Raw genomic sequence first — 905,392 nt, 5'->3', positions numbered from 1 at the left:
GGCGGGCGCGAGGCCGTTCTTTTCCAGGCGCTCCAGCACCTGGTGCGCCTCGCGCGCCGCGTCGTCGAAGCGGCGGCGCAGCACCGCGTCGTTGAGCACCAGCGACTGGCGCCCCGCGCGCTCCATGGCCGCGCTGCGTTCGGCCAGCGACTGGGACGCGCCCGACAGGCGCAGCGCACGCGCGGCAGCGTCGCGGCTTTGCGTCATCAGTACGTCGTACTGCAGCACCGAGCGCAGCGCCACGCCAACCAGCAGCGCGGTGATCAGCAAGAAGGCAAACAGCAGGAGCTGCTGGAACGAGCCCCGTATGGAAGGTCGCTTCGCCATCAGTGGGCGAGCGCCGGCATCGACGATTCGCTCGTGACCACCTCGCCGCGCAGCGTGTAGGCCAGCGAGCGGGTGATGCGCAGATCGGTCATCTGGCCAACGAGCCTTGCGTCGCCCTCGAAGTTGACGACTCGATTGCAGGCGGTGCGGCCCATGAGCTCGTTCGCGTCCTTGCGCGAGGCGCCTTCCACCAGCACGCGCTGCGTGGTGCCGACCAGCGCCTGTCCGAAGCGCTTCACGTTGGTGTCGATCACGGCCTGCAGCGTGTGCAGGCGCGCGAGCTTCACCTCGTGCGGCGTGTCGTCGTGCAGCGCGGCGGCGGGCGTGCCGGGGCGCGGGCTGAAGATGAAGCTGAAGCTGGCGTCGAACTGGCAGTCGTCGATCAGCTTCATCATCTTGTTGAAGTCGTCGTCGCTCTCGCCGGGGAAGCCGACGATGAAGTCGCTGCTCAATGCGAGCTCGGGGCGGATGGCGCGCAGCTTGCGCACCGTGCTCTTGTATTCCATGGCGGTGTAGCCGCGCTTCATTGCCATCAGGATGCGGTCGCTGCCGTGCTGTACCGGCAGGTGCAGGTGGCTCACGAGCTGCGGCACCTTCGCGTAGGCCTCGATCAGCCGCGGCGTGAACTCGTTCGGGTGGCTCGTGGTGTAGCGGATGCGCTCGATACCGGGGATCTCGGCGACGTATTCGATCAGCAGCGCGAAGTCGGCAATTTCGGCGGTGTCGCCCATCTTGCCGCGGTAGGCATTCACGTTCTGGCCCAGCAGCGTGATCTCGCGCACGCCCTGGTCGGCCAGGCCGGCGATCTCGACCAGCACGTCGTCGAGGGGGCGGTTCACTTCCTCGCCGCGGGTGTAGGGCACCACGCAGTAGCTGCAGTACTTGGAGCAGCCTTCCATGATCGACACGAAGGCCGTCGCGCCCTCGACGCGCGCGGGCGGAAGGTGGTCGAACTTCTCGATCTCGGGGAAGCTGATGTCCACCTGCGGGCGGTTCAGGCGCTCGCGGTCGTTCAGCATCTCGGGCAGGCGGTGCAGCGTCTGCGGTCCGAACACGATGTCGACGTAGGGAGCGCGCGCGATGATGGCCTCGCCCTCCTGGCTCGCCACGCAGCCCCCCACGCCGATCTTCACGCCCTTGGCCTTCAGGTGCTTCACGCGGCCGAGGTCGGAGAACACCTTCTCCTGCGCCTTCTCGCGCACCGAGCAGGTGTTGAACAGGATGAGGTCGGCCTCGTCCACGTTCTGCGTGGGCTCGTAGCCCTGGGCTGCGTTGAGCACGTCGGCCATCTTGTCCGAGTCGTACTCGTTCATCTGGCAGCCGAAGGTCTTGATGAATACTTTTTTCATGGGGAACTCTCTCTGCCCTCCGAGGGTGGAGGGCTGCAGGTGCGCGCGGCGCGCCGCTGCGTTATTGCGTGTTGACGGTGTCGTTCGAGGTGAACGGCCAGATGTTCAGGAGCGGCTTGTCCAGCGACTCGCGGCTGGCCATGGCTTCGTCGGGCGTGAGGATCCACACCTCGCGCAGCAGTCCGGCGGCGTCGCGCGTGTAGTTGACGAGGTACTTCTGGCCGACGATGGCACCGGGCATCACCAGCATGTTCTGGCCGCTGCGGATGCGCGCGCCGGCGCCCAGGCGGTCGGACTTGCCGTCGAGTTCGACCTCGGGCGCGTTGGTGACCATGAATTTGCCGCGCAAAGTGCCGATAGGGAAAGTGCGACCTCCAACGAGCGATTCGTTCTGGGTCTGCGGCCGGGGCACTTCGTCCTGGGCGCTGGCGGTGAGCGGGAAAAGGCCTGCAGCAGCAATGGCTGCTGTGCAAACTGCTATGAAAGTGAGAGCATTCGTGATTGTCTTGCAGCGGTTCATGGGGTTTATCCAGAGGCTGTGGAGCGGCGATTTTAGCGAGGGGGTGTGGTTCTCTCGCACCGGCCACAGTCAGTTATGCGGGGCTTTGGGTTGACCTGCTTTACATTTCTTTACAGGCCCCATGAACACCGAGAGTCAGCCGCTGCTCCAATAGTCGCTGTCAGCCCAAAGTGCACAAAGAACCCATGAAGAAAAATGTCGCGGTCGCCCTTGCGGGCGTGTTGATCGTAGCCGTCGCAGGCGGGTGGTGGAGCATGTCCGGCGACAAGTCCGCCACAAAGAGTGCCAAGGCCCCGACAGCCAACGGCGGCGCAGCTTCCGGCGGCGGTGCTCCTGCGCTCGTGACGCTGGCCACGGCGCAGAAGCAGGACGTGCCGGTGACCGTGCAGGTCAACGGCAGCGTGGTGTCCCTCAACAGCGTCGACCTGCGCCCGCAGGTGACCAACACGGTGAGCGCGGTGCACGTGAAGGAAGGCCAGTTCGTCAAGTCCGGCCAGCTGCTGTTCACGCTCGACGACCGCAACGACCAGGCCAATCTCGCCCGCGCCCGCGCACAGCAGCAAAAAGACGAGGCCACCATGGCCGACCTCGAGCGCCAGTACAAGCGCAGCCAGGACCTGGTGGCGCAGAACTTCATCGCTAAGAGCGCTGCCGACGCCACGCTCTCGCAGCTCGAGGCACAGCGCGCCGCCGTGGCCGCCGACCGCGCGGCCGTGCAGTCGGCGCAGGTGGCGCTGGGCTATGCCACGCTGCGCGCGCCCATTGCGGGGCGTATCGGCGCCGTCAACATCTATCCGGGCACGCTGGTGCAGCCGACGCTGTCGCTGGTCACCATCACGCAGCTCGACCCGATCGCCGTGAGCTTCCCGGTGCCCGAAGGCAACCTGCAAGACCTGCTGGAGGCCGCGCGCTCGCGTTCGAAGGTCGAAGCCGTCGTCACCGGCGGCAAGGCGCCGCTGAGCGGCACGCTCGACTTCGTCGACAACACCGTCGATCCTCAGATCGGCACTGTGCGCGCCAAGGCCGTGTTCGCCAACGCCGACCAGAGCCTGTGGCCGGGCCAGTTCGTCGGCACGCGCATCACGGTGCGCACGCTCAATGGCGTCACCGTTGTGCCGGCCGCGGCGCTGATGATGCTGTCCGAGGGCACTTCGCTCTATGTGGTTGACGAGGGCAAGACCGCCACGCGCCGCAAGGTGAAGACGCTGCACACCTTCGGCACCAAGGTCGCGGTCAGCGGCGTGGAGCCAGGCGAGCAGGTGGTGATCGAAGGCAGCCAGAACGTGCGCCCGGGCGGCAAGGTTCGCGTTGACGTCAAGGCGCCGGGTGCGCCCGCCGAGCCTGCAGCGCCCGCCAACGGCACTACCGGCGTCACGCCGGGCAGTGCAGCGTCTTCCGACGGCGCCGACATCAAGCCGCCGAAGCAGGAACGCGCATGAACATTTCGGAGCTCTGCATCCGTCGTCCTGCGATGACGGTGCTGCTGTCTGCGGCCGTGGTGGTCATCGGCATCTTTGCGTACTTCAGCATCCCCGTGGCCGCGCTGCCCAGCTACAACACGCCGGTCATCAACGTCAACGCGCAACTGCCGGGCGCGAGCCCGGACACCATGGCATCGTCGGTGGCGCTGCCGCTCGAAAAGCAGTTCTCGACCATCCCGGGCCTGCAGACCATCAGCTCGGTGAACACGCAGGGCGTGACCTCGCTCACGCTCGAGTTCGTGAGCAGCCGCGACATCGACGCCGCCGCCGTTGACGTGCAGGCCGCGCTGCTGCGCGCCCAGCGCCAGCTGCCGCAAGAGCTCACGCAGCTGCCCTCGTACCGCAAGGTGAATCCGGCCGATGCGCCGGTGCTGTTCATCGCGCTGATCTCGCCGTCGATGAACCCGTCGGAGCTCAACGACTACGCCGAGAACCTGATCTCGCCCACGCTCTCGACCATCGACGGCGTGGCGCAGGTGGGCGTGTATGGCCGCAAGGCTTTTGCGGTGCGCATCAAGGCCAACGCCGACCTGCTCAACGCGCGCAACATCACGCTCGACGAACTCGCCAAGGCGGTGAACTCGGCGAATGCCAACACGCCGGTCGGCGTGCTCGACGGCCCGCGCCAGACGCTCACCATCCAGGCCAACCGCCAGCTCATGAAGGCGGCCGACTTCGCCAAGCTGATCGTCGGCCAGCGCAACGGCGCACCGGTGCGGCTCGACGAGGTGGCGACCATCGAGGACAGCTTCGAGTCGGTCAAGACCGCCAGCAGCTTCAACGGGCAGGACTCGATTTCGCTCGCCGTGCAGCGCCAGCCCAACGCCAACACCGTGCAGGTGGTGGACGCGGTGCGCGCGCTCATTCCGCGCTTCAAGGCCGAGCTGCCGCAGTCGGTGGAAATCCAGATGGTGAACGACCGCTCGCTGTCGATTCGCGAGGCCGTGCACGACGTGCAGCTCACGTTGCTGGGCACCATCGCGCTGGTGGTGCTGGTGATCTTCCTGTTTTTGCACCGGTTGGTGGCCACGCTGATTCCGGCCGCGACCATTCCCATTTCGCTGATCGGCGCGGTGGCGCTGCTCTACGCCTTCGGCTACAGCCTCGACAACATCTCGCTGCTCGGCATCACGCTGGCGGTGGGCCTGGTGGTGGACGACGCCATCGTGGTGCTCGAAAACATCATGCGCTATGTCGAGAAGGGCATGGACCCGTTCGCGGCGGCGCTGCGCGGCGCGCGCGAGGTGGGCTTCACCATCGTGTCGATCTCCATCTCGCTGGTGGCCGTGTTCATCCCGATCTTCTTCATGCCGGGCGTGATCGGCCTGCTGTTCCACGAGTTCGCGGTGGTGGTGGCGCTGGCGGTGCTGGTGTCGGCCGTGGTGTCGCTCACGCTGGTGCCGATGCTCGCGAGCCGCCTGCTCAAGCAGGTGCCGCGCAAGGAAGGCGCGCTCGACCACGAAGAAGAACACCCCGAGCCGGGCACTGCCATCGGCCGCGCATTCGAGCGCGGCTACCGCGCGGTACATGGCGGCTACATGCGTACGCTCGACTGGACGCTGGGGCATCGCAAGGTGATGCTGATGATGGCGGCGCTGACCTTCGTCATCACGGGCTGGCTGTTCGCGACCATCCCGAAGGGCTTCTTCCCCGAGGAAGACATCGGCCAGATCCAGATCACGACCGAGGCCGCCGAAGACATTTCATTCACCGCCATGAAGGCGCTGCAAGACCGTGTGGCCGCCACGCTCAAGGACGACCCGAGCGTCGACTACGTGAGCTCCTTCGTCGGCGTCGGCGGGCCCACGGCCACGCAGAACTCCGGCCGGCTGTTCGCGGTGCTCAAGCCGCGCAGCGAGCGCCCGCAGATGGCGAAGGTGCTCGAGTCGCTGCGCCAGCGCTTCCGCGAGATTCCGGGCATCGCCGTCTACATGCAGCCGGTGCAGAACCTGCGCCTGGGCGGCCGCCAGAGCAAGGCGCGCTTCCAGTACACGCTGCAGAGCGTGAACGCGGGCGAGATGGTGCCCTGGTCTACCAAGCTCATGGAGCGCATGCGCGCCGACCCGGCTTTCCGCGACGTGACCAGCGATTCGCAGAACCGCGGCCTGCAGGCCACGCTCGACATCGATCGCGACAAGGCCGGCGTGCTCGGCGTGGCTGTTGGCGACCTGCGCACCGCGCTGTACAACGCGTATGGCGACCGCCAGATCGGCAGCATCTACGGTTCGAGCAACACCTACCAGGTGATCCTCTCGGCCGCCGACAACGACCGCCAGTTCGAGGAAGACGTCTCGCGCCTGTCGGTGCGCAGCACCACGGGCAGGCTGGTGCCGCTGTCGGCCTTCTCGACTGTCAAGCGCACGGTGGGGCCGACTTCGGTCAACCACCAGGGCCAGCTGCAGGCGGTGACGGTGTCGTTCAACCTCGCGCCCGACGTGCCGCTGGGCAACGCGACCGCGAAGATCGACCAGTTCAAGGACGAGCTGAAGATGCCGCAGTCGATCATCACCACCTACGGCGGCGATGCGGCGGTGTTCCAGAGTTCGCAGTCGAGTCAGGCCGTGCTGCTGGTGCTGGCGGTGCTGGTCATTTACGTGCTGCTGGGCGTGCTGTATGAGAGCTACATCCACCCGCTGACGATTCTGGCGGGGCTGCCTTCGGCGGCGGTGGGCGCGCTGATCTCGCTGAAGCTCTTCGGCTTCGACCTGACGCTGATCGCGACCATCGGCATCCTGCTGCTGATCGGCATCGTGAAGAAGAACGCGATCATGATGATCGACTTCGCGCTCGACGCGCAGCGCACCGAGGGCATGCAGCCGGTGGACGCGATCCGCGAGGCCTGCCGCCTGCGTTTCCGCCCGATCCTGATGACCACGCTGGCCGCGCTGATGGGTGCGCTGCCGCTCGCGCTGGGCCTGGGCGCCGGCGCCGAGCTGCGCCAGCCGCTGGGCGTGGCCGTGGTGGGCGGGCTGATCTTCTCGCAGGTGATCACGCTGTACATCACGCCTGCCATCTACCTGGCGCTGGACCGCTACAGCGGCACGGGGCCGATGGTCGATCTGCCGGGAGAGGCCAAGGCCGAAGCTGCAGCGGGCGGTCACGCCGCCTCGCACGCCTGACGGCGATCCAAAAGATGCCGGATGGTCATGAGCGTGAGCCACCCGGCCAGAAAGGACTTTGGCAGTCCTGCGAAACGTCACACCCGGGCCATCGCCAATTGAAGGCGGGCCTCTTCTTCAACGGCTCCTCTCGTTCCCTCCTCCGCTCTTCCCATCCATGTGTGTGACGGGGTGAATGATGGCGATGGGGGAAGGGCTCGACGGTATCCAGCGATACAGGAAGTGGGCCTTTTTCTTACGGTGACGCATCGCGGAAACGCCGCAAGGCCGGCGCATTCGGGATGCTGACCTGCCGGGCCCGCGTTTCAATGAGCCCGTGTCCCGCCAGCGCATTCAACGTGCGGGTGACGGTGACGCGGCTCAATGCCGTCATGGCGCCGATCTGCTCATGCGTCAGATCTACGGTGAGTTGTTTCGATGCCTGCGCCGATGGCAGGCGTGCCACACGCAGCAGCAAATCGATGACCCGCTCCTTGGGCGCCGCCGAGGCCACCCCGGCAAGCTTGGCGACGATCATGTGATTCTTGAAGCCGAGCAGCTGGATCAACGAGGTCGCGAGCTCGGGAAGCTCCGAAAATTGCTGCGCGACATCCGCCGGGCGATAGCGGCTGAGAATGGCCGGCGCGACCGCCCGGGTCGTCGTGGGCCGAGGACTGTCGGCAAACGCCGGGCCTTCGCCAAAAATCGCACCCGGTCCGAAGATCTCGAGCAGGAACTCCGAGCCGTTGCTTCGCTGGATCGTGGAGTGAACGAACCCCGATCGCAAAAGATAGAAGTAGTCGTGCCGTTCGCCTTCGCGCGCAATGGTGTCGCCGGCCTCCAGGGTGACGAAGCTTCCCAGATGCGTGGCGTCGGTCCACGGCGCAGACAGCGTCTGGGATGCATCCCAACTGGCGTACGCCGAGGGGGGCGAATTTGTTCTTTTCATGGGAGCGTCTTGCCCGGGTCGGAGAAAGGCAAGCGGCCCATCGTGCCGTCGCGCTAGGTCGTGGGCTCATCGAGCGGCGTGTCCGCCGCCAGGTGGGCGGTATCGCTCCAGCCCACAAGGCTGAAACCTTCCGGCGTCCACAGCATGCGGTTGATGGCTGCATTGCCCAGCTGCCAGGTGCGTGGCGCCTGCAGCTCCTGGCGGGTGGCTGCGCGGTAGAGCACGTCCATCACGCCGCCGTGCGCAACCAGCACGACCAGCTCGCCCGGATGTCGTGCCGCCAGCTCGGAGGCCACGCCTGTCACGCGGTCGCGGAACACCAGCAGGCTCTCGCCGCCGTCGGGTTCGAACTCGGGGTCGCGCTCGCGCCAGAGCTTGGCCTGCACCGGCAGCGTGGCTTCGATCTCGGCGAAGCTCAGGCCCTCGAAATGCCCGAAGGCACGCTCGCGCAGGCGCGGCTCGGGTTGCACGGCCAGGCCATGGGGCTTGGCGATTTCTTCTGCGGTCTGCCAGGCGCGCGAGAGGTCGCTGGCGTAGACGACACCAATCGGCTCGTCGGCCAGCGCACCACCGGCGCGCCGCGCCTGCCAGAGTCCGGTCTCGTTGAGCCCGATGTCGAGCTGGCCCTGGATGCGGGTGTCGACGTTCCAGGCGGTTTCGCCGTGGCGAACGGCGATCAGGCGGGTGGCTTCTTCCATTCGCGGGATTCTAGAAGCGCTACTTTTTGGCCGTTGACAGCTCGATGTTGACCCGGCGCTCGCCCTGCGGCGGGTTCGGGAAGCCCTGCAGCGCGGCCTGGAACATCACCGGCAGGATCGCCGCACTCGAGGTGTAGGGACCATCGTTGCGGGCGCGGGTCTCGTAGACCACGCGGTTGGAGCTCACCTCGCGCAGCACCACGCTCACTTCGCGCTCGTACCAGGGGTTGGCGGGCGGCGCGAACGCCGGGCCGCCATACCAGCCGCCGCCGTACCAGCGCCGGCCGTAGTAGCCATAGCCGCCGTAGCCATAGCCCCAGGGGCCGTTGTAGAGCCACGGATCGGCCCAGGGCGAGAGGCCGGCCGTCACGCGCGCGCCGATCTGCGCGGTGTACTGGGGCTTGGCGTCGTCGCGGCGCAGGCCGACGTTGTCGAGCGCCGCGGCGGCCATGGCTTCGAGCGATTCCTGCCGCGCGCCGTCGGCCTGCTGCGACGGCAGGCGGTCGAAGCGGTAGGTGGCGCCGGGCGCCACGGTGCCGGGGGAGGCAAAGCTCTTGACGTCGCTGTCGACCACCCAGGAGGTGGCGCAACCCGTCAGGCTTGCTGCAAGAAGAAGAGCAGAGAACGCAAGTTTCATGAGGGTCTCCGGGCGCAAAGCCCAAAATTCCCCTGGGTTGCCCGGTCAGCCCTGGACGATGCGCAGGGCGGCAGGTGCCTGGGAGAGCAGATCGAAGGAGGGGGTGTCGAAGGCCTTGTCGCCGTCGTCATCCGCCACGCCCGTCGCCTTCAGACCCTTGAAGTCGTGCCGCGTTCCGTCGAGCAGGTGCGAAGGCACCACGTTCTGCAGCGCGGTGAACATGTTCTCCACGCGGCCGGGGTACTTCTTGTCCCACTCGCGCAGCATTTCGCCGACTTGCTTGCGCTGCAGGTTTTCCTGGCTGCCGCACAGCGTGCACGGAATGATCGGGAACTCGCGGTGCTGGGCCCAGCGCACCGTGTCTTTTTCGGCCACGTAGGCCAGCGGGCGGATCACGATGTGCTTGCCGTCGTCGCTCACCAGCTTGGGCGGCATGCTCTTGAGCTTGCCGGCAAAGAACATGTTGAGGAAGAAGGTCTGCAGCATGTCGTCGCGGTGGTGGCCCAGCGCGACCTTGGTGGCGCCCAGCTCGTCGGCCACGCGGTACAGGATGCCGCGGCGCAGCCGGCTGCACAGGCCGCAGGTGGTCTTGCCCTCCGGGATCACGCGCTTGACGATGCTGTAGGTGTCCTGGTTCTCGATGTGGAAGTCCACGCCCAGGTCGCTCAGGTACTTGGGCAACACCTCTTCGGGAAAGCCGGGCTGCTTCTGGTCGAGGTTGACCGCGACGATGTCGAAGTGAATCGGCGCGCGCGCCTTCAGCTTGAGCAGGATGTCGAGCAGCGCGTAGCTGTCTTTGCCGCCCGATACGCACACCATGACCTTGTCGCCCTCTTCGATCATGTTGTAGTCGACGATGGCCTGCCCGACCTGGCGGCACAGGCGCTTTTCGAGCTTGTGCGTTTCGCGCTCGATCTTCAGGGAATTGGCAGTGGCGTCGGCGGCGGCGGGCGCCTCGTCGATCCAGACGGCGTTCATGGGCAGGCTACTTCGGGGAGTCGGGGGAAGGGGGTGATTGTCCTCGATCCCCATTCCGCACGCTACGCGGCGGGAAAGGCGGTGCGCATCGCCTCGACGAAGAGCCGCAGCTTCGCCGGGTAGAAGCGCGCGTACGGGTACGCCAGGTACACCGGCGCGGGCGTCCCGCGCCACTGCGGCACCAGATGCAGCAGCCGGCCCGCGGCGATCTCCTCGGTCAGCATCCATGTCGACGACACGCCTGCGCCCAGGCCCAGCAAGACGGCGCTGCGCAGGGCGTAGAGGCTGTCGGTTATCAGGCGCGGGCGGATCGGCACGCGGCACACCTCGCCGGTGGTCTCGTGCGTGAGCACGACCTCGGTGCGGTAGAAGTTGCGCGCGGCCAGCCAGGGCAGGGCTTCCAGCTCGCGGGGGTGGGTGGGCACTGCGGCTGCACCCTCGAAAAGAGAAGGCGCGGCAATCGCGATGCGCGGCACCTCGGACAGGCGGATCGCCACCACGGCCGGGTCAGTCACTTCGCCGACGCGAATCGCACAGTCGACGCCCTCGGCGATGAAGTCGGGCGTCTGGTCGTGCGGGCTGTCGTGCAGCAGCCATTCGACCGTCACCTGCGGATGGCGCTGCAGGTACCCGGCCAGCGGGCCGACCAGCAACTGCTGCCCGAAGGCGTGCGGCGCCACCACGCGCAGCCGGCCCTCGGGCTGGTCGCCGACGCCGCGCAGCTCGGCCTCGAAGGCGCCCCAGCTCTGGATCAGCTCCTTGGCGCGGTCGAAGCAGCGCTCGCCGTCCTCCGTGAGCTTCATCGCGTGCGTGGAGCGCTGCAGCAGCCGCACGCCCAGCGAGCGCTCGAGCGCCTGCAGGCGGCGGCTCACGGTGGGCTGGGTGGTGCCCATCTGCGTGGCTGCGGCCGACAGGCTGCCGGCCTCGACGATGCGCACGAAGGTCTGCATCAGCTCGATGCGGTCGGTGGGAGCGGGCTTTTCCATGCGTCGAGCGTATATCAATTGTTCGACCCGGGAGGCTACCTTTGACCGCCACCGCCCTGCAAACTCCGGCCCTTGCTTCTGGTTCTAAGGGTTAACACCATGTCTTCCATTCAATCGACGCATGAGCGACTGCCCGGCTCGCTGATCCTGCTGCTGGCCGCCAGCGCCGGCTTCGGTGTCGCGGCGCTCTACTACAGCCAGCCCATGCTGGGCGTGCTCGGGCCCGACATCGGCGCCTCGGCCCGTTCCGTGGGTTTCGTCCCCACGCTCACGCAGCTGGGCTATGCGCTCGGCATCCTGCTGCTCGCCCCGCTGGGCGACCGCTTCGACCGCCGCCGCATCATCCTCGTCAAGGCAACGGTGCTGGTGCTGGCGCTGCTCGGTGCAGCTTTTTCGCCCTCGGTCGGCCCGCTGCTGGCGGCCAGCCTCGTCATCGGCCTTGCCGCCACCATGGCGCAGGACGTGGTGCCGGCCGCCGCCACGCTGGCGCCCGAAGCGCACCGAGGCAAGATCGTCGGCACGGTGATGACGGGGTTGCTGCTGGGCATCCTGCTGTCGCGCGTGCTCAGCGGCTTCGTGGCCGAGCACTTCGGCTGGCGCACGATGTTCATGGTCGCGGCGGCCAGCATTGCGTTCATTGGCGTTGCCGCGGCGCGCGGCCTGCCGCACCTGCGCCCGACCACGCAGCTGGGCTACGGCGCGCTGCTGGGCTCGCTGGCGGATCTGTGGAAGCGCCACAGCGCGCTGCGCCGCGCCGCCTTCGCGCAGGCCCTGCTGTCGGTGGGTTTCAGCGCCTTCTGGTCGACGCTGGCCGTGATGCTGCACGGCGCGCCCTTTCATCTGGGCAGCGCAGCTGCCGGCGCCTTCGGCCTGGCCGGCGCCGCGGGTGCGCTGGCCGCGCCGCTCGCCGGGCGCCTTGCGGACCGCCGCGGCCCCGAACTGGTGATCCGCATGGGCGCCGTGCTGGTCGTGGTGTCGTTCGCGGCCATGCTGTTTGCGCCGCTGATGGCACCCGCCGCGCGGCTGGGGCTGATCGTGGCCAGCGCCATCGGCTTCGACTTCGGGCTGCAGGCCGCGTTGATCGCGCACCAGACCGTGGTCTACGGCATCGACCCCGGTGCGCGCAGCCGGCTCAATGCGGTGTTCTTCACCGGCGTGTTCATCGGCATGGCCACGGGTTCCGCGCTCGGCGCCCTGGTGCTGGCGCAGTGGGGCTGGTCGGCCGTGGCCTTGCTGGGGGCGGTGTCGGGGCTGGGTGCGCTTGCCGTGCGGATGTGGCCCTTGGCCGTCAAGCCCGCCGTGGCTTGTGGTTCAGCTGCCTGAGGGGCTGTTGCTCACCACTCGCCGGCTTCCATGCGGATCGCCACTTCGCAGTCGTCGAAGATTTCGAGCTTGGCGATCTTCACGCGCACGCCCACCACGCCGGGCAGCTGCAGCAGGCGCTGCACCAGCTTGCCGATCAGGCTTTCGAGCAGGTTGACGTGCTCGGCGGTGCACTCTTCGATGATGATGCGGCGCACCTTGCGGTAGTCGAGCACGTGGAAGATGTCGTCGTCCTGCGGCAGCAGCGGCTGCGGGCCGAGGTTGAGTTCGGCATCGACCAGGATCGGTTGCGGCGCCGTCTTCTCCTGTTCGAGGATGCCCAGGTTGGCGTCGAAGCGCAGGCCCTGGAGGGTGAGTGTCTGGTGGCCTTGCGAGGGAGTGGACATGGTGGTGGTGCTCACATGAGCGAGAAATCGCGCTCGAATTTCATCAGGTGCTGGCCGCCGTCTACCAGCAGCGTGGTGCCGGTGATCGAGCGGTTCTCCAGCGCGAACTTCACTGTGGCGACCACGTCATCCGGCGTGGAAGAGCGGCCCAGCGGCGACAGTTTGTGCAATTGCGCGAACTTGTCGTCGTCCAGCATGTGGCTCGCCAGCGTGAGGCCGGGCGCCACGCCCACCACGCGCACGCGAGGCGCGAGGGCCAGTGCCAGCATCGGCGTAGCGGCTTCGAGCGCGGCCTTCGACAGCGTGTAGCTCAGGAAGTCGGGGTTCGGGTTCCACAACTTCTGGTCGAGCAGATGGACAACCGCGCCTTGCGCGTTGCGCGCCGTCACGTGTTCATGCAGCGCCTGCGCCAGCAGGATGGCCGCGCCGGTGTTGCTGCGCGCATGGCGTTCCATGAGCGCATAGCCGAAGGTGGCGGCTTCGTCGTGCTCGAACAGCGCTGCGCTGTGCACCACGGCGTCGACGCTGCGAAAGCGCGCGACCACGCGGGGCAGCAGGGCGCGCGTGGCCTGTTCGTCTTCGAGGTCGGCGGCGAACAGGGCCGAGTCGCCCGAGAGTGCGGCGCAGTCGGCCACCGTCTGCTCGGCCTCGGCCAGCGAACTCCGGTAGTGCACCGCCACTTGCCAGCCGCCTGCGGCAAGCCCCAGCGCGATCTCGCGGCCCAGCCTGCGGCCTGCGCCCGTGACGAGAACGGTGCGGCGGGAGGCAGGGGCTTGGGAAACGGGGCTCATGCGGGGGAGGGAGAATGGCGCTGTGACGACAAAGACGACCCCCAGCAGTTTACCTACCGCCCTCGACCACCTCATCGCGCGTTCCGTCGAGCGCGCGGGTGGATGGATCGGGTTCGACCGCTTCATGGCACTCGCGTTGTATGCGCCCGGCCTGGGCTACTACGCCAACACTTCCGCCAAGTTCGGGCACATGCCTTCTTCGGGCAGCGACTTCGTGACGGCGCCGGAACTCACGCCGATGTTCGGGCAGACACTGGCAGCTCAGGTGGCCGAGGCGCTGGAGAAGACGGGGACCGACACGGTGTGGGAATTCGGCGCTGGTTCTGGTGCGTTGGCGGTGCAGCTGCTGCATGCGCTCGACGAGATGGGGCGTACCGATGTGCGCTATCGCATCGTCGATCTGTCCGGCACGCTGCGGGAGCGGCAGCAGCAGGCGCTGGTGCGGTATGCGGATCGTGTCGAGTGGCTGAACGAGCTGCCTGAGTCGATGGAAGGCGTGGTGGTCGGAAACGAAGTGCTCGATGCGATGCCTGTGCAATTGCTGGCGCGTGTGGGCGGGCAGTGGTTCGAACGCGGCGTGGTGCGCAATGCGAGCGACGACGGTTGGGCATGGGCGGACCGCCCCACCGAACTTCGCCCGCCGATCGAAGTGCCCGGCGGGCACGACTACCTCACCGAGATTCATCCGCAGGCTCGGGCGTTCATTGCGACGCTGGCGGATCGGCTCGGGAAGGGCGCGGCTTTTCTTATCGACTACGGTTTTCCCGAGGCCGAGTACTACCACCCGCAGCGGCACATGGGCACGGTGATGTGCCACCGGGCGCACCAGGCTGATGGCGATCCGCTGTCCGATGTGGGCTACAAGGACATCACTGCGCATGTCGACTTCACGGGTATTGCGCTGGCTGGGCAGGACGCGGGGCTTGAGGTGCTGGGCTATACGAGTCAGGCGCGGTTTCTGCTGAACTGTGGGTTGCTGGCTCGGATGGAAGCCGGGTCTGTTGCCGAGCGGGCGATGGCTGCGCGGTTGATCCATGAGCATGAGATGGGGGAACTGTTCAAGGTTGTCGGGTTTGCTGTTGGGGGGGCTTGGGATGCGATGGGGTTTGTTGATGGGGATCGCAGTCATACGCTTTGAGTGACTGTGGTTGTTTGTGTTCCGGGGCCGGGGCGAGACCCGGCCCCCGTCCCAAACATCCAAAGTCATAAGCTATCAACGAAGAGTTCGTTGGGAAACAACAAACCGGCCCCTACATTCCCGGCATGACAGCCGTTCTTTCCAGCAGCAGGCCCGAGCCCGCCGCACAGCACTTCGAAGTGCGCCCCTTCGATGCCCCCGTAGGCGCCGAAATCATCGGCCTCGACATCTCGAAGCCAATCAGCACCGAAGACTTCGTCCGAATCCACAAAGCCCACCTCGACCACCACGTCCTGGTATTCCGCGACCAGCAGATCACCCCGCAGGAGCACATCGACTTCAGCCGCCGCTTCGGCCCGCTCGAAATCCACGTCCTGCACCAATTCCAGCTGAAGAACCACCCCGAGATCCTCATCGTCTCCAACATCAAGGAGAACGGCGAGCCCATCGGCCTTGGCGACGCAGGCGTCTACTGGCATTCCGACATTTCGTACAAACCCAACCCCAGCCTGGGCTCCCTGCTGCACGCGCAGGAGCTGCCGAGCGAAGGCGGCGACACGCTGTTCGCCGACCAGCATCTCGCATGGGAGTCGCTGAGCCCCGAGCTGCAGCAGCGCGTCCTGCCGCTGAAGGCCGAGCACAGCTACCTCGCCAAGTACGAAGAGCTGCGCGCGAAGAACCCGTGGCGCCCCAAGCTCTCGCAAGCGCAGATCGATCAGGTCGCCCCAGCCGTCCAGCCCGTGGTGCGCACGCACCCCGAGACAGGCCGCAAGGCGCTGTTCGTCAGCGAGCACTTCACCACGCGCATCGTCGGTTTGCCGCAGGGCGAAAGTGACGCCTTGCTCGCCGAGCTGTTCGCGCACAGCGTGAAGCCCGAGTTCGTGTACCGCCACCAGTGGGCGCCGCACGACCTGGTGTTCTGGGACAACCGCTCGCTGATGCACCTCGCAGCGGGTACGCCAGACCACCTGCGCCGCCGCCTCAACCGCACCACCATCGTCGGCGACACGCCTTTCTGATTTCTCTTCCGGACCCCCGTCAATGAACCGCTTCACCCGCAAAGCCGCCGCGCTCGTCACCGGCCTCGGCCTTCTCGCCGGCAGCCTCGCTGCGCATGCCGAAGGCCAGATCCGCATCGCCGAGCAGTTCGGCATCGTCTACCTGCTGCTCAACGTCGCGCAGGAGCAGAAGCTCATCGAGAAGCACGCGAAGGCCGCGGGCGTCGATGCCAAGGTCGAATGGGTCAAGCTCTCGGGCGGCTCGGCCGTCAACGACGCGCTGCTGTCCGGCAACATCGAGATCGCGGGCGCCGGCGTGGGCCCGCTGCTCACGCTGTGGGACCGCACCAAGGGCAAGCAGAACGTGAAGGGCGTGGCCTCGCTGGGCAACTTCCCGTACTACCTGGTTAGCAACAACCCGAACGTGAAGACGATCGCCGACTTCACCGACAAGGACCGCATCGCGCTGCCCGCCGTGGGCGTGTCGGTGCAGTCGCGCGTGCTGCAGTTCGCCTCGGCCAAGCTGTGGGGCGACAAGGAGTTCAACCGGCTCGACAAGATCAGCGTGGCGCTGCCGCACCCCGATGCGGCTGCGGCCATCATCAAGGGCGGCACGGAGATCACGGGGCACTTCGGCAATCCGCCGTTCCAGGAGCAGGAGCTCGCGGGCAATCCGAATGCACACATCGTGCTCAACTCGTACCAGGTGCTGGGCGGTCCGTCGTCGGCGACGGTGCTCTACGCGACGGAAAAATTCCGCAGCGAGAACCCGAAGATGTACAAGGCCTTTGTCGATGCGCTCGACGAAGCGGCCAAGTTCGTCACGGCCAACCCTGAGAAGGCGGCCGATATCTACCTGAAGGTGAGCAACGCGAAGCTCGACCGCGATCTGCTGCTGAAGATCATCAAGAACCCCGAAGTGCAGTTCAAGACCACGCCGCAGAACACGTATCCGCTGGCGGAGTTCATGCACCGCGTGGGCGCGATCAAGAACAAGCCGGCTTCGGTGAAGGATTACTTCTTCGACGATGCGCAGAATTCGTCGGGGAATTGATCGATGAGCACGGCAGCGGCTTTGCCTTCCCGGGGTGACTCCCTCTCACATCGGGAGAGGGCGGGGGTGAGGGGGGAGCCTCTGGCATCGCCACCCGCCCTCACCCCAACCCTCTCCCGCGAGCGGGAGAGGGAGAGGGGGCAAGAAAGCGCACCGCTGCTACAGGTGGACAAGGTCAGCCTCGAATACCGCACCCCCGAGCGAGTCGTCCGCGCCACGCACCGCGTGAGTTTCGATGTCCACGCCGCCGACCGTTTCGTGCTGCTCGGTCCCTCGGGCTGCGGCAAGTCCACGCTGCTGAAGGCCGTGGCGGGCTTCATCCCGCCGGTCGAGGGCGAGATCCGCCTCGAAGGCCAGCGCGTAACGCAGCCCGGCCCCGACCGCATCGTCGTGTTCCAGGAGTTCGACCAGCTGCCGCCGTGGAAGACCGTGAAGCAGAACGTGATGTTCCCGCTGCTGGCTTCGCGCACGCTCGGCAAGAAGGAAGCCGCCGAACGTGCGCTGCACTACCTCGACAAGGTCGGCCTTGCAAAGTTTGCCGATGTGCATCCGCACCAGCTTTCAGGTGGCATGAAGCAGCGCGTGGCGATTGCACGCGCGCTCGCGATGCAGCCGCGCGTGCTGCTGATGGACGAGCCCTTCGCCGCACTCGACGCGCTCACGCGCCGCAAGATGCAGCAGGAACTGCTCGAGCTCTGGGACGAGGTGCGCTTCACGCTGCTGTTCGTCACGCACTCGATCGAAGAAGCGCTGGTAGTGGGCAACCGCATCGCGCTGCTTTCGCCGCACCCGGGGCGCATGCGCGCCGAGATCAACAGCCACGGCTTTTCGCTTGCGAGCCTGGGCGGTGCCGAGTTCCAAAGCACGGCGCAGCGCATCCACGACATGCTTTTCGAGGAAGAACATGAGGAGGCCGCGGCATGAGTGCCATCGTTCCTCCCATCCGCCCCGAATACGAGCGCACGCTCGAGCCCTTCACCGAGCTGCCGGTCGAACGCACGCTGCCCCTGGGCGCGCGTATCTGGTCGCAGGCCTGGCTGCGCAAGGGGCTGATCCTCGCCGTCATCGCCGTGCTGTGGGAGCTTGCGGCCCGCTGGCAGAACAACGACCTGCTGCTGCCCACCTTCACCGCCACGGCGAGCGCGCTGTTCGAAGGGCTTGCCAGCGGCGAGCTGATCGAGAAGGTGCGCATCTCGCTGGCCGTGCTGCTTCAGGGCTACCTCGCCGGCGTGCTGCTGGCATTCGCGCTCACCACGCTCGCCGTGTCGACGCAGATCGGCCGCGACCTGCTGGACACGCTAACTTCGATGTTCAACCCGCTGCCCGCCATCGCGCTGCTGCCGCTGGCGTTGCTGTGGTTCGGGCTGGGGCGCGGCAGCCTCGTGTTCGTGCTGATCCACTCGGTGCTGTGGCCGCTGGCGCTCAACACCTATGCGGGCTTCCAGGGCGTGCCCGAAACGCTGCGCATGGCGGGGCGCAACTACGGGCTGAAGGGCCTGCGCTACGTGTTGCAGATCCTGGTGCCGGCTGCGCTGCCGTCGATCCTGTCGGGCCTGAAGATCGGCTGGGCCTTTGCCTGGCGTACGCTGATCGCGGCCGAACTGGTGTTCGGCGCCTCGTCGGGCAAGGGCGGGCTGGGCTGGTACATCTTCCAGAACCGCAACGAGCTGTACACCGACCGCGTGTTCGCGGGCCTTGCGATGGTGGTGCTGATCGGCCTGCTGGTCGAGAGCCTGGGCTTCAAGACGCTGGAGCGGCTCACGGTGCGCCGCTGGGGGCAGCAGCGCTAGCTAGCCGCTGGTCTTCTTCGCGGCTTGCCGCATCGAGCGCAGCTCGCCGTTGAGGAACTCGTTGGCGTCGCGCACCGTGCCGTTGTTGAGCTTCACCTTGTAGGCCTGCCCCGTCATCTCCGAGCGCGAGGCGCAGCGCTCGATGAAGTCTTCGGCCGTCACCAGCTCCTTTTTGAAGTAGTCGTACTTCGCCTGCATGTGCTTGGCGGCGTCGGCGGCGGTGTATTCGTTGCCGTTGCGCAGGAAGACCATGGCCGACATCTTCGAGACGCGCTGGATCAGCGTGTCGATCAGCTTGTCCTCGGCGTCGGAAGGGGTGGCGTGCGCCAGCAGGGCCGAGGCGCCGAGCAGGAGGGCGAGCAGCGTGGTGCGCAGGAATTTGAGCGAGGCCATTTGTTTTGTCTCCTGGCAATTTTCGGGCCATGCTAGGACCGGCGCCCCCGCCGTGTCAAACCCGGCCCGGCTCGGGTCTAATCGCAGGTTTTGGCATGTGTTAACCACTCTCCCATGAGCTCCTCGACCCCCGATCTTTCGTCGATTGCCCAGGCGCTGGCCGATGCCGCCGCAGCGCAGTCGATGCACTACTTCCGTACGCCGCTGGACATCATCACCAAGGCCGACGAAAGCCCGGTCACGCTGGCCGACCGCGCCGCCGAGACGGCCATGCGCGAAATTCTTGGTGCGCGCGTGCCTGCCGACGGCATCTACGGCGAGGAGCACGGCCCCGAGCGGCTCGACGCAGAGCGCGTCTGGGTGCTCGACCCCATCGACGGCACGCGCAGCTTCATCACCGGCTCGCCGCTGTGGGGCACGCTGATCGGTGTGCTGCAGGGCGGCCGCATCGTGCTGGGCGTGGTCGACATGCCGGTGCTCAAGGAGCGCTGGATCGGCGAGGCCGGCAAGGGCGCCACGCGCGACGGCCAGCCCGTGCGCGCCAGCAGCTGCACCGAGGTGGCCAAGGCCCGCATCGTCACCACCTCGCCCGACATCTTCGCGCTGGCCGACTGGACTGCCTTCGACCGGCTCAGCCGCCAGTGCGCGATGCGCCGCTTCGGCGGCGACTGCTACGGCTACGCCCAGCTGGCGGGCGGCACCATCGACCTCGTGGTCGAGACCGGCCTGCAGCCTTATGACTACCTCGGCCCCGCCGGTCTGATCGAGGCCGCAGGCGGCGTCATCACCGACTGGCAGGGCCAGCCGCTGGGGCTGAAGTCCGACGGGCGGGTGATCGCGGCGGCAACGCCCGAACTCCACCGGCAAGCGATGGCCATCCTCTCGGCCTAGACTGTCGAACATGTTCCGCTGGCTGATCGTCGTCGTCCTCGCACTGGTGCTCATGAGCGGCCTGACGGCCTGGCTGCGCCGCTTCGGCTTCGGACGACTGCCCGGCGATTTCGAGTTCCGCGCCTTCGGCCGCGAGTGGCAACTGCCGATTGCCAGCACCGTGGTGCTCAGCATGATCGCGGCGCTGGTCGCGCGTCTTCTGTAGAGAAAAGACAAACAGCAATGAGAGCCTGCGTAGACATCGGCGGCACCAAGGTGGCCGTAAGCCTTTCCGCTTCGAGCGACGCGCCGCTGATCGGCCGCCGCAGCGAGCCCACGGCCAAGACCGGCGACAACGACGCGGTGGCGGTGCAGATCATGCGGATGATCGACGAGGTCTGCGCGGAGCAAGGCATCGATGCCGCAACCATCGACCGCGTGGGCGTGTCGTCGACCGGGCCTTTCGAGCTGCGCGACGGTCTGGTCGAACTCGCCACTCCCAATATCTGCGGTGGCATCGCTGGGCCATCGCGCGGCCTGCCCAACGCGTGGATGACCGCAATCATCGAGGCTCCTCTGGTCCAGCGTTTCGGCAGCGTCCGGGTCGAGAACGACGCCGTGGCAGCACTCGAGGCCGAGCGCCATTGGGGCGCGCTCAAGGGCCTGGACAACTGCGCCTATGCCACTTGGAGCACCGGCGTGGGCGTTGGCCTTTGTGTCGATGGCAAGGCCCTGCGCGGCAAGAACGGCAATGCTGGTCACGCGGGGCATAGTTTCGTGGTCGATGACGACAGCGGTGCGCTTTGCGGCTGTGGCAACTACGGCGACGTCGAGGCATTGGCGGGCGGCAATTCGATCGGGCACCGTTTCGGGCAGTCTGCCGCCGATCTGTTCTCTGCCGCATCCGCTGGCGAACCCAAGGCGCTGGAAACGGCGGAGGCCCTGTGTCGCGTGTTCGGGCGGATGCTCTACAACATGGTCATTACCCTCGACCTGCAGCGCATCAGCTTGGGTGGCAGCGTGTTCTGGCACCACCGCGACTTCGTGCTGCCACGGCTGCAGGCACAGGTCGACGGCAAGCTGCTCCCGCTTACGCGTGGTGTGACGCTCGTGCCCGCCGGCCTGGGCGACAAGGTCGGCGACTACGCCGCACTGGCGCTGCTCGACTGAACGGCCACATCGTACGATCCGGCGAACATCATGACCCTGCTGCCTCGCCGTCGCTCCTATGCCTACCTGCTGTGGCTGGTAGGCGGCTTCATCGGGGCGCATCGCTTCTATCTCGGGAGCTACCTGGGCGGCGCGGCGCAACTGGCGCTACTGCTGTATGGCGTCGCCGGCCTGCCGGGGTCGCGCTTCGGCCTGGCGCTTGTGCTGCCATGGATGCTGTTCGACGTCTACTGGATCTACCGGCGGATGAAGCAGCAGGACGGGGCCGCTGTCGAAGATGGTGAAGAAGCTCCGGCCCGCCAGCGCGCCCGTCGCGCCGGGACACGAGAGGCCAAGGAATACGACCTCGCCGCCCTCGCTGAAGCCAACAAGCTGCAGGAGCGCTTCGTGGCCGCCGCCGAGGCCGAAGACTGGGCCGGAGCCGTCGCCATCGCCGAGCAGATCGTCGCCACCGCGCGCCGCGTGTTCAAGGGCCCGCACCAGAACCTCGCGATGACGCTGTGCATGCTCGGCCAGGCCTGCTACCAGTTCAAGGCCTTCGACAGGGCCCGGGCCAGCCTGGAGGAAAGCCTTTCCATCGGCCGCAAGATCGGCATGCCGGCGGAAGACATGGACATCGCCCGCAAGGCGCTGGACCTGACCCTGACCGGCATCGCCGAACGCAAGGCCCACGGCGCTGCATCCGACGAAGAAGGCGCGCTGCTGAACCTGCTCGAAGACCGCGACGCGCGCTACCGCGACGCACTGGCCCAGGGCGACCTGCCCCGGGCCGAGAAGTTCTGCGCCGAAGCCGTCGCCGCCAGTCGCCGGCTGTACGGCGGCGCGGACAGGGCCGTGGTGCTCCAGCTGGCCAGCTATGCGGAACTGTGCCGCCGGCTGCAGTGGTACGACAAGGCACAGGCCTCGGCGGACGAAGCCCTGGCCATGATCGGGCTGCTCGGCCTCGACGACAGCTGGCGGCGCGGGCCGACCAACACCCTGGCGCTGCTGCATGCCGCGGCCGGGCGGGCCGAAGAGGCCGAAGCGCTCTACAAGAAGACCATCGCCATGGCGGTGGCCGAAGCCCGGGGCGGCTCCAGCGATGGCGTGGTGCGCGCATTCAACAACCTGGCGTTTCTCTATGCCGAGTCCGGCCAGGACGCCAAAGCCGAGCTTTGCTACGCGCGCGCCCTCGTTCATCTGGACAAGCTCCCGCCGGGCGAGGGCGACGCCGAACTGCACTCCGACATGCTCAACAACTTCGCCAGCCTGTTCATGGCGCGCCGCGAATTCGACAAGGCCAGGCCGCTGTTCGAGCGCTCGCTCGACATCCAGCAGGGCAGCTGCCGGGGCATTTCCCAGGCGGCCGCAACCGCCCACAACGACCTGGGCCTGATCGCGCAGGAAGAGGGCGACTTGCGCCAGGCGCTGATGCATTTCAAGCGCACGCTGCTGCTCAACCAGATCTGCGCGCCCGACCACTTCAGGAACATCGACAACGCGCAGCGCAACATCGACAGCGTGAGCATGGTGCTCGCCACGGTCGCTCGCGCCGCACGCATGGAACCCAGCACATGAGCATCGGCGGCGCCTTCTACGCCCTGGACCGCTACCGGCTGCGCGCGCTGGTGATCGATCCGTCCACCGTGTCGGGCTTCCTGCATTCGCCGGCCGCGCAGGGCGGCCCGCACGACAGCCAGACGGTGGAGCAGGCCTGGGACGTGGTGCGCACGCTGCTGCCCGAGGCGGTGGACGGCGAGGAGCTCGACGGCACCGACGGGCTGGGCTGCATCTATCTCACGGCTGCTCACGTCGAGCGCACCGCGGCCCGGCTCGCGCAGCGCGACGTGGCGGAACTGATGGGCCGTTTCACCGGCGAGCCGGCGAAGTTCAGCGAACTCTACTGGGCCAAGGTCTGGCAGGACGGCGCCCGGGACCTCGAGGGCTTCATGGAAGGTGTGAAGCGCTTCTTCGCCGGCGCGGCCGCAAGGCGCGACGCCGTCGTGTTCTACATCGTCTGAATCGCCGGCTGGCTGCTAGTGCGGCGGCCGCACGGCCGACACGATCTCGCCCAGCCGCTGCAGCCCCGCATCCACCGCCTTCGAATACGGCCAGCCGCAGTTGATGCGCAGGTAGTTGTCGAAGCGCCCCGAGTTCGAAAACTGCGCGCCCGGCGCCACCAGCATGTGCTCGCGCAGCGCCGCGTCGAACACGTCCACCGACGAGCGTTGCCCGGGTAGCTCGACCCACAGCTGCAGCCCGCCGCGCGGCAGGTTCAGCCGCGTGCCCGACGGAAAGTATTTGGCGATGGCATCCGCCGTCTGGTCGCGCTGCACGTGCAGCCGCTCGCGCAGCCGGCGCAGGTGGCGGTCGTAGCCGCCGCTCGCGACGAACTCGCCCGCGGCAATCTGCGCCAGCGCCTCGTTGTTGCGGGTCTGCGCGTACTTGAGCATTTCCACCTGAGCGTGCCAGCGCCCGGCGGTGATCCAGCCCAGCCGCAGCCCCGGCGCCAGCACCTTGTGCAGCGACGCGCAATAGATCACGTTGCCCGTGCGGTCCCACGACTTCACCGCGCGCAGCGGCGCGTCGCTTTCCACGAGGTCGCTGTAGGTGTCGTCTTCGACCAGCGCGATGCCGTGGCTCTCGCACAGGTGCACCAGCCGCTGCTTGTGGGTGTCGGGCATCACGCTGCCGATGGGGTTCTGCAGGTGCGGCACCACCACCACGGCCTTGATGTCGTCGTAGGTGTGGATGGCGAGGTCGAGCGCTTCCAGGGAGATGCCCGTTTGCGGGCTGGTCGGAATCTCCAGCGCGCGCAGCCCCAGGCTTTCGAGCACCTGCAGCAGGCCGTAGAAGGTGGGCGACTCCACGGCCACCGTGTCGCCGGGCTTGGCGATGGCGCGCAGCGCGAGGTTCAGCGCCTCGATGCAGCCGTTGGTGACGAGCACTTCGTCGGGCGGCACCGTCATGCCCACGCGCAGGCTGCGCTGTGCCAGCGCTTCACGGAACTGCTCGTGGCCTTTTTGCGACGAGGCGGTGGTCAGCAGCTCGGGCCGCTGGCGCAGTGCGCGCGTCATCGAGTTGCGCAGGGCCTCGGCGGGATACAGCTCGGGAGCCGCGCGGGCGATGGCGAAGTTGAGCTTCACGCCCGTATGCCGGCCGCGCGCCATGAAGTTGGCCATGCGCGTGCGCATGCTGACGAACTGCGCGGGGTCGGGCGGCACGTCGGCAATCGGCTCTTCCATCGGCGCGATGGCCATGCGCTGCGGCCGCCGCACGAAGTAGCCCGAACGGTCGCGGGCCTCGACCCAGCCGTCGCTTTCCATGGCTCGGCAGACCTGCAGCGCGGTCGACAGGCTGATGTCGTGCAGCCGCATCAGGCTGCGCAGCGAGGGCAGCTTGTCGCCCTGCTTGAGGGAGCCGGTGTGGATCGCGTCCACATAGTGCGCGGAGAGCTGGCGGTAGAGCGGTAGCGAGTCCATGGGGGCGATGTTCCCCGTATCGGGCATCCGAAAACAGATGCAGTTGCTAAGGAAAACGACCATAACAGATGCGTCGGCGGCACCGCTGTTACGGTCGCAATAGCCATGGCGTGTGCCTGTTTTTTAGGCGACGGAATTTCTACGATGAACCCTCATTCACCCGAGGTTCGCCATGATCACCACCCTCTCCCAAGCGCCCGATTCCATCGTTCTCGAACCCGGCCAGTCTTTGCGCACCTCGGTCGATGCCGGGGCCTGGCTCCAGTTGGCCGAGGGCCGCGCCCGGGTCGTGTCGCCGCCCGGATGGTTCGGCGAGACTGTGTTCATGGCCGAGACGCTGCTCGAGGAAGGCGAGGTGCATCGGCTGCCGCACGGCGGCTGGATCGAAGTGTCTGCGCTGACGCCGGTGCATTTGCGGGTGCACGTGCCGCTGGTTGCGCAGGTTTCGGCTGTGGAGGCGCGGCCGGTGATGCGCTTTGTGCGTCTGCTTACTGGCTGGTAGGGGACTTGTTCGGGGTGCGTGCGAATGACACCGGGTACTCCCCTCCGCGAATGTCCCCCGTCGGCGTGATCGCACCCCGAACAATCAACGTTCGCTAGCCGCTTCCCGCAGCGCCTCGAGAAAGCTATTCCGCCACCAGTGAATGTCCTGCTCACGAATACGCGACAACAACTTCTGGTGCCGCTCCCGCCGCTCCTCCAGCGGCATCTGCAGCGCCTGCTGAACAGTTTCCGCCGTGCCGTGTGTGTCGTACGGATTCACCAGCAGCGCTTCCTTCAACTGCTCGGCCGCTCCCGCAAAGCGTGACAGCACCAGCACGCCCGGGTCGGCCGGGTCCTGTGCCGCGATGTATTCCTTCGCGACGAGGTTCATGCCGTCGCGCAGTGGCGTTACAAGCCCCACGGCCGCCGCGCGGCACAGCCCCGGCACACGCTTGCGCGCCACCATGCGGTGGATGTAGCGCACCGGCATCCAGTCGAGTTCGCCGTAGTCGCCGTTGATGGCACCGCAGAGCGATTCGAGCTCCCGCCGGATGTCGCCATACGCATCGACTGTCTCGCGCGTGGGCGAGGCGATCTGGATCAGCGTGGCGCTGCGCCGGTTTTCGGGGTAGTTGGCCAGCAACTCGCGGAACGAACGCACCCGCTGCGGAATGCCCTTGGAGTAGTCGAGCCGGTCGATGCCCAGCAGCAGCCGGCGGCTCGAATACTCGCGCTTCATGGTCTCGTACATGTCGCGCGATTCTTTTGCATGCGTGAGCGCCGCGAATTCGTCGACGTCGATGCCGATGGGAAAGGCGCTGCTTCGCACCGTCTGACCGTAGGCACGGTACATGTCGTTGCCCAGGTACTCGCCGTGGGCCTCGTTGCGCACGTAGTGCTCGAAGTGCTGCACGTCCTGCTGCGCCTGGAAGCCGATCAGGTCGTACGAGAACAGCGAGCGCATTAGCCATTCGTGCTGCGGGATGGCCGCGGTGATGATCTGCGGCGGCAGCGGAATGTGCAGGAAGAAGCCGATGCGCTGCCTGCAGCCCATGGCGCGCAGCTCGGCTGCCAGCGGGATCAGGTGGTAGTCGTGCACCCAGATGATGTCGTCTTCCTTCAGCAGCGGCAGCAGCTTGCGTGCGAACAGCTGGTTCACGCGCCGGTAGCCGCCGATGAAGCCGGCGTCGAAGTGCGCCAGGTCGAGCCGGTTGTGGAACACCGGCCAGAGCACGTCGTTGCTGTAGCCGAGGTAGTAGCTATCGTGGTCTTCGCGGCTCAGGTCGATGGTGGCCAGCGTTACCTTGCCGGCCTGCTGCCGGTGCAGTTCGCCTTCGCCCGTGGGGCCGCCTTCGACGACCTGCCCGCTCCAGCCGAACCACATGCCGCCGCTTTGCTGCAGGCTTTCGCCGAGAGCGACGGCCAGGCCGCCGGCTGCCGGCTTGCGTGGGTCCGCCACGCGGTTTGAAACGACGACTAGACGACTCATATGCACGAATCCCAGGGAGCGGACAGGCGCACGGCCGCGTTGATGATGCCGACCATCGAATAGGTCTGCGGAAAGTTGCCCCACATCTCGCCCGTGACCGGGTGCGTGTCTTCCGACAGCAGGCCCAGCGGGTTGCGCGCCGCGAGCATGGTCTCGAAGATCTGGCGCGCCTCGGCCTTGCGGCCGATCTTGGCGAGCGCGTCGATGCGCCAGAAGGTGCAGATGTTGAAGGCGGTCTCGGGCTTGCCGAAGTCGTCGGCGGCCTCGTAGCGGCGCATGTAGGGGCCGTCGCACAGCGACTTTTCCATTGCGTCGACCGTCGAGATGAAGCGGGGGTCTCGCGCGTCGATCAGGCCGACCTCCACCATCAGCAGGATGCTCGCGTCGAGCTCGTGCCCGCCGAAGCTCTCCGCAAAGGCCTGGCGCTCTTCGCACCACGACTTGGCGAGGATCTCTTCCTTCATGCGCGCGGCATGGCCGTGCCAGTAGGCGGCGCGCTCGGGCAGGTGCAGCGCGCGGGCGATCTTGCTGAGCCGGTCGCAGGCCGCCCAGCTCATCAGCGCCGAGCTGGTGTGCACGCGTGCGCGCGTGCGCAGCTCCCACATGCCCGCGTCGGGCGTGCCGTAGACGCGCACCGCCTGTTCGCCCACCGCCTCGAGGTGCGGAAACTCCGCCAGCCCCGCGCGGCTGAGCAGCCGGTGGTCGTGAAAGGCCTGCGCCGCGCCGAGCACGATATTGCCGTACACGTCGTGCTGGAAATGCTCCTGCGCCTGGTTGCCCACGCGCACCGGGCCCATGCCGCGATAGCCCGCCAGGTTCTCGACAAAAGACTCGGGCAGCTCGCGCTCCAGCCCGATGCCGTACAGCGGCTGGATGTGCTCGCCGTGCGAGCCGATCACCACGTTGCCCAGCCAGCGCAGGTAGTCTTCCATGGTGCCCACTTCGCTCAGGGAATTGAGCGCGCGCACCACGAAGAACGCGTCGCGCAGCCAGCAGTAGCGGTAGTCCCAGTTGCGCTGGCTGCCCGGCGCCTCGGGAATGCTGGTGGTCATGGCGGCGACGATGGCGCCGGTGTCCTCGTACAGCGAGAGCTTCAGCGTGATAGCCGCGCGGATCACCGCCTCCTGGTACTCGAAGGGAATGGCCAGGCGCTTGCTCCAGGTGCGCCAGTAGGAGATGGTTTCCTGCTCGAACTTGCGCGCGGTGTCGGCAATGCCGTCGAGCAGCGTCTCGTCCACGCCGAACATGAAGTTGTATTCGCGCGAGAGCACGAAGGGCTGGCGCGAGAGGATGTGCGAGATCGATGCGTCGGTGTTCAGCCGCAGCGTCACGTCGGGGCCCACGTAGCGAATGTGGTTGCTGCCGCGCGTAACCTCCACCGGCGCCGAGGCGCCCCACTGGAAGCGCGGATCGAGCGACACGCGGATGCGCGGCGCGCCGGCAATCGGCCGCACGCGGCGCACCATCATCAGCGGGCGGAAGTAGCGCGAGCGGCTGTAGAAGCGCGGCGCGAAGTCGGTGATCTCCACGCCCTGGCCCGCGCTGTCGAACAGCTGCGTGCGCAGCACGGCCGTGTTCGGCTCGTACCACTGCTTGGCCTCGGCGAAGTCTTCGATGTCGATGCTCCACGCACCCGCATCCTCGCCGGGGTGCAGCAGGGCGTTGAACACCGGGTCGCCGTCGAAGCGCGGCAGGCAGCACCACACGGCACGGCCGCGCGCGTCGATGAGTGCGCTGTAGGCGCAGTTGCCGATCACGCCGACGTTGAGCGAAGGCTCGGCCGGCGGGGCAAAGCCGCGCGGGCCGGGTGCTGCGGCTGCCTGCATGTCGGCCGGCGCGCGGTCGTCCGGGCCGGCCGCGCCTGCCAGCGCCTGGCCGGCGCGATCCTCGGGCGCCACCGGCAGTTGTTGTTCGCTCATCGGGGGCTCCTCGGGGATTCTTCGTCGGTTTTTGCGGGTTTTTGTGTCGCCAGCATGTCGCGTGCCTGCACCAGCCATTCATAGACGGCGCGCGGCGATTCGAGCCGGTGCAGCGCCAGGCTCGGCCCCGAGCCGACCTTGATGGCGATGCCGCCGCGCGGCTGCACTACCGCAAAGCCGCTCTCGTCGGTGGTGTCGTCGCCCAGAAAGACCGGCGTGCGGCCCGCGAACGGCGCCTCGGTCATGAAGGCGTCGATGGCGATGCCCTTGTTGACGCCCGTGGGCTTTACCTCGAACACGAACTTGCCGTGCATGAGTTCGAGCTGCGGATGGTTTTCGATGGCGCGCGACATCGCGTCGCGGCATACGGCTTCGAGCTGCGGCGCGAGCCGGTAGTGCAGGGCGATGGCGGCGTGCTTGCGCTCCACCAGCAGGCCCTCGTGCACGCGCGCGAGTTCGTTGGCAATTTCCAGGATGGGAATGAGATCGGGCGGGCGCTGCTCCTGCGTGTGGCCGCTGGCGTTGCGGCGCTGCACGCCGTGCTCGCCGGCCGCGGGCAGCCGCAGCGGTGCGAGAAAGCGGTCGATGGAGTCGATCTGGCGGCCCGACACCACGGCAAGCGCGCCGCCGAGCTGGTCGCGCAGGTCGCTCAGCAGAGGCACGAGGGCAGGCGGAATCTCGATGGCTTCAGGCGTGGGCGCAAGCCCGACCAGCGTACCGTCGAAGTCGAGGAAGAGGGCTGCATCCCGGCCCAACGGAGGAGGCAACTGCAAGTTGCTGGAGGACTTTGGCATCGGGAAAAACCTTAACACGCGTCGAAGCATGCGCGTGTCGGCCAAAACCGGACGTGCGTCGGGGTCAGGGCCGTGAATCAGGCGGCCTTGGGCACCACATCGGCAAGCGCACGCAGCAGCGCCGCGGCGTTCACCGGCTTGAACAGCACCGGCACCCCGGAGGCGCGCACGTGCTGCAGCCGCTCGGGCGAGGTCTCGCCGGTTACCAGCATCAGCGGCGCCTGCAGCCCGAAGCGGCGCTGCAGCCTCAGGCCGACGTCGAGGCCGTTGTCGCCGTTGGAAAGGCGGTAGTCGCACATCAGCAGTGCGAAGGGCCGCTCCTGCACATCGGGCCGGCCCAGCACCTCGACGGCTTCGGTTTCGCTGGCCACCGCGTCCACGGCCAGGTCGTGGGCGTGGAAGAGGCCGGTCATGGCCTCGCGGATCTCCGCTTCGTCGTCGATCAGCAGGATGCGTGCGCGTGTCGCATGGATCACCGCCTCGGGCGAAGCAGCGGTGCTGCGGAAAGCTGCGGCCGGCTCGACGTCGGCCACCAGGGGCGCCGCGGCCGGCAGCTGGATGCGGAAGCGCGAGCCGCCGCCCAGGCGCGACTTCACCTGCACCGGATGCTGCAGCAGGCGCGAGAGCCGCTGCACGATCGACAGGCCGATGCCCAGGCCCTGCGCGCGGTCGCGGCCCGGGTTCTGCACCTGGTAGTACTCCTCGAACACGCGCTCGTGCTGCTCGGGCGCGATGCCGATGCCGGTGTCGAGCACTTCGATCCACACCATGTCGCCGCGCGAACGGGCCCGCACGGCAACGCCGCCGCGTGCCGTGTACTTCAGCGCGTTGTCGACGAGGTTCGAGAGCATGCGGTACAGCAGCTGCGGATCGCTGCGCACCCACAGGCCGCTGGCGCGCACCCGCAATTGCAATTGCCGTTGCTCGGCCTGCGCCGCGAACATGTGGTTGAGCGAGCGGAACAGCGCATCCAGCGACACAGGCCCGACGGCCGGCATGACCACGCCAGCGTCGAGGCGCGACACGTCGAGCATGGTGTCCAGCGAATTGCCCAGCGCGTTCACCGCGCGCATCAGCCGCTGCGCGTTGCGCCCGCCATGGTGCTCGCGCAGCTCGTTTTCGAGCGCGGCGCCGAACAGGGCGATGGCATGCAGCGGCTGGCGCAGGTCGTGGCTGGCGGTGGCGAGGAAGCGCGTCTTCTCGGCGCTGGCGCGTTCGGCGACGGCAATCTGCTTGCCGAGCTGCGCGGCCAGCGCCTCGTTCTCGAAGCGCAGCACCAGCGAGTCGGTCAGCAGCTTGTGCTGCTGGTCGCCCACGCGCAGCGTGAACAGCAGGTAGCCCAGGCTGAACACCGCGAGGAAGAAGTGCAGGGCGTCGCCCTGCCAGGCCAGCGCGGCGATCAGGCTCAGCATCATCGGCAGGGTGTAGCCGTACAGCGCGGGCTTGAGCGGCCACAGCAGCTGCATGGCCCGGGCGCAGCTGCCGATGATGACCACGGTGACCACCGAGGTCACGGGCAGGTCGCCGGCCGAGACGAACAGCAGCGGGGCGGTGGCCGTGGCCATGCTCACGGCAGTGACGGTGCGCGAATGCCGGCGCGCCCAGCGCGTCGTGTCCGCGAGCGGCACGCCCTCGTGCCAGCGCGGCATGAAGAAGAGGACGAGGCCGAACGACAGGTGGGCCGCCATCCAGGCCAGGATCCACAGGCGGGGCTGGTGCACGTACATGGCGGCGCCGAGCGCCGCGCCCAGGCCGAAGTGCACGAACACCGATGCGTTGTAGGCCGCGTACACCGAGGCCACGTGCTCGCGCAGCACGCGCAGGCTCAGGTCGTCCGGCCCGGCGGATGGATCGGTCGGATGCTGGGAAGCGTCGGATTCGAGTGCGGGCTTCGGCGCGGTGGCATTCACCCGGTCGATGCTATCGGCCGGGTCTGCTCCGGGAAGTGCCAGAAGTCATGCCCTGGCGGACAGCGATGCCGCGACGGCTTCGACCCGGGCCTGGTGGATCGCCTCGCCGATCTTCGGGCCGGTGGCGCCGGACTGCTGGGCGGCTTTGGCCACCACATCGGTGACCACGGCCGCTGCCGTCGCCAGCACGGCGAGCAGGCGCTCGCGCTGCGGGTAGGGCGCATCGCCGGAGCCGGGCCGGCCGCGCGCATAGCATTCGCAGGCCAGCAGCGCCTCGGCGAAGCGCGCGGGCTTGCGGAAGGCGTCGCAGCGCTCCAGCAGGCGCACCAGGCCCGTGGCGTCCAGCGCGTCGCTACCGTCGATGTGGCCATGCTCGCGCGCCACCACCTCGGCCAGTTCGCGGATGTCCACCGGCACGCGCCAGCGGTCGCACACCTGCTGCAGCTGCTTGACGCTCTCGTTGCGCATGAGGCAGGCGAAGCGCACCGCCAGCGAGGCCTGCAGGCGGGCGCTGGCATCGATGACTGCCATCGTTGTTTGCGTGCCGCCGTCGAGCTCGGGCAGCAGCACGGCCAGCGCACCGCATTCGCGCAGCACCTCGAACATGCGCGAGGGGCGTGTTTCCATCAGGCCGCGCGACAGCTCCTGCCACACGCGCTCGGCGACCAGCGCATCGACCTCGCCGGCGGCGACCATCTCGCGCATCAGCGCCATGGTTTCGGGGGCGACGCTGAAGTCGTCGAAGCGTGCCGCGAAGCGCGCCACGCGCAGGATGCGCACCGGGTCTTCGCGAAAGGCCTCGGTCACGTGGCGCAGCACCTTGTCGCGCAGGTCGCGCTGGCCGTGGAAGGGGTCGGCCAGCGTGGCGGGCGTGGGGTCGAAGCGGCCGTCGGCGCTCACCAGCTCGGCCGGCAGCGCAATGGCGTTGACGGTCAGGTCGCGGCGCGCGAGGTCTTGCTCCAGCGTGACGTCGGGCGCGGCATGCACCGTGAAGCCGCGGTAGCCAGGCGCGCTCTTGCGCTCGGTGCGGGCCAGCGCGTATTCCTCGCGCGTCTCGGGGTGCAGGAATACCGGAAAGTCGCGTCCCACGGGCAGGTAGCCGCGGGCCACCATTTCTTCGGGCGTGGCTCCGACCACCAGCCAGTCATGGTCGGACACCGGCCGCTGCAGCAGGCGGTCGCGAAGTGCACCTCCAACGAGAAAAATTTTCATAAGTGCAGTGTAGGGATACTCCCGGTACCAAAAAATAGAACGGTCGTTCGATAATCCCCGGAGCGGACCGGGAAATCGTTCGTTCATCGGACGAAATTCAGCGGCAGTCACAAGTCGACGCCCGCATCCGTAGAGGGATATGTCAACCAAAGGAGCAATTCACATCATGAAGAAAACAATGTTTGCGCTGGCGGCTCTGGGTGCCTTGGCATCCGGAAGCGCGATGGCGCAGCAGGCGGGCGACTGGGTCGTCGGCGCGGGCTGGTTCCATCTGTCACCACAGGATTCCAGCAAGCCGCTGACCGTGACCTCGCCCATTCCGAGCGTGCTGGCCGGCTCGGGTGCCAGCGTGAGCGATTCCGACACGGTGGGCCTCAACGCCACTTATTTCCTCGACAGCCACTGGGCGGTGGAAGGCGTGTTCGGCGTGCCGCCGAAGTTCAAGCTCAACGGCACCGGCACCCTCGGCCGCGTCGGACAGCTCGGCGAGGCGCGCCAGTGGAGCCCGACGATCCTGGGCAAGTACTTCTTCAACGAGGGCACCGACGCCTTCCGGCCGTTCGTGGGCCTGGGCGCCACCTACGTCTGGTACAGCGACGTCAAGCTGACCTCGAACCTGCAGAGCGCACTGGCCGGCCAGTTCCACCAGTCGCCGTTCGCTGTGAACACCACGGCCAAGCTCGACAGCAAGTTCGCGCCGGTGATCAACGTGGGCGCGGCCTACCAGTTCGACAAGCACTGGGGCATCTCGTTCTCGGTGTCGTACATCCCGCTGAAGACCAAGGCCAAGCTGACGACGACCTCGATCTACGGCCTGCCGGTGGCCAATAGCGAAGCCAGCCTGAAGCTGAACCCGATCGTCACCTACGTGGCGGCAACCTACCGGTTCTGATTCGCCCCACCTGCTTCGAAGACCCTAGCGCCCCGTGCGATAGGGCTCTTCGAACTGCAGGAAATCTTTCTCCGCCAGTGCATCGTCGATCCAGGCCTTGACGCCCGGCAGCGCCTGCACGCGCTCGATGTAGGCCGTGATATGTGCCGGCACCGGCAGGCCATAGGTCTTGATGCGTGTGCCGATGGGCGCGAAGTAGGCATCGGCGATGCCGAATCCGGCACCGAACAGCATCGGGCCGCCATGCGTGTCGAGCAGGCCGTTCCACATCTGCACGATGCGCGCGAGGTCGCTGGCGACTTCGGGCACTTCCTTCAGCAGCCGGGCGCCCACCTCGGGCAGCGAGGCTTCGATGTTCATGCCGCAATGGTTGCGCAGGCCGCCGAAGCCCGAGTGCATCTCGGCGCAGACGCTGCGGGCGCGCGCACGGTCAGCCGCGGACCGGGGCCAGAGCTGCTTTTCGGGGAAGGTCTCGGCGAGGTATTCGGCGATGGCCAGCGTGTCCCAGACGACGAGGCCGTCGTCTACCAGCACCGGCACCTTGGCCACCGGGTTCAGCGCGGCGATGGTGTGCTTGAACTGCGAATCGGCCTCGAACGAATCGAAGCGCACCACGACTTCCTCGAAATCGATGCCGGCCTGCTTCATCAGTACCCAGGGCCGCATGGACCACGACGAGTAGTTCTTGTTGCCGACATAGAGCTTGCGCATGAGAGGGATCTCCGGTCCGTTGCGGTGGTTCAAAAAGGGGGTCTTCGATGCTAGCCGGACGCTGTGCCGCGATTGATGCCGAAGGCGGCGCGAATTGATGCGGCAGCGCGTTCAGCGCTCGCGGGTGTCGTCGTTCTTCTTCGGACCGGCCACGCGCTCGATCACGCTCACGAGGCGCGGCACCAGTGCCAGCACGGCGAGCGCCAGCAGCGCGCTCACCACGGCGGTCACCTCGCGGCCGAGTCCGCAGGCCATGCCGATGGCGGCCGTCATCCAAAGGCCCGCGGCGGTGGTCAGGCCCTGCACATGGCTCTCGTCCTTGCCCTGCTTGAGGATGGTGCCGGCGCACAGAAAGCCCACGCCCGCCACCAGCCCCTGGATCACGCGGCTCATGTCGGCCGGCACGATGCCGGTCTGCTGCGGGATCAGCACGAACATCGCCGAGCCGATGGCCACCAGCATGTGGGTGCGCACGCCGGCCGCCTTGCCCTGCTGCTCGCGCTCGAAGCCGAGCACGAAACCGAGGGCGCCAGCGAGCGTGAGGCGCAGCACGATGCGGGTGAGCTGCGCGACGTCGCTTACGTCCGAGAACTCGGATGCGAGGGTGTCGAGCACCTCGTCGCGCCAACTCATCTCAGGGGAGGTCCTTGTTGGGCTCCGGCTCAGCCGCATCGCGCGGGCCAATGCGACCCAGGCGTTCCTTCAGCGACTGCGGCCGGCCGCTGATGATGGCCGCGTAATTGGTGGTGTTGGCCAGCACTTTCTTCACGTAGTCGCGTGTCTCGTTGAACGGCACGTTCTCGGCCCAGATGGCGGCGTCGAGCACCGGGCCGTTGCGCCAGCTGCGGGGGCGCCCCGGGCCGGCGTTGTAGGCGGCGGCCGCCAGCGCCATCGACCCGTCGAAGTCGTCGAGTGCGAGCTTCAGGTAGTTGGTGCCGATGGTGATGTTGGTCTCGCGGTCGTTGATCTGGCCGGGCGAGAAGTCGTTCATGCCGATCTTGCGGGCCGTCCAGCGCGCGGTGGCGGGCATGACCTGCATCAGGCCCGAGGCGCCGACGCCCGAGCGCGCGTCCATGATGAAGCGGCTTTCCTGGCGGATCAGGCCGTACACGTAGGCCGGGTCGAGGCCGATGTCCTGGCTCTTGCGCAGCACCGTGTCGTGGAAGGGCATGGGAAAGCGCTGTTCGACGTCGACCACGCCCTTGGTGCGCTCGCTGGTGTTGATGCAGCGGTCCCACACCTCGCGCTGGCAGGCGAAGTCGGCCGCGGCCAGCAGCGCGCGGTCGTCCATGCCGCCCTTGTCGTGCAGGTTGGTGGCGTAGTTCCACTCGCGCGTGCCTTCGGGGCGCAGGCCGATGGCGATGGCGTAGAGGCCGCGGGCGAGCGCCGGGTTGTTGCGCGCGGCGGCTTTTTCCTCGGGCGCGAGCGGGTCGGGGCGCGTGGGCACCATGGTGCGCTGGCCGAGTTCCTCGAGCGCCAGCATCTCGTAGAAGCCGCGCGAGCCGGCGATGCTCTGGTAGAGGTCGCGGGCCTGCGCGCGGCGTTCGTCGCCGCCGGCGCTGGCCAGGGCGCGGGCCTTCCAGTAGACCCAGGTCGGCTCGAGCTGGGCGGTTTCGCTCATGGCGTTGATGGCGGGCGCCACCTCTTTCCACTGGCCGGCGCGCAGGGCGGCGCGCACGCGCCAGCCGAGCATGTCGTCGGACAGGTCGCTGTTCTTCGTGACGTTGGCGTAATAGGTGCCGGCTTGCGGCCAGAGCTTCAGCGCGGCGGCGCGGCCGATGGTGCCCCAGAGCCAGTTGCGCTCCTCGGCGGAGAGCATCGGGCCCCACTTGCTGTCGAGTTGAGAGGCGGCCAGCTCGGGGTCGGCAATGGCGATCTTGATGAGCGCGAGCACCACCAGTTCCTTGCGCGACTTGGCGGCCACGAAGGCGCGGCCGGTCAGGAACTTGGCCGAGCTGGCGTTGAGCTCCTCGAACAGCGGCAGCGCGTCGGGCGCGGCGATGGTGACGGCGGCGCGTGCGGCCTGCGGGCGGTTGGCCTCGATGGCCAGGCGCGCCTTCTTCCAGGCGTCGTTGGTCGACATCAGGCGGGCGGCGACCATGCGGTCGGCGGCGGTGAGGCAGCCGTCGTCCAGGTCTTTCTGGGCAAACCAGTTGCGGCGCACTTCGTCGGCCTGTGCCTGCGTGGCGGTGCCGGTGCGCAGCGAGTCGACCAGGACCGCGTAGCAGCGCACCTGCGCGTCGTCGCCCATGCGGAAACCGTCTACCGAGGCGGTGAAGTTGTCCCAGTCGCGGCGCTGGCCGAGCAGAAGCAGCCAGTCGTTGCGCAGGCGGTCTTCCTGGTAGGTGCCGGGGTAGCGCGCGAAGAAGTCCTGTACTTCGTTGGCGGGGGCGTCCTGCAGGCGCGCCTTGAGTTCCCAGTAGGCGGCCCAGGGCTCCAGTGCATGGCCTCGGGCCTGCGGCAGCAGGGCGGTCAGGCGGGCCTTGTCGCCGCGCTGGAAGGCCTGCTTCATCTGGATCAGCACGTCGTCGTTGGTGTTGCTCTGGGCTGCTGCGGGTTGCTGCGAGAGCAACGCGGCGAGGGCAAGAACAGTGGAAAAAACGAGTGCGGGTGCCGCGTTGCGCGGGTTGACGCGCGGGCGATGGCGCTTGGGTGCCAAAATGCTTGGGAACTGCATCGGGGGATTATGGACAAGTCAAAGGGTGCCGACACTTCGGCAACGGCGAGTTTTCTTAAGGAACAGTTGAGGAAGGCACTCATCGAGCAACGTCTTGCGATGCCCGACCGGCTGACACGCGCAGACCTTTTGCAGCGCGTGATGCGGATCTGGCTGGTCGGCCGGCCCGACACCGTGATCGGCGCCTACTGGCCCATCAAGGGCGAGTTCGATCCGCTGCCCGCCCTGCACCGCTGGAAGGAAGACGGCGAACTCATGGAAGAGACGCAGCGCCGGCGCATCGGACTGCCGGTGATCGACAAAGTCCACAAGACCCTGACCTTCCATGCCTGGTACCCGGGCTGCCAGATGGAAGAAGACGCCTACGGCATTCCCAAGCCCAAGGACACCGAGCTGATCGTGCCGACCCTGCTGTTCGTGCCCTGCGTGGGCTACAGCGCGGGCGGCTACCGGCTGGGCTACGGCGGCGGTTTCTATGACCGCACGCTGGCGGCGCTGGAGCCGCGGCCGTTCACGGTGGGTCTGGGCTTCACCCACGGCTTTCTCGAAGACTTCGAGCCCGAGGCGCACGACCTGCCGCTCGACGCCATCCTCAACGACAACGGAGTCGTCTGGCCGACCAGCTGAGCTGCCAGCGTCAGTCGATGTTGTCGACGGTGTCCGGGTCGGGCACCTCGCCGATGGTCTCGCGCGTGGTCTCGGACTGGAGCAGCAGCCAGTCGCAGAAGGCCCTGATTTCCGGCCGCAGCGCGCTGCGCGGCCCGGCAATGAGCCAGTAAGACATCGGCGAATCCATGCGGTGCTGCGGCAGCACCTCGACCAGGTCGCCGTTGGCCAGGCTCTCGGCAATGAGCGAGCTTCGCGCCAGCGTCACGCCCTGCCCGGTAAGGGCCGCCTGCACCATCTGGTAGGCGTAATTGAAATAGAGCCAGCGCTTGGGCTGCGCGCGTTCCAGCCCGTTCACCTCGAACCAGCGGCGCCAGGTCAGCCATTCCAGGTGCGTGCGGTGCGCGTCGCCGGCCTCGATCAGCGTGAACTGGGTGATGTCGGCGGGTGTCTTGATGGGCGGGCTGCTCTTCAGCAGCCAGGGGCTGGCCACCGGCGTCAGCGTTTCGCCGAACAGGCGCACCGCGCCGGCCGTCATGGACTCGCGCGGGCCGTAGCGCAGGGCGATGTCCACGTCGGCCACTTCGAGGTCGACCGCCACGTCGCTGGCGTCGATGCGGATGTCGATCTCGGGGTTGTCGCGCTGGAAGGCCTCCAGCCGCGGGATCAGCCACATCGAGGCGAACGAGGCAAAAGTGGTCAGCGACACGCTCTGCCGCCCCGCGCTCTGGCGAATCTGGCGCACGGCCGTGTCGATGCGCGGCAGCGACTGCTGCACCGCCAGCAGCAGCAGTGCCCCCGCGCTCGTGAGCTCCACCGCGCGCGTATGGCGCAGGAACAGCGCCACGCCCACCTCTTCTTCCAGCGACTGGATCTGGCGGCTCACGGCCGACTGGGTCAGCGCCATTTCTTCCGCCGCGGCGCGGAAGTTCAGGTGCCGGGCCACCGCCTCGAAGGCGCGCAGGTGCCCGGCGGAGATCGGACGGGAGCGCAGATGGGTTTGCGAATGTTGCATGGATATGACTTTGGAGGGCGAATCGGCGTTTGGATCGATTGATGCGAAACGCGCATCAGTAGGCTAACTCGTTTTCATTGGACCGCCAACGCCATAGAAACGATCATTCATTCCCGAACTGCGCTATTGCCACTTTCTGACAAGCGCTTCGGCAAAGCCAAGGAGTTACATCATGTCCACCGCCGTCTGCACCACCGAATCGCTCTCGTCCCTGTCCGTTCCCGCCCGCACCGCCGCCGTTCCGCCGGCCGTGCGTCGTGGTGCCTGGCAGATCGCGCCCGGCGAGGCGATGAGTCTGAAGGCGCGGGCGGCCAGCATCCTGCGGGTCAAGCAGGGCCGGGTGTGGATCACGCCCGATGCCACGCTCAAGAACCCCAGCGAAGACCTGGTGCTCGCACCCGGCGAATCGCTGACGGTGGCCGCGGGCCAGCGCATCGTCATGGAGGCGTGGGACGGCTACGGCGCGACCTACAGCTGGGACAACGCCTGAGCGATTGTTTTCCCTCCAAGTGCTGAAAAGGCGGCCTCGGCCGCCTTTTTCTTTTTGAAGCGTCTTTTGGGGTAGTCCGTCGGGCGGCCGCCCGTTCAGTTCAATTCAGCCGTTGATGTCGAAGCTGGGCGCCAGGGCCAGAAAGTGCCGCAGCGCCGCCTCGCCAATCAGCACATGCACGCCGGCCATCAGGTCGGGGCCCTCGCATTCGGCCAGCCCCATGCCGAAACCGCTGTAGCGCCGGGCCGCCAGCGGGGCTTCGTAGACCACCCTGACGTCGACATGGCGCGGGTCTTCCTGGATGTGCTGCATCAGCGCGTCGATGGCTTCGGGCGGGCCTTCCAGGTGCTGGCAGAAACGCTGCCCGTCGAACACCAGCAGGCCGGTGATGTCGCGCTCCGCGTTGCGCATGCGCGCCCGGGAGGTGATCGAGCCCACGGTGCCCGGGGGCAGGTCCTGGGCGAGCGTGCTGCAGTAAAGCACTTCGTAGAGCGGGAGCCTTGGGTCTTCTGTCATGCGTCTTGGGGAGGAAAGCGGTGCGGAGTGTAGGCAGCCCCGGGACGCCGCGAAATGTCAAAAGACACAGGCGAAGCGCCTATAGTAAAGCGTGAAATTCGAGGACTACCCCGCTGCTGCAGCGCCTCCCCAGGGCGTGAATTCGTGCGACCAGTGCGCATTGCGACGGCTCGATGCCTTCCTGCCGCCTGCCGGCGAAGAGTTGCAGGCCATCCAGTCTTTCCGCGTCGGCACCCGGCGCGTGGAGGCGGGCAGTTCGATCATCGACGAGCACCGGCCGAGCCCGCAGCTCTTCACCCTTTATTCAGGCTGGGCCTTCCGCTACAAGACGCTGAGCGACGGACGGCGGCAGATACTGAGCTTTCTGCTGCCCGGCGATTTCCTCGGCCTGCAGGATGAGTTCGCCGAGGGCCAGACGCACGGCGTCGAGGCGGTGACCGACGTCACGCTGTGCGCCTTCTCGCGCGACCGGCTGTGGGACCTGTTCCATGCCCAGCCCAAGCTGGGCTACGACATCACCTGGCTTGCAGCGCGCGAGGAAAAGATGGTCGATGACAACCTCGTCACCACCGGCCGGCGCAATGCCGGCGAGCGCGTGGCCATGCTGCTGATGCACCTGTATCGCCGCGCGCAGCGCGTGGGCATGGTGCGCGACGGCTGGGTCGAGTTTCCGTTCAACCAGCAGCACATCGCCGATGCGCTGGGGCTGTCGCTGGTGCACACCAACAAGACGCTGCGGCGGCTGCAGCGGCTGGGGCTCTACAAGATCGACGCCGGCTGGCTGCGCATCATGGAGCCGCACGCGCTGGAAACGCTGGGCGACTACTTCGAGCGCCCGATGCGGCCTACGCCGCTGATCTGATCCGCCACACGGCCTTCAGCGCGTGGCCACCAGCTGGCGCAGGTCGCTCTCGTAGGCCTGCAGCCGGCGCACCGCCTGCGCACGCTGGCTGGCCGTGGTGCCGTTGTGCAGCGCCGCCGTGTTGCGGCAACCTTCCTGCAGCAAGGCCTGCTGCTGGTCGCGCCAGGGTCCGGGCGGTGGTTCGGCGATGCGCTGGATGTAGCCATGCAGCGCCGCGCGCGCCTCGGCCGGCGATGGCTTGCTGGCCACGAAGCCGCGCAGCAGCACAAGCGCCTCCTGCTGGCGCTTGCGTCGCTCGGCGTCCGCCAGCCTTGGGTCGAACACCGACTGCGCGACCTGCTGCTTCAGCAGCTCGCGCTGCTCCGTGCTGAGGCGGCCGTAGAAGTCCTCGGTGCGGTCGAGGAACTGGTCGTAGCGCTTTTCCTGCACCTGCGCCGGGGTGCGGTCGAGCCAGTCCTTGCGGTACTCGGCGTTGTTCTTCGCGTATTTGCGCTCCAGCTGCTGCAGCTGCGCGTCGGTCAGGCTCAGCGCCAGCTCGGTGCCGGCGGGCTCGGCGCGTTCGGTAACGGCCAGCAGGCGCTCGCGGATGCGGTCGGCCATGGCGCAGACTTGCTCCTGCGTCACCTCGCCCGGCGCCAGCGCCTGCGCTTCCTGCAGCAGCGAGGCGATGCGCGGCAGCTCGTTCTGGCGGTGCCATGCCAGCAACTGGTCGAGCTCGTCGCGCACCTTCGGGGTCTGCGCGCCGTCGAAATCCAGGTAGCCGTCGAGCCACCAATAGCTCACCGTGGGCAGGTTGTTGTAGGCCAGCTTGATCGCACTGCAGGCGCCCAGGGCGGCGGCGATGAGCAGCACGCCGATAATTCGCGCCACTGCAGCGCAACGAAATCGGGAAGAAAAACGCATGAATCAGACTCCGCAACAAGACAGCCGGGGGCCGGTCGACGTCGTCATCATGGCGGCCGGCAAGGGCACGCGCATGAAAAGCAGACTGCCCAAGGTGTTGCATCGATTGGGCGGTCGCGCATTGCTGGCCCATGTGACGGGCACCGCCGCGCGCATCGGCGCGCGCGACGTGGTGGTCATCACCGGCCATGGCGCGGCCGAAGTCGAGGCCTCGCTGAACAGCGGCATCGAGGGCGTCACGCTGCGCTTTGCGCGCCAGGAGCCGCAGCTCGGCACCGGCCACGCAGTGCAGCAGGCCGCGCCGCTGCTGCCGGACGACGGCACGGTGGTCGTGCTGTCGGGCGACGTGCCGCTGATCGGCGAAGACACGCTGCGCGCGCTCATCGCGGCCAGCGCAGGCAGCAAGCTGGCGCTGCTGACCATCGAATTCGACGACCCGAGCGGCTACGGCCGCGTCATCCGCGCGGCGGGCCAAGGCGAGGTCACCGCCATCGTCGAGCACAAGGACGCCACCGAAGCGCAGCGCGCCGTGCGCGAGATCTACAGCGGCGTGATGGCCGTGCCCGCGCGCCTGCTCAAGGGCTGGCTCGCGCGGCTGGACAACAAGAACGCCCAGGGCGAGTACTACCTGACCGACGTGGTGAAGTTCGCCGCCGCCGACGGCGTGCCCGTGGTCGCGCACATCACCACCGACGCATTGCAGGTGGCCGGCATCAACAGCCCGGCCCAGCTCGCGGCGCTCGAGCGCGCCTGGCAACTGCGCCAGGCGAATGCGCTGATGGAGCAGGGCGTGCGCCTGGCCGACCCGTCACGCTTCGACCTGCGCGGCACGCTGGATTGCGGGGCCGACGTGGAGATCGACGTCAACTGCGTGTTCGAAGGCATGGTGTCGCTGGGCGAGGGCGTGCGCATCGGCGCGAACTGCGTCATTGCGAATGCGCGCATCGAGGCAGGCGCGGTGATTCATCCGTTCACGCATATCGAGGGCGAGAAGGCCGGCGTGACGGTGGGCGCGGGCTCGCTCATCGGCCCCTTCGCTCGGCTGCGGCCCGGCGCACAGCTGGGTGCCGAGGTACACATCGGCAATTTCGTAGAGGTCAAGAACTCGACGCTGGCTGCCGGCGCCAAGGCTAACCACCTGGCCTACCTGGGCGACGCCACCGTGGGCGAGCGCGTGAACTACGGGGCGGGCAGCATCACCGCCAACTACGACGGCGCCAACAAGCACCGCACCGTGATCGGCGACGACGTGCACGTGGGCAGCAACTGCGTGCTGGTGGCGCCCATCACCATCGGTGCGGGCGGCACCATCGGCGGCGGCTCGACCATCAACAAGTCGACCGAGCCGGGGGCGCTGACCGTGGCGCGGGGCAAGCAGGTGAGTTTTCCGAATTGGAAGCGCCCTCAGAAGAAATAGGCTCGCCCCCAGGCTGCGCGCACTTCGTGTCGCTTCGCCAACCCCCTGCCGGGGGCAACACCAGCGGCCCGGCAAAGCCGGTTCCGCGGTGTTCCGCGAAGAGGCACGAAAGCTTTATCGCAGCGGCAACCGGGGCTCGAACTTGGCGCGCTTGAGGCTGAAGAAGGCCTTGACGTTGCGCACGTTCGCGTCGGCCGTGAACAGGCGCTGCGTGAGTGCGCCGTAGTCGGGCATGTCGCGCGCGGCCACGACCAGCACGAAGTCCGGGCCCGGCGACACGCGCCAGCACTGCTGCACTGCGTCGTCGGCAATCACGCGCGTCTCGAAGGCGTCGAGCGAGGCGGCGTCCTGCCGGTCGAGCGAGATTTCGATCACCGCCTGCAGGCCGTGACCCAGTACTGTGGCGAGCCGGTCGGGCGACAGCAGCGCGACCTGGCGTTCGATCAGGCCTTCTTCTCGCAGCCGCTGCACGCGGCGCAGGCAGGTGGGCGGCGAGATGCCGACGTCGGCGGCCAGGCGCTGATTGGTCTGCGAGGCGTCGCGCTGGAGGGCGTCGAGCAGGCGCAGGTCGATTGAATCCAGGGAGATTGATTCCATATTGGAAGAAATTATGGAATAAAAGTCCAAATCAAAGAAATGGAGAAATAAAAGTCCGAAATCAACAAAATTTCGAATGCATATTTCTTTCATGCCTTCCTACCATCGAGGCTCTTCTTCTTTCAAAGGCAGCTCACCATGTGCGGCATCGTCGGGGCAGCGTCCCATCGCAACATCGTTCCGGTCCTGGTCCAGGGCCTCCAGCGGCTCGAATACCGTGGCTATGACTCGTGCGGCGTGGCGGTGCATGCCGGTGGCCTGACGCGGGCGCGCACCACTTCGCGCGTGGCCGACCTGGTGGCGCAGGTGCGCGACGACAAGGTCGAGGGCCTCACCGGCATTGCCCACACGCGCTGGGCCACGCACGGCGCGCCGGCCGTGCACAACGCACATCCGCATTTCAGCCACGGCCCCGGCACCGATGCGCAGACCGCGCGGCCGGGCCGCATCGCGCTTGTGCACAACGGCATCATCGAAAACCACGAAACGCTGCGCGCCGCGCTCGAGGCCAAGGGCTACGCCTTCGAGAGCCAGACCGACACCGAGGTCATCGCCCACTTGGTCGATAGCCTCTACGACGGTGACCTGTTCGAAGCCGTGAAGGCCGCCGTGCTGCAACTGCACGGCGCCTACGCCATTGCCGTGATCTGCCGCGACGAGCCGCAGCGCGTGGTCGGTGCGCGTGCGGGCTCGCCGCTGATCCTCGGCGCCGGCAAGGACGGCGCAGAGAACTTCCTCGCCAGCGACGCGATGGCCCTGGCCGGCGTGACCGACCAGATCGTCTATCTGGAAGAAGGCGACGTGGTCGACGTGCAGCCGGGCAAGTACTGGATCGTCGACAAGAACCACAAGCCGGTCACCCGCCAGGTGCGCACCGTGCTCGCCCACAGCGGCGCGGCCGAGCTCGGCCCGTACCGCCACTACATGCAGAAGGAAATCTTCGAGCAGCCGCGCGCCATCGGCGACACGCTCGAAGGCGTGGCAGGCATCGTGCCCGAGCTGTTCGACGGCATCGGCCAGGACGGCGCGACCGGCGCCAGTGCCTACCGCGTATTCCAGGACATCGACAAGATCCTCATCCTCGCCTGCGGTACCAGCTACTACAGCGGCTGCACCGCCAAGTACTGGCTCGAAGGCATCGCGAAGATTTCCACGCAGGTCGAGATCGCGAGCGAATACCGCTACCGCGACTCCGTACCCGACCCGAAGACGCTGGTCGTCACCATCAGTCAGTCCGGCGAAACGGCCGACACGCTGGCCGCGCTGAAGCATGCGCGCTCGCTCGGCATGGAGCAGACGCTGACCATCTGCAACGTCGCCACCAGCGCGATGGTGCGCGAGTGCAAGCTGGCGTACATCACGCGCGCCGGCGTCGAAATCGGCGTGGCATCGACCAAAGCCTTCACCACGCAGCTCGCGGGCCTCTTCCTGCTCACGCTCGCCATCGCGCAAGCCAAGGGCCGCCTGAGCGACGCCGACGAGGCACGCTACCTGAAGGAAATGCGCCACCTGCCGGTTGCGCTGCAGTCGGTGCTGGCGCTGGAGCCGCAGATCATCGGCTGGGCCGAAGACTTCGCGCGCAAGGACAACGCGTTGTTCCTCGGCCGCGGGCTGCACTACCCGATCGCACTCGAAGGCGCGCTCAAGCTCAAGGAAGTGACCTACATCCACGCCGAGGCCTACGCCGCCGGCGAACTCAAGCACGGCCCGCTCGCGCTGGTGACGAGCGAGATGCCCGTGGTGGCCGTCGCACCCAACGACGCACTGCTCGAAAAGCTCAAGAGCAACCTGCAGGAAGTACGCGCGCGCGGCGGCGTGCTCTACGTGCTGGCCGACGGCGACACGAAGATCAAGAGCAGCGACGGGCTGCACGTGATCCGCATGCCCGAGCACTACGGCGCGCTCTCGCCGATCCTGCACGTGGTACCGCTGCAGTTGCTGGCGTATCACACGGCGTGTGCGCGGGGGACCGATGTGGACAAGCCGCGTAATCTGGCGAAGAGCGTGACTGTGGAGTGATCCGGAGACAGCGCATCGACTGGTGTTCTGCGCCAATAAAGTCGCAAACTCGGCAATAGAGTCGTAAACCCGTCAATAGAGTCGTAAATGGAGAGTGCGATCAAGCGCCCTCATTGCTTTTTAAGCTGAGCGGCCTTGTCTTGACTTTTGGTCGAGGCGCTCGCTAGGAAGGATTTCGTAACAGAGACCTAAATTTCTCAGGAGAGAACTAAAAAGGAAAACTCTGTGCACAACAGAGAGCCAGCATAGAACGTCGCTTTGTGCGATCAATACGGGATGCGTGCGCCCTTGCATTTTTGACTGAGGCGTGCTGTGTCCCTTCAGAGCTTCTGCCTGCAGCGCGGATGGATCCCAGCTGATAGGACAGCAGTGTCTTCTCCCGGTTGGACAGGAGCTGCAGATCGACGCCCAGGCCTTTTTTTAACAGTTCATTGGCCTTGTTCAAGAGGTCCTGCTCAAGGCGCAGTTGCCTGACTTCGCGGCGCAACGCCTCAACCTCGCGCTCGAGCTCGTCGCGCTCTTGAGCCCGCGGGGACTGATTGGTGTGTTTCATGGATGCGGGTGCCTCACGTCCCAGCAGCTGGTTCTTCCAGTTGTACAACGTCGGCCTGCTCACGCCAAGCTTCTGAGCAACCACCTGCGCACTTCCCTCACGAGTGCACAGTTCGAGGACCGCCAGCTTCTTCAGTTGCGGCGGCCGAGGTGCACTGACGGCCCTGCCAACAACGCGTTGCCGGGAGTCGGGGTCCAGTTCATGAATCCAGGCACGCAGCAAATCGCGGCACGGATAGCCCAACGCCTTGACCGTGGAGGCGATGCAGCGCCCGTGCTCGGCGTAGTGTTTGACAGCCTGCTCCTTCTGAATTTGAGAATACTTCGGCTTCGAGCGCACGTAGCCGGACGACAGGTCCAGGCGCCGCTCGTACTCCTCATGCCAGCTCTTCAAAGAGTTCTTCGTCGGGTAGCCCAACTGGCGGATAGTCGCCCCGGTGCGCTTGCCCAGCTTGATGTAGAGCGTGACCGCTCGGATGCGGTCTTCGTATGAATACATGAACTACTTTCAGATAGTCCAAGTTTTTGTCCGCACCCCCGTGGGATCACGATTGCACCGGCGCTAACAGTTCGATGACAGATTGGGCCCGCTCAGACGTTGGAGCGGGCGAGAACCTCGTTGATTTCCTGCCAGGTCGGCGTCGCGCGCCCGACAAGCACCTGGCTCTGCTCCCGCGCTACCGCCTGAGCCAGCGCATCCATCTCAATGGACAACGAACGCACGCCGGCCAGCTTGTCTTCATTGTCGAAAATCCTGCGCGTGCCGTCGGGCGTCCATAGGCTGCGCGCGTAGGCTGAGTCGGTGGCCAGGTGGTCCAGGTGGCGCTGGGTCTCGGCGAGGATCGCCAGTTCGTAGACGATCCCCGCGCCGAGCGCGGAAATGCTCGCGTGGTACATCGCCCCGGCGATGTCGAAGCTGGAGAACCCGATGCGCTTGCCATCCTCGATGGCATCGGCCTTCACGTTCTTGCACAGACGGATCGCCTTCTTAAGTCCGCCTCCGGTCATCCGATCCTGAGCGCCAAGCTTGGCGATGTGGCGAAACGGCCTGTTCTCGATGGCCAGCCGCGCTTTTCTGTCCCACAGCGTGACGCCGCGGTCTTCCATTTGGCGGCTTTGCTGGTAGTCGATCGTGTCGTGCCAGTGCGAGGGCACGACATCGACCGGCCGGGCCAGCGAGCCCTTGGAAATCGCGATGGCCTTGGCGCCCGTCTTGTCAATCGAGGCACGGGGGAAGGCCGCCTCCAGGGAGGTTTCCGCGTTGTTGCGCAGCCGGGTCAGTACAGTTTCCGTGGAGAGCGTCGTCGGGTTCTTGTAGCCGCCCTGGGCACTGACGAGTCCCCCGCGATCGTAGGTGAGGAACGAGCGATCCAACACCAGCAGGTCAACGTCGCTGACGCCGCGGATGTGGACATTGGCAGGAACCGAACCCTGTACGTGGAACTCCACCTGAAACCCTGCCGCGTGCAGCCGGGTGTCCAGTTGGGCGCGCACCCGCTGCGCCGTCTCGAGGCTCACCCGGGTGTAGTCGGGCCCCACTTCCTGCATCGCGCCGAGCGTGTAGCGGGTGAACGGCTGGCTCGCCGCGCGCTTGGTCCAGCCGCCTTCCTCATTCAGGCTCTTGGAGAGGATCTCGATCTGGTCGGCGGCGTCCAGGGCCACCATGCGGTCAGTGCCGCGGCGGCGCGCGGCCAGCCTCTGAATGCGTTGTGAAATATCGGACGTCATTTTTTCTTTCGTCGAGTGAGCTTCATGGTGCCGAAGGTGTAGCGTCCATGACCGTTGAAATATTCGCCTTCCGCCGTCTTGCAGTTCGAAGCGAAGACGATCTCCGAGAACCCACGGTGCGCCGTGAGCTCTCCCTGGTCCACGCGCGGGTCGTTACGGTAGTGGTACATCAGGCGATAGCCTTCGGTGGGATCGAACAGCAGCGCGGCGGAGATGCTCTGCGAGCCCGATTGCGCGGTCGTGAGCCTCACCTTGAGCTTGTCCCAGGATTGCCAGATGGTCACGGTGCCGCTCCACGCATGGAGCACATTCTTTTGCGCGTCCAGGCTTCGGCCTTCGCAGTCCCAGGTGCCGCCCAAGTCCGGTACCTGGAGCACTGCGGCGAGCGGCCTGAATTTCCAGCCGTAGCGATCGAAGACCCAGTAGATCACCACGTACCACATCCCCGCGCCGAGCGGCCAGAGGATCAGAGGGGGCAGCGCGGGCGACCAGCCCAGCGTCTGAGCCAGGTTCACCGCGCCGAGCGTGAGGAAGACGCTGGCCGATGCCGCAGCGCCTGCTGCGGCACCAATCCAACGTCCGACGTTGGAGCGGCTCCAGCCCCCCAGGAGCGCGTATTCGTGCTCGAGCGCCATACGGCCGCGGCGTCCTAGCGTTCCTTGTTGGACTGCGAGAGGATCGAAGCGGCCAGCTCCTTGCTAGTGGCGGAATACTTGTCGCTGTTCAGCACGCGTGCTGCGACTGCCTCCATTTCCGCGCCGGTCTGGCGGCCCGTGCTGCTCTGGGCGAGTGCAGAGCCGGCCAGGCGCTTGGCGATCTCCGAGGCGTTGTCGTCGTGCAGGACATCCGAGGCGATGCTCGCGATACGCGATGAGGTTTGTTTGGTGTTGGTCGACATGTTGAGATTTCCCTGGCCCCGAACCGCTCGTGGCCTGGAGAAAGTGTCGAACTTTTGTGCTGTGGATTGTCTGGACGCAGGATCGGCCTTGGCGTTCGCAGGTGCGACTTGCCTGGGTTTCGGACGCCGGAACGGGTGGCCTGCCAGAGAAATCCCCAGCCTGGAAAGGAAACCCTGTCCAGCGACCTGACCTTCCTGCCCGCGCTTGTGGCACGCTCGCGGTTTACCGGCGAGACGTGCATGAGAAAAGTCCTGATTGTTGAAGACGACGTATCGACGAACGATCGGTTAAAGGCACTCGTTGAGAGCGTCCCGGACACCGAGGTCATCCAGGCGTTCGACAAGGTCGGCGCCGAGGAAGCGATGCGCCTGCATACCTTGGCGCTGATGGTCATCGATGTGCGACTCGGCGAGGGTCCGAAGGACAAGCTCAGTGGTCTGACCTTGCTTAATACCCTCAACGGCAAGCCGACGGTCGCCATCGTCGTCTCGGGAATGCCCTACGACATGCTGCAGGACTTTGCGATCTCGCTGCAGGCCTTCGAATTCATCAATAAGCCCATCAATGAACTCGACTTCATCAACAAGGTCGAGCGTGCGCTGGTGTTTCACAAGCAGCTCTTGGCCGACCTGCCGGCTCCCCAGGCTTCGGGCTGGCCGGCTGGCCTGGAGCCGGACGCCAAGCGCAAGCTGCATTTCCGGTGGAAGGGAAGGCCCGTGATGCTCTCGATCACGGAGATGCGGCTTGTTCATTGCCTCATTGAGCCGCCCAACACGGTGGTCGAGTACGCCAAGCTTGGCCAGCAACTGCTCACCGCTACCTCCAGGAAGGCAGTGAACACCGCGATGACGGGTGTGCGCAACGGTTTCATCGACGTCGATCCGAATTTCGATGCGATCGACAGCGAGCCTGGCAAGGGCTACATCTGGAGAACCGGTCATTCTTGAGCGTCTCAAGCGCGCACTGGTGCAGCGCGACCTGACGATCGCCAGTGCCATCGCGGGGCTGGGAGTTAGCGCGCTGATCGGAGCGTCGCTGTACGACTTCGTCAAGACGGCGGTGGCCAAGGACGAGAAGGTGCAGGAGTCCACGCTCAAGGGAGAACTGGCGCTCTTCCTGCTTGCCCTGCGCGACGACGACGGTTCCTCCCTGCTGGACAACGTAAGTGACTTTGCCAGCGCAAAACGCGATCTGGGCGCTGTAGCGATGCGCAAGTCCTTCTACACCTACTTCCTGACTCAGGAAAACGCCAAGCAGGTGGCCGCCAAGGGAATCAGCTGGGAGCCCCCGAAATCTTGCGCGCTGGACTTTATCGACCAGAGTGTGCCCACCGAGCCGCGCAGCATCCGGACTTGCTTTGCGGTCGTGCCGGACGAGCCAATCGGGCGCTACATCTATTTCTCGATCAGCTATCCCACGAACGGGATTGCCAGGCACCGCGCGGGCTTGGCGCTCAACCGATCCAGCTCGGTGCTGCTGCGCCTGAAGGGGGAGAACACGGCCTCCGTGCGCCTGATGTTCGAGGAGCCGACACTGGTGCAGAAGCGCTACCCGTCGCAGCTGTGGCGGTTCTCCAATGTCCACGAGCTGACCGCCTATTCTTCGGATCAACTCACCGCGCCACTGCGTTCGGTGAAGGGGCAGGCCTTCGAGAAGCGGCCCGAAGCGGCGGACGCGGTGACCGGCAATGTCGTTACCCTCCTCGGCCGCATCGATGCCCAGCTGGTGTTCAGTTCCCAGGCCTCGATTGATGCGTGGGCCAAGGGGCGGTTTCGCGACTTCAGGGCTAGCATCGAGGTAAGCGACCTGCCGGCGTCTGGCGCAGCGGTGCAAAAGCAAATCGTTGTCCCGTTCGGAGCGAAGGGCACGGCGCTGCAGTCGCTCGAGCAGGCCTACTACACCTTCGTCCAGTCGCATGCCAAGCTCGAACTGTTCGAAGGCTTGCAACGCGCGCGCAGCGGGCCGAGTGTCTGGCAGTCACCAAGTGCGGCGGCAACGCAGGAGCCGGCCGGCGGCCGTTTCCAAGCGTTCTCCAACCGTTGGGCCAATACCCTGGTCAAGAAGTTCGACTACCAGAGAGGGACCGTCGTAGCCGAGCAGTCGATCCTCGGAGCGAGGCCCCATCGTGCGACGCTGACCGCCGAGCCGGTGCTACTTCCCGACCTAGCGGCGCGCGCCTTCCTCGGCCTTCTGGGTGCATTGCTCGGCATTGTGCTGATCGGCTCGCTCTGGTTCTTCGCCTTGCGCCAGCTGAACGTGATGGCCCGCGGGGCTTTGCGCAGCGCCCGGCAGCCCTCGCTGGCGCAGGACATGGACAGGTACGCACGAAGGAGGGGCGAGATCGGCTCGCTCGGCCGCACATTCGAACTCCTCATCAGGCGGTTTCGCTCTCGCAATGCCACGATCATCCGCAACGCCCGCCGGCTGGACGCACAACGCCAGGAGCGTTTGCGTTTTGCCGACGAGCAGTACAAAGCCCGCCATGACGTGCTGCGTGCCATCGGGCACGAGATTAGGAACCCGCTGCAATCGCTGCTTACGCGCACGGGCCAGGATCCCACCGTGCGCCTGGAACTGGAAAAAATGGGCCGTGCCGTGGAGGCGCTCTATGCGGCGACCTCGGTCGAGGCCGGCCTCAAGGATCGCCGCGTTTCCGCCAAGCTGGCGGATGCCGCCGAGTTCATGCAGCGCCTAGCTGCGAACCTGCGGGATCAGGGCATACCGATTGAGTACCACGGACCCGCCAAGGGTGTGAGCGCCGTGTTCGACAACATTGCTCTGGACGATGCGCTCGGGAGCGTCCTGGACAATGCGCAGCGTTTCATGACCCCGGGCAGCACCATCGAGCTGGACCTCGCACAGACAGAGGTCGTGGTTCACCTGAAGATCAGGAACGTTGGGCCGCAAATCGCAGAGGATGATCTCGGCGCAATCTTCGACTTCGGATTTTCCACGCAGTTGGGGTCGGAGCATATGGGTTTGGGCCTTTTCTCGGCCCGGGTCTCGGTGCTGCGCATGGGCGGCACGATCAGCGCGGCGAACATGCTCGACGGCGTGATGTTCATCATCGCACTTCAGCGCCACGCGCCCGACGCCTGAGCGCCGCACCGCCCTCTGCGCGTCAGCCCACCCGACGCTTCGCGAGATTTGTCGAGCATCGGATTCGTGGGGAAGTCGGCGGGCACGCCCAACCGTTCGAGTTGCTGCAACACGAGCGGCCAAGCGCGACGATGACGTGCCGCCACATCGAGGTCAACCTCACTGCGAACGTAGTTCCTTCTTGTACCGCCTCATCAGTGAGCGCATTAGCTCTGCCGGCTCCACCGTCAGTCCTTCGCACAGCGACACGAGACTGGTCAGGGATGGACTTGTCGTCGCGGTCTCCAGCTTGGCGACGAAGGTGCGGTTGAGGCCGGCGGCAAATGCCAGTTCCTCCTGGTTGAAGCCAAGCTCCGCCCGCCGAGCCTTCAGCTCAGCCGCAAAGGCCCTCAGCAGCGCAGGATCCTGATTCGATCGCATGCAACGAATTTCGTTGCATGACCTTCTTTATGCACCCGCTTATATGGTACAAATTGAAGTACCTCTATTCGTGAATAGCAATTTGATGCTTGATATTTGTAGGCTGAATGCAGGACTTCCGTCGCGACTTGCACTCCGAGCGCGCGGAGGCAGTGCATGATGCTTTTTCTCTTGATCGCGGCAGTCGTAGCCACGATCCTTCTCTACTGGGTCTGGGTTGTCGCGCCGGGTAGGGCGCGGGCACGGCGGGAGGCACTACTTCGGGCGGAGAGCAAGTCATCTGGCGCGACATTCTTCCCGGTCGATCCTCGCCGCATGCTGGGCGGTTGGGATGGAACCTGCATCCTGTTCGACCCGGATGCACGCAAGGCCTGCATCGTCAGTCGCGGGAAGACCGCCAGGACAGTCGATCTCGATTACTTCCGGAGCTGGCAGCTCATGCGGACTGAGTACCCCCAAAACACGGTGTTTCGCTTCCAGCACGTGCACTTCCTTTTCGAGACCAGTGACTTCGGCCGTCCGACGATCCGCGTCGCCGTGTTTTCAAAGTCCGAGGACGAGGCATGGAACGCCAAGCTGTCCATCCTGATGCCCTAAGAGCACGGCATAAGAGATGGGCTTACCGACGTGAAGCTGCTGATCCTTTCGGACCTTCACCTCGAGTTCGGTTCCGTCCTCGTCCCGAAGATCGACTACGACGTCGTGATCCTTGCCGGAGACATCTCCGTGCCCGGTTCCAAGGCCATGCGGTGGGCTCGCCGGAGCGAGAACTTCGGAGAGACAGTTCCCATCCTGTTCGTGCCTGGCAACCACGAGTTCTATCAAGGCGTCCTACAGACCTCCCTCAAGGAGATGGCGCTCACTGCGATGGCGTGCAATGTGCATCTTCTGGCGCCTGGCGAGGCTGTGATCGCTGGCGTCCGGTTCTTGGGCTGCACCCTGTGGACTGACTTCGAACTGCCAATCCAAACCAAGGCTGGGTCTCTGGTCGACGCCGAGCGGGCCATGAAAGCGGCCAAGGTCCATCTCAATGACTACTCATCAATCCGATGGGCAGAGACGCCGGAACCTTCCGATGCGTCAACGGCAACCAAGTCCAAGAAGCGGCGCCTGGTACCGGAAGACACGCGCGCGCTCCATCAGAGTGATCGTGCCTGGCTGGCCCGGAAACTGGCGGAACCCTTCGACGGATCGACGGTGGTCGTGACCCACCATGCCCCGCACCGCAACTCGCTCGCACCGCACTACCAGTCTGACTGGCTATCCCCAGCCTTCGTGAGCGAGCTTCCAGATTCCTTCTTCGAGGTGCCGTCGCTGTGGATCCACGGCCACCTCCACGAGAGCCACGGCTACCAAGTCGGCAACTGTCGGGTAGTGTGCAACCCGCGGGGGTACCTACGACATGGCCGAGATCACGAAAACAAGCAGTTCAACCCAGAGCTGGTGGTCGAGCTATGAGTGACATCCCGTCCTCTACCCGCACGATCCAGAAAGTCTTGGCTGCCGCGACCGAGGTCGCGGGCGGGGACCTCGAGGCGGCCATCCTTTGGTACAGGAACGAACCACTCGCGCTGTTTGATTGCAGGACTGCCGAGTCGCTGCTAGCCGAGGGGCGGGCCGCCGATGTGCTCAATCTCCTGGAGTCCTTCCAGGCCCGGTTCGTTGGATGACATCCCTCCGCACCACCCGCACTGACGACTCCAGCGACCTCTTGTTCCTGGATGTCGATGGTGTTCTTCATCCCGTCGAGACCGACTACTCGTTCAGCAGCAGGTTCTTCAGCCATCTGCCGTTGCTGGAAGAACTGCTTCGGGAGTTCAGGTCTGTCGACGTCGTCATCTCCTCGGATTGGCGACTCGCTGAGAGCATCGAGCAGTTGCAGCGGTATTTCAGCGAGGACATCCGGCACCGGATCATCGGAGCTACGCCGCTGATCAATCCCGATACGGTCGTCCAGCACCGGCGCCAGCTGGAGATCCAGGCCTGGCTCGACGGGAACGGCCATAGTTACGCAGAGTGGGTCGCGCTTGATGATTGGCCTGAGAGCTTTGAAGCGGGCTTCGCTCGGCTCGTGCTAACCGATCCTGCGCGGGCGTTCGATCAAGACAGCTTTCAGGAGCTGCGCTCACACTTCCTGCGGTTCGCGGCTGGCTGACAAACCAGTATTCGGCGCATGAAATGAAGCCTCTCATCTCATCGGATCTCCAAGTGCAATCCGAGCACCAACAGTCGCAGCCCAAGCTCATGTTCTTCGGTGATCCGCATGGGGATCTCAAGCCTGTGGTCGCCGCGGTCCAGCACTTGCGGCCTGAGGCCATCGTGCTGCTGGGGGACATTCAGGCGCGCCAGCCGCTGCACATCAAGCTGAGCTCGATCCTGGATCTCACTGAGGTCTGGTTCATTCACGGGAACCATGACACCGATACCGTCGAAGATTTTGACAATCTGTTTGGATCAAAAATCGCCGACCGCAATCTCCACGGGCGCATCGTCGAGATCGCCGGGTACAAGGTCGCGGGCCTGGGCGGCATCTTCCGCACCAAGATCTGGGATCCGCGACGGCCGATCGAAGAGGCGGCATTCCTGTCGAGCGATGCCATGCGCAGAGCCATGAAGCGTGAGGAGCGGTGGCGCGACGGCATTTCCCGCAAACACCGATCCTCCATCTTTCCGGATGACTACCAAAAACTGCTGCGGGGCGGGGCCGCCGACATCCTGGTGACGCACGAAGCACCAGCGGCACATTCGCACGGCTGGCAGGCGATCGACGAGCTCGCCGAGACGCTCGGCGTTCAACTGGTGGTCCACGGTCACCACCACCAGGACATCGACTACGTCGCAGAGGGCTTGATGACCGCCGCAGCGCCGTTCCGTGCCTTCGGGGTCGATATGGGCTCACACCTGGCATGGCCACGCGGTGCTGCAGACGGGTCTGAATCGGAAGGCATTCCACAGGACTTGCTTGACCTCGCAGCCCAGGCGTTCGGCGAAGCTGCGCAAGCTTGGCTGAACAGACCGCACGAGTTGCTGGACGGCCGGACGCCTACAGCGTTCGCCGCCAAAGGCGACTCGGAAAAGGTGCGACGGATGCTCAGCGCCATCCAGCACGGTGGCGTCGTATGAGGGCCAACAAGCATCGACAGGGAGACCGAGGGTGATCCTGTTCCTCGACTTCGATGGCGTGCTGCATCCGGAGGGAGAAAACCACATCCTCAACGGCGGCGTCGACTTCTGCTTCCTGTCGCGGCTTGAAGCGCTGCTGCGTGAGTTCCAATACGTGAAGATCGTGATCAGTTCGTCTTGGCGCGAGCAGCTTCTCTACAAGACCCTGCTGAAGCCGTTTTCCAGCGATATCCGGTCCCGCATTCTTGGCGCCACGCCACATTCGGGTTTCGGCCTTCCGCCACCGTACGGCAAACGTGAAGGAGAAATCCTCGCCTGGCTCCAGATCCACGATGCCGTCGACGAACCCTGGATCGCACTCGATGATGCTTACTGGCAGTTCGATCACTGCAAGGACCACCTGGTGGTGTGCGGCTCGTTCACCGGCTTTGACGACAAGGCCTGTGCCGAGCTTCGCGCTCGCTTTGAAGGAGCCTTCCGATGAAACTCCTGATCCTTTCCGATCTTCACCTCGAGTTCGCGCCATTCGAGCCGGAGCCCAATCTCGAGTTCGATGTCGTCATCCTCGCCGGCGACATCCATTCGCCAGCCAAGCGCGCTGTCCAGTGGGCAGCGGATCGCTTCCGCGGTAAGCCCGTGGTGTACCTGCTGGGCAATCATGAGTACTACGACGGCCGCCTGGACACGACACTGGCCGATGCGCGCCGGGAAGCCGAAGGAAGCAATGTCCATCTGCTCGACGGTGACGAGGTCGTGATCGACGGCGCGCGCTTCCTCGGCGCAACGCTGTGGACCGACTTCGAGCTCGCCATCGAGACGCCCGAAGGACTCATCAGCGACGCAGCACGCGCCATGAAGATGGCGACCAACCTGTTGAACGACTACACACTGATCCGGGCACCCGACGAGTCTGCAGAACCCGACACCTGGCGTCACAAGCAGGGAAGAAAGCTGCAAGCGGCCGACACGCTGCGGATTCATCAGGCGCAGCGAGCCTGGTTGCGCGACAAGCTTTCGGAACCGTTCGCCGGATCAACGGTGGTTGTGACGCACCATGCACCTCACCGCGGCTCGCTGGAGCAGCGCTACGCCGATGACTGGGCCTCGGGTGCCTTCATCTCCGAACTGTCGGAGGCATTCTTCGATGTACCGGTGCTCTGGGTGCATGGCCACACGCATCAGCAGTTCGACTATCGCGTCCGCTCTTGCCGGGTCGTGTGCAACCCCCGGGGTTACGTGAACTGGAGCGGCAGGATCGAGAACAAGGCATTTGATCCAAGTCTGGTCATCGATCTGAAGTCTCCCACCGGAGGGAACAACTGACGAAACCCCTCATGCTCTCTGGCGTCCATGCGGAGTTCGAAACCTTCGACGTTGCGAAAAATCTGGCCTACGACGTGGTCGTCTAGTGGGCGATATCTTGGCGCCTGGCCGGGTCGCGGCACACTGGCGAAACCACCTCAAGCGATTTCGGTTGCTGCTGCTCAGACTCTGTCGAAAAAGGATTCCCGGGTCCTCTTGAACACGATGTTTGAATGCAGACCGACAGCGGACTTGATCCGTGCGGTCTTGCCGAAGTCAGCACTGGAAACCCAAACTGTGTCCGGCGCCACAAGCACGACTTTGGCATTGTTGTTGTGATGCAGTGCGATGCGTACTTCAGGAAAGCGGAGCTTGAGCATCCTCGCCTCCCTTTGTGCGTCGGGGAAGATCACATCCTCAACGGCGGCGCCGACTTCTGCTTTCTGGGGTGTCACGGGCGACCGCGAGGCCGCCACGGACTCGACCACCTCAATCCTGCTGGACGACCGGATTGCTGAGCAGACCGATGCCCTCGATCTCAACCTCGCAGACGTCGCCTGGCTTCATGAACCGCGGCGGCTTCTTGCTCCAGCCCACTCCTGCTGGAGTTCCGGTCGCGATCACATCGCCAGGCGTCAAGGTGAAAATGGTCGACGCATAGCTGATCAGCTTTGGAATGCTGAAGATCATGTGACCCGTGTGACTGGATTGAACCGTGGCCCCGTTGAGGCGCACTTCGAGCTTGAGTTCACGGCCAGGTTCGATTTCGTCGGCCGTGACCATCCACGGTCCGAATCCGCCTGTACTCTCGAAATTCTTGCCGGAAGCAATCTGCTTCGCATGGAACTGCCATTCCCGGACGCTCGCATCGTTGTAGCAGGAGTAGCCTGCTACGTGTTCATACGCCTTGCTCTCGGGAATATTTCGACCTGCTTTGCCAATGATCACCGCGAGTTCGCCTTCCCAGTCGAGCGACTCGGAGACGTGAGGACGCACGATCGCCTGGTTGTGCGCGACCTGTGAACGCCACACACGCAGGAAAATGGGGGGCTGCTCCGAGAGCTCGCGGTTCATGCCCGCCGCCAGGACCTCTTGGTGATGGTCCATGTAGTTGCGCACGGCACAGACTATCTTTTCCGGGCGCGGGATGACTGGCAGGTAAGTGATGTCGGAGAGTTTCGAATCGACGGTCCTGTCCTTCACATGCTCGGCCGCCTTCAGGTAATCGCCCGAAGCGATGTAGTCGGCCAATGTCGCGTGCGCGGGCATCGCCTTGCCCAAGTCGACGACGCCGTCGCCAACGACCGCGCCCCATGTCTCACGGCCTTGATGGATGAACGAGAGGAGTTTCATGTGATTTCCGTTTCAAAAAAGGGTTGCTGCTCAGGTACCTGGCGAAGGAGCCCGGTTCAGGAAGTCGGCCTGCCAGTCAACCAAGGTCTTGAACGTCGGATCACGGCGGCAGATGGACTCGGTTTCGCGCAGGATGTCCTCGTCGGACTTAGAAAGATCCAGCGGATCACCATGCGGCTGCTCGACATAGAACGGAGTGTCGACGTAGATCTCAACCATGTTGCCTTCCGGATCCAGCATGTAGACGGACAACGCGTTGCCATGGTTGAGTCCGCGAATATCGGTCGCTCCGCGAGCTTCGGCCTTGGCCCAGATGTCGCGCATCGACTGGATGCCGGGAACGGCGAACGACAGCTGCATGACCGTGCTGAATTTGACGTCGGCTGGACGCCCCGACGCGATGACCAGTTGGTGGTGCTGATCGGGACTGGCACTCGTAAACACCAGCTTGTTCTTGAACGTCTTGCCAACACCTGTGTCGGTGATGGTCAGATCGAACACCTCGGTATAGAACCTGACCATCTTGTCGAGGTCGGTCACGTAGATGCCAAAGTGCGAAGGCGTGGGTCTGCTGACCTTGAGCATAAGGATCTCCTAGTCTGAGTATGTCGGGCGCCTTTGCGGCGCGTCAGCCTTCAGACGCCAGCGGCGCGCTTCATGGCTGCTTCCACGTTGCGCTGAGTGCTCAGGATGTGTTCGCCGAGCAGCGCGCAAGCCGTATCGGTGTCGCGACGCAAGGTCGCATCCATGATCTTCCGATGCTCGTTGGACTTGCGACGGCCCGCCTGCCGGTGACGCGCGGAAAACCGCCGGTAGCGCTCGGCCTGATCAAACAAGCTGGCGCTCCACACGCGCTGACGCTCAGATGCACAGGCGGCGATCAGTGCCGAATGGAAGGTGCGATGAACTTCGCTCCACTCCTCATCCAGGATCACAGGGCCATCGCTCAGGCGCGATTCGACCTTCTCGAGCCGATGAAAGGTCGCAACGATCGCACCTTCCCACGCGTCGTCGCCCGATTCGATCGCGCTTCGAAGTGCCGGGACGTCCAACATCAGGCGCATGTGCGTGATGTCGTTCAAGTCCTGTGAAGAGATCGGCGCAACGCGGAATCCTCGCCGCTCATCGGCTCGGACGAGACCCTCTTGCGCAAGGCGACTGAGGGCTTCGCGCAAGGGACTGCTCGAAAAGCCGTAATGGCCCTGCAACTCGTCCAGCTTGAGCTTGCTGCCCGCTTCGAAAGTACCGATCAGAACGTCATGCCGCAGACTGCGAAAAGCCTGCTCCGACAGAGGAGTCGATGAATCGGCTGCGCTGATATTGGAGGTGTTCATAGTTTCAATTTTATGCATAAAAATTAATAACATGCAAACAATTGGCGAGGCTTTCGGCGCAGAATCGGGTAGGGGAAACGCTAGGCATGGATTGATATTTATGCATAAAATGCCTTTCATGCATATTTAATGGAACCCTGTCCAAGAGACCCGCTCATGTCCCTCATTGAAATCCGTAAGCGAAGCCTGACCGTGGAGTCCATCTATCACGAGGGTGGCCCGGCGGCTGCATTCCCTTTGAAGCTGGCCGCCTCGTGCGCAGTCATCCGCAACCCGTACGCCGGGCGCTACGAGCCGGACCTGTTGCCCTTTATGGTGGAGCTTCGCACGCTCGGCACTCTCCTCGCGGAGGAACTGGTTGCGACGCTTGGCAAGGAAAACGTCGAGGTGTACAGCAAGGCTGCCATCGTCGGCGTCGACGGAGAAATGGAACATGGCGCGGTGTGGCACGAGGCCGGCGGCTGGGCCATGCGAGCAGTCCTTGGCGAACCCAAGGCCATGGTGCCGGCGGCAAAGGCGGTCGCAGGGACGGGCTATCGACTGATGGTTCCCCTGCATAACATTCATGCTTCATACGTCCGCAGCCACTACAACAGCATGGAGATCGGCATCCAGGATGCGCCGAGGCCCAAGGAAATCCTCTTCGCATTGGTCATGGGAACGGGGGGGCGCATCCATTCGCGCCTCGGCGGCCTGACGAAGGACGGGATCAAGGTCCACGACGGCCAACGCTGAGCTGTACCAGCTTCACGGGATGCTTGTGCGCAACTTGGTCGCCGAATGCAGCGCGGCGCGGATGAAGGCCCTCATGGACGGCGACATCGAGTGTCTGTCCGCGCTCCTCGCAGACGGATTGCGCTATGTTCACGCAACCGGCGTTTCACACGACCGCGCCGGCTACCTGCAGTTCGTGCGAGAGCGCCTCAAATTCCTTGACGTGCATCTGGAGTCCCGTGTGATCAAGGTGTTCGGCGCCTGTGCTGTCGTGACCGGGCGCCTGTGCCAACGCATCGTGCGGGCGGGCGAGTCCGAGCCCGTGACCCTGTCGTCATGGGCCATCGAGGTGTGGGAGCACACCGACGGCTGGCGCCTCGTCGACTTCCAATCCACGCGCCTGTCTGCTGAACCGCTCGCCCAGTCATCCCAGAAAAAGTCCCTGACATGAACGCTGACGTCATCATCGTGGGTCTCGGCCCGACCGGCGCGGTCCTCGCGGCCCTGCTTGGCCAGCGCGGCATTCGCGTTGCCGCATTCGATAGGCTGCCTGATCTCTATCCGCTGCCACGGGCGATCGGACTGGACCACGAGGTCATGCGAATCATGCAGGAACTCGGCATTGCGGACAAAGTACAGAAACACACAGCACCCTACCGGCCGAGCGAATACCGAGGAACTGAAGGGCAATTGATCAAGCGCCTGGATATGGCACCCCCGCCTTTTCACCTTGGCTGGGCGCCGAACTATGTGTTCGATCAGCCAGCCTTCGAGCGAATCATAAGAGCCAGGCTTTTGCAGCTCGAGCCGGTCCAAGTGCACCTGGAGGCAAACGTCGTATCCGAAGGTCAGAATGCGGACGGGGTTTGGATCGACGTGAACCTTCGAGGAACGGAGCAGGCGACACGCTTCACGGCCAAGTACATGGTCGCCTGCGATGGCGGGGCGAGCCCGATTCGCACGCGTCTTGGCATCGCACTGGAGGATTTGAACTTTCACGAGCCCTGGCTCGTGGTGGATGCCCTCATCAACGAGGAGAAGCTTGCCGAGCTGCCCCAGACCCAGGTGCAATATTGCGAGCCCGATCGCCCGTCGACATTCGTCGTGTTGCCGGGCAACCATCGTCGCTGGGAAATGATGCTGTTGCCCGGAGACAGCCTGTCTCCCGAATTCCCCGAGGACGAGTTGTGGCCGCTGCTGGAACGCTGGATCAAGCCGGGCGACGGGAAGCTCTGGCGTGCTGCTGCCTACCGCTTCCATGGGTTGGTTGCAAACGAATGGCGCCAGGATCGAATCCTGCTGGCGGGTGATGCGGCACACATGACACCGCCGTTCATGGCGCAGGGAATGGCACAGGGACTGCGAGATGCACAGAACCTGGCTTGGAAGCTTGACCGCGTGCTGGCGGGTGCATCGCCGGCATCTCTTCTCGACACTTACGGTAAAGAGCGTCGACCGCACGTCATCGAGACGACGCTGACCTCGATCGAGTTGGGGCGGGTGATCTGCGAGCGCGATCCGGAAGTTGCTCGTCAGCGCGACGAACGCCTGGTCGCCGAGCATGGCGGGCAGGTACGCACAGTTTTTCGACAGAACATGATTCCACCGTTGAAGTGCGGGCTGATCGCCGCGGATTCGCCTGGTGCTGGCTCGCTCCTTCCTCAGCCCAACGTCCGAACTTCGAATTTCGAGGGGCGGCTGGACGATCTCACCGGGCGCGGCGTCCGGGTCGTGGTTTTGGGTGACTTGGACACGGCCACTGAAGCACGGTATCTGAGCCTCCTGGATGCGTGTGGAGGAACCCTTATCCGCGTGGGTTCGAGCGCACAGACGGGAACTGCGACCCTCCATTTGCATGAATTTGACGCGGTGATGACGCGGTGGTTCGCATCCCTGGGTCGATCGGTGGTCATTGCGCGGCCTGACAACTACGTATACGGCACAGCGAGAACGCCCGCTGCCGGCATCGGCATGCTGGAGCAGTTCCTGCGCGATCTATCGGAGTAGTCCGACTGGAGGCGGGCCGGCGCGCTTCTGCTCCGCACCGATGGCCTTGCACCGCTCACCCGCCGAGGTAAGCGCGCCGTACCGCCTCGCTCGCAAGCAATGCACCGGCGCTGTCGGCACCGACAACGCGGCCCTGTTCGAGCAGGTACCCGCGTCTCGAGAGTGCCAGGCTGCGTTTGGCGTTTTGCTCCACCAGCAGGATCGAGACCTTGTCATCGCGAATGCGTTCGAGCGATTTGAAGAGTTCCGACACCATCAACGGCGACAGGCCTAACGACGGTTCGTCCAGCAGCAGCACATCGGGGCTGGACATGAGTGCCCGCCCGATGGCGACCATCTGCTGTTCACCCCCACTCATGGTGCGCACGCTCTGGGGCAGTCGCTCACGCAGTCTAGGAAAGAGTTCGAGCACGCGTTCGAGGTTGCGTTGCTCGTTCGCGCGCGCCCGCCGTGGATACGCGCCAAGGAAGAGATTCTCCTTTACCGTGAGCTCTGCGAAGACACCGCGCCCCTCGGGAACCAGGGCGATGCCCGCCTCGACCCGTTGGTTCGCCTTGAGGTCTGTGAGCGCCTTGCCGTTCAGCGTCATCTCCGCCCCCTTGACCGCCATCAGTCCGGCGATGCATCTGAGCAGAGTGGACTTGCCGGCGCCGTTTGCGCCCAGCACGCTGACGACCTCGCCAGAGCCCACCTGAATCTCCACATCGGCCAGCGCCTGGTGCATTCCGTAGTGCGCGCTCAACTGCCTGATCTCAAGCATGATCGTCTCCAAGGTAGGCGCGTACCACTTCGGGATCCGCCAGGACCGAGGCCGCAGGGCCGGCCGCGATGCGTTGGCCGGCGTTCATGACCACGCAGTGGTCGCACAGCGACCTGACGGCTTCCAGCACATGCTCGACCATCAGGATCGACACGCCATCGTGCTTCAGCGAACGCACGAGTTCGATCGCCTGGCGCAGTTCCGTGGGATTCAGGCCCGCCAGCCACTCGTCCAGCAAGAGCACTCGCGGGCGACTGGCGAGGCAGCGTGCAAGTTCGAGCCGCTTCTGATCGATGTATGTGAGATCTTCGGCGCGCTGTGTGGCCCGGCCTGCAAGGCCGACCCGTTCGAGAAGCGCCAATGCAGCCGCGTTGGCTTCGGCGCCGAAACTGCGCCCGCGTGCGAACGACATCCCGGCCACCACATTTTCCAGCGTGCTCATCGTCTTGAAGAGGCGAACGAGCTGGTAGGTGCGCGCGATCCCCAGGCGCGAAACCCTGAAGTTCGGTGCGCCGGCTGTTTCCAGTCCATCGAGCTTCACCGAGCCTCGGTCCGGTTGCAGTGCCCCGCTGATCAGATTCAGCGCCGTCGTCTTGCCAGAACCGTTGGGCCCGAGCAAGCCGACGATCTCACCTTGCCCGATGTGAAGTGACAAACCTTCAACCGCTCTCAGCCCGCCAAACCGCCGGGACAGGTCGCTGACCTCCAGAAGTGACGCGCTCACAGGCGCCTCCAGAGCTTCTTGCCGACTCCCAGCAGGCCTTGTGGCAGCAGGTACACGATCACAAGGAAGATGGCGCCCAACACGATGCTGAAGTGGTTGGGAAAGTACTTGGTCAGCACCTCGAATGCAAGGACCAGCGGGACCGTGCCCAAGACCGGCCCGTAGAACGCGGCCACGCCTCCAAGAAGTGCCATCACCACAACCTGAAAAGACACCAGGGAGTTGAACGCAATGGAAGGCTCGATATAGGTCCAGCGCGGAGCCACGATCGCTCCGGCGACCGACATGAACATGGCTGTACCCGTCAGTACCGCCAGGCGAACGGCAACGGTATTGATGCCGCAGCCGCGGGCGGCGGTTTCGTCCTCACCGATCAGGCGCAGCGCAAATCCCAGTCGGGACTTCGAGAGCCAAGCACCCAGGATCCAGATCATTGCAAGCAACACCAGGAGCTGCCAATAGATCTGGGCCGGAGTGATCTCCAGGAACACATAGCGCCCGACCGAGCCCACGAGCTTGGCCTCGTACCAGGTCACCAGCTGGCGGATCAGTTCGGCAATACCGAAACTGAAGACGACGAAGTACATGCCCGAAAGACGCAGCGTACAAATCCCGATCGCCAGCGCCAATGCACCTCCCAGCAAAGCCGCCACTGCGAGAACCGCAGGCCATGGCAGGAACGCCGACAAAACCGCAACGGTGTAGCACCCGACACCAAAAAATGCGACTGTCGCAAGAGAGATGAAGCGAGTCGTCCCGCAGAAGATGCCCCAAGCCGTGGCAAGGTTTGCGTAAAGCAGCACGTTGATCAGCAGGGAGGTCGTGTAGTCGTTCCCCGCTTGCGGAGCGAACGCCAGAGCAACGAAGGCAGCGAGCGACAACGCAAAAAATAGTTTCGATCTGGACGTCACCGGCCAGCCCTCCCGAACAGGCCGGAGGGCCGAAACACGAGCACCAGCAAGAAGATCGCGTAGTTGGCGGCCAACGTAAGGCCGGTATCCACGTAGGAGGAGACGAGGCTTTCGGTCAATCCGAGCAGCAAGGCAGCCAGGACACAGCCAACAAAGTTGCCCACGCCACCCATGATCACGACGATCAATGCCTTCATGGTGAAGAGCACGCCCATGGTGGCGCTGAAAGTCGAAAACATGCCGACCAGCACCCCGGCGACTACGACGAGTGCCGTGCCCATGGCGAAAGCGAGCATTGCAATCCTGGTCACATCGATCGCCACCAGCGGCGCCGACCCCGGGTCGACCGCCACCGCGCGCAGAGCCGTCCCAATTCGCGTTCGGCTCAAGAGCAGGAACAGCGCGCTGCCGAGGATCAATGCGACCGCGAGCGCAAGCAACCGGTTGGCGGCTACCGTCGTTCCCAGGACTTCAATGGGCACCGACAAGAACGAATAGCTCATGTAGTTGCCGCCGAACGCCGCGAGCATGACACCCTGTATCACGAACAGCAGGCCGAAGGTCGACAGAATGCTGTCGCCCTCGAGGGCGTCGCGGCTGCGCGCGCGCCTCACCAGCGGCAGAAACGCCACCTTGTAGAGCAATGCCCCTGCGGCCGCAGCGACAGGGACAAGTAACAAGAGCGCGACGAGCGGCGAGACACCCAGGCGCGAGAAAAGCACCAGGCTGCCCAGGGCTGCGGCAATCAGCATCTCGCCGTAGGCGAGATTGAGAATGCGTGCGACGCCGTACTGGAGGTTGAGCCCCAGCGCGATGAGCGCATAGGTTCCACCCAGTGTCAGCCCGAAGATCAATGCGTCGATCAGCCTCATGAAAGGCTTCAGGCCTTCCAGGCCGGCTTGGCGATGAGATTCTTCGCGCCCGATTGCTTCGGCGCGACGCCCGAGAACGTCCCTCCTTGCCATTGGCCGACCGTCCAGCCGCCGGCCATGAAGTGGTTGTCAAACTTCAGCGAACCCGCGACCGTGTCGAAGGTCGTTGAACCGAGCATTTTGATGATTGCCGGGCGATCGAGCTTGCCCACCTTCTCGATCGACTGGGCGAGCGCCTGCAAGCCTGAGTAGCACAGTACGCTGACCCATTGTTCCGGCGGCTGCCCGATCAACGCGGTGTGCCTTGCGATATATGCCTTGATGGCGTCCGACGCCGGATTCCATCCTCCCGGCCCCATGACACCCTCGACGTTGGCGCCGAACTTTCCGGCATACAGGGGCAACGCCGTTCCGACTCCGACGTAGAACACCTTTGGATTGAAGCTGCGCATGCGCGCGGCCTCGGTCAGTCCCAATGTATCCGGCGGGTAGCTGAATCCCAGAAAAACGTCCGGATTCGCGCGCTGCGCATCGGCAATCAGCGGCGTCATGTCTTGAGTAGAAATTGGGTAGCTGCTGTCGACCACGATCTCGAACTTCGCGGCCTTCAACGACTTGCGCGCGGCAGCAGCGAGTTCCAGTCCGAACTGGTCGGTCACGTTCACCATGGCCACCTTGCCACCGATCTTGCCGTCAGTCCGCATCTGCGCAATCAGCCCGACGATGGCATCCGCATAGCTGGCTGCGGTGCCGAGCAGCGAAAACATGTTGTCCCAGCGTTTGACGAGCTGCGGCATCTGATCGGTGATGCAGCTGGGCGTGATCATGGGGAAGTTGCCCTTGTGGAATGCTGGCGCAACCGCCAGGTTCATTCCGGTGCCCCACGGCGGCAGGAGAAAGTCGACCTTGTCCTGGTTGACCATGCGCTCGATGGCCCTGACGGCTTCCTCCGGCTGGCTGCGATCGTCGTATTCGACGACCTCGATCAGGCGCTTGGCACTGCCGACCGCAATACCGCCGGCCTTGTTGACGTCATCGACCCACAGCCGATAGTTGGGAATTTGCGCGGACGCAGCCCCTGCGGCGAAGGGCCCGGTCTTCGAAATAGCCCAACCGAACTTGATCCTGGCGTCGGCGCCCTGCGCCCTCACAAAGGCGCCGGGCACGGAAGCTGCCAGCGCGGCACTTCCCAGGACACGAACGAAGGTACGGCGTTGTTGCGTTGCAGTCATGGGAGGCCTCCTTGCGGACTCAGGGATGAATGACGTAGTTGCTGAAGCCGCCGTGGCGGTTCTCGATGCCGGATATGGCATCATTGACCTGCTCCAGCGGAAAGCCCACCTGCTCGAAGATCGAGAGGTCGACGAGCCCGGCCTCGGACATGTCCGCCATATCCTGCCCCTCGCCGGCGGTGAACCACACGGAGCCATCGAGCGACTGGCGCAGGTCCATCATGGTATGGAGATCGATCGGCACGCCACCGGCAATCGCGCCGATGTTCACTGCTGCGCCGCCGCGCTTGAGTGCCCGCATGCCTGCGAGGAATGTTTCGTGCGGCGCTCCTGGTCCGAGGCAATCTACGAAGACGTCCACGCCATCGCCCGTATGGCGAAGAACCCAGGCGTCAAGCGTCTCGGCATCGTCGAGCGACAGCACTTCGATCCGGCTGGGCGCCAGCGCCTTCACGCGCTCCAGCAGGCCCTGGTTGCGGGCTGTGCCGTAGATGCGCGTGGCGCCCATCGCGAGCCCGTACAAGACCGCGCCGATGCCGAGCGTCCCGCTGGCACCATTGATCAGCATCGTCTTGCCAACGCCCATCTCCACTTTGCGCAGCGCCGCGTAGGCAGTACCCAGGTAGCCAAAGCGAGCACCTTGATCGAAGCTGACGTTGTCTGGCAACTTGACGAGCGAATACTGCGGCGCGGTCATGTACTCGCCCAGTCCGGCATAGGGGTAGTCGCGGAAAATGGCCAGAGAGTTCTGCGAGAAGCCGAAGTAACCGTTGAACGTGTAGTGGCTGCAGCTTGTGAGCTGGCCGCTGCGGCAGGCGCGGCACCCGCCGCAATAGCGCCCGGGGTTCACGTAGACGCGATCGCCCAGCTTCCAGGTATGAACTTGCGAGCCCACCTCGACGATTTCGCCGGTCGGATCGAGGCCGAAGATTGCCGGCAGAGGCGGCAGCGGCCGCTCCGGAAACCAGGTCGTCCAGTTCTTGAGGATGTTGCCGAGGTTGGGGACGATTCCGCACGCCCTGACGCGCACCAGGACATCGTTGGGACGCACCTGGGGCACGTCGAGTTCTTCGATCCGCATAGGGCCGCCAACCTCATGCATGCGGGCGACTTTCATTTTCTTGGGCAGCGACATATTCGTTCCTTTTGATGGGGGTGTTGATCTGCCTGGCGCTCGGCGCGCCGAAGTCAGGCGATGGTCATCTCGGTAGGGGTGGTCTGGAATGCGAGTTGCTGCCAACGCGCCTCCTCCTTCACCCAGACCTGCATGACGCGGGAGTCGATGGTCACGGTGCCGGTGCCGTTCTTGCGCACGCCCACGAGCATCTGGCGGCCGGTCATCAACGCGCTGTTGCCCATCACGCGCACGAAGAGCTCCGAGCGTTCGAGGCGCGTGTAATGAACGTTGAACCCGCCCGTGCTGAAGTAACTGTCGAAACCGTCGATCTGACCCTTGGCGTGGACGTGGATCAAGTCGCGATGAAGCAACTCGCGCAGGCGCTGCGTATCGCCATCCATCATTGCGTTGCAGCGCTGCTGCTCGAGGTCGATCAATGTCTTCACATCGTCGGATTGATTGAAATTGTCCATCGGGGTTGGGGACTTGAGGAGAGGCGCGCGGGCCGGGATCGCCCGCGTCAACCAAGGAAGATTCGGTCTGCAGCGATGAACCGCTGCACGCTAGGCCGGCAGCCCGGCAGAAGCTCAGCCTGCGCGTGTCTTGCCCATCAGCACAAAGGCCATCATCGCGGGCCTGTCGCTCTTGTTGCGCCAGGCGTGTCGGTTACCTTGCTGCACGGCAACATCGTGCTTCTTCAGAAGCACCTCCTTGCCATCATCCAGCTCGAGACTGATCTCGCCATCCAGCACGATGTCGTAGTCGATGCTGTCGGTGGTGTGCATGCCGGGCGCATCGGGCTCGAACGTCTCTGCCAGCCCTGGCAGCAACTGGCCAAACTCTGCCCCGAATGCCGCCGCGTCGAAATTCGCCCTCGTCATCACCGAATCGGGCGGGAACGTGACGAGCATCAGTCGTGACTCGCCGCTGGCCGGAAGAAAGTTCGCTTCGATGGTCGGATCGATGAATGGCGCTTTGCTGCCCGTCGCGCTGGACGCGGTCGTCGACCAGAGCAATGTGGCCTCGAACCCCGGCGCACTTTTGAACGCGGAGTTGCGTCGTGCCACCTCATCCGACAGCACCCCGGACTTTCCGTTCGAATCCACACCCAAGACTACGCGTCTGACTTTCATGATTGGTCTCCTAGACATGCTGCGATTGCTGAGGTCGAAGAACACTCCGCCTCTATGGTGGCCAGCTCTTAAAATGCATAAATTCAGTTTTATGCAAATATGCCTCGGCTGGCTGACAACCTCATCCGTACGAACCCTAGTGCTCAAAAATTGGTTTTATGCACAAAAGTAAACTTATGCATGTATAGCACTTCCTGTACACAGCCGGGGCTGATGGCGATGACCCGCAACGAGACCGGCACGGCGCTCGCGCCACATGCCCATCGAGGCTGTGGAGATGCGCTTCGGCGGCGTCCCCTGGTCGCCCCGCTCGGAGTTCCTCTCGGACAATGGCGGCGCCTGCATCGTGGCCCAGACCCGGCAGATCGCCTGGCCGTTGGGCCTGAAGCCTGTCGACATGCCGGGGCCTGGAACGGCATGGCGCACGCTCCGTGGATACGTTGCCGATGCCAAGGACGGTGACGGCTCAAATGGAGGTCGCCTTCGGCCACCTCGATGAGGCGCCCCTCACTTGGCCTTGAAGATGAAATCACCCGGGGAGTTCCGGCTCCCGCAGTTGCGTCATCGCGACCCAGTTGTCGGCGGTGCGCCTGTGTGATCGAACCCCGATCACGTACGACGGCGCGGCCGGCCGCGCCTTCTGAAACTTCGGCTCCAGATGGCGCGGCGATCCCGGCGCAACGCCTGCAGCGCCGGTCGGTTCTTGTCCCGGTGGCGTGTCGGCGCGGTGTCGCACATCGCCCCGCTTCTCCCCCGCTGGTGTTCGTTGGCAGCAGGCGAAGCGTTGGCGCGGCTTGATGCCCAGACTGTGCATTCACCTGAGGCGCGTAATCCGTTGGCGACGGAGGAGGTGGCCGTGGCGACGCAGTTCATGTATCCACGGCGATGCCCGGCGACACGGCGCCGACGGCTTGCAAGCCACGCGCGCATTCCGATCTGGCCAGCGGTGGTGCGCCGGTCGTCGATGCAGCGCGACTCAGTTGGCCAGCCGGATGGGGGTGCCGCGCCGGTAGGCTTCGATGTCCTCCAGAACCGCTTCGTACCAGGTGGCATAGACCTCCCGCGTCACGTAGCCGATGTGGGGGGTCAGAAGGGTGTTTGGAGCCTTGAGCAACGGATGATCAGGGCCGATGGGTTCCTGATTGAACACGTCGACGCCGGCGCCCGCGATCTGCCCGGCGCACAGCGCCGCTGCCAGATCACATTCGTTGACCAAGGGTCCGCGCGAGGTGTTCACGATGAACGCGCTCTTCTTCATCCGAGCCAAATCCGGAGCGCAGACCATGTCACGGGTCTGGTCGCTCAGCCGCAGGTGGACCGAGATGAAATCCGAAGTCTCGAGCAGGGTGTTCTTGTCGACGCACTGGACCCCATGAACATCGGCCCGCTCCTGGGTGAGGTTCGGGCTGAACGCGACAACGCGCATGCCAAATGCACGCCCGATTATTGCGACCTTGGATCCGATGGATCCCAGCCCGATCACGCCCAGGGTGTTGCCCTTCAGGGAGACCCCGACGGTGCTCTGCCATCCGCCTTCGCGAATGGAGGCATCTTCCTGCTTGATGTTGTGCGCGAGCCCGAGCATCAGCGCCCAGGCCAGTTCGACGGTCGCATCTTCTGCCCAATCCGTTCCGCTGACGATGATGCCGCGCACTCGGGCAGCTTCCATGTCGATGGCCCGATTGACCGTACCCGTCGTGACGATCAGGCGCAAGCGGGGGAGATGCTCGATCACGTAACGGGTGAGTTCCGTGCGTTCACGCATGGCTACCACGGCGTCGAACTCGCCGAGCAGGGCGACGAGATTTTCGTCGCCCGTGATGCGCTCATGAAGGAAGGTGACCTCGCATCCCTTCAGGCGCTTCCAGTCCGCCAGATTCTCGGCGGCTCGCTGATAGTCGTCTAACACTGCAATTTTCATTTTTGTACTCGTTGCACCTACGCTTGGCTGGATTTCGCGAAGACCTGAAACAGATTCTTCTCGGGATCCGCGAATGTCATCACCGATCCATGAGCGCCCATGGACCGGGAGGCCATGAGCGTGCCGCCTGCGGCGCGAACCCTTGACTCGATGCCTTCGAGCGAAGGTGCCTCGAAGACGACCACGCTTCCGCGGGAGTTGAGAGGGCCTTCGGCGATCGAGCTCAATGCAAAGTTGGATCCGCCCACGCCGAACTGGCACCACTCAAGCCGGTCTTCGAACTTAACGGACAAGCCGAGCGCGGTGCGGTAGAACTCGCGGCTCTCTTGCATGTTGCGCACCACGGTGTAGACGTTCTGAATTCGTGTTATTTCCATGTTTCCATCCGAAAGTAGGTGTGAGTTCAGGGCGACGAATGCTGCGCCATGAACCGCTGGAGCGAAGCGTTCAAGCGCATGGGGGCTTCCAATTCAAGAATATGACCGCACTGCGCAAATGACTCGAACACGGAGTCTTCCACCTCGCGATGAAGTTTCGCGGCGTGCATATCCGGTGGGCAGACTCTGTCGACTTCACCGGCCAGGAACAGCGTAGGGCGCTTGATCGTGCGGGCCAGCGTCAGTCCATGGGTCGACAGCAGCATCCGTGTCGCGCGCGAGAAGCCTTCCTCGTTCAGGCGCCCCCGTTGTGCGGCCAGCGTTTCGATCACGATGGCCGGTGCGTCATCGGCGACCAGCGTCCGTGCCGGCCGTCCCATCAGGCCTTCATGATCGCGAGCCAGTCGAGTGGTCACGAGCCGCTCGATTTCTTCCGCACTGATCGGCGCCGTGCCGGCGGTTGCTCCGGACAGGCAGAGGGAGTGCACATGCTCGGGGTACCTCCCGGCGAAATCCGCACCGATCAGCGTTCCCCAGGACGTTGCGGCCAGATGCACCTTGCCAAGCGCAAGCGTTTCGATGAACTGGAGCAAGCGGGCGGAATAATCCGAGACCGACGGTGCGGCCGGTGGCAGGCAGGTGCTGCCGCCGTAACCGGGCGCATCCCATGCAATGGCTCTGACGCAGGGCTGCAGTCCTGCGAACTGAGCGCGCGAAGAACTGGAGTTGCCACCGATTCCATGGAGAAAGATCACAGTCTGGTCGCCGCGATCCCTCGACTCCCGATAGGCCACGACGTCGCCAGAGTTTCCAAGCGTTGCTTGCTTCAACGGCGGGAGCTGCGCCTCGATCAAAGCAACCTCGTTCGGAGTCAGAGAGGCCATACTTATGCGCGCGAAAATTCTGCGCTGAGTTCGTCCTTCAGGGCGGCGATTTGCCGCCCGAAGAGCCTAGTCGAGTGCAAAGATTCTTCGTACGTCATGTCACCGAAAGCCATGCGGCACGTCATGTAGTTGACGCCGGACGCCAGCACGTCCTTGCGTACCCATTCACGCACGGTGTCCGGTGCGCCAGCGATGGCAAGGCCCGCTTCCTGGGCGCCTGCGAACGTCGGAGGGAAAGGCAGCGTCGGTGTCGTGCCATGCTTGATCCAGAGGTGAAACAGGCTGCTGCGCCACTTCTGGTACCCGCGCTCCGCAATCTCCAGCGCCTCGCTGTCGGTGTCGGCAACGACCACATGGCGACTGACGCCCATCTCGGGGATCTCGTGCTCGGAATGGCCGGCCGCGTGCCAATCGTTGCGGTATGAATCCGTCAGGCGACGAACGAAGGCGGCCGGCCCGTTGCACACAACATTGATTCTGTTCTCGGCCGCCCATTTCGTTCCACCCGTGGAGCCGAGGCCGTACCAGATGGGCGGAGTCGGTTTCTGGAAGCAGCTGAGTTCGACCGGCACGTCGTTGAACTGGAAATGCTTGCCATGGAAGTTGATTTCCTTGTGGGTCAAACCCATCTGGATGATTTGGTAGGACTCTTGGTAGATTTCCTGTGCGCTGTCGGGGTTCACGCCGTAGTACCCGATCTCGAAGGGGGAAATTCCTCGTCCGAAGCCCAACTCCAGGCGACCGCTGCTCATCTGGTCGAGCATGCAGATTTCCTCGAGCACCCGAATTGGGTGATGCATGCTGAGCGCATAGACCAGCGGGCCGAAGCGCAGGCGTTTCGTCCTTTGCGCAATCGCCGACAGAAAGACGCTGGGCGCGGACGCAATACCCAATGGCGTGGAATGATGTTCGGCCAGGTGATAGGCGTAGAACCCCGCCGCCTCGTAGGCCTCGGCCAGCTTCAGGCGCTGCTCGAACTGCTCGTTCAAAGGCGAGCTGCCGCGGTCCATGTGATCGAAGATAGAAAACTTCATGTTTGCTGTATGTAGGTTTGGGGTTGTCGTGACATTCGGCAGGTCAAGCAGCCAGAAATTCGCCTGACTTGTAGACCAGGGCGAGTTCGTCTCTCTGGTGAACTTCGGTGATCTGGCCAACGAAGATGGTGTGGGTTCCGCAGTCCATCGACTGGACCAAGTGGCATTCAAAGGCGACCAGCGCGTCTTCCAGCAGCGGCACCTCGGATGCACCTGCAATCCATTTGCCGCCTGAGAACTTCTCCTCGGGCTGGGCCTTGGGGTCGGAAAAGTCTCGGGCAATGCCGTCTTGGTTTTGGGCCAAGAAATTGACGGCGAAGCGTTCCGCCGAACTGATCGCGGAATGCGCCCGTCCAGCCTTGTTGACGCAGACCAGAATTTGCGGCGGGTCGGCGCTGACCGAGCAAACGGCCGTCGCAGTCAAGCCGCCGCGACAACCTGCGTACTTCATACTCACAACCGCGACAGCGGAAGGGACTTTCCGCATGGCACTGACGAACGCGGATCGCTGTGGGTTGGCAGTGAGCATAATATTCAACCTTATTGAATTACTGTATAATGTTGATTATTCTAGGGCTCTGGATCGCCAGGGTCAAGCCGGTGTGCGACTGTGTCGCAACTGATGAGGCGGCAGCGGGTGTCAAACAGAAGGCGCAACGATGGCAAAAGGCATTCAGTCGATAGAGGTTGGCTACAGGATCCTGACTGCGGTCCAGGAGGGGCCGGGCGCCGTCTCGCTCAAGGAAATCGCTGCGCGTGCGGGTCTCGCCGGCAGCGCGGCCCACAACTATCTGGTGAGTTTTCTGCGGATCGGCATGGTGACCAGCAGCGGGCGCGGGCAGTACCGGCTCGGCCCGGCCTTGGCATCGCTGGGCATGACGGCCGCGCGCGACGTCGAGCACTTCGATCTGATCAGGGAACGGGCGATCGCCCTGAGCGAGGCGACGGGGCTCGGCACTGCGGTCGTGTCCTGGAGTTCGGCGGGCCCGCTGATCCTGTTTAACAAAGGCGATGTGCGAAACCAGATCTTCGCGCTGCGCAACGGACTCGTTCCCGCGCGCACGACCGCGGCAGGACACGTGTTCGTGACCTACTTACCGCGTGAGCTCACGCTTTCAGTGATCGTGCAGGAGATGGCCGCCGAGGCGGGGAGTGCGGATGAGGCGCAGGCCAAGATCTGGATTGAGGACGTCGCGCAAGGTGTACGCGACCGCGGGTATGCGGTGCTCGAGTTGAGTGGGCTTCCTGGTTACGGCGCGATAGGTGCACCGCTGTGGAATGCTGAAGGGCAACTTGCCAACGTGCTGTCCATCACGGGCCCGTTGAATCTGATGGACCGCACGGCAACCGGCGCACATATCCCTCTTTTGCTCAATGCCGCGCGCGATCTATCGCGGCTCATGGGCGCGCCACCTTCCTTCTGGCGCAACTGAGCTTGGCATCCTGGTCTGGCCGCCAAGACTTCCAAGAGCGATCTGGACAGATCCTCAAAGGCAAGCGTTTGGGAAGCAACTGCCGATGCTGGCAATGACCACAATGACGTCCGGCACCGATTTCGCTGTCAGAACGCCCCGCGTTGCGCCAACCGTCCGATTGAAGTCGCTCGGGGCGCGAACGAACGAGCCGGATTCGCTGCAGACCAGGTTGGCCTTGCGCTCTGCAGCCCATTTCGTGCCCGGTGGAATCGAGAAATGCGGTAGAGGCATCCACGAGAAGAAGCACCCGCGGCGGGCCCATGGTTCATTCAGTGCTCAAAAAGTTCTTTTTCAGATTGAATTGCCGGGTTGGAAAATCGTGCGCAATCCGGTATTGATTTCGGGCTAGAAAATTGACGCTAAAGCATTCCGCCGCAACATCCCGCGTGTTTCGTCCGCACGAATGTGGAATGCTACGGGCTGGCGCCAGACATTAAATTCAAATTAATTGAAAGATTTCTGGGTGCTGATCGTTGTACGGCCCAAGCAGCTCGCGCATCAAGTCACAAACGAGTGACCAGATGCTGATGACGTGACATTGATGATAAATAAGGTGAAAGATGGCAAAAGGAATTCAGTCCATTGAAATTGGCTACAGGATCCTGGCTGCGATTCAGGAGGGGCCGGGTGCCGTGTCGCTCAAGGAAATTGCTGTCCGTGCGGATCTTGTCGGCAGTGCCGCTCACAATTATCTGGTCAGCTTTCTGCGGATCGGGATGGTGCGCAGTACCGGGCGGGGACAATATCGCCTGGGGCCGGCACTCGCATCATTGGGCATGACGGCTGCGCGCGACGTGGAGCATTTCGATCTGATCAGGGAAAGGGCGATTGCGCTCAGCGAAGCAATAGGGCTCGGCACTGCCGTCGTCTCCTGGAGCCCCGCGGGTCCCCTGATTCTTTTCAACAAAGGTGATGTGCGCAGCCAGATATTTGCCTTGCGAAACGGACTCGTTCCCGCGCACACGACTGCCGCCGGACATGTTTTTGCGACCTACCTGCCGCGCGAACAGACGCTTCCCGTCTTGATTCAGGAACTCACGAAGGAAGAGGACCCTTCGAAAGAAGCGCGGGCCAACCTTTGGATCGATACCGTTGCGCCCGTTGTGCGCGAGCGAGGCTGTGCGGTGCTCGAATTGAGCGGAATACCCGGCTATGGCGCGCTAGGCGCCCCAGTATGGAATGCGGAGGGGCAGCTTGCCAATGTGCTGTCCATCACAGGACCCTTGAACCTGATGGACTGCACGCAGACCGGAGCGCACATCCCTCTCCTGCTCGATGCCGTGCACGACCTGTCAAGGCTCATGGGCGCACCGTCATCGTTCTGGCGACGCTGAGCCAACGGACTGTCACGCCATCGGATGTTCCACGGTGAAGGAGTCTGAGCCGAACTGGCTCAGGGGCAGGCCATGCCTGCCATAACCCTCAAGGCTCCCGTCACCCAGGCCGGAGCGCCGCCCGTGGCATCCCCTTCTTGGAGGGCGGGGGATGACTCCGGCGGGAAGTGGCTGTCCACACGACCCCGGGTATCTGAACCAGAAAATCGGTTGTGAAGTTGACCACGCTGCTCTAACATAGACAACATTGTTGTATGATTCAATAGTATTGAATATCTGGGAGTGACACTCTCATTCCGACAGCAATGAAAGGTCGTCGATGGCGACAAAAAATATCAATTTGGAGACTTCAGATGCGGAAATTTTTAATTCAATTGCTGGTCATAACCACGTTAATCCTCGCTGGAGGAACTGCAAGTGCCGAAGACTGGCCAACAAAGCCGATAAAGATGGTACTGCCTGGATCTCCGGGCGGTAGCCCTGATCGGGTCACTCGCATGATTGGGGACCGCCTGAGCAAGATGTGGGGCGTGCCGGTGATTGTGGAAAACCGCCCGGGTGCGTCCACTCGCATTGCTGCCGAATATGTAGTTCATTCGCCTCCAGACGGCTATACGCTGTTGTCCACATTTGGAAGCCATACTATGGCGAAAGTTCTTTATCCGGAGACCAAATACGATCCAGTACAAAGCTTTGAACCGGTGGCGCATGTTGTAGATGCCGAGGTCGTTTTTGTTGTTCGAAGCGATTCCCCCTACCAGACGTTTGCAGATCTTGTGGCCGACGCAAAAAAAAGCAAGAAGCCCGTCTCATATGGGCATTTCGGTATTGGCTCTTCGTTTCATTTTTTTGGTCTGATGCTGGGAAGAGATGCCGGCTTCCCCGTGCTCCCAGTCGCATACCGTGGTGAGTCACTGTCCTTGACAGATCTTCTGGGCGGACAAATCGATTCGAGCTTCATCTCGGTGGGGACAGCCTTGCCGTATATCCAAACGGGGAAAGTCCGGGCTTTGGGGATCCTGTTGCCGAGTCGCTCATCACTCCTGCCAAGCGTTCCCACATTTCCCGAGCTTGGCTATAAGCAATTGAGTGGCGACAGCGGGTGGTTTGGCCTTCTCGCACCCGCACATACGCCAAAGGCAATCGTCGACAAGTTCTCCGCGGCCATCAATTCGATCCTCAAAGACCCTGAAGTGATCAAGTCCCTGAGGGATCAAGGGCTTGCGCCGGTTACCTCCACGCCCGAGGGATTCGCGAAGATTCTGAGAGACGACTTGCAGAAATCCGAATCGATGGCCAAGGAGTTTGACGTCAAGGGGCTGTGAAAGCCCCCGGCGATATTCGCCAATGCGGCGTGCCGTGCACCGCGCGTCTCTGAAGGTATCGGGGACTTTCGGCAGCCGCCCTGACGAATCGGAGCTGCGAACGCGTTCCCGTCAGGTCACCTGCCCACCTCGCGCTAACCAATCGATGGAAGCTCATGAAAACCCTTGTCCAATGCTTGATCGGAGGTCTGCTGATGACCGCCGGTACCGCCTTCGCCCAAAGCTTTCCAAGCAAGCCCGTGGGCTTGATGGTTCCGTATCCCGCAGGCGGCTCCTTGGACGCCGCGGCCCGCATCTTCACCGCGCCGCTTGGCAAGGAACTCGGGCAGCCGGTATTCGTTGAGAACCTGGGTGGTGTCGCCGGCGCCCTGGCGGCCCAGAAGGTGCTTGCAGCGCCCGCCGATGGGTATTACCTTTTCCAAGGCACGCCCAACGGGGTGATCCTGGCGCCGCTGGCCAACACCGCAGTAAGGTTCAAGGCCGAGGACTTCCGCCTCGTGCATCCGGTAACCGAGGGCGTGATGGTGCTGATCGCGCGCAAGGATCTGCCAGCCAACAACATCGACGAACTGATCGCACTGGCACACAAGTCCGGCGACAAGCCGCTGACCTACGGCAGCGTGGGTGTCGGTTCGCTCTACCACCTGATCTTCGAGGACGTTCAGCACCGAACCGGCGTCAACTTGATTCACGCGCCGTACAAGGGCGGTGCGCCACTCCTCCAGGATCTCGGCGGCGGCCGGGTCGACTTCGCGGTGCAGCCCTATAGTGCCATTCTGGACTCGCTGGCCGAGCAGGGACGCCTCAAGGTGATCGGACAGCTCGGCGGGCAGCGTTCGGAGTTGCTCAAGAACGTGCCCACCGTGAGTGAGGGCAAGGAGCTGAAGGGCATTTCATATCACATCTGGAGCGGATTCATGGTGTCGAAGAACACGCCCGAGGAAGTGGTGCAGCGCTTGCACCGAGCGATCGGCGCGACATTGAAAGATCCGGGTGTGCGTTCGCAACTGGCCGCCCAGACACAGTTCGCATCGCCACCCATGTCACTGGCCGAGGCGGCGAAGTTCTACGAAAACGAGATCGCGCGCTATCGCGCGATCGCCAAGGCGATCAACCTGCGACCACAGTAGCCCGCGCAACCGCGCTTCCTTGTCAATCTCGTCGCGGGTTCGGCTGCGCCAAAGAACGTGTTCACGATCTCCGTTGCCAGAGAAAATGGCTGCGGACAGAGAAAATGCACCAGTGCCATCAGCCGGCGGCTAGTTCGCAGAGGCAGAGCCGTCGCAACGCAGCGCGCGCTGGGGCAACATGCCCCGTGCCGGTGGATCTGCATGAGGTGTCTTGCTGATGGGGCGTGTTACCCGTGCCTCTCGTGCGCGTCGCCCAACTGAAAGCGGCTTTGATCCGCCGGCGCGATGCTCGCGCCCGATCGAATGCGCATGCCGCGACATCCCTGCGGCGAAGCAGCGCGCCGCAGGCGTTCGACAACGATCTAGCATGACAAGCAATTGCGACGCGCCATGGCTTCGACCGCTCGTGGGCAAGGTGGACCTGCACGGGGGAACTGACGCCGCGGGGAGTTTTTGCGCGGCAAGCAGGAATTGATTCGGCGCGTTGGCGAAGAAAGACTTGGGTTTCCGATTCCCAATTTCCCACGCCATGTCCTGCCTCTTTTTTCGATCATTTGCCGCGCGCCTGGTGTGTGTTCTGGACGCGTTCGCCTGCGCTGCTGGCGCCTTCGCGTAATCGTCCGGCGTAGACCGTGCGGATCTTGGTTCACCGGGCAGCTCAAGTGCACGTCCTGCGGATCTGAACTGGCCGACGCGGCCGCTGCGCCTCGTCGTCGCTTCGGCGGCGGTTCTCCTCCAGCAATAACACGGGTTGCAGCCTGAGCGGGTAGTTTCTAGCCTCTCCCTTCTCACAACTCCTCGGGGTCGAAGCCGGCGAGACGGTAGGCGCCCAGCGGGTGCGATGTGTCGCCGGCAAAGCCTCGCCGCACTAATTCCGTGAGGTACATCTCATCCCACTCGATGTTGGCCAGGTTCACTTCCGTGCCGAGCTCCTTCACCAGCCAGGCACAGATCTTGTGCTTGTAGTCGCGTGTGACGCCCGGGATCACGACAACTGGCAGTTCGTAGATCAGCTTCTCCACTGGAAAGTGTTTCGTCAACTCGGCGATCAACGCTTCGCGCACTTTGTTGCCCGAGAACAATTCGGATGCCTCCAGAAAGACCCAGTCTGCACCAGCCTCGAGACAGATGTCGACATCGCGGATCAAGGTGACGTCGTCCAGCGCCCCTTCCTTGCGGCCCACTTCACCAAATACCGTCAGACCCTTGTCCTTGGCCAGGCGGATGGCATGGGACTTGTCCTGCGGGCTGAGCTTGAGCAGGTTGTCCGACACCTCGATGCCGCTGAAACCCGTGGCGATCACATCGTCGATGAACTTCTCATAGCGACCCATCTTCAGCGCCAACTCGGCAAACAGACCGCCTGGCGAGGTCGAGATGCCGCAGGCGCGGTATTGCTCGAGCTTGGCGCGCAGCAGTTCGGCGGGCATGAAGCGTGCGATGCCCGCGGCGATCTTGGCAAAGTCGATGTACTCGCCAGCGGACTCGACGGTGTCGGCCTGACGCTGCAGTCCCATGCCCCAGTCGATCATCATTGCCAATCCCCGAGAGCGCGGCTTGGCCTGGCGCTGCGGCACAGGGAAATCACTGAAAGCGGTTGTGATCATGAAAGTCTCCAGTGCTGAAAGTTCAGTCAAGTTGCAAATGCGTTCTTTGCGCGAGATTCTTCCAGCGCTGCTGGTCCTTGATGACGAAGCCGGTGGTCTGTTGCGGCGTCGCGGGTTCCGGCTCGATACCGACTTTGGAAAATCCGTCGATGACATCGGGCTGCTTGAGGATCGCCGCAATGGCTTCGTTGATCTTCTGGATGCGGTCCGCCGAGACGCCGGTCGGCGCGGCCACCACGAACCACTGCGTTGCCTCGAAGCCGGGCAGGCCAGCCTCGGCCATGGTCGGGACATCGGGCAGATTTCTGGATCGGGCTGCTGTGGTGACGGCGTAGGCCTTAAGCTTGCCTGACATGATGTGTGGCAGTGCCGATGTGATGCCCAACACCCCGAGGCTGACCTGGCCGCCGATCACGTCGGTCACTGCCTGCGTGCCGCCTTTGTAGGGGATGTGGGTGATGGTGGTGCCCGCCATCTGGTTGAACAGCTCGCCGGCCAGATGCTGGGCGGTACCGTTGCCGGAGGACACATAGCTGTACTTCTGAGGATTCGCTTTCGCGGCATCGATCAGCTCCCTGACGTTGCCGGGCAACGACTCGACCTTGGTCCCGATCAGCACGGCGGGGCCTTTGCCCATCATGGCCACGCCCACCAGTTCCTTGCCCAACTGGGGAACAGGCCGGTTCGTCACGACCGGGCCCGGCACGGTGATCAGGGTGTATCCGTCGGGCGCCGCCTTGGCGCCGGCCTGAAGGCCAATCGTTCCTGAGGCGCCTGGGCGGTTGTCCACGACGATCGGCTGGCCCAGCATCGCTTCGAGCTTGCGCGCAACCAGTCGGGTGGCGGTATCCGCACTGCCTCCCGGTGGCCAACCGACCACCCAGGTGATCGATTTGGACGGATAGTCGGCCAAGGGCTGCGCCAGAGGTGCGCCGCCGATACCGGCCAGTGTCATGAAGATGGCTGCAGCGCGGCGGTTGATGTGGGGGAAAGAGGGCTTGCGCATGTCGTGTCCTAAATTCCTGGTGGATTGCGGGGCGGGAGGCAGGAAAAACGGCGGCCACGGCTTCAGCTGTACGCCGGCGGTTGTCGGTGGATGACTGCGGTCATGGTTGCCCAGAAGCGCCAGGACGCGAGCCAGCAGGCCATGGGGGTCGCTCATGACGAATCCTTCGCACCTGGCTTGGTGTTGGGGGAGGTTTCCACGCTGTCGTTGAACTCTTTCACCATGCGCAACATGGGCCCGAGCACCCAGGTGTTGAAGACCAGCACATCGGTCTCCTCCTTGGGGTCTCGCGTCAGATTGAAGAGGTAGGGCGATTCCAGTTTGCCCTTGCCTTCGTTCACTTCGGGCTCCCAGTAGAAGTGCAGCTTCCAGTCGCGCCATTTGAGCGCGCGCATCTCTTGCTTGATGTAGAAGATGAACCCCTCGCGGGCGGACTTCTTTTCACCGAGTAGGAAGTTGCGCTGATCGACGCCGTCGATCGGTCGATCGCTTGGCACCTCGCCTTCTGCCACCTTTGCCAAGGTGGTGAAGATGTCGGTGACGTGCACGATTTCGTTGCTGACCACGCCCTGTGCGATGCGGCCCGGCCAACGTGCGATGAATGGCACGCGCAGGCTTCCCTCCATGGCGGTGTGGTACGTGCCTCGCCACGGGCCCGCAGTGCCGCGGTAGGGGGCCCGAAACTCCGGGCCGTTGTCACTGCAGAAGATGAACAACGTGTTTTCGCTGATGCCCAGGCGCTCGACCTCGTCGATCACCTGGCCGACCCTATGGTCCATCTCGGCCATCGAGTCGGCGAAGTCGCCGTTGCCGGTGCTGCCTGCGAAGTCGGTGTGCGGCAACGTCGGAAAGTGCAGATGCACCATCGGGAAATACAGGAAGAAGGGTCTGGCGTGCGCCGTGTGGCGTTGCATGAACTCGCATGACTTGTGCACCAGCTCGGCATCGATCTGGCGGCGCGATTCCAGGTCGTAAAGCTTGACCTTCTGCGATGGCGAGCCGGCGCGGCCTTCCATGATGTAGGGTAGATCAGCCACCGATGGGTCGTAGCCGATGGTGGCGGTGAACTGGCTCTCGTCGGTCGTGCGGGGAATGCCATACCACTCGTCAAAGCCACGGTCGCAGGGATAGCGCCCGGGGGTATCGCCCAGGTGCCACTTGCCGTAATGCGCGGTGGCATATCCTTGTGCGGACAACAGCTGCGCCAGGGTGATTTCCCAGCGGCTCAGGCCTTGCGGCAGGCCGGGCGGGACGGACTGCAGGCAGCCCGTGCGGATCGGGTGGCGCCCGGTCATCAGGGCCGAACGGGTCGGAACGCAGTCGCTTTCGACGTTGAAGTTCTGGAGCAGCAAGCCTTCTTTGGCCAGCCGATCAATCCGCGGTGTCGGCGCGCCGCGCAATGCGCCGCCTCCGTAGCAGCCAAGCTCACCCCAACCAAGGTTGTCGGCGACGATGAGGACGATATTTGGAAGAGACATGGAGACTGGTGAATCGAAATGAAGACGCCGATTTACACGCCAGATCCACGCCAGAGGCATTCCCACCCGACCTTCAGGACATGCCATTGAGGCATATCTTCAGAATCAGCCTCTTTGCTGGAGGAGCAGATCGCGGAAAGTGGACATGAGTGGTGTCCACGTGGCCTGCGGGTGCGACAGCAACACCTGGGTGCGCCTAATGTCCAACTCCGCAATGGGCAGCGGCTGGATCCGGCCCAGCCAGCTGCGCAGTACGGAGGTTGGAACGATCGCCAGCAGATCGGTGGCCATCAGCACACCCATGGCCGCCTCCGAGGTGTAATCCGCCTCGATGCTCACATGCGGCATCGGTGCCCCGTTGCGCTCGAAGATCTGAAAGACATGCCGTCGCGCTGCGCTTTGCGGCGAGGGCATCACCCATCCGAAAGGCGTGAGGTCATTGATCGTGACGCTTGGCAGGCGCGCCAGAGGGTGTGTGACACGCACCGCCACCCGTGTGTGGTCTTCGCTGATGTCGACCTTTGCGCAACTCAGCGACTGACCGGGGTAGGAGGGCACGACGGCTAAGTCCAGTTCGCCATCCTCGACCGCCGCATTCAGCGCATCGGACTTGCCGATCGTCAGCTTGAGCCTCATGGCGGGGCGCCGACGCACCATCTCCGAAACTGCACGCACTGCGGCGCTGTCGGAGGCCGGACTCGTGATGCCGATGCGCAGCAGGCCCGCGTGGCGTGCGCGCAAGTCAGATGCAGCGCGCACCAGCTCGAAATGCTGGGCTTCGAAGCGCTTGGCGGTCTCGAGAAAGAAATGGCCGTTGCTGGTCAACCGCACGCCGTGCACGCCGCGCTGGAGTAGCGGAACGCCGACTTCGTCTTCCAGGCGCTTGATGGCCTTGGACACCGATGGCTGAGTGACGCCGATATGCTCTGCGGCCCGGCTGACGCTGCCAGCGCGCACGACCTCGATGAAGGCGACGATGTCATTGCGGGAGAAACTCATGCCCTGCAAGCATAACAATTGCCTTTTTGCGCATGTCCCGGCATTGTTGTTTTTTGACGCCCCCACCACGGGCGGCCAATGAAGACAATCGCGGGCGTGACCGTGGTGGCCGATCTGATGCTTTCGTGAAACGTCGCAGGGACCGCGCGCAGGCTTCTCGCAACGGTCATCTGCCCACCGATGCATAGCCCTTCCGCGAGCAATCCAAAGAACCCTGCAAGCAGGTAGCTTGGCGACACCGTCCGGATGGGACTCGATGCCCTCGCGGCTGTTGACGATGCCGTTTCTCAGCCGCGAGGCAACCCGCCTTTGCTCGTCAAGAGAAGCCGGCCGGACGAGTGGCTGTTTCGCGGGTGTGGCAGCATCCATCCGACAGATTCGCTCGGCTGCCCCAGATGAACATCACACTGCGCCAACTCAGGTACTTCGTTGAAATCGCGAACAGCCGCAGCTTCTCGAGAGCGGCCGAGCATCTCAGCATTGCGCAACCTGCCCTGAGCCAGAACATCTCGGCGCTCGAGGCTGACCTCGATGTGATTCTCTTCAAGCGCCATGCGCGTGGCGTAGGACTGTCGGACGCTGGCCAGTTGCTGCTGACTGAGTCGGTGCAACTTCTCGCGCGCGCCGATTCGCTGAAGGCGCGACTCGCGGGCCGCGAGGTTAGACCTTCGGGCGTGGTGCGCCTTTCCATCGTGGGCTCCCTCGCTGGCGCGCTGATGGGGCCGCTGGTGCGGGCGATTGCACAGGACTACCCCGACATCGAGTTGACGGTGAGGGAGGGGCTTTCGTCCGAGGTGCGGGCGCAGGTTGAATCGGGCGCGGCGCACCTAGCTGTAATGCCGAGCCCGTCCGAACTGCAAGGCATGGAGTCGCTGCCGATCTTCGAGGAAAGCTTCATGCTGTTCGGCGCGCGCGCCGCCATGCGTCGGCTGCCTCCGGAGATTCCCTTCGCGCAGGTGGCAGCGCTACCGCTGGCAGAGCCAGATCGCGCGCACGACCTGCGCAAGATCATCGAGCGGGTGGCCAACGCGACAGGCCACAAGCTCGACGTCCGCTACGAACTGAACAGCCCAGCGCTGCTGGTGTCAGTCGTGCGCGAGGGACTGGCCTATTCCGTCATGCCGCCAAGCGCCTGTCAGGACGCGGTTACCTCCAAGGCCATCGTGGGGCAACGGGTGGTGACGCCGGAACTCACTCGCATGCAGGCCATCGTCTGGCCGCGCGACCGACCGCTGGGTCTTGCGGCCACAGCCGTGCGCTGCACGCTGATCGACGTCGTGCACCGCCTGCTGCAGGAAGGGCAGCTCCAGGGCCGGATCGCGAGCGCGAGCGCGAGCCATAAGAAAAACTGATCTCGGCGTATGCCGATACAGTATTGGATTCGCGTAGCCGACGCGATCACAGTCTCCAAAAGCGCGGAGCTAAACCGCCGTTGAAGGAGACAAAACATGGCCAAGGCCAAGAACGTCGTGGTCATCATGTCGGATGAACACGACCCTCGGATGATGGGTTGTTCCGGCCACCCGTTCGTCCAGACACCGCACTTGGATGCGCTCGCGAGTCGCGGCCTGCGCTTCAGCAACGCCTATACGCCCAGCCCCATCTGCGTCCCGGCGCGTGCCGCCTTCGCGACCGGCATGCGGGTGCATCAACTCAGGCTCTGGGACAACGCCATGCCCTACACCGGCGAGCAGCGCGGCTGGGGTCATGTGCTGCAGGAGCAGAAAGTCCGTGTCGAGAGCATCGGCAAACTTCACTATCGCAGCGAGGAAGACCCGGCGGGCTTCGATGCCGAGCATCTCCCGATGCACGTCGTCGGTGGCCACGGCATGGTGTGGGCATCCATCCGCAACCCGTTCCGCCCGCGACCGGACGGGCCGCGCATGCTCGGCGAGCGCATCGGTCCCGGCGAGTCGTCGTACACCCAGTACGACCGTGCCGTCACGCAGCACACCCTGGAGTGGCTGGCGCAAGCAGCCCGGGCACAGGGGCAGGGCTTCGTGCTGTATGTAGGCCTCGTCGCACCGCATTTCCCGCTGGTCGCGCCCCAGGCCTTCTACGATCTCTATCCGACCGAACGCCTGCCCGAGCCGAAGTTCCATCCGGGCACGGGCTATGTGCGCCATCCCTGGGTGCAGGAGTATTGCGACTTCATGAACTCGGAGGATCGCTTTACCGATGCCGACGAGCGCAGGCGCGCCTTTGCCGCTTACTACGGCCTGTGCAGTTGGCTTGACCACAATGTCGGCCAGATCCTCGGTGCGCTGAAGTCGGCAGGGCTTGAGGACACGACCTACGTCGTGTACACCTCCGACCACGGTGACAACCTCGGCGCGCGCGGTGTCTGGGGCAAGTCGACGCTCTACGAGGAAAGCGTGAAGGTGCCGATGTTGCTGGCCGGCCCTGGGGTCGCGCCATCGGTCTGCGACACGCCGGTCGACCTGCTGGATCTGTTTCCGACCATCCTGGAAGGCGCGGGTATCGACCCCGAGCCCGAAATGCAAGGGAGGCCGGGTCGCTCGCTGTTCGACATCGCGCGCTCCGAACCGGAGCCCGAGCGGGCGATCCTCAGCGAATATCACGCGGCCGGCAGCAACACGGGCGGCTTCATGCTGCGCCGGGGGCGTTGGAAATACCACTACTACGTCGGCTTCCGACCGGAGCTTTTCGACCTCGAGCGCGACCCGGAGGAACGGGTCGATCTCGCCGCGAGCGCCGAGCATGCGCACGTGCTTGCCTCTATGCACCAGGCGTTGCTTGCGATCTGCGATCCCGATGCAGCCGACCAGCAGGCGCGGGCGGACCAGGCTGCGTTGATCGAAGGCTATGGCGGGGCGGATGTCGCGCACAAGCTCGGCTCTTCCACGTCAACGCCCGTCAAAGTGCCGGTGGTTGCCGGATGAACGTGATCGACGAGCGCTTTCTGACGGACTGGAGCGGTGCGCCGCATGGCATGCCGTGCGAGGTACACCGCCCGAGCACCACAGAGGAAGTGGCGGCCATCGTGCGGCGGTGCCAAAAGGACAATCTGCGGATCACCGTGCAAGGCGGCATGACTGGTCTTGCCGGTGGCGCGGTTCCCTCCGACGGTGACGTGGTGATCAACCTCGGGCGCATGAACCGCATCGAGGAAATCGATGTCCTCGAAGGCGTGATGCAGGTGCAGGCGGGCGCGACGCTGCAGCAAGTGCAGGAAGCGGCGGCGGCGCAAGGCTGGATGTTCGGCGTAGACCTCGGCGCGCGCGGCAGTTGCACCGTCGGCGGCAACGCGGCGACCAATGCGGGCGGCACCCGTGTGATCCGTTACGGGACGATGCGCGATTCGGTGTTGGGCGTGGAGGCAGTGCTCGCCGATGGCTGCGTGATCACGTCGCTAACCCGCCTGGTCAAGAACAGCACCGGTCTCGATCCGCGCTTTCTCTTCATCGGCACGGAGGGAACACTCGGGATCATCACGCGATTGACGCTCAGGCTTCACCCACCGATGGGCGAGGTGGCGACTGCATGGTGCACTGCCGATCGATTCGAGGCGCTACCGGCCTTGCTCCGGTCGCTGAAGAGCCGGCTGGGGTCCGCGCTTTGCGCGTTCGAATTCATGTCAGACCGCTTCGTCCGGCTCGCTTCGCAACTTTGTGAGCAAGACCCGCCCGTCGGTGGCGAGGCGGGGTGGCATGTCTTGATCGAGGCTGCCGGTCCGCTCGGGCAATCAATGGCCGGGCCCCTTGAGGCAGCCTTGTCCGACGCGCTGGAAAAAGAGGAGATCATGGACTGTGCGCTGGCAGCGAGCCTGGCGCATCGCGACGCCTTCTGGCGCCTGCGCGAATCGATTCCCGAAGTGCTGTCGCACCTGAAGCCCGTCGCAGCGCTCGACATCGGCATGCCTTGGTCGGAAACCGCGAGCTACATCGCCCAGGTCGACGCCACCCTGCGGCGGCGCGTCCCCTCGGCCGAGCATCTGTTCCTTGGGCACCTTGGCGACAACAATCTGCACATCATCAGCGGGCCGGTCGACGAGCAGCAACTGCACGAGGTCGAAGAGATCGCCTACGACGCGCTGCGCGGCCGCCATGGCACGGTGAGCGCGGAGCACGGCGTTGGCCGGCTGAAGAAGCCGTTTCTCTCGGTCTCGCGTCATCCGTCGGAAATTGACCTCATGCGACGCCTGAAGCAGGCACTAGATCCGCAACAACTGCTGAATGCAGGCCGGATACTCGATCAAGAAGAAGGAGACACACCATGCAACGCAGAACAGTCCTCGCCGCCTTAGGCGCCTCCATGTTCGGAGCGGCAGGCTCAGCTCTTGCGCAGGGTTACCCGAGCCAGCCCGTGCGAATGATCGTGCCGTACTCCGCCGGCGGCGGCATCGACGCGGTCGCACGCCTGGTGGGACAGGGCTTGGGCGAGGAACTTCACCAGAGCTTCGTCATCGACAACAAGGCCGGTGCGGGTGGCATGGTCGGTGCCGACGCTGCGGCCAAGGCGGCTGCGGACGGGTACACGATCCTCCTGGCCGGCAATCCCGAGCTCACCATCACGCCCTGGCTCCAGGCCAAGGCTTCTTATGCGCCGCTCTCGGACTTCACCCCCGTCGTGCTCGTCTCGCAATCGCCCAACATCCTGGTCTGCAATACGGCGCTCGGTACCAAGTCGTTGCGCGAAGCGTTGAACGCCGCGAAAAACGCCCCGGCCGGCATCACCATCGGCACACCCGGCAACGGGACGCCGCAGCACATTGCCGTGGAGTTGATGCGGTGGCAAACGGGTATGGACATCATGCACGTGCCATACAAGGGGGCCGGGCCGGCCACGGTTGCGGCACTGAGCGGCGAGGTGTCGTTCGCGCTCGTCGGTGCGCCGCCGTTGCTCTCGCATCTCCATTCGGGCAAATTGACGGCATTGGCGGTCACGCAGCCGCAACGCTCGCCGCTGGTGCCCAATGTCCCGACGCTCGGCGAGGCGATCGGCATCATGCGCGACGAGGATTTCGTCGCCTGGTATGGCGTGCTGGTGCCCTCGCGCTCGCCGGCCGAGGTCGTTCAGAAGCTCGAGAAGGCGATGCTCGCGATACTTCAGCGACCGGAAACCCGTGCCAAGCTGACATCCATGGGCACCGACGTCGTGGGCATCTCGGGCGCACAGTTCGCGCAGCGCATGCGGGTCGAGTCGAAGCAATACGGCGACATCATCAAGCGATTCGCGATCAAGGCGACCTGAGGGCCGCGCCCCCCGGGGCCGATGATCATGATGGCGCGGAGGGTGTCCATTTGCAATTCGACGCCCAAGCCTTCAGCCCCGAACACCGCGTCCACGAAGACAGCAGCGCCCAGAGCAGGCAACGAACGAAATTTCTCGGCCTTACTCAAACCGAGCGCAGGCATGTACACGCCTGCTGCAGTTCATCAAATTTGCGCCTGGCGCCAGTGCAAGGCCGCCGGGCAAGGTCTCCTTGCGCAGTCGGGAAAAGGCTTGTGCGACGAGGGCCCTGCCGGTCCCTGCAAGCAATGTGCGCTGCAATATCGCGATGCGCAAATGTGCAAAAAGCTGCTCATGTCCATCTGATGGAAACTTTATGCACCTTCCGTGGGTTGGTGCATAAACTTTCGCATCCGCACTGATTCCATCTGGAGCGCAAGCGACATGAAACTGATTTCTTTCAAGCACAACGGCTGCAGGTCGGCAAGACGCTCTCGATGATGCTGGTTTTCATGAGCGGTAACCTGGATCGGCGTCGCCAACTGGCGCTCCCGCAACTCCGAGCACGCTCGGTCCGTCGTCGTTCGAGGTGAGCGAATGGGGCCAGGGGCCATCCTCGCCAAGCCCGGACCCACGCCTTGAAGGTCGGCGCAACCTGGATACGCGGTCGCAACCACGGAGACGCGATTTTCCACCAGCTTGAGGACATGGAGCAGAACATGGTGGAGGTTCATGCGGACACGCCGCGGCAGGCGAGGCGGCCCCCCGCGTGATCCCTCGACCTCGAGACAAGTGATGAAGACATTGGGACCGAAATCGGGCGCGCGCACCGCGCCGATGCGACCTTCATGCCTGTGAAGGACCGGAGCGCTCATTTCGGCAAGTGAATGCGCCGGCGCCCGAATAAAGAGATGGAGACAACGATGAAATTGAGTGCTACTCGGCTGCTGTGTCTGGGATTTTTCAGCATGCTGCTGATGCAGTTCGCGTGCGCGCAGGACGGCGCAGCAGCCTATCCGACCAAGCCCATCCGGCTGGTTGTCACGTTTCCGCCGGGTGGTGCCGCCGATTCCATGGTGCGTTTGGTCCTTCCTCGCTTGAGCGAGAAACTGGGTCAGCCCATCGTGGTAGACAACAGGCCGGGCGCAGGAGGCAATGTGGGGCTGACTGTGGTCGCGAGGGCTCTTGCTGACGGCCATACCCTGGGGTTGGGTGCCGCTGGCGGCCTGGCTGCCAACGTCAGTCTGTATTCACCAATGCCCTATGACCCGGCCAAAGACTTCAAACCGGTGGGCATGCTCGCTGCGACGCCCTTCGTGATCGTGGGCAACCCGAGGTCTGGCGCCCTCACGCTGAAGGACGTCATCGCGTCTGCCAAGGCAAAGCCGGGCACCATTTCGATGGGCCACGGCGGAAACGGCACGGCCATGCACTTGTCGACGGCGCTTTTCAGGCAAATGGCGGACATTGACCTTCTCGAGATTCCCTATCGCGGCAATGGACCTGCCACCGTCGATGTGCTGGGCGGACAGATTCCACTCGCCATGGTCGATCTGCCGGCATCGCTGCAACAGATCAAGGCCGGAAAGCTGCTTGCGTATGCCGTGACCAGCGCGCAGCGGCTCCCGATGCTCCCTGACGTCCCAACGGTCGCGGAGGCAGGCGTGCCGGGCTATGAGTCGACGGGCTGGTTCGGGCTGGTCGCGCCGACAAACACGCCTGACGCCGTCGTGGTCAAGCTCAACGCAGAGTTGAACGCGGCCCTTGCCGACGAGCGGGTCAAATCCAGTATGCGCAATCTTGGCGCCGAGCCCGCTCCGAGCACACCCAAGGCGTTCGGAGACTACATCGCTGCCGAGACGACGAAGTGGGCCAAGGTCACCAAGGCTGCAAACATCAGGCCCGAATGACGTGCATGCCCGATCCCTTGCAGGAGATGAAGAAATGACTGTTGCGCTGATCGAGAAGGAAGTGGATATCCGCACGGCCGATGGGTCGATGAATACCCTGATCGTCCGTCCGGCGCAGCCCGGGGCCCATCCTGTGGTGTTCTTCTACATGGATGCCGCGGGCAGACGCGATGAACTCAGCGACATGGCGCGCCGGATCGCATCGGCAGGCTACTACACGGTACTGCCGAATCTCTACTACCGCACGACGCCCGAATTCCGCATGAGGTGGAGTGAGACGGGAATCCAGGAAATGCTGCGTCTCATGGAGACATTGACGAACGGTCTGGTCGCCGACGATACCGAGGCGTTGCTGCGCTTCGTCGATGAGCAACCCGAAGCCATGGCGGCGCGGATCGGCGCCGTCGGCTATTGCATGAGCGGCCCCTTCGTGATCGCGGCGGCCGAACGCTTCCCGGATCGAATTGATTGTGCGGCGTCCTTCCATGGTGCCAATCTCGTGACCGACCGCGAAGACTCCCCGCACCGACTGGTCAAGGGGGTGAAGGCCGAGATGTATTTCGGCTGCGCCGAGATCGACAAGTGGGCGGACAAGGCAACGATTGCCACGCTTGCCGCGGCATTGGATCAAGGTTCAGCACCGCACCGCATCGAGTGGTATCCCGGCGCCCGGCACGGTTTTGTTTTCCCGGGGCGCGCGAACGTCTATGACCAGGTGCAGGCGGAGCGCCACTGGGAGCGGCTGCTGTCGCTCTTTGCCCGCTGTCTCAGATAGCGCAGTCGGGCCCTCGCAATGTTCAGACAGGTGTGAAAGAGACAATCATGATCAAAGAGACATCGCTCCCGGAATTCAAGGCCGGTGGCACGATGCGTGTAGCTCGTATGCACGAAATCGGCGCGCCGTTGCAGATCGATACGCTTCCCATCCCCCAACCGGGGCCGACGGATGTGATCGTTGCAGTGAAAGCCTGTAACGTCGTTCCCAATCTCAGGAACATACTGACGCACTGGCCCGCATGGCACCCGGAGATGCCGCTGCCGGCATTGCCGGCATCGTTCGGCCTCGATGCAGCCGGCGTTGTGGCCGCCGTGGGGAACAGCGTCCACGCGTTCCGGCCCGGCCAACGCGTGTATGTCAATCCTGCCACCGGCTGCGGTGGCTGTCGCTATTGCCGCAGCGGCGATATCCTGAACTGCGACAGCTTCACCTACCGCGGCTACTTCGGACGTGGTCCCGCAACGCCGGGGATCTTCAAGCAGTACCCCTTCGGAGGATTGTCCGAATTCGTCGTTGCACCTCAGGCTTGCCTCGTCACATTGCCTGAGACGCTGAAGTTCGAGGAGGCGGCCCGATTCGGGTACCTGGGTACCGGGTACGGCGCGCTGCGAAAGGCCGATGTCCGGCCCGGTTCGACCGTGCTGATCAACGGTATTGGCGGAACGCTCGGTGTCAACACGACCATGATGGCGCTCGCGATGGGCGCCAGCAAGATCCTCGGAACCGGCCGCCGGCAGGCGCCGCTCGATCGGGTCAAGCGCCTGGCGCCTGAACGCATCGAAGTCCTGTCGGTTCAGGATTCCGGCGTCTCCATACGGGATTGGGCCTTGTCGCTCACCGACGGCTATGGTGTCGATGCCGTCGTCGATACCCTTCCCCCGAAGACGCCTGCCGAGTCGACGATGGCGGCCATGCGCGCAATGCGTACGGGCGGGCGGACTGTGCTTCCAGGCGGGATGTCCGAGGCGCTGACCCTCGATCCCTTCTGGGGATTGGCCAAGAATGCCTACCTCATCGGATCCCGCTGGTTCACTGTTGCCGAAGGACAGGACATGGCAACGATGGCCGCTGCCGGCACGCTGGATCTGCGCCTGCTCGATCACAAGCGTTTCGGGCTCGACGACGTCAACCAGGCCATCTCGGCTGCAGCCGAGGCCGACAGCGGCTTTACCAATATCGTCGTGTTGCCTTCGGTGTCGTGACGCCCAGTCCCAAAGAATTCACCCCACACGATCAGGAGAACAATCATGAGAGACAAGATCACAGGATGGATTGCCGCCGTTTTACTGCTGACCGCAGGGGGGAGCGTGCACGCCCAGAAGGCATATGGTCCTGGCGTCTCGGACACCGAGATCAAGATCGGGCAGACCAATCCCTACAGTGGACCGGTGTCGGCTGCTTCCGTGAACGGGAAGATGATGAACGCCTACTTCAACATGGTCAACGCCAAGGGCGGGATCAACGGCCGCAAGATCAAGTTCATCTCCCTGGATGACGAGTTCAGCCCCCCGCGCACGCTGGAGCACCATCGCAAGCTCGTCGAGGATGAGGGCGTCTTCGCCATCATCGGCACGCTCGGCACGCCGACTCTCGCGGCGGTTCAGAAATACCTGAACCAGAAAAAGGTGCCGAGCCTGCTGTTGATTTCGGGCGCCAAGCGGTTCATCGATCCGAAGGAGAGTCCGTACACGATGGGCTATTACCCGAGCTACGAGATCGAGGCGGTCAGCTATGCCAGATACCTAGCGAAGAACAAGCCCGATGCCAAGGTCGCGATCCTGTACCAGAACGACGATCTCGGGAAGGATTTCCTGCGGGCTTTCAAGGCCGAACTCGGCAGCAACGCCAGCAGGATGGTCGTGCGCGAGGCGTCGTACGAGACTTCCGCGCCGAGCATCGACTCGCAGATCATTGCGCTCAAGGGCTCGGGAGCCGATACGCTGCTAGACGTCACCACCCAGAAGTTCGGCGCCCAAGCGATCAGGAAGGTGCATGACCTCGGCTGGAAGCCGCTGCACTTCATCAGCTTCATCGCCAGTTCGAAGGGGGCAGTCCTCACGCCGGCGGGGCTGGACATTTCCACAGGGCTCGTCACTGGCTCGGTCGTCAAGGACCCCGCAAACATCGGCAAGGGCACCGACAGGGACGTGGCGGAGTACTTGTCGTTCATGGCCAAGTGGTACCCAGAGGGTGATCCCTCGGACACCAACACCGTCTGGGCCTACACCGCTGCGCAATTGGCCACCTTGATCCTTGAGCGTTGCAAGGACAACCTGACGCGGGAGAACCTGTTGAAACAGGCAACGTCGCTGAAGAACGTGAAGCTTGCGATGCTCCTAGATGGCACCGAGGTCAACATCACTCCCGATGACTACCTCGCGATCAAGAAATTGCGGCTCCAGCGTTTCGACGGCAAGGCCTGGGTGCCAATGGAAGACGTATCCAAATGAACCGTGCGATGTTGCAAGCGGTACCCCACTTCAGTCAGAAGCTCTCCGCTCGAGAAGCCGGCGCATTGAGCACCAAGGGCGTTGCCGCCGCTGACGCGCGGTTGTTGTCGGTCAACCAGGTCACGCTAAGGTTCGGCGGCATCACGGCGCTCAATGGCGTGTCTTTCGACATGGACCGACAGACGGTGCTCGGATTGATCGGCCCCAACGGCGCCGGAAAGACCTCGTTGTTCAACTGTCTGTCACGCCTCTATGAGTACAGCGAAGGGCAGATCGTGTTTGACGGGCACCGGTTGGATGCATACCCGAGGTACCGGATGGCCGATCTCGGAATTGGGCGAACCTTCCAGAACCTCGCCTTGTTCAACAGCATGTCCGTGGTCGACAACATCAAGGTCGGCCGGCACTGCCGCACACGCAAGGGCTTTCTGGCGAACGCGTTCCGCTTGCCAGGCGTCGCCGCCGAGGAAGCCGAGACCGGTCGCCGGGCCCATGAGCTCATCGAGTTCCTCGAACTCGGGGCGGTGGCCGACAGGCTCGTGGGCGACCTCCCGTTCGGCACACGAAAGCGAGTCGAGCTGGGGCGAGCCCTGGCGAGCGACCCGACGCTGCTGCTGCTCGACGAACCCGCCGCCGGCCTCAACCATGAGGAGGTGGAAGACCTACGAGGTCTCATTCTCCAGATTCGCTCGAGATTGAAGATGGGCATTCTCCTTGTCGAACACCACATGAGTCTTGTGATGGGCGTTTCGGACAAGGTCGTGGCGTTGAATTTCGGACAGAAGATCGCGGAGGGAACGCCCTCGCAGGTGCAGCAGGACGCGAATGTCATTCAGGCCTATCTCGGGGGAGCGAAGAAATGACCGCCCTGCTGGAAGTCAATAACCTCTGCGCGTCCTATCGCGGGAATCGGGTGTTGCATGGGCTGGATCTGCGCATCGAGACCGCATCCATCGTGACGTTGCTGGGGGCGAATGGCGCGGGCAAGACAACGACGCTGCGGGCGCTGTGCCACATGGTCGATAGCGCAGGCGAGGTACGTTTCAACGGCGAGAACATCAGTCGCTTGCCGACAGAGAAGATCGTTCGGTTGGGCATTGCCCATGTCCCTGACGGCCGCGGCACCTTCACTGGCCTGTCCGCGGAAGAGAACCTCCAGCTCGGCAGCTACGTTCGCAAGGACAAGGCCGAGGTGGCCCTCGATCGGGAGCGCGTATACGCCTACTTTCCTCGACTCAAGGAGCGCCGAAAACAGCAGGCAGGCACATTGTCCGGGGGCGAACAGCAGATGCTTGCGATCGGGCGCGCCCTGATGCTCAGGCCCAAGCTCCTGCTCCTGGACGAGCCCTCCTTTGGCCTGGCTCCGCTTGTGGTCCAAGAGATCTTCGAGATCATGCGCCTCATACGAGAGAAGGAAGGAATGAGCATCCTGCTTGTTGAGCAAAACGCTGCGATTGCGCTGGAACTGGCCGACTACGCCTACCTGATCGAAACGGGGCGGCTTGTACTGTCCGGGGAATCGGGTGAGGTCAAGCGCAATGACGCTGTGCGTCGCTCCTATCTCGGAGAGTAGCTCTCCATATCCGGAATCCCAGATGGAAACCCTTGTCAATCAGATCATCTCCGGCCTGTCCAGTGGCGGCATCTACGCCACGCTGGCACTGGCACTCGTCATGATCTTCAAGTCCACCGGCCGCATCAATTTCGCGCAGGGAGAGATGGCCATGTTCTCGACCTATCTGGCTTGGGTGCTCATCAATGCCGGCATTCCCTATTGGATTGCGTTCGGCGCCACCGTCCTGCTGGCATTCGGCATGGGCGTTGCGATCGAGCGCCTGGTGATCCGGCCGTTGCAGCACGCGCCGGCACTGTCGATGGTCGTGGTCTCGGTGGGCCTGCTCGTGATCCTCAACAGCGTCGCGGGCTGGATGTTCACCTACACCATCAAGACGTTCCCAAGCCCGTTTCCCGTGGAGCCCCCCTTTGGCCTGACATTCATTTCGTGGCACGAGTTGGGAAGCCTTGGCGTCACCCTCCTTGTCGTCACACTGCTGTATGTCTTCTTCCGCTACACCTCGTTGGGCCTTGCCATGCGTGCGGCCGCCCAGAATCCGGAATCAAGCCGCCTGGTTGGGATTCGCGTCGGTTGGATGCTTGCGTTGGGCTGGGGACTGGCAGCCGCAATCGGCTCCACTGCAGGGATGCTGGTGGCACCCAAGGTGTTCCTCGACCCCTACATGATGTCGGGTGTCCTGATCTATGCCTTTGCAGCGGCGCTGCTGGGGGGCATCGACAGTCCGCTTGGCGCCATCGTCGGCGGCTTCATCGTCGGATTGCTTGAGAACCTGGTGGGTGCCTATCTCATCGGGGACGAACTGAAACTGACGCTGGCGCTCGTGCTGATCGTGGGTGTGCTGCTGCTCAAGCCTGCGGGACTCTTCGGGCAAGTCATCGTGAAGAGGGTCTGATATGAAATCCCCGAATACCGACGGGTTGGAAAATGGCCGGATGATCGGCATCGCGGTGCTGCTGCTGTGCGCGTGCAGCCTGCCGATCTTCCTCACGGATTACCGCCTGTTCCAGGTGACCATGGTGCTCGTCTATGCGATCGCCATACTGGGCCTCAATCTTCTGACTGGCTTCACCGGTCAGATTTCGCTGGGCCATGGTGCCTTCTTCGCGATCGGCGCGTATACCGCCGCGATATTGATGGACCACTACCAAGTCCCTTACTGGCTCACTATTCCTACCGCGGCCTTGGTCTGTCTTGTGGCCGGGTTTCTGTTCGGCCTTCCGATCCTGAGGCTGGAGGGACATTACCTGGCGCTGGCCACCTTTGCCTTGGGCGTCGCCCTGCCGCAGCTTCTCAAACACAAGAGCCTGGAGGCGTGGACGGGCGGCGTCCAGGGGATCGTCCTGTCCAAGCCCGATCCGCCCATCGAATCGATGCTCGGCATGGCGCTGAGTCCCGACCGCTGGCTCTATTTGTTGACGCTGGGCATTGCCGCGTTCCTGTTCGCCGTTGCATGGAATCTCTTGCGAGGCAGGGTCGGAAGAGCGCTGGTCGCGATACGCGATCAGCCCACTGCGGCTGGATCCATGGGCGTGGACATCGCGATGTTCAAGAGTCTGGCATTTGCCGTCAGCGCGCTCTATACAGGCGTTGCGGGCGCGCTGAGCGCGACCATCGTGGCTTTCGTCGCACCGGACAGCTTCACCATCTTCCTTTCCCTCTCGTTGATGATTGGCGTGGTGATCGGTGGCCTGGCTTCGATTCCGGGCGCAATCGTCGGCGCCTTGTTCCTACAATTCGTCCCGAGTCTTGCGGGAGGGATTTCCAAGGCTGCGCCCTGGGCCATCTACGGCGTCCTGCTCATCGCCTGCATGTTTGTCATGCCCGGCGGCGGCGCCGCGGCAGTGCGAACCGGTATCCGCCGGTTGAGAAGCTGGGGCCGATCCCTTCGTACTGTGCGATAACCAAAGGCGTCATCAGACATGCAACAACACGACAATCTCATCGGCGGCAAGTGGGTCAAGGGCCAAGCCTACAGCCCGAACCTGAATCCGTCGAATCTCGACGACACCATTGCCGAGTACACGCAGGGCGATGCCGCCCATGTCGATGCCGCCGTGGCAGCCGCCACCGCCGCCTTCCCGGCCTGGGCCACCGGCAGTATCCAGGCGCGCTCCGACGCCCTGGACAAGATCGGCACCGAGATCCTCGCGCGCAAGGAAGAGCTCGGCACCCTGCTCGCCCGCGAAGAGGGCAAGACCCGCGCCGAAGGCATCGGCGAAGCCACCCGTGCCGGCCAGATCTTCAAGTTCTTCGCCGGCGAATGCCTGCGCCTGTCGGGCGAGCTGCTGCCCTCGGTGCGTCCGAACATCGGCGTGGAAATCACGCGCGAGCCGGTCGGCGTGGTCGGCCTCATCACGCCCTGGAACTTCCCCATTGCCATTCCGGCCTGGAAGATCGCGCCCGCGCTCGCCTTCGGCAACTGCGTGGTGCTCAAGCCCGCGGACCTCGTGCCGGGCTGCGCCTGGGCGCTGTCCGAAATCATCAGCCGCTCGGGCATCCCGGCGGGCGTGTTCAACCTCGTGATGGGCCGCGGCAGCGTGATCGGCGAAGCGCTGGTCAACCACCCCGGCATCCATGCGATCAGCTTCACGGGCTCGGTCGGCGTGGGCCGCAACATCGCGGTGCAGTGCGTCACCAGGCACAAGAAGGTGCAGCTCGAAATGGGCGGCAAGAACCCGCAGGTGATCCTGGACGACGCCGACCTGGCGCAGGCCGTGGAGCTCAGCGTGCAAAGCGCGTTCTATTCCACCGGCCAGCGCTGCACGGCGTCGAGCCGGCTCATCGTGACCGAAGGCATCTACCCGAAGTTCATCGAGGCGATGAAGGCGCGCATGGCGAAGATCAAGGTGGGCGATGCGCTGGCCCAGGGTACCGATGTCGGCCCCGTCTCGTCGAAGTCGCAGCTCGACCAGGACATGGAATACATCGCCATCGGCAAGGGCGAGGGTGCCACGCTGGCCGCGGGCGGCGAGCTCTTGAAGCTGGAGACCGACGGCTACTACATGTCGCCGGCCCTCTTCAGTGAGTCGGCAGCGGCCATGCGCATCAACAAGGAGGAGATCTTCGGGCCGGTGGCCAGTGTGATCCGGGTGAAGAACTACGAGGAGGCGCTGGCCACGGCCAACGACACGGAGTTCGGGCTCTCGGCGGGCATTGCGACCACGAGCCTGAAGTACGCCACGCACTTCAAGCGCCACAGCCAGGCCGGCATGGTGATGGTCAACCTGCCGACGGCGGGTGTGGACTACCACGTGCCGTTCGGCGGCCGCAAGGGCAGCAGCTACGGTCCGCGCGAGCAGGGCAAGTATGCGCAGGAGTTCTTCACCACGGTGAAGACGGCGTACACGCTGGCCTGATCGACAGGGGCTGGCCGAAGCCCGCGGGCGGCTCGAGAGACTTGAGCAGGCGACTCCTCGCGCCTGTTTTTTTCTGTACTCCGAATCACACAGGGACTTCGTCGACCTTGTACTCGAACAGCCATTCGTAGCGTTGCCGTACTTTGTCAGCCGCCCATTGCTCTTCGATGTACTGTGTCGCGCCTGCTGCGTTGGCCAACCTGGGGTTGTGGAAACGCGCGGCGTTCTCATTGGATCCGCGTACCACGCGGGCGGTGCGCGCCGCGCGCGCGGCCTCATAGGCTGCGAGCGCAGCGCCCACGTCGTCGCGATGGGCGGCCAGTGCACGCGCCAGAACATACCCGTCTTCCATGGCCATGCCGGCTCCCTGTCCCAGGAAAGGCAGCGTCGGATGTGCCGAATCGCCCAGCAAGGTCACGCGCCCTTCGGACCATCGCATGATGGGCTCGCGCACCATGAGCGCCCACTTGAAGTGGGTGTCGACCGAGCGGATCAGCGTGTGCACATCCTCATGCCAGGCCTCGAAGTCCCGGAGGCACTCGGCCATCGAACCTTGCTGCGTCCAAGACTCCACCTGCCAGTCCTTGCCTTCGACAATGCCGACGAAATTGGTGAGTTCGCCACGGCGCAGCGGGTAGTGGACAACGTGCCGTCCCGGGCCAACCCAGTTAACGCCCACGGCCGCGCGCAGATGCTTCGGTAGGCGATCCGTCGGAATGACGCCGCGCCAAGCATGGCATCCCGAGAATTGCGGCTTGTCAGGCCCGGCAATCGTCAGGCGAACCCTCGAGTGGACACCATCGGCGCCCACCACCACGTCGCCCTCGATTCGCTCGCCGCTGGCAAGCACCACAACAGGACGGGGTCCCGAGGTGTCGATGGACTCGCACCGGCTGTTTAGCCGGATGACTGACGGCCCGATCTTTCGCACGCCTTGCTCAAGCGCGTTGTGGAGGTCCGCGCGATGAAACATGCAAAAAGGATGGCCGTACTGCTCTCGCGAGGCCTCACCCAGGTCGAAGATCTTCCACGTTTGCCCGGTGCTCCAGAGCCGGATCTCCTTGCCTGCGGCTTCCGCACCTACCGCCGAGATCGCATCGTCCAGGCCAAGCAGGCTGAGCACGCGCGTGGCGTTCGCACTGAGTTGCACACCTGCTCCCACCTCACCCAATGCTGGAGCCTGCTCCAGAACGGTGACTTGAAAGCCCTGGAGGATCAATGCCAAGGCCGCGGTGAGCCCGCCCAGGCCGCCTCCGACCACGACAATATGTTGAATGCGTTGGGAATTGTTCATTGGAAACTCTTGTCTCAAAATCGGTTGAGGAGCGGTCGAAAGGCGTCGCTTCAGCATGTCGCAGACATGTCGTTTTCGCTGCCCGACACGGCATTGTGAGTAGGCGCGCGCAACCGCGCAGCGCGATTTCCGTTAAATGAACATGTGTTCGCGAGCAGCGCTCAGCGAGTGCCCTAGGCTTTCTTGTAGCCGCCCAGAAGCGATTGGATTTCGCGCGTTGCCTCTATCAGCAACTGGTGCACACGGTCTATCCGTGCAGCACCCATGCGGGCATTGACAGCGGCTACGCTGAGCGCCGCGACGGGACGGCCTTGGCTATCCTTCGCACAGACGCCGATCGCCGTCGTGCCGGCCGTAATGCGATTGCGGATGAGGGCGTACCCATCGTCTCGCGCCTGTTGAACGGAGCGAGCGAGCGAGTGCCCTGGAAGGAGCCACTGTTTCTCAATCTTCGGCTTCAGATCCGCAAGCAGGCTTTCGCGCTCTTCGTCCGGCAGCGCCGCAAGAATCGCCAGTCCACCCGCACCGAGCCCCAATGGTCGCCGGCTTCCGATATCCAGGGTCACCACCCGGATAGGTGACAGGCCTTCCACTCGGTCGAGACACACTGCATCGATACCGCCGCGCACGATAAGGTAGGCCGTATCCTCCGTCTCGCGCGCGAGGCTCTCAAGGAGGTGACGGCACCTGCTCCTCAGGTCGAAGTGCTGCTCGGCAGCAAGGCCGAGTTCGAAGGCCAGGGGTCCCAGTAAGTAACGCCGTGACTCGGCGTGCTGCTCCACCAGTCGTTCCTCCGCCATCTGAGCGAGCAGGCGATGCACAGTGGAATGCGGCAATCCTGTCTGCTGCGCCAATTCGGTGAGAGGCACGCCCCTGCGACTGCCCATGGCCAGTGTTCGCAACATCGCGATCGCCCGCTGTAACGGCCCCAAGGAAGCATCGGCTTCTGCCTGAGGCGCTTTAGAAGTGTTTGACTTCATGGCTCACATTCACTTGATGTAGCACAGCCGTGGCAGCCCGCCCCCGTGCCGATGTTATCCATTTGGCACTGCTTACTGCCGCGGTCCGGACAAGCCGAGCTCTCACGAACAGAAGCACCTGCGGCGATGGCTCACAAGTATCCCACTGCGAGCATGCCATTTGCGGCCGCGAAGCCCGACCTTTCATGCAACGCCGGCCGACCCCTCCTGGCCATCTGCACGGTGGTGGGCGCATCCGCTGCCAGCAGCGGCAACGACGGCTTGCGGGAGAGGGCGAGTGCGCTTGACGTAGGTAAACACGCGCCACCTCATTGAGATCGAGGCGGCGGCGTATCAAGTGCAGCAGCAACCTGGCGCATATGGGAACGAGGCCAGGTCAATATCACCCTCACGCGGCGAATCTGTCCATCAACAGTCCGCAGTTCCCATCGGGAACGGCCAGTCCGACTCGTAGAGCACATGATTCGCACCGAAGATCGTTTTCGCCAACTCCAGTGCATCTGGTTGGGGAGCGATGCTATCGATATTGAAGCGTCGGGCGGCTTGTAGGGGCAGCTCCACATCGAGACTGACGCCGGGACGGCGAGTCTCGAAGTCTCGCTGCATCCGCCCCACCAGTGAAGTGAAGATGCCACCTGCGTGCGCGAGGCAAAAGCGGATGGACGGATACCGGGCCGGTACGCCAGCCATCACCAGATGCGATGCCGCGACGCCGGTTTCGACTGGGTTGCCGACGAGGTTTTCAAGATAGAAGCTTGCCAGGCGCGGGTCGAAACAAGCGCCTGGATGTAGAAAGACGAAACTTCCCTTGGCATCAGTTATTGATCCCCGCCTCGATTTTTCGTACAGCAAGAAGTTGGCAACCTCAGTCGTATGGGGAAACGAGATATGGGGTGGCAAGAAGTCGAAACGACATTGCACAGAGGAGTTCAAGACCGAGGCGGTAGGACTTGCAGAATCGGTGGGAGGCCATCAAGCGCCTCGCCGCTTGCGCGTTCCCTTGTCGAGTTCGGGTAACAGGTCGCGGCGACGCAAAGCCGCCGCAAATGCACGCATCTGGCGCGCTACACAACGCGCGCGTCGCGCGCCCTGGGGCCGCCGTGCTGCGTTTGTGCATGGGTCGATCGGATGAGCCGAATGCTGGATGACAGGAGCCGCACGAGTCGAGAGGCGCACGTCCGGCTCTGCGAGGGGCTTGGGGCAACTCTCCCGGTCCACTCACTCGTGCATTCGCATCGAGCGGCTTTTTCTACTTGGTGGCTGGTGCACCTTGCGTTCTGATCCTCTGGTACGGGACTTGCGTGGCGACATCAAGCAAGGCTGAGGATCGGCCTTGTATCCGCGCTCGGTGAGCTGCTTGACCGCCTCGGCCTTGGATTCCTCAGGGCATCTGTGCCAATTCGTGGCACCTTCTATCGAGCCTCGGAATTGAAGCTCGGAGGTAGCTATAGAAAACCCAAGGCGATTCATCAGTGCACACCGCCGTCAGGGTTAACCCGTTCAAGATCGCGACAAAAATTGCATACAGTCCTTGCATACCATCTTGCGTTTCAGGTCACGGACATCCCCGGCAAGGGGCGCCGGGCGGTGTTCTCAGTTCCACGAAGTTAAAGGAGACGACAGATGGAAATCCACAACCCTTCCCCTGGCCTGTACAACGAAGATCTCGCGCCCGTCAAGGAGCGAAACTGGGGTGCCTTCAGCATCTTCAACGTCTGGACCTCGGATGTGCACAGCCTCTGGGGCTACTACCTTGCCGCCAGCCTGTTTCTGCTGTGCGGCAGCTTCACCAACTTCGTGCTCGCGATCGGGCTCGGCTCGTTGGTGATTTTCGCGCTGATGAACCTGATCGGCTTCGCTGGCGAGAAGACCGGCGTACCGTACCCGGTGCTCGCGCGTGCCTCCTTCGGCGTTTGGGGCGCTAACCTGGCGGCGATGGTGCGGGCGGTAGTGGCCTGCTTCTGGTACGGCGCACAAACTGCGGCGGCTTCGGGTGCAGCAGTGGCGCTGCTGATCCGCAGCGACGCGATGCTCGACTTTCACAAGAGCACGCACTTCCTCGGGCACTCGGGGCTGGAGGTGATCTGTTACGTGGTGATCTGGGCATTACAGTTGCTCATCATCCAGAAGGGCATGGAGACGGTGCGCAAGTTCCAGGACTGGGCGGGACCCGCGGTCTGGGTTGCGATGCTGCTGCTCGCGATCGGCTTGTGCATCAAGGCAGGCGGTTTTTCGTTCGATCACGGCATCCCGATGAACGTGCTACTCGAAAAGACCAAGGATGCCGGCGTCAGCGGCGAGCCTGGTTCGTTCTGGGCGCTGACGGCTGTGGCCGCGACCTGGATCACCTACTTCGCGGCGCTCTACCTCAACTTCTGCGACTTCTCGCGCTACGCGAAGAACCGCGATGCGGTGAAGAAGGGCAACCTGTGGGGCTTGCCGGTCAACCTGATCGCGTTCTCGCTGGTCGCCGGCATCACCACCATCGCAGCCTTCAAGGTGTATGGCGAGGTGCTGCTGCACCCCGAGCAGGTCTCGGCCAAGTTCGACAGCTGGGTGCTGGCCCTCATCGCCGCGCTGACCTTCGCGGTGGCCACGCTGGGCATCAACGTAGTGGCCAACTTCGTCTCGGCGGCGTTCGACATCTCTAACGTGTTCCCCAAGCAGATCAGCTTCAAGAAGGGCGGCTACGTCGCTGCGGCGATTGCGCTGGCGCTCTATCCGTTCGCGCCGTGGGAAGGCAACGCTGCGCACTTTGTCAACGCCATCGGTGCCACGATGGGTCCCCTGCTCGGGATCATTCTGGTCGACTATTACCTAGTGGCCAAAGGCAACATCAACGTGGCCGCGTTGTACCAGGAGCACGGGGAATACCGCTATGAAGGTGGCTGGAACGTCAATGCGCTGGTCGCCGCAGCAGTTGGCAGCGTGTTCTCGACATTCCTGCCCAACTTCACCAGCCTGCTGCCCGTCTGGTGGAATACCTATGGTTGGTTTTTCGGCGTGCTGATTGGCGGCGGTACGTACCTGATCATGGCGACGCTGCGGCCGCGTACCGCGATCGCACCGATTCGCGCTTGACCTCCAATCTCTCGATTGCCGAGCGCATTGTCCGCTCGATCCTGGACCGCAAGCTGCGGCCTGGCGAGCGCCTTGGAGAGAAGGAGCTGGCAGATGTGTTCGGTGTCAGCCGTACGCTGGTGCGCGAGGCGCTCATGCAACTGCAGGCACGCGGCTTTGTCGAGGTGCGCTCGCGCATGGGATGGTACGTGGTCGAACCTTCGTTCGAGGAGGCCTGCGAAACCTATGCGGCGCGCCGCGTGATCGAGCCGGGTTTGCTGCGTGACGCAGGGCGCCCGCTGCAGTCAGCGATCAAGTTGCTGCGCCAGCATGTGGCCGAGGAGTGCGAGGCTATCGCCAAGTCCAATGCCGGCACGCGTAGCGTGCTGCTCGCCGAGTTCCACGTGTGCCTGGCCGAATGCCTGGGCAACCGCTTTCTCACCGCGATGATGCTGGACCTGTCGGCGCGCACCACGCTGGTGTCGGCGCTCTACCAGTCGCAGACCGAGGCGCAGTACTCCAATGATGACCATGCCGCGATCGTCGATGCGATGGAGGACGGTGACATGAAGAAGGCGGAGCAATTGATGCGCGACCACATCGATACGCTGGCTGCGCGACTCGATGAAACGCTGGCCCACACTGGCCGTATGCGCGACCGGCTGCAGGCGGCATTGGGTCCACCGGCCGGCGGCGCTCTTGCACACGGCTGAACCGGTCAGCGACGGAGGCTGTGCTGCCGGAAATAAGTGGCGGATTCAACCGGTCGATGCAACACATTCGCTGAACATCTCAACGGGCGTGTGGAAGTCGAGCGTTTTGTGCGGCCTCTCATTCAATTGTCTCGCTATCGCGTTGAGTTGAAGCTGTGAGCAGCCCGAGATGTCGATTCCCTAATCTTGCTGTGTCATAAATGAAATAACGTGATCCTCCCGTCTTCACAACGGAGGATTGATGAATGCAGCCGAGCGCTTCAATAGCTACCTGGAGCACCTGAGCGCAGGCTTGGGTCACACGGATCGGCACGCAGGCCTTCGTGGTTACTGCACGGGCTTGATGCTCCCCTTATCGCGCAAGAGCGTTGAGCCCGTGGCTGCGCGGGTGGATCCGACGCATGCCAGCGCGCGACCAGTCACTGCACCATTTCGTGGCCAAGGCTGAGTGGTCCGACACCCAGATGCTGCGTCGCGTGTGCCAATGGGTGATGCCCAGGATGGACTTCAGCCGGGGCGGCTGGTGAATCATCGATGACACCGGGTTCCCGAAGAAGGGCCGCCATTCGGCCGGTCACGCGCCAGTACTGCGGGATGCTCGGCAAGCGGGATGCTCGGCAAGCAGGAAAGCGGCCAGGTGGCCGTGAGCATCTCGCTGGCAAGCAAACAGGGCAACTTGCCCGTGGCCTGGCAACTGTACCTGCCCTAGGATTGGGCGGCAGATGCTGAACGTCGCACCAAGGCTAGCGTTCCCGATGAAGTGCGCTTCGCCACGAAGACGCAGATCGCGCTGCAGCAATTGCGTACGCTGCTGGATGAAGGCGCGTCGCGCCATTGCGTGCTGGCCGATGTTGGCTACGGCGTGGACAACGCTTTTCGTCAGGCGCTCAGCAACATGGGCTTGCTCTATGCGGTAGATGTCACATCTACCGTCGTGGTCTGGCCGCCTGCCGTGCAGCCGCTGCCACCCAAGCCTTACAGCGGCATGGGCCGACCGCCAGTGATGCCCAGGCGCACGGCGTCGCTGCAGCCCATGAGCGTCAAGGCATTGGCGCATTCGCTGCCAAGCCGAGCGTTCCAGAACATTAGCTGGCGCGAGGGAACCAACGACGCACTGAAGGACCGCTTTGCGGCTGTGCGGGTGCGCCACGCTGGCGGCAATACGGGCAAGGCACGTCTGCGTCCCGAGCATTGGCTGCTCATCGAGTGGCCAGCAGGCGACGCTGAGCCGAGCAAGTACTTCTCGTCCACCCTGCCAGAGGACACGCCGATCAACGATTTGGTCGACGTTGCCCACCAGCGTTGGCGCATCGAGCGCGACTACCAGGATCTGAAGCAGGACTTCGGGCTCGGCCACTATGAGGGCCGAGGGTGGCGGGGGTTCCACCACCATGCCGCCTTGAGCATCGCGGCCTACGGGTTCCTCATGGCTGAACGCCTCGTCTCCGACAAGTCTGTCGGCGGTAAAAAAACTTCATCGAACGCCAAGTGCCTCCACTTCCCGAGGACTACATCCCCCGCGGCAGTCCTGCGCGCGCAGCGCCACGTGCCGACGTCGATCAAGACACTTCGCCATCGACTGAGCCACCAACTGATCGCTCGTCTCAGGCAGTGTCCGTGCTGCGGAAGGGCAGGAGTAAATCTACTCTGGTGACACAGCAAGACTAAGGGCCATGGTGTGTCGGCACTTGAAGTGCTGTACTGGGCGTACGGCAGCGACAAGTGATGCACGACGATGCGCAGCTTGTCGGCACAGTCTTCCCCGAATGTCCAGGTCTTGCCCGCCGTAGCGACCTTGTCGTGCGGGCCAGCGAACAGCACGTCGCCCAGATTGTTGGCCGTGTCGCCGTGGGGGAATACGGCCCTGCAGGGGATCTCGCACTTGGTCCAGCATTTCAAGGCGCAACCGGTATCGCCGGGACAGGTCACGTCGCCATCTGCTAAATACGCCAATGCGCTCTCGCGGGCGGCGCAAAAGGTCTATGGCGATGTCGTGAGCGTGGGCTTGAACAACACTGCGTGTTCCATCAGGCCTGCTGCACGCCCAGGACTGCGTTCCGTGATGCTCCGGTCGGCGGCCTTTTCCTTGGTGGCAGCCGGCGGGGTCGCTCCCGCGATCAGAAAGCTGGCGATGGTGGTACGGATGAATGTCTTCATCTTGATTTTGGTTCGAGATGGTTGGGTATCGGATCAGCCTGATGGCTTGACCCGAGATCCGAACGGCACCGGCACGGCAGGCACGAAGGGTGAAGCGCACATGAAATGGCGCCGAGCAGAAGATGAACATGGGTTGAGGGCTTTCGCTTGCCCCAACATTTGACGGAGACCCCGGAAGCCCGAGTCGAGTGGATCGAACACCGTCTTTGCTTACACAGCGAGGCAACGCCCGTTTCATCGGTGGAAATGATGAATTAGGTCAATAACTGGTCGCAAACCTATAAAAGTGCAACAGCTCCACTTGCACGCTGGAACAGGAAAACTTGTGCGACCTAGTGTTTTCCCATTTCCTTTTGAAGCCGCACCAAGTAACTCATTTCTTGGTACCAAGGACGCACGCGGCACGCGGCGCGACGAAGACAAGGATCCCATGCGGATCTTGCTCATTGACCACCAGGCAACCCAGTACAGGACCTTCAACGAGGGGCTGGAGAGAAATGGCTTCTCCGTCGACACAGTGAACAGCGAGAATGCAGTGACAAGCTCAGCCATTGCAGAGGATTACGCGCTCATCCTTCTGAATTCCGTGCGGCCCGGCGTGGACGGATTGCATGCCCTTCGAGTGATCCGGCACAAAACGAATACCCCTCTTCTGGTCCTCACCGAACGCGACAGCGTTGCCGCACGCATGGCAGGTCTGGAACTGGGTGTTAACGACTATCTGGTCAAGCCGTTCCCGTTCTCCGAGCTGCTTGCTCGCGTCAGGACGTTGGCCCGCAGAACCAGCAGGTGCCATCGGGAGGTGCTTCGTCTGGCCGACCTGGAACTCGACGAGCGTAGCGCGAAGTGTTCCCGCGATGGGGTCGAACTCGAATTGACCGGGACCGAGTTCGCGCTGCTGCTGGTGATGCTTCGCAATCAGGGCAAGGTACTTTCACGGCCTCTGCTCGCCAAGCTCGTATGGGATTTGGATTTCGATAGTAAGAATAAGAACAATGCAGTTGACGTGGCCATTTTTCGTTTGCGCAGCAAGCTTGATGCACCGTTCGAGGTGATGCTGTTGCATACAGTGCGAGGCGAAGGGTACGTCCTTGAAGAGCGTCCTGGATCCTTGTTGAGAAAGTAGATGGATAGGTTGATGAAAGCTCCCGGCTTGGTACAGCTTCTAAGGTATCGGCCGCACTAGCTTCCAGCGCGACCAGAAGTCCGCTTTGGGCTCCTGGTGCAGGATGGAGTTCGCCGCGTCCCCCGACGCTGGGCTCGCCCGTTCGATGGTGCCTATAGGTCCAAATCGCAGCTGATACGTCCCGTCGAGGCGGATCAGGCCGGTAACCTGCTACGCGATCTGCGGGCTGGAGATGAAGATGCCGATTTCGGTGTTGCGCGGTTTCGAACTGGTCGTATGCAAGCAACTCACGCTGTTGCCGCGGAGGATGTGGACCGACTCCTCCCCGCTGGCCTGGGAATCTGGCGGGTGCGTGGGTCCGCATGGGGCTTGCTCTGTGCCTCACGCGTTGCAGAACTGGCTTCTGTCGTCCCATCGGCGGACGGCTAGCTGGCGCTCAAGTCCTTCACCAGTGGGTTGGTTGTTGTCCCCACAGTTCCTTCGGTGATTCACTGCCCTTTGCCGCAGGAGGGCAGTTAAAGGCTGCTCCGGTACCTGTCGAACAGCGACGCACCAAGCTACGTGCCGAAGAGGTCATACCCTACCAAGAACGGATGGAAGGAGGCGGACCTCGATGCGCAAGGCGGCGAGAACTGCGGCGCATGCACGAGGCGGCCAGACATGTCGTTCGCGCGACCCGCAATGGCCGGAGATGGCTAGCGCCGCACGTTGTCGGGCAGGTCGGCGCTACCGGCCAAGCGGAGCCCGGCGATGCAGGGAAGCGAACACGCCAACGACCCGGGCACGAGGGTTGTCAGCAATCCGTTCGGAAGTGTTCTGCACGGGAGGCGATTGCTTGAAGAGCGTTCGAGGCTTGAGTCAAGGTCTGCTGCAGTCGGCAGCTTCTACTTCAGTTTGGACAAGCACAGGCCACACAAGCTCCTCGTCAGGCACCATGCCTGGGCCATCGGTGGCGCGTTCCGCCTAGGCGGCGGTCGGCTTTTTCCGGCACGAAGCCTCTTGCGTTCAGTTCGCTGCCACGCAGTTCGAGCCGCCGAAGGCAATGCAGCAAGCCATCGATATGCGCAGCATCGATGCCGTCGAGGAGGTCGACGTTGAGGCTCGCGATGCGGGGAAACAAGTCGGCGAAGAGTTGCTGGCCCGAAGGGCTCAGGCGCACATGCACTTCGCGGCCGTCCACGGCGTCCTGCCGTCGCTCCACCAATTTCTTCCGCACCAGGCTGCCTAGGCTGCGCGAGGTGCGCACACGGTCCAGGTGCAAGCGCTCGGCGAGGACCGAAGACTTGACTTCTCCGATCTGCGAGAGCATGCCGATCATTCCCCATTCGCGGCGCGTGACGCCGAACCCGCCTTCGACCATGCGGATCGCCATGCCGCTGCTGGCGCGTATTGCACATGACAGCCGGTACAGGAGCAGGTCGTCCAGGGAACGAGGGGCGCGCAACGCACCCGCATTGGGAAAAGCTTGCATACGAATCAAGGGGGCGGCCCCGCCGCCTTCAGGTCAAAAAAAGACAACGCATGTTGTCGGCGCACACATGCCCAATCGGGCAGCCACTGCTTCTGCGTGAATCTCTTCCCTGTCGTTGTGCGGTGCGCATTCCTTGATTGAACACACAACCACGCGGCGCATCTCCGAGATCAGCCTTGCCCGTTCACGCTGCCAGCTCGGCGCAGCGGACGAACGCTGTCGGCCCGTCTTGTTCGCCTGCGCGACGCCTTGGTGGTCGCCGTCGGTTTGAGGTTTGCCCCTCGCCAGGTGCGAAAGCACGGGCGGTCTCGGCGCTTGCGTGCCCGGCTACTGCGTGATCAGTCCGGGACACCTTCGCCGAGAGTGAATGTGCGCGGCTTCGGCATCCTGTGCCTTGCGCTCCGCGCGAGCAGTTGCAAGGTTGGCCGAGGGTGCTTGGGTGTGGGGCACGGATGCGAACAAATTGGGGGACGACGAGGAGAGATGCCCGGTGATACTTTTCATGTAGGACTTTATTGATTTGCAGTGAATACCGAGCGACCAGATAGGTGCTTGGCAGGAAAGTGGTTGCTGGCGCCAACTTTCATATTTGCGTTGTACAGTCTCAGCGAACTCGTGTGGGCAGCTCAACGATACGCATCCACAGGCTCGAAATAAACGCCGTCGTGTGGCATTATTTGTCCCGGAATCCGGGATAAAGGACGGCTGATGGATCGATTGAACGCCATGCAGGCGTTTGTTGCAGTCGTGGAAGCCGGCAGCTTCGTGCGTGCCGCCGAAGCACTGGGAGTGTCGAAAACGTCGATTTCGCGCCTCGTCGTCGACCTCGAAGCTCACCTCGGGACTCGCCTGCTGCAGAGAACCACGCGTCGGGTACGCCCGACGCAGGCGGGAGAACGCTTCTTCGCACGGGCGAGCCTGCTGTTATCGGACTTGGAGGAGGCAGAGTCCGAAGTCACCTGGACCACACTCACGGCGAGCGGACTGCTGCGCCTGAGCGTGCCGTTGTCATTCGGACAGCGCCATCTGGCACCCCTCTTTCCCTTGTATCGAAATCAGTACCCAGACGTTCAACTTGAAGTCTCCCTGACCGATCAAATGGTTGACTTGGTGGACGAGGGCTTCGACCTGGCCATTCGCGCGACCCCGCAGCACCGGGAGACCTACGTCGCACGACATCTGGCGCCGATCCGTATGGTGATCTGCGCGTCGCCAGCCTACGTGGCGAAGCATGGTGCGCCAGAAACGCCGGAGGCACTGACTAGGCACAACTGCTTGACCAAGACTTCCGGCGCCAACTCAGAAACGTGGACTGTCTCCCAAGCCGGAAACACCATCTCTGTCCCTGTGCGGGGTAGCATGCGCGCCGACAGCGGTGACGTTTTGTGTACAGCAGCGTTGGCGGATGAGGGCGTCATCGTGATGCCGACATTCATGGTTGGCGACGATATTGCGCGGGGTAGCTTGGTTCCGCTGCTATTGGATTGGCAGTTCCGACCGGTCACCCTCATGGCCGTCTATCCGACCAGGCGCTACCTGTCTGCCAAGGTCCGCACGTTTGTGGAGTTCATGCAGAAAGCGTTCGCGGGCGAGCCCGCTTGGGATCGATGGATAGACATGTTCCCTGAGGTGCGAAAAGGACACGGTGATCATGAGGCGGCTCTCTCGGCAGACATCTCACGAAGCATTGATGCCGATTGATTGGGCCTTCGTCAATCTCGTGGTGCTCATCTTCTGCGGCGTCGTCTGAAACGCCAACTGCTACCAGTGGTCATTCTCTCGAGTTCAGGCCTGCATCCGCGCGAGTCCATGCCTACGCTGACGCTGGTCGTCCTGACGCGATTTGCCGAGCTTGATGTACAGCTGCTCGGATCCTGTCTTTGTACGAATACATGAACTACCTTGTATGGATGCCTCCCGGCCATGAGTAGTAACCCGCAACGCTCTGTGAAGAAGTCGGCTGCCGCCTTGTATCCGGCCTGTGATGTGGATGATGGGTTGCCCCTTGTCCACTGGCCCCGATGTAATCCGCTGACGAGCACCTCATCTCTTAGGACGGACTTTTGAAGTCCGGTAGTTCATCCAGGTTTAGCTCGTCCCGGTCTGACCTGTTTCACATCACGCTGCTTCGTTGCTGCCTCATCGCCTTCAAAGGCTCACGTCCTCCTTTCTTGGGTTGATGTTTGACTATCAGTTCAAGACGCAAGCGGCCTGGTGCTCTGGTGGCCGCATTCACAGTCCTGCTGTCGGGCCGTGACGGCCCAGATTGTTCGCGCCATTTTGGCCGCCTGTGCCACGATCACGACGTTCGGCGGCCTCCTGGTTTGGAGTTTCTCCAGCCATGGGCCGGGCTCTTTCGCATGTCTCAGTACCGCACGAGCGCCGTGAACAAGCAAGGTGCGCAGGTAGGTGGCGCCCCGCTTGGAGATCCCCAGCAGAGTCACCCGGCCACCTGTGCCCCGTTGCTTAGGCACCAGACCCAACCAGGCACAGAATTCGCGCCCAGACTTGAATGCCTTGGCTTCTCCCATCGTGGCGATGGCCGCCGTAGCCGAGAGCAGGCCGACTCCGCGTATCGCCACCACGCGCTTCATGTCCACGTCAATGCGCAGGACCTCAGCAAGTCGCACCCCGATGGCCTTAATGTCCATCGCCAGTTGCTTGATGCGCTGGGCCTGCTCGCGCAGGCTGTCGGCGACATACTGTGGAATGCTGTTGGCAAGCGCCTCCAGCGCGAGCTCCAACTCGCCCAGCAGCGCCTTCTTGCCTCGCGCGAAGGTGGCCCCAAACTCATAGAGCAGCCCCCGCAACGCATTGATCTGCATGATCTTCATCCGCATCAACATCTCGCGCTGACGATGCAAGGTGAGCGTGGCTTGTTGCGCGAGCGTCTTCACGTCCACGAATTTGGTGCCCGGCTGTTGGATCGCCAGCCAGATGGCGCGTGCGTCCGTGGCGTCGGTCTTGTTGCCGTTCACGAACGGGCGCACGGCCTTGGCATGGATCAGCCGCACGGTATGACCCTGCGCCGTCAACTCACGGGTCCAGTGGTGCGCTCCGCCGCAGGCTTCGATGCCGATCAGGCACGGCACACGCTTGGTGAAGTGCCCCAACACCTTGGCCCGCTTGAGCTGCACGTTGACGATCTCGCCTGTGCTCATGTCCACGGTGTGAAGCTGGAACACATTCTTGGCGATGTCTAGCCCAATGACCTGCAGGCCGCTCATCTGGCCGATGATTTGCCCCTCGCTTTATGCAGTACGACGATGCATGACGGAACCTCGCTGGTGTTTGTGAGGACATTGGTCTATCACGACGCCATGGGCACTTTGATGCCGTGTCCAGTCGAGGGTCCAGCTTGTCTAGCGGGCAAGCCACACGCCCACAACGGTCGCGCTGTTCATCTCGGTACTCCTGGCGGCGTTTGTGCTGCCCGTAGGCAGTGAGGCATCCATTGCATCTCTTGGCAGTCCAAGCTTTTGTCCATACCCCCACCGGATCAGGATTCCGTGGAAATCAACACCCAGAGGAGTCACTTGAACGTCCGGTCACCTTTGAAGTGACGATGCAGGCGCGCGACGGTCTCTTGCACGATCGCATCGTGTGCCTCGAAGGTCAGGCCGCCGCGATGCGACTGCAGGACCGTCTGTCTGCTTAGGAGAAGTGCGTCGGGCACATTCGGCTCGTCCTCGAAAACGTCCAGGCCAGCGCCAGCGATCCTGCCTTCCTGAAGCGCTGCCGCCAGAGCTTTCTCGTCAAGCACCGTCCCGCGTCCGACGTTCACGATGAAGCCTGTAGGGCCAAGTGCGTTCAGTACGGCTTCCCCGACAAGGTGTAGCGTTGCTTCGCCGCCAGGGAGGGTCATGACGAGATAGTCCACATGGCGTGCGAGCGCCAGGAGATCTGGCACGAATTGCCACGGGACATCGGGTACGGCTCGGCGCGAGAAATAGGTCACCTCCATGTCGAAGGCGGCCGCGCGGCGGGCGATCTGCTGGCCGATCGCGCCCATGCCCAAGATGCCGATGCGCTTGCCGCTGACACGGTGGACGATGGGCGAGCGCCCCTGAAGCCAGTGCAAGCCACGCACATGCCGGTCGCCTTCGACCAGATCCCGGCCAAGGGCAAGCACGAGACCCATGGCCAGTTCGGCCACGTCGACGGCATTAAATCCGACACTGTTGAGCACCGGAATTCCACGAGCTTGTGCGGCTTCTGTGTCGACGGATTCCGTACCAGCACCGAGATTCAGGATGAGCTCTAGCTTGGGGAGCCGGTTCAGCAGTGCACGTGTCGTCAACGGTCCGCCACTGTGGCAGATCAGCGCGCGGATCTGTGAGGCACATCGTTCGAACACGGCGTGCGGGCCGGATGCGTCGAAAAGCGAGTGGACGACGAAGGGGGCGGCAATCGCCTCGCGCAGTTCCGCACCAAGCCAGGGGCCAAGCTGGAGAACATCGATGTGTGGCTCAGGCAACTTCCTTCAACTCCTTGTTGACGTGATGGTAGTTGCGCGACTTGTGCCACTCGATGTACTCCAGCGAAGTCTGCGTCGGGAACTTGGGAGGATTTTGTTCGCTTGTGCAGGATGGAATGCATTTCATCGCAAAATCGGGATCGGGATGGCAGAAGTAGGGGATTGCGTAGCGTTCGGTATTCGACAGGTTGTACGCACGATGCGGCGTGGATAGAAAGCGGCCGTTGGACCAGCGGTTGAGCATGTCCCCGGTATTTACGACGAAGGTTCCATCGATGGCGGGCGCATTGATCCATTCGCCGCCCTGGCTCATCAGTTGCAGACCTGCAATCTTGTTCTGCGCGAGCAGCGTAATGAAGCTAGAGTCAGTATGAGGTGCGACGCCGAAGCTGCCTTCTGCATATTCCATTTTGGGATAGTGCGTGAGGCGAAGCGTAGACATCGATTCCTGAAACGCATTCGCGAAGAAGTCGACCGGCATGTCGAGCGCTCTTGCATACAGCGGCAGCAGGCGGGCGATCAGGCCATCCATTGCCTTGTAGTAAGTCAACACCGCTTCCTTAAAGCCGGGCAGTCCGTCGGGCCACACATTGGCGGTTCGCTGGGGAGATCCGAACTTCGGGTGCGTCGGCGGAATCTCACGCTGCAGGAAGAATGCCTCGTTCTCGTTGGGCTTGCTCGCGCCGGCCAACTTGGAAGAGCGCGTCGTGCTGCCGTGGATCGGCATATAGCCCTGCATATTCTCGTTCACGAGAATCTTCAACTTCTGCTCGAGCGGTTGATCGTGAAAGACTTTGGCCGCTGCAAAAGTGCTGTCCACGATGCCCTCATCGACACCGTGGCCCTTGATGTAGAGAAACCCGATGTTCTCGCAGGCGAACTGGAGCTCATCGGCTGCTGCATCCAGTGCACCGGGAGCCCCTGAAAACGCGGCCTGGAGATCAATAACTGGAATCTGGGTCATGTCTTTGACTTTCATTTGAGTTGTGCCGTTTGCACCGGGGCTGCCGCTTCGGCGGCGTATCGTGGCTCGTCCAGCCGCGACGAGCGGATGAGTTCTGTCGTGTATTCGTGACTCGGAGCTGTGAGCAAGGACACTGCGTCGTTCGCTTCGACGATCTCGCCCTTGAGCATCACTGCCACGTCGTCTGCAATCTCTGCGGCTGCGCCGAGGTCATGGGTCACAAAGATCATCCCCATACGGAGCTCCTGCTGCAGCTCACGCAGCAACAGAAGAATCTGGATCTGCACGGTGGTGTCCAACGCGGTGGTCGGCTCGTCCGCGAGCAGCAACGACGGCTTGCAGGAGAGCGCGAGAGCGATCATCACGCGTTGTCGCAGTCCGCCCGACAACTCGTGCGGATAGGCTTCGAGCCGGCGCTTGGCTGAAGGAATGCGAACCATATCGAACAGCTCTAAAGCGCGTCGCTGGGCTTCGGAATGGCTGCTTCCGGTGTGGCGCCGAATGACTTGAAGGACGGTGTGGCCGACCGTGCACACAGGATCGAAGGCCGACATGGGTTCCTGAAACACCATCGAGATCTTTGCGCCGCGGAGGTCTCGTAGCGCGCTGGCACCCATGTCCAGGACTTCAGCGCCTTCGAATCGGATCGAACCCGATATGCACTCGAGATTATTCGGGAGCAAGCGCATGACGCTCTTGAGAGTGACGCTCTTGCCCGATCCGGACTCTCCGAGCAGACAGAGCGTACGGCCTGCGTGCACATCGAAAGACACCCCCTTCACCGCCGAGAACGTACCGCGCCGACCCGCAAAGTCCACTCGCAGATCGCGCACACGCAGTAGTTCGAGAGGAAATCGATCAAGCACCGGGCTCATGCGGCCTCCACAACTGGGGCTGGTTTCATTGACTCGCGCGGGGCTCGGCTGTGCCCGGAGTTGGCAACGTACATGACACAGGCAACCTGATGCGGCCCTTCGGTGAGCATCGGCACCGCTGAGCGGCAGGCAGCCTCTGCGTGTGCGCATCGTGGATGGAAAGCACAACCGCCCGGTGGATCGACCGGATCAGGGGGTTCTCCATCGATTGGTGCTTTCAATGTGCGCTGGCGCGGGTCGCTGGTGGGACGCGCTTGCAGGAGGCCGCGTGAATAGGGGTGCATCGGGTGGTCAAAAATGTCCTCGACGGTTCCAATCTCCACAACCCGACCAAGATACATGACCATCACACGATCACTGAGGTGCCGTACGACATCAAGGTCATGACTGATGAACATGTAGGTCAACGACAACTCGCGCTTGAGTCTCTCGAGAAGCCGAATTACCTTTGCTGCAACCGTCTTGTCGAGCGCGGAGACCGACTCGTCGAGCACAAGCATTCGAGGTCGCAGTGCCAGGCTGCGAGCAATGTTTGCACGTTGCTTCTGTCCACCCGACAGTTCGTGTGGATAGCGGTGTCCAAACTCTTCGTGGTTCAGGTCCACGCTACGCAGAGCGTCGCGTGCGATCATGAGGGCATCGCTCTTCGTCGAGCCATGTGCAACAGGGCCGAACGCGACGGAATCAAGAATCGAGAGTCGTGGGTTGAGTGAACCGAACGAATCCTGGAACACCATCTGGACCTGTCTGCGCAAGTCCCTGATCGAGATATCGTGGCCAACGGATTCCCCGTCGAAGATCACCTCGCCGCTGCTAGGCTCAATGAGTTGAAGCAGCAGGCGACCCAGTGTCGACTTGCCGCAACCGGATTCGCCGACCACGCCAAGTGTCTCGCCCTTGAGGATATTGAACGATACGTCGTTGACGGCGTGCACCTGCTTCGAGGTGCCGCGCAGTGGAAATCGCTTGTTCAGCCGATTGGCGATGAACAGCGGTTGATTGGGGCCGCCACGATCGCGCTTGTCCACGTGCAAGGTGTTGATCCGAACGATGTTCATGATTTCACGTCCAGCGCGTCGCGCACGCCGTCGCTTACAAAGTTGAAGCACATGGCGGTCAATACAATCGCAACACCTGGCATCGCGCAAACCCATGGTTGGATGTAGATGGATTGCCGCAAGGAACTCAGCATTAACCCCCAATCGGCAGTCGGCGGCTGCACGCCCAATCCAAGAAAACTGAGACCGCTGGCGAGCACGATACTCGCGCCCACTAGACTGGATGCGTACACCAGAATCGGGCTTACCACGTTGCGTAGCACGTGGTAGGTGATGATCAAGAACGTGCTGGCACCTGCGCCGCGTGCCGCGTCCATGTAGTCGAGACCACGCAACTGGGATGCGACCGTCTCGGCAACTCGACACATCGGCGGGATGAAGATCAGGGAGAGCGCGGCGATTCCGTTGGCCAGTCCGCCTCCCATGGCGCCTGAGATCGCAACTGCTAGCAGGACGGAAGGGAACGCGTAGAACACGTCCATACAGCGCATGATGAGCGAGTTGACCTTGCTACCGACGATTCCCGCAATGATGCCTAGCGAGCCTCCGATCAGCGAGGCGACAAGTACGGGGACCAGCGCCGTGATTAGGGAGATACGGGCGCCATAGATCAAGCGCGACAGGACGTCGCGACCCAGTTCATCGGTACCGAGCCAGTGGCCCTCGTAGCCGAAGCTCTTCATGCGCGCCAGCATGTCTTGTTGATACGGGTCAAACGGCGCGATCAGTGGCGCAAAGACGGCCAGGATCACGGGAGCACTTAAGACGGCGAAAGCGCAAAGGAAGGTACGATTCTTGAAGAGCCGCGCAACGACCTGCTGCCAGTACCCGATAGCTGCTGGCGCTCTCTCGACAGGAAGAGCGACGATCGCTTCTGATTTCATATGCGACGGATTCGAGGATCGATCAAGGACTGGAACTGGTCGACGATCAGATTCGCGAAGACGAAGATCAGCGCAAGCGAAAGGATCGTCCCCTGCAGCACGGGAATGTCGCGATTGACGATAGCTTTGCTCAGCAAATACCCCGTTCCGGGCCAGTTGAAGATTGTTTCCACAAGAATGGAGCCTCCCATCAGGTAGCCGAACTGGAGTGCCATCACCGACAAGACCGCGGGCAGAGCGTTCTTGATGACGTGCCGGAGGATCTCGAATTCAGAGAGACCGACGGCCCGCAGCGTCTGCACGAACTCCATGTTCATGACTTCTTCGACAGCGGCCTTGGTCGAGCGAGCCACCATGCCCAAGGGCACGAGTGAGAGCGTCACGACCGGCAGGATCAGAAAGCGCGCGTCTTCCCAACGAAGGAGACTGAAGTCGGCGGAGCCGCTGCTTCCCATCCCGGAGGAGGGAAGGAGCATCAATTTCACGGAGAAGATGATGACCAGGACGATGCCGAGCCAGTAGTTCGGCACGCACACGCCGAGCGTGGACAGGCCCGTGACCAACCCGTTGAGCCAGCGTTTGCGGAAGAACCCAGCCAATGCCCCAACCACAAATCCCAGCCCCATGGACAGCGGAACCGCAAAAATCGCGAGGGTCGCGGTGTTGCGGAGGGCTTGTGAGACTTCGACGATCACTGGACGACCGGAGCTGATCGACATGCCGAACTCTCCTTGGAAGGCGCGATACAGCCACAAAAGGAACTGTTGATAGATCGGCTTGTCCAGCCCGTATGCTCGTCGCATCAGTTCTATCACTTCAGGCGTTGCATCCGCCGGAAGAATCGTCTGGAGCGGATCTCCAGGCGCAAGATAGATGAGCGAAAAACACACGACACCCACCCCGATACAAATGGGAACCGCGTAGAGTAGGCGACGTAACGAATATGAGGTACGCATCATTGGGCTGGGAGTACCGTCTCGGTTTCAGGGATTGACGGAGATCAGGGTCGTGTCCTGGAACCAGTTCTGGGACGCGACGAAGCCTTGAACCTTGGGGGACATCGCTCGAGGCTGCACGTCGCCCGTGACGAAGAGCTCAATGGCATCGTCGGTAAGCTTGGCGTTCAGCTTCTGGAGGACGACCAGGCGCTTCTTCGGATCGGGTTCCTCGAAGGCTTGCTTGCCGAGCGCTTCGGCTTCGGCCGATTCGTAGTGCCCCCAGTTGCTGCCGTTGGGTGCCCAGAACTGACGCAGCCCCGGCTTCAACAGCGCGAGATGCGGATCGCCAGTGCCGCGGGAGAAATTCAGAGCGTCGACTCCGGGGTTCTTCTCCGGACCCCCACGGACAGCGGCGTACAGGGCATTGAGGTCGACCGGCTTGACGGTCACCTGGAAGCCGACAGCATCCAGCTGGCGCTTCAGGAGTTCGTTCATAGGCAGCGGCATCATCTGGCCAGAGCCCGAGGTGGAGGTGACGACGGTCACTTTGCAGGGCACACAACCGGCCTCCTTCAAAAGCGCCTTGGCCTTCTCCGGATCGAAGGTATAGCCCTTCGTGTCACCGAAGTACGGTGAATCCTTCGGGACGACCGAGTTGACTTCGACGGCCAAGCCATCCAGCAACTTGACAAAATCACCGCGCTTCACTGCATAGTTGGCTGCCTGACGGACGCGGACGTCTTTGAATGGCCCGGCTTCAACATTGAGGATCCACGGCCACTTGTGCGGATACGGACCTGTGGAGATCTTCATGCCTGCGCCCTTGAGTTGGCCAATCGAGTCCGGCGGTGGGGCTTCGATGAAGTTGACCTGTCCGCTCAAAAGAGCGGCAACACGCGCCGTCGCTTCGGGCATCGGAACGAGCACCAACTTGTCCTGCCTGGGCAGGCGAGTTTTGTCCCAGTAGCCAGGATTTGGAACGAGCTCGAGGCGCTCACCCGGTGTGAACTTCGAGTAGAGGTACGGGCCTGTGCCCGAGGGCTGCAGAGCAAACGCCTTCCAGTCGTAGTTGACGGCCTTGGCACGCGCAGGACTGATGAGCAGCACGTAGGACAAGTTGTAGGGGAACATGGCATCGGGCTGCTTCGTTTCGAAGGCCACGGTCATGTCGTCCAACTTGGACACCGACTTGAAATTGACGAGGAAATTGCGCGTCAGCGCGAATTGCTGGGAATTGAAGTTGGGAAAGTTCTCCTCGGTGCGCATGCGCAGGTTCCAGACCACGTCATCGGCCGTGAACGCGCTGCCGTCGTGCCATTTCACGCCCTCGCGCAGCTTGAAAAGCCAGCGGCCGGGATTCTTGGGATCCACGCTCCAACTCGTGGCCAGGCCAGGCTTGATGTTCGAAGGTACGCCGGACTTGCTCATGTCCCAGTTCACCAGCGCGTCGTAGAGGTTGTAGCCAACGAACCGGTAGCCTTCGAAACCTTGGTCGGGATTGCCACCTGTCTGCGGAATGTCGCTGGCGGTCATCGCGACGGTCAGTACGCCGCCGGCACTGGCGGCGCCAGCCGCCAGTGCGGAGGCAAGCGCGAGGCCGATCACGCACGACATCTTTCTGGTGCGGCTCGCCTCTTTCTCGGTGGAACTTGACATGGAATTCTCCTGTTGAAAATGCTTAGACGGACAGCTTCTTGAACTGCGAGTAGTTGCGATCGTGGACCGTTTTGGCGATGTCGCCGTAGAGCTTCGGGTCGTATCTCGGCGGGTTGCCCTGGGACACCTTCGAAGGCACTGGCTCGACGACGGAGTTTGGGTTTGGGCTATAGAAGAATGCGATGGAGTAGCGGTCCTTCGAGCCTTCGTTGATCACGCCGTGAGGCGTCGACATGAAGGTGCCGTTCGAATACCTGCGCATGACGTCGCCAAGGTTCACCAGGAACGTTCCCTCGAGAATCGGTGCCTTGAACCACTCGCCGCTCTTCAATCGCACGGCCAATGCCGGCTTCTCTTCGAACTCGCGCGCCAGCAGCGTGATGAAGCTCGAGTCAGTATGCGGTGCGACGTTGAACTTTTCGTCGCTGACATCCATTTGTGGCGGGGAGTGAAGCAAGCGCAGTTCAATGTATGCCTCGTTTGCGAACGCCTCATCAAAGAATGTGCGGTCCAGTCCCAACGCGAGTGCGAAGGCAGGAACCAGTTTTTCCGAGGCTTCCTGAAGCGCATCGAAATAGCACTTTGTGCGCATCTTGAAGTCGGGCAAGTCAGCGGGCCACTGGTTCTTTCCGCGCAAGCGAACCTTGTTGACTACATCCGGATGGTCGTCCGGGCGGTCATGGCCAAGAAAGAAGCTCGCGTTCTGGTTGGGATGCTTCGTCGTATGGATCTCGTCCGATTTGGTGATCGAGTGATTCATGGCCATGTAGCCAATGTTGTTCTCGTCCTGTCTCACCAGCAGCTTGCGTTCCAACGGCAATGCGTGGAATTCGTGGCTCGCTGCAAAGCAGTCGTCGATGAGTGCCTGGGGAACCCCATGCCCCTTGATGTAGAAGAAACCGACGTTCTCACACGCGTCCTTCAGTGCTGCGACGAACGTTTCCTCGGCGCCATCGTCTCCTCGGAAGAATGGCATGCAATCAATCACGGGAATCTGGTTGATAACTTCCGCTTCGTCTGCGACAGCGGCTCTCTCGAAAAGATGCACAAATAGCTCCTTTTGGTGCGATCGGGTGCTTTGCGCACCACGCGAATACAACGCGCAAATGCCCACAGTCTCTTTGAAGTTTGTTCCGCAAATAGCATGCCAATGTTGCGAATCGCATATGAAGTTGTTGACAATCCAATTCGCCATCGCATACAAACAATGGCACCGTACCGTACACGCCTTCCAAGATCTTCACTACATGCCGTCCATCGCTCGCCAACGAAGCCCTTACCGGAAGATGCCTTCCGTGGTTGACTTCAGAGGTCTCAAAGCCACGACCGGTGTGGCGCCGGAGTTTTTCCAATGAATTCAGAACGGATGAGACTGCTGGTCATCAATCCAAATACTTCAACCGCTGTGAGTGAATTGCTTCATCGAACCATCGCTTCGTGCTGTGGGAAGGAGGTCGATGTCGTGGTGCGTCAAGCGCGCTTTGGTGCGCCATACATTTCGAGCGCGAGCAGCTATGCCGTCGCGGAACACGCGGCGTTGGATGCCTGGGCGGCCGCCGAGGAGGTGCGCGGCTCGCGCGCCTCGTCGGTGCTGATCGGGTGTTTCGGTGACCCCGGTCTCTTTGCACTTAAAGAGTGCAGTGAGGCACCAGTGACGGGCTTGGCGATCTCGTCAATCGCGCGAGCGGCAAGCATGGGCCGCTTTGCGATAGTGACCGGTGGTCACGGTTGGAAGCCCATCCTGACCCGATTTGTTCATGCGACGGGCTATGCGAGGGACCTTGCGACGATAGAGACGGTGGCGCTCAGCGGAGCAGACTTGGCCGCAAGGCCGGACATGGCCAAGAACGTGCTTCTCGAGGCATGTCGGCGTGCCGAGCGCTTTGCTGACGTGCAGAGCATCATCGTTGGCGGCGCAGCATTGGCTGGTATGGCCGAGGTGCTGCAGCCACTCGTTGAAACGACCTTGTTCGACAGCGTTGTGGAAGGGGCGCGGGAAGCGATACGGATGGCCTCTCTCGAGGCTGCTCCCACTCGACCCCGAACTGAGTTCGAGTGGGTCGGTTTGTCCGCCGAGATGCAGGCCATGACGATAAAACCATTTCGAATGCAGACAATGCAGGGTGACTTGCGCGTAAAAAATCAACTGTCTAGACCAAAATAGAAAACATGGATCCGCTATTGCAGCCTGCCGCCCTCTTCAAGGTCGAGGTCGATGAGCCGAAGGGCTCTGTAGACAACATATACGAGTCCCTGCTTCGGGCGATGCTGGAGCACCGGCTTCCCGCAGGTACCAAGCTGGGTGAAGAACGATTGGCCGAACTCACCGGTGCGAGCCGATCCCGCATTCGGCAAGTCCTTGGCCGGCTTGCGCATGACAACCTCGTCACGCTGATTCCGAACCGCGGCGCATTCGTGGCCAGTCCGTCGCCCGAAGAAGCACTGTATGTTTTGCAGACGCGCCGAATCGTGGAGCCCGAAGTGGCGGCTGCGCTTGCCGAGAACGCGACCCCTTCTGCGATCGAGCGCTTGCGCAAGCATATCGAGCAAGAGGCAGCCGCCCGGGCCAGATCCGATCGGACTGCGACCATCCGGCTGTCAGGCGAATTCCACGTGCTTATCGCTCAGATGGCGGGCAACCCGATCCTGGAGAAAATCATTGTGGAGATGGTGTCGCGCACCAGCCTCATCATCACGCTCTACGATCGGCCGCTGGCCAGGACGTGTCCCGATTGCGATCACGAGAATCTCTTGCAATGCTTCGAACGCGGAGACGCTTCTGCGGCGAGAGACATCATGCTCCACCACCTCAAGCACATCGAAGAGTCACTCGCCCTGCATCTGGCCGTGCGAAAGACGGTCAATCTTGAGGATATCTTTGGGTCGATAGGGCCCGGAGTTTCCTGAGGCCGCGGCGTGCCCGGCCTTGCGAGTCGAAGCGGCGACTGGTGCTCGGCCAAGAGGCGCTTGAAAGCAGCTTGTTACCATTCATCTTTGTCTCCGTTCGCTCGACTCAGGGCACTGACCTGCCCGGTTTCTCCGAGACATCAATTTCTAGGAAGATGGCTCCCGCCCGAAGAGGAGCCCATGGAGAAGAGTCGATTTCCAGAGGATGGCATGGACGCCTCCCAGGTCTTTCGATGACGATGGAGGTTCAACCTAACCAAGGAGACCGCCATGCTCGTTGTTATTGGACTGGACATGCCAAGCGCTTCTTTCAATTGCACTCGGTCGACCCCGAGATCGGCGAGATCACGAAGCTAAAGCTCACGCGAGCCGAGATGGTCCCGTTGCAAGCGGGTGATCGAGGTATTGTCGCGCCTGGTGAGCCTGCACGGGGCGCCGCTGTCCATGCGCTCGGACAACGGGCCCGAGTTCGTCAGCAGTCCCATCCTGGAGTGGATCGCGCACACCGGCATCGCCACTGTACTCAACGACCCGGGCAAGCCCTGGCAGAACGGCACCGACGAGAGCTTCAACGGCAAGTTCCGGGACGAGTGCCTGTCCATCGAGTGGTTTCGCTCGCGCCGCGAAGCCGCTGTCCCGATCGAAGCCTGGCGCAATCACCACAACAAGGTACGTCCTCACAGCAGCCTGCAATACTTGACCCCCGGCGGAGTGCAAACAGGAACTGCGCAAAGAACTGCAACCCGCCGTCTTCTAGACTGTCTCGACTAAACCGAGCAGGTCGCAGTGATGTGGTCGACCACCCATCGTGGCGGCCGAGTCGGTCATTGGGTTCGATGCCTCTGCGTGCGATGTGTCGAATGGATCTTGATCACGGGCTCTTTGAAACAGTCATGGCGCTCTTGGTCAATACTGAGGCACGAAGCGGCGCCAGGTCATAGAAGAAGTACGGCCCTGAGTACGTTACGACGCCGTCGTCGGTCTTTTCGGCGCTGCGTGGAACGATCACGACGGCTCTATAGGGCTGCTTCGGAACCGAAAAGAGCACACGCCGTTGCATGGTTTGACCTGCTGCGAGCGGTGCGCCAAAGACCGGCTGACCTTCCTGCGCAGGATTGACCAACTGTGTCAGCATCTCATGGGGCTCATAGAGTGCACCGGAAGCGTCGATCAATCTGAAGACGGGTTGAAACCGCGCGAAAAGCGGCTGGTCTGCCGTGTTCGTGATGTTCACCTGAAGCAGGACAAAGTTGCCTTTGTACTGCTTTGGTGAATCGCTGCTGCTGTCCACGACCAGATTGGCGTACTTGGCTTCCTGGAATTCGAAGACGACGTTGTCTCGCGTCACCTGTGTGCCCCACGCGAAGTTTTTCCCATCCCCATCTGCAGCGATCGAGGGGACGGGTGTGAAAACCAGGCTGGCTGCGAACAGCAGTACAGCCAGGGCACTCCGGCGACCCAACCGGATTGCCAGCCAGTGTTGCGGGTTTGCCATCAGTACCACTCGTAGCGCAAACCCGAGCGCAGATTCCATGTCCGCCGGATGCCTCTGGCAGCCAGGCTGGAAGCCTCGAAGTAGACAAAGCCTCGCCGGGGCAGGAGCGCAAAGCGCCCACCCAGTCCGACCTCGCCACCGGTGCCATTGCGGCTTTCGCTTTCAACAGGAAGGCTGCCGCCCCCCTTGGCGGCGGTGATTGCCAAGCCATCGCCAAAGTAGTTGATCGCCGAGAGCCTGAGATAGATGTCGCCGCTCAGCTCGAGAAATCGCACGGCCTTGCCCAGGAGCATGCCGGCCCTGACCGAGCCTCCGTCGATGTTGTCCTGGCTGATGGTCACGCCATTGCTCGCCATGTGCTTGCCGGCCGCCAGGCGGCTCGCAGTCAACGCGAGTTGCGGCTCCACGAAAGTGTCCTGGGGCAAAGAGATGCGATGCCCCGCCTCGGCACTGACTTCGTATCCCTGCGTTCGATACGTGCCGGTGACGTGCCGCGCGAGCGAGTCGGAAGAGGCGTACTTGTTTTCCAGCGACGCGGTACGCGCGCCAATCTGCAGATAGGTTCCGCCGTCGTTGACCCAAAAGCCGTAGCCCGCGAGTTCGATGGCGGAAGCCTTCCCGTTCCCGCGCTCGTAGGCGGCGTTGGAATTGATGTAGCTGACAGAGCCACCCGCATGGCTTTTCCAACCGCCGAAGTAACCCAGATTCCGATCGACGCCGACAGCCAGGGCGCCATAACTCTGGCGGTATGACCTCGCGTAACCCGTCTTGGCGTCGAAGCCGCCGCCGTCCACCTCGGCCCAGAGTCCCGAGGTTTCGGAGGCTGTCGTATCGCGCCGCAGCGACTCGGTCTTGCGAGCGATGCTGTTTGCGCGCAAAGCCCACAGGCTGCGAAGGCTGTCGCCTGCATCGGCAGCGGTCTTCACTGTCTCCGAGGGGGTGATGCGCGCCAGGATGCCGGATGGGCTGCTCGTGCCCGTGCTCATGCTTGCGCCTGTGCTCGTGCCGCCGCTTGTGCTGGTGCTGCTCCCTGTGCTGGTCGCTGCGTCGGTGCTGGCATCTCCAGCCCTACCCGCAATGGCCAGGCCGGTCAACACGACCTTGCTGCCATCCGCACTGAGCGCCACGCTGGGCGAATACGAAAAGCGCACCAGATCGTTCTCGTAGTTCCATTGGTTCGTTGCGCCCTGAACGGCCTGCAGCCGCGCAGTGCCGCCGTCTGCCGCCGAGGCGTCGATCACAACGATGGGCTTGCTCGCCGGAATCACGGTACCTGTTTTCATCGTCGCGGCATTGACCCAACTGGTGTCGTCGAGTGCGGGGTCATACGAGACAGCGACCACTTGCGTACCGGTCGCGCTGAAGCCCGTCACCCCAGTGCCAAATTGAATCCTGTCGGCCGCGCCATTGCGGATATCGCTGAGGATGCGAAAGGTGGCACCATCCCCCAGGCTGACCTTTGCCGCGTTCGTCGAGCTCTGAATGTCGAGAACACGCAGCGAGTAGGCGGGAATGCTTCCGGGGCGGAAGCTTCCCCAGCTTGCGGCAAGGTCGATCGCACCGCCGTTGGCGAGTGCCAGGGTGCCCGAACCGAAGTCGGCCGCCATGGTGCCGGTGCCGGTGGGAATCCAGGAGGCCCCCTTGGAGAACGACAGGTTGGGCGAGCCGGCCGTATAGACCGTGGCGTCCGACGGGTCGGGGTCCACGAAGCCGCCGACCGATCCGCGCAGATAGGAGTCCGAGGTGTTCAGGTTCACGTTCAACGCGCCGGTGTACTTCGTGCCGGCGGCATTCGTCAGGCTGCCGGTCACCAGGTCGCCCTGCAGCTTCACGGCCTGTCCGCCTGCGGCATTGACCGTGGCCGTGGCGTCGCGCCCGTCTGCCGCCACGTTCCAGATCGCGTAGCCCTTGCCCGCACCGCCTGGCGAAGTCGAAATGCTCAACCCGCCGGCGGCGGTCACCGTTCCGCCGTCGTTGCGGATGCCGTAGACATCGCAGCCGCTGCACGTCGACGCAACTTGCAGCGCGACGTTGTCCGTTGCAGAGTTGAAGTTCAGCGTGCTGGCGTTGTTGACGGCATAGGCTTCGGCCGCGGCGGATACATTGACCGTGACTGCTTTGGCGAAGTTGATGGAGGACGTTCCGGGGTAGCTGTTGCCGATCCCCGTCGGATTGCCGAAGGGGACGTACCCGGTCGTGCTGACGACGGCGATGTCCACGTTGCCCGCGAAACTCATCCGGGCTGTTCGGTGCGTGTTCGCGATGCCGAATGCGGAGCGGGTCCCGGTGGCCGTGATGCTGGCATCCTGCCCGACGCTGAGCTGGCCTTGGTTGCGGATGCCGAAGACGGTCGAGCCATTTGCGGTGGCGGTGATCTTCAGGCCGCCGGTGACACGCAACTGGCTGTTCTGGTTGTCGTTGTAGATCCCATGCGCGTTGTCGCTGGGGTACTCGCCTGTCGTTGCAATGGTTAGGTCGCCGTTGAAAGTGACCCTGCTCGCACCGCCCCCCGAGTTGTAGACTCCGTCGGTGTTCTCCCTCTTCGCGCTCACAACGATGGTGGTGTCTCCGTTGAAGGTGACCGTGCTCTGGTAGACCCACACGCCCTGCGAGTAGCCCGGCGTGCTGGTGCGCACCGCGGTATCGCCATTGAAGGTGACCGTGCTTTGGTATGCACGCACGCCGATGGCGGCGCTGTTCGCGCTGTCTGACTGGGCATAGACGGACGCATTGCCATTGACCGTGAGACTGCTGCCCTGGACGTTGACGCCCATTGACAGCCCCCAGCCCGGATCCGCCGTGCCCCTCGTTGCGGAGATATTCAGCTTGCCGCCGGCGGAATCGAGCGCCGCGGGCGACGATCCGGAAGCCGAAGTCAGTAGGACACCATACACGTCGCCGCTGGCACCTTGCACGTCGATGCTGTCGTCTGCTGCAAAAGCGTAGTGCAGCGTGCCCTGGGAGGGCGTGATCACGTAGGCCGGCGAATAGTTGCCGGTCCCGCCTGCCTGGTCGTAGGCTTGCACGCCGGTGACGGTTCCTTCGTAGGTCGTTGCCGCGAGCGCGGCGACAGGACGCACGGCTGCCACTACGAGAAGCGCCGAAGCAAAAATCGGCGCCAGCTGCAAGGCAGGGAATTCGCGGAGTGCATGTTTGCCATCTTTGGCGGCGCTGACCGATAACCCGTCCGTTCGGGATCGACTTGATGAGTGATGAAGCAAACAATGTCCTCTGGAACGTGGCTCTGCACGAAAGCAATCTCCCGTTTCCGCGGGCGGAAATCTAGGAAGCGGCAGGCCATAAAAAAAACGTGAGAAATGTTACTTTCTCACGTTTTATGTTTTTTTATGTATCAATGAAATTGGATTCTTTAAGAGATTTTCTTGGACGGTCTCATTTTTACAACTCGTGATCTTCATCCATCAATTTCCACACTCGCGGGATCGATGCCCCCATCGAGCATCGCGAGCGTGCGTTGTAATGACTGAGCGATCTCAATCTATGGTGATCTTGGCGGCCTGCACGACCTTCTTCCACTTGACCTGCTCCTGAGCGACATAGGTGCGCATCTGGTCGGGCGTCATGGTCGAAACCTCGGCACCGTGGTCTTCGAGGCGCTTGATCACGCTTTTGTCGGCGAGCACCTCGTTGAGCACCTTGTTGAGCTTCTCGATCACCGGCTTGGGTGTCTTCGCAGGCGCGAAGATGCCGTACCACTGCGAGACATCAACGTCCGCAATGCCTTGTTCCTGCAGTGTGGGCACGTCGGGCATGAGCGAGGAGCGCTTGGTGCCCGCAACCCCCACGGCCTTCAGCTTGCCGGCCTTGACGTAGGGCATGGCAGTGAACAGGCTCGGGAACATGACTTGGGTCTGTCCGCCAATGGTGTCGGTGATGGCCGGAGCGGAGCCTTTGTACGGCACATGTTGCATGCTGGTGCCCGTCGAGAGCTTGAACATCTCTGCGGCAAAGTGCGGCGCCGTGCCATTGCCGGCCGATGCATAGCTGGTCTTGTCGGGAGCCGCCTTGAGCATGGCCACCACTTCCTTTGCCGTGCTGGCCTGAACGGCCGGATTGAGCACCATCACCGTGGCCGACGATCCGACCATGCCGATGGGCTCGAAGTCCTTGGCTGGGTCGTAGCGCAGCTTCTGTAGCGCCGGGTTCATTGCGTGCGTCGCGATGTAACCCAGCATGAGCGTGTAGCCATCGGGCGCTGCACGCATGACAAACTCGCTTGCGATTGCACCGTTGGCGCCGGCCTTGTTGTCAACGATGACGGGTTGCTTGAGGATGGCCGACATGGCCTGGCCGATGACGCGCGCCATGGCATCGTTGGCACCGCCAGCTGCCGTCGGCACAACGATGTTGATCGCCTTCTCGGGAAAGGCGGCAGCCGCGCTGCCGCAAGCGACAGACGCCGCTAGCGCAACGATGCCGACGAGATGATTCGCCTGGAACTTCATTTGTCTACTCCGGTGGATGCTCGAAATGGGATGTCGTGAGGGCTCTTGTCTGACCCTGGACGAATGTTCCACCCGCAAGACCTTTCTGTGAATTGCATATTTAGGATGGATTGATGCACACTTTCGATCACTGAAACGTCTTGAGTACGCGCATGTCCATCAACTTCAATCTCAACGATCTGCAGGCATTCAGGGCAGTGGCGGAACTCAGCAGTTTTCGCAAGGCGGCCGACGCACTGCATGTGTCGCAGCCAGCCTTCAGCCGGCGCATCGAGAAGTTGGAGGAGGCTCTGGGCGTACGCCTGCTTGATCGCACGACGCGGCGCGTGAGCCTCACGTCGGTGGGCCGCGAGTTCGATCGCAAGGTGCAGCAACTGCTCGACGACCTCGATCACACCCTGCTGGGCATCCGGGGCGTGGCGGCCACGCGCATGGGTGAGGTGACGATCGCCTGCGTGCCCTCGACCGTCTACTACTTCCTCTCGCAGGTGATCTCGCGCCATCACGAGCGATATCCGAAGGTCCGGGTCAAGATCTTCGACGCCAGCGCCAATGACGTGCTGTCGGCGGTGTCGCGTGGTGAGGCCGACTTCGGGCTGAACTTCGTTGGCGGCCAGGAGCCAGACATCGAGTTCAAGCCGCTGCTGGAAGAGCGTTTCGTTGCAGCTTGCCGGCGCGACCATCCACTCGCGAAAAAGCGTCGTGTGAGTTGGACCGAGCTCGCACAGTACGACTACATCTCGGTCAGCAAGGCATCAGGCAACCGGCTGCTGCTGGATCAGGCTCTGTCCAGCCTGCCGGGGCGCCCGCAAAGCATCTACGAGGCGCAACATGTGACGACGATGCTCGGGCTGGTGGAGGCTGGACTCGGTGTGGCGGCGGTGCCGTCGATTGCCATGCCGGGCGCCGACCATCCCCTGCTCGTCAGCGTGCCGCTCTACGATCCTCTCATCACCCGCAAGATCGGCCTCATCCGGCGCAAGGGTCGCACCCTGTCCCCGGCGGCGCAGCAACTCTACGCGTTCTTCGCCGAAATGAAAGCAACGCGCGGCAAGCCCGCAGGCCGCCGCGCGCCGGGTTAAGGCGGAACGCCGCCAACAGGGCGCGTCGATCCGGTCCGCCCCGGAGGGCGGCAGGGGGCGTATTTAGCGTCGTGCGGCGAGCACGCGATCGACCATGACCCCGGCCTGCCCGAGGTTGTTGGCGGGGTCACACATGGCGTCGAGCTGGGCCCGCGACACGTGCTTGCTGATCTCCGGATGCACAACCAGGATCTCGATCAGCGGCCGATTCTCGGCCAGTGCCTGGCGGCAGAGGTCGTACACGAGATCGTGTGCGTACTCTCGGCCGATGTACGGACCCAGACCCATCATCACAGCCTCGGACATCACCAGCCCGTTGGTGATGTCGATGTTGGCGCGCATGCGGGTGGCATCCACTTCCAAGCCCTTGAGGATGAACTTGGTTTGCTTCAGTGCACCAGACATCAGGCAAAAGATCTCGGGCAGCGACACCCACTCGATCTCCCAGGGGCCCGTGGAGCGCTCATGGTCGGCCACCATCGCATCCATCAGCGCGGCCGCGTGCTGGCGTGCCACCGAGATGTTGGCGTGAATGTAGAGGCAGGAAATGGGATTGCGCTTTTGCGGCATGGTCGACGAGGAGCCTCGTCCCGGGGCAAAGGGCTCGAACACTTCGGCCACTTCAGTCTGCATCATCAGCTTGACGTCCATGGCGATCTTGCCGAGCGAGCCGCCCACCAGGCCCAGGAAGGAGCCGACTTCGGCGACGGTGTCGCGCACCGTGTGCCACGAGATCAGCGGCTGGGCCAGGCCCAATTCCTTCATCAGTCCGGCCTGCGTTTCCATCGCGCCTTTTTCGAGGGACGACAACGTGCCCGATGCGCCGCCGAACTCGCCCATCAGCACGCGCGGCTTGAGCTGTTGGAGGCGTTCGCGATGACGGTCAATCCCGGCCAGGATGCTGGCCATCTTGTAGCCGAAGGTGATGGGCGTGGCCTGCTGCAGGTTCGAGCGGCCGATGACCGGCGTGTCGCGGTACTTCCTTGCCAGCGACGCCAGCGCATCGCCGATCTCGTTCAGGTCCTCTTCGACCAGTGCGAGGCCCTCGCGCATCTGCAGAACGGCGGCCGTGTCGGTGATGTCCTGCGTGGTGGCACCCCAGTGGCAGTACTCTCCAAGCTTGTCCCGGCAGTTGGCGTTGATCTGATTGACAACCGCGATGATGGGATAGCCGATCTGCTCGGTCTTGGCCTTGAGCTTGACCCAATCAATCTGGGACAGATTGCAGTTCCTGACGATCTCGTCTGCTGCTTCCTTCGGGATGAAGCCCAACTCGCCCTGAACCTTCGCTAGGGCCCGTTCGATATCCAGGTATTTCGCGGTGCGGTTTTCGTCCGACCAGACGTCGCGCATGCGCGCGTCGCTGAACATGTCACCGAAGATGCGCGAGTCGATGATGGTGGAGGCCATATGGTGTTGTCTCTTTCTACAGTGGAAGTTGGGAAATGCCTTCAGTCGCGTGCCAGGGCCAGCGTGCGCTGGGCCTGCAGCACCACGGGCCGGTCGACCATTCGGCCGTCGAGCCGCGCCGCGCCGGGCGATTCGGCGTCGGCCCGCAATACACGACGTGCCCAGTCAAGCGCCTGTGCGTCAGGCCGCAGCGCGGCGTGGATCGGCTGTACCTGCCGCGGATGGATGCACAACTTGGCGCCAAAGCCAAGCCGCCGCGCATCGGCAAGATCGGACAGCAGGTGCGCTTCGTTATCGAACTGCGGCGTGACGCCCGCCACAGGAGCGGGCAAGCCGAAGACGCGCGAGGCGATCGCAAGGCGGCTGGCGGCATAGGCCAGACCGGAGGCATCGGTCGAGATGTCGATGTCGAGGTCGAGTGCGAAGTCGAGCGTGCCGAACACCAACCGCTGCGCACCGGCGGCTGCCACACGGTCCACCTGCGCCACACCGCGCGCGCTTTCGATGAGCGCAAGCACGCCGACCCCCGGCAGGGCCGCCTGTGTTGCGGTGATCTGCTCAGCCGACTCGGCCTTGGGCAAGAGCACGCAGGTGACGCCGGCGCCACTCAGTGCCGCGAGGTCGGCGGCAAACCAGCTCGAGCCGGCGTCATTGATACGCACCACGACACGCAACCGATCCGCAAATGCGGCACCCTGTATCCAGGTCGTGACGGTGCCGCGCGCTGCAGCCTTGTCGCTCGCAGCCACGGCGTCTTCAAGGTCGAGCACGACCCTGTCTGCACCGCTGGCCAGCGCCTTGGCGAAGCGTTCCGGCCGCGTGCCGGGCACGAAGAGGTAGGTGCGCGCCGTGGTCAACGAATCAGTGGACATGATGCAGGTCTCAGACGGCTTTGGACGCGTGCAGCCCGGCAATCTCGGCAGAGCTGTAGCCCAGCTCAACCAGGATCGCGTCAGTGTGTTCGCCGAGCGCGGGCACCGGGTCCATGCGTGGACCGGTGTCCCAGGTGCCGGGCGGGAGCATGGCGGGCACCGGCCCCTGCGGCGTTCCGACCTCGGTCCAGCGACCACGCGCCTCGAGCTGCGGATGCGCCCACACCTCCTTCATGGTGTTGACCTGGGCATTGGCGATCTGCGCGACCTCGAGCCGTTCGACGACCTGCGCGCCAGTCAGCGGTTCGAAGGCGTCCACGATGATCTGGCGCAACGCCGCCCGCTCCGCCACCCGCTTGGAGTTGGCGGTGAAACGCGGGTCCTTCGCGAGATCGGGTTGCTGCAACACCTTGTCGCAGAAGCTCAGCCATTCGCGCTCGTTTTGCAGGCCCAGCATCACGGTGGTGCCGTCGCCGGCAGGAAACGGGCCGTAGGGGTAGATGGTCGCATGGCTGGCGCCGGTACGCGGTGGAGGCGCAGCGCCCTCGAAAGCGTAGTAGAGAGGGTAGCTAGTCCATTCGGCGAGGGACTCCAGCATCGAAATGTCGATGCGCTGGCCCCTGCCTGTCTTGCTGCGTTGCAGCAACGCTGCAAGGATGTTGCTGTAGGCGTACATGCCGGCAGCGATGTCGGCGATCGACGGGCCCGCCTTGCAGGGCTCCTCGGGCGTGCCGGTGACCGACACGAAGCCGGCTTCGCTCTGGATCAACAGGTCGTAGGCTTTCTTGTCGCGATACGGTCCAGGCCTGTACGGATCGTCGCCATAGCCCGAAATATCGCAGACGATCAGGCCCGGCTTGGCGCCAGAGAGTTTGTCGTAGCCAAGACCCAGCCGTGCCGCTGCGCCGGGCGCGAGGTTTTGCACGACCACGTCGGCCTTTTCCATGACCAGGCGCCCCAGCACTTTGGCGGCTTCGGGGTGCTTCACATCGAGTGTGAGGCTTTCCTTCGAGCGGTTGGTCCATACGAAGTGCGAGGCCAGGCCGCGCACGCGTTCGTCGTAGCCGCGAGCGAAGTCGCCCGCGCCGGGTCGTTCGACCTTGATGACACGGGCGCCGAGGTCGGCCAGCTGTCGCGTGGCGAAGGGCGCGGCAATTGCGTGCTCCAGCGTGACCACGGTGATGCCCTTGAGTGGCTGCATGTCTTCGTCTCTTTCGCTTGTCTTGGTTGAATCAGCGCAGCTCTGCGGTGGCGTCCATCGTCAGCCAACCTTCATGGTCCGAGGCCCAGAGCCGGATCGTCTTGCCGTCGCCCAAAGGCTGGCCGCTGACGTGGAAGGCATTCAGGTCGAAGGTCGGACGGATGGCCTTGAAGCGGAAGCTCGCGACATCGGCGTCGGGAAGTTGACGCCGCAACAGGTCCATCAGGAGCGTAGCGATGAGTGGACCGTGCACGATCAGTCCAGGGTAGCCTTCGACCTGTGTCACGTACTGGCGGTCGTAATGAATGCGGTGGCCATTGAAGGTGAGCGCCGAATAGCGGAACAGCAACACGTCGTCCGGCACGATCTCGCGGCGCCAGTCAGCCTCGGTCGATGCGGCCTGTGGAGGCGGCGCCACATCTTCAGGGGCCCTGGCTTCGCGGTAGACGATGTCGTGGAACTCGATCAGCGCGGGTTCCGCGGCTTCGTTGCAGCGCACCTCGTGACGCACCTTCACAAACACCAGCTTGCCGGTGCGGCCTTCCTTGGTCGTGACGTCGTCGATGGTCGAGGTTCGCGCCACCCGGTCGCCCACGCGAATTGGGGAATGGAACTCGAATCGGCTGCCGGCCCACATGCGTCGCGGCAGCGGAACTGGCGGGAGAAATCCACCACGTTTGGCGTGGCCATCGGCGCCGATCTCGCTCTGCCTGTGCGTCGGCAGAAAATAAAGCCAGTGCCACAGTGGCGGCAGTGCGACGCCCGCCACCACCGGCACGACCGGATGGTCCAGTGTTGCCGTCAATGCCGCCACTGGCGTGGGGTTCACGACGTCTTCGATCTTCTCGCTACGCCCGATCCAGGATTGCAACTCGCCCCGCTGTCCGTCCACCATGATCTCCTTCGTTGACTGCACCGAACGGCAACAGCTCTGAGAACGGAGTGTGCGACGTGAGCAATATCAACGGAAGTGCAATATTTGGACGTATTGATGCAAATGGTGCAATAAAATCCGCGCGATGACCAGGCCCTCGATTGCGCCGAGTCGGTTCGACGCCTCAAGACCTCCAGGATTTCTGCCCAGGGATCTGGACTGGCGTACTGGTCGTTCAGACGGTGCCGGGCGTATTGACATGAAGGGCCCAGCGATGCCAGATTTTTTTATTTCGAACATTCGGCTGGAGTGTTGGATTCGGGCGATCTCTGAGCTTCATGAAGACGCTCAAGGTCGAGGACATCTACATCGGCGGCTATGACACCTTCGCCGATGTCGCGGCCCGACTGCCGAGGTTCATTGAAAAGGTTTACAACGCCAAACGCCTGCACTCGGTGCTTGACTATCGGTCACCCAACGAGTTCGAAGATCAACTGGTCCAGCAAGCGGCTTAGATCTGACTTCCGGTGGTCCAGCCGCAGGGGTTCACTCCGATCAACACCCTGCGATCTACGAGGTACTGGTGCGGGAGAGCTACGCCGCGGAACTCAAAGGCAAGACGCTGAAGCTCAACGCCAACATCCCGCGAGTCGCGAAGCGCTTGGAGGCGGGCCTCGCTGATCTTGGAATTCCGTTCCATAAAACCCGCCCGGCGCGGACATTTCTTAAGAAGATGGTTTCAGTCCCCCTGCGTTGAGGCCACGCCTTCTCGCCCGTCTGCTTCTCCGATCAAACACGCAGTACTGATAACAACTTTTAGGTATCGACTAAGTTAAAGCAGAAAATCTGTGCCCTCTCGAACTTTTCTGTGGATCGACTTTGCGCTGGCTGAACAGAGCAGACTGATGCAAATGAGTTCTATATGAGTGGCCGCCTGCTTGATCGTCCGGAGCAAATGTTCTCGGGCCTAGAGGAGCCGTTGCTCGAGTGGTTACCTGGGGAGAGTTTCTTCAGCCTATCCAGTCGGCTCCATCGTTACTGGGGATATCGTCTGGCAAGCGATACCGCGCGTGTTCTATTTGGGGCGACGCGCATCGGCAGCGGCCACGATCTACCATCTGGGCTAGACCACTTCGAAGAGCGAACCCTAGGACGGCTCGGATCGGCCGACAGCATTGCAAGAGATCGCACCCTGCTTGCGTACTACAGGGCATTCATAGGCCCATCCGAAACGGATGCGGCGGTCGAACGAATGACATCTCGGAATGTTGCGCACCTTAAACTGCGATTGGGAATTCTGACGAGCCGGTTCCGTGCGAATCATCCCTTGAAGGCCTGCCAGAGGTGCATGCAGGGGGACCGAGAGCGAACCGGTTGGGCGTACTGGCATCTCGAGCACCAGTACCCGGGAGTTTGGATTTGCCCGAGCCATGAAGAGCCGCTCAGGGAGTCTTTGCTCAAAGCCACCGGCGTCGAGCGCTTTCATTGGCACCTTCCGGATGCAGCCCAGTTCAGGCACGTCACGCCGCCACTTTGGACGGACGCGACGATCGATCGATTGATGCAGTTCACGAATACTTCGCTTGCGCTGGTTCGGGGTACGACGGATGGCTATCTCTCTTCAGATCGCCTCCATCTTCTCTATCGCCATGAAATCGCGCGTCGAGGTTGGATCTCGCCCGGTGGATCCCTTCGACTTAAGGATTTGGCCCCCGATTTTGTGAGCTTCATCAAACCGGCGCGCGAATGCGCGGAACTTCGTGCTTTCGCTGCAACGGCTTCGGCGGCTAAGACGCAGCTTTCGGCGTTGCTTCGCACCCCGATAGAGGGAACGCACCCTCTGCGGCATGTCGCGATCATTGTTTGGTTGTATGGTGACGGCGACCGGTTCCTTGATGCCTACCGTCAATTGAATGACGCCGCCTTGCTGGAAGACAACCTCGAAGAGGCGCACCCCGGGTCGCAGCCTCACGCAGCAAGCCAAGAAAACGCGAGGCAAGCAGCCAGGCTGAAACTGGCCGAACTCGTCCAGCGTCAGGGCTTGTCGATGCGAGCAGCGGCCACGCAACTCGGCGTTCAGACGGAAACGGCAATGGCTTGGGCGAGCGAGATGGGCTTGCACGTCAAGCGCCGCCCCAAGCGATTGAAAGACGACATCCGCGTGTCGGCGATTGCAAAGCTCCTCGCTGGCGAAGATAAGCAAAGCGTCGCTCGAGCTGCGAACGTCTCCGAGGTCGCGATTACCAAGCTATTGAGAACCGAAACCGGTCTTCGTCTCGCCTGGCATGCCGCGCGCCGGAAGCAGGCATCTGGCAAAGCCCAGGCCGCCTGGCTGCGTTGTATCCAGGAGCACCCTGGAATCGGGATCAAACTGGCCCGGGCAATGGAACCGGCTGCGTATGCCTACCTGTATCGCAACGAGAGATCATGGTTGGATGCAAACCTGCCTGTGTCAGCGGCCAGGACGCCAGGAAACAACAGTTCCATCCGTTGGGATCAGCGCGATATTGAGTTGTCCCAAGCGGTCCAACTCGCCGCGCTGCAACTGTTCGAGAGGAAAGCGGACCGTCGGTCGCTGAAGCTCCCAGAGCTTCTTCAGGAACTACCCGATCTGAAAGCGAAGCTGCGCGCACTCGATCGCCTGCCGCTGACGCGGCGCGCGATCGAGCGCGCATTGCTGGGAAGCTAAGTCGCCTGAGGCTTGGGTGGCTCGCCAGTGCTTATCCGAGTCCAAAAGCCCGACCAGAACATGGTGTCGTCCGGCAAAAGGTCCTCGTACCGGCGCATGAGTGCCGGATCACGACTCCGAAGCGCTTGGATGGCGGGCGTGATCGGGGTCAAGTAGAGGCTGGCCGCGACCTTCAGGTCATCGATTTGAAGGTCATCGACCTGGAGGTCGGACGAGGCATGCCGGGCAAACGCGACCCGATGGGCTGCAATCCAGAGCGCGATGATGAACCGAGGAACTCCTGCGGTGAGTTCGATGATGGTAATAGCCAAGTCATCAGACTCGACCAGTTTGTCTCGCACATACTGGTAACGCAGCAGCGGCTTCAAGAATGTGCCGCGAAAACGCTTATCGTTCGGATCGTCGAAGACGTGCAGCTCGTGCCACCCGCCCACGACGAAACGACCGGCGGTACTCAAGCGCGTCTGCAGCGCCGCCATGCCATCTGGCGACCCCGAGAGCACCAGGACGAAATCCGACGTGTTGGAGAGCGTCAGGATCCGCTTGAGGGCGGTGTCGTCGGCGATGCGCAGCTTCGGCCTGTCGCCATCACTCTTTTTCGATCGCTTCTTGAGCGTCTCGAACTTGAAAAGGTTCTGAACCTCATCGAGATGAAGAATACCGAGGAATCGAGACTCGGCGAACTGCAGCCACTCGTCGAACAGCGCGGACGCATCGGGTCTGGTGCGGCCGAGTACTTCTGTGAATCGCTCGGTGCCCATTGCCCTGTCCGACGAGAGCATCAGCGTGCGTGCGAGATCAACGAGCTTGCCAGATGCGGGGATATTGATCGACAGGTGGGCCAGCTGCGCGAATGGGCCGTTGATATTTGGAAAGCTCTCGTGTGTGACGATTTGGGAGGGATAAATCGAGCGTGCAGCAAAGATGAGTTGACTCTTTCCAGCCCCTGGCACGCCAACGACACCGATCAGCTTTGCCGGATGCCCTCCATCCAATCGCGGCCTTTCCTTTCCGATAACAGCCCACGTGCGGGCGTCGCCGGGGTTGCGTCGGCCGTAGCTGGCCCGCAGAGCCAGATCGACGGTTGTGAAGAATTCAACATCATGGGAGGAGGGAAAATGCGCCTCGTTCAATCGCATGAGAAAGTGCATGCGGACATTCCGAGGGATTTCTGCGATTGCGGCAGGGATTTTGGGTAGGCGATTCAGGTGAGCTTGAAGAATTTGCTCCGCTGACAGGTAGGGCCCCAAGGCAGCGTTCAGGCAATTGTTAGGATAGGGATCCTCATACGGCATGCTGGTCCTCCGACATGTTCATTAGGTCGAGGAGCTTGGCCGCCATGTCGTTCTGGGTGTCGAACAGTCCGTGCACGGCGTCGTTTTTGCTGAATCCATTGCGAGCGGCTGGAACAACGAGCGCCGGCGTGCTGCTGTGTTCCATGGCCCTGGCCTCGGTCGAGCTCGGAACAGGACCACTGTGCGCTGCAAGTGCCTCCCGAGTGCGTTCCTTGGCTGCATCAAGGAGCGCCTGCATCTGGCGCTCCATGTCCAGATTTGCCATCGTGATGTCGTGCTGGCGATCATGATTGGGGAGGGTGTGATACACGAAAGCGTCGCGGACCTCATCCCACGAATTTTCTGGCGTTGCGCGTGTGTAGTCGGAGAGATGCATTTCCATCATCCCGTGCTCCAGGGGGTTGGGGGCCCAGACACGGGAAACGCTCCCGGTGTAGTGGTGCGCATTCATCCCCCACGCGCCGAAGTTCCGGGCAAGACCCGTCCACTGCAGTTCCGTTGCGATGGAAGAAACGTACTCCAGGCCGCCGAATTTGATGCCGTGGCGAGTGACGTTCGCGTTGCCGGAGGGCAGCAGTTTCGTGATCAGATCGGACTCATTCATTGCACGCGTGGTGCCGATACCCACACTGTGGCCAAAATGCCAAAGCCCACCAGGCGAAGGCCGTACGCCCGCTGCGATCATCTCAACGTCGAGACGGGAGGCGCGATTGGCAGTCAGGTTGTAGTTGGCAAAGCAGATGCTCAGGTAGTTCACGTATTCGGGAAGCGTGTACACGGCTTTCCTCATGTCGAAATTGCGGAGCTCAAGTTCCGCGCGTCGCCTGTCGATCGCGCCTGGGATAAAGAGGAACTGCTGGTCTTTCTGAATGCGGTGAAGCACCTCGACGAGACCTTTCAGATCCGGGCGGTAGGGCGGCGCGTACTGCATGCTGAGCTTCAAGCCGAACGCCGTCTCCGATGCACCCTTCGAGAGGTACTCTCCACGGTCGCAAAGAAGATATACAGGCAATGTTGGATAGGGCGCCAAAGACTGGATGGCTTCGAAGCCGCGTATCGAGTTCATCAGGTCGGGTTGTGCAAGGCAACTGAAGAGGCCCTGTTTGGCCATTGCCCAACTCGGCCCCTCAAGGCATACCAAAAATCCCACAATAGCGGTTGACCATATATCGACAAAGATATAAACGATCGGGCGTCCAATGATCCATGCGCGGTTGACGGTAGAGCGCAGGTACATGTCCGCGATGGTCGAGTCCACTGCCCACGTATGTCCTGGCCCAGCAACTCCCTGCCAGCTTTTGCCCGTCATGCTTCGCATGCTGCGCTGATAGTGCCCCTTTGTCGTGAGTTCGAGGGCGCGCAGCAACAGCGGCTTTGTCTCCTCGAGAACTCGCCTGATCTGTTTGGCCGTGGGGTAGGTTCCCTTCTCGGGATTGACCGGCGTATACGTGCCGTCGATCTCCTTTAATTTCGTGACGAAACGCTTTTCAAGGATGATCCGGCAGCGCCGCGGCATAGCCGGTTTGGGGCAGGGAATCTCATCGTCAGCCGCCAGGATCATGTTTGCCCATTGGGTGCTCATGCCTGGTTGTTCCGGCTTCATGTCGGTCCCAGTGATGAGTTTCTCGATCCGTTGCGAGTTGGTCTTGCGCCCCGCCTTTTCTCGCCCCTTCTTTTCGGCAGTATCGGGATCCACACGGCGAACCTTCCCAGGCGCGCCGCAGCGGTCCTTGCGACTCACGAGGCTGAGGTCGACGAAACCAAGCCGGCAAAGAAGAGAGAAGTACTTATAGATTGCGGGCTCTGAGAGCCCTGACTTTTCGCATGCAGCGCGCACCAGCGAGGAAATTCCGCGAGAGGCAAGAATCTCGGTCTTGAAATTGTCGAAATCGAGGAAGGGCTCCATCGCACTGCACCGCGTAGCGAAGATCTTGTGATCCTCAGTTCCGGCGATAGGTAGATCGATCCGATCGGATTCAATGTGCACGGTTCTCGCGAGATCAGCATCGAGTAATTGAGAGACTCTCTCGAACGACTCCCACTTGAGTTTCCCCACCAACGGCATTGGAGGTTTCTTGCGCGGCTTCTTGGTTTGCTCCGCCTTGCGACGCCCGCCGCGTGAAGGTTTCTCTTCCTCGTTGGGCGCGTCCAGGCGTGCGAGCGCAATCTCATCAAGCAGTTTGTCGGCGAAGACAACGCGATAAATTCCACCGATCCCGCTTGCGTCGTCGATCTTGATGGTGGCGTTGAACGCCAAGCCGAAACTCAAATCTTCCATGCTGACCTCCTGGAGATCAGTGGATTGAGCGCGTCGAAATCCGCTTGATTGAGAAGACGCACGGGTGCGGAGGGGCGCCAACTGCGGCGCAGGTCAAGCAGGAGTTGACCTTTCCACACGGATTGCCAGAACGCGTGCTGAGCGGTTTCCAGGTTCACCTGGAGACGCGCGCATATCTCCTGCAGTATGTGTGTCAAGGATGCGCCAGCTGCTGCCTTTGCGACAGCCGAGGCCTTGCTCAAGACTAAGGCTGGAAGGGGCTCTGATATGAAACCCCAACCGGAACTGCATCTCAGGCAGTTCGCAACAGTGTTGTCGTATTCTTGGGGGGTAATCAGAAGCCACTCGACGCCACGCCGGCGCCAGTACTCTCGCTCGATCGCAAGCAGTTGTTGCTTTCGAGGTTTCAGTGCATCAAATCTCCCGTACTTGAAAGAGACGGCCAACAGATACTTGACGCCACTGGGGGATATCAACGTGAGCAGGTTGTCAGTGGTGAATTCCCAGTCACGGACTTCGCCGTCGCCCGAGACTGTCGGATGCCTGAAGCCGAGCTCCGCCGCAATTTTTAACGTGCCATCGAAGAGACCGCCTGGCGCCGCGACGTCATAGCTTTGCAGTTCATGCGGAGCAGCGCTGAGTGACAACTTGAATTGCTCGCGACTGTCGAAGACATTCGGCATCAGAATGATGAAAAGTTCGCCCTTCCATTCACCGTCGCTGAGCAGTTCGCGAAATCGATCGCGCCAGTAGAGAAGATGCGATCGCCCCTCGCTGGAGGGGTCGCCGCGGGAAACGCGATGCCAGGGTATGAAATCTTCAAGGGTGCCAGTGCTTCGGCCTTGAGACATGTAGCGGGCAAGCACTTTGGGTGTGAATCTCTTGGTCGTCCTCATGACAGACCTCGAGGAAAAGAAGGATGCGCGTTTTTCATGGCCACTCTTTCAGAGCGAGCTTCATCCCTCAGCGAACTCGTCGCCGAGTGAATGAAATTGAACAAACAAAGCAACCCTGCCTCGCGGAGACGAGGCTAAAATTCAGGCGGTAACTACTGAACTCGGTTGGGTTGCTCCAACGATTCACCCGAAGATGCGACGAGGCATCTTTCGGGGCGCAGACAAGCAGACGCCGCTGTGCTACCAGCTGCGTCTGCTTTTTTCATGGCGTGTCGAGTGTTCGGCTATGTCATATAGGAGGCGGTCTTTCTGAAAGCAGTGAGATCAGTCGCGCTTGAGTCCGAGCGCGACCGCGATCGCATGTGACTGTCCTCGCAGGCACTTGCGCTCACCTCGGAGGACTGCGTACACCAAGGCGCGGCTGAAGCCGTGTGCATCTGCCCAGTCCGCAGCCGTGGTGCCTGTGCTGCGAAATTTTTTCCAGGCTTGAGTCGCACTTTCGTGACCGTCTGATCGCGCTTTATCCAATTTCATAGAGTGGATTGCTGCGGTGACGGTGCATGGTCGAGGCGCATGGATGCATGGCCTGATTGTGCCATGGATGCAAAAAATACTGTTTAAAATCAATAAGTTAGCATCGTATTCGACTACTGGCACAAACGAATTCGAGAGCAAGCATGAGTTGATGGGCTTCGAGATGGAAGAAGTGCATGTCCCGCTACACGCGCACGGGGCGCGTAGTCCCTGCCGTGTTCGACGGCGTTTGCTTGCTGCTTCAAAACGCCTTCACAAGAAAGGTGAGCGCCGTGGGACAAAGCGTGCGGCCCCTAGCCACCAGACAGCGCGGTCAGTCGTGCCACTTGCTGCCAAGGCTGCGCAGATCATCTTGGAGGGAGCGGGCATCAAACTGCGTGACGGCCCCGGGGACGGTGCGCCGAGCCAGTTGGCGCCGCTGCTGAGACGTCAGTCAGTAATATCCAGCGCGGTCAGAGCTGCAATACCTTCGGTTGGGGTGGGCCAAAGAACCGCAGCGACAACGCAGACGAACACTCGACGTGCGCGGTTGATCCCAAATGTATTGGACAGGGCGGTCAACCCGTAACGCGGCGACGTGACGGTTTTGTTCCACGAAGCGATCAAACTTTCAAGCCAAGCGTCAGGATACTTTGACATCACAAAGTGTGGTAGATCCGAACGGACACCAAATTTACTTAGCCTGCTTCTGAACAGTGGCACAAGGTCGTGGCGATTCAGATTGCCTTCCCAGCGTGCCATAAAAAAGGCAATCGCCTCATAGCAGTGAATTACGTCATGTCGCATCCACTCCAACCAACCTGGCTGCACAAACGATTCGAGCTGTATCTCTCCAGGCGAGAACCAGAACTCCTGGTGATCCCAGTTGTCGACAGCTCTCAAAGACGCACCTTCGTGAGTCGGGCATTCATAGATACCGGGAAGTTGATGGTCAGCGTGCCAGTAGCTGCGGCCAAATCTATCGATGTCGTTCTCCACGCAGCAGGGACATAGGAATGCCTGTTGACGAGGTAAGTGCATTACAGGCGATGAAGCGATTGTCGAGTCGTCAACACTCTCCCCGCGTTGATGCTTGCTCAGCGCCAAATCATTAAAAAAGTGAAGAAGTGTGTGCTCTTTGAGGAGATCACGAAGCGGGACACCTCCGAGCAATGAGAGATCACCTATTGAACAGTTTCCGACATACCACTTGCGGAGCGACCAAGGGACATGCAAGTCTCGGTAGCGTGGCGGCCTCGGGTGATTGAACCGAAAGAGGGCTTTGATGTAAGCAGGAGCAAATTCATTCGGAAGGATCTTGAGGACAGCAAGCATCGAGGACGGGACTGGAAAAAAATGTCAACGGGTCTTTAAAGCAGGATATTCTTCCAGTGCGTCAAGGGCGTCGTTTACGACCCGGGAAGCCGACCGGGAAGCGGGCCGATGCTATTTACGACATTAAGATCCCTGAAGCTGTTTTCGTTTCGTTGCCAGAACGCATGGATGCTCATGCGCGGTTTCCGACTTTATTAGCTCCGATCAACTGGTTGATCTGGCTCAATAAAGTCGTAAACGGGGCAATAGAGTCGTAAACACTCCTGGGTGTTGATTTCCATCTCGAAGCGCCCCAGTTTTCCGTGAGGCGTTGAGCCGCATGCAGCATTCAGCCTGCCTGATGAACAATGCTCAGGAAGGACATTGCAACGGGTCAACGCTCGATGGAAATGTGGGTCGAGCGAGGGCGGAAATCCACAGCCATTCCGATAAATCCCAGAACAAGACCGAACACGGCACTTCGTCGGCCAAAGAAAGGCAACCGACTCGCCTCGTAACAGCATCGACGCCTCCGGCTACTGATCGCCGTCGCCTTTCGATTCGCGCGAACGCCTGGGGATGAAGAAGGAGGAAACGACCATGGCCAAGCCAACAAGCACGACCAAGTACTTCCCTCCCCAAGGGTCGATGAGACGTGTCAGCCAGTAGAAGAAATAAGGAAGCGGTGACTTCATCCCACCGCTATGCGTTGGCAAACCTTCTGGCATGCCCATCGCGATGGCGATCAGTGCGCAACCAGTGAAGAACAAGATTCCTTTCATCGCCGGAGCAATCTGGTACCGGAGCGCCAGTTGTCTTTCACGTCCTTCGCGTTGCTATAGGGATCGATGCTCGGATCGTACGGAAGCTGAAACGCGGGATCTCTGCCCGCCGATATACAGCGACACCCCGCAGGCGCATCGGCGGTGGAGCGTGCAGGAGGCAGAAAGTCCGTCGAACTCTTGATGTCATTGGGCCTGCAGACCGATCCGCTCGAGCAATCCCACTGGACACATGGCAAATCCAAGGGAGCCCCTGGGTATGCAGGGTTGGGGGTCTGGGTCATGTTTGCCCCAGCCTCATACGCAGCACTGCGTGGAAGATTGCTCTGCGGTGTCTGGATGGACCCGGGGCCATGCCGTTCCCACTGGCGTCGGTTGTAGGCGTTGCCTCCCGGCGTCGCCTGCCGCAGGTTCCTCAGGCCTTCCGGATCCGTGAAGCCCAGCGGATTCGCATCGACATAGCCGAACCGATTCCACCCACCATCCAGCCCGATCGGGTCCGGCTGGCTGTAGCGCCCCAACCTCGCGTCGTAGCTGCGAAAGTAGTTGTAGAACAGTCCCGACTCCTCGTCCGCGTACTGCCCCGGATACCGCAGGTTGAACTTCACTTCGGAGATGCTGGTCGTGCCTGGATTCGGTGTCACCTCCAGATTGGCGAACCGGTTCTTCGCCAGCGTCGGCTTGTCCTCTCCGAACGCGCTGTAGCCCCATTGCCAGACTGCCTGTCCGCTCGCGTCGGTGAGCTTCCGGGGCGTGTTCAGGTGATCGCTGTGCACCGCATACGTGGTGCCATTGACCACGGCGACGATCGGCATCGGCCCATTGGCCGTCGGCAGGTAGATGTACTGCGCCTCGCCCGAACTGTTCGTGCCGCCGCTGCCCACCTCCGCAATCAGGCTGCCCTGTTCGTCGTAGACATAGGCGTAGCCGAGCTGCTCGGCTTGTGTCGTGGTCGGGCTCCACAGCTTGGTGAAGAACGCCATGAGACTGTTCCAGAAGCCGGGGTCGTTCTCATCGCCCTGGCTGGGCGGATACAGCGGTTCGGTCTTGAACACGCGCTGGCCCAAGGCGTTGTGCGCGTAGCGCGTGGTCGGGCTGACATCGTTGGCGCCCGTGGTGGCCGTGGCCAGGCGGCCTTCCGCGTCGTAGCCATAGCTTCTGAGGCCATCGCTCGTCAGGTCGCCATTGGCGTTGTAGCCATAGGCGACGCTGGTGCTGCTGGTGCCGTTGATGGTCTGGCTGAAGCCCGCGAGCCGGTTGCTGCCCGGCTCCAGGGTGTAGCCGCGGCTGGTGGTCTGGCCTGCCAGAACCCGGGTACTCGCCATCCGGTTGCCGTTGGCGTCATAACTGAAGCTGGCGCTGTCGCCAGGACCAGTGAAGCTGACGATGCGGCCCGTCGCGCTGTAACCGACTATCCAGGTGTTGTCGGCCACTGCAATGGTGCTGTGAGCCGGATCGCTGTCGGCAGGGCCCCACAGGTTCTGCGTAAGGCTGCCGATGCGCCCGGCCGCGTCGTAGGTGTAGCTGCTGAACTCGGTTTGGGTGAGACGCGCGGCGCTGTCGTAGCTGCGGTTGGCCGCGAACTTCGGGCTGGTGCTGGTGAAGGCCCAGTTCCATCCCGTGGGCTGGCCCAGGGCATTCCAGGTGACGGCGTCGATCAGCGGGGCACCGTTCCAGCCGAGTTGCACGAGGCGGCCGGTCGTGTCGTAGAAGTGGCTGAGCACGCCACCGCCCGGATACGTGACGCTGGCGAGTTGGCCGGTGGCGGTGTTGTAGGTATAGGCAACTTGCTGAACGCTGCCCGTAGTTGCGCCTGTCGCCAGGGTTTGCTTCTTGAGAGTGACGCGCCCGTGGATGTCTCGCGTGTACTCCGTGATGCCGGAGCGGTCGATGATCTCGCTGAGGTAGCCCTTGCTGTTGGTGCTCAGGTCGTAGCGCAAGGTCGTGGTCTTGCCGTCGGCGAAGACGAGGCTGGTCGGACGTCCCAGCTCATCGCGGGTGATGCTCGTGGCCTGGCCGAGCGCATCGATGATCTGGCTGGGCAGGCCGAGGGCGTCGTACTGGCTGCTGCGAGGGCCACTGTCGGCGCTGGCTTCTGCGGTGGCGTTGCCCAGCGCGTCGCGGCTGTAGCTGGTGGCGATGGCGTTGAAGTCGCTGGCCTGGGTGATGGCATCGAGCTCGTTGTAGCCGAGGCCGGCACTGGCGTTGGCCGCGTCAGTGATGGTCTTGACGCGGGCCAGCGCGTCGAGGCTCCAGCTCATGGTCTGGTTCAGCCCATTGGTCTGGGCGATGCGATCACCACTCGCGTCGTAGCTGAAGCTCTCGTTCTGATTGGTCCCTTGCGTCTGGGTGGCGACGCGGTTGAGCTTGTTGATCGTGCGCGCAGTCGTCCACGCGATCGAGCCGGAACTGTTGAGTGTCTGCTCCGTCAGGCGGTTGCCGGCCGCATCGAGGGTGTAGGTGCCGCTCTCGCCACGGTTGTTGCTCCAGCCGGTCAGGCGTTGCGCAGCGTCATAGGTGTAGCTGGTGACCAGCCCGGTCGGCAGCGAGGTGGTCGCAATCGTGCCGGTGGGGTGATAGGTCAGGGTCGTGGTCTGCCCAGGTCCCGTACCCACGGTGCGCGTGAGCAGCCGGTCGTACGCATCCCACGTGAAAGTGGTGACCAGGCCGTTCGGGTCCGTCTGACTCGTGAGGCGATTGGCCGTGTCGTAGGTGTAGGCGGTGATGTGGCCCAGCGCGTTGGTCGCGCTCTGCACATTCCCACGGGTGTCGTACGCGTAGGTGGTGACAGCACCATTGGCTTCGGTGTGCGTATGGACCAGACCTTCGGTCGTGTAGGTCCGCTGGCTTGTGCGAGCGGTGCCGAATGTGCCGCCGGTGTCGGTGATTGTCTCGGTGAGCAGCTTGCCGCTCGTGTCGTAGGTGTACGCAGCCTCCTGGCCGGTCCGCGCGATGAGCGTGGGCACCGGCAGCGTGGTGTCCCAGGTCGTGGCAATGGCTCTTTGCTCGGGTGCGCCGAGCGCTTCCGTGCGCGAAGCCTCCAGGCCTCGGGTGTTGTAGGTGAAGCTGGTGACGCTGCCGGTCGCGTTGGTCTGGCTCGACAGCAGGCCTCGGGCGTCGTAGGTGAACGACGAGTTGCTGGCCGGGCAGCCCGGTGCCGGCTCGCCCTGGATCTGGGAGATGCGCTTGACGCCATTGACGACGACGTAGTGATAGGTCGTGGCCCGGCCCACCGGATCGGTCACGGTCGTCGTGCCGTTGGCGTTGTAGGCCACTTGCGTGAGCCCGGCATTGCCTGCGTGCGTGGTGCTCGTTGCGCGACCCAGCGAGTCGTAGGCGTAGGTGGCGAAGCGCACACCGAGCTCGTCGGTCACACCCGTCAGGAAACGCGGGTTGGAGGTGTTCTCGTAGTGGTAGGTGCGGCTCGTCACGGCTGAGCCGGCGGTCTTCGTGACGGAGGTGAGTCGGTTGGCGGTGTCGTAGTTGTAGGCGACGCTGAAGTTGGGCGTGGTCAGCGTACGCGGCTGGAAGTGGGCGTCTTCCGTGTAGCCGATGCTGTTGCCGAATCCGTCCGTCACGGTCACGGCGCCGTCGGTGCCGTAAGAGAGGCTGTGATACCAGCCATCGGGATGGGTCTGCTTCGTCAGGCGGCCGGTGGTGTTGAACTCGTACCGGGTGTTGTCCACGTCGACATAAAGCCAGCCGGAACCCGTTTGCGTGAGCGTGCCGAGCTCGTCCGCATCGGGCGTGATGGTCGAGCCGCTGCGTGCGAACGGCGATTCCCGTCCGTTCGCATGGAGCAGCACCGCCTCGGTCGCACTGATCCTCAGGCGCATGGCGTACGAGTAGCGCCAGTAGCCGTCGGCGCTGTTGAAGATGCGTGCGAACCGGAGTGGATATTGCGTGGACGCGCTGCGGAAGTCTTCTTCCTCCTGCACCTTGTTGCCCATCGCGAAGTTGATGGGGTTGCCGGTGCACGACTGCGGTCCGTTGCGCTCGGTGCCGTCGCCCTTGTTCTTGCGCGGAATGACGTCGGAGGTGTCGTAGTAGACCGTCATGTAGTCCGACGCACTGCATCCACCGACGCTGCCGGAGACTGCCAGGTAGTTCGGGCCGGAACGCAGCGTGACGGGCACGCCGCGTCCTTCCAGGAACGACACGACGGCGGTGAAGGAACCGGAGTAGCTGAAGAAGGGCGAACCGTTGAGTGTGGCGGTCACGGTGCCGGCGTCACCGGTGGTGGCATCGCCGCCGCCGGTCCCAAACACCGTGATGTTGGGCGAGGTGACCTTCGCGCCCTTGCTGGGCGATGTGAAGTTCAGTGAGCAGGCCGCCTGGGCCCATCCGGAAATGCCCAGCAGCGTGAGCACTGCAGCGCCTTGCAGGGCGAGTCGCTTGAGCTGGCGATGGCTGGAGCTACCGTGCGCGGCAGTCGCGTCGAAATGCATGCGTGACCCTCGTTAATTCTTTTGAATTCGGATGCATTGCGCTGTGTGGCAATGATCGGAACGAGCGTAACGACATGTTCAATGAAGCAATCAAATGTCCATTTCTGGCTTCTGTGATTGCTCCTCGAAAGGATTACTTTGGCCTCCTTGAGATCTCATCGGAGGTATCGAGGTCGCACCTCACGGGACGGCAGGTATCGTTTCGCGGAACTCCCGCACAGACTTCACGTTGGCTCTGATGGGGGCGCGCACACTGCCTCTCGACAGCGGTTCGGCGCTGGTAGAGGCCAGGGAGAAAAAAGCCGCTCAGGGACCCGCCTCGATGCCGACCGCTGTCGCTCTTCATGCTTAGTCAGCTTGCAGGCATGTATTGCTTGAGCGACAGCGGCTCAAAAACTATGCACACCGATGACCCCGAAGATCAGTCACGATCTTCGTAGTAGCGGCGGTGCTGCTCGCGCTCCCATTGCCGGCGGCGCCATTCACGACGCTCCGCGCGACGCTCTTCCCATCGCTCTGCACGACGTTCCTCCCAATGAGAGCGAGGTTCGTAGTAGACGGGTGCCGGAACGGAGTACACCGGCTGTGCAGGCTGATAGTAGGTCGGGGCTGGACGTGAATAAGCAGGCTCGGGCGCGTAGTAGACCGGTGCGGGCTCGCTCACGACCACGCCGGGTACGCTGACGCCAATGGACCAACTCGTGCCCGCATTGGCCGATGCGGCGATAAACAAGGTACCGGCGGCAACGAAACCCGCAGCAGCTAGCTTGAAAACGGTTCGCGAAAACGTCATTTCATCTCCTGGAGAGCGAGAAATCGCCCTGATGCGTATCCAACGCCCTGTCGTGCGACGCCGCGCACATCTCTACGGTGAAGAACGTTCCCAAATGTCACGTTGTAAGCCGGAGCTGGCGCGTCAGCGAGCTTCCGGATGCTCTCTTTGATGTGCCCGTGCTCTGGGTCCCACGGCCACACGCATCAGCAATGCGACTATCGAGTCCGGTCTTGCCGCGTCGTGCGCAACCCGCGCGGCTACGTGAACTGGAGTGGCAGGGTTGAGAACAAGGCGTTCGATCCTGGTTTGGTCATCGATGTGCCAGACTTCGCCGCTCCCGCTCGTGTCAGGCCTGAGTGACCATGGCACGGTCGCCGAGGTTGCTGCAGCGCGGCTGGAACGCGAAGAGAGGCCCGCGCTTGATGAGAACTTGCGCACAGACATCGACAACCAAGCCAAGGCGGGAAAAAGGGAACTAGAGGAATCCCAAGTGAACGAACGCCAGCACCAGGGAGGCCCCAACGGCACTCCCGAGGCACGCCGACGTCACGATGTGCGCCCCGATCTCGATTCGCACAGTTTGCACCGCCGATCGCAGTCGCGGGACACGGCCAAGTGCGCGCTCGCATTGCCTCATGTTTTGGGCGAGGCTCGCGATGTCGTTCTCGACCAAGTCATTCGTGGTCGACCAGAGACGATTGGGCTTGCAGGCTTCCACAGTGAAGCATCCTTCAGCGTTCCCCAGATTCAGCTCTTCCCAAACTTTGTCTTGGCGGCGGCCGCGCAACTTGCCTTGGCATCACCCGACATACTGTCGCACTTCTCGGTAGCGACCTTGTAGTCTGCATCGCGCTTTGCCTGGCTGGCGTCGACCTTGGCCTCACCGATTTCCTTGCCCATCTTGGCGTTGGCCAGCGCCTTGGTCTTGAGAGCCTTGGCCTCCTGGACGCACACGTCCTTGGCATTGCCCGACTGGTCATCGCACTTTTCCTTGGCGACTGCATAGCCCGCCTCCGCCTTCGCAACCAGCACCTTGTTCCGGTCGCTGGACTTGGCGGTATAGCCGTACTTCAGTTCGGCGCGCGCAGCTTTCTCCTTGGCCTTGGCTTCTTCGATGCAGATGTCCTTGGCGTTGTCAGCCAAGGGGACGCACGCCGCCTTGTCGGCCTTGACGTCCGCGCTGATGCGGGTCTTGCCGGCCTGATACTCGGCCTTGGTCATCGTCGCTGCCTGTGCCATTGGCAGTACCAGCATGAAGACAACAAGAATCGAAGTCTTGATATTGAAGAGCGTGTTCATATGAACCTTTCTTTGCCCTCAAAATTAGAGGTCGCAATGCATTCACTGCGCGCTTGCTGAAGCGCCCGGCAAAGTGTGCAAGACCTTTTGCGCTCCATATTTGTAGACGGTCGAGTGCGTCTTGTCTGTGCGATACCGAACATGCGCGCCCGCTGCGACTCGGCCCTCCGCCTTGGTCAACGCGCGCTTCGGCATAGAACGCATGGCACGCCCCAGTCTTCGTCGGCGACGGCCTCGAGGCAATGCAGGGCAGTGAACGCGGGCGGGTGTTTGGACCAGACCCTGAACGGTGACGCATAGGCGCGGTATCGAACAGACTTCGACCGCGGCCACTGCTACTGTGGCGTCATGTCGATAGGCCCGCGCCATGTCACTTTCCTTGTTTGCTGCCGAAACGTTGGTCTTTGACTATCTGAACGGACGCGTCCTGCCAAGCACGCTGCACCGCGCTGTCGTGCTTGCAGTCGAGACAAGGCTGATGAACGGGTTGATGCCGGTACTGGACGCGACCCTATGCACCGAGATGGAAGACCATGCCACTGCACTGCCCCCCTGGTCTTCTGAATCCGTCCTGAGAGCCACACAGGAACGCCTGAGAATTCTCCGCTCGCTATCGGAGACATGAGGGCGGACCGCTTTCGCGGCAAGCCCGTAGTCTTCATGCAGCAGGCGAGTTACCGCGCAGCGCCGGATTCGTCGTCAACTGCAGGATGGCCTTGAGCGTCGCGCCGACGCGCGCCTCCCGTTGTGAGCGGGAACGACGATGCCGATTACCGGATGCCCTCACGCTCAGCCACCGAGCGGCCATCGCGTGTCCAGACCTGGAGCACGAAGTCGTCTTCCTCATGGAACGCCAGGCGTGCCAGGCCGAGCGAGGCCAGCGCGCCGTGTACTTCCTGCGTGGGAAGCCTGCGCTGTGCGAAATCGGGCCGCCAGTCGCAGGCCACGAGGGTGCCGTCGGCCTCCAGAGTGTCTTGGCAGCAGGCGGCCAGCAGGTGCATGTCGTTGCGGTCGAGGAAGTAGCCCACTTCGCTCAGCACGATGAGGTCGAAGCGGCCGGCTTCGCGGGGCCAGTCGGCGGGCAGCACATGGTGCGCGACATGCACGTTGGCGAGCCCGCCGGTGCTCTTGCGCGCAATGTCCACGGCATGCGCCGAGAAGTCACTTGCCAGCAGATGGTCGCAGCGTTGTGAAAGGGCGAGCGTGAGTTCGCCGATGCCGCAGCCGGGCTCGTAGCCGCTTCGGTAGCGCTCCTGCGGCAAGGCGGCCAGCAGCAGCGCCCGCTTGCGAGCCTCGTACCAGCGGTGGCGCAGCGCGTAGGGGTCTTCGCTGGCCGCGTAGAGCGATTCGAAATAGGGCCGCTGGTCATTCATTGCCGCTGCTCAAAGGAAGAGCACCTCGAAGGGGCGCGCCGCGCGCTGGACGGTGGTGGCGCGAAGCACCGGGCCCGAGCCAGTGGACGCATCGCGCCGCAACTGGCTGGTGAACGCTTTGACTGCCATGCGCTTGCGCCGTACGGCCTCTTCGCTCAGCGGGAGCCTGAAGGCGCGTTGCCAGGGCATGCGCCTATCGCCGGGACGGGACCAGTGCCAGCCCCAGACGGGCACTTCCACCAGCCTGGCGCCCGTGCTCGCGGCCGCCAGCGCGCAGGCCTCGCCAGTCGCTTCGTGGTCGGGATGGCCGTCCTGGCGCCATGTGGTGAACACCACGTCACCGGGCCGGAGAAGAGACACGAGCTCGGCCGCGAGCAAGGCGCGCAGCCCCTTCAGGCCGCCGTCGGGCAGGCCTAGCCGTGCGGGCTCGATGGCCAGGCCCAGGCAGTGCAGTGCCTTTCGGCTCTCCCGTGGCCGGGTACGCGCGAGCCGTTCGACGGGCCATTCGGTCGAGCCGCGGTGACTGGCAGTGCCGTCGGTGACGGCGATCACTTCAACGGGCCTGCCGCAGTCGGCCAGCAGCGCGAGCAGGCCGCCGACCGAGAGCACCTCGTCGTCGGGGTGGGGCGCGACGACCACGGCGCGTGCGCTTTGCGGAACCAGCTCTTGCGGCGCGATCGCGGGCAGACGTGCAAGGCCGGGCCAGCGGCACCACTCGATCTCGGTGGTGCCCTCGCCCCGGATGGCGCGGCGTGCTACAGCGTCCATGACGAAGGCTCCTCTTTCTCGTTCGCGGCGAGCTGGCCGAGCGCCGCAAGATCGCGCTCGGCGTGGCTCTGGCGAAGGAACACGGGCAGATCCGCCATCGCGTGGGCGAAGTGCGGGTCGCGGCACAGCGGGCCGGCGCCGACCGCGCGGCCTGCGTGGTGCATGACGACGTTGGTGGCCTGCTCGACAGTGAGGCGTGCGCGCAAGGCGATGCGCTGTGCGTTGTCTTCGGGGTGCCGGTCGATCCAGGCCGCGGCTTCTCGCAGTTGCGCCGCGGCGGCGTTCAAGGCCACTTCGATGGCGCCAATGTGCGCGAGGCGATGGGCGTCCGGCACCGGTCCCGCGCGCTGATGAACCGCGCGCGCAATGCCGAACGCGCCCCCGAACCAACATGCCGCGATGCCGGCGCCACCCTGCCAGAAGCCGGCGCGGTTGACGTAGTCGCCGGGCCGCCCGATCTGCGCGGCCACTGCGCGGTCGAACCGCACATCGACACTGGCGCTCGCTGCCATGCCGACGGCATGCCAGCCATTGCCGGTCACCCGAACACCGGGCTGATCCATGGCCACAGCCGCAAGGCACGGTTCGCCGGCCGCATTCCAGCAGCTCACGACGGCGTGAGTCACGCTCGCGGCGCCCGAGCACCAGGCCTTGGTGCCCGTCAGGCGGATGCGATGGCCTTCTGTCGCGTCGAGCACCACGCGCGCGTCGGGCGGCTCCGCGCACCAGGTGCCCCAGCGCGCACCCGCGGGTGCGGCCGACGCGGCGCCGAGTTCGGCAAGGATGGCGAGAGCATCGGCGTGCCCTTCGAACAGCTTCACCAACGAAAGGTCATGGGCTGCCACATCGGCCAGCACACGCCAGCGCGCCAGGGTCCGGCCGGCACCCGGTCTTGGCAGCACGTCGATGCCCGCGTCGACCAGATGCTTCAGCGCGAGGTCGCGCCCGTGGCGAAGCTGCAGTTGCCGCAAGGCATCGGCGAGCGCGGGTTCGGACATGTGAAGTAGCGGCTATCGCACGGAGCCTTTGGCACCACCGGTCGGCGTCAGGCAGTCACCGGCGAGGCGGCGACCAAGTGCTCGGTCAGGAACCACACTTGCAGTTCGTTGGTGCGAAGCACGTTGCTGACGAACACGTCGTTGCTGCCGGCGTCGCCGGACTTGTCGACCTGCTCGGCCGCATCGCGCGCCGAGATGATGATCTGCTCATGCGCCTCGGCCAGCCGGCGCAATTGCACGGCAGCCGGTTCGCGCCCGCGCGGCGGCCTGGCGATCTTGGTGGCTTCGGCGATGTCGGGCGCCATGGCGAGCGCAACGCCGCCAAGCAGCTGAATCCGTTCGGCAACGATGTCTACCAGCAGCACCTGGCCTTCGTAGTGCTGGTCGTACATGAGGTGCAACTGGTTGAAGGTCGGGCCCACTACCTGCCAGTGATGCTTCTTGTACATGTCGCGCAGCGTGATCGTGTCAGCCAGGCACTGGTTCAGCAGCGCCACGCTTTGCTTGCAGACCTTCTCCGACAGCCCGTTGGGGAGCTTGATGATTTCCCCGTACCGTTGCGTCTCGTGGCTCTGCTGATGCAGGTTCGGCTTCACTTCCTTCGCTGACGCCGGGGTTGGCGAAGTCGGCGAGCCTGCCGCCTTTGACTTGCCGTTCTTTGATGCTGCCATGGGTACGCTCCTGAATTTGGAAGATCGACTTCTAGCACCCGTGCAATGGCCCGCGCGTAGTCCAGCCGCCCGCTTCGAGCGGCTGTTTTCCTTCGTCGAGCCCGGATGTCTGTCGCCTACAGACCCGCCGCGTTTCTCCTGACGTGGCGTGTACGGGCGGCTCTCTATCTTCGGTACTTGGCAGGCAATCCGATCTACAACGGCACGAGATCTCAACCATGCTAGGTATCGTCATCCCGGCGCACAACGAAGAGCAGCTCATTCGCGGATGCCTGTCGTCAGTGCGCATCGCATCGCAGCACCCCGCACTGATGGGGGAGCCCGTGGAGACGATCGTGGTGCTGGACGACTGCACGGACGCCACTGGCATTCTGGCGTCCAGCTGTGGCGCCATGACCGTCACCATTCGCGCGCGAAATGTCGGAGTGGCTCGGGCCGTGGGTGCGAAGGCTCTCCTGGCAAGGGGCGCGAGATGGCTTGCGTTCACCGATGCCGACACGCTGGTCTCGGAAGACTGGCTGGCGGCCCAACTTTCTCTTCAGACAGATGTTGTATGTGGAACGGTGTCCGTGCTGGACTGGTCGCCTCACGGGAGCCATGCAGCGCTGCTCGAGGCACATTTCCGGGAGACCTATTTCGACTGCGAATCTCATCGCCATGTGCATGGCGCAAACCTCGGCGTCTCGGCGGCGGCGTATCTTCGCGTCGGCGGGTTCAGGCACCTCGCGTGCAGCGAGGACGTCGCCCTGGTGAATGCGCTGGTCGATGCCGGCTGCAGCGTATCCTGGACTTCGCTGCCGCGGGTCGTGACCAGCGCTCGCACCGATGCACGGGCGCGTGGCGGCTTTGCGGGCGCGCTGCTGAATGCCGTGGCGCAACGCCTGGCCGAATCCGCAGGTGCCGCGATGCGACCGGCAATTGCTGGCGGGTGACGCCGTGAGTGAAGCCCTTGATCTGATCCAATGGCCGGCGTTCATCGCATCTCTCACGGCTGCTTGGCTAGTCGCATCCAGCGCGAAGCGACGCAGGAATATCGGCTTCTGGATTTTCCTGTTCAGCAATATGCTGTGGGTGGTCTGGGCCTTGCACACATCTGCCACGGCACTCGTTGCGCTTCAGGTTTGCCTGGCCGTGCTCAACGTTCGAGGTTTATTCAAAACGGATCCGCCGACATAGGTCCGCACTCTGCCGCCATCCGCGCAATTCATGTCGACGCAGCTTCCCGGCAAGAACTTGGCAGTCGCGCCCCCAAACCCCTGCGGCCGCACAGCGTGATGCCTTCTTTCAAAAACAGGGGAATGCAATGGCCGATCCGCCGCCTTACCAACGCTTCCACCAGGGCCGTGCAGCGGCCCAAATAGCGAGAGGGCGGGTGTCTAGTTCGTGATTCATTGCAGGAGCACTGCCGCGAAGCCGTCGGACTTCCACTTCGAGCGCGTGGGCGATGCCTCGGGCATCTCGATCGCCACGAAGCGCTCGTCGGCGCCATTCGGCAGCTTGGGCCGCCAATCCGTGTTGATCTGAGTTTTCCAGTTCCACCATGGAGAGGGATTTTTTATTGCTTATGGCAACTGGCTGTAGGCGGACGGAGTGTGCGCTTGTACGAAAAGATACAAATAGCTGTCTGCGCTTGCAGGCGCGCATCAATGGGACCTCCCGTCAATGCACGGCAGCGCAATAGGCGAGGAACTCATTGACCTCTGCTGCCTTATCGAAGACCGCATCGGCGCCCAGACGAATGCACTCCGCACGGTTGTCTGGAGAAGCCGCATTGGTCAACGCCACCACGATCCCTCTCTTCCCGCCGAGCGCTGAAAGGGCGGCCAACACGCCGAGCCCTGTGCCATGTTTCAGCAACAGGTCCACGACGAGAAGCTGCCATGCCTCTTCATTCGCCTGGAGCCAGGCCACAGCTTCGGTCTCGGAGAGCGCAGTACCTATTACCTCGGCCTGCAAGTAGCCCTCGAGCACAACCTTGAGGCTGTCTTGGATCAATGGCTCGTCTTCCACAATAAAAACGGCAAGCGTCATTTTGGGGAGCCTCCTGCGGATATCGACATCGAATGCGGGGGCGCATTGCCAATGTCCTGTAGAAGGTCGTGCTTTCGAGGAGGCCCTGTTGTAGGTAGACACCGCGTCAGCTTGTTGGCGCAGCAGCCAAGCCCGTCCCGTTATCGTGCGTCCGACGCCTCCAGATCGGCAGAGCGCTGTGTCGAGTTCAACAGGGAACAAGCACGCATCCTCAAGGCCGCTTCGCCCTTGGCCGTCACCCGTATCACCGTGGCCTGACCGGAGTAAGTTGTTCGCCCTTGGTAGTGCATGAACGGCGGAAGATCTGCCTCTATCAGTCTTGCAGCGCGCAGCAAATCACATTTCTCGATGTCCTCGTGCACGTCGATGGTCACTGGCATATCTGCGGAGCAAAGCCGCTCGAGCAATTGCATGGGCATTGCAGATCCTCGCATCGATGCAGGTCGACGTCGCCGGTTGATGAACTCGCTTGCACCGCAGTGCCTAGAGGCGTCCCGTCAACAACAAGACGATCAGCACGAGCACGACGACGCCGAGAATGCCGCTCGGACCGTAACCCCAGCTGCGGCTGTGCGGCCATGACGGAAACGCCCCGATCGGCCGCGTAGCAGCCGCACGCTGCCGCTTCCAGGCCGCTGCGATCAAGCACCTTGAGATCGCCACGGTGGTAAGCAATCAGCCCGCTGTGCTGCAAGGCGTTGGCAGCCACGGTGATGCCCACGCGTCGCACGCCGAGCATGTAGGCCAGGAATTCATGCGTCACGCGAAAGCTGTCGCAGTGGGCTCGGTCCTGGCTCATCAGCAGCCACCGGGCCGGACGTGGGCCGATCTGATGGAAGCGAAGACATGCGGCCGAGGTTGTCAGCTGGGCCATCAGCACGTAGAGGTAGCGACTCAGCACGCGCTGCAAGGCCACGCTGCGTTCGAGCTCCTTGCGGAAGGCACCCGCGTCGACGCGCCATGCCGTCCCCGCACCTTGCACAACCGCACGCAGGGGCGTTGTGCCCACCCCCAGCACGATTTGCGCGCTCAGCATGCCCTCGCGCCCGACCCTCCCGACTTCGAGCTCAGGGCTGCCTCCGGTCAACGTCAACAGCGAAATAAAGCCTTCCGTGGGGAAATAGGCGTAGCGCGTGTACTCGCCGGGCGAGCAGAGCACGTCGGCCAAGATCAATGGAATGGGTTCGCAGATGGCGAGGAAGCGCCGCCGGTCCTTCGCGGGAAGCAGTTCGATCACATGGTTCTCGACGGCGGTCAATCTCGCCCTCCGGTGCGTTGGCAGTCCGAACAAGTCTGCAACCGTCGTCAAAGTCGTGGGATCGAGCGAAGCGCACTCGCCTAGACTTGGGGCAGCGTGGTGCCGCCAGCGGCGCAACCGGGAGGCGTTGCCGCCCGCCCTGGATCGTGCTGAGCGCGCACACCTGATCAAAGCCATTCGCCGGAGACGAGCATGAAGTCCGCAGGACTGAAGGGAACCATCGGGATCGAACTCGTGCATGAAGCGCTTCATGCCGCGCAGCTTCGCAACATGGAGATCACCCATGTCCTTGAGCTCGCCAAGCTGGATCGCGAGTTGCTGAATTCTCCTCGCGCGCGCATCTCCGCAGCGGCGTATTCGCGCATGTGGGTCGCGCTTGCCGATCTGATGGACGACGAATTCTTCGGCTTGGACAGCCACGGGCTTCGGCGGGGAAGCTATGCGCTCATGACCCGTGCCGCTGTCAGCTCGCACAACCTCGAACACGCCCTGCGCCGCATTCTCAGATTTCTTCGATCGACGCTGGACGATTTTCGTGGCGAGTTGATCCGTACGGAAAGCGAAGCTCGCGTGATCCTCCACGACGGCGGCGTGCTGCGCCGGCTGTTCGGCTACGGCACCTGGTTCATCCTCGTGCACGGCCTGGCATGCTGGCTTGTGCATCGGCGCATTCCCTTGAGCGAGATGCAGTTTCGGTGCGCGCCTCCCGCCGACGACAGCCACTACCGCACACGGTTTTGCGACAACGTGAGCTTCAATGCCAAGACCACGCACATCGTGTTCGCGAGCGACCTGCTGGACCTGAAGATCGCGGAGACGCCCGAGACGGTCGACAGCTTTCTGCGGGCGGCGCCAGCCAACCTGCTGGTTCAATACCGCAACGACGCCAGTACAAGCGCCCAGATCCGAAAGAGTTTGCGCAGCCGGATGCCGGACGAGTGGCCGGAGCTGGAAAAGATCGCTCGGGAATTACGCCTTTCCAGTACAACCCTACAACGCAGGCTGCAACAAGAAGGGTTGAGCTATCAACGGTTGAAGGACGACCTGCGCCGGGACATCGCCATTGACTTGCTCTCGAGCGCGTCGCTGACCGTGGCGGAGGTTGCCGCTCAGACTGGATTCCAGGAAACGAGTGCGTTCCATCGCGCCTTCAAGAAGTGGACTGGCGTCAGCCCCGGCACCTATCGCTCCTCCAGCAACACGACGCAGGAATGCTCACCGCGCCCGTAGCTCCCGTGTCCTGACGCCCCGCCCATATCGAGGCCGTTGGGCATGGGCACCGAAGAGTTGCAGAAATAACCTCCGGTCGACGCCGCACAAAGCGGCCAACACTAACGACAGGAGACAACATGCAACAAGTCGATGTGCACGCCTTGGCGGGTCGATCGCGCTTCAATGGATTCCACGGGCTCGTTCTTTTCTGGTGCGTGCTGATCCTCATCATCGATGGCTATGACCTGGCCGTCGTCGGGGCAGCGCTCCCGTCGATCATGAAAGACATGGGGGTCGATGCAACGAGCGCCGGCGTCATGGCCGGCTCCGCGCTGCTCGGCACGATGCTGGGGGCCATCTTTCTTGGCACCTTGGCGGATCGAATCGGGCGCCCTCGCATGATCGCGGTGTGCGTTGCGCTCTTCAGCCTTTTCACCGCTGCGGCCGGTTTGACCAACGACCCGATCAGCTTCAGCGTCGCCCGCTTCATCGCCGGCCTGGGCATCGGGGGCGTGCTCCCCATCGTGACGGCGCAGATGGGCGAATTCGCTCCATCGAATCTGCGCACACGCCTGGTGACTCTGGTGTTTGCCGGCTATTCAGTGGGCGGCATTCTTGTCGCCCTGACCGCCAAGCAACTCATCGAAGGCTACGGGTGGCAGTGGGTTTTCTACGTGGCAGGGCTCCCTGTGCTTCTGATCCCGCTCATCCTCAAGACGATGCCGGAGTCGCTGTCGTTCCTCGTCAAGAAGGGTGACCAACGACAGCTCAGGGCGATGGCGGCAAGGATTGCGCCTGAGCAGTTGCATGCAGTGGACGCCATCTACGGTGGATCGCCCACCGACAAGGTGCGCGCAGCACCCATACGCAGCCTGTTCGAGGAAGGCCGCGGGCTCAGCACCGTGATGATCTGGGTCGCATTCATGACGGGCCTTTTCGTGGTCTACGCGCTGAACTCGTGGCTCACCAAACTGATGGCCATGGCGGGGTACAGCCTCGGCTCCGCCCTGAACTTTGTGATCGTCTTCAACGTCGGTGCCATTGTTGGCGCGATCGGTGGAGGCCTGCTGAGCGACAAGTTCAATATCAAGCACGTTCTGATCGGCTTCTATGCCGTAGGTGCCATATCGCTGACCGCACTCGCCTATACGAAGTCGACCGAGCTGCTGTTCCTGGCCGTGTTCATCGTTGGTGCTTCCACGTTGGGCACGCAACTCCTGGCCTATGCATACGCCGGCGATTTCTATTCGCCCGCGACACGGGCGACGGGCGTGGGCTTCGCATCCGGCGTTGGCCGCATCGGCGCCATCGTCGCGCCGGTTCTGATCGGTTGGCTTGTCTCCTTGAAGCTTCCCATGGAGCAGAACTTCATGGCGATCGCGGTTGCCGGGCTTCTAGGGGCTATCGCCGTCACGTTCGTGAACCAGTCGCGAGCCGACTCGACGCGCGCCAGCGCCGTGAACGCATTGGCCAGCTAGCAAGCAAAAGCCCGCATCGGAATGTCCGTATACCCCACGCTACTGACGTGATCGGACATGGCCGCAAAGGCACACGGTGGATAGAGTGAACCGACAAGGCGCCTGCCGGTGAGCAGGCGCGAAGGAGACAAGAATTGCAAGCAACAGATCGTGGTTTCGTGATCACGGGTGCAGGTTCCGGCCTGGGCGCAGCGACGGCCCGACGCCTGGTGAGAGCAGGGGCTTCCCTCCTTCTTTTGGACCGGGACATTGCCGCAGCGCAAGCCCTTTGCGATGAGCTGGGAAAGCGGTCCATTGCAGTCCGGGCCGACGTCACGTCCGCGGCCGATGTCGAGAACGCGCTGAGTCTGTTCCGCGAAGCCTTCGGCGACTTCCACGGCGCAGTCAACTGTGCCGGGGTGGCGCCCGCAGAGAAGGTGCTGGGGCGCGAGCGCCCCCACGACCTGGATGCCTTCGCGCGCACGATCCAGATCAATCTTGTCGGCACCTTCAATGTTCTGCGGCTTGCGGCCGCGCAGATTGCGAAGAACAGCGCCGCAGAAGACGGCGAGCGCGGCGTGATCGTCAACACGGCGTCGGTTGCCGCCTTCGATGGCCAGATTGGCCAGGCGGGATACGCCGCCTCCAAAGGGGGGATTGCCGCCATGACTTTGCCCGTTGCAAGGGAACTCGCGCGCGTGGGCATTCGGGTGGTGGCCGTGGCGCCGGGGATCATGGAGACGCCGATGCTTTCGGCCATGCCGGCCGAGGTGCAGCAAGCGCTTGGGCAGATGGTGCCTTTCCCTCCGCGCTTGGGTCGTCCGGACGAGTTCGCGGGCCTGGTGCTGCACATCATCGAAAACCAGTACCTCAACGGCGAGGTGATTCGTCTCGACGGTGCGATCCGGATGGCTCCCAAGTAAGACAAGGATTTTCCGAATGAACCGAGTGACCGCGCCCGCGTTGAGCGCAGAAGTCCTGAGAGAAGCCGTGGATTGGGCCATCTCCAGTCGGCGCAGCGTACGGGCTTTCCTGCCCACGCCCGTGCCTTCCGAGGAAGTCGAAGCCATTCTCTCGACGGCGCGTTACAGCGCCTCCGGCATGAACATGCAGCCTTGGCGCGTGCATGTGTTGACCGGCGAGGCGAAGGCGAAGCTGTCCGAGGCTCTGGCCGAGCTCGACGACGACCCGGAAGGTTCGCGGGACCTTCAGGAGCCCTATGACTACTACCCGCGCGAATGGTTTTCCCCGTATATAGAACGGCGCCGAAAAGTCGGTTGGGACCTGTATGGCCTGCTGGGAATAGCCAAGGGCGACAAGGAGCGCATGCACAAGCAGCATGGGCGCAACTATCGCTTCTTTGACGCTCCCGTCGGGCTCTTCTTCACCGTGAATCGCGAACTCGCGGAAGGAAGCCTGCTGGACTACGGCATGTTCCTGCAGAGCGTGATGATCGCTGCGAGGGCGCGGAATATTCACACCTGCCCTCAGGCAGCGTTCCTCAAGTTTCACCGCCAGATCGCCGACTTCCTGGAGATTCCCGTAGGGCAGATGCTCGTGTGCGGCATGAGCCTTGGCTATGCCGACCCAGCTTCCATCGAGAACTCGCTCGTCACCGAGCGCGAGCCGGTGTCGACCTTCACGACGTTTCACCACACCGCCAAGGAGACAAGACCATGAGTGCGAAGTCCTATGGAACGGGCCTTGACCGCTGCGAAGCGAACCATGTGCCACTGACGCCGCTTGGCTTCCTGGATAGGGCCGCCCTCGTGCATCCGAAGCGCGTGGCGGTGGTGCATGGCGATCTGACGCGGACGTGGGAGCAGACACGCGAGCGCTGCTATCGCCTCGCGTCGGCACTTGTCGCGCGGGGCATCGAGCCGAGCGACACCGTCTCCGTCCTCGCGCCCAACACACCGGCCATGCTGGAAGCGCATTTCGGCGTGCCGCTGGCTGGTGCGGTCCTCAACGCCATCAATCACCGTTTGGACGCGGAGGGAATCGCGTTCATCCTGCGGCACGGCGAGTGCAGGCTGCTGCTGGTCGATCGCGAGTTCTCCGCTGTCGTCGCCGCGGCGCTGAAGAAGCTCGACCATCCGCCTTCGGTGATCGATATCGAAGATCATCTGGCACCGCCAGGCGAGCGCATCGGCGAGGCCGACTACGAATCGCTGCTCGCAAGTGGCGATCCGGATTTCGCGGGCCGCTGGCCGTCTGACGAGTGGCAGCCCATCGCCCTGAACTACACCTCCGGCACGACTGGCGATCCCAAGGGCGTGGTCGTCAGCCACCGCGGCACTTACCTGATGAGCCTGCTCCAGAACACGAACTGGGCCGTTCCCCGGGCGCCGAGGTATCTGTGGACGCTGCCCATGTTCCATGCGAACGGCTGGTGCTTCACGTGGGCCATCACGGCAGCAGCCGGCACGCATGTCTGCCTGCGCCGGGTGTCCGCCGAAGCGGTGCTGCAGGCGATCGACGTGCACCAGGTCGATCATCTCTGTGCCGCACCGATCGTCATGGCCATGCTGGCGGACTCTTCGCGGCACACCAGGTTGAGCCGGCCGGTGCGTGTACTGACCGCCGGATCGCCTCCGCCGATCTCCGTGCTGGACGCGGTGTTGGCCATGGGCTTCGACGTGGAGCATGTCTTCGGCATCACAGAGGTATCCGGCACGCCGGTGAGCTGTGTCTGGCAGGACGGGTGGGACGACCTCCCGCCGGCCGATCGAGGCAAGCTCAGAGTGAGGCAGGGCGCGAGGGCCGCCATGTTCGAAGGCCTCATGGTCGGCGACGCGGACACGCTCGATCCTGTTCCTCGGGACGGCAAGACCGTCGGTGAATTGATGCTGCGCGGAAACACGGTGATGATGGGCTACTTCAAGAACGAAGCGGCCACGCGCAAGGCACTCGCGGGCGGCTGGTTCCGCACCGGCGACGTCGCGGTGCTCCATGAGAACGGCTATGCCCAGATCACCGACCGTTCGAAGGACGTGATCATCTCGGGCGGAGAGAACATCTCGTCCGTCGAAGTCGAAGACGTGATTCATGGACATCCAGCGGTGCTGCACGCCGCCGTGGTCGCTCAGCCAGACCCGAAATGGGGCGAAGTCCCTTGCGTCTTCATTGAACTGCGAGCCGGCGTTGCAGCACCGACCGAAGAGGAGATATTGAATTTCTGCCGCGAACGCCTGGCCCACTTCAAATGTCCGCGCCGCGTGGTGTTCACAGGCCTCCCCAAGACCGCGACCGGAAAAATCCAGAAGTTCCGATTGCGCCAGGAAGCGGGAAGCACGGAAGCCATCACCAGGTTGGCAACTCATGATTGAGTGCATGCCGGCGGTGGGCCCCGCGATCCAGGCTGGGTACTGCTTCTCGCGCGTCCATCGCTTCGATGACGAGCAGGTTCGCACGTTTGCACGGGCAGCGGGGGACGAGAACCCGCTGCACCACGACGCAGACTTCGCGCGCAACACGCGATTCGGTGGACTGATCGCGAGCGGGGCGCATACGACCTCACTCTTGATGGGCTTGGTCGGGTCTCACTTCGCCAAGAGGGGCCATGTCCTGGGCATGAGCTTTTCGGTCGATCTGCTGTATCCCGTATTCGCAACTGAGACCGTGACCCTGGCGTGGGTCGTGACATCCACATCGGCCGCCGCCCGCCGGAAGAACGGAAGCGTTCTCGAACTGGAGGGTTCGATGAAGGACGCGAATGGGCGGGTCAGCGTGCTCGCGTACGGCAGGGTCTTGTTCGATCCGGAACTCTAAGTCGAGGTCACGCCCCGAGGGGTGACCCGTTTCGCTCGGGCAAGCAGGCGCCTGCCCATTCTTAAAACGAGCTATTGGAGACAGAAATGATCAATCTAGATGGGCCCTCTCGCGCTTGGCCAGGGGCCGCTGCCAAAGCACATCGTGCAAGCAAATCGGCTCCTGGACGCCCTCTGAAGAAGGCAGCCGCGCTCTTGCTGGTGGCACCCCTTTTGTTGGTTGCTTGCGGTGGCGGTTCTTCGGGAGCAGCGCCTGCGGTGCCAGTGGTGGCCAAGTCGGCCGAGGCCGCGTGCATGGAGTTGCAGGGCCAGGCTTTCGAAGGTGCTGTCGTTGCCAAGGCGCAGTTTTTTCCGAAGGCGGGAGCAGTTCCCGAGAACTGCCTCGTACGCGGCGAGATGCCCAAAGATCTGGCCTTCGAAGTCAGGATACCAACGGCGTGGAACCATCGGACCGTCTTCATGGGGGGCGGCGGATTCGATGGTGTGATTACCGCCAGCGCGTCCAGCCCGGGCGTGGCCGAGAGGGGTTATGCCACGATCGCGACGAACCACGGGCACACCGGGTCGAGCCTTGAGGGAAGTTTCGCCCTGGATGCCGACATGCTCAACGACTACGCGTACCTGGCGGTGGCACGGGTGCTTCCTGCGGCAAAGGCGATCATGAAGGCCCGCCTGGGCAGCGCAGAAGTCGCCGGCGCGAAGATGGTGTACGAAGGTTGCTCCGGCGGTGGACGCCAAGGCCTGATCCAGGCGCAACGGTATCCAGACGCGTTCGACGGCGTCATTTCGCGCGCACCCGCGAATGCCTACACGCCACAGTTCCTCTACTACCAAAAGCAGATGAAGCAGTTAGCCAAGCCCGGCGCAGCCCTGAGCAAGGCGAAGGTCCAGACCATTGCCAATGCCGTGATGGGCCAGTGCGACGGACTCGACGGGCTCAAAGACAATGTTATCGGTCGGCCCGACCTTTGCACGTTCAACCTGTCCGCGCTCAAGTGCACAGGCGCCGAGTCGGATTCGTGCCTGACGGATTCCCAACTGGAATCGGCCAGGACGATGTACGAGCCCACCAGCGTGGCAGGGGGGCGCTACAAATGGCCGGGATTTCCCTTTGGAGGAGAAACGGCCGACCCGGCGCTTCTGCAAGCCTGGGGTGGACTCGGCCCGATGCTGCTTGGCGGCGACTTCATGAAGTACTTCGTCGCCCAGAGCGCGACCGCGGATCCCCTGCAGATCGACCCGGCGCAGTACACATCGCGTCTCGACTATCTCGTCGGCTTGATCGATGCGGTGAACCCGGACCTCTCGCGGTTCAGGGCACATGGGGGCAAGTTGCTGCTTTGGCATGGCCTGACGGATTGGTTGATCACGCCGCATAACACCACGGACTACTACAACAAGGTGATTGCCTCGGCGGGTGGCCAGACCGCGGCGGACCAATTTGTCGAGTACTACCAGGCGCCTGGCGTCGATCACTGCGCCAACGGGCTCGGTGTCGGAAAAGGCGCTGACCAGGTTGACCTGGTCGGGCCCATGTTCGACTGGGTCGAAAAGGGCGTGAAGCCGGCGAGCAAGAAAATCGTAGCGACCAATAGCTTGGCAGCGCCGGGGACCAAAGCCATGCAACGCCCGCTCTGCAAGTATCCGCAGTTCGCAAAGTACAACGGTAGCGGCGATCCAGACGCTGAATCAAGCTTCATCTGCACGCCCCCGTAGCCACCCGATCAGCCATTCGGCCGCAACCCTGACCCGGCGGGGGCGGCAGAAATCTTTGGCTAACCAGCGGCTGTTGATTGGAGTGAACCCCTGGGGCTGGACCACTGGGGTAAATCAGAGCTGACTACGCTGGCCGGGCCTTCAAAGGGATGTCTACTACGGCCTTGGCTACCTGCGAGCCAATGTCGCAGAGAAGAAGCATGAAGCACTCGCCTGCGACATCGACCGCGCACAAGGCCTCATGTGCGGAGAGACCTGGGGCGCCGACCGTTAGCGCAGGAGGTGTCAAGCACGCACCTGCGGCAGGACTGGTGTCCCCCAATTCGCCGCCTGCCACCTCTACTCCCCCGGCAAGCGAAGACCGTCACTTGCCAGACTTGGGTAGCCGCTGCGGGCACCCGCGCCGCACCAGGAACCGATGATTCCTGACGCGGCGTCCCCTCACCACTTCATGCGCAGCCCGATCGAGCCCTGCAGGGAGGTCTTCACATCCGTTGCGCCGCCCGAGGCCCACAGCTTGCCGACTTCGCCGTAGATGCTGGTGGTCTGGTTCAGCGCCAGGGTGAGGCCGCCGGCCAGTTCGCTGACAGTGGAGCCGGTGCGGCTCGTGATGTCGGTCGTGGCGGCAGGTCCGATGAAGCGGGCGACGTCGGCGCCGCCGCTCGCCTTGTAGATGTTGAAGCGGCCGTACGGCTGCAGCGTGCCGAGGCTCGTGGAGATCTCGCCCTTCACGCGCACGCCGACGCGCGCGATCCAGCCGTCGTCGCTGTCCTGCCGCACGTTCGCACCGGAGATCGCGATGTCGTCCAGGCTGAGGTGCTGGCGAATCAGCTGCAGTTGCGGCTCGATCTTCCAGCCGCTGTCGCCCATTGCGAATGCCTGGCCCACTTCGATGGATGCCGTCAGGCTGTCGCCCTTGCCCGAGCTGCGCTGAGTCGACAGCGGCTCCACGGTGTAACGGTGCCGCCCGGCCTGCAGCACGGCGTCGGCGTAGAAGCCCGAGTCGGCAGTCCAGGTGCCGTAGGCGCCCAGGTACTGGCTGCGCAGGTCGTTGGAACCGACGGCCAGGTTGGCGATACCACTCGCAAAGCCGCTGACCCTGACGCTGCCGTCGAGCTGGCCGACGTACACGCCGGCACGCCAGTTCGATGTGGCGAACAGATCGGTGCCGGCCTGGAAGCCCTTGACGTTGCCCTTGCTGTGCGGGTCGACGGTGCCTTGCTGGCGGATGTCGATGTCGGTGGCGATCACGCGGCCCCAGGCGCGGCGCTCGGTGTCGGTCGATGCTGCGGCGCTTGCCTTGACATCGTCGTCGCCGATGCGTTGGTGCAGGTTGCCGATCATGGCCAGATCCGCCTGGCGTACCTGGCTGGGCAGCGCGGAGAGCAACGGGACTTCGGCTCGGTAGGCCGGCACTTGCACGGCGCTCGTGCCGGTACCGCCCGTTGTGCCGCCCGTCGATCCGCCCGTGCCCGTCGTTGCCGTGGTGGTCGATCGCAGGTACCAGTTCTCGCCGGCGCCGCTGGCGTCGGCGGCATACAGGCGGTACTCGTAGGCGCCCGCATCCACGTGGCCGCCCGCGAGCGAGAACGCATCCTTGGTAGTCTGCGCGGTGGTGGTGGCGCCGCTGAGCGCCGAGACCACTTCGATGCCGTTGCCCGTGGTCAGCGCGCCCAGGCCACCGAGCTGGGTGATCTGCACGCTGGTCCTGCCGCTGGCCGAGGCGCTTGCACCGTTGAGCACCAGCCGGTCGCTCACGCTGGTGCTGTCGCCCAGGAAGGTGCCCAGCCGCAGCACGCCGTTGTTGCCCACATAGGCGCCGTTGACGGTGAGGGTGGTGCCTGGTGTGGTGCCTACCAAGGTGACAGTGCCGCTGTTGGCGAGCGAGGCAACCGTCTGGCTGAAGCCTGCAAGGTCGAGCGTGGCGCCGCTTTGCACGGTGTGCGCCGAGGCTGCGCTGAAGGTGCCGGCGACGCCGGCTTTCAGGGTGCCTTCGGCCACATCGGTCGCGCCGGTATAGCTGTTGGAGCCCGAGAGCGTGAGGGTGCCGCTGCCGATCTTGGTGATGAAGCCGCCGCCGGTGATGTTGCCGCTGAGCGTGGCGCTGAAGCTGCCGGTGTCGATCACCGGGTCGTTGTTGCCGGTCAGCACCACGGCGTTGGCGAGGTTCAGGCCATCGGCCGCGAAGCCGAGCGTGGTGCCGTCGTCCATCGCCAGCGTGCCGGTGCCCAGCGCCAGGTTGTTGCCGACGTTCAGCCGGCCTTGCTTGAGCGCGGTGCCGCCGCCGTAGCTGTTGGCCGCGGTGAGCGTCGTGGTGCCGGCGCCTTCCTTGACGAGCGAGCCGGTGCCGCTGATGGTGCCCGACAACGTGAGCGCGTCCGAGCGGTTGATGACCAGCGTCGCGTTGTTCAGGACGTTGCCCACGATGCTGCCCGTGGTGCCGCCGTTGCCGAGTTGCAGCGTGCCGGCACTGATGACGGTGCCGCCGGCGTAGGTGTTGTCGGCGGTGAGGATCGTCGTGCCCGTGCCGGCCTGCACAAGCGCGCCGGAGCCGCTGATGGTGCCCGACAGCGTCAGCGCGTTCGAGCGCTGGACGGTCAACGTCGCGTTGTCGACGATGTTGCCTTTTACCGAGCCGGTGGTGCCGCCGCTGCCAAGCTGCAGCACACCGGCGCTGATCGTGGTGGTGCCGGTGAAGGCCTGGTCCTGCGTCAGCGTGAGCGTGCCCGCGCCGGTCTTCTCGATGCCGCCCGTGCCGCTCACGAGGCCGGCGTAGGTTGCGTTGTCGGGCTGGGCGAAACGCACGAGCCCGTTGTCGGTGATTGCTGCCGGCGCGAATTGCGCGCTGCTTTGCAGCACACCGCCCGAACCGACGGTCATGCTGCCCGTATAGGTGCTGGCATTGGCGCCCAGGATCAGGGTGCCGCCATTGACGGTCGCGCTGGTAATGCCCGATGACGGCAGCGCCACATTGAAAGTCCAGACCCCGGCATTGCTCTGCAGCGTCTGGAACCCGGCCAGGGAAAGCGGTGCAAACGTCGAGGCGCCGCCGTCTTCGCTTTCGAGCGTGAGAAGGTTGGCGCCGCCTCCACCGCTGATGTTGCCGGTGATCGAGGAGCCCGTGTAGGCATGCAACGCATCGTTGCCGTTTGCGAAGTTGAGCGACCCGATGACGCTGCCCTTGTTGGTGAAATCGACGGCAGAGGTGCCATTGGCACCGAACACCGTGGCGGTGCCGGGGTTGCTGCTGCCCGCCACATAGCCCGCTTCCATCGTGCCGGTGTTCACGATGGTGTTGTTGCCGGAGTTCGCCTGGAACCAGATCGCCGCATGGGTCGATCGCACGGTTCCGTGATTGATGATCGTGTTGCCGCTGCCGACGGGGTTGATGGCCTCCGAATTGCCGGCGCTTCCATCCGCGAAGACGTTGGCGCCTTGCTCGATGGTGATGGTGCTGTTGCTGTTGAACTCGACGGTGTTGGCGCCGATGCCGCCTGGGTACGGACTGTTTCCGTTGGTGGAGCTGTTCTGGACCGTGGCGCCGCTGCGAACCGTGATGGTGGCATTGTTGCCAAGGCTGATCGCGGAGCTGTTGCCCGTGCTGACCAATGCACCCGACTGGACATCCACCGAGGTGTTGTCAGCCGTGGCCGGTCCCGTCCCGACGGTCGTGCCTTGCGTTCCTCCCGCCGAACTGCAGGCGATGGCCGCACCCGTGGCCACGCAATCCGCCGCGGCCGGCATTGACACCGTGGCCAGAGCCAGTGTCACCGCTGCGCCTGCCGCGCTCACAGTGGCGCGAGCCTTCGCATGACCACGACTCAATTCAGAAGCTACTGTCCATGCTGCGAGAGCATCGTTCCACACGATTCGAAAGACTTTGTTCATGATGTTCCTGGTTGATTCCGCCGCCGCGGAGTAGCGACGCAATCCAAGCCAAGATCAGGGAGAACGGCCCTTGCCGAACAAGCCCTCAGTACTGGAGCGTCTAGCGTGAGGGCGCGAGCATATGTAACAAGTGGTCGCGCGGGGCGATGCTTTGTTAACTCTAGTTAACTTTTATTAACTAGTTCACACATATAACGGGATTTCGCTTCAAAACCTTGTTGCCTGGGCCCGACAGGGCTTGGAGGACGACGTCGATCATGGTCCTCAATACAACCCCGTCAGACGGAGCGGAGACAGGCGAGGGCCGACACACCAACCGACGTGAACATCATTGCGCGTGCGCGGCAACTGATACCACGGCACGCAGACCGAGCAGGTAGCTGTCCACGCCAAAGCCGCAGATCTGTCCTTTCACGATCTCGGCGAATACCGAGTGATGGCGAAACGTCTCGCGCGCGTGGATGTTCGACATGTGCAGTTCGACCACAGGCACGGTGAGGATCGCCAGTGCGTCGCGAATGCCGTAGCTGTAGTGCGTCCAGGCACCGGCGTTGATGAGCACCGCGTCCACGCCCTCGGTGAAGCCGCGGTGGATGCGCTCGCACATCGCGCCTTCGCTGTTGGTCTGGAAGCTCTCGACCTCGGTGCCGAGTTCCCTGCCAAGTGCCTGCAACTGCGCATCGATCTCCGACAACGTCACCGTGCCGTACTGCTTCGGGTCGCGCTTGCCGAACATGTTGTGGTTGATGCCGTGCAGCATGAGGATCTTCATGGGGGTCGTCTCCTGCTCGTCGGGTCAGACCAGGGGAATGGTCATGCGGTCGATAAGGCTGCGCGTGTCGGGCCGCACGCCGCGCCACCACAGGAAGGCTTCCGCAGCTTGTTCCACCAGCATGCCGACGCCGTCGGCCAGCTTCGGCACGCCGGCGTTCTGCGCCAGCCGCAGGAAGGGCGTCAGGCCCTTGCCGTAGGCAAGCTCGTAGGCCAGCTTCGCACCCTGCAGCGCCTGCGCGGGCAGGGGCGGCAATTCGGCCCTGAGGCTCGCGGAGGTGCCGTTGATGACGATGTCGAATCGCTCGCCTGCCAGATCGCCGTAGCCGCAGCCTTGCACGCGGCCGTGCCCGGCGAACTGTTTTGCCAGGTCGACGGCCTTGGCCTGCGTGCGGTTCGCCAGCACTACCACGGCTGGTTGTCGCGCGAGAAACGGCTGCAGTGCGCCACGCACCGCACCGCCCGCGCCGAGCACCAGCATGCGCGCGCCCTCGAGCGGGAAGCCCAGGTTGCGCTGGATGTCGTTGGTCAGGCCCACGCCGTCGAAGTTGTCGGCAAGGATGCGGTCGCCATCGAACTTGAGCGCGTTGGTGGCGCCTGCGAGTTCGGCGCGTTCGAGCCGTTCAGTGGCCAGTGCATAGGCCTGCAGCTTGAACGGGGCGGTGACGTTCATTCCGCGCCCGCCCGCCTTGCGAAATGCGTGCACGTCGTCGGCGAAGCGCTCCAGCGAGCCTTCGATCGCGCTGTAGTCGATGTCCTGGCCGGTCGCCTGCGCGAAGCTGCCGTGGATCATCGGCGACTTGGTGTGTCCTATCGGGTTGCCGATCACGGCGTACTTGTCGGTCATCGCTGTTTCCTTACTTGCTGTAGAGCACGCCGTCGGCCTGCATGTTGACGATCTGCGCGGCGTCGAAGCCGAGGCTGGCCGCGATTTCCGCGTTGTGCTCGCCCAGTTCGGGCGCCACCTGCGTGATCGAGGTGTCGCAACCCGACATGTGGAAGGGCAGGTTCGGCAGGCGGATCTTTCCGAGCACTGGGTGGTCTTGCTCGATCACCATGCCGCGCGCGCGGATCTGCGGGTCGGCCAGCACTTCATCGATGCGCTGGACCTTGGCGGCAGGCACGTCGATGCCGTCCAGCATCTTCAGCATCTGCGCGACCGGCCGCGCAGCAACCCACGGCTTCACCACTTCGAGGATCCCGGCGCGATGGGCATTGCGCCCGGCCGAGGCGTGCAGCCGCTTGTCGCCGCCGAAACCCGCGGGGCCGCCGTTCTGCTCGACCAGCGCGGCAAAGCGCTTCCAGGCGTCGTCCACCTGCGCGGCGATCACGAGGTCGCCGTCCTGCGCGCGGAACACGCCGTAGAGCGTGGAATTGGGCATGTCGTGCCCGGTCTGCACCGGCACCTCCTGTCCGTTGGAGAGCGTGTAGCACTGCACCGCGTACTCGTGCATGGACACCAGCGTGTCGTACAGCGCCATGTCGATGTGCTGCCCGCGGCCGGACTTCACGCGCCCCAGCAGCGCGGCATTGATTGCGGCGACCGCATGGATGCCGGTGTACATGTCGCCGAGCGAGATGCGCAGCAGCGGCGGCGCCTCGCCCGGATTGCCGACCATCTGCATGATGCCGCTCTTGGCCTCGGCGATGAGGCCGAAGCCGGCGCGGTGCGAGTCGGGGCCGGTGTGGCCGTACGCCGAGATCGAGCAGTACACCAGGCCGGGGTTGGTCTGCGCGAGTTCGGCATAGCCCAGGCCCAGCTTGTCGAGCGCGCCGGGGCGATAGTTCTCGACGAACACGTCGGCGCTGTCGACCAGCTTCTTCATCAGTGCCCGGCCGCGTGGGTCCTTCGTGTTCACGCTGAGCCCCTTCTTGCCCATGTTCTGCTGCAGGAAATAGCCGCTGTGGTCGCCGACGAACCACGCATGCTGACGTCCTGCATCGCCCGTGCCGGGACGCTCGACTTTGATGACTTCGGCACCGAGCGCGGCAAGGCAGCGGCCGACATAGGGCCCGGCCAGGAAGTGGCTGTAGTCGACGACGCGGAAGCCGGCCAGCGGCAGCGCTTGTTTCGGCGACGTGCTCATGCCGGCTTCCTCGGCACCATCACGCGGTGCTCGCCCTTTTGCACGACCTCGTCGCGCTGGTTGATGAGTTCGGACGGCAGCACGAGGATGCCCCAGCCCGGCTTGCTCTTCGATTCGCGCTTGCTGCCGACGTGGAATTTCACGCGCACCGTGTCGCCGAGCTTGATGGGGCCGACGAAGCTCCATTCCCAGCCGAGCGACATGCCCGGCATGAAACGCATGTCGCTCTTCGTCTTGAGCCCGTCGGCCACCGACAGGCCGAACAGCCCGTGCGCCACGCGGGTGCCGAAGGGCGTGGTGCGTGCATAGGCTTCGTCGGTGTGAACGGGGGTGTGGTCGCCGGTGAGGTCGGCATACGCCATCACGCGAGCCTCCGTCACTTCATAGGGCGGGCTGGTGCACTCCTGGCCGACGACGGCGTCGTCCCAGTACTTGTCTTCGATGGTCAAGGTGGTCATTGGTGTGTGTCTCTGTATTGGGGGAGCGGCTCTTCAGGCGCGGGGATCGATGGCGAGCGCGCGTGCCACGGCGCCGGCGCTGGCCTGGATGAATTCGACGGCCAGGCCGTCCGGCAGGCGCAGCCAGTTGCGGCCCTGCGGCATTTCGGTCACGCCGAAGGCCTGTGCGGCGGCGAGTGCGGCTTCGAGGTCTTCGCACATCACGCCGAGATGGCCGAGGCGGCCTTCAGGCCCTGCGTAGTCGGGCTTGGCCATGAACTGCATGCCGCCGAGGGTCCAGTACTGCACCGGCTCTTCGAGCGTGCCCTGCACTTCGCGCATCGTCATGCCGCAGACGTCGTGGAAGAACTTGATGTGCCAGTGGATGTCCTTCACCCAGATGGCGACGTGCTCCACGTAGGCGCGCGGCGTGCTCATTTCGCCTCCAGCCGGCGTTCGATGCCCTTGATGGCGGCCACCAGCGTCTGGTTCACCGGGGTCGGCACGTTGTGTTCGCGCCCGGCGCGCACCACCGCGCCGTTGATGAAATCGATCTCGGTGATGGAGCCTTTCTCCAGGCTCTGCAACATGGAGGTCTTGAACTCGTAGGGCAGGCCTTCGGCGGCCATCACCCATGCATCGCGCGGAGACTGGATCGACAGCTTCACGCCGATGGACCGCGCGACGGCCATGGCCTCGGCCACGGCGGCGATGGCCGTGGCCTCGATCTCGGGCACTGCGTAGAGGCTGCCGTACACCTGGCCCGTGATGCCGCTCAGCGCGCCGGTCGAGACGTTGATGAGCAGCTTGTCCCACATCACGCCCAGGATGTTGTCGCTGACCTCGCAAGGGAGTTCGGCGCGCTCGAACTCGGCTGCGATGGCCCTGGTGCGTTCGCTCGCGTTGCCGTCGAGTTCGCCGATGACCGTGCGCTTGCCGCGCGTGCCGGCAATGATGTGGCCCGGGCCGAGCAGGACGCCGCCGACGTAGGTCTTGCCGGCCAGCACGTGCTCGCGGCCGGCGACGTCGGCCAGGATTTCCTCGTGGCCCATGCCGTTCTGCAGTGACATCAGCGCGGTGTCGGGTCCGACGATCGACAGCGCGCCTTCGATGGCCGAGCGCGTGTGGAAGGACTTGACCAGCACGATCACCAGGTCGGCCGGCGGCAGACCCTTGATGCTGGTCGATGCGCACACCTTGACGCGGCGTTCCGAGTCGCCTTCCTTCATGAGGAGGCCGTCGCGCTGGATGGCGTCGACGTGCGCCTGGAACGGGTCGATGAGTGTGACGTCCGACCCGCCGGCGGCGAGCGTGCCGCCGATGGCACAGCCGAGGGCGCCGGCGCCCAGGAAGTAGATTTTCATGCCTGTCTCTTGAAGGAGTGTTTCGAAGGGATGCGTCGAAGATAGGGTTCGACGAACATTTCGTCCATGACATGGAGCGAATGGTCTACATTCCGTTTTGAAATGAATGCGGACGACGACAACCTCGATGCGAGCGCGGGCCTGCTCAGCCTCAAGCTGCTGCGCCTGTTCGACCTGATCTACACCACGCAGAGCGTGACGCGCGCGGCCGACCAACTCGGCCAGAGCCAGCCGACGGTGAGCAACTGGCTGGGCCGGCTGCGCAGGCATCTGGGCGACGAGCTGTTCGTGCGTACCGCGGCAGGCATGCAGCCGACACCGCGCGCGGAAGAACTGATCGTTCCGGCGCGCGAGGCCCTGGCGGCGCTGCGCCGCGTGGCCGCGCCGCCGGAAGTGTTCGACCCGTCGAGCGCGACGCGGCGCTTTCGCATCTGCATGACGGATGCCAGCCACATCACGCTGCTGCCGCAACTGCTGGCGCACGTGCGCGCCGTGGGCCCCGGCATTCGCCTGGAGGCTGCGCGCATCGACGAGCAGACCGGGCAAGCGCTGCAGTCCGGCCAGGCCGACCTCGCGATCGGGCTGGTGCCCTGGCTCGAATCAGGCTTCTACCAACAGGTGCTGTATCCGCAGGATTGGGTATGCCTGGTGAATGCACGGCATCCGCGCGTCGGCTCGAAGGGCATAGGCCTGCGCGACTACAAGGCCGAGGCGCACATCGGCATCGTCGGCGGTACGGGCGTGCAACTGCTGGAGGCAGCGCTGCTGCGGCACCGCGTCGAACGGCGCATTCTGCTGGAGCTACCCGGCTTCCTGGGCCTGGCCGCCATCGTCTCGACCACCGACCTCGTCGCCACAGTGCCCCGCCAGATCGGCGAGACGCTGGCCCGCACCAATGGGCTCGCCGTGTTCGATTGCCCGGTGCCCGTGCCGCCCTTCACCGTCAAGCAGCACTGGCACGCGCGCTACAACCAGGACCCGGCGAATCGCTGGCTGCGCGGTTTGTGCGAACGGCTTTTTGCCAAGAAGTCGAACGCGCGTAAATAGAGGATCGAGCCTGTCGACGGCCAGGGTGAAAAGCACGATGCGCTTTTGAGCGCCTGCTCCGGGCGATAGCTTCAACCCGGAGCGCGGTGAACGAAGTGGCCTTGATGGTGCGACCCGGCGGCACGACCGAATGGCATTGCGAGACCGACCTGGGCCCGATCACCGTCGCCCCAAGACAACCCGAGTGGCCGATCAAGCTCGTGAGCGCCATGACCGAGCGCGTTTCGACGACCACGTTGGGCAGCGCAAGGTTCTGCCGCGCTGCACGTTTCGCCGTTTCGGAGAAATCCAACCGTCGCTTGGGCGGCACGCTCCACTGTTGGTCAAGACAGAGTCGCATCACCTGATCAATGCATTCACGCGTTGTCAGGCGAGCACCCCTCGCGAGACATCGAGCGAATCAGCTTCGCGCTTCCGGGGATGTCAGGTGCCGTTCGGCGTGTTGCGTGAGCGGCTCGCCGACATGGCTGTGGAGAAGCTCAGTCATCGGGATTGAGTGCCAGCATCCAGTGCATAGCGTTCAGAGGCTGCGCGCACGTGTGAGAGAACAACGCCATTCCTATGAAAAATGAGTGAGTGAATCTCGATTTTCGACGCGTTCAAAAAGCAAGGGATGAAGTCTTGGCTGCTCTACTCCGTCGATCGCTGCATCGTGAATGGAGCGCCTTGTAATGCACAAGTGTTGGTTGATGTTAGGCCTGATGCGCCGGTATTTCCTTTTTTGTCGGACTCCACTTAAGAGCTGGCCATAACTTGTCACACGGTGAATCCGAAGCGACGCTCCGCGTCACTTTCCGGGATCAATTGGCGCGTTCTTCTCCGGCGGGGGTCTGAGGCATGAATCGTGCGCCTCATGGCGTGGTCGGCGAGTGCATCCGGGCGCGAGCCTGCGACATGCATGCTGGCCATGCACGACGAAAGTATTCCCCCGCATGCGAAGTACGCAACGCGTGCGGCGGCTGGTTCTCTTCAATCTCAAAAAAACATTCCCATGATGATGTTCCTCCGAGGATGCGTTTCCGCACTGATGCTTTTGGTGCTCCTGTCTGGCTGCGGCGGTGGGGGTGGCGGCAACCAGGGCAGTGGCCTGGCCGGCCTGTCCGGTCTGGGCGGTGGCAGTCAAGGCAGCAATGGCACCGGCCAAAGTGGCGGTGGCACAGGCGGCGCGAGCGGCACTGGGGGCGGCACAGGGGGCGGCACAGGGGGCGGCATAGATGGGGGCACTTCGCCCGTCGCAGCGACCACAGCACTGGTGACCAGGCTCGGCAAGCCCGCCCGGGTGCTGTTCGGGCTCGGCTCCGGTTCCATCGACGAGATGAAGAAACAGGACATTCACCCGGACATCGTGGACACCTACCTGGTAGGCACTGGCGCAGGCGCCTGGCCTACCTGGAACAGTCCCGACGGCGCGTACCTCACATACACCGCGCAGGCCAAGCAGGCCTACGGCGCGATTCCGATGTTCACGCTCTACCAGATGCAGGGCGATCTGAGCGGCATCAACGACGCGGCCTTCATGAACAAATACTGGGGGCAGACGCGGCTGATGTACCAGCTCATTGCGGACCTGCGCGGGCCCGTTCTGATCAACCTGGAGCCGGACTTCTGGGGATTCCTTGCGTTGAAGAGGCCCGACCACGACGCGACGCAAATTCCGGCCGTCGTGAACAACCAGCCGGAATGCGCCGGGCTGCCGAACACCGCCGCGGGCCTCGGCCAATGCCTCGTGCAGATGGGCAGGCAGATCGCGCCCAAGGCGCTGGTGGGATTCCCGCCCTCCTTCTGGAGCGGCACCGCTGCCGAGATCGGCGCGCAGATGCGCGTGGTCGGGGCGGACAAGGCGGACTTCATCGTCGCCCAGACCAGCGACCGCGACGCGGGCTGCTGGGAAGCTGAATCGCCGCCCGACGAATGCAGGGGCCGAACCGGAACGTTCTACTGGGACGCAAGCAACAAGACCAGTCCGAACTTCCACGACTCCCAGAAGCAGATTTCGGACTACCGTGCCGCACTGGGCAATGGCCTGCCGATCCTGTGGTGGCAGACGCCGATGGGCGTGCCGTCCGACACGCCCGGCGGCACTGACCAGCACTACCGCGACAACCACGTCGACTACATGCTGCGCAATACCCAGGAGTACGGCGACACGCACACGTTCGCGATCGTCTTCAGCCCAGGAGGCAGCCACCAGACCTCCATCACCACCGATGGTGGCCAATTCGCCCGCCTGTCGGGCCAGTACCTTGCGCGAGGCGGTGCGGCCTTGAAGTAGCGATCGGACGCCGGAATCGCACTTGATCCGACGGCGACGTATTCGACCACCATGTATGTGGAAGGCGCCCCGGTTCTACATCCTCTTCCTGGATGAACACCAGGATCAGTCAGCCTCGCGAGCCGAAAAGCCTTCAAGGCGGATCGCGGGCTTATCAATGAAATCAGCGCCTCCAGGAAAGCTGGCGGCCCGTGCCGGGCTCCGCGACTTTTCTGCGCATTAACCAACGGCTCCCATGTTTGATAAAACTGATTTTGCTGCTGCGTTGCTCGTGTTGAGCGCGGTCGTGCTCCCGGGTTGCGGGGGCGGAGATTCGGAAAATTTCCAGGCAGGCGCTACGGTCCCTGTTGTCGCAGGGGGCACCCCGGAGGTCCCAGCTGTCGCGGGAGGCACGCCGGAGACTCCCGCCACCACGGGAGTCACCCCCGAAATCCCCGCCGCCCCGGGAGACAGCCCGGTGGCCCGCGTGATCAAGCATCCGGGCGTTGGTGTCACCCTCTCGGATCTCGCGACGCTCAAGGCATACGTCGACCAGGGCAGGGAGCCATGGACGTCCGGCTTCGAGCAAGTGGCGGGCAGTCCCATGTCCAGGCTCAGCTACGGAGGGCATGGCCCGTTCGCGAAAGTGAGCCGCGCCCCTGACGAGAATCTCTGGGCCTGGCGCAACGACATGGTCGCGATCTCGAATCTCTCGCTGATGTGGTACTTCACCCGTGACGAGCGATACGCGGAGAACGCGCGCAAGTTTCTGCTTGGGTGGGCCACCACCCAGACCGAGTTCTCGGGTCGCGAGTCGATGCTCGACCTGGGCGACTACGCGCTCCAGTTCGTGGGCGGCGCGGAAATCCTGCGCGCCACATGGCCGGGCTGGAAGGAGTCCGACACGGCGACGGTGAAGAAGTACTTCAAGGACGTCCTGATGCCGGCGGCGAACCCTTACGGCGAAAGCTCGTTCGGCGCCGCCAACAAGGGCGCACTGTCCCTCACCGCGCTTGGGCTGATGGCGATCTACAACGACGACATCGAGACATTGGACAAGGTCGTCTACCAGGTCCGCACGCTGGCCCACATCGGGCTGAGAAATTCCAACGACATCGGCATGCTCGGCGACTCGCTGCGCGACCAGGGGCATGCCTATGGGCAGCTCAAGTCGCTGACCATGCTCGCCGAGGCGCTCTGGAGCCAAGGCATCGACATCTATTCCGATTTCGACAACCGCCTGCTGGCCGCGGGTGAGTATTTCGCGAGAGTGAACGAGCGCGTGCCCACGGCAGCGCTTCCTTTCGGCACCACCGATCGCTACTACCTCACCGACGTCACCGGGCACGGCTGGGACGGTGCCAATGGCGGGAGCGTGGCGCTGACCCAGATCTATGGCGCCTACGTCCTGCGCAAGGGTCTCCAGGCCCCCTTCATCGCGCAGAGGCGCCTCCGGATGCCGGTGGACGGCAGCAGCTTCATGTTCCTCAAGGACGCCGACACGTCGAAGGCGACACCGCCGCCGGCGCTGCCCATTCCTTCGACCGCCTCGATCACCTCGGGATTCAGCAATGCCGACATCGGGGGCGCCAGCCCGGCCGGAACGGCCATCTACGCCGACGGCAAGTGGATCGTTCAGGGAGCGGGCAACGATATCTTGTGGGGCACCCAAGACGGTTGCCACTTCACCTACAAGGCCCTCGCCGGCAACAGCGCCATCATCGCGAAAGTCGAGTCAGTGCAGAACACCAGTCCGGTCGCAAGGGCGGGCGTGATGATGCGCACAAGCCTGGAACCAGGGGCTCCGCGCGCCTGGATGGCCATCGCCAGCAGAGGCGACGCCGGACAGAACATGCAGAAACTCGCCGTGTACGGTGGCTCGAACTATGGGACCAAAGCCATGGCTATCGCCAGCGCCACGGCCTCGTACTGGGTGAAGCTCGAGCGCATCGGGAACATCATCACCGGCTACGTTTCTCCCGACGGCACCAATTGGGCCGCCACCGATGTCGGCCGCATCGACGCCCCCGTTCCCGACACGATTTATGTCGGCCTGGTGGTCTCCTCGGTCGCCAATGGTGGCCTGAACAGTTCCACCTTCAGCAACGTGCAGATCACCGGCGGCGACGGTGGTGCGCCGAGCGTCATCCCGGCGGCGCCCGCCATGCTGCTGGCCTCGCCGGGCGATGGCACCGTCCCGTTGCGCTGGCAGGCGTCCTTCGGCGCCAACGGATACACGGTCGGCCGCTCCGAGTTCAGCGGCGGACCCTACGAGACCGTCGCGTCGGGCGTCACGGGCAGCAGCTATACGGACACCTCCGTGGTCAATGGCACCACCTACTACTACACCGTCACGGCGAGCAACTCCGCCGGAACGAGCGGCCGTTCTCCCATGGACAGCGCCACGCCGGCCCGTCCGATGGTGAACGTTGCCACCGGCGGCACCGCAAGCGACAGCGCGGGCAATGCGACCCAAGCGAAACGCGCCTTCGACCGGAACTCGCTGTCGCAATGGCTCTACGTGGGCACGACCGGCTGGCTGCAGTACGACCTCGGCCATACGGAGCGCGTCCAGCGCTATGCGATCACCAGCACCACCAACCCGGTCCCGCGCGATCCGAAGGACTGGCAGTTCCAGGCCTCCAACGATGGCGTCACCTGGACCACGCTGGACACGCAAAACGACCAGGTGTTTGACTACCGCCTGGAACTGAAGACCTATGCGATCGCGAATCCGGCCTCCTATCGCTACTACCGGCTCAACATCACAGCCAACAACGGCGACAGCACCCTCACGGATCTTTCCGAACTGGGGCTGTTCGTTTCCAAGTAGCCGTAATTAACCCGATGCGCGATGGACAGGCACGCCCATGGCACATCTCTTCCAGCTCCAAGCAATACGCCAAAAAATGCCGCAGATCTCAAGAAAAATAAGTGAGGTGTCCATTGGCAGATCGTCTCCAGTTGCATCGACGTTCCCCCGTAACTGGAATTGCGCGCGGCTCATCGCGATCGGCCTGCTGAGCACATGGGTCGCGGCTTGTAGCGGTGGGTCGTCGGGCACTTCGACAGAAGCACTCATTGCAGGCACACCCGCAACCGCACCTGCACCTGCACCTGCACCCGCGCTTGAACCCGCACCCGCCCAGGGCACCTCCTGGAAGAGCGTGAAGTTCGGCGGCATCGGCGTGATGGCGGCAGATCAGAACATCTATGGACGCATCTACGTGAGCGGCACCGGCCGGGGCGCGTTGTACAGCAACTGAACCCCGTCGCTTCATCCCCGCATCGCTCATGCGCAAGACCGTGCGGGGTGCTTCACATATCGACGCAGCGCTCGACTGCTTGTTCTTGCCGCCCTTCCAGTTGGCGATCTTGTGCCGGCCTTCAATGGCACTGAACACCTCCGCTTGCTGCCCTACGGAAGCTCCCGTGCGCTGACCGGATCGGCCGTCGGCGGCAGCGCACCGCGCGGGGGGCTGGGCGCAAGCTTGCGCGTATCGGGCAGCACCGGCGCGGCGTTCACCCCGCGCAGCATGATGTTGTCGGTGTTGGGCTGCGTCTGCAGCTGCTGGCCGCGGATCTCGTCGTAGCGGTCGTAAGCGAAGGCCTCGGTCGAGGCGCCATCGCGCATCACCGTCGGGCGCAGGAACATCATCAGGTTGCTCTTGGTGCGCGTGCGGTTCTCGTTCTTGAACAGGTTCCCCAGCACCGGGATGTCCCCGGCCAGCGGCACCTTCTCGATGTTGTTGTTGTAGGTGTCCGACAGCAGCCCGCCCAGCATCACCAGGCCGCCGTCCTCCACCAGCACGCTCGACTCGATCGAGCGCTTGTTGGTGGTCGGGCCGTTCACGTTGGTCAGCGAGTTCTGGTCGACCGTGGAGGTCTCCTGGAAGATCGTCATGCGCACCGTGCCGTTCTCGTTGATGGTGGGGCGCACGCGCAAGGTCAGGCCCACGTCCTTGCGCTCCACGGTGGTGAACGGGTTCACGCCCACCGAGCCCGAGGTGCTGGCGTACGAGCCCGTAGGGAAGGGCACGTTCTGGCCGATGATGATCCTGGCCTCTTCGTTGTCCAGCGTCAGCAGGTTGGGCGTGGAGAGCACGTTGGCATCGCTATCGCTGTTGAAGAAGTTGGCGATCGCGCCCAGGATGTACTGGCCGCCGATCTTGCCGGCGATGCCCAGGTTCAGCCCCGGCTGGATCGAGGAGGCCAGCCCGGCGGCATTGCGGGTGGCCAGCGCCTGGGTCAGCGCCAGGATGTTGGTCTTGTTCAGGCTGGAGTTGGTGCCGATGACCCCGTTGTTGCCCAGCGCGCTTTGCCACTGCACGCCGAAGTTGGCGGCCTTGCTGGCGCTGACCTCCACGATCAGTGCCTCGATCATGACCTGCGCGCGTCGGCCATCGAGCTTGTCGATGACGGCGCGCATCTGGCGGTACTGGGGCTCGGGGGCGGTGATGATCAGTGAGTTGGTCGTCGGGTCGGCCTGGATCTGGCCGCCGGTGGAGGGCTGGTTGGCGGCTGGCGAGCCGCTTTGGCCGCCCGTGCTGTTCTGCGTGGCCTGCTGTGGCACGGCGCTGCTGCCGTCAGCCGCACCCGCGCCCGTGGTGCCCGATGGCCGGTTCGCCGCCATCGCGGCGCGCAGCGTGGCCGCCAGGCGCACCGCTTCGGCGTTCTTCAGGTAGACCACATGGATGTTGCCGGCAGCGCCATTGCTGCTTTCGGCAGGCGGGCGGTCGAGCTTCTCGATCAGAGTACGCACGAGCTGCGCGCGCGCCGGATTGGCCGCGCGCATGAGCACCGAGTTGCTGCGCGCGTCGGCCAGCAGCGTGGTGCGAAACGATGCATCGGCGCCACCCGGCGCTTCGCTGACGCTCGGTGCGCCCGACGCACCGCCATCGATGAGCCGCTGCACCAGCGGAATCAGGTCGGTGGCGATCGAGTGCTTCAGCTGGATGACCTCGACATCGGAGGCATTCGGCACATCGAGTGCCGCGATGATGCGTGCGAGCCGCCGCATGTTGTCGGCGTAGTCGGTGATCACGAGCGAGTTGCTGCCCGGGTTCACGTTGATGGTGTTGTTCGGCGGAATCAGCGGACGCAGCACCGGCATCAGGGCGTTGGGCGACTCGTGGTTGAGCCTGAAGATCTGGGTGACGACCTGGTTGCTGGCCGACGCTGGTACGGCACCGATGGAGGTGTTCACGGCGACGCTCTGCAGCTTGGCGTTGGCTTCGAGCACCACCTTGTAGAGGCCGTCGGCCTCCACCACCGCAAAGCCCTGCAGGCGCAGTGCCGCGGCGAACTGGTTGAAGGCGGCGGCCGGCTGCACGGCGCGGTCGGTCACGAGGTCCATCGTGCCCTTCACGCGCGGATCGACCACCACATTGCGCCCGGTCACCACCGCCATGGTGCGCGCCACGGCCTCGATGTCGGCGTTGGAGAAATTGAGCGTGATCGGACTGCTGCGAACAACAGGCGCTGCCGCGGCCTCGGCCGGCGCGGGCGTCTCCACCGTCCGTGGCTCGACAACGGCAACCGCCTGAAGCGTGACCCGCACCGAATTGCCTTGCAGCTCTGCCGTGTACGGCACCGGCTGCCGGAGATTCAACACCACCCGGCTGCGCTCGCCGGCCTGCACCACATTGATCGAGCGCAGGTTGGGTTGATTCACTTCGATGGCCGCGCGCCCGACATCGTTGGTGGCGCCAAGGAAGTCCAGTGCGATGCGCGCGGGGCTCGCGACCGAAAAACTGCTGGGCACGGCGGCGAGCGGTCGTGCCAGGTCGATCTGGATCACCTCCACACCCTGTTGCATGGCGCTTGCGACCGCCTTGATCGCGTTCTGCGCGCAGGCGGTGTCGACCGCGCCGGCTGCAAGCAGGCCTAGGCACACGGCCCGAAGGCGGAACCGGAGAGCGCCCCGTGCGCCGAGGTCTTTCACTGGCGGGCGGTTTGTCTCAGATCGAATGACCGAGCACCATCGCGACGCCGGGTTGCTTGTTCGGCCGGACGAAGCTGTCGCGTGTCAGGCGTCCCATCTTGATGGTGAGCGTCTGGGTGTTGAACCACTTGTCATAGAGCGCATTGATCTCGCCGCTGGCGTACAGCTGCGAGAGGCTCCGGTCGACCGCCGCGAGCAACGCGGCGTCGCCCTTGCGCACCATCACGGCGTACGGTTCGACCGACAGCGCAAGCCTGCTCAGGCCGAGCGTATCGATCCCCTTGTCGTTCGACACGAGGCCCTGCAGCAGCGAGTCATCCTGCGCAAACGCTTGCACCTTGCCTTCCTTCAGGGCCTTGTAGGCCTCGCCGTTGTTGTCGTAGGTGGTGAACTTCGCGTCGCGCAGCTCGCCGTCGCCCAGTTGCTTGAAAAGCTTCTCCGAGGTCGAACCCTTGGCCAGCGCGATCGGCATGTTCTTCAGGTCCTTCACCGTCTCCACGTGAAGGCTCTTGTTCGTCAGCACGCGCATCCCGGCGACGAAGAAGGTGTAGCTGAAGTCCACCTTGTCCTGGCGCGCCATCGTGTTGGTGGTCGAGCCGCACTCGAGGTCGATTTCGCCGGCGAGCAGTTTCGGAATGCGCTCCGGACCGGCAACGAGCTTGTACTGGACCTTGATGTCGGGAAGCTTGAGCTCGCGCTTGATCTCCTCGACCGCGTGCAGGCACAGGTCCACCGAATAGCCGGCGGGCTGCTTCTGCGCATTGACGAACGAAAAGGGCGGCACGGCTTCGCGCACGCCGAGCACGATCGTGTGCGTTTCGCGGATCTTGCTCATCGTGTCGGCGGCCTGCGCCGGCAGTGCCGCCAGCGCCATCAGCATGGGGACCAGGGGAATCATTGCGGCATGCAGCAGCCGCAGGGGAAAAGGGAACATGGGGTACGCCGCCAACGGCGGTTTGAATTTCGATGTCGATCACACGCCGTTGCTGTCTCGCCGACCCTCGGGGGTCGCGTTCGCACCCACCGCCCGGCATCGCTCGCAAGAGATTCGGTTCTTGCGAGCGATGCGGACCCCATGTGTCATTCGGTAACCTTGCGCGCTGATTGTTTACTGAAACGTGTGCCTTCCATTGGCATGAAAAATGGAATTCAAACGCTCGTTTTTCGAGGCAATCGCCACGTTCTGCCGGCGCTCGAGGGAGCCATGGTCGTTCCAGCTTTGTCCTGGACTTGCGACAACTCGTCCATCGGGTCAAAGACGCTCACGTTCCAGTAGGTCGGAACGTAGTCGTGCCCCGCCAGCGCAAGGGCATTGCCGACAACGATGTGCACTATATTTCTGAACGCTGATGACGAAAAAGGCCGAATCCAGACTGCTTTGTTGAGTCGCTTCACTCACAGCCACTGCACGGCGTATTCCCTAGCGACGGGATAACCCGTACAAGCGAAGTTTGTGGAGGATGCCTAATAGTTCATGTTGCACTCGAAGGTGGGCAAAAAAATGCACTTTCTTGCAGCTGGCCCTAACTTGAAGGAGACACATGAAAACTCATCAGCCTTTGGCAGTTTCCGCAATCGTTGCAGCCGTTCTCGCCAGTGGGTGCGGTGGTGGCGGCAACAACAACACACTTCCTTTCATCGGATTCGGCAATCCCCCTGTCGCCACGGTGCCGCCCCCGTCAGGCCCAGCGGCGCTGACATGTGATGACACGCTCAAGGCCAATTTCAAGCCTGACGCCAGCACCAGTGTTGTTGCGGTCAAGTCATTCAAGAAGGGAGACGCCCTCGTCCTGGGTGGCGCGGCGACGGCGGCAACGCCGGTGGCTGCCAACGACGTCTGCATGGTCAAGCTGAATGTGGGGCCTGGAAACCCTGGACCCGAAGGCGCCCCTTCAACGTCGCCCGGCATCGGCATCGAGATCTGGCTGCCATCGAAAGCAGCCTGGAATTCGCGCATTCATGCGTTGGGAGGCGGTGGTTGGCAAGGGGGTGTCGCCGGCAGTGCGGCAGCGATTGCGAGCAGCGACGCGGCCAACGTGGCCGGCAAGGAAGGCGCTGTCTCATCGACCACGGATACCGGGCATTCCTCGCTCGCGGGCGGCTCGTTCGCAATGAACCCGGATGGCACCATCAACAAGACGTTGTGGACCGACTTCGCGAGCCGAGGCATTCATGAACAGGCCGTCAAGACGAAAGCACTGGCGGCGGCCTACTACGGAACGCCGGCCAAGTACACCTATTGGGAGGGAGGCTCGACGGGTGGACGCCAGGGACTGAATCTGGCGCAGAACAACCCCACCGACTTCGACGGCATCATCGCCAACTATCCTGCCATCAACTGGAGCAGGTTCATCACCGCGGAGCTGTATCCGCAGATCGTCTTCCAGCGTGACCTGGGTGGTGTTGCACCGACACAAGCTCAGCAGGATCTGGTTTCCAACGCTGCCATTGCCGCATGCGATGTGGTGGCCGGCCAGCACCTGGGCTATGCGCTTGACCCCGCGTCTTGTACGTACGACCCGACGACAGATCTCACGGTTCTCTGCACATCCGACGGTGGAACGAACGGAACGAGCGCGTGCGTCACGAAAGCACAAGCCACGGCCATCAACAAGGTCTGGTACGGCATGACCGCCGACGGCTCGGCACCGTCGCCGGCGACCGACAACGGCTGGTCTGCGGCTTCGTCTTCCACGCTGCTTGGCTCCGCAAACCAGCGCTGGTACGGACAGAGTCGCGGCACTTCGCTGTATGGCGCCATGTTCGCTTCTTTTGGTCTGAACGGTCTGACCAGCCCGAACGGTGCATTCCCCATCGCGTCTGATCAGGTGGCGCTCGAGTTGCAGAACTCGACCATCGGCGACCCTTCGTTCGTGAATGCGACCGGCAACGGCCAATCGCTTTGGAAGCAACTGAGCTACGCGCAGTTGAGCAATGCCTACGACCGCGGCGTGACGCTGCAGCCGCAGTTCGGAAACATCAACACGGACAACCCGGACCTCTCCGCGTTCAAGAATCGCGGCGGCAAGATGCTGACCTGGCATGGTTTGGCCGACGAGCTCATCATGGCGCAGGGGACGGTCAACTACTACAACAGCGTGGTCGCCAGGAGCGGCGGGTTGAGCGATGTCCAAGGCTTCTATCGACTCTATCTGGTGCCAGGTGCCGGCCATGGCGATCCGAACGGAACGTCCAACCCCGCAGCGGAAGTGCCCTACTTCACGCCGACCCAGTTCTACGACGCACTGACGGCGTGGGTGGAAAAAGGCACCGCTCCGGATGCCCTGACCCTGCAGACCCTTGGCGGTGCCCCGACGAAAACTCGCCCCATCTGCGTGTACCCGAAGAAAATCACCTACACCAGTGGAGACATTGGCTCAGCGGCGAGCTACACCTGCTCGTAGTTGCGGCCACTGTCAGAACTCGTGGTGTGGAGTCAGGCGACTGAACTGCGCTTGCAGCCACTCTGCGAGTGGATCCCAGCCATATCAACCCATGGTGACTGGGTCAAAGCTGGTCTTGAGCCACTGCGCCCACGCATCAGGTCGAGTCTTCGACCCAAGAGCAAGATAGTCGCCGTGTTCGAGGCTCGGCATCAGTTCGGGCCTCATGACAGGCCCAACTCTTTCAAGTGAAAGGGGCTGGACGTTCCACGTCTCGGGCACTGCGAAGTCCAGCCGCCGAATGGCAAGGTCAACCTGATTCTTGCGAAAGTCCACAAGCCCTCCGCCCACGGAGAGGAGAAAGGCGCTGTTCGGATGCATCGCCTGAAACTCCCCCAGTCGGGGAATGTCTGGCCACGCACTTTCTTTCCATGTCGCGCCCACGGCACATTGCAAAGTGCCGAAAGCCGCCCACGCACTGAAGGTGCAACGTCCAAAAAATAAAGTTCTTTTGCTGCATTTCGACCACATGAAAGGTTGAAGGGCGAGCCATCTGCATCCATGATTTCGGATGTATCAACTTGTAATGGAACTCCGGATGACGTCGTTCATTGGCAAAGCAAGGGTGAGCAGCCACCCCGTTGGGCCGCAATGGTCTGCAATCTCGTTCAGTCGTGCCGCTGACATGCGAGCTCCGGTTTCTCCGGCCTCGACAGTTGCATTGGCCGTCACACTTCTCGCCATATCGGCTCCGCCGGCGCATGCCGCCAACGAGTGCGGCCCCCTGGCGGTTGGGCCCAATACCATCACCTGCGCAGGCGCCAGCTATCCCACAGGCATCAGCTACGCGCCGTCTGGCGATCTGACGATCGACCTGAACAATCCGGACATGGTCATCACGGGCACACAAGGCGTCTCGGCGACGCACGCTGTAGCCACCAGCGGTCAACTGGTCATCAGTGTCCGGGACATCAACTCCATCACGACGTCGGGCTCGGCTTTATCCTTGACGAGCAACCGGATTTCAGGGCTGGCGGCAATCAACATTGGCGACGGCTCCATCACATCAACGGGAGCCGGCCCTGCTGTGAGTGTGGGCACGACCAACGGAACCGATGCCCACGTCTCCTTGGCCGGGGGGACGGTGCGCAATACAGGCTCGGGGGGCGGCATCCTTGCGAGAGCGAGCGGAGTACCGAGCACTGGCAGTGCATCCGTGGAGATCACTGGCGGCGCCGTCGAAGCGGCCGGCGCGGCAGTCACCGCGCAGATCAATGGGACGGTGAACAATCCGTCGATGGTCAGTGTCGCCATGAGCGGCGGATCGGTGCTGGGACAGGCAGGCGGCCTGCTGGCGACGACCACGGGCAAGGGCAATGCGCAGATCCAGATGAGCGGCGGCACGGTCGCCGCCCCCGGCGCCAACGCCGACGGCATCTTCACATCGGCCAGGGTTGGCACCTATGCGGTGGACGTGACCGGTGGCACCGTCACTGGCGGCAGCGCCTTCGGCGCGGCGATCCACACCTCCGCCGCGGCCGGCGGCATCGTCAACATCGGCGCCGGGGCCATCATCAACGGGGGCGCCTCCGGCGTGGCGTTCCGCGATGGCGACGCCGATCGCAACGGTATCGACGAGATCGGCGGCAACGTGGCCCTTACCTCCGCCGGCACACTCAACGGTGCCATCCTGCTTGGCGGGGGCACCGACACTCTTACCGTCACCGGCGGCGCGATCAACGGGAACATCACCGGCGACGGCGCCGACGTGCTCAACTTCAACCTCGGTGCGAACAGCTTCACCCACGGTGCGGCCTATGCCATCAGCGGCATGGACGCCATCGTCGTCAACTCGGGCACTGCACGGCTCGATGGCACCGTTGCAGGCAACAGCCTGAACGTGAAGGGTGGCACCCTTGTGCTCGGCGGCAGCGCGACGATCACAGGCATGACATCGGTCGAAGGCGGCGCACTGGTCGTCAACGGCACGCTCGCCGGCAACGTGAACGTGCTGGCCGCAGGCCGGTTGCAGGGCTCCGGCACGGTGGGCAGCACAACGGTGGCGGGCACGATCGCGCCTGGCAACTCAATCGGCACGCTCAGCATCAATGGCAACTTCGCCCAGTCCGCAGGCTCCACGTACCAGGTGGAGGTCGACCCGGCCTCCAGCGCGTCCGACCTGCTGCGCATCAGCGGCAGCGCGAGCATCGCCAATGGTTCGCGCCTGCAGGTCGTGCGCACCGGGTCCGCGGGCTACAGCTTGGGCACCCGCTACACCGTGCTGAGCGCGGACGGCGGTCTCACCGGAACGTACAGCCTCGCGGGCGACCTTCAGAGCGCCTTTGTGCGCCTGGCCGACAGCTACGACGCGAACCATGTCTACCTGACCGCCGAGAAGGCGCGCGGCTTCGTCGAGGCAGGCGGCACCCCCAACCAGGTGGCGGTCGGCGCGGCGCTCGACAGCCTGCCCGGCAGCAACGCTCTCGTCGCCGCCATGGCTTGGCTGCCCAATGACTTCGCGGCGCGCGATGCGCTGAACCAACTGTCTGCCGACATTCATGCCTCCTCGAAGACCGCGGCGCTGGAAGACAGTCGCTTCGTGCGCGAGGCGGCGATCGACCGACTGCGCAGTGCGGCTTGCGCGCCGGGGGCCGCGAAGCCCGCGCCGCAACAGCCGCAGGGCGCATGCACACCCGAAGATGGCCGGACCCGCACCGGCTGGGCCCAGGTGTTCGGCTCGTGGGGGCGCATGGACGGCGACGGCAATGCCGCCAGGCTCAAGCGCGACATCAGCGGCTTCATGGCCGGGGTGGATACCGGCATCGACGGCGGTTGGCGCGTGGGCGCACTTGGCGGCTACAGCCGTGCGAGCGCGGACACCAGTACGCGCAACAGCAGCAGCAAGACCGACAGCTACCACCTCGGCATTTACGGCGGTACGCAGTGGGGCGCGACTGCGCTTCGCCTCGGGGCGAGCCACAGCTGGAACAAGACGGACACCAGCCGCTCCGCCGCCTTTGCGGGCTTTGCCGACACGCTCACTGGCAAGTACGACAGCACGACGACGCAGGTGTTCGGGGAAGTCGGTCACCGCCTCGAATTGGGCAGCGCGACCCTCGAACCCTTTGCCGGGCTCGCCCACGTGACGCTGAAGAGCGACGCCTTCGTGGAGCGCGGCGGGCTTGCCGCGCTGTACGGCTATGGCGGCAGCACCGATGCGACTTTCTCGACCCTGGGCGTGCGTGCGAGCATGCAGGCGAGCGAGAGCACCAAGCTGCGCGGCATGCTGGGCTGGCGCCATGCGTTCGGCGACACGGCGCCCACAAGCACTCTTGCCTTCGGCGGCAGCCTGCCGTTCACCATCGCTGGCGTGCCGCTGGCCAGGAACGTCGCTGTGCTTGAGGCCGGCGTGGAGACGCAGCTGCGCCCGAACCTGACGCTGAGTGCCTCCTATTCGGGCCAGTTCGGCGGCGGGCTGCGGGACCACGGCTTCAAGGCCAACCTGAATTGGACGTTCTGATCGACGCGGGAGGCAGCTCGGCTGCCCCTGCGCGTTATCGCAACTTGGACTCACCGGTTGGGTTCTGCGATTGGCAGCTCTGGAGCAGAACGTACTGCCGCTCAGGGCGGCGGCCATCCTAGCTGCCCAAGGCCACCCGATCTACACGCCCGGCGTCTAAGGTCTTGCCAATGATCTTCGTGGCCAGCGCAGCAACCTGAAGGGACGGCGGCAACTGATCAACTGTCAAAGGACTGACAGGTCGGCAAACCATTTCGTACGCGGACGTTGCCTGGATGGAAGTCTTGTGCACATCCGTCCAGTCGAACGAAAAAAATCCTCGCTCAGCCAACACCACGAAATCATCGGGTCGGGGATAGGGAATTTTCAACTCGACTGCACACACAACCGACAGCATCAGTGCCTGTTCTTCCGCGTTGTGAATCCAAGGCCGTGCAGTCCAGGGGATAGGGCCATCACCGCCAGTCGCAAACATGCCGACTTGCTGCAGTGAATCAGACGCTATCCAGAAAATATCGAATCCTTTAGATGAAGGCGTGTCAGGTTGCATGGTGAGACCGTACTTGGATTTCCGCTTCTGGCCCTGGAGCGTCAAACCCATCGGCCTTCAAACTCGATCTCAACGGCGCCATCCTTGACCCGAACAAGAAAGTAGCTTCCCGTACAAAACAATCCCTTGTATAGCTGTCCGGTGCGAACTTTGCAGTCCCCTTCCAGCGGCACCGGATTCTCGCTCGACACGCTTGGGGGCGTCTTCGCAAGCGCCGAAGGATTCAGGAAGGACGAGTTGATGCGCAACCTCGACGTTCGACTCGCCGAGATCGACGGGCTCATATCGACGCCGATGTCGCGGCGCCTGACTATCCGGTCTTCAGAGGCCCGTTGAACCTGTAAGCACTGAAGATGATTCCGGACGGCATTGCTTTCGTGCTGACGAGCTCGAAGGAGCGTGGTGGCGTTCCCTCCGCAAAGAGGCGTTTTCCAGTGCCCAGCAGGACCGGATAGACGATCAGCATGGCTTCATCTGCAAGCCCATGTTCGAGCAGCGTCGATGTCAGCGTGGAGCTGCCCCAGAGGACAAGGTCCGGGCCAGCTTGCGACTTGATGCGTTGAATGCTCTCGACGATGTCCGGTCCAAGGCTCTCGAACGGGCCCCACTCAAGACTTTCTGGACGGTGGGTAACGACATATTTGGTTGCCGCATTCAAGCCGTCTGCCATCGGACTGCTCGGTGCCTTTGGCCAGAAGCCCGACCACATGTCGTAGGTGCGACGGCCGAGCAGCAGATCGAAGTGCCCGCCGTGCGCGGCGAAGACTTCATCCCGGCCCTCGGGCGTCCGATAGGGCGCGGTCCAGTCAGCGTAGGGAAAGTCGTCTTCGCCGGAGGACTGGATCACGCCGTCCAGCGACACGTGCTCCATGATCTTGAGCTTTCTCATGCGAGTCTCCTTGCTTGGGGCCGATAGTACCCATCCGCACGTATGGGTGGAAGGCCGGCATCAAGCCTTCTCGGGAGCCAACGCGCCGGCCTTGGCTCTGGACTGCCGAAACAGGATGACAAGTCCGGAAATCAGAAAGTACACAGCCCCGACTGCCGCGTAGCCGCCAAAGGTCTGCACAACGGGCTCCGCACTGCCTTGCTGCGCCACAAAAAATCCTCCGGCCAGCGCAGACTGAGCCCCGCTCAGCATCATCACCCACTGCCCTCGATCGCTCTTGCGACGACGGATGGCCGTCGCCAGCTGAAGCAGCCCCGCAACGATGGCCCACACCCCGAAGATCACCAAGATGATCTGCAGCTTGAGCACGAGCGAAACCACCACGGCAACCGTGACCAGCCCGCTCATCCAGGCATTCAGGACCTGCGTGGGGTTGGCCTTTGCGCCCCCCGTCATCCTGGCGTCCAGCAGGTTTGCCAGCGCATCCCATGCGGGATAGACGATCAGCAGGCCGATTGCGAGTGCGGGCGACCCCTTGGCTGCGGTGAACGCCAGCGCGACCCACGCGAAGGAAAAAGCGGCGCGAATGAAGTAGAGCTTGCGCAGCCACGCGGCTCGCTGAAGAGGGGACTGGTTGGTGTTGGACATGGCATTGGCGGTGAAGACCGCGAGATCGGGTAGGAAGGAAGGTCGCAGCCCCTTGGGCGGGGCCGGTGCAGGAGATTCTGTTTCGGCAGCACCAGGCGCGGTATCGGTCGAATGACCGACAGGCCCCGAAAAAGAGCGACTGTGCGATGCTGGGCTTTTGCCCCAGCCATTTCATGTCCGACGACACGACCATTGCCGTTTTCGACGCAGTCCGCGCGCTTGCTTTCATCGGCGACCTGAGCATGGGCCAGCCGACCGACCATTCGCTGCGCACTGCGTGGCTCGCCGGCATGATCGCGACGCAGGCCCGCTGCGACCCATCGCAGGTCGAGGCCGCCCGGCACGTCGCGCTGCTGCGCTGGTCGGGTTGCACTGCCAATGCCCAGGAGTTCGCGGACTTTCTGGAAGACGACGTGCAAGGGCGAAGCGCCCTTCTTGCATCGCAGAAGCCGCGAACGGCGCAGCAGCCGTCCCGCAGCGTGCCCATTCCCAACGCCATGCTCGCCATGGCCAACATCCACTGCGAAATCGCCGGCGACATCGCGAACACGCTGGGCCTGGGTTCCGATACCGAAGCTGCGCTGCGCGCCATCTTCGAGACCTACGACGGCGGCGGCGTGCCCGGCCTTCTGCAAGGCAACGACGTGCCGCTTGCGACGTACGTCGTGGCCCTGGCGAGCGACCTCGAGATTTTCAGCCGCCTGTACGGGCTCGACGAAGCGCTCGCGCTGGCCCGCGGACGCGCGAACAGCGTCTACCCCGGCGCTCTTGTCGACGCCAGCGCACCGTGGGTCTCGACGTGGATGAAAGCGCTGGATTCCGCCGCCCCGCCGTGGACCGACGCTGCCGACCAGCCCGCTTCGATGCTTCGACGGGTCGGGCTGGAGCTCGTGGGCGACGTGATCGATCTCAAGCTTCCCTGGATGACGGGTTACTCGCGTCGCGTGGCCCAACTGGCGCGCGATTGCAGCGCGCGTGCCGGCCTGGACGAGGCCTTGTGCCACCGCACGTACAAGGCTGGACTGATCCACGGCATTGGGCGGGCGTCGGTGCCCAACGCCATCTGGAACGCGCCCGAACCGCTGCCGGCCTCGTCACTGGAACGCCTGCGGCTCGTGCCGTACTGGACCTCCCGCGCCGCCGGACAGATCGACGGCCTCGCGCTCGAAGCAGAAATCGCATCCTTCGCCTTCGAGCGGCGCGATGGCTCCGGCTATTTCCGCGGCCGATCGGGTGCGGCGATGCCGCAGGAGGGGCAGATCGTTGCCGCAGCCGAGCAGTGGGTTTCTCTTCGAACCCGCCGTCCGTGGCGAGCGGAGTTGACCGAAGCAGAGGCGCTCGATCGCATGAAGGAAGAGGCCGAGGCGGGCCGCTTCGACCAGGAAGTCGTCGCTGCTTTGCTTGCCAGTGTTCTGTCGCATACGTATACGCATGTGCCCGCGAAACCTGTGGCGCCGGCGCGTGGCGAGCAGTCTCTGTCAGAGCGCGAACTGGAGGTTTTGCGCTGCATCAGCCGGGGCGAAAACACCAAGCAGGTTGCTCGTGCGTTGGGCATCAGTCCGCGCACGGTGCGAACGCATGTCGAACGTCTGTTCCTCAAGCTCGAATGTTCGACGCGAGCGGCCGCGACGTTGAAGGCGGCGACCAGAGGGCTTATCTGACGAGACCTCGGGCATGGGTGACCCCAGCCCTTGCGGGACTCCTGAGCAAGCTCGCCACGCTCCCGGCCAATGCAGCCAGGGCCGCCACCGCCAGACCCCAGTGCACTGCGCTGTGGGACGGCAGCAGCCCGAACATCAGGCTCATCAACAGGCTGCCGAGCGTCAACCCCGTGAGTCGGGCGGTGCCCTGCGCGCCACCGGCCGCGCCACTGCGCTCCTTGGGTGCCGAAAGCAGCATGTTCTGGTTGTTGGGCGTCTGGAAGAACCCGAAGCCCAGGCCTGCGAGGCTCGTGAACACGGCGATCGGCAAGGCCGGGTTGCCGTGCAGCGGCCACAAGGCACACAGCGCCAGGCCGCTTGCGAAACACGCGCTTCCAGCCGCGCACAGCCATGCGCTCGGCACGCGCTGGGCCAGGCGTGCCGACAGCGGCGCGGCCAGCATCACCGCCAGAGGCCAGGGGGTCATCAAGAGGCCGGCGGTCACGGCGCTCTGGCCCAGCTCGTGCTGGATGTAGAACGGCAGCGCGACAAGGCTGGCCATCTGGCCGGTGAAGCAGCACACGGAGGCAATGACCGAGACCCGAAAGGAATGCACGCGCAGCAGGTCGAGCGGGATCAACGGCGCCGCCTTCGGCATCTCGCGCCGTACCAGCAGGATCATGCAAACGGCCGACAACACGAGCAACGCGCCGCCGTGCAACGGATGCACCACGAGCCGGTCGCTTCCGAGCACGAAGGAGGCGAACATGACCGCGTTGAGCGCGATGCTCCACACGTCGATGCGGCGCGCCGAGCGCGGCGGGCTCGGCAACCCCGCACAGGCGGCGAGCACGACCAGGCCGATCGGCAAATTCACCGCAAAGAGCCATGGCCAGCTTGCCGCGGAGAGTATGAAAGCGCCAAGGGTGGGCCCCGACGCGGAAGCGGCCGCGACGGCGAGCGCATTCCAGGCGATCGAGCGCGCCAGCAATCGACGCGGATAGGTAAAGCGCAACAACGCCAGCCCAAGAGGCATCACGGCCGCACTGCCCAGGCCCTGGAGGCACCTCGCGGCCACGAGCCATGGCAGCGACGGGGCCAACGCGCACAACACCGACGCCGCGGTGAACAGCGCGACGCCGCCAGCGAACACGCGCCGATACCCGAACCGCTCCCCGACAGCGGAAGCCGGCAACAGGAACATGACCACGGCCAGCTGGTAGGCCGTGATGATCCAGACGGCATCGGCGGGTGTCGCCTGCAGTTGCCGGGCGATGCCTGGCAGCGCGATGTTGGCGATGGCGCCGTCGAGCACCACCAGCACGCCCGCGCCCAGGATCGCGGCGACGGCTGCGAAGCGCCGCGGCAGAGGCAGGCCATCGGCGTCATGCACTGCGTTCGCGTCGTTCACCTCCTGGGTTTCGGCGGTGCGGGCCATGGTGGAAGAAGAGTTCGGTCGAAGCGTGGAGGACAACATGATTGGGCAACTGGGAGAGGCACGCTCTATTGCGCCAAGCCAGCTTAGGACTGCACACACGGCTTGCCCAGCGCGTGGCGCGCAGCTTGTTCCTGCATGCGGCGCCTGTCGAAACCATCGCAGCCGTGCTAGGTTTCGGGCATGCCAACAGATGCCGACCTGAACCTGCTGCTTGCGTTGAACGCACTTCTTTCCGAGGGCAGCGTCGCGAAAGCTGCCGAGCGCCTGGGTCTGAGCGAATCGGCCATGAGCCGGGCGCTCGCGCGATTGCGGGAATCGACCGGGGACGAGTTGCTCGTTCGCGCGGGTCGCGCGATGGTGCTCACGCCGCATGCGCTGGCACTGCGCGACCGCGTCAGGGAGTTGGTGCAGGAGTCACGCGCGGCGCTTCAGCCCGCCGGCGCGAGCATGGACCCTCGCACGCTCCAGCAACTGTTCACCATACGGGCCAATGACGGCTTCATCGAGGGCTTCGCGCATCGGCTCGTGGCTCGCACGGCGCACGAAGCGCCCGGCGTTCGCCTGCGCTTCGCGCCCAAGCCCGACAAGGACGTTCGTCCCCTGCGCGAGGGATTGATCGACCTGGATGTCGGCGTTCTCGGCGAGGCGGGCCCGGAGGTGCGCGTTCAGGCGCTCTACCGCGACCGCTTTGTCGCTGCGGTGCGCGAGGGCCATCCCCTGCTCGCCGAACCCGGGATCACTGCCGAGCGCTACGCCGCCTGCGACCACGTGGTCACTTCACGCCACGGCCGGACTGTAGGGCCGGTGGATGACGCTCTCGCAGCGATGGGCCTGGTGCGCAATACCGCAGTCGTCGTGCCCAGCTTCAGCACTGCCTTGTCGATAGCGGCTGCGACTGACCTGGTGGCGCTGATACCGTCTTCGTACTTCGAACACCTGAGGGCGCGGGGCACGCTGCGCTCGTTCCCGCTGCCGATGCCCACGGAGCAGATCACCGTGTCGCAGATGTGGCATCCGCGTCTTGACCGGGACCCCGCGCATCGGTGGCTTCGCGCAGTGGTGCTGGAGGTTTGCCGGCCGCTGAATGAGCAAACAGGAGCGACGTGAGTTCATGCTCCCGGCCAGAACCGGACACTCCATGAACGGCGGGTCAGGGCGTGGTGGAAGTCGCCGTGGTGGCTTGAGTCATCACGGTGACCCATGCACCGTCGATGCGCTTCCAGACTTCCACTACCCATAGCCCGCCACTGAAAAAGCGAGTGACTACAAGGTCGCCCTGCTGTTCGTGTTGCTCGCGTTCGCGTGGGACATAGGGCCGCTGCTTCTGCGTTTGAAGGTTGCCGATCCGTTCGGCCCGAGACATGAACTGGCCGCTCTGCTGGACAGTCGTGAAGTCGCTTGCGGTGTACTTGCCCCACTGTGCCGCATCGACGGCATAGAAGGCTTCGTCTCGTGCACGCATGGCGGCTTGCAGGTCAGGAGGGAGCATGCTTGTGTCGGTCATGAGAGCACTGTAGCTTCCACAGTTGCCGCCGCGAATACCGCGACGGGCAGGAGGCCGAGCTTTTCCACTTGTGCCAACTATGGAGTCCAGTGCGACCTGCCACGCATAAGATGCGAGAGTCGGGAGCGATTTCTCTTTGAGACGCTGGAGTCTTCCAATGACTACGATTGCCGAGAACACAGGTTTCGTCACGCTCATCAACGTATGCGTTCAAACCCTGTCACGTCTCCATCCCTTCCGGCGAGGGAGACGTGCAGCATCTGGCTTCGCCCGCCGTCGCCCGTCCCTCATGTCATCCGTTAGGCCTAGGAGCGCCATTCATGCCAAGCGAACTCACGCTAGTAAAGCCGGTTGCTCTCCCCACGCAGTCTGCCGTCGCTACTATTTATGAATCAACGAATCTCGCGGACGCATTTGCGGTTCAACTTCCCTTTGGCACCTCCAGCGATCCAGAGGTCCTGTGGCGATTCCTTATTTCGCAGCAGCCATCCTGGATCGGATGGCTCACCAACGCCCGGGATGCAATCGTTGCGTGCTTTGGTCTGAAGACCGCCAAGCACCTCGCGACTCTCTCCAGCGAAGCCAACGCCGACCGCATTGGCATCTTCAAGGTCTACGCCAAAAGCGAAACCGAGATCGTCTTGGGCGAGGACGACAAGCACCTCGATTTCAGACTGTCGGTACTTCACACCCCCGACTTGTCTCCAACGCTCGGTGGCCAACTGACTGTCTCAACCGTCGTCCACTGCCACAACCTCCTGGGCCGAGCCTACATATTGGTTATCGCTCCTTTTCATCGCCAGGTTGTGAAAGCCAGTCTTCGTCGCGCCGCACATATCGGTTGGCCCAAGGCAGCCGCAAGATAGAGGCGTGCCAGCCGCAACGACAATGCAGGGCATCACGCGCCGCCACCCGCCATGATCTCGCCCGACCTTCTGAAACGAATGTGCGATGCCCGCCATCGCCTCCAGTTCGAACTGGAGCCGCCGGCAAGCGTGGCGCATCTGGCGCAAGAGGCTGGCTTGTCGACTTCGCATTTCATCACCCAGTTCAGCGCTCTCTTCGGCGAGACGCCCTTGCAATGCCGGACGCGCGCACGCCTGGACCGCGCGCGCGAAATGCTTCTTGCCACTGACGAGCCCGCCACGCAGATCGGCCTGGCGCTGGGCTTCGACAACCCGGGGAGTTTTTCGCGCCTGTTCAGCAGGCGCTTCGGTGTGCCTCCGCGGGCATACCGTCGGACGGCCAAGCTCATCGTTGCGCCTGCAGGGTGCATCGCGCTGATGAACCAGGCCCATGCGGGCGACCTCAATTTCGGCGAAGTCGTGCCGGGCCATGTCGGGCAGGATGGTGGCCTCACACCTCACTGATCCCATTCATCATGCGCATCAACCTCACGAGCATTTTCGTCGACGACCAGGACAAGGCCCTGGCCTTCTACACGCAGGTCCTCGGCTTCGTGAAGAGCCAGGAGATCCCGCTCGGGGCATACAAGTGGCTCTCGGTACGGTCTCCTGAGGGCGGCGACACGGAGCTTTCCCTGGAGCCCAATGCCAACCCCGCGGCCCTCGCGTACCAGCAGGCGTTGATGAGCCAGGGGATCCCATCGACGGCCTTCGAGAGCGACAACCTCGAGGCAGACGTGAAGCGCCTGAAGGAGCACAGCGTGCGCTTCACCATGGACCCGATGGACAGCGGGGCGGTCAGGCTTGCGATCTTCGCGGATACGTGCGGCAACCTGATCCAGATCTACCAGCATCGCAAGAAATGAAGCTGGCTTGAAGCCGGGCGCGGTAGCGCCGATTGTCCGTTCCGGCTTGTCAATCCAACAAGCGTTTGCCGTCTATTCGGGTGTGGGTGCGGCTCCTAGACTGCGTGGATATTGCGTCCGCGCAGCCAACCTGGGAGAACCCGATGAAGCATTTCGCCGCAGCCGCGCTGGCCCTCTCGATGTTGCCGCCCGTGGCAGCCGCCGAGCCCGAGTTGCAGATTTCCCGGGCCGGCACACGCACGGCAAACAGTGCACCTGCACAGAATTTCACAGGCAGCGTGCGTGTCGAGATGCTCTACACGCCGGCCGGGCCTGAGCGCACGTCCGCCGGCTCGGTGAGCTTCGCCGCCGGTGCGCGCACTGCGTGGCACACACATCCGCTGGGGCAGACCTTGATCGTCACCGCCGGCGTTGGCCGCGTGCAGCGCCTCGGCGGCCCGATCGAAGAGATCAAGGCAGGTGACGTCGTGCACATTCCGCCGGGCATGAAGCATTGGCATGGGGCCGCTCCCACCAGCGCGATGACGCACATCGCCATCACGGAAGCTCTCGATGGCAAGGCGGTGGATTGGCTTGAGCAGGTCAGCGATGCGCAGTACGGCGCGCCGCAGGCTGCTGCGGCCGCCGGACCGGCGCAGCCGTCGCAGGCCCAGCGCCTGCTTGGCGACGTCGTTCCGAAGCTGGCACAGCTCACCGACGACGTGCTGTTCGGCGACGTGTGGGTGCGGTCGGGTCTCTCGCCGCGCGACCGGAGCCTGGTCACCGTGAGCGCGCTCATCGCAATGAATCGGCCCGACCAGCTGCGCTCGCACATGTCCCGCGCGCTCGACAACGGCCTGTCGAAAGACGAATTGGCCGAGGCACTGACGCACCTCGCCTTCTATGCCGGTTGGCCCAACGCGGTGACGGCAACCGGCGTTGCCCGCGAAGTGTTCGCGACGCGGCCTTGATGAAAGAACTCGATATGCAATACGTGACTTTGAACAATGGCGTGCGGATGCCGATCCTCGGCTTCGGCGTCTTCCAGATTGCCGACCCGGCGCAGTGCGAGCAAAGCGTGGTCGATGCCATCGAGGCCGGCTATCGCCTGATCGACACGGCAGCTTCGTACATGAACGAAGAGGCTGTCGGCAAGGGGCTGCGCCGCAGCGGCGTGGCGCGAGACCAGCTGTTCGTTACGACGAAGCTCTGGGTCGAGGACAACGGCTACGAGCGCACCCTGCTGGCCATCGACAAGTCGCTGCGCCGCCTCCAGCTCGACTACCTCGACCTGTACCTGATCCATCAGCCCTTCGGCGACGTTCACGGATCGTGGAGGGCGATGGAAGCAGCCCACAAGGCCGGCAAGCTCCGCGCTATCGGCCTGAGCAACTTCCATCCCGACCGGCTGATGGACATCAAGGTTTTCAACGAAGTGGCGCCCGCGGTGAACCAGGTGGAAGTGAACCCCTTCCATCAGCAGACCGACAGCGCGACGTTCATGCACGACAACGGAGTGCAAGCCGAGGCGTGGGCACCGTTCGCCGAGGGCCGCAACAACCTGTTCGGCAACGAGGCCTTGCTGGACATCGGTGGAAAGTACGGCAAGTCGGTCGGGCAGGTCGTGCTGCGCTGGCTTGTTCAGCGCGGCATCGTGGCGCTCGCCAAGTCGGTGCGCAGGGAGCGGATGGCGGAGAACCTGGACATCTTCGATTTCCAGCTGGACGACTCGGACATGCTCCGCATCGCAGAACTCGAAACCGGCACGAGCAGCTTCTTCTCGCATCGCGATCCGGCAATCGTCAAGTGGATGAGCGAACGGCGGCTCGGCGTCTGAGATGCATTCCGGGCAGAACAATTCGCCAGTGACTGGCGTACTCATTGCCGCTGCACTGGCTCGCGGGCGCGCAGTTCTCGCGAGACCCTGAGGCGTTGAAGCAGTACTTCTCAACAATGTGCAGGTTGCGGATCTGATGTCCGGGTTTCTCGCGCGGAAGGGCCTGGACTGAGTTGGCCTTGCCCCGAGGCCGCCTGCAGCTCGAACCACTCCCAGCGCTTGAAAGCCCTTGGCGTCGGCGAACACTTGCATGTACGTTCCGCCGCGCCGCTCGATGACTGCGAACTCCGCGCCGATGTCGAAGCAATCAGGAATACCGAGCGGCACATGAACCAGCAACACATCGTGCGCCTTCGAGCGGCGGGCAAAAACCTGCGCCAGCCCGGGAGCCGTCCGTGCATTCAATCGCAGGGGGTTCGCAAAGGCTGCCGGCAAGCTCCACTGCACTGCGTTTGATTGCATCGCTCGCGGCGTGATCCTCGATGCCTCCATGGAGCAGGTCGATGTACTCGTGAAGTTGCATGAAAGAATTAAGAAAAGAAAGGGACCGCTGGAGTAGAGGCTGTATTTCTTACAGAAGAAGTTCGCAAACGCATGAGAAAAATGACTTGGACGGTTTTCAGGTCATATATGGGTAATGGGTCTTTACTAAAGTAGCGAACGAGTTTCGACGGGACCACGGGCATCACGGTCCCCGTCCTGCCTTGTAAGTTCAAGCATCAGGGAGATCTCACATGCCAACAGGCTCTACGCAAGTTGCGCGCGTTCTGAGCGTTTCTGCGGCTGCCATGCCCACACTCGGCGGAGAGCCGGCCCTGGAGCCGGTGGCCATCGAAGGCAGCGAAGGCCTGAGCACGCTGTTCCGTTACACCCTCACGCTCGCCACGCCCGAGCAGCCTGGCTACAACGAGCGTCAGGCCGCCAACGTGACCATCAAGCAGTTGGTCGGCGAGGCGCTCACCGCGCATGTCGTGCTGGACGGTCGTCCCGGCTCAGGTCCGGACCGGCGCCACATCTCGGGCCTGGTAACGCGTGTGAGGTTCCTGCGCCTGGAGAATCGCCGTGCGTTGTACGAAGCGGTGCTCGAGCCTTGGCTCACACTGGCCACGCGCACCAGCGACTACCGAATTTTCCAGAACCAGACCGTGCTGGACATCGTCAAGGATGTCCTCGGCAAATATGGCCTTCCCTTCGATGTGCGGGCCACCCGCAGCTACCCGCCGCGCGAATTCCAGGTGCAGTACGGGGAGACCGACTACGACTTTGTCGCACGGCTGCTGCACGAGTGGGGGCTCTACTACTACTTCGAGCACGAAGAGAACAATCACAGGCTGGTCATCGTCGATGACATGGCTTCGCACCAGCCGTTCGCACACGCGGGCTATCAGACCATTCCTTTCCATGCGGCGGACGCCACCGTGCGGGAGGAGCATTGCGACCGCTTCAACGCCTGCGAGGAGCTGCAAAGCGGCCGCTGGATCACCGACGACTTCGACTTCAAGCGCCCCAAGGCCGAGCTGCAGCAGATCAGCGCAATGCCGCGCAAGACCGCGCAGAACACATGGGAGCGCTACGACTGGCCGGGTGACTACGTCGTGGAGTCCGAAGGCGAGCAGCTGGTGCGTACGCGCATGGAAGAGACGGGCAGCCAGGGCGAGCGCGCCAACGGTGCGGGCAACCTGCGGGCCGTGGTGCCGGGGTACCTGATCACGCTGGAGCGGCATCCCCAGAACGAATCGAACCGGCAGTACCTTGTGACGAACACGAGCCTGCGGCTGCAGGACGTGGGCGACGCCAGTTCGCAGCAGGAGTTCGAGTGCCGCGTGGAGTTCGAGGTCATTCCAACCAGCAAGGTCTACCGGGCCCCGACGCCAACGGTGCCGCGGCCACGAACCACGGGACCGCAAACCGCGATCGTCACAGGCCCGGCGGGCCGCGAGATATGGACCGACCAGTACGGCCGCGTGAAGCTGAGCTTTCACTGGAATCGCTATTGCACGAAGGACGAAAACAGCTCCTGCTGGGTACGCGTGTCCTCGCCCTGGGCCGGCACCAATTTCGGTGGCATCCAGATTCCGCGCATCGGCCAGGAGGTGATCGTCGATTTCGAGAACGGCGACCCCGACCGCCCCATCGTGACGGGCCGGGTCTACAACGCCGACAACATGCCGCCGTGGACCTTGCCGGACAACGCCACGCAAAGCGGTTTGCTCACGCGCAGTTCCGAAGGCGCAACGGATGCCAACGCCAACGCACTGCGCTTCGAGGACAAGAAGGGCCAGGAACAGGTGTGGCTGCATGCCGAGCGCAACCAGGACATCGAGGTCGAGAACGACGAAACCCACTGGGTGGGCCACGACCGCAGCAAGACCATCGACCACGACGAGACGGTTCACGTCGGGCACGACCGCACCGAGACCGTGGGCCACGACGAGACCATCACGATCGGCAACAACCGCATGGAGACGATCAAGGCCAACGAACTGTTGACCGTGCTGCAGAACATGAATCGCTTCGTGGCGCTCACCTCGTCGGAGGAGGTGGGCATAGCCAAGACCTCGCTGGTCGGCCTTACCCAGACGGTGGCCGTCGGCAAGAGCAAGAACGAAACCATCGGCGAAGACTTTTCGCTCGACGTGGGCGAGAAGCTCGTCATCACGGTTGGCAAGAGCCGGCTCGAGATGACGAAGGACGGGCAGGTCACGCTCACCGGTGCCAGGTTCGACTTCCGCGCCACTGGCGCGGTGCGGATCAACGGCAAGGTCATCGATCTCTGCTGATTGAAGACGCCGCGAGGATCGATCATCCATGGCACTGGATCCCAAGGCAGGCGCGTCTGCGTCCAAACCCGGATTGATCCCCGGTCGAATCGCACGTGTCGCGGTGATCCTGGGCAAGCCAGGGCCGAAAACTCCCGGCAGCGATCCAGCTCCTGAAGCAGGCCGGGACGTCGGAGAGGCAATCGTGGTGTGCACAACCCCCGATGTGTGCAAGACGCCCATCGGATCCTCCACACCTCCCATTCCGTATCAGATCACCGGCAAGCTTGGTGACGATGCCAACACATCGCAAAACGTCTTTCTCACCGGCCTCAAGGCGTTCAAGTTCGACAGTGTGGTTACGCATGTCAACGGTGACGAGCCCGGAACGGCGACAGGGATCAAGTCGGGGACGGTCGGCGACATCGCAGAACCCAAGACGGCATCGACCATAGTGCGCGTCAACGGCCAGTGGCTGGTGCGTGACGGCGACAGCTTCTGGATGAACAGGCGCAACACTGTCGGCGAGTTGATCTACAAGAAAGATCGGAGCAAGCACTGGCCACCCAACGATGATCCGGCCATCGACGACAGCGAGGCCGAAGCACTGTTGGCGCGGGCACAGGCTGACGGCGCCGTCATAGAGACCTACGAGACGGAACAGGAAAAAACCGGCAAGGCGCGTCTCATCCCTGCTGCGAGCACGACCGGCTATTCGAGCCTTGTGCGCACAGCGCTGGGAGAAAGACCAATCCTGCTCGCGCAGGCGCAACTGCAGCCGATGCCCAACGCGCCGGTTAGCGACGTGCGCCCCTCGACCATCCCCCAAGTCAGGCCGACGCCAACGTTCCAGCCCGGTCCGGCTGCCAACGACAACGTCTTCCGGCCACCCCCCGGCATGCCTCGTCCGTCGGGCGGCACGGGATTGGCCGGCAAGGCCGGCGCGGCGAGCCGATTCCTGATCATCCTTTGGCTCATCCAGGGCGCACCTATGCCCGGCGACAGCCTCATCCTGGGCAGGTCCGGCGCAAAACAAGTCCTGGAAGGCATAGATCCGAAGACACCGCAGGAACAGGCGATCTACGACCAGGCCTTTGAGCACCTCGCCCAGTACAAGGCCAGCGCGTACGACTCCTGGTGGCCTGCGAGCGCCAGTGACTACGACGCGGAAGTACGCAAGGCCGTCGAAGCGCAGATTGCCGAAGAGCGCGCGCGAGCGCAGCAGCAGGCCTCGGCCCCACAGTCCCAACAGGAGGTGACGCCTTCATCAAAGCCAAATCCCGAAGAGGGCGCGAAGATCGAGGGCAAGCCTGATCCCTGCAACCCAGGTGCCCACGGCAAGAACGAATGCCCACCCAATCAGCAATCGCACCACATCATCGCGGACTACATCCTGCGGATCGGCACGCGGACTGAACCCGGGGCGCGTTTGCCGGGAGCTCCGTCGCTCAACGAAGGCCCAGCGATCTGCCTCACCGATGCGGAACATGCCCGCGTTCACGAGTTGATGGATGGTGCGATCAAGGCGGCCGGCGGAGCCACCGGGACCGTCTCCTTCGACAAGGTCAAGCAGATTGCCTACGATGCCTTGGCCAAGGCCAAGCCGGACTGCAAGGGGAAGTTCGAAGCTGCTACAGACGAGTACTTCCAGAAGATTTCGCAGGATGCATTGGTTCGAGCCTACAAGACGGCATCGAAGGCCGTGAAAGAAGCTGCCCGCAAAGCTCTGAAGTCCGCGGGATGGCCCATTGAATAGAGTGAAATCAACACATCCATGGAACAGTTCAACACCACTGCGTCAGCCCCCGAACTCAAGATCGAAACCGGTGTCGCTGCGACGCGCAACCGGCTGGTCATCTCGTGCTCGAAGATCGAGGATCGCTTCGAGGGCTTCGCCCGCCTCTGCATATTCAATGCGGACAAGTCGGTCAAATGGAACTATTTCGATCTGCCTCTCACGATACGAGCCGGTGCCCTGCATCATCCTTCTCCATCGGAGGCTGCCTCTTTCGTTTTTGCTTCGGAAAACGGCGATGTCGTCCATCTGCCGATCGGCAAAGCACCAGAGATGGAGCGTGTGGTCGGCTCAGGCCTGTGGGACGACGACTCCGAAGGTTGGGGCTACTTGAACGCATTGCGTCAGATCGGTGGGCATCTATATGCCTGCGGAGGCGGCGGACAAATCTACCAGCGCCTTGGCGAAGACGCGTGGGAGCATGCCGATCACGGCCTGCTGCAAGAACCTGAGGGCGAGCACAACCTGTTCCTGAATGTGATTGACGGTACCGATGAGCGCGCGCTCTACGCCGCAGGCTGGAATTCAGACACCAATGGAGGTCTGCTGTTCTTTCGCATGGATGGTGCCTGGAAGCCCATTGCCGTCGATACGGCGGAACTCACTGGGCTGTGCATCGAGAGCAGCGATTCCATCTGGATTTGCGGTCACAACGGCGTATTGCTGCACGGCAATCAGTCAACGGGATTTGCGGACGTCTCTCAACTGGACGATTCGAGGAACTACAGCGATGTCAAGATTTACGGTGGGAGGGTCTACCTTGCCACTCCTGAGGGACTGTTTGCCCATGAGAACGGCATCATCGAGCCCGTCGTCACGGGTCTCGTGCCGGAGTACCGCGATGGTCACGTATTGCAGGTGGTTGACGGCGTCCTGTGGTCCATCGGCTATGCAGACATTGCTCGCTACGACGGGACAGTCTGGGAGCGCATCCCGTTCCCGGGAAATCCTCCGATCCTGTAGCTTCGGTGGCTCTGTGGACGCGAGACATGAACCGGGTGAGCGAGGCGGCGTCAAGGCACGGCGATGAAACCTCTGATCAAACCCGACGCGATCCAGCTTCAATTCGAAGCAGCGGTAGCTGGCACGCGCGACGATCTCTTTCTGACCTGTTCCAACGCAGAGGAGCGCTTTGAAGGCTTTGCTCGTCTGTGTCGATTTCGCGCGGGAGCGAATCCGCCGTGGGGCTACTTCGACCTCTCGGCCACAGTCTCGGACGCGACTTTTTTCTCCCCGACGCGCCATACCGATGACGCGGTAGCGGTGCCCGCCTTTGTCTTTCTGACGGAAGAAGGCAACGTGATGTACATGCCACCCAACGAGCCCGCCGTAACCGAGCGCATCGAGGGATCGGGGCTGTGGAGCGACGACTCCGAGGGATGGGGGACCATGAACGCGATCGCGCAGATCGACAGTCGCCTCCATGCCTGCGGCGGCGGCGGCCAGGTCTATCGGCGATCGGATGCCGGAACCTGGGAGCAGATCGGTACCGGATTGCTGCGGGGCAAGACCGAGACTGGCGGGCTCACCCTCAACGCCATAGCCGGGCCCCACGAACAGGAGGTCTACGTCGGAGGCTGGCGCGCGAACGTGAACGACGGTGTGCTGTTCTGCGGGAACAACCGTGGCTGGAAGCCCATGACGTCCAGTTTCGCGTCGATCAGTAGCATCCATGCCGAGCGTGACGATTCGATATGGGCGTGCGGTCGCCGTGGAACCGTTCTGCACGGAAATCGCATCGATGGATTCAAGGACGTTTCGGAGCTCGACGACACCCGCAGCTACGTCGATATCACGAGCTACGACGGGCAGATCTTCCTGGCGACGGAGAGAGGTCTTTACGTCCATGACAGCGGCACGACTCGACGCGTCCAGACGGGGCTCAATCCAGACCATGCGGATGGCCACGTCCTGCAGGTGGTCGATGGGGTGCTGTGGTCCATCGGCTATGCCGACATCGTGGGCTTCGACGGCACGGCCTGGGAACGCATTCCGTTTCCCGGTAATCCCCCGATCCGATAGGCAGTCATGGCACGGTGGAAACGCGATATGGATTGGGTCAGCGAGGCGGCGCAGCGCATCGGTTGCTGCGGCCTCGCCGAGTGGCTGCTGGAATTTGCCTCGTGGGCAGAGCTGACGCCTACCGAGTGCCCACCCTCGGGGCTTGCAAAGAAGGTGGACTACGCAAGCCTTTCGCGCGGTCTGAAGATGACGCTGCTCTACCCCTTCGCCGAACGCGCCGCATCAGCCGATCCGCAAGCGTGGGTGCTCCATGACCTCGAAATCGATGCCTCCAGGCTTCCTCTGCCCTGCGGTCTCAATGTCAGCGCTGAGACGCCTCGGAGCACCCAACGCAAGTTGAGCGCCGACACGGCTTTCGGCCGCAGTGTCGATTTCCGCGACGGCAACTACCGCGTCGTCCACTACCTTTCAGATGGCCGCGTGGTCGGCGTCGGATTCAAACCCATCCTGGTGGGCATCGAGAGCCTGCACCTGCAGCGCATCGTGACCATGCCCGATTTCCGCACGATGGGAACACCGTGACGAGCCCGTCGCCGGACCCGTCGACCATTCCCTTTCTGCCCGCACGGCCGGCCCCGGCCGAGTCCGAAACCGGCGACGCCCTTCAGATCGATGCCTGCGGCACGCGCTGCCCGGTGCCCATATTGCGATTGCGCAAGGCGTTGAGCCGCAGCGCACCGGGGCAGGTGCTCATCCTCACCACGGACGATCCTGCTGCGTTCACCGATATTCCGCAGGCCATGGCCTCGCTCCCGGCCCAACTCTTTGCCATTCGCCGCGAAGGTGATCGCGTCATCTTCACCGTGCTGCGTCAGTGACGACAGGCAAGCTTCGACGGTCTTCAACCCAACAGTCATGGCGCCACACCTCGAGAATCGCACGCCTTTTTCCGCTCTGGCCTTTTCGCAGTTTCACAGCGACGGCACCGACATGGCCGTGCTGGCAGTGCGGGGCAGCTTCCATGTCGTGCCGAACGCTCCGCTGGTGCTCGCGCCCCGACAGAACGAACTCGAACTTGCCGACCGCTACGAAGGCGACGCTGCCAACGGCCTGCTGGTGCGGACCTGCGACATCGTGCCTTTCAGGCCGGCGGCTGACCTCACCATCCTGGGTGCGAGCTGGGCGCCTCGGGGCGTGGAAGCCCGCTCGTGGATCACCGGCGTGCGTCTGGGCAAGCTCGAGAAGGTTCTGAGGGTCCACGGGCCGAGAGTCTGGCGCTGCGCCACCGCGCAGGAACAGGAAAAAGACAGATCGACCAGCAAGGGCTGGGCACTCTCGCAGGCCCATCCCGTCAAGGCCGTCGCACTCGACTGGCGCGGGGCCTTCGGAGGCCCGATACCCGGCTCGGGAGACGATGAGACGCCGACCGACGTGCATCGCTTCAACCCGATCGGATGCGGCATCGTCGATGAAGACCACAGCCCTTCGGATGTCGATATTCCCGCACCTTGCATCGAGGATCCCGCTGATCCCGTTCTCGATTGGCGTCGCCGTGACTACGTGCCGCAAGGCTTCGCTCCGCTTCCGCCGGTCTGGCGTTCCCGCCAGCAATACACGGGCACTTTCGACGATGCATGGCTCGCGTCGAAACATCCTCTGCTGCCGGACGATTTCGACTACCGCTTCTACCAGTACGCGGCGCCGGACCTCATTCATCGGGAGCGCCTGAACGGCGACGAAGAGCTGCAGCTTCTTCACATGCATCCGGACCACACCCACATTCAGGTCTGGCTGCCTGGCGTGCAGCTGTCCGCCATGGCGCACTGGAAAGATGGAGGCACTGCCCCTCAGGAAATGATGCTCGACGGCGTCCATGTGGATCTGAACTCCGATCTGGCGACGGTCTATCTGACGTGGCGATGCTGGGTGCCCAAGCGGTCAGGCATTCATCTGATGGAACTGCAGGTCGAGAACCCTTCGAGACTCCTGGAAGCAGGGCGCCAGTACGTCAACCATGACCGGTTGCCGGGTGCGCCGGCCAAGGGTTGAGTGAAGCAGAAACCATAGTTCGCCGCTATGAATTCAATTCACTCAATTGGGTTGATTGACGAGAGATCCAAACCTAGACTGGTCTCGGACCCCACGTGCGATCACCAACCAAAGGAGAACCCCTTGTCCGATGAAACAAAGTGCCCCTTCCCGGGCCACCAGCGTACACACAGCTTTGCCGGCGCTCCTGCGAATACAGACTGGTGGCCCAGCCAGCTGAACCTGAAGCTCCTGCACCAGCATTCCGCCGAGTCCGATCCCATGGGCGAAGCGTTCGACTACACCGAGGAATTCAAGACCCTCGACCTTGATGCCGTGATCAAGGACCTCCATGCCCTGATGACCGATTCGCAGGACTGGTGGCCCGCCGACTACGGCCACTACGGGCCTCTCTTCATCCGCATGGCCTGGCACTCCGCCGGCACGTACCGCATTGCGGACGGCCGCGGCGGCGGCGGCCACGGCGCTCAGCGCTTCGCGCCCCTGAACAGCTGGCCGGACAACGGCAACCTCGACAAGGCGCGCCGGCTGCTGTGGCCGATCAAGCAGAAATACGGCCGCAAGCTTTCGTGGGCCGACCTGATGATCCTGACCGGCAACGTCGCGCTGGAGTCCATGGGCTTCAAGACATTCGGCTTCGCCGGCGGCCGCCCCGACATCTGGGAGCCGGAAGACGACATCTTCTGGGGCCCCGAAGGCAAGTGGCTGGCCGATGAGCGCTACAGCGGAGACCGCGTGCTGGCCGGCCCGTTGGCCGCCGTGCAGATGGGCCTGATCTACGTGAACCCCGAAGGACCGAACGGCAACCCCGATCCGCTCGGCTCGGCCCGCGACATCCGCGAGACCTTCGCCCGCATGGCCATGAACGACGAGGAAACCGTGGCGCTCACCGCCGGCGGCCACACCTTCGGCAAGGCCCACGGCGCGGGCGACCCGGGCCTGGTCGGTGCCGAACCCGAGGGAGCCGACATCGAGGAACTGGGCCTGGGATGGAAGAACAGCTTCGAAAGCGGCCTGGGTGTGCATGCCACCACCAGCGGTATCGAAGGCGCCTGGACCCCCACGCCCACGAAATGGGACAACAGCTACTTCGAGACGCTGTTCGGCTACGAATGGGAACTCACCAAGAGCCCGGCGGGCGCCAACCAGTGGAAGCCCAAGGGCAGCACGGGCGCAGGCACCGTGCCAGACGCGCACGATTCGGGCAAACGCCATGCCCCGATGATGACCACGGCCGACATGGCCATGCGCATGGACCCGGCCTACGAAAAAATCTCGCGCCGCTACATGGCGAATCCGGCGGAGTTCGCCGATGCGTTCGCCCGCGCCTGGTTCAAGCTGACGCACCGCGACATGGGGCCGCGTGCACGCTACCTCGGCGCGCTGGTGCCGAAGGAAGAGCTGATCTGGCAGGACCCGATTCCCGCCGTGAACCACCCGCTGGTCGATGACAAGGACGTCGCGGCCCTGAAGGCCAAGGTGCTCGCCTCCGGCCTGGGCATTGCGCAGTTCGTGGGTGCTGCCTGGGCTTCGGCCTCGACCTTCCGCGGCAGCGACAAGCGCGGCGGCGCCAACGGTGCGCGCATCCGCCTCGCCCCGCAGAAGGACTGGGAAGTCAACCAGCCGGCCCAGCTGTCGAAGGTGCTTTCGACGCTCGAAGGCATCCAGAAGGAATTCAACGGCGCGCAGTCCGGCGGCAAGAAGATCTCGCTCGCCGACCTGATCGTGCTGGCCGGCAACGCAGCGGTCGAGGCCGCTGCGAAGAAGGCCGGACAGGACGTGACGGTGCCTTTCTCGCCGGGGCGCGGGGACGCTTCGCAGGAGCAGACCGACGTCGAATCCTTCGCACCCCTGGAGCCGCAGGCCGACGGGTTCCGCAACTATCTGAAGAAGGGTATCGACTCGGCCACCGCTGCCGGCCTGCTGCTCGACAAGGCGCAGCTGCTGACCCTGAGCGCGCCTGAGCTGACGGTCCTGGTCGGTGGCCTGCGCGCCCTGAACGCGAACGTCGGGCAGTCGCAGAACGGTGTGTTCACCAAGCGTCCGGAGACTCTCAGCAATGATTTCTTCGTGAACCTGCTCGACATGAACACCGGGTGGAAGAAGTCAACGACGGCTGAAGGCGTGCTGGAAGGCCGCGACCGGAAGACGGGCGAACTCAAGTGGACGGGCACCGTCGTCGACCTCGTGTTCGGCTCCAACTCGCAGTTGCGCGCGCTCGCGGAAGTCTATGGGGCCAGCGACTCGCAGAAGGCCTTCGTACGGGACTTCGTGGCCGCCTGGACCAAGGTGATGAACCTCGATCGCTTCGACCTCAAGAAGTGATCGGGCGGTGATTGAAGGCGACCGGTTTCGGTCGCCGCCGAGTGAGTGACAGCAGTGCAGCCCCGGCCTGGTTTCGGATGATCCCGAACCAGGCCGGGGCGCATCAAAAAAATGACGGCAGGAGACAACCATGCTAGTCGTGAAGAAGGCGCCTGCGGAGTCGATGGAGTTCTTCCAGCCCGAGCAGTGGATGCATCTGCTCGAGCAGCTCGACATCATCCTGGCGACGGTGCAAACCGACGACACCAATCCCATACTTCGCCGTTTCGGCGTGCGCCGGCGCTCTGCCATATTCCGTCGCCTGATGCAGGAGCGATGGCGTCTCGTCAAGGAGATGGAAGCATTCGGCCAGGCCGGACTTCTCGCCTTCGCGAAGAACCAGATGCCGGACGCATCGCCGTCGCGCCGCCATCTCGACGTCGAGTTCAAGCTCCTGGGCGAAGCGTTCGATCAGTGCTCCAAAGACCTGTCGCCCGATACGCAGGCCGCGCTGAGAAAGTGGCTGCTCGCGCGCTCGCACATGCATCAGGAGCACGCAAGGTTTCTGGAGACCTACTGACGGGCGCGGTGTGGAGGCTGCTACTGTTGTCGGTAACGGCTATCGGCCTTCAACAACAGGAGCTTCCATGAAACCCCAGCCCATCGAATACGCCAATGCCTCCGACGAAGTCAAAGCCGTCTTCGACGACATCAAGACCTCGCGCAACGTGCCCGACGTCAACAACTTCTGGAAGTACCTGGCCAACGACCCCGTCGCGCTCAGGCGCACCTGGAGCAGCCTGAAGGAGGTGATGGCACCGGGCGCGCTCGACCCGGTGGTGAAGGAGATGGTCTACCTTGCCGTGAGCGTCACCAACAACTGCGGCTACTGCATTGCGAGCCATCACGCCGGCGCCGAGAAGGCGGGCATGACGCCCGCGATGTTCGCCGAGGTGATGAGCGTGGTCGGGATGGCCAACGAGACCAACCGGCTCGTCAATGGCTACCGCGTGCCGATCGATCCGGCCTTCGACAAGTAAGACCGATCAGCCGATCGTCATCAGGCTCGCGTTGCCGCCGGCGGCCGCCGTGTTGATGCTGAGCGCACGCTCCACCACCAGGCTTTCGAGCGGAATGTCTGCATCGCCGGGCGCGAAGCCGCGCACGCCGACGATCGGCCCCGGCCGCGCTGCGATGCGCTGCATCACGCCCGACAGGCTCTGCATGCTGCCGTGGTGCAGTGCGGCGTCGAACATCACCGTGTCGGAGGCCCAGTCGTTCGCGATGGCCACGCACTGCTGCACCTCGGCCGGCAGCGATGCGCGAAGGCTTTGCGCGGCGGCATCGGCGGGCCAGATCGCGGTGCTGCCCACCGACAGCACTGCGGCCAATTGCATCAGCCGGTCCGTCTCCGAGTCGGCCAGGCACAGCACCGCCTCGCGCGGCTCCAGCGTGTAGACGTTGCGCTCGCCGGTCGGGCCGGCCAGCGTACGCGAACTGCCCGAGCGCGACTGTTCGGCAAAGCGCGCGCATTGCGCCGTCAGCGCGGGGCGGTCGGTTGCCTCCGCCCAGCGCGCGAGTGCCGACAGCGCGGCCCGTGATGCAACAGCACCACCCGCCACCGCGCGCTCCATTGCATCGTCCGGCCGCGCCGACAGCATGCGCAGCATGTACAGCGGACCACCGGCCTTCGGCCCCGTGCCCGACAGCCCCTCGCCGCCGAACGGCTGCACGCCCACCACCGCGCCGACGATGTTGCGGTTCACATAGACATTGCCCGCCTTGGCGTGCTCCACGATCTGCGCGATGGTTTCGTCGATGCGCGTGTGCACGCCCAGCGTCAGTCCATAGCCCGTGCCGTTGATCTGCCCGATCAGCGCGCCGAGGTCGCGGCGGCGGTAGCGCACGACGTGCAGCACCGGTCCGAACACTTCGCGCTGCAGCTCCGCGATGCTGTCGAGCTCGATCAGCGTCGGCATCACGTAGGTGCCGTTGCGCGTGTCGTGTGCGTACTCGCGGCCCTGGCGAAAGACCTTGCGGCCCTTCGAGCGCATGGTCGCGATGTGGCGCTCGATGCCGTCGCGTGCTTCGGCGTCGATCACCGGGCCCACGTCCACGGCCAGCCGCGCGGGGTTGCCGATGCAGGCTTCGGCCATCGCGCCCTTGAGCATCTCCAGCAGCCGGTCGGCCGCTTCCTCCTGCACGCACAGCACGCGCAGCGCTGAGCAGCGCTGGCCGGCGCTGTCGAAGGCAGAGGCCATCACGTCGGTGACGACCTGTTCCACGAGCGCGGACGAGTCGACGATCATCGCGTTCTGTCCGCCGGTTTCCGCGATGAGCGGCACCGGCGCACCATGCGCGCCGAGCCGCTGCGAGAGCGTCTTCTGCAGGATGCGCGCAACCTCGGTCGAGCCGGTGAACATCACGCCCTGCACGCGCGCGTCGGCCACCAGCGCGGCGCCGACGGTTTCGCCGCGACCCGGCAGCAGTTGCACAGCGGCATGCGGCACGCCGGCTTCCCACAGCGCGCGCACAGCTTCGGCCGCCACCAGCGGCGTCTGTTCGGCGGGCTTGGCCAGCACGGGGTTGCCCGCCGCCAGCGCGGCTGCCACCTGGCCGGTGAAGATCGCCAGCGGAAAGTTCCACGGGCTGATGCACACCATCGGGCCGAGTGCGCGGTGCGTGTCGTTCGAGAAATCGCTGCGTGCCTGCGCCGCGTAGTAGCGCAGGAAGTCGACCGCCTCGCGCACTTCGGCGATGGCGTTGGCATAGGTCTTTCCGGCTTCGCGCGTCAGCAGGCCGAGCAGGCGGGGCATGCCTTCTTCGAGCTTGCCGGCGGCGCGGTCGAGCAGGGCGGCGCGTTCGGCAGGCGGCGTGGCGGCCCATGCCGGGGCGATGTCATGGGCATGGGCGATGGCCGATTCGACATCGGCCAGCGTGGCTTCCTGCACCCGCCCGACGATGTCGCGGTGGTCGGCGGGGTTCAGCACGCTGACCGCTTCGCCAGCTGGCGCTGCTTCGGCGAGCATCGGCGCTGCATGCCAGCTTACACCGGCGCTGCCGGCGAGCACATGGCCCAGCGCGCGCAGGCTGTCGTCGTTCGCCAGGTCGAGCCCCTGCGAGTTGGCACGCTGCGTTCCATACAGCGCCGCGGGCAGCGCAATGGCCGGATGCGGCAGGCCCATCGTGCCTTCCTGCTGCGCCATGCGTTCCATCGTGGCGACCGGGTCTTCCACCAGCGCATCGAGCGAGATCGTCGGGTCCGCGATGCGGTTCACGAACGAAGTGTTCGCGCCGTTCTCCAGCAGGCGGCGCACAAGATAGGCCAGCAGCGTCTCGTGCGTGCCCACCGGCGCATAGATGCGGCACGGCCGCCCGAGCGGGCCGACCACCTGCTCGTACAGCGGCTCGCCCATGCCGTGCAGGCACTGGAACTCGTACTGCCCCGGCTTGTAGCGCGACGGGTCGGCCGCCGTGTAGATGGCGGCCAGCGTGTGCGCGTTGTGCGTGGCGAACTGCGGGTACACGGCCTCCGGCGCATCGAGCAGCTTGCGTGCGCAGGCGAGGTACGACACGTCGGTGTAGGCCTTGCGCGTGTAGACGGGGTAGCCGTCGAGCCCGTCGATCTGCGCGCGCTTGATTTCGCTGTCCCAGTACGCGCCTTTCACCAGCCGCACCATCAGCCGGTGCCGGCTGCGGCGGGCGAGATCGATCACGAAGTCGATCACGAACGGGCAGCGCTTTTGATAAGCCTGGATCACGAAGCCGATGCCGTTCCAGCCCGCGAGCGCCGGCTCGAAGCAAAGGCGCTCCAGCAGGTCGAGCGAGAGTTCGAGGCGGTCGGCTTCCTCTGCGTCGATGTTCAGGCCGATGTCGTACTGCTGCGCCAGCAGCGCAAGCTCGCGCAGCACAGGGTACAGCTCGGCCATCACGCGTGAATGCTGCGCGCGGCTGTAGCGCGGGTGCAATGCAGACAGCTTGATCGAGATGCCCGGCCCCTCGTACACGCCGCGATGGTTCGATGCCTTGCCGATCGCGTGGATCGCCTCTTCGTACGCGACGCGGTAGCGCTTGGCGTCTTCCATGGTGAGCGCCGCCTCGCCGAGCATGTCGTACGAATAGCGAAAGCCCCCGGCCTCCAGTTCGCGCGCGTTGCCCAGCGCCTGCGCGATGGTTTCGCCGGTGACGAACTGCTCGCCCATCATCCGCATGGCCATGTCCACGCCCTTGCGGATCAGCGGCTCGCCGCCCTTGCCGATCAGGCGCGTGAGCACGGCCGAGAGACTCGTCTCACTGTGCGTGGCCACGAGCTTGCCCGTCAGCAGCAGGCCCCAGGTCGCGGCGTTGACGAACACCGACGGACTGCGGCCCGCATGCGACTGCCATTGGCCGTGCGCGATCTTGTCGCGGATCAGCGCGTTGCGCGTCTCGGCGTCGGGGATGCGCAGCAGCGCCTCGGCCAGGCACATCAGCGCCACGCCTTCCTGCGACGACAGCGCGTATTCCTGCAGCAGGCCCTGCACGAGGCCGGCACGGCCGCCCGCGTTCTTGCGCTCGCGCAACTGCTGGGCGATGCGGTAGGCGAGTTCCTGGGCTTCCTCGGCCTGATTGCTCGGCAGGCGCGCTTGTGCAAGAAGCGGCGGCAGCGCCTGCGGTTCGGCGCGGCGCCAGGCTGCGGTGATCTGCTCGCGCAGCGCCGAAGAGGGCTCGGACAAGCCATCGGCAAACGCCGCGAAGGAAGAGGGTAGAGGGGCGGCGCTGGTGGTGCTCATGAGGGGCTCGTGCTGGTGATATGTTGGATGATCCGCGTCCTTGTGGCGAATTTGTGTTCGAAGAGCGGCGCTTTGGTAGAGCAAATCGCTAGGTCAGTCAGGTTCACAGCTTGTGGCGAGCAGAGAATCCGCGTTCCGTCCCTGGAGTCTCGCGAACATGCACAGCTACAGATGGTCCCTTCCTTTTCTGATGGCCGTATGCCTGCCGGCATCCTGGCCGGCGCACGCGGCGGCAGCCGACCCCTCCGCCTGCACGTCTTCGGCGGCCACGGACTGCTTGCGCAGCTTCACGCCGGCCGGTGCCGGAGGCGCGCTGCACTACTACTCGTCGCTCGCTCCGGATGCTCCGACGGCAACCACCGGGCCGACGAAGGCGCTCATCGCCATGCATGGCCATTCGCGCGACGCCAACAAGACATTCGAGGCAACGCTGCGCACCGTCCGCAACGCCGGTGCGCTGGACGACACGCTGGTGGTCGCGCCGCTCTTCCAGGTGCCTGCCGACAAGGCTGCCAGCCGGTGCAACTCGCCGGGCCTGCCCGCGCCGCAGCCCGGCGACCTGCTGTGGACCTGCGGCTCATGGCTCGAAGGCGGCCGCTCGGCGTCGGGCAGCCGCATCGGCTCGTTCGCGGTCATGGACGCGCTCGTGGCCGAGTTGGTGCAGCGCTGGCCGAGCCTGCGCACCGTCACCATCGCCGGCTTCTCGGCCGGCGGGCAGTTCGCGCAGCGCTATGCCGCCTTCGCGCAGAACGGCGGCACGGCGGGCAAGGTAGCCATGCGCTACGTGGTCGCCGACCCGAGCACGTGGCTCTATTTCGATCCGGTGCGCCCGCAGCTGTCGTCCGACGGTGCGTCAGTCTCGGGCTTCGCGGTGCCCGATGCCGCGGCGTGCCCTGAGATGAACCGCTGGAAATACGGCACCGACGACCTGCCCGCGCACCTCGGTCGCAGCGCCGCGCAGGCGCGCCGGCAGTATGCGGAGGCCGACATCAGCTACCTCGAAGGCGAACTGGACAGCAACGATGCGCGGGGCACGGCCTACCGCGTGCTCGACAAGTCCTGCGCGGCCGCCGCTCAAGGCCCGTTCCGCCTGCAGCGCGGCCTTGCCTACGCGCAGTACGACCGCACGCTGCTCGCGCCGGCCAAGCGCCGCGAGGTCGTGGTGGTGCCGGGCTGCGCGCATGACGTGGCGTGCGTCTTTCCGTCAGAAGCGGCGCGTGCCGCGTTGATCGGCCCTCCGCGCTGAGGGCGGTTCGCCGGGAGGCTTGACGCAATTTCCTTTATGGTGGATATTTAATCCAATATGAAGGAAATAGAAGAAACACCGTCCGGCCTGAACGACCGCATCGCGCAGCGCGTGCGCGACCTGCGTGCGCAACGCGGCCTCTCGCTTGATGCGCTGGCCACGCACTGCGGCGTCAGCCGTTCCATGATCTCGCTGATCGAGCGAGGCGAAAGCAGCCCCACCGCCGTGCTGCTCGAAAAACTCGCGACCGGCCTTGGCGTGTCGCTGGCCTCGCTGTTCGAGGTGCCCGCGCCCGCCGCCGATCCGGTGTCGCGCCTGGCCAGCCAGCTGCAGTGGCGCGACCCGCACTCCGGCTATGTGCGGAGGAACGTCTCGCCGGGCAGCTTTGCATCGCCCATCCAGATCGTCGAGGTGCTGTTTCCGCCCAAGGCCCGCGTGGCTTATGAAACCGCGGCGCGCGAGCCGGTCATCCACCAGCAGGTGTGGGTGCTCGACGGCGTCATCGAACTCACACTGGGCGACGACCAGCATCGGCTCGCCACCGGCGATTGCCTGGCGATGGTGCTCGACCGCCCCATGAGCTACTACAACCCCTCGCGCACTACCACCCGCTACGCCGTCGTGATCGCGACAGTGCCTTCTTCCTGGAGATGAACAACATGACGAATTTCGAAGCACCCCGTATCCATGTCCTTTCTACGGTGAGCGATGCCCAGGTCCAGGCGCTTGCCGACCTGCTGATCGATTGCGTCGAGGGCGGCGCGTCTGTCAGCTTCATGCTCCCGCTGGCCCGCGAGCGCGCCCTCGCGTTCTGGCGGAAGGTGGCCGACGGCGTGGCGCGCGGCGAACGTGCATTGCTCGTGGCCGAAGACGCCGAGGGCCTCCTCGGAACAGTGCAACTCGTGCTCGACCAGCCCGAGAACCAGCCTCACCGCGCAGAGGTCTCGAAGATGCTGGTGTACCGCAGGGCGCGGCGCCGGGGCATCGGCGCGCTGCTGATGCAGGCGGCCGAAGACCAGGCGCATGCGCACGGCAAGACCCTGCTGGTGCTCGACACGTCGAGCGCCGAAGCCGAGCGGCTCTATGCCCGCATGGGCTGGCAGCGCGTGGGCGTGATCCCCGGATTCGCATTGCTGCCGGAGGGCGAACCGTGCAGCACCACCTTCTTCTATCGCGCGCTGCAGGCCCGCGCACAGGTACCGGCGGCAGGCTGAGCCGAACAGATTTGTATCGCACCTTGTCTGGCACGCGGCCAGATACGGAGCGCGACCATTCAGTGCCTGCCCCGACACACTGCGAAGGCAGGTGCTGCGATGCAATGGGTGCTTCATCCACTCGACACGAAGCCCGCCATGACCATGCACTCGTTCCATCGTCCATCAGGCCGCGCGCTGGCAGCCGTCCTGATGCTGACCGCAGCCTTCGCCGCGCAGGCGCAGTCGTCTTCCGCGGCAACCGATCCTCGCGGCCGCTGGATCACCGCGAACGGCAACCTCGAAGTGGAGCTCGCACCGTGCGGCACCGCGCTGTGCGGCACCGTCACCAAGGTCCTCGGCAATCGATCGATGGCGCCCGGAGGCGGCGACATGCAACCCGCCGACGGCCGACCGGCCCTCGGCATGACGTTGCTGAAAGACTTCATGCCAGTCGATGCGACCGATCCGTCCCGGCCGCCCACCGAATGGGCCGGGCAGATCTACAACCGCGAGAACGGCAAGACCTACAGCTGCAACATGTCGGTCAGCACCACCGGCAATCCGGCGGGCGAGCTGCTGCTGCGTGCGTACGTCGGGCTGCCGCTGTTCGGCAAGACGCAACGCTGGGTGCGTGCAGCGTCGGACAACTGAGTTGCCATGCGCGGCCGGTCGGTCAGTCGGTCAGGCGCACCACGCGCCCGCTGCGCACGCCCAGCGATTCGCCATCGCGCCACGCAGGCCGCCCGTTGACGATGACGGCGTCGATGCCCTCCGCGCGCAGCGTAGGGGCCTCCCAGGTTGCGCGGTCGGCAATCCGGTCGGCATCGAACACGGTGATGTCGGCAAAGGCGCCTTCGCACAGCACGCCGCGGCCGGGCAGGCGGAAATGCCGGGCCGTCAGCCCCGTCATCTTGTGCACCGCCTGTTCGAGGGAGAACAAACCGACGTCGCGGCAGTAGTGGCCCAGCACGCGCGGAAAAGTGCCCCACAGGCGAGGGTGCGGTGACGCGTCGTGCGGCATGCCATCGGAGCCGATCATTGTTTGAGGAAAGGCGAGCACGCGCCGCACGTCGGCCTCGTCCATCAGGAAGTAGATGGCGCCGGCCGGCTGCAGCAGGTCGACCGCGTCCTCCATCGACACACCGAGGCGCTGCGCGATCGCGTCGAGGTCCATGCCCGCGAACTCGGGGTGCGGCCGTGACTGGGTGACGATGATCCGGCTCGACACCGCAATGCGGTCCTTGCGCAGGATGGTGGAGCCCGCGCAGTAGGGATAGCAGTCGAGCGCGACCGGCTGGTGCGCCATGGCCTCGCGCACGTGGGCCAGCGTCTGCACCGAACGGCCATGGTTGCGCGGGCCGATGAGCTTGTGGTGCGACACCACCACCGGTGCCTGCGCCGCGCGGCCGATCGCGAAAGCTTCGTCCAGCGCGGCGAAGACATGGTCGCCCTCGTCGCGGATGTGGCTCGCGTACACGCCTCCATAGGGGCCGATCACTTCGGCGACTTGCGCCATCTCTTCGGTCGTGGCTGGCATGGCCGTGGGATAGGCCGCGCCGGTGGACAGCCCGATGGCGCCGCTGGCCATGGCCTCGGCGAGCAGCGCCCGCATGCGCACGATCTCTTCCGGTGTGGCGGCCCGGTCGAGGCGCTCCATCGTCGCCGCGCGCAAGGTGGTGTGGCCCACCAGGCAGGCCGCGTTCACCGCGGCGGGCGCAGCTTCCAGGCGCGCGAGGTAGGCCGCGAAGGTGGCGTCGCCGAATAAGGCGGGGTCGTGGCCCAGCAGGTTCAGCGGTGGCGGCACGTTGGCGCCGGCCGGCGCGCCCCAGGGCGCGAGGCTGATGCCGCAGTTGCCGGTGACGACCGTCGTCACGCCCTGGCTCAGCTTGGCCGGCATGTCCGGCTCGAGCAGGAGGTAGCGGTCGTCGTGCGTGTGCGAGTCGATGAAGCCCGGCGCCACGATGCGGCCGCTGGCGTCGATCTCGACCGTGCCACGCAGCGCCGACAGCTCGCCGACGGCAGCCACGCGCGCACCGCGGATGCCGACATCGGCCTGGTGCCGTGCGCTGCCGGTGCCGTCGATCAGTGTGCCGTGGCGCACCACGAGGTCGAAGTCGGCCATGTGCGTGCGCGCGCTTCAGTCGAGCTTGGCGCCAGAGTGCTTGACCACGTCGGCCCACACGGGGCGCTCTTTCCTGGCGAGGTCGAACAGGTCCTGGCGCGGACCGGTGTGGACCTCATAGGCCTGGGCGGCCAGCTGCTGCTTCACCGCTGGCGAATTCAACGCCTTGTTGAAAGCGGCGTTGAGGGCGTCGAGGATCTTCGGATCGACGCCGGCCGGTGCAACATAGCCGGTCCACGCCACGGCCTGGTATTTCTTCAGGCCGGTCTCGGCGATGGTGGGCAGCTCGGGCAGGCGGCTGTCGCGCGCGGCGCCGGTCACGGCCAGCGGCGTGATCTTGCCGCCCTTGAGGTGCGGAGCGATGGAGGTGATGTTCTCGAACACCAGGTCCACCTCGCCGCGCATCAGCGCCATGTCGGCTTCCAGCCCGCCCTTGTACGGGATGTGCACGATGGACACGCCGGCCATCGACTTGAACATCTCGGCACTCAGGTGGCCGGTGGTGCCGTTGCCGCCGGAGGCCACGGTGAGCTTGCCGGGCTGCTTCTTGGCCATGTCGATGAGGCCGGCCACGTCCTTCACGCCGAGGTCGCTGCGCACGGCCAGCACGTTCTGCACGAAGCCGGTCAGTGCCACCGGGGCGAGCTGCGTGTCGGCGTCGTAGGGCAGCTTCTTGTAGAGCGACTGGTTGATCGCCAGCGTCGCCACGTTGGCATAGGCGATGGTGTAGCCGTCCGCGGGGGCGGCGATGGTGGCCTGCGTGCCGATGATGCCGGAGGCGCCGACGCGGTTCATCACCACCACCGACTGGCCGAGGTCGCGGCCCACCGCATCGGCGAGCAGCCGCGAGACGATGTCGGGCGTGGTGCCGGCGTTGAAGGGCACGATCAGGGTGATCGGCTTGTCGGGGTACGCGGCCTGCGCGTAGCCGCACAGGGCGAGCGCGGCCAGCGGCGCGGCCAGCACATTCAAGAGCCAGCGGCGGGAGGCAAAGGAACGGACGTTGAAGAACGACATGGTCAAGGCTTTCTGAAGAAGATCGATGGAGGGGCTTGCGGTCTCCTGGGCGACGCTGCGCCGGGGCATGGCGGCGTCTGCCTCGTTGCTATGGGAATGGATGAAATGGGCGCTACGCCATCACGGACTGCAGGACCGGCAGGTCGACGTTGCCGCCCGAGAGAACGAGCACGGCGCTCTGCCCGCGCAGCGAGACATGGCCGGCCAGCATTGCCGCGAGCGCCACGCTGCCGCCGGGCTCGACGACGAGGTGCAGTTCCTCCAGCGCGAATCGCATCGCGCGGGCCACCTCCGCATCCGTCACGGCGACAGCCTCGTGCAGCAGCGGCTGGTTGATGGCGAACGGCAGCTCTGCGGGCGTGACGGCCTGCAGGGCATCGCACAGCGTGCGCGCGCCGGGTGCGTTGGTCTCGCGCCGGCCGCTGCGCAGCGAGCGCACGGTGTCGTCGAAGCCCGCGGGCTCGACGGCCACGCGCCGCGCGCCGGGGCTCAGCGCATCGAGGGCCAGGCAGCAGCCGGCCATGAGGCCGCCGCCGCCGCAGGGCGCTGCGAACAGGCCCAGGGTTTCCCGCGCACCGGCCGGCAGGTCTTGCAGCGCTTCCAGTGCCACGGTGCCCTGCGCGGCCAGCACCTCGGGGTGGTCGCCCGGCGGTACCAGCGTGCCGCCGGTCTCGGCCAGCAGGCGCATGCCGATGTCCTCGCGGCTTTCCCTCTCGCGGTCGTAGTGGACGACCTTCGCACCCTGCGCGAGCGCGCGCGCCACCTTGGTCTTCGGGGCATCGACCGGCATCACGATGGTGGCCGACACGCCCAGTTGCCGCGCCGCCCAGGCAATCGCCTGGCCGTGGTTGCCCGTCGAATAGGCCACCACGCCGCGCTCCCGCTGCTGCGGCGTGAGTGCCAGCAGGGCATTGAAGGCGCCGCGGGCCTTGAAGGAACCGGTGACCTGCAGGCTCTCGGGCTTGATCCACACGGTGCCGCCCATCAGCGCGTCCAGCGCGGGCGAGCGCAGCAGCGGCGTGCGTTGCACGTATGGCGCAATGGCCTGTGCGGCGCGCAGCACGTCTTCGAAACGGGGCACGCGCATCGTGCCGAGCATCGCGTGCTCGATGTGGTCCGGCAGCGCCGCGGCAGAAGAAGTGGAGGAGGTGCTCGTCATCGCGCGGGCCTCCTTCACGCCGGTTGCCACACCGGGGGCTCGGTGCTGCCGGTCTGGCTGGTGAGGCGGGTGTAGGCCTCCAGGCGGCGGTGCTGGGCGAAGTTGAAGATGGTGTTGCGGCCCAGCTGGCACATGTCCAGGTTGCAGTCGGCCACCACCAGCTCGTCGTCCCAGCTGGTGGCCATGGCCATGATCTCGCCCTGGGGGTTCACGATGATGGAGTGGCCCATCAGCTCGAAGCCGTCTTCATTGCCGGCCTTGGCCACGCCCACGCCGAAAGTGGCGTTCTGGTAGCACCCGGCCTGGATGGAAAGCTGCGAGTGGAAGTTGCGCAGGTGGTGCGCCTCGAAGCCGCGGTTCTCCTGGTTCACCGCCGGCGTGTTGTAGCCCAGCATGACCAGCTCGACCTGCTGCAGCCCGAGCTCGCGCCACGCTTCGGGCCAGCGGCGGTCGTTGCAGATCAGCATGCCCAGGTTCACGCCGTCCACCTGGCCCACCGGCGCCCGGACGACCGGGAAGCCCAGGTTGCCCACCTCGAAGTAGCGCTTCTCCAGGTGCTGCACCTTGCGGATGGTGGAAAACTCCTTGTGCCCCGGCAGGTGCACCTTGCGGTACTTGAGCACGATCTCGCCAGAAGGCGCGATCACCACCGACGTGTTGAAGCGCCGCTTGCGCACCACGCCGGTCTCGTCGGCCTCGTGGGCGATCTCGGCATAGCCCAGGTAGCAGGTGAGCCCATAGCGGCGAATGGCATCGAAGATCGGCTGCGTGGTGGGCGAGGGCAGCGCCTCCTCGTACCACGCATCGGCCTCGTCGAGGTTCTCGACGTACCAGCGCGGAAAGAAAGTGGTCAGCGCCAGTTCGGGAAACACCACGACATTGGCGCCGCGCTGATGCGCGCGCTCCAGCAGGCGCACCATGCGGGCCACGACGGCATCGCGGCCTTCGGCTTTCTGGATGGGCCCGAGCTGGGCGGCGGCGACGGTGATCAAGCGGTTCATGGCGGCAGAAAAGTTGGTCTGAGCCAAATGATCTGGCCCGCCGCCCCTGCGGCCAACTGCGCCTGAACCGCCCCGGCAGGCCGCGAGGGCATGCATCGAATCTGCCGCAAGTGATTGATTTCAAACACAAAACCCGTGGCGCTCAAGGCGCCCCGACCTGCCCGTCGATAACCGCGCGTTATGCCCTGGGGACAAAAGGTGATGGACGTCCGGCCCGCGCTGTCAATGGCGCGCAACGAATGGCCCGGCTCAGGGGCGAGGCGCACGCACGGGCGCATCCTCGCCCGGGTGCTCGGGCAGCGTGAGGGCGAGCGCGCTGTCGCGCCCCTCCTGCTTCAGCAGCCGCTTGAAGACGGCCAGGAATTCCTTGGCCATGGCCGACAGCGGGCTGACGTTGGTGTGGATCAGGTAGATGCGGTGCGCGAGCGCGGGCGAGAGCGGCTTGAGCACCACGCCATCCGTCATCACCGAGCGCCGCGCACCGAAGGCTTCGATCAGCGCCACGCCGACGCCTTCACGCACCAGCGCCATCGCCTCGGGCGTGGAGCGGATCTCGACGTCGGCGCGCAAGGGCAGGCCCGACGCGGCGAGGAAATCGGCAGTGAGCCGGCCGAAGGGCGTGTCGCGCCCATAGCCGATGAAGGTCTGGCCCACCAGGTCGCTTGCGCTGATTGCCTCGGCCTGCGCCAGCGGATGGCGCTCGGGCACCGCGCACTCGATGAAGCTGTGGCCGATCGCCCGCGATGCCGCGTTGGCACTGGCCGGCGGCGGCATCGAGGAGATCGCCAGGTCCGCGTGGCCCAGTAGCACGTGCGGCAGCAACTGGTCGAACGGCAATGGCCTGTACTTGATGCGCACGTCGGGATAGCGGGCCCGGAAGCGCTTGATCGCCACCGGTATCAGCCACTCGCTGAAGCTGGGGCTCGAAACCAACGACAGCTCGCCCTGCGAACCGCCGACCAGGTCGGCCGCCAGTGCATTGAAGCGGCGCACGCCCTCCAGGATGCTTTCCACTTCCGAGAACAGGCGGCGCGCCTCGGGCGTTGGCTGCAGGCGCCCGCGCACGCGCTCGAACATCAGCATGCGCAGCCGGCTCTCCGTCGTGGCCAGCACGCGGCTGACGGCCGGCTGGGAAACGCACAGCATGCGTGCCGCCCCGCTCAGGGTGCCGGCAATCATGATGGCGTGGAAGACTTCGATCTGCCGCAGATTCAGCGGCACCGGCGGGGTCAGGAGCGTGGCGGGCATGGCGCGGGACACCATGCAAGTAGCACGCCACCGCGCGGAGGCTGCGCGGCCTGCAGCCTGCTAGCGCGCCCCGAACATCGCGTTTTCGAACAGGTCCTTGAACTCGCGCGGCTGCGAGCGCCAGTACTGGTGCGGTGCTTTGACCTGCGCGCCCAGTTCGGCAGCGGCATGCCACGGCCAGCGCGGGTCGTACAGGATCGCGCGTGCGAGCGACACCGCATCGGCCTGTTCCTTGGCAATGATTTCCTCCGCCTGCCGCGGCTCGGTGATGAGGCCCACGGCAATGACCGGCATGTCGACCTCCGACTTCACGCGCTCGGCAAACGGCACCTGGTAGCCCGCGCCGAGCGCGATGGCCTGCTTCGGCGACACGCCGCCGCTCGATACGTGGATGGCCGCACAGCCACGCGCTTCGAGCGCCTTTGCAAAGGCGACGGTGCCGTCGAGGTCCCAACCGCCCGGCACCCAGTCGATGGCCGAGACGCGCACCCACACGGGCTTGTCGGTGGGGAAGACTTCGCGCACCGCATCGAACACCTCGAGCGGAAAGCGCATGCGGTTCTCGAGGCTGCCACCGTATTCGTCCTCCCGGTGATTGGCCAGCGGCGAGAGGAACTGGTGCAGCAGGTAACCATGCGCCGCGTGGATCTCCAGGCCATCGAGGCCCAGCCGCGCCGCGCGCCGTGCGGCTTCGACGAAGGCGTTGCGGATGCGGGCGAGCCCTGCGGCATCGAGCGCGATGGGCGGGTCTTCGGTGGGCGCATGGGGTACGGCCGAGGGCGCATACGCCTTCCAGCCGCCGGGCTCGTCCGGCCGGATCTGCTTGCCGCCTTCCCACGGTGCACGGCTCGATGCCTTGCGCCCGGCGTGGCCCAGTTGCATCGCGACCTTGATGGGCGAGTGCGCACGCATCGCATGCAGCACGCGCGCCAGGCCTTCTTCATTGGCATCGGAATACAGCCCGAGGTCGCCGGGCGAGATGCGCCCCTCGGCTTCCACCGCCGTCGCTTCAAGGATCAGCAGCCCCGCTCCCGAGAGCGCGAGATGGCCCAGGTGGATCAGGTGCCAGTCGCCCGGCGTGCCATCGACGGCGGAGTACTGGCACATCGGCGCGATGACGATGCGGTTGTCGATCTGCAGGGGGCCGAGCCGCAGGGGCTCGAAGAGACGGGGCTTGCTGATGCTGTCGTTGCTCATGACGATGCGGCTCCACAGGTGCTGTAGTTGCGCGAATTCTGCGGGGTCTTCGCGATCGGTGCCGGGGCCGGCGCGGAAGCCTTGCGGCTCAGGGCGGTATGGATCAGCAGCGCGCCAACCACCATCGCCATGCCCACCGCCTCGTTCATCGTGGGCAGCCTGCCCAGCGCCGCGCTCATCAGCAGCGCAGACACCGGCACGAAGTTGATGAAGGCCGTGCCCGTCACTGCGCCCAGCGTGCGCACGCCGTAGTTGAAAGCCAGCACCGCGATGGCCGAAGACACCAGGCCGACGTACAGCAATGCCTGCCACGACAGCCGCAGGCCTTCCATGCTGGGCGCATGCGTCCAGCCCAGCAGCGTGCCGACCAGAGCCGTGGCCAGCAGCAGCGGCCACGAGGCAAGCACCGTGAGCGCCGTGTACTCGATCACGTCGAGTTCCGGAAAGCGCGCGGCGCCGCGCGTGTACCAGACCCAGCCCAGCGTTCCGATGAAGGCCACCGCGTCGCCGAAGAGCGTCGATTCGCCCGAAGCCCCGGCGCCGAACAGCAGCCCCGACACGATGGCCACGCCCAGCAGCGACAGCGCCGTGGTCAGCAGCGTGGAGCGGCTCGGCCGCACGCCGTCGAGCGCCCAGCGCAGCAGCTGCGTGGTCATGGGCGTGGTCGCCATGATCACCGCGCCGTGCGAGGGCACCGAGTGCGCCAGGCCCGCCAGCAGCATCACGCTGAAGATGCCGAAGCCCGCGAACCCGCGCACCGCCAGCGGCCCGGCATGCTGGCGCAGCTTGCGCCACGGCGCCGCCCCGCGCGGAACAATCAGCAGCACGAACAGCAGTGCGGACATGCTGTAGCGGATGAGCGTGAACCACGCCGGCTCGACGTGGTGCAGTACGCCCTTGCTGACCAGGAACATGCCGCCCCACCCGGAGGTGGCGAGCAGCAGCGCGGCGATGCCGAGCAGGCGTTGGCGATGGGACATGGGGAAGCCTTTTCTTGCAATGAATCAATGCCCCAAGAATCGGTGCTGGGGCCCGCAAATGCCATTCGCTTCTTTGGACAGGGGTCTCCAAAAAAGCGAACAGACTGAAGCCGCTGCCAAGCTCACAATCCGCTCCCATGGAGCTCTACCAACTCAAGACCTTCGTCGCCATCGCCAAGGAAGGCAGCCTGACCCGCGCCGCCGAGCGCGTGTTCACCAGCGCACCGGCAGTGAGTGCCCAGCTCAAGGCGCTGGAAGACGAGCTCGGCGTGAAGCTGTTCGAACGCACGCCGAAGGGCATGTCGCCCACCGAGGCCGGCCTCAGCCTGCTGGAAGAGGCCGAGCGCACGCTGGCTTCCGCATCGCGCATGCGCTCGGCGGCCGACCAGCTGCGCGGTGCGGCGCAGGGCGTGGTGCGCTTCGGCACCGTGGTCGATCCGGTGGCGCTGCGGCTCGGAGAGGTGCTGGTGAAGCTGGCTGAGCGCCATCCGCAGGTCGCGCTGCAGCTGAAGCAGGGCCTGTCGTACGAAACGCTGTCGGCAGTGCAGCGCGGCGATCTCGACTGCGCTTACGTTCTCAGCGACGGCGAGCAGATCGATGGGCTGGAGCTGCACCGCCTCGGCGTGATCGACCTCGTCGTGACCCTGCCGCTGCCGGTGGCTGAAGCGCATCCCGACCTCTCGCTGGACCAGCTTACGAACCTGCCATGGGTGGGCACGCCGCTTTCGTGCATCCTGCGCGTGCATCTCGAAAAGCTGTTCGCCGGCGCAGGCCGTGAATACCGCCAGGGCCGCACGGCCGATGGCGAGAGCGCCATCCGCAGCATGGTCGCAAGCGGCATGGGCGCGGGCCTGATGCGGCTCGACCAGGCAGAGCAGGGCGAGCGTAATGGCGAACTCGCGATCTGGAACGGATGGCGTTCGCACACGTGGCTTTGTTGGGTTGCGCCGGCAGAGGGCAGGCGGCCTGTGGCGGTTGATGCCGTGCGCAGTGCGGTGATGGAGGCGTGGGCTTGAAGTGTTGGCGTGGCTCGTTCGGGCGCGATCACGCCGACGGGGTACCTTGCTCCGCGAATGTCCCCCGGCCTTCGGCCTCCTCCTTTATTTCGCTGCGCAAGGCACCCCATCGGCGCGATCGTTCAGCGAGCAGGGACAAATTTTCACCACCCAGTGCTCATTCTTAAAAGCTTCTTCTTAACAGGCATGCCAAACGGCTTATTGCCCGCACAACGAGCCGCCGATACCTTCGAATCGCGCCTCATCCGAGGCGCGATTCGCATGGAAAACGGACAACCACAATGGCTCATTCACTCTCCGCGTTCCGGCCCAACTTCGGCCGGCGCCTGCAACAACTACTGGCGTGTGCCGCGCTGCTCGCGGCCGCCACCGTCACATCGGCCGCCGAGCCCGCCAAAGACCATCCGCTGGTCGGGCGCTACGAAGGCTCGGTGATGGATGCCTTCCAGAGCAAGGACTACGACGAGGCCGGCCTGCTGCGCGAACCGATCCAGAACTGGGGCGACCCCGTGCCCAAGCCGCGCCTGCTGCAAGTCGCGGGTAAGGTCTCGCTCTACTACTACCGCCTGCCCGATGGTCGCTCGCTGCTCGAAGTGCAACGCAACTACGAGGCTGGCCTGAAGGCCAAGGGCTTCCAGACACTGTTCGCGTGCGCCACCACCGACAGCAGCTGCTACAAGAAAGACCCCGACCGCGAAACGCCGTTCACCGACGTCTCGGTGCTGGCCAACACCATCGACACGCCCGAGTGGCCGATGATCGGCCGCGGGCGCCAGTTCGTGAGCAACTATTTCGACAACAGCGGCCGCTACCTCCTCGCGCAATACGACGGCCCCAACGGCAAGGTCTACGCAAGCATCGCGCTCGCCGAAGGCAACAGCCGCGGCAACTTCGCCTTCGTGCGCGTGGTCGAGAGCAAGGCGATGGAGAGCGACAAGATCGTCTTCGTCGATGCCACGGCCATGCAGAAGGGGCTGGCGGAGAACGGCCGCATCAGCCTCTACGGCATTCACTTCGACCTCGACAAGGACAGCATCAAGCCCGACTCGCAGCCCACGCTCGACGAGATCGCCAAGCTCATGCGCAGCAACCCGCAACTGCGCGTGCAGGTGGTGGGCCACACCGACGCGCAGGGCGAAGAGCCGCACAACGCCGACCTCTCGCGCCGGCGCAGCGTGTCGGTGATTGCGGCGCTTGCAAAGACGGGGCTCGATGCGCGGCGCTTCACTTCGCGCGGCGCCGGTTCCAAGGAGCCGGTGGCGCCGAACACCAACGAAGAAGGTCGCGCGAAGAACCGTCGCGTCGAGCTGCTGCGGCTGTGGCCGCGCGGTCAGTCGGCGGTCAGCTGACGGTCGTCAGATCGGGGCCGGCTTGCAGTCGGTTTCCATGGATTGCCGGGATGGCAGGCCACGCTTGGGCCTGTCATCATTCGCGGCTGCATGAATAACGACTCGAAGAATTTTCTTGCCGATCTGTTGAATCGCGCCAGACAAGCCCTGGCGGACCCGGCGGGTGTGCTGCCCGCGGCAACGCCCGCCACCGGCGAAGCAGGGTGCGTGGTGTTCCTTGCCACTGGTGAAGACGACAGCCGGGCCCGCGTGGTCTCGGGGCGCGGCGCCGACATCGACGCCGCATGGCGCGCCGCCGCCGAGAAAGCCAGGCGCACCGGCCAGGCACCACAGCGCCTGCGCGCCGAGGTGGTCGACAAGGTCACGCCCATGAGTTGGGCCGCGCTGAAGGCGAAGCTCGCCAAAACCAAGCGCAACTACTTCAACGAGGGCATCGCATTCGACGCGCGCTTCGAGTTCGCGCTGCTCGCGCAGGAAATGCACGGCAGCGCGATCCTCTACAACGGCGACGTGGAGCATGCCGAGCCCAACACCGGCAACCTGCGCCTGCACTGCAAGCGGCGCTTCGGCCGCGAGATCGACTTTCCTGCGGATGACGCGACGACCGTCTGGTGCTTCACCACGCGGGCCGTGTACGTGGATGCGAAGGGCGCATGGCCCATCACCGCCGAAGGCCAGGCGGCCGGATTTCGCGAGCTGCGCGAATGGAATGCGCGGCAAGTCCATGCGCTGGTCGACAACGCCGGCAACTACCTCGCCGAACAGGTCAAGCCAACGGGCGAGTTCCACTACGGCTGGTTTCCCTGCTTCGACCGCGCCATCCCCACCTACAACACGCTGCGCCACGCCAGCTCCACCTACGCGATGCTGGAAGCGTGGGAGCTCACGCGCAGCGACACGCTCAAGGCCGCCATCGACCGCTCGCTGGCCTTCCTCACCGGCACGCTGATCCGCCCGGCCCATCTGCCGGACGGCACACGCGCCGCCTATCTGCTGGACATCGGCAGCGAGATCAAGCTCGGTGGCAACGCCGTGTGCCTGCTCGCGCTGGTCAAGTACACCGAGCTCACCGGCGACAGGAAATACCTGCCGCTGCTGGAGCAGCTCGCGCTCGGCATCCGCCACATGCAGGACGCGGAGACGGGCAGCTTCGTGCACGTGCTGAATGCGCCCGCGCTCGACGTGAAGGACAGGTTCCGCGTCATCTACTACGACGGCGAGGCCGCTTTCGGCCTGATGCGGCTGTACGGCCTCACGCGCGACGAGCGCTGGCTCGCGGTCGTCGAGAAGGCCTTCGATCATTTCATTGCCGCCGAGCACTGGCGCGCGCACGACCACTGGTTGAGCTACTGCGTCAACGAGCTCACGCGCTACCGGCCCGAGACGCGCTACTACCAGTTCGGCCTGCAGAACGTGGCGGGCTATCTCGACTTCGTGCTGGAGCGCATCACCACCTTTCCCACGCTGCTCGAACTGATGATGGCCGCGCGCGACATGGTGCTGCGGCTCGAAGCCGATCCCGCATTGCGCCTGCTGCTGGCCGGGCTCGACCGCGACAAGTTCGACCGTGCGCTGGCATACCGCGCGCGCTACCTCGCCAATGGCCACTTCTGGCCCGAGCTGGCGATGTTCTTCCGTAACCCGGCGCGCATCGCCGGCTCGTTCTTCATCAAGCACCACAGCTTTCGCGTGCGCATCGACGACGTGGAGCACTACCTCTCGGGGTACGTGGCGTATCACCGGATGCTGAAGGAGCGCGAGGCACAGCAAGACGCGCAGGCAACAACAGCTACCGGCATCATTGCCTGGGGCGGCGACGTGAATCTCTCGCGCCGCCAGCACTACCGGCTGCACGAACTCGGCGGCGCGAAAAAGATGCTCGGCGACATCGCCGCGCTGCGCGAGGCCGACCTGCGCATCGCGAACCTCGAATGCGTGGTCGCCACCATTGGCGAGCAGGGCGTCGACAAGGACGAGACGGCTCCCTACTACTACCGCGCCCGCCCCGAAATGCTCGCGGTGCTGACCGAGGCCGGCATCGGCATGGTCACCACCGCCAACAACCACAGCGGCGACTATGGCCCCGATGCGCTCATGGAACAGCAGGGCCTGCTGGACGCGGCGGGCATCGCCCACGCCGGCACCGGCCGTACGCCAGAGGCCGCGTTGCGCCCGGCGTTCCGGCGCGCGGGCGGCGTGCGCGTGGCGCTGTTCTCGCTCGACGCCACGCAGCCCGAATTTGCCGCCACGGCCGAGCGTGCGGGCGCCGCCTGGCTGTCGCTGGACGACCCTGCCGAGTGGACCGCCACGCTCTCGCCGCGCATCGAGGCCGCGCGCCGCGAGGCCGATGTAGTGCTGGTGGCTGTGCACTGGGGCGCCAACCTCGAGACCGAACCCACGCAGGCCGAGATCGCCGTCGGCCACGCCATCGTCGATGCCGGCGCGGACGCGATCCTCGGTACTTCGGCGCATGTGCTGCAGGGCATCGAGATCTATCGCGGCCGGCCGATCCTGCATGACGCCGGCGACCTGCTGTTCGACTCGGTACGCAACGACTTCGGCGACTCGGGCGTGTTCTCGCTGACGCTGGGCCTGCGCGGTGTCGAGGAGGTGATGTTCACACCCATTGGCGTCGGCTTCGGTTTCTCGCGGCAGCTCGAAGGCGACAAGGCGCAGGCGCTGAGCGAACGTTTTGCGGCGCAATGCCGCGCGCTCGGGACGGAGATGATTCTGGTGTCTGGCGGCCGTTGCGCGGTGCGACTGTCGCCGCCCGAGCGGCCTGCCTTTCGGCCCGACTCGGCCTCTGCGGCCGCACCAGTCTTCAGCCCGGCGCCTGTCGTGGAGCCGGTACAGACACCACGGCCCGAATGGCTGGTCGACGCCGTGCCCGAAGACGCGCGCATCACGCCACTGCAGATCGGCCCGCTGCGCCTCGTGGGCCTGCGCTGCACGCCGCGGCAGATCGTCGGGCGCCGCATGCTGTGGGTCGAATCTTTCTGGACCGCTGACGAGCCCATCGCAGCCGACCTGCGCTTGTACTTCCGCGCGATGCCGATGCGCAGCACCCGCATGCCGCCCTGGGGCGAGAGCATGGACCACGACCCCTGCGACTGGATGTGGCCTACCAGCCGCTGGGAGCCCGGCCGCATCTACCGCGACCGCTACGGCCTGCGCCCGCCGCGCGGCGGCCTGCTGGAAAGCGACGTGCTGCAGCTCGAAGTGAGCGTGCGCGGCACACTGCCTGACCTGCCGCCCGCGCGCCATCTCGCGCTGTGGTGCGGCCTGCGCGTGCCGGACGCTCCTACGCCCTTGCCGGAACGCACAGCGCCAGTGCTCATGGCCGACCGCCCCGGCGCGGGCCCCGATCCCGCGCCCGTGTGGACCGCCGAGCAACTGCAAAAGGCCACGCGCGGCCGATGGCTCGTCGAGCCGCCGCCGGGCTGGTTCGCCAACTCGGTGGTGCGCGGCCCGGTCCACATGGGGCTGCTGCCGAAGCCCTCGCTCTTCGTCGCCTCCGACTACCGCACACTGGCCGCGCACGAGAACTACAGCAAGCCGCGCACCGACAACTGGGACCGCCACCTCGAACTGCCCCGCCTGCACTCCGAGCTGGCCGGCGCCGTGGTCGCGCACGCGGTGGACGGGCTCGATCCGGCCTTCCCGCTGCTGCAGGTGGACGACCCCATTGCGGCAATGCTCGCCATGGGCGCCGCCGCGCGGGCGCGCTACAAGGGCCTCGTGGTGGGCGTGACCGGCACGGTCGGCAAGTCGTCCACCATCGCGATGCTGCGTGACCTGCTGCCCGAGCGCGCGCGCGTGCACACCACCATCGACAACTACAACTCGCGCGTCGGCGTGCCTGCCATGCTGGCCAACCTCGGGCCTGACGTGGACGTGTGCATCCTCGAAATGGCGCAAAGCGGGCTATGGATGGACCGCGGCCCTATCTCGCTGGTGGCGCGGCCGCACGTGGCACTCATCACCGAGATCGGCCTGTCGCAGACGCGCCAGGCCTCGACGCTGGAACTCACGGCCGAATACAAGTCGCGCATCTTCCTGGGGCTGGAGCCCGGCGGCGTGGCGATCGTGCCCGATCACATTTCCTGCCTGCAGCAGGTGGTGGCAGCGGCTGCGCGCACGGCGGGCGCCGTCTGGGTGGTCGGCGCCGGGCCCGAGGCCAACTTGCGCATTGTGGACATCCGGCCCGAGCCCGGCGGCGGCTGCCGCGTGCGTATTGCCGTGCCAGGGCGCACGCTGGAGTACCTGTTTCCGGTCGAGAGCGCGGGGCTGGTGCGCAACTCGGCGCTCGCATTCGCGGCCCTGCTTGCCATGGGATTCGATGGCGAGGCCGCCTGCGCGCGCATGCCGCACGTGCGCCTGCCGGCCTCGGTGATGCAGGTGCGCGCGCTGCGCACGCAGGCCGGCGTGCAGGCCACGCTGATCGACGACAGCTGGAACGCCGAAGTCATGTCGATGCATAACGCGATGGAGTTCGTCCGCACCTGGCAGCGCGCGGAGAGCAGCGGCCCTGTGATGCGCAAGATCGGCGTGCTGGGGCGCATCGTCAATCTCGACAACGACGCCGAGGCCATGCACCGCAGCCTGGCCGGGCCGCTGCTGGCCTCGGGCATCCAGCATCTCGTGACGCACGGCGAAGAGATGCGCTGGCTGCGCGAGGAAGTGCCCGCCGATCTGCTCGGCCCGCACTTCGACAACGCCGTGCAGCTCGCGAACTATCTCGAAGGCTTTTTGCGCGACGGTGACCTGGTGCTGGTGAAGGGCGACCGCGACCGATCCGACTTCGGTAGCATCCCCGCACTGCTGCAACGGCTATGACTGCATCGAGCCTCTTCCGTCGATATGCGCGCTGCGCCCTCGTTCTGCTCGCGCTGGCGCAGGCCGCCTGCGCGCAGCGCACCGGCCCCGACGTGCCGCGGCCCTTCGCCGCGGCCAACGACGAAGTGCTGCACTGGAACCAGCCCGCCGACCGCGCCGGTTGCCCCGACCGCAACAGCTACCTGTGGGTGCAGACCCCAGAGGGCCCCGCCTGCATCCGCTACTTCGCGAGCGACGACATCGAGGGCGCGCGCATCGCCATCGTGCAGTTCTCGGGCGACCGCGACAGCGTGATGGACCAGGCGCCCACGCGCATTCCCGACAACACCGAAGACCTGCGCACGCTCGATGCACAGCGCAGCCGCGACCGCGCGGGCGTGCCGTGGATCTTCGTGGCGCGGCCCGGCACGTACGGCTCTTCGGGCGACCACCGCAAGCGCCGCCAGCTGGTGGAGTTCCACGCGCTCGATGCCGCGCTCGACGCGCTCATGCAGCGCCACAGGCTGCAGCGCATCGTCATCGTCGGCCATAGCGGCGGTGCCACCGCGGGCGCCGCGCTGCTCACGCTGGGCCGCACGCGCGTGGCCTGCGCGGTGCTGACTTCGGGTGCCTACGGATTGCTGGAGCGCGCGCGCCTGCTGGGCCGCTCCAAAGACGGCCGCACCGACACTACCGGCAGCGCGCAGTTCTATGACCCGCTGGACCACGTGGGCGGCATCGTGCGCGACCCGGCACGGCGTATCGTGCTGATCGGCAACCGCGACGACAGGAACACGCCCTTCGCGCTGCAGGAGCGCTTTGCCGACGCTGTATCCAAGGCCGGTCATCGCATCGAACTGCGCACGCACGCCGCCGAGCCGCCCGACTACCATGACCTCAAGGACCGCATCGCGCTGCGCACCGCTTCGCAGTGCGCGCGCGAGGCGTTGTTCCCCTAAACAATTCCGGCAGGCAGGAGACACATGAGCAGCAGCATCACATCGCGCGAGTTCGGCCGCATGCCCGACGGCCGCGCCGTCACCGAATACACCCTGGACAACGGCCGCGGCCTGAGCCTGAGCGCCATCAACCTCGGCGGCATCGTCACCGCGCTGCGCGTGCCCGACCGCGATGGGCGCAGCGCGAACATCGTGCTGGGCTTGCCGACGCTTGCCGACTACCTCAAGCCGCATCCGCATTTCGGCACCATCGTCGGACGCTTCGCGAACCGCGTCGCGGCGGGGCGCTTCACGCTCGACGGCACGGTGCATCAGCTGGGGCTGAACGATGGCGTCAACTCGCTGCACGGCGGTGCGAAGGGCTTCGGCACGCGCTTCTGGGACATCGTGCCGCTGTCGGCGCAAGAGGCCGGCGACGACATCGCCATCGAGCTGCGCTACACCAGCGCCGACGGCGAAGAAGGCTACCCCGGCGAGGTACAGCTGACAGTGCGCTACACGCTGAGCGCGAGCGCAAACACATGGCGCATCGACTACAGCGCCCTGACCGACAAGCCCACGGTGCTGAACCTGAGCCACCACGACTACTTCAACCTCGCAGGCAGCGGCTCGGTGATGGACCACCGGCTGATGATCGCCGCGAGCCGCTACTGCCCGGTGGATGCGACGCTGATTCCGACTGGCTTGGCCGATGTGGCTTCGACGCCGTTCGACTTTCGTACTGCAACGCACATCGGAGAGCGCATCCGCGAAGACCACGAACAGTTGCTGCTTGCGCATGGCTACGACCACAACTGGGTGCTGGACCGTGCTCAGGTCGATCGCGGCCTTGCTCTGGCGGCACGGCTGGAGCACGAGGCCACAGGCCGTGTGATGGAAGTGCACACCAGCGAGCCCGGCGTGCAGTTCTATTCGGGCAATTTTCTCGACGGAAGCCTCATGGGCAGCGCGGGTGCAAGTCTGCGGCAGGGGGACGGGTTGTGCCTGGAGACGCAGCACTATCCGGATTCACCGAATCAGCCTGGGTTTCCGTCTACGGTGCTGCGGCCGGGGGAGGTGTTTCGCAGTGCGACGGAGCACCGCTTCTTCGCGTGAAGCCATCGCCGCAATCTGAATCACTTCACAGAGCCTCGAGCGGTCCGCGACGGCTGGAAATCGGATGTGCTGTTGGTTGCCACAGCCTGTTGGCCACGAACTGCGCCGCATGCGCTGGCTCGGCATAGGCCAGCACCACAGGGCAAAAGGGCAATGCAGCCATGGTCCCTACGGCCTGCAAGGCACGCCGGCGCGAAAGAGTCGAGGCCGCCTTCGGGTCAGACGGAGCGTCACCCGTATTCATGATGTTTTTCGTCATTGATTGATTCCTCCCTGATCTGCTCACTTGATTGCCACCGCATCGGCAGGTGCACCTGGCACCGCCACGCGGAACTTCAGGCCGTCGAGCAGCTTGTCCCACAGCGCGATGGCCTCTTCGTCGTTGAGCGAAGAGGCCGCGGCCGCGCCGACGCGGTCTGCCTGGACCTTGGTGCGCATCGCCACGCTCAGATTGCCGGGGCGCGCGACGCTGCCGCCGTTCTCGCCGATGAACATCCACTCGAAGTCTTGCGTGCCGTCGGGGCGGCGCACCAGCGACTCTTCGCCGTCCCAGCCGTGAATCTTCTTCTTGCCCTCGCGCAAGGTTGTGAGCTTGGGGTATCTGCTGCCAGCCTCGCGCTTGCGGTCGGCGATGAGTTTGAGCAGGCCGTCGCTGTTGCCGGGGAAGTTGGCGTTGATGGTCTGGTTGCTTTGGACGCTGAAGACCACGTCGGGTAACGACGCCATGTGAAGGCCGACTTGCGTGAGCACGTTGCCTTTGGAGCCATCCAGTTGGCGGAAGCCGAACTCGTGGCAAAGACCTTGTTCGTTGGGCACTTCGTCGGGCTCACGAGCTCGCAAGTTTTTGGCTGTATCGCTGGCGTAATCGAGAATGGACTCCGCCGTTTCGCCATTGTCCGTTCCATCTCCGCCTTTGAAGATGTGCGGTCCAACGATGTAGTAGACGCGAAATCCTTCCAACCCAAGTTTTTTGGCCGTGTCATCCATGTAGGACCGAATCAGCCATGTGCTCGGCGCTGGGCCTTTGCCGAAGTAGTTGATCTCGGCTGTCTTGTGCGCCGCAAGGATTTTTGCCCGATCAGCCTCCATCACCTTCTCGATGTCCTTGGCTTGGTTGGGTAGGGTCGGGAAGTCTCGGCCAAAGGCCAGGCGCGATTCCACAGGTGCAGTCAATACATAGCGCCCGAAGCACAGCAACTTGGTATGTTCGAACAGCCGTTCAATGCGAGGATTGGTCATCAGGTCCTTTCTTTGGTCGTGAATGAGATGAGGCGCTTCAGTCCTTCTTGTCCCACCATGGTGGGTCAAAGTCATTGGCGATGCGCACAATGCCGTACAGCGTTGAGGCACCGGCATCAAGGTTCTTGTAGCTGTCCTGATGGTCGTAGCCGCGCTGGGTGAACTTGACCTTGGCTTTGACTTTGCTCGCGCTACGCTCCACCGGCACCGTGCCGTCGGCCGCTGCAAGGGGTGGCTGGAGCTTCAGCGTAAGTTCCACTCCGTAGCTGCCGCGCACCTTCAGCAGGCCCTTCTTGTTGTCGCCCTTCTCGCCGGGCACCAGCGTCCAGTTGGCCGGGTCGCCTGCCTTCGCTGCGTCGCCATCGACCACACGCCACGACACCTCGTTCCAGGCGCGGTGTTCCGGATCGTTGCCGTAATGGGCGTACGTGCGCTCGTGGAAGGTGTTCTCGATGGCGTTGGCGAATTTCATTGCGTTGATGACTCGCCGCATCGTTGCTTTCGGCCCGATCTGCTCTTTCGTCTTTCCTCCCTCTTGAAGCGGCTTCCCGAGTTGCCTTGCCGGATCAATCCACTCCGGATTGATCAGCCGCCACCACTTCTGCGGTCCGAGCGCATAGATTTCGTCCGCCGCATCGCCCTGCGGCAGCCTGGCCAGAAAGTTGCCGTTCTGATCCTGCACATGCAGCCACTGCATCCCGTAGGCAGCCGTGGGCAATAGTTCCAGCCCGCCCTGCGCATTGGCCAGCACGGCAGTCACCTTTGCGCCATCGTCCCCGAGCACGCCCTGGATGATGTTGTCCTCGATGCCGCCTCCCTCGAAGCCCGCACGCATGCGCTTGTAGGCCGCCGCCGCGCCGGTCGTGGGCATCACCCCGTGCACGATGCCCAGCACCTTGCTCTTGATGTTTCCGTAGTCCGGATGAATCAGCGCACGCGCCAGGATGCCGCCCATGCTGTGGGTCACGAGGATCACGCCCGGGCAGTGGAAGCCGTTCTCGTTGTAGGTCTGTATGAGCTTTTCGATCTTCGGCGCGAGTGATTTGGCCTCCTCGCCGTTGCTCTTGAGCCAGTTGTAGCCAAAGGCATGCACTGGGTACCAGCAGTTGCCGATCCTCTTGATCTCGGCCTCGGTCAGCGCTGCCGCCCCCGTGGCGCCGAAGGCCGAAGGGTCGCGCATGACCGCGCGTTCGGACCGTACCGGCCCGGGGTGGTTGCCTGCAGGAGTCCAGATCGGAGAGAGCTTTGCGTTTGCGCCGTGGCCTCGCAGCATGTCGTTGAGCTGGTACTCCATGCGTTTGATGATGTCGCCATAGGCCTTGAACATCACCTCGCTCCAGCCGCGCGCGCGGGCCTTCTGCGCGGCCGTGAAGCTCAGCCTGTTGTTCGCCAGCGGATGGTTCGGGTCGGCCTTGGGGTCGTCGATCAGCAGCTTGCCGACGCGACCCAGATCGTCGGGCACGTTGTTGTGGCGCTTGTCGGAGCTGACGGTAGCGTCGCCCGTGGCATCGAAGCGACCGGTGCCGTCGTCGGTGACTTCATAGCGGTCAACTTCCACTTCGTCGGGGTCCAGGCGCATCTGGCGGTCGGCCGGCTCGGCGTTGCGTCGGTTCCAGCCGTCCACGGCATCGTCGGGTCGCCAGGCGATGTTGTCGCTGCGCTTGAGCAATGCCTGTCGTGCCTTGGATAGTCGCAGGTTGCTGCCCATGATCCCGGGCAGGAACACGATGGGGATGAGCTTACCCGGCGGAACGCGCACGCGCACCTTGCGTTTGTCGGCTACGGGTGTCGTGACAACGGCCACATCTGCGAAGCCACCTATGCCGAGGCTGAGATCCAGCCAGATGTCTTCTTCTTCGCCTTGGACAGCCATTATTTCTTCCTCCCCATCCAGAGCACTCTGTAGGTCTCGGGACCATCGGAGCGCTGCAATTGCGTGGTGCCATCGGCGCCGGTGATTGCACCGGAGGCGCTTGTGTGTGTACGGGGAAGCCCGGCAGCATCAGACGAGGCCGTGGGCTCCGGTGTCGGCGATTCGCCACCGCGTGTGAGCCTGAACACCTGCTTGGCCGCAGCCGTGTTCTTCTCGTCAAGGTGATGGAAGATGAGCTCTCGATCGAAAGCCGCCTTCACATCCCGGTTCATAACTTCCGGCGTCCGTCTGGCCGGCCCCATCAGGCTGTGAGTCGCCGCATGCTCGCGCCACAGTCCACTGGTGCCGTGCACGATGCCCTGCGCGTTCCAACGGCTGAAGCTCGAGCCACCGGTGATCAGCACTTCCTCCTTGGCGGTGATCGTGATGCGCTCGGCCTCGAGCTTGATGTTGAGCCTGCCCAGGAGGTTGATGCTGTTGCGCAAAGCTTGAACGTCGATGTCCGCGCTGCCGGCGATCAGGCGGATGCCTGCCCTGCAGGCAAACAGGCGCACCGCGTCCCTCGCGCTTGCAAGAAGGCTCTTGCCCGCGCTCACGCTGGTATGCGCCCCGCTGGTGAACGCGTTGTGACCCAAGCTCGCAACGTGTGTCGAGCCGTGCGCCGTGGCCTGGATGCCCGCCGGGCTGGCCAGCGTCAGGTGCGGTTGCCGGAATTCAGGGAACTGGCCTTGCTCCGGGTCGACGCCGCTTCCCCTGATGGCGTCGTTCTGTTCCTTCAGTTCCCGGGCCACTTCGTCCTGATCGCCCGATTCGTGCGCCCTGGCCTCCTGCGCCATCTGGCTCAGGCCTTCGTGCAGGTCGCGCCCCTGCGTGAGCCGCGCCACGGTCTCGCGCATGTCGGTGATGTGGGCCTGTGCGTTCGGGCGCGATTCTGTGGTGACCAGCAGGCCGGCCCTGGCGCGAATGGCGCCGTGCCCGTCGGTGCGCAGCTCGAAGCCCTGGCCCCGGTCGTCCTGGCGGCCGGTGGTGTCTTCGATGCGGCCGATGTGCCCCAGGCTGATGCTGCTGCTCAGGTGGTCGCTCTTGAGCTGGGCCTGTACCTTGCCGCTCGTGTCGTCGAGCGCCAGATGGTTGCCGCGCTCACCGCCGCCGAGTTCGCGGCTGCGGTAGCCGGCCAGATGCTTCTGGTGGGGCAGGGCCCATGCCGGCATCCGGTCGGCGTTGTGCACGCGGCCGATGACGACGGGGTAGTCCGGGTCGCCGTTGAGAAAGTCGACGATTACCTCCTGCCCGATGCGCGGCAGCGCTACTTCGCCGAAGTTCGCGCCGGCCCAGTTCGAAGACACGCGCATCCAGCAACTGGAGTTCTCGTTGTTCTGGCCGATGCGGTCCCAGTGGAATTGCACTTTGATGCGGCCGTACTGGTCGGTCCAGATCTCCTCGCCGGACGGGCCGACCACGACGGCGGTCTGTGGGCCGTGGGTGCGGGGCTTGGTCGTTGTGCGACGGGGCCGCCACGGATTGCTCGTGGGCTGCACGTCGAAGGCGAAACGCTGCACGGAGCCTTCGGAGGCCTTTGCACCTTCTGTGGCCTGAAGATTTTCCTGAAGGTCGTAGCTCACGCCGAGCAGCAGATATTGCCGGTTCTGATCGGTGCGGGGATGCTCTGCCAGGCGCATGGTGAAACCCGGCGCAAGGTCGCGCCTGTTGGAGCGGCCACTTGCGCGGCTGCGCTCGCTCAGCTGTTCTTCGTTGCGGATGGCCGCATAGGCTTCACCGTCTGCGAGCCGGGTGTAGCCGCCGGGCCACTCGTACAGCCCGTAGCGGTCGTGGTCGTGGCCGCTTGGCTTCTGCTGCGACTGGCTCAGGTCTGCCTTGGGGTGCAGTTCGTCGTAGTCGTCGTGGAGGAACCGGCCTGAGCGGACTTCTTCGCAAGCTGCCCATTCGTAGATGCGCTCGCCCGCATCGAAGCCGCCCGTCATGCCGGCTTGTTCATCGACGTGGAAACGGAGCTCTTCGCCACCGGGCAGCGGTCCATGCGAACTGGCGATGTCATCGGCGAAGACCAGCACGTGCTGCCCTTCTTCGTGGCGGAAGAAGTAGTACAGGCCCTCGTGTTCGCAGAGCCGGGAGATGAAGTCGAAGTCGCTCTCTCCGTACTGCACGCAGTAGTCCCAGCGCCGGTAGTCTCGGCTGAGCTTCTGTTCGAGCGGGTAGCCGTAGCGCTCCAGCACGGCCGTGATGATTTCGGGAACGCTCTGGTCCTGGAAGATCCTGAAGTCACTGCGGCGCGTGGCCAGCCACAGCCATGGGCGCAGCTGCATCCTGTAGAAGCAGTGTCGGTCGTCTTCGCGCGAGAGACCGAATCTGGTGACGATGCCGTCGAGGTATCGCACTCCGCCGCGTTCGGTCTTGATGGCAATGCTGGCGGGCTTGCCCAGCATTGCATTCGGGTCGATTGCGTTGTCGCTGCCCAGCAGGTCGAGATCGAAGCTGTAGAGCTGGCTCAGTGCCTCGCGGCCCGCAAGGCGGTGGAATTGAATTGCATCGCCCGCAGGCGTGCGGATACTTACCCGCCGCTTCATGGCAGCGGGGCGCGCACGTGCGCGCCGTCGAAGTTGGACATTGGGCTCCCTGGATAGTGATCGCCTCTCGTGCCGAGGGCGAAGAACTTGTTTGGGCGGGATTCTGGGAGCCCATGTGCCAACGGCAATGACACCGCATCAGGTGCCTGCGCTTTGCGTGAACTAGTGCGCGATCATTCTTTCGTGCATAGAGAGGTGCTCTAGCCCGCGAACAGTGCCGCCGGCACACCCGGGCTGTCGATGCGCACCTTGAACAACCCACCCGCCAGCGGCTCGGCCGCCTGCTGTTCTGCAGTAAGCCCGTTGCGCGCGGTCGTGATGTAGAGCGTGCGCAGGTCGGCATCGCCGAAGGCGCAGTCGGTGACGTGGCTCGCGGGCAGCGCGATGCGGCACAGCTCGGCTGCGCTCACCGGGTCATGGCAAGTCACGCAGGAGCCGCCCCAGTGCGCGATCCACAACCGGCCGGCTGCGTCGGTGGTCATGCCGTCGGGCAGACCATCGGGCTTCGGAAAGCGGTGCCACACGCGCCGGTTCGACACGGTGCCGGCTTCCATGTCGAAGTCGTAGGCGTAGAGATTGTTCAGCACCGTGTTGTTGAAATACATGGTGCGGCCGTCGGCCGACCACGTCGGGCCGTTGGTCACTTCGAAGCCGTCGTCGTGCTTCGTGCAGCGGCCGTCGGCGTCGTAGCGGTAGAGCGCGCCGGTGGGGGCCTTGCAGTCGAAGTCCATGCTGCCGCCCCAGAAGCGGCCGCGGCTGTCGCACTTGCCGTCGTTGAAGCGGTTGCCGGTGCGCTCGGGTTCGGGCTGGTGCAGGTAGTGCGGCTTCGCGCCGGCACCCGGCAGCTGTGTCGTGTCGAAGAGCGCGAAGCCGCGGCGCAGCGTGAGGATCAGGCCCGGTGCCGTCGCGCGCTCGGAGATCGCGGTGATCTCTTCGTCGAACTGCCAGGCCCGTCGTGCACCGTCGGCGGGGCGAAACCAGAACAGGCGCGGCGTGAGGATGTCGATCCAGTAGAGCGCCTGTTCGCGCTGCGACCAGAGCGTGCCCTCGCCGAGCTCGGCGCCGGCGGGCCAGATGCATTCGGGCTCGCCTGCGACCGAAGGCGCGGGCAATGAGGGAAGGGGGCTTGTCTCTTTCATTTGTTCTTTCCTTGTGATGTCTTCTTGACGCGGCGGATCGTATCAAGGCATATTGATAACGGAAATTGAAAATACTGGCATCAACTGATATTCATATTGCAATGTCGTGTGATGCGTACCTCGGAGACTTTTCTTGAATTCCCCCCAGCTTTCCATTCATCCCAGCCTGAAGGACCGCACTGTGTTCGTCACCGGTGGCGGCAGCGGCATTGGTGCGGCCATCGTCGCTGCTTTCGCTGCGCAGGGCGCGCGCGTAGCCTTCGTCGATATTGCCGAGGGCGCCAGCGCTGCGCTCGCGCAGCAGATCAAAGAGGCCGGCCACGCGGCGCCATGGTGGCGTGCCTGCGACGTGCGCGACATCGCCGCGCTGCAGAAGGCCATTGCCGACGCGGCCGCCGAACTCGGCGACTTCGCTGTGCTGGTCAACAACGTGGCGAGCGACGACCGCCACACGCTCGAATCGGTCACGCCCGACTACTACGACAACCGCATGGCCATCAACGAGCGGCCCGCGCTGTTCGCGATCCAGTCGGTGGTGCCGGGCATGAAGCGGCTGGGCTTCGGCTCGGTGGTCAACCTGGGCTCGACGGGCTGGCAGACCAAGGGATCGGGCTACCCCTGCTACGCAATTGCCAAGTCGTCGGTGAACGGGCTCACGCGCGGGCTCGCGGTGGACCTGGGCCGCGACCGCATCCGCATCAACACCGTGTCGCCCGGCTGGGTGATGACCGAGCGGCAGGTGAAGCTGTGGCTCGATGAAGAGGGCGAGAAGGCCTTGCAGCGCAACCAGTGCCTGCCCGATAAGCTGATGCCGGAAGACATCGCGCGCATGGTGCTGTTCCTCGCGTCTGACGACGCGAAGATGTGCACGGCGCAAGAGTTCACCGTCGACGCTGGCTGGACGTAATCAGGCACTCCCCCAGGCTTCGCGCACTTCGTGTCGCTTCGCCGACCCCCTCGCCGGGGGCAATGCCAGCGGCCCGGCAAAGCCGGTTCCGCGGCATTCCGCGAATGAATCCGGTCAATCGATTTCGAGTTTGCGTCCGTAGACGCTCATGCTGGCTGTCTTCAGCGCCTTCATCATCACCTTCGCCGCCGGCGACAGCAGCCGGTCGGTGCGCGTGATGATGCCGAAGGCGTCCATGTGGCAGGGCATGTCCAGCGGCAGCAGCGACACGATGCCGTGCGCTGCGTAGTAGCGCGCCACGTCGGTCGCCAGCACGGCCACCATGTCGCTCTGCTGCAGCATGCGCGTGATGAAGAGCAGGGCCGAGCTCTCGATGGTGTTGGTCGGTGGGGCGAGGCCTTCTTCCTGGAACATCAGCTCGAAGCGGTGGCGCAGCACGCTGCCTGCGGGCGGCACGATCCAGCCGGCGCTCACCACGTCGCGCAGCGTGAGCCCGCTCACGCCCAGCAGCGGATGGCCGGGGCGCACCAGCGCGCACACGGGCTCTTCGGTCAGCGCCTCATAGCGCAGCTGCGATTTGTCGTGCTCGGCGAAGAGGCGCGCCACCAGGATGTCGAGCTTGCCCTGCTCCAGCCGCTCGATCAGCACCGGGCTGGTCTCGATCTCCAGCGACACGCGCAGGTCGGGCTGCTCGCGCTTCACCATCGCCACGGCGGGCGGCATCAGCGTGAGGCCCGGCGCGGTGATGGCGCCCACGCTCACCTGGCCGAAGCGGCCGGCCTTGAGCGCGGTGAGTTCGTCGTGCGCCTGGTTCAGGCTCGCGAGCGCGACGCGGGCGTGGCGGATCATGGTCTCGCCGTACCAGGTCGGGCGCATGCCGCGCGGCAGGCGGTCGAACAGCGGTACCTCCAGCACGTCCTCCAGGTCTTTCAGCAGCTTGGAGGCGGCGGGCTGCGTCATGTTGAGCACCTGCGCCGCGCGGTGGATGTTGCCTTCCTCGGCCAGGGCCACGAGCAGCAGCAGTTGCCGGGTCTTGAGCCGGGCGCGGATGAACCAGTGGTTGTAGTTGGTCATGTCGTCTCTTGAAACGAAGGACTGATCGGGTTTTCCAGAATCCGATGATCGATATCCATTTTGCTTAAAAAACGATTGGATTGATATCAAATCTATTCATAGACTCGCGGCACTCCAATAACAACAGAGACAAGGTCCGCGCCCCGGTGATTCACGGCGAGATCCATCAGAACGTGCGGCAGTACATCAATGGCCGCTGGGAAACCAGCGCGACCACGGGTGTGAGCGCCAATCCCTCGGACACCAGTGAAGTGGTGGCCGAGTACGCACGCGCCGATCGCCGCCAGGCCGAGGCCGCCATCCGCGCGGCCACCGAGGCCTTTCCCCACTGGAGCCACAGCACGCCGCAGCGGCGCGCCGACGTGCTCGACCGCATCGGCGCCGAGCTGCTCGCACGCAAGGACGACCTGGGCCTGCTGCTGGCGCGCGAAGAGGGTAAGACCCTGCCCGAAGCCGTTGCGGAAGTGGCGCGCGCGGGCCAGATCTTCAAGTTTTTCGCGGGTGAAGCCCTGCGCGGCGGCGGAGGCGAGAACGTGGCCTCGGTGCGCGCGGGCGTGCAGGTCGACGTCACGCGCGAGCCGGTCGGCGTGGTGGGGCTCATCACGCCGTGGAACTCGCCCTTCGTCATTCCGGCCTGGAAGATCGCGCCCGCACTGGCCCATGGCAACAGCGTGGTGTTCAAGCCGGCCGAACTGGTGCCGGCCTGCGGCTGGGCGCTGACCGAGATCATCAGCCGCGCGGCCCTGCCGGCCGGTGCCTTCAACCTCGTGATGGGCAGCGGCCGCGAAGTGGGGCAGGCGCTGGTCGACAGCGCGCTGGTCGATGCGCTGAGCTTCACGGGCTCCATGGCCAACGGCGAGCGCATCCTGCAGGCCGCTGCAGCGAGGCGCGCCAAGGTGCAGCTGGAGACGGGCGGCAAGAACGCGCTGGTGGTGCTGGCCGACGCCGACCTCGACCGCGCCGTCGATTGCGCGGTGCAGGGCGCGTACTTCTCGGCAGGCCAGCGCTGCACCGCGTCGAGCCGGCTCATCGTCGAAGCGGCGGTGCACGACGCCTTCGTCGCAAAGCTGCGCCAGCGGCTCAAGACACTGAAGATCGGCCACGCGCTGGAGCGCGGCGTCGACATCGGCCCGGTGGCCGACGAAGAACGCCTGGCGCAGAACCTTGCCTGGGTCGACGTGGCGCGCGAAGAAGGCGCCGAGCATGTGTGGGGCGGCGAGGCGCTGGAGCGCGCCACCGTCGGCCACTACATGAGCCCCGCGCTGTTCCTGGCCAAGCCCTCGCACCGCATCGCGCGCGAGGAAATCTTCGGCCCGCTGGCCTGCGTGCTGCGCGCCGACGACTACGACGAAGCGCTCGCGCTGTGCAACGACACGCCCTTCGGCCTGTGCGCGGGCATCTGCACCAATTCGCTGAAGCACGCGATGCATTTCAGGCGCCATGCCGTGGTCGGCATGACGATGGTCAATCTGCCGACCGCGGGGGTGGATTTTCACGTGCCCTTCGGCGGCCGCAAGGGGTCGGGCTACGGGCCGCGCGAACAAGGGCGCCACGCCGCGGAGTTCTACACGACGGTGAAGACCGGCTACATGCTGGCCTGAGCCGCGACGAAAAACGGTTCTCAACAAGCAAGTCAACAGAAGGAGACATTCCATGACCATGAATCGCCGCACCCTCAACACCGCGCTCGCCGCCGCTGCCCTCAGTGGCATGCTGCCCCTCTCTGCGCTCGCGCAGAAAAAACTGGTGCTCGGCTTTGCGCAGGTGGGGGCCGAGAGCGAATGGCGCACCGCCAACACCGAGTCGATCAAGTCGTCGGCCAAGGAGGCGGGCATCGATCTCAAGTTCTCCGATGCGCAGCAGAAGCAGGAAAACCAGATCAAGGCTATCCGCTCGTACATCGCGCAGAAGGTGGACGTCATCGCGTTCTCGCCCGTCGTCGAGTCGGGCTGGGAAACGGTGCTGCGCGAGGCCAAGGCCGCCAAGATCCCGGTGGTGCTGACCGACCGCTCCGTCAACACCAAGGACGACTCGCTCTACGTGACCTTCATGGGCTCCGACTTCACCGAGGAAGGCCGCAAGGCGGGCCGCTGGCTGGTCGAGAAGATGAAGGACCAGAAGGGCGAAGTGAACATCGTCGAGCTGCAGGGCACCGTGGGCTCTGCGCCGGCCATCGACCGCAAGAAGGGCTTCGAGGAAATCATCAAGGCCGACCCGAAGTTCAAGATCATCCGCTCGCAGACAGGCGACTTCACGCGCGCCAAGGGCAAGGAAGTGATGGAAGCCTTCCTGAAGGCCGAGGGCAAGAAGATCAATGTGCTGTTCGCGCACAACGACGACATGGCCATCGGCGCGATCCAGGCCATCGAGGAAGCCGGCCTGAAGCCGGCGAAGGACATCACCATCATCTCCATCGACGGGGTGAAGGGCGCCTTCGAAGCCATGATCGCCGGCAAGCTCAACGTGTCGGTCGAATGCAGCCCGCTGCTCGGGCCGCAGCTGATGCAGGCCGTGAAAGACATCAAGGACGGCAAGGCGCTGCCCAAGCGCATCGTGACGGTCGAGGGCATCTTCCCGATGGAAGTCGCAGCCAAAGAATTCCCCAATCGCAAGTACTGAGAGCCCACACCCATGAAACGCAAATTCCTCAAAGCCTCTCTCGCGGGCATCGCGTTCGCCATCGTCGGCTTCACGCCGCTGGCCAACGCGCAGGACAAGGGCCTGATCGCCATCTCGATGCCCACCAAGTCGTCGGCCCGCTGGATTGCCGACGGCGCCAACATGGTCAAGTACTTCAAGGACAAGGGCTACAAGACCGACCTGCAGTACGCCGACGACGACATCCCGAACCAGCTCGCGCAGATCGAGAACATGGTGACCAAGGGCTCGAAGGTCCTGGTCATCGCGGCCATCGACGGCACCACGCTGTCCGACGTGCTGCAGAAGGCGGCCGACAAAGGCGTGAAGGTCATCGCGTACGACCGGCTCATCAAGGGTTCGAAGAACGTCGACTACTACGCCACCTTCGACAACTTCCAGGTCGGCGTGCTGCAGGCGCAGTCGATCGAAGCGGCGCTGGGCCTGAAGAGCGGCAAGGGCCCGTTCAACATCGAGCTGTTCGGTGGCTCGCCCGACGACAACAACGCCTTCTTCTTCTACAACGGCGCGCTCTCGGTGCTCAAGCCCTACATCGACAGCGGCAAGCTGGTGGTGCGCAGCAAGCAGATGGGCATGGACAAGGTCGGCACGCTGCGCTGGGACGGTGCGGTGGCGCAGGCGCGCATGGACAACCTGCTGTCGGCCTACTACACCAAGGACCGTGTCGACGCGGTGCTGTCGCCGTACGACGGCCTGTCCATCGGCATTTTGTCGTCGCTCAAGGGCGTGGGCTACGGCTCGGGCTCGCAGCCGATGCCCATCGTGTCGGGTCAGGACGCAGAAGTGCCTTCGGTCAAGTCGATCCTGCGCAAGGAACAGACTTCCACCGTGTTCAAGGACACGCGCGAGCTGGCCAAGGTCACGGTGGCCATGGTCGACGCCATGCTCTCGGGCAAGACACCCGAGGTGAACGACACCAAGACCTACAACAACGGCATCAAGGTCGTGCCCTCGTACCTGCTCAAGCCGGTGAGCGTGGATGCATCGAACTGGAAGACCGTGCTGGTCGACAGCGGCTACTACAAGGAAAGCCAGATCAAGTGAGCATCGAAAGCAGCATCGCCGATGCTGGTGCAATCCTCGAGATGCGTGGCATCACCAAGACGTTTCCCGGCGTGAAGGCGCTGAGCAACGTCAACCTCAGCGTGCGCGCCGGGGAGATCCACGCGGTGGTCGGCGAGAACGGCGCGGGCAAGTCGACGCTCATGAAGGTGCTGAGCGGCGTCTACCCGTGCGACTCGTACACCGGCGAGATCCATTTCGAGGGCGAGCTGCGCCGCTTCCGGGGCATTGCCGACAGCGAGAAGCTGGGCATCATCATCATCCACCAGGAGCTGGCGCTGGTGCCGCTGTTGTCCATTGCCGAGAACATCTTCCTGGGCAACGAGATTGCCAGCGGCGGCGTGATCGACTGGTTTGCCGCGTACGCAAAGACGCGCGAGCTGCTCGCCAAGGTGGGCCTGAAGGAGCCGCCGACCACGCTGGTGACCGACCTGGGCGTGGGCAAGCAGCAGCTGGTGGAAATCGCCAAGGCGCTGGCCAAGGAGGTGAAGCTGCTGATCCTCGACGAGCCCACCGCCAGCCTGAACGAGAACGACAGCGATGCGCTGCTGATGCTCCTGCTGGAGCTCAAGCGCCAGGGCATCGCGTCGATCCTCATCTCGCACAAGCTCAACGAGATCGCCAAGGTGGCCGATTCGATTACCGTGCTGCGTGACGGCGCCACGGTCGAGACGATGGACTGCGCGCGGCAGGCGATCAGCGAAGACCGCATCATCCGCGGCATGGTCGGGCGCGACATGGCGCACCGCTATCCGCAGCGCGACCCGAAGATCGGCGAGACCGTGTTCGAGGTGCGCGACTGGCGCGTGCACCATGCGCTGCATGCCGACCGCGAGCAGATCAAGGGCGTGAGCCTGAACGTGCGCAAGGGCGAGATCGTCGGCATTGCGGGCCTCATGGGCGCGGGCCGCACCGAGCTGGCCATGAGCGTGTTCGGCAAGTCCTACGGGCAGCGCATCAGCGGCTCGGTGTTCATGCATGGCAAGCAGGTGGACGTGAGCACGGTGCGCAAGGCCATCGACCACGGCATCGCCTACGTCACCGAAGACCGCAAGGGCCTTGGGCTGGTGCTGGAGGAAGACATCCGCAAGAACATCAGCCTGGCGAATCTCGATGCGATTTCCGAGTCTTCGGTGATCGACAACGGGCGCGAATTCAAGGTGGCCAACGAGTACCGCAAGGCGCTCAACATCCGCTGCTCGGGCGTCGAGCAGCTGGTGGTCAACCTGTCGGGCGGCAACCAGCAGAAGGTAGTGCTGAGCAAGTGGCTCTTCACCAAGCCCGAGCTGCTGATTCTCGACGAGCCCACGCGCGGCATCGACGTGGGCGCCAAGTACGAGATCTACACCATCATCGACCAGCTCGCGAGCGAGGGCAAAGGCATTCTCATGATTTCTTCGGAACTGCCGGAACTGCTCGGCATGTGCGACCGCATCTACGTGATGAACGAGGGGCGCTTCGTCGCCGAGTTTCCGGCCGCCGAGGCCTCGCAGGAACGCATCATGCATGCCATCGTGAGTGCGGGGAGTTCGGTTCATGTCGCAGCCTGAAGTCAACGCGGTGAAGGCCGCCATTCCCGCTTCCGAAGCGCCGAAGCTGCACGTCGGCTTCCTGAAGAACAACCTGCGCGAATACGGCATGCTGATCTCGCTGGTCGCGATCATGGTGCTGTTCCAGGTGCTGACCGACGGCACGCTGTTGCGGCCGCTGAACCTCACCAACCTGCTGCTGCAGAACAGCTACGTGGTCATCATGGCGCTGGGCATGCTGCTGGTGATCGTGGCGGGGCACATCGACCTGTCGGTGGGCTCGGTGTGCGGCTTCATCGGCGCGCTGGCTGCGGTGCTGATGGTGGAGTACGAGTGGCACTTCGTGCCCACGGCCATCGTGAGCATTCTTGCCGGCGCCGTCATCGGTGCGGCGCAGGGCTGGTTCGTGGCGTTCCGCAAGATCCCTTCGTTCATCGTCACGCTCGCGGGCATGCTGGTGTTCAAGGGGCTCACGCTGGCGCTGCTGGCGGGGCAGTCGGTGGGACCGTTCCCGGTGGAGTTCCAGCGGCTCAGCTCGGGCTTCATTCCTGATCCGCTGGGTGGCGATGCATTGCGCACCACCTCGCTGGTGGTGGGCGCGCTGGCCGCCGCGGCGCTGGTGTTCTTCAAGCTGCGCGGGCGCGCCAAGCTGGCGGCGCACGGCATGGAGCAGGAGCCGTATGCCTTCTTCCTGGTGAAGAACCTGTTCTTCGCCGCCATCATCCTGTTCTTCAGCTACCTGCTCTCGACCTACAAGGGCCTGCCCAATGTGCTGATCGTGATGGCGGTGCTGATCGTGGTGTACGACTTCGTCACCAACCGCACCACCATCGGCCGGCGCATCTATGCGTTGGGCGGCAATGAGAAGGCGGCGCGGCTGTCGGGCGTGAAGACGCAGCGGCTCGCGTTTCTCACTTTCGTGAACATGGGTGCGCTGGCGGCGCTGGCGGGCCTGGTGTTCGCGGCGCGGCTCAACACGGCCACGCCCAAGGCGGGCCTGGGCTTCGAGCTCGACGTGATTGCGGCCTGCTTCATCGGCGGCGCATCGGCCTCGGGTGGCGTGGGCCGTGTGATGGGCGCGGTGATCGGCGCCTTCATCATGGGCGTGATGAACAACGGCATGTCGATCCTGGGCATCGGCATCGACTACCAGCAAGTCATCAAGGGGCTGGTGCTGCTGGCGGCGGTGTTCATCGACGTCTACAACAAGAACAAGTGACGGCTGTACATGGCTGACGACGACACTCCCTCGCCCGTGCTGGAGCTCAAGGGCATCCACAAGCAGTTCGGCGGCATCCCGGTGCTGCGCGATGTGCAGTTGCGGTTGTACCCGGGCGAGATCCACGCGCTGATGGGACAGAACGGCGCGGGCAAATCGACGCTGATCAAGGTGCTGACGGGTGTGCTGCCGTCGAGCGGTGGCGAGATATTCCTCGACGGCCAGCCGATTCACCCGCATTCGCCGCTGGAGGCCCAGAAGCTGGGCATCAGCACGGTCTACCAGGAGGTGAACCTGTGCCCGAATCTGTCGGTGGCGGAGAACGTGTTCGCGGGGCGCTATCCGCGCTGCGGCGTGGCGCAGGGCTTTCGCATCGACTGGGCTTGCGTGAACCGGCGCGCCGAAGAACTGCTGGCGCGCATCGGGCTCGACATCGACGTGACGCGGCTGCTGTCGAGCTACTCGGTGGCAGTGCAGCAGATGGTGGCGATCGCGCGGGCGCTGGGCGTGTCGTCGAAAGTGCTGATCCTCGACGAGCCGACGTCGAGCCTGGACGATGACGAAGTGGAGAAGCTGTTCGAAGTGCTGCGGAGGCTGCGCGGCGAGGGACTGGCCATCGTCTTCGTGACGCACTTCCTCAACCAGATGTACGCGGTGTCGGACCGCATCACGGTGCTGCGCAACGGCAGCTGGATCGGGGAGTGGCGCGTGGCCGATCTCGGGCCGCAGGCGCTGATTGCCGCGATGCTCGGACGCGAGCTGGCGGCGCAATCAGCGCGGCCTGCTGCGTTGCCTGCGTTCGACGAGGCCGCGCCGGCCTTGCTGCAGGCCGAAGGTCTGGGGCAGGCGGGGCAACTGCAGGCGACCGACTTGCGCGTGCGTGCCGGCGAGGTCGTTGGTATCGCGGGGCTGCTGGGCGCGGGACGCACGGAACTCGCGCGGCTGCTGTTTGGGCTGGAGTCGCCGGACCGTGGTGTGCTCAAGGTCGACGGCCGCGCTGTCAGCTTTTCGAATCCAGCCGACGCAATCCGTGAAGGCCTTGCGCTGTGTCCTGAGGAACGCAAGACCGATGGCATCGTCGCCGAACTCTCGGTACGCGAGAACATTGCGCTTGCCTTGCAGGCACGCCTGGGCACGCGGCGCTTCCTGTCGCACGCCGAGCAGACCGAGATGGCCGAGCGCTTCGTCAAGTCGCTCGGCATCAAGACCGCGAGTGTCGAGACCCCCATCGGCCTGCTCTCCGGCGGCAACCAGCAGAAGGCAATGATCGCGCGCTGGCTCGCGACCGAGCCGCGTTTGCTGATCCTCGACGAGCCGACGCGCGGCATCGACGTGGCGGCCAAGCAGGAAATCATGGAAGAAATTCTGAGGCTCGCGAAGGCGGGCATGGCGGTGATCTTCATCTCGTCGGAGATGAGCGAGGTGGTGCGGGTGGCGCATCGCATCGTGGTGTTGCGGGACCGGAAGAAGGTAGGAGAGCTGCCGGGCGGCTCTTCCGAGGACGAGGTCTACGAAATGATTGCTGCGGCATGAACAACCTCCTGTCCTTGGGGCGCGATCACGTCGACGGGAGACATTCGCGGAGGGGAGCACCCGGTGTCATTCACACACGCCCCGAATACAACGCGTGCCGGAGCAACTGACCATGGCCGACAAAAACCACAACCGCCTGGCGAACGCAATGCGCCACAGACTTGCGTGGCCACTGATCACGCTGTTGCTCCTGCTCGCAGTCAACACAGCCTTCAACTCCAGCTTCCTGCATCTCGAATGGCGAGAAGGCCATCTCTACGGCAGCCTGATCGACATCCTCAACCGCGCCGCGCCACTCGTGCTGGTGTCGCTGGGCATGACGCTGGTGATCGCCACGCGCGGCATCGACATCTCGGTGGGTGCAGTGGTGGCCATCGCGGCGGCGCTCGCGGCCTGGATGATCGGTGGCTCGGTGGCCAATGACGTGAGCCGGTTCCCGATGTCGCTCGCGATACTCGCGGCCATCGGCATTGCGCTGCTGTGTGGGCTGTGGAACGGTCTGCTGGTGGCCAAGGTCGGCATGCAGCCGATCATCGCGACGCTGATCCTCATGGTGGCCGGGCGCGGCATTGCGCAGCTGATTGCCGATGGGCAGATCATCACGATCTACTACAAGCCCTTCTTCTTCCTCGGCAGTGGTTATCTGCTGGGGCTGCCGTTCTCGCTGTTCATCGTGGCGGCGGTGTTCGTGTTGCTCTATCTGGCGATCACGCGCACGGCGCTGGGGCTGTTCATCCAGGCGGTGGGCATCAACCCGACGGCGGCGCGTGTGGCGGGTGTGCAGGCGCGGCGGCTGATTGTTGGCGCGTATGCCTTCTGCGGTGCTTGCGCGGGCGTGGCGGGGCTGCTGATCAGCTCCAACGTGAAGAGCGCGGACGGCAACAACGCAGGTCAGCTGATCGAACTCGATGCGATCCTGGCGGTGACGCTGGGCGGCACTGCGCTGACTGGTGGGCGCTTCAGCCTGGTGGGTAGCGTGATCGGCGCGCTCATCATCCAGACGCTGACCTATGCGATCTATTCGCTGGGGGTGCCGCCGGAGATCAATCTCGTGGTGAAGGCCGGCGTGGTGTTTGCGGTGATGCTGTTGCAGTCGCCCGAGTTCAGGGCGGAAGTGCGGTCGCTGGTGCAGCGGCCGGCGCATGAAGGGGCGAAGGTATGAGCGCGGTGATTGATGCGACACCCTCACCCCAGCCCTCTCCCGCGCGCGGGACACAGGGGAAAGGGAGCAAGAGGCTCAACCCGAAGTACCTGCCGCTGGCAGCGACGATCTCGCTGTTCATGCTGGTGGCGACGCTGGGGTCTGTTTTCTACGACGGCTTCTTCTCTGCGCAGGTGTTCCTCAACCTGCTGATCGACAACGCCTTCCTGATCGTCGTGGCCGTGGGCATGACCTTCGTGATCCTCTCGGGCGGCATCGACCTGTCGGTGGGCTCGGTGATCGCGCTCACCACCATGGTGTCGGCTTCGCTGGTCGAGAAGCACGGCTGGAGCCCGGGCATCGTGATTCCGCTGGTGCTGGTGATGGGCACGGCTTTCGGCGCATTCATGGGGCTGCTTATCGAGCGCTTCCGGCTGCAGCCTTTCATCGTCACGCTGGCAGGCATGTTCCTGGCGCGCGGGCTGTGCTACCTCATCAGCATCGACTCGATCAGCATCACCAACGAGTTCTACTCGGAGGTCTCGCAGATCCGCATTCCCATCTGGGGCGAGGCCTCGGTGTCGATCAGCGCGGTGATCGCCATCGTGGTGCTGCTGGCGGCGATTTTCATTGCGCACTGCACGCCTTTCGGCCGCGCGGTTTACGCCATTGGCGGCAACGAGCATTCGGCAATGTTGATGGGCCTGCCGGTGCGTCGCACGCTCATTGGCGTGTACACGTTCTCGGGCTTCTGCTCGGCGCTGGCGGGCGTGATCTTCACTTTCTACATGCTCTCGGGCTACGGCCTGCACGCGATAGGGCTGGAGCTCGACGCCATCGCTGCGGTGGTGATCGGCGGCACGCTGCTCACGGGCGGTGTGGGCTATGTGGCGGGCACGCTGTTCGGCGTGCTGATGCTCGGAATCATCCAGACGCTCATTTCATTCGACGGCACGCTGAGCTCGTGGTGGACGCGCATCGTCGTCGGTGCGCTGCTGTTCGTCTTCTGTTTGCTGCAACGCTTCTTTACCTCGCGCGCACCCCGGCGCTGACTTTCAATTTTTCCCAGGACACCTCGCATGCCGGACACCCCTCCGAAGAAACTGCGCTCGACCGAATGGTTCGGGTCGGCCGACAAGAACGGCTTCATGTACCGAAGCTGGATGAAGAACCAGGGCATTCCGGACCACGAGTTCGATGGCCGGCCGATCATCGGCATCTGCAACACCTGGTCGGAGCTGACGCCGTGCAACGCGCACTTCCGCAAGATCGCCGAGCACGTGAAGCGCGGCATCTCGGAGGCGGGCGGCTTTCCAGTCGAATTTCCGGTGTTCTCCAACGGCGAGTCGAACCTGCGGCCCACCGCGATGCTCACGCGCAACCTCGCGAGCATGGACGTGGAAGAAGCCATCCGCGGCAACCCGGTCGATGCGGTGGTGCTGCTCACGGGCTGCGACAAGACCACGCCCGCGCTGCTGATGGGCGCGGCGAGCTGCGACATCCCGGCCATCGTGGTCACGGGCGGGCCGATGCTCAACGGCAAGCTCGAAGGCAAGAACATCGGCTCGGGCACGGCCGTGTGGCAGCTGCATGAATCGCTGAAGGCGGGCGAGATCAACCTGCACCAGTTTCTCTCGGCCGAAGGCGGCATGTCGCGCTCGGCGGGCACCTGCAACACCATGGGCACGGCCTCGACCATGGCCTGCATGGCCGAGGCGCTGGGCACTTCGCTGCCGCACAACGCAGCCATTCCGGCCGTCGATGCGCGGCGCTATGTGCTCGCGCAGATGTCGGGCATGCGCGCGGTGCAGATGGCGAAGGAGGGGCTCACGTTGTCGAAGATCCTCACCCGCGAGGCTTTCGAGAACGCGATCCGCGTGAATGCGGCCATCGGCGGATCGACCAATGCGGTGATTCACCTGAAGGCGATCGCGGGGCGCATCGGCGTCGATCTGGAGCTGGAAGACTGGACGCGCATTGGCAGCAACACGCCGACCATCGTCGACCTGATGCCTTCGGGGCGCTTCCTGATGGAAGAGTTCTATTACGCTGGTGGTTTGCCCGCGGTGCTGCGCCGGCTCGGCGAGAACGGCCTGCTGCCGCACCCCGATGCGCTCACCGTCAACGGCCAGTCGATCTGGGACAACGTGCGCGAGGCGCCCAGTCTCGACGACGAAGTGATTCGCCCGCTGAGCAACCCGCTGATCGCCGACGGCGGCATCCGCATCCTGCGCGGCAACCTGTCGCCGCGCGGCGCGGTGCTCAAGCCCTCGGCCGCGACGCCGGAGCTGCTGAAGCACCGCGGCAAGGCGGTGGTGTTCGAGAACCTGGAGCACTACAAGGCGCGCATCGTCGATGAAGACCTCGACGTCGATGCCAGCTCGATCCTCGTGATGAAGAACTGCGGCCCCAAGGGCTACCCCGGCATGGCCGAGGTCGGCAACATGGGGCTGCCGCCGAAGCTGCTGCGCCAGGGCATCAAGGACATGGTGCGCATCTCGGATGCGCGCATGAGCGGCACGGCCTATGGCACCGTGGTGCTGCACGTCGCGCCCGAGGCAGCGGATGGCGGGCCGCTTGCGGCGGTGCGCGACGGCGACTGGATCGAGCTCGATTGCGATGCGGGGCGCTTGCATCTCGACATCAGCGACGAAGAGCTGGCGTCGCGCCTGGCGTCGCTGACCGCCTCCGACGCACAGCCGATGAGCACGCGCGGCGGCGGCTACCAGAAGCTCTACGTCAACCACGTGCTGCAGGCCGACGAAGGCTGCGACTTCGATTTTCTGGTCGGCTGCAGAGGCTCGGCCGTTCCCCGCCATTCACACTGATTCACCATGACACCCAGATACCGCGGCATCTTCCCGGTGGTGCCCACCACCTTCACCGAACAGGGCGCGCTCGACCTCGAAAGCCAGAAGCGTTGCGTCGATTTCATGATCGACGCGGGCTCGGACGGCCTGTGCATCCTCGCCAATTTCTCGGAGCAGTTCGTGCTGTCCGACGAAGAGCGCGAAGTGCTCACGCGAACCATCCTCGAACACGTGAAAGGCCGCGTGCCGGTGATCGTGACCACCACGCACTACAGCACCAAGGTGTGCGCCGAACGCAGCCGCCGTGCACAGGACATGGGCGCCGCGATGCTGATGGTGATGCCGCCGTACCACGGCGCGACTTTCCGCGTGCCCGAGCCGCAGATCTTCGAGTTCTATGCGGGGCTGTCGGACGCGGTGGGCATTCCGATCATGATCCAGGACGCGCCGGCCAGCGGCACGGTGCTGTCGGCGCCGTTCCTCGCGCGCATGGCCAAGGAGATCGAGCATGTCGCGTATTTCAAGATCGAGACCGCTGGCGCGGCCGCGAAGCTGCGCGAGCTGATCCGCCTGGGCGGAGACGCCATCGAAGGCCCGTGGGACGGCGAAGAAGCCATCACGCTGATGCCCGACCTCGACGCCGGCGCGACCGGGTCGATGACCGGTGGCGGCTACCCGGACGGCATCCGGCCGATCATCGAGGCGCACCGTTCAGGCGACCGCGACAAGGCCTTCGCGCTATATCAGCAGTGGCTGCCGCTGATCAACTACGAAAACCGGCAGGCGGGCCTGCTGGCTTGCAAATCGCTGATGAAGGAGGGCGGGGTGATCGCCTGCGAAGCGCCGCGTCACCCGTTGCCGGCGATGCACCCCGACACGCGTGCCGGCCTGATCGAAACCGCGAAGCGGCTCGATCCGATGGTGCTGCGCTGGGGGAAGTAGGGACGGGGAAAGAGGCCGCTCAGGCCTCGGGGGTGCTGCTGTTCTTTTCGAGTTCGCTGACCTGCAGCGACAGATCGAACAGCTTGGACTTGCTGGCGTAGTAGCGGTCGAGCCGCCATTCCTTCAGGATGTCCATTGCGAGCTGGAAGCTCTTGTAGTCGAGGTTGTAAAGCGTGACCAGTTCGAAGCTGCGTTCGGACTCTAGAGCCAACACGAGTTGGGCCAGGATCTTGGCCGATTCGTTGGCCGGGTCCGTTTCGATGAATCGGCGAGCGACCTTGATGGCATTCATGGGAAAGGATTCCTCGGTAGGCAGGGACCGAGAACTATAGCTAGCGTGCAACTGCCTTTTGTGACAGTACTGTGACAGTAGGGGCATCGCCAGCCCACCGCGCGGGTTGGCGACGCCTCCAGTGCAAAGCTCACTCAGCGCAGGGGCGCGGGCATCGGTTGGGGCATCGGGCGAGGCATCGGCCGAGGCATGGGCATCGGCTCCGGTGCCATGGCCGGCGCGGGCATCACGATGGTGGTGACCGATTCGCGGATCACGCCACCGCCCATCACGCTGCCGTCGACGCTGGCCTGGGTGTTGCCGCTGCTGCCGAGCACGCGGGCCTCGCAGGCAGCGCGGTCGTCCGGCTGCTGTTGCAGGCCGCAGCGCGCGAGCGCATTGGCGCGGTAATCGGGTGCGCTGGTCAGGCCGCCCTGGGCGGCTGCCTGGCGTGCGGCGCCGGCTTCGCGGATGCAGGCAGCGCGGTCTTGTTGGTTGTGGCCGCAGACGGCCAGTTCCTGCTGGTAGATGCCGGGAGCTTCACCGCGGCGCGGCGACGCGGCCGAGACAGCGGTGGAGGCCGCTAGAGCGCCAACGGCGAGCACGGCGAAGAGCATTGAACGAGTGTTGCGAGTAGTGCTTTTCATGGATGACTCCTTGAAGCGAGCTGAAAAACCAGGGAAATGTTCGACCTCCCGCAGGAGGCCGGGTTCAGTCAACGTGCCGGCAGGGTCTGCGGCGGCAGGGGCGTCACGGTTTCGCGGATCACGCCGCCGCCCATCACGCTGCCTTCGGTGGTGGTGCGTGCTCCCCCCTTGATGCGGGCTTCGCAGTCGGGCTGTTCGACGGCGGGTAGTTCGCTGCAGCGGGCGAGGGCGTTGACCTGCTCGCGGGCGGGGCTGGGGCTGGTGAGGCCGCTGCGTCCGGCCTCCTGGCGGGCTGCGCCGGCTTCGCGCAGGCACGCGGCGCGGTCCTGCTGCACGCCGTCGCAGGTGGCGCGTTCCTTTTGCATGCGGGCTTCGGAGCCCGGTGCCTGTGCGCTGGCCGTCTGTGCGCCGAAAACGATGAAACCACTGGCGGCGAAAAGGGCCGTGGCAGAGAGGATCGAACGAACTGTTGTTGTCATGCGGGCTCCTGGTGAAGCCACGCCCTCCGGGAGGTGCGTGACCGGAGCCACAGTCTGGTGCCGGTCGGGGCCTGCGGTCTGTGGGACAGCCGCACCCATGGACTGGGCCGGACGCGCCCCTGCATGTGGGACGTGTCCGGCAAGCGGAGCTTCAGCCCGCTGCGATGCGCTGTGCCAGGTGAGCGAGCGCTTCCTCGACCTGGTCGACAAGGATCAAGGACAGGTCGCCGGGCTGTAGCCGCGCCAATGCCGTATCGATTGCCACGAACTCGCCGCGGATCTCGTCGATATAGCGCGTGCGAGCCGCGCCCTGCAGGCCCTGGCGCAGCAGCGCCATGACTTCGCCGTCGGCGCGGCCGCGTTGCGCCGCATCCTGATAGAGGATCACGTCGTCGAAGGCCTGGCCGAGGATGGCTGTCTGGTCGCGGATGTCCGAATCGCGCCGGTCGCCCGCGCCGCTGATCACCACCGAGCGCTTCTTCGCGGGCATCGTGTCCACGGCAGACACCAGTGCGCGCATGGCGTCGGTGTTGTGGCCGTAGTCGGCTATCACGGTGGCGCCGCGGTAGTCCATGACGTTGAAGCGCCCGGGCACGCCGGCCGCGTCGTTCATGAAGCTCGCAAGGCCGCTGCGGATGGTGTCCCAATCGAGGCCCACGGCCCAGGCCGCGGCCACGGAGGCCATGACGTTGTCGACCTGGAAGCCGATGGTGCCGCCGCGCGTGATGGGCACGTCGCGCAGCGCGATGCGTTCGCGCCACGAGCCTTCGGCCGCGACCAGCGTGTCCTGGTCGACGTACACGGTGCGCTTGCCTTGCGCGCGGTGCGTGGCCATGACCGGGTGCATGCGGTCGGCGGTGAAGAAGATCACGTGGCCGGGGCAGCCGGCCGCCATGGCAGCGACGTTCGGGTCGGCTGCGTTGAGCACCGCGTAGCCGTCGGCCGCCACGTTGCGCACGATCACGCGCTTGAGCACCGCGAGGTCTTCGACGGTGGTGATGTAGTTCAGGCCCAGGTGGTCGCCGCTGCCGATGTTGGTGACCACGGCCACCTGGCAGCGGTCGAAGCCGAGGCCTTCGCGCAGCACGCCGCCGCGAGCCACTTCGAACACGGCCGCATCCACGTCGGGGTGCATCAGCACGTTGCGCGCGCTCTTGGGGCCGCTGCAGTCGCCGCTGTCGGTCTGGCGGCCGTCGACGTACACGCCGTCGGTGTTGGTCATGCCGGTGCGCAGGCCGCTCGACGCGAGCAGATGGTTGATGAGGCGCGCGGTGGTGGTCTTGCCGTTGGTGCCGGTGACGGCAACCACGGGAATGCGGCCGTCGTCGCCATGGGCGAAGAGGGTGTCCATCACCGCTTCGCCGACCGCGCGGCCGCGGCCGAACGAAGGCGAGATGTGCATGCGAAGGCCGGGCGCGGCATTCACTTCGACCACGCCGCCGTGCTGCTCTTCGAGCGGGCGCAGCACGTTCTCGCACACCATGTCGACGCCGCAGATGTGCAGGCCGACCATCTGTGCCGCATCGACGGCGCGCGCCGCAACTTCAGGGTGCACGGTGTCGGTCACGTCGGTGGCGGTGCCGCCGGTGGAAAGGTTCGCGTTGTTGCGCAGCACCACGCGCTGGCCGCGCGCGGGCACGCTGTCGGGCGCGAGGCCCTGGGCTTCGAGCCGGCCGATGGCGATGTCGTCGAGGCGGATCTTGGTGAGCGAGGTGGCATGGCCCTCGCCGCGGCGCGGGTCGAGGTTCACGGTATCGACCAGCTGGCGCACCGTGGAGCTGCCGTCGCCGATCACCTGCGGCGGGTCGCGTCGCGCGGCGGCCACGAGGCGGTCGCCCACCACCAGCAGGCGGAAGTCGAAACCGGGGAGAAACTTCTCGACCATCACCTCGCCGTAGGCGGCGGCCGAGTCGTAGGCCGCGAACAGTTCTTCGCGCGAGTTGATGTTGACCGTGACGCCCTTGCCCTGGTTGCCGTCCTGCGGCTTCACCACGACCGGCAGGCCGATCTCGTTGGCGGCGGCCCAGCCGTCTTCGGCGCTGCTCACGGGCCGGCCCAGCGGAACGGGCACGCCAGCGGCGTTGAGCAGCTGCTTGGTCAGTTCCTTGTCCTGCGCGATCGATTCGGCCACGCCGCTGGTGCTGTCGACTTCGGCCGCCTGGATGCGGCGCTGTTTCGAACCCCAGCCGAACTGCACGAGGCTGCCGCTGGTGAGCCGGCGGTACGGAATGCCGCGTGCCACGGCGGCATCGACGATGGAGCCGGTGCTCGGGCCCAGGCGCTCGGATTCGTCGAGGTCGCGCAACTCGGTGATGGCGGCGTTGGCGTCGAAGGCGGTGTCGGTCAGGGCGGCGGCGATGAGCTGCTCGGCCACTTCGATCGCGCGGCGGCCGACGGCTTCTTCGCTGTACTGGAATACGACCTGGTAGACGCCGTCTTCCACGGTTTGCGAGGTGTGGCCGAAGTTGACTGCGCAGCCGGCCTGGGCCTGCAGCGCCACGGCGGCGTTCTCGAGCACGTGGGCCAGCGCCAGCGGCTGGCCCAGCACCATCGGGTGCAGTTCGCCGATGGTGGGGAAGCGCGCACGCAGGCGCGCCTCGAAACCGGCCAGCTTGCTGATGGCGTTCTCGTCGCCTTCGCAGGCCACGACTGCCTCGATGGCGGTGTGGCGGCTCCAGAGATTGGGCCCGCGAAGGGCTCGGATGCGGGTGACTTTCATGGGGCTGCGAGGGCTACGGTCTTGACGAGGCGGGAGCGAGGCGAAGCCTCAGGCGAATTGGGTTTGGAGGGGCTGGGTCTGAGACAGCTGCAGCGAGGCCAGCGCCGCCTGCAGGTCGGCCTCGAAGGCCTCCACGCCGGCGCCGATCAGGTTCAGCGGAATGCCCATGGCCCAGGCCGCGGCCACGGCGGCCAGCAGGCTTTCGAGGCTCACGCCGGCATGGGTGGCACGCCACACGGTCAGCCGGCCGAGGCCCGGCAGGAACGATTCGCTGCTGCCGTTGGCCAGCACCACGCGGTCTTGCCGCACCAGCACGGCCTTGCCGCCGGCGGTCTGGTGCGCGGTGAGGTCGGCGGCCTGCGAGTCGGCCGAATACAGGATGACGGCGCCATCGCACAGCGGCGCGAGGCCGGCTACGCGCGGGTCGGCCGCGTTCAGCACGGCGGTGCCTTCGGACAGCACCACGTCGACCTGCGTGCGCAGCACCTTGACCATCTGGTCGCTCTCGGTGATGTCGTAGTCGGCCAGCGCTTCAGAGCCTTCGAGGTCGGTGACGATGCCGACTTCGCAGCGGTCATAAGAAAGGCCGTCGCGCAGGATGGTCTCGGCGCCGTTCTCGATCACCACTGCCTGCACGGCGCGGTTCACGAGCAGGCGGTGGCCGGCGTCCCAGTTGGCGCTGTCGCGTGCATCGACGCGGCGGCGTTCGAGGAACAGGCCGTCGCGGCAGGCGAGGCCGGTGTGGCGTCCGCCCAGGCCGATCAGCCAGGCCACGAGGCGCGCCAGCACGGCGGTGTCGCGCGAGCCGGCCACGCCGACCACGGGAATGCGCCCGGGCGCGTCATTGGGGAACAGGTGGTCGCAGATGGCGCGGCCCACCGGGCGCGGCGAGCCGACGGCCGGCTTCAGGTGCATCAGCAGGCCGGGGCCGGCGTTGACTTCGACGATCGCGCCGCGCTGCGGGCCCAACGGCTTGGAAATGTCTTGCGCCACGAGGTCGATGCCGGCGATGTCGAGGCCCACCACGCGCGCGGCCAGCACGGCGGCGTGCGCGACTTCAGGGTGGACCTGGTCGGTGCAGTCGTTGGCCATGTTGCCGTTGCGCTGGATCGTGACCACGCGGCCGGCGGCCGGCACGGCGTTGGCGTCCAGTTCCTGGCGCTTGAGTTCGAGCTGAAGCTTGGCGTCGGTGTCGATCACGATCACGTCGAGCGGAAACTCTTCTTCGGCGCCGCGGCGCGGGTCGCTGTTGAGCTGTTTCTCGATCAGTTCGCGCACCGTGGCCTGGCCGTCGCCGGTTACGGTGATGATCTCGCCGCGCGCGGCCGCGACCACCTCGCCGCCCACCACCAGCAGGCGGTGTTCGTGGCCGCGGATGAAGCGCTCGACCATCACGTCGCTGCCCTCGGGCTCGGCGACCGCGAAGGCGGCAAAGACTTCTTCGCGCGTCGTCAGCTCGAGCGACACACCGCGGCCGTGGTTGGCGTCGGAAGGTTTCACGACCACCGGCAGGCCGATGTCCTCGGCGGCTTCCCAGGCTTCTTCGGCATTGGCGACCACCTGGCCTTCGGGCACGGGCACGCCGCAGCTTGCGAGCAGGGACTTGGTCAGTTCCTTGTCGCTGGCGATCGATTCGCCGATGGCGCTGGTGTAGTCGGTCTCGGCGGTCCAGATGCGCTGCTGGTTGGCGCCGTAGCCCAACTGCACCAGGTTGCCGCTGTTCAGGCGCATGTGCGGAATGCCGCGGTCGGTGGCGGCGGCCACGATGGCGGCGGTGCTCGGGCCGAGGTAGCAGTCTTCCACCTTGGCCTTGACCGCGTCGACCGCCTTCTGCACGTCGGCGGCGGTGAACGGGTCGTTGTTGATGGCCGCCATCAGCAGGCGGTGGCCCTCGGCCAGCGCCACGCGGGCGACCTGCTCGTCACGCGCGCGGAACACCATGCGGTAGACGCCGTGCTCCGAGGTGCTGCGGGTTTGCCCGAAGCCGGTCGGCATGCCGGCCAGGTTCAGCAGTTCGATGACGACGTGTTCGAGCACATGGCCCGACCAGGTGCCTTCGGTCAGGCGCTGGATGAAGCCGCCGCGCTCGCCCACGCCGCAGTGGTGCTCGATGAGCGCCGGCAGCAGGCCGGTCAGGCGGTCGGTGAAACCGTCGATCTTGTTGGAGGGGTAATCTTCCAGTTGGCCCAGATCGAGCCAGACTTCGAGCACCGGACGGTAGGTCCAGAGGTTGGGGCCGCGCAAATAGTTGATGCGCAGCAGTCGGATGTCGTCGAAACGGGTCATGCAAACGTTCGATGTGCTTTGGCCGAGCACCACGGCGCCTTCAAGCGCGCCCATGGCGATCAGTCAGAATCGGCGCCCGACGAAGGGCGCCATGACGCGGTCCATGCGGCCCGCGACGGGCAAGAGTCAAAGAAACACAATGCAACATCACGATCCAGTCGGCACCCGGGAGGGCGAAACAGAGGCGGCTTCAGACGCGCTGAAAAACCGGCTCGCAGTCGCGGAAAACGTTCTGGTAATACTGTCGGTTGACCTCGACGACCAACTTCGCTTCGCTTCCGCCCTAGTGGCCCTGACTGACCAGAGGCTGATCGCGCTCGAACCGGGCGGCGAATGGCGTGAGTGGCCACTAACAGACGCGGCCCTCGAACTGCGCCTGTCCGACCACTCAGGCGTCGGAACACTAGATCTGACGGGGCCTGCAGGCCGGTTGGGCCGCTGGCGCTACACCCTGGCCGGGCAGGCCGCGGCCCTGCGGCTGCTCAAGCTTTTCGGCCAGCGCATGGCTGGTGTCGCCAAGGAGACACCCGAAGTCATCGAGGTCGCCGATGGCGACGAACCGGCCGACACCGAGCTCCAGACCCCCCCCTCGACCTGGGTACTGCTGCGCCTGGGCCGCTTCGCCAAGCCCTACCGCAAGCAGCTGATTGCAGGGTTTCTGCTGACCCTGATCTCCACCGCCGCCACCCTGGTGCCGCCGTACCTGACCATCCCGCTGATGGACGACATCCTGATTCCGTTCCAGAACGGGCAGAAGATCGACACCATGCGCGTGGGCCTGTACCTGGGCGGCCTGCTGATCGCGGCGCTGGTTGGCTGGGGGCTGGGCTGGGCGCGCACCTACCTGCTGGCGCTGGTGTCCGAGCGCATCGGCGCCGACCTGCGCACCACCACTTACGAACACCTGCTGACCCTGCCGCTGGACTATTTCGGCGGCAAGCGCACCGGCGACCTGATGGCGCGCATCGGCTCGGAAACCGACCGCATCAACGTTTTCCTGTCTTTGCACGCGCTCGATTTCGCCAACGACGTGCTGATGATCGTGATGACCGCGGCCATCCTGTTTTCCATCAACCCGCTGCTGGCCGTGGTCACGCTGGTGCCGCTGCCCTTCATCGCCTGGATGATCCACGTCGTGCGCGACCGCCTGCGCACCGGCTTCGAGAAGATCGACCGCGTCTGGTCCGAGGTGACGAACGTGCTGGCTGACACCATTCCCGGCATCCGCGTGGTCAAGGCCTTCGCGCAGGAGCGCCGCGAAGCCGAGCGCTTTCGCATTGCCAACGCCTACAACCTGCAGGTGAACGACAAGCTCAACCGCACCTGGTCGCTGTTCACGCCGACCGTGTCGCTGCTGACCGAAATCGGCCTGCTCGTGGTCTGGGCCTTCGGCATCTGGCAGGTGGCGCGCGGCAGCATCACGGTGGGTGTGCTCACCGCCTTCATCGCCTACATCGGCCGCTTCTACACGCGACTCGACTCGATGAGCCGCATCGTCTCGGTCACGCAGAAGGCTGCGGCGGGCGCCAAGCGCATCTTCGACATCCTGGACCACGTGAGCAACGTGCCCGAGCCGGCCAATCCGGTGAAGGTCGAGCGCGTGCAGGGCCGCATCGAGATGAGCGGATTGGGCTTTCGCTATGGCTCGCGCGCGGTGATCCACGACCTCGACCTGGTGATCGAGCCCGGCGAGATGATCGGCCTCGTGGGCCACAGCGGCTCGGGCAAGAGCACGCTGGTCAACCTGATCTGCCGGTTCTACGACGTGACCGACGGCGCCATCAAGGTCGACGGCACCGACATCCGCCGCTTCGCCGTGGCCGACTACCGGCGCCACGTGGGGCTGGTGCTGCAAGAGCCGTTTTTGTTCTTCGGCACCATCGCGCAGAACATCGCCTACGGCAAGCCTGACGCCACGCGCGAGGAAGTCGTCGCCGCAGCCCGTGCGGCCCACGCACACGACTTCATCCTGCGGCTGCAGCACGGCTACGACTCGCTGGTGGGCGAGCGCGGGCAGGGCTTGTCAGGCGGCGAGCGCCAGCGCATCAGCATCGCGCGCGCGCTGCTGATCGACCCGCGCATCCTGATCCTCGACGAGGCGACCTCGGCCGTGGACACCGAAACCGAGAAGGAAATCCAGAAGGCGCTCGACAACCTCGTGCAGGGCCGCACCACCATCGCCATCGCGCACCGCCTGTCGACGCTGCGCAAGGCCGACCGGCTCGTGGTCATGGATCGCGGCGAGGTGGTGGAAGTGGGGCCGCACGATGCCCTGATGGCGAAGCAGGGCGCCTACTGGCGGCTCTACCAGGCGCAACTGCGCCAGGGCGACGACGATGCGAGCGAAGGAGCCGCCGACGAGCGCGCCAACGCGCAGGCGCCGCTGGCCATCAGCCACGCAGCCCATCCGGCGGGGGACGCATGACCGAGCACAACACCCCATCTTTCGAACTCGAACGCGATGCCTTCGGTCGCCTGGTGCTGACCGACGCGCAGGGCGAGCGCCATGTGGGCGTCGTGCCTGTGCGGGCCTTTCCGCTGAGCGCGCCTGGCCATGGCATTTCGCTGGTCGGCAGCGAAGGGCGCGAACTGGTCTGGATCGACAGCGTCGATCAACTGCCAGCGCAGGCCAGGACGCTGCTTGAAGAAGAGCTCGCAGTGCGCGACTTCGCGCCCACGCTGCTGCGCCTGCACGGCGTGTCGAGCTTCGGCGTGCCCAGCACCTGGACCGTCAGCACCGACCGCGGCGACACCACCTTCGTGCTGAAGGCCGAGGAAGACATCCGCCGGCTCGAAGGCGGTGCGCTGCTCATTGCGAGCGCGCACGGCGTGCAGTTCCGCATTCCCGACGTGAAGACGCTCGACCGGGCCTCGCGCAAGCTGCTCGAGCGCTTTCTCTGAGGCGCCCGGCCCGGTTCGATCAGTCCAGCAGGTCGGAGTACTCGCCGCGCTCATAGGCGTCGGCGATCTGCCATGGCAGCGTCTTCGGCGCCGGGATGGCCGAAGCCGTCATCACGTTGAGCGAGGTGCCGTGCGCATTGCGCTGCTCGATCTTGCGGGCGTAGCGGCCAGCCACGTCCCAGTCGATGCGCAGAGTGCTCTCGCCCTGCTGCACCTCGTAGCGCTGCACGCCCTTGTTGCCGGCCGTGCCCAGCGCCTTCATGTGCGGCAGGCTGGCGGGGTCGACCAGCCAGTAGGCATTTGCCCACGAGCCGCCGTAGCCCACGTTGCCGTAGTTGGCCTTGTCGACTTCGATCAACTTGCGCTGCTGGCGCAGCACCATGCCCACCTGCACCTTGCCGGCTGCATCGCGGCGCAGCCACAGCGGCGCCGCGGTGTTGTCGGCGTGCGAGTGGCCGATGTGCACCTTGCCTTCGCTGGCCTCGTGGTCGTGGTCGGCGCGCAGCGCAGGGGGCAACTCGCGCTCGATCCACACCGTGCCCGCGCGGCGGAACATCAGGTCGGCGTAGCGGCTTTCGCGCTGAACGCCGTCCTTGCCGATCGTCAGCACATGGTGCTGGATGCGCAGGTTCTGGTCGGGCGCCTCGGCGTCACCCGCGGCGCTGGCTGCCAGCGGAATCGCTGCGAGGGCCGCAGCCGCCAGCAGCGTCTTGAGCGTCGAGGGAACGCTCACAGACCTGCCGCCTCTTTGACCTTGTTGAACACCTTGATGTTCTCCACGGTGCCCTTGAAGATCTTCGAGCCCGCGCCGCCGGCGAACAGCATCACGTCGCCGCCGCCATGGGTTTCCGCGCCGGGCGTGCCGAGGTTGATGCCGACTTCCTGCAGGAAGTTGTCGTCCTCGGTGTCCATCGCGGTCTGGTCGTCGCGCGAAGTCGCACGGGCCGGTGCGATCCACGGCTTGTTGCCGTCTTCCGCGTTGACCTGGCTGGAGCCCGTTGCGTTGGGCCGGCCGCCGTTGCCGAACACCAGCGTGGTGTAGGGCTTGCCATCGGTCGCCTTTGCCAGCTTGCCGTCGGAGTAGCTGTTGACCTTGCCGAGAATCGGGTTGCCGATCTTCGGATAGCCGTTGAAGGCAATGGCGTGGTCATGGTCGGCCGTGACCACCACCAGCGTGTTCTTCAGGCCCGGGTCCTTCTTCTCCATGTAGTCGAGCGCGGTCTGGATGGCGGTGTCGAAGGCCAGCGTGTCTTCCAGCGCACGCTTGGCATTGGTGCCGTGCAGTGCGTGGTCGATGCGGCCGCCTTCCACCATCAGGAAGAAGCCCTTGTCGTTCTTGCTGAGCACGCCGAGCGCCTTCTCGGTCATGTCCGACAGGCTGGGCTGGTCGAGGCTCTGCTTCACGCGGTCGAGCTCGTAGGCCATTTCGCTCTGCGAGAACAGGCCCAGCAGCTTGCCGGTGGCCGCCGTGTCGACGGTCTTGAGCTTGGTGCCGGTGTCGACGTAGGTGTAGCCCTTGGCCTTCATTGCAGCCACCAGGTCGGCGCCGTCGGTGCGCTTGCTGCTGGGGTTGGTCGCGACCGGCAGGTAGTTGCGCTGGCCGCCGCCCATCAGCACGTCGATGCCGTCGAGCAGCTTGGGGTTGTAGTTGGCGTGGCCCGGCACGCTCTGCTCGGCGATGGTGTTGTAGCCGTTGCGGTTGCAGATGTGCGAGTAGGTGGTGGCCGGCGTGGCATGGCCGACGCGCGTGGTCGACACCGCACCCACCGCGCGGCCCTTGGCCTTGGCGAGTTCGAGCAGCGTGTCGACGGCCTTGCCGTTGGTCGGCTGGCAGGTCGTGTCCTCGCCGTTGATGTACTGCTTGCCGGTGCTGTCGACGGCGGTGGTGTCGCCCGACATCGAGATCACCTCGTTGCGCATCTTCACGCCGGTCATGTAGGCGGCCATGGAGGGCGCGCTGTCGGTGGTCTGGCCGTCGAGCGAGAAGGTCTTCACGCGCGCCGCGTACGGCAGCGACTGCATGACGAGGTTGGCGCGCTCGGGGCTCACCAGCGAGCCGGGCTTGGCGGCCAGTTGCTTCTCGCCCTTGTAGATGCGCGCGGCGGTCACGGTGACGGGACCCATGCCGTCGCCGAGGAAGAAGATGACGTTCTTGGCTTCGCCGGCGGCGTGCGCGGTGCCGGCCAGGGTGCCGGCGGCGGCGCAGACGAGGGCGGCTGCCAGGCGGGTGTTGCGGGTGATGCGGTTCATGGTCGTGTTCATGGTTGTGTTCGTCGATGAGCGCTCGCTGCCCTTCACAGGCCGACCGCCTTCTTGATGAGGCCGAACACGTCGGTGTTGGTGATCACGCCAGCGAAGTTGTCGGCGCCCAGGCCCTGCGCGCCGAGGAACACGTCGGCACCGCCATGGGTTTCGGAATCGCTGGCCGCATCCATCGGCACCACGGCTTCCTGCCTGTAGTCCTTGTTTTCCAGCTCGGCGTCGGAGATCGGGCCGCGCGTGGCGAGGCGGCGCGGGCCGTTGCCGAAACCGATGATGGTGTAGGGGTTGCCGTCCACGTCCTTGCTGGTCTTGCTGGTGTCGACGTAGTCCTTCACGAGGCCGAGCACGCCCGGCTTGCCGGCCTCGGTCTTGCCGGTGCGCGCGGCATAGCCGTTGAGCTGCAGCGTGTGGTCGTGGTCGGCCGTGACAACCACCAGCGTGTTCTTCAGGCCCGGATCGATGGCCTGCATCTTGTCGAGCGCGAGCTTGATGGCGTCGTCGAAGGCACCGGTGTCCTGCAGTGCGCGGCGCGCGTTGGTGGCGTGCAGAGCATGGTCGATGCGCCCGCCTTCCACCATCAGGAAGAAGCCCTTCTTGCGCGCGGCCAGTGCGTCGATGGCCTTGCCGGTCATCTCGGCCAGGCTCGGCTCCTTGGTGGCGTCGCGGTCGAGGTCGTACGCCATGTGGCTCTTGGTGAAGAGGCCGGCGATCTTGGTGGCGCCGTCGGCCGGCAGCTTGTCGAACTCGGTCTTGTTGGCGGCGAAGCTGTATTTGGCGGTCTTCAGCTCGGCGATCAGGTCGCGCTTGTCGTTGCGCTTGCCGCCGGCTTCCTTGGCGATGAAGTAGTCGGTGCCACCGCCGAAGAACACGTCGACGCCGTCACCCAGCTTGCCGTTGTAGCCCGCGCCGCCCGGCACGAGCGCGGCGGCGATGGTGTTTTCCGCGTCGCGGTGGCACACGTGCGAGTACGTGGCGGCGGGCGTGGCGTGGGTGATGCGGGTGGTGGTCACCACGCCGGTTGCGTAGCCCTTGGCCTTGCTCTGCTCCAGCAGCGTTTCAACGGCCTGGCCGTTGCCCGAGGGGCAGGTGCTGTCGAAATTGACCTGATAGGCCTTGCCGGAGGCGTCGGCGGCCTTGGTCTCGGGGCTCATCGAGATGACTTCGTTGTTCATCTTCACGCCGGTCATGTAGGCCGACATCGAGGGGGCGCTGTCGGTTACCTGCGCGTCGTTCGAATAGGTGTGGACGAAGGCCGTCTCGGGCAGCGTGTCCATCGTGAGGTCGCCGTCTTCGCCGACCTTGTAGATGCGCGCGGCGGTCATGGTGGTGATGCCCATGCCGTCGCCGAGGAAGAACAGGACGTTCTTGGGTGCCTGCGCGGCCGGCGGCGGGCTGGTCGTCGGCGGAATGAACGGCAACACGACGCCGTTGTTGTTGCTGCCGCCGCAAGCGGACAGCAGTAGTGAGGCGCCCAGCAGCGCCGGGGCAATGAAGCGTTGGGTCATGATTCCCTCGGGTGGTTGTTTGACCGGTGCACCGGGCGTGCACCATTTCTGGAGGTGAAATCTAAAGACGTCAGATGACCCGGCCGTGACGAGTTGAAAGCCGAATGAAAGTTCAGCGCTCTTGTCGAAATAAAGGCGCGAACTGTCTTCGGCGCGTCACGCACGCCGGCTAGCTGAGGCGACTACTCAGCGCGACGCGAACCAGCGCAGCGCCGCTGCGCCGGCTGCCGCGGCAAGGCCGCTCACAAGCGTGCCCCATGCCATGTCGATGAACGACAGCGCAAGCGGCCAGTCGCGGATCACAGCGAGGTTGGTGAGGTCATAGGTGCCGTAGCAGAACAGGCCGAACAGCCCGCCCAGCAGCGCCGCCCGCGTCACGCCGCGTGCCCGCAGGCCGGGCACGATCGCGAACACCAGCAGGCCGACGGGGTAGGTGAGGTAGAACAGGGCCGCGAAGCCCAGCCGCGGATTCGGCGACATCAGATCGCCCATGGCCTGCTGGTACATGTTCTTGGCGACGAAGCCGAGCCAGAGCACGTCGAGCGCCAGCAGCACCGCGAAAGTGGCGACCCATGCAAGCAGGTGTTTGGCGTTCATGTGGGAGATCGTATCCACGCCCCCGGGGCAGCCTGCGAAAATCGCGCCTTTGGACTACGGCGGCATGCACCGCCGCCGACGGATATGCCCCTGCACACCACCGCCCTCGTTCTGTTCTCCGGCGGCCAGGACTCGACCACCTGCCTCGCCGATGCGCTCTCGAAGTACCAGCGCGTCGAAACCCTGGGCTTCGACTACGGGCAGCGCCACCGCGTCGAGCTCGACGTGCGCGGCACCATCCTCTCGAAGATGCGCGAGCGCTTCCCCGACTGGGCGCCGCGCCTGGGCGAAGACCATGTGCTCACGCTCGCAGCGCTGGCGCAGCTCGGCGGCTCCTCGCTCACCGAAGAGGTCGCCTTCGCCATGCAGGCCGACGGCCTGCCCAACACCTTCGTGCCCGGGCGCAACCTGTTGTTTCTCACGCTCGCCGGCGCGCTGGCCTACCGGCGCGGGCTGCAGGTGATCGTCACCGGTGTCTGCGAGACCGACTTCTCGGGCTACCCCGACTGCCGCGACGACACCATGAAGGCGATGCAGCTTGCGCTGTCGCTCGGGCTGGAGCGCCGCCTCGTCATCGAGACGCCGCTCATGTGGATCGACAAAGCCGAGACCTGGACCATGGCGCACCGTCTGGGCGGCGAGCCGCTGGTCGACCTGATCGTGGAAGAGACCCACACCTGCTACCTCGGCGACCGCGTGCACCGCCAGGCCTGGGGCTACGGTTGCGGCGAGTGCCCTGCCTGCGACCTGCGCAAGAAGGGCTGGGAGCGCTACGCCGCTGCGGGCTGAACCCCCGCTGAGGTGTTCAGCCGGTAGCGCGCGCCGCCGGCAGCGCCGTCTTCCTGCGGCACCAGCGTCCATCGCTGGTTGTGGAAGTCGCCCACGGCCGCACGGTGCGCGATCGACACCATCGCCCCGCCGGCGGCGTGCACCGTGGCGGCGAGCCGCTTGTAGAGCACGCTCTCGGCCTGCGCATCGAGCGCGCTGGTGATCTCGTCGGCGAACAGCCATGCCGGTTTCTTGAGCAGTACCCGCGCGATGGCCAGGCGCTGCTGCTCGCCGCCGGAGAGCTTCTGGCTCCAGGCGTCGCTGTCGTCAAGGCGGCTCACGAGGTCGGGCAGCAGCGCGTCGGTCAGGGCCTGGCGCAGCTGGTCGTCGCTGAAGTTCGATGCGGGGTTGGGGTAGGTCAGCGCATCGCGCAGCTTGCCGTCGGGCACGTAGGGCCGCTGGGGCATGAAGGCGACGTTGTCGGGCACCTGCAGCTTGCCCTTCGAGAACGGCCAGATGCCCGCGAACGAGCGGAACAGCGTCGACTTGCCGCTGCCCGAGGGCCCCTGCAGCAGCACGCTGTCACCGGGCTTCACCGCCAGCGCGGCGCCGGCAAGCAGCGGCGTGCCGTTCGGCAGCGCGACTGCGAGGTCGTCGGTTTGCAGCATCTCCGAGGGCGCGCGCTGCAGGGCGTCGTCCCGCGAGGCATGGGCCGTCATGCTGTCGTCGAAGCTGGTAAGGCGGTCGGTGGTGGCGCGCCAGACGGCCACGCTGTCGTAGTTGTCGACGAACCAGCTGAGCGACTCCTGCACCTTGCCGAAGGCCGAGCCGATCTGCATCAGGTGGCCGAGCTGGAACGCGCCGCCAAAGTACTGCTGCGCCGCCACGAGAAACGGAAAAATCACCGCCGCTTGCCCGAAGAACGAGGTAAAGGTGACGAGGTTCTTCTGCTGCTTGATCAGCAGCAGGTAGTTGCGCAGCACGTCGCCGAAGCGCAGGTCGAGCTGGCCGCGCTCGACCTTCTCGCCGTGGTCCAGTGCGATGGCTTCGCTGTACTCCCGCACGCGCACGAGGTGGTGCCGGAAATCGGCCTCATAGCGCTGCTGCTTGAAGTTCAGCCCGATCAGCGGACGGCCGATGAAGTGCGTGACGACGGTGCCGACGATGGAATAACCCAGTGCCAGCCAAACCATCGCGCCGACGATCTGGTAGGTGGTGCCGCTGAACGTGAACGAGAAATTGCCCGACAGCCCCCAGAGCAGGCCGATGAAGCTCAGGAGCGTGACGACGGCGTTCAACAGGCCCATCGAGAGCGTCATCGTGGAACTGGTGAAGATCTGCATGTCTTCCTGGAGGCGCTGGTCGGGGTTGTCCGGCGTGTGGCCGTCCTTGTTCGCATAGCGCGCGAGTTCCAGGTGATAGAAGGTGCGGTCCGCCATCCAGCGCGACAGGTAGCTGCGCGTCATCCAGGTGCGCCAGCGCAGCTGCAGCAGCTGGGTTATGTAGAACTTCAGCACCTGCACCGCGATGTTGAAGAAGGCGATCCAGCCGAACACGCGCACTTCGCGCCAGAAGGTCGTCACGTCCTTGTTCTGTAGCGCGTCGTAGAAGCGCCCGTACCACTGGTTGCCCAGCACCGCCACATATACATAGAAGAGGTTGAGCGCGACGATGGCCAGCAGCATGGCGCGCGCGCGCCATTTCTCCTCGGACCGGAAGTAGGGCGCCGCGAGCGAGAAGACGCGGCGCAGTACCTGGATGAACGTGCTTGCGCGCGCGGTGACGGATGAAGACATGTGGTTTCCTCGCAGGCGCCCGTGCGGCGCCGGTCATCATGAAGAAACCATCGTAGACAAGAGTTTCTTAATCCGGCCTGAAATCGGCCTGAAACCTTGCCCAGCCTCCGAAAAACAGGCCCGTCAGTGCAACATGACCCTGGCCGCCGTCGCCAGGAAGTGCGCCAGCGGCGGCGTTTGCAGCCCTTGCGCCTTCGCCTCTTCGTCCCAGAGCCGCAGCCGCACGGCATCGCCCGACCAGCGGTGCGTGGCAAAGCGCTGCGCCGCTTCCGCGTCCATCACGCCGCCTTGCAGGGCCAGGCTGCGCACCGAATCGGGCGAGAGCTTCGAGAAATAGTCGGGCCGCGTCGTGCACAGGTAGCGCTTGGCGTCCACATGCAGGCGGATCGGCTCGCGCACTTCGATGTCGAAGGCGCCGCGCAGCAAGGGCAGCGCGATGTATTGATGGCGGTCGTCGATGCCCAGTTGGGTAGGAGACTGCGATAGCGTCTGGTGCTCGGCGATCAGCAGGTGGCCCAGGTCATGCAGCAGCGCGGCGGTGACCAGTGAATCGCTCGCGCCGGCCTGTTCCGCGAGCCAGGCGCATTGCAGCGCGTGTTCCAGCTGGGACACGGGCTCGCCCGCGTACGCGACTCCACCGCGTTCAGCGAACAGGCGGGCGATCTCGGCAAGGTCGAGTGTCATGAAAGCGAAGCGAAAACACAGGGAATAACTCCGGCAGCTTGACGCGACGCAATGACATGCGGATGACGAAGCCGCCGCGACATCGCCAGCCTCTGGTGTATTTATGGGTATTTGGGTGTTTCTGGGGCATCTGACAAATTCCTGTCACATGCCGGTGCCAGCATCGCCCGCATCGCTGAACGGCACTTGCGTACTTTCGCTTGCCTGCCCGTGTGTCCCGCATCGCGTCCTTTCTACTTTTCCCAAGAGAACCTCCACCATGCTGCACCGTCAACTCCGCTGGGCCTTCGTGCCGGCCGCCCTGTTCTCGCTGGCTCTCGCCGCATCGGCCCAGGGCCGCACCGAGCTGCTGGTCTATACCGCGCTCGAAGCCGACCAGGTGCAGGCCTACAAGGCTGCATTCGAAAAGGAGAACCCGAGCATCGAGCTGAAGTTCGTGCGCGACTCGACCGGTATCGTCACCGCCAAGCTGCTGGCCGAAAAGGCCAACCCGCAGGCCGACGTGGTGTGGGGCCTGGCCGCCACCTCGCTGATGCTGCTCGACAAGGAAGGCATGCTCCAGCCTTACGCGCCCAAGGGCCTGGACGCCATCAAGCCGACCATGCGCGATGCGGCCAACCCGCCCAAGTGGGTCGGCATGGACGTGTGGTCCTCGGCCATCTGCTTCAACACCGCCGAAGCGCAGAAGAAGAACCTGCCCAAGCCCGCCAGCTGGGCCGACCTGACCAACCCGGTCTACAAGGGCCAGATCACCATGCCCAACCCGGCCGCCTCGGGCACCGGCTACCTGATGGTGTCGGGCTGGATCCAGATGATGGGTGAAGAAAAGGCGTGGAAGTACATGGACGCGCTGCACCAGAACATCGGTATCTACAGCCAGTCGGGCAGCAAGCCCTGCCGCCAGGCCGGCGCCGGCGAGTTCGCGCTCGGCATGTCCTTCGAATACCGCGCCAACAAGACCAAGCGCGACGGCGCTCCCATCGACATCGTGCTGCCAAAGGAAGGCCTGGGCTGGGACATGGAAGCCACCGGCATCATGAAGACCAGCAAGAAGCAGGACGCCGCCAAGGCGCTGGCCGACTGGGCCGTGACCAAGCAGGCCAACGAGTTGTATGCCAAGAACTTCGCGGTGCTCGCGCTGCCGGGCATCCAGGAAAAGCTTGAATTCGTGCCGGGCGACGTCGAGAAGCTGCTCGCCAAGAACGACTTCAACTGGGCGGCAGCCAACCGCGACCGCATCCTGACGGAATGGTCGAAGCGCTACGAGTCCAAGTCGGAAAAGAAGCCGCTTTGATCCTGTCGTTGAAGCCAAGCAGTATCCGGTCATGACGAGCAGCAGCTTTCTTTCCCTTCGCGGCATCGGCAAGTCCTTTGGCGCCACACGCGTGCTCGACGGCATCGATCTCGACATCGAGCCCGGCGAGTTCGTGTGCCTGCTCGGCCCCTCGGGCTGCGGCAAGACCACGCTGCTGCGCATCGTCTGCGGCATCGAGCGCGCCGACAGCGGCCAGATCCTGCTCGGCGGCCAGGACATCGCGGGCCTGCCGCCCGCGGCGCGCGGCTTCGGCGTGGTGTTCCAGTCGTACGCACTGTTTCCCAACCTGACGGCCGCGCAGAACATCGCCTACGGCCTGCACCCCACGGGCGCACTGGCCCGCGAGATGGCCAAGCGCTCACGCGAGATGCTCGACCTCGTCGGCCTGGCCGCGCATGCCGACAAATACCCCGTCCAGCTCTCGGGCGGACAGCAGCAGCGCATTGCACTGGCGCGTGCGCTTGCGCCCAATCCGCGCCTGCTGCTGCTCGACGAGCCGCTCTCCGCGCTCGACGCGCAGGTGCGCGCCAGCCTGCGCAGCGAAATCCGCGCGCTGCAGAAGCGCCTGGGCATCGTCACCATCATGGTCACGCACGACCAGGAAGAAGCCCTCTCGATGGCCGACCGCGTGGTGCTGATGCACAACGGCCGCATCGAGCAGGCGGGCACGCCCGACGAGTTGTACCGCCAGCCGCGTACCCGCTTCGTGGCGGGCTTCGTGGGCCGCATGAACATGCTGCCGGCCACCGTGCTGGCCGACGGCAAGGTGCGCGTGCGCGACAGCGAGCTGTTCTGTGCGCCCGGCAGCCTCAGCGTCGGTTCGCAGGCAACCGTGGGCATCCGGCCCGAGCACGTGGTCGTGAAGCGCTTCGGCACCGAGCTCGGCGCCAACAGCTTTGCGGCACGCCTGCTCGACACCGAGTTCTTCGGCAACCGCACCTCGGCCCGCCTGGCCTGCGAGCCGCTTGGCATCGAGATCGAGGCCGAGTTGCCCGCCGATGCGCGCGGCGGCGGCAGCGATCCGCTGGTGCCTAGCAGCATGGTGCATATCCAGTTGCCCCTGAACGCGCTGTCGGTCCTGGCGAACTGAGCATGAGCAGTTCTCCCGACGCCATCGCCGTTGTGCCGGTGGTGGTGGCGCGTGGCAGCGCATTCGACCGCGAGCGCTGGCTGACGGGCGCGGCCGTGTTGCTGGTCGTGCTGCTGCTGGTGGTGATCGTCGCGTTGCCGGTCGGCGCATTGGTCGGCCAGAGCTTCTTCGACCACGCGGGCGCGTTCGTGGGCCTTGCCAATTTCGCGCGCTACCTCGACAACCCGGCGCTGGTGCAGTCGGCCTTCAACAGCCTGGGGCTCGCGGCCCTCAGCGCCGTGATCTGCACGGGCATCGCCTACGTGTACGCCTACGGGCTCACGCTGTCCTGCATGCCGGCCAAGGGCCTGCTGCGCGCGGTGGCGCTGGTGCCGCTGCTCGCGCCTTCGCTGCTGCCCGCGATCAGCCTCGTCTACCTGTTCGGCAACCAGGGCCTGTTCAAGGGGCTGCTGGGCGGCGCGTCCATTTACGGCCCGCTGGGTATCGTGCTCGGCTCGGTGTTCTGGACGCTGCCGCATGCGCTGCTGATCCTCACCACCGCCATGGCCACCTCCGACGGCCGGCTCTACGAGGCCGCGCAGACGCTGGGCGCCTCGCGCTGGCGCATCTTCCGCACGGTGACGCTGCCGGCCTCGCGCTACGGCCTCATCGTGGCCGCGATGGTGGTGTTCGTGCTCGTCATCACCGACTTCGGCGTGCCGAAGGTGGTGGGCGGGCAGACCGGCGTGCTCGCGACCGACATCTACAAGCAGGTGGTCGGGCAGCAGAACTTCCAGATGGGCGCTGTGGTCGGCCTCGTGCTGCTGATTCCGGCGGTGCTGTCGTTCCTGGTCGAGCGCCACGTGCGCAGCAAGCAGGCGGCGGCGCTGTCGGCGCGTGCCACGCCCTATCAGCCCGAGCCCGTGAAGGTGCGCGACCGCGCACTGCTGGCCTTCTGCGTGCTCACGGCCTGCGGCATCCTCGTGATGATCGGCATGGCGGTGTTCGCCTCGCTGGCCACCTTCTGGCCCTACAACCTCGTGCCGTCGTTCAAGAACTACGACTTCAGCAACATGGACGGGGGCGGCTGGGGCAGCTACTTCAACTCGCTGCGGCTGGCTGTGTGCGCGGCAGTGGCGGGTGCATTGATCACCTTCATCTCGGCCTATTTCGTCGAGAAGCCGCGCCACTTCGGCCTGCTGCGCGAACTGCTGAACCTGCTGGCCAACCTGCCGCTCGCGGTGCCAGGGCTGGTGCTTGGTGTGGGCTACATCTTCTTCTTCATCTCGCCTTCGAACCCGCTGCGCGCCATCTACGGCAGCATGACCATCCTCGTGGTGTGCACGGTGGCGCACTTCTTCTCGGTGGCGCACCTGACTTCGCTCACGGCGCTGCGCCAGCTCGACCGCGAATACGAGCTGGTGTCCGAGTCGATGGGCGTGCCGTTCTGGCGCACGCTGTGGCGCGTGCACCTGCCGGTGGCGCTGCCGACCGTGCTGAACGTGGGCGGCTATTTCTTCGTCAACGCGATGACGACAGTGTCGGCCGTCGTGTTCCTCTACTCGCCGCAGACCACGCTCGCAGCCATCGCCGTGCTCAACATGGACGACGCCGGCGACGTCGCGCCCGCCGCCGCCATGGCTTCGCTGATCATGCTCACTGCCGCCATCGGCCGAGGCGTGTTCGCGCTGGCCGGGCAGTGGGCGCTCAAGCGCACCCAGGCCTGGAGACAACGGTGATCGCTGCCCCCGCACACGACCCCGACAGCTTCGATCTCATCGTGGTCGGCGCTGGCATCGTCGGCCTGGCCCACGCCTACAGCGCCGTGCAGCGCGGCCTCAAGGTCTGCGTAGTCGAGCGCGACGCAGCCTGCATCGGCGCTTCGATCCGCAACTTCGGCTTCATCACTATCACCGGCCAGGCGCCGGGCGACATGTGGCGCCGCGCGATGCATTCCCGCGGTGTGTGGAACGAGGTCGCGCCGCAGGCCGGCATCGAGGTCGTGCACCGCAACCTCTGGCTCGCGGCCTATCGCCCCGAGGCGCACGACGTGCTCGAAGCCTTCATGCGCACGCCGATGGGCAAGGGCTGCGAACTGCTCGACGCCGCCGATGCGCAGGCCAAGGCGCCGGCGCTGAGCCTGGCGGATGCGCGCTCGGTGCTTTTCAGCCCGCACGAACTGCGCGTCGAATCGCGCACCGCCATCGGCCTGCTGACCAAATGGCTGGCCGAGGCGCACGGCGTGACCTTCCGTTTCAGCGAAGCCGTGCTCGAAGTCGAAACGCCCCGCGTACGTACCTCGCTCGGCACGCTGCATGCCGAGCGCGTGGTGGTCTGCACCAACACCGACCTGCACAGCCTGTTCGCTGGCCGCATTGCCGCGCACGACCTCACGCTGTGCCGCCTGCAGATGCTGCGCGTGAAGCCCGAGGCGGGCTTCCGTTTGCCCGGCTCGGTAATGTCGGACCTGAGCTTTGTGCGCTACGAGGGCTACAGCACGCTGCCAGAGGCCGCTGCGCTGCGCGCGCGCCTGCAGCAGGAAGAGGCCGCATCGCTCGCGCACGGCATCCATCTGATCGTGGTGCAGAGCGCCGACGGATCGCTGGTGGTCGGCGATTCGCACCACTACGCCGACGCGCCCGAGCCCTTCGCGATGGAGGAGGTCGACCAGCTCATCCTGCGCCACCTGCGCAGCACGCTGAACCTCGAGGCCGCGCAGGTCACCGAGCGCTGGACCGGCGTGTACCCCTCATCGAAGACCACGCCCTGCGTGATCGACGCGCCCGACGACGCCACGCGCGTGGTGCTGGTCACCAGCGGCAGCGGCGCGAGCACCGGTTTCGGCATCGCGCAAGACGTCTTCAACGCCTGGTGATGGCTGCAGGGCCGTTGCCTTCCTTCCGAACCTCTTCATCTCAGCCGCCATGAACGCCCACAACCACTCCCAGCTCCAGGCCGTCGTCTTCGACTGGGCCGGCACCATCCTCGATTTCGGCTCCTGCGCCCCCATGGGCGCCTTCGTGAAGCTGTTCGAGCAGTTCGGCATAGACATCACCATCGCCGAGGCGCGCGGACCGATGGGCGTGGCCAAGTGGGACCACATCAAGGCGCTGGGCACGCTGCCGCGCATCAATGCCCAGTGGGAAGCAAAGCACGGCCATGCGTTCAACGACGCCGATGCCGACAAGCTGTATGAAATCTTCACGCCCATGAACGCAGCCAGCGCGCGCGACCATGCCGACTTCATTCCGGGCGCGCTCGAGGCAGTCGGCGTGCTGCGCCAGCGCGGCCTGAAGATCGGCTCGACCACCGGCTACAACCGCCCGATCATGGAAGTGGTCGCGCCCATCGCCGCGGCCGGCGGTTATGCGCCCGACAACCTCGTGTGCGGCGGCGACCTCGCCGAAGGCCGCCCGTCGCCGCTCATGATGTACCGCTGCTTCGCCGACCTCGGTGTGTGGCCGCCGCACACCGTGGTGAAGGTCGACGACACCGGCGTCGGCCTGCAGGAAGGCCTCAACGCGGGCACCTGGGCTGTGGGCGTGGCTGTCAGTGGCAACGTGAACGGTCTCACGCTGGCCGAATGGCAGGCGCTCGATGAAGGCCAGCAGCAAGAGCGCCGCGCACGCGCCACCGCCGAACTCGAAGCGGCCGGCGCGCATTACGTGATCGACAGCGTGGCCGACTTGCCGCAGGTGCTGGAAGACATCGAACGCCGGCTGCAGCGCGGCGAGCGGCCTGTCGTCGCCTGACCTGTAGCCAGAAGCGGCAGCGTCCGACTTGACGCACGCCTTCGCGGGCATAGCATGCCCGCCATGATGAGAAGCACAAGCCTTGTTCTTCTTCTGTTCTGCGTGGGCCTGCTGACGGCCGCGTGCGACGACAGGCCGAAGCCGGGTGGCCCCATGCCGAAGGCTTCGACGAGCTTTGTCGCCACACCCGCGCCATTCGCACACTGAGCCAATGCCGAGCCTGAAGGTGGTTTGACACCACCGGGCTCTGCGCGTGCCTCGCGTTTCCGCGTCACGGGGTATCCTCGTCGCGGAGACAAAAATGAAGACAAACGAGACAACCACCCATCAGGCGGATTCACGCTACGCCATGGTGCGCCTGGGCCTCACGCTGCTCGTCATGACGGTCGGCAGCAGCGGCATGTACGTGGTGTCGGTGATGCTGCCCGCGGTGCAGGCCGAGTTCGGCGTCGCGCGTGCCGACGCCTCGCTGCCCTACACGCTGCTGATGCTGGGCTTCGGCTTCGGCGGTGTGCTGATGGGCAAGCTGGCCGACCGCGTCGGCGTGATGCGGCCGCTGCTGATGGGCTCCGTGTTTCTCGGTGCGGGGTACATCGCGACTGGCCTCTCTGGCGGCATCGTGTCCTTCACCATCGCGCAGGCGCTACTGGTCGGCCTGCTCGGCAGCTCGGTGGCTTTTGCGCCGCTGGTGGCCGACACCTCGCTGTGGTTCGTCAAGCGGCGCGGCATCGCGGTGGCGGTGTGCGCGAGCGGCAACTACCTCGCGGGCGCGGTGTGGCCGCCGATCGCGCAGCACTTCGTCGAGACGGTGGGCTGGCGCCAGACCTACATCGGCATGGGCATCTTCTGCGGGCTGACGATGGCGCTGCTTGCCCTATTCTTCCGCGCGCGGCCGCCTGCGCTGGCTGATGCACCGCCCGCCAACGCTTCGAACAGGGCCGCGGTGCGCGACATGACGCGGCCTTTCGGCCTGAGCATGGGCGCGGCACAGAGCCTGTTGTGCGTGGCCGGCGTGGCCTGCTGCGTGGCGATGGCAATGCCGCAGGTGCACATCGTGGCCTACTGCGGCGACCTGGGCTACGGGCCGGCGCAGGGCGCGATGATGCTGTCGCTGATGCTGGGCTTCGGCATCGTGAGCCGGCTGGTGTCGGGCGCCATCTGCGACCGCATCGGCGGGCTGCGCACGCTGCTGCTTGGCGGCTTGCTGCAGTGCGTGGCGCTGCTGCTGTTTTTGCCCTTCGACGGGCTGGTGCCGCTCTACGTGATCTCGGCGCTGTTCGGGCTGTTCCAGGGCGGCATCGTGCCGTCGTACGCAATCATCGTGCGCGAGCACTTTCCGCCGAAGGAGGCGGGCGCGCGCGTGGGCACGGTGCTGATGTTCACGCTGTTCGGCATGGCGCTGGGCGGGTGGATGTCGGGCAAGGTGTTCGACCTCACGGGCAGCTACCACGCGGCCTTTCTGAACGGCATCGGCTGGAACCTGGTGAACGTGAGCATCGCGGCCTTCCTGCTGTTCAGGACGCTTCGGCAGCCAGCCGGCCGAGTGTCTGCATCGCCTGCTCGCTGAGCGCGCTCCACGGGTGGCCGTAGTTCAGCCGCAGGCAGTTGGTGAAGGCGCGCGTGGCCGAGAAGATCGGCCCGGGCGCGACGCTGATGCCCAGTTCCAGCGCCTTGCGGTGAATCTCCAGCGCGTTCGCGCGCGCCGGCAGCTCGACCCACAGAAAGTAGCCGCCCAGCGGCCGCGTCGCGCGCGTGCCCGGCGGAAAGTAATGGCCCACGGCCTGCGCGAAGGTGGCCTGCTGCATCGCCAGCGTCTGCCGCAGCTTGCGCAAATGCTTGTCGAGGCCGCCTTTTTCGAGATAGCCAGCTAGCGCCAGCTGCGCGGGCGCCGAGGTGCTGAGCGTGGTCGTGAGCTTCTGCCGCGCGACCTTGCGCGCGAAGCGGCCGGCCGAGGTCCAGCCGATGCGATAGCCGGGTGCCAGGCACTTCGAGAACGAAGAGCAGTGCAGCACCAGCCCCCGTGTGTCGAAGGCCTTGGCTGGCGCGGGACGCCGCTCGCCGAAGTAGAGCTCGGCATACACGTCGTCCTCGATCAGCGGCAGTTCGTGCCGCGCGAGCAGCTCCACCAGCGCCTTCTTCTTTGCATCGGGCATCAGGCTGCCCAGCGGGTTCTGGAAGGTGGTCATTAGCCAGCACGCGGTGGGCTTGTGCGCCGCGATGGCCAGCTCCAGCGCTTCGAGGTCGATGCCTTCGCCCGGATGCGTCGGCACCTCGATGGCCCGCAGGCCCATGCGCTCCAGCGCCTGCAGCGCGGCATAGAAAGTTGGCGACTCGACGATCACCGCGTCGCCCGGCCGCGTGACCGCCGCGAGGCAGAGGTTGAGCGCTTCGAGTGCTCCGTTGGTAATGACGATTTCGTCTGCCGGCACCGGCATGCCGTCGGCCAGGTAGCGCAGCGCGATCTGCCGGCGCAGCGCTGCGCTGCCTGGCGTGAGGTCGTCCACCGTGCTCCATGGGTCGAGCGACTTGGCGCTGGCGGCCATGAACTGCCCGAGCCGCGCCAGCGGAAACAGCAGGGGGCTCGGAAAGGCCGAGCCGAAGGGCACGACCTTGCGCGACATGCTGGCCTCGAGGATGTCGAACACCTTGTCGCTCACATCGAGCGACAGCGGCCCGTCTGCCGGGCGCGAGGTGTGGGTGGACTCGGGCGGCGCATCGCGAAGGCCGCCGCCGGCCACGTAATAGCCCGAACGGTCGCGTGCACGCACCAGGCCACGCGCCTCCAGCAGGTAGTAGGCCTGGAACACGGTCGATGCGCTGACCCCGCGGCTCTGCCCGGTGTGGCGCACCGAGGGCAGGCGGTCGCCGGTCTTCAGGGTGCCGTTGCGGATCGAGGCCTCGATGTCGGCAGCCAGGGCTTCATATCGCTTCATCGCAGGGTGTTCTTCATTCGGCAGCACTTTATCTGCACCGGTCAATTGGTGCGGATCTGCATCTGTTTTTTCTGGCCCGACTGGGCCACACTCGACCCCATGTCGAATCTCATGCGCGCGGTGCGCGCCGTTCTCTGGAGTTTCATCGGGCTGGGTGGCCGCCGTGCCGACGCCGACAAGCGGACTGCGCAAGTCGGCATCCTGCCGCTGATCGGCGTGGCATTCGTGATGGTGCTGCTGCTGATCGCGGGGCTGCTGGCGCTGGCGCACTACGCTGCCGGTACATGAAGCTGCACATTCGCCTCGCCGTTGCCGGGCTGCTGCTCGCCGTGCAGGGCATGGCGGGCGCCGCGACGCCGGCCACGGTGCCCGACACCATCGAGCAGCGCGTGGCCGCCTGCATCGCCTGCCACGGCCGCGAGGGCGCGACCACCAACGCGGGCTACTTTCCGCGGCTGGCGGGCAAGCCGGCCGGCTACCTGTTCAACCAGCTCGTGAGCTTCAGGGACGGCCGGCGCTTCAACAGCGACATGGCGTACATGGTGCAGCACCTGTCGGATGCGTACCTGCGCGAGATGGCCGAGTACTTTGCCGGGCTGCAGCTGCCTTATCCGCCGATTTCCCCCACCAGCGACGCAACGCCCGAACAGCTGCAGCGCGGCCGCCAGCTCGTGCGTGAAGGCGATGCGGCGCGCGGCATACCCGCCTGCGTGCAGTGCCACGGCGCGGCGCTCACGGGCGTGCAGCCGGCCATTCCGGGGCTGCTGGGGCTGCCGCGGCTCTATGTGTCGTCGCAGCTCGGCGCCTGGCTCACGAGCGAGCGGCATGCGCTGCCGCCCGACTGCATGGCCGACATCGGCCGGCGCATGAGCACCGCCGACATCAACGCCGTTGCGAGCTGGCTTGCCGTGCAACCGATGCCGGCCGACACGAAGCCCGCGGCCTCGCTGCCCGCGCCGCTGCCGGTGACTTGCGGCGGCATGCCGAAGTGACGGAGCAGCGCCCATGAAACTCCGACACCTGGCCTGGACGCTGCTGGCGCTGATCGTGCTCGGCGCAGCCGCCGCCGGCGGCATCGTGGCCATGAACCTGCGCGGCGAAGACCCGCTGCCCGCGCAAGCCGAAGCCTTCGCCGCCACGCCGCAACTGGTCGAGCGCGGACGCTACCTCGCGCTGGCCGGCAACTGCGCGGGCTGCCACACCACGCGCGGCGGCCAGCCCTATGCGGGCGGCCTGCCGATCGAAACGCCCTTCGGCATCATCTATTCGAGCAACCTCACGCCCGACGACAAGGCCGGCATCGGCGGCTGGAGCAGCGCGCACTTCTGGCGCGCGATGCACAACGGCCGCAGCAAGGACGGGCGGCTGCTGTACCCGGCGTTTCCGTACCCCAACTTCACGCAGGTGACGCGCGAGGATTCGGACGCGATCTACGCCTACCTGCGCAGCGTGCCGCCCGCAGCCGAGCCCAACAAGGCGCACCGGCTGCGCTTCCCCTACGACACGCAGGCGGCGCTGGCCGTGTGGCGCGTGCTGTCGTTCAAGCCCGAGCCCTTCGTGGCCAATGCCGGCAAGCCGGCCGAATGGAACCGGGGTGCCTACCTGGTCAACGGTTTGGGCCATTGCATCGCCTGCCACGGCAGCCGCAATTCGCTGGGCGCGACCGAGACGAAGCTGGGGCTTTCAGGCGGTCTCATCGCCGTCGAGAACTGGTACGCCCCGTCGCTCAACGATCCGCATGAGGCCGGCGTGGCCGACTGGCCCGCGGCCGACGTGGTGGCGCTGCTCAAGAGCGGTGTCGCGCCGCGCGGCTCGGTCATGGGGCCGATGGCCGACGTGGTGTTCCGCAGCACGCAGTACCTGAGCGAAGCCGACCTGACGGCCATGGCGAGCTATCTGAAGGACCTGCCCGACGCGCCGAAGCCCGAGGCCGACGCCGTTATCGCGAAGGCCCCCATCCGCCGCGATGCCGGCACCATGACGCGCGGCGCGAAGATCTATGACCAGCGCTGTGCCTACTGCCATGGCGACCAGGGGCAGGGCGCGGCAGGCGCCTACCCGCCGCTCGCGGGCAACCGCGCAGTCAACATGGCGCGGCCCACCAACCTGATCCAGGTGATCGCACACGGCGGTTTCCTGCCCTCGACCCCCGGCAACCCGCGCCCATACGGCATGCCGCCGTTCGGCCAGACGCTGGATGCGGCCGAGGTCGCGGCCGTGCTCACCTACGTGCGTGGTTCGTGGGGCAACGACAGCGCGCCCGTCACGCAACTGGACACCATGCGCCGCTGAGCGGCGCCCGCATCCGCTTCAGATGTTCGTGCTCGAAGGAATGCGGCTCGGCAGCAGGTGCTCGTAAGGCCGCGCCCGCGTGGTGTTGCGCTGGCGGATGGTGGCCTCGATGCCGACGAGAGCGTTGCGAAAGCGCTCCAGCGGCCCGCCTTGCCCGACGATGGCCGGGTCCAGCAGCACCGGTAGGTGCGGAAAGACGTTGTCCTTGTACTCGCCCAATGGCCGGTAGTACACGCCGCCGAGGATGTGGAACAGCAGGATCTGCTCCTGCGCCGCCAGCCGCGAAGGCAGCATCTGCGACCAGCTTGCTTCGTTCTGACCCGCACTGCTTGTCGGCGCCGGCACACCGCCCGCGCCAGCGCTGAAGGGCGCATAGGTCATCACCGAGTACTGCGGGAAGTTCACCGCCGCATGCTGCGCGCTGGCGTTGAAGATGATCGCGGTCAGCACGTCGATGAGCTGCGCGCGCGTGGTGATCGGCCGGAAACCGTGCACCTTGCCGCTGATCGCGAGCTCGGTGGCCCAGGCCTTGAGCTCGTAGTCGCCGGTGACATCGGCGTCGCTCAGGTAGTAGGTGGCCACGTAGTCGCCGACCCATTGCGCGATGGCGTTCCACACCAGCAGCGCGTCGTCGCGGTACGGGTAGTCGGGCAGCGCCGCCGTGTCGTCCACGCCGCGCGTGCGCAGGTCGTTGGGCAGCATCATGCGGTCGTAGAAGTCGTAGGCCAGCCGGTCACGGCCGCACTCGCGCTGCAGCGTATCGATGGGCGCGGTGAGGATCACGTCGCCCGTGGTCAGCGGCGCCATGATGATCAGCGTCGCGAACTCGTTGATGAACATCGCGCCCTCCAGGTGCGGCGACAGCAGCCGGCTCAGCGGATGCGCGGTCGCGAACTGGCGCTGCGTGGCCATCGCGAAGGCCTCCGACATCAGGTGCGTGCGGCCCAGGTGCACGAACATCTCGTGGTAGTTGAAGTCGGCCACCTGCACCGCGGTCTTTGCCGATTGCCATGCCCAGTAGGCCTCGGCGTTGGCGGTGTCGTCCACGCGAAGGAAGATCGGGCTCAGCGTCGGGTCTTGTCCGCACTGGATTGCGACCGGCACCAGCGAGCGGCCGGTCTTGGGTCGGGCGAACAGCGCGATGGGCGCATGGATGTAGGCAGTGCCGGTGAGCGGCTTGACCTGAGGGCCTGCCGGCGCCATGTCGCCCAGGCCTTCGTAGTCGAGCAGGTAGAGCCGGCCGGAGGCGGCCGCATCGGCGAGGCTGTCGCCGGCGCCCATCACCTGCCGGTACTGCGCGTCGCTCAGCGGAAACTTCGCCGGCAGCGCCGTCGCTCGCTGGATCAGCATCGGGTTGGGCCCGGACACGCGCATGGCCGCGAACAGGTCGTTGTCGTGCAGCAGCTGCGAGATGGCCGGCTTTTCGATGGTGACGAACAGCGCGTCGTACTGCGCCACCGTCTTCGGCCCGTTCAGCGCGCCCAGCGGGCCCTGCGACAGCAGGTCGTGGTGAATCTGCTTGAGCTGCGTGGCGATGTCGCCCGCCGTGCCAGTGAGTGTGCCCAGCAGGCTCAGCACCGCGGCCGGCAGTGTCGCCAGTCCGCTGTTGGCGGCCAGCAGCTGATCGAAGCTGGCCTGCAGGCCAGCCAGGCGCGTGCGCAGGTTGTCGAGCGACTGCAGGCTGCCCGAGGCCAGCGCGCTGGTGGCGAACGAGGCCGCGAAATTGGTAACGGCTTCCAGCGCCTTCGCGATGGTCTTTAGCTGGTGCTCCAGCGCCGGCAGTTCGCCCGGGGGCACCACCGCGCCCATCGGCACGCCGGCCAGGTTGATGTGCGATTCGGTCCAGAGGTAAGTTGTCTGCCGTCCCACCAGTTCGAGCCGCCGCAGCGTGGCGCTGATCGGGTCGATCTTCTGCGGCAGCGTGGGCTTGAGCACCGGCAGGGCGGCCGATGCGGTGGATGGTTTGCCGGCCAGCAGGCCCAGGCCGCCCGCCGAGGCGGACCATTTGAGGATGTCTCTGCGCTTCATCGGGGAGTTCCCTGTTGTTGTGAATCTTGGGAAGGCCGATGGCGTGCTCGGCCACTGAATAGAACGGTCGTTCTATTCAGTGGGCGGATTCTGCGGAGGGGCTCTGGCGTTGGCAATAAGGGTTGGTGCCTAGGGCTCGAAGGCACTCAACCGGCGCTGCCGGGGAGCTCAGGCCGTGTGCGGGTGCCGCGCGCCGTCGTAGAGCGTGCGTGCAAGGTCGCGATGCCTTGCCAGCAGCGGAGCCAGCTCCAGCCCGGTAAAGCCGCCGTCGCGGATGCGGACCGCCCCGTTGATCACGCTCAGCGACACCGTCCCTGGCGTGCAGAACACCAGCGCCGCCACCGGGTCGTGTCCCGCGCCCGCATGCGCCACGCCGCGCATGTCGAAGGCGACGATGTCCGCCGACATGTCCGGCGCGATGGCGCCGATGTCGTCGCGCCCCAGCACGCGCGCGCCGCCCAGCGTGGCGATTTCCAGCGCCTCGCGCGCCGTCATCGCCGCCGGGCCGTAGCCCACGCGCTGCAGCAGCATGGCCTGCCGTGCTTCGCCCAGCATGTGCGCGCCGTCGTTCGACGCGCTGCCGTCCACGCCCAGCCCCACGGGCACGCCCGCGCGGCGCATTGCGCCGATGGGCGCGATGCCCGAGGCCAGCCGCATGTTGGAGCAGGGGCAGTGCGCCACGCCGGTGCCGGTGCGGCCGAACAGAGCGATGCCGGCCTCGTCGAGCTTCACGCAGTGCGCGTGCCACACGTCGCGGCCCACCCAGCCCAGGTCTTCGGCGTACTCGGCCGGCGTCATGCCGAACTTCTCGCGCGAATAGGCCACGTCGTTGTCGTTCTCGGCCAGGTGCGTGTGCAGCGACACGCCGCGCTCACGCGCCAGCTCGGCCGAAAGCCGCATCAGGTCGCGCGACACCGAGAACGGCGAACACGGCGCGAGCACGATGCGGCGCATCGAATGGCGCGACGCGTCGTGCCAGCGGCCGATGAGCCGTTCGCTGTCGCGCAGGATGGCTTCTTCCGTCTCCACCACCTCATCGGGCGGCAGGCCGCCAGCGCTGCGGCCCACGCTCATGCTGCCGCGCGCCGCGTGGAAGCGCATGCCCATGGCGTCCGCCGCCTCGATCGAATCGTCGAGCCGCGAGCCGTTGGGAAACAGGTAGAGATGGTCGCTGGTGGTGGTGCAGCCGGAGAGCATCAGCTCGGCCATCGCGGTTTGCGTCGACACGCGGATCATCTCGGGCGTGAGGCGTGCCCACAGCAGGTACAGGTTGGTGAGCCAGCCGAACAGCTCGGCGTCTTGCGCCTCGGGCACGGCGCGCGTGAGGCTCTGGTACATGTGGTGGTGCGTGTTGACCAGCCCGGGCATCACCACATGGCCATGCATGTCGATGGCCTCGGCCTGGCCGTTGCGCAGAGCGTCGTGATACGCGATGGGAAGGTCGGCCGTGGGGCCTGCCCAGGCCACCGCGGGCCCGTCGCACACCACGGCGCCGTCGGCGATCTCGCGCCGGGCGGCGTCCATGGTGAGCAGAACGTCGGCATGTCGAAGAATCATCAGCATGCCGGCATTCTTGCCGGGGCTCAGAGGTCGGGCAAGCCCATGGCCGGATCGCTGACCGTGTGCTTGCCGGTTTCCACGCGGCCTGCGAAGCGGCGGTAGTAGGCCGGATCTGCATCGCAGGTGACGGCGAAGTCGTACCACTGGCCGCTGGCTGCGAGATCCCAGTGCTGGTCTACGTTGGCGCCGCCGTTCACCGTCGCGGTCCACGGCCCGTCTGTACGGTAGGCCTTGGCGACGATGGTGAGCTTGCACGTTGCCTTGCCGTCGTTGCGCATGTTCAGGTAGACATTGCCGTTGGCGATGTCGTAGCACACGCGCACCTCGGGCTGCGCCGCATCGCCCGCGCGCTGCGTGTTGAGGTTGCCCTTGAAGTGACGGTGAAAGCCGTTGGGACCGAGCACCCACAGGTCGTAGAGGCCGGCGTCGTCGGCCATTGCGGCCCAGGTGTCGTCGAGCTTCTTGCCCGCTTCGACCATGTAGCGGCGCGGCAGGCGGTCGAGGTGGCGCTTGTCGTAGACGTGAAACACGGCAGCCGCCTTGCCGGTGTTGAGGAACAGCAACTGCAGCTTGCCGTTGACCACGTCGGCCTTGGCGCTGGTGTGCAGTTCGTAAGGCAGGGCGCGCGAGGGGCGCGTGCCGGTGGGCTGCTTCGGCAACTGCGGATCGAGCGGCAGCGGCACCTGCGTCAGCGCTTCCTGGTCGAGGCGCAGCTTGTCGGCCTCGGTCCTGTTCTTGCGGCCGGTGAGCGTGGGCAGGGCCTCGCTGTTGGGCGTCGCGAAGTTGAAGGCGCTCGTGAGGTCGCCGCACACGGCGCGGCGGTAGGGCGAGATGTTCGTTTCCTTCACGCCGAAGCGCGCTTCGATGAAGCGCAGCACCGAGGTGTGGTCGAACACCTGTGAGTTGACCCAGCCGCCGCGGCTCCATGGCGAGAGAACGTACAGCGGCACGCGCGGGCCGGGGCCGAACACGCGGCCGTCGGGTGCAGGCTGCGAACTGCTGCCTTCCGGTGGCTGCTGCGTGAAGTACTCGTGCACAAGGTCGGCATCGGCGAGCGTCGTCTTGCCCGCGGCGGCGCTCCTGGAGTCGATGGGGTTGATCAGCGATGGCGCGGACGGCGACGGCACGTGGTCGAAGTAGCCGTCGTTCTCGTCGAAGTTGACCAGCACCACGGTCTTGCTCCAGACCTCCGGCACGGCTGTCAGCGCGTCCAGTATTTCCTGCAGGAACCAGGCGCCTTGCACCGGGCTGGATGGGCCGGGGTGTTCGCAATAGATGGAGGGGGCGTTGATCCAGCTCACCTGCGGCAGGCGGCCGGCCTTGATGTCGCTGCGGAACGCATCCAGGTACTCCTCCGGCTTGCTGCCCGGCAAGGTGTTGGCGATGCCCTTGTAGAGCGGGTTGCCCGGGTTGTCGCTGGCGGGGTCGTAGGCGTGATAGGGCGTTGCCTGGCCGCTGTTGGAATAGGGCGCGTTGGGAGCGCCGCCGCTGGAGACCGGAAAGGGCGAGGCCCGGTTGGCGCGCCTGAACTGGCGGAAGGCGCCGAGCATGTTGTCGCCCCATTCGTCGGGCATGTTCTGGTAGCAGATCCAGCTCACGCCTGCGTCTTCGAGCCGCTCGGCGTAGGTCTTCCACGTGTAGCCGGTGTTCACGGCAGAAGCGCGTCCGTCGAGCCAGTCCCACTCGTTGTTGACGAAGGCAACGTTCTGCGCGGTCGAGCCGTTGGTGCCTGTCAGGTGGAAGGAGCGGTTGGCGTCCGTTCCGGTGTGCATGGCGCAGTGGTAGCTGTCGCAGAGCGTGAAGGCGTTGGCCAGCGAGAACTGGAACGGCACTTCCGCTTCCATGAAGTAGCCCATGGCTGCGCTGGTCTTGTAGCGCGGCCATTGGGAGAGGCGGCCGCCGTCCCATGCTTCCTGGCTGTCGAGCCACTCGTGCGGCGTGCCGCTCACGCGCTGGGCGTTGCCCTTGGTCTGGTCGAGGTGGTAGGGCAGCACGAGCTTGCCATCGGCATCGCTCTGCTGCCACACGTTGCGCCCGCCCGGCAGCGGAACGGTGAAGCGGTCACCGAAGCCGCGCACGCCCGGCAGCGTGCCGAAGTAGTGGTCGAAGGAGCGGTTTTCCTGCATCAGCACGACGATGTGCTCGACGTCCTGGATGGTGCCGGTCTTGTTGTTGGCCGGAATGGCGAGTGCGCGGCGGATGCTGGGTGGGAAGGCGCTGAGCGAGAGGGCGGCAAGGCCGGTGGTGGCCGTGCCGGTGAGGAATTTGCGGCGTGAATTCATGGGCAGCTTGTTGTGGTTCTTCGGGCGATCAGGGAGCGCAGCGCTTTTCGGGCTTGACGCCCGTATCCGGTGGGGGTGTCGTGGTGTCCGGTGTGGGCAGGCCGGCGAAGCCGCCACCGTCGCTGCCGCCGCATGCGGAGAACGCGCAGGCAATGAAGAGCAGCGCGCACGCGAGATGCGTGCGCGAAGTGATGAATCGCATGGGGAGATCCTCTCGATGTTGTGCGCCGAGGCTAGGAAGCCCGGGTGACATCGAGATGAACCCTTCGATGCCGAGGTGTAAGCGCGCATTGCGCGCGCTTCACGCCTCGTCATCGATGCATGGCGAGGCTCAGAGGTCGGCCATGCCCATCGCCGGATCGCTTACCGTGTGCTTGCCGGTTTCCACGCGGCCGGCAAAGCGGCGGTAGTAGGCCGGATCGGCGTCGCAGGTGACGGCGAAGTCGTACCACTGGCCGCTGTTCGCAAGCTCCCAGTGCTGGTCTGCGTTGGCGCCGCCGTTCACGCTCGCAGTCCACGGGCCGTCTGTGCGGTAGGCCTTGGCGGTGATGGTGAACTTGCAAGTCGCCTTGCCGTCGTTGCGCATGTTCAGGTAGACATTGCCGTTGGTGATGTCGTAGCACACGCGTACTTCGGGTGCAGCGTTGCTCGTGCCCAGCGCATTCACATTGCCCTTGAACTGTCGATGGAAGCCGTTGGGACCGAGCACCCACAGGTCATAGAGGCCGTTGTCTCCGGCGGCGGGCGTCCAGGTGTCGTCGAGCGTCTTGCCCGCCTCGACCATGTAGCGGCGCGGCAGGCGATCGAGATGCTTCTTGTCGTACACGTGGAAGACTGCCGCGGCCTTGCCGGTGTTGGCGAACAGCAGCTGCAGCTTGCCGCCGGTCGCGTCGACCTTGGCGCTGGTGTGCAGTTCGTAGGGCAAGGCGCGCGAGGGCCGCGTGCCCGTGGCCTGCTGCGGCAATTGCGCGTTGGCCGGCGGCACCACCTGCGGCAGCACGTCCTGGTCGGCGCGGACCTTGTCGGCCTCGGCCTTGGTGCGGCTGCCCGCGAGCACCGGCAGCACCTCGGTGTTGGGCGTCGCGAAGTTGAAGGCGCTCGTGAGATCGCCGCACACCGCGCGGCGGAACGGGCTGATGTTGTCCTCCTTCACGCCGAAGCGCGCCTCGACGAAGCGCAGCACCGAGGTGTGGTCGAACACCTGCGAGTTGACCCAGCCGCCGCGGCTCCACGGCGAGATCACGTACATCGGCACGCGCATGCCGGGGCCGTACACGTTGCCGTCGGGCGTGGGCTGGGCGGTGGGAATGCCGGGCGGCGCGGGGTGCGTGAAGTACTCGTAGCTCATGTCCTGCGCAGGAAGCGTGCTCTTGCCAGCGAGCGTCGATGCATCGGGGTTGGGCGAAGGCGCGGAGGGCGAGGGCACGTGGTCGAAGTAGCCGTCGTTCTCGTCGAAGTTCACGAAGAGCACCGTCTTGCTCCACACCTCGGGCACGGCGGTGAGCGCGTCCAGCACCTGCTGGATATACCAGGCGCCCTGCACGGGGCTCGACGGGCCGGGGTGCTCGGAGTACACGTCGGGCGGAATCACCCACGACACCTGCGGCAGCCGGCCGTTCTTCACGTCGGCGCGGAACGCATCCATGATCGCGCCCGCGTCGAAGGCGGCCTGATCGGCCACCGGCAGCGTGTTGGCCGTGCCCTTGTAGAGCGGGTTGCCCACGTCGTCGCCGGGCGCGTAGGCCGGCGACGCGCCTTGCGGCAGCGAGGTGCTCACCGGCTTGCCCGAGGCTTCGTTCGCCTTGCGGTAGGGCTTGAAGCCCAGCAGCGGGTTGCAGCCGTAGTTGTTGGGAATGTTCTGGTAGACCATCCAGCTGACGTTGGCCTCCTGCAACCGCTCGGCGTAGGTCTTCCATTCGTAGCCTTCGGTCGACGGGCCGGTGGAGCTCCAGGCATTGACGTTGTTCACGTAGGCCACGTTGGCGCCGGTGGGGCCGTTGGTGCCGGTCCAGTGGAAGGAGCGGTTGGCGTGCGTGCCGGTGTGCATCGCGCAGTGGTAGTCGTCACAGATCGTGAAGGCATTGGCCAGCGCGAACTGGAACGGCAGCTCGGCTTCCTTCAGGTAGCCCATGGACTGCAGGTATGGCGTCTTGCCGGCCTTCTTGTAGCGCGGCCACTGGTAAATGCGCCCGCCATCCCAGGCGTTGTGCGCGTCGACCCAGGTGTGCGGCGTGCTCGACACGCGCTGGGCGCTGCCCTTCGTGCCGTCGAGGTAATAGGGCAGCACCACGTTGCCGGCGTCGTCGAGCTGCTGCCAGACCTTGCGGTCAGCGGGAAGCGGAATGGTGAAGCGGTCGCCGAAGCCGCGCACGCCCATGAGCGTGCCGAAGTAGTGATCGAAGGCGCGGTTCTCCTGCATCAGGATAACGATGTGCTCGACGTCCTTGATGGTGCCCGTGGCGTTGTTGGCCGGTATGGCCAGCGCGCGGCGAATGCTGGGTGGGAACGCGCTGAGCGCGAGGGCGGCGGCGCCCGTGGTGGCGGTGCTGGTGAGAAATTTGCGGCGTGATGTCATGGGTGTGTTGTTGTGGTTCTTCATGGACGGGGTCAGGGGCACAGGCCGTGATGATGAGCGCAGGCACAAGGTGCTTGCGCTCATCCTCTCATCGGAATGTATCGGCGCTCAGAGGTCGGCCATGCCCATGGCCGGGTCGCTCACCGTGTGCTTGCCCGTTTCGACACGGCCTGCGAAGCGGCGGTAGTAGGCCGGATCTGCATCGCACGTGACTGCGAAGTCGTACCACTGGCCGCTGCTCGCAAGCTCCCAGTGCTGGTCGACGCTGGCGCCGCCATTCATCGTCGCGGTCCATGGGCCATCGTTGCGATAGGCCTTGGCGTTGATGGTGAACCGGCACGCCGTCTTGCCGTCGTTGCGCATGCTCAGGTAGACGTTGCCGTTGGCGATGTCGTAGCACACGCGAACCTCGGGCGTCGCATTGCTGGTGCGCAGTGCGTTGAGGTTGCCCTTGAAGTGGCGATGAAAGCCGTTGGGCCCGAGCACCCACAGGTCGTAGGCGCCGCCGTCGTCGGTCATCGCGGCCCACGTGTCGTCGAGCATCTTGCCGGCCTCGACCATGTAGCGGCGCGGCAGGCGATCGAGATGCAGCTTGTCGTACACATGGAACACGGCCGCGGCCTTGCCGGTGTTGGAGAACAGCAGCTGCAGCTTGCCGTTGACCACGTCGGCCTTGGCGCTGGTGTGCAGTTCGTACGGCAGGGCGCGCGAGGGGCGGGTGCCGGTGGGCTGTCGCGGCAGCGCGGGCGTGGAGGGCAGCGGCACCTGCGCCAGTGCTTCCTGGTCGAGGCGCAACTGATCTGCTTCGGCTTGGGTCTTGCGTCCCGCGAGCGTGGGCAGCACTTCGCTGTTGGGCGTTGCGAAGTTGAAGGCGCTGGTCAGGTCGCCGGCAATCGCGCGGCGGAACGGCGAGATGTTCGTTTCCTTCACGCCGAATCGCGCTTCAAGAAAACGCAGCACCGAGGTGTGGTCGAACACCTGCGAGTTGACCCAGCCGCCGCGGCTCCATGGCGAGATGACGTACATCGGCACGCGCGGTCCGGGGCCGTAGACGCGGCCGTCCGGCTGGGGCACGCCGCTGGGTGTGCCGGTCACCAGCGGGTGGTTGTAGCGCTCGAACGCGACATCGGAGTCGCCGAGCGTGGTCTTGCCCGCCGCGCTCTTGTCGGGGTTGATCGACGGCGCGGAAGGCGACGGCACGTGGTCGAAGTAGCCGTCGTTCTCGTCGAAGTTGACGATGAACACCGTCTTGCTCCACACGTCGGGCGATGCGGTGAGCGCGTCCAGCACCTGCTGGATGTACCAGGCGCCCTGCACCGGGCTCGAAGGCCCGGGGTGCTCGGAGTAATCGGCGGGAGCGACGATCCACGACACCTGCGCGAGCTTGCCGCTGGCCACGTCCTGCTTGAACGCGCCGAGCAGGCCGCCGTCGGGCATGGTGTTGGCGATGCCCTTGTAGAGCGGGTTGCCCGCGTCGTCGCTGGCGGGGTCGTAGGCCGGCAGCGTCGTGCCCACGGGCGGGCTGGCGTCGCCGTCGTAGCGCTCGTTGTTCTTGCCTGAAGCCTTGTTGGCCACCCGGTATTGCTGGAAGCCGGCCAGCGGGTTGTCGGTGAAGTTGTCGGGCAGGTTCTGGTAGACGATCCAGCTGACCTTGGCGTCCTGCAGGCGCTCCGGGTAGGTCTTCCAGTTGCAGCCGAAGGTGGTCGAATCGACGCCGGGGTTGTCGGTGGGGTCCCATGGAAACCGCAGGTTCTCCCAGGTGTTGTCCACCGAGGCGACGCCCGCCACGCCGGCACTGGTCTGGCCCGAGGGGCCGTTGGTGCCGCTCCAGTGGAACAGGCGGTTGGAGTTGGTGCCGGTGTGCATGCCGCAGTGGTAGCTGTCGCACACGGTGAAGGCGTTGGCCAGTGCGTACTGGAACTGCAGTTCGGCCTCTTGCAGATAGCCCATCGATTGCGTGAAGGGCGCCGTGCCGGTGGCCTTGTACTTCGGCCATTGGTTGAGGCGCCCGCCGTCCCAGGCGTTCTGCGCGTCGAGCCAGCTGTGCGGCGTGCCGCTGACGCGTTGCGCGTTGCCCAGGGTCTGGTCGAGGTGATACGGCAGCACCACCTTGCCGTCGGCGTCGCTCTGCTCCCACACGCGGCGCCCGCCGATCAGCGGAATGGCGAAGCGGTCACCGAAGCCGCGCACGCCCATGAGCATGCCGAAGTAGTGGTCGAACGAACGGTTCTCCTGCATCAGGATCACGACGTGCTCGACGTCCTGGATGGTGCCGGTCTTGTTGTTGGCGGGAATGGCGAGCGCGCGGCGGATGCTCGGCGGAAATGCAGAGAGCGCGAGGGCGGCGGCGCCAGTCGTGGCTGTGCCCGTGAGGAATTTGCGGCGGGAGGTCATTGAGTAGTTCCTGGCGGCGCTCAGGGCGCGCAGCGCATCTCGGGCTTCGGAGTGTTGTCGGGCGGGGTGGGTGTGGTCGGCGTCGTCGGCGTGCCGCCGAAGAAGCCGCCGCCACCGCTGCCACCACCGCACGCAGAGAGCACGCAGGCCAGGAACAGCACGGGCGCAAGCCGCGTGCGGAGAAAAAGAAGTCGCATGGATCGGTCCTTTGTTATGTGGTTCTGGAAGGTGCGTGAGGGGGCGCACCTGGGCCACGAGACTAGGGATAACCCGTTACCGACTGGTTAACTTTGGGTGACGCAGAGAAGTCAGGCGCGTGACAACGCACTGCCCAAGGCAGCGTCAGGATCGGCGAAATGACGGCATGGCGCGGCTTGGCGCCGCGTTCAAGCGCAGCGCTCAGGGCTCGTTGCTGATACCGCTCGATACATGCCCGGCGGGCACGTGGCGCGAGGCCGCATCGACATGACCGGTCTGGTCGTCGAAGAAGAAGTCGGGTTCGAACTCGCGCAGGAACTCGCCCTTGGGCAGGCCGCCGAGGAACATGGCTTCGTCGACGCGGATGTTCCACTTCATGAGCGTGCGGATGGCGCGCTCGTGCGCCGGTGCGCTGCGCGCGGTGACGAGCGCGGTGCGAATGCGCATCTGCGCATTGCCGGCCATCTGCAGCCGGTGCAGCGCCATCAGCAGCGGCTTGAACGGCCCTTCGGGCAAGGGCAGGTCGGCCTTGCTGAGCTCGTGGGCCTGGAAGGCGTCGAGCCCTTCGGCCTGGAACACGCGCTCGGCCTCGTCCGAGAACAGCACCGCATCGCCGTCGAAGGCAATGCGCACTTCGTTCGGCCAGGCGTCGCTGGCCTTTACCGATTCGACCAGCACACGCGCAGCCGGAAAGCCCGCGATGAGCGCCTCGCGCACGTCCTGTGCGTTGACCGAGAGGAAGAGGTGCGCGCGCAGCGGGCGCAGGTAGCCGAACGGCGGTCGGCCCTGTGTGAACACGCCGCGCTGCAGCTTGATGTCGGCGGCCGCGCTCGACTTGAAGATGCGCATGCCCGAGACCGGGTCGTTGCGCGAAAGAATCACCACCTCGACGCGCTGCACGCCGTCTTCGTTGAAGCGCAGCAGCTTGCGGATCAGCGAATACGCAATGCCCGGCGCGGCCGGCACGTCGATGCGGTCGAGCTGCAGCTTCATGTAGCCCTCGTTGTCCCCGGCCTCGAAGATCTTGTTTTCTTCTTCGAGGTTGAACAGGGCACGCGAGGAGATCGCGACCACGAGCTTGTCTTCGAGAGTCACAGGCATGGCGTTTCCCCATGGACCTGACTTATTCCAGCAGGTGCGCCGCGCACGGCCGCCCGAAGCGGCCGCATCGCCCCCGGCAAGGGGGTTGGAGGCCACACGAAGTGGGCAAGCCTGGGGGTGTGCTTCATTTCACGAACTGGTTCAGCTGGATGATAGGCAGCATCACGGCCAGAACAATCAGCATCACCACCCCGCCCATCGCCACGATGAGCAGCGGCTCCAGGATGGTTGCCAGATGCATCGCGCGGCGCTGCACTTCGGCACTGAGCTGGTTGGCCGCGCGTTGGAGCATCAGCGGCAGGGTGCCGGTCTGCTCGCCGAGGCGCGCGAACATCGACACCAGGCCCGGAAAGCGCTTCTTCTGCGCCAGCGCCGAGGCCAGCGGCGCGCCTTCGCGCACCAGCACCAGTGCGTCGAGCGCGTCGGCGCGCATGGCGCGGTTGCTCAGCGTCTCGGAAGCCGCCTGCAGCGCACGCAGGATCGGCACGCCTGCCGTGGCCAGCATGGCGAGCGTGCTCGCGAAGCGCGCTGCGTTGTAGCCACGCGCGAGCTTGCCGACCAGCGGCAGCTTGAGCCAGACCGCGTCGAACTTCAGGCGGAAGGCCTCCTGCGCCAGCGCCACCCGCGCGCCAACGGCCGCGAGCACGACGGCGCACAGCATCCACCAGCCATAGTTGCGCACACCCGCGCTCAGCGACAGCATCACGGTGGTGAGAAAGGGCAGCGAGCGCTTGGTGCCCGCAAAAACCTGCGCCACCTGCGGCACCACGTAGCTCACGAGGAAGATCACGATCACGATCGCCACCAGCGTGACGATGGCCGGGTACAGCGCCGCGCCAATCAGCTTCTGCTGCAGCGCCTGGCGCTCTTCAAGGTCGTCGGCAAGGCGGTCGAGCACGAGGCCGAGGTTGCCGCTCTGTTCGCCGGCGCCGATCACGGCCGTGTAGATGGGCGAGAACTCGCGCGGATGCGCCGACAGCGCACGCGCGAACGGCGAGCCCGCGTTGACTTCGGCGCGCAGGGACGCGACCAGATTGCGCTGCTGCTCTGACTCGGCTTCGTCGGTGAGTGCCGTGAGCGCGCGTTCCAGCGGCAGGCCCGACGAGACGAGGCCCGCGAGTTGCCGCGTCCACACCGCGAGGCCGGTGGAATTGAAGACGCGCTTGCCGCCGCCGAGCCAGCGGCTGAGGGTGCTGCGCTGGCCGGTGCCATTGACGTGGTCGCTGCCGACCGGCTTGACCGACAGCGGAATGAGCGCCTGCGCCCGCAGCAGGCTGCGCGCGCTGCGTGCGGTGTCGGCCTCGAGCACGCCTTCGCGGCTCTGGCCGCTGGCGTCGATGGCTTCGAAGGAATAGGCGGGCATGGGGAGCGCCGGGGCGGCTTAGTCTCGCGTGACGCGCAGCAGTTCGGCGCGCGAAGTGACGCCGGCCTGCACCAGCCGTTCGCCGTCTTCGCGCATCAGGCGCAGGCCGCCGCGCGCGCCGGCCTTGAGCAGTTCGCTCTCGGCCGCCTTGCTGTGGATCAGGCCCTGCACGGTTTCGTCCGCCACCAGCAGCTCGAAGATGCCGGTGCGGCCCTGGTAGCCGGTCTGGCCGCACACTTCGCAGCCCGCGCCGGCGCACACCGTGCACACCTTGCGCACGAGGCGCTGCGCGAGCACGCCGAGCAGTGACGAGCTGAGAAGAAAAGGTTCCACGCCCATGTCGGTCAGGCGCGTGACGGCGCTGACGGAATCATTCGTGTGCAGCGTTGCGAGCACAAGGTGACCGGTCAGCGAGGCCTGGATGGCGATCTGCGCGGTCTCGAAGTCGCGGATTTCACCGATCATGATGACGTCAGGGTCCTGCCGCAGGATCGCGCGCAGGGCCTTGGCGAAGGTGAGTTCGATCTTGGCGTTGATCTGCGTCTGGCCCACGCCCGGCAGCTCGTACTCGATGGGGTCTTCCACCGTCATGATGTTGCTGCGGCTCGCGTCGAGCCGGGCCAGCGCGGCGTACAGCGTGGTGGTCTTGCCCGAGCCCGTGGGGCCGGTCACGAGGATGATGCCGTGCGGCTGCGAGATGAGCTTCTCGAAGCGCTCCAGCGTGTCGCCCTGCATGCCCACCGATTCGAGCGTGAGCTTCGATTCGCTCTTGTCCAGGAGGCGCAGCACCGCGCGTTCGCCGTGCGCGCTCGGCAGCGTCGACACCCGCACGTCGACCGCGCGCGTGCCGATGCGCAAGGAGATGCGCCCGTCCTGCGGCAGCCGCTTTTCGGAGATGTCGAGGTCGGCCATGATCTTCAGGCGCGAGATCAGCGCGGCGTGCAGCGCGCGGTTGGGCTGCACCACCTCGCGCAGCGTGCCGTCGATGCGAAAGCGCACGGACGAGGTGCGCTCGTAGGGCTCGATGTGGATGTCGCTGGCGCCGTCGCGCGCGGCCTGCGTGAGCAGCGCGTTCAGCATGCGGATGATGGGCGCGTCGCCAGCGCTTGCCAGCAAGTCTTCGACCGCGGGCAGCTCCTGCATCATGCGCGAGAGATCGGCGTCGTTCTGCACCTCGCTCACCACCGCGGCGGCGCTCGACTCGCCCTGCGCATAGGCCGCGCTGATGCGCTGCGCCAGCGCGCCGTCGGCCAGCACCTCGAAGGCCTGCACGCCGTACTTGCGCGACACCTCGCCGACCGCGCTGCGCGCCGGGTGGCTCGACATCCACAGCGTGTAGCGGCCGTCGTCGGTCTCCTCGAGCAAAAGCTGCTGGCTGCGTGCGAAGGCGTAGGGCAGGGGATAGCGCATGGACATCAAGGCAGTATCAAGGCAGTTCGCGCGTGCTCACGGGGTCGGCGGTCGGCGGCAGGGCGCCGCGCAGGGCGCTCGGCGCCAGCTTGCGGTTGTCGGCGGGCAGCGCGGGCGGTGGGATCAGTTGGGTGCCTTGCTCGCGCAGGCCGCCCCGGCTGTTGCTGCTGGTGCCCAACGGCGGCGACTCCGGCAGCACGGGCGCGGCATTCACGTTGCGCAGCATCACGTTGTCGGTGTTGGGCTGGGTCGCCTGCTGCAGGCCACGGATCTGGTCGTAGCGATCGAATGCGAAGGCTTCGGTCGCCGTGGCGTCGCGCATCACCACCGGGCGCAGGAACATCATCAGGTTGTTCTTGACGCGCGAGCGGTTCTCGCTCTTGAACAGGTTGCCGACCACCGGGATGTCGCCAGCAAAGGGCACCTTTTCAGTGTTGGTGCCGTAGGTGTCCGACAGCAGGCCGCCGAGCATGACGAGCCCGCCGTCTTCCACCAGCACGCTGGATTCGAGCGAGCGCTTGTTGGTGGTGGGGCCGTTGGGGTCGGTGGTGGTGCCGGGCGCGACGTTCGAGATCTCCTGGAAGATCGTCATCTTCACAGTGCCGTTCTCGTTGATGGTCGGACGCACGCGCAGGGTGAGGCCGACGTCCTTGCGCTCGACGGTGGTGAACGGGTTCACGCCCACCGAGCCCGAGGTGCTGGCGTAGGAGCCGGTCGGGAACGGCACGTTCTGGCCGATGACGATCTTGGCTTCTTCGTTGTCCAGCGTCAGCAGGTTGGGCGTCGAGAGCACGTTGGCGTCGTTATCGTTGCTGAAGAAATTCGCCACCGCGCCCAGGATGTACTGGCCACCGATCTTGCCGGCAATGCCGAGGTTCAGGCCGGGCTGGATCGACGTTGCAAGGCCGGAGGCATCCTTGGTGGCCAGCGCCTGGGTCAGCGCCAGGATGTTGCCGCCGTTGAGGGTGGAGTTGGTGCCGATGACGGCGTTGTTGCCCAGCGCGCTTTGCCACTGCACGCCGAACTTGGCGGCCTTGGTGGCGTTGACCTCGACGATCAGCGCCTCGATCATGACCTGCGCGCGCCGGCCGTCGAGCTTGTCGATCACGGCGCGCATCTGGCGGTACTGCGGCTCGGGCGCGGTGATGATCAGCGAGTTGGTCGTCGGGTCGGCCTGGATCTGGCCGCCGGTCGAGGGCTGGTTGGCGTTGTTGAGCGGCGCGTTGGCGGCGGCCGAGCCACCGCTCTGGTTGCCGCCGCTGTTCAGGTTCACCTGCATGGCCTGCGGCGCGCTCTGCTGGGGCGCCGCGCCGCCACCCGCAGCACCGGCAGCGCCTGGCGTGGTGTTCTGCTGGTTCGCCGCCATCGCGGCGCGCAGCGTGGCCGCGAGGCGCACCGCGTCGGCGTTCTTCAGGTAGACCACGTAGATGTTGCCGGCCAGGCCGTTGCTGCTTTCCGTCGGCGGGCGGTCGAGCTTCTCGACCAGCGTGCGCACCAGCGCCACGCGTGCCGGGTTGGCCGCGCGCAAGATCAGCGAGTTGCTGCGCGGGTCGGCCATGAGCGTGGTGCGGAACGACGCATCGGTCGCACCGGGTGCGGCGCCGCCCGGGGCGCCGGAGCCGCCGCCGTCGACCAGGCGCTGCACCAGCGGCACCATGTCGGTGGCAACCGAGTGCCTGAGCTGGATGACCTCGATGTCGGAAGCATTCGGCACGTCGAGCGACGCGATGATGCGCGCCAGCCGGCGCATGTTGTCGGCGTAGTCGGTGATCACGAGCGAGTTGTTGCCCGGGTTCACGTTGATGGTGTTGTTCGGCGGAATCAGCGGGCGCAGCACCGGCAGCAGGTTGTTCGGCGACTCGTAGTTGAGCCGGAAGATCTGCGTGACGATCTGGTTGCTGCCGCTGGACGCCGTGGCGCTGATGGAGGTGTTGACGGTGCTGCTCTGCAGCTTGGCGTCGGCCTCGGGCACCACCTTGTAGAGGCCGTCGGCTTCCACCACCGCGAAGCCCTGCAGGCGCAGCGCCGAGGCGAACTGGTTGAAGGCGGCGGCTGGCTGGATGGCGCGGTCGGTGACGAGGTTCATCGTGCCCTTGACGCGCGGGTCGACCACCACGTCGCGGCCCGTGACCACCGCCATGGTGCGGGCCACGGCCTCGATGTCGGCGTTGGAGAAGTTCAGCGTGATCGGCTCGCCGCGGCGCGGCGCATCGCCGGTCTGCGCGAACGCGGCGGGGGCACCCTGCAGGAACGTGGCGGCGATCAGCACGCGCACGGCGAGTGCGACGGTGCCGGTCGAAAACAGTGGCTTCATCATGAGGATCAACCCAGGGTGATGATCGAACGCGCGTTCTCGCGCCGTCCGATGATGTTCAACAAATTGGAAAGCGCGTCTTCGCGGCCGGGGGCGGCACTGGCTTCGCCGTTGAAGCGGAAGGAAGTGCCGTTCCAGCTGCCGCTGCCGTTCAGTTCGAGGCTGCCCTCGCGCGTGCTGAGCAGCAGCGTGGGGCGGGTGCCGCCTTCGAGTGAGAGCCGGTAGCTGCCCATCGGCCGCAGGGTCGACAGGCTGGAGGAAACATCGGTGGCGTCGAGCGTGGCCTGGCCTGCAACGCGCAGCGCGGGGCCGTCCCACTGCATAGAGAAGGCCTTGGTGGACAGGTCGAGCGCGCCTTCGAGCTTGAGCGTGTTCCAGGGCGCGCCCAGGCCGGTGAGCAGGGTGGCGGGCCAGCGCGAGCGGCTGTCCTGCCATGCGAGCTGCATGCCGCCGGCGCGCGGGCTGGCCTTGAGTTCGAGCGGCTGCGCGGCGCAGCAGGGCAGGTCGAGGCTGGCGGCGATGCCGCTCCAGCCCGGGCGCATGCGCCAGTGCAGCAGGCCGGGCAGCGACACCGCCTGCGCGCCGCCGGCGCCGCTGGCGAAGACCACGGCGGCCGTGCCGTTCCAGACGGTGCCGCGCGGGTTGGCCAGCACGAGGCGGCCATGGCTCCAGTTCGACAGCGCCGCCGCGAGCCAGCGCGCCGGCGCGAACAGCACCACCGCCAGCAGCGCGCCGATCGTGATGCCGAGCAGGGCCCAGCGCCAGCCGCGGTGCGGCCGGGGTTCGGAGATCGGAGGGCGGGTCAGCATGCGGGCCTGTTGCTCATCGCGCTCATCGCGCCGCGGGCAGCGCCATGACGACGGTGCCGTCCCAGCGGACCTGCGGCGTCTTCGGCGCGTCCTTTGCGCCGGGCGACGGTGTGGCCGGCGCTGCGGTCGGCGCGCGGGTCAGATGGACTTCGCGCGGCACGGCATGCGCGTTGCCGCGGGCCTGGCCGAGCCATTGGGCGACAGTGGACGCGGGCGCGGACCGCAGCGAGACGGCGGCAGCGCCGTCGCCGCCGGTCGTCACGAGCTGCGCGTTGCCGGCGCCGAAGCTGTCGCGCACCGAGGTCTCGAGCGCACGCAGCGCGTCGTCGCGGTTCAGGCGCGGCTGCGATTGCAGTGCCTTCGCGCGGTTCTGCAAGGTGGCCATCTGCTGCAACTGCGCATCGAGTTGCGCATGTTCGGCCGGTGCCGCGGCCAGCGTGCGCAGCGCGGGGGCGAGCGCAATCCACCAAAGCAAGGCCAGTGCCACGAGCGCGGCGGCGGCGTAGACCATGCGGCGCTCGCGCACCTCCAGGGTGGCCCAGTGGGCCTTGAGCTGTTCGCTGAAATTCATCGGTTGGCCTCGGCCTGCACCAGCAGGAGGTCGCCTTCGGTACGCACGTTGTAGCCGCGCGGCGCCAGCGCGCTGGTGATCTGCGAGACCTCCGACGGCTGCAGCCCGAGGCCGCGCAGGCGCAACTGCCCGGCGCTGTAGTCGACCGCGCTCGGCACCTTGCCGGGCGGCAGGTTGGCGGCGAGCGCGCCGACCATGGGTTCGAAGTCGCTGCCCGCCACGTCGCCCACGGCCTGCTGCAATGCGGCAACTTCGCGCTGCATCTGCACCGGCGCGTCGACCACGATCTTCACCGAGGGGAAGGTCTGGGTCAGCATGGCCTTGGCAGCCTGCCGTTTCGATTCGAGCGCACTGCGTTCCTTCCAGGCCCAGGCGTTGAGTCCGATCAGCTGGGTCAGCAGCAGCACGACCACGCCCCAGCGCGCGGCGCGCCACTCGGGCGCATAGCGCAGCGTTTGCAGGACCGATGCGAATTTCTTGCCGGCGCGTGCGCGGCCGGTTGCGGCGAGGTCGAACTGCGCGAGCTCCCAGGGCGTGCGCGCGGCCTGCAGCCAGCGCTGCGGCGATTGCACGATGGGCACGCGGCGCTCGAGCAACTGCTCGGCCGCTTCGGCCACGGCGGGCTCGGTGGTGATGACGGCGGTGTCCAGCGGCAGGCCGCCCGACAGGGCCAGCCCCGCGCCGGCCAGCGGCAGCGAGACCACGCCGTCGGCGTCGCACACCGTGAGCTGCGGCGCCTCGGGCTCGCCCGTGACCAGCAGCAGCGGCGGGCCGTCGACCGGCTGCGGCGCGAATTCAGGGACGATGCGCACCACGCGACGGCCGGCCGCTTCGAGCCCTTGCACGACGCTGCGCAGCCAGATGCGATTGCAGGCCGCGACCCACACGGGCGCGCCGGCCTTGGCGTCGGGTTCGAGCGCGAAGTGCAGGGCTTCGGGTTCGTCGAGCAGGTGTTCTTCGAGCAGGCCGTCGAGCACCGCGCGCAGCTTCGACGCGCTGCCCATGCTGCCCTTGGGCAGCGTGACGCGGTGCCACGAGAGCGCGACGGAAGGAATGCCGAGCATGACCTCGGCGCTCGAGGGCAGGAGCGCCAGCAACGCACGGCCCTGGTTGCGCAATGCAATGCCGTCGTCGCCTGCCTGGGCCCAGTCGTACTCGCCCGCGGCATTGGCCGGAGGGAGGGGGGCAATGAGCAGCAGGGGAGTCATGTGGATCTTGGAAAAGCCGGTGATTGTAGGTGCGCGTCTGACAGGCTGATGCTCTTGTTTCGATAGCGTGTTGCGCAGACGCCATGCGCGTTCGAAGGCTTTTTGTCTACAAATAGGGCATCGAAATCAGGGTTTGACCGTAGTGTCCGTTGCGCCGGCGCCGCGGGTGCGCCAGATCGTCGTTACCGTGACACCGTTGCGCTGTAGAAGCGAGCGCTCCTCGACGTAGGTGCGCTCCAGCCGCAGCCTGCCGTAGACCTCGAAGTACTGCGTGCCCACGCCGTGCTGCACCGTATTGAAGGGCGCGCTGCCGCTAGGCAGTGCGAGGTTCGCAGCGGCGAGGTCCTTGAAGGTGCTTGTGCGTCGGCGCTCCACCAGCTGGCGCGCGCTGGCGATATTGAGCGACTCCATGCTGGCGCTGATGGCTTCGGCGCTCGCGGTGTTGAGGTTGAGCGTGGTCTTCACCGGCAGGATCGTCACGTACGGTTCGAGCGCGGCGGCGGTCGAGGGCGACAGGCCCAGCCACACCAGCTGCGAGACCTGCTGCGGCATCAGCGGCGCGGCGCTGGGATCGCCGCCGTCGCTGCCGTCGGTCGCGGTGCCCGTGGCAAGGGCGGCCACCAGGCCCGTGGTCATCCGGCTGAGCTCCGACGCCGGCAGGCCCAGCAGGTTGAACAGCCGGGTGAAGGTGGCGACGCTGGCGGGCACCGGCTTGCCGTTGTCGACCAGCGACAGCACGTTGAGCTTGGATTGCGCATCGACGATGCGGCCCGAGAGGAAGGCGTCGGGCAGTCCTTCGAGGCTGTCGCTCGACACGTTCTTGTCGGCGGCCAGGAAGCTCGTGAGCCGCGCTTCCTCGAGCGGCACGGCCCAGGGCTCTGCCAGGTTGTCTGGGCCGCCGGTGCGGCCGTCTTCGCTGAGGATCAGGCGCGACCAGTCGAGCGCGCCGACCAGCACCCAGGCAGCCTGCACGCGTGCGCGCTCGGCGCCTTCGACTTCGGCCGCGCGCCATTGCTGCCACAGCGCCGCGGCGGCGAAGGTGGCCACGAGCATCACGGTCAGCATCGCGGCGAGCAGGGCGGCGCCGGACTGGCGCTTCTTTGTTGCCGTCATGATGATTTCGCCGATCCGACGGTCGGCTTGACCCAGTCGCGCGTGAGCGTGCCCGAGAGGCCGTCTCCGGGCGGCAGCGTGATGACGAGACGCACGCCGTCGGGCATGGCGACGACGGGGCCCGCGGGGTTGTTGGGGTTGGGCACGACGGCAGGCAGCTGGCTGGCCGGCACCCAGGTGTTGTCGCGGAAGAAATAGAGCTGCCAGTTGCTGGCTGGCACCAGCGGCACGTCGCTGTAGCCGCCTCCGGCCGCGCTCGCGCCGCCGTCCTGTGCCCAGGCGCCTGCGAAGTTCCAGGCCTGCTGCCATTCGCCGCGCGTGGTGAAGGGCTGCGATTGCCAGCGCCGCCAGCGCACGCCGTCGGAGCCGGACTTCAGCATCCAGGCCACAACCTGCACCGAAGGCGCCGCGTCGTCGCTGCCACGGCGCGTGAGCCGCAACACTCGGCCGTCCCAGTCGATCGGGCGGGTCTGCGCGAGCGTGGTCACGGCGTCGAGGTCGGCGCTCCACTGCGCGAGCGTGGCCTGCAGCGTGAGGACGGCGTCGGCGCGCTGCTGGTTCTGCGTGGTGGTGCGGGACATGCTGTCGAGCCCGCGCCAGCTGATGAGCGAGAGCAGGGCCATCACCGCGATGGCGACGAGCAGTTCGATCAGCGTGAAGCCGCGGGACCTGGAGACGAGCATCAGTACCTCCCCACGATGGTGGAGATGCGCAGGATCGGCGCGTCGGCTTCGTCGCGCACCTGCACGTCGACGCGCCGGAAATTTGGGTTCAGCGTGGACGTGGTCGAAGTGGTCACGTTGAACGAGACGCCGGCCTGCAGGCAGATGGAGCCCGAGTCGCCGATTGCCGGCATTTGCCGCGACAGGCGAGCCTTGGCGAGTTCGTTCTCGGCGCACAGGTCGGCCAGCACGAGATCGGACTGGCGCTGTGCATTGCGCGTGAGCGACATCGTGGCCTGCGAACCCGCGGCCAGCGCCAGCGCGACGATGCCGAGCGCGATCAGCACTTCGATCAGCGTGAAGCCGGCGATGCGAGAGGACGGGGCAGGGCGTCGCGCGCTCATTGCACGGCCGATACGGTGAAGGGGCGCACCCCGTCGGTCGCGATGCGCAACGCGCGCGCGGGCGGGCCGGCGGAATAGAGCATGACCTGCTGCGCCGCGATGATCGGATCGGGCCCGAGCTGCAGCGCGGGAACCAGCGTGCCGTTGGCGAGAGAGGCCTGAGCTGTGATGCCCTCGGCGGCCCAGTTGGCGGGCAGTGCGCCAGGCGGGAGGCCGTCGAACACGAAGCTGCCCTCGACGGGCCGCCACCGCACCACGATGCCGCTGGCGCGCGACTGGGCGCGGGCCGATTCGAGCAGGGCGGCGAGCCGGTCGGCTTCGCGGTCGAGCTTGGCGGCGTTGGTGTCGCGTATTGCGAAGCTGACGGCGGCGGTGGCGATCGCGATGATGGCGATCACCACGATCAGTTCCAGCAGCGTGAAGCCGCGGGCTGGGTGGCCGGGGGGGCGTGGATACCGGTTGCGGCGCAGCGCGCCCGAGCCGCTATTGCCAGCTGCCGATGTCGGCATTCTTGCCCTCGCCGCCGCTTTGGCCGTCGGCGCCGAACGAGAGCACGTCGATCTCGCCCTTGATGCCCGGGTTCATGTACTGGTACGGATGACCCCAGGGGTCGTTGGGCAGCTTCTCGACGTAGGCCTTCCAGTTGGGTGCGGCCGGACCGGTGGTCGGGCGCGTGAGCAGCGCCTGCAGACCCTGCTCGGCGGTGGGGTAGCGCTGGTTGTCCAGGCGGTAGAGCTTGAGCGCCTGCATCAGGTTGTTGATGTCGGTGCGGGCGGCCGTCACGCGGGCGTCGTCGGCGCGCTCGATCACGTTCGGCACGATGAGCGCCGCCAGCACGCCGATGATGACCAGCACGACCATCAGTTCGATCAGCGTGAAGCCGCGTTGGGCGGTGCGGGTGGCGGCACGGAGGAATTTGTTCATAGCTTGGGCGGACATGATTCGGAAAGCGCGCTGCATGATAATCCGCAGCCATGACAAGTCCCTACTCAGCCGCTCGCTGGCATGCCCCACTTGCAACGACGGGGCTTTGGGCGCTGGCGGCCGGTGCCGCGGTGTTCTGGGCGCTGCGCCTGGCTTCACCGACCGACGCCGTGGCGGCGGCCGCGACGATGCCGCGGCCTTCGGTGACGGCCGATTCGGATGCGGTGGCCCGGCTGCTGGGCGTGCTGCCTGCGTCACGCACGGCCCAGGTGGCGCCCGAGGCGGCCAGCCGCTTTGCGCTGTCGGGTGTGGTGGCCGACCCTTCGAAGCAGGGGGCCGCGTTGATCTCCATCGACGGCAAGCCGCCGCGGCCGTTCCGTGTCGGCTCGTCGGTCGGCGACAACTATGTGCTGCAGTCGGTGGGCCTGCGCTCGGCGACCATCGGCACCCAGGCCGACGGCCCGGCGGCGTTCACGCTGCAATTGCCGGTGCGTGCGCCGATCAGCGTTTCCAGCCCCGGGTTGCCGGCAGTGCCTATGTCTGCGCCGACCGGGCCGCTGCCTGCGACGATGCCGGCCGTGATGCCCCCGCCGCAGTTGCCGCAGCAACAGCAGCAACCGGGTGGCCCGCTGTCGCAACCTGCTGCTATGGCACCGCCGCCGCAACAGGCGCCCGCGCAGTAGCAGCGGACAGTTGAACGATCGAAGCCGGCCTTGAGCCGGCTTCTGCTTTTTCAGGCCTGCAGAAAGAGCCGGTACGCCGGGTTGGCCGTTTCCTCGACGTAGGGATAGCCCAGCGTTTCGAGGAAGGCGTCGAACTCGGCACCTTCGCCGGCAGGCACCTGCAGGCCCACGAGGATGCGGCCGTAGTCGGCGCCCTGGTTGCGGTAGTGGAACAGGCTGATGTTCCAGTTCGGCTGCATCAGGCTCAGGAACTTGAGCAGCGCGCCGGGACGCTCGGGAAACACGAAGCGCAGCAGGCGCTCGTCATGCGCGAGGCCAGTGCGTCCGCCCACGAGGTGCCGCAGATGCTCCTTCGCAAGCTCGTCATGGGTGAGATCGAGCGTGTGGAATCCGTGCTCGTCGAAGGTCCGTGCGATGAAGGCCGACTCGCCGCGCGCCGAGGTCGTGAGACCGACGAATACATGCGCCTTGGCTGCATCGCTTATGCGGTAGTTGAACTCGGTCACGTTGCGTGGTGCGCCGCCGCCCGTGGCTTCGGCGTCGCTCGCGGGCATCTCGCCGATCAGCTCGCAGAAGCGGCGGAAGCTGCCGCGCTCTTCGGGCATGGTGACGGCGAACAACGCCTCGCGCTCTTCACCGACTTCGGCGCGTTCGGCAACGAAGCGCAGCCGGTCGAAATTCATGTTGGCGCCGCACAGAATGGCTGCATAGGTCTCGCCGTGGCGACCGTGCTGGGCAACGTATTCCTTGATGGCCGCGACCGCCAGCGCACCGGCCGGCTCGACGATGCTGCGCGTGTCCACGAAGATGTCCTTGATGGCGGCGCACACGGCGTCGGTGTCGACGGCAATGTATTCGTCGACCAGTTCGCTGGCGATGCGGAAGGTTTCCTCGCCGACCAGCTTGACCGCCGTGCCGTCGGAGAACAGGCCGACGTCGGGGAGGTTCACGCGCTGATTGGCCGCGACCGATTGCATCATCGCGTCGGAGTCGTTCATCTGCACGCCGATCACCTTGATCTCGGGTCGCACGGCCTTGATGTAGTTGGCCACGCCGGAGATCAACCCGCCTCCGCCGATTGCGACGAACACCGCATCGAGCGGGCCTTGATGCTGTCGCAGGATTTCCATTGCGATGGTGCCCTGGCCTGCGATGACATCGGGGTCGTCGAAGGGATGCACGAAGGTCAGGTTTTGCTGCGCCTGCAATTCGAGCGCGTGCAGATAGGCATCCGAATAGCTGTCGCCATGCAACACGATTTCGCCGCCGAAACCACGCACCGCATCGATTTTCAGTTTGGGCGTGGTCACCGGCATCACGATCACCGCGCGCGTGCCGAGCTTGCGCGCACCCAATGCAACGCCTTGCGCGTGATTTCCAGCTGATGCGCAAATTACGCCGCTTGCCAATTGAGCAGCACTCAGATGCGCCATCTTGTTATAGGCGCCGCGCAGTTTGAAGCTGAAGACCGGTTGCTGGTCTTCGCGCTTGAGCAGCACGGTGTTGCCGAGCCGTTCGCTGAGCGCGCGCGCCTTCTCGAGCGCGGATTCGACGGCAACGTCATAGACCCGAGCATTAAGTATTTTTCTGAGATAGTCGGCGGGCGTGAGCGCCGGATTAACAGGCGCATTGCGCACGATTTTTTCCATGGGAGTTTTCATTTGCTAACTGTTGATGATAAGAGGCATCGGGATTGCATGCGAGATATGACATGGACACAAATGTCATAAACCTCTTCGGCAAAGCCCCAGCTGCAAATGATTCGGGATTTTTTGGACGCACCTATCCCGCGATTCATCCGACCGCCAATCAATTTACAAATGAGCAGAATCTGTTATCAATTTCTGTCAGTGACCTTTCGAAAGGGCTGATGCAGGCGGAGGCTGCGCGCGTTCAGCGAAAAGAAATTGGGCGTGCCACATGGCAGGTGATGGGCAACAGATTGCGTGCGCACATCGTTCCGTTGCTCGGCGACGTGTCGGCGCAGTCGTTTGCAACCGCCGACGCGCAACGCTTGATCGATCACCTCGGAGAGCAGGGCTTCACCAGCACGACGATTGCCCAGTACCTGGTGCTGTTGCGCAAGGTGGTGATGCACGGCGTGCACATCGGTGTACTTCGCGATGCGCCTCCTTTTCCGAAGGTCAAGGTGCGCAGCCAGCCGCGCGGCAGCTTCAGCGTTGCGGAGTACCGGACGATCATCAAGACCGCGCGCAGCTTGCGCGGGCACTCGCATCCGGTGCTCGATCAACTCGCGGCCGGAGAACGTTTCTGGATTGCGCGCGAGCTGCTCGTCATGCCGGACGAGTTGCCCTGGCTGATCCGCTGGATGGTGAACACCTTCGTGCGTCCGAGCGACATCAAGCTCATGAAGCACAAGCACATCGAGGTCGTGCGCGGCAAGCACGTCTATCTTCGGATGAACCTGCCGGAGACCAAGCGGCACAGTCAGCCCATCGTGAGTCTGTGTCCTGCGGTGCGGGTCTATGAATGCTTGCTCGCTTATCGTGGCGAGCATGGGTATGGCGGAGCGGAGGACTACATCTTCCTGCCGCAGTTGAAGAACCGCGAGCATGCGCTGGCGGTGCTCAACTTCTTCTTTCACTGGGTGCTCGAAAAGGCAGGGCTTGAGAAAGGGCCACTGGGCCAGTCGAGGACGCTCTACTGCCTGCGTCATACCGCGATCACGCTGCGGCTCTTGTACGGGCAAGGGATCGACATGCTGACCTTGGCACGCAATGCGCGCACGAGCGTCAATATGGTCGAGCGTTTCTACGCATCGGTGTTGAGCGGAGAAATGAATGTGGGGCTGCTGCAAAGCCGGCGTAGCCGGGCGAGCTGAGAAAAAGAGAGAGAAAGGACAAAAAGCCGCCCGGCGTGAGCCGGGCGACTTGAGGCTTTGCTGATTCGAACTGGCAAGAGCCAGCATCGGGATCAAACGAGGAAGATCAGAACGCGTGACGGATGCCGAAGTCGTAGCCCGTCGAGGTCTTCGGCGTGAACACGCCAGCAGCCGCGTTGTAGAAAGCCGGGCCACCCACGGTCAATGCCGCGCCGTTCTTGTTGCTCACGCGAGCAACCGTGGCGTAAAGGGCCGTGCGCTTCGACAGGTTGTGCACGTAACCAAGTGCCAGCTTGTTGGCCTTCGGGTCGCGTCGGGTGGCCGACAGGTTGTCGTCGTACTTGACAGCCGAGTAGGACGCTCGGATCAGGCCTGCACCAACTGGCACAGTCAGGCCAAGTAGATAGCCGTTCAGATCGACGTCGGGACGACCGCCGGCGATCGGCCGGTTTTTGTAGTCACGTGAGTTCTCGGCACGCGAAAGTTCGCCGAACAGCTTCACGGGGCCGAAGTCATACGAGGCACCCAGGTTGAAGATGTTTACCGAGTCAGTGGTGCCAGCGTAGTACTGATCGCTAACCGTGCTGTTGCCGTAGGCCACTGCGACGTCCAGAGGACCGTTTGCGTAGCCGAAGCGACCTCCGATGTAACGGCCTGCGCGGCTCTTCGAGGTTGAGCTGTCCGCCGGGGTGAAGCCGCCGTTGCTGTACTTGTCGTTCTCGTGGAACGCATACATCACCTGGCCGTAAAAGCCGCCAAGGTTCGGTGGCAGGAAGTAGCCGATCGAATTGCTGGCGCGAGAGTAGTTCTGGTTGCCGCCGAAGCCGCCGGTGTCCTTGGCGCCGTAGGTCACGGCGTTGAAGCCGTTGGCCGTGTTGATCAGGTTGGAGCCAACGCCGTTGGTGCCGAACGGATCGAAGACGGTGTCGTTCCAGAACGTCGGGGTGTAGTCGCGACCCAGGCGGAGTTCACCGAACCCACCCGACAGACTCACGGTCGAGCGACGAACGAAGGTTGCGAGGCCGGTGGCGCCGTCGTCATTGGTGATGGGGGCTTCGAGCCAGAAGCTGGCTGCCAGGCCGCCACCCAGATCTTCCGTACCACGGAAGCCGAGGCGGCTGGTGTTGTAGCCAGAGTTGGCCAGCGCCGTGCGGCTGACCTTCACGCTGCCCAGATTCGTGGGCCTCAGGTCGCGCGAACTGGACGAGTAACCGCTGATCGACGCGTCGACCACACCAAACAGCGTGACGGACGACTGAGCCGAGGCAACACCGGCAACAGCCAGGGCAGCCAGAGCAACTGCCCTTTCGGTGCGAAAACTAGAGTGGCGGCAAGGCCGGTGAGGGTGGCCTGGAAAGAAAAAAGCCCCGAGCTTTGCAGCTCGGGGCTAAATCCACCAATTGGAAGGGTGGAGGAGACAACTGGGTGCGCATACGTTTGCGCAATGAAATAAAGTATATCGACTGTTTGTTGCGTTGCAACAAGCGAGTGATGCTTTTCCCACACACAAATGGATGTCGGCGTGCATTTTTGCCCGACATCCCAGACCTGGAACTCCGAAAACCATGGAATGCACAGTAAGTTGGACCGGTGACGCAGGCACGCGATCGGCCATGGGCTTCGTTGCCGAGACGGGCAGCGGCCATGTCCTGATGATGGATGGCGCACCGGATGCCGCAAAGCCCGAGAACGGCGGACAAAACCTCGCGGCGCGGCCGATGGAAACCGTTCTTGCCGGCACCGGGGGATGCACTGCCTACGATGTCGTGCTCATACTGAAGCGCGGACGCCATCGCGTCGAGCGCTGCAGCGTCAAGCTGACCAGCGAGCGCGCCGAAAAGGACCCCAAGGTCTTCACGAAGATCCACATGCACTTCACCGTGGCGGGCAAGGGAATTCCGGCCTCTGCCGTGGAGCGCGCAATCGCACTGAGTCACGAAACGTATTGCTCCGCCAGCATCATGCTGGCGAAGACAGCCGAAATCACCACCAGTTTCGACCTGATCGAAACCTGAGCCAAGTGGCCTAGATGCGGTGCGCCAGCGTGGTCATCACGCGGGAAGCCACGCGCATCAGGGCCTTGGCCGGCGCCGGGAGCTCCGCCGCGCCGGCGTCGACAGCCTGCGACGCATGACGGGCTTCGTCTAGCTTCATCTGCTCGACCACTGCCTTGGATGCGCTGTCTCCCGACGGAAGGCGATCGAGGTGGCTGTCCAGGTGGGCCTCCACCTGACGCTCAGTCTCTGCGACGAACCCCAGACTCAATGGGTCTCCGAGGCGGCCTGCGACGAGGCCGAGGCCGAAAGCGCCTGCGTACCAGAGAGGATTCAGGATCGACGGGCGCGCCCCCAACTCGTCAAGGCGTTGCCGGGTCCAGGCCAGGTGATCGGTTTCCTCGTGCGCCGCTTCGAGGAAATGGGCGCGCAGCGCAGGATCGCGTGTCACCGCTGCCTGGGCTGTGTAAAGCGCCTGTGCGCAGACTTCACCCACATGATTCACCCGCATCAGCGCGCCGGCTTCCCGACGTTCCGCTTCACTCATTTCACCCGGTGCCTGTGAGGGGGCGGGCGTCGCCCGCGTGGCATGGGGGCGGGCAAAAAGCGTGCGCAATGCAGCGTCTGCCGCGGTCAGAACAGAGTCGATCATGAGCGTCATGTGGCTATTTGAACGCACATGCGAAATGCCATGCCGGAGCCTCGTCATATTTCACATAGTGGTGCGCAGAGGGGTCTAAGTCCTTTGTTGCAAGCGTGCAACGAAACGCGCGAGCCATCCAAGATTTCGGGCGAATTGTTTTGCCCTGCCGCAGCGGCTCTGGTGCAATAGCATCAACTTCCCAAAAGGAGGTTGGCCCGGGGTCCGGTGGGAGCACAAAAGTGCCAGTCACGGTGAGCCCTTCGCACCGGAGCCCTATGTTTAACCTTGGAGAAACTTGCAATGAAAAAATCTCTAGTTGCTCTGGCTGCCCTGGCTGTTGCCGGTGTTGCCTCGGCTCAGTCGTCCGTCACGCTGTTTGGTGTGGTCGACGCGTCGATCAGCGGCTATTCGAGCACCGCCCGCGACAACCGCGCGACCGTGTTCCCCAACGCTTTCGGTATCCCCACGTACCTGAACCAAGGTTCGGTCAAGACCAGCCGTCGTGAACTGGCTAACTCGGGTTACAACTCGAGCCGCCTGGGCTTCCGTGGTACGGAAGACCTCGGTGGTGGCCTGGCAGCCAGCTTCTGGCTCGAAGCCCCGATCAAGAACGATGACGGCTCTGAAGGTGTTGCAACGTTCGCCCGTCGCTCGACCGTCAGCCTGTCGGGTGGTTTCGGTGAACTCCGCCTGGGTCGTGACTACACCGCTACGTTCTGGAACGACACCGTGTTCGATCCGTTCGGCACCAACGGCGTTGGCACCAACCTGATCTTCTCGGCCAGCAACCAGTTCGGCGCTTTCGGCACCCCCGCAGCATCGACCGGCGCCGCCACCAACACCGGCACCAGCAACTACGTTCGCGCAAGCAACGTCGTTGGCTACTTCCTGCCGCCGAACCTGGGTGGTTTCTACGGTCAAGTGCAGTACGGCCTTGCTGAAAAGACCAAGTACGACTCGGGCATCTTCACGCCTAACGTGGCCAACAGCCAGCGTCAAGGTCGTTACGTCGGTGGCCGCTTCGGCTACGCCAACGGTCCTCTGGACGTTGCGCTGGCTTATGGCAGCAGCACCGTGGGTGACGACTACTACGCCGGCACGACCACCAAGACCAACACGCTGAACCTGGGCGCTTCGTATGACTTCGGTCCCGTGAAGCTGTTCGGTGAACTGTCGCGCGTCAAGAACAAGATCGACTACGAAGTCACCCCGCTGGCTGGTGGCCGTCCTGACATCGACACGACCGGTTACCTGCTCGGCGCTACCGTGCCGGTCGGTGCTGGCCTGATCCGCGCTTCGTGGTCGCATGTCAAGATCGACCAGAACCTGCCGAACAACCCGTTCGCTCTGAACACGCCTGATCCCAAGGCCAACAAGCTGGCTCTGGGCTACGTGCACAACCTGTCGAAGCGCACGGCTCTGTACGCAACGATCGCTCGCGTCAGCAACAAGAACGGCGCTGGCTTCACGGTTGGCGGCCCGGCCTTCTACAACAACGCAGCTGGCGTCTTCACCCCGAAGAGCTCCACCGGCTACGACTTCGGTATCCGTCACGCTTTCTAATTTGACGCTGGCGTAAGCCAGCTTCGAATCAAAAGCTCGAAAGCCACTCGACGAAAGTCGAGTGGCTTTTTTTCGTCTGGACACTCTTGGGGAAACCACGAGGCGCACCCCCGGGGAACCACCGTGCGGGCACGCACCTTGCACTGCTAGCATGCCCCGTTCACTCCGCTCGATGAATGATTGCCTTTGTACTGCGCCGCCTGATCCAGGCCGTGATCGTGATGGTCGCGGTCGCGTTCATCGCCTTTCTCCTCTTCCAATACGTCGGCGACCCCGTCGTGTTCCTGCTGGGGCAGGACGCCAAGCCCGAGCAGATCCGCGAACTGCGCGCCGCATTGGGGCTCGACCAGCCCTTCTTCGTGCAGTTCTGGCACTTTCTCGTCAATGCCGCACAAGGCGAGTTCGGCCTGAGCCTGCGCCAAGGCGCGAAGGTGTCGCGACTCATCGGCGAGCGCTTCCCCGCCACGCTTGAACTCGCGCTCGTCGCGGCCGTGCTGGCGCTGTTCATCGGCATTCCGATGGGCGTGTACACCGCGCTACGCCGCGGCACCTTCATGAGCCAGGTGTTCATGACCGTGTCGCTGCTCGGCGTATCCCTGCCCACCTTCCTGATCGGCATCCTGCTGATCCTCGTCTTCGCCGTGACGCTGGGGTGGTTCCCGAGCTTCGGGCGCGGCGAGACCGTGAAGCTCGGCTGGTGGACCAGCGGCCTCTTCAGTGCCGACGGCTGGCAGCACATCGTGTTGCCGGCGGTGACGCTGGCGATCTTCCAGCTCACGCTGATCATGCGGCTGGTGCGCGCCGAGATGCTCGAGGTGCTGCGCACCGACTACATCAAGTTCGCGCGCGCGCGGGGCCTGACGAACCGCGCCATCCACTTCGGCCATGCGCTCAAGAACACGCTGGTGCCCGTGATGACCATCACCGGCCTGCAGCTCGGCGGCCTGATTGCCTTCGCGATCATCACCGAGTCGGTGTTCCAGTGGCCCGGCATGGGGCTGCTGTTCATCCAGGCCGTGACCTTCGCCGACATTCCGGTGATGGCAGCCTACCTATGTCTTATTGCCCTGATCTTCGTGGTGATCAACCTCGTGGTCGACCTGCTGTACTTCGTGGTCGATCCGCGATTGCGCGTCGGCAAGGCGGGAGGGCACTGACATGACGACAGCGACAGCAGAGGCCCCGCGCCTCAAGGCCTCCGGCCGCGCATTCGCGCACATTGCGAACTTCTATCCCGAGATCACGGCCTTCCGCCGCGACCTGCACGCACACCCCGAGCTCGGCTTCGAGGAGATCTACACCTCCGGCCGCGTGCGCGAGGCCCTGCGCGCCTGCGGTGTCGACGAGATCCACGAGGGCATCGGCAAGACCGGCGTGGTCGGCGTCATCCGCGGCCGTTCGACGGCCAGCGGCCGCATGATCGGCCTGCGCGCCGACATGGACGCGCTGCCCATGCGCGAAGACAACGACTTCGGCTGGCGCTCCGCCAGCGAGGGCCTCATGCACGGCTGCGGCCACGACGGCCACACTGCCATGCTGGTCGGCGCCGCGCGCTACCTGGCCGAGACGCGTGACTTCGACGGCACCGCCGTGCTCATCTTCCAGCCCGGCGAAGAGGGCTGCGCCGGCGCGCGCGTGATGATCGAGGACGGCCTGTTCGACCGCTTCCCGGTCAACGCCGTCTACGCGATGCACAACTGGCCCGCCATGCCGGCCGGCACTGTCGGCATCAACCGTGGCGCGATGATGGCCGCGGCCGACCGCATCACCATCAGCATCAAGGGCAAGGGCGGCCATGGCGCGCACGCCTACCAGACCGTCGACCCCGTGATCGTCGCGGCGCACATCATTACGGCCGCACAGACCATCGTTTCGCGCAACGTGCGCCCGATCGACGCCGCCGTCATCAGCATCTGCGCGATGCAGGCCGGCGATCTCGGCGCGATGAGCGTGGTGCCGGGCGAGGCCACGCTGGTCGGCACCGTGCGCACCTTCAGCGCGCGCGTGCAGGCGCAGATCGAGCAGCGGCTGAACGAGCTGTGCGCGGCCATTGCTGCGGGCTTCGGCGCCAGCGCCAGCATCAAGTACGAGCGCATCTACCCCGCCACCATCAACACCGCGCCCGAGGCCATGTTCGCGGCCGATGTGGCCGAGTCGCTGGTGGGTGCGAAGAATGTCGAGCGCAGCATGGAGCCCAGCATGGGCGCCGAAGACTTCTCTTTCATGCTGCAGAAGAAAGCCGGCGCCTACCTGCGCATCGGCCAGGACGTGCGCGATGGCGCCTACCTGCACAACAGCCGCTACGACTTCAATGACGAGATCCTGCCGCTTGGCGCCGCGCTGCATGCCGGCCTGATCGAGCAGGGCATGCCGCTTGCCGTTACCCGCGGTGCGCAGCCAGGGAGAGCCGCCGCTACCGCGGCGACGTGATGTGTTTGATTCCAACCCGAGGAGTGTTCCCATGAGTTTCAAGAAAAGTGTGGCTGCGGCCGCCGTTTTGTGCGCCCTGGGCGCCGTCAGCATGGTCGCCGGCGCGCAGACCATCCGCATCGCGAACCAGGGGGACGCGCTATCGCTGGACCCGCACTCGCTCAACGAATCGCTACAGCTGAGCGTGACCGCCAACGTCTATGAAACCCTCGTGGGCCGCAACAAGGACCTGAGCCTTGCACCGCTGCTGGCCACCAGCTGGAAGCAGACCTCGCCGAATGTCTGGCGCTTCGAACTGCGCAAGGGCGTGACCTTCCACGACGGCACCCCGTTCTCCGCCGACGACGTGGTGTTCAGCTTTGCGCGCGCCCAGGGCGACGGCTCCGACTTGCGTGCCACGCTGAGCGACATCAAGGCCGTGCGCAAGGTCGGCGACCTCGCCGTCGAGATCGAAACCAACGGCCCCTTCCCGATCCTGCCCGACGTGATCTCGCTCACCATGATCATGAGCAAGAAGTGGTGCGAGGAAAACCAGGCCACCAAGCCGGTGGATCGCCGCAAGGGCATCGAGAACACCGCCTCGTTCAAGGCCAACGGCACCGGCCCGTTCCGTGTGCGTGAGCGCCAGCCCAACGTGCGCACCGTGTTCACGCGCAACGGCACCTACTGGGGCAAGATCGACGGCAACGCGCAGGAGATCATCTTCACGCCCATCGCCAACCCGGCCACTCGCGTGGCCGCACTGGTCTCGGGTGAAGTCGACGTGATGGAGCCCGTGCCGGTGCAGGACATCGCCCGCATCAACGCCGCGCCCAACGCCCGCGTGATCACCGGCCCCGAGATGCGCACCATCTTCCTGGGCATGGACCAGAAGCGCGACGAGCTGCAGTACTCGAACATCAAGGGCAAGAACCCGTTCAAGGACAAGCGCGTTCGCCAGGCCTTCTACCAGGCCATCGACATCGTCGGCATCCAGAAGACCGTGATGCGCGGCGCCTCCAAGCCCACCGGCCTTCTGGTCGGCCCCGGCATCAACGGCTGGACCGCCGAGCAGGACAAGCGCTTGCCCTACGACGTCGAGGCCGCCAAGAAGCTGCTGACCGAAGCCGGCTATCCGAACGGCTTCGAAGTGTCGCTGAACTGCCCGAACGACCGCTACGTGAACGACGGCCAGATCTGCCAGAGCGTTGCCTCCAACCTCGCGAAGATCGGCGTCAAGATCAACCTCGTGGCTGAAACCAAGGGCACCTACTTCCCGAAGGTGCTGCGCCGCGACACCAGCTTCTACATGCTGGGCTGGACCCCGACCACCTACGACTCGCACAACGCGCTGAGCTCGCTCACCTCCTGCCCCGACGACAAGGGCACCGGCCAGTTCAACCTGGGTGCGTACTGCAACCCCAAGCTCGACGAGCTGACCAAGAAGATCCAGTCCGAGAGCGACAAGGCCAAGCGCAACGAGCTGATCAAGGAGGCGTTCAAGATGCACGCCGACGACATCGGCCACCTGCCGCTGCATCAGCAGTCGCTGGCCTGGGGCGTGAGCAAGAAGGTCGAGCTGGTGCAGCTGGCCGACAACTTCATGTACTTCAAGTGGATGAGCATCAAGCCGTGATCCCGCTGGCCACCCGCAAGGCGGCCTGACCATGGGCCCGCTTCTTGCGGGCCCATTCCTTTTGCCTCACGATGAAAAAAACACTCGCCCGTTGGCTCGACAGCGATGTCGGCTACAGCTTTCGCACATCGCCCGTGGCCATTGGCGCGGCGCTGATCGCGCTGGTCTGCGTGGTCTGCGCGGTGTTCGCCGGATGGGTGTCGCCGCACAACCCCTTCGACCTCGCCACCCTCGAGCTCAGCGACGCGCGCCTGCCGCCCGCATGGAGCGCCGAAGGTTCGGCCAAGTACCTGCTGGGCACCGATGACCAGGGCCGCGACATTCTCTCGGCCGTCATCTACGGCGCACGCATCTCGCTGATCGTCGGCCTGGTGTCGGTGGTGCTGTCGGTGGCGGTCGGCGTGGTGCTGGGCCTGCTCGCCGGCTTCTTCGGCGGCTGGCTCGACTCCTTCCTCATGCGCGTGTGCGACGTGATGCTGTCGTTTCCGCCCATCCTGGTGGCGCTGCTCATCGCCGGCGTCGGCCGCGCGCTCTTTCCCGGCGCGCACGAGTCGCTGGCCTTCGGCGTGCTGATCATTTCCATCTCGCTGACCGGCTGGGTGCAGTACGCGCGCACGGTGCGCGGCTCCACGCTGGTGGAGCGCAACAAGGAATATGTGCAGGCCGCGCGCGTCACCGGCGTGGCGCCTATGCGCATCATGCTGCGCCACGTGCTGCCCAACGTGATGGGGCCAGTGATGGTGCTGGCCACGATCCAGGTGGCCACGGCCATCATCACCGAGGCCACGCTGTCGTTCCTCGGCGTGGGCGTGCCGCCGACTTCGCCTTCGCTGGGCACGCTCATCAGCATCGGCAACCAGTACCTGTTCTCGGGCGAATGGTGGATCACGGTGTTTCCGGGCCTGATGCTGGTGCTGATCGCACTCAGCGTGAACCTGCTCGGCGACTGGCTGCGCGACGCGCTCAATCCGCGTCTGCGCTGAAGAGAAGAAAGATTAGGAGAACGCCACCATGACGCTGCTCCAGGTCAAAGACCTCGTCGTCGAATTTCCGCACCGCCGCGGCACGCTGCGCGCGCTCGACCGCATTTCATTCGACATCGCGCCCGGCGAAATCCTCGGCGTGGTGGGCGAATCGGGCGCCGGCAAGTCGCTCACGGGCGCGGCCATCATCGGCCTGCTCGAGCCGCCGGGCCGCGTGGCCGGCGGCGAGATCCTGCTGGAGGGCCAGCGCATCGACAACCTCGGCTTCGACGCGATGCGGCCCATTCGCGGCCGCAAGATCGGCGCGATCTTCCAGGACCCGCTGACTTCGCTGAACCCGCTCTACACCGTGGGCCGGCAGCTGATAGAAACCATTCGCGCCCACTTGCCCGTGACCGAGAGCGAAGCGCGCAAGCGCGCCATCGGCCTGCTGCAGGACACCGGCATTCCCGCCGCCGAGCAGCGCATCGACCACTTCCCGCACCAGTTCTCGGGTGGCATGCGGCAGCGCGTGGTGATCGCATTGGCGCTTGCGGCTGAGCCGAAGCTGATCGTGGCCGACGAGCCGACCACCGCGCTCGACGTGTCGATCCAGGCGCAGATCATTCAGCTGCTCAAGCAGGTCTGCAAAGACCGCGGCGCGGCGGTGATGCTGATCACGCACGACATGGGCGTGATCGCCGAAACCTGCGACCGCGTGGCCGTGATGTATGCCGGCCGCATTGCCGAGATCGGCCCGGTGCACGAAGTGATCCACCAGCCCGCGCATCCCTACACCTCCGGCCTGATGGCCTCGATTCCCGACATGACGAGCGACCGCGAGCGGCTCAACCAGATCGACGGTGCGATGCCGCGGCTCAACGCCATTCCCACCGGCTGTGCCTATAACCCGCGTTGCCCGCGCACCTTTGCGCGATGCCTCGTCGAGCGGCCCGAGCTCATGCATGCCGGCGCCACGCGCGCTGCCTGCTGGCTGCACGATGCGGCCGATCCGCATGCCGGCCAGGCCGAGATTGCGGCAAGGCATCACGACGCATTGGCGGCCGGCGAACGCGCCACGCCCGAAGCGGCCGAACCCATCGTGGAGGTGACGCGATGAGCGAACCGCTCGTGGTCGCGCACGACCTCGCTCGCACCTTCGACGTCTCGCCGCCCTGGCTCAACCGCGTACTCGAACGCAAGCCGCGCGTGCTGCTGCACGCGGTCGACGGCGTGAGCTTTTCCATCGAGCGCGGCAAGACGCTGGCGCTGGTAGGCGAGTCGGGCTGCGGCAAGAGCACCGTGGCGCGCCTGCTGGTGGGCCTCTACGCGCCCACGCGCGGCGGCCTGCAGTTCGACGGACAGGACGCGCACGCCGCGTTCAAGACCCCCGAGGGCCGCAAGCTGCGCCGCCGCATCCAGATGATCTTCCAGGACCCCTACGCGAGCCTGAACCCGCGCTGGATCGTGGAAGAAATCATCGGCGAGCCGCTGCGCGAGCACGACATCCTGAGCGACAAGGCCGCGCTGCGCGAGCGCGTGGGCGAACTGCTCAAGTCGGTCGGCCTCTCGCCGCTGGACATGAGCAAGTACCCGCACCAGTTCTCGGGCGGCCAGCGCCAGCGCATCTCGATTGCGCGCGCGCTCGCCACGCAGCCCGAGTTCCTGGTGTGCGACGAGCCTACCTCGGCGCTCGACGTGAGCGTGCAGGCGCAGGTGCTCAACATCATGAAGGACCTGCAGCGCGAGCAGGGCCTGACCTATCTCTTCATCTCGCACAACCTCGCCGTGGTGCGCCATGTGGCCGACCAGGTCGGCGTGATGTACCTGGGCCGGCTGGTCGAGGTGGCCGACAAGCAGAAGCTGTTCTCGGCGCCGCAGCATCCATACACCCGCATGCTGCTCGATGCCATTCCGCAGATGAAGCACACGGGGCGCCAGCGCACGCCGGTGCAGGGCGAAGTGCCGAACCCGCTGAACCCGCCCACGGGCTGCGCCTTTCACCCGCGCTGCCCGCATGCGAATGCGCGCTGTTCTTCCGAGCGCCCGAAGCTGCTGAGCATCAAGGGCGTGCAAGTCGCTTGCCATGCGGCCGAGGAGGGCCGCATCTAGCACGGCCGCTTAATCCGGGTCGGCGCCGCGTGTTCGGCTTCAGGTCTATAACTCCTTGGTGCTTTCGTAAAAATCACACCAAGGAGAACAGCACATGTGGGCCTTGCTCTTGTTGCCCTTCATCGGGCTTCTGTGGCTGCCGTTCTACAACAGCCCCTTGCCGGAGCTGTTCGGCTTTCCCTTCTTCTACTGGTACCAGCTGCTGTGGGTGCCGATCACCGCGCTGCTGATCTGGATCGTCTACCGCAGCGGGTATGAAGAGGGAGACGAATGATGGACGGCCAGATCAACTGGACCGCGCTGTCGGTCTTCGTCTTCTTCTTCGTGCTGGTCACGGTGATGGGCTTCTGGGCCTCGCGCTGGCAGAGCGGCGGCGCCAAGGGCAAGGGCGCGCACCTCGACGAGTGGGGCCTGGGCGGCCGCAACTTCGGCACCTGGATCACCTGGTTCCTGGTGGGCGGCGACTTCTACACCGCCTACACCGTGATCGCCGTGCCCGCGCTGGTGTACGCCGTGGGTGCCTACGGCTTCTTCGCGCTGCCGTACACCATCCTCGTGTACCCGATCGTCTTCATCATCATGCCGAAGCTCTGGCATGCCGCGCACAAGGCCGGGCACGTGACTGCCGCCGACGTGGTGTACGGGCGCTACGGCTCGCGCGCGCTGGAGCTGGCCATTGCCGTGACCGGCGTGGTCGCGACCATGCCCTACATCGCGCTGCAACTGGTCGGCATGGAGGTGGTCATCAAGGCGCTGGGGCTCACGGGCGAGCTGCCGCTGGCGGCGGCCTTCGTGATCCTGGCGCTCTACACCTACTCGGCGGGGCTGCGCGCACCGGCGCTCATCGCGTTCGTGAAGGACCTGATGATCTACATCGTGGTGCTGGTGGCCGTGGTGCTGGTGCCCATGAAGCTCGGCGGCTACGGCAGCGTGTTCCACGCGGCGGGCGATGCCTTCGCGGCCAAGGGCGGCGCGACGGGGCTCACGCTCAAGCCGGCGCAGTACCTGCCGTACGCGAGCCTGGCGCTGGGCTCGGCGCTTGCGGCCTTCATGTACCCGCACACGCTCACCGGCATCTTCGCGGCCAAGAGCGCCAACACCATCCGCAAGAATGCCGTCTTCCTGCCGGCGTACACGGTGCTGCTGGGGCTCATCGCGCTGCTGGGCTACATGGCCTATGCAGCCCATCTCACGGTGAAGAGCAACAACGACGTGGTGCCGGCGCTCTTCAATGCGCTGTTCCCGTCGTGGTTCGCGGGCTTCGCGTTCGCGGCCATTGCCATCGGCGCGCTGGTGCCGGCGGCGGTGATGTCGATCGGTGCGGCCAACCTGTTCACGCGCAACTTCTGGAAAGCCTACGTGCGGCCCGACGTCACGCCGGCGGGCGAGGCCAAGGTCGCGAAGATCGTGTCGCTGGTGGTCAAGCTGGGGGCGCTGGTGTTCATCCTGTTCCTGCCCACGCAGTTCGCGCTCGACCTGCAATTGCTGGGCGGCCTGTGGATCCTGCAGACCTTCCCGGCGGTGGTGTTCGGCCTGTTCTTCGGCTGGTTCCGCGCACCGGCGCTGCTGGCGGGCTGGGCTGTGGGGCTGCTCGGCGGCAGCTGGCTGGCGTTCTCGGACGGCATCAAGCCGGTGCACACCTTCGTGATCGGCGATGGCAGCTACACGCTATACACCGGGCTGGCGGCGCTGGTGCTCAACATCGTGGTCGCGGTGGTGGTGCAACTCGTGGTCAAGGGAGCGCCGCTGCGCGAGGCGCCTGTGCTCGCGAGTAAGTAGGGCGGAACCATCGATCTTCGAAAAAGTGTGCGCAAAGGCACCGCCTTGCGCCGGAAACTGTTGCAGAGTGCCGCCATGCCAATGACGACAACGCTTGCAACCTCCGAACTGGGCCGCCGTGGCTTCCTGATGGGCACTGCCCTTGGCGCGACTGCGGTGCTGGCCTCGCTGGCCTGCAGCGTGCAAGCCGCCAGCGCAGCGCCTTCGCGCCGCATGCCGGTCGTCTTCATCGGCCACGGCTCGCCGATGAACGCCATCAGCGACAACGCCTTCACGCGCCGGCTCTCGGCATGGGGCCGCGAGCTGCCCCGGCCCTCGGCCATCCTCAGCGTGTCGGCGCACTGGCTCAGCCGCGGCGCCACCGGTGTCGGCATGCAGGCGAAGCCGAAGACGATCCACGACTTCGGCGGCTTCCCGCAGGCGCTGTTCGACATCGAATACCCGGCGCCGGGTCACCCCGCGCTTGCCCAGGAGACCGTCGGCGTGGTGAAGCAGACGCCGGTGATCGCCACCGAGCAATGGGGCCTCGACCACGGCACGTGGTCGGTGCTGAAGCACCTGTACCCCAAGGCCGACATTCCCGTGTTCCAGCTCAGCATCGACTACGACAAGCCGGCCGCCTTCCACTATGCGGTGGGCCGTGACCTCGCCGCGCTGCGCGACAAGGGCGTGCTGGTGATGGGCAGCGGCAACGTGGTGCACAACCTGCGCGCCACCGACCGCGGAACGCCCGACGGGCCCAGCGCAAGCCGGCCATGGGCACAGTCGTTCGACGATGCGGTGAAGTCTGCACTTGCGGGCCGTGACGACCGAGCACTGGTCGACTACGCGAAGCTGGAAGGCGCATCGACCGCCGTGGCGATGCCCGATCACTACTACCCGTTTCTCTACGCCCTCGGCGCCGCCGGGAGCGGCGAGCGCGCGAAGACGATCTACGAGGGATTCCAGTCGGGCACGCTCAGCATGCGTTGCCTGCAGTTCGGCTGAGCGCGACCGAAGCGGGCGTTACTGCTCTTCGCCCCAGGCGAAGCCGTCGCGCGCAATCATCGCGCTGGACGCGCTCGGGCCCCAGGTGCCAGCCGCATAGGGGCGCGGGCCGCCGTCCGATTCCCAGCTGTCGATCAGCGGCTCGACCCAGCGCCATGCTTCTTCCTGCTCGTCGCTGCGCACGAACAGGTTCAGGCGGCCGTCGATCACGTCGAGCAGCAGGCGCTCGTAGGCGCCCACGCGTTCGGCGCCGAAGCGCTTGTCGAAGTCGAGGTCGAGCTGCACCGGCGCCAGCTGCGCGGCCGCGCTCTGGTTGCCGTTGGTGCGCTGCCGGTTGTCCTGCGCCTGCGCGAGCATGTGAAGCTCCAGCCCGTCCTTGGGCTGCAGGTTGATCACCAGCTTGTTGACGTTGCCCGCCGGTGCCCGGTAGATGGCATGCGGCGTGGGCCTGAAGTTGACCTCGATGCGCGCGTCGCGCGAAGCCAGCCGCTTGCCGGTGCGGATGTAGAAGGGCACGCCGGCCCAGCGCCAGTTGGCGATTTCGGTGCGCAGCGCCACGAAGGTCTCGGTGCGGCTGTCCGGGTTCACGCCCGGCTCGTCGCGGTAGCCCTGCACCCGCTCGCCGTAGGCCGTGCCGGCCGTGTACTGGCCGCGCACCGTGTGCAGGCCCAGGCTCTCGGGCGTCCAGGGCTTGAGGGCGCGCAGCACCTTGAGCTTTTCGTCGCGGATGGCGTCGGCGTGCGAGTTGATCGGCGGCTCCATGGCCACGGCGCACAGCAACTGCAGCGCGTGGTTCTGCACCATGTCGCGCAGTGCGCCGGTCTGGTCGTAGAACGCGCCGCGCTTTTCCACGCCCAGGTCTTCGGCAATGGTGATCTGGATGTTAGAGATGTGCTCGCGGCGCCAGATGGGCTCGAACAGCGCATTGCCGAAGCGCATGGCGAACAGGTTCTGCACCGAAGGCTTGCCGAGGTAGTGGTCGATGCGAAAGACCTGCTTTTCTTCGAGCACCTTGCCAACGGCGGAGTTGATGGCGCGGTTGGAAGCCAGGTCGTGGCCCAGCGGTTTCTCCAGCACGATGCGGGTCCTGGAGCCGTTGAGCCCGGCCGCCGCGATCTGCTCGACCACCTGGGTGAAGAGCGCGGGCGCCGTGGCCACGTACATCACCACCGTCTTGGCGTCGCGCTGGTTGAGCAGGCTCGCCAGGCGGGCATAGTCGTCGGGCTTCGAGAGGTCCATGCGCAGGTAGTGCAGCATGGAGGCGAACTTCTCGAACTCCTCCGGTGAAGGCCGCTTGGCGCCTTCGACCGCCTTGAAGCGCGACTGGATCAGCTCCCGGTACTGGTCGTCCGACAGGTCGTCCCGCGCCACGCCGACGATGCGGCCGTCAGGTGGCAGACTGCCGTGCCGGAATGCCTGGAACAGCGCGGGCATCAGCTTGCGCCACGCGAGATCGCCAGTACCGCCGAACAGAACGAGATCGAAGCTCATGAGAAAACTTTCCTTTGTCTGAGTGCCGAGGCAGGCTGCATGCGTCGCTGATGCGACATGCGCCAGTCGCGATGGTACTTGTACCGATTCGAGAGACCTGTACTAAAGCTACGCTGCCCCATGGCCGCGAGGCCTTTTTTTATTGCACAGAGGTGGAGGGACCCAATGAAGAGCAAGATTCTCACCGCAGCCGTGCTGCTCGGCCTGTCGGCCGCCGCGTCGGCCCAGACCGTCAACGTGATCTGCTCGGTCCAGGCCGAGTGGTGCAACGTGATTTCCACCGTCTATGCCCGAACCACCGGCGTGCGCATCAACATGGCGCTCAAGGGCTCGGGCGAGGCGCTGGCCCAGCTGATTGCCGAGAAGGACAACCCCAAGACCGACATCTGGTTCGGCGGCACCGGCGATCCGCACCTGCAGGCGGCCGAGCAGGGTCTCACGCTCGAATACAAGTCGCCCACGCTGTCGCAGCTGCACCCCTGGGCCCAGCAGCAAGCCAAGCAGTCGGGCTACAAGACGGTCGGCATCTATTCGGGCCCGCTGGGCTTCGGCTACAACCCCGAGCTGCTGGCCAAGAAGAAGCTGCCAGTGCCCAAGACCTGGGCCGACCTGCTCAAGCCCGAATACAAGGGCGACATCCAGGTGGCCAACCCCGCATCGAGCGGCACGGCCTACACCATGATCGCCACGCTGGTTCAGATGATGGGCGAGGACAAGGCCTTCGACTACCTCAAGGCGCTGCACAAGAACGTGGGCCAGTACACCCGCTCGGGTACCGGCCCGATCAAGGCGGTGGCACGCGGCGAAACCGCGATCTCCATCAGCTTCGTGCACGACGGCCCTGGAGAGAAGATGCAGGGCTTTCCGGTCGAGACCATCACGCCGAGTGATGGCACGGGCGCCGAGATCGGCTCCATGAGCATCATCAAGGGCGCGCGCAACCTCGATGCCGCCAAGAAGTTCTACGAATGGGCACTGACGCCCGCCGCGCAGGAGCTGGGCGCTGCCAACAAGCAGTTCCAGCTGCCGAGCAACATCAACGCCAAGCTCGACCCGCGCATCCCGGACTTCAAGAAGATCAAGTTCATCAACTACGACTACGCCAAGTACGGTGCCAGCGCCGAGCGCCGCCGCCTGATTGCGCGCTGGGAAAAAGACGTCAATTCGCTGCCGCGCTAAGTGGAAGCGCGTTCAGTCGCTGAAGGCGCGCCGGTCAATCCGGCGTCGCTGGCTGCCATCCGGCGCTCGCGGCGCTGGATCTGGGCGTGGGTCGCGCTGGGCTTTGCGGCGTACCTGCTGCTGCCCTGGTATGCGATCCAGGATGCCACCTGGTACGAGGCCGTTCCGCAGGTCTTCGGTCAGGCGGAGGGTGCCAACGGCCTCATGCAGGCGGCTACGCGGGGCCGCAGCTGGCTCTTCATCGGCCTTGCGGGGCTTGTGATGTGCGCCGTAGGCGCGTGGCTGCCAGCAGGCCGTGCGCAGGGGCGCTGGCTGCTGGCGGGCGGCGCGATCGGTGCCATCGGGCTTGCCGTCACGGGCTTTGCCATCGGCGCGCGGGGCTGGAGCTTTGCGGCGCTCAACGCGCAGTTCGGCGAGCTGGCCATCAACCAGTTCGGCATCGGCGCGGGCGGCTTCGTGGCGCTCACCGCGCTGGTGCTGCTGGCGGCCTTCGGCATTGCGCGGCTGGGCCTCTTCAAGGGCGACCTGTTCGTGTCTGCCGCGGTCATCGGCTGCGGCGTGCTGATGGCGCTGTTCATTGCCTATCCGGTGAGCAAGGCGTTGTCCGGTGCGTTCTTCAATGAGGACGGGCAGTGGTCGATCACCGCGTTCGTCGCACGCGTGTTCACCGAGCGCATCTGGGGCCTTGGCTGCCTCTCCGGCGGCGTGCGCTGCGGCGTGGCGTGGAACACGCTGGTGCTGGCCTTGCTCACGGCGGCCGGCACCACCTTCCTCGGCACGCTGATGGCGCTGATGGCCGAGCGCGGCAGCAAGCGCGGGCAGGGCGCGCTGCGGGTGCTGGCGCTGCTGCCGATCATCACGCCGCCCTTCGTGGTGGGCCTCGGGCTCATCTTGCTGTTCGGCCGCGCCGGCATCGTCAACCAGGTGCTGGAGAACGTGTTCGGCATCGAGCCCACGCGCTGGTTCTACGGCATGCCGGGTGTGCTGGTGGCGCAGCTGTTCGCGTTCACGCCCATTGCCTTCATGATCATGCGCGGCGTGGTGCAGGGCATTGCGCCCAGCCTCGAGGAAGCCGCGCAGATGCTGCGCGCCGACCGCCGCCGCACCTTCTTCACCATCACGCTGCCGCTCTTGAAGCCGGGGCTGGCCAACGCCTTCCTGGTGGGCTTCATCGAGAGCATTGCCGACTTCGGCAACCCGGTGGTGGTGGGCGGGCAGTTCTCGGTGCTGTCGACCGACATCTTCTTTGCCATCGTCGGCGCGCAGTACGACCAGGGCCGTGCGGCCTCGCTGGCCTGGGTGCTCACGCTGTTCGCGCTCGGCGTGTTCGCGCTGCAGCGCGGCGTGCTGGGCAAGCAGAACTACACCACCGTGAGCGGCAAGGGCGACGCCGGCATCGCGATGGCGCTGCCTGACGGCGTGCGCCGCACCATCTACTGCATCGCCTTGCCTTGGATCGCGTTCACCGCCGTGGTGTACCTGTTCGCCTTCGCGGGCGGCTTCGTGCAGACCTGGGGACGCGATTACAGCTTCACGCTGAACCACTTCAAGAGTGCCTTTGCGCTCGAGTGGGGGCAGTTCGGGCTGGTGTGGGCCGGCACCGCGTGGAACTCGCTGATCACCACGCTCAAGCTGGCGGGCATCTCGGCGCCCATTACCGCGGCGCTGGGCCTGCTGATTGCATGGCTGCTGGCGCGCAACGAGTTCAGGGGGCAGGGGCTGTTCGAGTTCGGCGCGCTGCTGGCCTTTGCGATTCCGGGCACGGTGCTGGGCGTGAGCTACATCCTGGCTTTCAACGTGCCGCCTTTCGAGCTCACGGGCACGGGGCTCATCATCGTGCTGTGCTTCATGTTCCGGAACCTGCCGGTGGGCGTGCGGGCCGGCACGGCGGCCTTCAAGCAGCTCGACCGCTCGCTCGACGAGGCTTCGCTGATGCTGCGCGCCTCGACCTCGCAGACGCTCTTCAAGGTGGTGCTGCCGCTGCTCAAGCCCGCGCTGGTGGCCGCGCTGGTCTACAGCTTCGTGCGCGCCATGACGACGGTGAGCGCGGTGATCTTCCTGGTCACGGCGGAGAACGAACTGGCCACCACCTACATCATCGGCCGCGTCGGCAACGGCGACTACGGCATCGCGCTGGCGTACTGCACGGTGCTCATGATCCTGATGTCGCTGGCCATTGCGCTGGTGCAGTGGGCGGTTGGGGAGCGCAAGCTGGGGCGGCGCAAGGCGGGTGTGCCGGTCGTGCCCGCGCCCGTGCATTGAAACGAGAGAAGAATCCATGAGCAACGGCATCGAATTCCGCAACGTCACCAAGCGCTACGGCGCCGACAAGAACGCGCCGCTGGCCGTCAAGGGCATCAGCTTCGAAGTGCCGGTGGGCACGCTCACCACCATCCTCGGGCCCTCGGGCTGCGGCAAGACGACCACGCTGCGGATGATCGCGGGGCTCGAATCGCCGACCTCGGGCTCGATCTTCATGGGCGGGCGAGACGTCACCACGCTCGGCCCGGCCGAGCGCAACGTCAGCATGATGTTCCAGAGCTACGCGCTGTTCCCGCACATGAACGTGATCGAGAACGTGAGCTACGGCCTGCGCATGAGCGGTGTGAAGAAAGACGAGGCCACGTCGCGGGCGCGCGAGGCGCTGCGGGGCGTGGGGCTGGTCGGCTTCGACGAGCGCCTGCCCAGCGAGCTTTCGGGCGGCCAGCAGCAGCGCGTGGCGCTGGCGCGTGCGCTGGTGCTCGAACCGGCGGTGCTGCTGTTCGACGAGCCGCTGTCGAACCTCGATGCCCGGCTGCGCCGCGAGATGCGCGAGGAAATCCGCTCGCTGCAGCAGCGGCTGAAGCTCACGGTGGCCTACGTCACGCACGACCAGAGCGAGGCGCTGGCCGTGAGCGACCAGATCATCGTGATGGACCACGGCGTGATCGCCCAGCGCGGCACGCCCGAGCAACTCTACGGGCGGCCCGAGAGCGAGTTCGTCGCCGGCTTCATGGGCGAGGCGATGGTGTTTCCCGCCACGGCGCAAGCCGACGGCAGCGTGGCGCTCGGCCCGCTGCGCCTGCAGCCGCGCTATGCGGTGGCGCCCGGCACGGTGAAGGTGGCGGTGCGGCCCGAAGCCTGGCAGATCGGCGCCAGCGGCGCGGCGGACGGCCTTCCGGCCACGCTGCGCAAGGCCGCCTACCTCGGCAGCTTCTACGAATACGGCTTCGACACCACCCTGGGGCCGGTCTTCGTGGTGTCGACCGACCTGTCTTGCCCGCTGACTGCCGGCGCGCAGGCCACGCTGTCCCTGGGAGCCCATGGCGTGAGCGTGGTGCCCGGCGCATGAAACAATGGCGCCATGAACGTGGTTTTCGACTTGGGCGCCGTGCTGTTCGCATGGGAGCCCACACGGCTGGTACAGGCCCATCTCTCCCAACACGCGCCCACTGAAGCCGCCGCGGCAGCCCTGGGCAGGGCGCTTTTCCATCACGACGACTGGACGGGTTTCGATTGCGGCACCCGCACGCTGGACGACGCCATCGCCCGCATGACGGCGCGGCTTTCGCTGCCGGCCGAGCCGCTGCACACCATGCTCGAAGGGCTGGGCGAGCGGCTGGAGCCCATCGGCGTCACGGTCGACATGCTCGAACAGCTGATCGCCCACCGCGAAGCCGGCCAGCCGCTGCGCCTGTACTACCTGTCGAACATGCCCGCGCCGTACGCCCGCGCCATCGAGCGCAAGCACGCCTTCATGCAGCGCTTCGACGGCGGCGTGTTCTCGGGGGACGTGAAGTTCCTCAAGCCCGAACGCGAGATCTACGAAGTGCTGGCGATGCGCTACCGCCTCGATCCGGCACAGACCGTGTTCATCGACGATTCGGCCGCCAACGTGGAGGCGGCGCGCGCCTTCGGCTGGCACGCCATTCATTGCACCGCGCCGGCCGTGCTGCCGTCGCAGCTGCAGCGCTACCTGCCGGTGAGCACGACCTTGTCGGTGTCGAACCCCAGGCTGCGGGCGTAGTCCAGTTCCGCGCGCAGCACGGCCTCGTCGAGGCGTGGCGCGCGCGACAGCACCCACAGGTATTGGCGGTCGGGCGTGCCGACCAGCGAAACCTGATAGTCGCGGTCGAGCTTCAGGATCCAGTAGTCGCCCCAGACCATCGGCAGCCAGCCGAGCCACGCTGGCGCAAATCGCACCTGGAGGCGGCCTGCGCCAGGCTGGCCTGCCACCGGCACCACGCGGGCAGCGCCGACGGCCTCGTCGAAGTTGCCGTCTTCCCGCACGCAGCGATTGAGCACCTGCACGGCGCCCCCAGGCTGCGGGGTGTATTCGGCGACCACGGGGCCGGCGCATTGTTTCTGGAAGCGGTTCGGCAGGCGGGCCTGCTCGTGCCAGATGCCCGCATAGCGCTGCAGATCGACCGGCGCCACCACCTGCAGCGGCGCGCGCATCAGCGGTGCGCCGTCAGCCGGTCCGGCCGGCCGGGCGCGAGCGGTGCGCGCCGCGTCCATGGCGAACCAGGTGGCCACGCCGCCCACGACGAAGGCCGTGGCCATTGCGCCGATCGCATTGCTGGTGCGGCGGTCGTCGAAAGGCCGGACGGTGGTGGCGTCGGCGCGCGTGCGAGGGGTCATGAGGCACTCCTGAGGGATGAAGACATTCGGCGTAAAACTCAGGCTAGCCAAGGGCAGGGCACGCGCCCGTCAGCCACGGACCACAGGCGGTGTAGGGCGGGGAGGCCGGAGAGCGGAGACAACCACACGGGCATCAGGCCGATGGAGCCGCGTGAAAACCCGTGCTACGGTGCGCATGAAAACATCGGCCGACGCGCAACTGCGTGCAGGACTTGTCACAACCCGCACTGGATAATGATTTCATGAACCAACTCGATGCCCTCCGCCAATGGACCACCGTCGTCGCCGACACCGGTGACTTCAAGCAGCTCAGCGTTTCCAAGCCACAGGACGCGACCACCAATCCCTCGCTGATCCTCAAGGCCGTGCAGAAGCCCGAATACCGGCCGCTGCTCGACGAGACAGTGAAGAAGCACGCGGGCAAGCCGCTCGACGAGGTCATCGACCGCCTGCTGGTGCGCTTCGGCACCGAAATCCTCTCGATCATCCCGGGCCGCGTGTCGACCGAAGTCGATGCCCGCCTGTCCTTCGACACGGCCGCGACCATTGCGCGCGGCGAGCGCATCGTGGCGCTCTACAAGGCCGAAGGCATCGACACCGAAAAACGCCTGCTCATCAAGGTGGCCTCCACCTGGGAAGGCATCGAGGCGGCGCGCGCCCTGGAGCAGAAGGGCATTCGCACCAACCTCACGCTGCTGTTCTCGTTCGCGCAGGCCGTGGCCTGCGGCGCTGCGGGCGTGCAGCTCATCTCGCCCTTCGTGGGCCGCATCTACGACTGGTACAAGAAGTCCGCCGGCGCCAAGTGGGACGAGGCTGCGAGCGCCGGCGCGAACGACCCCGGCGTGAAGTCGGTGCGCGAAATCTTCAACTACTACAAGCAGCACGGCATCAAGACCGAAGTCATGGGCGCGAGCTTCCGCAATGTGGGACAGATCCAGGCGCTCGCCGGCTGCGACCTGCTGACCATCAGCCCCGAGCTGCTGGCCGAGCTGGCCGCCAGCAACGAGCCGCTGCAGCACGCGCTCGACGCCAAGGCTGCAACTGGCGGCGACGTCGCCAAGGTCAGCTACGACGAGGCGGGCTTCCGCTTTGCCCTGAACGAAGACGCCATGGCCACCGAGAAGCTCGCCGAAGGCATCCGCGCCTTCGCGGCCGACGCCGTGAAGCTCGAAAAGCTCATGCAGGAAAGCGGCAAGTAAACATGGCCATGACCCTTCGCTGCGATCGCGCGCCGGCCTGGGCGCAGTTGCAGTCCGCTTTCGAAACCGCAGGCCGCCAGTTCGACGTGCGCCATGCCTTCGTGGACGACGCGGGCCGCTTCGCACGCTTCAGCCAGGAGGCGCCGTACGTCTTCGCCGACCTGTCGAAGAACCTGATCGACGCGCGCACCGAAGAGCTGCTGCTCGAGCTGGCCCGCGAGTGCGGCCTCGAGGCTCACCGCGACGCCATGTTCGCCGGCGAGCACATCAACAATACCGAAGACCGCGCCGTGCTGCACACGCTGCTGCGCGCGCCGGCCGATGCGCAGACCGGCCCGAAGACCGCGCACGAGCTGCGCGAAGTGCACGCCACGCTCGACGCGATGCTGGCCTATGCCGAGAAGGTGCGCGCCGACCACACGATCACCGACGTGGTCAACATCGGTATCGGCGGCTCCGACCTCGGCCCGCAGATGGCGGTGCTGGCGCTGGCCGAGTTCGCCGCGCCGGGCAAGCGCTTTCACTTCGTCTCGAACGTCGACGGCCATGAGCTGGCGGGCGTGCTGCAGGGCCTCGCGCCCGAGCACACGCTGTTCCTCATTGCCTCGAAGACCTTCACCACGGCCGAGACGATGACCAATGCGCTTTCTGCCAAGCGCTGGTACGAGCAATCGGGCGGCACCGACATCGCGGGCCACTTCGCGGCGCTCACCACCAATGTGGAAGCGGCGAAGAAGTTCGGCATCGACACCACCTTCGGCTTCTGGGACTGGGTGGGCGGCCGCTATTCGCTGTGGTCGGCCATCGGCCTGCCGATTGCGCTGGCCATCGGCGCCGACGGCTTCCGCCGGCTGCTGGCGGGCGCGCATGCAATGGACGAGCACTTCCGCACGGCACCGCTCGCGCAGAACCTTCCGGTGCGGCTGGGCCTGCTCGACGTCTGGTATCGCAACTTCCACAAGTTCACGAGCCGCAGCATCGCGCCGTACCACAGCGCACTGAAGCGTGTGCCGGCCTACCTGCAGCAGCTCGAGATGGAAAGCAACGGCAAGCAGGTCGATGCCAGCGGCAAGCCGGTGGCCTTCGGCACTTCGCCTGTGCTGTGGGGCGAGCCCGGCACCAACGGGCAGCACGCCTACTTCCAGATGCTGCACCAGGGCACAGACGTGATCCCGCTCGAGTTCGTGGCGGTGCGCGATGCCTCGCACGACCTCGAAGGCCATCACCCCAAGCTGCTGGCCAATGCGCTCGCGCAGGCGCAGGCGCTGATGGTGGGCAAGCTCGACGAGGGCGGCCACAAGAACTTTCCGGGCAACCGGCCGAGCACCTTCTTCGTGTTCGAAAAGCTCACGCCCGAATCGCTGGGTGCCTTCCTCGCGATGTACGAGCACCGCGTGTTCACCAGCGGTGCGCTGTGGGGTATCAACAGTTTCGACCAGTGGGGCGTGGAGCTCGGCAAGGTGCTCGCAAAGGACATCGAACCGCGCCTCGCATCGGGCGACGTCATGGGGCTCGATGCATCGACCGCGGGCCTGCTGAAGCGGCTGGGCAGCTGAATCGGGCCGCTGGCAAGCCAATTCATAACCCGTTTGTTTGCAGGCCGGCTATCGCTTCTAGCCGAGTTTGCCGTTGAAAGACGCATCTATATGATGGCCCGGGGAAATTTCCCTGGGACCAATCAAGAGGAGTCGATCAATGAATTTTCAAACAGCGGTCAAGACCTGTCTGAACAAGTACGTGGATTTCAGCGGGCGCGCCTCGCGCTCGGAGTTCTGGTGGTTCGTACTTGGACAGCTGGTCATTCTCATCGTGGCAAGCCTGATCCATCGGTTCGTGTACGGCATCGCGGCTCTGGCCCTGCTGCTGCCCGCGCTGGCCGTGGGAGCGCGCCGCCTGCACGACATCGGCAAGAGCGGCTGGTTTCTGCTGCTGGCGCTCATCCCGCTCGTCAACCTCGTGCTGATCTATTTCTACTTGCAGCCGACGCAACCCGAGTCGAACAGCTACGGCGAACCACCGACCGCCTGAGTTTTTTTAAAAAAGGCCGCGCAAGCGGCCCTTTTTGTTTGGTCTGACCCGTCCTGACCTGGGTTGACACCTTTTCCCTCAGAAAAGGCGAGTCAATGGAATCAGGCATCAAACGCACGCAGCGGGACTACACGCTGGCTTTTAAGCTGTCGGTGGTCGATCAGGTAGAAAAAGGCGAGCTGACCTACAAGCAGGCGCAAGAGCGCTACGGCATCCAAGGGCGCTCGACCGTTCTGGTGTGGCTGCGCAAGCATGGTCGCCAGAGCTGGGGTTCGGCATCATCTCGGCTTCCCATGCCCATAACAACCAAAAAATCCTCCCCCGCGCCTGCGGCGCCGCTGACCCCTGAGCAGCAGATCAAGGCCTTGGAAGTCCAGCTTCGAGAGGCGAACGAGAAGGCCCGGTTGTTCGAGGCGGTGATCGATGTCCTGAAGAAGGACTACGGGGTGCGTGTCGTAAAAAAGCCTTTGGGCAAGTCCTCTCGCAAAAGCTCCTCCCGGGGCTGAGCGTTGCGAGGGCTTGCCGTTATTGGGGCATCAGCCGCCAGGCCTACTACCAGCAACTACATCGCCAGCAGGAGCGCCATGCGCGCTGCGAGACGGTGATTCAGCTCGTGCGTGGCGTGCGCCTGCGCCAACCCCGGCTGGGCGCTCGCAAGCTGCACCACCTGCTCAAGGAGCCGCTGCAGCAGGCGCACGCGAGCCTGGGGCGCGACGCGCTGCTGGACGTGCTGCGCCAGGCTCACATGCTGGTTCAGCCCAGGCGGGCGTACCACAAGACCACCGACAGCCACCACCGGTTCCGCCGCCATCCCAACCTGCTCAAGGACGGACCGAGTCAGGTGCGCCCCACCGGCAGCGAGCAGGTATGGGTGGCGGACATCACGTACCTGCCCACCGATCGGGGGTTCGTGTACCTGAGCCTGGTGACGGATGCGTGGTCACGCAAGATCGTGGGCACATCATGTGCACGACAGCCTGCACACCAGGCAGGTCAGCCGGGCGCTGACGATGGCGCTCAAGAGCCGGCAAACCTGCCAGATGCTGGTGCACCATTCCGACAGGGGCATCCAGTACTGCTCCAACGACTATCAGCAGATTCACCGGCGCCACGGCATCGCCTGCTCGATGACGGACGGCTACGACTGCTACCAGAACGCGCTGGCCGAGCGCGTCAACGGGATCTTGAAGATGGAGTTCCTGCTGCACCGGCCTGCCGATCTGGCCCAGGCCAGCCGGATGGTTCAGCAGGCCGTGCAGATCTACAACCAGGAGCGACCGCATCAATCCCTAAAATTGAAAACGCCCGATGAGGTCCATCGGGCGTCTCTGGCCGGCTTGAACAGGCCGGCTCTGTGTCCCTCATAGGTGTCAACCTATGGCAGGACGGGTCAGTCCTGCCGAGAGACTCACGCAGTTACTGCCTGTGCGGCCGTGCGCGCCGGCGCGCCGCTCGCCATGCGCACGCACAGGTCGAAGGCCTGCTGCAGCCCCTCGATCTTCGCAATGCCCTGGCCCGCGATGTCGAAGGCGCTGCCGCTGGCCGACGTGGCCACCGGCACCGGCAGGCCACCGTGCAGCGTCACGCCCTGCTCGAAGCCCATGAGCTTCATCGCGATCTGGCCCTGGTCGTGGTACATCGACACCACCGCATCGACATCACCGCGCCGTGCGCCGATGAACACCGTGTCGGGCGAGAACGGGCCGCGCGCATCGAAGCCTTCGGCGCGCAGCTGTTCGACGGCGGGCGCGATGATCTCGATTTCTTCCATGCCGATGGAGCCCCCGTCGCCCGCGTGCGGGTTGAGCCCCGTCACCGCGATGCGCGGATGCGCCACGCCCGCGCGGCGCAGTGCCGACGAGATGATCTTCACGGCGTCGCTCACGCCTTGCACGGTGATGTGGCTCGCCACGTCCTTCAGCGGAATGTGCGATGTCACGCGCGAGGTCCAGAGCGATCCTGTGAGGTTGAACTCGCAGACGAAGCCCGCCACCGCAAAGCGCTCCTGCATGTAGCGCAGTTCGTCTTCATGCACGAGGCCGCCCAGGCGCAGCGAATGCTTGTTGAGCGGCGCAAAGAGAATGCCTTCGGCCTGCCCGCGCCGCACCGCCAGCGTGGCCAGCTCCAGCGCCTCGAGCGAGGCCCGGCCCGACTGTTCATTCGACTCTCCCATCACCGGCTCAAGGCCCTCCATCCAGTCGCGCGTGAGCAGGCTGGGGCGGCCGTCTTCGAAGCGCAGCGTGTCGAGGTTCTCGACCTGCAGCGGGTTCAGCTTCACGCCCGCCGCGCGCTCGCCGGCGGCCAGCACGATCGGGTCGGCAATCAGCAGCACGCGCGCAGCGTCCAGGTTGCGCTGGCGCGCCAGCAGCTTCACGGCCATTTCAGGGCCGACGCCGCTGGGGTCGCCCAGCAGCACGACGATGCGGGGTTTGGCGGAGATCACGCTCGAGGTCTTGGTAGTGGTGGACATGGTGTGGCTCGGATGCAAGTTGAATGAAAAGGGAGCGGGCCGGCTCATTCGGCCTTGATGTTGGCGTCGCGCACGAGCTGGCCGTAGTGGTCGAACTCCTGCCTGTTCATTGCCGCGAAGGGCTCGCCGGTGAGCGCGCCGGGCTCGCCGCCCAGGGCCTTGATGCGCGTCTGCACGTCGGCCAGCTTCAGCGTTCGCGTGAGCTCGGCGCTCAGCCGCTCGACCGCGGGACGCGGCGTGCCGGCCGTGACGTAGAGGCCGTACCAGGTGGACACGTCGGCGCCCTTGATGCCCTGCTCGGCCAGCGTGGGCACGTCGGGCAGCTCGGGCGAGCGCTGCGGTGCGCTCACGGCCAATGCGCGGAACTTGCCGGCCTTGATCTGGCCCATGGCCGAGGAGGTGCTGTCGAACATCATGTCGACCTCGCCCGCGATGATGTCGATGTGCGCCTGCGAGCTGCCCTTGTAGGGCACGTGGATCGACTTCATGCCGGTGGCCAGGTTGAAGGCCTCGCCGCCCACGTGCTGCGTGCTGCCGATGCCCGACGAGGCGTACTTGAAGCCGCCCGGCTTGGCCGCCATGGCCGTCACCAGGTCCTTCACCGACTTGTAGGGCGAGCTGGCCGACACCACCAGCACGTTGGGCATCACTGCCACCAGGCCCACGGGCTGCAGGTCTTTCAGCGGGTCGTACTTGAGCTTGAGGATGTGCGGCGCCACCGCCTGCGCCGTGTTGGTGGCCAGCAGCAGCGTGGTGCCGTCGGCCGGCGCGCGGGCTGTGAGTTCGCCGGCAATGGTGTTGGAGGCGCCGGGCCGGTTCTCGACCACTACGGTTTGCTTGAGCGCGGGCGAGAACTTGTCGGCCAGCACGCGCGCCAGGATGTCGGTGCCGCCGCCGGGAGAGGCGCCGACCATGATGCGCATCGGCTTGTCGGGGTAGCTCGACTGCGCACCGGCCGCTGACACGGCCAGCAGGGCGGCTGCAGCCAGCCCCGCCGCGCGGGCGAGAGAGGGAAATTTCATCGGGTGTCTCCTGCTTGTAATGAGCCCGAGCGTACGGAGCTTCTCCCTCGCGATCCAATCGTAAAAGCCTGAAGCTCCATATACTTTTGCATATGACTTCCGGACTGACCGATGCCTCGCTGATGCTCCACGTGCGGCCGCGCCAGCTGTTGCTGCTGGCCCGGCTCGATGCCCATCGCCACCTCGGCCGGGCGGCCGAGGCCATGAACATCAGCCAGCCTGCCGCCACCAAGCTGCTGCAGCAGCTGGAAGATTCACTCGGCGAGAAGCTCTTCGAGCGCCTGGCGCGCGGCATGGAGCCCACGCCCTACGGCGACATCCTCATCCGCTACGCGCGCCGCGTGCTCAGCGACTTCGGCACCGCCCGCGAGGAGATGCTGGCCCTGCGCTCGGGCCTGAGCGGCGCTCTGCGCGTGGGCAGCGTGCCGGGTGCTGTGCCCGAACTGCTGGCGCCGGCGCTGGTGGAGTACCGCCGCCGCCATCCGCAGGTGGCCGTGTCGGTGGTGGTCGAGACCAGCGACGTGATCCAGGCGCAGCTGGAGCAGGGCGATGTCGATCTCGTGCTGGGCCGTCTCACCGAGAGCCATGACGAGGCGAAGTACGCGAGCGTGCCGCTGCTAGGCGAGTCGATGGTGGTCGTGGTGCGCACCGCGCACCCGGTGTTCGAGCGCGCCACCGTCACGCTGGCCGGCATGGCGAACTGGTCGTGGGTGCTGCAGCCGCCGGGCTCGCCGCAGCGCGGGCGCTTCGAGGCGGCGATGCGCGAGGCCGGCATCCAGGCGCGGCTCGACATCATCGAAACGGCATCGCCCATCGCCATTACCGCCTTGCTCGAGAACTCCGATATGGCGGCCGTGATGCCCGCCTCGCAGGCCAACCACTACGCCCGATTGGGCGTGCTGCGCACCGTGCCGGTGGAGCTGCCGGTGCGCGTGCCGCCGATCTGCCTGATCACGCGGGAAGACCGGGCGCTGTCGCCGGCGGCCGCACAGTTCCGCCGTCAGCTGCTGGGCGGCGCCTGAGGCCTTTGGGATGCCATTTTCCATGCTGTATTGCATCAACTAGGGAATTCACTAGCCAACTGGTGCATGAAAGTACTGGTGGTGGCTATCGAAGTACCAAAACTGCAAGCGCGTTTCTCCAGAATCCGGCCACGGCGACCCGACAAGAGGGCGTCGCTCACCTCTAGGAGACAACATGAAGCGTTTTCTGAAAGCGGGCCTCGTCCTCGCACTCATCGGCTCGGGCGTCGTGTCCCAGGCCGCCACCGAACTCGTGATCGCGACCGTGAACAACGGCCACATGATCGAGATGCAGAAGCTCACACCCTTCTTCGAAAAAGCGAACCCCGACATCAAGCTCAAGTGGGTCACGCTGGAAGAAGGCACGCTGCGCCAGCGCGTGACCACCGACATCGCCACCAAGGGCGGCCAGTTCGACGTGATGACCATCGGCCTGTACGAGACGCCGATCTGGTCGAAGAAGGGCTGGCTCAAGCCCATTGCCACCGATGCCGCCTATGACATCGACGACCTGCTGCCCGCCATCCGCGACGGCCTGTCGACCGACGGCAAGCTCTACGCCGCGCCCTTCTACGGCGAGAGCTCTATGCTCATGTACCGCAAGGACCTGGCCGACAAGGTGGGCGTGAAGTTCTCGGACCAGCCGACCTGGGCGCAGGTGAAGGAGTTCGCCGACAAGGCCAACGACCCGAAGGCGGGCGTGTACGGCATGTGCCTGCGCGGCAAGCCGGGCTGGGGCGACAACATGGCCTTCCTGACCACGCTGGTCAACACCAACGGCGGCCAGTGGTTCGACATGCAGTGGAAGCCGCAGATCGACACCAAGGCCTGGAAGGACGCGATCACCTTCTACGTCGACATGATGAAGAAGAACGGCCCTCCGGGCGCATCGGCCAACAGCTTCAACGAGAACCTCGCTCTCTTCAATGAAGGCAAGTGCGCGGCCTGGGTCGACGCGACCATCGCGGCCTCGTTCATCAGCGACCCGAAGCAGTCGAAGGTGGCCGACAAGGTGGCCTTCGCGCAGGCACCGACCGCCTCCACGCCGAAGGGCGCCAACTGGCTGTGGTCGTGGAACCTCGCCATTCCGGCCAGCTCGACCAAGGACGACGCGGCGCAGAAGTTCATCAAGTGGGCCACCTCCAAGGAATACATCAACCTCGTGGCCAAGGAAACCGGCTGGGCCTCGGTGCCCACAGGCACGCGCAAGTCGACCTATGCGAACCCCGAGTTCCAGAAGGTCGCCAAGTTCGCCGCTGCAGAGAAGAAGGCGATCGACAGCGCGAACCTCACCGACAGCACCTTGCCGAAGTCGCCGTACGTCGGCGTGCAGTACGCGGCCATTCCTGAGTTCCAGGCCATCGGCGTGGCGGTGGGCCAGCAGATGAGCGCGGCGCTGTCGGGCAAGGTCACTGTGGACCAGGCGCTGAAGACTTCGCAGACCGCGGCCGAGCGTGAGATGAAGAAGGCCGGGTACTACAAGTAAGTCTTCGGGCTTGCTCCCTCCCCCGCTGGGGAGGGTAGGGGTGGGGGCTCGCGGCGCATCGTTCGGTGCCGCGCCTGATCGGGCAGCCCCCATCCCAGCCTTCCCCCAGCGGGGGAAGGAGCCAGGGACCACAAGAAGGGATACCTCATGAAAAGACTCCTGCCCCGCGCCCTCATGGCGCCCGCGGTGCTCACGCTCTTCCTCTGGATGATCGTGCCGCTCGTGATGACGTTGTACTTCTCGTTCGTCAACTACAACCTCATGCAGCCCGGTGAACGCACCTTCGCGGGCATCGAGAACTTTCACTACTTCATCACCGACCCGGACTTCTGGCCGGCCACGTGGAACACGCTGCTGCTGATCGGCAGCGTGATCGTCATCACGGTGGTGTTCGGCGTGCTGCTCGCACTGCTGGTGAACGAGCCATTTCCGGGGCGCGGCATCGTGCGGGTGCTGCTGATCTCGCCGTTCTTCGTCATGCCCGCGGTCAATGCGCTGCTGTGGAAGCACATGATGATGAACCCCATCTACGGCGTGCTGGCCGACGTGTGGCGCGCCTTCGGCGCACAGCCGGTCGACTGGCTCACCGACGTGCCGCTGCTGTCGGTGATCATCATGGTGGCCTGGCAGTGGCTGCCTTTTGCCTGCCTGATCTTCATCACTTCGCTGCAGTCGCTCGACCGCGAGCAGATGGAAGCCGCGCGCATGGACGGCGCGAGCTCGTTCCAGCGCTTCTTCTATCTCACCATTCCGCACCTCGCGCGCCCCATGGCGGTGGTGATCATGATCGAGATGATCTTCCTGCTCAGCGTGTTCGCCGAGATTGCCATCACCACCAATGGCGGCCCGGGCAACGAGAGCACGAACATGACCTACATGATCTTCAAGCAGTCGCTCATGAACTTCGACGTGGGCGTGGCCTCGGCCGGCGCGCTGTTCGCGGTGGTGCTGGCCAACATCGTGGCTGTGTTCCTCATCCGGATCATCGGCAAGAACCTCGACTGAGGAGCAACACGCCATGCAACAACAACAAGCCCCCAGCAACTTCCTGCCCCAGGCCATTCGCACCGTGGGCGCGTGGGCCGTCACGCTGCTGCTGTTCTTTCCGCTCGGCTGGCTGTTTCTCACGGCCTTCAAGACTGAGCTGCAGGCCATTCACGTGCCGCCGCTGTTCATCTTCGAGCCCACGCTCGGCAACTTCAGCGAAGTGCAGCGCCGCAGCGACTACCTGCTGTACGCGCGCAACTCGCTCATCACCAGCCTGGGCTCGACCATCCTCGGCCTGCTGATCGCGGCGCCCGCCGCGTACTCGATGGCCTTCTTCCGCACGAAGAAGACGCGCGACATCCTGATGTGGATGCTCTCCACCAAGATGATGCCGGCAGTGGGCGCGCTGGTGCCCATCTACGTGATCGCGCAGACAGCGGGCATGCTGGATTCGCTCACCGCGCTGACCATCGTGTTCACGCTGTCGAACCTGCCGATCATGGTGTGGATGCTCTACAGCGCCTACAAAGATATTCCGCCCGAGATCCTGGAGGCCGCGCGCATGGACGGCGCCAACCTCTGGACCGAGTTCCGCCACGTCGTGATGCCGCTGTCGGTGGGCGGGCTCGCATCGACCGGCCTTCTGTGCCTGGTGCTGAGCTGGAACGAGGCCTTCTGGGCGTTGAACCTCACCTCCGCCAAGGCCGGCACGCTGGCCACGCTGATCGCCTCGTACTCCAGCCCCGAGGGCCTGTTCTGGGCCAAGTTGTCGGCGGCTTCGCTGATGGCCATTGCGCCCATCGTCGTGTTCGGCTGGTTCAGCCAGAAGCAACTCGTCCAAGGCCTGACCTTCGGCGCCGTCAAGTAAAGAAAGGGAGACATCTCATGGCCTACCTCGAACTCAAGAACATCAAGAAGAGCTTTGGTGAAGTCAACATCATCAAGGGCGTCGACCTGCAGATCCAGAAGGGCGAGTTCATCGTCTTCGTCGGGCCTTCGGGCTGCGGCAAGTCGACGCTGCTGCGGCTGATTGCCGGGCTCGAGCCCATCACCAGCGGCAACCTGCTGCTCGACGGCAAGGACATCACCTGGGCGCCTTCTGGCAAGCGCGACCTTGCGATGGTGTTCCAGAGCTACGCGCTCTATCCGCACATGAGCGTGTACGACAACATGTCGTTCGCGCTGAAGCTCGCGGGTGTGTCCAAGAGCGAGATCAAGACCAAGGTCGATCATGCGGCGAAGACGCTCAACCTCACTCAGTACCTCGACCGCACGCCCAAGGACCTGTCGGGCGGCCAGCGCCAGCGCGTGGCCATCGGCCGCGCCATCGTGCGCGCGCCCAAGGTGTTCCTGTTCGACGAGCCGCTGTCGAACCTCGACGCGGCGCTGCGCGGCAACACGCGGGTCGAAATCCACAAGCTGCACCGCGCACTCGGTGCGACCACCATCTACGTGACGCACGACCAGGTCGAGGCCATGACGCTGGCCGACCGCGTGGTGGTGCTGAAAGACGGGCTCATCGAGCAGGTCGGCACGCCGCTGGAGCTGTACGACCACCCGGCCAACCAGTTCGTCGCGCAGTTCATCGGCATGCCGTCGATGAACATGGTGGCCGCCAATGCCATTCCCAGCTTCTCGGCCGCCACCGGCGGCAGGCTGCCCGCCGACGGCTTCCTGGGCGTGCGGCCCGAGGGCCTGCGCGTGCATCCGAAGCAGGGCGCGCCGGTGAGCGACGTGCAGGGCCGCGTCGAGCTGATCGAGGCGCTGGGCGCCGACACGCTCATCCATGTCGACGTGGGCGGCGTGCCGCTCATCGCGCGGCAGAACGACCGCACGCCGCTGCAGGCCGGCGACGACGTGGCCGTGGAGCTCGACCCGTCGGTGCTGCATCTCTTCAACCGCGAAGGCCGTTCGGTCGCCGCGTGACCTTCATTTTTCTTCTACCGTCTTTTCAACGGACATTCCCGTGACCATCGCGCAAATTCCACCGGCTCTCACGGAGTTCACGGTGCTTCACCTGGGCCTTGGCTCATTCCACCGCGCCCACCAGGCGGTGTACCTGCAGAGGCTGATCGACGCGGGCGACACCCGCTGGTCGCTCTCGGGCGCCAACATCCGGCCGGACATGGCCGATGTGGTTGCTGCATTGCAGGCGCAGGGCGGGCGCTACACGCTCGAAACCGTGTCGCCGGCAGGCGAGTACCGCTACGAAGAGATCGAAGCCATCCGCGAAGTGCTGCCGTGGGAGCGCTCGCTGGCCGACGTGATCGCGCGCGGTGCGGCGCCGTCAACACGCATCGTGTCGTTCACCGTGACCGAGGCGGGCTACTACCTCGACGACAAGGGCAAGCTCGACCTGTCATTCGGCGACCTGGCGGCCGATGTCGAACGCGCGCGCCGTGGCGAGGCCGGCGGCGACGGAGTGACCATCTACGGCGCCGTCTGCGCGATCCTGCGCGCGCGCAAGGCCGCCAATGCTGGCGCGGTCACGCTGCTGAACTGCGACAACCTGCGCCACAACGGCGACCGCTTCCGCGCCGGGCTGCTGGAGTTCATCGAACTGGCGGGCGATGCCGATCTGCTGGCATGGGTCAACGCGAACACGCGCTGCCCGAACGCGATGGTCGACCGCATCACCCCGCGCCCGCCGCCCGAATTGCGCGCACGTGTGAAGGCCGCCACGGGCCGTGACGATGCGGCAGCCGTTACCGGCGAGAGCTTCATCCAGTGGGTCATCGAAGACAACTTCGCGGCCGGGCGCCCTGATTGGGGCCGCGTGGGCGTGGAGCTGGTCGAATCGGTGCAGCCTTACGAAGAGGCCAAGATCCGCATCCTCAACGCCACGCACAGTTGCATCGCCTGGGCGGGCACGCTGGTGGGGCTGAACTTCATCCACGAAGGCACGCACAACGCGGCCATTCGCAAGATGGCGTTCGACTACGTCACCGACGACGTCATCCCCTGCCTGAGCCCGAGCCCGATCGACCTCGCGGCGTATCGCGACGTGGTGCTCGACCGCTTCGGCAACCCCGCCATCCGCGACACCAACCAGCGCGTGGCGGCGGACGGCTTCTCGAAGATCCCGGGCTTCATCGCACCGACCGTGCGCGAGCGCCTGGCGGCGGGCCAGCCCGTCGACAGCGTGGCGATGCTGCCGGCGCTGTTCCTCGCGTTCCTGCAGCGCTGGCACAAGGGCGCGCTGCCCTACGTCTATCAGGACCAGGGCATGGACGAGGCCGTGGCTCACGCGATCTGCGATGCGGCCGACCCGGTCGTTGCGCTGTGCTCGGACGCGGGCCTGTGGGGAAACATCGCCGCCGACGCCCGGCTGATCGATGCCGTGCGCCGGGCCGCCGAACGCGTCGCGCGTTTCGTTGCCGCGGAAAGCCGACCATGACGAGCGGGCGCCTGCAGGACCGGCATGTGCTGCTGACCGGCGCGGGCGGCGGCATCGGCCTGGCCGTGGCGCAGGCCTGCATCGCCGAAGGCGCGCGCTGCACCGTGATCGACCGCGCCACCGCCGCGCCGGAAGCCGTGCGCGTGCTGCAGCAAGAGCACCCCGACAAGCTCGCCTACATCGCGGCCGACGTCACCGACACCCAGGCCATTGCGCACATGCTGGCCGAGGCGCAGGTGGCCTTCGGACCCATCCACACGCTGTTCAACAACGCGGCAGTGTTCGACCTGGCGCCGCTGCTCGACAGCGATGAAGCGTCATTCGACAGGCTCTTCGCGGTCAACGTGAAGGGCATGTTCTTCGTGATGCAGGCCGTGCTGCGCCACATGGTCGAAGCCGGCACGCAGGGTGCATCGGTCATCAACATGGCATCGCAGGCAGGGCGCCGCGGCGAGGCGCTGGTGTCGCACTACTGCGCGACCAAGGCGGCCGTCATCAGCTACACGCAGAGCGCCGCGCTGGCCATGGCGCCGCACGGCATCCGCGTCAATGGCATTGCACCCGGTGTGGTCGATACGCCGATGTGGGACCATGTCGACAGCCTGTTCGCCAAGGCCGAAGGGCTGCCGCCCGGAGAGAAGAAGCGGCAGGTCGGGCTGGCGGTGCCTCTCGGGCGCATGGGCGTGCCGAGCGACATCGCGGGGGCGGCGGTATTTCTTGCCAGCGACGAGGCGCGCTACATCACGGCGCAGACTTTGAATGTCGATGGCGGTAACGTCATGAGCTGAGATGAAGAACTGCTTTTCGATTCGATGCGTTCGGGATCATTCGGGGTGCGCTCACGCCGACGGCGTACTCATTCGCACACGCCCCGAATGCACTGCAGCATGCAACCCATGACCGAAGATTTCCATCTGTACCTGGACAGCGCCGACCTGACGGAGTTGCAGGCCTGCCTGCCGCACCCCGTAGCGCACGGCGTGACAACGAACCCCACGCTGCTGCAACGCGCAGGCATCGGCCGCACCGAAGTGCCGGGCCTGCTCAAGCGCTGCATAGAGCTGGGCGCACGCCAGGTGCAGGCGCAGGTGTATTCGAGCGAAGTCGACGGCATGCTCGAAGACGCACAAGCACTGCTCCCGCAATTCGACAGCGGCCAACTGGTCATCAAGATTCCCGCCACGCGCCAGGGCCTCGACGCCGGCGCGCGGCTCATCGCGCAGGGCGTGCCCGTCACCTTCACTGCCGTGTATGCGCCCGAGCAGGCGCACTTCGCGGCGCAACTGGGTGCGGCCTACGCAGCGCCATACCTCGGGCGGCTCGATGACTCCGGCATCAACGGCCTGGCGCTGATCGGGCAGATGCAGTCGCTGGTCGCACGGCGGACCTCGTCGGGCACGCGGCTGCTGGTGGCCAGCATTCGTTCGCGCGAGGCGTATCTTTCATTGCTGGGGCTCGGCGTGGGAGCCATCACCATCCCGCCGCGCCTTTTTGCCGAACTGCTTGACCATCCCGCCACGCTGGCCGCCGAACGCGGCTTCCTGGCGGATGCGCGCGCCTTGCCGTGATCCAGAATCCAGACACCATGCGCATTGCACTCACGGGCGAAGCCCTCATCGATTTCACCGCCAGCGAGGCGGGCACCCTGGCTTTCCTCGGGCACGAGGGCGGCTCGCCGCTCAACACCGCGGTGGCCTGCGCGCGGCTCGGGCAGCCGACCGGTTTTCTCACGCAGTTGTCGACCGACCTCTTTGGTGAACGGCTGATGGGCTTCCTGCAACGCAACGGCGTGGACACCAGCTTCATTCTGCGAAGCAACGCACCCTCGACGCTGGCCTTTGTCGAGCGCACGCCGCAGACCAACCGCTACGCCTTCTATACACGCGGCAGTGCCGACGCCACCTGGGCGCCCGAGCCGCTGCCGCAATTACCGGCGGACTGCCGCTTCCTGCACTTCGGCTCGATCTCGCTGCTGCAGGACCCGGCCGCCACGCGCATCACCGACCTGGTCGCAGCGAACAGGGAGCGTTGCGTGATCGTGTTCGACCCCAACGTACGGCCCAGCCTGATCACGGACATGGCGGCGTACCGCGCGCGCGTCACCGGCTGGTTCGCCATGGCCGACCTGGTCAAGCTCAGCGACGAAGACGCTGCGCTGCTCGCGCCCGGCCAGCAGGTCGATGCGCTGGCCGCCGAGTGCCTGAAGGCCGGCGCGCGCGCCGTGATCGTCACGCGCGGCGGCGACGGCGCAACGCTCTGGCGCACGGGGCACGAGCCGTTGACCGTGGCCGCGCCGCGCGTCACCGTGGTCGACACCATCGGCGCGGGAGACACCTTCACGGCCGGGTTGTCCGTGTCGCTGCTCGCGCATGGCGTGGAGCGGCCGGCGCAACTCGGCGAGCTGGGCGACGACGCATGGCGCGAAGTGATGAGCTTTGCCGCCACCGCCGCCGCCCTCAACTGCACCCGCGAGGGTGCCGATCCACCGACGCTGGAGGCGGTTCACGCCGCCTTGGCGAAGGCACAAAATACCGCTGTTGCTGCTGCTTCCCAGCCCTGAGCCGGGCTGCCATCATGACGACGACCACCCGAAAGCGTTCGATTCCCCGTCAGCGCCAGCCCGAGCTGGAGCGCGACTTCACGCGTTCCCCCTCGCTGGGTTACGAGACCCCCGAAGAAACCGGCCTGGTGCGCTGCCTCGCGCACGGCTTTCCGAGCCCGCTGGTGCGATGGCATTTCCATGAAGACTACGAGCTGCACCTGATCACCGAGACATCGGGCAAGGCCTTCATCGGCGACTGGATCGGGCCGTTCCAGCCCGGGCACCTGGTGCTGTGCGGGCCGCGGCTGCCGCACAACTGGATCTCGCTCGACGTGCCCGAAGGCGGCGCCGCGGGACGCGACCGGGTGATCCAGTTCCGACACGAGCCCATCGAGCACGCGGCATCCCAGATTCCCGAGCTGCGCGAGGTAATGCACCTGCTGGAGCGGGCGCGCCACGGCATCGAATTCTTCGGCATGTCGGAGAACGCGCAGGCGCACTGGGACAGCATCAAGGCCGCGCGCGGCGTGCGGCGCCTGAGCCTGTTCCTCGACTTCATGGCCGACCTGGCGCAATGCACCGACTACCGGCTGCTGTCGAGCGTGCAGATGCAGGGCGCACAGGGCGCGGACGGCGACGCGCAGGTCGACCAGATCAACGGCATCGTCAACCGCATCACCAACAACATGGCCGACCCGATCTCGATGTCGGACGTGGCGGCCGAGCTGGGCATGAGCGAGAGCCGCTTCAGCCGCTTCTTCAGGCGCTCCACCGGCAACAGCTTTACCGATTTCGTCAACCGCGTGCGCATCAACAGCGCCTGCCACCTGCTGATGCAGACCGATCACTACGTGACCGACATCTGCTACCAGGTGGGCTTCAACAACGTGGCGAACTTCAACCGGCGCTTCCTTGAAATCAAGGGCATGACGCCGAGCGAATTTCGCCGGCAGGCCGACACGCGCTTCGGCAGCGGCGTCTCTTCCTGAGCACGCAGCAGAAAACCAGGGGGCTCATCTTGTATCTGGGACTCGACCTCGGCACGTCCGAGCTCAAGGCGCTTTTGCTCACCGACGACCACCGCATCGTGGGCGTGGCCCGCGCACCGCTCACGGTCGAACGGCCGCAACCGTTGTGGTCGGAGCAGGCGCCGCAGCAGTGGTGGTATGCGCTCGAAGAGGTAATGCGCACGCTCGGCAAGTCGCATCCCGAAGAGCTTGCGGCGGTGCGTGCGATCGGCCTGTCGGGCCAGATGCACGGCGCCACGCTGCTCGACGAAGCGGGCCAGGTGCTGCGTCCCGCGATTCTCTGGAACGACGGACGCAGCGGCGCGCAGTGCGAAGCGCTTGCGCGTGCCGTACCGCGGCTCGGCGAGATTGCGGGCAACCTCGCGATGCCGGGGTTCACGGCGCCCAAGCTGTTGTGGGTGCGCGAGCACGAGCCCGAAGTTTTCAGCCGCGTTGCGCGCGTGCTGCTGCCGAAGGACTGGCTGCGCTTCATGCTCAGCGGCGAGGCGGTCAGCGAGATGTCGGACGCGGCCGGCACGCTGTGGCTCGACGTGGGTGCGCGCGACTGGTCCGATGAATTGCTCGCTGCCACCGGGCTCACGCGTGCGCAGATGCCGCGCCTAGTCGAGGGCAGCGAGGTGTCGGCGCAGCTCAAGCCCGAGTTTGCGGCGCGCTGGGGCGTGGGTGGCGGTGGTGCGGTGCTGATTGCCGGCGGTGCTGGCGATAACGCGGCCAGCGCGGTCGGCATGGGGCTGGTCGAGCCGGGGCAGGGTTTTGTGTCGCTCGGCACATCTGGTGTGGTGTTCGTGTCGACCGACCGCTTCTTGCCGAACCCCGCGCAGGCGATGCACGCCTTCTGCCATGCGTTGCCGAAGCGCTGGCACCAGATGTCGGTGATGCTCTCGGCCGCGAGCGCGGTGAGTTGGGCGGCAAAGACCTTCCGGTTCGCCGACGAAGCCGCGCTGCTCGAAGCGGCGGCGTCCATCTCGCTGGCGCAGCGCGAGCGCTGCCCGCTGTTCCTGCCGTATCTCTCGGGCGAACGCTCGCCGCACAACAACCCCAATGCGCAGGGCGTGCTGTTCGGGCTGACGCATGCACACGGTCCGGCGGAAATCGCCTACGCCGTGGTCGAGGGCGTGAGCTTCGGGCTGCGCGATGGCTTCGACACCCTGCGGCTGCCGGCGGACATGCCGCTGCGCGAAGTGGCGCTGGTGGGCGGTGGTGCACGCAGCGTGTGGTGGGGCCAGTTGCTGGCCGACATCTTCCAGGTGCCGCTGACGCTCTATGCGGGCAGCGAGACGGGCGGGGCGCTCGGCGCGGCGCGGCTGGCGTGGCTGGCCGATGGGGGCGCGGTGGCCGAGGTGTGCAAGCTGCCGCCGGTGCAGCAGCAGTTGATTCCGTCGACCGAAGGAGCCGCTGTGCATAGCGCGCGCCACACACGCTTTCAGGTGCTCTATGCGGCGCTGCGAGACCAGTTTCAGTAGCTGACACAGGCAATAAAAAAGGGCCGCTTTCGCGGCCCTTCTTCTTTTGGTGAGCAGTGCTCAGCCGGGCATTACATGCCCATGCCGCCCATTCCGCCCATGCCGCCCATGTCGGGCATGCCGCCGCCGGCGCCAGACTCGTCCTTGGGCGCGTCAGCGACCATGGCTTCGGTCGTCAGCAGCAGCGAGGACACCGAAGCGGCGTTCTGCAGTGCGGTGCGGGTGACCTTCGTCGGGTCCAGGATGCCCAGCTCGAGCATGTCGCCGTACGTGTCGTTCGCAGCGTTGAAGCCGTAGTTGCCCTTGCCGGCCAGCACAGCGTTCACCACCACCGAGGCTTCGCCGCCGGCGTTGTTCACGATTTCGCGCAGGGGAGCTTCGATGGCCTTGAGCACCAGCTTGATGCCGGCTTCCTGGTCAGCGTTGTCGCCCTTGACCGACTCGCCCACGGCTTGCTTGGCACGCAGCAGAGCCACGCCGCCGCCAGCCACGACGCCTTCTTCCACTGCAGCGCGGGTAGCGTGCAGGGCGTCTTCGACGCGAGCCTTCTTTTCCTTCATTTCGACTTCGGTGGCGGCGCCAACCTTGATCACTGCAACGCCGCCGGCCAGCTTGGCCACGCGCTCTTGCAGCTTTTCACGGTCGTAGTCGCTCGTGGCTTCTTCGATCTGCACGCGCACTTGCTTCACGCGGGCTTCGATGTCGCCAGCGGCACCGGCGCCGTCGATGATGATCGTGTTTTCCTTGCCCACTTCGATGCGCTTGGCTTGACCCAGGTCGGCCAGCGTCACCTTTTCGAGCGTCAGGCCCACTTCTTCAGCGATGACCTTGCCGCCCGTCAGGATGGCGATGTCTTCCAGCATGGCCTTGCGGCGGTCGCCGAAGCCAGGAGCCTTGACAGCCACGACCTTCAGGATGCCGCGGATCGTGTTCACGACCAGCGTAGCCAGGGCTTCGCCTTCGACTTCTTCGGCAATGATCAGCAGCGGACGGCCAGCCTTGGCGACTTGTTCCAGCGTGGGGAGCAGGTCACGGATGTTGCTGATCTTCTTGTCGAACAGCAGCACGAAGGGGTTGTCGAGCAGCGCCGATTGCTTCTCGGGGTTGTTGATGAAGTAGGGCGACAGGTAGCCGCGGTCGAACTGCATGCCTTCGACGACGTCGAGTTCGCTGTCCAGCGACTTGCCGTCTTCCACGGTGATCACGCCTTCCTTGCCGACCTTGTCCATCGCGTCAGCGATGAGCTTGCCGATGGTTTCGTCGCTGTTGGCCGAGATCGAGCCGACTTGAGCGATTTCCTTCGACGTGGTGGTGGGCTTGGAAGCCTTCTTCAGCTCGGCGACCAGGGCCGTGACAGCCTTGTCGATGCCGCGCTTCAGGTCCATCGGGTTCATGCCGGCAGCCACCAGCTTGAAACCTTCGCGAACGATGGCTTGTGCCAGCACGGTCGCGGTGGTGGTGCCGTCACCGGCGTTGTCCGAAGTCTTGGAAGCCACTTCCTTCACGAGCTGGGCGCCCATGTTCTGCAGCTTGTCCTTGAGTTCGATTTCCTTGGCGACCGACACACCGTCCTTGGTGACGGTAGGGGCGCCGAACGAGCGCTCGAGCACCACGTTGCGGCCCTTGGGGCCCAGGGTCACCTTGACTGCGTTGGCCAGGATGTTGACACCCTCGACCATGCGTGCGCGGGCTTCACCGCCGAAGACTACGTCTTTTGCTGCCATGTTTGTTTACTCCGAATGGGATGTTTGAATTACTTCTCGACGACCGCGAACAGGTCGTCTTCCTTCATGACGAGCAATTCGTCACCGCCGACCTTGACGGTCTGGCCGCTGTACTTGCCGAACAGGACGCGGTCGCCGACCTTGACGGTCAGTGCGGCCAGTTCGCCCTTGTCGTTGCGCTTGCCCGGGCCCACGGCCAGGACTTCACCCTGATCGGGCTTTTCAGCGGCTGCGTCGGGGATGACGATGCCGGAGGCGGTCTTGGTTTCGCTGTCAACACGCTTGACGATCACGCGATCGGCCAAAGGACGAAGTTTCATTGCATCTCCTGGATGTATGGATAAGAAACGGGTTTGTGGTCGGGTGCCGGACCGGAGGCCGGCAACCCATCGACTGGAAGCGAGGGCTGTTAGCACTCATCAGCAGCGAGTGCTAATCATAAGGGCAATCGGTGGGCTTTCAAGTGACAGGGGCTGCCGCCGGTGCGTAACGGATCTCACGCCCGGCCCGCCAAGCCGCCGCCAGACACGCCCGCCGCATCCGCCCGGTGGCCCATCAGGAAGTCCACGAAGGTGCGCACGCGCAGCGGCGCGAACCGCAACTTGGGATACAGCAGGTTGTAGGGCCGGGACCGGCCGCCGAAGGGCTTGAGCACTTCGACCAGCCGTCCCTGGCGCAAGTCTTCCTCGACCACGAAGCGATAGGCCTGGAAGATGCCCGCGCCATGCCGGGCCAGCGTAACCCCGGCCAGGACGTCGTCCGAACAGGCGTAGCCGCCGGAGGTGAGCATTTCGACGTCCTGGCCGTCCTGACGGCACAGCCAGGGGATGGTGCGGCCGCTGCTGGGCAGCTCGAACTGGATGCATTCGTGGGTCTGCAGGTCGTCCAGGGTCCGGGGTTCCCCGTGCCGGCGCAGGTAGTCCGGGGCTGCGACGAGCACGAGTTCGGCGTCCTCGAGATGGCGAGCAACCAGGGTCGAGTCGGCTGGCGCGCGCACACGCACGGCAAGGTCGTACCCCTCCGCGGCGAAGTCGATGTTGCGGTTGCTGACGTGAACCTCGACCCGGATGTCCGGGTAGCGCGCCCTGAACTCCGGCAGCAGCGGCAGCAGCCGGTAGTGCCCGTAGGTGGTGGGAACGCTGATCCGCAGCAGGCCGCTTGGCGTGATCTGCTGGCCGCTGACCTGGCGTTCGGCCTCCACCAGCTGGTTGAGCGCCTGGCGGCATTGCTCGTAATAGGCCTGGCCCGCCTCGCTCAGCCGTATCTGCCGTGTCGTGCGCAGGAAGAGGCGCACGCCGAGGCGTTCTTCCAGCCTGCCCACCGTCCTGCTTACGGCGGCGGGCGTCACGCCCGCAACGGCGGCTGCGGCGGTGAACCCCTCTTGCTCGGCTGCAAGACAGAAAAGCTCCAGGCTTCCCAGCAGCAAGTCGTCGAACTGGCGATTCATGATTGATTACATAGAGTAAAGACTGAAGATGCTTCGATCATCTTTATCAACTTGAAGGTCGTCAATACAGTTGATCCCAGAGGCGAGAGCCTCCATGAACCTGAACCAACTGCCTCCGCTTTGACCACCCGAAAGGAAACCATCATGAAGACCCAACCCAAGACGATCGTGATCACCGGCGCCTCGAGCGGCATCGGCCTGGCCCTGGCCGGCGCGTACCTGCAGCGCGGCGACAACGTCGTCGGCAACGCCCGCAGCGCCGAACGCCTGCAACAGGCATCCGTGTCGCTCGGTTCGCCCGACAACTTCCTGGGCGTTGCCGGCGACGTCGCCGACCCCGCCGTCGGCGATCTGCTGGTGCGGCGTGCCATCGAGCGCTTCGGGCACGTGGACGTGCTCGTCAACAACGCCGGATTCTTCAACGCCAAGCCGTTCATCCAGTACACGCCGGACGAGCTGGAAGCCCTGGTGAGCACCAACCTGAAGGGTTTCGTCTATCCGTCGCAGGCGGCAGTCCGCCACATGGTCGAGCGCAAGGCGGGCCACATCATCAGCATCACGGCAAGCCTTGCCTCGCAGCCCAACCAGGCCGTGCCGGCCGTGCTGCCGCTGCTGATCAAGGGCGGCATCAACCAGGCGACGAAGGCGCTGGCGCTGGAACTGGCGCCGCACAACATCCAGGTGACGGCGGTGGCGCCGGGCATCGTGGACACGCCGATGTACACGAAGGAAATGCATGGCTTCCTCAACACGCTGCAGCCGGCAGGCCGCATCGGCACGGTGCAGGAAATCGTCGACGCGGTTCTCTACCTGAGCGACGCCAGCTTCACGACCGGCATCGTGCTGCCCGTGGACGGCGGCATGGGCACCGGCAAGTGGTGAGCGAAGCATCGACAACGAACCCCGGAGAACGCCATGCCCTACATCCGCATCGAAATCACCCGCGAAGGCACCACGCTCGACCAGAAGAAGCAGCTGATCGCCGAGGCCACCGAGATGATGGTGCGCGTCCTGAACAAGGATCCTGCCTCGACCTTTGTCGTGATCGACGAATACGACACCGACAACTGGGGCCAGCACGGCCGCACGATCACCGAGGTGCGCCGCGAGCAGACGCTTGCTGCTACTGCACCGCCGCGTCCATCCAGAACTTGAGCTGCGGGTTCTTGAGCCGACCCTTCTTGTCGTAGTACTTGCCCAGCCATTCCTCCGGCGTGCTTTTGAGTTCCAGCGCGTCCTTCTGGCCGCCAAGCTGCTTGAACCAGAAGCGGGAGGAGAAGTGGTCGTAGACGTCCAGGATGCGGGTCGCATAGGCCATCGCGAGCTTCTTGTTGCCACGCACGATCAGCAGGTTCTCGTCGTTGTCGAACGATGCCTTGTGTCCCAGGTTGTGGCTGCCGGTGGCAACGACGCAGTCGTCGTCGAAGGGGTCGATCACCACGACCTTGTCGTGAATGATCGCGAAGCCGGCATTGAGGATTTCCTTCTTCCAGCCATCGGGCACCTTGAAGTCGAACGCCTCGGCTCCGAAAACACGCGGATCCTGGAGCACGGGCGGTTTCTTCTCGCCCTTCTTCCTGGCGGGCGGAGTCATGCCCTTGAGCTCGTAATAGAAGCCTTCCGAGGCCGACTTGTTCGTCACGCATCCGCGCACGAACAGCTTCTTGTTCTTGCTCGCGGCCTGGGCTGTCCAGTTCGCGATGCTGGGGCTGCCCGGATAGAAGGCGAGAAAGAGCACGGAGTGGCTGGCGCCCGCGATCAGCTGGGCAAGGTCCTCCATGTCCGGCGGGCGCTTCTCGGTTGCCGGGTTCTTGCCGCGCGCCTTCGGCGTGTTCGGCGAAAACCAGCTGTGAGCCGCCGCTCCATCGTCCAGTGTCAGCGCCGAGCCCTTCGACGCCCACTTGCGAAGCGCGGCGCCCTGCAAGGCTTTCGGATCGTCCGCGGCCTCGTCGGTGTCCTTGGCGAGCTCTTTCCAGTACGCCAGATAGCGCTTGGCGAGCGCATCGTTGTCGATGACGATGGAATTGTTGGTCTGGGTGCACAGGCCGGTGGCCGTCCAGTTGGTGGAGCCGGTGAACACCGCCTTCGGCTTGCCCTTGGAGTCGACGTAGACCAGGAACTTGTTATGGGCGATATGGCCGTTGGGCATGATGCGGTTGTGAATCTCCGCAGCGGTGCCGGTCAGGGTTTCGCGCGCTTGCTCGTTGCCATCGACCTTCACGGTCTTGATCTTGGTCTTGCCGGTCTTGGGGTTGGTCACCTTCACCGGTTTGCCGTCTTCGCCCAGCACTTCCTCGTCTTCCTTGGAGTCGCCCAGGACGATGTGGAGGCGTTCGCCCAGCCCTGCGAGCCAGCCGATCAGCTGCGGGTCCTTGAGTTCGTAGAGCGCCGCGTAGATCTTGCCCTTGCCGTCGGCGCGCGCAAGAAACTCTTGGATGGCCTCGATCATGTCGCCCGAGAGGCTCTCGCGGAGCTTGCTCTTGTCGCCGGGGTCCGAGACCTTCTCGATCAGCGAGTCCTTCATGTCCTTGGAGCCGAGCGCGCGCGCGACGCGCTGCGTGGAGATCAATCCGCGGTTGAAGTAGACGCTCAGCTTGTCGTCGATCACCGGGGTGATCTCCACCTCGTTAGTCAGCAGGATCGGCAGCTTCGCCATGGGCTGGAGCTTTCCCGGGGCGCCCTCCAGCGGCACGATCTTGTAGCGGAAGATCCTGTTCTTGTTCTTCTCGGCTTCGAGACGCGCGTAAGGATCTTTCCAGTAGAACTTCTGGATCGGAAGTTCCTCGGTGGTCCATTTCTTGGGTGTGATGCCCTTGAACCTCGCCTGGCCTGGCAGGGGCGTCTCACGGCCGTGCTGGTCGATGCGGTAGACCGCGAATCCCATGCAGCCATCCGGCTTCTTGCCGTAGCTCCACGCGACCATGATCACCTCGTTGTTGGCGAAAGCCACGGCGTTCTGCATGAGTCCCCTCCACGTTCCGGTAGCGGCCGATTGGATGTCGACTTCGAGAGTGCGCTGGCCACGGCCGCCTCCCGCGCGGGAGTATCGCGGGATCGATCGGGCTCATCAATGGCATTTCTGTGTCAGTCCACCTTGATGCTCGCAGCCTTGACCACCTGTTGCGCCTTGGCGGTTTCGTCGACGATGAACTTGTTGAACTGTGCCGATGGCATCGTGAACGGCTCGGCGCCGAGCTTCTCCAGCCGCTCTTTCAGCTCGGGCGACACCATGATCTTCGCGACCTCGGCCTGAAGCCGCTCCACCACGGGCTGCGGCGTCTTTGCCGGGGCGAAGAGGCCGACCCAGAACAAATACGCCGAACCTGGCACGCCGGCTTCCACGGTGGTTGGGGCATCGGGCAAGGCGGGCGAGCGTTGGGCGGTTCCCACGGCCAGCGCCTGCAGCTTGCCGCTCTTGATGAGCGGCAGCGCCGACACCATCGGCGCGAAGAACCAGTCGACGCGGCCCGACATCACCTCGGTCATCGCTTCGGGCGTGCCGCGGAAGGGCACGTGCTGCGCATCGAGCCCGGCCGCGAGGCGGAACACCTCCGCGTTCATGTGCGTGGCCGAGCCGTTGCCAGCCGATCCGTAGTTGAAGCTGCCCGGCTTTGCCTTGACCTTCGCGACCAGGTCCTGCACGTTCGTGAAATGCGCGGGCGCGGTCACCAGCACGTTGGGCAGGCTCGCCATCGGCGTGACGCCGGTGAAGTCCTTGATCGTGTCGTACGACAGGCCCTTGTAGATCCACGGGTTCACGAGGTGCCCCGCTGAATGCACCAGCAGCGTGTACCCGTCGGCCGGTGACTTGGCCGTGATGGCCGCGCCCAGGGTTCCGCCCGCGCCTGGCTTGTTGTCGACGATCACGCTCGTGCCCAGCGCCGGTCCGAGCTTCTCGGCCACGAGGCGCGCGACGATGTCGGTGCCGCTGCCTGCCGTGAACGGCACCACCAGCTTGATCGGCTGCGTGCCCGGCCATGCGCCCTGCGCGAGCGCGCCGCTGCTGCCCAGCGTGCAGGCCGCGAGCGCTGCGGCCACGGTGAGTGCCTGTCGGCGGCTCCAGGGGAATGTCTTCTTCATCATGCGTCTTGTCTCCGTTGATTTGTTCGATGAGCAATGAATGACCGAAGGCGGCGCGAGCGCTAAGCCGGTGGCGCGTTCGGCATCACCAGCGCGACCAGCACCGGGCGGTTGGTTCGGTTTTCGAGCTGCCGCTTCTCGCCGGGTGCGAAGCGGCAGCTGTCGTACTGCTCGAGCACGTCTTCCTGGTGCGCACCGTCGACCTCACCGACCACATGCAGCTGGCCTTCGAGCACGAGGTAGAGCTTTTCCATCGGCGAGCCGTCGAGCCCGGTGTGGCCGCCGGGCAGGATCTGGCTCATGCCCATCCACATCTGCGTGGAGGGCCCGGCTTCCTTGCCCTGCAGGCGCAGGCAACGCATGTCGAAGTGGTTGGGCGCCTCGTAGTGCGGCGCTTCGTTGAAACGGGTCACGTGCATGGCGGGTGTTCCTTGCGGTTTCAGGGGCGCAGCACAACGCGGTCGGTGCTGCCCGACAGCACCAGCCGGTAGGCATCGATGGCTTCGTCGAGCGCGAAGTGGCGCGCCACGGGAAAGGGCTTCAGCGTGCCGCGCTCGAAGCCCTTGCGCATCGCGTCGAGCTGCGCGGTGGAGGCAACGCAGTCCATCGCAAGCGAGTCGATGCCCACGAAGGTGTGCATGCCGCGGTAGAACGCGAAGATGTCGAAGGGCACCGCGCGGTCGTGCGTGGCAATGAAGATCTGCGTCGCGCCCTTGGCCATCGCCTTGTTGGCGGCCTCGAAGTAGGCGCTGCCCACGGTGTTGTAGACGATGTGCGCGCCGCGCCCGTCGGTGAGTTCGCGCACTTGCGCGCCCACGTCGGCGTGCTGGCGCGCGTCGATCACGTCGACCGGCCCGTTCGCGAATCCCTCGAAGGGCCCGGCGTGCCGTTGCACTGCGATCACCCGCGCGCCAGCCTGCGAAGCGAGTTGCACCGCAGCCTGCCCGACCTTTCCGTTGGCGCCGAGTACCAGCACAGTCTGCCCCGCCTGCGGCATGCCGCTGCGGCGAAAGCCTTCGTAGGCGGTGACGAAGGGCACGCCCACCGCGCCGGCCTCGTCCATCGAAATGCCCCGGGGCTTTGCGCGCAGCGCCGCTTCGGGCAGCACCAGGTAGCGCGCATGCGAGCCGTCGCGCGTGATGCCCACGTCGCCACCCGAACCGTAGACCTCGCGGCCGATCCACTCGGCGGGACCACTCACCACGGTGCCCGCGAAGTCGCGGCCCGGGGTGCGTGGCCAGACAGCCTGCGGCATGATGCCCAGCGTCGCTTTCACGTCGCTCGGGTTCACCGCGGCGGCGGCGATGCGCACCACGGCGTGGCCGGGTGGCGGCGTGGGTTCCGGCTGCGGCGCGGCCTCGAGCCGCAGCGTGTCGAGGTTGGCGGCCTTCTCGCTCACGCGCAATGCGCGGGATGCGTGGGTGGTGTGCATGGCTGCGATGCTCATCGTTCAGCCTCTCGCTTCCGGCAAGCCCAGCATGGTGCGCGCCTCGCGCGGGTTGGCGATCTCGCCGCCCAGGCTCAGCAGGATGTCGCGCGCCTTCGCCACCAGCTGCGCATTGCTCTCGGCCAGCACGCCCTTCTCCAGGTAGATGTTGTCCTCCATGCCCACGCGCACATGGCCGCCCAGTAGCCAGGCCTGCGCGACGATCGGAAACTCCATGCGGCCGATGCCGAAGGCGCTCCAGAAGGCGCCGTGCGGCAGCATGTTGCGTGCGTAGAGCAGCGTCTCGGGCGTGGGCGCAAAGCCGTACTTCACGCCGAGCACGAAGGTCCACATCGCGGGGCCGTCGAGCGTGCCGTCGGCGATGAGGTCGAGTGCAAGGTTGATGTCGCCCGAATCGAAGATCTCCAGCTCGGGCTTCACGCTGGCCTCGCGGATCACCTTCGCCATGCGTCGTACGTTCTTCGGCGTGTTCATCACCACGTCGGGGCCGGAGTTCATGGTGTTGAGGTCGAGCGAGCACACGTCAGGCTTGATCAGCGCGATGTGCTCCACGCGTTTCTCCGGAGGCAGCAGCGTGGTGCCGGGCGCGGCGATCTTCGGGTCGTCCTCGCTCGGAATGAAGCGCCCGCCGGGGCCGGTCGTGAGGTTGATGATCAGCTCGCGGTTCCCGCGGCGGATGCGGTCGACCACCTCGCGGTACAGCTCGACTTCCATCGAGGGCTTGCCGGTTTCGGGATGGCGCACATGGATGTGCACCTGCGCCGCGCCGGCCTCGGCCGCGGCCAGGCATTCGTCGGCAATCTGCACCGGCGTGATCGGCAGGTGCGGCGTCTGCTCGGGCTTCACGAGGTTGCCCGTGACGGCGCATGTGATGAGGGTCTTCGGGTTCACAGGTGACGCCCTCCGTCGACCACGATGCGCGTGCCGGTGACGAAGCGCATCGTCGTCGCGAGCGCTTCTACGGTGGCCGCCACGTCGTCGGGCTTGCCGATGCGCCCGAGCGGCGTGGTGCTCGCCATCTTGCTGGCGAACTCCGCGCCGCGGCCGGGCACGAAGCCCGACTCCACCGCGCCCGGCGACACCGAAACGACGCGCACCGCCGGTGCCAGCGCCTTGGCCAGCGCGTCGCCAACCACGTCCAGCCCGGCCTTCGCTGCGACATACGCGAGGTTGCTGCCCACGCCGGTGAAGCCCGCGATGGACGAGATGTTGACCACCAGCCCATCGCCACTGGCCTTGAGCATCGGTGCAAAGGCGCGGATGGTCGCGAACACGCCGCGGAAGTTGGCGCGCACGATGTCGTCGATGAGCTCGTCGGTCAGCGCGTCGAGGTCACCGGCGGGAACGGGCTGCGTGTGGCCCGCGCTGTTGACCAGGATGTCGCAGCGGCCATGCGTGGCTTTCACCTCTGCGACAGCGGCCTGCAGGCTTGGCGTGTCGACGATGTCGGCGCGGATCGCGCCGTGGCGCTGTGCTTGCGCGGAGGGCAGGGCGGCAGCACGCGCGGCCGCATCGTCGCCCTTGCGGTGCAGCAGCACGCAGTTAGCGCCGAGCGCTGCGAGGCGAGTGGCCGTCGCGTAGCCGATGGCGCCGAGGCCACCGGTGATGACGGCGACCTTGCCGTCGAGTCTGGAAACAGGATCGAAGCTCATGGGATGAAGAGGAGTTGGGGAATCAAGGAATCGGCGGCCGTGGGAGCTTCATCTCGCCCGGCTCGAGCTGGAAGTCGTACTGCAGCGTGGCGGTCTTGCCGTCGGGCGCGAGCGCGAAGCGGCCGATCAGCCGGCGCGTCACACCGAAGGTCGGGTCGCTCTCCAGGTTCTCGTCGTCATCGGCGAACACCTGCGTGATCAGCACCTTGTGGCCCGGCTTGCTCACCATGAAGTGCAGGTGAGCGGGTCGGTTCGGATGGCGCTGTTGCGCGCGCAGCAGCACACCACAGGGTCCATCGGTAGGCACCGGGTAGCCGGCCGGCCGCACGCTGCGGAAGTGAAAGCGCCCCTCGGTATCGGTGCTGAAGCGCCCGCGCAGGTTCATGTCTTCCTGCTCGGGGTCCTGGTTCTCGTAGAGACCGACGGGCGAGGCCTGCCACACGTCGACCGTGGCGTCGGCCACAGGCTGGCCCTGTGCGTCGCGCACCGTGCCTGTCACCGCGAGCGGAATGCCCGGCGTGCCTGAGCGCGCGATGTTGTCGCCCGGTGCGCAGGCCGGCGAGTTCGCACGCCAGAACGGGCCGAGCAGTGCGGCCGGCGATTCGCCGTGCGGGTCCTGGTTGTTCTGCAGCGCCACCACGGTGGAGACGCCGAGGATGTCTGCCGCCAGCACCACTTCGTTCTTGGTTTCGCCGGTGGCCTGGCCGATGGCGACGATGAATTCGAGCGCTTGCTCGAACTCCTCCTCGGTCAGCTTCACCTCCTGGACGAAGGCATGCAGGTGGCGGGTGAGCGCATCCATCACGGTGCGCAGCCGTGGGTCGGGCGTTCGCTTCATGGCGTCGAGCGCGAAGCCCAGCACCGAGTCGGGGGAGGTGGCGATGTTCATGGTGGGTCTCGTGCAATCTGCGTGATTCATGCAATCGTTTGCACGATATTACGCCAGATCGTCGAAAAGTAAAATGACCACATTCCGCAGGTCATGAATAGGAAAAGCCGCCCCAAGCACCGGACACGCACGACAATCGTTTGCACAAATCCATGAGCACCAGCCCGACTTCCTCCCCCGTGACCATCCGCGATGTCGCCCGTGCCGCCGGCGTGCATGTGTCGACCGTCTCGCGCGCGCTCAGCCCCGAGAAGCGTTCGTTGATCAGCGACGAGGTGCTGCGCGTGGTGGAAGAAGCGGCGCAGCGCCTGGGCTACCGGCCCAACCGCGCGGCCTCCGCGCTGCGCACCGGGCGCACCCACACCATCGGCGTGCTGGTGCCTGACATCACGAACGCGGTGTTCCCGCCGATCCTCCAGGGCATCGAGGCCAGCGCGGCGGCTCGTGGCTACTTCGTCTTCGTCACCAACGTGGTCGACCCCGCGCTCGCGCGGCCGGTGCTCGAACGCATGCTGGCGCAGCGAGTCGACGGCGTGATCCTGGCCACCGCCACGCGCGACGACCCGCTGGTCGACTTCGTCGTCAAGGCCGGCCTGACCACGGTGCTGGTCAACCGCGCCGACGAAACCGGCCGCCTGCCGGCCGTGGTCAGCGACGACCGGCTCGCGATGAAGCTCGCGGTCGACCACCTCGTCGGCCTGGGCCACAAGCGCATCGCGCATCTCGCGGGGCCGCAGAACATTCCCACCGGCGTGGGCCGCTCGCTGGGCGTGGAGCAGGCCCTGCGCGACCACCGCATGAAGCCGTTCCGCGTGGTCGAGTGCGCGAGCTACAGCCGCGAGGCGGGTGCGGTCGCAATGAAGCAGATGCTCGCAGCCGGTGCCGTGCCTCAGGCGGTGGTGTGCTGCAACGACCTCGTCGCGCTGGGCGCCTACGACGCGCTGCGCGAGGCGGGACTGCGCGTGCCGCAGGACATCTCGGTCACCGGCCACAACGACATGCCGCTGGTGGACATGGTCGATCCGCCGCTCACCACCATCCGCCTGCCGCACCGCGAACTCGGCTGGCGCTCGGCCGAGATGCTGTTCGCGGAGATCGACGGGGCGGCGATGTCGGCGTCGACCGTGGTGCTGCGGCCGGAGCTGGTGGTGCGCAAGTCGACGCGCGCGCCGGCCGCGCGCTGATCAGGGAGTCGCGTCCAGGAATTTGCGCCCTTTTTGCGCGCTGCGCGATAGGCTTCCCGCTCATGACCAGATTTCCGTTTGATCGTCCAGGCACGAGAATGGCCGGCAACCCTTTCATTGACAAGAGTTACCGCCCTGCATGAAAAGCACCGCCCCGCAGCTCACCGTCACTGAAGAACGCCGCGCATTCGGCTGGGTCGATGCCCTGGTCATGCTGGCCTTGCTGGGTTTGTTCTGGAGCGCATTGCACTTCGGCAAGGGCATGCTGGTGCATTTCGATCCGGCCGCCGTGCCGCAGGTCGACAGCTCGCCGAGTCTCATTCCGTACTACGCGGGCCGCACGCTGATGCGCATGTGGATCGCCTTCGGCTTCTCGCTGTTCTTCGCCATTTCCGTGGGCTACCTTGCGGCAAAGAACCGGACTGCGCGCGCCTTCATCCTGCCGGCGCTCGACGTGCTGCAGTCGGTGCCGGTGCTGGGGTTCCTGTCGGCAACGGTGACGGGTTTCATGGCGCTGTTCCCCGGCAGCCTGCTCGGGGTGGAGTGCGCGGCGATCTTCGCCATCTTCACCGGGCAGGTGTGGAACATGGCCTTCGGTTTCTATCACTCGATGGTCACCGTTCCCACCGACATGCAGGAGGCCGCGTCGACCTACGGCCTGACCCGCTGGCAGCGCTTCAGGACGGTCGAGCTGCCGGCATCGGCGCACAGCCTGATCTGGAATTCGATGATGTCCTTCGGCGGCGGCTGGTTCTTCGTTGCGCAGAGCGAAGCCATCAGCGTGATGAACAAGGACATCAAGCTGCCGGGCCTGGGCTCGTACATGGTGCAGGCGATCTCGAACGGCGACAAAACGGCCGCGCTGTGGGCGGTGGTGGCCATGATCGTGTTGATCCTGGCCAGCGACCAGCTGGTCTGGCGCCCTCTGCTGGCGTGGGCGGACAAGTTCAAGATCGAGCTGACGGGGTCGACGACTCCGGCGACCTCGTGGGTCTACAACCTGCTGCGCGGCGCCTACCTATTCACCTGGATCAGCGAGCGCCTCTGGCGCCCGCTGCTGGACAAGGTGTTCCAGGCGCGGGCTCCGATGGCGCGAATGCCGGTGAGGCTCAAGGCGTCATGGAAGAAGTTGCTCTGGCGGGTGGTGGGCATCGTGCTTTCCATCTGGATCGGCATCGAGCTTCTCCGGGCCGTGGCGGCGGCTACAGCCGCGCTGCACGGTGCGCTGTCCTTGGCCGACTTTGGCCACATCGTCTGGCTCGGCTTTCTTACGGCCCTGCGCGTCGCCGCCATGACAGTCCTGGCCACGCTGATCTGGACGCCGGTCGGCGTGTGGATCGGGTTCCAGCCGCGCGTTGCGCGATTCGCCCAGCCGCTGGCGCAGATCGGTGCGTCGTTTCCCGTGAACATGACGTTCCCTATCGTCGTCGGCTTCTTCGTGGCCAGCCATATCAGCCTCAACTGGGGCAGCATCCTGCTCATTGCCATGGGCACGCAGTGGTACATCCTGTTCAACGTAATCGCCGGCGCCATGGCGATTCCGAACGACCTGAAGGAAGCCGGGCGCGTCTACGGCCTGCGCCGCTGGAGCCTGTGGCGCACCCTGATCCTGCCGGCGATCTTCCCGTTCTGGGTGACCGGCGCCTGCACGGCCGCCGGAGGCGCATGGAACGCCAGCATCGTGGCCGAGCTCGCCACATGGGGCGGCACGAGCCTGCAGGCGGATGGCCTTGGCGCGTACATCGCCAACGTCACCAAGACGGGCGATACGCCATTGATCATCGCGAGCATCGGCGTGATGTCGATCTTCGTCGTGCTGATGAACAAGCTCATCTGGCGCCGGTTGTATGCCTTTGCCGAGCGCCGATTCAGATTGGACTGAACATGAACACTCCCACGCCCTCATTGAAGGAGCCGCCCGTGCCGGTGGCTGAGCTCCGTGCCGTCACCAAGACGTTCATGACTGCAGGAAACCATGAACTCAAGGTGCTCGACAACATCGACCTGGCCGTCAGCGAAGGCGAGTTCCTTGCGCTGCTGGGACAGTCCGGCTCGGGCAAGTCGACGATCCTGCGTTGCCTCACGGGCCTGATCGTGCCGACCTCGGGCCGGGCGCTGGCCAACGGCAAGCCGCTCAACGGCGTGAATCCCGATGCCTCGGTGGTCTTCCAGACTTTCGCGCTCTATCCGTGGCTCACGGTCGAGCAGAACGTGGCGGTGGGCCTGATGGCCAGAAAGATCGGCCGCGCCGAGCGCGACGCGGCTGTCGATCGGGCGATCGAGCTCATCGGCCTGGGCAACTACCACTCGGCCTTTCCGCGCGAGCTGTCGGGCGGCATGAGGCAGCGGGTGGGCATTGCGCGTGCGCTGGTTTCGCAGCCCAAGCTGCTGTGCCTGGACGAGGCCTTCAGTGCGCTGGATGTATTGACCGCAGAGAACCTGCGGCAGGAGCTGATCAGCCTGTGGCGCGACCCGGGCGGCGACCTCAGCTCGGTCTTCATGGTCACGCACAACATCGAAGAGGCGGTGGAAATGGCCACGCGCATCGTGGTCGTGTTTCCGCGCCCTGGACGCATCGGCCTCGTGCTGGAGAACAAGCTGCCCTATCCGCGCGACAGCAAGGACCCCGAGTTCCAGCGGCTGGTCAGCGTGATCCACGAGTGCATCACCACGATGACGCTGCCCGACCTGCCGCCGGAGACGCCCGTGAAGGGGGAGCCCATCTCACGTGCGCGCACCCGGATGGAATCGATCCCGCTGGTGCCGGTGGGGCAGATCCTCGGGCTGATGAGCATCCTCAGCGACTCGCCGGACCTGTCCAACATCTACGACATTTCCGACGAGATCGGCAAGGAGTTCGGCGAGACGATCGCCATTCTCAAGGCGGCCGAGATCCTCGAGTTGATCGATACGCCGCGGCAGGAGGTGCGCTTCACGGAGCTCGGCCGGAAGTTCGTTGCTGCTGACCGGCTCGGAAAGCGCGCGATCTTCGAGGAGCAGGTCTTCAAGCTGCGGCTGTTCCACATCATCATCGCGCTGCTCAAGGAATACGAAGAAGTCGAGGCCGAGCGCGTCATCAAGGACATCGGCAGCGCCTTGCCGTACGACAACCCGGAGAAGATCTTCGAGACGATGATCGCCTGGGGTCGCTACGCGGGCCTGATGGACTACAACGCCAAGACCGGCATGGTGTTCGTGCCGGAAGACGGGGACGCGGTCGAAGACGCGCACATCTGACGACCGCTGCGGCTGCTCAAGTCAAAGCAGCTCGAACGCGATGTCCTGCGCGCCTTCCCACAGCACCTTCCTGCCGAGCGCGCGCAGCTGCTCCTTGCCTTCCACGATCGTCAGGAAGTGGTTGCCCGCAAGCGGCCCCATCTTGCTGGCGAAGCTGCAGCTGCCGTAGGCCAGGATGATTTCGGTCTCGCTGTAGCCACCGGGGTAGAACAGGATGTCGCCGACCGAAGGATGGCTGGTGTGGTTCTCGAAGCCGACGCCCAGTTCGAAGTCGCCCAGCGGAATCCAGCAGCCCTCGCCGCTCCAGCGCACGTGGATGATCTTCTGCCTGTAGGGCAGCAGCCTGGTGAACGCCTCCACGGTCTTGGGTGCTTCGGGATTCGTTTCCGCGATGAAGCGCAAGCCCGCCGCTTCGATGCCAATTCTTGCCATGAGTGATTGAAGAAAAGTAAGTAAGGGTTGATCAGTGCAGCAGCTGGCTCAGGAAGAGCCGGGTGCGCTCGTGTTTCGGATTGCTGAAGAACTCCTTCGGCTCTGCCTGCTCGACGATGGTGCCCTGGTCCATGAAGATCACGCGGTTGGCAACCTGGCGCGCGAAGTTCATCTCGTGCGTGACCGACAGCATGGTCATGCCGTCGTCGGCGAGCGAGACCATGGTGTCCAGCACCTCCTTGACCATTTCGGGGTCGAGCGCCGAGGTCGGTTCGTCGAACAGCATGACCTTGGGGCCCATGCACAGAGCACGCGCAATGGCCACGCGCTGCTGCTGGCCGCCTGAAAGCTGCGACGGATATTTGTTGGCCTGCTCCGGAATGCGCACGCGCTCCAGGTACGACATGGCCACTTCCTTCGCCTCTTTCGGCGTGTACTTCTTGCTCCACACCGGCGCCAGCGTGCAGTTCTCGAGGATGGTGAGATGCGGGAACAGGTTGAAGTGCTGGAACACCATGCCGACGTCGCGCCGCACCGCGTCGATGCGACGCATGTCGGCGGTGAGCTCGGCGCGGTTCACCACGATCTGCCCCTGCTGATGCTCTTCGAGCCGGTTGATGCAGCGCAGCAGCGTCGACTTGCCCGAGCCCGAAGGCCCGCAGATCACGATGCGTTCGCCTCGCTGCACTTCGAGGTCGATGTCGCGCAGCACCTGGAAGTCGCCGTACCACTTCTGCACGCCGACCATGCGGATGACGAGTTCGGCCCGGTTGTCTGTGGTCGACGCGGGCGTGTCCGGTTGCAAGGCGCTCATGGGAATACCTCAGGCGGTGGTGGTTTGGATCTTCAGGCCGAGTTCGTCGACCAGGCGCTTCGCCGCGGCGATGCCCTCGGCGCCCATAGGCAGACGCGGCGGGCGCGGCGCGCCGACCGGCAGGCCCATGGCCGCGAGCAGGGCCTTGGTGCCCGCCACGTACGACTGGCCGGCGACGAAGTCGATCATCGGAAAGTGCTTGAACGCCAGCTCGCGCGCCTCGGCCAGCTGGCCGGCCATGACGAGGTCGTACAGGCGCGCCATTTCGCCCGGAGCACCGTTGGACGGCACTGCAGCCCAGCCCACTGCGCCCTCGACATACGACTCGAAGCCCATGATGCCGCCGAACACCGCCATGCGGCCGTCCGACAGCCGCATGATGTCGCGCACGCGGGTCACTTCCAGCGTCGATTCCTTGATGTAGCGGCAGTTGTCGATCTGCGAGAGCCGCGCCACCAGCGGCGGCTTCAGGTCGACGTTGGCAACGGCCGGGTTGTTGTAGACCATGATCGGAATGCCGATGGCGTCGGAGATGGTCTTGTAGTGCAGGAACAGTTCGTCGTCGGTGGGGGTGCAGTAGAAGGGCGGCAGCACCATCACGCCGTCGGCGCCCTGCGCCTCGGCGCGGCGGCTCAGGCGCACGGCGGCGCGCGTGTCTTCGGCGGTGGTGCCGATCAGCACCGGCACGCGGCCGGCGGCGCGGTCGATCACCGTCTTGGCGACGAGCTCGATCTCGTCGTCGGACATCGACATGAATTCACCCGTCGAGCCGAGCGGGATCAGGCCGTGGATGCCGGATTCGATCTGCCAGTCGACATAGCGCTCGAGCGTGGGCACGTCGACCGCGCCGTCGGCGTCGAAGGGCGTGACCATGATGGTGTAGGTGCCGCGGAAATCAGCCATGGGACAGGTTGTTCAGTAGGTCAATGGGTGGAGGAAGGCAGCAGGCCCGAGGCCACCAGTGCTGCGCGGATGCGCGCCGTGTCGTCGGCCGGCACGGGCAGCAGCGGCGGGCGTGGGTCCGGATGGGGCAGCCGGCCGAGAAGATGCAGCGCAGTCTTCATGCGGTTGTGGGCGTCGAGGTATGGCGCGCGATAGAAGGCCCGGCACAGCGGCACCAGCCGATCGTTGACCGCACGTGCGGCAGCCAGGTCGCCGCGTGTGACGGCTTCGTGCAGCGCCACCAGCAGCGGGGCTGCCACGCTGCCCAGGCCCGACAGGATGCCATCGGCGCCATAGGCCAGTGAAGCGAACAGCCAGCTGTTGCTGCTGCTCAGCAGCGTGACCGGGCGAGGCAGCGCGCGCAGGGCCCGGAGGTTGTCCTCGTAGAGCTCGGGAACGTCGCTGCCTTCCTTCACGGCCACGATGGCAGGCACGTCCAGGCAAAGCTGCGCCAACGTCTCGGTGGAGAACGCGAGGCCCGAGGCGCGCGACAGCTGGAACAGCACGATGGGCAGGCTGCTCGCGCCGGCCACCTCGCTCACGAAGCGATGGGCCATGTCGGGCCGCGCGCCCGCGCCCTGCGCGAACACCGCGGGCGGAAACAGCAGCAGGGCCGAGGCTCCGGCCTGCGCCGCGTCTTGCGCCAGCGCGCAGGCGTAGCGGGTGTCGTCGGCCACCACGCCGGCCACCACGGGCACGCTGCCGGCCGCGGCCACCGCAACGCTCACCACCTGGGCGCGCTCCGCGCGATCGAGCGAAGTCGCCTCGCCCGCATGCCCGTTGACCACCACCGCGCGCACGCCGGGCGTGCCGGCCACGTCGCGCACATGGGCGGCCAGCGCGTCGTCGTCGACGCGGCCGTCCGGGGTGAAGGGGGTGAGCGTGGCGGGCCAGATGCCGCCGACTCCGGAAATGTGCATGGCCATCCTGGGTTGGGTCGCTGAAGCTGGCAGTATGCAAGAAAATTGGAAACGATTGCAATAATTCCGACCAGACCGCATGGGTTGCAGTTTTCTTCTTGACTACAGTCCTTATGAAAACCTACGATAAAAATATGCAAACGTTTACAAGAAACTGCTCTCACGAGGCCAGGCCATGGCGGTAACGCTGCGCGACGTGGCCCGTGCCGCCGACGTTTCCATTGCCACGGCTTCCCGTGCGCTGGCCGGCTCCAGCCTCACTAACCATGCGACGCAGCGGCACGTGATCCAGGTCGCCGCCGCCCTCGGCTACCGCACCAACACCTTCGCCCGGGCGCTGAAAACCAAGCGCTCGCGGCTCATCGGCCTCACCGTGCACAACCTGGAGAACGCCTCGTTCCAGGTGCTCGCCTCGGTGGTGCAGACGCGCATGCAGGCGCTCGGCTACCAGGTCATCCTGAGCATCAGCGCCGACGACCCCGAGCAGGAACGCGACATCTTCAAGACCCTGGTCGACCACAGCGTCGACGGCCTGATCGCCGTGCCCAACGGTGCCAACGGCGCCCAGCTGCTGGCCATGGAGCACGCCGACATCCCGGTGATCTGCGCGGTGCGCCGCGTCGAGGGCGCCACGCTCGAATCGGTGCTCGCGGGCGACCTCGACGGCGCCTATGCCGGCACCAAGCACCTGCTCGACCTCGGTCACCGGCGCATCGGCCTGATCGTGGGCATGAGCGACACCACCTCCGGCAAGGAACGCCTCGCGGGCTACAAGCGGGCCATGCAGGAAGCGGGCCTGCCCATCGATCCGGCGCTGATCCAGGCCGGCCGTTATGCGCCGGAGACCGGCGTGGTGGCCGCCAACGCGCTGCTGTCGATGCCCACGCCGCCCTCGGCCCTGTTCGTGGCCAACCACGAGTCATCGCTCGGCGTGCTGCGCGTGGTGTCGGAGCGCGGGCTGCTGATTCCCGATGACCTCTCGCTGCTGTTCTACGAAGACTCGCCGTGGTTCGAGTGGCAGCGCCCCGCCATCAGCGTGGTGGACAGCGGCGCCTTTGAGATGGCCAACCTCGCGGTCGACCGGCTGGTGCAGCGCCTCTCCGGCGTGGCCAACAGCGGCCGTGAATACCGCGTCGGCTCGCGGCTGATACAGCGCGCCTCCTGCCGCGCCGTCGAAGCGCACTGAAACAACCTCTCCCCGACATGCCCTATCTCGAAATCCTGGCGCCCAGCGCCCCCGAAACCCGCAAGCGCACCGCCAGCCGCGCGCTGACCGACGGCGTCGTCACATCGTTCGGCGTCGAGCCCTCGACCGTGACCCTGTACTTCATGCCCATCGCGCCCCACGACTATGCCCACGAGGGTCAGTTGGGCCACGACGGCGGGGGAGAGGGCACGCGCGTGTTCGTCAAGGTGCACGCCTACCGCCGCACGCCGGCCCAGCGCCGCGCGCTGGCCGCCGCCATCACGCCCGCGCTGGCTACCTGCTTCACCACCGGCAGCCACAACGTGGCCGTCTATTTCCTCGACCGCGAACAGGACGAAGTCGCGCACGACGGCCACCTGGCCAGCGACGAAGCCGAGCAGCAACCCGATCACACCGCCTGAAGACCATGACCCATTTCCTCACCGAAGACCAGATCTCGCTGCGCGACACCGCGCGCCGTTTCGCCGAGGGCGAAGTGCTGCCGCGCGCCGCGGCCATCGACCGCGAAGACAAGTTCGACCGCGTGCTGTACCGCGGCATGGCCGAGCTCGGGCTGTTCGGAGTGAGCCTGCCCGAAGTGGCCGGCGGCTCGGGCTTCGACACCGTCAGCACCTGCCTCGTGATGGAAGAGCTGGCGCGCTGCTCGGGCGCCATCGGCAACGCGTTCGCGATTCCCGTCGAGGCGGCGCTCTTCCTGCACCACCACGGCAACGAGAGCCAGAAGGCGCTGATCCCCGGCATCCTCGACGGCTCCATCGTCATGGCTACCGCCATGTCGGAGCCCGACTTCGGCTCCGACGTGGCCAGCATCACCACCACCGCGCGCGCCGTGGAAGACGGCTGGGTACTCAACGGCACCAAGGCCTGGGTCACGCTCGGCGGCGTGGCCGATCGCATCATGGTGTTCGCGCGCACCGGCAAGGAAGCCGGCCACAAGTCGATCAGCTGCTTCATGGTCGATGCACACCAGGCCGGCGTGAGCCGCGGCAAGAACGAAGAACTGCTCGGCATGCACGGACTGGAAGACTGCCAGATCGTGCTGCAGGACGTGCACGTGCCCAGGACGGCGCTCATCGGCGCCGAGAACCAGGCTTTCAAGACGGCCATGGGCAACTTCAACTTCAGCCGCCTGCTGATGTCGTCCATGGCGCTCGGCATGGCGCAGGCCGCGATGGAAGACGCCGTGGCCTACGCCACCACGCGCAAGCAGTTCGGCGAGCCGATCATGAACTTCCAGGCCATCCAGTTCATGGTGGCCGACATGGCGACCGACATTGCCGCGGCGCGCCTGCTGATCCACCACGGCGCGCGGCTGCAGGACGCCGGCCACTCCATCGCCAAGGAAGGCGCGCAGGCCAAGCTCTTCACCACCGACATGGCGATGCGCCACGTGTCGAACGCGCTGCAGATCCACGGTGGCAACGGCTACTCGCGCGACTACCGCATCGAGCGCATCTTCCGCGACGTGCGCCTGGCGCAGATCTACGAAGGCACCAACCAGATCCAGCGCCTGATCATCTCGCGCCAGGTCGTGAAAGAACTGGCTTGAGGACGCAGCCATGATCGACTGCATCACCCCCGACGCCGCCGCCGCGCTGCTGCGCGATGGCGACATGGTGCTGGCCGGCGGCAACGGCGGCTCGGGCGTGCCCGAGGCCGTGTTCGAAGCCATCGAGCGGCGCTTCACTGCCGGCGACGGCCCGCACGACCTCACGCTGTTCCACGTCACCGGCGTGGGCGCGCTCACCGAGAAAGGGATGTGCCACTTCGCGCACCCGGGCCTGGTGCGCCGCGTGATCGGCGGCAACTTCGGCATGCAGCTGCCGTTCATGAAGATGATCCTCGCGCAGGACGTGGAGGCCTACAACTTCCCCCAGGGCGTGATGACGCACCTGTGCCGCGCGATGGCGGGCCGCCAGCCCGGCGTGCTCACGCACGTGGGCCTCGAAACCTACATGGACCCGCGCCAGGACGGCGGCCGTATGAACGCGCGCACCACCGAGGCGCTGGTCGAGCTGGTGCACGTGGCCGACCGCGACTGGCTGTTCTACCGTGCGCCCGGGGTGCCGAACGTGGCGCTCATCCGCGGCACCTCGGCCGACGAAGACGGTTACGTGAGCATGGAGCACGAAGCCACCGCGCGCGAAGACCTCTCGATGGCGCAGGCCGTGCACAACGCCGGCGGCATCGTCATCTGTCAGGTCAAGCGCATCGTCAAGCGCGGCACGCTGCATCCGCACATGGTGAAGATCCCGGGCTTCCTGATCGATCACTTCGTGGTCGAGCCCGAGCAGATGCAGACCTACACCACGCGCTACGACCCGGCGCGCTGCGGCGAGATCGTGGTGCCGGCCTCGAGCATCGCGCCAGACCCGCTCGACGTGCGCCGCGTGGTGGCAAGGCGCGCGGCCTTCGAGCTGCGCCCGCGCGACGTGGTGAACCTCGGCGTGGGCATCTCCGCGATGATTCCCAACGTGGCCTCGGAAGAGGGCATTGCCGACCTGATCACGCTCACGGTCGAGTCGGGCGTGGTCGGCGGCGTGCCCGGTCATGCGCGCGAGTTCGGCACTTCGGTCAACCCGCGCGCGATTCTCGACCAGTCGTACCAGTTCGACTTCTACGATGGTGGTGGTTTGAGTTGCGCGTTTCTTTCGTTCGCGCAGGTCGACCCGCAGGGCAACGTCAACGTCACGCGTTTCGGCAAGCGCTACGACGGCGCGGGCGGCTTCATCAACATCACGCAGAACACGCAGCGCCTGGTGTTCAACGGTTCGCTCACTGGGGGCGACTTCGACATCGGCGTGGCCGACGGCGAACTCAAGATCCGCCGCGACGGTGCATTCAAGAAGTTCGTGCCGGCGGTCGATCAGGTCAGTTTCTCGGGGCGGCTCGCGCGAGAGCGAGGCCAGCAAGTGAGCTTCGTGACCGACCGCGCCGTGTTCGAACTCGAAGCCGACGGGCTCGTACTCACCGAGATTGCGCCAGGCGTGCGACTGAAGGAAGACGTGCTCGAGAAGATCGGCTTCGAGGTGCGCGTCAGCGAGCAACTGCGCACCATGGACGCACGCATCTTCCGCAACGGCCCCATGGGCGTGCACGACGAGTTCATTGCGAAGGCACCACGCCACGCTGGCAACGCGGCGCAAGGAGAGCGGGCATGAGTGACGTGTATTTCGAAGACGTAGTGATCGGCGCAGAACTGCGCAGCGAAAGCCACGTCGTGAGTGCCGAGGACATCGGCCGCTTCTGCGATCTCACACACGACCACCATCCATTGCATACCGATGCGGACTACGCGCAGTCGCGCGGCTTTCCGGGCGTCATTGCGCACGGGCTGTTCGGTCTCTCGCTGATGGAGGGGCTGAAGACCGCATTGAAGATCTACGAGAACAGTTCCATCGCTTCGCTCGGATGGGATCAGGTCCGGTTCTTGCGACCTGTTGTTGCAGGGGATGCGGTGCACGTGGTGTTCCGCTTCACCGACAAACGTCTTTCGTCGCGCGGTGGCCGCGGCGTGGTGACCGAGAGCCTGCAGCTCGTCAACCAGCGCGCGGAGCCCGTGATCGAAGCCGTGCACGTGGCGCTGGTTGCATGTCGACAAGCGACCCAGGCGGCCTGACTTCGATTGCCCGAGTTCTTCTCTTTCTTTCCTTCCCTGTCTTCAACGAAAGCATCTCATGCACATGATCAAACTATCCCTGGGTTTCATCGTCGGCCTCGTGCTGAGCGGCTCGGTCCTTGCCCAGACCTGCACACCCAAAGTCTCCGCCGAACACCTGACCGCACCCGGCAAGCTCCAGATGTCCACCAACCCGACACTGCCGCCGCAGCAGTTCGTCGACAGCAAGGGCGAGTTGCAGGGGCTCAACATCGAGCTCGGCCGTGCCGTCGCGAAGCAGCTGTGCCTTGAGCCCGTCTTCATGCGCATGGACATGCCGCCGATGGTGCCCGCGCTGCAGGCCGGCCGCTTCGACGTGATCAACACCGGCCTGTTCTGGACCGAGGAGCGCTCCAAGCTCATGTTCCAGGTGCCGTATGGCCAGCAATCGATGAGCATCTACACCGTGCCGAACAGCAAGCTCGCGCTGACCAAGTTCGAAGACCTCTCGGGGCACGTCGTCGGTATCGAGACCGGTACGTATGCCGAGCGCAAGTCGCGCGAATCGAATGCGGCCATGGTCGCCAAGGGCATGGCGCCTATCGACTTCCGCACCTTTGCAACGGCCTCCGAAACCACCGCCGCGCTGCGCGCCGGCCAGCTGGAAGCGGGCATCAACATCGACGAGACGGCCATTGCCTTCGAGGAACGCGGCATCGTCAAGATCCGCGCGAGCGGCCTCTACGGCACCGACATCACGCTGTCGTTCCGCGACCGCGCGGTTGCCGAAGCCGTTGCGCAGGCCCTGACCGACCTGAAGGCCGACGGCACCTACGACAAGCTGTTCGACAAGTTCCGCATGACGCGCCTGAAGGACACCACGAAGTTCGCGATCCGCGGTCCCGGCCCGTCGCCGAAGTAAGCAGGTTGAAGAGGGGCCGGCCGTGTTCAATTTCGATGCCTTCCTGTCCTACTTCGTCAACCCGTTCCTCCTCGGGGGCGTGGGCATCACGATCGGACTGACCATCGCGACCATCGTGATCGGTCTGGCCCTGGCGCTGCCACTGGCGCTGGGCAGCATGTCTTCGCATCGATTGTTGTCGGCGCCGGCGCGCTTCTACATCTGGGTGTTTCGCGGCACGCCGCTGCTGGTGCAGATCGTCATCATCTACACCGGGCTGCCGCAGCTGGGCCTTCGCTTCGACGTGTTGACCTCCGCGGTGCTGGCGCTGAGCCTGAACGAGGCGGCGTACCTGTCGGAGACCATTCGCGGCGGCTTCTCCGCCATCGCGAAGGGGCAGATCGAAGCGGCCAAGGCGTTGAGCCTTTCGCGCTTCGCGACCTTGCGGCTGGTGACCCTGCCGCAGGTTTTGCGGGTGATCATTCCGCCGCTGGGAAACTCGGTAAACGGGCTGCTCAAGGCAACCTCGCTGGCGTCGGTGATCTCGATGGAAGAGCTGATGCGCCGCGCCCAGGTGCTCATGCAGGAAAAATTCGAAGTGCTCGAACTCTATTGCGTCGCGGCCTGCTTCTACCTGGTGCTGACCACGCTCTGGGATCGCGTGCAGGTGCGGCTGGAGCGCCACTACGGCAGGGGCTATGCGGCTGCGCGTGGCGCGGCCTGAACCGGATTCATCTGAACCATGTCCACTTCAACCTCCGACTTCGACCTTGTCGTGCGCAATGCGCGCGTCGTCACCGCTTCAGACACCTTCGATTGCGATATCGGCATCAGCGAAGGGCGCATCGTGCAGCTTGGAGCGAAGCTCGGCCCCGCCGCGCGCGAGATCGATGCGGCCGGCCGCACGGTAACGCCCGGTGGCGTGGATGCCCATTGCCATCTCGACCAGCCGATGCCACCCCCCACGCGCAACGCCGATGACTTCGACACCGGCACGCGTTCGGCGGCTTGCGGAGGCACGACGACCGTGATTCCGTTCGCCGCGCAGCAGAAGGGCCAGTCGCTGCGCGCTGCGGTCGAGGACTATCGTGGCCGCGCCGCCGGCAAGGCCCACGTCGACTACGCCTTCCACCTGATCGTGAGCGACCCGACGCCCACGGTGCTGAAGGAAGAGTTGCCGGCGCTGATCAAGGAAGGCTTCACGTCTTTCAAGATCTACATGACCTACGACGACATGAAGCTCGACGACGGCCAGATCCTCGACGTGCTGGCGGTGGCGCGTGAACACGGCGCAATGGCGATGCTGCATGCCGAGAACTCCGACTGCATCGAGTGGCTGACCAAGCGGCTCGAGGCCGCAGGCCGCACCGCGCCGCGCTTTCACGCGCATGCGCGGCCGATGCTGGTGGAACGCGAGGCGACGCACCGCGCCATCGCGCTGGCCGAACTGGTCGATGTGCCGATCCTCATCGTGCATGTGTCGGGCCGCGAGGCCGTCGAGCAGATTCGCTGGGCGCGTGCACACGGTCTTAACGTGTTCGCCGAGACCTGCCCGCAGTACCTGTTCCTCACCGCCGAAGACCTGGGCATCGACGACAGCTACAAGGGCGCGAAGTGCGTGTGCAGCCCGCCGCCGCGAGACAAGGCCAACCAGCAGGTGATCTGGGACGGACTCAACGACGGGCTCTTCACCGTGTTCTCGTCGGACCATGCACCGTTCAAATACGACGCACCGGAGGGCAAGAAGCCCGGTGGCGAAGAGGTCGCATTCCGCCATATACCCAATGGCATTCCGGGCATCGAGACGCGCATGCCGCTGCTGTGGTCCGAAGGCGTGCTCTCGGGCCGGATGACGGCCAACCGTTTTGTCGAACTCACGGCCACAGGCCCAGCCAAGGCCTACGGCCTGCATCCGCGCAAGGGAACGATCGCGGTGGGTTCCGATGCAGACATCGTGATCTGGGACGAATGCGACTTCGTGTTGAAGAACGAGCAGCTTCACCACGAGGTCGACTACACGCCGTATGAAGGCATGCGGCTCAAAGCTTGGCCGGGTGTGACGCTGAGCCGCGGCGAGGTGGTGTGGGACGGCAGCAGCTTTCATTCGCACCGGGGGCGCGGCGAACTGCTGGCCTGCGGTGTGCCGACGTTGATGCCCAGGCGTCGTTGAGAGAACGCCGGAGGCCGCCAGTCGATGACATTGCGAACCGGTTAATCAAATCTTAAAAGCGCTAAAAACTTATTAAAGCCATCCCTTCAGCATCCGCTCCAGAAGGCGACGACATGGTGTCTGTCGCCGACCATTCGTACTGGAGCCTCCATGCTGAACCACCTGAAGTCAAACTGTCTTTCGAGCCGAGAAAAGAACAGCCGCGCGCGCATACCTTTCAGAACCATCGCTGCGGGCGTCGCCTCTGCGGCATGCGTTTCGTCGGCATGGGCGCAAGTTGCACAAGACCAGCTCTCCGAAGCGGGTTCGCAATGGGGCATCGGCATTGCCGCTGGCATGGAGCGCAAGCCCTATCGCGACTTCGACAACAAGGGCCTGGCCATCCCCATGCTCACCTACGAGAACAAGTGGGTCAGCGTTGCGTTCCCGAGTGCCGATTTGAAGCTGACGTCCGTGGGGCCCGTCTCTTTGCGGTTGCGTGCGCGCTACGCGGGCGATGGCTATGAGGCCGACGATTCGCCCTATTTCGGCGGCATGGAAAAGCGCAAGGGCAGCCTGTGGCTGGGCGGGGCAGCCATCTGGCGCAACGACATTGCCAACCTGTCGGCCGAACTGCTGGCCGACGGGTCGGGCAACAGCAAGGGAACGCGGTTCAAGGTGCAGATCGACCGGCGCTTTTCTTCGGGTGCCTTCGGCTTCACGCCGCGCCTGGCCGCGCATTGGGTCGACCGCAAGTACGTCGACTACTACTACGGCGTGACGGCGGCCGAGGCCCGATCCGACCGGCCCGAATATGCCGGCAAGGCTACCGCCAACATCGAAGTGGGCCTGCGCGTGGACTACGCCGTGGCGCCGAAGCAGACAGTTTTCCTGGACGTGAGCGCGACCAGCTTCGGCAGCGGCATCAAGAACAGCCCTTTGGTCAGCCGGTCGAACCAGACCGGCGTGCGCCTCGGGTACGTCTACAGGTTCTGAGAAGAGGTCGACGGGGGCGGCGCTGCCGCCGCCGGGAACACCACCCGGATGGCAAAGCCGCGCCCCTCCAGTCCATCCCCGGTTTCAATGGTCGCATGATGCAGCTGGGCGATTCCAGCCACCAGCGACAGGCCGATGCCGCTGCCGCGCGTGGAAGTGCCGGCAGCCCGATGGAAGCGCTCGAAGATCGCCTTGCGTTCCGACAGCGGCACGCCGGGACCGTCGTCTGCCACTTCGAGATAGACCCTGTGCGTCTCTTCCTGTCCGACGGCCGGCTCATGGCCGCAGCTGACCCGAACGCGCCCGCCCTTGGGCGTGTAGCGCAGCGCGTTGTCGATCAGGTTGCGCAGCAGGATGCCCATCTCGTCGATGTTGCAGTTGATGGTGCACTTGCGAATATCGAGCAGGATCGAGCGCTCCTGCTGCAGGGCATGGGTATCGAAATCGCGGGTCACGTGCAGGATGAGATCGCTCAGGTCTGCCCGCATGTGCTGCGGAGCATTGGCACTCGCATTCAGTCGTGCCAGGTCGAGCAACTGTTCGGACAGCCGCGAGCTGCTCTGTGCGACCCGAAGCAGCTTGGTCAGTGCCACGTCCTTGTCGGCGGCGGTGTTCGCGCGCAGCGCGATCTGGGCCTGCGCCTGCAGCGCAGCCAGGGGCGTGCGCAGCTCGTGGGCGGCATCGCCGATGAAGCGACGCTCGCCCTCGATCGATTCGGAAAGCTGCTCCAGCAGACGATTGAACGACGCGACCAGCGGATGCAGCTCGCGCGGCAGCGCGGCCGAGGACAGCGGCGTGAGGTCGAACCTGCGCCGGCTTCGCATGGCAGCTTCCAGCGCCACCACTGGCTTGAGCGAGCTGCGTACCACCAGCCACATCAGCGCGCCCACGATCAGCAACAGGATGGTGCTGAGTACCAGCCCGGTCAGGGCCTGGCGCTGCATTTCGGCGTCCACCACGCTGTGGAGGTTGCCGACCTGTACATAGATCCGGCCTTTGGAATCCGAGACCGAATAGACACGCCATCGTCTTCCCTCGATCACCGTGGTGGTGATGCCATCCTCGAAGCCTGGCCGCAGCGGCGATTCGGGGGCTCCGGGCGTACGCACGGACAACCGCTTGCGATCGATCCAGACTTGGAAGACGAGTTGCTCGCTCTCTGCCAGCGCGGGGTCCCGCAGTTGCAGCCCTGGCCCCGTCACAACCATGTCCTTGTCGGCCGGAATTGTCAGCAGGATGCGAGTGGCAATGACCTTGAGCTTGTCGTCCCAGATGCTGGCTTTGTTGTGCGCGAGATACGCGAAAAGCACCGCGAACGCCACGATCCAGCCCAGGACGATGGTCGCCCCGAGCATCAGGATCATTCGCGCATAGAGCGACTTCGACTTCACGGCGGAGGCTGGCCGACGACATAGCCATGGCCGTGAACGGTGCGGATCAGGTCGTCGCCGAGCTTGCGGCGCAACTGGTGGATGAACACGGCAATGGTGTTGCTCTCGACGACGCTGGCCGTTCCGTAGACCACATCCTGCAGTTGATCGCGCGTGACGACGTGGCCGGGGCGTTCCAGCAAGGCGAGCAGGGTGCGGTACTCGTGCGCGCTCAACGGCACATCGACGCCGGCCTTGGTGACCACGCGGCGACTGCGGTCGACCGTGACGTCGCCACGGGAAAAAACGGGTATCACGCGACCCTGGCTGCGGCGAATGACCGAACGCACACGTGCCCACAGTTCGTCGAACTGGAAGGGCTTGACGAGGTAGTCGTCGGCGCCCGCGTCGAGGCCGTGGATGCGCTCGCTCAACTGATCTCGCGCCGTGAGAATCAGGACCGGTGTCGGGTCGTAGCGGCTTCGCATCGACCGCAGCACCGTCAGGCCCGACTCTCCGCCTGGCAGGCCCAGGTCCAGCAGCACGGCTGCATAGGCATGGTCGATCAGGGCGATCCGGGCGGCTGATGCATTGCCGACACGGTCGATGGACCAGCCGCTCTGGCGCGCGCCATCGCACACGGCTTCACCCAGCATGTCGTCGTCTTCTACGAGGAGCAGGTGCATGAGAGCGGAATTTCTTGTGGCCGAACGAAACAGCCCGGATGATGCGCCAGGATCATTAATGACTTTTTAAGATGTGCGAGAAGGCCATGAACGAAGTTGCGAGTAGAACCATGCGAGCCATCGTGCTGGACGCACCCGGGCCGCCCGAGGCGCTGCACTATCGCGAGCTGCCCATACCGACGCCGCTCAAGGGGCAGGTTCTCATCAAGGTCCGTGCCTTCGGGCTCAACCGGTCGGAGCTTCATACGCGGCTGGGGCTGGCGGAAGGCGTGACCTTTCCCCGGGTGCTCGGCATCGAAGCCTGCGGGCAGGTCGCCGAATGCCCCGGAGGCGAGTTCGCGGTCGACCAGCAAGTGGTTGCGGTGATGGGGAACATGGGGCGCACCTACGACGGCGGCTATGCCGAATACACCTGCGTGCCGGCAAGCCAGGTGATTCCGTTCAGGAGCACGCTTCCCTGGAGCACGCTCGGCGCCGTCCCCGAGATGCTGCAGACGGCCTATGGCTCGCTGGTCAGCGCGCTCGATGCGCAACCTGGCCAATCGATCCTGGTGCGGGGCGGGACTTCGTCGGTTGGCCTGGCGACTGCCATTCTGGCCAGGCAGCGCGGCCTCGTGGTCTTCTCGACAACGCGCAACGCTGCAAAGCGGGATGTGCTCACGGCTGCCGGGGTCGACCACGTGATCGTCGATGACGGCGATGTGGCTTCGCAGGTCCGGAAGATCCTGCCGGGTGGCGTGGATCTCGCACTGGAGTTGGTCGGCACGCCTGCGTTGCCCGACACCTTGCGGGCGGTTCGGCCCAGGGGCGTCGTCTGCTTCACCGGAATGCTGTCGAACGAGTGGCTGGTCAAGGACTTCTATCCGATCGGCTACCTGAAGAACCTCGTGCGGCTTTGCGCGTACTCCGGCGATGCCTCCGACCTGCCTGCCTCGGTGCTTCAGGACTTTCTCGACGGCGTGAGCGCGGGCAAGCTGAGCGTGCCCATCGACCATGTGTACGGCTTCGACGAGATCGTCGAAGCTCACACGAAGATGGAGAGCAACAGTGCGGCCGGCAAGCTGGTGGTGGTCGTGTAGCAGACCGCATTGCCGATGACTTGAAGGTTTTCGGCTGCGTCTTCGAATGCCTTGCTCTTCCGTTCGGGCGGGCGTGCTTCATAGACTGAAGCGCATCGCTCAACGGGAGAACCGCGAATGAAAAATCCAGTCTTTGTCGTGCCTGGGCATGGCAATTCAGGCCCTGCGCATTGGCAGAGCATCTGGCAGTCGACTCGACCGGAATGGCTCCGGTTGCAGGTCGATGACTGGGATCGGGCGGTTTGCGACGACTGGGTCTCGGCGCTGGAGCAGCAGGCTGGCGGGTTGGGCCGCGATCTCGTGGTCGTGGCGCACAGCCTGGGTTGCCTGGCCGTGGTGCATTGGGCGATGCGGTGCACGCCCCGGATTCGAGGCGCATTGCTCGTCGCAGTGCCCGACCCTCAGGCCGCTGCCTATCCGGCGGAAACGTCGCTGGGGTTCGAGCCACTGCCGTCCGCCCGGCTGCCGTTTCCGAGCATCGTGGTCGCCAGCAATGACGATCCCTATGGCAGCACGGCTTACGCGAGCGAGCGCGCACGCGCCTGGGGCAGTGAGTTAGTCGAGGTGGGGGCGCTTGGGCACATCAACGCTGCCAGCGGCCTCGGCGACTGGCCCGAGGGCTATCGCCTGTTGCAGCGCTTGCTCTGAACCGGGCGCTGCCTACAGCTGGTCCGTGGGCACGAACCACGAGAACAGCAGCAGCTGCAGCCGTGTCAGCATGCTCGAGTCCGGCTCGCTGTCGAGCACCTCGTTGTCGACGTCGCCCGTGCCGACCCATTGCACGTTCTGGCCATCGGGCTTGAGCGTGACGCGGTAGACGCCCTCGATGTCGTCGAGCTGGTAGGCGAAGAGCAGCGCCTGCGTCAGGTCGAAGCTGCGCACGCGCACGCCGAACTCGGTGTTCAGTCGGGCGGAACGCGGGTCGAGGTTCATCGAGCCGAGCAGCACCCACTGCCGGTCGACCAGTGCCAGCTTGGCGTGCAGGCGGCCGCGCGCCTTCTTGAGCAGGTCGCGGAACTGGCCGCTGCGCCGCAGCTGCTGGGTGCTGACCTCGTACAGGTTCACGCCCAGCTTGAGCATGTCGACGCGGTAGCGGTTGTAGTTGATGTTGACCAGTGGCTCGTCGCTGTCGGCCAGCGAGTTGGTGATGACGGTGATGTTCACGCCGTGGTCGCGGCCCATGCGGATGCGCTCCATGCCCTCGTCGCCCGGAATGAAGTAGGGCGAGATCACCACCACGTTCGACTGGGCCGTGGCCAGCATTTCGTGAAAGCGCTGCGCCAGCGACTCCGTGGGATGCGCCATGACGCCCAGTGCCTTGTTGGGGCTGTCGGCGGAGGCATGGGCCTCGGCGCGCATCCACTTGGCCTCGTCGATGTTGGCGAGCTGGGCGGCCAGTGGCGGGTCGCCGAGCAGGTCGGTGGCGGCCAGCGGGTCGGGCGGCGGTGCATGGGCGGGAGAGGTCGCCTCTTCGAAGTCCGCTTTGAGTTGCTGCGGCGTGCGGCTGGTGCTGGCCACCCGCTGCAGGGGGTAGACCACGTCGCTGTTCCAGTAGGTGTCGAAGATGGCGGCGGACTCGGGGACCACCGGGCCGGCCAGCAGCACCTCGAAATCGATGAAGTTCGCGCTCTCGCTGCGCAGGAAGTATTCATCGGCCAGGTTGCGGCCGCCCGCGATGGCCATGGCGCCGTCGGCCACGAACAGCTTGTTGTGCATGCGGTGGTTGAGCCGCCTGAAGTCGGAGAAGAACTCCAGCCAGCGCCCCGACGAATGGTCGCGCGCATTCACGAAGGGGTTGAACAGCCGGATCTCGGCATTGGGCTCGGCGGCCAGGCCGAGCAGCAGGCGGTCCATGCCGGCTGTGTAGAAGTCGTCGAGCAGCAGCCGCACGCGGACGCCGCGCCGGGCGGCATTGCGCATTTCGCGCAGCAGCAGGCGACCGGTCTTGTCGTTGCCGAGCTGGTAGGTCTGGATGTCGAGCGACGACTTGGCGCGCCGCATCAGCTCCAGCCGTGCATCGAGCGCGAAGGAGGCTTCGATCAGCGGCCGCATGCTGGTCAGGCCGTCGGGCGGGGAATTGAGGCTGACGGCCGCGCGGCCGAGCTCGGTGGCGGGCGAGGCCGCAATGGCCAGCGTCGGCGGTTCGGGCGTGCGCGGCGGGAGGCCGGCGCAGCCGGTCAGCGCAATGGCAGTCGCAAGGACCATCAGCCGCAAAGCCGGACCGCGCAGCGCGGGAAACAGAAAGGCAATGAGCTTGAGCATGAGGGCTGCCAACGCACGGGAAGCGTGCGGGCGGCATGGTAGCCGGTTCACCCCTAACCCGAAGACGCAATTTCGCAACGCAACGCCCTTCACTCAGGGCGGTGATTGGAGGAAGCGGAAATTTGTCACGACTAAAATGCGAATCGTTCGTATTAATCAAAATTTCGAGGAGTGGAGCAGGAATGAAGAGGTTGGTGCTGATGGGGTGCCTGGCGATTTCCACACAGCACCAGGTGCTGGCCCAGACGACGAATGCGGGCTCGCTGCCCGAAGTGCGGGTCGACGCGAATGCCGAAGCCGAGACGGCGACCACGCCGGTGATCGGCTACCGCGCGAAAAATGCGGTCACCGCCACCAAGACCGATACGCCGCTGTCGGAAACGCCTCAGTCCGTGACCGTGATCACGCGCGACCAGATGGTCGACCAGGGCGCGATCAACGTGCAGGACGCGCTCAACTACGCGGCCGGCGTGCGCTCCGACGCCTACGGCCTCGATTCGCGAACCGACTCCGTGCGGGTGCGAGGCTCCACCCCCGACGTCTACCTCGACGGCCTGCGCCAGGCCTACGGCTACTACACCAGCACCACCCGCACCGAGCCCTACACGCTGGAGCGCCTCGAAGTGCTGCGTGGCCCCTCGGGCATGCTGTTCGGTGCCGGCACGGCCGCCGGCGTGGTCAACATGGTCAGCAAGCGGCCGCTGCAGGAGGCCCAGCGCGAAGTGGGCGTGCAGTTCGGCAGCTTCGGCCGCAAGCAGATCCAGGCCGACCTCACCGGCCCGCTGAACGCTGACGGCTCCCTGTCGTACCGCCTGATCGCGCTGCAGCGCAAGTCCGACACGCAGGTCGACTACGTGCCCGACGACCGCAGCGTGATTGCGCCTTCGCTGACCTGGCGGCCCAACGCCATGACCTCGCTGACGCTGCAAGGCCTCTGGCAGAAGGACAAGAGCGGCAGCAGCTCGCAGTTCCTGCCCTGGGAGGGCACCTTGCTGCCGAACCCGAACGGACGTCTTCCAAGCAGCCGCTTCATCGGCGAACCGGGCGACTACTACGACAGCGAGCGCAAGACCTTCGGCTGGCAGTTCGAGCACAAGTTCAACGACAGCTGGACGCTGCGCCAGAACTTCCGCTACGCGCGCAACGAAAACGACAACCGCTACCACTACGGCGGCGCGTTCGCGGGGGCCGAAAGCTGGGATGCCACTGACCCGATCTTCAAGCGCGTGCTGGGCCGCTACTACGACAGCTCGCTCACGCGCAACCGCACGCAGACGCTCGACAACCACGTCGAGGGCCACTTCCAGACCGGCGCCCTGAAGCACACGCTGCTCGTGGGTGCGGACTTCGCACGCCAGCGCGAGAACGTCTGGGTCGGCACGACCTTCGACACCATCGACGTCTATGCGCCGGTCTACGGCCATCTCGACGAGCCCGTGCGCGACGCACGGCCGCGCACCCGCCAGCGCCAGACGGGCGTCTACCTGCAAGACCAGATCAAGCTCGACAACTGGATCCTGGTGGCGGGCCTTAGGCACGACAGGGCCGTGTCCAGCGCTGCGGGCAGCAACGACGAGAAGAGCAGCGCCACCACCAAGCGCCTCGGCCTGATGTACGCCTCGCCCTCGGGCTGGTCGCCGTACCTGAGCTACAGCGAGTCGTTCACGCCGCAGGCTGCGCGCGAAGGCCGCATCTTCAGTCCGCTGCGCGGCGAGCAATGGGAGGTGGGCGTGAAATACGAGCCCAAGGACCGCGCCCTGGCCTTCAGCGCCGCGGTGTACGACCTGCGCGAGAAGAACCAGATCAGCGAGCCGCAGCCCAAGGTGTTCACGCAGCTCGGCGAAACCAAGACCCGCGGCGTGGAGCTGGAGGCCAAGGGCTCGATCGGCCCGAACCTCGACCTCATTGCCCACTACAACTACACAGACGCCGATGCGCTGATCGAGGGCCTGCCCAAGCACCAGGCTAGCGTCTGGGCCAAGTACAAGTTCTCGGTCGGCGGCGTGAGCGGCTTCTCGGCCGGCGCCGGGCTGCGCATGATGAGCTCGTTCCGCGACATGCAGTCGGGCGTGGGCCCGCGCATACCGGGCGTTGCGCTGGCCGATCTCGTGTTCGCCTACGAGACCGCCGCCTGGCGCTATGCGCTCAACATCAACAACGTGACGGACAAGGTCTACTTCAGCACCTGCCTGTCGCGTGGTGACTGCTGGTACGGCTCGCGCCGCAACATCGTCGCAAGCGCCACCTACCGTTTCTAGAATCCCTTTCTCCATCAGAGCCACCACGACATGAACAGCCGAAAGATCAAGACCTGGGCCTGGGTGCACAAGTGGAGCAGCCTCGTGTGCACGGTGTTCATGCTGCTGCTGTGCATCACGGGGCTGCCGCTGATCTTCCACCACGAGATCGGCCACCTGCTCGGCACTGAGGTCGAGGCGCCGAAGATGCCGGCGGGCACGCCGCACATCAGCCTCGATCGCGTGCTCGACATCGCGAAGGCGAAGCACCCCGACCGCGTGGTGCAGTTCGCCTCGCAGCCCGAGGACGACGACGGCCTGTGGTTCGTCACGCTCACGCCCACGCCGGAAGCCACGGACGACTTCAAGTCGGTCGCGGTCGATGCGCGCACGGGCGAAGTGCTCGCGCAGCCCAAGTTCGACGAAGGCTTCATGTACGTGATGTTCAAGCTGCACGTCGACCTCTTTGCCGGGCTGCCGGGCAAGCTGTTCCTCGGCTTCATGGGCCTGCTGCTGCTGGTGGCCGTCGTCTCGGGCGTGGTGCTGTATTCGCCCTTCATGCGCAAGCTCGACTTCGGCACGGTGCGGCGCGAGAAGCGGCCGCGCCTGAAGTGGCTCGACCTGCACAACCTGCTGGGCATCGTCACGCTGGTGTGGGTGTTCGTGGTGGGCGCCACCGGCATGATCAACACGTGGGCCGACCTGCTCATCAAGTACTGGCAGTACGACCAGCTCAGCGCACTTCTCACTCCTTACAAGAACGAGCCCATCGTGGCGGTGAACGAACGCGGCTCGGTGCAGCGCTCGATGGACGCCGCGATGCAGAAGGCGCCCGGCACGAAGCTGTCGTTCATCGCGTTCCCGGGCACGTCGTTCTCGAGCCCGCATCACACCACCTTCTTCCTGCGCGGCAACGAGCCCTTCACTTCGAAGCTCTTCCAGCCGGTGCTGGTCGACGCCAAGACGGCGCAGGTGACCGCGTCGCCGAAGCTGCCCTGGTACCTCTGGGCGCTGCTGGTGTCGCAGCCGCTGCACTTCGGCGACTACGGCGGCATGCCGATGCAGATCATCTGGGCGCTGCTCGACATAGCGACCATCATCGTGCTGGGCAGCGGGCTGTATCTCTGGCTCAAGCGGGGCAACCCCGTGCCTGCGTCCAGCAAGAAGACGGCTGCGCATGAGCAGCATGCGCCTGCCGCCCCGCAGGGCGAGCCGGCTCCGGCGATGAAGGTTCAGGCATGAAGCCGCATCAACACCATCAAAGCTTCTGGCGCATGTGGGGCTGGCCGATCGTGCTCGGCCTGCTGACCACCTTCGGGCTGATCTCGGCACTCTTCAGCGATGGCGGGCTGGGCGACATCCTGGCCTGGATCGCACTGGGCATTCCGTGCGCGGTGGGCGCCTGGTATGGCTGGTGCAAGGCGCCGGAGCGCTAGTTTTCCCTGAGAGTCGCGCCACCGCGACACGCGTGGCTGGTGTGCCGAAGCAGAATCGGCGCGATGAAACCTGCGCCCGTTGCCGCCGCCTGCCTTCTCTTGCTGGGTGTTCCGCTGGCCGCGCAGGCCCAGCAGGAGCCATCGGCCGATCCTGACACCAGCGGCGCGCGTCTGCGCGAGATCACCGTCTCCACGCCACGCGGCGAAGTCGCGCCTTTCAACGTGCCGGGCTCGGTAGACCGTGTCGATGGCGACGAGATGCGCGACAGCCGCCTGCAGGTCAATCTCTCCGAAAGCCTCGGAGCGGTGCCGGGGCTGCAGGTGCAGAACCGGCTGAACTACGCGCAGGACCTGCAGCTGTCCATCCGCGGCTTCGGCGCGCGCTCGACCTTCGGCGTGCGTGGCGTGCGGCTGTATGTCGATGGCATTCCCGCGACCTTGCCCGATGGCCAGGGGCAGACTTCGAACATCGACATCGGCTCGCTGGACCGGGTCGAGGTTCTGCGCGGGCCGTTCTCGGCGCTCTACGGCAATTCGTCTGGCGGCGTGGTGCAGGCATTCACCGCCTCGGGCGAGGGCGCGCCGCGGTTGGCGTACTCGCTCGCGGGTGGCAGCTTCGGCACCTGGCGGCAGTCGCTGCAACTGAGCGGATCGCAGGGGGCGGTGGACTATCTGCTCGACGCGAGCCGCTTCCACACCGACGGCTGGCGCGAGCACAGCGCGGCGCGGCGCGACATTGCCAACGGTAAGCTCGGCATCGCGCTGGACAACGGCGACAAGCTGACGCTGATCTTCAACAGCGTGCGCATCGACGCGCAGGATCCGCTGGGCCTCACGGCCGACCAGTACGCCCTGGCACCGCGCAACGCCCCGCTGGCCACGCAGTACGACACCCGCAAGACGGTCGAGCAGACGCAGGCCGGTCTGCTCTACGAGCACCGCATCAACGCGCAGCAGGGGCTGCGCCTCATGGTCTACGGCGGCGAGCGCAAGACCACGCAGTTCCAGTCGATCCCGCCATCTGCGCAGCAGAGCCCGCTGCACGCGGGCGGCGTGATCGACCTGTCGCGGCAGTACGGCGGCGTTGACTTGCGCTGGAACGCCGCGCTTACGCTGGCCGACCGGCCACTCGACGTGGTGGCGGGCCTGGCCTACGACAGCCTGCGCGAAAAGCGGCGTGGCTATGAGAACTACCTCGGGCCGGTTTCAGCGCCGGTGCTCGGCGTGCAGGGGCGGCTCAGGCGCAACGAGCTCAACGAAGCCTGGAACCTCGATCCTTACGCGCAAGCTACCTGGCGCTTTACCGACCGCTGGACGCTAGAAGCCGGCGTGCGCCGCAGCAGCGTGCATTTCAGCTCGCAGGACCGCTACATCGTGGGCGCGAACCGCGACGACAGCGGCAGTGCGCGCTACAGCAAGACACTGCCGGTGGCTTCGCTGCGCTACCAGGCGACGCAGGACCTCGCGCTGTACGGCTCCATCGGGCGTGGCTTCGAGACGCCGACGCTGAACGAGCTTTCTTATCGGGCGAACGGTGCGAGCGGGCTCAACTTCGCGCTGCGGCGGTCAGTGAACGACAGCATCGAGGTCGGGGCCAAGGCGCGGCTTGCGGGCGGCCTGCTGACGGCGGCGCTGTTCCAGACCAGCACGCGTGACGAGATCGTCACGGACACCAACGTCGGCGGCCGCGCCACTTTCCAGAACGCGGGCCGCACCAGGCGCAACGGCTTCGAGCTGGGCTGGCAGCACGAGACTGCGAATCACTGGCGCACGCAGCTGGCCTACACATGGCTGGACGCGACGTATCGCGATGCCTTCTGTTCGCCGTCTCCGTGTGCGGCTGCGAACACCGTGGCCGCGGGCAATCGCATTCCGGGCATTGCACGGCAGTCGCTGTTTGCATCGCTGGGGTGGGTGCCGCCCGAGGGCTGGCGTGCCGGTGTCGAGATGCGTGCGCTGGGCCGAATGCAGGCCAACGACGTCAACACCGCGAGCGCGCCGGGCTATGCCGTCGCGGCGGTGTATGCGGGCTATCTGAAGAAATGGGAGCGTTGGGAGTTCAACGCCTTCGCGCGTGTCGACAACCTGTTCGACCGGCGCTACGTGGGCTCGGTCATCGTCAACGAGGGCAATGCGCGCTATTACGAGCCTGCGCCGGGCCGCAACTGGACGGTGGGTTTGAGCGGCGCTTACCGCTTCTGACCCACCGCCGTTTCTTGCTTCTTACTTGAGGCCGGCAGCTGCGCGCAGTGCGGGCGCCTGCGTCGTCGCTTCCCAGGTGAACTCGGGCTCTTCACGGCCGAAGTGGCCGTAGGCGGCGGTCTTCTGGTAGATCGGGCGCAGCAGGTCGAGCATCTGGATGATGCCCTTCGGACGCAGGTCGAAGTGTTCGCGCACGAGGGCTGCGATTTTTTCGTCGGGGATCACGCCCGTGCCTTCGGTGTAGACCGTGATGTTCATCGGCTCGGCCACGCCGATGGCGTACGCCACCTGGATCTGGCACTGGCGCGCGATGCCCGCGGCCACGATGTTCTTGGCCACGTAGCGCGCAGCGTAGGCGGCCGAGCGGTCGACCTTCGACGGGTCCTTGCCCGAGAACGCGCCACCGCCGTGCGGGCAGGCGCCGCCGTAGGTGTCCACGATGATCTTGCGGCCGGTGAGGCCGCAGTCGCCTTGCGGGCCGCCGATGACGAAGCGGCCGGTCGGGTTGATCAGGTAGCGCGTGTCCTTGAGCCATTCCTTGGGCAGCACGGGCTTGATGATCTCCTCGATGATGGCTTCGTTGAACGAGGCCTTCATCTTGGTCGAGGTTTCGCTCTGGTCGGGGCTGTGCTGGGTGGAGAGCACCACGGTGTCGATGCTGTGCGGCTTGCCGTCCACGTAGCGCATCGTGACCTGGCTCTTGGCGTCGGGGCGCAGGAAGGGCAGGCGGCCGTCCTTGCGCAGCTGGGCCTGGCGCTCGACGAGGCGGTGCGCGTAGTAGATGGGCGCGGGCATCAGCTCGGGCGTTTCGTCGCAGGCGTAGCCGAACATCAGGCCCTGGTCGCCGGCGCCGGTGTTCAGGTGGTCGTCGCTGGCATGGTCCACGCCCTGGGCGATGTCGTTGGACTGCTTGTCGTAGCAGACCATCACGGCGCAACCCTTGTAGTCGATGCCGTACTCGGTGTTGTCGTAGCCGATGCGCTTGATGGTGTCGCGCGCCACCTGGATGTAGTCGACGTGCGCGTTGGTCGTGATTTCGCCAGCTAGCACGACCAGGCCGGTGTTGGTCAGCGTCTCGGCGGCCACGCGGCTGCGGGGGTCCTGCTCGAAGATCGCGTCCAGGATGGCATCCGAGATCTGGTCGGCTACCTTGTCGGGGTGGCCTTCGGAAACCGATTCGGAAGTGAAGAGGAAATCGTTCGCCATTTGTTCAAACTCCTTGAAGTGGTTGGCGCGTTGCCAACTCTGCGGAGCCATGGCGAACGCTTTAGCAGATGCCGATGAATCGGCGGGGGCACAATCGCTTCGCGCCTGTGTTTGTCGCCCTGCAAGTTGTTCCGTAACTCGGCGACAATTTGCATTCTATTCGAGCCGCGCAATACCATGCGCGCGCGTCCGTTTTTTGACCCCCTCCCGTTTTCAATGATCACCCTGTTCCGCCTGCTTGCCCGCGTGCCGATGCCGTTGATGCATCGACTCGGCGCCATGCTGGGCTGGCTGGTCTGGTGGAGCGCGCCGGACTATCGCCGCCGCTTCAAGGCCAACGCCGAGAGCGCGGGCTTCGCCCCCGACCAGTACCGTCCCGCCATTGCCGCCGCCGGCAAGATGGCTTCCGAGCTGCCCTGGCTCTGGCTGCGCCCTCAGGGCCAGACCGTGCTGCACCGTGTGGTGCGCTGGGAGGGCGTCGAGGCCTTCGAGGCGGCCATGCAGGCCAAAAAGGGCGTGATCCTGGTGGCGCCGCATCTCGGCAGCTGGGAGATGTGCGGCCAGGCCATCGGCGAGCGCTTTCTCGCGGCCTACGGGCCGATCACGGCGCTGTTTCGCCCCGCGCGCAAGAAATGGATGGCCGACCTGATCGCCGCCGGCTCGCGCGACCGGCCCGGCCTGCAGACGCTGCCCACCAACAACAGCGGCGTGCGCGGCCTGATCCGCACGCTGCGCGGCGGGGGCTACACCGGCATCCTGCCTGACCAGGTGCCGCCGTTGGGGCAGGGCGTATGGGCGCCGTTCCTGGGGCGCCCGGCCTACACCATGACCTTGCTTCCCCGCCTCGCGCAACAGACCGGCGCGGCCTGCTTCCTGAGCGTGTGCGAGCGCCTGCCGAACGGCGCGGGCTACGTGATCCGCTTCGAACCCATCGTCGGCACGGCGCTGACTGACCCGTCGGCCTCCATCGAGGACGCGGCCGCTGCCATGAACGACGCCATCGGCCGGCTGATCCACAGCCTGCCGGGCCAGTACGTGTGGGACTACGCCCGTTACAAGGAGCCGCGCGCCGAGCGCGTGGCCGCTGCCGCCGGGGAGGCCGCATGAGCCTTGGTTCCCGACTCGGCATCGGCTTCATGCGCGTGATCGCGCCGCTGCCGTTGCCGCTCGTACGCGGCTTCGGCGCGTTTCTCGGCCGCATCCTGCATACCGTCGCCGTGCCGCGGCGGCGGGTGGTCGATACCAATCTGGCGGTGTGCTTCCCCGAGAAATCGGAGGCCGAGCGGCGCGCCATCGCGCGCGAGACCTTCGTCTACGTGGCGCAGTCCTGGCTGGACCGCAGCTGGCTCTGGCATGCGCCCGAGAAGGTGGTGGCGAGCCGGCTCAAGGTGGTCGGGGCCGCTTCGGAGATCCGCGAGATCGCCGACGGCGACGAGCCGATGATCCTGTTCGCGCCGCATTTCTACGGCCTCGACGCCGCGGCCACCGCCCTGACCATGCACACGGCGCGCCCCTCGGCCACCATCTACACGACCCAGCGCGACCCCATGGTCGATGCCTGGATCCGTGAAGGCCGCACCCGCTTCGGCGACGTGGCGGCACTCAACCGGGTGGACGGCATCAAGCCGGTGCTGCAGGGCCTGCGCAAGGGCGGCCTGCTGTACCTGCTGCCCGACATGGACTTCGGGCGCGACCAGACCATCTTCGTGCCGTTCTACGGCGTGCAGGCGGCCACCGTGCCCTCGCTGTCGCGATTCGCGCGGCTGGGCAAGGCCAAGGTGGTGCCGGTGGTGTCGAAGCTCACGCCCGGGGGCTACGAGATCGAGATCCTGCCGACTTGGCAGAACTTTCCGACCGACGACGTCGAGGCCGACACCACGCTCATGAACACGCGGCTGCAGGGCTACATCGACACGATGCCTGCCCAGTACTACTGGGTGCATCGGCGGTTCAAGACCCGCCCGGAGGGCGAGGCTCCTATTTACTGAGCGCGCTGCAGGAAGCCTTCGATCTCGCGGGCGACCAGTTGTGGTTGCTCGTGCACGATCCAGTGGGTCGCGTTCGGCACCTTTTTCACTTCGAGCTTCGGCACATAGTCTTCCAGCCCTTCGAGCAGCCCGGGCAGCAGCGCCGCGTCGTCGAGCGCCCAGAACACGAAGGTCGGCACGTCCACCGTGAGCCGTTCGCGCGGCAGCACGGGGATGCTGTCGATGGTCTGGCCCGGCAGCGGCGGCTTCATCGGCGTCACGCGGTAGAGATTGCAGGCGCCCGTGAGGCCCGCGCCCCAGACCTCGCGGTACTTCTGCTTCACTTCTTCGGTGAGCCAGCCGAAGCCGTCCGGGCCGGCCTTCATCAGCAGGAAGAAGGGCCACATGCGCTTGAAGTCGTCGGCCGCGAGCAGCCCCTCGGCGTCGGGGCGCGCGAGGAAGTTCATGTAGGCGCTCGCTTGCTGCTGCTCCGCGCTGTTGCGCAGTTCGCGGGTGAAGGTGCCCGGGTGCGGCGAATTGATGATGACCAGCTTGCCGACCTGCTGCGGGAAAGCGTTGGCGTAGCCCCAGGCGAAGGCGCCGCCCCAGTCGTGGGCCACCAGCGCGGCCATGGTGCTGTCGGCGCTTTCGGTCGCGACGAGTTGCTGGATGTCCTGGATCAGCAGATGAGCCTTGTAGGCGGCCACTTCCGTCGGCGCGCTCGACTTTTCGAAACCGCGCAGGTTGGGCGCCACGCAGCGGTAGCCGCCGTGGGCGGGGTCCGCGAAGTAGTCGAGCAGCTCGTCCCAGATGAACGCGGCCTCGGGGAAGCCGTGGAGGAACACCATCAGCGGCTGGCCCGGCTTGCCGGCGGCGCGGCAGCTCAGGGTGGTGCCGTTGGGCAGGCTGCGTTGGAAGGTCTCGATCATGCTTCTTGTCTCCTTGGGTTGACTGTCGCTATTGTTTTGATAGTGAACTGCGCAGATGGGACGGTCGGTACAGCCTGTTTTGTGATCAAGCCTCTTCTGGCTCCGCCGGTGGCTCCGATGGCGTTGCCGGTGCGGCAGCCCCATTCGGATGCACCCAACGCCACAGCAGTTCGGCTGCTTCGCCAACGCCCTGCTTCTTCAAAGCCGAGAACAGTTTCACCTCGCCGCCGCCGGCGTTCAGTCGCGTAATGGACAGCACCTTGGCGGCTTCGCTGCGCGTGAGCTTGTCGGACTTGGTCAGCAGCACGAGGAACTTGAGGCCCTGTTCCACGCGCGGGCGGATCACGTCGAGCAGGATCTCGTCGAGCTCGGTCAGGCCATGGCGCGGGTCGCACATCAGCACCACGCCGCGCAGGCTCTCGCGCGTCATCAGGTAGTTGCCCATCACGCGCTGCCAGCGCAGCTTGGCTTCGCGCGGAACGGCCGCATAGCCGTAGCCGGGCAGGTCGGCCAGCACCGCGTCGTCTACCTTCTGCTTGCCGATGCCGAACAGGTTGATGTGCTGGGTGCGGCCAGGCGTCTTGGAGGCGAACGCCAGGCGCGTCTGCTGCGTGAGGGTGTTGATGGCGGTCGACTTGCCTGCGTTGGAGCGGCCGACGAAGGCGATCTCGGGCAGGTCGACGGGGGGCAGATGCTCCAGCTGGGGGGCGCTGGTGAGGAAGTGGGCGGTGTGCAGCCAGCCGAGCGCAACGCGCTCGCGTTCAGCGACCTGGGGGTCCGCGGCGGGGGCCGCGCGGGGAGGATAGGCAGCGGGCTTGGCGCGCGGGGAGGGCATCTACGGACTTTCGAAACAAGACCCACATTGTAGAATCGTGAGGTTTTGCGCCATAAATTCGAAGCCCCCGATATGAAGTTGTTTGCCAATATTCTGCTTGCAGCCCTCGTGGGCATCGCATCCAGCGCGAGTTTTGCAGCCGATGAACACGCGGCTGCTCCGGCCGCGGCGCCTGCAAAACCGGCCAAGCCGGACCCCGCCAAGGGGGACACGCTGTTCAATGCGAGCACTCCAACAGTGCAGAGCTGCGCCTCGTGCCACAACGCCGACGGCAACTCGACCATCGCGGCCAACCCCAAGCTGGCGCAACAGCATCCCGAATACATCCTCAAGCAGCTGGAAGACTTCAAGTCCGGCAAGCGCAAGAACAGCGTCATGAGTCCCATGGCCGCGAACCTCAGCGACCAGGACATGCGCGACATCGCCTGGTTCGTGGCCTCGAAGAAGGTCAAGACCGGCTTCTCGAAGAGCAAGGACACCGTGGCCTTGGGCGAGAAGATCTACCGCGGCGGTATCGGTGAGCGCTCCATCCCCGCCTGCGCCGGCTGCCACAGCCCCAACGGCGCCGGCTTGCCCGCTCAATACCCGCGCCTGGGCGGCCAGAACGCCGACTACACCGTGGCCCAGCTCAAGGCCTTCCGTGGCGACAGCACCCCGGTGCGTACCAACAGCGGCCCCATGACCGGCGTCGCTGCCAAGCTCAACGACCGCGAAATTGCCGCCGTGGCGGACTACATCGCCGGCTTGCGCTGATGACGATGCGCTCCAGAGCGTGAACTAACCGCCGACAACAACCCCAAACAAAGGGCGGGCCGATCCAGCAGGATGGCCCGCCTTTTTGCTTTCTTCCCTTCTTCCCTTACCTTCGCCCGATGTCCGTCTCCACCCATGGCCTTCGCGTTCATCGCGGCCCGCACATGCTTCGCGCTGCGGTGGAGCTGTTTTCGTCGATGCGCTTCGCGATCGCGCTACTCACCATCATCTGTATCGCGTCGATCATCGGCACCGTGCTCAAGCAGCACGAGCCGATCAACAACTACATCAACCAGTTCGGGCCGTTCTGGGCCGAGCTGTTCCGCGCGGCGCGGCTCGACTCCATCTACAGCGCCTGGTGGTTCCTGCTGATCCTGCTGTTCCTCGTGATCAGCACCACGCTGTGCATTGCGCGCAACACGCCGCGCATCCTGGTCGACCTCAAGACCTTCAAGGAAGACATCCGTGCGCAGAGCCTGAAGGCCTTCGGCCAGCGTGCTGAGAACCGGCTCGGTGAAACGCCCGAAGCAGCGGCCAACCGCATCGGGCAACTGCTGGTGAGCGGCGGCTGGAAGGTCAAGCTGCAGCAGCGCGAGGCCGTCGACGGCAGCCGGCCGACCTCCGCAGGCTGGATGGTCGCGGCGCGCGCCGGCGGCGCGCACAAGCTCGGCTACATCGCGGCCCACAGCGCGATCGTGCTGGTGTGCATCGGCGGCCTGCTCGACGGCGACCTCGTGGTGCGCGCGCAGACCTGGTTCAATGGCAAGAGCGTGTTCACCGGCGGCGGCATGATCGCCGACGTGGCGCCGGAGCACCGCCTGTCCGCCAGCAACCCGACCTTCCGCGGCAACATCCTCGTGCCCGAGGGCGGGCAGGGCAGCGTGGCCATCCTGAACCAGTCCGACGGCGTGCTGCTGCAGGAGCTGCCGTTCTCCATCGAGCTGAAGAAGTTCATCGTCGACTACTACTCGACCGGCATGCCCAAGCTCTTCGCGAGCGAGGTGGTGCTGCACGACCGCGAGACCGGCGAGCAGGTGCCCGCGCGCATCGAGGTCAACCACCCGGCCAGCTACAAGGGCGTGGAGATCTACCAGTCGAGCTTCGACGATGGCGGCTCCAAGGTGAAGCTCAAGGCGGTGCCGATGGCGGCCGCTGCCAAGTCTTTCGAAGTGGAAGGCATCATCGGCGGCCCGAGTACCGAGATCACCAACGGCAAGGACAAGCTCACGCTCGAATACGCCGCGCTGCGGGTGATCAACGTCGAGAACTTCGCCGACGCCGGCGCCATGGGCAGCGGCGCCGACGTGCGCAAGGTCGACCTGCGCCACGACATCGAATCGCGCCTGGGCGCCGCCAACAAGACCAACAAGCCGAAGGTGCTGCGCAACATCGGCCCGAGCATCGGCTACAAGCTGCGCGATGCTGCCGGCCAGGCGCGCGAGTATCAAAACTACATGGTGCCGGTCGACACCGGCGACGGCCAGCCGGTGTTCCTGCTCGGCATGCGCGAGAAGCCCGAAGACCCGTTCCGCTACCTGCGCGTGCCGGCCGACGAGCAGGGCTCGATGGATGGTTTCGTGCGCATGCGCGCCGCACTCGGCGACGCCGACACCCGCGCGCGTGCCATCGAGCGCTACATCGCCAAGGCGACCGACCCCAAGCGTCCTGAAATGGCCGAGCAGCTGCGCGTGTCGGCTGCGCGCGCGCTGGCGCTGTTCTCGGGCAGCGAGCGTGCCAAGGCCGACGCCACCACCGCAGGCGGCTGGCAGGCGATTGCAGAGTTCATGGAGGTCAACGTGCCCGAGGCCGAGCGCGAGCGCGCAGGCGGCGTGCTGGTGCGCATCCTGAACGATGTGCTGTTCGAAGTGCTCAACCTGAGCCGCGAAGGCGCCGGCCTGGCCGCGCTGCCGAACGACGAGAAGTCGCAGGCCTACCTGACCCAGGCCGTGCTGGCCATCAGCGACGCGCACTTCTACCCGGCCCCGGTCGCGATGATGATGACCGACTTCACCCAGGTGCAGGCCAGCGTGTTCCAGGTGGCGCGCGCCCCTGGCAAGAACGTCGTCTATCTGGGCTGTCTGTTGCTGATCGTCGGGATTTTTGCCATGCTGTACGTGCGTGAGCGGCGCCTCTGGGTGTGGCTGACGCCCGATGGCAACGGGACCGACGGTGCCACGGCGGCCACGATGGCGTTCTCGGTCAATCGCAAGACCATGGACAGCGACCGCGAATTCGAGCACCTCAAGCACAAGCTGCTCGCCCTGAACAAGACAGAACCCGAGACACCATGAACACCACGACCCTCACGCTCAATGAAAGCTGGCTCTCGCGCCGCAACCTGTTCGACTGGGTGTTTGCGGCGCTGGTGCTGGCCGGCGGCCTGTTCGCGTTCGCGCGCTATGCGGGGTCGATGGACTATTACGAGAAGCCGATCCTCGTCGCCGCGGTGATCGCGATGATCTCCATCGGCTGGTTCTGGCGGCCGTTGCGCGTGCTGGCCATCGTGGTGGCCGCGGCGTCGCTGCTGGCCATCGCGTCGTACCAGGGCGACCTGGCACGCGCCGACACGGTGTTCTGGCTCAAGTACTTCCTGTCGAGCCAGTCGGCAATCCTCTGGATGAGCGTGCTGTTCTTCATGGGTACGCTGTTCTACTGGCTCGGCTTCTTCGGCGGCAAGCAGTCGGATGCTTTCGACATGATCGGCTCGCGCCTGACCTGGGCTGCAGTGACGATGGCGCTGATCGGCACCATGGTGCGCTGGTACGAAAGCCACCTGCTCGGCCCCGACATCGGCCACATCCCGGTCAGCAACCTGTACGAAGTGTTCGTGCTGTTCTGCTGGCTGACGGCCACGTTCTACCTTTACTTCGAAGAGCGCTACAACACGCGCGCGCTCGGCGCCTTCGTGATGCTGGTCGTCAGCGCAGCGGTCGGCTTTCTGCTCTGGTACACGATCGTGCGCGAGGCGCATGAAATCCAGCCGCTGGTGCCTGCGCTGCAGAGCTGGTGGATGAAGCTGCACGTGCCGGCCAACTTCATCGGTTACGGCACCTTCGCGCTGTCGGCCATGGTCGCCTTCGCCTACCTCATCAAGGAGCAGGCCAACGAGACGCGCTGGTACAAGCTCACGCCGATCTGGCTGCTGGGCGTGGCGCTGTGCTTCGTGCCGGTGGCGTTCCGCCAGCGCGTGCAGGAAGCTGGCGGCAGCTACTGGGTGGTCTATGCGGGCATCTCGGCGTTGATTGCGGCGGGCATCCTGCTGGGGCGCAAGCGCATCGCGGCGCGCCTGCCGGCCAACGACGTGCTCGACGACGTCATGTACAAGTCGATCACCGTCGGCTTCGCCTTCTTCACCATCGCCACCGTGCTGGGCGCTCTGTGGGCGGCCGATGCCTGGGGCGGCTACTGGAGCTGGGACCCGAAGGAAACCTGGGCGCTGATCGTCTGGCTCAACTACGCGGCCTGGCTGCACATGCGGCTCGTGAAGGGCCTGCGCGGCACCGTGGCGGCCTGGTGGGCACTGGGCGGGCTGGCGGTCACCACTTTCGCCTTCCTTGGCGTGAACATGTTCCTGAGCGGGCTGCACAGCTACGGCACGCTGTAGACGCAAGCTTGCGGTCTTTCGCGAAGAATTGAAACCGCGCGCCGCGACGGCGCGTAACCAAATCAGGGTTGGTCACGAACTACCCTGAGCACAACGATTCACGCGAAAGGCCTGTCATGTCGTTCCATTCCCGCCCGATCCGTCGCAACAGCAGCAGCGACAACGGCTTCACCCACCCGCTGTCGAGTGAGATCACGCCGCGCGCCGCCTACGAAAGCCGGCGCGACATGCTGAAGCTCATGGCTGGTGGTGCGGCAGGGGCGGCGCTGGCCGGTTTTGCCTCGCGCGAAGCCTGGGCTCAGGCCGAGCGCCCCAACAAGCTCGCGCCGCTGCCGGGCGCCAAGTCGGCGGTGCCGGGGGCCATGTCGATGGAAAAGCTCACCGATTACAAGGACGCGTCGACCTACAACAACTACTACGAGTTCGGCACCGACAAGGCCGATCCGGCCAAGAACGCCGGCACGCTGAAGACGCGGCCGTGGACCGTGGAGGTCGAAGGCCTGGTCAAGAAGCCGGGCAAGTACGGCATCGAAGACCTGCTCAAGCTCAGCGCGCAGGAAGAGCGCATCTACCGCCTGCGCTGTGTCGAAGGCTGGTCGATGGTCATTCCGTGGGTCGGCTATTCGCTGGCCGAGCTGATCAAGAAGGTCGAGCCGCAGGGCAATGCCAAATTCGTCGAGTTCGTGACGCTGGCCGATCCCAAGACCATGCCCTTCGTGGGCTCGCGCGTGCTCGACTGGCCCTATACCGAAGGCCTGCGCATGGACGAAGCGATGCATCCGCTCACGCTGCTTGCCTTCGGCATGTACGGCGAGGTGCTGCCCAACCAGAACGGCGCGCCGGTGCGCCTGGTGGTGCCGTGGAAGTACGGCTTCAAGTCGGCCAAGTCGATCGTGAAGATCCGCTTCGTCGAAAAGGAGCCGAGCACGGCGTGGAACAAGGCTGCGGCCAACGAGTACGGCTTCTATTCGAACGTGAACCCGAACGTCGACCACCCGCGCTGGAGCCAGGCGACCGAGCGCCGCATCGGCGACGGCGGCGGCCTGTTCGCCAAGCGGCGCAAGACCGAGATGTTCAACGGCTACGAAGCCCAGGTCGGCCAGCTCTATGCGGGCATGGACCTGAAGAAGAACTACTGAGCCTGCTTCTGCACCCGGCCATCGCTCCATGAACAAGCTGCTCATGCATCCGGCGACCAAGCCGGTCATCTTCTTGCTGTGCCTGCTGCCGTTCGCGCGGCTGGCCTACGGCGCGTTCACGGACGGGCTCGGCGCCAACCCCGCCGAGTTCCTGATTCGCGCCACCGGCGACTGGACGCTGCGCTTCATCTGCATCGTGCTGGCGGTGACGCCACTGCGCGTCATCAGCAAGTGGAACGCGCTTGCGCGCTACCGGCGCATGCTGGGCCTGTTCGCCTACTTCTACGTGGTGCTGCACCTGCTGTGCTACAGCTGGTTCGACATGGGTTTCGAGTGGGGCGATATCGCCAAGGACATCGCGAAGCGGCCGTTCATCCTGGTGGGCTTCTCGGCCTTCGTGCTGCTGACGCCGCTGGCGGCCACGTCGTTCAATCGCGCGATCAAGGCGATGGGCGCGAAGCGCTGGCAGATGCTGCACAAGCTGGTCTACGTGATCGCGGGCCTGGGCCTGCTGCACTTCTTCTGGATGCGCGCGGGCAAGAACAACTTCGCCGAAGTGTTCATCTACGTTGCGATCATCGGGGTGCTGCTTGCGTGGCGCGTGTGGAATTTTGCGAGCAAGCGCAAGGCGAAGCCGACAGCAGCGGCAACGGGCGCGGTGCGCAACAGCGAGAAGCCGCTGCGCACCAACTGACGGACGGCAATCAGCCGTCGATCTCGCTGCGCAGCTGGTCTTCCATCGTCTCGCGACGGCGGATCAGTTTCGCGCTGGCACCACTCACCAGCACCTCGGCGGCACGGCCGCGCGTGTTGTAGTTGCTGGACATGCTCATGCAGTACGCGCCCGCCGACAGCACCGCCAGCAGGTCGCCCGCCAGCACGTTGAGCGCGCGGTCGCGGCCGATCCAGTCGCCGCTTTCGCAGACCGGGCCGACCACGTCGTAGGTCGGCGCGTCGCCAGCGCGCGTGCGCACCGGCACGATGCGCTGGAAGGCCTGGTACATCGCGGGGCGCGGCAGGTCGTTCATGGCCGCGTCGACGATGCAGAAGTTCTTGTCCTCGCCGGGCTTGGTGTAGAGCACCTCGGTCACGCACACGCCGGCATTGCCGACCAGCGAGCGTCCGGGCTCGATCACCAGTTTGCGCTGGCCGAAGCCGCGCGCGTCCAGCTTGGCGAGCAACTGCTGCCACAGCGCATCGGCCTTGGGCGGCACTTCGCCGTTGTAGTCGATGCCCAGGCCGCCGCCGAAGTCCAGATGATGGATCGGCACGCCGGCCGCTTCGATTGCCTCGACCAGGTCGAGCACGCGATCGCAGGCGTCGAGGTAGGGCGAGGCTTCGGTGATCTGCGAGCCGATGTGGCAGTCGATACCGACCACTTCCAGGCCCGGCAGCCTTGCAGCATGCCGGTAGGCTTCGACCGCGCGATCGTGCGCGATGCCGAACTTGTTGCCCTTGAGGCCGGTGGAGATGTACGGGTGCGTCTTCGGATCGACGTTTGGATTGATGCGAATGCTGATGGGCGCGCGCTTGCCTTCGGCCACCGCCACTTCGTTGAGCACGTCGAGTTCGGCTTCGCTCTCGACGTTGAAGCAGGCGATGCCGGCGGCGAGGGCTTCGCGCATTTCCGCGCGGGTCTTGCCGACGCCCGAGAAGATGATCTTCTTCGGATCGGCGCCCACGGCCAGAACGCGAGCCAGTTCGCCGCCCGAGACGATGTCGAAGCCGCAGCCTGCTTCCGCGAAAACGCGCAGCACGCCGAGCGACGAATTGGCCTTCATCGCATAGCAAATCAGTGCATCGCGACCTTCGAAGCCGCGTTGGTATGCGGCCAGGGCGTCCAGCATCCACTGCTTCGAGTAGACGAAAAGAGGGGTGCCGTGCTCGCGGGCCAGCGCGTCGAGCGCAACGCCCTCGACGTGCAGCGCGCCATCGCGTTCTGCGATGTGCGGCTGGCCGGGGAGGGCGGGGGATGTGATATCGGCGCTCACTTGCGCGGTTCCGTGCTGTTGCTGGCCGGTGCACTTGCGGCAGCCGCTGGTGCGGGCGCAGCCTCGCTGGAGGAGGATGACGACCGCAAGCTTTCGGGCGTCATCAGCTGCGGCAACGTGGCTCGTCCGGCGGCGGCAGGATCGGTCGGCAGGTACAGCGCACCGCGCTGTCCGCAAGCAACCAGACCGGCAGCGCCTGCGACGAGGCAGACCATGAGCGCAGCGCGGGCGCGGGTGCTCACTAGAATTTGGCGAACGTTCAACATAGCGAAATTGTAATGACCGACACCGAGTACATGGACCGCGCCGAAGCCGCGCTCGCCGCCATCGAGCAAGGCTGCGACCGCATCAACGATGCGACCGACGCTGACATCGACAACCAGAGAGTGGGCGGGATGATCACGATTTCGTTCCGCAATGGCAGTCAGTTGATCGTGAATCTGCAAAAGCCCCTGCAGGAAATCTGGCTTGCCGCGCGCTCTGGCGGCTACCACTATCGCCATAACGGCCAAGCCTGGGTCGATACCAAGACCGGGGAAGAATTCTTCGGCAACCTGTCGCGCGAGGCGACCCTGCAGGCAGGCCAGCCGCTGGCGTTCGCGGCTGCCTGATTCTGCGTCTCCGCCGTCAGTTGCGGAAAAGATCGAGGATGCGGTTGCGCTCCTCGGGCGGGGCCGGCGGGCTCACCGGGGCGCCGGTCAGGGCTTCCGCTGGCGCCGCAGGCGTGGACTCCACGCCCAGGCTTGCCACGCCGCGTCCCGGCGCGTAGTCGTCGTAGTACCACTCGCCGCCGACGCTCACGATGCCTGACGGCGGGTTGGCCGACAGCTCTGTCACCGGCACGCCCTTGATGGCGGTTTCCATGTAGGTGATCCAGATCGGCAGGCTCAGGCCGCCGCCGGTTTCGCGGTCGCCCAGGTTGCGCGGTGTGTCGTAGCCGATCCAGGAGATGGCCGTCATGGTCGGCTGGAAGCCGGCGAACCAGGCGTCGAGCGAGTCGTTGGTGGTGCCGGTCTTGCCGTACAGGTCGGGGCGCTTGAGCATCGCCTGCGCCTTGGCCGCGGTGCCGGCGCGAGCCACGGAATTCAGCAGCGTGTCCATGATGAAGGCATTGCGCTGGGGAATGGCGCGCAGCGACTCGTTGAGCAGCGGCGGCTGCTTGTCGACCAGCACCTTGTCCTTGTGGTCGGTGATGCGGGTCACGAGGTACGGATTGACGCGGTAGCCGCCGTTGGCGAACACCGAATAGCCCACCGCCATCTGCATCGGCGTCACCGAGCCCGCGCCAAGCGCCATCGGCAGGTAGGCCGGGTGCTTGTCCTTGTCGAAGCCGAAGTTGGTGATCCACTCCTGCGCGTAGCGCGTGCCGATGGACTGCAGGATGCGGATCGACACGAGATTCTTCGACTTCATCAGCGCGGTGCGCATCGACATCGGACCGTCGTAGCCGCCGCCGTAGTTCTTGGGCTCCCAGGGCTGGCCGCCGGTGGTGCCGGCGTCGAAGAAGAGGGGGCCGTCGTTGATGACGGTGGCCGGGGTGAAGCCCTTTTCAAGCGCCGCGGAATAGATGAATGGCTTGAAGCTCGAGCCCGGCTGGCGCCAGGCCTGCGTCACGTGGTTGAACTTGTTCTTGCCGAAATCGAAACCGCCGACCAGTGCCTTGATGGCGCCGTCGCGCGGATCCATGGCGACGAAGGCGCCTTCGACCTCGGGCAGCTGCGTGATTTCCCAGGTGTTCTTGGGCGTCTTCACCACGCGGATGACCGCGCCGCGGCGGATCTTGATATTGGGCGGGGCCTTGTCGGAGAGGCCGGACTGCGCAGGCTTGAGGCCGTCGCCGGTTATCTGCACTGGGTCGCCGTTGCCGCGCACAGCGTCGATCTGCTTGGCAGTGGCCCTGAGCACGACCGCTGCCATCACGTCGCCGTTGTCGGGGTGGTCGCTGAGTGCGTCGTCCACCGCCTCGTCGAGTTCCTTGGCGTCGTTCGGCAGATCGACGAACTTCTCGGGGCCGCGATAGATCTGGCGGCGCTCGTAATCCATGATGCCCTTGCGCAGCGCCTTGTAGGCTGCCGCCTGGTCGGCCGCGACCAGCGAGGTGTAGACCTTCAGGCCACGCGTGTAGGTGCTGTCGCCGTACTGGGCGTACATCAGCTGGCGCACGGTTTCCGCGACGTATTCGGCGTGCAGGCGGTTCGGGTCGGCGGCATCGCGCAGATGCAGTTCTTCCTTCTTGGCTTCGGCGGCCTGTTCGGCGGTGATGAAGCCGGCCTCCTGCATGCGGTCGATCACGTAGAACTGGCGACCGCGTGCACGTTGCGGGTTGTTGACCGGGTTGTTCGCACCCGGCGCCTTCGGCAGGCCGGCCAGCATGGCGGCCTGTGCGATCGTGAGCTCTTGCAGCGGCTTGCCGAAATACGCTTCGGAGGCGGCGGCGAAGCCGTAGGCGCGGTTACCGAGGTAGATCTGGTTCAGGTAGATCTCGAAGATCTGATCCTTGGTGAGCAGGTGCTCCAGCTTGAAGGTCAGCAGCACTTCGTAGATCTTGCGGGTGAGCGTCTTCTCCGAGCTCAGGTAGACGTTGCGTGCCACCTGCATCGTGATGGTCGACGCGCCCTGGCTCTTCACGCGATTCATGTTGGCCAGGCCCGCGCGCACCATGCCCTTGTAGTCCACGCCGCCGTGGTCGTAGAAACGTGCATCTTCGGCCGCGAGCACGGCGTCTTTCACGACCTTGGGAATGGCGGAAATCGGGGTGAGATTGCGGCGTTCCTCGCCGAATTCGCCAATCAGGGTGCCTTCAGCCGAGAACACCCGCAGCGGTAGCTTGGGCCGGTAGTCGGAGAGTTCGCTGATGTCCGGCAGGTTCGGATACGCGACGGCAAGAGCCACCGCCACCACGCAAAGCACCGCCAGCACACCTGCCGCGGCAATGCCGAAGCCCCAGAAGAAAAAGCGCAACAGCCATTTCAGCCAGGTCGGGCGCTTGGGGGGAGGGGTCTTGGCTGGCCCTTTGGGGCTTGAAGTTTCTTGCATGAGGGGCCGGAGAGTCACCGGACATTATAAAAAGCCGTCCTCTTTTCACGATCCGATCTTTGCTGCCCTTGCATCGCCATAATTCAAAAGTTACAAAATGCGGATTTGACGTCAGGTTTTGACAACGCTTCAGGGTTTTGCCCCCCGGCGCTGCTTGGTTGCCGCTACGCCTGCTGCTAGCATGCAACCGAACGCACATTTTTCTATTGGTTACAAATACAGGGGGAGAGGGACTTAACTTGGCTGCTCTTGGATCATTGTTTCGTCGTCAGAACGCTCCCCTGCTTGGGCTGGATGTCAGTTCGTCCAGCGTCAAGCTGGTCGAGCTCGGCCGTGAGGCCAGCGGCAAGCTGGTCCTGGAGCGCTGTGCCATCGAGCCCCTGGAACGTGGCTGGATCACTGACGGCAACGTCGAGAAATTCGACGAGGTGGCGGAAGCCGTCCGGCGCGTCGTCCGCAAGAGCGGCACACGCACGCGTAACGTGGCGCTTGCACTGCCGCCGTCGGCCGTGATCACCAAGAAGATCATTCTTCCGGGCGGCATGAGCGAGCAGGAGCTCGAGATTCAAGTCGAGTCCGAAGCCAACCAGTACATCCCGTTCTCGCTGGACGAAGTCAGTCTCGACTTCTGCGTCACGGGGCCGAGCGCCACGTCCGCCGGCGACGTGGAAGTGCTGATTGCCGCGTCCCGCAAAGAAAAGGTCCAGGATCGCGAAGGCCTGGCGGAAGCCGCCGGCCTGAAGGCGATGATCCTCGACGTCGAGTCTTATGCCTCACGCTTAGCCACCGCCCGCCTGATCGAGCAACTGCCTGGCAAGGGCTTGGATTCGATCGTGGCGCTCTTCGAAGTGGGTGCCTTTACCACCAGCATGCAGGTGCTGCGCAATCAGGAAGTGCTGTACGACCGCGATCAGGCGTTCGGCGGCGCGCAACTCACTCAACTGATCGTGCGCCAGTACGGTTTTTCCGCTGAAGAAGCCGAAGCCAAAAAGCGCAGCGGCGATCTGCCCGACGACTACGGTTCCGGTGTGCTCAAGCCTTTTGTGGAAGGCATCGCGCAGGAAATCGCGCGTGCGCTCCAGTTCTTCTTCACGAGCACGCCGCACAACCGTGTCGACTATGTGTTGCTGGCGGGTGGATCGGCATCGCTGCCGGGCCTGACCAACGCCGTGACGCGACAGACCTCGTTCGCCTGCTCGCTCCTGAATCCCTTCGACGGCATGGACTTCAGTTCGAACATCCGCGAGAAGAAGGTTCGTCGCGAGGCGCCGTCCTATCTGACCTCTTGCGGGTTGGCCATGCGGAGGTTCCTGCAGTGATCCTCATCAATCTGCTTCCGCACCGCGAAGCTGCACGCAAGCGGCGGCGCGAGGCTTTCTTTGGCACATTGGGCGCCGCAGCGGTGCTCGGTCTTCTGATTGCTGGCTTGGGCTACCTCTGGTTCGAAGCCCAGATCGCGGCGCAGCAGTCGAAGAACAGCTTTCTCTCGGCCGAGATCAAGAAGCTCGAGGTCGAGATCAAGGAAATCTCGACGCTGCAGGAAGAAATCGCAGCGCTGCGCGCGCGCCAGCAGGCCGTCGAAGACCTGCAGGGCGACCGTAACCTGCCTGTGCACCTGCTCAACGAACTGGTCCGGCAACTGCCCGATGGCGTCTACCTGACCAGCATGAAGCAGGACAACCAGACGGTCACGCTGCAAGGCATGGCCCAGTCGAACGAGCGGGTCTCGGAACTGCTGCGCAACCTGGGCAACAACAGCCCATGGCTCGTGAAGCCGGAGCTGGTCGAAATCACTTCGGCAAATGTGAACCTGAATCCGCGCGACCAGCGCCGCGTGGCGAACTTCACGATGCGCATTGGCCTGAAACGCCCCACCGATGCTCAAAAGGCCGCTGCCGAAAAGGCCTTGGCCGCAACGGCGCAATCCAAGGGGTAACCGATCATGGCAAGCAATCGCCCCTCCCAAAAAATAGATGTCGGCGCTGCGTTGCAGCGTTTCGGCGAACAGTTCCGCGGGCTCAACCCGAACGATCCGTCGATGTGGCCGCCGGTGCCCCGGTACGCGCTCTGCCTGGCGGTCACCGCGCTGGTGCTGGTCGCCCTGTGGTTTGTCTGGCTGACCAATTCGAACGACGAGCTCGAAAGCGAGCGTTCCAAGGAAGTTGCGCTCAAGGCCGACTACCAGAAGAAGGTGGCTCAGGCAGCGAATCTCGAACTGCTGAAGAAGCAGCGCGAACAGGTGCAGCAGTACGTGACCCTGCTCGAGAAGCAATTGCCCAGCAAGGCTGAAATGGACGCCCTGCTGTCGGACATCAATCAGGCAGGTCTTGGCCGCAGCCTTCAGTTCGAGCTGTTCCGTCCGGGGCAGGTATCGGTCAAGGACTACTACGCCGAGCTTCCGATCGCTGTTCGCGTGACCGGGCGGTACCACGACATGGGTGCCTTCGCAGCTGACGTCGCCGGCCTCTCGCGCATCGTGACGCTGAACAACATCACCGTCACCCCGCAAAAGGACAAGGACGTGCTGACGATGGACGCCACCGCACGCACCTTCCGTTACCTCGATGAAGACGAGCGGGCCGCGCAGAAGCGCGCCGCTGCGCCGAAGGCGAAGAAATGAAGATCGCCGCCAAAGTACTGTGGCTGACGATGGCCGCGCTGGGGCTGAGTGCCTGCGACTCGGGCCAGGACGACCTGCAACGCTGGATGGCCGAACAGCGCGCCCAGGTGAAGCCTTCGGTGCCGCCCATTTCCGAGCCCAAAAAGTTCACGCCGCAGGCCTATACCGAAGCCTCGTCGTTCGAACCTTTCAACATCCTGAAGCTGACGCAGGCGCTGCGCCGCGACTCGAACCAGCCGAGCACGTCGGAGCTGATTGCGCCCGAACTGGCGCGCCGCAAGGAGGCGCTCGAAGCCTTCCCGCTCGACTCGATGGCGATGGTCGGCAGCATGAACCGCAACGGCCAGCCAGTGGCGCTGGTCCGTGTCGACAAGCTGCTCTACAAGGTGCGCGTCGGCGAATACCTGGGACTCAACTACGGGCGCATTACCCGTATCAACGAAACCGAAGTCGCCTTGCGTGAAATCGTGCAAGACGCCGCCGGTGAATGGATCGAACGCGTCGCGACGCTGCAGCTGCAAGAGAGTGCGAAATGAACCAAAACAAATCAACGATGGCACAGTGGCTGCGCGCTGCCGGCCTGGGTCTGCTGGCCTTCGGTGCATTGGCCGTGGCCCATGCGCAAAACGCCATCGAGGCCGTGACCAGCTCGACCCAGTCCGGTGCGGAAGTGATCCGCATCGACCTTGCGCAGCCGCTCACCGCGGTGCCCGCTGGGTTTGCCGTGCAAACGCCGGCTCGCATTGCGCTCGATTTCCCGGGTGTCACGAACGCCATCGGCCGCTCTGCCATCGAAGTGAACCAGGGCAACCTGCGCTCGGTGAACGTGGTCCAGGCCGGTGAGCGCAGCCGGGTGGTGCTGAACCTGAAGCAGGCGACTGCGTACAAGGCCGAGATCCAGGGCAAGTCGCTGCTGGTCATTCTCGAACCGGTGGCCGGTTCGGCGCTTGTCACGTCTGCCGCCACGACTTTCGCTGAAAACCGCAACCGGGACATGTTGCCGTTGCGCGACGTCGATTTCCGCCTCGGCGCCGACAGCACGGGCCGCGTCATCGTCGATCTTCCGAACAACCAGGTCGGTGTCGACGTCAAGCAGCAAGGCAAGAACCTCGTTGTGGAGTTCACCAAGTCGACGCTGCCAGAGGGGCTGCGCCGCCGCCTCGACGTGGCCGACTTCGGAACGCCGGTCCAGCTGATCACCTCGCAGCAATCGGGCGACCGTGTCCGCATGACGATCGAAGCCAAGGGCGACTGGGAGCACAGCGCCTACCAGAGCGAGAACCAGTTCGTGGTCGAAGTCCGCGCCCGCAAGGTCGATCCGACCAAGCTGACGCAAGGCGTCGGCTACAACGGCGAGAAACTGTCGCTCAACTTCCAGAACATCGAAATCCGTTCGCTGCTGCAGGTGATTGCCGACTTCACGAACTTCAACATCGTGACCTCGGACTCGGTGAGCGGCGCGCTGACTCTGCGACTGAAGGACGTGCCCTGGGACCAGGCGCTCGACATCATCATGCAGGCGAAGAACCTGGGCATGCGCAAGAACGGCAGCGTGCTGTGGATCGCACCCAAGGACGAAATCAACGCCAAGGAAAAGCTCGAATTCGAGGCCAAGGCCGCGATCGAGAATCTGGAGCCGCTGCGCACCCAGTCGTTCCAGCTCAACTACACCAAGGCGATTGCCATCGCGCAGGGGTTGACGGGCACCGGTGCTTCATCGGGCGGTGGCGGTGGCAGCGGTACGACGACGCGCATCCTGAGCCCCCGCGGCAGCGTCATCGCCGAGTCGCGCACGAACCAACTCTTCGTGTCGGATATCCCGTCGCGCCTGGCTCAGGTGACCGAGCTGATCCAGAAGCTGGACATTCCGGTTCGTCAGGTGCTGATCGAAGCCCGGATCGTAGAAGCGTCCGACACCTTCGGCAAGTCGCTCGGTGTGCGGTTGGGCGGCGGTATCTCCGGCGAGCGTTTTGCATCGTCCGCCGGCAATCGGGCCTATGGCAACGTCGGCGTAATGCCCATCGTCACGGCGGGTGCCAATGGCGGCGCCAGCACGGCTACGAGCACCTTCACCAATTCCAACTTCATCAACCTCCCGGCAGGCGATGCAGGCGGTACCGGCAACGCGGCGGGCACCTTCGCGATCTCGCTCTTCAATTCGAGCTTCTCGCGCATGCTGAACCTCGAGATCTCGGCGCTCGAAGCCGACGGCAAGGGCAAGCTGGTGTCCAGCCCCCGTGTCATCACGGCCGACCAGACCAAGGCGCTGATCGAGCAGGGTGAAGAAATCCCGTACCAGCAGGCCACGTCCAGCGGTGCTACCTCGATCTCGTTCCGCAAGGCGGTGCTGAAGCTTGAAGTCACGCCGCAGATCACGCCGGAAGGCAACATCATCCTGACGCTGGACGTGAGCAAGGACGCCCGCGGCGTGAATACCTCGGCGGGTCCGGCAATCAACACCAAGCACGTGCAGACCGAGGTGCTGGTGGAGAACGGCGGTACGGTCGTCATCGGTGGTATCTTCGAGCTCACCGAAACCAATGACGAATCGCGCGTGCCGGTGCTGGGTGAAGTGCCCTACCTGGGGGCACTGTTCCGCAAGCGCGAACGCGTTGCCAACAAGACCGAAATGCTCGTCTTTATCACCCCGAAGATGATTACCGACCGCAACGCCGCGCGCTGACGCGCGGGCGTAGCAGCCACCGCGTGGCGGTCGCACTCGTCGGCTTGCCCGGCGCCGGAAAATCCGCAGTGGGCCGGCGCCTGGGGATGCGGCTGGACCTTCCGTTCATCGACACCGATCACGTGATCGAGCAGCGCATAGGCTGCTCGATCCGCGATTACTTCGAGCGCGAGGGCGAAGTAGCCTTTCGGGATCTCGAACAAACCGTGATCGCCGACCTGGCCGCCAATGCCCAGGGCGTGCTGGCGACCGGAGGCGGCGCGGTGCTGCGTGAGGCCAACCGCACCCAGTTGCGCGATCACTTCCACGTGATCTACCTGCGCTCTTCCCCCGAGGACCTGTTCCGGCGCCTGCGCCACGACGTCAAGCGGCCCCTGCTGCAGGTCGCTGACCCGCTGGGCCGGCTGCGCGAACTGCACGATGCGCGCGACCCGTTCTACCGGGAAACGGCCCATGATGTGGTCGATACCGGTCGCCCGTCGATCGCCATGCTGGTGAACATCATCGTGATGCAGCTCGAATTGGCAGGCGTCGTCGAGCCGGGCGCCCATCCCGAAGAGCCCCCCGCCTGAGCCCGCCCGGGCCGCAGCGCCTAAACTCGCTGCCCATGTCCTTGCCCGTACTTTCCGCCTCGCCAGAACGCGTCGACATCCAGCTCGGCGACCGCAGCTACCCGATCCTGATCGGCGCCGGCCTGCTGGACGATCCCCAGAGCTTTGCCGTCACGCCCGCCGCGGCCACGGCCCTGATCGTCAGCAACACCACGGTGGCGCCGCTTTACGCCAAGGCGCTGCAGGCCTCCCTGGCGGGCCGTTTCCGTACCGTGCACTTGCTCGAGTTGCCCGACGGCGAGGTCTACAAGAACCTGCAGACCCTGAACCTGATCTTCGACGACCTGCTGGGCCATGGCAGCGACCGCAAGACCGTGCTGTTCGCCCTGGGCGGTGGCGTGGTGGGCGACATGACCGGCTTCGCCGCCGCCAGCTACATGCGCGGTGTGCCTTTCGTGCAGGTGCCGACCACGCTGCTGGCGCAGGTCGATTCCTCGGTCGGCGGAAAGACGGCCATCAACCACCCGCTTGGCAAGAACATGATCGGCGCGTTCTACCAGCCGCAGCTCGTCGTGTGCGATCTGTCCACGTTGCAGACGCTCCCCCCGCGCGAACTGAGCGCCGGCCTGGCGGAAGTCATCAAGTACGGCCCGATCCACGACATGGCGTTCTTCGACTGGATCGAGGCGAACATCGACGCCCTCGTTGCGCGGGACCCGGCCGCGCTGGCCTACGCCGTCAAGCGCAGCTGCGAAATCAAAGCGCTGGTGGTCGGCCAGGACGAGCGCGAAACCGGCCTGCGCGCGATCCTCAATTTCGGCCACACCTTCGGCCACGCGATCGAATCGGGCCTCGGCTATGGCGAATGGCTGCACGGCGAGGCTGTCGGTTGCGGCATGGTCATGGCAGCGCACCTGTCGCAGCGGCTCGGCGGCGTCGATGCTGCCTTCGTCGAGCGGCTCACGCGCCTGATCGAGCGCGCCGGCCTGCCGATCGTCGGCCCCGCGCTGGGAGCCGAGCGCTATCTGGAGCTGATGCGCGTCGACAAGAAATCGGAAGCCGGCGAGATCCGCTTCGTGCTGATCGACCGGCCCGGCTCCGCCGTGGTCCGCAGCGCGCCCGACGCGCTGGTGCGCGAAGTGCTCGCGCAGTGCTGCGCGGGATGAGCCTCGCGGCCTATGCCTGCCTGCCCGCGCAGTCGCGCGGCCGTCGGCATGCCGAGCCGCCCGCGCCCACGCGCGATGCCTTCCAGCGCGACCGCGACCGCATCGTGCATTCCACGGCCTTTCGCCGGCTGGTCTACAAGACGCAGGTGTTCCTGAACCACGAGGGCGACCTGTTCCGCACCCGGCTCACGCACTCGCTGGAAGTCGCCCAACTGGGCCGTTCGATCGCCCGCGCCCTGCGGATCAACGAGGACCTGGTCGAGGCGATTGCCCTGGCGCATGACCTGGGCCACACGCCCTTCGGGCACGCAGGCCAGGACGCGCTCAACGACTGCATGGCCGGGCATGGTGGCTTCGAGCACAACCTGCAGAGCCTGCGCGTGGTCGATGCGCTGGAGCACCGCTATCCACAGTACGACGGACTGAATCTCAGCTTCGAGACCCGCGAGGGCATCCTCAAGCACTGCTCCCGCGCGAATGCGGAGCGTCTGGAGGCGGCTGAGCCCAACGGCGTGGCCCGGCGGTTTCTCGACCGTACGCAGCCGGGGCTGGAGGCGCAGCTGTGCAACCTCGCCGACGCCATTGCCTACAACGCCCACGACATCGACGACGGCGTGCGCTCGGGGCTCATCAGCGTCGAGCAACTGTCCGAGGTTGAGCTGTTCGAGCGCCATCGCCGTGAGGCGCTTGCCGAGCATCCGCAGTTGCAGGGCCGGCGCGTGCTCTACGAAACCATCCGGCGCATGCTGAGCGCGCAGGTCTACGACGTGATCGACGCGACGCGCGCGGCGCTCGAAGCCCTCGCGCCAGTCGATGCCGACGCTGTGCGCAAGGCCCCGCCAGTCGTCGCATTCAGCGGCACCATGCAGGCCCAGTCGGAAGACCTCAAGCGTTTTCTCTTCCACAACCTCTACCGGCATCCGCAGGTCACCCAGACCACCGATCAGGCGCGTGACGTGGTGCGGGAGCTGTTCGAGGCCTATCTCGAGCGCAGTGCCGAAATGCCAACTTCCTTCGCCGAGCGCGGCGACAGGCACCGAGCCGTGGCCGACTACATCGCCGGCATGACGGACCGTTTCGCTGTGCGCGAGCACGAGCGGCTCACCGGCCGCCGGGGGATCGCGTGAGTTCCGTCGCGGCACGTCCGCGCGTTCCCGCTGCGGCCTTCGCCGTCCTGCTGGGCGGCGTCAGCGGGGCCTTGCATCTGGGCAAATTGCCGCCGGCCGTTCCGGCGCTGCAGGCATCGCTCGGCATCGGCCTGGTCGAGGCGGGATTCCTGTTGTCACTGGTTCAGGTCGCGAGCATGACCCTGGGGCTGCTGGTCGGGCTTGCGGCAGACACCATCGGTCTGCGCCGCAGCATGCTGACGGGGCTGTTCGTGCTGACGGTCGCGAGCCTGCTGGGTGGCCTGGTCGGCACCAGCGCGGACGGTGGTGTCCATGCTGTGCAATGGCTGCTTCTGCTGCGCGGCATCGAAGGCATCGGCTTCCTGCTGGCGGTCATGCCGGGACCGGGGCTGATCCGCGCCTTGACCCCGCCGGGCGCGGACAAGGCGGCGCTGGGCCTCTGGGGCGCTTATATGCCGCTCGGCGTGGCCCTTGCGCTGCTGCTTGGGCCCGCCCTGATCGCCTGGGGCGGTTGGACGGGCTGGTGGTGGGCGCTGTCGGTCGTGTCGGCTGGTGCTGCGCTCTGGGTGTGGACGGTCGTGCCTGGTGATCGAACCCGTCAGGCAGTGGGAGGCCAGCCCAGCGAAGGCTGGTCATCGCGCCTGCGCGCAACTGTCGGCGCGCGCGCACCCTGGCTGGTTGCGCTGACTTTCGCCGTGTACTCGTCGCAGTGGATGGCCGTCATCGGCTTCCTGCCCGCCATCTATGCGGGTGCGGGCGTGCCGGCTGCCTGGAACGCGGTGCTGACCGCGCTCGCGGCCGCCATGAACATCGTCGGCAACATCGCCGGCGGCCGCTGGCTGCAGCGCGGCGTGGCGCCCGAGCGCTTGCTGCAACTCGGCTTCCTGACGATGGCGCTGGGCGGCGTGGCCGCCTTCGCGCAAGTAGGGCAGGGCGCCGACGCCCTGGGCCTGCCGCCCGCGCTGCGCTACATCGCCGTCTGCGCCTTCTCGCTGGGCGGTGGCATGGTGCCGGCCACTTTGTTCCTTCTGGGCGTGCGGCTGGCACCCGGGCCCACCACCGTGTCGACGACCGTCGGCCTCATGCAGCAGGCATCGTCGCTTGGCCAGTTCCTGGCCCCGCCCGCGGTGGCGTGGCTGGCCCACCGCGTTGGCGGCTGGCACTGGACCTGGACGGCCACGCTGGCCTGTTCGCTGGCCGGCATGGCGATCGCGCGGCGACTGGGGCGGATTCGCCCTGTGGCGGAGATGGCATGACCCATCCGACGACAATTGCAGCCGCCCAGGCCGAAGCCGACACGCGGCGCTGGCTCGAACGCGCGGTGATCGGCCTCAACCTGTGCCCCTTCGCAAAGGCCGTGCACGTTAAGTCGCAGATCCACTACGCCGTGTACGAACCCGCCGAAGCGGCCGACCTGATGGACGCGCTACTGGCCGAAGCCAAAGACCTCGCAGCGCTCGACGCCGCCGTGCGCGACACCACACTTCTGATTGCACCGAATACCTTGGCCGATTTCCTGGACTTCAACGATTTCACGGCGCGTGCCGAACGCCGGCTTGCGCGCGCCGGTTTCGACGGCGTGTTCCAGCTGGCGAGCTTTCATCCGCAGTTCCAGTTCGCCGGCACCGAAGCCGACGACCTCGGCAACGCCACCAACCGCGCGCCATACCCCACGCTGCACCTGCTGCGCGAGGACAGCGTGAGCCGCGCGGTCGAGGCGTTCCCCGAGGCGGAGGCCATCTTCGAGCGCAACATCGACACGCTCGAAGCGCTGGGGTCCGATGGCTGGGCGGCGCTCGACGTCGGCCCCGGGAGTGCCAGGCCATGAACACCAAAGCCGCATCGAAACCGGTGACGAAGACGAACAAGGCCGCCAAGGCTGATGCCGAACTGGCCGATGCCCTGCGCCCTGGCCAGTCCGTCGAGTTGCTCAAGGAGCTGCACATCCTCACCCGCGAGGGGCGGCTCAACCAGGACTCGCGGCGCAAGCTCAAGCAGGTCTACCACCTGTTCCAGTTCATCGAGCAGCTGCTGCGCGAGCTGCCGGAAGAGGGCGCAGGCGCAACGCTGGCCGACCATGGCGCGGGCAAGTCGTACCTCGGCTTCATCATCTACGACCTGTTCTTCCGGGCACGGCAGGGCAGCAGCGGCCATGTCTACGGCATCGAGACGCGCGGCGAACTGGTCGAGCGCTCGCGTGCGCTGGCGCAGCGGCTGGGCTTCGACCGCATGTCGTTCCTGAACCTCACTGTGGCCGAATCGGCGCAGGCAAGCGAACTGCCGGAGCAGATCGATGTGGTCACCGCGCTGCACGCCTGCGACACCGCCACCGACGATGCCATCGCCTTCGGCCTGGCCAAGAAGGCGCGCTGCATGGTGCTCGTGCCTTGCTGCCAGGCCGAAGTGGCCGCCTGCCTGCGCGAAACCAAGGCGCTGGCGCTTTCGCGCACGCCGCTGGCCGAGCTGTGGCGTCATCCGCTCCACACGCGCGAAATCGGCAGCCAGCTCACCAACGTGCTTCGCTGCCTGTATCTCGAAGCCAACGGCTACAGCGTCACCGTGACCGAACTGGTCGGCTGGGAGCACAGCATGAAGAACGAACTGATCCTGGCGCGCTACACCGGCCAGCGCAAGGCGAGCGCAGCGACGCGGCTGCGTGAGTTGCTGGCGCAGTTCGGGCTCGACACGCTGGGCGACACGCGCTTCCGTCTCGCCTGAGCGCCGGCGCGCAACTCGCGTCCGCATACCCCATGGCCCGTCTTCCCCGCCTCACGCTGGCCGACCTGCCGCACCATGTGATCCAGCGCGGCAACAACCGCCAGCCGATCTTCATGGACCGCGCGGATCACGAGAAGCTGCTCGCGCTGCTGGCCGAAAACGCCACGCGCTTCGGTATCGCGCTGCATGCCTATGTGCTGATGGACAACCACTTTCATCTGCTGGCCACGCCCAACAGCACCACCGGCCTGCCGCAGTTCATGCAATCGGTAGGCCGCAGCTACGTGCGCTACTTCAACGACCGCCACGGCCGCAGCGGCACGCTGTGGGAGGGGCGCTACCGGTCGACGTTGATCCAGACCGACCGCTATCTGCTGACCTGCATGGCCTACATCGACCTCAATCCAGTGCGGGCGGGCATGGCGGCCGATGCGCGCGACTTCCCATGGTCCAGCCACGGCCACTACGCCGGCCTGCGGCATGACCGGCTGCTGACGCCCCATCCGCTGTACTGGGAGCTCGGCAACACGCCGTTCGCGCGGGAGGCTGCGTATGTCGAGTTGGTGCGCGGCGGGGTACGCGCGGCCGACCAGAGCGCGCTGACCGAAGCCACATTGCGCGGCTGGGCTGCCGGTGACGACGATTTTCTCGATGGCCTGCAGAAGTCCACCGACCGCCGCGTGGTCAAAGCCAAGGCCGGTCGACCGCCTTCGAACACCTCATCCTGAGCTGAAAAGCAGCGCAATCTATTGTGCTGCCTGGTCTTTTTGCTCCTGTTTTTGATATGTCCCTAATTTAATTCCGAGAAGAAAACTCAAGATTTAATAAGAATCTGACCCCTATTAAAGTGTTTGGCATTCTTTGTGCATCGCAATATGCTCCCTTTCCCTGCGAAAACTGAAGGAGCGCGCCCATGACGACGGCTGCCGAGATTCAACATCTCCAAGAACACGGTCTGTATTCCGGTGCCGACGAGCACGATGCCTGCGGCGTCGGCTTCGTTGCACACATCAAGGGCGAAAAAAGCCATGCCATCGTGCTGCAGGGCTTGAAGATCCTCGAAAACCTCGACCATCGCGGCGCCGTGGGCGCTGACAAGCTGATGGGCGACGGCGCCGGCATCCTGATACAGCTGCCCGACCACCTGTACCGCGAAGAAATGGCGAAGCAGGGCGTCACGCTGCCCCCGCCGGGCGAATACGGCGTCGGCATGATCTTCCTGCCGAAGGAACACGCCTCGCGCGAAGCCTGCGAACAGGAGATGGAACGCGCCATCAAGGCCGAAGGCCAGGTGCTGCTCGGCTGGCGCGATGTGCCGGTCAACCGCGACATGCCCATGTCGCCCACCGTGCGCGAAAAGGAGCCGCTGCTGCGCCAGGTCTTCATCGGCCGCGGCAACGACGTGATCGTGCAGGACGCGCTGGAGCGCAAGCTCTACGTGATCCGCAAGACCGCCAGCGCCAACATCCAGCGCCTGAAGCTCAAGCACAGCAAGGAATACTACGTTCCCAGCATGTCGAGCCGCACCGTGGTCTACAAGGGCCTGCTGCTGGCCGACCAGGTCGGTACCTACTACCTCGACCTGCAGGACAAGCGCTGCGTCTCGGCCCTGGGCCTGGTGCACCAGCGCTTCTCGACCAACACCTTCCCCGAGTGGCCGCTGGCCCACCCGTACCGCTACGTCGCCCACAACGGCGAAATCAACACGGTCAAGGGCAACTACAACTGGATGAAGGCCCGCGAAGGCGTGATGTCGTCGCCGGTTCTGGGCGCCGACCTGCAGAAGCTCTACCCCATCAGCTTCGCCGGCCAGTCCGACACCGCCACCTTCGACAACTGCCTCGAGCTGCTGACGATGGCCGGCTACCCCATCAGCCAGGCCGTGATGATGATGATTCCCGAGCCCTGGGAACAGCACGCCACCATGGACCCGCGCCGCCGCGCGTTCTATGAATACCACGCCGCCATGCTCGAGCCGTGGGACGGCCCGGCCTCCATCGTCTTCACCGACGGCCGCCAGATCGGCGCCACGCTTGACCGCAACGGCCTGCGCCCCTCGCGCTACTGCGTGACCGACGACGACCTGGTCATCATGGCGTCGGAATCGGGCGTGCTGCCCGTGCCCGAGCAGAAGATCGTGCGCAAATGGCGCCTGCAGCCCGGCAAGATGTTCCTGATCGACCTGGAGCAGGGCCGCATGATCGACGACGAGGAGGTCAAGGCCACCCTCGCCAACAGCAAGCCCTACAAGCAGTGGATCGAGAACCTGCGCATCAAGCTCGACAGCGTGAAGGCCGAGCCGGTCTCCGCGCCGCTCTCGCAAGTCGCGCTGCTCGATCGTCAGCAGGCCTTCGGCTACACCCAGGAAGACATCAAGTTCCTGATGAGCCCGATGGCGCAGGCTGGCGAAGAAGGCATCGGCTCCATGGGCAACGACAGCCCGCTGGCCGTGCTCTCGAGCAAGAACAAGCCGCTGTACAACTACTTCAAGCAGCTGTTCGCGCAGGTGACGAACCCGCCGATCGACCCGATCCGCGAAGCCATCGTGATGTCGCTGGTGTCCTTCATCGGCCCCAAGCCCAACCTGCTGGACATCAACCAGGTCAACCCACCGATGCGGCTCGAAGTGAGCCAGCCGATCCTCGACTTCGCCGACATGGCGAAGCTGCGCGACATCGGCAAGTACACGCAGGGCAAGTTCAAGAGCTATGCGCTCGACATCACCTACCCGCTCGCCTGGGGTGACGAAGGCGTCGAAGCCAAGCTGGCCTCGCTGTGCGCCGAAGCGGTGGACGCCATCAAGGGCGGCCACAACATCCTGATCGTGAGCGACCGCGGCGTGAGCCCGACGCAAGTGGCCATCCCGGCCGTGCTGGCCCTGTCGGCCGTGCACCAGTACCTCGTTCGCGAAGGCCTGCGCACCACCGCCGGCCTCGTCGTCGAAACCGGCTCGGCGCGCGAAGTGCATCACTTCGGCGTGTTGGCGGGCTACGGCGCCGAAGCCGTGCACCCCTATCTCGCCATGGAAACGCTGGCGGCCATGCACGCAGACCTGCCGGGCGACCTGAGCGCCGACAAGGCGGTCTACAACTACGTGAAGGCCATCGGCAAGGGTCTGTCGAAGATCATGTCGAAGATGGGTGTCAGCACCTACATGAGCTATTGCGGCGCGCAGCTGTTCGAAGCCATCGGCCTGAACAGCGAGACGGTGAACAAGTACTTCACCGGCACCGCCAGCCGCGTGGAAGGCATCGGCGTCTTCGAGATCGCCGAAGAAGCCATCCGCATGCACAAGGCCGCCTTCGGCGACGACCCGGTGCTCTCCAACATGCTCGACGCAGGCGGCGAATACGCCTGGCGCACGCGCGGCGAAGAGCACATGTGGACGCCCGACGCCATCGCCAAGCTGCAGCACAGCACGCGCTCCAACAACTGGAACACGTACAAGGAATACGCGCAGCTCATCAACGACCAGAACCGCCGCCACCTCACGCTGCGCGGCCTGTTCGAGTTCAAGATCGATCCGGCCAAGGCCATCCCGGTGGACGAAGTCGAGTCGGCCGCTGACATCGTCAAGCGCTTCGCCACCGGCGCGATGTCGCTCGGCTCGATCAGCACCGAGGCGCACTCCACGCTCGCCATTGCCATGAACCGCATCGGCGGCAAGAGCAACACCGGCGAAGGCGGTGAAGACCCGGCGCGCTACCGCAACGAGCTCAAGGGCATCCCGATCAAGCTGGGCGACACGCTCAAGAGCGTGATCGGCGCCGAAAACGTCGAGGTCGACCTGCCGCTGAAGGACGGCGACTCGCTGCGTTCGCGCATCAAGCAGGTGGCATCGGGCCGCTTCGGCGTCACGGCCGAGTACCTGCATTCGGCCGACCAGATCCAGATCAAGATGGCGCAGGGCGCCAAGCCGGGCGAGGGCGGCCAGCTCCCGGGCGGCAAGGTCACCGAGTACATCGGCAAGCAGCGCTATGCCGTGCCGGGCGTGGGCCTCATCTCGCCGCCGCCGCACCACGACATCTACTCGATCGAAGACCTGGCGCAGCTCATTCACGACCTGAAGAACACCGCGCCGCACGCCAGCATCAGCGTGAAGCTGGTGAGCGAGATCGGCGTCGGCACCATCGCGGCCGGCGTGGCCAAGTGCAAGAGCGACCACGTCGTGATCGCCGGCCATGACGGCGGCACGGGCGCCTCGCCCTGGTCGTCGATCAAGCACGCTGGCAGCCCGTGGGAAATCGGCCTGGCCGAAACGCAGCAGACGCTGGTGCTCAACCGCCTGCGCAGCCGCATCCGCGTGCAGGCCGACGGCCAGATGAAGACCGGCCGCGACGTCGCCATTGGCGCGCTGCTGGGTGCCGACGAGTTCGGCTTTGCGACCGCGCCGCTGGTGGTCGAGGGCTGCATCATGATGCGCAAGTGCCACCTGAACACCTGCCCGGTGGGCGTGGCCACGCAAGACCCGGTGCTGCGCAAGAAGTTCTCGGGCAAGCCCGAGCACGTCGTCAACTACTTCTTCTTCGTTGCAGAAGAAGTGCGCCAGATCATGGCCCAGCTCGGCATCCGCAAGTTCGACGACCTGATCGGCCGCGCCGACCTGCTCGACATGCGCAAGGGCATCGAGCACTGGAAGGCTTCGGGCCTGGACTTCAGCCGCCTGTTCGCGCTGCCTAACGTGCCGGCCGACGTGCCGCGCTTCCATGTCGAGAATCAGGACCACGGCCTCGACAAGGCGCTGGACGTGAAGCTCATCGAGAAGTCGCGCCCCGCCATCGACAAGGGCGAGAAGGTGCAGTTCATCGAGGTGGCGCGCAACGTCAACCGCTCGGTGGGCGCAATGCTCTCGGGCGCGCTGACCAAGGTGCATCCGCAGGGCCTGCCCGATGACTCGATCCGCATCCAGCTCGAAGGCACGGGCGGCCAGTCGTTCGGCGCCTTCCTGGCGCGCGGCATCACGCTGTACCTGATCGGCGACGCCAACGACTACACCGGCAAGGGCCTCTCGGGCGGCCGCGTGGTGGTTCGCCCCAGCCTCGACTTCCGCGGCGAAGCGGTGCGCAACACCATCGTCGGCAACACCGCGCTGTACGGTGCGACCACCGGCGAGGCCTACCTGTGCGGCGTGGCCGGCGAGCGTTTTGCGGTGCGCCTGTCGGGTGCCACGGCGGTCATCGAAGGCACCGGCGACCACGGCTGCGAATACATGACCGGCGGCACGGTGGCCGTGCTCGGCAAGACGGGCCGCAACTTCGCGGCCGGCATGAGCGGCGGCGTTGCTTTCGTCTACGACGAAGACGGCCAGTTCGCCACGCGCTGCAACCTTTCGATGGTGTCGCTCGACAAGGTGCTGACCTCGGCCGAGCAGACCGCGAGCGTGCATCGCAAGATCTGGCACGGCGGCGTCACCGACGAAGCGCAGCTGAAGAAGCTGCTCGAAGAGCACCACCGCTGGACCGGCAGCAAGCGCGCACGCGAGCTGCTCGACAACTGGGCCGTGTCGCGCACGAAGTTCGTGAAGGTGTTCCCGAACGAATACAAGCGCGCGCTGGCCGAGCTGCACGACCGCAAGGTCGAACTCACCAGCAGCGGCAACAACGCGCACATCGGCCTCGAGCCGCACGCGCTGGCTCCCGCACCGCAAACGGCCCCGGCTTCGGTCTGAGCGCCCACGAGTACAGAGAACAAAGGAAAGCACGATGGGAAAGATCACCGGCTTCATGGAGCATGAGCGTGTCGAAGAGGGCTACAAGCCCATCGAAGAGCGCGTCAAGCACTACAAGGAATTCGTCGTCGGCCTGAACACCGAACAGGCCAAGGTGCAGGGCGCGCGCTGCATGGACTGCGGCACGCCGTTCTGCAACAGCGGCTGCCCGGTCAACAACATCATTCCGGACTTCAACGACCTCGTGTACCGCAACGACTGGCAAAACGCCTTCGCGGTGCTCGACTCGACCAACAACTTCCCCGAGTTCACCGGCCGCATCTGCCCCGCGCCCTGCGAGGCAGCCTGCGTGCTCAACGTGAACGACGACGCAGTCGGCATCAAGTCGCTGGAGCACGCGATCATCGACCGCGCCTGGGACGAAGGCTGGGTGGCGCCGCGCGTCGCCAAGCACAAGACCGGCAAGAAGGTGGCGGTGGTGGGTTCGGGCCCGGCCGGCATGGCGGCTGCACAGCAACTCGCGCGCGCCGGCCACGACGTGACGCTGTTCGAGAAGAACGACCGCATCGGCGGCCTGCTGCGCTACGGCATTCCCGACTTCAAGATGGAGAAGTCGCACATCGATCGCCGCGTCGAGCAGATGAAGGCCGAAGGTGTGACCTTCCGCACCGGCGTGATGGTCGGCGCCGCGAAGGACCCGCTGGGCAAGGGCTCCAAGGTCACGAACCTGGCCAAGGAAACCGTCACGCCTGAGCAACTGCAAAAAGAATTCGATGCCGTGCTGCTCACGGGCGGTGCAGAGCAATCGCGCGACCTGCCGGTGCCCGGCCGCGACCTCGACGGCATCCATTTCGCGATGGAGTTCCTGCCGCAGCAAAACCGCGTCAACGCGGGCGACAAGGTCAAGGGCCAGTTGCGCGCCGACGGCAAGCACGTGATCGTCATCGGCGGTGGCGACACCGGCTCCGACTGCGTGGGCACCAGCAACCGCCATGGCGCGGTCAGCGTCACGCAGTTCGAGCTGATGCCCCAGCCGCCCGAGGAAGAAAACCGCCCGCTGACCTGGCCGTACTGGCCGATCAAGCTGCGCACCAGCTCCAGCCATGAAGAGGGCTGCGAGCGCGAGTTCGCGATCTCCACCAAGGAATTCATCGGCGAAAAGGGCAAGGTCACTGGCCTGAAGACCGTTCGTGTCGAATGGAAGGACGGCAAGATGCAGGAAGTGGCCGGCAGCGAGCAGATCCTCAAGGCCGACCTGGTGCTGCTCGCGATGGGCTTCATCAGCCCCGTTGCCACCGTGCTCGACGCCTTTGGCGTGGAGAAGGATGCCCGCGGCAACGCCAAGGCCACGGTCGACTTCATCGGCGGCTATGTCACCAACATTCCGAAGGTTTTTGCCGCCGGCGACATCCGCCGTGGACAGTCGCTGGTGGTGTGGGCCATTCGTGAAGGCCGCCAGGCCGCGCGCTCGGTGGATGAGTTCCTGATGGGGTTCAGCGACCTGCCGCGCTGAATTTTGTTTCAATTTCGCGGGGCCGGTCACGGCCCCGTTATCATCCGCGTCAAACCGCATGCCGGGATGCTTGAAAAAGCGCCCGGCTTTTTTATTGAGATGGACCCAGCCGCACCACTGCCACATCCCTTCGTAGAGTTCCGCGACGTCACGTTCGGCTATGGTGCGCGCGCCATCCTCGACGGCGTTTCGTTCTCCGTGCCGCGAGGCAAGGTAACGGCCCTGATGGGAGCATCGGGCGGTGGCAAGACCACGGTGCTGCGCCTTATCGGCGGGCAGCAGAAGGCCCAGCGTGGCGAGGTGCTCTTCGACGGCCACGATGTCGGCAAGTTCGATGCAACCGCGCTCTACGCGGCGCGGCGCCGCATGGGCATGCTCTTCCAGTTCGGCGCGCTGTTCACCGACATGACCGTGTTCGACAACGTGGCGTTTCCGCTGCGCGAGCACACACAACTCTCCGAAGCGCTGGTACGCGACGTGGTGCTCATGAAGCTCGACGCCGTCGGCCTGCGCGGTGCCCGCGACCTGATGCCCAGCGAGGTGTCGGGCGGCATGGCGCGGCGCGTGGCGCTGGCGCGTGCCATTGCGCTCGACCCCGACCTCGTGATGTACGACGAACCTTTCGCGGGGCTCGACCCGATCTCGCTCGGCACCGCCGCGCGCCTGATCCGCCAGCTCAACGACACGCTGGGGCTCACCAGCATCATCGTGTCGCACGATCTCGAAGAAACCTTCCGCATCGCCGACCACGTGATCATCCTGGCCAACGGCGGCGTCGCCGCACAGGGCACGCCCGACGAAGTGCGCCACAGCGCCGACCCGCTGGTCCATCAGTTCGTCAATGCGTTGCCCGACGGGCCAGTGCGTTTCCATTACCCGGGCGTCAGCATCGAGGACGACTTCGGCAATGTCGAAGGAGGGCGCTCATGAGCTGGTGGAAGCCTGCCGACGTCGGCTTCGGCGTGCGCCGCCATCTGGCCAACCTGGGCTATGGCGCGAAGCTGTTCATGCGCCTGGTCGGCCCGGGCGCGCAGATCATGCGCCGCTTCGGTCTGGTGCGTGACCAGATCCATTTTTTGGGCAACTACTCGCTCGCGATCATCGGCGTGTCGGGGCTGTTCGTGGGCTTCGTGCTCGGGCTGCAGATGTACTACGCGCTGCAGCGCTACGGTTCTTCCGAAGCGCTCGGCCTGCTGGTCACGCTGAGTCTGGTGCGCGAGCTCGGGCCCGTGGTGGCGGCCTTGCTGTTCACCGGGCGCGCGGGGACGTCGCTCACCGCGGAGATCGGCCTCATGAAGGCCGACGAGCAGCTGAGCGCCATGGAGATGATGGCGGTCGACCCGGTGCAGCGCATCCTCGCGCCGCGCTTCTGGGCCGGCGTCATCACCATGCCGCTGCTGGCGGCGGTGTTCAGCGCGGTTGGCATCATGGGTGGCTACGTGGTGGGCGTGCTGATGCTGGGCGTCGACCCGGGCGCGTTCTGGGGCCAGATGCAGGGCGGCGTCGACGTGTGGCGCGACGTCGGCAACGGCGTCATCAAGAGCATCGTCTTCGGCTTCACCGTGACCTTCATCGCGCTGCTGCAGGGCTATGAAGCCCAGCCCACGCCCGAAGGCGTGTCGCGTGCGACCACGCGAACCGTGGTGTCGGCATCGCTGGCGGTGCTGGGGCTGGACTTCCTGCTCACCGCCATGATGTTCAGTATCTAAAGAGGCTCGGCCTCCATCGTTCTAGACAGAGAGTCAAACCATGCAACGTTCCAACAACGACATCTGGGTCGGCCTGTTCGTCCTGATCGGCGCTGCGGCGCTGCTGTTTCTCGCGCTGCAGTCGGCCAACCTGCTGAGCCTGAATTTCCAGAAGACCTATTCGGTGACCGCGCGCTTCGACAACATCGGCGGGCTCAAGCCGCAAACCGCTGTGAAGAGCGCGGGGGTTGTGGTCGGCCGCGTGGAGTCCATCTCCTTCAACGACAAGTCCTTTCAGGCCGACGTCACGCTGGCTTTGCAAAACCGCTACAGTTTTCCCAAGGACAGTTCGCTCAAGATCCTGACCAGTGGCCTGCTCGGCGAGCAGTACATCGGGATCGAAGCGGGCGCCGAGGACAAGAACTTGCAGGCCGGCGACACCATCACCTCGACCCAATCGGCCGTGGTGCTTGAAAACCTGATCAGCCAGTTTCTGTACAGCAAGGCAGCCGAAGGCAATTCGACGCCTGGAACAGCCAACAAGAAATGAAAACACGATCTTTTTTGTCTTCTGCTATGAATAACGTAGCAATTCGCGCCCGTTGGGTGGGCGCCGCAGCTTTTTTTGCACTGGTGGCCGGTTGCGCCACCGGACCCAACGCCAATCCGGCCGACCCTCTCGAGCCGTTCAACCGCGGGGTCTCGCGCTTCAACGACACCGTTGACGACGCAGTGCTCGTTCCCGTGGCCACGGCCTACCAGAAGGCGCTGCCTTCGATGGTGCGCACCGGCGTGAACAACTTCTTCGGCAACATCGGCGATGTCTGGAGCCTGGCCAACAACGTGGCCCAGCTCAAGCTGCAGAACAGCGCCGAGACCTTCATGCGCCTGAACGTCAACACCTTCTTCGGGCTCGGCGGCCTGCTGGACGTTGCGACCGAGGCCGGCATTCCCCGCCACGAGGAAGACTTCGGCCAGACGCTGGGCTACTGGGGCGTGGGCCCGGGCCCGTACGTCGTGCTGCCGCTGCTGGGCTCCTCGACACTGCGCGACACCGCGGCCAAGCCGCTCGACATGTACGGCGACCCGCTGGGCCATGTGGAAGACATCCCCTGGCGCAATTCGCTGACGGTGCTGCGCATCGTCGACACGCGCTCGCAATACCTGCGCGCAAGCCGCCTGCTCGGCGATGCGGCGCTCGACAAGTATTCGTTCACGCGCGATGCGTTCCTGCAGCGCCGCCGCAGCCAGGTCTACGACGGCAACCCGCCGGACGACGGCGGTGGCAGTGACGGTGGTGGCAGCGACAAGTAAGCCGCAAGAGGAGGGGAGGCTGCTTGCATCCGGTTGCAAGGCTTCACCTCCCGGACAGGAACCCGGTCGGCCCCAGGGGGCTCGAATCCGTTCCTGTCTCAGCACCCGGTTTTTTCGGGTGCCTGCAGATTTTCAAACTTGAATGAGGGACTCTTCATGAACAACAAGACCTTGCAACGTCGCGATCTTGGCCGCCTGGTGCTGGCCGGTGCCCTGCTGTTCGGTGCGGCTGTCGCCTTCGTCCAGCCCGCCCGTGCCGCCGATGAAGCGCCTGATGCGCTCGTCAAGCGCCTCTCGACAGACGTGCTCGAAACGATCAAGGCCGACTCGTCCATCAAGTCGGGCGACGTCAACAAGATCATGCTGCTGGTCGACAGCAAGATCATGCCCAACGTCAACTTCCAGCGCATGACGGCCTCGGCAGTCGGCCCGGCCTGGCGCACTGCAACGCCCGAACAGCAAAAACGCCTGCAGGACGAGTTCAAGGCCCTGCTGGTGCGCACTTATGCCGGCGCGCTCGACCAGGTGACCGACCAGACCGTCACCATCCGCCCGTTCCGCGGCTCGCCTGACGACAAGGATGTGCTGGTGCGCACCGAGGTCCAGGGCCGCGGTGATCCGGTGCAGCTCGACTACCGCCTTGAAAAGACCCCCGGCCAGGGCGCCGGCTGGAAGGTCTACAACCTGAATGTGCTGGGCGTGTGGCTGGTCGATACCTACCGCACCCAGTTCGCGCAGGAAATCAACAAGAGCGGCATCGACGGCCTGATCGCCGCGCTGGCCGCGCGCAACAAGGGCAACGGCAAGGGCTGACCGGGCGCACGCGATGCTGGTCCTGCCCACCCGACTCACCCATGACGAGGCCCCCGCCTGCATGCGCATGCTGCAGCAGGGGCTGAAAGGCCAGGCCGACTCGTCGTCCACCGTGGTCGACGCGACTGCGCTGGCTCAGTTCGATTCGTCGGCGCTGGCTGTGCTGCTCGAATGCCGGCGCGAATCGAGCGCGCTGGGCCGCGGTTTTTCGGTCAAGGGGCTGTCGCCCAGGCTGCGCGAACTCGCGGCGCTGTATGGCATTGCGGGCCTTTTGCCCGCCGCGCCCTGAAAAAGTAACGGCCCCTTAAAATCGCGGGCTCCCATGCCCGCGATTTCATTTCAATCGGTCTCCAAGACCTACCCCCCCTCCAGACAGCAAAAAGCCCAGGGCAAGCCAGGGCTCAAGGCCGTCGACGAGGTCAGCTTCCAGATCGAACCGGGCGAATTCTTCGGCCTGCTCGGCCCGAACGGCGCGGGCAAGACCACCCTGATCAGCATGCTCGCGGGCCTGTCGCGGCCCACGGCCGGCGCCATCAGCGTCCACGGCTTCGACGTGCAGCGCGACTTTGCACAGGCGCGCCGCCAGCTCGGCATCGTGCCGCAGGAGCTGGTGTTCGACCCCTTCTTCAACGTGCGCGAATCGCTGCGCATCCAGTCGGGCTACTTCGGCATCAAGAACAACGAGGCCTGGATCGACGAGCTGCTGCAAAGCCTGGGCCTCGCCGACAAGGCCACGGCCAACATGCGCCAGCTCTCGGGCGGCATGAAGCGCCGGGTGCTGGTGGCACAGGCGCTGGTGCACAAGCCGCCGGTGATCGTGCTCGACGAGCCCACGGCCGGCGTCGACGTCGAACTGCGCCAGACGCTCTGGCAGTTCGTCGCCCGGCTCAACAAGCAGGGCAGCACCGTGCTGCTCACCACCCACTACCTCGAAGAGGCCGAGGCGCTGTGCAGCCGCATCGCGATGCTCAAGCAGGGCCGCGTGATCGCACTCGACCGCACCAGCGAACTGCTGAAATCGGCCGCGAGCAACGTGCTGCGCTTCAAGACCGACGCCATGCTGCCCTGGGCCATTGCCCAGCATGCGCGCATCACCGGGCGCATCGTGCAACTGCCGGCGCAGAACGCCCATGAAGTCGAACAACTGCTGGCCGCGATCCGCGAAGCCGGCGTCGCGGTGGAAGACGTGGAAATGCGCAAGGCCGACCTGGAAGACGTGTTCATCGACCTGATGGCCGGCGAGCAAACCCCGTTGGAGGTGGCGCGATGATGGCCGTGACCGGTTGGCGCGCGCTGCTCTACAAGGAGACGCTGCGCTTCTGGAAGGTCGGCTTCCAGACTGTCGGCGCGCCGGTGCTCACCGCACTGCTGTACCTGATGGTGTTCGGCCACGTGCTCGAAGACCACGTGAAGGTCTACGGCACTGTCGGCTACACGGCCTTCCTGGTGCCTGGCCTCGTGATGATGAGCGTGCTGCAGAACGCCTTTGCCAACAGCTCGTCGTCGATCATCCAGAGCAAGATCATGGGCAACCTGGTCTTCGTGCTGCTCACGCCGCTGTCGCATTGGGGTTGGTTCTTCGCCTATGTGGGCTCGTCCGTCATCCGCGGGCTGGCCGTGGGGCTGGGCGTGTTCGTCGTCACGGTGCTGTTCGCGCAGCCGAGTTTCGTTGCGCCGGTCTGGATCATCGTGTTCGCGCTGCTGGGCTCGGCCATGCTGGGCACGCTGGGCCTCATCGCCGGTCTCTGGGCCGAGAAGTTCGACCAGATGGCGGTGTTCCAGAACTTCCTGATCATGCCCATGACCTTCCTGTCGGGCGTGTTCTATTCGATCGGCTCGCTGCCGCCGTTCTGGCAAAGCGTGAGCCACCTGAACCCGTTCTTCTACATGATCGACGGCTTCCGCTACGGCTTCTTCGGCGTGAGCGACGCCTCGCCCTGGCTGAGCCTGGGCATCGTCGGCACCGCCTGGCTGGTGGTGAGCGCGATTGCCGTCCACCTGCTTCGCATCGGCTACAAAATCCGGGGCTGAACAAAGCCTCTTCCCACACCCCATGACCGCCGAACAACTCCAGGCCCTGATCCAGTCCCATCTCCCGTGCGAGCACATCACGCTCGAGGGCGATGGCCGACATTGGTACGCCACCATCGTCTCGGCCGAATTCGAGGGCAAGCGCTCGATCCAGCGCCATCAGCGGGTCTACGCCACCCTCGGTGCGAAAATGCACACCGACGAGGTGCACGCGCTTTCGATGAAGACCTACACGCCGGCCGAATGGGCGGCAGTGGAAAAATAACTCCCGGCCCCTCGTGGCCTCCTGACTTCGCTGGAACTTCGATGGACAAACTTCTGATTCGCGGCGGGCGAGAGCTCCGCGGCGAAGTACTCATTTCCGGCGCCAAGAACGCCGCGCTGCCCGAGCTGTGCGCGGCGCTGCTGACCGACCAGCCCGTGACGCTGCACAACGTGCCGCGCCTGCAGGACGTGTCGACCATGCTCAAGCTGGTGCGCAACATGGGCGTGACGGCCGAGCGCAACGACAACGGCACGGTCCGCCTGAATGCCGGCGATCTCGGCAACCCCGAGGCGCCCTACGAGCTGGTCAAGACCATGCGCGCCTCCGTGCTGGCCCTGGGCCCGCTGCTGGCGCGCTTCGGCCATGCCAGGGTGTCGCTGCCGGGCGGCTGCGCCATCGGCTCGCGGCCGGTCGACCAGCACATCAAGGGCCTGCAGGCCATGGGCGCAGAGATCGTGGTCGAGCACGGCTACATGGTCGCGCGCCTGCCCGAAGGCCGCACCCGCCTGAAGGGCGCGCGCATCCTGACCGACATGGTCACCGTCACCGGTACCGAGAATTTCCTTATGGCAGCCGCGCTGGCCGAGGGCGAAACGCTGCTCGAAAACGCCGCGCAGGAGCCCGAGATCGTCGACCTCGCCGAAATGCTGATCCGCATGGGCGCGAAGATCGAAGGCCACGGCACCAGCCACATCCGCATTCAGGGCGTCGAGAAGCTGCACGGCTGCGAGCACGCCGTGGTGGCCGACCGCATCGAGGCCGGCACTTTCCTGTGCGCCGTAGCTGCCACGGGCGGCGAGGCCTTCCTGCGCCACGCGCGCGGCGACCACCTCGACGCCGTGATCGACAAGCTGCGCGACGCGGGCTGCACCGTCGCCTCTGAAAAAGACGGCGTGCGCATCAGCTCCAAGGGCCCCGCCTACGAGCACCTGAAGGCGCAGAGCTTCAGCACCACCGAGTACCCGGGCTTCCCGACCGACATGCAGGCCCAGTTCATGGCCCTGAACGTGATCGCGCGTGGCGCCTCGATGGTCACCGAGACCATCTTCGAGAACCGCTTCATGCACGTGAACGAGATGGTGCGCCTGGGCGCACGCATCCACGTCGAGGGCAAGGTGGCGATGGTCGAGGGCGTGCAGCAGCTCTCGGGCGCTACCGTGATGGCCACCGACCTGCGCGCCTCGGCCAGCCTGGTCATCGCCGGCCTCGTGGCCGAGGGCGAGACGCTGGTCGATCGCATCTACCACCTCGACCGGGGCTACGACCGCATGGAGTCGAAGCTGCGCGGCCTGGGCGCCGACATCGAACGACTGACCGGAGCTGCCGCCGCATGATCACGCTAGCCCTCTCCAAAGGCCGCATCTTCGAAGAGACGATGCCCCTGCTGGCCGCCGCCGGCATCGAGGTCACCGAAGACCCCGAGAAGTCGCGCAAGCTGATTCTCGAAACCACCCGCCCCGACGTGCGCGTGGTGCTGGTGCGCGCCTCCGACGTGCCCACCTACGTGCAGTACGGCGGCGCCGACCTCGGCGTGACCGGCCTCGACGTGCTGCTCGAGCACGGCAACCAGGGCCTGTACCAGCCGCTCGATCTGCGCATCGCGGCCTGCCGCCTCAGCGTGGCCGTGCGCGCCGACTACGACTACGCCTCCGCCGTGAAGCAGGGCTCGCGCCTGCGCGTGGCCACCAAGTACGTGGGCCTTGCGCGCGACTTCTTTGCCAGCAAGGGCGTGCACGTCGACCTGATCAAGCTCTACGGCAGCATGGAGCTGGCACCGCTCACAGGCCTGGCCGACGCCATCGTCGACCTGGTCTCGACCGGTAACACGCTCAAGGCCAACCACCTCGTCGAGGTGGAGCGCATCATGGACATCAGCGCGCGCCTCGTGGTGAACCAGGCCGCGCTCAAGCTCAAGCGCGAGCCGATCCGCCGCATCGTCGACGCGTTTGCGTCAGCCATTCCCACCGCCTGAACCTCAAGCACATGACTCTGAAAGCAGCCCCCGCCCGTCTGTCCACGACTTCAGCCAGCTTCGACGCTGAATTCAAGGCGCGGCTGCATTGGTCCGCGGACGACGACGCGGCCATCGAGAAGGTTGTGGCCGACATCCTCGCCGACGTGCAGAAGCGCGGTGACGACGCGGTGCTCGAATACACGAATCGCTTCGACAAGCTCGATGCGAAGACGCTGCCCGAGCTTGAGCTGACGCAGGCCGAGCTCAAGGCCGCCTTCGAGGCGCTGCCGGCCGCCCAGCGCGACGCGCTCGAAGCCGCCGCGCGCCGCGTGCGCAGCTACCACGAGGCCCAGAAGAAGGCCAGCGGGGAAAGCTGGAGCTACCGCGATGCAGACGGCACGCTGCTTGGCCAGAAGGTCACGCCGCTCGATCGCGTCGGCATCTATGTGCCGGGCGGCAAGGCGGCGTACCCGTCGAGCGTGCTGATGAACGCCATTCCGGCGCACGTCGCGGGTGTCGGCGAAATCATCATGGTTGTGCCGACGCCGAAGGGCGAAAAGAACCAGCTCGTGCTCGCCGCCGCCTACGTGGCCGGCGTGACGCGCGGCTTCACCATCGGCGGCGCGCAGGCCGTGGCCGCGCTGGCCTACGGCACCGCCACCATCCCTGCCGTCGACAAGATCACCGGCCCCGGCAATGCCTACGTGGCGGCCGCCAAGCGCCGCGTGTTCGGCACGGTGGGCATCGACATGATCGCGGGCCCGAGCGAAATTTTGGTGCTGGCCGACGGCACCACGCCGCCCGAGTGGGTGGCCATGGACCTGTTCAGCCAGGCCGAGCACGACGAGCTGGCCCAGAGCATCCTGCTGTGTCCCGACGCCGCCTACATCGACCGCGTGCAGGCCGAGATCGATCGCCTGCTGCCGGCCATGCCGCGCGCAGAAATCATCGCCGCCTCGCTCAACGGCCGCGGCGCGCTGATCCACACGAAGAGCATGGAAGAGGCTTGCGAGATCAGCAACCGCATCGCCCCCGAGCATCTGGAAGTCAGCAGCAGCGAACCGAACCGCTGGGAGCCGCTGCTGCGCCACGCCGGCGCGATCTTCCTGGGCGCCTTCACCAGCGAAAGCCTGGGCGACTACTGCGCCGGCCCGAACCACGTGCTGCCCACCAGCGGCACGGCGCGCTTTTCCAGCCCGCTGGGCGTGTACGACTTCCAGAAGCGCTCCAGCCTGATCGAGGTCAGCGAGGCGGGCGCCCAGGTGCTGGGCCCGATCGCCGTCACGCTGGCCGAAGGCGAGGGCCTGCAGGCGCACGCCGAAGCTGCCCGCATGCGGCTGCGTAAGATCTGAGCTCAAACAACCGGTCACCGGGAGGAGCAAGCAAGATGATCGATCGTCTCCGTCATTCGCGTCTTTTTCGATTCGCCACGAGCCTCGTTGCGGGCGCCGCACTGCTGGCCGCCTGCAGCCAGATGCCGCAGGCGCCGCGCACGTCGGCTGCCGTCAGCGCTACGCCCAGCGCCGCGCCGGCAGCGCCTGCCCCGCAACTCGGCACGCAGTGGGGCGAGGGCCTCGAATCGAAGACCCGCACGGTCATCACCAAGCGCCTGTCCGACCAGCCGGACGACGTGGCCTCGCTGGGCTACAACGAGGCCTCTGCCGTGCGCCGCTCCGTGGGCAGCAATCCTGAGAGCCGCCTGAGCCTGATGCTGGCCGATGGCGACGTCGAATGGTCGGTGCTCGGCGAAGACAGCCGCCCGTTGCCGCTGCAGCGCGCCCGCCGGGGCAGTGGCGGCGAAGACATGTTCCGCCTCGCCGGCGTGCAGGGCTCGCGCTACACGCTGCGCTTTCGCAACCTCAGCGAGCGCAGCTACGAGGTGATCGCCACGGTCGACGGCCTCGACGTGCTCAACGGCAAGCCCGGCAGCCTGCGCAACGGCGGCTATGTGCTGCGCCCGTTGCAGGCGCTCACCATCGAAGGCTTCCGCAAGAGCGAGAACGAGGTCGCGGCCTTCCGCTTTTCCGCGCCCGGCCGTGCCTACGCAGCGAACACCGAAGCGGGCGACGTGCGCAACATCGGCGTGATCGGCGCTGCGCTGTTCGAACTCGAAGAGCGCGACGCACCGCGCCGCCAGCGCCGCGACGCCACCCCGTCGCAGCCCAGCGCCTTCCCGGCCGACGGCGCCTACGCGCCGCCGCCGCGCTACCGCAAGTGATGCCGATGAAGCGTGCCGCCGCCTTCCTGCTGCTCGCGCTGGCGGCTGCCACCGGCGCGCAGGCCATGAGCATCCGCGAACTGCGCACGCTCGAAGCCAGCGAGAAAGACGGCAAGGCCTACGCCAGCTACTACCTGGTCGGCGTGCTCGAGGGCCTGCGCGAAGGTGTCGAATCGTCGCAGCGCAACGGGCAGAAGCCCGTGTTCTGCGTCGAGGGCCGCCGCCTCGAACCCTCCATGGCGCGTTCGCTCTACCAGACCGAACTGACCCGCAACGCCGACAGTTACGAAGCCGACATGCCAGCGCAACTGGTCATGGCCGGCGCCCTCCGAAACAGCTACCGCTGCACCCGATGACCGCTGCTCCCCAATCCGCCCGCCCGCCGCTCGACCGCATCCGCAACGACGTGCGGTCCATGCATGCCTACGCGGTGCAGGACGCGCGCGGCTTCGTCAAGCTCGACGCCATGGAAAACCCCTTCGGCCTGCCGCCCGCGCTGCAGGCCGAACTCGGCGCGCGCCTCGGTGCGCTGGCGCTCAACCGTTACCCGGGCGAGCGCGGCGCCGACCTGCAGCGCGCGCTGGCCGCGCACGCGCAGATGCCCGAGGGCTTCAGGCTGATGCTGGGCAACGGCTCGGACGAGCTGATCTCGCTGCTGGCCATTGCCTGCGACCTGCCCGGCGCCACCGTGCTGGCGCCCGTGCCCGGCTTCGTCATGTACGCCATGAGCGCGAAGCTGCAGGGCCTGAAGTTCGTCGGCGTGCCGCTCACGGCCGACTTCGAACTCGACGAAGCCGCCATGCTGTCCGCCATTGCGAGCGAGAAGCCCGCCATCGTCTACCTCGCGTATCCGAACAACCCGACCGCCAACCTCTGGGACGACGCCGTCGTCGAGAAGATCGTCGAAGCCCAGGGCGCGCAGGGCGGCCTGGTGGTGATCGACGAGGCCTACCAGCCCTTTGCCGCCCGCAGCTATATCGACCGGCTCGCGAAGCACGGCCACGTGCTGCTGATGCGCACGCTCAGCAAGTTCGGCCTGGCCGGCATCCGCCTGGGCTACCTCATGGGGCCGGCCGCGCTGGTCGCCGAGATCGACAAGGTGCGCCCGCCCTACAACATCAGCGTGCTCAACTGCGAGTGCGCGCTGTTCGCGCTGGAGCACGCCGAGGTGTTCGAGGCGCAGGCCCGGCAGATCCGCGAGGAGCGCGAACGCCTGATGATGGGCCTCGGCCGCCTGCCCGGCGTGAAGACCTGGCCCAGCGATGCCAACATGATTCTTTTGCGCGTGCCCGATGCCGCCAAGACCTTCGAGGGCATGAAGGCACACGGGGTTCTGATCAAGAACGTTTCTAAAATGCACGAACTGCTCGCAAACTGCCTGCGCCTCACCGTCGGAACGGCCGACGAGAATGCGCGGATGCTCGCGGCACTCGAAGCCTCACTATGACCACCCCCACCAACCCGGGCAGCGCCGATCGCACAGCGACGGTCACCCGCAACACCGCCGAGACGAAGATCACCGTCAGCGTCAACCTCGACGGCACCGGCAAGGCCAAACTTGCTACCGGTATCGGCTTCTTCGACCACATGCTCGACCAGATCGCCCGCCATGGGCTGATCGACCTCGACATCGACTGCCAGGGCGACCTGCACATCGACGGTCATCACACGGTGGAAGACGTCGGCATCACGCTGGGCCAGGCCGTGGCCAAGGCCATCGGCGACAAGAAGGGCATCCGCCGCTACGGCCACGCCTACGTGCCGCTCGACGAGGCGCTGAGCCGCGTGGTCATCGACTTCTCGGGCCGTCCCGGCCTCGTGATGCACGTGCCGTTCACCAGCGGCATGATCGGCACCTTCGACAGCCAGCTCACCTACGAGTTCTTCCAGGGCTTCGTGAACCACGCCTTCGTCACGCTGCACATCGACAACCTCAAGGGCGTCAATGCGCACCACCAGTGTGAGACGGTGTTCAAGGCCTTCGCGCGCGCCATGCGCGGCGCGCTCGAACTCGACCCGCGTTCCGTCGGCGTCATTCCCTCGACGAAGGGCTCGCTCTGAACGCGTTCGTCCATCAGCTATGAAATCTGTAGCAAATACCGTTGCCGTGGTCGACTACGGCATGGGCAACCTGCACTCCGTGTCGCAGGCCGTGCGCCATGCGGCCGACCAGGTCGGCGTGGAGGTGTTCGTCACCTCCGACCCCGACGTGGTTCGCAAGGCGACCCGCGTGGTGCTGCCGGGGCAGGGCGCCATGCCCGACTGCATGCGCGAGCTGCGCGACTCCGGCCTGCAGGAGTCGGTGCTCGAAGCCGCGGCGAGCAAGCCGCTGTTCGGCGTGTGCGTGGGCATGCAGATGATGCTGTCGCGCAGCGACGAGGGCCCCACCGATGGCCTGGGCCTCATTCCGGGCGAGGTCGTCAAGTTCGACCTGGCTGGTCGCCTGCAACCCGACGGCAGCCGCTTCAAGGTGCCGCAGATGGGCTGGAATCAGGTGCGCCAGGCCCAGCCGCACGCCGTGTGGGCAGGGGTGCCCGATCAGAGCTACTTCTACTTCGTGCACAGCTTCTACGCCCGCCCGACCGACCCCAAACACAGCGTGGGCGAGGCGGAATATGGCGCGAGCTTTACCGCAGCCATCGCACGCGATAACATTTTTGCAACCCAGTTCCACCCGGAGAAGAGTGCGGACCACGGGCTGCAGCTGTATCGCAACTTCCTCCACTGGAATCCCTGAACCCATTTTTCCGACCGGGCCGAACCTCTCACAGCCCGGATTCCGCACACTCGCGTCACTTCCATGCTCCTCATTCCCGCCATTGATCTCAAAGACGGCCACTGCGTTCGCCTCAAGCAGGGCGACATGGACCAGTCCACCATCTTCAGCGAAGACCCCGCTGCCATGGCCCGCAAGTGGGTCGAGGCCGGCGCGCGCCGGCTGCACCTGGTCGATCTGAATGGCGCCTTCGCCGGCAAGCCGCAGAACCACGCGGCCATCAAGGCGATCCTGAAAGAGGTGGGCGACGACATTCCGGTGCAGCTCGGCGGCGGCATCCGCGACCTCGACACCATCGAGCGCTACATCGACGACGGCCTGCGCTACGTGATCATCGGCACCGCCGCGGTCAAGAACCCCGGCTTCCTGAAGGACGCCTGCAGCGCCTTCGGCGGCCACATCATCGTGGGCCTGGACGCCAAGGACGGCAAGGTCGCCACCGATGGCTGGAGCAAGCTCACGGGCCACGAGGTGGCCGACCTGGGCAAGAAGTTCGAGGACTACGGCGTCGAGTCGATCATCTACACCGACATCGGCCGCGACGGCATGCTCTCGGGCATCAACATCGAGGCCACCGTCAAGCTCGCGCAGGCGCTGACCATTCCGGTGATCGCCTCGGGCGGCCTGTCGAACATGGCCGACATCGACAAGCTCTGCGCAGTCGAATCCGACGGCGTCGAGGGCGTGATCTGCGGCCGCGCCATCTATTCGGGCGACCTCGACTTCGCCGCCGCGCAGGCCCGCGCGGACGAACTGGCCGGCGCCTGACGCCTTTATCGCGCAGCGCGTGCTCTCCGCGCTCGCCATCGCCAATTACCGCTCGCTGCGGCAGCTGACCGTGCCGCTGGGCCGGCTCACGGTCGTGACCGGGGCCAACGGCAGCGGCAAGTCGAGCGTGTACCGGGCGATGCGTCTGCTGGCGGACATCGCCAATGGCGGCGTGATCCGCTCGCTGGTGCGCGAAGGCGGGCTTTCATCGACTTTGTGGGCAGGGCCCGAGCGTTTCTCGGCGGCCATGTTGCGGGGCGAGGTGCCGGTGCAGGGCACATCGCGCAGCGAGCCGGTCGCGCTGAAGCTGGGGTTCGCTGGCGTCGAGGCTGAAGATTTCGGCTACGCCATCGACATTGGCCTGCCGCCACCGAGTTCATCGACGGCCTTTTCGAGCGACCCGCAGATCAAGCACGAGGCCATCTGGAGCGGCCCGCTGCTGCGCCCCTCGACGCAGCTGGTCGACCGCAAGGGCGCCGCGCTGCGGCTGCGTGAGGGCAAGAGCTGGCAGGCCGTCGGCCGGCCCATTCCTGCTTTCGCCAGCATGATGACGGAGCACGCCGACCCGCGCGACGCACCCGAGATGCTCACGCTGCGCGAGCAGATGCGCTCCTGGCGCTTCTACGACCACTTCCGCTCCGACGCCGATGCGCCCGCTCGCCAGCCTCAACTGGGCACGTACACGCCTGTGCTGTCCAACGACGGCGCCGACCTGGCCGCGGCATTGCAGACCATCCGAGAGATCGGCGACGGCGAAGCACTCGACCGCGCGGTGGACGACGCCTTCCCCGGCGCAAGCATCGGAGTCCAGGTGACAGGCGACCGCTTCGAGACGCTGATGCGCCAGCACGGCCTGCTGCGGCCCCTTACGGCCGCCGAACTCTCCGACGGCACCCTGCGCTACCTGTTGTGGATCGCGGCGCTGCTCACGCCCCGCCCGCCTGCGCTGCTGGTGCTCAACGAGCCGGAGACCAGCCTGCACCCCGACCTGCTGCCGGCCCTGGGGCGGTTGATTGCGCAGGCCGCGCGGCAGTCGCAGGTGATCGTGGTGTCGCACGCCGCCCGGCTGATTGCCGCGCTGGACGACAGCGAAGGCCTGCAGCCGGTAGTGCTCGAAAAGCAGTTCGGCGAAACGCGCATCGCCAACCTCGACATGAGCGAAATACCGCGCTGGGAGTGGCCAGCGCGGTAGCAGTTGAATGAGGGCTTATTCGGCCTTCACCGACATCGTCTGGATGATCGTTTCCAGCTGCGCACTCATCGGCAGGTTGATGCTTTCCCCCGACGGCAGCTTGCGCAGGAACCAGCGCTTGTACTGCCGCTCGATCTCGCCGTCCTCCGCCAGCACCTGGAAGGTGTCGACGACCACCTTGTTCAGCTGCGGGTCGCCCTTGCGGTACATGATCCCGTAGGGGTCGTAGGAGAGGAAGTCGCCGACCACCTCGTAGTCGGCCTTGGCGGCGTCCTGCGCGATCAGGCCGTAGAGCAGCACGTCGTCGGTCGCGAAGGCATCGGCCTGGCCGCTCTTCACCAGCCCGAACGACTCCGCATGGTCGCGCGTCACCTGCAGGTTGATGTTCAGCTTGAACTTCTCGGACAGGTCGCGCAGCGTCTTCTCGTTGGTGGTGCCGGCAGTGACGGCCACCTTCCTGCCCGCGAGGTCGCGGAACGACTTGATCGGCGAGCCCTTCTTCACCAGCACCTTGGTGCCCGAGACGAACATCGTGGGCGAGAAACTCACGCGCTTCTGGCGTTCGAGGTTGTTGGTGGTCGAGCCGCATTCCAGGTCGACCTTGCCGCTCGCGACCGCGTCGATGCGCGAGTCCGACGTGACGGGCACCCACTTGATCGTGAGGCTCCTGTTCACCGCGTCCTCGATGGCCGTTACCAGCGCGCGGCAAAGCTCGATCGAATAGCCGATCGGCTCCTTGCGCGCATTGAGGTACGAGAACGGCACCGACGACTCGCGGTAGCCGATGGTGATGGCGCCGGTTTCGCGGGCCTTGGCGAGGGTGCCGGTCAGCGCGGTGGGCGCTGCCTGTTCCTGCGCCTGTGCCGGTGCCGCCAGCACGAACACGGCGGCTGCCAGCAGTCCGGCGAGGAAAACCGACAGCGTGGCCTTGGGCTTCATGGCGCGCCTCACGCGTGGGCGGGGTGGGCGAGGGTGGCGCTGGCTTCCTCGTCGAGCGCCTTGGCGTTGACCTCGGCATCGCTCTCGGACATCAGCTCGCCCTCCCACTTGGCAACCACCGCGGTGGCGATGGAGTTGCCCACTGCGTTGGTGGCCGAGCGGCCCATGTCGAGGAAGGTGTCCACGCCCAGGATCAGCAGCAGGCCGGCCTCGGGAATGTCGAAGTGGTTCAGCGTGGCTGCGATCACCACCAGCGAGGCGCGCGGCACGCCGGCCATGCCCTTGGAGGTGAGCATCAGGATCAGCAGCATGGTGATCTGCGTGCTGATCGGCATGTGGATGTTGTAGGCCTGCGCGATGAAGAGCACGGCGAAGGTGCAGTACATCATCGAGCCGTCGAGGTTGAACGAGTAGCCCATCGGCATCACGAAGCTGGAGATCTTGCGCTTCACGCCGAAACGGTCGAGCGCCTGCAGGATCTTCGGGTAGGCCGCTTCCGAACTGGCAGTGGCAAACGACAGCAGGAAGGCTTCCTTGATGAGCACCAGCAGCTTGAACACGCGCGGGCCGAGGAACAGGAAGCCCGCCAGCACCAGCACGCTCCACAGCACGAACAGGCCCAGGTAGAAGTCGCCCATGAACACCGCGAACTTCAGCAGGATGCCCAGGCCGTTGACGGCCACCGTGGCGGCCATGGCGGCCAGCACCGCGAGCGGCGCGAGCTTCATGACGTAGCCGGTGATCTTGAGCATGGCGTGCGACAGCTCCTCGATGGCGGCGACCAGCGTCTTGGCCTTGTCGCCCAGCGAGGCGAGCGCCACGCCGAAGAACATCGAGAACACCACGATCTGCAGGATCTCGTTGTTGGCCATGGCCTCGACGAAGGACTTCGGCACCGTGTGGCTCACGAAGTCTTTCAGCGTGAATTTCGAGGTGGCAAGGTTGGCCGAGGCGCCGATGTCGGGCAGCGGCAGGCCGAGGTTTTCGCCGGGCTTGAGCAGGTTGGCCATGACCAGGCCGATGACCAGCGAGATCAGCGAGGCGGTGAGGAACCAGCCGATGGCCTTGCCGAACACGCGGCCGACCGACTTGGCGTCGCCCATGTGCGCGATGCCCACCACCAGCGTGGAGAACACCAGCGGGCCGATCAGCATCTTGATCAGGCGCAGGAACACATCCGAGATGATGGAGACGTAGTCTGCGATTTCTTTCGCGGCTTTCTTGTCCGGAAAGCTGGAGAAGATCATGTAGCCCACGATGATGCCGAGCACCATCGCGATCAGGATCCAGGCGGCCATCGGCAGCTTCTTCATGCGTATCCCCTTGTCGTGTGAGAGTAGTTTTTCCGAGTGCACGGGACCGACTTGCACGTTGTCCCTCGATGCAAGCGATCACAGGGTATCCAAGAAGGCCCCGGGCACGCAATGGCCCTTGATGCCAATTCCGTGCCACGGTGCGGGTGCTGCCTACAATTCTCGCCATGGAAATCACCCCGATCGAGTTTCGCGGCCAGCCCGCTCTGCGTGCCAACGGCATCGATGGGAGCACCCTCACGGTGGCCTTGCATGGGGCGCAAGTGCTCTCGTGGACAGCGGCTGACGGGGTGGAAAGGCTCTACCTGAGCCCTTCGGCGGTGTTCGACGGGCATACGGCCATCCGCGGCGGCGTGCCCATTTGCTGCCCCCAATTCAACCAGCGCGGCATGTTGCCCAAGCATGGATTCATGCGCAATTTGCCTTGGGTGCACGAGGTTTCGGATGCGCCCGAAACGCTGAGGCTGACGCTTCGCGACTCCGAAGCCACCCGAAAGCTCTGGCCGCACGCTTTTGAGGCGCGGCTGGAAGCCGCTTTGTCCGGCGGCCAGCTGCGCACGACGCTCACGCTGGTCAACATCGACCGCGCACCCTGGACCTTTGCCGCCGCGCTGCACACCTACCTGCGCGTCGACGACATCGCCAACGTGCGGCTTGAGGGCCTGCAGGGCGCCAACCGCTGGGATTCGCTGCGCGACGACCGCTGTGTGGAAACCGCGGCGGCGTTGCATTTCGATGCAGAGTTCGACAGCGTCTATGCCGCGCCCGCCCAGCCGCTGCGGCTGGTTCAGCCGGGCGGCAAGCTCGAAATCTCCCAAAGCGCGAGCTGCAGCGAAACCGTGGTCTGGAACCCCGGCGCGGTGCTCGGTGCGAAACTCGCCGACATGCCTGCCGATGGCTTTCGCCACATGCTCTGCGTGGAGGCCGCCCGCATCGACGAGCCCGTGCTGCTGATGCCTGGCGCCCAATGGCAGGGCTGGCAACAGCTCCGCGTTCTCTGATTCCCTACCGGTTGTTCAACATCCCATGCTTGCCAAACGCATCATTCCCTGCCTCGACGTCACCGGCGGCCGCGTCGTCAAGGGCGTCAACTTCCTCGAACTGCGCGATGCCGGCGATCCGGTCGAGATCGCCGCGCGCTACAACGCCCAGGGCGCCGACGAACTGACCTTTCTCGACATCACCGCCACCAGCGACGGCCGCGACCTGATCCTGCCGATCATCGAGGCGGTGGCTTCGCAGATCTTCATTCCGCTGACCGTGGGCGGCGGCGTGCGCACGGTGGCCGACGTGCGCCGGCTGCTCAACGCCGGAGCCGACAAGACCAGCTTCAACTCGGCCGCCATCGCCGATCCGCAGGTGATCAGCGACGCCGCGCAGAAGTACGGCTCGCAATGCATCGTGGTCGCCATCGACGCCAAGCGCCGCAGTCCCGAAGAAGCCGCCACTCGCGGCGCGGGCTGGGACGTGTACAGCCACGGCGGGCGCAAGAACACCGGCCTCGATGCCGTCGAATGGGCGACCGAGATGGCGCGCCGCGGCGCCGGCGAGATCCTGCTGACCAGCATGGACCGGGACGGCACCAAGAGCGGCTTCGACCTGGAATTGACCCGCGCGGTGAGCAACGCCGTCAGCGTGCCGGTGATCGCCTCGGGCGGCGTGGGCAGCCTCGACGACCTGGCCGATGGCATCCAGACCGGCGGCGCCGACGCGGTGCTGGCGGCCAGCATCTTCCACTACGGCGAGCACACGGTGGGCGAGGCCAAGGCCCGCATGGCTGCGCGCGGCATTCCCGTGCGGATCGACGCTTGAAGCGTGTCCAAAGGGTCTTTTCCTATCCCCGACAATACTTCCATGAATTGGCTCGATGAAGTGAAGTGGGACGCGAACGGCCTGGTGCCGGTCATCGCGCAGGAACAGGGCAGCAACGACGTGCTGATGTTCGCCTGGATGAACCGCGAGGCGCTCGAAAAGACCGCCGAGCTGGGCCGCGCGGTGTATTTCAGCCGCTCGCGCAACAAGCTCTGGTTCAAGGGCGAGGAGTCGGGCCACGTGCAGACCGTGCACGAGATCCGCCTCGACTGCGACAACGACGTGGTGCTGCTCAAGGTCACCCAGCTCGGCCACGAGCCCGGCATCGCCTGCCACACCGGGCGCCACAGCTGCTTCTTCAGCAAGTACGAAAAGGGCCAGTGGACGGTGGTCGAACCCGTCTTGAAAGACCCGGAGTCGATCTACAAATGACGGCCACAGTGAACAGCAACACCTCCGACGCCCTCGCACGCCTGGCCGCGGTCATCGAAAGCCGCCTGCCCGCGCGCGGCGGCGATCCCGAGAAAAGCTACGTCGCGCGCTTGCTGCACAAGGGCCCCGACGCCTTCCTCAAGAAAATCGGCGAGGAAGCCACCGAGGTCGTGATGGCCGCCAAGGACGCCGACCACGGCGGCGACCGCTCGAAAATAGTGAACGAAGTGGCCGACCTGTGGTTCCACACCATGGTGGCGCTGGCGCACTACGGTTTTTCCCCGTCAGACGTCACCGCGGAACTCGAGCGCCGGGAGGGCACCAGCGGCATCGAGGAAAAAGCGCTGCGCAAGGTGCAGCAACGCGGCATCGAAGAGCAGCAGAAAGGCCAGGCCTCCGAATGAACGAAATCACCGCGATCGACGACATCTCCGGCAAGACGCCCGAGCAGCTGGAAAGCCTGCGCCAGATCACGCTGGCGGTGTACATCCTCTATGCGCTTTCGTGGTTCACGGGCGGCCTCACGGGGATCGTGGGCATCGTGCTCAACTACCTCAAGCGCGAGGATACGGAGGGCACGCTCTATCAAAGCCACTTCACCTGGCAGATCCGTACCTTCTGGTGGGGCCTGGTCTGGTCCATCCTGGGGTTCATCACCATCTGGATCCTGATCGGCTTCCCCATCCTCTTCGTCACTGCCGTGTGGATGATCTACCGGCTGGTCAAGGGCTGGCTGAACTGGAGCGAACGCAAGCCCATGGCTGTCTAACGAACAACCTCCATGTCACACGATCCCAACTGCATCTTCTGCAAAATCATCGAGGGCAAGATTCCCTCGCGCAAGGTCTACGAAGACGAAGACCTGTTCGGCTTCCACGACATCGCGCCCTGGGCGCCGGTGCATTTCATGCTGGTGCCCAAGAAGCACATCGCCTCGATGGCCCAGCTGACGCCCGACGACGAGGCGCTGATGGGCAAGATCATGATCCTGGCGCCCAAGCTGGCGCTGGAGCAGGGCTGCAGGCCCTATCCGGACGGCGGCTACCGGGTCGTGGTCAATACCGGCACCGAGGGTGGGCAGGAGGTTCACCATCTCCATGTCCATGTCATGGGTGGTCCCCGGCCGTGGCTTCGCGGCTGAGCGGCATTAAGCCAAACTGTCACATTCCGCCCGACTAAAATCGGACACATTCTTAGGAGTTCTCCATGGGTTCTTTTTCCATCTGGCACTGGCTGATCGTGCTGCTCGTAGTGGTCATGATCTTCGGCACCAAGAAGCTGCGGAACATGGGTTCGGATCTTGGCGGCGCCGTCAAGGGCTTCAAGGACGGCATGAAGGACGGCAGCTCGTCCGATGCCGCCGCTTCGTCGGCCCCCGCCCAGCAAGTGACCGGCCAGCCGGCCAACAGCGACAAGCCGACGATCGACGTCGAAGCGCGTCAGAAGTCCTGAGCGCGGACCGCACGTGCTCGACCTCGGCATTGAGAAGCTGGCGCTGATCGGCGTCGTGGCGCTGATCGTCATCGGCCCGGAAAAGCTGCCGCGCGTGGCCCGCACCGTCGGCACCCTGCTTGGCAAGGCGCAGCGCTACGTGAACGACGTCAAGGCCGAAGTCAACCGCTCGATGGAGCTCGACGAGCTCCGCAAGATGAAGACCACCGTCGAGGATGCGGCGCGCGACGTCGAGCACAGCATCCACACGGGCGCGAGCGAATTCGAGAAGCAGTTCAGCGGTTCGGGCGAAACCCTCTCGGCGCTGGCCGAACCCGAGCCGTCGCCGCCCGAATACAAGCATCCCCGCAAGAACTGGCGCCTGAAACAGGGCGCCACGCCACAGTGGTACAAGGCGCGCAACGGCGTGCGCACTAAGGCGCTGTCGGGCGCGGCGCGCGTTGCGCGCTTCCGCCCGCACACGATCAACAAGATCAACTAGCGCATCCACAACACCGCGTTCTGCGCGCGCCGCACGCCGGCCGACGTCACGCTATCTTCTTTTCCAATGGCCGATTCCGACAACAAGAACAAAGACAAAGAAGACGAGCTGGCGGGCACCGAACAGCCGTTCGTGGCGCACCTGGTCGAGCTTCGCGACCGCCTGCTCTATTGCGTCTACGGCCTCGTGGTCGCGGGCATCCTGCTGGCCATCTGGCCCGGCCCGGGCGGGCTGATCGACCTGATCGCGATGCCGATCAAGGCGCACATGCCGCACGACGCGAAGCTGATCGCCATCGGCGTGTTCTCGCCATTCTTCGTGCCGCTCAAGGTTTTGATGATGGCCGCCGTGCTGCTGGCGCTGCCCTGGCTCATGTACCAGGCGTGGATGTTCATTGCGCCGGGGCTCTACAGCCATGAAAAGAAATTCGCGCTGCCGCTGATCTTCTTCGGCAGCCTGCTGGCCTATGCGGGCATCGCGTTCGTGCAGCTCTTCGTGCTGGACAAGATGTTCAGCTTCATCCAGCGCTTCGCACCGTCCGCGGTGCAGGCAACGCCCGATATTTCCTCGTACGTCGAGGCGATCCTGTCGCTCTACATCGCCTTCGGCGTGGCCTTCCAGGTGCCGATCGTCGTGATGCTGCTGGTGCGCTTCGAGATGGTGACCATCGAGAAGCTGAAGTCCTTCCGCGGCTACTTCATCGTGGTCGCATTCGTCGTTGCCGCGGTGCTCACGCCGCCCGACGTGGTGTCGCAGCTGGCGCTGGCGGTGCCGATGTGCCTGCTGTACGAAGTGGGCATCATCGGTGCCAGGTACTTCGCCAGTTCCGGCAAGAAGCCAGAGGAAGAGGAAAGCGCTGATTCAGCGCAATCCTGATCGACCGACCTGACAGCCCGTTATTCGGGCTGACTCGGCGGCACCTGCCGGACCGGGCTCTTCGGGCGCAGACCCGGCGTCACATCCAACTCCATCTTGTCGCTGCCGCGCTGCAGTGCGAACCGCGAGGTGCTGCCTGGCTTCAGGCCGGCCACCGCGGTCAGCAGCGCCTGCACGTTGTCTGTCTTCTTCTCGCCCACCGAGGTGATCACGTCACCCGGGCGGATGCCGGCCTTGGCGGCCGGGCCGTTCTGCAGCACGCCGGTGATGATCACGCCCGCGTCCGCCTTCACGCCGAAGGTCTCGGCGAGTTCGGGCGACAGGTCGCTCGGCTCCACGCCGATCCAGCCGCGGCGCACCTGGCCTTCCTTCACGATCCCTTCGAGCACGATCTTGGCCATCGACACCGGAATGGCGAAGCCGATGCCCATGCTGCCGCCCGAGCGCGAGTAGATCGCGGTGTTGATGCCCTGCAGGTTGCCGTTGACGTCGATCAGCGCGCCACCCGAGTTGCCGGGGTTGATGGCTGCGTCGGTCTGGATGAAGTTCTCGAAGTTGTTGATGCCGAGCTGGTTGCGGCCCAGCGCCGAGACGATGCCGCTGGTCACGGTCTGGCCCACGCCGAAGGGGTTGCCGATGGCCAGCACCTGGTCGCCCACCTGCAGCGCGTCTGAATCGCCCAGCACGATCACCGGCAGCTTGTCGAGCTCGATCTTCAGTACGGCCAGGTCGGTGTCGGGATCGGTGCCGATCACCTTGCCGCGCGCATGGCGGCTGTCGTTGAGCGTCACTTCGATCTCGTCGGCGCCCTCGACCACGTGGTTGTTGGTGAGGATGTAGCCGTCGGGGCTCACGATCACGCCGCTGCCCAGGCCCACCTGGGGCTGGTCGTCCTGGTCGCCGAAGAAGAAGCGGAACCACGGGTCGTTGCTTCGCGGGTGGCGCTGCGCGGCCTTGCTGGTGTTGATGCTCACCACCGCCGGGGAGGCCTTCTTGGCCGGCACGCTCAGGCTGCCGGGCGTCGTCACACCCGGGTTGCCGGCCGGTGCCTCGACGATCGACACCACGCCGCCCAGCGAGGTTGCGCGCTTGTTGATCCACTCGGGCTTGAGCGTCGCGACGACGAAGTAGGCCGCGAGCAGGACGGTCACGGCTTGGGCGAAGAGCAGCCAGGTGCGTTTCATGAAAGATTGGTGAAAAAGACGTTGGAAGGCTGCAGTGCAACGCAGCAATGTTGTCAATTGTCCCTCAACCGCCTGGTGCAGAAACCGCTCGCAGAGGTCGAGATTAAGACTTCCTGCGTACGTAAAGCCGGGTTAACACCTAGCATCGCAGGTCGGTCCCATCCGGCCCGTGTTTTTCAGGCCTCCCGCGCTGCCCACCCGGTGGAAGCGGCCAGGCATTTCGCCAGCGCGCCATTTTTCCGTTTTGTCACCCGGTCCCGCGGGCTGGCGCGCGATCACGATCTCCCTGCCAGCCATGACTTCAGAAGCAACCTTCCCGGACGGCGCGCAGCCAGCACCGGCACGCACGCTCGACTCGAGCGACTACAAGACCCTCGGCCTGTCCGCTCTCGGCGGCACCCTGGAGTTCTACGACTTCGTCATCTACGTGTTCTTCGCCACCGTGCTGGGCGCGCTGTTCTTCCCGGTCGACATGCCTGACTGGCTGCGGCAGCTGCAGACCTTCGGCATCTTCGCGGCCGGCTACCTCGCACGCCCGGTGGGCGGCATCGTCATCGCGCATTTCGGCGACATCTTCGGCCGCAAGCGCATGTTCACGCTGTCGATCTTCCTGATGGCTGCGCCCACGCTGGTGATCGGCCTGCTGCCGACCTACGCGAGCATCGGCGTTGCGGCGCCCCTGCTGCTGCTGGCGATGCGCGTGCTGCAGGGCGCGGCCATCGGCGGCGAGATGCCCGGCGCCTGGGTGTTCGTGGGCGAGCACGTACCGGCGAAGCGCTACGGCTTCGGCATCGGCATGCTGACTTCGGGCATCACCGGCGGCATCCTGCTGGGCTCGCTGATCGCGGTGGCCATCAACCGCCACTATTCGCCCGAGCAGGTGAGCGACTTCGCCTGGCGCATTCCCTTCATCCTGGGCGGCGTGTTCGGGCTGGTGTCGGTGTACCTGCGCCGGTTCCTGCACGAGACGCCGGTCTTCAAGGAGCTGGCCGGCCGCCGCAGCGTGGCGCGCGAGATGCCGCTGCGCACCGTGCTGCGCGAGCACCGCCTGGCCTGCGTGTACGTCGCGCTGCTGACCTGGGTGCTGTCTGCCGCCATCGTGGTCGTGGTGCTGTACACGCCCACGTATCTGCAGAAGGTGCACCACATTCCCGCTGCGCTGGCGCTCGAGGCCAACGCGCTCGCCACGCTCACGCTGACCATTGGCTGCATGCTGGCTGGCTGGGCCAGCGACCGCATCGGCACGCGCACCGTGATGCTTGTCGGCTGGGGTGGCCTGTTCGTCACGGCCTACCTGTTCTACAGCGGGCTGCCCGGAACGCCGGCTACGCTGTTCTGGCACTACGGGCTGGTGGGCCTGTTCGTGGGCACCATTGCTACCGTGCCGATTGCGGGCGTGCGCGCCTTCCCGGCGCCGGTGCGCTTCACCGGGCTTTCGTTCGCCTACAACATGTCTTACGCGGTCTTCGGCGGGCTGACGCCGGTGATCCTGACGCTCTGGCTGCAGCGCGACACGATGGCGCCGGCGCACTACGTGGCAGTGCTGGCCGGGCTGGGCTTCCTGCTGGCGTTCCTGCCCCTGGCCGCGCGCGGCCATGCCATGCGGGATGGCGCGGCCCCCGCGGGCGGCGCGACAATGGCGCGATGAGCACCACCCGCCACGAACTGCTCCACGCATTCGACCTGCTGCTGGCCCCCGGGCGCTTCAAGGACTACGGACCCAACGGCCTGCAGGTCGAAGGGCGCACCGTGGTCCGCAAGATCGTCTCGGGCGTGACCGCCAGCCGCGCGCTGATCGAGGCCGCGATCCACGCCGAGGCCGATGCCATCTTCGTTCACCATGGCCTGTTCTGGCGCGGCCAGGACGGCTGCGTCACCGGCTGGATGAAACAGCGCCTGGGCCTGCTGCTGGGCGACGACGTCAACCTGTTCGCCTACCACCTGCCGCTCGACGCGCATCCCGAACTCGGCAACAACGCGCAGCTCGGCCTGAAGCTGGGGCTCGTGGCCCATGCCGGTTCGACCGGGCGCTTCGGCGAGCAGGAGCTGGGCTTTCTCGGCATGCAGGAAAGCGGCGAGAGCTTTGCCAACGCCAAGGCGCTCGCCATGCACGTCGAAGGTGTGCTTAAAAGGCCGGTCACGCTCGTCGATACGGCGCATCGTGCTATCAAAAACGTAGCTTGGTGCACGGGCGGCGCGCAAGGCTACTTCGAGGCGGCCATCGCGGCCGGCGCCGACGCCTTCATCACCGGCGAAATCTCGGAGCCCCAGGCTCACTACGCGCGCGAGATGGGCGTGGCCTTCCTGGCCTGCGGGCACCACGCCACCGAACGCTACGGTGCGCCGGCGGTGGCCGGGCATGTGGCGGCGCAGCTCGGGCTGAAGCACGAGTTCATCGACATCGACAACCCGGCATGAGCGTAGCGCCGGGCCGCCCCAAGCAAGCTCGCACCGCAGTGCGAAGCACGGAGGTATTTCAATGAGCGGGGCCATTGCCATCACGCTGGGCGATCCCGCGGGTATCGGGCCGGAGATCATCGTCAAGGCGTTTCGTGATGCACCTGACGCGACCCGCAGCGCCTTCGTTGCCGGCGACGTGGGCACGATGCGCCAGGCCTCGCAGGCCCTGGCCGGGCCGGGTCAGCTGGCCTGGCCTGTGCTCGAGATCGAATCCGTCGCCGAAGCCGCGACCGTACCGCCGGGCTGCATCCCCGTGCTCCAGGTGATCGCGCCACCTTCGCACATCGAAACGGGCCGCATCAGCGCAGAGGCCGGCCGCGTGGCGGGCGAATGCGTGATCTGGGCCGCGCGGGCCGCACTGCGTGGCGAGATCGGCGCCATCGTGACCGCACCGCTGCACAAGGAAGCGCTGTCGGCCGCCGGCTTTCCGTACCCCGGCCACACCGAGCTGCTGCAGGCCGAGGCGGCCGCGCATCTGGGCCGCACCGTGGCCGACGTGCCGGTGCGCATGATGCTGGCCAATGACGAGCTGCGCACCGTGCTCGTCAGCATCCACATGTCGCTGCGCAATGCCATCGAGGCGGTGCGTTTCGAAGGCGTGCTCGAAACGCTGCGCATCACGCACCGCGCGCTGACGCATGCGCTGGGCCGCGCGCCGCGCATCGGCGTGGCGGGCCTCAACCCGCATGCGGGCGAGGGCGGTCTGTTCGGTTCGGAAGAGCGCGAGATCATCGCGCCGGCCATCGAGGCCGCGCGCGCCGAAGGCATCGACGCCAGCGGGCCCTATGCGCCCGACACGGTCTTCATGCGCGCACGCGCCAGGCACGGCGTGCCCTCCAGTGGCGAGTTCGACGTGGTGGTGGCGATGTACCACGACCAGGGCCTGATTCCGGTCAAGTACCTGGGCGTGGAGAAGGGCGTGAACGTGACGCTGGGCTTGCCGCTGGTGCGCACCAGCCCCGATCACGGCACCGCGTTCGACATCGCGGGAACGGGGCTGGCCGATGCGTCGAGCCTCGTCGAGGCGCTGCGCATGGCCCGGGTGCTCAAGGGCGCTTGATCAGGGGCGCTTGAGGCTGTCGCGGATTTCGCGCAGCAGCACCACGTCTTCGGGTGTCTCGGGGGCCGCGGCCGGTGCAGGCTCTTCGTTGCGCTTCAGGCGGTTGATCTGCTTGACCATGATGAAGATGATGAAGGCCAGGATCACGAAGTTGACTGCGATGGTGATGAAGTTGCCATACGCCAGCACCGGAACGCCGGCCTTCTTCAGGTCTGCCAGCGTGTTCGCCACGCCGGCGGGCGCCGTGCCCAGCACCACATAGAGGTTGGAGAAGTCGAGCTTGCCGAACACCACCCCGACCAGCGGCATGATGATGTCGGCCACGAGCGAGTCGACGATCTTGCCGAACGCTGCGCCGATGATCACGCCGACCGCAAGGTCGATGACATTGCCCTTGACGGCAAATTCCTTGAATTCACTGAGGATGCTCATGATTCAAAAGGCTGCTGGAGCTCTGCTGTTGAAGGAAAGTCGAGTATGCCCGCGATTGCTCACTTCTCCAGCGAGCGTGGCGCAACATCGACATGCGCGGCCGGCAACCGTTCACGACTGCGCGCGGCAATTTGCCTGAAGCCGTCCTCGAGATGGCGCACGAAGCGCGGCGTGTCGAAGTAGCCGCGGCGCGCGTCCTTGGCCGCCACGAGCCGCGCGCGCAGTGCGGCCAGCTCCTCCGGGTGCGTGGCGTAGTGGATGGCCTTCTGCACGTACTCGTCATGGTTCGTGGCCACCAGCTCCGGCAGCCCGATGGCGCCGAGCAGGCTGCCCGCCATGCGCGACACCATCGTCGTGCCCGTGAGCGCCAGCAGCGGCACGCCCGACCACAGCACGTCGTTCGCGGTGGCGCCGCTGCTGTAGGGGAAGGTGTCGATGAACAGGTCGGCCAGGCCGATGCGCGCCAGATGCTGGTCGACCGGCATGCGCGGCGACACGATCAGGCGCTTGGCCGGCAGGCCCGCCTTGTCCCATTGCGCGCGCAGGTTGTGCTCGAAGCCGCGCGGGCCCTGTGCCAGCCACAGCACCGAGTCCGGAATGCCCTGCACGATGCGCACCCACGCCTCGAAGGTCTCGGGCTGGATCTTGAACGACTGCGAGAAGTTGCAAAGCACGAAGGCGTCTTCGGGCAGGCCGTGCTCGGCGCGCGTGGCCTTTTGCGGGTTGACCGGGCGCTTCGTGTCGATCACCTGGAAGGTCTCGGGCAGGCGCAACAGCTTCTCGGTGTAGCAGTCTTCCGTGCCCGGCGGCGAGAGGAAGTTGTCGGACACCAGGTAGTCGTAGTTAGGCGTGCCGCTGGTGCCCATGTAGCCCAGCCACATGAGCTGCGCTGGCGCCGCGTGATAGGCCATGACCTGCGGCTTGGCGCCGCGCGTGTCGCCCGAGAGGTCGATCAGGATGTCGATCTCGTCCTCGCGGATGCGCTCGGCCATCTGCTGGATCGACTGGCCGTGCATGTCGACGAAGTGCTCGGCCGACGCGGCGATGCGCGCCCGCGCAGGATGGCCGTCGTCCGGACCGTAGGAATAGACGAAGACTTCGAAATCTTTACGGTCATGCTGGCCGTACAGCTCGGCGGTCAGGTGCGCGACCGGGTGGTTGCGGAAGTCGAATGAGTAGTAGCCCACGCGGATGCGCGGCGCCGTGCGGCGCGCGCCGGCATCGGCGAAAGGCCTGATGCCCGTGTTCCGGTCGGCCAGCGTGGCGGAGCGCTGGGTCCAGTTCATCAGCCGGCGCGCATCGTCGTAGTTCGACATCAGGATGAACGACGACACGGTCTGGTCGTTGTTCGGGTTGTCCAGCAGCGCAGCGATCCTGGCGCGCAGCTCGGGCACGCCGTTCCAGTCGGCGATGTGCGCCTTTTCGCCCAGCATCCACACCATGGCCGGCATGAAGTCCGGGTCGTCGCGCAGGCACTGCTCGAACTCCGCAATGGCCGCCTCCGACTGGCCGGCCATCACATAGGTCACGCCCAGGTTGCAGCGTGCGAGCACCTGGCGCGGATGCACTTCGAGCGCCTTCTTGAGCACTTCGATGGCGGTGTCGAAATGGCCGAGGCGGAAGTTCACCGTGCCCAGGTTGTTCAGCAGGAGCTCGTGCTCGGGCAGGCTTTCCAGCGCCAGCTTGTAGAGCTCGGCCGATTCCGCAAAGCGCATCGACACGCCTTCGAGCGCGCCGCACACGCCGTAGAGCGCGGCCACGCCTTCGGAGTCGGACAGCGCCTTGTGGCGCTCCTCGGCCGGCCAGTTGCGCATGGCGCGCTGCATGGGCGCGATGGCCTCCTCGGTGCGGCCGCAGCTCTGCAGCGCCCTGGAGAGCATGAATGCGGCCTCGCAATCCTGCGGGTCGGCCGCAGCCCGCTCGTACGAGTCGAGCGCGGCGGCCCAGTCTTTTTGATGCGCGCGGATCTTGCCGATGTTCTTGTGCGCGGCCGCATAGCCAGGGTCGAGCGCGAGCGCCTGGCGGAACTGCACGATCGCCTCGTCGAAGCGGTCCTGCTCCATGTCGATTGCGCCGGCGTTGTTCCATGCCGCGGGCGCCTGCGGTGCGAGCCGCGTGGCTTCGGCCGCGGCCTCGCGTGCCTGGCGGAACTTCTTCTGCTGGCGGTACACCGCCGACAGGTTCACGTAGGCCTCGGGGTAGTTCGGCAGCGCCTTGATCGCGCGGCGAAGGTCTTGCTGCGCTTCGGCCGGCAGGCCCATGTGCATGAAGATCGTCGCGCGGGTGTTGAAGTAGAAGTGGTGCGGCGACCGCGCGATTGCGCGGTTCACGTAGTTCAGCGCCAGCTTCGGCCGTCCTTGCCGGTACAGCGCCTCGCCCGTCAGGTGCAGCGCGTCGGCATGCTCCGGAAAGCGCGACAGCAGGGCTTCGTAGACCTGGATGGCCTCGGCGAAACGGCCCACCCGGTGCAGCACCAATCCCTGTTCCAGAAGGCTGCCGGCATCTGCTGCCGATGTGGAGGGTGCGGGGGCGAGAGAAGGTGAGTTCATGAAGCCGTGTGATGGACGGGTCAGGAGGTCGGCCGCTGCAGGAAATGCCGGCCTTCATGCAAGTGAAAAAGGCCGGCAACCCAGTATAGGGGCCGGCCTTCCGTTTCATCAGCGGGCGTTCCCGCAGCGCAGGGGCGCCGCAGGCACGCCGGGCCGGATTACCAGGACCAGGAGGCGCCGATGCCGCCGCCGACCTTGCCGCTGCTGCCGCTGCCGATGTTCACCTTGATCTGCGCGCCTTCGCCGATGCGGAAGCTGGCCGCCGCAGCGAGGGCCGAGCGGCCGTCGTACGAGCCCACGCCCACGCCGATGCCGAAGCTCTTGCCCGCTTCGAGCGCCGGCACCGAGGCTGCTGCCAGGGCGATGGCCGCACCGGTGCTGCTGGTCTTGCGCATGTCCTGCACTTCGTTGCGGACCTGGTTCAACTGCGACATGTTCGCGGCGTCCGTCGGCAGGACGCCGGGAGCCACGTTCTGCACGCGGCCGTTGGCGACCACGCCGTTGCCCGCCGTGATGGTGCCGCCCGCCGTCACGTTGCCGGTGACGTTGACCGTGCCCGCGTTCAGTGTCGTGACGTTGCCGGTCACGGCGTTGATCGTGGTGATGTTGCCGGTCTGCGTGTTCAGCACCGTGATGTTGCCGTTGGCCGCCGTGACCGTCTGGAAGTTGCCGGTGGTGGCGTTCACCGTGCTTGCATTCACCGTCGTGGCGCTCACCGTGTTGGCGGTCAGCGCGTTGATGGTGGCGCTGGCTGCCGACAGGTTGGTGGTGCTGACGTTGGTTGCGCTCAACGTGTTGATCGTGCCGCGGCTCGCCGACAGGTTCGTTGTGCTGACGTTTGTGGCGCTCAGCGTGTTGATGGTGCCGGCGTTGGCTGTCAGGTTGGTGGTGCTGACGTTGGTGGCGCTCAGCGTATTGATGGTGCCGGCGTTGGCCGTCAAGTTCGTGGTGCTGACGTTGGTGGCGCTCAACGTGTTGATGGTGCCGTTGTTGGCGGTCAGGTCCGTCGTGCTGACGTTGGTAGCACTCAGCGTGTTGATCGTGCCGGCGTTGGCCGTCAGGTTGGTGGTGCTGACGTTGGTGGCGCTCAACGTGTTGATGGTGCCGTTGTTGGCGGTCAGATCCGTCGTGCTGACGTTGGTAGCACTCAGCGTGTTGATCGTGCCGTTGCTGGCTGTCAGGTTCGTCGTGCTGACATTGGTCGAGCTCAACGTATTGATAGTGCCGTTGTTGGCAGTCAGGTCCGTGGTGCTGACGTTGGTGGCACTCAGCGTGTTGATGGTGCCATTGCTGGCAGTCAGATCCGTCGTGCTGACGTTCGTTGCGCTCAACGTGTTGATGGTGCCGTTGTTGGCCGTCAGATCTGTGGTGCTGACATTGGTCGCGCTCAGCGTGTTGATGGTGCCGTTTGCAGCCGTCAGGTCCGTGGTGCTGACGTTGGTTGCGCTCAGTGTGTTGATCGTGCCGTTCGACGCCGTCAGGTTCGTCGTGCTGACGTTGGCCGAGCTCAACGTATTGATCGTGCCGTTGCTGGCTGTCAGGTTCGTGGTGCTGACATTGGCGGAGCTCAGCGTGTTGATGGTGCCGTTCGACGCCGTCACGTTGGTGGTGCTGACGTTGGTGGACGTGAGCGTCGAGATGCTGCCGGTGTTCGACGTCAGGTTGGTCGTGACGACGCTGGTGGCATCGACATTGGTTGCCTGCACGTTGGTCGCGGTGATGCCGGTCGTCAGGATGTTGGTCGAGGTCAGCGACTGGATAGTGCCGTTGCCCGACGACAGGTTGCCCGTGGTCACGTTGCTCGCGCTCAGCGTGTTGATCGTGCCGTTGGCTGCCGAGATGCTGGTCGTGGCCAGGTTGTTGATCGTGCCGTTGGCGGCCGAGACGTTGGTGGCGCTGACGCTGCCGGCAGACACGGTGCCTGCGGTGAGAGTGGCCGTGCTGATGCTGGTGGAGGTCAGGTTGGTGACCGTGCCGGTGCCGGCCGTGACGGTCGCGGCACTGACGTTGCCTGCGGACACGGTGCCTGCGGTGATCGTGCCGGTGCTGATGCTGGTCGAGGTCAGGTTGGTGGCCGTTGCCGATGTTGCGCTCAGGCTGGTGGTGGTCACCCGGGTTGCGGTGATGCTGCCTGCGGCGACTGTGCCGGCCGTGATGCTGCCCGAACTCAACGTATTGATCGTGCCGTTGTTGGCGGTGATGGTGACTGCGCTGACGTTCGTGGCTGTCAAGCTCGTGGCTGTCAGGTTGGGAGTGGAGATCCCGTCGTCAGAAGTAAAAATCCCGTTGTTCGCGCCCGGGCCTCCAACAACATTGATGTTGTTTCCGCCCACCTGTATCTGGGCATATGCCACCGGCAACGTCATCACATAGCCGGCGCCCACGAGCACCGAAGCGAGAAGGCGGCTGACGCCTGGGCGATGAACGATGAACGAGCGAACGCTGGAGCGCTTGGATGTAGTCATTTGGACTTTTTTCCTTGAAGAATCAGTTGCCATTTCTGGTCTTCCAAGCGCCCTCGTCGCGTGGAAGCAGGGTTGGGTTTCATTGCGTTACCCAATGCAACTGATGCTAGGAATCGAGGTCTTCGATGAACATCACCGGGATCCGTAGTTCTGGATGTATGCACGCAGCTTGACGACGCATCGGCAAATCAACGAGGTGCTCGCAAAGCCAACGCCCATGCGGCTTCGCAGACATCGCGCGAATCGCGTGGTGACGTTTCGATACGCGTTCCGGAGCGCGTTTCGTGTGGCACGGTGCTACGTAACACACGCAGTAACCCGCACGTAACAACGGCGAAAAAACGGCCTTTTCAAGGCCTCCTCAAGCCCTCGTTTTTCGGGTCGTTCGAGGCAATTTCTTCAATGAAATCAAAGTACTACACGCGCTGGCGCGCCGTGCGCCCCGGTGTTCCTCTGCGCGGGCATCGTTCCTGCGGTATCTGAAACGAAAGTCAACATTTCGTCGCTACCTGCGGGTAGCCACAGAGCCAGAGGACGTCGCGTGATCAATTTTTTCTTGGGCATTGAAAACGCATGCAGCGCGGGCGAAGTCCGCTGCGTGCCGGCAGGAGAGCGGTCATGGAAATGAACATGCAATACGCCGCCGCCGTGCGGCATGTGCCATCGGCCGCGCAGTTGTATGGCGGCGTTTTTCACGCAGCGTTGATCGTCGCGGACGATTCCATCGCAGCCGACCGCATGCGGCGCATCCTCGCCGAACTCGCGCCGCATCGTCGCGTGGTGATCGCGTCGGGCCGGGCCGAGGCGCTCAACCTGCTGGCGGCATTGCCCTATGACCTCGTGCTGGTCGACATGCGGCTGCCGGGCAATGACGGCGCTGCGCTGCTTCATCATGTGCGCCAGGCTTATCCGCGCATCGAGAGCATCGGCATGTCGGCAACCGACGACCAGGAACTCGTGAACGCAGCAATCGCTGCCGGCGCCATCGGCTATCTGCTGACCGAAGCCGACGACGCCGAACTCGCCTATCTGCTGCGCTCCATCGAGCGCGGCGGCTCGCCGATGGATTCGCGCATCGCGCGGCGCATCCTCGGCTCGATTGCCGCCTACGCGAAGGCGCGCACGATCGAACCCATCCGCGTCCAGGCCCCGGTGCCGGCGCCGTCGTCGTCGTCGTCGTCGTCGTCGTCGTCGTCGTCGGAGCAGGCTTCTGCCGCCAGGCTGCCGCAGGGCCTGCTGTCGCCACGGGAACTCAAGGTGCTGCGCCTCATCGCACAGGGCTGGAGCAACCGACAGATCGCGGACGCGGTCTATCTGTCGGTCAACACCATCGAGTTTCATGCGAAGAGCATCTATCGCAAGCTCTCCGTCAAGTCGCGGACCCAGGCGGTCCACGAGGCGATGCAGCACGGTCTTCTGAACTGAAGTCCCCGCGGCGACAGCCCTTGTCGCCCCCGGCGGGCGCCCCGCGAATGCGGCGCGCCTTGCCGTCGTTCGCCGGCCACGCGCATGGCGGCCATTGAATATCCCTTGAGCGCCCCGCTACAATCGCGGGTTGACTCCTGCTCCAGCGAAGAAGACAAGAGGATCCCCATGAGTGACATGACCTCCGGCTCGCCCCGGATCGACACCAGCAAGCGGACGTGGTTGATTGCATCCAGCTGCGCCGGCGTGGTGGGCGGCGTGGCAACCGCCGTTCCCTTTGTGAGCACTTTCCAGCCTTCCGAGAAGGCCAAGGCCGCGGGCGCCGCGGTCGAGGTCGATATCTCGGGCCTCAAGGTCGGCGAGAAAATCACCGTCGAATGGCGCGGCAAGCCGGTCTGGATCCTCAAGCGCACCCCCGCGCAGATCGCCGAACTTCCCAAGCTGGACGGCCAGCTGGCCGACCCCCTCTCCAAGCGTCATCCCGACGAATTCACCCCCAAGTACGCGCAGAACGAGCACCGCTCGATCAAGCCCGACGTGCTGGTCGTGGTCGGCATCTGCACCCACCTGGGCTGCTCGCCGACCGACCGCTTCCAGGCCGGTCCGCAGCCTTCGCTGCCGAACGACTGGGAAGGCGGCTTCCTCTGCCCCTGCCACGGTTCCACTTTCGACCTGGCTGGCCGGGTCTTCAAGAACAAGCCCGCGCCCGACAACCTGCCGGTGCCGCCGCACATGTACCTGTCGGACACCAAGCTCCTGATCGGTGAAGACTCCAAGAAGGCCTGAGGCGGAAGAAGAACATGGCTGAATTCCACGAGATTTCCCCCAACGCTCCTGCCAGCGAGAAGCTGCTGAACTGGGTCGACAACCGCTTCCCGCTCAGCAAGCTCTGGAACGACCAGTGGGGCAAGTACTACGCGCCGAAGAACTTCAACTTCTGGTACATCTTCGGCTCGCTGGCCATGCTGGTGCTGGTGATCCAGATCGTCACCGGCATCTTCCTCGTCATGCACTACAAGCCCGATGCGAACCAGGCGTTCGCATCGGTCGAGTACATCATGCGCGACGTGCCGTGGGGCTGGCTCATCCGCTACATCCACTCGACGGGCGCCTCGGCGTTCTTCATCGTGGTGTACCTGCACATGTTCCGCGGCCTCATGTACGGCAGCTACCGCAAGCCGCGCGAGCTGATCTGGGTGTTCGGCTGCGCGATCTTCCTGTGCCTGATGGCCGAAGCCTTCATGGGCTACCTGCTGCCCTGGGGCCAGATGTCCTACTGGGGCGCCCAGGTCATCGTGAACCTGTTCGCCGCCATTCCCTTCGTCGGCCCCGACCTGGCCCTGCTGATCCGCGGCGACTACGTGGTGAGCGACGCCACGCTGAACCGCTTCTTCAGCTTCCACGTGATCGCCGTGCCGCTGGTGCTGCTCGGCCTGGTGGTGGCCCACCTGATCGCGCTGCACGAAGTGGGTTCGAACAACCCCGACGGCATCGAGATCAAGGCCAAGCGCGGCCCCGACGGCCATCCGCTGGACGGCATTCCGTCGCATCCGTACTACACGGTGCACGACATCTTCGGCGTGGTGGTGTTCCTCACGATCTTCTCGGCGGTGATCTTCTTCGCCCCTGAAGCCGGCGGGTACTTCCTCGAATACAACAACTTCATTCCGGCCGATTCGCTGAAGACGCCGAACCACATCGCTCCGGTCTGGTACTTCACGCCCTTCTATTCGATGCTGCGTGCGACCACCGACGACATGGTCAACGTGTTCGCGCTCATCGTTGCCGCGGCCGCCATCTGGAACCTCGTCAAGGGCAAGTCGGGCATGGGCCTGAAGATTGCCGGCGTCGTCGTGGCGGCTGTCGTGATCTTCCTGCTCAAGAACTTCGACGCCAAGTTCTGGGGCGTGGTCATCATGGGCGGCTCGGTCATCATCCTGTTCTTCCTGCCGTGGCTCGACCACAGCGAAGTCAAGTCGATCCGCTACCGTCCGGGCTGGCACAAGTATGTGTACGGCGTGTTCGTGTTCTTCTTCCTGATCCTGGGCTACCTGGGCATCCAGGCGCCCGGCGTCTGGGGCAACCTGGTCATCGGCTCTTTTGCCCTCGACATCGCGCAGACCATTTCGCAGATCGGCACGCTCTTCTACTTCGGCTTCTTCCTGCTGATGCCGTGGTGGAGCCGCAAGGGCGAGTTCAAGACCGTGCCCGAGCGCGTGGTCTTCGCCGCTCATTGAGAACCAGAAGCGCAAGAGAGCTGAGAGAAACACGATGAAGAAAAGCATTTCCGGCTGGCTCGCGGTCCTGGGTCTCGCACTGGGCCTGACCTTTTCCGCGGCGGCATCGGCCGAGTCCGAAGGCATCGCGTGGGACAAGGCGCCCAACAAGACGACCGACGTGGCCGCCTTGCAGAACGGCGCGAAGCTGTTCGTCAACTACTGCCTGAACTGCCACTCGGCAGCCTTCATGCGCTACAACCGCCTGCAGGACATCGGCATCACCGAGCAGCAGATCAAGGACAACCTTCTGTTCGCGACCGACAAGGTCGGCGAAACCATGAAGGCCAACATCGACGCGCGCCAGGCCAAGGAATGGTTCGGCACCACGCCGCCCGACCTGACGCTGGTCGCCCGCTCGCGCGCCGGCCACGGCGGCACCGGCGCCGACTACCTCTACACGTACCTTCGCACCTACTACCGCGACGACACCAAGGCCACCGGCTGGAACAACCTCGTGTTCCCGAGCGTCGCCATGCCGAACCCCCTGTGGGAACTGCAAGGCGAACGCCGCCCGGTCTACACCAAGGTCGAACAGCACGGCCACGAAACCGAAGTGTTCAAGGGCTGGGAGCAAGTCACTCCCGGCACCCTGACGCCCGTGCAGTACGACAATGCGGTCGGCGACCTGGTGAGTTACCTGCAATGGATGGCCGAACCGGCACAGAACACCCGCATCCGCATCGGCGTGTGGGTGCTGCTGTTCCTGGCCATGTCGGTGGTATTCGTGTGGCGACTGAACGCCTCGTACTGGAAAGACGTCAAGTAGTTCCGTCCACGCCGACCGGATACCCTCGGGCATCCGGTCCCACAGAGTGGGTTGCCAACGCGACCCACTCTTTTTGATTTTTAGGAGTCTCTCGCCATGATGGTCTTGTATTCAGGAACGACCTGCCCCTTTTCCCACCGCTGCCGCTTCGTGTTGTTCGAAAAGGGCATGGACTTCGAGATCCGCGACGTCGATCTCTACAACAAGCCCGAAGACATCAGCGTGATGAACCCGTACGGCCAGGTGCCGATCCTGGTCGAGCGCGACCTGATCCTGTACGAGTCGAACATCATCAACGAGTACATCGACGAGCGCTTCCCGCATCCCCAGCTGATGCCCGGCGACCCGGTCGACCGCGCCCGCGTGCGCCTGTTCCTGCTCAACTTCGAGAAGGAACTCTTCGTGCACGTCTCGACGCTCGAGAACCGCACCACCAAGGGCAACGAGAAGGCGCTGGAAAAGGCCCGCTCGCACATCCGCGACCGCCTCACGCAGCTGGCACCCGTGTTCCTCAAGAACAAGTACATGCTGGGCGACAACTTCTCGATGCTCGACGTGGCCATCGCGCCGCTGCTGTGGCGCCTGGACTACTACGGCATCGACCTCAGCAAGAACGCGGCACCGCTCTTGAAGTACGCCGAGCGCATCTTCTCGCGCCCGGCCTACATCGAAGCACTCACGCCTTCTGAAAAGGTCATGCGAAAGTAAGTAAGCTTCGTGCCTGCTTCCATCGTTTTCCGTCGCTTTTCATGATCAACGCGCTCGAGTCGTCTTCCACCCGCCCGTACCTCATCCGGGCGCTGTACGAATGGTGTACCGACAACGGGTTCACGCCCTATGTCGCGGTGCAGGTCGACGACACCGTCCAGGTGCCGCGCGAGTACGTGAAGAACGGCGAGATCGTGCTCAACATCAGCTTCGACGCGACCAGCTCGCTCAAGCTCGGCAACGACTTCATCGAGTTCAAGGCCCGTTTTGCGGGCACGGCGCGTGAAATCAGCGTGCCAGTTGGGCGCGTGATTGCCATCTACGCACGCGAAAACGGACAGGGCATGGCGTTTCCCGCGCCGGCACCGTCGGTTCCTGCGGAGCATGATGGCAGCGATGGCCCGGTCTCCGCGCCTTCGCCCCAGGGCCCTGCCCGCATGCCCTTGCGTGACGCCTCGCGCGGCACCGAAGGCGATGCCGGCAAGATCGTTCACCTGGTGACGGGCGAGGACGGCGACGAAACGGTCGATGCGGGCTCGCCCGCCGATCCGGTCGACGAGCCGCCGCGCCCGCCGGCCGGTGGCGGCGCTAGGCCCTCGCTCAAGCGCATCAAGTAGCAGTGGCAGGAGCGAGCAGCCGGGCATGCCGGCTGGCGCTACTAGAATCACGCACTGGAATTTCGCCGCTTTAGCTCAATTGGTAGAGCACCCGCCTTGTAAGCGGAAGGTCGTCAGTTCGATTCCGACAAGCGGCACCATGCAAAGAACCCCTGAGTCCTGAACCGGCTCAGGGGTTTTTTCATCCCGAGGCCGATTGCGCCACGCCCTGCATCAGCAAGCCGAGCATTGCCAGTTGCTCCACCAGCGCCGGCCTTTGCGCCGACCGCAGGTTCTCGAGCACGGCCTCCAGCAGCGTTGCGCCTCGCCCCAGCCCGGCCTGCTTCAACTGCAGCACCTGCGCTTGCGCTTTCGACATTGCGCCGCCGCCCTGATGGCGCAGGCCTTGGCGCAGCCACAGTGCCAGCAGTTCCAGCGTGTCGCCGGCCAGCGCGTTCAACGCCGGTACTTCTTCGGCGTCGCTTTCCAGATCCAGCGGCTTCGGCGCGACCGCTTCGACTTGCAGTACCACGGCACGCTGCGCCGTCAGCAGGCTCAGAGGCTGCATGACTGCCTGGCTGCCCTGCAGATGCACAGTGCCCGCCACGGCACGCAGCGCGCCGTATTCGCCGGCGAGCGTGCGTGCCAGCGCATCGACCGCGCCAGGCGTGGCCGCGCGATGCGGCAACGCCAGGTGCAGCTGCGCGTCTTCGGTCCTGGCTTCGTTCGCTTCGTCCGCCGCCGCCTGTCCAAGCCGTGCATGCAGCACCTGCGCCGCCGCATCCCAGTGACAAGACGCCACCTCCATGCGTTCGAACGCCACCACATGCAGCTGCCCTGAGGCACCAGCCGATGCGCCGCTCGCAGCCTGCCGCGGCCGGACGAAATCGGGCTGAGCCTCTTTCAGATGCGCCACCAGCCCCGCCACGCTGTTTTGCCGCAGCGGTGCGACCAGGTCGTCCCACGATTTCGGCGACAGCGGCAGCACGCCGGTCTGCCGCGCGCCTGCCGTGATGTCGACCAGCCCGTTGGCGCGCCGCGTCGCGGTCTTGGTGATGACCTGTCCGCTTGCCAGCTGCCGCAGCGGAAAGCCCGCGACACGCCGGTTCAGCAGGTTGGGTGCCGCGCCGCCGGCTGCGGCGTCGGCCTCGCGCGACCACTGGCGTTCCAGTACGGTCACGTTCTGCGTGTCGGGGTCGGCAAAGAGAATGTTCGCGCCTTCGGCCGTCTCGTCGGACCAGAGCTCCGCGCCGAGCGACACCAGCCGCAGATGGTCGAGTGCGACCTCGCCCTTCACACCGATGCCTAGGATCTGGCTGGCCGGCAGCGCTGGCCGTGCGGAGCCATCCTGCGGCCGCCCGGCATGCGTCGCTGCCTGCAGCCGCGCCCACAGCTCGGTCAGCACGCGCACCAGCCTCAGCGGCTCGAATCGGCTGCTGCGCGCCTGCTGGGCCTGCAGCAGTTGCCAGAGCTCGTCGAGCGCGTCGTCGATCCAGTTCCAGCCCAGCGCGCGCGTCTGGCTGCGCACGGCCTGGAAGCGGGCCGCGAGCGCCATCAGCGGCTGGCTGGAACCGTCGAGCCAGAGCGACAGCAGCAGGGCGTCGATCTGCGTGCGCAGGGCTAGCGCGGCTTCACCTTGCATTGCTGCGGGCTGCGGTGTGGGGTCCGCAGCATCCATGCCCGTCGATGCGGACGGCTGCACCTCGACCATCACCTCCGCCGAACCCGGCACCAGCGATCCGGCTTGCCGGAAGGCCCACACCGCGATCACCACGTGTGCGCAGCCGCTGCCTTGCTTGCAGTCGCAGCGCGCATGAACCAGCGAGCTGCGCGAGAAGAAGCGCACGCTGCACATCGGCAGCCGCGCCACGGGCGGCGCACTGGCGCTGCGCCAGGCCTGCACGCCGACTACAGGGCGCGCGGCGGCGAGCTTGTTCGCCTGTTCGAGCACCGAGGGCGCGAGGCTCGCGGCCAGCGCGGCATCGTCGAACTGCGCGGGGCTCCATGCGCCGTCCGGCTCTGCCGAAGCCTCATCGGGCGTGTCCGGCGCATCGGCCTTTGCCGACGCAGCCTGCGCCTGGTACGCCAGCACCAGCATCACCCGATGCCGGCACATGCCGCTTGCCGGGCAACTGCATTGCGCGTCGCGCAGCGTGCGTCCCGGCGGCAGGCTGGTGCGCACGCCGTCGTCGAAATGCGCCTGCACCACGCCGTCGGCTCCGGTCTCCATTTTCGGCAGCAGGCCGGCTGCCACATCCTTCTGCGCGCGCTTGACGAAGCCTGCGTTGGCCAGCGCCGTCAGCGCCTCTGGCGTCAGCTCCAGCAGGTCGGCACGCCATGTTGTCGTGGAGCCGCTCATCCCTGCACCTTCTCGGCCAGCCAGCCGGCGAGTTGGCCCGGCGTCATCGCGCCGATCTGCGCGCCTTCGCGCACCAGCCGCGCGGCCATCTCGCGGTCGTAGTTGGGCTCGGCCTTCGAATCGAGCGCGGCCAGCCCCAGCACCTTCGCGCCGGACTCGACCAGCGCCTTCACGCGGCGCACCAGTTCGTGCTCGCTGCCGCCTTCGTAGAAGTCGCTCACCAGCACCACGATGCTCTTGCGCGGATTGGCGACGAGCGACTGCGCATACGCCACAGCCTTGGCGATGTCGGTGCCGCCGCCCAGCTGCACCTTCATCAGCAGCTCGACCGGGTCCGACACGTCGGCAGTCAGGTCGACCACCGCGGTGTCGAAGGCCACGAGCCGCGTGCGCATGCCGGGCAATTGCCACAGACAGGCGGCCATCACCGCGCTGTGGATCACCGAGTCGACCATCGAGCCGCTCTGGTCGATCAGCAAAATGATGTCCCACGGCTCGGCATGCCGCTTGGTGCGGCTGATGAACACCGGCCGTTCCACATAGAGCTTGCGGCGTTCCGGGTCGTAGCGGTGCAGGTTGGCCGCAAGCGTCTGCTTGAAGTCGAAGTTGCGCGCCACCTTCATGCGCGAGCGGCGCCGCCGGTCGCGGCTGCCGCTGAAGGCCTGGCGCACTTCGGTGGCGAGCTTTTCCATGATGCGCCGCACCACCTCGGCCACCAGCTTGCGCGCGGCCGCCAGCACCTGCGGGTTCATCAGGTGCTTGGTGTGCAGCACCGCGCGCAGCAGCGATTCCGAAGGCTCGATGCGCTCCAGCACTTCGAGATTCGTCACCACCTCGTCGATGCCGTAGCGTTCGACTGCATCCTGCTCCAGCCGCTCGATCACTTCCTTGGGAAAGAGCGTGTGGATGGCGTTGATCCAGTCCGGCGTGCTCAGCGCCGAGGGGCCCAGGCCCGCGCTGCGTTCGCCGCGGGTCGCACGGTCGCCGTCTCGGCCGTAGAGCCAGTCGAGCGCGGCATCGGCGGCCTGCGCCTCGGCGCTCAGGCTGCCGCAGGCCGATTCGGCGGGGTCGCCCAGCAGCAGGCGCCAGCGCTGCAGCGGATCGGGAATGTCGAGGCTCATGGGTGGGGCCTTCCTTGCGCGTCTTCCAGCGTCACGCCCCAGGCTGCGAGGCGCGCGAGCACGGCGTCTTCCACGCGGCGGGCCTCGGCCAGTTGCTCGGGCGCGGCCTCGCCGGCGCGGTGGGCCGTGAGCGCGCGGCGCGACAGGTGCGTAGCATCGTGCAACGCCAGCACCTGGTCGGCCAGCAGCCCGCGCTCCTGCGGCGGCAGCCAGGCGAAGGCGGCGCGCAGGCTGGGCATGGCGCGCACGAAGTCGGCGTTGTCCAGCGCCTGCACGGTGCGGTCCATGCCGGCGACGAAAGCGGGCTCGGACGACAGCGTTTCGCGCGCCAGCGCCAGCAGTCCGGTGAGCGCGTCGCCGAGCACGGGGGCGGGCAGCGAGTGCAGCAGCTGCATGGCTTCGCTCACACCGTGATCGCTGTGCGTTTGGGCATCGGCAATCCGGCCAGCCAGGCTCAGCGTTGCGCCCAGCGCCGCGCCGCGGCTCACGGGCGCGGCGCTGGTGTCGGCGGCCTTGCGTTGCCATACGGCGAGCGCACGAGCTGGCTCCACGTCGAGCAGCGATGGTGCGTGCGTATCGTGCGCGTTGTCCTGTGCATGGGCCAGCACGTCGGCCACGATCCGTCGCAGCGCGAGGTGGCCTTCGAGATGCGCCTGCATGTCTGCCGGTGTGATGGCGGCGGGCGGCTCCAGCAGCCACAGCGCACGGTCGAAGCCCGATTCGATCACCACGCGCAGCACCGGCGCATCGGCCATGCCGAGCATCTGGCCGTGGCGCAGCAGCGTGTGCAGCACCGACAGGGCAGGGCCCAGTGCCTCGAAGCGCGGCTCGCTGGCAATCGCGCCGCGCAACTCGCGCAGCAGCGCATCGCTGAGTGCCGACAGCCCCGCCCACGCGGCCTGGTTGAGTCCGTCGGCCAGCGGGCCGATGCGGCCGTGGGCCTGGCGCAGATCGTCCTCGAGCCGGGCGCGCGCCGCGTCGTGCAGGCTCGCGCCCCAGGCGCCGGCCTCGATCAGCGCGGCCTGCTGCTCCAGCGGCTCGCTCAGCGACCACAGCTCGGTGCGTTCGCCCGACATCGCGAGCTTCGGCCCTTGCGTGCGGCGTACGCCGGGCAGCCGCAGGATCGACAGCCGGTGCAGCACGCGGCTCTTCGCGCGGTCGGCATCGAGCAGCAGGTCGAGCTTGAGCTGGCCGCGCAGCACGATGCCGTGTGCCGCCAGTTCGGCCTGCACGGCGGCCACCAGCGGCGGCTGCGGCGTGCCGGGCGCGAGGCGGCCGACGGTGTCGCCGGCCAGCACGTCCATGGCCTGCACCAGCACGGGGTCGGTGCCGGGGCGGATCGCGCCGCGATAGGTCCAGGGCAGGGGCGCGTCGAGCGCGTCTTTCACGAGCGCGCCGGCCAGTGCGTCGAGCCAGTCGGAGCGCAGCGGCTTCTCGTGCCCGCGCAGCCGCGCGAGCCCTTGTGCGCGCAGGTGCACGGCCATCAGGTCGGCGGTGGAGGCGGGCAGTTTCTTCTCGCGCAGGCGCTGCATCACATGCTGCAGCGCGCGGTGTGCGGCGCCCTCAGGGCCGTGGTCCCAGACCCACTGGTAGTAGGCGGGGGAGGGCATGCCCGAGGCATAGCCCGCAAAGGCATCGAGGCGCTTGAAGGTGTAGGGCACGAGGTAGGAGCCGAAGCGCAGCGTGGCCTCGGGGTCGGGCGTCCCTGGTGTTTCTTCATCGTCTGAGGATTCGAGCGAAGGTTGTGGCGTGGCGGGCAGTTCAGTCGGCAGGCCTTGCCACAACCGCGCCAGTGCGGGCGCGTGATAGCCGCCGCACACCACCAGCGCCTGCGCCCGGCCCGGTTCGCCCGGCTGCGCCATCGCCCAGGCGATCCAGCGCGCCATCATCTGTTCGCGTGCCTGGTTGCCTTGCGAGCCCCGGTCCTCGCCGCGCAGGTGATCGAAATAGGTCGAGAGGCGCCGCGCCAGTTCGGCCGCATCGCAGCCGTCCTCGAACAGGTGGTCCCACAGCGCATCGCGGCCCTGCACCGAGAGCTTTTCGGTCAGCGCGCGCTCGTAGGCTTCGGCGCGCTCCTCGTGTTCGTGGTCGGCCACGTCGGCGTAGCGGTTCTCCATGCGCGAGAAGGCGTCGTGCCACGCTGGCAGGTCGATGAAGCGCACGGCGGCGCCGACCTCGCGCGCCACCTGCAGCGCCTGCCACTCAGGCGAATGCTCGGCAAAGGGCGACCACGAACCGCGGTGCGTCTGGTCGCCCGAGAGATAGCTGTAGATCGCCACCGGCAACTGGTGCGGCAGGTACAGCTCGTCGAGCCGTTCGTTGAAGTCGGCTGGGCCTTCGATCAGCACGTACGCCGGGCGCAGCGTGCGGATGCGCTCGGCCACCAGCCGCGCACAGGCGGGGCTGTGGTGGCGCACGCCGACGATGTGGGGTTGCTGCATCGGCGCGTGTTCAGGGCAGGCGGTGGCGTGCTTCGTAGTACGCGCGCCAGTGGGCGCCGTTGCGCTTGGCTGCCTTCTGCTCGAAGTAGCGCCGCAGCTTTGCGCGGTCGTCTGCGTTGTCCTTCACCACCGTGCCGGCGATGCAGTCGACCAAGTCGGCCGGCGAGCCTTCGCGCTGTTCGAGGAACCAGGCGCGTACGCCGACCGCATGCGCCACGTTCACGGCTTCGGCGGTGGACATCACGGCGGTGAGCCGGTCCATGGCCGCATCGCTGCCCGCATTGCCGTTGTCGCCCTTCGCGGGCGCACCGCGCAGGTCGCGGAAGGTCGACACCAGCAGCTCCAGCACCGGCGCCGGCACTGTCTTCGGAATGCCGCTCTGCGCAAGCAGCCGCGTCGACGATTCCTGCACCAGCGCCAGTTCGCGGTCGAAGTCGAGAATGGGAAAGACCGTCTCGAAGTCGAAGCGCCGCTTCAGCGCCGCGCTCATTTCGTTCACGCCGCGGTCGCGCGTGTTGGCGGTGGCGATGATGTTGAAGCCCTCGCGCGCGTAGAGCATGCCGTGCTCGCCCGACAGCTCGGGCACCGCCATCACGCGGTCCGACAGCATGCCGAGCAGGCAGTCTTGCACTTCGAGCGGTGCGCGCGTGATTTCTTCGAAGCGCACCACCTGGCCCTTCTGCATGCCGAGGTACAGCGGCGCCGGCACCATCGCGCGCGGGCTCGGCCCTTCGTTGATGAGCAGCGCGTAGTTCCAGCCGTACTTGATCTGGTCTTCGGTGATCGATGCGCCGCCCTGGATGGTGAGCGTCGAGATGCCAGAGATGGCCGTGGCCAGCAGCTCCGACAGCATCGACTTCGCCGTGCCCGGCTCGCCCACCAGCATCAGCCCGCGGCCGGTGGCCAGCGTGACGAGCATGCGCTCGATGCTGGCCACGGGCGCGACGATCTTGGGCGCGATGTCGAGCGCCGCGTCGCCGAGGATGAACGAGCGTGCGGCCTTCAGGCCGAGCACCCAGCCGGGCGGGCGCGGGTCTTTGTCTTGCGCCTGCAGCCGCGCGAGCTGTGCGGCGTACAGGATCTCGGCTGGCGGGCGCTGCAGCGCGGTGGCACCGCCGGGCTGTGTGTCGGTCGGCTTGCGTGATGTGGCCATGGGTCGGGATCTGTGTGGATGTCGAATCGGATGATGGCGCCGGACTGTGCGGTGGCACGCGTCCGGCGAGAACATAGCAGAGAGCTCTTTGCGTGGCGCGATCCTCAGCGCGCGGCCAGCGCGTCGATGTCGCGCACTGCCTCGCTGAAGACGATGGCATCGAGTTCGCCAATGGGATGCCCGTAGTGCAGAACGCCCAGCGTCTGGTCTTCGCCGGCGCCCGCGTTGTGCAGGCCGGGCCCGAATCGCAGTGCAAGCGTGCGGCCCCCGGGCAGCGCGCGCCAGGCGTAGTCGTAGGCGCCGCCGCCGCCGTCGCGTCCGCGCAGCCAGCCGCGCGACTCCAGCGCCCACAGCGGACCGGGCCGCGCGATGCGCCCCGACCAGCGCGAGAGTGCGTTCTGCGCGCGTTCTTCGTCGCTTGGCGCATGCACGGCGCGATGCAGCTGGTCGAAGGGCTGGATCAGCTCGTAGTCGGAGAATTGCTGCGAGAAGGCCGCGATCTGCGCGGCGCTCAGTTGCAGCGGATGGGCGACGACGATGCGTGCGGCATCGTTGTCGCTGCCGTCGTCCAGGGGCAGCGGTGCTTCGTCGGCATCCACCCATTCCCCCTCCGCGCTCACCCGGAAGGACGCGTGCAGCAACGGCACGCCGCGCGCGTCGCGGCCATCGCCCGCCAGGCCCCAGACCAGTCGCTCAGCCAGATGGCGCATCAGCGGATGCTCGGCGATGAAGCGGCGGAAGTCGGCGACAGGCCAGCTCCGGCCGGTGGCCATCGCGCGTTCGAGCCGCAGCGGCTGCTGGGCCGCGACGGTGGCGGCGTCCTGCTTGAGCGCCTTGAAGCGTGCCACGGCCGCCGCGGCGAGCTCGGCATCGTCGCTGGCACGCGGTCGCGGCGCCGTGGCCAGCCGCGCGCCGGGCCGGCCTTCGACCGACTCGCGCACGAAGGGCACCAGCGACTCGTCGAAGCCGACATGGAATTGGCGGGGGCCGAAGTCCAGCAGCAGGCTGCCGCGCTCGTCCAGGCCGAGGTCGGGCGCGAGCCGGTCTTCCAGTTCGTCGCCGCGCAGGCCGCGCTCGGCGGCGGCCTGCGCGAGCTTCTCGACGGCGGTCTGCCGCACCGAGGCGATGCGGTTCTTGCGCGCGATCGCATCGAGCTGCATCAGCGCGACGTCGCTGCCCAGGCGCGCGAGCGTTTCGAGCACCCAGCCGATGCGCGTGGCAGTGCCGCCGGAGCCTGGCGCGCTCCAGCGCCGCACGAGGGCGCCGAGCCGGCGTGCCGTGTCGTCGGTGCCGACCAGGCCGAGCGCGCGCAGCGCCCAGTTGCCAGGGGCACTGGCGCCCGCCGCTTCCCACGACTCGCAGACGTCCCAGACGAAGTCCGCCAGGCTCTGGGGATCGCAGGCGGCACGCACGGCGTCCAGTCCGGCATAGCCCTGCGGTGAATCGGCCGCGAAGCCCAGCATCAGCCCCAGTGGATGCAGCGCCTCGTCGGGCAGCGCCAGGCCGTCTTCGCGCAGCCTCGGCTTGCGCCAGCCGGCGGGCTGCCAGAAGGCCGGCAGCTTGCTGCGCGCGTGGATGCGCGAGGGAAAGTCCTGCAGAGGGTCTTCGGCCAGCAGGGCTTCGACGGCCGCCGGCACGGCTGTGTCGGCATGGCGATGGGCGACTGTGCGCACGGCCTCGGCATGTCCCTGCGTCGCCAGGATGCGCAGCGCGGCGCGGGCCTGCTGGCGCTTTTCGCCAGGCGTGCCCAGCGCGGCCGGCAGCAGGCCGGCGACGGCGTGTTGCGGAAAGCGCGACAGCCATCGCAGGGCACTCGCGCGCCGCATCGGCCGGCGCGCGATGGCCTGTGCCATGAAGGGTGCGATCCGTGGCGCGGCGATGAAGCGCGCCACGAAGTGCTCGTCGCCGTCGTTGGCCAGCGCCTGCAGGAGGCCCGGCAGGGCGGCCGGACCGAAGCGCGCGACGAAGCCTCCGGTGCGCGACTCGGGCTTGCCGCTGCCGACGGCGTTCCAGAAGGCCAGCCCGGTGACGGGCGGCAGGAACCATGCGGCCGCCACCGCCACGTAGTTGCCGTATTGGCGCCTGTCGGGTGCCGTCCCGTCGTGAGCCTGCTGCCAGTCGGCGATGAAGCGCTGTAGATCCTGCGGGCGGGTGTGCAGCGCGGCGACCTCGTCCGGCGTCCAGCCGTGCAGCCGCTCGCAGACGGCTTGCTCGGCCTCCATCGGCTTGTCCATGGTGTAGGGGCGGTCCCGCGCGACCCAGTGTTCGCGGATCTCGTCGCCCCAGTCTTCCTCGGGCGGTACGTCCAGCATGAGCAGGCCTTCAAGCACCAGCGTTTGTTCATCAGCAGACCGTTGCGTCCAAGGCGGCGCGGCCAGCACCGCGGGCCAGCGATCGCGTTCGGCGAACGCCGTGGGCGCCGAGCCGGCCTGATCGAGGATCGTGCCGATCAGCCGCCGCACGGCGGGCGAGAGCGCCGGCAGCAGCGCGGACAGCCGCTCGCCGAGCGAGCCAGCCAGGGTCTTGAGCAGCGGCGTGAGGCGCGCGGCGCCGGCCTTGGGCAGGCCACCGTCCTCAAGCACCCGCGCCAGCGCGAGAAAGCCGCGCTCCGGGCGCTCACCCACGGCCCAGCCCAGTGCCTTGATGCAGGAAGCGTCGGCGGCGGCCATGCGGGCCAGCGCTTCGGCAGCCTCGGGTGTGTCGAAGGCGGCCAGCGCCCAGGCCACGGCGGCGTTCTGGTGGCGCGACCCGAGGTCCAGCAGTATCGGCAGCAGCGCATCGCCGTGCGCGCGTAGCAGCACTGCCAGCAGCGCGGGCCGGTCGAGCAGCGGCTCGCCATTGCCTGCTACCTCGGGCAATGGCCGGCCGGCTGCCCAGGGCAGCCAGGGGCCGCAGTGTTCCAGTTGCCCAGGCGTGCCGTTGGCCAGCAGTTCCTGCGCGACGGCGCTCATCCCGGGCAGCACGATGGCGAAACGGGCGCGCGCCATGAGCGGCAGTTGCGGCTCCAGTTCGCGCATCCGGCCGATGCACGCGGCGTGCGTGTCCGCGTCGGCGAGCACCCAGTGGCCGCGCAGCTGCCACAGTGGGCTTTGAGGCTGGCCCCAGAACGCGTGGTCATCGTCGTCCAGGGGAAGGTCCTGCCGCAGCGTGCTGACGCCACCGCGTTCGCTGCGCCAGCGCGCCGCATGCAGCAGCGCGTCGAAGGCCGCGCCCACGCCGTGCTGCAGCGCCAGCCAGTGCACCAGCGCGTCGCCCAGGTCGTCGTATCCGGTGTAGGCCTGCTGGCGGCTGCGCGCGAGCATCAGGCCCAGGAGCCGCGTGTCGGCCGCATCCATCGCGCCTTCGAGCCATGCCCGCGTGGCGGGTCGCTGCAGGCTCAGGGGCTCGGGCAGCAGCGCGCCGACCCAGTATTCGCCGCCCTTGTCGAGTACCCGCTTGCGCAGCGTGGGCAGCGCCGCGGGCCTGGGCGGCGGCCTGGCGCCGGGTTCGCCGGGCGGCAGGGCATTCTGGAGTTCGGGGGGGAGCGCCGGCGCGCCGCTCATGCCCTGAGGCCTTCCATGTCGCGGATCAATTCACTCGCGGAAATCGGATCGAGCTGGTGCAGCGCCTCGGCATCGCGCATGTCGCCCCAGCCCGAGGGCTTGCCCACCTGCACCTGGCCGAGCGTCTGCTCGGGGTATTCGTCCACCATGCCGACGATGATGCCGGGGTCCAGGCTCAGCTCGATCACGCGGTCCGTGCCCAGCGGCTTGCTGAAGTACCAGATGCAGCCGCCGTCCTGCGCCTGACCGCGGCGCCAGCCCTTGTTGGCCAGCCCCAGCACGCGGCCGGTGGGCACTTTGGCGTCTTTCCAGCGCTCCAGCTTCAGGCTCTTCTTCTCTTCGTCGGTCAGCGTGTAGATGTCGCGGCCGATCTGCGCGAAGGGCTGCAGCAGTTCGTAGTCGGCGAACACCTGGCCGAAGGCCGCTGCGTCGGCGGCTGGCAGCTCCAGCGCATGCGGCACGCCGATGCGGATGTTCTCGCCCTCGGGCAGTTCGAACGGATCATCTTCCGCCGTGGTGTAGCTGCCGTCTTCCGCCACGCGGAAGCAGGCCTGCAGCGTGCCGCCGTAGCTGGCACTGCCCTGCACCGCGTACACGCCCCAGATCAGCCGCTGCACGATGTGGCGCACCAGCGGGTGCTCGACCAGGAACATGCGGAACACCTCGGGCGTCCAGCGGCGGCGCGCGCACATTGCCACTTCGAGGCGCAGCAGCTGCTGGCTGGCGATGGTGCGCACGTCCTTCTTCAGCAGCTTGAAGCGTTCGACCGCTTCCTTGCTCAGTTCGGCGTCGTCGGTCTTCTTGGGCTTGGGCAGGTCGGGCAGGCGCGCGCCGTCGACACCGTCGGCGCCGGTCTCGCGCACGTAGGGCTTGAGCGTTTCGTCGAAGCCGACCTTGAATGCGCGTGGGCCGAAGTCGAGCCGCATCGTGCCCTGCTCGTCGAGGCCGAGGTCGGGCGCGAGCCGGTCTTCGAGTTCCTCGGTGCTGAGGCCGCGTGCTTCGGCGATGGCATCGATCTTCTCGCGCGCCTTGTCCTGCAGGCCCTTGAACTTGACCTTCTGCGCAATGCCGTTGAGCAGCATCAGCGCGACGTCGCTGCCGATGGTGGCGAGCACGTCGAGCCCGGTCACTGCGCGCGCATGCGCGGCCTCGCCGGGCCAGGCGCGGATGAAGGGCGTGAGCTTGCGCGCGGTGTCGTCATTGCCGAAGAAGCCGAGTGCGGTGAGCGCCCAGCCTTCCTTGCTCGGGCCGCCGGCTTCGAGCCAGGCGGTGAAGGCGTCCCAGGCGAATTCGGCAAGAGAGTCGGTGTCGCAAGCCTCCTTGGCCACGGCGATGCCGCCGTAGATTTCCTCGTTGGTCGGAAAGGTCAGCATCTGGCCGAGGTTGTCGAGCACGTCGTCGGGCAGGGCCTTGCCGTTCTTCAGCGTGGGTCGGCGCCAGCCGCGCGGCTGCCAGAACTCGGGCAGCTTCGCGCGCCTGGTGGGAAAGCGGTCGAGCGGGCTTTCGTCGAGCACGGCGCGCAGCGCCTCAACAACTTCGGGCTTGCCGTAGCGGCCGGCCACGTCGAGCAGCAGCGCTTCGTGGCCGTTGGCCTGCAGCAGGCGCAGCGCCGAACCCGCGCAGTCACGTGCTTCGCCGGCCTTGCCGAGCGCGGGCGCAATCAGGCCGGCGGCGGCGTGCTCTGGATATTTCAGCAGCCATTCGCGGCCTTCGGCGCGCAGCGTCTTGAGCTTGGCGAAGGCGCGCGCGGCCGGCATGGCCAGTTCGGCGGCGCCGTAGTTCAGGGCGTACGAGAGGTTGTCGGTGGGCTTGGAGCGCACCATGGCCACCAGCCCCGGCAGCACGGCGAGGCCGTGCGTGGCCACGATCATGCCGATGCTGTCGCTCTCGGCTTCGCCTGCGACCGCATTCCAGAACGGCACGCCGATTGCCGCCGGCAGCAGCGCCGAGAAGCTTGCATTGAAGGTGAACCAGTAGTAGCGGTCTTTCTTGCGCTCGGCCACCATCGCGCGCCAGCTGGCGGTCAGGCCGTCGGCGTCGCCGGCCGCGATGGCCGCCGCGGCGGTCTTGGCGAAGGGCGCCAGGCTGATCCTGCCCTTGTCGAAGCCCAGCGAGTCGAGCAGTGCCTCCGTGTTCTTGCGCGCGGCGTCGTAGCGACCGGTTTGCCACGAGTTCAGGCGCAGCGCCTTCTCGCGTTCGCCTTCGCCCCACTGCTCCACCGGCGCCAGCGCCAGCGGCTCCAGCACGAGCGCGCCGGCCGCCTTCTTCTGCACCTTGGCGAGCCACGGCGGCGCTGCCAGCACGCCGGGCAGCTCGCTCGCGTCGGCCACTTCGGTGGGGCCGGCCAGCAGCGCCAGTTGCCGGTCGATCACCGCCTGCGCGCCGGCATCGAGCCAGGGCCGCAAGGCCGGCAGGGACGCGCTGTGCGCGCGCAGCAGGCGCGTGAGGCTGGGCGTGACGAGGTTGGCGTCTTTCCCTCCCGCCGCGACCAGCCGCGACAGCGCGGGAATGGCCGCCATCGGCCAGCGGTCGACGGCCAGCGCCAGCCGCGCCAGCGCACCCTTCGAATTGCTCGCCACGCGGGCCAGCGCCTGCACGGCTTCGGGCGTGCCGATGCAAGCCAGCGCATCGCCCGCCTCGTCAGTGGCGGCGCCGCGCTCCAGCACCGGCACCGCGTCAAGGCCGCGCTCCTGCACCAGCGTGCTCGTCATGGGGCCGCTGCCCCAGAAGCCGGTCGAATAGCTCAGGCGGACCTTCGCGGCCAGCGCGATGGCGTCGGGGTCGGTGGCTGTCAGCAGCAGCCAGTGCATGGTTTCGGGCGTGGTCTTGTCGGCCGCGAGCGTGTGCACGAGCGTGTTCGAGATCTCGGGCGCATCGGGCAGCAGCATTGCCAGCGCGGGCTGACGGCTGGGGTGCACCTTGGGCAGGCCGGCTTCGATGCGGTCGCGGCAGTCCTGCCAGACATCGGGGGTGGCCAACGCCAGGTGTGCGCGCAGCGTCTGTTCGCCTTGCCCCAGCGGGCCGTAGTAAGAGTCGCCCATCTGGCGGGCGACGGCGGTGCCGAAGCTGCTCTGGTGCTTCTGGGTTGCGCGGTCGTAGGCGGTCTGCACATCGATCTGCTGCGCGGCCAGCGCCATGTCGACGGTGGCTGGCAGCCCGTACTGCTTCACGAGGTAGTTCACCAGCACGTTGCCTATCTCGTGCACGTTGTAGCGGCCCCCGGTGCCCAGCGCGAGTGCCAGCAGCACGGTGTCGGCCTCGGCGTCGGCCGCGGGGTCGGGCTGCGTGCTGCGGTCGACCATGCGCTGCGTGGCCGCCCGTAGGGCCGCGTCAGTGCCGGTCATGTTGACGTTGAGCTCGAGCTTGCGGCGCACCGGCAGCCAGGCTGCGGCCACGCTCACCGCTTCGTCGGAGGGCTTTGGCGGAAAGCGGCGCGACGGGAAGGCTTCGCGCTGCATGTCGGGCGAGAGCCGTATGGGCGTGCCGGCGGCGAGCCAGGGCGGGGTGTCGGCGCTTGCGGGTATTTCGACGCTGGTCGCGGGGGGAACTGCGTGCGATGCGCCTGGCGCTGCGGCGCCCAGTGCTTTCGCGATGGCCTGGGCGTCCTTGGCTGGCGTGCAACTGGTGCCCCAGCCTGACAGCAGGCCCTCGTTCTTGAGGCGCTTGAAGGCAAGCGCCGCGCCTTGCTCGCTCACGCCGTGCTGGCGCTTGAGAGTGCCGGCCGAGAGCGTGTCGCTGGAGGTCAGCGTGCCGGCTTCGATCTGCGCGCGCACGGTTTCGAACACGCGGTCGGCCTGGCTGTCGATGCCTTCGGTGGGTGCCGCATCCGCGGCCGTGGTGCTGGCGGCGACGGCCGTCGGCGTAAGGGGCTTTTCCGCTGGCTCTGCCTTCTCCACCTTCGGCTTCGCCTCGGTCTTGCCGATGGCCGCGCTGGCGGCCACGCCTACTTCGGAGTAACCCTTGCCGGTCTTCTCGGCCACCAGCTTGGTCAGCGTGGTGGCAGCCTTGGTGGCGTCGTCGAACGACTTGGTCTGGCTCTGGCCCGCGGTGCCGATGCGGCCCCAGCGAATGTTGAGCTCGGTGTCTGCCTGCTCGATTTCCCAGAATTTGCTGGCGGTTCCCTCGATGAGTTCAAAGCGGCGCATGGAAAAAACATCCTCCTGTGAGTTCGCCGCAGAGGATAAAGGGCCTGCGTGAAAGCTCGGCCCCCCTGCAGCAAGAAGATTTCGCTCCGCGCGACAACGCTTACGAAGAAATCATTCACGTACCGCCGCGCCGCCTGCATGTTCCCCCGCGAAGGCATAGGCCGGCCCCATGCGCTGCCGCTTGCAATGCTGAAGCGCGCGGCCGGCCGATTCGAGCAGGCCGGCCAGCGTGTCGCCGTCGGCGGGGTGGCAGGCAATGCCCATGCTGAGCTCGCCCCCTGCGAGCAGCCGGCCTTCGTAGGCCACCGGCCTGGCGCCTGCGGTCTCGATGCGGATGGCCATCTCCGCGAGCTTTTGCCGCGGCGGGCTGCCGACCAGAAGAATCGCGAACTCGTCGCTGCCGAGCCGGGCGACCATGTCGTCGGCGCGCACCTGCTCGCGCAGGCGCTGGGCGATGGCGGCCAGCACCGCGTCGCCGCCCGCGCGGCCATGCCGCTCGTTCACGGCCTCGAAGCCGTTCAGGTCGATCAGCATCAGCGAGAAAGGCCGGCCGTCGCACAGCCATTCTTCAGCACGGCTCTCGAAGCCGGCGCGGCTGGCGGCGCCGGTGAGAGCGTCGGTGCCCGAGTCTCCCGCCTTCTGCTGCACGCGTGCCTCGCCAGCGCCATCGCCCCGCAGGCGCATGCCGAGCGCGAAGATGAAGATCACCAGTTCGGCGATCACTGCGGCCTGCACCAGGTTCGGCTGGGGCGGCGCCCACGCCGGCCCGATCCAGGCCGACATCCGCGCGGTCGAGAGGCCGCCGAGCAGCAGTGCCGCGCCGGCCAGGAAGAGCGCCGCCGGCCACGGCTGGCGGCGCCGCACCTTCACAGCGCCTGCCGCGAGGATCACGGTGGAAGCCACCGCCAGCGCCTGCACCATGCGCAGCGTCCACAGGCGCTGCGTCTCGAGGGCGGCATAGAGCGTGGCGATCGCGAAGATGACCAGCGTTGCCCGCGCGACCCGGTCGAGCCGGGGCGAGAAATCTTCCAGCCGCAGCAACTGTCGCACGAACTGCAGCCGGCAGGCCGTCCACAGCACCAGCGCCGCCGCGGGCCATTGCGCGAATTGCGTGGAAGGCGCGAGGCTGTTCAACCCGGAGAAGGCCGCCAGCGCGCACGCGCAGCTCAACGCGTACCAGCCGTGGATCTTCGTGCCGAACACCAGCAGCAGCACCAGGCCGCAGGTCGTCAGGCCAGCCAGCAGGCCGTAGCTCACGCCGTCGAACATCGAGGCCCCTTAGAACTCAGCGCCTTCGACCAGGAAGCGCAGCCTGCGCACGCCCTGCCATTCATCGGCATCGAGCCGGAACGCCAGCTTGACCTTCGGCGGCAGCGGCTCGGTGTGGCTGAACCAGATCGCGTCGATAGGCTGGCCCTGGTGCCTGAGCTTGAGCGACAGGTGCTTCTCGCCCACCAGCCGCTGCGACACCACTTCCACCTCTTCGCTGAAGGTGGGTGGCGCAAAGCCCTGGCCCCACACCTCGCGGTGCAGCGTGTCGACGAGGTCGATGCGCATGTACTCGCGAGCTATCGGCCCGTCGGTCTCGATCTGCCGCGTGAGCTCGGCCTCGGCCAGCCATTCGCCGGCCACCTGCGCGAAGCCTTTTTCGAAAGTCTCGAAGTGCTCGCGCGCGACCGTGCAGCCGGCCGCCATCGCGTGGCCGCCGAAGCGCAGCAGCACGCCCGGATGGCGCTTGGCCACGAGGTCGAGCGCGTCGCGCAGATGGAAGCCGGGAATCGAGCGGCCCGAGCCTTTCAGCTCCTGCTCCTTGCCCGGCGCGCCGCTCGCGGCGAAGACGAAAGTGGGGCGGTGAAAGCGGTCCTTGATGCGCGAGGCCACGATGCCCACCACGCCTTCATGAAAGCCCGCATCGAACACGCTGATGGCAGGCGGCGGGGCTTCGATGCCTTCGCCATCGGTGGCGAACAGCGATTCGGCCAGCAGCAGCGCCTGGTCGCGCATGCCGCCCTCGATGTCGCGCCGCTCGCGGTTGATACCGTCGAGCATGCGCGCAAGTTCTTCGGCGCGGCCTGCGTCGTCGGTCAGCAGGCATTCGATGCCCAGCGTCATGTCGGCCAGCCGGCCGGCGGCGTTGATGCGCGGGCCGAGTGCAAAGCCGAAGTCGAATGTTGTGGCGGTCGAGGCATTGCGGCCCGCGGCCTTGAAGAGCGCCGCCACGCCGGCGGGCATCGTGCCGGCACGGATGCGGCGCAGGCCCTGCGCCACCAGCCGGCGGTTGTTGGCGTCGAGCTTCACCACGTCGGCCACGGTGCCGAGCGCCACAAGCGGCAGCAGCACATCGAGCTTGGGCTGCGTGGCCGTGTCGTACACGCCGCGCTTGCGCAACTCGGAGCGCAGTGCGAGCAGCACGTAGAACATCACACCGACACCGGCGATGCTCTTGCTCTCGAACTCGCAGCCGGGCTGGTTCGGGTTGACCAGCACGTCGGCCGTGGGCAGCTCGGGGCCGGGCAGGTGGTGGTCGGTCACCAGCACCTGCAGGCCGCGCACCTTGGCGGCCGCCACGCCTTCGACGCTGGCGATGCCGTTGTCGACGGTGATCAGCATGTCGGCGCCGCTGTCGGCCACGCGCTCGGCGATGGGCGGCGTGAGGCCGTAGCCGTCGACCACGCGATCGGGCACGAGGTAGCTCACGTGCCTGGCGCCCAGCAGACGCAGGCCGCGCACGCCGACTGCGCAGGCGGTGGCGCCGTCGCAGTCGTAGTCGGCGACGATGCACAGGCGCTTGTCCTGCGCAATGGCGTCGGCCAGCAGCACTGCGGCCTCGTGCGTGCCGCGCAGCGTGTCGGGGAGCAGCAGGCGTGCGAGGCCGTCGTCGAGCTCTTCCTTGGCGCGCACGCCGCGGGCGGCGAAGAGCCTTGCCAGCAGCGGATGCACGCCGGCCTGCTCCAGCGCCCAGACGGTGCGCGGGGGAATCTCCCTGGCGATGATCTTCATAGCGCCTCCAGCACGGTGGCGGCCCGCTTGCGGTCGAACAGGCTCCTGGCCCAGCCGGCCAGGCCGCGCGGCTGCACGGTGTAGCGCTGGGCGGTGCGGTCGCCGCACAGCGTGAGCGACACGGCGTCGCCGCGCGTGTAGTCGGCCAGAAGCGCGGCGACGGGGCCCGCGTCGAGCTCTTGCCAGGCTGCGGCCCAGGCCATGCCGTCGTCGCGCAAGGCGGCGATGCGCAGGGCGTCGCTCACTGTCGGTGCCGCGGCAGGCGCGGCTTCCTTGTTCAGCGCGCCGGTGCCGCTGAGCCAGAACGAATTGATGGGCGGCACGCCGCGCGCGGCGCGGTCGTCGTTCACGCGCTGCGTGTACAGCAGCATCTGCATTTCGTTCTGCAGCCGGCGCAGCGGCCGCGCGGCATCGGCCAGCGGCGACCACTGCGAGATCGGGTAGCCCACGACGCGGTCGATGGAGGCGGTGGCCAGCCCGTCGAAGATGCGCGCGCGCGCCAGCCATCGGCCGGGCACGGGGGAGGGGTGCAGCACGATGCCGTCTTCCTCGAAGAAGGGGCGCGCGGCTTCCAGCAGGGCGGTCGATTCGTCGGCGTCGATCTCGATGGCGGCAGGGTCGCCCAGCACCACATCGTCAATGCCGACCTGCCAGTTGCACAGCATGACGACGCCCCAGCCTTCGGTATCGCCGGGCGTGGCGATGCCCAGTCGCCGCGCGTCGAGCGCGCCCCAGGGGATGCAGCCGTCGGCGGCCGTGATGCCCAGCGCCTGAGCCAGCGCGCGTTCATGCGGAGGCGAGCGCGTGCTTTCGTCCTGCGTGTCGGTGTCCGCGAGGGTGAGCCGCTGGAGCAGGGTTTCGAGATTGGGGAGCCGAAGCGTCGGCAGCGCCGCGCGGCATGCCGGGGAACCGCGGCCGGCAAAGGGGATCAACAAGTGACGTGGGGAGGTTTCGGCCATTCCCGTATTGTCCGGGAAGCCCCAAGGTCATCCGGAATGCCACAATTCCGCCGTATGACCTACCCCCTCGCTCCTCACTTTGTGTATTCGCTGCCCCCCGAGGGCGGGCAAATTTCCCTTGAGGCGGCTCGGCGGGAAATTTGATGCGACTTCCTTATGAACTCCAGCTCGGCTGGCGCTACACGCGCGCAGGCCGGGCGACGCGGCGCAACGGCTTCATCTCCTTCATCTCCGGTGTCTCGATGCTCGGCATCGCGCTGGGCGTGGCGGCGCTGATCATTGTGCTCAGTGTGATGAACGGCTTCCAGAAGGAGGTGCGCGACCGCATGCTCGGCGTGGTGTCGCACATCGAGATCTTCTCGCGCGACGGGCAGGCGCTGCAAAGCCTCGACCAGATCATGGCCGCGGCGCGCAAGCACCCCGAAGTGGTCGGCGCGGCGCCTTTCATCAATACGCAGGCGCTCATTGCGCGTGGCGAGGACATGAAGGGCACGATCGTGCGCGGCATCGATCCCAAGCTCGAACCCGAAGTCACCGACATCAACGGCATCGCCTCGAAGGGCACCTTCGACAAGCTGGTGCCGGGCGAGTTCGGCATCGTGCTCGGCGCGGAACTGGCGCGTTCGCTCTTCGTGCAGCCGGGCGACCAGGTCACGCTGGTGGCGCCGGGCGGGCAGGTCACGCCGGCGGGCGTGGTGCCGCGGCTCAAGCAGTTCACCGTGGTCGGCACCTTCGACTCGGGCCACTACGAATACGATTCGGCGCTGGCCATGGTCCACGAGCAGGACGCGGCCAAGGTGTTCCGCCTCGAAGGGCCGACCGGCATCCGCCTGAAGCTCAAGAACCTCAACGAGGCACGCGACGTGGCCGACCAGCTGGCCGTGACCCTGCCGGGCGAGTTCCTCATTCGCGACTGGACGCGCCAGAACAAGACATGGTTTGCAGCCGTGCAGGTCGAGAAACGCATGATGTTCATCATCCTCACGCTGATCGTGGCGGTGGCGGCCTTCAACCTCGTCTCCACGCTGGTGATGACCGTGACCGACAAGCGCGCCGACATCGCCATCCTGCGCACGCTGGGCAGCTCGCCGCGCAGCATCATGGGCATCTTCGTGGTGCAGGGCGCGATGGTGGGCGTGATCGGCACCGTGGCCGGACTGCTGCTGGGGCTTGGCATTGCCTACAACATCGACGTGATCGTGCCCTTCCTGGAGCAGCTGTTCCACGCGAGCTTCCTGCCCAAGGACATCTACCTGATCAGCAAGATGCCGAGCGATCCGCAGCGCAGCGACATCATGCCCATTGCGATCATCTCCCTCGTGCTGGCCTTCCTGGCCACGCTGTACCCGAGCTGGCGCGCCAGCCGCGTGAACCCGGCCGAGGCTCTGCGCTATGAGTGAAGTTGTATTGAAGGCCCGAGGCCTGACCAAGCGTTTCCACGAAGGCCGGCTCGACCTGACCGTGCTGCACGGCGTGGACCTCGACGTGCATGCCGGCGAAACGCTGGCCATCGTCGGCGCCTCGGGCTCCGGCAAGAGCACGCTGCTGCATTTGATGGGCGGGCTCGACGAGCCCACGGCCGGCAAGGTCGAACTGCTGGGCAAGGACATCGCGCACGCCGATGCGGCGGAGCAGGGGCGGCTGCGCAACCAGCACCTGGGCTTCGTCTACCAGTTCCATCACCTGCTGCCCGAGTTCAGCGCGCTCGACAACGTGGCCATGCCGCTGAAGATCCGGCGCGTAGAGCCCCATGCGGCCGCGCAGTCGGCCACGAAGATCCTCGAAAGCGTGGGGCTGGGCCAGCGCCTGCATCACCGGCCGGCCGAGCTGTCGGGCGGCGAGCGCCAGCGGGTTGCGATTGCGCGCGCACTGGTCACGAAACCGGCCTGCGTGCTGGCAGACGAGCCCACTGGCAACCTCGACCGCAGCACGGCGGACACGGTGTTCGAACTGATGCTCGAACTTGCGCACCGGCATGGCACGGCTTTCGTGATGGTCACGCATGACCAGGATCTGGCGAAGCGGTGCGATCGGGTGTTGCAGTTGGTGGCGGGGCGGCTGGCGGGCTAAGTCGCTATCGGTCTGCGCCACCGGTTTCGCGGCGCTGCATGACGGCTCGGAGCTGCGTCAGGTGGCGGCTGGTCCGCCAGCGTGACCAGATTGCCAGCAGCACCAACAGGGCGCCACCCGTCGCGCCCGAGAGCGTCCAGCGCAGGTTGTTGCTCCGCGCTTGTGCCAAGGCCTGGACAGTGGATGCATAGGTGCATTGCGTCTGGCCATCGGCAGTCAGCTCAAAGAGCCTGGAATCATCGTGCAGTACGGAAACCGTGGTGCCCCTCGCCATTCGGGCGATCTGTTGTTCGCATGCGTGGATGGAGAATCGCTGGGAGCGACCATCGGATTCGATGACCGCGTAGTTGATGGATCGCGCCCGTCCTCTTCCGGGTTCGACGCCCATGAACAGCCCCGAAGTGAGCAAGAGATCTTCTTTCTTCGCCTCGCGGACGAGTGCCAATGTGCTGAATGCGGCAAAAAACACGGCGATCCAGAGTCCGCCGAAGAGCGCTCCCGTCATCCCCCACAAGCTTTTGTTCATTGCCGGATTTTGCCGCCGGACCGTTTCGCTCGATTGTCAGGCCGGCGATTCCTCGTGCACATTCCGCGTGCCCAACGGCAGCACGCAGACAAACTGGTTGCCCAGCGTCAGCAAGAGGCCAAGCTGCCCGCCAACGTGAGTGACCTGGCAGACGATATTTGGTGCCGTTGTCGCTCCTGCTGCTGCTGAACGCACGACAGCGCGCGTCCTGGGCTGGCGCAGCATGGCGAGCAGTACCTTCGCGTTGCGATTCTGCAGCGATTGGCGATAGAGGTGAAGCGCCGCCTCCGTCTCAGCTTCGTCCCGCGCATGCTCCGATGACGGTGCTTCGCCGCTGCGCAAGCGCATGAGGGCGCGATGCAATTGCTGCCGGCAACTGGCTTCGGTCTTTCCGGTGGCCTCGGCGATCTCGCTGTAGCTCAGTTCGAAGACTTCGCGAAGCAGCACCGCGGCGCCGTCGGTCGGATTGAGGCGGTCGGCCAGCAGGCGCAACGCGTGATTGGCTTCCTCGGCCTGCGCCGCATCCACTTCCGCCGAAGGTGCCTCGGGCGCAAGCCCTTCGGTATCCCGCAGCCACCGCTGCATCCAGTTCTCCCGCCGCAACTTGTCGATGGCAAGGTTCTGCATCACCGTCGTCAGCCAGGCCTGCACCGAGTCGGGCTCAAGCATGCTGCCAGCCTCGAGCGCGCGCAGGTAGCTTTCCTGCACCACGTCCTCGGCATCCGCCGGGCCACCCAGCATTCGCGCCGCCGCGCGAACCAGCCGGCTTCGCAGCGCCGGGAATTGCGAGAGATAGCGTTCATCGAGCATCGCCGCAGCTTGCCATAGCGCGCAATGTCACGAAACTGTGGGCTTGTTCGTCAAGACAGTTCAACCACAGGAGCTTTCTCCATGCAGCCCATGTTTTCAATGGAATCCGACGACGACACCAAGCCCGCCGCCACCGCCGAGCCGCGCAACTCCTACCTGGAGGAGAAGGCGTTCAAGTCGCGCACGCTGCTGATCTTCGGCACCATCAGCGACTCAGTGGCCGCCGATGTGACGCGCCGGCTCATCGCACTTGACGCCGACAGCCCCGACAAGCCCATCGACATCCTCGTGAGTTCGCCGGGCGGGCATCTGGAGTCGGGCGATGCCATCCACGACATCGTGCGTTTCATCAGCGCGCCGGTGAACATGATCGGCACCGGCTGGGTCGGCAGTGCGGCCACGCACCTGTTCCTGGCGGCGCCGCGCGAGCGCCGCGTGTGCCTGCCGAACACGCGCTTCCTGATCCACCAGCCCAGCGGCGGCGCGGGCGGGCAGGCGACCGACATCGCCATCCAGGCGCAGGAAATCATCAAGGCCCGCCAGCGCATCGCGCACGAGATCGCGCGCGAGACCGGCAAGCCCATCGACGTGGTGCTGGCCGACATCGAGCGTGACCGCTGGCTGTCGGCCACGGAGGCCGTCGAATATGGATTGGTCTCGCGCATCATCCAGCGCAAGACCGAACTGCAGGCCTGATCAGGCCTTGGGCTTGTAGGCGACCACGTCGATCTCTACCTTGGCGTCGACCATCAGCCGCGCCTCGGTCGTCGAGCGCGCCGGCTTGTTTTCACCGAAGTAGCTCATGTAGATGCGGTTGAAGGCACCAAAGTCGCGCGCGTCCTGCAGCCAGACGGTGCTCTTGCACACGTCGTCGAGCGTGGCGCCGGCCAGCGCGAGCACGGTCTTGAGGTTTTCCATCACCTGGCGCGTCTGCGCCTCGATGCCGCCCACCACGATCTCGCCGTCCTTGTTGGCGGGCACCTGGCCCGACACATAGACGAAGTCGCCGGCGCGCACGGCCGGGGAGAAGGGGCGAACCTGGCGGTCGGAGGCAAGGGGCGGGGCGCCGAGGTATTCGAGAGGCATGGGAGGGCTCCTGGGGTTGAAGTGAACGATGGAAGGGGATTGCCGAGTATCCATCCAATCTGAAAATCTATTTCATAAAAACCCTTTATCGAGGGTTAACACGGATGATTTGGCATGAATACTGCTTCAAAGTCCGGGCCGAAGAGAAATTTTCTTTCACAAACTCGCCCGCCCCATGAAGGAGTTCCCCATGCCCCACGTCGGTCTTGTCCAGCGCCTGCCCATGCTGTCGAAGCGCAGCCTGCTGGGCGCTTCCCTGCTCGCGATGCTGTGCGCCGCGCTGCCCTACCAGAGCGCCCAGGCCCAGGGCCCGCGCAACTTCGCCACGCTGGCGATGGTGGCCGAGCCGCAGACGCTCGACCCGATGGCCTCGACTGCCGACCTGGTCGGAACCATCATGCAGCACGTGTACGAGACGCTCTACACCTTCGACGCCAAGTGGAACGTGGTGCCGATGCTGGCCGAAGGCATGCCGAAGATCTCGGCCGACGGCAAGACCTACGCCATCACCCTGCGCAAGGGCGTCATGCTGCACAACGGCCGCGAACTCACGGCTGACGATGTGGTGGCCAGCCTGCAGCGCTGGATGGAACAGTCGCCGCGCGGCAAGGCCGTGGGCAAGGAAATCGACAGCCTCAAGGCCAAGGGCCCGCTGGCGGTCGAGGTGGTGCTGAAGGAACCCTATGCACCGCTGCTCTCGCAACTCGCGCTGCCCAGCGGCATGGCCGCCATCATGGCCAAGGACTCCATCGCCTCGCCGCTGAAGGACTTCGTCGGCACCGGCCCCTACAAGTTCAAGGAACGCCGCCCCGACCAGTTCGTGCTGCTCACGCGCTTCGACAAGTACACGGCGCGCAAGGAGCCCGCGAGCGGCTACGGCGGCAAGCGCGAAGCGGCCATCGAGGAGCTGCGCTTCGTGCCCGTGCCCAACGCCAGCACGCGCGTCGAAGGCGCGCTGGCCGGCCAGTACGACTTTGCCGACCTGCTGCCGGTGGAAGCACTGCCGCGCCTGGAGAAGTCCGGCGGCAAGACCGTGCCGATCATGACGCCCTCGTTCGGCTTCCCGTACCTCGTGCTCAACACCAAGGAAGGCGTGGCCGCCAGCCAGCCGGTGCGCCAGGCGATCCAGACCGCGCTGGGCGAAGGCGAAATGCTCGCGGCCGGCTTCGGCGACACGCGCTTCTTCGTGGCCGAGGGCAACCACTTCCCCAAGGGCTCGCCGTTCTATTCGACGGCCGGCACCGACCAGTACAACCAGCGCAACGCCGCCAAGGCCAAGGAAGCCGCGGCCAAGGCCGGCTACAAGGGCGAGCCGATCCGCGTGCTCACCAGCCGCCAGTACGACTTCCACTACAACATGGCGCTGCTGATGGCCGAGCAGCTCAAGCGCGCCGGCTTCAAGGTCGACCTCAACGTGGTCGACTGGGCCACGCTGGTGCAGCGCCGCAACGACGCCAAGCTGTGGGACATCTACGTCACCCATTCGGGCCAGTTCCCCGAGCCGATGCTCTCGCCGCCGCAACTCGGCGACGGCGCGCCCGGCTGGTGGGACACGCCCGCGAAGAAGTCGGCGCTGCAGGCCTTCAATGTCGAGAGCGACCCGGCCAAGCGCGGCGCGCTGTGGGGCAAGGTGCAGCAGGTCGTCTATGACGAAGTGCCGTACATCAACGTCGGCAAGTTCAACGGCCTCTCGGCCAAGAGCCCGGCGCTGGACAACTACACGCCCGCGACCTGGCCGTTCTTCTGGAACGCGAAGATCAAGTAAGGCAGGGATACCAGCCATGCCATCGCGTCGCCAACTTCTGCAAGCCAGCGCACTGGCCTCCGGCCTCGGAGCCCTCGGCCTCACGGCCTCCACCGTTCAAGCGGCCACCTCCGGCCCCGTCTACGCCTACGTCGGCACCTACAGCGACGGCGGCAAGCCGTGGCGCGGCGGGCGCGGACTGGGTGTGCACCAGTTCGTGCTCGACAGCGCCACCGGTGCGCTCAAGCCCATCCCCGGCGCGCCGCCGGCCGTGACCAGTGCGGGCGAGGGCGCGAAGCTGCGCAACCCCGCGTCGCTCGCGCGCCACCCGAAGCTGCCGATGCTCTATGCGGCCAACGAGTTCGAGGCCGGCTCGGTCTCGGCCTTCCGCATCGGTGCAGATGGCGCGCTGTCGTTCGTCTCCGAGACGGCCTGCGGCGGCAAGGACCCGGCCTACATCAGCGTGCACCCCGACGGCCGCTTCCTGTTCACGGCCAACTACGCCAGCGGCGACGTCAGCGTGATCGCGCTGCGCGCCGACGGCACGCCCGATGCCGGCACCCCCGCAGTCGTCTACAAGGACGTCGAGGCCTGCGGCGCATCCACGCCCTGCAAGCCCGGCGCCGACGTGGTGCCGGCAGCCGCGCGCTCGTACGAAGGCTTTGCCACCAGCGACCACGACGGCCCGCACGCGCACATGGTGCACGCCGACCCGAAGGGCAATTTCGTGCTGGTGGCCGACCTCGGACTGGACCGCGTCATCTCCTACCGCTTCGACCGCATCACCGGCGTGCTGAGCCAGCCGAGCACGGTGGCCGTGTCGGAAAGCTCGGGCGCGCGCCACTTCGTGTTCCACCCGAACGGCAAGTGGCTCTACCTGGTGAATGAAGAGGCATCGACCATCGCATTCATGCGCTACGACAACGCCACCGGCGTGCTCACGCTGGTGAGCGAAACCTCGGCGCTGCCCAAGGGCTTCAAGGGCACCAGCTACGCATCGGGCATCCGCATGCTGCCGGACGGCCAGCACTTCGTGTCTCTCAACCGCCTGCACGACTCGATCTCGCTCTTCAAGATCGACGCACGCACCGGCGCGCCCACGCTGGTGCGCGAGGAATGGTCGCGCGGCAACTACCCGCGCAGCTGCACGCTCGACCCGAGCGGCAGGTTCCTCTACGTGTGCCACAACAAGCAGGGCGACAACGTCACCGTCTTCCGCGTGCAGGGCGGCGACATCAAGTTCACCGGTCAGTACGTTGCAGTGGGCAGCGCGGCGGCCATCGAGTTTTCCGCGTGATGAAGAAATCGATGTTCCGCTACATCGCCTCCCGCGCCGCGGGCATGCTGGTCGTGCTCGCCATCGTGGCGGTGCTCGTCTTCGTGCTCACGCGCGCGGCCTCGGGCGATCCGGTTTCGGTGCTGCTGGGCGACCAGGCCACCGCGGCCGACATCGCCCGCGTGCAGAAGGAGTACGGCCTCGACAAGCCGCTGCCTGTGCAGTTCGGCTATTGGCTGCGCGAGGTGCTGCAGGGCAACCTGGGCACTTCGATCTTCCTGCAGCGCCCCGTGACGCAGGCGCTGTGGGAGCGCTCCGAACCCACCACGCTGCTCGCGCTGATGGCGGTGGCCATCGCGGCGCTGATCGGCGTGCCGTGCGGCATCGTCTCCGCCGTGTTCCGCGGGCGCGCGGTCGACCAGCTATTCACCGGCATCGCGATGCTGGGCGCGAGCATCCCGAGCTTCTGGCTCGGCATCGTGCTGATCCAGATCTTTGCCGTGTCCTTCGGTTGGTTCCCGGTGTCGGGCTATGGCGCGCCCGATGCGGCGCTGGCCGAGCGGCTGCATTCGCTGGTGCTGCCGGCCACGGTGCTGGGCCTGCTGAACTCCGCGCTCATCATCCGCTTCACGCGCGCTTCGATGCTCGACGTGCTCGGCGAAGACTATGTGCGCACCGCGCGTTCCAAGGGCCTGAGCGAAAGCACGGTGGTGCTCAAGCACGCGCTGCGCAACGCGCTGGTGCCCATCGTCACGGTGATCGGCCTCACGGTGGCTCTGATGATCGGCGGCGCCGTCATCACCGAGACCGTGTTCGGCCTGCCCGGCGTGGGCAACCTCGTGGTCAGTGCCGTGCTGCGGCGCGACTACCCCGTCATTCAAGGTGCGCTGCTCGTGATCGCCGCGATCTATGTGCTCATCAATTTCTCGATCGACCTGCTGTACGCGGTGGTCGATCCGCGCGTGAAGGTCTGAGCGATGCGTATGCCCCGAATGCTCCGTCAGCTGATGCATCGCCGCATCGTGATGGTTTCCGCCCTGGTGCTGCTGGTGATCGCGGTGCTCGCGATCGGCGCACCGCTGTTCGCCTCCATCGACCCCAACGACACGGCCGTGCTGGAGCGCCTGAAGGCGCCGAGCGCCGAGCATCTGCTCGGCACCGATGAACTGGGCCGCGACCTGTATTCGCGCATCGTGCACGGCGCGCGCTACTCGCTGGCCATCGCTGCGCTTACGGCGCTGGGCGCGGTCATCGCCGGCACGGTGCTGGGCCTGATGGCCGGCTTCTTCCGCCGGCTCGACGCGCCGCTGATGCGCGTGGTCGACGCGATGATGTCCTTCCCCGACATCCTGCTGGCCATCGCGCTGGTGGCCATCCTCGGGCCCTCGCTGATGAACACCGTGCTGGCGCTGGTGCTGGTCTACACGCCGCGCGTGGCGCGGGTGGTGCGGGCCTCGACGCTGGTGGTGCGTGAGCTGCTGTTCGTCGAGGCCGTGCGTGCGCTGGGCGTGCGCACCTCGCGCATCCTGTGGCGGCACATCTTGCCGAACCTGATGTCGCCGATCCTCGTGCAGGTGTCGTTCATCTTCGCGTACGCGATCCTGGCGGAGGCGGGCCTCTCGTTCCTCGGCGTCGGCGTGCCGCCCGAGATCCCGACCTGGGGCACCATGGTCGCGGGCAGCCAGCAGTACGCGCACCAGGCCTTCTGGGTGGTGCTGTTCCCGGGGCTCGCGATCATCTTCACGGCGCTGTCGCTGCAACTGCTGGGCGACGGTGTGCGCGACCTGCTCGACCCGAAGCTCAAGAAGACATCGTGATGACGAACGCCAATCAAACACCACGTCTCACGGTCAGCAACCTGAGCACCAGCTTCCCCACCGAAGACGGCCTCGTGCGTTCGGTGGCCGACGTGAGCTTTTCCATCCAGCCCGGCAAGACGACCGCGCTGGTCGGCGAATCGGGTTCGGGCAAGTCGGTCACCAGCCTCACGCTGATGCGCCTGCTGCCCAAGACCGCGAACGCGCAGGTCAGCGGCAGCGCCTCGTTCGTGACGCGCGAAGGCAAGACGCTCGACCTGCTGCAGATCGGCGAACGCGAGATGCGCTCGCTGCGCGGCAACCAGCTGTCGATGATCTTCCAGGAGCCGATGACCAGCCTGAACCCGGTGTTCACCATCGGCGAGCAGATCGCGGAAAGCGTGCGCCTGCACAAGGGCCTGGACCGCAAGGCGGCGCTGGCGCACGCGCTGCGCATGCTCGAATTGGTCGAGATACCGGCCGCAGCGCAGCGCATTCACGAGTACCCGCACCAGCTCTCGGGCGGCATGCGCCAGCGCGTGATGATCGCGCTGGCCATGGCCTGCGACCCGACGCTGCTGATTGCCGACGAGCCCACCACCGCGCTCGACGTGACCATCCAGGCGCAGATCCTCGAGCTCATGCGCCGGCTGCAGGCCGAGACGGGCATGAGCATCCTCTTCATCACCCACAACCTCGGCGTGGTCGCGCACCATGCGGACGACGTGGTGGTGCTCTACGCGGGCCGCGTGGTCGAAAGCGCACCGGTTCGGCCGCTGTTCGCGCAGCCCGAGCATCCGTACACGCAGGGCTTGCTGGCCTGCCTGCCGGGCAAGGCGCGCCTGCCCGGCCAGCCCAAGCCCAAGCGCCTGTTCGCCATTCGCGGCCAGGTGTCGAGCCCGCTGGCACCGCCGCCGGGCTGCGCCTTCGAGCCGCGCTGCGATCTCGCGCTGGCCGGCTGCACCGCCGGGATGCCGCCGCTGATCGAAACGCACCACGGCCGTCAGGCGCGCTGCATCCGCGTGCAGCCGGCGCAACCACTCGTGAGGGTCGCATGACCGCTGTTTCTTCTTCTTCTCCCCTCATCGAAGTCCGCGGACTCAAGAAATACTTCGGCAGCAGCGACCGCCCGGTGCGCGCGGTCGACGACGTGTCGTTCGCGATCCAGCCCGGCGAAACGCTGGGCCTGGTGGGCGAATCGGGCTCGGGCAAGAGCACCATCGGCCGCACCGTGCTGCGCCTGCTCGAACGCACCAGCGGGCAAGTGCTGTACCGGGGCGACGACATCGGCACGCTGTCGGGCGAGCGCATGCGCAAGCTGCGCAGCAAGCTGCAGATCATCTTCCAGGACCCGTACGCCAGCCTGAACCCCAAGATGCGCATCAGCGCGATCCTCGGCGAGGCGCTGTCCACCCATGGCTTGCACAAGGGCGCGGCGGCGCGCGACAAGCGGATTGCCGAGCTGCTCGAGACCGTGGGCCTGCGCGCCGAGCATGCGAGCCGCTTTCCTCACGAGTTCTCGGGCGGGCAGCGCCAGCGCATCGGCGTGGCGCGCGCGCTGGCCGTGGAGCCCGAATTCATCGTGGCCGACGAGCCCTTGTCGGCGCTCGACGTGTCCATTCAGTCGCAGGTCATCAATCTGCTGGCCGACCTGCGCGAGCGGCTGGGCCTGACGATGCTCTTCATCTCGCACGACCTCGACGTGGTCGAGTACCTGTGCGACCGCGTGGTGGTGCTGTACCTGGGCAAGGTGATGGAAGTTGCCACCACCGAAGAGCTGTTCGCGCGGCCCTCGCATCCCTACACACAGGCGCTGCTGGCCGCGAGCCCGAAGCCCGACCCGGAGGTGGCGACCGAGCGCATTGCGCTGAAGGGCGACATCCCGAGCCCCATATCGCCACCCTCGGGCTGCGTGTTTCGCACGCGCTGCCCGCATGCCATCGAGGCCTGCGCGCAGACTGTGCCACCGCTCGAAGAAATTTCGGCAGGACACTACAGCGCCTGCATCCGCAAAGAACTGCTATCCAACATTGCCGCATGACCATGACCGACAAAGCCGTCGCCGCCAACGATTTCAACGACCCGCTGCTGGGCAGCAACTTCAAGGGCTACCCGCGCACCCAGGCGCCGCGCCGCCGCAGCGAGATCGGCGCCGCCGGATGGAACGTGCTCGCCGGTGACCTGCCGCTGCCGCTGGCCGTGCTCAAGCGCGAGGCGCTCGAACACAACCTCGCCTGGATGCAGTCGCGCGTGCGCGAATGGGGCATCGACCTCGCGCCGCATGGCAAGACCACCATGTCGCCGCAGCTCTTCCAGCGCCAGCTCGACGCCGGTGCCTGGGGCCTGACCTTCGCCACCGTCACGCAGCTGGCCGTGGGCGTGGCGGCCGGCGCGCGCCGTACGGTCATCGCCAACCAGGTGGTGAGCGACGAAGACCTCGCGGGCATCCAGATGCTGCTGCACGCGCATGCCGGCCTGCGCATCGTGTTCCTGGTCGATTCGCTGGCGCAGCTCGCGCTGATAGAGGACTGGGCGAAGCGCCACCCCGCGAGCGTGCCTTTCGAGGTGATGATCGAGATCGGCGTCGATGGCGCGCGCACCGGCTGCCGTACGCACGAGCAAGCCGTGGAGCTGGCCACACGGCTGCGCGCGAGCGATGCGGTCAAGCTCGTGGGCATCGAGTGCTACGAAGGGCAGGGCGCCACCGGCCAGAGCGAGCCCGATGCGGCCTACGCGAAGACGCTGATGGACCGTGTGGAAGCCGTGGCACGCCACTGCGACACCAACAAGCTTTTCGAGGCCGACGAGGTGCTGGTTTCGGCCGGTGGCTCGGCCATCTTCGACCTCGTGGCAGGGCGCCTGAAGCCCGCGCTCGGCGCGCCGGTGCGCGGCCTGCTGCGCTCGGGCTGCTACGTCACGCACGACCATGGCTTCTACAAGCGCATGGTGAGCGCGGTCGATGAGCGCCTGGGCTGCGGCTGTGGCGAGAGCCTGGTGCCGGCGATGGAAGTCTGGGCCACGGTGCAATCGCGCCCCGAGCCGGGCCTGGCGATTCTTGCGGTCGGCAAGCGCGACATTTCCTTCGATCTCTCGCTGCCCGTGCCCATCGCGCGCGCGGCGCGCGGCGTGTTGCAACCGCAGGCCGTGCCCGCGGGCTGGAAGATCACCGCGCTCAACGACCAGCACGCCTACCTGCGCTGGGACGCGAACGAGGAAGCCGAAGCGCCCAAGGTCGGCGACCGCGTCGGCCTTGGCATTTCGCACCCCTGCACCACCTTCGACAAATGGCACTGGATGCCCGTGGTCGAGAACGACTACCGCGTGAGCGACGCCGTCGCCATGCACTTCTGAGCACGCTGCGATGACACCCTCCCTGCTTCAGAAAATCGCGCAGATCCGCAGCGACGCCCCGGCGACGCGGCGCGCGATTCTCGACCTGATCCTCGAAGACCCCGACCGTGTGCTCGAAGAGAGCTTCGAGCAGCTGGCCGAGCGCTCGCGCAGTTCGGTGCCTACCATCATGCGCACCTGCCGCGACCTCGGCTTTGCTGGCCTGCGCGAATTCAAGCTCGCGCTCGCGCAGGAGCTGGCGCTCGGTGGCTCGCCGCTGCACCGCCGCGTGAACATCGAGGACGCGGCCGACGAAGTGGTCGGCAAGATCGCGCGCAGCGCTGCGGCATCGGTCTCGGGCGTGCGCGGCCAACTCGACATGCAGGTGCTCGACGGCGCCGTGGCGGCGATTGCGGCCGCGCCGCACGTCGACCTGTACGGCGCGGGCGCCACATCATGGTTCATGGCCAACGACCTTCAGGCGCGGCTCTTCAGGCTCGGCCTGTCGGCCAATGCCTGGGCCGACTACCACCTGCAGCAGGTGGCCGGCGCGGCGCAGCGGCCGGGCGGCGTGGTCATCGCCATCTCGCACGTGGGCGGCATGCCCTCGCTGCTCGACGCGGTGGACATCGCGCGCGGGCAGGGCGCCAAGGTGGTTGCGCTGACGCGACCCGGCACGGCGCTCGCGGCCAAGGCCGACTTTCTGCTCGGCCTGTCGGTGCCCGATGACGCGGTGATGCATGTGGGCATCGATGCCTACCTGACGCACCTCACTGCCATAGAGATCCTTACCGTGCTCGTGGCCCAGCGCCGCGGCGAACCCGCCGTGCAGCGCCTTCAGCGCGCGCGCGAGGCCTTCCAGCGCCACGGCATCGACGCCACCACGCACCCGCTGCAAAGCTGGGACGGCGGCGGCATCAACAGCAACAAGGGAGCTGCATCGTGAGTGCGACGACAGGCAAGGCCATCCTGCTCGAAGCTGGCCTGGTGGTCGACGGCTCGGGCGGCCCTTCGTGGCCCGGCGACGTACTGCTGCAGGGCGACCGCATCGTCGCGCTCGGCGAAGGCCTGCGCGAGCGGCTGCCCGATGGCCTCGCGCTGGCCGACGTCGAGATCGTCGACTGCCGCGCCAAGGTCATCGCCCCTGGCTTCATCGACGCGCACACGCACGACGACGCCATCGTGCTGCGCGACCCGCTGTGCCTGCCCAAGGTGTCGCAGGGCATCACCACGGTGGTGACGGGCAACTGCGGCATCTCGCTCGCGCCGTACCGCACGCCGCAGTCGCTGCCGCCGCTCACGCTGCTGGGCGCCGATTCGTTCAAGCACGCGACCATGGCCGAGTACCGCGCGGCGGTCGACGCGACGCAGCCCGCGCTCAACGTGGCAGCGCTGGTCGGCCACACCACGCTGCGCTTCGCCACCATGGAAGCGCTGGACCGGCCCGCCAGCGCCGATGAGATGGCGCGCATGGAAGCGCTGCTCGACAGCTGCATGGCCGACGGTGCGCACGGCATGTCGTCGGGACTGTTCTACGAAGAGGCCTTTGCTGCGCCCGCCGAAGAAGTGACGGCGCTGGCGCGCGTCGTGGCACGTCATGGCGGCGTGTACGCCACGCACCTGCGCAGCGAGATGCAGCAGATCATCGAGGCGCTGCACGAGGCTGGCGACTCGGCTTTCAATGCCGGCGTGCCGCTCGTCATTTCGCACCACAAGTGCGCCGGCCCCGCCAACTGGGGCCGCACGAAGGAGACGCTGCCGCTGATCGAGTCGCTGGCGCAGCGCCAGAAGATCGCGATGGACGTGTACCCCTACGTGGCCGGCTCGACCGTGCTGCGCGAGGATCTTGTCGATGGCGTGATCGACGTGCTGCTCACTTGGTCCGACCCGCATCCGGAGATGACGGGGCGCCTGGTCTCCGACATCGCGCGCGAGTGGGGCGTCACCGAGCAGGAAGCCTGCCTGCGCCTGAAACCGGGCGGCGCCTGCTACTTCCAGATGCAGGAGGAAGACGTGGAGCGTGTCATCGCGCACCCGCTCACCATGATCGGCAGCGACGGCCTGCCGCACGACCGGCATCCGCATCCGCGCCTGTGGGGGGCTTTCCCTCGCGTGTTTGCGCGCTACTGGCGCCAGCGCAGGCTGTTCACGCTGGAGCAGGCCGTGCACAAGATGACCGGCATGACCGCGCGCAACCTGCGCATCGCCGACCGCGGCCTGCTGCGCACCGGCGCGATGGCCGATGTGGTGGTGTTCGACCCCGAGACCATCGCCGACACCGCGACCTACGACCAGCCGCACGGCGTGAGCCTGGGCGTGGAGCGCGTGTTCGTGAACGGCGTGCTGGCCTACCGCGGCGGCGAGGCCGAAGCACGGGTGCTGGCGCGCGCGGGGCGGATGCTCACGCGCGGGAGCTGATCAGGCGAACACCAGGCAGGCCGGCGTCGGCACTTGTGCCACCTGCACCGGCTGGTCCAGCTTGCCGTTCGCGGGGTCGATGCGCAGGCGCAGGATGGCGTCGCCTTTCTGGCTGAGCGCGTAGAGGTGACTGCCACTGGGCGCCATCGCGAGCGCGCGAGGGAAGCGCAGGCCTTCGCTCCAGTGCTGCAGCGGTGTCAGCGTGCCGCTGGTTGCATCGACGCGGAATGCTGCAATGCTGTCGGCCAGCGGATGTTCCGACTTCAGCCGGCGGTTGCTCGCGTAGAGAAACTGCCCCGAGGGATGCATCACCAGCGCCGCCGAGTTTTTCTGGCCGGTGAAGTCTTGCGGCGCTGTCGAGATCCGCTGGCGTTGTCCGTCTATCAGGCCGCTGGCCGCGTCGTAGCCGAAGCAGGCGACTGTGGCGTCGAGTTCGTTCACCAGGTACAGGAAGCGTTGCGACGGATGCAGCGCCAGGTGGCGCGGGCCGCTGCCGGGCTGCGTGGCAGTGCGGCCGACCAGTGCCAGCTTGCCGTCGGTGAGCGTGAAGACGTTGATGCGGTCGCTGCCGAGGTCGGTGGCTAGCACGCGCTGGCCCGAGGCGTCGAACTGCACCATGTGCGGGTGTGGCGACTCCTGTCGTTCTGTGTCGGGGCCGGAGCCGGTTTCCTTTTCGATGCTCGATACCTTGCCGAGCTTGCCGTCCGCACCGATCGGCAGCACGTTGTAGGCGCCGCCGCCATACAGGGCCACGACCAGGGCGCGCCCGTCGGGCGACACTGCCAAGTGCGCCGGGATCACGCCTGACAGCGACAGCGGCTGGCGGTTGATCAGTGTCAGGCGGCCGTTGCGCTCATCGATGGCATAGGCTTCGGCCGTTCCGGTGGGCAGGCCCTGGTAGGTGTCGATCTCGTTGATCGCGTACAGGAAGCGCTGGCTGGGGTGCACGGCGAGAAACGAGGGGTTCGCGCTTGGGACCGCTTGCACTTGCGTCCAGGCACCGTCATTGATGGCGAGCACATAGATGCCCTTCGATGCTGGTCCGCCGGCTGTGCCGCCCGGTGCGTCGCTGGTGTAGGTGCCGACATAGGCGAAACGCGGTGTGAGTGTGCTGCGACTGGTGGCTGCGGCGTCTGGGGTTTGCGCGTTGGCAGGCAGCCATGGCGTCAGGGCACCAAGGGCGGAGGTGCCGCCGATCCATTGCATGACTGTGCGGCGTTGGGGGCGATGTGTCATGAGATTCCTCTTGTGATTTGGCTCAGTGGTTGCTGTTCAGGGTGTGTGCGAATGACACCGGGTACTCCCCTCCGCGAATGTCCCCCGTCGGCGTGATCGCGCCCCAAACAAGAGCGATGGCTCATCTCAAGGCCGTACAGACATTGCATGGTGAAAGATGTTGTTCGGGTCATACCGACGCTTCACCTTCCGCAGGAAGTCATAGAGCCCCTGGTCGCCGTAGTAGAGCTGCGACCAGAAAGGGTAGGCCAGCATGTCGCTGTCCGGGTAGTTGATGTAGCAGCCCTCGTAGCGCTCGCCAGGGTAGGGCGTGCCGGCGTAGCGCTCGGGTACGTCGGGCGTGCCGTACACGTCGCGGTAGAAATCGCCGATCCAGCGCAGGTGGCCGGCATCGTCCTTCGCATCGCGCCAGTAGGTCTGGTACTGCAGCTTCATGATCGAAGCGCGCTGCGGCACTGCGGTGTCGGCGATGCGCTCGGGCTTGTTGACGGCGCCGCCGTACGAATCGACCTGCACCAGCGACTGGCTGAGATCGACGCCCGGCATCACGCGCGTCAGGTGCGTGTAGATGCGCTGCGCCTCGCGGGTGCTGAAGTTCTGCTTCATGTAGGCCGATTTGTATTTGCCGCGCTGGTTGTCGCCCGAACCGTTGAGGTACTGCGTGGCCGTGAGCCAGTCGTAGCGTGTCACCGTGTGCGGCTTGGAGCACAGCAACTGCCCCGCGTCGCGTTGCGGGGCCGGGCCCACGCCCGGCGGCCGGCCCTTGGCGGGCACCGGCGCGCAGGCGCGAAAGCGATCGAGGAATTCGTTGAGCACCGTCAGGTCGTTGCAGGTGCCGTCGGGGTTGCAGAACTGCGTCAGCATCACGATCTGGCCCGACGAGCGATGCGTGAGCTTGAGCAGCGAGAACATGCCCCAGGTGTCCGGCGACTTGCCGCGGGTTGCCCAGTATTCGCCGTAGGTGGAGAGCAGGATGGCAAAGCGCTCGGGCGTCATGGTGGCCCAGTCGAAGGCAACCACTGCCAGCGCAACCTCGCGCGGCGCGGGCGGCAGGGTGTCGAACACGTAGCTGGTGATCGCGCCGAAGTTGCCGCCGCCCGCGCCACGGCATGCGCGGAACAGATCGGGCTCGCGGCGCGCATCCACGGTGCGCGGCACCACCTTGCCGCGGGAGTCGACCGTGAGGATGTCGACGGCGGAAAGCCAATCGACCGTCAGCCCCTGCAGGCGCGACAGCAGGCCGTAGCCGCCGCCGCAGATGTGCCCGCCCGCGCCGACCGAGTAGCAGGAGCCGCCGGGCAGCGTGACGTTGCTGCGCTTGTACAGGTCGAGGTATTCGTTCCAGTTCTGCGTGCCGGGGCCGACACGGTAGCGCCCGTCGCCGCTGGCGGGGCTCGCCTGGTTGAGCAGGCTCAGGTCGAGGATCGCGCCGTCGGGGTTGTTGGAGACGAAGTCTTCATAACAATGCCCACCACTGCGCAACGTGGGCCGAAGGCCTGCATCGACGATGCGCTGCAGGGCGGCGGCCGCATCGCCGGCGTTCTCCGCCAGTTCGATGCGCGAAGCGGCGTCTGACTCCGTTGCAGGCCATCGCAGGTTGAAACCCTTTTTCAGGGTGTTGTAGCGAGCATCCTGGCGTGTCACGGTGATGGTCATGGGCACTTTCTGATGGTCGTCTTGCGACGGTGAGCGGGAAGCAGGCGCCTGAAATGAAAGGCTTTTTCTTAATTTCCTTGATTTGACGAAAATATCGCGCTACGCCGCCTATATTGACGTCAATTATTGGATTGTTTGAAAGATATTTTCATAAGGACAACCCCGAATCGGTGCCCCTCAAAGTCAGGGGCCGCGGTACCGGCACTGCGTCGTATCCAGTTGGATATGACCCCACGACCCCTAAAGTTCTAACGCTCCCGGCAAAAATCGGTCAAACTGACGCACTCACCGGCCGTCGAATTCCGACTTGGAGCAAAGATGGACAAGGACGCTGAAGGCCTTGGCGCCGATTTCGAGCTGTGGCAGCAGCTCACTGACGACTATGAAGCAGCATTGGGCGCACTGGCCCGGGGTGAGCCGGGTGCGCGGGAGCGAGTGCTCCGGTTGTCGCTGGCGCTGCGGCAATTGCATCCGGACCTGTCCCCCGTCGACGACAACAGCTAGGACAGAAGCTCGCATTCAGCCGCGCGTCGTTTCCGTTTCCTCTTCTTCTCCCTCCGCCTGCGCCTGGAACATCCGCGTGAAGTCGCAGCATTCCTGCGCCAGCATCACGATGGACGAGGTGAGCGCGCTGCGGTGCTCGCCCTTGTGCATCGCCACGTAGCGCACCACGGGCAAGGCTGGTGTCACGTCGATCACCGTAAGCATCCCCGCCGCCACCAGCGGCTGCAGGCACTCGCGCGGCAGGTAGCTCACGCCCAGCCCCGACACGGTGAGCCCGGTCAGCGCCACCAGGTTGCTCACCACGATCACGTTGGCGGGCTGCACGCCTTGCTCTTTCATCCACGCGTCGTAGGCGCGGCCCGTGCCTGAGTTGTTGCCCTGCACCAGCATGCGATGGCGCGCCAGTTCGTGCAGTCGCACGATGCCGCCGGCCGGCACCACGCCGGGCTTGCACATCCACGCGCTCTTCACCTGGCCGATGACCTTGTGCGGCAGGCGCGAGTCGGCAAAGGTGTCGGGCACGATGACCAGGTCGAGCTCGTCGGCCAGCAGCTTGTCGCGCAGCTGCAGGCTGTCGTCCACGTCGGGCTCGAGGATCACCTTGGGATAGTGCTGCTGGATGAGGCCCACCAGCCGCGGCAGCCACGTCATCGCGGTGAGCTCGGTCACGCCCAGGCGTATGCGGCGCTCCACCACGCCGGGCTTGCCGAACTGCTCGACGGCGGCGTCGCGCTGCTCCAGCAGCTTCCGGGCGAGCACGAACATCTCTTCGCCCTTCTCGGTGAGCCGCGCGGCGCGCTGGCTGCGGTCGAACAGCTCGGTGTCGAACAGCTGCTCCAGCTCGTGCACCCGCTTGGAGATGGCCGACTGCGAGGTGTTGAGCTGGTTGGCCGCCTGCGCGAAGCCGCCGAGCCGGGCGATCCAGTACAGGGCTTCGAGTTGCTTGAAGGTCATCACGGTGCGTTGCTCCTGTGAAGGCTGACTGAAAGAACGCTTTTATTCATGCGATTCGATCACAAAAAATCGCTTTTAGAAATTCATTACGAGGCAGAAGATTCGCCAAAACCACCGCGTTCGACCAACGTCATCGACTCTTCAAGGAACTCTCCATGGACTTCAAGAAACTGCCCCTCGCGCTCGGACTTGCCTTTGCCTTCACCTGCGGCGCCGCCAGCGCCCAGGACGGCGGCACGCTGCAGAAGATCAAGGAGAGCGGCACGATCCAGATCGGCGCGCGCGACAGCCAGATCCCGTTCTCGTACAAGCTCAGCGCCGACAGCGCGCCCATCGGTTTCACCAACGACATCTGCCTGAAGATCGTCGATGCCGTGAAGGCCAAGCTGGGCCTGGCCAAGATCGAGGTGCGCTACACCATGCTCAACTCGACCAACCGCATTCCGCTGCTGCAGAACGGCACCGTCGACCTCGACTGCGCCACCACCACAAACACCACGCAGCGCCAGCAGCAGGTCGACTTCGCGCCCAGCCACTTCGTCACCAACATCACTGCCGCGGTGAAGAAGGCTTCGGGCATCAATGCACTGGGCGACCTCAACGGCAAGAACGTGGCCACCGTCTCGGGCAGCACCTCGATCCAGTTGCTGCGCGGCGCGCGCAAGAGCGGCACCATCGAAGTGAACGAGATCGCCGGCAAGGACACGTCCGACGGCTTCCTGCTGCTGTCCACCGGCCGCGCCGACGCCTATGTGCTCGACGACGTGCAGCTCGCCGGCATGATCGCCAGCGCGACCAACCCGGGCGACTACAAGATCCTGAAGGAATCGCTGCGCCAGGAGCCCTACGGAATCATGCTGCGCAAGGACGACCCGCAGTTCAAGGCACTCGTCGACGAGACCGTCACGGGCCTGATGAAGTCGGGCGCCATCGAGCAGCTCTACACCAAGTGGTTCATGTCGCCGATCCCGCCGAAGAACGCGAACCTCAACTTCCCGATGACGGACGCGGTGCGCGAGATCTACAAGAACCCGAACAACAAGGGCGTCTGAGCGATGACTCTCCAGCTTCCTGATCCCGACCGCGGCCAGGCCTTTTCCGATGCGCTGATGCGCGAGGTGAAAGCACGCTTCCTGCAGGTCGACCATGACCACCACGGCCGCGAGCGCCTGTACTTCGACAACGCCGGCGGTTCGTTCCGCCTCAAGGCCGCGGTCGAGCGCTTCGCGCAGGTCGATGCCATTCCCGACAACGCCGAGCGCATCCATGCCACGGCCGTCGAGCTGCAGAACATCCAGGCCAAGGGCAGCGCCGACCTGCGCACCATCCTCAACGCCACGGGCGGCAGCGTGTACGCCTCGTTCAGCGCCTCGGGCGCCATGTTCGACATGGTGCGCGCCATCGCGGAGAACGTGCCGGGCACGAACATGGTCACCACCGTGCTCGAACACCCGTCGGCCTTCGACGCGATGAGCCTCTATGCCCAGCGCCTCGGCCGCGAGCTGCGCGTGGCGCAGAGTAACCCCGTCACCGGTGGCGTCGACGTGGAAGAGATCGTGCGGCTGGTCGACAAAGATACCTGCCTGCTCAACGTGATCTACGCGTCGAACATCTCCGGCGCCAAGCTCGACATGGCCGAAATCGTGCGCCGCGCGCGCGAGATCAAGCCCGACCTGTACATCCTGGTGGACGCCGTGCAGCACGCGCCGCACGGCCTCATCGACCTGCAGAAGACGCCGGTGGACGGCATCAACCTCGCGCCCTACAAGTTCTTCGGCTGCCGGGGCTCGGGGCTCTCGTGGGTGTCCGAGCGCGCGGCCGTGCTGCCGCACCACAAGCTGGCGGGCAAGAAGCCCGACTACTGGGACCTGGGCAGCGCGGCGCCGTGGCAGTTCGCGGTGCTCACGGAAATCGTCGACTACGTTTGCTGGCTGGGCGGCCACTTCAGCGACGCCACCGACCGGCGCGCACTGTTCATCGCCGGCATCACGCACATCGAACTGCACGAGCGCGCGCTGCTGGCGCTGCTGCTCGACGGCAACGCGAACGCCACCGGCATGCGGGAGATGAAGGGCGTCAACGTCTTCCTCGATCACGAAGACCTGACGAAGCGCGACCTGATCCTGGGCATCGGCTTCGACCGTATCGACTGCACGCAGGCGGTGGTCGAGTACGGCAAGCGCGGCGTGACCGTCTACGAGCGTGTGGCGACCAGCATCTACTCGAAGCGCATGCTCGAGTCCTTCGGGCTCGCGGGCACCGTTCGGGTGTCGCCGCTGCATTGCAATTCCGTCGCCGACATCGAGAAATTCCTGCGGATCACCCAGGAAATAGCCACCGACATCTGACTGTCACAAACCGTCATATTCGGTAGTTAGCATGTTTCTCTACCCCCGTTCACAGGGGGAGAGGAGCATGAGATTTGGAAATCCGCAAGCTGATCGCACCAGCGCTGGCCGTCGTCCTGCTGGCCGCGGTCGGGTCCGGCGTCTGGTATTCGAACACCCGCCTGCACGATGAATCGGCCACCGCCGCCGCCGCGCGCATCGAGCAGCAGAAACAGGTCACGCTGCGCGGCCTGATCGGCTCCGAAAAAGAGACCTTCTTTGCCGACCCGCGCGTGCAGAAGGCGCTGGCCGCGCAGGGCATCACTGTCACCGTCGAGAAGGCAGGTTCGCGTGCCATTGCCAGCCGCTACGACGCCACCAAGTTCGACTTCGGCTTTCCCTCGGGCGCGCCCGCTGCGGCGCAGCTCAAGACGCTGGCCAAGGCGCCTAACGTCTTCAACCCGTTCTACACGCCCATCGTGCTGGCCAGCTGGCGGCCGATTGCCGAGATCCTCGTGGCCAACGGCATCGCGCAGAAGCAGGGCGACTTCTACTACGTGGTCGACCTGCCGGGCCTGATGGCCATGATCGAGAAGGGCACGCGCTGGAAGGAGCTCAAGGCCAGCAGCGCGTTTTCCACCAGCAAGTCGCTGCTCATCAACTCGACCGACGTGCGCACTTCCAACTCGGCGGCCATGTACCTTGCGCTCGCGAGCTACCTCGCCAACAGCCAGCAGATCGTGCAGAGCCAGGAAGACGTGGACCGCGTCATGCCCGTCGTGGCGCCGCTCTTCCTGCGCCAGGGTTTCCAGGAGCAGTCGTCGGCGGGCCCCTTCGAGGACTACCTCGCACTCGGCATGGGCAAGGCGCCGCTGCTGGTGGCCTACGAATCGCAGATGGTCGAGTTCTGGCTCAAGAACCCCGACCGCCTCAAGAGCGACATGGTGCTGCTCTACCCCAAGCCCACCGTCTATTCGAAGCACGTGCTGGTGCCCTACACGCCCGGCGGCGCGCGACTCGGCGCGGCATTGGAAAACGACCCGGCCCTGCGCGAGCTCGCGCACGAATACGGCTACCGCACCGGCGGCGACGCCAAGGGCCCCGAAACCTGGGCCGCGCGCGGCGTGAAGGTGCCCGACGTGCTGGTCGACGTGATCGACCCGCCGAGCTTCGAGTGGCTCGAGCGAATGACCACGGGCATCGAAGCCCGCTTCAAGTGAACGACCGAACGACTGAACCAAGGAACGCATTCATGAACGCGCCTGTCACCGCAACCACCACCGCAACGGCCCCCGCGCCCATCGACCTGCAGCCGCCGCAGGCCTTCACGCTCGAACCGCCCGCGCCCGTTGCCCTGGTGCCGGTCGAGTCGGCCAGCGGCAAGGTGCGCCTGAAGCCCGAGGACGTGGCCGAGCTCGACGCGCAGGTGGCGCGCTTCATCGACGACATCACCGCGCACGACAGCCAGCATCCGCAGTTCAAGGAAGCCGTGGAGCGCATCCACTCGATGGGCAACAAGGACATCGAGGCCTCTGCATCGGTCTCCAACCGCATGCTCGACCGGCCCGTGGGTTCGCTGCGCAACGGACTGTTCGACAAGGGCGCGCAGATCGGCCAGTCGCTGATCGACCTGCGCCACCAGGTGGAAGACCTCGACCCCTCGAAGCAGGGCGACCTGTTCTCGGCGCGCAAGCTGCTGGGCATCATTCCGCTGGGCAACAAGCTGCTGGCGTACTTCGAGCGCTACCAGTCGTCGCAGACTCACCTGAACGCCATCATCGAATCGCTCAAGCGCGGCAAGGACGAGCTGCTGCGCGACAACACCGCCATCGAGCAGGAGAAGGTCAACCTCTGGACGCTGATGGAGCGGCTCGAGAAATACGTGCACATCGGCAAGGCCCTCGACGGCCAGCTCGACGCCAAGGCCCGCGCGCTGGAAACCACCGACCCCGAGAAGGCCCGCGTGATCCGCGAGGAAATGCTGTTCTATTCGCGCCAGAAGGTCACCGACCTGCTCACGCAGCTCGCGGTGAACATCCAGGGCTACCTGGCGCTGGACATGATCCGCAAGAACAACCTGGAGCTGATGAAGGGCGTGGACCGCGCCACCACCACCACCGTGGCCGCGTTGCGCACCGCGGTGATCGTGGCGCAGGCGCTGTCCAACCAGAAGCTGGTGCTCGACCAGATCAGCGCGCTCAACGCCACCACCGGCAACCTCATTGCCAGCACCAGCGAGATGCTGCGCGACCAGAGCAGCGCCATCCACCAGCAGGCGGCCTCCAGCACCATCGAGATCGCCAAGCTGCAGCAGGCCTTCGCCAACATCTACCAGACCATGGACACGATTGCCGACTTCAAGAGCAAGGCGCTCGACTCCATGCAGACCACGGTGGACACGCTGACGAATGAAGTCGCGAAGAGCCGCACTTATCTCGACCGCGTGCGCCGCCAGGAAACGACAGAGGCGCTGCAGTCGCCGCGCGGCGAGGTCGCGCTGTGAGTCTGCTGACCCGGCTGCTAGCTCTGGCTCTGGTGATGGGCCTTGCGGCCTGTGGCAAGGAAGAGCCGCCACAGGCGATGAACGCCGCGCCGGCCGCGCAAGCCACCGCGACCTTCACCATCCTCGCGGGCTCCGAACTCAAGGACCTCGAAGCCCCTATCGTCGCCGCCGCAAAGGCAGCCGGCGTGGACGTGAAGCTCTCATACGCCGGCACGCTCGACATCGTCGAGCGCATCAACGCCGGCGAGCGCTTCGACGCGATCCTGCCGCCCAACGGTGCGTATCCCGCGCTCGCGCTGCAGACCAAGCCGCTGGCGCGCGACAAGCTCTTCTATTCGCGCATCGCGCTCGGCGTGAAGAGCGCCAAGGCCGCGCAGCTCGGGTGGAACAAGAAACCGCCGGGCTGGGCCGAAATCGCGAAGGCCGCAGGCGCAGGCCAGCTGCGCTACGGCATGACCAACGCCACCAGCTCCAACACCGGCATGAGCGCGCTGTTCGCCGTGGCCTCCGCGCTCGCGGGCAAGACCGAAGACCTGACCGCGCAAGACGTGGACGAGAAAACGCTGAAGGCCTTTCTCTCCGGCCAGAAGCTCACCGCCGGCAGCTCGGGCTGGCTGGCCGATGCCTACATCAAGGACCCGTCGGCCATCGACGCGATGGTCAACTACGAAGCCGTGATCCTGCGCGCCAATGAGAAGCTGCCCGCCGCCGACCAGCTCACGCTGATCTACCCGCGCGACGGCATGATCTCGGCCGACTACCCGCTGATGCTGCTCAACGCCGACAAGCGCGAGGCCTACACCCAGCTCGTGGCCACGCTGAAGGCCGCGCCGTTCCAGCGCGATGCACTCTCGGCCGCCTTCCTGCGCCCCGCCAACCCCGAGGTTGCCGCCGCCAGCGCGCTGCCCACCGCCGCCGTGGCCGAGCTGGGCTTTCCCAACCGGCTGGAGGTGATCGACGCGGTGCTCGGCACCTACCAGTCGAAATGGCGCAAACCCGCCACATCGATCTTCGTGCTCGACCTCAGCGGCTCGATGGCGGGCAAGCGACTGGCGTCGATGCGCGAGGCGCTCAAGTTGCTGTCGGGTGCTGACGAAGCCACCACCGCCAGCGCCCGCTACAGCGCCTTCCAGAGCCGCGAGCGCGTGGTGCTGATCACTTTCTCCACCGAGGTGCAGGAGCCGGTGTGGGTGCGCTTCGATGCCGACCGGATCGATGCGGCCCGCGCCACGCTGCGCGAGCAGGCCGACGCGATGACTGCCAACGGGGGCACGGCCATCTATTCGGCGCTCGCTGCCGCCGAAGAAGTGGCGCGCAAGGAACAGCAGCGCGAGCCCGACCGCTTCGTGAGCATCGTGCTGCTGACCGACGGCGAGAACAACGCGGGCCTGAAGCCGCGCGAGTTCCGCGAGCGCTATGCCGCGGGCGGCCTGCCCGCGCGCATCTTCCCCATCCTCTTCGGCGAGGCCAACGTGAGCGAGATGCAGGAGATCGCGCAGCTCTCGGGCGGGCGCGAGTTCGACGGCCGCAAGCTGCAGCTGGGGCAGGTGTTCAAGGAAATCCGGGGCTACCAGTGATGCCGGAGCGCTCGCTCAAACTGCGCGCGCTGCTGTTTCTCTACGGCAACGGCAACATCCTCGGCTGCGCGCTGGCGCTGCTGGGGCCGGCACTGCTGTTTGCCGGCGTCATCGACACCGGGTGGCTGCTGATCACTGCCGGCCTGTACGTGGCCGGCTGGCTGCTGGGCCGCAGGGCACCTGAGCTCGAACGCCGCATCGAAGACAGCCTCAGCGTCGAGCAGACGCTGGAGCGCCTCGACCGCGTGGTCGCGCAGGCGCAGCCGCACCTCACCGAAGACATGCGCAAGAGCCTCGACAACGTGCGCGGCTCGGTGGGTGAGGTGCTGCCGCGCCTCGTCGGTACGGGCTCGCATGGCGACGACCTGTTCACCGTGCGCGAGACCGTGCTGCGCTACCTGCCCGAAACGCTCGCCAACTATGTCGCGCTGCCGCCGGCCTTTCGCATCACGCATGCGGTGAAGGACGGCAAGACCGCGCGCCAGTTGCTCGGCGAGCAACTGGGCCTGCTCGATGCAAAGCTGCGCGAGATCGTCGCCAACGTCGCTTCGAGCGATGCGGCCGCGCTGGTGGCCAACGGGCAATTTCTTGAAAAGAAGTTTCGCCAGCCGGACTTTCTGGCGGGTTGAAGCGCCTGCCGCTCGAGCGAGTTCAGGCGGCAGCCTGCGGTTGCACCGCGTCGTCCACACTCCAAGGCGCATACACCTCGGCGTGCAAATCGGGCGAGTTCACCTTGGCCAGCAGGTCGCGCAAGTCGTCCTTCACGCGCGCCAGCGACAGGCGCGCGCCGCGCACGCGCACATAGGCTGCGAAGTCGCACAGCGCCTCGATGCTGGTCGCGTCGAGGTCGGCCGACTCTTCCAGGCTCAGCACCATGCGCTGCAGGCCCGGCGCCGCGTCGATACGTGCGCGGATCGATGCGAACACCGCATCCGCATTGCCGAAGAAAAGCGGCACATCGGGCCGCGCGATCAGCACGCCAGGCGGCACCACGGCCTCGGGGTGGCGGGCCGTGTCTACAAAGTCGTGGCTCTGGCCCAGCCGCCCGAGCCAGCTCACCGTGGTGCGCGAGAAGCCGCGCAGCAGCAACAGCAGGCTCACGCCGATGGCAGCCAGCAGCCCGTTGAGCACGCCCAGCAGCAGCACCGCGGCAATCGCCACCAGCGCCACCAGCCGGTCGCGCCGCCACTGAAAGTACGGCCGCAGCGCCGCCGGGCTCAACGTGTGGCTCACCGCGTGGATGACGATGGCTGCCAGCAGCGGCTCGGGCGTGTGCGCGATCCACGGCAGCAGCGTGAGCACCGCCACCAGCACCACCAGCCCCGCTACGATGCCGGCCGCGCGAGTCTTCGCACCGGCCGATTCGTTGGCCGACGTGGCCGAATAGCCCGCGCCCACCGGCATGCCCTGGAACAGCGCCGACAGCAGGTTCGCGCCGCCGAGCGCCAGCAGGTCGCGGTTGGCCGACACGTTGTCGCCGTGGCGCATCGCAAAGGTGCGGATAGACCCGTAAGACTCGGCATAGAGGATCAGCGCCATCGCGAAGGCCAGCCCGCCGAGGCTCTGCCACTGTTCCCGGTCGAGCTGCGGCACACCCGGGTGCGAGAAGTCGAGCGAGATCGGCCCCACCGCCGCCACGCCCCAGGCATGGCACAGGCCGCTCACGTCGAGCACGATACCGGCCACGATCACCAGCAGGGCCGCCGGCACCGCGCGCCATCGTGCCAGGCCGCGCAGCAGCACCAGCGCGACAAGCGCCATGGCCGCGCCCGCAAGATTCCAATGCCGCCATTCGGCCACCAGCCCCGCGGCAAGGCGGAAGAAATCGCTGTGCGCCGGCTGCACCGCGAGCACCTTGGGCAACTGCTTGACCACGATGGTGAGCGCCAGCCCGAGTGCGAAGCCGCGCAGCACCGGCTTGGCGATCAGGCTAGACACAGCGCCGAGTCGGGCGATGCCCGCAATCACGAAGAACACCCCGGCCAGCAGCACGATGCCCGCGCCCAACGCAAGCCGCGTGACCGCATCGACACCCGTCACCGACATCGTGGCCGCGAACAGCACCGCGGCGGAAGACGAGGTGGCCGAGACGATCGCGAAGCGGCTGCTGCCGAAGAGGCCGTACACCAGCAGCCCCGCGAACAGCGCGATCACGCCGGCCTGGGGTGGCAGCCCTGCAATGCCCGAATAAGCCACCGCCTCGGGCAGCAGCAGGCCCGCAATGGAGACGCCCGCGACGATGTCGGCAAGGCCAGGGCGGCGTGGGGCGGTCGTGGGCGTGGGCATCGGGGGAGTTTCTGCGGTCATGGGCAAGTTTGTTGTTGTCGCTTCATGCTGGCAATGGGTAGCGGACCGGAACCTGACGGCGCAGGGGGATACCGGCGCGCGACCGTGCATACTCTCGCGCGCCCTAAAAACCATATTTCAGCAAGGATCCCATGTCAGGACACGGCTTTCACGTGCACGGCCCGCACGACCACGAACTGGAACACGCTGCATCAGGCGGCCATGGCGGTGGCCATGACGACGCAGCAGCAGCGCATTCCGGCGGCATGAGCATGACGAGCAAGATCGCGGTGTGCACCGCCGTGATCGCCACCGTCGGCGCGATCTTCTCGTACATGGGCGGGGCCACGCAGGCCAACGCCGGCCTCTACAAGAACAACGCCGCGATCAAGAAGACCGAGGCATCTAACCAGTGGAATTACTTCCAGTCGAAGAGCACCAAGCAGGCGCTGGCCGAGTTCGCGCGCGACACCGCGACCGACGACACCCGCAGGCAGGGCTGGCAGGTCAAGGTGGCGCGCTACGAGCAGGAGAAGACCGACATCCAGACCGAGGCGAAGAAGCTGGAGGCGGAGGCGAGCCGGTGGGATGCGCAGTCTGATGAGCAGATGCACCAACACCATCGGTGGGCCCAGGCGACCACTGTGCTGCAGGTGTCGATTGCGCTGGCTGCCATTGCGCTGCTGACGAAGAAGAAATGGCTGGAGCGGGCGATGTTCGGTGTGGCGGCTGCGGGGCTTGTGGTGGGTGGGTTGGCGGCGTTTCACATCTAGTGCGTACCGCCTTCGCTCAAGGCGACACGCAACGACTGCATCGTGGTGCCGGCTGTTTCGATCCGCCGCTGCAATTCTTCATTAACTACCCGCACCAGCGCGCTGAGCTCGGTGCGGGTCGGATAAACCTCTTCGGTATCGTTCACTCCTTGTGGAACGATGAGCTTTTCGAGACCCACGTACGCACGCTGCACCTCGTGAAGACTGTCGATGTCATCGCATGCTTGCAGCGCAAGCGATTCAACGCTGGCGGCTTCAGAAGATTCGGGAAATGAAGAGACGTGCGCGGACGCGCGAGCGAATGCAGCCATGAATGGCCTCCAAGGGTTTCGGTTTGCTGAAACCGACGCACCCGAGGCCAATCGGGGGCGGCGGCTCGACGGGTTGGCCTACCGGGAAACCACTTGCGTGAAACCGGCCGGGCTCGCGCCCGCCCATCGAGCCGCCAAAACTGGAGGCACGAACGACGAAGCCGCAGACCCTGCGGGGTGACTGCGGCTTGCGTCGCAGTGATTTCAGCGGGAGGCCAATCCCGATCACGCCTGTTTTTGACGTGACGGCGCGCAGTATAGCCACGCAGATACCTGTGATTCGAGGAGGGGCGGGATGGTCCTGCGCCTCACAGCCCCGGAGTTGGACCTGCTTCGGTGGAATGCTGCAGTGCGATACAAGCCAAGCCCATGACAGGTACGATTTCGCTGTGGCCGCATCCACACGGCCACCGTCTCCTCCCGCGTATGCCCCTAACCCGAGCAACCCCGCCCATGACCGCCTCCCACCGCCAGCCTGTTGCACTGAACAAAGCCTATCGCCTGCTGAACCACGGCCCCACCGTGCTAGTGAGCGCCGCACATGGCGGCCAGCGCAACATCATGGCAGCGGCCTGGGCCATGCCGCTGGACTTCGATCCGCCCAAGGTGGCGGTGGTGCTCGACAAGAGCACCTGGACGCGTGTGCTGCTCGAAGGCGCAGGCAGCTTCGCGCTGCAGGTGCCGGTGCGTGCGCAGCTCGACCTGACCGAAGCGCTGGGCAACAGCTCTGGCCGCGAGATCGTCGAGAAGTCGGGGCAGGACAAGTTCGCCGCCTATGGGCTGGAGACTTTCACAGGCACGGCCACCGATGCGCCGTTGCTCGAAGGCTGCGCGGCCTGGCTCGAATGCCGGCTGCTGCCCGAGCCCTCGATCCAGCAGCGCTACGACCTGTTCCTTGGCGAGGTGATCGCCGCGCAGGCCGATGAGCGCGTGTTTGCCAACGGTCGCTGGAACTTCACCGGGCACGACGAACTGCGCACCTTGCACCACGTGGCGGGCGGGCACTTCATCGTCGATGGCGATGCGGTCGACGCGCAGCCACTGCCGCCGCTGTCTCGCTAGAGGACGTTCAGGCCGAAGTGCCCCGCGCCGCGCGGGGCACCAGCATCGCCCGCAAGGCCAGCACGCCGCACACGGCTGCCGCCAGTGCCAGCAGCACGGCCCAGAGCAGGCGCGAGGGCGATGCAGCGTCCAGCCAGTCGGCCAGCAGCAAGGTAGTGATGTTGTAGGCGGCGTGCAGCGCAATGCACGGAATGAGCGAGCGCGTGCGCTCGTACAGCCACGCGAGCACGGTGCCCATCACGAAGCCGACCACGAACTGGTAGATGTTCATGTGCGCCGCGCCGAAGAACAGTGCCGACATGAAGATTGCCTGCCCCCGCGGATAGCGCTGCAGGAAGCCGCGCAGCACGATGCCGCGGAAGAGCATTTCCTCCAGCAGCGGCGCCAGCACGCACACCGCGAGCACGGCGGCGATGCTGCCGTCGGCCATGCGGCTGAACATCGATTCTTCCCAGGCCGACAGCGGAACAACGCGCATCAGCAGGTTGAGCGCGGAAGTAATCGTCAGCAGCAGCGCGGGCACCAGCAGCAGCACAGGCGGCACCACGAGCATGAGCACTGCCCCGGCGGAAGCCGGCGACTGGTGGAACAGCTCGCGGTACGTGAGCTTCTGGGCGTGCATCACCACCGCGAACACGCAGCCGTTGCCCAGCACGGCTGCGAGCACACCGATCTGCATGGTGTTGAGCTCCAGCCATCCGTTGGCGTCGCGCAGCGCTGCGCCAATGACGAACTCGCAGAGGAACAGCGCCACGAACAGGAGGGCGGCTTGCGCCACCGAGGGAAAGGCGGCGCTTTTCGGGGAAGGCATTGGGCGGGGCGCGGAGGGAGGGTGGCGCGGATGTTACGCGACCGGCTTGTCAGCCTCGCTGCAGGTGTTGCGAGAGCGGCGCGAGCGCTATCCCGCTGCTGCCGTCCTGCGCCGCCAGCACCAGTTCGCGCAGCAATGCGTACTCGCGCAACCGGGCAGCGCCATGCGGGTCGCCCGGCTCGATGCCGGCGGAGGGGTGGCACATGAGCACGTCGCCGGCATTGCATGCCGATATCCATTCGGACAGGCGCTGCTCGTGTTGCTGCATGTCGCCCGAAAAATCGTAGACGCCCAGCAGGTGGCTGCTCATGGGAATGCCGCGTTGCGCGGCCAGCGTGGCCAGCCGCGCGCCACCCAGTGCGTGGATGACCCGGGCCTTCAGCCGCTCGGGGCCCTGGCGCAAGCCCGGCGCCGTGCTGCGGATCCAGGGCGGCGACGCGGCATAGCGCCGCGCGATTTCCTCCACCAGCAGATCGCGCACGACCGGGAACTGGTGCACGTGCCGGTGCCCGTCGACGAAGGCGGGCGCGCGGCCCATGGCATCCTCGAAGCGCGTCAGCTGGTCGCGGATGTCGGCCTGCAGCCCCGGTGCGAACACCGTGCGCGTGTACGTCCGTGCGAGCAGCCCCAAGAGCCCGGGCTCGGTGCCACCAGCACGGGCGGGCCGCGTGAGGTCCAGATGCAGGCCGGCATCGAAGCGCGCCGGGTCAATGCGCCGCAGCATCCTCGTTCCGGTCAGCCAGGCATCGCGTCGCACCATGCAGCTGGCCGCGGAGATCTTTCCCTGCTCGGCCAGGTCGAACACGGCGGAGTTGATGCCCGCGCTCATGCCGAAGTCATCCGCGCAGATGCAGAGGTAGCGCAGGGCCTCACTCATCGCCGTTCGTTCCGGAGATCGGGGCGGGCGTGGCTTCCAGGCAATGCGGGTCGCTCGTGGCGCTGCCTGCGAAACGCCATGCGGCGACGCCGTCGTTCACCGCCACCAGTTGCGCGCGGAAGAGCCAAGGGTGCGTGAGCTGCGCCGTGTTCGAAGCGACGAGCCATGTGGTGCGGGGCACGCACAGCGTCGCCGCGAGTTGCGTGCGGTCGATCAGCGTGCGGGCCGCGCGCTCCGGCTCGAAGCGGCCGGCGTCGGAGATCTCCTTGCGCCAGTTGTCGCGGGTGTCCAGCGCTGCCGCCTTCCAGTCGTCTGACACCAATACCGGCCCGCGCAGGTTCCAGTAGAAGGGAATGTCGTAGTAATAGCTGTCGAGCATCAGCACCTGGTCGCCGGGCGCCACCGCCTGCCCGGCCGGCAGCCGCAGCCGTGTGCCCGGCGGCGATGAAAGGATCGAAATGGCAACCACGCAGGCGATGCACACGGCGGTCGCCCCCAGCGCCATTGCGCGCACCTTGGGTAGCAGCGTCTCCAGCACGCGGCCGGCGAGCACGCGCTGCGCGATCAGGTACGCCAGCGGCGGCAGGGCAGGCAGCACGTAGCCGACGAGCTTGGAGCGCGGCAGCGAGAAGAACACCACGATGACTGCGAGCCAGATCCACATCAACCAGTCGACATCGCCGAGCCGGGCGTGCGCGGTGCCGTCCCTGCCCCTGGGCACGAACACCCACGCGAACCATGGCAGCGTGAAGCCTGCGAGCACCGGCAGGTAGAACCAGAAGCCATGCTCGTTGTTGAAGCCCGATGAAGCAAAGCGCCGGAAGTGCTGCGTGATGACGAAGTAGTCGAAGAACTCCGGGTACTTCATCTGCATCGCGATGAACCAAGGGCCGGCCACCGCCAGCACGATTGCCCAGCCGGGCAGCCACAGCGCGAGCCGCAGTGTTGCGAGCCTGCGCGTTGCCGCGCACCAGATCGCGATCACCATCGCGGGCAGCACGAGGCCTATCAGCCCCTTGGCCAGCAAGCCGGCCGCGGCGAACAGGTAGGCGCCCGCGAGCAGCGCTCGCCACGGCTCCTCGCGCTCCTTCGCCATTGCGGCACCGGCCGCCAGAAGCACCGTGGCAGAGATGCAGCCGGCCACCAGCATGTCGAGGTTCGCGAACTGCGCGCCCAGGAAGAAGAAGGGCGTGGTCACCAGCACCACCGCCGACAGCAGTGCCTGCGGCACCGTCGTCCATCGGCGCAGGAAGAAGAACAGCGAAGCCGCCGCTGCGCCACCACCCAGGACGGACGGCAGTCGCGCCGCCCATTCCACCGGCCCCGTCACCGACATCGCGGCCGCGCCGATCCAGTAGAACAGCGGCGGCTTGTGGAAGAAGGGCAGGCCGTCGAGCCGAGGCACCAGCCAGTCGCCGGAGTGCAGCATCGCGAGCGCGACGCCGCCGTAGCGGCCCTCGTCGGGCGCCATCAGCGGACGGAGCCAGGCAGTGGCCAGCAGCCACGCGAAGAGCGCGGCAATGAGCCACAGCGGCCGGGGCACGGTCCGCCATGCAGAGTCGAATTGCTTCATGGCTTGCCGGTCTCGATCCCCGTGCCGCGCTCTTCGCGCACCACATACAGCGGACGGCCCTTGACTTCCTCGTAGATGCGCGCGATGTATTCGCCCACGATGCCGGTAGAGATCATCTGGATGCCGATGAAGAACATCAGGCTCACGACGATGGTGGTCCAGCCCGAGACGGCATTGCCGAACAACAGGTGGTCGATTGCCACGAAGGCACCATAGCCGAAGGCCGGCAACGCCAGCAGCAGGCCCACCACGCTGACCATGCGCAGCGGCCAGGTGGTGAAGGCAGTGAGCCCGTCGATGGCCAGGCGCACCAGCCGGCGTGCGTTGAAAGTGCTGTGGCCTTCCGCACGCGGTGCGGGCGTGTAAGGCAGCGCCACTGCGCGAAAGCCCACCCAGGCGTACAGCCCCTTCATGAAGCGGCTGCGCTCCGGAAGGCTCATGAGCGCATCGACCACCTTGCGGTCCATCAGGCGGAAGTCGCCCGCATCCTTGGGCACGGCGAAGCGGTCCGACGAATTGACGAGGCTGTAGAAGAGCCGGCTGCCGATCTGCTTGAAGCGGCTCTCGTCGCTGCGCTCTTCGCGCACCGCATACACCACCTCTGCGCCGGCCACCCACTGCGCGACCATCGTGTGGATGAGTTGCGGCGAATGCTGCAGGTCGCCGTCGAGCAACACCACCGCATCGCCCGTGGCAGCGGCAAGGCCTGCAGTGAGTGCGGCCTCCTTGCCGAAGTTGCGCGACAGAGAGATGCAGCGAAAGCCCGAGAGCTCGCACCACGCCTCGGCCACCGCGGCGGTGTCGTCGGTGCTGCCGTCGTCCACCACGATGATCTCCCAGCGCATGTGCGTGGCCCAGAGGATGTCTTCGAGCAATGGCAGCAGGTGCCGCAGGTTGGCCGCCTCGTTGAAGCAGGGGATCACGCAGGAAATGCTGCGCGCTCCGGTCGGCGGGGTGAAAGGCGTGGTCGTGCGTGGTGCGGGCGCCTCGGCCTGCTGCAGCCTGGCCGGTGCGCGCGAATGCCTGCTGGCGTTGGTCGGGGAGATCATGGATGTCTCCAGAAAGAAGCGGCCGCTGTCTTGTCGTCGCGCGCGCGGCCAGCGTGCGACGCCGGAAAAGAAATGAATCGGTGCGCGATCCATTGCGCGGCGGCGAGCAGCCCTGCGATCGCGACCGCGAGCAGCAGGCCGGCTGCGATGTCGAGCGGGAAATGAACGCCCACGTAGACGCGCGCCCATCCGGTGATGGCGGCCAGCAGCAGCAGCGGCACGCTCAGCCTGCGCAGGCTGGGGCGCAGCAGGAAGGCCAGCGCCACCATGAACATCACCGTTGCGTGCGTGCTGGGCAGCGAGCCGCGACCCGCGTGCTCGATGTATGACGGAGCCAGCCCCAGCATGAAAGGCCGCGGCGCGTTGAGCGACAGCGCAATCGCGTGCGAGGCCATCGATGCGAAGCCCGCGAGCGCTGCCACGATGCAAAGGTAGGCCCGGTCGGCGCGATGCCGCCACAGCGCCACAACGAGCACGCCCGCGCACAGCCAACTGCCCCAGAGCGCGAAGGCCGATGCAACCGACAGCACCCACGGCGTCGGCTGGCTGCCGGCCGTGAGCCATTGAAAGAGTGTGAGGTTCAGCGCATTCATGGCGCCACCTTCTTCGGCAAGCTGGAGAAAACAATGGGCGTGCGACAGCACCCGGTGCGGCGCGCGCACCAGAAAAATCCGGACATGGTCAAACCTTTCGAGAGGGACGCAGGAGCCCGCAGCGCGAAGCAGCGGACCACCAGACGCGCGAGGCGTCGTGTCTCAGATCCCGGAAGGTGGTGCAGCAGTGGGCGGCAGAAGCCGCCAGGGCTGCGAGAGAGGCGGGGCACCGCCGTGCGGCGGCACGTGTTCGGGCGCTTCGCGCACGATGGGCACCACCAGCCGTGCGACAGCCACGGCCAGCGGCAGCAGTGCCAGCACCATCGCCATCAGCGTGTTCAGCCCGAGCTTGAAGGCATCGGGGTGGTCGATGCTCGCCGGCGCCTGGGTGAACACCGTGGTCTCGCGGTCGGACGGATGATCCGCGCGGTCGTCGGCTTCGAATTGCGTGGTTTCGCTGAGGTTGCGCAAGCGCAGCATCGGCTCGTCTTCCAGCCCGTCGCAGCGGAAATGCACCGCGATGAACGGCTGCAGAAAGATCAGCAGGATGCCGGCAACGCACCACGCCTTGTAGTGCGCCTCAGCAAAACGACGGATGCGTGCGAGCAGCATGCACGAATGCTAGGAGGCTCGTGTGAACAGAACCTGATCGGGCGGGTCAGCATCCCGCAAGGTTGAGGATGACGTGCGTGTGAAAAGGCCTTCGTGGGCTGCTTCATCGACCCCTCGTGCCGCAAGGCTGCTTCTTGACCCTGGAGTGGCTTTGGGGCTTTCAATCGCCTGCATGAATCCAGCTCTTCAGCATCAGGCTTTTGACCGTGAAATGTCATTCGCGCGCGCCGCACTGGCAAACGGCGACACCGCACAAGGGTGGCGTGCGCTCGAACTTGCACACGTCATCGGGCAGTCGCGCTTCCTTCTGCATCTGCGCGTCCATATGGCGATGCTCGGTGTCGCGGTGCGGCACAACGACCTGAAGGAAACGGGCGCACAACTGTTGCGCTTGGCCTTGGTTCCATTGGGTCACATGCTTGGCCGCCTGCCCGCCTTCAACCCCGGCAGTGGCCGCGTGAGTGCGCTATCGCCTGCTGACTGGCCTGGCGAACTCGACCCTCACTCTCTCGAGCGGATCGATCCTTCGGCATCACCACGCCGTTGCTGAACGGCGCTCACGCGAAGACGAGCTTCGGCCGCCCGCTAAAGCAAAAACGGAATAAACCGCCGCGTGCCCCGCATGTAAGCACGGTAGTCATCGCCGAAGTGCGCGATGCACTCCTGCTCGTCGCGCAGCGCCGTCAGAAACAGCAGCACCGTGGCCGCGAGCACCAGCGCCAGCGTGAGCCAGGTGAACTGCTTGAGAAAAGCGCCCCAGGCCAGCAGCATCAGCGCCGTGTACATCGGGTGGCGGATATAGCGGAAGGCGCCGGTGCTGACGATGGCCGAGGTTTTCTCGAAGCCGTACAGCGCGGGGTCGTCGCTGCGCGCCTCGGTCGGCTTGCCCTGCGCCTTGAGCAGTCGCACCGCGTGGATCGGCAGCCAGATCGACAGCACGAAGAAGAGCGACGAGACGATCTGCTTCGGCGAGAACGGATCGTCGTGCCACATGGGCAGGTTCACGACGATCAGCACCAGCATGCATTCCCATGCGAAGAAGCGGTAGAAACCGTGCGAGCCGGGCTGGCTCAGCGGGCCGCGCGACACGTACAGCAAAGCGGCCGTGCCGGCGACGAAAAGGAAGATCTGGATCCAGAAGAGCATGGCGGGCGAATTTACACGGCCCGCGGGCATCAGCCCGAAATGGAAAATCCGCCGTCGACGGGAATGGCCGTTCCCGTCACGTAGTCCGACGCGGGGCTCGCGAGGAACACGGCGGTGCCGGCAATGTCGGCCGGCTGGCCCCAGCGGCCGGCTGCGGCGCGGGCCTTCACCCGCTCGTACAGGCCCGGAACCTGGCTGCGCGCGCCATCGGTCAGTTCGGTCTCGAACCAGCCCGGCAGGATCGCGTTGACCTGGATGTTGTCGGCCGCCCACGAGAGCGCCGTCGACTTGGTGAGCTGCACGATGCCGGCCTTGCTCGCGGCATAGGCCGGTGCGTAGGCCGCACCGAAGATCGACATCATCGAGCCGATGTTGATGATCTTGCCGCCGCCCGCGGCTTTCAGGTGCGGGTGCGCGGCGCGGCTGCACAGGAAGGCGCTGGTGAGGTTGGTGTTCATCACCTGGTGCCACTCGTCCAGCGAGAGCTGGTCGACCGGCTTGCGTATGTTGGTGCCGGCGTTGTTGACCAGGATGTCGAGCCGGCCGCAGCGCGCGGCGGCGTCGTCGAATAGCTTCTGCACCGAGGCTTCGTCGCTCACGTCGGCTTCGAGCGCGAAGCTGTCGCTGCCCAGCGCCTTCAGCGCTTCGACGGCAGCGGCCGACTTCTGCGCATTGCGCGCGGCGACGATGACACGCGCACCGGCCTTGGCAAGGCCCTGAGCCATGCCGAGGCCGATGCCTCCGTTGCCGCCCGTGACGAGCGCGACTTTGCCAGTGAGATCGAACATCAGGTAGAGGCTGGAGTGGAGGTGGTTTCGGGCTTCTTGGAAACGAGCGTCAGGATATCGTAGCTGGCGACCAGCTCGCCGTCCTGGTTCGTCACTTCCACGTCCCATGCCACCACGCCCTGGCCCTGGCCGCTCGCGTCTTTCTTGTTGCGGTCGATCTTGCGCTTGCAGGTCAGGCGCGCCTGGATGGTGTCGCCGATGCCCACGGGCTTGGTGAAGCGCAGCGTGTCGAGGCCGTAGTTGGCCAGCACCGGGCCCGGCGAAGGCGACACGAACAGCCCGGCCGCGGCCGACAGCACGAAGTACCCGTGCGCAATGCGCTTGCCGAAGGGCGACTGCTTCGCGGCCACCTCGTCGAAGTGCATGTAGAAGTAGTCGCCCGAGATGCCGCCGAAGGCCACGATGTCGGCCTCGCCGACGGTGCGGCGGTGCGTGAGCAGCGAGTCGCCGATGCGCAGGTCTTCGAAGTAGCGGCGGAAGGGGTGCACATCGCTCTCGCGCACGGCCGCGCCGCGCACGTGTTCGCCGGTGATGGCGGCCAGCATGGTGGGCGAGCCCTGCACCGCGGCGCGCTGCAGGTAGTGCTTCACGGCGCGCAGTCCGCCGAGCTCTTCGCCGCCGCCCGCGCGGCCGGGGCCGCCGTGCTTGAGCTGCGGCAGCGGCGAGCCGTGGCCGGTCGACTCGGCCGCGGCCTCGCGGTCGAGCACCAGCAAGCGGCCGTGCCATGCGGCAGCAACCGGGATCGCCTTGGCCGCGATGGCCGGGTCGCGCGTGACCAGCGTGCCCACCAGGCTGCCGCGGCCGCGCGCGGCCAGTGCCAGCGCTTCGTCGATGCCGTCGTAGGGCATCAGCGTGCTGACGGGGCCGAAGGCCTCGACGTCGTGCGCGGCGTCGTGTTCGAGCGGCTTGCGGCTCAGCAGCAGCGTGGGCGCGAAGAACGCGCCTGCGCTCACGCCGTCGCCCACCGGCGAGAAGCCGTCGCGCTCGCCGTACACCAGCTCTGCGCCCTTCAGCAGCGTGGCCACGCGTTCGGCCACGTCGGCTTGCTGGTCGCGCGAGGCGAGGGCGCCCATGCGCACTTCTTCGCGTGACGGATCGCCGACGACAGTTTTCGCGAGCCGCGCGCGCAGCCGCTCGGCCACCGCATCGAGATGCTGGCGCGGCACGATCGCGCGGCGGATGGCCGTGCACTTCTGGCCGGCCTTGGTGGTCATCTCGCGCGCCACTTCCTTCACGAAGAGATCGAACTCCTCGTCGTCGGGCGTCACGTCGGGCGCGAGGATCGCGCAGTTCAGCGAGTCGGCCTCGGCGTTGAACGGGATCGACTGGCGCACGATGTTCGGGTGCACGCGCAGCTTGGCAGCGGTATCGGCCGAGCCGGTGAAGGTCACCACGTCGGGGCCTTCGAGCCGGTCGAGCAGGTCGCCCGTGCTGCCGATCACGAGTTGCAGGCTGCCCGCAGGCAGGATGCCCGACTGCACGATGAGGCGCATCAGCGCTTCGGTGAGGTAGCTGGTGGCCGTGGCCGGCTTGCCGATGCAGGGCATGCCCGCGAGGAAGCTGGGCGCGAACTTCTCGAGCAGGCCCCAGATGGGAAAGTTGAACGCGTCGATGTGCACCGCCACACCGCCGCGCGGCACCAGGATGTGCGTACCCGCGAAGCCCCCCTTCTTGCCGAGCGGGAAGGCCGGGCCTTCGTGCACGAGATTGCCCGAGGGCAGCTCGTTGGTGCCGATGCTGGCGTAAGCGCTCAGCGTGCCCGCGCCGCCCTCGATGTCGATCCAGCTGTCGGCGCGCGTCGCACCCGTGTGGGCCGAGACGGCGTAGAGCGTTTCCTTGTTCGCGGCCAGGTACTTGGCCAATGCCTTCAGGCGTTCGGCGCGCTGCTGGAAGTCGAGCGCCATCAGCGCGGGAATGCCGGTGCGGCGCGCGTACTGCAGCGCCTCGGCGAAGTCGATGGCCTCGGCGTGCGTGCTTGCCACGGGCTGGCCGTTGACGGCACTGCGCAGTTGCTGCGCGGCCTGCTGGCCGATCCAGCGGCCGGCGATGTAGCTTTGGAGGGTGGTGGTCATGGTGCGTGTCCTTTGGTCAATGGCGCCGGGTCGAAGACTGGGTCAGTCCTTCTTGCCGATGCCCAGGTAGGTGTCGATGATTCGTTGGTCGTGCAGCAGGTCGCGCGCCTTGCCTTCGAGCGCCACGGCGCCCATTTCGAGCACATAGGCGCGGTCGGCCACCTGCAGCGCGGCGCGGGCGTTCTGCTCCACCAGCAGCACCGACACGCCATGGCTGCGCAGCTGCGACACCACGCGCAGCACTTCGCGCACCACCAGCGGTGCAAGGCCGAGCGAGGGTTCGTCGAGCATCAGCAGGCGGGGCCGCGCCATCAGCGCGCGGCCGATGGCCAGCATCTGGCGTTCGCCGCCCGAGAGCGTCGATGCCATCTGCGGACGGCGTTCGCGCAGGCGCGGGAAGATCTCGAAGATCTCGTCCATGCGCGCACGCTGGTCGCGCTTGCCCTTGCGCCACTGGTAGAAGCCGCCGAGCAGCAGGTTGTCTTCGACCGACATCTCGCCGAACAGCTCGCGCCGCTCGGGCACCAGCGCCACGCCTCGCGCCACCATCGTTTCGACGCCGGGGCGAGCGATGCGCTCGCCGCCCAGCGAGAGCCGGCCGGTGGACTGCAGCAGGCCCATGGCAGCGCACAGCAGCGTGGTCTTGCCGGCGCCGTTGGGGCCGATCACGGTGACGATCTCGCCTTCGTTCACCTGCAGGCGTACGCTGTGCACCGCCTCCACGGTGCGGTAGGCAACGCAGAAGTCCTCGAGTTGAAGCAGAGGGTGGCTCATCGTGCGTCTTCCAGCAGTTCGTCGTCAGCGCCGCCCAGATAGGCTTCGAGCACGCGCGGGTTGGCCTGCACTTCGGCGGGCGTGCCGGTGGCGATGACGGTGCCGAATTCGAGCACCGTGATGCGGTCGGCGAGGTTCATCACGAACTCCATGTCGTGCTCCACCACGAGGATGCCGAGGCCCTCAGCGCGCAGCTGGCTCAGCAGCACAGAGAGGGCGCGTTTTTCAAGATGGCGCAGGCCGGCGGCGGGTTCGTCGAGCAGCAGCACCGAAGGCTGGCCTGCGAGCGCGCGGGCGATTTCCACCACGCGCTGCTGTCCCAAGGAAAGCGATGCGGCTGGCGTGTCGGCATGTGGGCCTAGGCCGCAGCGTTCGATCTGCTTGCGGGCTTCGGCCATCAGCGCGGCTTCTTCGGCGCGGTCCAGCCGCAGCATTGCCGCGAGCCAGCCGCGCTTTGCGCGCAGGTGGGCGCCGAGCGCGACGTTCTCGACCACGCTGCGCTGGCCGAGCAGGCGCACGTGCTGGAATGTGCGGCCCAGGCCCAGTGCGGCAAAGGCGCGCGACGGCTTCGTTGCCATCGATTGGCCCGCCAGCTTCACCTCGCCCGAGGTGGGATCGTCCACGCCCGAGATCATGTTGAAGAAAGTGCTCTTGCCAGCGCCGTTCGGGCCGATCAGCGCGTGGATCTCGCCGGCTTTCAGCGTCATCGAGATCGAGTTGTTGGCGACGAGGCCGCCGAAACGCTTGCTCACGTCGCTGGCTTGCAGCAGCAGTTCACCACTGGGTGGCAGGGCGCGTTGTGCGAGCTGCACGGTAGAGGGAGTCTTGGCGAGCGCTGCGGCGGCGGCGGCCTTGCCCGCCGAGTCATCGCGCACCCAGCGGCGCACGATGCGCGCCAGCGTGGGCCACAGGCCATCGGAGAAGCGCTGCAGCACGAAGAGCATCAGCAGACCGAACACGATCACTTCGAAGTTGCCGCTGCTGCCGAGCAGCGCGGGCAGGATGTCCTGCAGCTTTTCCTTCAGCAGCGTGATCAGCGTTGCGCCCAGCACCGCGCCCCACAGATGGCCCGCGCCACCGACCACTGCCATGAACAGCAGCTCGATGCCGATGTTCAGGTTGAAGGGCGTCGGGTTTACGAAGCGCTGCAGGTGCGCGTAGAGCCAGCCCGACACCGCTGCGAGCAGCGCGGCCAGCACAAAGAGCTTGATGCGGTGGCGTGCCGTGTCCACCCCCATCGACTCGGCCATGAGCCGCCCGCCCTTGAGCGCGCGGATGGCGCGGCCTTCGCGCGAATCGAGCAGGTTGTGCAGTGCCCACAGCGCCAGCAGCAGCGCCGCCCAGATCACCACGCCCAGCATGCGCGGCGTGGCCAGCGACACGCCGGCCACCACCAGCGGCGGCACGCCGGTGATGCCGGTCTGCCCGCCGAGGAAGTCCATGTTGCCCAGCAGGTAGTACAGGCTCAGGCCCCAGGCGATGGTGCACAGCGGCAGGTAGTGGCCTTGCAGCTTGAGCGTGACCGAACCCAGCGCCCATGCGAGTGCGAAGGTGAACACCAGCCCGAGCAGCAGGCCCGCCCATGGCAGCAGCGCCGGGCTGACCGCGCCGCCCAGCCACGCGGCGGCGGTAGGCGACGTGCAGATCCACGCCGTGGCATAGGCGCCCATGCCCACGAAGGCGGCTTGCCCGAAAGAGGTCATGCCGCCCACGCCGGTCAGCATGACCAGCCCGGCAGCGACCAGCGCATACAGGCCGATGTTGCTGAGCACCGAGACGGTGAATTCGGGCAGGAAGCCCCAGGCCAATGCCAGCAGCACCACGCACACCAGCGTGAGCTGGCGCGGCGTGACCAGCGGCTTGCCTTCGGGTTGTGCGGGCACGGCAATGTTGTTCGAAGAAGACGCGCTCATTCTTCGTCCTCCACATGATGGCTGTTGAGCGAACGCCACCACAGCACGGGAATGATCAGGGTGAAGACCAGCACTTCCTTGAACGGGCTGGCCCAGAAAGAGGCGAAAGATTCGAGCTGGCCGACCAGCAGCGCGCCGGCCAGTGCCAGCGGATAGCTCGCGAGCCCGCCGACGATGGCGGCGACGAAGCCCTTCAGGCCTATGAGGAAGCCGGTGTCGTAATACACCGTGGTGATCGGCGCGATCAGCAGGCCCGAGATGGCGCCGATGAGCGCCGCGAGCGCGAAGCTCAGGTCGCCCGACAGTTCGGTCGGAATGCCCGAGAGCCTTGCGCCCACCCGGTTGATGGCGGTTGCGCGCAGCGCCTTGCCCACCATCGAGCGGCCGAAGAACAGGAACATGGCAATTACCAGCAGCAGCGTGACGCCTACCACTACCAGCGATTGCCCGCTGACCGGAATGCCGCCGATGTCGAAGCGCGCTTCTGAGAACGGCGTGGTGCGCGAACCCTCGGCGCCGAAGAACAGCAGGCCCAGGCCGACCAGCACGCCATGCAGCGCGACCGAGACGATCAGCAGCATCAGCACGTTGGCATCCGCCAGCGGCCGGTAGGCCAGGCGATAGAGCAGCGGGCCGAGCGGCATGATGAGCAGCAGCGTGGCGAGCGTCTGGCCCGTCATCGAGGTCGGCTTGAGCAGCAGCACCAGCGCGGCCGCCGCCGCCGGCAGCACCACGCACCACGCGATCGCGGAGGCCCAGTCGACCACCGCGCCGCGCTTCCAGCGCCAGAACTCCACTAGCAGCACCGCGACAGCCAGCACCAGCAGAAGCCACAGCGTGGCCGGCACGCGGCCGGCCTGCAGCATCGCCATGGAGAGCGCCCCGAAGGCGACGAACTCGCCCTGGGGAATGAAGATGACGCGCGTGACTGAAAACACCAGCACCAGCGCGAGCGCCATCAAACCGTAGACGGCACCGTTGACGATGCCGTCCTGCCCCAGCAAAAGGGCGATCTGCGAATCCATATAACAACAGCCTTCGGGCGGCGCCCGTTAGTCAGATTGGGAACACCGAGGAACCGGCTTTGCCGGGCCTCCGGTGTTGCCCCCGGTAGGGGGTAGGAGAAGCGACACGAAGTGCGCGAGGCCTGGGGGCGAGCCCAGTTGATCAGGGCTGGTATTTCCAGGCGCCGTTTTCGATCTTCACCATCACGCGGGCGCGTTGGTCCAGGCCCAGGTGGTCCTTCTCGGTCATGTTGAAAACGCCATGTGCGCCCGACACTTCCTTGGTCTGCTCCAGCGCATCGCGCAATGCGGCGCGGAACTCGGGCGTGCCGGGCTGGGCCTTCTTCAGCGCGACCGGAACGGCCGAGCTCATCAGCAGGCCGGCGTCCCAGGCGTGCGCGCCGAAGGTCGACACCGTGCCCTTGCCGTAGGCGGCTTCGTAGGCTGTCACATAGGTCATGGCCGACTTCTTCACCGGGTTGCTGGCGGGCAGCTGGTCGGCCACGAGCACCGGGCCGGCCGGTAGGAAGGTGCCTTCCACGTCCTTGCCGCCGACGCGCAGGAAGTCGGCGTTCGCCACGCCGTGCGTCTGGTACATCTTGCCGGTGTAGCCGCGCTCCTTGAGCGCCTTCTGCGGCAGCGCGGCCGGCGTGCCCGCGCCCGCGACCAGCACGGCGTCGGCCTTCGAGGCCATCATCTTCAGGACCTGGCCCGTCACCGAGGTGTCGGTGCGCGCATAGCGTTCGTTGGCGACCACGGTGATCTTCTTCAGCGCGGCGGCCTTGGCGAACTCTTCAGACCAGCCTTCGCCGTAGGCGTCGGCAAAGCCGATGAAGGCGACGGTCTTCACGCCGTTGGAGGCCATGTGCTCGGCAATGGCGAGCGACATCATGATGTCGTTCTGCGGCGTCTTGAAGACCCAGCGCTTCTTGGCGTCCACCGGCTCGACGATGCGGGCCGAAGCTGCCACCGAGATCATCGGCACCTTGGCCTCGCTGACCACGTCGATCATGGCGAGCGAGGTGGGCGTGGTGGAAGAACCCAGCACGATGTCGACCTTGTTCTCGGTGATGAGCTTGCGCGTGTTGGCCACGGCTGCGGTGGTGTCCGATGCGTCGTCGAGCACGATGTAGTTGATCTTCTGGCCCCCGAGAGTCTTGGGCATCAGCGAGATGGTGTTCTTCTCGGGGATGCCGAGCGAGGCGGCAGGGCCGGTGGCCGAGACCGTCACGCCGACAGTGACGTCGGCCCACGATGCGGCGGCGGTGGCGCACAGCGCGGCGATCAGCAGGGGCTTGAAGAAGAATTTCATTTGGTCTTGTCTCCGGGTTGAAAAAAACGTTGAAGTGCTAGCGCTCGTCGAATGAGAGCGTTACTCGTTCGGTCAGGGGGTGGGCCTGGCAGGTCAGGATGAATCCCGCGGCTACTTCATTCTTGTCGAGCGCGAAGTTTCTTTCCATGCGGACTTCCCCGTCAACGCACTTTGCGCGGCAGGTGCCGCACACGCCCGAGGTGCAAGAGAAGGGCACTTCAAGGCCCGCGGCCGATGCCGCATCGAGGATGCTGGGCTGCCCTTCGGTGTAGGTGATCTCGCGCTGCAGGCCGTCGCGCACGATGACGATGCGCGCTTGCTTGGCGTCCCCGGGCTGCGCCTCGTGCACCACCGCCCCCACCTGGGTGGCCGAGGGCAGGGCGACGCCGAAGCGTTCGATGTGGATGCGGTCTTCGGACACACCGGCTGCCAGCAGCGCGGCCTCGGCTTCGTCGTTCATCTGGAACGGGCCACACACGTACACGTGGTCGATCTGCGCTGCCGGCACCACGCTCTTGAGAAACTCGCCGATCTTCTCGCGGTTCATCACGCCGAAGCCCAGCGGCGAATCGGTGTGCTCGTCGGAGAACACATGCTGCAGCACGAGGCGCGTCATGTAGCGGTTCTTCAGGTCCTCGATTTCTTCCTTGAACATCGTGGACTGGAGCTGGCGGTTGCCGTAGATCAGCGTGAAGCGGCTTGCGGGCTCGCGCGCCAGCACCGTCTTCATGATCGACAGGATGGGCGTGATGCCGCTGCCGCCTGCAATGCCGACGTGGTGGCGAGCCGAAGCCGGCTCGATGGGCACGAAGAAGCGGCCTTGCGGCGCCATCACCTGCAGGGTGTCGCCGGGCTGCAGGCTGGCGTTGATCCAGTTGGAGAACACGCCGCCGCGCACCTTGCGCACGCCGACGCGCAGCTCGCCGTCGTCTAGGCCGGCGCAGATCGAATAGGAACGGCGCAGGTCCTGGCCGTCGATGTCGTGGCGCAGGGTGAGGTACTGGCCCTGGGTGAAGCCGAAGACTTGCTGCAGGTCGCCCGGCACTTCGAACGAGACGATGACGGCCTCGGCCGTATCGGGCTCGATGGCCTTCACGCGCAAGGGGTGGAAGAGGGTGCTCATCGCTTGGGGCGCTTTTTAGATTGGCTTGAAATGTTCGAAAGGCTCGCGGCAGGCCATGCAGCGATAGAGCGCCTTGCAGGCGGTCGAGCCGAAGGCCGAAAGGCGCTCGGTACGCTCGCTCGCGCAGCGCGGGCAGGCGATGCGTTCGCCTGCGATGCGGCCGAAGAGCTTGATCGGCATTGCGGTGTTGGCCGCGGCTTCGGGTGTGAGGTGGGCCGGCGGCGCGATGCCGTAGGCCTTGAGCTTGGCGCGGCCTTCGTCGCTGATCCAGTCGGTGCTCCAGGCGGGGGCGCGGCGCAGGGTGGCGCGGGCGCGGCCGAGGCCGGCCTGCTCGATTGCGGCCAGCACGTCGTGCTCGATGGCTTCGGTCGCGGGGCAGCCGGAGTACGTTGGCGTGAGCACGATCTCCAGGCCGTCGTCGTGCTCGATCACATCGCGCACGATGCCGAGGTCGCAGACCGACACGGCCGGCACCTCGGGGTCGAGCACGGTGTGCAGCACGGCCCACGCGGCATCGACGCGCGAGGCTGCCATGAGGTCGGCCGTGGTCACCACACGCCCCCGGGGTAGCTGCGCTGCAGGTGCTGCATCTCCGCGAGGATGTAGCCCATGTGCTCGCTGTGCACGCCGCGCTTGCCGTTGCTGCGGAAGGCAGCTTCCTTGGGCATGGCGAGGCCGGCCGCGTCGAGCACCTGCTGCATCTCGGCCAGCCAGGGTTCGCGCAGCTCGCTCCACGCCGGGCCGAGGCCGCTGGCGCTGGCTTCGGCATCCACCGCGTCGCTTTCGAACAGCTCGGGCATGTAGAGCCACAGTTGCTTCAGCGCTTTTTCAGTGCGTTGGCGCGATTCGTCGGTGCCGTCGCCCAGGCGCACCACCCAGTCGCCCGAGTGCTGCTGGTGGTAGCGCGCTTCCTTCAAGGCCTTGCCGGCGATGGCGGCCACTTCGGCGTCGTTCGATGCGGCGAGGCGCTGCCACAGCAGCTTGAGCAGCGTCGAAACCATCGTGTTGCGCACGACGGCAAACGCGAAGTCACCACGCGGCAGTTCGGCGATGGTGAGGTTGAAGTAGTCGCGCTCGTCGCGCAGGTAGGCCAGCTGGTCTTCGTCGTGCTCGCGGCCAGCTCCTTCGAGCTTGCCGGCGTGCGTGAGCAGCGCGCGCGCCTGGCCGACGAGGTCGAGCGCGATGTTGGCCATCGCGATGTCTTCCTCCAGCACGGGCGCGTGGCCGCACCATTCACCCAGGCGCTGCGCGAGCACGAGGCAGGTGTCGCCGATGCGCAGCAGGTACTGCACGGCGGGCGTGCGGTTCAGTTCGATCGATGCTTCCATGGTCCTGGCCTTGCTCACATGTGGTCGACCGACTTGGGCAGCGCGTAGAAGGTCGGGTGGCGGTACACCTTGTCTTCAGCCGGGTCGAAGAACATGTCCTTGTCGCCCGGGTCGCTGGCCACGATCTGCTCGGAGCGCACCACCCAGATGCTGCTGCCTTCCTGGCGGCGCGTGTACACGTCGCGCGCCATCTGGATCGCCATCTTCGAATCGGCCGCGTGCAGGCTGCCGCAGTGCTTGTGGTCGAGGCCGGCCTTGCTGCGAACGAACACTTCCCACAGGGGCCACTCTTGCTTGCTGTCTTGGGTATTTGGGGCGCTCATGCGGCCTCCTTCATTGGTTGCTTGTTGGCATGGGCCATCGCGGCTTCGCGCACCCATGCGCCGTCTTCCCAGGCGTTGACGCGGGCCTGCAGGCGTTCGCGGTTGCAGGGGCCGTCGCCGCCGATCACGCGCCAGAACTCGCTCCAGTCGATGGCGCCGAAGTCATGCGCCTGGCGCTCTTCGTTCCACTTCAGGTCGGGGTCGGGCAGGGTCACGCCGAGGATGGCGGCCTGCTCGACGGCGGCGTCGATGAACTTCTGGCGCAGCTCGTCGTTGCTGAAGCGCTTGATGCCCCAGCGCATCGATTGCGCGCTGTTGGGCGACTGGTCGTCCGGCGGGCCGAACATCATGATCGACGGCCACCACCAGCGGTCGACCGCGTCCTGCACCATCGCCTTCTGCGCGTCGGTGCCGTGGGTCATCATGGTGAGCAGGGCTTCGTAGCCCTGGCGCTGGTGAAAGCTCTCTTCGCGGCAGATGCGGATCATGGCGCGCGCATACGGTGCATACGAGCAGCGGCAGATCGGCACCTGGTTCATGATGGCCGCGCCGTCGACCAGCCAGCCGATGGTGCCCATGTCGGCCCAGGTCAGCGTGGGGTAGTTGAAGATCGAGCTGTACTTGGCCTTGCCGCTGTGCAGCGCGTCGAACATCTGGTCGCGCGATGTGCCCAGCGTTTCGGCGGCGGCATACAGGTAGAGGCCGTGGCCGCCTTCGTCCTGCACCTTGGCCAGCAGGATGGCCTTGCGCTTGAGCGTGGGCGCGCGGCTGATCCAGTTGCCTTCGGGCAGCATGCCGACGATTTCGGAGTGCGCGTGCTGGCTGATCTGGCGCACCAGCGTCTTGCGGTAGTGCTCGGGCATCCAGTCTTTTGCCTCGATGAAGTCGCCGGCGTCGATGTGGGCGTCGAAGCGCTGCTCGAGCTGCATTTCCTCGGCGGAGCGCACGGCCTTCTGCTTGCCGTCGCCTGCGTCCTTGCCCATGGTGTCCATTGCCTGGGTGTACATGTGCGTGTCCTTTCGGTGGGGTGTGAGGGGCGGCTCAGCGCGGGCGCGTGTCGATCACGCGGCGTGCCTTGCCGGTCTGGGTGCGTTCCATCTCGTTGGGCGCGTGAACCACCACGCGCGTGGAAATGCCGATGAGCGTCTTCACGCGGTGCTGCACCCATTCGCCGATGGCGGTGCGATCCGCCGAGGCGGCGTCGGCGGGGTTGAGCTCGCAGTGCACCTCGACCTGGTCGAGCTTGTCGGCGCGGCTCACGTGCACCTGGTAGAGGCCCGACAGCGCCTTGTGCGCGAGCACGATTTCTTCGACCTGCGTGGGGAAGACGTTGACGCCGCGGATGATCATCATGTCGTCGCTGCGCCCGACGATCTTGCCCATGCGGCGGAACGAACGCGAGGTGGGCGCCAGCAGGCGCGTGAGGTCGCGCGTGCGGTAGCGCACGATGGGCATGGCCTCCTTGCTCAGCGAGGTGAAGACCAGTTCGCCTTCTTCGCCGTCGGCCTTCAGCTCGCCGGTCTCGGGGTCGATGATCTCGGGGTAGAAGTGGTCTTCCCAGATGACGGGGCCATCTTTGCTCTCGACGCATTCGCTGGCCACGCCGGGGCCCATCACTTCGCTCAGGCCGTAGATGTCGACGGCGTCGATGCCGGCCTTGGCCTCGATGTCGCGGCGCATGGCTTCGGTCCACGGCTCGGCGCCGAAGATGCCGACCTTCAGCGAGCTGTCTTTGGCGTCGAGGCCCTGGCGCTCGAACTGCTCGATGATCACCTGCATGTAGCTGGGCGTGACCATGATGATGTCCGGCTTGAAGTCCTGGATGATCTGCACCTGCTTCTCGGTCTGGCCGCCGGACATCGGGATGACGGTGCAGCCCGCTCGCTCGGCGCCGTAGTGCGCGCCGAGGCCGCCGGTGAAGAGGCCGTAGCCGTACGACACGTGCACCATGTCGCCGGGCCGCCCGCCCGCGGCGCGGATGGAACGCGCCACGAGATTGGCCCAGGTGTCGATGTCCTTCAGCGTGTAGCCGACCACGGTCGGCTTGCCGGTGGTGCCCGACGACGCATGGATGCGCGCGACGTTTTCGCGCGGCACGGCGAACATGCCGAAGGGGTAGTTGTCGCGCAGGTCGCTCTTCACCGTGAACGGAAACTTCGACAGGTCGGCGAGCGACTTCAGGTCGTCGGGGTGCACGCCCTTGGCATCGAAGGCCTTGCGGTAGTGCGGCACGTTGTCGTAGGCGCGCTGCAGCGTGGCGCGCAGGCGGGTGAGCTGCAGCGCGGCGATCTCGTCGCGGCTGGCGGTTTCGATGGGGTCGAGGTCGCCGGGGGCGGGGTGCTTCACGGTCATGTCTGTTGTCTCCTCAGGCGGCAGCGGCGTTCGGGACGGCGGGGCGGCCCTTGGCTGTGTAGGAACGGCCGCGGAACATCGCGATGCGCTCGCCGCGCTGGTTGATGATTTCGGTGTCGTACAGGCCGGTGCGGCCGGCCTTGGACACCTCGTGGCAGCGCGCGGTGAGCAGGTCGCCCTCGCGCGCCGGGGCGATGAAGTCGATGGCAAAGCCCGAGGCCACGGTCAGCTCGTTGTACGAGTTGCAGGCAAAGGCGAAGGTCGAGTCGGCCAGCGTGGCCATGAAGCCGCCGTGGCAGATGGCGTGGCCGTTGAGCATGTCGGCGCGCACGCGCATCTCGATGGTGGCCTGGCCGGGGCCGACCTCGACGATGCGCATGCCCAGGCCCTTGCTGGCGTTGTCGTTCTCGAACATGCCGTCGCGGACGTACTCGGCCGTCTGCTGGGGTGTGCGGGTGGTGTCGGTCATGGCTCAGCGATCCTTGAACACGGGGGCGCGCTTGGCGCGGAAGGCTTCGACGCCTTCGCGGTAGTCGTTGGCGTTGCCCATGTCGCGCTGGAGGCGGGCTTCTTCGGCGAGTGCCGTGTCGAGGTCCATCTCTTGCGCGGCGGCCATGGCCTGGCGCGTGGCGACGAGGGCGCGGGTCGGCATGCCGGCCAGCTTCAGCGCGAGCGCCGCCGTGGTTTCAGTCAGCGCCGCGTCGTCCACGCATTGCCAGATCAGGCCGATGCGAGCGGCTTCTTCCGCCGACAGCTTGTCGCCCAGCAGCGCGATGCCGAGTGCGCGAGCCGAACCCACGAGGCGCGGCAGCAGCCAGGTGCCACCGGTGTCGGGCACGAGGCCGATCTTGGTGAAGGCCTGGATGAAGCTGGCCGAGCGGGCCGCCACCACGAGGTCGCAACACAGCGCGAGATTGGCGCCTGCTCCGGCCGCAACACCGTTGACAGCTGCGATCACCGGCACCGGCATCGAGCGCAGGCGCGCGACCAGCGGGGCGTAGTAAGTGGAGATGACGTGGCCCAGGTCCTTGGGCGCGGCGCCGGGTGTCGGGTCGGGGGCGACCGAAGGGTCGGCCAGGTCCTGCCCTGCGCAGAAGGCGCGGCCTGCGCCCGTGAGCACCACGCAGCGCACGCTCTCGTCTTGGGCCGTCAGCTCCAGCGCCGCCATGAGTTCGGCGTGCAGTTGCGTCGTGAAGCTGTTGAGTGCCGCGGGGCGGTTGAGGCTCAACGTGCGCACGGCGCCGGCATTGCCGGTGAGTACCAAAGGCTCGGTCATCGCGTGTCTCTTTCATCCTTTGTGGGAGCGGATCGGAGTGCAAACACTATTGACCGACCGTTCGGTTGATTTTAGTATCGAGCCTGCTACCGGCACAAGCGGGAGCTATTCAGGGCAAACCCTGAGTCCCGCGAAAAACAAAGGAGACCGAATGCCCAGCTATTCCATCGACGGCGTAATTCCGGTCGTCGACCCGAGCGCGTACGTGCACCCCACTGCCGTGCTGATCGGCGACGTGATCGTCGGCCCGAACTGTTATGTAGGCCCCTGCGCCAGCCTGCGCGGCGACTTCGGCCGCATCGTGCTGGAGGAGGGCTCGAACGTGCAGGACCACTGCTGTGTGCACGGCTTTCCCGACAACGACACGGTGATCGAGGTCAACGGCCACATCGGCCATGGCGCGATCCTGCACAGCTGTATCGTGCGGCGCGACGCGCTGGTGGGCATGAACGCGGTGGTGATGGACGAGGCCGAGATCGGCGAGAAGGCCATCGTCGCGGCCTGTGCCTTCGTGCCGGCCGGCATGAAGGTGCCGGCACGTTCGCTGGTCGCGGGCATTCCGGCAAAGGTGAAGCGCGAGTTGAGCGAGGACGAGATCGCGTGGAAGCTCGAAGGCACGCAGACCTACCAGGACCTCACGGTGCGCAGCCTCGCGAGCCTGCATGAGGTGGCGCCGCTCGCGCAGGTCGAGGCAGACCGTCCGCGCCTGCCGGCCACCGAGGTGCGTTCGCTCATTGCCACCAAGCGGGGCTGACCCCATTCGCGCTTCGTGCAAGATCGCGCGTTGTCCCCAACAGTCCAACCCAGGAAACCGACCCGATGCCGCGTGGAAGATCCGCCACTTACGACGATCAGCGTGAACTGATCCTCGCGCAGGCCGCCCAGCTGTTCGCGCGCAGCGGCTATCCCGCCACCTCGATGAACCAGGTGGCCGAGGCCTGCGGTCTCTCGAAGGCCACGCTCTATCACTACTACAAGGACAAGAGCAGCCTGCTGATCAGCATCGCCGAGACGCACGTCTCCAAGCTCGCGGCGCTGGTGGCCGAGGAAGAGGCCTCGACGCACACCGACGAGCAGCGCCTGCGCCGCTTCATCTACCGCATCGTCGAGGAATACGCCGGCGCGCAGGACGCGCACCGCGTGCTGACCGACGACGTGCGCTTTCTCGCGGAAGCCGACCGCGAACGCGTGCTCGACAAGGAGCGCGAGGTGGTCGCGGGCTTTGCGCGTGCGGTGTCTGCGCTGCGCCCCGGTGCGCCGAGTGACGACCTTGCCAAGCCGCTGACCATGCTGTTGTTCGGCATGATCAACTGGATGTTCACCTGGATGAAGCCGGGCGGCCGGCTCGACCACGCGGCCATTGCGCCGATCGTGGCCGATCTGTTCCTGGGGGGCATCGGGGCGGTCAAGACGCCCGATGCGCCTGCGGCCAAGCCACGCAGATCCTCTAAAGAATCCGGTTGAACCAGAGCAGCGACAGCCCCGCCGACAGCAGCGTCAGCACCGCCGCGCACATCGCGAACAGCGCCGAGATTTCGGTTTCCTTTTTCTCCACCGTGAGCTTGGAGCTCAGTGTCTCGTAGACCTTCTTCAGGTCGTTCGCGGTGCCGGCGTAGAAGTACTCGGCGTTCGTCTTGTTGGCGATGGCCTTGAGCGTGTCTTCGTCGAGCCGTACGCGCATCGACCAGCCTTCGAAGCCGATGGTTTCGCCGTCGACGGTGCCCACGCCCACCGTGTAGATGCGCACGCCGCGGTCGGCCGCGGCCTTGGCTGCGTCGAGCGGGTCGACGCCGGTGGTGCGCTGGCCGTCGGTCAGCATGATGATCGCGGCGGAGGTGAAGGAACCCGGCGCCACGGGTGTGAACTCCTTGAGCTTCTTCTCGTTCTGGTCGATCGGCATGCCGCGCTGGCGGCTCGGCGCGCTGAACTGCTCGACGTCGATGCCCGCATCGGGGAACAGCGTGGCCAGCGACACCACGATGGCATTGCCCGTGGCGGTGGCGCGCTGGAGCTGGAAGCTGTCGATGGCGGTCACCAGGTCTTCGTGGTTGGTGGTGGGCAGTTGCGCCACCTGCGCGCTGCCCGCGAAGGCGACGATGCCCACCTTCACGCTGCGCGGCAGGTCCTTGATGAAGCTCTTGGCTGCCTCCTGCGCCGCCACGAGCCGGTTGGGCTGCACGTCGGCCGCGCGCATGCTGCCCGACACGTCCATCGCCAGGATGATGGTCTGCTGGTTCGACGGCAGCACCACCACCGCCATCGGCCGCGCCGCGGCCACCAGCATCGCGGCCATGGCCAGCAGGAAAAGCATGGGCGGAATGTGCCGCCGGATGCTCTGCCCGGCGCCCATGGCTTCGCGCACGATCGACAGGCTGGCGTAGCGCACGGCCAGCTTCTTCTTGCGCCGCAGCAGCCAGAGGTAGAGCAGGATCAGCAGTGGCAGGGCAGCCAGCAGCCAGAGGAATTGAGGCCAGAGAAAAGTCATGCTGCCACCGCCTTCATGCCAGCTGGGCCTCCGATGCGCGTGCGGCGCTTGCGCATATCGGCGAAACGGACGATGGCTTCCACCAGGTCGTCCTGGGTCGAGAGCTCGAGTGCGTCGACGCCTGCCCTTGCCAGCGCCTCGCGCAGTGCGGTTTCACGTTCGGACGCCAGGCGCGCGAAGCGCTTGCGAAAACCGGCGTCATGGGTGTCGACCCACAGCTGCTCGCCGGTCTCGGCATCGCGCAGCGGCACCAGGCCGAGGTCGGGCAGTTCGAGTTCGAGCGGGTCGAACAGGCGCACGGCGACCACTTCATGGCGTTGCACCAGCTGGCCCAGCGGGCGCTCCCAGCCGGGTTCGCTCAGGAAGTCGGACACCACGAACACGGTGGAGCGGCGCGGCATCAGCGTGGCGGCCGACTTGAGCAGGCCATCCAGGCGCGTCATGCCTTTCTGCGTGGGGGCGGTCTCGGCCTTGCCGGCGCGCTTTTCCATCGCATGCAGCAGGTGCAGCACGTGGCGCCGTCCGCTGCGCGGCGGAATCACCGCTTCGAGGTCGCTGCCGTATACCAGTGCGCCGACCCGGTTGCCGTGCCGCGTGAGCAACCGCGCCAGCACGCCGACGAAGCCGGCCGAGATCTCGCGCTTGGCCTTCAGGCCCGAGCCGAAATCGACCGAGCGGCTCAGGTCGAGCACGAACCACGCGGCCATCTCGCGGTCTTCGGTGAACACGCGCACATGCGGCGTCTGCAGCCGCGCGGTGACGTTCCAGTCGATGTGGCGCACGTCGTCGTGGTGCTGGTACTCGCGCAGGTCGGCCAGGTCGAGTCCGGTGCCGCGCATCAGCGTGCGGTAGTCGCCCTGCAACAGGCCGTCGAGGCGGCGGATCACGGTCCATTCGAGCCGGCGCAGCGCGCGTTCGGCCCCGCCGGCTTCTGCGGCGAGCCGTTCGTCGTTTGCGGCCGTAGGGGCCTTACGCCACCAGCTTTTCATGCGATTTCAGGGAACACCGCGGAACCGGCTTTGCCGGGCCGCTGGTGTTGCCCCCTGCAAGGGGGTTGGCGAAGCGACACGAAGTGCGCGAAGACTGGGGGTGTGCTCATTTCAGGCCACCAGCTTTTCATGTTCGAGCGGTTTGGGTGGGGCGGGGACTGCACGCATGATCTTCTCGACCAGGCCATCGGGCGTCAGGCCTTCGGACAAGCCTTCGTAGGAAAGCGTCACGCGGTGGCGCAGCACGTCGGGCACCAGCGCCGTCATGTCTTCCGGCAGCGCATAGCTGCGGCCGCGCAAGAGCGCCAGGGCGCGTGCGCCTTCGGTCAGGCTGATGCTCGCGCGCGGGCTGGCGCCGAAGGTGATGAAGCGGCGCAGATCCTTCAGGCCGTGCTTCTCGGGCGTGCGCGTGGCCGACACCAGCTTCACGGCGTATTGAATGAGCGAAGGGTCGACGTACACGCGCCGCGCCTCGGCCTGCAGCGCCGCGAGCTGCTCGGTCGTGGCGACCGGCGTGGCGTTGACGGGCGGGCCGATCACGCGCTGGACGATGACGAACTCTTCCTCGTCGCTCGGGTAGTCGACCAGCACCTTCATCATGAAGCGGTCGACCTGCGCCTCGGGCAGCGGGTAGGTGCCCTCGGTCTCGATGGGGTTCTGCGTGGCCATCACGAGGAAGGGGCGCGGCACCTTGTGCGTTTCGCCGGCAATGGTGACCTGGCGCTCCTGCATCACTTCGAGCAGCGCGCTCTGCACCTTGGCCGGCGCGCGGTTGATTTCGTCGGCCAGCAGCAGGTTGGCGAACACCGGGCCCAGCGAGGTGCTGAACTCGCCGGTCTTCTGGTTGTAGATGCGCGTGCCCACGAGGTCGGCCGGCACCAGGTCGGGCGTGAACTGGATGCGCTTGAACTGGCCGCGCACGGTGTCGGCCAGCGTCTTGATGGTGAGCGTCTTCGCAAGGCCCGGCACGCCTTCGACCAGCAGGTGCCCGCCCGCAAGCATGCCGACCATCACGCGCTCCAGAAAGCGGTCCTGGCCCACGACCACGCGCTTCACCTCGTAGAGGATCTGTTCCATCAGTTCGGCGGTGCCGGCGGGCGTGGGGTTGACGGTCTCTGCTGTGCTCATGCGAAGGACTTTCGAAGAAGGGTCGGTCAGAACGGTGGCGAACCCGCGGCGGACGCGGCGTTCTCGATGGGCACCGCGAAGCCGATGCCGATGAAAGTGCGCTGCTGTGTCGGGTTGAGGATGGCGGTGACGATGCCGAGCACCTCGCCGTCCATATTGATCAGCGGCCCGCCCGAATTGCCGGGGTTGGCGGCGGCATCGAACTGGATCAGGTTGCCCAGCTCCTGCTTGCCTTCGGGCGAGCGGAACGAGCGCTTCAGGCCCGACACCACGCCAGCCGACACCGATGGCCCGATGCCGAACGGAAAGCCCACGGCCGCCACCTGGTCGCCGGGGCGCAGGTCGGCGGTCGAGCGCATGGTGGCGGGGATCAGGTCGTCGGGAATCTTCTGCGCCTGCAGCACCGCGAGGTCGTTCTCGGGCTGCACGCCGGTGATGGTGGCGATGGCTTCCAGCCCGTCGTAGAAGGTGACCTTGATCTTGTCGGCGCCTGCGACCACGTGCAGGTTGGTGAGGATCACGCCCTTGTCGACGATCACCACGCCCGTGCCCACGCCGCGCTCGACCTCGCCCGGGGCTTCGCCGTCGTTGGGGGCTTCGGGCGGCTTGCCCTTGGCGATGTTGCGTCCGCGCTTCTGGGTTTTGGCTTCGGGCGTGTGCTTTTCTTCGCCGTAGCTCACCACCCGCACCACCGAGGGCCGGATGATGTCGGCCGCCTTGGCCGCGGGCGAGGGCAGGGTGTTGGTCTGCAGCGTGCGCAGCACGGCCGCGTCGATGTCTTTTTGCGTGAGTGCCTTGGCACCCGGGCGCGGCATCCACAGGGCGGCGCCGGTGACCAGCGCGGCCGACAGCAGGAAGAGCAGCGCGAAGCTGCGGCGACCGGGTTGCCAGCCGGGTTTTTTCGCGGGAGCAGCCTGCAGGGACTGGCCCCCGCCGGCGTTTTCAGCCGATGCTGGCGCATCCGCCCGTTCGGCCGCCTCGTCTGCGGCCGGTGGCAGCGTGCGGGGCGAACGGCTGTAGAAAGCGGGCCTGCGCATCGGAGCACCTCCGGCTAAAAAATCGCGTGAAGGAGTTCACAGTAGCACGCTTTCCGCGCCTGCGCATCCCATCAGGCATCATCGTGCGATGGCTACCTTCGTCGATACCCACTGCCATCTGGATGCGCCCGAATTCGGTGCGGAGATGCCGGCCCTGCGCGCCCGCGCCGCCGGGCTGGGGGTGGCGATGTGCGTGATCCCGGCGGTGGCCGTCTTCAATTTCGCCGCCGTGCGCGAACTGGCCCACGCGCAGGGCGATGCCTACGCGCTGGGAATCCACCCGTTGTGCACCGGCGAGGCGAAGGACGAAGACCTTGAAACCCTCGATGCCGAACTGACCGCACGGCGCGGCGACCCGCGGCTCGTGGCGGTCGGCGAGATCGGGCTCGACTACTTCGTCGAGGGGCTCGACGGCCCGAAGCAGGAGCGCTTTTTTCACACTCAGTTGCAACTGGCACGCAAGCATGGGTTACCCGTGCTCATCCACGTGCGGCGCTCGGTCGACAAAGTGCTCAAGCATCTGCGGCAGACGGCGGGCGGCAGGCCGTGGCAGGGCATTGCCCATGCCTTCAACGGCAGCGAGCAGCAGGCCCATGCGTGCATCGATCTCGGGTTGAAGCTCGGCTTCGGCGGCGCGGTGACCTTCGAGCGGGCCCTGCAACTGCGGCGGCTGGCAACCACGCTGCCAATCGAATCGATCGTGATGGAGACCGATGCGCCCGACATCCAGCCGCACTGGCTGTACCGCACGCAGGCCCAGCGCGATGCCGGCGAACCGCAGGGCCGCAACGAGCCGGCCGAGCTGCCGCGCATCGCCGAAGTGGTGGCCGGCCTGCGGGGCATGGGCATCGACGAACTGGCCGCGGCCACCACCCGGAACGCGCTCGAAACGCTTCCGCGTCTCGAAAACCTCATGGCCATGTCGGAACGCCCGCCGCAACCCGCGTAGGCCAATGCCCCGACCTGCCCGGATGCGTGCAGATGGCGTGGATTTGCTGTCATCCTTGAACTTCACCAGTTCGTTGCTGGTTCAGTGGCAAGTCAGTCACTCAAAACTTCATCCAACAAGGAGCTTTACATGACCACGTCTTTCATTCGCACCGTGCCCGTCGTCCTCGCGCTGGCGCTCGCCTCCATCGGCGTGTCGGCCGTGGCCCAGACCACCGCGCCTGCTGCCACCGCCCCGGCCCCGGCCGAGCCCTCCACCACTGAAAAGGTGAAGGAAGCCGGCAAGGACGCTGTTGACGCCACCAAGCGCACCACCAAGAAGGCCGTCAACGCCACCGAAAAGGGCGCCAAGAAGGCCTGGAGCGCCACCAAGCGCACGACCAAGAAGGCGACCACCGCCACCAAGCATGCAGCCACCAAGACCGGCGAAGTCGTCGAGAGCGCCGGCCACAAGACGGCCGACGGCATGCGCAGCACCGGCAAGGCCATCGGCGAGAAGATCCCCGGCACGGCCGAGAACGAAGCCGCCAAGAAGTAATTTCAATTTCGGGCCTGCTTCGGCTCTCTCTCGAAAGAACCCGCTTCGGCGGGTTTTTTCATGGGCCGCGCGAGCGCGTGCGAGACGGTGGCACGATTGCCGCCCATGAATCCACCCGCCGCATCCGATGCCGCCAGTTCCATGCTCACGGGGTTGGCGCCCATCGTCTCGCCTGCAACGGCCGTGCTCATTCTCGGCAGCTTCCCCGGGGTCAAGTCGCTCGAGCGGCAGCAGTACTATGCACACCCCCAAAACCAGTTCTGGAAGATCTTGCAAGCTGTCTGGCCCGAAGTCCCTTTGCCGTCGGGCGTAGACAGCTACGCGCAGCGCTGCCGCTGGCTGCTCGACCGCGGCCTGGGCGTGTGGGACGTGTACGCGTCTTGCGAGCGCGAGGGCAGCCTCGACTCGGCCATCCGCGCGCCCGTGGCGAACGACATTGCCGGGCTGCATCTGCCGAAGCTCGCCGCCATTGCGCACAACGGCGGCGAGAGCTTCAAGCACGCGCGCCATACGCGCACCCTGGGCGTGCCGGTCTACCAGCTGCCTTCCACCAGTCCTGCCAATGCGTCGTGGAGCTTCGAGCGCAAGCTCGCGGCGTGGCGCGAGGTGCTGGCCACCCACAAACTAGTCGTCTGACGGCATCGATGGCATCGAGCAAAACTTCTATTTCTCTCCCCGAGGTCAATTTCTCCGACTGGGGCGACATCCGCTACCTGCACCTGGGCACCGAATGGGTCCAGGGTTCGATGAAGCTCGACGCGCCTTTCGAGATCGAACTCGAATATGTGCAGCGCATGATGGCCTGGCTGCTGTTTGCCGACGGCAAGACCGTGGCCATCCGCCATGCGATGCAGCTCGGCCTGGGGGCGGCCACGCTCACCAAGTTCAGCCGCAAGATCCTGCGCATGCGCACCACCGCGATCGAGCTCAATCCGCAGGTGGTGTCGGCCTGCCGCGGCTGGTTCAAGCTGCCGCCTGACGACCCGAAGCTGCGCGTGGTGATCGCCGACGCCGCAGCCGAGATCCGCAAGCCTGAATGGCACGGCACTGTCGATGCCTTGCAGGTCGACCTGTACGACCACGAGGCCGCCGCGCCTGTGCTCGACAGCGAAGACTTCTATGCCGACTGCCGCGCGCTGCTCACCGAAGACGGCTGCATGACGGTCAACCTCTTCGGCCGCTCGTCGAGCTACGAGCGCAGCCTCGAAAAGATCGCCGGTGCATTCGGCGCCGACGCCGTCTGGGCCTTCAAGCCGACGCGCGAAGGCAACACGGTGGTGCTCGCGCAGCGCACGCCGAGCCGTCCGAAGCGCGAGGCGCTTGCCGAGCGCGCCCAAACGATCCAGACTCGCTGGGGCTTGCCCGCGCCGAAATGGTTGCGAGTCTTCAAGCCCCTGAATATTTCAATCACTCGACCTGCCGGCTCATGAGCGCTGTTCCCGCTGTTTCTGCTCCCGCCCCCCTGGCCGCCCGCCACGAAGGCCCGCTCGATCTGCGGCGCCTTATTGAATGGCTCGCCGCCGATGGCGTGATTTCCCCGGTCGAAGCCAAGCGCACCATCGCGCGCTGCGCACAGGCCGAAAGCCGGCAGGCACCGCTGGTGCGGCTGGCCAACGTGGCCATGACGCGAGAGAGCGACAACAAGCCGCTGGACCTCGAAATGCTTACGCAATGGCTCGCGGGCCGCGCCGGGCTCACGTACCTGCGCATCGACCCGCTCAAGGTCGACGTGGGCAAGGTGGCCGACACCATGAGCGCCGCCTACGCGGAGCGCCACAAGGTGTTGCCGGTGCAGGTGCTGCCCAACGAGGTGGTGGTGGCCACGGCCGAGCCCTTCCTCACCGACTGGATCGCCGAGGTCGAGCGCCAGGCGCGCCGCTCGGTGCGCCGCGTGGTCGCCAACCCGGCCGACATCCAGCGCTATACGGCCGAGTTCTTCGCGCTTGCGAAGTCGGTGCGCGCCGCGCAGAAGGCCGGCGGCAACACCGGCGGCGCGAGCTTCGAGCAGCTGGTGGAGCTCGGCAAGAGCAACAAGCAACTCGACGCCAACGACCAGAGCGTGGTGCAGGTGGTCGACTGGCTGTGGCAATACGCCTTCGACCAGCGCGCGAGCGACATCCACCTGGAGCCGCGCCGCGAGCAGGGCGTGATCCGCTTTCGCATCGACGGCATCCTGCATCCGGCCTACCAGATGCCGATGGGCGTGATGAACGCGATGGTCGCGCGCATCAAGCTGCTGGGCCGCATGGACGTGGTGGAAAAGCGCCGCCCGCTCGACGGCCGCATCAAGACCCGCAACATGCGCGGGGACGAAGTCGAAATGCGCCTGTCGACCCTGCCGACCGCCTTCGGCGAGAAGATGGTGATGCGGATCTTCGACCCCGACACGGCAGTGAAAGACCTCGACGCGCTGGGCTTTGCGCAGCACGACGCGCAGCGCTGGGAACAGCTGGTCACGCGGCCCAACGGCATCATCCTGGTGACTGGGCCCACGGGTTCGGGCAAGACCACCACGCTGTATTCCACGCTCAAGCGCGTGGCGACCGAAGAGGTCAACGTGAGCACGGTGGAAGACCCGATCGAAATGATCGAGCCCTCGTTCAACCAGACGCAGGTGCAGCCGCAGCTGGACTTCGGGTTTACCGAAGGCCTTCGCGCGCTGATGCGGCAGGACCCGGACATCATCATGGTCGGCGAAATCCGCGACCTCGCCACCGCCGAGATGGCGGTGCAGGCCGCGCTCACCGGCCACCTGGTGTTCAGCACGCTGCACACCAACGACGCGCCGAGCGCCATCACGCGGATGATGGAACTGGGCGTGCCTTCGTACCTCATCAACGCGGTGATGCTGGGCGTGCTCGCGCAGCGGCTGGTGCGCACGCTGTGCCCCAACTGCAAGCAGCCCGACGACACCGTCACCCGCGAGAAGCTGGAGACCATCGTCAAGCCGTGGCAGATCACGGGCTCGGTGCGCGCGTACAAGCCGGTGGGTTGTGTCGATTGCCGCATGACCGGGTACATGGGCCGCATGGGGCTGTACGAACTGCTGAGCATCAGCGAGGCGTTCAAGGCGCAGGTCACGAAGGAGCCCAACCTGGGCGGGCTGCGCAGGCAGGCCGTGATCGACGGCATGCGGCCGCTGCGGCTGGCCGGCGCGCTGCGCGTGGCCGAAGGCGTGACGACCATCGAAGAGGTGCTGAGCGCCACGCCGCCGCTGGAATAATCCGGCAGTTCGACATCCGGAAGGCCGCTGAGACCTTTCGGGTTATCCCTAGGGCTTTGGTTAGTGGAATCCACATCAGTCTGACCGGAAGCTGACTCGACAATCCCGCATCGAAATTTGTTCGAGGAGACTGTTCGTGAAGATCAAGAGTCAGAAAGACTTTTTCTCGGGTCTGATGTTCACGGTGGTGGGTGTGGCGTTCGCATGGGGCGCCACCACCTACACCGTGGGCACCGGGGCCCGCATGGGTCCGGGTTATTTCCCGTTGATGCTCGGTATCCTGATGGCCCTCATCGGCCTCGGGATCATGTTCAGCGGGCTCACCGTTGAAACCACCGACGGCGAAAAGATCGGCAAGTGGGCCTGGAAGCAGGTGGTGTTCATCCTGGGCGCCAACCTCGCATTCGGCATCCTGCTCGGCGGCCTGCCGAGCATCGGCGTGCCGGCCATGGGCATGATCATCGCCATCTACGCGCTGGTGATCATCTCCAGCCTCGCGGGCCATGAGTTCAAGCTGCCCAGCGTGCTCGTCCTGGCCACTGTGCTGGCCGTCGGCAGCTATGTCGCGTTCATCTGGGCGCTGAAGCTCCAGATCCAGGTCTGGCCGACCTTCATCACCGGCTGAGAAGAAAGCTGCTCACATCATGGAATTGGTTGAACACCTCTCGATGGGTTTTGGCGTTGCCTTTACCTTCACCAACCTGCTGTACTGCCTCGTCGGCTGCATTCTGGGCACGCTGATCGGCGTGCTCCCGGGCATCGGCCCGGTCGCGACCATCGCGATGCTGCTGCCCGCCACTTACGCGCTGCCGCCCGTGTCGGCGCTGATCATGCTGGCCGGCATCTACTACGGCGCGCAGTACGGCGGCTCCACCACCGCGATTCTGGTCAACCTGCCGGGCGAATCATCGTCGGTGGTGACCGTGATCGACGGCTACCAGATGGCGCGCAAGGGCCGTGCGGGCCCGGCACTCGCTGCCGCCGGCCTGGGTTCGTTCTTCGCTGGTTGCGTGGGCACGCTGATCCTGGCCGCCTTCGCACCGCCGCTGACCGAGCTGGCCTTCAAGTTCGGCCCGGCCGAATACTTCTCGCTGATGATCCTGGGCCTGATCGGCGCCGTGGTGCTGGCCTCGGGCTCGCTGCTCAAGGCCATCGCGATGATCGTGCTGGGCCTGCTGATGGGTCTGGTCGGCACCGACGTGAACTCGGGTGTCGCTCGCTACAGCTTCGACATTCCGGAGCTCACCGACGGCATCGGCTTCGTGGCCATCGCCATGGGCGTGTTCGGTTACGGCGAAATCATTGCCAACCTCTCGCGCCCCGATGACGAGCGTGAAGTGTTCACTGCCAAGGTCTCGGGCCTGTTCCCGACCAAGGAAGACTTCAAGCGCATGGTTCCCGCGGTGCTTCGCGGCACGGCACTGGGCGCGGCTCTTGGCATCCTGCCTGGCGGCGGTGCGCTGCTGGCGGCTTTCGCGGCCTACACGATCGAGAAGAAGACCAAGCTGAAGCCGGGCGAAGTGCCCTTCGGCAAGGGCAACATCCGCGGCGTGGCGGCTCCCGAGTCGGCCAACAATGCCGGTGCGCAAACTTCCTTCATCCCGCTGCTGACGCTGGGCATTCCGCCCAACGCGGTGATGGCGCTGATGGTGGGCGCGATGACGATCCACAACATCCAGCCCGGCCCGCAGGTCATGACCAGCAACCCCGAGCTGTTCTGGGGCCTGATCGCCTCGATGTGGATCGGCAACGCAATGCTGATCATCCTGAACCTGCCGCTGATCGGCATGTGGATCAAGCTGCTGTCGGTGCCGTACAAGTACCTGTTCCCGGCGATCGTGCTGTTCTGCGCGATCGGCGTGTACTCGACCAACAACAACACCTTCGACATCTGGATGGTGGGCATCTTCGGTCTGGTGGGCTACACCTTCTTCAAGCTGGGTTGCGAGCCTGCGCCGTTGCTGCTGGGCTTCATTCTCGGGCCGATGATGGAAGAGAACCTGCGCCGCTCGCTGCTGCTGTCGCGTGGCGACTGGAGCGTGTTCGTGACGCGTCCGATCTCGGCGAGCCTGCTGGCTGCGGCTGCATTGCTGCTGATCATCGTGCTGCTGCCGGCTGTGAAGTCGAAGCGCGAAGAGGCCTTCGTCGAAGACTGACGGCGTTCTGCTCCCTTCAAGACGGCGCCTTCGGGCGCCGTTTTCCATTTGTGCTGAGTGTTCGGGGTGCGTGCGAATGACACCGGGTACTCCCCTCCGCGAATGTCCCCCGCCTTCGGCTCCTCCTTTATTTCGCTGCGGGAAGCACCCGATGCCATTCGCACATGGACGCGGCTGTTGTGCCGGCCGATCAACCAGTGCTCTGAACGATCACGTCGATGGGGTGCCTTGCGCAGCGAAATAAAGGAGGAGGCCGCAGGCCGGGGGACATTCGCGGAGCAAGGTACCCCGTCGGCGTGATCGCGCCCCTGAGCCAAAAAAACTAGGACTTGCCGGCCCGCGGCGGCTTCATATGCTGCCGAGCCATCGCCAGAAAAGCCATGGCAGCCGGGTTGAGCGGGTGCTTGGCCAGCCGGATGGCGACCACCGGGTACTCCAGCGTGGGCCGCACCACGCCCAACGCCCGCAGGTTGGCCGGCATCAGCACTTCCACATAGCGCGGCAGCAGCGCTACCCCTGCACCCGCCTGGATGAGGCCGAAGGCTGTCGACAGCATCGACACGTGATGCACCACGCGCGGGTACACGTTGGCCATGCTCGACAGTTGGCGGCTCACCGCACGCCACACATTGGCGTCGGGGTTGACGTGGATGAAGGGCAGCGCCTCCAGGTGCCGGGCCTCGACCACGGCGTGCTGCGCCAGCGCATGGTCGTCCCGCACGAAGAGGGCCATGCGGTCGGAGAACAGCGGCTCCGTCGCCAGCTCCGAGTGCTTCTGGCCGATGTCGGAGCCGAAGCCCAGGTCGGCCTCCTGCGAGAGGATGCGCGAGATCATCTGATCCGCGGTGCTGTCGAGCAGCGTGGTCGCAAGCGTCGGGTGCTTCTGCGAAAAACGGCCGAGCAACGGCGGCAACAGGGCGCCTGCAGTCAGATGGCCCACCGCCAGCACGATGCGGCCTTCGCGCAGCTGCGACTGCGAGCGGCAGGCATCGACGGATTCATCGATCAGCCGCAGCGCACGCACGGCCGTGTCGACCATCATCTGGCCCGCATTGGTCATGCGGATGCGGCGGCCGCGCACCACCAGCGGCTGCGCCAGCTCTTCTTCCAGGCGCTTGACCAGATGGCTGATGGCCGGCTGCGTGAGCTGCAATGCCTCGGCCGCCAGTGTGAAGCTGCCCGTTTCGGCCACCGCCGTCAGCGCCCGCAACTGCTGCAGCGAGATCTCTTCAGCGGTGTTCCTTGCCATAAACAGCTTTGATAGTTGAATAAGCAGAATTATCTGGCTTGATGCGCTGCCGCTGCATAGCATCCTTTTTTCGTTCACAGGCAAGAATTCCGTACATGAAACGCCTCCAGTTCCTCCAGGTGCTCGCCGTTGCGCTCGGCATGGCCGCCTCGTCCGCCAGCCTGGCCCAGGGCTACCCGAACAAGCCGATCCGCCTGATCGTGCCGTTCCCGGCGGCCGGCGCCACCGATCTCTTCGCCCGCACGCTGGGGCAGAAGATGGGCGAGAAGCTCGGCACCACGCTGGTGGTCGACAACAAGCCCGGCGCCGGCGGCGCCATCGGCTCCGACCAGGCTGCCAAGGCCCCGGCCGATGGCTACACGATCCTGCTGGCCACCACCAGCACGCATTCGATCGGCCCGGCCGTCAGCAAGCTGCCCTACGACACGGTGCGCGACTTCACGCCCATCGCGCATGTAGGCGACGCGGCCAGCATCATGCTGGTGCCGGTCAATTCGCCCGCCAAGACGGTGCGCGAGTGGATCGACTACGCGAAGAAGAACCCCGGCAAGCTCAACTACGCATCGAGCGGCAACGGCACTATCGTGCAGCTCACGGCCGAGCTGTTCAAGGCGCAGGCCGGCGTGTTCGTCACGCACATTCCCTACAAGGGCACGGCGCTGGCCATTCCCGACCTGATCAGCGGCAAGATCGACGTGCTGTTCGACTCGCTGCCCACCGGCATGCCGCACGTGCGTGACGGCCGCCTGCGCGCACTGGGTGTTACCTCGCTCAAGCGCAGCCCGCTGGCGCCCGAACTGCCGCCCATTGCCGAGACGCTCCCGGGTTACGAATCGAACACGTGGTTCGGCTTCTACGGCCCGAAGGGCCTGCCGGCCGACATCGTCGCGAAGATCAACAAGGCGGCCAACGAGGCACTGGCAGACCCCGAGGTGAAGGAAAAGCTCGCCCGCCTGGGCATCGAGACCGCGACTCCGGGCACGCCCGACCAGTTCGCGAAGATGGTCGCCACTGACGCCGCCAAGTGGAAAAAGATCGTCGTCGACCGCAAGATCACCAACGAATGAAGCAGAGAAAGAAGAGCACGCCTAAATGAACTTCGATTTCAACAACCCCTACCTCTCGACCCGCATCCCGATCTTCGCGCGCAACGTGGTGTCGACCTCGCACCCGCTGGCCTCGCAGGCCGGCCTGCGCATCCTGCAGCAGGGCGGCAACGCGGTCGATGCGGCCATTGCCACTGCCGCCGTGATGACGCTGGTCGAGCCGGTGAGCAACGGCCTGGGCAGCGATGCCTTCTGCATCCTGTGGGACGGCAAGGAACTGCACGGCCTCAATGCCTCGGGCCCGGCGCCCAAGGCCTGGACGCCCGAGTATTTCAAGGCCAAGTACGGTGCCGACGCGGCCAATCCGCCCATGCGCGGCATCGACTCGGTCACGGTGCCAGGCGCGGTGCGCGGATGGGTCGCCATGAGCGAGCGCTTCGGCAAGCTGCCGTTCGCCGACCTGCTGGTGCCGGCCATCGACATCGCCGAGCGCGGGTATCTTGTGCCGCCGGTGGTGCAGGGCAAGTGGGCTGCGGCCACGCCGTTGCTGGGCTCGCAACCGGGCTTTGCGCAGACCTTCCTGCCGTGGGGCCGTGCGCCCGAGGTGGGCGAGTTGTTCCGCTTCACGGCCGCCGCGCGTGCGCTCAAGGCCATTGCACGCACCAAGGGCGAGGCCTACTACAACGGCGAGATCGCCGAGGCGCTGGCGAAGTTCTCGGCCGAGCAGGGCGGTGCGCTCACGGTGGCCGACCTCGCGGCCTACCAGCCCGAGTGGGTCAAGCCGATCTCGCGCGACTACCGCGGCCACACGCTGCACGAGATTCCGCCTAACGGCCAGGGCATTGCCGCGCTGATCGCGCTCGGCATTCTCGAAAAGTTCGACATCGCCTCGCTGCCGGTCGACTCGGTGCAATCGCAGCATCTGCAGATCGAAGCGATGAAGCTGGCCTTTGCCGACGTGTACCGCTACGTGTCGGAGCGCAAGACGATGGAAGTCACGACCGAGCAGATGCTCGACGATGCGTACCTCGCCTCGCGCGCCCGCCTCATCGATGTGAAGAAGGCGCAAGACTTCAAGGCCGGCAACCCCGTGAAGGGCGGCACCATCTACCTCACGGCTGCCGACGAGAGCGGCATGATGGTGAGCTTCATCCAGAGCAACTACATGGGCTTCGGCTCGGGCTGCGTGGAGCCCGAATTCGGCATCAGCCTGCAGAACCGCGGCCACGGCTTCAGCCTGAAGGCCGAGAGCCCGAACGTGGTGGCGCCGGGCAAGCGCCCGTTCCACACCATCATTCCGGCCTTCCTCACCAAGGACGGCCAGCCGGTGATGAGCTTCGGCGTGATGGGCGGCAACATGCAGCCGCAGGGCCACATGCAGACGCTGGTGCGCATGCTCGACTACAAGCAGAACCCGCAGGCCGCCTGCGACGCGCCGCGCTGGCGCTTCAACGCGGGGCTCGAGATCAACGTCGAGGCCGCGATGAACCCGGCCACGGTGCAGGGCCTGCGCGACCTGGGCCACCACCTGGAAGTGATCAACGACTCGTACCAGGACTTCGGCGCCGGCCAGTTCATCTGGCGCGCGGGCGAGCCTTCGGTCGAAGGCTACGTGGCTGCCAGCGACCCGCGCCGCGACGGCTTGGCTGCAGGGTATTGAGCAAGGTCTCGAGGTTCCCGCGATGATCGGGGGATGAACAAGACAGCCGCATCGCTCGGCATCCCAACTCACGACGGCGCAAGAAAAGGCTATGCGTCCGGTCTGATACTCGCCACGCTGGGCGCCATCGCGTTCAGCGGCAAGGCCATCATCGTCAAGCTGGCGTACCGCTACGGCGTGGACGCCATCACGCTCATCATGCTGCGCATGCTGTTCGCGCTGCCGCTCTTTGCCTTGATGGCATGGTGGGCGGGGCGCGGCAAGCCTGCGCTGACGGGCCGCGACTGGATCGGCGTGATCGGGCTCGGCTTCTCGGGCTACTACCTCGCGAGCTTTCTCGACTTTGCGGGGCTCGCGTACATCTCGGCCAGCTTCGAGCGGCTGATCCTGTATCTCAACCCCACGCTGGTGCTGCTGTTCGGCTGGCTGATGTACCGGCGGCGCGCCACGCGCCAGCAGGTGCTGGGCATGGTCGTGAGCTATGCCGGCGTGCTGCTGGTGTTCGGCCACGAACTGTGGACCGGGGGCGGCGGCAAGGGCGGCGGGGCGGCGGCGTGGGGCGCGTTCCTGGTGTTCCTGAGCGCGGTGAGCTATGCGGGCTACCTTGTCTACAGCGGCGAGTTCGTCAAGCGCTTGGGGTCGCTGCGGCTCGTGGGACTGGCCACCACCGTGGCCTGCGTGCTGTGCATCCTGCAGTTCGTGCTGACGCGGCCGATGAGCGTGGCGATGCAGGTGGCGCCCGAGGTGATCTGGCTGTCAGTGCTCAACGCCACGCTTTGCACGGCAGTGCCCGTGCTGATGGTGATGATGGCCATCGAACGCATCGGCCCGGCCGTGGCCGCGCAAACCGGCATGATCGGGCCGCTGTCGACCATCCTCATGGGGGTGGTCATACTGGGCGAGCCGTTCACGCCGTGGATCGCGGCCGGCACCGTGCTCGTCATCGCGGGCATTTTCGTTTTCACACGCAAGGGGCGCTGAAGCCCGTTGCCGTACTGACTGACTCACAGGAGCAACAACATGGATCTGGGTATTGCAGGCAAGACCGCGCTGGTGTGCGGCGCGAGCAAGGGGCTGGGCTACGGCTGCGCCGAGGCGCTGGTGCGCGAAGGCGTGAACGTGGTGATCGTGGCGCGCGGCGCCGAGGCACTGGAAGCGGCTGCGAAGAAGCTGACGGAGGCCGCGGGCGCATCGGGCCCGTTCGTCAAGCACGTGGCCGCCGACATCACTACCGAGGCCGGCCGTGCCGCCGTGTTCGCGCTGGGCCATGACTTCGACATCGTCGTCACCAACGCGGGCGGCCCGCCGCCCGGCGACTTCCGCAACTGGGACCGCGAGGCGTGGATCAAGGCGGTCGACGCCAACATGCTCACGCCCATCGAGCTGATCAAGGCCACGGTCGACGGCATGGCCAAGCGCGGCTTCGGCCGCATCGTGAACATCACGTCGAGCTCGGTGAAGTCGCCCATCGACATCCTGGGCCTGTCGAACGGTGCGCGAAGCGGCCTGACGGGCTTCGTGGCCGGCGTGGCGCGCACGCCCATCGCGGCGCAGGGCGTGACCATCAACAACCTGCTGCCGGGTTCCTTCGACACCGACCGCCTCAAGGGCACGATGGCCGGCGCGGCGCAGAAGTCAGGCCAGGACTTCGATACCGTGTGGGAAGCCCGCAAGAAGAACATTCCCGCGAAGCGCTTCGGCACGCCGGCCGAGTTCGGCGCCATCTGCGCGTTTCTCTGCAGCATGCAGGCCGGCTACATGACCGGCCAGAACGTGCTCGCCGACGGCGGGGCCTACCCGGGCACGTACTGAGCTCGCCCCCAGGCTGCGCGAGGCCCGGTGTTTTCAGCGCCGGGACGCCACCACGATCCCGCCCACGATAAGCAGAAACGCCGCGCCGTGGTACCAATGCGGCGGCTCCCGCAAAAAGGCCGCCGACAGCACCGCCGCGAACAGCGGCGTGAGGTTCATGAAGATGCTTGCCGCCTGCGGGCCCGCGCGTTGCACGCCGGTGCCCCAGCAGCGATACGCCACCACCGCGGGCCCGATGCCGATGAACAGCATCGCGGCGATGAGCGGCCAGCCCAGGTCGATGTGGGCGGGTGTCAGCGTCCATTCACCGGCGGCCAGCGCGCCCGACCATGCGACACCGAACACCAATTGCGACATCAGGAACGCGGCCCAGTCCTGCCGCACGGCCTTGGGTTCGTGCGTGCGCGCCAGCAGCCAGCTGTAGAAGGCCCAGGCGATGGTGCCCAAAATCATGTAAAGGTCGCCCGGCACCAGCCGCAGCCCAAGCAGTTGCTGCCATTCGCCGCGGCTGAGCACCAGCAGCACGCCCACCATCGACAGCAGCGCGCCACCGATTTCGCGGGCACTGATGCGTGCGCCGAAGAACAGCGCCCCGGTCGCGAGCATCCACAGCGGGAGGCTGGAGCCGACCAGCGTCACGTTGATGGGCGTGGAGGTCTGCAGCGCCAGGTACTGGAACGCGTTGTACAGGCCGATGCCCAGCAGCCCGAGCACCGCGTAGCGTTTCCAGTGCTCCCACAGCGGGCTGTTGCGGCGCAGCACCGGCGCGGCCAGCGGCAGCAGGAGCACGAACGCGATGACCCAGCGCACGAAGTTCAGCGTGAGCGGCGACACCATGTCGCGCACCAGCCGGCCGACCACGGCATTGCTGGCCCAGAGCAGCGGCGGAACGACGAGCAGGAGAACGGTGAGGGGAGCGAGGCGCTGCGGCTGTGTCTGCATGGCCGCCGACTCTACCGGGCAATGATGCCCCGCGCCGCCACGGGAAACCCAGACGTGGCAGGATGCCCATCCCTCTTCTTTTCCTGTGTGTGGAGACTGCAACGATGATGAGCAAAGCCGTCCGTATCGACCGCCATGGCGGTCCCGAAGAACTGAAGATCGTCGACGTGGAAGTCGGCGAGCCCGGCCCCGGCGAGATCCGCATCCGCCACAAGGCCGTGGGCCTGAATTTCATCGACACCTATCAGCGCAGCGGGCTCTACCCGTTCGCGATGCCGCTGCAGTTGGGCATGGAGGCCTCGGGCATCGTCGAGGCGGTGGGCGAGGGCGTGACGCACCTGAAGCCCGGCGACCGCGCCGCCTATGCCAGCCCGCCGCCGGGCGCCTACTGCGAACTGCGCGTGATGCCGGCCAAGTGCGTGTGCAAGCTGCCCGACGACATCTCTTTCGAGACCGGCGCGGCCATGATGCTCAAGGGCCTGACCACCCAGTACCTGCTGAAGAAGACGCTGCCGGCCGAAGGCCTGCAGGCCGGCGACTTCATCCTGTTCCACGCTGCGGCCGGCGGTGTTGGCCTGATCGCCTGCCAGTGGGCCAAGGCGCTGGGCCTGCAGCTGATCGGCACGGCCGGCAGCGATGCCAAGTGCAAGCTCGCGCTGGCGCACGGCGCGGCGCACGCCATCAACTACAGCACCGAGAACTTCGCGGCCCGCGTGAAAGAGATCACCGGCGGCAAGGGCGTGAAGGTGGTGTACGACTCGGTGGGCAAGGACACTTTCGAAGGCTCGATCGACTGCCTGCGCCCGTTCGGCCTGCTGGCCATCTTCGGCAACGGCTCGGGCCCGGTGCCGCCGGTCAACCTCGGCTTGCTGGCGTCCAAGGGCTCGCTCTATGTGACGCGGCCGACGTTGTTCACGCACATGGCCACGCGCGAAACCACGCAGGCGATGGCCGACGACCTGTTCGCGGTGGTGCAAAGCGGCGCGGTGAAGATCCCGATCGACCAGCGCTATGCACTGGCCGACGTGCAGCAGGCGCACCGCGACCTGGAGGCGCGCAAGACCACGGGCTGCACGATCCTGACGCTCTGAATGGCTCCGGTGGGGCAGGGCGCCAGTCTTGTCCTACCGGCGGTGGGGTGTCATGCCTTCGACTTGTGCCGGGTGCACTTTGTAGCCTGTGAACACAGCGTAGAGACGAGCCAGCCCATGACCACAGTTCGCACTTTCATCGTCGAAGACAACCCGACCATCCGCAAGAGCCTTGTGGGTACGCTGCGCGAGGTGGCACGGGTCGATCCGGTCGGCGAGGCCGAGTCAGAGGAGGAGGGCTCGCGCTGGCTGTCGGACAACCTGTCGCAATGGGACCTGGCCATCGTCGACCTGTTCCTGAAGGACGGCACCGGTTTTCGCGTGCTCGAAGCCTGTCGCCACCGCGGGCCGTCGCAGAAGATGGTGGTGCTCAGCAACTATGCCACGCCCGACATGCGGCGCAAATGCGTGCACCTCGGTGCCGATGCCGTGTTCGACAAGGCTACCGAAATCGACGACCTGATCGACTACTGCCTGCGCCACCGTCAGGCGCAGTTCAGTTCGCCCGCCGCACACTGAGGCAGGGGCATTTTTCGCCGACCGGCAACCGAGCCGGACTTCGCCGAAAATGCACCCTCAAAGGCGCGAGGAGCACGCGCCGGGCTCCGCAAATTGGCGACGAGATTCATGCGCGGAAATCACACATTCCCCTGCTGAGTCGGCTTGCGCGCCTGCAACGCGCGCAGCGCCCCAAGTTGCAACATGTCCCGCCCCCGCTTTCTTCCCGACAACTTCACCTTCGCGCTTCTCTCGGTCGTGACCTTTGCCAGCCTGCTGCCTGCAAGCGGCAAGGTGGCGCATTTCTTCGAGCTGCTCACGACCGCCGCCATCGGGCTGCTGTTCTTCCTGCATGGCGCCAAGCTGTCGCGCGAGGCGATCTTGAACGGGCTTACGCACTGGCGGCTGCACCTGCTGGTGTTCGGCAGCACCTTCGTGCTGTTTCCCATGCTCGGGCTGATGCTCAAGCCACTGCTCCTGCCGCTGGTGACACCAGAGCTCTACACCGGCGTGCTCTATCTGTGCGTGCTGCCTGCCACGGTGCAGTCGGCTATCGCCTTCACGGCGATGGCTCGGGGCAACATGCCTGCCGCGATCTGCAGTGCATCGGCCTCCACGCTGCTGGGCGTGTTCATCACGCCGGTGCTGGTCAATCTGGTGGTGCTGCCGAACGGCGGCCATGCGAGCTCGTCGCTGGACTCGATCGGACGCATCCTGCTGCAGTTGATGGTGCCGTTCGTGGCGGGGCATCTGCTGCGGCCGTTGATCGGCAAGTGGATACAGCGCCGCGCCGCGGTGCTGAAGTTCGTCGACCAGGGCTCGATCCTGCTGGTCGTCTACACGGCATTCAGCGCGGCCGTGATCGAGGGGTTGTGGAAGCAGGTGCCCGCGCATGCGCTGGTCGGGCTGCTGGTGGTGTGCGCGGTGGTGCTGGGGCTGGCGCTGAGCCTCACGACCCTGCTGGCGCGCAAGCTGGGCTTCGATACCGAGGACGAGATCACGATCGTGTTCTGTGGCTCCAAGAAGAGCCTGGCCAGCGGCATACCGATGGCGAAGGTGCTGTTCGCTTCGCACGCGGTGGGCGCGATCGTGCTGCCGCTGATGCTGTTCCATCAGATGCAGCTGATGGTGTGCGCCGTGCTGGCGCAACGCTATGCGCGGCGGGGGCGCGAGGCTTCCGTGCTGAAGACGGCCGGGCAGGCCGACTAGTCGGTCAGCCCTCGATCTTTCCCAGTCGGGACTCTCTCAGCCGGCTGGGCGCTAGCGCTCCGGCCGACTCCAGGATCGGATACGCAATCGAGCAGATGTGCGAGTTGATCCGCTTCAGGTCGCTGATCAGGTCGATGTGCAGCGAGCTGGTCTCGATGCTCAGCGTGGTGCGGTCCGACAGCCGGTCCAGGTGGGTCGTGGCGTAGGCCCGCTCCAGGTTCCGGAAGCGCACCTTCTCTTCGAGCAGCTTCTGCGCATCGCGCACGTTGCCGTTCAGGAATACGCTCATGCTCAGCCGCAGGTTGGCCACCAGCCGCCCATGCAGCTCGACGATTTCCGCCATGCCCGCTTCAGAGAAGTTGCGCTGCGGTTTGATCTTCTTGTCTTCCACGTCGATGATCACGCGCTCGATGATGTCGCCGATCTGCTCCATGTTGATCGTGAAGCTGATGATGTCGGTCCAGCGCCGGCTTTCCTCTTCGCCCAGCGCCTCGCGCGAGATGCGGGTCATGTAGTACTTGATGGCCGAGTACAGCTCGTCCACCGTGTCGTCGAGCTGCCTCAGTTCCTGCGCGAGCCGCAGGTCGTTGTGGCGTATCACGTCGAGTGTGCCGATCAGCATGGTCTCCACGATGTCGGCCTGGTGCAGCGCCTCGCGCGCGGCATTCGAAATGGCGAGCGAGGGCGTCGACAGCGCCGATGGATCGAGGTGATGCGGCCGTGATGTGCCGGCCGGCTGCTGCGGCACCGGCAGCATGCGCGTTACCAGCTTGGCGACCCACTGCGTGAGGCCGATGAACCCCACGCTGATCACGATGTTGAACGCCAGGTGGAACAGCACGACCCCGTGCGTCTGGTTGGGCAGCTGCGGCTGCACATAACGGATCCACAGCCCGATGAAGGGGGCGACGACGGCCACGCCCAGTGCCTTGAAGAGCAGGTTGCCCACAGTCACCTGCCGCACGGCCACCGCCGACTTGGCCGTGGTCAGCACTGCGAGCAGGCCGCTGCCCAGGTTGGCGCCGAGCACCAGGCCGAGCGCCACGTCCAGCGGCACCACGTTCGACGTGGCCATGGCCGCGACCAGCAGCACCACCGCGAGGCTCGAATAGGCCACGATGGCCAGCACCGAGCCGATGGTGATTTCAAGCAGCACGTCGCTGCTGATCGATGCGAGCAGCGCGCGCACGGCCGGCGAGGAGAACAGCGGCTCGGTCGCCTCCACCACCAACTGCAGCGCCAGCAGCATCAGCCCGAGCCCGATCAGCACCCGGCCGACGCGCCCCGCCACGGTGGCCGAGCGCGTGATGAACAGCACCACGCCCACGAAGATGAACATTGGCGAAAGCCATGACAGGTCTGCCGAGAACAGCACCGAGATCAGCGCAGTGCCCACGTCGGCGCCCCGCATCACCGCCAGCGCCGCCGGCAGCGTAACCAGGCCCTGCCCGACGAAGGACGAGGTCATGAGCGAGGTGGCGGTGCTCGACTGCACCAGGGCCGTCACGCCGATGCCCGAGAGGGCGGCCGTGAAGCGGTTGCGCATGCTCTGCACGAGGATCTTGCGCAGGTTGGCGCCGAACACACGCAGCACGCCGGTGCGGACCAGGTGCGTGCCCCATACCAGCAGGGCAACGGCTGCCAGCAGATTCAGGAGATGCTTCATGGGGGTCGGGTTCTATCCTTTTCGTTCTGGTTCGTTTCGACCCCATTTTCCACAAGTGAGCGCTTCAGTCGATCAGTGCTCCGTTGTCGTGGAAAGGATAGGGGCCTTCGAAGCTGCCTGATGCCGCGAGGTGGGTGACGAGCCGGCGTCCTTGCGCTGACCACGCGTGCACCCGGAATGAAGGCGGCTCCAGTGTCCAGGCCGAGTCCGCGTCCGGGGCCAGATCCAGGCAGACCTGATGGGCCTGCGCCGGCGAGGTCGAGGCGATGGTGCCGCCGAAACGCACGTCGATGGCACGGTGCAGGTGGCCGCAGATGACACGCTCGACGTTGCTGTAGCGTGAGAGCAGGGCTTCCAGCGCATCGGCGCCTTGCAGCAGGCCGATCTCGTCCATGTGGCCGATCAGCGTTTCGAAGGGCGGGTGATGCATGGCGACGACGACGGGCTCGTCGCGGCAGGCGTCGAGCTGTGCCTTGAGCCAAGCCAGCCGCTTCTCGCACAGCGAGCCGTGGCTGGCACCGGGCACGCAGGTGTCGAGCGTGAGCAGGCGCAGGTCGCCGACGCGCACCGAGTACTGGATGAAGCCGTCTGTATCGGCGCCCGTGCCCATGTAGGCATGGCCGGGGAAGCTGCGGCGCAGCTGGTCGCGGTCGTCGTGGTTGCCGGGCATCAGGTAGACCGGCATGGTCAGCGGAGCCAGCAGGCGGGCGAGGTGCTCGTACTCGGCGGCGCGGCCGAAATCGGTCAGGTCGCCGGTGACGACCACCGCGTCGGGCTGCTGGCGCAGGGCCAGCACCGACTGCACGGCGCGCTCGAGGTAGGGCGCGGTATCGATGCGGCCATAGGCCAGCCGGCCCGGCTCGCGGATATGCAGGTCGGTCAGCTGGACCAGGAAGGTGTTCTTGCTCTGAGTTGTCGTCATGCGCTTGTTTCCTGCGACGTCATCAGCCGGTCGGGGTGGATGCGAAGACCCACTGCGTCGCCCGGCCCGAAGGGATTGTCGCGCCCCACGTCGGCCACCAGCACGGGCTGGTCTCGCAGTCGCAGGTGCAACTGCACGCGGTCGCCGAGGAAGGTGCGGCGCTCGACGGTGGCGGCGCCCCAGTCGGGCTGCGGCGCGCCGACCTCGATGTCTTCAGGCCGCACGAGCAGCATCGCATGGCTTTGCCACGCGCCCGGGCAGGGCACGGTTGATCCACCGAGTCGGACAACACCTTGCGCGATGGCATCGGCTTCGCGCTCGAGGCGGTTGACCCGGCCCAGGAACTCGGCCACGAAAGGATGCGTGGGCGTGCGGTACAGGTCTTCGCCACGGCCCACCTGCACGATGCGGCCGGCGCGCATTACCGCGAGCCGGTCTGCGATGGCGAGCGCCTCCTGCTGGTCGTGCGTGACGTGGATGGCCGTGATGTGCAGGCGGCGCAGCAGCTCGGCCAGCTCGTCGCGCAGCGATTCCTTGAGCTTGGCGTCTAGTGCGGCCAGCGGCTCGTCGAGCAGCAGCACGCGCGGGCGCACGGCCACGGCGCGCGCCAGGGCCACGCGCTGGCGCTGGCCGCCGGAGAGTTCGGCGGGGCGCTTGTTTTCCAGGCCGCCCAGGCGCACTAGGTCGACCAGCTCGCCGACGCTGCGCTTTTCCTCATCGGGCGAGACGCCGCGAATGCGCAGGCCGTAGCCGATGTTGGCCGCCACCGTCATCTGCGGAAAGAGCGCGTAGCTCTGGAACACCATGCCCACGCCGCGGTGCTCGACCGGGCGCTGCGTGACGTCTTGGCCGCCGAACACGATGCGGCTGCCCGCGTCGGGCGCTTCCAGCCCCGCGATCAGCCGCAGCAGCGTGGTCTTGCCGCAGCCCGAAGGGCCCAGCAGCGCGAGCACCTCGCCAGCCTCGACCTTCAGGTCGGTGGGCTGCAGGCCGCGCGTGCCGTCTGCGTAGGTCTTTGCGCAGTTCGCAATGTCGACGGGGATGCGTTCAAGTTCCATGGCGTTTCTGCATCAGGTTGGCAAGGTACTGCAGGCCCCACAGCACCGGAAGAATGACGGCGAAGAAGACCAGCGTGTAGGCCGATCCGATCTCGATGCGCATCGAGGCATAGCTGTCGGCCAGGCCCACGGGCAGCGTGCGGGTGAGCGGCGTGTGCAGCATCCACGTGAGGTTGAATTCGCCCACCGACAGCGTGAACACCATCAGGCTGCCGGCCACGATGGCCGGGAACACGGCCGGCACGAGGATGCCCATGAAGCGCTGGCGGAAGTTGGCGCCCAGCGAGCGTGCGGCCTCTTCGAGCGCGAGCAGGTCATCGCGCTGGAAGGCAGAGCTCACGGTGCGCACCATGAAGGGCAGCGTGAAGATCATGTGGCCGACGAGGATGAAGGCGAAGCTCTGGCGGAAGGCGGTGAGCTGGCCGTAGGCGAGGATCAAAGCCAGCGCCGTCGCAAGGCCCGGCACCGCGACCGGCAGTGTCAGCAGCTCTTCGAAGATGCGCGCGGCGCGCGAGCGGCTGCGCGCCAGCGCATAGGCACAGGGCACGCCCAGCAGCACGGTGCCGACGACGCAGGCCACGGCCAGCGCGAGCGACCAGCCGACGGTGCCGCCGTAGTTCTCCCACACCTCGCCGAGCCAGCGCAGCGTAAGGCCGCTCTTGAGCCCGGCGCTGTAGTTGTTGACGAGCCCCGCCATCACCGACAGCAACATCGGCGCGATCATGAAGAGGCTCACGATCACCGTGACGGCGAGCAGGAAGGGAGCCTTCGGTTGTGTGTTCTTGTGCATGTGCGCGGGCCTCAGCGTGCCACGGGGTTCGCGCCGAAGCGGCGCGCCACGAACAGCACCAGCCAGGTCACGATGCCCAGCGAGATCGACAGCGACGCGGCGAGCGCGAAGTTGGCGTAGTTGGTGAACTCGTTGTAGATGGTGATCGGGATCACCTCGAACTTGCTGGCCAGCGTGAAGGCCGTGCCGAAGGCGCCCATCGAGGTGGCGAACAGGATGGCGCCGCAGGCCAGCGTGGTGGGCGCGAGTTCGGGCATCCACACGTCGCGCGCCACGCGTAGCCGCGAGGCGCCGAGCGAACGCGCGGCTTCTTCGAGCTGCGTGTTCATCGACTCGGCTGCCGCTGCATAAGTGGCAATGGCGCGCGGCAGCGAGAAATACAGGTACGCCAGGAACAGCCCGAGCAGGCCGTAGGCGAAGGTGATGCGCTCGCCGAACAGGCTGTCGCCGATGTCGGCCACCACGCCTTGCCGCCCGCCCAGCAGGATCACGAAGAAGCCGATGATCACGCCCGGAAAAGACAGCGGCAGCGTGAGCAGCGACAGCAGCACACGCTTGCCGATAAAGGCATGGCGCGCCAGGTAGATGCCGACGGCCGCGCCCAGCACCAGCGTGGCCAGCGTCACGGCCACCGAGAGCGCGACCGTGTTGGCCATGCTCGTGAGGTAGCGCGCATCGGTCAGCACCGCGAAGTAGGTGGCCCAGCCTTTGTCGGCCGGCAGCGTGAGCAGGCGCACCACCGGCAGCAGCCAGAAGGCCGCGAAGAAGGCGGCCGCGGGCGCGACGCAGGCCAGCAGGCGCCAGCGCGGGTTCCAGGCGTTGGACGCGTTGGAGAGAGTGGCTTGCGTCATCGCGCGTGGCGTCCGCTCAGCGGACTTCCTTCAGGTACTCGTCGGAGAAAGCGCGCTGCGCTGCGGCCATGCGGCCGTAGTCCACGCTCTTGGCGCGGGCGTATTCGCTCGCAGGCAGGAACTGCGCCTCGATGTCCTTGGGCATCGCATTGGCGCGCACCGGCCGCAGGTAGGCCTTGGCCCAGATCGCCTGGCCTTCGTCGGAAAGCGTGAAGTCGAGCACCTTCTTCGCGTCGGCCGCGTGCGGAGCCTTGGCGACCAGGCTCATCACGTAGGGCACTGCCAGCGTGCCTTCGCTCGGGATCACGAAGGCGACGTTGGCCTTGTCCTTGTACTTGGCGCGGTAGGCGTTGAAGTCGTAGTCGAGCAGGATCGCGATCTCGCCCGACAGCACGCGCGCGTACGAGGTCTGCTTCGGCACGATGGGCTCGTTCTTCTGCAGCGCCTTGAAGTAGTCGATGGCCGGCTTGAAGTTGTCGAGCGTGCCGCCGCGCGCCTCGTTCACCGCGACCGCGCCGACGTAACCGACGAAGGCCGAGGCGGGGTCGAGGTAGCCGATCAGGCCCTTGTATTCGGGCTTGAGCAGGTCGGCCCACGACTTCGGAATCGGCTTGCCCTTGAGCGCATCGACGTTGACCATGAAGCCGAGCGTGCCCGAGTGGATGGTGAACCAGTTGCCGGCCGGGTCCTTCAGGCCGTCGGGAATGTCTTTCCATGCGGCCGGCTTGTAGGGCTCGACCAGGCCGTCCTTGGCTGCCTGCACCGCGAAGGTCACGCCGAGGTAGGTGACGTCGGCCACGGGGCTGGCCTTCTCGGCCGCCATCTGGGCGAGCGACTGGCCCGAGTTCTTGTTGTCGGGCGGCACGGTGACACCGGTCCTGGCCTTGATGGCCTTCAGCTGCGTGCCCCAGTCGGCCCATTCGGTCGGGCAGTTGTAGCAAATGGCGGTCTGCGCCATGGCGCTGCCGGCGACGAGCGTGGCGGCGAGCAGGCCGAGGCGGGCCATGCGGTGGAAGCGAAGAGACATGATGAAGAAGCTCCTTGGATGGATGTAGGCAAAGAACGAGAAGTGGTCAGGGTCGTGAAATGGCGGCGTTGTTGTCTTCGTGCACCGAAGCGCACGACTCGCCGTCTCGGAAGGCATGGGGAAGCAGCAGGCTCGCATCGGCCTGCAGCGTGGCGCCGCTGGCCATGGCCTGGATCAGCAGCTCTACGCTGTGGCGGCCGATGTCGCTGTTGGGTTGGGTGATGGTGGTAAGCGCGGGCGTGAGGTCTTCACCGAGCGCAATGCCGTCGAAGCCGACGACGCTGAGGTCGCCGGGCACCGACAGGCCGCTGAGATGCGCGGCGCGGATGCTGCGAATAGCCAGCAGGTCGTTGGAGCAGATCAGCGCGGTGGGGCGGTTGCGTGCCTGCAGCTGGCTGGAGAGCGCATCGACGGCCGTTTCGACAAAGGGCACTTCGATGAGCGCGGGTGCGGCGAGCCCGGCCTCGGCCATGCCCTTCAGGTAGCCGCGGTAGCGCTGCTGCGCTCGGTCCGACGCGGCGAGCGTGCCGCTGACCATGGCGATGCGGCGGTGGCCCAGCAGCACGAGGCGCGTGACCGCGTCGGCCACCGCGCCTTCGCTGTCGACCGATACGCAAGGGTGGTCCGGGTGCCGGTTGTAGGCGAGCACATAGGGCACGCCGGCTGCCTGCAGGCGGGGCAGGGCGGCCGAAGTGGAGGGGTTCGACACCACGAGGATCAGCCCGTCGACATTGCCTGCCAGCAGCAGATGAACGGCACGCTCTTCTTCGTCGAGCTTGTAGCCCGTGGTGACGGGAATGATCGCGTAGCCACCCGCGACGGCTGCGCGCGCAATGCCTTGCAGGCACTCGGCGAAGGTCGGGTTCAGCAGCGTGGGCAGCACCACGCCGAGCACACGGCTGCGCTGGGTGCGCAAGGTGCGCGCGCTGGCATTCGGCACGTAGTTGAGTTCGCGTGCCACACGCTCCACCAGCTCGCGCGTGGCGGGCGTCACCTTGCCGGGGAAATTGAAGGCGCGCGAGACGGTGGCCACGGAGACCCCGGCTTTGGCTGCAACGGCTTGAATGCTCATCGTACGGTGTTCATGTAATCGATTACATTGGACCGCCGCAGTATGACTTTGTTATGACATCGCGAGAAAGCGGGAGAAACCCGAGGGGCCTTTGTGAGGGTGGGCGCGGACCCAAAGAAGAAGGGGCCCATCGGGCCCCTGAGAAAACTTACTTGCCCCGGCGAACCCGCCGGATCTCATCCAGGATCAGACAGATGGCCCCGAGCGTGATTGCGCTGTCCGCAGCATTGAAGGCCGGGAAGTACCAGTTCCCAGCATGAAAGCTCAGAAAGTCGACGACATAGCCGTGCATCATCCGGTCGACCACGTTCCCGATGGCCCCGCCCAGGATGCAGGCCATGGCGAACGAAAACAGCTTCTGCCCCGCGTGCGACTTCAGCATCCACACGATGAACACCGCAGCCGCCACGCCGATGATCGTGAACAGCCAGCGCTGCCACCCCGAGTGATCCGCGAGGAATGAAAAAGCCGCTCCCGTGTTGTGCGCGCGCACGACGTTGAAGAAGCTCGTCACGTAGGTCGCGTCGCCGAGCTTGTAGTAGCCCAGGATCAGCGTCTTGGTGAACTGGTCGATGATCACGATGATCACCGCCAGCCCGAGCCACGGCCAGATGCTGCCGCCGCGCGAACGCGATGCAGAAGACATGGAGCGGGTGGCGGCCATCAGGCAACGCTCCGCGATTCGCCGGCGCCGAACAGGTTGCTCGTGCAGCGCCCGCAGATCGTCGGGTGTGCCGCATCATGGCCCACGTCGTCGCGGTAGTGCCAGCAGCGCTCGCACTTCTGCGCGGCGCTCGGCGTCACCACCGTCGACAGCGCTTCACCGGCGGCCAGTGCAATGGCCGAGGTGATGAAGACGAACTTCAGGTCATCGCCCAGCGAGCCCAGCAGCGCGAAGTCGTCGGCAGGCGCGGTCAGCTGCAGATTGGCCTGCAGCGACGAGCCGACCTTGCCTTCGGCGCGCACCGCTTCGATGTCCTTGTTCACCGCGTCGCGGATCTCGCGGATGCGGCTCCACTTGGCCAGCAGTGCTTCGTCGGGCGCGGCGAACTGGCTGTAGGTCTGCGCGAAGATCGATTCGCCCGGCTTGCCGGTGCTCACGAACTTCCAGGCTTCCTCGGCCGTGAAGCTCAGGAACGGCGCCATCCAGCGCAGCATGGCTTGCGAGATGTGCCACAGCGCCGTTTGAGCGCTGCGGCGAGCCAGCGAGCCCGGGGCCGTCGTGTAGAGCCGGTCCTTCAGGATGTCGAGGTAGAAGCCGCCCAGGTCTTCCGAGCAGTAGATCTGCAGCTTGGCCACCACCGGGTGGAACTCGTACACCTTGTAGTGCGCGAGGATCTCGGCCTGGAACTGCGCAGCGCGCGACAGCGCATAGCGGTCGATCTCGAACAGCTGGTCGAGCGGCACCGCATCTTTGCCAGCGTCGAAGTCGCTCGTGTTCGCGAGCAGGAAGCGCAGCGTGTTGCGGATGCGGCGGTACGCATCGACCACGCGCGCCAGGATCTTGTCGTCGCCAGCGATGTCGCCCGAATAGTCGCTCGCGGCCACCCACAGGCGGATGATTTCCGAACCCAGCTTGTTGCTGATTTCCTGCGGATCGATGCCGTTCTTGAGCGACTTGCTCATCTTGATGCCCTTGGCATCGACCGTGAAGCCGTGCGTCAGCAGGCCCCGGTACGGCGCGCGGTCTTCCAGCGCGCAGGCGATCAGCAGCGACGAGTGGAACCACCCGCGATGCTGGTCGTGGCCTTCGAGGTACAGGTCGGCTTCCGGCCCCGTGTCGTGGTGCACGGTGGGGTGCGTGCCGCGCAGCACGTGGGAGAAGGTCGAGCCCGAGTCGAACCACACTTCGAGGATGTCGGTGCTCTTCGTGTAGTGCGGTGCGTCTTCGGCGCCGAGGATCTCTTCGACTGTGGCGCGGCTCCAAGCCTCGATGCCGCCTTTTTCGACGATGTCGGCGGCCTGGTCGATGATTTCCATCGTGCGCGGATGCAGCTCGCCCGAATCCTTGTGCAGGAAGAACGGGATCGGCACGCCCCAGCTGCGCTGACGGCTGATGCACCAGTCGGGACGCCCGGCGATCATGTCGTGCAGGCGCGCCTTGCCGTTCTCCGGATAGAAGCTGGTCTGCTCGATGGCGTCGAGCGCGGTCTGGCGCAGCGTCTTGGGCGCCTTGTCCTTGGTGAACACGCCTTCGCCTTCGTCCATGCGGATGAACCACTGCGCCGCGGCGCGGTAGATCACCGGCGTCTTGTGGCGCCAGCAGTGCGGGTAGCTGTGGGTGATGGTCTCGCTTGTCAGCACACGGTTTGCGTCGCGCAGCGCGGCGATGATTTCCGGCACGGCCTTCCAGATGTTCTGGCCGCCGAACAGCGGGAAGTCGGCCGCGTAGCTGCCGTTGCCTTGCACCGGGTTCAGGATGTCGTCGTACGCCACTCCGTGGGCGATGCAGGAGTTGAAGTCGTCCACGCCGTAGGCGGGCGAGGAGTGCACCAGGCCCGTGCCGTCGGTGGCGGTGGCGTAGTCGGCCAGATACACGGGCGACAGGCGCTTGTAGCCGGCATCCACGTCGTACAGCGGGTGCTCGAATTCGAGGCCGCCGAGCTTCTCGCCCTTGACCGTGGCCAGCACCTTGCCGTCGAGCGCATAGCGCGTCATGCACATCTCGACCAGCGAGTTGGCCAGGATCAGCAGGCCGCGCTCGGTGTCGACCAGCGAGTACTCGAGGTCGGGGTTCAGGTTGATCGCCTGGTTGGCCGGGATGGTCCACGCGGTGGTGGTCCAGATCACGGCGAAGACGTCGCCGAGGATCGTGTGGTCAGTGCCGAAGGCCTTGAGCACCTTCTCGCGCTCGTGCGCCTTGAAGGCCACGTCGACGGTCTGGCTCTTCTTGTCGGCGTATTCGATTTCGAACTCGGCCAGCGAGGAGCCGCAGTCGAAGCACCAGTACACCGGCTTCAGGCCGCGGTAGACAAAACCACGCTCGATCACGCGCTTGAACGCGCGCAGCTCGCCGGCTTCATTGGCGAAGTCCATCGTCTTGTAGGGATGGTCCCACTCGCCCAGCACGCCCAGGCGCTGGAAATCGACCATCTGCTGGGCGATCTGCTCGGTGGCGAAGGCGCGGCTCTTGGCCTGCATCTCGTCACGGCTCAGGTTGCGGCCGTACTGCTTTTCGATGGCGTTCTCGATCGGCAGGCCATGGCAGTCCCAGCCGGGCACGTAGAGCGCGTCGTAGCCTTCGAGCTGGCGCGCCTTGGTGATCATGTCCTTCAGGATCTTGTTCACCGCGTGGCCCATGTGGATCTGGCCGTTGGCGTACGGCGGGCCGTCGTGCAGGATGAACTTGGGCGCGCCGTGGCGGGCGTCGCGCAGGCGGTGGTAGCGGCCTTCGTCGTTCCATTCCTTCACCCAGCCCGGTTCGCGCTTGGGCAGGTCGCCGCGCATCGGGAAGGGGGTGTCGGGCAGGTTCAGCGTGGAACGGTAATCTTTGGGGGAAGCAGCGTCAGACATGTTGGGGTGCGAAACAGGGGGCTTCGACAGGCTCAGCCCGAACTGCATGAAGCGTGTCGGTGCGGAAGGTAAAGCCGTTCGCCCTGAGCTTGTCGAAGGGCGGCAGCACGGTGCGTGCAGGGCTAAATTCGGTCGCGCGTGGTCTGGCGGTGGGTTTCGGCGTGGGTCGATGCAAAGAACGCGCGCGCGTCGCGGCCATCCTTCGCGATGCCCGCAGTGAGGGCCTCGAGGCTGGTGTAGCGCAATTCGTCGTGCAGTTTGTGCAGAAGTTCCACGCGGACGATTTTACCGTAGGCCCCTTCGGCGCCCAGATGGGAGGGCCACTCCAGGCAATGGGTCTCCAGCAAAACACGCCCGGCGTTGACGTCGTTGGCGTCCAGCGAGGGGCGCACGCCGAGGTTCGCTACGCCCGGCAGCGGCTGGTCAGCCAGGCCGTGCACCAGCACCGCGAAGATGCCGCTGGCGGCCGGCTTCCAGTGCTTGAAGCGCAGGTTGAGGGTGCGAAAACCGTCGTCCTTGCCCGGTGCCGAGGCGCCCAGCGCCCGGCCGAGCTTGCGGCCATGGACCACGTGGCCGGAGATGGTGTACGGCCGCCCGAGCAGTGTCTGGGCGTCGGCCATGCGGCCTTCGGCCAGCGCTTCGCGCACGGCGGAACTCGAAACCCGCAGGCCGTGCACTTCGTAGCTGTTCATGCGCGCCACGTCGAAGCCGCGTGCATCGCCGGCTGCGTCGAGCATGGCGTAGTCGCCGGCCCGCTTGGCGCCGAAGCGGAAGTCGTCGCCCACCAGCACGTAGCGCGCGCCCAGGCCGTCGATCAGCACCTCCTGGATGAATTCCTCGGGCGACCGGGAGGGCAGCCTGCCGTCGAACGGCAGCACGATGGTCTGCGCCACGCCGCAGGCAGCCAGCTCGCTGAGCTTGTCTCGCAGCGTGCCGATGCGCGCCGGCGCCAGGTCGGGTTTCTTGGTGATGGCGGCGAAATAGTCGCGCGGGTGGGGCTCGAAGGTGAGCACGCAACTCGGCAGCCCGCGCTGGCGGGCCTCGGTCTGCAAGAGCGCGAGCATGGCCTGGTGGCCACGGTGCACGCCGTCGAAATTGCCAATGGTGAGGGCGCAGGCAGGAGCTACGCCCGGGTGCCGGAAGCCGCGAAAAACCTGCATTGGTGAGTATCTTTTTGATAGCGCCTTTCGCCCGTCAAATGGGCGAATCAGGCCGATTTGTCACAAAGCCGGTATATTGTGACGTAGTGCGTTGATTGGCGTCGGTCTTCAATGCGCTCCGTGTCCCTGGTCTTTCCGTGTTCTCTCACTTTTCGAGGAGGCGTGTGTGAAGGTCTTGAAGCTGTCGGCCCAAGGGCTGCCCCAGTCATGGATTTCGCTGGAACAGGCGGTGATCCACTATGCGGCGGACGAAGTTCGCTGGGAAGTGGGCGCGCAGGTGGCGGTGTTCCGTGGCGGCCACAACGCGATCACGGGCGAGCAGTCGCAGATTGCGATCAACAGCATCATCGGCACCAAGGGCGTGCCACGCATCAACCCCTTCGCGCAGCGGCCCGGGCTCACCAACAGCAAGTTGTTTTCGCGCGACCGCAACATCTGCGCGTACTGCGGCGGGCACTTCCACGAAGACGAGCTCACGCGCGAGCACATCATCCCGTTCGCCCAGAAGGGCATCGACACCTGGATGAACGTGGTCACGGCCTGCAAGCCGTGCAACCACCGCAAGAGCAGCCGCACGCCCGAACAGGCGAACATGCCGCTGCTGTACGCGCCCTACGTGCCCAGCCTCTGGGAAGATTTCATTCTGCGAAACAGGCGCATCCTCGCCGACCAGATGGAGTTCCTGATGGCGCATCTGCCGCAAAGCTCGCGGCTGCACGACACCTAGCTTCAGCGCTTCCAGTCGGGCGGGCGCTTCTCGATGAAGGCCTGAACGCCTTCCAGCGCGCTCTCGTCCATCATGTTGCAGGCCATGGTCTGGCTGGCGTCGGCCAGCGCGGCCTCGATGCCGGTTTCGAGCTGGCGGTAGAACAGGGCTTTGCCCAAAGCGAGCGCCTGGCGGGGCTTGGCAACGATGCTGGCTACCAGCGTCTCGACGGCCGCGTCGAGTTCTCCGGGCGGGGCCACCCGGTTGACCAGTCCCTTTTCGCGCGCTTCCTGCGCGCTGATGAATTCGCCCGTCACCAGCATCTCGAAGGCTTCCTTGCGGCCGAGATTGCGCGAGAGCGTGACGCTCGGCGTGGCGCAGAACAGCCCCACGTTCACGCCGCTGACCGCAAAGCGCGCCTCGCTCGAGGCCACAGCCAGGTCGCAGACCGCGACCAGCTGGCAGCCTGCCGCCGTCGCGATGCCGTGCACGCGCGCGATCACCGGCACTGGCAGCTTCTGGATCGACAGCATCATCGCGCCGCAGCGCTCGAACAGCTGCTGGTAGTAGCCGAGCGAAGGTTCGGCGCGCATTTCCTTCAGGTCATGGCCGGCGCAGAAAGCCTTGCCCGCCGCAGCGATGACGACGGCGCGCACGGTCTCGTCGGCCGCGATCTCGCCGAGCGCCTGTTCGAACGCGCCCAGCATGCCTTCCGAGAGCGCGTTGAACGAGGCCGGCCGGTTCAGCGTCAGCGTGACCACGCCGCGCTCGTCGCGCGCCTGCAGGACGAAGGGGGTGTCCGTGTCGGTCATGGCCGCCTGTGCCTCAGTAGGTCAGCTCGAGCACGGTCGTGTGTTCGCTCGCGGCCGGCCAGGTCAGGCCCGTGATGCGCTCGCCGTTGAATTCGCCGCTCACGGCACGCGGCGCGCCGCCGCCCTCGATGCGCAGCCGCGATGTCGACACGCCCGACCCCTTCGGCGGCACGCCGGCGGGCGGGCTCTTGCCATCGAAGCGCATGGTGTCGCGCTGTGCGTCGAAGTAGCCGCGCGGGCGCGTGAACACGACGACGGCACTGGCCCCGTTGTCGGCGGGTATGACGCGCTCCGGCCGCAGGTTCACGACGCTGCTGCTGCGCGGGAACGGGCTGCGGTAGATGTGCGTGGTGCCGTAGCTGGGCGTGGCCAGGACGAACTCGTAGGCCGCGTCGCCGCGCGCCTTGAAGGGCCCCCAGCGGCCGTCGGCGCCGACGGACTTGGTGAAGACGGCTTCGCCGAGCCGCGCGCCGGTGGCGGGGTCGACGGCATAGACGGTCACCTTCGCGCCGTTCAGCGAAAGGTTTTCCGCGCCGATCGCACGGCCGTTGAGCACCACATCCGTCTCCGCCGCGACATCCGTGCTGCGCGGCGCCTGCCCGGTCAGAAACTGCCACGTCGCGGCGAACGCGGCGGGCGAGAACGAAGTCTCGCGGTGGTCGACGCGCGGCAGCACGATGTTGGTCGCGCCCTTGAGCGCCGGCCCGTCGAAGCCGATGTTGGTCGGCTTGCCGGGCGCGCCGATCCACACGCCGTCAGGCTGTGCGTACTTGTCGTTGTTGTCGGAGCGCAGGGTCATCCATTTCACGCCCGGCGTGACTTCCTCGCCGTTCGGTCCCTTCGGCGCATTGAGCTGCTGCATGAAGCCCGACAGCCCCGAGAACTCGTTGTTCTCGCGGAAGCCCTTCACCGCCCAGATGCCGTGCGCTGGATTGCCGCCCAGCACCACATGGCTCACAACTGCTGCGCCGCCGCCGTTCTGCACGTAGTTCCGGATGGTGTTGCCGCCACGCGAGTTGCCGATCAGCACGACCTTGCTGGCGCCCGTCACCTTCAGCACCTTGTCGACTTCAGCCTTGAGGAACACCGCCGACTCGCCGGTCGAACTGCGCCCGGGCTGGGCCACGGCGTCGTCGTCGCGCGCGACCGGATTGGGTTGGTCGACCGTGAAGAGCCGGTCGCGCGGCCAGCCGTTCGACTCGAAGCGCCATATCGTCGTCTGCCAGAGCGCGGCCGAGTCGCCGTTGCCGTGCATGAACACGATGGGTGGGCGCTCGGTGTACGAAGGCGTAGGGGAGGTGGCGCAGGCGGTCAGCATGGCTGTGGCGGCTGTCCCTGTGACGGCCATGGCAAGAAGAAGGGTGCGGCGGGATTGCATGTTTCGTTCCTGGGTTCCTGGAGTTCTGGGTTCCAAGTGAAAACGCCCGCCGGCGCGAAGGCGGGCGGGCGTTGGATGCTAGGGGAAAAAGTCCGTCAGGCGAAGACGCCAGCCGTGTCCTGCATGCGGGCCGACACTTCACCCAGATGGTGCAGCGTGTCGCCGAAGGTCATTTCCATCTGCGTGAGCTTGCGGAAGTAGTGGCTGCCGATGTATTCGTCGGTCACACCGATACCGCCGTGCAGCTGCACCGAGTTGGCGGCCACATAGCGCATCGACACGCCGAGCTGGTACTTGGCGCGGGCCAGCGCCTGGCGGCGCTCGTCGGCCGGGGCGTTGAGCTTGAGCGTCGCGTAGTAGCTCATCGAGCGCGCGAGTTCGAGCTGCATCTTCATGTCGGCGACGCGGTGGCGCAGCGCCTGGAAGGTGGAGATGGTCACGCCGAACTGCTTGCGCTGGTTCATGTAGTCGATGGTGACGGCCACGGTCTTGTCCATCACGCCGACGGCTTCGGCGCAGGTGGCGGCAATGCCGACGTCCACGGCGTACTCGAGCGCGGCCAGGCCGTCGAGCGTGACCAGCGTGGCGTCGGCCTTGTTGAACACCACTTCGGCGGCACGGGCGCCGTCCTGCGTGCCGTAGCCGCGGGCTTCGACACCGCTGGCGCTGCGCTCGACCAGGAAGAGGGCGATCTTGCCGTCGACCTTGGCGGGCACGAGATAAGCGTCGGCTTCGTCGCCCACGGGCACCACGCTCTTGGCGCCGTTCAGCGACCAGCCGGTGCCGGTCTTTGCTGCGTGGGCGTCGCACACGTCGAGGCGGTAGCGTGCCTTGCGTTCCTGGTACGCCAGCACCACGATGGCCTGGCCGCCCGCGATGCGCGGCAGCCAGCTGTCCTTGGTGTCGGCAGTGGCATAGCCGCTGAGCACGGCACCGGCGATCAGCGTCTGCGCGAAGGGCTCCAGCACGATGCCGCGGCCCAGCTCTTCCATCACGACCATGCCCGCCACCGGGCCCATGCCCAGGCCGCCGTCGTCCTCGCTGATGTAGAGGCCGCCCAGGCCGAGCTCGGCCAGTTCGTCCCAGGCCTCGCGAGAGAAGCCGCCCTTGGCCTCGATGCCGCGGCGGCGCTCGAAGTCATAGCCCTTGTCGACCCACTTGCGAACGGCGTCGCGCAGTTGTTCCTGGTCGTCGGAAAAATTGAAATCCATGTTCGTGTCTCCTCAGCCCAGAACCGTCTGCGCGACGATGTTGCGTTGCACTTCGTTCGAGCCACCGTAGATGGTGGTCTTGCGCATGTTGAAGAAGGTCGACGTCAGCGGCGCGAGCGCCGGGTTGCCGCCCGGGAAGTTGCCCTGCCAGCCGGCTTCCATCGCCTCGCGGATCAGCGGCAGCGAATAGGGGCCGCCGGCCAGCATCATCAGTTCGCTGTAGCGCTGCTGGATCTCGCTGCCGCGGATCTTGAGCAGGCCAGCCACGTCGAGCGAGTTCTTGCCCGAGGTGGCGGCGGACAGCACGCGCAGCACCATCATCTCGAGCGCGACGATGTCGACTTCGAGCTTGGCGATCTCGTCGCGGAAGCGATGGTCTTCGTAGACGCCTTCGCTCCTGGCGATGCGCTTCAAGCGCTCGAGCTCGCGCTTGGCGCGGTTCACGTCGGCGATGTTGGTGCGTTCGTGCGAGAGCAGGTGCTTGGCGTAGGTCCAGCCCTTGTTCTCTTCGCCGATCAGGTTCTCGGCGGGCACTTCGACGTTGTCGAAGAACACTTCGTTCACTTCATGGCCGCCGTCGAGCAGCTTGATCGGGCGCACGGTGACGCCGGGCGACTTCATGTCGAGCAGCAGGAAGCTGATGCCGGTCTGGGGCTTGCCTTCGTTGCTGGTGCGCACGAGGTTGAACATCCAGTCGCCGTACTGCCCGAGCGTGGTCCAGGTCTTCTGGCCGTTGACGATGTACTTGTCGCCTTTGCGCTCGGCCTTTGTCTTGACAGACGCCAGGTCGGAGCCCGAACCGGGTTCGCTGTAGCCCTGGCTCCACCAGACTTCGCCGCTGGCGATGCCAGGGAGGAAGCGCTTCTGCTGCTCGGCATTGCCGAAGGCCATGATCACCGGTGCGACCATCACGGGGCCGAACGGGACGATGCGCGGTGCGCCGGCGAGGGCGGTTTCTTCCTCGAACAGATGGCGCTGGACGGCGGTCCAGCCCGGGCCGCCGAACTCGGTGGGCCAGCCGTAGCCCAGCCAGCCCTTCTTGCCGAGGATCTTGGCCCAGCCTTGCAGATCGTCGCGCGTCAGTTCGAGCGCGTTGTGCACCTTGTGCGAAATCTCCTTGGGGAGGTTTTCTTTGACCCAGGCGCGAACCTCTTCGCGGAACTTCTGTTCTTCGGGTGTGAAGCTCAAATCCATGCGTGCCTCGCTGTGTTGATCGGTTCACCGCAGACGCGGTGTGTCTCCGGAACTGCGAGTTTTAGCACGGTCGTGCTGTGAATCGGTGTCCGCGCGGCGACAAGACACGCGCCACGGATAATCCCGCCTCCCATGAAGAACATCGTGATCCTGATCTCCGGCGGCGGCTCCAACATGGCGGCCATCGTGCGCGCCGCCGAGCGCGACCGCTGGGCCGAGCGTTTCGGCGCTCGCATTGCCGCAGTAGTGAGCAACAAGGCCGAGGCCGGCGGGCTGGCGATCGCCAAGGCCCACGGCATCGACACCGCGGTGGTCCCGCACAAGGATTTCGCCTCCCGCGAGGCCTTCGACGAGGCGCTGGCGAAGGTGATCGACGGCTATGCGCCGGCGCTGGTGGTGCTGGCGGGTTTCATGCGCATCCTGACGCCGGGCTTCGTCGGCCGCTATGCAGGTCGGCTGGTGAATATCCATCCCTCGCTGCTGCCGGCGTTTCCGGGTCTCCACACGCACCAGCGCGCCATCGAGGCGGGCTGCAAGGTGGCGGGCGTGACGGTCCACCAGGTGACCACCGAACTCGACCACGGGCCGATCCTGGCGCAGGCCGTCGTGCCGGTGCTGCCCGATGACACCGCGGCCACCCTGGCCGGGCGGGTCCTGGCGCAGGAGCATCTGTTGTATCCGCGTGCCATCGCCGGATGGTTGTCAGATACATTGAGTCACAAACCTTAAAGTTGTTTATATTCGCGGGTTTTCGGGAGTCCAGAAAGTGAAAACCAAATCGTTGCTGTTGGCCGTTGCCGGCGCTGCCCTGATGGCGGGCTGTGCCGCTCCGGCGCCCGCGCCCGCCCCGGCACCTGCGCCGCCGCCTGAACCGGTCTACCAATGCAACGCAGATGGCGCCCGCTTTGCCGTAGGCCAGCCGCTGACGCCCCAGCTCGAAGCCGCCGCCCGCGTGCGCTCGGGCGCCGGAATCGTGCGAGTGCTGAAGCCTGGCGATGCGGCCACGATGGAACTCAATGGCGGACGGCTCAATCTCGATGTCGACGCCCGCGGCCGCGTAACGGACGTCCGCTGCGGTTGAAGGAATGTGGATTGCTACTGAAAAGGTAGCAATCTTTTGAGTCAGGGCGGGCGTGCGCAGCCTGACTGGCTAGATCGGAATAAATCTTCGCCGGGGCACGCCGTCAATCTCGACGGTTTCGCCGAACATGGCAGCTGGCCGGACCCAGAGGCCGTGGGCGCCATACAGGGCGCGGTACAGCGTCATCGGCTCCAGCGTCTCGCTGTGCCGCACGGTGCCGAGCACTTCGTATTCGCCGCCCTTGTAGTGGCGGTAGCGGCCGAGGGGCGTTTCGATCAGGGGTGGGAGGTCTTCGTCGTTCAACGGGGCTTCTTTCTTCAAAAACTGTCGGGGCTTGATTTGACGGGAGTCGGATGGATCGCGCTGATTTTGTTCACCTGGTTCGACTGAGCGAGCATGCCAGTGCGGACGACAGTGCGCGCTATCGACGCAGCGTCGCGGCCTTTGCCGCGCTCGGCTACCTGTGGGTGCTGGGCTGCCTCGGGCTCTCGGTGGGCCTCATCGTCTGGGTGCTCTCCTCGATCGGGGAGGTGCGATTCAACTTCACACGGGGCTGGCTGCTGCTGTTCGCCGCGGGCCTGCTGTGGGCCACGTTGCGTGCGCTCTGGGTGCGCTTCGACGAGCCTGAGGGCATCGAGCTCCATCGGGAAGACGCGCCGGCACTCTTCGAGGCGCTGGACCGCATTCGCAGCAAGATCAAGGGGCCGCCGGTCCACCACGTCTATCTCGACGACGAATTCAACGCCAGCATCCGGCAGGTGCCGCGCTTCGGGCTGTTCGGCGGCGCGGTCAACTCGCTGAGCATCGGCCTGCCGCTCTTGATGATGCTCGACCGGCGGCGGCTTCTGTCGGTGCTGGCGCACGAGTACGGCCATCTGCGTGGCAACCACGGCAAGCTGAGCGCCTGGATCTACCGCACCCGGCTGTCATGGCTCAAGCTCGACGCCAACCTGCAGCGCAACGAAGGCGTGATGGCGCTGTTCTCGCAGGCCTTCTTCCGCTGGTACTTCCCGCGCTTCGCGGCCAAGACTTTCGCGCTGGCCCGCCAGGACGAGTACGAGGCCGACCGCATCTCGGGCCGGCTGCTGGGCAGTTCCGTGGCGGCGGCCGCGCTGACCGAGATCGCGATCAAGGGCAATTGGTACGCCAACGAATTCTGGCCGTGGCACTGGGCCCGCGCCGAGCACGAGCCGCAGCCGCCGGGCCCGTTCGCGGCCCTGCGCAAGCGCGTGCGCACGCCGCCCGGCGACGACTTCGCGCGCCAGGCGTTGCGCGAGGCGATGCGCCGCGTCAGCGACCTGGAGGACACCCACCCGGTCTTGCGGGACCGCCTGGAGGCGCTCGGCCAGAAGGCGGCCATGCCCGAGTGGTCGATGCGTCCGGCGCTCGAATTGCTGGCCGACCGCAAGAAGTGGATCGAGTATTTCGACAGCCAGTGGCGCCGCGCCCATGCCGCCGACTGGAAGCAGCACCACGCGCACCGGGCGCGCATCCGCGAGCGCATCGCGGTGCTGGCCGCGCGAGGCGAGCGCAACACGCCGGACGAGATGGTCGAATGGGCCGATTCCGAGCGGCGGCTTGACCCGGCAGCTCCTGTGCGCTTGCGCTACGAGAGCGCCCTGCAGATCGCGCCGGAGCATCCCGGCGCGCTGCGGGGACTGGCCCAGATGCTGCCCGCGAGCGATCGCGAGGCGCGCCTTGCCGTGCTCGAGCGCTTGCATGGCTCCGGCGCGGCCAGCCGGTGGTGGGCGGCCAGGAGCGCCGTGGCCTCGCTCGAAGATCCAGACGCGGGCCCGCACGATGAAGAGGCGCTGAAGTTGTGGCGCGGCCGCCTCAAGGAAGCAGAAGAGGCCGAGGAGCGCGCCTGGGAAGAGATCACCGGCACGCCGTTTTTCAGCCAGATCTCGCGGCACGACCTCAACGACTACGAGCTGGGCGAACTGCGGGCTGACCTCGTGCGTTGCCTGCCCGCCTCGCGGGCCTGGCTGGTGCGCAAGAACTTGCGCGAATTCCCGTGGCGCCGTGCCTACATCGTTTTCGTCGAACTGCCGGGGCTCGACGACGAAGACCGCTGGAACCTGTGCCGTCAGCTGGAGCAGACCCTCACGCTGCCAGGCGCTGCGCTGGTGCTGTGGGCTGGTCATTCGCCGAAGCTGGAAGACATCGAACGGGAAGCCTTCGGGGCGGTCTGGACGCGCGGCGCATAGCCCTTCGGGGCAGGCAGGGCGGCGGCTGAGACAATCGGGGGATGCACCCCAAAGCCCTGTTGGAGGCCACCGCCGATCTGGTCGGCCTTGTCCTGAAATTCGATCACCCGGCCGACCAGGTCGTTTCGCGGTTCTTCCGCGACCACCGCGAGTTCGGTCCGCGCGAGCGCGCGACGCTTGCCGAAACCGTCTACACCGTGCTTCGCAAGAAGCTGCTGTTCGACCACCTCTCGCCCTCGGGCAATGGCTCGAAGGAGCGCCGCATGGCGATCCTGGGCTTTCACGGCCCGCGCGACTTTTTGAAGAGCGCTCTCAACGACACCGAGAAGCGCTGGCTCGACAACTGCGACGCCGTCAAGCCGGATGATCTGCTGGAGCGTCATCGCCACAACCTGCCCGAGTGGCTGGTGGCCCCGCTGAAGGCGCAACTGGGCGATGGTTTCTGGCCGCTGGTCGAAGCCCTGCAACAGCCTGCGCCGCTCGACCTGCGCGTCAACGCGCTGACCGACAAGCGCGCGGATGTGAAGGCTGAGCTTGCCAAGGCTGCTATCAAATCGGAAGCGACTCCGTTCTCGCCCTGGGGCTTGCGCATCGACGGCAAGCCGGCGCTGACCAAGCTGGATGCCTTTGTCCGTGGCGCCATCGAGGTGCAGGACGAGGGCTCGCAGTTGCTGGCGCTGCTGCTGGATGCCAAGCGCGGCGAGATGGTGGTCGATTTTTGCGCCGGCGCGGGTGGCAAGACGCTGGCCATTGGCGCGACGATGCGCAATACCGGCCGGCTGTATGCCTTCGACACGTCGGCGCACCGGCTCGACGCGCTCAAGCCGCGGCTGGCGCGCAGCAAGCTCTCGAATGTTCATCCGGCCGCCATTGCCCATGAGTGCGACGACCGTATCAAGCGCTTGGCGGGCAAGATCGACCGCGTGCTGGTCGATGCGCCCTGCTCGGGGTTGGGCACGCTGCGGCGCAATCCCGACCTGAAATGGCGCCAATCGGTCAAGTCGGTCGAGGAATTGACGGTCAAGCAGACCGCCATCCTGCAAAGCGCGGCGCGGCTCGTGAAATCGGGCGGCCGTCTGGTTTACGCCACTTGCAGCGTGCTGCCGGAAGAAAACGAGGCGATTGCGGAGGCTTTCAGCGCCGCCAATCCCGATTTCGTGCCCGTGGATGTGGCGGAATTGCTGCAGGGCCTGAAAATCGAAGGTTTCGAGGCGCTTTGCGCCGGCGGGGAGGGCGCAAAGCGCTACCTGCGCCTGTGGCCGCACCGCCATTCGACCGACGGTTTCTTTGCCGCGGTGTGGAACCGCAAATAGGGGCGGGACTCCAAACTAGGGTTAATCTGCGCTTTTCTTGAAGGTTTAAAGGCTTTGTTTTAGGCCTGCCGCTTTAAAATCGCGGGTTATCTGAAGGCTGCACCTTCGTGTGGCCATGGAGTACCTGACTCAATGTTGCTTCCTGACTCCGCCGTTTTGAACGCGGCCATCCAATGGCTCGGACACGGCCTGTGGGACATCGCATGGTGGCAAGTCGTGCTGTACACGCTCGTCACCACGCACATCACGATTGCCGCGGTCACGATCTTCCTGCACCGCACGCAAACGCACCGGGCCATGGATCTGGGCCCGATCCCGTCGCATTTCTTCCGCTTCTGGCTGTGGCTCGGCACCGGCATGGTGACGAAGGAATGGGTCGCCATTCACCGCAAGCACCACGCCAAGTGCGAAACGCAGGACGACCCGCACAGCCCGCAGGTCAAGGGTATCGACGAAGTGCTCTGGCGCGGCGCCGAGCTGTATCGCGCCGAGTCGAAGAACAAGGAAACGATGGAGCGCTACGGTCACGGCACGCCCGATGACTGGATCGAGCGCAACCTGTATTCGCGTTACAGCTGGCAAGGCGTGGGCCTGATGCTGGTGATCAACCTGGCGTTGTTCGGCACGCTCGGCATGGCCGTGTGGGCTGTGCAGATGCTCTGGATTCCCATCACCGCTGCCGGCGTTATCAACGGCATTGGTCACTACTGGGGCTATCGCAACTTCGAGGCGCCCGACGCCAGCCGCAACATCATGCCCTGGGGCCTGATCATCGGCGGCGAAGAGCTGCACAACAACCACCACACCTACCCGACTTCGGCCAAGTTCTCGGTCAAGAAGTACGAGTTCGACATCGGCTGGATCTACATCCAGGCGCTCCAGAAGCTCGGCTGGGCCAAGGTCAAGAAGGTGCCGCCGAAGATGCTGATGGGCGACATCCAGCCCGTGGCCAACGAGAAGACGCTCGAGGCCGTCATCGCCAACCGCTATGAAGTCATGGCCGGCTATGCGCGCGAAATGCGCCGTGCCACCAGCCAGGAGCTGGATGCGTTGAAGACCAAGGGTGCCGACCTGTCGGTGCTCAAGGCCGCCAAGCGCTGGCTGCACCGCGACGACGACAAGGTGCCTGCTTCGGCTCGCTCGCATGTCGTGCAGGCCCGCGCTGCCCACCCGGTGCTCGACAAGATGGTCACGATGCGCGAAGAGCTGCGTCAGCTGTGGCTGAACACCTCGCAATCGCGCGAGCAGCTGGCGGCTGATCTGGCGGCCTGGTGCCATCGGGCGGAAGCCAGCGGCATTGCCGGTCTGCGCGACTTCTCGACCCGCCTGCGCGCTGCCCGCGCTTAACGGTTCCGCGCTCAATGAAAAAGCCGACCCAGGGTCGGCTTTTTTGTGTCCGCCGTTCTTGCATTGCAAATCGACGGGCAACAAAAAACCCGCTGGGTTAGCAGCGGGTTTTTATTGGGAAAACCGGAGCCGAATTACTTCAGCTTGATTTCCTTGTATTCGACGTGCTTGCGCGCCTTCGGGTCGAACTTCATGATCGACATCTTTTCAGGCATCGTCTTCTTGTTCTTGCTGGTCGTGTAGAAGTGGCCGGTACCCGCGGTGGATTCCAGCTTGATCTTTTCGCGTCCGCCTTTGCTCGTTGCCATGTTTCAGCTCCTTAAGCTTGGCCGCGTGCGCGCAGGTCTGCGAGCACGGCGTCGATGCCGTTTTTGTCGATCAGGCGCAGTGCAGCGCTCGAAACACGCAGGCGAACCCAGCGGTTTTCAGTCTCGACCCAGAAACGGCGGTATTGCAGGTTCGGCAGGAACCGGCGCTTGGTTTTGTTGTTGGCGTGGGAAACGTTGTTTCCGACCATCGGGCCTTTGCCCGTTACGTCGCATACGCGTGCCATGAGGACACTCTTTCTTGAACAGCTGGCACCGGCGCAATCAGGGCGATTGCAGGGTGTTTTGCAGCTTGACCTCGCCAGAAACGGGTGGCGGTACCCCGACTTTGCCGCGGCTCGTGAGAGAGCCTTGTTTCGGCAAAGCCTCGGATTATAGCCCTTTTGGGGGCCGCATTGGCTACAGGGTGCCGTCCTGCTCCAGGAAGCGCTGGGCGTCGAGTGCCGCCATGCAGCCGGTACCAGCGCTCGTGATGGCCTGGCGGTACACGTTGTCCTGCACGTCGCCGGCGGCAAAGACGCCCGGAATGCTGGTCATCGTGGCAAAACCCTGCAGGCCCGAGCGGGTCAGGATGTAGTTGTCCTTCATCTCCAGTTGGCCCTGGAAGATGTCGGTGTTGGGGTGGTGCCCGATGGCGATGAAGCAGCCCTTGAGGTCGATCTGCTCGGTAGCGCCGGTTTGCGTGTTCTTGATCCGGATGCCCGTCACGCCCGAGTCGTCGCCCAGCACCTGGTCGAGTTCGTTGTGCAGCTTCAGCACGATCTTGCCTTCGGCGACCTTCTCCTTGACCTTGTCGATCAGGATGGGTTCGGCGCGGAACTTGTCCCGGCGATGGACCAGCGTCACCTTGTTCGCGATGTTGGCGAGATAGAGTGCTTCTTCGACGGCCGTGTTGCCACCGCCGATCACGCAGACCTCCTGCTCGCGGTAGAAGAAGCCATCGCAGGTCGCGCATGCGGAGACGCCGCGGCCCATGAACTTCTGTTCGGAATCGAGGCCCAGATACTTCGCGGAAGCACCCGTGGCGATGATCAGCGAGTCGCAGGTGTAGGTGCCGCTGTCGCCGGTGAGGGTGAAGGGGCGCTTGCTCAGGTCGACCTTGTTGATGTGGTCGAACACGATCTGCGTCTTGAAGCGTTCGGCGTGCTCCAGGAAGCGCTGCATCAGGTCGGGGCCCTGCACGCCATGAACGTCGGCCGGCCAGTTATCGACCTCGGTCGTGGTCATCAATTGCCCGCCCTGGGCGATGCCAGTGATGAGCAGGGGCTGAAGGTTTGCGCGGGCTGCGTAGACGGCGGCGGTATAGCCGGCCGGACCGGAGCCGAGAATCAAAACCTTGGCGTGTTGGGAAGCGGACATGGGTAGAAAACCTAGGATATGCGCTGCGTCAGCGTGTACATTTTCAGGGTGGTAGCGATATATATGGAGTATCACTGCCCGGTTCAACACCGGGTGAACGGTGTTTTCAATGCGCGCGATTGTAGTAATCCATTGGCTTGCCCTCTGGGTCGCTCCGTGCGCTGTCTCAGGGATTGATAAATGTCGATGCTGTCCAACCTCGAATTGCTTCGGCGCGTTCCTTTGTTCGCGTCGCTGACGGCTACGCAGTCCGCCAGCATCGCGGACGCGATCATCAAGAAGCGCTTCAAGCGCGCAGAAGTCGTCGTGGAGCAGGGCAAGAAGTCCGATGCGCTGTACATCATCCTGACCGGGCGCGCACGCGTCACCAGCGCCGACAGCCGTGGGCGCGAGGTCATCCTTGCCACGCTGCATCCCGGCGACTACCTGGGTGAGATGAGCCTGATCGACGACGAGCCGCACTCGGCCACCGTGCGCACCGAAATCCAGTGCGATGTGCTCATGCTGGGCCGCGACGCCTTCGCGCGTTGCCTGCCCGAGAACTCCTCGATGGCCTACAACATCATGCGCGGCCTGGTGCAGCGCCTGCGTCATGCCGACCGCAAGATCGAGTCGCTGGCGTTGATGGATGTCTACGGACGCGTGGCCCGCTCGCTGCTCGAATTCGCCATCGACGACGGTGCCGGCAATCTCAAGGTGCGCGACAAGATCTCCCGCCAGGACCTGGCCAAGATGGTCGGTGCCTCACGCGAAATGGTGAGCCGCGTGATGAAGGATCTCGAAGAGCGCGGTTTCGTGCAGACCATGGATGACGGATCGATGATCGTCAAGGAACGGCTCCTGTCACTGGCTTGAGCCTCCGGGGCCGGGCCCGCCGTTACCGGCGGTCCCGGCCTTTTGTTGTAGTGTTCGTGCCTCCGGCCCCTGATTTCCCGGGCCGGGCGCCGTGTTTTTCATGACCTATTCGCTCAATACGCTTCAATCTTCTTCTGCTGCCGAGGGGCAACCCGTGCGCATGCGCGCGATGCGCTTCGCTCACGAAATCACGCTGATCGCAGGATTCGCCGCGCTGTTGTTCTGGCTGCTCGCAATGCTGAGCTTCACGCCTTCCGACGCCGCCTGGTCGACTTCGGGCACCGGGGGCGAAATCAAGAACTGGGGCGGCCGTATTGGCGCCTGGCTGGCCGATGGCAGCTACTACGTTGCAGGCTATTCCGTCTGGTGGTGCCTATTCGCCGGGCTGCGCGCCTGGCTGTCGTCGCTGGCCAACTGGCTGCGCGGCGGCGAGCCGTCGTCCGGCGAGCAACCGGCGCCGCGCGGTCGCTTCAACCGCAGCCGTCTCGCCTTCTGGTTCGGCCTCATCCTGCTGCTGTGTGCGAGCACCGTGCTCGAATGGTCGCGCCTGTACCGGCTTGAAGCCCACCTGCCGGGCTCTGGTGGTGGCGCACTGGGCTACCTCGTGGGTCCGGCCAGCGTGCGCTGGATGGGCTTCACTGGTTCGGCGCTGGTGGCCATCGCAGGCGGCGTGATCGGCTCGGCGCTGGTGTTCCGCTTCTCCTGGAGCCTGATCGCCGAGCGCATCGGTGCGCGTGCCTACTCGCTGTTCGAGTCGCGTCGCGAGAAGCGCGAACTGGCCGCCGACATCGCCATGGGCAAGCAGGCCGCCCGCGAGCGTGCCGAGGCCGACGAACCGGCGTTCACGCGCGGTGGCGATCAGGGCCGCTCTGAGCCCTCGCTGGCACCGTCGTCCGGCGCCTTCGACGACGACGAAGAAGAAATCCGCATCGAGCCGCGCCCCAAGCGCCGCCCCCCTTCGCCGCCGGTGCAGATCGAGCCCGCGATGACCGAGGTGCCCAGGAGCGATCGCGTCGTCAAGGAGCGCCAGAAGCCGCTCTTCAAGGAACTGCCCGACAGCAAGTTGCCTCAGGTCGACCTGCTCGATGCCGCGCAGACGCGCCAGGAAACGGTTTCGGCCGACACGCTCGAGATGACCTCGCGCATGATCGAGAAGAAGCTCAAGGACTTCGGCGTCGAGGTGCGCGTGGTACTGGCCTCGCCCGGCCCAGTGATCACCCGCTACGAAATCGAGCCCGCCACCGGCGTCAAGGGTTCGCAGATTCTTGGCCTGGCCAAGGACCTGGCGCGTTCGCTTTCGCTGGTGTCGATCCGCGTGGTCGAAACCATTCCGGGCAAGAACTACATGGCGCTCGAACTGCCGAACGCCAAGCGCCAGTCGATCAAGCTCAGCGAAATCCTGGGCTCGCAGATCTACAACGAAGGCAAGTCGATGCTCACCATGGGCCTCGGCAAGGACATCATCGGCAACCCTGTGGTGGCCGACCTCGCGAAGATGCCGCACGTGCTGGTGGCCGGTACCACCGGTTCGGGCAAGTCGGTCGGTATCAACGCGATGATTCTTTCGCTGCTCTACAAGGCCGAGGCACGCGACGTTCGCCTGCTCATGATCGACCCGAAGATGCTCGAAATGTCGGTCTACGAAGGCATCCCGCACCTGCTGGCGCCCGTGGTCACCGACATGCGACAGGCGGCCCATGGCCTGAACTGGTGCGTGGCCGAGATGGAGCGCCGCTACAAGCTCATGAGTAAGCTCGGCGTGCGCAACCTGGCCGGCTACAACACCAAGATTGACGAAGCCAAGGCGCGCGAGGAGTTCATCTACAACCCCTTCAGCCTCACACCCGACGATCCGGAGCCGCTCAAGCGCGAGCCGCACATCGTCGTCGTGATCGACGAGCTGGCCGACCTGATGATGGTGGTCGGCAAGAAGATCGAAGAGCTGATCGCCCGCCTCGCGCAGAAGGCGCGAGCCGCCGGCATTCACCTCATTCTTGCCACGCAGCGCCCGAGCGTCGACGTGATCACCGGCCTCATCAAGGCCAACATCCCGACCCGCATCGCCTTCCAGGTGTCGAGCAAGATCGACAGCCGCACCATCCTCGACCAGATGGGCGCCGAAGCGCTGCTCGGCATGGGCGACATGCTCTACATGCCCAGTGGCACGGGCCTGCCGATCCGCGTGCACGGCGCCTTCGTGAGCGACGAGGAAGTACACCGCGTGGTGGCCTACCTCAAGAGCCAGGGCGAGCCCGACTACATCGAGGGTGTGCTCGAAGGCGGTACGGTCGATGGCGACGGTGAAGGCGACCTGCTGGGTGGCAGCGATGGCGAAAAAGACCCGATGTACGACCAGGCGGTCGAGGTCGTGCTCAAGAACCGCAAGGCCAGCATCTCGCTGGTGCAGCGCCACCTGAAGATCGGCTACAACCGCGCCGCGCGCCTTGTCGAAGACATGGAAAAGGCGGGCCTCGTCAGCGCCATGAGCGGCAGCGGCCAGCGAGAAATCCTGGTGCCGGCACGCGCAGCGGAGTAATTCGCCGCAGGGCTTTCGAAATTCAGGTTACGTGCTGAAAGGCAATTTGCAAAAGCGCCTTTCAGCATTGCAAATCTTCATCAAGGCCTACACCTGCCGCAATTCGCGGCGGGTAGGGTCGAAGCCGAGTGCCACAGCTATTCAGAGGAATCCAAATTGAAATTGCGTCATTGGCTATTGATCGGCCTCCTGAGTTCCGCCAACGCCTGGGCCGGCGGGCTCGAAAGCCTTGAAACCTTCGTGAAGACGGTCAAATCCGGCCGCGCCGATTTCACCCAGACCGTGACCGCCCCGGCACGCGAGGGGCAACCGGGCCGCACCAAGACATCGACCGGCACCTTCGAATTCCAGCGCCCCGGCAAATTCAAGTTCGACTACCAGAAGCCCTTTGCGCAGAACATCGTGGCCGACGGCAAGACGCTGTGGCTCTACGACGCCGACCTGAACCAGGTCACGCAGCGCGCGCAGGCGCAGGCGCTGGGCTCCACGCCCGCGGCGCTGATTGCCGCCGCGCCCGATCTGCGAGCCTTGCAGGCCGATTTCACGCTCGAAGCCGCGCCGGAGCGCGACGGCCTGCAGTGGGTCAAGGCAACGCCGAAGAACAAGGACGGCCAACTGCAGAGCGTGCAGGTCGGCTTCCAGGGCGATGCGCTGGCGGCGCTTGAAATCCTCGACAGCTTCGGCCAACGCTCGGTGCTCAAGTTCAGCAAGGTCGAGGTGAACCCCTCGTTGCCGGCCAGCGTGTTCGACTTCAAGCCGCCGGCCGGCGCGGACGTCGTCAAGCAATAAGCCACAGGCTTGGCCAACACTGCTCATCAACCCCTTGCCGAGCGCCTGCGTCCCAAGACGCTGGGCGAGGTGATCGGCCAGCAGCACCTGCTCGGCCCGGGCATGCCGCTGCGCATCGCCTTCGAGTCAGGTCAGCCGCACTCCTGCATCCTCTGGGGGCCGCCAGGCACCGGCAAGACCACCATTGCGCGGCTCATGGCCGATGCCTTCGACGCACAGTTCCTGAGCATCAGCGCGGTGCTGGGTGGCGTGAAGGACATCCGCGAAGCCGTCGACCGTGCCACCTCCGCGCGCGACGGGCTGGAGCAGCGGCGCACCATCATCTTCGTGGACGAGGTGCACCGCTTCAACAAGAGCCAGCAGGACGCCTTCCTGCCGCACGTGGAGTCGGGCCTCTTCACCTTCATCGGCGCGACCACCGAGAACCCTTCGTTCGAAGTCAATTCGGCCTTGCTCTCGCGTGCAGCCGTCTACGTGCTGCAGTCGCTGGGCGAAGACGACCTCAAGCAGATCGTGGCGCGCGCGCAGGCCATCCAGGCCGTGCCCGCCATCGACGCCGCAGCGGTCGACCGCCTCGTGGCCTATGCCGACGGCGATGCGCGCCGGCTCCTCAACACGCTCGAAACGCTCGCCGTCGCGGCCCGTGCCGAAAAGCTCGACCACATCACCGACGAGTGGCTGCTGCGCGTGCTCGGCGAGCGCATGCGGCGTTACGACAAGGGCGGCGAACAGTTCTACGACACCATCAGCGCGCTGCACAAATCCGTGCGCGGCAGCGACCCCGATGCCGCGCTCTACTGGTTCGTGCGCATGCTCGACGGTGGTGCCGATCCGCGCTACATGGCGCGCCGATTGGTTCGCATGGCCAGCGAAGACATCGGCCTGGCCGATCCGCGCGCGCTGCGCCTGGCGCTCGATGCGGCCGAGGTGTACGAACGCCTGGGCACGCCCGAGGGCGAACTGGCGCTGGCCGAATGCGTGGTCTACCTCGCGATCGCGCCCAAGTCGAACGCCGTCTACAAGGCCTACAACGCGGTGCGTGCCCTTGTGAAGACGGACAGCACACGCCCGGTGCCCATGCACCTGCGCAATGCACCCACCAAGCTCATGAAGGAACTCGACTACGGCAAGGGTTATCGCTATGCGCACGACGAGGAGGGCGGTTTCGCCGCCGGCGAGCGCTACCTTCCCGACGGGCTGGAAGGCCAGGTTTTCTACGAACCTGTAGAGCGTGGACTCGAGATCCGCATCGCGGAAAAGCTGCGCGAACTGCGCCGCCGGAACGCCGAAGGCAACGGCTGACAAGATCGTCGATACCCGCATCGATACCGTCTTGCAGCATGCGCGCAAAGCGTGCATGACCCCACGCGCATACAGCATGACGTGAGCGGGTAAACCCCGGTCCAAGCGCACCAAATCAGCGCTGGTGCGTGCTTACAATCCCGCCCACAAATCCGCCAGCGACACATGTTGGCTGGTTTTTTGCTTGTCAGCTCAGGGGCGCCAAACCGGTGCCCTGGTGGGTGAATGGCACCCCGCAACGGTGCAACACATAGGGAATCGCGATATGGACATTTTGCTGCAGCAGATCATCAACGGTCTGGTTCTCGGCAGCATGTATGCCTTGATAGCCTTGGGCTACACCATGGTGTACGGCATCATCAATCTGATCAACTTTGCGCACGGAGAAGTGCTGATGGTCGGGGCTCTCACGAGCTGGACCATCATCGGGCTCATGAAGGACGGCATGCCCAACACACCGGGCTGGCTGATCCTCCTCATCGCGTTGATCATTGCCTGCGTTGTCGCGGCAACCCTCAACTTCGTGATCGAGAAAGTGGCCTACCGGCCGCTGCGCAACAGCCCCAAGCTCGCGCCGCTGATCACCGCCATCGGCATGTCGATCCTGCTGCAGACGCTGGCAATGATCATCTGGAAGCCGACCAACAAGGCGTATCCCAACCTGCTGTCGACCGATCCCATCCACGTGGGCGGTGCGGTGATCTCGCCCACGCAGGTGATGATCCTCAGCGTCACGGCGTTCTCGCTCGTGGTGCTCATGTGGCTGGTCAACTACACCAAGCTCGGCCGCGCAATGCGCGCCACCGCCGAGAACCCGCGCGTCGCCGCGCTCATGGGCATCCGCCCCGACATGGTCATCTCGGCCACCTTCATCATCGGCGCTGTGCTCGCGGCCATCGCCGGCGTGATGTACGCGTCCAACTACGGCATCGCGCAGCACGCGATGGGCTTCCTGCCCGGCCTCAAGGCCTTCACGGCTGCCGTGTTCGGCGGCATCGGCAACCTGGCCGGCGCGGTGGTCGGCGGCATCCTGCTCGGCCTTATCGAGGCTATCGGCTCGGGCTACATCGGCACCATCACGGGCGGTGTGCTGGGCAGCAACTACAGCGACATCTTCGCGTTCATCGTGCTGATCGTCATGCTCACGCTGCGTCCGTCCGGCCTGCTCGGCGAACGCGTGGCGGACCGTGCGTAAGGAGCGAGACATGAAGAACAGCAAGAACCTCGCCCTCTACGTCATCGGCATCATCGCGGTGCTCGCGCTGCCCCTGCTGCTGCAGATGCAGGGCAACGCCTGGGTGCGCATCGCCGACATCGCACTGCTCTACGTGCTGCTGGCCCTGGGCCTGAACATCGTGGTCGGCTACGCCGGCCTGCTCGACCTGGGCTACGTCGCCTTCTTCGCGGTGGGGGCCTACCTCTTCGCGCTCATGGGCTCGTCGCACCTGACCGAGACCTTCCCGTGGTTCGCGCAGATGTTCCCGAACGGCATGCACACCTCGCTGCTGATCGTGATACCGCTGGCGCTGGTGGTGGCCGCCGTGCTCGGCGTGCTGCTCGGTGCGCCCACGCTCAAGCTGCGCGGCGACTACCTCGCCATCGTCACGCTGGGCTTCGGCGAAATCATCCGCGTGTTCCTGAACAACCTCGACCAACCGGTCAACATCACCAACGGTCCGAAGGGCATCACGGCCATCGACTCCATCAAGTTCTGGGGCCTGGACCTCGGCAAGGCATGGAAGTTCGACGGCTTCTCGATCTCGTCGGTCTCGCTGTACTACTACCTGTTCCTTGCGCTGGTGATCGCCACCGTGATCATTTCGCACCGCCTGCAGGTCTCGCGCATCGGCCGCGCCTGGATGGCCATCCGCGAAGATGAAATCGCCGCCAAGGCGATGGGCATCAACACCCGCAACATGAAGCTGCTGGCATTCGGCATGGGCGCGAGCTTCGGCGGCGTGTCGGGCGCGATGTTCGCGGCCTTCCAGGGCTTCGTGTCGCCCGAATCCTTCAGCCTGATGGAGTCGGTGATGATCGTGGCCATGGTCGTGCTCGGCGGCATCGGCCATCTGCCCGGCGTCATTCTCGGTGCCGTGCTGCTCGCAGCGCTGCCCGAAGTGCTGCGCTACGTTGCCGGTCCGCTGCAGTCGCTGACCGGTGGCCGCCTCGACGCGTCCATCCTGCGCCAGCTCTTCATTGCACTCGCCATGATCATCATCATGCTGGTGCGTCCGCGCGGCCTCTGGCCCTCGCCGGAGCACGGCAAGACGCTGACGAAGAAGGGCGGCGTGCCCGTCGACCCGGCCCATGCGGCCGTGGCCCCCGGATCGCTGCAAACGCACGCGCCGGGCATCGATACGCCTGCCGACGAAGTGCCGGGTGCGGCTTCGCGTCCCATGTCGATCAATCCCTGAACGCCGAAGGAAAAATCAACATGACGACAGATACCATCCTCGACGTTCGTGGAATTTCCAAGCGCTTCGGCGGGCTGCAAGCCCTGTCCGACGTGGGCATCACCATCAAGCGCGGCCAGGTCTACGGCCTGATCGGCCCCAACGGCGCAGGCAAGACCACCTTCTTCAACGTGATCACCGGGCTGTACACGCCCGACAGCGGCACCTTCGAGCTCGCGGGCAAGCCCTACCAGCCGACGGCCGTGCATGAAGTGGCCAAGGCCGGCATTGCACGCACCTTCCAGAACATCCGCCTCTTCGCCGAAATGACGGCGCTGGAGAACGTGATGGTCGGGCGCCACATCCGCACGCAGTCGGGCATCTTCGGCGCCATGCTGCGCACGGGCAGCTTCAAGGCTGAAGAGAAGGCCATTGCGAAGCGCGCACAGGAACTGCTCGACTACGTGGGCATCGGCAAGTTCGCCGACTACAAGGCGCGCACGCTGTCGTACGGCGACCAGCGCCGCCTCGAAATTGCACGCGCACTGGCCACCGACCCGCAGCTCATCGCGCTCGACGAACCCGCCGCCGGCATGAACTCCACCGAGAAGGTGCTGCTGCGCGAACTGATCGACCGCATCCGCAAGGACGACCGCACCATCCTGATCATCGAACACGACGTCAAGCTCATCATGGGCCTGTGCGACCGCGTCACCGTGCTGGACTACGGCAAGCAGATTGCCGAAGGTACGCCCGCCGACGTGCAGAAGAATGAAAAAGTGATTGAGGCCTACCTCGGCACGGGAGGCCACTGAAATGAGCACCGCAACCATGACAAGCGCTGAAGAAGCAACCCGGGCCAATGCCGCACAAGCCAAGGCCACCGGCAAGACGCTGTTGAAGGTCTCCGGCCTGAAGGTCGGCTACGGTGGCATCCAGGCCGTCAAGGGCGTGGACTTCGAGGTGCGCGAAGGCGAACTGGTGTCGCTGATCGGCTCCAACGGCGCCGGCAAGACCACCACCATGAAGGCCATCACCGGCACGCTGCCGGCCGGGGCCGGCAACATCGAGTTCCTGGGCCGCAGCATCAAGGGCCGCGGCGCGTGGGACCTGGTGGAAGAGGGCCTCGTGATGGTGCCCGAAGGCCGTGGCGTGTTCACGCGCATGACCATCACCGAGAACCTGCAGATCGGCGCCTACATCCGCAAGGACAAGGCCGCCATCGCGAGCGACATGGAGCGCGTGTTCGTCACCTTCCCGCGCCTGCGCGAGCGCAAGGACCAGCTGGCCGGCACCATGTCGGGCGGCGAACAGCAGATGCTGGCCATGGGCCGCGCGCTGATGGCGCGCCCCAAGGTGCTGCTGCTGGACGAACCCACCATGGGCCTGTCGCCGATCATGTGCGACAAGATCTTCGAGGTGGTGCAGACCGTGGCCTCGCAGGGCGTCACGATCCTGCTGGTGGAGCAGAACGCCAACCGCGCACTGCAGCTGGCCGACCGTGGCTACGTGATGGAGTCCGGCCTCATCACGATGAACGGCGATGCCAAGGAACTGCTGAGCGACCCGCGCGTGCGGGCCGCTTACTTGGGCGAGTAGTCCCGGTCTCTTCAAGAAATACCGCGGAACCGGCTTTGCCGGGCCGCCGGTATTGCCCCCTGCAAGGGGGAAGGCGAAGCGACACGAAGTGCGCGCAGCCTGGGGGTTAGTCCACTTTCGCGCCGGTGGCCTTGACCACCGCTTCGTACTTGGAGAGTTCGCTCTTCATGAAAGCGCCGAACTGCTCCGGCGAGTTGGCCACAGGCTCCGCCAGCAGTCCGGCGAAGCGCGTCTTCGTTTCCGGTGCGTTCAGGGCCGCTACGAAGGCCTGATTGAGCTTCACGACCACGTCGTGCGGCGTACCCGCTGGCGCGACCAGGCCCCACCAGGTGTCGATCGAGAAGCCCTTGAGCGTGTCGGCGATGGGCGGCACATCGGGCAGCGAAGCGCTGCGCTGCAGCGTCGTCACCGCAATCGCCTTCAGCTTGCCCGAGCGGATGTTCGGCGCGGCGGTGGCGAGGTTGTCGAAGTTGAAATCGACCTGCCCCGAGATCAGCGCCAGTTGCGCCGGGCTGCCGCCGTTGTACGGAATGTGCAGCGCGAAGATGCCTGCTTCCTTCTTGAACAGCTCGCCCGCCAGGTGCCCCGCGCTGCCGTTGCCGCCGCTGCCGTAGTTGAGCTTGGCCGGGTTGGCCTTGGCATAGCGGATCAGGTCGGCCACGCTGTTGATGTTCAGGCGCTTGGCCGTGTCGGCGTTCATCACCAGCACGTTGGGCACGCGGACCATCTGCGTGATCGGCGCGAAGTCGGTCGCGGCGTTGAACGGAATCTTGTTGTAGAGCCACGGATTCACCGCGTTGGTGGCGGTGGCCGCGATGCCGATCGTCAGGCCGTCGGCGGGCGCCTTTGCCACGATATCGGCGCCGATGTTGCCGCCCGCCCCGGGCTTGTTGTCGATGATGACCGGGCCCAGCGTGTCCTTGACGCGTTCGGCCAGGATGCGAGCCGTGTTGTCGATCGGGCCGCCTGCGGCGTAGGGAACGACGAGGCGGATGGGGCGCTGTTGCTGCGCCATGGCGTGGCCGGCACCCAGCAGGGCGGTGGTGCTTGCGATCAGGGTGAGGAGGAAGTGTCTCGTTTTCATTTTTTCTTGGGATTCTCTTTTTGGTTTTGTCTCAGGGAAGGGCTTTATCGGCCTCTGTGGTGAACGCGTCGGCAAAAAATTCTTCTTCGGGCAGGTCCGCCAGCGCCACGTAGTCGCGCTTGGCCGAGTCGACCACGATGGGTGCGCCGCAGGCATAGACCTGGTGGCCCGACAGGTCGGCGAAGTCTTCGAGCACGGCCTGGTGAACGAAGCCGGTGCGGCCGGTCCAGTTGTCTTCGGGCGTGGCGTTGGAGATGACGGGCACGTAGCGCAGGTTCGGCATCTGCGTCACCTGCTCGCGTACCCAGGCGTCCATGTACAGGTCTTCCGGCCGGCGGCCGCCCCAGTAGAGCGTGGCGGGCCGGTCGATGGCCTTGAACTGCATGTGCTCCAGCAGCGCCTTGATCGGCGCGAAGCCCGTGCCCGAGGCCAGCAGGATCATCGGCTTGGCGGAGTCCTCGCGCAGGAAGAAGCTGCCGAAGGGGCCTTCGATGCGCAGGATTTCCTTTTCCTTCATCGTGCCGAACACATGGTCGGTGAACTTGCCGCCGGGCAAGTGCCGCAGATGCAGTTCGATGCCCGTGCCGGGCTCGCCCAGCGTGTGCGGCGCATTGGCCATCGAGTAGCTGCGGCGCGCGCCGTCGCGCAGGATGAATTCCACATACTGGCCGGCGTAGAACTGCAGCGGCTCGCCAGCCGGCAGCTGCAGGCGCACCATCATCACGTCGTGCGACTGGCGGGTGAGGGCCAGCACCCGCACCGGCATCTTGCGGATCGGCAGCGCTCCGGCCTCCGTGACCTGCCGCGATTCGAGCACCACGTCGCTCCTGGCGTGCGCGCAGCAGGTCAGCACGTAGCCGGCGAGCTGTTCCTCGGCGCTCAGGGCTTTGCTCTGGTGCGGGCCGAGGGTGACCTCGCCTGAGAGCTTCTTGCACTTGCACGAGCCGCAGGCGCCGTCCTTGCAGCCATAGGGAAGGCCGATGCCCTGGCGGATGCCGGCCGCGAGGATGGTTTCGTCGCCGTGGACCACGAAATGGCGTCCGCTGGGTTCGACGTGGATGGAAAAGCCCGCTTCATGCGGCGCTGTAGCAGTCATCGGTATTCTTCGAGGGTGAACTCTGCCCGGGCCGTGCGTAAGACCCGGTGAGCAACTGAATTGGGACAGGAACAGGATTTTGCCTTCAATCAATAGCCCCTCCGGCGCTCTGCCAGCGCGTTTCCGGCGCGAACGCCTGCTGATCGTCGGGTGCGGCGACGTTGGCCAGCGCGTGGCGCGCGACCTGCGCGGCCGCATGCAACTGGTGGCGCTTACTTCGTCGGCCGACCGCGTGGGCGCCCTGCGCACGGCCGGCATCCGCCCGCTGGTGGGCAATCTGGACGACGCAGCAACCCTGCGCCGCCTGGCGGGCATCGCAACGCGGGTGCTGCACCTGGCACCGCCCGCCCGTGACGGTGGCGCTGCCTGGTGGCGCGACCAGCGCACTACTGCACTGGCGCGGGCACTGCGGCTGCGGTCGGTGCCTTCCGCCTTCGTCTACGGCTCGACCAGCGGCGTATACGGCGACTGCGGCGGCGCCCGCGTGAACGAAACCCGCATCGTGCGTCCCGACACCCCACGCTCCCACCGCCGCGTGGACGCCGAACGAGCCGTGCGCTGGCTGGGCCGCAGCGCGGGCGTGCGCGCCAGCATCCTGCGCATTCCGGGCATCTACGCCCCCGACCGCGAAAACGGCACCCCGCGCGGCCGCCTGCAGCGCGGCACGCCCGTGCTGAGGCACGAAGACGACGTCTACACCAGCCACATCCACGCCGACGACCTAGCCCGCGCTTGCGTGGCGGCGCTGTTCCGCGGCAAGCCGCAGCGCATCGTGCATGCCTCGGACGACACCGAACTGCGCATGGGCGACTACGTAGACCTGGCCGCCGACATGTACGGCATGCCCCGCCCGCCGCGAGTGGCCCGTGGCGAGGCCGAGCGGCAACTGCCCCTGCAACTGCTGAGTTTCATGGGGGAATCGCGCCGGCTGGACAACACGCGGCTCAAGCGCGAACTGCGGGTGCGGCTTGCGCACCCGACGGTGCATACGGGGCTGCGCGAGCAGACCGAGCCAAGATAAAGGGGGAAGGGGGAAGGGGGAAGGGGCCCATTCCAGGGACACCGTGGAACCGGCTTCGCCGGGCCACCGGTGTCGCCCCCGGTAGGGGGAAGGCGAAGCGACACGAAGTGCGCGTAGCCTGGGGGCGAGCCAAAGTGTGGTGCCCGGGGCCGGAATCGAACCGGCACACCTTTCGGTGGGGGATTTTGAGTCCCCTGCGTCTACCAATTTCACCACCCGGGCAGGGTTCTGAACGAAGCCCAAAATTATGGCACAGTGGCTGCCATGAATTATCCGACGATCGAAGACGCCATTGGCAAGACCCCCCTGGTCGCCCTGCAACGCATCAACGCCGCAGAAAACGCCAAGCGCGGCAACGTGATTCTCGGCAAGCTCGAAGGCAACAATCCGGCTGGTTCGGTCAAAGACCGGCCGGCCCTCTCGATGATCCGGCGCGCCGAGGAGCGCGGCGAGATCAAGCCCGGCGACACCCTCATCGAAGCCACCTCCGGCAACACCGGCATCGCCCTGGCCATGGCCGCGGCCATCAAGGGCTACCGCATGGTGCTCATCATGCCGGAGGACCTCTCGGTGGAGCGCGCCCAGACCATGAAGGCCTTCGGCGCCGAGCTCGTGCTCACGCCCAAGAGCGGCGGCATGGAATACGCGCGCGACCTCGCCGAGCAGATGGTCGCGCAGGGCAAGGGCCGGGTGCTCGACCAGTTCGCCAACCCCGACAACCCGCGCATCCATTACGAGACCACCGGCCCCGAGATCTGGGCCGACACCAAGGGCAAGGTCACGCACTTCGTGAGCGCCATGGGCACCACCGGCACCATCACCGGCGTCTCGCGCTTCCTGAAAGAGAAGAACCCGGCAGTGCGCATCATCGGTGCGCAGCCGGCCGAGGGTTCGCGCATTCCGGGCATCCGCAAATGGCCTGCGGAGTACATGCCGAAAATCTTCGACCCGAGCCGGGTCGACGAGGAAATCAGCGTGAGCCAGGACGACGCAGAAGAAATGTGCCGGCGCCTCGCGCGCGAAGAGGGCATCTTCGGCGGCATCTCGGCTGCAGGTGCGTTGTGGGCCGCGCTCGAAGTGGCGAAGACGGTGGAGAACGCCACCATCGTGTTCGTTGTCTGCGACCGGGGCGACCGCTACCTTTCTACGGGCGTCTTTCCCGCATAAGCAACGACCGGCAGCAGCGCCCGCTCAAGGCGCTCAGGCAGCCACAAAAAAGAAAAGAGACCCCATGCCCCATCCCAAGTTTTGCCAGGTCTGTGCCACGCCGCTCGAGTGGATCGCGCTGATGGAAGACGGCGGCCCCAAGGAGCGCCTGCGTTGCCCCAACTGTGGCCACACCCACTGGAACAACCCGACCCCCGTGCTCGCGGCCATCGTCGAGTACCGCGGCCAGGTGCTGCTGGCGCGCAATGCGGCATGGCCGGGCAAGATGTTCGCGCTGATCACCGGGTTCATGGAAGCCGGCGAGACGCCCGAGGAAGGCGTTGCGCGCGAGGTGAAAGAAGAAACCAACCTCGACGTCAGCGCAACCAAGCTCGTCGGCGCGTACGACTTCCAGCGAATGAACCAGATCATCATCGCGTACCACGTGGTGGCCGACGGCGACGTGAAGCTCTCGCCCGAACTGGTCGACTACCGCCTCTACGACCTGCCCGATCTCCGGTGCTGGCCCGCCGGCACCGGCTATGCGCTGGCCGACTGGCTGCGCACGCGCGGGCACGAGCCCGTGTTCTTCACCGCCGCGGAAAACGAAGAGCGCCGCCGCGGCCTGAACCTGCCGCCGGAGCCGGGCAATGCAAGTTGACCGCGAGCTCGACACGCGCGGGCTGAACTGTCCACTGCCCATTCTCAAAGCGAAGAAATCGCTCAACGAAATGGCGAGCGGGCAATTGCTGAAGGTGGTGTCGACCGATCCGGGATCGATCCGCGACTTTCAGGCCTTTGCGCGCCAGACGGGCAACGAGCTGATGGAGCAGGAAACCGTCGGCAGCGACTTCATCCACGTGCTCAAGCGCCGCTGACGAAGCAAAAGAAACAAAAGAAACAAAAGAAAAGGGCCGCTACTGCGGCCCTTTGTTCGTGATGACACCTCGAAGCAGAGGCGAGGCAACTACAGCTTCAGGCTCTTGAGGTATTCGCGGAATTCCGCGCCCACTTCGGGGTGCGCCAGCGCCAGTTCCACCGATGCCTGCAGAAAGCCTTCCTTGCTGCCGCAGTCGTAGCGGATGCCCTTGTACGAATAGGCGTAGACCGATTCCTTCTTCATCAGCGCCGCGATGCCGTCGGTCAGCTGGATCTCGCCGCCAGCGCCCTTGGGCTGGTTGCGAATTTCGTCGAACACGCCCGGCGTGAGGATGTAGCGGCCCGCCACGCCCAGGCGCGAGGGCGCGTCTTCGGGCTTAGGCTTCTCGACCATGCGGTTGACCTTTATCAGGCCGTCTTCGACCGCATCGCCGGCCACGATGCCGTAGCGCTTGACGTGCGCGAGCGGCACTTCCTGCACTGCCAGCAGCGAGCCGCCGAGGCGGGCGAAAGCTGCGGTCATTTGCGCCAGCACGGGCTCGCCGCCATCGGGGCCGACCATCAGGTCGTCTGCCAGCAGCACGGCGAAGGGTTCGTTGCCCACCAGGTGTTCGGCGCACAGCACCGCATGGCCCAGGCCCAGCATGCGCGGCTGGCGCACGTAGGAGCAGGTCATGTCGTCGGGCATGACCGAGCGCGCGATGTTGAGCAGGGCGGTCTTGCCGCTGGCCTCGAGCTGGCTTTCGAGCTCGTAGGCGGTGTCGTAGTGATCCTCGATGGCGCGCTTGTTGCGGCCGGTCACGAAGATCATGTCGCGGATGCCCGCGGCGTACGCCTCTTCGACGGCGTACTGGATCAGCGGCTTGTCGACCACCGGCAGCATTTCCTTCGGCTGCGCCTTGGTGGCTGGCAAGAAGCGAGTACCAAAGCCTGCAACGGGGAATACGGCCTTGCGGATGCGGGTCGAGGAAGTGGACATGGGCAGCTCAGCGTCTTTCTTGAAGAGGGGAGTTAGGAGGCGCAGCGGCGCGCAGCCGCTCCTGGAATCCTAAACGCCCTCAAAGCCCTGCGTCTGTCAGCCGAGGCGCACAAGCTGGTCGCGCAAACGCTCCAGAGTGGCCGTGAAGTCAGTCAGACGTTTACGTTCTTGCTCGATCACGGCCGGCGGAGCCTTTGCGACGAAGGCTTCGTTGCTGAGCTTGGCCTCGACTTTGGCCTTCTCGCTTTCGATTCGCTCGATATCCTTCTTGAGTCGCGCGCACTCGGCTTCCTTGTCGATCGGCACGAACAGGCAAACACGCACAGTTCCGACGACAGCCGTAGGCGCAGCTTCGGCGGCTTTTACCCACGAAGCTTCGTCGTCGAACACTTTCACTTCCTTGAGTTTTGCCAGGGCCTGCAGCACTGGCGCGGCGTCGCGCAGGAAAGCCGCGCTTTCCGCATCGTCGGCCACGGCATAGAGCGGCGGGCGCAATGCGGGCGACAGCTTCATTTCTCCGCGCAACGTGCGGCACGCATCGATCAGCGCCTTCAGCCGCGCCACATATGCCTCGGCCGCTTCATCGATCTTCTCCGGCTGGCTCTTCGGATAGGCCGCGATCATGATCGACTCGCCCTCACGTCCTGCAACCTTCGACACCTTCTGCCACAGCTCTTCCGTGATGAACGGAATCACCGGGTGTGCCAGGCGCAGCAGCGTTTCGAGCGTGCGGATCAGCGTGCGGCGCGTGGCGCGCTTCTGCGAATCGTCGCCGGTCTGGATCTGCACCTTGGCGATTTCCAGATACCAGTCGCAGAACTCGTCCCAGGCGAACTGGTAGATCGCATTGGCCACGTTGTCGAGGCGGTATTCCTCGAAGCCCTTGGCCACTTCGGCCTCCACGCGCTGCAGTTGCGACACGATCCAGTAGTCGGCGCGGCTGAATTTCAGGTAGCCATGCGCCGGGCCGCCGACCTTGCACTCTTCCTTCGTGTGCTCCAGCAGGCCGCAGTCCTGGCCTTCGCAATTCATCAGCACGAAGCGCGTGGCGTTCCACAGCTTGTTGCAGAAGTTGCGATATCCCTCGCAACGCTTCGAATCGAAGTTGATGCTGCGGCCCAGCGAAGCCAGCGAAGCGAAGGTAAAGCGCAGCGCATCGGCGCCAAAGGCCGGAATGCCGTCCGGAAACTCCTTCTGCGTGTTCTTGCGCACCGCAGGCGCCGTCTCGGGCTTGCGCAGGCCTTGCGTGCGCTTGTCGAGCAGCTCGGGCAGCTGGATGCCGTCGATCAGGTCCACCGGGTCCAGCACGTTGCCTTCGGACTTGCTCATCTTCTTGCCCTGCGCGTCGCGCACCAGGCCGTGGATGTACACGTGCTTGAAGGGCACCTTGCCGATGAAGTGCTTGGTCATCATGATCATCCGGGCGACCCAGAAGAAGATGATGTCGTAGCCCGTCACCAGCACGGTCGAGGGCAGGTACAGGTCGAGGTCCTGCGTCTTCGCGGGCCAGCCGAGCGAAGAGAAGGGCACCAGCGCCGACGAGTACCAGGTGTCGAGCACGTCCTCGTCGCGCACGAGCTTCTTGCCCGGCGCCTTGGTCTGTGCGTCGGCTTCGTTCTCGGCCACGTAAACGTTGCCGTCCTCGTCGTACCAGGCCGGGATCTGGTGGCCCCACCACAGCTGGCGCGAGATGGTCCAGTCCTGGATGTTCTCCATCCAGTGGTTGTAGGTGTTGACCCAGTTCTCGGGCACGAAGCGCACTTCGCCCGACTTCACCACGTCGATGGCCTTCTGCGCGATCGACTGGCCGTCGGCGCCGGGGCGCGTCATGGCCACGTACCACTGGTCGGTGAGCATCGGCTCGACGATGGCGCCCGAGCGCGCGCAGCGCGGCACCATCAGCTTGTGCTTCTTCACCTCGACGAGCAGGCCCAGCGCGTCGAGGTCGGCCACGATGGCCTTGCGCGCCACGAAGCGGTCGAGGCCTCGGTACTTCTCGGGTGCGTTGTCGTTGATGGTCGCGTCCAGCGTCAGCACACCGATCATCTCGAGCTTGTGGCGCTGGCCGACTGCGTAGTCGTTGTAGTCGTGGGCGGGCGTGACCTTCACCACGCCGGTGCCGAACTCCTTGTCGACGTAGTCGTCGGCAATGATCGGAATCAGCCGGCCCACCAGCGGCAGCTTCACGCGCTGGCCGATCAGGTGCTTGTAGCGCTCGTCTTCCGGGTGGACCATCACGGCCGTGTCGCCGAGCATGGTTTCGGGCCGGGTGGTGGCCACGGTCAGCGTGCCGCTGCCGTCTTCCAGCGGGTAGGCGATGTGCCAGAGCGAGCCGTCTTCTTCTTCGCTCTCGACTTCGAGATCGCTCACCGAGGTCTTGAGCACCGGGTCCCAGTTGCCCAGGCGCTTGCCGCGGTAGATGAGGCCCTCTTCGTACAGCTTCACGAAGGTTTGCGTCACGACCGCCGAGAGGTCGTCGTCCATCGTGAAGTATTCGCGGCTCCAGTCCACCGTGTCGCCCATGCGGCGCATCTGCTCGGTGATGGTGTTGCCCGATTTTTCTTTCCACTCCCACACGCGCGCCACGAAGTTCTTGCGGCCCAGGTCATGGCGGCTGACCTTCTGCTCCTGCAGCTGGCGTTCCACCACGATCTGCGTTGCGATGCCCGCATGGTCGGTGCCCGGCACCCACAGCGTGTTGTCGCCCTTCATGCGGTGATACCGCGTGAGGCTGTCCATGATCGTCTGGTTGAACGCATGGCCCATGTGCAGCGTGCCCGTCACGTTGGGCGGCGGCAGCTGGATCGCGAACGACTCGGCGCCTTCCTTGGGTTGCTGCGTGCCGCGGAAGCCGGCCTTGGCATAGCCGCGCTTCTCCCATTCCGGGCCCCAGTGCGCCTCGATGGCGGCGGGTTCGAACGATTTCGACAGGCTGTCGAGGCCGGGCTGGGCGGAAGGGGTGATGGGTTCGCTCATGGGAAATGCAGAACGGCCCTTCAGGGAGCCGTTGGGGGACAGGGTGGGATAGCCCGCGATTTTACCGGGGCGGCCTGGCGTCACGGCAGCCACTGATAATTCCGGGATGCTCTTCCTGCTTTCCCCTGCAAAGTCGCTCGATTACGACACCCCGCTCCCCTCCGAACTCCCCGCCACCCAACCCCATTTCGAGTCTCCGCGCGGCCCTTCGGTCGAGCTGATCAAGCTGCTGCGCGAGAAGTCGCCCCAGCAGATTTCTGAACTCATGCACCTGTCGGACAAGCTCTCGGCCCTGAACGTGGCCCGCTACGAGGCCTGGTCCAGCAAGAGCAGCGCGAAGAACGCCCGCCAGGCCGCCTTCGCCTTCGACGGCGACGTCTACGGCGGCCTCGACGCCCGCACCCTCACCAGGGTGCAGCTCGACTGGGCGCAAGACCATGTCTGCATCCTCAGCGGCCTCTACGGCCTGCTGCGCCCGCTCGACCTGCTGCAGCCCTACCGCCTCGAAATGGGCACCTCGCTCGCCAACCGCCACGGCAAGGACCTGTACGCCTTCTGGGGCTCGCGCATCGCCGAGCACCTGAACGAGCGCCTGGCGGCCGATCGCACCCCGGTGGTCGTCAACGTCGCCTCGCAGGAGTACTTCAAGTCGGTCGACAAGAAGGTGCTCAAGGCCCGTGTGGTCGAATGCGTGTTCGAGGAGTGGAAGGGCGACAAGTACAAGATCGTGAGCTTCTTCGCCAAGCGTGCTCGCGGGCTGCTGGCGCGCTGGGCCGTGCAGCACAAGGCGGCCACGCCCAAGGCACTGGAAAAGTTCGACCTCGAGGGTTATGGTTTCGACGCTCAGGTGTCAACCGCCGAAAGGCTGGTGTTCAGGAGAAAAGTCTGATGTCCCAACCAATCAGTCCGGAACTGCGCGAGTGGCTGGTGGCCCAGCTCGCGGCCGGGCACTCGGTGCCGGCGCTGCGTGCGTCCATGCGCGCGGCCGGCTGGCACGATGCCGCCGCCGACACGGCGCTGGCCCAGCTCGAAGCCGGCTTCCCCAACATGGAAGTGGCCTTGCCGCCCGTGCACACGGAAATGCCCGGCCCCGACCTCGATGGCGCGCCGCTGCACCTCGACGCAGGCGACCGCCGCGTGCAGGTGCTGCAGACCATGCGGCATCCGCGTGTCATCGTCTTCGGCAACCTGCTGTCTGGCGAAGAGTGCGAAGGTCTGATCGCCGCTGCGCGCGTGCGGCTCGCGCGCTCGCTCACCGTGGAGACGCGCACCGGCGGCGAGGTACTCAACGTCGATCGCACCAGCGACGGCATGTTCTTCGAACGTGGCGAGAACGAGATCGTCGCGCGCCTGGAGCAGCGCATCGCAGCGCTGCTGCGCTGGCCGCTCGAATTCGGCGAAGGCCTGCAGATCCTGCGCTATGCCCCCGGCGCGCAGTACCGCCCGCACTACGACTACTTCGACCCGAACGAGCCGGGCACGCCCACCATCCTCAAGCGCGGCGGCCAGCGCGTCGCCACGCTCGTGATGTACCTGCAGGAGCCCGAGGGCGGCGGTGCCACCACTTTCCCCGACGTGGGCCTCGAAGTGGCGCCCGTGCGCGGCTGCGGCGTGTTCTTCAGCTACGACCGGCCCGACCCCGTCACCCGCACCCTGCACGGCGGCGCGCCGGTGCTGGCGGGCGAAAAGTGGGTTGCCACCAAGTGGCTGCGCGAGCGCGAGTTCAAGTAGAAGACCAGAGAAAGAAGACCAGGGAACCAATGAAAGTCACCGCCAACGGGCTGCAGATCGAAGTCGACGACACCGGAGGCGAAGGGCGCCCTGTCATTCTGCTCATCATGGGCCTGGGCATGCAGCTGGTGGCCTGGCCCACCGGCTTCGTGCAGCAACTGGTGGAGGCGGGCTTTCGCGTGGTGCGCCACGACAACCGCGACATCGGCCTGAGCCAGGGCTTCGACCACGCAGGCGTCGGCAACCTGGTGTGGGAAACGATTCGCCACCGCCTCGGCCTGAAGGTGCGCTCGGCCTACAGCCTGCAGGACATGACCCTCGATTCGCTCGGCGTGCTCGACGCACTGGGCATAGCCAAGGCCCACATCGTCGGCGCCTCCATGGGCGGCATGATCGCCCAGCGCCTGGCCGCCAGCGCGCCGCAACGCGCGACCAGCCTCGTGAGCATCATGAGTTCGAGTGGTGCGCGCGGCCTGCCCGGGCCGCGCCGCGAAGTCACTTCCATGCTCATGCGCCGTCCGTCGGGCAGCAGCGAGGCCGAACTGGTCGCGCACAGCATCAGGCTGCTGCGGCTCATCCAGAGCCCCGCCTATCCGCAAAGCGATGAAGACCTGGCCGAGCGCCTCACCTTCAGCATGCGGCGCTCGTACCACCCGGCCGGCCTGATGCGCCAGATGCTGGCCATCGGCGCCGATGCCGACCGCCCCCAGGTGCTGCCGCGCATCCAGTCGCCCACGCTGGTGCTGCACGGCGATGCCGATGCGCTCGTACCCATCGCCTGCGGCGAGGACACGGCCAAACGCATTCCGGGCTCGAAATTCGTCCCCGTTCCCGGCATGGGCCATGACCTGCCGCCCGAGGTGTGCACCATCCTCGCCAACCACATTGCTCCGTTCGCGCACGCGGCGGAATCCAGAGAAGCCAAGCCATGAGCCACGACCCGACGAACCCCAACACGCCCGAGCAATCGCAACTCGGCCGCGCCTCGGCCTACGCCGACCACTACGACCCCACGCTGCTGTTTCCCATCGCGCGCGCCACGCAGCGCGAGGCCATGGGCATCAAGACCGGCGCGCTGCCGTTCTTCGGCGCCGACCTCTGGACCGCCTTCGAAGTGAGCTGGCTCAACCTGCGCGGCAAGCCGCAACTGGCCATCGCGCACTTCACCATTCCGTGCGAGACGCCCAACATCATCGAGAGCAAGAGCTTCAAGCTCTACCTCAACAGCTTCAACAACAGCCAGTTCGCGAGCATCGACGCGGTGCGCGAGCGCCTGCGCGCCGACCTGTCGGAGGCCGCATGGCGCGGCAGCGACCAGTCGGCCGGCATCGGCGTGAATCTGCTGGCGCCCGACATGTTCGACCGCGAGCCGGTGCACGAACTCGACGGCCTCGACCTCGACCGCCTCGACATCGAGTGCACCCACTACCAGCCCGCCCCCGAGCTGCTGAGCAGCGACGCCACGCAGGTGCACGTGAACGAAACCCTCACCAGCCGCCTGCTCAAGAGCAACTGCCTCGTCACCGGCCAGCCCGACTGGGGCAGCGTGCAGATCCGCTACAGCGGCCCGCCCATCGACCAGGCCGGGCTGCTGGCGTACATCGTGAGCTTTCGCAACCACAACGAATTCCACGAGCCCTGCGCCGAGCGCATGTTCACGGACATCTGGAGCCGCTGCAAGCCGACCAAGCTCATGGTGTATGCGCGCTACACGCGTCGTGGCGGGCTGGACATCAATCCGTTCCGTACGAGCTGGCCGCAGGCGCTGCCGTTGAATATCCGCACGGCGCGGCAGTAAGCCGAAGCAGCCCTTAAGCCCCTCTTCGGAAACCCGAAACCCGCTCCTGCCCCGCCTGTGGCATTCTGAAATTCGCCCGCGAACCCGCGAGCGGAACATCCGGAGCAGAGACAAACATGGTTGAAGGAAAAGTGGTCGTCGTCACGGGCGCGGGCGGCGGCATCGGGCGCGACATTGCGCTGGCCATGGCGGCCCACGGTGCGAAGGTGGTGGTCAACGACATCGGCGCCGCGCTCGATGGCGCACTCGACGCCGAAGGCGGCGGCCCAACCCGCAGCGCAGGCCCGGCCCAGCAGGTGGCCGACGAGATCCGCGCGGCCGGCGGGCAGGCTGTTCCCAACGCCGACAACGTGGCCGACGCCGCCAGCGCGGCACGCATCGTGCAGTGCGCGGTCGACAGCTTCGGGCGCATCGACGTGGTAGTCAACAACGCCGGCATCCTGCGCGACCGCTTCTTCCACAAGATGTCGGTCGACGAGTGGGACTCGGTGCTCAAGGTGCACCTGTACGGCTCCTACTACGTGAGCCGCGCGGCAGCCACGCATTTCAAGGAGCAGAACTCGGGCGCGCTGGTGCACATGACCTCGACCTCGGGCCTCATCGGCAACTTCGGCCAGGCCAACTATTCGGCCGCCAAGCTCGGCATCGTGGCGCTGTCGAAGTCGATTGCACTCGACATGCAGAAATTCAACGTGCGCTCCAATTGCATCGCACCCTTTGCCTGGAGCCGCATGATCGGCGCCATTCCCACCGACACCGACGAGCAGCGCGCCCGCGTCGACAAGATCAAGCAGATGACGCCCGCCAAGGTCGCGCCGCTCGCCGTCTACCTTGCGAGCGATGCGGCTGGCGGGGTCAACGGCCAGATCTTTTCGGTGCGCAACAACGAGATCTCGCTCATCAGCCAGCCGCGCCCGGTGCGCTCCATCCACCGCTCCGAAGGCTGGACGCCGCAGAGCATCGCCGAGCACGCCATGCCCGCAATGCGCGCCAGCTTCTTCCCGCTGGACCGCTCGGCCGACGTGTTCAGCTGGGACCCGGTCTGAGGAGAAACCCGCAAGAGGGTACGCACGGCACCATTCGCCGGACAATGCGCGTTCCCTTCCTCTTTGATGCCCGCGCCCGGTGAACCTGCACTTCGACCTGTTCGACCTGAAACTGTTCGTCTATGTGGCGGACGCGCGCAGCCTCACGCGCGGCGCCGAGAAGGCCTGCATCTCGCTGGCCGCCGCCTCCACCCGCATCAAGCAGATGGAAGAGGCCGTGGGAGGCAAGCTGTTGCACCGCAGCGCGCAGGGCGTGAGCCTCACTGCCGCGGGGCAGGCGGTGCTGTACCACGCCAAGCGCGTGATGCAGCAGATGGAGCACCTGCGCTGCGACATGCAGGACTTCGGCAAGGGCATCAAGGGCCATGTGCGCGTGTTCGCCAACACCACCTCGATTACCGAGTACCTGCCGCAGAAGCTCGCGGGCTTTCTCACGCAGCACCCGGCCGTGCAGGTCGACCTGCGCGAATACCTGAGCGAAGAGATCGTGCGCGCGGTGGCCGACGGCGAGGCCGACATCGGCATCCTCGCCGGCGACGTGCACACGGGCGACTTCGATGCACGGCCGTTCGGCAGCAACCAGCTCGTGCTGGTCGTGCCCACCACGCACCACCTCGCGGGCGCGTCTTCAGTGGCCTTTGCCGATACGCTCGACGAGCAGCACGTGGGCCTGCACCACGGCAGCGCCATCCACCGCTTCCTGCAGCGCCGCGCCGAGCTGGCGGGGCGGGGCTTCAACCCGCGCATCCAGGTCAGCAGCTTCGAGGCCATCTGCCTGATGATCGAAGCGGGCGTGGGGGTTGGCGTGCTGCCTGCGTCTTCCGCGCAAAGGCTGTCGATGGCGATGCGCATCTCGACCGTGGCGCTCAGCGATGCCTGGGCCGAGCGCGAGCTGAAGCTGATCGCGCGCAACCGCGAGCAGCTGCCAGCCTCGGCGCGCGAGCTGTTCGACCACCTCGTCGCGCATTGAGGGCGCGGCCATCATGTCCGCCGACCTGAAGTCGCTGCGCCTGTTCGTGGCCGTGGCCGATCACGGCAGCATCAGCGAGGGCGCCAAGCGCTGCCATATCGCGCTCGCGGCGGCCAGCAAACGAATCTCCGATCTTGAAGCCCGCGCGCGGCTGCCGCTGCTGGTGCGCCATGCGCGCGGCGTCACGCTCACGTCGGCGGGGCATGGCCTGCTGCTGCATGCGCGCGCGGTGCTCTCGGCCATGGACCGGCTCGGCGCCGAGCTGGACGATTTCCAGAACGGTGTGGCGGGCGTGGTCAGCATCACGGCCAATGCATCGACCATCGCGCAGTTTCTGCCGGCGCAGATCGGCTCCTTCCTGCGGCTGCACCCGGTGCTGAAGATCGACCTGCAGGAGCGCGCCAGCACCGAGGTGGTGAAGGCCGTGCAGGCAGGCCTGGCCGACATCGGCGTGATCGAGGGCAACACGCCCGCCGACGGTCTCGAATGCCTGTCCTACCGCAACGACGAGCTGGCCGTGGTGATCGCACGCGACCACCCACTGGCCCGGCGCAAGCGCATCGGCGTGGACGAGGTGCTGCGCCACGACCATATCGTGGTGCGCGAAGGCACGGCCCTGCACCGCGTGCTGCTGGCCGCTGCGCTGGAGGCGCAGGTGCCGCTCAAGGTGCGCATGCAGGTGGGCAGCTTCGACATGGTGTGCCGCATGGTGGAGCAGGGCGTGGGCATCGGCGTGCTGCCCTATGCGGCCATCCTGCCGCAGCTGCAGATATTGAAGCTGCGCTGCCTGAAGCTCGATGCGCCCTGGGCCATGCGTCGCCACCTGCTGTGCGTGCGCAGGCAGCAAGATTTGACCGTGGCTGCGCGCTCGGTGCTGGAGCACCTAGGCCGGCCAGACTGAGCACGAGGCTTCGCGCCGCGCGAAGCCTCGCGCCCGCCAAAAACGAATTGTTCTCTCGCGGCCCGCGCGCAAAGATCGCGCAAACCAAAGGAGACACCCTTGAAGATCGTTCGCGTCAGCGCCACGCCGCTGAACATTCCCGTCACCATCGACGTGGTCGGCCTGAACAAGCAGACCTCGCTGTCGCTGTGCCTCACAGAGATCGAGACCGACACCGGCCTCGTCGGCCACGGCATGACTGCCATCACCGAGGAAGAAATCGTTGCCGCAGCCGTGCGCGAGGTGGCGGGCCCCGCGCTGATCGGCGAAGACCCGATGGCCACCGAGCGCCTGTGGGACAAGCTCTACTGGCTGCTCTCGCCGCGCGGCCAGACCGGCTACGCCAGTCATGCCATCGCAGCGCTCGACATCGCGCTGTGGGACATCAAGGCCCGCGCGCTGGGCCAGCCGCTGTGGCGCCTGCTCGGCGGCGCGCGCGCCAAGGTGCCGGTGTACGCCACCTTCGGCTTCGGCTTCTTCGAGCGCGACCAGCTCGCGGCCGCCGCGAAGCTGTGGGTGTCGCAGGGCTTCCAGCGCCTGAAGATGACCGTCGGAAACCACGCGCTCGCGCGCCGCGACGAGCCGCGTCCGCTTGACGAAGTCATCGCCGAAGACGTGCGCCGCGTCGCCGCCGTGCGCGAGGCCGTGGGCCCCGACGTGAAGCTGTACGTCGACGCCAACTGCGGTCTCGACCTGTTCCATGCTACCGAACTCGCACACCGCATCGAGCCCTACGGCATCAGCTTCTTCGAGGAGCCGCTCACGCAGAACGACGTGCGCCAGATGGCACAGCTGCGCGCGCGCACCCGTATTCCGCTCGCCTGCGGCCAGAACGAGGGGCTGGCCTTCCGCTTCCGCGACCTGCTGGTGAACCAGGCAGCCGACGTGCTGCAGCCCAACGTGACCATCTCGGGCGGCTACTCGCAGTGCCTGAAGATCGCGGGCATGGCGCAGGCTTTCAACGTGCCCATCGACAACGGTGGCGCCTGGCCCTTCCACAACATGCATCTGCATGCGGGCGTGTCGAACGGCGGGCTGGTCGAGTACCACTACGTCGCGGTGCAGATGCTCAAGCAGATATTCGACGGCCTGCCGGTGCCCGACCAGGGCTGGCTCACGCTGCCCGAGACACCGGGCCTGGGCTTCGCGCCCAATGCAGAGCGCGTGCGAGAGCTGGCGAAGCTGCCGACCTCGCACGGCAAGGGCAAGGCCTGAGCGGCCAGGCGCTGCCTTCCGTCGACACTTTCCTTCACGACCAGGCCGCGACAGACGGCCGGCGATTCCGACCAAGACAACGGAGACAAGATGAAAGCCAGACAAGCGATTCGACCCGCGCGCCGCCATGCACTGCGCGCAATGGCGGCCCTGGGCCTTGCGGGTGCGTTCACCCTCGCGGCACCCGTGGCCTGGGCCCAGAAGTACCCCGACAAGCCGATTCGCCTCGTGGTCGGCTATTCGGCCGGCGGCGGTGTCGATGCGGTGGCCCGCCTGCTCGGCGTGCGCCTGTCGGCCGTGCTGGGCCAGCAGGTGCTGGTGGAGAACCGCACCGGCGCCACGGGGCTCATCGCGGCCGAGTTCGTCGCCAAGGCGCCGCCCGACGGCTACACGCTGATGATGGGCGACAGCGCCTTGCTCATTGCCAAGCTGCTGCAGCCGAAGATCGGCATCGATCCGCTCACCAGCTTCAAGCCGGTGGCGGGCGCCTTCATCTCGCCGCTGATGATCGTCGCCAACAACGACTTTCCCGCGAAGACGCCGGCCGAGCTGGTGAAGGAGCTCAAGGCCAATGCCTCGCGCTATTCGTATGCCACGTCGGGTGTCGGCACGGTGCAGCATCTGGGCTTCGAGATGCTCAAACAGGCCACCGGCAGTTCGGTGGTGCATGTGCCGTACCGCGGCGCCGCGCAGATCGTGCCGGACGTGATCGGCGGGCAGATTCCTCTTGGCGTGGTGAGCGCGACGGCGGGCATGGCGCAGGCCAAGGCGGGCAAGCTGCGCGCGGTGGCGCTGATGAACACGGCCAAGCTGGAAGGCGCGGAGAGCGTGCCGCCGTTGGCCGATGCGCTGCCGGGGTTCGATGTGGCGCCGCGCATCTTTGTGCTGGCACCCGCGGGCACGCCGAACGATGTGGTCGAGAAGCTGTCGGCTGCGGTGAAGTCGGTGCTCGATACGCCGGAGGCCGGCACGGCTGCCGCGGCGCAGGGCACGCTGCGTGCCTATGCAACGCCTTCGCAGCTTGGGAAGGACATGGCTGCGGAGACTTCTCGGTGGAAGAAGATCATTTCTGATCAGCGCATCGTGGCTGAGGGGAATTGAGTTTTTTTGTTCGTGGGGCGCTCACGCCGACGGGGTACCTTGCTCCGCGAATGTCCCCCGGGGCTTCGCCCCTCCTCCTTTATTTCGCTGCGCAAGGCACCCCGCCGTCGTGATCGTTCAGAGCACTGGTTAATCAGCCGCAAACCGACAGCACGTCCGGTGCACAGGGCGCCGGGTGCTCCCCGCAGCGAAATAAAGGAGGAGGCCGCAGGCCGGGGGACATTCGCGGAGGGGAGTACCCGGTGGCCTGTGCACATACCCCGAAACAAGAGCCAAAAAAAGCATGGAGCCATCGAAATGACCACACCTCACCTGGGCCTGATCGTCCCCCCCGCAGCCGGCGAAGTGCCGGTAGACGGCCCGCTGCTTTACGGCGAACGCATCCGCTTCAGTGCCAAAGGCCTGGGCCTTGGAGAAATCTCGACACGCGGTTATCTCGACGTCATCGACTCCGTGGTCGAGAAAGCCGTGGCGCTCAAGGAGGAGGGCGTGAGCGCGGTCTCGCTCATGGGCACCTCGCTGAGCTTCTTTCGCGGTGCGGCCTTCAACCGGCAACTCGAAGTCGAGATGGCGCGTGCCACTGGATTGCCCTGCACCACCATGAGCAACGCCATCGTCGGCGCACTGCGTCACCTCGGAGTGCGGCGCGTGGCGGTGGCCACCGCGTACATCGACGAAGTCAACCTGCACCTGCGCAAGTACCTGGAACAGAGCGACTTCGAACCCCTCGCGCTCGAAGGCCTTTCCATCTCCGACGTGAAGGCCGTGGGCGAAGTTCCGACGCAGGTGCTGGTCGATCTGTGCCTGAAGGTCTTCGATGCCCAGCCCGGCGCCGACGGCATTCTCATCTCTTGCGGCGGGCTGGTCACGCTCGATGCGGTGCGCGAAGTCGAAGCGCGCCTGCGGGTGCCCGTGGTCTCGAGTTCGCCCGCAGGCTTCTGGGACCTCGTCGGCACCGCCGGGCTCGATCCGCGCGTGCCCGGCCAGGGACGCCTGTTCGCCTGAGCCGCTTCAGCCGATAAGCCAGCGCCCCACGCGCGGCGTATCGGCCAGTTGCCAGACCCGCTCGCACAGCGCCTTCGCTTCTTCTGCCGTCACGCCTTCGCCGTAGTGCGCCAGGCGCTGCATCTTGTCTTCGATCTCCGCGCGGTCCAGGCTGTTGCCGGGGTCGCCCTTCGGTTCATCCACACGGCCCTGCAGCGTGCGGCCGTCTTGGGTCTGCACGCTGACCTTGCCGATCCAGCGTGCGGGGTAGGCGGTATCGACTTCTTCGTCGAGCTGCATCGCCACCTTGTCGCGGAAGGCCGAGACCTCGGGCGCGAGAAAGTCGCGGTCGAACTCGCCTAGGCCCGCGCGGCCGTGCACGGCGATGAGGCCCAGCACTGTGCCCATCGAGAACTTGCCCTGGTGCACGGTGGCCGGCACGGTCACGCGGCCCAGCACGTCGATGGCGCCCTGGTGCACGTGCGTGGTCACGTGAGACACGTCGATGGGCTTCAGCTTGTTCTGCGTCATCACCTGCAGCAGCGCATCGGCGGCAGGGTGGGTGTGGCGGCAGGAGGCGTGGTATTTGAAGGAGGTCTCGGCCAGCGTCCAGCGCGTGCCGAGGCCGTCGGTGAGCTTCGCAGGGTCGGCGTCGCTCGACATGCCGACGCCCAGGCCCTGCGCGCCTTCGAGGATCTTCGCGGCGCCGGTGAAGCCGTCTTGCGCGAGGTAGGCCGACATCAGCCCGCTCGCTGCCGCATGCGCGCAGTGCAGCTGCTTGGAATCGGCCGCGTCGCGCAGGAACTCCCACACGCCGGCCGACTGCGTGCCGGCCGAGCCGAAGGCGTGCAGCATCTGCTGTGGCGTGAGGCTCAGCAAACGGCCCACCGCAGCGGCGGCTGCGAGCGTGCCTGCAGTCGCGGTCGTATGAAAGGTCTTGTAGTGCGAGCGTCCGAGAAATTCGCCAACGCGGATGCCCACCTCGTAGCCCGCGACAACAGCCGTCAACAGCTGTGCGCCGCTCGCACCGATGCTCTGCGCCACGGCCAGCGCAGGCGCAATCACCACGGCGGCCGGATGGAACACCGAGCCGTTGTGCACATCGTCCTGCTCCACGAAATGCGAGGCCGCTGCATTGACCAACGCAGCGAACACTGGCGAGCTGGTGCGGCGCGAGGTCAGTATCTCGCTGGGTCCGTCGGCGGGGCCCATCATCTGCGCGAAGCGTTCGATGCTGCGCACCGGCCGTGCGGTGCGGGCCGCGAGCACGGAGCCCAGCCAGTCGAGCATCAGGTCTTCGGTGCGGCGCAGCACGGGGGCGGGGATGTCAGCGAACTGCAGTTCAGCGGCGAAGGTCGCGAGCACCTTGCTCGGATGGTCGACTGGGTTCATGTGCATTCCTTCAGAACGAACGGGGCAGGCCGAGCATGTGCTCTGCCACATAACTCAGGATCAGGTTGGTCGAGATCGGTGCCACCTGATATAGCCGCGTCTCCCTGAACTTGCGCTCGATGTCGTATTCACACGCAAAGCCGAAGCCGCCATGGAACTGCAGGCACGCGTTCGCCGCCTCCCAGCTCGCCTTGGCCGCAAGGTACTTCGCCATGTTGGCCTGCGCGCCGCAGGGCTGGTGCGCGTCGAAGAGGCGACAGGCTTCATAGCGCATCAGGTTCGCCGCTTCCACTTCGATGAACGCCTCGGCAATCGGAAACTGCACGCCCTGGTTCTGACCGATGGGCCGGCCGAACACCACGCGCTCCTTGGTGTAGGCCGTTACCCGGTCGATGAACCAGTAGCCGTCGCCTATGCATTCGGCCGCGATCAGCGTGCGCTCGGCGTTGAGCCCGTCGAGGATGTACTTGAAGCCCTGGCCTTCCTCGCCGATCAGGTTCTCGGCCGGAATCTCGAGGTTCTCGAAGAACAGCTCGTTGGTCTCGTGGTTCACCATGTTCAGGATGGGCTGTACCGTGAGCCCCTTGCCGATGGCCTCGCGCAGGTCGACGATGAAGATCGACATGCCCTCGGACTTCTTCTTCACGTCCGCCAGCGGCGTGGTGCGCGCCAACAAGATCATCAGGTCCGAATGCTGGATGCGCGAGATCCACACTTTCTGGCCGTTGATGACGTAGCGGTCGCCCTTCTTCACCGCCGTGGTCTTGATCTTCGTGGTGTCGGTGCCGGTGGTGGGCTCGGTCACGCCCATCGATTGCAGGCGCAGTTCGCCGTTGGCGATCTTCGGCAGGTAGTTGCGCTTCTGCGCTTCGCTGCCGTGGCGCAGCAGCGTGCCCATGTTGTACATCTGGCCGTGGCAGGCGCCGGAGTTGCCGCCGCAGCGGTTGATTTCTTCCATGATCACCGAGGCCTCGGTCAGCCCCAGGCCCGAGCCGCCGTACTCCTGCGGGATCAGCGCGGCCATCCAGCCGGCCTTGGTGAGCGCGTCGACGAATTCGGCGGGGTAGCCGCGTGCCTCGTCGATCTTGCGGAAGTAGGCATCGGGAAACTGCGCGCACAGGTCGCGCACGGCGTCGCGAATGTCGGGAAAGCTCTTGTCGTTGGCGTTGTTCATCGGTCGTTGCTCAGTCAGTCCTGGCGGGGCCGCCGGCTTCTTTCTCCACGCGTTGCCAGATCTCGATGGCCATCGGGTCGTCGATCTCCTCCAGGATGTGGCCCACGAGGCCGATGGCGCGCGCCATCACGCCGAAGCCGCGAATGATCTTCCACGGAAAGCCGAACTCGGCCGCAATGGCGCCGATGGCCCCGGTCGCGTTGATCGGCAGCGACTTGCCCGACACGCGCTCGGCTTCTTCCTGCACCGCCTGCATCAGCGCGACATAGTGCGTGGAGAGCCCGTTCTCCGCCGCGATCTGGAACAGGCGCGGCGTGCGCGGGTCGATGGGCTTGTGCAGCGGATGGCCAAGGCCCGGCACGATCTGCTTGTGCGCGCGATGGTCGGCCACGATGTCTTTTGCCATGTCGGCGAGCGGGCGCGTGGGCTTCTCGCCAAAGGGAATCGCTTCGTAGAGCATCTTCGCGGCGCCCTCGGTGCTGCCGACGAACACCGTGCCCAGGCCGCAAAGGCCGGCAGCCACGGCGGCTTGCAGTGCTTCGGGTGCGCCCGCATAAGTGAGGCGAGCAGCCAGCGCGCTGGGCGTGATGCCGTGCTCCACCAGCGTGACGACGATGGCGTTGAAGGTGACGGATTCCTGCGGCGTCGGGATGCGCCCTGTCAGCTCCAGGAAGGCCATGTCGCCGAGATTCAGGTGGCCGAGGATTTCCGAAGGCAGGTCGCGCCCGCGCACGGTGATCTTGTCGGGCGTGCTGTGGCCCAGCTCGGTGTGCAGGGATTTCTTGATTTTCGTCATGGCAGCGAATCTAGCCCGCCCTCGCGCGGGGTGGTTCTCTGATTGCGAAACCCTCCCTTCGGCAAATGCAAATGCTCGCTCGCGGGGTCTTCAGGCACGCTGCGGCGATGGATCTTGAATCACTTTCGGCAGTGCGCGAATCGGCGCTCGACTACTTCGTTCGCAGCCGCGCTATCCAGCGGCGGCGCGCATGCATGGAACAACCCGGTGCCGACGAGGCCGACGGCTGGGGCGGCATCGCCGCGCTGGGCTGGCCCGGCATGCTGGCGCCCGAATCGGCCGGCGGCCTCGCGCTGGGCCTCGACGGCGCGGCGGAGATCCTGCGGGCTGCGGGCGAGCATGTGGCGCCCGAGCCGCTGCTGGCCGTGGCCGGCCTCAGCGCGCTGCTGCTGGCGCGGCTCGGCACGCCGGGCGCGGATGCCCTGCTCGCTGAATTGGTCGCGGGCCGCAGCCTGCCCGCGCTGGCATGGCAGGAAAGCGCCGGCGACCTGAGCGCGGTGCCGCTGGCCTGCGGCTGCGAAGTACGGCCCGGGCACACAGGCGGCGTGCTGCTGCAAGGCGAAAAACTCATGGTGCTGCCCGGTGCGGCTGCCAGCGGCTGGCTGGTGTCGGCGCGCGGAGAGGACGATGCGGTGCTGCTGTGGGTGCCACGCGGCACCGAAGGCGTGACCGAAACGCTGGTGCCGCTGGTCGATGGCAGCCAGGCCTCGAACCTGCGCTTCGAGCAGGTGGCGTTGCCGCCCGGCGCGGTGCTGGCCGAAGGCCCGGCCGCGCAGGATGCGTTGCGCCATGCCCTTGCGGCCGGCCAGATCCTGCAATCGGCCGAGCTGCTGGGCGCGGGGCAGGCCATGCTGGCGCAGACGCTGGCCTACCTGCGCACGCGCTCGCAGTTCGGCAAGCCCATCGGCAGCTTTCAGGCGCTGCAGCATCGCTGTGTCGACATGTTCATCCACCTCGAAGTGGCGCAGGCCACGTTGAACGAGGTGCTGGCTCTGGCTGCACAGGGCTTGCCGGCGGACCGGATCGAAGCCGAGGCGAGTCGCGTCAACGCGCGCTGCACAGCCGCTGCGCTGCAGGCGTCGCGAGCATCGGTGCAGTTGCATGGCGCCATCGGCTACACGCAGGAGTGCGACCTGAGCCTGTTCTACAAGCGTGTGCTGTGCCTGTCGGCCTGGCTGGGCAACGTCAGCGCGCATCAGCGCCGGCATGCGTCGCTGTCGGGCGATGCGGAAGCCACGACGGGGGCGGCCGAGTGGCAGGGTGAGTTTCCGCGCACCGCGGACTGGTCCGCCATGCCCGAGGCCGACTTCCGCAGCATGGTGCGCGCCTTCCTGCAGCAGCGCTATCCGCCGCAACTGCGTTATCTCTCGCACCGCGCGCGCTGGAGCGAGATGCGCGAGTGGTATCTCACGCTGTCGGCGCAAGGCTGGATCGCGCCCGCGTGGCCGCAGGCGCATGGCGGCATGGGCCTGCCGGCGGACAAGCTCATCGCGTGGATCGAGGAGCTGGAGCAGCACGGCGTGGCGCGCGCGCCCGACCAGGGCATCGTGATGATCGGCCCGCTGCTCATCCAGCACGGCACGCCCGAGCAGCAGCAGCGCTTTCTGCCGCGCATCCTGAGCGGCGAGCATGTCTGGTGCCAGGGTTACTCCGAGCCCAATGCCGGCTCCGACCTCGCGGGCCTGCGCACCGAGGCGCTGCCCGCGCGCGACGCGCAGGGCGATCACTTCGTCGTGAACGGCCAGAAGATCTGGACCACGCTCGCGCAGGACGCCAACCACATCTTCATGCTCGTGCGCACCGACAAGGACGCACGCAAGCAGGAGGGCATCAGCTTCCTGCTGTGCGACCTGCGCACGCCGGGCATCACCATCCGGCCGATTCATACGCTGGCCGGCGAGCCCGAGTTCTGCGAAGTGTTCTTCGACAACGTGCGCGTGCCGGCAGAAAACCTCGTGGGCAAGCTGCATGGCGGCTGGACCATTGCGAAGGCGCTGCTGGGCTTCGAGCGCATCTTCCTGGGCAGCCCCAAGCAGTCGCAGTACGCGCTGGGCCAGCTGGCGCGGCTGGCGCAGGCGCGGCGCCTGTTTGCCGACCCGGTGTTCGCGCAGCGCTTCGCCGCGCTGCGGCTCGACGTGCTCGACCTGTCGGCCGCCTACACGGGTTTCGCGAGCATCGTGCGCGCCGGCAAGCCGCTGCCGGCTTCGGTGTCGCTGCTGAAGATCTGGGCGAGCGAGACCTATCACCGCATCGGCGCGCTGCTGGTCGAGGCGGGCGAAGAGCAGGGTGCCGTGGCCGGCGACCAGTTGCTCGACGGGCAGAGCTTCAACGTGCTCTCTCCGCTCATCGGCTCCACCGCCGCAATGATCTACGGCGGGACCAACGAGATACAGCGCAACATCCTCGCGCGCCAGGTGCTCGACCTGCCGGCCTGAGCGATGTAGCCGACGAAGAAATACACAACAGGAGACAACGCTCATGACATCGACTCACTTCTCGCGCCGACACCTCATGGCCGCGATGGCAGGCAGCGCGGCGCTGACCGCATTGCCGCACCGTGCTTTCGCGCAGCAGCCCTTGCCGCCGCTCATCAAGCTCGTCGTCGGCTATTCCGCAGGCGGCCCGGTCGACGGCGCCGCGCGCCTGCTCGCACCCGCGCTGAGCCAGGAGCTGGGCACGCAGGTCATCGTCGACAACCGTCCCGGCGCCAGCGGCTCGCTCGGCGGCGACGCGGTCGCCAAGGCCGCGCCCGACGGCACGATGCTGTTCTTCGGCGCGAGCCCGACCATCACCATCAACCCGAACGTGCAGCGCAAGATGGCCTTCGACCCGATGAAGGACCTGACGCCCATCGCGCCGCTGGTGGACTACACCAACGTGCTCGTCGTCAACAACGAAGTGCCGGTGCGCAACCTCGCCGAGTTGCTGGCCTACGCGAAGTCGCGGCCCGGCAAGGTGTTCTACGGCTCGGCGGGCGTGGGCGCCTCAAACCACCTGAGCGGTGCGCTGCTGGAGAAGATGACCGGCGTGCAGCTGACGCACGTGCCCTACAAAGGCAGTGCACCGGCGCTCGCCGACGTGATGGGCGGCACCGTGACCATGATGTTCGACATCATCGCCACCTCGAAGCCCTTCATCCAGACGGGCAAGGTGCGCGCGCTGGCCGTCACCTCGCGTCAGCGCAACCGCATGCTGCCCGATGTGCCGACCATGATCGAGTCGGGCGTGCCCGGCTACGACGTGGGCGGCTGGTTCGGCCTCTACGGCCCGGCGCGCATGGACCCTGCGCTGGTCGCGCGCATGAACGCCGCGGCGCAGAAGATGCTGGCGCGCGAAGACATCGCGCACCGGCTGCGCGAGCAGGGCTACGACGTGTGGTCTGGTGCGGCCGACCTGCTGGCGACGAAGGGCAGGTCAGATCGCCAGCTCTGGGCGACGGCGTCCAAGGGCATCGAGGCGGAATAGGCGATGCAGAAGATTCATCAGTTGTTGGAGGCACGCGCGGCTCACACGCCGGAGGCTGTCTTTCTTTTCGAACCCGCTGGGACGACGACGTATGCGGCGCTGCAATCGATGGTCGATGCCGCCGCAAACGACCTGCTGGCCGCCGGTGTGCGGCCGACCGACCGCGTGGTGCTGGTGGCCGAGAACTGCGCCGCGCATATCGCGCTGCTCATGGCCTGCAGCCGCGTCGGGGCGTGGTCGTGCGGCGTGAATGCGCGCATGTCGCCGGGCGAGATCACGGCCATTGCGGAGCGTGCGGATGCACGGCTTTGCTACTTCACGACCGGGGCATCCGAAGCTGCTGAAAGGCATGCGCAGAGGGCCGGTGCAGAGCCTTCCGCGCTCGAAGGCGTGATGCGCTCGGCCGTGCGTGCCGAAGCGCGCACCGAGCCCGACCCGGCATTGGCCGACACGGCCGCCATCATCTTCACTTCCGGCACCTCGGGCACGCCCAAGGGCGTGATGGTGTCGCACCGCGGCCTGCTGCATTTCGGCCGCGTCTCGGCGCAGGTGCGTGCGCTGAGCGAGCGCGACCGCGCCTACGCCTTCCTGCCGATGACGCACATCTTCGGCATCGGCACGGTGCTGATGGCCGCGCTCACGGGCGGTGCCGCGCTGGTGCTGCGCGGCAGCTTCTCGCCGGCCGACATGCTGCAGGCGCTGGCGCACGAACAGGTGTCGAACCTGCTCGGGCCGCCGACGATGTATGCGCGCCTGCTGGCCCACATCGAGGCGGAGGGCGTGGCGCCGCGCTTTCCGCAGCTGCGCTACGTCTACACCGGCTCGGCGCCGCTCGATCCGGCGCTCAAGCAGCGCGTGGAGCAGTTGTTCGGCCAGCCGCTGCACTATGGCTACGGGCTGTCGGAGTACGCGGGCTCGGTGTTTCTCACGCGCACCGAGTCGCCGCGCGCGGATACCTCGGCGGGCTACGCGGTGGAAGGCGGCGAGGCCCGCATCGTGACCCTCGACGGCAATGACGCCGCGCCCGGCGATACCGGCGAGATCTGGCTGCGCGGCCCCGGCCTCATGCTCGGCTACTTCCGCGATGCCGCCGCCACGGCGCAGGTGATGCGCCCCGGCGGCTGGTACGCCACCGGCGATCTCGGGCGCTTCGGCAGCGACGGCGCGCTGTTCGTGGTCGGCCGGCTGAAGGAAATGATCATCCGCTCGGGCTTCAACGTATACCCGGCGGAGATCGAGGCGGTCATCGGCCGCTTCGACGGCGTGCACCTGTGCGCGGTGGTCGGCGTGCCCGAGGCCGACGGCAACGAGCAGGTCGTCGCCTTCGTCGAGCTGAAGCCTGGTGCGGTGCTCGACGAGGCGGCTCTGCGCACGCACCTTGTCGAGCATCTGTCGCCCTACAAGCGCCCGGCCCGCATCGAGGTGATCGACGCGATGCCGACCACGGCCAACGGCAAGCTGCTCAAGCGCGAGTTGCAGGCGCGTTGCGCGCCGGTCGGCTGATTCAACCGAAGATCGCGGCCCGGCCCTTCTGCGTGTCCATGTACTCGCGCACCCGGGCGATGCGGCCTTCGCGCAGCTCGAAGACGAAGCAGTAGTCGTTGTCGTAGTGCCTGCCGCTGGCCAGCGTGGCCTGCATGCGCTCTTCGAGGATCACGGTGTCGCCGTCGCAGTACAGGTGAGAGAAGCTCACCGCGACGTCTGCGACGAAGAGTTTGGGAAAGGCCTCGACCAGGAAGTGCGCGATCGCAGCCGGTCCGATCATGTGGTCGGGTACGTCGAGCGCCACCGCTGTCGCGTTGCCTTTGGGCGCCAGCCATTCGGCGTCTTCGGTGAAGACGGCCTGGATGCGCTGCGGGTCGCGGCTCGCAAAGGCCTTCCAGGCTTCGGTGACGGCGCGCTTGTTCTGCTCTGGGGTCATGAGGATCGATCGGGGCGGGAGTGGACGGAGGCACGAAGGTAGAGGCAGGGCCGAGCGTCGGCGCGCCGTTTCCGGACATTCCCAACCGGTGGGCGGGGCCATCGTAGGCACGCTCCTACACCCGCACCCGGGGTCGGGCACGATACTTGTTAACTCCCCCGTTTCAGGAAGTACCTCGTGACCGTGCCGATGAACCCGACGCCCGTGGCTGCTGCGCAATGAAGGCCTCGCCCAGTGCGCGCAGCTGGATCGCCGCCGGCGTGCGCCACGAACTGCTCACACGTGCGTTGCCCGCCCTGCGGCACGACATGGCGGCGCCCGTCTCGGTGATCCGCATGGCGCTGCTGATGCTCAAGCGGCAGGTTGGCGCCGCCACCATCGACGCCGTGGCCTGCGAAGAGCGGGTGGCGCTGATAGACAACCAGGTGTCGGAGCTGATCGAAGCCGTCCGCTCGCTGCGCGATTGGGAACTGGCCACCACCGACGACGGCATCACCCGCAGCGCGCTGGTGGCGCAATGCGTGGCGCTGATGCGCTCGGCCTTCGACCTGCACGGCGTGTCGCTCGACGCCGATGCCTCGCTCGATCCGCAGGAAGACGAGCACCGCTGGCCTGCCGCGGCAGCCCTGCGCTATCTGTTCCTCGGGGCGTTGGGGTACCTGCACGACGGTGCGGCCGAGGCGGGGGCGATCCGTGTCGAGGCAGATGGTGCGAATGCACTGCGCCTCACGGCCCTGCCGCGCGAACCCGGTGGCACGCCCGCCGTGCTCGATGCGCACCGCGCACCGCGCGCCCTGGCCATCGACGCCGTCGCGCTGCAGAACCTGGCTGAAGACCTTGGCTACGCCGTGGCGCTGGATGGCGACAGCGTGCGCCTCGTGCTCGCGACCGGCAACTGAGTCTTGCTGTTGCGGCCTCGCGCTGCACGCCTCCCCCGTGGCGCTCGCAGGAAGGCCAGCAGCCGCCGTTCGGCCGCATGCAGCCCACGTGATGGCCTGGCCGTGCCGTGCCCAGCGATCCTTTCGAACAGTGCGCCGGTGGCTTCGTCGCCCTCCGAGAGCGCACTGCCCAGCGCCAGCACGGCAGGGTGCACGTACGCCTTCTTGCAGACTGCGGGCGTGTTGCCGAGTTGCCTGGCGACGGCCGCGAGGATGTCCTTTGCGCTGTAGCGAGTGCCGTCGGCAGCGGTGCGGCCCGGCTCGCAGGCCAGCCGGGTGAGTTCCAGCGCCTGCACGGTGCCGTGCCAGGTGCGGAAATCCTTCGCGGTGAAGCGCTCGCCTTGCGCGGCTTCGGCCAGGTAGTCGTTCACGTCGGTGGACGAGACGCTGCGCAGTTCGCCATTTCCGCCTCCCTCTGCATCCTCGTCCACGTACTGGAACAGCGCCTGCCCCGGCAGTTGCTGGCATTGCCGTACCACCCTGGCCACGCGCGGGTCGTCGAGCTTCGCCTCGTGCATCACGCCGCTCTTGCCCCGAAAGCGCAGCCGCAGGGCCTGGCCCTGCACGGCCGCATGCCGGTTGCGCAGCGTGGTGAGGCCGTAGGAGCCGTTGCTGCTCGCGTATTCCTCGTTGCCCACGCGCAGCAGCGTGGTGTCGAGCAGGCGCACCACCGCCGCGAGCACCTGGCTGCGGCCCGGCGCCTTCTGGCCCCTTGGCAATTGCAGGTCGCGCGCCACACGGGCGCGGATGCGCGGCAGCGCGAGCGCGAAGGCTTCGAGGCGGTCGAACTTGGTCTCGTCCTTCATCGAGCGCCAGTCGGCGTGGTAGCGGTATTGTTTGCGCCCGCGTGCGTCGATGCCGGTGGCCTGCAGGTGGCCGTTGGGCAGCGGGCAGATCCAGACCTGGGTGTAGGCCGGCGGAATGGCCAGCATGCGGATGCGCGAGATCTCGTCCACGTCGCGCAGCCATTGCCCCTTGGCATCGCGATAGCGAAAGCGCTCGCCGTGCTTCAGGCGGCGGATGCCGGGCATGTCGGGGTTCACGTAGACGAGGCCGTTGGCGATGGGCGTCGGCTTTGACGGAGGCTTTGCAGGAGTGGAAGAGTCCGGCATGGTGTTTGCGTGATGGCGTTACATCGCGCTTTTGCCAGCACCGACAATCGGCGGTTGTAGGACGCCGGACGCGCTTGTTGTCCTTGTCCTGCCGTCCTTGTCCTTCTTAACGGGTTCCAGAATGACTTCTTTCAAGCCCTCCCTTTTCACCGCCCGCTGGCTGGCCGTGCCCGCCGCGGCGCTGCTGTTCACGGCCTGTGCTTCCACTTCGACCCCGACCGCATCTGCCCCGGCTGCGCCCGTGAAGGTCAAGGTCTTCGTCGCCGCCATGTTCGAGATCGGCCAGAACACCGGTGACCGCGCCGGCGAGTTCCAGCACTGGTACGAGCGCTACTGGAAGGGCGCCAGGCCCATTGCGGTGCCCGGCGCACTGCAGCCCGTGTACTGCAACACCGACGGCGTGTGCGGCGCGGTGCTCGGCATGGGCAAGGTCAACTCGTCGTCGTCGATGCAGGCCATCTTGCTGAACCCGCAGTTCGACTTCTCGCAGAGCTACTACCTGATCTCGGGCGTGGCCGGCACTCCGCCCTCGCGCGGCACCATCGGCGAAGTGAGCTGGGCCACCTGGCTGGTCGACTACGACCTGGGCCACCGCTGGGCACCCGAAGAGAACAAGCCCGGCGAGCCGACCTTCATGCCGCGCAAGGGCTACGAGGAATACCGCCGCTTCAAGCTCAACCCCGACCTCGTGGGCTGGGCCATGAAGCTCTCGGCCGACACGCCGCTGAAAGACGCCGACTCGGCCCGCAAGTACCGCCTGCGCTACCCCGATGCCGCGGCCCGCCGCGCGCCCTTCGTGGGCACCGGCACGCACATGACCGGCGACACCTTCTTCCACGGCCCCGGCATGTCGAAGCAGGCGCAGTACATCGCCAAGCTCTACGGTGCCGACGACTACGTCATCACCGAAATGGAAGCCGCCGCCATCACCCTCGTGATCAAGCGCACCCACGGCACCGACCGCGTGATGAGCCTGCGCGGCGCCGTCAACTTCGACCAGGGCAGCCCGAAGGAAACCACGCTGCAGCACCTGGACCCTGCACCGGGCGAAACGGCCGGCGGCTTTGCCGAGACGGTGGAAAACATCGAGCTGGTGGGCAGCCGCGTGGTCGATCACATCGTCGCGAACTGGCCGCAGTGGTCGGCCGGCGTACCCAAGCCCTGAGCTTCGTCGCTCAGGGCCGCACCGGCTTCAGGTGCCACGTCACCGTGAAGTCGAAGGGCGTCCAGCGGCTGACGGTGACGCCCGAGCGCCGCAGCCCGCGCCCAGTCCAGGTGTTGCAGGTCTCGAAGAGGTTGTAGCCGCCTTCGGCTTCGTAGAAGGCGTCCTGGCTGTCGTAGTGCGCGCCCGCGATGGGCGTGGCCTGGCCCGAGGGCAGCGCGGCGCGCACGTAGCCGGCCAGTTGCGCGTACTGCGCCTGCGAGAGCGGCAGGCTGTAGGCGCCGCGCCCCAGCTGGTTGCGCCGCAGGTAGCTCACATGCATCAGCGCGCGGTTGCCGCCCGACAGAGCCCCGAAGGCGCGCGCCGCCGTCAGGTCGCCCCAGGTGGGCGTGTTCAGGTAGAACTCGCGGTCGCCCCAGCCGATGGCGATGAACTCGGCATCGGGCGGCGGCGCCTTGAAGTCTTTCAGCGGGAACACCTGCAGCCAGTCGACGGTGGCCGATCGGATGGGGAACACGTAGTCGGTGTGCACGCCGTTGCTCAGCACCCAGGCCTGCACGTCGGCGGCTGCATCGTTCGATGGCTTCGCATTGGCCGGCCAGAACACCAGCACGCAGGCCGTGGCTACGTAGAGGCCGACCAGTGCAACGAAGCCCAGCAGCGTGAAGGCGATGCGCCGCAGCCAGCGTTTCACCATGGCGTGTTCAGAACAGCGACGCGGTGGTCGCCGCCGGTTCCGACGCGGCGCGATGCGCACCGGCCCCGGCGGGCGCCAGCGCCTCGGGGCTGCCCGCCTTTGCCAGCGCGCCCACACGCACGCCCAGGAGGCGCAGCGGGCGCTCCAGCGGCACGCGTTTCAGGCACAGACCGCCCGTGTGGCGGATGGTCTTCGCGTCGTCCGTGAAGCGGTCGATGGTCTGGTCGCGCGTGGCGATCTTGAAATCGTCGTAGCGCAGCTTGATGCCGATGGTCTTGCCCACGTAGCCCTTGCGCTGCAGGTCGGCGGCGAGCTGCTCACACAGCTGCGTGAAGATCGCGCCCAGCTCGGCGCGGTCGCGCACCGCGTGCAGGTCGCGGTCGAAGGTGGTCTCGCGGCTCATCGACACGGGCTCGCTCTCGGTCACCACCGGGCGGTTGTCGCGGCCCCAGGCCACCTCGTGCATCCATGCGCCGGTGGCCTTGCCGAAGGTGGCAATGAGCCAGTCGCGGTCGCGCGCCGCGAGCTGGCCCACCGTTTCGATGCCGAAGCGCTTGAGCTTCTCGTCGGCCTTGGGGCCGATGCCGTTCACCTTGCGGCAGGGCAGCGGCCAGATGCGCGATTCGAGATCGTCCTCGTAGACGATGGAGATGCCGTTGGGCTTGTTGAACTCGCTCGCCATCTTGGCGATGAGCTTGTTGGGCGCCACGCCGATGGAGCAGGTCAGGCCGGTGGCATCGAAGATGGCTTTTTGCAGCAGTCGTGCCAGCGAGCGCCCGCCGTCGCGCTGGCCGCCGGGCACGTCGGTGAAGTCGATGTACACCTCGTCCACGCCGCGGTCTTCCATGAGCGGCGCGACCTCCAGGATGAGGTTCTTGAAGGCGCGCGAATAGCGCCGGTACTCGTCGAAGTCCACCGGCAGGATGATGGCCTGCGGACACAGCTTGGCCGCCTTCATGAGCCCCATGGCCGAGCCCACGCCGAACTGCCGCGCCGGGTAGGTGGCGGTGGTGATCACGCCGCGGCCGGTGTAGTCCTTCAGCAGCGGAAAGGACTCGACCGGAATGTCGGCCAGCGTGCCGCCCTCGGGCAGGTTGCGGATGGCTTCGTCCACGCGCCGCCGCCCGCCGCCGATCACCACCGGCAGGCCCTTGAGCTGCGGATAGCGCAGCAGCTCGACCGACGCGTAGAAGGCGTCCATGTCGAGGTGCGCGATGCGGCGGATCGGCGGTGTCGCAGGTGACGGTGGCTGGGTCTGTGAACTCACGGCCACGATTGTCTCGCGGTCGGGCGGCGTGTGCCCGTGCGGGGGAGATTCGGTCAGCGGGTTTCGACGGTCACGAGCAGCGGCGATTCGAACATCGCCACCGGCGAGATCACCGGCTCGTCCATCGGCACCTTGTCGCCATAGCGCTCGCGCATCTTGGCGCGCACCGCAGGGTCGCCCAGGTTGAATTCGCGGATCTTCTGCAGCTCGCCGATGCGCACGCCCAGCGCGCGCTGGTAGAGCTTCCACACGAGTTCGGAGCAGTAGATGCGCTTGTCGGACCATTCGAAGGTCAGGTCGTAGGGCCGCCCTTCGAAGTCAGAGGTGCCCGCGCGCAGTTTGGCCACTGCGCCTGGTGTCAGTAGCGTGTCGGCATTGCGCAGCCGCTTCACCACGTAGTGCCCGCCGTTGCCGCGCGCGGTCCATTGCGCAAGCGGCGTGTAGCGCACCGTCGACACCGCCTCGAACACATAAGGCTTGCCGCCCCGCAACAGCACGATGCCCATGTGGCTGTAGCGCGAGCCGGTGGCGCGCTGCACCGCGATGCTCTGCGCCGAACGCGAGGTGTGGAAGATGATGTCGCCGTCTTTCAACGCCGCCGCGTGGCTGGCGCTGAAGGACAGGACGAGCGCGAGTGCGACGGGGAGCTTGAATGTCATACGCCGCGCATTGTGCGGCACGCCGCGGCGCTATTTCTCCTCTGGTGGAGCGGCGCTGTCGCCGGTGTCGGGCGGCGCCATCTCGCGCATCAGGCGGTCCACCGCTTCATCGTTCATCGGCTCGGCGGGCGCGAGCGCGGTTGGCGAGGTGCGCAGCCAGCGCGTGGTCTCGGGCAGCGCCATCACCAGCGCGGTCACGGTGGCGAGCACCGCCAGGTAAGGCGCCAGTGCCCGCGCCACGGCAGCCACCGGCGGGCGCGGCGCGACCTGCCCGCGTGCCAGCACCAGCGCATAGCCAAAAGGCGGCAGCAGGAAGCCGGCCTGCAGCACCAGCAGGGTCAGCGTGGCGATCCATGCGGCGTCGTCGAGCTGGGCGAGCACCGGCGGCATGACGATGGGCACGATGAGGAAGATCAGCTCGAAGGCGTCGAGCACGAAGGCGCAGGCCAGCAGCACGGCCAGCACCGCCATGAGCCCGACCATGGGGTGGCCCTGCAGCGACAGCATGAGCCGCGCGATCAGCCCGTCGGTGCCGAAGCCGCGCAACAGCAGCGAGAAAGTGGTCGCGGCCACCAGCAGCGCATACAGCGCGCCGGTGAGCGCCATCGCGTCGTCGAGCACCTGCCACAGCACCGCCCGCGTGAGCTGGCGCGACACCAGGCCCCAGCCGAGCAGCAGCACGCAGGCGGCGGCCGCGCCCTCGACCGCGCGCACCCTGCCCAGCGTGACCAGCACGAGCAAAGCGCCGATCAGCAGGGGCACGAGCAGCAGCGTCCAGCCTTCGCGCGGCTGCATCGGCTCGCGCGGTGCTGCAGTGGCGGCGGGCTTGTTGCGCCGGGCGCCGAACCACGCGACCGCGAGCCAGCCGATCAGCAGCGCCGCTGCTGGCACCAGTGCGGCCTGGAGGATGTCCTGTGTGTTGACGATGCGGTTGGCATTGGCTGTGGGCAAGGCCAGCGTGCGCGCCATGTTCACGCCCTCGGTGTGGGCGCGTAGCATCGCGTCGCCGAGCAGCAGAAGCACAAGCGATGGCGGCACGATCACGCCCAGCGTGCTGGTCACGGCCACGAGCGCGGTGCGTTGTGCCGCGGGCAGGCCTTCGGCTGCCCAGCCCTTGCCGGCCGTGCGCGCCAGCGTCAGCAGGCTGGCGCCGACCGAGCCGTTCATCGGCGCGAGCATCAGCCCCAGCACCATGCCGGCCAGCTCCGATGCGGCGCGCGGGGCGACGAAAGCCAGCGCCTTGCGCAAGCCGTTGTACAGGTGCTCGGCCAGTGCCAGCCGGTTGAGCAGCGCGCCTACCAGCGCATAGAGCGCCAGCGCCTGAAGCAGGTCGTGCTCCAGCAGGCCGACGATGCGCCACGGCAGGTTCTGCAATAGCGCCGCATCGAACGCGCCCAGCGCCAGTCCGGCCAGCGCGCCCAGCGTGCACACGCCGAGCAGCACGGCATAAGTCGGCCAGCCGGTGGTCATCATCAGCGCCAGGGCCAGCGCGAGCAGGGCGAGTCCGAGCCAGGCCATTCAGTGCCCTCGTGGATGGCGCAGTTCGCGCAGGAGATCGAGCGCGCTCTGCACCGCCAGCAACACCGCGAGCAGCAGCAGCGCCACCTTGATCATGAAATAGCCGGGGTTGAAAGTGTCGGGGAACAGCTCGAACGCGGCCACCGAGCGCCACACCGGCACCGTGGCCGTCACGATCAGGAACAGCGCCCACGGCAGCACGCACAGCGCCGCGCCGATGCGGCGCAGCCGCGCAAAGCGCCCGCTGGTGTCGGCAGCCAGGTCGGGCCGCGCCACGAGGTGCGCGCCGCGGCGCCCGGCGTGCCGCAGCGCCACGGCCACGTACAGCGCGAACAGCCACTGCGCAAGGTCGTTGGCCTGCGTGGGGCCATTGCCCGAGCCGGCCAGGTCGCGCAGCGGCCATTGGGCGAACAGCAGCAGGGCGATTGCGATGGCAAAGGGCATCGCCGCGCGGTCGATCCAGTCGAGCCAGCGCGGGGCCGGCGGCGGGGGAGGGGCTGGAAGATCGGCAGATGGCGGCGTCATGCGACGCCGATAGTCTTCCCGGAACCTGACCACCACCTGCGGCCGCGCGGGTCATTGCTTGCGCGGTGCAGCATGCCGGTGCCATCATCCGCGCCATGCAAACAGTCGCCTCCATCCTTTGGCGCAGGCTCGATGTACCGGGCCACGACGCCTGCCGTCTAGAACGCAATGCCTCGGCCTGGCAACTCGATGGCGCGGCCGTGTTCCGACAGGAAGACGGCCGCATCGGCCAACTGCACTACCGCGTGCGCTGCGACCTGCACTGGCACACCCAATGGGGCACCGTGCGCGGCTGGCTGGGCGACGTGGCCGTCGATCTGTCGATTGCCCGCGACCCGCGTGGCCACTGGAAGCTCAACGACGAGGCGGTGCCCGACCTGTCGCACTGCGTCGATCTCGACCTGGGCTTCACGCCTGCAACCAACCTGCTGCAGTTGCGACGGCTCAACCTGGCGAAGGGCGAGGGCGCCGATGCTCCGGCGGCCTGGGTCGATCTGGATGGTGGTGGCGTGCTGAGCGAGCTGGCGCAGCGCTACGAGCGGCGTAGCGAGAGCGAATATGCCTACGAGGCCAAGCGCTTCGACTATGCGGCGACGTTGAGCGTGACGGAAGACGGCTTCGTGCGCGACTACCCGAGGCTCTGGGTCGCCGAGAAGTAATCAGTCGAACTGCGAGCGGTCGCCCGCGACCAGTTCGCGATTGCGCCGTCGATCAACCGCAATCTCGTGCGCAAAATCGTCGGTGCCACCACCGGCCGGCAGGTTGTATGCCCCACGCAGCCGCGCACGCACCACGCTGCTGTCCAGCACACGATTGATCTCCGCATTGAGCCGCTGCACCACCGCCGCAGGCGTGCGTGCCGGCGCGAAGATGCCGAAGAGCGAATCGCGGTTCGCCTTCTCGAAGCCCAGCTCCGCGAGCGTGGGAACCGCGGGCAGTGCCTCGATGCGAGCAGGCGCGCCGACTGCAAGCGCCTGGAAGCGCCCGCCTTCGATGTACTGAAGCTGCTGCGCCGCGACGTTGGTCGACAGCACCTCGAACTGTCCGCTCAGCGCATCGTTGAGTTGAGGCCCGCCGCCCTGGTAGGGGATGTGCGTGATGTCGGTGCGGCTCTGCACGCGCACCTGCGCCAGCACCAGGTGGCCGATGGTCGCCACGCCCGAGGTGGCCCAGCGCACCTCGCCCGGTTGCCTGCGCGCCTGCGCGATCAGCTCACCGAAGCCGTGCCCTGTGAAGGCCGGCGTGCCCACCACAAGCACCGGCGTGCGCATCACGCTGGCCACGGGCACGAAGGCGCGCTGCGGGTCGTAGGGCACGCGCGCCAGCAGCGGGTGCAGCGTGAGCGGGCTGATGGCGGAGAAGGCCAGGGTGCAGCCATCGGGTGTTGCGCGCGCGAGCGCATCCATGCCGAGACTGCCGCCCGCGCCGGGACGGTTCTCGATCAGCACCGGCACGCCCAGCGACTGCGCCAGAGGCTCTGCCAGCACGCGTGCCATGCCGTCGCTCACGCCGCCGGGCGGGTAGACCACGATCAGGCGCACCGGGCGGCTTGGCCATGGCGCGGCATGCGACACCTCCGGCAGCGCGCACATCGCCGTCGCGAGCGCGCCGCCCGCGCGCTGGATGAAATGACGACGCCGCAGCAAGCTCATGACCCCGGATTTTCGACAGCCAACCTGCGCAGCAGCTCCGCGAAATGCTGCGCGGGCAGGTTGTCTTCCTCGACGCGCGACACCAGCGTGAGCGGCGCATCGAGCTGGCCGCCATCGGCCAGCCGCGCATAGGCGATGGCGTGTGCGTGCACGCCGGTCATCGAGGCCGGCACCACCGACAGGCCGACACCGGCGGCCACTAGGTTCAGGTTGGTCATCATGCGATCGACTTCGGCCACCACGCGCGGGCGCAGGCCCTTGGCGTGGCACAGCGCTAGCAGGTCGGCATAGAGGCCGGGCGCGCCGGGGCGGCGCACGAGGATGATGCCTTCCTCGCACAGCTTCGCGAGCGGTAGCGGGCGCGAGGCCTTGTTGCGGCCGAGGGCAAAGCGATGGTCGCTGGGCATGGCAACGAGCACCGGCTCGCGCAGCAGCGTCTCGAACACCAGCCCCTCGGGCCGCGCGACCGGCACGCGCAACAGGCCGCAGTGCAGTCGGCCCGCGGCCAGCGCCTCGGTGAGTTCGGCGGCGTTGTCTTCGCGCAGCTGAAGCTCCACCGCGGGGTGCGCACGGCGGAACTCGCGCAGCGCCTCGGGCATGAAGCGGTGCGCCGCGGCCGAGCTGGTGAAGCCGACTGCGAGCGTGCCGGCCTGGCCCTTGACTACACGCACCATGCGCTGCTTCATGGCGTCCATGTCCTGCAGCATGCGCAGCGCCTCGGTCTGAAAGAGGCGGCCCGCGTCGGTGAGGGCCACGCCGCGCGGATGGCGGCGAAACAGCAGCACACCCAGCTCGCGTTCCAGCGTCTTGATCTGCTGGCTGAGCGGCGGCTGCTGGATGCCCAGTTGCTCGGCCGCGCGTGTCATGTGGCCGGTCTCCGCGACGGCGGCGAAGTAGCGCAGTGCCCGTATGTCCATATTTTTTTCGTATGAAGAGTGCCTTGTTATTTTATTTGACCCTAAGTCACCCTGAATCTATCGTCCGGCCGCCTATTCAAAAAGCGGCCCACCGAGGCCGCATGCCGGAGACAAATCCATGCGCACAACGCGCCCCGCCTCGATGTTTCGTGCCGTCGTTTCCGCGATCGGTATTTCGCTGATCCTTGTCGCCTGTGGTGGCGGCGGTGGGGGAGGCGGCGGTGCCGGCTTCCTCCCGATCCTGCCCACAACCCCGCCCGCCAGCGACGGCAATAACCCGCCCGCCGACAACCCGCCGGACGGCCCGCCCGACAACCCGCCGCCCCCGCCCGTGCAGCCGGTTGTCTCCTGTGCCGACCTGTCGGGCAAGAGCCTGCCCGCCTCGCTCATCAGTCTGCCCACGCAAGGCGCCACCGTCACCAGTGCCACGCCCGTGGCCGCGGGCGACGTGGGCAACACGCTCGGCGACTACTGCCGCGTGCGCGGCACCATCCAGCCGGTGGACCCCGCTTCGCAGGTCATCAACTTCGCGGTGAACCTGCCCGAGAAGTGGAACCAGAAGACCATCCACTTCGGCGGCGGCGGCTTCGACGGCGTGCTCATCGACGGCACCGAGGTCATCCGCTTCGGCCCCGCCGACAAGCCCGCGCCGCTGGCGCTGGGCTACGCCACCTACGGCGACGACTCGGGCCACCAGTCGGGCAGCATCACCGACGGCAAGTTCGCGGCCAACGACGAGCAGCTGGCCAACTACGGCGGCCTCTCGCTCAAGAAGACGCGCGACGTGGCGCAGGCGCTGGTGCTCGCGCGCTACGGCATGGCGCCCAAGCACGCCTACTTTCTCGGCACCTCGACCGGCGGGCGCGACGCGCTGAGCTACATCCAGCGCTGGCCGCTGGACTACGACGGCGTGATCGCCAACGAACCCGCGCTCAACTACACCGGCACGCGCCTGTCGAACGTGGCCGTGGGCCGCGCCCTGTACCGCAACGGCGGCGCGGGCTGGATGAACGTGACCAAGACGCTGCTGGTGCAGAAGACCGTGATGAACGCCTGCGACAAGCTCGACGGCGCAGCCGACAACCTCATCAGCAACGTGGAGAGCTGCCGCCTGCTGAACATGCAGATCCTGGCCTCGCTGCGCTGCCCCGGCGGCACGGACACGGGCAACACCTGCCTGTCGGACGCGCAGCTCGACACCGTGCGCGCCATCGAGAACCCGCTGGACTTCACGACCTACTCGCTGGCCAACGGCGTGAAGCGCGCGGGCGGCTACAACATCCTCGAAGGCACGCTGGTGGCCGGCCCGTACACCACGCGCGACCTCGGCACGCGCGCCGTGCCGGGCAACCCGGCGACCTCGCTGGACGCCAACATGTACGTCACCGGCGACCAGTGGGTGAAGTACTTCGTCACGCGCATCGACGCCTTCGATTCGCTCACCTTCGACCCACTTGACCCGGGCACCTACACCGCGCGAGTGACGGCGGTATCGAACCTCACGGACGCGACCAACCCCAACCTGGCACCGTTCTTCGGCCATGGCGGCCGGCTCATCATGCTGCACGGGCTGGCCGACGAGGTGATCAGCAACAACTCGACCATCGACTACTACAAGCAGGTCGTCGCCACGCTGGGCCAGGCGGCGGTCGACCAGGGCATGCGCTTCTACACCGTGCCCGGCATGGGCCATGGCACCGGCAGCTTCATTCCCAACTGGGACTCGCTCGCCGCGCTCGAAGGCTGGGTAGAGGGCGGCCTCGCGCCCGCCACCGGCATCGCGGCCGACGCGGTGGCCGGCACCTATGGCCGCACGCGCCCGCTGTGCCGCTTTCCGGCATGGCCCAAGTACCGCGGCAGCGGCAGCCTGGACGCGGCCGTCAACTACAGCTGCGTGACCGAGGTCGGCGACCCGCTGGCCTGCCCGAACCTGCCCGCCTCCGTCACCAGCTACAAGGGCGGCAACAGCTTCGGCGAAGAGCTGCGCGTGCAGATCGACCCCGCCGCCATGACCTACGCCATAACCATCGACGCCAGCCTGCAGCGCACCGTGGGCACGCAACGCACCGGCTCGCTCATTGCCGAGGGCAACTGCAGCTATTCGAGCGCCGAGAGCGGCGCGGTGTTCAGCTTCGGGCCCGGCGGCGTGGTGTCGGGCGGCGTGAATGCGCCCAGCGGCGGCGGCTTTGCGCCCCTGGTGGCGTTCCAGAACACCTTCGCGGCGGCGCCGGTGTCGGGCGACTTCAAGTCGGTGGCGAACATCTTCAACGCGGTGGGCGTGCAGCAGGGCACGGGCGGCACCAGCGCGCAGTCGCTGGCCGTGCGGCTGCGCAATGCGGGCACCTTCCAGTACTGCCGCGACCCGGTGTCGGGCGGCTTCATGATCTACGACGCCAACTGCACGCAGACCGAGAAGGGCTACGTCGCCTACAACACCACGCGCGCCTCGTTCGACCTGTTCACCACCTCGCCCACGGGCAGCGCCGTGACCACCGGCGGCACGCTCACCGGCTCGATGGTGATCGGCCTCGTCAACGGCGTGGCCGTGCCGGTGCACCTGGTGCGCGAGTCGGCCGCGAATGCGGGGCTGCGTGTGTTCGGCCTGCAGCAGAGCCTGACGCCCGGCACGGCCGACGGGAGTTATGCGCTGGTCAGTGTCAAGGGCGAGAACCACGATGCCACGGTGGCCGGCAACGGTTTCAATCTGGCGGGTGCTGCCGCGGTGCTGAGCTACGACGCGCCCGTGCTGGGCGTGGTGCAGGCCGATGCGGGCCGACCGGGCAATTTCATCTTCAACAGCGGCGTTCTCGCCTTCGTCTCCGACCCGGGAGCGAACGCGGCGCTCGAATTCGGAGTACGCCATTGAAAAAACGACTGTCCAGCCTCGCGGCATTCGCACTGATCGGCGCTGCGCCGATGTTGTCCGCGCATGCGGCGGCGACCGCACCCAAGGCCACCACCTGCCCCGCGCCGGTGCCTGAGGCCGCGCGCTGCTACACCGGTGAGGACGGCATGGGCGCCCTCTACTGGATCGCCATTCCGAAGGACTGGAACCGCGGCGTGCTCGTCATGCACGCCCACGGCGGCCCCGAGACCGGACCGCCCAAGCTCGAGCGCAGCGCGGAAGACCTCAAGCGCTGGGCCGTCACCGTGAAGGCCGGCTACGCCTGGGCTGGCTCCACCTACCGGCGCGGCGGCTACGGCGTGACCATGTCGGCCGAAGACACCGAGCGCCTGCGCCAGATCTTCGTGCGCCACTTCGGCCAGCCGCGCCGCACGCTGCTGCACGGGCAGAGCTACGGCGCGGGCGTGGCGGCGAAAGCGGCCGAGCTGTATGCGCCGGCCGGCGGCGCGAAGAGCCCATACGACGGCCTGCTGCTGACCAGCGGCGTGCTCGGCGGCGGCAACAGCGCCTACGACTTCCGGCTCGACCTGCGCGTGGTGTACCAGTACGTCTGCCGCAACCACCCGCGCCCCGACGAGCCGCAGTACCCGCTGTGGATGGGCCTGCCGATGGACTCGAAGCTCACGCGTGCCGAACTTGCAGAACGCGTGAAGGCATGTACCGGCGTCGGCCTGCCCGCCGCGCAGCGCACGCCGGAGCAGGCGGCGAAACTGAAGACCATTCTTTCGGTCGTGAAGATCCAGGAGCGCTCGTTGGTGGGGCACCTCACATGGGCGACCTGGCTGTTCCAGGACCTGGTGCAGAAACGGCTGAACGGCCGCAACCCCTTCGGCAACATCGGCGTGGTCTACAGCGGCTCGGCCGACGATGCTGCGCTCAATGCCGGCGTGGCGCGCTACGCGGCCGACCCGCAGGCCAAGGGCGCACTGGCGGCCGACAGCCAGCCCACCGGCCGCACCGCGCTGCCCACCGTGGGCCTGCATGCCATCGACGACCCGACCGCTTTCGTCGAACTGGAGAATTCCTATCGCCGCATCCGCGATGCGGCAGGCACCGGTGACCTGCTGGTGCAGAGCTTCAGCAACGAGCGCGAGCACAGCTACCTCAGCGATTCGGAATATCCCGCGCTCTTTGCCGTGTTGCTCGACTGGATCGACAAGGGCGAGAAGCCCACGCCCGAAAGCCTCGCGCAGCGCTGCAAGTCGCTGATGCCTCGCTACGATGCCGACGGCAAGAACGGCTGTCACATCCAGCGCACGTGGCAGCCGCCCGCGCTCGAAAGCCGCGTGCCGTCACGCGCGCCCTGATCCAATTTTTTCATCCTCTTTTTTCCAACGTCCCGGAGACTCCATGAAGAAACTGTTCGCCCTCGCGGCGATCGCCGCTGCCGCCGTCGCTGCCCACGCGCAGGACTTTCCGGGCAGCAAGCCCGTCACCATCGTCGTGCCCTTCGCGGCCGGCGGCCCGACCGACCGCGTGGCGCGCGACCTTGCCGAGGCGCTGCGCAAGCCGCTCGGCGGCAACACCGTCATCATCGACAACGTGCCCGGTGCCGGCAGCTCCATCGGCGCGGCCAAGGTGGCGCGCGCCGCACCCGACGGCTACACGCTGCTGCTCAACCACATCGCGATGGCGACCGTGCCGAGCCTGGTGCGCAACGTGCCGTTCAAGGTCGAAACCGATTTCGAATACCTGGGCATCGTCAACGACGTGCCGATGACGCTCATCTCCAAGCCCAGCATTCCCGCCAGCAACTACAAGGAACTGAGCACCTGGATCGCCGCCAACAAGGGCAAGATCAACATCGGCAACGCGGGCGTGGGCTCGGCCTCGCACCTGTGCGGCCTGCTGTACCAGAGCGCCACCAAGACCGAGATGACGCCCGTGCCCTACAAGGGCACCGCCCCGGCCATCACCGACCTGATCGGCGGCCAGATCGACCTGCTGTGCGACCAGACCACCAACACCACGCCGCAGATCCAGGCCGGCAAGGTGAAGGCCTTTGCGGTCACCACGTCGAAGCGGCTTGCGCTGCCGATGCTGAAAGACTTGCCGACGCTTGACGAAGCCGGGCTGAAGAACTTCCAGGTCACCATCTGGCACGGTCTCTATGCGCCGAAGGGCACGCCTGCGCCGGTGCTGAAGAAGCTGAATGACGCGCTGAAGGTTGCGCTGAAAGACCCGGACTTCATCCATCGTGAAGAGCTGCTGGGCGCCGTGGTGGCTACTGATGGGCGCATCGAGCCCGCAGGTCACAAGAAGTTCGTGATCGAAGAGATCGCCAAGTGGACGCCTGTGATCAAGGCGGCTGGCGTCTACGCGGACTGAGGGCTGGCTCCCTTTCCTCGCTGCGGATGATCTGGTGCAGGGTGCGCAGCAGCACCTCCGGCTGAACCGGCTTGAACATCACGACCAGATCGCTGGCGTAAGCGGCACGCACACGCTCGGGGTCGGTATCGCCCGTGACCAGGATCGTGGGCACGCGACGGCCGGCAAGCTGGCGCAGTTCCGCGGTCGCCTGGATGCCGTCCTGCGGGTCAGCAAGCCGAAAGTCGACGATGAAAGCGTCGAAGTCTTCCGGCGTTGCCCGCACCTGTGCGCAGGCATCGGACAGCCGGGTGGTGATTTCGATGCGCTCGCAGTAGGGTGCCAGCCACATGCGCACCGCCTCACCCACAGGTTGCTCGTCGTCGAGCAGCAGTACGCGTGGCGGCACCAGCGGTAGCTCCGTGGTGTCGATCGCGGCGGGAGCGGGTGTAGCCGTGGGCGCTAGGGCCGGGGCTGCCGGTGCCGGTGGTCGGCGCGGCAGGTCGACCCAGAACACGCTGCCATGGTCCTGCCGGGAACGCACGCCGACTTCACCGCCGAGCAGGTCGACCAGGCGCTTGACGATGGCCAGCCCGATGCCCAGGCCACGCGCGACATCACGTTGCGGGTTGTCGACCTGGTAGAACTCGTCGAACACATGAGGCAGATGCTCGGGTGCGATGCCCAGGCCTGTGTCCCACACGGCCAGGCGCAAACGGTCGCCGCGTGGTCGCGCGCTCACAAGAATGCCGCCGTGCCGTGTGTACTTGAGGGCGTTGTCGACGAAGTTGGTCAGCACGCGCAGCAGCAGGTCGGCATCGGTTTTCAGCCATTCGGGCCCGGTATGGAACCGCAGCGAGAGCCCCGCCTGCTGGGCGCGCGGCTCGAAGAGCTGTGACAGCCGCAGGAACAGCGGGTCCACGGCGATCTCCATGGGCTGGGGCACCACCGTGCCCGCATCGATCTTGGAGATGTCCAGCATCGCGTTGAGCAGGCCGCTCACTGCGTCGGTCGCCTGCACGACGCGGCCGGCCACGGGGGCAAGCGGGTGGTCCGCGAGGTCGCGCTCCAGCGAGCGCGAGAACAGCGCCAGTGCATGCACGGGTTGGCGCAGGTCATGGCTGGCCGACGCGAAAAATCGGCTGCGCTCGCGGTTGAGCCGCTGCAGCTCGAACGACTGGCGCAGCAGCTGCTCGCTCAGCAGTTCCTTGTCGATCTGGTCAGACAGGCTGCGCCGGATGAGCTGGTGCTGCGACAGTGCGTAGCGCGCCATCGAGCCGCCGAACAGCAGGCCGACCACGCAGGTGAACCAGCCGTCCGTGCCGCCCATCCACGCGAAGCGCGTCACCACGCCCAGCGTGAGCGGAATGGTGACCACAGGCACCATGGCGCGCCATGTGGCGATCACCGGCACCGAGCCCATCAGCACGGCGAACATGCCCAGCAGCAGTATCAGGATTCGCATGGGCGATTCCGTACCCGGCGGCATCAGCGCCCAGGGCGCCAGCGTCCACATGGACATGTAGGCGCCCAGCGGGCACATGAAGCGCCACGCGCCGTCGGGCTGGCGCAAGGTGAACTCGGGCTCCGGGTACAGACGCGCGTTCCAGCGCATGAACACCAGCCTCAGGCCGAGCAGCGCGCAGATCACGAAGCCCCATATCAATGCGCCGAGCCCGCGCGTCATCCAGAAGAACACGCCGGCCATCGCGATGGCTGCGGCCAGCGCTGTGAGCACCGTGGGCGGGCCCATCACGAACATGCGGCGCAACAGGCGTTCGCGAACCAGCTGGGCATGGGAGTCGCCGGGGCCAGGCGGTGCATCTGCGCCCGTGATCGTGTTGCCTGGCGCGGATGAGGGTGAGCCCTGCGTACTCATGAAGGGCAGTGTAAGGGAGGCGATACGTGTGCAAGGCTTGCAGGAGTTCGTGCGGCGCGCTCCGGTGCTTTCAAGGTGCGCGTGCAACGACCATCCAGCAGGCGGCGGTCAGGCGCACTTCGTCGCCATGCACAAAAGGCTCGAAGGCGGCACGCACCGTGTCGATGACCCGTGCACGCATGCGCTCGTCCGCCTGCTGAAGCACATTGCCGACGGGGCCGAGCCGGCTCAGGTAGCCAAGCAGTTCTGTCTCGCGCATGGTGCAGGGCACGTCGATGGGCTGGATGTCGATGTCGGCCCAGCCGCTCTCTTCGAGGATGGCGTGGATCCGGCGCTTGTCGCCGAAGGCGAACTGGCCGGGCGCATCCGGCCGGCGGGCGGGGAGGTTCGGCAGCAGCGGCGCGGCGGCACGCTCGGCGGTGGTCATGAACGGGTTTTCTGCCGCACTGCGCCAGGCGATGAAGCGCAGCTCGGCGTTGTCCCTTGCGGCAGTCCGCAGGTTGGCAAAGGCCCGCACGGGGTCGTCGAAGAACATCACGCCGAAGCGCGACATGATGCTGTCGAAGCTCGCGGGCTCGAAGGCATGGGTCTGCGCGTTGGCGCAGATGAAGCTTGCCGGCGAGCCTTCGCGCTCGGCGCGGCTGCGGGCGACGGCAATCATCGGCTCCGAGATGTCGATGCCGACGCAACCGCCTTCGGCGCCGTGCAGCCGTGCGAATGCGAGCGTGGTGCTGCCGGTGCCGCAGCCCACGTCGAGCACGCGGCTTCCTGGGCGGGCGGACGCAGCCTCGACGAGCAGGTCTTCGAAGGGCTGGAACAGGCGGTCGAGCGTTGCCTGCGTGTCGACCCAGGCGCGTCCGGCCGAGCCGTTCCAGAGCCTTGCCTGTTCGTCGCCGGCCTGCGGGGTGGTGTCGTCCATGGTCGTTTCCTTTGGCTTGCCTTCATGAGGCGGAAAACGCACTATGCAAGTTCAAGTCGGCTTGAGGTCAAGAGGGTAATGAAACATCTGGATATCGGCGAGGTTGCGCAGCGCTCCGGCGTGCCCGCCTCGACGCTGCGCTATTACGACGAGAAGGGGCTGATCGCCTCGACCGGGCGGCAAGGCCTGCGCCGCCTGTTCGATGCCGGCGTGCTGGAGCGGCTCGCACTCATTGCACTGGGGCGCGCCGCCGGCTTCTCTCTGGACGAGATCGCGCGCATGTTCGGGCCCAACGGGCAGCCGCGCATCGACCGGTTGATGCTCACAGCCAAGGCGGAAGAACTCGACAGGACGATCCGCAGCCTGAGCGCCATGCGCGACGGCCTGCGGCACGCTGCTGTGTGCCGCGCGCCCAGTCACATGGAATGCCCCACCTTTCGCCGCATCCTCGGGGCTGCGGCGTCCGGGGCCATCGGCGGGCGAAAGAAGAAGGCGCCCAAGCCTCCCGGGAACTAGGCGTTCGCGAGCAGCGAAAGGTCGCGCGCAGCCTGCAGCATCAGTTCGCGCGCGCGGTCCAGCGACGGAATGGCATGGCGGTCGATGCGCCGGATGTACGGCGTGGTGAGCACCGCCAGCGCATGCCCGTGCGGGCCGAGGATGGGGCACGAGATGTCGATCACGCCGAAGTACTGCATGCTCTCGCGCTGCCGGTAGCCGGTGGCGCGGACGGCTTCGAGCATGTGCTCCAGCTCGTCGGGCGGTATCTGCACCTCGCCGTCGAGCGCCACGTGCTCGGCCACCATCTGCTTGCGCCGCTCGTCCGATTCGCAGGCCAGCAGCACCTGGCCTGAACCGGTGTCGAGCAGGTTCACGCGTGTGCCGGGCCGCACTGTCATGTTGCTCGCCGCCGGGCTGTTGACCTGCGCCACGATCTGAACGTTGCCCCGGTCGTACACGCCCAGGTGGCACGACTGCTCGGCCTCCTTCACGTAGCGGTCCATCACCGGAAGCGCCTGCGTGACCAGCCGGTGGTTCGGCGGGTAGCGGTGCGCCAGGTCGAACATCTTCAGGCTCAGGCTGTAGCGGTCGCCCGCGAGCGAACGCAGCACGTACTGCCGCGCCACCAGCCGTTCGAGCATGCGGTAGATCTCGCTCGGGCCACGGTCGAGCGCCTTCACGATCTCGCCGCGCGTCAGGCCCTCGGGCTGGTCGGCCAGCAGTTCGAGGATGTCCAGGCCCTTGTCGAGCGCGGGCGCGCGGTAGCGCTCCGGGTCTTCGGCTGGCTTGCTCAGGATGTCGGTTTGAATCGATTTGTTCACTGATGAATTTCAACAGCAGACATCGCTTTTTGCAAGTTTCGTTCTACGGGTAAGCACCCATGAAGTGTGCTTGACGCTAAAAGTTCGTATGTAAATACTCTGTTCACACATGGACTAGAGAGGCAAGGCGTTCGGCAGCATACCGCTGCCCGCGACCCGACATGATCCAGCGCATCGACTCGCACCAGCATTTCTGGCGGCCCGCACGCGGCGACTACACGTGGTTGAGCGCGAGCGTGCCGGCGCTGGCCCCGCTGGTGCGCGACTTCCTGCCCGAAGACCTCGCGCCGCTGCTGCAGGCTCACGGCGTGGGCCGGACCGTACTGGTGCAGGCCGCCGAGTCGAAGGCCGAAACCGACTTCATGCTCGACCTGGCCACGGCGCACGACGTCATCGGCGGCGTGGTCGGCTGGGTCGACCTGAGCCGGCCCGGCGCCGTCGCCTCGCTGGAGCGGATGGCGCGGCACCCCAGGTTCAAGGGCGTGCGGCCGATGCTGCAGGACCTGCCCGACGACGACTGGATCGCGCACCGGCCGCGTCCCGATGCGCTGCGCACCTTGCTGCGGCTCGGCCTGCGCTTCGATGCGCTGGTGAAGCAACGGCACCTGCCGCCGCTGCTGCGCTTCCTGAAGCAATGGCCGGAGCTGCCCGTGGTGGTCGACCATGGGGCCAAGCCCCCCGTCGGCGCGCACGGCAGCGAAGACTTCGAGCGATGGCGCAAGAGCATTGCAGCGGTCGCGGCACTGCCGCAGGTGTGCTGCAAGTTCTCGGGGCTGTGGGGTGAGGCTCCGCCATTCACGCACGGCGACGTCGATGCGGCGGTGCGCGCCGTGCGCCCGGTGTGGGAGCACCTGCTCGACGTGTTCGGGCCCGATCGCCTGATGTGGGGCAGCGACTGGCCCGTGCTCACATTGGCCGGCAACTACGCGGGCTGGGTCGCAGTGAGCGAGGCCTGCATCGGCAGCCTTTCGCCGAGCGAGCAGGCCAGCGTGTGGCGTGGCACGGCGCAGCGCTTCTACGACCTGTCACCGCACTGAGATTGCCCATGACGCAACCCATCGTCACCCTTCGCGACCTGAGCAAGTCTTTCGCCGGCGTGCGCGCGCTCGACAAGGCGCAGTTCGATCTGCTGCCCGGCGAGGTGCATGCGCTCATGGGCGAGAACGGCGCGGGCAAGTCCACGCTGATGAAGGTGCTGGCGGGCGTGTACCGCAAGGACTCCGGCGAAGTGCTGCTCGACGGCCAGCCCGTGGACATCGCGAGCCCGCGCGCTGCGCAGGCCCTGGGCATCGGCATCATCCATCAGGAGCTCAACCTGATGAACCACCTGAGCGCCGCGCAGAACATCTTCATCGGCCGCGAGCCGCGCGGGCGCTTCGGCCTCTTCATCGACGAAGAAGCCATGTGCGCCGAGACGCAACGCATCTTCGAGCGCATGAACCTGCGGCTCGACCCGCGCACGCCGGTCGGTGAGCTCACGGTGGCCAAGCAGCAGATGGTGGAGATCGCCAAGGCGCTGTCGTTCGACTCACGCGTGCTCATCATGGACGAGCCCACCGCCGCGCTGAACAACGAAGAGGTGGCCGACCTGTTCCGCATCATCGGGCGGCTGAAGTCGCGGGGCGTGGCCATCGTCTACATCTCGCACAAGATGGACGAGCTCAAGCGCATCGCCGACCGCGTGACCGTGATGCGCGACGGCCAGTACATCGCCACCGTGCCGATGGCCGAAACGCCGATGGATTCGCTCATCGCCATGATGGTGGGCCGCCAGCTCGCGGAAGTGGAAACCGACATGCCCGACACCTCGGGCAACGAGATCGTGCTCGAGGCCAGGGGCATCTGCCGCGGAACGATGGTGCGCAACGCGAGCTTCATGCTGCGCCGCGGCGAGATCCTCGGCTTTGCGGGCCTGATGGGCGCGGGCCGCACCGAGCTGGCGCGCGCCGTGTTCGGTGCCGACCGTATCGACGTGGGCGAGGTCTTCGTGCACGGCAAGAAGGTGTCGATCAAGTCGCCCGAGGACGCGGTGGCGCACGGCATCGGCTACCTGTCGGAAGACCGCAAGCACTTCGGCCTGGCCACCGGCATGGACGTGGAAACCAACATCGCGCTGCCGAGCATGAAGAAGTTCCTGTCGATGGGCCTGTTCATCGACCAGGGCGCCATCGAGGCGGCCGGCGAGCGCTACGTGAAGCAGCTCAGCATCAAGACGCCTTCGGTGCGCCAGCAGGTGCGGCTGCTGTCGGGCGGCAACCAGCAGAAGATCGTGATCGCCAAGTGGCTGCTGCGCGACTGCGGCGTGCTCTTCTTCGACGAGCCCACGCGCGGCATCGACGTGGGCGCCAAAGCCGAGATATACCGCCTGCTCAACGAGCTTGCCGCGCAGGGCAAGGCCATCGTGATCATCTCTTCGGAGCTGCCCGAGATATTGCGCATGAGCCATCGCGTGCTCGTGATGTGCGAAGGCCGCATCACCGGCGAGCTGCCGGCGCGCGAAGCCTCGCAGGAAAAGATCATGCAGCTCGCCACCCGGCGTGAAACCACCGCTGCTGCCACCGCATGACGATTGGAGACACCCTTTGACGACCCCCACCGCCACCACCGCTGTCACGCCCGGCTTCTCGCTGAGGGCACGGCTCTTCCGCCCCGCCACCAGGCAGAAGCTGCTGGCCTTTGCCAGCCTCGTCGCGCTGATGGTGTTCTTCAGCGTCGCGTCGCCGCAGTTTCTGCAGGCCGACAACCTCGTGAGCATCCTGCAGTCGACAGCGGTGAACGGCGTGCTGGCCATTGCCTGCACCTTCGTCATCATCACCGCGGGCATCGATTTGTCGGTTGGCACGCTGATGACCTTCTGCGCCGTCATGGCCGGCGTGGTGCTCACCTACATGGGCATGCCGCTCGCACTCGGCATTGCGGCCGCGATTCTCTTCGGCGCGCTGGCAGGCTTTGTCTCTGGCGTGCTGATCGCCAAGCTCAAGATACCGCCCTTCATCGCGACGCTGGGCATGATGATGCTGCTCAAGGGCTTGTCATTGGTGATTTCAGGCACCAAGCCGATCTACTTCAACGACACGCCGGACTTTCCGGCGATCTCGCAAGACTCGCTCATCGGCTACTTCATTCCGGCGCTGCCGATTCCCAATGCGGTGCTGATCCTGTTCCTGGTGGCGGTGGCCGCGAGCATCGTGCTCAACAAGACCATCCTGGGCCGCTACACCTTCGCGCTCGGCAGCAATGAAGAAGCGGTGCGCCTTTCGGGCGTGAACACCGACTTCTGGAAGATCGTGGTGTACACGGTGAGCGGTGGCATCTGCGGCATTGCGGGCCTCTTGATTGCTTCGCGGCTGAATTCAGCGCAGCCCGCGCTGGGGCAGGGCTATGAGCTCGACGCCATTGCGGCCGTCGTCATCGGCGGCACGTCGCTCAGCGGCGGCACCGGCACCATCGTCGGCACGATCATCGGCGCCTTCATCATGAGCGTGCTCACCAACGGCCTGCGCATTCTTTCGGTCGCGCAGGAGTGGCAGACGGTGGTCACGGGCGTGATCATCATCCTGGCCGTGTATGCCGACATCCTGCGCCGCCGCGGCAGCAAGACGCATTGATTCCCCTCGATTTCGTTTCGTTCTACAACCACAGGAGACTTCGCATGATCCAGAGAAGAACAGCCGTTGCGTGCACGCTGGGCGCGGCGCTCATCGGCCTTGCCGGCATCGCGCAGGCACAGACGCAAGAGGTCTACATCCCGCTCGTGTCCAAGGGCTTCCAGCACCAGTTCTGGCAGGCCGTGAAGTCGGGCGCCGAGCAGGCCGCGAAAGACTACAAGGTCAAGGTCACCTTCGAAGGCCCCGAGACCGAGGCCATGGTCGACAAGCAGATCGACATGCTTTCTGCCGCGCTCGCCAAGAAGCCGCAGGCCATCGGCTTTGCCGCGCTCGACAGCCAGGCGGCCATTCCGCTGCTGAAGAAGGCGCAGGCCGCGAAGATCCCGGTGGTGGCATTCGACTCGGGCGTGGACAGCGACATTCCCGTGACCACCACGACCACCGACAACAAGGCTGCCGCCGCGCTCGCAGCCGACAAGATGGCCGAGCTGATCGGCAAGAGCGGCGAAGTCGCGCTGGTGGTGCACGACCAGACCAGCCGCACGGGCGTCGACCGGCGCGACGGCTTCGTGAACCGCATCAAGTCGACCTACCCGAACATCAAGATCGTGAGCGTGCAGTACGGCGGCGGCGACCAGTTGAAGTCGACCGAGATCACCAAGTCGATATTGCAAGCCTCGCCAAACCTCAAGGGCATCTTCGGCGCCAATGAAGGCTCTGCCATCGGCGTGGTCAATGGCGTGAAGGAGATGAAGCGCAACGGCAAGGTCGTGATTATCGGCTACGACTCCGGCAAGCAGCAGAAGAACGCCATCATGGACGGCAGCATGGCCGGCGCCATCACGCAGAACCCCGTAGGCATGGGCTACAAGACCGTCGAGATGGCCGTGAAGGCCATCAAGGGCGAGAAGCTGCCGAAGGTGGTCGACACCGGGTTCTTCTGGTACGACAAGACCAACATCGCCGATCCGAAGATCGCAGCGGTGCTGTACGACTGATCGCTCGCCCGCAAAGTCCCATGACCATCGTCCGATCCATGCGCGTGCTCGACGTGCGCTTTCCCACCTCGCAGCATCTGGACGGCTCCGATGCGATGAACCCCGACCCCGACTATTCGGCGGCGTACGTCGTGCTCGAAACCGACCAGCCGGGGCTCGAAGGCCACGGCCTCACCTTCACCATCGGCCGCGGCAACGAGATCTGCTGCGCGGCCATCGAGGCGATGCGGCATCTGGTCGTTGGGCTCGACCTGGCGTGGGTGGCCGAGGACATGGGCCACTTCTGGCGGCACGTGACATCGGACAGCCAGCTGCGCTGGATCGGCCCCGACAAGGGCGCGATTCATCTTGCGACCGGCGCGGTGGTCAATGCGATGTGGGACCTGTGGGCCAAGTCCGAAGGCAAGCCTGTGTGGCAGCTGGTGGCCGACATGAGCCCCGAGGAGCTGGTGCGATGCATCGACTTTCGCTACATCACCGACTGCATCGCGCCGGATGAGGCACTGGCCCTGCTGCGCGCGGCGGCCGTTGGCAAGGCCGAACGCATCGCCACACTGCAGGCCGAGGGCTACCCCTGCTACACCACATCGGCCGGCTGGCTGGGCTACTCCGACGAGAAGCTGCGGCGCCTCGCGCAAGAGGCTGTGGATGCGGGCTTCAACCACATCAAGCTGAAGGTGGGGCGCGACCTGCAGGACGACATCCGCCGCCTGCGCGTGGCGCGCGAGGTGCTCGGGCCCGACCGGCACCTGATGATCGACGCCAACCAGGTGTGGGAAGTGGGCCAGGCCATCGACTGGGTGCGTCAGCTGGCGTTTGCCAAGCCGTGGTTCATCGAGGAACCCACCAGCCCCGACGACGTGGAAGGCCACCGCAAGATTCGCGAGGGCATCGCACCGGTGAAAGTGGCCACGGGCGAGATGTGCCAGAACCGCATCATGTTCAAGCAGTTCATCATGCGCGGCGGCATCGACGTGGTGCAGATCGACGCGTGCAGGCTAGGCGGCGTGAACGAGATTCTTGCGGTGATGCTGATGGCCGCGAAGTACAAACTGCCCGTGTGCCCGCATGCAGGGGGAGTGGGGCTGTGCGAGTACGTGCAGCACCTGTCGATGATTGACTACCTCTGCATCTCGGGCACGCACGAAGGCCGCGTGGTCGAGTATGTCGACCACCTGCACGAGCACTTCGTCGAACCCTGCGAGATTCGCAATGCGGCCTACATGCCGCCGAAGGGCGCGGGCTTCTCGATCACGATGAAGCCGGAGTCGCTGGAGAAATACCGCTTTCGTGGATAAGGAAAGGCATCGCACAGCATGGACCTGAATCTGAAGGACAAGGTGGTGATCGTTACCGGTGGCGGCAGCGGAATCGGCGCGGCCATTTCGATGACGCTGGCACAGGAGGGCGCGGTGCCTGTGATCTGCGGGAAGAATCCGCTCGAAGCGCCTTTTGAAGAGGCATTGCGCTCGCTGCAGCCGCGTGCGCGGTTCTTCCAGTTCGAGCTGATGGAAGAAACCGCTTGTGCCAAGGCCATTGCCGATACCGCTGCCGAGTTCGGTCGCATCGATGGCCTGGTCAACAACGCAGGTGTGAACGACAGCGTGGGGCTGGAGGCAGGACGCGAGGCCTTCGTACGTTCACTCGAACGCAACCTCGTCCATTGCTACGTGATGGCGCATTACTGCCTGTCGCACCTGAAGGCCAGCCGCGGCGCGATCGTGAACATCTCGTCGAAGACGGCAATAACGGGGCAGGGCAACACCAGCGGCTACACCGCCGCCAAGGGCGGGCAACTGTCGCTGACGCGTGAGTGGGCTGCTTCATTGCTGGAGGACGGCGTTCGCGTGAACGCGGTGATCCCGGCCGAGGTGATGACGCCGCTGTACCAGCGCTGGATTTCCGCGTTCGACGAGCCTGATCGCAAGCTCGCGGAGATCACCGACAAGATCCCGCTTGGCCGCCGCATGACGACTCCACAGGAGGTTGCGGACAACGTCGTGTTCCTGTTGTCGGAGCGTGCCGCGCACACCACCGGGCAATGGGTGTTTGTGGACGGCGGATATACGCATCTGGACCGGGCGCTGACCTGATTGATTCCCTGCTTTGATCGGAACAAGCCATGCGCCATTTCCTGGCCCTCGATTTGAAAGACGACCCTGTATTGATCGCCGAGTACGAGGCTTATCACCGCAGCATCTGGCCCGAGGTGCGCGAGCACCTGAATGCGCACGGCATAACGGGCATGGAGATCTACCGGCTCGGTACGCGGATGGTGATGCTGATGGAGACGGACGATGCTCGCTACGACGCCGATGCCATGGCGCTTGCCACGCGGAGCAATCCAAAGATCAGGGAGTGGGAAGAACTGATGTGGAAGTTCCAGGCGCCCACGCCATGGACACCCGAAGGGGAGAAGTGGGTCGCAATGACGCGGATCTTCGCTTTGTAATCAAAAGATTCAAATTTGATCCAAGATTTGACATTCTTGTCCCGTGTTTACATTTGCTGGGCACAATGCCGGCATGCCAAACATTGCATCCATCCTTAAATCTGAGATCTCGCGTGTCGCCCGCAAGGAAGTCCGCGCAGAAATGGAAACCCTCAAGAAGGCATCGGTTCATCACCGCGCGGCCATAGCGGCATTGCGCCGCCAGGTGAGTTCACTGGAGAAGGAACTGCGCAACGTTGCCAAAGGCACGGCCCGCAGCGCACGCGCGAGCGAACCCGACGAGTCGGATGAAAGCGGAACCAAGCGCCGCTTCAGTGCCGGGCGCCTGGCTGCGCATCGCACGAAGCTGGGTATTTCCGCCGCGTCTTATGGAAAGCTGGTGGGCGTGTCGGGCCAGACGATCTACCACTGGGAACAGGGCAAGGCCCGGCCCAGGGCAGCGCAACTCGAGAACCTTGCTTCGGTGCGCGGGCTGAGCAAGCACGAAGTGGCGCAGCGTCTGGAAGCCGAGTAGCCAGCCGCCAGTGTTGGTTCAGTGATCGTGATGAAGGTAGCTCGCTTGCCTCGGCAGGCGCAGGCTCACCAGGAACGCGATCACCATCATCGCGCTCACATACCAGAAGAACGCCGACTCGTGTCCCAGTGACTTGAGTCCCAGCGCCACGTATTCCGCCGAGCCGCCGAAGATCGCGTTGGCCACGGCATAGGCCAGCCCTACGCCCAGCGCCCGTACTTCAGGCGGGAACATCTCCGCCTTCACGATCCCGCTGATCGAGGTGTAGAAGCTCACGATGGCCAGCGCCACGATGATCAGCACGAAGGCCATCACCGGGCTCGTCGTGTGCTGCAGTGCGGTAAGGATGGGCACGGTCGTCAGCGCGCCGAGCCCGCCGAACAGCAGCATGTTGTTGCGCCGCCCGATGCGGTCCGACAGCGCGCCGAACACCGGCTGCATGCACATGTAGGCGAACAGCGCCCCGGTCATCACATAGCTCGCGGTCTTGATGGGCAGGTGCACGGTGTTCACCAGGTACTTCTGCATGTACGTGGTGAAGGTGTAGAAGATCAGCGAGCCGCCGGCCGTGTAGCCCAGCACCGTGAGGAAGGCGGGCGTGTGATGCCTGAACAGGCCGGCCATGCTGCCGGCCTCCTTGTTCTTCTTCGCTTCGTCGGTCTGCGTTTCATGCAGCGTGCGGCGCAGCAGCAGCGCGACAACCGCTGCGATGGCGCCGATGACGAACGGAACACGCCAGCCCCAGGCCTTGAGTTCGGCCTCGGTCAGCAGCTGTTCGAGCACCACGATCACCAGCACCGCGAGCAGTTGCCCGCCGATCAGCGTGACGTACTGGAATGACGAGAAGAAGCCGCGCTGGCCGCGCAGTGCCACCTCGCTCATGTAGGTGGCGGTGGTGCCGTATTCGCCGCCAACCGACAGCCCCTGGAACAGGCGGCAGATCAGCAGCAGGAAGGGCGCCCACGCGCCGATCTGCGCGTAAGTCGGCAGGCACGCGATGACGAGCGAGCCGGCGCACATCATCGTCACCGAGATCAGCATCGACGTCTTGCGTCCCAGCCGGTCGGCCACGCGACCGAAGAGCCAGCCGCCGATGGGCCGCATCAGGAAGCCGGCCGCGAATACGCCGGCGGTGTTCAGCAACTGGGCGGTGGGGTCCGATTTGGGAAAGAAGGCCGGTGCGAAGTACAGCGCCGAGAACGCATACACGTAGAAGTCGAACCACTCGACCAGGTTGCCGGAAGAGGCCGCCATGATCGCGAAGACGCGGTGGCGCTTTTCTTCGGCCGTGTAGTGCGGGAGTGGCGAAGCAGAGGCCGCTGGGCCTCCCGGAACAGGCGTGACTGCGCTCATGGTGCCTTCTTGTGCCGTGCAGGCAATGTTGTTGTTGCCAAAACATTCTGCGCCGGCAAGAGGCTGCGGCGTGTCGGTCAACGCCGCATCGGCCTACCCCCGAAGTGGCCTTCGGGAGGCCTTCAGGCAAGCCTAGAACGTACCCGGCAGCAGGATGCTCGAATCGACTTCGTCGATGTTCGTGCGGCCGCAGAAAGCCATCGTGATGTCGAGCTCCTTGTGGATGAGCTGCAGCGCGCGCGTCACGCCCTCTTGCCCATAGGCACCCAGGCCATACAGGAAGCTGCGGCCGATCATGGTGCCGCGAGCGCCCAGCGCGCGGGCCTTGAGCACGTCCTGCCCGCTGCGGATGCCGCCGTCCATCCACACCTCGATCTCGGTGCCCACCGCGTCGACGATGGCAGGCAGCGCCGCGATGGATGATGGCGCGCCATCGAGCTGCCGGCCGCCGTGGTTCGACACGATGAGCGCATCGGCGCCGCTCGAGGCTGCAAGGCGCGCGTCTTCCACGTCCATGATGCCCTTGAGGATGAGCTTGCCGCCCCAGAGCTTCTTGATCCATTCGACATCGGCCCAGCTCAGCGCGGGGTCGAACTGCTCGGCGGTCCACGACGACAGCGACGATAGGTCCTTCACGCCCTTGGCATGGCCCGCGATGTTGCCGAAGGTGCGGCGCTTGGTGCCCAGCATGCCCATGCACCAGCGCGGCTTGGTGGCCAGGTTGATCAGGTTCTTGATGGTGGGCTTGGGCGGCGCTGTGAGGCCGTTCTTGATGTCCTTGTGGCGCTGCCCGAGGATCTGCAGGTCGAGCGTGAGCTGCAGGGCCGTGACGTTGGCGGCCTTTGCGCGCTCGATGAGGCGTTCGATGAAGTCGCGGTCCTTCATCACGTAGAGCTGGAACCAGAAGGGATGGCGGTCGGTGCCTTCGGCAATGTCTTCGAGCGAGCAGATGCTCATGGTCGACAGCGTGAACGGAATGCCGAAGGCCTTGGCTGCGCGCGCGCCGAGGATCTCGCCGTCGGCATGCTGCATGCCGGTGAGGCCGGTGGGCGCAATGGCCACGGGCATTGCGGCCTCCTGGCCGACCATGGTGGTACGGGTGGAGCGGCCTTCCATGTTCACGGCCACGCGCTGGCGCAGCTTGATCTTCTGGAAGTCGCTCTCGTTCGCGCGGTAGGTGCCCTCGGTCCAGGCGCCGGAGTCGGCGTAGTCGTAGAACATTTTCGGCACACGCCGCTTGGCGATCACCCGCAGGTCTTCGATGCTGGTGATCTTGGAAAGGTCGGACACGGGCTGTCTCCTGGCTGGTTCTTGTGGGTTGACGAAGGCGAACCGGCCATTATCGGCAGGCGCTCCGGTGCGCCATCTGAAAAAAGCCGGGCTCGCAACTGAAAAAAATTCAGATCGGTCGCTTCACTTGCGCAGGGCCTCGCGCAGCCACTCGACGAAGGTCGCGCACTCCCAGCGCTCCATGGCGCCGGGCCGCCAGCACAGGAAGTAGGCGTTGGGCGAAGGCACGCTGCGCTGCGACAGCCGCACCAGCCGCCCGTTGTCGAGCCAGGCGCTGCCCAGCCGCAGGTGCATCAGCACCACGCCGAAATCTTCAGCCGCCGCGTCGAGCGCGAGCCCGAGGTCGTTGAACTGGTGGCCCGTGGCCGGCTCGGGCAGGCCCACGCCGCAAGCCTTGAACCAGGTGCGCCACGACTCCAGCGGCGTGCGCAGCAACTGCGCGCGCGACACCTCGGCATCGGTGGCAAAGCCGTCGAAGGGGCCGTGGCGCTTCAGGTAGGCGGGGCTGCACACCGGCGAGACCTCGTCGGCCAGCAGTTGGACAAACTCGCGATCGTGAAAGGGCCCGGTGCCGAAGCGCAACTCGATGTCGGCTTCTTCGACCGTGACGTTGCGCACCGGCATGGTCACCTGCAGCATCAGCTCGATGTTCGGGTACGCGTCGCGAAACCGCGCGAGCCGCGGCAGCAGCATCTGCCGCGAGAAGGTCGGCGTGACCGCCACGCGCAGCCGCCGCACCTGCGACTCGGGCTCGCGGCCCGGCACCTGCTGCAGCGCCGCAATGGCCTCGCGCACGCGTGCCAGGTAGGCCATGCCGTCGGCGCTGAGGCTGAAATCGCTACCCACGAAGAACTTCAGCCCCAGCAGCAGTTCGAGCTGGCGGATACGGTGGCTCACCGCGCTGGGCGTCACGCTGAGCTCTTCGGCGGCGAGGTTCACGCTGCGCAGGCGTGCAACGGCCTCGAAGGCCTGCAGGCCCTGGGTCGAGGGGAGACGCGGAGAAACCATCTTTTGCTGGCGAGGGGAGCGGGTTAGGATGGTAGCGAACGCTTTCGGCCGCTCGTGGCAGGACCATTCCCGCCTCGTGTTGCCGACTCAAAAAGATTCCAACAAAGAGGAGACAAGCGCATGGTCTGGCAACAGGTTTACAACCCGTTCGGCAACATGATCGTATCGACGGCACTGGCCGCGATACCGGTGGTGGTGATGCTGGTGTGCCTCGGGTTGCTTCACGTCAAGGCGCATTACGCGGCGGGGCTCGGCCTGCTGAGTGCGGTGGTCATCGCGGTGTTCGCTTTCGGCATGCCGGCCGACATGGCGGGCAAGGCGGCCTTTCTGGGCGGCATCACCGGCCTGCTGCCCATTGGCTGGATCGTGCTGAACATCATCTTCCTGCAGCAGCTCACGCAGCAGAACGGCAGCTTCCAGATACTGCAGGACTCAATTGCCGGCATCACGGAAGACAGGCGCCTGCAGCTGCTGCTCATCGCCTTTGCCTTCGGTGCCTTCTTCGAGGGCGCGGCCGGCTTCGGCACGCCGGTGGCGGTCACGGCGGCCATTCTCATCGGGCTGGGCTTCTCGCCGCTCGCGGCCTCGGGGCTCTCGCTCATTGCCAACACGGCGCCGGTTGCCTTCGGCGCGCTGGGCACACCGGTCATCACGCTGGCCAAGGTGCACGGCTACGACCTGATGGCGGTCACCGCGATGATCGGGCGGCAGCTGCCGTTTTTCTCGCTGCTGGTGCCGTTCTGGCTCATCTGGGCCTTCGCGGGGCGCAAGGGAATGATGGAGGTGTGGCCGGCCATCCTGGTGACGGGCGTGTCCTTTGCGATTCCGCAGTTCCTGGTGTCGAACTACATCGGTCCCGAGCTGGTGGACATCATCGCGGCCATCGTGTCGATGGTTTGCCTGGTGCTGTTCCTGCGCGTGTGGAAGCCGAAGAAGATCTGGACCTCGGTGTCGCTCAAGGGGCACGAAACCGACGGCGGCGAGGCCGGCCCGGCCGTTGTGCCCGCGAAGCATTCGAGCGCCGCCGTGATCCGCGCCTGGACGCCGTGGCTCATCCTCACAGTGTTCGTGTTCATCTGGGGCCTGCCTGTGGTGAAGACCTGGCTCAACGGCATCTTCGCGCCCAACTTCCCCATCGACGGGCTGCACAACATGATCGAGAAGGTGGCGCCCGTGGTGCCCAAGCCGACGAAGGAGGGCGCGGTGTACCAGCTGCTGCTGCTCTCGGCCACGGGCACCGGCATCCTGGTGTCGGCCATCGTGGGCGGGCTGGTGATGAAGTACAACCCCATCCAACTCGTGGCCGCCTATGGCCGCACGCTGTGGCTGGTGAAGTTCTCGCTGCTCACCATCATGCTGATGCTCGCGCTGGGCACGCTCACGCGCTACTCGGGGCTGGACACCACGCTGGGGCTGGCCTTTGCCAACACCGGCATGTTCTACCCGTTCTTCGGCACGCTGATGGGCTGGCTGGGCGTGGCGCTCACGGGCTCCGACACGGCGTCGAACGTGCTCTTCGGCGGCATGCAGAAGGTGGCTGCCGACCAGCTGGGCCTGAGCCCGAACCTGATGGGCGCGGCCAACAGCTCGGGCGGCGTGATGGGCAAGATGATCGATGCACAGTCGATCGTGGTTGCCTCCACCGCCACGCGCTGGTTCAACCACGAAGGCGAGATCCTTCGCTACGTCTTCTTCCACTCCATCGCGCTGGCCTGCCTCGTGGGCTTCTACGTGACCTTGCAGGCCTATGTGTGGCCGTTCACGCTGATGGTCGTGAAGTGACGAGCGTGGCTGTCAGCGCCTGAAGCAAGCGGCGCAGGTCGTCGACCGCTTCGCGCGCGAGTGCGGCGTCGCCCATCTGCGCCTTGACGATGGCGCCGTCGACGCCCAGCGCGGCTGCTTGTGCGATGGCCGTGCGTTGCGGTCCATCGGGCAACAGCCCGGCAATCACCTCGACCATCTCGCGCTTGTGCTCGCGCGCGATTTCGCTGGCACCGGCCACGCTCGTGCCCACTTCCACCACCGAGTTGATGAACGCGCAGCCGCGGAACACCGGGTCGGCAAACCACTCGGCCATCACGTCGGCCAGCATCTCCAGCGCCTGCACGTCGCCGATGCGCTGCTGCGCGCCACGCCGGCCCAGCGCATCGATGAACCATGCCATCCATCGCCCGTGCCGGTGGTCGAGAAAGGCTCGCACCAGATCGTCTTTCGAAGGAAAGTGCCGGTAGAAGGTGACCTTGGTGACGCCCGACGCGGCAATGACGCGGTCGATGCCGGTGGCACGGATGCCATCGGCATAGAAGAGGTCGTGCGCGGTGAGAAGGATGCGCTCGCGCGCAGGCAGCGCAGAGATGACGGAGATGTCCATGCCGCGATTGTAGGCATGTAGACAGGTCTGTCTACATGTGGCACATTGCGGCGCATTCCCCTTCACCACTTCAACGAAAGACCCTCATGGAATCCCGCCCGCCGCTGCCGCCCTTCACCCTTGAGTCGGCCACCAGGAAAGTCCAGGCTGCCGAAGACGCCTGGAACTCGCGCGACCCCGTGCGCGTGAGCCTGGCCTACACGCCCGACACCGAATGGCGCAACCGCGCCGAGTTCGTCAATGGCCGCGACCAGGTGGTCGAGTTCTTGTCGCGCAAGTGGGTGCGCGAGCTCGACTACCGGCTGAAGAAGCAGCTGTGGGCCTTCATGGACAACCGCATCGCGGTGCGCTTCGAGTACGAATGGCACGACGACGCGGGCCAGTGGTATCGCAGCCACGGCAACGAGAACTGGGAGTTCGCGGAGAACGGCCTGATGCAAAGGCGCTTTGCGAGCATCAACGACCAGCCCATCAAGGAGGCGGATCGAAAGTTCCACTGGGCGCGCACCTGACCCGGCCGGGGTGCTTCGGGCACGGCTGTTGCTTGCTTTTGGTGCATGGAGACGCCCGTACTGAACCCGACCGCCAGCCACCCGCTCTGGCAGCACCAGCTAGGCCTGCTGCTTGAGTCGACGGGCGAGGGCATCTTCGGCATCGACCTCGACGGTCATTGCATGTTCATCAACCGGGCCGGCGCGCAGATGCTCGGCTACGAGGTGCGCGACGTGCTCGGTTCGAACATGCACGAGCTCACGCACCACTCGCACCCCGACGGTTCGCACTACGCCGACACCGACTGCCCCATCTTCAACGCCTTCAGACGCGGCCTGCCGTGCCGCATCGACACCGAGGTGTTCTGGCGCCGCGACGGCACCGCCTTCGCGGTCGAATATTCGAGCCACCCCATCATGGATGGCGCGCAGGTGCGCGGCGCCGTCATCACCTTCGTCGACATCACCGAGCGTCGCCGCCAGGCCGAGGCCTTGCAGCAGGCAAAGGACGAACTCGGCCTGCGCGTACAAGAGCGAACCCGTGAGCTCAGCGACGCGCTGGTGCAACTGCGTGAACTCTCTGCCTGGCTCGACAAGGTGCGCGAGGACGAGCGAACCCGCATCGCGCGCGAGGTGCACGACGAGCTCGGAAGCCTGCTGGTGGCGCTGAAGATGGACGTCAACTGGATCGGCAAGCGCCTGGGCGAACAGCAGGAGCGCACGCCCGACGCGGCACAAGCCATGCGCGACCAGATGCGCTGCAAGTGCACGAACATGAGCCAGCTCATCGAACGCGCGGTAGACAACGTGGGGCGCATCATCACCGACCTGCGTCCCAGCATCCTCGACCATCAGGGCCTGTGGGCCGCGCTCGAATGGCAGGCGCACGAGTTCGTGCAGGCGGCGGAGCTCGAACTGGACTGGCGCTTCGATGTGCCGCCTGGCGTGGAGCTGCCCGAGCCCGCTGCCATTGCGGTGTTTCGCATCTTCCAGGAGATGCTGAGTAATGTCGGCCGGCATGCGCGGGCGCGCAGTCTCGAGATCCGCATCGGTGTCGAACAAGAGCAACTGAGCATCAGCGTGCGCGATGACGGTGTCGGCGCACCGGCGCAGGCTTTTGAGGCCACGACTTCCTATGGTGTGCTCGGCATGCGAGAGCGTGCGCGCCACTTCGGCGGGCGCATAGATATCGAAAGCCACGTGGGGGAGGGAAGCACCTTCTGTTTGCACCTGCCGCTGCCATGAAGCCCTGTCTTTCGATTTGCTGCGTCGGTTTGGGGCGCGATCACGCCGACGGGGGACATTCGCGGAGGGGAGTACCCGGTGTCATTCGCACGCACCCCGAACAAGAAGAACAAGCACGGACCAATGAGATGACCGACATCCGCGTACTGATAGCCGACGACCACCGCATCGTGCGAGAGGGCCTCAAGCAGATGCTCGGCGACCTCTCCAACGGCCTGCCCGCAATGACCGTCCGTGCCGAGGCGCAAACAGGCCCCGAAGTGCTGGAAACGGTACAGGCGCTCGGAGGCCAGGAAGGACTCGACGTGGTCCTGCTCGACATCGCGCTCCCGGGCCGCGACGGCCTCGACGTGCTGCAGGCCCTGCGCAAGCAGTGGCCCACGCTCCCGGTGCTGATGCTCAGCACCTACCCCGAGAAGCAGTACGCCGTGCGCTGCATCAAGCTAGGCGCCTCGGGCTACCTCAACAAGAGCGCCGATTCCGACGACATGGTCGGGGCGGTGCGCAAGGTAGCGGCTGGCGGGTTGTATGTGTCGGCAGCTACGGCCGAGGCGCTGGCCACCGCCGTGGGCCGTGGCGCCGGGCAGGGCGCCGAGATGCTCTCGCACCGCGAGCATCAGGTGTACCGCCTGCTCAGCGCCGGGCACAGCGTGAGCGAAATCGGTGCGCAACTGGGCCTGGCGCCCAACACCGTGAGCACCTACCGCGCGCGCATCCTCGAAAAGACCGGCACCAAGAACGACGTGGAACTGGCCCTGTATGCAGAACGCCACGGCAAGCAGGGTGCGACTGGCTGAAAACACGGCCGGTGTGCACCGGCTTGTAGTGCCAGCCCTACAAGGCCTCGACATCGGCGGCACGATCTGGAGCCGCAACGCGTCGAAAGGGAGTTGCGGAGCATTTCCGGCCCGGCGCTTGCAACGGCTGCTGCATCTTTCCAACGAGGTGCACCACCATGTCCAGCCCGCGCGAACAGACCGCCTGCGATCCCTACGATGCCGACCGGCCACTGAAGATGCGCTGCGCCTGCGGGCGCGTGCACGGCGCGGGTGTGCTGCCAGAAGACAAGCTCGAAGCCAGCCTCATGAAGGCGCTGTTCCCTGTCGACAGCGTGCGGCGCGGCTTCCTGCGCGCCGTTGGCGCCAACACCGCGCGCGCCGCCATCGCCTCGGTGTTTCCGCTCGGCGCGCTGCAGGCCATGGCGCAGGAGAAGGCGCCGCTCGAGAAGACCAGGCTCAAGATCGGTTTCATTCCAATCACCTGCGCCACGCCGCTCATCATGGCGCACCCGCTGGGCTTCTATCAGAAGCAGGGCCTCGACGTGGAAGTGGTGAAGACGGCGGGCTGGGCGCTCATCCGCGACAAGATGCTCAACAAGGAGTACGACGCCACGCACTTCCTGTCGCCGATGCCGCTGGCCATTTCGATGGGCGCGGGCTCCAACGCGGTGCCCATGAACGTCGCGACCATCCAGAACACCAACGGCCAGGCCATCACCCTGGCCAACAAGCACAAGGACAAGCGCGACCCCAGGACCTGGAAGGGCCTTAAGTTCGCCGTGCCCTTCGAGTACAGCATGCACAACTTCCTGCTGCGCTACTACGTGGCGGAAGCGGGCCTGAACCCCGACACCGACATCCAGATCCGCGTGGTGCCGCCGCCCGAGATGGTGGCCAACCTGCGCGCAGGCAACATCGACGGCTACCTCGGCCCCGACCCGTTCAACCAGCGCGCCGTGTTCGAGGAAATCGGCTTCATCCACCTGCTCACCAAAGAGCTGTGGAACGGCCACCCGTGCTGCGCCTTCGGCTCCTCGACCGAGTTCATCGAGAAGAACCCCAACACCTTCGCCGCGCTGGTGCGCTCGGTGCTCACCGCATCGGCCATGGCGCGCGATCCGAAGAACCGCGAGCTCATCGCGAAGGTGATCGCGCCCGCGCAGTACCTGAACCAGCCCGAGACCGTGCTCATGCAGGTGCTCACCGGCAAGTTTGCCGACGGGCTGGGCAACATCCGCACCGTGCCCGACCGGGCCGACTTCGACCCTATTCCCTGGCAGTCGATGGCCGTGTGGATGCTCACGCAGATGAAGCGCTGGGGCTACGTGAAGGGCGACATCAACTACAAGCAGATCGCCGAAAAAGTCTTCCTGCTCACCGACGCGAAGAAGCGCATGAAGGACCTGGGCCAGGCCGTGCCCGATGGCGCCTACCCCAAGTTCACGATCATGGGCAAGGTGTTCGATCCGGCGAAGCCCGACGACTACGTCAAGAGCTTCGCCATTGCGAAGATGGCCTGAGCCATGCCGAAGAAGGCCCTCTCGTTCAAGGCGGCGCTGGTGTCGCTGCTGATGTTCCTGCTGCTGGTCGGCGTGTGGCAGCTGGCGACCGCACCGACCACCGGTGCCTCCGCCGCGACTGGCATGACAGCCGAGCAGATCGAATACCAGAAGATGCTAGGCAAGGACCCGACGCAGGGCCAGGTGAAGAGTTCGGGCTTTCCCACGCCGGCCGAGATGGGCGCCACCGCGTGGAAGCACCTGTCGAATCCGCTCTACGACAACGGGCCCAACGACAAGGGCATTGCCATCCAGTTGGCCTATTCGCTGGCACGCGTGGGGTTGGGCTTTGCGTTGGCGTGCCTGGTTGCAGTGCCGCTGGGCTTCGTCATCGGCATGTCGCCGCTGCTGCACAAGGCATTCGATCCGTTCATACAGGTGCTCAAGCCGATCTCGCCGCTGGCGTGGATGCCGCTGGCGCTCTACACCATCAAGGACTCGTCGGTCAGCGGCATCTTCGTGATCTTCATCTGCTCGGTGTGGCCGATGCTGCTGAACACGGCCTTCGGCGTGGCCTCGGTCAAGCGCGAATGGCTCAACGTGGCCAGCACGCTCGAGGTGAAGCCGCTGCGCCGCGCGTTCCGCGTGATCCTGCCGGCGGCGGCGCCGACCATCCTCACGGGCATGCGCATCAGCATGAGCATTGCGTGGCTTGTCATCGTGGCGGCCGAGATGCTGGTGGGCGGCACGGGCATCGGCTACTTCGTGTGGAACGAGTGGAACAACCTGTCGCTCACCAACGTGATCTTCGCGATCTTGCTGATCGGTGTCGTGGGCATGCTGCTCGACCAGGCCTTCGCGGGCCTGCAGCGGAAGGTGACGTATGTGGAGTGAGCGCACCGATCTTGCGACCCAAGGCGAAGTCATGACTCAACCCGTTGCACCCACTGCCGCCGTGGAGGCGCCAGGCGCCCGCGGCTTCCTGCGCATCGAAGGGCTCGCCAAGGCCTTTGTGCCAACACGGCCTGTGTTCGCGGACGTGTCGTTCACGCTCGACCGTGGCGAATTCGTCTGCATCATCGGCCACTCGGGCTGCGGCAAGACCACCATCCTCAACGTGCTGGCAGGCCTCGACCAGGCCAGCGCAGGCCACGTCTTCATGGACGGGCGCGAGGTGGCGGGCCCCAGCCTGGAGCGCGGCGTGGTGTTCCAGAGCCATGCGCTCATGCCGTGGCTCACCGTGCGCAAGAACATCGCGTTCGCCGTGGTTTCGCGCTGGCCCGACTGGTCGGCCGCGCAGGTCGATGCACAGGTGGAGCGCTTCGTTGCCATGGTCGGCCTGCAGGCGGCCATCGACAAGAAGCCGTCGCAGCTTTCGGGCGGCATGAAGCAGCGCGTGGGCATTGCGCGTGCCTTTGCCATCCAGCCCAAGATGTTGCTGCTCGACGAGCCCTTCGGCGCACTCGATGCGCTCACGCGCGGCACCATTCAGGACGAGCTGATGGCCATCGTGCGGCAGACGCAGCAGACCGTCTTCATGATCACGCACGACGTGGACGAGGCCATCCTGCTGGCCGACCGCATCCTGCTGATGACCAATGGCGCCGACCTGCCGCAGGGCGGCTACCGTGCGGGGAACATCGTCGAAACGGTAGTCAACCCGCTGCCGCGCGAGCGCACGCGCGCCTCGCTGCACCACCTCGACGGCTACTACGCGCTGCGCAACCACATCGTCGACTTTCTCGTCACGCGCGCGAAGGCGTCGTGAGCCTTCCGCTTTTCTTCAATCCAATCAGGAGCAAACCCGCATGAACCGCAACGACGTCACCGAGAAAATCATCACCGTCAAGGTGAGCAAGGGCATCCAGTGGGCCGACGTGGCCAGGAAGGTCGGTCTCTCGAAAGAGTGGACCACTGCCGCCTGCCTCGGGCAGATGACGCTCGACGACAAGCAGGCCAAGGTCATCGGCAAGATCTTCGGCCTCACGGTCGAGGAACAGAAGTGGCTGCAGGTGGTGCCCTACAAGGGCTCGCTGCCCACGCCTGTGCCGACCGATCCGCTCATCTACCGCTGGTACGAGGTGGTGAGCGTGTACGGCACCACCATCAAGGAGCTGATCCATGAAGAGTTCGGCGACGGCATCATGAGCGCCATCGACTTCAGCATGGACATCCAGCGCCAGGCCGACCCGAAGGGCGACCGCGTCAACGTCGTGCTGTCGGGCAAGTTCCTGCCGTACAAGACCTATTGAATTACTGGACGTATACGGAGGGATGCGGCTTCTGCCTGCCGGGCGGCCGCATCGCTCCGGCCGTGATGCCATAGCCTTCGATGGCCCCGGCAATCGACCGGGCCACGGCATCCACCGGCACTGCAAGTCGCCGGTTCGTGCGCATGCGTTCGCGGGCGTAGCTGGCCGCGATGCGCTCGGCCAGCGGGTCGCTCGGGCCGTTCACGTCGGGGCTCACCACCGTCACGTGCAGGCGGCCGGCGTGCTCTTGCCGCAGCCCCTCGGAGATCGCGTTCACCGCGTACTGCGTGCCGTGGTACACGGCCGAGTTGGGCGACACGCCCTGCATCGCCACCGGCGCCACGTTCACGATGTGGCCCCAGCCCTGCTCCTGCATCGTCGGCAGCACGGCCGCGATGCCGAGCAGCACGCCGCGCAGATTCACGTCGATCATGAGTTCCCACTCCTCGATCTTGCGGTTCCACAGCGGCGACATCGGCATCACGCCCGCGGCGTTGACGAGCACGTCGATCTGCTCATGCGTCTCGAGGGCGAATTCGGCAAAGGCTTCCACGTCGGGCCGGTGCGTCACGTCGAGCCGCTGGAAGCTCGCCGTGCCGCCCGTGGCCTCGATCTCGGCCACGAGTGCCGCGAGCCTGTCGGTGCGGCGCGCACCGAGCACCACCTTGGCGCCGCGCCGCGCAAGCAGCCGCGCGGTCGCTTCGCCGATGCCGCTGCTCGCGCCGGTGATGAGAACGACTTTTTCCTGGATTGCGGTCATGGAGAACTCCTCGTGCTGGTCTGGTTGCCGTGGGGCTCACACAGAAAAGAGCGTGAGCCGGGCATGGAAAGAAGTTTCGCTTCCGAGGTGCCTGAGGTGGTATCCGAATCGAACGTGGTTTTTGCCTGATCCTGCAAAACGCGAGGCCGATCCGGTTGCCGCTCAGCACCGCGTAGTGCTTTTGCTTTCGCGGTAGAGCACCTGCCGGCGTGGTACAGCACGCCTTCGCGGAACTCGCCGTCGACCGTGAAGCCGGTGTCGTCGACGTAGTCGATGTGATTGCCGGTGAGCGTGTAGCGGCCCTGGTAGGCGCTCTGGCGCGTGCCGCGGGCTTCGTCGTAGCGGCCGTTTGGAAGCAGTTCGTGGCGGATATGGCCGTCTTGTGTCACCCACATGCCCACGTAGCGGTTCGGGTCTTCGAGCAGCCTGGGGCGTTGCGCCTGGGCCTGCGAAGGCCCGGAGGCCATGGCGAGGGACAGCGAGAGCGCGGTGATTGCGCCGGTGCGATGTGCGGTGTTCATGGTGCGCCTTGGTTCGTGAATGAAGAGCGTCCATTCTTGAAAAAGGCGCGGGTCGGGCGGTAGTCGCTTTATGCGAGTTTCTTGCCTGATTCCCCGAAGGCCGGGGATTGGTGCCGTGCGCCTGATGCATCCATCGGTAAGTCGCTTCACACCATGTTGCCGAGATTGAGCCGAGCTCGGAAATCGATGATGCTCTGTCGATGGACAAATCTCCCGAGATCCCGGCTCGCCCGCGCATCTACCTGGCGGGCCCGGACGTCTTCCGTCCCGACGCGAGAGATCACTTCATCCGGCTGACTGCCGCGTGCGATGCGGCCGGCCTCGCGGCACTGCTACCCGCCGACGGCAACGAGGAGCAAACCCCCGACGCCCCGGAAATGCAGATCTACAAAGCCAACATGCAGCGCCTTCGCAGCGCAGACGGCGTCGTTGCCAACCTCCAGTGCTTCAGGGGCATGGAACCCGATTCCGGCACGGTGTTCGAAGTTGGCGCGGCGATTGCGCTGGGGATTCCGGTGGTGGCCTACGGCGTGCCCGAAGGCAGCTACGCAGATCGCGCGCGGGCGGCATTGCAGTGCGAGGTCGACGCGAATGACGTGCTGCGCGAAAGCGGCACCGGCATCGCAGTCGAAGACTTCGGCCAGCCGCTGAACCTGATGCTGGCCTGCTCGATCCACATCGAGCCCACGCCGGAAGCTGCGTTGAAGAAGATGGCAGCGCTACTGGCTGTCCGCCACGCGACAGAGGCTGGAAACCCCTGATCGAAGCTCCGTTCATCAGCACATAGGATGGTGCTCTCTTCAAATCGGAGCACCGCATGCCCACCACCGAGACCCACTTCGAACTGACCGCCAACGACGGCGTCACGGTGGAGGTCCATCGCTGGCAGGGCGCGACGCAGCGCGCCGTCATCCAGCTGGCGCACGGCATGGGCGAGCATTCGCTGCGCTACCGGCATCTGGCGGATGCGCTGGTGCAGGCCGGCTACGTGGTCTATGCGAACGAGCACCGCGGCCATGGCAAGGGCGCTTCGGAGCGCGGAGAGCTGGGCGAGTTCGGACCGCGCGCGTTCGCCGGGCTGGTGGACGACATGGCGCTGCTGAGCCATCACGTGCGCGGCGTGCATCCCGGCCTGCCGCTGATTCTTGTGGGCCACAGCATGGGCTCGTTCGCCACGCAGTACTACCTCGTCAAACACAGCGCGCTGCTGGCGGGCGCGGTGCTCTCGGGCACTTCGGCGCTCGACTTGCTGGGTGCCGCATTGCAGTCTGGCTTCAAGCTGGAAGACATGAACGCCGCATTGCCAGACGTTCGCACGCCCTTCGACTGGCTCAGCCGCGATCCGGCGCAGGTCGATGCCTACATTGCCGATCCGCTGTGCGGCTTCACGGTATCGGCCGAGGGGCTGGGTTCGATGTTCGCGAATCTCGCCGACCTGACGCCTGCCGCGATGCGCAAGCACATCCGGCCCGAGCTGCCGCTCTATCTGTTCATCGGTGATGAGGACCCGGTCAGCAACAAGGCCGAGTGGTTCTATCCGCTGGTGCAGCGCTACCGCGAGGCGGGGCTGCGCGATGTGTCGTGCCACGTGTTCGGCGGCGCGCGACACGAGACGCTGAACGAGGTCAATCGTGAGGAAGTCGAGGCAGTGTTGCTGGCTTGGATTGCGCGGGTGGTGGGGAAGCGCTGAGCGCTGCCCCGTCTACTTCCTGCAGTCGCCGCCGACGGACACGGTGCCGTCCTTGCATTCGGTGAGGATCGGTTCGCCCGACGATATGGGCGGGACCGCCGGGGCCGAGCCCGGCCCGGACCCGGCGTCCTTCAGGTACACGACCTTCTTGCTGCCGAGCTCGCAGCTGCCCACCACCTGGCCGCTCGCCGATGCGTTGGCATCGACGACGGTGACAGTGAAGCGCGCCACGCCGGCCGCGGCAATCTTCGATTCGACGCGGGTGCGCAGGGCTTCGCAGTCTTCGGCCCCGTGCGCAGTGCCTGCCGCGCCAGCCAGGGCCAGCGCGGCGGGAAGCATTGCGAGCCAAGGCTTCATGGCTGCCACCCGCTCGATACCCATCAGCCCTGGGCCGACGCCAGCGCCGCGTTGAGCGTGGCGCTCGGGCGCATCACGGCTTCGAACTTGGCGGGGTCCGCCAGGTAGTAGCCGCCGATGTCCACCGGCTTGCCCTGCACGGCCGAGAGTTCGTCGACGATCTTCTGCTCGTTGCTGGCGAGCGTGCCGGCCAGCTTCACGAACTGGGCCTGCAGTTCCTTGTCGTCCGTTTGCGCGGCGAGTTCCTGCGCCCAGTACATGGCCAGGTAGAACTGGCTGCCGCGGTTGTCGAGCTGGCCGGTCTTGGGCGACGGGTTCTTGTTGTTGTCGAGCAGCTTGCCGGTGGCGGTGTCGAGCGTCTTGGCCAGGATGGCGGCTTTCTTGTTGCCGGTCTTCAGGCCCAGGTCTTCCAGGCTCACGGCCAGCGCAAGGAATTCGCCCAGCGAGTCCCAGCGCAGGTGGTTTTCTTCCACCAGCTGCTGCACGTGCTTGGGGGCCGAGCCGCCCGCGCCGGTCTCGTACAGGCCGCCGCCGGCCATCAGCGGCACGATCGACAGCATCTTGGCCGAGGTACCCAGTTCCATGATGGGGAACAGGTCGGTCAGGTAGTCGCGCAGGATGTTGCCGGTGGCGCTGATGGTGTCCAGGCCGCGCACGACGCGCTCCAGCGTGTAGCGCATGGCACGCACCTGGCTCATGATCTGAATGTCCAGGCCCGAGGTGTTGTGCTCGTGCAGGTACATCTTGACCTTGGTGATCAGCTGCGCCTCGTGCGGGCGGTAGGCGTCCAGCCAGAACACCACCGGCATGCCCGAGTTGCGCGCACGGGTAACGGCCAGCTTGACCCAGTCGCGGATCGCGGCGTCCTTGACCTGGCACATGCGCCAGATGTCGCCTTGCTCCACGTTCTCGCTCATCAGCACTTCGCCGCTGTCCAGGTCGGTGATGTTGGCGACGCCGTCCTCCGGGATCTCGAAGGTCTTGTCGTGCGAGCCGTATTCCTCGGCCTTCTGGGCCATGAGGCCCACGTTGGGCACCGTGCCCATGGTCTTGGGGTCGAAGGCGCCGTGCCACTTGCAGAAGTTGATGATCTCCTGGTAGATGCGGGCGAAGGTCGATTCGGGCATCACGGCCTTGACGTCCTTCAGGCGGCCGTCGGCGCCCCACATCTTGCCGCCGTTGCGGATCATCGCGGGCATCGAGGCGTCCACGATCACGTCGTTGGGCGAATGGAAGTTGGTGATGCCCTTGGCCGAGTCGACCATGGCCAGTTCGGGGCGGCCCTCATGGCAGGCGTGCAGGTCGCGCTTGATCTCGTCCTGCGTGCTCTGCGGCAGGGTGGCGATCTTGTTGTAGAGATCGATCATGCCGTTGTTGACGTTGATGCCCAGCTCGTCGAACAGCTTGCCGTGCTTCTCGAAGGCTTCCTTGTAGAAGATCTTCACGCAGTGGCCGAACACGATGGGGTGCGAGACCTTCATCATGGTGGCCTTGACGTGCAGCGAGAACATGACGCCGGTCTTGTGCGCGTCCTCGATCTCCTTTTCATAGAAGGCCAGCAGTGCCTTCTTGCTCATGAACATGGAGTCGATGACCTCGCGGTCCAGCAGCGCGACCTTGGGCTTGAGCACGATGGTCTTGCCGCTCTTGGTGATCAGCTCCATCTTGACGTTGCGCGCGCGGTCCAGCGTCATGGACTTTTCGCCATGGTAGAAGTCGCCGCCGTGCATGTGCGAGACGTGCGAGCGCGAGGCCTGGCTCCAGTCGGCCATGCTGTGCGGGTTCTTGCGTGCGTATTCCTTGACCGCCTTGGGCGCGCGGCGGTCGGAGTTGCCTTCGCGCAGCACCGGGTTCACCGCGCTGCCGGTGCACTTGTTGTAGCGCGCGCGGATGTCCTTGTCCTCGTCCGAGGTCGGGTTCTCGGGGTAGTCGGGGATCTTGTAGCCCTTGCCCTGCAGTTCCTTGATGGCCGACTTGAGCTGGGACACCGAGGCGCTGATGTTGGGCAGCTTGATGATGTTGGCCTCGGGCTTGAGCGTGAGCTTGCCCAGTTCGGCCAGGTTGTCGGGCACCTTCTGGTCGTCGCTCAGCAACTCGGGAAATTCGCCCAGGATGCGGGCCGCCACGGAGATGTCACTGGTGGCCACGTTGATGCCGGCCGGGTTGGTGAAGGCGCGGATGATGGGCAGAAACGCGTAGGTCGCCAGCAGGGGCGCCTCGTCGGTGAGGGTGTAGACGATGGTGGGTTGCTTCGAGCTCATGCGCTTGCTTCCGTAGATCCTGGGTTGTCGGGTTGGCTGGAACTTCCGGCGGAACGGGGATAGGGGTGTTTTCGCCGGAATCCCCGATTGTCGCCCGGCTGGGGCCGGGTTTGGCCGGGCTGGGCCCGATGCCCCCCACTGGAGGGCGTCTTAAGGCTTCAGCATTTCCCGCGCCAGGTCGACAAAAGCGCGCAGCTTGGGTGCCTGCGCCGCGCGGCGCGGAAAGTACAAAAACAGCCCCGGCTCGTCGAAAGCCGTGCGCGGCAGCAGCTGCCGCAGGCGGCCGTCGCGCAGTTCGGCGCGCACCAGCGGCTCGAAGATGTAGGCAATGCCCACGTCGGCCAGTGCCAGATCACGGGCATACAGCGCGTCGGTGACGCGCACCGTGCCCGGCACCTCGACCGACACGTGGGCGCCCTTGTCGCGCAGGTCCCAGGCGTACACGCCGCCTGATGTGACGAACCGGAAGCCGATGCAGTTGTGCTGCTGCAGTGCGTCGATGTTGCGCGGCTCGCCGGCCGTGGCCAGGTAGCGCGGCGTGGCCACCATGATGGCCTGGAAGGGCGGCGTGAGCCGCACGGCGACCATGTCTTGCGCCACGGTGTGCCCCAGCCGCACGCCCGCGTCATGGCCGCCGGCGACGATGTCGGCCAGGCCGTCGTCGCAGGTAATTTCGACCGTGAGTTCGGGGTGGCGGCGCGACATTTCGGCCACCAGCGGCGTCATGGCCAGTGGCAGCGCCACGTGCGGCGCGTTGATGCGCAGCACGCCGCTCACGCGCCCCAATGCTTCACCAAAGCGGTCGACCGCATCGGCAATCTCGCCCATGGCGGGGCCGAGCATGCCGATGAAGCTGGCGCCGGCCTCGGTGAGCCGCACGCTGCGGGTGGTGCGTGCGAACAGCGGCTGGCCCAGGTGGTCTTCGACGGCGCGCACCGCGTGGCTCACGGCCGAGGCGCTCATGCCCAGTTCGGCCGCGGCAGCCGCGAAGCCGCCGCGCCGGTGCACCGCCAGCACGATCGCGAGGTGCGGGAGCAGGGTGCGGTCCATTCGTGCATCGTATCGCAAGGTGCATTCGATTTGAACCGTCTAGTCGATGAATGCGATTGCTGGAACAGTCACGCCATGCCTCTCCAACAACCCGCAAACACCGAAGGAGCCAGCCTCATGTCCACCACCGCCACCACTCCCGAAACCCGCAAGACCTGGTTCATCACCGGCGCTGCTTCCGGCTTCGGCCACGCCTTTGCCGAACACGCGCTGGCGCAGGGCCACAACGTGGTCGCCACCGCCCGCGACGCCGGCCGCCTCGCCGATCTCGTGGCGCTGGCGCCCGGCCGCGTGCTGGCCACGCCGCTCGACGTGGACGCAGCCGGCGCAGCCGAAGCCGCCGTTCAAGCCGCGGTCGCGCGCTTCGGCCGTATCGACGTGCTCATCAACAACGCCGGCTACGGCGTGGTCGGCGCGCTAGAAGAAACTCCCGACGCCGAGCTGCGCGCCCTGATGAACACCAACTTCTTCGGCGCCATGGCCGTCACCCGCGCCGCGCTGCCGGTGCTGCGCGCGCAGCAGTCGGGCGCTATCGTCAACATCTCCAGCCTGGGCGGGCAGTTGTCGTTCTCGGGCTTCAGCGCGTACTCGGCCTCCAAGTTCGCGCTGGAAGGCGCCTCGGAAGCGCTGGCGCAGGAAGTGGCGCCCTTCGGCATCAAGGTGCTGATCGTCGAGCCGGGCCAGTTCCGCACGCAGCTCGCGGGCAGCGGCATGCGCCACATGCCGGTGATCGAGGCCTACCAGCCGGTGGTGGGCGCCACGCGCGAGTTCGCGCACACCATGCACAACACGCAGGCCGGCGATCCGCGCAAGGCCGCGGCAGCCATCGAAAAGGCGCTGGACGCCGAACACACGCCGCTGCGCCTGCAACTGGGCGACGATTCGGTCGATGCGGTGCGTGCGCATGCGCAGGCGCTGCTCAAGGACATGGAGGCCTGGGAGGCCGTGAGCCGCAGCACGAACTTCGACGCGGCCTGAAGAGAAGCTTCAGCCCAGCGGAAGCTCGATGGTGGCCGCGAGCGGCATCGTGTCGATGCGCGCCGCGCTGGCCACGATGACCGCCTGCTCTGACTGCGCCGAAAAGCCGGTAAGAGTGGCCCACAGGCAGCGGGTCGACGGTGCATCGAGCCCGGCCGTCGGCTCGTCGAGCAGGATGAGCGGGCGGCCCGATGCAAGCCCGGCTGCCATCCACACCTTGCGCTTCGAACCGGTCGAGAGCATGAACATCTTCTTGTCCAGATGCGGGGCGAGCGCAAAGCCGTCGGCAATGGCCTGCCACTTCGCGTCGCTGAAGCCTGCGTCGCCCTCGACGAGCGAGGCCGTGCATTCGCGTGCGGTGAGCTGGTCGAAGCGGTCGGTCACCGGATCGACGAAGAACACCTGGCGGCGATAGGCCTCGGGCGCGGCATCGAGGCTCACCCCCGACATCGTCAGCCGCCCGATGGCGGGCAGCGTGCCTGCAATCACCTGGAGCAGCGCTGATTTGCCGGTGCCGGTGTCGCCATAGAGCAGCGTGACGCCCGGGCCGATGGATGCGCTCCAGTTCGACACCAGCGCAGGCTGGTCGGGGTACGCGAAGCGCAGCGCATCGATCCGGAGGAGGGGAGGAGAAGAAAGATTCATGGTCGGAGCCGACTTTAGCAAGCGACCCTCGCGCAACGCCCAGGCCGTGGCTACCATTCGGCTCCATGAAAAAGCTGTTGCCGCTGCTGCTCGCCCTGCCGTGCGCCGCCCCCGTGCTCGCCGCGCCGTCCGCGCAGGTGTTCGATGCCGTGAAGAAGCCCGAGTCGCTCGATGCGCAATGGCGAGCGCACCTCTGCGCCTTGCTGCCGCAGCCCTGCGACGTGCAGGAGCTCGGCCTGTACCGCCCGCGCGGCGCTTCGCCCAATGACTATGTGGTGCTCTCCGGCGAGCCGTTGGTCATGGCGCGCATCAAGCGAGGCATCGATGCGAAGAGCTGGCAGCTCGATCGCCTCCATGACTTCTCGGACTACGCGCAGGGCCTGAAGAAGGACGCCGACCGGCCCGACACGCACCTGTCACTTGCGCCCGCGCTCTACCCGCTGGCTGAAGGCAAGTGGGCCGTGGCCGTGCTGCAGACCGTGTTCGAGGGGTACTCCGGCGGCGGCGCCTCGTTCGACACGGCCGACTTCATCCCGCTCGAAGGCGGCAAGGCCGTGCAAGAAGGCATTCCGTTCTCGTGCTTCAAGATGATCCGCGCCTGCTTCAGCGAGAAGGAATACAAGACCTCGAAGCACTGCCACGACGAAAGCAACGGCAGCCTGCGCATCGCCTACGGCGAAGCCGCGAAGCCGGGTGCGTCGTACGAGTGGCAATACACCTGGCTGCAGAGCGAGTGGCCGCAGAACGAGCCGAAAAGCTCAGCGAGCAGCACACGCATCCGCTTCACCGCGAAGACCACCGAACGCGCGGATTTCTGCGGCGGGCCGCAGTAAGGCAGCAGACCTGCTCAGTGCCGGGGCACGGTCGTCGTGCCCACGTGCATCGTGCGGCCGGCGCCCAGCCCCGCGACGACGAGCGCGATGCCCAGCCCGATGAAGAGCCACGACGAGGCGCGAAAGCTCCCCGTCCAGCCGTGCAGCAGCCCGGCCACCAGCGGACCGAAGGCCGCCACCATGTAGCCCACGCCCTGCGCCATGCCCGAGAGGTGCGCGGCCACGTGCGAGTCGGGCGAGCGCAGCACGATCATCGTGAGCGCCAGCGCGAAGGTGCCGCCCTGCGCAATGCCCAGCAGCACGGCCCAGGCCCATACCCCACCGAGCGGCGCGAACAGCATCGCCAGCATGGCGCCCACCGTGAGCATCGCCAGCACCACGGCCAGCCCGCGCTGGTTGCGCAGCTTCACCGCCAGCGCCGGCACCACGAGGCAGGTGACCACCTGCGTCATGACCGACAGCGACACCACGTAGCCGGCTGTTTCGCTGCCGAGGCCGCGCTCGCGCAATATCGGCGCGAGCCAGCCCATCACGATGTAGGCAAGGGCTGATTGCAGCCCCATGAAGAAGGTGACCTGCCACGCCAGCCTGTCGCGCCACAGGCCACGCACCGTGAAGCCCGATTCGCTCGCCACAGGCTTGAGCGGCAGCGCCTGCGGCGCCCAGATCAGCGTGACCAGCGCGGCCGGCAGCGCCCACATAGCGAGCGCCATGGTCCAGCCGCCGCCCAGCGCGTGCTCGATGGGCACCGTGAGGCCGGCGGCGCTGGCCGCGCCGCCGCACACGGCCATGGTGTACAGGCCCATCATCAGCGCCGCCTGCGCCGCGAAGTCGCGCTTCACCAGGCCTGACAGCAGCACGTTCGACACCGCGATGCCGCTGCCCGCGATGGCCGAGGCCAGGAACAGCAGCGGAATGTTGCCGGTGCCGCGCAGCACCGTGCCGACCAGGATCAGCACCATGCACGCGAGCAGCGTGCGCTCTGTGCCGAAGCGCCGGCCCAGGCCGGGCGCGAGCGGCGCGAACACGCCGAGGCAGACGATCGGCAGCGTGGTCAGCAGGCTCGCGGCGGTGGACGAGAGCCCGGTGGCCTTGATGATTTCCGGCAGCACCACCGAGAGGCTGGCGAACACCGGGCGCAGGTTGAAGGCGATCAGCACCACGCTCGCGCCGAGCAGGATTCGGCGGGCGAGTGTTGGTGCGGGTGTGGGGCGCGGCATGGGCAGGCTGTCGGCTTCGGCGTCGATCAGCAGGTCGTTGCTTGCGTGGCGCGTAGTGGCGCCGTTGCCCGGCGCGAAAGTGGCCGAACTCATCACGAGCCCAGCGCCAGCGCGTTGATCATCGGCGCCATGAAGGTGCGCACCGCCGCGGCGGCCACGTCGGGGTCGCGGCTGGCAATGCCTTCGACGATGGCGCGGTGCGCGGCTTCGTCGGGCTCGGGCAGGTTGCTGCTGCCCAGCGAGCTCGCGATGGTTTCCTTGATGTAGCCCGTGATGAAGCGGCAGGTTTCGGCCAGGGCGAGATTGCCCGACACGTCGACGATGGCGAGGTGAAAGGCGAGGTCGCGTTCGATGAAGCCCGCGCCGTTGTCGCTGGCGTCGAAGGTGCCGCGCTTGTCCAGCAGGGTGTGCAGGCGGCGCAGGTCGCGCGCCGTGTGGCGCACGGCCGCGAGCCGCGCGGCCTCCACTTCGAGTGCGCGGCGCACCTCGAACTGGTCGCGCAGGCTGGCCAGGCGCATCTTCTGCAGGCTGGAAGACGGGTCGAACCCTGAGCGAACGTAAGTGCCCGAGCCCTGGCGCACTTCGAGCAGCCCGCGCGACACCAGCGTCTTGACCGCCTCGCGCACCGTGCCGCGGCTCACGCCCAGCAGTTGCGCGAGCTGCGGCTCGATGGGAATGCGGGAGCCGACGGCCCAGCGGCCGGCGGAGATTTCGGCGCGGATGCTGTCGGCGGCGGTGTCCGCCAGGGATGTGCGAGGGGCTTGGGCAAGCATCAGGTGGGCCTGGTCATTCAATGATTGGACGAATTTTGCCGTCCGAAGCCCGGACTGTACATCCGGTGATTGGCCCGGACGGCAACCGGGCCAATTACCGGCGCGCGCTTTTCGTCACCACGCCCGCGCCGCGCACTTCGAGCCGGCGCTGGTCGACCACCTTGCCGTTGGCGTCCACCAGTTCGATCACGTGGCGCCCCGGCCAGGGAAACCACTGCACGCTGTTGCCGCGCGCAAAGGGCTTGCCGTCGACGCGCCACTGCACGCCGCGGCCTTCCGAGTCGAAGCGCACGCGCTGGCGCTGGGGCGGAATGTCGGGGTCGAGCGCGATGATGGTGCCGTCGGTCGGCGCGGTGATGCGCGCCGAGACGGTGTCGGCCGCCATGCCGGTGTCGAGCGCGAACAGCGGCTGCTCGGTGCCTTGCAGGAACCATTCGCTGCGCGCCGCTTCGAGCGGGTTGCCGTCGGCGCCGGGGCCGAAGCTCACGCGCGTTTCGACGAGGCCCGGCGGCGGCGCGGGTGCGCGGCTCGGCTCGCGTGCGTGCAGGAAGCGCATCACCTCGGCCCACACCGGCGCGGCGCCGCTGGTGCCGCTCACGTCCCACATCGATTCGCCGCTGGCGTTGCCGACCCACACGCCCACCGTGTAGCGCTGCGACCAGCCCACGGCCCAGTTGTCGCGCATGTCCTTGCTGGTGCCGGTCTTCACGGCCGTCCAGAAGCGGGTGGAGAGGATGCTGTCGAGGCCGAAGGTGCGCGTGCGCGCGTTCGGGTCGGAGAGGATGTCGCCGACGATGAAGGCGGCGCGCGGGTCGAGCAGCGGCGGGGCGACTGCCTTCGTCTTGTCCGCAGGCACAGGTGGCCGCGCGGTCAGTGTCGTCGTGCCGTAGCGCCCGCCGTTGGCCAGCATGCGGTAGGCATTGGTGAGCGACAGCAGCGACACCTCGGCGCTGCCGAGCGCGAGGCTGTAGCCGTAGTAGTCGCCGCTCTCGCGCAGCGGCAGGCCGGCGGCGCGCAGCTCGCGCGCGAAGGCCTCGGGCGACACCATCACCAGCGTGCGCACCGCTGGCACATTGAGCGACGCTGCCAGCGCGGTGCGCGCCGACACCGGGCCCTTGAAGCGACGGTCGTAGTTCTGCGGAATGTAGAGGCCGCTGGCGGTGCTGATCTGTGCCGACGAGTCCTCGATCAGCGAGGCTGCGGTGATGCGCCGCTCGGCAATCGCCTGGCCGTAGAGCAGAGGCTTGAGCGTGGAGCCAGGCTGGCGCAAGGCGGTGACGCCATCGACCTCGGCCGCCTGGCTCAGCGGACCGGAGGAGCCGACCCAGGCGAGCACTTCGCCCGTTGCGTTGTCGAGCACGACGAGCGAACCGTCTTCCACATGGCGCTCGCGCAATTCGCGCAGGTGGCGCTGCAGGGAGTCGAGCGCAAAGCGCTGCAGCGGTGCGCGCAGCGTCGTTCGCACGCCGACTTCCCTGTCTTTCTCCTTCGGGCGCTGGGCGATGGCCGGGGTGGGGGCTGCCCCCGCATTCGCGTCCCTCAACTCCCGCAGCACACGCCGCGCCGCATGCGGCGCAATCCCTTCGTTCGCCTCGAAGGCCTTTCGCTGCACCGCCGCGCTGGTGAACATGTCGAGCGCCTCGCAGTCGGTCTTCTGCTGCGGCTCCATCGCGTGCAGCACCTCGCAGGCGCGCTGCGCCACCACGGCGGGCTTGGCATTCGGCGCGCGCACCAGCGCCGACGCAACGGCCGCCTCGCGCGCATCGAGCCCGCTCGGCGCCTTGCCGAACAGCGTGCGCGAGAGCGCGTCGATGCCCACGATCTCGCCGCGGAACGGCACGGTGTTGAGGTACGCCTCCAGGATCTGGTCCTTGCGCCAGTTGCGCTCCAGCTGCGCGGCCGCCACCGTCTGCCCGATCTTCTGCGTGAAGCTGCGCCCGCCCGAGTTGCGGCGCAGGTCTTCGTCGAGCAGGCCTGACAGCTGCATCGTGATGGTCGAGGCGCCGCGCGTGCGCGTGTTCCACAAGTTGCCCCAGGCGGCCGCCGAAACTGCGCGCCAGTCGATGCCGCTGTGCTCGTAGAAGCGCTTGTCCTCGCTCAGCACCATGGCCGTGCGCAGCGCTGGCGACACATCGGCCAGCGCGGTCCACTGGCCGCGACGCACGGTGGGGTCGGTGCGCACGCGCTGCAGCAGTTCGCCGTTGCGGTCGAGCACCGCGGTGTCGGACGAGCGGAAATCGCGCTTCACTTCCTCGAAGCTGACGAGGGCCCAGGCAGGGTGCGCGCAAGCCACGGTCAGCAAGGCAGCGGCGAGGGTCTTGCGGGCGGGAATGAGGGGCGCGAGCTGCATCGAAAAGATTCGTGTCCGAAAGGCGTGAGGCCACGACATTCTCGGCGATGCACCACGGGAACCTCGCCTACTCGGGGACGGGTGGCCCGCCGCCTTGCCGGAGCTGGAACTCCGGCTCAGAGTTCTCTGCAGGTTCCACATCCGGTAACGAACTTCACTCGGGGGCTTCAATGCGGAAACCCAACGCGTACCGGCGTGGCCTTCAATGCAGTACCGGCTCGCAGGAGGCGAACCCCGGTTTCACAAACACTCCAAGGAGAACTCACATGACGAAGACATTGGCGATCCTGCTGGCCGCATCGGCCATCCTGGCCGGCTGTGTGGTCGCACCCTACGACCGTCCGCCGCCGCCGCGCGGCCAGCACTACGGCGACCGTGACCGCGACGGCGTGCCGAACCGCTACGACAGGGACCGTGACAACGACGGTGTTCCCAACCGCTACGACCGCAATCCGAACAACCCGTACCGCAACTGAGCGGCAACGAAAGAAAAGGCCGCGAAGCATGACGCTTCGCGGCCTTTTTCATGGGGCTGCGCGGGTTGGCTACACCGGCCGGCGAGCCATCAGCGCCCAGATACCCGCCGCGCTCAGCAGCGAGCCACCCGCGAAGTTGAAGCGCCGCTGCGCGCGCGGCGACGACAGCAGCTTGCGCGCCGAGCCAGCGAACACTGCATAGAGCGTCGCGTTGGTCGCCGCCAGCACCACGAAGGTGACGGCCAGCACCCAGAGCTGGCGCGTCACGTCGGCCGCCGGGCTGATGAACTGCGGCAGGAAGGCCACGAAGAACACGATGCCCTTCGGGTTCAGCGCCGTCACCAGGTAGGTGTTGGCGAACAGCCGCAGCCGCGATGCGGGCGCGGCCGGCGCGGCCACCTCGGTGGACGAGATGCCCGCGCGCAGCAGCTTGATGCCGAGGTACAGCAGGTACAGCCCGCCCACGCACTTGACTACCGTGAACCAGAAGGCCGATGTGGCCAGCAACGCGCCCAGCCCCAGCAGCGACACCACCAGCGCCGTCGAGTCGCCGAGCGCCACGGCCGCCACCAGCGGCACGTTGGCGCGGCGGCCGTGCGACATGGAATAGCTGATCACCGTCAGGATGGTCGGCCCCGGAATGATCAGCATGACGGCGGAGGCCGCGACGAAGGCGAGCCAGAGTTCGATGGGCATGTGCATATCTCCAGATGGTGGTTTGTGCGGGAAGCGGTTCTCTTCGTCAGATTCCGATGGCTGTGCGCGCGATGTGCCAGGTGCCGCGGTGTCCGTCCACGTAGCTTATCGGCGAGTTGGCGAGGTCGTCGAGGTCCATGTCGTCCAGGCAGGTCACGTTCACGCCATAGGCGCTCGCGCCGGTCTCGGGCGAATGGCCCACGCCAAAGGAGCGCACGCTGCAATGCCTGCAGACGATGTAGTGGCTGTTGCGGGTGTCGAGCATCTGCTCGCTGAGTTCGGATTCGCCTTCGATCAGCCGGAAGGCATCGGTCGCGACGATGGCGGGCCAGAAGCGGGTCTTGGTGCAGATCGAGCAGTTGCAGCGCAGGGTGCCCAGGCTCAGGTCGATATCGGCTTCGAATCGAACGGCGCCGCAATGGCAGCCGCCCGTGTAGGTCTTTTTCATACGCTCGGAATTCGCATGGTGGTGCTGGAGAGCACCATATCAAAGGCGATGCCGCGACGCTGGCGGCAGGTTATCCGGCGGTGCTGCTGCCGAAGCGCACGGCGGCGCGGGCCTTGGCGCGCTCGGCTTCGATGGCCCGATCGCGCGGCTCGGCCGTGGTGACCAGCGAGTCGATCAGCCGCGCCGCGGTGGCGGCCATTTCATCGACCGCTCGCTCGAAGGCTTCTTCATTCGCCCTGGACGGCACGCTGAAGCCGCTGAGCTTGCGCACGAACTGCAGCGCGGCGGCGCGGATCTCCTGCTCGGTGGCCGGCGGCTCGAAGTTGTAGAGGGTCTTGATGCTGCGGCACATGGGCACTCTCCGTTCGACGACGCTGTCCAGTCTAGCGAAGCAGGGCCATGGCGTGGGCGTCGTAATACACGCCGTCGATCAGGTTGGCGCGGCGGTACGTGCCTTCGAGCTCGAACCCGAATCTTTCGTACAGCGCTTTGGCGTTGAGGTTGTCGGTGCGAACCGACAGCGCGATGCGCGTCAGTCCGCGCGTCCATGACTTGTCGATGGCGGCCTGCAGCAGCGCGGCGCCGAGCCCCTTGTGCCGCGCCTCGGGCAGCAGCGCGATGCCGAGCACGCCGATGTGCGCCCTCGAATGCCCGAAGACCGGCGCGACGTCACACCAGCCGACCACGGCCCGGCCATGCAAGGCCACGAAATGCGGGAAATCGTTGGCCAGCACGTCGCGATAGAAGGCGATCGATTGTTCGAGCGGCGGCGCCTCGATCAGCGCCAGGTACTTGTGTTCGCGAGCGACGACGTCGACTGCACGATGCAAGCCTTCGAAGTGCTCTTCCGATGTGGGTATGACCGAATGACTCATCCTCTGGGTCCCTCCGTTGCGCCAAGCCGCGCTTCCAGTTGCTGTTTTACCGCCGGCCACTCGTCGTCGATGATGCTGAAGCGCACCGAATTGCGCTTGCGGCCGTCCGGCATGATCCGTTCGTTGCGCACGACGCCTTCCTGCTTCGCACCGAGCCGAAGGATGGCCGCGCGCGACTTGGCATTGATCTCGTCGGTGGTGAGCTGTACGCGCACGCATTGCAGTTCTTCGAAAGCGTAGCGCAGCATCAGCAGCTTGGCCTCGGTGTTGACGAAGGTCTTCTGCCATGAGGCCGCGATCCAGGTGCTGCCGATTTCCAGCTTGCGGTTGATGCGGTCGATCTTCCAGAAGCGCGTGGAGCCGATGACCTTGCCGGTCTCGCGCAGCACGGTGGCGAAGGGCATCACAGTGCCGGCGTCCCGGCCGGCGAGGGCGTTGCCGATGTAGGCATCGACGGTTTTGGCCGAGGGCACGACGGTGAACGGCAGGCTCCAGAGTTCGCCGTCGGAGGCTGCCTCGACGAGCGCCGCCGCGTCGGAAGCGAGCAGCGGGCGCAGCAGAAGGCGAGGGCCGGTGAGTGAGGGTTGCGCGAGCGACATGAACAGGACGATAGCCGATGACCCCGGGGCAGGGCAGCCACCAGTGGACGGCAGCGGGTCAATGCCCATAATGTGCCGGTCGTCCCAAGCCCCATGGCGTGGAGGAAAACCAAGATGTCTGCTGCCATGTTTGCCGCCCTGTTCTTCACAGTGGCACTCCTCGTCACGACGGCTTACTTCATCATGGGTTCCATCCCGCTCCTGGTGCTGAAGCACGACACGCCGCTCGACGCCCGCTTTGTGCGTGGCTTCTTCAACATCTACTACCGCGCCGCATTCGTTACCGCGGCTGCAACGGCCGTCAGCTTTGCATTTGCGGGTCGCCCGGGGCTCGCGGTGGGTGCTGCGGCGCTGGCGTTGATTGCCGTCGCGCTGCGCAAGAAGGTCATTCCCAAGATGGACGCGCTCGGGGCGCAGATCCAGTCCAACTACATGGATGCGATCCCGGGATTCCGCAGGACCCACATCACCGCAATCCTGATCAACCTCGCCCAGCTCGTGGCGATCGTGTGGAGCCTCATTGCCTTGAGCCGGTAACGGGCGACTCAGGGGGCGATGAAGTGCGCCGCACGCTCCGCCACCATCACCGTCGGCGCATTCGTGTTGCCCGAAACCATGCAGGGGAACACCGAGGCATCGGCCACATACAGGCCTTCGATGCCGTGAACCTTCAACGTCGGGTCCACGACTGCCAGGTCGTCGATGCCCATCTTGCAGGTGCTGGTCGGGTGATACAGGGTGGATGCGTGGCCGCGAACGAAATCGCGCAGCTGCGCATCGGTGACTGCGCCCGCACTGGCTGAAATCTCATCGCCGAGGTGTTCGGCGATGGGCGCCTGGCGCAAGATCTCCCGGTTCAGGCGGATGCCTTCCACCAGAAGCTGCAGGTCGCTGCCCTGCACGTCGCTGAAGTACCGAGGGTCGATGGCCGGCGCTTCGAGCGGATCGGCGGAACGCAGGCGCAGCTCGCCATGGCTCCGCGGTCGCTGCAGGACCGAGAAAAGCGTGATGCCCGGGCCTGCCGAGAGATGGCGGTTGTGGTCGCGGTTGGCGCTGGGGATGCAATAGAGCTGCAGGTCGGGGTCGCCGGTGCCGGGTTCGACGCGCGCGAAGCCCCCGCATGAAGACCAGTTCGAGGCGAGCGGTCCGCTGCGGTCTTGCTCCCACAGCTTCATGTGAAGCGCCGCTTCCTCGTCCGCAGCCTGTGCAATGCCGAACCGCTCGTGCGTGGCACAGGTGATGGAGGCATTGACGTGGTCCTGCAGGTTCTTGCCGACGCCGGGCAGGTCGATCAGCGGGCGTATGCCGACACGGGAAAGCTCGTCGGCCGCACCGATGCCCGAGTTCAGCAGCAGGTGAGGCGAGCCCACGGCGCCTGCACAGAGCACCACCTCGGAAGAGGCGGTGACGCGTCCGGGAATCCCGTTGTGAAGAAACTCCACGCCGGTCGCGCGCGTACCTTCGAAGATCAGGCGCAGGAGCGTCACGCCGGTGTGCAGGGACAGGTTGGGACGCGCCAGCGCGGGCGCCAGGAACGCACTGCCGGTGCCGAAGCGCGCGCCGTCCTTCACCGTGGCCTGGAACAGCCCGACGCCTTCCTGGCGCGGGCCATTGAAATCTTCGTTCGCCGGCAAGCCGGCTGCCTGCGCGGCCTGCAGCCAGAGGCGCTCCACCGCGTCGACGTGCGCGATGTCGGAGACGACCAGTTCCCCTTCGCCGCCGTGCAGGGGCGAAGCGCCAAGTCGAAGGTTCTGCTCGGACCGCTTGAAGAACGGCAGTACCTCTTTCCAGCTCCACCCGGCGCATCCGGCCGCTGCCCAGCGGTCGTAGTCGGAGGGCACGCCGCGCATGTAGATCATCGCGTTCAGGGCGCCCGATCCGCCGACCATCCTGCCTCTGGGCCAGTACAGGCGCCTTCCTTTGCAACCCGGCTGCGGCTCGGTATGAAAGCTCCAGTCCACCTCGGTGTTCAGCATCGACGACCACAGCGCCGGAATGCTGGAGGCGCGGGGCGCGGCCCTGCCCGCCTCGAGCAGCAGCACCTTGCGGGCCGGATCGGCCGACAGCCGGTTCGCCAGCACGCAGCCTGCTGTGCCGGCGCCCACGATGATCGTGTCGTACGCCTTCAAAGCGCCGGATGCCGCTGGTGCCAGTCGGTCGCCTGCTGAAAGGCCCAGCCCGCGCGCACCAGCAGTTCTTCCTCGAAATGGCGGGCGACGAACTGGAAGGCAACCGGCGTGCCGGCCTCGGTGAAGCCGCCCGGCAGCGTGATCGTGGGGCTGCCGCTCATGTCGAAGGGGCAGGTATAGCGCAGCATGGCGGACATCAGCGCGGCATCCTCGCCGAAAGTGGCCATGCGCGCGAGCGTGGGCGACGCCACGCCGTGGGCCGGCACCAGCAGCAGGTCGATGCCCTCGAACATCGCCCGCACCCGGCCGCTGAAGGCATGGCGGTTCAGCACGATCTTCTGGTAGTCCATGCCGCTCTGTGCGCGGCCGAGGTCGAGCAGGCCGGACAGGGCCGGGCCGTACATGTCCTTGCGTGCGGGGTAGGTCGACTCGTGCACCACGGCCGCCTCGATGCCGCAGAGCGGAAACCAGTCGGCGATGACCTGCGCCGGGTCGGGGAAGGCAACTTCGCGCACTTCGGCGCCCAGCTCGCGCACGGCCGCGAGCGCGCCTTCCATCACCTTCAGGGTCTGCGCATCGACGCCCTCGCCATTCCAGCGCGCATCGATGCCCACGCGCAAGCCGCGCAGGCCCCGCTGCATGCCCGCCAGGTAGTTGGGCACGGCCGCCAGGCTCGCGGTCGGGTCCTTGGGGTCGGCGCCCGCGATGGCGCCGAGCATCGCGCCCGCATCGGCGGCGCTGCGCGTCATCGGGCCGATGTGGTCGAGTGTGGCGGCCAGCTCAAAGGCGCCGTGGCGGCTCACGCGGCCCCAGGTCGGCTTGAGGCCGGTGAGCCCGTTGGCGGCGCTGGGGAAGCGGATCGAGCCTCCCGTGTCGGTGCCCAGCGAGCCATAGCAAAGCCCCGCCGCGGTCGCGACGCCCGAGCCGCTCGACGACGCGCCCGACCAGTGCGCCGCATTCCACGGATTGACCGGCGGCGTGACTGTGGGGTGGTGGTCGGCATACGCGCTCTCGGTGAGCTGCAGCTTGCCGAGGATCACGGCGCCGGCCTCGCGCAGCTTGCGCACGGCCGTGCCGTCTTCGGTGGGCACGAAGTCCCGGTAGAGCGTCATGCCGGCGGCGGTGGCCACGCCCTCGGTCCAGCACAGATCCTTTACCGCGACCGGCACGCCATGCAGCGGCCCGCGAATCTGGCCCTTTGCGATCTCCGCCTCGGCGCGGCGCGCTTCGGCCAGCGCCTGTTCGGCCGTCACCATCGCATAGCTTTTCAGCGCGCCGTCGACCTTGCCGATGCGGTCGAGCTGCGCTTGCGTGACCTCGACCGGCGAGAGCTCCTTGCGCTGGATGCGCTGGCCGATGTCCACCAGCTCGAGGTAATGCAGTTCGTTGCTCATCCATGGACTCCTGTGTATTGACTCATGATTTCGAAATCGCCGAGGTGCTCGCGCGGGATCTCCCCGCCGATCTGGCCGCGCTTGATGACGAGCACTCGCTGCGACACGGCGGCGATGAATTCGAGGTTCTGCTCCACCAGCACGATCGTGAGCTTCATGCGGTCGCGCAGCGCCGCCAGCGTTTCGGCGATCTCCTCGATGATCGAAGGCTGGATGCCTTCGGTGGGCTCGTCGAGCAGCAGCAGCGTGGGCTTTCCGGCCAGTGCGCGGGCCAGTGCCAGCAGTTGCTGCTCGCCGCCCGAGAGCGAACCGCCGGGCCGTTCGAGCAGCGGCTTGAGGCGCGGAAAGTCCTCCAGCAGCCCCTCGATGGTGTGCAGCGTGCGCTCGCCGGTCTTCACCAGGCCCATGCGCAGGTTGTCCATCGCGCTCAGCGTCGGAAAGATCTCGCGCCCCTGCGGCACGTAGGCCATGCCGAGGCGGGCTCGCGCATGCGGCGCAAGGCGCGTGACGTCGGCATCGCCGAAGCGCACGGTGCCCGATGTGGCACGCAGCGCGCCGATCAGCGTGCGCAGCATGGTGGTCTTGCCCATGCCGTTGTGGCCGAGGATGCCGACCGATTCGCCTTGTGCGATCTTCAGCGAGATGTCGTGCAGCACGGGGATGGCCCCGTAGCCTGCGTGAAGACCCGATACGTCCAGCATTTTGTGGTGCGCCTTCGGGTTCAGTGCGGCTTCTTGCCGAGGTAGATCTGCTGGATCAGCGGGTCGCTCATGATGCGGTCCGGCGTGTCCTCCTTGATCACGGCGCCCTGGTGCAGCACGGTGACCTTCCTGGCGATCATGCGGATGAAGTTCATGTCGTGTTCCACCACCACCAGCGCATGCTGGCGGTTGATTTCCAGAATGAGTTCGGCCGTGCGCGCCACCTCGGCGTCGCTCATGCCGGCGGCCGGTTCGTCGAGCAGGATCAGCGGCGGATCGGCCGCGATCACCACGCCGATCTCGACCCACTGCCGCATGCCGTGCGCCAGCAGCCCGGCCGTGACGTCGCGGTAGGCATGCATGCCTACGCGTTCGAGCGTCTCGCGCGTGATGCGGTCGGCCTGCGCGGTGCTGTTCAGGCGCCGCGCCGAGAGCCACACGTTCTCCCACACGCTCAGCCCGTTGAACAGGCTGGGCACCTGGGTCTTGATGCCGATGCCCAGGCGGCCCGGGTCGTGCGGCTGCATCTTCGAGATGTCCTGGCCGCGGAACAGGATCTGGCCCGAGGTCGGCTTGACCTGGCCGGTCAGCAGCTTGAAGAAGGTGCTCTTGCCGGCGCCGTTCGGGCCGATCACGCAGCGCAGCTCGGCTTCGGCCAGCGTGAAGTTCACGTCGCGCGTGGCGTGCACGCCGCCGAAGCGCACGTTGAGGTTGCGGGTCTCGATCAGGGGTGTCGTCATGGGGCCGTCTCCGTTGCGGCCAGCGCGTGCGGCGCTTCGACCGGGGCCTTGGGGACTGCCGCGGGCGAGGCCGCCTTCGGGGCATGGGCCGGCGTCTTGCGCAGGCGCCGCCACGCCATGTCGATCAGGTCGCCGAGGGTCGGCACGATGCCGCGCGGCACCAGCAGCACGAAGACCACCAGGATGCCGCCGAGCACCAGGTTTGAATTGAAGGTCTGCTGCGTACCGATCTGCGAGGTGAGCCACTGGATGGCGATGCAGCCGACGATCGGCCCGACCAGCGTGCCCAGGCCGCCGACGATGACCCAGATGATGATCTGCGCCGACTGCCCGAGGCCGAAGATGGTGGGGCTCGTGAACGCGCCCCAGTTCGCGAACAGGCAGCCCGCCAGGCCCGCGATGGCGCCGCCCAGCGTGAAGCTGAAGAGCTTGTAGGCGCGCGCGTCGTAACCCAGCAGCAGCACGCGCTGCTCGTTCTCCTTGGCCGCGACGATCACGCGGCCGATCTTCGAGCTGATCAGCACGCGCAGCCCCAGGTAGACCAGCAGCAGGCAGCTGAAGGTGACGTAGAACAGGTCCTTCGGCGTGAGCACCTCGTCCTGCTGCCCGGGCCAGTTGAGCGTCGGTATTGCCGGGATGCCGTTGAAGCCGCCCAGCGGCGCACTGCCGATGCGCCACTCCGGCCCGGCGGTCGAGTTGATCAGGTTGAACAGGATCAGCGTGACGGTGAGGGTGATGACGCCCATGTACACGTCCGACAGCCGGCCGTAGAAGATCACGTAGCCCAGCAGCGCGGCGAACAGCGCGGGGACCACGATCGCGAGCAGGAAGGGCACGGTGCTGTCGCCCATGTTCATCATCGCGATCGCGTAGGTGTACGAGCCGAGCCCGAAGAAGGCTGCCTGCCCGAAGCACAGGATGCCGCCGAAGCCCCAGATGAAGGCCAGGCTCACGCCGAGGATCGACATGACGGCGTAGATCGTGACTTCGATCAGCGTGTAGTCGTCCATCACGCCGGGCAGGCCGAAGAGCAGCGCGACGCCAACGGCCAGGCTGATCGCCGCGCTGGCCCAGGACTTGGCAAAACGATTCACAGGGACCCCTTGAAGAAACGCCCGGTGATGCCTTGCGGCAGCAGCCGCAGCATCACGATCGCGGCCACGAGCAGCGCCACCTCGCCCAGCACCGGCGTGGTCACGAAGGTCGCGAGCTGGTTGATGGCGCCGAACAGCGTCGATGCGCCGATCAAGCCTGCCAGGATGGCCGGCCCGCCGCCGATCACGGTGATGAAGGCCTTGGCCACGAAGGCGGCGCCCATGGTCGGCACCACGCCCGTCAGCGGCGCGAGCAACCCGCCGGCCAGGCCGGAGAGCGCGGCACCCACCGCGAAGGTGACCGAGTACACGCGGCTCGGGCTGATGCCGAGTGCGTTCGCCATGTCGGGCTTCTGCATGGTGCCGCGTGCGATCAGGCCAAGCTGCGTGCGCGTGAGCACGAAGCGGATCGCGAGTGACAGCGCCACGGCAACCGCGATGATCACCAGCGTGTATCCGCTGACCGAATAGGCGCCGACGGAGAAGCTGCCCAGCGGCGCCGAGACGCCGGCCGTGGTGTTGCCAGCCACCGAGGTGACGATGCCCACCAGCAGCAGCGACAGTCCCCAGGTGGCCAGCATGGTGTCGACCATGCGGCCGTAGAGGCGGCGGATGACCAGCCGCTCCAGCACCACGCCGACCAGGCCCACCGCGATCGGCGCGACGATGAACATCGCGATCCACAGGTTGACGCCGATCTTGAGCGCCGCGATGACGGCATAGGCACCGAGCATCATGAACTCGCCGTGCGCGAGGTTGATGACCTTCATCATCCCGAAGATGACGGCCAGCCCGGCCGAGACGATGACCAGGCTCGCCACCGCGTAGAGCACCTGGATGAGAACGACGAGTGCGAGATCCATGCCGGTGCCTTGCCTTCAGACCTTGATCACGTACTGCTGGTTGTCCTTCGGGTTCTTCACGAGGTTGCAGACCGCGCTGGTGTCCACCGGGGGCTGCTGCTGGAAGGTCTCGACGATGTTGAGCTGCTTGTTGCGCACCTCCGCGATGCTCACGTTCAGCACGCAGTGGTGGGTTGCCGGGTCGAGCGAGACCTTGCCGCTCGGGCCGTCGATGCTGATGCCGGTCTCCAGGGCGGCGATCATCTTCTCGCGGTCCAGCGAACCGGCCTTCTTCACGCCCTCGGCCCAGAGCTTGAAGCCCTGGTAGGTACCCATCGCGAGTTCGGTGATGTTCGGATAGTCGGCGCCGAAGCGCTTGTAGAAGCGCTCCTTGAAGGCCTTGTTCTGCGGCGTGTCGAGGTTCTGGAAGTAGTTGTAGGAGATGAGAAAGCCGTCGGCCTCGGCCTGCGACAGCACGATGTGCTCGTTGCCGCCCGCAAACGTCGTGGACGCGAGCGGGATCTTCTTCGTCAGGCCCGCGGCGGCCCACTGGCGGTAGAAGGAGATGTGTGCGCCGCCGACCAGCGCCGAGACGATCATGTCGGGCTTGGCCGCCTCGATCTTCGAGATGGTCGGGCCGAAGTTGGTCACGTCGAGCGGGAAGAAGTCGATGGAGGCGACCGAGCCGCCGTTCTCCTGCACGAACTTCTTGACCCATTGCGAGGTGATCTGGCCGTAGTTGTAGTCGGCCGCCACCACGTAGACCTTCTTGCCCCACTTCTTCATCGCGTAGGGAATGAGCTTGGCGACGGTCTGGCCGGGCGTGACGCCGGTGCAGAAGGTGTTGCGGTCGCACACGCCTCCTTCGTACTGCGTGTTGTAGAAGTACAGCGTCTTGTTGCGCGTGAGCACCGGCCGGATCACCTCGCGCGAGGCCGAGGTGATGCCGCCCATCACGACCGTCGACTTGTCCTTCAGCGCCGATTGCTGCGCGAACTGCGCATAGAGCTGCATGTTCGACTGCGGGTCGTAGGTGGCCAGCCTGATCTTCTTGCCCAGCAGGCCGCCGGCGGCGTTCTGCTCCTCGACCGCGAGCGTCATGCAGTCGGCCATCGGCTTGCCGTAGATGTCCAGCCCGCCCGACATGTCGACGATGCTGCCGACGACGATCTCGTCGGCGGCCATGGCTGCCATCGGAAACAGCGGCATTGCAGTGCCCGCCAGGGCAGCGGCCGAAGACTGGATGAAGGAACGACGATCCATGGAACTAACTCCTCGTTGCTCGGCGGGCGCAGCCGCCACTGTGTTGTCGGGAAGGGTGGGAACAGAAGAAAGCGGGCGAAAGCGTCAGATGGCTTTCCAGTCGCCGGCCTGCTCGAAGGCATAGGCGGCGCGGTAGATGGTGGCCTCGTCGTAGCAGCGGCCGGTGAGCATCATCCCGACCGGCAGGCCGTCGATCAGCCCGCAGGGCACGCTCATCGAGGGATGGCCGGTGACGTCGAAGGGGCAGGTGTTGGGCAGCACCTCGAAGGCGCGCGTGACCACCTCCTCGATGCTGGCGCCGGGCGCTGGCAGCGGCGTGGCCGTGATCGGCAGCGTGGGCATCAGCAGCAGATCGACATCGGACAGGGCGCTGTCGTAGGCCGCGGTCAGCTGGCGGGCCAGGTTCTGCGCCTTGGCGTAGTAGTGGCCGCGGTAGTGCTTGATGAAATACTCGCCCAGCACCATGGTGAGCTTGAGCGTTTCGGAGAGCTCGTCGGCGCGGTGCTTCCAGCCGGCGTGGAAGTCGACCATGCTGGTGACGTAGAGCCCCTTCCAGTTGAAGCCGTGGCCGTTGTCTTTCATCATCTGCTGGGTGGCGCCCTCGGCGGCAATCGGCAGCCAGATCGCCGGGCCGACCGAGTGCATGGGGACCGACACCTCGCTGACGATCGCGCCCAGCCGGGTGAACACCTCGGCCGCCTTGCGCACCTTGGCACCGACGGCGGGGTCCGACTGGGGCCAGCCGAAGCCTTCCTTGACGATGCCGATGCGCAGGCCGCGCACGCCGTCCTTCATGAGCTCGCTGTAGGGCTTGGCGGCCTGGCCCGCATGCTGGCGCGGATCGAGCCCGTCGGGGCCGGCCAGCACTTCGAGCATCAGCGCGTTGTCGGTCACGTTGGCCGTCATCGGGCCGGTGTGGTCGATGGTGAGTTCGATCGGCATCACGCCGGTGTAGGGCACCAGGCCGTGGGTGGCCTTCATGCCGTAGATGCCGCAATAGGACGCCGGCATGCGGATGGAGCCACCCTGGTCGCCGCCGATCGCGAGGTCGACCTCGCCCGCGGCCACCAGCGCTGCGCTGCCCGACGAGGAGCCTCCGGCCGAGTAGCCCATGCGGTGCGGGTTGTGGACCGGCCCGGAGGCACTGGTGTGCGAGCCGCCCGAGAAGCAGAAGTATTCGCAGACCGACTTGCCCACCACCGTGGCGCCGGCATCGAGCAGCCGGGTGACGACGGTGGCGTCGACGTTCGGCACATAGCCTTCGAGCGTGGAGGCGCCGTTCATCATCGGCACGCCGGCGAGGCAGACGTTGTCCTTGAGCACCACGGTCTTGCCGGCGAGCTTGCCCTCGGCCTTGCCCTTGATCGTGGTCTTGACGTACCAGGCGCCGTACTTGTTTTCTTCGCCCAGGGGGCGGTAGCCGGGCGTGCGCGCATAGCTCACGACAGGCAGGTAGTCGGGCATCGCGTCGACCGCGTCGTAGGCGTCGAAGTTGGCCTGCAGCAGCGCGTTGTAGCTGCTGGCCTGCGCTTCGGACAGATGGATGCCCAGGCCCAGGGCAACGTCCTGCAGCTGGTCGAGGGTAGGGCGCTTGATGGCCATGAGCGGACTCCGCGTTCTTCGTTGAGTGGGCGCCGGCAGCCCCGAAGAGGCGGCCGGATCGGCGTTGCGTCGGCCTTGCCGCACCGTGCGAAGCAGCGGGCGCCTACAGGCTCGTCACGGCTTTATTCTGTGTGCCGATATTTTCCAAGTCAAGGATTTTATTTTCCTTGGAAAATAAAACACAACCGTTCTCAGCTCACTCAAAGTCGCGTGATGACGCGAAACGCATTGCCTTCGGCCCGGGCCAGATAGATCGGCGTGCGGTTCACTCCACCGCCCTGGTAGTCGGCTTCCCGCGCGCTGCGGTAGTGGATCGGCGTGCCGCCCAGGTGTTCCAGGCAGGCCATGGGCTGCCTGCTCCCGGCGAACAGCGCGCCCAGGAAATGCATGCCCTCGTAGGTCGACTGGCCGAAGGTGTTGAGAGTCGGCGCGCGCTCGCCGAAATGCGCGTGGTAGCGCTCCTTGAAGGCCAGGTTGGCCTCCGTGTCGAGCGTGGCGAAGTAGCCGCAGGCCATGTAGAGGTCTTCCGCGTTGTCGGCGCCGATGCCCAGGAGTTCGTTCTCCCCGATGGCGCAGGACAGCCGCAGCATGGCGCGCGACAGGCTCGTGCGGCCGAAGGCCCGGTTGAACTCGATGGCATCCTGTCCGATGAGCGAGAGCAGGACGGCGTCGACGCTGCCCTTGTGGAGCGCGTCGAGCACCTGCGAGAAATCCGTGGTTCCGAAGGGAACGTACGTCTCTCCGACCAGCTCGCCGCCGGCTTGCGCGATGTAGCCGCGCGCCATCCGGTGCGAGATGTGCGGCCAGATGTAGTCGTTGCCGACCGCGAACCAGCGCCGCGGGTGCTTGTGGCGGCCCAGCCAGCCGATCGCCGGCTGCAGCTGGCGTGCGGCGGTCTCGCCGATCGCGAAGACGCCTGGCGTGGATTCCCCGCCTTCGTACAGCGGCGTATAGACGATCGGGATCTGTCCCCCCACGGCGCGCAGGATGCGATGGCGCACGGCGCTGGTGTGCATGCCGATGATGGCGTCGATGTCGCCGGCCTGCACCAGTTCGGTCAGCGTGGCTTCGATGTCGGCCGAATCGCCCGCGGCATTGACGGTCAGCAGCCGGCATGAGCGGCCCCCGATGCCCGCGTCGCGGTTGAGCTCGGCCTGCGCCAGCTTGGCGCAGGCGAGGGAAGAGGGAGCCCATATGCCGGCCGTGCCGCCCAGCGGCACGCACAGCGCGATGTTGAGTTCCTGGCGCGCAAGCAGGGGCCGCGGCCGTTGCGCGCGGGCCGCAATCCTGTTCGATGAGAGGGCGAGCATGGGGCGAATGACCGGTGCGGAGGATGGAAGGACGGCGACTGGGGCTGAGCATGCTGCAAAAATCGCGCCAATACTTTCCAAGGCAAACGATTCTGCGTAGACTCACCCGCATCCGATTCCGACGCAGACCGCCCCGCCGCCCATGCCCGAGCAAGACATTTCCCAGTACCTGGCCTACCTGCTGGCCTCAGCCAACCGGCGCATGCGCATCGGCCTGGCCCAATCCATCGCCGCGGAAGAGGTGACGGAAGAGCACTGGCGCATCCTGCAGGTGCTGGCCGACGAGCAGGGGCGTTCCATGGGCGACCTGGCGGAAACCGTGCTGCTGAACCACCCGGCGCTGACCAAGAACATCGACAAGCTGGTGAGCCGCGGGTTGGTGCAGCGCGCAGCCGACGCCACCGACAGCCGCAGGGTGCTGGTCTACATCAGCGACCTGGGCCTGGAAACGGTCTCGCGCCTGAAGAAAAGCGTGGACGCGCACCACGATGTCATCGAAGAAGCGCTGGGGCCGCGCAAGACCAGCCAGCTCAAGAAGCTGCTCGAGAACTTCATCGACGAGTGCGAAGCGCCCTGACGCGACGCCCTACAGCGCCGCCGTCACGATCACGCCGGTGCAGCGCAGCTCGACCCGAGATTCGTCAGCCCCTGATTTACGTTCCGGGCTTCTACAGCGCAGCCTCCACAGCCAGCGCTACGGCCGCGAGCCGCGCGTCGTCGCCGCGCACCGAGGCCAGCATCAGCCCCACCGGCAGTTCGCCCGGCGCATGGCAGGGCAGGCTGAAGGCGCAGCCGTCGAGCAGGTTGATCGCGAAGGTGTTGCGCAGCAGCAGGCCGTTGGCCTTGAAGAAGGCGGCGTCTTCCGCCAGCGCCGCAATGGGCGGCGCGACGATCGGCACGGTCGGGCACACGAGGGCGTCGAAGCCTTCGATGGCCCGTTCGACGCGGCCGATCCAGTCGCGCCGGCGGTCTTGCATGGCGATGTAGTCGGCGGCGCGCACTTCGGTGCCGAGCGCGATGCGGGCGGCCACGCGCGAATCGAAGCCGCTGCGCTTTGCGGCGAAGCGCTCGCGGTGCACCGCAGAGGCCTCGACCGGCGAGAAGCCGCCGGGCGCGTTGACGGTCGCGATCTCGGCGAGTTCGGCCAGTGTGATGTCGATGATCTGCGCGCCAGCGGCCGATAGGGCCTGCAGCGCGCGGTCGAAGGCGTGCGCCACTGCGGGCTCGATATCGTCGAACATCATCGTGCGCGGCACGGCAAGGCGCATGCCCTGCAGCGGGCGGCGGCGCACCGCGAGCGGTGCATCGGCAATGGCCGCATCGGCGATCAGGCAGTCTTCCACGCTGCGGGCCATGGCGCAGACCGTGTCTAGCGAGCGCGCCAGTTCGAAGGCGCCGGTGCGCGGCACGCGCGACTGGGTGCTCTTGAAGCCCACGAGCCCGCACAGCGCGGCAGGAATGCGGATGGAGCCGCCCGTGTCCGAGCCCAGCCCCGCGACAGCGAGGCCGAGCGCCACCGACACCGCAGCGCCCGACGACGAACCACCCGGAATGCGCGCCGTGGCCGCGTCGGCCGGATTGCGCGGCGTGCCGTAGTGCGGGTTGATGCCCACGCCCGAGAACGCGAACTCGGTCATGTTGGTCTTGCCGACAATGGCAGCGCCTTGCGTGCGCAGCCGCGTCACGGCGACTGCGTCGCGCGTGGCCGGCGGTTCGCCTGCGCAGACGGCGGAGCCGGCCATGGTGGTTTCACCGGCCACGTCGTAGAGGTCCTTGACCGACACGGGCAGGCCGGCGAGCGGGCCGAGTTCGATGCCGGCCTTGCGCGCCGCATCGGCGTGCCGGGCTGTAGCGAGCGCGGCATCGGCGTAGAGCCGCGTGAAGACGTGCTCGGCAGCGGGTTGCGTGGCCGCTTCGAGCACCTGTTCGATCAGTGCCTCGTGCGACAGCTCGCCGCGCGCGATGCGTTCGCGCAGGGCTGCGATGGTGAAGCCGTCTTTCATCACGCCACCACCGGCAGTGCTTCCACCGCATAGCGATGCACGATGCGGCGCCGCAGCTTCGGGTCGTGCAGTTCGATTTCCATCTGCCCGGCGGGCCGGATGCCTTCGCCCTTCGCGTTGGGCAGTGCGCCCAGCGTGCCGCAGGTCATGAACAGCCCCTCGGGTGCGCTGCCGGCGCCGGGCATGCCGTCGCGCAGCGCGGCCAGCGGCCGGATCGATGCGAGCGTGCCGCGCTGGTAGTCGGTCCAGCGGCCGTCTTCGAAGATGCGCGAGCACAGTTCGAGTGAGTCCTGGTGCGCCTGCACGTCGCGCCAGCGCCATGCGGTCTCGGCCACGGGCTTGGCGCACATCTGCTTCGAAACGGCCACCGAATAGCTCTCGACATGCCGGTCGGTGTGATCAGAGGCCACGCTCAGCCACCACTCGCCCTGCGAGAAGAAGAACACGGGCTCGGCCTCGCCGGAGCTCTGGTCACCCAGCGCCTCGATGGCCGGCGATTGCGTCAGCAACTGGGCCGCGACGCGGTAGTACAGCGGCACGCTCGAAGGGCGCGGCACGCCGAGCTCCGCCAGTTCTTCGATGTGGTGCTCGATGGCAGCGATGTCGCGGCCGGTCCAGCCCGCCACCACCAGCGCACGGGGCGCGATGCTGTGCAGGGCGGTAGAGCGGGTGCCGTCGTCGGCAATGCTCTCGCAGGCGAAGCGCAGGGGGGAGTGCAGAGGGGAATGCATGCTCGTCGTCATCAGTTCTCCAGTGGGCGCTTGGCGGTTTCGCGGGCCACCACGAGGGCGATCAGCGTCAGGCCCAGTGCGGCCACCACGTACAACGACACGGCCACCGTGGTGCCCCACGACTTGAACAGGCTCGCGATGATCAGCGGCGCGAAGCCACCGCCCACGATGCCGGCCAGCGTGTAGGCCAGCGAGGCGCCCGCATAGCGCACGCGGCCGGGGAACTGCTCGGTCACGAAGGCGGCCTGCGGGCCGTACATCATTGCGTGGATCAAGAGGCCAACCACCACCGCCGCGCAGATGGCGACCGGTTGCGCGCTGTCCATCAGCACGAAGAACACGAAGGCCCACACCATGCCCAGCAGCGCGCCGGCAATGTAGACCGGCCGGCGGCCGATGCGGTCAGACAGGCTGCCGAACCACGGCACTGCAATCGCGTTGCAGGCCGCGCCGATCATCGTGGCGGTGAGCGCCAGCGGCCGCGACAGGTGCAGCACCGTCGTCACGTAGGTCAGCGTGAACACCACCACCAGCGCGTACAGCACGTCGGAGCCGATGCGCGAGCCACCGGCCACCAGCAGGCTGCGCCAGTGCTGGGTGAACACTTCCTTGATGGGGGTCTTGGCGGTGGCCTTCTTCTCTTCCATCTCGCGGAACACGGGAGTCTCGTCAACACCGCGGCGCAGCCACAGGCCGAACAGCACCAGCGCGACGCTGGAGATCAGCGGCAGGCGCCAGCCCCAGGCCTGGAACTCTTCCGGGCTCAGCCAGGCCGACACGATGGCGATGAAGCCCGTGCCTATCAGCGTGCCGCACGACGGGCCGACCTGCGTGAACGAGGCGTTGCGGCCGCGCTCGTCGGGCTTGCCGTGTTCCATCGACAGCAGCACCGCGCCGGCCCATTCGCCGCCGAGCGCCACGCCCTGCACGAAGCGCAGCGCAACCAGTGCCACCGGCGCCCAGATGCCCCACGTTGCATAGGTGGGCAGCAGGCCCATCAGGCCAGTGGACACACCCATGATGACCAGCGTGGCCACCAGCACGAAGCGCCGGCCCAGCCGGTCGCCGAGGTGGCCGAACACCATGCCGCCCAGCGGACGCGAGATGTAGCCGACCGCATAGGTCGAGAACGCGAGGATGGTGCCGGTGAGCGGGTCGAACGACGGGAAGAACACCGCGTTGAAGACCAGCGCGGCCATGATGTTGTAGACGGTGAAGTCGTACCACTCCAGCGTGGTGCCGATGGAGCTGGCCATGGCCAGGCGGCCCATCTTGGCGGACCCGGAACTGGAACTGGGTGTGGGCGGCGTGGCTGCGGTGGCCGCAGCGGGAAGAACATGTTCGGTCATTGGAATACCTTTGTTCAGGGAGGAGATGGAAGTCGGGTCAGCCCAGTTCGGCCGCGCTCAGCTTCCAGCCGAGAGCGAGAAGCCAGCCTGTGGCGGGGTCGGCATCGAAGGCGGCGGCGGCCGTGGCACGTGCGGTGCGCGCGGCGTCGGCGCTGCTGGTCTCAATCACCAGCATCGGCTGCAGCACGCGGCCTTCGATGGATTCGCGCGGCAGCGGCGTGCTGAGCGCGGTGTCGGGCACGAGCAGGTACGACTGCACGAAGCCTGCCTGCTCTTTCTTCAGCTGAAGGCCGGTGCGCTCTGCGCTTTGCACCAGCGCTTCAGCGTCGGCGGCCACCGGCAGGGGCAGCACGACCACGTGGCTGCCGCTGCCGAAACCCGTGACGGCGCGCACGGCGCAGACGCGGCGTACTGGCTGCCGCATGCGGTCGAGGTTGGCGATGGACCACGGCGTCTGCTTCTCGAAAGCGGCGCGGTAGCCGGGCGAACCGAACACCGCCAGCGATTCGGTGCGGTACAGCCCGAGGTACTTGCGGCCGCCTTCGAGCGAGAAGTAGCGCGCGCCCGAGAGAAAGCCGGGGATGCGCACGCGCTCTTCCACGTGCTCCTGGTCGTACCAGCGGTTGAAGTCGGCATCGTCGGCCGGCTCGACATCGGAAGCGACGAACAGCAGGCCGTTCGCGTTCGCTGCGGGGAAAGAAAGGTCAGGTGTGTTCATGGCGGCGGAAGAGCAGGCGGGCCTTCGAAAAATGAAGGCGCGATCTTCCGTCGCGGGGTCGAACTGTCACAAACGAGTTTTTCTGGGCTACAGCCACAAGAATTACTGGCCCCTTTTCGGGGCCGAAATGCGCTGTTTTGAGGGTTAACCCTCTGCCGATGCGCTCCAGGTTGGTGCGATTGCCGACGTGGTGAACTGGTCGGAAGCGCGGCACGCCAGCTCGGCCACGAGCCGGATGGCGTCGGAGTCTGCGGCTTCGAGGTGGCTCACCACGATGCGCTGCGGCGAGATGAGCGCGTCGCACTCGATGATCCGCACGTCGCCGATGGCCACGTATTCATAGCAGGGCGGCAGCGGCACCAGCGCGTTGCCGAAGCCCGCCTTCACCAGCCGCGCCAATGCAGAGATCGAGCTCACGCAGTGCACCTTGCCCAGCGGAATGCCCGCCGCGCGAAACAGGTTCTTCAGCGCTTCGTGCGGCTGCGAGCCGGGGCTCATCGTGAGCACGGGCTGGCGCAGCAACTGCTCGACCGTCTGCATGGGCTCGGCGCCGGGCGGCCCGACCCAGCCCATCGGCATCGGCAGGCAGGGCGTGCTCACGATGCCCGCGCCGGCGATGTGGTCGGTCTGCAGCGCGATGTCGAGCGCGCCTTCGCGCAGGCCTCGGTGCAGGGCCAGCGTGGTCTCGGAGGTCAGCTGCACCTCGATGCCCGGGTAGGTGGAGCGCAGGTTGGTGAGAAAGCCCAGCAGCCAGGTATGGACGACGGTCTCGATGGCGCCGATGCGAACCAGGCCGAGGATGTCTTCGCGCGGACGGCCGAGCGAGACGATCTCGCGGCGCAACTCGAGCAGGCGCTCGCCGTAGTCCATCAGCCGCACGCCCACCGGCGTGAGCCGCAGCTCGCGCGCATCGCGTTCGAACAGGCGCGCGCCGATGTCTTCTTCGAGGGAGGCGACGCGGTTGGACACCGCCGCCTGCGTGATGTGGAGCCGGTCGCTCGCCGCGCGGAAGCTGCCGAGCCGTGCGGCCCAGAGAAAGGCTTCTACAAATCGTGTGTTCATGGGGGCACCTGCGGGCATTTTGCCGGTGTTCGTGCCCCGGGGCGCCTCAGCCGCCCATCGAATAGAAGAACTCTTCTCGCACGATGGCCCCGTCCTTCACGGTGTAGAGGCCTGCTTCCTCCATCTGGAAGCGCTGGCCCGTGGGCTTCATGGTCACGTCGAAATCGAAGCCGACGATGAAGCGGTCGTCATGCGGCCAGGGGCCGGTGATCTTGAACGAATGCACTTCGTGGTTGTCGCTCCACCACTTGCCCTTGGCCTCGATGGCTGCCAGACCGACGGCTTCGCGCTGCTGGCCGGGCGGGGCGCCCGCCTCGACGCTCACCGCGTCATCGGCGTAGAGCGATTTCGCGTCCTCGAACTTTCCTTCTCTGCACAGCGCGACGAGCTTGTTCGCGATTTCGAGCGTGGTCATTGTTGTCTCCTGGGGAAGGGGCGGGTGGGAAAGCAGTTTAGGCCGATGGGCGCGTCAGAGGGCGTTCAACACTGCCTGCGTCGCGGTCAGCCGGGGTTCAGTGACGGCGTCAGCAGAAAACAATCGCCGTCTTGTGCGCAATGCTCAGCCGAGCAGATTCGTACAGCAGCAGCCAAGACACGTATTCCCGGTACAGGCCGCCGTCTTCCTCGATCAGCGCGTCGATGCGTTCCGCTTCCTCGTCCGAGAGCTTGCCGTTGTCGAGGTGGATGCCCAGGGCCGGAGCCACGAACACGAGTTCTTCAAGCAGGCGGTAGGACGAGCCGAGCATGCCGCCGGGGAGGCCGGCTTCCTCTTCTTCATCTTCCTCGCCTTCGCCTTCCTCCTCGCAGCTGTCATCCCCGTCGAACAGCACTTCCTTGAAATCGATGGGAACGTAGAAGCCTTCCGCATCCGAGTGACACAGCAGGTGGCTTGCCGAGCCGTCGAGCAGCGCCTGGATCTTCGGGTCGGCCGTGGGGTCGACGTCGTCCGGCAGCGGCGTGGCCACCCAGTCGGGCGAGAGCAGTCGGTGGGCGTAGGCGCGGCGCAGGTAGTGGATGAAGGAATACGGGAAGCCGTCGATCGAAGCGCGCGAGTCGAGCTCCATCGGCTCGCGTGGCTCCGTGTGCTGGGGAAGCCCCGCGGCGGCCAGCACGCGGTTGGCTTCGGCCAGTTCTTCTTCGAAGCCCTCGGCGCTTTCGGGATCGTCTTCGAGCAATTCGGCGAGCATGCCGACACAGACAGCCAGACCCATGATCTTTCCTCCAGGTTGTTGGTTCGCCGCGATGGTGACGACCGCCGGTGAAGAAGCGATGACCGCTAAATTGTTACTTCGCCGCCTCCACCTTCACCCGTGCATTCGGCGCCTCGCCGAACATCTCCGGCGCGTACATCGCCTCGACGCGGCTTGGCGGCAGCGCGAAGTCGCCGACGTTGTTCAGGCGCACGGTGTATTCCATCTTCACCACGCCCTTGGGCAGGTACTCGTAGTAGCTGCGGAAGGCCTCGAAGCTGCGTTCCTCGAAGGCGGCCCAGCCGGCGCCCGACTTCTTCTCGCCCTGTGTGGCGATCTGCGAGTCGCGGCCGAGGCCGCCGCCGAGGATGGTGGCACCGCCAGGAATCGGGTCGCTGATGACGACCCAGGTCATGTCGGCGCTGGCGTTCACTTCCAGCGTCACGCGCAGCACGTCGCCGCGCGTGTACTTGCCCGCGGTGGCCTGCTCGACCGGCGTGATGGTCTTCTTGATGGCGTAGCCGGCCGCGAACGGCGCCTTCAGCTGCACGGCGGCAATCGACTGCAGCGTGAGCCACGGCTTGCCGGTGCCTTGCTGCGTTACCAGCAGGGTGTCGCGCACCGGTGCGCCCGACGGCGATGCTGCCCACGGCAGGAACATCGTGTTGTTCTTCAGGTTGCCCGGCGAAGCGGGCGCGCCGAAGAAGGTGGTCTGGTTCGGTGCACCGGCCGGGTCGCTGGTCTTCACGCGTTCGACCTGGCTCCAGTTGACCTGGGCTTTCACTGCACCGAGCGTGGCGGCAGTGACGCCGGCCACCGGCGTGCTTTCGAACACCTTGCTGAACTTCTCCAGCGCCAGCCCGCCCCACAGGTTGGCGGTGGTGGTGTGCCATGCGCCGTTCTGCTGACGGCCGATGAAGCCGTTGGCGAGCTTGCCGATGTCGTCCTTCCAGCTCGGGTCGTCCATCACGCTGAGCAGCAGGCGGGCGGTGTTGACGTCGCCGTTGGTCATCAGCCACCACCAGTAGTCGTCCTGCTCGGTGCTGAAGATCAGCTTGGTGCCCTGGTATGAGAGGCGGGCCTTCAGCACGTTGTTGGCTTCGTCCAGGCGCTGCTGGCGCTGCGGCACGTCGTTCACGCGCTTGAGGATGTTGAGCCAGTCGATCACCGCGCTGGTGGGCCACTGGTTCGGCGCGATGGTGATGCTGCCGAGCATGCTGCCCTTGGCCTTGCCGTAGCGCGAGAGCGCTTCGAGCGCGGCGAGCTTGCGCACGTCGAGGTCCTTGCGCGGGCTCCAGAACTCGCGCGTGATGCGGCCTTCGACGAAGGCGATCAGGCCCGACTCCATCGGTGCGCGCACGTCGTCGGCCAGCGCGAAGGCCGGGTTGAGCTGCGCGGCCTCGTTCGTCGCCGCGAGCAGGTACGACGTGAGGATGTCGCTGCCGCGGTTGGCCTCGCCGTCGCGCGGCGGGAAGTAGTTGGCCAGGCCGTCGCTGTCGAGGTACGTCGGCAGCTGGGCCAGCACTCCCTGCCACATCTTCGCGTCACGCAGGCCGACCGACTTGCTGGTCTTCTGTTCGAGGCAGATGAAGGGGTAGTTCGCGAACCAGTCCCGCACGCCTGGCAGGCCTTCGGCCAGCTTGGGCTGCAGAGACAGCTTGAGGCCGCCGCGGCCGGGGAGGGCGTCGGCGGGCGGTGCCACGTCGAGCGTGAACGGCCCATCGACCTGCACCAGCGTGGCTTGCTGCACCGTGAGCGGCACTGAAGGCACGATGCGCTGGCGCACCTTGAGCGCATCTCTCGCACCTTGCGCGCCGCCGATGATGTCTTTCGCCTCGATCTCCCACAGGATGGCTTCGGCGCGCGTCTGCGCGAGCTGCGCGGGCGCGGTCACGGTCCATGCCACTTCACGCGCCTCGCCGGCCGGAATGTCCACGGTCTGCGGCTCCAGCGTGAGCAGGGTGGCGCGCGGCGTGGCCTCGACCTTCATCGGCTTCTGCGTGGTGTTGCGCAGCGTGATCTGCGCGCGGAACTGGTCGTCCTCGCGCACCAGCGGCGGCAGGCCGCTGATGATCTGCAGATCCTGCGTGGCCTGGATGCTGGCCTGGCCGGTGCCGAACAGGCTGGTGCCCGAATCGGCCACCGCCACGATCTTGAAGGTGGTGAGCGCGTCGTTCAGCGGCACCGTCACCACGGCCTGGCCGTTGGCATCGAGCACCACCTTCGGGTTCCACACCAGCAGGGTGTCGAGCAGTTCGCGCGTCTGGCCCTTGCCGCCGCCACCGCCCGCGGGCACGGCCTTGCGCCCGTAGTGGCGCCGGCCGACGATTTCCATCTGCGCGGTGGAGGTGCTCACGCCCCAGCTGCGTCGCTGCAGCATGGCGTTGAGCAGGTTCCAGCTGTCGTTGGGCATCAGCTCCAGCAGGGCCTGGTCGACCGCGGCCAGCGCCACTTCGGCACCTGCCGCCGGCTTGCCGTCGGGCAGCTTCGCGCTGATGGTGACCTGCGCCTTGCTGCGTATCGGGTAGCTGGGCTTGTCGCTGGTGACGGTCACGTCGAGCTGGTGGGCGCGCGTGCCGACGCGAATCTCGGCCATGCCGAGGCGGTAGGCCGGCTTGCTCAGGTCGACCATGGCGGTCGGCGCCACGTATTCCTTGCCTTCGTACCAGAAGGCCGTCCACCACTCGCGCGGCGACTTGAAGCCCCAGGTGAAGAAGCTGTACCACGGCACTTCGCGCAGGCGGCCGCGCAGGGCGAGCACGCTCACGTAGGCGTTGGGCCCCCACTCGGGCTTGACCTGCAGGGTGACGGTCGGGTCCTTGCCGTCGAGCTGCACCACGTGCGTCTCGATGATGCCTTCGCGTTCCACCGCGACCAGCGCGGTCGCGAAGCGGAAGGGGCTGCGCACCTGGAACTTGGCGACCTCGCCGGGCTGGTAGCTCTTCTTCTCGGGCAGCACGTCGATGCGGTCGTTGTCCTCGCCGCCGAACCAGAGCTCGCCCTGCTTCGTCACGTAGACGGAGCTCACGGCCTTGGCGTCGCGGCCGTCGCTGTCGGTGGCGCTGGCGATGAGTTCGACTTCGCCGGCTTCCTTCAGCTCCGACTCGCACAGCAGCAGGCCGCGCGCATCGCTCTTGCCGCTGCAGACGGTGCCGATGTCCTTGGTCTCGGTCTTGTTGTCGTAGGTGTAGAAGCCGCCCACCATGCGCTTGCGGCTGGTGGTGGTGATGCGCGCCACGGCGCGCACGTTGAGCGTCACGTTGGCCTGGGGCTTGCCAGTGAGGTCGAGCGCGAGCGCCTGGAACTTCAGCTTCTGGGCGGTGGAAACCCAGCCCTCGGTCTTGATGCCGGCGATGACGGATGCGGGCCACAGCGTCTGCGTGCTGCGGATGGTCTGCACCTCGCCGTTCGGGTCGGCGTATGTGGCTTCGAGCAGCAGCTCGCGCGCGGCCTTGACCTTCGGCACCTTGTCGATCGTGACCTTGCCGCCGCCGTCCTTGTTCAGCGTGAGCGGCAGCTTGTCGGCGATCACGCGGGTGTCGTTCACGCTGTTGAGGTCTTCCTCTCCGGCGCTCGTGTCCGCGGCCGGCGTGGCGGCCTCGGTGCCGTCGCCCTGCGTGGCGCGCGGCGGGTTGAAGCTGAAGGCGTCGTAGTCGGAGAAGCTCAGGGCCTTGCCGCGCACCATGGCCGACACGCGCACCGGCAGGTTGGCGGCACCGCCACCGGCAACGTAGTTGATCTGCACGTCGGTCGGCACGCTCGTTGCGGCCACCAGCGGCTTCTTCTCGGTGGGCGAGATGCGGCCTTCGAGCACGGGCAGGCGGAATTCCTCGACACGGAACATGCCGGTGCTGAAGCTGCGGGCGTAGTCCTCGTCGCCGTCGGACTCGCCTTCTCCGTTGGCATCCTTGCCTTTGCCGGTGCGCAGCATCACCTCGTACACGCCGAGCTTGGCTGCCGGCGGAATGGGGAATGTGTTCTCCGCGCTCAGGCCGCCGGTGGCCGTCTTGCGCCAGTTCAGCGGCTGCGTGAAGCGCTGGCCGCTGCCCGTGTGGGTAATGACGAGGGTGTCGGGCCGGCTCTCCGGCAGGCCGAAGCCCTTGCTGGTCTGCGTGCGGATCAGGCTCTTCATCGACACCGTTTCGCCGGCGCGCAGCAGCGTGCGGTCGAAGATGGTGTGGGCGACGCGATCGGGTTCGGCCTGCAGGTTGGTCGGCACGTTGAAGCGCCAGGGCTCGATGCCGCGCTGCCAGTCGCTCCAGGTGAAGGCGAGGTCTTCAACGCCCTTGTCGTCCTTGGCGCGGGCGCTGACGAACCAGGCGCCCGTTTCGTATTCGTTCGGGCCGTTGCACGACGGCGGCTGCGGCGACACGCCGTTCAGCATGACGATGCCGTTCGCATCGGTGGTGCCGCTGGCCACGGCCTTGCCGTCGCAGCCGGACACGCGCACTTCGGCGCCGGCCACGACCTTGCCCTTGTCGAGCGTGGTCACCCAGGCCATCGAGTTCTCGCGGCCCAGCTTGAAGTGCACGGCCAGGTTGGTGGCCAGCGCGGTGGTGCGCACGTACATCGTGCGGCCGGCGTTGTAGCGCTCGTCGAGCAGCGCCTCGCCGAGTTTCTGCGAGGCGATTTCGAGTACGTGGAAGCCGGGAGTCAGCGGAATGCCGATGACTTCGAAGGGGCGCGGATCGCCGGCGTCGGACTTGGGCATGTCGAGCGCCTTCACGCCCGACTGGCCCGCCAGCAGCGACAGCATGCGCGTTTGCAGGCTGGTGCGGTCGTCCTTGTCGATGACCGGCGGCAGCGGGCCCTTCACGTCCTTTCGGGCTTGCTCGCGCGAGATGGTGAAGCTGTCGTAGCGGCGCACCTTGCGGAACCACGCGATGATTTCCGCGTCGGTCTTCGGGTTCATGTCGCTCACCTTGCCGGGCGTGAGGGCGTTCACCATCAGCTTCGGCTCCACGCGGCGTACGGTGACCGGCATCATGGCCGGGGTGTCGGGCTCGGCCAGTCGCTCGACCACGCCGAAGGGCGAGGCAGCGAACTTGGCCAGCGGCGGCATCATGCCGGTCGCCACCTTCAGCGGGAAGGTGCCGGGCGAAGCCAGCGGTCGGCCCGAGGCGTCCTCGAACTTGGAGGGCAGCTCGATGCTGTATTGAGTGCTCTCGGCCAGCGGCGGCTCGAAGCTCACGCCGTTGACCACGTCATCGTCGCTCTGCGTGCCGCCCTCGTTCTCGAGCTTGGCCTTGATGGTCTTGTCGCCCTTGAGCTGAATTTGTGAAGCCAGCTTGCGCGTGACCGGTGCATTGAACGTCAGCTGCATCGGGCGCAGCGGCAGGCAGGCGGCCTGCGCGTTCTCGCGCTCGCAGGTGAACGAGACGGCGAAGGGCTCGCGCACTTGGAAGTCGAGGCGGCGTTCCACGTTGTTGGGCACACCGGAAGGCGTGGCTACGCCCTTGCCGTAGACGACCTGCACCTTGGCGCCGGGCGTCAGCGTGCGGTTGCACTGCATGGTGACGAAGCGCAGCGGGTCTTTCTCGGCGGCCTTGTCGCGGCCGAAGGCCTTGAGCAGGCCTGCGCGCTGCTCGCCGTCGAGCAGCTTGACGGGAATGCGCTCGCCCACGCCGTCGGCGGCGCACCAGATGTTCTGGCGCACGCTGTCGAGCGTGGCCGCGCCGTTGAGCTCGAGCACGAACATCTGCTGTTCGTCGATGCGGCTGTAGCTGCCCGGCATGTAGTTGCGCACGAAGGGGCCGCCGGTGTTGAACTGGTAGCGCTCGGGGCCGGTCAGCTCGCCGCTGGCGGGCTTGAAGGTGGGAATGCGGGTGACCGTGCAGCGCACGCCGGGCGGCAGGTCGTTCTCGAAGTCGTAGACCCAGGCCTTGGCGTCGGTCCAGCGGCCCGTGCCCTTGGCGGCCTGCGCGTCGGTGCAGCTCACCGTGAGCGGGGCGGGGGCCTTGGGGTCGCCGAAGTTGACGGCGGCCTGGTCGAACTTGGCGACGACCTGGCGTACGCGCGCGACCTCGCCCTGGGGCGAGAGGCTGGTGATCTGGAGGGCAAAGCCCGGGCCGGCCATGAGGACGCCGCCGGCCAGGAGCAATGTTGGAAGGAAACGGTTCACTTTTTTGTATCTCCACCTTGAGGCAGCGCGCAGCGTAGCCGATTTGCGCGACGCTTCGGCAGTGCCAACAGTCATAGGCCGTCGGCGCTGTCCGGAGCTGCGCTCACTACGACGGTGTCATTCGCGCGCACCCCGGAACGTCTTTACACCGGCCTTCTTACAATCAGCCGCTGTCGTGCGTGCGCCGCGCGGACCGCCACCAAGACCTCGCCGCCGACCGATGAAACGCTACTGGGAAATAGACGCCTTGCGCGGGCTGATGCTCGTGCTGATGACCGTCACCCATCTTCCCACCCGGCTGACCGATCCGCTGGGCCAGCCTTTCGGGTTCGTTTCGGCGGCAGAGGGCTTCGTGCTGTTGTCGGCCTTCGTGGCCGGGCTGGTGTACAGCCGCATCGGCTATCTGCGCGGGGTCGATTCGATGCGCCAGGCCTTCTGGCGGCGCGTGCTGAAGGTCTACCTGTGCCAGGCGGCGATCCTGCTGTTCCTGTTCACGGTGATCGCGGCGGTGGGGCTGCACATCGACCAGCCGGCCGTGAAGAACCTGGTGTCTTACTACCTGGCGGAGCCGCGCGAGGGCTTCCTGTTCGGGCTGCTGCTCATCTACGAGCCGGCGCTGCTCGACATCCTGCCGATGTACATCTTTTTCATGCTTTTGAGCCCCTGGGTGCTGGCCTTCGCCATGCGCCATGGCTGGACCTGGGTGATGGTGGCAAGCGCGACCGTGTGGGCGGCGGCGCAGTTCGGGCTCAGCGAATGGGTCTACGGGCTGGCTGAGCGCTACCTGGGCGTGCCGGTGCCGTTCCACGAGATGGGCGCGTTCAACACCTATGCCTGGCAGTTCCTGTGGTTCGCGGGGCTGTGCATCGGCGCCACCCGCAACGGGCCGGAAGCCCGGCCGCTGCGCTTTCCGGCTTGGCTGCTGGTGCTGGCGGCGGGCATCGCGCTGTACGGCGTCTACTGGCGCCACACCGGCATCAACGGGCAGGCGCCGTTCGGCGGCGACGTGGAGCTGAACCTGCTGTTCGACAAATGGCAGCTCGGGCCGCTGCGGCTGGTGAACCTTGTGGCGCTGGGCATCCTGGCGGTGCGCTTCGGGCCCTGGCTGATGCGGCGCATTCCGCGGCTACGCTGGCTGGAGGCAATGGGCTCGGCCTCGCTGCCGGTGTTCTGCGCGCACCTGGTGGCGGTGCTGCTGGTGCTGGCCTTCTACGGCGACAGCCAGACGGCGCGGCCATGGTGGGGCGACGGCCTGCTGCTGCTGGCGGTGTTCTCGGGGATGTACTTCGTGGCGCGTTTCACGCGTGGGGCGGACGTGCCGCCGCCGGCCGACGACGTGCCGTCGGAGCCCGCGCCGGCCTGAGCGCCCAGGTTCAGGGCAGGCTGGCCGTCGGCGGCGCGGGCGGAACAGGCAGGTGCGGCGCGATCACCGAGTGCCAGAGCCGGTAGCCCTCGTCCGTCATGTGCAGCCTGTCGCCCCGGAACAGCTCCATGCGCGGGCGGCCATCCGCGCCGAGCATCGGCGTGTAGATATCGATGAACTCACTGTTGGGCAGCAGGTTCAGGTAGGCCGAGATCACGTGATTGGTCTCGCGGATCTGCGGCATCAGCTGCTCGCGCGAGGGGCTGGGCTTGACCGAGATGAAGCTGATGCGCGCATCCGGCAGCTCGGCGCGCACCGCGTTGGCAAAGCGCGCGAAGCTGTCGAGCACCTGTAGCGGCGTGCGGCCCTCGGCCAGGTCGTTGTCGCCCGCATAGACCATCACCTGCCGGGGCTTGTAGCGCACCACGAGGTCTCGCGCGAAGAGGCTGCAGTCTTGCAGCGTCGAGCCGCCGAAGCCGCGGTTGATCACGCCGCCGGGCACGCGCGCGAAATCTTGCTGCAGGCGGGTCCACATGCGCACCGTGGAACTGCCGACGAACACCACGCCGCCGGGCGCGGGAAAGCGTTCCTGGTCGGCGCGCGCAAAAGCCGCGAGCTCGTTGTGCCAGCGGTCCTTGGCGGCCAGGTAGTCGCGCGCGGCCGCGGCCTCGGCAGCGGCCGTCTCGGATTCCTGGGGGAAGAAGCTGGACTGGGCGTGCGCTGTGAGCGCTGCGGCGAGCAGGGCGATCGCGGCCAGCGCGGTTTTCATCGAATGCATCGGAAGAACGGAAGAAGGGCGGGGAGCGAGCGGTAGGCGGATTTTCCATCACGACGCTCCAGTGGCCGTGATCGTTGACAGCCGGGTCTCGCCTAGATGGTTTTCTCGATGAGCGCGCCCTTGAACAGGACCGGTCCTTTCGGCCCGCTGCCCGGCGGGACGCCGCCCTTGGCTTCGAGCGTGATGGCCAGCGCAGGCACGGCATGCACGTCGGACTCCGATGCCGCGAGGCGCAGGCCCGGGGCGTTGTCGAGCACACCCAGCGATCGCGGCGCGCCGCCCGGCGGCAGGGCCCAGAGCTGCAGCGACTTGTCGTTGCCTTCATTGAAGCCGCCCACGCGTTGAAGCACCAGCTGCTTTTTCTTGGGGTCGAAGGTCACGAGCATCGAGGCTGCGTCCTTGTCGTCGCTCAGCACGGCCACGTACTGCACCGCCGGGGCGTTGTGCAGCTGGTCGCGCAGGTTCAGGCCGACCGCCACGGCCAGCACCGTGGCCAGCGCGCCGGCGGCGGTGGCGCCGCGCCACAGCGCGAGGCTGCGCAGCCAGCCGCCTTGGCGCGGCTCGCTGTCGGCCTTGGCATTGGCGGCATCGCGTTGCCGTTCGATGGCGAGTGCCGACTGCTCGGCGTCGATCATGTTGCGGATGCGGGTCCACACGGCCGGGTCGGGCGCGATCGAGGTTTGCAGCTCGGTCATGCCCGCGAGCCGGCCTTGCCAGACCAGCGCGGCGGCGCGCACCGGCGCCTGTTCGCGGGCCAGGGCTTCGAAGCGGCGTCGGGCGCCGCCGCGCAGCGTGCCGAGCGCATGGCTTGCGGCCAGCAGTTCGAGCAGTTCGGGGTGGGCGATGAGGTTCATTGGGAGGCTGCCTTGTTCATCGTCGCTCTCACGCAAAGCGCCCCATGCAGACGCGCAGCTTTTCCAGCCCGCGCCGGATCCACGTCTTGACCGTGCCGAGCGGCAGCTTCAGTTGCTCGGCCAGCTCGCCGTGGCTCATGTCGCGCAGGTAGGCCAGGCTGACCACTTCGCGCTGGCGGCCCTCTAGCTGGCTCAGGCACTGGTGCAGCGCCCAGGCCTGCTCGCTCGCATCGGCGGTGTCGGCCGGGTTGGGCGCGTCCGATTCGAGCTGGTCGGCCATGAGCTCGTCGAATTCCTGGGTCAGCTGGGCGCGGTCGGCGGTGCGGCGGCGCAGCAGGTCGAGCGCCCGGCTGCGCACGATCAGCCCGAGCCACGCCAGCGGCGGGCTGAGCGAGGCGCGATAGTCGCCAGCGACTCGCCAGACAGTCAGGAAGGCCTCCTGGAGCACGTCCTCGGCCCATTCGCGCTGCCGCACGACGCGCATCGCCAGGCCCATCAGCCTGGGCGAGGTGCGGTCGTAGAGCTGGCGCAGGGCGGCTTCGTCGCGATGGCCGATGCGGTCGATCAGCGCCATCAGTTCGGCGTCGGGGCTGGGAGCTGGCATCCGCGGATTGTGGGGCATCGATGCACATGCCAGATATACGGGGCGCCCGGGTGGCCGGATTCATGCTGCAGGCCCGATTTCAGGTCGAATGCAGTCTTTAGGAAACATTCGGCAACGTATACTGCCCGCAAAATTTAGAGGGACGCGCACACGCGCGAGCGGGGAAATGAAGCAAATTGCGATTGCGATCGTGCTCTGCGTGGGCGCGTGGTATTTCTTTATCGGCGGTCGCAAGCTCGACGAGCCGATGGTGCGCGACTACTACCAGAAGGAAGCGCGCGCCATTGCCGCTCGCGACGCCGACAAGCTGTGCAAGCAGCTCAGCCGCAAGGCCGTCATCGACAGCAAGACGACCATGATGGGCCGCACGGAAGAGACCTCGCACAACCGCGACGAGGCCTGCGAGGCGCAGCACAAGACCTTCGAGATCCTGCGCCGCGTCGGCGACCAGATGGGCGGCATCCTCACCCTCGACTACGACTACCACATCGATTCCGTCGAAGTGGCGCCCAACCGCAAGAGCGCCATCGTCAAGGGCACCAGCGTGCTGCAGATGGGCGAGTCGGTCATTCAGCTCAAGACCAGCTTCACGCAGCGTCTGGAGAGCGAGCTGGGCCAGATGCGCCTGGTGCATGCCGAAGAGGCCACCGTGGTGCGCCTGGGCGGCCGGGGCGCCATGAGCCAGAGCGATTTCTTCCGCAAGTAAGCGAATCCATAAAAACAGGGGGTCGTTGCCATGATCGTCGTCAAGGATGCGGCGCCGCCGCCACCGCCGTTCTGGCACCGCCTGAACAGCTTCTTCGCCTTTCCGTTCCAGATGCGGCCGCTGGCCTACGGGCTGCTGCTGTCGTTCTGCAGCCTGTTCTTCGACGCTATCTTCTTCCTGCCCGACGCGCTGGCGCTCTTCGTCATCGAGGTCGGCATCATGCTGGCGGCCAGCCGCTACGGCTTCAAGATCATTGCGCTGGGCGCGCGCGGCATCCGCGATTCGGCGGACTTCGGCCGCGAGTCCAGCGACGACTGGACCTACCTGCCGTGGAAGCTGTTCGCGATCACGATGGTGCAGGCCTTTCTCATCGGCTGGCTTGCCTGGTATGCGCCGATCCTCGGCACGGTGGGGCTGTTCGTCATGTCGTTCACGTTCCCGGCGGCGGTGATCGTGCTGGTGCAGTCGGCCAGCTTCTTCCAGGCGATGAACCCCGGCAACGTGATGGACGCGATGCGCATCATCGGCTGGCCGTATGCGCTGCTGTGCTTCTTCCTGTTCCTGCTGAGCACGGGCGCGCAGGTGGCGCTGTCGATGCTGCTGCCGATGTTCGACGGGCGCATCGCGCTGCCGGTGATCAACTTCGCCTTCATCTACTTCGGCTGGGTCATGGCGAGCCTGCTGGGCTACGTGATGTTCCAGCACCACGACGCCTTCGGCTTCGACGCCGTGCCGGGCAGCGAACTGGGCGACGGCGCCACGGTCGACCGCCGCACGCCCGAGCAGATCGCCGCGCAGCGCATGGACGCAGAAGTGGCGCAGCTGATCACCGAGGGCGACCTCGCGGCCGCATTGGGCTCGGCCTACGAGGCCCAGCGCACGGCCGCGTCCGACGACCTCGCGGCGCAGCGCCGCTACCACCGCGTGCTGGCGCTGATGCCCGACAAGAAGGACACGATGCTCGATCAGGCGCGGCGCTTCATCCCGCTGCTGATGCGGCGCGACCTGGCCTCGGAGGCGCTCAAGGTCTTCAAGGCCTGCAAGGAAAAGGACAAGGCCTTCGCGCTCGACGATGCCGCCATGGTGATCGCGATGGCGCGCGCCGAATGGCGCAACGGCGATGCGCACGCCACGCTGGCACTGCTGTCGGGCTTCGACAAGCGCTTTCGCGGCAACGAGGCGATTCCGCAGGCCTACGAGCTGGCCGCCCGCGCGCTGGTGCAGGGGCTGGGCCGGGCCGACATGGCGCAGCCCATCCTGACGACGATGGAGTCGCGCTACCCCGACAGCGAGCAGACGCAGGAAGTGCGCTGGTTGCTGCGGCCGACCCCGGCGGCCTAGCGCGCGGTATTACGAGGCGCGGCGCGGCGCCACGGCGGCGCCCTCGATGCCGTGCCGTTTCAGCGCCTCGGCAACGAAGCCTGATGCCTTCATCTCCTCGATGAAATCGCTGAGCCACGCCTGCGCAGCGAGCCGGCCCTTCGGTACGCCCATGGCCTGCTCGATCACCATGAAGCGGCCCGGCAGCAGGCGCACGCCGCCCACTCGCGCGGCATCCGCTTCCAACTGCTGCTTCACGCCGGCGGCCACGTCGAGGTTCTGGGCCAGGAACTGGTTCGTGACCTCGGGCGAGGTCGGCGCGCGCACCAGCGTGGCGGCCTTCAGCTCGCGCGTGAGGAACAGATCGTAGGCGCTGCCGCGGCCCACCACGACACGGGTTCCCGCGCGGTCGACATCGGTGTTGCGCTGCAGCGGCGAGCCGTTGCGAACCAGATAGGCGCCTTCGATGATCACGTAGGGCGCGGTGTATTCCATGTCCGCCGCGCGCACCGGGTCGATGGCGACAAAGGCCATGTCGACCTGCCGTGCCTTGACCGCTTCGACCACGTTGCCGGCGGAGTTGAACTGCACCAGCTCGACGGCCAGGCCGAGGCGGCGCGCCGCCTCGCGCGCAAGGTCCACCGAGACGCCGCTCGGCACGCCACCCGCGCCGCGGCTGGCGAGGATCGGGTTGCCGAAGTTGATGGCGGCGCGCAGCTTGCCGGTACCGCCGAGCTCCGCCGCGGCGGCTGCTTGCGAACTGGCCCTGGTGCCGGCGCAGCCCGCCAGCAGGAGTCCGCCCGCGGCGCAGAAGGCGCGGCGGTCGATGGCGTGGGAGAGCACGGGCTGTCTCATGCGTGTCTCCTTGCTTGTCAGGCGCGCTGCAGGGCGCGCGTGACCATGTCGTTCGGCGCCAGTCGCAGCAGGTGCGGCAACAGGCCCAATGCCTTTTCACGTTCGCCGGCATGCAATAACCCGTTCGCGCACACGGAGAGCGTGTCGGCCAGCTGCGGATGATCGGGCGCGGTCTTCAGCAGGATGCGGCACAGCATGTCGGCATCGCCGAACTCGCGGATGCGGGCGAAGCGGCGCGCGAGCCGGGCCATGTCGTCGGGCTTCAGGCGCAGGCCCGGTTTGGCTTGGTCGAGGTAGGTCTTGTAGCTGGCGTGTTGCAGCGCAATCGTTTCGGGGTCGGTGCCAGGCAGGCGGAAGATGCGGCGCGCAGCTTGGTGGAAGTCGTCGCTCGCGGGCTGCAGCCGCGCGGTGTTGAACCAGGCGCGCAGGGTGTCGGCGTCGTTGGGGCGCAGGGCGGCGGCGGCGCGCCACTCGGCGCAGGCGGGCTCGAACTTCATTGCGGCAGCCAGCCGGCGTGCGGCGGCCACGTGCGCATCGAAATGGTCGTCGTCGTTCGTCATTTCCGACTTGACGGTTTCGGGCGTTTTCACGCGGCCCAGCAGCATGGCGCCGGTCATCAGCGCGGCGCCGGTCAGCAGGCCACCCAGGTGGGCCATGTAGGCGATGCCCTGGCCGCCCAGCCAGTGCTGCATCAGCTCGTTGACGATCCAGGCCGGCAGCAGCAGCAAGGCCGGCGCGGTGACGTAGTTGAAATAGAAGAACAGCTGGTAGAAGAAGCGGATGCGTCGCAGCCGGTACATCACCGCGTACATGCCCATCAGCGCCGAGATGGCGCCCGAGGCGCCGAGCCCGTAGCCCTCCTTGCCCGCATAGGCCCAGCCGGCCAGCAGGGAGGAGCCGACGGCGCCCAGCAGATAGAACGTCAGGTAGGTGCCGCGCCCCAGCGCCAGCTCGACCGAGAAGCCGAACAGGAAGAGGAACAGCATGTTGCCCAGCAGGTGGCCGGTGCTGCCGTGCAGGAAGGCGGCGGTGATCCAGGTCCAGGGCTTGAACTCGGCGTCCTTGTTGTAGTCCTGCGACCAGCGCTCGGTGAAGGGCGCCGGCAGCATCGCCTCGTACTGCTGGCGGTCGCGCTTCCATTCGCCGTACTGCGGGTTCGTGGGCTTGATGACCTCGTCGGCCCGCAGCTTCGCCAGGAACTTCTTGTCGTTCTGCAGGCCTTCCAGCAGCTGTGGATAAGCCTCTTCGTGCGGCAGCATGCGCCGGGCCAGCTTGCCGCGCTTGGGGTCGGTTTTTTCCAGCCATTCGACGAAGGGCGGCAGCTCCAGTTCGGGCAGCACGCTCTTCGTGTAGTAGTTGGCGGCACGCTCGCGCGTGTTCTCTTCACTGCGCTGCGGCCCCCAGAACACGAGCATGTTCAGGAGGATCAGCAGCACCGTCATCCACGGTGGGTTGCGCCAGCTCGGTTTGTTCTCGAGCGGGATGGCGTAGAACACGGTGCGGCCGCCGGTGTTGCCGCGATCAGCCGAGGCGGGCGCGGTGGCGCGCCACTTGCGCCTTCACCTGCGCCGGGGCGGTGCCGCCCAGGATGTTGCGTGCGTTCAGCGAGCCGCGCAGGCTCAGCACGTCGTACACGTCCTTCTCGATGCCCGGGTTGAACTGCTGCAGCACGGCCAGCGGCAGCTCGGCCAGGTCGACCTTGTGCGAGGTGGCGGCCTTGACGGCATGCGCCACCGTTTCGTGCGCGTCGCGGAAGGGCAGGCCCTTCTTCACGAGGTAGTCAGCCAGGTCAGTGGCGGTGGCGTAGCCGCGCAGCGCGGCCATTTCCATGGCCTCGGGCTTCACGGTGATGCCGCCGATCATCTCGGCAAAGATGCGCAGGGTGTCTTTGAGCGTGTCGACGGTGTCGAACAGCGGCTCCTTGTCTTCCTGGTTGTCCTTGTTGTAGGCCAGCGGCTGGCCCTTCATGAGCGTGATGAGCGCCATCAGGTGGCCGACCACGCGGCCGGTCTTGCCGCGCGCCAGCTCGGGCACGTCGGGGTTCTTCTTCTGCGGCATGATCGACGAGCCCGTGGTGAAGCGGTCGGCGATCTGGATGAAGCTGAAGTTCTGGCTCATCCACAGGATGAGTTCTTCGCTCATGCGGCTGATGTGCACCATGCACAGGCTGGCGGCAGCGGTGAATTCGATGGCGAAGTCGCGGTCGCTCACGGCGTCCAGGCTGTTCTGGCACACGCCGTCCATGCCCAGTGTCTTGGCGACCAGCTCGCGGTCCAGCGGGTAGCTGGTGCCGGCCAGCGCGGCGGCGCCCAGCGGCAGGCGGTTGACGCGCCTGCGCACCTCGCCCATGCGTTCCGCATCGCGGCTGAACATCTCGACATACGCCAGCATGTGGTGGCCGAAGCTCACCGGCTGCGCCACCTGCAGGTGGGTGAAGCCCGGCAGGATCACGTCGACGTTCTTCTCGGCGATGTCCACCAGTGCCTTCTGCAGCTCGACCAGCAGGTCGCCGATCAGGTCGATTTCGCCGCGCAGCCACAGGCGCACGTCGGTGGCGACCTGGTCGTTGCGGCTGCGGCCGGTGTGCAGGCGCTTGCCGGCGTCGCCGACCAGCTGGGTCAGGCGGGCCTCGATGTTCAGGTGCACGTCTTCGAGGTCGAGCTTCCACTCGAAGGCGCCGGATTCGATTTCGGCGCGAATCTGCGTCATCCCGCGTTCAATGGCGGCGTGGTCCTGCACGCCGATGATCCCCTGTGCGGCCAGCATGCCGGCATGGGCCAGCGAGCCTTGGATGTCGGCCTGCCACAGGCGCTTGTCGAAGAAGACGCTGGAGGTGTAGCGCTTCACCAGGTCGCTCATCGGTTCGGAGAAAAGGGCCGACCAGGCTTCGGATTTCTTGTCGAATTGGTTTTGGGTCATGGGAGCCGTCCAGGAGGCAATAATGGGTTGGTCACCCGATGGATCTGATGTCTGCGATGCGCAACCCGGCGATTTTATCGGCCAGCTCTACCCCCACGCCCCCGTCATCGTCGGAAAGGGTGCGCACGCCCCTGCGCGGCGACCCATCGATCTTCGACGCCTGCCAGATCGGGGTGGTGCTGCGCACCGTGGTGTTCGTCGAGGCGGTGGTGGCCATCGCCACCCTGTTCGTGGCCTCCACGCCCGGCGAATGGCTGGTGCAGACGGCCACGGTCACGGGCGGGGCCCTGCCAGCCACCCTGATGTGGCTGGTGAGCGCCTGCGGGCTCAAGAAGCCGCTGCGGCGCCTGCCGAAACAGGGGCAGTACGCGGCCGGGGCCGTGCTCGGCGCGGTGTCGGCGCTGTATGGCTGTGGCCTGCTGCGGCTGACGGGTGTTCTTGCCAGTGCGCCGTGGCTGGCCAGTGCGTTGACCGGAGCCCTGTTCGCGGGGCTGGTGATGGCCGCGATGGTGCTGCGCGCCCGGGGCCAGACGCCGGCGGCGACCACCGCGCGGCTCGAAGAACTGCAATCGCGCATCCGCCCCCACTTTCTGTTCAACACGCTCAACAGCGCCATCGCGCTGGTGCGCGAAGAGCCGGCCAAGGCCGAGACCATGCTCGAAGACCTGGCCGAGCTGTTCCGCCAGGCGCTGGCCGACCCGGGCGAATCGTGCACGCTGGCCGACGAGATCGCGCTGGCCGAGCGCTACCTGGCCATCGAGCAGGTGCGCTTCGGCGACCGCCTGCGCATCCGCTGGGACCTGGACGCCGCCGCCAGCAACGCGCGCCTGCCGCCCCTGCTGCTGCAGCCGCTGGTCGAGAACGCCATCAAGCACGGCGTGGAGCCCAGCCCCGAGGGCGCCAGGCTGCGCATCCGCACCGAGCGGCGCGGTTCCATGGTGGTGATCGAGGTGGTCAACAGCCTGCCGCCGCTGCGCTGGGCCGACGAGCCGCTGCCGCGCGGCCACGGCATTGCGCTGGCCAACGTGCGCGACCGGCTGCGGCTGCTGCACGACATGCAGATGCAGTTCAGCGCCGGCATGGACCAGAAAAGCTACCGGGTGCGCATAGCGATCCCCGCCGAATCATGACCCTCAAGACACTCATCGTTGACGACGAAGCCCTGGCGCGCTCGCGCCTTCGCACGCTGCTGCGCGACTGCACATCGCCCGCCGCCGAGGTGGTGGCCGAGGCCTCGCAGGGTGCCGAGGCGCTGCAGCACCTGACGACGATGGCGCTCGACCTGGTGCTGCTCGACGTGCACATGCCCGGCGTCGACGGCATCGAGGTGGCGCGCGCGCTGCGCAGCCGCTCCGATGCACCGGCCGTGGTGTTCGTGACCGCGCATGCGACCCACGCGGTGACGGCCTTCGACCTCGATGCGGTCGACTACCTCACCAAGCCCGTGCGCGCCGAGCGCTTGCAGCAGGCACTGCAGAAGGCAGAACGCTTCCTGAAGGAGCGCCGCGCGCTGCAGGCCGAGGCCGTGCCCGAGACGGTGCTGATCCAGGACCGAGGCCGCGCCGAGCGCGTGCCGCTGTCTGAAGTGCTCTATCTCAAGTCCGAATACAAGTACCTCACCGTGCGTACCGCCACGCGCAGCCACATCCTCGACGGCTCGCTCAACGAGTTCGAGGAACGCTATCCGAACCGCTTCCTGCGCGTGCACCGCAATGCGCTGGTGGCGCGCTCGGCGATTCGCGCGCTGGAGAAATACGACGACGGCGAGGACGCCGAAGGCTGGGCCCTGCGCCTCGACGCCATTCCCGAGCCCGTGGCCGTGTCGCGTCGCCAGCTTGCCGCGGTGCGCGAAGTGCTCAAGGAAGCGCGATGAGCGACGACAAGCCCGCGGCTGCCGAGGCGCCACCGCCGCCTGAGCCAAAGCCGGAACCGGCTGCCGAACCACCGCAGGCCGCAGCGGTCGAGCCCGCACCTGCGCCCGAGGCGCAAGAGCCCGAACCGGTCACCGAGCCCGAACCGGAGCCAGAGCCGCCCACGCCCGCGCGCGACCGCCTGCTGCTGCACATGCCCGTCGACGTGCGCAGCGCCTCGCTGGTGGTGCTCGCCGTGCTGGCCAGCGTGTTCGCGCTGCAGTGGGGCCAGGCCGTGTTCATTCCGCTGATGCTGAGCCTGCTGCTGACCTACGCGCTTTCGCCGCTGGTGGACCTGCTCCATCGCTGGAAGCTGCCGCGCTGGATTGGCGCGGCGCTGATCCTCGTGGGGCTGTTCGGCGGGCTGGGCTGGACCGGCTATTCGCTGTCGGGCAGCGCCTCGCAATTGCTCGATTCGTTGCCGGTGGCCGCGCAGAAGCTCGGCCAGGCCATGCGCCGCGACAAGGGCGCCAGCGCCACGCCGCTCGAAAGCGTGCAGCAGGCCGCCGCGCAGCTCGAGAAAGCCGCCGAAGAAAACTCCGCCCGCGTTGCAGCGCGCAAGGGCGTGGCGCGCGTGGTCATCGAACGGCCGGGCTTCAACGTGCGCGACTACCTGCTGAGCGGCACCGTCGGGCTGCTGAGCGCGATGGGGCAGCTCACGCTGGTGGCTTTCCTCACTTACTTCGCGCTTTGCTCGGGCGACACCTTCCGCCGCAAGCTCATCAAGATCACCGGGTCGAGCCTGCAGAAGAAGAAGGTCACGGTGCACGTGCTGGACGACATCACCCGCAACATCGAGCGCTACCTGCTGGTGCAGATACTGGTGAGCGGGGTGGTGGGCGTGGCGACCGGGCTGGCGTTCTGGGCCCTCGGCGTGGAGAACGCGGCGGTGTGGGGAATCATCGCGGCCGTGACCAACCTCATTCCCTACATCGGCTCGGTGATCGTGCTGGCGGCCGCGGGGCTGGTGGCCTTCCTCCAGTTCAACAGCCTGCAGATGGGCATCGTGGTGGGTGGCGTGTCGCTGGCGATCCACACGATCATCGGCAACCTGCTGATGCCCTGGCTCACCAGCCGCACCAGCCGCATGAACCCGGTGGCAGTGTTCGTGGGCGTGATCTTCTGGGGCTGGCTCTGGGGCATCTGGGGCCTGCTGCTGGGCATTCCGATCACGATGGTGATCAAGTCGATCTGCGACCGGGTGGAAGACCTGCAGCCGATCGGGGAGCTGCTGGGGGAGTAGGCCTAGCCCAGCAGGGCCCTCAACTCGCCAGCCGCAGCCGTGAGGATTTCCCGCGAAAGAGCCTCGTCGTTGACCGCACGCGACAGCGACACTGCACCCACCAGCGAAGACAGCGCCGAGAATCGGGTGATCGGTTGCAGTGGGTGGGGAGCGTGAACGGTACCGAGACCGTCTACGAGAGCGACCCCGGCGTCGACTTCGGCACGCGGCTGCAGCTGTGGCTGCTTTTCCCGTTCATCAGCGAGAGCCTGCTTTAGTCGCTGTTGTTGCCGGCAGTTTCTTCACGAAGGTGAGGTCCGGGTCCAGCGGCTTTCCATCGCGCGTGCGCAGATCGATCTTCGGCACCGGCTTGCCGCTGTCGCGCTCGAGCAGCACCGAATGGCGCTCGCCCTTGGCATACAGATGCGCTTCGCCCCAGTGCCGCAGGCCCACCACCACGGGAAACAGACCCTTGCCCTTGGCCGTCAGCACGTACTCCTGGTAGAGCGATCCATCGGAGGCGGGCACGAGGTCGAGCACGCCTTCCTGCACGAGATTTTTCAGCCGGTCCGACAGGATGTTCTTCGCGACACCCAGGCTCTGCTGGAACTCGCCGAAGCGCTTCATGCCATCGAACGCATCGCGGATGACGAGCAGCGACCACTGGTCGCCAACGATCTCGAGCGCGCGTGCCATCGGACATGCGTCGGTTTTGAGGCTTCTTCTTCGGGCCATGGCTTTTCTTCCTGCGTTGGGCGCGAGTTTAGACCGCAATGGCCATTCGGTTGCAGAGTAAAACTGCAATGGCTAGGATCAGCCTGAAGGAGTCCCCACATGCCCTATCTCCAACTCGATGTGAACGGCCGCCACCCCGTGGCCGACAAGAAACGCCTCGCCAAGAAACTCAGCGAAACCTACGCGCAGATGATGAGCGTCGACATCCGCCGCATCAGCATCGCAATCCGCGAAGTGGGCGAAGGTGGCGTGTGGCGCATGGTGGACGGCGAGCCCGCCGAGGTGTCGGTGCTCATGTGCGACATCCGGCGCGGCCGTTCGGCCGAACTGCGGCTCGAAGTGGCCAAGGCGCTGTGCCGCGACTGCATCGAGATCCTGGGCCTGCGCGAAGACCGGCTCAATGTCGAGTTCACCCAGCATTCGGGCGACGAGATGTACCACCCGACGCTCGGCGGCTACAGCCCCGAGTGGTCCGAGGGCGAAGAAGCTTAGTGAGCAGCAGCCGCGTGCGCACGATGCAGCCGTGAGAAGCGCGCGATCATCAACGGCCCCAGCAGCGCGCCCAGCCCGACCGAACTCCACGCCGCCACCCAGCCGTGCGTGCTGCCCAGGCCGAAGCGCGTCTGCCCCCAGTCCAGCGCGAGGCCGAACACCCACGGACTGAGCGCACCCGCGCCGAAGCCCATCACCGAACGCACCGAGTACGCCACGCCCAGCCGGTGCGGCGCCACCACGTCGGCCAGCGCGGTCGAGTAGACCGACGAATCCGCAATGGCGAGCAGGTTGTAAATGGCGGCGGCCGCAGCCAGAAGCCACAGCGGCCAGCTCCACATCCAGCCGAAGGCGAAGGACATGCACAGGCTTGCGACGGTGGCGATCATCATCACCCGCGCGCGGCCAAGCCGGTCGGAGGCTGCGCCGCCTGCGACGCTGCCGAACACGCTGACGAGGTGCGCCAGCGCGGCAAGCGCGATGCCCGCGCCTTGCCACGATGTCGCCGTGCCCGACGATGCCACCAGATAGGCCGGCAGCCACGCCCACAGCGCCATGAGCTCCCAGCAATGGAAGGCGTAGGCCCAGTTGCCCGCCATCGCGGGCTTGTCGCGCACCGTGGCGGCCAGTGCGTGCCAGGTGCCTTCGCGGACCGCGCCAGGCACGGGCGCCGAAGGCGGCCGCATGCGGCGCAGCGCCTGCAGCGTCAGCAATGCGCCCGCCACGGTGCAGCCCGCCGCAACCAGCAGGCCCAGCCGCCAGTGCTGCAGATGGCTGAATGCCGCCACTACCGCGAGCGAGAGCGCATAGCCCATCGACGACGAACCGATGAAAAGGCCCATCGCGCGTCCGCGCACGGCGGGCTCGGTGTTGCGCGCCAGCAGCTGCAGGCCCGGCGTGTACGAGGCCCCCGCGCACAGCCCGGCCAGGCCATAGAGCAGCATCGCCGAGAGATGGCCGCGCGCGAAGACGGCGAAGGCCAGTGCCGCCATCGCGCTGATGGCGCTGCCGGCGAAGAAGATGCGGTGCGGCCCGTAGCGGTCGGCCAGCAGGCCCACGGCGAACAGCGAGCTCATGTAGCCCACGTGCCAGGCGCTCTGGATCGAGCCGGCCTGCGCGGCCGTCATGTGCCAGTCGGCCATCATGAACGGCAGCACGCCGGAATAGGCGGTGACGATCATCGCCTGCAGCAGCCGGCTCGTGCACAGCAGCGCCAGCCAGCCGCGCTGCGGGGCGGGCTCAGCGCAATGCACGTTGCAGGAGCACGGTGTCGACCCACTGCCCGAACTTGAAGCCGATGTCGCGCAGCACGCCGACCTGCTCGAAGCCCAGGCTTTCGTGCAGCCGCAGTGAGCCCGTGTTGGCGCTGTTGCCTACGCACGCCACCATCTGTGTGAAGCCGCCGTCGGTGCAGCGCCGGATCACCTCGCGCAGCAGCGCCTTGCCGATGCCATGGCCGTGCATGCCTTGCGCGACGTAGATCGAGTCTTCCACCGTGTGCCGATATGCGGAGCGGGCGCGGTAGGCAGTGGCGTAGGCATAGCCGGCGACCTCGCCGTCCTTCAGCGCGACGAGGTACGGAAGGCCGCGCTGGAGCACATCGGCGCGGCGCGCCTGCATCTGGTCGACGGTGGGTACTTCTTCCTCGAAAGAGCACAGGTCGTGCAGCACGTAGTGGCTGTAGATGGCCTGCACGGCGGCCACGTGATGCGGCTCGGCGTCGAGGATTTCAACGGTGGCGGAAGTGAGGCATGGAGATGACATGGCCCGATCTTGACGATCCACACTTGATAAGTGAAGCTTCGCTGAGCTATGCAAGGCATAAGAAATACTTTGGATAAATCACTGAACCTCGACCAGCTCAGGTCCTTCGGGCTGGTGATCGAAACCGGCAGCTTCTCGGCAGCGGCCGACCGGCTCGGCATCTCGCAGCCGGCTGTGAGCCTGCAGATTCGTCAGCTGGAGCGCCACTTGGCGGTGCGCCTCGTCGAGCGGGTCGGCAAGCGCGCGAAGGCCACGCCAGCGGGCATGGAGCTGCTGCGCCATGCGCAACACATCGAGACCGCGGTCGAGAACGCCGTCGATGCATTGGCCGACCATGCCAGCGGCATCGCGGGCCGTGTGCGGCTTGGCACGGGCGCGACGGCCTGCCTGCATTTCCTGCCGGCCGTGCTGCGCGGACTGCGCGAGCAGTTTCCGGAGCTGGGCGTGGTGGTCAGCACCGGCAACACCGAAGACCAGGCGCGCAAGGTGGAAGAGAACAGCCTCGACCTCGCGCTGGTCACGTTGCCGGCGGCTGGGCGCTCGTTGACGGTGATGCCGGTGCTCGACGACGAGTTCGTCGCCATCGGCCGGGCAGACCTCGCGCCGCTGAAGGCGAGGGTGGCGCCGGCCGATCTGGGCGCGCTGCCGCTGGTGCTGTTCGAGCCCGCCGCCAACACGCGCAAGCTGGTCGACCGCTGGTTCGCCGCCGGTGGCCTGCAGCCGCAGCCCGTAATGGAGCTGGGCAGCGTCGAGGCGATGAAGGAGATGGTGGCCGCGGGCTTGGGCTATGCCATCGTGCCCGGCATGTCGATGGTGGGTCGCGGCGCCCACCCCGAGCTGAAGACCAGCCGCCTGAATCCACGCATGCACCGAACGCTGGCCGTGGTGATCCGGCGGGACAAGCCCGTCAACAAGGCCTTGCGCGTGGTGCTCGATGCGATCGTGGCGGCCGGAAAGAAGCCCGGCGGCCGCTGAAGGGTCAGTGCTGCGTTATTCCGGAACCGCAGCCAACGACGCGCCGCCGCGTGCCCGGCCCAGCGTACCGACGATGAGCGCAGCGATCAGCACCAGCACGCCGCTGAGCACCATCGCGCTGGAGATGCCGAAGTTGTCGACCGTCACGCCGCCGATCAGCGCGCCGGAGGCAATCGCCACCTGGAAGCCGCTCACCAGCAGGGCTTGGCCGGCTTCGGGTGCGTCGGGCACCGCTTCCATCATCCAGCCCGTGAGCGCCACGGGGATCAGGCCGAAGGCCACGCCCCAGATCACGACTACCACCGCGCCGGGCACGAAGCCGGAGCCGATCACCGTCGTCAGCAGCAGGGCAGTGGCGAGCATCAACGCCGCCAGCAGGGTGGTGCCGCGCACGCTGCGCGCCACCAGGCTGCCACCGACGAAGGTGCCGACGAAGCCCACCGCGCCGTAGACCAGCAGCAGCGTCGAGACCGAGTTGGGCGCCAGGCCGAACACCTGCTGCAGCAGCGGCTTCAGGTAGGTGTATGCCGCAAAGTGGCCGGCGATGAAGAACAGCACCGCGAGCAGGCCGACCTGCGCCATGCGGCGCGTGAGCGGCGTCAGCAGGTCGCGTGCGCCGATGGCGCGCACCGGCGGAATCGCGGGCAGCAGCCACAGCTGCACCAGCAGCACGACGGCCGCCAGTGCACCGGTCACCGCGAACGAGGCGCGCCAGCCGAACAGCGTGCCGAGGAACGAACCTGCCGGCACCCCGAGCACCGTGGCGGCCGACACACCGGCCAGCACCAGCGACATGGCGCGTGCCTGCGATGCATGCGGCACCAGCTGCGTGGCAGCGGCGGGCGCAAAAGTCCAGAAGCCGCCGACGCACAGGCCGAGCAGCAGGCGCGCCACCAGCATCGTGCCGAAGTTGGGCGCGAAGGCGGCGAGCAGGTTCGAGGCAATCAGCAGCGTGGTGAGCGCGATCAGCACGGTGCGGCGGTCGAGCTTGCCCGACGCCACGATCAACGCGGGGCCGGCGAATGCAGCCAGCACGCCGGGCATGGTGACCATCAGGCCGGCCGTGCCGTCGGACACGTTGAGCCCGCGCGCAATGTCGGTCAGCAGGCCGATGGGCATGAACTCGGTCGAGACCATCGCGAAGGTGCCGACGGCGATGGAGCTGACGGCGAGCCATGCGGAGCGGGACGCAGGCACCGGTGCGGAGACCGGCGCCGGTGCAGCGAGGTCGTCGATGCACGGGTTGCTGCTTGGGGAATTCATCATGGGAAGCTGTCCTTGGAAGCATCGGCGACGCGTGGGCCAATGCTGGTGAAGAGGCATTGGAGTGTGCGAGCCGTCGCCTCTGCGACAAAGACGCCGGGGAGCAGTAGTCAGTTTCCCTGGGGCGAACAATCGACCCTTTTGATGACTGTAGCCATCCGCGTATCCGTATTTGCTGGCTTTGCTGGCGTGGCCCGCAGCTACAGCACCCGGCCGTCGGCGATGAACGAGTCGCCGATCAGTACACGAAAGACCGCACCCTGCGCAAACTTCGGTTGCGCCACGGCCGGCGAGAGAAATTCGACCTCCAGCGCCGCAGGCTTGCCGCGCTCCAGCGCATCGCCCGGCGGCACGACCCAGCGCGCCGAGAAGCCTTCCTTGTCGATCACCAGTGCGCAGCGGTATTCGCCCGGCGCAATCGGCACGTCCTGCGAGGGCAGCGCGGGCTTGCGGAAGGTGAGCTCGACGCGCGCATGCGGCGTGAAGGCGCCTGCCGTGTCGAAGCTCGGCGGCATGACGGCCGGCGCACTTGGCGCACGGCGCGGGCGCTTGCTGATGAGCCATGCAATCACGTTGCCGATGATCGGCACCCACAGCACCATCAGCAGCGTGGCGATGTCGCGCGTGGTGGTGCCGGGTGTCGCGTAGTGACGGACGACGGCGCCACCGACGGCCACGCACAGCAGGACGATGACGATGACCTTGCGGCGGAACTGGATCTTGGTGGTGCTCATGTTCTGGGTGGCGCCGCTTCGGGAAGCGATGGAATGTCGGATGCGTGATCGAGTCACGACTTCTGATGCGAGGTCTGGTTGCGAGTCTAGGGCCACCGCGAGTGCCGGCTCATCCCACCCGCAGCACCGCATCGGCCGGCAGCGCCTGCCAGTCGATCCATTCGCCCACCGCCAGCTGATGCGTTGAGGCGGCGGCACCTTGCACATCGCCCCATTGCAGCGTGAGCTTGCGCGCGCCGAGCCGCAGTGCGATCTCGAAGCCCGGCCAGTGCGCAGGCACGCGCGGCGTCAGCGAGAGCTGGCGACCCTTCACGCTCAGGCCCAGCAGCGTCTCGACCGCCGCGCGGTGCAGCCACGCGGCCGAGCCGGTGTACCAGCTCCAGCCGCCGCGGCCCACGTAGGGCGCGGCACCGTAGATGTCGCCCGCCATCACGTAGGGCTCCAGCTCGTAGGCCGGGCCGCGCTCGGGGTGCTGTGCGCGATGGGCAGGGCTCAGCCCCTCGAAGCTCCGCCATGCGGCCTCGTGGTCGCCCTGCAGCGCCTGCGCCATCAGCGCCCACACCGCGCCGTGCGAGTACTGCCCGCCGTTCTCGCGCACACCGGGCGGATAGGCCTGGATGTAGCCCGGGTTGTTGCCCGAACGGGCGAACGGCGGCGTCAGCAGGCGCAGCAGGCCGGCCGGTTCGTCGTGCAGCAGTTTCTTGACGGATTCCATGGCCGGCCCCGTGTGCGCCGCGTCCGAAGCGCCCGACAGCACCGACCACGCCTGCGCAATCAGGTCGATGCGGCATTCGTCGTTGGACGAAGAGCCCAGCGGCGCGCCGTTGTCGAAGAAGGCGCGGCGGAACCACGCGCCGTCCCAGCCGGCATCGTGCAGCGCGGCGATCCAGCCGGTGCGTGCCGCGGTCCAGCGCGCGGCGCGTTCGTGTTCGCCGCGTGCCTGGGCCAGCGGCGCAAACTGCGCGACCACGCTGCACAGGAACCACGCGAGCCACACCGATTCGCCGCGGCCTTCGTTGCCCACGCGATTCATGCCGTCGTTCCAGTCGCCGGTGCCCATCAGCGGCAGGCCGTGCACGCCGGTCTTCAGGCTGCGGTCGATGGCGCGCGCGCCGTGCTCGAACAAGCTGGCCATCTGGCCGCTGCGCTGCGGCGCGTAGTAGGCGTCTTCGGCACCGTCGGGAATGGCGGGGCCTTCGATGAAGCCGGCCATCTCGTCGAGCAGAGATGCATCGCCCGTCACCTCGACATAGTGCGCCGACGCGTACGGCAGCCACAGCAGGTCGTCAGAGAAATGCGTGCGCACGCCGGCACCGCCGGGCATGTGCCACCAGTGCTGCACATCGCCTTCGGGAAACTGCCGCGCCGCGTTGACCAGGATCTGCTCGCGCAGCCGCGCCGGGTCGGTGAGCGCGAAGGCCATCGCGTCCTGCAGCTGGTCGCGAAAGCCGAAGGCGCCGCCTGCCTGGTAGAAGCCCGCTTTCGACCAGAGGCGGCAGGCCAGAGTCTGATAGATCAGCCAGCGGTTGACCAGTGCGTCGAACAGCGGATCGGGCGTGCGCACCTGCAGGCGGCCGAGCAGCTCGTCCCAGAAGCAGCGCACCTGCGCCAATGCTTCGGGCACGTCGCGCTGGCGCCAGCGGCGCGCGAGTTCGAGTGCGGCGTCGGCGCTGTCCGCGTGGCCCAGCACGAAGGTGAAGCCCGCGGTGCCGCCGGCCGCCACCACGAACTCGCCGCCGATGGCCGCGCAGGCGTCGAGCCCGCTGCCGGTGCGCCGTGCGAGCGTATCGGGTACTTCGACCATGCCGCGATCACCGAAGAATTCATTGCGGTCGCAGGTCCATTGCGTGGCACCTTGCAGCCCCGCCAGCAGCAGGAAGGCCGTGCTGCCGCCGAAGCCCGCGCCCGATTCGCGCTGCTGGCCGAACACTGCCGGCTGGTCTTCCGGCTTCCAGCAATGCACGGTGCGCCGCGTGCCCCGCGCGTCGCCGAGCTGCCATTCGGCCATGGCCAGTGCGCGCAGGCGGCGCGTGCCGGTGCCGCCGTTTCGCACGCGCACATGCACGAGCTTGACGGCCTCGTCGCGGTCCGCGAAGAAAGTGGTTTCCAGCGCGAGATCGTTCGCCTTGTGCTCGAACACCGTGTAGCCCTGTCCGTGTCGCACACGGTGGCGTGCGCTGCCCGCGCTGCCGCCGGCAGGTGTCAGCGGCAGCATCTCGCGCGAAGCAAGGTCCTGCAGCAGGTAGTGCTCGAAGGCCGGGTCCTGCACCGGGTCGTTCGACCACGGCGTCACCTGGTGCATGCGGCTGTTGCCGGCCCAGGTGAAGCCCGTGCCCCACTCGGACACCTGGAAGCCGAAGCACGCATTGGCGATCACGTTGATCCACGGCCGCGGCGTACGCCGGCCCGCGCCGACCTCGAAGCGGAACTCGCCGGTGCCGGCGTCGAAGTCGCCGGTCGGGGCGGTAGCCGATGGCGTCGGGGCAGGGCGCGGCAGCAGGGGCACGCCCGGCAGTGCGGCGGCGTCATTGACCATCGATGCCGTGTCGTTGCGGGCCTCGTGCAGCGCAGCCACTTGCACTTCGAGCGGGCGCCCGTCGGCCGTGAAGACCGCGCGCGCCAGGCTGGAGAACGCGGCCTTTTCCGAGGGCACCACGTCCTGGTCGCGCAGCAGGTAGAAGCCGGCCGTGTCGTTGCGCGGAAAGCTGTTCTGCGTCTGCTGCGCGACGCGCGCGCGCAGGCTTTCTATTTCGCGCTGCAGCGGCATCAGGTACGAGTTGGGCTCGCTGTTGAGCACCACCAGGTCGCAGGCCACGCCGCCGAAGCCCCACCAGGGCTGGGCGCGCAGCAGCGTGTTGATCAACCCCATGCCGATCATCGAATGGATGTGCACCAGCACGATGGGCTTGTCGCCCGAGATGCCGAAGCGCCAGATCTGCCGCAGGTCGATCAGCCCGCGGTCGCGCATGACGCGCGGCGTGGTGTAGGTGAGGATGGTCGTCAGGTCCTGCAGCGCCAGGTTCTGCGCGGGCGCGATGCTCAGGTCGCGCAGCCGCACCTGCGCCAGCGTGGCGGCCATGCGGGTGGCGCGCTCCACGTGCATGGGCTGCATGTAGCGGTCGATGCCGGGCATCAGCGCATCGATGTTCTTGTCGGCCGCGGTGGCAAAGCTCAAGCGCGCGGTGGCACCGGGCGCAATCGACAGCCGCACGCGCAGGCAGGCGATGGGGTCGAGCCCGTTGACCTGCTTGCCGTTGGGCGTGAGCGGCTGCGCGTCGAGCGCGGGGCTGGCGAGCGTGCGGTTGCGCCCGATGAAGGCGCGCCGGTCGGTCATGCAGTCGACCGAGAGCACTTGCGCGTCCGCCGAGGCCAGGAAGTGCGCGGCGGCCATCACCGCGTCGCCATGCAGGCGCGGCTTGCGCGACATCAGCAGCGCGCGCCATGCGGGCTCCCAGCGCGACTCGACGAACAGGTTGGCGAAGGCCGGATGCGCCTCATCGGCCTTGGGGTTCGACAGCACCGGCTCGAAGTACGAGACCAGTTCGAGCGTGCGCGTTTCCTCGCCCGAGTTGTGCAGCGTGATGTTGCGCAGCTCGGTGTCGTCCTCGGGGCTGATGAGCACAGTGGTACGCACCTGCAGGCCGGGGCCGGTCGCGTCGAACTGCACGTGGTCGGCAAGGAAGCGGGTGCGGTAGCGCCAGCCGTCGCCCGGCGCGGGCAGGGCGGTGAGCGAGGTGAGTTCCTGGGTGCCCTCGTCGCGCACGAAGAAGAAGGTGCCGTAGCTGTCGCGCAGCGGGTCGTCGCGCCAGCGCGTCACGTTGAACGAATGCCAGCGGCTCACACCGGCGCCGTTGGCGCGCAGGGCAACGGTGTAGCGGCCGTTCGACAGCAGGTGCGTGGGCTGGAAGCCGGGCGCCATCGGGTCGACCAAGCGGGGCTGGAACAGCGGCGCCAGCTCGGCCTGGCTGGGCTCGGGCGGCGTGCGGGGATCGGCGCTGCCGATGATCTGCCGCGGCGTGCGCTCGTGCAGCAGCGACTCGTGCGCCTGCACCAGTGCGGCGCTGCCGAACCAGCGGCGCGGCGCATCGGCGCACAGCACATTGCACAGCGCCACCAGCGACATGCCCTGGTGGTGCGCCATGAAGTTGCGCACCACGGTGAAGTCCTGCCCCTCGGGTTGGCGCGAGACGGTGAAGTCGACCGCGTCGTGAAAGCCGAACTCGCCGCGCGCGCCGAGCGATTCGAGCTGTTCCAGGTTGATCACCGCCGCCCCGGGCGCGAACGGCGCGGCCATGGCGCTCGCATAGGGCGCCACCACGCGGTCGGTGGGCGGCGTGCGCCGCAGTGCGAGGCGCGGCACGCCGAAGGGCGAGTACTGGTAGGCCAGCGAGTGGTCTTGTGCGAAGTAGGCCGATTCGGAAACGCCCCACGGCAGGTTCTGCGCCCGCCCGAAGGCCTGCTGCTCGGCAATGGCGGCGGCGTTGGCCACTTGCAGCAGGCCGTCGGCAGGCTCGGTCATCACCAGCGCGGGCATCACGTACTCGAACATCGAGCCCGACCACGACTTCAGGCTGGGCTGGAAGCCCACCAGAAGGAACGGTCGGCCCAGCGCCATCCAGTGGCGGCGCGGCACGTCGCCCTTGGCAATCGCCAGGAAGCTCAGCAGCCGCGATTCGGAAGCCAGCAGGTCGTAGTAGCTTGCGTCGAGCACGTTCTCCTCGACCCGCAGGCCGATATGGAACAGGTGGCGCTTGGGGTCGTAGAGGCCACTGAAGTCCATGCCGGCGTGCAGAGCGTCGCAGCGCACGGCCAGTGCTTCGAGCGCGGGCGCTTCATGCGGCTGGCAGCCTTCGGCGGCGAAGGCGCGGCAGGCCTGCGCCACGGCCACGAGGTGGCCCGCGAAGTTGCCGCTGTCCACGCTCGACACGTAGTCGGGCGGCAGCGGCTTCAGCGTTTGCGTGTCGTACCAGTTGAACAGGTGGCCGTCGTGCTTCTGCATGCGGTCCACGCTGTCAAGCGTGGCGGCGATGCGGGCGAGCAGGGCGGCGGTGTCGATCCACCTGAACTCGCGCGCGCAGCAGGTAGCCAGCAGGTACATGCCGATGTTGGTCGGCGAGGTGCGATGCGCGACGGTGGGCTGCGGTTCGAGCTGCAGGTTGTCGGGCGGCAGGTGGTTGTCGTCCGGGCCCACCACGTGCTCGAAGAAGCGCCAGGTATCGTGCGCAAGCTTTTCGAGGTAGGTGCGCTGGTCGGTGCTGAGCGGGTCAGGTGCCTTTGCTTCAGAGCGGCTGCCCCACCAGGCCGCGACCGGCGCCAGCGCCCACAGCACGAACAGCAGCGCGCCGATCACGGGGTATGCGCTCCAGTGCGCCGCCACGGCGAGCGCGAGGCACGCCACGCTGCTCGCGGCGGCATTGCGCACAAAGGATGCGAGGCGACCGCTCGATTGCGCCTGCGCCTGCGCGGCCGTGGTCCATTCGAGCAGATGCCGGCGGCTGACCACGAGGCGCCATGTCGCGCGGAACCATGCGTCGAGCAGCAGCCGCGTCTGCGCCGCGAGTTGCACGAACTGCCAGGCCGCGCCGGCCATGGCGCGCAGCAGCTCGACCGCGCCCACGTCGAAGAAATGGCGCAGCTCGATGGCGCGGCGCGTGGGCACCAGCCCGGCCAGCGCGCCGAGCAAGGGCCCGAGCGTGAGCGCCGACGCCACGGCCGCCAGCGCCCAGCCCAGCGGCATGGCCTGCGTGAAGATCACCAGCACCAGCAGCGCGAAAGAAGCCGGCACCACCAGTGAGCGGCGCAGGTTGTCGCTCATCTTCCAGAGGCCCAGCGCATCGATGCCGAAGCGGCGCGCGCGCCACATCAGCGGCAGCAGCTGCCAGTCGCCGCGCACCCAGCGGTGCACGCGCGACGCCGCAACGCCGGCATGGTGCGGATGGTCCTCGACAAGTACGACGTCGCTCACCATCGCGCAGCGCGCGACCGTGCCTTCGAGCAGGTCGTGGCTGAGCACCGCGCCGTCGGGCAGGCGGCGATCGAGCGTGGCGTGCAGCGCACGCACGTTCAGCAGGCCCTTGCCGGTGAAGGAGCCGCTGCCGAACACGTCCTGGTAGATGTCGGAGGCGCCGCTGCCGTAGGGGTCTAGCCCGCACTGGCCGGCGAACACCCAATGGAAGAAGGAGCGCTCGTGGCGCTGCGGAAACGGCGTGACGATCCGCGGCTGCAGGATGCCGAAGCCGGCGACCACGCGCTGGCGTTGCACGTCGATTTCGGGCGCGTTGAGCGGATGCGCGGCAATCGACACCAGGTCGCGCAGGGCGCCCGGCGGTAGGCCGGTGTCGCTGTCGAGCGTCAGCACATACGGCGTGCGGCCGGCGGCGAGCCGCAGGCCCGGTGCGAGCGGCAGGAAGCCGCTGGCGTCACCGGCTGCGAGCAGGCGCACCAGCATTTCGAGCTTGCCGCGCTTGCGCTCCCAGCCCATCCAGCGCTGCTCGGTGTCGCTCCAGCTGCGCGGGCGGTGCAGCAGCAGGAAGCGCGACGCTTCGCCTGGCGCCACGGGGTATTTGGTGTTGAGCGCGGCGATGCGCTGCAGGGCGTCGTCGAGCAGGGGGCCGTCTTCGGGCAGCGAGGCCAGCGGTGCATCGGCCCAGTCGGTGAGCAGCGCGAACTGCGCATTTGTTTCGCGGTTGGCGAGCCAGTGCAGTTCGAGCCGGTGCGCGAGCTGCACGTTGTTCGCTGCCGAACCCAGCAGCGTGGGCATGACGACGAGCGCGCGGTGCCGCTCGGGAATGCCGTTCGCAAAGTCCAGGCGCGGCAGGCCCTGCACTCGCACCGACTCGGCCATGATGCGTTGCGCAAGCGCGAGCAGCGCTTCGGACAGCGGCCACGCCAGAAGGACGAGCGCCAGCACGGTGGTCCAGTCTTCGCGGTGCGGCAGGCTGTGCACCACGGCGAACAGCAGCAGCGCGGTGCCCAGCGCAACGGAGCCGACGTAGACGGGCAATCGCCAGCCGCGATGGCTGCGTGCCTGCCGCGTGTCGGGCGCCCGCCCGGCACGGCCCGCATGACCGTTCGATTGCAGCGCCGCGATGAGCGCGGGCCGGCCCTGGCCGAAGAGGTAGTAGCCGGCGGTGCCGTCGGCGCGGTCGGTCTCCGCGCCCGCGTCGTCGGCCGGCGCGCTGGCGGCCAGTTGCACCACGGCTTGCGCGATGGCGCGCTCGGGCTGTTCGCTGCTGCGCGCCACTTGCTCCATCGCATGCGTGATCTGCTGGCGCGTGAGTTCGCTCTCGTTGGCGAAGCTCGGCAGTTCGCGCAGCACACGCAGCGAACGGCTCACGGGCTCGATCAGGTCGCTCCACTCGACCTGGCCGATCATGCGCAGCGTGGTGATGATGTTGCCGACCGTGAGATTGGCGGCGGCCTGTGCGTTCTGCGCTTCGCCGATCAGTGCCGGCCCGTTGGGGCAGTGCTGCTCGGTCCAGCGCACCAGCGCGGGCATGTCTTCGCCGTGCTCGACGGGCAGGCGCTGCCACAGCTGCGTGAGGTAGTTGTCCTGCAGGCCGTGGCTTTGCAGCGCGCGGTAGAGCACGTCGAGGTCTTGCACCGAAAGGTGCGGCGCGGCGTCCCATGCGGCATGCGCAATCTCGCGCGCCACCTTGTTCTCGGCAATGCTCTCGGCCACGCGGCGCAGGTTTTCGAGCAGCACCACGCGCAGGGTGGTGGGCAGCGCCCACAGCTCGCCGAGCGTGAGCTCGTCGATGTCCTGGTAGGCATTGAGGAAAGCGGTGAACAGCGTCTTGTTGAGCACGCTGTCGGTGTGGGCCACGTAGGCCCATGCAATGCCGTACACGCGCGGCAGGCCCGCCAGCGGCGGCGCGGCGAGCTTGGGCAGGCGCGCGTAGTAGCTGCGCGGCACGCCGTCGTGAATCTGCTGGAGCTGCGCCTCGACCAGGTGGAAGTTGTCGAGCAGCCACTCGGCCGCGGGCGACACGTAGCGCCCGCTGAGCGAGATCAGCGCGATGTAGTCGAAGGCGTTGCGCAGCGACGCGAGGTTTTCGTCCACGCGCGGAAAGAAGGGCGCACCCTCGCGCGCGAGGCGGCGGTCTTCTTCCACCACCTGGGCGCGGGCGAGGCTGTGGCCGTGCTGCTCGAAACGCTGGATGCCGAAGAGTTCGGCGCGGATCGGTGCGGCTACCGGATCATGCGGGCCGAGCAGCAGCGCCCGGGCGTACGGACTGAGTCCCTGGAGACGGTCGACGACGGCTGCGGCGCTCAAGCGATGGCGAAGAGACCGATACCCAGCACCACGGCCACGCAGGCGATCGTGACGATGCGGCCCGCAGCGAGCGCGCGCATCCGTTGCATGTGGCTTCGCAGCGAGAACCAGCGCCCGTGAGCGCGCGCGCAGTGGCGCATGTGGGAGGCCAGCGCCTCGGCGTCGTTGCCGACGAAGTCGATGGGCGAATGGGTGAGGGACTGCGGGACTGGCATGGCAACGGGCTCCTTGTAACGACTTCGAGCTGCCGCGCGATTGCGAGAACTGTGAACGTGTCCGACCGTACCCTTTTAAATGACCTTACAGGTGCCTGATTGCCGATGCCAGACGTAGGAAAGGGCGCCGAAGCGCCCTTTGCCGTGGTCGGAATGGGTGTGCTCAGCCCGTATTGCGCAGCCCCGCCGCCACCCCGTTGATCGAGATGTGGATGCCGCGCTGCAGCCGCTCGCCGCCGTCGCCCGCGCGGTAGCGCCGCATCAGCTCGACCTGCAGGTGGTGCAGCGGGTCGATGTACGGAAAGCGGTGGCGCACCGAGCGTTGCATCTCGGCATTGCCTTCGAGCCGCTGCTTCGCGCCGGTGATGAGTGTGAGTGCGTCGGAGGTGCGGTGCCATTCGGCATCGATCATCGAGAACACCTTCTGGCGCAGCTTGCGGTCGGTGACCAGCTCGGCGTAGCGCGAAGCCAGCGCGAGGTCGCTCTTTGCCAGCACCATGTCCATGTTCGACAGCAGCGTGCGGAAGAAGGGCCACTGCTCGTACATGCGCTGCAGCAATGCCTGGCGCTCCTTCTTCCCCGCAGCCGTGCCCGCTGCGGCGAGGAACTGTTCGACGCCCGAGCCGAAGCCGAACCAGCCAGGAATGGTGAGGCGGCACTGGCCCCAGCTGAAGCTCCACGGCACCGCGCGCAGGTCGTCGATCTTGTGGCTGGGGTTGCGCGAGGCGGGGCGCGAGCCGATGTTGAGCTCGGCAATTTCGCGGATCGGCGTGGAGCCGAAGAAATAGTCGCCGAAGCCCGGGGTCTCGTAGACCAGCTTGCGGTACGCGGCCATGCTGGCGGTCGACAGTTCGCCCGCAGCCGAGAGAAAGGTGGCGGGCGCCGACTTGCCCTGCGGCAGCAGCGTGGCTTCGAGCGTGGCAGCCACCAGCGTTTCGAGGTTGCGCCGGCCGATCTCGCGGTTGGCGTACTTCGAGCCGATGACTTCGCCCTGCTCGGTCAGCCGGATCTGGCCGCGCACCGTGCCGGGCGGCTGCGCGAGGATGGCCTGGTAGCTCGGGCCGCCGCCGCGTCCCACGGTGCCGCCGCGGCCATGGAACATGCGCAGGCGAATCGGGTTGGCCTTCTTCTTGTTGAGCTCGTCGAACAGCGACACCAGCGCGATGCCCGCGCGGTACAGCTCCCAATTGCTGGTGAAGATGCCGCCGTCCTTGTTGCTGTCGGAGTAGCCGAGCATCACGTCCTGCTCGGCGCCCGAGCGTTCGACGAGCGCCTGGATGTTCGGCAGTGCATAGAAAGCGCGCACGATGGGCGCGGCGTTGCGCAGGTCTTCGATGGTTTCGAACAGCGGCACCACGATCAGGTCGCAGGTCGCGTTGCTGTCCATCGCGCCGCGCAGCAGGCCCACTTCCTTTTGCAGCAGCAGTGCTTCGAGCAGGTCGCTCACCGTTTCGGTGTGGCTGATGATGTAGTGGCGGATGGCCGCGGCGCCATAGCGCGCACGCGAAACGCGGGCGGCGGCGAAGATGGCCAGCTCGCTCTTCGCAAGCGGCGAGTAGTCGGCGTCGGGCACGCGCAGCGGGCGGGCGTCGTCGAGCAGCCTGAGCAGCAGGGTCTGCTTGGCTTCTTCGGCCAGCGACGCATACGAGGGCTCGATGCGAGCGGTGGCCAGCAGCTCGGCGATCACCGCCTCGTGCTTGTCGGAGCTCTGGCGCAGGTCGACCGTGGCCAGGTGAAAGCCGAACACTTCTACCGCGCGAATCAGCGGCAGCAGGCGCGGCGCGGCAAGCACGGTGCCGTGCTTTTCTTCGAGCGATTCGGCCACGGTGCGCAGGTCGGCCAGGAACTCTTCGGCCGTGGCGTACGGGTTCTGCGGCGCGACGGCGTGGCGCGCGGCCTCGCCACCGGTGAGCTCGCGCAGCGTGGCCGCAAGGCGCGCATACACACCGGTGAGGGCGCGGCGGTAGGGCTCGTCCTTGCGGTGCTCGTTGGTGTCGGGCGAGCGTTCGGCCAGCGCCTGCATCTCGACCGTCACATCGACCAGCGTGGCCGACAGCGACAGCTCGCCGCCCAGGTAGTGCACTTCGGTGAGGTAGTGGCGCAGCGCCAGCTCGCACTGGCGGCCCAGGGCGTATTCGAGCGTCTGGGCGGTGACGTTGGGGTTGCCGTCGCGGTCGCCGCCGATCCACTGGCCCATGCGCAGGAAGGGCGCGACCGAAGGCGTGTGGCCGCCCTGGGCGAGGGCCTTTTCGAGGTCGGCGTACACGCGCGGAATCTCGCGCAGGAAGGTGGCCTCGTAGTAGCTCAGCGAGTTCTCGATTTCGTCGGCCACCGTGAGCTTGGAAAAGCGCAGGATGCGCGTCTGCCAGATCTGCGTGACGCGGGTGCGCATCTGCGTTTCGTTCTCGGCAAACTCGAGCGGCGAGAGCGCATCCTTGCCGCCCGCATAGGCGCTCTGGCGCAGCCTGATCTCGTCGCGCACGGTGAGCAGTTGCGCGATGGCCCGCTCGGCATCGAGGATGCTCTTGCGCTGCACTTCGGTCGGGTGCGCGGTGAGCACCGGCGACACATAGCTGTGGGCCAGCGAGGCGACGATGTCGTCGGGCTTCACGCCGGCCTTGCGGATGCGCGCGAGCGCCGTTTGCAGGTCGCCCTCGACGCTTTCGCCGGCGCGTTCCGTTTCCGTGCGGCGGCGGATCTGGTGGCGGTCTTCCGCGAGGTTGGCCAGGTGGCTGAAGTAGGTGAAGGCGCGAATCACGCGCACCGTCTCGGCCGCGCTCAGGCCCTTGAGCAGGTTCTTCAGCGCGCGGTCGGCGGCGTGGTCGGCGTCGCGGCGGAAAGCCACGGACAAGGTGCGGATCTTTTCGACCAGCGCGTAGGTTTCGTCTCCTTCCTGCTCCCGGATCACGTCGCCGAGGATCCGGCCCAGCAGCCGGATGTCGTCGATCAGTGGCTGGTCTTCGGTCTGGCGGCGCTTGGGGGGAGCAGGGGTCTTGCTGGCTTTCATTCGATGTTTGTCCTGGACTTTTTGACTTCTTGAATGGATGCGCCGCCTGCGTTGTTGCGGCGCAACATGCTAGCATTCCGGCGGTTTAGAACATGTACTTTTGGAACCGGTCTTGAGCAATATCGTGATCGCCACGCGCGAAAGCCGCCTGGCACTGTGGCAAGCCGAACACGTCCGGGCGCTTTTGCAAGAAAAGGGCCATACGGTCAGCCTGCTCGGCCTGACGACCACCGGCGACCAGATCCTCGACCGCACGCTCAGCAAGGTGGGCGGCAAGGGGCTCTTCGTGAAAGAGCTCGAACTCGCGCTCGAAGAAGGGCGCGCCGACATCGCGGTCCATTCGCTGAAAGACGTGCCGATGGACCTGCCCGAAGGCTTCGCGCTGGCCTGCGTGCTGGAGCGCGAAGACCCGCGCGACGCGCTGGTCTCCCCCCGCTATGAATCGCTCGACGCGCTGCCGCAGGGTGCGGTGGTCGGCACTTCGAGCCTGCGCCGCGTGGTGCTGCTGCGCGCGCTGAGGCCCGACCTGCGCATCGAACCGCTGCGCGGCAACCTCGACACCCGCCTGCGCAAGCTCGACGAAGGGCAGTACGACGCCATCGTGCTGGCTGCGGCCGGGCTCAAGCGGCTGGGGCTGGAAAGCCGCATCCGCGTGGCCTTCGATCCCGACACCATGCTGCCGGCCGCGGGACAGGGCGCATTGGGCATCGAGGTGCGCGCGGACCGTACCGAACTCATCGAATTGCTGCGATCGCTGGCCCACCAGGGCGATTGGCTTTCCACCGCCGCCGAGCGCGCTGTGAGTCGCGCGATGGGCGGCAGCTGTTCCATGCCGCTGGCGGCTCATGCACGCTGGCAGGCCGACGGCGCGCTGCGCATCGACGCCGCTTGGGGCGATCCGGAGGGCAACGCGCCGCTGGTGAAGGTGCATGCGCAGGCGCAGGCCGGCGATTTCGCGCAGGCCGATGCGCTCGGCGAGCGCGCCGCGGCGCTGCTGCGCGACGCCGGGGCTCACTGAGATCGGTGGTCATCGTATGACCGCCCGCCCCGTCATCGTCACGCGGCCGGTGCGCGAGGCGGCGCAGTGGGTGAGTGACCTGCGCGCCGCGGGGCTCGATGCGGTGGCGCTGCCGCTCATCGTGATCGCGCCAGTGGCCGATGCCGAACCGCTGCGCACGGCGTGGCGGCAGTTGGTGAATTACGCGGCGCTGATGTTCGTGAGCGCCACGGCCGTCGAGCATTTCTTCCAGCACAAGAACGCTGCCGATACGCTGGCAGGGCGCCGCTTCTGGGCCACGGGCCCAGGCACCACGCGCGCCTTGCTTCGCGCCGGCGTGCCGCTGGAACTCATCGACGCACCACCTCCCGAGGCCACGCGTTTCGACTCCGAAGCGCTGTGGGAGCGGGTGCAGGCCCAGGTGTCTGCCGGCGTGCGCGTGCTGATCGTGCGCGGCGGCGACGAAGCCGGGCACCCCACAGGGCGCGACTGGCTCGCCAATGAAATCGATGTCGCGGGCGGCCATCGCGACACCGTGGTGGCCTACCGCCGGTTGCCGCCGTCGCTGGACGTCGTACAACGTCGGCTGGCCATCGACGGCGCCGAAGGCCGCGCGATCTGGCTCTTCAGCAGCTCAGAGGCCATCGGCAATCTGCAGCGCGCGATGCCCGGTGTGCAATGGCATGCCGCGAGCGCGGTCGCCACGCATGCACGAATCGGCGAAGCCGCGCGGGCCGCGGGTTTCGGGGCGTTGCGTGTATGCACACCGCTGCGGGATGCGCTGATCGCGTCTATAGAATCCTTGGCATGAGCGCCGCGTCCCCGTCAGACGATTTTTCCTCTCCTTCCCCAACCGCTGCCACGGCGCCGGTGCCCGCCACGCTGGCACCGCACCAGACGCCGGCCGCACAGGCAGCAGGGGCGCTGATCCTCTCTCGCATCGCATTCGGCCTCGTGGCCCTCGTGGCGCTGGCCGCATTGCTGATGACAATCGCGCTGTGGCAGAAGGTCGGCGGCATGAAGGAGCAGCTGGCACGCCAGAGTGCCGATGCCATCGCGCAATCGATGGAGGCGCGCACGCTGGCCCGCCAGGCAAGCGACACCGTGCGCGAGGCCTCGGCCCGCGTGGCTCTGGTCGAAACCCGCGTGGCTGAAGTCGCGCTGCAGCGCTCGCAGCTCGAAGAACTCATTCAAAGCCTCTCGCGTTCGCGCGACGAGAACCTCGTGGTCGACATCGAGTCGGCCGTGCGCCTTGCCCTGCAGCAGGCACAGGTCACCGGCAGCGTCGAGCCGCTGCTGGCTGCGCTGAAGGCCGGCGACGTGCGCATCGCGCGCGCCGCGCAGCCACGGCTGACGCCACTGCAGCGTGCCATGCAGCGCGATGCCGACCGCCTGCGCAGCACCGCAAGCACCGACAGCGCCGAAGCGCTGCAGAAGCTCGACGAACTGATGCGCGGCGTGGACGACCTGCCCACGCTCAACGCCGTTGCCGTGCGCGGCACCGGCACCAACGCCTGGCAGCCCGAACCGATTCCCGCCGACGCGCCGTGGTGGCGCCGCGTGCTGCTCACCGTGCGCGGCGAGGCACGCTCGCTGGTGCGCGTCGGCCGCATCCAGAGCCCGGAGGCGATCCTGTTGGCGCCCGAGCAGTCTTACTTCCTGCGCGAGAACCTGAAGCTCAAGCTGCTCAATGCGCGCCTGTCGCTGCTGTCGCGGCAGATGGAGGCCACGCGCGGCGAGCTGTCGCAGGTAACTGCCTCGCTCAACCGCTATTTCGATCCCGCATCGCGCCGCACCCAGGCCGCCGCCACGCAGCTGCAGCAGCTGCAGGCGCTGGTGAAGACGTCCGAGCCGGTCCGCATCGACGACACGCTCGCGGCACTGGCCACCGCCGCAGCAGGACGCTGATCGGACATGCGCGCCGCAATCTGGCTCCTCGCGCTGTTCGCTGTTGCAGCAGCAGTCGCTCTTTTCGCAGGCAACAACCAGGGCACGATCACCGTGTTCTGGCCGCCCTGGCGTGTCGACCTGTCGCTGAATCTCGTGCTCGTGATCCTGCTGGTGGCCTTCGTGCTGATGCACGTGGCTTTGCGTGCGCTGGCAGCACTGTTCTCGCTGCCGACGCAGGCGCGCCAGTGGCGGCTGCAGCAGAAGGAGCGCACGCTGCATGCAGCCCTGCTCGATGCGATGGTGCAGCTGATCTCGGGTCGCTTCTCGCGTGCACGCAAGGCCGCGCAGGCCGCGCTCACGCAGGAGAAAACGCTGTCGGCGCTCGGCGCCAGCCTGCCGCAGGCGCAGCAGGTGCGCGTGCTGTCGCACCTGCTGGCGGCCGAGAGCGCACAGGCCCTGCAAGACAAGCCAGCACGCGACGCCCATCTGCAGCAGGCCCTCAACGAAAGCGCCGACCGCGCCGTGCTCGCCAGCCCGGAGACGCGCGAAGGCGTGCAACTGCGCGCGGCGCGTTGGGCGCTCGAAGACCGCGATGCAGCCGCAGCGCTCGCGCGGCTCGAAGAACTGCCGCAGGGCGCGCAACGCCGCACGCTCGCATTGCGCTTGCGGCTCAAGGCGGCACGGCAGGATCGCCGCACGCTCGAAGCGCTCGAAACCGCGCGCCTGCTGGCCAAGCACCGCGCCTTCTCTGACGCCGCGGCACAGAGCATCGTGCGCGGGCTGGCGACCGAGCTGCTGACGGGCGCGCACGATCCGGCGCAGCTGCTTCGCGCGTGGACTGAGCTCGATGCCAATGAGCGCGACATGCCCGAAGTGGCGATTCACGCTGCCCAACGGATGGTCGCGCTGCGTGGCGATCTTGCCCTGGCGCGCGGCTGGCTGCTGCCGGCCTGGGAGCGCATGGTGACCAACCCGCGCGCGCTCGGCGATGCGCTGCGCGTCAAGCTGGCGCGTGCGCTCGAAGCGGGGCTCGACTCGGTCGATGCCGACTGGCTGGCGCGCATCGAAAGCGCGCAGCGCAACAACCCGCGCGACCCGAACCTTCAGTACCTCGCAGGCATGGCCTGCATGAAGCGCCAGTTGTGGGGCAAGGCCCAGCAGCTGTTGACGCAGGCCGGCCTTGGGCTGCAGGACACCGATCTGTACCGCCGCGCCTGGCTCGCGCTGGCCCAATTGGCCGAAGACCGCGACGATGCCGAGCAAGCCGCCGAGGCGTGGAAGCGCGCGGCGCAGATCGAGAACACCTGAGCGTTTTCAGGGGCAGGACCCTTCGGCCTTCAGGCTCGATGACCGCGCCAGTGGTTTGCCGCCGCCGAAGATCAGCAGACTGACGCCGGCCAGCACCCAGACGCCGACTCCCCCGTAGAGCATCACCAGCCCGAAGCTGCTCACCAGCGCCGCATGCACGACGGCGCCGGACGGGTCCGCCTGCGACAGCGCCGGAAAGCCTTCGGCAAGCGACGCGAAGTTGCCGGCCGCGATCTTCTCCGCCAGCGCGCGCAATTGCATTGCGTCGAGCGATGCCGACAACGCGCCGCGCAGATGCGCATGAATGCCTTCGAGCAGGATGAACCCCATTAGAGCGATGTTGATGGCCAGCGTGATCAGCCGTGCGCTCATGTCCATGCCCGAAGCCATGCCCGCGCGCGAGCTCGGCACCGAACCGGTGGTAGTGTTGGTGACGGGCGTGTTGGTCAGGCCCAGCCCGATGCCGGCCAGCAGGCAGCCGGGCAGCATCGTCATCCAGCCCGCGTGAACCATGCCGCTGCCATAGCGCATTGCAATGAAGCCGAGCCCGATGACGAACAGCCCTGCGGGAATGACCACGCCGGGCCGGTAGCGCAGCGACAGCCGCTCGGCCAGCGGCGGCAGCACGAGCGTGGGCAGCGTGTAGGCCAGCAGTGCCGAGCCGGCCGTGACCGCGTCGTAGCCCAGCGCGCCCTGGAAGTAGATCGGCAGGTAGATCATGAACGGCCAGAAGCTGAAGTTCATGCCGATGGAGCCGATGATCGAACCCGAGAAATTGCGAATCTTGAAGACCGAGAAGTCGAACATCGGATGCGGGTTGATCTTTTCCACCCACAGGAAGAGCGCGAAGCTCGCGGCCGACGCCGCGATCACGCCGATGGCCAGCGGGCTCGCAAAGCCGAGACCCGACCCCTGCGTGATGAAGTACGTCAGGCCCAGCACCGCAAGCGACAGCGTGACGATGCCAGGCAGGTCGAGCTTTTGCGCATCGGGGTCGCTCGACTCTTCCACGCTGCCGAACACCAGGGCAACGGCCACCGCCGCCAGCGGCACATGGACCAGGAACACCCACTGCCAGTTCGACAGCGCCACGATGGCACCGCCGATGATCGGCCCGAACCCCAGGCCCATGCCGAAGACCACGCCCCAGATGGCGAAGGCCTTGCTGCGTTCCTTGCCTTCCTGGAACTGGTGCGAGAGCACGGCGAGCTGGCAGATCAGCATCGCGCCGCCGCTCAGGCCCTGGAGGAAGCGCGCGACGATCAGCACCGGCGCGCTCTGCGCCAGCCCGCAGGCCAGCGAGGTGAGGCCGAAGAGCACCACGCCGACGACGAGGAGGCGCTTGCGGCCGTAGCGGTCGGCAAGCGTGCCCGCGGCCATCAAAACCGTGGTGCAGGCGATGGTGTAGGCGTTCATGATCCACTGCATGTCGCTGAAGTCGGCGTGCAATGCCTGTTCGAGCGTGGGAAGAATGACCGGCACGCTGGAGATTTCCAGGCCGAACATCAGGGCAATGAGGCAGATCGCGGCCAGCGCGACCAGGTTCTTGCCGGTATGGGAGAGAGGCATCGGAAGTCTTTCGGGAGTCTTTGGCAAAGAGGTCCGGGCGATTCTGGGGAAGGCCTCTTCATGATGGAAATGATTTAATTTCCTAGAATCCATGACGATTCATCATTGATTGGTTGATTGCCATGGATTTCGACCCTGCGCTGCTGCGAGCCTTCGTGGCCGTCAAGGAAACCGGCGGCTTCACGCGCGCCGCCCAGCGGCTGCACCTGACGCAGTCGGCCATCAGCCACCAGATCCGGCGGCTCGAGGAACAAGTGGGCCGGCCGCTGCTGCATCGCACGACACGCCGCCTCACGGTGACGGAAGACGGCGAAGACTTCCTTCGCTATGCGCAGCAGATCCTCGACACGCTCGACACGATGACGCGGCGCTTTCAACCCTCGCTGATCTCGGGCGTGGTGCGCTTCGGCGCGCCGGACACCTTCATGGGCGACCGGCTGCCGCCGCTGCTCTCGCAGTTCGCGCGCTCGTTCCCCGCCACGCGCATGGAGGTCAGCGTGAGCATGCACCTCGACTTTCGCGCAATGATCAAGGCGGGCGAGCTCGACCTTGCGGTGGTGATGTCGCCGGCCGATTGCGAGGAGGGCACGCGCCTGCGGCGCACGCAACTGGTGTGGGTGGCGGCTGAGACTTTCGAGCCGCCCGCCGGCGCGTCGCTGCCGCTGGCGTACTTTCCGAAGCCCTGCGTCAACCGTGAACTGGCCGGCGCAGCGCTGGATGCGACGCCGGTCGACTGGCACGTCGTGTTCACCTCCGCGAGCCAGCATGGCATTCGCGCGGCCGTGCTGGCGGGGCTGGCCGTGACGGTGCTCACGCGCGAGGACGTGGAGCCGGGCATGAAGATCGTCGACGGCCGCTATGGCCTGCCGCCTTTGCCGAACGTGGATTTTTCGCTGATCTGGAGCGAGGGCGGCAAGACGGAATGCGCCTGCCGGTTCGGCCAGCTGATCCTGGAGATGCCGGAACTGCCGGCGCACGACAAGGCATAAAAAAACGGCGCCACTGGCGCCGTTTTTACTTGGGAGCGTGTGTGGCTCAGAGGCTGCGTTGCTGCTCTTGCTCGAACGGCAGCGACATCGAACCGAGGTCGCGGCGGGTTTCGACCAGCACCAGCGGACCTTCGTCGAGCACAACCACCGGTGGGCGTTCGCGCGGCACGTGCACCGGCTTCGGCTCGGCTTCGATGGCGGCGCGTGCTTGCGCGATGCGTTCGGCATCCGAGTTGACCCACTGCAGGCCCGAGCTCTCGGCGATCTGCGCGAGCTCGTTCAGCGGCAGTTCGAAAGGCTGGACCTTGGGCAGTGCGCGGCCGTTGGCGGCGACAGGCGCCTTGGCGCTTTCGACGACGATCGGCGCAACTGCTGCCACGACAGCCGGTGCCGGCGCAGGGCGCTCAGCGCGGACCTGTTGCGGTGCTGCCACGGGCTCTCGGACTTCCGGTGCCGCAGCGGCTTCGACTGCTTCGAAGCGTTCCGACGCCAGCGGCAGTTGCTGCTGCGGGGCTTGTTGCTGTGCATCGCCCGTGGCTTCCGTTGCGGCGCCTTCGGCGGTGGCTTCGGCTTCATCGCGCGGGCCGCGTTCGCGGCGGTCACGGCCGTAGCGGTCACGCGAACGGCCGCGGCGCTCGTCGCCTTCGCGGCGCGGTGCCTGCTCGTTGTTGCCGTTGATGCTGGCTTCGCTGCCTTGATCGACATCGGCTGCTGCGGCCTCGGCGCCGCGTGCATCCGCTTCGGCTTGAGGCGCGTCGTTGCGGCGTTCGCGGCGGCCGTCGTTGCGGTCGCTGCGTTCGCCACGCGGTGCGCGCTGCTCGTCGCGGCCGTTGCGGGGCTGGCGTTGCTCGCTTTGTGCGGCGCCTTCGCCGGCTTCGGCATTGTTGCGTTCGCGGGCGCCGTTGTTGTCGGCGCCATTGCGTTCGCCACCACGTTCACCGCGCTCGCCACGTTCACGGCGTTCGCCGCGGGCGCGGGGTGCGCGTTCTGCAGCGTTGCCTTCGTCGCCTGCAACGGCACCGGGCGCCAGTTGCTGGGCTTCGAGGTTGACGTTGCCGTCGAGTGCTTCGGCCGGTGCGTTGTTGCGACCTTCGCGGCCTTCGCCTTCGCGGCGCTCGCCACGACCGTTGCGGCGTTGTTCGCCGTCGCGCGGTGCGCGCGCTTCACGCGGCTCGCGGGGCTCACGCTGCTCGCGTTGTTCACGCGGCTGGTTGGCGGCGTCGTTGCGCAGTTCGCTGCTGCGGCCTTCACGGCCTTCGCGACCTTCACGGCGCTCGCCACCACGGCCGCCACGGCGTTCGCCGTCGCGACCGCCGGAGCGTCCGCCGTTCTCGCCGCGGCCTTCGCCGCCGCGGCCGCCACGGCGCTGTTCGCCGTCACGTGCGCCGCCGCGTGCTTCGCCATCGCGGCCAGGACGGCCGTCGCGACGGGGCTTCGGTGCCTCGACCGGGATCGCGGACGGCGCAGGCGCCGCAGCGGGGGCCGGCGTGCCGCCGAACAGGTTCTTGATCCAGGCGAAGAAGCCGGTCTGCGCCGGAACCGGTGCGCTCACCACGGGCGGTGCGACCGGTGCGGGTGCTGATGCGACAGGCGCACGCACTGCTTCGGGCTTGGGCGGCACCACGGGCGCGGGCGCATCGGGCAGCACGCCCTTGATGACCGGCGTCTGCTTGTTGGTGGGCTCTTGCGAACGGCGCGTGACCGAGGTCGGGTCTTCGATCTCGTCGGCCATCTTGTAGCTGGCTTCGATGTGGTCGAGGCGCGGATCGTCGTGCTTCAGGCGCTCGAGCTTGTAGTTCGGCGTTTCGAGCGTCTTGTTGGGCACCATCAGCACGGTGACGCGCTGCTTGAGCTCGATCTTCGCGATTTCGGGGCGCTTTTCGTTCAGCAGGAACGAGGCGACTTCCACGGGCACCTGCACATGCACGGCGGCCGTGTTGTCCTTCATGGACTCTTCCTGAATGATGCGCAGGATCTGCAGCGCGCTCGATTCGGTGTCGCGGATGTGGCCCGAGCCGCCGCAGCGGGGGCAGGGGATCGACGAGCCTTCGGAGAGCGCGGGCTTCAGGCGCTGGCGGCTCATTTCCATCAGGCCGAACTTGCTGATCGAGCCGAACTGCACGCGGGCGCGGTCCTGGCGCAGAGCGTCGCGCAGGCGGCTTTCGACTTCGCGGCGGTTCTTCGACTCGTCCATGTCGATGAAGTCGATGACGATCAGGCCGCCCAAGTCGCGCAGGCGCATCTGGCGGGCCACTTCGTCGGCGGCTTCGAGGTTGGTGCGGGTGGCGGTCTCCTCGATGTCGCCGCCCTTGATGGCGCGGGCCGAGTTCACGTCGACCGAGACCAGTGCTTCGGTGTGGTCGATCACGATGGCGCCGCCCGAAGGCAGCTGCACGGTGCGGGCGTAGGCCGATTCGATCTGGTGTTCGATCTGGAAGCGGCTGAACAGGGCCGCGTCGTCGCGGTAGCGCTTCACGCGGGCGGCATGCTCGGGCATGACGTGCGCCATGAACTGCTGCGCCTGGTCGTAGATGTCGTCGGTGTCGATCAGGATGTCGCCGATGTCGTGATTGAAGTAATCACGAATGGCGCGGATGACGAGCGACGATTCCTGGTAGATCAGGAAGGCGCCCTTGCCGCCCTTGGCCGCGCCGTCGATGGCGGTCCAGAGCTTGAGCAGGTAGTTCAGGTCCCACTGGAGTTCGGACGCGATGCGGCCGATGCCGGCGGTGCGCGCGATGATGCTCATACCCTTCGGGTACTCGAGCTGGTCCATCGCCTCCTTGAGTTCGGCGCGGTCGTCACCCTCGATGCGGCGCGAAACGCCACCGCCACGGGGGTTGTTCGGCATCAGCACGACATAGCGGCCGGCCAGCGAGATGAAGGTGGTGAGGGCCGCGCCCTTGTTGCCGCGTTCTTCTTTTTCGACCTGGACGGTGAGTTCCTGGCCTTCGCGGATCGCGTCCTGGATGCGGGCCTGGCTGGCAGACACGCCTTCGGCGAAATATTGCTTGGAGATTTCCTTGAACGGCAGGAAGCCGTGGCGGTCTTCGCCGTAGTCGACGAAACAGGCTTCGAGCGAGGGCTCGACGCGCGTCACGACGGCTTTGTAGATGTTGCCCTTGCGCTGTTCGCGCCCTTCGATTTCGATTTCGTAGTCGAGCAGTTTCTGCCCGTCGACGATGGCCAGGCGGCGTTCTTCGGCCTGCGTGGCATTGATCAGCATCCGCTTCATGATGCGTTGTCCTTATATGTATCGTTCTACCGGCCCTTGATGGGCCAACGATGCACGGACGACGCCCGCGAAACCAGGGAATTGCCGCTTGGGCCCCGGATGCTGTTCACTGCCGCGCCAGGCGCGAGCAGGCCTCTCGAGCGTTAGCTCAAGAAGACAGCCGGGGTGGGGGCGCGTGGATGGGCGCGAGCCAGATTCGGTGTTGGCCAGCTATCTTTTTGATAGCTGGTTGCGCAAGAGTGGCGCACGCTGCCAACGATTCAATGCCTGAGGCCACTGGTCGAAACCAGGTTGGCCAGCGCAGGCACATTTGAATCAGCAGCATCAACACAACAAGGGACTCGCTTCGATCCGCCGGCAGCTTGGAAGCTGCAGGCTGGGTATTCCGTATCGGTGTTTCGTGGGTGTCGGCTTGACTTGGGTGCCTGGTCTGCCACTTTGCGCAATTGCGCGGGGTTTGCAGCTCGGCGCCAAAGCGGCATCGACCTCACAGCGCCGTCCTGGGTATTTGATGGCAGTGGACTAAACTTCTGTCTAATCAAGCACTTACATGACCGCGCTGGTGAAAAACATTATAGGTGCGAAGCAAGGCCCCGCGGCTGCTCCAAATCCCGCAGGCCAAAAAGCCCCAGGCGAAGCCGGGGCGCCGCATTCGGCCATCACATTCCTCACGGTCGACGCTGAATCTGCCGGGCAGCGGCTCGACAACTTCCTTTTCCGCCATCTGAAAGGCGTTCCGAAGACGCACGTCTACCGGATCATCCGGTCGGGCGAGGTGCGCATCAACAAGGGCCGGGTGCAGGCCGAGACCCGCATCGAGGCGGGCGACGTGCTGCGACTGCCACCGATCCGCATCTCGCCGCGCGCTGAAGAGGGCGGCACCCCGCCGGCACCGGCGCGCGAATTTCCGGTGCTGCTCGAAGACGAAGCCGTGCTGGCCATCGACAAGCCGGCCGGCGTGGCCGTCCATGGCGGCAGCGGCGTGAGCTTTGGCGTGATCGAGCAACTGCGCACGGCGCGGCCCGCCGCCAAATTCCTGGAACTGGTGCACCGGCTGGACCGCGAGACCTCCGGCATCCTGCTGGTCGCCAAGAAGCGCAGCGCGCTGGTCGCGCTGCAGGGCCAGTTCCGCGAACGCGAAACCGGCAAGACCTATCTGGCGCTGGTCGAGGGCACCTGGCCGGCCAACAAGAAGGTGCTCGACGCGCCGCTGGCCAAGTATTTGCTGCCCGACGGTTCCGGCGTTGGCGCCGGCGAGCGCCGCGTGCGCGTGGTCGCCAAGGACCATCCGGACGCCATGCGCGCCGTCACGCTGGTGCGGGTGCTGGCGCGGCTCTCGCTGCCGGGCGATGCCGCGCCGCTGTCGTTGCTGGCAGTGACTATCAAGACCGGGCGCACGCATCAGATTCGCGTTCACCTCGCGTCGGCCGGGCATCCGATTGCCGGCGACGACAAGTACGGCGAGTCCGAACGCCAGCGCGCATTTCAGAAACTTGGCCTCAAGCGCATGTTCCTGCACGCCTGGCGGCTGCAATTCAACCATCCGGCCAGCGGCCACCGCGTGGCGCTGCAGGCCGACCTGCCGCCCGAACTGCACGCGCTGATGCCGCCCGCTGCCCTCGAGGCACTGGCCCAACACCCCACTCCCACGGCCCATGACTGATTCTTCCAGACCTCTTCGCTTCGACCTGATTGCCTTCGACTGGGACGGCACGCTCTATGACTCCACGCGCCTGATCGTGCGCTGCATCCAGGCCGCGGTGATCGACGTCGGTGGCGCCAAGCCGAGCGAGAACGACGCCGCCTGGGTGATCGGCCTCGGCCTGGCCGAGGCGCTCGCGCGTGCGGCGCCCGACGTGCCGAAAGAAAAGTACCCGGAGCTCGGCGCCCGTTACCGCTACCACTATCTTCAGCACCAGGACGACCTCGTGCTGTTCGATGGCGTGCTGCAGATGCTCGATGCCCTGCGCGCGCGCGGCCACAAATTGGCCGTGGCCACCGGCAAGTCGCGCCGCGGCCTCAATGAGGCGCTCAAGTCGGTCGCGCTGCGCGACCGCTTCGATGCCTCTCGCACTGCCGACGAAACCTTCGGCAAGCCGCATCCGCGCATGCTGCTGGAGCTGATGGAAGAACTCGACGTGCCGCCGGAACGCACCCTGATGATCGGCGACACCACGCATGACCTGCAGCTTGCGCAGAACGCCGGCTGCGCCAACGTGGGTGTGAGCTACGGCGCGCATGAACCCGCCAGCTTCGACGAATTCAAGCCGCTGCACATCGCGCATTCGGTGGCCGATCTCGAAGCGTGGCTCCTCGGAAACGCCTAAAAAAGTCCTGCCATGAGCGACGAAGAACGCATCCCGTTGTGCAATGCCGCGGACCTGGTCGAAGGCAGCCTGGCCGTGCCCTTCGACGTGGTCTATGGCGGAGAAACCTGCCGCGCCTTCGCGATACGTTTCGAGGGGCGGCCGCATGCGTTTCTCAACCGGTGCAGCCACGTCGCGATGGAACTCGACTTCCAGCCCGACCGCTTCTTCGACGACACCGGCCAGTGGCTGCTGTGCGCGACGCACGGCGCGGTTTACAAGCCCGACACCGGCGAATGCGCGGGCGGGCCGTGCCGCGGCGGCCTCGTGAAGATCGCCTTGAGCGAGCATGACGGCGTAGTGCACTGGCATACTGGCTGGAACCTTCACCCCCTGACCTTCTGACATGACCGACCCGAACCGAACGGAACCCGCCGGGTTCGAACCATTTGAGCCGGCCCCTCCCACGAATATGGCCAAAGATCCCACGCAGCGCCCCGGTTGGGAGCGCGCCACCCTCGAAAAGCTCGCCTTCGCTTCGTTGAACGAACAGAAGGCCACGCGCCGCTGGAAGACCTTCGTGCGTCTGTCCTGGCTTGCCTTCTTCGTCTTCCTGGCGTGGTTCGCGCTCTCGCGCAGCGCGCCGAGCACGGCCAAGACCACGGCGCACACCGCCGTCGTCGAGATCAAGGGCGAAATCGCCAATGGCGGGGATGCGAGCGCAGAGTTCGTGGTCGCCGCGATGAAGACGGCCTTCGAGGACGAAGGCGCCAAGGGCGTGGTCCTGCTGATCAACTCGCCCGGCGGCAGCCCGGTGCAGGCCGGCATCATCAACGACGAGATCAAGCGCCTGAAGGCCAAGTACAAGAAGCCGGTCTATGCCGTGGTCGAGGAGACCTGCGCCTCGGCCGCCTATTACATTGCCGCCGCCGCAGACAAGATATATGTCGACAAGGCCAGCATCGTCGGCAGCATCGGCGTGCTGATGGACGGCTTCGGTTTCACCGGCGTGATGGAGAAGGTCGGCGTCGAGCGCCGCCTGCTGACCGCCGGCGAGAACAAGGGCTTCCTCGATCCGTTCAGCCCGATGAGCGATGCGCAGCGCGCGCACGCGCAGACGATGCTCAACCAGATCCACACGCAGTTCATCAATGTGGTGAAGGCCGGTCGCGGTGATCGCCTGAAGCTCGATACCCCCGGCTTGTTCAGCGGACTGTTCTGGAGCGGCGAGCAGGCCGTCGAATACGGCCTGGCCGACCAGCTGGGCAATGTCGACTACGTGGCGCGCGAAGTGATCAAGGCCGAAGAGGTGATCGACTACACGCGGCGCGACAACGTGGCCGAGAAGCTGGCCAAGAAGTTCGGCGCGGCGATGGCTGAAACCACGGTGCGCCTGATGCACACCGCGCCGGCCCTGCGCTGATCTCTTATTTGTTTTCGCCGCTGGCGGTGTATCGCGCAGATGCCGCCAGCGCCGCGGCGAAGACCACGACGACATAGAGCGCGGTGGTCAGCGAGGTCGCCCGCGCCAGCAGCCCGATCACTGCCGGGCCTGCCATGAACCCCAGATAGGCAAGGGCCGAGACCGACGCAATGCCGCGTGCGGGCTCGATGCCCGGAACTTTCGCCGAGGCCGAGAACAGGATCGGCACCACGTTCGCAAAGCCGACCCCCACGCCCGCGAAGCCGACCAGCGCCAGCCAGGGCAGGTCGGTGATGAGCACCAGCGCCATGGACACCGCGGCCAGCAGGCCGCTGCCGAGCAGCAGCGTGCCCGGCGAGAAGCGGGCGCGCAGCGCGTCGCCGCCGAAGCGCGCCGCGGCCATCGCGGCCGAGAAGCTCGCATATGCCAGAGCGGCCTGTTGCTGCGGGCTGCCGATCTCCTGCTGCATATAGAGAACGCTCCAGTCGTAGATCGCGCCTTCGGCGATCAGACCCAGTGCGGCCAGCACGCCCAGCACCGCGAGCGTGCCGCGGGGCAGCAGGAAGCCGTGATCGGCCTCGGTGGCGCCGCTGGTGGCGGGGCGGGGCAGCATGCGTGTCGAGGCTACGGCAACGAGCAGCACCATCGCGGCCGAGACCAGCAGCAGGTGCGCCTGCGCGCCGAGCCCGGCCGCCAGCGCGGCGCTGCCGCTCGCGGCGCCGGCCATGCCGCCCAGGCTGAACATGCCGTGCATGCCGCTCATCAGGGGCGTGTCGCCGTGCAGTTCGAGTTGGGCGGCTTCGGTGTTGATCGAGACGTCGAACACGCTGGTCACGAGGCCGAAAGCTGCCAGCAGAACCAGCAGTGCGGCATAGCCGGGCATCGCGATCAGGCCGGCCAGCAGCAGTGCATAAATGCAGCCGCAGATGCCGGCTACACGGCGCGGGCCGTGGCGGCCGATCCAGCGGCCTGCACTGGTCAGGCCGAACATCGCCCCGGCACCGGCCGCGAGCATGGCCAGCCCGAGCTGGGCTTCGTCGATGCCGTAGTGCGCCTTGACCGTGGGCACATGCACGCCCCAGGTCGCGAAGATGAAGCCGGCGGCAAAGAACTGCGCGCGCGATGCCCAGCGCGTGGCTGCGGTAACACCCACCATCGTCAGCGGCCGATCGCGAACACGGCGGGCAGGCGTTCGTCTGTGGTGGCTTGTGGCTTGGCGCGCCAGGATTTGACCGTTTCGCTGCGCACGTGGGCGGAGGCGAGCGTCAGGCCGCGCGCCACGGCGAGCCGGGTGTTGTGCTGCAGGGTCTGCACGAGGGCCTGCAGCAGCGCGGCGTTGCGATAGGGCGTCTCGATGAACAGCTGCGTCTGGCCCGACTTGAGCGCGAGCGCTTCGAGCTCGCGGATGCGGGTCTGGCGCTCGCTGGCGTCCTGCGGCAGGTAGCCGACGAAGGCGAAGTTCTGGCCGTTGAGTCCGCTCGCGGCCAGTGCGAGCAGCAGCGAGACCGGGCCGGTCAGTGGAACCACGGTAAGGCCCAGGTCGTGCGCGGCGCGCGCCACCGAGGAGCCCGGGTCGGCCACCGCTGGCATGCCTGCCTCGCTCAGCAGGCCGATGTCGTGGCCTTCGAGCGCGGCGGCCAGCAGGGGGCGGGCGTCGAACTGGCCTGCGTGATCACCTTTCTTGTGCACTTCGCGTGGCAGTTCCTGGATGTTCTGCGCCTGCAGCGCAGCGGCCAGTGGTGCCACTTCGTCGATGCGCTTCAGGTAGGCGCGCGCGGATTTCGCGTTCTCGCAGATCCAGTGGGTGATGCCGGCGGCCGTCTGCAGCGTGCCCAGCGGGAGGGCGTCTTGCAGCGGGGCCTGCACGTCGCAACCGAAGTCGAGCGGCGCGGGAACGAGGTAGAGCTTGCCTTTTTGTTGTGTCACAGCAGATCGACTCCCGCGGCGCGCAGCATCTGGCAGGTGCGGATCAGCGGCAGGCCGACCAGTGCGGTCGGGTCGTCGCTGTCGATGGCGCTCAGCAGCGCGATGCCGAGGCCTTCGCTCTTGGCGCTGCCGGCGCAGTCATAGGGCTGCTCGGCCTGCAGATAGTGTTCGATGGCGGCGTCGCTGAGGTCGCGGAACACCACGCGCACGGGCGCGATGTCGCGCTGGACGAAGCCGGTGGCCTTGCAGACGACGGCCACGGCCGTCTGGAAGATCAGCGTCTGGCCGCGCATGCGGCGCAATTGGGCGGTGGCGCGGGCATGGTCGCCGGGCTTGCCCAGCGCCTCGCCGGCCAGGTCGGCCACCTGGTCCGAACCGATGACCACGGCTTCTGGGAAGCGGGTAGCCACGGCGTTGGCCTTTTCCAGCGCGAGGCGCACGGCCAGGTCGTGCGGCGTTTCGCCGGGCTGGGGCGTTTCGTCGACTTCCGGCGAGTGCACATCGAAGGGCAGGCGCAGGCGGGTGAGCAGTTCGCGGCGGTAGCGCGAGGTCGAGGCGAGGATCACGGTGCGTTGCATGGTGACGATTGTGCGTGAGCCGCCCAGAACTCTCAGGTATGCCCCAAGCCGGTGAAATGGCCGGCACGCTAGACTGGCGCGGATGAAGAGAGAATTTGCCCCCGAACGGCTCAATGTGCCCGGCTTTACCGCCGCTGCCGCCACCCTGGAAGCCGCCGATCCGGTTCCGAACTATGTACGCCTGGTCGCCGAACTGGCCGTCCCGGCGCCCGACGCGGTGGTCCGATGGGAGGCCCACGGGGAAGAGCGCCCCGGTGCGGATGGCAAGGCCGCGCCCTGGCTGCACCTGGAGGCTGAAGCCACCGTGCCGCTGGTTTGCCAGCGTTGCCTGTCGCCGGTCGACACGCTGCTTTCCGTGGATCGATGGTTCCGTTTCGTGGCCGACGAGGCCACTGCCGAGGCGCAAGACGAGGAATCCGAGGAAGACCTGCTCGTCGTGAGCCGGGATTTCGACCTGCGTGCCCTGATCGAGGACGAGCTGCTGATGGAAATCCCTGTCATGCCCGTTCACGTTGTCTGCCCCACGCCGGTGCAGCTTTCGTCCAGCGACGAGGACTTCAAGGCGGCCGAAGAGGCCAAGCCGAACCCCTTCGCAGTGCTCGGCGCGTTGCGTTCGCGCAAGCCCGAAGAGGGAAAGTAGCCCTTTCCCGCAGGCTGGGCTATAATCATGGGCTTCGCGCGCGCCGCCGTGAGCAGCAGTACAGATAAAGGCATTCCATACATGCCGTTAAATTTTTTGTATTGCCACCGCTTGAGCCCGCATCCAATCACTCACCTAACAGTCCAGGAGCCATCATGGCCGTCCAGCAAAACAAGAAGTCGCCTTCCAAGCGCGGCATGCACCGTTCCCACAATGCGCTGGTCGTGCCCGGCATCGCCGTGGAACCGACCACCGGCGAAACGCACCTGCGCCACCACATCAGCCCCAACGGTTTCTACCGTGGCCGCCAGGTGCTCAAGAACAAGTCTGAAGCCTGATCTCGCATTCCAAGGCCAAGGCCCGAAGCTACTTCTGCTGTAGCGTCGGGCCTTTGTTTTGATGGCTACGCCTTCTTCCCCCGAAATCACTGCTGCGCCTTCTGCAATCACGCTCGCCGTGGATTGCATGGGAGGCGATCATGGGCCGCGCGTCACGCTCGCGGCCTGCCGCGCGTTTCTCGAGCGGCACAGCGAAGCCTCGTTGTTGCTGGTCGGCGCGCCGGCCGCACTGGCGGGGTTTGCCGCGCATCCGCGTGCCCGCATCGTCGCTGCAAGCGAAGTGGTGGGCATGGATGACCCGGTTGAAATCGCCCTGCGCAAGAAGAAAGACTCTTCAATGCGCGTCGCGATCCAGCAGGTCAAGGACGGCGCCGCCCAAGCCGCCATCTCCGCCGGCAACACCGGCGCCCTCATGGCGATTGCGCGCTACCTGCTCAAGACGCTCGAAGGCATTGATCGCCCCGCGATCGCACCGCAGCTTCCCAATGCCAAGGGCGGGGCAACGACCGTGCTCGATTTGGGTGCGAACGTCGATTGCGACGCCGAAGACCTGCTCCAGTTCGCCGTGCTCGGCTCGGCCCTGGTGTCGGCGCTGACTGGCAACGAGGCGCCCTCGGTCGGCCTGCTCAATATCGGCGAGGAAGCAATCAAGGGCAGTGAAACGATCAAAAAAGCGAGCCAACTGCTGCGTACGGCTGCCAACTCCAAGGATCTGAACTTCTACGGCAACGTGGAAGGTAACGACATCTTCAAGGGCACGACCGACATCGTCGTCTGTGACGGCTTCGTCGGAAACGTGGCTCTGAAGGCCAGCGAGGGCGTGGCTTCAATGATCGGCGAATTCATTCGCGTCGAATTCTCCCGGAGCATTTTTACCAAAATGGCAGCAATTGTTGCCTATCCGGTTCTAAAAGCGTTCAAAAGTCGCCTGGATCATCGTCGCTACAACGGCGCAGCCTTGCTGGGGCTGCGTGGCCTGGTTTTCAAGAGCCATGGCTCGGCTGACGAAGTGGCTTTCGGCCATGCGCTGGATCGCGCTTATGATGCCGCTCGCAACAACCTGCTCGATCGCGTGCGGGCCCGCATCGCCCACGCCGCGCCTTTGCTAGCGCGACAGGAACCGGCGGCGCCGGTCGACGCGACGGCCCTTCACGTTTGATGACCCCTTCTTATTCACGCATTACCGGCACCGGCAGCTATCTGCCCCCACGCCGCGTGACCAATGACGATCTCGCCAAGGATCTGGCGACGCGAGGCATCGAAACCTCCGACCAGTGGATCGTCGAGCGCACCGGCATTCACGCGCGGCATTTCGCCGCGCCGGATGTCACGAGCAGCGACCTTGGTCTTGAAGCGGCCCGACACGCCCTGGAGGCTGCCGGCCGTAAAGCCAGCGACATCGACCTGATCATCGTCGCGACCTCGACGCCCGACATGGTGTTTCCGTCTTCGGCCGCCATTCTCCAGAACAAGCTCGGCATTGCCGGCTGCCCGGCGTTCGACGTCCAGGCGGTTTGCAGTGGTTTCGTCTACGCACTGACCGTCGCCGACGCGATGATCCGCACGGGCACAGCGCGTTGCGCGCTGGTGGTGGGGGCCGAAGTGTTCTCCCGCATCCTCGATTTCAACGACCGCACCACCTGCGTGCTGTTCGGCGATGGCGCGGGCGCGGTGGTGCTCGAAGCCAGCGAAGAGCCCGGCATTCTGGCCAGCGACCTGCATGCGGATGGCAAGCACGTCGGCATTCTTTGTGTGCCGGGCCACGTTTCAGGCGGCAATGTGCTGGGCACGCCGCTGCTGCACATGGACGGCCAGGCCGTCTTCAAGCTCGCGGTCCGCGTGCTCGAAGAGGCTGCGCGCGCCACGCTGGCCAAGGCCGGCAAGGTCGACACCGACATCGACTGGCTCATTCCGCATCAGGCCAACATCCGCATCATGGAAGGCACGGCGAAGAAGCTGAAGCTTCCGCGCGAGAAGCTGATCGTCACGGTGAACGAGCACGGCAATACTTCTGCCGCCTCGATTCCGCTGGCGCTCGACGAGGCCGTGCGCTCCGGCAAGGTGAGGAAAGGCGAAACGCTCATGCTCGAAGGCGTGGGCGGCGGCTTCACCTGGGGCGCGGTGCTATTGAATCTGTAGTGCGTTGCGTCGCCCTGGAAGAGGGCGGCCGCGATGCGAGATGGCGCATACAACAATGAAATCCTTTGCTTTTGTCTTTCCGGGTCAGGGCTCGCAGGCGGTCGGCATGCTCGACGCCTGGGGCGATCACCCGACCGTGGCTGAAACGCTGCGCGAAGCTTCCGAAGCGCTCGGCGAAGACGTCGGCGCGCTGATCAAGAACGGCCCCAAGGAAGAGCTGGCGCTCACCACCAACACTCAGCCCGTGATGCTGGTGGCTGGTGTTGCTGCATGGCGCGCCTGGTTGGCCGAGGGTGGTGCCGCGCCTTCTGTGGTGGCTGGTCATTCGCTCGGCGAGTATTCGGCGCTGGTGGCTTCGGGTGTTCTGACGCTCGCGCAGGCTGCGCCGCTCGTGCGTTTCCGCGCGCAAGCGATGCAACAGGCGGTGCCCGTCGGTGTCGGCGCGATGGCTGCGGTGCTCGGCATGGAGTCGGGCAAGGTGGTGGCAGGCTGCGCGGAAGCCACTGCCAGCTTTGGCTCTGGCAGCGCGGAAATCGTCGAGGCGGTGAATTTCAACGACCCCATGCAGACCGTGATCGCCGGCAGCAAGGCCGCGGTCGACAAGGCCTGCGAACTGCTCAAGGCCAACGGTGCCAAGCGGGCGCTGCTGCTGCCGGTTTCGGCGCCGTTCCATTCGAGCCTCATGAAACCTGCCGCGGAAGCGCTGCGCGACAAGCTGGCTTCCATCACGCTGGCCGCGCCGCAAATTCCGGTGCTGAACAACATCGACGTCGCCATCGAGACCGATGCCGACCGCATCCGCGACGCCCTGGTGCGCCAGGCCGCCGGCCCGGTGCGCTGGGTCGAGAGCGTGCAGGCCTTGAAACTGCGCGGTGTAGCCGCCATCATCGAGTGCGGTCCCGGCAAGGTGCTGGCCGGCATGGTGAAGCGCATCTCCCCCGATCTGGAAGCCGCGTCGGTGTACGACCCGGCCACGCTCGCGGACACCCGACAATCGCTCGCCGGCTGACCGGCGCAAGGCTCCGACACTTTTTCTTATGAGCATTCCCAAATTTGAAGGGCAAGTCGCCCTGGTCACCGGCGCAACGCGCGGCATCGGCGCGGCGATCGCGTTGGAGCTGGCGCAGCGTGGCCTCAAGGTCGTGGGCACCGGCACCACCGACGACGGCGCGGCCAAGATCACTTCGGCCCTGAGCGCCTACGGCGGCCGCGGCCGTGCGCTCGACGTGAACGACGGCGCCGCCGTCGAGGCCCTGATCGACGAGATCGTGCAGGCCTACGGCGCCATCCACGTGCTGGTGAACAACGCCGGCATCACGCGCGACACGCTCGCCATGCGCATGAAGGACAGCGACTGGGACGCGGTGCTCGACACCAATCTCAAGGCCGTCTTCTCCCTCTCGCGCGCCGTGATCCGCCCGATGATGAAGCAGCGCTACGGCCGCATCATCAGCATCACCAGCGTGGTCGGCGCCTCCGGCAATGCCGGCCAGGCCAACTACGCCGCTGCCAAGGCAGGCGTCGCGGGCATGACCCGTGCGCTGGCCCGCGAGCTGGGCAGCCGCAACATCACCGTCAACTGCGTCGCACCCGGTTTCATCGAAACCGACATGACGGCCAGCCTCCCCGAAGCCCAGCAACAGGCGCTGCTCCAGCAGATCCCGCTGGGCCACTTGGGCAAGCCGGCCGACATCGCGCACGCGGTGGCTTACCTCGCATCGCCCCAGGCGTCCTACGTCACGGGGCAAGAGCTGCACGTCAACGGCGGCATGCACATGTAGCCGCAAGGCGCAAGTTTTTCCCGTACCGGACGCGCGGCAAATGCCACAATGCGCCCGGCTAAAATCCACCGATTACCTACAACCCTCAGAGGGAACCAAATGAGCGATATCGAAGCACGTGTCAAGAAAATCATCGCCGAGCAGCTCGGCGTGGAAGAGTCCCAAGTGACGAACGAAAAGGCTTTCGTGGCCGACCTCGGCGCTGACTCGCTCGACACGGTCGAACTCGTGATGGCACTCGAAGACGAATTCGGCATCGAAATTCCCGACGAAGATGCCGAGAAGATCACCACGGTGCAAAACGCCGTCGACTACGCCACCAAGAATCAAAAGGCCTGATAGGCCAGCTGACAACACTGCAACTGCGGCCGGCGGCTTTTCCTTTAAAAACCGCACGCGCCGACAGGCAACTGTTCAGCGCTTCCAGAAAGGTTTGCCGGCATGACCAAACGCCGCGTCGTCGTGACCGGACTCGGTTGCATCGCTCCTGTCGGAAACACCGCAACCGAATCCTGGGCCAACCTGTTGGCCGGGAAATCGGGTATTGCGAACATCACCGCGTTCGATGCAAGCGCCTTCGCCTGCAAGTTCGCCGGTGAGGTCAAGGGTTTCGACATCACCCAATACATCTCGGAGAAAGAAGCGCGCCACATGGACCGCTTCATTCATCTGGGTCTCGCCGCCGCCATCCAGGCGGTGCAGGACAGCGGACTGCCGACCGGCGAAGCGCTGTCCTATGAAAAAGCCGTGCGCATCGGATGCAACATCGGCTCCGGCATCGGCGGCCTGCCGATGATCGAGGAAACGCACGGCGAACTGATGAGCCGCGGCCCGCGCCGCGTGTCGCCGTTCTTCGTGCCGGCATCGATCATCAACATGATCTCGGGCCACGTCTCGATCAAGTACGGCTTCAAGGGCCCGAACATCGCGGTCGTGACCGCCTGCACCACCGGCCTGCATGCCATCGGCACGTCGGCACGCATGATCGAGTACGGCGATGCCGACGTGATGATCGCGGGTGGCGCGGAGTCGACCATCTCTCCGCTCGGCATCGGTGGCTTCACCGCGCCTCGCGCGCTGAGCACCCGCAACGACGATCCCGCTACGGCCTCGCGTCCGTGGGACAAGGACCGCGACGGCTTCGTGCTGGGCGAGGGGGCCGGCGTGCTGGTGCTCGAAGAGTACGAACACGCCAAGGCACGTGGTGCCAAGATCTACGCGGAAGTCGCGGGCTTTGGCCTGACGGGCGACGCGTATCACATGACCGCGCCCGACGTCGACGGCCCGCGCCGCTCGATGGCCATGGCGCTGGCCAATGCCGGTGTCAATGCTGATCAGGTGCAGTACCTCAATGCGCACGGCACTTCGACGCAGATCGGCGACGTCAACGAGACCAATGCGGTCAAGCTGGCATTCGGCGATCACGCGAAGAAGCTCGTCGTCAATTCGACCAAGTCCATGACCGGCCATTTGCTGGGCGGCGCGGGCGGCATCGAATCGGTGTTCACGGTGCTGGCGCTGCACGAGCAGAAGAGCCCGCCGACCATCAACATCTTCAATCAGGATCCGGAATGCGATCTCGACTACTGCGCCAACGAGGCGCGCGATCTGAAGATCGACGTCGCGGTCAAGAACAACTTCGGCTTCGGCGGCACCAACGGCACGCTGGTGTTCAAGCGCGCTTGAGCACTGCTCTTTCATGCACAGCGCACCGTCGGTGACCTATCCGGTGGGGCGCTCGCGTGGCGCAACCCGGATTCTCGTTGTCCTCTGGGCCCTGGGTGCTTGCTGTGCGGGCGCATCTTGCTATCTCTTCGATAGCGCCGGATGGCGCCAGCTGCTGCTGGTTCTCAGTGTCGTGTTTGCAGGTGTCGCCGCGGGCTTCGGCTTGCGACGCGATGGCGTGGGCGTTCTGCATTTCGACGGCCTCTACTGGTCGTTGACGGGAGGCCATGCCTCCCGGGCCGTGCATGCTGCCAGGGCGTTCGTGGCGCTCGATTTCCAGTCGCTGATGCTGGTGCGGCTCAGCGAGCCGGGCCGCGCCCGCCGCTGGGTCTGGATCGAGCAGCGGGCCATGCCTGAGCGCTGGCGCGACGTGCGCCGTGCGGTATATTCGCGCCCCCCGTCCGCAGCACCTGCGGGCGACCCCTGGCGCGCGACGGCTCCCGCCGACGCGCCCTGATCCTCCGTCGATGACCACCTCTCCGCCTGTGCCGCCGGATTCCGGCCTGAACGATGCGCCCGCCGTGGTGCGTCCGGGCGAGGTCGATTTCCAGCTGGTCCAGCGCACCGTCGCGGGCGACCAGAAGGCATTCGAGTTGCTGGTCATCAAGTACCAGCGCCGCATCGAGCGCCTGATCGGGCGGATGGTGCGCGATGTCGACCTGGTCGAGGACATTGCGCAGGAAACCTTCATTCGCGCGTATCGCGCGCTGCACCAGTTCCGCGGTGAGGCGCAGTTCTACACCTGGCTCTACCGGATCGCCGTCAACACCGCCAAGAAGGCGCTGGTGGACATGAAGCGCGATCCGACTGTCTCCGAGGCCGCTCTCAGGCCTTCTTCTGAGGACGACGATGAAACTTACCGTCCCGGAAACGAACCAACCACCGACGAAACCCCCGAATCGGTCATGGCGGCGAATGAAATCGCCAGTGCCGTCGAGGCGGCCATGGAAGCACTCCCTGCCGAGTTGCGCCAGGCGGTCACGCTGCGCGAAATCGAGGGCATGAGTTACGAAGAGATTGCCGAGGTCATGGATTGCCCTATCGGCACGGTGCGTTCGCGTATTTTCCGGGCGCGCGAGGCCATTTCGGCCAGGGTCAAGCCGCTGCTGGACAACCAGTCCGGCAAGCGTTGGTAAGTAAGCAGGTGAATGAAATGAATCAGACGATGACGGTTCGGGAACAGGTGTCCGCACTTGCGGATGGTCATTTGCAGGGCGAGGCGTTCGCGCAGGCGATCGAAGCTGTCTGCGCCGAAGGCGAATCGCGCGCGGCATGGCAGGCCTACCACGTGGTGGGCGATGTGCTGCGTTCGGGCTCTCATTCGCCGTGCAGCGACACCTCGGCATTCCTGGCGCGCTTCCAGCAGCGATTGGCGGCGGAGCCTGTGATGGTCGCCCCCATGTCGGTGCCGGTCGCCGCACCGGTGGCACTGCCCGCGCAGCGCAGGGCGGAAGCGGCCAACGAGCCTGTGTTCCGCTGGAAGCTTGTGGCTGGTGCCGCGTCGCTGATGGCCGTGGCTGCCATCAGCTGGACCCTGGTCGGCAACGGCACAGCGGTGCCGCAGGGCGGCGCGCAGCTGGCTTCGGTCCAGCAGCAACAGCAGCCGGCGGTCAATTCGGTGTTGGCGGCGGCTGCGGTCAACAGCCCGCAACCCGCGAGCAACACGTTGACCCCGACCCGCGTGATCGTGGGTAACGGCAATCCGCAGGTCATGCTGCGCGACCCGCGGCTCGATCAGCTGCTCGAAGCGCATCAGCAAGCCGGCGGTGCTTCGCAAATGCCTTCCGGTTTCCTGCGCAATGCCACTTTCGAGGGCCCGACGCGCTGAGTGCGCGCACCCCTAGCTGCCCGTAATGACCGTTCCGATGCCGATCTCCGCGCGCGCTTTCGTGCTTGTGTTTGCTGCTTTTTGCCTTGCGCAGACTGCCACCGCGCAGACCCGCTCGGGCGCTGCGAATACGAAGAGCGCGGCAACTGCGCAGACGGACGAGCCACCGGCCATGAGCGTGACCGAGTGGCTGCAGCGCATGCACGCGGGCGCCCGGCAGCGCAATTACGTGGGCACCTTCGTGGTGTCGGCGCCGGGCGGCGACCTGTCGAGCGCACGCATCTGGCATGTGCGCGACGGCGAGCATCAGATCGAACGCATCGAAGCTCTCTCGGGGCCGCCGCGCTCGACCTTCCGGCGCAACCGCAATGTCATGACCTTCCTGCCGGAGGCGAAGGTGGTGAAGGTCGAGAAGCGCGAGAACCTCGATCTCTTCCCGAACCTGCCGGACAAGCCCGATTCGTCGATTGGCGATTTCTACGACGTGCGCGCGATCGGCAAGGACCGCGTGGCCGGCTTCGATGCCGACGTGGTGCAACTGGTGCCGCACGACGCGCTGCGCTTCGGCTATCGCATCTGGAGCGAGCGCCGTTCGGGCCTGGTGGTGAAGCTGCAGACCATTGACGGCGACTCCCGCGTGGTGGAGCAGTCGGCGTTTTCCGAGCTGCAGCTCGACGCGCCGGTGAAGGCGCAGGCGCTCTCGCAGATGATGTCCAACACTTCAGGCTACCGCATCGAAAAGCTGGAGCTCGAGCGCAGCAATGCGCAGGACGAAGGCTGGACGCTGCGCACGCCTGTGGCCGGATTTAAGCCCCGAAGCTTCTTCCGTCGCCCGACAGCGGGCGGTGATGGCGACAGCAGCGGCAAGTCGAAGCAGGACGCGGCCACGGTCCAGTGGACCTTCTCCGATGGCCTGGCCTCGGTGTCGCTTTTCATCGAGCGCTACGACGCAGCGCGCGCGCCCCGCGACGGCGTGCTGACCATCGGAGCGACCAACGCCATCCGTCGGCGTCTGCCCGAGCCGGCCAGCGACTGGTGGCTGACCGCAGTCGGCGAGGTGCCGCAGCAGACGCTCAATGCATTCGCCCAAAGCCTCGCGCGCACGCGCTGACAGGCCAAATAAGCGCCAATTGCGCTGAACCAAGCACACAGCGCAAACTCATAGCACTTGTTTTCAGCCGCTCTGTTCTTTTGAAAGAAAACCGATGATCTTCAAAGTCGAGGGACACAAGCTTCGTTCCGGTCTGCTGGCTTGCGCGCTCGCACTGACTGCAAGCGCCACATTCCTTCCGGTCGAGCCGGTCCATGCGCAAACACGCACGCTGCCCGATTTCACCGATCTGGTCGACCAGGTCGGCCCTTCCGTCGTCAACATCCGCACCGTCGAGAAGGTTGCCCAGCGCGGTGGCAATGGCGAGATGGACGAGGAGATGCAGGAGTTCTTCCGCCGTTTCTTCGGCCAGCCTCTGCCTGGCCAACCGCGTCAGGGCCCGACCCCGAAGCGCCCGCAGCAGCCGCAGGAAGAAGAGCGTCCGCGTGGCGTCGGATCCGGCTTCATCCTGACAGCCGACGGCTACGTGATGACCAATGCGCACGTGGTCGAAGACGCTTCCGAAGTGCTGGTCACGTTGCCCGACAAGCGCGAGTTCAAGGCCAAGATCGTTGGCGCCGACAAGCGCACCGACGTCGCGGTCGTCAAGATCGAGGCCACCGGCCTGCCAGCGGTGAAGGTTGGCGACATCTCCAAGCTGCGTGTCGGCGAATGGGTGATGGCAATCGGTTCGCCCTTCGGCCTCGAGAACACCGTTACTGCTGGCATCGTGAGCGCCAAGCAGCGCGACACGGGCGAATACCTGCCGTTCATCCAGACCGACGTGGCCATCAATCCCGGCAACTCGGGCGGCCCGCTGATCAACATGCGCGGCGAAGTGGTCGGCATCAACAGCCAGATCTACTCGCGCTCGGGCGGCTTCATGGGCATCTCGTTCTCGATCCCGATCGACGAGGCGATTCGCGTGAGCGATCAGCTGCGCACCTCGGGCCGCGTTTCGCGCGGCCGCATCGGCGTGCAGATCGACCAGGTCACCAAGGACGTGGCCGAGGCCATCGGCCTGGGCAAGGCACAGGGTGCGCTGGTGCGCGGCGTGGAAGCCGGCTCGCCGGGCGAAAAGGCCGGTGTCGAGCCGGGCGACGTCATCACCAAGTTCGACGGCAAGCCCATCGAGAAGCCGAGCGACCTGCCGCGCCTGGTGGGCAACACCAAGCCGGGCACCAAGAGCACGCTCACCGTATTCCGCCGCGGCGCTTCGCGCGACCTCAGCGTGACCATTGCCGAGATCGAGCCCGACAAGCCGGGCAAGCGTGCGGGCGACCGCGACGAGCCGGCGCCGAAGCCGCCCGCATCTGCAGCCGCCAAGTCGCTCGGTCTGGCTGTGAGCGATCTCACCGACGCGCAGAAGAAAGAGCTCAAGCTGAAGGGCGGCGTGAAGGTCGATGCCGCCAGTGACGCTGCAGCCCGTGCAGGCCTGCGCGAGGGCGACATCATCCTGTCGGTGGGCAATGTCGAGGTGTCGAATGCGCGCGAATTCGAGTCCGCCATCGGCAAGGCCGACAAGAGCAAGGCGCTCAGCGTGCTGTTCCGCCGTGGCGATTGGGCGCAGTACGCGCTGATTCGCCCTGCACGCTGATCTGGCTCTGGCGTCAAGTGGCCCCACCCGGCAGTCGGGTTTGGGGCCGTTTTTTTGAGGTGTTTACGACGTTCAGGCGCCGGCCCCTAAAAAAATCTGAGGGCTCGGAAATGCCGATTTTTGTTTGTGCTCACTAACTTTTAAAGAGGCTAAGGACGGATTTCGGTAGAATAGGGCGCTCTCGGCGGTCGGTCGGCGCATAAGGAGTGCCCTGACCTTCACCATGCGAGATGTCAGACAGCAGTCCACCGGTGCTCCACAGATCGCCCACAAGTTGTTCAGTGACTGCTCCACCGATCCTGTTGATAACCTGTTCATATCTTTCATGTTGTGGACCTGCAACGACCCCTTTGGACCCCGTTCCCGGATGTACGCGCTTCCCTTTTTGCCTACAATGAAGTTCCAACTACTGCAGTTGCCATTGCTTGTTGGTTCAGGGCGCGTCTCCAGAAGACGCGCCCTTTTTTCTTGCCTGTCGCACTCTGCGCACGAGCCAATTCAAGTACTTAAGCGTTCCCGTTGATGAATCACATCAGAAATTTTTCGATCATTGCGCACATCGACCATGGCAAGTCGACGCTCGCAGACCGTTTGATCCAGCGTTGCGGCGGCCTCGCAGACCGCGAGATGGAAGCGCAGGTGCTCGACTCGATGGACATCGAAAAAGAGCGTGGGATAACCATCAAGGCGCAGACCGCTGCGCTGCACTACAAGGCACTCGATGGGCAGGTCTACAACCTCAATCTGATCGACACGCCGGGCCACGTCGACTTCTCGTATGAAGTGAGCCGCTCGCTGTCGGCGTGCGAAGGCGCACTGCTCGTCGTCGATGCATCGCAAGGCGTCGAAGCGCAGACAGTGGCCAACTGCTACACCGCGCTCGACCTCGGAGTCGAAGTGGTGCCCGTGCTCAACAAGATCGATCTGCCCAACGCGGACCTCGACAACGCGCGCACCGAAATCGAAGACGTGATCGGCATCGACGCGACCAATGCGATCCCGTGCTCGGCAAAGACCGGCGTGGGCATCGACGACATTCTCGAAGCCATCGTTGCCAGGATGCCCGCGCCGCGCGGCAACCCCGACGGCCCGCTGCGCGCGATGATCGTCGACAGCTGGTTCGACCCATACGTCGGCGTCGTCATGCTGGTGCGCGTGGTCGACGGCCGGCTCGCGAAGGGTGATCGCATCAAGATGATGGCGTCGGGTGCGATGTACAACGCCGACAGCGTCGGCGTCTTCACGCCCGCCAACGAACCCCGCAACTCGCTCGAAGCGGGCGAGGTGGGCTACATCATCGCGGGCATCAAGGAGCTGCAGGCGGCCAAGGTCGGCGACACGGTCACGCTGATCAAGGCCGGCACCGGTGGCGCTGCGGCAACGGCGACCGAGGCACTGCCCGGCTTCAAGGAAATCCAGCCGCAGGTGTTCGCGGGCTTGTACCCGACCGAAGCGAGCGAGTACGACTCGCTGCGCGACGCACTCGAAAAGCTCAAGCTCAACGATTCGTCGCTGCGCTACGAGCCCGAGGTGAGCCAGGCGCTCGGCTTCGGCTTCCGCTGCGGCTTCCTCGGCTTGCTGCACATGGAAATCGTGCAGGAGCGCCTGGAGCGCGAGTTCGACCAGGACCTGATCACGACCGCGCCGAGCGTGGTCTACCAGGTGGTCAAGAACGACGGCGAAGTGATCATGGTCGAGAACCCGTCCAAGATGCCCGACGTCGGCAGGATGGCGGAGATCCGCGAGCCGATCGTCACCGTTCATCTCTACATGCCGCAGGAATACGTCGGCTCCGTCATGACGCTGGCGAACCAGAAGCGTGGCGTGCAGATGAACATGGCCTACCACGGCCGTCAGGTCATGCTGACCTACGAGATGCCGCTCGGCGAGATCGTGCTCGACTTCTTCGACAAGCTGAAATCGGTGAGCCGGGGCTACGCCTCGATGGACTACGAGTTCAAGGAGTACCGCGCGTCCGACGTGGTGAAGGTCGACATCCTGCTCAACGGCGACAAGGTCGACGCGCTGTCGATCATCGTGCACCGCAGCCAGTCGCAGTATCGCGGCCGGGCCGTGGTGTCGAAGATGCGCGAGATCATTTCGCGCCAGATGTACGACGTTGCGATCCAGGCGGCCATCGGCGTCACCATCATTGCGCGTGAGACAATCAAGGCGCTTCGCAAGAACGTGCTGGCCAAGTGCTATGGCGGCGACATCACCCGCAAGAAGAAGCTGCTCGAGAAGCAGAAGGCGGGCAAGAAAAGAATGAAGCAGATCGGCTCCGTCGAGGTCCCGCAAGAGGCCTTCCTCGCCATTCTGCAAGTCGAAGACTGATCAAAAAAATGGCATTCATCACCACCCTGGTCCTCGCGGCCTTCGCCGCCTATGTCGGCGCCTGGTATTTCAACGCGATCGAAGGCAACTTTGCCTTGCTGCTGTTCCTGGCGACGGTGGTCACCGGCCTCTACTGGCTGGCCGAGCGCTTCTATTTCCTGCCCCGGCGCGAACAGGCCGCCGCCAAGCTGGAAGCTTCGCTGACCGAGCGCAATGCGCGCCTGTCCGAGCAGGGTATCAAGCAGGTCGACACGGCCGACGCGAAGGCGAGCGAACGGCTGCTGATGCAGCCCTGGTGGCTCGACTGGACCGCCGGTCTGTTCCCGGTGATCCTGGTGGTGTTCCTGCTGCGCTCGTTCCTCTACGAGCCTTTCAAGATCCCGTCGGGCTCGATGATGCCCACGCTGCTGACCGGCGACCTGATCCTGGTCAACAAGTTCACCTACGGCCTTCGCCTGCCCGTGATCAACACCAAGATCACCGACGGTACGCCGCTGGCGCGCGGCGACGTGGTGGTGTTCCGCTACCCGCCCAAGCCGAGCATGGACTACATCAAGCGCGTGGTCGGCGTCCCGGGTGACGAGGTGGCCTACCTGAACAAGAAGCTCACGGTCAACGGCCAGCCGGTGTCCAAGGAGTCGGATGCCGACTACCTCGACGGCGAATCGATGCGCCTGCTCAAGCAGTACACCGAGAACCTCGGCGGCAAGCAGCACAAGATCCTCAACGACGAAACCACGCCATCCTACGTTCCCGGTGCCAGTGGCTTCAATTTCCCGGGCATCGAAAACTGCCGCTACTCGGTCGAGGGCGTGGTCTGCAAGGTGCCGGCCGGCAACTATTTCATGATGGGCGACAACCGCGATAATTCGGCGGACTCGCGTTTCTGGGGCTTCGTGCCGGACAAGAACATCGTGGGCAGGGCGTTCTTCGTCTGGATGAACTTCGGCGATCTGGGTCGCATCGGTCCGTTTCAATAAGCATTCATCTGAATAGTTCAGTTCGAGGGGTATGAGGGCATGAGAACACATCGGTTCGTTCGCAGCAGGGCTGCGCAACAACGCGGCATTTCGTTCATCGGCTTGGTGTTCGTCGCGGTCGTGCTCGGGTGTCTGGGCGTGGTCGTCGCGCAGGTCATCCCGACGCTGATCGAATGGCAGGCCATCGACAAGGCGGTCAACAAGGCCAAGGAAGGCACGACCGTGCCTGAAGTGCGCGCCATCTTCGATCGTGCCCAGGCCATCGACGACTTCCAGTCGGTCAGCGGCAAGGATCTTGAAATCAAGAAGGTTGGCGACAAGGTGGTCGTGTCGTACTCGTACGAGCGTGAGATCCCCCTGTTCGGCCCGGCCTACCTGACGCTCAAGTACAAGGGCCAATCCCGCTGAACACGGCGCCCAAAAAGGTGGAGGGCAGCCTTGCCGCGCTGCAGGCGCGCCTCCAGCACACCTTCTCCGATCCGCGGCTGCTCCAGCTCGCGCTCACGCATCGCAGCTTCTCGGCCGACCACAACGAGCGCCTTGAATTTCTCGGCGACTCGGTGCTGAACCTGGCGGTCTCGCACCTGCTCTACATGCGCCTGTCTGCTCTGCCCGAAGGCGACCTGTCGCGCGTGCGGGCCAACCTGGTCAAGCAGGACACCCTGCACCGCCTGGCGGTAGGGCTGGCGCTGTCGCCGCTGCTGCGGCTCGGCGAAGGCGAGGCGCGCTCGGGCGGGCCCAACCGGCCGTCGATCCTGGCCGACGCGCTCGAGGCGCTGATCGGCGCCGTCTATCTCGACGCCGGCTTTGCGGCCGCACAGTCGCTGGTGCACCGGCTCTACGAGGCGGTCGAAATCAATCCGCGCATGGAAGCCGCAGCCAAGGATCCCAAGACCGAATTGCAGGAATGGCTGCAGGGTCACAAAATGAAGCTGCCGGTGTATCGCGTGGCCGCCACACTGGGCGCAGCGCACAAGCAGACTTTCGATGTCGAGTGCGAGGTGCCCGAGTTGGGGCTTCGCGAACGCGGCATCGGCGGCTCGCGCCGCGCCGGCGAGCAGGCGGCTGCGGCCGCCATGTTGATCCGGCTCAAGGCACGCGGCACCGCGTGAAACCAGAATGAACGATGCTATCAATCCCGTAGCGGGACCCGAAGACACTGCAGGCGATGCGCCTGCCACCGGACCCCAACACTGCGGCCTCATCGCCATCGTCGGCAAGCCCAATGTAGGCAAGTCGACGCTGCTCAATGCGTTGGTCGGCCAGAAGATCAGCATCACCTCGCGCAAGGCGCAGACCACGCGCCACCGCATCACCGGCATGCGCACGCTGGGCGCCACGCAGTTCGTGTTCGTCGACACGCCGGGCTTCCAGACCCTGCACGCCAACGCGCTGAACAAGTCGCTCAACAAGACCGTACAGGGTGCGGTCGGCGATGTGGACCTGATTCTTTTCGTGGTCGAGGCCGGCAGCTTCACGCCGGCCGACGAGCGCGTGCTCAAGCTGCTCGGCAAGGGCATTCCGACCGTGTTGCTGGCCAACAAGCTCGACAACGTGCACCGCCGCGGCGACATCGCGCCCTGGCTGAAGACCATGCAGGAGAAGCACAGCTTCGCCGAGTTCGTGCCCATGTCGGCGAAGAACGCCAAGGACGTCGAGCGCCTGTTCGGCATCTGCGAGAAGTACCTGCCCGAACAGCCCTGGTTCTACGACGAGGACGAGCTGACCGATCGCAGCGAGAAATTCCTTGCCGGCGAACTCGTGCGCGAGAAGCTGTTCCGTCTGACTGGCGACGAGCTGCCCTACACCTCGACCGTCATCATCGACAAATTCGAGGAAGAGCCGCCCCAGAAAAAAGGCCAGAAGCGCCTGCTGCGCATTGCCGCCACCATCGTGGTCGAGCGCGATGGTCACAAGGCCATGGTGATCGGCGACAAGGGCGAGCGCATCAAGCGCATCGGCATGGAAACCCGCGTCGAGCTCGAGAAGCTGGCCGACGCCAAGGTGTTTCTCGAACTGTGGGTGAAGGTGCGTTCGGGCTGGGCCGACGACGAAGCCCGTGTCCGTTCGTTCGGCTACGAATGAAGTGGCTGCTGCCCACCGCGTTTCGCACGAACCGGCGTACGTTCTCCATCGCTACGACTGGAGCGAGTCGAGCCTGATTCTCGAAGTCTTCACCCGCCACCACGGGCGCATTGCGCTCGTGGCCAAAGGGGCGAAGCGGCCTAGTTCCAACTTCCGGCCGGTGTTGCTGCCGCTGCAGCCGCTGCAGCTCAACTACGGCGGTGACGCCGAAATCCGCACGCTCAAGGGCGCCGAATGGATGGGCGGCCATGTGATGCCGACCGGCGAGGCGCTGCTGTCGGGCTATTACGTCAACGAGCTGCTGCTGCGCCTGCTGGCGCGTGACGATGCCCATGAAGCGCTGTTCGATGCCTACGCCGGGGTCGTTCAGGTGCTGGCAGGCGATCACGTCGGCGCGCAGGCCGCGACCCAGGCTGCCGCGCTGCGTGCTTTCGAGTTGCTGCTGCTGCGCGAAGTCGGCCTGCTGCCGTCGCTCGATGTGCAGACCCTCACGCTGGAGCCGCTTGCCGCCGAGCAGCGCTACAGCCTCGTGCCGGAAGCCGGCCTGCGCCAAGCCGACGACGACGAGGCCGCGCTGAATGGCGCCGACTGGCAGGCTCTGCAGACCGTTCTTGACGACCACGCCCCTTTTACCGCCACGTTGCGTGAAATTGCCACCATGAACGCTGGCAGCAACAGTGCCCTGCGAAACCAGTTGCGCACCTTGCTCAACTACCATTGCGGCGTGTCCACGCTGCGCACGCGGCAAATGATGAGAGATCTGCAAGCACTATGAGCACTTCAGGCACCACCACCTCGCTGTCCGTCAACCTCAACAAGGTGGCCCTGGTCCGCAACACGCGCCACCTGGGCATCCCGAGCGTGGTGAAAGCCGCCCAGGCCTGCCTGGCAGCCGGCGCGCACGGCATCACCGTGCACCCGCGGCCCGATGCCCGCCACATTCGCGCACACGACGTGAGCGACCTGTCGGCGCTGCTCGCCAAAGACTGGCCGGCCATCGAGTTCAACATCGAAGGCAACCCCTTCCAGAACCTGATGGACTTCGTGCGCACGCTGAGGCCGCATCAGGCCACCTTCGTGCCCGACAGCGAAACCCAGTCGACCAGCGACCACGGCTGGACCTTCCCCGACGACGCCGAGCGCCTGCGCCCCCTGATCGCCGAAGCCAAGGCGCTGGGCGTGCGCGTCAGCCTGTTCATGGACCCGATTCCCGAAATGATGGCGGCGGTCAAGGCCGTGGGCGCCGACCGCGTCGAGCTCTACACCGAAGGCTATGCCGCATCGCGCGGAACGCCCGACGAGAAGGCTGTGCTCCAGCGTTATGCCGACACGGCGCGCGCGGCCCATGCCGCAGGCCTGGGCATCAACGCCGGCCACGACCTGAGCCGCGACAACCTGACGGCTTTCCTGCGTGCCGTGCCTGGCGTGCAGGAGGTCTCGATCGGCCATGCCTTCGTGGCCGACGCGCTGGAGCTCGGCTATACGGCCGCCACGCGCGACTACCTGCGCTGCATCAACGAGGCGCAATGAGCGCCGGCGCCGCATGATCTACGGCATTGGCACCGACATCTGCGACCTGCGTCGCATTGCCGCGACCTTCGAGCGCCAGGGCGAACGCTTTGCCCGCAAGGTGCTGAGCGACGCTGAATTCGCAGTCTGGAAGGCCCGCAGCGAACGCTGGCCCAAGCGCGGCCTGAGCTATCTGGCGACCCGCTTCTCCGCCAAGGAGGCCTTCAGCAAGGCCATCGGCCTGGGCATGCGCATGCCCATGAGCTGGCGCCTGTGCGAGATCGCCAACCTGCGCAGTGGCAAGCCCGTCATCGTGCTGCATGGCGGCCTGAAGGACTGGTTCGAGGCGCAGGGCCTCACGGCCCATGTGACCGTGACTGACGAAACCGAATACGCCGCGAGCTTCGTGGTGGTGGAGAAGCTATGACTGCCGGGCCCGCCGCTCGCCCCCATGCGCCGCTGATCATCGATGTGGCGGCTACCGAGCTCAACGACGCCGACCGCCGTCGCCTCGCCAATCCGCTGGTCGGCGGAGTGATCCATTTCGCCCGCAACTGGCAGGACCGCGCGCAGATGACTGCGCTCAATGCCGAGATCAAGGCGATCCGCCCCGACCTGCTGATCTGCGTCGACCACGAGGGCGGCCGCGTGCAGCGCTTTCGCACGGACGGCTTCACGCACCTGCCGTCGATGCGCGCACTCGGCGAGCTGTGGATGCGCGACGCCATGCGCGCCACCCAGACCGCGACCGCGGTCGGACAGGTGCTGGCGGGCGAGTTGCGCGCCTGCGGCGTCGACTTCAGCTTTGCGCCGGTGCTCGACCTGGACTACGGCGGCAGCAGCGTCATCGGCAGCCGCAGCTTTCATCGCGATCCGCGCGTGGTGGCGCTGCTGGCCAAGAGCGTGATGCACGGCATGCTGCAGATGGGCATGCGCAACTGCGGCAAGCATTTTCCGGGGCATGGCTTCGTGCAGGCCGATTCGCATGTCGAGATCCCGGTGGACAAGCGCGGCCTCAAGGCCATCCTTGACGACGACGCACGGCCGTACGACTGGCTGTCGGGCACGCTCGGCGCGGTGATGCCGGCGCACGTGATCTATCCGAAGGTCGACAAGCGGCCGGCGGGGTTTTCGTCGAAATGGCTCAAGGCGATCCTGCGGCAGCGCTTTGCCTTCGACGGGGCCGTGTTCAGCGACGACCTGAGCATGGAGGCGGGCCGCTACATCGATGGCCGGCTGCTCAGCTATACCGATGCGGCGCTGACCGCGCTGGAAGCCGGATGCGACATGGCGCTGCTGTGCAACCAGAGCATCGGCGAGGGGAGCCTGCTCGACGACTTCCTCGAGGGCTTCGAGGCTGCCGCGCGCGCGGGCCGATGGCTGCCGGACGCGAGCAGCGAAGCGCGCCGCCAGGCGCTGCTGCCGCAGGGCGCCGCACCCGATTGGTCGACGCTCGTCGCTTCGCGCGGGTACCGCGATGCGAGGCGGATGACGGACGTTTGAAGGCTGTCCAGCCGATCCGGAATTGGCGCATTTGTGAACAAGCTGGCAAATACGCCAGATAAGTCAGCCGCGCCGTCCTATAGAGTCAAATGTTCTGAACCAGGCAGTTTCGGGGGATATTTCTCATGGCGCACATCGGCGAATCCTGGCTGACTTTCGACAGCTTGACGCAGCACGTCGTCAAGACGATCAATCCCAAGCGCATCCTGGACATCGGTGCCGGGGGCGGCAAATATGGAGCCTTGCTCAAGAACGTCGTGCCCGAATGCGAGCTGACCGCGCTGGAGTGTGACGAAGTGGCATTTCCTCAACTGCGCGAGGTCGGCTACCACCAGATTCTTCCGATCACGGCCGACAAGCTCTATGAACGCAGCGGCGATCTTTACGACGTGGTGATCCTGGGCGATGTCATCGAGCACATGCTCCATTCGCAAGGCCGCGACCTGCTGGAATTTCTCAACTACCGCTCCCGCTATCTCATCATTTCCACGCCGGAATGCATGCCGATGAGCCGTCCCATCTTCTTCGAAGGCCACAACTCGCTGTGGCGTCCCGATTCGTTCGGCTGGCACGACTACTGGGCGCACCAGCAGTGCGGCGTGATGCACTTCTATCTGCTCAGGGGGCACGACAACTGGGCTGGGCCGGGTCTGGCGGAGGTAGTGAGTGCGGCCAATGGAGCGGGAATTTTCAACGACCATTCCAGCGACAAGAAGCAGGCCGTCAACCTGACGATTCATGACACGCGCTACAAGGAGCCGGCCGACGAACACAACGTCGTGCTGTACCGCCCCTTCTGACGGACGTTGTTTCATGACGGCAACCGACAAGATCTCCCTTCGCGATATAGACATCATCGTTTCGTACAGGGAGGCGACCGAAGAGCGGCGCGAGAACCTCTATGCCGTGCTGGCGCATCTGGCCTACACCTATACCGACTACCGGCTGTGGTTGATGGAGGCGGCGACGGCGCCGCGCTTCGACTGGCAGCGGCTGTGCGATCCGAAGATCCGGCATGTCTTCATCCATCACGATGGGCCGTTTCCCAAGTCGATGCTCTACAACACGGGCGTCCGGCTGGCCCGCAGCCCTGTGATCTGCTTCCACGACGCCGATTCCATTGCCCAGCCTTCAACGCTGCGTGGCTGTGTCGATGTGCTGCTGGACCGGGACAGCAGCGAGGTGCTGTGCCCCTACTGGAGCGTCATCAACGTGACGGGTGAACTCAAGCGCGATTTCATGCAGTTGCCCGACTACGCCCGATTCGCATCGATCAACGTGGAGCAACTGCCTCCGGATGCCGGCGTGCTGTACTCGAATGCCAATGGGGGCATCGTGCTGTTCAAGCGCAGCGAGTACATCCGAGTCGGCGGGTACAACGCACGCCTGGAAGGATGGGGCGGCGAGGACGACGAACTGCTGCGCAGGGCAGGGCGGCTGGGTCTGCGTTGGCACTCGATGCACGTGCCGCTTTTCCACTTGCACCACGATTCGGGCTCGCGCAATGAATTGATCGAGAGCCTTCATGGCACCGAGAACCTGCGTGCGTCGCATGCCATCGAGACCATGTCCCAGGAAGAGGTCGAGGTGCTGGCGCGCGAGCTGTCCGCGTTCTTCGCGTCCGACTGATCAGGGCCGGGAGCTGGCGTCCCAGAGCCGACGACCGTTCATGTCCAGGTGCGTCAGATACAGCCGCAAGTCGAATTCGAGCTGCTGGTAGTCCGGCTCCATGTGCATGCACAGCGCATAGAAGGCCTTGTCGTGCTCCCGCTCCTTCATGTGCGCCAGTTCATGCACGACGATCATCCGCAACCAGGCCAGCGGCACGCCCTTGAACAGGCTCGCCACCCGGATCTCCCGCTTGGCCTTGAGCTTGCCGCCCTGCACGCGCGACACCGTGGTGTGCGTGCCCAGCGCGTTGCGGATCACGTGCAGCTTGTTGTCGAACATCACCTTCGACAGCGGTTCGGCCTTGCGCATGAACTCGCTCTTGAGCTCGTTCACGTACTCGTAGAGCGCGCGGTCGGTCTGCACGTTGTGCACTCCGTCCGGATAGCGCTTGCCGAGCAGCGCAGCGAGCTTGTCCTCGGCGATCAGCTGGCGGACCTGGTCCAGCAGGGGCGCCGGATAGCCCGCCAGGTATTTCATGCGCGACGGCGCTCCGTGCGCGCCGCGCAGGCCAGCCCCGTGGCCACGCCGCCGAACAGGTCGCCTTCGACCAGGTTCACGCCCGCAAAGCTCTTGCGCAGGGCGTGCTGGAACGGTCGCAGCGCCGAAGAGCCGCCGGTGAGGTAGATCGCGTCGAGGTCGCCGCTGCGCAAGCCCGCGCGCTTGACGCAGGCGTGGGCGCACGCGATCACGTTCTCGAGCGGTCCGGCCAGCTGCTGTGCCATGTCGTCCGGCGTGAGCGAGGCCACCAGCCCGTGTTCGGCGCAGGAGAGGTCGATTGCCGTCGCCGCATCGGTCACCGAGGCATCGATCTTGGCCGCTTCCACCGCACTCGCGATGCGGTGCCCGTGCCGCTCTTCGAGCACGGTCATCAGCCGGTCGTGCAGTTGTGTGTCGCTGTAGCTCGTGCGCAAATCCTTTGCCTGCCGCACCGCCTTGGCGGCGTAGAGCCAGTTGATCAGGTGCCAGGACGAAAGCTCGAAGAACACCTTGCTCGGCACCTCGCGTCCCTGCGGGCCGTGGTGGCGGAAGCCGAATTGCGGCATCACGCGCTCGAGGTTCAGGCGCTGGTCGAAGTCGGTGCCGCCGATGTGCACGCCGCTGGTGGCCAGCACGTCGTCGCTGCGGTCCTCGCGCGCGGCACGCTCGGGGCCGACGCGCACAACGGTGAAGTCAGAGGTGCCGCCGCCGATGTCGACGATGAGCACGATCGATTCCTTGGCGATGCGCTGCTCGTAGTCGAAGGCGGCCGCAATAGGTTCGAGCTGGAAGGCGATCTCGCGGAACCCCGCCGCGCGCGCTGCGTGGCGCAGGCTCTCTTCGGCACGCTCGTCGCGCCTGGCATCGTCGTCCACGAAATGCACGGGCCGTCCGATCACCACGCGCTCGGGCATCCGGCCGAGCTCGCGGCTGGCGCGCACGGCCAGTTCGCGCAGGAAGCGCGCGATGATGTCCTCGAAGCTCACGAGGCCGTCGTAGATCGCGGTCTTCTCCTGCATCAGCGCGCTGCCGAGCAGGCTCTTCAGCGAGCGCATCAGGCGGCCTTCGGTGCCCGAGAGGTACTGGCCGATGGCGTCGCGGCCGAAGTGGGTCGTGCGGTCTTCGGCGTTGAAGAAGATCGCGGTGGGCAGGGTGGTGGCCGCGCCTTCGATGGGCAACAGGCGGGCCTCGCCATCGACCCGGCAGGCCACGGCGGAGTTGGAGGTGCCGAAGTCGATGCCGATCGTCGGCAGCGACGACGGTGACAACACGCTCAAGATTCCCTGCGCAGCGCCGGGAACAGGATCACGTCGCGAATGCTCGGCGAATCCGTCAGCAGCATCATCAGCCGGTCGATGCCGATGCCGCAGCCGCCGGTGGGCGGCATGCCGTATTCGAGCGCACGCACGAAGTCGTGGTCGTAGTACATGGCTTCGTCGTCGCCGCTGTCCTTGGCGGCCACCTGCGCGTTGAAGCGCGCGGCCTGGTCCTCGGCGTCGTTCAGCTCGCTGAAGCCGTTGCCGAACTCGCGGCCGGTGATGTACAGCTCGAAGCGTTCGGTGACCTCGGGGCGCTCGTCGTTGGCACGCGCCAGCGGCGAGATCTCGGTCGGGTGCTCCATGATGAAGGTCGGCTGCCAGAGCTTCTCTTCCACAGTCTCCTCGAAGTACATCACCTGCAGGCTGGCCAAACTGCGCTGCGAGAGCTTGTCCTTCTCTTCGCTCAGGCCGATCTTGCGCAGGGCGTTGATGAGCCAGGCGGCGTCGTCGACGCCATCACCGGCGTCGGTGTACTTCAGGATCGCCTCGCGGATCGTCAGGCGCTCGAAGGGCTGGGTCAGGTCGACCGGCTTGCCTTGGTAGGTGAGCTGCTGCGTACCCACGGCCTTGTCGGCGATGGTGCGGATCAGCGTCTCGGTGAAGTCCATCAGGTCGCGGTAGTTCCAGTAGGCCGCGTAGAACTCCATCATCGTGAACTCGGGGTTGTGCCGCACCGAGATGCCCTCGTTGCGGTAGCTCCGGTTGATTTCGAACACGCGCTCGAAGCCGCCGACGATCAGGCGCTTGAGGTACAGCTCGGGCGCGATGCGAAGGAACATCTCCTGGTCGAGCGCGTTGTGGTGCGTCTTGAAGGGCTTGGCGTTCGCGCCGCCCGGAATCGGGTGCAGCATGGGCGTCTCGACTTCGAGGAAGTCGTTGGCCACCATGAACTCGCGCAGCGCGCTCACGGCCTTGCTGCGCGCGGTGAAGCGCACGCGTGCCGATTCGTCGGTGATCAGGTCGACGTAGCGCTGGCGGTACTTCTGCTCCTGGTCGGCCATGCCGTGGAACTTGTCGGGCAGCGGGCGCAGGCTCTTGGTGAGCAGGCGCAGCTTGGTCACCTTGACCGACAGCTCGCCGGTCTTGGTCTTCATCAGCGTGCCTTCGGCGCCAACGATGTCACCCAGGTCCCAGCGCTTGAAGTCGGCGTAGATGTCTTCGCCGACCGCGTCGCGCGTCACGTAGAGCTGGATGCGGCTGGTGGCATCTTGCAGGGTGGCGAAGCTGGCCTTGCCCATCACGCGCTTGAGCATCATCCGGCCGGCTACGCTCACTGCAACGGCTTGCGCCTCGAGGGCTTCGGCCTCGGTGGCGTCATGCGCCTCGGCGAGTGCCGCCGCACGGTGGCCAGGCTTGAAGTCGTTCGGGAACGCAACGCCTTTGCCCTCGGCCTGCGCCGTGCGCAGCAGCTTGAGCTTTTCGCGGCGTTCTGCGATGAGCTGGTTTTCGTCGACGGGGGGCGGAGGAGGCGAGGGGGTCTTTTGATCGGACATGGGAGGCGGGTGGCGCGCATCCGGGAGCGTGCGCGGGGCTGGCATTTTAGCCCATCGGCTTTGAATAAAACCTGCGCCCAGCGCCCGTCAATCCTGCGCAATGTGCTACAAAAAAAGTAGCAGCCTATTCAGTGATGCCCGTGCGTGCGAGCAGATCGCTGACCAGCTCCAGCCGCATCAACGGACTGTCGAGCTCCATCAGGCGCTGGCGCAGTTCGAGTTGCATCGGCACCAGTTCGCACCAGCGGTTGGCCACCCAGCCGCAATCGTTGAGCTGATAGGGCGCACCGATCGGCAGCCGCACCGCTTCGCCTTGCGCACGCCGGCGCTCTTCCAGCGTGTCGATCAGGCGCTGCAGCGCGGTGGCGGTGTGCCGCAGGTCGTCGGGGATTTCAAGCGCGATGTCGTCGCTCACGGCCTCGACTTCGGCTACCCACAGGCCATGCTTCTGCAGCTCATTGCTGCGAACCCGAAAGCGTTGCGTGCCCACGCATTCGACCTGCAGCAGGCCGCTCTGCGGCGATTCGAACTCGCGGATCATGGCCAGCGTGCCGATGGCGGCGAAGCTTTCCGCATCGGCGCCGGCCTTGCGCACTTCGCTGCCGCTGGTGAGGCTCACCACGCCGAAGGGCGCGTCGGCCTTGCGGCACTTGCCGATCATGTCGAGATAACGAACCTCAAAGATGCGCAGTGGAAGAAGGCCACCCGGAAACAGGACCGTACCGAGCGGGAACAATGGCAGTGAATGCAAAAAGGGTTGTGTCGTCATCGAAGAGCCTTGCGTGGCTATCATCGCATTCCGCTCACGGCCACGCCCCATGCTCTATCAGATTCCCTCGTTCCTTCTCGACGTGATCGTCGGCCTCCTCGGCGGCGCATGTCTGCTGCGGCTCTACATGCAGTACCACCGGGTGCCGTTCGGCAATCCGCTCGGGCGCTTCGTGTTCGCCATCACCGACTGGATCGTGCTGCCGTTGCGGCGCATCGTGCCCGCGGTGAAGCGCTGGGACATGGCAAGCCTGATCGCGGCCTGGCTGCTGGTGATGCTGAAGTTTCTGCTGCTGTGGCTGCTGGTGGGCAATCTTGGGCGTATCGCGACCTTGCCGCTGGTGTCGCTGGTCGGGTTGATGCAATTGGCGGTTTCCGGCTTGACCGCGCTGCTGGTGGTCTATGCGGTGCTGTCGTGGATTCCGAACGCCTCGCCGATGCTGCTCGACCTGATCTCGCGCCTGGCCGAGCCGCTGGTGCGGCCGTTTCGCCGCTTCATTCCGCTGATCGGCGGGGTCGACCTGTCGCCGCTGGCAGCCATCGTCGTGCTGCAGGTGATCGCGATCGTGCTGGGCAACCTGCTGGTGTTTGCCTATCAACTGACTTTCTGAAGCGGCAATAAAAAAAGGGTCTGGGTGCATCGCACCCGGACCCTTTTGCGTTTGCCCTGTTTCGCTCAGCTGACCGCGTCGGCCGGCTGGCGCAGCAGCATGGCCAGCGTGCTGGCGATGGTCTTGCGCAATTCGCGGCGGTCGCTGATGAAGTCGATGGCGCCCTTGGTCTGCAGGAACTCGGCGCGCTGGAAGCCTTCGGGCAGCGTCACGCGCACGGTCGATTCGATCACGCGCGGGCCGGCAAAGCCGATCAGCGCCTTGGGCTCGGCGATCACCACGTCGCCCACGAAGGCGAAGCCTGCGGACACGCCGCCCATGGTCGGGTCGGTCAGCACGCTGATGTAGGGCAGGCCCTTCTTCGCCAGGCGCGTGAGCGCGGCATTCGTCTTGGCCATCTGCATCAGCGAGAGCAGGCCTTCCTGCATGCGCGCACCGCCGGTGGCGGTGAAGCAGATGAACGGCACCTTCTGCTCGATGGCGGTCTCGACACCACGCACGAAGCGCTCGCCGACCACGCTGCCCATGCTGCCGCCCATGAATTCGAACTCGAAGCAGGCCACGACCACGCTGATGCTGTGGACCGAGCCGCCCATGACGACCAGCGCATCGGTTTCGCCGGTGTTTTCCAGGGCTTCCTTCAGGCGCTCGGGGTACTTGCGGCTGTCCTTGAACTTCAGGGCGTCGACCGGCAGCACTTCCTGGCCGACTTCATAGCGGCCCTCGGCATCGAGGAACGCGTCGAGCCGCGCGCGGGCGCCGATGCGATGGTGGTGGCTGCAGCTGGGGCAGACGTTCTGGTTGTGCTCGAGATCGGTCTTGTACAGAACGGTCTCGCAGGCGGGGCATTTGATCCACAGGCCCTCGGGCACCTGGCGGCGCTCGGACGGGTCGGTTTGTGCGATCTTGGCGGGTAGCAGTTTTTCAAGCCAGCTCATAGGGGCTCCTTGTGTTGGCGGTGATTATCGACCAGCCGCGTTCTTGGCCGTGGCGGCGGGCAGCGCGTCGAGCGCCTCGCGGATTCCCGCAAGGAATTCGCGCACCGCCGGCACCACCCGATCGCGGGGCTGGTCTTCGATGAGTTGAATGATCTTGGTGCCGATGATGACCGCATCCGCGGCCGATCCGACCGCCTGCGCCGTGCGCGCATCGCGGATGCCGAAGCCCACGCCGACCGGGATGCTCAAGTGCTGGCGGATGCGCGGGACCATCTGGCCGACCGCCTCGGTGTCGAGGTGGCCAGCGCCGGTCACGCCCTTGAGCGACACGTAGTAGACGTAGCCGCTGGCGATCCGTGCGACCTGCGCCATGCGCTCGTCGGTGCTGGTCGGGGCCAGCAGGAAGATCAGGTCGATGCCGGCAGCCTTCAGCTCGGCGGCGAAGTCTTCGCACTCTTCGGGCGGGTAGTCGACCACCAGCAGGCCGTCGACGCCGGCGGCGACCGCATCGTGGATGAAGGCTTTCTTGCCGTGCACGAGGTCGTAGCGCTCGACCGGGTTGGCATAGCCCATCAGCACCACGGGCGTCGTCGAGTCCTTCTGGCGGAAGGCGGCCACGATGGCGAGCACCTGCTTCATGCCGATGCCCAATGCCAGCGCGGCTTCACCGGCTTTCTGGATAACAGGCCCGTCGGCCATGGGGTCGGAGAAGGGCACGCCCAGCTCGATCACGTCGGCACCGGCCTCGACCATGCCGTGCATCAGCTCGGGCGTGATGTTGGCGAAGGGGAAGCCGGCGGTCACGTAGGGAATCAGTGCGCGACGGCCGTCTTTTTTCAGCGCGTCGAAGGTGGCGGCAATGCGGCTCATCACTTGCCTCCCTTCACGCTCAGACCGCGCATCGAGGGCCGGTCGTAGAAATCGACGCCCGACAGATCGGCGACGGTGCCGATGTCCTTGTCGCCACGGCCCGAGAGGTTCACCAGGATCGACTGGTCGGGGCGCATGGTCTTGGCGAGCTTCATTGCATGGGCCAGGGCATGGCTGGATTCGAGCGCGGGGATGATGCCCTCCGTTCGGCACAGGTAGTGGAAGGCTTCGAGCGCTTCGGTGTCGGTGATGCCGACGTATTCGGCGCGGCCGATGTCGGCCAGGTACGCGTGCTCGGGGCCCACGCCTGGGTAGTCGAGGCCCGCGCTGATGCTGTGGGTCTCGGTGATCTGCCCATCCTCGTTCTGCAGCAGGTAGGTGCGGTTGCCGTGCAGCACGCCGGGGCTGCCGCGCAGGATCGACGCTGAATGCTTGCCGCTGTCGAGCCCTTCGCCCGCAGCTTCCACGCCAATCAGGCGCGTGCCAGCGAACGGTATGTAGGGATGGAAGATGCCCATGGCGTTGCTGCCGCCGCCCACGCAGGCGACGACCACGTCGGGCTGCTTGCCCTCGGCCTCGCCGGTGATGCCGTCGGCCGCGAGCATGGCCGGCATCTGCTCGATGCACTCGGTGCCGATCACGCTCTGGAAGTCGCGCACCATCGTCGGATAGGGGTGCGGGCCGGCGACGGTGCCGATGATGTAGAAGGTGTTTTCCACATTGGTGACCCAGTCGCGCATCGCCTCGTTGAGCGCGTCCTTCAGCGTCTTGCTGCCGGATTCGACGGGTACCACGGTCGCGCCGAGCAGGTTCATGCGGTAGACGTTGGGGCTCTGGCGCTTCACGTCCTGGCTGCCCATGTAGACCACGCATTCGAGGCCGTAGCGCGCGCAGATGGTGGCGGTGGCCACGCCGTGCTGGCCGGCGCCGGTTTCGGCAATGACGCGGGGCTTGCCCATGCGGCGCGCGAGCATCGCCTGGCCGATCACGTTGTTGATCTTGTGCGCGCCGGTGTGGTTCAGGTCTTCGCGCTTCAGGTAGATCTGCGCGCCGCCCATTTCACGGCTGGTGCGTGCGGCGTGGTAGATCGGCGAGGGGCGGCCGACGAAGTGCTTCAGCTCATAGTGGAATTCGGCGAGAAACGCCGGATCGTCCTTGAACCTGGCGTACGCGTCGCGCAGTTCGTTGATCGCGTGGGTGAGCGTTTCGCTCGCGAAGGTGCCGCCGTAGTTGCCGAAATGGCCGGTGGCATCGGGTTGCTGGTAGTCCTGGAATTGGCTTTGCATGGTTCTCGATCGGTGAGCCGCAGCCCGACAACGATCGGCTGCGGCGGCTAACTGGAGAAGGACGCGTCGGCAGCCCTGACGGCTGCGACGAATTGCCGGATCTTTCCGGCGTCCTTGAGGCCCTTGTTCCCGGGACCGTCGATTTCGACGCCCGAGCTCACATCAACGGACAGCGTCTTGCAGCGCGTCCGCAGGATGCGAATGCCATCGCTCACGTTTGCAGGTGTGAGCCCACCACTCAAGACGAGGTGAGCGTCGACGGCGGGTGGAAGAAGTGACCAATCGAATGCCTTGCCGCCACCGCCATAACCTTCGACGTGCGCGTCGAGCAGGATGGCCTGGGCGTGGGAGTAATCGGACGCGTATTTTACGAGGTCGAAGCCGGCCCCGGCAGCCCCCAGCGGAATGCGGGCGGCGCGCATGTAGCGAAAGCGCCCCGGGCCGCTGGCTTCTTCGCACTGTTGGGGCGTCTCCTCGCCGTGGAATTGCGCGATGGCGCCCTTCACGCGGCTGAGTGCTGCTATGACTTTGGGAGCATCCTCGTTCACGAACAGCAGCACGGGCGTGATGAACGGGGGCAGGCGCGAGGCCAGTTCGGCGGCGCGCTCGGGTGTCACGGCCCGGGGGCTCTTCGCGTAGAGCACGAAGCCGATGGCGTCGGCGCCGGCTTCGACTGCCGCATCCACGTCGGCCTCACGCGTCAGGCCACAGATCTTGATGCGGGTGCGGGGAACGGGAGGCGCGGTCATGGCGGGCCATCATACGGAGCCCCGCCGGCCTGCAGCGTGGCTTCCGCCGGCAGACCCCACTTGGCGTCGTACAACGGGCCCAGGAAATACAGGCCGTCCGCGGAGAAGGTGGGCGCCGCCGCCTTGCGGCTGCGTGCCTCGAGCACTTCAGAAATCCACTCGGGCCGTTCGTCGCCACGGCCGATGCGCACCAGGCAGCCCATCAGGTTGCGGATCATGTGGTGCAGGAAGGCGTCGGCCTCGAATTCGAAATGCCAGCGGCAGCGTTCGCCGTCGCCCACGCGCGTGATCTCGATGCGCCGCAGGTCCTTGACTGGCGAGCGCGCCTGGCAGGCCGAGGCGCGGAACGAACTGAAGTCGTGCCGCCCGACGAGCAGCGCGGCCGCGGCGCGCATCGCATCGCCGTCGAGCGCATGCATCGACCAGCCGACCCGGCCCGTATCGAGGCTGGGCCGCACCGGCGATTGAGAAAGCACGTAGAGATAGCGGCGCGCCAGGGCGCTGGCGCGGCAATGGAATTCGTCGGGCACCGGCTGCGCCCACTGCACCGCGATGTCGTCGGGCAGGAAGCGGTTGGTGCCACGCATCCAGGAGAAGGGTTCGCGCTCGACGGTGGTGTCGAAGTGCACCACCTGCATCAGCCCGTGCACGCCGGCATCGGTGCGACCGGCGCACAGCGTGCCGATGGGCTGCGCGGCGAACTTCGTGAGGGCCGCTTCGAGCTTGTCCTGCACCGTGCGGCCCGAGCGCTGGCTTTGCCAGCCCTCGTACGCTTGGCCGTTGTACCGGATGCCGAGCGCCAGCCTCACGAATTCAGGAAGAACGACAGGAGCGGCAATCGCTCAGCGCAGTTCTGCGAGCAGTTGACGGGCTTGCGACTTGAGGTCGCCGGCGCTTTCGGCTTCGACTTCCTCGACCAGCGAGCGGGCGCCTTCGACGTCGCCGATGGCTTGCAGTTCGCGAGCGAGCGACAGCTTGACGGCGTGCGGGCTGTCGTCGCCTTCGTCGTCAGGCGCGGTAGCCGCAGGCCTTGCAGTTTCGGCCGAGCGGGCAGCCGGCAGGCCTGCCAGTGCGCTCATGTCGAATTCGATGAAACCCGAGTCGGCCGGCAGCGCATTGCGCAGTGCGGCGGGACGGGTGTTGTGTTCCGCATCGCTCAGCGAACTGGGGAGCGTGTCTGCCGACAGCGCGCCGGGGGCGGTGTCGAAGTCGTTCTCGAGATCGACAGGCGTTGCGGCGTGGCCGTTCGACAGGGGCGGCGCGGGGCGCGCAATCGTCGGAGCGGGCGCGTAGACCGACTTCGGCAGGCTGGCGCCGACCGGTGCGTGCTGGACCGGCGCAGGGGCGGGTGCCGGCGGCGTGGTCAGGTCGAGGTCGAAGTCCAGCGGTGCCACCGAGGGCACGAAGGCAGGCGGTGCAACGGCCACTGGCGGTGCTGCGGGAGGCGGAACTGCTGCCGGCTTGGCGGCCGAAGCGAGGGCGCCTGCGAAGGCGGCCGTCTCGGCAGCGCTGGCACCGCCACCGCTGCGGGGAGCGCCCGATTCGTACAGCGGGTTGCCCGGATCGAGATCCTTGCCCATGTCGACCACGCGGGTCCAGTCGGAGCCGAGGCCGCCGGTCAGCTTGTGCACTTCGGTAGCCAAGCCTTCGTAGGCGCGCACATCGCGGCGCTTGGCGTGGATTTCGAGCAGCTTCAGGTGGATGGCGGTGCGGTCGGGGTTCAGGCGCAGCGCTTCACGCAGGATTTCCTCGGCCTGCAGGTCGCGGCCGTAGGCCAGGTACACGTCGGCTTCGGCCACGGGGTCCACGTCGCCCGCGTCGAGCTGGCTCGGCGAGTACGACAGCGACGAGACGGTGGAGTCGCCGCGATGCTTGGTGTCGACTGATTCACCGCCGCTGGCGCCGAAGAACGAATCCTTCGGGATGCGGCTTTCGAGGAACACGCTTTCGCTCATTTCCTCGCGCCGGCGGCCCAGCACGCGGTACAGCAGGAAGCCGATCAGCAGCGCGATCAGCGCCGCGCCGGCCAGCATCAGCGGGTTGTCCAGCAGCTCTTCGAGGAAGGTGGGCTCCGGCGGGGGCGGCGGAGCGGGCTTCTTCACGACTGGCTTCGGTGCAGCGGCGGCCACCGCAGCGCTCGCTGCCGCCGTCGCGGGAGCTGCACCGGCGTCGGTTGCAGCTGGCGCGGCAGCGGCTGCAGCCTCGGCCGTCGGAGCCGGTGCAGCAGCAGGGGCCGCAGCCGTTGCCTCGGGCGTGGGCGCGGGGCTCGGTGCTGCTGCGGCGGGAGCGGCCGGTGCGGCTGCCGCAACGGGGGCGGGAGCCGGAACTGGCGCAGCAACAGGTGCCGGTGCAGGGCTTGCGACCGGGGGGGCGGTCGTGGCACTGGTGGTCGGTGCCGGAACCGGGATGCCCGGCGTCGACGGTGCTGCCGGCGCAGCGGCTGCGGCAGGTGCCGACGAACCGGTGCCCGTTGCAGCCTTGAGCTTGTTCAGCTCGTTGATGTTCTTCGACAGTTCCGCGACGCGGTTGTTGTTGTCTTGTGCCTGACGGGTCTGCGCGACCTTTTCGTCGGCGGCGCGGGTGGCCGCGTTGCCTTGCGAGATCGTGAGCTTGTCGGGGGCACTGGCCGCTGCATTGCGGTCTTCGACGTTGGCTTGCAGCTTGCCCGATGCCTTGCGGCTGGCGGCGACCACGTTCGAGGTCGGCGCGTTGTCGGCCAGGCGCTGGCGGTAGGCGCCGAAGTCGCGGCTCTGTGCCGTGACCGTGCGGCGGGCTTCGTCCGGCAGAATGGCGGCCGCCTCGGCACTGCTCGGCAGATCGAGCACCGCGCCGGCGCGCATGCGGTTGACGTTGCCGCCGACGAATGCATCGGGATTGGAGAGCAGCAGCGCCACCAGCATCTGGTCCAGCGACACGTCGGCTGGCTTGTGGGCGCCGGCGATCTTGCTGGCGGTGTCGCCGCGCTGAACGGTGACTTGTTCGCCGCCACCGCTGCGAACCGCCGGAGCGGCTGCGGTGACAGGGGCGGGTGCTGCCGCAGCGGGCGCAGGCGCCGGTGCAGCTGCCGCAGGTGCAGAGGGGGCTGCCGAAGGCGCAGCCGGCACCACCGGAGGGCGCTCGCGGCGAGTACGGGCTGCCGGGGCAACGCGTTCGGTCGGCGTGGCGATCTGGGGCGAAATGGGCGTGGCCGGTGCCGCCGCCTGGCGCGTGGCCGGCGGATCGAGCAGCACGGTGTAGTCGCGCACGATGCGGCCCGACGAACCGTTGGCCTCGAGCAACAGGTCGATGAACGGGTCGTTCAACGGGCGGTTACCGCTCAAGCGCACCACGTATTGGCCGCCGGCGCGGCGCTGAAGCGTCGCCTTGACGTCGCTCAGTGCCGAGTTGTACGGAACGCCCGCGCTCTTGAAAGCTTCGGCCGTGGCGATGTTGATCTTCAGACCGTCCGCCTCGTTGGCGGCGATTTCGGTCACGTCGATCTCGGCGCGCAAGGGTTCGCCCAGCGCCGATTGCACCTTCAGCTGACCCAGCGCGAATGCGCTGGCGTCGGTGCTGACGATGCCCAGGGCCACGGCTGCCGCCGCGCCAAGGATGGAAAGGCGCCAGCCATTCGATGGCAGAGGCGGGCGAGCGGCCGATGGGCTGGCCGCAGGCAACAGATGTCTTGTCATGCTGATAGGGGGCGGCTCAGGCCCAGAATTTGTAAGAGGACGTTAGCACCATCACCGGGCACTGACAAGGCAATGCGCTTGTTCTACCCAGTGCGCGCATACTTACGCACACATTCGATGTTGCCGTAAGGCAACAATTCATGTTTCAAAAGGCCCTGAGCAGCCCGCATCAGGCTTCGAGCAGGATACGCAGCATGCGGCGCAGCGGTTCCGCGGCGCCCCACAGCAGCTGGTCGCCGATGGTGAAGGCACCGACGTATTCCGGGCCCATCGCCAGCTTGCGGATGCGGCCAACAGGAATGTCCATAGTGCCCGTCACGGCCACCGGCGTCAGATCCTTCAGGGTGGCTTCGCGCGTGTTCGGCACGACCTTCGCCCAGGGGTTGTCGGCGGCGATCATCGCTTCGATGTCGGCGACCGGCACGTCCTTCTTGAGCTTGAAGGTCAGGGCCTGGCTGTGGCAGCGCATCGCGCCGATGCGAACGCAGAAACCGTCGACCGGCGTGGCAGCGGTGCTGAAGCCCGGGCCCTGGCCGAGGATCTTGTTGGTCTCGGCGCCGCCCTTCCACTCTTCCTTGGACATGCCGTCGCCCAGGTCCTTGTCGATCCAGGGGATCAGCGAGCCGCCCAGCGGCGCGCCGAAGTTGGCCGTTTCAGCGGCGCTGAGGGTCTGCTGCTTGTGCAGCACCTTGCGATCGATTTCGAGGATGGCCGACTTCGGGTCGTCCAGCAGGGCGCGCACTTCGGCGTTGAGGGTGCCGAACTGGGTCAGCAGCTCGCGCATGTGCTGCGCGCCGCCGCCCGAGGCTGCCTGGTAGGTCATGCTGGTCATCCACTCGACCAGGCCTGCCTTGTAGAGGGCGCCCACGCCCATGAGCATGCAGCTCACGGTGCAGTTGCCGCCGATCCAGTTCTTGCCGCCCTTGGCGAGCGCGTTCTCGATGACCGGCAGGTTGACCGGGTCGAGCACGATGATCGCGTCGTCCTGCATGCGCAGGGTGGAGGCGGCGTCGATCCAGTGGCCGTTCCAGCCGGCGGCGCGCAGCTTGGGGAACACCTCGCTGGTGTAGTCGCCGCCCTGGCAGGTGATGACGATGTCGCACTTCTTCAGTGCCTCGATGTCGTTCGCATCCTTCAGCGCGGTTTCGTTCTTGGCCATCGCCGGGGCCTTGCCGCCGGCGTTGGAGGTCGAGAAGAAGACCGGCTCGATGAGACCGAAGTCGCCTTCGGCCTGCATGCGGTCCATCAGGACCGAGCCGACCATGCCGCGCCAGCCCACGAGGCCGACCAGAGGTTGAGATGCGTTCGCCATTTCAGTTTGCCCTTATGAAAAAAGAAAAAGTTGTCTTTTCTTGCCCCCGACTCGTCGAGCCGGGGAGGGGCGTGACGAAGCGGGCTGCGGTTAGCCGGTAATCGTCTTTTTGGTGATTGCTGCAACGACCGCGTCGCCCATTTCGCGGGTGCCGACGCGCTTCGTACCTTCTGACCAGATGTCGCCCGTGCGCAGCCCGGAGGCGAGCACATCCTTGACCGCCGACTCGATACGGTCGGCAGCTTCGGCTTGGTTGAGTGAGAAGCGGAGCATCATGGCAGCGGACAGGATTGTAGCCAAAGGATTGGCAACCCCTTTGCCGGCAATGTCGGGGGCGCTGCCGTGGCTGGGCTCGTACAGGCCCTGGTTGCTCGAATTGAGCGATGCCGAGGGCAGCATGCCGATGGAGCCGGTGAGCATCGCGGCCTCGTCCGAGAGGATGTCGCCGAACATGTTGCCGGTGACCACCACGTCGAATTTCTTGGGCGCCTTCACGAGCTGCATGGCCGCGTTGTCGACCAGCATGTGGTCGAGTTCGACGTCCGGATATTCCTTCGCGATGTCGAGCATCACGTCTTTCCACAGCTGCGAGGTTTCCAGCACGTTGTTCTTGTCGACGCTGGTCACGCGCTTGCTGCGCTTGCGGGCGGCCTCGAAGGCCACGCGGGCGATGCGTTCGATCTCGGGGCGCGAATAGCGCATCGTGTCGAACGCCTCTTCGGCGCCCGGGAAGTGCCCGTCCGTCGCGATGCGGCGGCCGCGCGGCTGGCCGAAGTAGATGTCTCCGGTCAGTTCGCGAATGATCAGGATGTCCAGGCCCGCGATCAGCTCGGGCTTCAAGCTCGATGCATCCACCAGCTGCTCGTAGCAGATGGCGGGACGGAAGTTCGCGAACAGGCCGAGGTTCTTGCGCAGCCCCAGGATCGCCTGCTCCGGCCGCAGCGGGCGGTCGAGCTTGTCGTATTTCCAGTCGCCGACGGCGCCGAACAGCACTGCGTCCGATTCCTTCGCCAGCTTGAGCGTCGATTCAGGCAGCGGGTGGCCGTGCGCCTCGTAGGCCGCGCCGCCGACCAGCGCCGACTCCATCTCGAACTTCAGGTCGAGCACGTCGAGCACCTTGACGGCTTCCGCCACGATTTCGGTGCCGATGCCGTCACCCGGGAGAACTGCGATTTTCATAAATTGGTCTGAGGTTTTTTGAAAACGGAAATGCGCGCGATCAGGAGATCATCGTGTGCGCGAGCCACGGCTTCTGCGCCAGGCGCTCGGCCTCGAAGGCCTTGATCTTGTCCTTGTGGCGCAGCGTGAGGCCGATGTCGTCCAGCCCGTTGATCAGGCAGTACTTGCGGAAGGCCTGCACGTCGAACGCGAACTCCTGCCCATCGGGCTTCACGACCATCTGGCGTTCCAGGTCGATGGTCAGCTGGTAGCCCGGGAACGCGAAGGTCTCGTCGAACAACTGGGCCACCTGCGCCTCGGGCAGCACGATCGGCAGCAGGCCGTTCTTGAAGCTGTTGTTGAAGAAGATGTCGGCGTAGCTCGGCGCGATGATCGCGCGAAAGCCGTACTGGTCGAGCGCCCACGGCGCATGCTCGCGCGACGAGCCGCAGCCGAAGTTCCTGCGCGCCAGCAGCACCGAAGCGCCGGCGTAGCGCGGCTGGTTCAGCACGAAGTCGGGGTTGGGCTTGCGGCTGGCCGGGTCCTGGCCCGGAAAGCCTGCGTCGAGGTAGCGCCATTCGTCGAACAGGTTCACGCCAAAGCCGGTCTTCTTGATCGACTTCAGGAACTGCTTCGGAATGATCGCGTCGGTGTCGACGTTCTCGCGGTCCATCGGGGCCACGAGGCCCTTGTGCACGGTGAATTTCTGCATGTGTTGTCTCCAGATCAGGCGAAGGTGCGCACGTCGACGAAGTGGCCGTGCACGGCAGCAGCGGCAGCCATCGCGGGGCTCACGAGGTGGGTGCGGCCGCCGGCGCCCTGGCGGCCTTCGAAGTTGCGGTTGCTGGTGGATGCGCAGCGCTCGCCGGGCTCGAGCCGGTCGGCGTTCATTGCGAGGCACATCGAGCACCCGGGCTCGCGCCATTCGAAGCCTGCAGCCTTGAAGATCAGGTCGAGCCCTTCGCGCTCGGCCTGTTCCTTCACCACGCCCGAGCCGGGCACGACCATCGCGAGCTTCACGTTCTTCGCGACCTTCTGGCCGAGCTTCTTCACCACGGCGGCGGCTTCGCGCATGTCTTCGATGCGGCTGTTGGTGCAAGAGCCGATGAACACCTTGTCGATGAAGATGTCGTTCATGGCCTTGTTCGGCTCCAGGCCCATGTAGACCAGCGCGCGCTCGATGGCGCCGCGCTTGTTCGCATCTTTTTCCTTGTCGGGATCAGGCACGCGGCCGTTGATATCGACCACCATCTCGGGCGAGGTGCCCCAGGTCACCTGCGGCTGGATCTGCGCGGCGTCGAGCTCGACCACGGCGTCGAAGGTCGCGCCAGGGTCGGACTGCAGCGTGCGCCAGTAGGTCACGGCCTGGTCCCACTCCACGCCGGTGGGCGCGAGCGGACGGCCCTTCACGTAGCTGATGGTCTTCTCGTCGACCGCCACCAGCCCGGCGCGCGCGCCGGCCTCGATGGCCATGTTGCAGACCGTCATGCGGCCTTCCATGCTCAGGTCGCGAATGGCCGAGCCAGCGAACTCGATGGTGTAGCCCGTGCCGCCGGCCGTGCCGATCTTGCCGATGATGGCCAGCACGATGTCCTTGGCGGTGCAGCCGAGCGGCAGCTTGCCCTCGACCTTCACGAGCATGTTCTTCGCCTTCTTGCCAAGCAGCGTCTGCGTGGCCATCACGTGCTCGACCTCGCTGGTGCCGATGCCGTGCGCCAGCGCGCCGAACGCGCCGTGCGTGGAGGTGTGCGAGTCGCCGCAGACGACAGTCATGCCCGGCAGCGTCGCGCCCGACTCGGGGCCGATCACGTGCACGATGCCCTGGCGCTTGCTCAGGAACGGGAAGAACGCGGCCGCGCCGAATTCGGCGATGTTGTGGTCGAGCGTGGTGACCTGTTCCTTGCTGGTCGGATCGGCAATGCCTTCGTAGCCGCGCTCCCAGCCCGTGGTTGGCGTGTTGTGGTCGGCGGTGGCCACGACCGAGCTGATGCGCCAAAGCTTGCGGCCGGCTTCGCGCAGGCCTTCGAAGGCCTGAGGGCTGGTCACTTCATGCACCAGGTGGCGGTCGATGTAGAGGATCGCGGTGCCGTCTTCCTCGGTGTGGACGACGTGTTCGTCCCAGATCTTGTCGTAGAGCGTGCGTGCCATGTCGGTCTCTTGTCTTTCGTGGGGAAATGGATTGTCTGTCGTTGCGGCCGTGAATTCGAGGTTCAGGCCGCGATCTGTTCTGCGGCGTCCGCAGCCGCGTGCAGGTGATTCACCAGCGAGCGCGCCGCCACTGGCAGGGTGGAGAAGTCGCGCGCCACCAGCCGGATCTCGCGTGCCGCCCAGGCGTCGTTGAGCGCCACGCTCACGAGGCCGCGGCCGATGCCGTTCTGCATGAGCTCGAAGGCGCGCTGCGGCATCACGCCGATGCCCAGGCCGTTCTCGATCATCCGGCACATGGCGTCCAGGCCCGTCACGTGGATACGCAGCTTGATGCTGCGGCCGGCGTCGAGCGCGGCCTCGTGCATCGCGACGTAGATCGAGCTGTTGGTGTGCAGGCCGACGTGGTCGAAGTCGAGCGAATCCACGAAATCGATGGCGCCCTGCGCCGCCAGCGCATGCCCCGTGGGCACGATCAGCGCGAGGCGGTCGTGCCGGTACGAGAGGCTTTGCAACTCACCCGCGCCGCCGGCCACGTGGCACACGCCGAGGTCGGCCGCGCCTTCCTGCACCGCGCGGATCACTTCGCTGCTCAAGTGTTCTTCAAGGTCGATCTTTATGGCCTCGTGGGCGCGCGTGAACACGCCCAGGTCTTCGGGCAGGAACTGCACGATCGCCGAGATGTTGGCGTGCACCCGCACGTGGCCGCGCACGCCGTCGGCGTATTCGCTGAGTTCGCCCTGCATCTTCTCCAGGCTGTAGAGCACCGATCGGGCGTGATGCAGCAGGCTTTCGCCGGCGGGCGTGAGGTCGACGCCACGCGCGTGGCGGTAGAGCAGGGTGGTGCCGAGCGTGGCCTCGAGGTCGGACAGCCGCTTGCTGATGGCCGAGGCCGCGATGAACTCGCGCTCGGCAGCGCGGCCGATGCTGCCCAGTTCGCACACGGCAACGAACAGCTGCAGCGACGTGAGGTCGATGCGGCGGGCGAAGTTGCGTTCGGATGTGCTCATGGGGCTGTGGGGAGTCATCGCGCTTTGCGATGAGATTGTCATTTTCCCCTTGTTTTCGCCCCGTATCCATCGCGATGCACGATGGCATCGTTGCCGGGTGGCGACGGGATGCCCCGCGGCTGCACGGCTTCGCCGTGCGCGTCACCCAGGTCTGGTTTGCGTTTTCCACGTTCCCATCGGCAGCTTCCACAGCGGCGGCATCTGCGAGAACGGCGGCACCGTGTGGACAAGCTTGGCCAGGGCGAGCCGGCTGTCGGTGCCGATCTTGCTGAAGATCGCCTTCAAATGCGCCTTGACGGTATCCAGAGTGACGTTCATGGCACTGGCGATGGCCTCGTTCGAGTTGCCTTGGGCAATCCACACGGCAACCTCGACCTGACGCTGCGTCAACTCCGGAAAGGCGTAGCGAAGGCGGTCGGCAGGGGGGAGGTTGTCGACGGTACGCTGCTGCGCCTGGCGGTATACGCGCAGCACGTGCCCTCGGTAGATCTGGAGCCGGTCGCGCTGCGCATCGCTGTATGCCGGTCGCCCGATGACCCGATGCGCGCTCAGATCCAACGCGTATTCGCCGTGCTGAATCAGGACGCCCATGATGCGGTGGGCGCCCGATGGCAGGAAGACGTCGCGAGCCATGGGGAGCGCCATGAATTCCTCATCGGTGAAGACATCCGATTCACGCACCGCGCGCTCGCCGTAAAAGGCGGGATCCTTCTGCCAGAAAGGGTGGCTGCCCGCATGACGTGCGTAGGCCTGGAACGCCGCCTGGCGCCGATCCGGGTCGTCTTCGACCGACAGCAGCGCGCGCAGCTCGCCGCTGCGATGGTGGACCTCCGTCCAGCCGACCACGTCGGAGTCCGTCAGGCGGACCACACCCTCGAAGAGCAGCTGCGGCAGCGTCAGCAGGTCAGGTTCGGCCTCGTAGAGGCGCACGATTTCCTGCAACAGGATCGGGTCGGTGTTCATGACTACTCTTTCGGGTAATTGAATCGTCCTGTTGCAAATCTTACATTGGCTCCTTTAAGTCTCCCGGATGCCCGGCATCGCTCCATCGCGAGCAAGTGCCTCGAGTGGCGTTCCGTGAAACGCGGCTGCGACCACGTAGCCGGATCCGACAAAACAGAACGGGATCAACAGGATGAATCGCACTTTCAGGGTCGTCTGGAACGGGAGTCTGGGCGTCTGGCAGGCTGTATCTGAACTGGCCGTGTCGGCCGTCAAAGGAGCGGGCGCGGGCGGGAAGCGCCGCGCACGGCGTCGCGCCGCGGCGAGCGCGATGTTCGCGGTGTCGCTGGGCCTGGCCGCGCCGCTAGCGCACGCGGCCGACGTGCTCCTCATAGGCGCCGGCGGCACGGGCGGCGGTGACGGCGGCAACGGCAGCATCAGCGGCGGCGGTGGCGGGGCAGACTTCTACCTTCCAGGCGCTGGTGGTGCGGGTGGTGTTCCCGCTCCGACGCAGACTCTCCCCAGCCCGGCCAGCGGCAGCAGCCTCCTGCCGATCTACGACTACGTCGGCATCGGGGGCGGCGCCGGCGGCGGGGACGGTGCCAACCTGGGCGGCATGAATGGAGGCGACGGAGGTGCGGGGGTACTCAATCTCAACGGCACGGCCCTGAACGTCACCAACACGCTGCTGATCGGCGGTGCCGGTGGCGGTGGCGGTTCGGGCGGAGCCCCCTTCACACGGGGCGGCAATGGCGGCACGGGCGGCAGTGGAACGCTCACTGCCACCGGCGGGGCGACCATCACGGTCGGCACCCAGCTGTACATCGGCGGCCTGGGTGGCACGGGCGGCAACTGCGGCTGTTCCGGCAACGGCGGGGCGGGCGGCGCGGGTGTCTTCAACCTGGGTGATGGCAGCACGCTGAACCTGACCGGCGCCGCTTTCACCATCAATGGAAACGGCACGCTCAACATCGGCAATGCCACGGCCAACGGCACGACCGCCGGCACCGTCACCGGGCTGGTCGGCAGCATCACCAATGCGGGCACGATCAACTTCAACCAGTCCGATGCCACCTACACATTTGCCACGGCCATCGCCGGCACCGGCACGGTCGTGCAGAACGGCAGCGGCATCACCTTCCTGACCGGGGCGAACACCTATTCGGGCGCCACGATCGTCAACGCCGGCCTGATCAACTTCAGCAACGGCGGCAACCTCGGCACCGGCCGCATCACCCTGAACGGCGGCGGCCTGCAATGGGCCGCGGCAAACACGACGGACATTTCCGGCCGATTGAACGCGCTGGGTGCAAGCGGTGGCACCTTCGACACCAACGGCAACGACGTGACGCTGGCAAGCGGCATCAGCGGTATCGGCGGCCTGACGAAGACGGGCGCCGGCATCCTGACGCTGACGAACGCGAACAGCTACACGGGCGAGACGACCATCAGCAACGGCACGCTGAAACTGGCCGGCGCGGGCACCCTGGCCGGGGCGACCGGTGTATCGCTGACGGGGGGCAGCGCGGTGTTCGACCTGTCGACCGGCAGCAGCCAGTCGGTGGCGCACCTGTCGGGCGTGGCGGGCAGCCTGGTGGCACTGGGCGCCAACACCTTGACCCTGACCGACAACACATCGCAAACCTTCAGCGGCAGTCTGACCGGCACCGGTGGCGGCCTCGTCAAGCAGGGCACCGGCACGCTGACGCTCTCGGGCGCCAGCACCTACACCGGCGGCACCGCGCTGCGCCAGGGGCGCCTGAACCTCGGCAACAACCTGGCGCCGGGCACCGGCACGCTGTCGATGGACGACGACACCACGCTGGGCTTCAGCGCCGACGGGCTGACGATCGCCAACGCGATCCAGCTCACGGGCAACAACGATCCGGTCATCGACACCGGCGCATTCAACGCGACCCTGAGCGGCGCGATCAGCGGCGGCGGCTTCATCACGAAGGAAGGCACGGGCACGCTGACGCTGTCGGGCGCCAACAATTACACCGGCGCGACCAGCGTCGCGCAGGGCACGCTCAAGGCGGGCGCCGCCAACACCTTCAGCGCGGCTTCGGTGCACAGCGTGGCTTCGGGCGCGACGCTCGATCTGGCGGGCTTCAATCAGAGCGTGGCCTCGCTAGCCAACAGCGGCACCGTCTCGCTGGTGGGTGCGACCGCAGGCACCACGCTGACGGTGACGGGCGCGTACGTCGGCAACAACGGCGTGCTCAGGCTCGGCACCGCGCTCAACGGCACGGGGCCGTCGGATCGTCTGGTGCTCAACGGCGCAACTGCGGTGGCCAGCGGCAAGACCACGGTGCAGATCACCAACCTCGGCGGCCTGGGTGCGCTCACCAGCGGCAACGGCATCGAGGTGATCACCGCGCAGAACGGCGCGACGACCACTGCCCAGACGACCAAGGATGCGTTCTCGCTGGCCAATGGCCACGTGGATGCCGGCGCCTACGAGTACCGCCTGTACGCGGCCGATGCCAACGGCGCAGGCGAGAACTGGTTCCTGCGTTCGAGCACCACTGCATCGCCAGGTGCGCCCACGCCCTCTGCGCCCGTGATCACCTACCGCGCGGAAGCCTCGCTCTACGCCGCGCTGGCGGGCCAGCTGCGACAGGGCAACCTCGCGATGCTGGGCGACCTGCGCAAGCGCGTGGGAGATGACGACGTCAAGGGCACCGCGACCACCCCGACCGGTTCTGATCGCCGAGCCTGGGCCCGCGTGCTCTCCACCGACATCGACATCCAGCAGGGCGGTGCCGTCTCGCCATCCAGCAAAGGGCGCCTCACCGGCTTCCAGGCCGGCACAGACCTGCTGGTCATGCCGAACTGGCGAGCAGGCCTCTACGTCGGCCAGCTCGACGGCGATGCCCGCGTGAGAGGCTTCGCCAGCGGCATCCAGAACCTGGCCGTGGGCCGCAACGACCTGCGCAGCCAGTACCTGGGCGTGTACGGCACCTACACCAGCGACAGCGGCTTCTACGCCGATGCGGTGGTGCAGTCGGGCCGTCACCGCTACACGGTCGAGCCATTCCTGAGCCCGGGTGTCGGCGGCAAGGGCAACAGCCTGCTGGGCTCGATCGAGGTGGGCCAGGCCTTTGCGTTGGGCGGCAGTGGCTGGAGCGTCGAGCCGCAGCTGCAGCTGATTCACCAGCACATGGATCTGAACAACTCCGCCATCGCTGGCGCCATCGCGCAGCCGCAGGCCGACAGCGGCTGGATCGCCCGTGCGGGCGTTCGGGTGAAGGGCCAGATCGACACGGGCATCGGCGCGCTTCAGCCGTACGGCCGCTTCAACGTCTACAGGACATCGAGCGGCGCGGACATCGCGCGCTTCGTGAACGGGGCGACGACGACCGATATCTCGGCGCCCACGGGCGGCACAAGCACCGAGCTGGCAGGCGGCTTCACGCTGGCGCTGGGCCAGACGACAAGCCTCTACGGCGAAATCGGCAAGCTCTGGGCCAGCGGTGGCGACGCCAAGGTCAAGAGCTCGATCAACGGGTCGATCGGCGTGCGGGTGAAGTGGTGAAAGGCTGAGCCCGGAACGGATCAGTCCGCGGGAACCCCCGCGCTCCAGGCGGACCAGTTGCCCACGATCGCATCCACCAGCGGGCGTCCCGCGATCAGGAGATTGCCGGTAGCGATGGGGAACCCGCCCGACTCGGCATTCAACGAGGCGTAAGCGGTCTGCCCCTGGTAGGGCCGATCGAAATTGGAGGCCGTGCGGAGAACCGCCACGCGCTGCAGGTCGAGCAGCCCCGCGCTGGCGCCTCGCTTCAATGCCTCGTAGGTGGCGTTGTCTTCCTGCTGGGTGGTGCAGTACTTGCCCTGCCCGTCGGTCACGAGTGAAACCCAGCGCGTGGCGGTTTCGCCCAGGAATCTGCCGTGCCAGTAGGTGTCGCCGGCCGCGGTGTCGCATTGCAGGACCGACGGGCGGGCCTTGGCGGTTGCCTGCGAATACCTGGCGCGGTAGGCGCGTGCCTTGTCGTTGTCGGCCAGCGGCGCATTGGCCGACAGCTTCAGGGCCTTCTGCAGCAGCTTTTCGTCGAGGCGGAAGACCTCGGTCCGGTACTCGAACTTGGGCTTCGAGTCCGGATCCTTGGCGCCGATGCCGAAGTAGCCAGAGCGCCAGGTCGATGGCATTTCACGCGCATCTATCTCGTGCGCGATGCCGAAGTCGACCAGGAACCGGGCCCAGGTGGCAGAACCGATGGTCGAGACATTCGGGTCGACGCCCGCGATGCCGGCCACCAGGAAGTAAGTCTTCGAGAGGTCGAACTTCCCGCTGAACACCAGTGCCGTGATGGAAGCAGCCGCGTTGGTATGGCCCATGCCGGTGGTGACCTGGCACACCGAATCGGCGTTGCACTGGACCAGCGGATCCTCGGCGGACAGGCCCGGCACCTTGATCTCCCGGGTCAGCTTCAGCGGCTCGAACCACACCTGTGCCTCGGGCTTGAACATGCTGATGATGAGAACCTTCACTGCAATCTGCTGTGGCGGCTTTGCGCCGGGAGCGTCGGTAGCGCAGCCGAACAGCAGCGTTGTCGCGAAGGCAATGAATGCCGCCTTCGCGCCAAACCAGGTCACGCGTTGAAAAACTGACATTCGCCTTCTCCTTCTTGAGCCCAAAGAGATCGCAATTTACAGGCCAAAAAAAAGCTGCCCGAAGGCAGCTTTTCTGATCATCGAGATTCGACGGAAGCTCAGCGAGCCGTGATCGGCTTCACGTCGCGCTTCGGCGAACCTTCGAACAGCTGGCGCGGGCGGCCGATCTTGTACTCGGGGTCGCCGATCATTTCGTTCAGCTGGGCGATCCAGCCGACCGTGCGGGCCAGCGCGAAGATCGCGGTGAACAGCGGCACCGGGATGCCGATGGCGCGCTGCACGATACCCGAGTAGAAGTCGACGTTCGGGTACAGCTTGCGCGACACGAAGTACTCGTCTTCCAGGGCGATCTTTTCCAGTTCCTTGGCGAGCTTGAACAGCGGGTCTTGTTCCAGGCCCAGCTCGGTCAGCACTTCGTTGCAGGTTTCCTGCATCAGCTTGGCGCGCGGGTCGTAGTTCTTGTACACGCGGTGGCCGAAGCCCATCAGCTTGACGTTCGAGTTCTTGTCCTTGACCTTCTTGATGAACTCGCCGATCTTCTCCACGCCGCCTTCCTTCTGGATGTCGTAGAGCATGTTCAGCGCCGCTTCGTTGGCGCCGCCGTGGGCGGGGCCCCAGAGGCAGGCCACGCCGGCCGCGATGGCCGCGAAGGGGTTCGTGCCCGACGAGCCGCACAGGCGCACCGTCGAGGTCGAGGCGTTCTGCTCGTGGTCTGCGTGCAGGATGAAGATGCGGTCGAGCGCGCGCTCGAGCACCGGGTTCACCTTGTACTCTTCGCACGGCGTGGCGAACATCATGTGCAGGAAGTTGCCGGCGTAGCTCAGGTCGTTCTTCGGGTACATGTACGGCTGGCCGATCGTGTACTTGTAGGCCATGGCCACGAGCGTGGGCATCTTCGCGATCAGGCGGATCGCGGCGATCTCGCGGTGCTCGGGATTGTTGATGTCCGTGCTGTCGTGATAGAAGGCCGACAGGGCGCCCACCAGGCCGGTCATGATGGCCATCGGATGCGCGTCGCGGCGGAAGCCGCGCAGGAAGAACTGCATCTGCTCGTTCACCATCGTGTGGTTGGTCACGAGCTTGGTGAAGTTGGCCTTCTTGGCCGTGTCCGGCAGTTCACCGTACAGCAGCAGGTGGCAGGTCTCCATGAAGTCGCAGTTGGTCGCGAGCTGCTCGATGGGGTAGCCGCGATACAGCAGCTCGCCCTTGTCGCCATCGATGTACGTGATGGCCGACTGGCAGGCGGCGGTCGACATGAAGCCCGGGTCGTACGTGAACATGCCGGTCTGTGCGTACAGCTTGCGGATATCGATCACGTCGGGGCCCACGGTGCCCTTGTAGATCGGCAGTTCGACGCTGTCGCCGCCGTTGCTGAACGACAGCGTGGCCTTGGTATCGGATGCTTTCATTTCGGTTTACTTTCAGAGGTGGATTCAGGACGAAGGAGAGATTGCGGGACGCTGCGCGCCGTCGGTACGCATCAGCTGCAGCAATGCGACCACCTCGGCCCCGGCCCATGCGGGCTCGGGCTCCTTCCTGCGCAGAAGGAGGTCAAGGAGGTCGTTGTCCGACAGGTCCATCAGTGTCTCCATCGCTCCCGCTTGACCCACGGTCATGCGGAATTCGTGCCGCTCGAAGAAGCGGGCGATGAACAGGTCGTTCTCGAGCAGTCCGCGCCGGCAGCGCCATTTGAGCTTGCTCAGCGCACGTTCACTGAGCAGGTCGGCGGAGTCGGCGGCGGGTTGCATGGTGGCTTCTCGAACAAATGGATCAGGGTCAGATGGCGCGGCGCACCATCAATTCCTTGATCTTGCCGATGGCCTTGGTCGGGTTCAGGCTCTTCGGGCACACGTCCACGCAGTTCATGATCGTGTGGCAGCGGAACAGGCGGTACGGGTCTTCCAGGTTGTCCAGGCGTTCGGCGGTGGCTTCGTCGCGGCTGTCGGCGATGAAGCGGTAGGCCTGCAGCAGGCCGGCGGGGCCCACGAACTTGTCGGGGTTCCACCAGAAGCTCGGGCAGCTCGTGGAGCAGCTCGCGCACAGGATGCACTCGTACAGGCCGTTGAGCTCTTCGCGCTCTTCGGGCGACTGCAGGCGTTCCTTTTCGGGCGGCACGGTGTCGTTCTGCAGGTACGGCTTGATCGAGTTGTACTGCTTGAAGAACTGCGTCATGTCCACGATCAGGTCGCGGATGACGGGCAGGCCCGGCAGCGGCTTGAGCACGACGGTGCCCTTGAGCGTGTTCATGTTGGTCAGGCAGGCCAGACCGTTCTTGCCGTTGATGTTCATCGCGTCGGAGCCGCAGACGCCTTCGCGGCACGAGCGGCGGAACGACAGCGTCGGGTCTTGCGCCTTGAGCTTCATGAGGGCGTCGAGCAGCATGCGCTCGTGGCCGTCGAGTTCGATCTCGACCGTCTGCATGTAGGGCTTGGCGTCCTTGTCCGGGTCGTAGCGGTAAATCTGGAATGTGCGCTTCATCGTAGTGACCTTGTGAATGCTTTGTATGAGCTGACTGTGAGCCGTTCTCTTAGAACGTGCGGACCTTGGGTGGAACCGAGGCCACGGTGAGCGGCTGCAGCTTGACCGGCTTGTACGAGAGGCGGTTGTCCTGGCTGTACCAGAGCGTGTGCTTCATCCAGTTGACGTCGTCGCGGCCGAGCGGTGCGACAGGATCGTCCGCCGGGCGTTCGTAGTCTTCGACCGTGTGGGCGCCGCGGCATTCCTTGCGGGCGGCGGCCGAGACCATGGTGGCCTGCGCCACTTCGATCAGGTTGTCGACTTCAAGCGCTTCGATGCGGGCGGTGTTGAACACCTTCGACTTGTCCTTCAGGCCGATGGCCTTGACGCGCTCGCGCACGGCGGCGATCTTGGTCACGCCCTCGTCCATCGAGGCCTGCTTGCGGAACACTGCCGCATGTTGCTGCATGACGGCGCGGATCTCGCCGGCCACGTCCTGGGCGTATTCGCCGGTGGTGGTCGACTCGAGGCGGTTCAGGCGCTCCAGCGTGCGGTCGGCCGCATCGTTGGGCAGGGGCTTGTGCTCCTTGAGCTTGTCGTTGAACTCGACGATGTGGTTGCCGGCCGCGCGGCCGAACACCAGCAGGTCGAGCAGCGAGTTCGTGCCCAGGCGGTTGGCGCCGTGCACGCTCACGCAGGAGCATTCGCCCACGGCGTAGAGGCCGTTCACCACTGCGCTGTTCTCTTCACCCTTCTGGATGACGACCTGGCCATGGATGTTGGTCGGGATGCCGCCCATCTGGTAGTGGATGGTGGGCACGACCGGAATCGGTTCCTTCGTGATGTCGACGTTGGCGAAGTTGACGCCGATTTCGTACACCGAGGGCAGGCGCTTGTGGATGGTTTCGGCGCCCAGGTGGTCGAGCTTGAGCAGCACGTAGTCCTTGTTGGGACCGCAGCCTCGGCCTTCCTTGATTTCCTGGTCCATCGAGCGCGACACGAAGTCGCGCGGCGCCAGGTCTTTCAGGGTGGGCGCATAGCGCTCCATGAAGCGTTCGCCGTTGCTGTTCAGCAGGATCGCGCCTTCGCCGCGGCAGCCTTCGGTCAGCAGCACGCCTGCGCCGGCCACGCCGGTCGGGTGGAACTGCCAGAACTCCATGTCCTGCAGCGGAATGCCCGAGCGGGCCGCCATGCCGAGACCGTCGCCGGTGTTGATGAAGGCGTTGGTCGAGGCCTGGAAGATGCGGCCTGCGCCGCCGGTGGCCAGCAGCACGGTCTTGGCCTGCAGGATGTGCAGGTCGCCGGTTTCCATTTCGAGCGCGGTCACGCCGACCACGTCGCCTTCGTCATCACGGATGAGGTCGAGCGCCATCCATTCGACGAAGAACTGGGTGCGGGCTTCGACGTTCTTCTGATAGAGCGTGTGCAGCATCGCGTGGCCGGTACGGTCGGCCGCGGCGCAGGCGCGCTGCACGGGCTTCTCGCCGTAGTTGGCCGTGTGGCCGCCGAACGGGCGCTGGTAGATGGTGCCGTCGGGGTTGCGGTCGAAGGGCATGCCGAAGTGTTCGAGCTCGTACACGACCTTCGGGGCTTCGCGGCACATGAACTCGATCGCGTCCTGGTCGCCGAGCCAGTCGGAACCCTTGATCGTGTCGTAGAAGTGGTAGTGCCAGTTGTCTTCGCTCATGTTGCCGAGCGATGCGCCCACGCCACCTTGAGCGGCGACGGTGTGCGAACGGGTCGGGAACACCTTGGAGAGCACGGCCACGTTGAGGCCGGCACGTGCGAGTTGCAGCGAGGCGCGCATGCCGGAGCCGCCGGCACCGACGATCACGACGTCGAACTTGCGCTTGGTGATTTTTTCTTTTGTGTAGGTCATGGTGGGGTCAGATCTTCCAAAGCACTTGAATGGCCCAACCCGCACAACCGACAAGCCAGACGATGGTGAAAATTTGCAGCACGAGACGGATGCCGACGGGCTGGACGTAGTCCATCCAGACGTCGCGCATGCCGACCCACACGTGGTAGAGCAGGGCGACGATCACGGAGAACGTGAGCACCTTCATCCACTGCGCGGCGAAGATGCCGGCCCAGAGGTCGTAGCCGATGGGGCCGCGGGTGAAGATCAGTTGCGCGAGCAGCACGATCGTGAAGAGCGCCATCAGGCCGCCCGTAATGCGCTGGCTGAGCCAGTCGCGCAGACCGTAGTGCGCGCCGACGACGATGCGCTTGGAGCCGTAATTCACAGACATGGTTGGCTCCTTCTCAGTACAGGCCGAACAGCTTGGCGCCGAGCACCACGGTGAGCAGGATGCTCAGTGCCAGCGTGACGACAGCCGAGGTATGGCCGAATTCCTTGGTCACGGCAGCGTGGCTCACGTCCATCCAGAGATGGCGCAGGCCGGCGATGAAGTGGTGCAGGTAGGCCCAGATGAGCGCGAGCGCGACCAGCTTGAAGAACCACCCCGGAACGAAACCAAGGCCGCTGTTGAAGGCGGCCTTGAACTTGGCGAACGAATAGTCGGAAGACAGCGAGGTGTCGAACATCCAGATGATGAACGGCAGCAGCAGGAACATCAGCACGCCGCTGACGCGATGCAGGATCGACACGATGCCGGCCGGCGGCAGCCGGTAGGTCGTGAGGTCGGTGAAGGCATTGATGTTGCGGAATTCGCGACGCGGAGGCCGGGGGGGAGTTGCAAGCTCTGTCATTGGGGGAAGTGCTTTCGTGGCTTTTGTGACTTGTTGGCTTGTTCTGAGAGCGAACGCTTTTGTTTCTTCTGCGGAAATGCAAACAACGCAAAATTCTATTGCAATGCACCATCGCGCAGCGGACATGCACGAGTCGGCGCACCGTTGCAGTCGGATGCTATTGACTTCGTAGCGCAATGCGCAGCTTGTATGCGCACATCGGCGCGGCGGTATTCGGCCTTCGTCTGCATCGGGATCAGCCCAGCTGGTTCCTGTAGTGGTGCGTGTCGGTGCGATAGAGCCCGCGGCGCAGCTCCATCGGCATGTCATGGTAGGTGTGCGCCACGCGTTCCACGCTCAACAGGGGCATCTGCAGCGTCACGTCGAGCAGCGCGGCCTGTTCGGCATCGGGCAGTACGGCGCGGATTTTTTCTTCTGCGCGCACCATGCGCACGCCGAACTCGGTTTCGAACAACGCGTACATCGGGCCGGGCCACGCGCGCAGCCGCTCGGCGGTGAGCCCCTTGAAGGGCGCACCGGGCAGCCAGAGGTCTTCGAGAATGGTGGGCACGCCGCCATAGGCGAGCACGCGCCGCACCTGCAGCACCGCGTCGCCCGTACGCAGGCCGAGCGCGCGCGCCACGTCGGCCGATGCGCGCTGGCGCTTGCAGTCGACGATGGTGCGCACCGCCGGGCCCTCGGTGTTCGGGTCGCCCGCATCGGGCACGAGCTTGAGAAAGCGGTACTGCACATGCTGCTCGGCATGCGTGGCGACGAAGGTGCCCTTGCCCTGGCGGCGCACCACGAGGTTTTCGGCAGAGAGTTCGTCGATGGCCTTGCGCACCGTGCCCTGGCTCACCCGATAGCGCACGGCCAGGTCCATCTCGCTCGGGATGGGTTCGCCAGGCTTCCACTCGCCCGCCTGCAGGCTCTGCAGGATCAATGTCTTGATCTGCTGGTAGAGCGGACTGAAGGACGGCGTCGCGGGCTCGTCGAATGTGGTGGGCGTGTTCATGGCAGCGGTGGGGTGCGCCTTGGCGGACCCCCGGAGGATATCTTATATAAGACATAAGACGAGGCTCATTGAATCGGCTTAAAATGCGGCCGGTCTCGCGCTGCGGGAAGTATTCCCAGCCCGCAGAACCCCTGGCGCCCCACGAGAGCGCCGACACCGTTTCATTACCTTCTGGAGTCTTCCCATGAGCAAAAAGCCCGTCCGCGTTGCCGTCACCGGTGCCGCCGGTCAAATCGGTTACGCCCTGTTGTTCCGTATCGCCTCCGGTGAAATGCTCGGCAAAGACCAGCCGGTCATCCTGCAACTGCTCGAAATCCCCGACGAGAAGGCCCAGAAGGCGCTCAAGGGCGTGATGATGGAACTCGACGACTGCGCCTTCCCGTTGCTGGCCGGCATGGAAGCCCACGGCGACCCGATGACCGCCTTCAAGGATGCCGACTACGCACTGCTCGTCGGTTCGCGCCCCCGCGGTCCCGGCATGGAACGTGCCGAACTGCTGGCCGTCAACGGTGCCATCTTCACCGCGCAAGGCAAGGCCCTCAACGCCGTCGCCAGCCGCAACGTCAAGGTGCTGGTGGTCGGCAACCCGGCCAACACCAACGCCTACATCGCCATGAAGAGCGCTCCCGACCTGCCGCGCAAGAACTTCACCGCCATGCTGCGCCTGGACCACAACCGCGCCGCCAGCCAGATCGCCGCCAAGACCGGCAAGGCCGTGGCCGACATCGAGAAGCTCACCGTCTGGGGCAATCACTCGCCCACGATGTACGCCGACTACCGCTTCGCCACCATCAACGGCGAAAGCGTCGCCAAGATGATCAACGACCAGGAATGGAACGCCAACACCTTCCTGCCGACCGTCGGCAAGCGCGGTGCGGCCATCATCGAAGCACGCGGCCTGTCGTCGGCTGCCTCGGCTGCCAACGCCGCCATCGACCACATGCGCGACTGGGCCCTGGGCACCAATGGCAAGTGGGTCACCATGGGCATTCCGTCTGACGGCCAGTACGGCATTCCGAAGGACGTGATGTTCGGTTTCCCGGTCACCTGCGAAAACGGTGAATACAAGCTGGTCGAAGGCCTCGAGATCGATGCATTCAGCCAGGAACGCATCAACAAGACCCTGGAAGAACTGGAAGGCGAACGCGCCGGCGTCGCTCACCTGCTCTAAAGCACGACCAGCCAGCATGCTCGACTGGAACCCCGCGCTCTACCGTCGCTACGAGGACGAGCGCACCCGACCCGCACAGGAGCTCCTGGCGCGGGTGCCACTGACCGAGGCCGCCCGCGTGGTCGACCTCGGGTGCGGACCGGGCAACTCCACCGAGCTGCTGGTCAACCGGTTCCCGAAGGCGCAAGTCCTCGGAACCGACAACTCCGAAGCCATGCTTGTCAGCGCGCGCGAGCGTCTGCCGCAGGCGCGCTTCGAGTTGAGCGACATTGCGACCTGGGCGCCGCAATCCCAGGAAGAAGCGCCCGACCTCATTTATGCCAACGCGTCCCTGCAGTGGGTGCCCGATCACGAAAAGCTGATCCCGCGCCTGTTCGACGCGCTGGCCCCGGGTGGCGTGCTCGCCATCCAGATGCCCGACAACCGCCAGGAGCCCACGCATCGCCTGATGCGTGCGTTGGCCGCTGAAGCACCGTGGGCCGAACGCATCGGCGACGCCGACAAGCTGCGCACCCTGCTGCTCGACCTCGGTGGCTACTACGACCTGCTGGCGCCGCGTGCGGTGCACGTCGATGTCTGGCACACGATCTACCAGCACCGCATGGCCGATGCCGCATCCATCGTCGAATGGGTGCGCGGCACGGGGCTGAAGCCTTTCGTCGACCGACTGCCGCCGGACCTGCAGGCGAGCTACCTCGCCGAGTACGAGCGTCGAGTGAACGGAGCCTATCCGGCGCGCACCGACGGCAAGCGGCTGCTCGCCTTCCCGCGCATGTTCATCGTGGCGCAGAAAAAGGCATGACGAAGACGGCGCATCCCGCTGAAGTACTGCTCGGCGCACAAGCCGGCGCTGTGACGTTGCCCGTGTGCGACCACTACAGCGGCGTCGAGGCGCGCATGAAGAAGAGCCTCGCGCTCCAGGCCGAAATGGCCGAGGAGTTCGGCGCCTGCGTGTTCGACGTTACCCTCGATTGCGAAGACGGCGCCCCGGTGGGCGGCGAAGCCGAGCATGCCGCGCTAGTCACCGAACTAGCGTTGGCCGCCAAACCCGGCATGCGCGTCGGCGTGCGCGTGCACCCCGTCGACCATCCCGCCTTTGCCGGCGACATGGTCACCATTGCCGGCCGTGCCGCCCAGCGCCTGAGCCATTTGATGGTGCCGAAGGTCGAGTCGGTGGCCGATGTGTTGCAGGCTGTCGCGGCGCTCGAGGCGGCCGATGCCGATACGTTGCCGCTGCACGTGCTGATCGAGTCGCCGCTCGCCGTGCACAACGCCTTCGAGATTGCCGCCCATCCGCGCGTGCAGTCGCTGAGCTTCGGCCTGATGGATTTCGTCTCGGCCCACGCCGGCGCGATCCCTGCCGATGGCATGGGTGCGGCAGGGCAGTTCAGCCACCCGCTGGTGGTGCGCGCCAAGCTGGCCATCGCATCGGCCGCGCATGCCTACGGCAAGGTGCCTTCGCACTGCGTGGTCACCGAGTTCAGCAACACCGATGCCATGCGCACGGCCGCCCGCAAGGCGGCCACCGAATTCGGCTACACGCGCATGTGGAGCATCCACCCGAACCAGATCCGCCCCATCCTCGAGGCCTTTGCGCCCGACGAGGCGCAGATTCAAGTTGCCACACAAATCATTGCAAAAGCGGCACTTGCTGATTGGGCTCCGACACAAATTGATGGCACATTGCACGACCGCGCGAGCTACCGCCACTTTTGGCAGGTCTTGACGCGCGCCCACGCAACAGGGCGCGCGTTGCCCCCCGAGGCGAAAGCCTGGTTTGCGCTCGCGGCCTCCTGAAACTCTCTGAATCCAGCCTCAAGGAAACCCACACATGAAGAAAATTGCCCTGATCGCCGCCGTCGCCCTGGCCCTGCCGCTTGCAGCAGTCGCGCAGGACGCCAAGCCCGCGGCCAAGCCTGCGGCAAAGGCCGAAGCCAAGAAGACGCCTCCCAAGCGCCAGGTCACCCGCAAGGCGGCCAAGGCTGTCGAGGAAGTCACGCCGATCGCCGACGACACGAACGTCGTGCTCACCGATGCCGACCTGGCCGTCGCCCAGCGCGTGTCGATCGGCCGCGCCCAATGCGAACTCGGCGCCGACGTGACCGTCACGCCCGACGAAAAGAAGCCCGGCTTCTTCACCGTGACCACCAAGGGCCTGAAGTACCGCATGCACCCGGTCGAAAGCCGCACCGGCGCCATCCGCCTCGAAGACCCGCGTGCCGGCGCCATGTGGCTCCAGCTCGGCAACAAGTCGATGCTGATGAACCAGAAGGCCGGCCTGCGCATTGCCGATGAATGCCAGACCGACGCCCAGGTCGCATTTGCCGCAGAAATGAAGAAGAACCCGCCGAAGGCCCTGTTCGAAGGCGCCGACGGCGAAAAGAAGTAAGTAACGAAACGGCGTGCGGCGCGGCTCTTGCTTGCCGTACTGCACGCCCGCCAGCTCAGTTTCCGGAGAAAAGAAGATGTTGCAAGCCTACGTTGACCATGTTGCCGAACGCGCCGCGCTCGGTATCCCGCCGCTGCCCTTGAGCGCGAAGCAGACCTCTGAAGCAATCGAGCTCCTCAAGAGCGCGAACGCCAAGGACGGCGCTTTCCTGCTCGACCTGCTCACCTATCGCGTGCCCGCCGGCGTCGACGACGCCGCCAAGGTCAAGGCGAGCTACCTCGCGGCCGTGGCCCACGGCACCGAGAAGAGCGAGTTCATTTCGCGCGCCCGCGCGACCGAACTGCTCGGCACCATGCTCGGCGGCTACAACATCAGCCCCATGATCGACCTGCTCGACGACGCTGAAGTCGGCGCTGTGGCAGCAGAAGGCCTGAAGAAAACCCTGTTGATGTTCGATCAGTTCCACGACGTCAAGGAGAAGGCCGACAAGGGCAACGCCAACGCCAAGGGCGTGCTGCAAAGCTGGGCCGATGCCGAGTGGTTCACCAGCCGTCCCGAAGTGCCCGAGAGCATCACCGTCAGCATCTTCAAGGTGGCCGGCGAAATCAACACCGACGACCTGTCGCCCGCACCCGACGCGACGACCCGTCCCGACATTCCGATGCACGCCCTCGCGATGCACAAGAACGCACGCCCGGGCATCGTTCCCGAAGAAGACGGCAAGCGCGGCCCCGTGAAGTTCATCGAAGACCTGCGCGCCCGCGGCCACCTCGTGGCCTATGCCGGCGACGTGGTCGGCACGGGTTCTTCGCGCAAGAGCGCGACCAACTCGGTGCTCTGGTTCACCGGCGAAGACATTCCCTTCGTGCCGAACAAGCGCTTCGGCGGCGTCTGCCTCGGCGGCAAGATCGCTCCCATCTTCTACAACACCATGGAAGACTCGGGCGCGCTGCCCATCGAGCTCGACGTGGCGCAGATGAACATGGGCGACGTGGTCGAGCTGCGTCCCTATGAAGGCAAGGCGTTGAAGGACGGCAAGGTCATCGCCGAGTTCCAGGTCAAGAGCGACGTGCTGTTCGACGAAGTGCGCGCCGGTGGCCGCATTCCGCTGATCATCGGCCGCGGCCTGACGGCCAAGGCGCGCGAGGCGCTGGGCCTGCCCGTGTCGACGCTGTTCCGCCTGCCGCAAAGCCCGGTCGACACCAAGAAGGGCTTCTCGCTCGCACAGAAGATGGTCGGCCGCGCCTGCGGCCTGCCTGAAGGCCAGGGCGTTCGCCCGGGCACGTACTGCGAACCCAAGATGACCTCGGTCGGCTCGCAGGACACCACCGGCCCGATGACGCGCGACGAGCTGAAGGACCTGGCTTGCCTGGGCTTCTCGGCCGACCTCGTGATGCAGTCGTTCTGCCACACGGCGGCGTACCCCAAGAAGGTCGACGTCAAGATGCACCACGAACTGCCCGAGTTCATGGCCAACCGCGGCGGCGTGTCGCTGCGCCCCGGCGACGGCGTGATCCACTCGTGGCTCAACCGCCTGCTGACGCCCGACACCGTGGGCACGGGCGGCGACAGCCACACCCGCTTCCCCATCGGCATCAGCTTCCCGGCGGGCTCGGGCCTCGTGGCCTTCGCGGCCGCCACCGGCGTGATGCCGCTGGACATGCCCGAATCGGTGCTCGTGCGCTTCAAGGGCAAGATGCAACCCGGCGTGACGCTGCGTGACCTGGTCAACGCAATTCCGCTGTACGCCATCAAGTCCGGCCTGCTGACGGTCGAGAAGAAGGGCAAGAAGAACATCTTCTCGGGCCGCATCCTCGAAATCGAAGGCCTGCCCGACCTGAAGGTGGAGCAAGCCTTCGAGCTGAGCGACGCCTCGGCCGAACGCTCGGCCGCCGGCTGCACGGTGCACCTGAACAAGGAGCCGATCATCGAGTACATCAACAGCAACATCACGCTGATGAAGTGGATGATTGCCGAAGGCTACGCCGATGCCCGCACGCTGCAACGCCGCATCGCCGCGCAGGAAGCCTGGCTTGCGGACCCGCAACTGCTCAAGGGCGATGCCGACGCTGATTACGCCGCCGTGATCGAGATTGACCTGGCCGAGATCCACGAGCCCATCGTGGCCTGCCCGAACGACCCCGATGACGTGAAGACGCTCAGCGACGTGGCCGGCGCCGTGATCGACGAAGTGTTCATCGGCTCGTGCATGACCAACATCGGCCACTTCCGCGCCGCGTCGAAGCTGCTCGAAGGCAAGCGCGACATCCCGGTCAAGCTGTGGATCGCTCCGCCCACCAAGATGGACGCGCAGCAGCTCACCGAGGAAGGCCACTACGGCGTGTTCGGCAATGCCGGTGCCCGCACCGAAATGCCGGGCTGCTCGCTGTGCATGGGCAACCAGGCACAGGTGCGCGAAGGCGCGACGGTGATGTCGACCAGCACGCGCAACTTCCCCAACCGCCTGGGCAAGAACACCAACGTGTACCTCGGCTCGGCCGAACTGGCCGCCATCTGCTCGCGCCTGGGTCGCATCCCGACCCGCGAGGAGTACATGGCCGCCACGGGCGTGCTCGATGCGTCCAGCGCGCAGATCTACCAGTACCTGAACTTCGACAAGATCGAAGACTACAAGGGCGTGGCGGACACGGTCGCGGCCTGATCTTCTTCGGCTCGCTCCAATCAGAAAGCCCCGCTTCGGCGGGGCTTTTTTGTGGGTGATGCGCCTTCGTTCAGCTCAGAGCGAGGGCGCGTTGGGCTGCAGGTACTCCTGGCCCGTGAGCACCATCTTCGCGCCGACCGGGCCGCCCACCGCATGGGGCAGGGAGGTCAGCAGCGAGTTGGCGAAGTCGCCGCGGTACAGCTTGGCGCCCTGGTGTGTCAGGTTGGAATTGGCGTCGATGTAGATCGACTCGCCCAGCCCCGACCACAGGCGGCAGAAGCCGTAGTCTTCCGAGAGATAGCGGCGCGTCTGCGGGTCGACCATCACGTCGAAGAAGCGGTAGTGCAGGCCCAGGTCGGCCTCGCCGATGCTGTCGGGCACGTAGGCGAGATCAGGGTAGCTCGCCATGAGCCGCTCGAACACGGCGCGCTTGATCACCATGAATCCGGTCGGTGCCTCGGTCATCTCCATGAAGCCGTCGGGCTGGATCTTGAGTTCGACCTGCGAAGTGGTCTCCGAGGCCTTGGCGTTGACCGTGTAGCGGGTGAAGGTGGCCTCGAACTGCTGCTGCGTCGTGCCCGCTGCCACGCCGCCTTCGGGCCAGTTCTCCCGCTTCAGCGGATAGACGCCGGCCGCGATGTCGTAGCCCGACAGCAGCAGCCGGAAGGCCGCCTGCGCCGAGAAGCCGATGTCGGCGTCGATCCAGAACAGGTGGGTCCATTGCGGATTGGCGAGGAACTGGGCCACGCAGTTGTTCCGCGCACGCGTCACCAGGCTCTCGCCCTGGTGCATCAGCACCTGCATGCGCAGGCCGGCGCGCTCGGCCTGGACAGTGAAGTTCAGCATCGAGGCGACGTAGTTCTGGAAGAACTTGCCGTCGTGACTCGGCGTCACGACCACGGGAAAGAACTGCCGGAGTTCGGACGGGTCAAGCATTTCGGGCTCCGTGTGCCTGTCTATCGGGCGGGGCGCTGCATCAGGCCGAGCAGCAGGTTGTTGTAGACCTCGGTGGCCGCGGCGTTGCCGGGGAGGTAGCGGTCGATCAGGCTGCGCTGGCGCTCGCGATAGGCGGCTGCCTGCGCATCATGCGTGTCGATGGCTTCGAGCACCCGGGCGCTGCCGCCGGCCACGTCGTTGCCCTGGTAGTAGTAGCCGAGGTCCGCGCACAGGTGCGCGTTGTGCACCAGCGGGTAGCCCTGCCAGCAGGTTTCCAGGTAGAAATAGTTGAGCGGGTTCTCCCACTGGTGCGAAACCACGATGTCGGTGTTCTGCGCGAGGAACACGGGCGTTTCATGTCGGCCCAGGAAGACCGCCTTGTGCTCGCGGACCAGGTCGAGTTGGTTCATCAGCGTGATGAACTCCATGTTCTCCCTGGCCAGCCGTTCGGCATTGGTGACCTGCAGCAGCGCGATGGCTTCGGGCCGGGCGCGGTAGGCCAACTCGGCGATCAGAACCGGATAGAGGCAGAACTTCACCACGTTGATGTTCGGCTCCATCACGCTGAGGCGGCGCGGCCCGGCGTGCGGCTGGTAGACGCCGGCGTCGGGGAGGGCTCGCGTGCGTTCGTCCAGGAATACCGGGCTCCACACGAAAGGCACGGGGCGCGCCTCGGTCCGGCGCAGCACCTCGAAGTACGGCTGGCTGATGTTCGCCACCTGCGGAACCATCCAGATGTCGTCGTAGCGCTGGTTCACGAACAGGTTCTGCCCCCAGAGCGGCTTGTTGAACAGCATCGACTCCATGGCGTGCACGTATTCGAAGCCGCAGCAGTAGGACACCAGCCGCGCGCCACGCTGCTTCAGGTAGTCGGTCTGCGCCGGGTCGATCTGGCCGCCGAGCTCGATCAGCACGTCCACGTTGTCCTTGGCCGCCTCGAAGGTCACGGTAGGCCAGCGTGTCTGGTCCCAGGGCAGGGCCGGGGTGATCGGGATCGCCGTGGTGTTGACCAGTACCACCGAGGCCACATCCGGGCAGTGCTTCAGTGCTTCCGCCAGGAACACGGCGTTCTGCTTGATGCCGTTGTTCCAGAGGGTTTCGGCCTCGTGGTGGAGGCCGATGGTGATGCCGATGCGCAGCTGAATGGCGGACCTCATTTAATTGTTTCAAGAATGTTAATTGCCATCCGCGGCGATTGCAGATCGTTTTCTGGGGTTGGCAATTAATTAACTGCTATGTGACGAAATTCCTATTTCAGCGGGCTTTGTCATTCTTCGAGGCTTGCAAAGAGCAGACGCACTGTTCTTTGAGCCGGCGGCGAGAAGAAGGAGAAAGGGAGCTTATCGGCGAAGTTGTGTGAAAAAAGTCCGCTGAAGCCGCGCTTTGGATTCTATGTGGCCTCCCGCTTTCAGTGGCTTGTCGGCAACCCTCGGGCCTAAATGAGTTCACTCATATTTCATTTTTGTGAACTAAATCATTGGTTCGAAATTTCCCTATTGCGGCATGCGAACTGAAATGTAAACAAGTCCGTACATTCCAGCATTCCTGTAATCGAGGCACTCCCAAGCGCGTGCCTTCAGCGATGGAACCTGACGCAGGGGCATCGCATTTTTTGTCGATCTGAACCCGTCAATCCATTCACCGCGAGCCGAACAGTAAATGAACAAGTCATACAGAAGCATATGGAACGAAGCCCTGGGAGCATGGGTGGCGGCTTCCGAGCTCACCTCGGCGCGCGGCAAGCGAAGCGGTAGCGCGAAGCGGTCGACATTCCGTCTCCTGGCCGTGGCGGCCATCTATGGGGTGATGCAGGGCGGAGCCGGGGTGGCGTACGCCAACGTCATCAATACCGACGGCACCTGTGTGACGGGATCGAGTGGCATCGTCGGCCGCGTGAATCCCGGAAGCACCAGTGGAGCGACCGGTGCACCGACGCAAGACGGTACCGGCACCTACTCGCTGGTGGCGGGATGCAACGCGACCGGTACGGGCTCGACCGCGGTGACCGTGTACGGCGCGTTCGCCCAGGGCCGGGCAACCGGGGCTTCCGCATTCGGCTTCCTCAGCAACGCGAGCGGCAAGTGGAGCAGCGCCTACGGGCTGGAGTCGAACGCGGGCGGCATCTCCAGCATCGCGATGGGCTTCGGCAGCAACGCTGCCGCGCTCAATTCCGTAGCCATCGGCGGCGCTGGCGGGGACGGCACCACCCCGCTGACCGTTGCCAACTCGACCACCGCCTCGGGCAGTGGGGCCGTGGCCATCGGCAGCAACGCGACCAAGGGCGCGCAGGCGACCGCGACGGATTCCATCGCCATCGGCGGCCAGGCTTTTGTCAGTTCCGGGGCCACTTCGGGCGTAGCCATCGGCCGCGGCGCCAACGTCGCGGGTACCAGTGCGATTGCGCTCGGTGACGGCGCGAACGCGATCGGCAGCAATGCCATCGCCATCGGCACGAATGCCAATGCTGCGACTACCGGCGCCTCGAATCTTGCGATCGGCTGGGGCGCCGTGGCGACGGGTACGGCTGCATCGTTGGGCGATTCCACCGCCGTTGGCACGGGTGCCAAGGCCACCGGCCAGGATTCGACCGCCGTCGGCGGCCAGACCACGGCCAGTGCCTTGAACACGCTGGCGATCGGCAACAACGGCACCACGGCTTCTGCCAGCGGCGCGACCGCCTTCGGGGTGGGAGCCAAGGCCACGGGCCAGAACTCGCTGGCAGCGGGCAATGGCACGCTGGCTTCGAACACCGGCTCCATCGCCATCGGCAGCAACACCACCGACGTGGCAAAGTCGGCGGCCGTCGACGGCATCGCCATCGGCGGTCAGTCCTCAGTGGCGGCTGCCGCCAACTCCGGTATCGCGGTCGGTCGCGGCTCGAGCGTCAGCGGCACAGCCGGTGTTGCCGTTGGCGACGGCGCCAATGCGTCGGCCCTCAACGCGATAGCCCTCGGCGTTTCTGCCATCGGCTCTGGCGCCAACGCAGTCGCGGTCGGCGCCGGTGCCAAGGCCAATGGCGGCGGCGCGACGGCCTTCGGCAACAACGCCAATGCAGCCTTCGGCAACGACATGGCTTTCGGCACCAACGCGCGTGCCGTTGGCGATGCATCGGGACTGGCACCTTCGACCGCTTTCGGCAACAGCGCAAATGCCACGGGCAGCGGTTCCACGGCATTCGGGACCCTTTCGAATGCCCAGGGCGCCACCTCCGCAGCTATCGGTTATGCCGCGCAGACCGGCGCCGGTGCAACAAACGGCCTGGCGGTCGGCACCAATGCTTCTTCCATGGGTGACCGCAGCGCTGCCATTGGCTCGGGAGCCAACGCCACAGGCGCCTACTCCGTGGCCCTTGGCCGGACAGCGAATTCGTTCGCTGACGGATCCACCGCGATTGGCTCCAACTCCGTTGGCGGGGCGAAGGCGCTTGCGAACGATTCGATCGCCATTGGTGGGCAGTCCGCTGTCGCTGCGACGGCAACCTCCGGCATTGCCGTCGGACGTGGATCAGCCGTCAATGGCGCGTCCGGCATTGCTGTCGGCGACAGCGCCAATGCAGCGTATGCAAACAGCGTCGCAATTGGCGCGGGCAGCGTGACCGGCGCCGCGGCGCCTACCGGCAAGGGGTTCCTCACCAACACCAACGCGCCTGCGTCCGAGGTCTCGGTGGGTTCGTCTTCCGCCCTGCGGCGAATCACGAACGTTGCCGATGGCGCGGCGCCCCAGGACGCCGTGACCGTGGCTCAGTTGAGCACGGGCATGAGCACTGCCGCGAGCAGCATCGGCAGCCTGTCCACGGGCCTAAGCACAACGAACAGCAATGTGACCAGTCTGTCGACCTCGACCTCGACGGGCCTGAGCACTGCGACGAGCAGCATCGGCAGCCTGTCGACTGGTTTGAGCACGACCAACAGCACCGTCAGCAGCCTGTCCACTGGCCTGAGCGCGTCGGCGAGCAGCATCGGCAGCCTGTCGACCGGCTTGAGCAGCACGAACAGCAGCGTGACCAGTCTGTCCACGTCGACCTCGACGGGTCTGAGTACGGCGACTAGCGGCATTGGCAGCCTGTCCACTGGCCTGAGCACCACGAACAGCAATGTCTCCAGCCTGTCGACGTCGACCTCGACCGGTTTGAGCACCGCGACGAGCAGCATCGGCAGCTTGTCGACTGGCCTGAGCACCACGAACAGCAACGTCACCAGTCTGTCGACCTCGACCTCCACAGGTCTGAGCACCGCGACAAGCAGCATCGGCAGCCTCTCGACCGGTTTGAGCACGACCAACAGCAATGTCTCCAGCCTGTCCACTGGTTTAAGCACCACGAACAGCGCCGTTGCGAGTTTGTCGACCTCGACCTCGACCGGCTTGAGCACCGCGACCAGCAGCGTCGGCAGTCTGTCTACAGGCCTGAGCACGACCAACAGCAACGTTGCGAGCCTGTCGACTTCGACCTCGACGGGTCTGAGCACCGCCACGAGCAGCATTGGCAGCCTGTCTACCGGCTTGAGCACGACGAACAGCAACGTGACCAGCCTGTCGACTTCGACGTCGACAGGTCTCAGCACTGCGACGAGCAGCATCGGCAGTCTGTCTACAGGCCTGAGCACGACCAACAGCAACGTCTCCAGCCTGTCCACCGGCTTGAGCACCGCAACGAGCGGCATCGGCAGCCTGTCGACTGGCCTGAGCACGACCAACAGCAACCTTGGCACCCTGAGCTCGTCGGTCAGCTCGATCTACAACACCGGTACGAAGTACTTCCACGCCAACAGCACCGGCGCGGACAGCCAGGCCAACGGCGCCGACAGCGTGGCCATCGGCCAGAACGCGATCTCCAACGGCGACAACAGCGTGGCGGTCGGCAAGAACGCCCAGACCACCAAGCCCGACAGCGTGGCGCTGGGTGCGAACTCGGTGGCCAGCGTGGGTGCGTTGGCCAACTACGATGCGTTCGGCCTGACGAGCAAGCAAAGCTCATCGGGTGAAGTGAACGTGGGCAACCGCCAGATCACAGGCGTGGCGCCGGGCAGCGCGGACCAGGACGCCGTCAACGTCCTGCAAGTCAAGACCGTCACAGCTTCGTTGTCGAGCAGCATCGGCACCGCAACGAGCAGCATTGCCAGCCTTTCGACGGGCCTGAGCACGACGAACAGCAATGTGACCAGTCTGTCGACCTCGACGTCGACGGGTCTGAGCACAGCGACAAGTAGCATCGGTAGCCTGTCCACTGGCTTGAGCACGACAAACAGCAACGTGACCAGCCTGTCGACCTCGACGTCGACGGGTCTGAGCACAGCCACCAGCAGCATCGGCAGCTTGTCTACCGGCTTGAGCACGACCAACAGCAATGTGACCAGCTTGTCGACCTCGACGTCGACCGGTCTGAGCACAGCCACCAGCAGCATCGGCAGCCTGTCGACCGGCCTGAGCACGACGAACAGCAATGTGACCAGCTTGTCGACGTCAACGTCGACCGGTCTGAGCACGGCGACGAGCAGCATCGGCAGTCTGTCGACCGGCTTGAGCACGACCAACAGCAATGTGACTAGCCTGTCGACTTCGACCTCCACGGGCCTGAGCACAGCGACAAGCAGCATCGGCAGCCTGTCGACCGGCCTGAGCACGACGAACAGCAATGTGACCAGCTTGTCGACTTCAACGTCGACCGGTCTGAGCACGGCGACGAGCAGCATCGGCAGTCTGTCGACCGGCTTGAGCACGACGAACAGCAATGTGACGAGCCTGTCGACTTCGACGTCGACTGGTCTGAGCACTGCGACGAGCAGCATCGGTAGTCTGTCGACTGGCTTGAGCACGATGAACAGCAATGTCACCAGCCTCTCGACTTCGACCTCGACTGGCCTGAGCACTGCGACGAGCAGCATTGGTAGCCTGTCTACAGGTTTGAGCACGACGAATAGCAACGTGACCAGCCTGTCGACTTCGACGTCGACTGGTCTGAGCACTGCGACGAGCAGCATCGGTAGTCTGTCCACCGGCTTGAGCACGACGAACAGTAATGTGACCAGCCTGTCGACTTCGACGTCGACGGGTCTGAGCACCGCGACCAGCAACATCGGTAGCCTGTCGACTGGCCTGAGCACGACGAACAGCAATGTCACCAGCCTGTCGACTTCGACCTCGACTGGCCTGAGCACAGCCACAAGCAGCATCGGCAGCCTGTCCACGGGCCTGAGCACGACGAACAGCAATGTCACCAGCCTGTCGACTTCGACCTCGACTGGCCTGAGCACAGCGACGAGCAGCATCGGCAGCCTGTCGACCGGCCTGAGCACGACGAACAGCAACGTGACCAGCCTGTCGACCTCGACGTCGACCGGCCTGAGCACCGCCACCAGCAACATCGGCAGCCTGTCCACCGGCCTCAGCACCGCCAACAGCAACATCGGCAGCCTGTCCACGGGCGTCGCGAACTCGGTCCAGTACGACGATGCGACTCACACCAAGGTCACGCTGGGCGGCGTCGGCGCGACATCGCCGGTCATCCTGACCAACGTTGCCGCGGGTGTGAACCCCACCGACGCGGTGAACTTCAGCCAACTGACTTCGCTGTCGACCTCGGTTTCCAGCGGTATTGCCAGCATGTCGACTTCCACTTCGACTGGCTTGAGCACTGCGACGAGCAGCATCGGCAGCCTGTCCACAGGTTTGAGCACGACGAACAGCAACGTCTCGAGCTTGTCGACCTCGACCTCCACGGGCCTGAGCACCGCCACGAGCAGCATCGACAGCCTGTCTACGTCGACCTCGACGGGCTTGAGCACCGCGACCAGCAGCATCGGCAGCCTGTCGACCGGTCTGAGCACGACGAACAGCAGCGTCTCCAGCCTGTCGACTTCGACCTCCACAGGGCTGAGCACCGCCACAAGCAGCATCGGCAGTTTGTCCACATCGACTTCGACGGGCATCAGCAGCCTGTCGACCGGCCTGAGCACGACCAACAGCAACGTTTCCAGCCTCTCGACTTCGACCTCCACGGGCCTGAGCACCGCCACGAGCAGCATCGACAGCCTGTCCACGTCGACTTCGACGGGCCTGAGCACGGCGACCAGCAGCATCGGCAGCCTGTCGACCGGCCTGAGCACGACAAACAGCAATGTGACCAGCCTCTCGACCTCGGTCTCCACGGGTCTGAGCACTGCCACGAGCAGCATCGACAGCTTGTCCACGTCGACTTCGACGGGCCTGAGCACGGCGACCAGCAGCATCGGCAGCCTGTCAACCGGCCTGAGCACGACGAACAGCAATGTGGCGAGTCTGTCGACGAGCCTGAGCGGTTCGACGAGCGCCATTGCCAGCCTGTCGACTTCGACCTCGACCGGCCTGAGCACGACGAACAGCAGCGTTGCGAGCCTGTCGACCTCGACCTCCACGGGGCTTAGCACTGCCACGAGCAGCATCGACAGCTTGTCCACGTCGACCTCGACGGGCCTGAGCACTGCGACAAGCAGCATCGGAAGCCTGTCGACCGGCTTGAGCACCACCGACAGCAACCTCGCAAGCCTGTCGACCTCGACCTCGTCGGGCCTGAGCACTGCGACCAGCAACATCGCCAGTCTCTCGACCGGCGTCGGCAGCCTGTCGACCAGCCTGAGCACGACCAATGTCAACGTCAACAGCTTGAGCACGTCGGTCAACAACATCTACAACACGGGCACCAAGTACTTCCACGCCAATTCGACGGCGGCAGACGCAGACGCCAGCGGCCAGGAAGCCGTGGCGATCGGCCCGCAGTCGGTGGCCAGCGGCGCCAACTCCTTTGCGGCCGGCAACGGTGCGAAGGCGACGGCCGACGGCGCGGTGGCGGTGGGCTTCGGCGCCCAGGCCACGGGTGCGAACGCGATCGCCATCGGCACAGGGGCGCTGGCCACGGGCTCGCAGGCGATCGGCGTGAACTCCCGCGCGGGCGGCGGCGGCGTGGCGCTGGGCGACAACGCGGATGCCGGCGGCACGCAGCTGAGCAAGGCGCAGAACATCTCGCAGGGCACGGCCATCGGTTTCGGCGCGATCGTGACGCAAAGCGGCGGCGTCGCACTGGGCTCGGGCTCGGTGGCTTCCACCGCGGCGGGCGTGGCCGGTTACGTGCCGGGCGGTGCGTCGGCACAGCAGCAGGCAGCCGTCAATGCGACCACCAGCACGCAGGCCGCGGTGTCGGTGGGCGATGCGGCCAACGGGCAGTACCGCCAGATCACGGGCGTGGCAGCAGGCACGGCCGACAGCGACGCGACCAACGTGGCGCAGCTCAAGGCATCGGCAGCCGCCGCGAAGGCCGGCAGCGTGCAGTACGCGACCAACCCGGACGGCTCGGTCAACTACAACCAGATCACGCTGGGCAATGGCCAGGCGCCGGGCGGCACGCGCATCAGCAACGTGGCGCCGGGCATCCTGCCGGGCGACGCGGTCAACATGAGCCAGCTGAACCAGGTGCAGAGCCAGGTCGGCGATGTGGCCCGCATTGCCTACTCGGGCACGGCCATGGCCTTCGCGATGTCGGGCACCTACCTGCCGACGCTGTACCCCGGCGAGAAGACGGTGGGCGTGGGCCTCGGCAGCTACAAGGGCTACAGCGCGGTGGCGCTGACCTTCAAGGCGCTGTCCGACGACGGCAAGATGTCCTGGGGCGCGGGCCTGACGACCACGGGCAAGGAGTGGGGCGTCAACGCCGGCATCGGCTGGAAGTGGAAATAAGCCACTGAATCGGCCAGCGACCGGCCGGCTCCCGCGCTGTGATGGTGCGGGAGCCTTTTCTTTTGGTACACACTTCGCCCCCATGCGCATTGGTATTTCAGTCCTCACCCACGCGGGGCAGAACATCTGGGAGAACGGGATGGGGCAGAACGTCCTGTTTCTTGCCCGGCTGCTGCAACGCATCGGGTTCGTCGAATCCGTCACCCTGATCGACGCCGGCGACCAGTCGAGCATGCCGCCCCAGGTCGACCTTGCTGCCATGGGCCTGGCCTTCGGGCGGGCGCGCGAGCTGACCGATGCGCTCGACGTGGTCATCGAGATGGCCGGCGCGCTCGACGTGCAATGGCTCTCCTACTTTCGCGCATGCGGCGGCCGCGTGGTGTTCCATTGCGTGGGCCAGCCTTTCGCGGCGCTGGCCGAGCCGATCGTGTTCACCGACAAGGGCCACTTCAGCAAGCCCGATCGCTGCGACGAGGTGTGGCTGCTGCCGAAAGACGCGGTGTTCGCGCCCATGATGCGCACCATGCATCGCTGCCCGGTGTTCGAGGTGCCGTACCTCTGGTCGCCGCAGTTCCTGGCCCAGCGCGTCGCGGAGGTCGAGGCCGCGGGCCATCGTTTCGGGTACACGCCGCGTACTGTGGAGCAGCCGGGCTTTCGGGTGGCGATCTTCGAGCCCAACATCTCGGTGGTGAAGTCCAGCAGCGTGCCCATGCTGATCTGCGACGGGGCCTATCGCGCAGACCCGGCGGCCGTGACCTCGATGCAGGTGCTCAACACCCTGCACATCAAGGACCACCCGACCATGCTGTACCTGGCGAACTCGCTCGACATCGTGCGCCAGCACAAGGCGATCTTCCACGGCCGGCACGACTTCGCGGGCTTCATGGTGCAGTTTGCCGACGCGGTGGTTTCGCACCAGTGGCAGAACGACCAGAACTACAGCTACCTCGATGCGCTCTACGGCAACTACCCGCTGGTGCACAACTCGCCCTGGCTGCGCGATGCGGGCTACTACTACCCAGACTTCGACATCGCCGCCGGCGCGGCGCAACTGCAGCAGGCCGTGCGCAATCACGACCGGCAGCTGGACGACTACCGCGCCCGCTCGCAACGCGTCTTCGACGCGGTCGATCCGCTCAACCCCGCGAACGTCGACGGCTATGCGCAGCGCCTGCTGAACCTGGTGGGTGGCAATGCCGCATTCCGTGCCGACGGCGTGAAGGCTGCCGCATGAACGAGGCGCAGCAACAAAAGACCGCCATGCCGGCGAAGCTGAAGGTCGGCGTTTCCATCTTCATCCGCAAGGGCGAGCAGAGCCTGTGGGAGAACGGCGTCTACCAGAACTGCCTGTTCCTCGTGATGCTGCTGCTGCGTTCGCCGCGCGTGGAAAGCGCCGTGCTGGTGGCCGGCGGCGGCGACGGCGGCCCGGCGGACGCCACCAACTTCCTCGCCGATTCGCCGGTGCCCATCATCGACATGGCCACGGCAGCGCAGGAGCTCGACCTCATGATCGAGATGAGCGCCCAGCTGGCCATGCCGTGGTCCGTGGCGTTCCGTGAGCGCGGCGGCAAGATTGTCTCGATGCGCGTGGGCAACGACTACGTGATCGACATCGAGCGCATGATTTTCGACAAGCCGCACGGCCTGCTGATCTCGGGCGCGCCCTACGACGAGGTCTGGACGATTCCCGAGTACGAGGTTTCGTGCAAGCCCTACTTCGAGAGCACCTTCCGCGCGCCGGTGCGGCTCATGCCGCATCTCTGGAGCCCGATGGTGCTGGAGCGCGCCATGGCCCGCGCGCCGGCGGACGGCCCGCCCTTTGTCTACGAGCCCGGCCGCAAGCAGTGGCGCGTGGCCATCTTCGAGCCCAACATCTGCATGGTGAAGACCAGCTTCGTTCCCATGCTCGGCTGCGAGGCGGCGCACCGCGCGCAGCCGCGGCTGATCGAGAAGATGTGGGTCTACAACAGCTTTCACCTGAAGGACAAGCCGCTGTTCATCGGCTTCGCGCAGAGCCTGGACCTCGTGCAGCACGGCCTGGCCACCTTCGAGGGGCGCTTTCCGATGTACCAGGTGATGCCCGGCAAGATCGACGCCGTGTTCGCGCACCACTGGGAGAACGCGCAGAACTACCTCTACTACGAGGCGCTGTACGGCGGCTACCCGCTCGTCCACAACTCGCACCTCATCGGCGACTGCGGCTACCGCTACCACGGCTTCGACTGCGAGGAGGGCGGCCGCGCCCTGCAGCGCGCCTTCGCCGAGCACGACGCCAACCTGCCGGCCTACCGCGAGCGCGCGCGCCGCTTCATCGCCACGCTCGACCCCGAGGGCGAGGACAACGTGCGCGCCTACACCGCCGCCATCGAAAACCTTTACGCATGAGGACCGGGATGAAGCCGACCCAACGAATCTCCCGCCTGCTGATTGCCGCCCTTGCATGGGCCGCCGCCGGCACCGCGCTTGCCCAAGGCGTGCTGGTGCCCCAGGCCCCGCCCGCGGCCCCGCAGGACACGCTTACGCGCGCTGCCACCAGCGTGGGCATCAAGCGCTGCCTGCCGGCCATCACGCGGCTTTCCACGCTCACCGTGCAGGGGGCTCGCAGCCACGACGTGCTGCTCGACTGGGACCGAAAGCGCCCCGACGCCGGGCCGATGTTCTCGCTGATCGGCATGGAGTTTCCGAACGCCGGCGTGGCCGCGTCGATCACGGCCATTCCCGATGAAAGCGGCTCCTGCACCGTGTCGGCCGAGCGCATCTCGGTCGCGCCCTTCACCTGCGCGAGCGTCGGCCAGCAGGAGCTGGCGAGCTACAAGATGACGCGGCTGCTGCCCAACTACGCGGTCTACACCGACGAGAAGGAGCCGACTTCGTCGGTCTCGCTGATCGATTCGCCGCCGGGCTGCCTGGTCATCCGGCGCTATGTCGAATATGGCTGGCGGGATCCAGCCGCCGCTGCTGCGGCCCAGCCTCCGAAGAAGCGGTAGGCGCGTCCGTCTCCGACAGGCCGGGGAGCCCTTGACCGGCCCTCGGGGCCAGCCACAAGCCTCAAGAATGGTGCCAATCCGCGTGCATTCGTCGCGGAAGGAGACGCACCATGCCTCTGGCGACACTGATCGGCCGATGGGCCATGCAGCCATTCTCGAAGGCGCTCCCGCCGCTGGGCGACACCGAGCGCGCGGCGCTCGAGGCGGGCACCGTCGGCTTCGAAGGCCAGCTCTTCGCAGGCCGCCCGGACTTCGATGCACTGGCGGCCATGGGCCCCAACCAGCTCACCGAACGCGAGCAGGCCTTTCTCCACAACGAAGTGCGCGAGCTGTGCCACATGCTCGACGACCACGCCATCGACCAGGCGCACGACCTGCCGCCCGAGGTGTGGCGCTACCTGCGCGAGAAGCGCTTCTTCGGAATGATCATTCCCGAGGAATTCGGCGGCCTCGGCTTCGGTCACCATGCACACGCTACGGTGGTGGCGCGCATCGCCACCGTCAACGTGGCCACGGCCGTCACGGTGATGGTGCCCAACTCGCTGGGGCCTGCCGAACTGCTGCTGCGCTACGGCACCGATGCGCAGAAAGAGCACTACCTGCCGCGCCTTGCCGACGGCCGTGAGCTGCCGTGCTTCGGCCTGACATCGCCGTATGCGGGGTCGGATGCGGCATCGATTCCCGACCGTGGTGTGGTGGTCGAGTGCGAGTTCAACGGCAAGCCGACGCGCGGCTTTCTTGTCGATTTCGACAAGCGCTACATCACGCTCGCGCCGGTCGCCACCGTGGTCGGGCTGGCCTTCCACGCCATCGACGAAAGCAGGCCCGAGGGCGAGCGCGAACTCGGCATTACCTGCGCGCTGATTCCAGTGCCGCACGAGGGCATGGACATCGGCCGTCGCCATCGCCCGATGGACAGCGCCTTCATGAACGGCCCGATCCACGGCCGGCAGGTGTTCGTGCCGATGGACTGGATCATCGGCGGCGAGCAGCAGGTCGGGCAGGGGTGGCGCATGCTGATGGAATGCCTGGCGGCGGGCCGCGCGATATCGCTGCCGGCGCTGGGCTCGGCGATGCAGCAGACAGCGCTGTACGTGAGCAACGGCTATGGGCAAATTCGCGAACAGTTCGGCATGCCGGTCGGCAAGTTCCACGCGGTCGCGGGGCTGGTGGCGCAGATGTCGGCCGAGCTGTACGCGACCGATGCGGCGCGACGCTTCACGGCGGCCGCGCTCGACAAGGGCGAGCGGCCCAGCGTGGCCAGTGCCATCCTCAAGGTGCAGCTGACCGAAGCCGGACGCCGCGCGGTCAACCACGGCATGGACATCCTCGGCGGCAAGGGCATCATCTCCGGCCCGTCAAACCTGCTCGGCGTGTCCTACCGACAGGCGCCGATCGCGATCACGGTGGAGGGCGCGAACATCCTCACGCGCGCGCTCATCGTGTTCGGGCAGGGCGCGGTGCGATGCCATCCGCATGTGCTCGACGAAATGGCTGCCGTGCAGGCGAAGGACGAGACCGCGCTCGGCAAGGCGCTCATGGCACACGGCAGGCACGTGGCGGTGAACCTGTGGCGCAGCCTCTTCGGCGCGCCGGTGCTCGGCGCGCCGCCCGATGAGCTGATGCACGAAGCGCGGCTCGTCGCGCGCATGAGCGCCAAGTACGCGCTCACGGCCGATCTCGCGATGGGGATGCTCGGCGGCAAGCTCAAGCGCATGGAGCTGCTGTCGGCGCGCCTGGGCGATGTGCTCGCGCACCTGTACCTGGCCAGTTCGTGCATCTGGCGCTATCGCGTCGATGCGGCACCGGAGCTGTTGCCTTTCGCACGGGCTGCGATCCGCCTGCAGATCGACGAGGCCGGCAAGATCCTGCGCGATCTCTATGCCAACCTGCCGACGGCGGGCCGGCGCGTGATCGGTGCGCTGGTACTGCGCCGCACCGCGCACCTGGCGCCGCTGCGCGACGTGCAACTGCTCGAACTGGCCGACCTGCTGCGCAAGGACCCGCGCATCGTCGAACGCCTGGCGCCCGACCTGAGCGAGCCAGCCGCCGGCGGCCTGCGCGATCTGATGTACGCGATGGAACTGGGCGCGCAGCTAGGCGACGCCACGGCTGCGCTCAACAAGGCGCTGCGCCGCATGAACTCGCTCGAAGAGGCGGCCCGCTCGGCGCCCGACCCCGAACTGGCGCTCGCCTACCTGAAGGCAGCCGACAAGGTCATCCAGGTGGACGACTTCGAAGGCCCGCCGCGCGATGCAGACGGCAGGGCCGACCTCAGCCCGCCTGTTGCTGCTGCGCAGCCAGTGCCGTCAGCGCTGCCGCCGTCTGCTCATCCGCCGGAAAGAACGACTCCACCGCGAGTTCTTGCAATGTGACGTCGACCGGCGTGCCGAAGATCGTGATGGTGCTGATGAAGCTCAGCACGCCGCTCGGCATGACCACCTGAAAGGGCACGGCCACCGCCGACAGCGCGGTGTCGATGACGGGCGCGTCATGGCTCACGGCGGGCGAGGGATAGGCCGCAAGTTCATCGTGCAGCGCTTGCAGCACCGCGTCGCCCGTGGCGGCAATCTGCTGTTGCAGCCGTTCGAGCAGGTGAGTGCGCCACTGCGCGAGATTGGCAATGCGCGGCGCCACGCCGTCGGGGTGCAGGCTCAGGCGCAGCACGTTGATGGGCGGCTTCAGCAGCTCGGGCGAGGCGCCTTCCATCAGCAGCGGCACCAGCGCGTTGTGCGCGACCAGGTTCCAGTGGCGGTCCACGGCCAGCGCGGGAAAGGGCTCGTGGCCTTTCAGCACCAGATCGACCGCGCGGCGTGCCGCGGCCATTGCCGGATCATCGAGCGAGCGCTGCCGATACATCGGCGCGAAGCCGGCGGCCACCAACAACGCATTGCGCTCGCGCAGCGGCACCTCGAGCCGCTCGGCCAGGCGCAGCACCATCTCGCGGCTCGGCGCGGCGCGGCCGGTTTCAACATAGCTCAGGTGGCGGGTCGAGACCTCGGCCTCCTGCGCCAGGTCGAGCTGGCTCAGGCGGCGGTGGGTGCGCCAGTGCCGCAGGTGGGCGCCGAACGGGTCGCGCGCGCCGGGCTGGCTGGCCTTGGTCGGGTGGGAGCGGGTGGTGTTCATGAGGCGCATTCTGGCGCGGCGGCGGCGCGGCGCCATGACCTCCCAGGTCATCGACGCGATCCACGCTGGCCGGAATCATTGGCTCCAACGCGGCAGGACTGGCCTGCAGCGTAGCAACCAAGGAGATTCACATGTCCGTCTTCGCATCCCCCCGCTTCCTGCCCGCCGTGATGTGGGCCGACGCCGCCTCCTGCGCCGCGACCGGCGCGCTGCAGGTGGCATTCACCGGCGCACTGGCCGGGTTGACCGGGCTGCCGGCGCCGCTGCTCATGGGTACGGGCGTGTTCCTGCTGGTCTATGCCGCCGCCGCGGCCTTCATGGCCAGCCGCAGCACGCCGCCACGCACGCTGATCGGCCTGGTCGTCGCCGGCAACTTCGGCTGGGCCGTGGCGTGCATCGCGCTGCTGGTGAGCGGCATGTTTGCGGTCACTGTGCTGGGCATGGCCTGGGTGCTGGCGCAGGTGGCGTGCGTGGTTGTGTTGGCCGAGCTGCAATGGACTGGCCTGCGCCGCACCCGCGGCAGTGCAGGCGCGGTCACCGGGCTTACGCCGGCCGGTCGTTGGTGATCTGATCTCGCGCAAATGCCGGCGACACCCCTTTACCCGGCATTTTTCGCGATGAGGAACAGGGCGGCAGAAGGCGGGATCGGAGAAGACCGACTACAACGGCTGACATTGATCCCTGATATCTTTGAGAGGCTTCCACGAACAAACAGGAGTCTCTCCATGGCCAAAGCCCCGGCGCATGCGTTTGCGTCCACCCTCAAGACCTTCAAGACCCCGTCAGGCAAGTCCGGCAAATATTGGTCCCTGAAGGAACTGGCCAAGCAATACCCCACCATCGACCGCCTGCCCGTCTCCATCCGCATCGTGCTCGAGTCGGTGCTGCGCAATTGCGATGGGCAGAAAGTCTCGGCCAAGCACGTCGAAGAGCTGGCCCACTGGGCGCCCAACGCCGAGCGCGTAGACGAAATTCCCTTCGTCGTCACCCGCGTGGTGCTGCAGGACTTCACCGGCGTGCCGCTGCTGGCCGACCTGGCCGCCATGCGCAGCGTGGCCGCCAAGCTGGGCAAGTCGCCCAAGACCATCGAGCCGCTGGTGCCCGTCGACCTGGTGGTCGACCACTCGGTGATGGTCGACTACTACGGCACGCCCAAGGCGCTCGACCTGAACATGAAGCTGGAATTCCAGCGCAACAACGAGCGCTACCAGTTCATGAAGTGGGGCATGCAGGCCTTCGACACCTTCCGCGTCGTGCCGCCGGGCTTCGGCATCGTGCACCAGGTCAACCTCGAATACTTTGCACGCGGCGTCTACAAGAGCCCGAGCGACAAGAACGACAAACCAACGTATTACCCCGACTCGCTGGTCGGCACCGACAGCCACACCACCATGATCAACGGTATCGGCGTGGTCGGCTGGGGCGTTGGCGGCATCGAGGCCGAGGCGGCCATGCTGGGCCAGCCGGTCTACATGCTGACGCCCGACGTGGTGGGCTTCGAGCTCACCGGCAAGCTGCGCGAAGGCGTCACGGCAACCGACCTGGTGCTGTACGTCACTTCCATCCTGCGGGCTGAAAAGGTGGTCGGCAAGTTCGTCGAATTCTTCGGCCCCGGCGCCGCATCCATTGCCGTGCCCGACCGCGCGACCATCGGCAACATGGCGCCTGAATACGGCGCGACCATGGGTTTCTTCCCGGTCGACGACATGACCGTGGCGTATTTCGAAGGCACCGGCCGCACCAAGGAAGAGGTCGAGCGCTTCGCCGCCTACTACAAGGCGCAGGGCCTCTACGGCATGCCCAACCCGGGCGACATCGACTACACGAAGATCGTCAAGCTCGACCTGGGCACCGTCTCGCCCAGCCTGGCCGGCCCGAAGCGCCCGCAGGACCGCATCGACCTCGGCCACCTCTCCACCAAGTTCTCGGAGCTCTACAGCAAGCCCAACGACGCCAACGGCTTCAACCAGCCGGCCGACAAGCTCAAGCTGCGCTATCCGCTGGTCGCGGCCGGCAAGGCCGGTGACGAAGAAGCCGCCCCGCCGCCAGCAGGCGCGCCGCTCGACGTGGTCGAGATGGTGGCCAACCGCTCGACCAACGCCGCCGCGCACGTGAGCGCCACCGCGCCTTCGGCGCCCAAGGGCGAAGTCACCATCGGCAACGGCGACGTGCTGATTGCGGCCATCACCTCGTGCACCAACACCTCGAACCCGAGCGTGATGCTGGCCGCCGGCCTGCTGGCCAAGAAGGCCGTCGAGGCCGGCCTCACGGTCAAGCCGCACATCAAGACCTCGCTGGCTCCCGGCTCGCGCATCGTGACCGAATATCTCGAGAAGGCAGGCCTGCTGCCGTACCTCGAAAAGCTCGGCTTCTACCTTGCGGGCTACGGCTGCACCACCTGCATCGGCAACGCCGGCGATCTCACGCCCGAGATCAACGAGGCGATCACCAAGAACGACCTGATCGGCGCGGCCGTGCTGTCGGGCAACCGCAACTTCGAGGCGCGCATCCACCCGAACCTGAAGGCCAACTTCCTCGCCTCGCCGCCGCTGGTGGTTGCCTTTGCCATCGCCGGCAATGTAATGACCGACCTGATGACCGAGCCCGTGGGCAAGGGCAAGAAGGGCAAGGACGTGTACCTCGGCGACATCTGGCCCACGCCGAAGGAAATCGACGACAACCTGCGTTACGCGATGAACGCCAAGTCGTTCCGCTCCAACTACGACAAGGTCAAGACCGACCCGGGCAAGTTCTGGAGCAGCATCAAGGGCACCAATGGTCAGGTGTACGACTGGCCGAAGTCGACCTACATTGCCGAGCCGCCGTTCTTCGAGGGCTTCAAGATGAAGCCGCATGCGTCGGACGCGGGCTTCAAGGGCGCGCGCGTGATGGCGCTGTTCGGCGACTCGATCACCACCGACCACATCTCGCCGGCCGGCTCCATCAAGGAAAGTTCGCCCGCGGGCATCTGGCTCAAGGCGCACGGCGTGCCCAAGGCCGACTTCAACAGCTACGGCTCGCGCCGCGGCAACCACGACGTGATGATGCGCGGCACCTTTGCCAACGTGCGCATCAAGAACCTGATGATTCCGCCGGATGCCAACGGCACGCAGGAAGAGGGCGGCGTCACGCTGTTTCAGCCGGGCAACCAGAAGATGTTCATCTACGACGCCGCCATGAAGTACATGGAGCAGGGCGTGCCCACGGTGGTGTTCGGCGGCGAAGAGTACGGCACCGGTTCCTCGCGCGACTGGGCCGCCAAGGGCACGCAGCTGCTGGGCATCAAAGCCGTGGTGGCGCGCAGCTTCGAGCGCATCCACCGCGCCAACCTGGTCGGCATGGGCGTGCTGCCGCTGCAGTTCCGCGGCGCCGATTCATGGCAGACGCTGGGCCTCACGGGCGACGAGCAGATCGACGTGGTGATCGGCAGCGAGCTGAAGCCGCAGATGGACGTGAAGCTGGTGGTGCACCGCCCCGACGGCACGCACCAGGAGGTAACGGTGCGCCTGCGCATCGACACGCCTATCGAGGTCGACTACTACAAGCACGGCGGCATCCTGCCGTTCGTGCTCCGGCAGCTCCTGGAATAACCCCGGGAGCATGGCCCGTCGGCGCTGCTACTTCGAGGCGGCGTCGAGTCGCTGCGCAAGCTGGTCGAGCAGCGGGCGGATCTTTTCGCCAACGCGGATCTGCGGGTTCGAGAAGCCGTCTTCCTTGCCGGCCTCGATCTCGCGCTGCTTGATCAGCGGCACGGCCGCCGCGAAGGCGGTTTCGAAGGAGCGCGTCTTGCGCAGTTCCTCGTTGAACATCGCGCGGCCGAAGAAGGTCAGCTCCGACAGCCGGCCGCATCCGTACGAGGTGTGCGTGGCGTCGGCGGCGGTCATCACCAGCGTGTTTTCGTTGGCCAGCGGTTCGATCCAACCCCCTGAATAGCAGGCCGACACCGCCACCACCCGGTGGCGAATGCCTGCTTCGTCGAGCGCTTCGCGCAGTTCTTCCGGCGTGAGCCAGGGCACGGCCAGCGGCCAGTGCGCGGCGGCCAGCTGGTGGTCGCGCGCGCCGTGCGAGGTGAGGTAGACGATCAGCACGTCGTTCTCGCGGTCCATGCGCTCGGCCAGCGCGGCAATGGCACGCTGCAGGTTGAGCGGGGTGGCCCAGGGCAGCGTCTCGGCTGTGGTCGCGTGGTTCATCAGGTGGATCACGCGGCCCTTGGCGTCGAAGCGCTCTTCCAGCAACTGGGTGACCATGTTGCTCTCGCGCAGGAACACGTCTTCAGACGCGTAGGGCGCAAACACCAGCCCGTAGACGTTGGTTTGCCCCGGCTTGCCGGCGGGCAGCGCCGCGACCGTGCGCTCCCACAGCGCCTGCTGTTCTTCGAAGAGTTCCTGCGTCAGCTGCATGCGCGGACGCTCGGGCTGGGTGGATGCGCTGGTGGCATCGGGCTGCCACATGCGGTCTTGTGTGTTGAGCGATTGCCAGAAAGTCAGCGTCAGCAGGGCGACGAACGCGGGCGCGAAGATCGCAAGCCGCCAACGTGCGCCGGCTTCGCGCGCGGTGAACCGAACCAGCGCCAGCACCATCCACGCGCATCCCAGGCCGAAGACGACCCAGTAGCCGGGCGAGGTGGCGATCGCCGACGGCAACCAGCCGCGCGTGTAGCCCAGCGCCAGCATGCCGAGCGCCAGGTTGGCCGGGAACATCGCCCAGGTGGCCAGCACGAACCAGCGCGCCAGTCCGCCGCCGCGGGCCCGCCCGGACAGCGCGAACCAGCCCAGCCACGCGAGCACGCCGAGCACCCAGAGCGTGTTGAGGCCGACGGTTTCGTAGAGCCGTGCGGGGCCGGCGATTTCGAGGCGCGCCAAGCCAGTCCAGACGAGTTCGGGCAGCAGCACGAGCAGCAGCAACTGCCAGGGCGCGGGTCGTGCATCGACGCGCGGCTCCAGCAGGAGCGAGGCGCGCAGGCCGCCGACCAGCCAGCGCCACAGGCTCGCGCGCGGCGGGGTGTCCTGCGTGGGCGGAGGCGAAGCGGATGCTTCTTCGGTGTTCTCGGGAGGCTGCTGCGGTGCGATGATGTCTTCGGGCATGCCGTCGATCATGCCCTTGGGGGCCGTGCTTCTTGCCGGCTGTCGCCCCGGGTTTGCCTGAATAACTTTCTTCTTCTGCCCATGCTTCGCATCGGTTTGATCTCCGACACGCACGGGCTCATGCGGCCCGAGGCCATCGCCTTCCTGAAGGGCAGCGACTTCATCGTGCACGGCGGTGACATCGGCAACGCCGGCATCCTCGAAGCGCTCGCGGCCATTGCGCCGTTGACGGTCGTGCGAGGCAACAACGACCGCGAACCCTGGGCAGATGCCATCGCGGAAACCGAACTTGTGAAGTTCGGCAGCGTGCACCTCTATGCCATTCATGATCTTGCGCAGCTCGACATCGACCCGCCCGCAGCCGGCGTGCGCGTGGTCGTCTCGGGCCATTCGCACAAGCCGAAAGTCGAAGAGCGCGATGGTGTGCTCTACGTCAATCCGGGCAGTGCGGGCCCGCGACGGTTCAAGCTGCCGATTTCCGTCGCCGAACTCGTTATCGACGGTGCGTCAGTGACTGCGCGCGTCGTCTCGATCGACCCGCAGGGTGGTCTTCCCTCTACCGGGGGAGGCACCTGAGACCCGGCCTTGAGCCGGTTTCTTGGTGTTTCTGGGCGGATAGAGCCTGATTTCGAGGGGTTGGTCAGGTATTTGTGAGTGAGAATTGCTAGCATCTAGGTTTTGCTTACCGGCGCGCCCGATATCCCGGGCGTCCTCTCACCGTGCGAACCAACGATTTCGGCGCAGCGCCGACCACCGCCGTCGCCCTGCGCCTCGACCAGCTTCCGAACAACCAGTGGGCCACCGTGCTCGACGTGGCGCGCCCCGACAACGCCGACGACCGGGAACTCGTCCTGCGCCTGACCGAAATCGGCTTCGTGCCGGGCGAGGCCGTGCGCATCGTCGCCAGCGGCATTCCGGGCCGCGAGCCGCTGGCGGTGCGCCTCGGCCACACCACCTTCGCACTGCGCCGCCACGAGGCCGCGCTGATCCACGTCACGCCGGGAGCCGCAAACCATGGTTGAAGCCGTCATCCAGGGCCCCGGCCGCCTCGCCGCCACCGCTCAGCCGGGCCGCATCGCCCTGCTGGGCAATCCCAACTGCGGCAAGACCGCACTGTTCAACCTGCTCACCGGCAGCCGCCAGAAGGTGGCCAACTACGCCGGCGTGACCGTCGAGCGCAAGGAGGGCACGCTGCGCACGCCCTCGGGCCGCCGCGTGTTCGTGCTCGACCTGCCGGGCGCCTACAGCCTGAACGCGCTGAGCGCCGACGAAGCCGTCACCCGCGACATCGTCACCGGCCAGAGCAAGGAAGCCCTGCCCGACCTGCTGGTGTGCGTTACCGACGCCACCAACCTGCGCCTGAACCTGCGGCTGGTGATCGAAGCCAAGCGGCTCGGCTTGCCGATGGTGGTGGCGCTGAACATGACCGACATGGCGAAGAAGCAGGGCATCGTGGTCGACACGGCCGTGCTCTCGCGCGAACTGGGCGTGCCCGTCATCGAGACCGTCGGCGTGCACACCGGCGGCGCGCAAGGCCTGCTCGCAGCGCTCGACACGCCAGTGGCCGCCGCCACGCCGCAGCCCTGGCAGGCGCCGGGCCTCGACGACGTGCTGGCCACGCAGCGCGAGGTGCGCCGCATCCTCGGTCTCACGGTGAAGGAGCCGGTCGGCAGCCTTGCCACCAGCGACCGCATCGACCGCGTGGTGCTGCACCCCGTGTGGGGCATGTTGGTGCTGGCCGTCACCATGTTCCTGATGTTCCAGGCCGTGTTCAGCTGGGCCAACGTGCCGATGGACGCCATCAAGGCCGGCACCGAAGGGCTGGGCAACCTGCTCAAGACGGCCATGCCCGAGGGCATGCTGCAGAGCCTGCTGGTCGACGGCGTGATCGCAGGCGTGGGCGGCGTCATCGTCTTCCTGCCGCAGATCCTGATTCTTTTCCTGTTCATTCTTGCGCTGGAAGACTCTGGCTACCTGCCGCGCGCGGCCTTCCTGCTCGACCGCGTGATGGGCACCGTGGGTCTGTCGGGCCGCTCGTTCATTCCGCTGCTGTCGAGCTTTGCCTGCGCCATTCCGGGCGTGATGGCCACGCGCACCATCAGCAACTGGCGCGACCGCATCACGACCATCATGATCGCGCCGCTCATGACCTGTTCGGCGCGGCTGCCGGTGTATGCGCTGCTCATCGCGGCCTTCATTCCGGCGCGCACCGTGGGCGGCGTGTTCAACCTGCAGGGCGTGGTGCTGTTCGCGCTGTATGTGTTCGGCATCGTCTCGGCGATGGCCGTGGCCTGGGTGATGAAGCGCTTCCGCGACAACACGCAGCATTCGCCGCTGCTGATGGAGCTGCCGGCCTACCGCTGGCCGAACCCGCGCAACCTGGCGCTGGGCCTGTACGAGCGTGCCTGGATCTTCATCCAGCGCGTAGGCACGATCATCCTGACGCTGACGATCCTGCTGTGGTTCTTGTCGACCTTCCCGTCGCCGCCAGAAGGCGCGACCGGCCCGGCCATCCAGTACAGCCTGGCCGGCATGATCGGCCGCGGGCTGGAGCACATCTTCGCGCCCATTGGCTTCAACTGGCAGATCTCGATCGCGCTGGTGCCCGGCATGGCGGCGCGTGAAGTGGCCGTGGGTGCGCTCGGCACGGTGTACGCGCTGTCGGCCACGGGCGACGACGTGGCGGGCCAGCTGGAGCCGCTCATCGCTGGCAGCTGGTCGCTGGCTACCGCGCTGTCGCTGCTGGTCTGGTACGTGTTCGCGCCGCAGTGCATCTCGACGCTGGCTGCGGTGAAGCGCGAGACGGGCTCGTGGAAGTACGTCTGGATCATGGCTGGCTACCTGTTCGCGCTGGCCTACATGGCCTGCTTCATCACCTACCGCGTTGCGGTGGCACTCGGAGCGGGTTAAAACCTGTCATGAAAGGTTTGAAGAAGAAATGGCACAGCAACTGATCGTCGGATTGATCGTCGCGGCCGCCGCGTTCTACGCGGTCTGGCGCTGGATGCCCGCAGGCTGGCGCCGCGGCGCGGCACAGAAGCTCGCGGCCGGCACGCATCGCGCGGGCTGGGTCGACGAAGAACGCGCCAAGGAACTGGCTGCATCGCTCGCCAAGACCTCGGGCTGCGGCTCGTGCGACAGCTGCGGAAGCTGCGGTCCCAAGACACCTCTCAAACAACCGGAAGCCGACCAGGCCACCATCAGCCCGTCCATGCACGGCCGCTGAGACCGATGCCCGCGCACATCCTCGTCGCCGGGGGCGGCATCGGGGGGCTGGCCACTGCGCTGGCGCTTTCCAAGGGCCGGCACCGGGTCGACGTTTTCGAGCAGGCCGCCGTCTTCGGCGAAATCGGTGCCGGCGTGCAGCTCGGGCCCAATGCCACGCGGCGTCTTCAGCAACTCGACCTGGGCCCCGGGCTCGCGGCCATCGCGGCGCGGCCCGATGCGCTGGTGGTGCACAGCGCAGAAAGCGGCTCCGAACTCGCCCGCATGCCGCTCGCCGACGCCATGCAGCAGCGCTACGGCGCTCCCTACTTCTGCGTGCATCGCGCCGACCTGCACGGCCTGCTGCTCGATGCCGTGCGTGCGCGCGGCACCGGCTCACTCGTGACTGGCGCGCAGATCAGGCAGGTGGAAACCAGCGATGACCTCGTCTGCCTGTCGAGCACCGACGCGCGCGCCTGGGAGGGCGAAGCCATCGTCGGAGCCGACGGCCTCTGGAGCATGGTGCGTCGGCAGCTCGATTGCGCGTCTGCCGCGCAGCCACCGCGCGTTACCGGCCACACGGCCTGGCGCGCGCTGATCGAACAATCGAGCCTGCCTGCCGCATTGCGCCGCAAGCAGGTCGATGTGTGGCTCGGCCCACGCCTGCATGCGGTGGCGTACCCGGTGCGCGGCGGCGACTGGCTCAACGTGGTGGTGATCGCCGAATCGGCCCCGGCCGGCGACGCGCGCGACTGGGACCAGTCCAGCAGCATCGCCGCCCTGAAGCAGGCCATGGGCCGCAGCTGCGCCGGACTGCAGTCGTTGCTCGATGCCATGCCCGGCTGGCGCGCATGGTCGCTCGGCGACCGCGCCCCCATGACCAGCGCAGCCGAGATGGCGCATGAGCGTGTCGCGTTGGTGGGCGATGCCGCGCATCCGATGGTGCCGTACCTCGCGCAAGGCGCGGGCATGGCCATCGAAGACGCGGTGGCGCTGGCCGATTCGTTAGCCGACGGCAGTGCGGCCGATGTGCCCGCTGCCTTCGCGCGCTATGCCGAGGCGCGCTGGGCACGCAACGCGCAGGTGCAGGCACGTGCGCGCCGCAACGGCGAGATCTTCCATGCCACGGGCGCCGTGCGCCTGGGCCGCGACATGGCGATGCGCCTGCTGGGCGCAAAGCTGCTCGACCAGCCCTGGCTGTACGGCGGCTGAGCGAACGGCGCGCCGGCGCCTTTCAGAGCCGGAAGGTCTGAAGGTGCTCGATGCGTTCCGCGAGCCCCTCTTGCCCGAGGTAGTGCCCGTGCGTGCCGTCCTGCATCTGCGCGAGCGTGGTCTCCAGTTCGAGCAGCATCGCATCGCGCTCCGCAACGAATGCGGGCGCCACATCGATGCCCGCCTGCGCGCAGGCATCAGCGATCAGGTGCGCGCTTGCGGGCGCGCCGCACGCCGCGCACTTGACGATGGCCGTCACGTTGGGCTCCGCGCCGTTGGCAAGCAACGCGCTCGTGAGTTCGGGAGCGATCTGCCCGTCGATGTTGCGCAGGGCGTCGGCCGCCACCGGCGCGCCTGCGCGCACCAGCGCTGCTGCGGCGGCGAAGGCGCCGTGCCCCACCGCGACGTCGGTCGCGAGCGCGCTGCCCTGATGCGGCCCGTCGAAGCCCACGCCCGAGGCGGCGAGTTCGGCGACCAGCCCGGCATCGTCGGCCGCGATCGCATGGCGCAGGGCCACGCGCGCGATCGACGGATGGTGGCGCAGCGTGCCTTCGGCCAGCGGCGTGTGCCAGTCGACCACGGCGTGGCAATAGAAGGTCACCAGCTTGTCCATCAGGTCGAGGTCGAGCCCGTGGTCCTGGTGGCGGTCGTCGAGGTAGCCGAGCAGCGTCTGCCCCGAGAAGTAGTCGCTCGTGGGTGCCAGCGGGTCTTCGTCGAGCTGCAGCGCCGCGAATGCGCCGCGCAGGTCGGGCGCGATGGTGTTCACGCTGTCTTCATGCAGCGCGTGCGTCCAGGCCGGTGGCAGGCCCTTCTTCCACGCGACGATCTGCCCGTGCCCGGCACCGGGTTCGACCACCGCGTAGACGCGGTCGGTGTACTCGAAGCCGCCGAAGGGCAGGTGTGTGAGCTTGCCGCTCGATGGCTTGCCGCCGTCCTCGGCGGCTTCCTTGGCCAGTTCCAGTTCGTGCTCGATCCAGCCCTGCAGGTCGTGGTAGCCGTCGCTGCCGTTCCAGAACAGCTCGTTCCAGCTGATGGCTTCGAGGTTGCCGTTCATCTCGAGCGACAGGTCGTAGTCGAGCCGCCCGCCCGCCGTCTGCTGCCACAGCGCGAGCAGCGCTTCGGGAATGGGGCCTGCGCACAGGGCCTGCACGGCGTCGATCTGCTGCGGCGGCATTGGCGGCTGCGCGTCGAAGATCACGCGGTCGGCGAACAGCACGACGCCATGTTCGCGCAGGGTGGAGAGCTCGTCGGGTGTGAACCTGATGTCGTGCATGGCGGGGGCCTCCGTTGTTTTCAAAACTGTAGCGCTTTGCGCCGACGGAACAATCAGGTCCACCCCAGCTTCATGAGGGCGTTTGCGTGGTACCCGTCCAGTCGATGCGGTCGAAAAGCCTCATCAGCCGGGCCTTGCGCGTCGGGCTGAACTGGCCGATCCATGCGATGTGGCCCAGCAGGTGACCGCGAAAGTCGGCCGCCTTCGCGCGGTTCTGGCCGGCGGGGCCGTCGAGCGCGCAGCGATGCAGCACGGCCTTGAGCCGGTCGAAGTCTTCGCGCGGCGCGTTGGCCTTGTCGTTGACGACCACGCCGGTCACGCGCTGCTGGCGGTGCTGCGGCATGCAGCGCACTTTGCGCGGGTGCAGCTCGAAGCCCTCGTCGGCCGCGATGCCGTCGACCCAGGCGCGCAAGGCGGTGAACCGCGCGCGCAGCGAGGCCGGCCCGGAGAACACCAGGTCGTCGGCATAGCGCGTGTAGGTGGCGCCGAAGACCCACGCCAGGCCTTCGAGCCGCAGGTCGAGCCGGAATGCGCAGAGGTTGGCCAGCGCGGGCGAGCAGGGCGAGCCCTGGGGCAGGTGCGGCGCGGCGAGGCGCTTGGCGCCCATCCAGTCGAGCCCGCCGTCGTCGCGCAGCCGCTCGATCACGGCGGCATCGGTGCGGTGCGTGCACAGTGCGGTGAGGGCGCGCGCCACGCCTTCGGGGTAGCCCAGCGTGCGCCACGTGGCATGCACGCGCGAGGCGCGAACGGCGGGGAAGAAGTCGCGCAGGTCGAATCCGATCACGACCTCCTTGCCGGCGTGGGCGGCCGCGTGGCTCGCGACCGAGCGGCCCGGCACGAAGCCGTGCGCCGCTTCATGCACGGGCACGTGCTGCAGAAGGTCGTCGAGGATGCGGCGCTGCGCGCGCTTCAGGCCGGCCTTGGGAATCTCGAGCAGGCGCAGGCCGCCGAGGAGCTTGGGCTGCAATTGGTAGCGGTAGTGCGATGAGAGCTGCACGCCGGGATCGCTGGGTGCGCGAAAAGCCTGTGCCGGCGATGTGAGCCAGGCCAGCCGGTCCGCGTCGAGCTCCAGCCACTGCGCGAGGTCGGCGAGCGTCGGGATGTTCGGCAGCGCGAAATGGTCCAGCCCCATCGGGCGGGGGAACATCTCCGCAGGCCGGAGGATGATTCGCCGCACGCGTGGCTCCTCGTCCTGCTCGAAGGCCGCATCGAACTCAGGCATTTCATGGATCGCCTTCGCCAGCGTGGGCAGGTCGGTGCGCCGCCAAGTGGCTCGCGACCGGTTGCCGAGCGCTTCCGCCAGCGGCTTCAGCCAGGGCGCGTCGGCGCCCAGCGTTGCCGCAGCCCGCGCACGTAACGCACCGGGCGCGGTGCCGCCGGGTTGCCTCGCATCGGCAAGCAATGCGCGCGCTAGGCTTTGGGCGATCCATTCGCTGTAGCTCAGTTCACGCGTCATGAATGAAGATGGCGAGGCCTGTGAAGGTGGGTGGCAACCAGCCCTTCAACCAGCCGGTGATGCGCTAGCTGGGCTGCGCGGTAGCGCAGGTCCGCTCACGCGCCGGAATGTGTGGCCATCCATCCACCACGGGGTTCCCCCGCAGTACAAGACCAGGCGACGAATCGCAGAGCCTTGTCGAGTCTTGAAGTGCTGGTGCCGCGCGGATTGTAGGAGCCAACTTCGCGCGCGGCCTCGCGGGCTACAGGTCGGTGCGCAGCTTCCAGATTTCCGGAAACAGCACCACGTCGAGCATCTTGCGCAGGTAGCTAACGCCGCCCGTGCCGCCGGTGCCGCGCTTGAATCCGATCACGCGCTCGACCGTCGTCACGTGGCGGAAGCGCCATAGGCGGAACGCGTCTTCCAGGTCGGTGAGCTTTTCGCCGAGCTGGTACAGGTCCCAGTGATCGTGCGGATTGCGGTAGACCGTGAGCCACGCCGCTTCGACACCATCGCTCGATTCGTAGGGCTGTGTCCAGTCGCGTTCCAGCCGGTCGGCGGGCACCGGCAGGCCGTGGCGTGCCAGCAGGCGCAGCGACTCGTCGTACAGCGAAGGCGCGCGATAGGCCGCTTCGACCTGCGCCAGCAGATCGGCGCGGTGCGCATGCGGCTTGAGCATGGCGGCGTTCTTGTTGCCGAGCGCGAATTCGATGCACCGGTACTGCGCACTCTGGAAGCCGCTGGAGTTCGCGAGGTAGGGGCGCATCGCCGTGTACTCGGGCGGCGTCATGGTCGAGAGCACGGTCCATGCGCTTACCAGCTGTTCCATGATGCGGCTCACGCGCGCGAGCATCTTGAATGCGTCGGCCAGCTTCTCTTCGGCGATGTGGGCGGTGGCGGCGCGCAGCTCGTGCAGCATCAGCTTCATCCAGAGCTCGCTGGTCTGGTGCTGCACGATGAACAGCATTTCGTCGTGCGCGGGCGAAAGCGGATGCTGCGCGTTGAGGATCTCGTCGAGGTGCAGGTAGTCGCCGTAGCTCATGGACTTGCTGAAGTCCAGCTGCGCTTTTTCCTCGTGGACGATGTTCTCGGGGGACTTGTCGGTGCTCATGATGTTTGCTGGCGGGTCATCGCCAGACCACGGCGGTATAGGAAGGAAGGCCCATGCCGGACTCCTTCTTCGGATAGACGAAGCGCACGACCTCGTTCTTGCGCTTGTATTCCTGGTAGGTCTCGCCGCCGGGAATGCGGCCCTTCTCGCCCGGCTTGTAGCCGGTGTCGCGTGCCTCCTTCACGAGGCGCTCGAAGGCGGCCTTGTCGGTCAGCGAGAGCTGCACGCCGTCCTCGCTGCGGCGGCTTTCCACGTAGGTGGACTTCATCAGGTGCGTGGTCTGGCCGTCGACGAACTTCTCGTACTCGATCATGCTGACCTCGTCGGTCACGGTCTTGTCGGCATACGAGAAGCCCTGGCTCTTGATCTGCTGGCGAAAGGCGTCGGGCGTCAGTTCGGCGAAGGCCTTCAGTTGCGGCAGCGTGAACGCCGGTTGCTGTGCAAGGGCGGGTGCCGCCAGCATCAGCAAGGCGGTGTACAGAATGATCAGTCGGGATTTCATGGCTGGCTTCGTCTCAGGTTACGGCGTTCTTGCGGTTGAACTCTTCGCGCTTCCACTCGCCCGTCTCCAGCACCTGCGCCAGGTGCTCGACCGAGTTCCACACGTCCTCGAAGCTCAGGTACAGCGGCGTGAAACCGAAGCGCAGGATGTCGGGCATCTGCGAGTCGCCGGCGCGGTAGTCGCCGATCACGCCGCGCGCGATCAGCGCTTGCACGATGGCGTAGGCGCCTTCTTCGCGGCTCAGGCAGACCTGGGAGCCGCGCAGTGCGTGGTCGCGCGGGGTGACGAGCGAGAGGCCTTGACTGGCGCAGCGCTCTTCGACCAGTGCGATGAACAGGTCGGTGAGCGCGAGCGACTTGGTGCGCAGCGCGGCCATCGCGCCGTTCGTGCCGTTGAAGGCTTCGGCCGCGAGCACGGTGTCGAGCCCGCATTCGAGCCCGGCCAGCGCGATGATCGGCTGCGTGCCGCAGAGGTAGCGGCCGACACCCGGGGCAGGCCGGTAGTGCGGCGTGAACTCGAAGGGCGCCGCATGGCCCCACCAGCCGGACAGCGGCTGCTCGAACTGGCCCGCGTGCTTCGTGTTCACCCACGCGAACGCCGGCGCGCCGGGGCCGCCGTTCAGGTACTTGTAGCCGCAGCCGATGGCGTAGTCGGCTTCGCTGTCGTTGAGCGCGACCGGCACGGCGCCCGCACTGTGCGCGAGGTCCCACACCGTGAGCGCGCCCACGGCGTGGGCGGCGGCGGTGACGGACTTCATGTCGTGCATGGCGCCGGTGCGGTAGTTGACGTGCGTGAGCATCAGCACGGCCACTTCGTCGGTCAATACGCCGGGCAATTCGCTCGCGTCGATCAGCTTCAGCGTGAAGCCGCGCTCGCGGCACAGCGATTCGGCGATGTACAGGTCGGTCGGGAAGTTGCTGCGCTCGCTGATCACCAGCTTGCGACCGCTGTCCTTCTGTTGCGAGAGTGCCGCGAACAGCACCTTGTAGAGGTTGACCGAGGTGCTGTCGGTGCACACCACTTCGCCGGGCGCTGCGCCGATCAGTCGTGCCACCTTGTCGCCCAGGCGTTGCGGCAGGTTGAACCAGCTCGCGGTGTTCCACGAGCGGATCAGGCCTTCGCCCCATTCCTTCGTCACCACCTCAGCGATGCGTGCCGGTGCGGCCTTGGGCATCACGCCGAGCGAGTTGCCGTCGAGGTACAGCACGTCCTCGGGAATGGTGAATTGGTCGCGCAAGGCGCGCAGCGGGTCTTGCGCGTCGAGCGCGCGGCAGTCTGCAAGGGTCGTCATGGTGGAGTTTTCAGCGGGGGAGTTCGCGCAGCACGGCGCGAACGGGGGAGGCATCGGCGCTGACCAGCTTGAGCGGCAGCGCGATGAGTTCGTAGTCGCCCTCGGGCACGTCGTCGAGCACGAGGTTCTCGAGCACGCGCAGGTCGAGGCGGCGAATGCGTTGGTGGCTTTCCAGCGTCTTGCTGTCGGCCGGGTCGATGCTGGCGGTGTCGATGCCGATGAGCTTCACGCCCATGGCCGCGAGGCGCTCGACGGTGGCGGGGGCGTAGGCCGCAAGCTGCGGGTCCCACTGGCCGACCGGCATGGTGGTGTAGGTGCGCACCAGCACGCGCGGGGGCAGGGTGCTGTCGACGGCGTGGGCGATGTGATCCCACTCGACGAGCGGGCCCTTGTCGATCGCGTGGATCACGCGGCAGGGGCCGAGAAAGGGCGCGAGGTCGACGTTGCCGATGGTCTGGCCCTCGGGGTCGTAGTGCAGCGGCGCATCGGCGTGCGCGCCGACGTGGGGCGAGAGCTTGATCTCGCTGACATTCACCGGGCAGTCCGGTGAAATGGTCGCCGCCCAGCGCTGCTGGTAGGGCGTGTCGCCGGGAAAGACCGGCGCGCCTTCATGCACGGGCGGCGAGATGTCCCAGATGCGTTGCTGATGTGATGGAGCCATGGCGCGAAGTTAGCGCCGGGCGAGGGGTCGTGGTGTCGGTTATTTCCAACACCGAACGTGACGAGTTGAACGGATCAGTGCAACGACGACAGCGCCGGCAACCCGTGCCGTGCCCGGGCCCGCTCGCAGGCGTCGCTGCCGGCCTGCAGCTCGTGGCACGGGTTGGGGCGCCATTCGTAGATGCCGCAGCCCACGGACTGGCCGATCTTGCCGGTGAGCGCGGCGCAGCGCATGGGCGTGTGGTCGGTGCCGCGCATGCGGCAGATGGCGTCGTTCACCTCGACGGCGAGGCCCGAGGGCACCTTGCCGCCGTTGTCGTCGAGCTCATGCACGCTGAAGTCGACGCGATAGCTGGCGCAGCAGGCGCCGCATTGCTGGCAATCGGACATGCGGCTGCGCCTTGTGCTTCAGGGAGTCAGAGCCTGCCGAGGAGCAGGAACTCCATCAGCGCCTTTTGTGCGTGCAGGCGGTTCTCTGCCTCGTCCCACACCACCGACTGCGGTCCGTCGATGACTTCGGCCTGCACTTCTTCGCCGCGGTGGGCAGGCAGGCAGTGCATGAACAGGGCGCCGGGCTGGGCGATGCGCATCATGTCCTCGTCGACGCACCAGTCGGCAAAGGCCTTGCGGCGCGCCTCGTTCTCGGCCTCGTAGCCCATGCTGGTCCAGACGTCGGTGGTCACGAGGTCGGCGCCGCGGCAGGCTTCCATCGGGTCCTTGAAGACCTTGTAGCTGTCGCCCGAGCGGATGCCGGCGATCGACTGGTCCACCTCGTAGCCGCTGGGCGTGCTCACGTGCACCGTGAAGCCCAGGATCTCGGCCGCCTGCAGCCAGGTGTTGGCCATGTTGTTGCCGTCGCCCACCCACGCCACCGTCTTGCCCTGGATGGAGCCGCGGTGCTCGATGTAGGTGAAGATGTCCGCGAGGATCTGGCAGGGGTGGAACTCGTTGGTCAGCCCGTTGATGACCGGCACCCGCGAGTGCGCGGCAAAGGTGTCGATCTTGGTCTGCTCGTAGGTGCGGATCATCACGATGTCGACCATGCGGCTGATGACCTTGGCGCTGTCCTCGATGGGCTCGGCGCGTCCGAGCTGGCTGTCGCCGGTGGTCAGGTGGACCACGCTGCCGCCGAGCTGATACATGCCGGCCTCGAAGCTCACGCGGGTGCGCGTGCTGGCCTTCTCGAAGATCATGGCCAGCGTGCGGTCGACCAGCGGCTGGTGCTTTTCGTAGGTCTTGAACTTCTTCTTGATGATCGCCATGCGATCGAAGAGGTAGGCGTACTCGTCGGCCGTGAAGTCCGAGAACTGCAGGTAGTGCCGGATGGCGGCGGGTGCGGTCGTCGTGGCGGTCGTCATTGGGCGGCAGGCTCCGACAGGAAGTTTTTGACGATGGGCGCGAGGATGGCAACGATCTCGTCGGCCTCGGCAATGCTCAGGATGAGCGGCGGCACGAGGCGGATCACCTTGTCGGCCGTCACGCTCAGCAGCAGGCCGGCGTCGCAGGCGCGGTTCAGGATCACGCCGCAGGGACGGTCGAGCTCGATGCCCAGCATCAGGCCCTGGCCGCGGATTTCCTTCACGCCGGGCAGGCCGCCGATTTCGCGCTCCAGCGCGACCTTGAGGTGGGCGCCGACGGTGGCGGCGTTTTCGAGCAGCTTGTGCTCTTCCATGATGCGGATGGTTTCGATGCCGGCGCGCATGGCGAGCGGGTTGCCGCCGAAAGTGGTGCCGTGGTTGCCCGGGCCGAAGATGTTGGCGGCCTTGGGGCCGGCCACCACGGCGCCGATCGGCACGCCCGAGCCCAGGCCCTTGGCCAGCGGCATCACATCAGGCTTGATGCCCGCCCATTGGTGGGCGAACCACTTGCCGGTGCGGCCCATGCCGCACTGCACTTCGTCGATCATCATGAGCCAGTCGCGCTCGTCGCAGAGTTGGCGCACCTGCTTGAGGTATTCGACGCGCATCGGGTGGATGCCGCCTTCGCCCTGGATGGTTTCGAAGAACACGGCGACCACGTTGGGGTTGCCTTCGGTGGCCTTCTTCAGCGCCTCGATGTCGTTCAGCGGCACGCGGATGAAGCCCTCGACCAGCGGGCCGAAGCCGGCCTGCACCTTGGGATTGCCGGTGGCCGAGAGGGTGGCGATGCTGCGGCCGTGGAAGGCGGCTTCGTAGACGACGATTTCGGGGCGCTCGATGCCCTTGTCGTGGCCGAACTTGCGCGCCAGCTTCAGGGCGGCTTCGTTGGCTTCGAGGCCGGTGCAGCAGAAAAACGCGTTGGTGAGGCCCGAAATCTCGGTCAGCTTGGTGGCGAGCTGTTCCTGGCCGGTCACGTGGTAGTAGTTGGAGCTGTGGATCAGCTTGGTCAGCTGGTCCTGCAGGGCGGGCACCAGCTCGGGGTGGTTGTGGCCCAGCGTGTTCACGGCAATGCCGCCGAGGCCGTCGATGTAGGCCTTGCCCGTGGTGTCCCAGACTCGGCAACCCTGACCGTGCGACAGTGCGATCGGCAGGCGACCGTAAGTGTTCATGACGTGGGGCGAGGTGGGCTGGGCGGTAGCGCTCATTCGGGTTCTCCAGATAGGGAAGGCGGATTCTAGGCGTGCCGTTTGACGGCTTCGTTGAGGATTCCGCATTACAGCAATGCCCCATGTTCAGGATGCAAAAAGTGCCGCGGATAGAATCGCTTGCTGCACCGCAGCACCCGCTCCGGTCGCCTCATTCAACGATGATTTCCCCCACTGCCAAAGAAATCTTCATCCAGGGCATCACCAAGGATGGCCGGACATTCCGCCCCAGCGATTGGGCCGAGCGTCTGGCCGGCGTGATGTGCTCTTTTCGCCCCGGCGGCGCCTATCCGGGCAGCCACCTGAGCTACTCGCCCTGGTGCATTCCGACGACCATCAACGGCGTGAAGTGCGTGATCGTGAACCGCGAGCTGCGCGATGCCGAGCCGATGGCCTGGGATTTCTGCGTGAACTTCGCGAGAGACAACGACCTGCAGGTGGCCGAGGCCTGTCTGGTGCCCGACACGCCCATCCCCCCCAAGAAGGCCTGAGCGGCCTTTTTTCTTGCCCGTCGCGCTGGGGCGCAAATCGAACGGGCATGAAAAAACCGCCCGAAGGCGGTTTTTCACTTTGCTGCAGCGCACCCCGATCAAACGGCGGACTGGAGGATTCCGGTCCGGGCTTGCCTGACAGGTGTCAGGCGGCGGCCTTTTCAGGCGCGAGGGCGAGCGCCTTGACCTTGGCCGACAGGCGGCTCTTGTCGCGGGCTGCCTTGTTCTTGTGGAAGATGCCCTTGTCGGCGACGGTGTCGACGATGCTCTGGGCCTTCGCGAACAGTTCGCTTGCCTTGGTCTTGTCGCCAGCCAGAACAGCCTTTTCGACGTTCTTGACAGCGGTACGGTATTTGGAGCGCAGCGAGGTGTTCGCAGCGTTGAGCTTGGTGTCCTGGCGGACGCGCTTACGGCCGGAGGCGAGGCGCGGGTTCTTCTTCTTGGGCTTGGCGGATGCCATATTTAATGTTCCTTAGGTGTCTGAGGATGATGCAGCAAAGCCCTCCATTATAGGCCGGGTTGGCCCTTTTGCCCAATTCGCGCCCGAATCGGCCCGTTTCGGCACCTTCGCGGGCCCTACACTCGGCCCCCGTGTCCCTGCTCAAATCCGCCTCCACCGTCTCCCTGCTGACTCTCGCTTCGCGGATCACGGGCCTTGTGCGCGACGTGCTGTTTGCCTCGGTTTTCGGCGTCAGCGCGCTGACCGACGCCTTCAACGTCGCATTTCGCATTCCCAACCTGTTCCGTCGGGTCTTCGGCGAAGGCGCCTTCAGCCAGGCCTTCGTGCCGGTGCTGGCCGCGCGCAAGGCCGAAGACGGGGAAGAGGGCGCCCGGCAGTTGATCGACCATGTCGCCACGCTGCTCACCTGGACGCTGCTGGTCGTGTGCGTGGCCGGCGTGGCCGGCGCGCCGCTGCTGGTCTGGGCCATGGCGAGCGGACTGCCCGGCTTCGACCCGGCCGTGATCATGACGCGCTGGATGTTCCCGTACATCGGCTTCATGTCGCTGGTGGCGCTGGCGGGCGGCATTCTCAACACCTGGCGCAAGTTCGCGGTGCCGGCGGCGTCGCCGGTGTTGCTCAACATTGCGCTGATTTTGGCGATCGTGGTCGGGGCGCCGCTGTTCCGCCGCTGGGGCATCGAGCCGATCTATGCGCAGTGCGTGGGCGTGCTGGTGGGCGGTGTGCTGCAGCTGGCGCTACAGATTCCGGCGCTGCGCAAGCTCGGGCTGATGCCGCGTGTCGGCGCGAGCTTCCGGGCGCTGCGGACCGCATGGACCGACCCTGCCACGCGCAAGGTGCTCAAGCTGATGCTGCCCGCGCTGCTGGGCGTGAGCGTGGCGCAGATCTCGCTGCTCATCAACACGCAGATCGCCTCGCACCTCGCGGTGGGCAGCGTGACCTGGATCACCAACGCCGACCGGCTGATGGAATTCCCCACCGCCATGCTCGGCGTGGCGCTCGGCGTGGTGCTGATGCCGCAGCTGGCCGGCGCCCGCGCCGCCAAGGACGACGCGCGCTATTCGTCGCTGCTCGACTGGGGCCTGCGCCTCGTCGTGCTGCTTTCGGCGCCTTGCGCCATCGCGCTGCTGCTGTTTGCCAAGCCGCTGGTGGCGGTGCTCTTCCACAACGGCGCGTACACCGGCGAGGATGTGGGCCGCACGACCCTGGCGCTGATGGGCTACGGCGTTGGGCTGGTCGGCATCGTGGCCGTGAAGGTGCTCGCGCCCGGCTACTACGCCAAGCACGACACGCGCACGCCGATGCTCATTGCCGTGGGCGTGCTGGTGCTGACGCAGGTGCTCAATATCTTCCTGGTGCCGGTGCTGCAGCACGCGGCGCTGACCCTGACCATCGCCATCGGCGCGCTGGTCAATTCGACCTGGCTGCTTGTCGGCCTGATGCGCCGCGGCAGCTACAAGCCCGAACCGGGTTGGGGCAAGTTCGCGCTGCAGGTGCTGGCGGGCACGCTGGTGCTGGCCGGCCTGCTGTTCTGGGGCTCGGGCCATTTCGACTGGGTCGGCCTGCGCGAGCAGCGCCTGCTGCGCATCGGCCTGCTCGCCGCGCTGATCGCCGGCTCGGCGCTGCTCTATTTCGCCGTGCTGGCGGCCGTCGGCGTGCGGTTGCGCAGCTTCCTGCGCCGCTGAAGCCCGCGCGCAGGGCGTTGGCAATACGCACGTGTCCCGCCTTGACGCTCCCTGAATGCTCCTCTACAAAGACACATGACGTTCAGCTTTCAGGTTCCTACCGCACTGGAGTATTTCGAATCGCTGGTTCGCAGCGACGATCAATTTCCGTTGCTCGAAGCTGCCGCCAGCCTGGCGCAGGACGAATACCCCGATCTCGACGTTCAGCAGGTGCTTGGCGATGTAGACCAGCTCCTGGCCCGCCTGAAGCGCCGCCTGCCGGCCGACGCCGCACCGCTGGCCCGCCTGCGCGCCCTGAACCAGTTCTTCTTCAATGACCTGAGCTTCGGCGGCAACGTCAACGACTACTACGACCCCGACAACAGCTACCTGAACGCCGTGCTGCGCACCCGCCGCGGCATTCCGATCTCGCTGGCCGTGCTGTGGATGGAACTGGCGCAGGGCCTGGGCCTGCAGGCACGCGGCATCGGGTTTCCGGGGCATTTCATGCTCAAGGTGACGCTGCCCAAGGGGCAGGTGGTGATCGATCCTTTCACCGGCAAGTCGCTGTCGCGCGAGGAACTCGGCGAGCGGCTCGAACCCTACAAGCGCAGCAATGGCCTGGTCGGCGATTTCGACGTGCCGCTGGGCCTGTACCTGCAGCCCGCAAGCCCGCGCGAAATCATCGCGCGCATGCTGCGCAACCTGAAGGAAGTGCACCACGCGCAGGAAGACTGGCAGCGCGTCATCGCCGTGCAGGACCGCCTGATCGCCCTGCTGCCCAGTGCCTGGGGCGAGTACCGCGACCGCGGCATCGCGCACGCCGAGCAGGGCAACACGGCGCAGGCCGTGCGCGACCTGGAAACCTATCTGGGGAAGGCCGAGGACGCCCTCGACATCGACGCGATCGCCGAGCGCGTCGCCATGTTGCGCCGAATGGCTAGCTGAAATGAACACCAAGGCCGGTGTGAGCCCGGCGCCCGACCTGGGCACCCTGCATGAATTCCACGGCGTGCAGCCGGTGCTGCCGGTGTCGGACGTGTCGCGCGCCGCGCGCTGGTTTCGCGACGTGCTGGGCTTCGAGCTCGACTTCATCGCGGGGGAGCCGCCCAGCTACGCCCGGGTGAAGAAGGGCGACCGCAGCTACGGCGACCCGGTCTACCTGAGGCTGTGGCAATGCAACTCGCGCGAGGCCAAGCCCTGGCGCGGCGAAATCGTGATCCACGTGGGCAAGGACATCGACGGCCTGCACGCCGCCTACGTGAAGCGCGGCGTGACGGTCATCGAGCCGCCGACCTCCCAACCCTGGGGACTGCGCGAATTCGCGATCCGGGAGCCCGACGGCCACGTGCTGCGCTTCTGCGGCTACCTGCCCTGAAGCCTCGATTTCAGAAACACAAAATTACAAATAGATCGATGCGATCGTGTCGATCCGTCTTCCGCTCGTCCGACGTGTGAACAGGAGCAGGCAAATTTCATTCGTCAGCCGCTCCCAGTCTCATCAACCTTCAGGAGAAACGACATGCGATTCATGATTCTGGTCAAGGCCAACGCCGATTCCGAAGCCGGCGTGATGCCCAGCACCGAAATACTCACCGCCATGGGCAAGTTCAACGAGGAACTGGTCAAGGCCGGCGTGCTGCTGGCGGGCGAAGGCCTGCACCCCAGCTCCAAGGGCGTGCGCGTGCGCTGCGAAGGCCCGACCAAGCGCACCGTCATCGACGGCCCCTTCGCTGAAACCAAGGAGCTGCTGGCTGGTTTCTGGCTGTTCCAGGTCAAGTCAAAGGAAGAAGCCATCGAGTGGATCAAGCGCAGCCCCTTCCAGGAAGGCGAGATCGAGATCCGCCAGGTGTTCGAGGCCGCCGACTTCGGCGATTCGATGACTCCCGAGCTGCTCGCCCAGGAAGACCGCCTGCGCGCCGAGACCGAGGCCCGTGCCAAGGCCGGCAGCTGAAGCAGCCGCAACCGAATCGAACCCAAGGAGATCCACCATGCGATTCATGCTGCTGATGATTCCCCACGGCTACGAAACCGCCGCGCCCGGCACCATCCCCGAAGACGTCGATGCGGTGTCGGCCATGATGGCCTACAACGAATCGATGCAGAAAGCCGGCGTGCTGATCAGCTGCGACGGCCTGCATCCGCCCTCGATGGGCGCGCGCGTGAGCTTCAAGGACAAGAAGCCCAAGATCGTCGACGGCCCCTTCGCCGAGGCCAAGGAAGTGCTCGGCGGCTTCTGGGTCATCGACGTGCCCTCGCGCGCCGCCGCCATCGAATGGGCTGCCCGCTGCCCCGGCTCCGACAACGAAGTCATCGAGGTGCGCCAGATCCAGGAAATCGGCGACTACCCGCCCGACGTGCAGGCGCTGACCAGCGAGTTCGCGTCGATGCAGACGGTCAAGAAGACCGAGCCGTAAAGCAGTGATCAGGGAAGAGGGCCGCGCGGACGTCGCCGCCATCCACCGCACCATCGAGGCGGTGTGGCGCATGGAGTCCGCGAAGATCATCGCCACCGTCGCGCGCATGGTGCGCGACGTGGGCCTGGCTGAAGAGCTGGCCCAGGACGCGCTGGTCTCGGCGCTTGAGCAATGGAGCGAATCCGGCGTGCCCGACAACCCCGCGGCCTGGCTCACGGCAGTGGCCAAACGCCGCGCGCTCGACCGCCTGCGCCACCTGCAGCTGGCCGAACACAAGGCCGGCGAAATCGGCCGCGAAATCGACGCGCAGCATGAGATGGCACAAGACGATTTCTCCGAGGCGGTCGATGCCGCGCTGGACGACGACATCGGCGACGACCTGCTGCGGCTGGTGTTCACCGCCTGCCACCCGGTGCTGTCGACCGAGGCCCGCGTGGCGCTCACGCTGCGGCTGATGGGCGGCCTCACCACCGATGAAATCGCGCGCGCCTTTCTCGTGCCCGAGGCCACCGTGGCGCAGCGCATCGTGCGCGCCAAGCGCACGCTGGCCGAGGCGCGCGTGCCCTTCGAGGTGCCGCGCCGGCACGAGCTCGAAGCCCGGCTCGCCTCGGTGCTCGAAGTGATCTACCTGATCTTCAATGAAGGCTACTCGGCCACCGCCGGCGACGACTGGATGCGCCCCACGCTGTGCGACGAGGCCCTGCGCCTGGGCCGCATCGTGGCCGAGCTGGTGCCGAAGGAGGCGGAGGTGCACGGCCTCGTGGCGCTGATGGAAATCCAGGCCTCGCGCACCGCCGCGCGCATGGGGCCTTCCGGCGAGCCGGTGCTGCTGCTCGAACAGAACCGCGCGCGCTGGGACCAGATGCTGATCCGTCGCGGCCTCGCGGCGCTCGCGCGTGCTGAAGCACTCGGCGGCGCGCTCGGCCCCTATGCGCTGCAGGCCGCCATCGCCGCCTGCCACGGCCGCGCGCGCACCGCCGACGAAACCGACTGGGGCCGCATTGCCGCGCTCTACGACGCGCTGGCCGAGCTCACGCCGTCGCCCATCGTCGAGCTCAACCGGGCGGTCGCGTTGTCGATGGCCTTCGGGCCGGCGACGGGGCTGGAGGTGGTCGATGCGCTCATGGACGAGCCCTCGCTCAAGGGCTACCACCTGCTGCCGACCGTGCGCGGCGATCTGCTCTTCAAGCTCGGCCGCCGCGACGAGGCGCGCAAGGAATTCGACCGCGCCGCGGCGCTCACGCGCAACACGCGCGAGCGGGCGCTGCTGCTCGCACGTGCGCGCGCCTGCCTCCTCGACGGCCCCGCCGGGTGAGCTGAGCGCCGGCTGAAGCTGCGCTGGCCCGCGCGGCCGGTGCCGGGAGAAAATGCGCGCCATGCTGCGCACCCCCTCCCTCCGCCTCCTGTGCGTTTCCTGCCTGGCCCTGCTGCCGGCCCTTTCGGCCCAGGCCCAGTTCGACCCCGCCAAGGCGTGGGTCGAGCCGCAGGCCATCGCCGCGCGTTTCCCCGATCCGCCGGTGAGTTACGCCACGCCGGGTTTTCGCGCCGGGCGCGCCGACTTTCCTTCGCATGCCGAGGTGCTGGCCTTCTTGAACGACCTTGCGCGCCAGTCGCCGAACGTTCGCGTCGAGCGCCTGGGCCTGACGCAGCAGGGACGTGAAATGCCGCTGGTGGTGCTGGCCGAGCAGGGACGAATCGATCCCGCACGGCCTACCGTGATGGTGATCGGCCAGCAGCACGGCAACGAGCCGGCCGGTGGCGAAGCGGTGTTGGCATTGGCGCAGCAGTTCGCCAGCGAGCCCGGCGCCGCGCTGCTGAAGAAGGTGAACCTGGTGCTGGTGCCGCGCGGCAACCCGGACGGCGCCGAGCGCTTCACCCGCGTCACGGCCAACGGCATCGACGTGAATCGCGACCACCTGCTGCTGCGTACGCCCGAGGCGCGCATGCTCGCGGCCGCCACCTTGCGCTACCAGCCGCAGGTGGTGCTCGACCTGCACGAGTTCACCGTCGGCGGCCGCTGGATCGAGAAGTTCGGCGCGGTCATGAAGTACGACGGCCTGCTGCAGCCTGCCACCGTGGGCAATCTCGACTCCGCCATCGCCGTGGGTGCGCAGCGCGACTACGTCGACGCCATCCAGTCCGCATTCACGCAGGCCGGCTTGCAGGGCTTCAAGTACCACACCACCTCCGGCGGCAAGAGCGAGGACCGCACCGTGTCGATGGGCGGCGTGCAGCCCGACACCGGCCGCAACGTGAGCGCGCTGCGCCAGGCCGTGAGCCTGCTGCTCGAAGTGCGCGGCGTGGGGCTCGGGCGTGCGCACTTTGCGCGCCGCGTGCACACGCAGGTATTGGCCGCCACCACCGTCATCGAGACGGCCGCGAAGCAGGGGCCGGCGCTGATGCAGCTCACCGCGCAGGCTGGCCAGCGCGCCAAGGCCGAGGCGTGCCATGGCGATCTGGTGGTCGAGGCCTGGCAGACGCCGACGCGGCAGCGCCTCGAATTCCTCGACGCGAAGACCGGGGAAGACAAGACCATCGACGTCGAATGGCGCGCCGCCGAGCCGCTCAAGATTGCCAACGCGCGCCCGCGCCCGTGCGGCTATCTGCTCGCGGCCAGCGAGACCACGGCCGTGCAGCGCCTGCAGATGCTGGGCGTGCGGGTAGAGCGCATCGACAGCGCGGCGCCCTGGCAGGTGGAGCGCTACGAGATCCTGTCGCAGACCGACGGCCAGCGGCAGGATGCGCGTGGTGCCATCGAGGACGGCGAGGCGATCCGCGCCTTCCGCGTGCGGCCGCGGGCCGGTCGCGCGGTGGTGCAGCCGGGGAGCTTCTACGTGTCGCTCGCGCAGCCGCTGTCGCCGCTGGTCAGCGCGGCGCTGGAGCCCGACTCGCAGAACAGCTATGCGGCCAACCGGCTGCTGGAGATCGGCGACGACAGGCTGCTGCGCGTGCCCGGGCCGGCGCCCGTCGGCGTCTGGCACTGAGCGTTTTCAGGCCTTGAAAGCAGAGCCCGCCTCCGAAGGCGAGCCCGGCAACCCGAACTGGTGCCACGCGCGGCGCAGTTGGGTGTCCGAGCCGAAGCCCGATTGCTCCGCCGCCCGCGTCACGCTCGCGCCCGAGGCCAGCGCGAGTTGCGCAGCTGCGAGCCGCAGCCGCCGCAGATAGGCCAGCGGCGCCACGCCCGCATGCTCGACGAACAGCCGCGTGAGATGCCGCGCCGAGGTGTGCCCCACCTCGGCCATGCGCGGCACGCTCCAGTCGGCCTGCGGCTGCTCGCTGACCGCGTCCTGCACGCGATGCAGCGCGGCATGCAGGTGGTTGCGGTAGGCGAGAAAGGGCGACAGCTCCGGGTCGTGCGGGCCGCGGCGCAGCGCCACCACCATGGTCTGCGCGACCTGCGCCGCGAGCGCTTCGCCGCACAGCCCGGCGATGCGGTGCAGGACCAGGTCGATGCCGGTCGTCACGCCCGCGCTGCTGTACAGCGGCGGATCGATCACGAACACGCGGTTGCTGACCACGTCGCAGCGCGGCTCCACGGCACGAAGTTCGTCGAGGTGCTGGTGGTGCGTGGTGGCGCGTCGGCCTGCCAGCGTACCGGCGTGCGCGGCCAGCACCGCGCCGGCGCAGATCGTCATCAGCTCCAGCCGGTCGCGTTCGAAGCGCAGGCCGCGCAGCCAGTGCAGCAGGTCTTGCGTCTCGGGGTTGTCGATGGCGATGGTGTCGCCGGGCAGGCCGACCAGCACGATCCAGCCGGGGCCGTCCCACTGCGTCGGCAAGGGCGAGAGCCCGGCCAGCGCGACGCCGACCGAGCCCATCGTCGTCGGCCGGGGGCTCGCGAACTCGATGGCAAAACGCTCGGGCTGGCCCATTGCGCACAGCCGCTGGTTGGCGATGCGCAGCGCCTCGGCCGGGCCGGCCCAGTCGAGCACGATGCTGCCGGGCAGGAGGACGAAGACTACGCGGATGGGTTGTGGCCGGGGTTGCGGGTCCATGCGTAGTCCATCTGGCGCGCGGTGCGCTCGGCCAGTTCGCGTCCGGCCAGCCGCTCGACGAGGTGCAGGCTCATGTCGATGCCGGCGCTGATGCCCGCGGAGCTGACGATGCGGCCGTTGTCGACCCAGCGCACGCCGTCGCGTACGTCGAGCGAAGGAAAGCGCTCGCGCAGGTCGGCGATGTCTTCCCAGTGGGTGGTGACGGTGTCGTTCGTGATCACGCCGCTTTCGGCCAGCAGGAAGGCGCCGGTGCAGACCGAGGCGACGACCTGCGCACCGGCTACGCTGTGGGCGATCCATCGCAGCGTGTCGGGGCTGGCCATCGGCGCGTCGATCACGCCGCCGGGAACGATCAGCACGTCGGCCTTCGGGCTGTCGGCCAGCGCGTGGTTGGCCAGCAGCTGCAGACCGGCGCGCGCCTGCACGGGCTGGCCGTGTGCAGCGTGGGCCACCGATGCGACATCGAACGGCGCCGCGGTGCCCGGCTGCATCCGCTGGCTGACCCGGCTCGCGGTGGTGAACACTTCGAAGGGGCCGGCGAAGTCCAGCGCTTCGACGCCGTCGAAGGCGAGGATGAGCACGCGCAAGCTCATGCCGCTCACGCCACGGCCCGTTCGAGCGCCTGCGCCACGGTGCAGACGGTGGCGAAACGGCCCTGCAGCACGGTGGCGGTGCGGGCCTTGATGTCGGCGGCCGAAAGCGGCTGCCCGTTCGGCTGCACCATGTCGAAGGTGAGCGTGGCGTCGGTCACGTAGTCGACCTCCCAGCCCAGGTCCGAGGCGTGGCGGGTTGTGGTTTCGCAGCACTGCTCGGTGCGGATGCCGCTCACGATCAGCCGGCCGATGCCGTTCTGCGTGAGCCAGATGTCCAGCCCGCTGTTGACCAGCGCGCTGTGGCGGTGCTTGGTGAAGGTGGCTGCTGCGGCAAAGTCGGCAAGCCCGCCGATGGGGCACACGTGGCCCGATTCGACGGCAAACGGGTTGCTCGCATCGGAGGGCTCGTCGGTGTGAAAGACCCGCACGATCGGCACGCCGGCGGCGGCGCAGCCTTCGATCAGCGCGTTCTGCGCGGCGAAGTAGGGAGTGGCCTGGCTCTCGGACCAGTACGCGCGCTGGCGGAACGATTCCTGGGCGTCGATCACAATCAGACAGGTTTTCATGGCGGGGCTCGCAGAGGCAAAGTGGATGATGCCGCCTATTCTTCTGCCTTGCCAGCCCGCAGTCCGCTCGTGGCCGGACCAAAACCGATCAGATCAGGACATTGCTGCCCGACGGTTGCCTCAGACCAGCGACGCCGCCTGCAGCTCTTTCTTCAGGTACGCGTAGTACAGCGGCGCCGCCACCAGCCCAGCCGGCCCGAACACCGCCTCGGCCACGAACATCACGGCGAGCAGCTCCCACACGCTCATCTGCGTGCGTGCGCCGACCACCTTGGCGTTGATGACGTACTCGGCCTTGTGGATCACGATCAGGAAGATCAGGCACGCCGCCGCCGTGACCGGCGACACCGACAGCCCCACCAGCGTGATCACCGAGTTGCAGACCAGGTTGCCCACGATCGGCACCAGCCCCGCCAGGAAGGTGAGGGTGATGAGCGCCGGCGTGTACGGAAGGTGAGCCCCCCACGTCGGCATGATGAACAGCAGAAAGATCGCCGTGAGCAGCGTGTTGAAGGCCGCGATCCAGAACTGGGCCGCCACGATCTGGCCGAAGGCTTCGCCGAAGGTCCGCACGCGCTGGTGCAGCTGGTCGGCCAGCGGCAGGCGACGCAGCGGCGCGTGCGCCACGGCGGCCAGGCCACCCACGATCAGGCCCACGTACGAAAAGAGAATGCCGTGCAGCCAGGCGCGCCCGGCCACGGCCAGCGAGCCGGCCTGCGCGCGCAGGTAATTGGCGATCACCCGCTGCACCTCGGCCGCGCCCTCGGGCAGGTAGACAGCGATTTCGACCGGCAGCTTGGAGCGCAACTCGAGCACCGTGCGCGCCGTGTAGTCGAGCAGTTCGCGGTACTGGTCAGGCGCGTCGACGATGTATTCGCGGGCCTGCGACAGCAGCAGCGTGATCAGCGCGATCGGCCCCACCAGCACGAGGATGACGGCCAGCACGCCGGCCCAGCCATCGGCGCGCTGGCCGCCGAGTGCCGGAATGCGCCGCATGCCCGCACTCAGCACCCGTGCGAACCACCGCGTGGCCAGGAAGCCGATGCAAACGCACAGCAGCCCCGGCAGCAGGTGCTCCCACATCACCAGCAGCAACGCGGCCAGCATCAGCAGGTAGCTTGCGATCATCACGCCGCGCGAGGCGGCCGGGCGGTGGACGGGGGCCGTTGTCACGGCGGGGCTGATGGGTTGTGGCTTCTTGGCCATCCGGGGCGTCGCGTGCTCAGTTCAGGACATTGTGGATGGGCAGCCGGCGCTCAGCCGACGACTACCGCGGCGCCTTCGCCGCGCTCGGCGATCACGCCGATCTCGTGCACCGATTCGCCAGCGGCGCGCAGCGTGGCGGCGCAGGCGGTGGCTTCAGCCGCGTCGATCACGACCACCATGCCGATGCCGTTGTTGAAGGTGCGGTTCATCTCGACGTCGTCGATGCCGGCCACCTTCTGCAGCCAGGCGAACAGCTCGGTCTGCGGCCAACTGCCCTTCTTCAGGTGGGCGGCGGTGCCTTCGGGCAGCACGCGCGGGATGTTCTCGAGCAGGCCGCCGCCGGTGATGTGGGCCAGCGCCTTGATCGGGTGCTTGTCCAGCGCTTCGAGCACCGGCTTCACGTAGAGGTGGGTGGGCTCCATCACGGCTTCGCGGAAGGGCTTGCCGTCGAGGGTGGCGGGCAGGTCGGCGCCGGCGCGTTCGATCACCTTGCGCACCAGGCTGAAACCGTTGGAGTGCACGCCGGCCGAGGCAAGGCCCAGCACCACGTCGCCGGGCTTGACGTTCTGGCCCGTGAGGATCTTCGACTTTTCGACCGCGCCGACCGCAAAGCCCGCCAGGTCGTACTCGCCGGCCGGGTACATGCCGGGCATTTCGGCGGTTTCGCCGCCAATGAGAGCGCAACCCGACAGTTCGCAGCCGCGGGCGATGCCGCCAACCACGGCCGCGGCCGTGTCCACGTCCAGCTTGCCGCAGGCGAAGTAGTCGAGGAAGAACAGGGGCTCGGCGCCCTGCACCAGCACGTCGTTGACGCTCATTGCCACCAGGTCGATGCCGACCGTGTCGTGCATGTTCCATTCGAAGGCCAGCTTGAGCTTGGTGCCCACGCCGTCGGTGCCGCTCACCAGCACCGGCTCCTTGTAGCGCTTGGGCACCTCGAACAGGGCGCCGAAGCCGCCGATGCCGGCCAGCACTCCTTCGCGCATGGTCTTCTTGGCCAGGGGCTTGATGCGGTCGACCAGCGCGTCGCCGGCATCGATGTCGACACCGGCATCCTTGTAGCTGAGAGGAGTGGGCGTAGGGGAAGTCATGGGTGGTCGAGGTCGGGAAGGACGCGAAGAGTAGGAGCGGAAGGCGGCGCCGGTAACCATGGTGGCCGGGCCGATAGAATTCCTCACGATTTTAAGGGCCCTCGCGGCCCCCTCCATGAACCTTCCCGGGATGAAACAGCTCGCGCTCGATATCGGCATTGCGACGGGCCCCAGCTTCGACGCCTTTTTTGCCGGCCCCAACGAGGCGGCGCTGCGGCACCTGCAAGTGTGGGTGGGCGGCGCCGGCAGCCCCGCGCTGCACTCGCCGGTGCCAACCTATCTGTGGGGCGAAGGCGGCAGCGGCAAGAGCCATCTGCTCGAATCGGTGCGTGTCGCACTGCGCGAGCAGGGCGCCAGCGTGGGCTGGCTGCACGCCGGCCTGCTGGAGCCGCCCGAGTTCGACGAGCGCTGGGGCGCCGTCCTGCTCGACGATGTGCACCTCTACACCGCCGTGCAGCAGCACGCGGCCTTCAACTGGTTCGTCAACGCCCAGACCCTGCAGCGTGGCGTGGTCGCCGCTGGCGCCTTGCCGCCGGCCGACCTGCCGCTGCGCGAAGACCTGCGCACCCGCCTCGGCTGGGGCCACGTGTTCCACTTGCAGGTGCTGAGCGAAAGCGAACGCCGCGCGGTGCTGCGCCAGGCCGCCGATGCGCGCGGCGTGATGCTGTCCGACGACGTGCTCGACTACATGCTGCACCGATTCAGCCGCGACCTCGGCAGCCTGATGGAGTTGCTCACGCAGCTCGACGGCTATGCCCTGCAGACGCAACGCGCGATCACCATTCCGCTGATCCGCTCCATGCTCGAGAACGAATAAAAGAGCGAACTAGGCTTTCAACCAACAATGATCAAGAAATTCATCGACAAGCTGCTCGGCAAGACCGCCGGCGGCACGCAGGGCAAGAGCCGCTTCGGCAAGCGCCAGGAGGTGCCGGCAGAGGTTCACAAGATCGATCCGGCCCTGGTCGACGAACGCGCGAAGAACGTGGTCACCACGCTGCAGCAGGCCGGCTACGAGGCGTACGTGGTGGGTGGCGCGGTGCGCGACCTGCTGCTGGGGCTGCGCCCCAAGGACTTCGACGTGGCCACCAACGCCACGCCCGAGCAGGTCAAGTCGCTGTTTCGCCGTGCATTCATCATCGGGCGGCGCTTTCGCATCGTGCACGTGGTGTACGGCCGTGGGCGCGAGCACGAGGTGATCGAGGTCTCGACCTTCCGCGCCTACATGGACAACGCCGCGGCCGAGCAGGTGGCGGGCAACGAGCGCACCAGCAAGGGCGAGCTTGCCAGCATGAAGCACGCCGTGGACGCCAGCGGCCGCGTGCTGCGCGACAACGTCTGGGGCCCGCAGGAAGAAGACGCGGCGCGCCGCGACTTCACCGTCAACGCCATGTACTACGACCCGGCCAACCAGGTCGTGGTCGACTATCACAACGGCATCAAGGACGCGCAGAAGCTCACGCTGCGCATGATCGGCGACCCGGCCACGCGCTACCGTGAAGACCCGGTGCGCATCATTCGCGCCATCCGCTTCTCGGCCAAGCTCGCCGCCCTGGGCTTCAAGATGGAAGCCAAGACGGCGGCCCCGCTGATCGAGTCGAGCAAGCTGCTGGCCGACGTGCCGCAAAGCCGCCTGTTCGACGAAATGCTCAAGCTGCTGCAGACCGGCCACGCGATTGCGACCGTCGAGCAGCTGAACAAGCTCGGCCTTGCCCGTGGCATCTATCCGTTGCTCGACGTGGTGGTGGAGCGCGCCGACCAGCCCTTCGTGAAGGCCGCCCTGCAGGACACCGACCGCCGCGTGGGCGAAGGCAAGCCCGTGGCGCCCAGCTTCCTGCTGGCATGCGTGCTGTGGGCCGACGTGCGCGACGGCTGGGCCCAGCGCCAGGAAGGCCGCCACGGCCAGCGCCCGCAGCCGCCGTTCCCGGCGCTGCAGGACGCCATCGACGATGTGTTCAACGCCCGCATCGGCGATGTCTCGGGCCGCGGCAAGCTGGCCGCCGACATGCGCGAGATCTGGATGATGCAGCCGCGCTTCGACAAGCGCACCGGATCCACGCCCTACAGCCTGGTCGAGCAGGCGCGTTTCCGCGCCGCCTTCGACTTCATGCGCCTGCGCGCCGACGTGGGCGAGGTGAGCGAGGCGATTGCCGAGTGGTGGCAGGAATTCAGCACCGCCGACGACGTGCGCCGCCAGGACCTGCTGGAGCAGGTGCGCGAGGAGCAGAAGGTGCGTCAGCGCGTGCGGGTGCGCGAAACCCCGGCGCCGAAGCCGCGCGGCGGTGAACCGGCTGCGCGCAAGAGCCAGGCCCCCGATTCGGAGCAGGACGACGAAGTCGAAGAGGTTGAAGTAGAGGCCGGCGCCGTGCCGCCCGATGGCGAGGCGGTACCGCGCAAGCGCCGGCGTCGCCGCAAGCCCCGCACCGGAGGTGGTGGCGGTGCTGGTGGTGGGGGCGGCGGGAGCGCCGGAGGCGCATGAGCACGCCCAACCGGCCGAAGGACGGCAAGCCGGGCCCCAAGGCCAAGGCTGCACCGCCGCGTGCGGGCGGTGGTGCCAAGCCACCGTCTGCAGGCGCCAAGAGCGGACCGCCCGCGCGCCGCGCGCCCACCCGTGCACCTTCGCGCAGCCCGCGCGGTCCGCGGGAGGACTACCCCACGGCACAGGCCTTCATCGCCATAGGCGCCAACCTGGGCGATGCCGAGGCAGCCGTGAAGGCCGCCATGGCGGACATCGGCGCACTTCAGCGAACCGTGGTGACGGCCCGTTCGTCGCTCTATCGCAGTGAGCCGGTGGATGCCGAAGGCCCCGATTTCATCAACGCCGTGGTGGCGGTGCGCACCGGCCTGGATGCCGAGCAGTTGCTCGTGGCGTTGCAGCGCCTGGAGGCGCTGGCTGGCCGCGAAAGGCCATTTCCCAACGCGCCGCGCACGCTCGATCTCGATTTGCTGATGCACGGCAACTCGGTGATCGACACGCCGACGCTGACCTTGCCGCACCCCCGCATGCGCGAGCGCGCCTTCGTGCTGAAGCCGCTCGCCGAAATCGCGCCCGACAAGGTGCCGCGCGCGGCGCTGGCACGTGTCACGGGCCAGGTGGTCAAGCGCATCGTCTGAAGGCTGTGCTGCTCTACGTCCTCGATCTCGCCGGCGTGGCGGTCTTCGCGGTCAGTGGGGCGCTGGGGGCCGGCCATGCGGGCCTCGACTGGCTGGGCGTGGTGGTGATCGCTTCGGTCACCGCGGTGGGCGGCGGCACGCTGCGCGACCTGCTGCTCGACCGCCATCCGGTGTTCTGGATCCGCGACACCCGGTATGTCTACGTGATCCTCGCGGCTGCGGCGCTCACCATCGTCTGGGTGCACCTGTTGGCAGTGCCGGAGCATGCGCTGGCCGTTGCCGACGCCCTGGGGCTCGGCCTGTTCGCCATCACCGGTGCGCAGGTGGCCGAGGAGCGGCGCCTGCCGGCCGTCATCGTGCTGCTGGTCGGCACCATGACCGGCGCGGCCGGCGGGCTGCTGCGCGATGTGTTCACCGCCCGCGTTCCGCTGCTGCTGAGCAGCGGCATCTACGGCTCGGCCGCCATCGCGGGCATCGCGGCCTACCTTCTGCTGCAGGCGGCTGGAACGCCGCGGCGCTGGGCCTTTCACGCCGGCGTGCTGCTGATCGTGGCGCTCCGCCTGGGCGGAATCTACGGCGGTTGGCACCTGCCGGTGCTGCGCTTGCCAGCCTGAATTGAGGGGGTTCCGGCGGCCCCGAAAAGCCGGCCGGGCCGGGCAGGGGTCGCGCGCCCGTTAAACTTCGCCGGTTTTTCATCAAGGCGTCATGAAACTGTGATTGGCGCTCCCCTGGAGTTTTCATGTTCGGCAAGCTGCTGCCCCGCGAGGGCAATTTCTTCGAGATGTTCAACCAGCACGCCGAGCGCATCGTGGAGGCGGCGAGGGCCTTCGAGCAGCTCGTTGCCAACTACAGCGACGTGCACCTGCGCGAGCAGTACAACCGCGACGTCGACAACGCCGAGCGCGCCGCCGACCGCGTGACGCACGACGTCAACCGGCTGATCCACAAGACCTTCATCACGCCCATCGACCGCGAGCAGATCCACAAGCTCATCAACACGATGGACGACGTGGCCGACCTGATCCAGGACTCGGCCGAAACCATGGCGTTGTACGACGTGCGCCACATGACCGACGAGATCGTTCGCCTCACGGCACTGAGCGTGAAGTGCTGCGACCGCCTGAAGGACGCCGTCAAGTTCCTCGGCAAGATCGCCGACCCGGCCGTGGCCGAGGCCACGCTGAAGACCTGCGAGGAAATCGACCGCCTCGAATCGGATGCCGACCGCGTGATGCGCAGCGCCATGAGCAAGCTGTTCCGCGAAGAGCCCGACGTGCGCGAGGTGATCAAGCTCAAGGCGATCTACGAGCTGCTCGAGACGATCACCGACAAGTGCGAGGACGTGGCCAACGTGATCGAGGGCATCGTCCTCGAGAATTCCTGAGCGGGCAGCGCTGATGGCAACGGTTCAGGTCGCCCTCTGGGTGGTGATAGTGCTGGTCGCGCTGGCGATCCTGTTCGACTTCATGAACGGATTCCACGACGCCGCCAATTCGATTGCGACGGTGGTGTCCACCGGGGTTCTCAAGCCGGGGCAGGCCGTGGTGTTCGCGGCCTTCTTCAACCTGATCGCGATCTTCATCTTCCATTTGAGCGTGGCCGCCACCGTGGGCAAGGGCATCGCCCAGCCGGGGGTGGTCGACGTGCACGTGGTGTTCGGTGCGCTCGTGGGTGCCATCAGCTGGAACCTCGTGACCTGGTACTACGGCATTCCGAGCAGCTCGTCGCACGCGCTGATCGGTGGCATCGTGGGCGCGGTGATCTCCAAGACCGGTACCAGTGGCCTGGTGGCCTCGGGCATCTGGAAGACGGTGGCCTTCATCTTCGTGTCGCCGCTGCTGGGCTTCCTGCTCGGTTCGATGATGATGGTCGTGGTGGCCTGGGGCTTCCGGCGCGCCACGCCGTCGCGCGTGGACCGCTGGTTCCGCCGGCTGCAGCTGGTTTCGGCCGGTGCCTACAGCCTGGGCCACGGCGGCAACGACGCGCAGAAGACCATCGGCATCATCTGGATGCTGCTGATCGCCACCGGCTATGCCAATGCCGGCGATGCGAGCCCGCCGACCTGGACCATCGTGAGCTGCTACGCCGCGATCGCGCTGGGCACGATGTTCGGCGGCTGGCGCATCGTGAAGACGATGGGCCAGAAGATCACCAAGCTCAAGCCCGTGGGCGGCTTCTGCGCCGAGACGGGCGGGGCGCTGACGCTGTTCCTGGCGACGGCGCTGGGCATTCCTGTGTCGACCACGCACACCATCACGGGCGCCATCGTCGGTGTCGGCTCGACGCAGCGCGCGAGTGCGGTGCGCTGGGGTGTGGCGGGGAATATCGTATGGGCGTGGATCTTCACGATCCCGGCCTCGGCGTTCGTGGCGGCGATTGCCTACTGGATCAGCATCCAGCTGTTCTGACGGCTACTGCGAGATCTTCCGGCCCTCTTCGACCTGGTGCTCGAAGTAGCGCTGGAAGCTGAACACGATGCTGGCCATCAGGATCGTGCTGCCGAAGAAGAGCGAGAGCACGACGGCACCGATGGTGAACCAGTTCGTGCGGCCGGGTTCCGCGTCGGCCGGCGCGCTGGCGTTGAAGCGGGCATTCCACTTCTCGGGCGTCATGAGGCCATAGATGATGGCCATCAACGCGCAGCCTGCGATGGTGAAGCCCAGCAGCGGGATCAGCGCCCAGCTAACGCCGTCGTCCACGCCGTACATGCGCACGCGCTCGATGCCGTAGATGCCCAGCGCCGTGGGAATGGGCAGCAGCCAGCCGAGCAAGTCGCCCATGCCGCGCAGGTAGAAGCGGTGCAGGCCGAGCGGGCCGCCGAGGAAGGAGAGCCAGGCGGCAACAGTCTTGTTTTTCATTCGGGTTTGGTGGTGCTGCCTTCGCCGAGCACTTTTTCCATCAATACGACATCGCGCCATTCGCCGAACTTCCAGCCGCAGTCTTTCAGCACGCCCACGTGCGTGAAGCCCTGGCTGCGGTGCACGCCGACGGAGCCGGCGTTGGCCGAATCGCCGATCACCGCGATCAGCTTGCGCACACCGGCCGCCTCGGCAGCCTGCGACAGCGCTGCCAGCAGCTTGGCGCCCAGACCCTTGCCGCGTGCTGACTCCGACATGTAGATCGAGTCTTCGGCCGAAAAACGGTAGGCCGGGCGCGGCTTGAACCAGTTGCAGTAGGCAAAACCCAACACTTCGCCATTTTCTTCGGCAACCAGATACGGCAGGTTCTTGCCCAGTACGTCGGCCCGGCGGGCGGCCATGTCGGCGGGGGAAGGAGGCTCTGTTTCGAAGGTGCCGGTGCCGTGCAGCACGTGGTGGGCGTAGATGGCGGCGATGGCCTCGACGTCTTCGTCGCGGCTGGGGCGGATGGTGAGGGGCATGCGGTGGAAACGGATGGCGCAAGGCCGGAATTCGGAGAAAACGCGGGTCGGGCTATAATCGCGGGCTTTTCAGCGTGTCGCTGGCCGGGTGGCCATGTCGCGTGTCTCGACGCTGGAAGAACATTGTGAGCGGGCCTCTTCTTCATCCATAAGGCCTGCTGACCACCCAAGGATAAATCATGGTCGTCATTCGACTCTCCCGCGGCGGCTCCAAAGGCCGTCCGTTCTTCAACATCGTCGTGTCGGACAAGCGCGTTCGCCGCGATGGCCGTTTCATCGAGCGCCTGGGTTTCTACAACCCGACCGCCAAGGAAAACGAAGAAAGCATCCGTATCGCCCAGGACCGCCTGGCTTACTGGAAGAGCGTCGGCGCACAAGCTTCGCCCACCGTTCTGCGCCTGATCCGTCAAGCTGCCTCGGCAGCTCCCAAGGCGGCGGCCTAAGCCGTCCGCACGGCGATGCTGCCCGCACTCGAAACCGCCGAATTGCCGGCGGATGCGATTGAAGTAGGGCGCATCGCCGATGCCTGGGGCATCAAGGGCTGGTTCAAGGTCCTGCCCCACAGCGCCCAGCCCGAGGCGCTTTTTTCTTCCAAGCGCTGGTTCCTGCAGGCTCCCGGAGCCTCGGCAAGCACCGCTTTCCGGCTCGCGATCCGCGAGGCCAAAGAACATTCCGACTGCATCGTCGCCACATCCGAGGACGTGCCCGACCGCAATGCGGCCGAGGCGCTGCGTGGCGCGCGCGTGTTCGTGCCGCGCTCGAGCTTTCCTACGGCTGGTGACGACGAGTACTACTGGGTCGACCTGATCGGCCTGTCGGTGGTCAACCGCGAAGGCGTGGTGCTCGGCACCGTGCGCGAGCTGCTCGCAACCGGCCCGCAGACCACGCTGGTGCTCACCGCCGAAGAAGACGGCAAGGCCATCGAGCGCATGGTGCCCTTCGTCTCGGTCTTCGTCGACAAGGTCGACCTGCCCGGCCGTCTCATCACGGTCGACTGGCAACCCGATTTCTGATCCGGACCTTGCGCGCATGCGCTTCGACGTCCTCACGCTTTTTCCTGAACTGTTCGCTCCTTTCATGGCCAGCGGCGTGACGCGCCGTGCCTACGAGTCGAAGCAGGTCGAAGTCGTCTTCTGGAATCCGCGTGATTTTGCGCAGGGCAATTACAAGCGCGTGGACGATCGCCCCTTTGGCGGCGGTCCAGGCATGGTGATGATGGCGGAGCCGCTGGCGGCCTGCCTTGATGCGGCGCTGGCTGAACGCGGAGCGCAGGCGCCCGTCGTGTTGTTTTCTCCGATCGGGGAGGCGCTGCGCCATGAGGCGGTCGAGAAGTGGTCGGCCAGCGAAGGCGCGGTGCTGATCTGCGGCCGCTACGAAGGCATTGACCAGCGCTTCATCGACGCGCGCGTCACTCACCAGATCAGCCTCGGCGATTTCGTGCTTTCCGGTGGCGAGATCGCGGCCATGGCGCTGCTCGACGCCGTGGCCCGGCTGCAGCCGGGCGTGCTCGGCGACGAGGCCAGCCACGTGCAGGACAGCTTCAATCCCGCGCTCGACGGCCTGCTCGACTGCCCGCACTACACGCGGCCCGAGCAATGGAACGGGCAGGGCGTGCCGGCGCCGCTGCTCTCGGGTCACCACGCCCAGATCGAGCGCTGGCGACGCGATCAGCGGCTGGCCATCACGGCCGCACGGCGCCCCGACCTGATCGACGCCGCCCGCGCGGCGGGTCGTCTTGGCAAAGCCGATGAGGCCGCGCTGAAAAAAAAGCTATAATCCCCGGTTCCCCGATCCTCTGCCCGGCCGCGCCCGGTCTTTTCCCGGTCATCCCGTGAAAGCCCAAGGCGCCTTTTGTGTAGCCCGACACGATCGACTTTCAGGAAATCATGAACCTCATCCAGACCCTCGAGCAGGAAGAAATCTCCCGTCTCGGCAAGACCATCCCCGATTTCATGCCCGGTGACACGGTCATCGTCAGCGTGAACGTCGTCGAAGGCACCCGCAAGCGCGTGCAGGCCTACGAAGGCGTCGTGATCGCCAAGCGCAACCGTGGCCTCAACAGCGGCTTCACCGTGCGCAAGATCTCCAGCGGCGAAGGCGTGGAGCGTACGTTCCAGACCTACAGCCCGCTGATCGCCGGTATCGAAGTCAAGCGCCGTGGCGATGTGCGCCGCGCCAAGCTGTACTACCTGCGCGACCGCAGCGGCCGTTCGGCACGCATCAAGGAAAAGCTGCCGAGCAAGTCGACGGCTGCAGCGGCTGCCAAGTAAGCAGCTCGCCTGCCGTGCAAGAAAAGCCGCCGCTCTGGCGGCTTTTTGCATTGTTGTCCCCGCTCAGCGACAACCTTCCTTTTTTCCGCTCTACTTCTTTCTTTCCTCCGCCTCAGGTACGTTTCATCTCTTGACCAACTCATCCATTCCTCTGCAGGCCGCATCCGTCGAACCCGTCAACGCCGTGGCGCCGCCCACGCTGCTGCAGTTCGACCCGCGCAAAGTGCCGTTTGTGGCCGGAGGAGTCGAGGGATTGCCGGCGGTGTCGGCCGTGCAGCTGACGGCACAGGCATTGCGGACGCGCTTCGCGACACCGCCTGCCTGGACGCCGGAGCTGCGGCGTGATCCGCGGATGACCGACCGTGTCCCCGCGCAGGCTGCGGTGCTGGTGCCGATCGTGCAACGCCCCCAGGGCGCGACCGTGCTGCTGACCGAGCGGACCTCGAATCTGTCGACGCATTCGGGGCAGGTCGCGTTTCCCGGTGGCCGCGTCGACCCGGAGGACGCCAACATCGCGGCTGCCGCTTTGCGCGAGGCCTGGGAGGAGGTCGGCCTCTCGGCGCAATACATCGAGGTTCTGGGCAACCTGCCGACCTACACGACGGTGACCTCATTCATCGTGACGCCGGTGGTTGCGCTGGTGCAACCTGACTTCGAACTCACCATCAATCCTTATGAGGTCGCGCAAGCCTTCGAGGTGCCGCTCGCATGGCTGATGGACCCGGCCAATCACCGTCACCACACCGTGCCCGCACCCGATGGCACCCGGCGCCAGTGGTACTCGATGCCCTATCAGGACGGGCCCGACGAGCGCTTCGTCTGGGGCGCGACCGCGGGCATGCTGCGCAATCTCTATCGTTTCCTCGCGGCCTGACTGAATCCGCGGCTCGAATGAAGATGGCCTGAACCTTCAGGCGCTCTCGCTATCATCGAAGGATGAGCTTTTTTGCCATCCTGTGCGCGCTGCTGATCGAGCAGGTGCGGCCCCTGGGCCCGCACAACCCCGTGTACGGCGCGGTGCTGGCGTGGACACGCTGGACCAGCCGCAACTTCGACGCGGGCAAGCCGCATCACGGATGGATCGCCTGGGGCCTCGCGGTGTTCGTGCCCACGCTCGGCGCGCTGGGTGTGCACTGGCTGCTGGTGCTCACGCTCGGCCTGCCGTTCGCGGTGCTCTGGAGCATTGCGGTGCTCTACGTCACGCTGGGCTTCCGGCAGTTCAGCCACCACTTCACCGACATCCGCGATGCGCTCGACGAAGGCGACGAGCCGCTCGCGCGCTCGCTGCTCGCGCATTGGCAGGGCGTGGATGCTGCCAACCTGCCGCGTAGCGAGATCGTGCGCCACGTGATCGAGCATTCGGTGATCGCAGCGCACCGCCATGTGTTCGGCGTGCTCGCGTGGTTCTCGATCATTGCGGCCATCGGTCTTGGGCCTGCGGGCGCAGTGTTCTATCGCATGAGCGAGTTCGTCTCGCGCTACTGGGCGCACAAGAACGGCGCTGCCGTGCAGCCGTCGAGTGTTTCTGTGCAACAGGCCGCGGATCGCGCCTGGCACATGATCGACTGGCTGCCCGCGCGCATCACGGCGCTGGGTTTCGCGGTGGTCGGCAGCTTCGAGGAAGCGATCGATTGCTGGCGCAACGACGCACAGCGTTTTCCCAATGAGAACGACGGTGTGATCCTCGCGGCCACGTCGGGCGCGGTCAATGTGCGCCTGGGCGGTGGTTCGCTGCGCCCGATTCCGGTCACCGACCCGCTGCCGCGCGCCCAGGCCGGCGAATCGCTGGCCGACGGCCGCCGCACCGACACCGGCAGCACGCCGGGGCGCGAGCCCGAGCCCGGCCACCTGCGCAGTGTGGTGGGTCTGGTCTGGCGCTCGGTCGTGATGTGGATGGTGCTGCTGGCCTTGCTCACCCTGGCTCGCCTGCTCGGTTGAGCGAAGCGGCGAACGAACCATGACACATCCAGTGCCGGCCTTCTGGAGCCCGCGCATCGGCGCGCTCGAACCCTACGTGCCCGGCGAGCAGCCGCGCATCGCGAACCTCGTCAAGCTCAACACCAACGAGAACCCGTATCCGCCGTCGCCGGTCGCCATCGAGGCCATCCGGCGTGCAGCCGAGAACGGCCTGGAGCGCTATCCCGACCCCACCTCGCTCGTGCTGCGTGAAGCGGTAGCGCGGCGGCATGGCCTGCGGGTCGACGAAGTGTTCGCGGGCAACGGCTCGGACGAAGTGCTCGCGCACGCCTTCTTCGCGTTCTTCCAGCAGGCCGAGCCGCTGCTGATGCCCGACGTGAGCTACAGCTTCTACAAGGTCTACGCGCAGTTGTACGGCATCGTCTGCGAGCAGCAGCCGGTGGACGAGGGCCTGCGCATCGATGTCGACGCCCTTGCAGCGCGTGCCCGCCAAGGTTGCGCAGGCATCGTCATCGCGAATCCGAACGCGCCGACCGGCATCGGCCTGCCGCTGTCGCGCATCGAGCAACTGCTCGAAGCCTGCCCCGATCGCGTGGTGCTGGTCGACGAGGCATACGTCGATTTCGGTGGCGAGAGTGCGTTGCCGCTGATCGGCAAGCACCCGAACCTGCTCGTGGTGCAGACCCTCTCCAAGTCGCGTTCGCTGGCTGGCCTGCGGGTCGGCTTTGCCTGCGGCCAGGCGCACCTCATCGACGCGCTGGTGCGCGTCAAGGACAGCTTCAACTCGTACCCGCTCGACCGGCTGGCCTCGGCCGGCGCCGTCGCCGCGCTCGAAGACGAAGACTGGTTTCGCAGCACCCGCGACAAGATCGTCGACACCCGGGAGGGCCTCGGCTTGCAGCTCGAAGACCTGGGCTTCGAGGTGCTGCCGTCGCAGGCCAATTTCGTCTTCGCACGCCATCCGCAGCGCGACGCTGCCGAACTGGCGGCCCTGCTGCGCGAGCGTGCGGTGCTGGTGCGGCATTTCAAACAGCCGCGCATCGCGCAGTACCTGCGCATCAGCATCGGCACGCGCCAGCAATGCAGCACGCTGGTTCAGCGGCTGCAGGACATCCTCACTCCAACCCCTTGAAGGAACCCCTGGCGATGCCGACCCACGACACCGATCCGCGCACAGCGGCCTGCACAGGCTTCTGGCAAGCAGTGAGCGCCCGGCTCGAGAGCCTGCGCGCCTTGCCCGCTCGCGAATTGATGGAAGGGTTGAACGAACTGCTCGAACCCTTCTTTCCGCGGCTGGCGGCCGAAGTGGCTGGCGAGCCGCCCGAGTTCAAGCTGGTGCTGACGGCGCACGGTTCGGTAGACGACTTCGAGGATCTGATGGCGCTGGTGCAAAGCAGCCCCAAGCTGCCGCAGGTCGAGGTGGAAGCCTTTCGTCAGCGTTCGAGCGATGGTTTCGGCATGCGCATGAACGACTTCGAATTGGCAAGCTCCGAAGTCCTTGTGAAGCACGAGCTCTACCGGGGGCGGGTGGCGCTGGAGATCGGCTTCGCCAAGCCCATCCCGATGGACATGCAGGACCATGCGCGCCACATGAGCCTCATCATGCTCGACCATATCCTTGGCGAGTACGACTTCGCGGTGAAGGTCGGGGCGGTCGACTACGTCGAGGCCGACGCGCACGCGGATTTCGATGGCGTGCCGCTCGACGATTTCGTGCCCGTGTTCGACGCCTGCTGGCGCGACGAACTCGGCCACACCGGTGTGTTTCCCCAGGGTGAACACGCCTGGTCGGGCATGAACGCGACGCGCACGGCCGAGGACGACCGCGAGATCGAGGTGATCGTCATGCGCAATGACGCGGCCACTGCCTTGGTGGGGCGCGCCGACCTGTGCCATCGCCTGTCGACGGCCGTGCCGGTCGAATCGGGTGAGGAGTTGGAAGAGGCACGCGTCTACGAAGACCGGCTGACGGCGCGGCTGCAGACGCACGAAGCAGGCTGCTGCACGCACGTGGTACTGGAGGAGGGCATCCGCACCGTCCACTTCCAGGTGTCCGACCCTGAGGCAGCGATTTCGCATGCGCAATCGCTGCAGGACGACATGGATCTGCCGGTGACGTTGGACCTTGTCTTCGACCCGACCTGGAAGTCCTACCGCATCTGGCTCGGCTGAAGCTGCCTTTCGGTCAGTACCGCTTCTGGCTCAACTCGGCAAACAGCTCGCCATAAATCTTGTAGCGGCTCGCGCTGATGGCGCCCGGTCCGCTGCTTGCTGTTTCCACGTTCGCAATCACGCCGCAGCCCGGCTCGTGCAGATGTGTGCAGTTGTAGAACTTGCAGTCGTTCGCATGCTCGGCGATGTCCGGCATGAGCCCGGCGAGCTGCATTGGCGCGATGTGGTTCAGGCCGAATTCCTGGAAGCCAGGCGAGTCGATCAGGCCGGTGGTGCGGGCTTCATCGATCCAGTACCAGGTGGTGCTCGTGGTGGTGTGCTTGCCCGAGTTCAGCGCCTGCGAAATCTCCTGGGTCAGCACGGTCGCGCCCGGCACCAGCAGATTGGTCAGCGTGCTCTTGCCCGATCCGGACGGACCGAGCACCAGCGTGGATTTGCCGGCCAGAAGCTTCATCAGCGAGGCGTAGTCCGCCTCGCCTGACGCCTTCAGCGACAGGGGCAGCACGCCGTGGTGCATGCGGCGGTAGGGTGCCAGCTTGGTCCATGCGCGCTCGAAGGGCTCGACCAGATCGCTCTTGTTGAGCGCGATGATCGGCGTGATGCGCTCGGCCTCCGCCGCGATCAGCGCGCGAGCCAGCTGATGTTCGGAAAACTCCGGCTCGGCCGCGATCAGGATCAGCACGTGGTCGAGGTTGGCCGCGAACGACTTGGTGCGAATCTCGTCCTGCCGATAGAACAGGTTGCGCCGCGGCAGCACCTGCTCGATGGTGCCTTCGTCCTCGCTGGCCTGCCAGTGCACGCGGTCGCCGACCACGGCCTGGCTCTTCTTGCCGCGCGGGTGGCAGATAAGCCGCTCGCCCGTGGGCGTTTCGACGAGGCAATGACGCCCGTGGCTGGCAACGACAAGGCCGTCGTGGAGTGCCTTCGCAGCAGCGGCTGCGGGCGCGGCGCGGCCGGGCTTAGCCAAGGGCTCGTTCCGTCATGCGGCGGGGGGCGCGACCAGCGCGTCGGCTTGGCGGGCGCAGTCGAAGTCGGTGACCGACAGGCCGCCCACGTCGTGCGTGTTGAAGCGCACTACGCAGCGGTTGTAGTGCACCGCCAGGTCGGGGTGGTGGTCTTGCGTGTGGGCCACGAAAGCCAGCGCGTTCACGAAGGCGATGGTCTCGAAGTAGTTGGTGAAGCTGAAGGTTTTCTCGATGGCGACGTTGGCGCCGTCGCCGGTGAGCATCCAGCCGTCGAGGCGCGCCAGGCCGGCCACGATCTCGGTGGCGCTCAGCGCCTTGCGGGGAGGGAGGTTCTTCCAGTCCTTGGGCTTGAACATGCTGCTCATGATGGGCTTCTTCGAAATGAGGGGAGTCGGGTCAGGCGGCCGTCATGCGCGCGAGGCGCTCGGAAGCCGGCGGGTGCGAATAGTAGAACTTGACGAACACCGGATCGGGCGTGAGCGTCGAGGCGTTGTCCTGGTAGAGCTTGAGCAGGGCGGCCGACAGGTCGGCGCCGCTGGTTTGCGCCACTGCGTAGGCGTCGGCCTCGAACTCGTGCTTGCGCGACAGTCGTGCGGGCAGCGGAGCAACGAAGAAGCCGAACACCGGCACGGCAATCATGAACAGCAGCAACGCCAGCGCGCTGTTGGGCGCCGTCATGTTGGGCTGCACGCCCAGGCCCGTGTAGAACCAGACCTGCGTCGACACCCAGCCCAGCAGCGCGAAGCCGGCCAAGCTCAGGGCGAACATCGCGACCAGCCGCTTCACGATATGGCGGTGCTTGAAGTGTCCCAGTTCGTGCGCGAGTACGGCCTCGACCTCGCCGGCGTTGAGCTGGCGCAGCAGCGTGTCGTAGAACACCACGCGCTTGCTGGCGCCGAAGCCGGTGAAATAGGCGTTGGCATGGGCGCTGCGCGTGCTGCCGTCCATCACGAACAGGCCCTTGGCCGCGAAGCCGCAGCGCTTCATCAATGCCGTCACGCGCTCCTTGAGCGTCGGGTCGTCGAGCGGCTTGAACTTGTTGAACAGCGGTGCGATGAAGGTCGGGTAGATCAGCATCAGCAGCAGGTTGAATCCCATCCACGCGCCCCAGGACCACAACCACCACAGCTGCCCGGCCGCGCCCATGAGCCAGAGGATCAACGCCGCGATCGGCAGGCCGATCACCGCGCCCAGCAGCGTCGACTTGAGCGTGTCGGCCAGCCAGAGCTTCCAGGTCATCTTGTTGAAGCCGAAGCGATCTTCGAGCCTGAAGGTCTGCCAGAGCGTGAAGGGCAGTTCGAGCAGGCCGCCGATGGCCGCGAAGGCTGCCAGCAATGCCAGCTGCTGCGCCATGCCGCCGCCGATCCACGCCAGCAGAAGCTTGTTGAGCACGTCGAGGCCGCCGAGCAAGGTCCAGCCCAGAAGCAGCGCTGCGCCCCAGGCCATCTCGACCAGGCCGAAGCGCGCCTTGGCGATGGTGTAGTCGGCCGCTTTCTGGTGGGCGGCGAGGGTGATGGTCTGCGCGAAAGCGGCCGGCACGGTGCCGCGGTGCTGCGCCACATGGCGCACCTGCCGCGTGGCCAGCCAGAACTTCACGAGCAGGCCTGCAACCAATGCGGCCGCAAAGGCGACAGTGAAGATGAGCGAATAGGACATGGAGCGGCGAGTTTAGTCCCCGCTATCTGGGGCCGCAGCCCTTCGACGACAATCCTGCGATGCCTGAATCCCTTGAACCGACGCCCCCCGCAGCCGCGCCCACCCTGAAGAAAAGCGACCAGAACCTGGTCTGGCTGGACTGCGAAATGAGCGGCCTCGACCCCGAAAAAGAGCGCCTGCTCGAAATCGCCGTGGTCGTTACCGGCCCCGACCTCACGCCCATCATCGACGGCCCCGTGCTCGTCATTCACCAGAGCGACGCCGTGCTCGACGCCATGGATGCCTGGAACAAGGGCACCCACGGCCGCAGCGGCCTGATCGACAAGGTCAAGGCATCCACCCTCAACGAAGCGGCCGCCGAGCAGCAACTGCTGGAATTCATCGCCAAATACATCCCGCGCAGCGGTTCGCCCATGTGCGGCAACACCATCGGGCAGGACCGGCGCTTCCTGGTCAAGTACATGCCCAAGCTGGAGGCGTACTTCCACTATCGCAACCTCGACGTCAGCACCCTCAAGGAGCTGGCCAAGCGCTGGAAACCCACGGCCTACAGCAGCTTCAAGAAGCAGCAGGCGCATACCGCGCTGGCCGATGTGCACGAATCCATCGAGGAACTGGCGCACTACCGCGAGACCTTTCTGCGCCTTACGGATTGAGTAAAGCGGGGATTAGGTAAAAACCCGAATCCATGCCATAATCGCAGGCTTCGCTGATCGGGAAGGTATTTCAAGCCCGGCCAGCGTCTCTTGCATCTCCCTATCTTGCACACCGCGCCCGATCGCATTCGCTGATCAAAAAGGGCCGCAACCTCAGGCGTCAGCCCGAAGTTGAATGTCGTTGGATGGTTGATGTTTTTAACCACCAACGGGGCGCCGCCTACGGCAGCGCTCGCGTTTGAGATTGATATTCATGACCGACGCTTTTGAAGCGCAGGGCGAGTTCGCGCCTGTGCAATCCGCTACCCACAACGAATTCACCGCCGCCACGGACACCATGTCCGAGGCGCCCATCCTCGAGGCGCTGGATGCAGCTTCCCCCGAAGCTGCCGCGGCCGAGGAGCCCGCCAAGCCCAACGGCTTCATCAAGCTGGGCCTCGCGCCCGAGCTGATCGCCGCCGTGGCTGACCTGGGCTTCACCCAGCCCACCACCGTGCAGGAAAAGGTCGTGCCGATCGCCATGGGCGAAGAGGGCGCTGCCCGCTTCGTCGACCTGATGGTGTCGAGCCAGACCGGCTCCGGCAAGACCGCCGCCTTCCTGCTGCCCGTGCTGCACACGCTGCTCAAGCGCCAGGCCGAGGCAGAAGCCGAGGCCAAGGCCGAGTTCCAGCGCCTGGCCGCCGAAGCTGCTGCCCGCGGCGAAGCCCCGCCCAAGAAGCCGAAGCGCAAGGACCCGACCAACGCCCGCCATTTCAAGGCCGCCACGCCCGGCGCCCTGATCCTGTGCCCGACGCGCGAACTCGCGCAGCAAGTCGCGCACGACGCCATCGAACTGGTTCGCCACTGCCGCGGCCTGCGCATCGCCAACGTGGTGGGCGGCATGCCTTACCAACTGCAGATCGCCAAGCTGCAGAACGCCGACCTCGTGGTTGCCACGCCCGGCCGTCTGCTCGACCTGCAACGCTCGCAGCAACTCAAGCTCGACCAGGTCAAGTTCCTGGTGGTCGACGAAGCTGACCGCATGCTCGACCTCGGCTTCTCCGACGACCTGGCCGAAGTCAACCAGCTCACCATCGAGCGCCAGCAAACGATGATGTTCAGCGCCACCTTCGCGCCGCGCATCCAGCAGCTGGCCCAGCGCGTGATGCGCGAACCGCAGCGCATCACCATCGACAGCCCGCAGGAAAAGCACGCCAACATCAAGCAGGTGCTGTTCTGGGCCGACAACAGCCAGCACAAGCGCAAGCTGCTCGACCACTGGCTGCGCGACACCAGCATCAACCAGGCGATCGTGTTCGCGAGCACGCAAGTCGAGTGCGATGGCCTCGCCAACGACCTGCAGCAAGAAGGCTTCAGCGCCGTGGCGCTGCACGGCGCCCTGAGCCAGGGCCTGCGCAACCGCCGCCTGATGGCGCTGCGCCAGGGCCAGGTGCAGATCCTGGTGGCCACCGACGTTGCCGCCCGCGGCATCGACGTGCCGACCATCACCCACGTCTTCAACTTCGGCCTGCCGATGAAGGCCGAGGACTACACCCACCGCATCGGCCGCACCGGCCGTGCCGGCCGCGACGGCCTGGCCGTCACGTTCGCCGAGTTCCGCGATCGCCGCAAGATCATGGACATCGAGCACTACAGCCGCCAGCAGTTCAAGGCCGAAGTGGTGCCGGGCATGGAGCCGCAACAGCGCATGCCGCAATCGCGTCCGCCGCAAGGCGAATTCCGCGGCGGCCGTGGTGACAGCCAATCGCGCGACCGCAAGTTCGGTGGCGGCGGTGGCTACCGCGGCGGCAATGGTGGCGGCAACGGCGGCTATGCCGGTGCCAGCGGCTTCAACGACCGCAACTCGCGTGGTCCGGCCGCACCGGGCCCGCGTGGCTTCCAGGGCGGCCAGAACGCCGGTTTCGGCGGCGGCCGTGACGAAGGCGGCAACGGCGGCGGTGCCGGCTACGGCCGCAAGCCGGGCTGGGGCGACAGCGCTCCGCGCGGCGGCCACGGTCACGGCGGTGGCCGCGGCGACGGCGGCTTCGCGCCGCGCGAGGGCTTCGCGCCCCGCGGCAATGGCGCTGCCGGTCATGGCGGCCCAGGCAAGGTGTTCGTGCCCCGCGACGCGCAAAAGCGCGCGTTCAAGCCCAGCCGCTGATCCTGCTTCCCGAGCGGCCTGACGGCCGCCTCGCCCCCAGAAAGCCCGCGCTTCTAACGAACGCGGGCTTTTTCATTTCGGGTTTCCGAGCAGTCAGGTGACGTCGAATTTGATTGACATCTGAATCGATGAAAAGTAATGTAATAAGGCATTATTTCCCCGGGTCCGCCCTGCGGCCGCCGGTTCATCGACACCTGCTTTTCGACTTTCGACATGAAAATTGCGATTCTTGGGGGTGGCCACGGCGCCTATGCGGCCGCTGCGGACCTGTCTGAAACCGGCCATGAAGTGCGCCTGTGGCGCCGCGACGCCGCCGCGCTCGAGCCGCTGGTGCGTGCCGGCTCGATCACACTGAAGGACGCCGACGGCGCACGTGAGGTGCCCATTGCGCTGGCCACCGCCGACATCGGCGCAGCCCTGAAGGGCGCCGAGCTGATCGTCATTCCCACCCCCGCGATCGCCCAGTACGACATCGCACTCGCGATGGCACCGCACCTGGTCGACGGGCAGGTCGTGTTCCTGCCGCCGGGCACCTTCGGCAGCTATGTGATGGCCAAGACGGTGAAAGAGGCCGGCAGCCGTGCCGACGTCGCCTGGGCCGAGACCGGCACCCTGCCTTACCTGGCGCGCAAGCACGGCGAGCGCGAAGTCAACGTCACCATCCGCGCCATTCGCCTGCCTACCGGCGTCTATCCGGCCCGCAAGGAGGCGCAAGCCATCGAGGTGATCCGCAAGGCTTATCCGTCCGTGCACGGCTGCGGCGACGCGCTCTCGGGTGCACTGATGAACGCCGGCCCAGTCATCCACCCGCCGTTGATGGTGATGAACGCCGCGCCGCTGCAGCACTTCGAGCGCTGGGACATCCACAACGAAGGCACGCAGCGCGCCGTGCGCGACGTGACCGACCGGCTCGACCAGGAACGCATTGCCGTGCGAGAAGCCTTCGGGCAGGGCGCGCCGCACTATCCGCTGGCCGACCACTACAACAACGACCAGTGGATGTACGGCGACGCGCACAAGCAACTCGTCAAATCGGGCGACTGGCGCGAGAACATCGACCTGCACACGCACCGCTACATCACGGAAGACACCGAGCTCGGCCTGGCCTTCCTGGCCTCGGCCGCGCGCCACGCGGGCGTGGATGCACCCATCGCCCACGGCCTGCTGGCCATCGTTGGCGGCTTTCTCGGGCGCGACCTGCGGCGCGGGCCGCGCACCTTCGAAAGCCTGGGCCTCGCCGACCTGAGCGCGGCGCAACTCAAGCAGAGGCTGCACGATGGCGAATGACGCCGCGCTCCCCCGGTTCGCGGCGGTCGGCGCGGGCCGCATGGGGCGCGGCATCGCCATCGCATTCGCCTATGCCGGCCACCGCATCTCGCTGATCGACCTGCGCCCGCGCAGCGACGAAGCCTGGCAGCGCCTGCGCGACGAAGCAAAGGCCGAGATCGAAGCCAGCCTCTCGGGTCTCGCGCAGCTCGGCGTGATCGACGCATCGCAGATCGAGCGCATCGCCGCGCGCGTGGACTTCGTCAACGCCGCGGCCGCCCCGCAGGCGCTGGCCGCAGCCGAACTCGTGTTCGAAGGCGTCCCCGAAACCATGGAAGCCAAGCGCGAGGCCTTCGAGCAGCTCAACCGCCATTGCCGCGACGACGCGATCCTCACCTCGACCACCAGCAGCATCCTCGTGACGCAACTGGCGTCATTGGTGCGGCTGCCCGGGCGCTTCCTCAACATGCATTGGCTCAACCCGGCCTACGTGATCCCCGTGGTCGAGCTGAGCTGCCACCCCGGCACCGACGCCGCCGTGCTCGCCCGCACCAAGACGCTGATGGAAGAGATCGGCAAGCTGCCCGTGGTCTGCGGCGCCTCGCCAGGCTACATCGTGCCGCGCCTGCAGGCGCTGGTGATGAACGAAGCCGCACGAATGATCGAGGAGGGTGCCGCCACCGCCGAAGAAATCGACAAGGCCACGCGCTACGGCCTGGGCCTGCGCTTCGCCGCGCTGGGCGTGGTCGAGTTCATCGACTTCGGCGGCTGCGACATCCTGCATCACGCGAGCCGCGAGATGTCGGCCTCGCTCGACGCGGGCCGCTACACCGCGCCAGCCATCGTCGGCCGCATGGTCGAGCAGGGCCGGCTGGGCCTCAAGAGCGGCAGCGGCTTCTACGACTACGAAGGCCGCGACATCGCGGCCTACCGGCGTGACGTGCTCTCGCGCACGCTCGGCGAACTGCGGCATGCGGGCCTTTGGCGCGCGCCCGCGGACGAGACCTTGCCATGAGCATCCGCCGCGCCTTTGCCGATCTGTCGGTGGGGCAGGTGCACTACGCGGCGTGCGGCGACCACCAGGCGCCGGCCGTGCTGTTGCTGCATCAGTCGCCGCGCAGCTGGGCCGAGTACCGCGCAGTGCTGCCGTTGATCGGCGCGCATCGTCGGGCCATCGCGATGGACACAGCCGGCTTCGGCGATTCGGCCGACGGCGGAGTGCCGGCGAGCATCGGGCAATGGGCACGCGTGGCCTGTGAACTGCTGGATGCGCTGGGCATCGCGCAGGCCGACGTGGTGGGGCATCACACAGGCGGCGTTATCGCAGTCGAGCTCGCGGCAGCGTTTCCTGAGCGCGTTCGCAGCCTGGTGCTGTCTTCGACGCCGTACACCGACGAGCCCTTTCGCAAGGCACGGGCACAACGTCCACCCATCGACGAAGTCGCGCCGAGCGAAGACGGCTCTCACCTCGCAGCGCTGTGGCAAAAGCGCCAGGGTTTCTATCCGCTAGGACGTCCCGACCTGCTCGAAGCCTTCGTGCTCGATGCATTGAAGGTCGAGCGTGTCGAAGAGGGCCATCGCGCCGTCGCGTCGTACCGCATGGAAGAGCGCATCAGTCGCGTCACGCAGCCCACGCTGATCGTTCGCGCCACCGCCGACCCGTTCGCGGCGCCGCATGCCGAGGAGCTGCAGCACCACCTGCCGCAAGCACGCATCGTCGACATCGAAGGCGGCATGGTGCCGCTGCCCGACCAGATGCCTGAAGCCTTCGCGCGTACGGTGCTCGATTTTCTGGAGACGCTGCCGTGAAGGCAGTGCGCATCCACGGATTCGATGCGATCCCCGTGCTGGAGGAGATTGCCGACCCTGTCGCGCGGCCGGGCCGCACCCTGGTGCGCATGGAGGCCGCAACGGTCGGGCACATCGACCGCACAGTGTGGCGCGGGAGTTTCCTTCGCCATCCGCCGTTGCCCTACACGCCTGGCGTGGAGGCTGCAGGTGTAGTGATGGCAAGCGAACGGTATGCCATCGGCCAGCGCGTGTGGCTGCGCGGCAGCGGACTCGGCACGCTCTTCGACGGCACCTGGTGCGAGCAGATCGATGCGCCCGACGAAGCGCTGGGCCTGTTGCCCGACGCTGTGCCGATGGCGTTGGGCGCTGCTTTCTTCTCGCCCACGACCTCGGCATGGGTGGCGCTGCACGAAGTCGCGAAGCTGCAGGCCGGTGAGCAGGTGCTCGTGACCGGCGCGAGCGGCGCCGTCGGCTCGCTCGTGATGCAACTCGCACGCGACGCAGGTTGCACGGTGAGGGCAGTGAACCCAGATGCCGCGCCGCCACCCGCTGCCAGCGCTGATCTGCTGATCGACACAGTCGGCGGAGATGTGCTCGCCAAGGTGCTGCCTTCGGTGCGGCCAGGCGGCCGTGCCGTGCTGGTCGGCTATACCGCCGGCCCGACGCTGCAGCTCGACATCGCGCACTTCCTGCAACGCGACGTTGCGCTGTTGCCTCTCAACATGTTTCGACGTGAAGCCGTCGGCCGTGCCGCGGCGCCCGAATTGCTCGCGAGGCTGGCCGATGGCCGCCTGCACCTCGACGTGCAGCCGTTCGCATTTGCCGATGCAGCTCGCGCGCTTGAATGGATCGCACAACGCGGCCACCGCGGCCGCGCCGTCCTCGTGCCCCGCCTCTGAGCGGAGAGGCGAGCGAGCAAGCAAGCAAGCTCAGTCTTCTTGCGGCTCCTCGACCGGCACATGCACGTGCAGGTCGATCATCTGCCGCAGCGTTTGCTTGAGCTCTTCGGCGCGCCGTAGCCCGAAGGGTTCGAGCACGCGCCGCTCGTGGTCGCGTGCCAGTTCCATCAGATGCTCGACAGCCTTCAGTCCCTTGCGCGTGATGCGCACCAGCGTGATGCGGCGATCACTTTCGTGGGGCAGGCGCTCGACCTGTCCGCGCGATTCCATGCGGTCCAGAAGCCGCGTCACCGTGGGTTGCTTGGTCACTGTCACCTGCGCGAGCTGGCCGATGCTGATCGGCTCGCTGCCTGCGAGCGATGCCATCACGCGCCACTCCGACACAGAAAAGCCCTGCTGCCGCGCAACCTCGTGGAACTCCGAGGAGATCAGCTGACTGGCCTGCGCCAGCAGCGCCGGTAGGTAGTCATCGACGAAGCGATGCGATTCGACGGATTGTTCTTCAGCCATGAAGGCACCTCACAGTCGCCGCGGGCACGCTGTTTGCATGTCTAGGGTAATTCATGATTGTGGATACATTCATTTGTCAACATTATATGAACCGCGATGCAGCTCCCCAAGCTCATCGTCCCACGATAGACAACAAGGACCCAGATGGCCGAGCGTTCATTCGTTGAAGAAGTCAAGAAGCTGCGGCTTTCTGGTGGGGAAGTCTTCCGTGGGGAGGGCATTCTGGCGGTTACCAAGGCCTTGCTCGAATCGGGAGTTTCCTATGTGGCGGGCTACCAGGGTGCACCCATCTCGCACCTGATGGACGTGTTGGCCGACGCGCAGGACATCCTCGCCGAGCAGGGCATCCGCTTCGAGAACAGCGCGAGCGAGGCCACCGCCGCTGCCACGCTGGCCGCCTCCGTCAACTACCCGCTACGCGGCGCCGTCACCTTCAAGGCGACCGTGGGCACCAACGTCGCGTCAGACGCGCTGGCCAACCTGGCATCCGGCGGCGTCACCGGCGGCGCGCTCATCATCGTCGGCGAAGACTACGGCGAAGGCTCGTCCATCATGCAGGAGCGCAGCCATGCCTTCGCCATGAAGTCGCAGATCTGGCTGCTCGATCCGCGCCCCAACTTGCCGAGCATCGTCGACGCGGTGAAGCAGGGCTTCGATCTTTCGGAGGCCAGCAACACGCCGGTGATGCTGCAGCTGCGCATTCGTGCCTGCCACGTGCACGGCCACTTCATTGCAGGCGACAACCGCCGCCCGAAGTTCACGCTGAAAGACGCGCTCGAGAACCCGCAGCGCGATGTCAGCCGTATCGTGCTGCCGCCCGCGAGCTTCGTGCATGAACAAGAGAAGGTGAAAGACCGCTGGCCCGCTGCCGTGCGCTTCATCGAGGAGCGCAAGCTCAACGAGTTCTTCTCCGAAGACGCCGACGACATCGGCATCATCGTGCAGGGCGGCAGCTACAACACGCTGCTGCGCGCCCTCGAGCGCTTGGGCCTGGCCGACGTGTACGGCAACACGCAGGTGCCGCTCTATGTGATGAACGTGGCCTACCCCGTCATCGAGAGCGAGGTGATCCGCTTCTGCGAAGGCAAGCGCGCCGTGATGGTCGTGGAAGAGGGGCAGCCCAACTTCGTCGAGCAGAACCTGGCAGCCATCCTGCGCCAGGCCGGCTCGACCACTGCGCTGCACGGCAAGGACATGCTGCCGGTGGCTGGCGAGTACACCGCCTCCGAATTGCTCAAGGGCGCGCGCAGCTTCTGCGAGCGCTACGAACGCCTGGCACCGCTGCCGGTGCCAGCGCCGGTGCGCAAGGTGATTCCGTTGAAGGAAGTGGCGGCCATCGGCGTCGATGCCGCACCCGAGCCCGCGCAACCGTCGACAGCATTGGGTGAGGTAGTCCACGCCCGTCCGCCGGGCTTCTGCACCGGCTGCCCCGAGCGCCCCATCTTCAGCGCCATGAAGCTGGTCGAGCGCGAACTCGGAGCGCACCACGTGAGCGCCGACATCGGCTGCCACCTGTTCTCGATCCTGCCGCCCTTCAACATCGGCAACACCACCATGGGCTACGGCCTGGGCGGCGCAGGTGCCGCGGCGCTCAATGCACCGGCAGGCAAGCGCGCGATCTCGATGATGGGCGACGGCGGCTTCTGGCACAACGGCCTCACCAGCGGTGTCGCGAACGCGGTCTTCAACAAGAGCGACAACCTCACCATCGTCGTAGACAACAACTACACCTCGGCCACGGGCGGGCAGGACATCCTGTCGTCGCACGCCGTCAACAAGACGCGCAGCACCGGCCACGAAATCGAGCGCGCCGTGCGCGGCGTGGGCGTTGAGTGGGTCAAGACGCTACGCCGCACCTACGACGTGGCAGGCATGCGCGACGCGCTGAAAGACGCACTCACCACCACGAAGAAGGGCCCCAAGGTCCTGATCGCCCAGTCGGAGTGCATGCTCAACAAGCAGCGCCGCGAGAAGCCGCTGGTGCGCAAGGCCATCGCCGACGGCAAGCGCATGGTGCGCGAGAAGTTCGGCGTCGATTCAGACACATGCACCGGCGACCATTCCTGCATTCGCCTGTCGGGCTGCCCGTCGCTGTCGATCAAGCCCAACCCCGATCCGCTGCGCACCGACCCCGTTGCGACCGTGCTCGACAGCTGCGTGGGCTGCGGCGTGTGCGGCGAGGTCTCGCATGCCGCGGTGCTGTGCCCGTCGTTCTACAAGGCGCAGATCGTGAGCAACCCCAGCCGCTGGGACATGCTGCGCGAGCGGGTGCGCGCCGCCGTCATCGGCTGGCTGCAACGCGGCGAAGCGCGCCGCCGTGAAGCCTATGCCTTCTGAAGCAATGACGAGCAACGCACAACCCATAAAGGTTGCCATCCTCGCCATGGGCGGGGAGGGCGGCGGCGTGCTGGCCGACTGGATCGTCGACATGGGCGAGGCCAACGGCTACGTCGCCCAGACCACTTCGGTGCCGGGCGTGGCCCAGCGCACCGGCGCGACCATCTACTACGTCGAGCTGTATCCCGCGGCGCAGGCCGAGGCCGATGGCGGCCTGCCGGTGCTCGCGCTGATGCCGCTGCCGGGCGACGTCGACGTGGTGCTGGCGTCGGAGCTCATGGAGGCCGGGCGTGCCGTGCAGCGCGGCCTCGTCACGCGCGACCGCACCACGCTGATCGCATCCACGCACCGTGTCTTCTCCATTGCGGAGAAAAGCGCCTTGGGCGATGGCCGCGTCGACAGCGACCAGCTTCTCGCACACACCGCCAAGGCAGCCAAGCGCTTCATCCGCTTCGACATGGCACAGGCAGCCGAAGCTTCGGGCAGCGTGATCAGCGCCGTGCTGTTCGGCACGCTGGCAGGTTCGGGCGTGCTGCCATTCAGCCGCGCGCAGTTCGAGGCAACCATCGAGCGAGGCGGCGTGGGCGTGAAGCCCAGCCTCAAGGCCTTTGGCGCGGCGTTCTCTCGCGCACAGGGCGGTGACGACGGCGAGCCTGCGAAAGAAGTGCCTATCGCCGCGCCGGCGCCGCAACCGCGCCACCCGGCCGTGCGGGCTTTGGTTGAGCGGGTGCAACACGACTTCCCGGTGCAAGCGCAAGACTTCCTGCTCGAAGGCGTGCGCCGTCTCATCGACTACCAGGACCCGGCCTACGCCAGCCTGTACCTCGACCGCATGGCCGCCATCGCCGCGCTGCCGGGCAACGACGACCATCGCCTGCTGCGCGAAACCGCGCGTCACCTCGCGCTCTGGATGTCCTATGAAGACACCGCCCGCGTCGCAGCCCTGAAGACCCGCGCCACCCGCTTCGAGCGCGTGCGCGGCGAGGCCCGCGTACAACCGGGCCAGGTGCTCGCCATCAACGAATACATGCACCCGCGCCTGCAGGAAATCTGCGAGACGCTGCCTGGCGGCATCGGCCGCTGGCTCATGAACTCGACGATGCCCAAGAAGCTCGTCGAGCGCTTCACGCAGCACGGCCGGGTGATCCAGACCAGCTCGCTGCGCGGCTACCTCATGCTGCGCATCGTGGCGGCATGCAAGCGCTGGCGCCTGTCGACGATGCGCTATGCCGAAGAAAACCGCCGTATCGAGGAATGGCTGCGGCGCATCGCCGCCACCGCGCAACGCAACCCCGAACTGGCCGTCGAACTGGCCCAGTGCCAGCGCCTCGTCAAGGGCTACAGCGATACGCACGAACGCGGCATCCGCAACTACGACACCGTGATGCGTGCTGTCGAGCGCGCCGGCACAGCGCTGGCACCGGCCACGCTGCGCGAACTGCGCGATGCGGCCCTGGCCGACGAACATGGCCACAAGCTGCAGGCTGCACTGGCACAGCACGCACTGGCCTGAAGAGACAACGAAGATGACCGCACCCTCAGCCACCCTTTCACTGCGCGTCGTCGAGGCGCGGGCGTTGAATCCGCTGATCCGCATGCTGCGCCTGCGCGCCGAAGACGGCCGCGCGCTGCCCGGCTTTGCAGCCGGCGCCCACATCCGCGTGCAGGTGTCGCTGCCCGACGGCAAGACCGACTGGCGCCACTACTCGCTCATCAACTTCGACACGGCGCGCAATGCCACCAATGCGCCGGCTGAATACGTGATCGCAGTGCGCAAGGAGGCCGAAGGCCGGGGCGGCTCGCGCTTCATGCACGAGCAGCTGCGAGAGGGCGACACCCTCGCCATCGAGGCGCCCAAGAACGACTTCCCGCTGCACACCGGCCCCGGCGGCACCGTGCTGGTGGCCGGCGGTATCGGCGTGACGCCGCTCGCCACCATGGCCGCCCGCCGCCGCGCCGAAGGTGCAGCCGTGCGCATGCACTACGCCGGCCGCAGCCGCGACCTGATGGCCTTCCTGCCCGAGCTTCAAACCCTGCTCGGCGATGACCTGCGCGTGCACGCGGACGCCGAGGCCGGCACGCCGCTCGATATCGACGCGCTGCTCGACAGCGTTCCCACCGGCGACCGCCTCTACGTGTGCGGCCCCAAGGTCATGCTCGACGCCGTGCTCGAGCGCACCCAGGCGCGCGGCTGGGAACATGACCGCGTGCACTTCGAGCTTTTCACCGAGCCCGTCGCGGAAGAAGGCGATCAGCCCTTCGAGGTGGAGCTCGCCCAGTCGGGCCAGCGCTTCACCGTGCCGGCCGACCAGAGCATCCTCGACTGCCTGATAGAGAACGGCTGCGACCCGATGTTCGACTGCAAGCGCGGCGAATGCGGTGTATGCGCGGTGCCGGTGCTCGAAGGCGAGATCGACCACCGCGACTACGTGCTCACCGCCCGTGAGAAGGCGGAGGGCAACGTCATGCAGATCTGCATCTCGCGCGCCAAGGGTGCGCGCCTGGTGCTCTACATCTGATGAAGCAAGGAGCCATGAGAACCATGACCTCGTACCGAGACAACCCCGATGCCATCCGCGCGCTGGTGCAGCATGATCGCGTGCACCGCGACCTGTACACCAGCCAGGAACTGTTCGAGCTGGAGCAAGAGCATTTCTTCGCCAACACCTGGAACTACGTCGGCCATGAAAGCCAACTGCCCAAGCCCGGCGACTGGATCAGCAACGAGATCGCGGGCCGCCCGCTGATCATCGTGCGCCACTCCGACGGCAGCGTGCGCGCCATGATGAACCGCTGCGCCCACAAAGGCTCGCGGCTCGTGAACGGGCCCTGCGGCAACACCGGTAAGTTCTTCCGCTGCCCGTACCACGCCTGGACATTCAAGACCGACGGCGCACCGCTGGCGATTCCGCTGAAGACGGGCTATGAGCACACGCAACTGCACGAGTGCGAGTCGGGCAAGGGCCTTACCACCGTGAAGCACGTGCGCAGCCACCGTGGCTTCATCTTCGTGAAGATCAACGACGCAGGCCCCGACTTCGACGAATACTTCGGCGACTCGCTGAGCTCCATCGACAACATGGCCGACCGCTCGCCCGAAGGCGAGCTCGAAATTGCGGGCGGCTGCCTGCGCTTCATGCACCAGTGCAACTGGAAGATGTTCGTCGAGAACCTCAACGACACCATGCACCCCATGGTGGCGCACGAATCTTCCGCCGGCACCGCCAAGCGCATGTGGGCCGACAAGCCCGAAGACGAGCCCAAGCCCATGGCGGTAGAGCAGTTCGCGCCCTTCATGTCCGACTACAAGTTCTTCGAGGACATGGGCATCCGCACCTACGATAACGGCCACAGCTTCACGGGCGTGCACTTCAGCATCCACAGCAAGTACAAGGCGATCCCCGCGTACGACGACGCCATGAAGGCGCGCTACGGCGAGGAGAAGACGGCGCACATCCTCGGCATGGCGCGGCACAACACCGTGTACTACCCGAACCTCACGATCAAGGGCGCGATCCAGGCGATCCGCGTGGTCAAGCCGATCTCGGCCGACAAGACGCTGATCGAGAGCTGGACCTTCCGCCTCAAGGGGGCGCCGTCCGAGCTGCTGCAGCGCACCACCATGTACAACCGGCTCATCAACTCGCCGTTCTCGGTGGTGGGGCATGACGACTTGCAGGCCTACCGAGGCATGCAGGCCGGCCTGCACGCGAGCGGCAACGAGTGGGTGAGCCTGCACCGCGACTACGACCCCTCCGAGTTGAAGGGCGGCGAGATCACAACGGGCGGCACCAACGAGCTGCCCATGCGCAACCAGTACCGGAGCTGGGTGCAACGCATGACGGAGACGATGTAATGGCCGGTACCGAAGTCACCCGCCAGGACCTGATCGACTTCGTCGTGAACGAAGCACACCTGCTCGACACGCGGCGCTACGAAGAGTGGAACGCGCTCTTCACCGACGACGCGTTCTATTGGATTCCGCTGGTGCCCGACCAGGAAGACGGCCTCAACCACACCTCGCACCTGTACGAAGACAAGCTGCTGCGCGACCTGCGCATCGAGCGCTTGAAGAGCCCGCGCGCTTTCTCGCAGCAGCCACCGAGCCGCTGCCACCACCTGTTGCAGGTGCCGGTGGTCGAGCAGTTCGATGCCGAGGCCAATCGCTACGTGGTGCGCACCGGGTTTCACTACACCGAATCGCAGGGTGACGAACTGCAGTTCTACGTCGGCACCTTCTTCCACCACCTCACGGTGCAGGATGGCGCGCTGCGGATGACGCTCAAGCGCGTCAACCTGCTCAACTGCGATGCGGCCCTGCCGGCCGTGCAGCTCTTCATCTGACTGGGACGAGATGTCACACGCCACCGTCCATCAAGTCTTTGCGGCCACCGCGGCGCGCACGCCGCAAGCCGAATTCCTGTTCACCGAATCGGTGACTGCGGCCGCCTATGGCATCGAAGCAGGCGCCATCCGTTGGAGCGAGGCTGCCGCACAGATCGAGCGCCTGCGCACGGCCTACGCGCAAGCCGGCTACGGGCACGGCCACCGCGTCGGCTTGTTGCTGGAGAACCGGCCTGCCTTCATCTTCCACTGGCTCGCGCTGAATGCCTTGGGCGTGAGCGTGGTGCCGATCAACGCCGAGATGCGCTCGGCCGAGCTGGTCTACCTGATCGGCCACAGCGAGATCGGCCTGGCCGTGACGCTGCCGGCGCGCGCGGCCGACCTGCGTGCCGCGGCGGCGCAGGCGGGCGTGGCTTTCGAGACGATGGGGCCTGAAGACGCCGTGCCGCCGGCGAAGACCGCCGCACCGCGTACCCATGAGCCCGTGGGCACCGACACCGAATGCGGCCTGCTCTACACCTCGGGCACCACGGGCCGGCCCAAGGGCTGCATCCTGAGCAACGCCTACTTCCTGCGTGCGGGCGAGTGGTATGCGTCGCTCGACGGCGTGTGCAGCATCCGGCCCGATGCAGAGCGCGTCATCACGCCGCTGCCGCTGAACCACATGAACGCAATGGCCTTCTCCACCATGGTGGTGCTGGTTGCGGGCGGTTGCCTGGTGCAGCTTGATCGCTTCCATCCGAAGACCTGGCTGGCGAGTGCGAAGGAAAGCGGTGCGACCATCGTGCATTACCTCGGCGTGATGCCGGCCATGCTGCTGTCCGCGCCACAGTCGGCGGCCGACCGCGATCACGCCATCCGCTGGGGCTTCGGCGCCGGTGTCGACCGCAAGAACCATGCGCCCTTCGAAGAGCGCTTCGGTTTCCCGCTGGTCGAGGCCTGGGCCATGACCGAGACCGGCGCAGCCGCCTGCATCATGGCCAACCGCGAGCCGCGTCTCGTGGGCACCAGCTGCTTCGGACGGCAGGAAGACTTCGTCGAGATCCGCCTCATGGGTGAGGATGGCAGCGACGTCGGCGTCGATGCACCGGGCGAACTGCTGGTGCGTTCGGCCGGCAATGACCCGAAGCGCTATTTCTTCACCGGCTACCTGAAGGACGAGGAAGCCACGCGCGAAGCCTGGGCCGACGGCTGGTTCCACACCGGCGACCTGGTGCGCCGCGACGCCGAGGGCAACTTCTTCTTCGTCGACCGCAAGAAGAACGTGATCCGCCGCAGCGGCGAGAACATCTCTGCCGTCGAGGTCGAGAGCGTGCTCAACCAGCACCCGGCGGTGAAGACTTCGGCCGTTGCCGCCACGCCCGACGCGGTGCGCGGTGACGAGGTGCTGGCCTGCATCGTGATGCGCGAAGGCGCCGATGCCTCGCAGCGCGTGCAGATCGCCGCCAGCATCGTCGAACACGCACTGGCCCAGCTGGCGTACTACAAGGCACCCGGCTACGTGGCCTTCGTCGATGCGCTGCCGCTCACGCCTTCGCAGAAGATCCAGCGCGGCCAGCTGCGCGAAATGGCGCAGTCGCTGCCGGGCCAGGGCCATTGCGTCGACACACGCGCCATGAAGAAGAGGCAGGCATGACGACGAAACGACGGCTCTCCTACGAAGGCGTCGCGGTCGCGGTGCCCGTGACCGTGCCCTACGTGCGCTACTCCACGCGCACCGCGCACTGGTTCATCGGGCAGGCCATCGAGGCGCTGGTCGATGCCAGCGGCGTGGCCAAGGAGCAGATCGACGGCCTGTGCCTCAGCAGCTTCTCGCTCGCGCCCGACACGGCCGTGGGTGTCACGCAGCACCTGGGCCTGTCGCCTCGCTGGCTCGACCATGTGCCTACCGGCGGCGCATCTGGCGTGATGTGCCTGCGCCGCGCGGCGCGGGCCGTGCAGGCGGGCGATGCCGACATCGTGGCTTGCGTGGGTGCCGACACCAACCACGTCGATTCTTTCCGACAGACGCTGGGCAGCTTCAGCAACTTCGCGCGCGATGCCAGCTACCCCTACGGCTCGGGCGGCCCGAACTCGATCTTCGCGTTCATCACCGCCAACTACATGCGCACCTACGGCGCGAAGCGCGAAGACTTCGGCCGCATCTGCGTCGACCAGCGCACCAACGCGCTCGGCAACCCGAACGCGATGTTCAAGAAGGGCCTGACGCTCGACGAGTACATGGCCGCGCGGCCCATTTCCGACCCGATCCACCTGTTCGACTGCGTGATGCCCTGTGCGGGCGCCGATGCCTTCCTCGTGATGAGCGAGGAGCGCGCGCGCGACCTGGGCCTGGCGCACGTGGTGATCCGCGGCGCCATCGAGCGCCACAACGCCTACGCCGAAGATCCCGTGATGGTGCAGGGCGGATGGCGGAAGGACCGCGACGACCTGTATGCGCAGGCCGGCATCCAGCCCACCGAGCTCGACTTCGTGCAGACCTACGACGACTACCCCGTCATCGTGATGATGCAGTTCGAGGACCTGGGCTTCTGCGAGAAGGGCGAGGGCCCGGCCTTCGTGCAGTCGCACACCATGACCTTCGACGGCAGCTTTCCGAACAACACGAGCGGCGGGCAGCTCTCGGCCGGACAGGCCGGCGCGGCGGGCGGCTTCCTCGGCATGGTCGAGGCGATCCGCCAGTTGACTGATCAAGCAGGCCCACGCACCGTGCCCGATGCACAGCTGGGCCTGGTCGCCGGCTTCGGCATGGTGACCTACGACCGCTGCCTGTGCACAGGCGCCGTCATCCTGGGGAGACCGGAATGATGTACCCCCACGTTTGCCGCTTCACGGCTGCACTGCCCCCCGAGGGGGCCGCGCGCCTGCCTTGGGGCGGCCCGGCGGAGGCGCTATGACCATGCCGATGATGCGCCCCCCGCGCAAGAACCCGGTGCTGCGCACCCGGCAGATGAACCTGCCGCCCGGTGCGCGTGGCCGCGTGGCGCTCGGCCTCACGGCCGCTGCCGCCGAAGGCCGCTTCGAGCTGCAGACCTGCGAGGACTGCGGCACGGTGCAGTACCCGCCGCGCGAGGTCTGCCACAAGTGCCTCTCGGCCGCCTTGCGCTGGCGCCAGCAGAGCGGCGAGGGCGAGCTGCTCGGCAGCACCACGCTGCATCACAGCAACGACTTGTTCTTCCGCGAGCGGCTGCCCTGGCGGCTGGGCCTGGTGCATCTCGATGCCGGCCCGACGCTCATGGTCCACCTGCACGGCGAAGTCGGCGATGCGCCGCAACGCGTGCGTGTCGGCGCCCGGCTCGACCGCGCGGGGCAGGCCGTTCTCATTGGTTTTCCGAATGAAGGGAGTGCCCATATGGCCGACGACAAGATGCTTCGCGAAATGACCAGCGACCCCAAGTTCCGCAAGGCGCTGGTGACAGACGGCAAGACCGAGACCGGCCAGGCCATCGTGCGCGCGCTGGTGAAGGCTGGCGCAGACATCGTCTGGGTCGGCCATGCCGAGCCCTGGAAGAAGATGGGCGAGGGGCTCGACGACATCTCGGCGCTGCCGCAGGTCACGCTGGTGCCGCTCGATCTGACCAACGGCCGCCAGGTGACCGAGCTTGCGGGCTCCATCGGCGGCAAGGTCGACATCGTGATCAACAACGCCGAGGTGCACCGCACCTTCGGCATCGGCGCGCGGCGCGGCACCGACGTGGCCAAGGCCGAGATGGACATCAACTACTTCGGCCTGCTTCGTCTGGCGCAGGAGTTCGGCCCCGCGCTGAAGGGCCGCTCGGCCGACGGCGCAACCGGCGCGACAGCCTGGGTCAACCTGCTGTCGATCTACGCGCTCAGCAACTTCCCGCCGCACGGCACCTTCAGCGCGTCGAAGGCCGCAGCGCACTCGCTCGCGCAGTGCCTGCGTGCCGAGATGCGGCCGGCCGGCATCCGCGTGATCAATGTGTTCCCGGGGCCCATCGACGACGAATGGAACCAGCACACGCCACCACCCAAGCTCGCACCCACAGCGCTGGCCAACGCCATCGTGAAGGCGCTGCGCGACGGCGTGGAAGATGTCTACCCCGGTGACGTGGCGCAGGAGTGGCTGGAGCGCTGGCGCGACAACCCCAAGGTGCTCGAGCGCGAGCTCGCGGCTGGCGGCTGAGACAGGAGCCATACGAATGACCACGACAACCGAACTGATGTCCGCCGCCGAAATCCTCGGCGGCCTGGTGACCGCAATGGCCAGTGGCCGCATCCGCGTGATCGACCTCACGCAGACGCTCACGCCCGAGTTCCCGCAGATCGCGCTGCCGCCCGAGATGGGCCAGTGCTGGCCCTTCCGCATCGAGGAAGTGTCGAAGTACGACGAGCGCGGCCCGGGCTGGTACTGGAACAACTTTTCCTGCGGCGAGCACACCGGCACGCACTTCGACGCGCCGATCCACTGGATCTCGGGCCGTGACCTGCCGAACAACTCGGTCGACACCATTCCCGTGCAGCACTTCGTGGCGCCGGCCTGCGTGATCGATTGTTCGGCCGATGTGCAGTCGAACGACGACTACCTGCTGAGCGTGGCTGACATCGAGCGCTACGAGGCGGCGCATGGCCGCATCCCGAAGGGCGCGTGGGTGCTGATGCGCACCGACTGGTCCAAGCGCAGCGACCCCGAGGCTTATCAGAACTTCGACGAGACGGGCCAGCACACGCCGGGTCCGAGCACCGAGGCCGTGCGCTTCCTGGTCGAGCAGCGCGACGTGCTGGGCTTCGGCTCCGAAGCCATCGGCACCGATGCGGGGCAGGGCTATCACCTGCGGCCGCCGTACCCGTGTCACTACTACATGCACGGCGCGGGCCGCTACGGACTGCAGTGCCTGAGCAACCTCGACCTGCTGCCACCGGCCGGCGCGGTGCTGATCTGCCCGCCGCTGAAGATCGAGAAGGGCAGCGGCAGCCCGCTGCGCGTGCTGGCTCTGGTGGGAGCCTCGGCATGAGCGCGGCGCCCAAAGTCGCGGCCGTCACCGGCGGCAGCGCGGGCATCGGCAAGGCAATCTGCGAAGACCTGCTCGCGCAGGGCTACGAGGTGGTGTCGCTCGCACGCCGCAAGGTCGAGATCGACCACCCGAAGCTGCACAGCATCGAGGTCGACCTGAGCGACCGCGCCGCAACCGGCGAGGCGGTGCGCGAACTGGTCGAACGCTTCGCGCCGACCACCATCGTCCACAACGCAGGCGTCATCCGCGCCGCGCTGCTGCCCGAAGTGAAGCTCGACGACCTGGACGCGCTGGTTGACCTGCACCTGGGCTGTGCCATTCAGCTCGTGCAAGGTGCGCTGCCCGCGATGCGTGCGCAGCGCTTCGGCCGCGTGGTGCTGCTGTCGTCACGCGCCGCGCTGGGGCTGGCCACGCGCACCAGCTACTCGGCCACCAAGGCCGGCATGCTGGGCATGGCGCGCACCTGGGCGCTGGAGCTTGCCGCTGACGGCATCACGGTGAACGTGGTGGCCCCGGGGCCGATCCGCACCGACATGTTCTACGACGTGGTCGAAGCCGGCAGCGAGAAGGAACGAGCGCTTGCAGCCTCGGTGCCCGTCAAGCGCCTCGGCGAATCAGCCGATGTGGCACGCGCCGTGCGTTTCTTCGCTGATGCCGAGAACAGCTTCGTCACGGGCCAGGTGCTGTATGTGTGCGGCGGCACCAGCGTCGGAAGTCTCGCCCTCTGAGTTTTTTGCTTTCCTCACGTTCATCCAAAACCACCTCTGGAGCCTCGCCATGAAAGTCCTGAACCGAATTCGCACACTCGCGGCCATTGCCGCGGGCCTCGGCGCGCTGAGCGCCGCGGGCGCGTGGGCCGCCGATCTCAAGGTCGGCTTCATCACTTCGATGTCGGGGCCGGTGTCGTCGCTCGGCATTCCGTACGACAAGGGCATGAAGGCGGCAGTCGCCTACAAGTCGGAGGTGGGCGGCCGCAAGGTCCAGGTGATCCAGCTCGACGATGCGTCAGACCCGTCCACGGCGGCGCGCAATGCGCGCAAGCTGATCGAGGAAGACAAGGTCGACGTCATCATCGGCACGGCCGGAGCGCCGGGCTCGCTGGCCATTGCCGGCGTGGCGCGTGAAACCAAGACCCCGCTGATCTCCATCGCCAATGCCGACCTGGCAGGCGAAGAAGGCGCATGGATGGTGACGCTGCCGCAGCCCGCGCCGCTGATGATGGGCGCGATGGTCGAGAAGATGAAGCAGGCCGGCGTGAAGACGGTGGCCTACATCGGCTACTCCGACGCCTGGGGCGACCTGGTGTACGACGCGCTCATGAAGTCGGCGCCCACGGCAGGCATCAAGGTGGTGTCGAACGAGCGCTATGCGCGCAGCGATTCGTCGGTGGCCGGCCAGGTGCTGAAGATCGTGGCGCTGCGCCCCGACGCGGTGATCACCGGTGCGTCGGGCACGCCCGGTGCGTTGCCTTACCTCGCGCTCACCGAGCGCGGCTACAAGGGAAAGATCTACGGCATGCATTCGCTGATCAACCCCGACTTCATCCGCGTTGGTGGCCCGTCGGTCGAAGGCCTGCTGGCGCCCACGGGCCCGGTGGTGGTAGCCGAGCAGCTGCCCGACAACAACCCGATGAAGAAGATCGCGATGGACTTCCGCGCCGCCTACCAGAAGGCCAACGGCGCGGCGCCCACCGACACCTTCTCGGCCTACAGCTTCGATGCGTGGCTGATCTATCTCGATGCTGCGCAACGCGCGTTGGCCAGCAAGGCTGAGCCTGGCACTCCGCAATTCCGGCTGGCGCTGCGTGATGCCATCGTGAGCACCAAGGAGCTGGTGGGCACGCATTCGGTCTACAACTTCAAGCCCACCGACCGCTATGGTTCGGATGACCGCTCGCGCGTAGTCGTGAAGCTCGAAAAGGGTCAATGGAAGCTGGTGCCCTGAGATGAAGAACAAGCTAACCCACATCCTTGGCGCAACAGCGCTTGCGCTGGCGGCTTCTCAGGCCATGGCGGCTGACCTGAAGATCGGCTTCATCAGCTCGCTCTCGGGCCCCGTGGCCGCGCTCGGGATTCCTTACGAAAAGGGCATCCGCGCCGCCATTGCCGAGCACCCGGAGATTGCTGGTCGCAAGGTACAGCTGATCGTGCTCGACGACGCTTCTGATCCCACCACAGCCGGGCGCAACGCACGCAAGCTGGTGACCGAAGACAAGGTCGACGTGCTCATCGGAACCTCCGGCGTGCCAGGCGCCATGGCCATAGCAGCGGTGGCCAGGGAACTGAACACGCCATTGATCTCGCCCACGCCGGTCACCATCGCCGGCCCCGAGGGCGCGTGGACGGTGACGGTGTCGCAGCCGTTCCCGCTCATGGTCGCTGGTGTGGTCGAGCGCATGAAGAAATCGGGCGTGAAGACGGTGGCCTTCATCGGCTTCTCGGACGCACTGGGTGACCTGGCCTACGACTCGCTGGTGAAGAGCGCCGACGCCGCCGGCATCAAGGTGGTGGCGAACGAGCGCTATGCGCGCAGCGATTCGTCCGTGGCCGGGCAGGTTCTGAAGATTGTCGCGTCGCGGCCTGATGCAGTGTTCGCCGGCAACTCGGGCACGCCCGGCGCGCTGCCCTACATCGCGCTGGCCGAGCGTGGCTACAAGGGCAAGATCTACGGCACGCACGGCCTCATCAACGCCGACTTCGTGCGCGTGGGTGGCGCTTCCATCGAAGGCCTGCAGGTGCCGAGCGGACCGGTGCTGGTGGCCGACCAGTTGCCCGACAGCAACCCGATCAAGAAGGTGTCGATGGGCTTTCGCAACGCCTACCAGAAGGTCAATGGCGCGGTGCCAACGGATGCCTTCTCGTCGTACACCTACGACGCCTACCTGCTGCTGGCCGATGCGGCCTCGCGCACCAAGGGCGAGCCGGGCACGCCGCAGTACCGCACGGCGCTGCGCGACGCCATCGTGAGCACGAAGGAGCTGGTGGGCACGCACGGCATCTACACCTTCAAGCCCGACGACCGCTATGGCTCCGACCAGCGCGGCGTGGTCATCGTGCAGATGACAAAGGGCCAGTGGAAGCTGGTTCCGTAGTTTCCGCCGAACCACCGAGCACATCGCCATGACCATCTATCGCAACCGCCCCGATCTCGTCGCGGCGCTGGTGCAGGACGACCGGGTGCACCGCGACCTGTACCTCAGCGAGGAGCTTTTCGTGCTCGAACAGGAGAACCTGTTCGCCAACACCTGGGTCTTCCTCGGCCACGCGAGCCAGGTGCCCGAGGCCGGCGACTTCGTCACGCAGGACATCGCGGGGCGGCCGCTGCTGATGGTGCGCCAGCCCGATGGCGATGTGCACGTGCTCTACAACCGCTGCGCCCACAAGGGTACGCAACTGGTGACGGACGAATGCGGCAACACCGGCCGGTTCTTCCGCTGCCCATACCACGCGTGGACCTACAAGCTCGACGGCGCGCCGCTCGGGCTGCCGCTGAAGAACGGCTACGAGGGCACGCAGCTCAAGGCCTGCGAATCGGGGCAGGGGCTGTCGGTGGTGAAGCACGTGAAGGTGTACCGCGACTTCGTGTTCGTGCGGTTGTCTGACACCGGGCCTTCGTTCGAGGACTACTTCGGCGAGGTGCTGGGCGCCATCGACAACATGGTCGGCCGCTCGCCCGAAGGCAAGCTGACAGTGGGCGGAGGTGTGCTGCGCAACATCGTCCACTGCAACTGGAAGATGTACCTGGAGAACATCAACGACACGGTGCACCCGATGTCGACGCACGAGTCGGCTACCAAGGCGGCCGAGGCGTTGTGGGAGGGCCATGCGCCCACGGACCCCAAGCCGATGGCAATGGAGCAGATACTGCCATTCGGCTCGGGCTACGAGTTCTTCGACAAGATGGGCGGGCGCGTGTTCGCCAACGGGCACAGCGTGCTGGGGGTGAACTTCAGCATCCACTCCAACTACGCGCAGCTGCCCGAGTACGAAGCCGCGATGCGCGCCGCGCACGGCGAGGCGCGGGCCACCGAGATATTGCAGCGCTCGCCGCAGAACTCGGTCTTCTATCCGAGCCTGTCGGTCAAGGGCTCGCCGCAGGCCATTCGCGTGATTCGCCCGCTGGCGGCCAACCGCACGCTGATCGAGGCCTGGAGCTTCCGTGCGGCGGGTGCGCCCGCGCTGCTGTTCGAGCGCGCCATGAGCTACAACCGCCTCGTGTTCTCGCCGATGTCGGTGGTCGCGCACGACGACGTGCACCTGTTCGAGAGCATCCAGCAGGGCCTGCGCGCCGCCGGCAACGAGTGGGTGAGCCTGCACCGCAACTACGACCCGGCTGAGACGCAGCAAACCACGGTCACCACCAACGGCACCAACGAACTGCTGATGCGCAACCAGTTCCGCGCCTGGGCGAAGTCCATGGCGGCGGGCATGGAGGCTGCGGCATGACAGACCCGCGCGATTTCGTCGCCCACGAGGCGGCGCTGCTCGACGAGCGACGGCTCGATGACTGGCTGGCCCTGTTCGCCGAAGACGGCCACTACTGGGTGCCGCTGCTCGGTGCGGCGCAGGCCGACCCGTTCTCGCACAACTCGCTGGCCTATGAAGACCGGCTGCTGCTGCAGTTGCGCGTCGACCGCCTCAAGAACCCGCGCGCGCATTCGCAGCATCCTGCGAGCCATAGCCAGCATGTGCTGCAGCCTTCTCGCATCGAGCGCGAGGAGGGCGACGAGGCATGGCTGCGCACGCCGTTCCTCTACGTCGAGGCGCGCGGCGAAGACCAGATCCTGCTGAGCGGCACCGCCCGCCATCACCTTGTTCGCACCTCCACCGGCTGGCTGATCCGCGAGAAGCGCATCGACCTGCTCAACGCCCCGCGCGCGTTGCCGGCCATCCAGTTGTTCATCTGAGTTACCCACCTGTCCATTCCAACAATCCTCACCGGAGCTACGACATGAAGAGCCTGATGCAGATCCTGACGCGCGGCACCCTCGCCGCGGCGCTGACCGCCTGTGGCATAGCGAGCGCGTTCGCGGCCGACCTCAAGGTCGGCCTCAGCGTGTCGCTGTCGGGGCCCAACTCCTCGCTGGGCGTGCCCTATGCCAAGGGCATGCAGGCCGCGCTGGCCTACAAGGGCGAGGTGAACGGCCGCAAGATCCAGCTCGTCGTGCTCGACGACGGCTCCGACCCCACCACGGCCGGACGCAACGCGCGCAAGCTGATCGAGGAGGAGAAGGTCGACGTGCTCATGGGCACATCGGGCGTGCCGGCCGCCATCGCGATGGCGCAGGTGGGCAAGGAGGCGAAGACGCCAATGATCGGCCTCACGCCCATCCTGCTCGACCCCAACGAGAACCCTTGGGTGATGACGGTGGCGCAGCCGACGCAGCTGATGATCGATGCGGTCGTCGAGCGCATGAAGCGCAACAACGTGAAGACCGTGGGCTACATCGGCTTCTCCGACGCCTGGGGCGACCTGGTCTACGACGCGCTGATGAAGGCCGCGCCCGGCGCAGGCATCAAGGTGGTGAGCAACGAGCGCTATGCGCGTGCCGACGCCTCGGTGACGGGGCAGGTGCTGAAGATCGTGGCGCTGCGGCCCGATGCGGTGATGACCGGCGGCGCCGGCACGCCGGGGGCGCTGCCGTTTCTCGCGCTGCAGGAGCGTGGCTTCAAGGGAGGTGTGTACGGCCAGCACGGCTTGATCAACCCCGACTTCGTGCGCGTGGTCGGCGCGGCCGGCCAGAACGCGCTGATGCCCACCGGCCCGGTGATCGTGGCCGAGCAACTGCCGGACAGCTACCCGACCAAGAAGATCGCGACCGACTTTCGCGCCGTGTTCCAGAAGGTCAACAACGCACCGACCAGCGACGCCTTCTCGGCCTACTCGTTCGACGGCTGGCTGGTGTTCGTCGATGCCGCCTCGCGCGCCATGAAGAAGGCGGAACCGGGCACGCCCGAGTTTCGCGTGGCGCTGCGCGATGCCATCTTCAGCACGAAGGAAGTGGTGGGCACGCACGGCGTCTACACCTTCAAGCCCGGCAGTCTCTACGGCGTGGACGAACGCGCCCGCGTGATCGTCAAGCTCGACAACGGCCAATGGAAGCTCGCACCTTGAACCTCTCGCCTTTGTTTTTCCGGAGGGTTGTGCGATGACATGGGACGTGGCGCTGATTCTCCTCACCGACGGCTTGGCCAACGGGGCCGTCTATCTGCTGGCCGGGCTCGGGCTGGTGTTGATCTTTTCCGTCACGCGGGTGGTGTTCGTTCCGTTCGGCGACATCGCGGCCTTTGCGGCCCTGTCGCTCGCGGCCTTCGAAACCGACCGCGTGCCGCCGACCATCGGCATGGTCGCGGTGCTGGCCGCACTGGCCCTGGCCACCGAGATCGGCAGCCTGCTGCGTCGCGGCGAGGCCGCGCGCATTCCGAAGGCGGTGCTGATGTGGGGCGTGCTGCCCGCCATTCCGTGCGTGCTCGCATGGCTGGCGGCGCGGCCGGGCGTGCCGGTGGCGGTGCACATCGCGGTGGCGGTGCTGCTGGTGGTGCCCATCGCGCCGCTGCTGGCGCGGGTGGTGTTCCAGCCGATTGCGGATGCATCGGTGCTGGTGCTGCTGATCGTGTCGCTGGCGCTGCATTTTTTGCTGTCGGGGCTGGGCTTGCTGTTCTTCGGGCCCGAGGGTTCGCGCACCACGCCGCTGACCAGCGCCGTGTTCACGCTGGGTGATGGCTTCACGGTCAGCGGGCAGGTGGTGTTGATGGTGGGAGCGGCCATCGTGTTGAGCGGGCTGTTCTTCCTGGTGTTCGAGCGCACGGTGGCAGGCAAGGCGCTGCGCGCCACGGCTGTGAACCGGGTGGGCGCGCGGCTGGTGGGCATTCGCCCGGTGCGCACGGCGCTGCTGGCGTACGGCTGCGCCTCGCTGCTGGCGGGGCTGATCGGCGTGCTGATCGCGCCGGTGACGACGATGTATTACGACTCGGGCTTCATCATCGGCCTGAAGGCTTTCGTGGCCGCGATCATCGGCGGGCTCGTGAGCTACCCGATGACGGCCATTGGCGCGCTCGCGGTTGGCGTGGTGGAGAGCTTTGCCTCGTTCTGGAGCGGCGCGCTGAAGGACGTGATCGTGTTCAGCCTGCTGATTCCGGTGCTCATGCTGCGGTCTTTCATGGCCACGCACGCCGAAGAGGAAGAAGACGAGGTGGACCAATGAATGCCAACCGCAACAAGCGCCGGGCGTGGATCGCCGGGCTCGTCGTCGTGCTGGCACTGGTGCCGGTGCTGGCGGGCAGCTTCACCGTTTCGCTGCTCAACGACATCGGCATCGGCGCGCTGGTGGCGCTGGGCCTTGTGCTGCTCACGGGCGTGGGCGGCGCCACATCGTTCGGGCAGGCGGCCTTCGTGGGCATCGCGGCTTATGCGACGGCGTGGCTCACGACCACGCAGGGCATGTCGCCCTGGATCGGGCTGCTGTTCGCGCTGCTGCTCACGGGGCTGTCGGCGCTTGCCATCGGCATGCTCACGCTGCGGCTCGGCGGGCACTTTCTGCCGCTGAGCACCATCGCTTGGGGGCTGTCGATCGCGATGCTGTTCGGCAACGTCGATGCGCTCGGTCGGCACACGGGGCTGTCGAACATTCCGGCGCTGCAGGTCGCGGGCTGGTCGCTGGCCGACCCGCGCGCGATGTACTACCTGATCTGGGTGGTGGTCGGCCTGGCCTGCCTGTTCAGCTACAACCTCCTGCAGTCTCGGCCGGGTCGCGCGATTCGCGGGCTGCGCGGCGGTGCGACGCTGCTGGCGAGCGTGGGGGCTGATGCGTACCGCGTGCGGCTGTCGCTGTTCGTCACAGCCGCGCTGTTCGCGGGGCTGGCGGGCTGGCTCTATGCGCATATGAACCGTTTCGTGAGCCCGTCGCCCTTCGACGTGCGCGCCAGCATCGAGTATCTGCTGATGGCGGTGGCCGGCGGTCTCGGCCAGCTGGGTGGTGCGCTGGTGGGCGCCGCGCTGGTGCTGGTGCTGAAGAACGGCCTGCAGGACGTGCTGCCGATGCTCACGCAACGCGCCGGCCAGCTGGAGGCCGTGGCCTTCGCCGCGCTGTTCATCCTGCTGCTGCACTTTGCGCGCGGCGGCGTGATGGGCCTGCTGCGCCGCTGGACGCGCCGTCGTGGCGGTTCGCAAGGGCCGTCGCGCCACGAGGCGCCGCCGGTGGAACCGTTGCCGCATCGCACGCTGCCCGAACGCGGCTCGCAGGTGTTGTCAGTGAATGGTGCGGTCAAGCGTTTCGGCGGGCTGGTTGCGGTGAACGACGTGAGCTTCGATGTAAAGGCCGGCGAGATCGTCGGGCTGATCGGGCCCAACGGCGCAGGCAAGTCGACCATGTTCAACCTGCTGACCTGCACGCTGCCGATGAGCGCGGGCCAGGTGCGCTTCCTGGACCACGACATCGCGGGCATGCCGCAGCGTGAGGTGGCGCGGCTGGGGTTGGCGCGCACCTTCCAGCACGTGAAGCTGCGCCCGCACATGAGCCTGCTGGACAACGTGGCGCTGGGTGCGCACTCGCGCACGCGCTCGGGCATCCTGAAGGCGGGCCTGCGGCTCGACCGCACGGAAGAAAGTCAGATCCTGCAGGAGGCGCAGCGCCAGCTCGACCGCATCGGCCTGGGCGACCGCGCGCACGAACTGGCGGGCAGCCTGCCGCTGGGCACGCAGCGCATCCTGGAAATTGCGCGCGCTCTGGCCGCCGACCCCGTGCTGCTGGTGCTCGACGAGCCGGCTGCCGGCTTGCGCCGCAAGGAAAAGATGGCACTCGGCGATTTGCTGCGCAAGCTGCGCGAGGAGGGCGTGACCATCCTCATCGTCGAACACGACATGGACTTCGTGATGAAACTGGTGGACCGGCTGGTGGTGATGAACTTCGGCTCCAAGCTCGTGGAGGGCGTGCCGTCGGCGGTGCGCGCGGACGAGCGTGTGCAGGCGGCTTACCTGGGGAGCGTTGTATGACCGCGATGCTGGAGATCGGCGATCTGCATGTGTCGTACGGGCAGGTCGAGGCGGTGCGCGGAGTGTCGCTCGACTTGCAGCCGGGCCAGATCATTTCGGTGATCGGGCCGAACGGCGCGGGCAAGACCACGCTGCTGGCCGCGGCCATGGGCCTGCTGCCCTGCAAGGGCACGCTGCGCTTCGAAGGCGAAGACCTGCAGGGGTTGGACGTGGAAGCGCGCGTGGAGCGCGGCCTGTGCCTCGTGCCCGAGAAGCGCGAGCTGTTCGGCGAGCTCACGGTGCTCGACAACCTGCAGCTCGGCGCGTACGCCAAGCGGCTGCGTGGCGATGCAATGAAGAAGCGGCTGCAGTCGGTGTACGACCGCTTTCCGCGGCTGGCCGAACGGCGCTCGCAGCGCGCGGACACGCTGTCGGGTGGCGAACGGCAGATGCTGGCGGTGGGGCGCGCGCTGATGTCGGCGCCGCGCTTGCTGATGCTCGACGAGCCCAGCCTCGGACTGGCGCCGCTGATCGTGCGCGACATTCTGACCATCGTGCGCAAGCTGCGGGAAGACGGCGTGTCGATCCTGCTGGTGGAGCAGAACGCGCGCGCCGCGCTCGAAAGCTCGGACGAGGGCTATGTGCTGGAGACGGGCGAGATTGCGCTGTCGGGTGCTTCGGCCGAGCTGGCGAGCGACCCGCGGGTGCAGGCCACCTACCTCGGCGGAGGCACGCACGATGACGAGTGACCCGCGCGCCGTACCGCCCGCCCTGCGCACGCTGCCGGCGATGCTGCGGCGGCAGGCCGGGCTGTTCGGTTCGCGTGCGTTGCTGCGGATCGCGGGGAGCGAGTGGACGCATGGCGATGCGGCGCGGGCTGCGGCTGTGCGTGCTGGGGCATTGGCGGCGGCTGGCGTGGTACGTGGCGACCGCATTGCGGTGATGTGCGGAAACCGTGTCGAGTTTCTCGAAAGCTTTCTCGGTGCAGGCTGGCTGGGGGCATCGATGGTGCCGGTCAACACGGCGTCGATGGGGCCGCAGATCGAATACTTCCTGGCGAACAGCGAGGCGAAGCTGCTGGTGATCGAGGCGGGCTTTCTGGAGCGGCTGGCCACGGCGGACTTGTCGTGCACAGCGTTGCGAGAGGTCTGGGTGGTTGGGGAAGCTGCATCCAATGCGTGGCGAGCGCCTGAAGGTGTGCGCGTCGTGGCGTATCCCCAGGGCGGGGAGCCCGTTGATCCGGCTGCGGTGCAGCCCGGCGACCCGCTCGCGATCCTCTACACCTCCGGCACTACGGGGCCGGCCAAAGGCGTGATCTGCCCGCATGCGCAGTATTTCTGGTGGGGCCTGAACAGCGCTGAAGTGCTCGGCGTCGGCGCCGACGATGTGTTGTGCACCACGCTGCCGCTCTTTCACATCAACGCGCTCAACACCTTCGCACAGGCCGCGCTGACGGGCGCACAAGTTGTGTTCGAGTTGCGCTTCTCGGCCTCGGGCTTCTGGCCGACGATGCGCTCGAGCGGGGCGACGGTGGTGTATCTGCTGGGCGCGATGGTGCCGATCCTGCTCGCGCAGCCGGAAGGCCCTGGGGAGCGCGACCACCGCGTGCGCATCGGGCTGGGGCCCGGCGTGCCGTCTGCCGCAGGCGCTGCGTTCAAGGCGCGCACAGGCGTGTCGCTGCTCGAAGGCTACGGTTCGACGGAAACCAATTTCGCCATCGCCACCGCGCCCGATTCGCCGCGCGGCGGTGTCATGGGCTGGCTGCGCCCGGGCTTCCAGGCGCGCGTGGCCGATGAAGACGACGTGGCGCTGCCGCCCGGCGAAGCGGGCGAACTGCTGCTGCGTGCGGACGAGCCGTACGCCTTCGCGAGCGGCTACTTCAACATGCCGGAGAAGACGGTCGAGGCCTGGCGCAATCTCTGGTTTCACACCGGTGACCGCGTGGTGCGCGATGCCGACGGCGCATTCCGCTTTGTCGACCGCATCAAGGACGCGATCCGCCGGCGTGGCGAGAACATCTCCTCGTTCGAGGTCGAGCAGGTGCTGCTGAGCCACCCGGGCGTGGCCTCGTGCGCGGTGTACCCGGTGCGCTCCGAACTGGCCGAAGACGAGGTGATGGCTGCGCTGGTGGCGCGCGAGGGCGTGTCGATCGATCTCGCCGAACTCGCGCGCTTTTGCGAAGGGCGCCTGCCGTACTTCGCCGTGCCGCGATACATCGACCTGCTGGCCGACCTGCCGCGCACCGAGAACGGCAAGGTGCAGAAGTTCAAGCTGCGTGAGCGCGGTGTCGGGCCGCAGACCTGGGACGGACGGCCCGCCAGGGCCTGAGGCGAATCGCATGACGAGCGCAGTGCTGCTCCCGCTTTCCGGCCGTGTGGCGTTCGTGACGGGTGCGGGGCAGGGGCTGGGAGCGGCCATCGCGCGAGGGCTGGCGGAAGCCGGGGCGCGCGTGGCCCTGGCCGACATCGAGCTTGCGAATGCCGAAGCCGTTGCGGCGGAGGTCGGCGGGCTCGCCTTGCAACTCGATGTGCGCTACGAGGCGGCGTTCTCCGCTTGCTTCCACAAGGCGGTTGCACATTTCGGCGCTGTCGACGTCATGGTCAACAACGCGGCGCGCACGCCGACCACATCGCTCTGGGACATCACACCTGAAGAGTGGGACGACGTGCTCGCCGTCAACCTGCGTGGCAGCTTCTTCGGCTGTCGCATTGCCGGGCGGCACATGCGTGAGCGCGGCGCGGGGCGCATCGTCAACCTGACTTCGATGGCGGGGCAGCAGGCCAGCACGGTGACCGGCGCGCACTACGCAGCGAGCAAGGCCGGACTGCTGGCGCTGACGCGGTCGTTCGCGCAGGAACTGGCGCCGCACGGCGTGACGGTGAATGCGCTGGCCCCTGCGGCGATCCGCAGCCCCGCGCTTGACGCCGTGGAGCCAGCGAAGCAGTGGGCGCTGCGGGCGGGCATTCCCCTCGGCCGCTTCGGATTGCCAGAGGAGGTGGCCGCGGCGGTGGTCTATCTGGCTTCGCCGGCAGCAGCCTTCATGACGGGCACCACGCTGGACCTCAACGGCGGCCGTTTCATGCGCTGACAACCCGAGCCGGCGCACTCCGTTAAAATGATTCAGAACTAAAACATTCAGGTATGCAATCAAATTCACTCACTGGCCGCCACGCACTCGTCACGGGCGCGGCACGCGGCATCGGCGCCGAGATCGCCCGCACCCTGGCAGCCGAGGGCGCCGTCCTGACGCTGCTGGGCCGTGACCGTGAGGCGCTGCAGCGCGTGGCCGATTCGCTCGCGGGCAGCGGGCATGGCGTCGTGGCCGCCGACGTGGCGAGCCCCGAGGCTGTGCAGGCGGCGTTCGCCGAGGCCCGCGCTGCGCGAGGCCCGGTCGCCGTGCTCGTCAACAACGCCGGCGCGGCCGAAAGTGCGCCCTTCCTCAAGACGTCGTTCGAGCTCTGGCAGCGGATGCTGTCGGTCAACCTCACCGGCAGCTTTCTGTGCGCGCAGGCGGCACTGCCCGACATGCTCGACACCGGCTGGGGCCGCATCGTCAACATCGCCAGCACGGCGGGGCAGAAGGGCTACGCCTATGTGGCGGCCTATACCGCGGCCAAGCATGGCGTGATCGGGCTCACGCGCTCGCTGGCGCTCGAGGTGGCGCGCAAGGGCATCACGGTGAATGCCGTGTGTCCGGGCTACACCGACACCGACATCCTGCGCAACAGCGTCGCCAATGTGGTCGGCAAGACCGGGCGCAGCGAGGCCGACGCGCTGGCGGAGTTTTCCAGCGTCAATCCGCAGAAGCGGATCGTGCAACCGTCCGAGGTGGCCGATGCCGTGCGCTGGCTGTGCGGGCCCGGTGCAGCGTCGGTCACCGGGCAGTCCATCTCGGTTTCGGGGGGAGAAGTGACATGACACGCAACAACGATGCCTCGCACGCCGCGCTGAGCGATGCGGAAGAACTGGGCCACGAAGCCCGCGCGGGCCACGAGGACCACGCGATGCTCAAGCTGTGGCTGCGCATGCTGGCCAGCACCACGCAGATCGAGGCCGAGATCCGGCGCCGGCTGCGCGAGCGCTTCGGCATCTCGCTGGCGCGCTTCGACTACATGGCGCAGCTCTACCGCTACGAGGATGGGCTCAAGATGCGCGTGCTATCGCGCTACCTGATGGTGACCGGCGGCAACGTCACGGGCCTGACGGATGAGCTCGAACGCGAAGGCATGGTGGCGCGCGCGCCCAGCCCCGACGACCGCCGCGCGTGGATCGTGAGCCTCACGCCCACGGGGCGCCGCACCTTCGAGACCATGGCGAGCGAGCACGAGCAGTGGATCCTCGAGATGTTCTCGGGGCTCGACATGAAGACGGTCAAGCAGATGCACACGCAGCTGGGCCTGCTGCGCGTGCATGTGATGCGCGGCGAGCCTTCGGGCGAGGAGAGCTGAGGATGAGCGACGACACGCACGTCGATCTGGCGGCCGCGAGCAATGAGTTCCGCAGGCCGCGGCTGATCCGGTTTTCGGATTGCGACCCGGCGGGCATCGTTTTCTATCCGCAGTACTTCGTGATGCTCAACGGGCTGATCGAGGATTGGGTCAATGAAGGCTTGGGGCTCAGCTACCACGGCCTGGTGGCGCAGCGCCGCATCGGCCTGCCGACCGTGAAGCTCGATATCGATTTCCGCGCCGTGAGCCGCATGGGCGACCAGGTGCTCCTCGGGCTCACGGTGCAGCGGCTGGGCTCGCGTTCGATGACGTTGGCTGTGCGCTGCTTCAGCGCCGAGACGGGCGAAGTGCGCATGCAGATGACACAGGTGATCGTGACGACTTCGCTTGAAACGCATCGCGCCGTCGCCATTCCGGACGACATGCGCGTGGCTATCCTGCGCAACGCGCCCGAACTGGGCTGATCCTTGTTCAGGGCGCGGGCTCGTTGCCGGCAGTGTCCTGTGCGCGCTTCTTCAGCCAGCCGCTGAGCTCTTTCTTGCCCTTGGCATTGGCCGTGCGCCATGCCTCGCGCGCGGCGGCAATGAAGCGTTCTTCTGCTGCATCGGGCACCTCGGAGGGGCGATCTTCCTTGTCGAGCCAGCCCAGCTCCACGTTGCAGTGCCGTTCGATCTGCCGTGCCAGGTTGTCGCCGATGGGCCGGGAACTCTTGATCTGGCTCCACATGCTGGGGGAGATTTCGATCTTCTTCGCAAACGCCTGGTCCAGCCCCTTGGCAGGCAGGCCCGCGGCAACGGCCTCTTCGAGAAAGCGGCGGTGCAGCGCGAGAGCATTGCGGCGGCGCGCGACGGTGATATTGGGCACTGTTCAAAAACAACAACAAGACAAAAAAAGATTGTCCCGGTTGTTGACGCAGTCGTAAACACTATTTACAGTTGCCCTCAATCGCGGCCCAAAGCCGTACCTTTTTCCCAACCCTTTACAGCCGACAGCGGCAATTTTTGACTCAGGAACCATCGTGAACACCGCATTGAACCTCACCAGCATTCGACCCGCCTCGGGTCGATCGCTCGTGCGCGTCTGGGCGTGTGGTGGTTTCGATGGTATGCCGTCGTTCCGACTGAATCAGCACCAGAGCCACGTGTATTCCACAAAAGCTGCAGCCAGCCTGCGCGTTGGAAAAGTCGAGGATCAGGTGCTACCGGGTGGAGGTTGCGCATAGGCGCACACCTTCCAAGCTCTCTCATGCAGAGGCCCGGACACCGCAAGGTTCCGGGCCTTTTTGTTTTTGGCTTCTTGTTTGCCATTTCGGGTGTGCCTTCACCACACCGCCAGAGCCCACCGCGTAGACGGTCTGGCGGGATGTGCAGGAATTGATCACTCCTGTGCAGCGACGTCGTACGGGGCAGCGCCCAGCGCGCTGTCCGTCGCGTGAGGACACAACCGAAATGGAAAGCGGGCCACCGCTTTTTTGAACAACACCGAACCCGAGCGGGACCGGGCCATTGCAGATGGCCCTCCCGCGGAAACCGGCCGCAAAGATTGGGCGGCGCCGGAACTCGTAACCGGACACTTTTTGTTTTTTGACCCGCGTTAGCTCAATGGATCAGAGCACTTGCCTACGAAGCAAGGGGTTGCACGTTCGAGTCGTGCACGTGGGGCCATTTCTTTCTTTGTTCAGCTGTCACACAACCAAGGAGCCACCATGCGCAAGCGCAACACCCCGATCCGGATGATCACCGTGCGCCCGGCACAACCGCGCAAGCGCATGGTGCTGGCCCTGGCCCAACGCTTCGGCATCGTGACCGATGCACGTCGCGCGAACGAACGCGCGCCGACGTCGCCGGGCCGAGAGGCGCCACTCGAAGGCCTCGATCTCGACCAGCGCGTGCGCGCGGTCGGCGAGTGGTGAGTCGGCTGCTCGTCTTTTTCTTATGGTGTACGTAGCTCAACGGCAGAGCCGCGGGTTGTGGTCCCGCTGACGACGGTTCGATTCCGTTCGTGCACCCCATGGTTTCATTTCATTCAACCTCACAACCATCGCCGCAAAAGGAGGCGAGTCATGCACCCTCACGTCCTGCAACTCGATATTCAGGGCACGCCGCAAGCCTGGATTTCGCTGGAGCAGGCGGTGTTGCACTACGCGACCGGCTCGGTCGCATGGGAAGACGGCGACCTGCCGCTGGCCACGCTGCGTGGCGGCTTCAACGTGGCGCGCGGTGTGCAGTCGCGCGTCGAAGTGGCGCCGATCATCGCGCTGCGCGGTGCGTCGAAGATCAACCTCTTCGACGTGATTCCGAGCGTCACCAAGAGCAAGCTGCTGCGCCGCGACCGTCACACCTGCGCCTACTGCGCGGGCGTGTTCCACGAGCGCGACCTGCAATGCGAGCACGTGCTGCCCGAATCGCGCGGAGGCCCATGGACCTGGACCAACCTCGTGAGCGCATGCGCAGTCTGCAACAACCGCAAGGCCGCGCGCACGCCGGAAGAAGCAGGCATGCCGCTGGTCTATCTGCCTTATGTGCCGAGCCGCTATGAGAACTTTCTGCTTGAAGGCCGCAACATTCGTGCGGACGTGCACGAGTGGCTGGCCAAGCGGCTGCCCAAGGGCTCGCGGCTTCAGTAAGGGCAGGGCTGTGACCTTGACCCATGCCCATGAAAAAAGCCCGCTGTCTTCCGGACAGCGGGCTTTTGTTTGTGCGGGGGATCGGTGGTCAGCGCCCGAAGAAGCGGTAGGCGATCAGGCCTGCGGCCGCCAAGCCACCCACGACCGCGAGGATCACCTTGGTGGCACGACCGGAACCGCGCTTCGAGCGCGGCCAGTGATCTGGCCCGATCAGGTCGATGGGGACGGTGGGTTTGCCTATGTCGGACGCCTTTTCCATGGGAGGAAATATAGCTCACGCCCGAAGCGTGGTCCGAGGCAGGTCACATTCTGTGGCCTCCGAACATCGTCACCGGCCCTGGCTGCGGCCGGACAAAAAAATACCCGCATGAGCGGGCCGAACGAGCTTTTTGGCTTCGAAGTTGATATCCCTGTGTCTCTTGTTGTTGTGATGCGTGACAGCAGGTACAAGATGCCATGCCCAATGGGTGTCTTTTGCAGGTCGGGGCTGAAGCAGGTTGCAAGTGATAGGCAAAACCGTGAAATATTCCCGTATGAACAAAGAAATCATTCTTGAAAGTTTGACGCGCGCGCTGGAGAGCTGGGTTCGCAATGCTTCTGCAGCGCAACTCTGGCACGTGCATCAAGCGGGCGGCCTCGCGGCCTCCATCGAGGCGGACGATGAGGTCGTGCAGGTGCGCATCGTCCTCGGCGGCGCGCGAGACGCCTTGTCGGACATCGGCAAGACCGATGGGCGAATGCCCGTCACCGAGGCTTTTCTCGGCAGTTCGGCATGGGGCGCGCCGCCGGCACAAGGAAGCCCGGAGCGCGAGCAATGGTTCCTGTCGAGCGAACTGGCGCAGACACACGCGCGCCAGTATCTGATGGCCGAGGTGGGTGAGCGGCGCGATCTGCTCGAGCGCTGTGTCGACGACTGGATCGCGCGGCAGGGAGCCGCTTCCTGATAGTCCGGTTCACCGGCGGTCCGCAGGTCAGCCTTGTGCTCCCTCGGACACGGCAGCCCAGGCTTCCCAGGTCGACATGCGTTGCGAATAGGCCTGCTTCGCGGCAGGCAAGCAGGCCTTTCCGAGAAAGAGTCGCAGCGGCGGTTCCTCTGCGTCGACTACAGCGAGGATCGCCGCAGTCGTGGCAACCGGATTGCCCAGCGCTCGGGTGGCGCTGAGGGCCTTGATCTTCTGGCGCAGCCCCTCGTAGACCTGCATCGGCTCCGCGCTGATGGCCGAGGCTCCTCGCCAGTCCGTGTCGTAGCCGCCGGGCTCGACGAGCGTCACCTTGATGCCGAAGGCCCCGACTTCCGATGCGAGCGTTTCCACGAGTCCCTCGACGGCCCATTTGGTTGCGTTGTAGACCCCGGCAGTGGGAAAGGTGATGACTCCCGCCACGCTCGAGGTCACCAGGAGGTGCCCTCCGCCTTGCGCCCTCAGGTGGGGAAGCGCTGCCTGAATGACCCAGAGAGTTCCGAAGAGGTTGGTCTCGAACTGCGCACGCGCCTGCGGTTCGCTGCTTTCCTCGATGGTGCCGAACAACGCGTAGCCGGCATTGCTGGCGATGACGTCAAGTCGGCCGAAACGGGCAATCGCCGCGTCCATCGCTGCGAATACTGCGTCGCGATCCGTGACGTCGAGAGTCACCGGGAGGATGGCGTCGCCGTACTTCGCCACCAGCGGCTGTAGTGCCTCCATGGAGCGGGTTGTTGCCACGACCTTGTCGCCGCGTTCCAGCGCCGCCTGTGCCCATGCGCGTCCGAGTCCTCGAGACGAGCCTGTGATGAACCAAACCTTGGATGTCATGTATTGCTCCGTGTTAGTACAAATCGTGTTTGACCGCGTCCTGGTACTTCGCATCAAGGACCGACGCAGAGACGTCGTGCAGCTCTGCAAGTGCGACCAGCACCGTCCCGACCGTTGGCAGGGAGTTGCGATCCAGGAGTGCGGCCGGATCCCACAGCCGCGCGCGATTGACGGCCTTGCCGCAGTGGAACAAGGCTTCCTCGACCGTGACCACGACGGCGGCTTTGGGATGCTTGCCTCGCTCGACAAGCCTGCCAAGCAGATCCGGCGATGTGGAGATGTGCCCATGGCCATTGATGCGCATGAACACATCCAGCCCGGGAAAGAGAAAGAGCATTGCAACCCTGTCGTCGTCCTGCAGATTTTTCAGTGACTCGATGCGGTTGTTGCCGGGCCAATCCGCGAACGTGAGCGTCTGGGCATCGAGCATGTGCACGAAGCCAGGCGGACCGCCGCGCGGAGAAGCGTCGAGGCCCGAGCTCTCGCGCCCCGTCGCAAGGCAGAAGAACGTCGCGGCTTCAAGGTAGGGGCGGTGGTACTCGGTCAGTCTGCGAGACACCGCCTTCTGGATCATCGGGGATGGCTCGGCGTACAGCTCGCCGAGTGCAACGACGTTGCGTTCTCTTGCTCTGTCTTCCATGTCGGCACTGTCGGGAAGGATGTCTTGGGCTTGCATGGCGGTCATCTGCTCTGAAGTGTTGGATCGATGCTAGGTTTTTGGACCTGGCGTTGCTATGCTGTTCAGGCCATTCAATAGCTCATTTGCGCCATGTCCTCGACAACCCAGCAGCCCGACCTTGCGGACCTGAAAGATGGCGCCGCGGGGCCGTTGGCGATCGTTGTTTCCCAATGCGTCGAAGGGAGTTCGCTGGTGGAGCCTCACAGCCACGGACGAGGGCAGCTCCTTGGTGTTTGGCGAGGCCTGCTGACGCTTGGCACGGAGTTCGGCAAATGGCTCGTGCCGAACGTGCACGCGGTGTGGATACCGCCCGGGCAACTGCACTGGGCGAGCGCGCACGGACAGGTCGACACGTGGAGCATCTACGTCCAGAGCGGTGCGGGTGAGGGGCTGCCTGAACGACCGGCGACGCTTCGTATCTCGGCCCTGTTGCGCGAGACAGTGCGGCGGCTTGAAAATCTCAACAGTGAGCCTGCTGGAGCGATGCGAGGTTTGCTCGAACTCGTCGTGGTCAACGAGATCAGGTCCTTGCCGATCGAAGAGCTCAGCCTGCCGATGCCGACAAGCCCATCGCTGATGAAGATCGCGCAAGAGCTCCTGGCGCAGCCCGCTGACGATCGTTCGTTGGACGCCTGGGCCGGGTTGGCGAATATTTCGCCTCGCACGCTGAACCGTCGCTTTCCCTTGGAGACCGGATACAGCCTTGGAACATGGCGGCAGCGTGCGCGCTTGCTGCGTGGGTTGGAGCTCCTGGCTGAGGGACGCTCCGTCACGACCGTTGCCCCCGAGCTCGGCTACAGCAACATCAGTGGGTTCATTGCCTTGTTCAAGCGCACGTTTGGTGCCACTCCCACTCAGTACATGCGGCAGCAGCCACAATGAAAAACGCCCGCTACCTTGTGAGTAGCGGGCGTTCCAGCGATGACGCGATGTTGGTTGGTGGGCCCTGAGTGACTCGAACACTCGACCTACGGATTAAGAGTCCGCTGCTCTACCAACTGAGCTAAGAGCCCTTGCGTTGAAAACGTTTGGTGTTTTCTGGCAAGACCACGAGTATATCCCAGAATTTCTGCTCGTCCAAAAAAATTGTAGGTCGCGGCGTTAGGATTCGCCACCACCGACGGGGGCACGGCCCTCTCAACCAGGAGAACTTCGATGAGCGACGCCAACACCACGCCCCATGTCTTGATCACCGGCGCCGCAGGCGCACTGGGCCGTGCCGTGGCTCAGCACTTCATCGACCAGGGCGCGCGCCTTGCGCTGGTCGACCACCATGCAGGTCGTCTTGCGGAGGTCTTCCCGGGCCTCGACAACTCGCAGCACCTCTTGCTGGCGGGCGACGTGACTTCCGCGTCCGAGATGGCAGCCCTCGCGGAGCAGGCGCTCAAGTCTTTCGGTCGCATCGATACGCTGGTCCACATCGCAGGCGGCTTCGAGATGGGTGAGGCGACGCATGCGCTCACGCGCGCGAGCTGGGACCGGATGATGAATCTCAACGCATGGTCGTTCGTGGCGGTGACGCAGGCCGTGCTGCCCTCGATGATCGAGCGACGCGCAGGCAGCGTCATCGCCGTGACGGCGAAGGTCGCAGCGCGCGGCGTTCCGGCCATGGCCGCGTACATCGCTTCGAAGAGTGCGCTGCAGCGGCTGGTGGAAGCCATGGCCGCAGAGGCGGCACCGCATGGCGTCAACATCAACAGCGTGGCGCCGAGCGTGCTCGACACGCCGGCCAACCGGCAGGCGATGCCCGATGCGAATCCGGCTGACTGGGTGTCGACCTCAGTCGCCGCGCAGACGATCGGCTTCCTTGCATCGCCGGGCGCAGCAGCGCTGCACGGCCAGCATCTGACGTTGGATACCTGAGCCGGAAAAAAGAAAAGGCCCTGGCGGATGCCAGGGCCTTTTCTGTATTGGTTGGTGGAGAGGATGAGGATCGAACTCACGACCTCCGCATTGCGAACGCGGCGCTCTCCCAGCTGAGCTACCCCCCCAACGCAGGGCGAATTTTAACCGGAACTCCTGTTTTGGCGCACTCTGCCGTGCCAAGATGCGCGCCTCGCGAAACACGGAGCAAAGATCGCATGGCCTCGTTCGACCCCGCCTGGCTGGAATGCATGTACAACAACCTCGCGCGGGTCAAAGATCACCCCGCGTACTTCGAGCGCTGGGCGCGCGAATCGGCCGCAGTGCGCGAGGCGTTGCCGGCGCGGATCGATCTTCCCTACGGCCAGGGCGTGAACGAAACGCTCGACATCTTTCCCGCACCGGTGCCCGACGCGCCCGTGCTGGTCTTCATCCACGGCGGCTACTGGCGCGCGATGGACAAGAAAGACCACTCCTTCATTGCGCCTGCGTTCAATGACCGCGGCATCTGCGTGGTCCAGCCCAATTACGCGCTGTGCCCCGGTACGCCGGAGCAGCCTGTCACGGTGCCCGGCATCCTGCTGCAGATGGTGCGTGCGCTCGAATGGACCTGGCGCCACATCGCGGCCCATGGCGGCGATCCTTCGCGGATCACCGTCGCAGGCCATTCGGCCGGTGGTCATATGGCGGCGGCGCTGTTGGCTTGCGACTGGAAGGCGGTCGCACCCGATCTGCCCGCGCAGCTCGTGCGCAACGCGCTGTCGATCTCGGGCCTTTACGACCTTCGCCCGCTGCAGCGCACGCCATTTCTCGAGAATGTGCTGAAGCTGACCGATGCAGACGCCCTGCGTGCCAGCCCGGCACTGTGGCCTGCGCCCAAACGCGGCCAGCTCTACGCCGTTGCTGGCGGCGGGGAGAGCGAAGAGTTCATCCGCCACAACGCGATGATCCGCGAGGCGTGGGGCCGCAACACCGTGCCGGTGTGCGAGGTGCTACCGGGGCTCAACCACTTCGATGTGGTCGACGCGCTCGCCGATCCGGCTCACACCCTGCACCGGCACGCGGTGCAGTTGCTGGAAGCCTGACCGGTGCCCCGGGGGCGGGGGCTTACATCAACAGGTGCTCGCCCGCGTTGTCGCCACCCAGCGTGACGTAGTTGACCTTGCGGATGTCCATCAGCGCGCGGCCGCCCGCGTAGCTGATCGAGCTCTGCACGTCCTGCTCCATTTCGACCAGCGTTTCGGCCAGCTTGCCCTTGATGGGTTCGAGGATGCGCTTGCCCTCGACGTGCTTGTACTCGCCCTTGTTGAAGTCGCTGGCGGAGCCGTAGTACTCCTTGAACAGCACGCCGTCGACCTCGACCGTCTTGCCCGGCGACTCCTCGTGCCCCGCGAACAGCGAGCCGATCATGACCATCGACGCGCCGAAGCGCACGCTCTTGGCAATGTCGCCGTGGTCGCGGATGCCGCCGTCGGCAATGATCGGCTTGGTCGCCACGCGCGCGCACCACTTGAGCGCCGACAGCTGCCAGCCGCCGGTGCCGAAGCCGGTCTTGAGCTTGGTGATGCAGACCTTGCCCGGGCCGATGCCGACCTTGGTCGCATCAGCTCCCCAGTTCTCGAGGTCGATCACCGCTTCGGGCGTGCCGACATTGCCGGCAATCACGAAGGTCTTGGGCAGCTTTTCCTTCAGGTAGCCGATCATGTTCTTCACACTGTCGGCGTGGCCGTGTGCGATGTCGATCGTGACGTACTCGGGCACGAGGCCCTGTGCCACGAGTTGGTCGACGGTGTCGTAGTCGGCCTTCTTCACCCCCAGAGAGATGGAGGCGAACACGCCCTTGCCCTGCATCTCCTTGACGAACTTGACGTTGTCGAGGTCGAAGCGGTGCATCACGTAGAAGTAGCCGTTCTGCGCCAGCCACAGGCAGATCGACTCGTCGACCACCGTCTTCATGTTGGCGGGCACCACGGGCAGGCGGAAGCTGCGCTCGCCCAGCGTGACGCTGGTGTCGCACTCGGAACGGCTCTCCACGCGGCACTTGCGCGGGAGCAGGAGGATGTTGTCGTAATCGAAAATTTGCATGACCAGGCTCCTGAAAGGAATCGTTGAAAGAAACGAATGAGCGCTTGGTCCGGCCGGCTTTCGCGGTGCGTTCTGCAAGGAAAACGCCCACAAAAAACCGGGCGCAAGAAACTTGGGCCCGGTGATTGATTTTACGCGGTCTCGCAAAGGCAGGTCTTCCGGTTCTTCATATAACCCGCATACGCCGTGGTTTCTACAATCACATGATGTTGTTTAACGATCCTGCGGCTGACGCCCACCCCCCAGCGCTGCCGCTGCTCCAGAACCTGAACGCGGAGCAACTCGCCGCGGTCACGCTGCCAGAGGGCAACGCGCTGATCCTGGCCGGCGCCGGTTCCGGCAAGACGCGCGTGCTCACCACCCGCATCGCCTGGCTGCTGCAGACGGGCCAGGTCTCCGCCGGCGGCATCCTCGCCGTGACCTTCACCAACAAGGCCGCGAAAGAAATGATGACGCGGCTGACGGCGATGCTGCCCGTCAACGTGCGCGGCATGTGGATCGGCACCTTCCACGGCCTGTGCAACCGCCTGCTGCGCGCGCACTGGAAACTGGCCAACCTGCCGTCGACCTTCCAGATCCTCGACACGCAAGACCAGCTCTCGGCCATCAAGCGCCTGATGAAGCAGTTCAACGTCGACGACGAGCGCTTCCCGGCCAAGCAGACCCAGTGGTTCATCGCC

821 protein-coding genes, 6 tRNA genes and 9 pseudogenes (2 of these 836 cut by a window edge) are annotated in these 905,392 nt (G+C 66.0%); 461 read left to right on the top strand and 375 right to left on the bottom strand.

The window, feature by feature from the left end; genetic code table 11:
* The 3 genes from BLW48_RS04710 to BLW48_RS35775 form a co-directional block, all read right to left on the bottom strand.
* Nucleotides 1–327, bottom strand: the 5' end (the start) of a protein-coding gene (locus tag BLW48_RS04710) for a sensor histidine kinase (protein ID WP_093056176.1). 1,101 nt of this gene lie to the left of the window's left edge; 327 of the gene's 1,428 nt are visible here — the first part of the coding sequence; it begins with the start codon at nucleotides 325–327; its stop codon lies beyond the left edge, outside the window.
* Nucleotides 327–1,676, bottom strand: a complete 1,350-nt coding sequence (gene miaB, locus BLW48_RS04705) for a tRNA (N6-isopentenyl adenosine(37)-C2)-methylthiotransferase MiaB (RefSeq protein ID WP_093172997.1) — start codon at nucleotides 1,674–1,676, stop codon at nucleotides 327–329. Before miaB ends, BLW48_RS04710 begins: the two co-directional genes overlap by 1 nt.
* A 61-nt stretch (nucleotides 1,677–1,737) precedes the next feature.
* On the bottom strand, nucleotides 1,738–2,010 hold the full coding sequence (locus BLW48_RS35775) for a hypothetical protein (protein ID WP_256216862.1): 273 nt from the start codon (nucleotides 2,008–2,010) through the stop codon (nucleotides 1,738–1,740).
* 440 nt (nucleotides 2,011–2,450) lie between these two features.
* Here BLW48_RS35775 and BLW48_RS04695 point away from each other — a divergent pair, with 440 nt between their 5' ends.
* On the top strand, nucleotides 2,451–3,635 hold the full coding sequence (locus tag BLW48_RS04695; RefSeq protein WP_093056170.1) for an efflux RND transporter periplasmic adaptor subunit: 1,185 nt from the start codon (nucleotides 2,451–2,453) through the stop codon (nucleotides 3,633–3,635).
* Nucleotides 3,632–6,796, top strand: coding sequence for an efflux RND transporter permease subunit (locus BLW48_RS04690; RefSeq protein WP_093056167.1), 3,165 nt, complete (start codon nucleotides 3,632–3,634; stop codon nucleotides 6,794–6,796). The genes BLW48_RS04695 and BLW48_RS04690 overlap by 4 nt, the downstream gene beginning before the upstream one ends.
* A 235-nt stretch (nucleotides 6,797–7,031) precedes the next feature.
* Here the strand turns inward: BLW48_RS04690 and BLW48_RS04685 are convergent, their stop codons facing one another.
* The 5 genes from BLW48_RS04685 to BLW48_RS04665 all read right to left on the bottom strand — a co-directional run bounded on the left by BLW48_RS04685 (nucleotide 7,032) and on the right by BLW48_RS04665 (nucleotide 11,023).
* On the bottom strand, nucleotides 7,032–7,724 hold the full coding sequence (locus tag BLW48_RS04685; protein ID WP_093056165.1) for a Crp/Fnr family transcriptional regulator: 693 nt from the start codon (nucleotides 7,722–7,724) through the stop codon (nucleotides 7,032–7,034).
* Nucleotides 7,725–7,777: 53 nt separating this feature from the next.
* Nucleotides 7,778–8,422 (bottom strand): histidine phosphatase family protein, encoded by a 645-nt coding sequence (locus tag BLW48_RS04680; RefSeq protein WP_093056163.1) that lies wholly within the window; start codon nucleotides 8,420–8,422, stop codon nucleotides 7,778–7,780.
* 19 nt (nucleotides 8,423–8,441) lie between these two features.
* Nucleotides 8,442–9,059 (bottom strand): DUF4136 domain-containing protein, encoded by a 618-nt coding sequence (locus tag BLW48_RS04675; RefSeq protein WP_093172995.1) that lies wholly within the window; start codon nucleotides 9,057–9,059, stop codon nucleotides 8,442–8,444.
* Between the two features lie 45 nt (nucleotides 9,060–9,104).
* Nucleotides 9,105–10,037, bottom strand: coding sequence for a tRNA 2-thiocytidine(32) synthetase TtcA (gene ttcA, locus BLW48_RS04670; RefSeq protein ID WP_093056159.1), 933 nt, complete (start codon nucleotides 10,035–10,037; stop codon nucleotides 9,105–9,107).
* Between the two features lie 62 nt (nucleotides 10,038–10,099).
* Complete coding sequence (locus BLW48_RS04665; protein ID WP_093172993.1) at nucleotides 10,100–11,023, bottom strand: LysR family transcriptional regulator; 924 nt, start codon at nucleotides 11,021–11,023, stop codon at nucleotides 10,100–10,102.
* A gap of 99 nt (nucleotides 11,024–11,122) precedes the next feature.
* Between BLW48_RS04665 and BLW48_RS04660 the strand changes: the two genes are divergently transcribed.
* Complete coding sequence (locus tag BLW48_RS04660; RefSeq protein ID WP_093078649.1) at nucleotides 11,123–12,346, top strand: MFS transporter; 1,224 nt, start codon at nucleotides 11,123–11,125, stop codon at nucleotides 12,344–12,346.
* Nucleotides 12,347–12,357: 11 nt separating this feature from the next.
* Here BLW48_RS04660 and BLW48_RS04655 read toward each other — a convergent pair whose 3' ends face one another.
* Together BLW48_RS04655 and BLW48_RS04650 are read right to left on the bottom strand one after the other, a co-directional pair.
* A complete protein-coding gene (locus tag BLW48_RS04655; RefSeq protein WP_093056387.1) occupies nucleotides 12,358–12,732 on the bottom strand; it encodes a dihydroneopterin aldolase in 375 nt (124 codons plus the stop codon).
* An 11-nt stretch (nucleotides 12,733–12,743) separates the two neighbouring features.
* On the bottom strand, nucleotides 12,744–13,523 hold the full coding sequence (locus BLW48_RS04650; protein WP_093172991.1) for an SDR family oxidoreductase: 780 nt from the start codon (nucleotides 13,521–13,523) through the stop codon (nucleotides 12,744–12,746).
* A 22-nt stretch (nucleotides 13,524–13,545) separates the two neighbouring features.
* Between BLW48_RS04650 and BLW48_RS04645 the strand changes: the two genes are divergently transcribed.
* The 5 genes from BLW48_RS04645 to BLW48_RS04625 all read left to right on the top strand — a co-directional run bounded on the left by BLW48_RS04645 (nucleotide 13,546) and on the right by BLW48_RS04625 (nucleotide 18,503).
* On the top strand, nucleotides 13,546–14,661 hold the full coding sequence (locus tag BLW48_RS04645; protein ID WP_093173270.1) for a class I SAM-dependent methyltransferase: 1,116 nt from the start codon (nucleotides 13,546–13,548) through the stop codon (nucleotides 14,659–14,661).
* 125 nt (nucleotides 14,662–14,786) lie between these two features.
* Nucleotides 14,787–15,680 carry a TauD/TfdA dioxygenase family protein gene (locus BLW48_RS04640; RefSeq protein ID WP_093172988.1) on the top strand — a complete coding sequence of 298 codons (894 nt, stop codon included), beginning with the start codon at nucleotides 14,787–14,789 and terminating at the stop codon, nucleotides 15,678–15,680.
* A gap of 22 nt (nucleotides 15,681–15,702) precedes the next feature.
* On the top strand, nucleotides 15,703–16,713 hold the full coding sequence (locus BLW48_RS04635) for an ABC transporter substrate-binding protein (protein ID WP_093172986.1): 1,011 nt from the start codon (nucleotides 15,703–15,705) through the stop codon (nucleotides 16,711–16,713).
* A 3-nt stretch (nucleotides 16,714–16,716) separates the two neighbouring features.
* Nucleotides 16,717–17,637, top strand: a complete 921-nt coding sequence (locus BLW48_RS04630) for an ABC transporter ATP-binding protein (protein ID WP_371127534.1) — start codon at nucleotides 16,717–16,719, stop codon at nucleotides 17,635–17,637.
* A complete protein-coding gene (locus BLW48_RS04625) occupies nucleotides 17,634–18,503 on the top strand; it encodes an ABC transporter permease (protein ID WP_093078655.1) in 870 nt (289 codons plus the stop codon). The genes BLW48_RS04630 and BLW48_RS04625 overlap by 4 nt, the downstream gene beginning before the upstream one ends.
* Here the strand turns inward: BLW48_RS04625 and BLW48_RS04620 are convergent, their stop codons facing one another.
* The gene (locus BLW48_RS04620; RefSeq protein WP_093172984.1) at nucleotides 18,504–18,896 is read right to left on the bottom strand and encodes a DUF5329 family protein; all 393 of its coding nucleotides are present in this window, start codon (nucleotides 18,894–18,896) and stop codon (nucleotides 18,504–18,506) included. It abuts the gene before it with no gap.
* A gap of 114 nt (nucleotides 18,897–19,010) precedes the next feature.
* Here BLW48_RS04620 and hisN point away from each other — a divergent pair, with 114 nt between their 5' ends.
* The 5 genes from hisN to BLW48_RS04595 are packed head-to-tail and all read left to right on the top strand — an operon-like array spanning nucleotide 19,011 to nucleotide 22,936.
* On the top strand, nucleotides 19,011–19,787 hold the full coding sequence (gene hisN, locus BLW48_RS04615; RefSeq protein WP_093172982.1) for a histidinol-phosphatase: 777 nt from the start codon (nucleotides 19,011–19,013) through the stop codon (nucleotides 19,785–19,787).
* Between the two features lie 10 nt (nucleotides 19,788–19,797).
* Nucleotides 19,798–19,992, top strand: a complete 195-nt coding sequence (locus BLW48_RS04610; RefSeq protein ID WP_056509065.1) for a DUF2905 domain-containing protein — start codon at nucleotides 19,798–19,800, stop codon at nucleotides 19,990–19,992.
* Between the two features lie 17 nt (nucleotides 19,993–20,009).
* Nucleotides 20,010–20,936, top strand: coding sequence for an ROK family protein (locus BLW48_RS04605; RefSeq protein WP_093172980.1), 927 nt, complete (start codon nucleotides 20,010–20,012; stop codon nucleotides 20,934–20,936).
* A 30-nt stretch (nucleotides 20,937–20,966) separates the two neighbouring features.
* Nucleotides 20,967–22,493 (top strand): tetratricopeptide repeat protein, encoded by a 1,527-nt coding sequence (locus tag BLW48_RS04600; RefSeq protein WP_093078661.1) that lies wholly within the window; start codon nucleotides 20,967–20,969, stop codon nucleotides 22,491–22,493.
* Entirely contained in the window at nucleotides 22,490–22,936 is a 447-nt protein-coding gene (locus BLW48_RS04595; RefSeq protein ID WP_093056135.1) for a DUF1877 family protein, read from the top strand. The genes BLW48_RS04600 and BLW48_RS04595 overlap by 4 nt, the downstream gene beginning before the upstream one ends.
* A 15-nt stretch (nucleotides 22,937–22,951) precedes the next feature.
* Here BLW48_RS04595 and BLW48_RS04590 read toward each other — a convergent pair whose 3' ends face one another.
* The gene (locus tag BLW48_RS04590) at nucleotides 22,952–24,397 is read right to left on the bottom strand and encodes an aminotransferase-like domain-containing protein (protein WP_093172978.1); all 1,446 of its coding nucleotides are present in this window, start codon (nucleotides 24,395–24,397) and stop codon (nucleotides 22,952–22,954) included.
* A gap of 172 nt (nucleotides 24,398–24,569) precedes the next feature.
* Here BLW48_RS04590 and BLW48_RS04585 point away from each other — a divergent pair, with 172 nt between their 5' ends.
* Nucleotides 24,570–24,899, top strand: a complete 330-nt coding sequence (locus BLW48_RS04585) for a hypothetical protein (RefSeq protein ID WP_093172976.1) — start codon at nucleotides 24,570–24,572, stop codon at nucleotides 24,897–24,899.
* 84 nt (nucleotides 24,900–24,983) lie between these two features.
* On the opposite strand, the gene otsA is transcribed toward BLW48_RS04585, so the two are convergent.
* From otsA to BLW48_RS04560, 5 genes are all read right to left on the bottom strand, one after another.
* On the bottom strand, nucleotides 24,984–26,369 hold the full coding sequence (otsA, locus tag BLW48_RS04580; protein ID WP_093078665.1) for an alpha,alpha-trehalose-phosphate synthase (UDP-forming): 1,386 nt from the start codon (nucleotides 26,367–26,369) through the stop codon (nucleotides 24,984–24,986).
* Nucleotides 26,366–28,288, bottom strand: a complete 1,923-nt coding sequence (locus BLW48_RS04575; protein ID WP_093056129.1) for a glycoside hydrolase family 15 protein — start codon at nucleotides 28,286–28,288, stop codon at nucleotides 26,366–26,368. The genes otsA and BLW48_RS04575 overlap by 4 nt, the downstream gene beginning before the upstream one ends.
* Nucleotides 28,285–29,082: a trehalose-phosphatase gene (gene otsB / locus BLW48_RS04570; protein ID WP_093172974.1), complete on the bottom strand. Its 798-nt coding sequence runs from the start codon at nucleotides 29,080–29,082 to the stop codon at nucleotides 28,285–28,287. The genes BLW48_RS04575 and otsB overlap by 4 nt, the downstream gene beginning before the upstream one ends.
* A 77-nt stretch (nucleotides 29,083–29,159) precedes the next feature.
* Entirely contained in the window at nucleotides 29,160–30,992 is a 1,833-nt protein-coding gene (locus tag BLW48_RS04565) for an ATP-binding response regulator (RefSeq protein WP_093172972.1), read from the bottom strand.
* A gap of 45 nt (nucleotides 30,993–31,037) precedes the next feature.
* A complete protein-coding gene (locus BLW48_RS04560) occupies nucleotides 31,038–32,204 on the bottom strand; it encodes a multifunctional CCA addition/repair protein (RefSeq protein WP_093172970.1) in 1,167 nt (388 codons plus the stop codon).
* A gap of 166 nt (nucleotides 32,205–32,370) precedes the next feature.
* Between BLW48_RS04560 and BLW48_RS04555 the strand changes: the two genes are divergently transcribed.
* Nucleotides 32,371–33,096 (top strand): OmpW/AlkL family protein, encoded by a 726-nt coding sequence (locus BLW48_RS04555; RefSeq protein WP_093172968.1) that lies wholly within the window; start codon nucleotides 32,371–32,373, stop codon nucleotides 33,094–33,096.
* Nucleotides 33,097–33,120: 24 nt separating this feature from the next.
* Here BLW48_RS04555 and BLW48_RS04550 read toward each other — a convergent pair whose 3' ends face one another.
* From BLW48_RS04550 to BLW48_RS04540, 3 genes are all read right to left on the bottom strand, one after another.
* Entirely contained in the window at nucleotides 33,121–33,807 is a 687-nt protein-coding gene (locus BLW48_RS04550) for a glutathione S-transferase family protein (RefSeq protein WP_093172966.1), read from the bottom strand.
* A 111-nt stretch (nucleotides 33,808–33,918) separates the two neighbouring features.
* Nucleotides 33,919–34,440: an MgtC/SapB family protein gene (locus BLW48_RS04545; protein WP_093056116.1), complete on the bottom strand. Its 522-nt coding sequence runs from the start codon at nucleotides 34,438–34,440 to the stop codon at nucleotides 33,919–33,921.
* A 1-nt stretch (nucleotide 34,441) separates the two neighbouring features.
* Nucleotides 34,442–36,484 carry a lytic transglycosylase domain-containing protein gene (locus tag BLW48_RS04540; RefSeq protein WP_093172964.1) on the bottom strand — a complete coding sequence of 681 codons (2,043 nt, stop codon included), beginning with the start codon at nucleotides 36,482–36,484 and terminating at the stop codon, nucleotides 34,442–34,444.
* Nucleotides 36,485–36,493: 9 nt separating this feature from the next.
* Between BLW48_RS04540 and BLW48_RS04535 the strand changes: the two genes are divergently transcribed.
* Complete coding sequence (locus tag BLW48_RS04535) at nucleotides 36,494–37,111, top strand: 5-formyltetrahydrofolate cyclo-ligase (RefSeq protein ID WP_093056112.1); 618 nt, start codon at nucleotides 36,494–36,496, stop codon at nucleotides 37,109–37,111.
* Between the two features lie 10 nt (nucleotides 37,112–37,121).
* On the opposite strand, the gene BLW48_RS04530 is transcribed toward BLW48_RS04535, so the two are convergent.
* Complete coding sequence (locus BLW48_RS04530) at nucleotides 37,122–38,105, bottom strand: LysR substrate-binding domain-containing protein (protein WP_093078672.1); 984 nt, start codon at nucleotides 38,103–38,105, stop codon at nucleotides 37,122–37,124.
* A 172-nt stretch (nucleotides 38,106–38,277) separates the two neighbouring features.
* On the opposite strand from BLW48_RS04530, the gene BLW48_RS04525 reads away from it, so the two are divergent.
* Nucleotides 38,278–38,595 (top strand): DUF2917 domain-containing protein, encoded by a 318-nt coding sequence (locus tag BLW48_RS04525; RefSeq protein WP_093056107.1) that lies wholly within the window; start codon nucleotides 38,278–38,280, stop codon nucleotides 38,593–38,595.
* Between the two features lie 105 nt (nucleotides 38,596–38,700).
* On the opposite strand, the gene BLW48_RS04520 is transcribed toward BLW48_RS04525, so the two are convergent.
* Nucleotides 38,701–39,111, bottom strand: coding sequence for a BLUF domain-containing protein (locus tag BLW48_RS04520; RefSeq protein WP_093172962.1), 411 nt, complete (start codon nucleotides 39,109–39,111; stop codon nucleotides 38,701–38,703).
* A 91-nt stretch (nucleotides 39,112–39,202) separates the two neighbouring features.
* Here BLW48_RS04520 and BLW48_RS04515 point away from each other — a divergent pair, with 91 nt between their 5' ends.
* Entirely contained in the window at nucleotides 39,203–39,973 is a 771-nt protein-coding gene (locus BLW48_RS04515) for a Crp/Fnr family transcriptional regulator (protein ID WP_256216864.1), read from the top strand.
* Nucleotides 39,974–39,988: 15 nt separating this feature from the next.
* Here BLW48_RS04515 and BLW48_RS04510 read toward each other — a convergent pair whose 3' ends face one another.
* Entirely contained in the window at nucleotides 39,989–40,876 is an 888-nt protein-coding gene (locus BLW48_RS04510; RefSeq protein WP_093172960.1) for a DUF6279 family lipoprotein, read from the bottom strand.
* On the opposite strand from BLW48_RS04510, the gene glmU reads away from it, so the two are divergent.
* Nucleotides 40,875–42,293: a bifunctional UDP-N-acetylglucosamine diphosphorylase/glucosamine-1-phosphate N-acetyltransferase GlmU gene (gene glmU / locus BLW48_RS04505; RefSeq protein WP_093172958.1), complete on the top strand. Its 1,419-nt coding sequence runs from the start codon at nucleotides 40,875–40,877 to the stop codon at nucleotides 42,291–42,293. The two genes, BLW48_RS04510 and glmU, sit on opposite strands and share 2 nt — an antisense overlap.
* 114 nt (nucleotides 42,294–42,407) lie before the next feature.
* Here the strand turns inward: glmU and BLW48_RS04500 are convergent, their stop codons facing one another.
* The gene (locus tag BLW48_RS04500) at nucleotides 42,408–42,890 is read right to left on the bottom strand and encodes an Lrp/AsnC family transcriptional regulator (RefSeq protein WP_093172956.1); all 483 of its coding nucleotides are present in this window, start codon (nucleotides 42,888–42,890) and stop codon (nucleotides 42,408–42,410) included.
* A gap of 138 nt (nucleotides 42,891–43,028) precedes the next feature.
* On the opposite strand from BLW48_RS04500, the gene glmS reads away from it, so the two are divergent.
* Complete coding sequence (glmS, locus tag BLW48_RS04495; protein ID WP_093172954.1) at nucleotides 43,029–44,909, top strand: glutamine--fructose-6-phosphate transaminase (isomerizing); 1,881 nt, start codon at nucleotides 43,029–43,031, stop codon at nucleotides 44,907–44,909.
* Nucleotides 44,910–45,273: 364 nt separating this feature from the next.
* On the opposite strand, the pseudogene BLW48_RS04490 reads toward glmS, so the two are convergent.
* From BLW48_RS04490 to BLW48_RS04475, 4 genes and pseudogenes are all read right to left on the bottom strand, one after another.
* Nucleotides 45,274–45,960 (bottom strand): annotated as a pseudogene (locus tag BLW48_RS04490) (transposase); the annotation flags it as partial.
* A gap of 92 nt (nucleotides 45,961–46,052) precedes the next feature.
* Nucleotides 46,053–47,189, bottom strand: coding sequence for a nucleotidyltransferase-like protein (locus BLW48_RS04485; RefSeq protein ID WP_177142265.1), 1,137 nt, complete (start codon nucleotides 47,187–47,189; stop codon nucleotides 46,053–46,055).
* Complete coding sequence (locus BLW48_RS04480; RefSeq protein WP_093172952.1) at nucleotides 47,186–47,824, bottom strand: Cap15 family cyclic dinucleotide receptor domain-containing protein; 639 nt, start codon at nucleotides 47,822–47,824, stop codon at nucleotides 47,186–47,188. Before BLW48_RS04480 ends, BLW48_RS04485 begins: the two co-directional genes overlap by 4 nt.
* A gap of 14 nt (nucleotides 47,825–47,838) precedes the next feature.
* Nucleotides 47,839–48,087 (bottom strand): hypothetical protein, encoded by a 249-nt coding sequence (locus tag BLW48_RS04475; protein WP_093172950.1) that lies wholly within the window; start codon nucleotides 48,085–48,087, stop codon nucleotides 47,839–47,841.
* 240 nt (nucleotides 48,088–48,327) lie between these two features.
* On the opposite strand from BLW48_RS04475, the gene BLW48_RS04470 reads away from it, so the two are divergent.
* Both BLW48_RS04470 and BLW48_RS04465 read left to right on the top strand, forming a co-directional pair.
* The gene (locus BLW48_RS04470) at nucleotides 48,328–49,035 is read left to right on the top strand and encodes a response regulator (RefSeq protein WP_093172948.1); all 708 of its coding nucleotides are present in this window, start codon (nucleotides 48,328–48,330) and stop codon (nucleotides 49,033–49,035) included.
* A gap of 19 nt (nucleotides 49,036–49,054) precedes the next feature.
* Nucleotides 49,055–51,187 carry a sensor histidine kinase gene (locus BLW48_RS04465; RefSeq protein WP_177142264.1) on the top strand — a complete coding sequence of 711 codons (2,133 nt, stop codon included), beginning with the start codon at nucleotides 49,055–49,057 and terminating at the stop codon, nucleotides 51,185–51,187.
* 159 nt (nucleotides 51,188–51,346) lie between these two features.
* Here the strand turns inward: BLW48_RS04465 and BLW48_RS04460 are convergent, their stop codons facing one another.
* Entirely contained in the window at nucleotides 51,347–51,607 is a 261-nt protein-coding gene (locus BLW48_RS04460; RefSeq protein ID WP_093172943.1) for a helix-turn-helix domain-containing protein, read from the bottom strand.
* 156 nt (nucleotides 51,608–51,763) lie between these two features.
* On the opposite strand from BLW48_RS04460, the gene BLW48_RS04455 reads away from it, so the two are divergent.
* The 7 genes from BLW48_RS04455 to BLW48_RS04425 are packed head-to-tail and all read left to right on the top strand — an operon-like array spanning nucleotide 51,764 to nucleotide 56,053.
* Nucleotides 51,764–52,204, top strand: a complete 441-nt coding sequence (locus BLW48_RS04455; protein ID WP_093172941.1) for a hypothetical protein — start codon at nucleotides 51,764–51,766, stop codon at nucleotides 52,202–52,204.
* A 30-nt stretch (nucleotides 52,205–52,234) separates the two neighbouring features.
* Entirely contained in the window at nucleotides 52,235–53,065 is an 831-nt protein-coding gene (locus BLW48_RS04450; protein ID WP_093172938.1) for a metallophosphoesterase, read from the top strand.
* The gene (locus BLW48_RS04445; RefSeq protein ID WP_093172936.1) at nucleotides 53,062–53,277 is read left to right on the top strand and encodes a DUF2384 domain-containing protein; all 216 of its coding nucleotides are present in this window, start codon (nucleotides 53,062–53,064) and stop codon (nucleotides 53,275–53,277) included. The genes BLW48_RS04450 and BLW48_RS04445 overlap by 4 nt, the downstream gene beginning before the upstream one ends.
* Nucleotides 53,274–53,762 (top strand): HAD domain-containing protein, encoded by a 489-nt coding sequence (locus tag BLW48_RS04440; RefSeq protein WP_093172934.1) that lies wholly within the window; start codon nucleotides 53,274–53,276, stop codon nucleotides 53,760–53,762. The genes BLW48_RS04445 and BLW48_RS04440 overlap by 4 nt, the downstream gene beginning before the upstream one ends.
* 23 nt (nucleotides 53,763–53,785) lie before the next feature.
* Nucleotides 53,786–54,730, top strand: coding sequence for a metallophosphoesterase (locus tag BLW48_RS04435; protein ID WP_093172932.1), 945 nt, complete (start codon nucleotides 53,786–53,788; stop codon nucleotides 54,728–54,730).
* 31 nt (nucleotides 54,731–54,761) lie between these two features.
* On the top strand, nucleotides 54,762–55,214 hold the full coding sequence (locus BLW48_RS04430; RefSeq protein WP_093172930.1) for an HAD domain-containing protein: 453 nt from the start codon (nucleotides 54,762–54,764) through the stop codon (nucleotides 55,212–55,214).
* Entirely contained in the window at nucleotides 55,211–56,053 is an 843-nt protein-coding gene (locus BLW48_RS04425; RefSeq protein WP_093172928.1) for a metallophosphoesterase, read from the top strand. The genes BLW48_RS04430 and BLW48_RS04425 overlap by 4 nt, the downstream gene beginning before the upstream one ends.
* Before the next feature lie 161 nt (nucleotides 56,054–56,214).
* On the opposite strand, the gene BLW48_RS04420 is transcribed toward BLW48_RS04425, so the two are convergent.
* From BLW48_RS04420 to BLW48_RS04405, 4 genes are read right to left on the bottom strand one after another with little or no spacing between them, the layout of a single operon-like run.
* Nucleotides 56,215–56,487 (bottom strand): hypothetical protein, encoded by a 273-nt coding sequence (locus BLW48_RS04420; protein ID WP_143047720.1) that lies wholly within the window; start codon nucleotides 56,485–56,487, stop codon nucleotides 56,215–56,217.
* A gap of 34 nt (nucleotides 56,488–56,521) precedes the next feature.
* Nucleotides 56,522–57,385, bottom strand: a complete 864-nt coding sequence (locus BLW48_RS04415; RefSeq protein ID WP_093172924.1) for a fumarylacetoacetate hydrolase family protein — start codon at nucleotides 57,383–57,385, stop codon at nucleotides 56,522–56,524.
* Between the two features lie 30 nt (nucleotides 57,386–57,415).
* Entirely contained in the window at nucleotides 57,416–57,970 is a 555-nt protein-coding gene (locus BLW48_RS04410) for a VOC family protein (RefSeq protein WP_093172922.1), read from the bottom strand.
* A 50-nt stretch (nucleotides 57,971–58,020) separates the two neighbouring features.
* A complete protein-coding gene (locus tag BLW48_RS04405) occupies nucleotides 58,021–58,737 on the bottom strand; it encodes an FCD domain-containing protein (RefSeq protein ID WP_093173268.1) in 717 nt (238 codons plus the stop codon).
* Between the two features lie 138 nt (nucleotides 58,738–58,875).
* Here BLW48_RS04405 and BLW48_RS04400 point away from each other — a divergent pair, with 138 nt between their 5' ends.
* From BLW48_RS04400 to BLW48_RS04390, 3 genes are read left to right on the top strand one after another with little or no spacing between them, the layout of a single operon-like run.
* Complete coding sequence (locus BLW48_RS04400) at nucleotides 58,876–59,454, top strand: amino acid synthesis family protein (RefSeq protein WP_093172920.1); 579 nt, start codon at nucleotides 58,876–58,878, stop codon at nucleotides 59,452–59,454.
* Between the two features lie 19 nt (nucleotides 59,455–59,473).
* Entirely contained in the window at nucleotides 59,474–59,884 is a 411-nt protein-coding gene (locus BLW48_RS04395) for a nuclear transport factor 2 family protein (protein WP_093172918.1), read from the top strand.
* Complete coding sequence (locus BLW48_RS04390; RefSeq protein WP_093172916.1) at nucleotides 59,881–61,440, top strand: bifunctional 3-(3-hydroxy-phenyl)propionate/3-hydroxycinnamic acid hydroxylase; 1,560 nt, start codon at nucleotides 59,881–59,883, stop codon at nucleotides 61,438–61,440. Before BLW48_RS04395 ends, BLW48_RS04390 begins: the two co-directional genes overlap by 4 nt.
* Before the next feature lie 55 nt (nucleotides 61,441–61,495).
* Here the strand turns inward: BLW48_RS04390 and BLW48_RS04385 are convergent, their stop codons facing one another.
* The 13 genes from BLW48_RS04385 to BLW48_RS04320 all read right to left on the bottom strand — a co-directional run bounded on the left by BLW48_RS04385 (nucleotide 61,496) and on the right by BLW48_RS04320 (nucleotide 72,934).
* Entirely contained in the window at nucleotides 61,496–62,200 is a 705-nt protein-coding gene (locus BLW48_RS04385; protein ID WP_093172914.1) for an ABC transporter ATP-binding protein, read from the bottom strand.
* Nucleotides 62,193–62,924, bottom strand: coding sequence for an ABC transporter ATP-binding protein (locus BLW48_RS04380; protein WP_093172912.1), 732 nt, complete (start codon nucleotides 62,922–62,924; stop codon nucleotides 62,193–62,195). The genes BLW48_RS04385 and BLW48_RS04380 overlap by 8 nt, the downstream gene beginning before the upstream one ends.
* On the bottom strand, nucleotides 62,921–63,835 hold the full coding sequence (locus BLW48_RS04375) for a branched-chain amino acid ABC transporter permease (protein WP_093172910.1): 915 nt from the start codon (nucleotides 63,833–63,835) through the stop codon (nucleotides 62,921–62,923). The genes BLW48_RS04380 and BLW48_RS04375 overlap by 4 nt, the downstream gene beginning before the upstream one ends.
* On the bottom strand, nucleotides 63,832–64,707 hold the full coding sequence (locus tag BLW48_RS04370; RefSeq protein ID WP_093172908.1) for a branched-chain amino acid ABC transporter permease: 876 nt from the start codon (nucleotides 64,705–64,707) through the stop codon (nucleotides 63,832–63,834). Before BLW48_RS04370 ends, BLW48_RS04375 begins: the two co-directional genes overlap by 4 nt.
* A gap of 8 nt (nucleotides 64,708–64,715) precedes the next feature.
* Nucleotides 64,716–65,939: an amino acid ABC transporter substrate-binding protein gene (locus BLW48_RS04365; protein ID WP_093172906.1), complete on the bottom strand. Its 1,224-nt coding sequence runs from the start codon at nucleotides 65,937–65,939 to the stop codon at nucleotides 64,716–64,718.
* Between the two features lie 19 nt (nucleotides 65,940–65,958).
* The gene (locus BLW48_RS04360) at nucleotides 65,959–67,074 is read right to left on the bottom strand and encodes an alcohol dehydrogenase catalytic domain-containing protein (RefSeq protein ID WP_093172904.1); all 1,116 of its coding nucleotides are present in this window, start codon (nucleotides 67,072–67,074) and stop codon (nucleotides 65,959–65,961) included.
* A gap of 53 nt (nucleotides 67,075–67,127) precedes the next feature.
* Nucleotides 67,128–67,529, bottom strand: coding sequence for a nuclear transport factor 2 family protein (locus BLW48_RS04355; protein WP_093172902.1), 402 nt, complete (start codon nucleotides 67,527–67,529; stop codon nucleotides 67,128–67,130).
* 114 nt (nucleotides 67,530–67,643) lie between these two features.
* Nucleotides 67,644–68,189, bottom strand: coding sequence for a cupin domain-containing protein (locus tag BLW48_RS04350; protein WP_093172900.1), 546 nt, complete (start codon nucleotides 68,187–68,189; stop codon nucleotides 67,644–67,646).
* 976 nt (nucleotides 68,190–69,165) lie between these two features.
* Entirely contained in the window at nucleotides 69,166–70,110 is a 945-nt protein-coding gene (locus tag BLW48_RS04340; RefSeq protein ID WP_093172896.1) for a D-2-hydroxyacid dehydrogenase family protein, read from the bottom strand.
* Between the two features lie 17 nt (nucleotides 70,111–70,127).
* Nucleotides 70,128–70,487, bottom strand: coding sequence for a VOC family protein (locus BLW48_RS04335; protein WP_093172894.1), 360 nt, complete (start codon nucleotides 70,485–70,487; stop codon nucleotides 70,128–70,130).
* A 26-nt stretch (nucleotides 70,488–70,513) separates the two neighbouring features.
* Nucleotides 70,514–71,341, bottom strand: coding sequence for an alpha/beta fold hydrolase (locus BLW48_RS04330; protein WP_177142262.1), 828 nt, complete (start codon nucleotides 71,339–71,341; stop codon nucleotides 70,514–70,516).
* A gap of 32 nt (nucleotides 71,342–71,373) precedes the next feature.
* Nucleotides 71,374–72,405 (bottom strand): LLM class flavin-dependent oxidoreductase, encoded by a 1,032-nt coding sequence (locus BLW48_RS04325; RefSeq protein WP_093172890.1) that lies wholly within the window; start codon nucleotides 72,403–72,405, stop codon nucleotides 71,374–71,376.
* A gap of 43 nt (nucleotides 72,406–72,448) precedes the next feature.
* Entirely contained in the window at nucleotides 72,449–72,934 is a 486-nt protein-coding gene (locus tag BLW48_RS04320; RefSeq protein WP_093172888.1) for a flavin reductase family protein, read from the bottom strand.
* Nucleotides 72,935–73,064: 130 nt separating this feature from the next.
* On the opposite strand from BLW48_RS04320, the gene BLW48_RS04315 reads away from it, so the two are divergent.
* The 5 genes from BLW48_RS04315 to BLW48_RS04300 all read left to right on the top strand — a co-directional run bounded on the left by BLW48_RS04315 (nucleotide 73,065) and on the right by BLW48_RS04300 (nucleotide 77,669).
* Nucleotides 73,065–73,838 (top strand): IclR family transcriptional regulator, encoded by a 774-nt coding sequence (locus tag BLW48_RS04315; protein WP_093172886.1) that lies wholly within the window; start codon nucleotides 73,065–73,067, stop codon nucleotides 73,836–73,838.
* An 85-nt stretch (nucleotides 73,839–73,923) separates the two neighbouring features.
* Nucleotides 73,924–74,229 carry a hypothetical protein gene (locus tag BLW48_RS34925; protein ID WP_143047719.1) on the top strand — a complete coding sequence of 102 codons (306 nt, stop codon included), beginning with the start codon at nucleotides 73,924–73,926 and terminating at the stop codon, nucleotides 74,227–74,229.
* Nucleotides 74,230–74,440: 211 nt separating this feature from the next.
* Entirely contained in the window at nucleotides 74,441–75,214 is a 774-nt protein-coding gene (locus BLW48_RS04310; RefSeq protein WP_093172885.1) for an IclR family transcriptional regulator, read from the top strand.
* A 305-nt stretch (nucleotides 75,215–75,519) separates the two neighbouring features.
* On the top strand, nucleotides 75,520–76,539 hold the full coding sequence (locus tag BLW48_RS04305) for a Bug family tripartite tricarboxylate transporter substrate binding protein (RefSeq protein ID WP_093172883.1): 1,020 nt from the start codon (nucleotides 75,520–75,522) through the stop codon (nucleotides 76,537–76,539).
* 155 nt (nucleotides 76,540–76,694) lie between these two features.
* Complete coding sequence (locus BLW48_RS04300) at nucleotides 76,695–77,669, top strand: tripartite tricarboxylate transporter substrate binding protein (RefSeq protein ID WP_093172881.1); 975 nt, start codon at nucleotides 76,695–76,697, stop codon at nucleotides 77,667–77,669.
* A gap of 788 nt (nucleotides 77,670–78,457) precedes the next feature.
* On the opposite strand, the gene BLW48_RS04295 is transcribed toward BLW48_RS04300, so the two are convergent.
* From BLW48_RS04295 to BLW48_RS04280, 4 genes are all read right to left on the bottom strand, one after another.
* Nucleotides 78,458–79,276: a phosphosulfolactate synthase gene (locus tag BLW48_RS04295; protein ID WP_093172879.1), complete on the bottom strand. Its 819-nt coding sequence runs from the start codon at nucleotides 79,274–79,276 to the stop codon at nucleotides 78,458–78,460.
* A gap of 22 nt (nucleotides 79,277–79,298) precedes the next feature.
* Nucleotides 79,299–80,438: a Bug family tripartite tricarboxylate transporter substrate binding protein gene (locus BLW48_RS04290; RefSeq protein ID WP_093172876.1), complete on the bottom strand. Its 1,140-nt coding sequence runs from the start codon at nucleotides 80,436–80,438 to the stop codon at nucleotides 79,299–79,301.
* Nucleotides 80,435–81,760 (bottom strand): arylsulfatase, encoded by a 1,326-nt coding sequence (locus BLW48_RS04285; protein WP_093172874.1) that lies wholly within the window; start codon nucleotides 81,758–81,760, stop codon nucleotides 80,435–80,437. Before BLW48_RS04285 ends, BLW48_RS04290 begins: the two co-directional genes overlap by 4 nt.
* Nucleotides 81,761–81,865: 105 nt before the next feature.
* A complete protein-coding gene (locus BLW48_RS04280; RefSeq protein WP_177142261.1) occupies nucleotides 81,866–82,759 on the bottom strand; it encodes a LysR family transcriptional regulator in 894 nt (297 codons plus the stop codon).
* A 395-nt stretch (nucleotides 82,760–83,154) separates the two neighbouring features.
* On the opposite strand from BLW48_RS04280, the gene BLW48_RS04275 reads away from it, so the two are divergent.
* The 13 genes from BLW48_RS04275 (at nucleotide 83,155) to BLW48_RS04210 (ending at nucleotide 98,022) form a co-directional block, all read left to right on the top strand.
* Nucleotides 83,155–84,111 carry a LysR family transcriptional regulator gene (locus BLW48_RS04275; protein ID WP_093172870.1) on the top strand — a complete coding sequence of 319 codons (957 nt, stop codon included), beginning with the start codon at nucleotides 83,155–83,157 and terminating at the stop codon, nucleotides 84,109–84,111.
* A 96-nt stretch (nucleotides 84,112–84,207) separates the two neighbouring features.
* Complete coding sequence (locus tag BLW48_RS04270; protein WP_093172868.1) at nucleotides 84,208–85,662, top strand: sulfatase family protein; 1,455 nt, start codon at nucleotides 84,208–84,210, stop codon at nucleotides 85,660–85,662.
* Nucleotides 85,659–87,026, top strand: a complete 1,368-nt coding sequence (locus BLW48_RS04265; protein WP_093172866.1) for an FAD-binding oxidoreductase — start codon at nucleotides 85,659–85,661, stop codon at nucleotides 87,024–87,026. The genes BLW48_RS04270 and BLW48_RS04265 overlap by 4 nt, the downstream gene beginning before the upstream one ends.
* Nucleotides 86,996–87,973 carry a Bug family tripartite tricarboxylate transporter substrate binding protein gene (locus BLW48_RS04260; RefSeq protein ID WP_093172864.1) on the top strand — a complete coding sequence of 326 codons (978 nt, stop codon included), beginning with the start codon at nucleotides 86,996–86,998 and terminating at the stop codon, nucleotides 87,971–87,973. Before BLW48_RS04265 ends, BLW48_RS04260 begins: the two co-directional genes overlap by 31 nt.
* 902 nt (nucleotides 87,974–88,875) lie before the next feature.
* On the top strand, nucleotides 88,876–89,862 hold the full coding sequence (locus BLW48_RS04250) for a Bug family tripartite tricarboxylate transporter substrate binding protein (RefSeq protein WP_256330698.1): 987 nt from the start codon (nucleotides 88,876–88,878) through the stop codon (nucleotides 89,860–89,862).
* Nucleotides 89,863–89,896: 34 nt separating this feature from the next.
* Nucleotides 89,897–90,637: a dienelactone hydrolase family protein gene (locus BLW48_RS04245; RefSeq protein WP_218137490.1), complete on the top strand. Its 741-nt coding sequence runs from the start codon at nucleotides 89,897–89,899 to the stop codon at nucleotides 90,635–90,637.
* Between the two features lie 47 nt (nucleotides 90,638–90,684).
* A complete protein-coding gene (locus BLW48_RS04240; protein ID WP_256330697.1) occupies nucleotides 90,685–91,842 on the top strand; it encodes an alcohol dehydrogenase catalytic domain-containing protein in 1,158 nt (385 codons plus the stop codon).
* Between the two features lie 45 nt (nucleotides 91,843–91,887).
* Nucleotides 91,888–93,090, top strand: coding sequence for an ABC transporter substrate-binding protein (locus BLW48_RS04235; protein ID WP_093172858.1), 1,203 nt, complete (start codon nucleotides 91,888–91,890; stop codon nucleotides 93,088–93,090).
* Nucleotides 93,087–93,953 (top strand): ABC transporter ATP-binding protein, encoded by an 867-nt coding sequence (locus BLW48_RS04230; RefSeq protein ID WP_256330696.1) that lies wholly within the window; start codon nucleotides 93,087–93,089, stop codon nucleotides 93,951–93,953. Before BLW48_RS04235 ends, BLW48_RS04230 begins: the two co-directional genes overlap by 4 nt.
* Nucleotides 93,950–94,663, top strand: coding sequence for an ABC transporter ATP-binding protein (locus BLW48_RS04225; RefSeq protein WP_093172854.1), 714 nt, complete (start codon nucleotides 93,950–93,952; stop codon nucleotides 94,661–94,663). The genes BLW48_RS04230 and BLW48_RS04225 overlap by 4 nt, the downstream gene beginning before the upstream one ends.
* A gap of 22 nt (nucleotides 94,664–94,685) precedes the next feature.
* Nucleotides 94,686–95,558 carry a branched-chain amino acid ABC transporter permease gene (locus tag BLW48_RS04220; protein WP_093172852.1) on the top strand — a complete coding sequence of 291 codons (873 nt, stop codon included), beginning with the start codon at nucleotides 94,686–94,688 and terminating at the stop codon, nucleotides 95,556–95,558.
* A gap of 1 nt (nucleotide 95,559) precedes the next feature.
* The gene (locus BLW48_RS04215) at nucleotides 95,560–96,567 is read left to right on the top strand and encodes a branched-chain amino acid ABC transporter permease (protein WP_093172850.1); all 1,008 of its coding nucleotides are present in this window, start codon (nucleotides 95,560–95,562) and stop codon (nucleotides 96,565–96,567) included.
* A gap of 18 nt (nucleotides 96,568–96,585) precedes the next feature.
* A complete protein-coding gene (locus BLW48_RS04210; protein WP_093172848.1) occupies nucleotides 96,586–98,022 on the top strand; it encodes an aldehyde dehydrogenase family protein in 1,437 nt (478 codons plus the stop codon).
* A gap of 85 nt (nucleotides 98,023–98,107) precedes the next feature.
* Here the strand turns inward: BLW48_RS04210 and BLW48_RS04205 are convergent, their stop codons facing one another.
* The 3 genes from BLW48_RS04205 to BLW48_RS04195 all read right to left on the bottom strand — a co-directional run bounded on the left by BLW48_RS04205 (nucleotide 98,108) and on the right by BLW48_RS04195 (nucleotide 101,148).
* The gene (locus BLW48_RS04205; protein WP_093172846.1) at nucleotides 98,108–99,316 is read right to left on the bottom strand and encodes an FAD-dependent monooxygenase; all 1,209 of its coding nucleotides are present in this window, start codon (nucleotides 99,314–99,316) and stop codon (nucleotides 98,108–98,110) included.
* A 173-nt stretch (nucleotides 99,317–99,489) separates the two neighbouring features.
* Nucleotides 99,490–100,296: an IclR family transcriptional regulator gene (locus tag BLW48_RS04200; protein WP_093172844.1), complete on the bottom strand. Its 807-nt coding sequence runs from the start codon at nucleotides 100,294–100,296 to the stop codon at nucleotides 99,490–99,492.
* Nucleotides 100,297–100,704: 408 nt separating this feature from the next.
* Nucleotides 100,705–101,148: an amidohydrolase family protein gene (locus BLW48_RS04195; RefSeq protein WP_177142260.1), complete on the bottom strand. Its 444-nt coding sequence runs from the start codon at nucleotides 101,146–101,148 to the stop codon at nucleotides 100,705–100,707.
* Between the two features lie 771 nt (nucleotides 101,149–101,919).
* Here BLW48_RS04195 and BLW48_RS04190 point away from each other — a divergent pair.
* Nucleotides 101,920–103,377, top strand: a complete 1,458-nt coding sequence (locus BLW48_RS04190) for an NCS1 family nucleobase:cation symporter-1 (RefSeq protein WP_093172840.1) — start codon at nucleotides 101,920–101,922, stop codon at nucleotides 103,375–103,377.
* Nucleotides 103,374–104,069, top strand: coding sequence for a GntR family transcriptional regulator (locus tag BLW48_RS04185; RefSeq protein ID WP_093172838.1), 696 nt, complete (start codon nucleotides 103,374–103,376; stop codon nucleotides 104,067–104,069). The genes BLW48_RS04190 and BLW48_RS04185 overlap by 4 nt, the downstream gene beginning before the upstream one ends.
* 45 nt (nucleotides 104,070–104,114) lie before the next feature.
* On the opposite strand, the pseudogene BLW48_RS35770 reads toward BLW48_RS04185, so the two are convergent.
* Nucleotides 104,115–104,249 (bottom strand): annotated as a pseudogene (locus BLW48_RS35770) (IS30 family transposase); the annotation flags it as partial.
* A gap of 61 nt (nucleotides 104,250–104,310) precedes the next feature.
* Between BLW48_RS35770 and BLW48_RS04180 the strand changes: the two are divergent.
* From BLW48_RS04180 to BLW48_RS04170, 3 genes and pseudogenes are all read left to right on the top strand, one after another.
* A pseudogene (locus BLW48_RS04180) lies at nucleotides 104,311–105,737 on the top strand (IS701 family transposase).
* A gap of 214 nt (nucleotides 105,738–105,951) precedes the next feature.
* Complete coding sequence (locus tag BLW48_RS35325; protein WP_177142259.1) at nucleotides 105,952–106,389, top strand: hypothetical protein; 438 nt, start codon at nucleotides 105,952–105,954, stop codon at nucleotides 106,387–106,389.
* A gap of 267 nt (nucleotides 106,390–106,656) precedes the next feature.
* A complete protein-coding gene (locus BLW48_RS04170) occupies nucleotides 106,657–107,352 on the top strand; it encodes a winged helix-turn-helix domain-containing protein (protein WP_177142258.1) in 696 nt (231 codons plus the stop codon).
* Between the two features lie 925 nt (nucleotides 107,353–108,277).
* On the opposite strand, the gene BLW48_RS04160 is transcribed toward BLW48_RS04170, so the two are convergent.
* On the bottom strand, nucleotides 108,278–108,823 hold the full coding sequence (locus tag BLW48_RS04160; RefSeq protein WP_093172834.1) for a MarR family winged helix-turn-helix transcriptional regulator: 546 nt from the start codon (nucleotides 108,821–108,823) through the stop codon (nucleotides 108,278–108,280).
* Between the two features lie 708 nt (nucleotides 108,824–109,531).
* Between BLW48_RS04160 and BLW48_RS04155 the strand changes: the two genes are divergently transcribed.
* Nucleotides 109,532–110,524: a LysR family transcriptional regulator gene (locus BLW48_RS04155; protein ID WP_093172832.1), complete on the top strand. Its 993-nt coding sequence runs from the start codon at nucleotides 109,532–109,534 to the stop codon at nucleotides 110,522–110,524.
* Nucleotides 110,525–111,018: 494 nt separating this feature from the next.
* Here the strand turns inward: BLW48_RS04155 and BLW48_RS04150 are convergent, their stop codons facing one another.
* The 9 genes from BLW48_RS04150 to BLW48_RS04110 all read right to left on the bottom strand — a co-directional run bounded on the left by BLW48_RS04150 (nucleotide 111,019) and on the right by BLW48_RS04110 (nucleotide 120,723).
* The gene (locus tag BLW48_RS04150; RefSeq protein ID WP_093172830.1) at nucleotides 111,019–112,050 is read right to left on the bottom strand and encodes an IS110 family RNA-guided transposase; all 1,032 of its coding nucleotides are present in this window, start codon (nucleotides 112,048–112,050) and stop codon (nucleotides 111,019–111,021) included.
* A 305-nt stretch (nucleotides 112,051–112,355) separates the two neighbouring features.
* Nucleotides 112,356–113,300, bottom strand: a complete 945-nt coding sequence (locus BLW48_RS04145; protein WP_093172828.1) for a 2-hydroxyacid dehydrogenase — start codon at nucleotides 113,298–113,300, stop codon at nucleotides 112,356–112,358.
* Complete coding sequence (locus BLW48_RS04140) at nucleotides 113,293–114,279, bottom strand: isopenicillin N synthase family dioxygenase (protein WP_093172826.1); 987 nt, start codon at nucleotides 114,277–114,279, stop codon at nucleotides 113,293–113,295. The genes BLW48_RS04145 and BLW48_RS04140 overlap by 8 nt, the downstream gene beginning before the upstream one ends.
* The gene (locus BLW48_RS04135; protein WP_093172824.1) at nucleotides 114,276–115,139 is read right to left on the bottom strand and encodes an ATP-binding cassette domain-containing protein; all 864 of its coding nucleotides are present in this window, start codon (nucleotides 115,137–115,139) and stop codon (nucleotides 114,276–114,278) included. The genes BLW48_RS04140 and BLW48_RS04135 overlap by 4 nt, the downstream gene beginning before the upstream one ends.
* Complete coding sequence (locus tag BLW48_RS04130; RefSeq protein WP_093172822.1) at nucleotides 115,136–116,197, bottom strand: oligopeptide/dipeptide ABC transporter ATP-binding protein; 1,062 nt, start codon at nucleotides 116,195–116,197, stop codon at nucleotides 115,136–115,138. Before BLW48_RS04130 ends, BLW48_RS04135 begins: the two co-directional genes overlap by 4 nt.
* Nucleotides 116,194–117,081, bottom strand: coding sequence for an ABC transporter permease (locus BLW48_RS04125; RefSeq protein ID WP_093172820.1), 888 nt, complete (start codon nucleotides 117,079–117,081; stop codon nucleotides 116,194–116,196). The genes BLW48_RS04130 and BLW48_RS04125 overlap by 4 nt, the downstream gene beginning before the upstream one ends.
* Nucleotides 117,078–118,040, bottom strand: coding sequence for an ABC transporter permease (locus tag BLW48_RS04120; protein ID WP_218137489.1), 963 nt, complete (start codon nucleotides 118,038–118,040; stop codon nucleotides 117,078–117,080). The genes BLW48_RS04125 and BLW48_RS04120 overlap by 4 nt, the downstream gene beginning before the upstream one ends.
* A gap of 24 nt (nucleotides 118,041–118,064) precedes the next feature.
* Nucleotides 118,065–119,675: an ABC transporter substrate-binding protein gene (locus tag BLW48_RS04115; RefSeq protein ID WP_218137488.1), complete on the bottom strand. Its 1,611-nt coding sequence runs from the start codon at nucleotides 119,673–119,675 to the stop codon at nucleotides 118,065–118,067.
* A 22-nt stretch (nucleotides 119,676–119,697) separates the two neighbouring features.
* Entirely contained in the window at nucleotides 119,698–120,723 is a 1,026-nt protein-coding gene (locus BLW48_RS04110) for an isopenicillin N synthase family dioxygenase (protein ID WP_177142257.1), read from the bottom strand.
* 303 nt (nucleotides 120,724–121,026) lie between these two features.
* Between BLW48_RS04110 and BLW48_RS04105 the strand changes: the two genes are divergently transcribed.
* The 3 genes and pseudogenes from BLW48_RS04105 to BLW48_RS04095 form a co-directional block, all read left to right on the top strand.
* Nucleotides 121,027–121,839: an aspartate/glutamate racemase family protein gene (locus BLW48_RS04105; protein WP_177142256.1), complete on the top strand. Its 813-nt coding sequence runs from the start codon at nucleotides 121,027–121,029 to the stop codon at nucleotides 121,837–121,839.
* A 5-nt stretch (nucleotides 121,840–121,844) separates the two neighbouring features.
* Nucleotides 121,845–122,582 carry a GntR family transcriptional regulator gene (locus tag BLW48_RS04100; RefSeq protein WP_093172814.1) on the top strand — a complete coding sequence of 246 codons (738 nt, stop codon included), beginning with the start codon at nucleotides 121,845–121,847 and terminating at the stop codon, nucleotides 122,580–122,582.
* A 381-nt stretch (nucleotides 122,583–122,963) separates the two neighbouring features.
* A pseudogene (locus tag BLW48_RS04095) lies at nucleotides 122,964–123,353 on the top strand (integrase core domain-containing protein); the annotation flags it as partial.
* A 100-nt stretch (nucleotides 123,354–123,453) separates the two neighbouring features.
* On the opposite strand, the gene BLW48_RS04090 reads toward BLW48_RS04095, so the two are convergent.
* From BLW48_RS04090 to BLW48_RS04080, 3 genes are all read right to left on the bottom strand, one after another.
* On the bottom strand, nucleotides 123,454–124,077 hold the full coding sequence (locus BLW48_RS04090) for a DUF4352 domain-containing protein (protein ID WP_093172812.1): 624 nt from the start codon (nucleotides 124,075–124,077) through the stop codon (nucleotides 123,454–123,456).
* Nucleotides 124,077–127,205, bottom strand: a complete 3,129-nt coding sequence (locus BLW48_RS04085) for an autotransporter outer membrane beta-barrel domain-containing protein (protein WP_093172810.1) — start codon at nucleotides 127,203–127,205, stop codon at nucleotides 124,077–124,079. Before BLW48_RS04085 ends, BLW48_RS04090 begins: the two co-directional genes overlap by 1 nt.
* A gap of 366 nt (nucleotides 127,206–127,571) precedes the next feature.
* Nucleotides 127,572–128,543 carry a Bug family tripartite tricarboxylate transporter substrate binding protein gene (locus BLW48_RS04080; protein ID WP_093172808.1) on the bottom strand — a complete coding sequence of 324 codons (972 nt, stop codon included), beginning with the start codon at nucleotides 128,541–128,543 and terminating at the stop codon, nucleotides 127,572–127,574.
* Between the two features lie 152 nt (nucleotides 128,544–128,695).
* On the opposite strand from BLW48_RS04080, the gene BLW48_RS04075 reads away from it, so the two are divergent.
* A complete protein-coding gene (locus BLW48_RS04075; RefSeq protein ID WP_093172806.1) occupies nucleotides 128,696–129,625 on the top strand; it encodes a LysR family transcriptional regulator in 930 nt (309 codons plus the stop codon).
* Between the two features lie 63 nt (nucleotides 129,626–129,688).
* On the opposite strand, the gene BLW48_RS04070 is transcribed toward BLW48_RS04075, so the two are convergent.
* From BLW48_RS04070 to BLW48_RS04055, 4 genes are read right to left on the bottom strand one after another with little or no spacing between them, the layout of a single operon-like run.
* Complete coding sequence (locus tag BLW48_RS04070) at nucleotides 129,689–131,035, bottom strand: class-II fumarase/aspartase family protein (RefSeq protein ID WP_093172804.1); 1,347 nt, start codon at nucleotides 131,033–131,035, stop codon at nucleotides 129,689–129,691.
* 41 nt (nucleotides 131,036–131,076) lie between these two features.
* Entirely contained in the window at nucleotides 131,077–131,907 is an 831-nt protein-coding gene (locus BLW48_RS04065) for an HpcH/HpaI aldolase/citrate lyase family protein (RefSeq protein WP_177142255.1), read from the bottom strand.
* 10 nt (nucleotides 131,908–131,917) lie between these two features.
* Nucleotides 131,918–133,108 (bottom strand): CaiB/BaiF CoA transferase family protein, encoded by a 1,191-nt coding sequence (locus BLW48_RS04060; RefSeq protein WP_093172800.1) that lies wholly within the window; start codon nucleotides 133,106–133,108, stop codon nucleotides 131,918–131,920.
* A gap of 31 nt (nucleotides 133,109–133,139) precedes the next feature.
* Nucleotides 133,140–134,003, bottom strand: a complete 864-nt coding sequence (locus BLW48_RS04055; RefSeq protein ID WP_093172798.1) for an HTD2 family dehydratase — start codon at nucleotides 134,001–134,003, stop codon at nucleotides 133,140–133,142.
* A gap of 317 nt (nucleotides 134,004–134,320) precedes the next feature.
* On the opposite strand from BLW48_RS04055, the gene BLW48_RS04050 reads away from it, so the two are divergent.
* The 3 genes and pseudogenes from BLW48_RS04050 to BLW48_RS04040 all read left to right on the top strand — a co-directional run bounded on the left by BLW48_RS04050 (nucleotide 134,321) and on the right by BLW48_RS04040 (nucleotide 136,671).
* Nucleotides 134,321–134,497 carry an IS3 family transposase gene (locus tag BLW48_RS04050; RefSeq protein WP_093172796.1) on the top strand — a complete coding sequence of 59 codons (177 nt, stop codon included), beginning with the start codon at nucleotides 134,321–134,323 and terminating at the stop codon, nucleotides 134,495–134,497.
* Between the two features lie 407 nt (nucleotides 134,498–134,904).
* Nucleotides 134,905–135,414 (top strand): annotated as a pseudogene (locus BLW48_RS36050) (TniQ family protein); the annotation flags it as partial.
* A gap of 21 nt (nucleotides 135,415–135,435) precedes the next feature.
* Nucleotides 135,436–136,671 carry a TnsD family Tn7-like transposition protein gene (locus BLW48_RS04040; RefSeq protein ID WP_256330695.1) on the top strand — a complete coding sequence of 412 codons (1,236 nt, stop codon included), beginning with the start codon at nucleotides 135,436–135,438 and terminating at the stop codon, nucleotides 136,669–136,671.
* Here the strand turns inward: BLW48_RS04040 and BLW48_RS04035 are convergent.
* From BLW48_RS04035 to BLW48_RS03965, 13 genes are all read right to left on the bottom strand, one after another.
* The gene (locus BLW48_RS04035; RefSeq protein ID WP_177142254.1) at nucleotides 136,668–137,822 is read right to left on the bottom strand and encodes an AAA family ATPase; all 1,155 of its coding nucleotides are present in this window, start codon (nucleotides 137,820–137,822) and stop codon (nucleotides 136,668–136,670) included. The two genes, BLW48_RS04040 and BLW48_RS04035, sit on opposite strands and share 4 nt — an antisense overlap.
* Nucleotides 137,823–137,955: 133 nt before the next feature.
* Entirely contained in the window at nucleotides 137,956–140,244 is a 2,289-nt protein-coding gene (locus BLW48_RS04030; RefSeq protein WP_093172790.1) for a DDE-type integrase/transposase/recombinase, read from the bottom strand.
* On the bottom strand, nucleotides 140,232–141,140 hold the full coding sequence (locus tag BLW48_RS04025; protein WP_093172788.1) for a TnsA endonuclease N-terminal domain-containing protein: 909 nt from the start codon (nucleotides 141,138–141,140) through the stop codon (nucleotides 140,232–140,234). The genes BLW48_RS04030 and BLW48_RS04025 overlap by 13 nt, the downstream gene beginning before the upstream one ends.
* A gap of 324 nt (nucleotides 141,141–141,464) precedes the next feature.
* On the bottom strand, nucleotides 141,465–141,674 hold the full coding sequence (locus BLW48_RS04020) for a DNA-binding protein (protein WP_093172786.1): 210 nt from the start codon (nucleotides 141,672–141,674) through the stop codon (nucleotides 141,465–141,467).
* Between the two features lie 429 nt (nucleotides 141,675–142,103).
* On the bottom strand, nucleotides 142,104–142,988 hold the full coding sequence (locus BLW48_RS04015; RefSeq protein ID WP_093172784.1) for a TniQ family protein: 885 nt from the start codon (nucleotides 142,986–142,988) through the stop codon (nucleotides 142,104–142,106).
* A 515-nt stretch (nucleotides 142,989–143,503) separates the two neighbouring features.
* Complete coding sequence (locus tag BLW48_RS04010; protein ID WP_093078682.1) at nucleotides 143,504–143,749, bottom strand: hypothetical protein; 246 nt, start codon at nucleotides 143,747–143,749, stop codon at nucleotides 143,504–143,506.
* Complete coding sequence (locus BLW48_RS04005) at nucleotides 143,746–148,197, bottom strand: RHS repeat-associated core domain-containing protein (protein WP_093172782.1); 4,452 nt, start codon at nucleotides 148,195–148,197, stop codon at nucleotides 143,746–143,748. The genes BLW48_RS04010 and BLW48_RS04005 overlap by 4 nt, the downstream gene beginning before the upstream one ends.
* Nucleotides 148,198–148,618: 421 nt before the next feature.
* On the bottom strand, nucleotides 148,619–148,990 hold the full coding sequence (locus tag BLW48_RS04000; protein ID WP_093172780.1) for a hypothetical protein: 372 nt from the start codon (nucleotides 148,988–148,990) through the stop codon (nucleotides 148,619–148,621).
* 729 nt (nucleotides 148,991–149,719) lie between these two features.
* A complete protein-coding gene (locus tag BLW48_RS03985; protein ID WP_093172778.1) occupies nucleotides 149,720–150,271 on the bottom strand; it encodes a hypothetical protein in 552 nt (183 codons plus the stop codon).
* A 770-nt stretch (nucleotides 150,272–151,041) separates the two neighbouring features.
* The gene (locus BLW48_RS03980) at nucleotides 151,042–151,644 is read right to left on the bottom strand and encodes a methyltransferase domain-containing protein (protein WP_093172776.1); all 603 of its coding nucleotides are present in this window, start codon (nucleotides 151,642–151,644) and stop codon (nucleotides 151,042–151,044) included.
* Nucleotides 151,645–151,653: 9 nt separating this feature from the next.
* Nucleotides 151,654–152,412: a PIG-L deacetylase family protein gene (locus tag BLW48_RS03975; RefSeq protein WP_093172774.1), complete on the bottom strand. Its 759-nt coding sequence runs from the start codon at nucleotides 152,410–152,412 to the stop codon at nucleotides 151,654–151,656.
* The gene (locus BLW48_RS03970; protein WP_093172772.1) at nucleotides 152,400–153,410 is read right to left on the bottom strand and encodes an acyl-CoA dehydrogenase family protein; all 1,011 of its coding nucleotides are present in this window, start codon (nucleotides 153,408–153,410) and stop codon (nucleotides 152,400–152,402) included. Before BLW48_RS03970 ends, BLW48_RS03975 begins: the two co-directional genes overlap by 13 nt.
* A 47-nt stretch (nucleotides 153,411–153,457) precedes the next feature.
* Nucleotides 153,458–154,081: a Dps family protein gene (locus tag BLW48_RS03965; RefSeq protein WP_093172770.1), complete on the bottom strand. Its 624-nt coding sequence runs from the start codon at nucleotides 154,079–154,081 to the stop codon at nucleotides 153,458–153,460.
* 218 nt (nucleotides 154,082–154,299) lie between these two features.
* Here BLW48_RS03965 and BLW48_RS03960 point away from each other — a divergent pair, with 218 nt between their 5' ends.
* Both BLW48_RS03960 and BLW48_RS03955 read left to right on the top strand, forming a co-directional pair.
* Entirely contained in the window at nucleotides 154,300–155,013 is a 714-nt protein-coding gene (locus BLW48_RS03960; RefSeq protein ID WP_093083016.1) for a glycosyltransferase family 2 protein, read from the top strand.
* Nucleotides 155,014–155,017: 4 nt separating this feature from the next.
* Nucleotides 155,018–155,257, top strand: a complete 240-nt coding sequence (locus BLW48_RS03955) for a hypothetical protein (protein ID WP_093173260.1) — start codon at nucleotides 155,018–155,020, stop codon at nucleotides 155,255–155,257.
* A gap of 483 nt (nucleotides 155,258–155,740) precedes the next feature.
* On the opposite strand, the gene BLW48_RS03945 is transcribed toward BLW48_RS03955, so the two are convergent.
* The 4 genes and pseudogenes from BLW48_RS03945 to BLW48_RS35765 all read right to left on the bottom strand — a co-directional run.
* Complete coding sequence (locus BLW48_RS03945; protein WP_093083011.1) at nucleotides 155,741–156,112, bottom strand: response regulator; 372 nt, start codon at nucleotides 156,110–156,112, stop codon at nucleotides 155,741–155,743.
* 140 nt (nucleotides 156,113–156,252) lie between these two features.
* Nucleotides 156,253–156,486, bottom strand: coding sequence for a hypothetical protein (locus BLW48_RS03940; protein WP_143047717.1), 234 nt, complete (start codon nucleotides 156,484–156,486; stop codon nucleotides 156,253–156,255).
* A gap of 109 nt (nucleotides 156,487–156,595) precedes the next feature.
* Nucleotides 156,596–156,709 carry a DUF3309 family protein gene (locus tag BLW48_RS03935; protein ID WP_256330708.1) on the bottom strand — a complete coding sequence of 38 codons (114 nt, stop codon included), beginning with the start codon at nucleotides 156,707–156,709 and terminating at the stop codon, nucleotides 156,596–156,598.
* Between the two features lie 37 nt (nucleotides 156,710–156,746).
* A pseudogene (locus tag BLW48_RS35765) lies at nucleotides 156,747–156,986 on the bottom strand (Crp/Fnr family transcriptional regulator); the annotation flags it as partial.
* 576 nt (nucleotides 156,987–157,562) lie between these two features.
* On the opposite strand from BLW48_RS35765, the gene BLW48_RS03925 reads away from it, so the two are divergent.
* From BLW48_RS03925 to BLW48_RS03895, 7 genes are all read left to right on the top strand, one after another.
* Nucleotides 157,563–158,600 (top strand): AraC family transcriptional regulator, encoded by a 1,038-nt coding sequence (locus tag BLW48_RS03925; protein WP_093172764.1) that lies wholly within the window; start codon nucleotides 157,563–157,565, stop codon nucleotides 158,598–158,600.
* 119 nt (nucleotides 158,601–158,719) lie between these two features.
* Nucleotides 158,720–160,060 carry an MFS transporter gene (locus BLW48_RS03920; protein ID WP_093172762.1) on the top strand — a complete coding sequence of 447 codons (1,341 nt, stop codon included), beginning with the start codon at nucleotides 158,720–158,722 and terminating at the stop codon, nucleotides 160,058–160,060.
* A gap of 134 nt (nucleotides 160,061–160,194) precedes the next feature.
* Complete coding sequence (locus BLW48_RS03915) at nucleotides 160,195–160,962, top strand: SDR family NAD(P)-dependent oxidoreductase (RefSeq protein ID WP_093172760.1); 768 nt, start codon at nucleotides 160,195–160,197, stop codon at nucleotides 160,960–160,962.
* A gap of 16 nt (nucleotides 160,963–160,978) precedes the next feature.
* Entirely contained in the window at nucleotides 160,979–161,719 is a 741-nt protein-coding gene (locus tag BLW48_RS03910; RefSeq protein ID WP_093172758.1) for a nitroreductase, read from the top strand.
* Nucleotides 161,716–163,368 carry an AMP-binding protein gene (locus tag BLW48_RS03905; RefSeq protein WP_093172756.1) on the top strand — a complete coding sequence of 551 codons (1,653 nt, stop codon included), beginning with the start codon at nucleotides 161,716–161,718 and terminating at the stop codon, nucleotides 163,366–163,368. Before BLW48_RS03910 ends, BLW48_RS03905 begins: the two co-directional genes overlap by 4 nt.
* Nucleotides 163,361–163,810 carry a MaoC family dehydratase gene (locus BLW48_RS03900; RefSeq protein WP_093172754.1) on the top strand — a complete coding sequence of 150 codons (450 nt, stop codon included), beginning with the start codon at nucleotides 163,361–163,363 and terminating at the stop codon, nucleotides 163,808–163,810. The genes BLW48_RS03905 and BLW48_RS03900 overlap by 8 nt, the downstream gene beginning before the upstream one ends.
* A 200-nt stretch (nucleotides 163,811–164,010) precedes the next feature.
* Nucleotides 164,011–165,525 (top strand): tannase/feruloyl esterase family alpha/beta hydrolase, encoded by a 1,515-nt coding sequence (locus BLW48_RS03895; RefSeq protein ID WP_256330707.1) that lies wholly within the window; start codon nucleotides 164,011–164,013, stop codon nucleotides 165,523–165,525.
* Between the two features lie 441 nt (nucleotides 165,526–165,966).
* On the opposite strand, the gene BLW48_RS03890 is transcribed toward BLW48_RS03895, so the two are convergent.
* The 7 genes from BLW48_RS03890 to BLW48_RS03860 all read right to left on the bottom strand — a co-directional run bounded on the left by BLW48_RS03890 (nucleotide 165,967) and on the right by BLW48_RS03860 (nucleotide 174,072).
* A complete protein-coding gene (locus BLW48_RS03890; RefSeq protein ID WP_093172750.1) occupies nucleotides 165,967–169,413 on the bottom strand; it encodes an autotransporter outer membrane beta-barrel domain-containing protein in 3,447 nt (1,148 codons plus the stop codon).
* A 328-nt stretch (nucleotides 169,414–169,741) separates the two neighbouring features.
* On the bottom strand, nucleotides 169,742–170,185 hold the full coding sequence (aroQ, locus tag BLW48_RS03885; protein ID WP_093172748.1) for a type II 3-dehydroquinate dehydratase: 444 nt from the start codon (nucleotides 170,183–170,185) through the stop codon (nucleotides 169,742–169,744).
* A gap of 24 nt (nucleotides 170,186–170,209) precedes the next feature.
* Complete coding sequence (gene aroE, locus BLW48_RS03880; protein ID WP_093172746.1) at nucleotides 170,210–171,031, bottom strand: shikimate dehydrogenase; 822 nt, start codon at nucleotides 171,029–171,031, stop codon at nucleotides 170,210–170,212.
* A gap of 10 nt (nucleotides 171,032–171,041) precedes the next feature.
* On the bottom strand, nucleotides 171,042–172,271 hold the full coding sequence (locus tag BLW48_RS03875; protein WP_093172744.1) for a CaiB/BaiF CoA transferase family protein: 1,230 nt from the start codon (nucleotides 172,269–172,271) through the stop codon (nucleotides 171,042–171,044).
* Nucleotides 172,268–172,720 (bottom strand): MaoC family dehydratase, encoded by a 453-nt coding sequence (locus BLW48_RS03870; protein WP_093082734.1) that lies wholly within the window; start codon nucleotides 172,718–172,720, stop codon nucleotides 172,268–172,270. Before BLW48_RS03870 ends, BLW48_RS03875 begins: the two co-directional genes overlap by 4 nt.
* A 42-nt stretch (nucleotides 172,721–172,762) precedes the next feature.
* A complete protein-coding gene (locus BLW48_RS03865; protein ID WP_093082719.1) occupies nucleotides 172,763–173,146 on the bottom strand; it encodes a VOC family protein in 384 nt (127 codons plus the stop codon).
* Nucleotides 173,143–174,072, bottom strand: coding sequence for a ketopantoate reductase family protein (locus BLW48_RS03860; RefSeq protein WP_093172742.1), 930 nt, complete (start codon nucleotides 174,070–174,072; stop codon nucleotides 173,143–173,145). The genes BLW48_RS03865 and BLW48_RS03860 overlap by 4 nt, the downstream gene beginning before the upstream one ends.
* Nucleotides 174,073–174,174: 102 nt before the next feature.
* Between BLW48_RS03860 and BLW48_RS03855 the strand changes: the two genes are divergently transcribed.
* From BLW48_RS03855 to BLW48_RS34910, 5 genes are all read left to right on the top strand, one after another.
* On the top strand, nucleotides 174,175–175,119 hold the full coding sequence (locus tag BLW48_RS03855) for a LysR family transcriptional regulator (protein ID WP_093172741.1): 945 nt from the start codon (nucleotides 174,175–174,177) through the stop codon (nucleotides 175,117–175,119).
* A gap of 184 nt (nucleotides 175,120–175,303) precedes the next feature.
* Complete coding sequence (locus tag BLW48_RS35320) at nucleotides 175,304–175,615, top strand: hypothetical protein (RefSeq protein WP_177142253.1); 312 nt, start codon at nucleotides 175,304–175,306, stop codon at nucleotides 175,613–175,615.
* A gap of 531 nt (nucleotides 175,616–176,146) precedes the next feature.
* Complete coding sequence (locus tag BLW48_RS03845) at nucleotides 176,147–177,391, top strand: hypothetical protein (RefSeq protein WP_093172737.1); 1,245 nt, start codon at nucleotides 176,147–176,149, stop codon at nucleotides 177,389–177,391.
* A gap of 457 nt (nucleotides 177,392–177,848) precedes the next feature.
* On the top strand, nucleotides 177,849–180,203 hold the full coding sequence (locus BLW48_RS03840) for a discoidin domain-containing protein (protein WP_256330694.1): 2,355 nt from the start codon (nucleotides 177,849–177,851) through the stop codon (nucleotides 180,201–180,203).
* A 37-nt stretch (nucleotides 180,204–180,240) separates the two neighbouring features.
* Nucleotides 180,241–180,636 carry a hypothetical protein gene (locus BLW48_RS34910; protein ID WP_143047716.1) on the top strand — a complete coding sequence of 132 codons (396 nt, stop codon included), beginning with the start codon at nucleotides 180,241–180,243 and terminating at the stop codon, nucleotides 180,634–180,636.
* A 152-nt stretch (nucleotides 180,637–180,788) separates the two neighbouring features.
* On the opposite strand, the gene gspD (BLW48_RS03835) is transcribed toward BLW48_RS34910, so the two are convergent.
* Nucleotides 180,789–183,314, bottom strand: a complete 2,526-nt coding sequence (gene gspD / locus BLW48_RS03835; RefSeq protein WP_093172733.1) for a type II secretion system secretin GspD — start codon at nucleotides 183,312–183,314, stop codon at nucleotides 180,789–180,791.
* A 16-nt stretch (nucleotides 183,315–183,330) separates the two neighbouring features.
* Nucleotides 183,331–184,248, bottom strand: a complete 918-nt coding sequence (locus BLW48_RS03830; protein ID WP_256330693.1) for an amino acid ABC transporter substrate-binding protein — start codon at nucleotides 184,246–184,248, stop codon at nucleotides 183,331–183,333.
* Nucleotides 184,249–184,855: 607 nt separating this feature from the next.
* Here BLW48_RS03830 and BLW48_RS03825 point away from each other — a divergent pair.
* Nucleotides 184,856–186,718 carry a tannase/feruloyl esterase family alpha/beta hydrolase gene (locus BLW48_RS03825; protein WP_093172731.1) on the top strand — a complete coding sequence of 621 codons (1,863 nt, stop codon included), beginning with the start codon at nucleotides 184,856–184,858 and terminating at the stop codon, nucleotides 186,716–186,718.
* Nucleotides 186,719–187,913: 1,195 nt separating this feature from the next.
* Complete coding sequence (locus BLW48_RS03815) at nucleotides 187,914–190,217, top strand: autotransporter outer membrane beta-barrel domain-containing protein (RefSeq protein ID WP_256330692.1); 2,304 nt, start codon at nucleotides 187,914–187,916, stop codon at nucleotides 190,215–190,217.
* Between the two features lie 118 nt (nucleotides 190,218–190,335).
* Here the strand turns inward: BLW48_RS03815 and BLW48_RS03810 are convergent, their stop codons facing one another.
* The 3 genes from BLW48_RS03810 to BLW48_RS03800 form a co-directional block, all read right to left on the bottom strand.
* Nucleotides 190,336–190,767, bottom strand: a complete 432-nt coding sequence (locus BLW48_RS03810) for a hypothetical protein (protein ID WP_143047714.1) — start codon at nucleotides 190,765–190,767, stop codon at nucleotides 190,336–190,338.
* Between the two features lie 310 nt (nucleotides 190,768–191,077).
* A complete protein-coding gene (locus BLW48_RS03805; protein WP_093172722.1) occupies nucleotides 191,078–191,656 on the bottom strand; it encodes a dihydrofolate reductase family protein in 579 nt (192 codons plus the stop codon).
* 60 nt (nucleotides 191,657–191,716) lie between these two features.
* Nucleotides 191,717–192,304, bottom strand: coding sequence for a DUF308 domain-containing protein (locus BLW48_RS03800; protein ID WP_093172720.1), 588 nt, complete (start codon nucleotides 192,302–192,304; stop codon nucleotides 191,717–191,719).
* Nucleotides 192,305–192,477: 173 nt separating this feature from the next.
* Between BLW48_RS03800 and BLW48_RS03795 the strand changes: the two genes are divergently transcribed.
* Nucleotides 192,478–193,965 (top strand): HD domain-containing phosphohydrolase, encoded by a 1,488-nt coding sequence (locus tag BLW48_RS03795; protein ID WP_093173254.1) that lies wholly within the window; start codon nucleotides 192,478–192,480, stop codon nucleotides 193,963–193,965.
* Here BLW48_RS03795 and BLW48_RS03790 read toward each other — a convergent pair.
* A complete protein-coding gene (locus BLW48_RS03790; RefSeq protein ID WP_256330691.1) occupies nucleotides 193,958–195,382 on the bottom strand; it encodes an MFS transporter in 1,425 nt (474 codons plus the stop codon). The genes BLW48_RS03795 and BLW48_RS03790 overlap by 8 nt on opposite strands.
* A gap of 180 nt (nucleotides 195,383–195,562) precedes the next feature.
* Here BLW48_RS03790 and BLW48_RS03785 point away from each other — a divergent pair, with 180 nt between their 5' ends.
* A complete protein-coding gene (locus BLW48_RS03785) occupies nucleotides 195,563–196,489 on the top strand; it encodes a LysR family transcriptional regulator (RefSeq protein ID WP_093172716.1) in 927 nt (308 codons plus the stop codon).
* A gap of 43 nt (nucleotides 196,490–196,532) precedes the next feature.
* Here BLW48_RS03785 and BLW48_RS03780 read toward each other — a convergent pair whose 3' ends face one another.
* Nucleotides 196,533–196,886: a nuclear transport factor 2 family protein gene (locus tag BLW48_RS03780; protein WP_093172714.1), complete on the bottom strand. Its 354-nt coding sequence runs from the start codon at nucleotides 196,884–196,886 to the stop codon at nucleotides 196,533–196,535.
* Nucleotides 196,887–197,206: 320 nt separating this feature from the next.
* Here BLW48_RS03780 and BLW48_RS03775 point away from each other — a divergent pair, with 320 nt between their 5' ends.
* The 15 genes from BLW48_RS03775 (at nucleotide 197,207) to BLW48_RS03705 (ending at nucleotide 212,382) form a co-directional block, all read left to right on the top strand.
* Complete coding sequence (locus BLW48_RS03775) at nucleotides 197,207–197,752, top strand: DUF2867 domain-containing protein (protein ID WP_093048013.1); 546 nt, start codon at nucleotides 197,207–197,209, stop codon at nucleotides 197,750–197,752.
* A 51-nt stretch (nucleotides 197,753–197,803) separates the two neighbouring features.
* Complete coding sequence (locus BLW48_RS03770) at nucleotides 197,804–198,256, top strand: helix-turn-helix transcriptional regulator (protein ID WP_093172712.1); 453 nt, start codon at nucleotides 197,804–197,806, stop codon at nucleotides 198,254–198,256.
* 11 nt (nucleotides 198,257–198,267) lie between these two features.
* Nucleotides 198,268–198,657, top strand: a complete 390-nt coding sequence (locus BLW48_RS03765; RefSeq protein WP_093172710.1) for a VOC family protein — start codon at nucleotides 198,268–198,270, stop codon at nucleotides 198,655–198,657.
* 143 nt (nucleotides 198,658–198,800) lie between these two features.
* Entirely contained in the window at nucleotides 198,801–199,607 is an 807-nt protein-coding gene (locus BLW48_RS03760; RefSeq protein ID WP_093172708.1) for a (R)-mandelonitrile lyase, read from the top strand.
* 14 nt (nucleotides 199,608–199,621) lie between these two features.
* On the top strand, nucleotides 199,622–200,473 hold the full coding sequence (locus tag BLW48_RS03755; RefSeq protein WP_093172706.1) for an aldo/keto reductase: 852 nt from the start codon (nucleotides 199,622–199,624) through the stop codon (nucleotides 200,471–200,473).
* Nucleotides 200,474–201,261: 788 nt separating this feature from the next.
* Nucleotides 201,262–203,253: a type VI secretion system Vgr family protein gene (locus BLW48_RS03750; RefSeq protein ID WP_256330690.1), complete on the top strand. Its 1,992-nt coding sequence runs from the start codon at nucleotides 201,262–201,264 to the stop codon at nucleotides 203,251–203,253.
* 28 nt (nucleotides 203,254–203,281) lie between these two features.
* Nucleotides 203,282–204,988: a DUF4150 domain-containing protein gene (locus tag BLW48_RS03745; protein ID WP_093172702.1), complete on the top strand. Its 1,707-nt coding sequence runs from the start codon at nucleotides 203,282–203,284 to the stop codon at nucleotides 204,986–204,988.
* An 18-nt stretch (nucleotides 204,989–205,006) separates the two neighbouring features.
* Nucleotides 205,007–205,990: a hypothetical protein gene (locus BLW48_RS03740; RefSeq protein WP_093172700.1), complete on the top strand. Its 984-nt coding sequence runs from the start codon at nucleotides 205,007–205,009 to the stop codon at nucleotides 205,988–205,990.
* 63 nt (nucleotides 205,991–206,053) lie between these two features.
* Nucleotides 206,054–207,049, top strand: coding sequence for a hypothetical protein (locus BLW48_RS03735; RefSeq protein WP_093172698.1), 996 nt, complete (start codon nucleotides 206,054–206,056; stop codon nucleotides 207,047–207,049).
* Between the two features lie 27 nt (nucleotides 207,050–207,076).
* Nucleotides 207,077–207,571 (top strand): hypothetical protein, encoded by a 495-nt coding sequence (locus BLW48_RS03730; RefSeq protein WP_093172696.1) that lies wholly within the window; start codon nucleotides 207,077–207,079, stop codon nucleotides 207,569–207,571.
* Nucleotides 207,568–207,867, top strand: a complete 300-nt coding sequence (locus tag BLW48_RS03725; protein WP_177142252.1) for a sulfurtransferase TusA family protein — start codon at nucleotides 207,568–207,570, stop codon at nucleotides 207,865–207,867. The genes BLW48_RS03730 and BLW48_RS03725 overlap by 4 nt, the downstream gene beginning before the upstream one ends.
* A gap of 37 nt (nucleotides 207,868–207,904) precedes the next feature.
* Complete coding sequence (locus BLW48_RS03720) at nucleotides 207,905–209,038, top strand: DUF2169 family type VI secretion system accessory protein (RefSeq protein WP_093172694.1); 1,134 nt, start codon at nucleotides 207,905–207,907, stop codon at nucleotides 209,036–209,038.
* Between the two features lie 123 nt (nucleotides 209,039–209,161).
* Nucleotides 209,162–211,363 carry a catalase/peroxidase HPI gene (katG, locus tag BLW48_RS03715; protein ID WP_093172692.1) on the top strand — a complete coding sequence of 734 codons (2,202 nt, stop codon included), beginning with the start codon at nucleotides 209,162–209,164 and terminating at the stop codon, nucleotides 211,361–211,363.
* A gap of 130 nt (nucleotides 211,364–211,493) precedes the next feature.
* Entirely contained in the window at nucleotides 211,494–211,922 is a 429-nt protein-coding gene (locus BLW48_RS03710) for a hypothetical protein (protein WP_093172690.1), read from the top strand.
* A gap of 67 nt (nucleotides 211,923–211,989) precedes the next feature.
* A complete protein-coding gene (locus BLW48_RS03705; protein ID WP_093172688.1) occupies nucleotides 211,990–212,382 on the top strand; it encodes a carboxymuconolactone decarboxylase family protein in 393 nt (130 codons plus the stop codon).
* A 6-nt stretch (nucleotides 212,383–212,388) separates the two neighbouring features.
* Here the strand turns inward: BLW48_RS03705 and putA are convergent, their stop codons facing one another.
* Nucleotides 212,389–216,114: a trifunctional transcriptional regulator/proline dehydrogenase/L-glutamate gamma-semialdehyde dehydrogenase gene (gene putA, locus BLW48_RS03700; RefSeq protein ID WP_093172686.1), complete on the bottom strand. Its 3,726-nt coding sequence runs from the start codon at nucleotides 216,112–216,114 to the stop codon at nucleotides 212,389–212,391.
* Between the two features lie 157 nt (nucleotides 216,115–216,271).
* On the opposite strand from putA, the gene BLW48_RS03695 reads away from it, so the two are divergent.
* The 4 genes from BLW48_RS03695 to BLW48_RS03680 all read left to right on the top strand — a co-directional run bounded on the left by BLW48_RS03695 (nucleotide 216,272) and on the right by BLW48_RS03680 (nucleotide 219,207).
* Entirely contained in the window at nucleotides 216,272–217,360 is a 1,089-nt protein-coding gene (locus BLW48_RS03695) for a hypothetical protein (protein ID WP_093048138.1), read from the top strand.
* Nucleotides 217,361–217,417: 57 nt separating this feature from the next.
* On the top strand, nucleotides 217,418–218,014 hold the full coding sequence (locus BLW48_RS03690) for a helix-turn-helix domain-containing protein (protein ID WP_093076031.1): 597 nt from the start codon (nucleotides 217,418–217,420) through the stop codon (nucleotides 218,012–218,014).
* A gap of 5 nt (nucleotides 218,015–218,019) precedes the next feature.
* Nucleotides 218,020–218,574, top strand: coding sequence for a GNAT family N-acetyltransferase (locus tag BLW48_RS03685; RefSeq protein ID WP_371127533.1), 555 nt, complete (start codon nucleotides 218,020–218,022; stop codon nucleotides 218,572–218,574).
* Nucleotides 218,575–218,673: 99 nt separating this feature from the next.
* Nucleotides 218,674–219,207: a DUF2147 domain-containing protein gene (locus BLW48_RS03680; protein WP_256330689.1), complete on the top strand. Its 534-nt coding sequence runs from the start codon at nucleotides 218,674–218,676 to the stop codon at nucleotides 219,205–219,207.
* A 22-nt stretch (nucleotides 219,208–219,229) separates the two neighbouring features.
* On the opposite strand, the gene BLW48_RS03675 is transcribed toward BLW48_RS03680, so the two are convergent.
* The 7 genes from BLW48_RS03675 to BLW48_RS03645 form a co-directional block, all read right to left on the bottom strand.
* Complete coding sequence (locus BLW48_RS03675; protein ID WP_093172682.1) at nucleotides 219,230–220,678, bottom strand: N-acyl-D-amino-acid deacylase family protein; 1,449 nt, start codon at nucleotides 220,676–220,678, stop codon at nucleotides 219,230–219,232.
* Nucleotides 220,679–220,693: 15 nt separating this feature from the next.
* The gene (locus tag BLW48_RS03670; RefSeq protein WP_093076026.1) at nucleotides 220,694–221,695 is read right to left on the bottom strand and encodes a Bug family tripartite tricarboxylate transporter substrate binding protein; all 1,002 of its coding nucleotides are present in this window, start codon (nucleotides 221,693–221,695) and stop codon (nucleotides 220,694–220,696) included.
* 112 nt (nucleotides 221,696–221,807) lie between these two features.
* Nucleotides 221,808–222,854, bottom strand: a complete 1,047-nt coding sequence (locus BLW48_RS03665; RefSeq protein WP_371127532.1) for a threonine ammonia-lyase — start codon at nucleotides 222,852–222,854, stop codon at nucleotides 221,808–221,810.
* Between the two features lie 14 nt (nucleotides 222,855–222,868).
* Nucleotides 222,869–223,855, bottom strand: a complete 987-nt coding sequence (locus BLW48_RS03660) for an N-carbamoyl-D-amino-acid hydrolase (RefSeq protein WP_093048155.1) — start codon at nucleotides 223,853–223,855, stop codon at nucleotides 222,869–222,871.
* A gap of 249 nt (nucleotides 223,856–224,104) precedes the next feature.
* Nucleotides 224,105–225,103: a LysR substrate-binding domain-containing protein gene (locus tag BLW48_RS03655; protein WP_093172680.1), complete on the bottom strand. Its 999-nt coding sequence runs from the start codon at nucleotides 225,101–225,103 to the stop codon at nucleotides 224,105–224,107.
* 60 nt (nucleotides 225,104–225,163) lie between these two features.
* Complete coding sequence (locus tag BLW48_RS03650; RefSeq protein WP_093172678.1) at nucleotides 225,164–226,300, bottom strand: NADH:flavin oxidoreductase/NADH oxidase; 1,137 nt, start codon at nucleotides 226,298–226,300, stop codon at nucleotides 225,164–225,166.
* The gene (locus BLW48_RS03645) at nucleotides 226,297–227,280 is read right to left on the bottom strand and encodes a DMT family transporter (protein WP_093172676.1); all 984 of its coding nucleotides are present in this window, start codon (nucleotides 227,278–227,280) and stop codon (nucleotides 226,297–226,299) included. Before BLW48_RS03645 ends, BLW48_RS03650 begins: the two co-directional genes overlap by 4 nt.
* 137 nt (nucleotides 227,281–227,417) lie before the next feature.
* Between BLW48_RS03645 and BLW48_RS03640 the strand changes: the two genes are divergently transcribed.
* From BLW48_RS03640 to BLW48_RS03620, 5 genes are all read left to right on the top strand, one after another.
* The gene (locus tag BLW48_RS03640; protein ID WP_093172674.1) at nucleotides 227,418–228,296 is read left to right on the top strand and encodes a LysR family transcriptional regulator; all 879 of its coding nucleotides are present in this window, start codon (nucleotides 227,418–227,420) and stop codon (nucleotides 228,294–228,296) included.
* A 281-nt stretch (nucleotides 228,297–228,577) separates the two neighbouring features.
* Nucleotides 228,578–229,645, top strand: a complete 1,068-nt coding sequence (locus BLW48_RS03635; RefSeq protein WP_093172672.1) for an OmpA family protein — start codon at nucleotides 228,578–228,580, stop codon at nucleotides 229,643–229,645.
* Nucleotides 229,646–229,735: 90 nt separating this feature from the next.
* The gene (locus BLW48_RS03630) at nucleotides 229,736–234,481 is read left to right on the top strand and encodes a CapA family protein (RefSeq protein ID WP_093172670.1); all 4,746 of its coding nucleotides are present in this window, start codon (nucleotides 229,736–229,738) and stop codon (nucleotides 234,479–234,481) included.
* A complete protein-coding gene (locus BLW48_RS03625; RefSeq protein ID WP_093172668.1) occupies nucleotides 234,478–235,419 on the top strand; it encodes an alpha/beta hydrolase family protein in 942 nt (313 codons plus the stop codon). The genes BLW48_RS03630 and BLW48_RS03625 overlap by 4 nt, the downstream gene beginning before the upstream one ends.
* A gap of 24 nt (nucleotides 235,420–235,443) precedes the next feature.
* The gene (locus BLW48_RS03620) at nucleotides 235,444–236,514 is read left to right on the top strand and encodes an aldose epimerase family protein (RefSeq protein WP_093172666.1); all 1,071 of its coding nucleotides are present in this window, start codon (nucleotides 235,444–235,446) and stop codon (nucleotides 236,512–236,514) included.
* A 25-nt stretch (nucleotides 236,515–236,539) separates the two neighbouring features.
* Here the strand turns inward: BLW48_RS03620 and BLW48_RS34900 are convergent, their stop codons facing one another.
* The 5 genes from BLW48_RS34900 to BLW48_RS03600 form a co-directional block, all read right to left on the bottom strand.
* Nucleotides 236,540–236,773 carry a hypothetical protein gene (locus tag BLW48_RS34900; RefSeq protein ID WP_143047712.1) on the bottom strand — a complete coding sequence of 78 codons (234 nt, stop codon included), beginning with the start codon at nucleotides 236,771–236,773 and terminating at the stop codon, nucleotides 236,540–236,542.
* A 23-nt stretch (nucleotides 236,774–236,796) separates the two neighbouring features.
* Nucleotides 236,797–237,753, bottom strand: coding sequence for a T6SS immunity protein Tli4 family protein (locus tag BLW48_RS03615; protein WP_093172664.1), 957 nt, complete (start codon nucleotides 237,751–237,753; stop codon nucleotides 236,797–236,799).
* A 37-nt stretch (nucleotides 237,754–237,790) separates the two neighbouring features.
* On the bottom strand, nucleotides 237,791–239,626 hold the full coding sequence (locus BLW48_RS03610; protein ID WP_093172662.1) for an esterase/lipase family protein: 1,836 nt from the start codon (nucleotides 239,624–239,626) through the stop codon (nucleotides 237,791–237,793).
* Nucleotides 239,626–242,211: a type VI secretion system Vgr family protein gene (locus BLW48_RS03605; protein WP_093172660.1), complete on the bottom strand. Its 2,586-nt coding sequence runs from the start codon at nucleotides 242,209–242,211 to the stop codon at nucleotides 239,626–239,628. Before BLW48_RS03605 ends, BLW48_RS03610 begins: the two co-directional genes overlap by 1 nt.
* Nucleotides 242,212–242,411: 200 nt before the next feature.
* Entirely contained in the window at nucleotides 242,412–243,350 is a 939-nt protein-coding gene (locus BLW48_RS03600; RefSeq protein WP_093172658.1) for an SMP-30/gluconolactonase/LRE family protein, read from the bottom strand.
* Nucleotides 243,351–243,483: 133 nt separating this feature from the next.
* On the opposite strand from BLW48_RS03600, the gene BLW48_RS03595 reads away from it, so the two are divergent.
* Nucleotides 243,484–244,257 carry an SDR family NAD(P)-dependent oxidoreductase gene (locus tag BLW48_RS03595; protein ID WP_093048184.1) on the top strand — a complete coding sequence of 258 codons (774 nt, stop codon included), beginning with the start codon at nucleotides 243,484–243,486 and terminating at the stop codon, nucleotides 244,255–244,257.
* Between the two features lie 114 nt (nucleotides 244,258–244,371).
* On the opposite strand, the gene BLW48_RS03585 is transcribed toward BLW48_RS03595, so the two are convergent.
* Nucleotides 244,372–245,331, bottom strand: a complete 960-nt coding sequence (locus tag BLW48_RS03585; protein WP_093048190.1) for a LysR family transcriptional regulator — start codon at nucleotides 245,329–245,331, stop codon at nucleotides 244,372–244,374.
* A gap of 146 nt (nucleotides 245,332–245,477) precedes the next feature.
* Between BLW48_RS03585 and BLW48_RS03580 the strand changes: the two genes are divergently transcribed.
* The 10 genes from BLW48_RS03580 (at nucleotide 245,478) to BLW48_RS03535 (ending at nucleotide 258,225) form a co-directional block, all read left to right on the top strand.
* A complete protein-coding gene (locus BLW48_RS03580) occupies nucleotides 245,478–246,932 on the top strand; it encodes an aldehyde dehydrogenase family protein (protein WP_093048193.1) in 1,455 nt (484 codons plus the stop codon).
* Between the two features lie 52 nt (nucleotides 246,933–246,984).
* Nucleotides 246,985–247,950, top strand: a complete 966-nt coding sequence (locus BLW48_RS03575) for an ABC transporter substrate-binding protein (protein ID WP_093172654.1) — start codon at nucleotides 246,985–246,987, stop codon at nucleotides 247,948–247,950.
* 12 nt (nucleotides 247,951–247,962) lie between these two features.
* Nucleotides 247,963–249,033 (top strand): multiple monosaccharide ABC transporter substrate-binding protein, encoded by a 1,071-nt coding sequence (gene chvE, locus BLW48_RS03570; protein WP_093048199.1) that lies wholly within the window; start codon nucleotides 247,963–247,965, stop codon nucleotides 249,031–249,033.
* A gap of 41 nt (nucleotides 249,034–249,074) precedes the next feature.
* Nucleotides 249,075–250,601, top strand: coding sequence for a multiple monosaccharide ABC transporter ATP-binding protein (gene mmsA / locus BLW48_RS03565; protein WP_093050256.1), 1,527 nt, complete (start codon nucleotides 249,075–249,077; stop codon nucleotides 250,599–250,601).
* Nucleotides 250,588–251,799 (top strand): multiple monosaccharide ABC transporter permease, encoded by a 1,212-nt coding sequence (gene mmsB, locus BLW48_RS03560; protein WP_093076010.1) that lies wholly within the window; start codon nucleotides 250,588–250,590, stop codon nucleotides 251,797–251,799. The genes mmsA and mmsB overlap by 14 nt, the downstream gene beginning before the upstream one ends.
* A gap of 9 nt (nucleotides 251,800–251,808) precedes the next feature.
* The gene (locus BLW48_RS03555; protein ID WP_093076008.1) at nucleotides 251,809–253,332 is read left to right on the top strand and encodes a sugar ABC transporter ATP-binding protein; all 1,524 of its coding nucleotides are present in this window, start codon (nucleotides 251,809–251,811) and stop codon (nucleotides 253,330–253,332) included.
* Between the two features lie 112 nt (nucleotides 253,333–253,444).
* Complete coding sequence (locus tag BLW48_RS03550) at nucleotides 253,445–254,494, top strand: ABC transporter permease (RefSeq protein ID WP_093172652.1); 1,050 nt, start codon at nucleotides 253,445–253,447, stop codon at nucleotides 254,492–254,494.
* Nucleotides 254,491–255,525 (top strand): galactofuranose ABC transporter, permease protein YjfF, encoded by a 1,035-nt coding sequence (gene yjfF / locus BLW48_RS03545; RefSeq protein ID WP_093172650.1) that lies wholly within the window; start codon nucleotides 254,491–254,493, stop codon nucleotides 255,523–255,525. Before BLW48_RS03550 ends, yjfF begins: the two co-directional genes overlap by 4 nt.
* Nucleotides 255,526–255,552: 27 nt before the next feature.
* Nucleotides 255,553–257,301, top strand: a complete 1,749-nt coding sequence (locus BLW48_RS03540) for an IlvD/Edd family dehydratase (RefSeq protein WP_093076004.1) — start codon at nucleotides 255,553–255,555, stop codon at nucleotides 257,299–257,301.
* A gap of 6 nt (nucleotides 257,302–257,307) precedes the next feature.
* Nucleotides 257,308–258,225, top strand: a complete 918-nt coding sequence (locus tag BLW48_RS03535) for a dihydrodipicolinate synthase family protein (protein ID WP_093048210.1) — start codon at nucleotides 257,308–257,310, stop codon at nucleotides 258,223–258,225.
* A gap of 19 nt (nucleotides 258,226–258,244) precedes the next feature.
* On the opposite strand, the gene BLW48_RS03530 is transcribed toward BLW48_RS03535, so the two are convergent.
* The 5 genes from BLW48_RS03530 to cphA (BLW48_RS03510) form a co-directional block, all read right to left on the bottom strand.
* Nucleotides 258,245–258,517: a hypothetical protein gene (locus BLW48_RS03530; protein ID WP_093048213.1), complete on the bottom strand. Its 273-nt coding sequence runs from the start codon at nucleotides 258,515–258,517 to the stop codon at nucleotides 258,245–258,247.
* Nucleotides 258,518–258,651: 134 nt separating this feature from the next.
* Entirely contained in the window at nucleotides 258,652–259,143 is a 492-nt protein-coding gene (locus tag BLW48_RS03525) for a hypothetical protein (protein ID WP_093172648.1), read from the bottom strand.
* Nucleotides 259,144–259,211: 68 nt separating this feature from the next.
* A complete protein-coding gene (locus tag BLW48_RS03520) occupies nucleotides 259,212–259,622 on the bottom strand; it encodes a hypothetical protein (protein WP_093076001.1) in 411 nt (136 codons plus the stop codon).
* Between the two features lie 151 nt (nucleotides 259,623–259,773).
* A complete protein-coding gene (gene cphA, locus BLW48_RS03515; RefSeq protein WP_093048222.1) occupies nucleotides 259,774–262,341 on the bottom strand; it encodes a cyanophycin synthetase in 2,568 nt (855 codons plus the stop codon).
* 48 nt (nucleotides 262,342–262,389) lie between these two features.
* Complete coding sequence (gene cphA, locus BLW48_RS03510) at nucleotides 262,390–264,681, bottom strand: cyanophycin synthetase (RefSeq protein WP_093172646.1); 2,292 nt, start codon at nucleotides 264,679–264,681, stop codon at nucleotides 262,390–262,392.
* 85 nt (nucleotides 264,682–264,766) lie between these two features.
* Here cphA (BLW48_RS03510) and BLW48_RS03505 point away from each other — a divergent pair, with 85 nt between their 5' ends.
* On the top strand, nucleotides 264,767–267,052 hold the full coding sequence (locus BLW48_RS03505) for a cyanophycin metabolism-associated ABC transporter (RefSeq protein ID WP_093075997.1): 2,286 nt from the start codon (nucleotides 264,767–264,769) through the stop codon (nucleotides 267,050–267,052).
* The gene (locus tag BLW48_RS03500) at nucleotides 267,049–267,528 is read left to right on the top strand and encodes a cyanophycin metabolism-associated DUF1854 family protein (protein WP_093172644.1); all 480 of its coding nucleotides are present in this window, start codon (nucleotides 267,049–267,051) and stop codon (nucleotides 267,526–267,528) included. Before BLW48_RS03505 ends, BLW48_RS03500 begins: the two co-directional genes overlap by 4 nt.
* Nucleotides 267,529–267,547: 19 nt before the next feature.
* Here the strand turns inward: BLW48_RS03500 and BLW48_RS03495 are convergent, their stop codons facing one another.
* The 4 genes from BLW48_RS03495 to BLW48_RS03480 form a co-directional block, all read right to left on the bottom strand.
* Nucleotides 267,548–268,261, bottom strand: a complete 714-nt coding sequence (locus BLW48_RS03495; RefSeq protein ID WP_093172642.1) for a hypothetical protein — start codon at nucleotides 268,259–268,261, stop codon at nucleotides 267,548–267,550.
* On the bottom strand, nucleotides 268,258–269,790 hold the full coding sequence (locus BLW48_RS03490; protein ID WP_256330687.1) for an alkaline phosphatase: 1,533 nt from the start codon (nucleotides 269,788–269,790) through the stop codon (nucleotides 268,258–268,260). The genes BLW48_RS03495 and BLW48_RS03490 overlap by 4 nt, the downstream gene beginning before the upstream one ends.
* A gap of 32 nt (nucleotides 269,791–269,822) precedes the next feature.
* Nucleotides 269,823–271,295, bottom strand: coding sequence for an alkaline phosphatase (locus BLW48_RS03485; protein WP_093048236.1), 1,473 nt, complete (start codon nucleotides 271,293–271,295; stop codon nucleotides 269,823–269,825).
* 186 nt (nucleotides 271,296–271,481) lie between these two features.
* Nucleotides 271,482–271,892 carry a DUF2177 family protein gene (locus BLW48_RS03480; protein ID WP_093048239.1) on the bottom strand — a complete coding sequence of 137 codons (411 nt, stop codon included), beginning with the start codon at nucleotides 271,890–271,892 and terminating at the stop codon, nucleotides 271,482–271,484.
* An 84-nt stretch (nucleotides 271,893–271,976) separates the two neighbouring features.
* On the opposite strand from BLW48_RS03480, the gene queC reads away from it, so the two are divergent.
* On the top strand, nucleotides 271,977–272,681 hold the full coding sequence (gene queC, locus BLW48_RS03475) for a 7-cyano-7-deazaguanine synthase QueC (protein ID WP_093048241.1): 705 nt from the start codon (nucleotides 271,977–271,979) through the stop codon (nucleotides 272,679–272,681).
* Here queC and BLW48_RS03470 read toward each other — a convergent pair.
* Together BLW48_RS03470 and BLW48_RS03465 are read right to left on the bottom strand one after the other, a co-directional pair.
* Entirely contained in the window at nucleotides 272,663–274,456 is a 1,794-nt protein-coding gene (locus BLW48_RS03470) for an ABC transporter ATP-binding protein/permease (protein ID WP_093172640.1), read from the bottom strand. The two genes, queC and BLW48_RS03470, sit on opposite strands and share 19 nt — an antisense overlap.
* Nucleotides 274,457–274,579: 123 nt before the next feature.
* On the bottom strand, nucleotides 274,580–275,140 hold the full coding sequence (locus BLW48_RS03465) for a phosphonate degradation HD-domain oxygenase (RefSeq protein WP_093172638.1): 561 nt from the start codon (nucleotides 275,138–275,140) through the stop codon (nucleotides 274,580–274,582).
* A gap of 259 nt (nucleotides 275,141–275,399) precedes the next feature.
* Between BLW48_RS03465 and BLW48_RS03460 the strand changes: the two genes are divergently transcribed.
* The 6 genes from BLW48_RS03460 (at nucleotide 275,400) to BLW48_RS03435 (ending at nucleotide 282,843) form a co-directional block, all read left to right on the top strand.
* The gene (locus tag BLW48_RS03460; protein ID WP_093172636.1) at nucleotides 275,400–276,434 is read left to right on the top strand and encodes a putative 2-aminoethylphosphonate ABC transporter substrate-binding protein; all 1,035 of its coding nucleotides are present in this window, start codon (nucleotides 275,400–275,402) and stop codon (nucleotides 276,432–276,434) included.
* A 31-nt stretch (nucleotides 276,435–276,465) separates the two neighbouring features.
* Nucleotides 276,466–277,545 (top strand): ABC transporter ATP-binding protein, encoded by a 1,080-nt coding sequence (locus BLW48_RS03455; RefSeq protein ID WP_093172634.1) that lies wholly within the window; start codon nucleotides 276,466–276,468, stop codon nucleotides 277,543–277,545.
* 2 nt (nucleotides 277,546–277,547) lie between these two features.
* The gene (locus BLW48_RS03450) at nucleotides 277,548–279,263 is read left to right on the top strand and encodes a putative 2-aminoethylphosphonate ABC transporter permease subunit (protein WP_093172632.1); all 1,716 of its coding nucleotides are present in this window, start codon (nucleotides 277,548–277,550) and stop codon (nucleotides 279,261–279,263) included.
* Entirely contained in the window at nucleotides 279,260–280,399 is a 1,140-nt protein-coding gene (locus BLW48_RS03445) for a TIGR03364 family FAD-dependent oxidoreductase (RefSeq protein WP_256330686.1), read from the top strand. The genes BLW48_RS03450 and BLW48_RS03445 overlap by 4 nt, the downstream gene beginning before the upstream one ends.
* Nucleotides 280,400–280,448: 49 nt before the next feature.
* Nucleotides 280,449–281,276 (top strand): phosphonoacetaldehyde hydrolase, encoded by an 828-nt coding sequence (phnX, locus tag BLW48_RS03440; protein ID WP_093075985.1) that lies wholly within the window; start codon nucleotides 280,449–280,451, stop codon nucleotides 281,274–281,276.
* 301 nt (nucleotides 281,277–281,577) lie between these two features.
* Complete coding sequence (locus tag BLW48_RS03435) at nucleotides 281,578–282,843, top strand: MFS transporter (protein ID WP_093172630.1); 1,266 nt, start codon at nucleotides 281,578–281,580, stop codon at nucleotides 282,841–282,843.
* On the opposite strand, the gene BLW48_RS03430 is transcribed toward BLW48_RS03435, so the two are convergent.
* Complete coding sequence (locus BLW48_RS03430; protein ID WP_093172628.1) at nucleotides 282,791–284,209, bottom strand: aminotransferase-like domain-containing protein; 1,419 nt, start codon at nucleotides 284,207–284,209, stop codon at nucleotides 282,791–282,793. The two genes, BLW48_RS03435 and BLW48_RS03430, sit on opposite strands and share 53 nt — an antisense overlap.
* Nucleotides 284,210–284,308: 99 nt before the next feature.
* Here BLW48_RS03430 and BLW48_RS03425 point away from each other — a divergent pair, with 99 nt between their 5' ends.
* The 3 genes from BLW48_RS03425 to BLW48_RS03415 are packed head-to-tail and all read left to right on the top strand — an operon-like array spanning nucleotide 284,309 to nucleotide 286,501.
* A complete protein-coding gene (locus tag BLW48_RS03425) occupies nucleotides 284,309–284,497 on the top strand; it encodes a DUF2970 domain-containing protein (protein WP_093050271.1) in 189 nt (62 codons plus the stop codon).
* Nucleotides 284,494–285,201, top strand: a complete 708-nt coding sequence (locus BLW48_RS03420; RefSeq protein ID WP_093172626.1) for a c-type cytochrome — start codon at nucleotides 284,494–284,496, stop codon at nucleotides 285,199–285,201. Before BLW48_RS03425 ends, BLW48_RS03420 begins: the two co-directional genes overlap by 4 nt.
* A 13-nt stretch (nucleotides 285,202–285,214) precedes the next feature.
* Entirely contained in the window at nucleotides 285,215–286,501 is a 1,287-nt protein-coding gene (locus BLW48_RS03415; RefSeq protein ID WP_093172624.1) for a c-type cytochrome, read from the top strand.
* 18 nt (nucleotides 286,502–286,519) lie between these two features.
* Here the strand turns inward: BLW48_RS03415 and BLW48_RS03410 are convergent, their stop codons facing one another.
* The 19 genes from BLW48_RS03410 to gspG all read right to left on the bottom strand — a co-directional run bounded on the left by BLW48_RS03410 (nucleotide 286,520) and on the right by gspG (nucleotide 309,417).
* Nucleotides 286,520–288,529 carry a lipoxygenase family protein gene (locus BLW48_RS03410; RefSeq protein WP_093172622.1) on the bottom strand — a complete coding sequence of 670 codons (2,010 nt, stop codon included), beginning with the start codon at nucleotides 288,527–288,529 and terminating at the stop codon, nucleotides 286,520–286,522.
* 168 nt (nucleotides 288,530–288,697) lie between these two features.
* Nucleotides 288,698–290,092 carry an 8-oxoguanine deaminase gene (locus BLW48_RS03405; RefSeq protein ID WP_093172620.1) on the bottom strand — a complete coding sequence of 465 codons (1,395 nt, stop codon included), beginning with the start codon at nucleotides 290,090–290,092 and terminating at the stop codon, nucleotides 288,698–288,700.
* 20 nt (nucleotides 290,093–290,112) lie between these two features.
* Nucleotides 290,113–292,371: a phosphocholine-specific phospholipase C gene (locus BLW48_RS03400; protein WP_093172618.1), complete on the bottom strand. Its 2,259-nt coding sequence runs from the start codon at nucleotides 292,369–292,371 to the stop codon at nucleotides 290,113–290,115.
* A 28-nt stretch (nucleotides 292,372–292,399) separates the two neighbouring features.
* A complete protein-coding gene (locus BLW48_RS35315) occupies nucleotides 292,400–292,573 on the bottom strand; it encodes a hypothetical protein (protein WP_176928683.1) in 174 nt (57 codons plus the stop codon).
* 129 nt (nucleotides 292,574–292,702) lie between these two features.
* A complete protein-coding gene (locus BLW48_RS03395) occupies nucleotides 292,703–294,946 on the bottom strand; it encodes a phosphocholine-specific phospholipase C (protein WP_093172616.1) in 2,244 nt (747 codons plus the stop codon).
* A 108-nt stretch (nucleotides 294,947–295,054) separates the two neighbouring features.
* Nucleotides 295,055–297,340 carry a phosphocholine-specific phospholipase C gene (locus BLW48_RS03390; protein WP_093172614.1) on the bottom strand — a complete coding sequence of 762 codons (2,286 nt, stop codon included), beginning with the start codon at nucleotides 297,338–297,340 and terminating at the stop codon, nucleotides 295,055–295,057.
* A gap of 20 nt (nucleotides 297,341–297,360) precedes the next feature.
* The gene (locus BLW48_RS35310) at nucleotides 297,361–297,537 is read right to left on the bottom strand and encodes a hypothetical protein (RefSeq protein WP_177142251.1); all 177 of its coding nucleotides are present in this window, start codon (nucleotides 297,535–297,537) and stop codon (nucleotides 297,361–297,363) included.
* A gap of 202 nt (nucleotides 297,538–297,739) precedes the next feature.
* Nucleotides 297,740–298,639, bottom strand: coding sequence for a 5'-nucleotidase (locus BLW48_RS03385; protein ID WP_056509256.1), 900 nt, complete (start codon nucleotides 298,637–298,639; stop codon nucleotides 297,740–297,742).
* A gap of 124 nt (nucleotides 298,640–298,763) precedes the next feature.
* On the bottom strand, nucleotides 298,764–300,002 hold the full coding sequence (gene gspF / locus BLW48_RS03380; RefSeq protein WP_093172612.1) for a type II secretion system inner membrane protein GspF: 1,239 nt from the start codon (nucleotides 300,000–300,002) through the stop codon (nucleotides 298,764–298,766).
* 18 nt (nucleotides 300,003–300,020) lie between these two features.
* Entirely contained in the window at nucleotides 300,021–301,412 is a 1,392-nt protein-coding gene (locus tag BLW48_RS03375; protein ID WP_093048284.1) for a GspE/PulE family protein, read from the bottom strand.
* A gap of 16 nt (nucleotides 301,413–301,428) precedes the next feature.
* A complete protein-coding gene (gene gspD, locus BLW48_RS03370) occupies nucleotides 301,429–303,729 on the bottom strand; it encodes a type II secretion system secretin GspD (RefSeq protein WP_093172610.1) in 2,301 nt (766 codons plus the stop codon).
* 5 nt (nucleotides 303,730–303,734) lie between these two features.
* Nucleotides 303,735–304,535 (bottom strand): type II secretion system protein N, encoded by an 801-nt coding sequence (gene gspN, locus BLW48_RS03365; RefSeq protein ID WP_093172608.1) that lies wholly within the window; start codon nucleotides 304,533–304,535, stop codon nucleotides 303,735–303,737.
* 22 nt (nucleotides 304,536–304,557) lie between these two features.
* Nucleotides 304,558–305,106: a type II secretion system protein GspM gene (gspM, locus tag BLW48_RS03360; RefSeq protein ID WP_093172606.1), complete on the bottom strand. Its 549-nt coding sequence runs from the start codon at nucleotides 305,104–305,106 to the stop codon at nucleotides 304,558–304,560.
* The gene (gspL, locus tag BLW48_RS03355) at nucleotides 305,103–306,314 is read right to left on the bottom strand and encodes a type II secretion system protein GspL (RefSeq protein WP_093172604.1); all 1,212 of its coding nucleotides are present in this window, start codon (nucleotides 306,312–306,314) and stop codon (nucleotides 305,103–305,105) included. The genes gspM and gspL overlap by 4 nt, the downstream gene beginning before the upstream one ends.
* A gap of 126 nt (nucleotides 306,315–306,440) precedes the next feature.
* Nucleotides 306,441–307,427: a type II secretion system minor pseudopilin GspK gene (gene gspK, locus BLW48_RS03350; protein ID WP_093172602.1), complete on the bottom strand. Its 987-nt coding sequence runs from the start codon at nucleotides 307,425–307,427 to the stop codon at nucleotides 306,441–306,443.
* Complete coding sequence (locus tag BLW48_RS03345; protein ID WP_093172600.1) at nucleotides 307,424–308,110, bottom strand: PulJ/GspJ family protein; 687 nt, start codon at nucleotides 308,108–308,110, stop codon at nucleotides 307,424–307,426. The genes gspK and BLW48_RS03345 overlap by 4 nt, the downstream gene beginning before the upstream one ends.
* Nucleotides 308,110–308,493 carry a type II secretion system minor pseudopilin GspI gene (gspI, locus tag BLW48_RS03340; protein WP_093048303.1) on the bottom strand — a complete coding sequence of 128 codons (384 nt, stop codon included), beginning with the start codon at nucleotides 308,491–308,493 and terminating at the stop codon, nucleotides 308,110–308,112. Before gspI ends, BLW48_RS03345 begins: the two co-directional genes overlap by 1 nt.
* Complete coding sequence (locus tag BLW48_RS03335; RefSeq protein ID WP_093172598.1) at nucleotides 308,490–309,002, bottom strand: prepilin-type N-terminal cleavage/methylation domain-containing protein; 513 nt, start codon at nucleotides 309,000–309,002, stop codon at nucleotides 308,490–308,492. The genes gspI and BLW48_RS03335 overlap by 4 nt, the downstream gene beginning before the upstream one ends.
* Nucleotides 308,977–309,417: a type II secretion system major pseudopilin GspG gene (gene gspG / locus BLW48_RS03330; protein ID WP_093048308.1), complete on the bottom strand. Its 441-nt coding sequence runs from the start codon at nucleotides 309,415–309,417 to the stop codon at nucleotides 308,977–308,979. Before gspG ends, BLW48_RS03335 begins: the two co-directional genes overlap by 26 nt.
* Nucleotides 309,418–309,467: 50 nt before the next feature.
* On the opposite strand from gspG, the gene BLW48_RS03325 reads away from it, so the two are divergent.
* Nucleotides 309,468–310,100 carry a type II secretion system protein N gene (locus BLW48_RS03325; RefSeq protein ID WP_093172596.1) on the top strand — a complete coding sequence of 211 codons (633 nt, stop codon included), beginning with the start codon at nucleotides 309,468–309,470 and terminating at the stop codon, nucleotides 310,098–310,100.
* A gap of 50 nt (nucleotides 310,101–310,150) precedes the next feature.
* On the opposite strand, the gene ilvA is transcribed toward BLW48_RS03325, so the two are convergent.
* Complete coding sequence (gene ilvA, locus BLW48_RS03320) at nucleotides 310,151–311,761, bottom strand: threonine ammonia-lyase, biosynthetic (RefSeq protein WP_093172594.1); 1,611 nt, start codon at nucleotides 311,759–311,761, stop codon at nucleotides 310,151–310,153.
* A gap of 50 nt (nucleotides 311,762–311,811) precedes the next feature.
* On the opposite strand from ilvA, the gene BLW48_RS03315 reads away from it, so the two are divergent.
* A complete protein-coding gene (locus BLW48_RS03315) occupies nucleotides 311,812–312,942 on the top strand; it encodes a site-specific integrase (RefSeq protein ID WP_093172592.1) in 1,131 nt (376 codons plus the stop codon).
* Nucleotides 312,943–313,048: 106 nt separating this feature from the next.
* Here BLW48_RS03315 and BLW48_RS03310 read toward each other — a convergent pair whose 3' ends face one another.
* Nucleotides 313,049–314,236, bottom strand: coding sequence for a porin (locus BLW48_RS03310; RefSeq protein ID WP_093172590.1), 1,188 nt, complete (start codon nucleotides 314,234–314,236; stop codon nucleotides 313,049–313,051).
* Nucleotides 314,237–314,507: 271 nt separating this feature from the next.
* Here BLW48_RS03310 and BLW48_RS03305 point away from each other — a divergent pair, with 271 nt between their 5' ends.
* Nucleotides 314,508–314,957 (top strand): OsmC family protein, encoded by a 450-nt coding sequence (locus tag BLW48_RS03305; protein ID WP_007834112.1) that lies wholly within the window; start codon nucleotides 314,508–314,510, stop codon nucleotides 314,955–314,957.
* A gap of 10 nt (nucleotides 314,958–314,967) precedes the next feature.
* On the opposite strand, the gene coq7 is transcribed toward BLW48_RS03305, so the two are convergent.
* A complete protein-coding gene (gene coq7, locus BLW48_RS03300) occupies nucleotides 314,968–315,597 on the bottom strand; it encodes a 2-polyprenyl-3-methyl-6-methoxy-1,4-benzoquinone monooxygenase (protein WP_093172588.1) in 630 nt (209 codons plus the stop codon).
* Nucleotides 315,598–315,879: 282 nt separating this feature from the next.
* On the opposite strand from coq7, the gene BLW48_RS03295 reads away from it, so the two are divergent.
* The 10 genes from BLW48_RS03295 (at nucleotide 315,880) to ygiD (ending at nucleotide 327,027) form a co-directional block, all read left to right on the top strand.
* The gene (locus BLW48_RS03295) at nucleotides 315,880–317,142 is read left to right on the top strand and encodes a porin (protein WP_093172586.1); all 1,263 of its coding nucleotides are present in this window, start codon (nucleotides 315,880–315,882) and stop codon (nucleotides 317,140–317,142) included.
* 176 nt (nucleotides 317,143–317,318) lie between these two features.
* Nucleotides 317,319–318,299 (top strand): ABC transporter permease, encoded by a 981-nt coding sequence (locus BLW48_RS03290; protein ID WP_093172583.1) that lies wholly within the window; start codon nucleotides 317,319–317,321, stop codon nucleotides 318,297–318,299.
* A gap of 1 nt (nucleotide 318,300) precedes the next feature.
* Complete coding sequence (locus BLW48_RS03285) at nucleotides 318,301–319,572, top strand: M20 aminoacylase family protein (protein ID WP_093172581.1); 1,272 nt, start codon at nucleotides 318,301–318,303, stop codon at nucleotides 319,570–319,572.
* A gap of 31 nt (nucleotides 319,573–319,603) precedes the next feature.
* Complete coding sequence (locus BLW48_RS03280; RefSeq protein WP_093172579.1) at nucleotides 319,604–321,187, top strand: ABC transporter substrate-binding protein; 1,584 nt, start codon at nucleotides 319,604–319,606, stop codon at nucleotides 321,185–321,187.
* Nucleotides 321,188–321,258: 71 nt separating this feature from the next.
* The gene (locus tag BLW48_RS03275) at nucleotides 321,259–322,170 is read left to right on the top strand and encodes an ABC transporter permease (RefSeq protein WP_093048339.1); all 912 of its coding nucleotides are present in this window, start codon (nucleotides 321,259–321,261) and stop codon (nucleotides 322,168–322,170) included.
* Between the two features lie 28 nt (nucleotides 322,171–322,198).
* The gene (locus BLW48_RS03270) at nucleotides 322,199–323,269 is read left to right on the top strand and encodes an ABC transporter ATP-binding protein (RefSeq protein WP_093075957.1); all 1,071 of its coding nucleotides are present in this window, start codon (nucleotides 322,199–322,201) and stop codon (nucleotides 323,267–323,269) included.
* A complete protein-coding gene (locus BLW48_RS03265) occupies nucleotides 323,266–324,261 on the top strand; it encodes an ABC transporter ATP-binding protein (protein WP_093172577.1) in 996 nt (331 codons plus the stop codon). The genes BLW48_RS03270 and BLW48_RS03265 overlap by 4 nt, the downstream gene beginning before the upstream one ends.
* Nucleotides 324,262–324,355: 94 nt before the next feature.
* Complete coding sequence (locus BLW48_RS03260) at nucleotides 324,356–324,535, top strand: DUF3311 domain-containing protein (RefSeq protein ID WP_093075954.1); 180 nt, start codon at nucleotides 324,356–324,358, stop codon at nucleotides 324,533–324,535.
* The gene (mctP, locus tag BLW48_RS03255) at nucleotides 324,535–326,040 is read left to right on the top strand and encodes a monocarboxylate uptake permease MctP (RefSeq protein ID WP_093173242.1); all 1,506 of its coding nucleotides are present in this window, start codon (nucleotides 324,535–324,537) and stop codon (nucleotides 326,038–326,040) included. The genes BLW48_RS03260 and mctP overlap by 1 nt, the downstream gene beginning before the upstream one ends.
* Before the next feature lie 75 nt (nucleotides 326,041–326,115).
* A complete protein-coding gene (gene ygiD / locus BLW48_RS03250) occupies nucleotides 326,116–327,027 on the top strand; it encodes a 4,5-DOPA-extradiol-dioxygenase (protein ID WP_093173240.1) in 912 nt (303 codons plus the stop codon).
* Nucleotides 327,028–327,045: 18 nt separating this feature from the next.
* Here the strand turns inward: ygiD and zwf are convergent, their stop codons facing one another.
* Nucleotides 327,046–328,518, bottom strand: a complete 1,473-nt coding sequence (gene zwf, locus BLW48_RS03245) for a glucose-6-phosphate dehydrogenase (protein ID WP_093048351.1) — start codon at nucleotides 328,516–328,518, stop codon at nucleotides 327,046–327,048.
* Between the two features lie 165 nt (nucleotides 328,519–328,683).
* Between zwf and BLW48_RS03240 the strand changes: the two genes are divergently transcribed.
* From BLW48_RS03240 to BLW48_RS03225, 4 genes are read left to right on the top strand one after another with little or no spacing between them, the layout of a single operon-like run.
* Complete coding sequence (locus BLW48_RS03240; protein ID WP_093048353.1) at nucleotides 328,684–329,697, top strand: ABC transporter substrate-binding protein; 1,014 nt, start codon at nucleotides 328,684–328,686, stop codon at nucleotides 329,695–329,697.
* Nucleotides 329,698–331,959 (top strand): ABC transporter permease, encoded by a 2,262-nt coding sequence (locus BLW48_RS03235; RefSeq protein WP_093172575.1) that lies wholly within the window; start codon nucleotides 329,698–329,700, stop codon nucleotides 331,957–331,959.
* A gap of 16 nt (nucleotides 331,960–331,975) precedes the next feature.
* A complete protein-coding gene (locus tag BLW48_RS03230) occupies nucleotides 331,976–333,028 on the top strand; it encodes an ABC transporter ATP-binding protein (protein ID WP_093172573.1) in 1,053 nt (350 codons plus the stop codon).
* A 12-nt stretch (nucleotides 333,029–333,040) separates the two neighbouring features.
* Complete coding sequence (locus tag BLW48_RS03225; protein WP_093048360.1) at nucleotides 333,041–333,703, top strand: HAD family hydrolase; 663 nt, start codon at nucleotides 333,041–333,043, stop codon at nucleotides 333,701–333,703.
* On the opposite strand, the gene BLW48_RS03220 is transcribed toward BLW48_RS03225, so the two are convergent.
* A complete protein-coding gene (locus BLW48_RS03220) occupies nucleotides 333,649–334,317 on the bottom strand; it encodes a lipocalin family protein (RefSeq protein ID WP_093048363.1) in 669 nt (222 codons plus the stop codon). The two genes, BLW48_RS03225 and BLW48_RS03220, sit on opposite strands and share 55 nt — an antisense overlap.
* Nucleotides 334,318–334,559: 242 nt before the next feature.
* On the opposite strand from BLW48_RS03220, the gene tal reads away from it, so the two are divergent.
* The 4 genes and pseudogenes from tal to BLW48_RS03200 all read left to right on the top strand — a co-directional run bounded on the left by tal (nucleotide 334,560) and on the right by BLW48_RS03200 (nucleotide 338,911).
* A complete protein-coding gene (gene tal, locus BLW48_RS03215; protein ID WP_093048365.1) occupies nucleotides 334,560–335,516 on the top strand; it encodes a transaldolase in 957 nt (318 codons plus the stop codon).
* A gap of 2 nt (nucleotides 335,517–335,518) precedes the next feature.
* Nucleotides 335,519–337,072, top strand: coding sequence for a glucose-6-phosphate isomerase (pgi, locus tag BLW48_RS03210; protein ID WP_093172571.1), 1,554 nt, complete (start codon nucleotides 335,519–335,521; stop codon nucleotides 337,070–337,072).
* 139 nt (nucleotides 337,073–337,211) lie between these two features.
* A complete protein-coding gene (locus tag BLW48_RS03205) occupies nucleotides 337,212–337,544 on the top strand; it encodes a DUF805 domain-containing protein (protein WP_093172569.1) in 333 nt (110 codons plus the stop codon).
* A 95-nt stretch (nucleotides 337,545–337,639) separates the two neighbouring features.
* Nucleotides 337,640–338,911 (top strand): annotated as a pseudogene (locus tag BLW48_RS03200) (IS3 family transposase).
* Between the two features lie 41 nt (nucleotides 338,912–338,952).
* On the opposite strand, the gene BLW48_RS03195 reads toward BLW48_RS03200, so the two are convergent.
* On the bottom strand, nucleotides 338,953–340,014 hold the full coding sequence (locus BLW48_RS03195) for a 4-hydroxythreonine-4-phosphate dehydrogenase PdxA (RefSeq protein ID WP_093173238.1): 1,062 nt from the start codon (nucleotides 340,012–340,014) through the stop codon (nucleotides 338,953–338,955).
* Nucleotides 340,015–340,058: 44 nt separating this feature from the next.
* The gene (locus tag BLW48_RS03190) at nucleotides 340,059–341,036 is read right to left on the bottom strand and encodes a Bug family tripartite tricarboxylate transporter substrate binding protein (protein WP_093172567.1); all 978 of its coding nucleotides are present in this window, start codon (nucleotides 341,034–341,036) and stop codon (nucleotides 340,059–340,061) included.
* Between the two features lie 92 nt (nucleotides 341,037–341,128).
* Here BLW48_RS03190 and BLW48_RS03185 point away from each other — a divergent pair, with 92 nt between their 5' ends.
* The 11 genes from BLW48_RS03185 to xylB all read left to right on the top strand — a co-directional run bounded on the left by BLW48_RS03185 (nucleotide 341,129) and on the right by xylB (nucleotide 352,961).
* On the top strand, nucleotides 341,129–342,058 hold the full coding sequence (locus BLW48_RS03185; protein ID WP_176928685.1) for a LysR family transcriptional regulator: 930 nt from the start codon (nucleotides 341,129–341,131) through the stop codon (nucleotides 342,056–342,058).
* A 175-nt stretch (nucleotides 342,059–342,233) separates the two neighbouring features.
* The gene (locus BLW48_RS03180; RefSeq protein WP_093172565.1) at nucleotides 342,234–343,544 is read left to right on the top strand and encodes an ABC transporter substrate-binding protein; all 1,311 of its coding nucleotides are present in this window, start codon (nucleotides 342,234–342,236) and stop codon (nucleotides 343,542–343,544) included.
* A gap of 147 nt (nucleotides 343,545–343,691) precedes the next feature.
* On the top strand, nucleotides 343,692–344,549 hold the full coding sequence (locus BLW48_RS03175) for a carbohydrate ABC transporter permease (RefSeq protein WP_093048382.1): 858 nt from the start codon (nucleotides 343,692–343,694) through the stop codon (nucleotides 344,547–344,549).
* Nucleotides 344,550–344,562: 13 nt separating this feature from the next.
* Nucleotides 344,563–345,399 carry a carbohydrate ABC transporter permease gene (locus BLW48_RS03170; protein ID WP_093075940.1) on the top strand — a complete coding sequence of 279 codons (837 nt, stop codon included), beginning with the start codon at nucleotides 344,563–344,565 and terminating at the stop codon, nucleotides 345,397–345,399.
* A gap of 17 nt (nucleotides 345,400–345,416) precedes the next feature.
* Nucleotides 345,417–346,457 carry an ABC transporter ATP-binding protein gene (locus BLW48_RS03165; protein WP_093172563.1) on the top strand — a complete coding sequence of 347 codons (1,041 nt, stop codon included), beginning with the start codon at nucleotides 345,417–345,419 and terminating at the stop codon, nucleotides 346,455–346,457.
* An 82-nt stretch (nucleotides 346,458–346,539) separates the two neighbouring features.
* Nucleotides 346,540–347,928, top strand: coding sequence for a D-arabinitol 4-dehydrogenase (gene dalD / locus BLW48_RS03160; protein WP_093173236.1), 1,389 nt, complete (start codon nucleotides 346,540–346,542; stop codon nucleotides 347,926–347,928).
* Entirely contained in the window at nucleotides 347,925–348,716 is a 792-nt protein-coding gene (locus BLW48_RS03155; RefSeq protein ID WP_093075939.1) for an L-iditol 2-dehydrogenase, read from the top strand. Before dalD ends, BLW48_RS03155 begins: the two co-directional genes overlap by 4 nt.
* Before the next feature lie 108 nt (nucleotides 348,717–348,824).
* The gene (locus BLW48_RS03150; RefSeq protein WP_093173234.1) at nucleotides 348,825–349,496 is read left to right on the top strand and encodes a transaldolase family protein; all 672 of its coding nucleotides are present in this window, start codon (nucleotides 348,825–348,827) and stop codon (nucleotides 349,494–349,496) included.
* Between the two features lie 17 nt (nucleotides 349,497–349,513).
* Complete coding sequence (locus tag BLW48_RS03145) at nucleotides 349,514–350,488, top strand: carbohydrate kinase family protein (protein ID WP_093172562.1); 975 nt, start codon at nucleotides 349,514–349,516, stop codon at nucleotides 350,486–350,488.
* Between the two features lie 14 nt (nucleotides 350,489–350,502).
* Nucleotides 350,503–351,459, top strand: coding sequence for an AraC family transcriptional regulator (locus BLW48_RS03140; protein WP_093172560.1), 957 nt, complete (start codon nucleotides 350,503–350,505; stop codon nucleotides 351,457–351,459).
* A 29-nt stretch (nucleotides 351,460–351,488) separates the two neighbouring features.
* On the top strand, nucleotides 351,489–352,961 hold the full coding sequence (gene xylB / locus BLW48_RS03135) for a xylulokinase (RefSeq protein WP_093172558.1): 1,473 nt from the start codon (nucleotides 351,489–351,491) through the stop codon (nucleotides 352,959–352,961).
* A 71-nt stretch (nucleotides 352,962–353,032) separates the two neighbouring features.
* On the opposite strand, the gene groL is transcribed toward xylB, so the two are convergent.
* From groL to BLW48_RS03120, 3 genes are all read right to left on the bottom strand, one after another.
* The gene (gene groL, locus BLW48_RS03130; RefSeq protein WP_093048403.1) at nucleotides 353,033–354,685 is read right to left on the bottom strand and encodes a chaperonin GroEL; all 1,653 of its coding nucleotides are present in this window, start codon (nucleotides 354,683–354,685) and stop codon (nucleotides 353,033–353,035) included.
* Nucleotides 354,686–354,714: 29 nt separating this feature from the next.
* Complete coding sequence (locus tag BLW48_RS03125; RefSeq protein WP_007835162.1) at nucleotides 354,715–355,005, bottom strand: co-chaperone GroES; 291 nt, start codon at nucleotides 355,003–355,005, stop codon at nucleotides 354,715–354,717.
* A gap of 176 nt (nucleotides 355,006–355,181) precedes the next feature.
* The gene (locus BLW48_RS03120) at nucleotides 355,182–356,132 is read right to left on the bottom strand and encodes a LysR family transcriptional regulator (protein ID WP_093048406.1); all 951 of its coding nucleotides are present in this window, start codon (nucleotides 356,130–356,132) and stop codon (nucleotides 355,182–355,184) included.
* A gap of 144 nt (nucleotides 356,133–356,276) precedes the next feature.
* Here BLW48_RS03120 and BLW48_RS03115 point away from each other — a divergent pair, with 144 nt between their 5' ends.
* Together BLW48_RS03115 and BLW48_RS03110 are read left to right on the top strand one after the other, a co-directional pair.
* A complete protein-coding gene (locus tag BLW48_RS03115) occupies nucleotides 356,277–357,014 on the top strand; it encodes an SDR family NAD(P)-dependent oxidoreductase (protein WP_093172556.1) in 738 nt (245 codons plus the stop codon).
* Between the two features lie 33 nt (nucleotides 357,015–357,047).
* A complete protein-coding gene (locus tag BLW48_RS03110) occupies nucleotides 357,048–357,287 on the top strand; it encodes a tautomerase family protein (RefSeq protein ID WP_093048411.1) in 240 nt (79 codons plus the stop codon).
* Here BLW48_RS03110 and BLW48_RS03105 read toward each other — a convergent pair.
* From BLW48_RS03105 to BLW48_RS03075, 7 genes are all read right to left on the bottom strand, one after another.
* A complete protein-coding gene (locus BLW48_RS03105) occupies nucleotides 357,256–359,094 on the bottom strand; it encodes a phospholipase D-like domain-containing protein (protein WP_093172554.1) in 1,839 nt (612 codons plus the stop codon). The genes BLW48_RS03110 and BLW48_RS03105 overlap by 32 nt on opposite strands.
* 122 nt (nucleotides 359,095–359,216) lie before the next feature.
* A complete protein-coding gene (locus tag BLW48_RS03100) occupies nucleotides 359,217–360,212 on the bottom strand; it encodes a Bug family tripartite tricarboxylate transporter substrate binding protein (RefSeq protein WP_093173232.1) in 996 nt (331 codons plus the stop codon).
* A gap of 62 nt (nucleotides 360,213–360,274) precedes the next feature.
* Nucleotides 360,275–360,631: a cupin domain-containing protein gene (locus BLW48_RS03095; protein WP_093172552.1), complete on the bottom strand. Its 357-nt coding sequence runs from the start codon at nucleotides 360,629–360,631 to the stop codon at nucleotides 360,275–360,277.
* Nucleotides 360,632–360,651: 20 nt separating this feature from the next.
* Nucleotides 360,652–361,659 carry a quinone oxidoreductase family protein gene (locus tag BLW48_RS03090; RefSeq protein WP_256330683.1) on the bottom strand — a complete coding sequence of 336 codons (1,008 nt, stop codon included), beginning with the start codon at nucleotides 361,657–361,659 and terminating at the stop codon, nucleotides 360,652–360,654.
* A gap of 3 nt (nucleotides 361,660–361,662) precedes the next feature.
* A complete protein-coding gene (locus tag BLW48_RS03085; protein WP_093172550.1) occupies nucleotides 361,663–362,550 on the bottom strand; it encodes a beta-keto acid cleavage family enzyme in 888 nt (295 codons plus the stop codon).
* Nucleotides 362,547–363,311 carry an SDR family NAD(P)-dependent oxidoreductase gene (locus tag BLW48_RS03080; RefSeq protein WP_093172548.1) on the bottom strand — a complete coding sequence of 255 codons (765 nt, stop codon included), beginning with the start codon at nucleotides 363,309–363,311 and terminating at the stop codon, nucleotides 362,547–362,549. The genes BLW48_RS03085 and BLW48_RS03080 overlap by 4 nt, the downstream gene beginning before the upstream one ends.
* A gap of 22 nt (nucleotides 363,312–363,333) precedes the next feature.
* The gene (locus BLW48_RS03075) at nucleotides 363,334–364,200 is read right to left on the bottom strand and encodes a dioxygenase family protein (RefSeq protein WP_093172546.1); all 867 of its coding nucleotides are present in this window, start codon (nucleotides 364,198–364,200) and stop codon (nucleotides 363,334–363,336) included.
* A 152-nt stretch (nucleotides 364,201–364,352) separates the two neighbouring features.
* Between BLW48_RS03075 and BLW48_RS03070 the strand changes: the two genes are divergently transcribed.
* From BLW48_RS03070 to BLW48_RS03060, 3 genes are all read left to right on the top strand, one after another.
* Nucleotides 364,353–365,384, top strand: coding sequence for a LacI family DNA-binding transcriptional regulator (locus BLW48_RS03070; protein ID WP_093172544.1), 1,032 nt, complete (start codon nucleotides 364,353–364,355; stop codon nucleotides 365,382–365,384).
* Nucleotides 365,385–365,523: 139 nt separating this feature from the next.
* On the top strand, nucleotides 365,524–367,266 hold the full coding sequence (locus tag BLW48_RS03065; protein ID WP_093172542.1) for an ABC transporter permease: 1,743 nt from the start codon (nucleotides 365,524–365,526) through the stop codon (nucleotides 367,264–367,266).
* 2 nt (nucleotides 367,267–367,268) lie between these two features.
* Complete coding sequence (locus BLW48_RS03060; protein ID WP_093075924.1) at nucleotides 367,269–368,621, top strand: ABC transporter ATP-binding protein; 1,353 nt, start codon at nucleotides 367,269–367,271, stop codon at nucleotides 368,619–368,621.
* Between the two features lie 21 nt (nucleotides 368,622–368,642).
* Here BLW48_RS03060 and BLW48_RS03055 read toward each other — a convergent pair whose 3' ends face one another.
* Genes BLW48_RS03055 through BLW48_RS03040 form a run of 4 tightly spaced genes read right to left on the bottom strand, consistent with a single transcriptional unit; the run spans nucleotide 368,643 to nucleotide 371,729 of the window.
* Nucleotides 368,643–369,053 (bottom strand): DUF3830 family protein, encoded by a 411-nt coding sequence (locus BLW48_RS03055; RefSeq protein WP_093048441.1) that lies wholly within the window; start codon nucleotides 369,051–369,053, stop codon nucleotides 368,643–368,645.
* Nucleotides 369,054–369,084: 31 nt separating this feature from the next.
* A complete protein-coding gene (locus tag BLW48_RS03050; RefSeq protein ID WP_093075922.1) occupies nucleotides 369,085–369,867 on the bottom strand; it encodes an amino acid ABC transporter ATP-binding protein in 783 nt (260 codons plus the stop codon).
* 9 nt (nucleotides 369,868–369,876) lie between these two features.
* A complete protein-coding gene (locus tag BLW48_RS03045; RefSeq protein ID WP_093172540.1) occupies nucleotides 369,877–370,770 on the bottom strand; it encodes a dihydrodipicolinate synthase family protein in 894 nt (297 codons plus the stop codon).
* 20 nt (nucleotides 370,771–370,790) lie between these two features.
* On the bottom strand, nucleotides 370,791–371,729 hold the full coding sequence (locus BLW48_RS03040) for a dihydrodipicolinate synthase family protein (RefSeq protein WP_177142250.1): 939 nt from the start codon (nucleotides 371,727–371,729) through the stop codon (nucleotides 370,791–370,793).
* A gap of 175 nt (nucleotides 371,730–371,904) precedes the next feature.
* Between BLW48_RS03040 and BLW48_RS03035 the strand changes: the two genes are divergently transcribed.
* The 9 genes from BLW48_RS03035 (at nucleotide 371,905) to BLW48_RS02995 (ending at nucleotide 380,580) form a co-directional block, all read left to right on the top strand.
* Nucleotides 371,905–372,915, top strand: coding sequence for a LacI family DNA-binding transcriptional regulator (locus BLW48_RS03035; protein ID WP_093048453.1), 1,011 nt, complete (start codon nucleotides 371,905–371,907; stop codon nucleotides 372,913–372,915).
* A gap of 17 nt (nucleotides 372,916–372,932) precedes the next feature.
* Nucleotides 372,933–373,337, top strand: coding sequence for a tautomerase family protein (locus BLW48_RS03030; RefSeq protein WP_093172536.1), 405 nt, complete (start codon nucleotides 372,933–372,935; stop codon nucleotides 373,335–373,337).
* 5 nt (nucleotides 373,338–373,342) lie between these two features.
* Nucleotides 373,343–374,485: an acyl-CoA dehydrogenase family protein gene (locus tag BLW48_RS03025; protein WP_093172534.1), complete on the top strand. Its 1,143-nt coding sequence runs from the start codon at nucleotides 373,343–373,345 to the stop codon at nucleotides 374,483–374,485.
* A 10-nt stretch (nucleotides 374,486–374,495) separates the two neighbouring features.
* Nucleotides 374,496–376,097, top strand: coding sequence for an acyl CoA:acetate/3-ketoacid CoA transferase (locus BLW48_RS03020; RefSeq protein WP_093172532.1), 1,602 nt, complete (start codon nucleotides 374,496–374,498; stop codon nucleotides 376,095–376,097).
* Entirely contained in the window at nucleotides 376,094–376,555 is a 462-nt protein-coding gene (locus tag BLW48_RS03015) for a MaoC family dehydratase (RefSeq protein WP_093172530.1), read from the top strand. The genes BLW48_RS03020 and BLW48_RS03015 overlap by 4 nt, the downstream gene beginning before the upstream one ends.
* Nucleotides 376,556–376,619: 64 nt before the next feature.
* Complete coding sequence (locus tag BLW48_RS03010; protein ID WP_218137487.1) at nucleotides 376,620–377,456, top strand: ABC transporter substrate-binding protein; 837 nt, start codon at nucleotides 376,620–376,622, stop codon at nucleotides 377,454–377,456.
* Between the two features lie 22 nt (nucleotides 377,457–377,478).
* Entirely contained in the window at nucleotides 377,479–378,159 is a 681-nt protein-coding gene (locus BLW48_RS03005; RefSeq protein ID WP_093048470.1) for an amino acid ABC transporter permease, read from the top strand.
* A gap of 18 nt (nucleotides 378,160–378,177) precedes the next feature.
* Entirely contained in the window at nucleotides 378,178–379,605 is a 1,428-nt protein-coding gene (gene hydA, locus BLW48_RS03000; protein ID WP_093172526.1) for a dihydropyrimidinase, read from the top strand.
* A 150-nt stretch (nucleotides 379,606–379,755) separates the two neighbouring features.
* Entirely contained in the window at nucleotides 379,756–380,580 is an 825-nt protein-coding gene (locus BLW48_RS02995; RefSeq protein WP_093172524.1) for a MipA/OmpV family protein, read from the top strand.
* Here BLW48_RS02995 and BLW48_RS02990 read toward each other — a convergent pair.
* Nucleotides 380,568–381,944: a sensor histidine kinase gene (locus BLW48_RS02990; protein WP_093173228.1), complete on the bottom strand. Its 1,377-nt coding sequence runs from the start codon at nucleotides 381,942–381,944 to the stop codon at nucleotides 380,568–380,570. The two genes, BLW48_RS02995 and BLW48_RS02990, sit on opposite strands and share 13 nt — an antisense overlap.
* Nucleotides 381,945–381,967: 23 nt before the next feature.
* Complete coding sequence (locus tag BLW48_RS02985) at nucleotides 381,968–382,636, bottom strand: response regulator transcription factor (protein ID WP_093075909.1); 669 nt, start codon at nucleotides 382,634–382,636, stop codon at nucleotides 381,968–381,970.
* Nucleotides 382,637–382,746: 110 nt separating this feature from the next.
* On the opposite strand from BLW48_RS02985, the gene BLW48_RS02980 reads away from it, so the two are divergent.
* Nucleotides 382,747–383,715: a zinc-binding alcohol dehydrogenase family protein gene (locus tag BLW48_RS02980; protein WP_093075907.1), complete on the top strand. Its 969-nt coding sequence runs from the start codon at nucleotides 382,747–382,749 to the stop codon at nucleotides 383,713–383,715.
* Nucleotides 383,716–383,832: 117 nt separating this feature from the next.
* Nucleotides 383,833–384,363: an RBBP9/YdeN family alpha/beta hydrolase gene (locus tag BLW48_RS02975; protein WP_093172521.1), complete on the top strand. Its 531-nt coding sequence runs from the start codon at nucleotides 383,833–383,835 to the stop codon at nucleotides 384,361–384,363.
* Nucleotides 384,364–384,375: 12 nt separating this feature from the next.
* Here BLW48_RS02975 and BLW48_RS02970 read toward each other — a convergent pair whose 3' ends face one another.
* On the bottom strand, nucleotides 384,376–385,977 hold the full coding sequence (locus BLW48_RS02970) for a phospholipase D family protein (RefSeq protein WP_093048479.1): 1,602 nt from the start codon (nucleotides 385,975–385,977) through the stop codon (nucleotides 384,376–384,378).
* Between the two features lie 182 nt (nucleotides 385,978–386,159).
* Between BLW48_RS02970 and BLW48_RS02965 the strand changes: the two genes are divergently transcribed.
* The 4 genes from BLW48_RS02965 to BLW48_RS02950 all read left to right on the top strand — a co-directional run bounded on the left by BLW48_RS02965 (nucleotide 386,160) and on the right by BLW48_RS02950 (nucleotide 391,852).
* On the top strand, nucleotides 386,160–388,235 hold the full coding sequence (locus tag BLW48_RS02965) for a TonB-dependent siderophore receptor (protein ID WP_256330682.1): 2,076 nt from the start codon (nucleotides 386,160–386,162) through the stop codon (nucleotides 388,233–388,235).
* Between the two features lie 30 nt (nucleotides 388,236–388,265).
* Nucleotides 388,266–389,456 carry a PepSY-associated TM helix domain-containing protein gene (locus BLW48_RS02960; protein WP_093172520.1) on the top strand — a complete coding sequence of 397 codons (1,191 nt, stop codon included), beginning with the start codon at nucleotides 388,266–388,268 and terminating at the stop codon, nucleotides 389,454–389,456.
* A complete protein-coding gene (locus BLW48_RS02955; RefSeq protein WP_093172518.1) occupies nucleotides 389,453–389,650 on the top strand; it encodes a hypothetical protein in 198 nt (65 codons plus the stop codon). The genes BLW48_RS02960 and BLW48_RS02955 overlap by 4 nt, the downstream gene beginning before the upstream one ends.
* 63 nt (nucleotides 389,651–389,713) lie before the next feature.
* Nucleotides 389,714–391,852 (top strand): TonB-dependent receptor, encoded by a 2,139-nt coding sequence (locus tag BLW48_RS02950; RefSeq protein WP_093172516.1) that lies wholly within the window; start codon nucleotides 389,714–389,716, stop codon nucleotides 391,850–391,852.
* Nucleotides 391,853–391,873: 21 nt separating this feature from the next.
* On the opposite strand, the gene metK is transcribed toward BLW48_RS02950, so the two are convergent.
* Entirely contained in the window at nucleotides 391,874–393,058 is a 1,185-nt protein-coding gene (gene metK, locus BLW48_RS02945; protein WP_093172514.1) for a methionine adenosyltransferase, read from the bottom strand.
* 216 nt (nucleotides 393,059–393,274) lie between these two features.
* Between metK and BLW48_RS02940 the strand changes: the two genes are divergently transcribed.
* Together BLW48_RS02940 and BLW48_RS02935 are read left to right on the top strand one after the other, a co-directional pair.
* Nucleotides 393,275–394,165, top strand: coding sequence for a lysophospholipid acyltransferase family protein (locus BLW48_RS02940; protein WP_093048491.1), 891 nt, complete (start codon nucleotides 393,275–393,277; stop codon nucleotides 394,163–394,165).
* On the top strand, nucleotides 394,162–395,046 hold the full coding sequence (locus BLW48_RS02935; protein ID WP_093048494.1) for an LpxL/LpxP family acyltransferase: 885 nt from the start codon (nucleotides 394,162–394,164) through the stop codon (nucleotides 395,044–395,046). Before BLW48_RS02940 ends, BLW48_RS02935 begins: the two co-directional genes overlap by 4 nt.
* Here BLW48_RS02935 and BLW48_RS02930 read toward each other — a convergent pair.
* Both BLW48_RS02930 and yihA read right to left on the bottom strand, forming a co-directional pair.
* The gene (locus BLW48_RS02930; protein WP_093172512.1) at nucleotides 395,040–395,954 is read right to left on the bottom strand and encodes an alpha/beta fold hydrolase; all 915 of its coding nucleotides are present in this window, start codon (nucleotides 395,952–395,954) and stop codon (nucleotides 395,040–395,042) included. The two genes, BLW48_RS02935 and BLW48_RS02930, sit on opposite strands and share 7 nt — an antisense overlap.
* Nucleotides 395,955–396,039: 85 nt before the next feature.
* Nucleotides 396,040–396,789, bottom strand: coding sequence for a ribosome biogenesis GTP-binding protein YihA/YsxC (gene yihA / locus BLW48_RS02925; RefSeq protein ID WP_093172510.1), 750 nt, complete (start codon nucleotides 396,787–396,789; stop codon nucleotides 396,040–396,042).
* Between the two features lie 72 nt (nucleotides 396,790–396,861).
* On the opposite strand from yihA, the gene BLW48_RS02920 reads away from it, so the two are divergent.
* From BLW48_RS02920 to BLW48_RS02900, 5 genes are all read left to right on the top strand, one after another.
* Nucleotides 396,862–397,542: a c-type cytochrome gene (locus BLW48_RS02920; RefSeq protein ID WP_093048506.1), complete on the top strand. Its 681-nt coding sequence runs from the start codon at nucleotides 396,862–396,864 to the stop codon at nucleotides 397,540–397,542.
* A gap of 119 nt (nucleotides 397,543–397,661) precedes the next feature.
* Nucleotides 397,662–399,833, top strand: a complete 2,172-nt coding sequence (locus tag BLW48_RS02915) for a cytochrome c biogenesis protein ResB (RefSeq protein WP_093075894.1) — start codon at nucleotides 397,662–397,664, stop codon at nucleotides 399,831–399,833.
* Nucleotides 399,830–401,146, top strand: coding sequence for a c-type cytochrome biogenesis protein CcsB (gene ccsB, locus BLW48_RS02910; protein ID WP_093048512.1), 1,317 nt, complete (start codon nucleotides 399,830–399,832; stop codon nucleotides 401,144–401,146). Before BLW48_RS02915 ends, ccsB begins: the two co-directional genes overlap by 4 nt.
* A 116-nt stretch (nucleotides 401,147–401,262) precedes the next feature.
* Nucleotides 401,263–402,285: a protein-methionine-sulfoxide reductase catalytic subunit MsrP gene (gene msrP / locus BLW48_RS02905; protein WP_093172508.1), complete on the top strand. Its 1,023-nt coding sequence runs from the start codon at nucleotides 401,263–401,265 to the stop codon at nucleotides 402,283–402,285.
* 28 nt (nucleotides 402,286–402,313) lie between these two features.
* On the top strand, nucleotides 402,314–402,979 hold the full coding sequence (locus BLW48_RS02900; RefSeq protein ID WP_093172506.1) for a protein-methionine-sulfoxide reductase heme-binding subunit MsrQ: 666 nt from the start codon (nucleotides 402,314–402,316) through the stop codon (nucleotides 402,977–402,979).
* A 10-nt stretch (nucleotides 402,980–402,989) separates the two neighbouring features.
* On the opposite strand, the gene lysA is transcribed toward BLW48_RS02900, so the two are convergent.
* Together lysA and BLW48_RS35760 are read right to left on the bottom strand one after the other, a co-directional pair.
* A complete protein-coding gene (gene lysA, locus BLW48_RS02895) occupies nucleotides 402,990–404,276 on the bottom strand; it encodes a diaminopimelate decarboxylase (RefSeq protein ID WP_093172504.1) in 1,287 nt (428 codons plus the stop codon).
* A complete protein-coding gene (locus tag BLW48_RS35760) occupies nucleotides 404,273–404,491 on the bottom strand; it encodes an LPS translocon maturation chaperone LptM (protein ID WP_256330706.1) in 219 nt (72 codons plus the stop codon). Before BLW48_RS35760 ends, lysA begins: the two co-directional genes overlap by 4 nt.
* 63 nt (nucleotides 404,492–404,554) lie before the next feature.
* Between BLW48_RS35760 and cyaY the strand changes: the two genes are divergently transcribed.
* Nucleotides 404,555–404,887 (top strand): iron donor protein CyaY, encoded by a 333-nt coding sequence (cyaY, locus tag BLW48_RS02885; RefSeq protein WP_093172500.1) that lies wholly within the window; start codon nucleotides 404,555–404,557, stop codon nucleotides 404,885–404,887.
* Between the two features lie 16 nt (nucleotides 404,888–404,903).
* On the opposite strand, the gene BLW48_RS02880 is transcribed toward cyaY, so the two are convergent.
* Nucleotides 404,904–407,312 (bottom strand): penicillin-binding protein 1A, encoded by a 2,409-nt coding sequence (locus tag BLW48_RS02880; protein ID WP_093172498.1) that lies wholly within the window; start codon nucleotides 407,310–407,312, stop codon nucleotides 404,904–404,906.
* A 239-nt stretch (nucleotides 407,313–407,551) separates the two neighbouring features.
* Here BLW48_RS02880 and BLW48_RS02875 point away from each other — a divergent pair, with 239 nt between their 5' ends.
* The 33 genes from BLW48_RS02875 (at nucleotide 407,552) to BLW48_RS02715 (ending at nucleotide 440,377) form a co-directional block, all read left to right on the top strand.
* Nucleotides 407,552–408,631: a pilus assembly protein PilM gene (locus BLW48_RS02875; protein WP_093172496.1), complete on the top strand. Its 1,080-nt coding sequence runs from the start codon at nucleotides 407,552–407,554 to the stop codon at nucleotides 408,629–408,631.
* Nucleotides 408,628–409,248, top strand: coding sequence for a PilN domain-containing protein (locus BLW48_RS02870; protein WP_093048536.1), 621 nt, complete (start codon nucleotides 408,628–408,630; stop codon nucleotides 409,246–409,248). The genes BLW48_RS02875 and BLW48_RS02870 overlap by 4 nt, the downstream gene beginning before the upstream one ends.
* A gap of 6 nt (nucleotides 409,249–409,254) precedes the next feature.
* Nucleotides 409,255–409,932 (top strand): type IV pilus inner membrane component PilO, encoded by a 678-nt coding sequence (locus BLW48_RS02865; protein ID WP_093075886.1) that lies wholly within the window; start codon nucleotides 409,255–409,257, stop codon nucleotides 409,930–409,932.
* The gene (locus BLW48_RS02860) at nucleotides 409,929–410,468 is read left to right on the top strand and encodes a pilus assembly protein PilP (protein WP_093048542.1); all 540 of its coding nucleotides are present in this window, start codon (nucleotides 409,929–409,931) and stop codon (nucleotides 410,466–410,468) included. Before BLW48_RS02865 ends, BLW48_RS02860 begins: the two co-directional genes overlap by 4 nt.
* Nucleotides 410,465–412,615: a type IV pilus secretin PilQ gene (gene pilQ, locus BLW48_RS02855; RefSeq protein ID WP_093172494.1), complete on the top strand. Its 2,151-nt coding sequence runs from the start codon at nucleotides 410,465–410,467 to the stop codon at nucleotides 412,613–412,615. Before BLW48_RS02860 ends, pilQ begins: the two co-directional genes overlap by 4 nt.
* Before the next feature lie 23 nt (nucleotides 412,616–412,638).
* Nucleotides 412,639–413,187: a shikimate kinase gene (locus BLW48_RS02850; protein WP_093048548.1), complete on the top strand. Its 549-nt coding sequence runs from the start codon at nucleotides 412,639–412,641 to the stop codon at nucleotides 413,185–413,187.
* 35 nt (nucleotides 413,188–413,222) lie between these two features.
* Nucleotides 413,223–414,332: a 3-dehydroquinate synthase gene (gene aroB / locus BLW48_RS02845; RefSeq protein WP_177142249.1), complete on the top strand. Its 1,110-nt coding sequence runs from the start codon at nucleotides 413,223–413,225 to the stop codon at nucleotides 414,330–414,332.
* A complete protein-coding gene (locus BLW48_RS02840; protein ID WP_093172492.1) occupies nucleotides 414,329–415,459 on the top strand; it encodes a deoxyguanosinetriphosphate triphosphohydrolase in 1,131 nt (376 codons plus the stop codon). The genes aroB and BLW48_RS02840 overlap by 4 nt, the downstream gene beginning before the upstream one ends.
* Nucleotides 415,456–416,715: an MFS transporter gene (locus tag BLW48_RS02835; protein ID WP_093172490.1), complete on the top strand. Its 1,260-nt coding sequence runs from the start codon at nucleotides 415,456–415,458 to the stop codon at nucleotides 416,713–416,715. The genes BLW48_RS02840 and BLW48_RS02835 overlap by 4 nt, the downstream gene beginning before the upstream one ends.
* Entirely contained in the window at nucleotides 416,712–417,287 is a 576-nt protein-coding gene (locus BLW48_RS02830; RefSeq protein ID WP_093172488.1) for a DUF1415 domain-containing protein, read from the top strand. The genes BLW48_RS02835 and BLW48_RS02830 overlap by 4 nt, the downstream gene beginning before the upstream one ends.
* Nucleotides 417,284–418,177 (top strand): class I SAM-dependent methyltransferase, encoded by an 894-nt coding sequence (locus BLW48_RS02825; protein WP_093048558.1) that lies wholly within the window; start codon nucleotides 417,284–417,286, stop codon nucleotides 418,175–418,177. Before BLW48_RS02830 ends, BLW48_RS02825 begins: the two co-directional genes overlap by 4 nt.
* A gap of 32 nt (nucleotides 418,178–418,209) precedes the next feature.
* The gene (locus tag BLW48_RS02820; RefSeq protein WP_093172486.1) at nucleotides 418,210–418,905 is read left to right on the top strand and encodes a transposase; all 696 of its coding nucleotides are present in this window, start codon (nucleotides 418,210–418,212) and stop codon (nucleotides 418,903–418,905) included.
* A gap of 185 nt (nucleotides 418,906–419,090) precedes the next feature.
* A complete protein-coding gene (locus BLW48_RS02815; RefSeq protein WP_093172484.1) occupies nucleotides 419,091–423,845 on the top strand; it encodes a glutamate synthase-related protein in 4,755 nt (1,584 codons plus the stop codon).
* A 34-nt stretch (nucleotides 423,846–423,879) separates the two neighbouring features.
* Nucleotides 423,880–425,358: a glutamate synthase subunit beta gene (locus BLW48_RS02810; RefSeq protein WP_093048566.1), complete on the top strand. Its 1,479-nt coding sequence runs from the start codon at nucleotides 423,880–423,882 to the stop codon at nucleotides 425,356–425,358.
* Between the two features lie 66 nt (nucleotides 425,359–425,424).
* Nucleotides 425,425–426,288, top strand: a complete 864-nt coding sequence (locus BLW48_RS02805; protein WP_093172482.1) for an ABC transporter ATP-binding protein — start codon at nucleotides 425,425–425,427, stop codon at nucleotides 426,286–426,288.
* The gene (gene mlaE, locus BLW48_RS02800; RefSeq protein WP_093048571.1) at nucleotides 426,285–427,067 is read left to right on the top strand and encodes a lipid asymmetry maintenance ABC transporter permease subunit MlaE; all 783 of its coding nucleotides are present in this window, start codon (nucleotides 426,285–426,287) and stop codon (nucleotides 427,065–427,067) included. The genes BLW48_RS02805 and mlaE overlap by 4 nt, the downstream gene beginning before the upstream one ends.
* A 40-nt stretch (nucleotides 427,068–427,107) precedes the next feature.
* Complete coding sequence (mlaD, locus tag BLW48_RS02795) at nucleotides 427,108–427,596, top strand: outer membrane lipid asymmetry maintenance protein MlaD (protein ID WP_093048574.1); 489 nt, start codon at nucleotides 427,108–427,110, stop codon at nucleotides 427,594–427,596.
* A 26-nt stretch (nucleotides 427,597–427,622) separates the two neighbouring features.
* Nucleotides 427,623–428,360 carry an MlaA family lipoprotein gene (locus BLW48_RS02790; RefSeq protein ID WP_176928689.1) on the top strand — a complete coding sequence of 246 codons (738 nt, stop codon included), beginning with the start codon at nucleotides 427,623–427,625 and terminating at the stop codon, nucleotides 428,358–428,360.
* 156 nt (nucleotides 428,361–428,516) lie between these two features.
* A complete protein-coding gene (locus tag BLW48_RS02785; protein ID WP_093048580.1) occupies nucleotides 428,517–429,173 on the top strand; it encodes an MlaC/ttg2D family ABC transporter substrate-binding protein in 657 nt (218 codons plus the stop codon).
* A gap of 13 nt (nucleotides 429,174–429,186) precedes the next feature.
* Nucleotides 429,187–429,462 carry an STAS domain-containing protein gene (locus tag BLW48_RS02780; RefSeq protein ID WP_093048583.1) on the top strand — a complete coding sequence of 92 codons (276 nt, stop codon included), beginning with the start codon at nucleotides 429,187–429,189 and terminating at the stop codon, nucleotides 429,460–429,462.
* A 33-nt stretch (nucleotides 429,463–429,495) separates the two neighbouring features.
* Nucleotides 429,496–430,443 carry an ABC transporter ATP-binding protein gene (locus BLW48_RS02775; RefSeq protein ID WP_093048586.1) on the top strand — a complete coding sequence of 316 codons (948 nt, stop codon included), beginning with the start codon at nucleotides 429,496–429,498 and terminating at the stop codon, nucleotides 430,441–430,443.
* Between the two features lie 5 nt (nucleotides 430,444–430,448).
* Nucleotides 430,449–431,204 carry an ABC transporter permease gene (locus tag BLW48_RS02770; RefSeq protein WP_093173222.1) on the top strand — a complete coding sequence of 252 codons (756 nt, stop codon included), beginning with the start codon at nucleotides 430,449–430,451 and terminating at the stop codon, nucleotides 431,202–431,204.
* A 22-nt stretch (nucleotides 431,205–431,226) separates the two neighbouring features.
* Nucleotides 431,227–431,469 carry a BolA family protein gene (locus BLW48_RS02765; protein ID WP_093048598.1) on the top strand — a complete coding sequence of 81 codons (243 nt, stop codon included), beginning with the start codon at nucleotides 431,227–431,229 and terminating at the stop codon, nucleotides 431,467–431,469.
* Nucleotides 431,470–431,510: 41 nt separating this feature from the next.
* Complete coding sequence (gene murA / locus BLW48_RS02760; protein ID WP_093075869.1) at nucleotides 431,511–432,803, top strand: UDP-N-acetylglucosamine 1-carboxyvinyltransferase; 1,293 nt, start codon at nucleotides 431,511–431,513, stop codon at nucleotides 432,801–432,803.
* A complete protein-coding gene (hisG, locus tag BLW48_RS02755) occupies nucleotides 432,800–433,441 on the top strand; it encodes an ATP phosphoribosyltransferase (RefSeq protein ID WP_093048604.1) in 642 nt (213 codons plus the stop codon). Before murA ends, hisG begins: the two co-directional genes overlap by 4 nt.
* An 11-nt stretch (nucleotides 433,442–433,452) precedes the next feature.
* Entirely contained in the window at nucleotides 433,453–434,775 is a 1,323-nt protein-coding gene (hisD, locus tag BLW48_RS02750; RefSeq protein ID WP_093172480.1) for a histidinol dehydrogenase, read from the top strand.
* A gap of 35 nt (nucleotides 434,776–434,810) precedes the next feature.
* Nucleotides 434,811–435,641 (top strand): hypothetical protein, encoded by an 831-nt coding sequence (locus BLW48_RS02745; RefSeq protein ID WP_093172478.1) that lies wholly within the window; start codon nucleotides 434,811–434,813, stop codon nucleotides 435,639–435,641.
* A 5-nt stretch (nucleotides 435,642–435,646) separates the two neighbouring features.
* The gene (locus tag BLW48_RS02740; RefSeq protein ID WP_256330681.1) at nucleotides 435,647–435,997 is read left to right on the top strand and encodes a hypothetical protein; all 351 of its coding nucleotides are present in this window, start codon (nucleotides 435,647–435,649) and stop codon (nucleotides 435,995–435,997) included.
* The gene (gene hisC / locus BLW48_RS02735) at nucleotides 435,994–437,088 is read left to right on the top strand and encodes a histidinol-phosphate transaminase (RefSeq protein ID WP_093172474.1); all 1,095 of its coding nucleotides are present in this window, start codon (nucleotides 435,994–435,996) and stop codon (nucleotides 437,086–437,088) included. The genes BLW48_RS02740 and hisC (BLW48_RS02735) overlap by 4 nt, the downstream gene beginning before the upstream one ends.
* Nucleotides 437,085–437,702: an imidazoleglycerol-phosphate dehydratase HisB gene (hisB, locus tag BLW48_RS02730; protein ID WP_093048619.1), complete on the top strand. Its 618-nt coding sequence runs from the start codon at nucleotides 437,085–437,087 to the stop codon at nucleotides 437,700–437,702. The genes hisC (BLW48_RS02735) and hisB overlap by 4 nt, the downstream gene beginning before the upstream one ends.
* A 19-nt stretch (nucleotides 437,703–437,721) precedes the next feature.
* Nucleotides 437,722–438,378: an imidazole glycerol phosphate synthase subunit HisH gene (gene hisH / locus BLW48_RS02725; protein WP_093048622.1), complete on the top strand. Its 657-nt coding sequence runs from the start codon at nucleotides 437,722–437,724 to the stop codon at nucleotides 438,376–438,378.
* 63 nt (nucleotides 438,379–438,441) lie between these two features.
* The gene (gene hisA / locus BLW48_RS02720) at nucleotides 438,442–439,185 is read left to right on the top strand and encodes a 1-(5-phosphoribosyl)-5-[(5-phosphoribosylamino)methylideneamino]imidazole-4-carboxamide isomerase (protein WP_093048625.1); all 744 of its coding nucleotides are present in this window, start codon (nucleotides 438,442–438,444) and stop codon (nucleotides 439,183–439,185) included.
* A gap of 19 nt (nucleotides 439,186–439,204) precedes the next feature.
* Nucleotides 439,205–440,377, top strand: a complete 1,173-nt coding sequence (locus BLW48_RS02715; RefSeq protein WP_093172472.1) for an AAA family ATPase — start codon at nucleotides 439,205–439,207, stop codon at nucleotides 440,375–440,377.
* Nucleotides 440,378–440,392: 15 nt separating this feature from the next.
* Here BLW48_RS02715 and BLW48_RS02710 read toward each other — a convergent pair whose 3' ends face one another.
* Nucleotides 440,393–441,316 carry an amino acid ABC transporter substrate-binding protein gene (locus BLW48_RS02710; RefSeq protein ID WP_093048631.1) on the bottom strand — a complete coding sequence of 308 codons (924 nt, stop codon included), beginning with the start codon at nucleotides 441,314–441,316 and terminating at the stop codon, nucleotides 440,393–440,395.
* 8 nt (nucleotides 441,317–441,324) lie between these two features.
* The gene (locus BLW48_RS02705; protein ID WP_093048634.1) at nucleotides 441,325–442,629 is read right to left on the bottom strand and encodes a dicarboxylate/amino acid:cation symporter; all 1,305 of its coding nucleotides are present in this window, start codon (nucleotides 442,627–442,629) and stop codon (nucleotides 441,325–441,327) included.
* Between the two features lie 167 nt (nucleotides 442,630–442,796).
* On the opposite strand from BLW48_RS02705, the gene BLW48_RS02700 reads away from it, so the two are divergent.
* The 9 genes from BLW48_RS02700 to tatC all read left to right on the top strand — a co-directional run bounded on the left by BLW48_RS02700 (nucleotide 442,797) and on the right by tatC (nucleotide 447,682).
* Nucleotides 442,797–443,630: a D-hexose-6-phosphate mutarotase gene (locus BLW48_RS02700; protein WP_093172470.1), complete on the top strand. Its 834-nt coding sequence runs from the start codon at nucleotides 442,797–442,799 to the stop codon at nucleotides 443,628–443,630.
* A gap of 25 nt (nucleotides 443,631–443,655) precedes the next feature.
* The gene (gene hisF, locus BLW48_RS02695) at nucleotides 443,656–444,441 is read left to right on the top strand and encodes an imidazole glycerol phosphate synthase subunit HisF (protein ID WP_093048640.1); all 786 of its coding nucleotides are present in this window, start codon (nucleotides 443,656–443,658) and stop codon (nucleotides 444,439–444,441) included.
* A gap of 42 nt (nucleotides 444,442–444,483) precedes the next feature.
* Nucleotides 444,484–444,873 carry a phosphoribosyl-AMP cyclohydrolase gene (gene hisI / locus BLW48_RS02690; protein ID WP_013539725.1) on the top strand — a complete coding sequence of 130 codons (390 nt, stop codon included), beginning with the start codon at nucleotides 444,484–444,486 and terminating at the stop codon, nucleotides 444,871–444,873.
* Entirely contained in the window at nucleotides 444,870–445,277 is a 408-nt protein-coding gene (locus BLW48_RS02685; protein ID WP_093172468.1) for a phosphoribosyl-ATP diphosphatase, read from the top strand. Before hisI ends, BLW48_RS02685 begins: the two co-directional genes overlap by 4 nt.
* The gene (locus BLW48_RS02680; RefSeq protein ID WP_176928690.1) at nucleotides 445,274–445,642 is read left to right on the top strand and encodes a DUF4870 family protein; all 369 of its coding nucleotides are present in this window, start codon (nucleotides 445,274–445,276) and stop codon (nucleotides 445,640–445,642) included. Before BLW48_RS02685 ends, BLW48_RS02680 begins: the two co-directional genes overlap by 4 nt.
* Nucleotides 445,643–445,654: 12 nt before the next feature.
* Nucleotides 445,655–446,014, top strand: coding sequence for a histidine triad nucleotide-binding protein (locus BLW48_RS02675; RefSeq protein WP_093048646.1), 360 nt, complete (start codon nucleotides 445,655–445,657; stop codon nucleotides 446,012–446,014).
* Between the two features lie 65 nt (nucleotides 446,015–446,079).
* Nucleotides 446,080–446,325 carry a Sec-independent protein translocase subunit TatA gene (tatA, locus tag BLW48_RS02670; protein ID WP_093048649.1) on the top strand — a complete coding sequence of 82 codons (246 nt, stop codon included), beginning with the start codon at nucleotides 446,080–446,082 and terminating at the stop codon, nucleotides 446,323–446,325.
* Nucleotides 446,326–446,338: 13 nt separating this feature from the next.
* Complete coding sequence (gene tatB, locus BLW48_RS02665; protein WP_007835284.1) at nucleotides 446,339–446,806, top strand: Sec-independent protein translocase protein TatB; 468 nt, start codon at nucleotides 446,339–446,341, stop codon at nucleotides 446,804–446,806.
* 66 nt (nucleotides 446,807–446,872) lie between these two features.
* Nucleotides 446,873–447,682 carry a twin-arginine translocase subunit TatC gene (tatC, locus tag BLW48_RS02660; protein ID WP_093075856.1) on the top strand — a complete coding sequence of 270 codons (810 nt, stop codon included), beginning with the start codon at nucleotides 446,873–446,875 and terminating at the stop codon, nucleotides 447,680–447,682.
* A gap of 20 nt (nucleotides 447,683–447,702) precedes the next feature.
* On the opposite strand, the gene BLW48_RS02655 is transcribed toward tatC, so the two are convergent.
* Nucleotides 447,703–448,866 carry a trypsin-like peptidase domain-containing protein gene (locus BLW48_RS02655; protein WP_093048655.1) on the bottom strand — a complete coding sequence of 388 codons (1,164 nt, stop codon included), beginning with the start codon at nucleotides 448,864–448,866 and terminating at the stop codon, nucleotides 447,703–447,705.
* Between the two features lie 295 nt (nucleotides 448,867–449,161).
* Here BLW48_RS02655 and BLW48_RS02650 point away from each other — a divergent pair, with 295 nt between their 5' ends.
* From BLW48_RS02650 to pdxA, 3 genes are all read left to right on the top strand, one after another.
* Nucleotides 449,162–450,514, top strand: a complete 1,353-nt coding sequence (locus BLW48_RS02650) for an MFS transporter (protein ID WP_093048658.1) — start codon at nucleotides 449,162–449,164, stop codon at nucleotides 450,512–450,514.
* A complete protein-coding gene (locus tag BLW48_RS02645) occupies nucleotides 450,511–451,284 on the top strand; it encodes a Nif3-like dinuclear metal center hexameric protein (RefSeq protein ID WP_093172466.1) in 774 nt (257 codons plus the stop codon). Before BLW48_RS02650 ends, BLW48_RS02645 begins: the two co-directional genes overlap by 4 nt.
* A 61-nt stretch (nucleotides 451,285–451,345) precedes the next feature.
* Nucleotides 451,346–452,386, top strand: coding sequence for a 4-hydroxythreonine-4-phosphate dehydrogenase PdxA (pdxA, locus tag BLW48_RS02640; RefSeq protein ID WP_093075851.1), 1,041 nt, complete (start codon nucleotides 451,346–451,348; stop codon nucleotides 452,384–452,386).
* On the opposite strand, the gene mscL is transcribed toward pdxA, so the two are convergent.
* The 3 genes from mscL to BLW48_RS02625 all read right to left on the bottom strand — a co-directional run bounded on the left by mscL (nucleotide 452,387) and on the right by BLW48_RS02625 (nucleotide 457,832).
* The gene (mscL, locus tag BLW48_RS02635; RefSeq protein WP_093048667.1) at nucleotides 452,387–452,818 is read right to left on the bottom strand and encodes a large conductance mechanosensitive channel protein MscL; all 432 of its coding nucleotides are present in this window, start codon (nucleotides 452,816–452,818) and stop codon (nucleotides 452,387–452,389) included.
* Nucleotides 452,819–452,877: 59 nt separating this feature from the next.
* Nucleotides 452,878–455,367 (bottom strand): tetratricopeptide repeat protein, encoded by a 2,490-nt coding sequence (locus BLW48_RS02630; RefSeq protein WP_093172464.1) that lies wholly within the window; start codon nucleotides 455,365–455,367, stop codon nucleotides 452,878–452,880.
* Between the two features lie 158 nt (nucleotides 455,368–455,525).
* Nucleotides 455,526–457,832, bottom strand: coding sequence for a YadA-like family protein (locus BLW48_RS02625; RefSeq protein WP_256330680.1), 2,307 nt, complete (start codon nucleotides 457,830–457,832; stop codon nucleotides 455,526–455,528).
* A gap of 618 nt (nucleotides 457,833–458,450) precedes the next feature.
* On the opposite strand from BLW48_RS02625, the gene BLW48_RS02620 reads away from it, so the two are divergent.
* The 7 genes from BLW48_RS02620 (at nucleotide 458,451) to BLW48_RS02590 (ending at nucleotide 463,767) form a co-directional block, all read left to right on the top strand.
* The gene (locus tag BLW48_RS02620; RefSeq protein ID WP_093172462.1) at nucleotides 458,451–459,257 is read left to right on the top strand and encodes a response regulator transcription factor; all 807 of its coding nucleotides are present in this window, start codon (nucleotides 458,451–458,453) and stop codon (nucleotides 459,255–459,257) included.
* Nucleotides 459,258–459,425: 168 nt separating this feature from the next.
* The gene (petA, locus tag BLW48_RS02615; RefSeq protein ID WP_093048676.1) at nucleotides 459,426–460,043 is read left to right on the top strand and encodes a ubiquinol-cytochrome c reductase iron-sulfur subunit; all 618 of its coding nucleotides are present in this window, start codon (nucleotides 459,426–459,428) and stop codon (nucleotides 460,041–460,043) included.
* A gap of 14 nt (nucleotides 460,044–460,057) precedes the next feature.
* Entirely contained in the window at nucleotides 460,058–461,494 is a 1,437-nt protein-coding gene (locus tag BLW48_RS02610) for a cytochrome b (RefSeq protein WP_093048679.1), read from the top strand.
* A gap of 34 nt (nucleotides 461,495–461,528) precedes the next feature.
* Nucleotides 461,529–462,302, top strand: coding sequence for a cytochrome c1 (locus BLW48_RS02605; protein WP_093048682.1), 774 nt, complete (start codon nucleotides 461,529–461,531; stop codon nucleotides 462,300–462,302).
* Between the two features lie 96 nt (nucleotides 462,303–462,398).
* The gene (locus tag BLW48_RS02600; RefSeq protein ID WP_007835362.1) at nucleotides 462,399–463,010 is read left to right on the top strand and encodes a glutathione S-transferase N-terminal domain-containing protein; all 612 of its coding nucleotides are present in this window, start codon (nucleotides 462,399–462,401) and stop codon (nucleotides 463,008–463,010) included.
* Between the two features lie 41 nt (nucleotides 463,011–463,051).
* Nucleotides 463,052–463,627, top strand: a complete 576-nt coding sequence (locus BLW48_RS02595) for a ClpXP protease specificity-enhancing factor (RefSeq protein WP_093172461.1) — start codon at nucleotides 463,052–463,054, stop codon at nucleotides 463,625–463,627.
* 64 nt (nucleotides 463,628–463,691) lie between these two features.
* Nucleotides 463,692–463,767: transfer RNA gene (locus BLW48_RS02590), tRNA-Thr, on the top strand.
* A 41-nt stretch (nucleotides 463,768–463,808) separates the two neighbouring features.
* On the opposite strand, the gene BLW48_RS02585 is transcribed toward BLW48_RS02590, so the two are convergent.
* From BLW48_RS02585 to BLW48_RS02545, 9 genes are all read right to left on the bottom strand, one after another.
* Entirely contained in the window at nucleotides 463,809–465,965 is a 2,157-nt protein-coding gene (locus tag BLW48_RS02585) for an SWIM zinc finger family protein (RefSeq protein WP_093172459.1), read from the bottom strand.
* Nucleotides 465,962–467,086 carry a VWA domain-containing protein gene (locus BLW48_RS02580; RefSeq protein ID WP_093172457.1) on the bottom strand — a complete coding sequence of 375 codons (1,125 nt, stop codon included), beginning with the start codon at nucleotides 467,084–467,086 and terminating at the stop codon, nucleotides 465,962–465,964. The genes BLW48_RS02585 and BLW48_RS02580 overlap by 4 nt, the downstream gene beginning before the upstream one ends.
* The gene (locus tag BLW48_RS02575; protein ID WP_093172455.1) at nucleotides 467,083–469,527 is read right to left on the bottom strand and encodes a DUF5682 family protein; all 2,445 of its coding nucleotides are present in this window, start codon (nucleotides 469,525–469,527) and stop codon (nucleotides 467,083–467,085) included. Before BLW48_RS02575 ends, BLW48_RS02580 begins: the two co-directional genes overlap by 4 nt.
* Before the next feature lie 10 nt (nucleotides 469,528–469,537).
* Nucleotides 469,538–470,680, bottom strand: a complete 1,143-nt coding sequence (locus tag BLW48_RS02570) for an ATP-binding protein (RefSeq protein ID WP_093172453.1) — start codon at nucleotides 470,678–470,680, stop codon at nucleotides 469,538–469,540.
* A 104-nt stretch (nucleotides 470,681–470,784) separates the two neighbouring features.
* Nucleotides 470,785–474,222, bottom strand: a complete 3,438-nt coding sequence (locus tag BLW48_RS02565) for a DUF4132 domain-containing protein (RefSeq protein ID WP_093172451.1) — start codon at nucleotides 474,220–474,222, stop codon at nucleotides 470,785–470,787.
* Entirely contained in the window at nucleotides 474,219–478,367 is a 4,149-nt protein-coding gene (locus BLW48_RS02560) for a WGR and DUF4132 domain-containing protein (RefSeq protein WP_093172449.1), read from the bottom strand. Before BLW48_RS02560 ends, BLW48_RS02565 begins: the two co-directional genes overlap by 4 nt.
* A gap of 111 nt (nucleotides 478,368–478,478) precedes the next feature.
* A complete protein-coding gene (locus BLW48_RS02555; RefSeq protein ID WP_093172447.1) occupies nucleotides 478,479–479,636 on the bottom strand; it encodes a GGDEF domain-containing protein in 1,158 nt (385 codons plus the stop codon).
* 9 nt (nucleotides 479,637–479,645) lie between these two features.
* Complete coding sequence (gene recJ / locus BLW48_RS02550; protein ID WP_093172445.1) at nucleotides 479,646–481,367, bottom strand: single-stranded-DNA-specific exonuclease RecJ; 1,722 nt, start codon at nucleotides 481,365–481,367, stop codon at nucleotides 479,646–479,648.
* On the bottom strand, nucleotides 481,364–482,326 hold the full coding sequence (locus BLW48_RS02545; RefSeq protein ID WP_093172443.1) for a hypothetical protein: 963 nt from the start codon (nucleotides 482,324–482,326) through the stop codon (nucleotides 481,364–481,366). The genes recJ and BLW48_RS02545 overlap by 4 nt, the downstream gene beginning before the upstream one ends.
* Before the next feature lie 143 nt (nucleotides 482,327–482,469).
* Between BLW48_RS02545 and BLW48_RS02540 the strand changes: the two genes are divergently transcribed.
* Both BLW48_RS02540 and lolD read left to right on the top strand, forming a co-directional pair.
* A complete protein-coding gene (locus BLW48_RS02540) occupies nucleotides 482,470–483,726 on the top strand; it encodes a lipoprotein-releasing ABC transporter permease subunit (RefSeq protein WP_093048715.1) in 1,257 nt (418 codons plus the stop codon).
* Nucleotides 483,719–484,396 (top strand): lipoprotein-releasing ABC transporter ATP-binding protein LolD, encoded by a 678-nt coding sequence (lolD, locus tag BLW48_RS02535; protein ID WP_093048718.1) that lies wholly within the window; start codon nucleotides 483,719–483,721, stop codon nucleotides 484,394–484,396. Before BLW48_RS02540 ends, lolD begins: the two co-directional genes overlap by 8 nt.
* Nucleotides 484,397–484,400: 4 nt before the next feature.
* On the opposite strand, the gene BLW48_RS02530 is transcribed toward lolD, so the two are convergent.
* The gene (locus BLW48_RS02530; protein ID WP_097199940.1) at nucleotides 484,401–484,922 is read right to left on the bottom strand and encodes a hypothetical protein; all 522 of its coding nucleotides are present in this window, start codon (nucleotides 484,920–484,922) and stop codon (nucleotides 484,401–484,403) included.
* A gap of 36 nt (nucleotides 484,923–484,958) precedes the next feature.
* Entirely contained in the window at nucleotides 484,959–485,732 is a 774-nt protein-coding gene (locus tag BLW48_RS02525; RefSeq protein ID WP_093172439.1) for a sigma-70 family RNA polymerase sigma factor, read from the bottom strand.
* Nucleotides 485,733–485,813: 81 nt separating this feature from the next.
* Between BLW48_RS02525 and BLW48_RS02520 the strand changes: the two genes are divergently transcribed.
* Nucleotides 485,814–486,428, top strand: coding sequence for an ATP-dependent Clp protease proteolytic subunit (locus BLW48_RS02520; protein WP_371127339.1), 615 nt, complete (start codon nucleotides 485,814–485,816; stop codon nucleotides 486,426–486,428).
* On the opposite strand, the gene BLW48_RS02515 is transcribed toward BLW48_RS02520, so the two are convergent.
* The gene (locus tag BLW48_RS02515) at nucleotides 486,429–486,818 is read right to left on the bottom strand and encodes a RidA family protein (RefSeq protein WP_093048728.1); all 390 of its coding nucleotides are present in this window, start codon (nucleotides 486,816–486,818) and stop codon (nucleotides 486,429–486,431) included. It lies immediately after the preceding gene.
* Between the two features lie 190 nt (nucleotides 486,819–487,008).
* Here BLW48_RS02515 and BLW48_RS02510 point away from each other — a divergent pair, with 190 nt between their 5' ends.
* Genes BLW48_RS02510 through BLW48_RS02470 form a run of 9 tightly spaced genes read left to right on the top strand, consistent with a single transcriptional unit; the run spans nucleotide 487,009 to nucleotide 497,382 of the window.
* Nucleotides 487,009–488,583: an ABC transporter substrate-binding protein gene (locus tag BLW48_RS02510; protein ID WP_093050316.1), complete on the top strand. Its 1,575-nt coding sequence runs from the start codon at nucleotides 487,009–487,011 to the stop codon at nucleotides 488,581–488,583.
* 16 nt (nucleotides 488,584–488,599) lie between these two features.
* Complete coding sequence (locus BLW48_RS02505) at nucleotides 488,600–489,859, top strand: lactonase family protein (protein WP_093075830.1); 1,260 nt, start codon at nucleotides 488,600–488,602, stop codon at nucleotides 489,857–489,859.
* 11 nt (nucleotides 489,860–489,870) lie between these two features.
* The gene (locus tag BLW48_RS02500; protein WP_093050319.1) at nucleotides 489,871–490,812 is read left to right on the top strand and encodes an ABC transporter permease; all 942 of its coding nucleotides are present in this window, start codon (nucleotides 489,871–489,873) and stop codon (nucleotides 490,810–490,812) included.
* Nucleotides 490,813–490,815: 3 nt separating this feature from the next.
* Nucleotides 490,816–491,655 carry an ABC transporter permease gene (locus tag BLW48_RS02495; RefSeq protein ID WP_093048736.1) on the top strand — a complete coding sequence of 280 codons (840 nt, stop codon included), beginning with the start codon at nucleotides 490,816–490,818 and terminating at the stop codon, nucleotides 491,653–491,655.
* Nucleotides 491,655–492,692 (top strand): ABC transporter ATP-binding protein, encoded by a 1,038-nt coding sequence (locus BLW48_RS02490; RefSeq protein ID WP_093048739.1) that lies wholly within the window; start codon nucleotides 491,655–491,657, stop codon nucleotides 492,690–492,692. The genes BLW48_RS02495 and BLW48_RS02490 overlap by 1 nt, the downstream gene beginning before the upstream one ends.
* The gene (locus BLW48_RS02485; protein ID WP_093172435.1) at nucleotides 492,689–493,675 is read left to right on the top strand and encodes an ABC transporter ATP-binding protein; all 987 of its coding nucleotides are present in this window, start codon (nucleotides 492,689–492,691) and stop codon (nucleotides 493,673–493,675) included. The genes BLW48_RS02490 and BLW48_RS02485 overlap by 4 nt, the downstream gene beginning before the upstream one ends.
* A gap of 2 nt (nucleotides 493,676–493,677) precedes the next feature.
* Nucleotides 493,678–494,985 carry an amino acid deaminase gene (locus BLW48_RS02480; protein ID WP_256330679.1) on the top strand — a complete coding sequence of 436 codons (1,308 nt, stop codon included), beginning with the start codon at nucleotides 493,678–493,680 and terminating at the stop codon, nucleotides 494,983–494,985.
* Nucleotides 494,986–494,995: 10 nt separating this feature from the next.
* A complete protein-coding gene (locus BLW48_RS02475; RefSeq protein ID WP_093048748.1) occupies nucleotides 494,996–495,910 on the top strand; it encodes a MurR/RpiR family transcriptional regulator in 915 nt (304 codons plus the stop codon).
* Nucleotides 495,907–497,382, top strand: coding sequence for an N-acyl-D-amino-acid deacylase family protein (locus BLW48_RS02470; RefSeq protein ID WP_093172431.1), 1,476 nt, complete (start codon nucleotides 495,907–495,909; stop codon nucleotides 497,380–497,382). Before BLW48_RS02475 ends, BLW48_RS02470 begins: the two co-directional genes overlap by 4 nt.
* On the opposite strand, the gene BLW48_RS02465 is transcribed toward BLW48_RS02470, so the two are convergent.
* Both BLW48_RS02465 and BLW48_RS02460 read right to left on the bottom strand, forming a co-directional pair.
* Nucleotides 497,383–498,618 (bottom strand): lactonase family protein, encoded by a 1,236-nt coding sequence (locus BLW48_RS02465; protein WP_093172429.1) that lies wholly within the window; start codon nucleotides 498,616–498,618, stop codon nucleotides 497,383–497,385.
* 126 nt (nucleotides 498,619–498,744) lie between these two features.
* Entirely contained in the window at nucleotides 498,745–500,274 is a 1,530-nt protein-coding gene (locus BLW48_RS02460; protein WP_093172427.1) for an FAD-binding oxidoreductase, read from the bottom strand.
* 318 nt (nucleotides 500,275–500,592) lie between these two features.
* On the opposite strand from BLW48_RS02460, the gene BLW48_RS02455 reads away from it, so the two are divergent.
* On the top strand, nucleotides 500,593–500,778 hold the full coding sequence (locus BLW48_RS02455; protein ID WP_093048758.1) for a hypothetical protein: 186 nt from the start codon (nucleotides 500,593–500,595) through the stop codon (nucleotides 500,776–500,778).
* A gap of 15 nt (nucleotides 500,779–500,793) precedes the next feature.
* Here the strand turns inward: BLW48_RS02455 and BLW48_RS02450 are convergent, their stop codons facing one another.
* Nucleotides 500,794–501,732 (bottom strand): LysR family transcriptional regulator, encoded by a 939-nt coding sequence (locus tag BLW48_RS02450; RefSeq protein WP_093172425.1) that lies wholly within the window; start codon nucleotides 501,730–501,732, stop codon nucleotides 500,794–500,796.
* A 155-nt stretch (nucleotides 501,733–501,887) separates the two neighbouring features.
* Between BLW48_RS02450 and BLW48_RS02445 the strand changes: the two genes are divergently transcribed.
* The 6 genes from BLW48_RS02445 to BLW48_RS02420 all read left to right on the top strand — a co-directional run bounded on the left by BLW48_RS02445 (nucleotide 501,888) and on the right by BLW48_RS02420 (nucleotide 508,768).
* Nucleotides 501,888–502,784: an amino acid ABC transporter substrate-binding protein gene (locus BLW48_RS02445; protein ID WP_093172423.1), complete on the top strand. Its 897-nt coding sequence runs from the start codon at nucleotides 501,888–501,890 to the stop codon at nucleotides 502,782–502,784.
* 3 nt (nucleotides 502,785–502,787) lie between these two features.
* The gene (locus BLW48_RS02440) at nucleotides 502,788–504,080 is read left to right on the top strand and encodes an aminotransferase class V-fold PLP-dependent enzyme (RefSeq protein ID WP_093075821.1); all 1,293 of its coding nucleotides are present in this window, start codon (nucleotides 502,788–502,790) and stop codon (nucleotides 504,078–504,080) included.
* 74 nt (nucleotides 504,081–504,154) lie between these two features.
* Nucleotides 504,155–505,279 (top strand): hypothetical protein, encoded by a 1,125-nt coding sequence (locus tag BLW48_RS02435; RefSeq protein WP_093172421.1) that lies wholly within the window; start codon nucleotides 504,155–504,157, stop codon nucleotides 505,277–505,279.
* 32 nt (nucleotides 505,280–505,311) lie between these two features.
* Nucleotides 505,312–506,562 (top strand): toxic anion resistance protein, encoded by a 1,251-nt coding sequence (locus tag BLW48_RS02430; protein WP_093172419.1) that lies wholly within the window; start codon nucleotides 505,312–505,314, stop codon nucleotides 506,560–506,562.
* Nucleotides 506,559–508,139 carry a vWA domain-containing protein gene (locus BLW48_RS02425; RefSeq protein ID WP_256330678.1) on the top strand — a complete coding sequence of 527 codons (1,581 nt, stop codon included), beginning with the start codon at nucleotides 506,559–506,561 and terminating at the stop codon, nucleotides 508,137–508,139. The genes BLW48_RS02430 and BLW48_RS02425 overlap by 4 nt, the downstream gene beginning before the upstream one ends.
* Nucleotides 508,139–508,768 (top strand): hypothetical protein, encoded by a 630-nt coding sequence (locus BLW48_RS02420; protein ID WP_093048775.1) that lies wholly within the window; start codon nucleotides 508,139–508,141, stop codon nucleotides 508,766–508,768. The genes BLW48_RS02425 and BLW48_RS02420 overlap by 1 nt, the downstream gene beginning before the upstream one ends.
* Before the next feature lie 22 nt (nucleotides 508,769–508,790).
* Here BLW48_RS02420 and BLW48_RS02415 read toward each other — a convergent pair whose 3' ends face one another.
* Nucleotides 508,791–510,446, bottom strand: coding sequence for a SulP family inorganic anion transporter (locus BLW48_RS02415; protein WP_093172415.1), 1,656 nt, complete (start codon nucleotides 510,444–510,446; stop codon nucleotides 508,791–508,793).
* Between the two features lie 131 nt (nucleotides 510,447–510,577).
* Between BLW48_RS02415 and BLW48_RS02410 the strand changes: the two genes are divergently transcribed.
* Entirely contained in the window at nucleotides 510,578–511,198 is a 621-nt protein-coding gene (locus BLW48_RS02410) for a DUF4337 domain-containing protein (protein ID WP_093048790.1), read from the top strand.
* Here BLW48_RS02410 and BLW48_RS35755 read toward each other — a convergent pair.
* On the bottom strand, nucleotides 511,195–511,509 hold the full coding sequence (locus tag BLW48_RS35755; protein ID WP_093172413.1) for a hypothetical protein: 315 nt from the start codon (nucleotides 511,507–511,509) through the stop codon (nucleotides 511,195–511,197). The genes BLW48_RS02410 and BLW48_RS35755 overlap by 4 nt on opposite strands.
* 453 nt (nucleotides 511,510–511,962) lie before the next feature.
* On the opposite strand from BLW48_RS35755, the gene BLW48_RS02400 reads away from it, so the two are divergent.
* A complete protein-coding gene (locus BLW48_RS02400) occupies nucleotides 511,963–512,571 on the top strand; it encodes a flavin reductase family protein (RefSeq protein WP_093172411.1) in 609 nt (202 codons plus the stop codon).
* A 7-nt stretch (nucleotides 512,572–512,578) separates the two neighbouring features.
* Here the strand turns inward: BLW48_RS02400 and BLW48_RS02395 are convergent, their stop codons facing one another.
* From BLW48_RS02395 to BLW48_RS02370, 6 genes are all read right to left on the bottom strand, one after another.
* Nucleotides 512,579–513,382 (bottom strand): CPBP family intramembrane glutamic endopeptidase, encoded by an 804-nt coding sequence (locus BLW48_RS02395; RefSeq protein WP_093172409.1) that lies wholly within the window; start codon nucleotides 513,380–513,382, stop codon nucleotides 512,579–512,581.
* 49 nt (nucleotides 513,383–513,431) lie between these two features.
* Complete coding sequence (locus BLW48_RS02390) at nucleotides 513,432–514,259, bottom strand: ChbG/HpnK family deacetylase (RefSeq protein WP_093172407.1); 828 nt, start codon at nucleotides 514,257–514,259, stop codon at nucleotides 513,432–513,434.
* Nucleotides 514,252–515,832, bottom strand: a complete 1,581-nt coding sequence (locus BLW48_RS02385) for an ArnT family glycosyltransferase (protein ID WP_093172405.1) — start codon at nucleotides 515,830–515,832, stop codon at nucleotides 514,252–514,254. The genes BLW48_RS02390 and BLW48_RS02385 overlap by 8 nt, the downstream gene beginning before the upstream one ends.
* Nucleotides 515,829–516,881: a glycosyltransferase family 2 protein gene (locus BLW48_RS02380; RefSeq protein ID WP_093172403.1), complete on the bottom strand. Its 1,053-nt coding sequence runs from the start codon at nucleotides 516,879–516,881 to the stop codon at nucleotides 515,829–515,831. Before BLW48_RS02380 ends, BLW48_RS02385 begins: the two co-directional genes overlap by 4 nt.
* Nucleotides 516,878–517,474: a phosphatase PAP2 family protein gene (locus BLW48_RS02375; protein WP_093172401.1), complete on the bottom strand. Its 597-nt coding sequence runs from the start codon at nucleotides 517,472–517,474 to the stop codon at nucleotides 516,878–516,880. Before BLW48_RS02375 ends, BLW48_RS02380 begins: the two co-directional genes overlap by 4 nt.
* A gap of 162 nt (nucleotides 517,475–517,636) precedes the next feature.
* Nucleotides 517,637–518,086: a hypothetical protein gene (locus BLW48_RS02370; RefSeq protein WP_093172399.1), complete on the bottom strand. Its 450-nt coding sequence runs from the start codon at nucleotides 518,084–518,086 to the stop codon at nucleotides 517,637–517,639.
* A 172-nt stretch (nucleotides 518,087–518,258) separates the two neighbouring features.
* Here BLW48_RS02370 and BLW48_RS02365 point away from each other — a divergent pair, with 172 nt between their 5' ends.
* Complete coding sequence (locus BLW48_RS02365; RefSeq protein WP_093048810.1) at nucleotides 518,259–518,636, top strand: DUF3703 domain-containing protein; 378 nt, start codon at nucleotides 518,259–518,261, stop codon at nucleotides 518,634–518,636.
* A 35-nt stretch (nucleotides 518,637–518,671) separates the two neighbouring features.
* Here the strand turns inward: BLW48_RS02365 and BLW48_RS02360 are convergent, their stop codons facing one another.
* The 15 genes from BLW48_RS02360 to BLW48_RS02290 all read right to left on the bottom strand — a co-directional run bounded on the left by BLW48_RS02360 (nucleotide 518,672) and on the right by BLW48_RS02290 (nucleotide 533,497).
* Nucleotides 518,672–519,232 carry a methyltransferase family protein gene (locus BLW48_RS02360; protein WP_093173218.1) on the bottom strand — a complete coding sequence of 187 codons (561 nt, stop codon included), beginning with the start codon at nucleotides 519,230–519,232 and terminating at the stop codon, nucleotides 518,672–518,674.
* 29 nt (nucleotides 519,233–519,261) lie between these two features.
* Nucleotides 519,262–520,020, bottom strand: coding sequence for an SDR family NAD(P)-dependent oxidoreductase (locus tag BLW48_RS02355; protein ID WP_093172397.1), 759 nt, complete (start codon nucleotides 520,018–520,020; stop codon nucleotides 519,262–519,264).
* Nucleotides 520,020–522,092 (bottom strand): phenylacetic acid degradation bifunctional protein PaaZ, encoded by a 2,073-nt coding sequence (gene paaZ, locus BLW48_RS02350; RefSeq protein ID WP_093172395.1) that lies wholly within the window; start codon nucleotides 522,090–522,092, stop codon nucleotides 520,020–520,022. Before paaZ ends, BLW48_RS02355 begins: the two co-directional genes overlap by 1 nt.
* A gap of 42 nt (nucleotides 522,093–522,134) precedes the next feature.
* Nucleotides 522,135–522,866, bottom strand: a complete 732-nt coding sequence (locus tag BLW48_RS02345; protein ID WP_093048821.1) for an ABC transporter ATP-binding protein — start codon at nucleotides 522,864–522,866, stop codon at nucleotides 522,135–522,137.
* Entirely contained in the window at nucleotides 522,863–524,779 is a 1,917-nt protein-coding gene (locus BLW48_RS02340) for a branched-chain amino acid ABC transporter ATP-binding protein/permease (protein ID WP_093075796.1), read from the bottom strand. Before BLW48_RS02340 ends, BLW48_RS02345 begins: the two co-directional genes overlap by 4 nt.
* Entirely contained in the window at nucleotides 524,776–525,804 is a 1,029-nt protein-coding gene (locus BLW48_RS02335; protein WP_093172393.1) for a branched-chain amino acid ABC transporter permease, read from the bottom strand. The genes BLW48_RS02340 and BLW48_RS02335 overlap by 4 nt, the downstream gene beginning before the upstream one ends.
* Before the next feature lie 142 nt (nucleotides 525,805–525,946).
* Entirely contained in the window at nucleotides 525,947–527,095 is a 1,149-nt protein-coding gene (locus BLW48_RS02330; protein ID WP_093075793.1) for an ABC transporter substrate-binding protein, read from the bottom strand.
* Nucleotides 527,096–527,132: 37 nt separating this feature from the next.
* Nucleotides 527,133–528,218, bottom strand: a complete 1,086-nt coding sequence (gene paaE, locus BLW48_RS02325; protein ID WP_093172391.1) for a 1,2-phenylacetyl-CoA epoxidase subunit PaaE — start codon at nucleotides 528,216–528,218, stop codon at nucleotides 527,133–527,135.
* Nucleotides 528,219–528,233: 15 nt separating this feature from the next.
* Nucleotides 528,234–528,752 carry a 1,2-phenylacetyl-CoA epoxidase subunit PaaD gene (paaD, locus tag BLW48_RS02320; RefSeq protein WP_093173216.1) on the bottom strand — a complete coding sequence of 173 codons (519 nt, stop codon included), beginning with the start codon at nucleotides 528,750–528,752 and terminating at the stop codon, nucleotides 528,234–528,236.
* A 14-nt stretch (nucleotides 528,753–528,766) separates the two neighbouring features.
* Nucleotides 528,767–529,546: a 1,2-phenylacetyl-CoA epoxidase subunit PaaC gene (gene paaC / locus BLW48_RS02315; protein ID WP_093172389.1), complete on the bottom strand. Its 780-nt coding sequence runs from the start codon at nucleotides 529,544–529,546 to the stop codon at nucleotides 528,767–528,769.
* A 14-nt stretch (nucleotides 529,547–529,560) separates the two neighbouring features.
* Nucleotides 529,561–529,869 (bottom strand): 1,2-phenylacetyl-CoA epoxidase subunit PaaB, encoded by a 309-nt coding sequence (paaB, locus tag BLW48_RS02310; protein ID WP_093048835.1) that lies wholly within the window; start codon nucleotides 529,867–529,869, stop codon nucleotides 529,561–529,563.
* Nucleotides 529,866–530,876, bottom strand: coding sequence for a 1,2-phenylacetyl-CoA epoxidase subunit PaaA (paaA, locus tag BLW48_RS02305; RefSeq protein WP_093172387.1), 1,011 nt, complete (start codon nucleotides 530,874–530,876; stop codon nucleotides 529,866–529,868). The genes paaB and paaA overlap by 4 nt, the downstream gene beginning before the upstream one ends.
* A gap of 34 nt (nucleotides 530,877–530,910) precedes the next feature.
* Entirely contained in the window at nucleotides 530,911–532,221 is a 1,311-nt protein-coding gene (paaK, locus tag BLW48_RS02300; protein ID WP_093075786.1) for a phenylacetate--CoA ligase PaaK, read from the bottom strand.
* Between the two features lie 13 nt (nucleotides 532,222–532,234).
* On the bottom strand, nucleotides 532,235–532,690 hold the full coding sequence (gene paaI, locus BLW48_RS02295) for a hydroxyphenylacetyl-CoA thioesterase PaaI (RefSeq protein ID WP_093048845.1): 456 nt from the start codon (nucleotides 532,688–532,690) through the stop codon (nucleotides 532,235–532,237).
* A 3-nt stretch (nucleotides 532,691–532,693) separates the two neighbouring features.
* On the bottom strand, nucleotides 532,694–533,497 hold the full coding sequence (locus BLW48_RS02290; protein WP_093172385.1) for an enoyl-CoA hydratase-related protein: 804 nt from the start codon (nucleotides 533,495–533,497) through the stop codon (nucleotides 532,694–532,696).
* 151 nt (nucleotides 533,498–533,648) lie between these two features.
* On the opposite strand from BLW48_RS02290, the gene BLW48_RS02285 reads away from it, so the two are divergent.
* Complete coding sequence (locus BLW48_RS02285) at nucleotides 533,649–534,251, top strand: phenylacetic acid degradation protein PaaY (protein ID WP_093172383.1); 603 nt, start codon at nucleotides 533,649–533,651, stop codon at nucleotides 534,249–534,251.
* Nucleotides 534,252–534,316: 65 nt separating this feature from the next.
* Nucleotides 534,317–534,961 carry a TetR/AcrR family transcriptional regulator gene (locus BLW48_RS02280; protein ID WP_093048854.1) on the top strand — a complete coding sequence of 215 codons (645 nt, stop codon included), beginning with the start codon at nucleotides 534,317–534,319 and terminating at the stop codon, nucleotides 534,959–534,961.
* Here BLW48_RS02280 and BLW48_RS02275 read toward each other — a convergent pair.
* From BLW48_RS02275 to BLW48_RS02260, 4 genes are all read right to left on the bottom strand, one after another.
* Complete coding sequence (locus BLW48_RS02275; protein WP_093172381.1) at nucleotides 534,945–535,982, bottom strand: VWA domain-containing protein; 1,038 nt, start codon at nucleotides 535,980–535,982, stop codon at nucleotides 534,945–534,947. The two genes, BLW48_RS02280 and BLW48_RS02275, sit on opposite strands and share 17 nt — an antisense overlap.
* Nucleotides 535,979–536,971 (bottom strand): DUF58 domain-containing protein, encoded by a 993-nt coding sequence (locus BLW48_RS02270; protein WP_093048860.1) that lies wholly within the window; start codon nucleotides 536,969–536,971, stop codon nucleotides 535,979–535,981. Before BLW48_RS02270 ends, BLW48_RS02275 begins: the two co-directional genes overlap by 4 nt.
* 111 nt (nucleotides 536,972–537,082) lie before the next feature.
* Nucleotides 537,083–538,099, bottom strand: coding sequence for an AAA family ATPase (locus BLW48_RS02265; protein WP_093048863.1), 1,017 nt, complete (start codon nucleotides 538,097–538,099; stop codon nucleotides 537,083–537,085).
* Nucleotides 538,100–538,125: 26 nt separating this feature from the next.
* A complete protein-coding gene (locus BLW48_RS02260) occupies nucleotides 538,126–539,136 on the bottom strand; it encodes a S1C family serine protease (protein ID WP_093048866.1) in 1,011 nt (336 codons plus the stop codon).
* 88 nt (nucleotides 539,137–539,224) lie between these two features.
* On the opposite strand from BLW48_RS02260, the gene BLW48_RS02255 reads away from it, so the two are divergent.
* From BLW48_RS02255 to BLW48_RS02225, 7 genes are all read left to right on the top strand, one after another.
* Nucleotides 539,225–540,085 (top strand): TatD family hydrolase, encoded by an 861-nt coding sequence (locus BLW48_RS02255; RefSeq protein WP_093172379.1) that lies wholly within the window; start codon nucleotides 539,225–539,227, stop codon nucleotides 540,083–540,085.
* Between the two features lie 129 nt (nucleotides 540,086–540,214).
* Nucleotides 540,215–540,622, top strand: coding sequence for a hypothetical protein (locus BLW48_RS02250; RefSeq protein WP_093075777.1), 408 nt, complete (start codon nucleotides 540,215–540,217; stop codon nucleotides 540,620–540,622).
* A 105-nt stretch (nucleotides 540,623–540,727) separates the two neighbouring features.
* Nucleotides 540,728–541,258: a DNA-deoxyinosine glycosylase gene (locus tag BLW48_RS02245; protein ID WP_093048874.1), complete on the top strand. Its 531-nt coding sequence runs from the start codon at nucleotides 540,728–540,730 to the stop codon at nucleotides 541,256–541,258.
* 8 nt (nucleotides 541,259–541,266) lie between these two features.
* Nucleotides 541,267–542,052, top strand: a complete 786-nt coding sequence (locus BLW48_RS02240) for a class I SAM-dependent methyltransferase (protein ID WP_093172377.1) — start codon at nucleotides 541,267–541,269, stop codon at nucleotides 542,050–542,052.
* The gene (locus BLW48_RS02235; RefSeq protein ID WP_093048880.1) at nucleotides 542,049–543,845 is read left to right on the top strand and encodes a type IV pilus assembly ATPase TfpB; all 1,797 of its coding nucleotides are present in this window, start codon (nucleotides 542,049–542,051) and stop codon (nucleotides 543,843–543,845) included. Before BLW48_RS02240 ends, BLW48_RS02235 begins: the two co-directional genes overlap by 4 nt.
* A 136-nt stretch (nucleotides 543,846–543,981) precedes the next feature.
* Nucleotides 543,982–544,470 (top strand): tripartite tricarboxylate transporter TctB family protein, encoded by a 489-nt coding sequence (locus BLW48_RS02230; RefSeq protein ID WP_093048883.1) that lies wholly within the window; start codon nucleotides 543,982–543,984, stop codon nucleotides 544,468–544,470.
* A gap of 19 nt (nucleotides 544,471–544,489) precedes the next feature.
* On the top strand, nucleotides 544,490–546,001 hold the full coding sequence (locus tag BLW48_RS02225; RefSeq protein WP_093048886.1) for a tripartite tricarboxylate transporter permease: 1,512 nt from the start codon (nucleotides 544,490–544,492) through the stop codon (nucleotides 545,999–546,001).
* Nucleotides 546,002–546,323: 322 nt separating this feature from the next.
* Here the strand turns inward: BLW48_RS02225 and BLW48_RS02220 are convergent, their stop codons facing one another.
* Nucleotides 546,324–547,250 (bottom strand): LysR family transcriptional regulator, encoded by a 927-nt coding sequence (locus tag BLW48_RS02220; RefSeq protein ID WP_093172375.1) that lies wholly within the window; start codon nucleotides 547,248–547,250, stop codon nucleotides 546,324–546,326.
* 95 nt (nucleotides 547,251–547,345) lie between these two features.
* Between BLW48_RS02220 and BLW48_RS02215 the strand changes: the two genes are divergently transcribed.
* The 4 genes from BLW48_RS02215 to BLW48_RS02200 are packed head-to-tail and all read left to right on the top strand — an operon-like array spanning nucleotide 547,346 to nucleotide 551,768.
* Complete coding sequence (locus tag BLW48_RS02215; protein WP_093172373.1) at nucleotides 547,346–548,317, top strand: Bug family tripartite tricarboxylate transporter substrate binding protein; 972 nt, start codon at nucleotides 547,346–547,348, stop codon at nucleotides 548,315–548,317.
* A gap of 25 nt (nucleotides 548,318–548,342) precedes the next feature.
* Complete coding sequence (locus BLW48_RS02210; protein ID WP_093172371.1) at nucleotides 548,343–549,956, top strand: gamma-glutamyltransferase family protein; 1,614 nt, start codon at nucleotides 548,343–548,345, stop codon at nucleotides 549,954–549,956.
* 33 nt (nucleotides 549,957–549,989) lie between these two features.
* Nucleotides 549,990–550,937 carry a DMT family transporter gene (locus BLW48_RS02205; RefSeq protein ID WP_093172369.1) on the top strand — a complete coding sequence of 316 codons (948 nt, stop codon included), beginning with the start codon at nucleotides 549,990–549,992 and terminating at the stop codon, nucleotides 550,935–550,937.
* 39 nt (nucleotides 550,938–550,976) lie between these two features.
* A complete protein-coding gene (locus tag BLW48_RS02200) occupies nucleotides 550,977–551,768 on the top strand; it encodes an SDR family oxidoreductase (RefSeq protein ID WP_093048901.1) in 792 nt (263 codons plus the stop codon).
* A gap of 33 nt (nucleotides 551,769–551,801) precedes the next feature.
* Here the strand turns inward: BLW48_RS02200 and BLW48_RS02195 are convergent, their stop codons facing one another.
* Nucleotides 551,802–552,710, bottom strand: a complete 909-nt coding sequence (locus BLW48_RS02195; RefSeq protein ID WP_093172367.1) for a DMT family transporter — start codon at nucleotides 552,708–552,710, stop codon at nucleotides 551,802–551,804.
* Between the two features lie 104 nt (nucleotides 552,711–552,814).
* On the opposite strand from BLW48_RS02195, the gene BLW48_RS02190 reads away from it, so the two are divergent.
* The 3 genes from BLW48_RS02190 (at nucleotide 552,815) to BLW48_RS02180 (ending at nucleotide 555,508) form a co-directional block, all read left to right on the top strand.
* Nucleotides 552,815–553,801 (top strand): quinone oxidoreductase family protein, encoded by a 987-nt coding sequence (locus tag BLW48_RS02190; RefSeq protein WP_093172365.1) that lies wholly within the window; start codon nucleotides 552,815–552,817, stop codon nucleotides 553,799–553,801.
* A 117-nt stretch (nucleotides 553,802–553,918) separates the two neighbouring features.
* Complete coding sequence (locus tag BLW48_RS02185) at nucleotides 553,919–554,320, top strand: response regulator (RefSeq protein WP_093048906.1); 402 nt, start codon at nucleotides 553,919–553,921, stop codon at nucleotides 554,318–554,320.
* 183 nt (nucleotides 554,321–554,503) lie between these two features.
* Nucleotides 554,504–555,508, top strand: a complete 1,005-nt coding sequence (locus tag BLW48_RS02180; RefSeq protein WP_093172364.1) for a bile acid:sodium symporter family protein — start codon at nucleotides 554,504–554,506, stop codon at nucleotides 555,506–555,508.
* 4 nt (nucleotides 555,509–555,512) lie between these two features.
* Here the strand turns inward: BLW48_RS02180 and BLW48_RS02175 are convergent, their stop codons facing one another.
* The 10 genes from BLW48_RS02175 to BLW48_RS02130 all read right to left on the bottom strand — a co-directional run bounded on the left by BLW48_RS02175 (nucleotide 555,513) and on the right by BLW48_RS02130 (nucleotide 567,567).
* The gene (locus BLW48_RS02175) at nucleotides 555,513–557,174 is read right to left on the bottom strand and encodes a Na/Pi cotransporter family protein (RefSeq protein WP_093172362.1); all 1,662 of its coding nucleotides are present in this window, start codon (nucleotides 557,172–557,174) and stop codon (nucleotides 555,513–555,515) included.
* Nucleotides 557,175–557,238: 64 nt separating this feature from the next.
* Entirely contained in the window at nucleotides 557,239–558,096 is an 858-nt protein-coding gene (locus BLW48_RS02170; protein WP_093172360.1) for a phosphodiesterase, read from the bottom strand.
* On the bottom strand, nucleotides 558,093–559,154 hold the full coding sequence (locus BLW48_RS02165) for an ABC transporter ATP-binding protein (RefSeq protein WP_093172357.1): 1,062 nt from the start codon (nucleotides 559,152–559,154) through the stop codon (nucleotides 558,093–558,095). Before BLW48_RS02165 ends, BLW48_RS02170 begins: the two co-directional genes overlap by 4 nt.
* Nucleotides 559,144–559,944 (bottom strand): ABC transporter permease, encoded by an 801-nt coding sequence (locus BLW48_RS02160; RefSeq protein ID WP_093172355.1) that lies wholly within the window; start codon nucleotides 559,942–559,944, stop codon nucleotides 559,144–559,146. The genes BLW48_RS02165 and BLW48_RS02160 overlap by 11 nt, the downstream gene beginning before the upstream one ends.
* Nucleotides 559,945–559,955: 11 nt before the next feature.
* Nucleotides 559,956–560,795: an ABC transporter permease gene (locus BLW48_RS02155; RefSeq protein WP_093048924.1), complete on the bottom strand. Its 840-nt coding sequence runs from the start codon at nucleotides 560,793–560,795 to the stop codon at nucleotides 559,956–559,958.
* A gap of 16 nt (nucleotides 560,796–560,811) precedes the next feature.
* On the bottom strand, nucleotides 560,812–561,822 hold the full coding sequence (locus BLW48_RS02150; protein ID WP_093075759.1) for an ABC transporter substrate-binding protein: 1,011 nt from the start codon (nucleotides 561,820–561,822) through the stop codon (nucleotides 560,812–560,814).
* 46 nt (nucleotides 561,823–561,868) lie between these two features.
* Entirely contained in the window at nucleotides 561,869–562,894 is a 1,026-nt protein-coding gene (locus BLW48_RS02145) for a LacI family DNA-binding transcriptional regulator (RefSeq protein ID WP_093172353.1), read from the bottom strand.
* A gap of 148 nt (nucleotides 562,895–563,042) precedes the next feature.
* Nucleotides 563,043–563,558, bottom strand: a complete 516-nt coding sequence (gene lspA / locus BLW48_RS02140; protein WP_093048934.1) for a signal peptidase II — start codon at nucleotides 563,556–563,558, stop codon at nucleotides 563,043–563,045.
* Nucleotides 563,558–566,407, bottom strand: a complete 2,850-nt coding sequence (gene ileS, locus BLW48_RS02135; RefSeq protein WP_093173214.1) for an isoleucine--tRNA ligase — start codon at nucleotides 566,405–566,407, stop codon at nucleotides 563,558–563,560. The genes lspA and ileS overlap by 1 nt, the downstream gene beginning before the upstream one ends.
* A 122-nt stretch (nucleotides 566,408–566,529) precedes the next feature.
* On the bottom strand, nucleotides 566,530–567,567 hold the full coding sequence (locus BLW48_RS02130; protein WP_093172351.1) for a bifunctional riboflavin kinase/FAD synthetase: 1,038 nt from the start codon (nucleotides 567,565–567,567) through the stop codon (nucleotides 566,530–566,532).
* Between the two features lie 166 nt (nucleotides 567,568–567,733).
* Between BLW48_RS02130 and BLW48_RS02125 the strand changes: the two genes are divergently transcribed.
* Complete coding sequence (locus tag BLW48_RS02125; protein ID WP_093048940.1) at nucleotides 567,734–568,294, top strand: HNH endonuclease; 561 nt, start codon at nucleotides 567,734–567,736, stop codon at nucleotides 568,292–568,294.
* Between the two features lie 2 nt (nucleotides 568,295–568,296).
* On the opposite strand, the gene BLW48_RS02120 is transcribed toward BLW48_RS02125, so the two are convergent.
* The 4 genes from BLW48_RS02120 to BLW48_RS02105 form a co-directional block, all read right to left on the bottom strand.
* Nucleotides 568,297–569,085: an enoyl-CoA hydratase gene (locus tag BLW48_RS02120; protein ID WP_093172349.1), complete on the bottom strand. Its 789-nt coding sequence runs from the start codon at nucleotides 569,083–569,085 to the stop codon at nucleotides 568,297–568,299.
* A 13-nt stretch (nucleotides 569,086–569,098) separates the two neighbouring features.
* Nucleotides 569,099–570,463, bottom strand: coding sequence for an alpha/beta fold hydrolase (locus tag BLW48_RS02115; protein WP_093048945.1), 1,365 nt, complete (start codon nucleotides 570,461–570,463; stop codon nucleotides 569,099–569,101).
* Between the two features lie 95 nt (nucleotides 570,464–570,558).
* Nucleotides 570,559–571,674 (bottom strand): acyl-CoA dehydrogenase family protein, encoded by a 1,116-nt coding sequence (locus tag BLW48_RS02110; protein ID WP_093172347.1) that lies wholly within the window; start codon nucleotides 571,672–571,674, stop codon nucleotides 570,559–570,561.
* 12 nt (nucleotides 571,675–571,686) lie between these two features.
* The gene (locus tag BLW48_RS02105) at nucleotides 571,687–572,868 is read right to left on the bottom strand and encodes an acyl-CoA dehydrogenase family protein (RefSeq protein WP_093048951.1); all 1,182 of its coding nucleotides are present in this window, start codon (nucleotides 572,866–572,868) and stop codon (nucleotides 571,687–571,689) included.
* 132 nt (nucleotides 572,869–573,000) lie between these two features.
* Here BLW48_RS02105 and purN point away from each other — a divergent pair, with 132 nt between their 5' ends.
* Nucleotides 573,001–573,597 (top strand): phosphoribosylglycinamide formyltransferase, encoded by a 597-nt coding sequence (purN, locus tag BLW48_RS02100; RefSeq protein WP_093048954.1) that lies wholly within the window; start codon nucleotides 573,001–573,003, stop codon nucleotides 573,595–573,597.
* 37 nt (nucleotides 573,598–573,634) lie between these two features.
* Nucleotides 573,635–573,949, top strand: a complete 315-nt coding sequence (locus tag BLW48_RS02095; protein ID WP_093048957.1) for an I78 family peptidase inhibitor — start codon at nucleotides 573,635–573,637, stop codon at nucleotides 573,947–573,949.
* A gap of 69 nt (nucleotides 573,950–574,018) precedes the next feature.
* Here the strand turns inward: BLW48_RS02095 and BLW48_RS02090 are convergent, their stop codons facing one another.
* Nucleotides 574,019–574,252 carry a DUF1653 domain-containing protein gene (locus BLW48_RS02090; protein ID WP_093048960.1) on the bottom strand — a complete coding sequence of 78 codons (234 nt, stop codon included), beginning with the start codon at nucleotides 574,250–574,252 and terminating at the stop codon, nucleotides 574,019–574,021.
* A 50-nt stretch (nucleotides 574,253–574,302) separates the two neighbouring features.
* Here BLW48_RS02090 and BLW48_RS02085 point away from each other — a divergent pair, with 50 nt between their 5' ends.
* The 3 genes from BLW48_RS02085 (at nucleotide 574,303) to BLW48_RS02075 (ending at nucleotide 578,816) form a co-directional block, all read left to right on the top strand.
* Nucleotides 574,303–576,156 carry a M48 family metallopeptidase gene (locus BLW48_RS02085; protein WP_093075750.1) on the top strand — a complete coding sequence of 618 codons (1,854 nt, stop codon included), beginning with the start codon at nucleotides 574,303–574,305 and terminating at the stop codon, nucleotides 576,154–576,156.
* 41 nt (nucleotides 576,157–576,197) lie between these two features.
* Complete coding sequence (locus tag BLW48_RS02080) at nucleotides 576,198–577,469, top strand: RsmB/NOP family class I SAM-dependent RNA methyltransferase (protein ID WP_093172345.1); 1,272 nt, start codon at nucleotides 576,198–576,200, stop codon at nucleotides 577,467–577,469.
* 132 nt (nucleotides 577,470–577,601) lie between these two features.
* The gene (locus tag BLW48_RS02075) at nucleotides 577,602–578,816 is read left to right on the top strand and encodes a DesA family fatty acid desaturase (protein WP_093048969.1); all 1,215 of its coding nucleotides are present in this window, start codon (nucleotides 577,602–577,604) and stop codon (nucleotides 578,814–578,816) included.
* A gap of 134 nt (nucleotides 578,817–578,950) precedes the next feature.
* Here BLW48_RS02075 and rpmG read toward each other — a convergent pair whose 3' ends face one another.
* The 3 genes from rpmG to trxB all read right to left on the bottom strand — a co-directional run bounded on the left by rpmG (nucleotide 578,951) and on the right by trxB (nucleotide 580,501).
* On the bottom strand, nucleotides 578,951–579,124 hold the full coding sequence (rpmG, locus tag BLW48_RS02070) for a 50S ribosomal protein L33 (RefSeq protein ID WP_007830291.1): 174 nt from the start codon (nucleotides 579,122–579,124) through the stop codon (nucleotides 578,951–578,953).
* A gap of 11 nt (nucleotides 579,125–579,135) precedes the next feature.
* Nucleotides 579,136–579,369, bottom strand: coding sequence for a 50S ribosomal protein L28 (gene rpmB / locus BLW48_RS02065; protein WP_007830293.1), 234 nt, complete (start codon nucleotides 579,367–579,369; stop codon nucleotides 579,136–579,138).
* Between the two features lie 172 nt (nucleotides 579,370–579,541).
* The gene (gene trxB, locus BLW48_RS02060) at nucleotides 579,542–580,501 is read right to left on the bottom strand and encodes a thioredoxin-disulfide reductase (protein ID WP_093075748.1); all 960 of its coding nucleotides are present in this window, start codon (nucleotides 580,499–580,501) and stop codon (nucleotides 579,542–579,544) included.
* Nucleotides 580,502–580,681: 180 nt separating this feature from the next.
* Between trxB and BLW48_RS02055 the strand changes: the two genes are divergently transcribed.
* The 8 genes from BLW48_RS02055 to BLW48_RS02020 all read left to right on the top strand — a co-directional run bounded on the left by BLW48_RS02055 (nucleotide 580,682) and on the right by BLW48_RS02020 (nucleotide 589,975).
* A complete protein-coding gene (locus BLW48_RS02055; RefSeq protein ID WP_093048975.1) occupies nucleotides 580,682–581,356 on the top strand; it encodes a Crp/Fnr family transcriptional regulator in 675 nt (224 codons plus the stop codon).
* Nucleotides 581,357–581,456: 100 nt separating this feature from the next.
* Nucleotides 581,457–583,892: a DNA translocase FtsK gene (locus BLW48_RS02050; RefSeq protein ID WP_093048978.1), complete on the top strand. Its 2,436-nt coding sequence runs from the start codon at nucleotides 581,457–581,459 to the stop codon at nucleotides 583,890–583,892.
* Nucleotides 583,893–584,048: 156 nt separating this feature from the next.
* Entirely contained in the window at nucleotides 584,049–584,681 is a 633-nt protein-coding gene (lolA, locus tag BLW48_RS02045) for an outer membrane lipoprotein periplasmic chaperone LolA (RefSeq protein ID WP_093172343.1), read from the top strand.
* 9 nt (nucleotides 584,682–584,690) lie between these two features.
* Nucleotides 584,691–585,983, top strand: a complete 1,293-nt coding sequence (locus BLW48_RS02040) for a replication-associated recombination protein A (RefSeq protein WP_093075747.1) — start codon at nucleotides 584,691–584,693, stop codon at nucleotides 585,981–585,983.
* A 265-nt stretch (nucleotides 585,984–586,248) separates the two neighbouring features.
* The gene (locus BLW48_RS02035) at nucleotides 586,249–587,178 is read left to right on the top strand and encodes a branched-chain amino acid ABC transporter permease (protein WP_093048988.1); all 930 of its coding nucleotides are present in this window, start codon (nucleotides 586,249–586,251) and stop codon (nucleotides 587,176–587,178) included.
* A gap of 10 nt (nucleotides 587,179–587,188) precedes the next feature.
* Nucleotides 587,189–588,397, top strand: a complete 1,209-nt coding sequence (locus tag BLW48_RS02030; RefSeq protein WP_093048991.1) for a branched-chain amino acid ABC transporter permease — start codon at nucleotides 587,189–587,191, stop codon at nucleotides 588,395–588,397.
* 20 nt (nucleotides 588,398–588,417) lie between these two features.
* Nucleotides 588,418–589,191, top strand: a complete 774-nt coding sequence (locus BLW48_RS02025; protein ID WP_093048994.1) for an ABC transporter ATP-binding protein — start codon at nucleotides 588,418–588,420, stop codon at nucleotides 589,189–589,191.
* A 16-nt stretch (nucleotides 589,192–589,207) separates the two neighbouring features.
* Nucleotides 589,208–589,975, top strand: a complete 768-nt coding sequence (locus BLW48_RS02020) for an ABC transporter ATP-binding protein (RefSeq protein WP_093050343.1) — start codon at nucleotides 589,208–589,210, stop codon at nucleotides 589,973–589,975.
* A 106-nt stretch (nucleotides 589,976–590,081) separates the two neighbouring features.
* Here the strand turns inward: BLW48_RS02020 and BLW48_RS02015 are convergent, their stop codons facing one another.
* Entirely contained in the window at nucleotides 590,082–591,059 is a 978-nt protein-coding gene (locus tag BLW48_RS02015) for a Bug family tripartite tricarboxylate transporter substrate binding protein (RefSeq protein WP_093172341.1), read from the bottom strand.
* A gap of 31 nt (nucleotides 591,060–591,090) precedes the next feature.
* On the bottom strand, nucleotides 591,091–592,155 hold the full coding sequence (locus BLW48_RS02010; RefSeq protein ID WP_093172339.1) for a CDP-6-deoxy-delta-3,4-glucoseen reductase: 1,065 nt from the start codon (nucleotides 592,153–592,155) through the stop codon (nucleotides 591,091–591,093).
* Nucleotides 592,156–592,234: 79 nt separating this feature from the next.
* Here BLW48_RS02010 and BLW48_RS02005 point away from each other — a divergent pair, with 79 nt between their 5' ends.
* On the top strand, nucleotides 592,235–593,176 hold the full coding sequence (locus BLW48_RS02005) for an SDR family oxidoreductase (protein ID WP_093172337.1): 942 nt from the start codon (nucleotides 592,235–592,237) through the stop codon (nucleotides 593,174–593,176).
* Nucleotides 593,177–593,313: 137 nt separating this feature from the next.
* Here the strand turns inward: BLW48_RS02005 and BLW48_RS02000 are convergent.
* Nucleotides 593,314–593,398, bottom strand: a tRNA-Leu gene (locus BLW48_RS02000).
* A 42-nt stretch (nucleotides 593,399–593,440) separates the two neighbouring features.
* On the opposite strand from BLW48_RS02000, the gene cysM reads away from it, so the two are divergent.
* The 3 genes from cysM to BLW48_RS01985 all read left to right on the top strand — a co-directional run bounded on the left by cysM (nucleotide 593,441) and on the right by BLW48_RS01985 (nucleotide 595,200).
* On the top strand, nucleotides 593,441–594,343 hold the full coding sequence (gene cysM / locus BLW48_RS01995) for a cysteine synthase CysM (protein ID WP_093049007.1): 903 nt from the start codon (nucleotides 593,441–593,443) through the stop codon (nucleotides 594,341–594,343).
* A gap of 64 nt (nucleotides 594,344–594,407) precedes the next feature.
* Complete coding sequence (locus BLW48_RS01990; RefSeq protein ID WP_093075741.1) at nucleotides 594,408–594,983, top strand: NUDIX domain-containing protein; 576 nt, start codon at nucleotides 594,408–594,410, stop codon at nucleotides 594,981–594,983.
* Complete coding sequence (locus tag BLW48_RS01985; RefSeq protein WP_056509850.1) at nucleotides 594,973–595,200, top strand: sulfurtransferase TusA family protein; 228 nt, start codon at nucleotides 594,973–594,975, stop codon at nucleotides 595,198–595,200. The genes BLW48_RS01990 and BLW48_RS01985 overlap by 11 nt, the downstream gene beginning before the upstream one ends.
* Before the next feature lie 89 nt (nucleotides 595,201–595,289).
* On the opposite strand, the gene galU is transcribed toward BLW48_RS01985, so the two are convergent.
* Together galU and BLW48_RS01975 are read right to left on the bottom strand one after the other, a co-directional pair.
* On the bottom strand, nucleotides 595,290–596,180 hold the full coding sequence (galU, locus tag BLW48_RS01980) for a UTP--glucose-1-phosphate uridylyltransferase GalU (RefSeq protein WP_093049016.1): 891 nt from the start codon (nucleotides 596,178–596,180) through the stop codon (nucleotides 595,290–595,292).
* Between the two features lie 96 nt (nucleotides 596,181–596,276).
* Nucleotides 596,277–599,156 carry a valine--tRNA ligase gene (locus tag BLW48_RS01975; protein ID WP_093172335.1) on the bottom strand — a complete coding sequence of 960 codons (2,880 nt, stop codon included), beginning with the start codon at nucleotides 599,154–599,156 and terminating at the stop codon, nucleotides 596,277–596,279.
* A 106-nt stretch (nucleotides 599,157–599,262) separates the two neighbouring features.
* Here BLW48_RS01975 and yaaA point away from each other — a divergent pair, with 106 nt between their 5' ends.
* The 10 genes from yaaA (at nucleotide 599,263) to BLW48_RS01925 (ending at nucleotide 608,962) form a co-directional block, all read left to right on the top strand.
* Nucleotides 599,263–600,045, top strand: a complete 783-nt coding sequence (gene yaaA, locus BLW48_RS01970) for a peroxide stress protein YaaA (protein WP_093172333.1) — start codon at nucleotides 599,263–599,265, stop codon at nucleotides 600,043–600,045.
* The gene (locus BLW48_RS01965; RefSeq protein ID WP_093075735.1) at nucleotides 600,045–600,887 is read left to right on the top strand and encodes a 2OG-Fe(II) oxygenase; all 843 of its coding nucleotides are present in this window, start codon (nucleotides 600,045–600,047) and stop codon (nucleotides 600,885–600,887) included. The genes yaaA and BLW48_RS01965 overlap by 1 nt, the downstream gene beginning before the upstream one ends.
* 29 nt (nucleotides 600,888–600,916) lie before the next feature.
* Nucleotides 600,917–601,819, top strand: coding sequence for an alpha/beta fold hydrolase (locus tag BLW48_RS01960; RefSeq protein ID WP_093172331.1), 903 nt, complete (start codon nucleotides 600,917–600,919; stop codon nucleotides 601,817–601,819).
* Nucleotides 601,816–602,685: an NADPH-dependent 7-cyano-7-deazaguanine reductase QueF gene (gene queF, locus BLW48_RS01955; RefSeq protein ID WP_093172329.1), complete on the top strand. Its 870-nt coding sequence runs from the start codon at nucleotides 601,816–601,818 to the stop codon at nucleotides 602,683–602,685. The genes BLW48_RS01960 and queF overlap by 4 nt, the downstream gene beginning before the upstream one ends.
* Nucleotides 602,686–602,801: 116 nt before the next feature.
* Complete coding sequence (locus BLW48_RS01950) at nucleotides 602,802–603,731, top strand: SDR family NAD(P)-dependent oxidoreductase (RefSeq protein WP_093172327.1); 930 nt, start codon at nucleotides 602,802–602,804, stop codon at nucleotides 603,729–603,731.
* 79 nt (nucleotides 603,732–603,810) lie between these two features.
* Nucleotides 603,811–604,701 (top strand): LysR family transcriptional regulator, encoded by an 891-nt coding sequence (locus BLW48_RS01945; protein WP_093049037.1) that lies wholly within the window; start codon nucleotides 603,811–603,813, stop codon nucleotides 604,699–604,701.
* A 13-nt stretch (nucleotides 604,702–604,714) separates the two neighbouring features.
* Nucleotides 604,715–605,602, top strand: coding sequence for a LysR family transcriptional regulator (locus tag BLW48_RS01940; RefSeq protein ID WP_093172325.1), 888 nt, complete (start codon nucleotides 604,715–604,717; stop codon nucleotides 605,600–605,602).
* Between the two features lie 99 nt (nucleotides 605,603–605,701).
* Nucleotides 605,702–606,856 (top strand): mandelate racemase/muconate lactonizing enzyme family protein, encoded by a 1,155-nt coding sequence (locus BLW48_RS01935; protein ID WP_093172323.1) that lies wholly within the window; start codon nucleotides 605,702–605,704, stop codon nucleotides 606,854–606,856.
* Between the two features lie 90 nt (nucleotides 606,857–606,946).
* On the top strand, nucleotides 606,947–607,957 hold the full coding sequence (locus BLW48_RS01930; protein WP_093172321.1) for a Bug family tripartite tricarboxylate transporter substrate binding protein: 1,011 nt from the start codon (nucleotides 606,947–606,949) through the stop codon (nucleotides 607,955–607,957).
* Between the two features lie 297 nt (nucleotides 607,958–608,254).
* Nucleotides 608,255–608,962, top strand: coding sequence for an arylmalonate decarboxylase (locus BLW48_RS01925; protein ID WP_093049049.1), 708 nt, complete (start codon nucleotides 608,255–608,257; stop codon nucleotides 608,960–608,962).
* 6 nt (nucleotides 608,963–608,968) lie between these two features.
* Here BLW48_RS01925 and BLW48_RS01920 read toward each other — a convergent pair whose 3' ends face one another.
* Genes BLW48_RS01920 through BLW48_RS01910 form a run of 3 tightly spaced genes read right to left on the bottom strand, consistent with a single transcriptional unit; the run spans nucleotide 608,969 to nucleotide 612,303 of the window.
* Nucleotides 608,969–610,333 carry an MmgE/PrpD family protein gene (locus tag BLW48_RS01920; protein WP_093172319.1) on the bottom strand — a complete coding sequence of 455 codons (1,365 nt, stop codon included), beginning with the start codon at nucleotides 610,331–610,333 and terminating at the stop codon, nucleotides 608,969–608,971.
* A 10-nt stretch (nucleotides 610,334–610,343) separates the two neighbouring features.
* Nucleotides 610,344–611,507, bottom strand: a complete 1,164-nt coding sequence (locus BLW48_RS01915) for an acyl-CoA dehydrogenase family protein (protein ID WP_093049052.1) — start codon at nucleotides 611,505–611,507, stop codon at nucleotides 610,344–610,346.
* Between the two features lie 10 nt (nucleotides 611,508–611,517).
* Entirely contained in the window at nucleotides 611,518–612,303 is a 786-nt protein-coding gene (locus tag BLW48_RS01910; RefSeq protein WP_093172316.1) for a citryl-CoA lyase, read from the bottom strand.
* A 107-nt stretch (nucleotides 612,304–612,410) separates the two neighbouring features.
* Between BLW48_RS01910 and BLW48_RS01905 the strand changes: the two genes are divergently transcribed.
* From BLW48_RS01905 to BLW48_RS01895, 3 genes are read left to right on the top strand one after another with little or no spacing between them, the layout of a single operon-like run.
* Nucleotides 612,411–614,738, top strand: a complete 2,328-nt coding sequence (locus BLW48_RS01905) for an acyl-CoA dehydrogenase family protein (RefSeq protein ID WP_093172314.1) — start codon at nucleotides 612,411–612,413, stop codon at nucleotides 614,736–614,738.
* Nucleotides 614,739–614,781: 43 nt separating this feature from the next.
* Nucleotides 614,782–615,768, top strand: coding sequence for a Bug family tripartite tricarboxylate transporter substrate binding protein (locus BLW48_RS01900; RefSeq protein ID WP_093172312.1), 987 nt, complete (start codon nucleotides 614,782–614,784; stop codon nucleotides 615,766–615,768).
* A 3-nt stretch (nucleotides 615,769–615,771) separates the two neighbouring features.
* Nucleotides 615,772–617,271 (top strand): class I adenylate-forming enzyme family protein, encoded by a 1,500-nt coding sequence (locus tag BLW48_RS01895; RefSeq protein WP_093172310.1) that lies wholly within the window; start codon nucleotides 615,772–615,774, stop codon nucleotides 617,269–617,271.
* Between the two features lies 1 nt (nucleotide 617,272).
* Here the strand turns inward: BLW48_RS01895 and BLW48_RS01890 are convergent, their stop codons facing one another.
* Complete coding sequence (locus BLW48_RS01890; protein ID WP_093172309.1) at nucleotides 617,273–617,689, bottom strand: nuclear transport factor 2 family protein; 417 nt, start codon at nucleotides 617,687–617,689, stop codon at nucleotides 617,273–617,275.
* A gap of 218 nt (nucleotides 617,690–617,907) precedes the next feature.
* Here BLW48_RS01890 and BLW48_RS01885 point away from each other — a divergent pair, with 218 nt between their 5' ends.
* Nucleotides 617,908–618,588 carry a hypothetical protein gene (locus BLW48_RS01885; RefSeq protein WP_093049069.1) on the top strand — a complete coding sequence of 227 codons (681 nt, stop codon included), beginning with the start codon at nucleotides 617,908–617,910 and terminating at the stop codon, nucleotides 618,586–618,588.
* Here the strand turns inward: BLW48_RS01885 and BLW48_RS01880 are convergent.
* The gene (locus BLW48_RS01880) at nucleotides 618,531–619,739 is read right to left on the bottom strand and encodes a DNA topoisomerase IB (RefSeq protein WP_093172308.1); all 1,209 of its coding nucleotides are present in this window, start codon (nucleotides 619,737–619,739) and stop codon (nucleotides 618,531–618,533) included. The genes BLW48_RS01885 and BLW48_RS01880 overlap by 58 nt on opposite strands.
* 121 nt (nucleotides 619,740–619,860) lie before the next feature.
* Between BLW48_RS01880 and BLW48_RS01875 the strand changes: the two genes are divergently transcribed.
* A complete protein-coding gene (locus BLW48_RS01875) occupies nucleotides 619,861–620,904 on the top strand; it encodes a purine-nucleoside phosphorylase (protein ID WP_093172306.1) in 1,044 nt (347 codons plus the stop codon).
* A 10-nt stretch (nucleotides 620,905–620,914) separates the two neighbouring features.
* Here BLW48_RS01875 and BLW48_RS01870 read toward each other — a convergent pair whose 3' ends face one another.
* From BLW48_RS01870 to BLW48_RS01850, 5 genes are all read right to left on the bottom strand, one after another.
* Complete coding sequence (locus BLW48_RS01870) at nucleotides 620,915–621,598, bottom strand: TIGR02117 family protein (protein ID WP_093172304.1); 684 nt, start codon at nucleotides 621,596–621,598, stop codon at nucleotides 620,915–620,917.
* Between the two features lie 7 nt (nucleotides 621,599–621,605).
* Nucleotides 621,606–622,799: a Y-family DNA polymerase gene (locus BLW48_RS01865; RefSeq protein ID WP_093049081.1), complete on the bottom strand. Its 1,194-nt coding sequence runs from the start codon at nucleotides 622,797–622,799 to the stop codon at nucleotides 621,606–621,608.
* 119 nt (nucleotides 622,800–622,918) lie between these two features.
* The gene (locus tag BLW48_RS01860; RefSeq protein ID WP_093172302.1) at nucleotides 622,919–623,524 is read right to left on the bottom strand and encodes a YiiX family permuted papain-like enzyme; all 606 of its coding nucleotides are present in this window, start codon (nucleotides 623,522–623,524) and stop codon (nucleotides 622,919–622,921) included.
* A gap of 30 nt (nucleotides 623,525–623,554) precedes the next feature.
* Nucleotides 623,555–625,042, bottom strand: a complete 1,488-nt coding sequence (locus BLW48_RS01855; protein WP_093172301.1) for a TRAP transporter large permease subunit — start codon at nucleotides 625,040–625,042, stop codon at nucleotides 623,555–623,557.
* Nucleotides 625,043–625,567 carry a C4-dicarboxylate ABC transporter substrate-binding protein gene (locus BLW48_RS01850; RefSeq protein WP_093049090.1) on the bottom strand — a complete coding sequence of 175 codons (525 nt, stop codon included), beginning with the start codon at nucleotides 625,565–625,567 and terminating at the stop codon, nucleotides 625,043–625,045.
* Between the two features lie 95 nt (nucleotides 625,568–625,662).
* On the opposite strand from BLW48_RS01850, the gene BLW48_RS01845 reads away from it, so the two are divergent.
* Nucleotides 625,663–626,226, top strand: coding sequence for a putative glycolipid-binding domain-containing protein (locus BLW48_RS01845; RefSeq protein ID WP_093050349.1), 564 nt, complete (start codon nucleotides 625,663–625,665; stop codon nucleotides 626,224–626,226).
* On the opposite strand, the gene BLW48_RS01840 is transcribed toward BLW48_RS01845, so the two are convergent.
* Nucleotides 626,227–627,219, bottom strand: a complete 993-nt coding sequence (locus BLW48_RS01840; protein WP_093172299.1) for a Bug family tripartite tricarboxylate transporter substrate binding protein — start codon at nucleotides 627,217–627,219, stop codon at nucleotides 626,227–626,229.
* Nucleotides 627,216–628,136: a LysR family transcriptional regulator gene (locus BLW48_RS01835; protein ID WP_093172297.1), complete on the bottom strand. Its 921-nt coding sequence runs from the start codon at nucleotides 628,134–628,136 to the stop codon at nucleotides 627,216–627,218. Before BLW48_RS01835 ends, BLW48_RS01840 begins: the two co-directional genes overlap by 4 nt.
* 118 nt (nucleotides 628,137–628,254) lie before the next feature.
* Between BLW48_RS01835 and BLW48_RS01830 the strand changes: the two genes are divergently transcribed.
* From BLW48_RS01830 to BLW48_RS01820, 3 genes are read left to right on the top strand one after another with little or no spacing between them, the layout of a single operon-like run.
* Nucleotides 628,255–631,002, top strand: coding sequence for a tannase/feruloyl esterase family alpha/beta hydrolase (locus tag BLW48_RS01830; protein ID WP_093172295.1), 2,748 nt, complete (start codon nucleotides 628,255–628,257; stop codon nucleotides 631,000–631,002).
* A gap of 50 nt (nucleotides 631,003–631,052) precedes the next feature.
* A complete protein-coding gene (locus BLW48_RS01825; protein WP_371127538.1) occupies nucleotides 631,053–632,348 on the top strand; it encodes an alpha/beta hydrolase family protein in 1,296 nt (431 codons plus the stop codon).
* A gap of 43 nt (nucleotides 632,349–632,391) precedes the next feature.
* A complete protein-coding gene (locus tag BLW48_RS01820) occupies nucleotides 632,392–633,369 on the top strand; it encodes a tripartite tricarboxylate transporter substrate-binding protein (protein WP_093049105.1) in 978 nt (325 codons plus the stop codon).
* On the opposite strand, the gene BLW48_RS01815 is transcribed toward BLW48_RS01820, so the two are convergent.
* Both BLW48_RS01815 and BLW48_RS01810 read right to left on the bottom strand, forming a co-directional pair.
* Nucleotides 633,341–635,227: an ATP-binding response regulator gene (locus tag BLW48_RS01815; protein ID WP_093172291.1), complete on the bottom strand. Its 1,887-nt coding sequence runs from the start codon at nucleotides 635,225–635,227 to the stop codon at nucleotides 633,341–633,343. The two genes, BLW48_RS01820 and BLW48_RS01815, sit on opposite strands and share 29 nt — an antisense overlap.
* A gap of 70 nt (nucleotides 635,228–635,297) precedes the next feature.
* Complete coding sequence (locus tag BLW48_RS01810; RefSeq protein ID WP_093172289.1) at nucleotides 635,298–636,146, bottom strand: class I SAM-dependent methyltransferase; 849 nt, start codon at nucleotides 636,144–636,146, stop codon at nucleotides 635,298–635,300.
* 78 nt (nucleotides 636,147–636,224) lie between these two features.
* Between BLW48_RS01810 and BLW48_RS01805 the strand changes: the two genes are divergently transcribed.
* Entirely contained in the window at nucleotides 636,225–636,662 is a 438-nt protein-coding gene (locus BLW48_RS01805; RefSeq protein ID WP_093049114.1) for a helix-turn-helix domain-containing protein, read from the top strand.
* Here BLW48_RS01805 and BLW48_RS01800 read toward each other — a convergent pair.
* Nucleotides 636,659–637,438: an IclR family transcriptional regulator gene (locus BLW48_RS01800; protein WP_093050352.1), complete on the bottom strand. Its 780-nt coding sequence runs from the start codon at nucleotides 637,436–637,438 to the stop codon at nucleotides 636,659–636,661. The two genes, BLW48_RS01805 and BLW48_RS01800, sit on opposite strands and share 4 nt — an antisense overlap.
* A gap of 188 nt (nucleotides 637,439–637,626) precedes the next feature.
* On the opposite strand from BLW48_RS01800, the gene BLW48_RS01795 reads away from it, so the two are divergent.
* The 8 genes from BLW48_RS01795 (at nucleotide 637,627) to BLW48_RS01760 (ending at nucleotide 645,037) form a co-directional block, all read left to right on the top strand.
* On the top strand, nucleotides 637,627–638,502 hold the full coding sequence (locus BLW48_RS01795) for an amidohydrolase family protein (protein WP_093172287.1): 876 nt from the start codon (nucleotides 637,627–637,629) through the stop codon (nucleotides 638,500–638,502).
* An 8-nt stretch (nucleotides 638,503–638,510) separates the two neighbouring features.
* Entirely contained in the window at nucleotides 638,511–640,031 is a 1,521-nt protein-coding gene (locus BLW48_RS01790; RefSeq protein WP_093172285.1) for a sugar ABC transporter ATP-binding protein, read from the top strand.
* A gap of 16 nt (nucleotides 640,032–640,047) precedes the next feature.
* Entirely contained in the window at nucleotides 640,048–641,073 is a 1,026-nt protein-coding gene (locus BLW48_RS01785; RefSeq protein WP_093049123.1) for an ABC transporter permease, read from the top strand.
* A gap of 44 nt (nucleotides 641,074–641,117) precedes the next feature.
* Nucleotides 641,118–642,071 carry an ABC transporter substrate-binding protein gene (locus tag BLW48_RS01780; protein ID WP_093049126.1) on the top strand — a complete coding sequence of 318 codons (954 nt, stop codon included), beginning with the start codon at nucleotides 641,118–641,120 and terminating at the stop codon, nucleotides 642,069–642,071.
* Nucleotides 642,072–642,091: 20 nt separating this feature from the next.
* Nucleotides 642,092–643,369, top strand: a complete 1,278-nt coding sequence (locus BLW48_RS01775) for an L-fuconate dehydratase (RefSeq protein ID WP_093172283.1) — start codon at nucleotides 642,092–642,094, stop codon at nucleotides 643,367–643,369.
* Between the two features lie 18 nt (nucleotides 643,370–643,387).
* Nucleotides 643,388–644,164, top strand: coding sequence for an SDR family oxidoreductase (locus BLW48_RS01770; RefSeq protein ID WP_093172281.1), 777 nt, complete (start codon nucleotides 643,388–643,390; stop codon nucleotides 644,162–644,164).
* 29 nt (nucleotides 644,165–644,193) lie between these two features.
* The gene (locus BLW48_RS01765) at nucleotides 644,194–644,523 is read left to right on the top strand and encodes an L-rhamnose mutarotase (protein WP_093172279.1); all 330 of its coding nucleotides are present in this window, start codon (nucleotides 644,194–644,196) and stop codon (nucleotides 644,521–644,523) included.
* 73 nt (nucleotides 644,524–644,596) lie between these two features.
* The gene (locus BLW48_RS01760) at nucleotides 644,597–645,037 is read left to right on the top strand and encodes a helix-turn-helix domain-containing protein (RefSeq protein WP_093172277.1); all 441 of its coding nucleotides are present in this window, start codon (nucleotides 644,597–644,599) and stop codon (nucleotides 645,035–645,037) included.
* Between the two features lie 18 nt (nucleotides 645,038–645,055).
* On the opposite strand, the gene BLW48_RS01755 is transcribed toward BLW48_RS01760, so the two are convergent.
* From BLW48_RS01755 to BLW48_RS01745, 3 genes are all read right to left on the bottom strand, one after another.
* Nucleotides 645,056–646,390 carry an MFS family transporter gene (locus BLW48_RS01755; RefSeq protein ID WP_093050355.1) on the bottom strand — a complete coding sequence of 445 codons (1,335 nt, stop codon included), beginning with the start codon at nucleotides 646,388–646,390 and terminating at the stop codon, nucleotides 645,056–645,058.
* A gap of 132 nt (nucleotides 646,391–646,522) precedes the next feature.
* On the bottom strand, nucleotides 646,523–647,680 hold the full coding sequence (locus BLW48_RS01750) for an alpha-hydroxy acid oxidase (RefSeq protein WP_093049139.1): 1,158 nt from the start codon (nucleotides 647,678–647,680) through the stop codon (nucleotides 646,523–646,525).
* Between the two features lie 123 nt (nucleotides 647,681–647,803).
* Nucleotides 647,804–648,688: a LysR substrate-binding domain-containing protein gene (locus BLW48_RS01745; protein ID WP_093075686.1), complete on the bottom strand. Its 885-nt coding sequence runs from the start codon at nucleotides 648,686–648,688 to the stop codon at nucleotides 647,804–647,806.
* A gap of 120 nt (nucleotides 648,689–648,808) precedes the next feature.
* On the opposite strand from BLW48_RS01745, the gene BLW48_RS01740 reads away from it, so the two are divergent.
* Nucleotides 648,809–650,470 (top strand): L-lactate permease, encoded by a 1,662-nt coding sequence (locus tag BLW48_RS01740; protein ID WP_093172275.1) that lies wholly within the window; start codon nucleotides 648,809–648,811, stop codon nucleotides 650,468–650,470.
* On the opposite strand, the gene BLW48_RS01735 is transcribed toward BLW48_RS01740, so the two are convergent.
* Nucleotides 650,448–651,059: a TetR/AcrR family transcriptional regulator gene (locus tag BLW48_RS01735; RefSeq protein ID WP_093172273.1), complete on the bottom strand. Its 612-nt coding sequence runs from the start codon at nucleotides 651,057–651,059 to the stop codon at nucleotides 650,448–650,450. The genes BLW48_RS01740 and BLW48_RS01735 overlap by 23 nt on opposite strands.
* Nucleotides 651,060–651,145: 86 nt before the next feature.
* Between BLW48_RS01735 and BLW48_RS01730 the strand changes: the two genes are divergently transcribed.
* The 7 genes from BLW48_RS01730 to cynS all read left to right on the top strand — a co-directional run bounded on the left by BLW48_RS01730 (nucleotide 651,146) and on the right by cynS (nucleotide 657,325).
* Nucleotides 651,146–651,571: a nuclear transport factor 2 family protein gene (locus tag BLW48_RS01730; protein WP_093172271.1), complete on the top strand. Its 426-nt coding sequence runs from the start codon at nucleotides 651,146–651,148 to the stop codon at nucleotides 651,569–651,571.
* A 45-nt stretch (nucleotides 651,572–651,616) separates the two neighbouring features.
* Nucleotides 651,617–652,795, top strand: coding sequence for a sensor histidine kinase (locus tag BLW48_RS01725; protein ID WP_093172269.1), 1,179 nt, complete (start codon nucleotides 651,617–651,619; stop codon nucleotides 652,793–652,795).
* Nucleotides 652,796–652,923: 128 nt separating this feature from the next.
* Nucleotides 652,924–653,592 carry a response regulator transcription factor gene (locus BLW48_RS01720; RefSeq protein ID WP_093172267.1) on the top strand — a complete coding sequence of 223 codons (669 nt, stop codon included), beginning with the start codon at nucleotides 652,924–652,926 and terminating at the stop codon, nucleotides 653,590–653,592.
* A 218-nt stretch (nucleotides 653,593–653,810) separates the two neighbouring features.
* On the top strand, nucleotides 653,811–655,094 hold the full coding sequence (locus tag BLW48_RS01715; RefSeq protein ID WP_371127537.1) for a CmpA/NrtA family ABC transporter substrate-binding protein: 1,284 nt from the start codon (nucleotides 653,811–653,813) through the stop codon (nucleotides 655,092–655,094).
* A gap of 3 nt (nucleotides 655,095–655,097) precedes the next feature.
* Complete coding sequence (gene ntrB, locus BLW48_RS01710; RefSeq protein WP_093172263.1) at nucleotides 655,098–655,967, top strand: nitrate ABC transporter permease; 870 nt, start codon at nucleotides 655,098–655,100, stop codon at nucleotides 655,965–655,967.
* Nucleotides 655,968–655,998: 31 nt separating this feature from the next.
* Entirely contained in the window at nucleotides 655,999–656,841 is an 843-nt protein-coding gene (locus BLW48_RS01705; RefSeq protein WP_093049163.1) for an ABC transporter ATP-binding protein, read from the top strand.
* Between the two features lie 40 nt (nucleotides 656,842–656,881).
* Nucleotides 656,882–657,325: a cyanase gene (gene cynS / locus BLW48_RS01700; RefSeq protein ID WP_093049166.1), complete on the top strand. Its 444-nt coding sequence runs from the start codon at nucleotides 656,882–656,884 to the stop codon at nucleotides 657,323–657,325.
* A 1-nt stretch (nucleotide 657,326) separates the two neighbouring features.
* Here the strand turns inward: cynS and BLW48_RS01695 are convergent, their stop codons facing one another.
* Together BLW48_RS01695 and BLW48_RS35595 are read right to left on the bottom strand one after the other, a co-directional pair.
* The gene (locus tag BLW48_RS01695) at nucleotides 657,327–658,085 is read right to left on the bottom strand and encodes an SDR family oxidoreductase (RefSeq protein WP_093172261.1); all 759 of its coding nucleotides are present in this window, start codon (nucleotides 658,083–658,085) and stop codon (nucleotides 657,327–657,329) included.
* Nucleotides 658,082–658,606 carry an Atu4866 domain-containing protein gene (locus tag BLW48_RS35595; RefSeq protein WP_256330674.1) on the bottom strand — a complete coding sequence of 175 codons (525 nt, stop codon included), beginning with the start codon at nucleotides 658,604–658,606 and terminating at the stop codon, nucleotides 658,082–658,084. Before BLW48_RS35595 ends, BLW48_RS01695 begins: the two co-directional genes overlap by 4 nt.
* Before the next feature lie 200 nt (nucleotides 658,607–658,806).
* Between BLW48_RS35595 and BLW48_RS01685 the strand changes: the two genes are divergently transcribed.
* Both BLW48_RS01685 and BLW48_RS01680 read left to right on the top strand, forming a co-directional pair.
* A complete protein-coding gene (locus BLW48_RS01685) occupies nucleotides 658,807–659,367 on the top strand; it encodes a nucleoside 2-deoxyribosyltransferase (protein ID WP_093172259.1) in 561 nt (186 codons plus the stop codon).
* 56 nt (nucleotides 659,368–659,423) lie between these two features.
* Complete coding sequence (locus BLW48_RS01680; RefSeq protein ID WP_093049174.1) at nucleotides 659,424–660,296, top strand: alpha/beta hydrolase; 873 nt, start codon at nucleotides 659,424–659,426, stop codon at nucleotides 660,294–660,296.
* A 12-nt stretch (nucleotides 660,297–660,308) separates the two neighbouring features.
* Here BLW48_RS01680 and BLW48_RS01675 read toward each other — a convergent pair whose 3' ends face one another.
* The 3 genes from BLW48_RS01675 to BLW48_RS01665 form a co-directional block, all read right to left on the bottom strand.
* Nucleotides 660,309–660,653, bottom strand: a complete 345-nt coding sequence (locus BLW48_RS01675) for a DUF1161 domain-containing protein (protein WP_093173213.1) — start codon at nucleotides 660,651–660,653, stop codon at nucleotides 660,309–660,311.
* A gap of 23 nt (nucleotides 660,654–660,676) precedes the next feature.
* Nucleotides 660,677–662,914 (bottom strand): NADP-dependent isocitrate dehydrogenase, encoded by a 2,238-nt coding sequence (locus BLW48_RS01670; protein WP_093049177.1) that lies wholly within the window; start codon nucleotides 662,912–662,914, stop codon nucleotides 660,677–660,679.
* A 150-nt stretch (nucleotides 662,915–663,064) separates the two neighbouring features.
* Entirely contained in the window at nucleotides 663,065–663,964 is a 900-nt protein-coding gene (locus BLW48_RS01665) for a LysR family transcriptional regulator (RefSeq protein WP_093172257.1), read from the bottom strand.
* Nucleotides 663,965–664,081: 117 nt separating this feature from the next.
* Between BLW48_RS01665 and BLW48_RS01660 the strand changes: the two genes are divergently transcribed.
* Nucleotides 664,082–664,942 carry an oxidoreductase gene (locus BLW48_RS01660; protein ID WP_093172255.1) on the top strand — a complete coding sequence of 287 codons (861 nt, stop codon included), beginning with the start codon at nucleotides 664,082–664,084 and terminating at the stop codon, nucleotides 664,940–664,942.
* A 9-nt stretch (nucleotides 664,943–664,951) separates the two neighbouring features.
* Here the strand turns inward: BLW48_RS01660 and BLW48_RS01655 are convergent, their stop codons facing one another.
* A complete protein-coding gene (locus BLW48_RS01655; RefSeq protein ID WP_093173211.1) occupies nucleotides 664,952–665,587 on the bottom strand; it encodes an ABC transporter ATP-binding protein in 636 nt (211 codons plus the stop codon).
* Nucleotides 665,588–665,652: 65 nt separating this feature from the next.
* Here BLW48_RS01655 and BLW48_RS01650 point away from each other — a divergent pair, with 65 nt between their 5' ends.
* The gene (locus tag BLW48_RS01650) at nucleotides 665,653–666,420 is read left to right on the top strand and encodes a hypothetical protein (protein ID WP_093172253.1); all 768 of its coding nucleotides are present in this window, start codon (nucleotides 665,653–665,655) and stop codon (nucleotides 666,418–666,420) included.
* Nucleotides 666,421–666,434: 14 nt separating this feature from the next.
* On the opposite strand, the gene BLW48_RS01645 is transcribed toward BLW48_RS01650, so the two are convergent.
* The 3 genes from BLW48_RS01645 to pbpC form a co-directional block, all read right to left on the bottom strand.
* Nucleotides 666,435–667,733 (bottom strand): CynX/NimT family MFS transporter, encoded by a 1,299-nt coding sequence (locus BLW48_RS01645; RefSeq protein ID WP_093049190.1) that lies wholly within the window; start codon nucleotides 667,731–667,733, stop codon nucleotides 666,435–666,437.
* A complete protein-coding gene (locus BLW48_RS01640) occupies nucleotides 667,733–668,413 on the bottom strand; it encodes a FadR/GntR family transcriptional regulator (protein ID WP_093049192.1) in 681 nt (226 codons plus the stop codon). The genes BLW48_RS01645 and BLW48_RS01640 overlap by 1 nt, the downstream gene beginning before the upstream one ends.
* 94 nt (nucleotides 668,414–668,507) lie before the next feature.
* Entirely contained in the window at nucleotides 668,508–670,763 is a 2,256-nt protein-coding gene (pbpC, locus tag BLW48_RS01635; protein ID WP_093172252.1) for a penicillin-binding protein 1C, read from the bottom strand.
* A gap of 266 nt (nucleotides 670,764–671,029) precedes the next feature.
* Here pbpC and BLW48_RS01630 point away from each other — a divergent pair, with 266 nt between their 5' ends.
* Nucleotides 671,030–671,239, top strand: a complete 210-nt coding sequence (locus BLW48_RS01630) for a thrombospondin type 3 repeat-containing protein (RefSeq protein ID WP_093049198.1) — start codon at nucleotides 671,030–671,032, stop codon at nucleotides 671,237–671,239.
* A 69-nt stretch (nucleotides 671,240–671,308) separates the two neighbouring features.
* Here the strand turns inward: BLW48_RS01630 and BLW48_RS01625 are convergent, their stop codons facing one another.
* The 5 genes from BLW48_RS01625 to BLW48_RS01605 form a co-directional block, all read right to left on the bottom strand.
* Nucleotides 671,309–671,935, bottom strand: coding sequence for a LysE family translocator (locus BLW48_RS01625; RefSeq protein ID WP_093050364.1), 627 nt, complete (start codon nucleotides 671,933–671,935; stop codon nucleotides 671,309–671,311).
* Between the two features lie 46 nt (nucleotides 671,936–671,981).
* A complete protein-coding gene (locus BLW48_RS01620; protein ID WP_093172250.1) occupies nucleotides 671,982–672,383 on the bottom strand; it encodes a GFA family protein in 402 nt (133 codons plus the stop codon).
* 70 nt (nucleotides 672,384–672,453) lie between these two features.
* Nucleotides 672,454–672,735 (bottom strand): DUF2277 domain-containing protein, encoded by a 282-nt coding sequence (locus BLW48_RS01615; RefSeq protein ID WP_093172248.1) that lies wholly within the window; start codon nucleotides 672,733–672,735, stop codon nucleotides 672,454–672,456.
* A 31-nt stretch (nucleotides 672,736–672,766) separates the two neighbouring features.
* Nucleotides 672,767–673,258, bottom strand: coding sequence for a GNAT family N-acetyltransferase (locus BLW48_RS01610; RefSeq protein WP_093172246.1), 492 nt, complete (start codon nucleotides 673,256–673,258; stop codon nucleotides 672,767–672,769).
* Complete coding sequence (locus BLW48_RS01605) at nucleotides 673,255–673,857, bottom strand: GNAT family N-acetyltransferase (RefSeq protein WP_093172244.1); 603 nt, start codon at nucleotides 673,855–673,857, stop codon at nucleotides 673,255–673,257. Before BLW48_RS01605 ends, BLW48_RS01610 begins: the two co-directional genes overlap by 4 nt.
* 126 nt (nucleotides 673,858–673,983) lie before the next feature.
* Here BLW48_RS01605 and BLW48_RS01600 point away from each other — a divergent pair, with 126 nt between their 5' ends.
* Nucleotides 673,984–674,394: a hypothetical protein gene (locus BLW48_RS01600; RefSeq protein ID WP_256330673.1), complete on the top strand. Its 411-nt coding sequence runs from the start codon at nucleotides 673,984–673,986 to the stop codon at nucleotides 674,392–674,394.
* A gap of 8 nt (nucleotides 674,395–674,402) precedes the next feature.
* Here BLW48_RS01600 and BLW48_RS01595 read toward each other — a convergent pair whose 3' ends face one another.
* From BLW48_RS01595 to BLW48_RS01555, 9 genes are all read right to left on the bottom strand, one after another.
* Nucleotides 674,403–675,986 carry a GMC family oxidoreductase gene (locus BLW48_RS01595; protein WP_093172242.1) on the bottom strand — a complete coding sequence of 528 codons (1,584 nt, stop codon included), beginning with the start codon at nucleotides 675,984–675,986 and terminating at the stop codon, nucleotides 674,403–674,405.
* A complete protein-coding gene (locus tag BLW48_RS01590) occupies nucleotides 675,983–677,380 on the bottom strand; it encodes an amidase (RefSeq protein WP_093172240.1) in 1,398 nt (465 codons plus the stop codon). Before BLW48_RS01590 ends, BLW48_RS01595 begins: the two co-directional genes overlap by 4 nt.
* Complete coding sequence (locus BLW48_RS01585; protein ID WP_093172238.1) at nucleotides 677,377–678,081, bottom strand: ABC transporter ATP-binding protein; 705 nt, start codon at nucleotides 678,079–678,081, stop codon at nucleotides 677,377–677,379. The genes BLW48_RS01590 and BLW48_RS01585 overlap by 4 nt, the downstream gene beginning before the upstream one ends.
* A gap of 20 nt (nucleotides 678,082–678,101) precedes the next feature.
* Entirely contained in the window at nucleotides 678,102–678,821 is a 720-nt protein-coding gene (locus BLW48_RS01580; RefSeq protein WP_093049222.1) for an ATP-binding cassette domain-containing protein, read from the bottom strand.
* The gene (locus BLW48_RS01575; protein ID WP_256328809.1) at nucleotides 678,818–679,915 is read right to left on the bottom strand and encodes a branched-chain amino acid ABC transporter permease; all 1,098 of its coding nucleotides are present in this window, start codon (nucleotides 679,913–679,915) and stop codon (nucleotides 678,818–678,820) included. The genes BLW48_RS01580 and BLW48_RS01575 overlap by 4 nt, the downstream gene beginning before the upstream one ends.
* Nucleotides 679,912–680,778: a branched-chain amino acid ABC transporter permease gene (locus BLW48_RS01570; protein WP_093172235.1), complete on the bottom strand. Its 867-nt coding sequence runs from the start codon at nucleotides 680,776–680,778 to the stop codon at nucleotides 679,912–679,914. Before BLW48_RS01570 ends, BLW48_RS01575 begins: the two co-directional genes overlap by 4 nt.
* A 15-nt stretch (nucleotides 680,779–680,793) precedes the next feature.
* Nucleotides 680,794–682,020 carry an urea ABC transporter substrate-binding protein gene (locus tag BLW48_RS01565; RefSeq protein ID WP_093172233.1) on the bottom strand — a complete coding sequence of 409 codons (1,227 nt, stop codon included), beginning with the start codon at nucleotides 682,018–682,020 and terminating at the stop codon, nucleotides 680,794–680,796.
* Nucleotides 682,021–682,104: 84 nt separating this feature from the next.
* Nucleotides 682,105–683,622, bottom strand: a complete 1,518-nt coding sequence (locus tag BLW48_RS01560; protein ID WP_093075653.1) for an amidase — start codon at nucleotides 683,620–683,622, stop codon at nucleotides 682,105–682,107.
* A gap of 200 nt (nucleotides 683,623–683,822) precedes the next feature.
* Nucleotides 683,823–684,932: a substrate-binding domain-containing protein gene (locus BLW48_RS01555; protein ID WP_093172231.1), complete on the bottom strand. Its 1,110-nt coding sequence runs from the start codon at nucleotides 684,930–684,932 to the stop codon at nucleotides 683,823–683,825.
* Nucleotides 684,933–685,074: 142 nt separating this feature from the next.
* Between BLW48_RS01555 and BLW48_RS01550 the strand changes: the two genes are divergently transcribed.
* Entirely contained in the window at nucleotides 685,075–685,509 is a 435-nt protein-coding gene (locus BLW48_RS01550) for a MarR family winged helix-turn-helix transcriptional regulator (protein ID WP_093049237.1), read from the top strand.
* A gap of 91 nt (nucleotides 685,510–685,600) precedes the next feature.
* Here the strand turns inward: BLW48_RS01550 and BLW48_RS01545 are convergent, their stop codons facing one another.
* From BLW48_RS01545 to BLW48_RS01510, 8 genes are all read right to left on the bottom strand, one after another.
* Nucleotides 685,601–686,935: an amidase gene (locus tag BLW48_RS01545; protein ID WP_093172228.1), complete on the bottom strand. Its 1,335-nt coding sequence runs from the start codon at nucleotides 686,933–686,935 to the stop codon at nucleotides 685,601–685,603.
* Nucleotides 686,935–687,678: a DUF2848 domain-containing protein gene (locus BLW48_RS01540; protein WP_093172226.1), complete on the bottom strand. Its 744-nt coding sequence runs from the start codon at nucleotides 687,676–687,678 to the stop codon at nucleotides 686,935–686,937. The genes BLW48_RS01545 and BLW48_RS01540 overlap by 1 nt, the downstream gene beginning before the upstream one ends.
* Nucleotides 687,678–689,015: an MFS transporter gene (locus BLW48_RS01535; RefSeq protein ID WP_177142248.1), complete on the bottom strand. Its 1,338-nt coding sequence runs from the start codon at nucleotides 689,013–689,015 to the stop codon at nucleotides 687,678–687,680. The genes BLW48_RS01540 and BLW48_RS01535 overlap by 1 nt, the downstream gene beginning before the upstream one ends.
* A 37-nt stretch (nucleotides 689,016–689,052) precedes the next feature.
* A complete protein-coding gene (locus BLW48_RS01530; protein ID WP_093172224.1) occupies nucleotides 689,053–689,733 on the bottom strand; it encodes a DUF4286 family protein in 681 nt (226 codons plus the stop codon).
* Nucleotides 689,734–689,877: 144 nt separating this feature from the next.
* Nucleotides 689,878–690,795, bottom strand: a complete 918-nt coding sequence (locus BLW48_RS01525) for a LysR family transcriptional regulator (protein WP_093049270.1) — start codon at nucleotides 690,793–690,795, stop codon at nucleotides 689,878–689,880.
* A gap of 46 nt (nucleotides 690,796–690,841) precedes the next feature.
* On the bottom strand, nucleotides 690,842–691,210 hold the full coding sequence (locus BLW48_RS01520; protein WP_093049273.1) for a nuclear transport factor 2 family protein: 369 nt from the start codon (nucleotides 691,208–691,210) through the stop codon (nucleotides 690,842–690,844).
* 109 nt (nucleotides 691,211–691,319) lie between these two features.
* Nucleotides 691,320–692,006: a hypothetical protein gene (locus tag BLW48_RS01515; protein WP_093172222.1), complete on the bottom strand. Its 687-nt coding sequence runs from the start codon at nucleotides 692,004–692,006 to the stop codon at nucleotides 691,320–691,322.
* 73 nt (nucleotides 692,007–692,079) lie between these two features.
* A complete protein-coding gene (locus BLW48_RS01510; protein WP_371127536.1) occupies nucleotides 692,080–698,061 on the bottom strand; it encodes an alpha-2-macroglobulin family protein in 5,982 nt (1,993 codons plus the stop codon).
* A 265-nt stretch (nucleotides 698,062–698,326) separates the two neighbouring features.
* Between BLW48_RS01510 and opgC the strand changes: the two genes are divergently transcribed.
* On the top strand, nucleotides 698,327–699,469 hold the full coding sequence (gene opgC / locus BLW48_RS01505) for an OpgC domain-containing protein (RefSeq protein ID WP_093049285.1): 1,143 nt from the start codon (nucleotides 698,327–698,329) through the stop codon (nucleotides 699,467–699,469).
* 10 nt (nucleotides 699,470–699,479) lie between these two features.
* Here the strand turns inward: opgC and BLW48_RS01500 are convergent, their stop codons facing one another.
* The 3 genes from BLW48_RS01500 to BLW48_RS01490 all read right to left on the bottom strand — a co-directional run bounded on the left by BLW48_RS01500 (nucleotide 699,480) and on the right by BLW48_RS01490 (nucleotide 701,705).
* Nucleotides 699,480–700,238, bottom strand: a complete 759-nt coding sequence (locus BLW48_RS01500) for an SGNH/GDSL hydrolase family protein (RefSeq protein ID WP_093050382.1) — start codon at nucleotides 700,236–700,238, stop codon at nucleotides 699,480–699,482.
* A 101-nt stretch (nucleotides 700,239–700,339) separates the two neighbouring features.
* On the bottom strand, nucleotides 700,340–701,101 hold the full coding sequence (locus BLW48_RS01495; RefSeq protein ID WP_093172218.1) for an anti-sigma factor: 762 nt from the start codon (nucleotides 701,099–701,101) through the stop codon (nucleotides 700,340–700,342).
* 28 nt (nucleotides 701,102–701,129) lie between these two features.
* The gene (locus tag BLW48_RS01490; protein WP_371127341.1) at nucleotides 701,130–701,705 is read right to left on the bottom strand and encodes an RNA polymerase sigma factor; all 576 of its coding nucleotides are present in this window, start codon (nucleotides 701,703–701,705) and stop codon (nucleotides 701,130–701,132) included.
* A gap of 166 nt (nucleotides 701,706–701,871) precedes the next feature.
* Here BLW48_RS01490 and BLW48_RS01485 point away from each other — a divergent pair, with 166 nt between their 5' ends.
* Nucleotides 701,872–702,411, top strand: a complete 540-nt coding sequence (locus BLW48_RS01485; protein WP_093049294.1) for a hypothetical protein — start codon at nucleotides 701,872–701,874, stop codon at nucleotides 702,409–702,411.
* 30 nt (nucleotides 702,412–702,441) lie between these two features.
* Nucleotides 702,442–703,752 carry a hypothetical protein gene (locus BLW48_RS01480; RefSeq protein WP_093049296.1) on the top strand — a complete coding sequence of 437 codons (1,311 nt, stop codon included), beginning with the start codon at nucleotides 702,442–702,444 and terminating at the stop codon, nucleotides 703,750–703,752.
* Nucleotides 703,753–703,761: 9 nt separating this feature from the next.
* On the opposite strand, the gene BLW48_RS01475 is transcribed toward BLW48_RS01480, so the two are convergent.
* Genes BLW48_RS01475 through argH form a run of 3 tightly spaced genes read right to left on the bottom strand, consistent with a single transcriptional unit; the run spans nucleotide 703,762 to nucleotide 707,505 of the window.
* Nucleotides 703,762–704,586 carry an ABC transporter substrate-binding protein gene (locus BLW48_RS01475; RefSeq protein ID WP_093172216.1) on the bottom strand — a complete coding sequence of 275 codons (825 nt, stop codon included), beginning with the start codon at nucleotides 704,584–704,586 and terminating at the stop codon, nucleotides 703,762–703,764.
* A gap of 17 nt (nucleotides 704,587–704,603) precedes the next feature.
* Nucleotides 704,604–706,082, bottom strand: coding sequence for a rhomboid family intramembrane serine protease (locus tag BLW48_RS01470; protein ID WP_093172214.1), 1,479 nt, complete (start codon nucleotides 706,080–706,082; stop codon nucleotides 704,604–704,606).
* A 25-nt stretch (nucleotides 706,083–706,107) separates the two neighbouring features.
* Nucleotides 706,108–707,505 (bottom strand): argininosuccinate lyase, encoded by a 1,398-nt coding sequence (gene argH, locus BLW48_RS01465; protein WP_093172212.1) that lies wholly within the window; start codon nucleotides 707,503–707,505, stop codon nucleotides 706,108–706,110.
* A 56-nt stretch (nucleotides 707,506–707,561) separates the two neighbouring features.
* On the opposite strand from argH, the gene BLW48_RS01460 reads away from it, so the two are divergent.
* Genes BLW48_RS01460 through BLW48_RS01450 form a run of 3 tightly spaced genes read left to right on the top strand, consistent with a single transcriptional unit; the run spans nucleotide 707,562 to nucleotide 710,658 of the window.
* Nucleotides 707,562–708,635 (top strand): sensor histidine kinase, encoded by a 1,074-nt coding sequence (locus BLW48_RS01460; protein ID WP_143047724.1) that lies wholly within the window; start codon nucleotides 707,562–707,564, stop codon nucleotides 708,633–708,635.
* Nucleotides 708,632–709,378, top strand: coding sequence for a LytR/AlgR family response regulator transcription factor (locus BLW48_RS01455; protein ID WP_093049334.1), 747 nt, complete (start codon nucleotides 708,632–708,634; stop codon nucleotides 709,376–709,378). Before BLW48_RS01460 ends, BLW48_RS01455 begins: the two co-directional genes overlap by 4 nt.
* Nucleotides 709,375–710,658, top strand: coding sequence for an AI-2E family transporter (locus BLW48_RS01450; RefSeq protein ID WP_093075622.1), 1,284 nt, complete (start codon nucleotides 709,375–709,377; stop codon nucleotides 710,656–710,658). Before BLW48_RS01455 ends, BLW48_RS01450 begins: the two co-directional genes overlap by 4 nt.
* A gap of 237 nt (nucleotides 710,659–710,895) precedes the next feature.
* On the opposite strand, the gene BLW48_RS01445 is transcribed toward BLW48_RS01450, so the two are convergent.
* The gene (locus BLW48_RS01445; RefSeq protein ID WP_093172210.1) at nucleotides 710,896–711,372 is read right to left on the bottom strand and encodes a winged helix-turn-helix transcriptional regulator; all 477 of its coding nucleotides are present in this window, start codon (nucleotides 711,370–711,372) and stop codon (nucleotides 710,896–710,898) included.
* Between the two features lie 99 nt (nucleotides 711,373–711,471).
* Here BLW48_RS01445 and BLW48_RS01440 point away from each other — a divergent pair, with 99 nt between their 5' ends.
* Nucleotides 711,472–711,864 carry a tautomerase family protein gene (locus tag BLW48_RS01440; RefSeq protein WP_093172208.1) on the top strand — a complete coding sequence of 131 codons (393 nt, stop codon included), beginning with the start codon at nucleotides 711,472–711,474 and terminating at the stop codon, nucleotides 711,862–711,864.
* Here BLW48_RS01440 and BLW48_RS01435 read toward each other — a convergent pair.
* Complete coding sequence (locus BLW48_RS01435) at nucleotides 711,861–713,117, bottom strand: MFS transporter (RefSeq protein WP_093172206.1); 1,257 nt, start codon at nucleotides 713,115–713,117, stop codon at nucleotides 711,861–711,863. The two genes, BLW48_RS01440 and BLW48_RS01435, sit on opposite strands and share 4 nt — an antisense overlap.
* Complete coding sequence (locus BLW48_RS01430; RefSeq protein ID WP_093172204.1) at nucleotides 713,104–713,628, bottom strand: GNAT family N-acetyltransferase; 525 nt, start codon at nucleotides 713,626–713,628, stop codon at nucleotides 713,104–713,106. Before BLW48_RS01430 ends, BLW48_RS01435 begins: the two co-directional genes overlap by 14 nt.
* Before the next feature lie 48 nt (nucleotides 713,629–713,676).
* Between BLW48_RS01430 and BLW48_RS01425 the strand changes: the two genes are divergently transcribed.
* Nucleotides 713,677–714,603 carry a LysR family transcriptional regulator gene (locus BLW48_RS01425; RefSeq protein ID WP_093172202.1) on the top strand — a complete coding sequence of 309 codons (927 nt, stop codon included), beginning with the start codon at nucleotides 713,677–713,679 and terminating at the stop codon, nucleotides 714,601–714,603.
* Nucleotides 714,604–714,618: 15 nt separating this feature from the next.
* On the opposite strand, the gene BLW48_RS01420 is transcribed toward BLW48_RS01425, so the two are convergent.
* The 5 genes from BLW48_RS01420 to ppc all read right to left on the bottom strand — a co-directional run bounded on the left by BLW48_RS01420 (nucleotide 714,619) and on the right by ppc (nucleotide 728,097).
* Entirely contained in the window at nucleotides 714,619–715,869 is a 1,251-nt protein-coding gene (locus BLW48_RS01420) for an MFS transporter (protein ID WP_093075616.1), read from the bottom strand.
* Between the two features lie 197 nt (nucleotides 715,870–716,066).
* The gene (locus tag BLW48_RS01415) at nucleotides 716,067–716,600 is read right to left on the bottom strand and encodes a hypothetical protein (protein ID WP_093049358.1); all 534 of its coding nucleotides are present in this window, start codon (nucleotides 716,598–716,600) and stop codon (nucleotides 716,067–716,069) included.
* A 109-nt stretch (nucleotides 716,601–716,709) separates the two neighbouring features.
* Nucleotides 716,710–724,875: a glycoside hydrolase family 94 protein gene (locus tag BLW48_RS01410; RefSeq protein WP_093172200.1), complete on the bottom strand. Its 8,166-nt coding sequence runs from the start codon at nucleotides 724,873–724,875 to the stop codon at nucleotides 716,710–716,712.
* The gene (locus BLW48_RS01405) at nucleotides 724,872–725,090 is read right to left on the bottom strand and encodes a hypothetical protein (protein WP_093172198.1); all 219 of its coding nucleotides are present in this window, start codon (nucleotides 725,088–725,090) and stop codon (nucleotides 724,872–724,874) included. The genes BLW48_RS01410 and BLW48_RS01405 overlap by 4 nt, the downstream gene beginning before the upstream one ends.
* A 163-nt stretch (nucleotides 725,091–725,253) precedes the next feature.
* Nucleotides 725,254–728,097: a phosphoenolpyruvate carboxylase gene (ppc, locus tag BLW48_RS01400; protein WP_093049367.1), complete on the bottom strand. Its 2,844-nt coding sequence runs from the start codon at nucleotides 728,095–728,097 to the stop codon at nucleotides 725,254–725,256.
* A gap of 112 nt (nucleotides 728,098–728,209) precedes the next feature.
* Here ppc and hemC point away from each other — a divergent pair, with 112 nt between their 5' ends.
* Genes hemC through BLW48_RS01380 form a run of 4 tightly spaced genes read left to right on the top strand, consistent with a single transcriptional unit; the run spans nucleotide 728,210 to nucleotide 732,292 of the window.
* Entirely contained in the window at nucleotides 728,210–729,115 is a 906-nt protein-coding gene (gene hemC, locus BLW48_RS01395; RefSeq protein ID WP_256330672.1) for a hydroxymethylbilane synthase, read from the top strand.
* Between the two features lie 16 nt (nucleotides 729,116–729,131).
* Nucleotides 729,132–729,905, top strand: a complete 774-nt coding sequence (locus tag BLW48_RS01390; RefSeq protein ID WP_093172194.1) for a uroporphyrinogen-III synthase — start codon at nucleotides 729,132–729,134, stop codon at nucleotides 729,903–729,905.
* Nucleotides 729,902–731,002, top strand: a complete 1,101-nt coding sequence (locus BLW48_RS01385) for a uroporphyrinogen-III C-methyltransferase (RefSeq protein WP_093049375.1) — start codon at nucleotides 729,902–729,904, stop codon at nucleotides 731,000–731,002. Before BLW48_RS01390 ends, BLW48_RS01385 begins: the two co-directional genes overlap by 4 nt.
* A gap of 6 nt (nucleotides 731,003–731,008) precedes the next feature.
* On the top strand, nucleotides 731,009–732,292 hold the full coding sequence (locus BLW48_RS01380; RefSeq protein ID WP_093172192.1) for a heme biosynthesis protein HemY: 1,284 nt from the start codon (nucleotides 731,009–731,011) through the stop codon (nucleotides 732,290–732,292).
* Nucleotides 732,293–732,298: 6 nt separating this feature from the next.
* Here the strand turns inward: BLW48_RS01380 and BLW48_RS01375 are convergent, their stop codons facing one another.
* Nucleotides 732,299–733,861 carry an MFS transporter gene (locus BLW48_RS01375; RefSeq protein WP_093172190.1) on the bottom strand — a complete coding sequence of 521 codons (1,563 nt, stop codon included), beginning with the start codon at nucleotides 733,859–733,861 and terminating at the stop codon, nucleotides 732,299–732,301.
* Nucleotides 733,862–733,983: 122 nt separating this feature from the next.
* Between BLW48_RS01375 and BLW48_RS01370 the strand changes: the two genes are divergently transcribed.
* Nucleotides 733,984–734,850, top strand: coding sequence for a LysR family transcriptional regulator (locus BLW48_RS01370; RefSeq protein ID WP_093049383.1), 867 nt, complete (start codon nucleotides 733,984–733,986; stop codon nucleotides 734,848–734,850).
* Nucleotides 734,851–734,896: 46 nt separating this feature from the next.
* On the opposite strand, the gene BLW48_RS01365 is transcribed toward BLW48_RS01370, so the two are convergent.
* Nucleotides 734,897–738,085, bottom strand: a complete 3,189-nt coding sequence (locus tag BLW48_RS01365) for an Rne/Rng family ribonuclease (RefSeq protein WP_093172188.1) — start codon at nucleotides 738,083–738,085, stop codon at nucleotides 734,897–734,899.
* A gap of 562 nt (nucleotides 738,086–738,647) precedes the next feature.
* On the opposite strand from BLW48_RS01365, the gene BLW48_RS01360 reads away from it, so the two are divergent.
* The 4 genes from BLW48_RS01360 to BLW48_RS01345 are packed head-to-tail and all read left to right on the top strand — an operon-like array spanning nucleotide 738,648 to nucleotide 741,814.
* Nucleotides 738,648–739,748, top strand: coding sequence for an RluA family pseudouridine synthase (locus BLW48_RS01360; RefSeq protein WP_093173207.1), 1,101 nt, complete (start codon nucleotides 738,648–738,650; stop codon nucleotides 739,746–739,748).
* Nucleotides 739,741–740,412, top strand: a complete 672-nt coding sequence (locus BLW48_RS01355) for an HAD family hydrolase (protein ID WP_093049389.1) — start codon at nucleotides 739,741–739,743, stop codon at nucleotides 740,410–740,412. The genes BLW48_RS01360 and BLW48_RS01355 overlap by 8 nt, the downstream gene beginning before the upstream one ends.
* A gap of 12 nt (nucleotides 740,413–740,424) precedes the next feature.
* On the top strand, nucleotides 740,425–740,796 hold the full coding sequence (locus BLW48_RS01350) for a Rieske (2Fe-2S) protein (protein WP_093172186.1): 372 nt from the start codon (nucleotides 740,425–740,427) through the stop codon (nucleotides 740,794–740,796).
* Nucleotide 740,797: 1 nt separating this feature from the next.
* Complete coding sequence (locus BLW48_RS01345) at nucleotides 740,798–741,814, top strand: S49 family peptidase (protein WP_093049395.1); 1,017 nt, start codon at nucleotides 740,798–740,800, stop codon at nucleotides 741,812–741,814.
* Between the two features lie 4 nt (nucleotides 741,815–741,818).
* Here BLW48_RS01345 and BLW48_RS01340 read toward each other — a convergent pair whose 3' ends face one another.
* Genes BLW48_RS01340 through BLW48_RS01330 form a run of 3 tightly spaced genes read right to left on the bottom strand, consistent with a single transcriptional unit; the run spans nucleotide 741,819 to nucleotide 744,318 of the window.
* Nucleotides 741,819–742,970, bottom strand: a complete 1,152-nt coding sequence (locus tag BLW48_RS01340) for an MFS transporter (RefSeq protein WP_093172184.1) — start codon at nucleotides 742,968–742,970, stop codon at nucleotides 741,819–741,821.
* 2 nt (nucleotides 742,971–742,972) lie between these two features.
* A complete protein-coding gene (locus BLW48_RS01335; RefSeq protein ID WP_093172182.1) occupies nucleotides 742,973–743,740 on the bottom strand; it encodes an SAM-dependent methyltransferase in 768 nt (255 codons plus the stop codon).
* A complete protein-coding gene (locus BLW48_RS01330) occupies nucleotides 743,737–744,318 on the bottom strand; it encodes a Maf family nucleotide pyrophosphatase (protein ID WP_093075596.1) in 582 nt (193 codons plus the stop codon). The genes BLW48_RS01335 and BLW48_RS01330 overlap by 4 nt, the downstream gene beginning before the upstream one ends.
* Nucleotides 744,319–744,400: 82 nt before the next feature.
* Here BLW48_RS01330 and BLW48_RS01325 point away from each other — a divergent pair, with 82 nt between their 5' ends.
* From BLW48_RS01325 to BLW48_RS01210, 24 genes are all read left to right on the top strand, one after another.
* A complete protein-coding gene (locus BLW48_RS01325; RefSeq protein WP_093172180.1) occupies nucleotides 744,401–744,958 on the top strand; it encodes a YceD family protein in 558 nt (185 codons plus the stop codon).
* Nucleotides 744,959–745,113: 155 nt separating this feature from the next.
* Nucleotides 745,114–745,296, top strand: a complete 183-nt coding sequence (gene rpmF, locus BLW48_RS01320; RefSeq protein ID WP_007830466.1) for a 50S ribosomal protein L32 — start codon at nucleotides 745,114–745,116, stop codon at nucleotides 745,294–745,296.
* A gap of 61 nt (nucleotides 745,297–745,357) precedes the next feature.
* Nucleotides 745,358–746,455 carry a phosphate acyltransferase PlsX gene (plsX, locus tag BLW48_RS01315; RefSeq protein ID WP_093172178.1) on the top strand — a complete coding sequence of 366 codons (1,098 nt, stop codon included), beginning with the start codon at nucleotides 745,358–745,360 and terminating at the stop codon, nucleotides 746,453–746,455.
* Complete coding sequence (locus BLW48_RS01310) at nucleotides 746,455–747,435, top strand: beta-ketoacyl-ACP synthase III (RefSeq protein ID WP_093172176.1); 981 nt, start codon at nucleotides 746,455–746,457, stop codon at nucleotides 747,433–747,435. Before plsX ends, BLW48_RS01310 begins: the two co-directional genes overlap by 1 nt.
* Before the next feature lie 55 nt (nucleotides 747,436–747,490).
* Entirely contained in the window at nucleotides 747,491–748,444 is a 954-nt protein-coding gene (gene fabD, locus BLW48_RS01305) for an ACP S-malonyltransferase (protein ID WP_093172174.1), read from the top strand.
* 28 nt (nucleotides 748,445–748,472) lie between these two features.
* A complete protein-coding gene (gene fabG / locus BLW48_RS01300; RefSeq protein WP_093049420.1) occupies nucleotides 748,473–749,216 on the top strand; it encodes a 3-oxoacyl-ACP reductase FabG in 744 nt (247 codons plus the stop codon).
* 99 nt (nucleotides 749,217–749,315) lie between these two features.
* Nucleotides 749,316–749,555 (top strand): acyl carrier protein, encoded by a 240-nt coding sequence (gene acpP / locus BLW48_RS01295; protein WP_007830471.1) that lies wholly within the window; start codon nucleotides 749,316–749,318, stop codon nucleotides 749,553–749,555.
* A 102-nt stretch (nucleotides 749,556–749,657) separates the two neighbouring features.
* Complete coding sequence (gene fabF, locus BLW48_RS01290; protein ID WP_093049422.1) at nucleotides 749,658–750,902, top strand: beta-ketoacyl-ACP synthase II; 1,245 nt, start codon at nucleotides 749,658–749,660, stop codon at nucleotides 750,900–750,902.
* A gap of 13 nt (nucleotides 750,903–750,915) precedes the next feature.
* Nucleotides 750,916–751,398: a hypothetical protein gene (locus BLW48_RS01285; RefSeq protein ID WP_093172172.1), complete on the top strand. Its 483-nt coding sequence runs from the start codon at nucleotides 750,916–750,918 to the stop codon at nucleotides 751,396–751,398.
* Nucleotides 751,399–751,408: 10 nt separating this feature from the next.
* The gene (gene rpoE, locus BLW48_RS01280; RefSeq protein WP_093049428.1) at nucleotides 751,409–752,077 is read left to right on the top strand and encodes an RNA polymerase sigma factor RpoE; all 669 of its coding nucleotides are present in this window, start codon (nucleotides 751,409–751,411) and stop codon (nucleotides 752,075–752,077) included.
* A gap of 17 nt (nucleotides 752,078–752,094) precedes the next feature.
* Nucleotides 752,095–752,769: a sigma-E factor negative regulatory protein gene (locus BLW48_RS01275; protein ID WP_093049431.1), complete on the top strand. Its 675-nt coding sequence runs from the start codon at nucleotides 752,095–752,097 to the stop codon at nucleotides 752,767–752,769.
* Between the two features lie 25 nt (nucleotides 752,770–752,794).
* The gene (locus BLW48_RS01270) at nucleotides 752,795–753,880 is read left to right on the top strand and encodes a MucB/RseB C-terminal domain-containing protein (RefSeq protein WP_093049434.1); all 1,086 of its coding nucleotides are present in this window, start codon (nucleotides 752,795–752,797) and stop codon (nucleotides 753,878–753,880) included.
* A gap of 94 nt (nucleotides 753,881–753,974) precedes the next feature.
* Nucleotides 753,975–755,456 (top strand): DegQ family serine endoprotease, encoded by a 1,482-nt coding sequence (locus BLW48_RS01265; RefSeq protein WP_093075590.1) that lies wholly within the window; start codon nucleotides 753,975–753,977, stop codon nucleotides 755,454–755,456.
* A 522-nt stretch (nucleotides 755,457–755,978) separates the two neighbouring features.
* The gene (gene lepA, locus BLW48_RS01260) at nucleotides 755,979–757,790 is read left to right on the top strand and encodes a translation elongation factor 4 (protein WP_093049440.1); all 1,812 of its coding nucleotides are present in this window, start codon (nucleotides 755,979–755,981) and stop codon (nucleotides 757,788–757,790) included.
* Between the two features lie 8 nt (nucleotides 757,791–757,798).
* Complete coding sequence (gene lepB / locus BLW48_RS01255) at nucleotides 757,799–758,770, top strand: signal peptidase I (protein WP_093172170.1); 972 nt, start codon at nucleotides 757,799–757,801, stop codon at nucleotides 758,768–758,770.
* 39 nt (nucleotides 758,771–758,809) lie between these two features.
* Entirely contained in the window at nucleotides 758,810–759,178 is a 369-nt protein-coding gene (locus BLW48_RS01250) for a DUF4845 domain-containing protein (protein WP_093172168.1), read from the top strand.
* 17 nt (nucleotides 759,179–759,195) lie between these two features.
* Nucleotides 759,196–759,882 (top strand): ribonuclease III, encoded by a 687-nt coding sequence (rnc, locus tag BLW48_RS01245; protein WP_093049449.1) that lies wholly within the window; start codon nucleotides 759,196–759,198, stop codon nucleotides 759,880–759,882.
* Nucleotides 759,883–759,889: 7 nt separating this feature from the next.
* Entirely contained in the window at nucleotides 759,890–760,855 is a 966-nt protein-coding gene (gene era, locus BLW48_RS01240; protein ID WP_093049452.1) for a GTPase Era, read from the top strand.
* Nucleotide 760,856: 1 nt separating this feature from the next.
* On the top strand, nucleotides 760,857–761,630 hold the full coding sequence (gene recO / locus BLW48_RS01235; RefSeq protein WP_093172166.1) for a DNA repair protein RecO: 774 nt from the start codon (nucleotides 760,857–760,859) through the stop codon (nucleotides 761,628–761,630).
* Entirely contained in the window at nucleotides 761,627–762,385 is a 759-nt protein-coding gene (locus BLW48_RS01230) for a pyridoxine 5'-phosphate synthase (RefSeq protein WP_093049458.1), read from the top strand. Before recO ends, BLW48_RS01230 begins: the two co-directional genes overlap by 4 nt.
* A 13-nt stretch (nucleotides 762,386–762,398) precedes the next feature.
* Nucleotides 762,399–762,791, top strand: coding sequence for a holo-ACP synthase (gene acpS / locus BLW48_RS01225; protein WP_093049461.1), 393 nt, complete (start codon nucleotides 762,399–762,401; stop codon nucleotides 762,789–762,791).
* Entirely contained in the window at nucleotides 762,788–763,867 is a 1,080-nt protein-coding gene (gene nagZ / locus BLW48_RS01220) for a beta-N-acetylhexosaminidase (protein WP_093049463.1), read from the top strand. Before acpS ends, nagZ begins: the two co-directional genes overlap by 4 nt.
* A gap of 125 nt (nucleotides 763,868–763,992) precedes the next feature.
* Nucleotides 763,993–764,667 carry a class I SAM-dependent methyltransferase gene (locus tag BLW48_RS01215; protein WP_093172164.1) on the top strand — a complete coding sequence of 225 codons (675 nt, stop codon included), beginning with the start codon at nucleotides 763,993–763,995 and terminating at the stop codon, nucleotides 764,665–764,667.
* A gap of 13 nt (nucleotides 764,668–764,680) precedes the next feature.
* Nucleotides 764,681–765,496, top strand: a complete 816-nt coding sequence (locus tag BLW48_RS01210) for a glycosyltransferase family 2 protein (protein WP_176928695.1) — start codon at nucleotides 764,681–764,683, stop codon at nucleotides 765,494–765,496.
* Here the strand turns inward: BLW48_RS01210 and BLW48_RS01205 are convergent, their stop codons facing one another.
* The 4 genes from BLW48_RS01205 to BLW48_RS01190 form a co-directional block, all read right to left on the bottom strand.
* Complete coding sequence (locus BLW48_RS01205) at nucleotides 765,497–766,015, bottom strand: YgjP-like metallopeptidase domain-containing protein (protein ID WP_093172160.1); 519 nt, start codon at nucleotides 766,013–766,015, stop codon at nucleotides 765,497–765,499.
* Nucleotides 766,012–767,292, bottom strand: coding sequence for an Hsp70 family protein (locus BLW48_RS01200; RefSeq protein ID WP_256330671.1), 1,281 nt, complete (start codon nucleotides 767,290–767,292; stop codon nucleotides 766,012–766,014). Before BLW48_RS01200 ends, BLW48_RS01205 begins: the two co-directional genes overlap by 4 nt.
* The gene (gene lysS / locus BLW48_RS01195) at nucleotides 767,289–768,827 is read right to left on the bottom strand and encodes a lysine--tRNA ligase (protein WP_093172156.1); all 1,539 of its coding nucleotides are present in this window, start codon (nucleotides 768,825–768,827) and stop codon (nucleotides 767,289–767,291) included. The genes BLW48_RS01200 and lysS overlap by 4 nt, the downstream gene beginning before the upstream one ends.
* Nucleotides 768,828–768,951: 124 nt before the next feature.
* The gene (locus tag BLW48_RS01190; protein WP_256330670.1) at nucleotides 768,952–769,596 is read right to left on the bottom strand and encodes an LON peptidase substrate-binding domain-containing protein; all 645 of its coding nucleotides are present in this window, start codon (nucleotides 769,594–769,596) and stop codon (nucleotides 768,952–768,954) included.
* A 49-nt stretch (nucleotides 769,597–769,645) separates the two neighbouring features.
* Between BLW48_RS01190 and BLW48_RS01185 the strand changes: the two genes are divergently transcribed.
* Complete coding sequence (locus BLW48_RS01185) at nucleotides 769,646–770,206, top strand: YggT family protein (protein WP_093049480.1); 561 nt, start codon at nucleotides 769,646–769,648, stop codon at nucleotides 770,204–770,206.
* 65 nt (nucleotides 770,207–770,271) lie between these two features.
* On the opposite strand, the gene accD is transcribed toward BLW48_RS01185, so the two are convergent.
* From accD to BLW48_RS01125, 12 genes are all read right to left on the bottom strand, one after another.
* On the bottom strand, nucleotides 770,272–771,144 hold the full coding sequence (accD, locus tag BLW48_RS01180; protein ID WP_012746558.1) for an acetyl-CoA carboxylase, carboxyltransferase subunit beta: 873 nt from the start codon (nucleotides 771,142–771,144) through the stop codon (nucleotides 770,272–770,274).
* 24 nt (nucleotides 771,145–771,168) lie between these two features.
* Entirely contained in the window at nucleotides 771,169–772,014 is an 846-nt protein-coding gene (trpA, locus tag BLW48_RS01175) for a tryptophan synthase subunit alpha (protein WP_093172152.1), read from the bottom strand.
* Entirely contained in the window at nucleotides 772,014–773,300 is a 1,287-nt protein-coding gene (gene trpB, locus BLW48_RS01170) for a tryptophan synthase subunit beta (RefSeq protein ID WP_093075571.1), read from the bottom strand. Before trpB ends, trpA begins: the two co-directional genes overlap by 1 nt.
* A gap of 47 nt (nucleotides 773,301–773,347) precedes the next feature.
* On the bottom strand, nucleotides 773,348–774,049 hold the full coding sequence (locus BLW48_RS01165; protein ID WP_093172150.1) for a phosphoribosylanthranilate isomerase: 702 nt from the start codon (nucleotides 774,047–774,049) through the stop codon (nucleotides 773,348–773,350).
* Nucleotides 774,046–774,858, bottom strand: coding sequence for a tRNA pseudouridine(38-40) synthase TruA (truA, locus tag BLW48_RS01160; RefSeq protein ID WP_093172148.1), 813 nt, complete (start codon nucleotides 774,856–774,858; stop codon nucleotides 774,046–774,048). The genes BLW48_RS01165 and truA overlap by 4 nt, the downstream gene beginning before the upstream one ends.
* Nucleotides 774,859–774,891: 33 nt before the next feature.
* On the bottom strand, nucleotides 774,892–777,720 hold the full coding sequence (locus BLW48_RS01155; RefSeq protein ID WP_093172146.1) for a FimV/HubP family polar landmark protein: 2,829 nt from the start codon (nucleotides 777,718–777,720) through the stop codon (nucleotides 774,892–774,894).
* A 169-nt stretch (nucleotides 777,721–777,889) separates the two neighbouring features.
* The gene (gene asd / locus BLW48_RS01150; protein ID WP_093049497.1) at nucleotides 777,890–779,032 is read right to left on the bottom strand and encodes an aspartate-semialdehyde dehydrogenase; all 1,143 of its coding nucleotides are present in this window, start codon (nucleotides 779,030–779,032) and stop codon (nucleotides 777,890–777,892) included.
* A gap of 90 nt (nucleotides 779,033–779,122) precedes the next feature.
* On the bottom strand, nucleotides 779,123–780,211 hold the full coding sequence (gene leuB / locus BLW48_RS01145; RefSeq protein WP_093172144.1) for a 3-isopropylmalate dehydrogenase: 1,089 nt from the start codon (nucleotides 780,209–780,211) through the stop codon (nucleotides 779,123–779,125).
* A 40-nt stretch (nucleotides 780,212–780,251) separates the two neighbouring features.
* The gene (gene leuD / locus BLW48_RS01140) at nucleotides 780,252–780,902 is read right to left on the bottom strand and encodes a 3-isopropylmalate dehydratase small subunit (protein ID WP_093049503.1); all 651 of its coding nucleotides are present in this window, start codon (nucleotides 780,900–780,902) and stop codon (nucleotides 780,252–780,254) included.
* 14 nt (nucleotides 780,903–780,916) lie between these two features.
* A complete protein-coding gene (gene leuC / locus BLW48_RS01135; protein ID WP_093049506.1) occupies nucleotides 780,917–782,338 on the bottom strand; it encodes a 3-isopropylmalate dehydratase large subunit in 1,422 nt (473 codons plus the stop codon).
* Between the two features lie 62 nt (nucleotides 782,339–782,400).
* Nucleotides 782,401–783,345, bottom strand: coding sequence for a LysR substrate-binding domain-containing protein (locus BLW48_RS01130; protein WP_093172142.1), 945 nt, complete (start codon nucleotides 783,343–783,345; stop codon nucleotides 782,401–782,403).
* Nucleotides 783,346–783,486: 141 nt separating this feature from the next.
* A complete protein-coding gene (locus tag BLW48_RS01125; protein ID WP_093172140.1) occupies nucleotides 783,487–784,308 on the bottom strand; it encodes a helix-turn-helix transcriptional regulator in 822 nt (273 codons plus the stop codon).
* Between the two features lie 172 nt (nucleotides 784,309–784,480).
* Between BLW48_RS01125 and BLW48_RS01120 the strand changes: the two genes are divergently transcribed.
* Nucleotides 784,481–787,825 (top strand): autotransporter outer membrane beta-barrel domain-containing protein, encoded by a 3,345-nt coding sequence (locus BLW48_RS01120; protein WP_093172138.1) that lies wholly within the window; start codon nucleotides 784,481–784,483, stop codon nucleotides 787,823–787,825.
* 20 nt (nucleotides 787,826–787,845) lie between these two features.
* Here the strand turns inward: BLW48_RS01120 and BLW48_RS01115 are convergent, their stop codons facing one another.
* The 8 genes from BLW48_RS01115 to BLW48_RS01080 form a co-directional block, all read right to left on the bottom strand.
* A complete protein-coding gene (locus BLW48_RS01115; protein ID WP_093172136.1) occupies nucleotides 787,846–788,904 on the bottom strand; it encodes a purine-nucleoside phosphorylase in 1,059 nt (352 codons plus the stop codon).
* Between the two features lie 98 nt (nucleotides 788,905–789,002).
* A complete protein-coding gene (gene gltA, locus BLW48_RS01110; RefSeq protein WP_093049522.1) occupies nucleotides 789,003–790,313 on the bottom strand; it encodes a citrate synthase in 1,311 nt (436 codons plus the stop codon).
* A 24-nt stretch (nucleotides 790,314–790,337) separates the two neighbouring features.
* A complete protein-coding gene (locus BLW48_RS01105) occupies nucleotides 790,338–790,652 on the bottom strand; it encodes an FAD assembly factor SdhE (RefSeq protein ID WP_093049525.1) in 315 nt (104 codons plus the stop codon).
* A gap of 28 nt (nucleotides 790,653–790,680) precedes the next feature.
* The gene (locus BLW48_RS01100) at nucleotides 790,681–791,382 is read right to left on the bottom strand and encodes a succinate dehydrogenase iron-sulfur subunit (protein ID WP_093049529.1); all 702 of its coding nucleotides are present in this window, start codon (nucleotides 791,380–791,382) and stop codon (nucleotides 790,681–790,683) included.
* Between the two features lie 49 nt (nucleotides 791,383–791,431).
* Nucleotides 791,432–793,240 (bottom strand): succinate dehydrogenase flavoprotein subunit, encoded by a 1,809-nt coding sequence (sdhA, locus tag BLW48_RS01095; protein ID WP_093049532.1) that lies wholly within the window; start codon nucleotides 793,238–793,240, stop codon nucleotides 791,432–791,434.
* 7 nt (nucleotides 793,241–793,247) lie between these two features.
* Nucleotides 793,248–793,613 carry a succinate dehydrogenase, hydrophobic membrane anchor protein gene (gene sdhD / locus BLW48_RS01090; RefSeq protein ID WP_093049535.1) on the bottom strand — a complete coding sequence of 122 codons (366 nt, stop codon included), beginning with the start codon at nucleotides 793,611–793,613 and terminating at the stop codon, nucleotides 793,248–793,250.
* A gap of 13 nt (nucleotides 793,614–793,626) precedes the next feature.
* Entirely contained in the window at nucleotides 793,627–794,073 is a 447-nt protein-coding gene (gene sdhC, locus BLW48_RS01085) for a succinate dehydrogenase, cytochrome b556 subunit (protein WP_093049538.1), read from the bottom strand.
* A 235-nt stretch (nucleotides 794,074–794,308) separates the two neighbouring features.
* Nucleotides 794,309–795,067 (bottom strand): GntR family transcriptional regulator, encoded by a 759-nt coding sequence (locus BLW48_RS01080; protein ID WP_093049541.1) that lies wholly within the window; start codon nucleotides 795,065–795,067, stop codon nucleotides 794,309–794,311.
* Nucleotides 795,068–795,251: 184 nt separating this feature from the next.
* On the opposite strand from BLW48_RS01080, the gene BLW48_RS01075 reads away from it, so the two are divergent.
* From BLW48_RS01075 to BLW48_RS01055, 5 genes are all read left to right on the top strand, one after another.
* Entirely contained in the window at nucleotides 795,252–796,238 is a 987-nt protein-coding gene (locus BLW48_RS01075) for a malate dehydrogenase (RefSeq protein ID WP_042578072.1), read from the top strand.
* Between the two features lie 16 nt (nucleotides 796,239–796,254).
* Complete coding sequence (gene tam, locus BLW48_RS01070) at nucleotides 796,255–797,040, top strand: trans-aconitate 2-methyltransferase (RefSeq protein ID WP_093172134.1); 786 nt, start codon at nucleotides 796,255–796,257, stop codon at nucleotides 797,038–797,040.
* A complete protein-coding gene (locus BLW48_RS01065) occupies nucleotides 797,037–798,035 on the top strand; it encodes an HpcH/HpaI aldolase/citrate lyase family protein (protein WP_093172132.1) in 999 nt (332 codons plus the stop codon). The genes tam and BLW48_RS01065 overlap by 4 nt, the downstream gene beginning before the upstream one ends.
* Nucleotides 798,036–798,069: 34 nt before the next feature.
* The gene (locus BLW48_RS01060; protein WP_093049550.1) at nucleotides 798,070–798,627 is read left to right on the top strand and encodes a hypothetical protein; all 558 of its coding nucleotides are present in this window, start codon (nucleotides 798,070–798,072) and stop codon (nucleotides 798,625–798,627) included.
* 76 nt (nucleotides 798,628–798,703) lie between these two features.
* Nucleotides 798,704–801,289 (top strand): bifunctional aconitate hydratase 2/2-methylisocitrate dehydratase, encoded by a 2,586-nt coding sequence (locus BLW48_RS01055; RefSeq protein ID WP_093049553.1) that lies wholly within the window; start codon nucleotides 798,704–798,706, stop codon nucleotides 801,287–801,289.
* A 75-nt stretch (nucleotides 801,290–801,364) separates the two neighbouring features.
* On the opposite strand, the gene BLW48_RS01050 is transcribed toward BLW48_RS01055, so the two are convergent.
* Both BLW48_RS01050 and BLW48_RS01045 read right to left on the bottom strand, forming a co-directional pair.
* Nucleotides 801,365–802,225, bottom strand: a complete 861-nt coding sequence (locus BLW48_RS01050; protein WP_093172130.1) for a hypothetical protein — start codon at nucleotides 802,223–802,225, stop codon at nucleotides 801,365–801,367.
* A gap of 20 nt (nucleotides 802,226–802,245) precedes the next feature.
* The gene (locus tag BLW48_RS01045; protein WP_093172128.1) at nucleotides 802,246–803,382 is read right to left on the bottom strand and encodes a DUF2827 domain-containing protein; all 1,137 of its coding nucleotides are present in this window, start codon (nucleotides 803,380–803,382) and stop codon (nucleotides 802,246–802,248) included.
* A gap of 502 nt (nucleotides 803,383–803,884) precedes the next feature.
* Between BLW48_RS01045 and BLW48_RS36045 the strand changes: the two are divergent.
* From BLW48_RS36045 to BLW48_RS01005, 7 genes and pseudogenes are all read left to right on the top strand, one after another.
* Nucleotides 803,885–805,237, top strand: a pseudogene (locus BLW48_RS36045) (ESPR-type extended signal peptide-containing protein); the annotation flags it as partial.
* A 129-nt stretch (nucleotides 805,238–805,366) separates the two neighbouring features.
* Nucleotides 805,367–810,538: pseudogene (locus tag BLW48_RS36040) on the top strand (beta strand repeat-containing protein); the annotation flags it as partial.
* Complete coding sequence (locus BLW48_RS36035; protein ID WP_371127535.1) at nucleotides 810,521–810,931, top strand: YadA-like family protein; 411 nt, start codon at nucleotides 810,521–810,523, stop codon at nucleotides 810,929–810,931. The pseudogene BLW48_RS36040 and the gene BLW48_RS36035, both read left to right, overlap by 18 nt.
* 82 nt (nucleotides 810,932–811,013) lie before the next feature.
* Complete coding sequence (locus BLW48_RS01020; protein WP_093172126.1) at nucleotides 811,014–812,165, top strand: DUF2827 domain-containing protein; 1,152 nt, start codon at nucleotides 811,014–811,016, stop codon at nucleotides 812,163–812,165.
* Nucleotides 812,162–813,316 (top strand): DUF2827 domain-containing protein, encoded by a 1,155-nt coding sequence (locus BLW48_RS01015; RefSeq protein WP_093172124.1) that lies wholly within the window; start codon nucleotides 812,162–812,164, stop codon nucleotides 813,314–813,316. The genes BLW48_RS01020 and BLW48_RS01015 overlap by 4 nt, the downstream gene beginning before the upstream one ends.
* Before the next feature lie 8 nt (nucleotides 813,317–813,324).
* Nucleotides 813,325–813,918 (top strand): hypothetical protein, encoded by a 594-nt coding sequence (locus tag BLW48_RS01010; RefSeq protein WP_093172122.1) that lies wholly within the window; start codon nucleotides 813,325–813,327, stop codon nucleotides 813,916–813,918.
* A gap of 110 nt (nucleotides 813,919–814,028) precedes the next feature.
* Entirely contained in the window at nucleotides 814,029–816,293 is a 2,265-nt protein-coding gene (locus BLW48_RS01005) for an acyl-CoA dehydrogenase (RefSeq protein WP_093172120.1), read from the top strand.
* Here the strand turns inward: BLW48_RS01005 and BLW48_RS01000 are convergent.
* Nucleotides 816,193–817,044 (bottom strand): helix-turn-helix domain-containing protein, encoded by an 852-nt coding sequence (locus BLW48_RS01000; RefSeq protein WP_093173202.1) that lies wholly within the window; start codon nucleotides 817,042–817,044, stop codon nucleotides 816,193–816,195. The genes BLW48_RS01005 and BLW48_RS01000 overlap by 101 nt on opposite strands.
* A gap of 131 nt (nucleotides 817,045–817,175) precedes the next feature.
* On the opposite strand from BLW48_RS01000, the gene BLW48_RS00995 reads away from it, so the two are divergent.
* Together BLW48_RS00995 and BLW48_RS00990 are read left to right on the top strand one after the other, a co-directional pair.
* Nucleotides 817,176–817,610: a hypothetical protein gene (locus BLW48_RS00995; RefSeq protein WP_093172118.1), complete on the top strand. Its 435-nt coding sequence runs from the start codon at nucleotides 817,176–817,178 to the stop codon at nucleotides 817,608–817,610.
* A 159-nt stretch (nucleotides 817,611–817,769) separates the two neighbouring features.
* Nucleotides 817,770–820,634 carry an aconitate hydratase gene (locus tag BLW48_RS00990; protein WP_093172117.1) on the top strand — a complete coding sequence of 955 codons (2,865 nt, stop codon included), beginning with the start codon at nucleotides 817,770–817,772 and terminating at the stop codon, nucleotides 820,632–820,634.
* Between the two features lie 27 nt (nucleotides 820,635–820,661).
* On the opposite strand, the gene BLW48_RS00985 is transcribed toward BLW48_RS00990, so the two are convergent.
* Nucleotides 820,662–822,128 (bottom strand): C13 family peptidase, encoded by a 1,467-nt coding sequence (locus tag BLW48_RS00985; RefSeq protein WP_093173200.1) that lies wholly within the window; start codon nucleotides 822,126–822,128, stop codon nucleotides 820,662–820,664.
* A gap of 81 nt (nucleotides 822,129–822,209) precedes the next feature.
* Here BLW48_RS00985 and BLW48_RS00980 point away from each other — a divergent pair, with 81 nt between their 5' ends.
* The 5 genes from BLW48_RS00980 (at nucleotide 822,210) to BLW48_RS00960 (ending at nucleotide 826,544) form a co-directional block, all read left to right on the top strand.
* The gene (locus BLW48_RS00980; RefSeq protein WP_093172114.1) at nucleotides 822,210–822,704 is read left to right on the top strand and encodes a metallophosphoesterase family protein; all 495 of its coding nucleotides are present in this window, start codon (nucleotides 822,210–822,212) and stop codon (nucleotides 822,702–822,704) included.
* A 143-nt stretch (nucleotides 822,705–822,847) separates the two neighbouring features.
* Nucleotides 822,848–823,150, top strand: a complete 303-nt coding sequence (locus tag BLW48_RS00975; RefSeq protein ID WP_093049585.1) for a FeoA family protein — start codon at nucleotides 822,848–822,850, stop codon at nucleotides 823,148–823,150.
* Nucleotides 823,143–825,038 carry a ferrous iron transporter B gene (locus BLW48_RS00970; RefSeq protein WP_093049588.1) on the top strand — a complete coding sequence of 632 codons (1,896 nt, stop codon included), beginning with the start codon at nucleotides 823,143–823,145 and terminating at the stop codon, nucleotides 825,036–825,038. The genes BLW48_RS00975 and BLW48_RS00970 overlap by 8 nt, the downstream gene beginning before the upstream one ends.
* A 28-nt stretch (nucleotides 825,039–825,066) precedes the next feature.
* Nucleotides 825,067–825,354, top strand: coding sequence for a DUF6587 family protein (locus BLW48_RS00965; RefSeq protein ID WP_093049590.1), 288 nt, complete (start codon nucleotides 825,067–825,069; stop codon nucleotides 825,352–825,354).
* A 5-nt stretch (nucleotides 825,355–825,359) separates the two neighbouring features.
* The gene (locus BLW48_RS00960; protein ID WP_093172112.1) at nucleotides 825,360–826,544 is read left to right on the top strand and encodes an FAD-dependent monooxygenase; all 1,185 of its coding nucleotides are present in this window, start codon (nucleotides 825,360–825,362) and stop codon (nucleotides 826,542–826,544) included.
* A 22-nt stretch (nucleotides 826,545–826,566) separates the two neighbouring features.
* Here the strand turns inward: BLW48_RS00960 and BLW48_RS00955 are convergent, their stop codons facing one another.
* The 9 genes from BLW48_RS00955 to BLW48_RS00915 all read right to left on the bottom strand — a co-directional run bounded on the left by BLW48_RS00955 (nucleotide 826,567) and on the right by BLW48_RS00915 (nucleotide 835,379).
* On the bottom strand, nucleotides 826,567–827,817 hold the full coding sequence (locus BLW48_RS00955; RefSeq protein WP_093172110.1) for an SMI1/KNR4 family protein: 1,251 nt from the start codon (nucleotides 827,815–827,817) through the stop codon (nucleotides 826,567–826,569).
* Between the two features lie 70 nt (nucleotides 827,818–827,887).
* Complete coding sequence (locus tag BLW48_RS00950; RefSeq protein ID WP_093172108.1) at nucleotides 827,888–829,273, bottom strand: reverse transcriptase family protein; 1,386 nt, start codon at nucleotides 829,271–829,273, stop codon at nucleotides 827,888–827,890.
* A gap of 241 nt (nucleotides 829,274–829,514) precedes the next feature.
* On the bottom strand, nucleotides 829,515–830,363 hold the full coding sequence (gene kynA / locus BLW48_RS00945; protein ID WP_093075533.1) for a tryptophan 2,3-dioxygenase: 849 nt from the start codon (nucleotides 830,361–830,363) through the stop codon (nucleotides 829,515–829,517).
* 16 nt (nucleotides 830,364–830,379) lie between these two features.
* Nucleotides 830,380–830,865, bottom strand: a complete 486-nt coding sequence (locus tag BLW48_RS00940) for a hypothetical protein (protein ID WP_093049603.1) — start codon at nucleotides 830,863–830,865, stop codon at nucleotides 830,380–830,382.
* Between the two features lie 13 nt (nucleotides 830,866–830,878).
* Nucleotides 830,879–832,156 carry a kynureninase gene (gene kynU / locus BLW48_RS00935; RefSeq protein ID WP_093172106.1) on the bottom strand — a complete coding sequence of 426 codons (1,278 nt, stop codon included), beginning with the start codon at nucleotides 832,154–832,156 and terminating at the stop codon, nucleotides 830,879–830,881.
* Between the two features lie 10 nt (nucleotides 832,157–832,166).
* Nucleotides 832,167–832,817, bottom strand: a complete 651-nt coding sequence (kynB, locus tag BLW48_RS00930; RefSeq protein WP_093172104.1) for an arylformamidase — start codon at nucleotides 832,815–832,817, stop codon at nucleotides 832,167–832,169.
* Nucleotides 832,818–832,891: 74 nt separating this feature from the next.
* Nucleotides 832,892–833,206 (bottom strand): YkgJ family cysteine cluster protein, encoded by a 315-nt coding sequence (locus BLW48_RS00925; RefSeq protein ID WP_093049612.1) that lies wholly within the window; start codon nucleotides 833,204–833,206, stop codon nucleotides 832,892–832,894.
* A gap of 26 nt (nucleotides 833,207–833,232) precedes the next feature.
* Nucleotides 833,233–834,174 carry an ornithine carbamoyltransferase gene (gene argF / locus BLW48_RS00920; RefSeq protein ID WP_093049615.1) on the bottom strand — a complete coding sequence of 314 codons (942 nt, stop codon included), beginning with the start codon at nucleotides 834,172–834,174 and terminating at the stop codon, nucleotides 833,233–833,235.
* A complete protein-coding gene (locus tag BLW48_RS00915; protein ID WP_093172102.1) occupies nucleotides 834,171–835,379 on the bottom strand; it encodes an aspartate aminotransferase family protein in 1,209 nt (402 codons plus the stop codon). Before BLW48_RS00915 ends, argF begins: the two co-directional genes overlap by 4 nt.
* 161 nt (nucleotides 835,380–835,540) lie before the next feature.
* Here BLW48_RS00915 and BLW48_RS00910 point away from each other — a divergent pair, with 161 nt between their 5' ends.
* Nucleotides 835,541–835,870, top strand: coding sequence for a DUF3579 domain-containing protein (locus BLW48_RS00910; protein ID WP_093049621.1), 330 nt, complete (start codon nucleotides 835,541–835,543; stop codon nucleotides 835,868–835,870).
* A 145-nt stretch (nucleotides 835,871–836,015) separates the two neighbouring features.
* On the opposite strand, the gene rpsT is transcribed toward BLW48_RS00910, so the two are convergent.
* Nucleotides 836,016–836,330: a 30S ribosomal protein S20 gene (gene rpsT / locus BLW48_RS00905; protein WP_007831346.1), complete on the bottom strand. Its 315-nt coding sequence runs from the start codon at nucleotides 836,328–836,330 to the stop codon at nucleotides 836,016–836,018.
* 131 nt (nucleotides 836,331–836,461) lie between these two features.
* On the opposite strand from rpsT, the gene murJ reads away from it, so the two are divergent.
* The 7 genes from murJ to BLW48_RS00870 all read left to right on the top strand — a co-directional run bounded on the left by murJ (nucleotide 836,462) and on the right by BLW48_RS00870 (nucleotide 843,395).
* On the top strand, nucleotides 836,462–838,015 hold the full coding sequence (gene murJ / locus BLW48_RS00900; protein WP_093049624.1) for a murein biosynthesis integral membrane protein MurJ: 1,554 nt from the start codon (nucleotides 836,462–836,464) through the stop codon (nucleotides 838,013–838,015).
* A 75-nt stretch (nucleotides 838,016–838,090) separates the two neighbouring features.
* The gene (locus BLW48_RS00895; protein ID WP_093049627.1) at nucleotides 838,091–838,942 is read left to right on the top strand and encodes a SirB1 family protein; all 852 of its coding nucleotides are present in this window, start codon (nucleotides 838,091–838,093) and stop codon (nucleotides 838,940–838,942) included.
* A gap of 1 nt (nucleotide 838,943) precedes the next feature.
* Nucleotides 838,944–839,372, top strand: coding sequence for a bleomycin resistance protein (locus BLW48_RS00890; protein ID WP_093049630.1), 429 nt, complete (start codon nucleotides 838,944–838,946; stop codon nucleotides 839,370–839,372).
* 144 nt (nucleotides 839,373–839,516) lie between these two features.
* Complete coding sequence (locus BLW48_RS00885) at nucleotides 839,517–839,948, top strand: YciI family protein (protein WP_093049633.1); 432 nt, start codon at nucleotides 839,517–839,519, stop codon at nucleotides 839,946–839,948.
* 37 nt (nucleotides 839,949–839,985) lie between these two features.
* On the top strand, nucleotides 839,986–840,411 hold the full coding sequence (locus BLW48_RS00880) for a YciI family protein (protein WP_093049636.1): 426 nt from the start codon (nucleotides 839,986–839,988) through the stop codon (nucleotides 840,409–840,411).
* Nucleotides 840,412–840,481: 70 nt separating this feature from the next.
* Nucleotides 840,482–841,726, top strand: coding sequence for an RNA polymerase sigma factor (locus BLW48_RS00875; RefSeq protein ID WP_256330703.1), 1,245 nt, complete (start codon nucleotides 840,482–840,484; stop codon nucleotides 841,724–841,726).
* Nucleotides 841,727–841,787: 61 nt separating this feature from the next.
* Nucleotides 841,788–843,395, top strand: coding sequence for a M14 family metallopeptidase (locus BLW48_RS00870; RefSeq protein WP_143047710.1), 1,608 nt, complete (start codon nucleotides 841,788–841,790; stop codon nucleotides 843,393–843,395).
* Between the two features lie 6 nt (nucleotides 843,396–843,401).
* Here BLW48_RS00870 and BLW48_RS00865 read toward each other — a convergent pair whose 3' ends face one another.
* From BLW48_RS00865 to purM, 5 genes are all read right to left on the bottom strand, one after another.
* Entirely contained in the window at nucleotides 843,402–844,403 is a 1,002-nt protein-coding gene (locus BLW48_RS00865; RefSeq protein WP_093172096.1) for a GlxA family transcriptional regulator, read from the bottom strand.
* Complete coding sequence (locus tag BLW48_RS00860) at nucleotides 844,367–844,996, bottom strand: DJ-1/PfpI family protein (protein WP_093172095.1); 630 nt, start codon at nucleotides 844,994–844,996, stop codon at nucleotides 844,367–844,369. The genes BLW48_RS00865 and BLW48_RS00860 overlap by 37 nt, the downstream gene beginning before the upstream one ends.
* Nucleotides 844,997–845,001: 5 nt before the next feature.
* Nucleotides 845,002–845,562 (bottom strand): cysteine hydrolase family protein, encoded by a 561-nt coding sequence (locus BLW48_RS00855; RefSeq protein ID WP_093172093.1) that lies wholly within the window; start codon nucleotides 845,560–845,562, stop codon nucleotides 845,002–845,004.
* Between the two features lie 120 nt (nucleotides 845,563–845,682).
* Nucleotides 845,683–846,768 carry an AI-2E family transporter gene (locus tag BLW48_RS00850; RefSeq protein WP_176928696.1) on the bottom strand — a complete coding sequence of 362 codons (1,086 nt, stop codon included), beginning with the start codon at nucleotides 846,766–846,768 and terminating at the stop codon, nucleotides 845,683–845,685.
* Nucleotides 846,769–846,818: 50 nt separating this feature from the next.
* Nucleotides 846,819–847,859: a phosphoribosylformylglycinamidine cyclo-ligase gene (gene purM, locus BLW48_RS00845; protein WP_093172091.1), complete on the bottom strand. Its 1,041-nt coding sequence runs from the start codon at nucleotides 847,857–847,859 to the stop codon at nucleotides 846,819–846,821.
* A 130-nt stretch (nucleotides 847,860–847,989) separates the two neighbouring features.
* Between purM and hda the strand changes: the two genes are divergently transcribed.
* From hda to BLW48_RS00815, 6 genes are all read left to right on the top strand, one after another.
* Nucleotides 847,990–848,676 carry a DnaA regulatory inactivator Hda gene (hda, locus tag BLW48_RS00840; RefSeq protein ID WP_305367572.1) on the top strand — a complete coding sequence of 229 codons (687 nt, stop codon included), beginning with the start codon at nucleotides 847,990–847,992 and terminating at the stop codon, nucleotides 848,674–848,676.
* A gap of 27 nt (nucleotides 848,677–848,703) precedes the next feature.
* Nucleotides 848,704–850,338: a polynucleotide adenylyltransferase PcnB gene (pcnB, locus tag BLW48_RS00835; protein ID WP_093075518.1), complete on the top strand. Its 1,635-nt coding sequence runs from the start codon at nucleotides 848,704–848,706 to the stop codon at nucleotides 850,336–850,338.
* Nucleotides 850,335–850,973, top strand: coding sequence for a 2-amino-4-hydroxy-6-hydroxymethyldihydropteridine diphosphokinase (gene folK, locus BLW48_RS00830; RefSeq protein ID WP_093049659.1), 639 nt, complete (start codon nucleotides 850,335–850,337; stop codon nucleotides 850,971–850,973). The genes pcnB and folK overlap by 4 nt, the downstream gene beginning before the upstream one ends.
* Before the next feature lie 5 nt (nucleotides 850,974–850,978).
* Nucleotides 850,979–851,587 carry a trimeric intracellular cation channel family protein gene (locus tag BLW48_RS00825; protein ID WP_093172089.1) on the top strand — a complete coding sequence of 203 codons (609 nt, stop codon included), beginning with the start codon at nucleotides 850,979–850,981 and terminating at the stop codon, nucleotides 851,585–851,587.
* A 125-nt stretch (nucleotides 851,588–851,712) separates the two neighbouring features.
* Nucleotides 851,713–852,357 carry a DUF47 domain-containing protein gene (locus BLW48_RS00820; protein WP_012746613.1) on the top strand — a complete coding sequence of 215 codons (645 nt, stop codon included), beginning with the start codon at nucleotides 851,713–851,715 and terminating at the stop codon, nucleotides 852,355–852,357.
* Between the two features lie 13 nt (nucleotides 852,358–852,370).
* Nucleotides 852,371–853,381: an inorganic phosphate transporter gene (locus BLW48_RS00815; protein WP_093075515.1), complete on the top strand. Its 1,011-nt coding sequence runs from the start codon at nucleotides 852,371–852,373 to the stop codon at nucleotides 853,379–853,381.
* Nucleotides 853,382–853,384: 3 nt separating this feature from the next.
* On the opposite strand, the gene BLW48_RS00810 is transcribed toward BLW48_RS00815, so the two are convergent.
* Both BLW48_RS00810 and BLW48_RS00805 read right to left on the bottom strand, forming a co-directional pair.
* The gene (locus BLW48_RS00810) at nucleotides 853,385–853,831 is read right to left on the bottom strand and encodes a TM2 domain-containing protein (RefSeq protein ID WP_093049669.1); all 447 of its coding nucleotides are present in this window, start codon (nucleotides 853,829–853,831) and stop codon (nucleotides 853,385–853,387) included.
* Nucleotides 853,828–854,352: a GNAT family N-acetyltransferase gene (locus tag BLW48_RS00805; protein WP_093049672.1), complete on the bottom strand. Its 525-nt coding sequence runs from the start codon at nucleotides 854,350–854,352 to the stop codon at nucleotides 853,828–853,830. The genes BLW48_RS00810 and BLW48_RS00805 overlap by 4 nt, the downstream gene beginning before the upstream one ends.
* A gap of 179 nt (nucleotides 854,353–854,531) precedes the next feature.
* Here BLW48_RS00805 and rpsP point away from each other — a divergent pair, with 179 nt between their 5' ends.
* The 8 genes from rpsP (at nucleotide 854,532) to BLW48_RS00765 (ending at nucleotide 860,711) form a co-directional block, all read left to right on the top strand.
* Nucleotides 854,532–854,795: a 30S ribosomal protein S16 gene (rpsP, locus tag BLW48_RS00800; RefSeq protein WP_093049676.1), complete on the top strand. Its 264-nt coding sequence runs from the start codon at nucleotides 854,532–854,534 to the stop codon at nucleotides 854,793–854,795.
* A 15-nt stretch (nucleotides 854,796–854,810) separates the two neighbouring features.
* Complete coding sequence (gene rimM / locus BLW48_RS00795) at nucleotides 854,811–855,365, top strand: ribosome maturation factor RimM (protein ID WP_093049679.1); 555 nt, start codon at nucleotides 854,811–854,813, stop codon at nucleotides 855,363–855,365.
* 16 nt (nucleotides 855,366–855,381) lie between these two features.
* On the top strand, nucleotides 855,382–856,128 hold the full coding sequence (gene trmD, locus BLW48_RS00790; RefSeq protein WP_093172087.1) for a tRNA (guanosine(37)-N1)-methyltransferase TrmD: 747 nt from the start codon (nucleotides 855,382–855,384) through the stop codon (nucleotides 856,126–856,128).
* 110 nt (nucleotides 856,129–856,238) lie between these two features.
* Nucleotides 856,239–856,622 carry a 50S ribosomal protein L19 gene (gene rplS / locus BLW48_RS00785; protein ID WP_093172085.1) on the top strand — a complete coding sequence of 128 codons (384 nt, stop codon included), beginning with the start codon at nucleotides 856,239–856,241 and terminating at the stop codon, nucleotides 856,620–856,622.
* Nucleotides 856,623–856,752: 130 nt separating this feature from the next.
* A complete protein-coding gene (locus tag BLW48_RS00780; protein WP_093075512.1) occupies nucleotides 856,753–857,496 on the top strand; it encodes a CoA pyrophosphatase in 744 nt (247 codons plus the stop codon).
* A gap of 62 nt (nucleotides 857,497–857,558) precedes the next feature.
* Complete coding sequence (locus BLW48_RS00775) at nucleotides 857,559–858,560, top strand: CobD/CbiB family protein (RefSeq protein ID WP_093075510.1); 1,002 nt, start codon at nucleotides 857,559–857,561, stop codon at nucleotides 858,558–858,560.
* Nucleotides 858,561–858,579: 19 nt separating this feature from the next.
* On the top strand, nucleotides 858,580–859,671 hold the full coding sequence (hisC, locus tag BLW48_RS00770) for a histidinol-phosphate transaminase (RefSeq protein WP_093172083.1): 1,092 nt from the start codon (nucleotides 858,580–858,582) through the stop codon (nucleotides 859,669–859,671).
* A gap of 14 nt (nucleotides 859,672–859,685) precedes the next feature.
* Nucleotides 859,686–860,711, top strand: a complete 1,026-nt coding sequence (locus BLW48_RS00765) for a hypothetical protein (protein WP_093172081.1) — start codon at nucleotides 859,686–859,688, stop codon at nucleotides 860,709–860,711.
* 13 nt (nucleotides 860,712–860,724) lie between these two features.
* Here the strand turns inward: BLW48_RS00765 and rsgA are convergent, their stop codons facing one another.
* From rsgA to BLW48_RS00750, 3 genes are read right to left on the bottom strand one after another with little or no spacing between them, the layout of a single operon-like run.
* On the bottom strand, nucleotides 860,725–861,678 hold the full coding sequence (gene rsgA, locus BLW48_RS00760) for a ribosome small subunit-dependent GTPase A (RefSeq protein ID WP_093172079.1): 954 nt from the start codon (nucleotides 861,676–861,678) through the stop codon (nucleotides 860,725–860,727).
* Nucleotides 861,679–861,690: 12 nt separating this feature from the next.
* Nucleotides 861,691–862,041, bottom strand: a complete 351-nt coding sequence (locus BLW48_RS00755; protein ID WP_093172077.1) for a 4a-hydroxytetrahydrobiopterin dehydratase — start codon at nucleotides 862,039–862,041, stop codon at nucleotides 861,691–861,693.
* A 31-nt stretch (nucleotides 862,042–862,072) separates the two neighbouring features.
* Entirely contained in the window at nucleotides 862,073–863,332 is a 1,260-nt protein-coding gene (locus BLW48_RS00750; RefSeq protein ID WP_093172075.1) for a M48 family metallopeptidase, read from the bottom strand.
* Nucleotides 863,333–863,391: 59 nt separating this feature from the next.
* On the opposite strand from BLW48_RS00750, the gene orn reads away from it, so the two are divergent.
* The 6 genes from orn (at nucleotide 863,392) to BLW48_RS00720 (ending at nucleotide 870,084) form a co-directional block, all read left to right on the top strand.
* Nucleotides 863,392–863,988, top strand: a complete 597-nt coding sequence (gene orn / locus BLW48_RS00745) for an oligoribonuclease (RefSeq protein ID WP_093172073.1) — start codon at nucleotides 863,392–863,394, stop codon at nucleotides 863,986–863,988.
* Between the two features lie 253 nt (nucleotides 863,989–864,241).
* The gene (locus BLW48_RS00740) at nucleotides 864,242–866,128 is read left to right on the top strand and encodes a DEAD/DEAH box helicase (RefSeq protein ID WP_093172071.1); all 1,887 of its coding nucleotides are present in this window, start codon (nucleotides 864,242–864,244) and stop codon (nucleotides 866,126–866,128) included.
* Nucleotides 866,129–866,341: 213 nt separating this feature from the next.
* Complete coding sequence (locus BLW48_RS00735; RefSeq protein ID WP_093172069.1) at nucleotides 866,342–867,415, top strand: NAD/NADP-dependent octopine/nopaline dehydrogenase family protein; 1,074 nt, start codon at nucleotides 866,342–866,344, stop codon at nucleotides 867,413–867,415.
* The gene (locus tag BLW48_RS00730) at nucleotides 867,405–868,409 is read left to right on the top strand and encodes a 3-hydroxybutyryl-CoA dehydrogenase (protein WP_093049717.1); all 1,005 of its coding nucleotides are present in this window, start codon (nucleotides 867,405–867,407) and stop codon (nucleotides 868,407–868,409) included. Before BLW48_RS00735 ends, BLW48_RS00730 begins: the two co-directional genes overlap by 11 nt.
* The gene (locus tag BLW48_RS00725; RefSeq protein WP_093172067.1) at nucleotides 868,406–869,203 is read left to right on the top strand and encodes an alpha/beta fold hydrolase; all 798 of its coding nucleotides are present in this window, start codon (nucleotides 868,406–868,408) and stop codon (nucleotides 869,201–869,203) included. Before BLW48_RS00730 ends, BLW48_RS00725 begins: the two co-directional genes overlap by 4 nt.
* Complete coding sequence (locus BLW48_RS00720) at nucleotides 869,200–870,084, top strand: quinone oxidoreductase family protein (RefSeq protein WP_093172065.1); 885 nt, start codon at nucleotides 869,200–869,202, stop codon at nucleotides 870,082–870,084. The genes BLW48_RS00725 and BLW48_RS00720 overlap by 4 nt, the downstream gene beginning before the upstream one ends.
* Nucleotides 870,085–870,114: 30 nt before the next feature.
* On the opposite strand, the gene BLW48_RS00715 is transcribed toward BLW48_RS00720, so the two are convergent.
* A complete protein-coding gene (locus BLW48_RS00715; protein WP_093075493.1) occupies nucleotides 870,115–870,594 on the bottom strand; it encodes a MarR family winged helix-turn-helix transcriptional regulator in 480 nt (159 codons plus the stop codon).
* Nucleotides 870,595–870,738: 144 nt separating this feature from the next.
* On the opposite strand from BLW48_RS00715, the gene BLW48_RS00710 reads away from it, so the two are divergent.
* From BLW48_RS00710 to BLW48_RS00600, 23 genes are all read left to right on the top strand, one after another.
* Nucleotides 870,739–872,931 carry a thiamine pyrophosphate-dependent enzyme gene (locus BLW48_RS00710; RefSeq protein WP_093172063.1) on the top strand — a complete coding sequence of 731 codons (2,193 nt, stop codon included), beginning with the start codon at nucleotides 870,739–870,741 and terminating at the stop codon, nucleotides 872,929–872,931.
* A 4-nt stretch (nucleotides 872,932–872,935) separates the two neighbouring features.
* Complete coding sequence (locus BLW48_RS00705; protein WP_093172061.1) at nucleotides 872,936–874,444, top strand: indolepyruvate oxidoreductase subunit beta family protein; 1,509 nt, start codon at nucleotides 872,936–872,938, stop codon at nucleotides 874,442–874,444.
* Nucleotides 874,445–874,457: 13 nt separating this feature from the next.
* Nucleotides 874,458–875,450: a PDR/VanB family oxidoreductase gene (locus BLW48_RS00700; protein ID WP_093172059.1), complete on the top strand. Its 993-nt coding sequence runs from the start codon at nucleotides 874,458–874,460 to the stop codon at nucleotides 875,448–875,450.
* Nucleotides 875,451–875,473: 23 nt separating this feature from the next.
* Entirely contained in the window at nucleotides 875,474–876,787 is a 1,314-nt protein-coding gene (locus tag BLW48_RS00695; RefSeq protein ID WP_093172057.1) for an aromatic ring-hydroxylating dioxygenase subunit alpha, read from the top strand.
* A complete protein-coding gene (locus BLW48_RS00690; protein ID WP_093172055.1) occupies nucleotides 876,787–877,275 on the top strand; it encodes an aromatic-ring-hydroxylating dioxygenase subunit beta in 489 nt (162 codons plus the stop codon). The genes BLW48_RS00695 and BLW48_RS00690 overlap by 1 nt, the downstream gene beginning before the upstream one ends.
* Before the next feature lie 10 nt (nucleotides 877,276–877,285).
* On the top strand, nucleotides 877,286–878,911 hold the full coding sequence (locus BLW48_RS00685) for an AMP-binding protein (RefSeq protein WP_093172053.1): 1,626 nt from the start codon (nucleotides 877,286–877,288) through the stop codon (nucleotides 878,909–878,911).
* The gene (locus tag BLW48_RS00680) at nucleotides 878,908–880,083 is read left to right on the top strand and encodes a thiolase family protein (protein ID WP_093172051.1); all 1,176 of its coding nucleotides are present in this window, start codon (nucleotides 878,908–878,910) and stop codon (nucleotides 880,081–880,083) included. The genes BLW48_RS00685 and BLW48_RS00680 overlap by 4 nt, the downstream gene beginning before the upstream one ends.
* A gap of 85 nt (nucleotides 880,084–880,168) precedes the next feature.
* On the top strand, nucleotides 880,169–881,422 hold the full coding sequence (locus tag BLW48_RS00675; RefSeq protein WP_093172049.1) for an SDR family NAD(P)-dependent oxidoreductase: 1,254 nt from the start codon (nucleotides 880,169–880,171) through the stop codon (nucleotides 881,420–881,422).
* Between the two features lie 16 nt (nucleotides 881,423–881,438).
* Entirely contained in the window at nucleotides 881,439–882,251 is an 813-nt protein-coding gene (locus BLW48_RS00670; RefSeq protein ID WP_093049750.1) for a cyclase family protein, read from the top strand.
* Complete coding sequence (locus BLW48_RS00665) at nucleotides 882,248–882,979, top strand: SDR family oxidoreductase (protein ID WP_093172047.1); 732 nt, start codon at nucleotides 882,248–882,250, stop codon at nucleotides 882,977–882,979. The genes BLW48_RS00670 and BLW48_RS00665 overlap by 4 nt, the downstream gene beginning before the upstream one ends.
* Nucleotides 882,980–883,028: 49 nt before the next feature.
* Nucleotides 883,029–884,195 carry an ABC transporter substrate-binding protein gene (locus BLW48_RS00660; protein WP_093172045.1) on the top strand — a complete coding sequence of 389 codons (1,167 nt, stop codon included), beginning with the start codon at nucleotides 883,029–883,031 and terminating at the stop codon, nucleotides 884,193–884,195.
* A 1-nt stretch (nucleotide 884,196) separates the two neighbouring features.
* Nucleotides 884,197–885,342, top strand: a complete 1,146-nt coding sequence (locus BLW48_RS00655; protein ID WP_093049760.1) for an ABC transporter substrate-binding protein — start codon at nucleotides 884,197–884,199, stop codon at nucleotides 885,340–885,342.
* Nucleotides 885,343–885,370: 28 nt separating this feature from the next.
* On the top strand, nucleotides 885,371–886,696 hold the full coding sequence (locus BLW48_RS00650; protein ID WP_093172043.1) for an aromatic ring-hydroxylating dioxygenase subunit alpha: 1,326 nt from the start codon (nucleotides 885,371–885,373) through the stop codon (nucleotides 886,694–886,696).
* The gene (locus BLW48_RS00645; protein ID WP_093172041.1) at nucleotides 886,693–887,157 is read left to right on the top strand and encodes an aromatic-ring-hydroxylating dioxygenase subunit beta; all 465 of its coding nucleotides are present in this window, start codon (nucleotides 886,693–886,695) and stop codon (nucleotides 887,155–887,157) included. Before BLW48_RS00650 ends, BLW48_RS00645 begins: the two co-directional genes overlap by 4 nt.
* Nucleotides 887,158–887,201: 44 nt before the next feature.
* A complete protein-coding gene (locus BLW48_RS00640; RefSeq protein WP_093049770.1) occupies nucleotides 887,202–888,365 on the top strand; it encodes an ABC transporter substrate-binding protein in 1,164 nt (387 codons plus the stop codon).
* A 34-nt stretch (nucleotides 888,366–888,399) separates the two neighbouring features.
* On the top strand, nucleotides 888,400–889,455 hold the full coding sequence (locus tag BLW48_RS00635) for a branched-chain amino acid ABC transporter permease (protein ID WP_093049773.1): 1,056 nt from the start codon (nucleotides 888,400–888,402) through the stop codon (nucleotides 889,453–889,455).
* On the top strand, nucleotides 889,452–891,242 hold the full coding sequence (locus BLW48_RS00630; RefSeq protein WP_093172039.1) for a branched-chain amino acid ABC transporter ATP-binding protein/permease: 1,791 nt from the start codon (nucleotides 889,452–889,454) through the stop codon (nucleotides 891,240–891,242). The genes BLW48_RS00635 and BLW48_RS00630 overlap by 4 nt, the downstream gene beginning before the upstream one ends.
* Entirely contained in the window at nucleotides 891,239–891,970 is a 732-nt protein-coding gene (locus BLW48_RS00625; RefSeq protein ID WP_007831224.1) for an ABC transporter ATP-binding protein, read from the top strand. Before BLW48_RS00630 ends, BLW48_RS00625 begins: the two co-directional genes overlap by 4 nt.
* Entirely contained in the window at nucleotides 891,960–893,549 is a 1,590-nt protein-coding gene (locus tag BLW48_RS00620; protein ID WP_093172037.1) for an ATP-dependent acyl-CoA ligase, read from the top strand. Before BLW48_RS00625 ends, BLW48_RS00620 begins: the two co-directional genes overlap by 11 nt.
* Nucleotides 893,550–893,559: 10 nt before the next feature.
* Nucleotides 893,560–894,309: an SDR family NAD(P)-dependent oxidoreductase gene (locus BLW48_RS00615; RefSeq protein ID WP_093172035.1), complete on the top strand. Its 750-nt coding sequence runs from the start codon at nucleotides 893,560–893,562 to the stop codon at nucleotides 894,307–894,309.
* A gap of 53 nt (nucleotides 894,310–894,362) precedes the next feature.
* Entirely contained in the window at nucleotides 894,363–895,139 is a 777-nt protein-coding gene (locus BLW48_RS00610; RefSeq protein ID WP_093075460.1) for an SDR family NAD(P)-dependent oxidoreductase, read from the top strand.
* Nucleotides 895,136–895,669 (top strand): MarR family winged helix-turn-helix transcriptional regulator, encoded by a 534-nt coding sequence (locus BLW48_RS00605; RefSeq protein WP_093172033.1) that lies wholly within the window; start codon nucleotides 895,136–895,138, stop codon nucleotides 895,667–895,669. Before BLW48_RS00610 ends, BLW48_RS00605 begins: the two co-directional genes overlap by 4 nt.
* A gap of 2 nt (nucleotides 895,670–895,671) precedes the next feature.
* Complete coding sequence (locus BLW48_RS00600) at nucleotides 895,672–896,133, top strand: acyl-CoA thioesterase (RefSeq protein ID WP_093172031.1); 462 nt, start codon at nucleotides 895,672–895,674, stop codon at nucleotides 896,131–896,133.
* Between the two features lie 7 nt (nucleotides 896,134–896,140).
* Here the strand turns inward: BLW48_RS00600 and BLW48_RS00595 are convergent, their stop codons facing one another.
* Entirely contained in the window at nucleotides 896,141–896,533 is a 393-nt protein-coding gene (locus tag BLW48_RS00595) for a hypothetical protein (protein WP_093172029.1), read from the bottom strand.
* Between the two features lie 723 nt (nucleotides 896,534–897,256).
* On the opposite strand from BLW48_RS00595, the gene BLW48_RS00590 reads away from it, so the two are divergent.
* The 4 genes from BLW48_RS00590 (at nucleotide 897,257) to BLW48_RS00575 (ending at nucleotide 898,295) form a co-directional block, all read left to right on the top strand.
* Nucleotides 897,257–897,333 (top strand) — tRNA-Arg (locus BLW48_RS00590).
* A 41-nt stretch (nucleotides 897,334–897,374) separates the two neighbouring features.
* Nucleotides 897,375–897,581, top strand: a complete 207-nt coding sequence (locus tag BLW48_RS00585; protein ID WP_093172028.1) for a short-chain dehydrogenase — start codon at nucleotides 897,375–897,377, stop codon at nucleotides 897,579–897,581.
* Between the two features lie 25 nt (nucleotides 897,582–897,606).
* A tRNA-His gene (locus tag BLW48_RS00580) sits at nucleotides 897,607–897,680 on the top strand.
* 51 nt (nucleotides 897,681–897,731) lie between these two features.
* Entirely contained in the window at nucleotides 897,732–898,295 is a 564-nt protein-coding gene (locus BLW48_RS00575; RefSeq protein ID WP_093172026.1) for an HNH endonuclease, read from the top strand.
* Between the two features lie 88 nt (nucleotides 898,296–898,383).
* On the opposite strand, the gene BLW48_RS35300 is transcribed toward BLW48_RS00575, so the two are convergent.
* Nucleotides 898,384–898,554 carry a hypothetical protein gene (locus tag BLW48_RS35300; RefSeq protein WP_176928697.1) on the bottom strand — a complete coding sequence of 57 codons (171 nt, stop codon included), beginning with the start codon at nucleotides 898,552–898,554 and terminating at the stop codon, nucleotides 898,384–898,386.
* Between the two features lie 274 nt (nucleotides 898,555–898,828).
* On the opposite strand from BLW48_RS35300, the gene BLW48_RS00570 reads away from it, so the two are divergent.
* On the top strand, nucleotides 898,829–899,239 hold the full coding sequence (locus BLW48_RS00570; RefSeq protein WP_093172024.1) for a hypothetical protein: 411 nt from the start codon (nucleotides 898,829–898,831) through the stop codon (nucleotides 899,237–899,239).
* Nucleotides 899,240–899,266: 27 nt separating this feature from the next.
* Here the strand turns inward: BLW48_RS00570 and BLW48_RS00565 are convergent, their stop codons facing one another.
* Together BLW48_RS00565 and BLW48_RS00560 are read right to left on the bottom strand one after the other, a co-directional pair.
* Nucleotides 899,267–900,085 carry an SDR family NAD(P)-dependent oxidoreductase gene (locus tag BLW48_RS00565; protein ID WP_093172022.1) on the bottom strand — a complete coding sequence of 273 codons (819 nt, stop codon included), beginning with the start codon at nucleotides 900,083–900,085 and terminating at the stop codon, nucleotides 899,267–899,269.
* Between the two features lie 13 nt (nucleotides 900,086–900,098).
* The gene (locus BLW48_RS00560; RefSeq protein WP_256330702.1) at nucleotides 900,099–900,725 is read right to left on the bottom strand and encodes an MSMEG_1061 family FMN-dependent PPOX-type flavoprotein; all 627 of its coding nucleotides are present in this window, start codon (nucleotides 900,723–900,725) and stop codon (nucleotides 900,099–900,101) included.
* Nucleotides 900,726–900,854: 129 nt separating this feature from the next.
* Between BLW48_RS00560 and BLW48_RS00555 the strand changes: the two genes are divergently transcribed.
* Nucleotides 900,855–901,646 carry an AraC family transcriptional regulator gene (locus BLW48_RS00555; protein WP_093172019.1) on the top strand — a complete coding sequence of 264 codons (792 nt, stop codon included), beginning with the start codon at nucleotides 900,855–900,857 and terminating at the stop codon, nucleotides 901,644–901,646.
* 55 nt (nucleotides 901,647–901,701) lie between these two features.
* Here BLW48_RS00555 and BLW48_RS00550 read toward each other — a convergent pair.
* A tRNA-Lys gene (locus BLW48_RS00550) sits at nucleotides 901,702–901,777 on the bottom strand.
* Between the two features lie 142 nt (nucleotides 901,778–901,919).
* Between BLW48_RS00550 and BLW48_RS00545 the strand changes: the two genes are divergently transcribed.
* Nucleotides 901,920–902,627 carry an SDR family NAD(P)-dependent oxidoreductase gene (locus tag BLW48_RS00545; RefSeq protein ID WP_093075441.1) on the top strand — a complete coding sequence of 236 codons (708 nt, stop codon included), beginning with the start codon at nucleotides 901,920–901,922 and terminating at the stop codon, nucleotides 902,625–902,627.
* 52 nt (nucleotides 902,628–902,679) lie between these two features.
* On the opposite strand, the gene BLW48_RS00540 is transcribed toward BLW48_RS00545, so the two are convergent.
* Nucleotides 902,680–902,755 (bottom strand) — tRNA-Ala (locus BLW48_RS00540).
* Nucleotides 902,756–902,845: 90 nt separating this feature from the next.
* Between BLW48_RS00540 and BLW48_RS00535 the strand changes: the two genes are divergently transcribed.
* Complete coding sequence (locus BLW48_RS00535) at nucleotides 902,846–903,712, top strand: alpha/beta hydrolase (protein ID WP_093172017.1); 867 nt, start codon at nucleotides 902,846–902,848, stop codon at nucleotides 903,710–903,712.
* Between the two features lie 22 nt (nucleotides 903,713–903,734).
* On the opposite strand, the gene BLW48_RS00530 is transcribed toward BLW48_RS00535, so the two are convergent.
* Nucleotides 903,735–904,712 (bottom strand): GMP reductase, encoded by a 978-nt coding sequence (locus tag BLW48_RS00530; protein ID WP_093075435.1) that lies wholly within the window; start codon nucleotides 904,710–904,712, stop codon nucleotides 903,735–903,737.
* 206 nt (nucleotides 904,713–904,918) lie between these two features.
* On the opposite strand from BLW48_RS00530, the gene BLW48_RS00525 reads away from it, so the two are divergent.
* Nucleotides 904,919–905,392, top strand: the 5' end (the start) of a protein-coding gene (locus tag BLW48_RS00525) for a UvrD-helicase domain-containing protein (protein WP_371127531.1). It continues 1,947 nt past the right edge of the window; only the first 474 of its 2,421 coding nucleotides appear in the window; its start codon is at nucleotides 904,919–904,921; its stop codon lies off the right edge, out of view.

This window comes from Variovorax sp. YR266, assembly GCF_900107295.1.
Taxonomy (GTDB): domain Bacteria; phylum Pseudomonadota; class Gammaproteobacteria; order Burkholderiales; family Burkholderiaceae_C; genus Variovorax.
The sequence above is the reverse complement of the archived record's forward strand: the minus strand, read 5'-3'. Positions and strand labels throughout refer to the sequence as shown.

Coding starts and splice junctions, on each gene's coding strand:
- BLW48_RS01830 (WP_093172295.1), top strand. CDS start 628,255: ATGCGCACAACGCGCCCCGCCTCGATGTTTCGTGCCGTCGTTTCCGCG.
- tatC (WP_093075856.1), top strand. CDS start 446,873: ATGGCCGATTCCGACAACAAGAACAAAGACAAAGAAGACGAGCTGGCG.
- BLW48_RS03860 (WP_093172742.1), bottom strand. CDS start 174,072: ATGAAAATCTACTTCCTGGGCGCCGGCGCCCTCGGCTGTGCCATCGGC.
- BLW48_RS01820 (WP_093049105.1), top strand. CDS start 632,392: ATGAAGAAACTGTTCGCCCTCGCGGCGATCGCCGCTGCCGCCGTCGCT.
- BLW48_RS02480 (WP_256330679.1), top strand. CDS start 493,678: ATGACCGACAAAGCCGTCGCCGCCAACGATTTCAACGACCCGCTGCTG.
- tam (WP_093172134.1), top strand. CDS start 796,255: ATGCTCGACTGGAACCCCGCGCTCTACCGTCGCTACGAGGACGAGCGC.
- BLW48_RS04480 (WP_093172952.1), bottom strand. CDS start 47,824: ATGGCGCTCGAGCACGAATACGCGCTCCTGGGGGGCTGGAGCCGCTCC.
- BLW48_RS03575 (WP_093172654.1), top strand. CDS start 246,985: ATGACCATGAATCGCCGCACCCTCAACACCGCGCTCGCCGCCGCTGCC.
- BLW48_RS03470 (WP_093172640.1), bottom strand. CDS start 274,456: ATGTCTTCATCCGTCACCGCGCGCGCAAGCACGTTCATCCAGGTACTG.
- gspL (WP_093172604.1), bottom strand. CDS start 306,314: ATGACTCCCCTGCTGCTCATTGCCCCCCTCCCTCCGGCCAATGCCGCG.
- queC (WP_093048241.1), top strand. CDS start 271,977: ATGCCCCTGCACACCACCGCCCTCGTTCTGTTCTCCGGCGGCCAGGAC.
- paaD (WP_093173216.1), bottom strand. CDS start 528,752: ATGGCAGCCTCGCGCGTCGATGCCGCGTGGGCCGTGCTGCACACCGTG.
- BLW48_RS04665 (WP_093172993.1), bottom strand. CDS start 11,023: ATGGAAAAGCCCGCTCCCACCGACCGCATCGAGCTGATGCAGACCTTC.
- BLW48_RS02155 (WP_093048924.1), bottom strand. CDS start 560,795: ATGACGCAAGCCACTCTCTCCAACGCGTCCAACGCCTGGAACCCGCGC.
- BLW48_RS02955 (WP_093172518.1), top strand. CDS start 389,453: ATGAAGCCGCATCAACACCATCAAAGCTTCTGGCGCATGTGGGGCTGG.
- gspK (WP_093172602.1), bottom strand. CDS start 307,427: ATGACGGCAACAAAGAAGCGCCAGTCCGGCGCCGCCCTGCTCGCCGCG.
- BLW48_RS03325 (WP_093172596.1), top strand. CDS start 309,468: ATGACAAGTCCCTACTCAGCCGCTCGCTGGCATGCCCCACTTGCAACG.
- BLW48_RS04010 (WP_093078682.1), bottom strand. CDS start 143,749: ATGAAAGGAATCTTGTTCTTCACTGGTTGCGCACTGATCGCCATCGCG.
- BLW48_RS03640 (WP_093172674.1), top strand. CDS start 227,418: ATGGAGCTCTACCAACTCAAGACCTTCGTCGCCATCGCCAAGGAAGGC.
- BLW48_RS02565 (WP_093172451.1), bottom strand. CDS start 474,222: ATGAGCGGCGCGCCGGCGCTCCCCCCCGAACTCCAGAATGCCCTGCCG.
- BLW48_RS04510 (WP_093172960.1), bottom strand. CDS start 40,876: ATGCGTTTTTCTTCCCGATTTCGTTGCGCTGCAGTGGCGCGAATTATC.
- BLW48_RS01115 (WP_093172136.1), bottom strand. CDS start 788,904: ATGTCAGTTTTTCAACGCGTGACCTGGTTTGGCGCGAAGGCGGCATTC.
- BLW48_RS04280 (WP_177142261.1), bottom strand. CDS start 82,759: ATGAGTTTCTCCCGCAATGACATCGTCGCCTTCATCGAGGTCGTGCGC.
- BLW48_RS01805 (WP_093049114.1), top strand. CDS start 636,225: ATGAAACATCTGGATATCGGCGAGGTTGCGCAGCGCTCCGGCGTGCCC.
- BLW48_RS04350 (WP_093172900.1), bottom strand. CDS start 68,189: ATGAAAGTCAGACGCGTAGTCTTGGGTGTGGATTCGAACGGAAAGTCC.
- trpB (WP_093075571.1), bottom strand. CDS start 773,300: ATGCAAAGCCAATTCCAGGACTACCAGCAACCCGATGCCACCGGCCAT.
- BLW48_RS04550 (WP_093172966.1), bottom strand. CDS start 33,807: ATGCGCAAGCTCTATGTCGGCAACAAGAACTACTCGTCGTGGTCCATG.
- BLW48_RS02345 (WP_093048821.1), bottom strand. CDS start 522,866: ATGAGCCACCCTCTGCTTCAACTCGAGGACTTCTGCGTTGCCTACCGC.
- BLW48_RS03345 (WP_093172600.1), bottom strand. CDS start 308,110: ATGCTCGTCTCCAGGTCCCGCGGCTTCACGCTGATCGAACTGCTCGTC.
- BLW48_RS03605 (WP_093172660.1), bottom strand. CDS start 242,211: ATGAAGCGGCGGGTAAGTATCCGCACGCCTGCGGGCGATGCAATTCAA.
- BLW48_RS03785 (WP_093172716.1), top strand. CDS start 195,563: ATGCCAACAGATGCCGACCTGAACCTGCTGCTTGCGTTGAACGCACTT.
- BLW48_RS00670 (WP_093049750.1), top strand. CDS start 881,439: ATGACCACGACAACCGAACTGATGTCCGCCGCCGAAATCCTCGGCGGC.
- BLW48_RS01485 (WP_093049294.1), top strand. CDS start 701,872: ATGAAGCAAATTGCGATTGCGATCGTGCTCTGCGTGGGCGCGTGGTAT.
- BLW48_RS00955 (WP_093172110.1), bottom strand. CDS start 827,817: ATGCACGACATCAGGTTCACACCCGACGAGCTCTCCACCCTGCGCGAA.
- BLW48_RS03025 (WP_093172534.1), top strand. CDS start 373,343: ATGACCCATTTCCTCACCGAAGACCAGATCTCGCTGCGCGACACCGCG.
- BLW48_RS02495 (WP_093048736.1), top strand. CDS start 490,816: ATGCGTATGCCCCGAATGCTCCGTCAGCTGATGCATCGCCGCATCGTG.
- BLW48_RS01020 (WP_093172126.1), top strand. CDS start 811,014: ATGCGCATTGGTATTTCAGTCCTCACCCACGCGGGGCAGAACATCTGG.
- ygiD (WP_093173240.1), top strand. CDS start 326,116: ATGCCAATGACGACAACGCTTGCAACCTCCGAACTGGGCCGCCGTGGC.
- lolD (WP_093048718.1), top strand. CDS start 483,719: ATGAGTGAAGTTGTATTGAAGGCCCGAGGCCTGACCAAGCGTTTCCAC.
- BLW48_RS04295 (WP_093172879.1), bottom strand. CDS start 79,276: ATGATCACAACCGCTTTCAGTGATTTCCCTGTGCCGCAGCGCCAGGCC.
- BLW48_RS03900 (WP_093172754.1), top strand. CDS start 163,361: ATGATTGAGTGCATGCCGGCGGTGGGCCCCGCGATCCAGGCTGGGTAC.
- aroQ (WP_093172748.1), bottom strand. CDS start 170,185: ATGAAGATCCTCATGCTGCACGGCATCAACCACAACATGTTCGGCAAG.
- BLW48_RS04015 (WP_093172784.1), bottom strand. CDS start 142,988: ATGCTTGCTGTCCTCAAGATCCTTCCGAATGAATTTGCTCCTGCTTAC.
- BLW48_RS03280 (WP_093172579.1), top strand. CDS start 319,604: ATGAGTTTCAAGAAAAGTGTGGCTGCGGCCGCCGTTTTGTGCGCCCTG.
- BLW48_RS03465 (WP_093172638.1), bottom strand. CDS start 275,140: ATGACACTCGACCTTGCCGAGATCGCCCGCCTGTTCGCTGAACGCGGT.
- BLW48_RS03525 (WP_093172648.1), bottom strand. CDS start 259,143: ATGAAAAGCACTACTCGCAACACTCGTTCAATGCTCTTCGCCGTGCTC.
- BLW48_RS02970 (WP_093048479.1), bottom strand. CDS start 385,977: ATGCTCAAGCTCATTGCCTTTCTGTTTCCCGCGCTGCGCGGTCCGGCT.
- BLW48_RS02235 (WP_093048880.1), top strand. CDS start 542,049: ATGAGCGCTGTTCCCGCTGTTTCTGCTCCCGCCCCCCTGGCCGCCCGC.
- tal (WP_093048365.1), top strand. CDS start 334,560: ATGAACCAACTCGATGCCCTCCGCCAATGGACCACCGTCGTCGCCGAC.
- BLW48_RS04555 (WP_093172968.1), top strand. CDS start 32,371: ATGAAGAAAACAATGTTTGCGCTGGCGGCTCTGGGTGCCTTGGCATCC.
- BLW48_RS01650 (WP_093172253.1), top strand. CDS start 665,653: ATGAAAAAGCTGTTGCCGCTGCTGCTCGCCCTGCCGTGCGCCGCCCCC.
- BLW48_RS01370 (WP_093049383.1), top strand. CDS start 733,984: ATGGATTTCGACCCTGCGCTGCTGCGAGCCTTCGTGGCCGTCAAGGAA.
- gspI (WP_093048303.1), bottom strand. CDS start 308,493: ATGAGCGCGCGACGCCCTGCCCCGTCCTCTCGCATCGCCGGCTTCACG.
- BLW48_RS03450 (WP_093172632.1), top strand. CDS start 277,548: ATGAGCAGTTCTCCCGACGCCATCGCCGTTGTGCCGGTGGTGGTGGCG.
- BLW48_RS00635 (WP_093049773.1), top strand. CDS start 888,400: ATGACATGGGACGTGGCGCTGATTCTCCTCACCGACGGCTTGGCCAAC.
- BLW48_RS03090 (WP_256330683.1), bottom strand. CDS start 361,659: ATGAGCATCGCAGCCATGCACACCACCCACGCATCCCGCGCATTGCGC.
- BLW48_RS01270 (WP_093049434.1), top strand. CDS start 752,795: ATGACCGTTCCGATGCCGATCTCCGCGCGCGCTTTCGTGCTTGTGTTT.
- BLW48_RS02455 (WP_093048758.1), top strand. CDS start 500,593: ATGGACAAGGACGCTGAAGGCCTTGGCGCCGATTTCGAGCTGTGGCAG.
- BLW48_RS02620 (WP_093172462.1), top strand. CDS start 458,451: ATGGAAATGAACATGCAATACGCCGCCGCCGTGCGGCATGTGCCATCG.
- BLW48_RS01840 (WP_093172299.1), bottom strand. CDS start 627,219: ATGAGCTTGCTGCGGCGTCGTCATTTCATCCAGCGCGCGGGCGGCGCG.
- BLW48_RS01855 (WP_093172301.1), bottom strand. CDS start 625,042: ATGGCCTGGCTCGGACTCGCCCTGCTCGCGCTGGCCCTGGCGCTGATG.
- BLW48_RS02195 (WP_093172367.1), bottom strand. CDS start 552,710: ATGCAGACACAGCCGCAGCGCCTCGCTCCCCTCACCGTTCTCCTGCTC.
- BLW48_RS02475 (WP_093048748.1), top strand. CDS start 494,996: ATGACACCCTCCCTGCTTCAGAAAATCGCGCAGATCCGCAGCGACGCC.
- BLW48_RS03205 (WP_093172569.1), top strand. CDS start 337,212: ATGAATTTTCAAACAGCGGTCAAGACCTGTCTGAACAAGTACGTGGAT.
- trpA (WP_093172152.1), bottom strand. CDS start 772,014: ATGAGCCGCATTGCCGCCACCTTCGACGCGCTGAAAAAAGACGGCCGT.
- BLW48_RS02985 (WP_093075909.1), bottom strand. CDS start 382,636: ATGCACCTGCTCCTCGTAGAAGACGACGACATGCTGGGTGAAGCCGTG.
- rpmB (WP_007830293.1), bottom strand. CDS start 579,369: ATGGCACGCGTATGCGACGTAACGGGCAAAGGCCCGATGGTCGGAAAC.
- BLW48_RS03645 (WP_093172676.1), bottom strand. CDS start 227,280: ATGTCCCATCGCCAACGCCTGCTCGGCATCGCCGCGCTGCTGCTCGCC.
- BLW48_RS01810 (WP_093172289.1), bottom strand. CDS start 636,146: ATGGACGACACCACCCCGCAGGCCGGCGACGAACAGGCAAGGCTCTGG.
- BLW48_RS04455 (WP_093172941.1), top strand. CDS start 51,764: ATGATGCTTTTTCTCTTGATCGCGGCAGTCGTAGCCACGATCCTTCTC.
- zwf (WP_093048351.1), bottom strand. CDS start 328,518: ATGAGCTTCGATCTCGTTCTGTTCGGCGGTACTGGCGATCTCGCGTGG.
- BLW48_RS03095 (WP_093172552.1), bottom strand. CDS start 360,631: ATGCACGTGACCCGTTTCAACGAAGCGCCGCACTACGAGGCGCCCAAC.
- BLW48_RS02220 (WP_093172375.1), bottom strand. CDS start 547,250: ATGGCAAGGAACACCGCTGAAGAGATCTCGCTGCAGCAGTTGCGGGCG.
- BLW48_RS35300 (WP_176928697.1), bottom strand. CDS start 898,554: ATGGAAAAGGCGTCCGACATAGGCAAACCCACCGTCCCCATCGACCTG.
- BLW48_RS35755 (WP_093172413.1), bottom strand. CDS start 511,509: ATGGCTGCATTCGCTCGCGCGTCCGCGCACGTCTCTTCATTTCCCGAA.
- BLW48_RS02575 (WP_093172455.1), bottom strand. CDS start 469,527: ATGCAGCAACCCCACATCGTCGGCGTGCGCCACCACAGCCCCGCCTGT.
- BLW48_RS01515 (WP_093172222.1), bottom strand. CDS start 692,006: ATGGGTCTGGCTGTCTGTGTCGGCATGCTCGCCGAATTGCTCGAAGAC.
- lspA (WP_093048934.1), bottom strand. CDS start 563,558: ATGGCCGCCACCCGCTCCATGTCTTCTGCATCGCGTTCGCGCGGCGGC.
- BLW48_RS02035 (WP_093048988.1), top strand. CDS start 586,249: ATGGACATTTTGCTGCAGCAGATCATCAACGGTCTGGTTCTCGGCAGC.
- BLW48_RS03875 (WP_093172744.1), bottom strand. CDS start 172,271: ATGAGCACGTCGCCGAAACAAGCGCTGCCGCTGGCCGGCTTCCGCGTC.
- BLW48_RS03460 (WP_093172636.1), top strand. CDS start 275,400: ATGCTGCACCGTCAACTCCGCTGGGCCTTCGTGCCGGCCGCCCTGTTC.
- BLW48_RS04220 (WP_093172852.1), top strand. CDS start 94,686: ATGGAAACCCTTGTCAATCAGATCATCTCCGGCCTGTCCAGTGGCGGC.
- BLW48_RS02360 (WP_093173218.1), bottom strand. CDS start 519,232: ATGCTCTTCTGGATCCAGATCTTCCTTTTCGTCGCCGGCACGGCCGCT.
- BLW48_RS00735 (WP_093172069.1), top strand. CDS start 866,342: ATGAAAATTGCGATTCTTGGGGGTGGCCACGGCGCCTATGCGGCCGCT.
- BLW48_RS03480 (WP_093048239.1), bottom strand. CDS start 271,892: ATGAACGCCAAACACCTGCTTGCATGGGTCGCCACTTTCGCGGTGCTG.
- leuD (WP_093049503.1), bottom strand. CDS start 780,902: ATGCAGAAATTCACCGTGCACAAGGGCCTCGTGGCCCCGATGGACCGC.
- BLW48_RS02745 (WP_093172478.1), top strand. CDS start 434,811: ATGATCGATCGTCTCCGTCATTCGCGTCTTTTTCGATTCGCCACGAGC.
- BLW48_RS04200 (WP_093172844.1), bottom strand. CDS start 100,296: ATGAAGTCAAACACTTCTAAAGCGCCTCAGGCAGAAGCCGATGCTTCC.
- BLW48_RS01965 (WP_093075735.1), top strand. CDS start 600,045: ATGTCCCAACCAATCAGTCCGGAACTGCGCGAGTGGCTGGTGGCCCAG.
- BLW48_RS03010 (WP_218137487.1), top strand. CDS start 376,620: ATGATCAAACTATCCCTGGGTTTCATCGTCGGCCTCGTGCTGAGCGGC.
- BLW48_RS01960 (WP_093172331.1), top strand. CDS start 600,917: ATGAAAGTCACCGCCAACGGGCTGCAGATCGAAGTCGACGACACCGGA.
- BLW48_RS02145 (WP_093172353.1), bottom strand. CDS start 562,894: ATGAGCATTCAAGCCGTTGCAGCCAAAGCCGGGGTCTCCGTGGCCACC.
- BLW48_RS00695 (WP_093172057.1), top strand. CDS start 875,474: ATGACCTCGTACCGAGACAACCCCGATGCCATCCGCGCGCTGGTGCAG.
- queF (WP_093172329.1), top strand. CDS start 601,816: ATGAGCCACGACCCGACGAACCCCAACACGCCCGAGCAATCGCAACTC.
- BLW48_RS01910 (WP_093172316.1), bottom strand. CDS start 612,303: ATGACGAAAATCAAGAAATCCCTGCACACCGAGCTGGGCCACAGCACG.
- rpmF (WP_007830466.1), top strand. CDS start 745,114: ATGGCCGTCCAGCAAAACAAGAAGTCGCCTTCCAAGCGCGGCATGCAC.
- BLW48_RS04265 (WP_093172866.1), top strand. CDS start 85,659: ATGAACGTGATCGACGAGCGCTTTCTGACGGACTGGAGCGGTGCGCCG.
- BLW48_RS02785 (WP_093048580.1), top strand. CDS start 428,517: ATGAACAACAAGACCTTGCAACGTCGCGATCTTGGCCGCCTGGTGCTG.
- BLW48_RS01155 (WP_093172146.1), bottom strand. CDS start 777,720: ATGACAAGACATCTGTTGCCTGCGGCCAGCCCATCGGCCGCTCGCCCG.
- gspF (WP_093172612.1), bottom strand. CDS start 300,002: ATGCCCGCCTATTCCTTCGAAGCCATCGACGCCAGCGGCCAGAGCCGC.
- BLW48_RS03165 (WP_093172563.1), top strand. CDS start 345,417: ATGGCCTACCTCGAACTCAAGAACATCAAGAAGAGCTTTGGTGAAGTC.
- BLW48_RS35775 (WP_256216862.1), bottom strand. CDS start 2,010: ATGGTCACCAACGCGCCCGAGGTCGAACTCGACGGCAAGTCCGACCGC.
- cphA (WP_093172646.1), bottom strand. CDS start 264,681: ATGGGCGCGCTTGAAGGCGCCGTGGTGCTCGGCCAAAGCACATCGAAC.
- BLW48_RS03185 (WP_176928685.1), top strand. CDS start 341,129: ATGACTTCCGGACTGACCGATGCCTCGCTGATGCTCCACGTGCGGCCG.
- BLW48_RS04035 (WP_177142254.1), bottom strand. CDS start 137,822: ATGCACTTTCTCATGCGATTGAACGAGGCGCATTTTCCCTCCTCCCAT.
- BLW48_RS04160 (WP_093172834.1), bottom strand. CDS start 108,823: ATGCAAGCTTTTCCCAATGCGGGTGCGTTGCGCGCCCCTCGTTCCCTG.
- BLW48_RS04285 (WP_093172874.1), bottom strand. CDS start 81,760: ATGTCTCTTCCAAATATCGTCCTCATCGTCGCCGACAACCTTGGTTGG.
- BLW48_RS01550 (WP_093049237.1), top strand. CDS start 685,075: ATGCCCGAGCAAGACATTTCCCAGTACCTGGCCTACCTGCTGGCCTCA.
- BLW48_RS01265 (WP_093075590.1), top strand. CDS start 753,975: ATGATCTTCAAAGTCGAGGGACACAAGCTTCGTTCCGGTCTGCTGGCT.
- BLW48_RS01835 (WP_093172297.1), bottom strand. CDS start 628,136: ATGGACATACGGGCACTGCGCTACTTCGCCGCCGTCGCGGAGACCGGC.
- mmsB (WP_093076010.1), top strand. CDS start 250,588: ATGTCGCAGCCTGAAGTCAACGCGGTGAAGGCCGCCATTCCCGCTTCC.
- BLW48_RS04620 (WP_093172984.1), bottom strand. CDS start 18,896: ATGGCCTCGCTCAAATTCCTGCGCACCACGCTGCTCGCCCTCCTGCTC.
- BLW48_RS00885 (WP_093049633.1), top strand. CDS start 839,517: ATGCGATTCATGATTCTGGTCAAGGCCAACGCCGATTCCGAAGCCGGC.
- BLW48_RS04405 (WP_093173268.1), bottom strand. CDS start 58,737: ATGCATAAAATTGAAACTATGAACACCTCCAATATCAGCGCAGCCGAT.
- BLW48_RS02440 (WP_093075821.1), top strand. CDS start 502,788: ATGACTCTCCAGCTTCCTGATCCCGACCGCGGCCAGGCCTTTTCCGAT.
- paaI (WP_093048845.1), bottom strand. CDS start 532,690: ATGACCGACACCACCCGCACACCCCAGCAGACGGCCGAGTACGTCCGC.
- BLW48_RS04130 (WP_093172822.1), bottom strand. CDS start 116,197: ATGAACATCGTTCGGATCAACACCTTGCACGTGGACAAGCGCGATCGT.
- BLW48_RS04680 (WP_093056163.1), bottom strand. CDS start 8,422: ATGGAAGAAGCCACCCGCCTGATCGCCGTTCGCCACGGCGAAACCGCC.
- BLW48_RS03795 (WP_093173254.1), top strand. CDS start 192,478: ATGTCCGACGACACGACCATTGCCGTTTTCGACGCAGTCCGCGCGCTT.
- BLW48_RS04300 (WP_093172881.1), top strand. CDS start 76,695: ATGAAAACCCTTGTCCAATGCTTGATCGGAGGTCTGCTGATGACCGCC.
- BLW48_RS02030 (WP_093048991.1), top strand. CDS start 587,189: ATGAAGAACAGCAAGAACCTCGCCCTCTACGTCATCGGCATCATCGCG.
- BLW48_RS04690 (WP_093056167.1), top strand. CDS start 3,632: ATGAACATTTCGGAGCTCTGCATCCGTCGTCCTGCGATGACGGTGCTG.
- BLW48_RS04410 (WP_093172922.1), bottom strand. CDS start 57,970: ATGCTCAAGGTCAGCAGACCCACGCCTTCGCACTTTGGCATCTACGTG.
- BLW48_RS03925 (WP_093172764.1), top strand. CDS start 157,563: ATGAAGTCCGCAGGACTGAAGGGAACCATCGGGATCGAACTCGTGCAT.
- BLW48_RS02415 (WP_093172415.1), bottom strand. CDS start 510,446: ATGACCGCAGAAACTCCCCCGATGCCCACGCCCACGACCGCCCCACGC.
- BLW48_RS01715 (WP_371127537.1), top strand. CDS start 653,811: ATGCGCTGCGCCTGCGGGCGCGTGCACGGCGCGGGTGTGCTGCCAGAA.
- BLW48_RS03535 (WP_093048210.1), top strand. CDS start 257,308: ATGACACCCAGATACCGCGGCATCTTCCCGGTGGTGCCCACCACCTTC.
- miaB (WP_093172997.1), bottom strand. CDS start 1,676: ATGAAAAAAGTATTCATCAAGACCTTCGGCTGCCAGATGAACGAGTAC.
- BLW48_RS02560 (WP_093172449.1), bottom strand. CDS start 478,367: ATGCGCCGCTTTGAACTCATCGAGGGAACCGCCAGCAAATTCTGGGAA.
- BLW48_RS01825 (WP_371127538.1), top strand. CDS start 631,053: ATGTTGTCCGCGCATGCGGCGGCGACCGCACCCAAGGCCACCACCTGC.
- BLW48_RS01685 (WP_093172259.1), top strand. CDS start 658,807: ATGGACAAATCTCCCGAGATCCCGGCTCGCCCGCGCATCTACCTGGCG.
- BLW48_RS02940 (WP_093048491.1), top strand. CDS start 393,275: ATGATCACCCTGTTCCGCCTGCTTGCCCGCGTGCCGATGCCGTTGATG.
- BLW48_RS02490 (WP_093048739.1), top strand. CDS start 491,655: ATGACGAACGCCAATCAAACACCACGTCTCACGGTCAGCAACCTGAGC.
- BLW48_RS00860 (WP_093172095.1), bottom strand. CDS start 844,996: ATGAGCTTGCGCGTGCTCATCCTCGCCTTCGACGGCGTCGAAGCGCTG.
- BLW48_RS02860 (WP_093048542.1), top strand. CDS start 409,929: ATGAAGATCGCCGCCAAAGTACTGTGGCTGACGATGGCCGCGCTGGGG.
- BLW48_RS03945 (WP_093083011.1), bottom strand. CDS start 156,112: ATGACGCTTGCCGTTTTTATTGTGGAAGACGAGCCATTGATCCAAGAC.
- BLW48_RS04365 (WP_093172906.1), bottom strand. CDS start 65,939: ATGACTGCAACGCAACAACGCCGTACCTTCGTTCGTGTCCTGGGAAGT.
- BLW48_RS03705 (WP_093172688.1), top strand. CDS start 211,990: ATGAAACCCCAGCCCATCGAATACGCCAATGCCTCCGACGAAGTCAAA.
- BLW48_RS01570 (WP_093172235.1), bottom strand. CDS start 680,778: ATGGATCTCGCACTCGTCGTTCTCATCCAGGTGCTCTACGCGGTGGCG.
- BLW48_RS04355 (WP_093172902.1), bottom strand. CDS start 67,529: ATGGACAATTTCAATCAATCCGACGATGTGAAGACATTGATCGACCTC.
- BLW48_RS01730 (WP_093172271.1), top strand. CDS start 651,146: ATGGAATCCCGCCCGCCGCTGCCGCCCTTCACCCTTGAGTCGGCCACC.
- BLW48_RS01165 (WP_093172150.1), bottom strand. CDS start 774,049: ATGACCGCGCCTCCCGTTCCCCGCACCCGCATCAAGATCTGTGGCCTG.
- BLW48_RS03305 (WP_007834112.1), top strand. CDS start 314,508: ATGGAATGCACAGTAAGTTGGACCGGTGACGCAGGCACGCGATCGGCC.
- BLW48_RS00565 (WP_093172022.1), bottom strand. CDS start 900,085: ATGACATCCAAGGTTTGGTTCATCACAGGCTCGTCTCGAGGACTCGGA.
- BLW48_RS01775 (WP_093172283.1), top strand. CDS start 642,092: ATGACCATCGTCCGATCCATGCGCGTGCTCGACGTGCGCTTTCCCACC.
- BLW48_RS01390 (WP_093172194.1), top strand. CDS start 729,132: ATGACCGCCCGCCCCGTCATCGTCACGCGGCCGGTGCGCGAGGCGGCG.
- BLW48_RS04075 (WP_093172806.1), top strand. CDS start 128,696: ATGTCCATCAACTTCAATCTCAACGATCTGCAGGCATTCAGGGCAGTG.
- BLW48_RS01865 (WP_093049081.1), bottom strand. CDS start 622,799: ATGGACGCCTTCTACGCGTCGGTCGAGCTGCTGCGCTATCCGCAGCTC.
- BLW48_RS02260 (WP_093048866.1), bottom strand. CDS start 539,136: ATGCGCAGGCCCGCTTTCTACAGCCGTTCGCCCCGCACGCTGCCACCG.
- BLW48_RS02270 (WP_093048860.1), bottom strand. CDS start 536,971: ATGAAAAGCTGGTGGCGTAAGGCCCCTACGGCCGCAAACGACGAACGG.
- BLW48_RS01495 (WP_093172218.1), bottom strand. CDS start 701,101: ATGAACCTCATCGCCCACCCCGAACTGCTCGAACTGCTGGCCGCAAGC.
- BLW48_RS01895 (WP_093172310.1), top strand. CDS start 615,772: ATGCAGAAGATTCATCAGTTGTTGGAGGCACGCGCGGCTCACACGCCG.
- argF (WP_093049615.1), bottom strand. CDS start 834,174: ATGACGACCGCCACGACGACCGCACCCGCCGCCATCCGGCACTACCTG.
- pdxA (WP_093075851.1), top strand. CDS start 451,346: ATGAGCGGGGCCATTGCCATCACGCTGGGCGATCCCGCGGGTATCGGG.
- rplS (WP_093172085.1), top strand. CDS start 856,239: ATGAACCTCATCCAGACCCTCGAGCAGGAAGAAATCTCCCGTCTCGGC.
- BLW48_RS01870 (WP_093172304.1), bottom strand. CDS start 621,598: ATGGTGAAACGCTGGCTGCGGCGCATCGCCTTCACGCTGCTGGGCTTC.
- BLW48_RS00805 (WP_093049672.1), bottom strand. CDS start 854,352: ATGCCCCTCACCATCCGCCCCAGCCGCGACGAAGACGTCGAGGCCATC.
- BLW48_RS03585 (WP_093048190.1), bottom strand. CDS start 245,331: ATGACCAACTACAACCACTGGTTCATCCGCGCCCGGCTCAAGACCCGG.
- BLW48_RS00530 (WP_093075435.1), bottom strand. CDS start 904,712: ATGCAAATTTTCGATTACGACAACATCCTCCTGCTCCCGCGCAAGTGC.
- BLW48_RS03920 (WP_093172762.1), top strand. CDS start 158,720: ATGCAACAAGTCGATGTGCACGCCTTGGCGGGTCGATCGCGCTTCAAT.
- BLW48_RS04050 (WP_093172796.1), top strand. CDS start 134,321: ATGAAGACGCTCAAGGTCGAGGACATCTACATCGGCGGCTATGACACC.
- BLW48_RS04155 (WP_093172832.1), top strand. CDS start 109,532: ATGGATCGATTGAACGCCATGCAGGCGTTTGTTGCAGTCGTGGAAGCC.
- hisC (WP_093172083.1), top strand. CDS start 858,580: ATGACACATCCAGTGCCGGCCTTCTGGAGCCCGCGCATCGGCGCGCTC.
- BLW48_RS01285 (WP_093172172.1), top strand. CDS start 750,916: ATGCACAGCGCACCGTCGGTGACCTATCCGGTGGGGCGCTCGCGTGGC.
- BLW48_RS00890 (WP_093049630.1), top strand. CDS start 838,944: ATGAACACCAAGGCCGGTGTGAGCCCGGCGCCCGACCTGGGCACCCTG.
- lepA (WP_093049440.1), top strand. CDS start 755,979: ATGAATCACATCAGAAATTTTTCGATCATTGCGCACATCGACCATGGC.
- BLW48_RS34910 (WP_143047716.1), top strand. CDS start 180,241: ATGGCACATCTCTTCCAGCTCCAAGCAATACGCCAAAAAATGCCGCAG.
- BLW48_RS03270 (WP_093075957.1), top strand. CDS start 322,199: ATGACGCTGCTCCAGGTCAAAGACCTCGTCGTCGAATTTCCGCACCGC.
- BLW48_RS00995 (WP_093172118.1), top strand. CDS start 817,176: ATGTCCGTCTTCGCATCCCCCCGCTTCCTGCCCGCCGTGATGTGGGCC.
- BLW48_RS02700 (WP_093172470.1), top strand. CDS start 442,797: ATGGAAATCACCCCGATCGAGTTTCGCGGCCAGCCCGCTCTGCGTGCC.
- BLW48_RS04335 (WP_093172894.1), bottom strand. CDS start 70,487: ATGGAAATAACACGAATTCAGAACGTCTACACCGTGGTGCGCAACATG.
- BLW48_RS01230 (WP_093049458.1), top strand. CDS start 761,627: ATGAGCACTTCAGGCACCACCACCTCGCTGTCCGTCAACCTCAACAAG.
- BLW48_RS04650 (WP_093172991.1), bottom strand. CDS start 13,523: ATGAGCCCCGTTTCCCAAGCCCCTGCCTCCCGCCGCACCGTTCTCGTC.
- BLW48_RS03315 (WP_093172592.1), top strand. CDS start 311,812: ATGGACACAAATGTCATAAACCTCTTCGGCAAAGCCCCAGCTGCAAAT.
- BLW48_RS04590 (WP_093172978.1), bottom strand. CDS start 24,397: ATGGACTCGCTACCGCTCTACCGCCAGCTCTCCGCGCACTATGTGGAC.
- BLW48_RS01455 (WP_093049334.1), top strand. CDS start 708,632: ATGACCCTCAAGACACTCATCGTTGACGACGAAGCCCTGGCGCGCTCG.
- BLW48_RS01425 (WP_093172202.1), top strand. CDS start 713,677: ATGCAAGGCATAAGAAATACTTTGGATAAATCACTGAACCTCGACCAG.
- BLW48_RS03060 (WP_093075924.1), top strand. CDS start 367,269: ATGAACACTCCCACGCCCTCATTGAAGGAGCCGCCCGTGCCGGTGGCT.
- BLW48_RS03395 (WP_093172616.1), bottom strand. CDS start 294,946: ATGACATCACGCCGCAAATTTCTCACCAGCACCGCCACCACGGGCGCC.
- BLW48_RS02780 (WP_093048583.1), top strand. CDS start 429,187: ATGCTGGTCCTGCCCACCCGACTCACCCATGACGAGGCCCCCGCCTGC.
- BLW48_RS04470 (WP_093172948.1), top strand. CDS start 48,328: ATGAGAAAAGTCCTGATTGTTGAAGACGACGTATCGACGAACGATCGG.
- BLW48_RS04535 (WP_093056112.1), top strand. CDS start 36,494: ATGGACAAGTCAAAGGGTGCCGACACTTCGGCAACGGCGAGTTTTCTT.
- BLW48_RS03975 (WP_093172774.1), bottom strand. CDS start 152,412: ATGGACGCTGTAGCACGCCGCGCCATCCGGGGCGAGGGCACCACCGAG.
- pbpC (WP_093172252.1), bottom strand. CDS start 670,763: ATGCAGCTCGCGCCCCTCATTCCCGCCCGCAAGACCCTCGCCGCTGCC.
- kynU (WP_093172106.1), bottom strand. CDS start 832,156: ATGACGACCCTTGCAGACTGCCGCGCGCTCGACGCGCAAGACCCGCTG.
- BLW48_RS02865 (WP_093075886.1), top strand. CDS start 409,255: ATGGCAAGCAATCGCCCCTCCCAAAAAATAGATGTCGGCGCTGCGTTG.
- paaC (WP_093172389.1), bottom strand. CDS start 529,546: ATGGAAGCATCGATCGAACTGAACCGCACGCCCGCCGTGCAGTACCTG.
- purM (WP_093172091.1), bottom strand. CDS start 847,859: ATGACTTCCCCTACGCCCACTCCTCTCAGCTACAAGGATGCCGGTGTC.
- gspN (WP_093172608.1), bottom strand. CDS start 304,535: ATGCTGACCCGCCCTCCGATCTCCGAACCCCGGCCGCACCGCGGCTGG.
- BLW48_RS00600 (WP_093172031.1), top strand. CDS start 895,672: ATGAGCGACGACACGCACGTCGATCTGGCGGCCGCGAGCAATGAGTTC.
- BLW48_RS00640 (WP_093049770.1), top strand. CDS start 887,202: ATGAAGAGCCTGATGCAGATCCTGACGCGCGGCACCCTCGCCGCGGCG.
- BLW48_RS00570 (WP_093172024.1), top strand. CDS start 898,829: ATGAACAAAGAAATCATTCTTGAAAGTTTGACGCGCGCGCTGGAGAGC.
- BLW48_RS03635 (WP_093172672.1), top strand. CDS start 228,578: ATGGCTCATTCACTCTCCGCGTTCCGGCCCAACTTCGGCCGGCGCCTG.
- BLW48_RS03630 (WP_093172670.1), top strand. CDS start 229,736: ATGAATAACGACTCGAAGAATTTTCTTGCCGATCTGTTGAATCGCGCC.
- fabG (WP_093049420.1), top strand. CDS start 748,473: ATGAGCATTCCCAAATTTGAAGGGCAAGTCGCCCTGGTCACCGGCGCA.
- BLW48_RS03675 (WP_093172682.1), bottom strand. CDS start 220,678: ATGGCCGACTTCGACCTCGTGGTGCGCCACGGCACACTGATCGACGGC.
- ccsB (WP_093048512.1), top strand. CDS start 399,830: ATGAACACCACGACCCTCACGCTCAATGAAAGCTGGCTCTCGCGCCGC.
- BLW48_RS03290 (WP_093172583.1), top strand. CDS start 317,319: ATGATTGCCTTTGTACTGCGCCGCCTGATCCAGGCCGTGATCGTGATG.
- ilvA (WP_093172594.1), bottom strand. CDS start 311,761: ATGAAAACTCCCATGGAAAAAATCGTGCGCAATGCGCCTGTTAATCCG.
- BLW48_RS04030 (WP_093172790.1), bottom strand. CDS start 140,244: ATGGAAGATTTGAGTTTCGGCTTGGCGTTCAACGCCACCATCAAGATC.
- BLW48_RS00665 (WP_093172047.1), top strand. CDS start 882,248: ATGAGCGCGGCGCCCAAAGTCGCGGCCGTCACCGGCGGCAGCGCGGGC.
- BLW48_RS00710 (WP_093172063.1), top strand. CDS start 870,739: ATGGCCGAGCGTTCATTCGTTGAAGAAGTCAAGAAGCTGCGGCTTTCT.
- BLW48_RS02525 (WP_093172439.1), bottom strand. CDS start 485,732: ATGCTCGATGAACGCTATCTCTCGCAATTCCCGGCGCTGCGAAGCCGG.
- BLW48_RS03520 (WP_093076001.1), bottom strand. CDS start 259,622: ATGACAACAACAGTTCGTTCGATCCTCTCTGCCACGGCCCTTTTCGCC.
- BLW48_RS02120 (WP_093172349.1), bottom strand. CDS start 569,085: ATGACCGACACGGACACCCCCTTCGTCCTGCAGGCGCGCGACGAGCGC.
- BLW48_RS00910 (WP_093049621.1), top strand. CDS start 835,541: ATGATTTCCCCCACTGCCAAAGAAATCTTCATCCAGGGCATCACCAAG.
- BLW48_RS00605 (WP_093172033.1), top strand. CDS start 895,136: ATGACACGCAACAACGATGCCTCGCACGCCGCGCTGAGCGATGCGGAA.
- BLW48_RS04190 (WP_093172840.1), top strand. CDS start 101,920: ATGGAAATCCACAACCCTTCCCCTGGCCTGTACAACGAAGATCTCGCG.
- BLW48_RS01385 (WP_093049375.1), top strand. CDS start 729,902: ATGAGCGCCGCGTCCCCGTCAGACGATTTTTCCTCTCCTTCCCCAACC.
- paaK (WP_093075786.1), bottom strand. CDS start 532,221: ATGACCGTGAAGCACCCCGCCCCCGGCGACCTCGACCCCATCGAAACC.
- BLW48_RS03435 (WP_093172630.1), top strand. CDS start 281,578: ATGAAGACAAACGAGACAACCACCCATCAGGCGGATTCACGCTACGCC.
- BLW48_RS02055 (WP_093048975.1), top strand. CDS start 580,682: ATGTCGATGCTGTCCAACCTCGAATTGCTTCGGCGCGTTCCTTTGTTC.
- BLW48_RS02820 (WP_093172486.1), top strand. CDS start 418,210: ATGGCCCGTCTTCCCCGCCTCACGCTGGCCGACCTGCCGCACCATGTG.
- pcnB (WP_093075518.1), top strand. CDS start 848,704: ATGATCAAGAAATTCATCGACAAGCTGCTCGGCAAGACCGCCGGCGGC.
- BLW48_RS04425 (WP_093172928.1), top strand. CDS start 55,211: ATGAAACTCCTGATCCTTTCCGATCTTCACCTCGAGTTCGCGCCATTC.
- opgC (WP_093049285.1), top strand. CDS start 698,327: ATGAAACGCTACTGGGAAATAGACGCCTTGCGCGGGCTGATGCTCGTG.
- BLW48_RS02900 (WP_093172506.1), top strand. CDS start 402,314: ATGAACAAGCTGCTCATGCATCCGGCGACCAAGCCGGTCATCTTCTTG.
- BLW48_RS02930 (WP_093172512.1), bottom strand. CDS start 395,954: ATGATCGAGACCTTCCAACGCAGCCTGCCCAACGGCACCACCCTGAGC.
- BLW48_RS03410 (WP_093172622.1), bottom strand. CDS start 288,529: ATGAAGCGCAGAGACATCCTCAAATGGTCCGCCTCGGCGGGCGGCCTG.
- BLW48_RS02255 (WP_093172379.1), top strand. CDS start 539,225: ATGGCTACCTTCGTCGATACCCACTGCCATCTGGATGCGCCCGAATTC.
- BLW48_RS01925 (WP_093049049.1), top strand. CDS start 608,255: ATGACCACACCTCACCTGGGCCTGATCGTCCCCCCCGCAGCCGGCGAA.
- BLW48_RS04675 (WP_093172995.1), bottom strand. CDS start 9,059: ATGAAACTTGCGTTCTCTGCTCTTCTTCTTGCAGCAAGCCTGACGGGT.
- BLW48_RS02915 (WP_093075894.1), top strand. CDS start 397,662: ATGTCCGTCTCCACCCATGGCCTTCGCGTTCATCGCGGCCCGCACATG.
- BLW48_RS01660 (WP_093172255.1), top strand. CDS start 664,082: ATGTCCACCACCGCCACCACTCCCGAAACCCGCAAGACCTGGTTCATC.
- BLW48_RS01275 (WP_093049431.1), top strand. CDS start 752,095: ATGAATCAGACGATGACGGTTCGGGAACAGGTGTCCGCACTTGCGGAT.
- BLW48_RS04475 (WP_093172950.1), bottom strand. CDS start 48,087: ATGTCGACCAACACCAAACAAACCTCATCGCGTATCGCGAGCATCGCC.
- BLW48_RS02150 (WP_093075759.1), bottom strand. CDS start 561,822: ATGTCTCTTCGCTTCCACCGCATGGCCCGCCTCGGCCTGCTCGCCGCC.
- hisD (WP_093172480.1), top strand. CDS start 433,453: ATGACTCTGAAAGCAGCCCCCGCCCGTCTGTCCACGACTTCAGCCAGC.
- BLW48_RS04250 (WP_256330698.1), top strand. CDS start 88,876: ATGAAATTGAGTGCTACTCGGCTGCTGTGTCTGGGATTTTTCAGCATG.
- BLW48_RS04070 (WP_093172804.1), bottom strand. CDS start 131,035: ATGGCCTCCACCATCATCGACTCGCGCATCTTCGGTGACATGTTCAGC.
- BLW48_RS04440 (WP_093172934.1), top strand. CDS start 53,274: ATGACATCCCTCCGCACCACCCGCACTGACGACTCCAGCGACCTCTTG.
- BLW48_RS02215 (WP_093172373.1), top strand. CDS start 547,346: ATGAAACGCCTCCAGTTCCTCCAGGTGCTCGCCGTTGCGCTCGGCATG.
- gspD (WP_093172610.1), bottom strand. CDS start 303,729: ATGATGAAGCCACTGTTTTCGACCGGCACCGTCGCACTCGCCGTGCGC.
- BLW48_RS03600 (WP_093172658.1), bottom strand. CDS start 243,350: ATGAAAGAGACAAGCCCCCTTCCCTCATTGCCCGCGCCTTCGGTCGCA.
- BLW48_RS04315 (WP_093172886.1), top strand. CDS start 73,065: ATGGCAAAAGGCATTCAGTCGATAGAGGTTGGCTACAGGATCCTGACT.
- BLW48_RS01625 (WP_093050364.1), bottom strand. CDS start 671,935: ATGCCCATCGAACTCTGGCTCGCCTTCGTCGCGGCCTCCGCCGTCATG.
- BLW48_RS04370 (WP_093172908.1), bottom strand. CDS start 64,707: ATGAGGCTGATCGACGCATTGATCTTCGGGCTGACACTGGGTGGAACC.
- BLW48_RS04000 (WP_093172780.1), bottom strand. CDS start 148,990: ATGACGTTTTCGCGAACCGTTTTCAAGCTAGCTGCTGCGGGTTTCGTT.
- BLW48_RS02485 (WP_093172435.1), top strand. CDS start 492,689: ATGACCGCTGTTTCTTCTTCTTCTCCCCTCATCGAAGTCCGCGGACTC.
- glmS (WP_093172954.1), top strand. CDS start 43,029: ATGTGCGGCATCGTCGGGGCAGCGTCCCATCGCAACATCGTTCCGGTC.
- BLW48_RS02050 (WP_093048978.1), top strand. CDS start 581,457: ATGACCTATTCGCTCAATACGCTTCAATCTTCTTCTGCTGCCGAGGGG.
- BLW48_RS00655 (WP_093049760.1), top strand. CDS start 884,197: ATGAAGAACAAGCTAACCCACATCCTTGGCGCAACAGCGCTTGCGCTG.
- paaE (WP_093172391.1), bottom strand. CDS start 528,218: ATGAGCACCCTCTTCCACCCCTTGCGCGTGAAGGCCATCGAGCCCGAT.
- BLW48_RS01380 (WP_093172192.1), top strand. CDS start 731,009: ATGCGCGCCGCAATCTGGCTCCTCGCGCTGTTCGCTGTTGCAGCAGCA.
- tatA (WP_093048649.1), top strand. CDS start 446,080: ATGGGTTCTTTTTCCATCTGGCACTGGCTGATCGTGCTGCTCGTAGTG.
- cyaY (WP_093172500.1), top strand. CDS start 404,555: ATGACCGACACCGAGTACATGGACCGCGCCGAAGCCGCGCTCGCCGCC.
- BLW48_RS01130 (WP_093172142.1), bottom strand. CDS start 783,345: ATGAGCACATCCGAACGCAACTTCGCCCGCCGCATCGACCTCACGTCG.
- BLW48_RS02740 (WP_256330681.1), top strand. CDS start 435,647: ATGAAGCGTGCCGCCGCCTTCCTGCTGCTCGCGCTGGCGGCTGCCACC.
- BLW48_RS03070 (WP_093172544.1), top strand. CDS start 364,353: ATGAGCACCAGCCCGACTTCCTCCCCCGTGACCATCCGCGATGTCGCC.
- BLW48_RS00715 (WP_093075493.1), bottom strand. CDS start 870,594: ATGGCTGAAGAACAATCCGTCGAATCGCATCGCTTCGTCGATGACTAC.
- galU (WP_093049016.1), bottom strand. CDS start 596,180: ATGTCCACTTCCTCGACCCGCATCCGCAAGGCCGTATTCCCCGTTGCA.
- BLW48_RS01310 (WP_093172176.1), top strand. CDS start 746,455: ATGACCCCTTCTTATTCACGCATTACCGGCACCGGCAGCTATCTGCCC.
- BLW48_RS03275 (WP_093048339.1), top strand. CDS start 321,259: ATGAAAAAAACACTCGCCCGTTGGCTCGACAGCGATGTCGGCTACAGC.
- BLW48_RS02450 (WP_093172425.1), bottom strand. CDS start 501,732: ATGACCTTCAAGCAACTCGAAGCCCTGTACTGGATCGCCCGGCTCGGC.
- BLW48_RS03500 (WP_093172644.1), top strand. CDS start 267,049: ATGACCGAGCACAACACCCCATCTTTCGAACTCGAACGCGATGCCTTC.
- BLW48_RS02225 (WP_093048886.1), top strand. CDS start 544,490: ATGGAATTGGTTGAACACCTCTCGATGGGTTTTGGCGTTGCCTTTACC.
- BLW48_RS01445 (WP_093172210.1), bottom strand. CDS start 711,372: ATGGCCCGAAGAAGAAGCCTCAAAACCGACGCATGTCCGATGGCACGC.
- BLW48_RS01740 (WP_093172275.1), top strand. CDS start 648,809: ATGGTCTGGCAACAGGTTTACAACCCGTTCGGCAACATGATCGTATCG.
- BLW48_RS01520 (WP_093049273.1), bottom strand. CDS start 691,210: ATGACCACGCTCGAAATCGCGAACAAGCTCGTCGCGCTGTGCAGAGAA.
- BLW48_RS03550 (WP_093172652.1), top strand. CDS start 253,445: ATGGCCGACAAAAACCACAACCGCCTGGCGAACGCAATGCGCCACAGA.
- BLW48_RS04545 (WP_093056116.1), bottom strand. CDS start 34,440: ATGAGTTGGCGCGACGAGGTGCTCGACACCCTCGCATCCGAGTTCTCG.
- BLW48_RS03190 (WP_093172567.1), bottom strand. CDS start 341,036: ATGAAATTTCCCTCTCTCGCCCGCGCGGCGGGGCTGGCTGCAGCCGCC.
- BLW48_RS03260 (WP_093075954.1), top strand. CDS start 324,356: ATGTGGGCCTTGCTCTTGTTGCCCTTCATCGGGCTTCTGTGGCTGCCG.
- BLW48_RS03750 (WP_256330690.1), top strand. CDS start 201,262: ATGCCCACACTCGGCGGAGAGCCGGCCCTGGAGCCGGTGGCCATCGAA.
- BLW48_RS04275 (WP_093172870.1), top strand. CDS start 83,155: ATGAACATCACACTGCGCCAACTCAGGTACTTCGTTGAAATCGCGAAC.
- BLW48_RS02610 (WP_093048679.1), top strand. CDS start 460,058: ATGGCTGAATTCCACGAGATTTCCCCCAACGCTCCTGCCAGCGAGAAG.
- gltA (WP_093049522.1), bottom strand. CDS start 790,313: ATGAAAGCATCCGATACCAAGGCCACGCTGTCGTTCAGCAACGGCGGC.
- BLW48_RS01605 (WP_093172244.1), bottom strand. CDS start 673,857: ATGTCGCTCGCGCAACCCTCACTCACCGGCCCTCGCCTTCTGCTGCGC.
- BLW48_RS03140 (WP_093172560.1), top strand. CDS start 350,503: ATGACGACGACCACCCGAAAGCGTTCGATTCCCCGTCAGCGCCAGCCC.
- BLW48_RS01415 (WP_093049358.1), bottom strand. CDS start 716,600: ATGAGCACCACCAAGATCCAGTTCCGCCGCAAGGTCATCGTCATCGTC.
- BLW48_RS03625 (WP_093172668.1), top strand. CDS start 234,478: ATGACTGCATCGAGCCTCTTCCGTCGATATGCGCGCTGCGCCCTCGTT.
- BLW48_RS04320 (WP_093172888.1), bottom strand. CDS start 72,934: ATGCTCACTGCCAACCCACAGCGATCCGCGTTCGTCAGTGCCATGCGG.
- acpS (WP_093049461.1), top strand. CDS start 762,399: ATGATCTACGGCATTGGCACCGACATCTGCGACCTGCGTCGCATTGCC.
- BLW48_RS02085 (WP_093075750.1), top strand. CDS start 574,303: ATGGATCGCGCTGATTTTGTTCACCTGGTTCGACTGAGCGAGCATGCC.
- BLW48_RS01885 (WP_093049069.1), top strand. CDS start 617,908: ATGAAGGCCTCGCCCAGTGCGCGCAGCTGGATCGCCGCCGGCGTGCGC.
- BLW48_RS01765 (WP_093172279.1), top strand. CDS start 644,194: ATGCGCCATTTCCTGGCCCTCGATTTGAAAGACGACCCTGTATTGATC.
- BLW48_RS00615 (WP_093172035.1), top strand. CDS start 893,560: ATGACGAGCGCAGTGCTGCTCCCGCTTTCCGGCCGTGTGGCGTTCGTG.
- BLW48_RS00705 (WP_093172061.1), top strand. CDS start 872,936: ATGACGAGCAACGCACAACCCATAAAGGTTGCCATCCTCGCCATGGGC.
- BLW48_RS02280 (WP_093048854.1), top strand. CDS start 534,317: ATGCCGCGTGGAAGATCCGCCACTTACGACGATCAGCGTGAACTGATC.
- rimM (WP_093049679.1), top strand. CDS start 854,811: ATGCTGCCCGCACTCGAAACCGCCGAATTGCCGGCGGATGCGATTGAA.
- BLW48_RS03695 (WP_093048138.1), top strand. CDS start 216,272: ATGCACAGCTACAGATGGTCCCTTCCTTTTCTGATGGCCGTATGCCTG.
- BLW48_RS03765 (WP_093172710.1), top strand. CDS start 198,268: ATGCGCATCAACCTCACGAGCATTTTCGTCGACGACCAGGACAAGGCC.
- BLW48_RS00940 (WP_093049603.1), bottom strand. CDS start 830,865: ATGAAATCCCGACTGATCATTCTGTACACCGCCTTGCTGATGCTGGCG.
- BLW48_RS02830 (WP_093172488.1), top strand. CDS start 416,712: ATGACCCATCCGACGACAATTGCAGCCGCCCAGGCCGAAGCCGACACG.
- BLW48_RS02555 (WP_093172447.1), bottom strand. CDS start 479,636: ATGTTCGACGGCGTGAGCTACGGCCTGCTGGCTGGCCTGACGACCTGC.
- BLW48_RS04125 (WP_093172820.1), bottom strand. CDS start 117,081: ATGAAATCAGAAGCGATCGTCGCTCTTCCTGTCGAGAGAGCGCCAGCA.
- paaB (WP_093048835.1), bottom strand. CDS start 529,869: ATGAGCGCCCCAAATACCCAAGACAGCAAGCAAGAGTGGCCCCTGTGG.
- BLW48_RS04360 (WP_093172904.1), bottom strand. CDS start 67,074: ATGTCGCTGCCCAAGAAAATGAAAGTCGCCCGCATGCATGAGGTTGGC.
- BLW48_RS04100 (WP_093172814.1), top strand. CDS start 121,845: ATGGATCCGCTATTGCAGCCTGCCGCCCTCTTCAAGGTCGAGGTCGAT.
- mmsA (WP_093050256.1), top strand. CDS start 249,075: ATGCGTGGCATCACCAAGACGTTTCCCGGCGTGAAGGCGCTGAGCAAC.
- otsB (WP_093172974.1), bottom strand. CDS start 29,082: ATGCCAAAGTCCTCCAGCAACTTGCAGTTGCCTCCTCCGTTGGGCCGG.
- BLW48_RS00555 (WP_093172019.1), top strand. CDS start 900,855: ATGTCCTCGACAACCCAGCAGCCCGACCTTGCGGACCTGAAAGATGGC.
- BLW48_RS03415 (WP_093172624.1), top strand. CDS start 285,215: ATGAAACTCCGACACCTGGCCTGGACGCTGCTGGCGCTGATCGTGCTC.
- BLW48_RS04235 (WP_093172858.1), top strand. CDS start 91,888: ATGAGAGACAAGATCACAGGATGGATTGCCGCCGTTTTACTGCTGACC.
- BLW48_RS01440 (WP_093172208.1), top strand. CDS start 711,472: ATGCCCTATCTCCAACTCGATGTGAACGGCCGCCACCCCGTGGCCGAC.
- BLW48_RS04310 (WP_093172885.1), top strand. CDS start 74,441: ATGGCAAAAGGAATTCAGTCCATTGAAATTGGCTACAGGATCCTGGCT.
- mscL (WP_093048667.1), bottom strand. CDS start 452,818: ATGAGCATCCTCAGTGAATTCAAGGAATTTGCCGTCAAGGGCAATGTC.
- BLW48_RS03965 (WP_093172770.1), bottom strand. CDS start 154,081: ATGGCAGCATCAAAGAACGGCAAGTCAAAGGCGGCAGGCTCGCCGACT.
- BLW48_RS02025 (WP_093048994.1), top strand. CDS start 588,418: ATGACGACAGATACCATCCTCGACGTTCGTGGAATTTCCAAGCGCTTC.
- BLW48_RS02290 (WP_093172385.1), bottom strand. CDS start 533,497: ATGACCGAGCCTTTGGTACTCACCGGCAATGCCGGCGCCGTGCGCACG.
- BLW48_RS02790 (WP_176928689.1), top strand. CDS start 427,623: ATGAATAACGTAGCAATTCGCGCCCGTTGGGTGGGCGCCGCAGCTTTT.
- BLW48_RS04575 (WP_093056129.1), bottom strand. CDS start 28,288: ATGAGCGAACAACAACTGCCGGTGGCGCCCGAGGATCGCGCCGGCCAG.
- BLW48_RS04685 (WP_093056165.1), bottom strand. CDS start 7,724: ATGAAAAGAACAAATTCGCCCCCCTCGGCGTACGCCAGTTGGGATGCA.
- BLW48_RS01670 (WP_093049177.1), bottom strand. CDS start 662,914: ATGAGCTCGAAGCAACCCACCATCGTCTACACCCTCACCGACGAGGCG.
- BLW48_RS04060 (WP_093172800.1), bottom strand. CDS start 133,108: ATGCAGCCACTCAAGGGCATCACCGTGGTCACGCTGGAGCACGCAATT.
- BLW48_RS02180 (WP_093172364.1), top strand. CDS start 554,504: ATGTCCCGCCCCCGCTTTCTTCCCGACAACTTCACCTTCGCGCTTCTC.
- BLW48_RS03150 (WP_093173234.1), top strand. CDS start 348,825: ATGACCGAAGATTTCCATCTGTACCTGGACAGCGCCGACCTGACGGAG.
- BLW48_RS01190 (WP_256330670.1), bottom strand. CDS start 769,596: ATGACGACACAACCCTTTTTGCATTCACTGCCATTGTTCCCGCTCGGT.
- otsA (WP_093078665.1), bottom strand. CDS start 26,369: ATGAGTCGTCTAGTCGTCGTTTCAAACCGCGTGGCGGACCCACGCAAG.
- BLW48_RS04240 (WP_256330697.1), top strand. CDS start 90,685: ATGATCAAAGAGACATCGCTCCCGGAATTCAAGGCCGGTGGCACGATG.
- BLW48_RS00810 (WP_093049669.1), bottom strand. CDS start 853,831: ATGAAAAACAAGACTGTTGCCGCCTGGCTCTCCTTCCTCGGCGGCCCG.
- BLW48_RS03710 (WP_093172690.1), top strand. CDS start 211,494: ATGCTAGTCGTGAAGAAGGCGCCTGCGGAGTCGATGGAGTTCTTCCAG.
- BLW48_RS01065 (WP_093172132.1), top strand. CDS start 797,037: ATGACGAAGACGGCGCATCCCGCTGAAGTACTGCTCGGCGCACAAGCC.
- mlaD (WP_093048574.1), top strand. CDS start 427,108: ATGCAACGTTCCAACAACGACATCTGGGTCGGCCTGTTCGTCCTGATC.
- BLW48_RS01105 (WP_093049525.1), bottom strand. CDS start 790,652: ATGCAACCCGCCGCCGACTCCGCCGACCTGCTCAGTGAACGTGCGCTG.
- BLW48_RS02410 (WP_093048790.1), top strand. CDS start 510,578: ATGTCAGGACACGGCTTTCACGTGCACGGCCCGCACGACCACGAACTG.
- BLW48_RS01610 (WP_093172246.1), bottom strand. CDS start 673,258: ATGAGTCATTCGGTCATACCCACATCGGAAGAGCACTTCGAAGGCTTG.
- BLW48_RS00675 (WP_093172049.1), top strand. CDS start 880,169: ATGACCATGCCGATGATGCGCCCCCCGCGCAAGAACCCGGTGCTGCGC.
- BLW48_RS04585 (WP_093172976.1), top strand. CDS start 24,570: ATGATCACCACCCTCTCCCAAGCGCCCGATTCCATCGTTCTCGAACCC.
- BLW48_RS00960 (WP_093172112.1), top strand. CDS start 825,360: ATGCCCGCGCACATCCTCGTCGCCGGGGGCGGCATCGGGGGGCTGGCC.
- BLW48_RS04305 (WP_093172883.1), top strand. CDS start 75,520: ATGAAAGGTCGTCGATGGCGACAAAAAATATCAATTTGGAGACTTCAG.
- BLW48_RS03015 (WP_093172530.1), top strand. CDS start 376,094: ATGAGTGACGTGTATTTCGAAGACGTAGTGATCGGCGCAGAACTGCGC.
- BLW48_RS01600 (WP_256330673.1), top strand. CDS start 673,984: ATGTTTGCCGCCCTGTTCTTCACAGTGGCACTCCTCGTCACGACGGCT.
- BLW48_RS00630 (WP_093172039.1), top strand. CDS start 889,452: ATGAATGCCAACCGCAACAAGCGCCGGGCGTGGATCGCCGGGCTCGTC.
- BLW48_RS02605 (WP_093048682.1), top strand. CDS start 461,529: ATGAAGAAAAGCATTTCCGGCTGGCTCGCGGTCCTGGGTCTCGCACTG.
- BLW48_RS04210 (WP_093172848.1), top strand. CDS start 96,586: ATGCAACAACACGACAATCTCATCGGCGGCAAGTGGGTCAAGGGCCAA.
- BLW48_RS01475 (WP_093172216.1), bottom strand. CDS start 704,586: ATGAGACAGCCCGTGCTCTCCCACGCCATCGACCGCCGCGCCTTCTGC.
- murA (WP_093075869.1), top strand. CDS start 431,511: ATGGACAAACTTCTGATTCGCGGCGGGCGAGAGCTCCGCGGCGAAGTA.
- BLW48_RS01340 (WP_093172184.1), bottom strand. CDS start 742,970: ATGGTGGGTGTTACCGCAGCCACGCGCTGGGCATCGCGCGCGCAGTTC.
- BLW48_RS02545 (WP_093172443.1), bottom strand. CDS start 482,326: ATGGCCGAAACCTCCCCACGTCACTTGTTGATCCCCTTTGCCGGCCGC.
- BLW48_RS01720 (WP_093172267.1), top strand. CDS start 652,924: ATGACCGACATCCGCGTACTGATAGCCGACGACCACCGCATCGTGCGA.
- BLW48_RS01735 (WP_093172273.1), bottom strand. CDS start 651,059: ATGGACATCTCCGTCATCTCTGCGCTGCCTGCGCGCGAGCGCATCCTT.
- BLW48_RS03425 (WP_093050271.1), top strand. CDS start 284,309: ATGTCGAATCTCATGCGCGCGGTGCGCGCCGTTCTCTGGAGTTTCATC.
- BLW48_RS03910 (WP_093172758.1), top strand. CDS start 160,979: ATGAACCGAGTGACCGCGCCCGCGTTGAGCGCAGAAGTCCTGAGAGAA.
- BLW48_RS03080 (WP_093172548.1), bottom strand. CDS start 363,311: ATGAGCTTCGATCCTGTTTCCAGACTCGACGGCAAGGTCGCCGTCATC.
- BLW48_RS03265 (WP_093172577.1), top strand. CDS start 323,266: ATGAGCGAACCGCTCGTGGTCGCGCACGACCTCGCTCGCACCTTCGAC.
- hisH (WP_093048622.1), top strand. CDS start 437,722: ATGAAATCTGTAGCAAATACCGTTGCCGTGGTCGACTACGGCATGGGC.
- BLW48_RS02805 (WP_093172482.1), top strand. CDS start 425,425: ATGCTTGAAAAAGCGCCCGGCTTTTTTATTGAGATGGACCCAGCCGCA.
- BLW48_RS04005 (WP_093172782.1), bottom strand. CDS start 148,197: ATGCATTTCGACGCGACTGCCGCGCACGGTAGCTCCAGCCATCGCCAG.
- BLW48_RS01535 (WP_177142248.1), bottom strand. CDS start 689,015: ATGACCGAACATGTTCTTCCCGCTGCGGCCACCGCAGCCACGCCGCCC.
- yaaA (WP_093172333.1), top strand. CDS start 599,263: ATGCTCTTCCTGCTTTCCCCTGCAAAGTCGCTCGATTACGACACCCCG.
- BLW48_RS03225 (WP_093048360.1), top strand. CDS start 333,041: ATGAACGTGGTTTTCGACTTGGGCGCCGTGCTGTTCGCATGGGAGCCC.
- BLW48_RS00725 (WP_093172067.1), top strand. CDS start 868,406: ATGAGCATCCGCCGCGCCTTTGCCGATCTGTCGGTGGGGCAGGTGCAC.
- BLW48_RS04635 (WP_093172986.1), top strand. CDS start 15,703: ATGAACCGCTTCACCCGCAAAGCCGCCGCGCTCGTCACCGGCCTCGGC.
- BLW48_RS03040 (WP_177142250.1), bottom strand. CDS start 371,729: ATGCACATTTCCGGAGTCGGCGGCATCTGGCCCGCCACGCTCACCCCC.
- BLW48_RS01480 (WP_093049296.1), top strand. CDS start 702,442: ATGATCGTCGTCAAGGATGCGGCGCCGCCGCCACCGCCGTTCTGGCAC.
- BLW48_RS03615 (WP_093172664.1), bottom strand. CDS start 237,753: ATGACCAATCCTCGCATTGAACGGCTGTTCGAACATACCAAGTTGCTG.
- hisI (WP_013539725.1), top strand. CDS start 444,484: ATGAATTGGCTCGATGAAGTGAAGTGGGACGCGAACGGCCTGGTGCCG.
- BLW48_RS00585 (WP_093172028.1), top strand. CDS start 897,375: ATGCGCAAGCGCAACACCCCGATCCGGATGATCACCGTGCGCCCGGCA.
- BLW48_RS02200 (WP_093048901.1), top strand. CDS start 550,977: ATGGATCTGGGTATTGCAGGCAAGACCGCGCTGGTGTGCGGCGCGAGC.
- aroB (WP_177142249.1), top strand. CDS start 413,223: ATGTCCTTGCCCGTACTTTCCGCCTCGCCAGAACGCGTCGACATCCAG.
- BLW48_RS01325 (WP_093172180.1), top strand. CDS start 744,401: ATGAAGAGAGAATTTGCCCCCGAACGGCTCAATGTGCCCGGCTTTACC.
- BLW48_RS02540 (WP_093048715.1), top strand. CDS start 482,470: ATGCGACTTCCTTATGAACTCCAGCTCGGCTGGCGCTACACGCGCGCA.
- BLW48_RS00755 (WP_093172077.1), bottom strand. CDS start 862,041: ATGAGCAGCATGTTCAAGCCCAAGGACTGGAAGAACCTCCCTCCCCGC.
- BLW48_RS02585 (WP_093172459.1), bottom strand. CDS start 465,965: ATGAGCGGCTCCACGACAACATGGCGTGCCGACCTGCTGGAGCTGACG.
- BLW48_RS00660 (WP_093172045.1), top strand. CDS start 883,029: ATGAAAGTCCTGAACCGAATTCGCACACTCGCGGCCATTGCCGCGGGC.
- BLW48_RS01580 (WP_093049222.1), bottom strand. CDS start 678,821: ATGACGACACCCCTGATCGAGACCCGCAACCTCAACGTGCGCTTCGGC.
- orn (WP_093172073.1), top strand. CDS start 863,392: ATGCCTGAATCCCTTGAACCGACGCCCCCCGCAGCCGCGCCCACCCTG.
- BLW48_RS03455 (WP_093172634.1), top strand. CDS start 276,466: ATGACGAGCAGCAGCTTTCTTTCCCTTCGCGGCATCGGCAAGTCCTTT.
- BLW48_RS00880 (WP_093049636.1), top strand. CDS start 839,986: ATGCGATTCATGCTGCTGATGATTCCCCACGGCTACGAAACCGCCGCG.
- BLW48_RS03755 (WP_093172706.1), top strand. CDS start 199,622: ATGCAATACGTGACTTTGAACAATGGCGTGCGGATGCCGATCCTCGGC.
- BLW48_RS02420 (WP_093048775.1), top strand. CDS start 508,139: ATGCCGGAGCGCTCGCTCAAACTGCGCGCGCTGCTGTTTCTCTACGGC.
- BLW48_RS02205 (WP_093172369.1), top strand. CDS start 549,990: ATGAACAAGACAGCCGCATCGCTCGGCATCCCAACTCACGACGGCGCA.
- BLW48_RS04025 (WP_093172788.1), bottom strand. CDS start 141,140: ATGAGGACGACCAAGAGATTCACACCCAAAGTGCTTGCCCGCTACATG.
- BLW48_RS04605 (WP_093172980.1), top strand. CDS start 20,010: ATGAGAGCCTGCGTAGACATCGGCGGCACCAAGGTGGCCGTAAGCCTT.
- BLW48_RS01905 (WP_093172314.1), top strand. CDS start 612,411: ATGGATCTTGAATCACTTTCGGCAGTGCGCGAATCGGCGCTCGACTAC.
- BLW48_RS01590 (WP_093172240.1), bottom strand. CDS start 677,380: ATGAGCAACGAACTGCATTACCTCGAGCTGGTGGACATCGGCCAGCGC.
- BLW48_RS04560 (WP_093172970.1), bottom strand. CDS start 32,204: ATGAAAATTTTTCTCGTTGGAGGTGCACTTCGCGACCGCCTGCTGCAG.
- BLW48_RS04055 (WP_093172798.1), bottom strand. CDS start 134,003: ATGGTGGACGGACAGCGGGGCGAGTTGCAATCCTGGATCGGGCGTAGC.
- BLW48_RS02600 (WP_007835362.1), top strand. CDS start 462,399: ATGATGGTCTTGTATTCAGGAACGACCTGCCCCTTTTCCCACCGCTGC.
- BLW48_RS03740 (WP_093172700.1), top strand. CDS start 205,007: ATGGAACAGTTCAACACCACTGCGTCAGCCCCCGAACTCAAGATCGAA.
- BLW48_RS04610 (WP_056509065.1), top strand. CDS start 19,798: ATGTTCCGCTGGCTGATCGTCGTCGTCCTCGCACTGGTGCTCATGAGC.
- BLW48_RS04150 (WP_093172830.1), bottom strand. CDS start 112,050: ATGAGCGGCCTGCAGGTCATTGGGCTAGACATCGCCAAGAATGTGTTC.
- BLW48_RS02960 (WP_093172520.1), top strand. CDS start 388,266: ATGAACAGCCGAAAGATCAAGACCTGGGCCTGGGTGCACAAGTGGAGC.
- BLW48_RS04530 (WP_093078672.1), bottom strand. CDS start 38,105: ATGCAACATTCGCAAACCCATCTGCGCTCCCGTCCGATCTCCGCCGGG.
- yihA (WP_093172510.1), bottom strand. CDS start 396,789: ATGCCCTCCCCGCGCGCCAAGCCCGCTGCCTATCCTCCCCGCGCGGCC.
- BLW48_RS01540 (WP_093172226.1), bottom strand. CDS start 687,678: ATGACGACGAGCATGCATTCCCCTCTGCACTCCCCCCTGCGCTTCGCC.
- BLW48_RS00865 (WP_093172096.1), bottom strand. CDS start 844,403: ATGGACCCGCAACCCCGGCCACAACCCATCCGCGTAGTCTTCGTCCTC.
- BLW48_RS01950 (WP_093172327.1), top strand. CDS start 602,802: ATGGTTGAAGGAAAAGTGGTCGTCGTCACGGGCGCGGGCGGCGGCATC.
- BLW48_RS00925 (WP_093049612.1), bottom strand. CDS start 833,206: ATGTCCGATTGCCAGCAATGCGGCGCCTGCTGCGCCAGCTATCGCGTC.
- BLW48_RS00850 (WP_176928696.1), bottom strand. CDS start 846,768: ATGGCCAAGAAGCCACAACCCATCAGCCCCGCCGTGACAACGGCCCCC.
- BLW48_RS04500 (WP_093172956.1), bottom strand. CDS start 42,890: ATGGAATCAATCTCCCTGGATTCAATCGACCTGCGCCTGCTCGACGCC.
- BLW48_RS02015 (WP_093172341.1), bottom strand. CDS start 591,059: ATGAAAACGAGACACTTCCTCCTCACCCTGATCGCAAGCACCACCGCC.
- BLW48_RS00620 (WP_093172037.1), top strand. CDS start 891,960: ATGACGAGTGACCCGCGCGCCGTACCGCCCGCCCTGCGCACGCTGCCG.
- BLW48_RS02275 (WP_093172381.1), bottom strand. CDS start 535,982: ATGACTTTTCTCTGGCCTCAATTCCTCTGGCTGCTGGCTGCCCTGCCA.
- ileS (WP_093173214.1), bottom strand. CDS start 566,407: ATGTCTGACGCTGCTTCCCCCAAAGATTACCGTTCCACGCTGAACCTG.
- BLW48_RS01080 (WP_093049541.1), bottom strand. CDS start 795,067: ATGAACACGCCCACCACATTCGACGAGCCCGCGACGCCGTCCTTCAGT.
- BLW48_RS04290 (WP_093172876.1), bottom strand. CDS start 80,438: ATGAGCGACCCCCATGGCCTGCTGGCTCGCGTCCTGGCGCTTCTGGGC.
- BLW48_RS00575 (WP_093172026.1), top strand. CDS start 897,732: ATGCACCCTCACGTCCTGCAACTCGATATTCAGGGCACGCCGCAAGCC.
- BLW48_RS02400 (WP_093172411.1), top strand. CDS start 511,963: ATGACCGCCTCCCACCGCCAGCCTGTTGCACTGAACAAAGCCTATCGC.
- kynB (WP_093172104.1), bottom strand. CDS start 832,817: ATGGCTCCATCACATCAGCAACGCATCTGGGACATCTCGCCGCCCGTG.
- BLW48_RS01615 (WP_093172248.1), bottom strand. CDS start 672,735: ATGTGCCGCAGCATCAAGACCCTCTACAACTTCGAGCCGCCGGCCACC.
- gspM (WP_093172606.1), bottom strand. CDS start 305,106: ATGAATTTCAGCGAACAGCTCAAGGCCCACTGGGCCACCCTGGAGGTG.
- BLW48_RS03145 (WP_093172562.1), top strand. CDS start 349,514: ATGCGCATTGCACTCACGGGCGAAGCCCTCATCGATTTCACCGCCAGC.
- BLW48_RS03295 (WP_093172586.1), top strand. CDS start 315,880: ATGAAAAAATCTCTAGTTGCTCTGGCTGCCCTGGCTGTTGCCGGTGTT.
- BLW48_RS03125 (WP_007835162.1), bottom strand. CDS start 355,005: ATGAAACTTCGTCCTTTGGCCGATCGCGTGATCGTCAAGCGTGTTGAC.
- BLW48_RS04485 (WP_177142265.1), bottom strand. CDS start 47,189: ATGACGTCCGATATTTCACAACGCATTCAGAGGCTGGCCGCGCGCCGC.
- BLW48_RS04400 (WP_093172920.1), top strand. CDS start 58,876: ATGTCCCTCATTGAAATCCGTAAGCGAAGCCTGACCGTGGAGTCCATC.
- BLW48_RS01510 (WP_371127536.1), bottom strand. CDS start 698,061: ATGGCCGGCCCGGGCTTTGCCCTCCAGATCACCAGCCTCTCGCCCCAG.
- BLW48_RS03195 (WP_093173238.1), bottom strand. CDS start 340,014: ATGTCCACCACTACCAAGACCTCGAGCGTGATCTCCGCCAAACCCCGC.
- lepB (WP_093172170.1), top strand. CDS start 757,799: ATGGCATTCATCACCACCCTGGTCCTCGCGGCCTTCGCCGCCTATGTC.
- BLW48_RS00875 (WP_256330703.1), top strand. CDS start 840,482: ATGGAGTCCGCGAAGATCATCGCCACCGTCGCGCGCATGGTGCGCGAC.
- BLW48_RS02965 (WP_256330682.1), top strand. CDS start 386,160: ATGAAGAGGTTGGTGCTGATGGGGTGCCTGGCGATTTCCACACAGCAC.
- putA (WP_093172686.1), bottom strand. CDS start 216,114: ATGAGCACCACCAGCGCCGCCCCTCTACCCTCTTCCTTCGCGGCGTTT.
- BLW48_RS04340 (WP_093172896.1), bottom strand. CDS start 70,110: ATGAAAATTGCAGTGTTAGACGACTATCAGCGAGCCGCCGAGAATCTG.
- rpsP (WP_093049676.1), top strand. CDS start 854,532: ATGGTCGTCATTCGACTCTCCCGCGGCGGCTCCAAAGGCCGTCCGTTC.
- BLW48_RS04660 (WP_093078649.1), top strand. CDS start 11,123: ATGTCTTCCATTCAATCGACGCATGAGCGACTGCCCGGCTCGCTGATC.
- BLW48_RS04230 (WP_256330696.1), top strand. CDS start 93,087: ATGAACCGTGCGATGTTGCAAGCGGTACCCCACTTCAGTCAGAAGCTC.
- BLW48_RS02115 (WP_093048945.1), bottom strand. CDS start 570,463: ATGCAATCCCGCCGCACCCTTCTTCTTGCCATGGCCGTCACAGGGACA.
- BLW48_RS03115 (WP_093172556.1), top strand. CDS start 356,277: ATGAAGACCCAACCCAAGACGATCGTGATCACCGGCGCCTCGAGCGGC.
- BLW48_RS00965 (WP_093049590.1), top strand. CDS start 825,067: ATGGCACAGCAACTGATCGTCGGATTGATCGTCGCGGCCGCCGCGTTC.
- BLW48_RS00870 (WP_143047710.1), top strand. CDS start 841,788: ATGCTGCGCACCCCCTCCCTCCGCCTCCTGTGCGTTTCCTGCCTGGCC.
- folK (WP_093049659.1), top strand. CDS start 850,335: ATGAGCACGCCCAACCGGCCGAAGGACGGCAAGCCGGGCCCCAAGGCC.
- BLW48_RS01630 (WP_093049198.1), top strand. CDS start 671,030: ATGACGAAGACATTGGCGATCCTGCTGGCCGCATCGGCCATCCTGGCC.
- BLW48_RS02340 (WP_093075796.1), bottom strand. CDS start 524,779: ATGAGCGCGTCTTCTTCGAACAACATTGCCGTGCCCGCACAACCCGAA.
- coq7 (WP_093172588.1), bottom strand. CDS start 315,597: ATGACGCTCATGATCGACTCTGTTCTGACCGCGGCAGACGCTGCATTG.
- BLW48_RS03655 (WP_093172680.1), bottom strand. CDS start 225,103: ATGCCCGCCACGCTCCTGACCCCGCCGGTGCCGCTGAATCTGCGGCAG.
- BLW48_RS03790 (WP_256330691.1), bottom strand. CDS start 195,382: ATGGCCCGCACCGCCGAAACCCAGGAGGTGAACGACGCGAACGCAGTG.
- BLW48_RS01675 (WP_093173213.1), bottom strand. CDS start 660,653: ATGAAGCCTTGGCTCGCAATGCTTCCCGCCGCGCTGGCCCTGGCTGGC.
- BLW48_RS00700 (WP_093172059.1), top strand. CDS start 874,458: ATGACCGCACCCTCAGCCACCCTTTCACTGCGCGTCGTCGAGGCGCGG.
- BLW48_RS00610 (WP_093075460.1), top strand. CDS start 894,363: ATGCAATCAAATTCACTCACTGGCCGCCACGCACTCGTCACGGGCGCG.
- BLW48_RS01005 (WP_093172120.1), top strand. CDS start 814,029: ATGCCTCTGGCGACACTGATCGGCCGATGGGCCATGCAGCCATTCTCG.
- BLW48_RS02840 (WP_093172492.1), top strand. CDS start 414,329: ATGAGCCTCGCGGCCTATGCCTGCCTGCCCGCGCAGTCGCGCGGCCGT.
- BLW48_RS01915 (WP_093049052.1), bottom strand. CDS start 611,507: ATGAACAACGCCAACGACAAGAGCTTTCCCGACATTCGCGACGCCGTG.
- BLW48_RS02390 (WP_093172407.1), bottom strand. CDS start 514,259: ATGAGTGAGGCCCTGCGCTACCTCTGCATCTGCGCGGATGACTTCGGC.
- paaZ (WP_093172395.1), bottom strand. CDS start 522,092: ATGACCACCACCCTCCAAAGCTACATCGCCGGCCGCTGGATCGGCCAG.
- rpoE (WP_093049428.1), top strand. CDS start 751,409: ATGACCACCTCTCCGCCTGTGCCGCCGGATTCCGGCCTGAACGATGCG.
- BLW48_RS03845 (WP_093172737.1), top strand. CDS start 176,147: ATGCTTTTGGTGCTCCTGTCTGGCTGCGGCGGTGGGGGTGGCGGCAAC.
- BLW48_RS35760 (WP_256330706.1), bottom strand. CDS start 404,491: ATGGTCTGCCTCGTCGCAGGCGCTGCCGGTCTGGTTGCTTGCGGACAG.
- BLW48_RS04215 (WP_093172850.1), top strand. CDS start 95,560: ATGAAATCCCCGAATACCGACGGGTTGGAAAATGGCCGGATGATCGGC.
- BLW48_RS04205 (WP_093172846.1), bottom strand. CDS start 99,316: ATGAACAATTCCCAACGCATTCAACATATTGTCGTGGTCGGAGGCGGC.
- BLW48_RS00855 (WP_093172093.1), bottom strand. CDS start 845,562: ATGAAAACCTGTCTGATTGTGATCGACGCCCAGGAATCGTTCCGCCAG.
- sdhD (WP_093049535.1), bottom strand. CDS start 793,613: ATGTCTGTGAATTACGGCTCCAAGCGCATCGTCGTCGGCGCGCACTAC.
- BLW48_RS04385 (WP_093172914.1), bottom strand. CDS start 62,200: ATGCTTGAGATCAGGCAGTTGAGCGCGCACTACGGAATGCACCAGGCG.
- BLW48_RS04460 (WP_093172943.1), bottom strand. CDS start 51,607: ATGCGATCGAATCAGGATCCTGCGCTGCTGAGGGCCTTTGCGGCTGAG.
- BLW48_RS04520 (WP_093172962.1), bottom strand. CDS start 39,111: ATGACAGAAGACCCAAGGCTCCCGCTCTACGAAGTGCTTTACTGCAGC.
- BLW48_RS04090 (WP_093172812.1), bottom strand. CDS start 124,077: ATGGCAAACCCGCAACACTGGCTGGCAATCCGGTTGGGTCGCCGGAGT.
- BLW48_RS03505 (WP_093075997.1), top strand. CDS start 264,767: ATGCAACATCACGATCCAGTCGGCACCCGGGAGGGCGAAACAGAGGCG.
- BLW48_RS01330 (WP_093075596.1), bottom strand. CDS start 744,318: ATGCAACGCACCGTGATCCTCGCCTCGACCTCGCGCTACCGCCGCGAA.
- sdhC (WP_093049538.1), bottom strand. CDS start 794,073: ATGACAGAGCTTGCAACTCCCCCCCGGCCTCCGCGTCGCGAATTCCGC.
- BLW48_RS00650 (WP_093172043.1), top strand. CDS start 885,371: ATGACCATCTATCGCAACCGCCCCGATCTCGTCGCGGCGCTGGTGCAG.
- BLW48_RS03810 (WP_143047714.1), bottom strand. CDS start 190,767: ATGCAACCTGACACGCCTTCATCTAAAGGATTCGATATTTTCTGGATA.
- BLW48_RS02170 (WP_093172360.1), bottom strand. CDS start 558,096: ATGACGACAACTCAGAGCAAGAACACCTTCCTGGTCCAGCTGACCGAC.
- BLW48_RS01345 (WP_093049395.1), top strand. CDS start 740,798: ATGACCGACCCGAACCGAACGGAACCCGCCGGGTTCGAACCATTTGAG.
- BLW48_RS02680 (WP_176928690.1), top strand. CDS start 445,274: ATGAACGAAATCACCGCGATCGACGACATCTCCGGCAAGACGCCCGAG.
- BLW48_RS02920 (WP_093048506.1), top strand. CDS start 396,862: ATGAAGTTGTTTGCCAATATTCTGCTTGCAGCCCTCGTGGGCATCGCA.
- BLW48_RS03720 (WP_093172694.1), top strand. CDS start 207,905: ATGGCGCCACACCTCGAGAATCGCACGCCTTTTTCCGCTCTGGCCTTT.
- BLW48_RS03335 (WP_093172598.1), bottom strand. CDS start 309,002: ATGCCGACATCGGCAGCTGGCAATAGCGGCTCGGGCGCGCTGCGCCGC.
- BLW48_RS04525 (WP_093056107.1), top strand. CDS start 38,278: ATGTCCACCGCCGTCTGCACCACCGAATCGCTCTCGTCCCTGTCCGTT.
- paaA (WP_093172387.1), bottom strand. CDS start 530,876: ATGTACACCCAGGCAATGGACACCATGGGCAAGGACGCAGGCGACGGC.
- BLW48_RS02980 (WP_093075907.1), top strand. CDS start 382,747: ATGCGAGCCATCGTGCTGGACGCACCCGGGCCGCCCGAGGCGCTGCAC.
- BLW48_RS01100 (WP_093049529.1), bottom strand. CDS start 791,382: ATGAAGCGCACATTCCAGATTTACCGCTACGACCCGGACAAGGACGCC.
- BLW48_RS01060 (WP_093049550.1), top strand. CDS start 798,070: ATGAAGAAAATTGCCCTGATCGCCGCCGTCGCCCTGGCCCTGCCGCTT.
- BLW48_RS01530 (WP_093172224.1), bottom strand. CDS start 689,733: ATGAACACACCTGACCTTTCTTTCCCCGCAGCGAACGCGAACGGCCTG.
- BLW48_RS01185 (WP_093049480.1), top strand. CDS start 769,646: ATGCTCTATCAGATTCCCTCGTTCCTTCTCGACGTGATCGTCGGCCTC.
- BLW48_RS02520 (WP_371127339.1), top strand. CDS start 485,814: ATGCAGCCCATGTTTTCAATGGAATCCGACGACGACACCAAGCCCGCC.
- era (WP_093049452.1), top strand. CDS start 759,890: ATGAACGATGCTATCAATCCCGTAGCGGGACCCGAAGACACTGCAGGC.
- BLW48_RS01930 (WP_093172321.1), top strand. CDS start 606,947: ATGAAAGCCAGACAAGCGATTCGACCCGCGCGCCGCCATGCACTGCGC.
- sdhA (WP_093049532.1), bottom strand. CDS start 793,240: ATGACCTACACAAAAGAAAAAATCACCAAGCGCAAGTTCGACGTCGTG.
- BLW48_RS03780 (WP_093172714.1), bottom strand. CDS start 196,886: ATGACCGACACAAGCATGCTCCCTCCTGACCTGCAAGCCGCCATGCGT.
- BLW48_RS02595 (WP_093172461.1), top strand. CDS start 463,052: ATGATCAACGCGCTCGAGTCGTCTTCCACCCGCCCGTACCTCATCCGG.
- BLW48_RS03690 (WP_093076031.1), top strand. CDS start 217,418: ATGAAGGAAATAGAAGAAACACCGTCCGGCCTGAACGACCGCATCGCG.
- BLW48_RS01620 (WP_093172250.1), bottom strand. CDS start 672,383: ATGAAAAAGACCTACACGGGCGGCTGCCATTGCGGCGCCGTTCGATTC.
- BLW48_RS03905 (WP_093172756.1), top strand. CDS start 161,716: ATGAGTGCGAAGTCCTATGGAACGGGCCTTGACCGCTGCGAAGCGAAC.
- BLW48_RS01015 (WP_093172124.1), top strand. CDS start 812,162: ATGAACGAGGCGCAGCAACAAAAGACCGCCATGCCGGCGAAGCTGAAG.
- recJ (WP_093172445.1), bottom strand. CDS start 481,367: ATGAAGATCATCGCCAGGGAGATTCCCCCGCGCACCGTCTGGGCGCTG.
- BLW48_RS01420 (WP_093075616.1), bottom strand. CDS start 715,869: ATGATGAATTCCCCAAGCAGCAACCCGTGCATCGACGACCTCGCTGCA.
- BLW48_RS01990 (WP_093075741.1), top strand. CDS start 594,408: ATGCCCCATCCCAAGTTTTGCCAGGTCTGTGCCACGCCGCTCGAGTGG.
- BLW48_RS02190 (WP_093172365.1), top strand. CDS start 552,815: ATGATGAGCAAAGCCGTCCGTATCGACCGCCATGGCGGTCCCGAAGAA.
- BLW48_RS02765 (WP_093048598.1), top strand. CDS start 431,227: ATGACCGCCGAACAACTCCAGGCCCTGATCCAGTCCCATCTCCCGTGC.
- BLW48_RS03745 (WP_093172702.1), top strand. CDS start 203,282: ATGGCACTGGATCCCAAGGCAGGCGCGTCTGCGTCCAAACCCGGATTG.
- BLW48_RS03985 (WP_093172778.1), bottom strand. CDS start 150,271: ATGAACACGCTCTTCAATATCAAGACTTCGATTCTTGTTGTCTTCATG.
- BLW48_RS04595 (WP_093056135.1), top strand. CDS start 22,490: ATGAGCATCGGCGGCGCCTTCTACGCCCTGGACCGCTACCGGCTGCGC.
- BLW48_RS03980 (WP_093172776.1), bottom strand. CDS start 151,644: ATGAATGACCAGCGGCCCTATTTCGAATCGCTCTACGCGGCCAGCGAA.
- asd (WP_093049497.1), bottom strand. CDS start 779,032: ATGGCGAACGCATCTCAACCTCTGGTCGGCCTCGTGGGCTGGCGCGGC.
- BLW48_RS03680 (WP_256330689.1), top strand. CDS start 218,674: ATGCAATGGGTGCTTCATCCACTCGACACGAAGCCCGCCATGACCATG.
- BLW48_RS04260 (WP_093172864.1), top strand. CDS start 86,996: ATGCAACGCAGAACAGTCCTCGCCGCCTTAGGCGCCTCCATGTTCGGA.
- BLW48_RS01975 (WP_093172335.1), bottom strand. CDS start 599,156: ATGAGCGAACCCATCACCCCTTCCGCCCAGCCCGGCCTCGACAGCCTG.
- metK (WP_093172514.1), bottom strand. CDS start 393,058: ATGGCGAACGATTTCCTCTTCACTTCCGAATCGGTTTCCGAAGGCCAC.
- BLW48_RS01215 (WP_093172164.1), top strand. CDS start 763,993: ATGGCGCACATCGGCGAATCCTGGCTGACTTTCGACAGCTTGACGCAG.
- BLW48_RS04390 (WP_093172916.1), top strand. CDS start 59,881: ATGAACGCTGACGTCATCATCGTGGGTCTCGGCCCGACCGGCGCGGTC.
- hisA (WP_093048625.1), top strand. CDS start 438,442: ATGCTCCTCATTCCCGCCATTGATCTCAAAGACGGCCACTGCGTTCGC.
- BLW48_RS01405 (WP_093172198.1), bottom strand. CDS start 725,090: ATGCCAGTCCCGCAGTCCCTCACCCATTCGCCCATCGACTTCGTCGGC.
- BLW48_RS04695 (WP_093056170.1), top strand. CDS start 2,451: ATGTCCGGCGACAAGTCCGCCACAAAGAGTGCCAAGGCCCCGACAGCC.
- BLW48_RS01375 (WP_093172190.1), bottom strand. CDS start 733,861: ATGCCTCTCTCCCATACCGGCAAGAACCTGGTCGCGCTGGCCGCGATC.
- BLW48_RS02245 (WP_093048874.1), top strand. CDS start 540,728: ATGAATCCACCCGCCGCATCCGATGCCGCCAGTTCCATGCTCACGGGG.
- hisF (WP_093048640.1), top strand. CDS start 443,656: ATGCTTGCCAAACGCATCATTCCCTGCCTCGACGTCACCGGCGGCCGC.
- BLW48_RS04170 (WP_177142258.1), top strand. CDS start 106,657: ATGCGGATCTTGCTCATTGACCACCAGGCAACCCAGTACAGGACCTTC.
- BLW48_RS02175 (WP_093172362.1), bottom strand. CDS start 557,174: ATGAAGCATCTCCTGAATCTGCTGGCAGCCGTTGCCCTGCTGGTATGG.
- BLW48_RS03825 (WP_093172731.1), top strand. CDS start 184,856: ATGAAAACTCATCAGCCTTTGGCAGTTTCCGCAATCGTTGCAGCCGTT.
- BLW48_RS04655 (WP_093056387.1), bottom strand. CDS start 12,732: ATGTCCACTCCCTCGCAAGGCCACCAGACACTCACCCTCCAGGGCCTG.
- BLW48_RS00775 (WP_093075510.1), top strand. CDS start 857,559: ATGAGCTTTTTTGCCATCCTGTGCGCGCTGCTGATCGAGCAGGTGCGG.
- BLW48_RS02355 (WP_093172397.1), bottom strand. CDS start 520,020: ATGTTCGATCTCACTGGCAAAGTCGCGCTCGTCACGGGCGGCAACGGA.
- BLW48_RS03530 (WP_093048213.1), bottom strand. CDS start 258,517: ATGAATGCCATCAAGGTCGCTCGCCGATTCATCGAAACGGACCCGGCC.
- BLW48_RS00765 (WP_093172081.1), top strand. CDS start 859,686: ATGCCGACCCACGACACCGATCCGCGCACAGCGGCCTGCACAGGCTTC.
- BLW48_RS01985 (WP_056509850.1), top strand. CDS start 594,973: ATGCAAGTTGACCGCGAGCTCGACACGCGCGGGCTGAACTGTCCACTG.
- trmD (WP_093172087.1), top strand. CDS start 855,382: ATGCGCTTCGACGTCCTCACGCTTTTTCCTGAACTGTTCGCTCCTTTC.
- BLW48_RS03830 (WP_256330693.1), bottom strand. CDS start 184,248: ATGTTCCCTTTTCCCCTGCGGCTGCTGCATGCCGCAATGATTCCCCTG.
- BLW48_RS01795 (WP_093172287.1), top strand. CDS start 637,627: ATGATCCAGCGCATCGACTCGCACCAGCATTTCTGGCGGCCCGCACGC.
- BLW48_RS04540 (WP_093172964.1), bottom strand. CDS start 36,484: ATGCAGTTCCCAAGCATTTTGGCACCCAAGCGCCATCGCCCGCGCGTC.
- hisB (WP_093048619.1), top strand. CDS start 437,085: ATGACCACCCCCACCAACCCGGGCAGCGCCGATCGCACAGCGACGGTC.
- BLW48_RS01430 (WP_093172204.1), bottom strand. CDS start 713,628: ATGTCATCTCCATGCCTCACTTCCGCCACCGTTGAAATCCTCGACGCC.
- BLW48_RS00950 (WP_093172108.1), bottom strand. CDS start 829,273: ATGACGCGTGAACTGAGCTACAGCGAATGGATCGCCCAAAGCCTAGCG.
- BLW48_RS03660 (WP_093048155.1), bottom strand. CDS start 223,855: ATGAACCGCTTGATCACCGTCGCCGCCGCCCAGCTCGGGCCCATCCAG.
- cynS (WP_093049166.1), top strand. CDS start 656,882: ATGAACCGCAACGACGTCACCGAGAAAATCATCACCGTCAAGGTGAGC.
- BLW48_RS01790 (WP_093172285.1), top strand. CDS start 638,511: ATGACGCAACCCATCGTCACCCTTCGCGACCTGAGCAAGTCTTTCGCC.
- BLW48_RS01120 (WP_093172138.1), top strand. CDS start 784,481: ATGAATCGCACTTTCAGGGTCGTCTGGAACGGGAGTCTGGGCGTCTGG.
- BLW48_RS01560 (WP_093075653.1), bottom strand. CDS start 683,622: ATGGCCATCAAGCGCCCTACCCTCGACCAGCTGCAGGACGTTGCCCTG.
- BLW48_RS02630 (WP_093172464.1), bottom strand. CDS start 455,367: ATGAACTCACCTTCTCTCGCCCCCGCACCCTCCACATCGGCAGCAGAT.
- BLW48_RS02990 (WP_093173228.1), bottom strand. CDS start 381,944: ATGATCCTGATGCTCGGGGCGACCATCGTCCTGGGCTGGATCGTGGCG.
- BLW48_RS03855 (WP_093172741.1), top strand. CDS start 174,175: ATGAATGCGGACGACGACAACCTCGATGCGAGCGCGGGCCTGCTCAGC.
- BLW48_RS01050 (WP_093172130.1), bottom strand. CDS start 802,225: ATGCTTGACCCGTCCGAACTCCGGCAGTTCTTTCCCGTGGTCGTGACG.
- BLW48_RS00750 (WP_093172075.1), bottom strand. CDS start 863,332: ATGTCCTATTCGCTCATCTTCACTGTCGCCTTTGCGGCCGCATTGGTT.
- BLW48_RS03665 (WP_371127532.1), bottom strand. CDS start 222,854: ATGACGAGCACCTCCTCCACTTCTTCTGCCGCGGCGCTGCCGGACCAC.
- hydA (WP_093172526.1), top strand. CDS start 378,178: ATGTCCACTTCAACCTCCGACTTCGACCTTGTCGTGCGCAATGCGCGC.
- BLW48_RS02335 (WP_093172393.1), bottom strand. CDS start 525,804: ATGGATTCGCAGATCGCCCTTTTGCTGGGGCAGGACGGCATCGTCAAC.
- BLW48_RS02950 (WP_093172516.1), top strand. CDS start 389,714: ATGAAACCTGCGCCCGTTGCCGCCGCCTGCCTTCTCTTGCTGGGTGTT.
- rpsT (WP_007831346.1), bottom strand. CDS start 836,330: ATGGCATCCGCCAAGCCCAAGAAGAAGAACCCGCGCCTCGCCTCCGGC.
- BLW48_RS03650 (WP_093172678.1), bottom strand. CDS start 226,300: ATGAGCAACGACAGCATCAGCAAGCCCCGTCTCTTCGAGCCCCTGCGG.
- BLW48_RS00680 (WP_093172051.1), top strand. CDS start 878,908: ATGACGACGAAACGACGGCTCTCCTACGAAGGCGTCGCGGTCGCGGTG.
- BLW48_RS02265 (WP_093048863.1), bottom strand. CDS start 538,099: ATGAGCACAGCAGAGACCGTCAACCCCACGCCCGCCGGCACCGCCGAA.
- BLW48_RS00740 (WP_093172071.1), top strand. CDS start 864,242: ATGACCGACGCTTTTGAAGCGCAGGGCGAGTTCGCGCCTGTGCAATCC.
- mlaE (WP_093048571.1), top strand. CDS start 426,285: ATGAGCTGGTGGAAGCCTGCCGACGTCGGCTTCGGCGTGCGCCGCCAT.
- BLW48_RS01365 (WP_093172188.1), bottom strand. CDS start 738,085: ATGAAGCGGATGCTGATCAATGCCACGCAGGCCGAAGAACGCCGCCTG.
- BLW48_RS03490 (WP_256330687.1), bottom strand. CDS start 269,790: ATGAACACGACCATGAACCGCATCACCCGCAACACCCGCCTGGCAGCC.
- leuC (WP_093049506.1), bottom strand. CDS start 782,338: ATGGCACGCACGCTCTACGACAAGATCTGGGACGAACACGTCGTCCAC.
- BLW48_RS02165 (WP_093172357.1), bottom strand. CDS start 559,154: ATGGAACTTGAACGCATCCCCGTCGACATTGCGAACTGCGCAAAGACC.
- BLW48_RS02975 (WP_093172521.1), top strand. CDS start 383,833: ATGAAAAATCCAGTCTTTGTCGTGCCTGGGCATGGCAATTCAGGCCCT.
- BLW48_RS00545 (WP_093075441.1), top strand. CDS start 901,920: ATGAGCGACGCCAACACCACGCCCCATGTCTTGATCACCGGCGCCGCA.
- BLW48_RS03385 (WP_056509256.1), bottom strand. CDS start 298,639: ATGCCTGTGACTCTCGAAGACAAGCTCGTGGTCGCGATCTCCTCGCGT.
- BLW48_RS02815 (WP_093172484.1), top strand. CDS start 419,091: ATGACGACGGCTGCCGAGATTCAACATCTCCAAGAACACGGTCTGTAT.
- BLW48_RS03760 (WP_093172708.1), top strand. CDS start 198,801: ATGAAGCATTTCGCCGCAGCCGCGCTGGCCCTCTCGATGTTGCCGCCC.
- BLW48_RS02625 (WP_256330680.1), bottom strand. CDS start 457,832: ATGACTACATCCAAGCGCTCCAGCGTTCGCTCGTTCATCGTTCATCGC.
- BLW48_RS01770 (WP_093172281.1), top strand. CDS start 643,388: ATGGACCTGAATCTGAAGGACAAGGTGGTGATCGTTACCGGTGGCGGC.
- BLW48_RS01655 (WP_093173211.1), bottom strand. CDS start 665,587: ATGAATCTTTCTTCTCCTCCCCTCCTCCGGATCGATGCGCTGCGCTTC.
- BLW48_RS04065 (WP_177142255.1), bottom strand. CDS start 131,907: ATGTCCACTGATTCGTTGACCACGGCGCGCACCTACCTCTTCGTGCCC.
- BLW48_RS00730 (WP_093049717.1), top strand. CDS start 867,405: ATGGCGAATGACGCCGCGCTCCCCCGGTTCGCGGCGGTCGGCGCGGGC.
- BLW48_RS03170 (WP_093075940.1), top strand. CDS start 344,563: ATGCAACAACAACAAGCCCCCAGCAACTTCCTGCCCCAGGCCATTCGC.
- chvE (WP_093048199.1), top strand. CDS start 247,963: ATGAAACGCAAATTCCTCAAAGCCTCTCTCGCGGGCATCGCGTTCGCC.
- BLW48_RS03405 (WP_093172620.1), bottom strand. CDS start 290,092: ATGCTGATGATTCTTCGACATGCCGACGTTCTGCTCACCATGGACGCC.
- BLW48_RS02375 (WP_093172401.1), bottom strand. CDS start 517,474: ATGAATGCGCTGAACCTCACACTCTTTCAATGGCTCACGGCCGGCAGC.
- trxB (WP_093075748.1), bottom strand. CDS start 580,501: ATGTCCGCTTCCCAACACGCCAAGGTTTTGATTCTCGGCTCCGGTCCG.
- BLW48_RS00685 (WP_093172053.1), top strand. CDS start 877,286: ATGTCACACGCCACCGTCCATCAAGTCTTTGCGGCCACCGCGGCGCGC.
- BLW48_RS03220 (WP_093048363.1), bottom strand. CDS start 334,317: ATGACCCCTCGCACGCGCGCCGACGCCACCACCGTCCGGCCTTTCGAC.
- BLW48_RS04445 (WP_093172936.1), top strand. CDS start 53,062: ATGAGTGACATCCCGTCCTCTACCCGCACGATCCAGAAAGTCTTGGCT.
- BLW48_RS03735 (WP_093172698.1), top strand. CDS start 206,054: ATGAAACCTCTGATCAAACCCGACGCGATCCAGCTTCAATTCGAAGCA.
- BLW48_RS00985 (WP_093173200.1), bottom strand. CDS start 822,128: ATGCCCGAAGACATCATCGCACCGCAGCAGCCTCCCGAGAACACCGAA.
- aroE (WP_093172746.1), bottom strand. CDS start 171,031: ATGACCGACAAGTACGCCGTGATCGGCAACCCGATAGGACACACCAAG.
- BLW48_RS02880 (WP_093172498.1), bottom strand. CDS start 407,312: ATGCAAGAAACTTCAAGCCCCAAAGGGCCAGCCAAGACCCCTCCCCCC.
- acpP (WP_007830471.1), top strand. CDS start 749,316: ATGAGCGATATCGAAGCACGTGTCAAGAAAATCATCGCCGAGCAGCTC.
- BLW48_RS02515 (WP_093048728.1), bottom strand. CDS start 486,818: ATGCCTCTCGAATACCTCGGCGCCCCGCCCCTTGCCTCCGACCGCCAG.
- BLW48_RS02380 (WP_093172403.1), bottom strand. CDS start 516,881: ATGATCTCCCCGACCAACGCCAGCAGGCATTCGCGCGCACCGGCCAGG.
- BLW48_RS34925 (WP_143047719.1), top strand. CDS start 73,924: ATGCTGGCAATGACCACAATGACGTCCGGCACCGATTTCGCTGTCAGA.
- BLW48_RS00970 (WP_093049588.1), top strand. CDS start 823,143: ATGGTTGAAGCCGTCATCCAGGGCCCCGGCCGCCTCGCCGCCACCGCT.
- BLW48_RS02445 (WP_093172423.1), top strand. CDS start 501,888: ATGGACTTCAAGAAACTGCCCCTCGCGCTCGGACTTGCCTTTGCCTTC.
- pgi (WP_093172571.1), top strand. CDS start 335,519: ATGGCCATGACCCTTCGCTGCGATCGCGCGCCGGCCTGGGCGCAGTTG.
- ntrB (WP_093172263.1), top strand. CDS start 655,098: ATGCCGAAGAAGGCCCTCTCGTTCAAGGCGGCGCTGGTGTCGCTGCTG.
- BLW48_RS03730 (WP_093172696.1), top strand. CDS start 207,077: ATGGATTGGGTCAGCGAGGCGGCGCAGCGCATCGGTTGCTGCGGCCTC.
- fabD (WP_093172174.1), top strand. CDS start 747,491: ATGAAATCCTTTGCTTTTGTCTTTCCGGGTCAGGGCTCGCAGGCGGTC.
- BLW48_RS04245 (WP_218137490.1), top strand. CDS start 89,897: ATGACTGTTGCGCTGATCGAGAAGGAAGTGGATATCCGCACGGCCGAT.
- BLW48_RS01815 (WP_093172291.1), bottom strand. CDS start 635,227: ATGAGTACGCAGGGCTCACCCTCATCCGCGCCAGGCAACACGATCACG.
- BLW48_RS03050 (WP_093075922.1), bottom strand. CDS start 369,867: ATGAGCGCCTTGCAACCGGACACGCCCGCGTCGACCACAGACAACCGG.
- BLW48_RS03620 (WP_093172666.1), top strand. CDS start 235,444: ATGAGCAGCAGCATCACATCGCGCGAGTTCGGCCGCATGCCCGACGGC.
- BLW48_RS35595 (WP_256330674.1), bottom strand. CDS start 658,606: ATGAACACCGCACATCGCACCGGCGCAATCACCGCGCTCTCGCTGTCC.
- BLW48_RS01555 (WP_093172231.1), bottom strand. CDS start 684,932: ATGCTCGCCCTCTCATCGAACAGGATTGCGGCCCGCGCGCAACGGCCG.
- BLW48_RS02010 (WP_093172339.1), bottom strand. CDS start 592,155: ATGACTGCTACAGCGCCGCATGAAGCGGGCTTTTCCATCCACGTCGAA.
- purN (WP_093048954.1), top strand. CDS start 573,001: ATGAAGAACATCGTGATCCTGATCTCCGGCGGCGGCTCCAACATGGCG.
- glmU (WP_093172958.1), top strand. CDS start 40,875: ATGAATCAGACTCCGCAACAAGACAGCCGGGGGCCGGTCGACGTCGTC.
- BLW48_RS04080 (WP_093172808.1), bottom strand. CDS start 128,543: ATGAAGTTCCAGGCGAATCATCTCGTCGGCATCGTTGCGCTAGCGGCG.
- ppc (WP_093049367.1), bottom strand. CDS start 728,097: ATGAAAGCCAGCAAGACCCCTGCTCCCCCCAAGCGCCGCCAGACCGAA.
- BLW48_RS00560 (WP_256330702.1), bottom strand. CDS start 900,725: ATGGAAGACAGAGCAAGAGAACGCAACGTCGTTGCACTCGGCGAGCTG.
- BLW48_RS01355 (WP_093049389.1), top strand. CDS start 739,741: ATGACTGATTCTTCCAGACCTCTTCGCTTCGACCTGATTGCCTTCGAC.
- BLW48_RS04115 (WP_218137488.1), bottom strand. CDS start 119,675: ATGTCAAGTTCCACCGAGAAAGAGGCGAGCCGCACCAGAAAGATGTCG.
- BLW48_RS01745 (WP_093075686.1), bottom strand. CDS start 648,688: ATGGTTTCTCCGCGTCTCCCCTCGACCCAGGGCCTGCAGGCCTTCGAG.
- BLW48_RS01210 (WP_176928695.1), top strand. CDS start 764,681: ATGACGGCAACCGACAAGATCTCCCTTCGCGATATAGACATCATCGTT.
- BLW48_RS03540 (WP_093076004.1), top strand. CDS start 255,553: ATGCCGGACACCCCTCCGAAGAAACTGCGCTCGACCGAATGGTTCGGG.
- BLW48_RS02500 (WP_093050319.1), top strand. CDS start 489,871: ATGTTCCGCTACATCGCCTCCCGCGCCGCGGGCATGCTGGTCGTGCTC.
- BLW48_RS03805 (WP_093172722.1), bottom strand. CDS start 191,656: ATGAGAAAGCTCAAGATCATGGAGCACGTGTCGCTGGACGGCGTGATC.
- BLW48_RS04600 (WP_093078661.1), top strand. CDS start 20,967: ATGACCCTGCTGCCTCGCCGTCGCTCCTATGCCTACCTGCTGTGGCTG.
- BLW48_RS01000 (WP_093173202.1), bottom strand. CDS start 817,044: ATGAACACCACCCGCTCCCACCCGACCAAGGCCAGCCAGCCCGGCGCG.
- BLW48_RS00690 (WP_093172055.1), top strand. CDS start 876,787: ATGGCCGGTACCGAAGTCACCCGCCAGGACCTGATCGACTTCGTCGTG.
- BLW48_RS02250 (WP_093075777.1), top strand. CDS start 540,215: ATGACCACGTCTTTCATTCGCACCGTGCCCGTCGTCCTCGCGCTGGCG.
- hisN (WP_093172982.1), top strand. CDS start 19,011: ATGAGCTCCTCGACCCCCGATCTTTCGTCGATTGCCCAGGCGCTGGCC.
- hisG (WP_093048604.1), top strand. CDS start 432,800: ATGATCACGCTAGCCCTCTCCAAAGGCCGCATCTTCGAAGAGACGATG.
- BLW48_RS01940 (WP_093172325.1), top strand. CDS start 604,715: ATGTCCGCCGACCTGAAGTCGCTGCGCCTGTTCGTGGCCGTGGCCGAT.
- BLW48_RS35315 (WP_176928683.1), bottom strand. CDS start 292,573: ATGCGATTCATCACTTCGCGCACGCATCTCGCGTGCGCGCTGCTCTTC.
- cphA (WP_093048222.1), bottom strand. CDS start 262,341: ATGAAAGTCACCCGCATCCGAGCCCTTCGCGGGCCCAATCTCTGGAGC.
- BLW48_RS02995 (WP_093172524.1), top strand. CDS start 379,756: ATGCTGAACCACCTGAAGTCAAACTGTCTTTCGAGCCGAGAAAAGAAC.
- BLW48_RS04630 (WP_371127534.1), top strand. CDS start 16,717: ATGAGCACGGCAGCGGCTTTGCCTTCCCGGGGTGACTCCCTCTCACAT.
- BLW48_RS02650 (WP_093048658.1), top strand. CDS start 449,162: ATGACTTCAGAAGCAACCTTCCCGGACGGCGCGCAGCCAGCACCGGCA.
- BLW48_RS02675 (WP_093048646.1), top strand. CDS start 445,655: ATGTCACACGATCCCAACTGCATCTTCTGCAAAATCATCGAGGGCAAG.
- BLW48_RS02810 (WP_093048566.1), top strand. CDS start 423,880: ATGGGAAAGATCACCGGCTTCATGGAGCATGAGCGTGTCGAAGAGGGC.
- BLW48_RS02370 (WP_093172399.1), bottom strand. CDS start 518,086: ATGCTGCTCGCACGCATCCGTCGTTTTGCTGAGGCGCACTACAAGGCG.
- accD (WP_012746558.1), bottom strand. CDS start 771,144: ATGAGCTGGCTTGAAAAACTGCTACCCGCCAAGATCGCACAAACCGAC.
- BLW48_RS03110 (WP_093048411.1), top strand. CDS start 357,048: ATGCCCTACATCCGCATCGAAATCACCCGCGAAGGCACCACGCTCGAC.
- BLW48_RS02185 (WP_093048906.1), top strand. CDS start 553,919: ATGACCACAGTTCGCACTTTCATCGTCGAAGACAACCCGACCATCCGC.
- phnX (WP_093075985.1), top strand. CDS start 280,449: ATGAACGCCCACAACCACTCCCAGCTCCAGGCCGTCGTCTTCGACTGG.
- BLW48_RS02105 (WP_093048951.1), bottom strand. CDS start 572,868: ATGGATTTGAGCTTCACACCCGAAGAACAGAAGTTCCGCGAAGAGGTT.
- yjfF (WP_093172650.1), top strand. CDS start 254,491: ATGAGCGCGGTGATTGATGCGACACCCTCACCCCAGCCCTCTCCCGCG.
- BLW48_RS00625 (WP_007831224.1), top strand. CDS start 891,239: ATGACCGCGATGCTGGAGATCGGCGATCTGCATGTGTCGTACGGGCAG.
- BLW48_RS03045 (WP_093172540.1), bottom strand. CDS start 370,770: ATGGCTGATTTCCGCGGCACCTACACCATCATGGTCACGCCCTTCGAC.
- BLW48_RS00990 (WP_093172117.1), top strand. CDS start 817,770: ATGGCCAAAGCCCCGGCGCATGCGTTTGCGTCCACCCTCAAGACCTTC.
- BLW48_RS03610 (WP_093172662.1), bottom strand. CDS start 239,626: ATGGCTGTCCAAGGCGAAGAAGAAGACATCTGGCTGGATCTCAGCCTC.
- BLW48_RS01845 (WP_093050349.1), top strand. CDS start 625,663: ATGCAAACAGTCGCCTCCATCCTTTGGCGCAGGCTCGATGTACCGGGC.
- BLW48_RS03960 (WP_093083016.1), top strand. CDS start 154,300: ATGCTAGGTATCGTCATCCCGGCGCACAACGAAGAGCAGCTCATTCGC.
- BLW48_RS01450 (WP_093075622.1), top strand. CDS start 709,375: ATGAGCGACGACAAGCCCGCGGCTGCCGAGGCGCCACCGCCGCCTGAG.
- mctP (WP_093173242.1), top strand. CDS start 324,535: ATGGACGGCCAGATCAACTGGACCGCGCTGTCGGTCTTCGTCTTCTTC.
- BLW48_RS01755 (WP_093050355.1), bottom strand. CDS start 646,390: ATGAGCGCAGTCACGCCTGTTCCGGGAGGCCCAGCGGCCTCTGCTTCG.
- BLW48_RS03555 (WP_093076008.1), top strand. CDS start 251,809: ATGGCTGACGACGACACTCCCTCGCCCGTGCTGGAGCTCAAGGGCATC.
- BLW48_RS00820 (WP_012746613.1), top strand. CDS start 851,713: ATGTTCGGCAAGCTGCTGCCCCGCGAGGGCAATTTCTTCGAGATGTTC.
- BLW48_RS01875 (WP_093172306.1), top strand. CDS start 619,861: ATGACTTCTTTCAAGCCCTCCCTTTTCACCGCCCGCTGGCTGGCCGTG.
- BLW48_RS01780 (WP_093049126.1), top strand. CDS start 641,118: ATGATCCAGAGAAGAACAGCCGTTGCGTGCACGCTGGGCGCGGCGCTC.
- pilQ (WP_093172494.1), top strand. CDS start 410,465: ATGAACCAAAACAAATCAACGATGGCACAGTGGCTGCGCGCTGCCGGC.
- BLW48_RS02580 (WP_093172457.1), bottom strand. CDS start 467,086: ATGAGCCTCGACATTCCCGATCCGCTGCAGCGCTGGCGCCTGCTGCTG.
- BLW48_RS02775 (WP_093048586.1), top strand. CDS start 429,496: ATGCCCGCGATTTCATTTCAATCGGTCTCCAAGACCTACCCCCCCTCC.
- BLW48_RS01900 (WP_093172312.1), top strand. CDS start 614,782: ATGACATCGACTCACTTCTCGCGCCGACACCTCATGGCCGCGATGGCA.
- BLW48_RS03375 (WP_093048284.1), bottom strand. CDS start 301,412: ATGCGCTATCCCCTGCCCTACGCCTTCGCACGCAGCCAGCAGCTTTTG.
- BLW48_RS01125 (WP_093172140.1), bottom strand. CDS start 784,308: ATGAACACCGACCCGATCCTGTTGCAGGAAATCGTGCGCCTCTACGAG.
- BLW48_RS03685 (WP_371127533.1), top strand. CDS start 218,020: ATGACGAATTTCGAAGCACCCCGTATCCATGTCCTTTCTACGGTGAGC.
- BLW48_RS04120 (WP_218137489.1), bottom strand. CDS start 118,040: ATGATGCGTACCTCATATTCGTTACGTCGCCTACTCTACGCGGTTCCC.
- BLW48_RS03100 (WP_093173232.1), bottom strand. CDS start 360,212: ATGAAGAAGACATTCCCCTGGAGCCGCCGACAGGCACTCACCGTGGCC.
- BLW48_RS03020 (WP_093172532.1), top strand. CDS start 374,496: ATGATCGACTGCATCACCCCCGACGCCGCCGCCGCGCTGCTGCGCGAT.
- BLW48_RS02510 (WP_093050316.1), top strand. CDS start 487,009: ATGCCCCACGTCGGTCTTGTCCAGCGCCTGCCCATGCTGTCGAAGCGC.
- BLW48_RS01850 (WP_093049090.1), bottom strand. CDS start 625,567: ATGACGCCGCCATCTGCCGATCTTCCAGCCCCTCCCCCGCCGCCGGCC.
- plsX (WP_093172178.1), top strand. CDS start 745,358: ATGGCTACGCCTTCTTCCCCCGAAATCACTGCTGCGCCTTCTGCAATC.
- BLW48_RS03775 (WP_093048013.1), top strand. CDS start 197,207: ATGCCAAGCGAACTCACGCTAGTAAAGCCGGTTGCTCTCCCCACGCAG.
- BLW48_RS01725 (WP_093172269.1), top strand. CDS start 651,617: ATGGAGACGCCCGTACTGAACCCGACCGCCAGCCACCCGCTCTGGCAG.
- BLW48_RS00895 (WP_093049627.1), top strand. CDS start 838,091: ATGACGTTCAGCTTTCAGGTTCCTACCGCACTGGAGTATTTCGAATCG.
- BLW48_RS03485 (WP_093048236.1), bottom strand. CDS start 271,295: ATGACCCAACGCTTCATTGCCCCGGCGCTGCTGGGCGCCTCACTACTG.
- BLW48_RS02330 (WP_093075793.1), bottom strand. CDS start 527,095: ATGAAATTCTTCTTCAAGCCCCTGCTGATCGCCGCGCTGTGCGCCACC.
- BLW48_RS03180 (WP_093172565.1), top strand. CDS start 342,234: ATGAAGCGTTTTCTGAAAGCGGGCCTCGTCCTCGCACTCATCGGCTCG.
- groL (WP_093048403.1), bottom strand. CDS start 354,685: ATGGCAGCAAAAGACGTAGTCTTCGGCGGTGAAGCCCGCGCACGCATG.
- BLW48_RS01500 (WP_093050382.1), bottom strand. CDS start 700,238: ATGAAAACCGCGCTGGCCGCGATCGCCCTGCTCGCCGCAGCGCTCACA.
- BLW48_RS01705 (WP_093049163.1), top strand. CDS start 655,999: ATGACTCAACCCGTTGCACCCACTGCCGCCGTGGAGGCGCCAGGCGCC.
- BLW48_RS03065 (WP_093172542.1), top strand. CDS start 365,524: ATGAAAAGCACCGCCCCGCAGCTCACCGTCACTGAAGAACGCCGCGCA.
- leuB (WP_093172144.1), bottom strand. CDS start 780,211: ATGAAAATCGCAGTTCTCCCGGGTGACGGCATCGGCACCGAAATCGTG.
- BLW48_RS02570 (WP_093172453.1), bottom strand. CDS start 470,680: ATGGCCACATCACGCAAGCCGACCGACACACAGCCCGGCGGTGCCACC.
- BLW48_RS01890 (WP_093172309.1), bottom strand. CDS start 617,689: ATGACCCCAGAGCAGAACAAGCGCGCCGTCACCGAAGCCTGGAAGGCC.
- BLW48_RS03105 (WP_093172554.1), bottom strand. CDS start 359,094: ATGCAGAACGCCGTGGCTTTCGCCAACAACGAGGTGATCATGGTCGCG.
- BLW48_RS01055 (WP_093049553.1), top strand. CDS start 798,704: ATGTTGCAAGCCTACGTTGACCATGTTGCCGAACGCGCCGCGCTCGGT.
- BLW48_RS03420 (WP_093172626.1), top strand. CDS start 284,494: ATGAAGCTGCACATTCGCCTCGCCGTTGCCGGGCTGCTGCTCGCCGTG.
- BLW48_RS01525 (WP_093049270.1), bottom strand. CDS start 690,795: ATGAACACACGATTTGTAGAAGCCTTTCTCTGGGCCGCACGGCTCGGC.
- fabF (WP_093049422.1), top strand. CDS start 749,658: ATGACCAAACGCCGCGTCGTCGTGACCGGACTCGGTTGCATCGCTCCT.
- BLW48_RS02430 (WP_093172419.1), top strand. CDS start 505,312: ATGAACGCGCCTGTCACCGCAACCACCACCGCAACGGCCCCCGCGCCC.
- BLW48_RS03800 (WP_093172720.1), bottom strand. CDS start 192,304: ATGTCCAACACCAACCAGTCCCCTCTTCAGCGAGCCGCGTGGCTGCGC.
- BLW48_RS01860 (WP_093172302.1), bottom strand. CDS start 623,524: ATGACATTCAAGCTCCCCGTCGCACTCGCGCTCGTCCTGTCCTTCAGC.
- BLW48_RS01205 (WP_093172160.1), bottom strand. CDS start 766,015: ATGAAATACCTGGCGGGCTATCCGGCGCCCCTGCTGGACCAGGTCCGC.
- BLW48_RS02460 (WP_093172427.1), bottom strand. CDS start 500,274: ATGACCATCACCGTGACACGCCAGGATGCTCGCTACAACACCCTGAAA.
- BLW48_RS04105 (WP_177142256.1), top strand. CDS start 121,027: ATGAATTCAGAACGGATGAGACTGCTGGTCATCAATCCAAATACTTCA.
- BLW48_RS00815 (WP_093075515.1), top strand. CDS start 852,371: ATGGCAACGGTTCAGGTCGCCCTCTGGGTGGTGATAGTGCTGGTCGCG.
- BLW48_RS02365 (WP_093048810.1), top strand. CDS start 518,259: ATGAATCCAGCTCTTCAGCATCAGGCTTTTGACCGTGAAATGTCATTC.
- BLW48_RS02655 (WP_093048655.1), bottom strand. CDS start 448,866: ATGAAACGCACCTGGCTGCTCTTCGCCCAAGCCGTGACCGTCCTGCTC.
- BLW48_RS34900 (WP_143047712.1), bottom strand. CDS start 236,773: ATGACGAAAAACATCATGAATACGGGTGACGCTCCGTCTGACCCGAAG.
- BLW48_RS00980 (WP_093172114.1), top strand. CDS start 822,210: ATGCTTCGCATCGGTTTGATCTCCGACACGCACGGGCTCATGCGGCCC.
- BLW48_RS02385 (WP_093172405.1), bottom strand. CDS start 515,832: ATGAAGCAATTCGACTCTGCATGGCGGACCGTGCCCCGGCCGCTGTGG.
- BLW48_RS04225 (WP_093172854.1), top strand. CDS start 93,950: ATGACCGCCCTGCTGGAAGTCAATAACCTCTGCGCGTCCTATCGCGGG.
- BLW48_RS01585 (WP_093172238.1), bottom strand. CDS start 678,081: ATGCTGGACGTATCGGGTCTTCACGCAGGCTACGGGGCCATCCCCGTG.
- BLW48_RS03120 (WP_093048406.1), bottom strand. CDS start 356,132: ATGAATCGCCAGTTCGACGACTTGCTGCTGGGAAGCCTGGAGCTTTTC.
- BLW48_RS01760 (WP_093172277.1), top strand. CDS start 644,597: ATGCCAAACATTGCATCCATCCTTAAATCTGAGATCTCGCGTGTCGCC.
- BLW48_RS04020 (WP_093172786.1), bottom strand. CDS start 141,674: ATGAAATTGGATAAAGCGCGATCAGACGGTCACGAAAGTGCGACTCAA.
- BLW48_RS04270 (WP_093172868.1), top strand. CDS start 84,208: ATGGCCAAGGCCAAGAACGTCGTGGTCATCATGTCGGATGAACACGAC.
- BLW48_RS01250 (WP_093172168.1), top strand. CDS start 758,810: ATGAGAACACATCGGTTCGTTCGCAGCAGGGCTGCGCAACAACGCGGC.
- BLW48_RS35310 (WP_177142251.1), bottom strand. CDS start 297,537: ATGCGACTTCTTTTTCTCCGCACGCGGCTTGCGCCCGTGCTGTTCCTG.
- BLW48_RS02685 (WP_093172468.1), top strand. CDS start 444,870: ATGACGGCCACAGTGAACAGCAACACCTCCGACGCCCTCGCACGCCTG.
- hda (WP_305367572.1), top strand. CDS start 847,990: ATGAAACAGCTCGCGCTCGATATCGGCATTGCGACGGGCCCCAGCTTC.
- BLW48_RS03770 (WP_093172712.1), top strand. CDS start 197,804: ATGATCTCGCCCGACCTTCTGAAACGAATGTGCGATGCCCGCCATCGC.
- BLW48_RS01880 (WP_093172308.1), bottom strand. CDS start 619,739: ATGCCGGACTCTTCCACTCCTGCAAAGCCTCCGTCAAAGCCGACGCCC.
- BLW48_RS00535 (WP_093172017.1), top strand. CDS start 902,846: ATGGCCTCGTTCGACCCCGCCTGGCTGGAATGCATGTACAACAACCTC.
- petA (WP_093048676.1), top strand. CDS start 459,426: ATGAGTGACATGACCTCCGGCTCGCCCCGGATCGACACCAGCAAGCGG.
- BLW48_RS01565 (WP_093172233.1), bottom strand. CDS start 682,020: ATGGATCGTCGTTCCTTCATCCAGTCTTCGGCCGCTGCCCTGGCGGGC.
- BLW48_RS03035 (WP_093048453.1), top strand. CDS start 371,905: ATGGCGGTAACGCTGCGCGACGTGGCCCGTGCCGCCGACGTTTCCATT.
- BLW48_RS02080 (WP_093172345.1), top strand. CDS start 576,198: ATGCACCCCAAAGCCCTGTTGGAGGCCACCGCCGATCTGGTCGGCCTT.
- BLW48_RS03075 (WP_093172546.1), bottom strand. CDS start 364,200: ATGAACATCGCCACCTCCCCCGACTCGGTGCTGGGCTTCGCGCTCGAC.
- BLW48_RS03285 (WP_093172581.1), top strand. CDS start 318,301: ATGACGACAGCGACAGCAGAGGCCCCGCGCCTCAAGGCCTCCGGCCGC.
- BLW48_RS01665 (WP_093172257.1), bottom strand. CDS start 663,964: ATGGACCGCACCCTGCTCCCGCACCTCGCGATCGTGCTGGCGGTGCAC.
- BLW48_RS04435 (WP_093172932.1), top strand. CDS start 53,786: ATGAAGCCTCTCATCTCATCGGATCTCCAAGTGCAATCCGAGCACCAA.
- BLW48_RS01680 (WP_093049174.1), top strand. CDS start 659,424: ATGCCCACCACCGAGACCCACTTCGAACTGACCGCCAACGACGGCGTC.
- BLW48_RS02935 (WP_093048494.1), top strand. CDS start 394,162: ATGAGCCTTGGTTCCCGACTCGGCATCGGCTTCATGCGCGTGATCGCG.
- BLW48_RS02465 (WP_093172429.1), bottom strand. CDS start 498,618: ATGACACATCGCCCCCAACGCCGCACAGTCATGCAATGGATCGGCGGC.
- BLW48_RS03670 (WP_093076026.1), bottom strand. CDS start 221,695: ATGTCGTTCTTCAACGTCCGTTCCTTTGCCTCCCGCCGCTGGCTCTTG.
- BLW48_RS02075 (WP_093048969.1), top strand. CDS start 577,602: ATGTTGCTTCCTGACTCCGCCGTTTTGAACGCGGCCATCCAATGGCTC.
- BLW48_RS00915 (WP_093172102.1), bottom strand. CDS start 835,379: ATGAGCGCTACCGCCCAGCCCACCTCGCCCCACGTCATGAACACTTAC.
- BLW48_RS01010 (WP_093172122.1), top strand. CDS start 813,325: ATGAAGCCGACCCAACGAATCTCCCGCCTGCTGATTGCCGCCCTTGCA.
- BLW48_RS02240 (WP_093172377.1), top strand. CDS start 541,267: ATGGCATCGAGCAAAACTTCTATTTCTCTCCCCGAGGTCAATTTCTCC.
- BLW48_RS01490 (WP_371127341.1), bottom strand. CDS start 701,705: ATGCCAGCTCCCAGCCCCGACGCCGAACTGATGGCGCTGATCGACCGC.
- BLW48_RS02710 (WP_093048631.1), bottom strand. CDS start 441,316: ATGAAGCCCAAGGCCACGCTGTCGGTTTTCCTCGCCGGACTGCTGGCA.
- BLW48_RS01045 (WP_093172128.1), bottom strand. CDS start 803,382: ATGAGGTCCGCCATTCAGCTGCGCATCGGCATCACCATCGGCCTCCAC.
- BLW48_RS03400 (WP_093172618.1), bottom strand. CDS start 292,371: ATGAATTCACGCCGCAAATTCCTCACCGGCACGGCCACCACCGGCCTT.
- BLW48_RS00645 (WP_093172041.1), top strand. CDS start 886,693: ATGACAGACCCGCGCGATTTCGTCGCCCACGAGGCGGCGCTGCTCGAC.
- argH (WP_093172212.1), bottom strand. CDS start 707,505: ATGACCCAAAACCAATTCGACAAGAAATCCGAAGCCTGGTCGGCCCTT.
- BLW48_RS02645 (WP_093172466.1), top strand. CDS start 450,511: ATGAGCACCACCCGCCACGAACTGCTCCACGCATTCGACCTGCTGCTG.
- BLW48_RS02825 (WP_093048558.1), top strand. CDS start 417,284: ATGAACACCAAAGCCGCATCGAAACCGGTGACGAAGACGAACAAGGCC.
- BLW48_RS04395 (WP_093172918.1), top strand. CDS start 59,474: ATGCTTGTGCGCAACTTGGTCGCCGAATGCAGCGCGGCGCGGATGAAG.
- hisC (WP_093172474.1), top strand. CDS start 435,994: ATGACCGCTGCTCCCCAATCCGCCCGCCCGCCGCTCGACCGCATCCGC.
- BLW48_RS02130 (WP_093172351.1), bottom strand. CDS start 567,567: ATGCAGGTTTTTCGCGGCTTCCGGCACCCGGGCGTAGCTCCTGCCTGC.
- cysM (WP_093049007.1), top strand. CDS start 593,441: ATGAATTATCCGACGATCGAAGACGCCATTGGCAAGACCCCCCTGGTC.
- BLW48_RS01350 (WP_093172186.1), top strand. CDS start 740,425: ATGAGCGACGAAGAACGCATCCCGTTGTGCAATGCCGCGGACCTGGTC.
- lysS (WP_093172156.1), bottom strand. CDS start 768,827: ATGTCCGATCAAAAGACCCCCTCGCCTCCTCCGCCCCCCGTCGACGAA.
- BLW48_RS04325 (WP_093172890.1), bottom strand. CDS start 72,405: ATGAAGTTTTCTATCTTCGATCACATGGACCGCGGCAGCTCGCCTTTG.
- BLW48_RS03430 (WP_093172628.1), bottom strand. CDS start 284,209: ATGAAGCGATATGAAGCCCTGGCTGCCGACATCGAGGCCTCGATCCGC.
- BLW48_RS02505 (WP_093075830.1), top strand. CDS start 488,600: ATGCCATCGCGTCGCCAACTTCTGCAAGCCAGCGCACTGGCCTCCGGC.
- BLW48_RS02530 (WP_097199940.1), bottom strand. CDS start 484,922: ATGAACAAAAGCTTGTGGGGGATGACGGGAGCGCTCTTCGGCGGACTC.
- BLW48_RS03865 (WP_093082719.1), bottom strand. CDS start 173,146: ATGAGCACGCCGCGCGCCTACGTGGAGCACGTCGCCATCTGGGTGAAG.
- BLW48_RS03055 (WP_093048441.1), bottom strand. CDS start 369,053: ATGGCAAGAATTGGCATCGAAGCGGCGGGCTTGCGCTTCATCGCGGAA.
- msrP (WP_093172508.1), top strand. CDS start 401,263: ATGTCGTTCCATTCCCGCCCGATCCGTCGCAACAGCAGCAGCGACAAC.
- BLW48_RS04135 (WP_093172824.1), bottom strand. CDS start 115,139: ATGAGCCCGGTGCTTGATCGATTTCCTCTCGAACTACTGCGTGTGCGC.
- gspG (WP_093048308.1), bottom strand. CDS start 309,417: ATGAACAAATTCCTCCGTGCCGCCACCCGCACCGCCCAACGCGGCTTC.
- BLW48_RS03155 (WP_093075939.1), top strand. CDS start 347,925: ATGACGAGCGGGCGCCTGCAGGACCGGCATGTGCTGCTGACCGGCGCG.
- kynA (WP_093075533.1), bottom strand. CDS start 830,363: ATGAGCACCGACAAGTCCCCCGAGAACATCGTCCACGAGGAAAAAGCG.
- BLW48_RS03230 (WP_093172573.1), top strand. CDS start 331,976: ATGAGCAACGGCATCGAATTCCGCAACGTCACCAAGCGCTACGGCGCC.
- BLW48_RS01075 (WP_042578072.1), top strand. CDS start 795,252: ATGAGCAAAAAGCCCGTCCGCGTTGCCGTCACCGGTGCCGCCGGTCAA.
- BLW48_RS02020 (WP_093050343.1), top strand. CDS start 589,208: ATGACAAGCGCTGAAGAAGCAACCCGGGCCAATGCCGCACAAGCCAAG.
- BLW48_RS03175 (WP_093048382.1), top strand. CDS start 343,692: ATGAAAAGACTCCTGCCCCGCGCCCTCATGGCGCCCGCGGTGCTCACG.
- BLW48_RS02160 (WP_093172355.1), bottom strand. CDS start 559,944: ATGCACAAGAACACACAACCGAAGGCTCCCTTCCTGCTCGCCGTCACG.
- BLW48_RS01920 (WP_093172319.1), bottom strand. CDS start 610,333: ATGAACCCAGTCGACCATCCGAGCAAGGTGCTCGCGACCTTCGCCGCT.
- BLW48_RS02285 (WP_093172383.1), top strand. CDS start 533,649: ATGCCCAGCTATTCCATCGACGGCGTAATTCCGGTCGTCGACCCGAGC.
- BLW48_RS03890 (WP_093172750.1), bottom strand. CDS start 169,413: ATGAACAAAGTCTTTCGAATCGTGTGGAACGATGCTCTCGCAGCATGG.
- BLW48_RS02395 (WP_093172409.1), bottom strand. CDS start 513,382: ATGCCTTCCCCGAAAAGCGCCGCCTTTCCCTCGGTGGCGCAAGCCGCC.
- BLW48_RS01460 (WP_143047724.1), top strand. CDS start 707,562: ATGCGCAACCCGGCGATTTTATCGGCCAGCTCTACCCCCACGCCCCCG.
- BLW48_RS03240 (WP_093048353.1), top strand. CDS start 328,684: ATGAAGAGCAAGATTCTCACCGCAGCCGTGCTGCTCGGCCTGTCGGCC.
- BLW48_RS02110 (WP_093172347.1), bottom strand. CDS start 571,674: ATGGATTTCAATTTTTCCGACGACCAGGAACAACTGCGCGACGCCGTT.
- rpmG (WP_007830291.1), bottom strand. CDS start 579,124: ATGGCAACGAGCAAAGGCGGACGCGAAAAGATCAAGCTGGAATCCACC.
- BLW48_RS04415 (WP_093172924.1), bottom strand. CDS start 57,385: ATGAAACTCCTCTCGTTCATCCATCAAGGCCGTGAGACATGGGGCGCG.
- ttcA (WP_093056159.1), bottom strand. CDS start 10,037: ATGAACGCCGTCTGGATCGACGAGGCGCCCGCCGCCGCCGACGCCACT.
- BLW48_RS02705 (WP_093048634.1), bottom strand. CDS start 442,629: ATGAAGAAGCTGCCGATGGCCGCCTGGATCCTGATCGCGATGGTGCTC.
- BLW48_RS03970 (WP_093172772.1), bottom strand. CDS start 153,410: ATGTCCGAACCCGCGCTCGCCGATGCCTTGCGGCAACTGCAGCTTCGC.
- BLW48_RS04140 (WP_093172826.1), bottom strand. CDS start 114,279: ATGAAAGTCAAAGACATGACCCAGATTCCAGTTATTGATCTCCAGGCC.
- BLW48_RS01640 (WP_093049192.1), bottom strand. CDS start 668,413: ATGCTTGCCCAAGCCCCTCGCACATCCCTGGCGGACACCGCCGCCGAC.
- BLW48_RS02210 (WP_093172371.1), top strand. CDS start 548,343: ATGAACTTCGATTTCAACAACCCCTACCTCTCGACCCGCATCCCGATC.
- BLW48_RS03390 (WP_093172614.1), bottom strand. CDS start 297,340: ATGACCTCCCGCCGCAAATTCCTCACGGGCACAGCCACGACTGGCGCC.
- BLW48_RS04625 (WP_093078655.1), top strand. CDS start 17,634: ATGAGTGCCATCGTTCCTCCCATCCGCCCCGAATACGAGCGCACGCTC.
- BLW48_RS01645 (WP_093049190.1), bottom strand. CDS start 667,733: ATGAGTTCGGCCACTTTCGCGCCGGGCAACGGCGCCACTACGCGCCAC.
- BLW48_RS03030 (WP_093172536.1), top strand. CDS start 372,933: ATGCCCTATCTCGAAATCCTGGCGCCCAGCGCCCCCGAAACCCGCAAG.
- BLW48_RS01695 (WP_093172261.1), bottom strand. CDS start 658,085: ATGACCGCAATCCAGGAAAAAGTCGTTCTCATCACCGGCGCGAGCAGC.
- nagZ (WP_093049463.1), top strand. CDS start 762,788: ATGACTGCCGGGCCCGCCGCTCGCCCCCATGCGCCGCTGATCATCGAT.
- BLW48_RS01545 (WP_093172228.1), bottom strand. CDS start 686,935: ATGAAAGACGGCTTCACCATCGCAGCCCTGCGCGAACGCATCGCGCGC.
- BLW48_RS04640 (WP_093172988.1), top strand. CDS start 14,787: ATGACAGCCGTTCTTTCCAGCAGCAGGCCCGAGCCCGCCGCACAGCAC.